Source organism: Bradyrhizobium sp. 521_C7_N1_3, from assembly GCF_052075975.1.
Lineage (GTDB): Bacteria > Pseudomonadota > Alphaproteobacteria > Rhizobiales > Xanthobacteraceae > Bradyrhizobium > Bradyrhizobium japonicum.
In genome coordinates this window covers 3,535,463-4,455,000 of sequence record NZ_CP197232.1, presented here as the reverse complement: position 1 = coordinate 4,455,000, position 919,538 = coordinate 3,535,463, and the positions used below count along the sequence as shown (strand labels likewise).

The following is a 919,538-nucleotide window of genomic DNA, read 5'->3' as shown; positions in this document are numbered from 1 at the left end:
GCCGCAGGTTCCCCTACGGCTACCTTGTTACGACTTCACCCCAGTCGCTGACCCTACCGTGGCCGGCTGCCTCCCTTGCGGGTTAGCGCACCGTCTTCAGGTAAAACCAACTCCCATGGTGTGACGGGCGGTGTGTACAAGGCCCGGGAACGTATTCACCGTGGCGTGCTGATCCACGATTACTAGCGATTCCAACTTCATGGGCTCGAGTTGCAGAGCCCAATCCGAACTGAGACGGCTTTTTGAGATTTGCGAAGGGTCGCCCCTTAGCATCCCATTGTCACCGCCATTGTAGCACGTGTGTAGCCCAGCCCGTAAGGGCCATGAGGACTTGACGTCATCCCCACCTTCCTCGCGGCTTATCACCGGCAGTCTCCTTAGAGTGCTCAACTAAATGGTAGCAACTAAGGACGGGGGTTGCGCTCGTTGCGGGACTTAACCCAACATCTCACGACACGAGCTGACGACAGCCATGCAGCACCTGTGTTCCAGGCTCCGAAGAGAGGGTCACATCTCTGCGACCGGTCCTGGACATGTCAAGGGCTGGTAAGGTTCTGCGCGTTGCGTCGAATTAAACCACATGCTCCACCGCTTGTGCGGGCCCCCGTCAATTCCTTTGAGTTTTAATCTTGCGACCGTACTCCCCAGGCGGAATGCTTAAAGCGTTAGCTGCGCCACTAGTGAGTAAACCCACTAACGGCTGGCATTCATCGTTTACGGCGTGGACTACCAGGGTATCTAATCCTGTTTGCTCCCCACGCTTTCGTGCCTCAGCGTCAGTATCGGGCCAGTGAGCCGCCTTCGCCACTGGTGTTCTTGCGAATATCTACGAATTTCACCTCTACACTCGCAGTTCCACTCACCTCTCCCGAACTCAAGATCCTCAGTATCAAAGGCAGTTCTGGAGTTGAGCTCCAGGATTTCACCCCTGACTTAAAGACCCGCCTACGCACCCTTTACGCCCAGTGATTCCGAGCAACGCTAGCCCCCTTCGTATTACCGCGGCTGCTGGCACGAAGTTAGCCGGGGCTTATTCTTGCGGTACCGTCATTATCTTCCCGCACAAAAGAGCTTTACAACCCTAGGGCCTTCATCACTCACGCGGCATGGCTGGATCAGGGTTGCCCCCATTGTCCAATATTCCCCACTGCTGCCTCCCGTAGGAGTTTGGGCCGTGTCTCAGTCCCAATGTGGCTGATCATCCTCTCAGACCAGCTACTGATCGTCGCCTTGGTGAGCCATTACCTCACCAACTAGCTAATCAGACGCGGGCCGATCTTTCGGCGATAAATCTTTCCCCGTAAGGGCTTATCCGGTATTAGCACAAGTTTCCCTGTGTTGTTCCGAACCAAAAGGTACGTTCCCACGCGTTACTCACCCGTCTGCCGCTGACGTATTGCTACGCCCGCTCGACTTGCATGTGTTAAGCCTGCCGCCAGCGTTCGCTCTGAGCCAGGATCAAACTCTCAAGTTGGACTTGAACTTTGAACCGGCTGATCACAACGTTTGACGAGGTCCCACCATTCTTCGACGACCGAAGCCGCCGAGCTGCCCGCGATTCACATCGCTGGCAACGATGGTGTAACCTTTAAAACGTGTACCGCCGAAGTCTTTCGTCCGGTCTCGATCCGAAAAGCCGAAGCTTTTCAGAAGCGAGACCCGCAAGGACTCCGCCGTCCACGTTTCTCTTTCTTCATCTTCACTTGTCAAACAGCCCGAGACCATGGAGGCCTCAACCTTCCTAGGAGGAAGGGTTCCGACACCCTCACCGACGATGGATGAACTCCAACCGACTGGTGTCGGCCGTTGTGTCACTCAACAAGGTGAGGAGCATCTAAGAGCGTAAATGCTTCCCTTGGCATGAAAACCAAAGAGAGCGCCCGACAGGCGGGCAACGCTGAGAGAGCCAATAGACGCTCACTCATCCGACTTCAAGCAAAAAATGAAAAATTCTCACTTCGCCAATTTTCTCGTCTCCGCGTAGCCGAGCAGCAAGCCTGCTCGTCCTGGTTAGCCCGGACGCTCATCGCCTTTCCACCCGCGCACTCAGATAGCCAGAACCGCAGCCCCGTTCTCTCTCTGATCGAAGCTTCGTAGCACCTGCATCCTGGCCCGACCACGGACCGGGTCAGGTGACGCGACTATGGCGCGATCGCCGTCATTCATCTTGGACAGGAATGTCATCGCTGGGATGGGTCTGCTGCTTGATCTCTCGCGGTCCCTCCCGCGACCATCTATGCGAAGAGCCGCAGCTTTCAACAAGTCAGGCATCAAACGTCCAAGCGCGGGCAACGGACAGGTTACATGGTCAGCCCTGACTCAAGAAACTCATCGCTTTGCGATTGCAGCTGGGCCTGACAGCCGAGAATCATCGAATGTCAGGTCTTGATGAAACTGACGGCCGCAAGCGAACCGAACGGCAGCGAGGCTAGACATGCGCACGCGCGTCTTCGGTTGATCATGACCGCAGATTGAATGAGCCGCGGAAGGCCCCTGCCCGTTCAGTTCTCATCATCCAGTGCAAGCACGGCAAAGCTCGCGAGCCAGTGCTCTCCCATGTAGTGACCGGCGATATGGGGGAGGCCCGCGGCCAGATGCTCGCGCGCCGCTTCGTGAGCAACGGCGCGGCGCGGATCGCCTGCCGGCAAGGCATCGCCGAGTGAACGCCAGCACCAGGCGCGGCTGAGATTGAGCCCGTCGAGATGAGCGATCTTGCCGTCGGTGCGATCGGTGACCGTCGCAGGCTTGAACAGCATTGCCGGCTGCTTCTCGACGAGCCGTGGCAGGAACCGATCGAACCAGGGCAGGAATGCATCCGGAGGCAACAGGCGCCGCATGCACTCGGCCTCGATAAGGGCCGAGGACTGGAAGTCGTCGCCGCTCGGCTCGCCCCAGGCGGGGCAGTCGGTGTCCTCACCATACCAGCGCTGGCCAGTCTCGTGCAGCAACCTGGCGAGCGCTTCATCCTTTTTGATGCCAGCGTAGTCTGCCGCCATCCGCAGGCCAAACGCCGTATTGAAATGGGTGCCGACGCGTACGGGATAGAACGCCAACGGCAGGAAGTCGCGAAAGCGCTGCGCGATGATGTCGGCGAGCGGCGCGAGATTGCGGCTCCAGCGATCGTCGGGGTGGAGCGCGAGCTCGGTCGCGAGCTTCAGGAGCCAGGCCCAGCCATACGGCCGCTTGAAGCCGCGGGCAGTCGGGCGGGCGAAGTAAGCACGCTCGGCGGCGACCTTCTCGGGCACGAATTGCGTATCGAAGAGAGCGCGGATGTCGGAGGCTGCCGCAAGGTCGGGAAACCTTCGCAGCAGTCGCGCCAGCATCCAGTAGCTGTGGACGCAGGAGTGCCAGTCATAACTGCCGTAGAAGATCGGATGCAGCTGGCTCGGTGTGCGGGCATCCGCAGGTTCAGCCAGTGCGTGATCCACGTTGTTGGGATATTCACGCTGGACATGGCCGAGCGCGATGCCGGCAAAATGCGAGGCATGTTCGCGGGTAAGACGGGGCGCGGTCACGGCTTGGCCTTTCCAGTGTTCCGGCCGATCAATGTCTCGATCAGGCGCGGCAGGAGGTAGATCGGAAATTGCGTCGCGGCGAAGTATAGCGCCATGCGTGGCGAGGCGGCAGCACCCAGCGTCGACCAGACCAGGCCGACATTGCGGTTGCCGAGGATGAGCCCGACAGTCAACCGTTGGCTCAAATTGCCCGGCAGCAGCACGACACCAGCTGCTTGAAGAGCGATATTGCAAGCGAAGGCGAGCCCGAGGCAGAGCATGGCGGCCTGCACATCCGCCGCGATCTGCGCACGAATGTCAGCCATCGTCGCCACCGCAAAGACGAGGAGCGCCGCGACGATGATCCCGTCGACCATCCCGCCATGGGCCGCCAGCACCGGGGCTGCATGCCGGCGGACCAGGAAAGCCACTCCTTCGGCGCCGCCGATCAACAGCGCCAGGCGAAGCGCGAGCTCGAGCGCGCTGATCTCGAGTCCGCCGAACCAGCCTGCAAGAAGCGGCGCGGTGACCGGAGCCAGCACCATGGACAACACCGTCACCACGAGCGGCACCGCACCGTCGAGCCCGAGCATGCGTGCCACTGCTGCCGTTCCGCTCGATGGCGGCGCCGAGACGGCGAGCACAGCCGCAAGCGCGATCTCCGGGCTAAGGTTCAAGGCGCGACCGGCAACACCGATCACGAGCGGACAGGCCACCATGACGACGGCCGGCAAGAGCACGGAAAGCGATGGCCGTCGCAGCGTTGCGACGACGGCCTGACTATCGATCCGCAACAGCGTTCCCAGCACGATCAGGAAGATCGTGGTTGGCATCAGGGGGCGAGCGAGGTCCGCAAGCGCCGGAAAGGCCAATCCAAGCAGGACGCCAAGCGCCAGCAATGTCGGACCGCGCGGGATGAAGTGCAGGAGTGAGGATCGCATACGTCGCGCCCAATCATGTCGTCTTGGCCAGGAGACCACACCCCGCATCATTCTTGAAATCGATTGTTACCATATCTACCATTGTTCAAATGAATTTGGCTTCCGTCGACCTCAACCTCCTGGTCGCCTTCGAGGCGCTGATGGAGGAACGCCATGTGACCCGCGCCGGCCAACGCATCGGCCTGGCGCAACCGTCCATGAGCAGCACGCTGACGCGGCTGCGTGCGCTGTTTGGCGATGAGCTGTTCGTGCGCTCGGCCTCCGGCATGCAGCCGACGGCCAGGGCGCTGGCGCTGGCGCGGCCGATCAGCGACGCTCTGGGGCAGATCAGGGGCGTGCTCGAACCCACATCGGCCTTCAATCCGGCAACAGCCAGCCATCGCCTGTCTATTGCGGCGACCGACTATGGCGACCTTGTCGTGGTGCCGCCACTGGTCGAGGCGCTACGGCGAGCGGCTCCGGGGATCGATCTCGTGGTGCGCCCCATCATCGATCCCGCCGCGAGCGTCACGAGCCTGGAGCGCGGCGACGTCGATGCCTTGATAGGTGGCCATCTTCCCGTCTCCCCGCGCGTCACGCGATGCACACTGTTCACGGAGAACTTCGTCTGCATTCGTGACGCAAAGCGCGCCAAAGGGAAAGCCCGTCTCACCAAGGAGGATTACACGCGGCTCCCGCATGTGCTGTTCTCCTCGGCCGGCGGCGACGGGCTTCCCGGCGCAATCGACACGATGCTGAGCCGGCACGGACGCAAGCGCCGGACCGCGATCACGCTCGCCCATGTCGTCGCGGTGCCGTTCGCCGTCGCCGGCACCGATCTCGTGGCAACCATGGCCGAGCGCGTCGCGCGCCGCTTCGCGACAGCCGCCGGCGTATCAGTCGTTCCGATTCCCTACGATGTGGAGCCATTCACCATCGACCTTCTCCACACGCGCCGCGCCATGGCCGATCCGGCGCTGCGCTGGTTCATCGAACTGGTCAATCGCGTCTGCGGGACGCTGTAGCGATCGGCGGGCCGGCAGCCAGCTGCTATTTCCGCTCAATCAGCTGCGCGATCTCCCAGACATGGCCTGAGGGATCGGCAAAGGACGCAGTTCGGCGCCCCCACGGACGGTCGATCGGGCCATTGAGCAAATCGACGCCAATCCCCCGCAGGGCTGAGCAGACCTGATCGACGTCGACGACCCTGATCGTCAGGAGTGCGCGCGTCCCTGCGGAGGACTGCGCGACACGCAGCGGCTCGACAAGCGGCGGTGCCTGAGACGCGTCGAGAAGATTGACCAGGAGCCCACCAAATCGAAGCACGGATGAGACCGCATCCTCCCAGACCGTCTCGGATGTGAAAACCTTGGCGTAAAACACTTTCGACGACGCAATGTCATCGACGAACAATGTGATGACTTCAACTTCGCTCGGCAGACCATTGACCATGTCGCCCTGCTCCTCACCGTTGCTGCGGCAGCTTGCACAAGCGTGACAAGCCGCCTGCCGCTATATCTCACGATTGGAGCATGGTGCAATTCGGCGAGCCGGGTCATCGCTCCGGCTCGGAAGCCTCGATCCCTAATTGAACAGATCCGGTTCCGCCTCGGTGATCCAGTCCCACAACGGCTGGAAGCTGAAATAGCCGCCCTTGTGCGTTCCGACCTGCCGCGAGGTCAGGCTGGCGATCTCGTGCGGGATCGGCTTTGGCGTTCCGGCGGCTTCCACAAGCAGCTGGGCGCGCGCGGCATTGTCCATCGCGATGTACCACCAGGCGGCAGCCTCGATGGTCGGTCCGACCGTGAGCAGGCCGCTTCCTGTTCAGGAATCGAATCCAATGGAGTGACCTCGTGGAGCTCGAATACCTAACGCAGGAGGGCGTTTCCGCGCTGGCGCAGCACAAAGCTTAATGTCGCGACAGCAGGGCATCACTGATCTTCTCGGCCGCCATGATCACGGGGATGTTGGTATTGGCCGTCGGCAGCCGCGGCATGATCGAGGCATCCGCCACAAAGATGTTCTCGCTGCCGATCACCCTGCCCCCGGAATCGACCACCGCCATCCGGTCGGCGGGATCGCCCACGCGGCATGTCCCCACCGGATGCCAGACTCCGAACACGCTTTGCCGCACGAAGGCTTCGAGAGCGTGGCCGTCGGCAAGCGTCGCTTCGAAGGCCGTGCCGTTGAGCAGCACGAGCCGGACCAGAAGCGCCCTGAGGCTCGCGGGAATGTCGAGCATCGGCCCGAGGATGGACGCAACGATGCGATTGACGGTGCCGTACCGGCTCAGCCGCTTGATACGCGGAGAAAAGGAGGCCGGGAAGAAATCGTCCGCCTCCGGGTTGAGCGCGGGATGAACGACAAGCTTCGCGAGCAGCCGGACGGCCGCGACCATCCGTTCGAGATCGCGTCGGTCGGACAGCAGGTTGAAATCGACAACAGGATAGGTTTTCGGGTCGCGGCTCGTCAGCGTGAGCGAGCCGCTCGAATACGGCCGGTTGCACCAGAGAAAGTAGAGACCAAGCCGCGTGCCCAGCGCATGCCACCCACCGCGCGCCGAGGCCGTGATGTACATGTCGGAGGCGTCGCAGCCGGGATGTCCGGACGAGAAGCGCATCGCCGCGAAATTGGGACGCCGCCGGGCAAGCGGCAACCGCAACCGCCGCGGCAAATATTGACAGAAGGTCAACGCGGGATGATCGCGCAGATTGCTGCCGACGCCGGGCAGATCGATCGCCACGGGAATGCCCAGAGCTTGCAGCGCCGCACCCGGGCCGATACCCGCCCGCATCAGGATCGCCGGCGATTGCAGCGCGCCTGCGGTCAGGATTACGCGGCCGGCGCCAACGGTGAGCTTATGACCGCCGCGCGAGACCACCACGCCCGTCGCATGGCGGCCGTCGAGCTGAAGCTGCTCGACCTCGCTGTCCGCCCAGATCGTCAGGTTCGGCCGCGCGCGCGTTGCGGTGCCGAGATATCCGGCAGCAGTCGAGACGCGCCGGTCGTTGCGATTGGAGAAGGCCGGCGGAAAGATGCCGTCCTCGAACTCTCCGTTCTGGTCCTTTAGGAACGGCAGGCCGGTCGCCGACAACGCTTCGCCGACGGCGTGGCCAAACGGCGGCATCGCCTCGCGCGCGATGCGGCGGATCGGGATCGGGCCGTGCTTGCCATGCAGCGGGCCGTCGAAATCCAGGTCCGTTTCGAGCTTGAGGAAGTACGGCAGCACATCCGCCCAGCCCCAGCCGCGCGCGCCCAGATCGCGCCATTCGTCATAGTCGCGCGGCAGGCCGCGATTGGCTGATTGCACGTTGATGCTGGATCCGCCGCCCATCACCCGCCCCTGCTCGTAGGCGCGAACGACCGGCTTGCCCTCGGCATTGCGGCCGGCGGCCGCTGACAGGCCCGGCCAGATGTATTTGTCGCCGAAGAACAGCGTCATCGGATAGCTGTCGAGGATTTCCGGCGGCGTCGCCTCGGGCGGCGTGTCCATCCCGGCTTCGATCAGAAGCACGCGGCGGCTTCCGTCTGCGGAAAGCCGGTTGGCGAGCACGCACCCCGCCGATCCGCCACCGACGATCACGTCGTCGAAATGCAGCCCATCCATTCCCGTCTCATCGCGCAATTCGATGGATCGGCGCGGCCACGAATGCGGCCGCGCCGATTTGGCTCAGCGGAAGTTACCCTTGGTCTCGGGGATCACGACCGCACCAATCAGGTAGATCACGAACACGCCGACCGCGAAGTAGGCCAGCGACATCGGGATCTCCGCAGGGCTGCCGCTCACCAGCGAGACGAAGGTCGGCATCATGCCGCCCAGCGCAAAGCCGATGTTCCAGGACAGACCCGTGCCGCTCGCGCGCAGCGCGGTCGGAAAACGCTCGTTCAGGAAGATCAGCACCGGCGCATAGCCGGCATTGCCGATGAAGGCGATGGCGAGCGCATAGAGCGTGATTTGCGTCGTGTCCTTGGTCGCCGCGAGATTGAGATAGCACAGCGGCAGCAGCACCGCGGCCAGCACACCGATCAGGAGGAACGTCTTCTTGCGGCCAATGCGGTCGCTGAGCGCGCCGACCAGCACCGCCGAGAAGAACGCCGACACGCTCGCGCCCATCAGGATCAGCGACGAGGTCTGGTTCGGGACCGCGTTGATCACCTTCAGGAAGCTCGGCAGGTAGCCCGAGGTCAGGTAATAGCCGGCACCACCGCCGAAGGTGATGAGAAGGTTGACCAGCAGCACGCCACGATATTCGCCGGAGAACACGTCCTTGACCGGCGCCTTCGAGACCTTCGCCTGCTTGTTACCCTGCTGGCGCTTGAGCTCCTTGAAGTAAGGCGACTCCTCGAGGTTGCGGAAGATGAACCAGCCGAGCAGCGAGCTCAGCAGCCCCGAGAAGAACATGAAGCGCCAGCCCCATACCGCGAAGGCATCGCCAGGGAAGATCGAGGACGTGATCAGGAAGATGAAGGACGCGAGCAGCGCACCGATGCCGGCGCCACCGCCGCCGACCAGGCCCGACATCGCGCCGCGCCATTGCGCCGGCACCGATTCCGTGCCGATGGTGTGGGTGGAAGCCACGACGCCGCCGACGAAGATGCCCTGCACCAGGCGCAGGATCAGGAAGATGATCGGCGCGATCACGCCGACCTGGGCGATAGTCGGCAGCAGGCCGAACGCCGCCGTGCTGACGCCGACGCCGATGATGGCGATCAGCATGGCCTGCTTGCGGCCGTGCACGTCGGCATAATGCCCGAACACCGCCGAGCCGAGCGGCCGCATCAGGAGCGTCACGGCGAACGAGCCGTAGACCGCAGCCAGCGACAGCGCCGGGTTGCTCGACGGAAAGAACAGCGCGCCGACGACCGGCGCCACGTAGAGCAAAATGAACAAATCGAACAGATCCAGCGCCCATCCGAGCACCGATGCGATGATCGCATTGACCATCTGCTTGTTATCCGCCGACGCTTGCGCGCCAGCGACCGGCATATCCATCTCAGCCATGTTGTTTTACCTCCCCCGTTTTGAAAGAGCCGCGGTTCGCGTCATTGCGAACCGCGGCAGTTTTGTCGCGCATCAGCGCCCGGTGAATTTCGGCGGACGCTTGGCGTTGAAGGCTTCGACGCCTTCCTTGAAGTCTTCCGACTGGCGCAGGCGGCTGTAGCAATGGCCTTCGAGCTCGATCGCGATGGCGAGCGTCGAATCCTCGGTGTCGTTGAGGAGCTTCTTCGCCGTGCGCTGCGCTAGCGGCGAGAAGGTGCGGAGCTCGTCGACCAACTTATCGGTCGCCTTCTCCAGCTCGGCATCGGGCACGCACTCGGTGGCGATACCCCAGTCATAGGCCTGCTTGGCCGAGATGCGCTTGGAGCGCATCACGATGTCCTTGGTGCGGGTGATGCCGACCATTTTCTGGAGACGCGCAGAGCCGCCCGAGCCCGGGATCTGGCCGAGCTTCTGCTCCGGCAACGCGTATTGCGTGGTCTCGGAGGCGATGCGGAAGTCGCAGGCCAGCGACAGCTCGAAGCCGACGCCGAAGCAATAGCCGCGGTTGGCGACGATCACGGGCTTGGCGCAGCGCGCGGGCGCGGCGATGTTCCAGGCGAGCTTGGAGACGTGCTCGGGGCTCGCCTCCATGAAGCCGCCGATATTGCCGCCGCTGGAGAAGTGCTCGCCCTCGCCGCGCACCACGATGACGCGGACGCGCGGATCCTCGTCCAGCGTCTCGAAGGTCAGCCGCAGTTGGTCGCGCTGCGGCATCGCCACGACATTGTAGGGCGGCCTCCCTAAGATGATGTCGGCGCGCTCATGCGCCTCGTCGATCTCGACCTTGAACCCGTCGAGTTTTGCGAGTCGGGGATCGGTAAACGTATAGGCTGACGGCATTTGTGCTTCCTTCTGTTGATGGTTTTTGATCAGGCCGCGTCTGATGGCGGCAGGCGCTCGGCTTCGTATTCGCCGGCGACGAGCAGTCGCCGCAGCAGTTTGCCGACCGGCGATTTGGGAATGGCGTCGACGAAAACGTAGCGCCGAGGCCGCTTGAAATTGGCAAGGCCGGTGGTCCGGCAGAACTGCTCCAGCTCGACGTCTGACACAGGGCGATTGCGCTTGATGAAGGCGGCGACGACCTTGCCCCATTTCTCATCGGCAACGCCGACCACCGCGACCTCGTCGACCGCGGGATGCAACGACAGGCAGCTCTCGATCTCAACCGGGGAGACGTTCTCCCCGCCGGTGATGATCATGTCGTCGACGCGGCCGGTGACGAAGAGATCGCCGTCGGGATCGACGAAGCCGGTATCGCCGGTAAAATACCAGCCCTCGCGCAGCGACTTGGCGTCGGCCTCGGGGCGGCGCCAGTAGCCTTCGAAGGCCTCGTCACCGGCGAGCGTGGCGATGATCTCGCCCTCCTCGCCGACCGCAGCAAGCTCTGCGACTGACTTCGCGCCGATGCGCACGACCTTGACGTGCTGATTCAGCCCCGCCTTGCCGGCCGAGCCGGGCTTTGCGGCAGCGTTCTGGTCGATCGTAAAGGTGTAGATCTCGGAGCTGCCGTAGTGATTGACGAACAACTCCGGTTTGAACGCATCGTTCAGCTTCTTGAGAAGGCCGTCGGTCATCGAGGCGCCGGCAAAGCCGAGCTTGCGCACGCTGGAGACGTCGGTTTTTGCAAAGGCCTCGTGATGGACAAGGTCGTGATAGAGCGTCGGCACCAGATAGAGGTTGGAGATCTCCTCCTGCTCGATCAGCGTCAGCGCCTGACGGCTGTCATAGCGCGGCAGGCAGATGAAACTGCCGCCGACCAGCGACATCGCCAGCAGCGAGCGGACACCCATGGTGTGGTAGAGCGGCATCACGCCGAGCGTGCGCTCGCCGCGGCCGTAGAGATTTTGCGCGACATGGGCGATCGCCGCGGCGCGTTCGGCGCGATGCCGCCGCGGCACGCCCTTCGGCCGCGAGGTCGTGCCTGACGTGTAGAGCATGATCGACCAGGCATCGGTGCCGACACGCGGCTCGGCGTCCGGCGCGCTGTCCTTGATCAGATCGGCAAAGCTTGTGGCCTCCCCCGTCCCGGGATCGACGGACACACGCAGCAGCTTGCCTGCCAACCCCGAGCCCTGCACCGCCTCGGCGGAGATATCCTGATAGACGATCGCGCAGGCTTCGGCGTTCTCGATGCAGTAGTCGAGCTCGTCGGCCTTGGCCCGCCAGTTGATCGGCGTGATCACGAGCCCTGCGAACTGGCAGGCCCAGTGCAGCGTCGCCGCCTCCCAGCGATTTTGCAGCAGCGTGACGACGTGATCGCCGGGCTTGAGGCCAAGGCGGTCGAACGACGCCACCAGCGCGGAAATCTTGTCGTACCATTTCCGGTAAGTCAGGCGCAGATCACCGTCGACCAGCGCAATCGCATGGGGATCGCGCGCGGCGCTGGCGATGAAGCTGCTGGCGAGATCAAGCATCGGACGTCTCTTTTTTGGATGGAGCGAGTTCGGCGGCTGCCTCGAGCGCCGCCTGGATGATCGGTGTGTAGCCGGTGCAGCGGCAGATATGCCCGCTGAGGAGGTCGCGGATCTCGGCCTCGGTCGGCGCCGGGTTCTTCGCGAGATAATGGTCGAGCGACATCAAAATGCCGGCGGTGCAGAAGCCGCACTGGAGCGCATGGTTGCGGCGGAACGCCTGCTGCAGCACGCTGAGCCGGTCCGCCGACGGTGCGAGCCCCTCGACCGTCCTGAGCTCGCAGCCATCGACCTGCGCCGCGAGCGTAAGACAAGATCGCGTCAGCATACCGTCGACGACGATGGTGCAGGCACCGCAGACGCCATGCTCGCAGCCGACATGGGTGCCGGTCGCGCCGAGTTGGTGGCGCAGGAAATCGGACAGCAACGTGCGCGGCTCGGCCTCGCCCTCGACAGGCTTGCCGTTTAGGGCGAAACGGACGGCATGGCGCTGATCTGCCTTGAGGCGGGTCATTGCAGCACCTCGCCAATCAGGTCGCGACCGATCATGCGCACAAGGTCGCGCCGGTAGCGCGCGGTGGCGTGGACGTCGTCGCGCGCGCCGAGCTCGTAGGCAAAGGCATTGAGGGCATCGTCGAGCGCGCTGCCCTCCAGCCCCGGCCAGTCGCGCACAGTCGGAACGTCGGCGACGCCGCCGACGGCGAGACGCACGCCCGTCGGTGTCTTCATCGCCGCGCAGGCGACGATAGCAAAATCACCGTGGCGGCGTGCGACCTCGCGGAAGGCGAAGCGCGATCCCCTGACGGCGGGCAGCGAGATGCCTTCGATCAGTTCGTCATCGGCGCGCGCGGTCAGCATCATGCCGGCGAAGAAGTCCTTGGCGGCAACGCGCCGCCGCCGCTTGGCGCTGCGCAGCAACACCTCGCCGCCGAGCGCAACCAGCGTCAACGGCATCTCGGCGCTGGGATCGGCGTGCGCAAGCGAGCCGCAGATCGTGCCGCGGCTGCGGGTCTGCATGTGCCCGACCCAGGGCAGCGCCAGCGCGACCAGCGGCAACGCCTCGGCAAGGTCAGGCCATGCCAGGAGATCAGCCTGGCGCACACCGGCGCCGATGGTGACGGCATCGCCCTTCCACTCGATCTGGCGCAGCTCCCTGATGCGCATGATGTCGATCAGCAGCTTTGGCTTGGCGAGGCGCATGTTGAGCATCGCCATCAGCGACTGCCCGCCCGCGAGCACACGGGCATCGCCGCCCTGCTGCGCGAGTCCTTCGAGGACGTCGCCAAGGGTTTCGGCACGGAGATAGTCGAATGCGGGCGGTTTCATCGGCGTCCCCCGAACAGGCTCGCCACCTTTGTCAGCAGCGCGAAGAGCGAGACGCCTCCCTCCGCACCGCCACCGCCAGCCTTGCGGGCTAGTGCGGTGAAGAACTGGCCGATGATGACGCGCGTCGCGCCGTCGAGCAGGCGGCCGCCGATGCTCGCCACCTTGCCGCCGATCGCGGCGTCGTAGCTGTAGGTCAGCTTTGTGCCGCCATTGCCGTCGGGCGCGAGCGTGATGCGCCCCTCGGCATTGCCGAAGCCGAGCGCGCCGGTGGCGCCCCCACGCAGGGTGACCGCGCGTGGCGGATCGAGATCGAACAGCTCGACATCGGCGCGATAACGCCCACTGACCGGGCCAATGCCGAGCGTGACGTCGGCGCGGAAATGCGTGTCGGTGATCTTGTCCACGCTCTCGCAGCCGGGAATGACCGACTGCAAGGTGCCGGGATCGAGCAGCATCGCCCAGACCTGCTCGGGCGCCCCCTTGACCGAGGCCTGTCCCTCGCCGCGCAAACGCCGGTCGCCTTCGCGCACAGGCGCAGCAGTCGCACCGCCAGCGGGAGGCGGTGGTTCGGCGCCGCGCACCAGCTCTGCAAGCCGGGCCGGCACCAGCGGCAAGGTGATATCGGCAATGCCGAGCGCATCCGCGACCGCATTGGCGAGGCACACCGGCGTCGACATGCAATTGCCCTCACCGACGCCTTTTGCGCCGAGCGGCGTGAACGGCGATGGCGTCTCCATGTGGAAGATCTCGGGCCCCGGCACCTCTGTCGTGGTCGGCAGCAGATAATCGGCGAGCGTTCCCGTCAGGAAGCTGCCGTCCTCGGCGTAGGCATATTCCTCAAAGAGCGCCGCGCCGAGCGCCTGCGCAAAGCCGCCGCGGATCTGGCCGTTGACCATGCCGGGATGCAGGATGGTGCCGCAGTCGTGCATGGTGACGTAGCGATCGATCCGCGTCTCCAGCGTCGTCGGATCGATCTCGACGCCGCAGAAATCGAAGATGAAGCCGTGGCAAAGCGAGGAGTTGATGCGGTCCTCGTCGTCGGGCGGCGTCAGCTCCGGCGGCGTCCAGAACACGGTCTCGCGAATGGTCTGGCCGGCATCATCAGGCAGCGAGCCCGGCGACCAGTGGCTGAGGGCGGCCACACGCGAGAACGCAATCCGGTTCTCCGGATTGTGTTTCGAGGCGACGAAACCTTTTGCAAACACGATGTCGGCGGCTTCGACGTTCAACTGGCTGGCGGCGATACGGGCGAGCCTGCCGGCGACGCGCTCAGCGGCGAGCTTTGCCGTGCCCGCCACGGCTGCGGCGAAACGGCTGGCGTAGTTGCCCGAGGCGATCGACCAAGCATCCTTGGCCGTGTCGATCTCGGTGCTGACGCGGATATCCCTGGGCTGGAGGCCGAAGACGTCGGCAACCACCTGCGACAGCACGGTGCGATGGCCCTGCCCCTGCGGCACCGAGGCGACGTGAACCGTGACGCTGCCGACCGGATCGAGGCCGACGGTTGCGGTTGCCTGCGCGCCGTTCTTCGGCCCGGCCTTACGGCGCTCGGCCGCCGTCAGCACGGTGGTGATGTAGCCCATGTTGGAGACGCTGGGCTCGACCACCGCGGTGAAGCCGATGCCATAGAGACGCCCCTGCGCCCGCGCCTCGTCGCGCTTCACCTTGAGCTCAGCGAGTCTGCCCTGCTCGACTGCGAGCGCAACCGCGTCCTGGTAGTTGCCGGAGTCGAGCAAGGCACCGGTCGCGGTGCGATAGGGAAACGCGCCGGCGTCGATCAGATTGCGCTTGATGACATCGAGCGGATCGAGGCCAAGGCCGATCGCGATCCGCTGCACCAGGCGCTCAAGTGCGAAATAGACCTGCGGGCCGCCAAAGCCGCGATTGAGGCCGGTCGGTGTCTTGTTGGTGACGACGACGCGATTGCGGATCTTGACGTGGCGGATGTCGTAGGCGCCGGTCAGATTGCCGTGCATGCGATAGAGCGTGGCGGGCTCGGGCGCGCGCAGATGCGCGCCGCAATCCTCGACCTGGTCCCAGTCCAGCGCGAGAATCTTTCCGTCTGCTGCGACCGCCGCCGACAGGGTCGTCGCGCGGTTGGTCGCCGACACCGACGCGGTGAGATGCTCGAGCCGGTCCTCGATCCACTTCACCGGCCGCCCCGTGACGCGCGCGGCGGCGGCGATCAGCACGATGTAGGGAAACACGCCCTGCTTGACGCCGAAGCTGCCGCCGGAATCCGGCGGCGTGCGCAGCCGCAGCCGGTTGCCCGGCACCTTCAGCGCGCGCGCAATCACCGTATGGATGCTGAACGGGCCCTGGAAATTGGCGAGCACCTCATAGGCATCCTCGCCCGCTTCGTGCGATGCGACGACGCCATAGGTCTCGATCGGTGTGCAGGAATTGCGGGGATAGCGGATGTCGATGGAGAAGCGATGCGGCGCCTCGGCGAAGGCCTTTTCAGGATCGCCGTAGCGGAAATGGCGGTCACTGGCGAGATTGCCGGGAAAGCCGTCGTGCAGTACCGGCGCGCCCGGCGCGAGCGTCCCGAGCGGATCGATGACGGCAGCCCGTGGGCGATACTCGACGTTGATCAGCTCGGCCGCATCCTCGGCGCGTGCACGGTCAGTTGCGACGATGACAGCGACCGGTTCGCACACATAGCGCACGCGGTCCATCGCGATCGGCCAACACTCCACCGGCGCCTTCACGCCGACAACGAGGCTCGTCGTGACTGCCTTGACGTCGCTGCCGGTCAGAACCGCGGCGACGCCCGGCAGACGCCTGGCGGCTTCAACATCGATCGAAAGAATATCGGCATGCGCATGCGGCGAGCGCAGGATCGTCGCGTGCAGCGTGCCGGGCTGGACGCCGAGATCGTCGACGAAGCGGCCGCGGCCGCTGAGCAGTGCGGCATCCTCGACGCGCTCGATCGAACGCCCGACCCACGGCTCATCGCCACTTCCCGGATTTGCGGATTTGACCGCCTGCAACATGTCCCGACATACCTCCCGACGCGTTCTTTGACGCGACGATGACGTTTGTCAGGACTGGGGGTGCGGGAGCCATACCGCCCGCTCTCACGACTTACCAAATCGTCTCATTCGAGAGCGTGCAGCGCAATATCAGCCCGCAAGCCTCAACCCGCAAGACGCGAGACGTTGCGAAACTCGCGCGGGCTGACGCCGGCGTGATCGCGGAAGAAGCGCGTGAAATGCGCAGGCTCCGGAAAGCCAAAACGCTCGCTGAGCTCGCCGAGCGGCGTGTCCTCGCGCATCACAGCATCGAGCGCGCGCTCCATGCGGACGACGTTGAGATAGAGCTTTGGCGAGACGCCGAGCGAGGTCTCGAACAGGCGGAAGAACTGCGCGCGCGAGAGGCCTGCGCCCTTCACGAACTGATCGACGTTGGCATAGGAATCGTGCACGCGCATCGCATCCATCGCGCGACGGATGCGCCAATCGCAGCTCACCGCGCTCATGCCGCGGATCGAGGTCGGGAAGCTGCGCCAGGGCGTGAAGCGCTCGATCACCGCGATCATGAGATCCGAGAGCGTCTGCTCGTGGGTCCGCACCGCATCCGGATTCGCCATCATTTCGGCCGCCAGATGCAGCGTGAGCTGACGGATGCGCGGCGACACCTCGCCCGACGGCCGCTCGAAAAAGCCCGGCGCACCGCTGGCCGCCCAGCCGGGACGGAACTCCTTCAGCCATTCCGGCTCGATATAGAGCGCCATGATCAGCGTGCGCGGACGGTTGGCGTCGTGCACATAGGCATGCGGCTTCCAGCCGTCGACGAGCACGGCGGCCGTATCCGTCAGCGGCGTGACCTGGTCGCCAACAAGAAACTGCGTGTCGGAGCCCTCGACCTTGAGCAGGACGTGGCAGTGATGATGAGCGTGGCGGACCAGCGAACGGTCCATGTCGAGCAGAGCGACCCTGCCGAAAGCGCCATGAGCGATGCGCAGGGCCGTCGACATCAGTTCCTTCCTCCCGGCAGCGTTGCGCTGCAAAATGATTGCTTCGTTGGCGCGGCACTATAAGCAGCACCCGCTACATATTCCAACGGCGCAAACCGACGCAAGTTGCTTCCGGGCGGTAATCCGCTCATGCACGCGTCTCCGAAAGAAGCCGCGCGACCGCAGCGCCGGGGTCGGCCTGCAAAGCGGTGGCGAGATCGACTTCCTCCTCGCCCTTGACGCGAATGCGCTTGAAAGCGAGCTCGGGCGCGTTGACCGGCGCGGTCGCATCGAGACCCATCTTGGCGCTGATGCCGTTGTCGGTGGTCGGATCGAGCTTCGAGCCGAGCGCGCCGGCGACGACCATGAGGTCGCGGTCGGCCTGGAAGCGCGTCGCCACTGCCCATTCGATTTCCTCGGACGAGGAGATGTCGACGTCCTTGTCCACCACGACCACCTGCTTGATGTCGTAATGGGCGCCGAAGGCGCACATCATGATGTTCTTGGGCTCGCCGTCGTTGGCCTTGTCGATCTTGATCGCGAGGTGGTAGCGGCAGGTGCCGCCGCGCGTGAGGCGGACGTCGATCACGCCAGGAAAACTGCGCCGCAGATGCTGGAGCAGCGTCGCCTCGCGCGGCACGCCGCCGAGGATCAGGTGCTCAAAACCGCCGCCCACGATGGTATGGAAGATCGGTTTCGCACGATGCGTGATCGCATCGACCTCGATCACCTCGCGATTGGCGCGCGGACCATAATATTGGGGGAATTCGCCGAACGGACCTTCTGGTTCGCGCACGCCCTGAAGAATACGTCCCTCGATGACGATCTCCGCGTGGGCGGGCACGCGGACTGAATTGGTGCGGCACTTCACGACGTCGACGGGCGCGCCGAGCAACGCACCGGCAATCGCCATCTCGTCCTCGTCAAGCGCAGCAATCGCCTGCGAGGCCAACATCAAGGCCGGGTGCGCGCCGATCACGATCGCGATCTCCAGCGCCTGGCCCAGCTCTTCCGCGAGGCGGTAGTAGGAGAAGGTGTGCCGCGGCAGCAGCAGCACGCCGACGCGGTTCCTGCCGCTGATCTGGCAGCGGTGGATCGAGACGTTCTGTACACCGGTCTTCGGGTTGCGCGCGATCAGCAGCCCTGCCGTGATGTAGGGGCCACTGTCCCGCTCATTGTGCTTGGGCACCGGGAGTTGGCGCAGCAGATCGACGTCCTCGTGGACGACGTCCTGCACCGGTCCGCTCGCGACCTCATGCGTCGGCAGCGGATGGGTTGCGGCAGCCAGGAACCGTGGCAGCAACTGGTCCTCGGTCACGCCGATGGAATCGGCGACCCAGTCGCGTCCGGCGAAGAGATTGGCGACGACGGGAATCTCGTGCCCATCGGGGCGCGGAAACAGCACGGCGCTATCGCGCTCCAGCCGCTTGGCGACCGCGGCCAGCTCGTCGGCCAGCCCTATGCCCTCGCGGGCGATCGCGAGCTTGCCGCGCTCGGCGAGAAACGCGAGCCAGGCGCGCAGATCGGCGGGCGCATTCGCGCCCCTCCTCGCAACATTTTCCATTCGCATGCAGGTCTTTCCTCAGGTCTTCAGGTCAGGGCGCGATCTTGCGCAGCGGCGGTGCGCGGCGCTTGAGCGCCTCGTCCTCACCCCAGCGGCGCACAACGCCGATATCGATGTCGAACAGGTCGAGCACACGGCCGACGGTGTGCTCGACCATGTCTTCGAGGTTCTCGGGTTTTGCGTAGAAGGCCGGCACAGGCGGGGCGATGATCGCGCCCATCTCCGACAGGGCAGTCATCGTCCTGAGATGCCCGGTGTGCAGCGGCGTCTCGCGCACCATCAGCACCAGCCGCCGGCGCTCCTTGAGCACGACGTCGGCAGCGCGTGTCAAAAGCGTCGTGGTCACGCCCGAGGCGATCTCGGACATCGAGCGCATCGAGCACGGCGCCACGATCATGCCGGCGGTACGGAACGAGCCGCTGGAGATCGCCGAGGCCATGTCGTCGATCGCATGGCAGACATTGGCTAGCTCCCTCACCTCCGCGATCTTCAAATCGGTCTCATAGGCAAAGGTCAGCTCAGCGGTCTTCGACATCACCAGATGCGTCTCGACGCCGGCATTGCGCAGGAGCTGCAGCAGGCGCACGCCATAGGTGACGCCGGAGGCGCCGGAAATGCCGATGATCATCCGTTTGGGTGTGGCGTCCTGCATATGTCTGATTTCGCTCCCGGACGGCCCGACCCTCGAGGCCCCGCGGTCCGCCACGAGACTAGGCAATCCCACCCATCACTACAAATAATGATTGATTATATCGTCCATCACCTGTGATGATGCCAGCGAGCAGGACCGGCGAACGAAGGACAGGCCCCGTGGAACTCAGGCAGATGCAATATTTCCTGTGCCTGGCGGAGGAAAAGAACGTCACCCGCGCCGCGCGCCAACTCAACATCGTGCAGCCGGCGCTGAGCATGCAGATCGCCAAGCTCGAGGCCGAACTCGGCCAAAAGCTGTTCGACCGCAGCGTTCAGGGCATGAATCTGACCAGCGCCGGCGAGGCGCTGGTGCGGCTGACCGCGCCGATCGTGCGCGACGCCGAGCACGCGCGGCAGGAGATGGCCCAGCTCGGCGGGCGGATTTCGGGGCGGGTCTCGGTCGGCCTCATCACGTCGGTGGCGCAGAGCACGATGGCCAGTTCGTCGGCGGCGGTCGCCAGTCGTTATCCCGAGATCACGCTTTCCGCCTGCGAGGGCTATACCGAGACGCTGGTCGACTGGGTCAACACCGGCCAGCTCGATTTCGCGCTGATCAACGTGCCGCGCCGGAGAACGCCACTGGCCGCGCATCACATCATGGACGAGGAGATGGTGTTCGCCTGCCGCAAGGACAGCCCGATCAAGCCACCGGCAAAACTGCGGTTCGACCACATCGCGAATTTCGACCTCGTGCTGCCGTCCAAGCGCCACGGCCTGCGGCTGATCCTGGATGAGCACGCCGCCGCAATCGGCATCGACCTGCGGCCGCGGCTCGAGCTCGACACCCTCCCCGCCCTCTGCGACGTGATCGCGACCACCGACTTTGCAACGGTGCTGCCGACCATCGCGCTCCGGCAATCGCTCGCGAGCGGCGCCATCCGGGCGCATCGCTTCGACCAGCAACGGATCGTGCGCTCGATTGCCTGGGTGCATCACCCGCGGCGAGCGGTGTCGGTCGCGGCCAAGGCGGTGCTCGATGTCATCAGCCACGATCTTGCGCAAGCGGCCGCCGTGGCGAGAGAGTTTGTGGAGCCTTCCATTGGCAGCACGACCTCATCGCCCCGCAAGGCGCGCAGCAAGACGCGCCGGAAAGCGATCTCTTGAGTGCAGAATTCCTGCTCGGACAAGATGTCGCGCCCACCGCAAAATGAGACGGGTTGGTAAGTTTTGAGACGTGCAGGCATGACGGTCGTACCGGCCTGCTAACTACGGTCCAGGCGCAGAAAAACGCGACCTGGCGCTGATCCCCGACGACTCCCGTCCCGGACGCTCCCTGGGCTCGCAGAACAAGACACAGTTGGGAGATTCAGTCCGAGATGGTACGGTTCGGTCGCAGCAAGATCACAGATGGCTCTCGCCAGGAGAGCGAGGGATTTCGTCCTGACCGGAGGTCGCTGCTCTCGCTCGGTGGTGGCGCCCTGCTCGCAGCAACCGGAATGCGGCATGCAAGCGCGCAAGACTATCCGACCCGCCCGGTCCAGGTGCTCGTGCCCTTCGCCGGCGGCAGCGCCAGCGACGTCATCACCCGCATCCTGCTCAACCGCATGTCGATGTCACTCGGGCAGGCCTTCGTGGTCGACAATCGTCCCGGCGCCGGCGGCAATATTGGCACCGCTGCCGCGGCGCATGCCGCACCCGACGGCTACACGCTGCTTATGAGCACCTCCGGTCCGCTGGCCGCGAACAAGTCGCTGTACAAGGAGCTGCCCTATGATCCGCAGAAGGATCTCGTCCCGATCGGCCTGTTCGCGACGTTACCGAATGTCATCGTGATCAATTCGAGGCTGCCACCGAAATCGCTGAACGAGCTGATCGACTATGCCAAGGCGCATCCGCGGGAGCTGAACTACGGCACGGTCGGCGTCGGCTCGTCGCAGCATCTGGCGGCCGCCTATTTCGAGCAGCTCACGGGCACCGAGATCACGCACGTTCCCTATCGCAATATCGCCGCCTACACGCCGGACTTCATCGCGGGCCAGGTCCCGCTTGGCTTCCAGCTCTTGCCCAACGTCATCAGCCTGATCAAGAGCGGCGATGCCCGCCCGCTCGCGGTGGCCAGCGGCAAGCGCATGACCGCACTGCCGGATGTGCCGACCGCGTCGGAGGCCGGCCTCAAGAATTACGAAAGTGCCGCTTGGCTTGCGCTGCTCGCGCCCGCGAGCACGGGCAAGGCCGTGCTCGACAGACTCTATGCGGCAATGGCGGAAGCCGTGAACGATCCGAAGGTGCGCGCGCTCTTCGTCGAGCAAGGCGCCGAGCCCATGGTGATGGACCCACAAGGCCTGAAGGATTTCATGACATCGGAAACGACGAAATGGGCGGCGGTCATCAAGAAGATCGGCATCGAGCCGATGTAACCTGTACAATTATCGGCATCGTCCGGATGATCCGCCCGCGATAGCTCGCCAAAAGGCGCCTCCAATAGATCGATCCCCACGTCGCTACGTCAACGTCGGGATATGTTGCGGCGACTAGCCGGTGATCGCCATGGCTTGCACCAGCTGCGAGATCTGGGCTGCCCCAACACCTTTGGCTGCCACACGCCCTCGTCAGCGCGGGACGACGGCAGTCGCTTCGATCTCGACGCGCGCGGATGGCTCGACCAGGCGCACCACCTGCACGAGCGCCATACTGGGGTAGTGGGTGCCGACCACCTCGCGATAGGCCTTGCCGAGCGCCTTCAGATTCGCGGTGTATTCATCCATGTCGACGACATACCATGTCAGGCGCACGAGATGGTCCGGCCGGGCGCCGCCTTCCGCCAGGATCGCAACGATGTTTTCGAGCGTCTGCCGAACCTGCGCGACAAACCCGTCGGCGAACCGACCTGCGATATCCCAGCCGACGACACCACCCGTCACAACGAGACGTCCATCGGCCATGATGCCGTTGGCATATCCCTTCGGCTGCGGCCAGCCGCCGGGCTGAAGCACCTGAAGGCCGCCAGTAGCGGTGGCTTCTGATTTCATCATCGTACTCATGCGGAGTTCTCGATCCTCTCAGCGCGGCTTCAGGAGATCGCGCGCGACAATCAGTTTCTGGACCTCGGTCGCGCCCTCGTAGATTCGCAGCGCGCGGATTTCGCGGTAGAGGCTTTCGACGATCTCACCCTTGCGCACGCCGCGGCCGCCGAACATCTGGACGGCGCGGTCGATGACGCGCTGCGCGGTCTCGGTCGCCGTCAGCTTCGCCATGGCAGCTTCGCGCGTCGTCGGAAGCTTCTGGACGTCGCGGCGCCAGGCCGCGCGGTAGGTCAGGAGCGCGGCGGCGTCAGTCTCCGTCGCCATGTCGCCGAGCGCGGCCTGGGTCAGCTGGAGATCCCCCAGCGTCGCACCGAACATGCGCCGGCTGCGCGCATGCGACAGTGCTTCGTCCAGTGCACGCCGCGCAAAGCCGAGGGCCGCGGCTGCGACCGACGCACGGAAGATATCGAGCGTCTGCATCGCGAGCTTGAACCCGCCGCCCGGCGCGCCGAGGCGACGGCTCGCCGGAATCCGGCAATTGGTGAAGCGCAGCGTCGCCAGCGGATGCGGCGCGATGACGTCGATGCGGTCGGCGATGCCGAAGCCGGGATCATCCGGGAAAACGACAAAGGCCGAGATGCCGCGCGCGCCCGGGGCCTCGCCCGTTCGTGCAAACAGCGCGTAGACATCGGCGATACCGCCGTTGGAGATCCAGGTCTTCTCGCCATCGATGACGTAGTCGTTGCCGTCGGCCCGCGCCGTGCAGGACATCGCCGCGACGTCCGATCCCGCCTCCTTCTCGGACAGCGCGAACGCCGCCAGCCATTCGCCGGCGCGAACTTTCGGCAGCACGGCCTTGCGCAGGTCCGCCGAGCCGCCGAGCGCGATCGCGCCGGAGCCGAGCCCCTGCATGGCGAAGGCGAAATCGGCGAGGCCATCGGCATAGGCCAGCGACTCCCGCGACAGGCAGATCGAGCGGGAATCGATCGTCGTCGCATCGCCGTCGGGCGCCGCGACGGCGCAATCGAGCACCCCCGCCTCGCCCATCGCGCGCACCAGCTTGCGGCAGGCGCCATCGACATCGCTGTGATCGATTGTGTCGAGAGCCCCCGATTGCACGAAGCGGTCGAGTGCCTCGCCGACCGCATGATGACGCGGCTCGAAGAACGGCCAGTCGAGCCATTCGCGCCGGATCACTTTCGCCGTGGAGCTCATCTGATCCCTCCTCCGCTCATTGCCCGGCCGTAGCCGCGGCGCGCGCCAGATTGGTTTCGTATTGTCCCTTGGCGGACAGATACTGCTTCGGCCACTCGACCTTGGTGATGCCGATGCGCGCGGCTTCGTGCAGCGTCCAGGCCGGGTCGGCAAGATGCGGCCGCGCGATGGCGCAGAGATCGGCGCGGCCGGCCGCGAGAATCGAATTGGCGTGATCGGCCTCGGAGATCGCACCGACTGCGATGGTCTCAATGCCGACCTCGTTGCGGATCAGGTCGGCGAACGGCGTCTGGAACAGGCGTCCATAGATCGGCCGCTCGTCCTTCCAGACCTGCCCCGACGAACAATCGATCAAGTCCGCCCCGGCCTCCTTGAACATCGCAGCGAAGACCGCCGCATCGGCCGGAATGTTACCGCCGTCGGTCCAGTCATGGCAGGACAGACGCACCGACATCGGCCGATCGGACGGCCACACCGCGCGCATCGCCTCGAACACCTCCAGCGGAAAGCGCGCGCGGTTTTCATGGCTGCCGCCGTATTCGTCGGTGCGCCGGTTGGTCAACGGCGAGAGGAAGCTCGACAGCAGATAACCGTGCGCGCAATGGAGTTCGAGCCACTCGACGCCGGCGGCGGCGGCACGACGTGTTGCCGCGACGAAATCGTCGCGCACGCGGTCCATGTCGCCACGGTCCATCGCCCGCGGCAGCTGGCTGTGGGGCAGATACGGCAACGCCGAGGCCGAGATCAGCGGCCAGTCTCCGGATTCAAGGGGTTGATCGATCCCTTCCCAGGGCACCTTGGTCGCACCCTTGCGCCCGGCATGGCCGAGCTGAATCCCCACCTTGGCATGCCCGACGCCATGGACGAGCTCGACCAAGCGGCGCCACTGCGCCGCCTGTGCATCGTTCCAGAGTCCGAGGCAACCCGGCGTGATCCGCGCATCCGGGGAGACGCATGTCATCTCGGCGAAGACCAGCCCGGCGCCGCCCATGGCGCGCGCGCCGAGATGGGCGACGTGGAAGTCGTCGATAAGCCCGTCCTGCGCCGAATACATCGCCATCGGCGAGACCATGATCCGGTTCGCAAGCGTCAGTCCCCGCACACGGTGCGGTGTCAGCATCGGCGGCGGCACCCGCTCGCCATCCTTGACCGCAATGCCCGACCGCGCGGCGAACCAGCGCTCGAAACCTTCGAGCCAAATACGATCCCGCAGCCGAAGGTTCTCGTGGCTGATGCGCTGTGAGCGCGTCAGCATCGAATAGAAGAATTGCGGCGGCTCGAGCGTGTCGGCATAGCGCCGGCCGACCACCTCGAACCATTCCATGGCGTTGCGTGCAGCGTTCTGGATGCGCGCGACATCGACGCGGCGCACCTCCTCGTACGCGTCCAGCACGGTCTCGATGCCGGCGCGACCGTGGCCATGGCGATCGAACTGGTTGGCGAGCTCGATGGCGTCGTCGAGCGCGAGCTTGGTGCCCGACCCGATGGCGAAATGCGCGGTGTGCGCGGCGTCCCCCATCAGCACGACATGAGACTTGCCGTTGAACACGCTCCATTTGCCGCAGATCAGGCGGCTGAAATTGAGCCAGGCCGAGCCGCGCAGATGGCGCGCATTGGTCAGGAGCTTCGCGCCGTCGAGAGTCTCGGCGAAGATTTTTTCGCAGAACTCGATCGAGCTCTGCTGATCGAGCTTGTCGAGCCCGTGAGCCTGGTAGGCTGCTTCCGTAGTCTCGACGATGAAGGTCGAGGTCTCGGCATCGAATTTGTAGATGTGGGCCTGAAACCAGCCGTGCTCGGTCCTCTGAAAATCGAATGTAAAGGCGTCGAACGCCTTCTTGGTGCCGAGCCAGATGAAGCGGTTGGGCCGGATCACCATGTCGGGCTGGAACTGCTCGGCATAGCGAGCACGGATCCTGGAATTGACGCCGTCACAGGCGACGATCAGGTCGGCATCGGGAAATTCGAGATCGGACTCGACCTCGCGCTCGAAGACGAGCTCGACGCCCAGCGCTTCACAGCGCCGCTGAAGAATATTGAGCAGATGCTTGCGCCCGATACCGATGAAGCCATGGCCCGTCGTGCGCTGGCGCGTCCCCTTGAAGACGAGCTCGATGTCGTCCCAGTGATTGAAGGCGTCCTCGATCTCGGCCGCGCTCTCGGGGTCGGCAAGGCGCATCGCGGACATCATGGCATCCGAGAACACGACGCCCCAGCCGAACGTATCGTAGGGCTTGTTGCGCTCGACGACCGTGATGACATGCTCCGGGTGCCGGCGCTTCATCAGCAGGCCCAGATAAAGACCGGCCGGGCCGCCGCCGATACAGACTATGCGCATGATCCCTCGCTTTCGCGCGTCGCGCCGTGTGCCGAGCTTTCATCCAAATTATTTTAAGCATAAAATATTTCCTCGGCGCGTATCTTGTCAAGGTGGTTCTGCAAAGCCCCCTGCCCACGGGCTCGTCTCCGCGGCGTCGATCCTGAGATTCAGTGTAAATTGGACACATTGCAGTGCCGATTCCGAGCCGCTCGGGCGCAGCCTTGAATTTACTTTTGGCACGAACTATCTTGCCAATGACCATGACAGCTGCGCCGGCTTTCGTCAGGCCACCAAGCCCGGGAGATTCGATTGGCACTCGCGAAGGAGTCCACGCCTGTTTCAAAGAATGGGGCGGATCAGGACGCCGAGTACAGGGCTCAAACGCGGGTCTGGCTCCGGCTGCTCGCCTGCACGACCCTGATCGAAGGCGAGTTGCGGCGCCGGTTTCGCGAAGAGTTCGATTTCACGATGCCCCGCTTCGATGTTCTGGCCCAGCTCGACCGCGAACCGAGCGGGCTTGTGCTGGGAGAATTGCCCAAGCGCCTGATGGTCTCGGCCGGGAACCTCACGCCGATCGTGGACCGCCTGGTCGAGGATGGATACATCACGCGCACGCCGTCGAACCTCGACCGCCGCGTGCAGATTGTCTGCATGACGGTCGAGGGCCGCAAAACCTTCAGGCGGATGGCCAAGAGCCACGGCGCGTGGCTTGCCGAGCTGCTGGCGGATTTCCCGGCAGACCGGTTCGACGGATTGATCGGCGAGCTCGACGACCTCAAGGGTGCCGTCAGGGACGCCCTGCAAAAACCGTGAGCGGACCAACAGTCAGCGCCGCACCTTCACTCCGGCCGCCTCGCGATCCCAGGTATCCGTGGTGATGCCCGCCTCGCGCAGCATGCCCTTCTTGATCTTGCCGTTCTCTGTCAACGGCATCTGGCTCAGAATGCGCACATAGCGCGGGATGGCGAAATAGGCGATCTGGCCTTCGCAATGCCTGACGATGTCTACGGGCTCCAGCGATTGGCCCGGCTCCAGCAGGATCGCAGCCGCAACCTCGTCCTCGCCCAACTCCGACGGCAGCGGGTAGATCGCGCAGGCGGCGACCGCGGGATGGGACTGGATGGTCTGCTCGACCTCCCATGAGGATACGTTCTCGCCGCGCCTGCGGATCGAATCCTTCATGCGGTCGATGAATCGATAATGTCCGTCAGCATCACGAACGACCCGATCGCCTGAATGGAACCACAGATTCCGCCAAGCCTCGACCGTCTTCTCCGGCATGCCGAAATAGCCGGTGGCAAAGGCAAAAGGTTCTCTCGCACGAAGCACGAGCTCGCCGGCCTGTCCGTCGGCAAGCGCTGAATCATTCTCGTCGACGATCCGCGCCTCGATGCCTTCGGCCAGATAGCCCATCGTTCCCGGACGATCCGACGGGATCGTACCCGCGAACACGAAATTGGTCTCGGTCGACCCGTAGCCGTCGACCAGCGGCACGCCAAACCGCTCGAGGAACGGACCGTGGATTTGCGGCGGCACGCCACCGCCAAGCGCGACGCGAAGACGATGCGCCTTGTCGTTCGCATTCTTCGGCTGCGCCAGCAGCATCGACGCCATCGCGCCGAGCAGATAGCCGACCGTCGCCTTGTGCCGTTGCGCGGCGGCCCAGAAGCCGGACGCGGAGAATTTCGGCTCCAGCACGTAGGTGCAGCCGTTCAGGAGCGCCTGATAGAACGCATTGAGCGCGTTGGTGTGGAACAGCGGCAGTGTCGTGAACAGTACATCGCCCTCGCGGATGCCAAGCGCCCGCGCCGAATAGATGCCCCACCAGAACAGCTGCGCCTGCGGACAGCACACCCCCTTCGCTGGTCCCGTCGTGCCCGAGGTGTAGAGGATCGCAACGGTGTCGCCGGGACGCACGGCACCCGCCGGGGCCGCGGCTCCGAGCGCCGGCAACGGTACCGCGGAAAGCCGGGCATCGACTGCCGCGGCGGCAGCTCCGACGATCCAGGTGCGAGGTGGCAGGTCGACACCTGCCTCGACACTCTCGATCGCGTCGACGAACTGAGCCTCGACGACGAGGAGCGCGGGAAGCGAATTGCGGAAGATGTGGGAGAGCTGGAAGCCGCGCAGCGCGGTATTGATCGGGACCGCGATGGCGCCAAGCCATGCGCAGCCGAGATAGACCTGCAGGAACTCCGGACGGTTCGAACACATCAACGCGACCCGATCGCCCGGCCTGATCCCGGCATCGACGAGCGCCTGGGCTGAAGCGGACGCGATCGCCGCGGTCTGCGCAAAGCTCCAGCGCGTCTCCCCCGCGACAAGCAGGACACGATCGCCATGGCGCTCGGCCTGCCGCGTGAGGATCGTTGAGAGGATGCGGTCCGACGGCGGAAACGACGTCACTGCACACGCCCAGGCCGGCGTCGCGTTCTCCCGGCCGACCGCGTCGCTGACGTTCACCGGCGCGTTCTCCGTCACGATCATGCTCCCGTCTCAGGGCAACAGCTTGTACTTGCCGTTCTCGATCTGGACCAGGACGCGCGAGCGATCGTCGACACCGTGCCGATCCGCCGGCGTATAGGTGTAGACGCCCTGCGTCCCGACGACCTCCTTGGTCGTGAACAGCGCCTGACGAAGCGCTGTGCGGAATTCCGGCGTGCCGGGCTTGGCACCGGTTGCCATCGCGCGCTTGGCGGCATCGGCGAAGACGAGCCAGCCGTCGAAGGAATAGGACGAGAATGAATCCGTCGGCGCCTCGCCGTTCGCCTTCTCGAAGGCAGAGCGGAAATCCAGGGCCACCTTCTGAATCGGATTGCTGGCCGGAAGCTGCTCCGCCGCGGTCACGGGTCCAGTCGGGCAGATGATGCCGTTGGCGGCCTTGCCGGCAAGACGCAGGAAATCGGCGCTGATCAGCCCATGATTGCCGTATAGCGGCCCTTTATATCCGCGCTCGGACAAGGCGATGACCGGCAGCGCGCCGGGCGTTCCCGTCCCGCCGAGCATGATGGCGTCGGGACGTGCGGCGAGTGCGCGCAGCACCTGAGCCGTGACCGAAGAATCCGATCTGGCGTAGCGTTCGTTGGCAATGATCTTGATGTCGGTCGTCTTCACGCTTTGCTCGAGCGAATTGTACATGAGATCGCCGAACGCATCGGAGAAGCCGATGAAGGCAACGGTCTTCAGGCCCTTCGCCTTCATGTGATCGACGATGCCTTGCACGAGCAGCGGCGTCGGCTGCGGCGTCTGGACGACCCAGGGGCCGCCATCGCCCGGTGGCACCGGCGCGATCGGTGACACCGCGATCATCGGCACCTTCATCTCGATCGCGGCGGTCGCCATCGCCAGGGTCTGCGGCGCGCCCGACGTTCCGATCAGGATATCGACCTTCTCCTGCTCGACGAGCTTGCGCGCGTTGCGCGCCGAAGCGGTGGCATCGGAAGCGTCGTCGAGTTGGATGACGCGGACCTTCTCGCCGGCGATCTCACCGACATAGGCCTCTCCCGCGGCGATGCCTTTCGCATTCGGGATGCCGATCGAGGATACCGGCCCGCTGAGACCGGTGACGAAGCCGACGAGGATCTCGGCCTGCGCAATTTGCGGGACGGCGAGAAGCAATGCAGTGGAAGCCAGCAGGCTCTTGATCAAGTTCATGGCACCTGTCTTTCGTGAGGATGTCTTGTTCCGATTGGCAAGCGCCATGGATTGGATTCAGGCTGACGCAACCAGCGCGATGACGCGAAGCGGACTGCCGGAGCCGTTCTGGATCTTCAGCGGCGAGGCCACGATGACCGCCCCGGTGGGTGGAAGCTGATCCAGGTTGCACAGGCATTGCAGGCCGTAGCGGCCGGCGCCGTGCAGGAAATGATGCGCCGGATAAGGCGGCTCGAAATGGCCGGCCTGCCCCGCATCCGTGCCAATGGTCTCGGTGCCGAACCCGATGACGCCACGCTCCTCCACCAGCCACTTCATGACGGCCGCGTTGGGGCCGGGCGTATGTGCGCCGTCATCCCTGAGATTGGAATAGTCGCGCCAGCCCTTCTTCGACCAGTCGGTCCTGAGCAGCACCCAGTTCCGCTCGGGGATCCGGCCGTGCTTTGCTTCCCAGGCCTCGACGAGCGGGACGGTCAGCAGGAAATCGGGATCCTGCGCCGCCTGCGCAGAGCAGTCGATCACGCAGGCCGGCGCGATCATGTCCTTGGCCGGCATCGTGTCGACGGCATTGTTCGGCAGGTTCTTGCCGGTGAACCAGTGGATCGGCGCGTCGAAATGCGTGCCGGTGTGCTCGCCGAACGTGACATTGTTCCAGTACCAGGCCGGGCCGCGACCATCGTATCGCGATATTTCCTGGATACGGACGGGAGCGGCCTGGCCGAACTCGGGCGGCAGCACGATGACCGGAAAATCCGGACTGAGCGTAAATGTCAGGTCGACGACGCGCACCGCGCCGGAAGAAATCGCACCCGCCAGCTCCAGGAGATTGTTGCTCTGCATCGTCACGTCCTCCGGCTTGGTTGAAATCCCGCTTCTCACCTGTCGAGCTCGCGCTCGAGCGCTTTCGGATTGGCCGCGAGACGTTGCCGGATCTCTTCGGCGACATCTCCGACATACATCTCCTCGAGCCCGCCTTTGAGCCCCGACACGATCGCCTGCGCGATTGCGCGCGGCGCGACCTTCGGCGGCGGTACGGTCTGGAACCACTCGGTGTCGACCGGCCCGGTGAACAGATTCATCACCTTGACGCCGCCGGGCCTGAGCTCGGCGCGAAGGCAGTGCGAGAGCGACAGGCACGCCGCTTGCGAGGCCGAGTAGGCGCCAAAGGCAGGCCAGTTCGCGAGCGCATAGACCGAGAGAATGTTGACCCAGGCGGCACTGTTGTTGAGGCCATCGGCACCCCGCATCCGCATGGCGGGGCCAAAGGCCTGTGCGAGGTTGATGAAGCCGAGATAGGCCTGGTCGATCTCGTCGCGCGCGATGCTCGTGCCCCGGCGGTCGAGCAGGCCGCCCGGCCGCACGTATTCCGTCGTGTTGACGAGGATATCGACCTTGCCGCCGATGTCGGCCGCGAGATCGGCCGCAGACTTTTCGTCGGACGCGTCAAGGGTCACGATCTCGATTCCGTCCTGGCCGCGCAGCAGCTGCTCGCCGGCGAAAGGCCGCCACGGCTCGGCAATGCCGACGAAGACCGTCTTGGCGCCTGCGGCCTTCAAGGCGGCGACGGCCTCCTGACCGATCACGCTCCGACCGTTGGTGACCAGCATGCGCCGGAATTTCGGATCGGCCGTCATTTCCCGCCATTGCTTGTCGTCTGCCATGTTGGGAGTCTCCCCCTCGGGATGGGCAAAGGCCACGGCCTGGCCGCTCTTGTCGAGTTGCAACGACATGCGGACGGGTGCCCCCTCCACGCAGTCGGCGTGGAGGTGCGTCACAATCGTCGGACCGCATTCCATCTTCACGAGGCCGATGCGCCAGGGCGCTCGCTCGCGGAAATAGATATCGCTCGGCACGCGCGCAGTCGTTTCGGCAAGAAGAACACCTCGTCGTGGCGCATCGACGAAGGCAAGGCCGGCCGACAGGCAAGACGGGCAGGCCTCCCGCGCCGGATAAGCAAAAGAACCGCAGGCGTCACAGCGTTGCAGCACGAAGCGGCCCTCGGCGGCTGCCCACGTAAACCCATGCGACGTCCTGCTGCGCGGTCGCGGCGGCGAAGCAGGCAGCCGCGTCCGCAGCAGCGGATTCTTGCGCCGGGGCGGCTTGATCGGCTCTATCATCGCGACGGCCCTGCAAAGATCGCGGCGCCCGAGGCGAGACCACGGTCATAGTTGATCATACCGAACCCCGACGCCAAGGCGAGGCTCGCGTTCCCGACCTGGGTGGGGCCTGCAGTCCCCAGAACCTGTCGAAGTCCCTCGACGAGACCGAGATAGGCACCGGCGGCACCGGCCTGTCCGGCCGAGAGCTGTCCGCCCGACGTGTTATGCGGAAAGTCGCCGTCGATGGTGAGATCGTGCTGGCGCACGAACTCGGCCCCCTCCCCCTTGTTGCAGAATCCGAGATCCTCGAACTGCATCATCGTGATGACGGGATAGTCGTCATAGGTCTGCACGATATCGAGATCGTCAGGCTTCACGCCGGCCATCGCATAGAGCTCGCCGACGTCCATTGCCCAGCCGCCGCGGACCTGCATCGGATCGTCAGCAAAGGCATTGTGCCGCTCGATCGTCGAGAGCAGCCGTGCTGCTGTCAGCCCGAGCGAAGCCGCGGTCTCGTCCCGCATCACCAGGAACGCCTCGGCGCCGGCGCATGGCATCACGCAGTCGAAGAGATGGATGGGATCGGAGATCGGCCGTGCTGCCAGATACTGCTCCATCGTCAGCGGCGTCTTCATCAGCGCATGCGGGTTGCGTAGGGCATTGGCGCGCTGGGCGACGGCGATCCTGCCGACATCTTCACGCGTGACGCCGAAGGTCCGCATGTAGTTGCGCGCAATCAGCGCGAAGCTCGCATTGGCGCCGCCCGCACCGTAGGGATAGACGGCGTCCTGGTTGAACCGCGAGAAGTTCTCCAGCGTCAGCCGGAACGAATCGACATGGTTGGTATCGCCGGCGATGCACGCCACGATGTCGGCGTCGCGCGCCTGAACCGCGCGCGCCGCCTTTCGCAAGCCTGCGATGGCGCTGGCGCCGCCGAGCGGAATCGTATCCAGCCATCGCACGCAGAGCCCGAAATGCTGCGTCAGCCCGATCCCGCTGTCGATGCCCATGGTGAAGCTGGAGACGCACAGACCGTCGATGTCGGAAGCCTTGATGCCGGCCTGCGCAACCAGCGTACTCAGTGCCCGGCCGATCCACCACTGCGCACTCTCGATGGAGTAGCGCACATAGGGAATCGTGACGGGCGCCGCAATCACGACGCCGTCGTACGGTGTGCGCAAGGTATTGGTCACCAACCGCCCGCCTCGCTCATTGTCTCAGATGACCGTCAGCTTCACGGCAATATTGCCGCGGGTTGCGTTCGAATAGGGGCAGCGCTCATGCGCGCCCGCGACGACCTCCTCGGCCACTGATGTCTCGACACCGGGCAGATCGACCTGCAGTTCGACGGCGAGCGCATATCCGACGGGAACCGGACCCATCGCAACCTTCGCGGTCACTGACGGCTCAGCGGATGGGACGACCTTCCGGGTGCGCGCGACAAGCTTGACCGCACCGAGAAAGCACGCGGCGTAGCCGGCCGCAAAGAGCTGTTCGGGATTGGTGCCTTCGCCCGCGGGACCGCCCAGCGATTTCGGCACGGACAGCGATACCGACAACAGGCCGTCGGCGCTGGCGGCCTTGCCGTCCCGGCCGCCGGTCGCCGTCACCTCGGTCTCGTACAGGATCTTTTCCGGAGTCATCATGGTTCATTCTCCAGGACTAGCGGCTGTTGCGAGCAAGCAGCGTGCGGAAATCGTCGCGCGCCTGGGCGCTGGCCCTCTTGAAGCTCGGCCCGCGGCTGGGCTCGGTGCCATTGAGCTTCCGGAGCTGCACCCACATCTCGGCACTTTTCAGCGCCACCGCCGCGCAATTGACCACCGGCGCGTGCCCGACCTTCAGGCCATGCTCCTTGCCGATCAGAAGGCCCGGCAGCACACCGGCGGGGATCACGACGTCGGCGCCGTGCTCGACCAGCGGGCGTGCGCAGGCGACAAAGTCCTTGATCATGCGGGCTTGCGCGGCCTGATCTCCGTCAAAGGCATCAGCGAAATCCGCCGGCTTGCAGCCAAGGCCAGTCACGTGGACCACGCGATCGCCGAGGCCGTAACGCTCGGCCTGCTCGTAGTGCCAGACCTCGAAGACGGGATCGAGCGTCACAAGCCCGAGTCTTCGGCCGAGCTGAGAGGCCGCCAGCAACGTCGCCTCGCCGGTCCCGATCACGGGAATGTCGAGCGTCGAGCGCAACTCGTAGAGTCCGGGATCCTGGAAATGCCCCATCACGAAGGCGTCGAACCCGCCCTCCTCGGCTGCGATGCCGTTGTCGATCGCCTGGACGGCGCAGCGCAATTCCGCGAGCCGTCCGAACTCCCGGTCGGGCGGCGAAATGCCCTCGACGTGAACTGTCGTGCCCGATGCAGCGATGTTGTTGAGGTATTCCGACAGCCGCGCCATGTAGGGCGCGTTCACGCTCGCATCAACGAAGCTCTGCCAGAAGATGCGCATCGTCCTTCTCCTCAGGCGGTGATCGGAGGATCGGTCGTCGACGGCCGATAAATATATTTCAATCATAAACTAATTCACGCGTCAAATGCGCACGGCGGCGCCGCCGACGGTTACCGTCGCCGCAGGGCGAGCATGGCCATTTCGTACGCTCGATCGGCACAGATGCGCCGCACTCAGACGAAATTGTATGCAACAACATTTTTTCTGACAGGGCCGTGACACGTGTTGACGGCTCCACCAACAATACTTTAGGCTTTAAGTAATTCCTCGCCGGCCAGGGGCCGGTGGCCATAACAATGATGTTGCAGGGCACCGATTTTGAGAGACTCGATCGTGTGGACAGTCGCCGTGCTCGAACAGCCGGCAGCAACAGCATCGCCGGCCGCGCATCGCGGCCGGGCCAACGGCCTTTCGTTGCTTCGGGAAAGTCCCGCCCGCATCTGCCGATGGGCCTGTCGTTCGAGCGGCAACCGGCGCCATGGCCGCTGAGATCCGGCCGAGCAAACCCTCTTCGATCGCGCCCGGATTTCGGCGCTGCAGCAATGCTTTCAATCGGTTCATTCGTCGTTCGGGGTCCCCGCACGGCAGCTTCGAGGCATTCCTATCCAGCACCAACGGAGGAGAACGCGTATGCGCAAGACTCTGAGCCTACTCGCACTTGTCGCCGGACTCTTCGCAGCGCCGGCTGCGCAGGCCGACATCACCATCGGCTTCGTCACCTCGCTGAGTGGCAACGGCTCGTCGATCGGCATCCCCTATGGGCGCGGCATCAATGCCGCCTATGAATACAAGAAGACTATCAACGGCGAGACCATTCGCCTGATCCAGCTCGACGACGGCTCCGACCCCTCGGCCGCGACCCGCAATGCGCGCAAGCTGGTCGAAGAAGAGAAGGTGGACCTCCTGATCGGCACGGCCACGGCGCCCTCGACCATCGCCATGGCGGCGGTGGCGAGCGAGCTGAAAGTGCCGATGATCGCGGTCTCGCCGATCGGCAAGCTGCCGGATACGCCGGAGCAGTGGGTGGTGTCGGTGCCGCAGCCGGCCTCTCTCCTCGTCAAGATCGTCGCCGACCGCATGAAGCGCGACGGCATGAAGAACATCGGCTATGTCGGCTTCTCCGACGCCTGGGGCGACCTCGTCTATAACGGCGCCAAGGCCGCCGAAGCCGCCGGCGACATCAAGATTCAGACCAACGAGCGCTATGCCCGCACCGACACCTCGGTCACCGCGCAGATTCTCAAGGTGATGGCCGCACGTCCCGACGCCGTGCTGGACGGCGGCTCGGGTACGCAGGGCGCGCTGCCCCTTCTCACGCTCGCCGAGCGGGGTTTCAAGGGCAACACCTACGGCACGGTGGCACTGGTCAATCCGGACTTCGTCAACGTCGGCGGCAAGGCGGCCGAAGGCATTCAGGTCTCCGCGGGTCCCGTGATCGTCGCCGAGCAGCTTCCGGACGAGCACTTCGCCAAGAAGATCGCGCTGGATTTCCGCAGCGTCTACCAGAAGACCCATAACATCCCGACCACCGACGGCTTCTCCGCCTATTCGTTCGACGCCTGGCTGATCTTCGCCAACGCTGCCGAGCGCGCGCTCAAGACCGCCAAGCCCGGAACGGCGGAATTCCGCACGGCGCTCCGGGACGCGATCCTCAGCACCAAGGAGCTGCCGGGCGTGCATGCCGTCTACAATTTCAAGCCCGGTGCGGTCACCGGCGTCGATGAGCGCTCGCTCGTCGTGGTGCGCCTGACCGGCGGCGCCTGGAAGTACGCGCCATAACCGGATCAATGGCCCCGGCATCACAGGGAGCAACGACGTCTCAATGACGAGCGACATTGCAGCCATTCTCGCGATCGACGGGATCGCCACCGGGGCCGTCTATGCCCTGGTGGCGATCGGGACCGTCCTGATCTTCACGGTGACGCGGGTCATCTTCATTCCCTTCGGCGACATCGCGGCCTTCACCGCGCTGACGCTGGCTGCTCTCGACGCGAAGCGCTTTCCGGGCACGGGAGCGCTGGTCGTGATCCTGGCCTGCCTTGCAACCCTGATCGAGATCATCTCGCTGGTGCGCTCCCGCGAACTCCGCCTGCTGCCCCGCGCGCTGTCCTTCTATCTCCTGCTCCCGCTCGCCGTGGTCGGAGCAGCCTGGCTCGTCATGCGCCTGGACCCGCCGCTTGCCGTCAGGCTCGTGCTCGCGTTGATGCTGATCACGCCGATCTCCCCGCTTCTGGATCGGATCGTCTTCCGTCCGATCGCTGACGGCACCGTGCTGCTGTTGCTGACGGTGTCCGTGGCGCTGCATTTCGCGCTGGTCGGCCTTGGCCTGTTGTTCTTCGGGCCCGAAGGGGTTCGGACCGAGCCGCTGACCTCGCTCTCGACCGAGTTCGCGGGCGTGCTGATCTCGGGCCAGACCATGCTGATCGTGATCGCGGCGCTCGTTTTCAGCGGCCTCCTCTACCTCTTCTTCGACTTCACGCTGGTCGGAAAATCGCTGCGCGCCACGGCCGTGAACCGCACCGGCTCCCGGCTGATGGGAATACGCCCCGCCCGCGCCGGCACGATCGCCTATCTGCTGGGATCGCTGATGGCCGGCGTATCCGGAATCCTGATCGCGCCGGTAAACACCGTGTTCTACGATTCCGGCTTCCTGATCGGCCTCAAGGCCTTTGTCGGCGCCATCGTCGGCGGCATGACCAGCTATCCCGGTGCGGCGATCGGCGCCGTCGGCGTCGGCATTCTCGAAAGCTTCGCCTCCTTCGAGAGCAGCGCGCTCAAGGACGTCATCGTCTTTTCGCTGCTGATCCCGATCCTGATCTGGCGATCCCTCGCCTCGCTGCATTCCGAGGAGGAGATCGAGGAATGACGCGCCTCCACATTCAGCTTGCCGCCATCCTCGCCGTGCTGTGTCTCGCGGTGGCTCCCTTCGTGCTCAGTCCGTTCAGCATCACGCTGATGAACTATATCGGCATCTATTCGCTGGTCGCCATCGGTCTTGCACTCCTCACCGGCGTCGGCGGCATCGTGTCGTTCGGTCAGGCGGCGTTCGTGGGCGTCGCGGCCTATGCAACCGCGTGGGTCTCTGCGTTGAACGGGTACTCCCCGTGGCTCGGCCTCGTGTTCGGCGTGGTGCTGACCTGCGGCGTCGCAACGGTTCTCGGCGTCGTCACCCTGCGGCTTCAAGGCCATTTCCTGTCGCTCTCGACCGTCGCCTGGGGCCTTGCGATCGGCTTCCTGTTCGGCAATGTCGAGGGGCTCGGCCGCTTCAACGGCATCTCGTCGATCCCGCCGATCAGCTTCGGTTCGATTGCGCTGGTCACGAGCGCCCAGATCTATTTCCTGATCTGGGGCATCGTCGCCGCGGTGCTCTTCCTCGGCTACAACCTGCTGGACTCCCGGCTCGGCCGCGCCATGCGCGCGCTCCGCGGCGGCAATACGCTGGTCGAGAGCCTCGGCATCAACGCTTTCCGCATCAAGCTCGTGACCTTCGTGATCGCGGCCTTCCTCGCCTCACTCTCCGGCTGGCTCTACGCACATATGAGCCGCTTCATCAGCCCGGGTCCGTTCGATGCCGGCATGGGCATCGAATATCTGATGATGTCGATGGTCGGCGGCGCCGGCAGCCTGCTCGGCGGCGTCGTGGGGGCCGCGGTCGTCACCTTGCTCAAGAACAGCGTTCAGGACTATCTGCCGCTGATCGCCAAGGGTGCCTCCGGCCAGCTCGAGATCGTCGCCTTCTCCGCACTGTTCATCCTGTTCCTGCAATGGGCCCGGCAAGGCATCGTTCCCTTCGTCGCCCGCTATCTGCCCAAGGCCAGGCGCGAGCGACCTCAACCGGCGCCGCCCCTGCCCCGTCGCGCGCAACCGACGCCCGGGGAGCTGCTTCTGAAAGTGGATGGCGCCGAGCGCCGGTTCGGCGGCCTCGTCGCCGTCAACAATGTCAGCTTCGAGGTTCGCGCCGGCGAAATCCTTGCCGTCATCGGCCCCAACGGCGCCGGCAAGAGCACGATGTTCAACTGCCTGACCGGGGCGCTCCGGGTCAACAAGGGTGAGATCGTCTTTGCGGGACGCCCGATCACGCATGACGCGCAGTCCCGCATCGCCAAGGCCGGCGTCGCGCGAACCTTCCAGCATGTGAAGCTGCGGCCGCGCATGAGCCTGCTCGAAAACGTCATGCTCGGCACCTACGCCCGCACGCGCAGCGGCCTGCTCGCCGGCGCCTTCCGCCTCAACCAGCGCGAGGAAGCTAGCGCCCGGCACGAGGCGCTGATGCAGCTCGAACGCGTCGGGCTCGGCGACAAGCCGTTCGAGCTCGCAGGCAACCTGCCGCTCGGCAATCAGCGCATCCTGGAGATCGCGCGTGCGCTCGCCGCCGACCCTGCGCTGCTGGTGCTGGACGAGCCGGCCGCCGGCCTTCGCCGCCAGGAGAAGCTGCGGCTCGCGGAGCTGCTCCGCTCGCTGCGGGCCGACCATCTGACGATCCTGATCGTCGAGCATGACATGGAGTTCGTGATGTCGCTGGTCGACCGCATCGTGGTGCTCGATTTCGGTTCAAAACTCTGCGAAGGCGCGCCAGCCGCGATCCGCAGCGACGAACGGGTCCAGGAAGCCTATCTCGGAGGCGTCGCGTGAGCGAGATGCTGTCCATGACGGATGTGACGGCCTGCTACGACAATGTCGAAGCGGTCCGCAACGTGTCCCTATCGGTCGATGAAGGTCAGATCGTCACCGTCATCGGCCCGAACGGTGCCGGCAAGACCACGCTGCTGATGGCGGCCATCGGCCTGCTGGCCTCGCGCGGCCGCATGGTCTTCCAGGGTCACGACATCGGCAGGATGTCGGTGGAAGACCGCGTCGAGCGCCGACTGTGCCTCGTGCCGGAGAAGCGCGAGCTGTTCTCAGACATGTCGGTCGCCGACAACCTCCTGCTCGGCTCCTACAGCCTGCGCGACCGCTCAGGCGTCCAGAAGACACTGGACGAGGTCTATGATCGCTTCCCTCGCCTGAAGGAGCGGCAGCGCCAGGCGGCAGGCACGCTCTCCGGCGGCGAGCGCCAGATGCTCGCGCTCGGCCGCGCGCTGATGGCCAAGCCGAAGCTGCTCATGCTGGACGAGCCGAGCCTCGGCCTCGCGCCGCTGATCGTGCGCGAGATCTTTCGCACCATCGCGTCCCTGCGCGATCTCGGCGTGTCGATCCTGCTGGTCGAGCAGAACGCCCGCGCCGCGCTCGAGACGGCCGACTATGGCTATGTGCTCGAGACCGGCGAGGTCGTGCAGTCCGGCCCCGCCAAGGATCTCATCCACGATCCGCGGCTGATCACGGCCTATCTAGGTGGACACTAGCGCCGGTCCGGATCAGGCCCGGCGAGCCGCACAACAAAAATACTCGAAAACAACCCCATGCACAGTAGCTGGTGACAGCAATATCAATGGCCTGGTCGCCGGCACTTGCGGATTTTACGAAATCAACTTGATCCGTCGGGCAAAACAGTGGCATGATGCCATCATCGCCGCTCACGCCGCTATCTTTTCGGACGCTGGGCGACGCCAGCACCTCGCGGGATTCCCTACCAGCGAGACCGAGTACAGCGCCCGGGAAGCTGAGGTATTTGCCCCCTCAATTGAGCAAACAGAACTTCCCGCAAACGTCAGAGCCTCGCTAAGCTGCCGGAATCGTTGGTTCGCACCTCGGCCGACATGGAGATGGATAAGCTGGTGTCAGCTTCTGGCCGATCCGCGAAGTGACGACACCTTTCATCGCGGTCCGCTTGGCGGGGGTGGAGCGGACTGACTTTGCTCACTCTGAGTTCTTCGCATTTTGACCCGAGACAGACCTCGACAGCTACCCAGCAGCCGTAATGAAAGTAGCCCCGCCCCTCTCAGCGTGCTATGATTTGTAACGACAAGTCTCCCTCTCCTGGCCCGGAGTGGACACATGAGACGGCGCGAGTTCGTCACGCTATTTGGCGGCGCAGCGATTGCATGGCCTTATGTCGCACGAGCCCAGACTCCGAGGAAACGGCCCGTTATCGGCACATTTGGATCGGGTACGCCAGCTCAGCGCAAAGGTTACGGAGCCTGGCCATCGTTCTTGAGGGGGCTGCAAGAACTCGGATACATCGAGGAGCGCGATTTCGACATAGCGTTCCGACTTGCCGCGTCTACCGAGAAGTTACCAGAGGTAGCGAGGGAGGTGGTTCAGCTCAGCCCCGATGTCATATTTGCCGCCGCCAGCGCCAATGCGCTTGCCGCCAAGCAGGCAACATCAACCATCCCGATAGTTGTTGCAGCGTTGGGAAACCTGACCGCGTTTGGATTGTCGGAAAACGATCTTCGCCGTCCAACTGGCAACCTGACCGGCATCATGCCCTACGTGCGTGGGCTGCCTGCAAAGCAGCTTGAGATCGCGCGGCAAATCGTTCCCGGCGCGCAAAAGGTTGGAATCGTAAATGACAAGAGCGACGTCAAAGCAGCTCCGCAGTGGGACGAAATCAACGCCACCGCCGCGAAACTTGAAATCAAGATCGTCGGTGCGGATGTTCAGAGAACGGAGGATGTTGAACCCACGTTCAGAAGGTTTAAAGCGGAGCACGTTGATGTCGTCATCGTTCTGCAGGCGAACTTCTTACTCTTGGATCGGGCTCAGATCGCCGCTGCCGCAGCGGCAACTCGGCTCCCGACCCTTTATGGATACCGCGAACTCGTTGATGCGGGCGGGCTCATTAGCTATGGAATTGATCTTCGGGCATGCAACTATCGCGCTGCGACCTACGTGTACAAGATACTCAAAGGCACCCCCGTGGCCGATTTACCCTTTGAGTTCCCGACCCGGCTCGACCTCGTCATCAATCTTAGGACTGCAAAGGCACTCGGTCTTACGGTGCCCGACATGCTGCTCGCCCGCGCCGACGAGGTGATCGAATAACGACCCAGAGTTGCCGCGGCTGCTCACGACCGCTCATGGCCCATCAGCGGGGTGGCGAACCTTCTGAGCAAGATTAGCAAAACAGCATCAATGGCGGGCAAGCGATTGATGCAAGGCCCTGGTACGATCACTCTCGAACCCAGCGGCGCGCTGTTGCGCAGGCTTCGCGGTGTCGCTGCGCCCAACTATAAACGCGAGAGCGAACATGATCTCTGCGGCATTTCCCTACAAGAAGCAGCGGCGGCGGGTCCTCGGCCGCGAGATGGCGTATGTGGAGGTGGGAACGGGCGACCCCATCGTAATGCTGCACGGCAATCCCACTTCGTCGTATCTCTGGCGCAATGTGTTGCCGCACCTGAAGCCGCTGGGTCGCTGCATCGCCCCCGACCTGATCGGCATGGGCGATTCCGACAAGCTGCCTGACAGCGGTCCCAACTCGTATCGCTTCGTGGAGCACCGCCGCTATCTCGACGCCCTGCTCGAGTCCCTGGACGTGCGCGAACGGGTCACCCTCGTCATCCATGACTGGGGTTCGGCGCTCGGCTTCGACTGGGCCAACCGCCACCGCGAGGCCGTGAAGGGTATCGCGTACATGGAGGCGATCTTGGGGCCGCAATACTGGGACCACTGGGACAAGTTCGGAATGCGTCACGCCTTGCAAGGGCTGCGTTCCGAGAAAGGCGAGGAAATGGTCTTGCGAGACAGTTTCTTCATCGAGAAGATCCTGCCGGGAGCCATCCTTCGCAAGATGTCCGACGAGGATATGGCGGAGTATCGACGGCCGTTCGCCGAGCCTGGCGAGGGCCGGCGTCCGACGCTGACATGGCCCAGGCAAATCCCCATCGAGGGCGAGCCCGCCGACGTGACTGCGATCGTGACCGCCTACGCTGACTGGCTCAAGACGAGCCATATACCCAAGTTGTTCCTGCGGGCGGAGCCTGGTGGGATCCTCGCCCATGGCCCGGTTCTCGATTTGGCCCGCAGCCTCCCGGCACAGACCGAGGTGACGATCTCGGGACTCCATTTTGTCCAGGAAGATTCGCCGGACGAGATCGGACGGGCCGTCGCCGGCTGGATGGAGGCGTCGGGCTGACGGCGGCCGGGGCTTCGATGTCAGGATCATGCAACAGCGATCGGCGACGATATCGCGAGGAGAGAGGCGGAATGCTTCGTTGATATGGGCCTCAGACAACCGCCTACACAATGAGCCTGACAAGATCTCACATTACAGATCAGCGTCGCCCGATTCTCGGTCAACCGCCAACCAACAGGTTTGCGATAGGCGCACCTCGCAAATGCGGCGTGATAAATCGAACATCAGTTGCGCCCCATCTTGAATCCGCATTTTGGCACAAAGTGCATATTGCGTCCGGCCTCGCCGCGGACCGCTCTTGGCTCATGGCAGACCTATCGTGGCCGTCTGCTTGATGTCGGCTTTTGCCCCAACTGCGACATCGCTTGGCAGCATCCAGTTTTCGCCGCAGCCCTTTCAATTGGGCGAGAGGTCCGGCGATCTGCGCTTCCGGCGATAGATGCGCCTTCGCAGGCTATTCCAATGTGCTATTCTTATCGCATAGGCCATAGGTATCCCATGACAGGTACTGCAGAGTGGCTCGCATCGATCGGTTTGGGGGAGTACGCCCAACGTTTCGCCGAGAACGCCATCGATTTCTCGGTCGTTAGCGATCTCACGGAGCAGGACCTCAAGGACCTTGGCGTCCTGCTTGGGCACCGGCGCAAAATTCTGCGCGCAATTGCAGAACTCAAGAGCGAAGCCCTTGTATCAGTCCGAACGGCCGCCAAGCCAGCGCCGCGGGACAGTGCCGAGCGGCGCCAACTGACGGTCATGTTTTGCGATCTCGTGGATTCGTCGGCACTTTCGGTCCGACTGGATCCGGAGGATTTGCGCGCAGTCATCGGCGCCTATCACGACTGCATCGCGGATGTTATCGCCCGGAGTGAGGGCGTCATCGCGCGGTACATGGGGGATGGCGTGCTTGCCTATTTCGGCTATCCCCAGGCGCACGAAGACGATGCCGAGCAGGCGACACGTGCGGGGCTGGCACTGGTCGATGCCGTGGCCAATCTCCAGACAGATATCGGTACGAGACTACAGGTCCGCGTTGGCATCGCCACCGGAATGGTCGTCGTGGGCGATCTGACCGGCGAAGGCGCCGCCAAGGAGCAGGCGGTGATTGGTGAGACACCGAACTTGGCCGCTCGCCTGCAGCAGTTCGCCGAGCCCGGCATGGTGCTGATCTCCGAGAGCACGCACCAGCTCACCGATGGACATTTCGAGTACCGCGATCTCGGTTCTGTCGCGCTCAAGGGATGGGCGGAGCCAATACCCGCATGGCAGGTGCTCGGGATCAGTGGAGTGGAAAGCCGCTTCGAGGCCCAGCACAAGACGCAATTGACACCGCTAATCGGGCGTGACGAGGAGATCGAGCTGCTGTTGCGGCGCTGGCGGCATGCCGCGTCGGGCGAAGGCTGCGTCGTGGTTCTAACTGGAGAGCCGGGTATCGGTAAGTCGCATATCGCGCTCGCGCTTCAAGAGCGGCTCCAGGCCGAACCGCACATTACGGTACGGCACTTCTGCTCGGCACACCACGCCAACAGTGCGCTGTATCCGTTCATCGCCAACCTCGAACGTGCCGCCCGGTTCGAGCGAGGCGAGACGCCGACGGAGAAGTTTGCCAAGCTTGAAGCTCTGCTCCTGCGGTTTGGCGCCGATGCAGACCGCGTGGTGCCGGCCCTGGCCAATCTTCTGTCGCTTCCGCTCAGCGACCGCTATCGCCTTCCCGAAATGACTCCGCAGAACCGCAAGGACATGACGCTGGCAGCGCTCCTGGCCCAGCTCGAAGCATTGGCGGCGCGTCAGCCGGTGTTCGTCATATTCGAGGACGCCCATTGGGCGGATCCGACTTCGCTGGAGCTGCTCGCGGTTACACTGGAAAAGCTGCCGCGGCTTCGCGTGCTGCTGCTGATCACGGCGAGACCGGAGTTCGCGCCGCCCTGGCCTGGTCATGCCCATGTGACGACGATCTCGCTCACGCGGCTCAGTCGGCGCAACGGGGCGGCATTGGTCGAGCGCGTCACCGCCGGCAAGACGCTCCCCGAGGAGGTCATGCACCAAATTCTCGCCCGTACCGATGGCGTACCCTTGTTCGTCGAGGAACTGACGAAGGCCGTGCTCGAAACCGGGCTGCTACAGGAGCGGGACGACCATTACACGCTCAGCCGTCCGCTACCATCGATGGCGATTCCGACGACGTTGAGCGCATCGCTGATGGCCAGGCTCGACCGATTGGCTCCGGTGAAATACGTGGCTCAGATCGGCGCCGTCGTGGGGCGCGAGTTCTCCTATGAACTGCTGAGCGCGGTTGCCGAGTTGCCAAGGCAGACGCTCGAGGAGGCGCTTGCCCAACTTGTCAGGGCGGAGCTGATATTCTGCCGGGGCGAGATACCCCGGGCGGTCTATACTTTCAAGCATGCGCTGGTACGCGACGCTGCCGAATCCGGGCTTCTGAAGAGCCGGCGCGCTACGCTGCACGCCACCATCGCGGACGTGTTCGAGCAACAGTTCCCGGAAATCGTGGAGGCTCAACCCGAGACTCTCGCGCTCCACCTTACCGAGGCGGGACTGTTCCAAAAGGCAGGAGAATATTGGCTCCAGGCGGGAAGGAAGGCGGCCATGCGCTCCGCCAACCTCGAAGCTATCGCACACTTGCGGAAGGGCATCGAGGTGTTGGCCCATCTGCCCGACGGTGCTCGGAAGGACAGACGAGAGCTCGATTTCCAGTTCGCGCTGGGACCATGCCTGATCGCTACCCAGGGACCGGCATCGCCACATGCGGTGGCGATCTTCGCTCGCGCACGCGAGCTTTGCCAGCGCCTCGAAGACCCCCCCGAGCAACTACAGATCATGTTCTGGTTGACCACCGCGAGCGTCATTCGTGGCGAGTTGCCTGTCGCCGAGGAAATGATCTCGGCGCTGCTCGCACTCGCGGAGGCGCGCGGCGATCGACCAACGTTGCTCAACGCGATGCGTGGACAAGGCATGATTCGACTTTTCATGGGACATCTCACAGGGGCCCACGAAGTGATCGTACAGGCCTTCGAAGCGTTCGAGGCAAGCAATGAGCAGGACAGATTGGCGGCGCGTGCCGCCGGCCAGGATGCGGGCGTGGCCGACCTTGCCCTGATGTCTTGGGCGCTCTGGCTGCTGGGCCGCCCCGATACGGCGCTCGCACGACTGGACACCGCCATTCGGCGTGCCGACGCTATCGGTCATCCGCATTCGCAGGCCTATGGCTGCTATTATGCGTCCATTCTCCACGCTCTTCGGGGCGAATTCCTGACTGCGCACGGCTATGCCGAGCGCTGTCTCGCCTTGTCGGAGGAGCACGGATTCCGGCAATGGCGAGGACTGGCGCGCGCCGTCCGGGGGATAAGTGCCAGCTTTCTCGATCCTTCGTCCGCCGCGCTCGCGGAAATCCAGGCTGCGATGAACGAATATCGCAACGCGGGTTATCAGCTCGGCATCACGGCCCTATACGTGCTCCTGAGTCCGGCCTTGTTGTCGAGCCGTCAGCGCGAAGCCACGCTCGAGCTGATCGAACAGGGGCTTGCTACGACCAACCGCAATAGCGAGCGGATATTTGAGGCCGAACTCTATCGCCTGAAGGCGCGCGTGCTGCTCTTCGATGGCGTACCGGGAGCCGGCACCGAGGCGCAATCACTGTTTGATCACGCATTGACAGCTGCAAGAAGCCAGCACGCCAAGGCCCTTGAACTTCGAGTTGCAGTGGACCTCGGCGCCTTGTGGGTCGATCAGGGCAGACGCAAGGACGCGCTCAATCTGCTCGCGCCCATCTACGCCGGGTTCGCCGAGGGTTTTGAAACGCAGGATCTAAAGCAAGCGAAGGCACTGCTCGATCGACTGCAGTAATTCTGCCCGGATCACAGATATTGGAGTCCAGCTCGGTGGTCGTAGAGCTACTTGCCTTTGGCACTAGGCGTCCGCTCGCTCTTGGCATTTGCGATACGTATCTTTCACCTTTTGCCATCCCTCCTTGTCGTTCTTCTCTGGATGCTCATTTATGAAGTGTGGCCCAGGATGCGGATCGAGGTCTGCATGTGCGTGATACCTCTTGATTGCCTGTTCCGCAGCGGCTCTTCCCAGCTCTCGCCCGTTATAGAGATTGCTGTGATTCCATTTGAAATTGATGTGCCCCGGCACCTGGATCTCGACGATTATACCTTCCCATTTGGGTTCGTCGTACTGCACGTGATATTTGAAGATCCTGACGTCATCTTCGCCAACGGTCGCTGCGAATAATTGGCAGAGATTCGCCAAGGCATCATGAAGGTCTTTCGGTTTGCGGACCTGCTTCGAGTCGACGATCCTGCTCACCCATATTTCGTCCAGATCACGGTGCTCCTCGAGCAAGCTCTCGAAGTTGACCGTGTCGATCAGTGCTCCTTCGCAGTACGTAACTCCGTCGATCTCAACTGTTTCTTCGATGAAGGGAAGAGCTGAGCACGCACATAGGCTGGACGCGCTGATTGGCCCTTTGTACTCTTTCTTGTCGGCTTGCTGGATCATTGGTCGGTTGGAAAACAACGCGAGCTTATGGTCATCAAGATTCCAGGCATTGTGAAATATGACGGGCTTTCCAGGCTCTTTGAGCGCATCGAAATTGATGCTCTTCATGAACTGGCTCTTCGGATAATTGATCTTGGAGAGGCCAGTGACATGGGACAAGTACATCATTGACGTGAGATAGCGAACGAAGGGATTGGGTGCCAGGACCTGATTAAGGATCCATCTGTTGATGTCTCCGTCGTCCGGGATCGTGAATTTCTGTTGAGGGAACCAGAGCGACATAGACTCCCTGAAGGCATTCACCGTGGTCGATGGGTCCCATAAATGCAGATAGTTCTTGGGATCCATGACGAAGCTGGTCAGAGCCCTGCTCATGCTTCCTGCCCAATCCGGACCAAACACGGTGTTTATGGGGAATCGCTTATAGCCTTCGTCGTCTCGAAACACGCCATTCTTGAAGAATTGATAGGTCTTGTCCGCCCTGGCTTTGTTTTCAATTCCATCAAACTGATTGTAGACGATCCCAACCCAGGCGCCGATGCAGGACAAAGCCCACACGTCAAACTTTATATCTGCGTTGGCAAGGGCTTCCAGAACCCCGATGTGCAATCCTGCTGCCGGACCGCCTCCGCCGAGCGCAATCGCTCTCTTTACCATCGGATCCTCCATCTGATTTATCGTGTGGCTTATTCTCCAATCAACTTTGAGAATTGCGTGAAGAGATTGGTCGTTCTTGGGCTCTCGGCCGCACAGAATGCCATCGAACCAAATTTGACAGTTCATAGAGCCAGCATTGCGAAATACGATACGTGCGACGGGGCGGTGGACGTCGATGTCCGATCTCGAATCTGCTGATCCCACTGGCGCACGTCGGCCAAGAGTCCGCTCAGCCTATCGCTGTCTGGCCCGTCCATCTGTGAACCATTTCACGTACGATATTTATTGCCGACTATGGCAGCGGACCTGTTGTCCAATCGCGACTTCCGTTATTGGCCCATCACGTCATTCCGGTTCGATGCGGAATATGTTCGCTACCGAAACTTCGCGGACTCTCGCGAGCCGTCACCTCGGCCGATCTATGGGGTCACGGCCTGGTTCGAAAACCGATACGGTTATCGAAGCATCGAGGCGGACAGTGCCAATGCTAGCGCTTGCCCTGCCGGAAGCCGCCGGAACTCGTGCTAACGAGAAATATCGAAGTGTACTGCTTTGATAGTGTCAACCGCTTCCAACGGACGACGCTCGGAGACGTCAGGCGCAGGTGTCGTGCGCAGAAGAATTGTAGCCTGGAATCATGGGAGAACCGCGCATGGATTCCATTTCTCGTCGCCATATGTTGGCAGCGACTGCTACCGGAGGTCTTCTAACGAGCGTTGGGCTGGCGCACGCGCAAACCCCGGGCAGCGCAATTCCTCAGCCACAGCGACCGGGTCACGGCGGCACCGATCCCGGTCCGCGCAATCTCGTGCGGGATCGGCAAAACCCGGATCTGCTGGTACCGCCGTCGACCGATCATGGCACCTTGCCGAACCTGCGCTTCTCGTTCTCGGATGCCCATATGCGGCTTGAGCCGGGCGGCTGGACCCGCCAGGTCACGCAGCGTGAGCTGGGCATTGCCAAGTCCATGGCCGGCGTGAATATGCGCCTGAACGCGGGCGGTGTGCGTGAGCTGCATTGGCATAAGGCGTCAGAATGGGCCTACATGCTCTATGGCACGGCTCGCGTGACGGCCGTCGATTCCGAGGGACGCTATTTCGTCGATGACGTCGGCGTCGGAGATCTCTGGTTCTTCCCGGGCGGAACCCCGCACTCGATCCAGGGCCTCGGCCCCGACGGCTGCGAATTTCTTCTCGTGTTCGACGATGGCGATTTCGACGAAGACAACACCTTCCTGCTCAACGACTGGTTCAAGCGCATACCGACCGATGTGCTGGGCAAGAATTTCGGAGTGCCTGCCTCGTTGTTCGGCCACACCCCCGATGAAAGCGAGCGCTATATTTTCCTGGCTCCGTTGCCGGGGCCGCTCGGATCGGAAGCCATATCGGGCGCAAAGGCGTCGGAGACGAGCTACACGTGGCGGATGATGGAGCAGGTGCCCATCAAGACAAAGAGCGGAACGGTCCGGATCACCGACTCCCGTTTGTTTCCAATCAGCACCACGACCGCAGCAGCCCTGGTCGAACTCGAGCCTGGCGGATTGCGCGAGGTGCACTGGCACCCTAACGGAGACGAGTGGCTCTACGTCATCGAGGGACAGGCGCGCATGGGTGTGTTTGCCGGCCAGGGGCAGGCGCGCACATTTGATCTGCAGGCCGGCGACGTTGGTTACGTCCCAGTGGCGATGGGCCACTATCTCGAGAATACCGGCTCGACCAACTTTCGATTTCTCGAGACGTTCAAGAGTGACCGCTTTATCGATTTCTCTCTCGATACCTGGATGGCGGCAACACCTCCGGGACTGGTGCAAGCCCATCTCAAACTCGATCCGAAGGTGATGAGCGCGCTGCGCACGAACAAGGCTCTGGTCGTGCCGGAATAACCGCCTAAGTCGGAGTGCATCGCGGCGCACGCGTTGGGCGCCCGATGGGCAGCGCGCCGCGCACTTGCGCGATGAAGTGGATGGCGCGAACGCCGCACGCGATGTTTTTCGCGAAGTCACGTCATTTCTGAAGCTGATGGCCAGAGAGTTTGGCTTGCGATCGCAATACCTACGACAAATGGAATTTCCCCGCATCCGTACCCCATCGCTGCACTGATGGGAGTGAGCATGCTGGGCCTGGCGCTGACACCTGCCCCCCAAAGAACGGAGATTGGCTCAACCGAGATCACGCAAGAGATCTCTTGCTCGCTTAAGGTCGGCGGTGTCGAGACCTTCGGTAAACCGGTCGTAGATCGGTTGTAGCAGCGCCTTCGCGTCAGCCGGTCGGTCCTGATCGCGAAACAACTGTGCCAAGCTTGTGGCGGCGCGTAGTTCCCAGGACAGGGCGCCTTGCAGGCTCGCCCACTTCAACGCCTCGCAAAACTGATCCTCGGCCGTCGCCGCGGCGCCGGGCGCACCTTGCAACAGCAGCAGTTCGCCCTTGATGCGCAGCAGCTCGGCGATGCTCAAGCGTTCTTCGGTCTCCTCTGCGCGCGCGATCGCATCGTGTACCACCGAAAGTCCTTCGCCCACCTGCCCGACGCGCCCCAAGCCTTCCGCCATCTCACCAACGAACAGGAAATAGCGATGCGATGCGTTGACTTCGTCGCCGAGTTCGTCGATGCCTGATCGCAGCAGCAGCAATCCGCCGGGGGTATCTCCGCGCTTGATCGCAAGCAGTCCTTGATGGCTGCGGGCAAAGGCAACATAGCGCATCAGCGAATGCCTGGTCGAAAGGTCGATCAGCCTTGCCACGTAATGGTCTGCGACATCCATATGGCCGCACCACAGCGCGATCGGGCATGCTGCGTTGGCGACGATGTAACACACCGAGTTGACGTGTCTGCTGGCAGCTGCCTCATGCAGGTATGTTTCGGTGACGCGCATTGCGCGATCCGGCAATCCCTGCAGCCACAGGGTCCGGCCCAGAAAGGCGCCGGCGGTCACCCGCTGGTTGCTCCGGAAACGGCTGATCCGCGACGTTTGGACGGGAGGAACATAGTGCGCGAGCATGCGTTCGAGGTGATACCGCGCGCTCGGTTGATCGCCGAGGCATTGCTGCGAGATGCCGATCAATCGCTCACCGATCAGCCGATCGTTGGAATTTGACCGGCTGGCCGCAAGGGCGCTGAATCGTTGCGCGGCGGTCAAGGAGGCGCGAAGTCGGCCGGCAACCCGGTGAAAGAACCACAGGCCTAACAGCGACCGCAATTGGTGCTCGACATCGTCAAGCCTCTCTGCAAGCTCCAGCGCCCTTGTCCAGGCTTCGCCGAGCGCGGGAATTTTCGCGTCGGTGACAAATATCAGGGTCGTACCGAGCGCGGTATGCAGCTTCATCTCGAGGCGCGCGTCGCCATTGACGGCACCCCCAAGGGCGGCGATCGCCCGCTCCACGCGGCCGCGGCATTCCTCCAGCAACGACGAGTGGACGCATAGGGGCACTGCGGCCGCGGTCAGCCCCGCGCCAATCTGCACGTCACCGCCGGGTGAAAAGGCCCAACCCAGCGCCGCGCGCAGGTTGTCGATGTGCCGTCCGTAGTCGCCCATCCAGTCGACCGTGGGGCGCATCTCCAGCTCCGCTTCAGCCCGCTCGAACAAGTCCCGGTAATATTCGGCATGGCGGCGCGCGAGCCGTTCCCGTTCCCCGCTCTCGCCGAGCTTTTCGAGGGCATACGTATGGGTCGTATCCAATAGGCGGTAGCGCGCCGTGGTGGCATCGATTTCCGCCACAACGAGCGACTTCGAAACCAGGCTGGAAATTCCATCGACCACTTCCGGCAAAGCGATCCCGGCGCCCGTTACCACCGCGCAGATCGCCTCTAGGTCGATGGCGCCGGCGAAGACCGCGAGCCGGCGGAGGAGCACCAGCTCAGGCTCCGTCAGTAGCTCGTAGCTCCAATCGAAGGTCGCCCGCAGAGTTTGGTGCCGCGGCAGCGCCGTCCGCCCTCCGGTCAGCAACTGAAAGCGATCGTCAAGGTGACCGGCGAGTTCTTCGACACCGAGAGCCGTGACACGTGCCGCCGCCATTTCAATCGCGAGCGGTATGCCATCAAGACGCCGGCAGATCGCCGCGATCGTCTTGGCCCGATGGCCATCCAGAACCGCCCCTGGCTCGGTCGCTCGTACACGTTCGATGAACAGTCTGACGGCGCCGTATTCGAGGATATCGTCCGCGTCCTCCGTCGGAATCGAGAGCGGCTGCGCCCAGTAGACCTGCTCCCCCTCGGCCCGGAGCGGCTCGCGACTGGTTGCGATGATCTGAGCCGAGGATCCGGCTCGCAGCACGCCCTCGGCCATCCTCGCCGCGGCGTCGATCACATGCTCGCAGGTGTCCATCACCACCAACAAGCGCCGCGCTGCCAGTGCCAGCGCCACGCGCTGCGTCGAAATTTCACCTCCGCCGAACTTGAGCCCGATCGCGGCAGCGAGCGCTATGGGAACCAGACTGGGATCAGCGAGCGGCGAGAACTCGACCAGCCACACGCCCTCTGGAAAATGCGGCAGCAGTTCACGAGCGACCGCGAGCGCGAGCCGTGTCTTGCCGATGCCCCCCGCCCCGGTCAGGGTGACGAGCCGGTGGGCAAGGACAAGCTTCGAGATTTCCGCGAGCTCGGCGGTGCGGCCAATCAACGCCGAAGCCGGCTGCGGCAGGTTGGTCGACGCTAATGGTTGCGCCGATGCGCTTTCCTTTGGGTAGAGTGGATGTCCCGGTCCGGTTGCCGGCCGCACGGTCCAGATGCCGAGCAGGCGATAGCCGCGGCCGGACACCGTCTTCAACAACTCGCGATCGGCGCCGAGTGCCTTGCGAATGGCGGATATATGAAAATGGAGCGTGTTTTCTTCGACCGTCGCAACCGGCCACACCTGATCTATAAGGTCGCGCTTGTTGACAAGCTCGCCGCCCGACCGAACCAGAATCTCCAGAATTTCGAATGTGCGGCTCCCGATCGGAACGGAAACACCTCGGGACCGCAACTCACGCTGGGCAAGATCGATCTCCCACCCGTTCGACTCATAGACGGCTCGTAGGCCTTGCTCCACCATCACGGCCTGCCCCGTCGGTTGAGTAGTCCTAGGAAAATCTCAGCATCAGATCAGGGAACCGCTCCAGGAAATCAGCTTAAACGTTGATCCGGGCAGTGGGCAAGCGCCGTCGAACTATCCGGTTAGCGCGCGGCAGCCCCCAGGATCCCACTTTCGGGTTTCGGTCAATACAACCGAGAGAGATTGATCCATGCCGCGGCCGCAATCGCTCGGAAACGACGAACCCCGCTTTACAAGCGAACTGGTACCCATGCGGAGGCCCAAGGTGGCGCGACACGAGAGCTCACGAACCGGCGCTCGATCCGCAGCGAACCACGCCGGACTTCGACCCAATTCCGGACTTTGGTTGGTGTCCCAAGCCGGACATCAGCTGCCTCCAGACTTGGTGGCTTCCCGCACGAGGAAGTCCATCAACATTTTGGCGGGGATCTCGCGGGCAAGCGCGGCCGCCTGACCTGACCAGAGTGGCGTGAAATCGGAGCTTCCATTCTGCTCAGCCGCAGCACGCAGCGGCGACAATTCGCCCATGGGCAGCGGAAACTCGGGCGCCGCGTCCGACCAGGGACCGATCTCGGCGGCAAGGCGATTGACCAGAACCCTCGCCGGTCGCCCGGAGAACACGTTGGTCACGACAGTCTGGCTCAACCGCGCATTTCGCAGGGCCTCGCGATGGAGCGGAGGCGTTGCCGACTCGGTACAAAGCAGAAAGGCGGTTCCAACCTGCACGCCGGCGGCCCCGAGGGCGAACGCCGCCGCGATCCCTCGCCCATCCCCGATCCCGCCGGCTGCGATCACGGGCACGCTGACGGCGTCAGCGACTTGTGGCACAAGGGCGAACGTGCCGGCCTGTGAGGCGATCGCGCGCTCGCCGTCAGAATCGAGGAATAAGCCTCGATGTCCTCCGGCTTCGTACCCCTGAGCGATGATCGCATCGGCGCCATGCTTTTCGAGCCAGCATGCTTCGTCGACCGTCGTCGCCGATGAGATCACCTTGCAGCCAGCTGCCTTGACCCGGTCGACCAATCCGGGCTCGGGCAAACCGAAATGAAAGCTTACCACCTCCGGCCGGACCTGTTCGACTACGGCGGACGCGGCATCGCCGAACGGAGCGAGATCGAGGCGCGGTGCAACCGTTGGGGGGGCGATGCCCAGTTCGCGATAATACGACGAAAGCTTCTCATGCCAGGCACGCTCGCGAGCGGCGTCCGCCTTTGCCGCATCGTGGCAGAAGAAGTTGAGATTGATTGGTTTCTTCGTCAGTCGCCGTAGCTCGGCAACGGTCTTTGCAATGAACTCAGGCGTCAAGACGGCGCAGCCGATCGAGCCCATGCCGCCGGCATTCGAGACCGCGGCTGCAAGGTCTACCGTGCCCAATCCGGCCATCGGTGCCAGCAAAATCGGATGCTCGATCTTGAACAATTCAACAAGACGTCGGTTAGACCACATCGCACGCCTCCTACCAGTGGCCGGCGGACGCGCCGCCATCGACATGCATGATCTCGCCGGTGACGAAAGCCGCTCGCTCAAGATACATCACGGCGTCGACGACCTCCTGTATCTCGCCCATGCGGCCCATCGGCTGCAAGCTTGCGAGGAAGCCATGGGCCTCCGGCGCATGCATTGGGGTCGCGATCGCACCAGGCGATATGGCATTCACGCGGATATTCCGGCTTGCGTACTCGATCGCGAGCGAGCGGGTGATCGCGTTGAGCCCGCCTTTGGTTAGCGCCGCGAGCGCCGCCGCCAGGGACGCCATCGGCTGCTCGGCGATCGTGGCCGTGATATTGACGATGTGACCCGAACCCGCGAGCAGCATCCTCGCCGCCACCCGCTGCGTCAGATTGAAAAAGCCCGCGAGATTGACCCCGACCATCTTGGCGAAGTCGGCCTCAGAATACTCGGTAAAGGGCTTCGCTATGAACAGGCCGGCATTGTTGATGAGCGTATCGATCCGTCCGAAGCGCTCGATGGCCAGTTCCACGATACGATCGGTCGTCTTTGCGCTGGCGATGTCGCCATCGACCGCGAGCATCGACGGATCGTCGCTCCTGCCGATCGAACGAGAACTGGCAACCACGTGATAGCCGATATCCCGGTAGGCTTCGAGCAACCCTGCGCCAATGCCGCGCGATGCTCCGGTGATGACGGCAACCTTCCGTTCGGAAGTCATATTCGCCTCTCCTTCACGCAAAGTGCATGGATGGGCGAACAGTTACCCTGATCGAGGCAATGCCGCTTTGCATCGCCTGCTCAGCTATTGTCATTTCCTGCCGTCGGTGGACGCAGATCGTTACATCGGTAACAAAGTCAAGCCAGCCGGTTTCGCCGATATTGCGCCGGTGTCTGGCCCGTAGCTCGCCGGAATGCGCGGGTGAAATTGGCCTGGCACGAAAAACTGAGCCCGAGGGCGATATCGACCAAGGCCCGGTCCGCATCGCAGAGCAGATCCTTGGCGCGTTCGAGGCGCCTTTCACTGACATGCCGATGCGGCGATTTGCCGATGGCGGCCTTGAACGCGCGCGCGAAATAAAACTCGCTCAGGCAGGCAACCGAGGCCAGCCGCGCTACCGTCAGATCGCCCTCCAAATTGGCTTCGATGTAGTCGAGCACGCGCGCCAATCTGCGTCGGTCGAGCCCCTCCCCTGCGGCCGGCGTGACCAGACCGGACCGCGGCGCGGTATGGTTCTGGATCAATCTTGCCGCCAGACTCAATGCCAGGGTTTCGGCGAGCAGCCTGCCTGCGGACGTCTCGTGTTCCAGTTCGAGCATGATGGCAAAGGCAATCTCGGCAAGCAGTGGATCGCGGAAGCCGCCCTTGTGGCGGAGTGAATCGATCGCCGTCGCGTCGAACCCTTCACCCAGATCATGCGACAAGAACAAACCGGTCGGTAGGTAAAGATGCAAAATCGCGGGCACCGGCTCGGACATGTCGATCAGGCCTTGCTGCACGCCGGCCGGACGAAACCAGATGGTTCCACGTTCGGAGATGGTCGAGTCGATGGCCCCGTCCAGCCGACGCGTGACAACGGACCGGCTACCGCGCACATCAACACAGATCTCGGCATCAGGCTGGGGGTTATTCCAGGCAACCGTACCGCGGTGGCTGCGAAGCTCTGCCGTGAGATTTGACCAACCTCGCATGGCGGATGAGGCCAGCAGCCCGGCGACGCCGTATTTATTGGAGCTGCGTTCGCCTGACGGCGTCGGCCGAGATGTCAATTCCTGATTTCGGCCAAATAAATTCACGCGGGCGTGACCTTTGGACAGGCTGCGGGCTCGACCGCGTCAATGTGGTCGGACTCGTGGCTGACCGCAACTCTCGCCTCCGCCCTATCACGCATCTGCGATCAGGCAGTGTAGCCGCTCACTTCCGTTATCGGCCCCCAACCGACGTTGCCACGCTGCTGTCGACCGCCGGCTTTTGACCCACCACGGACATGGCCTCCGTCATAGGGGCAATATTTCCGTTTCGGTGCTGCGGCCCCCCGCCGGGTTCTCGTTCGTCAACCAGCCCGCCTCCCGCACGACGGCGACGGCTGACCGGGCGACGGGGGCCGTGATCCCATTGACGAGCTGCAGTCGCAGATTGCGGCCCTCGGTAACGGCCCGCACAACCGCCTTCCTCGAGACCCACCAGGAGCGATGTACCTGCAGGCCATTGGCATTTTCGAGCGCCATCATCGCCTGGTTGAGCGTTGCCAGTACAAGGCGAGAGTTGCCGGCGGTGTGGACGCGCACATAGTGGTCCTCCATCTGCAGGCAAAGCACCGCGGAAGGTGGCGCACCGAGTAGCCCGAAAGCGGTTGGCGGCGCTTCGCCGGCTTCCTTGGCCTGTTGCCGGCGATGTAACCGGGCCTGCATGAGAAGGGTGAAACCCAGCACAATCGGCAAGGCGGTGATCAGCCCCTGCAAGTACCAATCGAGTGGTCGCAGGATTTTCAGGAAAGGCCACATCGATACGGCGATCGACACGACCCAGATCTGGAATGGCGCGTTCAGGATGACGACGCCGAGGAAGATCGACATCCAGGTCATCGCCGGGTTCAGGCCGAGCCGCAGCACCACCCGGATGAGCGATCCGAAAAGGAGGATTCCGGGTAAGAAGCAGGCGAGTTGAAACACTACGCGCTGCCAGGTCGGTCCGTTCAGATAGCTACCAAACGGCCCGATCAGGCCGAAAAAGATGGCGCAGACGCTCGCGATCGCGAGGTCAACGGCCCAATCCCGCAGAAAGTCACTCCGGCGCGCTTCACTCATAAGGCCACTATAGTGGCGGTTTGCCCGCCGGCGAACCCATTCGCCCGTTGGCGAACAATTGCTGGCGCAGGCCTGTGCCGTTTGCTGGATCCTTGGCAACCCACTCGCCGAGAGGTTCCCATGCGCTACACGATTGCATATTTTTTCGCCGTACTCATCGCCGTCACCGCCGGCCAGGCCGACGCCGCGGTCGGGTTCCGGCATTTCAGCATCGACGATCCGCAAGGCCGACCTATCGAGGTGGGCGTCTGGTATCCGACCACGATGACCCCGAAGCTGGAGGCGATCGAGACCGATCAACAGATGGTCGCCCGCGACGCGCCGGTTGAGGGCACCGGTCTTCCGCTGGTGGTCATATCGCACGGTCACGGAGGTTCCTATGCCGGGCACCTCGACACCGCCACGGCCCTGGCCAATGCAGGGTTCGTCGTCGCCGCTCTTACGCACAATGGCGATAGCTGGCGCGACCAAAGCCGCCCTACCGCAATCTGGGAACGGCCACGGCAATTGAAGCTGCTCACGGATTACATGCTGGGCGCGTGGAGCGACCACGGGCGCCTCGATGCCAATCGCGTTGGCGCGTTCGGCTTCTCGGCTGGCGGCTTGACGGTGCTAGCGGCCGCCGGCGGCGAACCGGACCTTCGGACCCTTCCGAGTCACTGCAAGGCGCATCCCGCCTTCGAAGACTGTCAGATCATGGAAGAGCACCCGTTGCTGCCGAATACCGATATCGTCTGGACCCACGATCCGCGAATCAAGGCGGTGGTCTCGGCCGCGCCCGCTCTCGGTTTTGCCTTCGGGACCAACGGTCTGGCGGCTGTCCTCCAGCCGGTACAGCTCTGGCGGGCCGAGGATGATCAAGTGCTCCCACACCCCTATTATGCGGAAGCCGTTCGGCTCGCTTTGCCGACGCCACCCGAGACGCAGGTCGTGGCTGACGCCGGGCACTACGATTTTCTAAAGCCGTGCTCTGCGGACCTTGCAACCCGCATGCCGGCAATCTGCACAAGCAAGCCGGGCTTCGACCGCGCTGCGTTTCATGAGCGCTTCGATCACGACATCGTCGCCTTCTTCAAGCGGACGCTGCCGTAGCAGGTTTTAAAGTGGGATGTCCGTTCTTGGCCGTTAGTTGACATTCCCGCGCTCAGAGCGAACGTCCCCTCGTGACCCGAAGCGGACATTACGGATATTGGTGGCAGTGGAGATCGACGTGACTCAATGCTCACCTCCTGAGTTGCAAGCGGAACGACGCAAAGCATGAAGAGCGGCACAGAGTCGCTGCACCCATGTGCCCCGTGCTTCATCCGAACAACAGGAGAATTGCATTTTTCACAGCGCATTCGGTCAGGACAGCTGACGGTGCGCGCTACCCGGGCATGACGCTGACGTTCGCCGCGTTCCATGCTATCATACTAATATTCCAGGTCGTTCGGTCGAGCCTTGTATTGAGGTCACAACCGATGATTGGAGCCACCATCCCCACATACTTCGTCGGTCCAAGGCGAAGCATCAAGAAAGCACGATCACGTTGACGCTCGGCGCCGGCGCGTAACTCGATTTGACAGGAGAAAGCATACGCAGGTCGATTTCACCTCGCGGCAGTTCACGGCGGAGACCTGAACCGCCGCTTGATCTAAGGAGGCACTCATGAACTTCATCAACGTGCGCATGGTCCCCACAGTCACCGCAGCGATGAGACTCACCAAAGCAACGGCTTTTGCTGCAGCGCTCGTGTCCTTTGCCCCCGCGGCTGTCGCGGGAGAGCCGATTGAAAAGAAGGGGACTACTCCTTATGTGACGCACTTTATTTTTCGACCCTTGATGAGCATTGACACCGCCGAACTCGGCAAGGCCACTACGCTGGAAGCGGTCGGGACCACTCAAAACATGAAGGGAGAGAAGATGCTGGACAAGATGTCAGCACGCTGCGTGGCGCTGAACGTCGCGTCCGGAGACAAGAAATACATTGACGGCGCGTGCGTGCTCGCCGACAGCGACGGCGATAAGATTTTCTCGACCTTCGATACTCGAGACCTCGACAAGACCCAGCCGAAGATGGATTGTGGAACGCATATCATCACCGGCGGCACCGGTAAGTATAAGGGCATCACCGGAAGCGAACCATTTGCGTGCATAGCTATGCCTGCGCTGGCTGGCTCCGGCGATTATTTTGCGATGGACATCCCGCACAACACGTCCTGGGAAATCAAATGATCCTCAACCCGATGTCGCCGTAAAGACGGTTGTTGAGGCGGCCATCAATCGCTGAACGAGAGCCTAGCCCACCACAGCTGGGCTCTTCTTCTGTTCGTAATCTGGGTTAGATGGTCCGCTTGGCCCCAAGCGGTCGACCCGGCATGTCCGCTAGATGTCCGCTCCTTGGGGGTGAAGCAGACTTGATATGCTCAGCCCGAGTTCTTCCGGGTGTGACCCGCTGCGGACATTGACCGACTCATAAGACAACATTGCTGTCACACCAAATCTCGTTTTTTCTAAATACCTTTCCAGCAATGTTTGAGGTAAGCCGGGTTAACATGTTCGGCTGGATAGAGAGCTCGAAGGCGTAGCTTGCAGGAGGTTTCCATGGCCAACTTGATAATCAGGATTGTGACGCTGGCAACGTGTTCGATTGCGCTGATCGCTGCGTTCTCGGTCACTCCGGCTGTAGCGGCCCCGGGCACTGAGCCAGGTGGCAGTGAGGCAGACTATGGCGGGATGGGGCAACGCTCCGCTTATCCGCCTTCGTCATACCCGAAGCGGTCGGGCGCCAAGGCCACTCACGCGCCCAAGGCCAAAAAAGCCAAGCAGTCCCTGTTCGACGCCCCCGCCTTTGCTCATGGGTATCGCGCAGCCTATTCGGCGATCTACGACCGCACTGACTATGCCTCTGCGATTGAGCAATTGAAAACGCTCGGCCACGACGACCATCCAAACGTCGCCAACCTCATCGGCTACTCCTACCGCAAGCTCGGTGACTACGAGCAGTCGCAGGTCTGGTACGAGCGCGCGCTCAAGGCCGATCCGAACCACGTGCTGACGTGGCAGTATTATGGACTGTGGCAGCTCGAGCGGGGCAACCGCGAGCAAGCGCTCTATCACCTCGGCCGGATTGCATCCATTTGCGGGACTGGCTGCGAGGAGTACCGGTCGTTGGCCGCCGCGCTAGAGAAGCCGCCCACTAGCCTAGTTTATTAGAGACGCTTTGCAACGGCGGTCAGAGCTCGGCGCTAACGCGACGGGTGAGGCTATGTCTGTTCATGGCGCGAAGGCGAAGATCGTTGAAACCCGCGTCGGGTCGGCTGTTTAGGGCGGACCGGACTTCGGCGGCGCGGCCCTCGACCAGCGCTTTAACCTCGTGGCAAATCTGCGTGTGGACGTGCCGACGGCGAACCGCAGCCCCGAAGCCATGCGGGCGCCTATCAAGGACCAGACTTACTTGCTGGCATCGCGTCGGCATCTTCCCCGCCGCGCATCAAGGTAGCTTGTACGCGTAAGCGTACTGCAGCAGGATCCCGGGCGCAAAACCCTTACTAAGGAGTCTTTCTGCCAAGCAAAGGATCTGAATGATGATCGAAATCAACGGAATGGCCCACGCCATCCTGACGGTCTCCAATTTTTCAGCTGCGCGCAACTTTTACGGCAAGCTTCTACCTGCCATGGGGATGACTCCGGTCTGCGACACTGAGAAATTTTTCTATTGCGTCGGCGGTCGAACCGCCATCGGTATTGAACCTTGTGCTCCGGAGCACGCAAGCGAACGCTTCGTCCAGGCCAGGGTCGGGTTGCATCATCTATGTTTACGCGCCCGCACCCGAGAAGACGTAGATCGCTGCGCTGCTTTGCTCCTCGAGGTCGGCGCCACCATTGTTCGCGGCCCCCTGGAAGGTGCCTGGGCCCCAGGCTACTATTACGTTCTGTTCGAAGATCCGGACGGCATTCGACTTGAGGTTAACTACGTTCCCGGCGCCGGCGTCTTTGCTGCTGGTGCGGCCTTCAACCCAGACGATGGGTACGCCTGACGCGCTTCGAGCGGGCTCGTACACATCTCGATCGGTTCAAGCTTTCCATTTCAGCGGGCTGTAGGCGCCAAGTGTCTGCTTCTGACCCATCTCGGAAGTGCTGCAAGGGGGCGGACAACGGAGCCTTTTCCCTCAATGTCAATACGAGGCGGAAAATGCTTCCGACTTGGCGACAGAGACAAGGCGTTTCCCATCGCTCGGATCGCGTGACAAGCCGGAGCAGAACGCTGATGGTACGACCGACCTCTACATCGATCCGAAGCCTCCCGCCGGAAAAGAGGCCAACTGGCTGGCAACGGCACCGAGGCGAGGCTTCTTCGCCATCCTGCGCCTGTACGGACCGGAGGAAGCGGCTGTCAACTATAGCTAGAAGCCCGGCGATATCCAGCGAATGAACTGATGCGGTAAGGCCGGCATCTCGGTCAAAGGCTGTTCGCGGGTCGGGGGGCAACCAAAGCTTCCGCTTCTGGGCCGTTTGAGACCTCGCGAGGGGTACTAAAGATGTCCGCTCACTGGGGCTGACCGGAAGTCGTCTCGGTAGAACCAAACCGACGCGATTGACCCGAAGCAGACCAAGGCTTGGGGAATGGTCACGACAGCCGAGCCGTGCGAGCTGGACCAGGGCACGGACGCAGAGCTTAACGCCCGTCGTGGCTAGCGCTTAGCCAGTGTTCCTGACCGCCTCAGCGAGAATGGCATACAGCTGCTGCTTGCTGAATTCCTTGGGCTGCTGCCTCTCTGCGCTGCTCCGCGACACTTTCTTTTCTACTCGACGTACCAGAGCGGCCGACGACGCCGGCCTTGGCTTCGGGGGCGGCCTTATCTTGGGTCTTGCTGTTGGCGGCTTGTGGCCACGCTTCAAGCCTGAACGGGTTAGCATCCCGCAGACCGCGTTACGGCTACACCCGAGACGGCGCGCAATCTGTGCCGCGCTCTGTCCTGCGGCCCAGAGCCTTTTGAGCAGCGCTACGTCTTTCGCATCCCAGCCCATGAGGCATTATAGCGCGAACTGACCGACACTGGCTAGTCCAGGCCGCTCGTGGGAATCCCTTCTATGGATTCACGACTTGGCTCTACAACCTCGGTGATCTCTCCGCCCAAGTTTTGGTGGCTTGGCAGATTTCCATCGCCCGGGCGTAGGCGGGGCGTGTCGTCGTGCGGGCGAGATAGGCACGCTCGACTGAACCCGGAGTATAGTTGCCGGTTCGCAGACCAAGCAGGAGAGCGTAGCTCACTGAAATGTCAGCAGCGGTGAACCGGTCTCCGGCGAGAAATGGACGACTTGCGAGATGTTGGATGACCAATCCCAGCCGGCTATGAAAGGTCTCCAGTGCCCAGCATGTGACCCGGGCGTTTCGCTCCGCTGCGGGGGCGAATGCGCGACCGACGATGACGGCGTTCATTGGTCCAGCGAGCCCAGCCTCTCCCAAATGAAGAAATTGCAGATAGGCGGCGAAAGCCGGATCATCCGGGCCGACGGCGAGCGGGCTCGGGCCGTGGCGGGCGAGCAGGTATTCGAGGATCGCGATCGACTCGACCATGATCATCTCGCCGTCCTGCAGCGCCGGGATAAAGCCGGCGGGGTTGATCGCAAGAAAATCGGGATCATTCTCGACAGCGAACAGATCGACCGGGCGCAGCCGATAAGCCACCCCCAATTCCTCGAGCAGCCAAACGACACGGAACCCACGACCTTCGCCATAGACGGTGAGCATGATTGAGCGTCCTTAGGTTGGCTTAAGTGCTTTAATTCGCAGGAGCGAGATTGCCACACCTACTGCTATCGCTCTGACGCAATATGCTCAAGGCTTGTCGAATGCTCGGCGTCATGCAGCGCCGGTCCTCCCTACTTTATGGGTTCACGGCCTAGTCTTCATCCGGCTCGCGTACGACTGCCGGTTCGTCGGCTTCATCCTCCTCTTCGTCGTCCTCGTCGTCCTCCTCGTCGTCATCAGGATCTCGAGGCGGCATCGCGGTGCCCATAGCTACGAGCGGCGTCCAGCAGGTCGCCGTGATGAAAAATGCTTCGAAATCGTGCTGCCTCATGTTGTTGTTACTCCTCGAAAAGCATGCGCCGTCGAACATGCCTGACGGACGACCTCCGGATGTCCAGGCCGCGATCGCTCCTACGCGACGGCGATCGGGTCGACAGCAGCGCCAGGGGGCGCCCCCCCACACAACTGGCGGCGTTTACGAATACTTTATGCCCGAGGACGCATCAGGTTCTATATTGACCAACACTTCGCCGGCAGTGATTTCGGGATCCCCGAGATCGAGGTCATGCAGACTTGCCTGAATAAACTCCATTATCATGGCGTTCGCCGCGTTGGCGCTTTCGCGGTCCTCGAATATCATCACGGCGACACCGACGCCGTCGCCCCCATCCAGCACGTAGTACGATCTGAATCCGTGCGATTGCTTCAGGATCTGACCGACGCCGCTCTTGGCGCGGCGAGCGGCGTCCGCAACCGAACGAATCTTGGTGTACTTGCGAATGACGATGTACATGAGGTCACCACGCGTTGCAGTTCCCGTCCCACGCATCAAAGCATACCGGCCCCCAGTTGGACCAGGGCACTGCTTCCCGGATGGCCGCGCGCCTTTCTCCAGTGAGCCAACCTCGCCCCGCAAGCGGGGGCGAGGTGCCGAGGCTCAGGACCCCTCGAACTTGAACGAGACGTTGAGCTTGGCGCGATAGGCCTCTACGTTTCCCTTCTCATCCAGTTGGATATCGAGCTTGACGACCTCTGCAATGCGAAGATCCCGGAGAGATTTTGCGGCTTGCTGGACCGCATTGGCGGCCGCCTTCTCCCATGAGTCGCCGCTGGTACCGATCAGTTCAATGACCTTGTAGACGCTATCAGGCATGTCGTCCTCCTGTTCGGTCTGAAGCAGGAAGCAGGTGCTCCCTGCCGCCGTGAAATCTAGCATCAGGATGTCGGCGCTGATACGACGCGATACGGCGGGGATGGCGGCTTTTGGCCCGAAGCCGCAGTGCGATCAGGTCGTCGTCAGGCGGCTCTCTGAGGCCTAGACCTGACCACCCGCGTCAGCATCGGGAAATGCTTGTTGCCGCCTGCGAAGGGCGGGAACTGGACGAAGTCCGCGCGCATCCGCTGGATCACGTCGGAGCCGAGCGCGTGCGCGAGGGCTTGCGGGCTGTCGAACACCAGCTTGTTGCGCTGCATGTGTTCGACGCGCTGCGACGGCAGCCGGTCGACCCAATCGATGCGGGTGTAGATCTCGATCTGGCGAACATCAGGGAAGGTTCGCATGATCGATGGATGTTGCTCGAGATAATGCAGGTTCCAGGCGTTCATGTCCTCCGCCGGTCCGGGATAGTGCACGAGGTAGCTGCACGGAGTGGTCGTGCCTGCCGGATGTTCGGCGACGTCGACGGGAAACGCGCGTGTCAGCATGACCTGGTGCGTGACGTCCAAGCCGGTGAGGCTCGCTAGTCCGGCCCCCGTCGCGAGACCGGCAAGGATGCCGCCGCGGTCCATCGCCGCCTCGCAGGCGAGCAGGTCCGGAAACCGTAGTTGAAGCGCAAACACCGGGCCGGATCCATCGGCCTTGTAGGGATGATCGACCGACTGTTCGAGCGGCGTGAACAGCAGGCTCTCGGTCATATCAGGGATCGATCCGACCAGCTCCGCTACGGCGTCAACCTCATCAGGATGAATTCGCCGTTCGCCTGCCGGATCGGAGAATGTCATGAAGAGCGAGATCATACGGGTGCTGCCTCGGTGCCCTCGCCCACGCTCATATGGGCCATCAGCGCGGCGCGAATGTCATCCGGCCACGGGATCGCATGATGATCCACCAGTGACGTCGCGGCCAGGATCTGCCGCGCGCGCCAGCGCATGCCGTTCGCGCCCGAGACGACATGCTCCAGATGGAGCGACGATCCGCCGACCCGGCTGATATGCAAGTTGAACGTCAGGTGATCGCCGAACATCGACGGCCGGGAAAAGTCGCAGGTCAGGTGCACCGTGGGCGTCCCGATCTTCCGGACCGTGATCAGCTCCGGCCACGGAAAGCCGATCCTCGCCCAGAAGTCTTCGACGACGCCGTTGAGGATGTTCAGGTAGGACGGGAAGTACGCGATCCCCGAGGGATCGCAGTCTCCGAACCTGAGCTCGCGGTCGAACGAGAACGACGTCATCAGATCGCAACGACCGGATGCCGGATGATGCCGACGCCATCGATCCCGGCTTCGACCACGTCGCCCGGCCACAACCATTCCTGGGGAGTCCTGCCGGCGCCGACGCCCTCCGGCGTTCCGGTCGCGATGATGTCGCCCGGCTCCAGCGTCATGCCCGATGAAATGTCCGATATCAGGACCGGAATGTCGAAGATCATGTATTTGGTGTTGGAGTCCTGCTTCATGACCCCGTTCTTGGTCAGCCACAGCCGCAGGTCATGCGGGTCGGGGATCTCGTCCGCGGTCACGATGCAGGGGCCGAACGGCGCATAGGTGTCCATGCCCTTGGAGAAGATCCACTGGCCGGCGCGGCGATTGTCGCGCGCGGAGATGTCGATCATCACCGAATAGCCGAAGACGTGGTCCATCGCCTTGTCGGTCGCGATGCGGGTTGCGGTCTTGCCGATGATGACGGCGAGTTCGACTTCCCAGTCGAGCTGCTGCGTCATCTTCGCATTGTGCTGGATCGCGCCGCCGGGGCCGATCACCGACGTCGGCGGCTTGGAGAACACGACCGGCTGCTTCGGCAGATCCCTGTCCGTGTCCAGGCTCTTGGCGGACTCCGCCACATGCGCGCGGTAGTTCAGGCCGATACCAAAAATGTTCTTGCGGGGCCGCGGGATCGGCGCCTGCAGCTTCACGTCTTCGACCGGAACGGCGGAGGCGGCGGGCAAGCGTCCTTTGGCATCGTCCAGGCGCTCCTTCAGCGCCGGCAGCAATGTCACGCTGTTGTCGATGAACGACAGCATATCGCTCGGCCATGCAAAGCTATGCGACGCACCGAGGTGCTCGACGTCCACGACCAATCCGTCAACGAGGACCCCGAGGCGGGCACCGCTGGAGCCCAAGGTGTAGGTAACAAGGCGCATGAAGCTCTATCCGGCTCTTTCGGTTGAATTCTGCGGGGGACGTCAGGCGGCGACTGGCTGGTGGCCGGCGTTGTCGCCATAGGCCTCTTCCCGGTAGAAGCCGAGACTCTCGATGACGGGCAGGTCGTTGAAGCAGAACAGGCAGGCGTCCTCGCTGCCCGAGGCATTGCCGTGCTCATGCCAGGCCCAGGAGGGAACGCAGAAGATGTCGCGTTCCTGCCACTCGAAGCGCCTGCCGGCGATGATCGAATAGCCGCGGCCCTTGGCGACCTGGTAGATGAAGCTGCCGGTATGCCGGTGCGACTTCGTCTTCTCGCCCGGCCGCAGCAGCTGCATGCTCGCGCCGATCGTCTGCATCACGTGCCCGCCGGTGATCGGATTGACGTAGTTCATGAGGATGCCGTCATAGGGCGAACCGTCGGTCGCGGCGGCGTATTTGCGCAAGGACTCGTAGGTCGGCTCCCATTCGTATTTGAACATGGGGGAATAGCCCTTCGACCATTTCGAGTCCGCCGGCCGAAGCCCGGGATTGCCCCAGGTCTTGGTCATGTCGTCCACGGGATAGCCGGAGTCCTCCTGTTGCACCTTGGGATGGACCGCGAAAAAGTTCGCCTCCAGCGCGTTGACCAGCGGGATATCCAGGCCGTCCTGCCAGATGCAGACCGAGCCGTTGGCTTCGACGCCATGCTCGTGCCAGGTGCCGTTCGGCGTGAGCACGAAATCCCGCGCCCCGAGCGTCATCTTGTGCCCATCGACGATGGTGTAGGCGCCCGCCCCTTCCATGATGAAGCGCAGGGCTGAAGCCGAGTGCGCGTGTGCGGTTGCGACTTCGCCGGGATGCATCACCTGCAATCCCGAATAAAGCCAGCCGACCGCGGCCGACACGTCGCGGCGGCCGGGATTGTTGAGATAGATCACCCGCCGCCCCGCCTTTTCCGGCGAGACCAGCTCGACCGAGCGCAGCACGTGCTCGCGCAGATCGTTGTAGCGCCAGAGCACGGGAACGGACGCCGATTGCGGCGCCCACGGCTCGATCTTGTTGGCGACCGTCCACAGCGCGCCGGCTTCGTACTTTTCGAGGTCCTTGTAGTAGGCCTTGAGCTCGGGGGTATCTTCGACATTGGCCCGGCCGACGACGTTCTCGCGCATCCTATCCTCCAAGTCCTGTCTCGTGGCGCCGCTTTATCGACGCGCCTAACCATTATTCCGATCTCAGCGGGATCGGCGTGAAGCCGTGCCCCGCGTCATCGCCCTCACTGTCTGCGAGGCCGAGCGGTGCCAGCGGACGACGGTTGACCCGTAAATCGAAAATGTCGAACCGGTTGTAGTGCCCGACGATGTCATGCATCTGCTTCGGCTGGATGCAGCGGTCGAGATCGATGTCGGCGTAGACGATGCCTTCGTCGTCGATCAGGGGATCGCCGACCACGCGGCCGTCAGGTCCGATGATGCCGGAGAACGCGCTCGATTTGCGCTGCAGGCGCGCACGCGCGTCGGGGACGACGGTTTCCATCGCCGTGATGATCTCCTCCGACACGGTCGAGCAGGAGACGATCGTAAAAATCTTGCCCTCAAAGGAATGGGCGATCGCGCGCAACTTGATCGCCTCCGCCATGTCGTAGTCGGGGGGCGCGACCGGAAGCGAGATGTAGCTGGCGACATGCACGAGCTCACCCTGACCCAACAGCGCAAAGCGCGCGAGCGTGTTGGTGTTCTCGCCGCAGGCAAGCCCGCCGAGACGCCCGATCTCGGTATCATAAACGCGCAGGCTCGATCCGTCACCGCCGGTCCAGGTCAGCTTCTCCGCCCAGGTCGGCACCAGCTTGCGGTGCTTGCCCAGCACCGCGCCGTCCGGCCCGATGAAAACCAGGGTATTGTAGATCGCGCCCAGCGACACCGGGCTGCGCTCGTTCACGCCGAGCACGACGTAGCATCCGGTATCGCGCGCGGCCTTCCTGACGACATCGACCTCCGGACCCGGCACCAGCACCGATGCCTTGGCGAGCTTCTCGAACCATGCGCTGCCCGTGACGGGATCGGTGATCCAGTTCCAGTAGGGATAGCCGGGAACGAACACTTCGGGGAACGCGACGAGCTTCGCGCCATTGGCTGCGGCTTCACGCACCAGTGAAGCCGCCTTGTCGGCTGTCGCGCCCGGGTTGAGATAGACAGGTGAAGCCTGGACGGCGGCAGCTCTAAAGCGAGGCAGCTTCAGCATTGGCCCTACCCTGCCGCTGGCTCATGATCGCCTTGCCGGAGCAGAGGTCGGCAAGCGTGATAGCATGGCGCGGCGTTGACTTACTTCACATGTAAACGTATGCTATCGCATATTTCTGGAGGGTGCAATGGCTGAACGGTCTTTTGCTCGCGAAGTCGAGGATCTCCGGCTCGGCGACGGCGATACGTTCCGCGGCGAAGGCATCCTCGCCATCACCAAGGCGCTGCTGCAATCCGGCGTCGCCTATGTCGGCGGCTACCAGGGCTCTCCGATCTCGCACCTGATGGACGTGCTCGCCGACGCCAAGGACGTGCTCGACGATCTCGGCGTCGTGTTCCAGAGCTCCGCCAACGAAGCGGCTGCGGCGGCGATGCTGTCGGCCTCGGTGATGTATCCCCTGCGCGGCGCGGTGGCGTGGAAGTCGACGGTCGGCACCAACGTCGCCTCCGACGCGCTCGCCAATCTCGCCTCGGGCGGCGTCACCGGCGGCACCATGATCATCGTCGGCGAGGACTATGGCGAAGGCTCCTCCATCATGCAGGAGCGGACCCACGCCTTCGCGATGAAATCGCAGATGTGGCTGCTCGATCCCCGCCCCGATCATGAATGCATCGTCAATCTGATCGAGAAGGGTTTTGAGCTCTCCGAATTCTCGAACACGCCCGTGATGCTCGAGGTTCGCGTCCGCGCCTGTCACATGCACGGCAGCTTCGCCTGCAAGGACAACGTCAAGCCGGCGCACACCATCAAGGACGCGCTCAACAGCCCCAGGCGCGACGTCAACCGCATCGTGCTGCCGCCGGCGGCCTATGAGCACGAGCAGGAGAAGATCAAGACGCGGATGCCCGCCGCGATCGGCTTCATCCGGGACAACAAGCTGAATGAATGGATGGGGCCGAAGCAGGGCAAGGTCGGCATCATCATGCAAGGCGGCATGTACAACAACGTGATCCGCGCGCTGCAATATCTCGGGCTGTCGGATGCCTATGGCAACACCCAGGTTCCGCTCTACGTCATGAACGTCACCTACCCCGTGATCGACACCGAGGTCGCGGGGTTCTGCGTCGACAAGGACGCCGTCCTGATCGTCGAGGAAGGCCAGCCGGAATATCTGGAGCAGGCGATCAACACCGTGCTCCGCCGAAGGGACATCCAGGCGCGCATCCACGGCAAGGACGTGCTGCCGATGGGTGGCGACTACACCGCGCAGGTCCTGCTCGGCGGCGTCAGGGACTTCCTGGAGAAGACCCAGCCGCGGCTGCTCGGCAACCGGCCACCGGCGCCGGACGCCGTTCCCGTGCTCAATCACCCCGCGGTCGAGAGGCTGAAGCAGGTCGTGCCGGCGCGCCCGCCCGGGCTCTGCACCGGCTGCCCGGAGCGGCCGATCTTCGCCGCCATGAAGCTCGTCGAGGAAGAGCTCGGCCAGCATCATGTCTCGGCCGACATCGGCTGCCATCTGTTCTCGATCCTGCCGCCCTTCAATATCGGCGCGACCACCATGGGCTTCGGCCTTGGCCCGGCCTCGACCTCGGCCTTCAACGTCAAGGCAGACAAGCGCTCGATCGCGGTGATGGGCGACGGCGGCTTCTGGCACAACGGACTGACCAGCGGCATCGGCAATGCCGTGTTCAACAAGCACGACGGCGTGTTCGTCATCGTCGACAACTATTGCACCTCGGCGACCGGCGGTCAGGACATCCTGTCCTCGCGCGCGATCAACAAGCGGCGCGACACCAACAATTCGATCGTCAAGGCCGTGAAGGGCATCGGCGGCCAGTGGGTTCGCCAGCTCGACCGCACCTATGATGTCGGCAAGATGCGCGACACGCTGAAGGAAGCCCTGACGACCAAGGAGGAAGGCCCCAAGGTCATCGTCGCCTCCTCCGAATGCATGCTGAACAAGCAGCGCCGCGTGAAGCCGCAGATCAACAAGGCGATCAAGGACGGAGTGCGCATCGTCAAGGAGCGCTTCGGTGTCGACGAGGACGTCTGCACGGGCGACCATGCCTGCATCCGGCTCTCGGGCTGCCCGTCGCTTTCGGTGAAGCAGCTGGACGATCCCTTGCGCGACGATCCCGTTGCGGCGATCGACAATTCCTGCGTCGGCTGCGGCAATTGCGGCGAGGTCTCCGAGGCCGCCGTGCTCTGCCCCTCGTTCTATCGCGCGGACGTCATTCACAATCCGACCGGCTGGGACAGGTTCAAATCCAGGGTCGCGATGGCCGTGATCGGCTGGTTGCAACGGCGGCGTGATCGCCGGCGTCCGGCACTCGAGGCGTTGGCATGAGAGACGAGACGGTCCGGCTGGCCCTCCCTGCCGCCGGCGAGGCAACCGAGCGGCCGATCTCCATCGCGATCGTCGCGATGGGTGGCCAGGGTGGCGGCGTGCTGACCGACTGGATCGTTCAGTTGGCCGAGAACCACGGCTGGGTCGCGCAATCGACCTCGGTGCCCGGCGTCGCCCAGCGCACCGGCGCCACGATCTACTATATCGAGGCGATGCCGCCGCTCGACGGCCGCAAGCCGATCCTGTCGCTGATGCCGACGCCCGGCGACGTCGACGTGGTGATGGCGGCGGAATTCATGGAGGCCGGCCGGTCGATCCTGCGCGGCCTCGTGACGCCGGATCGCACCACGTTGATCGCATCCAACCACCGGTCGTTTGCGATCGGCGAGAAGATCGCACCGGGCAATGGCATCGCCGACGGCGGCGCCGTCACCGGCGCCATCGGGGTTGCCGCCAAGTCCGAGATCATCTTCGATCTGAATGCGCTGGCGATCGCGCATGGCAGTGTCATCTCGGCCGCGATGTTCGGCGCGCTCGCGGCGGCCGCTGTGCTGCCGTTCAGCCGCGACAGCTATCTCGACGTGATCCGCGCAGGTGGGAAAGGCGCCAAGGCCAGCGTGGAGACCTTTGAAGCCGCGTTTGACCGGGTCAAGACCGGTTCACCCGAGGTCGCAGCACCGGCGCCATCAAAGCAGGCCGGTCACGTCCCCTCTCCCGCGACGCCCGATCCAGATCTTGCCGGGCTCATCGCCAGACTGAAGCAGGAGTTGCCCGAGCCTGCGCTCACCATGGCCCGCGCGGGCTTGAGGAAGGTCGTCGGCTTCCAGGACGTCGCCTATGGCGCCGAATATCTCGACATTCTCAAGACGCTGCACACGGCCGATCGAAGCGCCGGCGGTGGTGCGCGCGCCTATGCCTTCACGGAGGTGGCGGCGAAGTATCTCGCCAACGCCATGACCTATGACGACGTCATCCGCGTGGCCGACCTGAAGACACGCGCCGGTCGCCGCGCGCGCATCGAGAGCGAGCTCGAGATGTCGCAGGGACAGGTGCTCCAGACCACCGAGTTCATGCATCCGCGCGTGGAGGAGGTCATGGGCGTGCTGCCTGTGGGCTTTGCTCGCTGGCTCAGCGCGCGGCCGCGCCTCCTCGGCTGGCTCGATCGCCGCGTCAACCGGGGACGCCGGGTGCGGACCTACTCGCTGCCCTGGTTCCTGACTCTCTACGTCGTGGCCGGATTGCGCGGCCTGCGACGCCGCTCCCTGCGTCACGCCGTCGAGACCGCGCATCGGGACGGATGGCTCAAGGCCGCAACCGACGCGGTCGCCACCAACTACCAGCTCGGTGTCGAGATCCTGCAATGCCGACGCCTCGTGAAGGGCTATTCCGATACCCACAGCCGGGGACTGTCCAAATTCGACAGGACGCTGGCCGCGATCAAGCTGGTCGAACGACGCGAGGATGCCGCCGATTGGGCGCGCCGCCTGCGCGAGGCCGCGCTGAAGGACAGCGCCGGGAAGGAGCTCGACGGCGTGATCCAGACCATCAAGACCTTTGCATGATTCCATCGGAGGGGACGCCGGAGTGGATTGCCGTTCGCCCCCCAAGACGTCAGGATCAGGCGACTTGACTACGATTCTCAAATTGTTAATCGGAGCGAAAGACCCGCGATAATCCCTCCAATCGACGAGACATCTTGTACTCGATGGTCATGCAATGTCGGCAGCACTCAAAGAGAACATTGTTCCCGTCCCTGGGCAGATCGAAACCCGGCTCTGGCTCCAATTGCTGTCGCTGCATGGCGAGCTGTTCGCGTCGCTGAATTCGATGCTGAACTCCGAGTTCGGCCTGTCGCTCGCAAAATTCGACGTGCTGGCCCAGCTCGATCGCTATCGGGATGGCCTTGCGCTCGGGCAGTTGTCGCAAAATCTGAAAGTCACCGGCGGCAATGTCTCGGGGCTGGTGCAGCGTCTTCTCGCCGACGACCTCATCAGCAAGGAGATGTCGAGCGAGGACCGGCGGTCCTTCATCGTGCGCCTGACGCCGAAGGGCGAAGCGCTGTTCAGGAAGGCGGCCGACGTCCACAAGAAGCATCTCGGCAAACGGCTCGAGAACGTTTCGGCCCGGGAGCTGGACGGTGCGCTGTCCGTACTGAAATCCCTTTCTTCAAAACTTCATACCGAGAGCAAGAAGCAAAGTCGCAAGAGATAATGGCCAGAGAATCCAAGAGCAGATGGAAGTCGGGTCCGCCGAGGACGAGGGACCAGCTGCAAACCTACATCCCGTATCTGTTCAACCGGCTCGCCAATCGCTGGAATCTCGATCAGAACCGCGACCTGAGCGACCACGGCATCAACAATGTCGTGTTCCGGACGCTGTCGGTCCTGTTCATCTACAAGACCCTGACGGTCAACGAGGTCGCCGTTCTCGCGGTTACCGAGCAGTCGACGGCGAGTCGCATGGTCGAGTCCATGGTGTCATCGGGCCTCGTCAAGCGCGAGATCGCGGAGGAAGACCAGCGCCGCCGCGTCGTGGGTCTGACCCCGGACGGCGAGGCGCTGCTGCGCAAGATCTGGCCGATCATGGCGAGCAACTACGACAAGCTGATCGAAGGCATCGAGCCCGACGACATCGAGGTCTGCGCGCGCGTGCTGGCCAGGATGGTCGAGAACATCCGCCAGAACCAGATCTAGGTGGCGGGCGTTACGGACCGAGCCCGACGAGGCTGGTGCCGCCGCAGACATAGAGAACCTGGCCGGTGACGAAGTCCGATCGCTCATCGAGGAAGAAACTGATGGCGTGCGCGACATCCTCGCGCGAGCCGAGCCGTCCGACCGGAACGTTGCGCGCCATCCGCTCCTGCTGCTCGGAGCCTTTGGGAATGATGCCCCAGAAATTGTCGGTCAGGATCGGCCCTGGCGCGACGACGTTCACGGTGATGCCGCTCGCGGCGAGCTCCAGCGCCCAGGTCCGCGCCATGCCGTGCACGCCGGCCTTGGTCGCGGAATAGGCCGACCGCGTCGCCGCGCCCATCGCGGCCCGCGAGCTGACGAACACGATGCGGCCGAAGCGGCGCGCACGCATCCCCTCCAGCGCCGCCTGGGTCAGCAGCATCGGCGCGCCCAGGTGCAGCTGCGCCAGCATCAAGATGTCTTCCGGCTTCGCATCGGGCAGCAGGTTCGGCAGGATCACGCCGGCATTGTGCACGAGGCGATCGACGGCGTGATCACGGCAGATCTCCTGTGCGATCGCGCGCGTCTCCTCGATATCGGAGAGATCAGCGCGATAGGCCGCGAGCAGATCATGCGTCCAGTTCGGCTTCTCCAGCCCGACCGAGACCACGCGCTGCCCGCTCTCGACGAGCTTTTTCGCCAGCGCCTCGCCGATCCCCGAATTGCCGCCGGTGATGAGTGTGGTGCGGATCTCGCTCATGATCAAACCTGCCGCCGCTTGAGGTCGCGAAGGTCGAAGAACGCACCGTCGCGCATCAGCCTGGCGACGAAATCCTTCAGGCCGCCGCGCTGGATCTTCTCGGTCGCGGTCAGCGGCAGGCTGTCGACGAAACAGATCCAGCCCGGCGCCTTGTAATAGGCCATCTGCTCCAGGCTCCAGCGCACGATCTCCTCGGCGCGCGCGCGGTCAGCACCGGCCTCCTCGGCGATGATGACCGCCGCGACCTCGTCGCCGCGCACCTGATCGGGCGTCGCGGCCACCGCGGCCTGCCGGATTGCGGGATGGCGGTTGAGGACGGACTCGACCTCGACTGCGGCAATGTTCTCGCCGGAACGGCGGATCACGTTCTTCTTGCGGTCGACAAAATGGAGGTCGCCGTCCGCATCGCGCGACACGATATCGCCGGTGTGCAGCCAACCACCGGCCCACGCCTCGGCGGTGGCGGCCTCGTTCTTCAGGTACTCGCGGAAGAAACCGTAACGCGGGTCCGCACCTGCGCGCCGCACCAGGAGCTCGCCCGGCGTCCCGACCGGCGCGTCGTTGCCGCTATCGTCGACGATGCGAATCTCGACCTCGGCGGCCGGACGCCCGAAACAGCTCGTGCCGATCTTGCGCGGCTCGACATTGGCGGCGATCACGCCACCACTTCCCGTCTCGGTCATCGCCCAGGCCTCCAGCAGTGGAAAGCCGAAGCGCTCCTCGAACGGCGCATGCAGGAGCTTGTCGACGCCGGCGCCGAAGCCGAAGCGCACGGTGTGCGCCCGCTCCTGCTCAGATGGCGGCGCACTCATCAGCATCGAGGGCATGACGCCGAGATAATGCAGGCAGGTCGCGCGGCTGTCGCGGACGGACGCCCACCAGGTGCGCGGATGGAAACGATCGAGCATGGTGAGGCTGCCGCCGACCGACAGCATCGCCATCAGCGACACCGCCATCGCGTTCATGTGAAACAGCGGCAGCGGCGTGATCATCCGCTCACGGTCGGGCTTGAGATCGATCAGCCCGCCGACATCGCGATACCAGTTTCCGGAATGCAGGAAATAGGTGTTGGTGAGCACGCAGCCCTTGGGCTGTCCCATGGTCCCAGAGGTATAGAGCAGCGCGCATTCGCTCGCCTCGGTTCCGGCGGTCGAAGGCCGCGCACCTCCGAAGGGCACGGGAACGTCGTGCTGATCAGTCACGACCGGGATCGGCCGGCCGGCCTGGCGCGCCGCGGTCTCGACCTCGTCGCGCCGCTCGGCGAGGACGAACGCCGCATTCATCTCGGAATGCGCAATGATGTATTCGAGCTCGCTGATCCGCAAATCGGGATTGATCGGCACAACGGACACGCCGAGCCCGTTCAGTGCGAACCACAGCTCGATGAACACGGGCCGGTTCTGGAGCAGCAGCCCGACCCTGTGGCCCTCGCCATAGCCCCGGCTTGCAAACGCCGAACGCCAGCGCTCGACCCGATCGAGCATGGCGCGGTAGGAAATCTCGCCTGCCGCGATGCCATAGATATCGGCGGTTTCCGGCAGCACGTTGAGGAAGCCCGCCTCCTCCCGGCGAAGGGCGGTCTCACGAAAGCGGGCGTAGACTGTGGTCGCAGCGGTCAAGGCGTACTCACATGAAAAGCTGGATGTTGCCGAACGGCGCGTCGAAATTGACGAGATCGACCCGCTTGAGCTTGATCTTCAGGGCGTCGCCGACCTTTACGAATTCGTACGACGCCCACCCCGAATAGCGCTCCAGCAGATCACCGCGGGTCTCGGTGTAGATATAGGACGTCCGCGCCTTGTAGACGCCCGCAGCCGGGTCGCACGCCACGATCCGCGGTGCCTGGAGAAGATGATGGCAACGGCTCTTCGGCTTCTGGCTGAAGGTCCGCTCGCCGGCGAGCCGCTCGACCCGCACCTTCAGGAGCAGCAGATCCTCGTACATCAACGACGGCTGCAGCACCGGATCCTGCTGCTGCCATTCGAGCGGCATCCAGTAGCGCCCTTCGGGGTGAAACAGATCGAGCCAGGCCTGCCATTGCATCGTGTCGAGCAGCTCGGCTTCCAGATAGATGAAGTCCGTGATGGCCTTCTCGTCGATCATTCCGCGGCCTCGACACGCTTGTCCATGTCCATGGTCATGAATTTCGACCAGGCGTGGAACTGGTTTCGCATCTGTCGCTCGGACGTGCCGTTGATCACGGCCGTGACGTCCTGCTCTTCATGGCTCTCGTAGAGGCGCCGCAGATTGACCCATTGATTGCCGTTGGACTTCAGTCCTTCCTGCGCCCGTTCGTACATTTCGAGATCGTCGTGCCCGACGATCGAGGTCGGCGCGTTGATGAAGCGATTGTACATCAGCGCCCGCTCGTAGAGCTTGTCCGGCGCGCCGACCAGGCGATAGACCCAGCTCTCGACCAGCGTCCTGTCGACCGCGATCGGGATGAAATTGCGCAGGATCTGCACGGCGCCCTTGACCATGATGTTCGGGAAATACACCGTGTTGTGCCTGACCTCGCCGAGGATCTCGTGCGCCCGCTGCTCGCCATAGGCCGCGACCATCTGGCCGAGATAGCCTTCGATGTCCGAATAGTTGGAATGGATGGAGTTGGCGACGCCGGTATGGCCATGGCCGTTCGGCCAGATCCTGATGCCGCTCTGTTCGTAGAACTCGTACGGGCTCATGAAGGGACCGTAGAGCTGCACCGCCATCGGCGTCTCCGTGGAGGAGCCCTGCTCGCGCTTCCAGACCTTGACCGCGGTGCCGGCCGAGCTCTCATGCGCCACCATCGGATGGCAGGTGTCGGTCTGGTTCTCGACCAGCATCTTCCAATTGCAGGTGTGCATGTAGCGGATCGGCGTCGCCTGGACTGCGAGCTTCCCCTCCGGCGAGCGGTCGACCATGTTGTCGATGGTCGAAAGGCTCTCGCCGAAATAATCCTCGAAGGACACGCCGTCATCGCTCAGGCGGGCGAAGATGAAATCGCGATAGATCACGACGTTCCTGACCTTCGACAGTCCCTCATTCGCCTGCGTGTCGCCAAAGCCGGTGCCCTCGTAGCCCTTCTTCAGAGGGATCGCGAGCAGCGAGCCGTCGGTCTTGAACGACCAGGCGTGATAGGGGCAGCGGAAGAACTTTCCGGTGTTGCCGCAGGGCTCGGAGGCGATCTTCACGCCCTTGTGCGGACAGCGGTTGTAGAAGACGTGGATGGAGCCGTCGGTGTGGCGGCTCGCCAGCACCGGCTGACGGCCGATATTGGCGGTGATGAAATCGCCGGGTTTTCCCAACTGGCTCGCGTGCCCGACATAGATCCAGCTGTTCGGGAACAGGTGCTCCATCTCGAGCTCGAAGATCTCGGGGTCGACATAGACGTCGCGATGCACCTCGGCCTCGCGCACCAGCGCCGCGATCGCGTCGGCATTCTGTCCGTATTTCGCCATGACGTCCCTTCGCCTCCCCTAGAGATCCAGCACCAGACGTTCCGACTTCGCGCGTGACACGCAGATCTGCATGACCTTGTTGGACGCCCTCTCGTCGTCGCTGAGGATGACGTCGCGATGGTCGGGCACCCCTTCGATCACGCCGCACTGGCAGATGCCGCAATCGCCGCGCTGGCAGTCGTAGAGCACGTCGAGACCCGCGGCCTCCAGCGCCTGGATGATGGTCTGACCGGCCGCGACGCTGACGACCTGCCCGGTCGATTTGAGCTCGACCTCGAACGGCAAGTCGGGCGAGGACGATTGCTCGGCCTTGAAGAGCTCGTAGTGGATGCGGTCGGCCGGGATGCCCCTGCCGAGCGCAGCCGCCTTCACCGCTTCAATCATGCCGGCCGGGCCGCAGACGTAGATGTGGGCGTCTGCGGCGGCATCGCCGAGCGTCGCTCCGATGTCCAGGCGAGACTCGTCGCTGTCGTAGTGAATGGATAGCCCGTTGGCGCAGATCTCCTGCAGGTGCGGCAGGAACGCGAGCAGGCCTTGCGTGCGGCCCGCATAGTGCAAGCGATACGGGCTTCCGCGGGCCGCGAGCTTCACCGCCATCGACAGGATCGGCGTGACACCGATGCCGCCGGCGAACAGCAGCGTGGGCGCGGCTTCCTCATGCAGATGAAAATTGTTGACCGGCGCCGTTGCCTTCACGACATCGCCGATCTTCAGCGCGTGCATGAACTGCGAGCCGCCGGTCGAAGCCTCCTCGCGCAGCACCCCGAGCGCCAGCGTACCCTCGGGAAGGCCCGGCAAAGCCATCAGCGAGTACGGCCGGTCGCCTCCATTCGGGAGCGCCACGCGGATATGGGCACCCGCCTGCCATCGCGGCACGACGCCGTCCTCCACGCCAAACACAAGGCTCCGTATGAACGGCGTCTCCGCGGCATACGATCTGACCTTGAGCTTGAGCGGATGCGTGTCCATTCAGGCATCTCACGAATTATATGAATTCGCATATTTTTAGACATGTAATAATTAGCTGTCAATCGCCGGCGCGGACTCAGGCTCGGATTGCAGTCCGAGGCACGTCTCGTTGGTGCAGGAGGGTTGGCACTGCCCCCTCCGAGGTTGCCCACGCCTCAGCCGATGACGGATCACTCCGAAGAACTTTCGGCGGTGCTTTCAATGGACTTTGCTGCCCGTGCACACGCCGCCTTTGAGCGGCCGCCACGATCCTTCATGGGCCTCGGGAAGTTTTCAATCCAAGCCATTCATCTTGCTGAGGTATTTTATCGCCAACGATCCGCCGGCACCGCGTTCAGTGCCCTGGTGACCGCGCAAGAAGACAGCAATCGCGCTGCAAGCACAGCAATCGCTCTGGAGCGGGCAAGCATCCACGCCGCTAAGGGTTGAGGAAGCAAATCCAAGACCAAGTCATGTCCCTGTTCCCGAGCGGCACCGCCACACCCGCCTCCATTGTCGAGGCTCAGAAGGCCGTTCTGGGCAATCCACCAAAGGCACGCGCGAGTTTTGCCAAGGGCCGTTGCGTCCGGGGGACCTACATCCCTTCGGATCGGGCCGACGAGGTCACGAAGTCGCGGAGCTTCACGACACCATCGCGCGTGCTCGCGCGCTTCTCGGTGGACGGCGGTCCCCGCGAATCCGAGACCAGGGATCTCACGCTACGCGGCTTCAGCTTCAGGCTCGGCAACGACGAGCATCGCTCCGACATCCTCGCACAGAGCGCTCCGGTTCATTATGCGAGGACGCTCGATCAGATGCTGGCATTCCTCACCTCGCGCATGCCTGGTCGCGACGGCAGGCCGGACCTGGAGAAGATCAAGGCCTTCTCCACCGCCAATCCCGAGACGCTGCGTCAGGCGCACTACATCGCCGCGCATCCGCCTCCCCCGAGTTTCGCCGGCACGACCTACTGGGCCGTCCACGCCTTCCCCGCAACGAATTCGAAGGGCGAGACGCAGTTCATCAAATTCAAGGTCGTACCGGTCGGTAGCGAGCTTGCGGCGATCGGGGGCAAGGCCAGGACGACGTCCGCCGACGTCCTGCACGACGATCTCAAAGGAAGGATCGCGACGCGCGATATCCGGTTCAGCCTGATGGCGCTGCTCGGTCGCCCCGACGACCCGACGCAGGATGTCACGATCCGCTGGCCGGATGAGGACAGCCGGGAAGCCGTACGGCTCGGAACGATCGTGATCACCGCGATCGAAGCGGACGAGACGTGCGATACCTCCGGCTTCGATCCGGCAAATCTTGCGGAAGGAATCGGTTATCCGCCGGATGAGATCTTCGCGGCGCGCCGCGCCGCCTACGCCAATTCACTGGCGCAGCGCCGCTGATCGGACGATCACGTCTCGCTGTCCCTGATGCCGAGCGCTTCGCGGCGCCATGCCGCCGGGCTGACGCCCACCTGCGCCGAGAACACCTTCGTCAAATGGCTTTGATTGGCGAACCCGACCGAGATCGCAATCTCGGACAGCGGCAGGTCGCGCAGGGTCATCAACTGCTTTGCCGCCTTCACACGCTGGCGGAGCAGCCATTGGTGAGGCGGAAGGCCGGTCGAGATTCGAAACGCGCGAGAAAAATGGCTGACCGAGAGATCGAACTCGGCCGCGATCTGTTGCAGTGAAAGCGTCCCGCCAAGATCCGAGTCGAGCCTTTCGCAGGCTCGCCGCACCTGCCATGGGGAAAGACCGCCCCGGGCCGCATCCGCGACGCGCTGCCATCCGCCATAGGTCTGGGCAATGTGGGCCGCGAACGCGAGCATCATGTGGTCGATGAAGAGCTGGTTGGCCTCCGCCGGACGACGCAGTCCTTCCAACATCAGGGCGCCGACATGGCGCATGATCTCGTCGTCATGGCCGAAACCATACCGGCACGCGAGGTCGCCGATGGGCGGCGTGCGGGCTTCTCGCGCGATTCCGTCGAGCGTCAGACGGGGAAGATAGAAATGGACGGAATGGAACGGCTTGTCGATGACGAAGCGCGGATCGTGCCGGAGATCGTACAGATATGTCGTACCGGCCCTGACGTCCGTCTTCGTGAAGCACTTGCCGTGCTCCCAGAGCTCGCAGTCAGGATAATCCTGCAGCTTCAGGCTGACGAGATAGGCGTCGTCGGCAAGCGAGCCGGAAAGCCCCTCTACCGGCTCACTGTTCAGGGTTTCGGTGACCGCAACGTCGACGCCTCGCCGCGACCGCGTGATCAGCGAAGGCGGTGCATCCGCCAGGCTCAACTGCCGCTTGACCCTCTGTCCGAAGGTGCCAGCCAGTGCCATTCGATCGACCCATCCGTGGAATTCTGACCAGGCAACCCATCTGACTGCCGTCGCCCTGGAGGTCGGTAGCATTATCCGCTTCGGAGTACGGCGGTCCAGTCGCGTCGCGGAGTGATTTGCGATCGCGACGGGCCGCCGCGGTCGATTGTGGCAAAGCCATTTTCAGAAGCGATTTCAATATCTAATGCTCAGATCATGAGCCTAATTCTCCGCAGTCGTCCGGGGATCGCCGATCACAAGATGTCGCGTCCGAGCGCTTTGAGCAGAATCAGGACAAGCACCGCGGTTTCAGGAAAGACCCCGTAGTCCCACGTGCCTAGAAACCCTCACCGAGAGCTCGCGGCGCCCTGGGGCACCAGTACGGGCGCAAAAGAAGCGATGGCTTCACGCCGGGCGCGCAAATCGCCCCCAGCGCCGCGAGTGCAAGGCACCGAAGCGAGCACTTCCAATGAGCAAACCGCTCTCGCACAATTCTGCGCGTGAAAATCCTCCGGCCGCATCCGAGCCGAGCCAGGGCCAGTCGTCGACGACCGGGCGGCGCGCCGCTGACGCCGAGATGGCGCGTGTGCTCCACACCGAACCATTTCGCGTGGCATTGGACTCCTCCGGTGCCGGGATCGCCCACTGGAAACACGAACCGTTGCACGACGTTGTCGAGCCCATGAGCCACCACGTCATCATGGCCTACAACGGCGCGATGCAGCACATGGAGCGGCGGTCAGGACGGTCCGTTGCGATCGGAACGTTTCGCCGCGGGGTCGTGATCATCATTCCCGAAGGATCGAGCTCCCGATGGGATATTCCGAAGCCCGTCGACGTCGTTCAGCTCTATCTCCCTCACGCAACGCTGAAACGCGTCGCCGACGAAGCCGCGAGCGGCACATCGAGCGAACTCCTGGAGCGAACGGCGCATCCTGATCCCATCACGTCCCGGTTGATCCTGAGCGCGGTCAACTCGCTGGAGGGCAATGGGGCCCTGGACACGCTGTTCAGGCATCAGTTGATCGACCTCCTGGCGATGCGTCTCCTGGCTGCCCATACCGGCTCGCAAGCCACATTCCAGCCGACCATCGGTGGGCTTTCGCCCAAGGTGCTGGCCCGTGCCATCGAACGCTTGCGCTCGGACAGCGATACCGACGTCTCCCTCGACGCCCTCGCCTCCGATGCCGGCCTGTCGCGCTTCCACTTCTGTCGCGCATTCAAGGAAAGCACCGGGCTCTCGCCTCACGCCTGGCTGCGCCAATACCGGCTCGAGCAAGCCATGAGCCTGCTTCGCGATACCGACGCATCGATCGCCCTGGTTGCGGCAGAGCTTGGTTATGCCTCGCAAACAGCCTTCGCCGCGGCGTTCAAGCGATTGAACGGCGAAACGCCGAGCGATTGGCGACGACGCGTGCGTTAGCGGCAATCGCTCCTCAGGTCCCGAAGTGCCTTCCGAACGCGAGACTAACTCCATGGACAAGCCAATACTGCACGATCCTTTGGGGGCTCTGCTTGCCGCACCCGGTGCGCGCCACAGCGACTCGCCGATCGTCGAGCGGCGGCCCGCCGATGTGGAGATGGCGCGCATCCTCAAGACCGCGCCGCTCCAGATGGCTTCGGACCCCTCCAATGGCGGCATCGCGCATTGGAAGCACGGCGCTCTGCACGACGTCGTCGAGCCCATGACCGACCACGTCATCATGACCTACCCCACAGGCGTTCAGCGCCTGGAGCGGCGCGACGGGAAATCGGTTGCGATCGGAACGGCCCGTTCCGGAGTCGTGACGATCATTCCGGCTGGGTCTAGCGCCAGATGGGATATTCCCGGTCCCGTCGATGTCGTCCAGCTGTACCTTCCGCACGCGACGCTCGAGCGCGTCGCCCGCGAAGCCGACGCGCCCATTCCCGGTGATCTTCTGGAGCGGACCGGGCATCTCGACCCTGTCACGTCCGGACTGCTGATGAGCGGGGCGGATGTGCTGGAGGGCAACGCGGTTCTGGATGCACTCTTCAGGCAGCGACTGACCGATATCATCGCCACGCGCATCCTGGCCGCGCACATCGGCGAGCCAACCGCCATCGAGCCGATCGTAGGCGGGCTGGCCCCCCATGCCCTGCGACGCGCGATCGAACGCTTGCGTTCGGACAGCGATTCCGACGTCTCTCTTGCGGCGCTCGCCTCGGACGCCGGCCTGTCTCGCTTCCACTTCTGTCGTGCTTTCAAGGAAAGCACCGGTCTTTCGCCGCATAGCTGGCTGCGCCAGCACCGGCTCGAGCAGGCCATGAATACGCTCCGCGACACCGACATCCCGATCGCCACGGTGGCGGCTGAGCTCGGCTATGCTTCTCAAACCGCCTTTGCCGCCGCGTTCAGGCGACTGACGGGAGAAACGCCGAGCGATTGGCGACGTCGCATGCGCTAAGCAGCAATCACTCTGCAGGCAGAGCAATCGCTCTGGCGCAACCGCAGGTCCGCTCCGCTAAACGATCAGGGTGCCCTCGATCCAATAGACGGAGACGAACAATGACCTGGAAGAACTTCGTTAGTCCGGTCAAACTCGTGCCGCGACGCAGGATGGCAGCAAGCGCCATCATGTACGGACTTTCACTGGCCGTTCGCTTCACCTCGGCAACCGGCGAGGAAGTGGAAATTCCGGCGCAGTCCGTACACAACGCAAGTCCGGTGATGCCCGTCATCGACAGGGATGGCGGCCAGCTTCCGTACGCCGACTGGCGTCCGAACGCCATCGAGCCCATTTTCTTTCGTCACCGCTGGCCGCCGCCGATGGCTTCGATGCCAGGCTGCCCCTCTCCCTGAGAATTCGCGATCTCACTTCACGTTTTCGCGTCATCGACCTCGACGATCCGCCACGAGAGTGGCGGCGGCGATGACGCGCCCATGCCCTGAAAGCTCGATCCATAGGAGATCATCAAATGCGACTCGTCATTATCGGCGCCGGCTTTGCCGGCATGTACGCCGCACTTTCCGCCGCTCGCCTGCGGGACATTCAGGGCGCTTCGCCCGAGCAACTCGAGATCGCGCTTGTCGCACCGGAGCCGACGCTCGTGGTCCGACCGCGCCTCTACGAAAGCAAGCCCGAAACCCTGACGGCACCTCTGCAAGACGTGTTGAAGGCCATCGACGTCGTCTACGTGCAAGGCAGCGCCGGGACCATCGATACCAAGTCTCGTGCGATCGAGCTCGTCACGGCCGCAGGCGCGAAGCAGACTCTCTCCTACGATCGGCTGGTCGTTGCCACCGGCAGCCGACTTTTCAGGCCGAACGTCCCCGGCATTGCCGAGCACGCTTTCAGCGTCGACAAGCTCGACGATGCGATTGCGCTCGAGCGGCATCTCCATGATCTGGCCGATCGGCCTGCAAGGAACGGACGCGATACGGTCGTCGTGGCCGGCGGCGGGTTCACCGGTATCGAGACGGCGACGGAGATGCCGGCGCGGCTGCGTGCGGTCCTCGGCAAGAACGCCAAGGCGCGCGTCGTCATCGTCGATCGCAACAGCACGATCGCTCACGATATGGGCGCAGATTCCCGGCCCGTTATCGAGGACGCGCTGCGCAAGCTTGGCGTGGAGACCCGCCTCGGCACCGGTGTCGCGTCGCTCGACAAGTCTGGCGTCACGCTTTCGAGCGGCGAACACATCGAGGCGGAGACCGTGATCTGGGCTGCGGGCATGCGCGCGGCTCCTTTGACCGCGCAGATCCCGGCCGAGCGCGACAATCTGGGCCGCCTCCTTGTCGACCGCGATTTGCGCGTCCCTGGTGTCGCCGGCGTCTTTGCCACCGGCGACGCCGCCAAAGCAGCGTGTGACGACGTCGGCAACCACGCGCTGATGTCGTGCCAGCATGCCACGCGAATGGGCCCGTTTGCCGGCAACAATGCCGCTGCCGAGCTTTTGGGTGTCGCGACCAGGCCTTACCACCAGAAGGCCTACGCCACATGCCTCGATCTGGGAGAAGCCGGCGCGATCTTCACGCGAGGCTGGGATCGGAAGCTCGAGCTCGTCGGCGACGAGGCGAAGCGGACCAAGCAGCAGATCAATACTGTCTGGATCTATCCGCCCCGAGCGGAACGTGCGGTCGCGCTGGCCTCGGCCGATCCGGAGCACCTCGGCGAGGTCTAGCTGCCTCACGCGAAACCGGGCCGCGCCGATCGTGCGCGGGCCCGGCCCGATCACCCCATACCAACCGGAGCCGACCGTGATGAAACACGAGACCGTGCGCGCGAGCGCGTTCGCCATGCCACTGACCAGCCCGGCTTTCCCGCCCGGCCCCTATCGCTTCATCAATCGCGAATACTTCATCATCCAATACCGGACAGATCCCGAGGCACTGCGCCGGATCGTGCCGGCACCACTCGAGATCACCGAACCGGTGGTGAACTATGAGTTCATCCGAATGCCGGACTCGACCGGATTCGGCGACTACACCGAAAGCGGGCAGGTCATTCCGGTGTCCTATCAGGGCAATGCCGGCAGCTTCGTCCACCAGATGTTCCTCAACGATCATCCGCCAATTGCGGGCGGGCGCGAGCTCTGGGGCTTTCCCAAGAAGCTGGCGCAGCCGAAACTCGAGGTCGAGACCGACACGCTGGTCGGCACCTTGAACTACGGCTCGGTCCGCATCGCGACCGGCACGATGGGTTACAAGCACCGGGCCCTCGACGCCGCGGCCGAAGCAAGAAAGCTCGCCGCACCGAACTTCCTGCTCAAGATCATTCCGCATGTCGACGGCACGCCACGCATCTGCGAGCTGGTGCGCTTCCATCTCGAGGACATCACCGTGAAGGGCGCCTGGACTGGGCCGGCAGCCCTCGACCTGTACTCGCACGCCCTCGCTCCCGTCGCCGAGCTGCCGGTCCTCCAGGTGCTCTCGGCCAAGCATATCGTCGCCGACCTGACGCTGGGACTCGGCACCGTCGTCCACGACTACCTGGCTCCGAGCGAAATCGTGAGGCGGCGCGGATCCTCCGAAACCATGGTCGACGCGAATGCCGGCTGATCGACATCATCCGTACCATCGGGAGTCCTCAAAATGCTGAACGTGATGCGCGAGCAAACCAATCCTGTGCCGCAGCGGAGCAATTCGCTGCCCTACGATGTCGTCGCCCTGGTGCTGCAAGGCGGCGGCGCACTCGGCGCCTATCAGGCCGGAGTCTATGAAGGCCTGCACGAGGCCGGCATCCGGCCGAACTGGCTGGCCGGCATCTCGATCGGCGCGCTCAACGCCGCGATCATCGCGGGCTCGCCCGAGGGCGAGCGTGTTGCGCGGTTGCGCGAGTTCTGGGAAACCATCTGCGCCTTTTCGATCGAGTGGCCCGCCGGCGAAGGGCTCGCCAACGCCCTGCCCTTTGCGTTCGACATCAACTCGGTACGCAACGCGATGGCGGCGGCGCGGGCCTTGATCCAGGGCCAACCTGGCTTCTTCAAGCCACGCTTCCCCTCCCCGCTCTGGTCGCCGTTCTCGGGCGACTCCGCGACCAGCTTTTACGATACGGCACCCCTGCACCGGACGCTGGAACGGCTCGTCGACTTCGACCGGCTGAACTCGGGCGACGTCCGCGTCAGCGTCGGCGCGGTCAACGTCCGCACCGGCAACCTGACCTATTTCGACACCGCCGAGCGCCGGCTGGGACCGAAGCATTTCATGGCATCGGGTGCGCTGCCGCCGGGCTTCCCCGCCGTCGAGATCGAAGGCGAGCACTATTGGGATGGCGGCGTGGTTTCGAACACGCCTTTATCTCGCGTGCTGTCCGGCGAGCCGTGTGACACGCTGACGTTCCAGATCGATCTCTGGTCGGCCAAGGGCCACGTTCCCCACGACATGATGGAAGTGTCGAGCCGGCAGAAGGACATCCAGTATTCGAGCCGCACACGCGCCGTGACCGACCAGGTGCTGCGGATGCAGAAGATGCGTCAGGCCTTGCAGCGCACGATCGCGAAATTGCCGGACGCCGCCAGGCACGATCCCGAGATCCGCGCGATCGCGGAGATGGCGCGCCATCGTTGCTACAACATCGTGCACCTGATCTATCAGACCAAGATCCACGAGGGCCATTCGAGGGATTACGAATTCGGGCTGAGCGCGATGCGCGCCCACTGGCAGAGCGGACTGGAGGATATCCGCCGCACGCTGGCCGATCCGCGACGCCTGGACCCGCCGGCTCCGGAACTCGGCATCGTCACCCACGACGTCCATCGCCGCGACTGACTCTCACCGCCCACCTCGTTTCGGAGAACACCATGTCTTCCATTTCCTATGCTCCCGAGCAGGACGCCAAAACCAGCCTTCGGCCATCCGGGCAGGCGATCAAGCGGGCCTCCCTCGCCTTGGCACTGGCCCTGGGCGTCGCCGCCGCAGCCGAGTTCGGCCACCACTATCTCACCATCGGCCGCTATCTGGAGACCACGGACGACGCCTACGTGAAGGCGGATTCCACGATCATCTCGCCGAAAGTATCGGGCTATATCGCGCAGGTCCTGGTCGGCGACAACGAAGCGGTGAAGGCCGGCCAGTTGCTGGCAAAGATCGACGATCGCGATTTCCGCGCCGCGCTCGATCAGGCCGGCGCCGACGTCGCCGCATCCGACGCCACTGTCCGCAATCTCGATGCACAGCTTGCCCTGCAGCAGCCGATCATCGAGCAAGGCACGGCCGATGTCGCTGCCGCCGCGGCCAATCTGAAATTCGCGCAGGAAGAGCAGGTCCGATACGACGGGCTGATGAAGACGGGCGCCGGCACGGTGCAGCGCGCGCAGCAGACCGATGCGGCGCTGCGCGCCGTCGCCGCGCAATTGCAGCACGCCAAGTCGGGCCTGCTCGCAGCCGAGCGCAAGGTCGACGTGCTCTCCACCGAACGCGCCAGGGCAATCGCGCAGCGCGACCGCGCCCGCGCGGTGGAGCAGCAGGCGGCATTGAACCTCTCCTACACCGGCATCATCGCGCCGGTCGACGGCACCGTCGGTGCGCGCTCGCTCCGGGTCGGGCAGTTCGTCCAGGCCGGCACGCAGCTGATGGCCGTCGTCCCGCTCGATGCCGTGTACATCGTCGCCAATTTCAAGGAAACCCAGCTCACCCACGTGCGCGGTGGCCAGCCCGTCGAGCTGACCATCGATAGCTTCCGCAGCACCAGACTGCGCGGCCATGTCGACAGTCTGTCCCCGGCAAGCGGCCTGGAGTTTGCGCTGCTGCCGCCCGACAACGCGACCGGCAACTTCACCAAGATCGTACAGCGCATGCCGGTGAAAATCGTCCTCGACGACCGCAGCCTGACCGGCCTGCTCCGTCCCGGCATGTCGGCCGAGCCGACCATCAACACCAAATCGGCGGCGATCGCCGAACGCGAAAGCAAGAAGCGCCTCGCATCGCGCCGCCCCGAGCCTCGCAGTTGAATGAACACGCGTCCCTAGGGGTTGTCTCCTCCCGGACAGTCCGTTCAGGCAATGCTTCTCTCGCAAGCGACGAGCCAACCATGACCACAGTGCAACCGGCCATCGATGCCGTGCCCGCCGGCGAAGGCGAGCGGTCCGTCACCACACCGGCCCCGGCGGTCTCCGCCAAGACCTGGATCGCCATCGCCGGCGCCACGCTCGGGGCCTTCATGGCGGTGCTCAACATCCAGATCGTCAACGCTTCGCTGGCTGACATCCAGGGCGCGATCGGGGCCGGTATCGATGACGGCGGCTGGATCTCGACCTCCTACCTGATCGCCGAGATCGTGGTGATTCCGCTGTCCGGCTGGCTCGCGCAGGCGTTCTCGATCCGCCTCTATCTCCTGACCAATGCGACGTTGTTCCTGGGGTTCTCGGCGGCCTGCGCGCTGGCGCAAGACCTGTCGCAGATGATCGTGTTGCGCGCCGTGCAGGGCTTTACCGGTGGCGTGCTGATCCCGATGGCGTTCACGCTCATCATCACGCTGTTGCCAAAGGCGAAGCAGCCGATCGGGCTGGCGCTGTTTGCGATCTCCGCGACCTTTGCGCCCGCGATCGGGCCGACCATCGGCGGCTATCTCACCGAGAACTGGGGCTGGCAGTACATCTTCTACGTCAACCTGGTGCCGGGCGCGGTCATGATCGGCCTGCTGTTCGTCTCGCTCGAGTCGCAGCCGATGAAGCTGTCGCTGCTGCGCGAGGGCGATTGGGCCGGGATCGCCACCATGGCGATCGGCCTCGCCGCGCTGCAGACCGTGCTCGAGGAAGGCAACAAGGACGACTGGTTCGGCTCGCCGTTCATCGTCAAGCTGTCGATCGTCGCGGCGATCGCGCTGTCGGCCTTCCTGTGGATCGAGCTGGCGGCAAGGAAGCCGCTGCTGAACCTCCGCCTCCTGGCGCGCCGCAATTTCGGTTTCGGTATCCTCGCCAATTTCCTGCTCGGCATCGCGCTCTACGGCTCGGTCTTCATCCTGCCGGTCTATCTATCGCGCATCCAGGGCTACAACGCCGAGCAGATCGGCATGGTGCTGGCGTGGACCGGGCTGCCGCAGCTGTTGCTGATCCCGCTGGTGCCGCAGCTGTTACGGCGCTTCGACGCGCGGCTCATCATCGGTGTCGGCTTTGCGCTCTTCGCAGCCTCCAACTTCATGAACATCTCGATGACCAACGACTACGCCACCGACCAGCTGTTCTGGCCGAACGTCGTCCGCGCCTTCGGTCAGGCACTGGTGTTCGCCCCGCTGTCGGCTGTCGCGACATCGGGCATCGAGGCGGAGAACGCGGGTTCGGCCTCGGGCCTGTTCAACATGATGCGCAACCTCGGCGGCGCCGTCGGCATCGCGCTGCTGCAGACGCTGCTCACCAAGCGCGAGCAATATCACTCCAACGTGCTGACGCAGTCGGTCTCGCTGCTTGAGCAGGCCACACAAGCCAGACTCGAGAAGCTGACGCAGTATTTCATGAACCACGGCGTGACCGATCGCATCGACGCCGCCCACCGCGCCTATGTCGCGATCGGCAAGATCGTGCAGAAGCAGGCCTTCATCCTGGCTTTCGGCGACATGTTCTACCTGCTCGGTGTCGCGCTGATCGTCGCACTCGCCGCCTCCATGATGCTGAAGAAACCCGGCCAGATCGAGGCCGGCGGCACCCACTAGTCCCCCACCCCACCTGACGTCGAAAGGAACTCCCATGTTGAAGGATAAGGTCGCTATCGTCACCGGATCGACCAGCGGTATCGGGCTCGGAATCGCCAGAGAGTTGGCCAGGCTCCGCGTCAACCTCGTGTTGAACGGCTTCGGCGACCCCGGCGAGATCGAAGCCATCCGCAGCGGGATCGAACGCGAGCACGGCGTGCGCGTGGTCTACGATGCCGCCGATATGTCGAAGGGCGATGCCGTGCGCCGATTGATCGCCGCGACAATCGAGACGTTCGGACGCCTCGACATCCTGGTGAACAATGCCGGCATCCAGTTCACCGCGCCGGTGGAAGAATTTCCGTCGGCCAGATGGCATGCGATCCTAGACATCAACCTGTCGGCCGCGTTTCACGGCATCGCGGCGGCGGTGCCCCAGATGAAGAAGCAGCGCTGGGGCCGGATCGTCAACATCGCCTCGACCCACGGCCTCGTCGCATCGACACACAAGGCCGCCTACGTCGCCGCCAAGCACGGGTTGATCGGCCTGACCAAGGTGGTTGGCCTGGAGACCGCCGGCAGCGGCGTGACCTGCAACGCAGTCTGTCCCGGCTGGGTACGGACGCCCTTGGTCGAAAAGCAGATCAGCGACATCGCCGCGCAGAAAAACATCAGTCAAAAGGACGCCGCCAGCGCACTCCTGGGCGAGAAACAACCGTCATCCGAGTTCGTCTCTCCGGAGCAGCTTGGAGGCACGGTAGCGTTCCTGTGTTCGCCCGCAGCGGACCAGATCACGGGCACCGCGATCGCGGTCGATGGCGGATGGACGGCACAGTAGCCGGCAGTCGGCCCATGCAAATGGCCTTATCGTGCTGGCCGCCGCCGTTGCCGTCAACGGCGGCTCGTTTCACTGGACACAGTTGTTGACCGTGACGACGGTTCGGCAGAAATCGAGAATGAACCGGCCATGGAGAGCACCGGATCCCGGATCTGACGATGCCAGGCGATAGGAGTTGCCGAGAGCACGGGCGATCTCCAGCACGCCCGTGACTTCATAGTACGTCATCGCCAGGTGGATGCCGGCCAGCGGCAGCATCAGGACCTGAATGCCGACACTGCTCATGACGGCCCCGCTTCGGCACGAGGCAGCGGCAGGAATTGCGCAAGATAGGCGCTCCTCCATTGATAAGGCGTGTCGCCGACGAAACGCTTGAACACCGTCGTGAAATGCGCCTGAGTCTGGAATCCGACGGTCAAGGCAACGTCGACGAGCGAGGCGTCGGCGCGCCTCAGCAGTTCCTGAGCGCGTTCGATCCGCCGATTCAGCAGATAGTCGTGAGGCCGCATGCCGACGGCGACCCGGAACTGCGCCGCAAAGTGCATGCGGCTGAGTCCGGCGACCGCTGCCAGTTGCTGCAAGGTGATCTTGCCGGCCAAATTCTCGTCGACATATTGCAGCACGCGCTTGAGGCGCCATTTTTGCAACGACCTCACGGACCGACACCGCTCGTCGTCGGCCTGATCGGTCTCGTTGCGCTCGACGGCCGTCGGCCGGCTGGCCCTGCGGGTCAGGATGGCAAGACGCAAGGCGTCCGCAAGGATGGCGGAGTGAGGATGATGGGCCGCTTCGGTTGCCGCGAGCGCATCGGAGAGGCTTCGCATCACCGGGTCCGGGAACTCGCCTGCACCGGCCTCCCGATCGGTCTCGACGGAGATGCGCGCGAGGCGTTTCGCCGACACCCTGAAGCTGGGCCCGTCGCCAGCGGATCTCCGCACGCCCGCTTGGGGCGTCTCGATGGCCAGGGCGACATCGAGGTGAACGAGGGAAAGCGTCATCGCCTTTTCGCCGGCGCGATCCGGACGTTCCGCAAGCCCGGGCTGGCAACCATCGATGGCCGAGACGCCGATCGAGCCGACGACATGATCCTTCGCGCCTAGCGGGTGTGACATCTGTAGCGACATCGTCGAACTCCTTGTCCCATTTTCGATCCGGCGAAGCCCAATGGCTCGTCCGAATGTAGGAGCAGAGTAGTTCGGCGGTCCTCGCGCTCCATTCTACGCGCGGGTGCACCGGATAGGTTCTCGGGGTGATCGCGTCATACCTAGGTATGACCGCGGCGTCGCCGGCCGCGCGGACGTCCCGTTCGCGGCGGTGGGAGGCGCGGGTCTCGCCCTGCGGTAAGTTGACGCGCGCGCCAACGGTCGGAAAGTCACGCAAAACGCCGTTTTGCCGGGGAATTTGCCGGGTCGGCTCTCGCGGAGGATGGAACCGCGGCAACGTCTTTCAAGAGAGCACGAAAATCATGTTGCCGCATGTTGTCGGCACGATCAAATCGCGGCATCAACGTGACCGAAAATGAGCAGAGCGACCACCAGCGACGATGACCAGTCTTGATCGGGCCACGGGTTCATCGATGAGCCGTGCCGGCTTGCGGTTCTGGTCTGCCGTCCTCGCTTTCGCGGTTTTCCTGGTCGATGTGCTGACGCCGCTCGAGGGCGCGGTCGCAGTTCTCTACGTCGTTGCGATCCTGCTCGCGGCGAGGACGCACCGGCGTAACGACATCATCGCCGCCGCTGTCGGCTGCAGCGTCCTGACCATAACCGCCTATCTGCTGTCGCACGATCTGGAGGCGATCGCCTCGCCTGCCCTTCGTGCGCTGGTGAGCCTCGCCGCCATCGGAATCACCACCTTGCTGGCGCTCCAGAATCAGGCGGCGACGAAGCGCCTCACGGCGCAGGCGCGCCTGCTCAATCTCTCGCATGACATGATCTTCGTCAGGGATCGCGGCGGCGTGATCACGTTCTGGAACCGGGCCGCGGAACAGGCCTACGGCTGGCCGGCCGACGAGGCGGTCGGGCAACTCGCGGACGCGCTGCTCAGAACCAAATATCCTGACCGGCGAGAGGCCATCGAGGCCGGTCTGCTCGACATCGGCCGATGGGAAGGCAGGCTGGAGCAGCGGACGAAGGCCGGCGGCGCACTCACCGTCGATGCAAGATGGGCGCTCCAGTACGACCATCTCGGCAAGCCCGTTGGAGTCCTTGAAACCCACACCGACGTCACGGACCGCGTGGCGGCACATAACGCGCTGGTGCAGAGCGAGCAGCGATACCGCCGGATGTTCGACGCAAGCCGGGTCGGCGTCGTCGAAGAGGACTGGAGCGCAGTGCGGACCGCGCTGAATTCGCTGGAGACCGGAGGTGCCACCTTGCGGGACTATCTTGCGCGAAATCCTGAATTCGTGCGGCATGCCCGCCGGCTCGCGAGGATCACCGACGTCAATCCGGCCCTCCAGAAGATGGCGGGAGCAAGCGGCTCTGCGACCTTCATGGCGAACGTGGACAGGCTTCTGGGCGAGAACGACCGCAGTTTCCTCGGCGCGCTGGTCGCATTCGCGGAAGGAGAGCGGTTCCACGAAGGCGAGACCGATCTCGTGAGCCTCGACGGACGCAAGGTTCCCGTCCTGTTTACGATCACCTTTCCGGCCGAGCCCGACGGAGATCGCAACGTGCTCGCTTTCGTCATCGACATCACCGAGCGCAAGCAGGCACAGGATGCGCTGCTCGCGGCGCAGGCGGAGCTGGCGCATGCCGCGCGCGTCGCCACCCTCGGCGAGCTCAGCGCGTCCATTGCCCACGAGGTGAATCAGCCTCTGGCAGCGATCGTCACCAGCGGCGAGGCCGGCTTGCGGTGGCTGCGCCGCGACGTGCCCGATCTCAAGGAGGTTGCGACGACGATCGGTCACGTCGTTGCTCAGGGCCGCCGCGCCAGCGAGATCGTGACCCGCATCCGGACTTTCCTGAAGAAAGCCCCTACCCAGCAGGATCTGCTGCAGGTCGACGAGATCATCGAGGAAGCGACGCTCCTGGTCGCGCGCGAGCTCGTCAAGGACGACGTCACCCTGGTCGTCAAGGCCGAGCATGGCCTGCCGCCGGTTCGCGGCGACCGGATCCAGCTTCAGCAGGTCCTGGTCAATCTTCTGATCAATGCCGGCCAGGCCATGTCAGGCCGGCCTGGTTCCCGCACCGTCACGCTGCGCGCCGGAACCGTCGACGGTGAAAACCTCGCCATCACGGTCGAGGACAGCGGCCCGGGCATCCGGCCTGACGACCTGCCGCGCCTGTTTGATCCGTTCTTCACCACCAAGGGCGGCGGCATGGGCATGGGACTTGCGATCTGCCGAACGACGGTGGAAGCTCACGGCGGCCGATTGTCCGTGGAGAGCTCTCCGGGCTCGGGCGCGACATTCCACCTGACACTGCCATTTAGCCAAGAACACGCCTTGCCATGACACGACCAGACCAAGCGCAACCGCCGGCCCAATCCTCCAGTTCAGTCGTCATCATCGTTGATGACGACGCGAGCATTCGTGCCTCGCTCGACAGCCTGTTCCGATCCGTCGGCCTCGAGACACGCCTGTTCGGCTCACCGGCCGAGCTGCTTGGCGGCGTCATGCCCGACAAACCGGCCTGCATCGTGCTGGACGTCCGGCTCCCGGGCGTGAGCGGCCTCGATCTCCAGGGTCAACTGACCCGCCAGGGCATCCGATATCCAATCATCTTCATGACCGGTCATGGGGACATTCCAATGTCGGTGCGCGCCATGAAGGCGGGCGCCGTGGATTTCCTGTCCAAGCCGTTTCGCGATCAGGACATGCTCGACGCCGTGACCGCAGCGCTCGAGCGCGATGCGCAGCGCCGCGCGGAAGCCGCGACGAAGGAAGATATCCGCATCCAGTATGAGAGCCTGACGGCGCGCGAGCGCGAGGTGATGGGCCATGTGACCGCCGGCTTGATGAACAAGCAGGTGGCAGGCCTCATCGGCCTCAGCGAGATCACCGTCAAGATCCACCGCGGCAACGTCATGCGCAAGATGGAGGTCCGGTCGCTGGCCGACCTCGTTCGCAAGGCCGAAGCGCTCGGGATTTCCCAGAACCGAAAGACTACGGACCAAACCTGAGTATAATTTCGGCGGGACTGCCGCACGGTGCATAAGGCGCAATCGGCCGCCCAATGGGGGATATCCTCCCTGCGGAACACAGCGGTCAGGATGTGTGCCAATGGCCAAAACCCCGGTGATTGCGATCGTGGACGACGACGAAGGCGTGCGCGCGTCGCTTGCGAGCCTGGTGCGTTCGCTCGGCTATGAAGCCCACGCCTACGAGTCCGGCGTCGCCTTCCTGCGGGAACCCGCGGGAGAAGATCCGGCCTGCATGATCGCCGACGTTCAGATGCCGGTCATTACCGGCGATGAATTGCAGGCGCGCCTGGTTGCCTCCGGCCGCCATTTCCCGATCATTTTCATGACCGCTTTCCCCAGCGAACCCGTGCGCCAGCGCGTCATGGCGGCTGGCGCGCATTGCTATCTCGGCAAGCCGTCCAGCGGCGACGAGATCATCCGCCGCCTCGAAGAAGCCCTGGCGGGCCACGCGCCGCAATAGTCGGGCCCCGGCTCGGGCAAACTGCGCCTTCCCAGCGTGCGTTCCCGAAAGCAGGTTGATGGACCGAAAATACGGCCGGCGCAGCTCATGCTCCCCTTTGATATCGCGACGCCGGCAGGCCGCGCGCTTTGCCGCGCATGGAGGGAGCACAATTGCCAGGGGACGCCACCAGCGCTGACATCCGCCCGCGGGACTTCGCCGGCTTCCCGGTGAGTTCCTGGGCGTTCGCGCTGCGTGTCCTGCTGGCAATGCTCCTCGCACTCTATATCAGCTTCTGGCTCGAGCTCGAATCCCCCTCGTCGGCAGCCGTCACGGTGGCAATCCTGGCGCTGCCCACGCGTGCGCAAGGCATGGAAAAGGCGGGCTACCGGCTGCTCGCAACCGCCATCGGCGTGATCGCATCGATCGCCATCGCCGGCACCTTTTCCCAAACCGGCGCGCTGCTGCCCGCAGTGTTGGGCATCTGGGTCGGACTTTGCGTCTACGTCGCCGGGATGCTGGACGGCAATCGCGCTTATGCGGCGGCTCTCGGCTGCATCACCGTTGCCCTGATCGCCATTCAGCAGATCGACAGCCCGTTGCAGGTGTTTCCGACCGGCGTCGCCCGGGGCGCCGCCATCGCCATCGGCGTCCTCGCGGTCGCTCTGGTCAACGAGGTGCTCGCCGCGCCGGACTATCATCCGGTTCTGGCGATCCGCCTCGAAACACTGCATCGCCGGGTCACGGAGTTCGCGCAACGCGCCGTCCGCGGTGAAGCTTTGTCCGCGACGGCTGCTGCGGAGATGTTGCGCGATGTCGCGGCCCTGCATCCGGAGATCGCGAGCCTCGTCACGGAGTCGATCAGCGGCCCGGCCAGAACCGCGGCCGCACGCTCCGCGATGGTGGGCCTCGTGAGTGAGCTGGCGCTCGCCCGTACGCTTGCCGCGCTGCCGGCCGCATCCGCGACGTCCCGGGACGACCGAGACCCCGGCGCCTCCGGCCTGGTCACGATCTGCCGGACCCATCTGCGCGATGAGATCATCCGCAGGAATGCAGACGTGCGCGACAGTCTCGAGGCACTGCGGGCCGGTGACTATCCACTCCGGCAATGGCGCGCGCCGCTTTACCGCTCGCCTCGGATTGCAGCGGAAGCCGGCGTCAGGGCCGCGATCCACTTCATCCTCATTGCAATCATCTTCGTAATGGCGGGATGGCCGACCACCGCGCTCTGCCTCTCGCTTGCCGCAGTCATCATCGGCCTGAGCGCGACGGCTCCAGATCCGCGCGCCTTCACGACACTGGCGGTTTTTGCCATGCCGATCGCATGCCTGCTCGCCGGCATCCTGAAATACCTCGTCTTCAACGGCGTATCCGAGTTTCAACTGCTGGCGATCGGCCTTGCGCCTCTCGTGATCGGCGCAGCGCTGCTGATCACCCTGCCGAGTGGCATCCTGCCGTCGCTCGGCCGGCTCTCCCTCGTGTTCACGCTTGTCATTCTCGCACCGAGCAATCCGCAGAGCTACGACCCCGACGTATTCCTTGTGACGTGTCTGTTTGCCCAGCTTTCCTCGGTTCTGGTCTTCGCGGCGCAGCTCCTGCTGCCGTCCTTGTCCGGCGAACGGAGGATCCGGCTGCTGCTGGACGAAGCCCATCGCGAGCTGAGCCGCCTCGATTCCGGGCGAGCCCGGCATCTCGCGCCGGAGGAAGCCGCGTTTCGCGATGCCGCCCGGATCGAGCAGATCCTGACGACGAAGGGCGCCACGGCACCTCCCCCTCGGGTCGTCGCGGAAGCGCTGCGCTGCTTCGACGAGGCCGTGGTGCTGCGACGGTGCCATACCGAACTGGATCGCCTGGCCGAGACCTCACTCGGCGACGCGGTGCGCGCCGCGCGAGCCGCGCTCACCCTACGGGATGGAGGCGCAATCCTGACTGCCGCCGAGGGCCTGCGCCAGACGGCTGCCCAAGGCAACCTGTCCGTCGAGCCGGCGCTCGCCGCGCTCGTTCCGGCCAGCATCGTCTTCGAACCATCGCAGAGTTTCGCCGGTTCCGGCCATGGGACGCATCCGTGACGAACACCTATCGTGAACTCGTCGTGGGCGGCGTGCTGATCGCCCCGATCGTGTCCTATGCGGCAACGGCGCTGCTCGCATTCCTGCTGCTCCGCCCGGTGCTGCGCTTCGTGGGATTTACAAGAATCTTCAGCAACCCGTCGCTGGCCGAGCTGTGCCTCTACGTGTCGATCTTCGGCCTGCTCGCGCTCTTTTGCTAAGGAGAAAGCCATGGACGCGGCTCTGCCTCGAGATGCGGCCTTTCCGCCCCACCCCGAATCTTCAGCCGAAGCACGGCCGGACGCAGCCGACGCCGTCGCGTGTTCCAGTCCGACGGAGGTCGCGGCGCGCGCGACCAGCGACCGCGCCGCGAACGACGGCGAAGCTCCCCGGCAGGCGGCGCCATTGACGCGGTCGCGGCGCAAGGCCACCGGACGGTTCATGGCCGGCGTCGGCAAGCATTTCGCTACTCTTGCCATCGCCCTGGTCGCCATCCTGATATCGGTTGCAACCTGGCAGCACTATGTCACTGCGCCCTGGACGCGCAATGGCAGCGTGCGCGTCCAGGTCGCCAATGTCGCGCCGCAGATCGCGGGCAAAATCGTGGAGCTGCGGGTGGCCGACAACCAGTTCGTCCACAAGGGCGACGTGCTCTACGTCATCGATCCCTTCGACTTCGACGTAGCCGTCCGCATCGGCAAGGCCCTCGTCGACCAGCGGGCGGCGGACCTCGAGGTCAAGCAGGCGGAGTTCGACCGGCGCCGGCGTCTGTCCGACCTCGCGACCACGCCAGAGGAGCAGCAGGTCTTCGCCGGCAACGCCTCGCAGGCGAAGGCCGCCTACGCAGCGGCCGCTCATCAGCTTGCACAGGCGGAATTGAACCTGAAGCGCACCAATGTGCTCAGCCCCGTCGACGGCTATGTCACCAATCTCCTGCTGCGCGTCGGCGACTATGCGCTGACCGGCGTCACCAACGTCTCCATCATCGATTCCAACAGCTTCTGGATCGACGGTTATTTCGAGGAAACCAAGATGGCGCATGTCTGCGTCGGCGATCGCGTCGAGGCACAGCTCGTCGGTTACTCCAAGCCGATCCTGGGACACGTGAAAACCGTGACCCGCGGCATCAGCGCGTCAAACGCCGCGGCGGGCACGCAGGGTTTGCCCAGCGTGGACCCCATCTACACCTGGGTGCGGCTTGCGCAGCGCATACCGGTTCGCGTCGCCATCGACACGGTGCCACCAGGCGTGCCGCTGGTCTCCGGCATGACGGCCACGGTGACGATCCGGCAGCCCAATGCGGTCGATCGTCAGACCTGGTCTCATCGGCTCCGCACGACCTTCGTGGACCCAATTCTCGATGTGTTCGGCGCAGGAGATCCGCCCCGCCCCAACTGCCTCCAATCCCCATCCCAGCAGCCTCCCGAGGTGACAACGCTTCCCTACGCGCGGGTGCCCGCAATTCCGTCGGCGGAGACGATCGCGCCCGGCCTCACTCCCGGCATCGATGCCTCGCCACGCCTTCCCTGAATCCGGCCAGATCGCCCGACCTGAAGAGAGCTGCATCGCGCCGCAACATCGGAACTCACAGCGCAGGCCTTTGATTTTTCTTGCACAATTCGGAGTTTCGCGACCTTCCGACGCACCTGCAGCTTTCGCAAAATCTAACACGATTTCAGCAACTCTAACGGGCCTTGTGGCGGCATCAGACATATCGTTCGAGCGTCAACCAGTGGCATTCAGCAGCCGTCACGGCGGCAGCGGAATCCAAAAGACGGGACGAACGATGCTCACCGATATGCAAGCGGCCGGCGCCCGATTGACACATCAACCCGGCGCCCGCGAACCGGATTTCTCTCAGGGGGCACGCGCATTCCCCCACGAACGAAAATGGCGCCAGCCCGAACAACGTGCGGGCGTCGCGCGCGAGGACATCACGATCTCGCGCTTTACCTACGCGCAGACGGCCGTCAGGCGCGAGGACGCAACGACGCCTCCCGACCGGTACTTCTTCGCCATCGCCCTGAAGAGCACACGTCTCAAGCTGACCAGAGGCAGTCAGACCATTTTCGACGGCGCCATGCCGGCAGGCACGCTCTATGTCGGCGCGCCGTCGAAGCCGCTCCGCGCGCAATTTCTTGCGCCGTGCGATTTCCTGCACTTCCACATCTCGGCCAATTGCTTTCCATCTCCACAGCAGGGAACGGAGCCGCTCGCGCCCGAATGCCTGAACGATCTCCTTCTGTTGCGCGACCCGTTCGCCGAGCAGCTCGCAAAAGCGCTGACCGAACAAGGCCATTCGGCCGATCGCGAATTTGCGTGCTGCATCGCCCAGACGCTGGTGATGCACGTCGCTCGGCGCGAGCCCCCGCGTACGAAAGTCAACGCCTTGCCGAAATGGCGGCTCCGACGCGTCGAGGAGTATGTCAGGGCGCGCTTCGACCACTCCATCAGCCTGTCCGACCTCGCCGGCGTCGCGGGATTGTCCCGGATGCACTTCGCCGCGCAGTTTCGAGCCGCGACTGGATACCGGCCCCGCGAGTATCTCCTGCAACAGCGCATCGAGCATGCAAAATCTCTTCTGTCGAATACCGAGACGCCGCTGGTTGAGGCGGCGCTGGCCGTCGGTTTCTGTACGCAGGCGCATTTCTCGACCGTCTTCAAACGTCTGACAGGCGACACGCCGGCACGTTGGCGATGCACCAGCCGGAACGCATTGGCGTCACCCAGGCTCGCTGAATGCGACCCGGTTCCGTCACGCGAGCCCGTGTCTCATGTGCTTCCGGCGGACCTTCGTGAATCATGCGAAATGAGAAACAGCGTGGGGACGTGAAATACTTTGCACGCCGGATCGGCGATGCTGACAGTGTTAGTGACTGAGACCCCCAAGTCACGGCTCGAGCCTTCTCCTCCCAGGCATGCGAGCATTGGGCCGTCCTCCCCACAAGGACGGCCCCTTTTTTTGACCTGGCCGCACGCCGATCCGGAGCGCCGTCCGTCCGATTCCGGAACGAAGCTGTTGCCATTTCAGGCGCTGAGATGCCGCGCAAGCCAGTTACGCACGCCCTGAAGACTCCTGAAATCGTCCAGCGCCCGCACCGGAAGGCCGGGCTCGATGCTCGCAACCATCCGGCTCAGCGCATGTCCAGGTCCAAATTCGAGAAATGCCGTGGCACCCGCTTCGAGGCAGCTTTGCAGGCAATTTCCCCACTGCACGGTTTGCGAGATCTGCGCGGCGAGCTTGTCGTGGCCCGTCTCGGCGGAGACGACCGAACCGCCATCGATGCCGCTCAGGATGCGCGCACCGGCGGCCGACGGGAACGCCACCGGCGCCGACCGCAAGACTTCGCGAAACACGACCGACGCCTCGGCGAGCCGTCCGGTGTGGGAGGCAACCCGAACCGGCAAATCGACGATACTTGTGGCGCGCATCGCCCTCGCCTCTCCGGCAATCCCGTTCAATGCCTCCCGGCCACCGCCGATCACGAAGGCATCGCCTGGATTGACGATGGCGATCGCCGCGCCGTGGCGCTCGCAAAGGCGGGTCATATCGTCATGTGAAAGACCACGGACAAAGATCAGCCCGTCGCCGGCGCAGGTGGCGGCGTCCATCGCTTCCGCGCGGCACACTGCGAGGTCGAGCGTGAGGACCGGTTCGAACAGATCTCCCACGCCCCATGCCGCCACCTCACCGACGCTGTAGCCTGCGATGATGGCGCCATGTGGAATGATGTCCCTGAGCCCGGCAGCGGCGGCCAGAGCCTGCAACGTGCATAGAATCTGGCCGGACCGGTTGCGATGCAGAGCCTCGTCAGATTCGGTGCGCACGAAATCGCGCGGATCCCGGCCGCCCAGCAACGTTGCCGCGTGTGCAAACAGGTGCGTCGCTTCCGGCGCGTCGCCCGTCAGGGCGAACATGTCCCGATGCTGTCTGCCTTGTCCCGAGCACAGGATCGCAAGTGTCATGATCGCCGCCTAGTGCGGAAAGAGCACGGCAATCGCGACCGCCATGGTCGCGACGCTGAATCCGGTGCTCGCAATGACCATCGATCCGACCGCGGCCGAGTCCAGCCGGTAGTTGACCGCAAACAGGATGCCGAAAAAGCCGGAAGGCACCGCGGCGAGCAGAATGGCGGTCCTCGCTGTGTCGGGAGCGATTGGAAAGACGTGAGTGATTGCAACGGCTGCGAGCGGCCGAACCACGTCCGCGGCCACGGTTGCGACCGCGATCTTCCAGTTCAGGCGGAACGACTGTGCCGACAGGATGGCTCCGGTGAGAAACAGCGCGACGCCGGCGGCCGAACTCCCGATCAGCGCGAGGCAGGCATGAGCGAGCGCGTCGAGGCTCAGATCCGACACCGAAAACAGGATACCGAACACGGGCGCGAGCACCACCGGCTTGGTGATCGCACGTCCCACCGCCGTCAACATCTGCCGCGCCGCCATTTCCTCGCCACGAGTCCGGGCGGCGTCCATTTCCGCCATGATCAGAGTCACCGGGCTGATGAGGACCGAACCGGTCGCCAATGCGACGGCGACCGGAACGGCGCCCGCCTGTCCCGCGATGGATGTCAGGATTGGAAGACCGACGCCGGCAAGATTTGGAAAGCCGACCGTGAGTGCCTGAATCGACGCATCGGGCCGCGACATCTTGAACAACCTGCGCGCGGCAAGATACCAGGCGACATAGAGCAACGACATCGTTATGCCGAGCACCAGAAAGAGCGGAACCTGCTCGATCATCTCGCTGCGCGACGCCGAGGCAGTCGCGGCGAACAGCGACGCCGGCACGGCGAAATCCATCACGAGTGCGTTGAGAGCATCGACATGGAGATTGTCGACGACATGAAACCTTCCGGCGGTGTATCCCAGCAGCAAGACGAAGAACACCGGCACCAGCGCCATCAGGATTGCATTGGACATCATGGCCCCGGCGCGTCGTGGGCGTCGACGAAGAGCGACATCGCAAGCAGGTCAGCCGAGCCACCGGGACTGAGACGACGGGCGACGAAGCTCTCATGGATCCATCGCGCGCTGACGCGCCAGCCGGGAGCGCGCACGCCGCCGGCGTCGATGAAGCGACGTGCCGCGCGACGCGCAAAACGAAGCCCCTCGAGCCCGCCACGATGCAGCAGATTCGTGTCTTCCACTGACGCAATCAGGGCAAAGCACGCTTCGACCCGAGCCGCTTCCGCGTCCTCGGGCGTGGCAGGCATTGTTCTCCGCAAGGCCGGCACGCCGATCCGGTAGACGCTGGGAAACCCGCTCGCCGCCTCGATACGGGCTCCGCCTGCGCGAAAGCGGCGGCGAGCAGCGCTGCCATGGCTGTGCAGCAGCACCGGACCGTGGAGTATGCTGGCGCCCCAGAGGCGTGCCACGACGTCGCCGAGCGGACGTGCCGGATCGGCCAGCCCGCCGGCCCTCGCACCCGCCGCCGCGCACAATAGGCCAAGGCCGAAGATCGCGCCGCGATGCGTATTGACGCCCGCGGTCGCCTCGAGCATCGCCCGCTCGGCCTCCAGGCCGATGACCCGCAGCACTCCCATGCCGCAGCCGAGCGCGCCCGCTTCGGCAAGGCTTTGGAGGTAGGGCCTGATGGCCGCAGCGCTGCGACGAAACGTGCCGGCATCCATGTCGACGTGACTACCATTGTCGACATGGCTCACGAGCCCCGGCTTGGGCCAGGTTTCCAGCTCCATGGCGAGGCAATCGGCAGCGAAGCCGCCGATGGCCCGGATACCGGACGGCATCTCCCCCCGGCTGGCAACAAGCGGTTCGATGTTTCGCGCGGCCGCTGTGATCATGATCCCATCGCTCCCGAAATGAATCGATCCCTGTCGAGCAGGACCACGCACCCGATGGTCTTGAGCAGAAGCTGGTCCGTGCCGGCATGGAATTCGCGCCAGTTCACCGCTGCACCATCCGCGCGCATCAATTCGCCATCGAGCCGCATCGGCGCATCGGCCTCGATCGCGGCCACGTCGGCGGCGAGCCGATCCAGATCGGTTTCGCGGCGGAACGCGAACAGGACATCGAGGTCGGAACGAGCGGTCACGTAATCGAGCCCGGTCAGCGATTGCCATGCGAGGCTGCCGAACACGCGGACGTCCACCGAATGACGAAGCGCGAGCCTATCGAGCCGATCGAGCGTCGGCCACCAGTTGCGCGGCGCCGAGGCGCGCGCCTGCCGCAGCGCGGGCGGCCTCGCGACCGAGGTGACGTGGTCGATATCCGCGAGAAACGACAGCCGCTTCTTGCCGGCGGAGGGCGGCAACGGCAGGCCGAGCGCAAGGCCGGTCGCTTCGCAAGGCAGAGCGCGCCGCCTGATCGTCGGCCATCCCATTTCGGACCAGCGCGAAACCAGCGGGTCGGCTGCGAGATCGCCGCGCATCCCGATCATCGCGCGCCAACCCTGCGGGCTGACAAAGACGAGGTCGTGGCGACCGGCCGGCGGTTCACCGGGTTTGCAGGGCGAGGTCACGAACGCGCTCCGCGATATCGGCGGCCTTCGGCCGGCCACCGCGCTCCTTGCCGAGTGCATCTCTTCGATCCCGCGCAGCCGGCATGTCGGCGAGCAGCGCCTCCAGCTGGTCTGCGAGCGAGGTGGCGTCGCTCCATGTCATATGAACGGCACCCATCTGCTCAAGATTGGAGAGCCCCGGCGCGAACACCGGCGTCGATTTGGCTTTCTCCTCAAGAGCGGTCATCGACAATTTGGTAACCTTCGCCATCGACGGCAGATCCATCACCGCGGGAGAGGCGCTGGGCAATCCGACCAGCACGCGCGTCGCAAGGCCCGTCGCAAGCAGGGCCCCCGCCGCCGAGTGGCCGTAGAGGAGGCCGATGGTCGGGCGGCCGTGCATGTCCGCGTGGATCAGCACTTTCGCCATATGGGCGAGGAATTCGTTGAGCCCGAGCAGCTCGTCGCGCTTGCTCATGCGCTGGCTGTCGCTGTCGACGAGCACCAGGATCGGTCCGCTCCCCCGGTCGATCGAATCCAGGACGTGCGCGGAAAGTCTGATCGCCTCGTCGACGCCGAGCGCAGTCCGATCCGCAACACCAATCACGAGTATCCTTCCGCCGGACCGCAGCGTCGCAGCGCCGGCAAGGACGCCATTATCGTTCCTGACCTCATGGCCGTCGGGAAACAGCGAGGCGAGAATGTCATCGAGCGTCACGGCTGTTCCTCCCGATCCTGTTAGCGAGTGCAATGAACTGGTCGGCCGGCAATTCCGGAACCGTTTCCGCATCCGCAACACCTTCCACGGTCCAGATATCGACGGCGTCCTGGCAAGCACCGAAGCGGCGCAACCTGTCGGCCAGACGCCCCTGCTCCGCCCTGAGCCGGTCGAGGTCGAAGGGGCCGATCAACCCGATCAGCTCGAGTGCGGCCTCACGAAAATCCTGCACGGTGTCATCGGCGAAGACGTCGGCCGCACCGAGCAGCCGCCGGTGCTTGCCGCCCATGGTGCGCCAGACCAGGGCACGGTCACGGGAGTCGAACTCCTCGACGCCGCGATTGGTCTCGATCACCTCGGGGCCCGAAACCGCGATGCGTCCCGCCTCCGACACGGCGAGCGCGGAGCAGCAGCCTGCGATCAGACCGCCGCCGCCATAGCAGCCGGAGCGCCCACCGATCAGGCCGATGACCTTCACGCCGGCACTGCGCGCCTCCATCACCGCGCGCATGATCTCGGCGATGGCGAGCTCACCGGCATTGGCCTCCTGCAACCGGACGCCGCCGGTATCGAGCAGGATCAGAACGGGGATCGATCCGATCTCGCGCGCTGCGCGAAGCAGACCCGTCAGCTTGGCGCCGTGCACCTCGCCGAAGGCGCCGCCCATGAAACGTCCTTCCTGCGCGGCGACGAACACCGGCGCGCCGCCGAGCCGGCCATGGCCGACGACGATGCCGTCATCGAACTGCTCGGGAAGGCCGAATATCTCCAGATGCGGACTGACCTCGCGCTGTTCCGGCCCGATGAACTCGACCAGGCTGCCGGCATCAAGCAGCAGATCAAGCCTCGTCCGCGCCGATGCCTCGTTGAAGCTCGTGCTGCGGGCCCGTTCCGCCGGGGCGACGTGCTGGAGCGGCGCGGTCATCGGTCGCTCCCCGCGATCAATCGCACCGCCTGCGCCAACCGAAGCGAGACCGTGTCGGGGCGCGCGCCGCCGTCATTGATGGAGAATTTCAGCCCGCCGGGCGAATAGCGCTCGACGAAATCGCCGATGACGGCGCTCCAGACCTCGCCGAAGCCCATAGCCGCGGTCTTGATCTCGACCGCGCATTCAGCATCCGGCAGGACGCGCTCCACCAGCACTTCCAGATTGCCCGACGCGACCACGCCCACGATCGCGCTCTGCCTGATACCGCCCGCGCGCTCGCGAACCGGGTGATGAAAGCTGAGATCTTCCATGGCCTGTCCTCACCAGTTCCTGAATTTCGATGGCGGCGCGTAGAGCCCGCCCGACCAGCGCACGAGATCCTTGATCGAGCGCGCCGCCAGCATGTTGCGATCCGCATCGAGCGGATTGATGCCGATATCTTCCGGCCGCCGGATCACGCCGCGCTCGCGCAGCTGCGCGACCATGCTGCGATCCCGCCCGCGACCGACATCGGTGTATCCGGCGACGCCGCGGATCGCCTGCTCGCGTTCTTGCGCCGTACGGCACAACAGGAGGTTCGCCACCCCCTCCTCGGTGACGATGTGCGTGACGTCGTCGCCGTAGATCATCACGGGGGCGAGTTCGAGGTTCAGCTTTTCGGCGAGCTCGATCGCATCGAGCTTCTCGACGAACAGCGGGACGTTCTTGTCGCCGAAGGTCTCGCCAATCTGCACCACCAGCTTGCGGCCCCGGCGCAATGGCGCCGGGCTGTCCGGATCGGCCTCCGCGCCGGCCTTCAGCCAGGGCTCGCTCGGATGCCTGCGCCCGCGCGCATCCGCGCCCATGTTCGGCGCGCCGCCGAACCCGGCGATGCGCGATGTAGTGACGGTCGAGGAATTTCCCTGGAGATCGATCTGCAGCGTGGAGCCGATGAACATGTCGCAGGCATAGAGCCCGGCGGTCTGGCAAAAGGCGCGGTTGGAACGCAGCGAGCCGTCGGGACCGGTGAAATAGATGTCGGATCGGGCCCGGATGTACTCGTCCATCCCGACCTCCGAGCCGAAGGAGTGGATCTGCCGGACCCAACCGGACTCGATCGCGGGAATGAGCGCGGGATGCGGATTCAAGGCGAATTGGGTTGCGATCCTGCCCTTCAGGCCCAGCCTCTCGCCGAACGTCGGCAGCAGGAGCTCGATCGCGGCCGTGCTGAAGCCGATCCCGTGATTGATCCGCTGCACGCCATAGGGCGCGTAGATGCCCTTGATCGCGAGCATCGCGGTCAGGATCTGCCCCTCGGTGATCGCCGCCGGATCGCGCGTGAACAGTGGCTCGACGAAGAACGGCTTGTCGGACTTGACGACGAAATGGACGCGGTCCGCCGGGATATCGACCCGCGGAACCGTCTCGACGATGTCGTTGACCTGGGCGATCACGACGCCGTCCTTGAACGCCGTTGCCTCCACCACGGTGGGCGTGTCCTCGGTGTTCGGACCGGTGTAGAGGTTGCCGTCACGGTCGGCGCTGACGGCGGCGATCAGGGCGACGTGCGGGGTGAGATCGATGAAGTAGCGCGCGAACAGCTCGAGATAGGTGTGAACCGCGCCCAGCTCGATCTTGCCGCCGAACAGCATGCGCGCGATGCGCGCCGATTGCGGCCCGGAATAGGCATAGTCGAGCCGTTTCGCGACCCCGCGGTCGAACAGGTCGAGATGTTCGGGCAGAACGACGCCCGACTGCACCATGTGCAGATCGTTGACCTTGGACAGATCGACCGCCAGCAGCGCGCGGCTCAGGAGATCCGCCTGCTTCTGGTTATCGCCTTCGAGGCAAACCCGGTCGCCAGGCCGGATCACGGCTTCCAGCAGACGCGTGGCGTCGGACGCTTCCACGACTTTGCCGTGGGCAAGCCCGGCACCGGCCGCGATGCGGGCATCGCGCGCGGCGCGGTTGTTCTGCCAGCTCGTCATGACCTTGGCCCCCTTGCGGCGTTGGCTCCGCTCCAAAGCGATCCCGGATTGGCGCGGTCGGGATGAAGCGCCAGCATCGCCTCGTAGAGTTTGACAAGGACCGCATCCCGCTCGCCGTAGATCAGCGTCGACGAATTCGCGACCCACATCGGGTCCGGATTGCCGGACGGCAGATCGCGGCTCAGTCCAGCCCGCTTCACCGTCGTCACGTCCCAGTCCAGGATCGTGCCGGTCGTCTCGATCATGCTCATGGAATTCTCCGGAGGGGCAGTCAGGCCGGCGGGAGTGCTGTCTCTCCCGCCGTCCTTCCTTCTGCCGGCCGTGCGTCAGGACCGGCAAAACGCGTCAGCGGGTGGCCGGTTGATCGATGCTGCGTGCGGCACGGCTGATGATCTCCGCTACTTCCTTCGGATGCGACTCGTAGACCGAGTGGCTTGCACCCGGGATCACGGTGGTGTGGCTCTTGGCGCGCTCGTAATACCAACGCTCGAGATCCGGATTGATGATCTGGTCGTTGCCGGCGACGATGCCCCAGCTCGGCTTGGTCTTCCACGCGGCCGCCGTCAGCGGCGTGCTGAACACCTGCGTCGCGGCCAGAACCTGGGAGCGTGATTCGAACTCCGCCTGCTCGCGCGGCAGATCGGGCGCGAACAGCTTGGGGAATTGCACGGGATCGAGATAGGTGAATTTGTCGGGCGTGACCTTGATGGCGCCTTCGGTCTTTCCAAGTACGCTCGGCGTCTTCTTGCCCAGCGCCGCTTCGTCCTCTCCGACGTCGGGCGCATGCGCAGCGACGTAGACCAGGCCGACGACATTGGGATGAACACCCGCCTCGGTGATAATCGAGCCGCCATAGCTGTGGCCGACCAGAAGCGTCGGGCCATTCTGGAGATCGAGCAGCCGCTTCGCCGCCGTGACATCATCGCCAAACGACGTCTCGGGCTCCTGCAGCATGCTGACGCGGAAGCCTTCCTTGGTCAGGATCTCGTAGACCGGCTTCCAGCCGGACGCATCGACCCAGGCGCCGTGCACCAGGACGATGTTCTTCGGGGGTTCAGCGCGCGCCGGGGCGACGGTCGCGAACAGGGAGAGAGCGGCGGCAAAGGCGAGGCCAGCGTTGAGGTGTTTCATGTCGGGATCACTCCGGGTTGGAATGGTGCGACAGTAGTGTCGACGCTTGGGCGCGTATTTCGGCAAACAACGGCCCTTGCCACTTCGCACGTTGGGACATGCCGATCGCGACAACGGCTGCTCGCGTATCCTCGGGACACTGCCTAGCTAAGGCGCGCACTGCAAAGCGCAGCGCATATGTCAGGCGTACAGACCTCTCATGACTGTGAACGGCCGGCGTTCATACGCGAAAGACTAACGATCCGCTTTGTCATTCAAGGGGTCGCATCTGATGCTGCTTGAACTCCATGCATGGGATCGGACACATGACATCCACGGCAAATCTCCAGATCGCGCTTCTCATCCTGTTGTGCGCAGCTTCGCCCGCGCGTGCAGGCACTTGTGCGGACGACATCGAGAAAACCCAGATCCAGCTGGATCAGGCCATCGAAAAAGACGCGGGCGCCCACGGTTGGCAGCGGGAAAGCCTCAGCGCGCTGCGCAGTCATCAACCGACGCCTCGCTCGATTGCAGAGGCCGAAGGCGGCCGCGGTGCGGTTTTCACGGATGCGCTGGATTCGCTTGATCGCGCGCGTACCGCCGATCAAACCGGCGACACAGGCACATGCAGCCGCGAACTCGCGCATGTGCGGGAAATTCTGAAATAGCGCAATCGAACCGAAGCCAAAGCCGGCCAACGGCGCTGCCATCGGCGAGGCAACTCGGCGATGCGGCCGCACGAACGCGAATGCCCGCTCATGACGCGTCGAATGCCCGTTGCCGTCGTGCAGCCGGGTAGCGGGACGTGCGTTCTGGAAATACCCCGCCGCTCCGCCCCTTTCTAGTATTCGACAGCATTCACCGGAGCATTTCCATGCGAGAGCAGCCCTCATCGAACGACGTCGGCTCGGGAAGATCCAGCTCGCGCCGGTTCACCCTGATACAGCCCGCCGTGGCACTCACGGCGAGCATGCTTTGGCTCGTCCCGGCTGCGACGTCCGCTCAAACGACCATGCCGGGAATACAGCCTTCCACCGGCATGCTGGCGACGTCGCCGCTCAATCCGCAATCCACGCGGCCCGTCGGCGTTCCACTGGGATCGACCGAGATCGCAACGCCCGGCATTTCGCCGCTTAATCCGGCGCAAAGCACGGCGGGTTGCGCCGGATCCGGCAATACCGCCTCGCCCGGAGCGTTGTTCGACGGCGGCGGACTGTCCGGAGGCTCATCCGTCACCTGCAACGGCAGCATCACGGCGGCGTCTCCCCTACCTTCGGCATCGACGGTCGGACGCGTCGGGATACCGCTCGGAGCCACCGAGCTCGGCGGCGCCGGAATCAGTCCGTCCGTCCCGGTGCAAGGCCCTGCCGCAACGGACAGCACGCCTTCGATCGGTGGCTCAAGCAATCCCTGACGTCCAGGACGCTCTCATGAAACGAAATCTCGCCATCGCGCTTGTCGCTCTCGCCGCGATCCTCATCGGAGCCGGCCTCTGGTTCTTCGCCGCGGACCGGAAGCCGGTCGTCGCAACCGCGCCAGTGCCCGCGGCCGTACCGGTGGTCACCGCCACGGTCACCGGCAAGGACGTTCCGATCTATCTGCGCGGCATCGGCACCGTGATCGCCTACAACACCGATGTCGTCCGCAGCCAGATCCAGGGACAGATCGTCAAGATCGCCTTCACCGAGGGACAGACCGTCAAGGCCGGCGATCTGCTCGCCCAGATCGACCCGCGACCCTACGAGGCCCAGATCGAGCAGCTCACGGCCAATCGCGATCGAGATCAGGCTCAGCTCGCCAATGCCGAAGCCAATCTCTCCCGCTACAATAAACTCGGCGACAAAGGCTATGCGACCCCGCAGCTGATCGATACGCAGACCGCGCAGGTGGCCCAGCTCAAGGCCGCCGTGAAAGCGGACCAGGCGCAGATCGACGAGGCCAACGTCCAGCTCAGCTATACGCGCCTGACATCGGCCATTCCCGGCATCACCGGTGTCCGCCAGATCGATGTCGGCAACGTGATTCATCCGACCGACGCCAACGGTCTCGTCGTCGTCACCCAGATCGAGCCGATTTCGCTGCTGTTCACCCTTCCACAGACGGATCTGCCCGTGATCCAGGAACACACTGCAAAGGGCCAGTTGAAAGTCATCGCCTACAGCCAGGACAACAAGATCAAGCTCGGCGAAGGCACGCTGCTGCTCGTCAACAACGAGATCGCAGGCACGACCGGCACCGTCCAGCTCAAGGCCGAGTTCGCCAATCACGAGCACCGGCTGTGGCCGGGACAGCTGGTGAATGCGCGGCTGCTACTGAAGATTCAGAAGGATGCGCTGACGGTCGCCGGCTCCGCAGTCCAGCAGGGCCCGAACGGCAGCTATGTCTATGTCGTCGCCCCCAACCAGACCGCTTCCTTGCGTCCTGTTCACGTCGCGCAGATCAGCGAGGGGCAGGCCCTGATCGACCAGGGACTGAAATCAGGCGATACCGTCGTCGTCGACGGTCAGTATCGGCTGACGGAAGGAAGCCAGGTTCGGGAACTGCACGGCAAGGCCGCGCGCGAAGCCGACCTGCAAAGCTCCGTGCAGGACGCGCTCCCATGAACCTGTCCGCGCCCTTCATCCTGCGGCCGATTGCAACCGCTCTGCTGATGGCGGGCCTGCTGCTGTGCGGCCTCGCGGCCTATCCCCTGTTGCCGGTCGGCGCGCTGCCGAACGTCAACTACCCGACGATCCAGATCTCGGCGCAACTGCCCGGCGCCGACCCCGGAACCATCGCCTCGTCGGTCGCCACGCCACTCGAACAGCAACTCAGCCAGATCCCCGGCGTCACGCAGCTCACCTCGTCCAGCGCACTCGGCGTCGCCCAGCTCACGGTGCAGTTCGAGCTGTCGCGCACGGTGGACAGCGCGGCGGTCGACGTGCTCTCCGCGATCAATGCCGCGAGCCCGTTCCTGCCGCAGAACATCCCCTATCCACCGACGATCAGGAAGGTGAATCCGGCGGAAACGCCGATCATGCTGATCGCGCTGACGTCGGACTCGCTGCCGATGACCACGGTGGATGCCTACGCGGAAAACATCCTGCTGCCCAAGATTTCCCAAGTGCCAGGCGTGGGCCTGGTCGGGATCGGCGGCCAGCAGAAGCCCGCGATCCGCATCCGCGTCAATCCGCAGGCGCTTGCCGCCCGCGGCATCGGCCTCGAAGACGTCCGCACCGTGATCGCCGGCGCGAATGTCGACCTGCCCAAGGGCACGCTCAACAGCCCGCGCGTCACTTATACGCTGAATACCAACGACCAGTTGCTGAAGCCCGCCGCCTATGAAAACCTCATCATCGCCTATCGCAACGGCTCGCCGGTGCGGCTGCGCGACATCGGCTCGGCGATCGAGGGGCCCGAAAACGACCTGCTGGCCGGTTGGTACGGCAAGGACCCCGCCATCATCCTGGCCGTCCAGCGCGTCCCCGGCGCCAACGTCATCGAAACCGTCGATCGCATCAAGAAACTGCTGCCGCAACTTCAGGCCTCCGTTCCGCCGGCGATCAAGGTGACGATCGCTGCCGACCGCACCGCCACGATTCGCGCCGCGGTTTCCGATGTGCAATTCACGCTGATGTTGACCGTCGCCTTGGTGGTGATGGTGATATTCCTGTTCCTGAGGAATTTCTGGGCCACCGTCATCCCGGCGATCACCGTCCCCCTGGCGCTGATCGGCACCTTCGCGATCCTCTATGTGCTCGGCTACAGCCTCGACAACCTTTCGTTGATGGCGCTGTCGATCGCGGTCGGATTCGTGGTCGACGATGCCGTGGTGGTGATCGAGAACATCGTGCGCCATCTCGAGCAAGGCATGACCCCGATGGAGGCGGCGCTCAAAGGCTCCAGCGAGATCGGCTTCACGATCGTCTCCATCACGCTGTCGCTGATCGCGGTGTTCCTCCCGCTGTTCCTGATGGGCGGCTACGTCGGAAAGCTGTTCCAGGAATTCGCCGTCACGATCACCGCATCGCTGCTGCTGTCGCTGGTCATCTCGCTCACTTTGACCCCGATGATGTGCGCGCGCCTCCTGAAGGACGAATCGCGGAGAAAGCACGGCCGGCTCTATCTCCTGTTCGAGCGCGGCTTCGATGGCCTGCTTGCGCTGTACGCACGCGGCCTGCGCGTCGTGCTGCGCCATCGCTTCGTGACGCTGCTCGTGATGCTCTCGACCATCGCGCTGACCGGTTATCTCTATGTGATCATCCCGAAAGGCTTCTTCCCGCAACAAGACACCGGACAGATCGTCGGCATCACCGAGGCCGCCCAGGACATCTCCTTCCCCGCCATGTCCGAGCGCCAGCAGGCGATCGTCGACGTCCTGTCGAAGGATCCGGCGATCCAATCGGTGGCCAGCTATATCGGTCCAGGCGGGCCGACGGCGACCCTCAACCAGGGACGCATCTTCATCGTCCTGAAGCCGAAGCCCGAACGCAAGGCAAGCGCCGACCAGGTGATCGCGCGGCTGGAACCCCGGCTCGCCCATATCCAGGGCATCAAGCTTTACATGCAGTCGGCCCAGGACATCACGATCGGCGCACGCCTGTCGAAGACGCAGTATCAGTTCACGCTGACGGACGCCGATTCCAACGAACTCACCCACTGGTCGGCGATCTTCCTGGACAAGCTCCGCGCGCTCGACCTCATCACCGACGTCGCCAGCGACCAGGCCAATGCCGGCCCGAGGCTGGAGGTCACCGTCAATCGCGAAGTCGCCTCGAGCTTCGGCATCCTGCCCACGACGATCGACAACACCCTCGACGACGCCTTCGGCCAGCGCATCGTCTCCACCATGTTCACCTCGCTGAACCAGTACCACGTCGTGATGGAGGTCGATCCAGCCTTCCAGTATGGGCCCGACGCGCTCAAGGACATCTATCTCAACTCGGCGACCGGCCAACAGGTCCCCCTGAGCACGCTGGTCCACAGCGTGATCATGCCGGCGCCGATTTTGATCAATCACCAGGGCCTGTTTCCCTCCGTCACGATCTCGTTCAACCTGCGGCCCGGCGTAGCGCTGGGGGATGCGGTGACGGCGATCCAGAAGATCGAGACGGACACCGGCAAGCCCGCCTCGCTGTCGACCTCGTTCCAGGGGAACGCGCAAGCCTTCCAGTCTTCCCTGTCCGGCACACCGTTGCTGATCGGGGCGGCGCTGATCGTGATCTACATCATCCTCGGCGTTCTCTATGAGAGCCTGATCCATCCGATCACGATCCTGTCGACGCTGCCTTCCGCCGGCATCGGCGCGCTGCTGCTGCTGCTGGCGGTCCACATGGATCTCAGCGTCATCGCCATCATCGGCATCATCCTGCTGATCGGCATCGTCAAGAAGAATGGCATCATGCTGGTCGACTTCGCCCTCGAGGTGGAGCGCAAGCAAGGGCTGAGCCCTGAGGAAGCGATCTACCAGGCCTGCACGCTCCGCTTCCGTCCGATCCTGATGACGACCATGGCCGCGCTGCTCGGCGGTGTGCCTCTGATGCTCGGCAACGGCACCGGCGCCGAACTGCGCCAGCCGCTCGGCTATACGATCGTCGGCGGCTTGATGGTCTCGCAGATCCTGACGCTCTACACCACGCCCGTGGTCTACCTTTATCTCGACCGGCTCGGCAATTGGCTAACCGGGCGCAAGCCGCGCGCGGCCGCGACACCCACTCCATCCACGAGCGAGGCAGATACGTTGAGCCATGAATCCGCTTGAGAAGTTGACCGCCGGCATGACGGCAGAGAAGCTGGTGACCGTCACGGCGGAGATGACGGTCGGCCACGTGGTCCCGGGAATGCCTGAAGTCTACGGCACGCCAATGATGATCCTGCACATGGAGATGGCGGCGGGATCCGCGATCCAGCCGTCCCTGCCGACCGGCTATGTCAGCGTCGGGATGATGGTCGACGTCCGTCATCTGGCGGCGACGCCGGTCGGCCGCACCGTGCGCGCGGTCGCACGAGTCGTCGCCGTCGAAGCCAGGAGCGTCCTGTTCGAAGTCGAGGCCTGGGACGGCGGCCGCAAGATCGGCGACGGGACCCATCGGCGCGGCGTTGTCGATGTCGCCGAGTTCGAGAGGCGATTCGGGGTGACGAAGTCGGCCTTGGCTTGCGGAATCCTTCCCGCGGCAACATCCCGGATCTGCGCGTAGGCTCGCATGGTGACGCCGTGCGTTTTGACAAAGGGTCCGCGAAAACGCAAAAGACCGGTTTTCCGCGGTGCGGTACATCGCTTGCATCACGCGTCCGGACATCCGGGCTCGGGAATTGATCTCATGCCCCGGCGAGTATCCCTTGGACCTCTTCAATCTGCTGGCCCAGTCCGGACTCGCTCACGAAGGCAAGGAACCCGCGACGGTCCGGCACACGGGGATGGTCAGTCGCGCACCGTGGCTTGACCGTTCGCGGTACGCCCATCCCGCCCTTTGGCTCCTGGGAGGCGCCGCGCTCGGCGTGTTGTCATTCACTTGCTTCCTGCTCGGAATCGACCTCACCACCAGCGCCCTCGCCCTGCTGGTCGTCGTTGTCGTGTTGTCGCTGCTTGCGATCGCAAGCTTGGTCAGGCGGCAGCACCGGCTGGAGCGAGACGACGTCTTGCGGCGGCGTCAGGTTGCCTATCTCACCGAGGCCCAGAAGCTCAGCCACACCGGCAGCTTTGGCTGGAACGTCGCCAGCGGCGAGCTGTTCTGGTCCGAAGAGACGTTCAGGATATTCGATCTTGAGCCGACCTTGCCGCCGTCGCTCGACACCATCCTGAAGCGTACGCATCCCGACGATCTCAATGCCGTACGTGAGGCACTCGATCGCGCCGCGAATGACAGGAACGACTTTTCCCTGGAACATCGGCTGATCCTGAACGATGGCTCGATCAGGCACATTCGCATGGTCGCCCGTGGAATGTCGGAAGATCGCGGGCAGTTTCAGTTCGTCGGCGCGGTCATGGATATCACCGCCCAGAAGAAGGACCACACCGAGCTGGAGCGGAGCGAGCAGCGCTACCGCCACCTGTTCGGCCGCATGCCGATCGCCCTCCGTCAGCTCGACGCCAGCAGACTGGTGGTGCTGTTCCGAAAACTGCGAGCCGAGGGCATCAAGGACCTCGGCAGCTATTTCGACAGCCATCCCGACTTTCTCCGGACCTGCATGGACGCGCTCTCGTTTCAGGAAGCCAACGAACGGGCCATCCAGATGTTCGGAGGAGGCGTCGACGGCTATGTCGGGCGTTCCATGTCCGACACCTGGCAGGCACGCCCGGATACGTTTCGACGGGCCATGGAGTCCCGCTTTCGCGGTGAAACGAATTTCGAGGAAGAAACCAAGATGGTGACGTGGGACGGCCGCGTCGTCGACGTTCTCTTCACCACGGCCCGCGTCGGTCCAATCAATGATCTCGAAATAAGCCTGGTCGCCACGATCGACATCTCGCAACGCGTCCGCGCCCAGGAGAGGCTTCGGCAGGTGCAGGCGGAGTTCGCGCATGCGGCGCGCGTCTCGATGCTCGGCGAGCTCACCGCCTCCATCGCGCACGAGGTCAACCAGCCTTTGGCCGCCATCGCGACCAACGCCGCTGCCGGTCTGCGCTGGCTGAACAGGCCGATCCCCGACATGGCCGAGGTCCGCAGTACAATCGAAAATATGGCCACGGATACGAGGCGGGCCGCGGACATCGTGGCACGTGTTCACGGGATGGCTTCGCGCAAGGCGCCGGAGCGCGCTGTTCTGTCGCTTGACGATGTCATTCGCGAGGCGCTTCTGTTCCTGCGCCACGAGATGGAATCCCGCGGCGTAACGATCCTGCACCGTCCCGATACGGAAGCTGCGCTCGTGCTCGGCGATCGCACCCAGCTCCAGCAGGTGATCGTCAATCTGGCCATCAACGCCGTGCAGGCGATGACGCAGGCGGGACGCGACCATGGCAGGATCGTCATCACCACCGCCGCGCAGGACGCGACGACGCTGTGCTGCTCCGTCGAGGACAACGGTCCCGGCATCTCCGCCGAACATGCCGGCCGGCTGTTCGAAAGCTTTTTCACGACCAAGGAGTCCGGCATGGGCATGGGACTGCCGATCTGCAGGTCCATCGTTGAAGCGCATGGCGGCCGGATCGACGCCGAAGGCCTTGGCGTCGAAGGCCTTGGCGTCGAAGGCCTTGGCGCCGGCGCCCGGTTCTGGTTTACGCTGCCGATCGCGACACCGGCGTCATCGCCGCCATCCGATCGGGACGCCGACGCCTGACACCGCCCGCTCTATTGCGCCGGAGCGGCCGAGCGCACCAGGCGGATCGGGATGCCCTTGAATGACGGCGTGAAGCTGAGGGGATCGCGGGCATAGAGCGGCACCAGCGGATTGGTCTCCGGATAGTACGCGGCACAGCAGCCGGTCGGAAACGAATACGCCACCACGCGGAAGTCGCGCACGATCCGCTCGGCGCCATCAGTCGACTCCGTGATCAGGTCGACGCGATCACCATCCGCGAGCCCGCGCTTCTTCAGTTCATATTCGTTGAGGAAGACCACGTCGCGCTGGCCGAAGACGCCGCGATAGCGGTCCGACAGCGAGTAGAGCGTCGTGTTGTACTGGTCGTGGCTGCGTATCGTGCTGAGCCACAGGAAATCCGGATCGGCCTGCGGCGGGTCCTCGCCGCATCCCTCAAACACCAGGAAGTTGGCCTTGCCGGACGGCGTTGCCCAGATCCGCTCCCGCGCGGTCGAGGTCAGATGGAAGCCGCCGGGAATGCGGATACGGGCATTGTAATTTTCGAAGATAGGGAAGACGGCCTCGATCGCATCCCGGATACGATCGTAGTCGCCGACAAAGCCGTCCCAATCGACCACCGTGCGCTCCCCGAGCGTCGCCTTGGCGAGGCCTGCGATGATCGCGACCTCGCTGAGAAGATGCTCGGATGCCGGCTTGTTGCGACCGCCGGAGGCGTGGACCATCGACATCGAATCCTCGACCGTAATCGACTGCGGCCCCGTTTCCTGAATGTCGATCTCGGTTCGCCCGAGGCACGGCAGGATCAGGGCGGCGCGGCCATGGATCAGATGGCTGCGGTTGAGCTTCGTGGAGACGTGGACGGTCAGATCGAGCTTGCGCAGCGCGGCCTGCGTCGCCTGCCAGTCGGGTATGGCCGCGGCAAAGTTGCCCCCCATCGCGAAAAAGACCTTAACTTCGCCGCGGATCATTGCCTCCAATGCCGTCACGACGTTGTGTCCCGGCGCGCTCGGCGGCTTGAAGCCGAAGCGGTGCTCGAGGCGCTCGAGGAAATCCACCTTTGGGATCTCCGTGATCCCCACGGTTCGGTCGCCCTGCACGTTGGAATGACCGCGAACCGGACAAACGCCGGCGCCGTCGCGTCCCACATTGCCGCGCAAGAGCGCAAGATTGGCGATCTGCTGCACGTTGTGCGCACCACGCTGGTGCTGGGTAATGCCCATGCCGTAGACAAGGATGGCGCGCTCCGCCTTCATATAGGCGCCGGCGGCATATTCCAGGTCCTCGCGCGTCAGGCCGGACTGGCGTTCGATGTCGGGCCATTGCGTTTGCTTGAGATCGTCGATCAGCGCTTCGATGCCGGCGGTGTGCCCGCGAATGAAATCCCAATCCAGGATCTCCGGCTGCTCGGTCGCACGGGCGGCCTCGTCCGTTTCGACGAGGATCTTCATGATCCCCTTGAGGACGGCGACGTCGCCACCGACACGAACCTGGAAAAGCTTCGAGCTGATCGTCGTCGACGACAGCGTCATCATCTCAACCGGGCTCTGCGGCGCCTGGAAGCGCTCCAGCGCCCGCTCGCGGAACGGATTGAACGAGATGATCGAGGCCCCTCGGCGGGCCGCGTTGCGGAGGCTGGTCATCATCCGCGGGCTGTTGGTGCCCGGATTCTGGCCGAAGATGAAGATGCAATCGGCCTTGTCGAAATCCTCCAGCAGCACGGTGCCCTTGCCGACGCCGAGCGATTCCGGCAGGCCGACGCTGGTCGCCTCGTGGCACATGTTCGAGCAGTCGGGAAAGTTGTTGGTGCCGTACTCGCGCACGAACAGCTGATAGAGGAAGGCGGCTTCGTTCGAGGTTCGTCCGGACGTATAGAAGTCCGCCATGTTCGGATCCGGCAGCGCATTCAGCTCGCGGCCGATCATGGCGAATGCATCGCCCCACTGCACCGGGAGATAGCGGTCGGACGCGGCGTCATAGGCCATCGGATGGGCGAGCCGACCGACCATTTCGAGATCGTAATCGCTCCAACTCGCGAGCTCCGTGACGGTGTGCTCGGCAAAGAATTCGGGCGTGCAGCGCTTCGATGTCGTCTCCCAGGCGATCGCCTTGCCGCCGTTCTCGCAGAATTCGAATGACGAGGTGTGCTTCGGATCGGGCCAGGCGCAGCCGGGGCAATCAAAGCCCTCCGGCTGATTCATCCTGCTGAGCGTCGCTGCGCCCTTCAGCGGCGCGCGCTGCACCAGAAGCGCCTCGCTGAGCGCCTTGAGCGCGCCCCAGCCGCCGGCGGGTTCACGGTAGGGACGAACCGATTTCGTGGTCATCTCGATATCTCGCGGTAGGGCAATTCTCCGGGCCAGTTAAGGATCGCGCGGGCAGAGCCGTCTTTTCAAAACGAAGCCGAATTTCGCAATTGCACATGTTCGGAGCCGGCCGCAGCAGCCAGTGCATTCCGGCAAAAAGAGCGCGTTCACGGAAGCTGAAACGGCGCCCGGAAACTAGGTTTGTGAGTTGGAGCCCCGTCGCTACGGAGGGCTTTCGACATTTTTCAGGAGCGACCCAAGATGTTCTCAAGACGTGATTTGCTGGCTATGTCCGCGGCAGGCGCCGCCATGGTCGGCTCCAGCGCGCAGGCCGCAACCTTCGGCAATCCGGACGAGCCGCCGCAAGGCGCCGTGAACGCCAAGAGCCCCGGAAGCCTGTCCGATCCCGGTCCTCAAGATCCGGACCTTGCCAAGCACTTCCCCTCAGCCCAAACCCCGCCCACGACGGACGTCGGCGGCCTGCCGACGGATTGGGCCTCGTTCAACAACGCGCCGAGGCGCATCCAGAATGGCGGCTGGGCCCGTCAGGTCACGGTCAAGGATTTCGCCATCTCGAAAGAGATCTCCGGCGTGAACATGCGGCTGGCCGCCGGCGGCATCCGCGAGTTGCATTGGCACCAGGCGGCCGAATGGGCGATCCTGACCTACGGCTCCTGCCGCGTCACCGTGCTCGACACGCAGGGGCGCCCCTATGTCGGCGACCTCAAAGCCGGCGACCTCTGGTATTTTCCGTCGGGCGCGCCGCATTCGCTGCAGGGCCTGGGCCCCGATGGTTGCGAGTTCGTGATCTGTTTCGACGACGGCTACGCCGATGAATTCAACACGCTCCTGGTAACCGACTGGTTCGCCCACACGCCGCCCGAGGTGCTGGCGAAGAACTTCGGTGTTCCGGCCGAAGCCTTCGCCAAGATCCCGCTGCACAACCGCTGGATCTTCCAGGGGACGGTGCCCGGAGATCTCGCCGCCGATCGCGCAGCCGTCGCCAAACATGCCGAAGCGCCGCCCTATCCGTTCGTCTATTCGCTCGGCAGTTCGGCGCCGGTGAAGGAAAGCTCCGCCGGCAGCATCCGCGTCGCCGACAGCACCACCTTCAAGGTTGCCACCACCGTCGCTGCGGCGCTGGTGTCGATGCCGCCGGGAGCTATCAGGGAAATGCACTGGCATCCGAATGCCGATGAATGGCAGTACTATATCAAGGGCAAGGCGCGGATGACGGTATTCGACACCGGCCCCAATGCGCTGACGACGGACTTCGCGGCAGGCGACATCGGCTATGTCCGGCGCAATCTCGGCCACTATGTCGAGAACGTCGGCGACACCGAATTGCAGTTCGTCGGCGTGTTTCGCGCGCCCCGCTACGAAGAGGTGTCGCTCTCCTACTGGCTGACGCACACGCCACCCGCGCTGGTCGCCCAGCATCTCAACATCGACGAGAAGCTGATCGCCCAATGGCCGGACAACAGCCCCGGCGTCATGCCAAAATCCTGAACCAACCTCGCAAGAGTTCTGAACGAGAAAGGCGCCGAAACCGGCGCCTTTCTTTTTATCCGTGACAGCTCACGGCAACTTCGAGCGTGCAGCCGTCAGTAGTGATCGGCAGCAGGGGCCGCCTTGCCGCGGAAGACGCGATAGCCGATCGCCACATAGAGCAGCATCAGCGGGAATACGAACAGGCCGGCGCCCCAGAACATGAATGCGAGACTTGCATGAGGCGCCGCGGCCTCGTCGATCGTGACGACGAACGGAATCATGTAGGGCCAGAACGACAGGGCAAGCGTGGCGAAAGCCGCGACGAAGATCAGGGCAACCATATGGAACGGCCAATAGTCGTCATGGCGCAGGATGCTCTTGGCCAGCACCGCGGCCGCACCCGCGCCGATCACGGGAAACACGAACAGATAGGGCCGGTCGGTCCAGCGTTGCAGAATCGGAAGATGTTCGACAAGCGCATACGCAAAGACGATGACCAGGAAGACCAGGACACCGATCGCCAGCGGCGGGATCTGACGACGTGCGGCATCCCGAACGGGACCTTCGCACTTCCGCACCAGCCAGCAGGCGCCGAGCAGCGAATAGCCGAAGCAGAGCCCGATCCCGCACAGCGCGGAAAAGGCGGTCAGCCAGCCGAGCGTTCCGCCGGTATAATCGCCGTTGGAGAACTGGAGTCCTTCGACCAGAGCGCCGACCATCGCGCCCTGCATGAAGCTGGCGGCAAACGAGCCCACGACGAAGCTGACGTCCCAGACCCAGCGCGAACTGAGCGCCTTGCCGCGAAACTCGAACGCCACGCCGCGCAGGATCAATCCGAGCAGCATCACGAGAACAGGGATATAGAAGGCCGACATCACCATGGCGTAGACCACGGGAAACGAGCCCCACATGATCACGCCCGTGACGATCAGCCAGGTTTCATTGCCGTCCCAGACCGGAGCGACCGTGCTCAGCATCGCATCCCGTTGCGGCTCGCCCCCGGCCGCCCCGAACAGCATGCCGACGCCGAGATCGAAACCGTCGAGAAGGAGATAGATCAGGATACTGATGGCAAGAAGGGCAACCCAGTACATCACCATGGCTATTCTCCCGCCCCGAGATAGCTGCGTGCGGCCGGCACCTGATCGGCGAGCGACATCGGCCGATTGGGGACGGGAACGTGGAGCGGCCTGCCGCCGAGTCCCGCCGGGCCGGCACGTAGCAGCCGATAGATGTAATACGTCCCGAACGAGAAGATGAAGGCGTAGACCGCGAAGAACAGTATCAAGGAGGTCATCGCAGCCGACGCGGTCAGGAACGGCGTCACGGCGTCCGCAGTCCGCAACACACCATAGACCGTCCATGGCTGGCGCCCCACTTCCGCGGTGTACCAGCCGGTAAGGATCGCGACCCACGGCAGCGGGAAGCTGAGGAAGATACCCCACAGCAGCAGGCGGTTCCGATCGAGCCGATGCTTGAGGCCGAGCCAGGTCCCGAGCCAGGCCAGTCCCAGCATCACGAAGCCGCAGCCGACCATGATGCGGAAGGCAAAGAACGGGATCAGCACCGGCGGCCGGTCCTGCGGCGCGAAGCTGGTGAGGCCGACCTCCTTCGACGTCAGGCTCATGCTGCCGATGATGCTCCCGAGCACCGGAATCGATATCGCGTATCTGTTCGATTCGGTGCTTGAATCCGGGATCGCGATCAGCACCTCGGAGGCCGGTTGCTCGTCATGCCAGCGCGCCTCGATCGCGGCGAACTTGGCCGGCTGGTAATCGTGGACATAGTCGCCGACGAGATGCCCGATGAAGAGCTGGACCGGCAGCAGCACCGCCGCAAGCGCAAGGCCCATCCGCAGCATGACATGGGCTTCGGGACGATAGGTCCGCCGCAGCAGATACCACGCGCCGGTTGCCGCCACGCAGAACGCGCCGGTCAGGTAGGACGCGAGCAGCATATGCGGAAACCGGACCCAGACCACGCGATTGAAGATGATCTGCGTCCAGTCATCAGGCACGAACTGGTCGTTCTGCAGGACGTAGCCGGTCGGCACCTGCATCCAGCTGTTGTTGACCATGATCCAGAACGCCGAAAGCGTCGTCCCGAGCGCGACCATCGCCGTCGAGAACAGGTAGAACCACGGCGGCACCCGGGGGCGACCGAAGATGAGGATGCCGAAAAAGCCCGCCTCCAGCATGAAGGCGGTGAACGTCTCGTAGGAGAGCAGCGGGCCCTGGATCGGGCCCGACATCTTCGAGAGCACGCTCCAGTTCGTTCCGAACTGAAACGCCATCACCACGCCCGACACGACGCCCATGCCGAACGCCACACCGAAGATCTTCAGCCAGAACGCGAACAAGGTCCGGTAGACGGGCTTGCCACTGTACTGGTGCATCGCTTCGAGCACGGTGAGCCAGGCGGCAAGCCCGATCGTGAACGCCGGGAAGATGATGTGGAACGAGATGGTGAAGGCGAATTGCAGCCGCGACAGAAGGAGCGCCGTCGGGTCCATCGGACATTCTCCCGTTGGTTCACGCCCGCTTCGCGGCCGCCGGCGCGCGTGCGGCCGGCTGCGGAATGTTGTCGACCTTGAGGACCGCGGCGGTCGCTGCACGAATCTGGCGACAGAAATCGGCATCGTCGATCAGCGACACGCCATAGGACGGAATGATCTGCTTCAGCTTGGGCAGCCAGGCGCTTGCCGTCAGCTCCCCGGCGAAGCACTTCTCCAGCACGCTGATGGCGATGAACGCGGCCGTAGAAGCTCCCGGTGAAGCACCGAGCAGGGCCACCAGCGAATGGTCATCCGCGCCGACGAGCTCGGTCCCGAACTCGAGCAAACCGCCACGCGTGACGTCCGGCTTGATGATCTGGACGCGCTGGCCCGCGACCTGCAGCCTCCAGTCCTTCGGGTCGGCCTTCGGGAAATATTCGTCGAGCGCGGCGAGCCGGTGTCCCTCGGATTGCAGCACCTGCCCGACCAGGTATTCGGTGAGATCGAAATTGTCGCGCGCCACCGAAAGCAGCGGCTCGACGTTGGCGGGACGAATGGACTCGAAGAGATCCAGCAGCGAGCCGTGCTTGAGGAATTTGCTCGAGAAGCCGGCATAGGGACCGAACAGCAACGAGTGCTGGCCACCGATCACCCGCGTATCGAGATGCGGCACCGACATCGGCGGGGAGCCGACTGCGGCCTTGCCGTAGACCTTGGCATGGTGACGCTTGTTGATCTCGGGATCGTCGCAGCGCAGCCAGATCCCGCTGACCGGGAAGCCGCCATAGCCGCGCCCCTCCGGGATGCCGGATTTCTCCAGCAGCGGCAGCGCACCGCCGCCGGCACCGATGAAGACGAACTTTGCGCGGACCGACCGCGTTTCGCCGCTCGCGGTGTCCCGCACTTCGACGCGCCACCGGCCGCCCTGCTCCCGGTCAAGACCGGTGACGCAGCTGTTGTAGTGGACCGCGCAGCCCGGCTGGCTGACCAGATGCTTGACCAGCAGATGCGTCAACGAGCCGTAGTCGACGTCGGTGCCGGTGACGATCCGCGTTGCGGCAACCGGCTCGTCGCCACCTCGTCCGTCCATCACCAGCGGCGCCCATTCAGCAATCTTGCTGGGATCCTCGGTATGCTCCATCCCCTCATAGCAATGATGGGCCGACATCGCCTTGAACCGCTTCCGGAGAAATTCGACGTTCTCCGCGCCGTGCACGAAGCTCATATGCGGCACCGGATGGATGAACGCCCGCGGATCCTCGATCGCTCCGCGCCCGATCAGGTAGGACCAGAACTGCCGGGACAGATCGAACTCCACGTTGACCTGGAGCGCCTTGGAGATGTCGATGCTGCCGTCGGGCCGCTGCGGCGTGTAGTTCATCTCGCAGTTCGCCGCGTGGCCGGTGCCGGCATTATTCCAGGAGTCGGAGCTTTCCTGCGCGCAATCCCCGAGAATCTCATGCATCTGGATCGACAGGGAGGGCTCGAGCTCCTTGAGAAAGACGCCGAGGGTCGCGCTCATGATGCCGGCGCCAATGAGGACGACATCGGTCTCGCGGTCGGAAGCTGCTGACATGGCTTTTTCCTTCGTCGGGTGTTGTTGCTTTGGATGGTTCGATCAGGCCCGGGCCGATTGCCGCGTCTTGGCGCGGAACGGTACGTCCGCTCCCGGCCGCAGGATCACGTAGGCACGGCGCCAGGACGAATCGTCGGTCAATTTCCAGCTATGCCCCGAACCGGCAGTGTCTTCGGCCAGCAGGACGTTGCCGGGGTGGAGCAGGAAGTGGTGGCCGTCACGCGTCTGGAAATCGAGCGTTCCGCTCAGCGTGATCACCAGTTGCCGGATCGGCGCGGTGTGCCAGGCGAACGCACCGCCCGATTCCGTTTCCTGAAAGGAGACGCTGGCGGCATCGATCTTTCCTGTCAGGAAGTCGCCGCGCTGCCCGGGCTCCAGCTCGAGGAAGCCTTCCTCGAAATGCGAGTTGTTGTCCTCTCCGGTCCAAAGGCGCACACAGCGGATCATCGGATCTCTCCTTGCATTGCGGATGCGTCGCCTGCGCGGCGCGGTACGGACCGGAACGGCACCTCGGCGTCCGGCTCGAAAACCGTGTAGAGGCGGCGCCACGGCGCCGCGTCGGTCATGGTCCAATTGTGGCCCGTCCCGCTGGTATCTTCCGTGAACAGGACATCGCCCGGGCGCAACGTAAAGCTTCCGTCCGCCGTTTGGAACCGTAGCGTCCCGCTCAGGGACATCACGAGCTGGCGCGCCGCGTCCGGATGCCAGCCGAGTTTCGGATCGGCATCCGTTTCGTGGAACGAGGCGGCAGCGATCCGAAGCTTTGCGCTGAGCGCATCGCCCCTCGCCCCGCGCGCGAGTTCGACGGCGCCATCCTCGAAGTGCGACTTGCCATCCGCCCCCGTCCAGAGTCTGACGCAACGGATCATTGCCGCCGCCCCTTCAGCCGGCCTTCGCGCCGATTGCGAGCGGCACCTTGATCTCGGCCACATAGGGCTTGACCATCTTGGCGGGATCCACGATGCGGTCGAACTCCGGCTCGGTCACGAAACCGAGCTTGAGCGCCGCCGACTTCAGCGTGAGATCGTTATCCATCGCATAGTGCGCGATCCGCGACGCCTTGTCGTAGCCGATCACGGGCGCCAGCGCCGTCACGAGCATCAGCGACCTCTCGACATACTCCTTGATCTTCCTGTGGTTCGGCTCGGTGCCCTCGACGAGGAAGGTACGGAAGTTGGTGCAACCATCGGTCAGGATGGTGACGGACTGCGCGATGTTTTGGATGATCAGCGGCTTGTAGACGTTCATTTCCAGATAGCCGCCGGCTCCGCCGAACCCGACGGCGACGTCGTTCGCCATTACCTGCACGGCGATCATCGTCAGCGCTTCGGCCTGCGTCGGGTTGACCTTGCCCGGCATGATCGACGAGCCCGGCTCGTTCTCGGGGATCAGCAATTCGGCAAAGCCCGCGCGCGGGCCGCAGGACATCAGACGGATGTCGTTCGCGATCTTGTAGAGCGACCCCGCGAGCGTGCGGAGCGTGCCGGATAGCTGCACCAGCGCGTCATGCGCCCCCTGGACGGCAAACTTGTTCGGTGCGCTGACGAAGGGCAGCCCGGTCAGCCGCGCGATTTCCGCGGCGACAGCCTCGGCGAAGCCCGGCGCGGCATTGATGCCGGTACCGACGGCCGTGCCGCCAAGGGCGAGCCGGAAGACACCCTTGAGCGCGTCGTCGATGCGCGCCAGATCGTCGGCGAGCATGCCGGCGTAGCCGGACCATTCCTGCCCGAGCGTCAGGGGGGTCGCGTCCTGCATGTGGGTTCGGCCGATCTTGACGACGTCGTCCCACTGGCTCGATTTTGCCGCGATTGCGTCGTGCAACGCCTCGACCGCGGGAACGAGCCGCTGGGTTACGTTCATCGCGGCTGCGATGTACATGGCCGAGGGAAAGCTGTCGTTTGACGATTGCGACATATTGACGTGATCGTTCGGGTGAACCGGGTGCTTGCTCCCGAGCGGCGTGCCCGCAAGCTGGCAGCATCGGTTCGAGATCACCTCGTTCACATTCATGTTGAACTGAGTTCCACTGCCGGTCATCCAGACGTGAAGCGGAAACATCTCCTGATGCTGGCCGGAGAGGATCTCGTCGCAGACATGCGCGATCAGCTTGTGGAGCTTGCCGTCGAGACGGCCGCCGCCGCAATTGGCGTTCGCGGCCGCCTTCTTCAGGATCGCGTAGGACTGGATCATTTCGCGCGGCATCAGGTCCTTGCCGATGCTGAAATGCTCGAGCGAACGTTGCGTCTGCGCCCCCCAGAGTTTGTCCGCGGCAACGTCCACTTCACCCAGGCTGTCCGTCTCTTTGCGAAGGTGGTTCATCCTTGCCTCTTGGTAATTGACGTCGGAAGGCCATCTCGGCGCTGTCGGAAACTGTACGCACCGCATGACGCGCACGCTTCCTTGAATGAACGTCCTTTTGTCGAATGGCATGGTGCGCGCTCCGCACCGTCAACGAACGAAGTCGTGGGACGCGGATCAACGGTTCAGCTTCGTAGCTGTGGCCGGCAGAGCCAAAGAACGCACACCGACGATGCGATCGGCAGGACTAGGCTCCAGGCGTGCAGCCATTTCGTCACACAGGCCCCGATGGCGGCCCCCGACAGGAACATCAGGCAGACCAGAAGCATGATCACAGTGCCGCGCGCCGCATCGCGATCGGACGCAACTGATTGATCGAGGGCACGGAGCATGTTGCCGGTGACGGTGACGGAGAGATATTTCCAGCGTTCGACCTGTCTGAAGCTGGCCGACTGCAGCGCTGCGCCGAAGGAGATTCCGAGGATCGTGATCATGTCCGGAATCCGATGAAACAACAGCATCACTGCGACCAGGCAGACGATCTCTCCGGCGAGGCAGAGCAGCGGCGCCTTGAGGCGGATTGCCAGCGATGCGCCGAGCAGAAAGGCGGCAAGCGGAAGAAGGTGATGGGTTGCCTGCCGCCATTGCCCGGACATGGCGTCGATGCCGAGGAAGATGACATTGCCGGTTTGCGAGCTTGCAAACACGCCGCCGAGCGAGAGCCATGTAAAGGCGTCGAGAAAGCCGCCCGTCATGCTCAGAAGAGACGCCACGAGGGCCGATCGCTCCGGAGCATGGACGACGCTTCCGGTCTCGGCGACCGGTTCCGGAGATACGGCTTGCATCGCCATGTGCGCCGGCCCGCGAGGTCAGCAGCCGGCGTGCGTTGCGGCCTCATCCGGCAGCAGAACGCGACGCGGGTGCGTGAATACGCCGTATCCATCATCGCGCGCGATCGCGAGCAGCGTGATCCCCGCTTCATCCGCGGTCTTGATCGCGAGTGCGGTGGGTGCGGATACGGCCACGATGACAGGTGCGCCGAGCATCGCCGCTTTCTGCACCATCTCGACCGAAACGCGGCTCGTCAGCAGCACCGCGCCATCGCACGCCGATCTCCCCTCGCGTATGATCGCGCCGGCGAGCTTGTCGAGCGCATTGTGCCGGCCGACGTCCTCTCTGACCAGGCCGATGCCGGCCCGCGGATGCCAGAAGGCCGCCGCGTGGACAGCCCGCGTTTGCTGATTCAGGACTTGGTGCGGAGAAAGGGCTTGCATGGCGCCCAGCAGGTCGCGCGCGTGAAAAACGATGCCCCGGCCCTTCACCCGCGCCGGCGCGCGGCGCGCCTGTTCGAGGCTTTCGATGCCGCATAGCCCGCAGCCAACGGGGCCGCTGATGGTTCGGCGCCGTGCAGCCAGGGACGCCGCGCGGTCGCCATCGAGCCACATCCGAACCTCGACGCCAAGGTCGTTCGAGATCAGCTCGATGCTGCTGATCTCGCTCGCGCGTTCGACGATGGCCTCGGTGATGCTGAAGCCGATGCCGAAATCCTCCAGATCTCCCGGCGTGCCCATCATCACCGCATGGGTCGAGCCGTTATAGGTGAGCGCGATCGCGGTCTCCTCGGCAACCAGCCGCGAGGTCGACTTCGTCTGACCGCCGCGCCAGGCAATCTCCCAATGCCGGGTGAATGTCGAGCCTTTCGCCATGACTCACACCGTCGCCGGCTGGGGCGAATGGCGGGACGCGCGGCTCTTGAGCGCGATCCCGAATGCGATGAATCCCCAACCCTGGAAGATCAAGTCGACGACCAGCATCACACCGAGCAGCCACAAGCCGATGGCGGGCCAAGCCGCAACCAGCATGACACCGACGCAGAAGGTCAGGACGCCCGCAGCCACGATCCAACGCCAGCCCGCGGCTGGCCGGATATGGAACCCGGCCCAGATCCTTATCACCCCGGCTACGACCAGGAAGGCACACACTGCGAGAGACAGCGTGAACGAAGCCAGGATCGGATCGTAGAGTATGATGGCTCCGGCGGCCGCATAGACGATCCCGGCCAGTAGCCAAAGCAGGAATCCCCGCAAGCCGCGCACTGAAAATGCTTGCACGATCTGGAAAATGCCGGCGACCGCCATGGTGGCCCCGATGACCAGTACGGACGCGAGGGTCGCCGCCATCAGATTGGCAGATGCAACACCGCCGAGGATCAGTTCGCCGACACCTAGCGCAACGAACCAACCCCATTTTCCGGTGATGGCGTGGATGGCCCATCCGAGCGAGGCCTTCGAGTTCGACATGTCCGTCATGGCTTGACCCTTGTTCGCACGACCGATCCGCAGATCGTGAATAGGGCAAGCGTATCGAGATCTGTCCCAACTCATCTTTCGAGGACGCAGCGATATTATTTGATCTGCACGATACGGATCGTTGCGCGAGGTTCGCGACTAGCGCGGGATGGTCACGACGGTCCTGAACCCGTCGGGGCCGCCGCGGACGTCGACGGTCCCGTGCAGACGCGCCGCAAGCGTCTCGACGATGGAGCGGTCCTCTTCCCGGTACCGACTTTCGTCAGACGAGCCGTTGTCCATGACGCTGCACGCAACCGACGTCGCCGTGAGCCATACTTCGAGACGAATGGCGCCTACCCCGCAGTGGGACACGTGGCGCACCGCACCGGTGATCAGTTCGAAGACGATCATTCCCAGCAGCCAGCAGCGCTCGGAGCTCATCTGCAGCGGATGCAGCAGCAGTGAGAGCGCAATACCCTTGGCTTCGAGGCTCGAGCGGCTGATCGAGCGGCACAATTGCTGAAGATAGGCCGCCAGATCGACGGTGGTGGTGAACTGCGGCATTTGCAGCGCATGGTGAAGTTGCGCATGACCTTCCAGCCGATCCTGCACGGAAACGAGGGTCGCCCTCGCTTCGATGCCGTCGCAACGATCGGCCGCCTGCGCCACCAAATCAATGGCCGAGGCGAGCTCGTCGTCGATCCGGTGCGCGAGCTCACGCAGTAGCAGGCGCTCCGCCTTGACGCCGCCATCCGGCAGGAGTTCCGAGAGGCTGCTCATCCTTCACCCGCCTCCCGGCTCAACCGCGTGCTTTGCGCTTACGAATTCTGGCCGCTTCGGCCGGTCTCATAGAGGAACCAGATGCGACGTTCCGTTTCGTCGATCCAGTTTTCCAGGACGCTCGCGGTGGCGACATCGCCGTATTCGTCGCAGAGCTCGTGGACCCGGCGCATTTCCCGCGTCAGCTGCTGGTTGTCGCTGCGCAGCTCGGCGAGCATATCCTGCGGGTCGACATAGTCGGCGTCATTGTCGAGAATGCGCTGCTCGCGCGAGATATGGCCGATCGAGCGTAGCGTCGTGCCGCCGATCTTGCGTGCGCGTTCGGCGATGTCGTCAGTCATGGCGAAGATCTGGTCGGCCTGCTCGTCGAGCATAAGGTGGTAGTCGCGAAAGTGGCTGCCCGACACGTGCCAGTGGAAATTCTTGGTCTTCAGGTAGAGCGCGAAAACGTCGGCAAGCAGCGCTCTCAGCGCGGCTGGAACGTCCCGGTTCGCATTCGCTCCGAGATCCGTCGGGCTTTGGAGGTCTGCTTTGGTCATGGTCGGCATCCTTGTTGGAGGTTGGAAACATCTACTGCTCGGTGCGCGAGGAATCTTTCCAGCGAGAAAGGTCCTTTTTGGATCGCACGCCTGCGAGGGGCGCCCGCCGGCGCGTAGCAGGTTCATTTCGTTTGGGTCACCCTGTCCCGCAGCGGCAGAAGCGACATCGATGCGAATACGCCATCGCGACGGATCAATGCGTGGAACAGCCCCGCCGCCAGATGCAGCAGCACGAGGGCAAAGAACGCGAAACCCAGATAGACGTGGGCATTCCAGAGCAGCGTGTGCATCAGATCGCTCTGCGGCAGCAGCGGGGGAATTCGGATCCCGCCATACAGGACGACCGGATAGGCCGCAGCCCAAAGCATGCCGAGGCCGAGCAACGGCATGACGATCATTAGGGCATACAAGAGCTGATGCGACAATCTTGCTCCCAACTTCATGGGTCTCGAAAGATCGGCCGGCAATGGCGGCGCACCGTAGTACAGTCGCAACGCCAGCCTGATCAGTACGAGGACCAGCAGGATGACTCCGATCGTCTTGTGGACCAGGATGAGCGGCAGATATTTCGGCGCGACGGTGGAGACCATGCCGACACCAATGAACAGCATGGCGAGGATGCAGACCGCCATCAGCCAGTGTAGAACGCGCTGGATCGGGGCAAAACGATGAGGAGCGCTGGTCATGGCTTGGCGGCCTCGGTTCGCGGATAGTCCCTGGCTTCGGCCGCACGCAGATCGTAGGATTTGCGGTAGACCGATGAGCGTGCAGCCGGGAACGGATCGTCCGACACCCGGATTCCCTGCGGCAGGACCGTCGGATCGAAATTGATGTCGCGGCATGGTCCATCGCGCTCCGGCTCGATCCGCTGCACGATCAGCGTTCCGACCTCAACCTTGCGACGGTTCTCCGGCCAGGCCTTGCTCGGGTCCGCGGTCGGATCACCGGGATCGGCGACGGTCGTGACCATGGTCCAGCGTTGCGGGCCGGCCGTGCGGACCCGCTCCACGATCTCCTGCTCGAGAAAATCCGGGCCGCGTTTTTCCAGATCGGCTTGCGAGACCGGCACGCCCTTCGCCATCGGCACCAGCGACCATCGCACCGCCCGCTCGCCGCCCTTCGCGTCCGTGAAGATGAAACTGTTGAGGCCGTTGTAGAAATCCTCGGCATAGCTCGTGGTCCAGGGCGCTGTCTTGGCCCAGGCTGCGAAGGCGGCAAATTCCGGATTTGCCTGGATGAAACTCTTCATCGCCTCTGGATCCTTCTTGCCGGATGCAATCAGCAGCTCGTGAAACGCCTGCGGCGTCGACACCGCAAAAACCGGCGGGTTGATCAGCGCCATCCGCCACTCTTCGCCGTCCGCCGCTGCGATCTGCAATCCCAAACCGCGCACGCGCACAGTCGCATCCACGGCGTGCGGGTCGGCTGTGCCAAGATTGAAGCGGCCCAGCGCCGGATACGCGCCTCGCTCGAAGACTCTGGCCTTCGAGAGCTCCGCACCGTTTCCATTCGCCTCGAATGTCCCGGTGAAGCAGATTCCCTTGGCATGATTTCGCCGATGCCCGAGCGGCGGGCCGCTCGGAGGCGTAAGCGCAGCGATCATCCGTTCCGGCGTCAGACGCCCCGGCGAGAGCCATCCCGCAGTGTATGCGAAGGCAGCCACGCCGCCGCCGACCACGGCCGCAATCAGGACGAGGGACCCAAGCCCCGAACGTGGTAGCTTGCCTTGATTCATCCGGTCTCCTTTGCGATGCGCAGACCGCCTGGCGATCGGGTGCGCGCGACGCTCTTGAGCGACGCAGCTTCCTTGTAGCCGGCGGCCAGGGCCCGATCTTTTCGAACCCACCGCCAATTTCGCGAAGGCACGCCTGAGCTGTCTTCCGCGTTCGCCGGACCCGGATCCGGCTTCGGGCATTCTCGAAATTTTTCGTGCGATTTGACAATCGATCGTGATGCCCGAAAAGACCCACCCTGCGCCCCGCCCTATTCCAGAAGCGCTTCGCACGATGGCGGCGGTCGACTCCCGAACGATGGACCGTGTCGCGACGGGGCCGCCAGCGCCGCAGAGGCTGGAATGCGATTGGGAATCGAATGAGCAAAGTGATCATCGTCACGGGTGCGGCAAACAGCATCGGACGAACCACCTGCCGGCAACTGATGCAGGCAGGCCACACGGTCTACGTTTCAAGCCGGGAAATGAGTGGCCCTATTGCGCAAGGGATCGAGGAGGCTGGATCAAATCCCGGCCAGTCCGGCCCCGATCTCCGCACGATCGAGTTCGACGTCTCTTCGGAATCCTCAGTGACCTCGGCCGTTGAGACCATCATCGCCGAAAGCAGCCGCCTCGACGTGGTCGTGCACAATGCCCGGCAAGTCGTTTACGGACCCGCAGAAGCCTTCACGCCGGAGCAGCTTGCCGAGCTCTACGATACCAACGTCCTGATCGCACAGCGCGTCAATCGCGCGGCATTGCCACAATTGCGCAAGCAGGGTCAGGGCTTGCTGATATGGATCACATCAAGCAGCGCGCGGGGCAGCTCGGTTCCGTTCCTCGGCGCCTGTGCTTCAACGGAAGCCGCCCTTGATTCATTGGCGCTCAGTTACGCCGGCGAACTCGCACGTTGGGGCGTCGAGACGACCATCATCGTTCCCGGCGCTCTCGGACCCGGCCACTATGTCCGCTCCGGCCGGCCGCAGGATACTGTTCGGGCGGAAGAATACGCGGATGGTCCGACCGCCGACGTGAGTGAAATCGCGCTTGCAGGACTCGCGCAGCTTTCGCCGAAGGACACGGCCCCACAAGATGTCGCAAGCACAGTTGCGAATGTCGTGAACATGCCGTTTGGACAACGTCCGCTGAAAGTTCATTTCGGCCCGGATGACGATGGGGCGGCAGCCGTCGACGCCGTCGCCGACCGGGCCCGCACGGAACTGTTCCGCCGGATCGGCCTGGAGGATCTTCTCAAGCCGGTGTTGATCCGATGAGATCATCCATCGGCGGAGATTTCCACAATCGACGGTCGTTTCCTGAAAAATCACGGCTCTCCCCGGAGCTCCCTGCCCTCCAGACGAAAGTGATCGGCGACATCCGTCGGTGATCCTTTACCGCGATAGTGCCGGATGTTACGTTTGAAGTTGCCACCGCGGTCACACGTTTCGGCCCGAGTTCAAGTCATAGAGTGCGACGAGTCGGTCGTCGGATTTGATATTTCCAAATGGTCCACCGCTGGCAGAGCAACGCCACAACAGCCACGACCGGACCCTCTCTTCAGGAGAGCTCCGCTCAAGAGATTTTCGTCTTTGGGTCATTTCGTCTGGACGCCTCGCGGAGACGGATCGAGAAAGATGGCGATCCGGTCCAACTGTCGGCTCGCGCATTTGACCTTCTGCTGACACTGATCCGGCATGCGGGCGAAGTCGTCAGCAAGGGCGATCTGATAGCCAGGACATGGCCTGACTCCAGCGTCGATGACAACAGCCTGCGCGTCCATATCGCAGCACTCCGCAAGGCGCTCGGGGACGGCAATGCCGGCGCCAAATATCTGAGCACGGTCTCGGGACAGGGTTATTGTTTCGTCGGTTCGGCCGCGATCCCGGCGCAAAATCAACCTGCACCGACCAAGCCTGTTCGCGCGCACAACCTGCCGGCACATCCCTGGCAGATGGTGGGCCGCGAGCAAACCATCCAGGATATATCGGAAAGGCTCAAGGCCCAGCGTTTCATCACGGTCGTCGGCCCGGGCGGCATCGGCAAGACGACGGTCGCTGTTTCCGCGGGCCACGCCCTTCTCGCCGAATTCGCCGGCCAGGTTCACTTCGTCAGTCTCGGCGAGACCCGCGATGCCGCTCTGGTACCGGCCATTGCAGCATCTTCGCTCGGGCTGCGGGCGCGATCGGACGATCCCTCAAACAACCTTGTGGCATTCCTGCGCGACCGGCGGATGCTGCTCATTCTGGATTGCTGCGAGCATGTCGTCGACGCCGCGGCGGCGCTGGCCGAACGGCTCTACCAAGAGGCACCGCAGCTGCACATCATGGCCACGAGCCGGGAGCTGCTGCGGGTCGAAGGCGAGCACACATATCGCCTCTCGCCTCTGACAAGCCCGCCGGAAAATGCCGTTCTGACGGCCGAGAGCGCGATTGCCTACCCCTCCATAAAGCTCTTCGTGGAGCGCGCGGCCGCAGCTGGAGGCGGGTTCGGATTGACGGATGCGAACGCGTCGGACGTCGGCAACCTCTGCTGTCGGCTCAACGGCATCCCGCTCGCGATCGAGCTCACCGCCGGCCATGTGACCGCCTACGGCGTCAAGGCCATGGTCCAACTCCTCGACAAGCACTTCAATCTGCTGTGGGAAGGACGACGCACGGCGCTGCCCCGGCATCGGACGCTTCGCGCAACCATCGAGTGGAGCTACGATCTTCTATCCGGGCCCGAACAGGTGGTTCTCAGCCAGCTATCCGTGTTCGTCGGCAGCTTCACCGCCGATGCCGCCCGAGCAATCGCCGGCAGCGATCCCACTAGCGACGACACGACCATGGCTGCGCTCGACAACCTCGTGGCCAAGTCGATGCTTGCCCTGAACCAGGGCTCGCGATCGACCCGCTACAGGCTCGCGGACGCGACGCGGGCCTACGCGCAGGAGAAGCTCGCCGCCAGCACCGACGCCGAAATCGTGCCGCTACGCCACGCGTCCTACTTTCGGGAATTGCTCGAAAAGAGGGCCGACGAGCCGAATGAAGGCCTGTCGTCGTTGGCCGATCAATTCGGCGACATACGCGGCGCGCTGGCGTGGTGCTTCTCGGATCGAGGCGACCGTAGAACCGGCGTCGGCCTCGCCGCCGCAGCAATCCCCCTCTTCTTCAAGCTGTCACTCTTCACCGAATGCCAGCTCTGGGTCACGCGCGCAATCGAAGCGCTTCATGAGACGGGCGGAGGTGTCAGGCACGACCTCGCACTTCATGCCGCACTGGCGTCGGCGCGGATGCTGACGGGACAAATCGACGAATTGGGCATCGGCTATCTCGACAGAGCGGTCCGGCTGGCCGAGACAATTGGCGATGTCGCCGGCCAAATCCGTCTGATTGGCCGACTGCATCTGCTCCAATTGCTGGTCGGCAATTTTGACGATGCGCTGGCCACCGCAAAGCGCGGCGAAGCGATTGCCCTCGCCAGCAGCGATTCCGTCGGGGTGGCGCGCATGCGCATGTTGCTCGGCACGTCGTGCCACTATCTGGGCGAGGTTGCCGCGTCCCGCTCGTACGTCGAAGCGGCGCTGTCCCATCCGGGCCTGGAAGGCGACTCTCGTGGCGGCCTGACATCCGATTACCCGAGGCGTCCTCAAATCACCCTCGCCCGCATCTTGTGGCTCGAGGGACATCCCGATCAGGCCACGGCGACGGCGCGCCAAGCCATCTCCGATGTGATCGCCCTCAACCATCCGACCATATTGTGCATAGCGCTGCCCTGGGCATTCGGTGTTTTCCTATGGAACGGGGATGTGGGGGTGTGCGAGGAGCACATTGACAGGCTCCTCGTGGAGACCCGCAAGCACAATCTCGCCACCCTCCAGACGGTCGGCGACGCCATGAAAGGCATTGCGCTGTTGGCCCGCGGCGAGAGTGATGTCGGACTGGCGATGCTGAACGGCTCCGTCAAGAAGCTGCAGAGCCAGCGCTACGGCGCGGCGGCCGGACTTTACGTGCCGCTCGCGGAAGCTCTCGCGGCGACAGGTCGTGGAGATGAAGCACTCGACATCCTCGATCAGGCGATTGCCCGGGGTCGGCGTCGCAACTTCATGGTGGAGATGCCGGACATGTTGCGGGCAAGGGCGGAAGTGCTGATCCGCAAGGACAATCCCGACTTCCTGGAGGCGGAGCGGAGCCTGGCGCAGTCACTTGACCTGGCCCGACATCAGGGGGCGCTCGGTTTTGAGTTGCGCACGGCAATCGGTCTTGCAGGGCTATTGCAGCGGCGGGGCCGACGCGGAGAAGCGCAAGACGTGCTCGCGCCCGTCTATGGACGATTCACCGAGGGGTTCGATACGCCCGTCCTGAAAGCGGCCAGCGAATTGCTGGCCGAATTGGCGTCTCCGTCTTCGGGCTCGCTCGCCGCCAGTTGATGGCTCCGCAAGGGGCGCGCCAAACCCATGATCGCAGTGGCTCAAGTCGTGGGGTGGCCGCGATGCCGTGCAATCCGGATAGAAGCGCGCGGCGTGGAAAGACCGAGGCGAGGAGCCGGGGCATTCTTGGTCCAGCAATAGGACTTCGAAGCCAATGTTCTGGAGCACGGGGGATGCGGCGCTCGCCGAGGCCGCACCTGCGTCCGACAACATGTATCGGACGCCGCCCCCGGGGCATCCTGTAGCACCGCCCGTACTATGAGGTCGAAAACTCCGTCATCATCGCTCTCGCGAGCCTGAGATCCGTGGTCTCGAAACCCTCGGTGAATTGGCCGTACACAAGAGCCAGGATTTGGTGCGCATCGGCGCGACGGCCCTGACTCGTCCTCAACCGCGCCAGGCTGATCGCGGCCCTCAGCTCCCAGAACAGCGCACCTTGGCCACGCGCCACTTCGAACGCCTTGTCGAAGCACTGTTCGGCGGCGATAGCCGAGCGACGCTCGCCGGGATGCCGAAGCAACTCGCCCTTGATGCGCCAGAGCTCGGCCGCGTACCACCGCTCATCCCTCGCCTCACAGCGCGCGAGCGCCTCATCCGCGGTCGCGAGCCCCAACGATACTTCGCCGACCTCTCCGAGACATGCCGCCAGTTCGCCGAGTGGAAGCAGGAAGCGCGGCAGGAAACGCGCCTCGCCCGCCAGCTCGAGCGCCTTGCGCAGCAACGTCAGTCCGGCGGCGACATCGCCGCGTCGCGCCATCACCATGCCCCTGAAGGCGCGCGCCCACACGTTCCACAGACGGATCGGATGACGTTCGGTATGCTCGAGCAGCATGGTGCAATAGCCTTCCGCCGCATCGAGATCGCCGGCCAGGAAAGCAATCGGACAGGCCCCCTGGCCAAGCACGCTGCAGAAGGTCAGGGCGTGACCACTCGCACGGCCCTCCTCGACATTGCGCTCGACGACGTTCAGTGCCTGATCCGCCAACCCGAGAAGCCACAGGATGCGCGCCTGGAAATAGCGCGCCGAGGCTCGCAGGTCGAACCTGAAACGGATCACCTGCGGCTTCGCCGCCAGATCGGAAAGGCGAGACAAGGTCCGCCCAATGTGATGATGCGCCAACCGCTGGTCACCGAGGTAGTGCAGCGTGGTGGCGAGTAGCCGATCGCCCATCATCCGGTCGACCGAATTTTGGGAATCGGCCACGATATCCGCGAAGCGGTGCGCGAATTCCAACGCCTTGCGGAACTCGCCGTTGTTGAATTGATCGATGCACAGCCCCCACAGCGCGCGCAGGAGATAGTCGCTGTCGCCGAGCTGCTCGGCCAGTTGCAGGGTCGCAGCCCAGGCCGGACCGGCCTCCCGAGCCCTGCCGACGCCGTACATCAGCGACCAGCCAAGCGCCGCCGACAATTGCATGCGGAGCCGCAATGCACCGGCGGCGCTGTCGTCGAGGCCGACCAACGCCTGTTCGGTCCGCTCGCGGCACTCGGCGAGGAGCGACAATTGTACCCATAACGGAACGGCCCCTGCGGTCAGCGCCGCTCCGATCTGCGCATCTCCGCCTGGCGAGAAAGCCCAATCGAGGCTGGATCGTACGTTGTCGATGTGCTGGCCATAGAAGCCGAGCCACTCCGCTTGCGGCGTCACTTCGCTGTCAGTTTCCGCATTCGCAAAGAACCCGCAATAGTATCCGGCCTGGCGGCGCGCTACGCCCGGAAATTCGCCGCTGGCGTGAAGCTTTTCCAGCGCATAGGCGCGCGTGGTGTCCAGCAGGCGATAGTACGGGCGCTCGCCGCGAATATCCGCAAGGACGAGCGACTTTGCCACCAGATTGGCAAGCTCCGCGGTGACATCGCCCATCCCTTCGCTCGCGACCGCGATCACGGCATCGAGCAGAAACTCGCCGGCAAACACCCCGAGCCGCCGCAGGACCCGCGCCTCGGCGTCCGGCAATAGATCGTAGCTCCAGTCGAGCGTCGCGCGAAGGGTTTGCTGCCTGGGCAACGCAGTACGCCGGCCGGTGGTCAGAAATTTGAACCTGTCGTCGAGAAGTGCCGCGATCTTCGGCGGACTGAGCATCACGGCGCGTGCCGCCGCGAACTCGATCGCGAGCGGGATGCCATCCAGCCGGCGGCAGATGGCTGCGACGGCATCGAGATTCTCTTCGTCGAGCGCGAAGCTGGAGCCCAGCGCTTTCGCTCTCGTCGTGAACAATTCCACCGCCGTGTAGGCCGATGCGGCGTCGGACCCGAGCGGGACATCGGGCGGCACACCCAGGGGCGGAACGCGATAGACCTGTTCGCCGTCAATGCGCAGCGCTTCACGACTTGTCGCCAGGATGGTCGTTCCGGAACAGTGGCTGACGATCGTCTCGGCCAGTTGGGCCACGGTATCAACCACGTGCTCGCAATTGTCGAGAATGAGCAACAACGGCCTGGCGCCAATCGCGCGCGCGATGGAATCCGGGGTGATCTCCTCCCCTTCGAGCTTGATGCCGAGCATGCTGGCGACGGCCGAGCACACGAGCTTGGGATCGGGCAGCGAGGCCAATTCGACCAGCAATCGGTCGGCCGCAAAACCGGCTGGCAGCGTCCTGGCGGCTTGTAGTGCAAGTGCTGTCTTGCCAATCCCGCCAGGCCCGATGAGGCTCACGACGCGATAAGCCGTCAGAAGCTCCCACAAACGCGCGAGCGCGGTGGTGCGGCCGATCAGAACGAATGATGCATTGGGAATGTTGGTCGACGGCGGAGGCTGGGGTGCGGCAGATTGTAGCGGGGCATCCATCTGCCGTGTCCGCCATGAACCCAGCAGGCGATAGCCCCGGCCGACCGTTGTCGCCAGCATGTCACGATCCGAACCAAAGGCCTTCCGGATCGCCGCGATATGGACCCGAAGTGCACTCTCCTCGACGAAGACGCCGCGCCAGACACGCTCCGTCAGGTCATTCTTGGTGACCAGCCCGCCTTCGGCCTGAACCAATTCCGCAAGAATCTCAAAGGCACGACCGCCCAGAGGAACGGACTCTCCCATCGAGCGCAGTTCGCGTCTGGCAAGATCGATCTCCCATTCAGCGCAGGCGTAGACGGGGCGCTGGTTTGGCTCGGCCATCATCGGCATAGCCCCAGGCAGTTGCTTGATCTTGCGCCCAGCGTATCACCAACGCTTTCAAAATACACACCGTGTCCAGCGACCAAGGCCGCCAGACACTCGCCGCAAATATCGCAATGCTCGCGCGTCAGCAGCCGCGACAGATGGATCCTTCCAGCATCTTCTCGACCCGCGCGTCCTCCTTGTCGATGGCCGCATCCGAGCCGAGCAACGGTCCCTTCGTCGGATGACCAACTCCCTCCGATGACGGGAGCGCAGTGCCGAGCGAGTTCGTTCCCGGCGCAGCAGCGCTGGTACCGAGCGCGCCGCCGCTCTCCATCGACATGTGGGATCCCATGCCGCCGCGGGCAGATGCAACGCCCGAGAGCGCAAGGCTGGCGATGACGCAGAGAAACCAGAGCAGTTTCATGGCTCACACTCCTCATGTTGTATGACCTGCACCTAGAACTGGGCGTCGCACACGATTCAACCACGCACGATCGCGCGAGCAACTCTGACAACCGTGACAGATTCGGCTTCGAAGACGCATCAGACCTTGGTAACCGCGCCCCCTGCCTGATATTCCCGTCATCTTCTCGCAAGAGTGATGCACAGCAAGCGGGGTTTTCCGGCCGGACTGCCTATACAGCCCGGTATAGAAAACAATTCCGGATACGCCACCAGCCGAGCAGCGACCATCGCCAAGCGACTCTCCGCACGTCACAAGCAATGGAGAATCGCTATGACTGCATTCAAAACCCTGATCGCCGCAGTGCTGCTCTCAACGGCAACGATATCATCAGCCTCCGCGGCCTGGTCCTATGCCGATCAGGAGCCCGCCGCATTTGCATCAATGTATCCCAATCGCGACGTGCTGAATGGCGGCGCATTGACGCCGGCAGGACGAATGGGTCTCGAGCGGCCCGGTGGCGCGGCTCCGGTGTTCGGAGCGAGCCACATCTACAACCGCCACGCGCATCGGTAAGCGGCGGTAACACGCAAAAGTCAATTGCCGCGTAACCATGTCCGTCTGTGACCCCGCTCGGAGTGCGACCGCGCCATGCGGCGTCCCCCGCGGGTCCAGAGCCTCAATATCATCGGTTCCGAACGTTTGTTCGCGACAACGGCGGGACGGCGTCAAAGGCACCGCAGATCGGGCGCCGGTGACGGGCCAATTCTCCGCACACCATTGTAAAACTTCACAGTTCTTCAGCTTCTGTAATCCGGCTCGCGGCGGGTCCCGCGCTACACTCCAGCTATCGACTGTTGGACGAGCAGGCCCTCCCTTGGCGCCATACCGCCGCCCGGCAGGCACGATGACCAGCAGCGCTATGGAGGCATCGCTTGATCACCGGTGGAAGCGGCCATTTGAGTCCGGACATTGCGAGGCGCCTGCGAAATCTAGCGATCGGCGCCGTCATATTTGCGGCCGGCGCAGCCGGCGCCTCCGCGCAACAGCGATACGATTCCGGTGCGAGCAACACCGAGATCAGGATCGGCAACATCATGCCCTATAGCGGCCCGGCATCGGCTTACGGCATCATCGGCAGGACGATGAGTGCGTATTTTCGCATGGTCAACGAAAATGGCGGCATCAACGGCCGGACAGTCGAGTTCATCTCCTACGACGATGGCTACAATCCGTCCCGAGCGGTCGAGCAGGCACGGCGGCTCGTCGAGGACGACGAAGTGCTCGCGATCTTCGCCCCCTTCGGTACCGCGAGCAACGCCGCCATTCAAAGGTACATGAACAATCGCCACGTGCCGCAATTGTTCGCCATATCGGGAGCATCTCGCTGGGCTGATCCCGTCCATTTTCCGTGGACCATCGGCTGGCTACCGAGCTACCGAACCGAGGCACGCATCTACGCGGACTATATCCTGACGCATCACCCTGGCGCCAGGATCGGCGTCCTCTACCAGAACGACGACTTCGGACGCGATTATCTGGCTGGCCTGAAGGACGTGCTGCAAGACAGGTACCCGCAAATGGTGGTTGCGAGCCTGCCGTATGAAATCAGCGAACCGACAATCGACTCGCAGATCGTGGCGATCAAGGCGGCCGCCCCCGACATTTTCATCAATGTCGCCACGCCAAAATTCGCGGCTCAGGCGATCAGGAAGCTCGCCGAGCTGGACTGGCATCCCGTCCACATCATGACGAACGTCTCGGTTTCGGTCGGCGCTGTGTTGAAGCTCGCAGGACTGGACAATGCGAAGGGAGTCCTGAGTGCCGGGTACCAGATGGACGTGACCGACCCGCAGTGGGACTCATACCCGGCCATGCAGCACTTTCGCGCGTTCATGGCGAAATACTATCCGGACGCGGATCGATCCGAAAGTGGCCCGCTGGTGGCATTCAATATGTCGAGCGCGCTCGTTGAGGTGCTGAGGCGCTGTGGCGACGATCTCACGCGCGAGAGGATCATGCAGGTGGCGACGGACCTCGATATCGAGGGTGCAGCCTATATTCCCGGCGTCCGGGTAAAGACATCGCCGACGGACTTTCACCCGATCGAGCAACTCCAAATGATGCGCTTCACCGGCGAGAAGTGGGAATGGTTCGGTCCGCTCATGAATGGCCATGCGGACCAGATAACGCTTTCGCCCGACTAGCGGGCAATCGCTTTCGAGATGAAGCGCGGGCGACGACTTCGTGCAAAGGCGAAAGTGATCGTTCAATTGATACTGCTCATCCGACACATGCGTACACATGTCTGGCAGGCGAGCCGAGGCGTTCCCGGCGTCGCTTTGTCAAGGAGACGTGCAATGACTACACTGAAGCTCTTGTCGGCCGGACTGATGGTTTCGGCCATGATCGCCTCCCCCGCGATGGCTCGCGAAGGCAACAACCAGGCGCGCCGGACCAATGCCGACGCCTATGCGTCGGTTCAGCGCGTTCCGGTGACGTCCGAGCGCAACTGTGTCCGCGCTCCCGACGTCGGTGCGTATGCGAGCGACCCCTGGCGTCGGCCTCCGTGCGAGCCCAACTCGGGCTATTGAGCACGCCAACCGGAGCGAGCCCCCTTGCCGCGAGGCAATCGTCACCGCTGACTTGAAGAGGTTCATCTCGGCGCTTCGGGGGCTTCCGTCTCACGGACGTAACTGGAGGAAGAACGGCGGCCCTATGAAGCCCCGTTCTTCCGACCAGCCATGTCCGACGCGCATTGATCCGTACCAACAGCGTAGCCCCGGCATCTGCCGCGTATAATGATGGATGGCGAAGCCAGCTCCATCGCGGACTCCACCAACCTCGCCATTGCCGTCTCAGGCCCCACGAGGGTAGGCCTACTCGCTCGAGGCAAGGACATCAAAGATCGAATCCAGCCGCAGCGGCATCTCGCCATCGACTCGGCGTGTCACCCGCGAAGCGCCTGAACGTCGTCGTGAAGTGGGCCTGGCTTTGAAAACCCACTGTGAGCGCGACCTCAACAATCGGCATCTCGCAGCCCCGCAGCAGATCCTTGGAGCGCTGTATCCGGTGCCGCAAGATATACTCGTGAGGCCTGCAACCTGTCGCGGCGCGGAACTGGGCGGCGAAATGCATCCGGCTCAGGCCCGCAGCCGCGGCAAGATCCGCCAGCACGATTTTCTTGCGGAAGTGAGTCTCGATATAGTCGAGCACCCGTTTGAGCCGCCACTTCTGCAATCCCTGGACCGGCCTTTCAGAAGTGCATTGGCCGACGCGGGCTCGCTCGTCGAACCTCGGCTGCGCCTCGGACCGCAAGGCAAGGAGCCGGGCAATGACGGCAAATCGCAGGGCGTCGACGCAAAGGGCGCTATCGGTGGCCTTCAATCGCTCCATCGCGACGAGAGCTTCGGACAGGCGCTGAACAACCGGATCGTCGTTACAAATGGGCGCCGTTGTCACAGAACTAGGTGCAGTCATGGCCGCGCGTTGCCACGGGACTTCAACGCGCAGCCAGCCGGTGTCGCGCGCCGGATTACACCGGGATATGCCGGAGCTGCGCCGTCGCTGCCCTTCGATCGCGATGACCAGACCGAGCCGCTCGAAGGCAATCGTCGTTGCATCAAGGGGAGACAGATCGTCCCCGCCCGAAACAGTGGCAGGGGCGATGACCTTCGGAAGCGGCGCGATCGACGCCATTGCCAGGGCCGAGCGGAAATCTGTGTCGTCCGCGGTGGCGGTCGCCTGGGTGTCGCCATGCTTCGGTTGTGGCGACAATAATAATGGCTGAGACATGATCTTACTCTTGCAAGGATAATCCGAACGATGATGCCCCATTCCGGCGAAGCGCATCGATCGCAGAGTAAGGTAGCAAGCTATGGCCCGATCGCGAGTGAAGAGGCGCAAAATCAGGAAACTTCAGGCTCTCCTTCGCCGACATATCGACACCGTCGAAGCGATGCGCCGTGCCATCCTCTCAATCGAGATGCCGCGCGATGTCCTGCAGCCTCCGATGTGAACAGGTGTCGCGTCGACCGCTCGATAACGAAGAGACCAGGCAGGCCGCCGAGCTTCTGAACCGCCGCGACGCGTAATCCCCTGCCCTGTGTTGCTGTCGGGATGTGCTGCACGCTCCTTCCGGCCCGCTCCCCTATTTTGGCACTCTCATTCGTCCTCACGAACTCGTGTAGCAGGCAACGAGCTAGCCATGGCGAACAGCCCGCTACTGAGAAGGTCGTCTTGACACCCCAACGGCCTCCCCTGTAGGACACCTAGGCATACTGACGCTTTCAGAATCTTGCAGGGGCGGTGATCTTTGGGGGTCTCGTCACTCTCCTAGATTGCGGCAGTGAAGTTGATCCACGGACCCCCCTTATGTCGCCTTCGCCCGCTGTACGAACCTACTCTTTCGGTAATTGGCTTATCGATTGCCAGCGGAGAGAGCTGAAGTGCGACAACATCACGGTCCCGATCGGAAGCCGCGCATTCGAGATTCTCGAGAAACTGGCGAGTTGCGCCGGTCACCTGGTGACCAAGGATGATTTGATCGGAAGTGTCTGGTCAGGCCTGGCCGTCGAAAACAACACGCTCCAGGTCCATATCTCCGCCGTCCGCAAGGCGCTGGGCAAAGATCGCGATCTCCTCAAGACGATCTCGGGCCGTGGATATACCCTCGCCGGGACCTGGCGAAGCGGGCATTTGGACCAGCCCGCAGCGACATCGGTATCCGTCCCGGCCATCGACTCCTTTTCGAGTAACCTGCCGAACACGCGCGCTCCTCTCATCGGGCGCGAGGATTGCCTGAGCGAAATTGCCGAACTTATGTTCGCATATCGGGCCGTGACTTTGGTCGGCCCGGGAGGCATCGGGAAAACAAAGCTGGCCATCGAACTTGCGCGCCTGGTCGCATCATCATTCGATGGTGCGGTGGCGCTGGTCGAGCTCGCGACCTTGCATGATCCAGCACTTGCGACATCGACCACCGCCCGTGCGCTCAAGCTCGCCTTGAGTGACAAGGAGGTTTCGGCCGCCTGCATCGCCCAGGCTATCGGGTCACGGCGTCTGCTTCTCATCTTGGACAATTGCGAGCATGTCATCGACGTCGCTGCACAGATCGCGAGTGCTGCACTTCGCTATTGTCCCAATGTCACAATTCTTTCGACCAGTCGGGAAGGCCTCCGCATCGATGGCGAATACGTCGCGGCGATCCCGCCGCTGTCGGTTCCGGACTCTGGTTTGCGTGATCCCGGTTTGCTGTTGCAGGCAAGCGCCGTGCAGCTCTTCGTCGCTCGCACACAGGCGCTACGCGCGAACTTCTGTCCAAGCGCGGACGATCTGCTGAAAGTGGCCGCCATCTGTCGCCGGCTCGACGGAATTCCGCTCGCGCTGGAATTTGCCGCGGCTCAGGCCGCTAATCTTGGGGTAGACACCGTCTTGCTTCGCCTGGACAGGCGAATGGAGTTGCTGAGCGGCGGCCGCAGGGACCAACTGCCGCGGCACCAGACCCTGCGAGCGACGCTGGACTGGAGCTACGATCTGTTGTCGCCCGACGAGCAAAGGCTGTTGTGCTGGCTCGCGGTGTTTCCGGCAGGGTTCACACTCGATGCCGCCATTGCAATGATGGACAACGCGTTGTCCCGGTCGGACGTCATCGAAACACTGTTCAATCTGGTCGGAAAATCGCTGGTCTCACTCGATCCCTCCTTCGAAGGGCGGTGGCGTCTGCTGGAGACCACCCGCGCTTACGCCCTGGAGAAGCTGGCAGAAGCAGGACTGTGCGAGCAGGCCAGCAGACGGCATGCGGGCTTTCTCAGGCAGCTCACCATGCCACTGGGCGATGCCTCCCCCGCCTCCGACGATCTCACCCGCCTTGCCCAGGAAATTGGAAACGTGCATGCGGCGCTCGACTGGGCCTTCGCACCCGGCGGCGATGCCGCGCTCGGCGTAGAGCTGACGGCCGGCTTTGTGCCGGTGTGGATGCAAATGCTGTCCTTCATGGAATGCTCGACCCGCATCGAGCACGCTCTCGCCCATCTCGACGGAAAGCTGACCTGCAATCCAAGGCTCAAGGCGCAGCTCTATGTCGCGCTGGGGTTCGCGCTTCTCAATACGACTGGCTCGGCGGATCGCATGAAGGCGGCCCTGAACATCGGCCTTGCGCTCGGCGAAGAGCTGTCCGATCTCGAGCTTCAGCTCAAGGCTGTTTGGACGCTGTGGAGCTATAATCTCAACTCGGGCCAATACGACGCGGCCAAGAATGTCGGAGAGCGATATCTGGAGATCGCCCTTCGCACGGGAAACCCCGCCAACGAGACGGTAGGCCGCCGCCTGATCGGCGCCGCCACCCATTTTTACGGCGCGCAGGAGGAAGCTCGACGCGAACTGATCCTCTCCCTGGACCACTCGGCTCATGGATTGAAGGACGGCACGAACCAGATGTGGTTTCTGCTCAACCAGAGCGTCCTGGCAAAGGCCATGTTAGCCCGCGTACTGCTGCTCCAGGGAAAGATCGCCCAGAGCAGATCGCTGGCCGCGGAGTGCCTCGAGGAGGCGCAGCGTGAGAAGGACAAGCTCGCGATCGCTTACGCGCTGCGGAACGCCGTGTGCCCCATTGCGCTGATGACGCATGATGTCGCCACTGCCGATCAGGCGATCGCGTCGCTCCTCGAGCTCGTCACGCGCGAGGGAATAGCTTTCTGGACGAGCTGGACGTCCTGCCTGAAGGGGCAGTTGCTCGTCCTGCAAGGCAGACATCACGATGGAATAGAGCTGCTGCGCAGCGGACTGAAAGCGCGGGCCGAGAACGGCTGGCTGATGCGCAATCCCGAATTTCTCGGATCGCTCGCCGAAGGACTGTTCGCGGTCGGCGAGACTGCGCAGGCCCTGGCCGCCGTGGAAGATGCCCTGACCATCTCCCGGCAAGGCCAGCAATTGTGGTGCCTTGCTGATCTGCTGCGGATCAAGGGCGAGATCCTGCTTGCCGATGGCTCGTCAGATCGGTCCCGCTCGGAGGTCCTGTTCTCCGAGGGCCTGTCCGTTGCCAGAGAGCAGCAATGCCGCTTCTACGAGCTGAAAGTCGCGGCAGCCTGGGCAAGGATCATGGCAGCGTCGGACCGCCAGCAGACCGCGCTTGATCTCGTCGGTCCGGTCAGCGCTCTGTTCGATCGGGAGGTCGATCTTCCAGCGCTCGCCTTTGCGCGCGGTCTCGCTGCAAGTCCCGGCATCTCGATTTCGACGTGCGGCGACGACCGGCCCCCGTCCTGCACCTGCCACTAGGTTGCTGATCTATCGACCGGGACGGCATGTCCTGCAGCGCTGGACCAGCCCTCACACTCAATCCTCCGGATCCTACCAGATGAGCATCTCCCGACGACAGGTCTTAGGCGGCGTTGGCGCGTCGGTGTTTTCGCCCGGCATCATCCGCGCCCAGGGCACGAGACCGATCAGGATCGGCGAGATCAACTCCTATAGCAGCGCGCCCGCGTTTACCCTGCCCTATCGTCGCGGCTGGCAGTTGGCGGTCGAACAGCTGAATGCGAGTGGAGGTCTCCTCGGGCGAGAGCTGCAGGTCATCAGCCGGGACGACGAAGGCAAGCCGAGCGTCGCGCTGCGTGCCGCCGAAGAACTGGTGCAACGAAATAACGTCGATCTTCTGGCAGGCGCATATCTGTCGAATATCGGACTGGCGATCAGCGACTTCGCCCGGCAAAACCGGATCCTCTTCGTGGCGAGCGAACCGCTCACCGACGCCCTCGTTTGGGAGCGAGGACATCGATATTGTTACCGGCTCCGCCCCTCGACATACATGCTGGCAGCCATGCTGGTGGAGGAGGCAGCTCAATTGAAGGCGACACGGTGGGCGACGATCGCCCCGAACTACGAATACGGGCAGTCGGCCGTAAGATGGTTCACACAGCTTCTGAGCCGCCGCCGTCCAGACGTCGAGTTCATCAACAGTCAGTGGCCGCCGCTGGGTGCCATTGATGCCGGCGTGGTCGTCAACGCCCTCGCGCAGCAGAGACCCGAAGCGATCCTCAACGTCACCTTCGGACCCGATCTCGCCAGATTTGTGCGGCAAGGCAATGATCGTGGCCTGTTCGAAGGGCGACACGTCGTGTCGTTCACGACCGGCGAACCCGAATACCTTCTTCCCCTCGGGCAGGACGCACCGGAGGGATGGATCGTGACCGGCTATCCGGTGACCGAGGTCTTGGATCCCTCAAACAACGCCTTCGTCTCGGCCTATTCCGCACGATATGGCGAGGCTCCCACGATGGGATCCGTGGTCGGTCACGCCTTGATCAGCTCCATCGTGGCGCCGATCGCGAAGCTCGGGAGATTCGATACCGAAGCGATGACCGACGGCTTTGGCAACGTCGGCTTCGAAACGCCGTTCGGCCCGGCGATTTGGCGTTCCATCGACCATCAGAGCACCATGGGGACCTTCGTCGGCCGCACCACTGTACGGGGCAACAAGGGTGTGATGGTGGACTGGAAATACCGGGACGGTGGAACGATGCTGCCGCCCGACGCCGAAGTCTTGAAGCTACGCCCGGCAACGTGAAGCGCTGGCACAGCGCCGGCTACGCCAGCCGACGGGTCGTCCCCCGATCCGCAAACGGTGCGACGAGAGTCCCGTAGCGGCAGCGCCTCAGCATCCCGGCGGCAAGATCGGCGACACTCCCGGCGTTGGTGCCGCGCCTGACGCGTTGGCCGGCAACATGGTAGCAGGCGCTGCGAGGTTCATCGAGACTCCTTCCGCGCAGGCCGTGCTGTTCGGGCTCGGCATGACGGCGGCATTTGGATCGATGCCCGTGCCGCCGGCGGCGCTGGTGTCCGCCAGGATCGTTCCAGGCGCGAGGCTGGACGGCACTTGCGGGATCGAGAGCGGCAGGGACGCAGCGCTTGTCGCGAGCCCTCCCGGCGTCGAGCTGCATGCGACCGTCGTCCCCGTTCCCGCCGGTGCCGCTGCGGGAATTGTTCCGGTGGAGCTGCCGGCTTGCCCTGTGACCGGCAATAGCGGAGCGCCGATGCCTGACGCGGACGAGCCGATGCTCGATACGATCGGGGTCGCCGGCACCGGCATCGGAGACGTCGATGGCGTGGCGCAGACGACAACCGTACCCGGCGTCGTCGGATCCGAGGCGAGCGGAACAGGCGCCAGCGTCGTGTCGGGAACGCCAGGCTCGGTTGTTGCGGAAAACGGACCCGGACTGTTGAGCGGCGAGGTCACGATCGCACCCGGCACGGTTGGAAGGCCCATCGCCGTGGTGCCCATCGTTGAGACCTGCGCCTCACTCGAAGGACAGCCCAACAGCAGGGCGATCGTTGTTGCGAGCACGATCCGGATCATCTCTATGCTCCTAACTGACCTCGACCTTGCGAATGGTGACCTTGCTGCCCTCCGCCAGGTTCACCGCCGGATTGAGCACGACCTGGTCGCCGGGCTTGAGGCCCTCGCGCACTTCCACCGTGGTGCCGAAGTCCCGTGCGATCGCGATGTGCTGCAGATGAACGGTGCCGTTCCGCACGACCGCGACATGAAGACCGTTCTGATCGAAGGCGAGCGCATCGGACGAGACTGTCACCGACGGAGTCTTGCGCGGGATCGACAGCTCGACCGTGCAGTAGATGCCGGGACTTAAGGCACCGTCCGGATTGGGCACGTCGATCTCGGTCAGCAGAGTCCGGCTTCCCGGCTGCAATGCGCTTGCGATGCGTGTGACTTTCCCCGGAAACGTCCGCCCCGGAATCTCGGGGACGCGAATATCCGCGTCGACGCCCGGCGCGACTCCGAAGGCTTCGTCCTGCGGTACGAAGACCTGGGTTCGGATCACGTTGGAATGCATGAGCGTGAACATGAAGGTCGACCCGGCCTGCACCAGGCTGCCATTGTCCACGTTGCGCTGTGTGATCACGCCGTCGAACGGCGCCACCACACGCTGATAGGCCTTCTCCTGCTGGAGGACTCGAATCTGGGCCTCCTGCGCCGTGATGTTCGACTGGGCGACGCCCACGGCCGCCTGCTGTGCGCGCAGCGTGAGACGATCGTTGTCCCCCTGCTGTGCCGTCAGCCAGCCTTGCTTGACCAGATTGCTGTCGCGCGCATTGGTGACGTCGGCAAGCTCCCGGCTCGCTTGCGCCTGCTGCAAGGCGGCCTGGTTTTGCGCCAACGTCGCCTGCGCCTGGGCGATCTGCTGGTCGAGCTCCGGAGCCGTGATTAACGCGAGAAGGTCGCCTTTCTTGACCCGATCGCCGATATCCACATAGCGCTTTTCGATATAGCCGCTGGTCCGCGCGAAGATATTGGCTGCCTCGAACGCGGTCGTTGTCGCCGGCAAGGTAACCTTCATCAAGTCCCCGCTGGGCTGGACCGCCGCCACCCGCACTTCCGGAATGGCGGTTCTCACCTGCTCCGCCACTGCAGCGACCTCACGCGCCGCCTGATAGTGCCGCCAGCCGCCAATGCCGAGACCGCCCGCGAGCAGCAGAAGCATCCCTCCTCCGAGCAGCGCGCCGCCGTAACGGCGTCCGGGCGGCGCGGCCTTGCCGGGGAGCTCGACGATGCGGCGGCTCTCCGCATCGGGCGGGTCCCTCGCCTCTTCGCCATTGGTCCGCACACGAACGTCGCTCATTCCGGTTGCTCCTCGAATACGCCGTGGTGAGGCTTGCCATCGTTACCTTTGCGCAGCATGGCAAAGAGATACGGCACGATCAGCAATGTCGTCGGGGTTGCGAACAGCAGCCCGCCGATCACCGCGCGCGCGAGCGCGGCGTTCTGCTCCTCGCCCGGACCTCCGAGCGCCATCGGGATCATGCCCACGATCATCGCGGCAGCAGTCATCAGGACCGGCCGGATCCTGGTGCGGCCCGCGCTCAGCGCTGCCTGGAACGCGGAATGTCCCTTCAATTGCTCATCACGCGCGAACGTTACGAGCAGGATCGAATTCGCGGAGGCAACGCCGACCGCCATGATCGCCCCCATCAGCGAAGGCACGTTGAGCGTCGTTCCGGTGATGAACAGCATCGTCACGATGCCGCACAAGGTCGCCGGCAGCGCCATGATGACGACGAAGGGATCGCCGAAGTTCTGGTAGTTCACGACCATGAGCAGGTAGACCAGGATGGCGGCAAACAGCAGGCCGATCCCGAGATTGCGGAACGACTGATTCATGCTCTGGATCTGTCCCAGGACCTGGATCGAATTACCCGGCTGGAGCTGCTTCTGGAGTGTGGACGTGACCTTGTTGATATCGGCCGCGACGCCGCCGAGATCGCGCCCCTGAACGCTCGCATAGACGTCAAACACCGGCTGGACGTTGGCCTGGTTCGAATTGGTGGGGACACTCCCCCGCTTGAACGTCGCGACATTGCTGAGGAGGCCTGGCACCGTCTGCCCGCTCGCGGCAAGCGAGGCCGACACCGGCGTGTTTCCCAGTGCGTTCAACGAATTGGCCCTGTATTCGGGCGTCTGCACGGCCAGGTAATACGGGATGCCCGACGTCGGATCGGTCCAGAAGTTCGGCGAGACCTGAGCCGACGAACTGAGGCTGACATTGATATTGGTCGCCACTGTGCTGGCGTTGAGCCCCAACTGCGCCGCCCGGGTGCGGTCGATGTCCGCATAGAACGCGGGAGCATCGACTTCCTGCTGCAGATGCGCATCGACGACACCGGGGATCGTAGCGAGCCTCTTCTGCAGCTCCTTGGCCACGGTCAGATTGTTGGTGCCGTAGCCAACCGTGCGGACATCGATCTGCGCCGGAAGACCGAAGTTCAGGATCTGCGTCACGATGTCGGCCGCCTGGAAATAGAACGTGTCCTCCGGGAATGCCGCCGGCAGCACCTGGCGCAGCTTCCTGACGTAGTCCGCGGTCGGCTTGTGTCCATCCTTGAGTGACACGAGGATGGTGCCGTCGTTAACACCGATCGTCGAGCCATCGGTGAATGCGAGATTGTAGGGTCGCGCCGGAAGCCCGATATTGTCGACGATCAGCGCCCGGTCCCGCTCCGGAATCACTTCGCGGATCTTGTCTTCGACCGCCTGGAAGATCGCTTCCGTCTTCTCGATGCGGGTGCCCGCGGGCGCCCGAACGTGGAGCTGGATCTGGCCGCCGTCGATCAGGGGATAGAAGTCCCTGCCGACATAGACGAACATGGTGGCCCCGAGAGCCAGCACCAGCACCGCGACGACCGGCACGACGACACGACGCCGAAGCAACGTCAACAGCAGGTCGGAATAGCCGTTGCGCAGACGTTCGAACCCGCGCTCGAACATCGCCGAGGCGCGGCCGAAGATGCCCGACGGGCTTCCGCCCTCGCCATGGCGCCGTTCGCTCTTCAGCAGCAGGCCGATGGTGATCGGCGTCAGCGTTCGCGACAACGCATATGACGCCAGCATCGCGAACACCACCGCCAGGCCCAGCGGCGTGAAGAGGTATTTGGCCGGCCCTTCCAGAAAGACGACCGAGGTGAACACACAGCTGATGGCGAGCGTGGAGACGAGCGTCGGCACCGCGATTTCAGCCGCCCCGTGCAGCGTCGCATCAGGCAGCGGCATGCCTTCCTCGGTCCAGAGCCGGTGCGTGTTCTCGATCGTCACCGTGGAATCGTCGACCAAGATGCCGACCGCGAGTGCAAGCCCGCCGAGCGTCATCGTGTTCAAGGTCTCGCCGAGACAATACAGCACGACCAGCGAAGACAGCATCGCCAGCGGGATCGAGATCAGGACAACCAGCGTCGATCGCCACGATCCCAGGAACAGCAGGATCATCAGCGCCGTGAGGCCGGCCGCAATCGCGCCCTCACGCAGCACGCCATCGACCGAATGGGTGACGAAGACCGACTGATCGAACAGTTCGTTGATCTTCATCCCTGCAGGAGCCGACGCGCGAATCGAACTCAAGGCCTTCTTCACCCCGTTGACGACAGCGAGCGTCGAGGCATTTCCGTTCTTGATCACGCTGAGCAGGACGGCGCGATGACCGTCCTCGCGCACGATGTTCTGCTGGACCTGGGAGCCGTCCCGGACCTGGGCCACGTCCTTCAGGAAGATCGTGGCCCCGTTCACGAACTTGACCGGGATCATGTTGAGATCCTTGATCGAGGCCGGCGTGGCGTTGGTTCGAACGGTGTACTGGGTGTCGCCGATTTTCGTCGTGCCGGTGGGCAGCGTCAGATTTTGGGTGTTCACCGCATTGACGATGTCGAGCGGCGTCAATCCGCGCGACAGGAGCTTGTTCGGATCGATGTCGACCATGATCTGGCGGTACTTGCCGCCGGCAGGCGTGGGCAGCGTCACGCCCGGAACAGGCGCCAATTGCTGCCGGATACGATAGATACCGAAATCGTATAATTGCTGCTCGTTCAGACTATTGGACTCGAGGCTGAGCTGCAGCACCGGTACGCTTGATGCATTGAACTGCACGATGATCGGCGGCTGAATGCCCGGCGGCATCAGGGCGCGGATCGCGTTGGTTGCCGAGACGATCTGCGAGATCGCGAGGTCGAGATTGACGTCCGGCTGGAAGTAGATCTTCTGAACCGACAGGCCGTTGAGGGTTTGCGCCTCGATGTTCTTGATGCCGCTGACATTGGCGCTGATCGAATACTGGCTGTAGGTGCTGACGCGCTGCTCCATCTCAGGCGTCGACAGGCCCGTGTAGCTCCACACCACCGTGACGACGGGAATGCGGATCTCCGGAAAAATGTCCGTCGGCATCGACCAGATCGCGATGCCGCCGAGGAACAGGATCAGCGCCGCAAGCACATAGAACGTGTGCGGAAACCGCAGCGCGAAGCGAACAATTCCCATGGTAATTCTGCCTGAAGCAAGTTGCGCGGGATCATTGAGCAGATGAGGACGGGAGGGCATCCGTTCAAATGAAAACGAATTCAGATGCTCCGCGGCGGGACAGACATCATTCGTACCGGCATCACCGCCTCTCGATCGCTCATGGAGCGGTGAGCTCCCGCGGCCGTGAGCCCGAAACGCCGTCGGGGCGCTTCCGTGCCGCATCCTGCACGGCAAGAATTGCGGCTCGCCTGACCTTGGCAAAGGCGCGGATCTCGATCTGCCGAACCCGCTCGCTAGAGATCGAAAGCTCGAATCCGAGTTGCTCCAGCGTAACCGGGCATTCCGCCAGCCGCCTCGCCTCCAGAATATGACGCTCGCGCGCCGTCAGCATGCCCAACGCAGCGCGCAGGGCATTGGCACGGCGCTCCGTCTGCTCATGATCGGCGAGCACCGTCTCCGCGTCGATCGCCTGATCGACCAGCAACGCTTCCCACTCGGTTCCTTGCTCGTCGTCGCCAACGCGCGCGTTCAGCGACATGTCACCGTTCAGTCGGGAATCCATCTCGATCACCTCACGCGCCGTGACGTCGAGCCTTTCCGCGATCGTCTCGGCGACATCGGGGGTGAGCGCTGCCATCGCGCCGCCCGCGGCTTTCCTCATCTCGCTACGGAGCTTGAAGAACAGCTTCTTCTGCGCTGCCGTCGTGCCGATCCTGACCAGAGACCAGGAGCGCAGGATGTATTCGTGAACCGAGGCCTTGATCCACCAAACCGCATAGGTGGAGAACCGCGCACCGCGGCCGGGTTCGAAGCGTGACGCTGCGATGACGAGGCCGAGATTTGCCTCCGCAATCACATCGGCCAAGGGCAGACCGTACCCCTTGTAGCCGCGCGCCACCTTGGCTGCGAGCCGGAGATGGCTCGTGACGAGCGCGTTCACAGCGCCGCGGTCCCGCGTCTCCTGCCAGCGGCGTGCAAGCTGCTGCTCGTGACCGGGCTCAAGCAGTTCATAGCGCTTGATGGCCGCGGAATAGGCGCTGAGGAAAGGGGCCGATGGTGCGCCGGCCGCGACAGCCATGGCACTATTCCTCACTACTTCGTGGCGGATCTGCATCTGTCACTCCCACATACGAAACCGGCAAGCGGACTCTAGGAAGCCTCTGAAGGTGGAGGCCACTGAATTGAGCGTAACAAATCTGAATTCGCCTTCAGACATTCGGCATGTCCTGGCATCGAGAACATCACACTTCATGAGGGGCATCACATCTGATTGACGGTTGCGAGAGTTGGGGTCCGGGACCGGCATGCGGCGGCTTTGCTCGCCCTCCCGGTCCAGGCAAGGATCTCGATCCGCCCGCCGGGAGCCGGACCGATGATCAATCGAAAGCCATGCAGCTTGACGATGGCAGCCACCAGGCTCAGTCCCAGCCCAACCCCAGGCGTATTTCGCATCTTGTCGGAGCGATAGAATCGCCGCAGCACCGCTTCGCGCTCTTGCGTGCTGATGCCGGGTCCGGTGTCACTTACGCGCACGAGCGCGGTGTCATCTTCCGACACCAGTTCGAGCCTCACCTGGCCGCCGGGCGGCGTGAACTTGACGGCATTGTCCACGAGATTGGCCATCGCTTCGAACAACAGGTCCCGATCGCCCCACACCTGCACATTGCGATCGATGACGACGCCAAGCCCGATGCCCTTGTCTTCGGCGATGGGCTCATAGACGTCGCACACCTCGCGCAGTATCTCGTCGAGCGCAACGTTACCGAAACCCGCGGTGCGACGGCTGTTCTCGATCTCGGTGAGGCGTAGCAGGGCGGTCACGATCGCGAGCGACTGATCGATTCCGGCCATTGCCTTGTCCGTGACCTCCTGGAGCTGCTCCAAAGTGGTCGCATGCGTTCGGCCGCGCTCCAGCGCCAGGCGTGCGCGCGTGAGCGGCGTCCTGAGATCATGGGCGATATCGTTGCCGACACCGGCAAGCGCGTTGATCATGGTCTCCATCTCCGCGAGCATGCCGTTGACGATCCTGGCCAGTCGCGCGAACGGATCGTCGGAATTGTCTTCCGGAAGCCGCTCACGCAACTCCCCGGCCACGATCCGCTGCACCCGCTGGTTCACCTCTTCCACGCGTCTCTGGGCGCGAACGCTCAGCCACGCTCCGGCCAGTAGACAGAGGCAGAACGCCGGCAGCAGGCCGAGCGCAAGCGCCTGCCCCACGACACTCGAGATTTCGTGCGTCTCATCGACGTTCCGTCCCATCACCAGGACATCGCCGTTCTCGAGACGCCTGCCCACGACCCTGATGACCGGTCCGTGGACCGCCGATCTCTCGATGAGGTCGAGCCGCACACCCTGCGCCGCTCCACCGAGATCGAGCGCTTGCGGCAAGCTGTCGATGTTGCCGGCAAGCCGGGTGCCGGCACCATTGAAAAGTCCCGCGTACTGCACGCCTCTGGAATCCTGCTCGAGATGATCGGAGATCGCTCCGATGCGGCGCGCCGACGGCAAATCGGCGATGAAGTTGATCCGGGTCGTGATCATGCGGTCGGATCGTGCGATCAGATAGTCGTCGAGCTTCCAATAGGTGAACGCGAACAGCCCGACCACGAACAGCGCAAATGCGGCCGCCACCGCCAGGGCCCAGAGGAACGTGTTCGAACGGATGAACTGAATCTGGCGCATCGAACCGGCACTCTATATTCGTCCCGAGATGTGCTCCGCGAGCCCCTGGGTTGCGCGTCCTTATGCACGCGAACGCAGAATGAAGCCGGAGCCGCGAACATTGTGGATGAGCTGCGTATCGCCGGGACCATCGACCTTGTGGCGCAGCCGGCCCATATGCACGTCGATCAGATTCGTCGTTGCCGGAACGAACTTGTAGTTCCAGACCTCTTCGAGCAGCATCGCGCGCGTGAGCAATTGATCGCTCCGGCGCATCATGTATTCGAGCAGGCGGAACTCACGCGGCAACAGATCGATCTCGCGCTCGTCCCGTCGCGCGGTCCGCTCGATCAGGTCGAGCTCCAGCGGCCCGACATGCAGCGTGGTCTCGCGGCTGTCCATCGGACGGCGAAGCAATGCCTCTATGCGCGCGACGAGCTCGATGATCGCGAACGGCTTGGTGAGATAGTCGTCTCCCCCCATACGCAATCCGCGTACCCGATCGTCCACGGCGCCGAGCGCACTCAGAACCAGCACCGGCGTCCCGACCCGATCCTTGCGCAAGGCCTCGATCACGGTCAGCCCGTCCATTCCGGGCAGCATGCGATCAACGATCATGGCATCCGGACACGCCGCGCGCGCCCGATCGAGACCGTCGACGCCGTCAGGGGCCCATTGGACCTCAAAACCGCGATCGGCGAGTTCGGCGACGATCACCTCGGCGGTTTCGGCATCATCTTCGATCAGAAGAATCCGCGTCATGATCCTGCTCCCACGTTCTGCGAGGCGTTTCGGCCTGCGGCGGAGGAGCACGAGCTCGGCGGTCGGGGGCGTCATGTTCAATGCCCGCCCGCTCTGAACGCGCGACGCCGCGCCAGCCTGCCATAGGCCACTCGTTGTCTGACGAGATAGTCCTGCGGAGCATGGGGCACCACTAAATAGCGATTCAGGAAACGCGCCGTGCCCGTCGCCAACAGGGCCAGCGCGATGGCCATACGCCTCGCTGTCGTCGTGATCATCTTCCACCTCCATTTTGAACTGCGCTTTCATCAACATATGCCTGTGATGCGCTCCCCGTTACTCTCAAGGCAACGGATGTTGCGCATTCGCACGATCGTGCTTGCAGCGCCGCGCCGGCTCACAGGCCGTTGAAATCCGGTGAGCAATTCGTGCATTTGGACGACGTCCCGCCGTCCACACGTTGATGGTGAGCCGCTTGGTCGGCCTGATGTCTTCAAAGGAGAAGCCGAAATGACCACTCTCAAACTCTTGTCGACGGGATTGATTGCAGCCGCCGTGCTCGGGGGACCCGTCATGGCGCGCGAGCACCATTCCGTCATGCGACAGCCCGCGATGACAACCGATACGGCCGCATCGAGTGCGCCCTTCTATCAGCAGGACGGCCGCCTCTGCGTTCCTGCGCCGCGCGTGGGCGCTTTCGCGACGGCGCCGTGGACCGGCAACAACGTGCCTTGTGAGCCCGGCACGGGCGGCTTCTGATCGCGGCATTTCGTTGGCCGGCCGGGCGCCTCGGTCGGTCGCTCCTCATCGAACGAACGGGGGCGGGCTGGAACGTTCAGCCCGCCCCTTCCGCGGGCCGCGGCCCCCGCGGCAGGATCACCTTCCCTCCCGGTGCGCCTCGTTCCTGAAGTCGAATTTAGTGGGATTGCCGCGCATCGCTCCTACCTCTCCTTTCATCACGAGCCTTGGCATCAGGAGCTTCGGCGACGGCACGACGCGGGAGCGGACTGCATGGATGACCTGGCAGATCGACACGAAAGGAGTGTCCCATGAAACGCGCAATCATGATTTTGGCAACAGCGGCGCTTGCCTCGACCCTGGCCATCGGCACGGCCGAAGCGCACGGCGGTGGCGGTGGCGGCGGCCACGGTGGTGGGTTTGGCGGCGGCGGCCACGCCAGTTTTGGCGGTGGTGGCTTTGGCGGCGGACATATGGGCTTCGGCGGCGGCGGCGCGCATTTCGGCGGCATGGGGCATGATGGAGGCTTTGGCGGCGAACATCTCGGATTCGGCGGTCATGCCGGCGCCGGCGGCATCGGCCTGCGTCAGCATGCGTTCCACCGCTTTGGTCGCTATCGACCCGGATACGGATTCTACGGCGCCTATCCGGATTGCTACGATTGGTACGAGTTTCACCCCGACCAGCCGTTACCGCTGAGCTGCAGTTAGTCTGCACGCACGTCGGTCCAGCCCTACCGCGGAGGCTGCGGCGCCGGCCCGCTCACGACTTGGCCGAGCCTGGCTCGGCCATTTTGCGATGCTGGTTTGCCAATAAGCTCTAGGAGGGGCGGAAACCCGGAGGCATCGTTCGCCAGACTTTGTCTTTGAGGCAATAGGCACGGGCGCCCTCGGGAATATCTTCGGCGGCGCCGCCCTCATATTGCTCGTAAAGAAGCGCCGGGAACAGCCTCCCTTTGATGACTTTAATCATATCACCGCGTCGAATGTCCGCGCCGGCCGTTCCCGTCAAAACCGACATGATCCCTCGCGAAGCGCAGGTAGGATGCCAAACGAGCTCGTCGACCGGACGGGCTTGCCTGAAGCTATCTCGAAGCGGAACAGTCTTCCAATAACCCGAAAGGACTACTCCCCGATCGGGCTGTCCTTGCAGCCTGACGCCGAAGAGTCTGCGAGGATCCGGCTGCGGAGCGTGCGCAAGGCGGCTGGTTCTGAGGGGAGTTGCGTATCTCAAGTCCGAGCCGCACCGCCCCGGGAAACCCCACTCGCTTCGCCGAATGGAAGCAGCCCCAAGTGCTCGCTCGTTTCTTGGCAGCAGCGGCCCCGCCAACGCGGTTACAATATAGCGGGGCCGCCTGCCCTAGAGACGTCGGTGCTTAACCCGGGCCCGAAGGCCGCCAGACTCTACCCCGAGCGGCCGAGAACGAGGACTGGTCGAAAGAGGCACCCATTTCGGAGCGTCCCGGTTTGTCAGACCAGCATCCTGCTTTCGACAGCTCTTTCTGAAGCGGAAGTGGCGCGACCGGACCGACTATTCGACGGTCACGGACTTCGCGAGATTCCGTGGCTGGTCCACGTCGGTCCCCATAATCGCGGCGCTGTGATAGGCAAGGAGCTGTAGCGGCACCGCGAGAGCCAGCGGCGCCACGACCGGGGGCATATCCGGTAAGGCCAGGACCGAGCAACCACCGGACGCGGCGAGTGAAGCACCTCTCTCGTCGGTCAAGAGGATGATGCGGCCCCCACGGGCGATCACCTCCTGCATGTTCGACATGGTCTTTTCGAACGTCGCGTCGTACGGCGCAATGACGATGACCGGCAGACCCTTGTCGATCAGCGCGATCGGTCCATGTTTGAGCTCACCGGCCGCATAGCCCTCTGCGTGAATGTAAGTGACCTCCTTGAGCTTGAGGGCTCCCTCCAATGCCAGCGGATAATTGGTGCCCCGGCCTATGAACAGAGCGTCTCTGGCCCTCGCGATCTCACGCGCGAGCTCATGGACTTTCGGCTCCAGCTCGAGCGCACGGGCCATATAGTCTGGAATCTCGGCAAGGGCCCGGACGAGTGAGCGCTCGTCTTCGGCCGAGAGTACACCGCGACTGCGACCGGCAGCGATTGCAATGCAGAGCAAGATTGCCAGCTGACAGGTGAACGCCTTTGTCGATGCGACCCCTATTTCCGGACCGGCCAATGTGGGCATTACGATATGGCTCGAACGAGCCATCGTCGAGGTCTGCACGTTGACGACAGAGAGAACATGCTGGCCGTGGGTCTTAGCGAACTCCAACGAGGCGAGCGTATCGGCCGTTTCGCCGGACTGCGACACGAAAATCGCCAGATTGCCCGCGCCGAACGGAACGTCGCGATAGCGGAATTCCGATGCAATATCGATCTCGACCGGGAGCCTGGCGTAGCGCTCGAACCAGTACTTCGCAATCAGACCGGCGTAGAAGGAGGTCCCGCAAGCTACAATCGACACACGATCGACTGTCCCGAAGTCCACATCCACGCCCGCCGGCAACCTGATTGTCCCGTCGCGCGCGATATATTGCGCAAGCGTCTGCCCAACCACCTTCGGCTGTTCGTGAATCTCCTTCGCCATGAAGTGGCGATGCTCGCCCTTGTGAACAATCACGGCGGCACCGGCGATTTTGGCCGACGTACGACGCAGGCGCGCGCCGTTCACGTCGATAAACTCGATCTGCTCTCGAGTCACGACGGCGAGATCGCCGTCCTCAAGGTAGGCGACAATGTCCGTCAGAGGCGCGAGCGCCATCGCATCCGAGCCCAGGAACATCTCGCCGCACCCGTAGCCGACAGCAAGCGGCGAGCCCTTCCGGGCACCGATCAGGAGATTGTCGTGCCCTTCGAACAGGAAGGCGAGCGCGAACGTTCCGTTCAAGCGCGGGAGCACCTTACGCACCGCTGCGACCGGCTCGTATCCGTTCTTCCGCTCGCGGCTGACGAGATGCGCAACCACTTCGGAGTCGGTTTCGGTCGCAAAATGTGCACCGGCCGCTTTGAGGTCATTGCGCAACTCTCGATGGTTCTCGATGATCCCGTTGTGCACGATCGCCACACCATCAACCATATGAGGATGCGCATTCGTCTCATCGGGACGGCCGTGCGTTGCCCAGCGGGTGTGACCAATTCCGATCCGCCCGGCAAGCGGCTCCGAGTCGAGCCGACTCTTGAGGTTCGCGAGCTTTCCGACCGCACGACGTCGCGTCAGCGAACCGTCTTCGAGAGTGGCGATACCGGCCGAGTCATATCCGCGATATTCAAGCCGCTTCAGCGCATCCAGAAGAAGAGCAGAGGCTGGGCCTCGCCCGACGACACCAACAATTCCGCACATGGCCTCTCTCCGAGCATCTATCAACGGGCCCGCCAAGCGCAACCACGATTGCGGGCAATCTCCTAACGCGACGGCATCGGCCCGGCCCCCTCACCTCTGGCCTGCCCTGCTGCGCATGCTTCGGCAAGACGCTCGAGCCAGCCGCCTCCCGGCCGCCCGCGCGCCTGTCGAATATCGTCGACAACATTGGCGAGTAGTATCGTGGGACGCGAATTCTAGCACGCGCAGCCGCCGATTGTCTGATGATGACGGAGTAGACCTCATGCCCATAAGCTCCGCACTTGATCGCTACACCAACGCGCGCACGACCAATCGTTCGGCCTGCCGCGGCCCGTTCGAGAGCTCGGCGACGATGCGATTGAGCTGAGGAAGCGCCGGGATTTGCGCTGACCGGCGCAGATTGAACGCGAGATGTTCTTTCCGAAACATCGAAAACAGTGAGACTCCTGCCGAGTTCGTTGCCAGCGCATAATCCACGACGAAGGCAGCGGCGATCTCGGTGAGGTCGCCCCGGTATCCCATCTCATGAAGGCCGTTCAGTATTTCCTTCTCCGATCCGAGCCTCGCGACAAGCGGGGCGACGCTCGAGAATGATCCATAGGTGACAAACGTCCTGCGCCGCGCAATCTCGGTCGATCTCTGAAGATTCGGCTCGAGCGGATTATTCGCGATCTGTATCAGCCGGTATGGTAGCGATTCATGGAGGTCGTCAATTCCGCCCTCGTTATTGCCCGCAATCGAAATCGCGCGGGCCTTCCCGTCCTGGACGATGCGCTCGACCGCCCGAATGATGTCTTCGCGAACGACCTCTTCGCGGGTGGGACGGTGGAGAGCAAGCACATCTACATAATCCGTGCGAAGTCGCCTCAGGCTATCCTCGATGCTCGTCCTGATCAGCTCGGCCGATAGCGGCACTTTGAAGGGCTTCGACTTCATTGCGGAGAGGCGCGGTTGGATCCCGGGAAACACCGCAAGAGCGGCGCGCGCCATCGGCTTCAGGATCCGCATAACGGCGGAGGTATCACGCGGGCGCATCCCGACCTTTGTGCAGATATGGACGCTGCCGCGCTTCCTGGATACGAACTGACCCAAAATAGACTCGGCCATTCCATCGCCATACGACGGCGCCACGTCGTACCAGGTTATTCCGGCGTCGTACGCGCGCTCGAGCCCCTCGATCCCCCTCCGAGCCCCAACGCGCCCCCCGAGCGACGCGCAGCCGAAACCGATGCTCGATACATTTGCGCCGAGAGCATCAACACGGACCATCTTCATCGCAAACACCCCTGACCACGCCGTCTGTGCTCAAGTCGCCGACGTCGATCGTTCGACGGCGCGCACTTCCAAGCCGGCGGCCACGTCGGGCAAGCCCGCCGCTGAAACAACTCTGCAGGTTTGCCTGGCTTCATCTTCATGCAAATGGATGATGACGGGGTTCGCTCGGACATTACATACGCTACGCCCCTGGAATTTGAGACAGTGGCGAGGCGGAGTAATCCGTTCGAGCGGCAGCTGGCAACTCGGCTCCGCCGCCATCGTCAGGTGCGCTCATTTGCGCAATCGAGATGCGGCGCGATTGAGAGTTAACTTTATGCGAGCGGTGGCGCCTTCCTCGCCGTTCGAGCTCCATCTAACCTGGACAGCGAATGTCATCTCGCTCAGAACAAGTTGCCGACGACGTTCTGGTGACCGGAGCTGCTGGCTTCATCGGCTTTCATGTTGCCCGTCGACTGCTCGATGAAGGGCGTCGGGTCGTCGGATTGGACAACATCAACAGCTACTACGACCCAGCGCTCAAGCGCGCGCGTCTCGACATTCTGCGCCGCGACCCGCGTTTCTCCTTCGTGCAGATCGATCTTGGACATCGCTCGACGATGGCCGAGTTGTTCGCAAAGCATCGCTTTGCGAAAGTGGTCCATCTAGCCGCTCAGGCCGGCGTCCGGCATTCGATCGATCAGCCGCATGCCTATGTCGACGCCAATCTCGAGGGATTCCTCAACGTCCTCGAAGGCTGCAGGCATAACGCATGTGGTCATTTGATCTACGCATCATCATCGTCGGTGTACGGCGCCAATGCCGAGTTGCCATTTTCGACCCGGCATAGGGCTGACCACCCTGTCAGCTTCTATGCCGCGACGAAGAAAGCCAACGAGCTGATGGCCCACTCTTACAGCCACCTGTACCGACTCCCGGTCACCGGCTTACGGTTCTTTACGATCTACGGCCCGTGGGGCCGGCCCGACATGGCGATATTCCTGTTCGCCGACGCGATCGTCAAAGGCAGGCCGATCAAGCTCTTCAACCATGGCAGGATGCGGCGCGACTTCACCTATGTCGACGACGTCACCCGCGTCATCTCGCGGCTGATCGAGCGCGCTCCGCAGGACAACGCCGATGCGGCGGGCGCACCGGCCAGGCTCTACAACGTAGGCAATAACCGCCCGGAAGCGCTGATGCACGTCCTCGAATTGATCGAGAAAGAGCTGGGACAAACCACAGCGAAGGAAATGCTGCCAATGCAGCCTGGGGATGTTCCGGAAACGTTTGCCGACGTTGGCGATCTCATGCGCGATACCGGGTTTTCGCCCTCCACCCCTATCGAAACCGGTATATCGAATTTCGTCCGCTGGTATCGCGATTACTACCGGATATGATTTTTTTAGATCATCTCCCCAAAAGTCAAACCGTCCGCTCCCGACCGATCGGAGTATCGGTTGCAATTGCTGCGCGGCGGTGATGGAGGACCGGGCGGGACTTGCGAAAAAGGGCGCGGCCCCGGCGGGGGCATTGGGGATTCGCAGGGCCGGGGCCGCAGCGCTGCGCCGAAGTGGGCTCCGTCGACGCAACATCATCGTAGTCCTCGAGAAGCAATTGTTCATTCTGAATTCGTGGTCATGCAGATCAACGTCGGGGTACCCATCAATGATGATTGAGCCCTCCTAGAATAGCCGCTTGCTATGCGCCCCCCGGCGATGCGAAATCTCGACCGTGATGCGGGGGGCTCGCTGCAGTCATCGGAATGTTCGCGTTGTCCGGAGACGTCCATGCCGCGGTATTTCTTTCATATCCACGACGGTCATTCAGTGCTCGACGATGTCGGACTTGATCTCCCCGACATTTCCGCGGCACGGACTACTGCGATCGAACTGAGCGGCGAGATCCTCAAGCACGACGTGATGGACCCACTCCTGCATTACATTTCCTGGCAGGTGGAAGTCAGCGACAGCCCAGAGCTTGGCGGCCGGTCGCTGTTCGTTCTTCAGTTCTCCGTCGAGGGATAAGAGAGCGAAACGCGGCTTTGCCGGCGCTTGCACAATCTGAAGGTGCAATAGCCGCTCGGTTGGGCCTCGGCGAAATGCCCGCATCATATTGCACTGCAAACAGCGCGAGATGATTAGCGCTCCCCAGGCACCGGATCCGATCCAGCATGCGCCGGTTTGTCCTGCGCCGAATTGGCGCGGTCATCCTGCGAGATGGCGAGGGCTGCAAGCGCAGTGCGATTGCCGATTTCAAGCTTCTGGAAAATGTTGTGGAGGTGAACTTTGATGGTGCCGTCTGCAATGTGGAGCCGGCGGCCAATTTCCTTGTTGGACAGACCACGGGAGACCAGGCGCATGATCTGCCGCTCGCGCTCGGTGAGCACCGCGAGCGCACTTTCCGGATTCGGGCTCTGCTCGCGAGGCGCGGCCTGATCGGTGGGCGATAACGGAACAACAGTCTGGCCGTTGGCAATGTCTCGCAAGCCCTGCACTACGGCTTGGCCCGTCATCTCCTTCAGAAGGACACTGTACCCGGCCGGGGCGCCCGCCAACACAAGATCGCAGTCCTCGCTGGGCGCGAAGAACACAAGCCGCGTTGGTCGGCTGTCCGAATGGCTAAGTGAATTGTTCATCAGCGCGGTCAGCTCCGGCATTGCCGCATCCATGATCGCTATGTCGGGCGCAAGCGTCAAAATTGCCTGGATGCAACTCGCAGCATCGCCGCAGGATGCAACGACCTCGAAATCGGATTCTGAACCGAGAACACTTGCGAGACCCTGCAAAACCATTGGATGTCGGTCTGCAATCACTACAGTCGCACGACGCATCGGGCGCTCCCTAACCTGCCGCCCCCAAAATTCCCGCGATTGAAGCTACGGGCCCCCGCCCTTGCCGCTCCAACATTAATTGATCACCAACAAATAAACTTCGAGCAATTCCCTAAAGTATCATTTGGCCTAGCGGACCTATGAGGCAAATAACCGCACGAGTCTGTGATCGCAATATACATTAAGTTTGCCGGATCAAAGGGCCGTATGAACCCGGTGGTCTCGGCTCACAACCGCTGGCGAGCGGTCTATCCATGTGCCACTTGGCAAGTTCGAAAAGCATCGCGATGGAGCAAGGCTTTCGCGACCGGATTCACCCGCTCAGGGCGAACATTCAAAGGTTGAATCAATATTCCCTTTCGCCCCCAAGTCAATCTCCGATGGCCGTTCACCAACAGCTTGGGGACCCGTCGGCCTATAACGAAAGGTATATAGGCAAGATTGAAAGATCGAATCTAACCTTCAGCAATTATTAACTAAACGGTGCCCGGCTTCTGTTAATCAGAAAAAACGGGCCATGAGACGCTTTGTTCCTTTTCCTGCGTGTTTTTCATTCAAGTTGTGTCATTGCGTTGGTTGCGGAGGGTACGATGAGGAGGCGGCAATCCTGCAAAGTTGTTTTGATCGGACGAAATATTTTGCTGCGAGAGGGAATTTCTCAAATACTGCATGCGGCAGATTTTCAGATTGCGGTGTCGGCCTCGAGCACCGATGAAGTAACAAGCACACTCCAGGCACATCAGCAGCTCCTGTTCGTGATTATCCACAGCACTGGCGAATTCGATGCAGCCATGAAGCACATCGGATTTGCAAGAGAGCACTATCCGGATGCGCGCGTAGCGATCGTTTCGGACCACTACCGGCCGGATGAGTTGATCGCGGCCTACAAGGCCGGCGCCAGCGGCTATTTCGTCGACGTCAATTCATGCGACGCTTTCATCAAGTCCATCGAGCTCGTGACGATGGGCGAGACGGTGTTTCCACCGGCTTTCCTGTCATTCGTGCTCGATAGCGGTCTCGATCGCGAGCCTCAACTTCAGCCAGCGATCGAAGAGCGATCAAATCTCCTCGTGGCGGCCGAAGAACGGATAGCACCTCATCTGTCTCCGCGAGAGCGGGCGATTCTCTCCTATCTGATCGAGGGCAATTCCAACAAGTGCATTGCGCGAAAGATCGATATTGCCGAGGCGACCGTGAAGGTTCACGTCAAGGCGATCCTGCGCAAGATAAGGGTCCAGAACAGGACGCAGGCCGCAATTTGGGGAATGAACAACGGATCACTGGTGCGGGTCTCGAATGGTCACCCGCTGCCGTTGTCAATCGATCGGGAACCTACGCTCAGCCTTGTGCCAAGCGACCGCGGACGTCACGAAATCGGCGCCTCGGAGCAGGACTAGCCTGGCCGATCGGCCTGACGCCCCATCAATGCCTCAACAAATTCCGGGCGGCGCCTATGCGCGCCGCCCGGCTAACCGCGCCGGACTGATCTATCGATCGAGAGGATCAGTACCTGCCCGTGGAGCGGCAACATTTCGCGGGGCGTCTCCTGCATTCAAATGATGCGCGCTGGGACCGAACAGCTAGAACGCATCGTCGAACCAATAGTCCTGGTCCCCGCAGGAGCCTGGTGACCGGCAAGCTCCGAACCTCATATCGGTCGCTTGCCCACCCGGATGATCTGAACCCCCTGCTTGCCATGGAGCATGATACGGATGTCTCCGTCCCTCTACACGCGAATTGGCCTGGCCGGCGCCGTGGCCGTCGTGCTTGCATTGGCGGGCATCGCCGCCGCACAGACGATTGCAAAGACCAAGCTCTCGACTGCCAGCAGCATGAACTTGCCCGACTATCTCGTTCCGGTCACCGACCCTGACACCGGCGCCACGATCGTCCGGATAACGACCCCGGGGCCCTTGGGCAATGGCCTGGCCTGTCAGCGAGCCTATTGCACCCACCGATATTCGAGCGCGCAGGCCTGGAACGCCGACCAGACTCTGCTTCTGATCGCCAACGGCTGTAACGGGCTCTGCTTTCTGGACGGACGGACATACGTTCCGCTGTTCCGCCGGCAGCGCGAAGACGAGTGCGAATGGCACCCGCGCGATCCCGAGCGCATGATCTGCGTGATCGGGCGCAAGATCTCGCTCTGGACACCGCGAACCAATGCCGAAGAGATCATGCTGATGGCCGAGGGCTATCGCGGCCTTCAGTTCGGACCGGGCAAGGGCAATCCCTCTCAGGACGGCCGGCGCATCGCCGTGCGGGGCACGCGCGCCGACGGGGTCGTCGTCGCATTCGCGTTTGACCTCGTGAGCCGCCAGAAGTTTCCGGATATCGAGGTTGGAAAACTGCCCGGGCGAGACGGCTCTTGCGAGATATCTGCCCTGGGCAGCTACGTCAGCTGCAGCCGATGGGTCGACGGAAAGGCTGAGGCATTCATCTACACCGTCGCAGGCGATCTGGTGCAAAGCTGGACCGAACATCATCGTCCGAGTCATGGCGACATGGCCGTGGACGCTGACGGACGCGAGATATACGTCGGAATCAGCAAGTCTGATCCCGACGTATACCAGGTGATCAAGCGCCGGCTGGATGACGGCGTGGTTACCGCCCTTGCTCCGCGCGGAGAGGCCTCGCATGCGTCCACGCGCGCGATCCACTGGCCCGGCTGGGTGATTCTAAGCTATGGCGGCGATCCAGCCGAGATTGCCCAGCTACCAAAGTTTGCGCCCTTCGCTCGGGAAGTCATTGCTCTGCGAATTGACGGCAGTGGCGAATTCCGACGCATTGCGTACACACGCAACGTCCCGCACGACTACTGGAGCGAGACTCACGGCTCGCCGTCACCCGACGGTTCCCAAGTGATCTGGTCGAGCAATTGGGGGGTAGCGGGCGGCCCGGTGTTCGACTTCGTAACACGTCTCGATGCCCCCGATCGGACCAGCGCCCTGTCCCGATAATGATCGGCGGCGGCTCCGTCAGGCGTGACCCACGCGAGCTAGTGAGCCCGCTGCCGATGTACGCGCTCGCGCCCGGATCGCCTTGTTGGCTGCCTTGATAACCGAGGGGCGCAGGATCTGGAGCGCGTCCCGGATCGTTGCCCCCCAGGACTGGTGACGAAATCTTCCGCGCAATCTCGCAACCCGCAATGCACGCACGACCGTTTCGGGATCCGGAAGCCCTTGCTTGTCCTCGACCAGGCTCCAGGTCAGATTCTTGAGATCAAGGGTCTCTTCATCGATCTGAGAAAACGATTTGGAAGCGGTAATGTTCGCGTGGTCTGTCATATCGTAGAAGATCAAGCCGTCGTCGATCGCCACCATGTCGCCATGACAGGCGAGGTCGACGAAAAACAGCTGGTCCACTCCCCACCTGATCGACTTGTAGTTTCGCATCAGACAACCCGCCTGGATGACCTCGCTGTTGATCAGCAGGGTCGACGGAACAATTCCCAGCACCCGGGTCTTGCCGACCAAATAGAGATCAGTCAGGCACTGCTGGCTCGAATACCGCGTGACCTGCCCTCCCCGGCGGTATTTTATGCCTTCATCCTGAACGAGATGAGATGTGGAGGTCATGAACGCAGCGGTGGGGTACGTCCTCGCCAATTCCGCAAAAGTCTCGAGCGATCCGGGCACGAGCCAGTCGTCGTCATGCAACACTTTGATCCAATGACCGCGACATGCCAGCATCGCACTGTTCGTATTCTCAACCTGGCCCCGTCCTCGGTGGTTCTGGACAATCCGAATACGGGAATCGCTCCGAGCGTATTCAGACAGAATACTCCAACTGACGCCTTTTGGACCTTCGTCGTCGCTGATCACCATTTCCCAGTCGGCGTAATTCTGCTGCAGCACGCTTTCAATCGTACGGCGTATCATATCCGGTCGACGGAAGGTTGGTATGGCCACCGAAATCATGGGGCGGGCGTCCGGATCTCGAATACCCTCCGACCCGTCGTGCTGCAACAGGTTCATCGCTTTTCCCTCAAGCTCAGTTCGATGAACGGTATGCTGACTGAAACGCCCAGCCATCCTTCATTTGCATGACGATGATCATCCCGAGACGCGACGTGTCGAAGCGGTCAGCTCGGTTAGCAGAATCGCGGCCGCAAGCACGAGCTGTTCATGCGAGCCCTCCTTCGATTCTGCGACACTTCAGCCAGCGTCATGCGAACGAATGATGGCGCACACCCCGCTCCATCCTACGATCGAACCGAAGTAGATCGCTCAATAGCTACGATCTTGCCTTTTTTGAAATGAATTCTAGACCCAGGAAGTTTTTCATGGCCGCGAAACCGGCTACCGGTCCGACGCGGACAGGGGCCCTTGTTCGTGCAGCGGCGGGTGTCTCCGCCCTCGCACTCACCGGCCAGCTCATGCTCGTAGCGGCCATTCCCATCCTCACCCGGCTCTATTCGCCGGAGGATTTTGGAATCTTCACGATCTATCTCTCAATCGTAAACATCGTCGGCGCGATAGCCGGACTTCGCTTCAGCACGTCTCTGTATCTGGTCGAGGACAGAGCTCACGCGCTGGTTGCGCTCAAGCTCACACTCGTCGCGGTCTGCTTTACGACCTCTGTCGTTCTCACCGCAGGGTACCTGCTGTCGGACGTGGTGCCGGGACGACTGCAACATCTTACCTACCTCGTCCCCATCGGGATGGCCGCGGTCGGCGTTGCCGACGCGATGAACTGCTGGTGCCTGCGCTTCAATCATATGCGTGACTTCGGCATGGGCCGCCTCATCCTGCCGGCGTCGATGGCACTGCTCCAGGTGAGCTTCGGCCTCGCGCACCTCGGGGACGACGCAATGATCCGAGCCCACATCCTGAGCCAGGCTGTGTTGATCGCATTTCTCTGCGTCCGGCTCCTGAAATGGGAGGACATCCGCCGCATCGCGCAAGCCTCGTGGGGTTCGGTCGCGGCGACGGCGCGGCGAGAGTACAAATTTCCACTGTTCGAGCTGCCCTCGGCCCTTGCGGGATTCGCGATCATCAATCTCCCCGCAATCTTCATAGGCTCGCTATTCGGTACCGCATTCGCCGGGCATTTTGGCGTCGCCGCCCGTCTCGTGACCGGCCCGGTCACCCTGATCGCCTTGCCGCTCAGCAATGTCTTCGTCGCCGAGGCCAGCAAAGACTTCGACCGTCATCATCTGCTCGGCACCGCATGCGGCCTGTTGGTCGTTGCGGCCGGCTTTATCGTTCTGCCGGTGCTCGGCCTTGGATTCGTCTCCCCCTATGTCGTCGTCCCGCTGCTCGGCGCATCCTGGATACCTACGGGTCAGATCATGGGCGCCCTGGCGCTTATGTGCGCCGCACAGGCCTTGTCGACACCCATTCAAGAAGCTCCAACTCTTTTCCGTCGTCAGGAGCTGCGTCTGCTGGTCAACCTGGTGCGAGCCGTGTTCGTATTTGCCCCGCTTCTCATCGGTGCCCACCTCGGCTTCGACCCGTTGCAGGTGATCTACATGATGGCCGCCGGAGGAGCTACCGGCTACGCTCTGGGAATTATCGTGGCGCTGTTCCTCTTGAATGGGCCTGGCGGCGCACGGACGTCGGGCGCACCGATCAATGGGCCTGTGTGACCCAGAGGGTCGAAAGAGCACGCCCCGAACTTCGCGTCCGCTCGAGGAGGCGGCACATGGACAACAGATACGCTGGAGCGGAAATAACCAATTTCCTGGGCGCGACCATATGCTTCATGCGAATGAATGATGAGAGGATTTTCAACGTCTTCATACTCCAATCTAGGAGTTCGGTCGGTCGGTTGCATGCCAATGAAACTACGGCCATTGATTGATACAGGCGAGGATTTGGCTTCTCCGCCCTCGTGCATTGTGGCGGCGGAGCCGCCCGTGCTTTTCCTACTGCCCGGCTCGCTTGGTTATGGAGCCAGCCTCGCCGCCCTGACAGCCTCAATACGCGAAATTGCACATGTCGTTCCGATCCGCTACCCGGATCTCGGCAAGATATTGCAGGGCCAGGACAGCGTTTGCGATATGGCTGCTGCTGCCGTGGAGCAGATCAATCGCATCCAGCCAGGGGGCCACATCAGACTTCTCGGTCATTCCCTCGGTGGGGCGGTCGCCTTCGAGGTCGCGACGCGAATGTTTGCCGCCGGCCGCTCGGTGAAGTTCTTCGGAATTCTCGACACCAGCCTCATGGGCGAGCGCAGTTCTGCATGGGAGACGTTGACCCGCACGATCCGGCGGATCCGCAACAACCGGGTCACCGCGCCCCGGATGGTCTGCCGGGCCCTCGCCAAGGCCACCGTTGCGATCGGCCATGAAGCTAACCTGGCCCGGATGCTCGACCGCCGCGCGAAGGGGCAGTTCGATCTCACGTCTTTCAGGCTCAAGCAGGAATTGCAGGAAGTCTTGCGCGCGAAAGCCTACTTCCGCTGGTTGTCGGAGCCGAAATCGATGCTGCCGTTCTCCGCCGTTCTGTTCCGGTGCCAGCGAAAGAAGATGCCGCAAACTCTGGGATGGGATCGTGCGTTTGCCCAGATCGATGTCGTCCCAAGCGCAGGCACTCACACCGATCTGGTCATGCCGCCTTACCTCGCGATGAACTTGCACCTCGTCCAGAAGGCGCTGTCGCAAACCTACTCACCGGCCGAGTTTCCCCAGAGAGAGGCGGATTGTTCACGTGACCTTGCAAGCAGCCCACAGCCAAACTGAACCCGCGTTCAGTAAAGACGCCCTGGTCCTGGATGCGCCATCGGAGGTCGCGCGCATCGTCGCGTTCCTGCGCGACCGTGTCCTTGGCGTGCTCGGCCGACGCGGAGCCATCGTCGGACTGTCCGGCGGCATCGACAGCTCCGTGGTCGCAGCGCTCTGTGCGCGCGCATTTGGAAATACGAAGGTCCTTGGTCTGCTGATGCCGGAGCGCGATTCGTCATCCGATTCGCTGAGGCTCGGCCGGGCCGTTGCTACGCAACTGCGCCTCACGACGGTCGTCGAAGACATCGCACCGGCGCTCGAAGCATTGGGCGCATACCGCCGACAGCGAGAGGCGATCCAAGCCGTCGTACCCGAGTATGGAATCGACTGGAAGTGCAAGCTGGTACTCGGCTCCGGTTCGGAGAGCGCCGGCATCAACATCACCCGTCTGACCGTACAAGACCCGCACGGCGAAACCTCCACCGTGCGTCTTCCGCCCGAGGTCTACCTGCAGATCGTTGCTGCAACCAACTACAAGCAACGGGTCCGCAAGATGACCGAGTACTACCACGCGGACCGCCTGAAATATGCCGTCATAGGTACGCCAAACCGGCTCGAGCACGATCAAGGCTTCTTCGTGAAGCAGGGTGACGGGGACGCGGACGTCATGCCGATTGCGCATCTCTACAAAAGCCAGGTCTACCAACTGGCCGAATACCTCGGCATCGACGACGAGATCAGGCGACGGCCGCCGACGTCCGACACATTCTCGCTGCCGCAGAGCCAGGAGGAATTCTACTTCGCTGCCCCCTATCGATTGACTGATGTCTGCATGTACGCGGTCAATCACGGCATTTCCGCCGACAACGTGGCCGAGGCCGTAGGTCTGGCCACAGCGCAGGTGCAGAAGGTCTTCAAGGACATCACTTCCAAGCGTCGGGCGACGCGCTATCTTCACAGCCCGCCTCTGCTCGTTGATGCGGTAATCGAGGACTAGACGGCATGTGCGGCATCGCCGGCATCGTGGCGCTGAGTGCGAACGCTCCGAGTCCTTCGCGGAGAGCGCTCTTGCGGATGGTCGGGGCGCTCGCACATCGCGGGCCGGACGAGCGAGGTCTCTACCGGGACCAACGCGCGGGCCTGGCGCACGCCCGGCTCTCGATCATCGACATAGCGGGCGGACAACAACCTCTCTCCGATCCCGGCGGCCCTACCTGGATCGTGTTCAACGGCGAGATCTTCAACTATGTCGAGCTGCGCGAGCAGCTGATCTCGCTCGGCCATCGCTTCCGCACCCGCAGCGACACGGAGGTCGTGATTCAGGCCTATCGCGCCTGGGGCGAGGCAGCATTCGAACGGATGAACGGGCAATGGGCCCTTGCCATCTGGGACGCCTCCACCAACCGCCTCATCTTGTCCCGTGACCGGACCGGAATCTGCCCGCTCTATATCTGCAACCACCAAGGCCAACTCTACTTCGCCAGTGAGATCAAGGCCATCTTCGCGGCAAATCCGGCAATCCGTCGGGCACTCGATCCAGCGGGTATCGACCAGACCTTTACCTTCTGGAGTAGCGTGCCGCCGCAAACCGTGTTTCAGGGGATCACGGAGATTGAACCGGGACACGTCCGCAGTTACGCGCGCGGCGCGGTCCGGGACCGCGCATTCTGGACTCCGTGCTATGCGCCCCGGTCCGACGAGCATCGCCTTCCGTCCGCCGGCTGCAATGACGATGTGATCGATGCTGTGCGTAGCGCATTGGAGGCGGCTACGGCGCTAAGAATGGTGCGGTCCGACGTCCCCGTGGGAAGCTATCTCTCCGGCGGCCTCGACAGCTCGCTCGTTGCGGCATTGGGAAGCCGGTTTGCAGGCAGGCGCTTCCAGACGTTTTCCGTGCGCTTCACCGACGCTGAGTATGACGAGACCTCCTATCAGCGCCTAATGGCACGCACGATTGCGAGCGAGCACCACGAGCTCATGGTCTCGCGACAGGATATCGCCGAGGTATTTCCCAAGGTCATCTACCACACTGAGCGGCCAATCCTGCGGACCGCCCCTGCACCACTGTTCCTGCTGTCGAAGCTCGTGCGCGAGCGCGGCATCAAGGTCGTGCTGACCGGCGAAGGCGCAGATGAAATGTTCGCCGGCTACGATGTGTTTCGCGAGGGCAAGATCCGCCGTTTCTGGGGCCGCCAGCCGGCCTCAACGCGACGCGCCGCCCTCCTGAGCCGGCTCTATCCCTACATCTCGCGATCGCCGGTCCACATGCAGGCCATCGCGCTAAAGTTCTTCGGACACGGCATTTCCGCCCCAGATGCCCCAGGCTTCGCTCATTCTCCGCGTTGGCGCAGCACGAGCGCGATCAAGCGCCTGTTCTCCGCGGACATGCGCGCGGCGACTTCGCAAGCCGACCCGGTGACCGAACTGCTCGATCGTCTGCCACCGGATTTTTCCCGCTGGACACCGCTTGCACAAGATCAGTACCTCGAGACCAAGACGCTCCTGGCCGGGTACCTGCTCTCCTCCCAGGGAGACCGGATGCTGATGGCGCACTCGGTCGAGGGGCGCTTCCCATTCCTTGACGACGACGTCGTCGAGCTCGCGAACTCCCTTCCCGACGCCTGCAAACTTCGCATCCTCGACGAGAAGCACGTCCTTAAGCGTGTAACGCAGTCGCAAGCTCCTTCAGAGATCGTCACACGCAAGAAGCAGCCCTACCGGACCCCCAACGCGCTCTGCTTCGTCGACAGGGATGCCCCCCTTTATGTCAACGAAGCGCTTTCAAGCGCAAGCGTCCGCGCCGCCAACATCTTCGACCCGGTGGCGGTCGAACGCCTGCGCGCCAAGTGCCAAGCCCATGCACACGCCGGCGATGGCGACCTGTCCAACTTCGACAACATGGCGCTCGTCGGCGTCTTGTCCACTCAGCTCCTGTTCCAGCAGTTCGTCGCGGACCGGCCGGAAGCACCGCGCCGCCTCGAGCTCAGCGTGGACGTCGACCACCAGGACGTACCGGGAGTTTACGCATGATCAACAATCCTGTGCCGCTCCTGCACGATTACCTGATCAACTCGGCCCATCAGAACGGCGCCAAGGTCGCGCTCGTATGCGACGGTCATCGGGTTACCTACGACCAGCTCGAGGCGTGGTCGAATGCGATCGCGCATCATCTGGTCGAGGCCGGCGTCGAGCGCGGCGATCGCGTGATGATCTTTGCCGACAACACCGTCGAGGCAGCCGTCAGTTTCTGGGCCGTCCTCAAGGCCAACGCGATCGTATGCCTCATCAATCCTCTCACGAAACCCGACAAGCTAGGCTATCTCCTCAATGACTGCCAGCCGACTGCACTCATTACGCAAACGCGCCTTCATGCGACGTTCCGCGAACCTGCACGACATTGCCCGTCCTTGCGCCGCGTGATCGTGTCCGGCCGAATCGACGACGCGGATATGAACGCACTGCCGCATGCCGTGCGATGGCACACTGTAACGGCCAGCGAGCACGACACAGCACCCGCGCGCCGCTGCATCGACATCGATCTCGCCGCCATTGTCTATACCTCGGGCTCGACCGGCGAGCCCAAAGGGGTGATGCTGACGCACCGGAACATGATGACGGCGTGTACGTCGGTTTCGTCGTATCTGGACGTCCGTGACGATGAGGTCATCCTCAACGCTCTGCCACTCGCCTTCGACTACGGCCTGTATCAGATGATCATGGCCGTACGCGCCGGAGCGCGCCTTGTTCTCGAGCGCTCTTTTGCCTTCCCCACCGAGACGCTCCGGCGTGTTGCGGAAGAGAGAGTGACGGGCTTTCCCGGCGTACCGACGATGTTCTCGACCCTGCTGCAGCTTGAGTCGCTGAAGAGTTACGATTTATCCAGCATTCGCTACGTGACAAGCACCGGTGCCGCACTGCCGGTCCGGCACCTGGTGCAGCTGAGACACACGTTCCCCGGCGCCCGCATCTACTCCATGTACGGTCTTACCGAATGCAAACGCTGCACCTACCTGCCGCCGGAGGATCTCGATCGGAAGCCGTCGAGCGTAGGAATTGCCATTCCAAATACCGAAATGTGGATCGTCGACGAGCGTGATCAACGGGTCGGCGCCGGCATCGCCGGACAGCTGGTGATCCGCGGTGCGACCGTCATGAAGGGTTATTGGCGAAAGCCCGAAGCTACTGCGAAGAAACTCAAGCCCGGACCGCTTCCCGGCGAGCAGGTGCTTTACACCGGCGACTACTGTCAGATGGACGCCGACGGGTATCTGTACTTCGTCAGCCGGAGCGACGAGGTCATCAAATCGCGCGGCGAGAAGGTCGCGCCCAAGGAGGTGGAGAGCGCCTTGCTGGACATTCCCGGCATAAGGGAAGCGGCAGTCGTTGGCGTTCCCGACGATCTGCTCGGCCACGCGATCAAGGCCTTCGTGGTTGTCGACCAGGTGCGGCCGATCGACGCCAAGCAGATTCAGCGAGAGTGTCACAAGCGCCTCGAGAGTTTCATGGTCCCCAAGTACGTCGTTATCGTGCCGGAACTGGCGCGCACGGATACGGGCAAGATCAACAAGAGAGAGCTCATCACGGGATAGCTTGTGGACGACCAATCGACGCACCCGCTTTCATATGGAGCACCAACGCAATGACACTGGTCTTGGCACCCGACCGCTGCAAGGAGCAGATCCGCGCTTTCCTGACATCAAATTTCTACATCAGCGACATCGCGGCGCTGAACGACGACGCTTCCCTGCTCGACCAGGGGATCATCGATTCAACCGGAGTGCTCGAGGTGGTCGGGTTCATCGAGACGACCTTCGGCATCGCCGTCGACGACAATGAGATCCTGCCCGAGAATCTCGATTCAATTCGGGGCATGGCACGTTACATCGCCAGCAAGGTTAACTTGACCGCCGATACCTGACCGATCGGCGCGCTCGGAAAGCAGAGGAAACGAGCGGTCCTGTGACTCGATCGCGGCTTGGCGCCCCGGGGCTTCACCCGGCCGCCGAGTGCGGCGTTTTTTGCCCTTCGCGAACCCTTCCGCATGAGCTCCTTGGTCAAGGCGAATCCCGTGTCTTCCGGAGAGGCACGCCTCGACTGCACGACTGCACGGACTACCCGCCGGCATTCCTCTGCCCTCCGATTCCAACGCTCTCATGCAAACGAACGAAGACGCAGGCATGGTTTTGCTCCTACCTTTTTCCCCGAGAAGCATATCTCGGTTTTTTTGAGGCGTATTTTTTTGAGTACATGGAGGTTCAGATGAAAGCGGTAGTTCAGTGCGGCGGCAGAGGAACTCGACTTCGTCCACATACGTCCATTTTGCCAAAACCTCTCATGCCAATCGGCGCGCGTCCCGTCCTCGAGCTCGTTCTCAAATGGTTGAGACGGAACGGGATCGGAGAGGTCTTCGTCACCACCGGTTATCTCGGCCATCTGATCCGCAGCGTCTGTGGTGACGGCAGCCAGTGGAACATGCAGATCACCTATACGCAGGAGCTCGAGCCGCTCGGCACGATCGGTCCGCTGTCGTTGCTGCGAGAACAGCTCAACGAGCCGTTCCTGGTCCTCAACGGCGACGTCCTGACAGACCTGAACCTGAACCAGCTGATCCACAATCACCGAAAATCCGATGCCAACATCACCATCGGAACCTCCGTTCGGAGCACGAAGATGGACTTCGGTGTGATTGATGAAATCGATGGCCGCGTGACCGGATTTCGCGAGAAGCCGGAGCTGACGAACCTCGTCAGCATGGGAATCTACTGCATGAATCCGGGCGTCCTCGAGCGCATTCCGTCGGGCGTCCCCTTCGGATTCGACGACCTGATGTTCCAGATGCTCGAGGAAGAAGCCCGCGTCAACGTCTTCAAGCACACTGGCCTGTGGCTCGACATTGGCCGGGTCGAGGACTTCCTGAAAGCCCAGGACATTGCGTGGGACGAGCAATCGCCTGCATTCGCAACTGCGGCTGCGTGACGCAGCGTCACCCTTCGCATGGGGAATGAACGGGAAGAGGAACACATGCTGTTGGTATCAGAACCGGCCCTGGGAATTGACGAGAAGGAAGCTCTTGTTGCCGCGATCGACAGCGGCTGGATCACCATGGGGGATCGCGTACGGGAGTTCGAGCAAACGTTTGCACGCATGCATGGTGCCGAGGACTCGATCGCAGTCGGGTCATGCACGGCCGCACTTCACCTCATCCTGCATGCGCTCGGCGTCGGCCCCGGCGATGAAGTCCTCGTTCCATCTCTCACATTCGTTGCCACGGCCAATGCCGTGCTCTACGTCGGAGCGCGGCCCGTCTTCGTCGATGTCCAATCCGGGGCCGTTCCCCTGATGTCAGCGGCCGACGCGCTCCGCAAATGCACTTCGCGGACGAAAGCGGTGATCCTCATGCATTTTGGGGGCTACCTCGCTGATCGAGAGGAGTGGCAGGCCTTCGCTCGCAGCAAGGGCCTGCTCCTGATCGAGGACGCCGCGCATGCGCCCGGCGTCAAGGGGGTCGGCACGTTTGGCGATGCAGCCGCGTTTTCCTTCTACGGCAACAAGAACATGACGACTGCTGAAGGCGGCGCGATCATAACGCGTCACCGGATCTTGAACGACATGATCAAGCGCGCCAGGTCGCATGGCATGACGACCAACACGCGCCAGCGCCTCGTCAGCCGCAGTCCCGAATACGACGTGACGCTTCTTGGATTCAACTACCGCATGGACGAGTTGCGCGCCGCGGTCGGCCTGGTGCAGCTGCGTAAGTTGGCAGGTTGGAACGACACCAGGCGGCATCTGTCGCTGCACTATCGGCGGCGGCTGGCCGAGCTTTGCCCTTCGGTCCTGGTGCCATTCAACGCGTCGTGGGTCTCGGCCCACCATCTCATGCCCGTCGTTCTCCCCGCGGCAAGCGCGCGGCAGCCCCTGATCGAGCAGCTCAGCAAGCGCGGCGTTCAGACGACCATTCACTATCCCCCGGTGCATCGGTTGACGTTCTACCAGGATCAGTATCCGGGCATCAGCCTCCCCAACACTGAGGATTTTTGCGGACGCGAGCTCACCTTGCCGCTCCATCCCGCGATGACTCCCGCCGACGTCGATCACGTGGCAGACAGCCTCGCAGATGGACTTCAGGCAACCTGTCCCGCGGAGGTCGAACAGGCATGAGCGAAACGGTCAATGCGGGATGCGCTGGGCCGGCAGCTCCGGCCGTGCGCTTGCGGCGCGTCATCGATGTCCTCGGTGCCGGGACGGTCATAATCGTTTCGCTGCCGATCCTGTTGGTCATTGCGCTTGCTGTCTGGATCGAAGGCGGACGGCCGATACTGTATTCGCAACTACGTCTCGGACTGAACGGGGCGCCGTTCCGCATGTACAAGTTCCGGAAGTTCAGAGCCGATTGCGACGATCGCGGAAGTCCGCTCACGATGGTGAACGACAACCGCATGACGACGATCGGCGGGCTGCTGGCAGCATTCAAGCTGGATGAGCTACCGCAGCTCTGGAACATCCTGCGGGGTGACATGTCTTTCGTCGGCCCGCGACCCGAGACGCTCGTATTTGCCGACTGTTTCAGGAACGGATTCGAAAAGATCCTGGAACACCGGCCAGGCCTGGTCGGGCCGTGCCAGATTCTCTTCCGGCATGAAAATGAGCTGTTCCCGCCGGACGGCAATGTGGCGGATTTCTATCGGGAGGTTCTGTTTCCCGCCAAGGCGAAGATCGACCTGGCATATTATTCCAATCGAACCGTCATGTCCGATCTCCGGTGGATCGTTCAGGCCGGCTGGATCGCCGTGGGGGAGCCGCTTCTCAACCGCATGCGAAGACCCCGACCGGAGAGCCAGAGCCAGAGCCAGAGCCAGAGCGGCATAGCGCCAACTGGCGGATCTGTCGGTGCGAACTTATTTCAAAAATAGACGGGTGATCAAATGGTGACTGAAAAGCGAACTGTGCTTCTGGTAGGTGGTGCTGGTTACGTGGGCTCAGTGATCACGGGCCATCTCCTGAGAAAGGGTTGGCATGTCCGCTGCCTGGACCAGCTCATCTACAAGAACGAGAGCTGTGCCTGGCCTTATCTGAGCGTTCCGCAATACGAGTTCATGCAAGGCGATATTCGCGATCCCCGTTTCGCCAATCAAGCATTGAAGGGTGTGGATGACGTCGTCATCCTGGCTGGGCTCGTCGGCGATCCGATCACGAGCAAGTACCCCGACGAAAGCCACGCCATCAATCGGAATGGCGTCGCGTCCTTCATCGATGCGATGCAACACCATCCGGTCGATCGGCTCATCTTCGTGTCCACCTGCTCGAACTATGGGCTCGTGGAAGAAGACAAGGCCGTCGACGAGAATTACCCGCTCGCCCCACTCTCCCTCTACGCCAAGCACAAGGTGGAGATGGAGCAGAAGATCCTGGGCCTCAAGGGAAAGGCTGGATTCAATCCAACGGTTCTCCGCTTTGCGACGGCCTTTGGTCTTTCCTCGCGAATGCGCTTCGATCTCACGGTGAACGAATTTGTGCGTGAACTGCACCTGGGAAAGGAATTGCTGGTATTCGATCCCAAGACCTGGCGTCCCTACTGCCATGTTCGTGATTTTGCCCGCGCGATCGAGGAAGTGCTCCGCGCGCCCACCAGCAAGGTCGCCTTCGAAGTCTTCAATGTAGGCTGCGAGGAAAACAACTTCACCAAGCTGATGGTCGTTGAGGAGATCATGCGGCACATTCCGCGATCGAAGGTGACCTATCAGGAGCGCGGCGCCGATCCCCGGAATTACCGCGTGAATTTCGACAAGATCCGTCGGGTATTGAATTTCACGCCTGAAATCAGCGTTCAGCAAGGGATCAGCGAAATCCTCGCTGCCTTGAACCAGGGCCTGTTCGACCACGTCGAGGAGCAGAGGCACTTCTTCGGAAATTACGAGATCTTCCTTCCGACCGCCCAAATCTCGGATTTGAAGAGAGCCGGCTGAGAAGGATCCTGTATCGGTATCCCCAAATCGCGAGCGGCGAAGGCTCGGTTGCATCGGGAGTTCGTCCATGAAATGCAAGAAGCAAGGCAGGCCCTCTTCCACCCTCCTGCTGGGTTCATGCGCAGCGGTTCTGTTTTTCGCGACAAGCGGGCTATCCCTTGCCGCGCCATACAAGCTCGGACCGGGTGATACCATCGAGATTTCGATCGGTGGCCTCCCCGATCAGCGCAACCGCACGCAGATCCAGATTGACGGTACCATCCCGCTCCCGGGAGGGGGGACGGTAGAAGTTGCGGGCCTCACTCCGGCGCAGATGCAGAACCGCATCGAGACGCTGCTGCAGGCACGGATACTTCGTCAACGCCTGACCGACGGACGCGACCAGGCATTCGTGGTCAAGCCCGGCGACGTCATGGCAAGCGTCGTGGAATATCGGCCGGTCTATGTTTCCGGCGATGTGCTCACGCCTGGACAGCAGACGTATCGGGCTTCAATGACCGTGCGCCAGGCCGTGGCAGTGGCCGGCGGCTTCAGCCTGCTGCGGTCGCGTGGCGTGCAGCCCGGCGCCACCGACCCTGCGGATCTTGTACGGGACTACCAGTCTCTCGCCACCGAATACACCAAGGAATATTTCCATATCGTCCGAACCGGCGCGGAGCTCGATGGCCGCGACACGTTCGACGCCACGCCTCCAAGCGACATTTCGCTGCCCGCGAGCGTGATCGGTTCGGTCGTTCAAGCCGAGAAGGACTCTCTGAAGACCTCGCAAAGCGACTACCGCACGGAACAACGCTTTCTGGACGACGCCGTAAAGCAGACGGACACGCAGTTCGCTACGCTCAAGAAGCAACAGGAAGGTGAAGAGAAGGGCGTGCAGGCCGACGAAGAGGAGCTCGAACGGGTCATGAAGGCGTTTGGCTCCGGCCTGCTGGCAAGTCCTCGTGTCAGCGAAAGCCGGCGCGCCCTGTTGCTGTCCTCGACCCGACGCCTGCAGACGAGCGTCGAACTCATGCGGCTCCAGCGTCAGCGTGAGGACTTCGTGCGGCAAGCGGGTCGTGTCACCAGCCAGCGCACGATCAATCTGCTCAGGGAGCAGAAGGACTCGAACGTTCGGTTGGCGGACTTGCGCGTGAGAATGCAGGCGCTCAGCCAGAAACTGCAACCCATCGGCGGCTCGGGTGCCATCCCCGTTAATTCAGGCGAGCTCAATCCGGACGTGGTCGTCGTGCGGCGGCTCGGCCAACAGTGGGACAGGATCCCCGCATCCGTCGACTTCGACGTGGAGCCCGGCGATGTGATCGAAGTCACATTACGCCCTGCGCCGGCCTTCTCGAACTGAGCACGAACAGAGGTACTCCCTTAAGAGTAAGCGAGGCGCTCCTTCGGGAGTAGCCTCCGCATACCTCCATGGCTGCTCCCGCGAGGCTTAAACCCGCCTTGCTACCCCTTCACCCCCCCTTGCTACCTCTTCGTTGATCACAACCGGGGCGATGCCCGGAAGATCGGCGACTTTCCCCCCCTCCGACGGCCGCGGGGTTACCCCCCATTCAACGTTGCCAGGCTTGGCAGAAGTTTGGAATCTTTGTGGCACGTTCACTCCATCGGGTCAGCGCGGCCGGGGGAATAAAATGTTGAACTTAAGCCAAGCATTGCCGAGGTCTACCATTGCTCTACAACGTCATCCTTCTGAATCGATATTCAATATTTCCAATCCCGTTTCATCTGCTCACTCTGAAGCCCAGAACCCCAAGCAGGACGGCTTGCGAGGGGTACTTGCACGGATCGGCTGCGGACAGGTTTTGCTCAGACGCGGCAAGGTCATCGAACTCAGTCCGGCCGGCCGCGCAATATTGGAACGCGAAGCGCGCGCGGATGCGAGCCACGAAACGCTCTATGGCGCCGTCAAGCAACTGGTCCACCGCGCCGGCGCACAGTTTCCGGCAGGCTCGACATCCTGGTTGGCGACATCCACCAAGGAAGGATTTACCGCGCTGATCAACCAGGTCGCGAATGCGTGGTCCGACGAGACCATCGCATTGATCCTGCTGGATCTCGACGCGCATCCGGAGCCTTCGCCGCGGACGCTGCAGCGGTTATTTGGATTCACCGCTGCCGAAACCCAGCTTGCTCTCGAGTTGGCGCGAGGCAACAACCTGATCGACATTGCTCGTTCGCGACGATTGAGTCGAACGACAGTACGCTCCCAGCTGGCTTCCCTGTTTGTCAAAACACAGACACGCCGGCAGGCAGACCTGATCGCGTTGCTGGGCCGCCTCGCCGTCCTGCCCTAGCGTCGACGCGGAATACGGTGTCGCGTTGTCTCGACTGGTTGAACATCGACGTGCTTCGCGGCGCGTTCAGCAAACATGCACTCGCGCCGCGTCGTCATTTCAGCCCTGTTCGAGCACGTCCGCCAACCGCTCACTTCCGCTGTCATGCGAATGAATGAAGACAGTCCGCGGCCACGTCCTAACCTGATCTTGTCAAACTTTCGCCGGGAAAACCGGGGGCCTCCGCAAAGATCAACATCTTGGCGGGATTGCTCAAAGGGCTGGAAGGAACCAACATGGCGCTGCACTTGCTCTGCGTAGGAGGCGAGGATCACGCTCTGCGTATCCCGTTCCTGGCGGCTCTGCAGAACCGCGGCCTGCGCGTGAGCGCGGCCGGCACTGGTGCAGCATCTGCATTCGCGAAGACCGAAATCCCGTATCATCAATATCAGTTCGACAGATTTGGCGTGGGCTTTGCCGATCGCGCGGCCATGGGTCAGCTGGCGCGGCTCGTGAAGAGCGCTCGGCCCGACGTGATCCAGACGTTTGATACCAAGCCCAACCTGTTTGCGCCGCTGGCGCTACGCGGTGCCGTACCGGTTGTGCGCACGATCAACGGAATGGGATGGGTATTCTCGTCGACAGAACTGAGAGCCTTGGCCTTCCGCCCCGTCTATCTGGCAATGCAGCGCCTGGCTGCTTGCTGGACCGCTGCAACGGTTTTCCAGAACAAGGCCGACAGCAGCTTCTTTCAACGACACCGCCTGCTTGGAAAGAGCTCATCTGTCATCATCGGAAGCTCGGGGATCGATGTCGGCGCTTTCGAAGCGGCGCAGGCGCGAACCGCCTCGCCTGCCGAGCTGCGCGCCGAACTCGGACTGGGCGATGCCGAGATTGTCCTGACAGTAAGCCGATTAACTATCCAAAAAGGAATCACAACGCTCCTAGAAGCGGCGAAGCTCGTGCATGAGGTCCGTCCGAATGTCCGCTTTCTGCTCGTCGGTCCGCGCGAAAGCGAGGGTCCGTTCGCCGTAGGACAGGCGTTGATCGAGGCGCACGCACCATATGTGATTGCGACCGGCGCCAGATCGGATATTCCCGCGCTTCTGGGTATCGCCGACCTCTTTGCCTTTCCGACCGAATATCGTGAAGGCATTCCCCGTGTTCTATTGGAAGCCGGATTGGCTGGCGTGCCAATCGTCGCCTCCCGCATGCCGGGGTGCGATGACGTGGTCCGCGAGGACTGGAACGGCAAACTTGTAGCGCCGCGCGACCCGCGCGCGCTCGCGGCCTCAATTCTCGACCTTCTTCAGGATTCCGCGCGAGCCAAGACGATGGGTCAACGCTCGATCAACGTGGTGCGCAAGGAGTTCGACCTAAACGTCGTCGCCGATCGCTATGCCGAGCTTTACACGCAGCTGCTTTCCCGCAGCTCTTCCAGCGGCTGGCGGGCTGCGGCGCACAGCAGCAGTGAAATACAATGATCGGCAGTGCCCTTCTTGCGCTTGGCCTCGTGCTTGGGACAGCCTCGCAGCTGCGTCTTCCCAGCTTCCCCCTGGGCATCGGGGAAGCCTGCCTCGTCCTCTGGCTCGGTCTCGCATCCCTGCATCTCCTGGTCAGTTCAAGGATTTACAACCCGCAAGCCCTGCTCTGGCTCGTTACATTCTGGGGCTGCTTTGTCTTGATTCAGAGTTTCGGGGGCTTCCTTGCATTGCTGCGCCCGGAGATCGTCGACCCAGACCTCGTCGTGCACGACATCTTCGCATATCTCCTCGTGGCGGCCCTCACTTGCCTGGTGGCTGCGACGTTGAGACCCGAGGATACCCTGCGCCAATCGCTGTGGTTCCTGATCGGATTCTGGATCGTCGCCATGGCGGTGCAACTTGCCTTGGGCTGGGGCTACCTCAGCATCACGTCGGTCGATCCATGGTATTGGGACCGGTTCCGCGGGTGGTCGGAGAATCCAAACCAGCTTGCAATCTATTGTGCGGTTTTGACACCACTCTCGCTTCACATGGCTCTGACGGCCAAGCGGTTTGGCCGGATCGTCGCAGTGTTTAGCTGCATCTTAACATTCGTCGTCGGCCGGCTGACGAAGAGCGATACCTTTCTTATCTCGATGTCGCTGTCGATACCGCTGCTCATCGCGTTACGCTTGCGAAGCTGGCTGACATCCCCCGAACATCGATGGAGTCTGCGTTTCGCAGCCGCAGCGATCGTTGTTGTGGCCATAATTCCCCTCTCGCTCTCACTGCTTCCCTACGGGGTGGCAACGGCGAATGATGTCGAGGGATTGGCCGCCGGCATGATGAAGGATCGTGGCGGTGAGGCAACGAAGGCAACCGCCAATCTGCGGCTAAGTCTTTGGCAAGACGCCTTGCACGCCGGACTGGAGTCTGGGTCGGTTGGCCTAGGGCCCGGGCCGCATCTGGAGAAGCCAACCGGAATCACGGACAAGGGAGTGGCACTCCCGGTGGAAGCTCACAGCACCCTCCTTGACGTATTCACCCAAGGCGGACTGCCTCTCGTAATCGCCATTGTCAGCCTGATTGTCGGCACGTTTGCGCTCCTGCTTCGCGCACGGCTCGACGCCTTGGCTGTCCTGATCTTTGCACTCGCCATCTTCAGCATCAGCCATTTCATTCTGCGGCACCCGACCGTGTGGTTTGCCGTCACGCTGGGCCTCATCCTGGGCTCGGATCGGCGCTCATTGGCGCATGCGCGAGTTGGAAGTTAAGCCATGTGTGGAATTACAGGAATACTTCAGACGCCGCGTGCTTCTCGATCCGCCGATCTGGCTGCGATCGGGCCGATGACGGCTCGCCTGCGCCACCGCGGTCCTGATGCGGACGGGTTCTGGAGCGATCGTGACGCCGGCGTTGCGTTCGGGCATCGCAGGCTGTCCATCATCGATCTCTCCGATGCGGGCCGGCAGCCAATGCTTTCGAGCGACGGCCGCTTCGTCATTACGTTCAACGGCGAGATCTACAACTACAAGCCATTACGGCAAGAGCTCGAGGGCGCAGGCAAGCGCTTCACCGGCAATAGCGATACGGAGGTCTTGCTGGCCCTGATCGAGAAATGGGGCTTGGAGAAGGCTCTCCAGCGCTGCAATGGCATGTTCGCAATCGGCCTGTGGGATCGCAGGAACCGCACGCTGCACTTGGCCCGCGATCGAATGGGGAAAAAGCCGCTCTACGTCGCGCGGACGTCTAGTGCGGTGGTGTTCGCGTCGGAGTTGAAGGCCATCGCGGCATTCCCCGACTTTCACCAGGAGATCGACCCGGGCGCGGTTGCGGAGTTTCTATCGCGCGGATGGTTGCCGGAAGAACAGTGCATATGGCGAGGCGTCTTCAAGATTCCACCCGGGGGCGCCCTATCGATCCGTGCCGAGGACCTCCCGGTCTGCCGGGATGCCGCAGCGCTCCAAGAGCGCGTGCGCTCCTGGTGGTCGTTGGCCGATGCCGCGCAGACGGGCCGCGCAGCGCTGGCCACTGCGGATGACCAGCAGCTCATCTCCCAGGCTTGCGATCTGCTCAAGGCCGCGGTCGCCGACCGAATGGTTGCCGACGTTCCGGTCGGATTGTTCCTGTCGGGCGGAATAGACAGCTCGACCGTCGTGGCCCTGATGCAGGCCCAATCGGCGCGCCCGGTACGGACCTTTACGATCGGATTCGGTGAGCGCGCCTTTGATGAAACGGCCAACGCCGCGGCCGTAGCGCAGCACCTCGGCACCAGCCATACCGAGCTACGTCTCACCTCCGCGGACGCCAGAGCGGTCATCCCCGAACTTCCAACCATCTGGGACGAACCGTTTGCCGATGAATCGCAGATCCCGACGCTACTTCTATCTCGACTTGCACGGCAGGACGTCACCGTTGCGCTTTCGGGCGACGGGGGTGACGAGTGCTTCGGAGGGTATTCCAGGCACGTACTTTCCGCCCGTTTAGCACCTCTGCTGAACTCCAACCGATCGATCCGGACCATGGCCGCGAGCGGTGTGGCGCTGCTCGGGCGCGGCATGCGCGAAAGCGTCGTCGAAACACTTCGTCTTCCAGGTTGGTTGCAGCGGATGACACACGGCGACCGGATCAACCGCCTGGCAGACCTTATTGGCAGCAACGACGTCGGCGAGATGTACCGTCGGTCGACGCGGCTCTCCGAACTGCAGTTGACGCGAACCCAGGCAGGCTCGGAGCCGGATTCGATCCCGCCGCTCAACGATCTGCTGTCTGATTTTATCGTTCGGGATATGCTTGGATATCTCCCGAGCGATATTCTCGTGAAACTCGATCGCGCGAGCATGGCCACGAGCCTGGAGGCTCGCTGCCCGCTTCTGGATCATCGCGTTGTCGAGTTCAGCTGGGCGCTGCCGAACTCGGCGAAGGTGCGTCATGGTCAGGGAAAATGGCTCCTGCGCCAGGTCCTTGGCCGCTACCTGCCGCGCCACCTCTTCGAGCGACCGAAACAGGGCTTTGACGTGCCGATCGGCTCCTGGCTGAAGGGACCGCTTCGTTCGTGGGCGTCGGACCTCCTTTCGGAGTCACGTCTTCGCAACCAGCATCTCCTGGACGTTTCCCGCGTGCAGGAGTGCTGGCTTCAACATCTTAGCGGTCGTCGCGATTTCTCACGACCGTTGTGGGCTGTCTTGATGCTGCAGTCCTGGCTCGACTCAGCAGTTACTTCCGGGCCGTCGCAAACAGCGGACGTGATGGAACCGGCGCAGTAGAGGAGCATGCGATGGAAGCGTTCACTAATAAACGGATTCTGCCGGTGACTGTCCTGTCCCAGGGCCGGTCACAAGGCGACGAGCCACCTCCAGATGACGCCATCGCGGCATTCAAGCATGTCTTCGAGAGCATCAGGCGATACAAGCTCTTCATTGTCAAAATGATCGGCGCGGGCGCGCTGCTCGCGGTGCTCGGTAGTATTTTCATGTCGCCCACCTATCTCGCAACGGCGCAGCTTGTCGTGAGCGCTCGAAGCGGCGGAGCGGCCGACAATGCCGGAGCACCCGGCAATTCCGCGCCGACTGGCGGTTCGGACGACCCGACGATCGATACGCACGTAACGGTTATGTCATCCGATGCGTATCTGCGGCGACTCCTGCCGGCACTGAGGATGCTCGACAACTCGGCCAACGAGAACGGTTCGGTGCTCCGCACTGCGTTGTCAAAGATAAAGGGGTTCCTCTCCTTTCGGAAAGACCCGAGCGACGGCGCGGCGGTGGCAGCATTGAAAGGGCGCCTGAAGGTCAGCCAGGAGCGCCGGTCCAGAGTTATCAGCGTCATTGCCAGCTACCCCAATCCACAACGGGCCGCAGACGTCGCAAACCTAGTCGCCCGATCCTACGCTGACGAGCTTATCCGGCAAAAGCGGGCTGTGGAGCTCCAGGCTCTGGACGCCATCGCAGCACAATCGGCGAATGTTCAGCGCGAATTGTCGACGGCGAAGGCGGAATGGGACGCCAGTCACTCAGGTCCGACCTCGTCATCACCGGCAGCCGCACAGGCGGCCGCCGCGTTGGAGTGGAAAATCACCACGCTGGCGCAGCAATATGAAACACTGATACGGAAGCGGCAGGATCTCACCACGAAGGGCGTGGTCGCCGAGCCAGACGTGACCGTCATTGCGGACGCCTCGCCACCCGACTTTCCGAGCTCGTTGAACCCGTTCCTCCTTGTTCCACCGATCACGATTATCTTCGCGCTCCTCGCATGTCTCGTCGCGATCATCCTGAAGCACTTCGATCGAAGTCTGCACTCAGAGGCGGAAGCTGCAGAGGCATTGGACATCCCGTGCGTCGGGTTGATCCCCTCGATCCCGCCCGAGCTCAGCATCTCGCCGCAGCGCTTCGTAGAGCAATCGGCTGTCTCGCATAACAGGGCCGTTCGCTCGACCGTCGTATCTCTCATGGCCGCCGATCCGGTCTCTCCACAGACGCCGCATGTCATCCTTGTGACATCCAGCCTGCACGGTGAAGGCAAGAGCGCGATCGCCTGGAGTTTCGGCTTTTGTGCGGCGCAACTCGGACAGCGCGTTCTATTCCTGGATTTCTCTCAATTGCCCCGGCGCGTCGGCGGTGAGGCTTCAGATCTCTTCAAGCTGTTGGCGCACGACGGAGCGGCCGCCAAAGCCATCCAGCACATCCCTGAGCTCGGAATCGACTACATATCGTCGAGATTGTCCGAAGGCAGTCGCCTGGGGCCGTTGGCGGGCCCGAAGGTCGCCTCGCTGTTCGAGCACTTCAGGAACACCTACGATCTCGTCGTCATCAACGCACCATCGCTGGATGATGCGCCGGAAGTGCGCCTCCTCGCCTCCTGGGCGGATCACGTTCTACTTGCCGTCCGCGCCGGGAGCACGAGCCGCGACGTCGTGCGGAGCACTTTGACCCGGTTTGCCGGGACGTCGGATCTCGATTCACGTGTCAATATCTGGTGTGTCCTGACGCACGGCGTACCGTCCGAGCCCACGCCCTCGGATCTGGAGCCGTCATCAACATCGACTTTGATGCATTACTATCGCCGCTTCAGAACGGCGGCGGTACGGTGGACAAGCATCGAACCCGCAATCAATGTTTCCGACCACGCTGAATCTGGCCTCAGACCACGGCAATGACCCCAGGCGGCTTGGGTTAATCACCTAGGTCTTTCGATATGGCAGGCAGCCGATCGACCAGACGGTGCCTGCGAAACCAGCATCCTTCGTTTGAAGTATGCGTGCCCAGGCCTGATTAAATACATTGGGACAGCAAAATGACGGGTGCGGTGATGCGGCTTCAGATATCTGGCGATCCGTCGGGTGATCCATGTGACGCCCTTGACGCGCACCTGCCCTCGACCGTTCAGCAAGCTCCAGCGACGCTGAGCTGGCTGCGCCCCGTGGAAGTCCCGCTCGATCTGAACGGTCCGGTCGATCGATCATTCGATCCCCTGGAAGCCGGCTTTGCCTGCGTCCCCGCGATCGAACACCTGATTGCGGTGACGGCGAAGTTCGCCGACAGGGTCGCAATCAGCGACGGCAATCACAGCTTCACCTACGCGCAGCTGTTGTCCCGAGTCTTGACCCTGGCCCAGGCGATCAGCGCGCTGATCCCGGAGCAGGAAGCCGTCGGATGGGTATTGCGCAGCTCGGCCTGGCAGCCGATCGCTATGCTGGCATGCATGGCGGCCGGACGAGTCCTCGTCCCACTCAATCCCCGCGATCCAGTTCAGCGGCTCACGGCTATCGCCGCGGCCGCCCGGATTTCCGTGCTGATCGGGCAAGACGGCGACAGCTCCGCCGGGTGGATCCCACAGCACGGCCTGCGCTGGCTCGACGTCGCCGGCGCCAGCGACCCTTCCGGAGCGACTTCAACACTCCCCCGGGTTTCGGTCGATGCGCCTGCCGTAGTGCTCTATACCTCCGGCAGCACCGGAGCTCCGAAGGGAGTCGTCAACAGCCAACGCAACCTGCTCCAGCGCGTCCAGCAATATGTGGACGCCTGCCACATAAGTGCGGCAGACGTCTTCATGCCTCTGAGCGGCCCCACCACGATCGCCGGTTGCCGGGAGATGCTGTCGGCTTTGTTGACGGGGGCAAAGCTGCACATCGTGGACGTCGAGGCGCTCGGATTGCGCGGCGTTCTTCGCCAGATCACCACGCAACAGGTGACGATTACATACGTTGTACCTGCCCTGGTGCGTGCACTGATCAACGCAAGCCGGCCAGGCGATCTCGACTCGCTTCGCATGATCCGCATCGGCGGGGAGAAGGTCCTGTGGACCGATATCGCGCTCGTTCGGCGAGCGATCCCACCGGGTTGCTTCATCCAGGTCAGCTATCTGTCGACGGAAACCACGGGCACCCAGTGGTTTCTTCCCAAGCAATGGCGCGAGGACGGCGTCAGCGTTCCTGTTGGCTACCTGCTTCCCGGCATATCGTACGCCGTGGTCGACGAAAGTGGGAAGCCCGTCCCGCACGGTGAAGTCGGCGAACTGATGATCAAGAGCAGGTACGTCATGCTCGGATATTGGGAAGACGGACGGCTTTCTCCAGCATCGCCCTCCCCGGATGACCCAAAATCTCGCATCTATCAGACCGGCGACCTCGTCATCGTGGATACGCACGGACTGATGCGGATCGTCGGACGGAAGGGACGCCAGCTCAAGATCAACGGCCAGCGTGTCGAGCCGGCCGAGCTCGAGAGTGCGTTGCGCAAGCTCACCTATGTGAAGGACGCTGTCGCCGTCGTGACGGACGCGAACGAGTTGGTCCTGTTTGCATCACCGGCCGATCCACAACAAGCGCACTTCCGGACCGACGTTCGCAACAGCATCCGGCAGGCTGTTCCTGCGGCTTTGCATCCGACCAGGCTGCACGAGATACAGGAGATGCCTCGCCTTCCAGGAGGTAAGATCGATCACGCCAAGCTGAAACTGCTCGATCTCGAGAGCAAAACGACCTCGCCCGCGCCTGTGCCGACGATGCAAGGAATGGCCGAGGCCAACAGGATCGTGCAGCAGGTGTGGAGCAGCATCCTCGGCGTGCCGGAAGCCGCTGGACGCTGGGATGAGGCCGGCGGCGATTCCCTAAAGCTCCTGCGCTGCGTCATGGATATCGAAGACCTCATCGGCCGCGAAGTCAGCATGGAAGCGTTCACGGTCGATATGAGCGCTGAAGACATGATCCGGGCTATCGCGACGGTCGAGCCACCGGTGCGGCAGCGTCTAAACGACCAGATTCTCCCGGGTCTTGTCATACTGCCCGGCTCCATGGGCTATGGCCCGAGCATGGCCGCATTTGGTGCTCAGCTCGGCAAGGTGGCGCGGGTGATTCCGATTCGCTATCCAGATCTGAACTGGAGCCTCGCGGGACGCGATTCCGTGCAGGAGATGGCCGCGATGGCCGTCGAACAGATCAATGCAGCCCAACCACGCGGCGACGTCCGAATGATCGGATATTCCCTGGGCGGCGGCGTCGCCTTCGAAGTCGCAAGCCGGCTGATCGAACAAGGTCGTGCAGTCAAATTCCTGGGCATCCTCGACACCAATGTCGGCCCTCATAGAGCAAATCACCGAGAGGCCCTTTCTCGCACGCTACAGCGGATTCGATCCCATCGAGTGACGATCTACCGCATGTTTTGCCGCTCCGTGGCGAAGTTCGCCGCTCGCTTGGGCCAGGAGGTTCGATTCTGCAAGCTCATCGACGCCATTACATGGCCTCGCCTGGCAAACACGCGCTTCATGCTCAGGCTCGAGCTCGAGGAGATTCTCCGGATGCGCGCGTTCGGACGCTGGGTCGAGGATGCCAAGCCTCGTCTAGCCATCAAGGGAACTGTCTTTGCCTGTCATCGGCCAGGCGTGACACCGCGCCTCGGATGGGACTCCCTGTTTGAAGAACTGGACGTGATTCCGATCGCCGGTGGACATCTCGATCTGGTGGTCGAGCCCCACCTCTCGATCAATCGACCCGTCATCGAGCGCGCGATTGGGGCGTCCTGCTCCTGATCCGCAACACAATGCTTTTTTGAGGGCCGGTCCTGCCCACCACAGGACAACGCAGAGAGATCACGCGGGTTCGGCTCAAACCTGGCTCGAACCCGCCGTCTCGCGCTTGGGAGTGCCGCGTACGATCATCAGGGCCGCAGGTAGCTCCAGCCTTGCTCCTGAAGCTCCATCAAGCGAACAACCCCGGATTTGGTGACCTTCGCTTGCGTGATGAGAGGCACTTCTTTGCCCTCATTCTTGGTCATGTTCTCTCGTGTATTTCCACAGGCCGAGAACGTAAGCTCAGGCGTTGTTTCGCTCATCATTTTGATGCGCCCCTTCACAGGCGAGGTATCGTCTCGCAGCATGTGCAGTCCTGGCCCGTATGCGACGACTTCGACTTCGACCTTTTGACTGAGGTCGCCGTAGTGCTGAACGACGTTGCTGACGTTGTTGAGAGCGAGATTCATGACGGCCGGATCGTTGACGTCGACATGGACGACAAGTCGATGCGGCGGCTGCTTCCGAGGTGTCGCAACACCCATCTTGGCATTTGCGTTCCTGGCGGTGGTGCCGGGATTCTTGGTGGAGAGGGCGGATTGCGCAGAACCGCGGGTTTCGATGCCGCTAATGAGGACCAGTCCGACAGCCGCCACGCCGGCAAAAATGGCAAATGATCTGCTCATGACTGTGCTTCCTGCGTGTGTGACGAAGCGTGCACGTCGCAAGCTATTTAAGCGTAACCGTGGGGGCAAGCAGCTTTGGGCAAAGCTCGGTCCGATCTACTTAATTCCCATCGTCGGCGCACTACTCCATTTTGGCTACCGCAACTGCGACATCGACATCGCGTCGATGAAAGCGCCGTCATAAACGACATGCCACGATCGCTACCAAGCATCATGATCCCTACCAAGCATCATGATCCCTACCAAGCAGCTGGGCGTCTCTATGGGGGTACACGGAATCGACCTGTCGAAAGGAACAGCCGTCGCGCTGACCACAGCCGCGCGCCGACCCAGGCACCGGCAATTTGCGTTCCGCGGACTCGGATCGCTCGACATCGCTGACGGCTCGCGCGCATGCGACAGAGCCGGCCGGCTCATGGTGGTTCTGATCACCTTCTTTCTGCCGGTTCTGACCGGCACTGCCGACGCCAAATCCCAGGACGACGGCGACCGTGGTGCCTCCTACATCACACCGGCGATGCTCGATCAGTGCAGGTGCACGCGCGGACCAGAGCAGATCGACGGGATCAAACAAAGGCTGAAGCTCGCCCAACGCGCGGACGAGGTGCGACCCGTCGCGACACAGCCCGCTGGAAGCAGGCCCGCCTCGCCCGGATCGCGCGGAGCGAGGACCGCGACCGAGCAGCCCCGCGCGGCTGCCGATGCCCCTGCGCAGGAAATGACGTCTACGCCGCCCTCGGCGTCAAATGCAGCTCAAGCAGTTTCCGAGACGGAACGGCTCAACCAGAACCTGCTGCTGGATCAGGAGCGGCAACGAGCGAACAAGCTTGCGCGCGAATTGGCTGCGGCGCGAGTGGAGCTCGACGCGGCGCGGCAGACCCAGACGCACACTGTCCGCGCCATGGAGATTGGTATTCAGCAAACGCAGGCGCTCGAACAGGAGCGGGAAAAGACAGATAACCTGTCACGTGAGATCTCCTTCCTGAAGGCGGAGCTCGACGTCGCAAGGGTTGCGGCTTCAAAGGCCATGCAGGCGCCCGAACCCGAGCCGAAGCAGGAGCGTCCGGTCGACCGACGGAATGGGGCCAAACGCTTTGCCCTCCAGCTTGCCTCGCTTCGCTCGGAGCTTGAGGCTTCGCGCGGCGCAGCATCCGAAGCCACGAAGTCTGCCGCGGCGGAGGCTACACAAAGGCAGGCTCTCGAGCGCGAACTAAAGCAGGAGCAGGACAAGACAGAAGCCCTGATCAGCGAACTCGGCACCCTTCGGAACGCAGCCTCCGAGACCGCAAGGGTCGGCGCTGCAGATGTCGATCAAAAGCTGACGCTGACGCGCGAGCTCGAGAAGCAGAGGGGCAGAGCTGAGAGCGCGGACCGCCAGCTGCAGTCCCTTCAGGCTGAACTCCGTGCAGCGCAAACCGCGAGCTCTGAGTTGGGTGCGGCCCGAGCTGCAGACGCTGAGCAAAAACTGGCACTGAAACGAGAGGTCGAGAAGCAGCGGGACAAAGCTGAGAACGCCGACCGCCAGCTACAGCCCCTTCAGGCTCAACTCCGTGCAGCGCAAACCGCGAGCTCTGAGTTGGCTGCGGCCCGAGCTGCAGACGCCGAGCAAACACTGGCACTGAAACGAGAGGTCGAGAAGCAGCGGGATAGAGCTGAGAAAGCGGACCGCCAGCTGCAGCCCCTTCAGGCTGAACTCCGTGCAGCGCAAACCGCGAGCTCTGAGTTGGCTGCGACCCGAGCTGCGGACGCCGAGCAAAAACTGGCACTGAAACGGGAGGTCGAGAAGCAGCGGGACCGAGCTGAAAGCGCGGACCGCCAGCTGCAGCCCCTTCAGGCTGAACTCCGTACAGCGAAAACCGCGAGCTCTGAGTTGGCTGCGGCCCGAGCTGCAGATGCCGAGCAAAAACTGGCACTGAAAAGAGAGGTCGAACAGCAGCGCGGCCGAGCGGACGCTCTCGCGCGCGAGGCGGCGTCGCTGAAGGATCAACGCGACCTGGCGCGGGCTGAAGCGTCGGAGGCTGCACGAGTCGCCGAGGCCGCTGCAAAGGCCACAACCAAGCGCGAAAAGGAGCAACCGGGCAACGGCGCGGCAATGCTCCCAACGTTCGCATCCGTCCGGGATCATCTGGCCGCATGGAATGCTTCCACGGTTGTAGCGACGCCCTCGCGTGAACCCACCGGCCGCGCACCGAGCCAGAGCAGCCTCCAGCCCGCTGCTTCGCCTCGGCCCGCACCGTCAACCTCCGCCCCGATGCCACCGAGCGCACAGGTCGCAAAGGGGACTGCCCTGCCCGGCGCCGACTCGAAGGCCGTGGCTTCGGTGGAGCGACAGGCCGCCGCGAGCGGAGCACCCCGCCCGCTTGCGAACGAGGAACGACTGCTCGCGCGCGCCAGCGCATTGTTGCGGCAGTCCGACATCAACGGTGCCCGCGGCTTGCTGGAATACGTGCTTGGACATGGCAGCGCGCAAGCAGCCTTTATGCTGGCCGAGACTTACGATCCGCACGTTTTGCAATCTTGGGACGCTCGCGGCGTCGCCGGCGATTCCGCGAAGGCGCGCGAGCTTTATGAACGAGCCCAGGCCGGCGGCATTCGAGATGCAGAAGGACGGATCAAGGGGCTCAGATAGCTGCTGGAGCGAGCCCCGGAAGCCAGACCAGAGAGTGGAGAGGCCCATGTCATTGAGTAAGCTCGCGTTCACGGTCGCATTGGCACTGGTCGGCCTGCAGCTTGCTGCCAATGCCCAATCTCGTTCGCCGCGCGACCCGCCGCGGAATACCGATACGGCCGCAAAGGAACGTATCAATGCATGGACGGTGGGGCTCGCCGGAGGACTTATCGAGGGCGCACCGCTTCGGCTCGCCGCGGAGATCGCACGCGTCGCCAACGAGGAGGACAAGCTTCACGTCATTCCGATCGTGACGACCGGTGCGACCGAAAACGTCAATTCCCTGCTCTATCTCAAGGGCGTTGATGCTGCGATCATCAACATGGATGCCCTTGACGAGTACAAGGCACAGGTCCCGTCGATCGAAAAGCGCATCGTCTATGTTCTCAACCTCTTCCCCGCCGAGTTGCACGTCTTCGTGCGTCCCGAGATCAAGTCGCTCGACGACCTCAAGGGAAAGAAGGTCAACTTCAACACCCAGGGTACGGCAGCCGCATATTCTGGTCCGCTGATCTTCAGCCGGCTGGGACTGAACGTCGAAAAGATGTTCATTCCCCACCAGGTCGCATTGCAGCAGATGAAGAGCGGCGAAATCGCAGCGGTCGTCTTCATCACATCAAAGCCGGTCGACGCCTTCTTGAAAGGACGTTGGGATGATGGCTTCAAGTTCCTGCCGATCGAATACGACCCCAGATTTGAAGACTATTATCTTCCGTCGTCCCTCGATTCAAAGGACTATCCAAACCTCGTGCCTGCCGGCAAGCGGATCGCGACCATTGCCGTCCCGACGATTCTTGCCGCCTATAACTGGCAGCCGCAGACCGATCGCTATCGGCGCATGGTGCGCTTTGTTGACCACCTGTTCGGACGGCTCGACCGGCTGCAATCCGCTGGCTTCGATACAAAATGGAAGGACGTGAATCTCCGCGCCAGCGTCCCCACTCTGGCCCGGTTTGGTCCGGCGCAGGACTGGCTCGATCGCTCGCCCAGCGCGACAGTCGGATTATCGCGATGAAGCGAACCGGTACCCTCGCGCCCATCTTGCTCGCGGGTATCGGTCATCTAAGCTGCGCGCAAGCCGGCGACACGCCGGATCGTTCCAGGGCATGTACGCAGTTTCAGGGAATGGAGCACATGACATGCGTCGACGAGCAGATTGGGGAAGCACCTGAGCAGTCCTTCCAAGCTCCGCCGCCAAGTCCGAACTGGATCTTGAGTGAAACGACATCACCGGTGGACCACAAGCCACAGATCGCCGCCCGGACCACCGCAAGAGCCGGCGCGAAGGATGGGCCCTCCTCGCTCTCCATTCATTGTCGCGCCAATCGGACCGAGGTGTTGCTCTCCGCGGCGAGTTCCTGGACCAAAACTCCAGGCATCGACATGAGGGTCGTATTCCAGATCAATGATCAACCGCCTGTCGATCAACGGTGGAGGGTTGCTGATGGCGGACGAAGTCTCGCCTTCCCGGGCGACGCCGTTCGCTTGATAAACTCCATGCCAGGGGTGGGCCGGCTTCTGACCAAAGTGTATGCTGGAACAGCTGCGCCCTACGAGGAGACATTTGAACTGACAGGTCTGGACGCCGTTCGCCGAAGATTTGCAAAGGTCTGCAGCTGGCCGCCCAGCTGAATAGCCGGAGCTCGGGCTGAACGGCTGACGGGGAAGGCGTCAACACGTGAGGTGTGAATGCGATGAGCGAGACGATCAATGTAGCGCAGGCTTACGAGCGAGGACGTACCCAGTTCATGGGAATCGAACTGCAGGTTGCTCCCGGCGCGCTGGTGCCCCGGCCAGAGACGGAGTTGCTTGGCAGGACCGCGGTTGAAGCACTGCGCCGAGCACACCTCCCCTCGCCGCGGATCGTCGACATGTGCTGCGGCGCCGGCAATCTTGCATGCGCGATCGCGCTCAATATTTCCGACGCTCGGGTCTGGGCGAGCGATCTGACTGACGGCTGTGTCGAGCTTGCGCGACGCAACGCCGAGAACCAGTGCGCCGAGTCCCGCATCACCGTGCTCCAGGGCGATCTGTTCGAGGCTCTCGCAGGCCTGCAACTCGAGCAAACGATCGACATGATCGTCTGCAACCCGCCCTATATCTCGGAAGCCCGGCTCAAAGGCGATCGCGCCTCTCTGCTCACAAACGAGCCGCGCGAGGCGTTCGCCGCCGGGCCCTACGGACTGAGCATCCATATGCGTGTCACGAAAGACGCACCTCGCTACTTGCGGCCGCGAGGACTTTTGTTGTTCGAGGTGGGCCGCGGCCAGGATCGGCAGGTGGCAACCCTGCTCGAACGCAACGACGCTTACGAAAATGTCAGCGTGGTCTTGGACGACGCGGGCGCCGGTCGCGTCGTCATGGCGTACGCGAAGGGATAGCCGGGTTCGAGCACGTCCCCCACAACGACCGTCGGCGTTGCAGCATAGCACCCTGAACCCAGCGGCCCTTGCACGGGGCGGCCAGCGAATCAGCTCTCCCGCATCCCGCGCCGGATCGCGTCCGTGATCGGCTGGGTCAGATAAGCAAGAATTGTGCGTTCGCCGGTTGCGATCAGGACGTCGGCCATCATGCCCGGCTTGAGCTTCTCACGGACTTTCTCGGGGAATTGCGTCACCTGGACCGAGACTTTCACCTCATAATAGGGCTGATGGGTGGCATCGTCGCGAGCGGCGTCGGCCGAGATCGAAAGAACCTCGCCGAGAGCGATCGGAGTGGAGCGCGCCTTGAACGAGGGAAGCCGCACCTCTGTCGGAAGGCCGAGCTGGACGTGGTTGATATCAAGCGCCGACACCCTTGCGGCCACCACGAGAACGTCGTTGTCCGGCACGATCTCCATCAGCACGTCGCCCGCCTTGATCACGGCGCCGATCGTGTGAACCTTCAGGTTCACGATCCGCCCCGATCGCGGTGCGCGTACTTCCATCCGCGCCAGAACGTCGACCGCGACGCGCAGCTTCTCCCGCGCATCAGCAAGCTGGGCGCGCGTGTCGGCGAGCTTGCCGGTCGCTTCCTCCAGCACCTTCTGTCCGACCTGGTCGATCTGGAGCCGTGACTCGTCGATGATGCGGCCGTAGCGAGCGATATCCGCTTCATAGGCGCCGATCTTGCCCTCGAGATCGGCTCTGGAGCGCTCAAGCGTGGCGACGCGCGCGAACGGTACGATGCCCTGATCAACGAGCGGCTTGAGCTTGGTGTATTCCTGGCTCACACTGTCGAACTGCGCGCGCGCGCCCTTGTTTTGCGCGGTATTTCCCTGGATCTGCCGTTGCGCCTGCGCGATACGCTCCTCGAGGATCGAGATCTCGATCTTTCGCGCAGCACGACGTTCATCGAATCGCCGCTTCTGGTCACCCATTGCGCGCATCGCGTTCGGATCGGAAGCCTTCTGGAGCAGCTCGGCCGGAAACGTGATGCTGTCCTTTCCTTCGGCTTCCGCCTGCAGGCGTGCCTCCTCGGCAACCGCGGAGTACACCGCCGAACGAGCGATCTCTTCCTTGGCCCGCTCCTGGGTCGGATCGAGCCGCAACAGGACCTGACCTTCCGCCACATGAGCATCGCCTGTGACCAACAGGTTCTGGACGATTCCACCCTCGAGGTGCTGCACCACCTTACGGTCGCTCTCGACGACGACGGAGCCGGCCGCCACCACGGCACCATCGATCGACGCGAGAGCGGTCCAGCCGCCAAATACGCCGAAGGTCAGGAAGACGACCAGGAAGCCTCGCCGCGCGGGTGTCTGCCAATCGCCCGACGGATCCTCATCGTTGCCCATTGCCCCCCGGGGCCACAAGGTCGGCAGTTTCGCCTTCGCAAGATGGACCAGCTTGGCAAGATCGACCTGCTTGGCAAGACCGACCAGCGATCTTGTCATGGTCTCCGCCTTCGCAAGGAGTTTGATCGGAGGTTGCGGCTCCTGCACCGCTTTATCTGTTTTGTTGAACTGCTTCAAAAGCTCGGCCAGTTCGTCGTGAAGAGCGTCCGGTCCCCGCCGCAACAGATTATCCATTATTGCCTCGTCGCGTGCGCCTGACGCACTTGATTTGAAAGCTGTGCCGGACGGTGAGCGCCATCGGTTCGATGGTTGCCGTCAGCATGGTGATGACGATCGGCGCGATGATGTTCGGCGGGCTCGCGCACGTCGCGCCGCATCGGCGCAACTGTTTTGCCGAGCAGTGCAGGCAGCATTTCATCGCGCGTGCCGATTTGCCCGAGCCGTCCCTCGTGCATGAACACGATCTTGTCGACCGCAGCGAGCAGGTTCGGGCGGTGATTGATGATCACGATCGTCACCTTGCTTTGCCTCAGCCGCTGGATCGCATCGGCGAGCGCGCGATCGCCGTCGCCGTCGAGATTTGCGTTCGGCTCGTCGAGCACCACCAGCACCGGCTTGCCGAACAGCGCGCGGGCGAGCCCGATGCGCTGCCGCTGACCGCCGGAAAGACCTGCGCCGTTATCCCCGATCACGGTGTCATAGCCCTTGGGAAGACGCTGGATCATCATATGCGCCGACGCCAACTGCGCCGCCTCGACGACCGCTTCGTCGGAGGCGTCGTCGCGGAAACGTGCAATGTTGTCACGCACGGTACCGGCGAACAGTTCGACGTCCTGCGGAAGGTAGCCGAGGTTCTGTCCAAGGAAATTGGGATCGAAATGCCTGACATCGTTGCCGTCGATGCGGACGCAGCCGTGCACCAGCGGCCAGGCACCGACCAGGGCCCGCGCCAACGACGATTTTCCGGAGCCGGACTGGCCAACCACGGCGACGACTTCGCCAGGGGCCAGTCGGAACGACACGTCGGCGATGGCCGGCAATTGCGATCCGGGGACGAGCACCGTCGCGGCCTCGACGGAGATTTCACCGACCAGGGCCGGCAGTCGAGTCGGCTGTCGCTCAGTCGCGCGGTTCGCAAGCGCGCGGTCCAGCCTGGCATATGATGTGCGCGCGGCAACCAGCGCCTTCCACTGCGACACCGCAGCCTCGACGGGCGCGAGCGCGCGTCCCATGATCAGCGAAGCGGCGAACAAAACGCCCCCGGAAATCTCTTGCTGGATCGCGAGATAAGCGCCCACTCCCATGATGGCCACCTGAATCGCCATGCGCAGGAATTTGGAGATGGCGAGCAAGGTCCCGCCCCGTTCTCCGGCCGTCGCGCTTTCCAGCAGCGCCTGACCATGAGTTTCCGCCCAGGCACCGCGGACCGCAGGTCCCATTCCAAGCGCGCGGATCGCTTCGGCGTTGCGCAGCGAGGAGGTCAACCGGTCCAGTGCGTGAAGGTTCTTCGATGCGGCCGCATTCAACGGCGCCTTCGTGACACGCTCGTTGAGGAAGGCGAGCGTCAGGATGATCATCGCGCCGATCAGGGCGACCAGGCCGATCAGCGGGTGGAGTAGGAAACACATCGCGAGGAAGATCGGCGTCCACGGCACGTCCATCAGCGACGTGATGACGCCCCCCGACAGCACCTCACGCAAGGTGTCGACATCGCGCAGCAGCTGAACATGATGCGAGCTGCTCGTGCTCAGCGCCTGTCCGAGCGCGGTCTCGAACGTCTCGCCCGAGACGAACCGGTCGAAGCGCAACCCGGTTTGCACGAGAACCCGGCTGCGAAAATGCTCGAGCGTCGCGTAGCTGATGAAGAGCACGAGCGCGATGAGCGAGAGCAGTAGCAGCGTCATCCCGTTTCGGCTCGTCAGCACCCGATCGTAGATCTGCATGGTGTAGAGCGGCGACACGAATACCAGCAGATTGATAAATATGGATAGTCCGCCGGCCGCGAGCAGGCCGGGACGTATCCGACGGAAAGCGTCCGCGAGCGCAGACTGTTTTGCCGAAGCGTGCATGTGCATATCCGGGCCACCCTTGGCCGGGCGGCGGTAAACGGTTGAAAAATTGCGTGCGATCGAGCGTCAAGACGCCCGCATTTCAACATTCCGCCGTGCGCGGAATGGTACCCCGCCTCTCGACCGCCCCGGTGGTCGCGAGGAATTCCCCAGAGTGGACATGCGCACAGCGCACCGCGCGCATGTCCTTGTTGATGTAGACGACCTACGTGCTTACGAGTGCCACCCGTGATGATCGTTGTGGTGAGACATCCAATCAGACAGATGCGCTACGAACGAGCCTGTGTCCGACGTATCCGTCTGCCCAGAATCGGCATCCGCAGTCGTGTTCGACGTCGCATTGTGACCTCGCCACCAGGAATGATCCCCGAATGAGGGCGACGACGTGCTGGCATTATTGAGCCACTGCGAGAAATCGAGCCCACCACCGTTGTGGTTGTGCCCGCCACCGCCGTTGCCCGCCTGCCAGGACGAACCGCCCCACCAGCCGCCGCCACCGCCGTGGTGATGACCACCCCAGCCGCCAGTATCGGTCGAACCGCCGGTCGACGGATCAGTCGTTCCGTCCGAGCCCGACACGGGAGGGGTGCCTCCGGTGCTACCGCCAGCATCGGCGACCGGCGGCGGGTTGCCGTCCGTGCCTGTGCTGCCGCCAGCGTCCCCAACCGGCGGCGTGTTGCCGTCCGTGCCGGTGCTACCGCCAGCGTCTACCGGCGGCGGCGTGCTGCCGTCCGTACCGGTGCTACCGCCAGCGTCCACCGGCGGCGGCGTGTCGGTCACCGGATCGGTAACAGGATCGGTAACGGGCGGAGCGGTCGCGCCCCCCGTGCCATGGCTCGTATTGTGCGCAAGGAACACCTGCTGCAGTTCCGGCGAGTCCTCGAGCGCAGTGTCGCCATTCTGCGAACCCCAAGCGTAGGCATAGTCAAAGGCAGGATTGGGAACGAGTTCCGCCCAATGATCGATCATTGCCTGCTCTTGCTGGGCAGTCGGCAGCACGTGATGGGTGCCGTTTTCGGTGATCCAGTCGCCGCCACCAAATGTCTGGTAGACCGGAACGATGGAGTCGAGCGGGATTCCGGCTTGCTCAGCGGCAGAGACGTACTTGTCGATCGTGCTGAGGTCGACGTTCGGACGGTCCGTCCACACCGGATACCAATCGAGACCGAAGTAGTCGATGTGGGTATTCGCCTGGTTGTAGCTGTTCATGTAGTTCGGATCGTCCGCTGATCCCATGTTCATCAGGACGGTGAACGTCTTAAGGTTGGGATCGTGTTGATGAATCCAGTCGGATTCAGCCTTCAGATCCGCAGGGTCGGCTTGCGGTCCCCACTGTCCGGTCATATCGGGCTCATCCACCAGGTAGAAGCCGAACACTTTCGGATTGTTGAGGAACGGCGTCACCTGGTCGATGAAGTCCTGAGTCACGCCTTGGTACTGATTGAGCCAGACCAGACCCTGCACGCCATCGGGCAGTGCATTCACCTGGTCGACATAAGAGACGTCCGCAAGATTGAAGCCAGCTTCGGCTGGTGCGAAGTTACCTTGCGAGTCCAGGCCCCCGCCCGCAGCGTAGTGTAATGTTGCCAATGATATTCCCCTGTCAGTGTTGAAAGCCCCCAGTGACCTGTAGGTCTGAGCGCCCGACAACCGATCGTGCGTCCCACCGAGGTGAACGTATGTTTACGTTTGAGGCAGGAATCTCCGTTCCATTGGGCGTAACCAAGGGATTATTGTGCTGAAAGTTTGCACAACAACGCGCCAGCGCTGACCGCCCGATTCGTTGGAAAACTTGTTTTGAAAGACGATTCAACGATATGCGGCTGATCGAGGCCGAGAAGATCAATGTTGAATCTGGCACAACGCCGACGAAATTCCTCAATGCCGGTAGCAGGCAGCAAACCGGATTGATGTCCGCGGATTACCTCCGATGATGGATGTTCTCATCGAAGCGTTTCCGTTGTTCAGTAAAGGGCGTGGAGCAGGTAGAGAGAAGATCCTAGCGGATCAGCGCTCCTGTAAGCCGGTATCGTGGCACCGAAGCTGAACTCGTTTGCGGGGGCAATTGCGAATCGCGGAAGTATTAGGCGCTGGGTTGCCTTGCCGCTCTTTAGCACCGTGGCTGGAGAGCGCTTTTTGTTAGCGCGCGCGAAGCGAATTTGTCCCACCCGTTCGCCGTGCCGCGCGCTGGCGATTTTTCGAGTAGAATCAGCTCATTTGCTGCCGAGGACGCCATGTCAGGATCGGCCCAAACGAACCTCAAGTTTCCGCCGGGTTCACGAATTCAGGTAAAGCCGGCAGCCGGTCCTCGCTTAGCTGGAAAGATCGGGACCGTGGTTGGGGCCGGATACTATCCGAAGAGCCTCCGCGTCATTCTGGACGGATCGAAGGGACCAATAACTCTTCACGTGGACTACGTGGCCATGATCGACACGTGAATCGGGCGCGGCGTTCACGGCTCACTTGCGGCAAAAGGCGTTCTTCAAAGACGCGGTTCGAGTTACTCCAGAAGTATCGCCGGCCTCGGCTCCAGCATTAGGCCGCTCCTTTGACCCATTTCAGCCAATCTTTGTTCGTTGCTCCTTGCTCGGGGCAGGATCCATCAATCCCGGAGCCTGCGATGTTCAAGCAAGTAATTTCTGCGTGCTGCCTCGTTGTGATCACCTCGCTCAATTCAGATGCACGTCCCTATCGCATACAGCACGCCTCCGAATGCAACGTCACCATGCCATGCGACTTTTCGAACTACGCGCAAATCTCGAACCAGCAAAGAGAGGTGCAAGACTCATTGCGGATACACCGAACCAAGCAACTCACCGTCGTCGCCAATACAAATATTGCGGCGCCTGACGGCTCCGTCAGCACTCGGATCGTTGGCGGCCGCCCCGCGGGCTGCCCGTTCTCATTCTGCGGTTGTGCCGCAGCCCTGCGCGTATTTGGTCGCATCGTTCCGGAATTGAATCTCGCGGCAAACTGGCTGAGGTTTCCGCGTACGTCGCCAGCACCAGGAATGGTCGCGGCACGACGCGGGCACGTTTTCGTCCTCGAGCAGCACATCGGTGGCGACGTTTGGATGGCGTACGACGGCAACTCGGGTGGACACACAACGAGAATGCACGCGCGTTCTTTGAGGGGATACACCGTTGTGAATCCGCGCGCCACGCTGACTTGAATTTATCCCTTTATCGAATCGGCAAAACGGTTGCCATGCACCGGCATGCTTTCACTGGGACAGCGGAAAATTCTCGTCGCTGAGGCGCCGTTATTAGCCCCGGTCGAAACACGACCCGGCTGGAGGCAAATGTGCTGGCGGCGCCGATCGGCGGCCGTCAGCCAGACACCGTCAGGCGACGACAGATCTCGCGTGTCCCCGCTCTCGCATCGCTCCCTGGATAGCCCTCTCAAGGGCGGCCTGATCGAACGGCTTCGACAGGCGGTGCAGATTGGAACGCGCGTCGATGGGAAGCTCCGCATACCCGGTGCTCAGGAGGATGACCGTACCGGGACGCTCCACGACCACGGCTTCAGCAAGCTGCAGGCCGGTCATGACCGGCATCGCATAGTCGGTGACGACGAGTTCGACGGTCTGGGTGCGGCGGAGGAGATCCAATGCCTCTTCGCCAGAGCGCGCCTCGACCACCGCATGCCCGAGATCCTCCAGCATTGCCGCTGTATTTTCCAGCACGAGAGGGTCGTCGTCGACCAGAAGCACGGAAAGCCGGCGGTCGGCCCGAAGCATGGGTGCCGGGGACTCCGCTCGCGGTGCCGGCAACGCGGCCTCCTCCTCGGCCACCGGCAGCCAGATCTCGGCCGTCGTGCCCACTCCAAGGCGGCTCTTCAAGACGAGCCTGCCGCCGGACTGCTCGGCGAGGCCGTGAACCATCGATAGTCCGAGCCCGGTGCCTTTGCCGATCCCCTTCGTCGTGAAGAACGGCTCCTGAGCGTGCTTGAGCGTTTCCTCGTCCATGCCGCAGCCGGTGTCGCTCACCGAGAGCGCGACGTAGCGGGGAGCGCCGGCTTCCTGCTGCTCGTCTCTGGCGGAGATGGTTATCAGGCCGCCGGCCGGCATCGCATCACGCGCGTTTACCGCGAGATTGAGGATCGCCAGTTCGAGCTGGTTGGCGTCAATCTTGACGTTTGGCAGGTCCAGCGGAAAGAGTGTGTCGATACGGACGCCTGCCTCGAATTTCAGCAGTGACGCCATGCCCCGCACCAGTGCGGCGATATCGACGACAGCCGGCTTGAGATCCTGTTTGCGAGCGAAAGCGAGCAAGCGCTGGGTTAGCAGTGCGCCCCGCTGCGCGCCTTGCATCGCGTTGTCCACGAGACGCTGTATCTTCGGATCGTCTGTTTGCAGGCGTTTTTTCAGAAGCTCGAGGCTGCCGAGAACGGCGGCGAGCAGGTTGTTAAAATCGTGGGCGACGCCGCCGGTAAGTTGACCGATGGTCTCCATTTTCTGCGACAGCGTCAGCGCTTCGCGTGCCCGATCCAGCGCTTCCTGTGCCCGCCTTCTCTCGCTGATGTCGCGCACGATCTTGGCAAACCCAGTGATCAAGCCGCTTTCGTTCCGTACCGCGACCAGGGTTGCCTCCGCCCAGAAACGGCTGCCATCCCGGCGCACGCGCCAGGCTTCCACTGCCGACTTGCCGTACCGCTCCGCCTCCAGGAGTGCACGTGCCGGCGCCCCGGACGCGCGGTCGTCGTCGGTATGAAGGATCGCGTAGCTGGTCCCTACGATGTCGTCGCCATAACCCATCAGCCGGCGCGCCCCGAGATTCCAGCTTCCCACGGCCCCATTCGGCTCGATCATGAACATGGCGTGATCGGCGATGCCCTCCACCAGGAGCCGAAAGCGTTCTTCACTTCGCTTCAGCGCGCTGGCCTCGCGTTGGGCGCGCTCCGCCGAGGCCCGATCGTAGACGGCAGCGGCAATCCCAATGCTCAGGATCAGGATGGTGGCGCCGGCGATCAGAAATGCCAGCGGCGCCCGACCCACGAAATGTCCAGCGTGTCCCGCCACGGTGTTCGCAGGCTGGAACGCGGCACCTTCCATAGCCGCGTAATGCATGCCGGAGATCGCGAGACCCATCACAAGTCCTGCAAACAGCCGCTGCGTCGCATTTGTCTTGCGAAAGGCAAGCCAGAGCGCCACGACCGAAGCGCACATCGCGATCACGACCGAGAGCACGACCCACCGAGGATCGTACGCGACGGATGCCGCCATTCTCATCGCACCCATGCCCGTATAGTGCATGCCGGATATGCCAAGCCCCATCGCCAAGCCGGACACCAGGAGCGCCTGCGGGCGTCTTCCGACCACGGCAAAGGCCGCGGCCGCGACAACAATGGGGACGACAAGCGACAGAAAGGTGAGGAATGGATCGTAGGAGATCTCGACCCCGGGCAGCCTGAAAGCCAGCATGCCGACGAAATGCATGGACCAAATGCCGCCGCCCATGGCGGTGGCCGCGGCTGCAAGCCAAGCCGGACGAGCCCGCCCAGACGCGGCACGCATCCGGGTCGCGAGGTCGAGCGCTGTGTAGGAGGCGAGCGCGGCGATCAGGATCGACAGCGCCACAAGAACGGGATCGTGAGAGGCCGTATGGTGATTCATTTCCACCAGATGGTAATGGAAATCCGGGGCAAATTCACCCTAGGTTGAATAGCGGCGGCGGGATCAGGGCCCGGCCGGCCGCGATCCGTGGCACCCTGTCGGCAAATTCAGGCTGGCTCCAGCCAGCCGCCGGGGGGCTGTTCCCGCCCCACCTTCCCTTGGGGATTTGAACCGGACCAGGCCTGTGCTGGGTCAGGCTCCATGCACGGACCATGCGGAGGATCGTGCCCCTCACGCGCCGCCCTTCATATTGGGCAAGCCGGTCGCCTATTGCACCGCGAAGCCAATTGCGCCGCAACATTCAAAATGAGACTGCCCGTCAAGCCGCGCGATGCGCCCATACGTGCACTGCATCCGACTTCGGTTAGCCTTCGTTCAACAGCCGGGCGCCTTTCGGGAGCCACGGCGGCCGCGCCAATTCAGCGAAAATTTGGCCATAGAGGGAGGAATGCAATGTTGAAATGCAGTGTGGGACTGATCGCGCTAAGCAGCCTTTTCCTTTCAGGCGCGGCAATCGCCCAGGAAAAGATCAAGGTCGGCATCACGGCAACGCTGGAAGGCACCTACACGGTGCTCGGCGAGGACGGCATGCGCGGCCATCAGACGGCGCTCAATGTGCTCGGCAAGAAGGTCGGCGACAAAGAGCTTGAATTCATCGTTGCTTCGACCGACGCGACGCCGGATTCCGCGGTGCGCGCCGTACGCAAGCTGATCGAGCAGGACAAGGTGCAGATCCTGTTGTCGCCGCTCTCCGGCGACGAGGGCATTGCGGTCAAGAACTTCGCCAAGACGCATCCGGAGCTGACTTTCATCAACGCTGCCTCCGGCGCGCAAGAAACCACCTATGTCGATCCCGCTCCGAACTTCTTCCGCTACAACATGGACGGCGCGCAGTGGCAGGTGGGCCTCGGCAAATACGCCTATGAAACCAAGAAATATCGCAAGATCGCGACCGTCGGCGAGGACTATTCCTTCATCTACACCCAGGTGTTCGGCCTCGTGCTCGAATTTTGCGGCGCCGGCGGCCAGGTCACCAACCGGCAATGGGTGCCGCTCGGCACCAAGGATTTTGCCTCCGTCATCGCGGCGCTGCCCGACGATGTCGATGCGATCTATCTCGGCCTCGGCGGGGCGGATGCCGTCAACTTCCTGAACCAGTACCAGCAGGCGGGCGGCAAGGCGCATCTGATGGGCGGCTCCATCATGATCGACCAGACCATCCTGTCCTCGAAAGGCAACGCCAAGAATGCGCTGGTCGGCACCATCGCGGCGAGCGGCCAGGCCGACACCTGGGAGGATCCGGGCTGGCAGAAGTTCGTGAAGGCGTATCAGGACGCGTTTCCGCCCAACAAGCGCTTCCCGAGCCCGTCGCTTCTTGCGACCAACTATTACGGCTCGACCATGGCGCTGATCCTCGCGCTGCGCGAGGTCAATGGCGATCTTTCCAATAACCAGGCCAAGTACAAGGAGGCCCTGGCCAAGATCGAGATCGACGCACCGAACGGCAAGATCAAGCTTGACGCCAACCGCCAGGCGATCGGCACCAACTTCGTCACCGAGGTCGTCGATGACGGCAAGGGCGCGCTGTTCAGCAAGGTCGTGAAGGTGATCCCGAACGTGAACCAGACGCTCGGTTACGATCCGGCGGTGTTCGCCAAGATCGGACTGCCGAGCCGTACGGTCCCGGAATGTAAGAAGTACTGACGCATTCACCGGCGCTCGTTTCGCTTGCTCTCCGGCAACCGGGAGCGATTTGCAGGCGCGATATCTTGTGCTCTTGCAATCTCGCCCCGGTTGTTGAACGCTGACTGAAAAGACAAGAACATTCGGGAGGGAAGGCATGAGCCGGGCGCTTGCCGTCTTTCACGGCCGGTTCGGTCGCGCGACGGTCTATCAGTTGAACCGCCCTTTCAACGTGCACGCACATCGCGAAGGTCATCTGATCTTCCATGTCGGCGGCCTGTCCGCATGCATCGACGTCGGTAACGGGCACTACGACCTTACGGAAAGCTCCATCGTTGCGGTCAATCCCTGGGAGCCCCACAATTTCCTGCCGTCCGATCTCGACGGTGGCGCGATCTTCTTCGTGCTCTACGTCAATCCGGAGTGGTTCGCACCCGATGCGCCCGGCGCCGACCGCCTGCGTTTCGGCCGCACCCAGTTCAAGCGCACGGTCGCACTCGACAAGCACATCCGACGAACCGCAGCACTGGTGTGCGGCGCACCGTCACTCTCCAGCCTCGATGCCGAGCTGCGGCGGCTGATCGACATCTGCTACGACGAAAGTTGGCAGCAGGCCGAGATCGCGCGCGACGCGCGCACGGCCGGCGCCGTCACCGACTTCCGCGTGCGCAAATGCATCAAGCTGATGTCGGAAAGTCCGGGCGCCGAAATGGAGCTCGACACGATCGCGCGCGAATCCGGTTTGTCGCGACCGCATTTCTACCGGTTATTCCGCACCCAGACCGGCGTCACGCCACATCTCTACCTCAACACCCTGATCATGGAACAGGCGCTGGAAGCCCTTGTCGCCGGCGAAGCACCGATCGCCGACATCGGCTTCGACCTCGGCTTCTCCTCGCAGAGCGGCTTCACACGCTTCTTCACCGCCAATGTCGGGATGGCGCCGACCGATTACCGCCGCGCCGCCAAGGTTTTGCGGGCCTGACCGCGCGCGAAAAGATACTGACGATCAAACGCTCCCCTTGTGCCCTCGCTAAGATGGTCGGAACGCGATCCCGAAAAGAGGATCGCAAGTCCGGGAGGACGCACGTCCATGGCGAGGTACGCAGCCTGCGCAAGGCTGTTCGACCAGCGTTCAGCGGATGAGGCAGCGCGGGGTCGAAGCGGCCTGATCGCGCCCTCTTCACGCTTGCGGGGGCGCGAGGCGGGGATGAGGCAGTTGACATGACCCGCTTCGTCGAACGTCATCCGGCCTGGGCCCTGATCGTGATCATCGCGATCGCACTTGCATTGTGGCTGACCTTGGCGGTGTGGCCGCCCGGACTTGAAGAGGCGATCGGCCGCAAGCGGGTCTTCCTGAACGCCGTGTTCAACGGCATCACGCTCGGCGGCCTCTACTTCCTTGTCGCGAGCGGTTTCACCCTGATCTTCGGCCTGATGCGCAACGTCAACCTCGCGCACGGCTCGCTGTATTTGTTCGGTGGCTATGTCGGCTACGCCATCAGCGCCTCGACCGGCTCCTGGCTCCTCAGCTTCATCGTCGCCTTCATCCTGACGGCACTGGTCGGCGTCCTGCTTCAGCTCATCGTCTTCCGCCGCATGGAGGGCCAGGACCTGAGGCAGACCATGGTGACGATCGGGCTCTCGATCGTCTTCGCCGACCTGATGCTGTGGGCTTGCGGCGGCGACTTCTATCAGATCCAGACGCCGAACTGGCTGATCGGCCCGATCGAGCTGCCGCTGGTCACTGCGGTGAAATCCTCGGGCGAACCGGTCTATCTCCGCTATCCCCTGGTCCGGCTGGTGATCTTCGCCGCGTCCGTCGTGATCGGCCTGGCGATGTGGCTTGCGCTCAACCGCACACGCATCGGCATGATCATCCGCGCCGGCGTCGACGATCGCGACATCCTGGCCGCGACCGGAGTGCGGATCCAGCTCGTCTTCGTGCTGGTCTTTGCGCTCGGTGCCGGGCTTGCCGGCATCGCCGGCGTCGTCGGCGGCACCTTCCAGTCGCTCTCGCCCGGCGAAGACATCCGCTTCCTGCTTGCCTCGCTCGTCGTCGTCATTGTCGGCGGCATGGGCTCGATCCCCGGTGCCGCGCTCGGCGCGCTGATCATCGGCCTCGCCGAACAGCTCGGTTCGGTCTACATCCCGACCTACGCCATCGTCGTGACTTTCCTGATCATGGTGCTGGTACTGGCAGTCCGGCCGCAAGGCCTGTTGGCGAGGCGCTGAGATGTCGCTCGCCCACGACGCCCGCGTCACTGTCCGTCCCGCCGCAGCGGCGCAGCGCCCCAAATTGCGCGGTTGGCCGGAGATCAATAATCCCGCAGCCTGGATCGTCGCGGCCATTCTCCTGATCATGCCGCTGATCGCCAACGGCTTCTTCCTGATCGAGATCTTTGCGACCACGCTGATCCTCGGCATCATGGCGCTGAGCCTGATGTTCCTCGCCGGTTACGGCGGCATGGTCAGCCTGATGCAGCTCACCATCGCAGGCTTCTCCGCATATATGGTCGCGGTGTTCGGCGTCAGCGGCAACGCCAATATCAGCCTGGGTTGGCCGTGGTGGCTCGCGGTCCCGATGGCGCTCGCACTCGCGACCCTGTTCGGCACGCTTGGCGGCGCGCTGGCGGTGCGCACCGAGGGCATCTACACCATCATGATCACGCTCGCGATCGGCGCGGCTTTCTATTACTTCACCAACCAGAACTGGGCGATCTTCAACGGCCACACCGGCATCAACACTGTTGCAACGCCGCATTTCTGGGGCGTCAACTGGCGCGCCGACATTCCCTTCTATTACATCGTGCTCGCGGTCGCTGCGCTGTGCTACTTCGCCGTTGAATACATCTCCCGCGCACCGTTCGGCCTGGCGCTGCAGGGTGTGCGAGACAATCCCCGCCGCATGGCGGCGCTCGGCTTCAACGTCAATGCGCACCGCGTCGCCGCCTACGCCTTCGCGTCCTTTGTCGCGGCGCTGGCCGGCGTTCTCCAGGTCTGGAACTACCGGCAGATCTCGCCCGGTTCCGTGAGCGTCGGCGCCTGCATCGATATTCTCATCATCGCCGTGGTCGGCGGCATCACGCGTCCCATCGGGCCCTTCATCGGCGCGCTGATCTTCGTGCTGCTACGCACCTTCGCGCTCGACTTCCTGGTCAAGCTCGGGCTCGACGGCAACCGCTTCCGGCTGCTGATCGGCCTCGGTTTCCTCGCCATCGTCTTCTGGTCCTCGGACGGCGTGATCGGGCTCTGGCAGAGCTGGCGACAGCGCCAGCGATCCGGCGCGGCCCGTTCAAGCGAACGTCACGGCCGAGGATCTGATCAAGGATCCGGTCATGGATAGCGTCGCGCAACGCCTCTCGGCCGTCGGCGCCGGCGCAGCGCTGGAGCTTCGCGGCGTGACGCGCCTGTTCGGCGCGCTGGCCGCGCTCACCGACGTCACCATTACGGTGCGCCCCGGCGAGCGGCGCGCGGTGCTCGGCTCGAACGGTGCCGGAAAAACCACCCTGTTCAACTGCATCACGGGCGATTTCCCGCCCTCCTCCGGCACCATCAGGTTCTTCGGCGAGGACGTCACCCACTTCCCGCCCTACGAGCGCATCCGCCGCGGCCTGCGCCGGACCTACCAGATCTCCGCGCTCTTTCCCGGTCTCACCGTCCAGGACAACGTCTACCTCGCCTGCCGCGGCGTCTCGCGCGGCCGCTTCTCCTTCCTGCGCCCCGGACAGAACGACGCACTGATGAACGCGGCCGACAATCTCGTGCAGGCCGTCCATCTCACAGGCGTGAAGGACCAGCGCGTCGCCGAGCTTGCGCATGGCCAGCAGCGCCAGCTCGAGATCGCACTGGCGCTCGCCGGAGCGCCGCGTTTCGTGTTGTTCGACGAGCCGGCCGCGGGCCTGTCTCCGACCGAGCGCGCCGAGCTGGTCGAGATCCTGACCTCGTTGCCGGCGCATATCGGCTATATCATCATCGAGCACGACATGGACGTGGCGCTACGCGTCGTCGAGAGCGTCACGATGATGCACAACGGGCGCATCTTCAAGGAAGGCCTGCCGCAGGAGATCCAGTCCGATCCCGAGGTGCAGGAGCTTTACCTTGGAGGCGGCCATGAATGAGGTCCGCCGCTCGGCCGCCGCCGCCCTCGAAGTCCGCGGCCTCGACGTCTACTACGGGCATTCGCATGCGCTGCAGGGCGTGGACCTGACGCTCGAAGCCGGCGTATTCTCGGTGGTCGGTCGCAACGGCATGGGCAAGACCACGCTGTGCAAGGCGATCATGGGACTGGTGCCTGTCAGCGGCGGCTCGATCCGCGTCCGCGGCGACGACATCACCCGGCGGCCGCCCGCCCACATAGCCCGGCTCGGCGTCGGCTACGTGCCGCAGGGCCGGCGACTGTGGCGCTCGCTCAGCGTCGACGAGCATCTGCAGCTTGCCGCGGGCCTGCGGCGGGGGGCTTGGACGGTCGAGCGCATCTACGAGACCTTTCCGCGATTGGCCGAGCGCAAGGATCATGGTGGCGGCCAGCTCTCCGGCGGCGAGCAGCAGATGCTGGCGATCTCCCGCGCGCTGCTCACCAATCCGCAGCTCCTGATCATGGACGAGCCGACCGAGGGGCTTGCGCCCGTCATCGTCGCCCAGGTCGAGGAGATGCTGGTACGGCTTGGCGAGGACGGCGACATGTCCGTGCTCGTGATCGAGCAGAACATCGGTGTGGCCACAGCCGTCTCGCGCAACGTCGCGATCATGGTCAACGGCCGCATCAACCGCATCATCGATTCCGTGCGCCTTGCCGCGGACCGGGAGTTGCAGCAGCGCCTGCTCGGCGTCGGACTCCACGCCGAGCTCGAGCCCGCAGCCGACATGCCGGCTGCAGGCACCGAGGCGAAGGCCGCACCGCAGCCGTCCCGTCCAGGCGGCCCGATCCGCGTCTACATCTCCAACCCGACGCCCCCCACCCGATGGTCACAGCCGGTCCCGATCGCCCGCATCGAGGCCGCCGCCCGCACGCTCTCGACACAGGTGGCGCGTCTCGACGAGACCGCCCGGCGCCGGCGCGAGCCGGTCGCGGCGCAAACGCAGGGGCCCCCGGTCGTGCTCGTCGTCGGCACGCTCGACACCAAGGGCACAGAGCTTCGCTTCATCCGCGACATCATCGCCGGGAGCGGCCTGCGCACGCGACTGGTCGATGTCTCCACCAGCGGTCGGCACGCAACCAGCGACGTCTCAGCCCAGGAGATCGCCTTGAACCATGGGCGCGGTGGATCGGCGGTGTTCGGACCCGACCGCGGCGCTGCCGTCACCGCGATGGCCGATGCCTTCGCCAGCTGGCTGCGACGCCAGAGCAATGTTGCAGGCGTCATTTCGGCGGGCGGTTCGGGCGCAGCGTCATTGGTCGCGCCGGGGATGCGGACTCTTCCGGTTGGGGTGCCCAAGCTGATCATCTCCTCCGTCGCCTCCGGCGACGTCGGGCCCTATGTCGGCCCCGCCGACATTACCATGATGTATTCGGTCACCGACGTGCAGGGCCTCAACTCGATCTCGCGTGCCGTGCTCGCCAATGGCGCCAATGCGCTGGCCGGGATGGTCAGGGCGCGCCTCGATCAGCACGCGCGGAAGGATCGCGGCGACGGCGGATTGCCGTCGGTCGGCATCACCATGTTCGGCGTCACCACGCCGGCGGTCCAGAAGATCGCGTCCGACCTGCGCGAGGATTTCGAGTGCCTCGTCTTCCACGCCACCGGCGTCGGCGGCCGCTCGATGGAGAAACTCGTCGATTCCGGACAGATCGCGGGCGTCATCGATCTCACCACCACGGAAATCTGCGATCTCCTGATGGGTGGCGTGTTCCCGGCGACCGACGACCGTTTCGGCGCCATCATCCGCAGCCGCCTGCCTTACGTCGGCTCGGTGGGCGCGCTCGACATGGTGAATTTCGGCGCCCCGGACACCATTCCGGAGCGCTACCGCGGCCGCAAATTCCACGTCCACAACCCGCAGGTCACCCTGATGCGGACCACGGCGGAGGAAAACGAACGCATGGGCCGCTGGATCGCCGAGCGGCTCAACCAGATGGACGGCCCGGTGCGCTTCTTCCTGCCCGAGGGCGGCGTCTCCGCGCTCGACGCACGAGGACAGCCATTCTGGGATCCCGATGCCGACGCGGCGCTGTTCCGTGCGCTGGAGCGGAACGTGCGGCAGACCGCTAACCGTCAGCTCATCCGCGTCCCCAAGAACATCAACGATCCCGAGTTCGCCTCCACCATTGTCAGCGCGTTCCGGACCTTGTTCGGCCGCACCGGGGCGCGCCGGAGACTAGCGAGGTGACCGATGGCCCGGTTTGAACGCGCAGAACTGTTGAAGCGCTTCCGCGACATGGCAAAGCGCGGCGAGCCCATCATCGGCGGCGGCGCCGGCACCGGCCTGTCGGCCAAGTGCGAGGAAGCCGGTGGCGTCGATCTCATCGTCATCTACAATTCCGGCCGCTATCGCATGGCCGGCCGCGGCTCGCTTGCAGGATTGATGGCTTATGGCGACGCCAACGCCATCGTGCTGGAGATGGCCGGCGAAGTGCTGCCCGTCGTGACCAGGACGCCGGTGCTCGCTGGCGTCAATGGTACGGATCCGTTCCGCGACATGGATGTTTTCCTGGACCAGTTGAAGGCGCTCGGTTTCGCCGGCGTGCAGAACTTTCCGACCGTCGGCCTGATCGACGGAGTGTTCCGCGCCAATCTCGAAGAGACCGGCATGTCCTACGCGCTCGAGATCGACATGATCGCAAAGGCGCGCGAGAAGGACCTGCTGACGACGCCCTACGTCTTTACCGAGAAGGAAGCCGCCGCGATGGCGATCGCGGGCGCGGATATCATCGTCTGTCACCTCGGCCTCACGACCGGGGGGACCATCGGCGCGCAGACCGCGCCCAAGCTCAAGGATTGCCCGGCGCGCATCGACACCTGGGCCTCCGCCGCGCTCAGCGTCAATCCGGACATTCTTGTGCTCGCCCATGGCGGCCCGATCGCCGATCCGGACGACGCCGATTTCATCATGAAGAACACCCGCTACTGCCACGGCTTTTACGGCGCCTCCTCGATGGAGCGGCTGCCGGTCGAGCGGGCGCTGACGGATCAGGTACGCAAATTCAAGGCGATCGGCGCGCGATAACGCCGGAAGGTCGAGGGAGGGAAGCATGTCAGGGACTCTGGTCGGTGAATTGATCCTCTGGCTGATCGTCGCCATCGTGGTGATCGTGGTCGGCGTCTACATCGTGAACTGGCTCTACCATCGCTCGTCCAAGGAGACCTCATTCGTCCGGACCGGCCTGCTCGGCGAGCGCGTCGTGATCAACGGCGGCGCGTTCGTGCTGCCCTTCATCCACGACTACACGCCCGTCAACATGAACGTGCAGCCGATGGGCATCGTGCGCTCCCGGCAGGACGCCGTGATCACCCGTGACCGCATGCGCGTCGACATCGAGGCCGACTTCTATGTCCGCGTCCAGGCGACCCGCGAAGCCGTGTCGATCGCCGCCGCCACGCTCGGCCGCCGCACCATGGAGCCTGAGCAGCTCCACGCCCTCCTCGCCGGCAAATTCATCTCCGCGATCCGTTCGATAGCCTCTGAGATGACCCTGGAACAGATGCACGAGCAACGCGGCGAGTATGTGGCCCGCGTCAAGGCGAACGCGGCCGAGGCCCTCGCTCAGAACGGACTCGAGCTGGAATCCGTCGCGATCACCGATCTCGACCAGACCGATCTCGAATTCTTCAACCCCTCGAACCGCTTCGACGCCGAAGGTCTGACACGCTTGATGGAGGACATCGAGGCCAAGCGCAAACTGCGCAACGACATCGAGCAGGATTCGATGATCAAGATCCGCTCCCGGAATCTGGAGGCCGAGCGACAGGCCCTCGAGATCGAGCGCGAAAGCGAGACGGCGCGCCTCGAGCAGGAGCGCGACATCGAGATGCGCCGCGCCCTGCAACGCACCGAGGTCGCGCGTGAGCGGGCCCTGCGCGAGACCGAGGCCGAGCAGGCGCAGATTTCCGCGCGGGAGACCATCGAGAAGGCTCGCATCGCCAACGACCAGGCGATCGCGGAAGCCCGTATCGCGTCCGAGCGCGAGACCCGCCAGCGGGAGATCGAGCGCACCCGCACCATCGAGGAGAAGGAACTGCTCGCCCGCGAGGAGGTCGAAAAGACCCGGATCGCCAACCAGCGGTCGATCGACACCAGCCGCATCGCCTCTGAGCGCGAGGTGCGCCAGCGTGAAATCGAGCGGATGCGTACAATCGAGGAAGCCGAGATCGCCGCCCGCGAGGCGATCGAGAAAGCGCGTATCCAGCAGGACCGGGTGGTGACCGACGCCCGTATTGCCAATGAAGAAGAGACACGGCGCCGCGAGATCGAGCGGACCCGCGCCGTGGACGAAGCCGAGATCGCCGCCCGCGAGGCGACCGAAAAGGCCCGCATCGCACAGACCATGATTGTCAATGTCGAGCGCATCGCGTCGGACGAGCGCACCCGCGCGCTTGAGATCCAGCAGGTGCGCACGATCCAGGAAGCCGAGATCGAAGCCCAGCGCGCGGTCGAGGCTGCGCGCATCGCGCGCGAGCGGACGCTTGCCGCCGATCGCATCGCCGCCGAGCAGAATACGCGGCAATTGGAGATCGAGCGAAACCAGGCGCTCGACGTCGCGGGAATCAGTGCGCGCGAAGCCACCGAAGCCACCCGTATCGCCCAGGAGGAACGCGTTCGTTCACTCGAGATCGCCCGCAACCGCGCCGTCGAGGAAGCCGATATCGCCTCCCGCGAAGCGATCGAGGCCGCTCGCATCGCGCAGGAGAAGGCCATCGCGGCCGAGCGGATCCAGGCCGACAGGGAGACCAAGGCGCTGGAGATCGAGCGGACTGCTGCAGTCGAGGCGGCTGACCTCAAGCGACGCGACGTGATCGAGCGCCAGCGCATCGGCGTCGATCTCGCGCTGGAGTCCGAGCGGATCAATTCGTCCAAGAAGCGCGAAGTGCTCAATATCGAGCAGAAGAAGGCCATCGAGATCGCGGACGAGGATCGCGTCATCGCGCTCTCCACCAAGCGCTCGGAACGCATCGACGCCGACCGCCAGGTCAAGCAGGCCGAGATCGTCGCACGCAAGGACGTCGAGACCACCGACGTCTCGCGCGAGCAGGCGCTGGAGGCGGCGCGGATCGAACGCCGCCGCTCGATCGAGCAGCTCGAGGTCGCCCGCGTCCAGTCGCTGCAGGAAGCCGAGATCGCCGCGCGCGAAGAGGTCGAGCGTGCCCGCATTTCGTCGGATCGCGGCCTGGATGAAGCCCGCATCGGCCGCGAGCGCGAGCTGCGCAAGCTCGAAGTCAACCGCGAGAAGGAGGTCGAGACCGTTCTGATGGAGAAGGCGATCGCGATCCACCTGAAATCGCTGGAGGAGTCCGCGGCAAGGGCCTCGGCCGAGGAAGCGCGGATGCATGCGACGGAGGCCACCGAGCGTGTCATCACCGCGCGCGAAAACGAGATCGCCAGGCGTCGCAAGAGCGTGGAAATCGTGATCGCCGAGAAGCAGGCCGAGGAGACCCGAATTGCCGCCGAAGCCGAGCGCGTGCGCGCGGCCGTCGAGGCCGAGGCGCAGCGGCTGCTCAACGAGGCCGAGAACGTGCTGTCCGACCAGGCTCGCTACTCGCTGTTCCGCAGGAAGCTGCTCGACCGCATCGAAGGCATCGTGCGCGAGAGCGTCAAGCCGATGGAGAAGATCGAGGGCATCCGCATCCTCCAGGTCGACGGCCTCAACGGCAACGGCCATGGCGGCAATGGCGGCCGCAGCGCCACCGACGAGGTGATCGACTCGGCGCTGCGCTACCGCGTCCAGGCGCCGCTCATCGATTCGCTTCTGGCGGATATCGGCGTCGAGGGTGGCAGCCTCGCCAAGATGCCGGGCTTGATCCGCGAGGCCCGCGACATGCAAGGCATCAAGGAGTCCGCCCGCAAGGGCGGCGGCGGAGGCGGCGAGAAACCGGCTGCGGCTCCCTCGCCTTCCACCGAGGGCGAGCCGCCCGCGGAGCGCAGCCCCCGGAAGAAGAGCTGAGGTCGCATCATGGCCCGCGTCTATGTCTCAACCGTCGTCAATGCGCGCAACGATCGCGTCTGGGCGCGGGTGCGCGACTTCAACGGCATGCCGAACTGGCATCCCGCGATCGCGGAAAGCCGTATCGAAGGCGGCGAGCCCTCGGACAAGATCGGCTGTGTCAGGGATTTTCGCCTGCGCAACGGCGACCGCATCCGCGAGAAGCTGCTCGGCCTTTCCGACTACGACATGTTCTGCACCTATTCGATCCTGGAATCCCCCATGGGCGTGGAGAACTATGTCGCGACGTTGCGGCTGACGCCGGTCACCGACGGCGACCAGACTTTCATGGAATGGACCGCCGAGTTCGACTGCGCACCCGAACGGGAAGCCGAGCTCGTCGGCAATATCGGTGGCGGCGTGTTCCAGGGCGGCTTCGACGCCCTCAAGCGCCAGTTCGGAGGGTGAGGTCCGTGCCGCATATCGTGAAAAGCACGATCCTGGATGCGCCCAGCGATGTGGTGTGGGACGTGCTGCGCGATTTCAACGGACACGATCGCTGGCATCCGGCGGTCGCGAGCTCCACGATCGAGCGCGCGCACTCCCCTGACAAGATCGGCTGTATCAGGCGCTTCAAGCTGCAGGACGGATCGGAGCTGCGCGAGCAATTGCTGGCGCTCTCCGATCTCGAGCAGACCTTCAGCTACTGCCTGCTCGATACGCCGGTGCCGATGTTCAACTACGTGGCGCACGTCCGCCTGCTGCCGGTGACCGATGGCGACCGCACCTTCTGGCACTGGGAGTCGCGCTTCAGCACCAGGCCGGAGGACCGCGATCGCATCGTCCACATGGTCGCGGAAGACATCTACCAAGCCGGCTTCGAGGCGATCCGCCGGCACCTGAAGGAGGCGGCATAGCAATGGCCGTGACAGTGAAGACTTTTGCCAGCACCAGCGAAGCGGCCGGCGCGCTGTCGGCAGATCGCGGCGCACGCTATCTCGGCGGCGGGACGCTGGTGATGCGAGCGCTGAACGAGGGTGACGTCTCCGTCTCGACCGTCATCCGCGCCAGCGACCAAGCCCTGACCCGCATCGACGCGTCGGGCCCGCGCGTGATGCTCGGGGCGGGCATCACCTTCGCAAGAATCCTCGCCGAGCGCGACCTCGGCTTCCTGCACGCCCCTGCCCGCTCGATCGGCGGACCTGCGGTGCGCAACATGGGCACGGTCGGGGGCAACCTGTTCGCGCCAAGTCCTTATGGCGACTTCACGGTGGCGCTGCTTGCGCTCGACGCCACCGTCGCCGTGCAAGGCGGCTTTGGCACGCGCGACATCGCCATCGAAGAGTTCTTGCAGTCGCGCGAGCGGCAGGCCGGCACGCTGGTGCTCTCGGTGTCCTTCGCACGGCCGGCGAGCGCGGACGCCTTCCGCTACCACAAGGTCGCCCGTATCAAGCCAAAGGGCGGCTCTGTCATTACGCTCGCAGCCCATCTGCCGATCAGCGGCGGCCGGATCGCCGGGGCACGGATCGCGCTGGGCTCGATGGCGCCGACCCAGATTCGGGCACGCGCCGCCGAGCGGGTGCTCGAGGGACGCTCGCTGGATGCCGCGACCATCGCAGCCGCGGCGTCCGCCGTCACCGAGGGCACCTCACCCTTCGACAATGCTCTCGGCAGCGCTTGGTATCGCCGCGAGATCGCCGGCGTCCACCTGCGCCGTCTCCTCTCGGGTCAGGAATAGCTCATGGCCAAGACCGCCCTGCAATTTCGTCATAACGGCCGCGACGTCGCGATCTTCGTCGATGGCGGCACCAATTTGCTTGTCGCACTGCGCGAACTGATCGGCGATATGACGCCGAAATTCGGCTGCGGCCAGGGCGGCTGTGGCACCTGCAGTGTGCTGATCGACGGCGAGCTGCACCTGTCATGCCTGACGCTGGCGGAAACCGTCGCCGGCCGATCGGTGGAGACGCTCGACGGCCTCAAGCAGGGCCCGAACCTGCATCCGCTCCAGCGTGCGTTCGCCGACAATTTTGCCGCCCAATGCGGCTACTGCACACCGGGCATGCTGATGGCCGCAAAGGCGCTGCTCGATCGCAATCCGCAGCCTAGCCGCGCCGAGGTCGTCGAGGCGATCTCCGGCAACATCTGCCGCTGCACCGGCTACGAACCCATCATCGATGCCATCCTTGCCGCTTCGGGCGGCCGGGCCAGTGCCTAAAGGATTCTGTCATGCTGGAACTGCGCAAGGACATTTTCGCCGACGAGCGCGACGACAATCTCAATGAGATCGGCAAGGGCACGCAGCGCCAGGACATGCTCGGCCATGTCACGGGCACGTCGAGCTATTTCAACGACCACAAGCTTCAGGGCATGCTGCATCTGAAGGTGGTCCGCTCCACGCAGGCCCATGCGCGGTTGCGCCATATCGACACCACGGAAGCAGAACGCTCGTCCGGCGTACGCCGGATCATCCGCGGCGCCGACGTGCCGCGCAATCTCAACACGCTTCTCAGCCTCATCAACTTCGGCAAGGACGACGAGCCCACGCTGGCGGCGGACAAGGTCCGCTACAAGGGCGAGCCGGTCGTCGCCATCGTCGCGGACAGCGAGCGCGAGGCGTTCGAGGCCATCGCAAAGGTGCGGATCGACTACGCGCCACTTCCGGTTGTGCTCGACGTCGAGGACGCGCTCAAGGCCGGGGCGCCCGTCGTCAACGAGACCTATCCGAAGAACGCCTTCATCTATCACGACGTCCATGATCACCAGAAGCTGCGCTTCGGTGATGCCGACGCCGCGCTCGTGACGGCCGACCATGTGCTCGAACAGCGCTACCAGATGTCTCCGATCGAGCACGCGCCGACCGAAACCAATGGCGCGATTGCCGCGCCCGACACCAATGGCCGCTACGTCGTCTACACCTCGACGCAGGCGCTGTTCTTCTCGGTCGACACCTGCGCCAAGATCCTGGACCTGCCATCCAACACCTTCCACTTCATCGGCGGCACGGTCGGCGGCGGCTTCGGCGGCAAGGTGGATACGCTGACCGAGCCGCTCGCGATCCTGGGGGCGATTCTGACCGGGCGTCCCGTCCGCTACGTGTTCGGACGTGAGGAGGAGATGCAGTACGGCCCGCCCCGCGGCGCCGAGCGGATCTACATCAAGGACGGCGTGATGCGCGACGGCCGCATCGTCGCGCGCAAGATCCGCGCCTATTTCGATAGCGGCGCCTATACGCGGCTGTCCAGCTACGCCGCCGTGAAATGCGCCGCGCATCTGCCCGGGCCCTACACGATCCCCAATGTCTATGGCGACGTCTATTGCGTCTTCACCAACCGGACGCCCGCGACGGCGATGCGCGGCTTCGGGGTCACCGCGATGGATTTCGCGATCGAGTGCCAGATGGACAAGCTGGCGAACCTCGTCGGTATGGACCCGATGGAGTTCCGGATTCTCAATGCCTATCGTGACGGCGACATGAAGGCGCATCGGCGCGAAGCCAAGAACACCGCGCTGATCGAATGCGTCCAGGTCGCCGCCGAGAAGGCGAAATGGCCGATCCGCGAGGAGTTCAAGCGAGCGTCGTCGCGCAAGGACGGCGGCGGCAGCCGCGCCGTGATCCCGCCGACACCTACGGATTCGCGCAGCCGGCCGGCCGCGCCAGTCCAGCAGCGCACCAGCTATGACCGGCTCCCGCCCACTGTCACCCGCGAACCACCGCGCGAGCCGCCGCCCCCTGCGCCGTCACCACCTCCACCGCGGCCGGCCGCGCCCTCGCATGGCGCGCCCCGCTTCTCCTCCGTGTTCGGCACCAGGAGGCGCTGATGACCCGGCATCGCGGACGCGGCATGGCGTCGATCAACTATCCCATCGGCATGAATCTCGGCGGCGATCCCAGCCAGGCGCTGGTTCATTCCAACCCGAGCGGCAAGTTCACGGTGGCGCTGTCGTCGATCGACCTCGGCCAGGGCATGAAGTCGGTGACGCGGCAGATCTGCGCGGAGACGCTGGGCGTTCCCGTCGAGGACGTCTATGTCGATACCGCGGATTCCGACACCGGTCCGCATTGCATGGGCTCCTTCGCCTCGCGCGGCACCCATCGCGTCGGCAATGCCGTGATGGCCGCGGCGCGCGAGGCACGCGGCGTGATGATGGAGGCGGCAGCCGAGGAGCTCGAGGTCAACGCCGCCGATCTGGAAACCGACGGACGCGGCAACATCCACGTCAAGGGTGCGCCGCATCGCTCGATCTCGACCAAGGACGTCGCCATCGCCGCCCAGTTCAAGCAGGGCAAGACCATCTCCGGCCGCGGCATATTCCTCGTGCCTCTGTCCAACGTCGACCCCGAAACCGGCGAGATGTCGCCGGCGACCTGCTACGCCCATGCCTGTCTCGTGGCGGAGGTCGAGGTCGACGACGAGACCGGTGAAGTCGCGATGGTCCGCATGGACTCCGCCTATGAGCTCGGCCGCGCACTCAATCCACGCCTGGTCGAGCAGCAGCTCGTCGGCGGCGCCTGGATGGGCATCAGCCACGCGCTCTACGAGACGACGGAGCCTCACTATCCCGACCCTGCCCACGGCCCCCGCGACTTCGTCGAATATCTGATGCCCGGCCCGGGCGATATTTGCCCGCACGATATCGCCGTGCTGGAGCGCCCCGCGCCGGATGGCCCGTTCGGCGCCAAGGGACCTGGCGAGATGTGCGCCAATCCCGTGCTGCCGGCTGTCGCGAATGCGATTTTCAACGCCGTCGGGGTGCGCATCGACGATCTGCCGATTACGCCGGAAAAGGTGCTGCGCGCGATCAAGACCCAGGGCGGCGCGCGGCCACAGGCGCGACGCTGAGACTGGCCATGGCAGTTCGCAGCAACATCGTCGGCATCGACAACCCCGAAGCGCTGGAGAAGGCGCTTCGGGCGGCCTATTACCTCGCCGATGAAGGGCTCGCGACCGCGGCCTATCTCGGCCTTGCCCTCGGCAAACCGCTCCTGCTCGAGGGCGCCCCCGGCGTCGGCAAGACCGAGGCCGCGAAAGCCATCGCCGCCGTCCTCGGCCGCCGCCTCATTCGCCTGCAATGCTACGAGGGCATCGACGCCTCGGCCGCGCTCTACGAGTGGAACTATCCACGCCAGATGCTCGCGATCCGCCAGGCCGGCGACGAGAGCATCGACATCTATGGCGAGACGTTTCTGATCGAGCGGCCGATGCTGGCGACGCTCCGCGCACCCGACTCCACCGTGCTGCTGATCGATGAGATCGACCGCGCCGATCAGGAATTTGAGGCGTTCCTGCTCGAATTTCTCTCGGACTTCCAGATCTCGATCCCCGAACGCGGCACGGTGCGCGCGGCCGAACGTCCCGTGGTGGTGCTGACCTCGAACCGGACGCGCGACCTGCACGAAGCCCTGCGCCGCCGCTGTGTCTATCACTGGATCGACTATCCCACCGAAGAGCGGGAGGCGCGTATCGTGATGCTGCGGGCCTCGAGCGTCGCCGAGGCGACCGCGCGGGCCGTCGTCGCGGCCGTCGGCAAATTGCGCCGCGAGCCGCTCAGCAAGGCACCGGGCATCGCGGAAGCCGTCGACTGGGCTGAAGCGGCGACGCTCCTTCACAAGGGCGGTGCGCGCTGGCCCGACGCCTTCAAGCGCTCGATCGGCGTGGCGCTGAAGGACGAGGAAGACCTGCACCTCATCTCGCCCCGGCTCGACATCATGCTCGCGGAGGCAACCGCATGAGCACCGAGCCGGAGCTTCCGCGTGCCGCCCGCATCTTCGTCTCCTTCGTCGCGCTGCTGCGCGCCAACGGCTTCGCCGTCGCGCCCGAGCAGACCACCTCCTATCTCGCCGCGATCGAGCTGCTCGGGCCGCGCGACCTCAACGACATCAGGCAATCGGCGCTGGCCACGCTCGCCCCGCCACCCGAGCGCCGCACGACCTTCGACCGGCTGTTCGACCTGCACTTCCGCGGCAGCGAGGCCATCGAACATGTCGATGACGGCGAGGACGACGAGACTGTCCGGCTCCAGGACGAGGGCCGCGGTGAACAGGAACCCCTGTTCTCCGATGAAGCCAACGAATCCGGCCTCGCCGCGACGCGCACCGAGGCGCTGGTGGAGCGCCGCTTCGCCCAGCTCTCCACCACCGACGCGCACCGCCGCCTGGCACGCGAGGCCTCCCGGCGCCTGCCGCAGCGTCGCGGCCACCGGCGCATGCGCGCCCGCCGCGGGCCGTTTGCCGACCTTCGCCGGACCCTGCGCGACAGCGTGCGGAGCGACGGCGAGATCCTGCGGCTCGGGCACCTGAAGCGTCGCCAGCGCCGGCGAAAACTCCTGCTGCTGATCGACGTCTCGGGCTCGATGAAGACGCGCACCGAAGAGAACATGAAGCTGGCGCATACGCTTGTGCAGGCCGCGCCCAACGTCGAGGTCTTCACCTTCGGCACGCGGCTGACCCGCGTCACCCGCCCGTTGCGTCTCAAGCGTCGCGAGCAAGCGCTGAGCGCGGCGGCGCACCTCGTCAGCGACTGGGATGGCGGCACCCGCATCGGCGACGCGCTGCAGGCCTTCCTCGCGGTGCCGCGGTTCGGCGGTTATGCGCGAGGCGCGGCCGTCATCGTCGTGTCGGACGGGCTGGAGCGCGGCGAACCCGACGCGCTGCGCGACGCCGTGGTAAAGCTGTCGCGGCGCGCCTGGCGCGTGAGCTGGCTGACGCCGCTCGCGACGGGCCCCGACTTCCGCCCACAGACCGAGGCGCTGGTGGCCATCGAGCGTTTCGTCGATGATCTCGTGGATGGCGGTTCAAGCGCGTCGATTGTCGCGCACATTCTGACGTTGGGACGGAGGAGAACGGCGTGAGCGACATTGTCGACGGCCATCATCACATCTGGCGACAAGCCGACCTGCCCTGGCTGACCGGTCCGATGCAGCCGCGCATCTTTGGACCTTACGAACCGATCCGTCGCGATTATCCGATCCGGGAATATCTCGACGACCTCAAGGGCACCGGCGTCACCCGTTCGGTCTATGTCCAGACCAACTGGGCCAAGGACCGTTTCGAGGACGAGACAGCCTGGGTCCAGCAGACTGCCGACGAGCACGGCTGGCCGCATGCCATCGTCGCCTACGCCGATTTCGCCGTCGACGACGTGCGACCGCAACTCGATCGCCTGAAGCGCTATCCGCTCGTGCGCGGCGTGCGCATGCAGTTGCACTGGCACGACAATCCGCTCTATCGCTTCGCGGCCAAGCCAGATCTCTGCGTCGATCCCATGGTCCGCCGCAACATCGCGCACCTGGCCGACTACGGCTGGAGCTTTGACCTCCAGGTCTTCACGCCGCAGATGCCGGATGCAGCGCAGCTCGCCGAGTCCTGCCCGAGGGTGACCTTCATCCTCCAGCATGCCGGTATGCTGGAAGACCTCTCGCCGGCGGGCCGGGCCGCCTGGCGCGCCGGGATGGCCCGGCTTTCGGTCTGTCCGAACGTGGTCTCAAAACTCTCGGGGCTCGGCACCTTCATCCATCGCAACGATCCCGCGCACATCGCGGCCGTCCTTACCGATACCGTCGCGATTTTCGGCGCGGAGCGCTGCCTGTTCGGTTCCAATTTCCCGATCGAGAAATTGTGGACCAGCTATCAGGAGCTCGTCGCCGCCTTTCGTGCGGCGGCCACTAAGCTGACGACCCAGCAGCAGGACGCAATTTTCAGGACGACGGCAACGCGCGTCTATCGGCTTTGACAGACAAGAACAGAACAGAGAGGGAAACGAATGGCGCTGGAGATCAAGATCCTGGACTATGGCGATATCGAGCTGGAATCGAGCTTTCTGGTTCTCGGCCGCGACTGCGGCCGCACCCGCCGCGTCCTCACCCTCGGCTTTCTGATCCTCGGCGGCAAATATCCGGTCGTGGTCGATACCGGTTACCGCTCCAACCAGATCATGGAAACGCTGGGGATGCGCGGCCTACAATACCACGAGAACATGATCGAGAACCAGCTCGCCCGCCACGGCGTACGCATGGGCGACGTCCGCTTCGTCTGCCACACCCATCTGCACATCGACCACGCCGGCAAGGACGATCTGTTTCCGATGAATACGACCGTCGTCCTCAACCGGAAAGAACTCGAATATTCCGTCTCCGGCTTGATGCATCCGCAATATCCGGCGCCCGACATCAAGCATCTCATCGACCGACTGCACACCAAGAGTGCGCTGCGCTTCCTCGACCTCGAGATCACAGGTCCTATCGAGCTGATGCCCGGCGTCTATTGTGATGCCGCCAACGCCCACACCGAGGGCTCCATGAACATCATCGTCGAGACCGCCGACGGCATTGCCACCATCTGTGGAGACGTGATCTACGATTTCAACGACCAGATCGTCACGCCCTTCCACGAGATTCACGACTGGGAGCCGCGGACGACCGGCAACCACGGCACCACCAAGCGGGCGGAGAAGGCGTCGATCAAGAAGCTGCTGAGCAATTCGCGCTATCTGCTGCCGGTGCACGACAGGCCGGCCAAGATCGAGGGCGGCATGGTCGTCGGCCGTCTGCACGACCAGGTCCCCGGCCCGATCGTGCAGTCGCTGCCCGCGCGGAACTGGTTCCCTGCCTGACGTGAGCTGAGGATATCGACCGATGACACACGTCACCTTGCGTTCCGAATTCGAGACCCTGATCGACCCCTACGCGCCGGTCGCGCAGGTCGGCACCGGCTTCGACTTCACGGAAGGGCCGATCTGGCATCCGGTCGATCATTATCTCCTGTTCTCGGACATGCCGGGCGACGTGCGGCGGCGCTGGGATGCCAGGCGCGGCGTCGCGGAGGTCAAGCGCCCGTCGAATAAATGCAACGGCATGACCTATGATGCCGAGCTCAATCTGATCGTCTGCGAGCACGCGACCTCGTCGCTGATCCGTGAGCGGCCGGACGGGCGGCGCGAGGTGCTGGCCTCGCACTTCCAGGGACAGGAGCTCAACAGCCCCAACGACGTCTGCGTGCACTCCTCCGGCGCGATCTATTTCTCTGATCCCTGGTATGGCCGCATGCCGGTCTATGGTGTTGAGCGGCCGCGCCAGCTCGGTTTCCAGGGCGTCTATCGCGTCATGCCGGGCGGCGAGCCCAAGCTCGTGGTGGACCGCAATTTGTTCGACCAGCCGAACGGGCTGTGCTTCTCGCCCGACGAGAAGCTGCTCTATGTCAACGACACCGTGCAGGCGCTGATCCGCGTATTCGACGTCAACGGCGACGGCTCGCTGTCGAACGCGCGCGTGTTCGCGAGCGGCATCCGCTCCGAGCTGGAGCCGGGCCTGCCCGACGGCATGAAGTGCGACCAGCATGGCAATGTCTGGGTCACCGCGCCCGGTGGCGTCTGGGTCTATTCACCGCGCGGCGAGCTACTCGGGAAAGTCCGCGTGCCCGAGCTCGTGGCCAACCTTGCCTGGGGTGGCCCGGATTTCCGCACGCTCTATTTGACGTCTACGCATTCGGTCTACGCGATCCCGACCAAGGCCGGGCCGCGTCACGAGCCCTATATGAGCGGCAAACGCGGCAGCGGCGGTGCAAGCGCCGGCCCCGCCTCTGCAGCGCCCATCCTCGCCGACGGCGAGATGCGGCTCGATCCGAGCCGCTGCGCCATGATCATCCAGGATCTTCAGAACGACGTCATCATGGATGGCGGCGCGTTCGCCGAGTCAGGCGCACCGGGTCATGCGAAACAACAGCATGTGGTCGAGAACGTCCGGCGCTTGGCGGAGACAGCGCGCGCGCGTGGCGTCGCCATCATCCACGTCTGGTTCGTGGTCGAGCCCGGCGCCCCCGGCGTGACGCTGAACGCACCGCTATTCGAGGGTCTCGTCGACAGCAAGGCGATGGTGCGCGGCAGCTGGGGCGCCGCTCCGGTCTCCGGCCTCGAGCCGCGGCCCGGCGATTTCGTCGTCGAGAAGATGCGGATGAGCGCCTGGGAAGGCACCCGGCTGGAGACGATCCTGAAAGCCACTGGCCGCGACATGATCATCAACACCGGCGCATGGACCAACATGTCGGTCGAGCACACCGCACGCACCGGCGCCGACAAGGGCTATTTCATGATCGTGCCGGAAGATTGCTGCTCGACCATGAATGCCGACTGGCACTCCGCCTCGATCAACTTTGCCATGCAGAACGTCGCCGTCGTCACCCGGGCGGATGCCGTCATCAGAGCGCTGGGATGAGTGGTGGCAAAGCTTTTGCACCTCTCCTGCTCGCCCCGCGCCGACTCCGAGTCGAGCGCCGGCGCGCGCGTCTTTCTTGACGGATTTCGGCAGGCCCGTCCGGACTGGGATATCGACGTCGTGGATCTCTGGCACGAGCGGCTGCCGGAATTCGCAGGTCCCATCGTCGAGGCCAAATATGCGCGGATGAAGGCGCAGCCCTTCAACGACGCGCAGCGCGACAGCTTTGCCGAGGCCGAGCGGATGGCGCTGCGGTTTTCACTGGCCGATCGGGTGCTGATCTCGACGCCGATGTGGAACTTCAGCATTCCCTACAAACTCAAGCAATGGTTCGACGTCATCGTCCAGCCCGGGCTCACCTTTCGGTTCGACCCCTCCCTGGGATATCTCCCGCTGCTGAACGACCGGCCGACCACGGTGATTCTCGCCAGTGGCAGCGATTTCGCCACCGGAATGAACCGCGGGCGCGTCGACATGGCAACGCCTTACCTGCGGGAAATTTTGCGCTTTATCGGCATCAGCAATGTCCGTTTCGTGCCGATCGGGCCAACCACCGGGCCGCAACAGCCCATCGAGGCTGCCCGCGAAAGAGCCCATCGGCACCTCGCAGCAATGGCGGCGAACTTCTGAGCGCCGTTGAGGCCGCTGCGGCACTTCGCGACATCTATCGAAGCGAGCTGCGCATCACCTGCGAACGCGACTCACGGCAGGTTGTCCCGCAGAAAAATGTCGATGCGGATGCGCTCCTGGTCGGGGCTGATGGGCTCACCCGAACAATGCGCGAGCAGAACTCGCGCCGCAGACCGCGCCTCGTGACCGGGATCCTGGTTGATGATGGCATCGAGCGTGCCGCGGACCAGGAAGCGCCGCGTGTACTGGGTCAGTTCGTGCGTGATCCAGACCACCTCACGCGCGCGGCCCGAGCCCTCCAGCGCACTGGCGATGCCGCGGTTCCCGGCGCCGCAGCAGTAGATGCCGCGGAGATCGGCGTGGCGCGCCAGCAGCGCGGCAGTGAGCTCCCGCGTGCGCTCGCTGTCGTCGCGGCCTTCGATTACCGGCAGCGCGAGCAGGTTCGGATACTCGCTGGACAGGATCTGGTGGAAGCCGAACTGCCGCTCGGTGTGATCGCGCAGCGACAACGATCCCGCGATCACGGCAACCTTCCCCTCGCGGCCGGCGAGGAAACGTCCCATCAGCGTTGCCGCGGTTCGCCCCGCGGCGGGGTTGTCGATACCGACATAATGCAGCCGCCGCGAACTCGGCGCGTCCGACACAAGGGTCACCACGGCGACCCCGCGCGCGGCGAGCTCGTCGATCGCGGCGCGCACCCTGGGGTGGTCCAGCGCGATGACGGCGACGCCCTGATAGGCCGGCGACAGGTTTTCCAGCGCACCGGCGAGCACATCCGGATCGAACACGTCGACATGGAGGATATCAATGAAGCCGCGGTGGCCGGCGAGCCAGTCCGCGGTGCGCTGGACCTGCTCGGCCAGGTTGGTCATGAAGCTGTTGCTGCCGCTCGGCAGTACGAAGGCAAAGCGGAACGTCTGCCCGCGGGCGAGGCGCGCGGCCGCGACGTCGCCCCGATAGCCGAGTTTTGCCACCGCGGCCTCGACACGTGCGACGGTCTTGGCGCGCACGCCCTCGCGCCGGTTGACGACGCGGTCGACGGTTGCGAGCGAAACGCCCGCCGCACGCGCGACGTCCTCCAGCGTGGCGCGAACCACCGGCTGCGTCGCACCGGCTGTCATTCCCGCGCCGCCCACAGCATGCCGCGGGTCATCAACGTTCGGATCTCCGGTACGTCGAGCTCGTAAGCGCGGTGGCCGAGCGAGGAGTAGAACACCCTGCCCGCGCCGTATCGCTTCTTCCAGACCACAGGCATCACCACGCCGTCGATCCAGGGCGCGTGCTCGCCGGTGAAGGTCGTCGTCGCCAGCACCTCGATGGCGGGGTCGACATGCATGTAGTACTGCTCGGAACGATGCTCGAAACTCCTCAGCCCCTTCATGATGGGGTCATCCGGCTTCGTCAAGTCGACCTTGTAGTCGATGATGTTGCCGGGATGCGCGACCCACTGCCCGCCGCACAGGAACTGGTAGTCGACGGACTCGCGGAACGCATCGCACATGCCGCCATGATGCCCGGCCAGCCCGACGCCGCCACGCACCGCCGCGCAGAGATTGAGCGCTTCCGCCTTCTCGATCTTCGACATGGTGTAGATCGGGATGATCAGCGACAAATCGTGGATCGCAGGATCGGCGAAAGCCGCCGTCGTGGTCTCGAACCGGACCTCGAAGCCTTCCGCCTTCAGCCAGCCGCGGATCATCGAGGCGCAGAGATCGGGGTCGTGTCCCGGCCATCCGCCCCATACAATCATTGCCTTGCGCATGGTCATTCCCTCAGTCGATCTGTCCGGTTTCACGTCCGGCCGGCAGCATTGCCGGCCGCTCGACGCAGCTGCCGATCTTGACGCGGCGTCCTTCGTCGGCGGAGGTCTGGAACGCCTCCATCACCTCGAGCACATGGAAAGCGAGCGCACCGCTGGCGCGATGCGGGCGGTCGTTCAGGATCGCGGAGGCCATGTCGGCGACACCGATGGAACGAAACTCGCCGTCGACATGACCGTGGGTCAACGGCACCGGCTCCCATTCACCGCCGGTCTTCGCGACCTGCACCTCGCCGCCGAACCGGTTCGGGTCCGGCACCAACATACTGCCCTGGTCGCCATAGATCTCGATCGGCGCGTGCCGGTGCTTCGGTACGTCGAAGCTCATCGCGATCGAGACGACCGCCCCGCTCTCGAATTCGAGCGTTCCGGCGACATGGGTTGAAACCTCGACCGGGATAAGGGTGCCGTTCATCGGCTGGCTGGTGACCAGCCGCTCGGATTTCGGGCGCGCGGTCGAGCCCATCACACTCGCGACGGGGCCCAGCAGCTGCACGAGATCCGTGATGTAGTACGGCCCCATGTCGAGCATCGGCCCGCCGCCGCGAAGGTAATAGAAGCCCGGCGACGGGTGCCAACGCTCATGGCCGGGACAGCCGAAGAAGACGCTGCCTGCGACCGGCGTGCCTATCGCGCCATCGTCGATCAGCTTGCGTGCGGTCTGGTGCCCACCGCCAAGGAACGTATCGGGCGCGCAGCCGACGCGAAGGTCCTTCTGCGCGGCGAGATCCATCACCTTGCGGGCTTCCGCGACGTTGATGCCGAGGGGCTTCTCGGAATGAACGTGCTTGCCGGCGTTCAGCACCGCGAGGCTGACGTCGGTGTGGGCGAGTGGCACCGTGAGGTTGATGACGATCTCGACATCCTCTCGCTTGAGCAGTTGGTCGACCCGCATCGCCGGCAGCCCGAAGGCGGCGCCCTGCCGCTCTGCCGCATCGCTGCGCATATCGGCGAGCGCCTTGATTTCCATGACCGGAAAGCGCTGGGCCGCCTTCAGATAGGCGGTGCTGATATTGCCGCAGCCGATGATTCCGATGCCGACTTTTCTCATTGTGATCTCCGTAAGGTATCGTTCATCCCTTGACCGCGCCTGCGGTGAGACCGGCGACGATGTGTTTCTGCGCCAGAAGAAACAGAATGATGGTGGGCAGGATGGTCAGCGTGATGAAGGCCAGGATCAGGTGCCACTCGGACGAATACTCGCCCTGATAAACCATGATGCCGAGCGGCCAGGGATAGAGCGCATCGGTGTTGAGCATCACCAGCGGCAACAGATAGGCATTCCAGCTGTTGACGAAAGTGATGGTCCCGACGGTCGCCAGGATCGGTCGCGACAACGGCAGCGTCACATAGCGGAAGAATTTGATGTAGCTGCAGCCGTCGACCAGCGCGGCCTCAAGCAGCTCATAGGGAATGTCCTTGAAGAAACGCCGCAGCAGCAGCACGCTCATCGCGAGGCTGAAGGCCACCTGCGGCAGTGCCACGCCAAAATAGGTGTCGAGCAGCCCGAGATCGCGCACCTTGATGAACAGCGGCAGCACCGCGGTCGCGGCCGGAAACAGCAGGCCGAGCGTCAGGTAGCTCAGCAGCATCGATGAGCCGTAGAACCTGACATGGGCGAAGGTGAACGCCGCCATCGAGGCGACGATCAGGGTCAGGGTCACCGTGAGCGTCGAGATGATCAGCGAGTTGCGCAAGAGCTGCCAGTAGCGCGTGGAGAACAGGATATCGGCATAGTTCTGCCACTCCCAGTGACGCGGCAGGCCGAACGGATTGACGCGCAATTCGCCGAGCGACTTGAAGCCGCCGAGCAAGGTCGCGAGCAACGGCACCAGCACGAAGACGGCAACGACGGCGAGGAACAGCGCCTTGAAAATCACGGCGGGATCGAGCGGGGCGCGGGTGGTCTCGGTGTTACTCATCGCGCATGAACCATCGCTTGTACGTGAAGGCAAAGGTCACGCAGATCGTGAACAGGATGACGCCGATGGCACTGCCATAGCCGACCCGCATGCGGGAGATGCCGTTGTTGTAGAGAAAGCTCACCATCGTGTTGGAGGAATCCGCGGGCCCCCCGCGGGTCAGCGGCATGACGAGGTCGAACAGCTGCAGCGAGCCGACGATGGCGAAGAACACCGAGAGGCGAATCGTCGGATAGAGCAAGGGGATGACCACGTGTCGCAGGGCCTGCGACCGCGTCGCGCCGTCGATGCGCGCGGCCTCGATCAGGCTCTTGTCGAGGCCCTGGAGCGCCGCGATGAACAGCATCATGTGGAAACCGAAGTACTTCCAGACGACTACGATCAGCACGGCCAACATTGCCGTATCGGTCGAGGCCAGCAGATGCGGGGGCTCGGCGCCGAAGGTACGCCAGATCGAGGCGACAAGGCCGTAATCGCCGTCATAGACGAAGCTGAAGATCAGCCCGGTCGCGATCTCGGCCAGGATATAAGGCATGAAGAACAGCATGCGCAGCGCCACCGCCCCGCGAAAGCGTTCGGCGAGCATCAAGGCCAGCGTGAGCGCAAGCGGCAGCTGGATGGCGAGCGAAACAGCGATGATCAGCCCGTTGTTGCGCAGCGCGAGCCAGAAGGCGCGTGTCTCCAGCACGAAACGGTAATTGTCGAAGCCGATCCAGTTGGTCGGCCTGCCGAATCCGTTCCAGTTGAAGGCCGAGTACCAGGCCGCCTCGCCAATCGGCAGCACCACGAACAGCGTGAACAGCAGCAGCGCCGGCGGCAGGAACAGGATCAGGACCGTCAGCCTGCCGTCCCAGCTCGGGCCGCGCTCGACGACCTGCGGGACCAATTCGCCGGCGACGTCCATCGCCGACACGCTCGCAGCCCTACGCGCCACCGTCAGTTACCCTGCTTCCACGCCGCCTCGATCGCCTTGGCTGCGTCTTGCGGGCTCATACTGCCGCCGGCGATCTCGGCGGTGACGTCGTTGACGACGCGGCCAACCGAGGGGCCGAGGCTCTGGTCATAGAAGTTCTGGTGGTAGTTCGACTTCGCCAGATTGGCCGCGATCAGCTTCATGAAGGCGTTGTTGAGACCGGCATCCGCGCCCTGCACCACCGGGATGATGAAGTTGCCCGCTGCAAGCCGCGTCTGCACGTCCCTGGAGACGAAGTATTTCAGGAAATCGACGGCCTCCTTCGGCGATCCCTTCGTGATCAGCCAGCCGGTGATGCCGCCGAGCGTATCGGTTGGGGCGCCCTTGCCACCGGCCACGACCGGGAAGTCGAACCAGCAGATCTTGTCTTCGCTCAATCCGACCTTGTCGGCGGCAAGCGCGCGCTGCAAATGATAGACCGTGCTGATGGCGAGCGTCATCGCCGCCTTGCCATCGCCGAAATAGCCGACCGCCTGCGGATTCTTGAAGCCGAGGAAACCGTTCTGGAACGGCTGCAGATCGACGAGTTGCTTGAACAGTTCGCCGGACTTCTGGAAGGTCTCGCCGGCGAAGCCACCATTCTCGCCGCGCAATGCAGCGTCGAAGGCCGGCCTACCGCCGACGCGCACCGCAAGATGCGTCCAATAGAAGTGCAGCGGCCATTTGTCGGCGCCGCCGACCACGATCGGCGTCACGCCGGCGGCTTTCAACGTTTTCACCGCGACAAGCAGATCGTCCCAGCTCTTGATCCCTGCGGGATCGACCTTTGCCTTGGCCATCAGCTCCTTGTTGCAGAGGAAGCCAACCTGCGACAGCGCGGTCGGAAGACCGTAAACGCGGCCGTTGGCTGTGAAGGCGGCGAGCGCTGCCGGCGTGAGGCTGTCGCTGTAGCCCTTCACCTGATCGGTGATGTCGTCGAGGACACCAGCCTCGATCTGTGTCTTCAGGACGCCGCCAGCCCAGCTGTAGATGATGTTCGGCCGGTCCTTGGATTGCAGGATGGTCGGCAGCTTGGCCTTGTAGGCCTCGTTCTCGAGGAACTGCATCTCGACCTTGATGCCGGGATGCGACGCCTCATAGGCCCGCGCAACCTCCTCCCAGATCTTTACCTGCGCCGGATTGGCCTCGATGTGCAGCCACTTGACCGTCGTCTCGGCCGCGGCGGAGTTGGCCCAAAGGAGGCATGCGGCGGCGGCGAGTCCCAGCTTCCCGAGCAGTCTCATCACATTCCTCCCAACCGGCTCTTATTCTTTGGCTGCAATCCTGCCTTCGATTTTTGAGGTACGCAACTAAAATTCTGATCTATGCACCTCACGCGAGGAATGGCTAAGGTTGGCGGGACAACTGGGCGGCGCCTCGCCCCGCCCGCAATGCAACTTGAGAGGTGCCCATGGCAGCCGTTTATTCCGACCTCGCCGGCAAGGTCGTTCTCGTCACCGGTGGCGCATCGGGGATTGGGGCTGCGATCGTGCGGCGCTTCGCGCAGCAGAAATCCAATGTCGTGTTTTTCGACATCAAGGCCGATGAGGGCCAACGCCTCGCACGCGAGCTGTCGGATCAGGGTCTGGCTGCACATTTCCAGCGCGTCGACCTGACTGACATCGCCGCGTTGCGCGCCGGGGTCGTCGAGGCGCGCAAAGCACACGGCGCGATCACCATCCTCATCAACAATGCCGCACATGACGAACGGCACAACACCGAAGAGATGACGCCGGAATACTGGGACGACCGCATCGCGGTGAACCTGAAGCACCAGTTCTTCGCTGCGCAAGCCGTGCTGCCGGACATGAAGGCGGCCAACGCTGGCGCCATCATCAATTTCGGCTCGGTGTCGTGGATCGCCGGACAAGGCGGCATGGCCGCGTACACGGCCAGCAAGTCGGGCGTGGTCGGTCTGACGCGCTCCCTCGCGCGCGACTACGGTCCCTACAATATCCGCGTGAACGCGATCGCGCCGGGCTGGATCATGACCGAGCGCCAGCTCGAAAAGTGGATGACGCCGGCGGGCGAGATCGAACTGCAGCAGCGACAGTGCCTGAAGCGCCGGCTGGTGCCGGACGAGGTCGCGAAATTCACCGTCTTCCTCGCCTCCGACGAGGCCTCCGCCTGCACCGCTCAGCACTACATCGTCGATGGCGGCTGGGTCTGAGATGGTTTGAAGGTGATGGGCGGACCAGGGCTCGAACCTGGGCCACGCCAATTAAGAGTTAGCGTGGCTTCGTCCAGGAGTTTGCACAAGCCGAGGCCGCGAAGCCTATTGGAAAAGAAGCCAATGGCACTCTCAATCAGCTCACGCTGATAGCGACCGTTCAGCCGTGTTGCTGCGCGGCGTCCGGACGTGCGGGAGTGACGGCCTCGCGTATCATTTCGGCGACCAGCTTCGGCGCGGTGATCGGCGATGCATGATCGACTTTCTCGGAGCGAACCTGCGCACCCATCCGTCGTGCCAGGAATAGCTGTGTCGCCGGATTGATCATTCGATCCTCCTCGGCGACCAGGTACCACGACGGCTTTGCCTTCCATGCTGCTTTCGGAGCCTTTTCCTGGATTGCCGCGACGGCGATGGGACGCTGGATCGCAGCAAGGAGCGCAGCCTGCTCAGGTCGGGCATGCTGGCACCAGGCCGCGCCAAACCGGTCGTTCGGCATCCAGAGCAAACCATGACTGTCGGGGGTGAGTTTCGGCGCCTCCGGCGAGGGCTTGTCGCGATAGAATATCTGCGCGACTGTTTCGCCTTCGTCGGGGGAGAGAGCCGAAATAAAGACCAGAGACCGCACTCTGTCCTGCGTGATCGCACCTATCACGGCGCCGGCATAGGCATGTGCGACAAGGACAACCGGCCCGTCGGTCCGCTCCAAGGCGCGTTCAAGCGCCGCGACATCATCTGATAGCGATGTGAGCGGAATCGGCGCCGCCATCGTCTTCAGTCCCGCGGACTGCAGCAGCGCAATGACGTGCGCCCAGCTTGAACCGTCGGCCCAGGCGCCGTGGACGAGAACGACGGTGGCGTCCATCCCCGCCGCTTCCGATCTTCCATTGACGTCGCGGACGACCTTCTTGCTCGCTCGGGTATTTGCAACCGCCGGCGCGATCACGCCGAATTGTGCTGCCGCAACAGTCGTTGCCGCAGCACCAACGAAACGCCGGCGGTCGTGGTTGATTTCGTCGGACATGGATCCTCCATTGCGCTGGCGGCTTGCGTTGACGCACCTCCGCTTACCCTGACCTCCCGCTATTCGGCGACGCGACCACATTGGTTACAGGCGGAGGATCATTCCAGCGATCACTTCCCGACTGCCCCCGCCTCTGCTCCATCGCGCCAGCCGGATGACCGAAATCATCAGCACGAACGGTTCAGTGACGCTAATCCTGCGAAAGCGCGCTTCCACGCAGGTGCTAACATGTCTCACCGCGTCGTCATTGAGGGGGCGTTTGCCAGGAGCGTCGCGCGAACCTCGAAGGACCTCAGGGATGACAGAAAAGACAAAGATCGAGCGCCGCACCTTCGTCCAGGTGATGACCGCGGCCTCGAGCGCCGCTCTATCACTGGCGCTTCTGCCGCGGCGCGCGGCCGGCCAATCCCCAAACAACTCCGCCTCGAACGCTTCCGATCTCTTCGAGACAAAGGAGATCAAGACCGATGACAACACCATTTTCATCAGGCGCTACGGGAGCGGATCCCCACTGCTCATGGTCCATGGATTTCCTCGAACCAGCCTGATGTGGCGTCATGTGGCGCCGCATCTCGCCGGCAATCGCACGGTCATCTGCGTCGATCTTCGTGGATATGGCCGCAGCGGCGTTCCCGCATCCACGGAGGATCACTATCCCTATACGAAGCGGGCGATGGCGAATGAGCTTGTCGCCGTGATGGATAAGCTCGGCTTTTCCAAATTCGATCTGGTTGGTCACGATCGTGGCGGTCGCGTTTCCTACCGCCTTGCGCTCGATCACCCGGAGAAGGTGCAACGTCTCGCAGTGTTTGACGTGCTGCCAATCTCGGAAGCCTGGGGCCACGCCGACGCAAAGTTCGCCATGACCTACTGGCCATGGAGCCTCCTCTCGCAGAAGGCACCGCTTCCCGAAAAATACCTGATCGGTGCGCCGGACGCGGTATTCGACAATCCCTTCGGCCAGGGCTCATTTGGCCCCGAAGTGAAAGCGGAATACACCGAAACCTACCGCGATCCGGCTCGGGTGCATGCGATCTGCGAAGAGTACCGCGCGGCCGCAACCCTGGATATCGAGCATGACAAGGCGGACCAGAAGGAAGGCAGGCGCATCAAGTGCCCTATGCTGCACCTGTGGGCTTCCGGCGGTCCACTCGATACATTCTACGAGCAGAGTGGCGGCGCATTGGGAATTTGGAAGAAGTGGGCCGACAACGTACAAGGTCGGGCCGTCAAGGGCGGTCACTTCTTTCCCGAGGAAAACCCCACCGACACAACAGAGCTTCTAACCAAATTCCTCTCAGCTTGAACGGCGGCGGTCACCTCCGCGGCAATGTCGTCCTCGCCAATGAGGACGAATGTTCAACGTCGTGAAACTGGTCCTTGAGCCGAAGCCCGCGCAGATTTCGACCGGGCTGGCCACAGCCAGGCGGTGGCCGGCGAACGAACCATCTTCGCCGGCCCAGCTTTGTTCAGCCGATCTCCCGCCGGACCATGGCCGCCGCATCGCACATCGCCTTCAGTTTCCCGAACGCGGTTGCGCGCGGCATGTACTTCATGCCGCAATCGGGCGCCGGGACCAGGCGGTCCGGCGAGACGTATTTCAGGCCGTTGCGGATACGGGCAGCCACGGTGTCGACGCTCTCGATCGCCGGATCTGCGAGGTCGAGCACGCCGAGCATGATCTTCTTCGACGACAGGTCCTTGAGCACGCCGAGGTCAAGCTTCGGCTGCGCGGCCTCGATCGAGATCTGGTCGGCAATGGTGTCGTCGAGCTCGGCGAGGAAGGAATAGCCGGCCGGCTTGTTCGAGCCCGGCACGACCGCGGCATAACCGAAACAGAGATGCACGACGGTCGGCACCGTGATGCCCTGCAATGCGCGGTTGATCGCCTTGACGGCGTAGCGCTTGGCGAGATCCGGATTGTTGCGCACCCAGGGCTCATCGAGCTGGATCACGTCTGCGCCGGCCTTTTGCAGATCGAGCGCCTCAGCATTGACGGCCTCGGCCAGGGCCATCGCGAGTTCCTCCTCGTCCTTGTAGAACTCGTTCTTGGCCTGCTGGCTCATGGTGAACGGGCCCGGCAACGTGATCTTGGCGGCGCGATCGGTGTTCTTGCGCAGGAACTGCATGTCGTGCAGCTCGACGGGTCCCTTCCGCTTCACGGGACCTACGACGCGCGGCACCGGGGTCTGGGTGTTGCCGGTGCGCGCCACGATCATCGCGGGATTGTCCCCGTCGATGCCGTCGAGTGCGGTGGCGAAGCGGTTGGAGTAGCTCTCGCGGCGGATTTCGCCATCGGTCACGATGTCGATGCCGGTGCGCTCCATATCGCGGATCGCGACGATGGTCGCATCGTCCTGCGCCTCTTCCAGATGCTCCGCCGGCAACCGCCACATGTCGTGCAGGCGGGTACGCGGCACCACCTTCGACAGCATCGCGCGATTGACCAGCCATTCCGGCTGCGGGTAGCTGCCGACCACCGTGGTCGGCAGGAGATGCGTTGGCATGGGCATGGGATTCTCCTTCTTATTGTTATCGAGCGCGGCTCTCAGGCCGCGCGCGTCGCCGTGGCCGATCCCTCGTCCTTGACGGGATTGCGCAGGATGCCGATGCCGGAGATCTCGATCTCCACGACGTCGCCGCCCTTCATCCACAGCGGCGGCGTGCGATAGGCGCCGACGCCGCCGGTCGTTCCGGTGACGATGACATCGCCGGGCGCAAGCTCGGTGAACGTCGAGCAATAAGCAATCAAGGCCTGCACGTCGAAGACGAGATCGGAGATCGGGGCCTTCTGCACCTCGACACCGTTCAGCCGGGTGATCAGCGTCTGCCTGGTCACGTCGGTCAATTCGTCGGTCGTCACCATCCAGGGCCCGAAGCCGCCGGTGCCGGCAAAGTTCTTGCCCGGTGCGAATTGCGAGGTGTGGCGCTGCCAGTCGCGGATGCTGCCGTCATTGTAGCAGGCATAGCCGGCGACATGGCTCAGCGCAGCCTCGCGCGAGATGCGGCGGCCGCCCTTGCCGATGATAACGGCCATCTCGCCCTCATAATCGAAACGTTCTGATTCCAGCGGCCGGATCATTGGCTGACCATGACCGACTTGGCTGTTGGCGAAGCGGGTGAAGATCATCGGATGCGCCGGCGTCGGGTGGCCGCTCTCGGCCAGATGCGTGGCGTAGTTGACGCCGATACAGAAGATCTTGTCGGGATCGGGCACCGTTGGCAGCAACGCGACATCCTGCAGCGCGTAGTCGGGCTTCTCACCGGCGAGTTTCTTGAGCTCGTCGAGCGATCCCTTCGCAAGCAGCGCCTTCAGCGTCGGATATGCCTTCAGGCGCTTGCCGGCGTCGATGACGCCCTTGTCGGTGACGATGCCATAGCTCGCGGTGCCGGCGATCGTGAAGCTTGCAACTTTCATCAGTCAAACACTCTCTTCGATGGAGGAAACATAGTCGTTGATCGGAAGCGCGATCTCGCCATTGCGGATCGGAACGCATTGCGGCGGGAAGTCCTGGCGAAAGCGGGCGCCGGCCGCCTCGGCAGCGTCAAGGAACCGTTCGAGATGGACCATCGCGCCGGTCGGGAGATCGTGCAGCACCATCAGCGTCCAGGGCTGCCGGTTGCACTGGTCGAGCGCGCGCTCGATCCAGCCGTCGGGGTCGTCCCAGTCGCGCGGAATCGCATTCCAGAGCACGCAGCTGTGCCTGTTGCGGGCGAGATAGTCCACAACAGAGGGTTTCAACAGCCGCGCATCGAGATTGCCGCCGCCACCGAACGGCCGGAACCAGCGCTGGGGATGCGCGAGATCGGAGATCGCAGACTGCGTGCGGCCGATTTCGTTCTCTGCCGTCCCGCGATCCGCCTGCTCGCCGAGCGGAATGGTGTGCGTAAACGTGTGATTGCCGATCCAGTGCCCCTCCCCGTGCGCACGCACCGCAAGGCCGCGCCGCGCGGGATCAACGAGCTTCTCGCCGATGACGAAGAAGGTGGTCTTGATGCCGCGCTCGGCGAGAATGTCGAGCACACGCGGCGTCACATCCAGATCAGGGCCGTTGTCGAATGTCAGGGTCAGGTCGTACACGCCAGTACCTCAGGTCGCCGGCTGCATCGCGCCCGACGCGATGTCGTCGTTGGCCTGACCGGCCCGCGTGCCGGTCTGCCAGATCGCCGCCTTGCGCTCGATCCAGCGGATCGCGGCGTTGAAGGCAATGGCGAGGAACAGCACGAGCAGCACGCCCGCGAACACGTGCGGACTGTCGAGAATCGTGCGGTAGCGCGAGATCAGATAGCCGATCCCGGCCGACGAGATCAGCATCTCCGAGACGACGACGCCGACGATCACCAGCGCGCCGCCGACACGCAGGCCCGACAGCACCGTCGGAATCGCCGCCGGGATGATGACACGGATCAACCGCTGGCTCAGCGTCGCGCCCATGCTGCGCGCGGCAAGCAGGAGCTGCGGGTCGATGGTCTGGATGCCGGCGGCGGTGGCGAGCATTGTCGGCAGGAAGCCATAGATCGAGGCGAACGCGATCTTGGACTCCGAGCCGATGCCGAGCCACACCGTGAAGACGGGATAAAGGATCACGAGCGGCACCGCATACAGGCTCGACACCATCGGCATGATCAGGACGCGCGGGCGCGGCAGGCTGCCGACGATCGCGCCGAGCAGGATGCCGCCGCCGCAGGCGAATGCCATGGAGACCACGACCTCGTAGAGCGTCACTGCGAGCGCATGACCGTATTCGGCGGCATCGGTCCATCCGGCGATCAGCGTCGACGACAGCGACGGCAAGAACAGCTCGGGAATGAGACCGGTGCGCGGCAGCAGCTCCCATAGCGCAATCAGCCCGATCACGATCAGATATCGCAGCGTTTTGGCGCTCATCTCCACCTCACGCCGATTTGCGGATGTGCCGCCAGATGCGGTCGCGCAGCGCGCCAAAGGCGTCCCCGCTCAGCATCTCGTAGGTGCGGGGCCGCGGCAGCTGGACCTGGAGATGGTCGACGATGCGGCCGGGCCGCGCCGACATCACGATTACCTCGTCGGCGAGATAGACAGCTTCGGTGAGGCTGTGCGTGACGAAGACGACCGTCTTGCCAGTCGCGGCCCAGATCCGTAGCAGCTCGTCGCCCATGGTCATGCGCGTCTGCTCGTCGAGGGCGGCGAACGGCTCGTCCATCAGCAGCACCGGCGGGTCCTGCACCAGCCCGCGCGCGATCGAGACGCGCTGCTTCATGCCGCCGGACAATTCGTGGGGATGACGCCTGCCGAAGCCGTCGAGGCCGACCAGCTTGAGCGCATCCTGCGCCTTGGCGCGGCGCTCGGCCTTCGGCACGCCCCGCAGCGCCAGCGGAAATTCGACATTGTCCTCCGCCGTCAGCCAGGGAAACAGGCTCGCCTCCTGGAACACCACGCCGACCCGGTCGGGGTCGGGCTGCAGGATCGGCGCGCCGCTGATGGTGATCGTGCCGGAGGTCTGCTGGCGCAGACCCGCCATCATCATCAGAAGGGTCGACTTGCCGCAGCCGCTCGGGCCGACCAGCACGACGAAGCGGCCGGGCTTGACCTCGAGCGAGACATCCTCCAGCGCGACGACGTCCTGCGACCTTGTCTTGAAGACCTGGCCGACATTCTTCACCTCGATCGCGCCGGCCCGCGCGGCGGGCTTCAACGGGGTCACGTTCGCCAATGGCTGCATCGCGTTTCCACCCATCTGACAAGTTCGTTGAAGGTCATGGCGATCGCGGCGACCATCACGACGCCGGCGAGGAGCTGCTTCATCTGGAAGTTCTCGCCCCAGGTCGCGATCTGGTGACCGATGCCATCACGCGAGGCGTACATCTCGGCCAAAATCACGCCGGTGAGGTTGAAGATCATGGAGATCCGCAACGCCTCTAGCAGCACCGGCAGCATGCTTGGCAGATGGACCCGGAACGCCGTCTGCCATGGCGTTGCGCCATAGGAGCGCGCCACCGTCAAATGCTCGACCTTGACCGATTCCACCGCCGTGGTGGTCGACATGATCACGATGAAGATCGTCGAGAAGAAGCCGAATCCCACCTTCTGGGCAAAACCGACGCCGAACACCAAGATAAACATCGGCAGGAAGATCGACTTCGGGATGCTGAAGGCAAAGAACAAAAGCGGCTTGGCCACGTCCGCAAAGTAGCGGTTCTCCGCGACCAGGAAGCCGATCACCGCACCGAACGGCACGGCCAGCGCGAACGCGGCCAGCACCTCGGTCGCGGTCACCATCAGATCCTTCTGCACCGCCGCGCGCTGCAGGAGATCGCCGAGCGTTGCAAACGTATCGGACGCCGACGGCAGCAGTCGCGGATTGACGACGCCGGTGCGCGACAGCACCTCCCACAGCGCCAGGACCGCGATGATGATCGCGATCCGCGCAAGGTTGATGATGAACGTGCTTTGCATCGTTACGGCTTGGTCGGGACGGGCTTGAACTTGGCCGAGATCACGTCCTCGACCGGCACGATGTCCTTGAGCCCGCCGAGCTTGGCGAGGTCGAGCGAGAGCTGCACGGCCGCATTGACGTTGGCCGCGCCCATGTCGCCGCTGGTCTCGAGCTTCATGATGGTGTTGTCGTACTCCAGGCCCGCGATCTCCGGCGGCATTTCATAGAGCTCGGCGATCAGCTTGACGGTGACGTCGCGGTTGGCGCGCATGAACGCGACCGCGCCGTAGAGGGCGTTCACCGCCTTCTGCACCATCTGGGGCTTGGCCTCGGCGAATTTGTCGAGCACGATCCAGCCTGCGGTGAGGTTCGGCGGAACCGCGGTCGCGTAATCGAGGATGGTCTTGGCCTCGCCGGACTTCGAGATCTGGAAGCTCAGCGGCGAATAGACCACGGCCGCCTCGACGTTGCCGGCCAGCAGGTTTGGCACCAGGCCACCGCCGCCGACGGGAACGCGCGTAAAATCGATCTTCTTGTCCTGGATGGTCCACAGCGCGAGCAGGTCGGAGCCGGAGCCGGCCGCGGTGATCGCCACCTTCTTGCCGTTGAGGTCCTTGACGTCGAGTGTCGACTTGGTCGGGACCATCAATTGCCAGCCGAAATTGCCCATCGCGGCATTGGCGACGATCCGCGACATCACGCCCTTCTTGCGTCCGGCGGAGACCAGCGACGGCGGATCGAGAATGATGTCGGCCGCGCCCGCAGCCATGCCCTCGAACGTCTCCGCGCCGCTGCGGTAGATCGTGAGCTCGGCCTGAATGCCTTCCTTCTCGAACAGTTTCTGCCGCACCGCCGTCTCGGCGATCGTCGTCGGCCAATAGGTCTTCGTCGGCAGGCCGACGCGGATGGTGTCGGCGGCGCTCGCAGGCCCCGCCAGAATTGCGGCGGCGATCAGCGACATCAGCGCGTGATTGATCTTCATTATTGGCTTCCTCCCGGTCTCTGTTTTTTGTGTGCCGGATTTTTCCGGATCGTCAGGTCGTACGGCTCACCTCCGCAATGCGAGAGGCGGCGAGCTCGACGAATTCTTTGGTGATGCCGAAGTGCTTTGACAACGCGCGAACTGCCGCATCCGCATCGCGCCTGATCACGGCGGCGACGATCGCCTTGTGTTCGGCTTCGACGTTGCGCGGCTTGCCACCGGCCTCGCGGCGGATCGAAAGGCGGCGATATCGCTCGCTCTGCTCGTGCAGCACGTCGCGGAAGCCGAGCAGCCATGGCGAGCCGCACGCGTTGACCAACGCGCGATGGAAGATGCGGTGACGGACCACCCACTCCTCGTAGTGCACGGTCGGATCGTCGGGATAGCGATGGGGAACGGCCTTCAAATCCGCCCAGGCGGATTTCACCGATTCGAGCCAGGCCTCATCGCCCCGCTCGATCGAGCGACGGAGCGCAAGCCCCTCGATGTCGATCCGGGTCTGCGTCACGTCGGCGAGATCGGCGAGCGACACCGGGCTCACGCGAAAGCCACGCTGGTCCGACGCCTGTACGAGCCCGTCCGCGACAAGTCGCGACAGCGCCTCGCGCACCGCGGCGAGGCTCACGGAAAACTGTTTGGCGAGCCCCGCGATATGCAGCTTCTGGCCCGGAGGCAGCCGCGTCGCCAGGATGTCAGCGCGCAGACGTTCGTGCAGCGCCGACGTCAGGCTGCGCGGACCATCCCCGGGGCTTCCGGACAACTGGAATTGAAGCGGACCCATGGTCGGATGATTGCAAGGCGGCGGCCACGGGTCAACAGAAAATCGAAAATCGATTTTTTCTAGCTTAGGTTACGCTACGCCCTACCCAACGTCCTGGGAATGCGCCGCCCTGGACGGCGCCACGTCAAGACGAACCGCGACGCCCTCCAAATCCGGGCTTGGCGCCGGGTAGAGCTTCATGACGAGCGGATCGTGGCCGGGAACGATGTGGTCCGCGTCCGGCGCTGCGGCTCGCAGCTTGTCAAAGCCCACCAGCATGTCACCGACGTGAAATGCCGTCGTGAACGGACGCTCGCTCGTCATGTTCTCGTAGAAATGACTGACGTCCGAGGCGAGCACGACCGGGCCGCGGCGCGTGTTGACGCGGACGAACTGAAGGCCGGCTGAATGCCCGCCCGACGCGTGGACCGTCAGTCCGGGCGCGATCTCGGCGTCGCCGTCGTAGAACAGCACCCGGCGCGCATAGTTCAGCCGCACGATCCCGCAGACGTCCTCGACCTCGAAGGAATGCGACAGCCTCGGATACTGCATATAGCGCCCGGTGGCGTAGGCGAGCTCGCGCTCCTGAAGATGAAACCGCGCATTCGGAAACCGGTCGAAATTGCCGGCGTGATCGTAGTGCAGATGCGTGAGGATCACATCCTTGGCGTCGGCCACGTCGACATCGAACGCGGCAAGCGTCTCCACCGGGCAGCGCAGGAATGTTCGCCTGCGCTGCTTTGCGATTTCGGCGTTGAACCCGGTGTCGATGACGAAGGTGCGGCCACCTCCCCTCGCCAGCCACATGAAATAATCCATCGGCATCGGCCCATCATGCGGGTCGCCGCCGATGAAGTGCTCGCTCCGCTGCGCATCCCGCGTTGCATAGCGGATGGCGAAGAGCTCATATTCCGGATCGGCCATGGGGCTTCCAATCAAGCGGGCTCACGAGCCCGCATCGACCTCGTTGAAGGCCTCGCGCGCGTTGCGGAAGGCGTCGATACCGGCGGGAACGCCGCAATAGACCGCAACCTGGAGCAGGATCTCCTTGATCTCCTCCTTGGTCAGCCCGTTCTTCAGGGCGCCCTTGACGTGCAGCTTCAGTTCGTGCGGGCGGTTCAGTGCGCCCAGCATCGCCAGATTGACGATCGAGCGCGTGCGGCGGTCGACGCCGGGCCGCGTCCACAGCGCGCCCCAGCAGAACTCGGTCGACCACTCCGCCATCGTGCGCGTGAACTCGTCGGCACCGGCGATCGACTTGTTGACGTAGTCCTCGCCGAGCACCTCTTTACGAACTTTGAGGCCCTTTTCGAACAGTTCGGTCTTGCTCATGATCGTCCCTTTCCGGTCTTGAGAGATTCTAGTTGGAAATTGTTTGGCGCGACGCCGATGGCGGCCGCAGTGATTGCAGCAGCGTGGCGAGGTCGTCCGCTGCATCGAGCCGCCAGACTGCATCGATGACGCGGTCCGCGTCCCAGTCACTTCGACCGGTCCTCACGCCTTCGCGCAGCTTCTCTTCGATCTCGCGGTCTGAAAGCGGCGCAGCCCGGCTGCCGCGCGGCGAAGTCACGGTCTCTGTGAGAATTTCACCAGACGACAGGCGCAAGGTGACGCGCGCAGCGCCATCGGGCATCTGAGCATCAAGCTCCGCCCTCACCTTCTGCCGCAGCCGCGCGATATCGGGCCGGCCCACGGTCTCCTGCGCGAACTCGGCCACACCGGCCGCGCCGAGCAACAGCCCGCAAGCTGCACAATGATGGATGCTGACGCGCGCGTCGCGCTCGTTGTTGACCGGGCGGTCGCCGCGCGCGAGCAGCAGTGCCGAGCCCTGCACTGTCACCGACTCGATCTGATCAACGCGTCGGCCAATTCGTTCGCGCAACAGCAGGCAGGCGTCGATGACCGAATGGAACACGATGCCGGCGGGATAGGGCTTGTAGGTGTTCTTCGCGATCTCCCAGGTCTTGCCGGGGCCATCGAGCATGCGGGCGAGATCCGGCTCATCCCCCATGGTGCGCGCCCAGCCGAGCGGACCTTCGATGGCGCGGGGCGCAGCCTCGTAGCCCTGCTGCGCGAGCAGTGCGGCGAACAACCCGTTGCGCGCGGCATTGCCCACGCTGACATTCTTGGCGGCGCTTGGCAGATTCTCGACATTGCCGGCCGACTGGCTCGCCGCAAGTCCGATCGCGTTCGCAATCCCTTCCGCTGGTAGCCCCAACAGCTTCGCGCACGCCGCCGCGGCGCCAAAAATCCCGCAGGTCGAGGTGATGTGCCAGCCACGGGCGTAATGGCGCGGCGAGACAGCGTTGCCGATGCGGCATTCCACATCCACGCCGAGGACGAACGCCGTCAGCACCGCGCGCCCCGTCAGCTTGCGCGTCTCAGCTAACGCCAATATCGGCGCGGCGACCGGCGCGGCCGGATGGATGATCGTTTCAGGGTGCGTGTCGTCGAAGTCGAGCAGATTCGCCGAGATGGCATTGAGAAACGACGCGCACAGCGCGTCCATGGACTGCGAATGGCCGATGATTGTCGATGTCGCGGCGCCGCTGAACGGCGCCAGCGTGCGCATCGCGGCCGTGACCACCGGATCGCGTGCGGAGCCGAGCGCGGTCGCAAAGAAATTGAGGATCGATCGCTTCGCCTCAGGGCTCTGCGCCTCCACGTCCGCCCACGACGAGGACGCGACGAAATCGGCGAGCGTCTTGCTCACACTCGGAATTGAAGCTTGCGGCACGCGGGGCGTCTTCCTCGTTTTCCCGGACCTTATGACGATCCGCGGCAAACTGTCGACCCTAAATGTTATGCTTGACAGCTTGTCTGACAATCATAACAATCCGGCCCGTTGGCGCGGGATCCCGCCGCCACGACGACGGCGGCCGAGAAGGCCGGCCGGCGAAAGCGTTTGACCAACGAGATCAAGAAGGCGCGCCCGTCACGGGTCGCGCGACAGGGAGTAGACAATGGCGGGAGAGATTCTCGGCGTAATCGGCACGGGCCGCATGGGCGGCCCCATGGCGGGGCGATTGATCGACGCGGGCTATTCGCTCGTCGTCTATGACACGCAGACCGAGGCGGTACAGCCGCTGGTCAAGCGCGGCGCGCAAGCTGGCAAATCGCCGGCCGATGTCGCCTCCCGCGCCGACATCGTGCTCGCCAGCCTACCGACGCCCGACATCGTCAAGGCCGTCACACTCGGACAAGACGGCATCAGCAGCGGCAGCCGCGCCAAGATCGTCATTGATCTCTCGACCTCCGGTCCCGGCGCGGCAAAGATCGTTGCGGAAGGCCTGAAGGCCAAAGGCATGACGCTGGTCGATGCACCCGTGAGCGGCGGCATCAAGGGCGCCGTCAACGGCACGCTGGCCGTGATGGTCTCCTGCCCGCAGGCGACCTACGAGACCGTGCAGCCGATCCTGAAGAATTTCGGCAAGCTGTTCTACACCGGCGACAAGCCCGGCGTGGCACAGACGGCCAAGCTCGCCAACAATCTAATGGCGGCCGCGGCGCTGGTGATCACGTCCGAGGCCGTCGCGATGGGCGTCAAAGGCGGCGTCAACGCCAAGGTGCTGATCGACATCATCAACGCCAGCAGCGGCCGCAACAGCGCGTCCGAAGACAAATTCCCCCGTGCGGTGCTGCCCGGCACCTTCGATTTCGGCTTCGCCACCGGCCTCTCCTACAAGGACGTCCGTCTCTGTGTCGATGAGGCCGAGGCCATGGGCGTGCCGATGGTCTGCGGCGCGGTGGTGCGGCAGATGCTCGCGATCACCAACGCCAAGTATGGCGCGTCGTCCGACTTCACCTCGATTGCCAAGGTGCTCGAGGAATGGGCCGGGGTCGAGATGCGCGGCTGATCACGCAAGCCTTCAGGGAGAGCGATTGCGATGACGATCGGCCCGACCGGATCAGGCAAGGTCTCGCTCGCGCGCCAGATGGCGCGGAGCGTGCTTGCGCTCGATCTCGGAGATTTCGGGCCGGAGGTCGTCGCGAAGGCAAAGCTCTGCCTGCTGGACTTCTTGTCCTGCGCCTTCGAGGCCGGCCATCATCCCTGGAGCCGTCAGGCGGTTGGGATCGCGCAGGCCGGCGGCAGCGCAACGATCATCGGCACCTCGCAGCTGTCCTCACCCGCCGATGCCGCCTTCGCCAACGCCGTGATGGGACACGGCCTCGTCCGCGAGGACATGCATGCGGCCAGCATCGCGCACCATGGCGTCGTGATCTGGCCGACGCTGCTCGCGCTGTCGGAGCAGACGCCGCTGCACGGAGCCAAACTGCTCTCGGCCGCCATCATCGGCTATGAGACCGGCGCGCGGATCGGCCGCGCGCTCCTGACCTCCGACCTCGCACGCCTCTATCGCCCGACGGGGCTGGTCGCACCTCCGGGTGCGGCGCTGGCGGGAAGCTTCGCGCTCGGCCTGTCCGAGGACGCCGCGACCAGCGCCGTCGCGATCGCGGCCAATACGTCCAGCGGGCTGAACGAGTGGCCGCATGCCGGCGGCTCCGACATGTATTTTCATCCGGGCTTTTCGGCCAGCAACGCGATCAAGGCGGTCGGTCTTGCCGCGGCCGGCGCGTTCGGCTCGGAAACCATATTGGAGGGCGAAGCCGGCCTGTTCGCCGCCTATCGACGCCAGGCCGCGCCCGACAGCATCACGCTCTTCCCCGATGGCGAGAGCGAGATCATGGCCGTCTACAACAAGCCGGTCCCGGCCTGCAATTTCGCGCAGACCGCGGCCCAAGCAGCGCTTCGCGTCTCGGATGAGCTTGCCAGCACTGAGGAGATCGACCGCGTCATCATTCACGCACCCGATGCCGCCGTTCGTTATCCCGGCTGCGACTCGATAGGCCCCTATCGCAATGCGCTCCAGGCCAAGATGAGCATTCCCTTCAGCGTCGCTGCCACGCTGGCGCGGGGCGAGATCGAGGAAGAGAACTATTCCGAACTCGATGATGCCGACATCATCCGCTTGGTCTCAGTTACCGATCTCAGGGCAGATCCCGGCTTCACCGCCGCCTTCCCCGGCAAGCAGGGCGCGGAGGTGACCGTGCATCTGCGCGCCGGCCGGACCATCCGGCACGCTTTGCCCGACGTCATCGCCGCAACGCCTTCAGATATTCGTGCGCGCTTCCGCGCCGCCGCCACCAGAATTCTTGGCGAGGACCGCGCGCACCGGCTCGAGCAACTCATCGACGGCTGCGAGCAGCTCGGCAATGCCGGCGACATCGCCGCGCTGTGTCGTTTGGATGCGCCGGAACGAGTTTTACGATCGGCATCATAAGAAATGCCAAGCAATACGGGGGAAACATGGTCGACCGGGAGACCAGCCTAGCAGCGCCGACGGCGCACAATCGCCAGCCAGCCGGCGCTCGCGCCGCGCGGAGGCGGGGCTGATGGAAGGTTTCTTTCAAGCGCTCGCTGCGGGCCTTTTGATCGGCGCCGTCTACGGCCTGATGTGCGTCGGGCTCGGCCTGATCTTCGGCGTCATGCGCGTCATCAACTTCGCCCATGGCGATTTCATGATGCTCGGCATGTATACCGCCTTCTATCTCTTCACCGCGGCCGGCGTGCAGGCGGTGTTCGGCAATGCGATCGGGCCGTTCGTCGCCATCCTGCTGGCCGGGCCCGTGCTCGCCGTGTTCGGCTATTTCGTCCATCGGACACTGATCTCGCACGTCTCGGGTACCCGTACCGCCTCGCTGGAAGGTGAAGGCCATTACGCCCAGCTCATCCTCACGCTAGGCATCGCCCTGATCCTGCAGAACGGCGGCCTCATCGTGTTCGGCTCGGTGCTGGCCTCGATCCGCACGCCGCTGTCGAGCTCGGCCTGGGAGCTCGGCCCCTTCTTCGACACGAGCATCTTCCTCAACAAGGCCCGCAGCATCGATGCGATCGTCTCGCTGGCGATCATGATCCTGCTTTCGCTACTGATCACGCGGACGCGGATCGGCAAATCGCTCCGCGCCGCCGCCGACAATCCGACCGCCGCGACCTATATGGGCATTGACGTCGACCGCGCGCATCGCACCGCCTTCGCGCTCGGCTGCGGCATCACCGCGATTGCCGGTGGCCTGCTCGCGACCAACTATCCGTTTCATCCCTTCGTCGGCCTCGAATACGTCATCGTCATGTATGCCGGCGTCGTGCTCGGCGGCATGGGCAGCATCATCGGCGCCTTCTGGGGCGGCATGACGATCGGCCTCGTGCAGCAGATGTCGACGCTGATCCTGCCGACGCAATTGCAGAACGCCGCGATCTTCGCCGTGTTCCTCCTCATCATCTTCTTCCGTCCGCAAGGTTTCTTCGGGCGCATGGTCGAGAGGACGTGACCATGCTGCGGATGCGTTCACTGCTGCCTCCCCTGCTCTTCACGCTCGCTTACGCCGGGATCTCGCTCGGCGTCACCAACTCCTATTACCAGCTCATCCTGACGCTGGTGCCAGTGTGGGCGGTGTTCGGCCTGTCCTGGAATTTGCTGAGCGGCTATACCGGGCTGATCTCGTTCGGCCACGCCGCCTTCTTCGGGATCGGCGCCTATGCGACCGCGCTCGGGCAGATTTATTTCGATATCTCCCCCTGGCTGCTGATCCCGGTCGCCGCCATGCTCGGCGGCATCGCCGGGCTATTGATCGGATTTCCGACCTTCCGCCTCCAGGGCCACTACTTTGCGCTCGCGATGCTCGCCTACCCGCTCGCCATTCTCTACGTGTTCGAGTGGCTCGGCTTCCAGGAGGTGACGCTTCCGATCAAGCGCGACGCGCCGATCGCCTATATGCAGTTCTCCGATCCCCACATCTACACGCTGCTGGGGCTCGCCATCATGCTTGCCACCATCGTGCTGACGCAGGTGATCGAGCGATCCCGCTTCGGCATGGCGCTGCTCGCTATCAAGCAGAACGAGGCTGCGGCAGAAGCGGCCGGAATCAACACGCTGGCCTGGAAGCTGCGCGCGATCACGCTGAGCGGCGCGATCGCCGCCGCCATCGGCGGGTTCTATGTGCAGGTGCTGCTGGTCGTGACCCCGCAATCGGTGTTCGGCATGCTGGTGTCGGCGCAGGCATTGACGGTCGCGATGTTCGGCGGCGTCGGCACGGTCTGGGGCCCGGTCATCGGCTCCGTGATCCTGATTCCACTCGCCGAGATCCTGCACGCCGAGGCCGGTGCGCGCATCCCCGGCATTCAGGGCGTCATCTTCGGCCTGGCCATCGTGTGTGTCATCCTGCTCGCGCCGGAAGGCCTGTTCTGGAAACTGCGCGATCTCCTGCGCAAGCGAAATGCATCCAAGGCCCCGGCTAGCGACACTCCGGAAGCGGCCGCCGCCAACGTCACGGCGCTGAAGCCCGCCGCGCGGCAGCGTGCGGCCACCGGCGAAGTGGTGCTCGAGGTTCGCGACCTCTCGCGTTCCTTTGGCGGACTCAAAGCCGTTCAGAACGTCAGCTTCAAGCTGCACAAGAACGAGATCCTCGGCATCATCGGTCCGAACGGGGCCGGCAAGACCACGCTGTTCAACCTCCTCAACGGCTTTCTGAAGCCGAGCGAGGGCGAGGTGTTGATCGACGGCCGCAACATGTCCGGCCAGCGGCCGCACACGATCTGCGAGGCCGGCATCGGACGCACCTTCCAGGTGATGCGACCATTCCTGCGCATGTCGATCCTCGACAATGTCGTGGTCGGCGCCTATGTGCGCGCCCGCTCCGACGCGGAGGCACGCAAGCTTGCCGCCGACGCGGTCGCCCGCGTCGGGCTCTCGGCCGTGGCCGATCGCGTCGCCGGCGAGCTTTCGACCAAGGAGCTGCGGCTGATGGAGCTGGCCCGTGCGATTGCTGGCCAACCGCGCATCCTGCTGCTCGACGAGACGCTCGCGGGCCTCGGCCATGGCGAGGCGGACGAGGTCGTCGCCGTGATCCAGCAGCTCGCACGCGACGGCATGACCATCGCCATCATCGAGCACACCATGCAGGCGATGGTGCGCCTGGTGGACAGGTTCCTCGTGCTCGACCACGGCGCCGTCATCACCGAGGGCCTGCCGGAAGTGGTGACGCGCGACAACCGGGTGATCGAGGCCTATCTCGGCAAGAAGTGGGTGGGCCATGCTGCGAATTGAGGGATTGAGCGCGGGCTATTCGGCCAAGCCCGTCCTGAACGACGTGTCGATCAATGTCGGCGCGGGCCAGTTCGTTGCGATCGTCGGGCCTAACGGCGCCGGCAAGACCACCCTGTTCAAGACGATCTCCGGCATCGTGAGGCCGAGTGGCGGAGCAATTACGTTCGACGGCGTCGATCTGCTCGCAGTGCCGCCGCCGCAGCGCGCCCATCTCGGCATCGCCCATGTCCCCGAGGGCCGTCAGGTGTTCCCGTCGCTGACGGTGATGGAGAACCTCGAAATGGGTGCGATGACCGAAAGCGGCCGGCGCGACTGGCAGGCCAACATCGAGCGCATCTTCGAATGGCTGCCGGTACTGAAGGAACGCCGCAATCAGTTCGCCGGTACGATGTCCGGCGGCCAGCAGCAGATGCTCGCGATCGGCCGCGGCCTCGCCTCATCGCCGAAGCTGCTGATGCTGGACGAGCCTTCGATGGGGCTCGCGCCGTCGACCGCGGACTTCATCTTCGAGCGGCTGATCGATATCCGGCGTCAGTCCGGGCTGACCATGCTGCTGGTCGAGCAGCGCGTGGCGGAGGCACTGGAGTCCGCCGACCACGGCTACGTCCTCGAAGCCGGGCACGTCGTGCTCGAAGGCAACAACGACACGCTGCGCGCCGATGACCGCGTGCGCAAAGCCTATCTCGGCATGTGACGAACAAAAACAAAGAGCAGGGAGAAACAAAATGAACAAGACATCGAAGGGCAGGACATCGAACGGACTCACGCGCCGGACCGTGCTGTCCGGCGCCGCCGCCGTGGGCCTCGCCGGCGTGGCACGTGCGCAGGCGCCTAGTGAGGTCAAGGTCGGACTGATCGTCCCGCTATCGGGCATCTACACCCGCCCCGGCCAGGTGATGAAGATGGGCGCCGAGATGGGCATCGAGCACATCAACGCGCAAGGAGGCATCAAGGCCCTCGGCGGCGCCAAGCTGAAGCTGGTCGTGATCGACTGCGGCGACACCACCGAGAAGGCCAAGAACGCGGCGCAACGCATGGTGGCGCAGGAGCCCGATCTGGTCGCCGCCACCGGCTCTTATCTCTCCTCCTTCACCCTTGCCGTCACCGAGGTGACCGAGCGCGCCGAACTGCCGGTGCTGACACTGTCCTATTCGGACCTGCTGACCGACCGCGGCTTCAAATACATCTTCCAGACCGCCGCGACCGCGAGCCGTCAGTCCGAGCTCGGCCTGCCGACGCTGATGAAGCTCGCCGAGAACGCGTCGGGCAAGAAGCCCAAGACCGTGTCGATGCTGATGGACAACACCGCAACATCAGTCGCCACAGCCAAAGCGCTCAAGGAAAAACTGCTCGCACAGGAAGGCCTCCAGCTCGTCGTCGAGGAAGTCTGGACCCCGCCGCTGTCGGATGCCACGCCGCTGATCCAGAAAGTCCGCTCGGCCAAGCCCGATTTGCTCCTGTTCATGCCGAATGCAGTGTCGGATGCCAAGCTGGGGCTGGAGAAGATCAGCGAGTTCGGTCTCGGCCAGGGCAAGATCCCGACGGTGTCCTTCAGCATCACCATCGCCGAGCCGGACATGCTCCAGAGCGTGAGCCCGGAGACCGTGCAGGGCATCATGACCATCGTCGCCAACTGGGGCTCGAAGGGTCACGAGGCCCTGATCGCCGAGCTCAAGGCCAAATACAAGGAGCCCTGGATGACGCAGAACGTCATCTCGACCTACGGCGACATGTGGCTGATGAAGGAAGCGCTGGAGAAGGCCGGCAAGGCCGACCGCAATTCGGTCGCACTGGCGTTCCGCACCATGGATGCCGGCCCGTCGAAATACTATCCGGGCGGTCAGCTCAAATTCGACGAGAAGGGCCGTCGCGTCGGCGCTGGCGTCGTCATCGTGCAATGGCAATCGGGCGTGCCTGTCACCGTCTATCCGCCCGAACTCGCGCAGGCACAGCCGTTCTGGCCGAAGAAATCATAAAGCGTCGCGAGATTTTTCAGGGAGGAGAATTATCATGACTGCAAAGAACAAGTTCACGATCTCGCGGCGAACATTGCTTGCCGGTGCGTCCGGCACGCTGATCGCATCCCGCGCCTGGGCGCAGCAACCTTCCGAGGTAAAGGTCGGCCTGCTGGTGCCGATCTCCGGCCTCTACGCCCGCCCGGGAACGGTGATGCGCGAAGGCGCCGAGATGGCGGTCGACCACATCAACGCGCAAGGCGGCATCAAGGCGCTCGGCGGCGCCAAGCTGAAGCTGGTCGTGCTCGATTCCGGCGACACCACGGAAAAGGCCAAGAACGCCGCCCAGCGCATGGTGGCGCAGGAGACCGATCTGGTTGCGGCCAGCGGCGCATACCTGTCCTCGTTCACGCTCGCGGTGACCGAAGTCACCGAGCGCGCCAGCCTGCCCGTCCTCACCCTCTCCTATTCCGACCTGATCACCGACCGCGGCTTCAAATACGTGTTCCAGACCGCGGCCACAGCAGGTTCGCAGGCACGGCAGGCGTTGCCCCAGATCATCAAGCTGGCGGAGACGGCCTCAGGCAAGCGGCCGAAGACGGTCGCGATCCTGACCGACAACACGGGGGCCTCGATCGCCTCCGCAAAGGCGATGCGCGAGGGCCTGCTGGCGGAGAACCAGTTGCAGCTGATCGTCGACGAGACGTTCACGCCGCCGCTGGCCGATGCGACGTCGCTGGTGCAGAAAATCCGTTCGGCGAAACCCGATCTGCTGTTCTTCCTGCCGACGGTGATCTCGGACGCAAAGCTGCTGCTCGAGAAGATGAACGAGTTCGGCCTCGGCCAGGGCAAGATTCCGACCATCTCGTTCGGCATCGCGATCGCCGAGCCCGACATGCTGCAAACCGTGAGCCCCGAACTGCTCCAGGGCGTACTGACCTGCGTCGCGAGCTGGGGCGCCAAGGGCCACGAGGCCCTGATCGCCGAATTGAAGACCCGCTACAAGGAGCCGTGGATGACGCAGAACGCGATCTCCACCTATGGCGACATGTGGGTGATCAAGGACGCGCTCGAGAAGGCGGGCAAGGCCGACCGCGTCGCCGTCGGCGAGGCGCTGCGCACCATGGATGCCGGCCCCTCGAAATATTATCCGCTGGGCGAGATCAAGTTCGACGAGAAGGGCCGCCGCGTCGGCGCCGGCATGACCATCGTGCAGTGGCAGTCCGGCGTGCCGGTGACGGTGTTCCCGCCCCAGCTCGCGCTGGCGCAGCCGTTCTGGCCCAAAAACTGAACTGAGAACTCACCTAAGAACTGACAACGTCCGAACGAGAAACGGAGAACACCATGGACAAGGCGACCTACGACCGCGGGCTCGAAATCCGCAAGAGCGTGCTCGGCAACGAGTTCGTCGATAAGGCGATCGCGTCCGCGGACGAGTTCAACCGTCCGATGCAGGACCTCACAACGGAGTATTGCTGGGGCTACGTCTGGGGCCGCGACGGCCTGACGCGCAAGACGCGCAGCTTCCTCAATCTGGCGATGCTCTGCGCGCTCAACCGCCCGCACGAGCTGAAGACCCATGTCCGCGGCGCGCTCGCCAACGGCGCCACCAAGGAGGAGATCCGCGAGGTCTTCATGCAGGTCGCGATCTATTGCGGCGTGCCGGCCGGCGTGGATGCGTTCCGGAACGCGAAGGAAGTCTTCGCCGAGCTCGACAAGAAATAACGGAGCGTGACGACGATGAAGGGCAAATGGGCACTCGTGACCGGTGCGACCGCGGGCCTTGGCCTCGCCGTCGCGGAAGGCCTTGCCGGCGCTGGCGCCAATATCGTCCTTCATGATCTCGTCGCGCCGAAGCAGGCCGCGGATGATCTCCGCGCCCGCTTCGGCGTCGAGGTCGTCTCGGCCGGCGCCGATCTCGCCCAGCGCGAGGCGATCGAGGCCATGATGGCCGATCTGCTCGCCCGCTGCGGTGCCATCGATATCCTCGTCAACAACGCCGTGGTCAGGCATTTCTCCGCGATCGAGCAGTTTCCGCCCGATCGCTGGGAGCAGGCGCTGGCCGTCAACCTGTCGGCGCCGTTCCATTTGATCCGCCTGGCGCTGCCGGCCATGAAGCAGCGCGGCTGGGGCCGGATCATGAACATGGGCTCGATCTATTCGAGCCGCGCGGTCGAGGATCGCATCGACTACGTCACCACCAAGACTGCGATTTTGGGCATGACCCGTGCGGTGGCGATCGAGACGGCGCGGAGCGGCATCACCTGCAACACGCTCTGCCCGGGCACGCTGCCGACGCCCGCGATCCTGAACAAGATCGCAACGATCGCGTCGAACAGCGGCCGTCCGGTCGACGACGTGACCAAGGAATATCTCGGCGAGCGCCAGCCGACGCAGCGTTTCGTCGAAATGAATGCGGTCGCCGCCATGGTCGTCTTTCTCTGTGGGCCCGCGGCAAACGATATCACCGGCGCCAGCCTGCCGATCGACGGCGGCTGGTCAGTCGCATGAAAGCATTGGGAGTGTTGCGATGACTGAACAATCGGGCCAAAGCGTCGTGCTAACGGGTGCCGCCGGCGGCATGGGACGCGCCATCACCAAGGCCTTGCTGGAAAGCGGCCGCCGCGTCGTGCTGGTCGATCGCGACGCCAAGGCGCTTCAGGAACTCGCGTCCACGGCGGGCGACGCGGTGTTTCCGATCCAGCTCGACATTAGCGATGGGCAGGCCGTGGATCGCCTGCCGGACGCTATTCCTGCGCAGTTCAAGCCGGTCGACGTCCTCATCAACAACGCCGGGCACGATATCGGTGGGCGGACGCGGTTCGATGCCGGCTCCGCCGACGACTGGTCCAACATCATCCAGACCAATCTGATCGGCCTGATGCGCGTCACCCGCGCGATCCTGCCCGACATGGTCAGGCGCAACGCCGGCCATGTCGTCAACATCAGCTCCATCAACGCGGTCCGGATCGTCCCCGATATGGCCGCCTACAGCACCAGCAAGGCGGGCGTGCACATGTTCACCGAGACGCTGCGGGGCGAGCTGGCGGAAACCGCGATCCGGGTCACCGAACTCCAGCCAGGCCTGACCCGGACCAACATCATCCTGACCCGCTACCGCGGCGACAGGCAGAAGGAAAAGGACTATTTCGACCAGTTCAGGATGGCGCTCGAGCCTGCCGATATTGCCCGTTCGATCGTCTTCGCCCTGGACCAGCCCGCGCACGTTCAAATTGCCGAAATGATGATTCTGCCTGTAAACCGGTACTGACTTTTCCCAACCAGGGTCCGGACATGGAAAGACGTAGCGAATTGCAGTCGACACTCCGCATCGAGGACGTCCCGACCGTCCGGGCGATGGTCGCGCAAAAGCTGCGCGAGGCGATCATGTCCGGAACACTCAAGCCCGGCCAGCGCCTGGTCGAGCGCGAGCTCTGCGAGATGATGGGCGTCAGCCGGCCCTCGATCCGCGAAGCGCTGCGGGCCCTCGAAGCCGACGGCCTCGTCAACATCGTCCCGCACCGCGGCCCCGTGGTCTCCACGATCAGCCTCGAAGAAGCCCGGCAACTCTACGCGGCGCGCGCGGTGCTCGAAGGTTTCGCCGGTCGCGAATGCGCCAGACTCCACGATCCGGAAGTGGCTCGACGGATCGGGGAAGCCCTGGCACGGCTGAAGGCGGCCGCAGCCAAGCAGGACCTCGTCGGGAGCCTCGAAGCCAAGACCGACTTCTACGCCGCGCTGATCGGCGGCTGCCGCAACGCCTTCATCGAGCGCATGCTCAAGCCGCTGCATGACCGGATCCAACTGTTGCGGATCACGTCGATGTCGCAGCCGAAACGGATCAACAAGAGCCTGCGCGAAGTCACCGCGATCTGGCGCGCGATCCAGAACGGCGATCCGGATCTCGCCGAGCGCTGCTGCGTCGATCACATCAATGCGGCTGCGGTGGCCGCGCTCGACATGATTGAACGAAACGCCGCCAAGGAGGCGACGCCCTCCGACGACTAGAAAAACAAGAATTCAGGGAGTGTTCGATGTTGTCTCTGGTACGATCGCTGATCCTGTGTCTCCTGCTCTTGCCCTGCGGCGCGGCAACCGCAGACGACTACCCCACCCGCCCGGTCACGATGATCGTGCCGTTCTCCGCCGGCGGCCCCGGCGACGTCATCGCGCGAATTCTCGGCAACGCCATGAGCGCGACGCTGAAGCAGTCCATCGTCATCGAGAATGTCGTCGGCGCCGGCGGCACACTCGGCACCAACCGCGTCGCCAAGGCCGCGCCTGATGGCTACACGCTGCTCCTGATGCATGTCGGCCAGGCCACTGCGCCCGCGCTCTACGCAAAACTGCCGTTCGATCCCGTCGGCGACTTCGCTATGATCGGGCTCGTCACGGACGTACCGATGATCCTGGTGGCCCGGCCGAATTTCCCGGCCAAGGATCTCGGCGAGATGATCGCGCGCATCCGGAGCGAAGGCGACAAGATGACTTTCGGCAATGTCGGTCTCGGCTCGGCCTCGCAGCTCTGCGGCCTGATGTTCATGAGCACCACCGATACGAAACTCTCGCAAATCTACTATAAGGGCGGCGGGCCCGCGCTGAACGACGTCATCGCCGGCCATATCGACGTCTATTGCGATCCCGCGACGGGACCGACGCCCTACATCCAGTCGAACACGATCAAGGGCTACGCGATCACCAGCAAGACGCGTGTGGCGACGCTGCCTGGCGTACCGACCTCGGCCGAGGCCGGCGTTCCCGAATTCGATGTGACGACCTGGTATGGCCTCTACGCGCCGCGCGGCACGCCAAAGCCCGTGATCGACCAACTCGTCGGCGCGCTCCAGACGGCGCTCAAAGACCCTGCTTTGATCAGCCGCTTTGCCGAGCTCAGCATGGCTCCGGTCGAGGCCGAGCGCGCGACGCCGGCTGCGCTCGAAGCCTTCTTGAAGGCCGAGATCGGCAAATGGCGACGGATCATCAAGGCAGCCGGAATCGAGCCGCAGTAGGCCCCGCCTGCCTCACTCGTCCAGAAGCTCCAGGAATTCCTCGATCCGGCCGAACGGGTCCGCGTGCCCGCGGGCGGCGCAGACGACGCGATCGCCGTCGCGCTGGAGCGATCGCGCTCTGGATTTCCGCAGCCGCCCGGGGAGGAAAGTGGCAGCAACGGCCTCGGGCCCGACATCGAGCCTGACGATGCCACGCCGCTTGCAATCGATCCGGAGCCTGGCGGCCGCAAAGAAATCGCGCGCCTCCGGCGGGAGCCTGCCGAAACGTCGCGAGGTCTCCTCCTCCAGGTCTTCCAGATCGTCGTCGCTCCGGCATCTGGCGGCGCGACCATAGATCTCGAGCCGCATTGCTTCCGATTGCACATAACCTTCTGGCAACATGTCGCCGACAGGCAGATTGAGATCGGGCACCCACAGAAAGGCGCCCGAGTCGTTCACTCTTTCCGAGGCGAGCTTCAGGAGATGACTGTAGAGCACCGGCCCGAACACCTGCACGTGCCCGGACTGCTGTTCGGAAAACAGATCGCCGGCGCCCCTGAGGTCCAGGTCGCGCTCGCTGATGGCAAAGCCGGCGCCGGGCTTGCTGAACTCCTCGAGGACGGCCAAACGCTTCTCGGACTGTTCCGAGGTCGACTCCGTCAGCAGATAGGCGAAGGCGCGCGTTCCGCCGCGTCCCACCCGCCCCCTGAGCTGATGGAGTTGTGCGAGGCCGAACTTTTCGGGCCAGCACACCACGATGGTATTCGCGCGCGGGATATCGAGACCGCTTTCCACGATGTTGGTCGCCAGAAGGACGTCCGCCTCGCCATCGACAAAACTCATCATGCGGTCGTCGAGGTCGTCGACGGGCATCTTGCCATGAAGGCAGACGATGCGGAGGTCTGGCGCCAATGATTGCACGCGCGCCAGCATCGGCTCCAGATCCTGGATGCGCGGGCAGATCAGAAAACTCTGTCCATGCCGACGCCGTTCGCGGAGCAATGCTCCGGCAATGGCCGCATCCGAAAGCGGAGCGATCTTGGTCACGATCGGAAGCCGGTGAACCGGCGGCGTCGCGATCACACTGAGATCCCGGAAGCCCGCAAGGCCAGCAGCGAGCGTGCGCGGAATGGGCGTCGCGCTCATCCAGAGCGTATGGGCATTCTTTGCCAGCCCTGAAAGCTTCGCCTTCTCCGCCGCTCCGAAGTGCTGCTCTTCGTCGATGATGACGAGGCCGAGATCGGCGAACTTCACATCCTTTGCAGAGAGCGCCTGCGTGCCGACAACGACTTTCAGCCTGCCGCTTCGCAGGCCCTCTTTGATCCCTCGCGTCTCCGGGCCGGAGGTCGCTCGCGACAGGCTTCCGACGTCGATACCGAGAGGACCGAAGCGCTTGCGGAAGGTTTCGACATGCTGCCGCGCCAGGACCGTGGTCGGCACCGCGATCGCCACCTGTTTCCCGGACAGCGCCACGGCGGCTGCCGCGCGCAACGCGACCTCGGTCTTTCCAAACCCGACGTCGCCGCACACCACCCTGTCCATGGGATGACCTGCCGCGAGATCATCGAGCACGTCCTGGATGGCCTTCGCCTGATCGACGGTCGGGAAATACGGAAAACGCGCAACGAACCTTTCATAGAGTGGCCCGGGTGCGACCAGCTTCGGCGCGCGGCGACGGTGGCGCTGGCTGATGTGCTTTGCGAGCGCCTTGGCGGCGACCTGAATCTCCGCCTCGGCCTCGGTCCGTCGCGCCCACCAGGTGCTTCCGTCCGCCTTGTCCCGTGCCAGCTTGCCGGGCTCGGCTGCATACGGCCAGATCAAGGCAAGATCGGCCGGCGGCACGAGAACGGCGTTGTCTCCCGCGAACGCAAGCCTGACCATCTCGCGCCGCGATCCCGTCCCCATAGCAAGGGTCTGCAAGCCGTCGAGCAGAGCGAGCCCGCGCTGCAAATGGACCACCGCCGCGCCGCGCTCCGGGACGTCGGGATGATCGAACGCTGCCGTCCAGGCTCTCGCCATAGGCTGCGGATGATGGGCTCTGCTGCCGAGTACGTCGGACGCAGTGACGATGACGAGAGGCTTGCGGCCGGCCCCGACGAAGCCGGCATCGAAGTCGGCCAGGAACGCCGTTTCGCGATCCCGTCCCTCCGTCGCCTCGCTCCAATCGGCGCAGCGCTCCGCCTTGATGCCGCTCATCCGCTCCATCGCGCGAAGGTCATCCTCGACGGCCGCGACGAACAGCACCCGCGAGCCCGCGCGTTGCATGTCGTCGATAAATGCGCGGAGGATTTTTCTCGGCGAAGAGGCCTTCGAGAAATCGGGCGTCGGCGTGAAGGCCGATTTTTGCGGAAGCACGCTGATGCGCTTCTTCAGCCGCTTCCAGTCCGCCCGTCCGAGATACTCGCGCTCCGCATCCCTGCGGCCGGCGGCCTCCTCGATGGTGCCCAGCCAGCTATCGGCATGGCCCAGCACGCCGGCATCCACGATCCACCGCGCGCGCGCGCAATAGTCCGGCAGCGTCGCCCGCTGTCCGCGCTTGCCTCCGAGCGCAATCTGTTCGGACATCGGATCGATCAGCAATTCCCTGGTCTCGTAGACGACCTCATGCTCGACCGGATCGACGGCAACGATCTTACGGATAACGCCGTCGGAATGTTCGATCCTGAAAGGACCGAGTGCGCCCGCGGGAAACACCTCGAACGTCTTGCCGTGGAACAAGACGCCGCCCGGATATTCCGCCTCTTCGTCGAGGTCGTAGCCGAGCGCTTCCAGACGGCGCTCCAGCTCGGCTTCCGAATAGGCCGCGCCCACTTTCAGGCTGAGGCTGGTCTTTGACCAGCTCGCCGGCAGCGGCAGCCGCTCCATGATGGCTTCTGCGGTCGACACTAGGAAGACCGGCTTCCTTGCCTTGGCAAGGCGCCGCAACACCGAGCTCCGCCTGCCCGCGATCTCGCGCGACGGCTCCAGACCATCGAATGGCAGATTGTTCAGTCGCGGGAACACCAGCACGTCGACCGAAGGGTCGAGCGCGTGGATCACGCCGCCCAGCCGCTCCGCCCTGTTCTCATTGTCGCAGAGGAAGACGAGGCCGTCGCGGCCGGACTTCTCCCACTGCTCGCGCAGATGCAGCGCCAGCATGCCAAGCGGCGATGAGGACGAGACCGCAGAACGCGACGAGCTCTTGCTCTTTGAGCTCTGGCTTTTCGAGCTCTTGCTTTTAGAGCTCTTGGCCTTTGTCTTTTTCGCGCCGGTCGCGGCCCGGGCTTTCCTGGTAGGCGCCAATTTGTATCCAATTTTGTTTCGCAAATGGAGGCGTGCGCCGACGAGCCCTCCCGTGAGCTCGATCGACAACGCACATCGGGCCTAGGCGCCCAATGACGTCATTACAATTTCGCGATTGCGTTGAAAAGCAGAGACGCAAGCCCAGTCGACCGGCCTGCACGCCAAAATAAGGCCTATTGCAGGACCTTCGGCAGCACCACGACCACGTCGACGCTCTGCCCGAGGATTTGCGTCGCGACCACGGCGAGGTGATGCGAGAATTCGTCTTCGATCTCGGACGCGCAGTCCTCGTCCCGCGCGATAGCGAACAGCAGATTGCCGTCGACTTCGTCGAATCGGATACCGGCAAAAAGACGATCAAACGTCTCGGCGCCAGCGATGGATGCGATTCGCGCCTGGATGGCCTGATCTTCGACGAGTGACAGCTTCATCATAGCGGGAACATGGGGGCGCACCTCCCAAATGCAAGAGCGGAAGCGTGCTGGCGCGGCCCACCGGGCGAACTATATTATTCGTGTCGTCCCGCCTGACCACCGTCCGCCCTTGAGGAAACTCTTGATTCTCTTCCTGCTGCTGGTGTTCGTGCCGATAGGACTGTCGGCCGGACGCTACTATCTGTTCGGCGACGGCCGGGGCAATTGGCAGACGGCGGATCGCTCGAGCGCCGGCTTGCTGCCGCCGGCATCCGCCAATCCGGACGCGCTGATCCGGGTCTTTGCCGCGCGCACGGTGCGGTGGCGCAGCATTTTCGCCGTCCACAGCTGGATCGTTGTCAAGGAGAAAGGTGCCAGCACCTACAGCCGATACGACTACACGGCGTGGGGCGACCCGATCCGCAGCAACGGATTTGCACCCGACGGCCGCTGGTTCGGCGCCATGCCCGAAACCGTCGTGGCGGTCGACGGCGCACGGGCCGAAGCGCTGATCCCGAAGATCCGCAACGTCGTCGAGACCTACAAGTTCCGCGCCTACGGCGATTACAGCGCATGGCCCGGACCGAATTCCAACACCTTCGTGCAGGCGGCGCTGGACGCCGTTCCCGAGCTTCGTGCCGTCCTTCCACCCACCGCGGTCGGCAAGGACTATCCGTACAGCGGACGCTGGGCCGGCATCACCCCTTCCGGCACCGGCGCCTACGCCTCGCTGTCGGGTTACCTCGGCATGACGATCGGCTGGGTCGAAGGGTTCGAGATCAATTTCTTCGGCGCGGTGCTGGGCATCGACATCCGGCGGCCGGCGCTCAAGCTCCCCGGCATCGGCCGCCTGGGCGTCGCCGCCGGCCTCTAGAGCGCCCGCCGGCGCCTCGCCAAGCAAAAAACTGAAAAACAACCCCATGCACAGTAGAACCGCCCCTGGCCGGTTGGTCGCGGTGGCGCGCCTTAAGTCGAGATGAGGCTTGGGTGAATTGCCTTGCGCGCGCAGAACGAGAGGCATCTCTCCTGCAACGCAGTTGAGCTGCTCGACGGGCCCGATTTCTTCAGAGCCATTTGACTCGTCGGGCAAAACACCGGCAAAATTGCATCGTGGCAATCAGGCCATGGATGCGCTCGACCAGGCCGACCATGGGTCCAGCAAGCCTCCTTGAATCCTAGCCCCCAAGTGCCGGAATATTTTCGCGAAAGATGATCTCGCTGCGCGGCGCCTCGATGCCGTGCATGGCGCTGCGGCCTGCGCGCAGATTGTCAAAGATGCCGACACAGCTCATCATCGTGTTGAGCTGATTTTGAGTGATGACGGCATCCATCGTCCCATCGAGCAGAAAGCTGCGCGTATCCGAGGTCAGACCATGACCAATGAAGACCACGTCGCGCGCCCGGTTCATTTCGTTCAGGGCGCGAGCGACACCATCGGCGGCGCCGCCGATGTTGTAGATTCCGGCAAGATCCGGATGCTGGCCCAGCAGCATGCGCGTCTGGCGATAGTTGCGGTCGGCGTCATCGTGGCCTTCGCGCAAACCCACCACCTTGATGGCCGGAAATAGTTCTTCGAAGACGTGCAGAAAGCCCATTTCGCGTTCTTCGTGCGCGCGGTAGCTGCGGCTGCCCGCGATCATCGCGACGTTGGCCGGACGCTCGCCCAGAAAGCGCGCGATCAGATAGCCGGCGGTGCGTCCGATCGAGCGATTGTCCAGTCCGATATAGGCCGCGCGGCGCGCGTTCAGGATGTCCGAGATCAGCGTCACCGTCGGCACGCCGTGCTCCGCAAGCCTATCGACGGCCTCCCGCACGACCGGATGCTCGAGCGCCATGAAAGCGATGCCGTCGGCCTTGTCGCGGGCCCGCCAGAGCTGGCGTGCCAGCAGGTCGGGATTGAAGCTCTTGATGGTGTCGACCTGACAATGGACGTTGAAGGGCGCGAGCCGGCCGTCGGAATGCGCGATCAGCTGCCCGAGCGTGGACAGGAAGCGGTTGGTGCCGTCCGGCAGCAGGAACAGCAGCCGCATCGGCTTGGGCCGCATCGCCGCCAGGAGGTTCTCGGCCGGCATGTAGTCGAGCTCGGACGCGGCGGCGAGCACCCGCTGCTGCGTAATCGCCCGCACACCGGGCCGACGATTCAGCACGCGGTCGACCGTCGCCGTGGAGACGCCGGCCCGGCGCGCCACGTCAACGATGCGGCTCAGCGAAGGAGCGAGCGGTTTGTCCATCTCAAGGTCCAAACGTCAAAGACATCAAAAACCATCATCTTTATCGTTTGACATGGTAGCTCTAAGTCGCAATTTTCGCATCAACATTGTCGCAGAAACATCAAATAACATCAAATCGCTGTTGGAGGAGAAGCCCATGTCCCTGACCCGTCGGCGCGCCCTGCAAGCCCTGTCCGCCCTCCCCGCCGCGGGCCTGATCGGCGGCCTCTCGCGCCCGGCCCGGGCGGCCGAGTTCTCGCTGAAATACGGCAACAACCTGCCGCTGACGCACCCCCTCAACATCCGCGCCCAGGAAGCCGCCGACCGCGTCGCCAAGGAGAGCAATGGCCGGGTCGAGATCGTGATCTTCCCGAACAACCAGCTCGGCGGCGACACCGACATGCTCGCCCAGGTGCGCAGCGGCGCGCTGAACTTCTTCACGCCCTCCGCGCTCGTGGTCGCGACCCTGGTGCCGGTCGCCGCGATCAACGCGGTCGGCTTTGCCTTTGCCGATTACGATCAGGTCTGGAAAGCGATGGACGGCGGGCTTGGCGCACATATCCGCGCCGCCATGGCCAAGGTCGGCCTCCATACGTTCGAGAAGATGTGGGACAACGGCTTCCGCCAGATCACCAGCGGCACCAAGCCGATCGAGAGCGCCAAGGACATGGACGGCCTCAAGATCCGCGTGCCCGTGTCTCCGCTCAGCATCTCCATGTTCAAGGCGCTGTCGTCCTCGCCGACCAGCCTGCAATTCAGCGAGGTCTATTCGTCGCTGCAGACCCGCATCGTCGACGCGCAGGAAAATCCGCTGCCGATCATCCAGGTGGCAAAGCTCTACGAGGTGCAGAAGTACTGCGCGATCAGCAATCACATCTGGGACGGCTTCTGGTTCATCGCCAACGCCCGCGCCTTCAACGCCCTTCCCGCCGATCTCAGGACCATCGTCAGCAACGCCATCAACGATGCCGGCTTGAAGCAGCGCGAGGACATCAAGACGTTCAATGCAACCGTGCAGGCCGATCTGCAGAGCAAGGGAATGAACTTCACCAAGCCTTCGCCGGACTCATTCCGCGCCAAACTGCGCGACGGCGGCTTCTACGGCGAATGGAAAGGCCGCTTCGGCGACGAAGTCTGGGCGCTGCTCGAAGGCGCCGTCGGCAAGCTGGCCTGAGCGCGATGACGATCGCAGAGCATCAGATGACGGACTATCTGGCGGCGGCCGGCCACCCTGCTTCCGCTGCGGGCACGCGCAAGTTTGCGAGCGCCTTTGGCACCGTCGACCGCTGGCTGGGTGCGGTGGTCGAGAGCGCCGCGGCCGCCGTCGTGCTGGTCGAGATCGGCATCATGCTCGCCGGCGTCATCATGCGATACGTCTTCCACAGCCCGCTGATCTGGTCGGACGAACTGGCCTCGATCCTGTTTCTCTGGCTCTCGATGCTGGGCGCGGTGATCGCGCTGCGCCGGGGCGAGCACATGCGCATGACAGGGCTCGTCAGCCATGTCGGCCCGGGCGCGCGCGCCTTTCTCGACACGATCGCCGCGGTGGCGCCGCTAGCCCTGCTGGCGCTGATCCTGCATCCCGCCTTCGATTATGCGAGCGAGGAACAGGTCATCGTCACCCCGGCGCTGGAGATCAGCAATGCCTGGCGCGCAGCCGCAATTCCAGTCGGGATGACCCTGATGGCCGTCGTCGCCGCGATCCGGCTCGCGACGCATCACCGCCCCGCGTTGATCGTCGCGGCCCTCATCACCATCGCCGTCCTGATCGCCGCATTCTGGCTTGCCGGACCGCTGCTCGCCCCGCTCGGACGCTACAACCTCATCATTTTCTTCGTCGGCGTGGTCGCGGCCAACGTGTTCGCCGGCGTACCGATCGCCTTCTCGTTCGCGCTCGCGACCTTCGGCTATCTGGCGCTGACAACCAGCGTACCGATGATGGTGATGGTCGGCCGTCTCGATGAAGGCATGTCGCACCTGATCCTGCTCGCGGTGCCGCTGTTCATTTTCCTCGGCGCGCTGATCGAGATGACCGGCATGGCGCGGGCCATGATCCAGTTCCTGGCAAGCCTGCTCGGACATGTCAGGGGCGGACTGTCCTACGTGCTGATCGGGGCCATGTATCTGGTCTCCGGCATCTCCGGCTCGAAGATCGCCGACATGGCCGCGATCGCGCCGGTGCTGCTGCCGGAAATGCAGCGGCGTGGCGCCAAGCCCGGCGATCTCGTCGCGCTGCTGTCGGCCACCGGCGCGCAGACCGAGACCATTCCGCCGAGCATCGTGCTGATCACCATCGGCTCCGTGACCGGTGTCTCGATCGCAGCGCTGTTCACGGGCGGGCTGCTGCCGGCCCTGGTCGTGGGCTCCGCGCTCTGCGTGGTGGTGTGGCGGCGCTACCGGCATGAGGATCTGAGCCACGTGCGGCGTGCCTCGAGGCGCGAGATCGCAAAGCTCACAATGGTCGCTCTGCCGGCCATCCTGCTGCCCTTCGTGATCCGCACTGCCGTGGTCGAAGGTGTTGCCACTGCCACGGAGGTCTCGACCATCGGCATCGCCTACGCCGTGCTGATGGGCCTTGTGGTCTACCGCCAGTTTCCCTGGCGGCGGCTGAAATCCATGCTGGTCGAGACGGCCTCGCTGACGGGCGCGATCATCTTCATCATCGGCTGCGCCACGGCGATGGCCTGGGGTCTGACGCAATCCGGCTTCTCGCAACAACTGGCGAAGGCGATGGCGGCGATCCCGGGCGGTTCCTACGGCTTCCTCGCGATCTCGATTGTGGCCTTCGTCGTGCTCGGCAGCGTGCTCGAAGGCATTCCGGCCATCGTGCTGTTCGGTCCCCTGCTGTTTCCGATCGCGAAGCAGGCCGGCGTGCACGAAGTGCATTATGCGATGGTCGTGATCCTCGCGATGGGCATCGGCCTGTTCGCGCCGCCGTTCGGCGTCGGCTATTACGGCGCCTGCGCGATCAGCAAGATATCGCCGGACGAAGGCCTCAAGCACATCTGGGGCTATGTCGCGGCGCTCTTCATCGGCCTCGCCGTCGTCGCGGCCGTGCCGTGGCTGTCGATCGGCTTCCTCAAATTCTGAAGACAATGGGAATCATGCAATGAGCCGTTTTTTTGGTGAGATCCGGCAAGCCGGCTACGTCGTCGACGACATCGAGAAGGCCATGGATTACTGGAGCCGCGAGCTCGGCATCGGGCCGTGGTTCTATAATCCGCGGGTGCCGATCGTGAACTACCACTATCGCGGCAAGGCCTATGAGCCGCACAATTCGGTGGCGCTGGCCAATTCCGGTCCGCTGCAGATGGAGCTGATCCAGATCCGCAACGATGCGCCGTCGATGTATGCCGACTTCCTGAAAGCCGGACATAAGGGTCTGCAGCACGTCGCCTACTGGACCGAAGACTACGACGCCGATCTCTCCCGTCTCGAAGCCGAGGGTTTCAAGCCGGTCATGAGCGGCGAAGTCGGCGCGCGCGGTCGTTTCGTCTATTTCGACACGGAGTATCATCCGGGAACGGTGATCGAACTGTCTGAGGTCTCGGGACCCAAAGGCAAGATGTTCGACCTCATCCGCGCTGCCGCCAAAGGCTGGGACGGGCGCGACCCCGTGCGGCCGTTCCCCGATCTTACCAAGCTCTAGATTGTCTGCGCTCCCGTGACGCAAAATCCCATTCGCATCGAAGCCGACTATCTGATCGAAACGCCTGAAGATCCGCGTCTTGCCGCGGAAACCATGGCGGGCGAGCAATCGAGCGGCACGTTCGTTGCGGTGCCCGGCGAAACGCCGGAGCTGAAAGCGCGTGCGGCCGCCCGAGTCGAAAGCATCGAGTTGCTTGATGCAATCGCCTCGCCGTCGCTCCCGGTCGCCCGCCCGATCAACCCCGATGGCCCCTGGAATCGCGCGCGCGTGACGTTGTCTTGGCCGCTCGACAATATCGGCGCGTCACTGCCCAATCTGGTCACGGCGATCGCCGGCAATCTCTGGGAGTTGCGCCAGCTGACCGGCCTGCGCCTGCTCGACCTGCGCCTGCCGCTCGCGTTTGCCGCCGCCTATCCCGGACCGAAGTTCGGCGTCGCCGGCACGCGCGAGCTCACCGGCGTCAGCGGCCGTCCTCTGATCGGCACCATCATCAAGCCGAGTGTCGGGCTGAGCCCGGCCGAAACGGCCTCTCTCGTCGCGACGCTGTGCGCGGCCGGCATCGACTTCATCAAGGACGACGAGCTGCAATCGGACGGCGCCTATTGTCCGTTCGACGCGCGCGTGCGCGCCGTGATGCGCGTCGTCAACGATCACGCTGATCGAACCGGCAAGAAGGTCATGATCGCCTTCAACCTCACCGGCGAGATCGACCAGATGCGCCGCCGGCACGATCTGGTGGTGGCCGAAGGCGGCACCTGCGTGATGGCGAGCATCAACTCGGTCGGGCTCACAGGCATGGTCGAGCTCGGCCGCCACACGCAGCTTCCCGTTCATGCGCATCGCAATGGCTGGGGCGCGTTGAACCGTCATCCCGCGCTCGGCTGGGATTACACGGCTTGGCACAAGATCTGGCGGCTGGCCGGCGCCGACCACATGCACGTCAACGGCATCGGCAACAAGTTCAGCGAGACCGATGACAGCGTGGTCACATCCGCAAAGGCGGCGCTGACGCCGATGTTCGCGCACAAGCCGTGCATCACGATGCCCGTGTTCTCCTCCGGCCAGACGCCGGCTCAGGCCGCGCCGACCTGGCGCGCACTCGGCTCGACGGATCTGATCTTCGCAGCAGGCGGCGGCATTCTCGCCCATCCCGACGGACCGGCCGCCGGCGTTGCCGATTTGCGCGCAGCATGGGACGCCGCGATGGCGAGTCCGCAGCCGTGAGCGGCGCGTCCGCCCTGCCCGACGGTCCACTCGTTGCCTTCTATGGCGACGATTACACCGGCTCGTCCGCGGCGATGGAGGCCCTCACCTTCGCGGGCCTGCCAACAATCCTGTTCCTGGAGACTCCGACGCGCGAACGTCTCGCGTCCGCCAGGCAGTTCCGCGGCATCGGCATTGCCGGCACGGCGCGCGCGAAGGATCCGGCCTGGATGGAGCAAAATCTTCCGCCGGCTTTCGCGGTGCTCGCAGGGATCGGCGCGCCGATCGCACACTACAAGGTGTGCTCGACGTTCGACTCCTCGCCGCAGATCGGCTCGATCGGGCGTGCGATCGACCTCGCGGTGCCGCTTCTCGGCGGCGCCTGGCATCCGCTCCTCGTGGGATCACCGGCGATGGGGCGCTATCAGATGTTCGGCCATCTGTTCGCGGCCGTGAACGGCGTCGGCCATCGTCTCGACCGGCACCCGACCATGTCGCGTCATCCGGTGACGCCGATGGACGAGTCCGATCTCGGCCGGCATCTTGCAAAACAGACGGCGCGATCGATCGGACTGATCGACTTCGTCACCATGGCCAATGGCGGCGCGGATCAAGCGCTCGCGCGCGCGAAGGCCGCCGGTACCGAAATCATCTCGCTCGACGTGCTCGACCAGGCATCGCTGATCGAAGCCGGCCGCCTGATCTGGGAACATCGCGGCGAGCGGCTCTTCGTCGCCGGCTCGCAAGGTGTCGAGCAGGCCCTGGTCGCCTATTGGCGGTCGACCGGCCTGATTCCCGACAGCAAGCCCGATCTGCGCCTTGCCGGCGTCGAGCACATCGCCTGCGTCTCCGGCTCCTGCTCGCCCGTCACCGCCACGCAGATCGCGCATGCCGCGGACAACGGCTTCGACGTCGAGCGGCTTGACGCGACGCGCGCCGTCGACGCGGCCGAATGGACCAGGGAGATCGGCCGCGCCGCCGAACGCGCGCTCACCGCACTCTCGTCGGGGCGTGATGCGCTCCTGATCACCGCAAGCGGCCCCGACGATCCCGCCATCGGCGCGCTCAACGCGGCGATCAAGGCGAGCGGCGCAACGGCGAGCGCCGTGAACGAGCGCATCGGCGCGGGGCTCGGCCAGGCGCTGGACTCCATTCTGGAAACGGTGCGGCTTCCTCGCGTCGTGGTCGCCGGCGGCGACACGTCCGGACATGCGCTGCAGGCGATGGGCATCTATGCGCTGACCGCGATCGCCCCTCTCGCGGAAGGCGCGCCACTCAACCGCGCGTCGTCGGATCGCGCGCATGCGAACATCGAGATCGCGCTCAAGGGCGGACAGGTCGGCGGGATCGATCTGTTCTGCCGGGCCAGAGACGGCGGTTAGCCGTCACCGCAAGGCGAGCGCGATCAGGCCGATATTGGCCGTGAACCGCGGCCTCAACGGGCCGGCGGGATCAGGGCGCGCAGGATGTCGGGCTTCCAGACCTGACGGGCGCTGTCAAAGGCCGCGAAATCATGGTCGAACTGCCAATAGGCCCAGGCCCAGCCGCGTCTGTCGGCGCTTCGCGCCACGAACGACAGGTATCTCTGGCGACTCTCGGATGGCGCCCGTTCGTATACCCCGAACTCGCCGAGATAAACCGGGCGCTTCTCTCTCTCCGACCACCGGCTGACCTTCTCGAAATCAGCGGCCGCCCTGGCTTCGTCGTCCAGACTGCCCCAATCCAGCGGCCCGATGCGCGCGAACGTCTCGGACCATGGCGCACCCTGATGCGTGAAGCGTATCGGCGCGTAATAATGAAAGGTGACGATGAGATTCCTGTCGTCGGCTGGGAGAGCCAGATCGTCGATGGGAATCTCGTCCGTGTTGAGAACGGCAGCAATGACCTGCCGCTCGACGTTGGTCCGGCGGATGATGCCGATACATTCGTTGAGGAGCGAATTCCAGCTGGCGGACGTCATCTGTCCCCCCGGCTCGTTCAAGACCTCGAAGACGAGCCTGGGATATCTTCCGGCGTAGCGCTCGGCGATCTGCCGCCAGAATGCCCTGAGCTTCTCGCCGCATTCGGAGACATCACGCTGACAGACATGCGTGTCGTGCTCGTCGAGGATGGGAACGAGGTTCCTGGCGAGGATTTCCTCGATGACGGCATCGAGCCTTCTCAGCACGACCTCATCCAGCATGTTCCCGCGATCCATGAACTTGAAGCCGAAGAAATTGATCCTGACGTGCGAGAATCCGGCCTTTTTGATCGCCGTCAGATTGTCCAGACGGAACGGCGCGTTCTGACCGCCCTCCCAGATTCCGTCATAACCGAGAATGTTGATCCCGCGTCCCAACCTTGCCGCATCACGCGGCACGAGCTGCCCGGCGGCATGGGCGTCGGAGCAAAGCGATACGACGACGAAGGCCGCAGCGGCGAGATTGAAGCTTCTCGACCAGCGAGCGCGGGGGGCGGTCATCTTGCTTCCATTCCGTAAGGGTTAGAAATCGGTCTCCGGCACCGGCCTGCACGTTGCAAGGAGGAACGCCACCAGGAGCACCGACGTGAACATGGTCGAGCGAAGGAACGTCGTCTCGGTGAAATTGGTCTGAAAGCTGAGGGCGACAAATCCGATGATGAGAGCACAGTGCGCCCGGTGGATCGATCGCGCGGAAATCAAATAGAGAACCTTGTTCGAGAACAGAAGAACACTCGCGGCGAAAAGCACGTAGCCCAGGAACCCCGTTTCCATCAGGATTGCGATATAGCCGCTATGATAGTTGTCGAGCACCCAACCGTGGTTCTGCTCGAAATAATCGTAGATCGACGGGATCGTCCAGAAGCCGTTGATTCCGAAGCCGAGCAGCGGCGCATCGTCGAAATGAGTGATCGCGTAGTGCCAGATGAAGGTCCGTTCGGTAAAATTGACGGTCGCATCGCCGATGTGGATGGCGTCGTATCCCGTCGCGTAGAAATAAACGATCAGGAGGCCGGCCAGAATGCACATGACGAACGGCAGGATCGCATAGAGCCTCATGCAGCCGACCGACCACATCGACGTCACGAGCAGTGCACAAGCCGCCAGGGCGACAGCACCGGCGCCGCGCGATTCCGACGCGAGGACGCAGGTCGACGCCAGCAGGAACGCGACGAGGAACGCCAGCCACCCCTGCCCCGTCATCTTCCGGTAGCAGGAGAAGAACATCAGATACGCGCCGACAAAGCCCAGCGTCTGCTTCGATTCATAGACGCCCTGCCACTGACCATTGTGCATCCAGCTATGATCTACCCCGATATCGGGCACGACGAGTGCGCAAAGCGCCGATGCAGCGACCAATATGAAGAGCCCGGAGGACGTCGCCTTCACGACATCGTCGATATCGATCCGCGTGATCATGCAGAACGCGCCAAACGTGGTCATTGCAAGAGCGGCGCTCTTCATGATGGCTGCGGCATTCAGGGTGGTCCACAACACCGAGGCGACCGCCAACGTGTAGAATGCGAGGAGCGCGATCAGATCGGGGTTGAACGCCAGCTGCAGGCGCGGGCGCACGAACGCGCTTGCGTAGATCAGGACGCTCCACATCAGCAGAGCGACCGCCTGTTGCAGATAGGTCAGTCCTGCCGGCAGTATCGCCGTATTGAATGTCCCCATCGACGCGACGACATTGACGGTGATCGATACGCAGATGACGAGCCTGGCGATCTTCTCGACGCCGGCACTGCGCGTCTTCCAGATCGCGCTCGTGAGTGCCTCGGAGTCTCTTTCGGTCTGCAGGATGGCCATGAGGTGACTTTCCCTTAAGCTTGGTTAATTATCTGCTACTGCGGGTTGATCTCCCGAGCCCCGGCACCACGAAATCTCGACACTTCGGGGATTGATAACGATACGGCCCCTGCTCGACGCGTTAATGCAAATCGCACCCCGCTGGTGCCTCGGCCGTCACGACCCTGCTATACAAGCGCGGGATCCGGCTCGATCGACTTCTCCGGGTCGTCTGGTTTCCGTGGTCACGCATGAATAAGCCGAGCAATACATTCGACATCGCCATCGAGCAGGCGTTCGACTTCCTGTCTCCGGAATACGCGGCGCTGTTCGACAGCTCTGCAGCGACCGCGTTTCAGCAACCGCTCTGGCTGGACAGCCTCTACGCCAGGCTCGCATCCCATGCAGGCGCGACGCCGCTGGTCGTCGTGGTCCGCCGCCGTACAACGGGGGCGCTGGCGATGGTGCTGCCCCTGCTCCGAATCCGCCGCGGCCCGATCCGCACCATCGAATTCGCCGATCTGCGCGTATCCGACTATCTGGCGCCGGTCTGCAGTCCCGAGGTGTTTTCCAGCCTGCTGGAGGACGAAGCGGCCTGCGCGGAGATCCGGCGCCTCGTCCGCCCGTTCGACCTGCTCCGCATGACCAAGCTGCCTGACGGACGGCTTCCGATCGAAAACCTCCTCGGCGCGCCACGCCGGGTCTCGATGGAGACGAACGCCTACGCGACCGTTCTCGTCGCCCCGTTCGAGCAATGGCGTGCCAGCGCGCTGGATCGCTCCTATCAGAAGGAGCTCGCCAAGAAATATCGTCAGCTCCAGAAGAAGGGAGCATTGAGCTTCTCGTGCTGCGGCGACAGCGCCTCGATCTCCGAAGCGATGGACGCGATGAAGCAATATCGCGGCCCGCGCTTTCAGGCCCAGGGCGACGGCGATCTGCTCCAGCGCCCCGAATATTACAGCTTCTATTCCGACGTGGCGGCCCGTGGTCTCGGCTCGTTCGTCCGGCTCTACGCCATGAAGATGGACGGCGGCGTGATCGCCGCCGTGCTCGGACTGTGCCATCGCGGCAGCTTCCTCGTCATCATGAGCGCCTTCGATATCGACGGGTACAAGAGCCAATCCCTGGGCTCTCTGATGTTCGAGCAAGTGGCGAGGGATTGCATCGAGCGCGGTGATCAGATGCTCGACTTCACGATCGGCGACGAGCCGTACAAGAAATTGTTCGGCGGCCAGCCTTCGCCGATGTGGATGGTCACGCAGGCCGGCAGCACCGCGGGCGCCATCAGCCTGTTCGCGCTGAAGCAGGCTCCCTGGCTCAAGCTGGCGGCCAAGCGGCTGTCCGATTTCAGGCTATCGCCAGCGCGCACGCCGACGCCCACGCGCTGACCGACGCGCAAGCGAGCAGGCGCAGAGCTCAGGCGCGGAGCGCACCGCGGACGCGTCCGAGCCAGCCCGGGCGCATCTGATCGACACGATGCGTGAGACTGCGCCGCAGGAAGTGCAACCGCCGCCGCATATCCCATTCGATATCGTTGCGGGACGTCAGGGCCTGACGGAAGCGCGCCATTTTCAGCGACCGCTGGTCTGCCGCGAGCTTGTCGGGATCGGAGTAGAATTGCGAGATCTTCTCCGTGCCCATGCCGGCGCTTGCGAGCCAGCGCGGCACATACTCCGTGCAAAGGCGATCGACGTCCACCAGCAGGCGGGCGACGCCCGTGCCGGCGGCGGGACAATTGGTCTGGAACGCATCACCAATGAGGACGATTCCGGGCTGAAGGTGTCCCTCCACCACGGTCAGATCCATCACCCAGTTCTGCACCTTGTCGGTCACGTGGAAATCGCCGAGGTACGGCCGCAGTCCCGGCAGCAGCCGCAGGACGGTCGCCTCCGGTTCGCGGCGCAGCTCGCGCATGATCGGATCGGTCGGGTCGCGGAACATGAACAGATTAGCCCGCATTCCGGATGGCACCGGGAACAGGCTGAGATAGTCGATGCCGTCAGCGGTGCGCTCGCCGTAACAGGTCAGCGCCTCGAAATCGAACGGCGTGCCATCGCGGCGCGCGATGGTGAAGCCGAACGACACCGAATGGCGCTCGGCCAGCACGCGCCGCTTGATGCCGAGCTTGTAGCCGAGCGCTCCCGCCATGCCTGTGGCAAGCACGACGAGCCGCGCGTCCAGGCGTCGTCCCGACGCGAGCTCGATATGCTGGACATCGTCGCTGGGGTTGATTGCGGTGACCTCGTCGACGATCAGATTGGACGGATCAGGCAGCTGGCGGCGCGCCATGGCGACGAGGCCGGCATAGGAAAACCCGTAAGCCTGGCCGATGCTGACATCGACGATCTTGCCTTCCCGGATATTGAGCACCCGGTCATACCGGCAGGCGACGTTCTCGAGCGCATGGAGGAAGCCCAGCTTGCGGAACATCTCGAGCTGCTGGCCACCGAGCTTCTCGACCCGGAATTCGTCCGGATGCACCGCGCGCTTGTCGACGAGTGCGACGCGATGCCCCGCCCGCGCGAGCACGGACGCGGCGAGCGATCCCGCAAGGCCGCCGCCGACGATCGCAATGTCTGCGACGATGGCCACAGTCGCAGCTGCAGCGCTAGGCTCGGTCACAGGTCTGTCCGTCGTCATGGTTTAGGGCTCCACGGTTAACGGTGGTTCCATGTGCAATTCTCTCGCCTGATGTCGTATCGCAGGGCCAAACGCGATCATTTCCGGCGATTGAGGTTAACGGGTCGCCGGACACATCCGTCCCGGCACGCGCCTTGCTCGGAACGACCTCGAAATACCGCGGTCTCGTCAGACCAAGGCGCCGAATTCGTTCCAGAGAGGCCATTCCAATGCTCGAACAGCCGCAGGCCGGCCGGCTTCGCCCCGCATCTTGCACCGGCACGACATCGCGCCGCTTTTCGAGCGAGCCGGTGCCCGCTCAATCTGGCACAGCAGAGACGCGGCTGTTCCGCGGCGAAGCAGCGGCGCACGACCTTCGTCGACCATGGCCGACGGGACCTGAAGACGGCGCATTAACACTCGCATTTTTCCGACATGCTAGGCTCCCGCCGTCCTTGCAACGCCCATCTTCGGGGAACACTCCGCATCTTCGATGATCGATTCCATTGTTCAATTTCTGCGGCGTGACGTCACGCGCGGTGTCGTCGGGACCATCCTCCTGAAGGTTGGCAGCGGCGCGCTCGCGTTTGCGTTGTTCTCGCTGGCAGCGCGAACGATGACGCCCGATGGATTCGGTATTTTTGCGACCTGGCTTTCGGTTGCCCAGATCGCCGCAGTCGTAGGACTGGTCGGTCAGGAAGCATTGCTGGTGCGATTCCTGAACGAGTATGAGGTCGGCGACAGGCCCGACCTCACCAAGGGGCTCCTGCTCTCCAGCTTCAGGATTTCCGCCGTCGCGATGCTGATCGCGATCGCCGCGGTTGCGCTGGTTGCGCATTTCAGAGGGGATTTGTGGCTGCTGATCCTCGCCGTCTCGGCCTACACCGCCGTGAGTGCCGGATTGATGCTCGGCAGCCAGATCGCGCGCTCGCTGGTCAGCATCATCATGGGCGAAGGCAACCGCGAGTTCTTCTGGCGGGTTTTCGTCGTGCTGTTTCTGCTCGCCATGCTGTTCGGGCATCGGCAGCTCGATCCCGCCGAGCTGATCGCCGCAATGACGATCGCGATGTCGGTGGGCCTCGTCGCGCAGATCATTGCGATCGTACGGGCGCTGCCAGATTTGCGCGCGACAGCAGCGAGTTCCGAAGCATCGCGCTGGCGATCGAGCGCGCTGCATTTCTGGCTTGCGTCCATCCTTGAAGTCGCGAACCAGTATTTCGACGTCATTCTGGTCTACTGGATGCTGGATCCGGCGACCGCCGGCATCTACTTCGCGGCATCACGCCTCGCCAACATCTTTGCCATGCTCTCCGCCGCGCTGTACTCGTTCGGCGCGCGCCGGCTTCCTTCGCTCTACTTCAGCAAAAATCACCGGGAATTCGAGCGGACGCTGCAGCTCATGGCGGAAGTGACCGCGCTTTGCGTGGTCGCGGGCCTCGCCATGATCTGGATCGGCGGCCCCTATCTCCTCAACCTGTTCGGGCCTCATTTCACCCAGCAGCACTCGGTGCTGATCGTGCTCGCGATCGGAACAGCCATCCAGGCCGCGGGCGGCCCGTCGGCGGCGATCCTGCAATTGACCGGCCATGAACGCATCTACGTCCCCGTCGTCGCCGCAAATGTCGCATTGAGACTGGTCGGATTCCTCGTCCTGATCCCCTGGCTCGGCGTGCTTGGCGCGGCAATTGCGGCCACCGTGTCGCTGGCGCTCACGACCATCGCGCTCAATATCTTGTGCCGCCGGCGAACCGGAGTCGATCCTTCGGTTCTCGTGCTGTTGCGCTTCTCGGCGTTGCGACGCGGCCGCTATGCGGTTCGCGGCGCCGACTCCGCGGAATAGGCCTCAACCGTACATCGGCCTGGTCGATCCGCGACGGCGCGCGCAGGTCCCGTTGGTTAACGCGCTCGCTGCGCACCATCCGGGAATCGGCAGAATTCCCGCGAGAACGCGGCAATCGGCGGCTCGCGCATTAACTCCGTTTGTTGCTAGTCGGTGTCTGCCCGATGCCTGCATGATAGGTACGGGGTTAAGAAGGTGAAGATTTCGTTTCTTTAGCGGTCGGGATCCGTGCTCCACTACCAGCCGAACAAGGAATTGGGCGAAACGACCGCGACAGAACTCGCGCGGCTGAACGGCAGCGAACGAAAGCTGCACGTCCTTCTCGTACAGACCCAGGCCGAGAACGCGGGCGCGCAGGAGATCTCCAGGCTTCTCGGCGCCGGGCTCTCCGCGCGCGGCCATCGCGTCTCCAACCTGTTTTTCTTCCGCAAATCGGATTCGTTCGACGAGCCGCCCGAGACGTTCTATTGCGCATCGAGCCGGCCGGGCAATCCGGTTGCGCTGCTGCGGATGCTGTGGACGCTTGGCGGTCATATCAGAGCCACGCGGCCCGACGCCGTCCTGACCTTCCAGCATTTCGGCAACGTCATCGGCGCGGGCCTAACGCGCCTCGTCAGCCGCGCCCCTGTCGTCGCCAATCAGGTTTCATCCGCGCTGTCGATGAGCTGGCCGATCCGTACGGCCGACATCGTCATGGGCAGCGCTGGCTTCTTCGACCGCATCACGCTGAACTCGAAGGACATGGAGCGCGAGTATTCGCGCTACCCGCAGGCCTACCGGTCGCGCATGGTGCATGTCCCGCACGGCTTCGAGGACAAGGCCCTCATCCTGCCGAAGAGCGCCGCCCGACAGAAATTCAACCTGCCGCCGGACCGCGTCCTGCTCGGCTGCGCGGCGAGGCTGCATCCGCACAAGCGGCTCGATGCGGCGATACGCCTCCTGCCGGACGAGCCGTCGTGGCACCTTGCACTCGCCGGCCAGGGCGCCGACGAAGCGCGACTGCGGCAGCTCGCGGACGAGCTGAACGTCTCGAACCGATTGCATCTGCTCGGCGAAATCGCGCCACGTCAGATCGCGGATTTTCTCGCCTGTCTCGACATATTCGTGTTTCCGACGCAGGCCGAGACCTTCGGCCTCGCCGCCGTCGAGGCCGCCAACGCCGGCGTTCCCTCGGTCGTCACGGATCTCCCCGTGCTGCGCGAGGTGCTGTCCTTCGAAGGAAAGCCCACGGCCCTCTTTGTCGATGCTTCAGATCAAGCGAAGCTGTCGGCTGCCGTCTCCAGACTCCTGACCGACCAAGCACTGAGCGACGAACTGCAACAAAACGCCAAAGGCCTGAGGTTGCGCTATTCGGTCGATGCGATGGTTGAGGAATACGTTCAAATCCTCAACCAGCTCATCTGAGCCGATGCGCTGGAATAGGTTGGCTCGACATGATCATCGAGTTTCGCTGCGAACGTGACCATGCGCGGCGGTGGATGCACCGCCAGACGCTGTCGATCGACGGCCGGGACGTTCCGGTTCAAATCGCGTGGACGGCGACGGCGGAATCGCGGCCTGCAGGTCTCGACGCGCTGTTCGGACTGGAGCGCCTGGTGCTGCACAAAGGCAGGCACGGCGGCGCCGACCGACTGACGATCAATCCGGAATCGACGCACACCGGGACCGCCGACGTGATCGTCGATTTCACTGGTGCTCCGCGCGATCCGAACAGCCCTGCCCGGCTCTACCTCCGCCCGTTGTTCAATGGCACCGCAGGCGAGAACGCTGCGCTCGCCGCCATTCTCGCCGGCGACCTGCCGGTCATCGAGATCGTCAACGAGGTCGACGGTGCGGTGCTCGATCGCGGCCATCCCTCCGCAGAGATCGCAGCCGGTTTAAGCGGTGGGCTCGAAACGGTCATGGCGCGAACCCTGACCATGGTGGCGGCCATCCTCTCGGGACGGCCGCGTATCGTGCCGCAGCTGGCACGCACGGCCCGAGCCGGTAACGGCCGGCGGCCGGCGGACTATGTCGTGCGCGGCCTCGCTGTATCGATCGCCAAGGAGATCTACCGCCTCTGCTGCTATGCCCCGCATTGGCATGTCGGATGGCGTTTCAATGACGGCGCCGGCGTCTGGCACCATGGGGATCTCTCCGGGCCCAAATGGAACGTTCTGGGCGATCCCGGAAATCACTTCTACGCCGATCCCTTCCCGATCACATGGAAGGGACGAACATTCGTGTTCTTCGAGGACCTCGATCACCGGGTCGGAAAAGGCATCATCTCGGCGATCGAGTTCGGCGATACCGGACCGGTCGGAGAGGTCGTGCCTGTGCTCGAGGAGGCCTGGCACCTCTCCTATCCGTTCCTGATCGAGGACGACGGCGAGCTGTGGATGATCCCGGAGAGCTCGCTCAACGGCGAGGTCGCTCTCTACAAATGCGTCCGGTTTCCCGACAAATGGGAGCGGCATGCGACGCTGCTGTCAGGCCTTGAACTCGCCGATGCCACGATCACGCAGCACAACGGGCTCAACTATCTGTTCGGGGCCTGGCGCGACGGCGCCGGCGGCTATTCGGATTCGCTGGCGATCTACTATGCTGAGCACCTGCTCGGCCCCTGGTTGCCCCACGCCAGCAACCCGGTCCTGATCGATCGCGCAAGTACGCGACCCGCGGGGAATTTCGTCACCATCGATGGCAAATTGTGGCGGCCGGTGCAGGATTGCGCCGACGGATATGGCGCCGCGCTCGGCCTCGCGGAAGTGGTAGAACTGTCTCCGACGACGTTCAGGCAGGTCGTACGCCATTCCCTCAGACCCGGACCGGCATGGCCCGGCAGAAAGCTGCACACGCTGAACCGCTGCGGTCGGCTCGAGGTGATCGACGGATCGCGTGTTCAACCCAAGACCCGCGCTTTCGCAAGCAAATTTCCATCGGTCGTCTTGTCGCCGCGAACCAGTCCCCACACCGCCTGCTAGCGCGTGGCGCGACGGACGGCGTGGATCACAACGCCGCCCGTCATCTCGTGCTTCGACCGCTCCCGCGGGGGGCGGCGTTCTACTGAGAACGATCCGAGGTCCAGCCCTTGTACTCGGCGACGTTGTCGCGTGTCACGAGCTTCGAGGGCAGGAGCTCGACGGTCGAGGCCGGCTTCTGGCCATTGAGAATGCCAACGCCCACCTGCACCGCGCGCCGTGCCATGAAGAACGGGTCCTGCGAAGCGGACGCCTGGATCTGCGGTGCCGCCGGGTCCTTCAGCGCGGCCTCGATGTCGGGCGCGCCATCGACCGCGGTGATGACAATGCCGCTGCGGCTTTGCTGGCGCGCCGCGAGATCGGTGCCGATCGCCTGCGGATCGTTGATGGCGAAGATGGCGTCGATCTTGGAGAAGCGCGTCAGATAGCCCTGCGCGACGGTGAGACCGCCTTCACGCGAGCCTTTGCCGTCCTGGTCGCTGGACAACACCTTGATCCCGGGATTCTTCGAGAGAACGTTCTTGCAGCCGACGACGCGGTCGATCACGGCCGAGACCTGCGGCCCGTTCTCGATGATGACGTCGCCCTTGCCCCCTAGCTTGTCGACGATGTACTGGCACGAGATCTCGCCGGCCTGCACGTTGTTCGTGGTTATGGTGGCGTCGGCGCCTTCGGCCGCGGTGTCGACAGCGACGACCACGATGCCCGCCGCCTGCGCCTTCTTGATCGCCGGCCCGATCGCCTTGGGATCGCCGGGGTTCAACAGGATCAGGTCGACGCCGGCGGCAATGAAATTGTCGATCTGGGTGACCTGCTTGCCGAGGTCGTATTCGAAGCCGACCGTCGTGATCTTCACATTGGGGTTGGTCTTCCTGGCCTCGAACTCGGCGCCCTTCGACAGCGCGACGAAGAACGGATTGCCCATCGAACCCAGCGAGACGCCAATCGACTTGAGTTCCTTGGCGAAGGATGGCGCGGTGCTTAGGGCAAGCGCCATCGCGGCGCCGGCGAGCGTGATCGTCTTCAACATTGGCTTCCTCCCTGGTCTGTATTCTTATCCGGCACGGCAGACCAGTTGCCGCAGCGGAACCTCGCATCACACCTCGCGCACTCAGGTGCGCGCCGAACCCTCTCAGGTTCTGGCGGAGCCTTGCAGCCGGTAACGGTCCAGCGCCACGGCGCCGATGATCACCAGGCCTTTGATCACGTACTGCCAGATGTCCGAGACGCCGACGAGGATCAGGCCGTTCGACAGGACGGCGATGATCAGCGCGCCGACCAGCGTGCCCCAGATCGAGCCGATGCCGCCGACGAACGAGGTGCCGCCCAGGATCACGGCGGTGATCGCATCGAGCTCGTAGGACTGACCGAGCTGGAGACCGTTGGCCGCATAGAGCCGCGCCGCCTGCATGGCGCCGCCGAGCCCGGCGAAGAGTCCCGAGACGCCGTAGACGAAGATCAGCACGGCCCAGACCTTGATGCCGGCAAGCCGCGCCGCGCTTTCATTGCCGCCCACCGCATAGATGTGCACGCCGAGCACCGTCCGCCGCAGCACCAGCCACGAGACGAGGATGACGAGCAAGGCGATCACCGAGAGCCACGGGATCGACGCGACGCCGGGAACGAGCGTCAGCGAGCCGTTGCCGATGAAGGCATAGGGAATCGAAGGATTGAAGACGGTGGTGTCGGCCCCGAGCAGTCGCGCCAGGCCGCGTACGGCGGTGAGAGAGCCGAGCGTGACGATGAAAGGCGGCAGGCGCAGGAGTGCAATCAGCGCGCCGTTGATGACGCCGAAGCCGAGGCCCGTGAGCAGCGCGGCCGGCAGCCACAGCATCCCGAGCTCCGGCAGCTTGGAGAGCGTCAACCCGGCCATCGCGGACGCCGCCAGGATCGAGCCGACCGAGAGGTCGATGCCGCCCGTGAGGATGACGAAGGTCATCCCTGCGGCGAGCACGGTGTTCACCGCGGCCTGCTGCAACACGATGCCGAGATTTTGTCCGGTGAAGAAGCGGCCCTCCGACAGAAAATGGAAGCCGCCGCACAGGATCAACAACACCGGCAGCATGCCGGCGGCGCGGATCAGAAGCCGTATGCGCTGACGCTTCGTCTCCTGCGCGGCCGCGAGGCCCGTGGCGGCGGCGGTGTCCGTCTTTGGAGAGCCGTCATGCATCGAGTTGCTCCATCCCCGTGGCGAGCGCCATGATGTCTTCCTGGTTCAGGGGCGACGTCGCGCCACGCTCGATTTCACCGGCGATATGCCCCGCCCGCATGACGACGACGCGGTCGCAGATGCCGATGATCTCGGGCAGATCGGACGAGATGACGAGGATCGCGGTGCCGGATTTGGCAAGATTGTCGATGATCGAATAGATCTCGGACTTGGCGCCGACATCCACGCCGCGCGTCGGCTCATCGAGGATCAGGACCTTTGGCGTGGTGGCGAGCAGGCGCGACAGCAGCACCTTCTGCTGGTTGCCGCCGGACAATGCGCCGACGGTGACGTTGATGTCGGCGGCCCGAATGCCGAGCGCCGCGAACGCTCTGTTGGCGCGGTCGCGGGCCTTGTCGCGATCGAGGATGTAACCGATCCGGGCATCCCGGCCGAGCACCGCGAGGTTGATGTTGTCCAGGCATGACATGTCCAGGAACAGGCCGAGCGCCTTGCGGTCCTCGGTCAGATAGGCGACGCCGATGTCGAGCGCCTCACCCGGCGTGCGGATGTCGACCGGGTGTCCTTCCAGTTCGACACGGCCGGAGGTCCGGGGCGCCGCGCCGATGATGAGATGCGCAAGCTCGGTGCGACCCGCGCCGATCAGGCCGGCGAGGCCGACCACCTCGCCCGCATGCACGGTCAGCGAGCCCCCCTTGACGCGCCGGCCATCGGCCATGTCGATCGCTGCGAGCACGGGATGCCCCCGCCCCGCCTCCGGATCGTGATCCTTCTTGTAGAACGAGGAGACGTCCCGCCCGACCATCAGCCGAACGATGGTGTCGGCGCGGATGTCCTGCTTGTCGAGCGCCCCGACGAGCCGGCCGTCGCGCAGCACGGTGACGCGGTCGCCGAGCGCGTAGACCTCGTCCATGCGATGCGAGATGTAGATGATGGCAAGCCCCTCGGCGCGAAGCTGGCGGATCAGCGCGAACAGCCGCGCGCTTTCGCCGGCCGACAACGCCGTGGTCGGCTCATCCATGATCAGGATTTTTGATCTGACGTGCAGCGCACGCGCGATCTCGACCAGTTGCCGCTGGCCCATGGGAAGGTGTGCCACCAGCGTCGACGGCAGGAAGTCCGCGCCCAGCCGTTTCAGGATGGGGCCGACGCCCTCGCGCATGGCGCCGCGTGCCAGCAAGCCTGCTCGCGATAGCTCCCGGCCGAGATAGATATTCTCGGCAACACTGAGATTGGGAGCCAACGACAGCTCCTGGTAGATGATGGAGATGCCCGCCGCGCGGCCGCCGAGCGGACCTTCGATCCGTACCGGACTTCCTTCGATGCGGATCTCGCCGCCGGGATCGGGCCTGTAGGCGCCGGACAAGATCTTCATCAGCGTCGACTTTCCGGCGCCGTTCTCACCCATCAGGGCATGAATTTCGCCGGCATAGACGGTGAGATCGACGGAACGCAGCGCCTTGATGCCAAAGAAGGATTTTGAGACCCCACGCATCTCCAGGATCGGATCGTTCATCGTGCCTCCCGACGCACAATGCGTTTCCTACCCGCGTCTCAATGATTTTGTCAGCGCGGTTCACGCATTAAACAAAAGGCCGCGGCACAGAGCAATACCGAACACACGGGAATGCAACGTCAAGGCGATGCTAGTGGCGCGGCCGATACAGTTCGCGCCAGGCGGGAAGCCGCTCGGCATAAGCATCGACCAGTCCAGCGTCGGGTTCGAACGTCTCGATGCGTTGCGGCCGCATGCATACGGCGGCGATCGCCTCACCGGTGACAGCAAGCCGCCCCAATCTCGCCGCACCGAACGCCGCGCCGGTCTCGCCTCCGGCAAAGCGATGGATCGGAACATTCAGCACGTTTGCCAGCACCGAGAGCCAGAACCGGGACCGTGAACCACCGCCAATGGCGTCGGCTTCCGTCATCGCGATGCCGGCATCCGCGAGCGCATCGCGGCAATCGGCAAGCGCGAAGGCAACGCCCTCGAGCACCGCCTGCACGATCGTTCCGCGATCGGTGCCATGGCTCAAACCATCCAGCATGCCGCGCACGGCGGGATCGTCGTGCGGTGTCCGCTCACCCGCCAGATAAGGCAGGAAGCTCACGGCCGAAGGCGCCTGCGGGCGCAATCCAAGCGGCGCCAGCAACTCGGCCTCGGTGGCGCCGAACAGGCGCGCGATCCAGGCCAGGCAGGAAGCGGCCGAGAGGATCGCGCCGGCCTGAATCCACATGTCGGGAATGGCATGGCAGAACGTATGAACCGCGCGGTCCGGGTTGGCGGCGATTCTGCTGGTCGGCGCCAGTAAGGCGCCCGAGGTTCCCAGAGACACGAACGCGGTTCCCGGCCGGATCGCGCCGATGCCGACGGCGCCGGCCGGATTGTCGCCGGCACCGCCTGCGATCACCGGCTGTCCGGTCATGCCCCAGCGCCGCGCCAGCTCGCCGCGCAGCGTGGTCGCGGGCGCGCATCCCTCGACCAGACGCGGCATGTGATCGCGCGACAGGCCGGTCGCGGCCAGCGCTGCGTCCGACCAGTCCCGGCGCGCGGCGTCGAGCCACAGCGATCCCGATGCATCCGAGACGTCCTCGATGGCCTCGCCGCTCAGCACCAGACGCAGATAGGCCTTTGGCAGCAGCACGAGTTTCGTCGCCGCAAAGATTTCGGGCTCATGCGTCGCGATCCAGAGCAGCTTCGGCGCGGTGAATCCCGGCATCGCCTTGTTGCCCGATGTCGCGCGCAACGCGGGCCAGCGTCGTTCCAGGACTTGGCACTCGGCGGCGGAGCGTCCGTCGTTCCAGAGAATGCAGGGCCGCAACGGTCTCGCGCTCGCATCGAGCAGCGTGGCACCATGCATCTGCCCGGACAGTCCAATGCCTTCGACGGCCGCCAGCTCGCTGGCATGCGTCGCCTTCAAGGCATCGAGCGTGGCGAAGGTTGCATCGATCCACTGCGCGGGGTCCTGCTCGACGTGGCCAGGCTGCGGCGAGAAGGTCGTCAACGGCCGGCTCTCGCTCGCAATCACGCGCTGGGCGCCGTCGACGAGAACGGTCTTGACCGCCGAGGTGCCGAGATCGATGCCGAGATACATGGCTGCTACCCGCTCACTTCGTCGCGTCCATCCAGATTCCCGGCTCCGAATGCTCGCGGATATGGGAGACGAGGAAGTCGGAAAAAGCCCTGATCTTGGCAGGCAGCCCGGCGCGGTTCTGGTAGGCGATGTTCATGGTGAGCAGCGGCAGCTCCCAATCCACCAGCACCGGGACGAGACGGCCCGCCGCGATGTCGCTTTGAACGATGTAGAGCGGCTGGATGAGGATGCCGAGCCCTGCCAGCGCCGCGCCGCGAATGACCTGGCCGTCATTGCTGTCGAGCGTCGGCGTGATGCGGACGGTCTGCGCGCCATGGCTTTTGCGCAGGCGCAGCGAATAGGGATCGTTCGCGAGATTGTAGACCAGCATGTTGTGCCGCGCGAGATCGGCGGGCTGCTCCGGCGAGCCGGCGCTTGCGAGATAGGAGGGCGCAGCGGCAAGCACGCGCCGCATCTGGCCGATGCGGCGGACGATGATGTTCGAATCCGGCTCCTGCTCGCGCGTCCGGATCGCGACGTCGATACCGGCCTCGATGAAATCGGGATAGCGATTGGCGGTCGTGATCTGCATGTTGAGCTTCGGATAGCGCGCGCGGAAGGCCGGCAGCATCGGCGCCAGATAGATCACCGCGAAGGACAGCGAGCTCGTGACCCGCAGTGTGCCCTGCGGCGACAGCGCGCGATCGCTGACGATGTCCTCGGCCTCGGCCAGTTCGCTCAGCACCCGGCCGGAGCGCTCCAGCAGCTCCTGCCCCGCCTCCGTCAACCACAGCCTGCGTGTGTTGCGCTCGATCAGCCTGACCGCAAGGCGCTCTTCGAGCGCGCTGAGATGGCGGCTCGCCGCCGCATTCGACATGCGCAAGGCCTCGGCGGCCTTTGACAGGCTGCCGAGCTCGGCCGTCTTGGAGAACACCTCCAATTGCAGCAGGCGATCCATTTTTCCACTTTTAGAAAAAGAGACTTACAAATATTGACCTTTATTTCCACATCCCGCAAGTCAAAATGGCCAGAACACAAGCAAGATAGCAGGCGAGGAAACTTGGAAATGTCGGGCCCGATCAGGCACATCGTGATGTGGCGGCTACGCGGGGAGACGCCCGCGGAGCGCTCCGCGGCCCGGGTGAAGGTCAAGACCCTGTTCGAGGGCCTGCGGGGCCGGATCGACGGCCTCACCCATATCGAGGTCGGCGTCGACGTGAGCGATGTCGATTACGCCTGCGACGTGGTGCTGTTCTCCGAATTCACCGACCAGGCCGCGCTCGCCGCCTATGCCACCCACCCGGAACATCTGCGCGTCCGCGAGGCGCTGGGCGACTTGCGGATCGGACGCTTCCAGGTCGATTATCCCATCAAAGAGACCGGCGCATGATCGGTTCGTTCACCTTTGAAAACCTGCCCTGCCGCGTCGTGTTCGGCAGCGGAACGCTGGCTTCGGCCAAAGCCGAGATCGAGCGGCTCGGCGGCAAGCGCGCGCTGGTGCTGACGACGCAGCAGCAGGAGGCGCAAGGCAAGAGCCTCGGCGCAGCCCTCGGCCCGCTCTACGCCGGCATCTTTCCCGGCGCGACCATGCATACGCCGGTCGAGGTCACGGAGCGCGCGCTCGCGGCGATGAAAGCATGCGGGGCGGACTGCGTCGTCTCGCTCGGCGGCGGCTCGACCACCGGCCTTGGCAAGGCGCTGGCCTTGCGGACCGGCATCAACCAGCTCTGCATTCCCACCACCTATGCCGGCTCGGAGATGACGCCGATCGTCGGCCAGACCGAGAACGGCCTGAAGACCACGGTGCGCGACGCCGCCGTACTGCCGGAGACCGTGATCTACGATGTCGACCTCACCCTGACGCTGCCGGCGAGCTTGGCTGCAACATCCGGCATCAACGCGATCGCGCATGCGGTGGAAGCGCTCTATGCCCGTGACACCAATCCCGTGACATCGCTGATGGCGGAAGAAGGCATCCGCGCGCTGGCGCGCGCCCTGCCCGTGATTGCCGCCAAAAGCGATGACCGCGAGGCTCGCACCGAAGCACTCTACGGCGCCTGGCTGTGCGGCGTCTGCCTCGGCACCGTCGGCATGGCGCTGCATCACAAGCTCTGCCACACGCTCGGCGGCACCTTCGACCTGCCGCATGCTGAGACCCACACCATCGTGCTGCCGCATGCGCTCGCCTACAACGCGCCGGCGGTGCCCGATGCGATGGCGCAGATATCGCGCGCAATCGGCGCGACCGATGCGTCCCAGGGACTCTACGACCTCGCGAAGCGGCTGGGCGCGAAGCTGGCATTGCGCGATATCGGCATGCCCGAGATCGGCATCGACAAGGCGGCTGATCTCGCCGTCACCAACGCCTACTGGAATCCGCGTCCGCTCGAGCGCAATGCCATCCGCGCGCTGATTGCCCGCGCCTGGGCCGGCGAGCCGCCTGTTACCATCAAAGCGGCGGCCTGAAGCGATGCGGCGCACGCTGATCAAATCTGCTGTCATCATCAGCATGGATGAGGCGATTGGCGACCTCAACACCGGCGACGTGCTGGTCGAGGGCGGCCGCATCGTCGACGTGCGCCCATCGATCGACCTCGGCAGCGGCGCTTCCGAAACCGAGATCGTGGACGGAAACGGCCGGATCGTCATCCCCGGCCTGATCAACGCGCATATGCACACCTGGCAAACTGCGTTGCGCGGCTATGCCGCCAACTGGACGCTGCTGGAATATTTCCGTCGCATGCATGCCGGGCTCGCGACCGTGTTCCGGCCCGACGACATCTACATCGCGACCCTCGCCGGTGCGTTGAACCAGATCAATTGCGGCACCACCACACTGGTCGACTGGTGCCACAACAATCCGACGCCTGACCATACCGACGCTGCCGTGCGCGGCCTGATCGAGAGCGGCATCCGCGCCGCCTTCTTCCACGGCTCGCCCAAGCCAGAGCCGAAGCCCGGCGAGCCGCATTTCTCGGAGATTCCGCATCCGCGCCGCGAGGTCGAGCGGCTGCTGGCCGGCCCCCTCGCCGACCGCGATGGCCTCGTCACGCTCGGGCTTGCTATTCTCGGACCGCACTATTCGACGCTCGACGTCGCGATGCACGACTTCCGCCTGGCGCGCGAGCTCAAGCTGATCGCATCGATGCATCAGGGCGGTGGTCCGGCCAAGACGCCGGGCGGCTGGGAGAAGTTGATCGAAGCCGGCCTCGTCGGCGCCGGCATCAACATCGTTCATGGCAACGATCTGCCCGACGATCTCCTCGACAAGATGGTCGGCCTCGGCGTGTCCTTCTCGGTGACCCCGGAGAACGAGATGATCCAGGGCCACGGTTTCCCGATCACCGGGCGGCTGCTCAAGCGCGGCGTGCGACCGACGATCGGGATCGACCTGGAATCCGTGCTGGCCGGCGATCTCTTCTCCGTCGCGCGCGTCGCGCTGTCGATGCAGCGGGCGCTCGACAATGCGGAGTCGCGTCAAGTGAGCGGCACCATTCCGGCGACGACCACGATTCCCGTCCGCGAGGCGCTGCGCTGGATCACGACCGAAGGCGCCCGCATGCTCGGCCGCGAGGGCCAGATCGGCTCGCTGACGCCGGGCAAGCTCGCTGATCTCGTCGTCATCGACGCATCCGATCTCAACCTTGTCCCGGTGCACGATCCCGTCGCGACCGTCGTGATGCAGACGAGCCTTGCCAATGTCGAGGCCGTGATGATCGGCGGCGCCTGGAAGAAGCGGGACGGCCGGCTGCTGGTCGAGGGGCTGGAGACGAAGAAGGACCTGCTGGCCCAATCCGGCCGGCGGCTGGTGCAGGACATCGAACGACAGGGACGCGCCGCCTGAAGGCGCCAATGGATGAGATCAATGACCGACGCTTCAAGGAATGTCGCTTTCATCGGGATCGGCAAGATGGGCCTGCCGATGTCGGCGCTCGTCGCCAAGGCCGGCTACGCCGTGACCGCATTCGATCAGAGCGCCGCCCGGATCAACGAGGCGCGTGCGCAAGGCATTTCGATTGCCGCTTCGCCGGCCGAGGCCGTGAGCGGCAAGGCCGCGATCATCACGTCCCTGCCCGATGACTCCGCCTTGCGCGGCGCGTTGCTCGGCCCCGCCGGCCTGATCGCCGCAATGGCGGCTGGATCGGTTCTGATCGAGACCAGCACCGTCAGCGTCGAGGCTTCCACCGAAGTTGCGGCCGCTGCTCAAGCCCGCGGCATTGCCTATCTGCGTTCGCCGGTCTCCGGCAATGCCAGCATCGTTCACACGGGTGCGCTGACCTGCTTCGTCTCCGGGCCGAAGGACGCCTTCGACAACGCCAGGCCGCTATTCGCCGCGTTCACCCGCGCCCAGACCTATCTCGGGCCGGCCGAGGAAGCGCGCTACGCAAAGCTTTCGGTCAATCTGATGATCGCGGTGTCGGCCGCGATGATGGCCGAGAGCCTGGCACTGGCGCGCAAGGGCGGCATCGCCTGGCAGGACATTTTGAAGGTGCTCGACGATAGCGCGGTCGCCTCGCCGATGGTGAAGTACAAGACCGCGCCGCTGCGGACACGCGATTTCGAGTCCACCTTCTCGTGCAAGCAGATGGCCAAGGATCTCGATCTCATCCTCGGCGCCGGCCATGCCGTCGGCGTGCCGCTGCAGCTCGCGGCACAGGTGCGCGAGACCTATGGCTCGCTGGTCGCGCAGGGCGACGGCGACACCGACTTCATCGCGACCGTCAAGCACCTGGAACGTCTGTCCGGGCTTGGCGAGCCCAAACTCTGATCGCGGAGACACCGATGCGCAATTTCAACGAGACTACGATCACCGACGCGGTGCTGGAGCGGATCAAGGACGCAACCGATCCACGCATCAAAGAGGTCAGCGAGGCGCTGGTGCGCCACCTTCATGCCTTCGTCCGCGAGATCCGTCCGACCCAGAAGGAATGGGAATACGGCATCGATTTCCTGACCCGCACAGGGCACATGTGCGACGACAAGCGCCAGGAGTTCATCCTGCTGTCCGACACGCTCGGCGTCTCCATGCTGGTCGACGCGATCAACCATCCCGTGCCGGAAGGGGCGACCGAGACGACGGTGCTCGGCCCGTTCTTCGTCCAGGCCGCGCCGGAGAAGGACAGCGGCGCCGATATCTCCGGCCCGATGGAAGGCGATCCGATGCTGGTCACCGGCTCGGTCTCGACCGTCGACGGACAACCGCTTACCGGGGCCATCGTCGACGTCTGGCATTCCGACGACGACGGCTACTACGACGTGCAGCAGCTCGACGACATCGGCGATCTCGCGATGCGCGCGCGCTTCCACACCGACGCCAATGGCCGTTTCCATTTCTGGTCGATCAAGCCGGCCGCCTATCCGATCCCGCATGACGGCCCCGTCGGCGAGATGCTGGAGGCACAGGGCCGCCATCCCTGGCGTCCGGCGCATGTGCATTTCATGATCTCGGCGCCCGGTTTCGAGCAGCTGGTGACCCATGTGTTCGTCGCCGGTGACAAATATCTCGACAGCGACGTGGTGTTCGGCGTCAAGGACAGCCTGATCCGCGAATTCACTGGTCGTCCTGCGGGCCGTGCGCCGGATGGTCGCATGGTGGAGCGCGACTATTTCCACCTCAATTACGATTTCGGCCTGAAGCAGGTCGCGAGCAACGCGAGAGCCGCCTAAGCTTGAACGACGACGGACCAACAAGAGTCCGGCAACAGGGAGCAGACGAGGAGCAAGGATGGGACCGCGGGTCAGCACGAGCATATTGGCCGATCGCCTCGCCGGCATGATCGGCCCGCGCGCGAGCGTCGCGCGCGGCGTGCTCGATCAGCACGGGCAGAGCGAATCGCATTATCGCAATTTGCCGCCGGACATCGTCGTCTTCCCCGAAACCACGCAGGAGGTCGCGGAGATCGTGAAGCTCTGCGCCAGCGCGGGCATGCCGATCGTTCCGTTCGGCGCCGGCACCTCGCTCGAGGGCAATGCGGCCGCGGTCGCCGGCGGCGTCTGCTTCGACTTCGCGCGCATGAACAAGGTGCTGACGGTGCATGACAGCGACATGGACGTCGTCGTGCAGCCCGGCATCACCCGAAAGCAGCTCAATGCGGAGCTGCGCGGCACCGGACTTTTCTTTCCGATCGACCCCGGCGCCGACGCCTCGATCGGCGGCATGACCTCCACGCGTGCGTCCGGCACCATGGCAGTGCGCTACGGCACCATGAAGGACAATGTCATGGCGCTGGAGGTCGTGCTGGCCGACGGGCGCGTGATCCGGACCGCGAAGCGCGCGCGCAAATCGGCCGCCGGTTACGATCTGACGCGGATGTTCGTCGGCGCGGAGGGTACGCTCGGCGTCATCACCGAAGTCACCTTGAAAGTGCACCCGGTTCCGCAGGCGATCTCGGCCGCTGTCTGCAGCTTCGACACCCTGCACGATGCCGTGGACACCGCGATCTCCGTGATCCAGTCCGCGATCCCCGTGGCACGCATCGAGCTGCTCGACGACGTCATGATGCGCGGCATCAACGCCTACGCGAAGCTCGGCTATCGCGAAGCCCCCACCCTGTTCTTCGAATTCCACGGCTCGGAGACCTCCGTTGCCGAGCAGGCCGAAGCAGCGCAGGCGATCGCGGCCGACCATGGCGGCCATGGTTTTACCTGGGCGAAAGCACAGGAAGACCGCAGCCGGCTGTGGCACGCCCGCGACAACACGCTTTATGCGGGCCTGGGCCTGCGGCCCGGCGCACGCGCCGTGATCACCGATGTCTGCGTGCCGATCTCTCGGCTGGCCGAATGCCTGACCGAGACCAGGCGTGACGCTGACGAGCACGGTTTTACCGCCCCGATCGTCGGCCATGTCGGCGACGGCAATTTCCACATGCTGATCCTGATCGACCCGGCCAAGCCGGATGAGGCCGAAGGCGCCAAGGCGCTGCAGGCCCGCATGGTCGCCCGCGCCATCGCCATGGACGGCACCTGCACCGGCGAGCACGGCATCGGGCTCGGCAAGATCGACTATCTCGCTGACGAGCTCGGCGAGGCCGTCGATGTGATGAAGTCGATCAAGACCGCGCTCGATCCTGATGGACTGATGAATCCCGGAAAGATCTTTGCGAGCGGAGTGCACGCATGAGCAGCGCCGCATTGGCCATCGAGCCCGCCTCACCCACGCCGCTGCTGGAGCTGCGCGGCATCAGCAAGGAGTTTCCCGGCGTCAAGGCGCTGGATGACGTGTCATTCGCGGTCTTCCCCGGCGAAGTCCATATGCTGTTGGGGGAGAACGGCGCCGGCAAGTCGAGCCTGATGAAGGTGCTGTGCGGCGCCTACCGCGCCGATGCCGGCGAGTTCTATTACAAGGGCGACAAGGTCGCGATCGCTTCGACCGCGGATGCGCAGAAGCTCGGCATCGCCGTGATCTTCCAGGAATTCTCGCTGGTCCCCCATCTCGATATCGCCCAGAACATCTTCCTCGGCCGCGAGCCGAAGGGCCGTATTCCCGGCACCATCGACCGCCGTAAGATCCTGGCCGACGCGAGGCGCGTGCTCGGCACGATCGGATTCGACATCGATCCGTCCACCACCGTCGACAAGTTGGGGGTGGCGCAGCAGCAGATGGTCGAGATCGCGAAGGCGATCAGCCAGAACGCGCGCATCCTGGTCATGGACGAGCCGACGGCGGCGCTGTCCGACCGAGAGACCGAACTTCTGTTCGCCCTGATCGCGCGGCTGAAGGCCGACGGCGTGTCCATCGTCTATATCTCGCACCGCATGGCCGAGGTGTTCGCGCTCGGCGACCGCATCACGGTGATGCGCGACGGTCGCCGCATCGACGGCGTTCGTCCTGCCGACGTCACGCCGGACCAGCTCGTCCGCATGATGGTCGGCCGCAACGTCGACATGACCTATCCGCGCAATTTTGCCGACAAGCCCGGTGAGCTGCTGCTCGAGGTCAAGGCCTTGAGCTCGTCGACCGGCATCTCCGATATCAACATCGAGGTGCGCCGGGGCGAGATCGTCGGCCTGTGCGGCCTGGTCGGTTCCGGTCGCAGCGAGGTCGCCCGCGCCATCTTCGGCGCCGATGCCGTGACATCAGGCGAGATCATTTTCGACGGCAAGGCCATCTCCGGCGAGCCTGACCTTGCCGCCCGCCGCGGCATCGCGCTGATCCCGGAGAGCCGCAAGAGCGAGGGCCTCGCCTTGCTGCGGTCGGTGAGCGACAATCTGGTGGTGTCGGCGCTGCGAAAGCTGTTCCCGAGCGGCCTGTTCGACCAGCGCAGCGCGCAGCGCACGTCCGACAGCCTGATCCGGCAGTTGCGCATCGCAACCCCGAGCGCGCGCCAGACCGTCGGCCTGCTCTCGGGCGGCAACCAGCAGAAGGTCGTGATCGGCAAGTGGCTGGCGGCCGGCTCGAAGCTCTTCATCTTCGACGAGCCGACGCGCGGCATCGACATCGGCGCCAAGTCCGAGATCTTTGCGCTGATCGACCGGCTGGTCGCCGAAGGCGCGGCGGCCTTGATGATCTCGTCCGAGCAGGTCGAGATCTGCCATGTCTGCGACCGCGCCTATGTGATGCGCGAGGGCCGCATCGCCGGACACCTGACACGCAATGAACTGACCGAGGAGAACATCGTGCGACTGGGGATGCATCATGCGTGAAGCCGCAGTCGTCGCGCAACCCAATCCGCTGCAGCGCATTCCCGGCGTTGCCATTGTGCTGGTGCTGCTGATCGCGCTGTTCAGCGCGATCGCGCCCGGCTTCCTGTCGGTCGCCAACCTCTCCAACGTGCTGGTGCAGTCGACCATCCTGACCATGCTGGCGCTGCCGATGACCTTGATCATCATGACCGAGGGGCTGGATTTGTCGATGGGCGCGGTGCTGACGCTGACCTCGCTCTGCGTCGCCATCGTGTCGCTTGCGACCAAGTCGATGCTGCTGGGCCTCGGCGCCGGGCTTCTCGTCGGCGCGGCCTTCGGCTTCGCCAACGGCTGGCTGGTCGCCATCGTCGGCATTCCGCCCTTCGTGGCGACGTTGGGCACGCTCGGCATGGCGCAGGGCCTGTCGCTGATCGTCAGCGACGGCCAGAGCGTGGTCGGCATCCCCCACAGCGTGCGCGACATCTATTCGGCGACGCTTCTCGGCGTGCCCGTGCCCATCGTGATGGCGCTGGTGACCTATGCGGCCTTCCACGGACTGCTCTACCACACCCGCTTCGGCACCTACATCTTCGCGCTCGGCGGTAACCGCGAAGCGCTGCGCTATGCCGGCCGCTCGCCAAACAAGCTGCTGATCGCGGTCTATGCGATCGGCGGCGCCATGGCCGGCATCGCGGGCCTGCTGATGACCGCGCGCATGAATTCCGGCCATCCCACCGCCGGCCTCGGCCTCGAGTTCGACGCCATCGCCGCGGTCGCGGTCGGCGGCACCTCGTTCGAGCGCGGCAATGGCTGGCTGCTTGGCACGTTGCTCGGCGTGATCGCGGTCGGCGTGCTTCGCAATGGGCTCAACCTGATCTCGATGCCATCTTCGGTGCAGGTCGCAAGCGTCGGCGTCCTTGTCATCGTCGCTCTGTTCCTCGACGGCCTCAGGAGCCGCGCATGACCGACATCTCCAAAGAGGCCCTCTCGCCGCCCCGTTCGTTCCTGTCGCAGGACGCGATCCAGGTGTTCTACCGCCTGCTCGCGGCGCTGCTGATCTGCGCGGTGCTGGCCGTCCTCAGCGATTCCTTCCTGAGCCTCGGCAATATCCTCAACGTGCTGAGACAGGCGAGCCTGACCTTCTTCATCGCGTCGGGACTGACGCTGGTCGTGCTCACCGCCGGCCTCGATCTCTCCGTCGGCGCCAATGTCGCGCTGTCCGCCTGCATCGCAGGCACCGTGATCCACAAGACCGGCTCGCCGGCGCTCGGCATCCTCACCGGGCTCGCCTGCGGCGGCATCGTCGGGCTGCTCAACGGCATCATGGTCACCGCGCTGCGCATCCCCTCCTTCATCGCCACCTATGGCATGCTCTGGGTGCTGAACGGCCTCACCTACTGGTACATGGCGGGCGAAACCCTGCACGGCTTCCCGGCCGGCTTCCGCCAGATCGGCAGCGGCTATCTGTTCGGCCTGCCCATCCCGGTCTATCTGCTGCTGGTGTTCCTCGGCATCGGGACGCTTTTCGCGCAACGCACGATCTGGGGTCAGGAGATCTATGCGATCGGCGCCAATCCGGTCGCCGCCCGGCTCTCCGGCATCCCGGTCGCACGGCGATTGCTGCTGGTCTACGCGGTATCAGGCACCATGGCGGGACTCGCCTCGATCATCTTCCTGTCGCGCCTCAATTCGGCCGAAGCCGACATCGGCGAAAGCCTGACCTTGCCCGCGATCGCAGCCGTGCTGATCGGCGGCACCTCACTGTTCGGTGGTGTCGGCACCGTGTTCGGCACCTTCATCGGCGCGCTGATCCTGACGCTGGTGCTGAACGGCATGAACCTGTTGTCGGTCAGCGCCAACTGGCAGCCGCTGGTCACCGGCATCATCGTCATTCTCGCGGTCTGGCTCGACATGAAGACCCGCCGCCGCGCGCAATGAACTCTTAGAAATCCAACAAGCAAAATGAGGGATGGAGGCTACATGAAACAGACACTGGGTTATATGGCGCTGCCGCTGCTGCTGGCGGCCGCGTTCAATACGCAAGCGCGCGCCGACGGCGAGACCATCGCCGTGTTCACCAAGAACCAGACCAATCCGTTCTTCCAGACGGTGCGGGTCGGTGCCGACAACATGGCGAAAGCGCTGAACGCGAAGACGCTGCAATACATTCCCACCAAGCCGGATTCGATCCCCGAGCAGCTCAGCCAGATCGAGGACGTCGTGGTGAAGAAGCCGAGCGCGATCGTGTTCACGCCGGTCGACTACAAGGCGATGGTGCCGGGCGTCGAGAAGATCAACGAAGCCAAAATCCCCGTCGTCAACATCACCGACCGCTCCGCCGGCGGCAAGTTCCTCTCCTTCGTCGGCGCCGACGATTACAGCCTTGGCCTCGAAACCGCGCGCTTCCTGCTCAAGACTTTGGGCGGCAAGGGCAACATCGTCATCATCGAGGGCGTCAAAGGCTCGCTGACCAATGTCGACCGCGTCCGCGGCTTCAACGACGCGCTGAAGGAGAATTCGGGCGCCAAGCTGCTGGCTTCGCAGCCCGGCAACTACCAACGGCTGCAGGCGCTCCAGGTCATGGAAAACCTGATGCAGTCGAACGCGCAGATCGACGGCGTGCTCGCCGCCAACGACGCCATGGCGGTCGGCGCGATCGAGGCGCTCGACGGTGCCAACCGCAAGGCCCAGGTGATCGGCATCAACGGCACCAAGGAGGCGATCGACGCGATCAAGTCCGGCAAGCTGCTTGCGAGCGGCGACTACAACGGATTTGCGCAAGGGTGCCTAGGCACCATGATGGCGATCCGTAGCTTGCGTAACCAGCCCGTCATCGCCGAGATCGTGTTGAAGCCGACCGTCATTACCAAGGACAATTACCAGCCGTTCGACGTGCCGCTGGAGCAACGGACCTGCCCGACCTTCGAGGACGCCGGCAAGCTCGGCGCCAAGTAGCCCAAACGGTCATCACAAGCACGGACGGCCGCCTCCGCGGCCGTCCCAAGAATCGTCCCAAAAACACCGACACGTCAACGGAGACATCATGCTGTTCGCCATTCACGCCCTCGACCGCGCCGGCGCGCTGCCGACCCGGCTCGCCAATTACGACGCCCACAAGGCCTTCCTGAGCGACACATCGCGCTTCGGCGTCAAGATCGTGATGTCGGGGCCGCTCGTCTCCGACGACGGCGCGAACATGATCGGCAGCCTGTTCCTGATCGAGGCGCCCGGCCGCGCCGAGGTCGAAGCCTTCAACCACGCCGATCCCTTCGCCGCAGCCGGCATCTGGGAGAAAGTCACCATCACGGGCTTCCTGCGCCGCCAAGGCTGAGGGGCCTACGGCGCCTCGTCGAGGTGACAGGCCACCCATTGCTCGGGGCCGGTCGAACGCAGCGTCGGCTCCTCCGTCCGGCAGCGATCGAAGACGTATGGGCAACGGGTGTGGAAGCGGCACCCGCTCGGCGGGTTGATGGGGCTCGGCACGTCCCCCTTGAGGATGATGGGATTGCGCTGGGCGCCGGGCTCGGGCAGCGGTACTGCGGAGAGCAACGCCTTGGTATAGGGATGCCTTGGCGCGGCAAAGATCTCGCGGCGTGGCGCGACCTCGACGATCTTGCCGAGATACATCACCGCGACGCGGTGGGTCATGTGCTCGACAATCGCGAGGTCATGGCTGATGAACAGCAGCGCGAGACCGAACTCGCGCTGCAGGTCCTGCAAGAGATTGACGATCTGCGCCTTGACCGAGACGTCGAGCGCCGAGACCGCCTCGTCGCAGACGATCAGCTCGGGTTCGGCTGCGAGCGCCCGCGCGATGCCGATGCGCTGACGCTGGCCGCCGGAGAATTCGTGCGGCCGGCGGTTGAGCGCCTCGCGCGGCAGCCGCACGGTGTCCATCAGCGCCGTCACGCGGGTTTCGAGATCGGCTGCCGACTTGGCGAGGCCGAAATTGCGGACCGGCTCGGCCAGGATGTCGCGCACGCGCATGCGCGGATTGAGGCTCGAGAACGGATCCTGGAACACCACCTGCACGCGGCGGCGCATCTGGCGCATCGTGCTCGGATGCGCGTCGTCGATGCGCTGGCCGTCGAGGATCACCTGGCCCGCGGTGATGTCGAACAGCCGCAGGATGGCGCGGCCGACCGTCGACTTGCCGCAACCGGACTCGCCGACCAGCGACAGCGTCTCGCCCTTCGCGATTTCGAACGAGACACCGTCGACGGCATAGACATATTCGGACTTGCGGCCGAACAGGCCCTTCTTGACCGGAAAGTGCTTCTTGAGGTCGTTGACCTGGAGCAGCGGAGGGCTCATGCCGCGATGGCCCCCTTGGTAGCGTAGTGGCAGGCGGCGACGTGGCGAGGCGCCTTCTCTTCAAGCCCAGGCGCATATTGGCGGCAGAGATCGGTCGCGAGCGCGCAGCGGCCGGCGAAGACGCAGCCGATGATCGGCTTGCGCAGATCAGGCACCTGCCCCGGGATTTCGGCCAGCCGCCGCGCGGTGCCTGTTAGTGACGAGCCGAGCCGCGGCACGGCGCCGAGCAGGCCCTGCGTATAGGGATGACGGGGTGAGCGGAACAGCTCGGCCACCGGCGCCTCCTCGACCTTGCGGCCGGCATACATCACCATCACGCGCTCGGCGATCTCGGCGACGACACCGAGGTCGTGGGTGATCAGGATGATCGCCGCACCGACCCGGCGCTTGAGATCGAGCATCAGCTTCAGGATCTGCGCCTGGATGGTCACGTCGAGCGCCGTGGTCGGCTCGTCCGCGATCAGGAGTTTTGGATTGCAGGCCAGCGCTATCGCGATCATCACGCGCTGGCGCATGCCGCCGGAAAGCTGATGCGGAAATTCGCGCACGCGCCGCTTCGGCTCGGGAATGCCGACCAGCGTCAGCATCTCGATCGCATGCGCCTCGGCCGCCTGCTTGTCGAGGCCCTGATGGATCATCAACGTCTCGCGGATCTGGCGGCCGACCGTCAGAACCGGGTTGAGGCTCGTCATCGGCTCCTGAAAGATCATCGAGATGTCGTTGCCGCGGATCGCGCGCATCTCGCGATCGGACAGTTGCAGCAGGTCCCTGCCCGCAAAGCGAACGGCGCCTGCGATCCTGCCCGGCGGCTCCGGAATCAGCCGCATCAGCGACATCGAGGTCACCGACTTGCCGCAGCCGGATTCGCCGACGATGGCGAGCGTCTCGCCCTCGTTGACATGAAAGGACACGCCGTCGACCGCGCGGTTGATGCCGCCGGGCGTGCGAAAGTGGGTCTGGAGGTTCTCGACTTCGAGCAAAGCCATCGCGATCAGCCTCTCGACATCAGAGGGTCTTGGCCATGCGCGGATCGAGCGCATCGCGAAGGCCGTCGCCGAGCAGGTTCACGGCAAGCACGGTGACGGAGAGAAACGCCGCCGGGAAGAACACGATGTAGGGCTTGACCTGCCAGAGCGCGCGCCCCTCGGCCATGATGTTGCCCCAGGACGGAATGGTCGGCGGCGTGCCCGCCCCGATGAAGGACAGGATCGCCTCGGTGATCATGGCGCTGGCGCAGATGTAAGTCGCCTGGACCAGCATCGGCGCCAGCGTGTTGGGCAGGATGTGGCGCAGGATGATCATCGGCGTGCGCGTGCCGCAGGCGACGGCGGCGTCCACATAGGGCTGCTCGCGCAGCGACAGCACCACACTACGGACAAGACGGGAAACCCGCGGGATCTCGGCGATGGTGATGGCAACGATGACGTTGCCGACGCTGCCGCGCGTCAGCGCCATCAGCGCGATCGCAAGCAGGATCGGCGGGATCGACATCAGGCCGTCCATGAACCGCATCAAGATGCCATCCGCCCAGCGGATGAAGCCGGAGACGATGCCGATGGCGAGGCCCGCCGCGGATGCGAGGATCGCAACAGACAGGCCGACCGTGAGCGAGACCCGCGCGCCAAAGAGCACGCGCGAATAGATATCGCGGCCGAGCACGTCTGTGCCGAACCAGAAAGCGGCCGACGGCGCGCGCGTGCGCTTGGCGGGCGCAAGCGCTGTCGGATCGACCGTCCCGAGATAGGGCGCGAAGATCGCGATCAGAACCAGCATCAGCAACAGCGCACCGCCGATCGCGACGGTGGGATGGCTGCGCAAGAGGCCGATGAAGCCGCGCCGGATCGTGACCGGCCGCAGGATTTCAGGCAGTTGCGGCGCGAGAACGAAGCCGGCCGGCAGCGATTGCGGAGTGACGGTCGTGTCGGTCAATAGCGGATCCTCGGGTCAACGAGCGTATAGACGACGTCGATCATCAGATTGACGAGGACGTAGACGAAACTGAAGAGAAGCACGATGCCCTGGATGACGGGATAGTCGCGGCGCAGGATCGCGTCGATCGTGAGCCGGCCGAGGCCGGGAATCGCGAACACGCTTTCCGTGACGACCGCCCCGCCGATCAGGAGCGCGATGCCGATCCCGATCACGGTCACGATCGGGACCGCGGCATTCTTCAGCGCGTGAACGAAGAGGATGCCGCCCTGCCCGAGGCCCTTGGCGCGCGCGGTGCGGATATAGTCCTGCTGCAAGACTTCGAGCATCGTGGCACGCGTGATGCGCGCGATCAGCGCGATGTAGACGCAGCCCAGCGCGATCGACGGCAGGATCAGGTTTTGCAGCCACGGCCAGAAGCCCTCCGTGAGCGGCGTGTAGCCCTGCACGGGAAGCCATTCGAGCTCCAGCGCGAAGATGTAGGCAAGGACATAGCCGACGACGAACACGGGCAGCGAGAAGCCGAACACGGCGAACGCCATGATGGCGCGGTCGATCAGGCTCCCGGCCTTCCACGCCGCCACCACGCCGAGCGGCACGGCGACCACGATGGTGAGCAGCAACGTGACGGTCATCAGCGACAGCGTCGGTCCGAGACGCTGTCCGATCATCGCGGAGACCGGAAGGTTGGTGAAGATCGAGGTGCCGAGATCGCCGTGCAGGATGCGCCAGACCCAGCTTCCGAACTGGATCAGGAAGGGCCGGTCGAGGCCGAGGCCCTGGCGAATGCGCTCCACATCCTCCGGGCTCGCCTGATCGCCCGCGATCACCACGGCGGGGTCACCCGGCGCGATGTAGAGCAGGCTGAACACGAACAGCGCGACGATTGCCATCACCGGCAAGGTCGAGACGATGCGACGGAGGATGTAAGAGAGCATCGGGCTTCAGCGTACCATCATGCGGATTTCGACACGTCCCAGAAGAACGGCAGCGGCCCCTTGGTGATGCCGGAGACGTTCTTGCGCCAGGCCGTGTAGGTCAGGAAGAAGCCGGTCGGCGCGTAGACAACATCCTCGAGTGCCGCCTTGTTGACCTGCCCGATCGCGGCCTTCTCTTCCTCGAGATTCTTGGCGTCGAACCAGGACGTGATCTCCTTCTCGGTGTTCGGGCTGTTGGGCCAGCCGAACCAGGCCTTGTCGCCATTGGCGCGGATGGCGGTGTAGGCGGCCGGATTGATGCAATCGGCGCCGGCGTGCCAGCTGTGGAACATGTTCCAGCCGCCCTGCCCCGGCGGTGTCTTCATCGCGCGGCGCGCGCCCACCGTGCCCCAATCGGTCGCGACGAAATCGACATTCATGCCGAGCTTCTTGAGCAGATCCGCGGTGACGTCGCCCTGCGCCTTCGTGATCGACTGGTCTTGCGCGACCACGCAGGTGACCGGCTGGCCGGAATAGCCGCTCTCGGCGAGCAGCTTCTTGGCCGCATCGAAATCGCGCTTTCCTTTCAGGATCTCGCCGCCCAACTCGGTGTAGAGCGGTGTGTCCGGCGTAAAAAAGCCGGGCAGCGGCTTCCACAACGTATCGTCGTCGCCGACCAGCGCACGCATATAGTCTTCCTGGCTCAACGCCATCAGCACCGCGCGCCGTGCCTTCACATTGTTGAAGGGTGGGTGCAGATGGTTCATGCGGAAGGAGCCGATATTGCCGAGGGGATCGCCGATATCGACGTTGATGTTCTTGTTCTTCTTCAGCACGGGCACGAGATCGGAGATCGGGTTCTCCCACCAGTCGACCTCACCGTTCTGCAAGGCGGCGGCAGCGGTGGCCGGATCCGGCATCACCAGCCACTCGACGCGATCGACCAGGATGTTCTTGCCGCCGGCAAGCCACGACGCCTTCTCCTGTCGCGGCACGTAATCGGTGAACTTCTCGAACACCGACTTGGCGCCGGGCACCCATTCGCTCTTGGCGAACTTCATCGGGCCCGAGCCGACATATTCGGTGATCTGCTTGAACGGATCGGTCTTCGCGATGCGCTCGGGCATGATGAAGGAGCACGGCGCGTTGTTCTTGGCCAGCGCGTACAGCATTTTCGGGAAAGGCTGCTTCAGGACCCATCTGAAGGTGCGGTCGTCGACCGCCGTCAATTCCTGCTGGATCGCGAGGATCATCAGGCCCATTGGATCGCGCGCAGCCCAGCGCGACAGGCTCGCGACGACGTCCTTGCTCAGCACCGGCTCGCCGTCATGGAACTTGAGACCCGGGCGCAGCTTGAAGGTCCAGGTCTTGCCGTCGTCGGTGGTCTCCTCGGACTCGACCATTTGACGCTGCGGCTGGAGCTTGGCATCGACGCCGTAGAGTGTGTCCCAGACTAGCGCCGCCGCGTTGCGCACGACATATTGCGTGCCCCAGATCGGATCGAAATTGGCGAGGTTGGCTTGCGGCACGAAGCGCAGGGTGCGCGCAGAGGCGCCTTGTGCGATCGCCGGGGCCGAGAGGCCGCCCGACAATGCCAGACCGCCCGCGCCGGCCAGTCCCTTCAATACGGTCCTGCGATCCATGAAATCCTCCCAGTAGTGCCGTGATGCCGGCCATCGTTGGCCAAAGGCAGGTGAAACCAGAACCCGTTGGCGTGCAAATGGTATGCCACTAACCGGGCCTTCGCCAGCGGGATCTCATCAGGATTTCGACCGGTTCAGGCGTCAAAGCGCGGCCGCCAGTACCGGTCCGGTCTCGATATGCGGAATCGCCTCGACCAGCTTGCGCGTGTAGTCGGTCTTGGGATTATCGAACAGCGCCCGGCTCTCCCCCTGCTCCACGATGCCGCCGTTGCGCAGCACGATGGTGCGGTCGCAGAGCATGCGCACGACATTTAGATCGTGGCTGACGAACAGCAGCGCGATGTCGTTCTCGCGGCGCAAACGGTCGAGCAGTTGCAGCACCACCGCCTGCACCGAAACGTCGAGCGCGGCGGTCGGCTCGTCCAGCACCAGGAGCCGCGGCCGGCAGGCGATGGCGCGGGCAATGCCGACGCGGGCCTTCTGGCCGCCGGAGAGCTGGTGCGGAAAGCGCGGCAGCAGATCGAGCGGCAAGCCCACCCGCTCCGCGCATTCCTCCACACGCTTGCGCAGCGCATCGCCCGCACGCATGCCGTCGAGCCGCATCAGGGGATGGGCGATGCAGTCGAACGCCGTGAAGCGCGGGTTGAGGCTCTCGTTCGGGTCCTGGAAGACCATCTGGATGTCTTTGCGCAAGGGCGAACGGTGAAAGTCGCGCGAGGCGACGTGGCTGATCGACTGGCCGTCGAACACGATATCGCCTTCGCTCGGGTCGATCAGGCGGCAGATCATCCGCGACGTCGTGCTCTTGCCGGAGCCGGACTCGCCAACGAGCCCGACGCTCTCGCCGCCGGCCATCGTCATCGAGAAATCCGCGACCGCCGCGGAGCCCTGGTCAAAACGCTTGGCGAGCTTGCGCACTTCGAGGAGCGGCGGCGTCCCGTGCGGCAGCTCCTGCCTTGGCTTGCTGATGATCGTCGCGTGCCGCTCCCGCTCCTCTTCCGTCACGAGGTCCTCGATCCGCGACGTCGCGGTCGGCGATGCCGCAACGAGACGGCGGGTATATGCGTGCTGCGGTGCGCTGAAGAGCTTTTTGGGGCTCGCTTCCTCGACGATGCGGCCGCGCTCCATCACGGCGATGCGGCGGCAATAGCGCGCCGCGAGGCCGAGATCATGCGTGATCAGGATCGTCGCCATGCCGCGCGCGGCGGCAATATCTGCGAGCAGATCCATCACCACCTTCTGGGTGGTGACGTCGAGGCCGGTGGTCGGCTCGTCGGCGATCAGCAGCGCAGGATTGCACGAAATCGCGATCGCGATCATCACACGCTGGCACATGCCGCCGGACAGCTCGTGCGGATAGGCGTTGATCCGCGTCTCGGGGTCGCGGATCTGGACCGCGCGCAGCAGCTCCAGCGCCTCGGCGCGCGCGGCGTCCTTCGATATCTTCTTATGCGTGAGGATCGCATCCGCAATCTGCAGGCCGATCGCGCGGATCGGATTGAGCGCCGCGCGCGGATTCTGGAAGATCATCGACATCGCGGCGCCCTGGAGCTGACGAAGATCATCGCCCCTGAGTTTTGTAACGTCCTGCCCGCGAAACAGGATCTTGCCGCCGGTGACGCGCCCGGCGGCATCGAGCAGCCGCGTCGTCGCGAAGCCGGTGACCGACTTGCCCGAGCCGCTCTCGCCGACGAGGCCGAGCATCTCGCCCTTCCCGACCGAAAGCGTCACGCCGCGCACGGCCTCGACCATGCCACGCCGCGTCGAGAACGAGACGTGGAGGTCGTTGATCCCTAGCAGCTCCTCGCTCATGTGCGCATCCGCGGATCGAGAATGTCCCGCATCCCGTCACCGAGGAGATTGAAGCACAGCACGGCCATCATCAGCGCAAGACCCGGAAAGGCCACCAGCCACCACCGCCCGGTCGAGATGAAGCGCGCCCCTTCCGCGACCATGATGCCCCATTCCGGCGTCGGCGGCTTGACGCCGAGACCGATGAAGGAGAGACCGGCCGCGTTGAGAATGGCCCAGCCGAGATTGAGCGAGATCTGCACCGCCATCGCCGGCAGGATATTCGGCAATAGGAAGCGCAGCACCACCGAGAAATGGCTCTCGCCGCAGGCACGCGCGGCTTCAACCCAGCCGACATTGCGGCGGACGTTGACCTCCGCGCGCGCGAAGCGGATGTAGAACGGAAGATTGATGATCGCGGTCGCGATCACGATGTTCTCGATCCGGTTGCCCAGGGCGGCAACCATCGCCATCGCCAGCACGAACAGCGGAAAGGCCATCATCACATCGACGAAGCGGCCGACGCCGCGGTCGAGCTTGCCGCCGGCATAGCCGCAGAACGCGCCGACGACGGCGCCGATCACGAAGGAGATGCCGACCGCGGAGACGGCAATGGCAAGATCGAGGCGCGCGGCGATGATGAGGCGGCTGAACACATCACGTCCGAGCTGGTCGGTGCCGGCGAGATGCGCCGCGCTCGGCGGCAAAAGAGCCTCCGAGACATTGGAGACGACGGGATCATAGGGCACGATCCACGGCCCGAAGATCGCAATCAGGACGAACAGCGCAACGCCGGCCGCGGCAACGGCGGTGAGCGGATTGCCGCGCAGAATCCAGACCGAATGGCGGAGAGTTGCGCTGGTCATTCGATCGACACCCTGGGATCGGCGATGCCGTAGCAGATGTCGACCACGAGATTGACCAGCACGAACAGGCTGGCCATCAGCAGCACGAAACCCTGCACAGGCGCATAGTCGGAGGACAAGAGCGCATCGAGCGCGTAGGAAGCGACGCCGGGCCAGGAGAACACCTTCTCCACCAGGACATTGGCGCCAAGCATGGTCGAGAACACGATGCCGGCGATGGTGATGACGGGCAGGATCGCGTTCCGCAGCGCATAAGTGACGACCACCTTGCGCCAGGACAATCCGACCGAGCGCGCGGTGCGCACGAAATCGCTGCCGAGCGAGACCAGCATCGAGGCGCGCGTGATGCGCGCCAACGGCGCGATAACGAACAGGGCCATGCTCACCGCCGGCAGGATCAGCTGCTTGCAGGCGGCCCACCAGCCCTCGATATCACCCGCCAGCAGAAAATCGATCGACAGGAAGCCGGTACGCTGCGTCGGCAGCGAGGTGAAGACGTCGATGCGCCCGGTGGGATCCGGCGCGAGCCCAAGCAGATAGTAGAAGACATAGATCAGCAGCAGGCCCGAGACGAAGGTCGGCACGCAGACGCCGAGCGCGCAGAACAGCCGCACGCCGTGATCGACGATCGAACCGGGCTTCAAGGCGGCGACCACGCCAAGCGGCACCGCCGCGATCAACGCGATCAGGAGCGCCGTGAAGGTGAGCTCCAGCGAGGCCGGCAGCCGCTCGCGCAGGTCCTTCAGCACCGGCTGCCCCGTCATCATGGAGCGGCCGAGATTGCCGTGGCCGATGTCGGAGAGATAGAACACGAGCTGCTCCGGCACCGACCTGTCGAGCCCCATCTGCTTGCGGATCTGCTCGATCTCCTCCTTGCCGGCATTGGGCCCCGAGGCGAAGAACACCGCGGGGTCACCGGGCAGCACGCGCATCAGGAGAAAGGTGAAGACCAGCACACCGAACAACGCCGGCAGCGACGACAGAAGCCGCCGGCCCGCCCGCACCATGGTTGCACCAAGACCGGTCGTCACCTCTGAGAGCTCCTCTCGTTGTCCGATGTCACTTGCGGCTGACGTCGCGATAGTCGACCTGGCGGTGGAACTCGTAGGTGTAGCCTTCGACGGACGACGCCATCACCGCATCCTGGTTCGGCTGCCACAGCATGATCTGCGGCATCAGGTCGACATGCATCGCGTTGAGCTTGCGACCGGCGTCCTCATACTTGGCCTTATCCGGCTCGAAACGCGCCTCCTGCGCGATTGCGGCAAGATCCGGGTTGTTGATCGAGCTGTAATTCCAGCGCTGATTGCCGGTGTAGAAGTTGCGGTAGAAGTAATCGGTCGACGGCAACCACGCTACGATGCCCTCGGTGTAGAAGGGAAGCTTCTTCTCGTTGATCTGCGTCGACATCTGCGCATCCGGCAGTTTCTGGATGTCGACCTTGATCCCGATCTTGCCGAGCGACTCCTTCACCAGCGCGGCCATCGGCTCCGCGGTCGAGGACTGGCCGACGTTGAAGCTGAAGGTGGTCGAGAAACCCTCGGGGAGCCCGGCCGCCTTGAGATATTCCCTGGCCTTGTCGAGATCGAGCTTCACCGGCTGCTGGAACGGATAGATGCCGTTCAGCGGCTTGCCGTCCGGCCAGCTCGCGCCGAACAGCGGCGCGCCGCGGCCGAACAGTGCGGCCTTGAACATGTCGTCATAGGGCAGCGCGTAAGCGATGGCGCGGCGGACATTGACGTTGTCGAAGGGCGGCATCTGGTTGTTCATCGAGACATAGGTGATCGCATTGTACTGCGGGGTCGAGATCACCTTGAGCTTGCCCTTGGCCTCGAGCGACTGCACGTCGCTGGCCTGGAGATCGACGACGAGGTCGGCATCACCGCGTTCGACCAGGTTGGCGCGGGTCGCCGGCTCCGGCACCGACTGAATGATCACGCGCTTGAAGAACGCGGGCTTGTTGGCCGAACCGCGATTCCAGGCCTCATCCCGTTTGATGATGACCTGCTCGCCCGGCTTGAAGGTCTCGACCACATAGGCGCCGCTGCCAGCGGTGTGCTCCTTCAGCCAAGCGGTGGCCCAGGGATCATCCGCCGTCGCGTGCTCCTTTGCCATCTTCGAGTTGATGATCATGGGATAGACGGTCGCCAAATTCGGCAGCGCGAGCTTGTCGGGTTTTGGCAGTGTCACCTCGATGGTGAGGGGATCGATCACCTTGAACTGGTCGGCCGAGGTCAACGATCCCGTCAGCAGCTGGGCCTTGCCGAGGATCGGCGCCGTGACGCAGCGATCGAGCGACCATTTCACGTCTTCCGCCGTGACAGGCGAACCATCCTGGAACTTGGCGTCCTTGCGCAAGCGGAAGGTCAGCTTCAAGCCATCGGGGCTGACGTCGTAGGATTCGGCGAGCTCGCCGGTGATCGTGTCCAGATCGAACACCCATTTGCCGTTGAGCTGCTTGCGGCCGAACGCCACCAGCCGATCATAGGTGCTCATGCTCAGCGCGAAGGATTCGCGCGTCGATCCGGGGATGTTGGGATCGAGCGTGTTGACGGCCGAGCCGGTGACATAGCGCAACGTCTCCGCCCTGGTCTGTGCCTGCGAAGGCGCGGTGGCAATGAGCAACAGCGCAGTGGTGGCGAGGACTGAGGCCGCGGGCCTGAAAGACACAAAACGCATTCGTTTTCCCCAAAATTTCGGCAAGAACGCCAGCAAGGCAGGTCAAGAAAGAAGCAAGTTGCGCGCCAATCCCGCAGGGGCGCTTCGTCGCGGCGGTGCATGGATGATCATCGCGATTCTCCTATGTTTCGCGCGGGCCGCGCAACCACGGCCTGCGGCACGTCATAGGCGCTGAGCGAAGCCCAGTGACGTTCAACATCGGCGCGAAAAAGGCCGCGCGTCAGGCCGTCGACCAGCTTGGGAACGGCCGTCGTCATCGCGTTGATCGACGATCCCGACGGACCAAAGCTCATGGTGGAGGCGATGGCGAACAGATGGATGTCGGAGATCCACGGCGTCTCGCCCGGCACGCGCTCGGTGAAGGCGTAATCGTCGTCGAGATAGGGAAAGCGACCGAGCCGCGCGTTGTGCTCGCTCGCAGGCGGCTGGTAGCGATCGGCCCAGGTCGCGATATTGCCGGCAAAGCGGCGCAGCTCGCCGCGGCCGGCAAAGTTCATGTCGATGCCGGTGCCGCAAATGACGAAATCCGCAGATATCGTGCCGCGTGGCGTGTGCAATTCGACGCCGCCATCGGTCTGCCTGGTGCCCTCGACCGGCGCGCCTTCGTGCAATGTGAAATTGGCATGACCCGCACAGCGGTCATAGGTCGGCTGCGGAAATCCCTCGCGCATCTCGAGGATCTTGCGCATGAAGCGCCAGCGCCAGGCATCGTCGAGATCGCTGAGATGACGCAGGAAGCCGCGAAAGGTCAACCAGCGATAGGGCTGGATCACCTGGATCTGAGTGCGGCGGCAAAGCAGATGCACTTCCGCCGCGCCCGCCTCCAGCGCGGTCGCCGCATTGTCAAAGGCGGACGCACCGGCGCCGATCACCGCGACGCGCTTGCCGCGCAGGCTTTCGAAGTCGATGTCGTCGGCAACAGTTGCGACCGAGCTCTCCGGCAGATCGCGCAGCGGCTCGGGGATCATCCAGTCGCCCATGCCCTCCTGCCCCGTCGCCAGCACGATCTTGCGGGCGTAGAGCGTCTCGACGCCATCGGCGCGTCTCACGCGCGCGGCGAGCAGGCCGTCAGACGCAGGCGCGATCTCCAGAAGCTCGCGGCCGTTGCGCACGGGCAGACCGATCGTGCGTCGCAGCCAGAGCAGATAGTCGGCCCAATGCTCTCTCAGGATCAGGTTCAGCGCCTGCCAGCTCTCCTTGCCGAAGCGGGCCTCGTGCCAGGACTGATAGGTCAGGCTCGGGATATCGAGGTCAGGTCCCGTATAGTCTTTCGGGCTGCGCAGCGTCGGCATGCGGGCATAGGTGAGCCACGGGCCCTCCTTCCCCTCCTCGGCCTTGTCGAGCAGCAGGATGTTGCTGACGCGCGAGCGCATCAGGCCAAAGCCGATGGCAATGCCTGATTGGCCGGCGCCGACGATCAGCACGTCGAGCGCGGGCTTGCCGTCCGGTCCCATCTTCGGCTCGAGCCATGCGGCGCCAGGATGCGCGATCCTGGCGAGATCGGCGCGAACGTCCGCTTCGAGGTCCGTCAGCGCGTCGCTCATGCCGCGAGCCAGCCTCCGTCGACCACCATCACGGTGCCGGTCGTGAACGAGGACGCATCGCTGGCGAGATGCAGCGCGGTCTGTGCGATCTCTTCCGCCTCACCGAACCGCTTCATGGCGTGGCGATTGCGGGAGGCTTCGCGCACTTCCTCCGAATTGGCGTGACGGGCAAAGCTGCGGCGCAGCATCGGCGTATCGATCGCGCCGGGTGCAATCGCGTTGACGCGAATGCCGTCGGTCGCAAAGTCCACCGCCATCGTCCGCGTCAGGCTGACGATCGCACCCTTGGCGGCGATATAGGCGCTGTTGCCCTTGCCGCCGGCGATCGCAAGCTGCGAGGCCAGCGTGATGATCGAACCGCTCTTTGCCCGCTGCATGTGCGGCACTGCCGCCCGCGCCCACAGCCAGGTGCCGCCGACATTGGCGCGGAACACGGCGTCCCAGTCCTCCACGCTCGTCGTCAGCACCGTGCCGCCAACGGAGAAGCCGGCGGCGGTCATGAGGATGTCGAGCCGGCCGTGCCGCGACACGACATCGCCGACAACGGCTTCGGCGAAGCCGGCATCGCCGACGTCGCCGACATGCGTCGTCGCCTCACCCACAACGCTCAAAGTCTCCTGAAGGCCGGCGGCATCGCGATCGACCAAAGCAAGCTGGGCGCCTTCCTCCGCAAACAGCTTTGCGCTGGCGCGGCCAATGCCCGAAGCTGCTCCCGTGATGATGGCCGTGCGCCCCTGCAGCCGCATCTCAGATCCACTCCTTGTGCTGGGCCAACCAGGCGCTCATCGCCGCGGCGGACTCGGCACAGCCGAACCGCGCGCGCCAACCGAATTCGTCCGCCATCCGCGTCACCGACAACGGCGCGCGATAGGATCCATGCAGCTTGATGACGGTCTTTTCTTCGGACGCAGCGAGCCGGCACTCCAGGCCGGGATGCAAAGCCGCAAAGGCCTCGCCCCATTGCAGCGCCGGCCATAGCTCGCCGCGGGAGATGTTGTAGAGCCGATGGCGCGGCCGCTCGGCTTCGATCAGCCGCGCCACGGCTTCCGCGGCATCCGGCGCGTAGATCCAGTCCCTCATGCCCGGCTCCGGCATGGCCGCCGGCTCGCCGCGGGCGAACGCAGCCAAAATCTGGTACTGGAGGCTGGGCGTGTCGCGTACCGAACCGGGCCGTTCCCACGGACCGAATACGGCGCTCAGCCGCACGCTCAGGAAATCACCGCCAAAGAGCTCGGCGTGGCGGGCGACAGAGCGCTCCGAGGTGAATTTGCTGATGGCGTAGAACGAGACGGGATCGCAGGGCGTCTCCTCGTCGAGAACCTCGACCCGTCCACCCGCAGCGCCGTAAGCCGAGGCTGACGACAGATTGACGACACGACGCACGCCATGACGAATCGCGGAGAGCAGGATCGGGATCTGCGCCATCACGTTGATTTCGAGGACGCGCGCGGTGGAGGCACGCTCCAGCGCGTCGCCGGCCGTGATGGCCGCACCGAGCACGATCGCATCGCAGCCCTTCGCGATGAGAGCGTCGATGGTGTCGGCGTCGGTAATGTCGCCCTGCACGGCGCTGAGCCGCGCGCCGTAGTCGGCCAGCGCGCGTCGCGCGGTTGGCGGCAGCTCCGCGCGGTCATACAGCGTCACGTCGTGGCCGCGCGCGAGCAGCGCCTCCGCAACGTTGAGGCCGACAAAGCCGGCACCGCCGAAGATGAGAACCTTCATCGCGCGCGATCCACCATCACAGCAGCTTTGCCCCGAAATTCCGCTCCGGATCCATGTCGGCGACGAGCCGGCCCGTGGGTTTTGCCGCTTCGCCACCGCCGCGCGCCAGGAACTTACCGCTGCCGGCAGTCGCGAGACACTTGTTGCCGTCGATGATCACCCGGCCGCGCGAGAGAACGCCAACCGGCCAGCCTTTCAGCTTGCGGCCCGCGAACGGCGTGTAGCCGGCGAGATCGTGCATCATCTCGTCGGCGATCACGGTCTCGCGGTTAGGATCCCAGATCGCGATATCGGCATCGGCGCCGACCGCGATCGAGCCTTTGCGCGGATGCAGATTGTAGATCTTGGCCGGCGCCGTCGAGGTCAATTCCACGAACTTTTCAAGGCCGAGCCGGCCCTTCGACACCATCGCGTCGAACAGCAGCGGCAGCCGCAGTTCCAGCCCGGGCAGTCCGTTCGCGACCTGCTTGAAGTTCGGATTGGGTCCGGCGCGCAGCTTGCCGGTCTCGTCGTAGCGATACGGCGCATGATCCGACGAAATGGTCTGGAGATCGCCGAGCGACAACGCCTGCCACAGCGCCTCCTGGTCGGAATGCGTGCGCGGCGGCGGGCTGCACATCCACTTCGCGCCCTCGGTGCCCGGCTTGTCGAGATCGCTTGCGGTGAGGAACAGATATTGCGGACAGGTCTCGGCGAAGACCTTCAACCCCTGCCCGCGCGAATCGCGGATGACCTTGGCGCCTTCGGCCGTGGACACATGGAAGATCATGATGGGCTGGTCGATCAGCGCCGCCATGCCGATCAGCCGGGTGAAGGCTTCCGCCTCCGACACGCGAGCGTGGCTGACGGCGTGGTATTTCGGCATCGTATAGCCGCGCGCGAGCAGGCGCTTCACCATCCAGGCGATGATGCCGTGATTTTCGGCATGGGCGCACAACATCGCGCCGGACTGGCGTGCGGCCAGAAGAATGTCGAGCAGCGGCTCGTCGTCGACCTTGAGCCGGTCATAGGTCATGAAGATCTTGATCGAGCCATGGCCCTGCTTCACCAGCGCCGGAATGTGCTCCTCGACCGTCTCCTTGGTCGCGTCCGCAATGATCATGTGAAAGGCGTAGTCGATCACGGCGCCCTTCTTGGCCAGCGCGTGATAATCCTCCACCACCTGCGGCAGCTTCATGCCGACATGCTGGGCCGCGAACGGGATCACCGTGGTGGTGCCGCCGAAAGCGGCAGAGACGGTCGCGCTCTCGAAGGTATCGGCGTTCATGATGCCGGCCGCGGACAGCTGCTCGATATGGGCGTGGCTGTCGACGCCGCCGGGCAGCACCAGCTTGCCGCGCGCGTCGATCTCGCGTTTCGCCGCCGGGAGCCCGCGGCCGATCGCCGCGATGGTCTCGCCGGAGATGGCAACATCGGCCTCGAACACATCGGTCGTGGTGGCGACGCGGCCGCCGCGGATGATCAGGTCGTAGGTGGGTTCAGTCATGAGGCACTCCGTGATAGGCTTACGGCACGTGATCGCAATTTCGTGGAAAGACCATCATGCCCCGGCCGCGCATTCTCGTCATCAATCCGAATTCCAACCCTGCGGTCACGCAAGGACTGGAGGAGGCGCTGAAGCCGCTCGGCTTCGAAGGTGGTCCGGAGCTGATCTGCCAGTCGCTGGCCGAGGGCCCGTTCGGCATTGAAAGCCAGGCCGACGTCGACAGCGTTGCGATGCCGCTGCGCCGGCTGGTCGAAGGCGACAACAGCTCGGCTGCGTTTATCATCGCCTGCTACAGCGATCCCGGCCTTCAGGTCTGCCGCGAAGGCACCGACCGGCCGGTGTTCGGCATCGCCGAGTGCGGCGTGCTGACGGCACTGGCCCGTGCCGAAACCTTCGGCGTCATCGCCATTGCCCAGCGCTCGATCCCGCGCCACATGCGCTATCTCAGGCAGATGGGATTGACCGATCGCCTCTCCGGCGAACGGCCACTGAACATGAGCGTTGCCGAAACCGCCTCGGGCGAAGGCACGCTCGCCAGGATGGTCGAGGTCGGCCGCGCGCTGCGCGACGAGGACGGAGCCCGCGCCATCGTGATGGGCTGCGCAGGCATGGCGCGCCATCGCCGTCCGCTGGAAGACGCGCTTCATATTCCCGTGATCGACCCGACACAGGCGGCCGTCACCATGGCGCTGGGTACGGTGCAGTTCTCGGCTCACTAGGCGTCCTTCAGCTCTTTGGCGTCCTGCCGCGCGAGCCATTGCGCGTGGCTCTCGCGCGTCAGGGAAAACGTATCTCGCTGCGTCGTGTAGAGATTGCCGAACATGCGGCCGATCGGCCGGTAGGCGTCGAGATCGACATACATGTTGGTCTCGTCGACGAGGCCCTCCCGGGCATGAACCCTGAGCACCTCGCCGACCAACAGCTCGCGATCGGGCGAAAAATTCAGCACGACGTGACGGCGGCATTCGAGAGCAAATGGTGCAGCCGCAAGGCGCGGCACCTTCACGTCAACTGAGGGAAGCGTCGCAAGCCCGGTCGCCGCGACCTCGCTGTCGCCGGAGGGGAAATCGACCGCGCAATCATTCATCGCGGCAGACAGCGCCTCGTCCACCATGTGAACCACGAACTCGCCGTCGCGATGGATGTTGCGGGTCGTGTCCTTCGGGCTGTGATCCGGCTTGTGCTGGAGCCCGAGCACGATCAGCGCCGGGCTTTCCGAGAAGACGTTGAAGAAGCTGAAGGGCGCGGCGTTTACCGCTCCGTTCGCGTCCAGCGTCGTCACCAGCGCGATCGGCCGCGGCACGACCACGCCGCAAAGCAGCTTGTAGCGGTCGCGCGGATCGAGCTCGCGCAGGGAAATGCCGGATGCGCCCTTGTCCGCCATCGGCGTCACTTCTCCGGCGGCGGCACCGCGCCGGTTTGGCTGCTGATCAGGCCGTAATGCTCGATGCGGCGGTGCTGGGCAAAATTGAAGATCGTGGTCTTGCCGAACGTCGTGGCGTCGAGGTCGCAGGCGTGAACCAGGACCTCGTCGCCCTCCGTCTTGGCCTCGGCGACGATCTCACCATCGGGATCAACGATCAGGCTGCCGCCGAACAGCGGATGGCCGTCCTCGACACCCGCCTTGGCCACCGCGACCACCCAGGTCGCGTTCTGATAGGCGCCGGCCTGCACCGAGAGGCGGTTGTGGAACAGCCGCTTCTCGACGCCCTCCTCGCTCTTCTCGGCGTTCACCGACGGCGTGTTGTATCCGATCAGCACCATCTCGACGCCCTGCAGGCCCATGACGCGATAGGTCTCGGGCCAGCGCCGGTCGTTGCAGATGGCCATGCCGATGATGCCGCCCAGCTCGCGCCAGACATTGAAGCCGAGATCGCCCGGCTCGAAATAGCGCTTCTCCAGATGCTGGTGCGACCGCGCGGTGTCGTATTCGACGTGCCCCGGCAGATGGACCTTGCGGTATTTGCCGACGATCTTGCCGGATTTGTCGGTCAGGATCGTGGTGTTGAAATGATGCCCGTCCGGCGTCAGCTCGGCATAGCCGAAATTCATCGCCATCTGATGCTGCGCCGCACGCTCGAACAGCGGCTTGGTCGCCGCATTCGGCATCTCGCGCTCGAACCAGATGTCGGCCTCCGCCCGGTCGTCCGAATACCAACGCGGGAAGAACGTCGTCAGTGCCAGTTCCGGATAGACGATCAGGTCGGCGCCTTTGGCTTTCGCCTCGTCCATCAGCGCGATCATGCGCTTGACCACGGCCTCGCGGCTGTCGGCCTTCTGGATCGGGCCCATCTGGGCGGCGGCAACAGTGACGATACGCATCAGCGAGTTCCTGATTTCCTGGTGAGGCTGGGGATCGCAGCTTGAGGGGCGTGCCGGCGCGCGCAGCATAACGCGGTCTTGCGCCGTTTTTCCAGCCAAGCAGCTTTCATGCCGTCCGTCCCCATTCGGCATCCTGCAAAAGCCGCCAGTTGATCTTGTTGCTGGCGGTGCGCGGCAGCTGCTCGACGAAGACGACGGCGCGCGGCGCCTTGTAGCTGGCCATCGCGCCGCGGGCCCAACCGACGATGTCGTCCGCCGAAATCGTCGCGCGCGCGGCTTCATCGAGCACCACCAGCGCCTTGACGGTCTCGCCGCGGTAGTCGTCGGGGGCCGAGACGATGCAGCATTCCCGGATGGCGCGGTTCTGGTACATCGCGGCCTCCACCTCGGCCGGCCACACCTTGAAGCCGCTGACATTGATCATCCGCTTCAGGCGGTCGACCGCGAAGAAATAGCCATCGGCATCGCGATAGCCGAGATCACCGGTGCGCAGGAACCGCTTTCCCGAGAGCTCGATGAAGGACTCGGCGTCGGCCTGCGGCCTGTTCCAGTAGCCTTGCAGCACCTGTGGCCCGTGCACGACGATCTCGCCGACGACATTGTCGTCGAGCTCGATCAGGCTTTCGGGATCGACGACCCTCGCATCGGTTTCGTGCACGGCAATGCCGAGGCACTGGCGCTTCGGGGCCGCCATCGGATTGAGATGCGTCGGCGACATCGTCTCGGTCATGCCGTAGCCTTCGACGAAATCGAGGCCGAAGCGACCTTTGAGCCGTTCGGCCACCGCGGTCGGCATTGCCGCGCCACCTCCGGTCAGCACCTTGAGTTTTGCAAAGCACCGATCGCGGAACCGGACGCTTGCGAGCACGTCGACGATCATGGTCGGCGCGGCGTTCCAGAACGTCACGCCGTAGGTCTCGAACAGATCCGGCAGCAGATCCTTGTCCCAGCGCGCCATCAACAGCAGCGTGGCGCCCGTGACCACAGCGGCATTCATCGAGCCCTGCATGCCCGCGACGTGGAACAACGGCATGAAGCCGGTCATCACGTCGCTGCCGTCGAGCCCATACCAGCGTGCCTGCAGGACGGCCGTGAACAGTGCGCTGCGATGCGTATGCATGCAGGCCTTGGGCTCGCCTGTCGTCCCCGACGTGTAGGGCAGGATCATGAGATCGTCCGGCCCGGCGGTCATTGCGCCTGGCTGCACGCCTTGCGCGATCGCAGATGACCAGGTGTGCCGGCCAGGCGATGGCGGCACCTCCGACGGCGCTTCAGTCACGCAGGACGGCAACGTGTAGGGCGTCGCGTCAGGGATCTCGTCGCTATACTGCGCGACGATCGTATGCGTGATGGCTTCGCCCGCCAGCGGCGCAAATATGTCGTTGAGCTCGCTTCCGATGATCGCGACCTTGGCGCCGCTGTCGGCGGCGAGATAATCGATCTCAGCCGTCTTATTCATCGGATTGACCGGCACGATCACGGCGTCCGCCCGCATTACCGCGTAGTAGGCAATGACATATTGCGGCGAGTTTTGCAGCGCGATCATGATGCGGTCGCCGCGCTTGACGCCGCAAGCGCTCTGCAGGAAGCCGGCTAAGGCATCGACCCGCTCGCGTAGCTCGGCATAGCCCAGGCTCGCACCATAAAACACCGTCGCCGGATGCGATGGGCGATCCAGCGCGGCCCGAACAAGCGCGTCGTAAAGCGTCCCCTCCGGCATCGCGAGATGCCAGGGCTCATCCGCCGGCCAGGCCGGCGAGCGATGAGGTGTTGCGGGGTCTGCGCTCACCCGTGCTCCTCGTCTGCGATATCGAGGCCGTGGTCGAGCGCATCCAAAAGCAATTCGGCCTCATGCTCGGAGATGATCAGCGGCGGCGCCAGGAACAGCGAGGTCTGCTCGCCGCTGGTGCCGATCACGGCACCCGCCTCCAGTGCCCGCTCCGCCACCCGCGAGGCAATCGGCGCTTCCGTGGTGTCGGCATGCCAGGAGCGCCAATCCGGACCGTGCAGCTCCACCGTCCAGTGCAATCCCTGCCCCGCCACGCGCTGCACGCTCGGATGTTTTTGCGCGATCGCGAGCAGGCGGCGGGTGAACAGCTTTTCGAGCTTCTGGACGTGCTCCAGAATCTTGTCGTCGCTGACGACCTTCAGGTAAGCGCTGACGGCAGCCATGCTGATCGGGTGGCCGCGTAACGTGCCGTAATTCTGCCAGCTCGAGCCATTGAGCCGCTCGACGATGTCCTTCGACACCACGACCGCAGCGACCGCCGCCGCACCGCCGCCGAGCGATTTTCCGAGCGTCACGATATCGGGCCGGCTCTCCGCGCCCTGGAACGCGAACCAGCGCCCAGCGCGTCCCGCACCTGTGACGACCTCGTCGGCGATCCAGTACGAGCCGGCCTGCCGCGCGCAGCGTGCGACCTCGTCCTGATAGGCACCGTCGTAATAGATGCCGCCCTGGGTGTAGTCGATGATCGTCGCCGCGGTGTCGGAGAGCAGACGCGTAGCATCAGCCAGATATTCGTTGGGCGGGGTGTTGTTGGCCGGCGCGCCGTAGATGGCGCCATCCGGCGCCGGGAGAATCCGCACCGGTGCCATAGGCGCCGGCAGCTTTGTGCCGCCCGCGTGCACCGCGAGGCCGCCATGCCATTGCGGCTGCACCGTCATGGCACGGGAAAGGCCAGTGATGCCGTGATAGGCGCGCTCGCGCGTCGCCAGTGCCGAGCGCTGGGTCAGCGCCTGGCAGAGCGACAGCGCCATATCGTTGGCCTCGCTGCCGCTGATGCAGAAGCGCACTGCACCGACCCAGTCGTCTTCGCCCTTGAATGCGGTGGCCATCAGGTCGTCAGCGGCCTGCTCGCGGCCGACCCAGGTCCAGCCCTCGTTCACGACCGGCGTATCGGCCGCACGGCGGATCGCCTCCACCATCGCGGGATGGCGGTGGCCGAGGCCGCCGCCGGTGTTGCTGCCGTCGATCAGCTTGCGGCCGTCGGACAAGTGAAAATGGACGCCCTCGCCGCCGACGACGGCCATCGGCGCGCTGTCGCCCGCATTCAGCCCGGTTCGCAACAATCTGCTCATCGCAATCCCCTCACTCCGCGGCCGCGGCGCCGTAGCCGCCGCCACCGCACATCTCGATCGTGACGAGATCGTCTTGCTGCAACACCAGGTTCGATTTGCCGTCGATGGCAACATTCGCGCCATGCCTGACAAGCGAGATGCGGCAGGCCTTGCCGGATTCGCCGCCCTGCATGCCGAACGGCGCAATCACCATGCGCTCGATGCAGGTGGTCAGGTGCATCGAGGGTGCCAGGATGCGATAGGTGCGAACGGAGCCGTCACCGCCGCGATGGGCCCCCGCGCCGCCGGACTGCCGGCGAATGGCCTGCTGCTCCAGGCGGATCGCGTAATTCGCCTCGATCACCTCGACCGGCGTGTTCGACGTGTTGGACAGGTGCACGCGCGTCGCCGACATGCCGGCCCGATCATGCCGCGCGCCTTCGCCGCCGCCGTGAACCTCGTAGAGCATCTTCCACGAGCCGTTTTGCCGCGGCTCTGCGAAGAACAGCACGCCTGCGGTGGTCGCGCCACCGGCCGACAGTCGTTCGGGGATGGTGTCCTGCATCGCGCGAAAAATCGCATCGACGATGCGCATCGACGTCTCATGGTTGCCGGCGGCAACGGACGCCATCCAGCCCGGCTCCAGGATCGAGCCCGGGCGCGTGATGATGGTCAGAGGCCGGAGCGCACCCGCGTTCTGATGCATGTCGCGCCCGCTCATGATGCGTGCCGCATACGCGACCGCCGAGCGCGCCATGAACGGCGTCGTGTTGCAGAAATTGGAGACGCGATCGCAGCTTCCCGAGAGGTCGAACGTCGCCTCGTCGCCGCGAATAGTGATTTTCACATGGATGCGCGCCGGTGCATCGTTGACGCTGCCGTCGTCGAGATAGTCCTCGCCCTCGTAGACGCCGTCCGGCAGCGCACGAAGCGCCTCCCGCATCTCGATCTCCGAGAGATCGTGCAGGCGCGACTGCGTCGCCGTGAACACCGCCTTGCCGTGCTCGCGGCAGAGCTCGACGATGCGCTTCTCTCCGGCTTTCGTTGCCGCGATCTGCGCGAGCAGATCGCCCTCGCAGGACTCGGGGTCGCGAACGTTGGCCTTGAGCAGCTGCACGATCGGCGTATTGACGCCGGCTGACGTGGCGATCAGCACCGGCGGAATCCGCATCGCCTCCTGGAAGGTGTCGATGGCTTTTGCGAAATAGCTGCCGGGCCAGGTGCCACCGATATCGGGCCAATGCGCGAGGCTTACCGCGAACGCTACGATCTCGCCTTCGAAGAAGACCGGGCGCACCACCTTGACGTCGTTGAGGTGATTGCCGCCGAGCGCGCCGACATTGTAGATCACGACGTCGCCGTCGTTCAGGCTGTCGCGCGGCATCCCCTTCAGCAACTCGGGAATGGTGTAGGCCATCGCGCCGAGATGGATCGGGATGTCGCGGCCCTGCCCGACAAGGCCGCCGCGGCCATCCGTGATTGCGGACGACAGGTCGCCAGCCTCGCGCAGCAGCGGCGAGCGCGCCGAGCGCGTCATCACCAGGCTCATTTCCTCGGCCGCTGCCGAGAGCCCGTGCCTGATAACCTCGACGACGAACGGATCGAGCTTCATGCCGCCCTCCGCGTCAGGAACAGGTTGCCGGCGGCATCGGGTTTAGCTTGCCAGCCGGGCGGGACCACCACCGTTGACCATGCGTCTTCGATGATCGCGGGGCCGCTGACGACATCGGTCAATGTGGCGCGATCGATGATCGCGGTCGGGATATCGTGGAAGCCGTCGAATGAGCAGGCCCGCCTGCCTGACGACACCGCCCTCACCGCAGTCGCTGGCCGGCTCACCACCGTCGTCGACGGGCGCCGTGCCTGCACGCGCACGGATTCGATGACGCAAGGCTCGCTGGTCGCGTAGCCGAACAGCTCGTGATGCCGGGCCAAAAAGTCTGTCTTGAGCTTGGCCACATCCAGCGGCAAGGCAAACGGCACCGGAATAGCGTCGTTCTGCGCCGCGTAGCGCATCAAGGCCGCCAGCTCGACCTGGATCTCCGCCTGCGCAACCCCATTGGCGATCAGCGGCGCCGATGCATCCTCAATCAACGTTCCGATCCGTTCCGACACGCGCGCGAGATCGATGCCGTCGAGGGCGGCGCGTAGCGTCTGCTGCTGGAGGAAGCTGAAATCGGCTGTGAGACAGCCCAGCGCCGAGAACGCGCTCGAGGCGCTGGGCACGACGACCTCTGCAATCCCGTAGAGGTCGGCAAGGCCTGCGGCATGCATCGGGCCGCCGCCGCCGAAGGCAAGCAGCGTGCAGTCGCGTCCGTCGATGCCGCGCTCGACCGTGACACGGCGGAGCGCGCGGGCCATCGTGGCATTCGCGACCTTGATGATGCCGAGTGCGGTTTCGGTCAGGCTCAGCCCCAAGGCGTGCGCGATCGGGGCGATGACGCGTTCCGCGGCCTTGATGTCGATGCCAATCCGGTCGCCAAGCTTGGTCTCGGCATTGAGATAGCCGAGCACGGCATTGGCGTCTGTGATGGTTGGCTCGGTGCCGCCGCGGCCATAGCAGGCCGGTCCCGGCTCGGATCCGGCGCTCTCCGGGCCGACCGTCAGGCCGCCGGGACCGTTTCGCACGATCGATCCGCCGCCGGCCCCGATGGAATGGACCGCAAGCATCGGCTGGCGCAGCGGCTTGTCGCCGAGCATGCGGCCGTCGGTCATCTCGGCCTGACCGTCGACGATCAGGCAGACGTCCGTCGTGGTGCCGCCCATGTCGAAGGTGAGCATACGCGATGTGCCGAGCTGGCGCGCGATGCTGACCGATGCGGAGACGCCGGCCGCCGGCCCCGACATCGCCATCACCAACGGCCGCCGCTTCACGGCCGAGATCGGGACCATGGCTCCGGCCGAATGAAACACCTGCAAGCCGGCGCCGATCGGCAGCCGCTGCTCCAGCTCGCTGAGATATTCGACGGCGATCGGCATCGCGGCCGCGTTGAACACGGTCGCCGACGTCCGTTCGTATTCGCGCGCCTCGGGATTGACCTCGTGCGACAGCGAGACGTGGGCGACGACGCCCTTGAGGCGCTCGCCGAGCATCTTTTCGTGGACGGGATTGGCATAGGCGTGGAGCAGCGCCACGGCGACGCTCTGCACGCCCGTCTGCTTCAGCCAGGCCACAAGGCGCTCGATCTCGGCCTCATCCAGCGCCTTCAGCACCCGGCCCTCGTGATCGAGGCGCTCGGCGAGCCCAAAGCATCGTTCGGGCGGCACCAGCGGCGGCGATTTCGGCGGAATGTCGAGACGATAGAGATCGCGGCGGCGATAGCGCGCAATCTCCAGCACATCGGCAAAACCTTCGGTCGCGACCAGCGCGACCTTCGGCAGCCGGTTCTCGACGATGGCATTGGTGACGCGCGTGGTGCCGTGCACGAAGCGCTTGACCTCGCTCTTGCGCAGGCCCACCGCCTCGATCGCCTCCAGCATCGCCTGAACCGGTGCGCCGGGGCGCGACGGCACCTTTGCGATCCGCGCCTCCGCGGAGTCGCGTCGGATGGCAATGATGTCGGTGAAGGTGCCGCCGATATCGGTGCCGACTTCCCAGTGATTTTCGGAGGAGCTCATGTGCAGTCAGCTACGCGTGACGCCCGAACCGGACGCCGGTTCCTTGCCGTTCATCGCCACGTCCAATGCCAAACCGAGAGCGCCCATCATGCATCCCTTGTCATGCCACCGACAGAGAGCGTGCGACAGAGCGACTGGTTCGGGATAGGTCCAGAATTGTCGGAAACCGCTAGACCAGCACGCGACCGCCGCCGCACGCCGCGCCAGGCGCTGCACGTTTTGGTGCAGAGGTGCCCGCGCGGAGTGCAGACGAACGCGAACTGTTCCAGGCGGGAAACGTGCAGCGCACCACGGATTTCTCCGAGCAAATCGTCACGCCCGCTGCACTGCAATCGGAGCGCTTGAAATCGTCTGTCTAATTTGCAGGCGATTGGACGGCAGTGCGGGATAATCAGATGCCTACGAGCTATGCATAGCGGTCGGCTCAGCCTCTCTTTATTGTACGAACAGTAAGAGAGGGTTTCGCCGGCTCGGATGGCGCATTGCGAGAGCCGCTGCCGATGCAAGCCGCGATTCTCGCAAGCAGCGGTGCGGCGTCCTCGACGTGCAGACGCCCGTAGCCGAACACCAGGCCCTGCCGCGTCGGCTGCTCCAGAAAGTTTTGCGAGAGCGGCTGGACGTGGATGCCGGCCTGCTTCAGGACCGCGGCCGCCTCTCGGTCGCTCATCCGTACCTGCATCGCGTCGGTGAACAGCGCCACCAGATGCAATCCGGTGACGGCGGAGGATACGGTGAGATCGTCAGGCATCAGCGCTGCGATGGCATCGATCAGCGCTTTCCGGCGTGCGGCGTAGATCCGCCGCATCCCGCGCAGATGCCGCAGCAGGTGCCCTTCCCGCATGAACTCGGCCAGCGCGAGCTGACCGATGCCCGAGGTGTGCACATCGATGCGCGCGCGGCCCTTGGAAAAGCCTTCGATGAAGTGCCTGTTGGCGACGATGTAGCCAAGCCGCAAATTCGGCATCATGATCTTCGAGAAGGTGCCGAAATAGATCACGCGCCCCTCGCGATCGAGCGAGCGCAGCGAGGCGATCATGCTGTCCTGGTGCCTGAACTCCGAATTGTAATCGTCCTCGATCACCCAGACGTCGTTCTTGTTGGCCCAGTCGAGCAGCTCGAGCCGCCGCTCCAGGTGCATGCTGACGCCGAGCGGATATTGATGCGACGGCGTGACCACGATCAGCTTCGCGCCCGGCGCGCGCCGGATCCCTACCGAGACGACAAGCCCCTTGTCATCGACTGGAATGGGAACGAGCTTCGCGCCGGCGGCCGTCAGCGCCCAGCGGGCCTCGACGAAGCCGGGCTCCTCGACCCAGACCTCGTCGCCGGGATCGAGGATCATGCGGCTGCAGAAATCAAGCGCGCCCGATGTGCCTGAGGTGACGACGACCTCTTCCGACGAACAGACGAGCCCGCGCACCGAGCCGAGGAAGTTCGCGATCTCGCTCCGCAAGCGCGGATGGCCCTCCGAGGGAAGATCGAGACACTCCTGCTCTCTTGGATTTTGCCAGGTCTGGCGCAGCAGGCGCGACCATTCCTTGAATGGGAAGGTCGAGACGTCGGGTGCGCCGGGCGCGAACACAGACGGCCAATTGGTCTCGTATTCCAAACCAAGCAGCGAGCGCCAGCGCTCCGACATGTGGGCGGGCTTGGCCGCAGGCGGTATCGCGGACTTTGGCTCGGCATGTGGGGTCGCCACTGACGCCACCATGACGCTGCCGCGCGGCATCGATGCAAGATAGCCCTCGGCGTAGAGCAGATCCCAGGCGGTCAACACCACCGTGCGCGAACAGCCTAGTTCGCGCGCGACCTCGCGCGAGCCGAGAAACTGCGTTCCGGCCGGAAAGACGCCACGCAAAATGCCGTCGCGGATGTGCGCCGCGATCTGCAGATGCAGCGGCACCGCCGAATTCCGGTCGATATGCATCCCGGCAAGGGACACGCGCTTGCTCGGGTGACGGCTGTTGTCCATGTCTCGCCCGTCAGGCAAGGAATTGTAGCCCGCATGGAGCGAAGCGAATGCAGGGACACCGTCCCGGATTGCGCTTCGCTCCATCCGGGCTACACGGCCCCACATACAAGTGCGTGGGGTGAGTCAGCGCAAGCCTAACCCACCCCACGAAATCTCGCTTACGCGCTCGCCTGCGTCACGAACTTCGTGTTCAGGTAACCCTCGATCGCCTCGAGGCCGCCCTCGGAGCCGTAACCGGAATCCTTGATACCGCCGAACGGCACTTCCGGCAGCGCGAGGCCATGGTGGTTGATCGACACCATGCCGCTCTCGATGTCGGAGCCGATCGCCTGCATCGTCTTGGTCGAGGTGGTGTAGGCATAGGCCGCAAGGCCGTAAGGCAGGCGGTTCGCCTCGGCCACCACCTCGTCATAGCTGCGGAAGGAGGTGATCGGCGCAAGCGGGCCGAACGGCTCCTCGTTCATGATGCGGGCATCGCGCGGCACGTCGGTGATGACGGTCGGCTCGAAGAAGAAGCCTTCGTTGCCGATGCGCTTGCCGCCGGCCTGCACCTTGGCCCCGCGCTGGACAGCGTCGGAGACCAGACCTTCCATGGCATCGACCCGGCGCGGGTTCGCCAGCGGGCCCATGCGGGTGTCCTTGTCGAGGCCGTTGCCGACCTTGAGGCTCTTGGCGGCCGCGACGAACTTGTCGACGAAGGGTTGGTAGACGCTCTCATGCACCAGGAAGCGCGTCGGCGAGACGCAGATCTGGCCGGCATTGCGGAACTTGTTGGCCGAGAGGATCTTGGCGGCGTTGTCGAGGTCGGCATCCGCGAACACGATCGCCGGCGCGTGGCCGCCGAGCTCCATGGTGACGCGCTTCATGTGCAGGCCCGCGAGTGCGGCCAGATGCTTGCCGACCGCGGTCGAGCCCGTAAAACTGATCTTGCGGATGATCGGGTGCGGAATGAGATATTCGGACACTTCCGACGGTACGCCGAACACCAGCTGGACGACGCCAGCCGGAATGCCCGCGTCCGCATAGGCGCGCACCAGCTCCATGCAGCTTGCCGGGGTTTCTTCCGGGCCCTTGACGATGATCGAGCAGCCGGCGGCGAGTGCGGCCGAGATCTTGCGGACCGCCTGGTTGATCGGGAAATTCCAGGGCGTGAACGCGGCGACCGGGCCGACCGGCTCCTTGGTCACGAGTTGGGAGACGTTGCCCATCCGCGGCGGCACGATGCGGCCATAGGCGCGGCGGGCTTCTTCCGAGAACCAGTCGATGAGGTCGCCGGCCAGCATGGTCTCGCCCTGCGCTTCCACGACCGGCTTGCCTTGCTCCATGGTCATTACGGGCGCGATCTCGGCGGCGCGCGAGCGGATGATGTCGGCGGCCTTGCGCATCAGCTTGTAGCGGTCGAACGGCGAGGTCTTGCGCCAGATCTCGAAGCCGACCTTGGCGGCCTCCAGCGCGCGGTCAAGGTCCTGGCGCGAGGCGTGCGGGGTCTTGCCGATCGGCTGGCCGGTGGCGGGGTTGAGGATGTCCTCCGACTTGCCGGAGGTGCCGTCGGTCCACTCGCCGGCGATGAACATCTGAACTTTCGGGTACATCCCTGGTGTCTCCTGCATGATTTCGGCGGCGATCAGCATTGGCGCCCGGCCGCCTCATAAGTGGGCGCAGAGCTACACCGAAAGGCGGCCGGCGAAAAGGGATCAATGATGCCGCAGCGGCGCGAGGATGGTATGCGCAACAGACGACATGGCGTCGTCACGATGCGATTATTTTTTCCGTCACACCAGGCTCGACTTGCCGCGGCTGAGCACCTCGCCCGCGCCCTTGTTGCCGACGATCCTGCCCTGCTCGTACACCACGCGGCCCCGCGCGATGGTGGTGACAGGCCAGCCGGTGACGTCAAAGCCTTCCCACGGCGTATAGTCCGCGCCGTGGTGCAGGTCGGCTTGCCGGATCGGCTTCTTCAATTTGGGATCCCATAGGACGACGTCGGCATCGAAGCCGACTCCGATCGAGCCCTTGCGCGGATAGAGACCGTAGATCCGCGCATGATTGGTCGCAGTCAGCTCGACGAATTTCTGCAAGCTGATCCGCCCCTTCGAGACGCCTTCGGAAAACAGGATCGGCAACCGGGTCTCGACGCCGGGGATGCCGTTCGGCACCCAGCGGAACGAGGTCCGGGAATTCGGCGTCAGCTTGCCCTTGGGATCGTCGTAGCGGAACGGGCAGTGATCGGACGAGAAGGTCTGGAACACACCCGTGGTGATGCCTTCCCAAATCGCCTGCTGGCTTTCGGCATCGCGTGGCGGCGGCGAGCAGACATACTTTGCGCCTGACATGTCCATGTTCAGGCCTTTCATGTCGTCGGCCGTCAGTGTGATGTATTGCGGACAGGTCTCGGCATGCACCGGCAGTCCGCGTTGCTGGGCCCAGCGCACCTGCTCCATCGCCTCGCGCCCGGAGACGTGTACGATCATGATGGGAACGCCGATCACCTCGGCATGGCTGATGGCGCGGTGCGTCGCCTCGCGCTCGACGGCCTGCGGCCGCGAGGTGCCGTGATAATAAGGCGCGATATGGCCCTCGCGTTCGAGCTTGGCGGTGAGGAAACGGATCGCGTCGTAACCCTCACAATGGACCATGACCAGCGCCTCCTCGCGGCGCGCGACATCGAACACCTCCAGCAGCTGCTTGTCGCTGAGCACGAGGTCGTCATAGGTCATGAACACCTTGAACGAGGTGTAGCCGTCCTTGACCAGAGCCGGCAGCTCCTGCCCGAGCACGACCGCGGTCGGGTCGGAGATGATGAGGTGGAAGGCGGTGTCGATGTAGCACTCGCCCTCGGCGAGCTTGCGGTAGTTCTCGACGCAGGTGCGCAGCGACGTGCCCTTCTCCTGGAGCGCGAAGGGCAGCACCATGGTGTTGCCGCCGGCCGCCGCCGCGCGCGTTGCCGAAGCAAAATCGTCGGCCATCACCACGTCGGGGCCAGAGGCCTGGGAGATGTGGACGTGGCTGTCGATCCCGCCGGGCAGCGCCAGCAGCCCCGTCGCGTCGATCTCGCGCGCCGCGCCTTCAATGCGGTCGGCGATGCTGACGATGCGTCCGTCGCGAATGCCGATATCGGCGCGAAACTCGTCGCTGGCCGTCACGATGGTGCCGCCGCGAATGGCGAGATCGAGCTGCGTCACGGGCGTCTCCGTCACTTGATGATCGCTGATGTCTGGAAGATCCGGCCCCACGCCGCAAGGGCCGCGATGTCGCCACCGGCGAGTTCGAGCGTCCGCCACAGCGTGACCGCGACCGAGTCCAGCACGGCGATGCCCAACTCCCGTTCGAGCGAGGCGGCCAGCGCGGCGCCGTCGAGATTGGTGCAGAGAATGACGACGGCATCGGCGCCGTCCGCCGCGACCGCGCGGATCATGTCGGCGATCGTCGCGGGCGTGACCTCACCGAAGGAAAAGTTATCGCGCAGGCCGAGATGCCGCTCGGCGTGAGGGGCGATCCCCTCCTCGGCCCAGACATCGCCGATACGCCGTTGCACGTCGTCCATATAGGGTGAGACCAGGCCGACACGTCCGGCGCCGAGCACGCGGACGGCGTCGATGCAGGCGAGCGTGGAGGTCGTCGCCGGGATTCCAGTCCGCGCCGCGATCGCTTCGCACAGGCTCCGGTCGCGGCCGATACCGAGCCAGCTCGCCGACGTACCGTCCAGGCAATGGCATCAACCCTGGCGTCCGCCAGCAGATCCGCCGCCGGCAGCATCACCGAGGCATCGAACTGGCTCAGCGCCGCGGTATCGAGCGCGATCTCGGTAACGCGGAAGCGCGAGAAATGAGCGGTGACGCCGGCCACGCCATGCAGCATGGAACTGATGACGGGCTCCAGCACCGAGTTGGACGATGGGGTCATCATGCCGAGGCGCTTGCGCTGAATTGACATCGATCACGATCGCCCCATTGAGAGAGCGCACCGCTGCGCCCCCTCGGATGATCATCCGCGCCTGCCATCGCCCGCGCAACCCGCAATTTGCATGGCGCATATGATTTGTTCGATACGCAGCTCAAGCCGCGAAGGTCGACCGCAAGCGCCGCCAGCCGATGACGATGCCGGTGACGGAAAATGCCAGCCCGAGCAAGCAGAGCCCGACGACCAGGATATCGCGCAGACGCGGATGCGCCATGAGAACGGGAAAATCGAGCGTGTGAAGCGCACTGTAGAACCAGCGATAGGCCCGCCGCGAGGCATCCAGTCTTTGCAGCACGCGGCCGTCGGCACCGTCGATGTCGAACCAGAGGTCGCCGCATCGGGAGCGATAGACGGGCGCTCCGGGGACGGCGGAATGCGCGGGATAGTCGTCATTGTCGGCTAGAACGAACGGAACGCCACAGCCCGGCGCAAGGCGCGTCGTCAGGTCATGGACATCCCTCTCGCCGAGGAATGCCACCTGCCGGCTGCGGATCGCCTCCCCCGTTTTGGTTAAGGCTTGACTGTCAAGGCCGGTCCGGTCGCGCCGGTAGACAACACCATTGACGGCGAACCATTCGACTTCGCGAGCCGACGGCTGACCGACCGGAGGGGCCGTCGTCCAGTCCGGAGCGGCATACACCACGCCTGCTTCGGTCGGGGTCAGATCACCGCGCGAGAACAGCCGGCCGTGATCCATCGAGAGCCAGCCACTGAAGCTCCAGGTCAGCACGAAAACGGTCGCGACGAGACCAATGATGTGATGCAGTGCGTGCCAGCCGCGATAAGGCGACGAAACCCCGCGCCTTCGAATCCTGATCCTGATAATTCCGAGCACCGCGCCGAGCGTCGCGGCGATAAAAGCCACCAGCGACAATGTCGAGACCACCTGATCCCAAAGGGACCAGTTGCTCCTCAGGACCGTCGGATAGATCCAGTGCAGGACGCTGCCGGCCAAATTCCATCCGCGCTCGCTGCGGGTCGTATCCAGCACGACTTCGCCGGTGCGCGAGGAGACATAGACCTCGGTTCCGGCCGCATCGCCAAGAGCGACACGCAACAGAGGCCGGTGTCGATCAAAGCCGTTCGGCACGCTCCATTGATCATAGTCCGCGCCCGCAATCATCGCCGCCCGCGCGGCATCGAGCCCGCGTTGCCGGGCATGATCCCGCGCGATACCGACCGCGACGTCGGCGGACGTCACTGATGCATCCCGTCCGGCGGAGGCATGGACCGCGCGCACGCGCGACGGGCTCGACACGACATAGACCGGCCCGTCGCTCCGCTGGATCAGGCGAACGCGCGTGGCGTCCGCGATCCCGCTCGCGGCGACGGCATCCGCGACCGCAATCCTCACCTCTCCGCCAGCCACCGGCGCGAGCCCCGAAAAACGTTCCGCTTCCGTCAATGACGGAAACGGAACGAAGTGCATCACGATTCCGGTCGCGAACCACATCGCGAACAGCAGGCAGAACGCGATCCCGAGCCAGCGATGCAGCAGGACGATCGCGTTCATCATGTGGTCAGCGCCCTACCATTTGAAAGCGGCGGAGATCTCATAGGTGCGCGGCGCGCCCAGCAGGATCTGGTCTGGATAGAACGGATCGCCCCAGATCGCGTAGCGCTTGTCGGTAATATTGCGCACGCGGAAGCCCAGGCGGGCCTGATCAACTGCGTTGAACACCGTCTTGGGGATGTCGACGAAGGCATAGACGTCGGCGACGGTATACGCCTTCATCGTCACGACGTTGGCGTCGGTGTTGTAGCGGTCCCCGACATAACGGCCGGTGATGCCGAGTTCCACCGGCCAGGGCGTGAAGAACCGGTACGACGCACCGGCATTGGCCACGACGCGCGGCACGTTCGGCGGCGTGTTGCCGGAGAACGATCCGCCGACAAAGTTGTAGTCGGCGTAACGCGCATCGACATAGGCGATGTTGCCCCAAAGACGCAGGGGATCGATCGGGCGCACCGCGGCGGCAAGCTCGACACCTTTCGATTCCTGCCGTCCCGCAATGTTGAGCGTCTGGCCGCCGGCTGCCGCATAGACGTTTTTGCGCACGATGTCATAGGCCGAGAACGACCACTCCGCCCGGTTGTCCCAGAACAGATGCTTGACGCCGGTCTCGTATGTGCGCGCGGTGGTCAGGTCCAGGTTCTGGGTCGGAGCAAGCAGGAAGATGTTGTTGGCCGAGATGTCGGCGCCGGTGGCGTACTGGCTGAAGAAGGTTAAGCCGGGGACGGCGTCCCACGTGTAGCCGATACGGCCGGTGACGGGCGCCCAGTCCTTCGTGAACGGGAAATTCGCGTTCACCAGACCGTTCTGGTCAGTCGAGTTACGGTCAAGCCCGATATGCTCGACGCGCAGGCCGCCAATCAACGCGAAGGTCCGCGTGAGCTTCAGCCGGTCCTCGAACGACAGCGCCTCGTTATTGATGCGCGCGGTCTGCTGCTTGGTCGTGAGATCGCCGTAAAAGCCGCGATCAGGATCGACCAGCGAGACAAAATCGTTCGGGAAGTTCGCCGCGCCCGGCCTCACAAAGTCGAGGTAACTCGACGAGAACGTCGTTGCCATGCGGTTGTCGAAGCCTGCGATATTGGCATCCCAGATGAGGTCCGTGATGTTGCCGACGAGGCGCTGGCTGTGCGCGACATAGAAGCGCTCGCGATACACCTGGTTCTTGACGGAGTCGAACGCCTCGATCTCGTTGTTGAACCACGTGCGCTCTGCGCCGTAACCATAGGCCTGACTCTTCAGCGTCAGGTCAGGCGCCAGCTTCAGCTCGAAGCCACCGCGCAGCCACACCTCCTGCGCGACGTTGCGGTTATCGAGGACGTTGTAATTGGTGTTGAAGGTGCGGTCGTCGATCGTGACGGCGCCAAGGTCGGTCCTGTTGAAGTAGTTGCCCGAAACAATGCCGCTCGTCGCATGCGAGCCGCTGAAGGCGATCGGTACCAGCGGTGCGCCCCAATAGGCCTTCGAGCGATCTTCCCGGTACTCGATCGCGCCCCAGATCTTGAGGCTGTCGGAGATGCGGTAATTGAGTTGGCCAGACACATCCAGCGTCCTGGTATTGGTGTCGTCGGCAAAGCCGTTGAGCGAGGCGCGGCTGATGTCGAAGCGGTAGTCGAGGCCCTGCACATTGGTGCTGCCGCCCGAGCCGTAATGGACGCCGAACGAGTTGAGCGAATCCCAGGAGAAATCCGCCTCGTTCCGGATCGCCCCGGTGTGCGGCTGCTTGGTGACGAGGTTGATCGACCCGCCGGCCGCCCCCTCACCCGAGATCAGCGAGGCCGGGCCCTTCAGAAATTCCACGGCTGCGAGATTGGCCGTATCCGTGATCCGCGAGGTCATGTTCTGCGGACCGATCTTGATGCCGTTGTAGAGCATGTTGATCTGGCTGTTGGTGAAGCCACGCATGGAGAAGGCCGCGGGCTCGGCCGGATTGTCGCCGGAGGTGACGCCGACAGCGCCCTGCGCTACCTCGGACACGGTGCGATAACCCTGCTCGCGCATGGTCTCGGCCGAGATCACCTCGACGGTCGCGGGTATCTGCCGTACGGTCAGGCCGAGCCGCGAGGCGCTTTCAGCCACAACATTCGTATTGAGGGGTGTCTGCACTCCCGCGCTCGCCGCGGCGGGCTTTGGCGCTGCTGTCGCCGCGGCCGCGGATCTGCGCGATGACGCGCGGCGAGCGGTTTGCCCTTCCCGGCCTGCTGGCCTCGCCTGCTTGCGGGATTGGGCGGGCGACACCTCGACAGGCGGCAGCGGTTCGCGAGCCTGCTGCGCCACGGCGGCAGGCAGATCGAGAGTGGCAAAGGATGTGAGTGCGGCGGAGGCGAGCAGGAAGCAACGCGGTCGTACAAGACGAATGGAAGACACAGTTCGGGACCTCGGTATGACGTCAGTGGCACGTCACAGCGAACAAGGTCCCACCTTCGGCCTTTCAGCCTTCCGATGAAGCCGAATGTCTGTACTCCCCGACCGACATCTTCGCGTGTGACCACGGCTGACGGCAGGTCTCCTGGCTCGCGGGTCAGTACCTTGCATCGCCTTCCCGGGACCGAGATACCCAGTGGCTCGTGACGCAAGATTCGCCGCTTACAGTTGCGGGGGCAGCCGCGGCATTGGGGACAAAACCCCCGCACCGCATTCCCTTTTCATCCCCACTCGGGGAAACCGTCAAAGCCATCTAGGATTACCGACAAGACAGAGTCAATGTGCCGGTGCGACGATATTACCACAGCGACCAACTTCCTTGGAGATAGGCATGGAAGGCGAGACCTTCCTCTGGCTGATACGGCATGCGCCCGTCGACGGCGTCAAGGGGACGATCCACGCAGCCGACGCGCCCGCCGATCTCGGCAATCGCGTGCAACTGGAGGCGTTGCAGCGGAGGCTCCCGCCAGATGCTGCGAGCTTTGCGAGCCCGGCGCGACGCACGGTCGAGACGGCGCGCGCGCTGGGACTTGAACCCGCGCTGGTGCCCGAATTCGGCGAGCAGGATTTCGGCGACTGGACCGGCCGGCGGCATGACGAGCTCGCCGCGACCGGCGGCGAAGCCTATGCGCAGTTCTGGAGCGATCCGGCGCACGGGCGGCCGCCGGGCGGCGAAAGTTTCGAGGATCAGGTCGCGCGCGTCCGGCTGGGCCTCGCGCAAATCGGCGCCGGCTCGGCAACGCTCGTCGTGCATTCCGGCACGATCCGCGCCGCGCTCTGCATTGCGCTGGATCTGACCCCACAAACGGCCCTGCGCTTCGTGGTCGATCCGTTGTCACTGACCCGGATCGACCGGCTCGCCACGGGCTGGCGCGTCGTCGCGGTCAATCAGCGCGCGGCTTGAGCCGGGTCAGGCCGGGCGATCCGGCACGTTGGCCTGCGCGAAGGTCGCCATGCCGTTGTGAAGGCTGCACGCGAGCCGCACCAGCGGCAGCGCGATGGCCGCACCCGATCCTTCGCCAAGCCTGAGATCGAGGCTGATCAACGGCTGCACGTTCAGCGCACGCAGCACCAGCCGATGCCCCTGCTCCGCCGATTGATGCGACGGCAGCAGGAATGGCTGGCACGACGGGTTCAGCCGCACCGCGGCCAGCGCGGCCACCGATACGATGAAGCCATCGATCAACACGGGAATGCGGGCTTGCGCAGCCGCAATGATGGCGCCGCAGATCGCCGCGATTTCGAGGCCGCCGACGCCGCACAGGATCTTTTCCGGCGAAGCGCCCGCAACGCCATGCCGCGCGATCGCAGCGTCGATCACGCCCGCCTTGTGCGCGCGGCCGGCCGCGTCGACGCCGGTACCGCTGCCCGCGATCTCCTCGGCACTGATGCCAAGCAGGCTCGCCGCAATCGCCGCCGACGTCGTGGTATTGCCGATGCCCATCTCGCCGAAGATCAGGAGATCGGGCCTGCCTGCGTCTGCGCGCGCGACTGCGCGCTGACCGCATTCGAAGGCGAATGCCAGCTCCGCGGGGGTGAGCGCGGCTTCCACGCTGAAGTCGCGCGTGCCCTGGCGCGGCTTGTCGGTGACGATTCCTGCCATCGCCTCCTGCGCCAGCGTGCCGGCGTCCACGACCTCAAGGTTTGAGCCAAGCTCACGCGCCAGCACCGAGATCGCGGCACCGCCCGAGGCAAAATTCGCCATCATCGCGATGGTCACTCCTTGCGGATAGGCCGACACGCCCTGCGCGACGATGCCGTGATCACCGGCGAAGACGATGATCGGCACCCGCGCAGCGCGCGGCTGCTCGGTCGCCTGCAGGCCCGCGAGCTCGACCGCAAGCTGCTCCAGCCGGCCGAGCGCGCCGGCCGGTTTTGTGAGTTGCGCCTGACGCGCGAGCGCCGCGTCGCGATGGACGGCGGAGACATCGGGGCATTTCCGGGTGACCCAATCGGGGAGCATGCTGCCTCGCTTACGGCCTGCGCTTGAGAATGTAGCTGTCCATGATCCAGCCATGCCGTTCGCGCGCATCCTGTCGCGCAGCGACGATGTGCGGGCCGATCTCGGCCAGAGCGCCCGACATCACGATCTGATCGGGCATGCCGAGATAGGCGCCCCACCAGATGTGCAGTCCCGCCGGATCGAGCGACTGGAATGCCGTGCCGCCGTCGAGCATCACCACCACGGTGTCGACGCCCTGCGGCCAGCCGCCTTCGCGCAAGCGGCGCCCCGTCGTAACCAGGAAGGGCTCGCCGATGTCGTTGAGCGGCAGCGCATGCGCCGCGCACAACGCCTGGATCGAGGTGATGCCGGGCACGACCTCGATATCAGGCAAGGGATCGAGCCGGCGCGCAATGCGCAGCGAGGAATCATACAGTGAGGGATCGCCCCAGATCAGCAGCGCGACCTTGCCGTCATCACCGAGCTGGCTCGCGATCGTCTGCGACCAGGCCGCGGCCACGGCGTCGTGCCAATCGTCCACGCCCTTGTGATAGTCCGCTTCACCGGCATCGCGCACGGGAAGGTCGAACTCGGCAATGCGCGTCGTTTGATTGGTGAGCACATCCGCGCAGATCGTCCGCCTGAGATCTGCGAGATCGGACTTCGCCGTCCCCTTGCGCGGGATCAGGATGAGATCGGCCGCGTTGATGGCTTGAACGGCGGCGCGTGTGAGCTGCTCCGGATCGCCGCAACCGATGCCTATCAGGGAGAGCGTGAGCATCGCGCGTGCAGGGGCGGCCGTGACGGCCGCCCCCTTTGTCTCTTAAGCCGCGTTGTGCAGGCGCGGCGTGACGAGGCCGGGCGCGGTGACGCCGCGCAGCGATTTCGCCAGCGCCAGCACGGCGAGATCGGCCAGCGGCTCGATCACGATGACGAGTGCGTAGGAGGCCGCGAAGGTCGCGATATTGACGAGGTTGGTCGCACCGAAGCCCGAGCCATAGAGCGCCCAGAACGCGACCCAGGCGATGACCCCGGCCTGATACGTGGTCGACAGCGCCAGCGCCTGGCGATAGCTGAGATCGACATAGGCGGTGTTGCGGGCAATGATCCGCGTGGCGATCGCCTGGATCGCGAACAGCGGCACCAGCAGCGTGGTGACGTTCATGCCGTATTGCGGCAGGTCGGGTGGCTCGAAGAACACGCCCTGGAACAGCAGGCCGAACGCGAGGCCGAAGGCCGCAGGCGCTGCCCCAAACAGCAGGAACAAGGTCGAGCCGAGGATGAAGTGCACCTCGGAGACGCCGACCGGGAAATGCGGCAGGATCTCGAAGAAGACGAACACGAGGCCCGTGGTGGCGAGCGTCCGCGCCGCGAACGACGTGATGCCCTGCTCGCGCACGGTCTCGACCGCGAGCTTCAGCGCAACGCCGCCGACGGCGATGCCGGTTGCGTAACTCAACACGAGCTTGGCGCCCGATACGACTCCGGGTTCGATATGCATGGTTCAGTTCCTTCCTGCCGTCACACCCGACGGCCTTGGCCACAAAACATGCACGGCCGGTCTCCTGGCTCGCGGTTCACTGGGGTTCTCCGGCCTTCCCGGGCCTCGCGGCCCAGTGGCTGATCGGAGCCCCTCACCGCTTACAGTCGCGGGGGCGGCTGGGGTTTTGGGCGGCGCAACTGTCCGCCCACCCCCATTCCCGATTATGCTCCGGCGGTTTGCGCCGCCTCGAGCACCATGCGTCTCCTGTGTGCCCCTTTCGCCAGCCGGGCGTCAAGGGGCGAAGGGCGGCCGGGACGGTCATGACGGATAATCGCCCGCCAGCGCGCCGAACAGGATCACGGCGGCCGTCGAGGCAGCGCCGCCCCGCGCAAGCTGTTCGGCCAGCTCGGCAATGGTGGTGCGGACCAGCCGCTCGTCGGGACGGCCGAGGGATTCGGCGAACAGGGCCGGAGTGCTCGGGGTGAGGCCGTGCTCGATCAATTTTGCGACAAGCGCCGGAAAGGTGCGCCGGCCCATATAGACCACGGTGGTCGCTTCGGGATCCGCCAGCGCCGCCCAGTTCAAATTCTGCGGCAGGTCGCCGGTCACATCGGCCCCGGTCACGAACTGCACCCGGCGCGAGGTGTGGCGCCGGGTCAGGGGAATGCCGGCTTGCGCGGCGGCGACACAGGCCGAGGTGATTCCGGGAATGATCTCGTAGCCGATGCCGGCTTCGCGCAGCGCCTCCAGCTCCTCCTCGAGCCGGCCAAAGATGCCGGCATCGCCCGATTTCAGCCGCACCACGCGGACGCCGGCCGCGGCATAGTCGACCAGCAGGCGGTTGACGTGGTGCTGCTTGGTGGAGGGCCGCCCTGCCCGCTTCCCGACCGCGACGAGATTGGCGCCGGGCCGGGCCAGATCGAGGATCGCGCCCGAGGCGAGGTCGTCGTAGAGCACGACATCGGCATCGCGCAGCCGCGCGGCGCCCTTGACCGTGAGGAGCTCGGGGTCGCCAGGGCCTGCCGAGATGAAGGTGACAAAACCGCTCACCGGTCCTCCGCGATCAGATGGAAGAACGTGCCGGTGGCTTGTCCCCGGCGCGAGCCCGTCTCGGCGATGACCGCGCCTGTTGCATCGTGCACGACCGCGAGCGGCGTATCCGGCTGCGCGACAATCGTCGAATAGTGGAACTCGTGGCCGCGCAGGCGCGCGCCGACCTGATGCCCCGGCATCGGCGCGGCGAGCGCAGCGAGACGATAGCCGAGATGCATGCGGCGCTTGGCAAAGCTCGTCTCCAGCCCGAGCAGGCCCGTCATCTCATGACGGATGCCGTCGGCATCGGTCAGAGCGGTTCCCAGCACCATATAGCCTCCGCATTCGCCGTGCACCGGCCGTGTGTCCGCGAAGGCGCGCAAGCCGCCGCGAAAGCGGGCGTTGGCCGCGATCTTCCCCGCGTGCAGCTCGGGATAGCCGCCGGGCAGCCAGCAGACATCGGCGCTCGCGTCAGGCGCTTCATCGGCAAGCGGCGAGAAGATCGAGATCTCGGCGCCGGCCGCGCGCCAGGCTTCCAGCATGTGCGGATAGATGAAGGAGAACGCGGCATCGCGGGCCAACGCAATGCGCTGCCCGGGCGGCGTCACATTCATGCCGTTTGCCGCCGGTTGCGGCGACCAGCTTGCTGCCGATCCCAGCACCGCATCGAGATCGACGTGTTCGGCGACGAAGCGCGCGGCCTCGTCGATCAGCTTGCCGATCTCGGCCTGCTCCTCGGCCTGCACGAGGCCGAGATGCCGCTTCGGCAGGCTGATCTCGGCATGGCGCGGCAGCGCGCCGAACACGGCGATGCCGGCGTCGTTGAGTGCACGCCGCACGAGATCTTCATGACGTTGGCTGGCGACGCGGTTGAGCACGACGCCGGCGAGGCGCACGCCGGCGCGATAGTCGCGAAGGCCTGCGGCGATCGCCGCCGCGGTCTGGGCCTGTCCGGAGGGATCGATCACCAGCAGCACCGGCCAGCCCAGCATCTCCGCAATGTCGGCGGTGGCGCCGGTGCCTGAGACGCCGCGCGCGGCGACGCCGTCGAACAGGCCCATCGAGCCCTCCGCGAGCACGACATCGGCATCAGTGCCGCGACCGACAAGATGCGCAATCGTCCCGCGATCCATCGCCCAGCTATCGACGTTGACGGAAGCGCGCCCCGTCGCAGCGGCATGGAAAGCGGGATCGATATAGTCGGGCCCGCTCTTGAAACACTGCACGTTCAGTCCGCGATTGCGCCAGGCGCGCGCCAGCGCCAGCGTCAGCGTGGTCTTGCCGACGCCGGAGGCCGGCGCGGAGATGACGAGCCCTGCCGGCATCACGATGCCTCCGGAAAGCGCGGATCGGCGCCGACCGGCCGATAGCGGCGGTCGTAGTCGACGGCATAGAGGCGGCTCTCGTCGAAATCCGCCGCGCCAAGGGTCTTGCCGACCAGGATCAGCGCGGTGCGCTCCATCTCGGTGCCGACGGCGGCATCGAGTGTCGCCAGGGTGGCGCGGACGATGCGCTGGTCCGGCCAGCTCGCGCGCCAGACGATCGCAACCGGGCAATCCGCGCCGTAATGCGGCGTCAGCTCGGCGACGACCTTGTCGAGCAGATGGATCGACAGATGGATCGCGAGCACCGCACCGGTGGCGGCAAACGCCGCGAGCTTTTCGCCCTCAGGCATCGCGCTGGCGCGGCCCGGCGTGCGCGTCAGCACGACTGACTGGGCGAGACCGGGGAGCGTCAGCTCAGTCTCGAGTGCAGCTGCTGCAGCCGAAAACGACGGAACACCTGGCGTGACCGTGTAGGGAATACCGAGCGCGCGCAGCCGGCGAAGCTGCTCGCCCATCGCCGACCAGATCGCGAGATCGCCGGAATGCAAGCGGGCAACATCCTTGCCGGCGGCATGCGCGGCGGCGATCTCCGCGACGATCTCGTCGAGCGATAGTGGCGCGGTGTTGACGATGCGCGCGCCGGGCGGGCAATGCGCCAGCACGCCCTCGGGCACCAGCGAGCCCGCATAGAGGCAGACCGGACAGGCTGCGATCAGGTCGCGTCCGCGCAACGTCAGCAAATCCGGAGCGCCCGGTCCTGCACCGATGAAGTGCACCGTCATGGGCCGTCTCCTTCCGCGATCGCGGCGGTCGCGGTGCGATCCCGCGAAACCGCCCGCGTCGCAATCAATCGCGCGCGAGGGCCAGCGGCAACGAGCGCCGCGGCTTCGGCGACCGAGCCCGTGCCGAACTTTTCCGCGACGAGCTCCGATTGCGTCGGCGTCTCGATGCCGGCCAGCATGTCCGCCGGAACCGGCTTGATCGGTACGCCGCATTCACGCGCGAGCTGCTTCAGCGGCTCCGCATCGGCCTTGTCGCTGACAGTCGCGACCGCTGCGAGGCCTTCGAAACCACCGGCCGCCAGCAGCGCCTCGCGCAGCGAAGCCAGCGTGACATCCTTCTTGAATCCGAGTCCGGCGACTTTCATCGAACCGCACTCCATTGCACCACGGGCCGCGACGCTTCCCAGGACCGGTAGCGGCCGAGCGGCGCAGCATGGGCAATCTCGATCCGCATCAATTCGCCGCCGTGGCGCTGGTGCAGTTCGCCAAGCAGCGCTTCCGTCTCCAGCGTCACTGCATGCGCGACGAGCCGCGCACCCGGCGCGAGCCGTGACCAGATGGCATCGAACATCGCGATATCGAGACCGCCACCGATGAAGACCGCGACCGGCGCTTCCAGCGCAGCAAAAGCTTCCGGCGCGCTCCCCGTGATGACGGTGATCCGATGCGCCAATCCGAACGCTGCAGCATTGCTGCGGATATTCGCGGCACGATCCTCGCGCGCCTCGATGGCGGTCGCCGTCCCGCCGCACAGCGCCCATTCCACTGAGATCGAGCCAGAACCCGCGCCGATATCCCACAGCCGCTCGCCGGGACGCGGCGCCAGCGCCGAGAGCGCCAGCGCGCGCACCGGCCGCTTGGTGATCTGGCCGTCGTGAGCAAAGAGATCGTCTGACAGGCCGGAGCTGCGGGGAATGCCTTGCCCGCCCCTCGCCTCGACCGCGACTGCGACCAGGTTCTCGGCGAGACCGCCCGCAAAGCTGTCGGCATGATGCTCAGCGATGCTTTCGCGCGACCCGCCGAGCGCGGCGAGAGTCCAGAACGCCGAGGCCCCCCATCCGCGCTCGCTCAGCCATTTGGCGAGCTCACCGGCCGCCTTGCCGTCACGCACAAGGCAAATGATGCGCGCACCTCGCACCAGATGCGGCACGAGACGCTCGAACGGCGCGGCGTGAAGACCAAGACAGGCAATGGCTTCGAGGCGCCAGCCGAGCCGAGCGGCGGCAAGCGAGAAGGTCGATGGCGCCGAATGCGCGATCCACTCGTTGGCGTCGAGCTTCTCGGCGAGACTTGCACCCGCGCCGTACCAGAACGGATCGCCGGAGGCGAGCACCACCGTGGGCCGGCCGCGGCAGCTCAGCACGATGCCTGCATCGAACGGCACCGGCCACGGGCGACCGCGCCCCCCCACATCAGCAAGCGCGAGATGACGCTCGCCACCAAAAACAGTTTCTGCCTTGGCAAGCGCCTTTCGGCTTGCCTCGGACAGCCCGGCGAGGCCATCTTCGCCGATACCGATGATGGTCAGCCAGGGATCAGCCATGACGCGCGCCCTCATTCTGGGCGGAACCGCCGATGCGAGCTTGCTCGCCGCGGAAATCGCACGCGCGCGCATCGACGCCGTGTATTCCTATGGCGGCCGAACCCGCACGCCCGCCGATCAGCCGCTGCCGACCCGCATCGGTGGCTTCGGCGGCGTGAGCGGGCTTGCCGACTATATTCGCCGTGAGCGCATCACGCATGTGATCGACGCGACGCATCCCTTCGCTGCCGAGATGAGCCGCCACGCGATCGAAGCGTGCGCGCAAACGGGCACGCCGCTGATCGCGCTCGAGCGCGCGCCTTGGACGAAGGCGCCCGGCGACATCTGGATCGAAGTCGCCGACGTCACCGCCGCGGCCGCCGCGCTGCCCGAGACGCCGGCAAACGTGTTCCTCGCCATCGGCCGCCAGCACATCGCGCCGTTCGCGGCGAAGCCGCAGCACGTCTACACGCTGCGGTTCGTCGACCCGCCCGAAGCGCCGCTGCCCTTCGCTGCGGACGTGATCGTGTCGCGCGGGCCGTTCACGTTCGACGGCGAACTCGCAATGATGCGCGCGCGCAGCATCGCCTGGATCGTCGCCCGCAATTCCGGCGGCGACGGCGCGCGCGCCAAGATCGACGCGGCCCGGATGCTCGGCCTGCCCGTGATCATGATCGCGCGGCCAAAACTGCCCGAACGGCTGCGGGTTGAGAGCGTGGCCGAGATCATGCAGTGGCTCGGTCATCGCGCCTGCCTCGGGGCATAGACCCAGCGACCGACACGGCGCGTCTGCGAATTACCGACGATCACCAGCGTGCGCATGTCGGCCATCTCAGGCCGCGCGTCGTTCAGCGCGACAGTTTCGATCTTTTCATCTACAGCACTCACCGCGCGCGCAAAAATCACGAGACGCTCGCCGCAGCCGGCGTGCTTCAACACCGTAAGCGCGCGGCCAAAACCCTCCGGCCGGCTTGCCGAGCGCGGATTGTACATCGCAATGGCAAAATCGGCTTCCGCAGCGAGCCGCAGGCGCTTCTCGATCACCGCCCACGGCTTGAGATTGTCGGAGAGATTGATCGCGCAGAAGTCATGGCCGAGCGGCGCACCGGCGCGCGCGGCCGCCGCCAGCATCGCGGTGATGCCGGGCAAAACGCGAATGGGAAGCTCGCGCCATTGCGGCGCCTGTTCGAGCGCCTCGAACACGGCCGACGCCATCGCGAAGACGCCGGGATCGCCGGAGGAGACGACGACGACCTGCCCGCCTTCGGCTGCGAGCCGCAGGGCCTCGCCCGCGCGCTGCAGCTCTTCGCGATTGTCGGAGGGATGCAAGGTGAGCCCTGCCCGCGGCGGCACGCGCGCAACATAGGGCGCATAGCCCAGAATGTCGGTAGCGGCGGCAAGGGCGGCGGAGACCTCGGGCGTCACCAGCGCATCGCTGCCCGGCCCGAGGCCCGCGATGGTCAGCGTGCCCGTCATTCGGCGGTGTCCAGATGCCGGCCCTTGCCGTGCACGAGCACGATCGCGAAGTAAGGACAGTCGGCGGCATCGATCTCGGCGAGCCGCACCACGCGCTCGCCCGGCATGGTGCCGCGCTCGACCAGCCAGGCATCGTCCAGCCGGCCGGTGGCGGCGAGCGCGCGGCGCACCTTTGCGAGATTGCGGCCGGTCTTCATGATGACCAACGCATCGGAATCGCGCATGCGCCGTTCGAGCTCGTCTTCGGGAAGCGTGCCCATCAGCACCGTCGTCACGTCGTCGCCAAGCGCGATCGGCCGGCCGACGCCGTTCCAGCAGCCGACCATGCCGGGAATGCCCGCGATCACCTCGATCTCGACGCGGCCTTGCAGGCGCGTGTGCAGATGCATGAAGGAGCCGTAAAAGTAAGGATCGCCCTCGCAGAGCACGACGACATCGACCGCACGCGAAAGCCGCGCCAGCCGTTCCGCCCATTCGTCGTAGAAGCCGGCAAGCAGCTGCACATATTCCGGGCTGTCGAAGGCGAGCTCCGTCGTAACAGGATATTCCATTGCGTATTCGGTGACGTCGGAGGCCAGCATGCCTTCGACGATCCGCCGCGCCTGGCCGGGCCGGCCCTTCTTGCGGAAATAGGCGACATGCTTCGCAGCCCGCACCGTCCGGTCGGCACGCACGCTCATCATATCAGGATCGCCGGGGCCGAGACCGCAGCAGATGATGCGTCCCATGGCTATTCGCTCCGGCTCGCGAGCGCATTCACGGCGGCGACCGTGATGGCGGAGCCGCCGAGGCGGCCCTCCACCGTCAGCGCCGGCACCGGCGGATCGGCCATCAGCGCGGCCTTGGATTCAGCCGCGCCGACGAAGCCGACGGGACAACCGATGATCGCCGCGGGCCGCGGGCAGCCCGGCTCCTCGAGCATGTTGAGGAGATGAAACAGCGCAGTCGGCGCGTTACCGATCGCAACGATGGCGCCGTCGAGATGCGGCCGCCACAGCTCCAGCGCCGCAGCCGAGCGCGTGTTGCGCATCGACTGCGCGAGCGCGGGAACGGCCTCGTCGCCGAGCGTGCAGATCACGGCGTTGGCCGCCGGCAGCCTCGCGCGCGTAATTCCTTCCGAGACCATACGCGCGTCGCACAGGATCGGCGCGCCTCTCTGCAAGGCCGCGCGCGCAGCAGTCGCCATGCCTGATGTGAAGCGGATATGGGCTTCTAGGCCCACCATGCCGGCGGCGTGGATCATCCGCACCACCACCTGCTCTTCGTCGGGCGTGAAGCGGGCAAGATCCGCCTCGGCCCGGATGGTCGCAAAGGACTGCCGGTAGATCGCCGCGCCGTCGGTCTCGTAGGTGTGCGGCATCAGTGTCCTCCGACCAGGATGGAGGGATCGCTGACGATGTCGGCACCGTTGAGGCCGCGCAGGACTGGCTCGTCGCGGGTCGAGCCGTCGCGGATGAGATCGAAGCCGGCACTGGTCGCAACCAGCGTCACCGCGGATGCGCCGGAACGCGCGCAGCCCTTGGCGCAGCCGGAGACGTGAAGGCGCGTATCGAGGCCGATGCGCGGCGCAAGGGCGGAAGCGAGCGCGCGGGTGTCGGCATGCGCCTCGCGGCAACGCGGGGCGCCGCTACAAGCAATCACGCGCAACGCCGGATCGTAGGGCTCGGTGATGAGGCCTGCCCCGCTCGGCATCTCGCGCTTGCCCTCGCTCAGCACCATCCGCCATGGCGTCATGCGCAACGCATGTCCGCAGCCGGAAAACTGATGGAGCGTCGTGTGCAGCATCTGCCCGAACGCGACGCCGACCAGGGCGCCGTGCGGATAATGCCCGGGTCGTGATGCGGCCATGACCGGCGCAGGCTCGGTTTCGCCGCTCAGCGACTCCGGCAATACCGCGCCGGCCGCGACATGAGCTGCCATGCGCCCTCGCCCGCCCTTCGCGCCGCCGGACGTGATGAACCAGCTTGCGAGCGCGAGCGCCGTGCTCACGGCCTCTCCGCGTGCGACCGAGCGGCCCAGCCTTGCGCCATCGGCCCGCACCAGGAGCCGGCCGTCGCGATCGCGTTCGATGCGCACGTCGGCGGAATCGCCGGCGAGTACGCGCGACTTTCCATCATCGATGGCGAGCCCGAACTTTGTGGGAAGATCGAGCGCGCTGTCGGCGAGCGCTTCTTCAAGCTCCGCGGCGAGCGCCTGCGTCTCGTCAGCGCTGTTCCAGAACGGCGTCACCAAAATGTTGCGCCGGGCTTCGATGTCGGTATCGGGGTCGAGCAGCCGCAACAACGCGAGTCCATCGAGCAGCCGGCGATGGCCCTGCTCGCTGACGCCCCTGATCTGGAGGTTGGCCCGGCTCGTCACATCGATGAGACCATTGCCGTAGCGTTCGGCGAGCTCGGCAAGCCCGGCGACCTGTGCAGCTTCGAGGCGCCCGCCGAACGGGCGCACGCGAACGACGAGCCCGTCGCCCGATTGCATCGGGCGCAACGCGCCGGGACACCAGCCCTTGATCGCGGCCGCGCTCATGAGGCCTCCTTCAGTGCAGCCGCGATCGAATTGCGGCGCGTTCGCCAGAGCGAGGCCTCGTGCAGGCGCGTGAAGCAGGTCTCCATCGCGGCGAGCGCCGCGGGATTTTCGCTGGCCATGAAGGCGCGGACGTCGGCGTCGCCGAGCGTCGCATCGTAGTAGAGATCGAACAGATGCGGCGGCACGGCGCCGGCCAGATGCGCGAAGGCGGCCATGTGCTCCAGCGTCGCGGTGATCTCGGCGGCACCGCGAAAACCGTGCCGCATCATGCCGGCGATCCAGGCCGGATTGGCCGCGCGTGCGCGGACCACGCGCGAGATTTCCTCGGTCAGCGTCCGCGCGTGCGGCTGCTCGGGCCGCGTCGTATCGAGGTGATAGAGCGATGGTCCTGCCGCGCCGAGATGCGCTGCGGCGGCAGCGACGCCTGCTTCATGCGCGGCGTAATCCGCGGCGAGCAAGAGATCGGTCTCCGGCAGATCCTGGACGTGCACGAAAGCGTCGGCGGACGCGAGCCGCGTCTCGATGCCGGCCCGATCCAGCTGCATCGCACCGTCCGCGGAGAACGCCCAGGACGATGCCGACAGCCAGGCCTCGCCGGCGGCATCACGCGTCTCGGCCGTGAAGGCATCCGGGATCGCCGAGAGGCCGACGCCGTATTGGCCGGGACGCGGCGCGAACACGCGCGCGGCGCGGTGGCGATAGGGATTCTCGTCGCCCTCATCCTCGCGCGACGCGAGCGCCTCGGCGGCGGCCTCGAACAATTGCGCGAGGCCGGAGAAGACATCGCGGAACAGGCCCGACACGCGCAGCGTGACGTCGATACGGGGGCGCCCGAGCTCGGCCGGTGCGATGATGTCGTAGCCCGTGACCCGGCCGGAGGCGTGGTCCCAGCGCGGCGCAAGGCCGGCGAGATGCAGCGCCATGGCGAACTCCTCGCCGGCGGTGCGCATCGTCGCGGAGCCCCAGAGATCGACCACGAGGCCCTTCGGCCAGTCGCCGTGATCCTGCAAATGGCGGCGCAGCAGCTCTTCCGCGAGCTTGATGCCTTGCGCATGCGCCGACGGCGTCGGCACCGCGCGCGGATCGACGGCAAAGAGATTGCGTCCGGTCGGCAGCACGTCCTGGCGCCCGCGATAGGGCGAGCCCGACGGCCCCGGCGCAACGCGCTGCCCCGCGAGCGCGGCACGCAACGCATCGCGCTCCGCATCACCGCAGGCGCCGCGGCCGAACACGTGCAAGCCGTCGCCGAACTGGCTCTCCTTGAGATCGCAGACGAAGCGATCGATCCGCGGGATCGCTTCCGCCGGTGCTGCCGAGGCATCGAGACCGAGATCGTCCTCGAGGCCCGACGCACGCGCTTCGTCGCGGATCGCAGAAATCAGGCGCTGACGGCGCGCGGGATCGAGCCCATCCGCGGTCGAGTATTCGTCGAGCAGGCGTTCGAGCCGTCGCAGGCCTTCCGGCACCGCGGATTGTTCGAGCGGTGGCGGCAGATGGCCGATGGTGACGGCACCCAAGCGCCGCTTGGCCTGCGCGGCCTCGCCGGGATCGTTGACGATAAAGGGATAGATGACAGGGAGATCGCCGATCAGCGCTTCGGGCCAGCACGTGGACGACAGCGCCACGGATTTTCCGGGCAGCCATTCCAAGGTGCCATGCGCGCCCATGTGCACGACGGCATCGATGGCCTGCCCGCGGAGCCAGAGATAGAACGCGACATAGGCGTGGCGCGGCGTGCGGGCGAGATCGTGATAGTCGGCATCGCGCGTGGCCGCATCGCCGCGCTCCGGCTGAACCGCGATGACCGACCGGCCACTGGCGATGGCAGCGAATTGAAATGCACCTTCGCGACAGCCCGGGTCATCCTCCGGCGCGCCCCAGGCCTGCGCGAGATCATCCTGCAAGGCCTGCGGCAGGCGCGAGAGCGCCGCGCGGTAGTCGACGACGCTCCAGGTCAAGTTCTGCTTGAGCAGCGTCTCGCCGAGCATCTGAACCGGCGCAACATCGAAGCCGGCCTCTGTCAGGTCAGACAGCAATGTCTCGACCGACGCAAGCGCATCGAGACCAACGGCATGCGCGATCTGATGCGGACGGCCCGGGTAGTTCGAGAGCACGAGCGCCAGCCGCTTCCCGGCGGCCGGCGTCTCGGCGAGGCGCCGCCGGGCCGTAACGCGCGCGGCGACGGCCTTGACGCGCTCCTCATCGGGCCGGTGCGCCAGATGCGAAAATTGCAGATCGGGATCACGCTCCGCGGCCGATTTGAAGCTCACCACGCCCGCGAACAGGCGACCGTCGACCTCCGGCAGCACCACATGCATCGCGAGATCGCCGGGCGACAGGCCGCGCAGGGACTCCGCCCAGTCCTCGCGCCGTGCCGATGAGAGCGCGACCTGGAAGACGGGACACGATGCCGCATCGAGCGGTGTCGTGCCATCATCGCCCATCGCCGAGAACGCCGTCGCGTTGACGATCGCGGCCGGAGGATTCGTCGCGAAATACGTCCGCAGCCAATCCGCAACGCCCGGAGCCTTCAGCGAGGTGACGAACACGCCGTACGCGTCAAAGCCGCGCTCGCGCAGCGCCGCGATCAGGGCGTCGACCGGCCCAGTATCAGCGGCGGTGAGATAGGAACGATAGAAGGTCACGAGCGCGAGCGGCTTTCCCTCGCCTGCCATCGGCGCAGCGATGACGCCACGCGCGGGATCGTAAAAGCCCATCTCGGGCAGGTTCATCTCGCCGACGACGGGGCCCGCATAAAGGCCCGAGGCCAGCGCGAGCTGCGCGATCGCAGCCTGGGCTGCAACGGGACCGCCGGTGTCGCAGAGCACCTTGAGCCGACGTAGCGTCGAAACCGGCAGGGTCGAGTAGGTATCGAGCCGCGTGTCGTCGCGGCCGTCGGCCGGCAGCACGGCCAGCACAATGTTGCGGTCCTTCGCGAGCTGCTGCAGGGCCGCGAGCCCGTACGGCCAGTAGGATTCACCGCCGATCAGTCGCACCAGGATGCCGCGCGCCTGCGACAGCGTGCGCTCGATATAGGTGTCGACCGACAACGGATGACGCAGCTCCGCGAGATTGGCGAGCCGCAGCGACGGCAGGCTGCTGCGGCCGCGCCGCCAGCCGGCCGCGAACGCGGCAAGGTCGGAATCCGAGTACGAGAGCACCACGAGATCGGCCGGGTCCTGGCCGATGTCCCTTGGCGTCGCGGTCTCCTCGAGACCGCGGCTCTCGCGGAAGACGACGTGCATCAGATACCAAGTCCTGAAAGACCAAGTCCTGCCTTGATCGCAGCTTCGTCGATATCGCCGTGCTCGCCGATCACGACGAGCTTCGACTGCCTGAGAGCCGCGCCCCAGGGCTTGTCGAACTGGTGGCGCACGCGCTCGCCGACCGCTTGCAGCAACAGGCGCATCGGCTTGCCCGCGACCGCAATATAGCCCTTGACGCGCAGCACGTTCTGCTCGCGCGAAAGACGCTGCACCGACGCGACCAGTGCGTCGATGTCGCTGACCTCCGGAAGATCGATCACGACGGAGGCGAAATCGTCGTGCTCGTGATCCTCCTCGCCGTCGTGATGCGAGGGGCGCGCGGCGAGATCGTTCTCTGCGGCCGCGCCGAGGCCGAGGATGACGCGCGCATCGATCGCGCCATCGGTGACGGATAGCATCGGCACCCGGCGCGGCATCTCGGCGGTGATGGCGGCCTTGGCGGCTTCGATCCCTGCGGTCCCCGCGAGATCAGCCTTGGTCAGCAGCACGATGTCGGCGCAGGCGATCTGGTCCTCGAACACTTCCGACAGCGGCGTCTCGTGATCGAGATTTTCATCCGCCGCGCGCTGCGCTTCCACCGCAGCCGGGTCCGGCGCAAAACGGCCGGCGGCGACAGCCTCGGCATCGGCGAGCGCGATCACGCCATCGACCGTGATCCGCGAGCGGATCTCCGGCCAGTCGAACGCCTTCAGCAGCGGCTTCGGCAGCGCCAGGCCGGAGGTCTCGATCAGGATGTGATCGGGCCGCACCGGCCGCGCCAAGAGCTTTTCCATGGTCGGAATGAAATCGTCCGCAACGGTGCAGCAGATGCAGCCATTGGCGAGCTCGACGATGTTCTCCGCCGGGCAATTCGCATCGGCGCAGGATTTCAGGATCTCGCCGTCGACACCCTCGCTGCCGAATTCGTTGACGAGCACCGCGAGCTTCTTGCCATCGGGGTTTGCGAGCAGATGCTGGATCAGCGTCGTCTTGCCGGAGCCGAGAAAACCCGTGACCACCGTGACAGGGACTTTTGCGAGCGAGTTCATTCGGCGGCCTCCGGCACAACGGCAATGGGGGGAATGCGGGCAAGCGACTGCTTGCGGAAGATTTCGGGACGGCTGCGCCAGGGCACGAGGCCGTCGGGCGCGGCGGCATAGGCCGCAGCACCCGCGACCACATCGCTCGCATTGGCCTCTGACAGACGGCCATAGACATAGGACCAGCGGCCGGGCGCGCTGAGCGCAACCGAGCAACCCTGGCTGCACGCTGACAGGCATTCAACGGGAACCACATTGACGCCCTCGGGAACGCCGGCGTCGAGGATCGCACCATGCAGGCGCTTGCCGGGCGTCGCCTCACCCTCGTCGAGCGTCTGGCCGGCACGGCAGGTAATACAGACGTGAAGTGTGACGGTCATCGCCTCTTCCAGGATAAACAGCGGGAGGCGAAGAGGCACACGGACCATTCCCCCGAAGGTCCGTTTCCCCGTCGCGGAACACCCCGTCCGCCGGTCCAAAACTCGTCCGCGCTGGCAGGTCTCCCGGCTTGCGGAGCAGGGCTTTTGGCCCTTCGATCCCCGCCTTCCCGATCCCCTGGGGGATCAGTGGCTTCGGGCATCTCTCCGGTCACGGTCGCGGGGGCGGCTGCAGTTTGGACCCGAATCTTGTCGATTCGGACCCTATCGCATTCCCTCTTCGCCTGTCATAGGACAGGAACCAACGCCGGGCCACCATTTGCCCCCGGCCGCCTCTTGTCAAGCCGAAGGACCCTGTCAGATGACGCCTGAACCGGATACCCAAACGGCCGAGGAAACCGACGCCCGCCACGCTGCGAAAATGGCGAAAATCAAGGCCGCCCGCGACAAGATCATGGCGACCAAGAGCGGCGAAAAGGGCCTCATCATCGTCCATACCGGCGCCGGCAAGGGCAAGTCCTCCTCCGCCTTCGGCATGATCGTCCGCTGTGTCGCCCATGGCTTCCCCTGCGCGGTCGTGCAGTTCATCAAGGGCGCGTGGGACACCGGCGAGCGGCGCCTGCTCACCGGCCATTTCGGCGAGCTCTGCCAGTTCCATGCGATGGGGGAAGGTTTCACCTGGGAGACGCAGGATCGCGCCCGCGACATCGCCGCGGCGCAGGCCGGCTGGGCGAAGGCCAAGGAGCTGATATCAGATCCCAATCTGCGCATGGTCGTGCTCGACGAGATCAACATCGCGCTGCGCTACGACTATCTCGACATCGCCGAGGTCGTCGACTTCCTGAAAACGCACAAGCCGCCGATGACGCATGTCGTGCTCACCGGGCGCAACGCCAAGGACGAGCTGATCGAGATCGCCGATCTCGTCACCGAGATGACGCTGGTCAAGCACCCCTTCCGCTCCGGCATCAAGGCGCAAGCCGGCGTCGAGTTCTGACGACGTCAGGTTCTGAAAACACCAAGTTCTGAAAACACCATGGCGCGCGCATTGATGATCCAGGGGGCCGGCTCGGACGTGGGCAAGTCGCTCATCGTCGCCGGCCTCGCGCGCGCCTTCACGCGGCGCGGCCTGTGCGTGCTGCCCTTCAAGCCGCAGAACATGTCTAACAATGCGGCCGTGACCGTCGACGGCGGCGAGATCGGTCGCGCCCAGGCGCTTCAGGCGCTGGCCGCCGGCGTCGAGCCGCACACCGACATGAACCCGGTGCTGCTGAAGCCCGAAACCGATGTCGGCGCACAAATCATCGTCCAGGGAAAGCGCATCGCGACCGCGCGGGCGCGTGAATATGCGGCGATGAAGCCGTCGTTGATGGGCGCGGTGCTCGAAAGCTTCGAGCGTCTGAAGGCGCGCGCAGATCTGGTGCTGGTCGAAGGCGCCGGCAGCCCGGCCGAGGTCAACCTGCGCAAGGCCGACATCGCCAATATGGGCTTTGCGCGCAAGGCCGACGTCCCCGTCGTGCTGGTCGGCGACATCGACCGCGGCGGCGTCATCGCCCAGCTCGTCGGCATCAAGACGGTGATCGACCCCGACGATGCCGCGATGATCCAGGGTTTCATCATCAACAAGTTCCGCGGCGACCCCTCGCTATTCGACGACGGCTACAAGCTGATCGAGCAGAAGACCGCGTGGCGCGGCCTTGGCGTACTGCCCTGGTTCGCGCGCGCCGGCGAGCTGCCGGCCGAGGATGCGCTGGGCCTCAGCGATGCGCGCAAGCCGGGCCAGTGCAAGATCGCCTGCCTCGCTCTGTCGCGGATCGCCAATTTCGATGATCTCGATCCGTTGAAGCTCGAGCCTGGCGTCGATCTCGTCATGGTGCGCCCCGGCGACGCCATCCCCGGCGATATCCGCCTCGTCATCATCCCCGGCTCAAAGTCCACCCGCGGCGATCTCGCCTTCCTGCGCGCGCAGGGCTGGGACATCGATCTCCTGGCGCATCACCGCCGCGGCGGCCATGTGCTTGGCCTCTGCGGCGGCTATCAGATGCTCGGGCGCAGCGTCGCCGACCCCGACGGCATCGAAGGCCCTGCCGGCGACACGCCGGGTCTCGGACTTCTGGAGGTGGAAACGGTGATGAGCCCGCAGAAGACGCTGACGCGCGTCGCGGCCGTGCATGCCGCCACCGACCAGCCGATCGAGGCCTACGAAATCCACATCGGCCGCACCGATGGGCCGGATCGCGCGCGCCCGTTTGCTGAACTGAACGGCGAGCCCGAAGGCGCGATCTCGCGCGATGGCCGCGTGCAAGGCAGCTATTTGCACGGCCTGTTCACGTCGGACGATTTCCGCAAGGCGTATCTGGCAAAGCTCGACATTCCGGCGGGCGAGGAGCCTTATCACAGCAGGGTCGAGAGCGCGCTCGACGCCCTCGCCGATCACATCGAACAGCACCTCGACGTCGATGGCCTGCTCGCGCTAGCGCGCTAGCGCCTCGGCAAGGCGCGTCCATTCGGCTTCGCTGCCGGGAAGCCCGAGACGCAGCCATGCCGGCTCTTTCGCGAACACACGCGACCAGATCTGGCTACGCGCCAGTTTCTCCTGCGCAGCAACCGCATCAGGCGTCTCGTAGAGACGAAACAGCGGCGCACCACCGACGAGCCGCCAGCCTTGCGACTGCACGATGTCGTCGAGGCGGACACAGTCGCGCGCAAGCCGCGCGGACGTGGCCTCGGCCCAGTCGTCGTCACGCAAGGCGCGGCAGCCGATCGCGATCGCCGCTCCCGACACCGGCCATGGCCCCGACATCGCCGCGAGCTTGGCGATATCGGCCGCATGGCCGAGTGCAAACCCAAGCCGCAGGCCGGCAAGACCATAGAACTTGCCGAAGGAGCGCAGGACCAGCAGTCCAGGCCGATCCGCTCCGGATGCGAGCGACAGCTGCGGGGCGGCATCGGCAAAACTCTCGTCGATGACGAGACGGTCGACGCGCGGCAGCAGCGCCAGCAAATCCTGTGGCGCAAAACGCCGGCCATCGGGATTGTTGGGATTGACGACGACGGCGAGATCCGCGCCAGCCAGCGCGTCGAGCTCGCCGACCTCCTGGACATCCCAGCCTGCAGTCGACAAGACCCCGGAATATTCATTGTAGGTCGGCGCGAGGATGCGCGCGCGGCCACGCGGCGCCAGTTGCGGCAGCAATTGAATGGCGGCCTGGGCACCACCCATCGCGACAATCGGTGCACTCGTGCGGTAGGCGTGCTGCGCCGCCTGATGCAGGCTCTCGATCTCGGCGCGCGACGGCAGCGCGTTCCATGCGCGCGCGCTCACCTCGCCCACGGGATAAGGCAGCCGGTTGATCCCGGTCGACAGATCGATCCAGTCCTCCGCGCGCCCACCAAAACGCTGCTGGGCCAGATCGAGATTTCCACCGTGCTCGCGCATGTCCCGTTCTTTCACGCGAAGGCCAGGATCGCAAGCATACCGGCGAGCAGTAGCATGGCGCGGCGGTAGATCGTCAATCCCCGGCTGATGTCCGCGGCAAGCGGATCGCGCGCGCCTTCGTTGAGCCAGGGCTCGTTGGTGACGCTGCCGTGATAGATGCGGGGGCCGCTGAGCCGCACGCCAAGCGCGCCCGCCATCGCCGCCTCCGGCCAGCCGGCATTGGGCGAGCGGTGACGGCGGGCATCGCGCGTCATGCAGGACAGCGCCTCCGATCGCCGCGACGCCAACAGGACGAACAGAAAGCCGGTGAGGCGCGCCGGAATGAAGTTGGCGACATCGTCGATGCGCGCGGCGGCCCAGCCAAAAGCTTCGTGGCGTTCGCTGCGATGACCGATCATGGAGTCCAGCGTGTTGATCGCCTTGTAGCCCAAAATGCCGGGCAGTCCGAACAGCGCGCCCCAGAACACCGGCGCCACGATGCCGTCGGAGGCGTTCTCGGCGAGGCTCTCGATCGCCGCGCGCGCGATGCCGGCCTCGTCGAGGGTCGCGGGATCGCGTCCGACGATGCGCGAAACTGCGTCGCGCGCAGCGGCGATGTCGCCGGCTCGCAAGGGTTTCGCAACCGCCGCGACATGATCGTGGAGTGAACGCAAAGCCACCAGCGGCCAGGCCAGGACGCCGACCAACACGATCTCGATCCAGCCCAAGGGAAGCAAGGACTGAAGCATCCAGCCGAGCGCAACTGAAAGCGCGATGACGACGAGCGCTCCGGCAACGCCCGCAGCACGGCGAAATGCCGGCGGATCGGACGCGCGATTCCAGGCCGTGTCGATGGCGCCGATCAGCCGTCCCAGCCAGGTCACGGGATGGCCGATCCGCGCGAACAGCCACGACGGCCAGCCCAAGAGGGCATCCACCGCCATTGCCACCACCATCGCGCCCGCAAAGCCCACGCCCGCCTCCTGTCCTGCCCCTGTTGCGCAAAGCGAAGGCGGAGCGCAAGCCCCTGCCCGCCTGATTTCGGCTTTGTCTTTGGCCGCGTTTGGTGATTAGTCAGGCCCACAGGAGACTTTGATGGCCGTCATCTTGATCACGGGCGGGGCGCGATCGGGCAAGAGCAAGCGCGCGGAAACGCGCGTCCGCGCGTTCCCCGGACAGCCCGTCTATGTCGCGACGGCCGAGGCGCTCGATGCGGAAATGGAAGCGCGCATCGCCGGCCACCGCGCGCGGCGCGGAACCGATTGGATCGAGCGCGAGGTGCCGCTCGATCTCGTGCCCGCGCTGGTCGCAAGCGATGGCGGTGGCCCGAGGCTGGTGGACTGCCTGACGCTATGGCTCTCCAACCTGATGCATGCCGGGCGCGACTGGGAACGCGAGGTAACAGAGCTCGCCAATGCGTTGCCCCGCTTGAAAAGCGCCGTCGTCCTCGTCACCAACGAGGTCGGCCTCGGCATCGTGCCCGACAACGCACTGGCGCGCAGCTATCGCGACGCCGCCGGCATCATGAACCAGGTCATCGCGGCGGTTGCCGACGAGGTCGAGTTCGTCGTCGCCGGCCTGCCGATGAAACTGAAATGATCCCGCGCGCCGAACTTTTGCGAGACATCGTTGCCGATCTCAGGATGGCGGCATCGTTCGTCACGATTCTGCCGGTGGCATCGTCGAAGCCCGCAGGCGAAGGCGCGATCGCGCGCGCGACCTGGGCAATCCCCGTCGCGGGACTGCTGGTCGGCCTCGCGGGCGCCTTGGTCTACAAGGTCTCCAGCCGTTTCGGACTGACACCGAACCTCGCCGCCCTGCTCACGCTGGCCACGACCGCGCTCATCACCGGCGCGCTGCATGAGGATGGCCTTGCCGATACCGCCGACGGGCTCGGCGGCGGCCGGACGCGCGAGCGCAAGCTCGAGATCATGCGCGACAGCCGGATCGGCACCTATGGCGTCTGCGCGCTGATCCTGTCGTTCGGTCTGCGCTGGAGCGCGCTCGCAGCGATCGCCAATCCCTGGGCCGTCGCGCTCGCGCTGTGCGCCGCGCACACTGCGGCCCGCGCAGGCGTGCCGGCTTTCATGTCGCTGGTCCCGCCGGCACGCCCTGATGGGCTGTCGGCAAGCGCGGGATCGCCGCCGGGCCGCAGCGTCGCCATCGCCTTCGCCGTTGGAACGCTCGCCCTCGCGCTCGCGCTCGGGCCTGGCAAGGCGCTGGTCAGCCTGATCCTGCTGTCCCTCGCCGGCCTGATGCTGGCGCGGCTTGCCATCCGCCAGATCGGCGGCCAGACCGGCGACATCCTCGGCGCATTCGAGCAGATCGGCGAGATCCTCATTCTGCTGGTGGCGGCATCCTTCCGGATGGGAGGCTGATCCCATGGTCGAGTTCGACGACACCTTCCGCCGGCACTTGCGCGAGCTGTTCGTGTGGCGTCGCGACGTGCGCCGGTTTCGCAGCGATCCGCTGCCGGCCGGCGCCATCGATCGCCTGATCGAGACCGCCTGTCTCTCGCCCTCGGTCGGCCTCAGCCAGCCCTGGCGCTTCGTCATCGTCGATGATGCCGCACGACGCCGCGCCGTGATTGACGACTTCAGGGCATGCAACGCCGATGCGCTGAACGCCTATGCCGGTGAGCGCGCCGCGCGCTATGCCACGCTGAAACTGTCCGGTCTCGAACAGGCGCCCGGCCATCTCGCCGTGTTCGCGGACAAGGCGAGCGACATCGGCCACGGCCTCGGCCGCGCGACCATGCCGGAGACGACGGAGTATTCTGTGGTGGCCGCGATCACCGCGATGTGGCTCGCCGCGCGCGCCGACGGCATCGGCCTCGGCTGGGTGTCGATCCTCAATCCGGAGCGCGTTCACACCACTCTCGACGTGCCCAGCTCCTGGAAGTTCATCGCCTATCTCTGCATCGGCTATCCGGAAGTCGAATGCGACCAGCCCGAGCTTGAGCAGGCGAAGTGGGAGCACCGCCGCGGCGCGGAGGAATTCACGCTGCGGCGTTAGTCGCCGCGCCCCCCGCTCCGTCCTCCGTCATTGCGAGCGTAGCGAAGCAATCCAGGCTGTCTCCGCGGAAGGATTCTGGATTGCTTCGTCGCACCAGCGCAAAATTGCTTTGCAATTTTGTCGCGGGCTCCTCGCAATGACGACGGAGAGAGAAGCAATCCGCCGCTACGACCTGCTCTTGCCGGCAACTGCCGCCACAGGCGGAGGGCTTTCCTGTTTCTGGAACATCAACAACGGCCGCAAGATGACGCGGCCATAGGCCTCGTAATGGTTCTGGGTCGAGACGGCCATCTTCAGCGGCGTCGCGTAATTCGCCTCGAACGTCATGAACGAGGCATAGGTCCAGGAGAAGCCGACGCCGACCGAAGCGAGCTCGGTGATCCCCGGGAATGTCGAATAGACCGCACCCCAGTCGGTGAAGATATAGGTGTCAAAGCCCTTCAGCCATTGCGACCAGTTGTAGTGCAGCTCGGCGTTGAAATAATAGCCGCTGTCGCCGGAAGCCGCGTTGGAGGGATAGCCGCGTACGGTGGTCGGACCGCCGATCGAGAAGACCTGGTCGCCCGGCAGCAGCTTTTCCTGCGTGTATTGCCAGCTCGCCAGCACGTTGGCGCTGAAATTCGTCGGCCCCGCGGCGCTGGTTGCGATCAGCGAACCGGTATAGGTGTTGAACGTGCGGTTGTTGCTGAGCACATGGTCTTGCCACTCGATGTAGTTCACCGCCGGTGAGACCGTGATCGAATAGGCGTTGCCGGACTTCGTCACGGAGAGCCCGGCAGTGGCCTTGTCGTAATGGTCGTTGGTCACGTCGACCGTGGCGAAGCGGCTCACCGTCTTGCCCTCGGTCTCGGCGGCGTTGAACAGCACCAGCCAGTCCTGGCTCACCCAGAGCGGCTGGCTGAAATTGACCGCGGCCTGGCTCGAGCGTCCGGTGACGTCGAGCGCGACGAACGGCCCCTGGATGATCTTGATCTTGCCCTCGGTATAGCTGACGCCGACGCGGCCGCCCCAAGGATTGACCGGAATATTGTAGGCGGCGTTGCCGTTGAGATTGCCGTCGGCGCGGACACCGTAGAAGGTCAGGCGGTCGTCGACGCCGAACAGGCCGTGGCGCTTGTAGAAGGCGCCACCCTCCCACCGCCCGGTGTTCTCGACGCCCTGGTTGTCGGTGAAGAGCTGCAGGGTGTCGACCGGCGGCTCGATCACCGCGAACTGGAGATCGGTCAGGCCGAAGCTCGTGCCGGGCTGGAGCAGCGCCTTGATCTGCACGTCGTTGGTCCGGTTGAACCAGGTCACGTCGCGATTGAGTTTTGGAACGTCGAGGACCTCGCCTTCGGGCTCCCCAACGCGCCGAAGGATGTAATCGGTGCGAGTCTGCTTGTTGCCCTCGATGGTCGTCTTCTGGAGCCGGCCTTCGGTCAGCTTGATGCGGACGACCCCGCCCTTGGCATCCTGATCCGGCAGCGTCGCGATGCCCGTGACGATGCCGCGCGCGGTGTAGATGGCGTTGATGTCGGCAACGAGCTGCAACAGCGCAGCGATATCGACGTTCTTGCCGACATACCTCTTCGCAATCTCGTCGAGCTCTGCCGGCGTGATGAACTTAGAGGAGTCGAACTCGACCTTGCGCAGGCGGAATTTCGGCCCGCCCGGCTTCAGCAGTTGCGATTTTTCCCGCTCGCCGCCAATCACCGCGGGACCGCTCAGCTTTGGCGGCGCGCTCTGCTGTTCGAGCTGGCGGCGCTGCCGATCGATGTCGTTCTGGATCACGCCGGGATTGATCGACTGGGCGCGAGCGGAGGCGATGCAGCAAGCTGCAAGCCCCACTCCCAACGCTACCCCCCAAATTCGCATCCCGAATCTCGTTACCATGCCTGTGCGAGACGGCCAACGGACGGCTTCGCCGTCTCGACCGCCGCATCCTTCCAGCCCGGACGACCCACACGCTGCCCCTGACGGCGCAGCTTGCGCAGGTCGTTCAGTCCCTCGATGTTGACGGCGGGACCGGAGCCGATGGTTTCGACCGGACGCGGCGTCAGCAGCGCATCGAGCCGCGCCTGGCCGGAGAGGCCGAGCAGATAGAACGTCCCGCCATCCTTCTTCGCAAGCCAGGTCTCGATGGTCTCCTTGCCCTCGCCGTCGATCGCGATGTTGCGCACCATGCTGGCACCGGTGAAGTCGTAGCAGCAGGTGTGGCCCGGTCCATAGTTGGTGACGCTCGCCGAGACGCCGTCGGTGTAGAACACCACATAGGCGTTGCTGACATTGGCGTTGCCGATCTGGCTCATCGTGAACACGCCGCCCGGCTGGTAAAGCTGGAGCGTCGGTCCGTTGATCGGCGCCAGCGTCCGGTTGTTCAGGAACACCTGCTGGGTCGCGGTGGTGAGCATGAGCTGGCCCGGCACATAGCCGTTCAGGATCGTGACCGCATGCGCGTCGGTCCGGAAGTTGGCGTCCACCACCCTGAACTGGTTGACGATGATGCTGTCCGGGTCGATCGAGATGTTGGCGGACTTCGCGACGCCGCCGTTATAGCCGGTGATGTTCATGATCAGCGGAATCGCCGGATTCGAACGGATCTGCTCGCCCCTGACGTTGATCGTGTCTGCCGCCAGGTCGAGCTCCCGGACGACGCTGACCCAGCCGATCGTCAGGTCACCCGACGAGGTCATCTTGACGACGTCGCCGCTGATCCGGTCGAACGAGACCGATCCGGCCACATCGAAACGCGTCTCGCCGTGCGCCGAGATTGATCCGCCGCGGAGCGAGCCCGTGTCGGACTTGACGTTGAGGTCGCCGGCATCGCCCGGGATACCCGTCGTGGTGAGCTGGCTGAAGACGATGTCGTTCACGGCGTGCAGGGTCTGGGTGCCGCCGCTGATGGCGGTGCCGACGGTGATCCCTCCGGCCGTCGCGGTGACGTCGAGCGTGCCGCCCACGTTGAGATTATCCCAACGAACGACGGTGCCGCTCAGGACCGCGTTGCCGGTCGTGGCCGTGAGGTTATGACCGGTGTTGGTCCCCGCCGCGATCAGCCTCGCCGAGCCATTGGCGGAGACCGAGCCCAGCGTCGGCACGCCGCCTGACATCACCGTCTGCGCCAGGATGAAGCCGTTGTCGGCGTTGACGTTGATGCTGCCGGCGTCGCCGTTGATGCCCGTCGCCGTCAGCGCGTTGAAGGTCACGTTGTCGCGGGCGTGGATGGTCTGCGTGCCGCCGCTCTGCGCCGTCTGGAGCGTGATGCTGCCCTGGCCTGAAGTGACGCCCAGCGTCGTGCCGACATTGAGGACATTCCAGTTGACCGGACCATTCGCGGTCAGCAGGCCCGAGCCGGTCGTGGCGGCGAGCGTGTTGCCGGTGATGGTCGTGGCCGCAACCAGCGTCGCCGAGCCGTTGGCCGAGACCGAGCCCTGGCTCGTCACGCCGCCAGACGTCACCGTCTGCGCCAAAATGAAGCCGTTGTCGGCGGTGACGTTGATGCTGCCGGCATCGCCGGTGATGCCGGTCGTCGTCAGCGCATTGAACGTCACATTGTCATGGGCGCGGATGGTCTGCGTGCCGCCGCTCTGCGCGGTCTTGAAGTTGATGCTGCCCTGGCTGGCCGTCGCGCCCAGCGTCGTCCCGACATTGAGCGTGTTCCAGTCGATCGGGCCGGTCGCGGTCAGCACGGCCGAGCCGGCCGTGGTGGCGAGCGTGTTGCCGGTGATGGTCGTGGCCGCCAGCAGCGTCGCCGAGCCATGGGCCGAGACCGAGCCCAGCGTGGTCACGCCGCCCGACGTCACGGTCTGCGCCAGGATGAAGCCGTTGTCGGCTGTGACGCCGATGTTGCCGGCATCGCCGCTATTGTCGGTGGTCGCGAGCGACTTGAACGTCACGTTCTGGCTGGCATGGACCGTCTGCGAGCCGCTGCTGTCGGCGGTGCCGATGACGATGCTGCCGTTGTTCGTGACCGCACTGAAGCTGCCGCTCGCGCCGGTCGCGGTCCCCGCCACCACCTGGTTGAGCGTCAGGCCGCCCGTACCGATGATGTCCACGCTGCCCTTCACTGCCGACAACAGGCTTGCCTCGGTGTCGGTGAGCGCCTTGACGTAGATGTCGCCGGCACTTGCGCTCGCCGACAGCCGCACGGCGCTGAAGGCCATCCGGCTCGTCGCGCTGCCGATGCCGTTCGATCCGCTCAGCGACAGCTCGGCGCCCGCGCCGGATGCGACGAACTTGCTCTGGCCATCGCCATTGTCGATGATCGCACCGAGCGAGGCGACGCCACCGGCGGTGACGACGATCGACGGCGTATTCGAGGTGGCGGCATAGGACAGCGACGAGTTCAGCTGGCCGATCGTCGCATCGCCCGTGGTGGTCACCGAGATCAGGCCGGCGGCATTGATGGCCGAATAGGCGCCCATCGACAGCGTCGCGGCCACCAGCGTCACGCCGGCCGTGCTGCTGGTCGCAACCACCGGTGCCGCGCTGGTGCCGGCCGTGAAGGTCATGCCGCGGTTGGCGAGCAGTTGCATCAGGCCGCCGCTGGTGATGTCGGCATTGATGGTGAGCGCGCCGCGCGCAGCGTTCAGCGTCAGCGCCCCGCCGGCCGTCAACGTCCCGGAGGGGCCGCTGGTGCCGACCACGAGGTCGCCGGTGACGGCGAGGAGGCTGAGGTCGCCGACCGCCGAGCCGGTCACCGCGCCCGAGATGTTCACTTGTAGCGGCTGGAAGGTCGAGCCGTTGAATCCGATGCTGCCGCCGGCGCGCAGGTCGAGGTCGGTGCCCAGGATATGGATCGCCGAACGGTCGGTGAAGTCGGCTTCGGCGTAGATGCTGCCGGTCGCGGCGAGCTGGATCGCATTGCCGGCGGCGATGTTGCCGAGGATGAGATCGCCGGTGGTCTGCTTCACGTAGATGCCCTGCGCCGACGAGACCTGGTCGAGCTGGTCGTTGCCCGGGGCGGCGAACGCGATCTGAAGCGCGTTCGAGCTGGTGCCGACATTGCCGTGCTCGGCGATCAGGGTCAGGTTGCCGATGTCACCCGAGATCACGGACCCGCCCGCATTGGCGAAGATGCTGTTGACGGCGTCGAGCTTGACGTCGCCGCGGCCGGTCACCTGGATGCCATTGGCCTGCGCGGCCGTGATCGGGCCGTAATTCGCGGTGACGCCGCCGAGCGCGAGGCTGTTCTTGCTGCCGAGATAGATGTTCGTCAACGCCTTGGCCGAGATCGCGATCGGGTTGTCGACGACGACGAGGTTCTGTTGCGACAGGCTGACCGTATAGGTCGTGACATGGGTGGTCGGGTCCGTGACCGCGCCGACGGTGAGCTGGCCTGGGCCGGCGGTGGCGAGCAAGCCCCTCTGCTCCGGCGTCAGCGACGAGGAATCGACGCTGGTGAAGGTGAAGGTCTGGGGCGCGGCCGAATTGCCGACCGAGCCGCGCGGCGCGTAGAGCATGATCTGGTTCGCGCTGACATTGGCGATGACGTTCTCGTCGATCGGCGGCGGCGCCGCGCCGACGGCCGAGGACGACACCGTGTAGGCGAGCTGGCTCTGCGTCCACTGCGAGCCCGCGGTGATGATGCTGTAGACCCGCTCGGTCGATGCGAGCGTGTAGCTGTAGTTCGCATTATAGGTGTTGAGCGCAGTCTGCAGCGCCGTGTTGCTGGGCAAGCGCTGATTGGCTGTCGTCACACCCTCGAACAGCTTCGTGAACAGGGTCGCCGACAGCGAGCTGCCGAACACGGTCCCCAGCGGATCGGTGGGAGCGGTGCCGAGCAATGTCGTCAGCGAGGTCTTGAGCTCGTCGGTGGTGATCTTGCCGAGTAGGAACTGGTCCCGCAGGAACCGCGTCGTGGCCTCGACCTTCATGTCCGTCGTCGAGACGTTGGCGGGATCGATGCCGAGCTTGGCAGCCACCTGCGCCCGCAGCACCGTCAGCCCCACCGAGGTCGGGTTGTAGGTGCTGCCGTCCTGGAATGCGATGTTCTTGAGTTGGAAGTAGTCGTTGTAGGCCGACGTCACCATCGACTGGTAGCTGTTGACCGCATTGGTGGCCGCGTTGCCGCTGAGCAGGTCGAGGCTCGTCCAGACGCTCTGGAGATGCTGGCTCTGCGCCTGGGTGAGGCCGACCGCCGCCCGGCCGTTCAGGATGCTGGCCTGGTTGCCGTCGGAGCCGGCGGCTTCCAGGAAGACCGGGCCGCCGGTCGACTGGATCGTGCCGAGGCGCAGATCGCCCTTGGACTGGATGATGTAGGTGCCGGTGGCCGAGGCGCTGTCGAGCACGCCGCCATCGACGGCGCCGCTCGCCTGCGTCGTGCCCGTCGCCTGGATCACCAGCGGATTGATGTTGGTCAGGGTGGAGGCGCCGTTGACGACCGCGCTCGTCGCGCCGATCGCACCGGAGGTGGAGTTGATCTCGATGTTCTTGCCGATCACGACGGGTGTCGCGACGTTGTAGGCGGAGGCCGAGTTGATGTCGCCCGTTGCCGAGAGGAAGACGCTGCCCTGCGGCGTGGCGCCCGCCGAATTCACCTTGACCTGGTTGATCGACAGCGCGCCGATCGCGGAGATCGCGATGTCGCGGTCGATCGAGCTCGCGGTCAGATTGCCGCCATAGATCTGCACCTGGACGGGAGCCTTGGTGGTGCCGAGCGTGCCGATGCCGCCGTCACCCCGAAGCGTCACGCTCGTACCTGATATCACCGGGTTATTGGCATTGGCGCCGACCGTGATCGACGAGTTGGCGCCGGTGGCGTTGAGCGTCGTCGTGCCCTGAAGGTTGTTGATCGACCCGTTGATGACGATGCCGGAGGTCGAATTGACCACGACGTCGCTGCTTCCGCCGCCGGTGAACTTGATGTTGATCGGGTTCGACGCCTTGACCGTGTTGGTCAGCGTGAGCGTCAGGTGATCGTAGATCGCCTGGTACCAGTTGAACTGGGCGTCCGCGCCGCAGCACGCATTGGGGTGGGTGCCGAGCGGATTGATGTTGCCGTTCGCGTCTACGCCGTCCGCCCAATGATAGCTGCCGGTTGCGGTGGTGACCTTCTGGTAATTGCTGGTCTGCAGACTGCCGGTGGTACCGCCGCCGCCCGTGGCCTGCTGCACGCCTTCAACCAGGCTGATCGTGCGGGTCCAGTTCTCTCCGGTGGTCGCGTTCGGCGTGAAGTGCCAGCCATAGTCGAACTGCGTGCTGTTGGTCGGACGATCGACCGTCGCCGTATCGACCCACTGATAGTACATGTTGTCCTTCGGCGCGTACTGGACGCCTGCCGTTCCGGTCCTGGCCGCGAGCATCGAAGGATCGATCGCGTTCGCGGTAACGCTGTTCACCTCGTATCGCGACACCTGCTGGCTGCTCGCAGCCTTGGGATCGTAGACCCACCACGTCGTCTTGCCCTTGAGCTGGTCGACGATCTCGACCACGCTCTGGACGCTGGCGCCGGTATTGATGGTGTTGGTGACGAGCGCAAGCCCGGTCGTGTTGTTGACATTGATCGTGCCGGCGCCGCCCTTGATCTCGATGTTGCCCTGCGAGACGTTGTTCTCGGTCGAGGTCGAGATGATCTTGCCGTTCAGATAGACGTAGCCACCTGCGCCCTGCACCACGCTGTTCAGGATGAATTGGTCGGTGAGCGCGTTGTACTTCACCCCGATCTTGACGTCGCCGGTGCCAGACGTCGTCAGATTGGTCCCTGAAATGTCGACATAGCTGCCGTTCCGCGCATTGTCCTGGGCTTGGGCAAAGGCGGCGCTGTTGCCCTTGAGATTCGTGACCTGTTGCAACGCGTCGGCGCCGATGTTGACCGAGTAATTGCTGCTCGATCCGCTCTGAATGGTGCCGTTGATGTTGATCACCGACGCCGAGATGATGACCGCCTGGCCGCTGATGGTCCGGGTGGCTGTCGCGGTGGCCGGCGTATCCGCGGTCTTCGGCGTGATTGCGTCCGGCTGGATGTTGATGACCTGGAAGAAGGCCGAGCATCCCGAACAGTTGAACGGCGTCTTGTACGGATCGCTATCCGTGTAAACGTTGCGGCCGTCATAGGTATGTTTCTCCCACGGCGCAGTCGAGATGACCTGAGTGGTCGGCCCCTCGATCTGCTGGAGGGTGCTGACACTCGGTACGCTACCGGCGTTTTGATTGCCGTTGCCGGGCGCGCCCTGCCCCATCGGCAGGAAGATCGACGAATAGAGCGAGTGACCGTCGTAGAACGTCATCAGCATGCGCGCGGTGAAGATCGTGCTGGCATCGGCGTTGCCGACCGGTTGATACACGCCGTTATTGCCGTCGACGCAGCAGTAATAGAAATACGGGTGATTGCTGCCGGCACCGATATGCGGAGCGGTGTAGTAGTCGCCATAGGCGCCGAGATAGGTCGCCGCCGTCATCACCGCCGTCAGCGCGTCCTCCGGCCTGTCTTCGGTGGTGGCCCATTGCGAGGTGACCGCGCTGCCGGCGTCGTAGAAGCTCCCGATACCGCCGAGGAAGGTGAACGTGCCTTTGGGCACCACGATCTGGACGGTCGCGGCGCTGAGCGACTGCGACGCGACGACGCTGCCGAGATTGTTGATGATCTTGAGCAGGCCGTTCGCGTTGTTGACGGCGCCGTTGAAATAGATGTCGGGCGTACGTGTCAGCACGTTGCCGTTCTGGTCGATGCCCTGGCCGCTGTCGGGATCGAGGCGGTTGTAGGTGGCCGAGACGTCGATGATCGGCGTCGCGCTCGGCATCGCAGTGAAGGTCACGTTGGAGTGCGAATCCGGGTCGACATGGTCGATCTGGCGATAGGTGATGTTTCCTCCGCTCACGTCCGTGACCGTGAGATTGCCCAGGCTCATAAAATCGAGGCCCTTGTTCTCGATCTTGATCAAGGGCGAGCTGCGCGCGATGACCGCCGGCGCGGCGGGATTGGTGCCGCTGTTGCCGGTAAGCTTCTGAGCCAGGATCGAGACGTTGCCGGCGGACACCAGGATGTCGCCGAACGCGAACGCGTTGCCGGGTGCGTCGGAGGTAAATGGCGCCTGCTTGATCAGCGTGTCGATCTGGCGCTGGATATCGCCGGTCGGATCGGTGCCGGACGGCGACATGCTGGCGGGGGCCGTAGGCGTCGCCGCCGCGAGCTGGGAGCGGACCTGTGCCGCGGTCAGGCCGGTCAGCGTCGCCAGCTGATCGACCACCAGCTGGTAGGGATTGAAGTTTCCGACGACGGTGTACTGGACCGTCTGGTGGTTCCAGCTCATCACCGGGCTGAAGTGATTGACGTCGGAGACGTATTCGAGGACCGACGACGAGCTGTTCGTCAGCGACGAGTACGGGCTCGTTGTGCTCAATGTCGGCGTGGACGCGCCCAGATTGATCGTGATGGTCAAATCGTTGTTGATGCCCGCAACCACGAGGCCATTGAGCGCGACGTCACCGGTTCCGCTGGTGTGGCTGTGGTTGTCGCTGTTCTTGGCGCTGAAGATGTCCAGATACGGATTGTAGTTGCTGCCGTTGCCGGCCGCGGTGACCTGCCCTTGCGTTGCGCCCAGATAGATGTCACGCGCGCCGAGGATGCTCGAGGTCGGGGCCAGCGTCAGGCTCGTGGTGTCGTCGGCATTGGCCGTGCCGCGGTAGAGCGTGGAGATCGGAATGGCGGTGTTGTTGTAGACGACCGTCGTCGCCGTCGCCTGCACGCTGCTGAAGACGCTGCCGTCGCCGGCGAGGCCCGCATAGATGGTGATGTCGCGCCAGGCCACGATCTTCGCGTTGTCGCCGACATTGACGGACTGGTTGGCATGCACCCAGGTGTTGGTGCTGGCGCCGACGCCGGCGATCGCGCCGTAGAGGCTGGCATTGGCGTTGTTCGCCGCCGCCATCTTCGCCGCCGTGCCGATATAGATCTTGCCGGCGCTGAACAGCTCGCGGGCATTGATGTTGACCGCGAGCGTGGCATTCGCGGTCATGTTGGATTCGGCGCCACCACCGGCGAAGAAGCTGGCCGTGGCCAGGCTCGCGGTGTCGTTGGTGTTCAGCGTGTTGTAGGCCTCGATATTGATGAACGCCGCCGACGTCCGCGGATCGTCGTTGAGGCTCAGCACCGTGCCGGCGCCGATATTGGTGTTGACGTGCTGGGTGACGGTCGAGGTGCTGAGTGCGGCTGCGCCCGAGAACGAGCCGCCGGAACCTGAACGCGCGCCGCCGCCGCCCTGGTTGACGATGTCGTTGGCGATGACGACCATGTTGCCGCCCGCCGAATTGATGATCAGGTGCGTTCCGATCTCGGCAGTGGTGGTGGAGTCGACGTCGTTCTGCGCCTTGCCGGCCGAGACGCCGGCCGTGGACGCCTGATAGGCATCGCCGCTCGCGGCATAATTCGTGGTGTGGATAGCATTGATGCGGAGGCCGCCGAAATAGAGCGTGTCATCCGCTGTGCCGCCGTCGAACCGCGCATTGGTCACGGCCGTCGAGCTGGTGGTGGCCACCGCCGCCGCGCCGGCATAGGTGCCGCCCGCGCCGACCGTCGCGTTTGAGACGTTGGTGTCGGTGCCGGTCGCCGTGATCCGGAGGATGCCGGTGTAATTCTCGTGATTGAGATTATCCATGTCCGCCGGCGCACCCAGATAGGCATAGGTGTGCGCGCTCGACGACGTCTGCGCGACGGTGGCGCCGAGCGCCAGGAACCCGGTCGAGAGACCCGTCCCCTCGGCATATTGGGCGCTGTCGTTCTCGGCCGCGATGGTCACGTTGGCGTTGGGCAGCACGATGCCCGTCCCGCCATAGGCGTTCACCGTCGCGTTCTCGGACGCCACGGCCAGGCTGCCCTGCGCGCCGATCAGCGAGCCGCCGCCGCCGGCGAGCGCCTTGGCCCAGGTCGTCGTGCCGCTGGTCGGAACCAGCGCCATGGCGGTCACCGCGAGCGCACCGCCCGAGAAGCTGACATTGTCGCCGACATCGGCCGTCACCGTGGCGCCGACCGTGGACTTGGCAATGGCGACACCGACGGCGGCGCCGCCGACCGAAACGCCGATCGCCTCGCTCGAAAGGTTGGGCGTGATCGACGCCGACGCCAGCGTGCCGACGCCGGTCGCGGACGTCGTGATCGAGGCACTGGCGCCGATCTCCGCCAGCACGGACGAGTTTTCGTGGGCCTCCGCATCCGCACCGACGCCCGCGACGATGCCGCCGCCGAGTGCGGTGGCCGTCGTCGTCAGCGTGCCGGCGCCGCTTGCGCCAACCGCCAGCGTGGCGACGTTGACGGTGGAGCCGTTCAGAACCCGTGCTGCGACCGAACTCGTTCGGCTTGCGGTTGCGACCGAAGCGCCGACAGCCACGGCACCGCCGGTGACGCCGCCGGTGAAGACCACCTGGGTCGTCGAATCCTGCGCCATGACGGCGGCGCCATTGCCGGTGCCGCTCGCGCCGGTGATCTGGCCGCCGAGCATCGCCACCACGGAGTTGCTGACATTGCCGACCGCCACCGCCGCCTGCGCGCCGAAATAAAGCGCCGCACCGCCGGCGATCGCCTCGGTGTCGATGGTCTTGCCTGCGTAAGGTCCGGTGGTCGCGTCCTTGACGACCGCCGCAACGGTAACGACAGGTGCCGTGACGGCCAAGGGCGTATCTGCGGCCACCAGCACGCCGGAGCCGTTGCGTCCGTAGTCACTCAGATTGGCGAGCACGGTGCTGTTGACGCTGGTGTAGCCAATGCCGGCCCCGATGCCGACATTTTTCGCAAAGCCGGCGCCGAGCAGATACATCTTGGCCGCATTGGCGCTGGTGGCAGTGACATTGACCTGCGTGCCCGTGACGTTGCCGCCCGCGATCTGCGCGACGACGGCGTCGTTGCCGCCGCTCAGCACGCTGCTGACGTCGTAGGTCGACGTCACGTTGGCACTGTTCGGATTGCCGGCGGTGCCGCTCGCAACCGCGTTGCTACCGTGCGCGTTGTTGGTGCCGCTGTTCACGGACGCGATGGTGCCGTTGTTGCCCTGGTTGAGCTGGCCGGTCTGCTGGCCCTGGGTGTCGGCATCGGCGGTGTTGGTGCCGATGATGATGACGCCGACGGTCGCACCGATGCCGACGCTGCCGCCGATGCCGGCGGTGACCGCGTAGGACAGCACCTCCTTGGTGCTGAGCGCGTTGACGTTGATCGCGCCGGACGAGTTCAGATTGCTGTTCCAGCTCTCCGCAACGGTCCGGCTCTTGAACACGATGACGTTGGCGGCTGCGCCGACGCCGACCCCTGCCCCGCTGGCGCCGACTGCGAGCGCACCTGCGATCTCCTTGATCGCGACGTCCTCGTTGGCGTTGATGGTGACCGCACCGGCCGCACCGCCCGTCACCGATTGCAGCGTGGTGTCGTAGACGCCGGCGATGGTGGTGTTGTTGGCAATCTCGATGTTCGCCATGCCGGCGATCGCTGCCGTGCCGGTCGAGAGCGCACCGCCGATCGCATAGGCCTCGAAGCGGTTCTTGGTCTTGGCCTCGACGTCGAGCGCGCCACTCAGGTTCAGCGCGGTCGTGTGTGCAGCGCCATTGCCCTGATAGTGGAACTCGTCGCCGACATAGGCCTCGGTCCGGTTCGAGGAGACCTGGACCAGGAACGCCGCGCCGATCGCGGCCTGGCTGCCGTAGGCGCCGGAGCCGTTCGCCGAGAAGATGCCGGTGTTGTTGGTGGCGTTCACGGTCAGTGACGCAGCCGTCAGCGCGCCACCATCGACATAGGCTTCCGTCGTCGCCTGGAACACGTTCAGCCCGACCGAGCCGGTGTTGAAGCCGACCGCGATCGAGGACGCATCCTGCTCGGCATTGGCCTTCACGGTGACGGCGCCGACCGTCGCGCTCGACGACTGCACGCCGCCGACCGTGGCATTGGTGATGTAGGCGAACGTGCCGCGCTGCATCGTGGTGCTGATGATGGTGGCACCGCCGCCGCCGTTGCCGGTGGGCGCGACGATGCCGGCGCCGAACGCGCCGGAATAGGAGAAGCTCGACGCCGCGACCTCGATCTGCGGCGCCAGCGTCGACGATGTCAGGCGCGTGTCGATCGCGGCGCTGTCGATATAGGCCCTGGTCTCCCCGCTCATCACGTTGGTGATCGGGTTGATCATGATGGAGATGCCGCTGCTCGCGGCGACCGACGCGACGTTGGTCACGACCGCCTGGTGCGAACTCGCGACCACGGCCAGGCCGCGCAGGATGTCCTGGTTCTCGGAGAGATCGGGCGTAGAGTCGGTCGGCGCGTGGGCGGTGCCGAGATCGAAGGCATGCACCAGCGTGCCGTTGTTGACCGACAACGTATCGGTGGTGCTGGTCCCGAGCGCATCGACCTTGGTGTTCGCGCCGCTGATATAGGCCGCCGTCGTCCCGGTGATCTGGTTCGTGACCAGCGAACCCGCGCCGCCGGCTGCGCCCTTGCTGATCGACACGGCGCCGGCGAACACGGCCGCCTTGTCGTTGTTGCCGGCGATCACGGCGACGTTGTTGGTGGCGGTGACGTCGGCGCCGTTGATCCCGTTGGTGCCGGCGGCGGTGATGCTGGCGGTGACGTTGGTGCCCATCAGATTGGTGGCAACCGAGCCGGCGAGCCCGACCTGCGAGGACATCGCGATACCGACGGCAACGGTCGCGATGTTGGCGTTCGAGTTCGCACCGACGGCGACGCTGCCCGAGGCAGTCAGCTTGGACCCGGTGACGCCGGCGCTGACATTGTTGGCGATGCTGCTGTAGACGAGCGCCAGGCCCGCGGCGCTGCCCTGCGTCGAGGCGCCCGCGATGGCGGCGGTTCCGGTGATGCTGGAATTGTCGGTCGCGTTGACGGAAATGTTCTTGGCCGTGACGGACGATTGCGTCGCGCTGGACAGGTTGTTGCCGATCGCCGCCGAAACCGTGTTGGCGATCGAGCTGATCGTGGTGCCGCCGACGCCCGCAAACTGTCCGGTCGCAAGACCGAAGCCGATCGTGACCGCCTGGATCTTGGAGGAATCGACCGCGCTCACACTGACATTGCCGTTGCTGCCTGCCGTCATCAGGACGTTGGCGATGTAAGCCGAGTGCGTCGTCGCGATCGTGTTGTAGACGATCGAGGCGCCGACATTGTTCTTGCCGGCCTGGATAAGGCCCGCAACGGAGACGATGCTGGCACCCGGACCGTTGCCCGTGCCATCGTTGAGCGCAGCCGCGCTGAAGTCGATGCAGTTCTGCCCGCCGGTACCGCCGGCGACCGTGCAGGTGTCCGTGGCGAGATGATTATTGTTCGACTTCTTGACGAGGTTGCCGAGCGCCGTATCCAGCGCCGACACCGCGCCGCTGTCCGCCAGCACCGTCACGCGGCCGACATTGATGCTCACCGTCGAGCCGCTGTTGATATAGGCCGTCGTGGTCGGCGTGATCTCGCTGACGACGACCGCGCCGGCAAGCCCGTTGGCGCTGGCCCCGCCCCCGCCTGAGGCCGCACCGGCCGCAATCACGCTGGCGCTGTCGGCCATCACCAGCAGGGTGTCGTAATTCGAGATCGCCGTGCTGCGGATATGCGCGTCGGTCGCGTTTCCGCCCGTGGGATCGGCGATCGACGCATAGGTCAACCCGATGCCGACGCCGGCCTGGCCACCCGATATATAGAGCGAGCCGCCGCCGATCGCGATGTTCGTGGTCTGGTAGGCGTCGACCTCGAGCGCGCGATTGACGCCGCTCGCCTGCCCCGTGATCGTCGAGCTCTCGATATAGGCGTTGGCGCTATCAGTGATGATGCCGACCGAGGCCGACAGCGACGCTGAATTGGATTTCGATCCCGCCACGCCGATGGCAACGACGGTCTCCGAGCCGCCATTGAGCGCCTGCACCGTCACCGAACTCTGGTTGTTCATGGTGGTGCCGTAGATATAGGCGAGCGTCGCATTGTTCGACATCGCCGCCGCGATCGCGCCGCCGATCGCAGCCCCCGTGGCGGACCCTCCGGCCAGATTGAGCGCCGCCGAGCCCGAACCATTGTTGAGCATGGTGTCGTTCAGCGCCTGAACGATCGTGTTGGTCAGCACGGCGCCGGTCGTGGTGTACTTGTTGACCGTCGTGTTCCTGATATAGGCGCTAGTATTGAGCGCGACGTCACTCACCGACGAGCTGCCGGCGAGATCGAGGCTGAAGCCGCTGGTGCTTGATCCCGAGGTGGAACCGATCTTGCCCGCCGCCGTCGTCACGCCGGCGGCGCCTCCGGTCGAGGCGGCGCCGGCAGCGCCCGCCTTGTCGGAGAAGCTGGACGACGCCGGGTCGGAGACCGCTGCCGCGACGGCGGCCGCGGTGATGCGCCCCGAAGTGGTCGCGCTGAGTGTCAGATTGTCGACATTGACCGCCCCGCTTCCGCCGCTGGTGCCGGCGAACGGATCGTTGGCGCTGAACACGCCGGGCCGGATGTCGGAATGGTTGTCGCCGATATAGGCGGAGGTGTCGGTATTTGCGCCGAGATAGGCGACCGACAAGCCGACCGCCGAACCGCCGCTCCCGTTATAGCTCATCGCGCCGGACAGCGTCACGACCGACAGGTCCTGCTGCGCCAGGATGCCGACGGTCGGGGCATAGACGGTGGCCTGGCTCGAGATCGACGCGTGCGTCGTGTTGTTCAGGAAACCGAGCGAAGTGATGCCGTTCAGCGCCAGCGTGCCGGCAGCCTTGCCGGACGACGGTGCGACAGCGACGAACTGGTCGGAGGTGATCGCGTTGACGGCGATGTCGTCCGCCGCACGCAGCGTCGCACGGTCCGAAACGCCGGCGATGGTATTGGTGTTGAACTGGACGAGATTAAGCGCGCCGCCGACGGAGGAGCCGCCCGAGGTGTTGCCGAACAGGAAGCCGAGCGTGCCGACATTGCCGGCGGCGTCGATCGACGCCGTGGTCGTGGTGGCCGCGATCTGGAGGCTGGCGTTGTAGGTATGGACGTCGCCATTGTCCATCCCGACCGACCAGCCGGTGCCACTGCCGCAGGCCGCGGTCGCGCAGGTCGCCGTCAGGCTGGCGCTGCCGGCCACCCACGCAGTCGTGTTGTTGTTCACGACGAAATGGTTCAGGGAACCGGCGATGCCGATCGTGTCGCCGGCGTCCGCGGTGGCATTGGCGTAGCTGGTCAGGATGTTGCCGCCGACGCCGAGATTGCCGTTGAGGTGGCTCAGCACCGCCCCCAGTCCATCCCATTTCAGCCAGGTGTTGGTGATCGGCAATTCGGTGGTGGCATCGACGGCGATATTCGCCGCGTTGACCAGGGTTCCGCCGCCGATATAGGCATTCGAATTGTGGGTGAAATTGCCCCAGGCGACGGCCGCGCTGATCGCGGTGCTCTCGCCCGACACCGGGTCCTTCGTGATCGCACTGGACGTCGCATTGCTGCGAACGCCGCGATCGATGACGTTGCTGGCGACGGCGACGTTGCCGCTGGCATAGATGCTCGGCGCGCCGCCGCTCGGATTCTGCGCGATCGCAGCGGTAGCGCTCTGGGTGCTGTTGGCCAGCGAGAGCGCGCCTGCGACTTTGAAATCGAAGCTCAACGGCATCAGCGAGCCCATATGGTCCCTGATGATCGACGTCGGCGCGGTGACGGCACGCAGTCCTCTTTCGATTGCCGCGATCAGTGCCGGGAGGCCGGCGATGGACGAAGCCATCGTGGAATTGAGCGTGGTATCGGACGTCGCTTCGACCAGAACGGAGCCGTTCATCCGGTTGGCGGTATCGGTTCCGAGCGATGCGCCGAGCGTCGCGGTCGCGGACGTCGTGATGTCGCTGATGGCGAACGCGCCGCCGACAGCACCGCTCGCCCCCGTTCCGGGCGCCGCAACCGACGTTGCGCTGGTCGAGAACGAGTTGTTGTTGATCGCGCGCACCTTCAGGGTGCCGCCGCTCGTGTTCACCGTGCCGGCAGCAATATGCGCGCCGGTCGCGACGTTGGCGGTCGTCGTCACCGATCCCGTGGAATAGGCCACCGTCGGGACAATCTGCGCGCTCGTCGACGCCGCGAGGGCCGAGATGGCGATGGTCGCATCGTTGAGCGCCTTGATCTCGAGGTTGCCGCCGGCGCTGACCGTCGCGCCCGAGGCCACGTTGGTCGTGGCACTGCCGTCGATCTTGCCGACGACCACACCGGCCGCGACCGGCGTGAGGCTGCCGAGCAAGGTGGAGGCGACCGCCGGATCCGACGCGGTCTCCGTGGCATGCGCGGAAATGGTGACGTCGCCACGGCCGTTGATGTCGGCATGGCTGTTGATGTTGATGGTCGCGGTGGCGCTCGCCGCGACATAGCCGCCATTGAGCCCGAGCAGCGAGGCGGCAAGCGTCGAGCCGACAAGCGCGAAATCACCGGCCACCGAACCGTTCAGGAAACTCGACACGGCCGTCGAGGTCGCGCTGATCGAGATGATGCCGCCGGTGATCTTGCCGTCGACCGTGATCGACGTCGCGGCGGTGGCTTGGCCGGACAGCTTGATGTCGCTCGCCGTTGCCCTCAGCGTCACGTTGCCGTCGGCGTAGGTGGTCCCGCCGAAGTTGACCGACTGGGCCAGGATCTGCGCGCCATTCATGATCTCGATGTTCGGCGCGTCGATGATGACGTTGTTGGCGTTGCCGGTCGAATGGCCGGAGCCATCGAGACGGCGGGCATCGATCATCGCATGCGCGGCGAGCGTGATGGAATGATCGGCCTGGATGAGGTAGTCGGCACCGGCGCTGAGCCCGGCGAGCGCATTCACGATGGAGCTGTTCGACAGCGTCACGCCGGTGTCGCCCTGAGCGGCATCACCCACGACCACGTCGGTCGGGTCGATCAGCAGCGTGCCGGCCTTGCCGTTGTCCGCACTGAGGTCGACCTTGATGCCTTTCCCAATGTCGATGATCCCGTTCGCGCTGAAGTCGACGAGACCGGCATTGCCCGTCTTCGCGCTGGCATCGAACCTGGCGCCGCCCGCGACGGTCAGGTTCTGCGCCGCCTTCAGGCGGATCTCTCCGGCATTGCCGTTTGCGCTTGCGATGTTGAGGTTGGCCTTCTTGCCGACATCGATGTTGTTGCCGGCCTGAACCGTGATGTTGCTCGGCGTCGCGCTCTTGCTCTGCGCGGTCAGGCGCCCGTTGATCCTGGCGTTGTTGACGGCGCCGATATGGATCGAGCCGTTGCTGACGGTGATCGCGCTGGCGCTGCGCAGGCCCTTCGAGTTGACGGAGGCTGCGAATTTCGCGGCGTGATCGAGATTGGCGATGTCGCGCTGGGTGGCGCCGCCGACAAAGACGTTCTGCCCGGTCAGGCGCACGCCGTCGATCGCGTTGATGCGGCCATAGATACGGATGTTGCCGTCGGGCGAGACCGGGAACGAGCCGGCCATGAGGTTGCCGACCGCCGACTGGTTGATCTGCCCGCCCGCGCCGATCAGGCTGTCGGTGAACTCGCGTGTCGGCGTCGAGACGTTGAGGCTGCCGACATTGACCGTGCCGCTGCGGCCGACCACGAACCCCTTGGGATCGGCGAAATAGACGTTACCGCCGATCGCGCCGTTCATATAGGAGTTCAGCGTGCCGTTGACGTAAACAGGCGCGTCGCGAACGATGTTGACGAGGTTCTGCGTGCCGGTCGGCAGCTGCAGATTGACGGTGTTGCCCTGCCCGACGCTGAACTGCGAGAACGAGTTGAAGGCGTTGTTGCCCGAAATCGTCGACGTCGTGACGTTGGTCACGCTGCCGGAGGTTTGCAAGGACGTGCCCGTGCGCCCATCCGGGGTGATCACGTTCGCCGTCTGCGCCTGCAGGCGGACGCTGAACACCGGCAGGAAGACCATCTGCATCGCGCAGAGCAGCGACATCGAACGGAAGCGCGCCAGCCCGCGCAGCGTCGTCAGCTCGTCATTGTGTCGCGTCGCAGATGGTCCGCGCATTTCAGATCCTCTTCATCGGCATTCGCGCCGATCCACAACCGGGTGGGAGAATGTCGTGAGGTCGTCCGGTATCAGAACTGGCCGGGCGGCAGCTTGAAGATGTCGGGGCTCTTGGCGTCGGCCACGTAGAACAGCAGCAGGCTGGTCGGGGTCAGCACACGCTGGTTGTTCTCCTTGTTCTCGAACGTGCCCTGCAGAAGCAGGATCACCGAGCGATCCTTGGCGTCGCTGCCACGGAACATCACGATGCCGCCGGCGACGGGCATGTTCATCGCGATCGAATCGGGCTTGAAGCCTTCGCCCATGAAATGGGCGCGCAGGATGTTGGCGTTGGAGAACAGCTTCTCCGGCGTCATCGCCGTGTCGGTCCCCTTCGACCAGACCGCACCGATCTGGATCAACGACTTGGACTTGTAGCCGAACACATAGGAGAGCTCGGCAGTCCCACCGTTCGGCAGCAGCTCGGGAACGGAGAGCAGCAGGCTGTGCGTCAGCTCGGACGCGTTGTCCTGCGCCCTGATCGCGTCGGGCTTGGCGCTGAAGTCCTTGGTCATCGCCGCGCGCACGTCGGCTTCGTTCATGCCGAACTTGGCGGAGCGGAAGCCGTCGATCGCCTTGGTCGTCTTGTCGTCCGCACCGGCGGTCGGTGTCTCGGTCGCAGCAGCGACCGGCGCACCGGCGGCAGCCGGCGCCGCACCGGCAGCAGCGGCTCTGGGTGCCGGCGCAGCCTTCTGCTTCGGCACCACTCCCTGGGCCGCGAGCGGCCCGGCCGCAACAGAGGTCAGCAGGCCCACGAGGGCCGGAAGAAGATAGATTTTGCGCATCGAAAACCTTCGAAACAAACCTGAAACAACGCTTCAAAAAATCAGCCGCTCAGAAATCGACTTCTCCGAACCGTCGTCTCAACGAGACGGAAAATGTTGCAACGCCACAACGCGTTACAGATCGTCACGGAGCAGACAAAGCTCGAAACAGCGACTCTTTGGCCGGGTAGGAATACGGTATCGAACTGCCGAATGCTGCGAATGAACATTCATAAGCGCATTTTTTCATCAATTGTGGACACCGCCCTTTCGCGTTAAGCATCGGACTTGGGACAGACCATCGTGCAAAGAATTCCATGACCGAACGGCCTTCCGCGTTCGCGCTCGATCGCCGCGGCTTCATTCGCCTTGCGGGCACAACCGCTGCAGGATGGATTGCGCTCGGCGCAACGTCAGATCGCATGCGGATCGTTGCCTCGCTGACGGGATTGCCGCTCGACGACGAACTGACCAGACGGAGCATGACCAACAGCCCGACCTCCCGCCTGGGTGGTCTCATCGTCGGCTTGAGGCAGCGAGGCTGGGTCGAAGGCGTCAACTTCCGCCTCGAACTTCGTTCGACCTTCGGCGGACCCGACAAGCTCAAGGCCGCGGTCCAGGAGTTGCTCGAGCTCAAGCCGGACGTGATCCTGACCGGCTCGACCATCGAAACCGCCGCAGTCTTTGCCGCCACCAAAACCATCCCGATCGTTTTCGCGACCGCCAACGATCCGGTCGGCAACGGCTTCGTCGAAAGCCTCGCCCATCCCGGCGGCAACGTCACCGGCTTCACCAACAGCACCGCCGAAATGGGCGGCAAATGGCTTCAGCTCATCCGGGAGGCGGTGCCGGATCTCGCGCGCGTCGGCGTCCTCTTCAACCCGACGACCACGCCGCGCGCCGGGCGTTTCTTCCTCGACTCGATCGAGCAGGAGGCCGCGACCTCAGGGGTGTCCGTGGCCCCCGTGCCCGTCAATGCGCCAACGGACATCGACGAAACCATCAGGCGCTTTTCCGAATCGCCCAGAGTGGCGATGGTTGCGCTGGTCGACAGCTTCCTCGTGATCCACCGTCAGGCGGTCGTGGCGGCGGCGGCCAAACATCGCGTCCCCACGATCTATCCGTTCCATTATTTCGTGGATGCGGGCGGACTGATGAGCTACGGGCCGGCACTGGAAGTGCGCTCGGCCGATTACGTCGATCTCATCCTGCGCGGCACCAAGGCCGGGGATCTGCCGGTGCAATCGCCACGGAAATACGAGCTCCTGATCAACCGCACGGTCGCCCGCTCGCTCGGATTGAACATTCCGTTCACGCTGCTGGCGCGCGCCGACGAGATCCGCGAGTGAACGAGGCGATCGACCAGGGACATTTGCGGACGCCTCCGGGCCGGTTGTTCCGAAAATATCTCTACTCGATCGTCGCCCTCGCCTTTGCGGCACTCGCCATCAACACCGGCTTCGACGTCTGGTTCTCCTATCGCGAGCAGAAGCAGCTGCTCGCTGCGACCCAGCGCGAGCAGGCGGCAAGCGCGGCCATTCAGATCGGCCAGTTCATCGGCCAGATCGAAAGCCAGATCAGATGGCTCTCGCGCCTGCCTCCGGAGCTGTCGAGCAACGAAGACGACCGCCTCAACGCCATCCGCCTGCTGCGCCTCTCGCCCGCGATCGCGGAGATTACCGAGCTCGACTCGCAGGGCCGCGAGCAGGTGCGCGTGTCGCGCCGCGTCGCGGACAGGGTCGGCAGCAAGGCCGATCTCTCGACCTCGCCGGCCTTCCGCGGCGCCAATGAAAGCCGGGCCTATTACGGGCCGGTCTACTTCTTCCGCGACACCGAGCCGTTCATGACGCTCGCCACGCGCGGGACCGGGCTGAATCCCAATGTGATCGTGGCCGACGTCAATCTGCGCTTCATCTGGGACCTCGTCGCCGGGATCAGGGTCGGCAACACCGGCAAGGCCTATGTGGTCGACCGCATGGGGGTCCTGATCGCGCATCCCGATCTGTGGCCGGCACTGCGCCGCAGCGATCTCTCAGGGCATGCGGACGTGCGCGCCGCGCTCGATGGCGTGGGACCGCCCTCGGGCGGTCTGGTCAAGGAGGATCTGTCGGGCCAGCGCGTGCTCTCGACCTATGCGACGGTCCCCTCGCTCGGCTGGCTGGTGTTCGTCGAGCTTCCGCTCAGCGAAGCCTACGCCCCGATCTATGCATCGATCGGACGCGCGACGTTTCTCCTGGTCGTCTTGCTCGCCTTCGCGGTCCTGGTGTCCCTCTGGCTCAGCCGGCGCATGACCGTGCCGATCCAGATCCTGACGCAGGGCGCGCGGCGGATCGGCAGCGGCGATCTCGGCCTGCGGCTCGCGATCAAGACCGGCGACGAGCTGGAAGCGCTCGGCGACCAGTTCAACCTGATGGCCGCTCACTTGCGCGAGTCCTACGCGACGCTCGAGCGCAAGGTGATCGAGCGCACCTCCGAACTCGAGAAGGCCCGCGACCACGCCCTGGCCGAGCATGACGCGGCCGAGCGCGCGCGCAGGGCCGCCGTGCTGGCCAACGAGACCAAGTCGCGCTTCCTCGCCGTCGTCAGCCACGAGCTGCGCACACCGCTGAACGGCGTCATGGGCGTGCTGCAGCTGCTCGACGACGGCAGCTTCGGCGAGGCCCAGCGCCGCCACCTCGCGACCGCGGAGGCATCGGGCGAAACGCTGATCGCGCTGGTCGATGCCATCCTGGAATATGCCCGCCTGGAGGCCAGCACCGAAACGCTGGAGACGCGCGACTTCCGCCTCCAGCAGCTGATCGAGACCGCCGCGGAGCTGATGTGTCCGCAGGCCTTCGGCAAGGGCCTGACCTTCGACCTCACCTGCGATGCGACGGTCGACACCTCCGTGCATGGTGATCCCGTCAGGCTCAATCGCATCCTGCTCAATCTGATCGGCAATGCCATCAAGTTCACCCCGCACGGCGGGATTGCGCTCGCGGCGGCCGCCGAGCAACGTGACGATCATGTCATGCTGCGCGTCACCGTTCGCGATACCGGCATCGGCATTGCGCCCGACATGCACGAGCGCATCTTCGACGATTTCGTCCAGGCCGACGACAGCATCGCGCGGCGGTTCGGCGGCACCGGCCTCGGACTGGCGATCGCGCGCCGGCTCACGCGCCTGATGCGGGGCGAGCTGACGGTGGAGAGCACGCCGGGCGCAGGCAGCACGTTCACGCTTCAGGTGCCGCTCGGCCGTGCCGCAAGCGGCGTCGCGCAAGGCGCGGTCCCGCCGCCGTCGCGGCAGCTCCGCGTGCTGCTGGTCGACGACGATCCCGTCAATTGCGAGGTCGGCGAAGCCATTCTGAACCGGCTCGGCCATCGCGCGACGATTGCGAGAGACGGCGCGTCGGCCATCGCGCTCGCCCGCGATCAGGCGTTCGACATCATCCTGATGGATCTGCACATGCCCGACATGGACGGCGTCGAGGCGGCCTCGCGGATCGGCAAGCTCGATCTGCCAAAAATGCCGCGCATCATCGCCGTGACCGCGGACGTCTCCACCAGCGCCCGCGAGCGGCTCGCAGGCGCCGGCATCGCCAAAATCGTCAGCAAGCCGATCCTGATCAACGCGCTGCGCGAGGCGATCGAGGACGATCCAGCGCAGAAGACGCCCGCGGCGCAGCTTGCGGCCGGCGCATTGATCGACCTGCATTTCCTCGACGACCAGCAAGAACTCCTGGGCGCCGCGCAAATCGAAAAGCTCCACCAGCTTCTTCGGCAAACGAGCGAACGACTGATCGACGACATCGCCAAGGCCGCGGAGATTGGCGATCACAGGCAGCTCGCGCGATCCGCGCATCAGCTCGGTAGTGCGGCAAGCGCGCTCGGCCTCGTCCGCCTGTTCGAGCGCAGCCGTGAGATCGAGCTGGCGGCGCCCTCGATGTCTCCCGCCGAGAGCGAGAGTGCCGCCCGCGAACTCGCTGCGCTTCGAGATGCGTCGATGAGTGCGCTCGACGAATTGCTCCGGCCGGCCGAGCAGCCTTCGGTCAGTTAGGGGCTCAGACGAGGACCGCTTTCGACCCAAGGCGGCGCGAATCCTCTTCAAGGATACTTACGCTTTCCCAAGTCGGATATGGTGTTGACCAGAATCAAGGGGGCAAAGGTGCAATTTCCAATGAGGCAAATCATATTCTCAATAGTCGCTGTTTTGTCGTTCTCATCTGCGCGTGCTGAGATGGTCAAGATACCTTGGCATACTTCAGCGCAGTCCTTGCCTTGGATTCCCGGGAACGAATACATCGACGGCAGGTCGAAAAACTTCATGGACGGCACCGTCGAGGAAAAGGGCAAGGTAAAGGCCGAGGGCGAATTGTCGGCGGACATTATGCGGCCGCAGGGCGCCAAGGGACCAATCCCCTTCGTGATCATGCTGCACGGCTGCGACGGGTTCGGCCGGGTCGAGAGGAAATGGGGGCGCGACTACGGCGGCAGATTGGTCGGAGCGGGCTATGGTGTTCTCCTGCTCGACAGCTTCGGCAGCCGGGGATTGGGACCCGACGGCGTCTGCTCGGATCCCAGCCAGTTGACTTGGGCGCGGCGCCGGGCTGACGATGCGTATGCGGCGCTGGACTGGCTCATCGGACAGAAGATCGCCGATCCCAAGCGAGTCTACGTCCTTGGCCGCAGCAACGGTGCGACCACGACCTTGATCATCATGAACCGGGCGATCGGCGACCTGCACGAGCACATGTTCGCGGGCGGCTTCGCGATGCAGCCGTCCTGTTATTTGATGAAGAACGTCGAGTTCTACGCCCCGGTCCATCTATTCCTAGCAGAGAAGGACGAGGCGACGAGCCCCATCCTCTGCGGCCAGATGGCAGAGAGCAAGCGGTCGATTCCTGTGAAGACGGTGCTGTGGAAGGGGGCGAACCACAGCTTCGAAGATCACGAGCCAATCCACGTTTTCCATGGCTACCATGTCGGATACAATGCCGCGGCTGCGGAAGGCACCATCAAGGCAATCATTAGTGCGTTGAACGAGGCCAAGAAAGCGGAAAACTGACCGCGCGGAGTCGCGCAGCCTGTAGGTCTGCGACAACGGCCGAATGGCGGCGGATAGACGCGGGAAGTCCGTCTGAACAACTTCCGCTCGTGGCCCGGAGACGAAATCGCCGCACGCCCCGCTTCTCGGCGGCTGGCGGGGCTAAGCAGCCTTCGGCAGGATCACCGCCCGATGAGACCACGCCCCCAGCCTCAGCGCGTCCGCACGCCTGCCTCGTCCTCGCGGCCAAAACGCTCGACGAGGAAATCAATGAACAGCCGCACCTTCACCGACAGATGCCGCGTCGGCGGATAGACCGCGTAGAGCGCAAGCGGCGGCGCGGAATAATTGTCCAGCACCGTCCGCAGCTCGCCCTTCTTCAGCGCATCGGCCGCGATGAACTCCGGGAGCAGCGCCAGCCCCCTGCCCTTGATCGCGACGTCGCGCAGCACCTCGGCGTTGTTGACGCAGAGCGACCAGGCCGGCTGGATCCAGTGATCGCCATCGGCGCCGGTGAGCTTCCACTGATTGCCGGTCAGCAGGAAGCCGTAGGTCAGCGAGGCATGCTCGCGCAGGTCCTGCGGATGCTTTGGCGTGCCGTGACGCGAAAGATAATCCGGCGAAGCGCAGATCATGCGCGCCACCGGCATGATTTTTCGCGCGATCAAGCTGGAGGATTCCAACTCCGCAATCCGCAAAGTGACGTCAAAGCCGTCCTGCACGGGATCGAGCAGATCGTCGCTGAGCACGATCTGGAGCTGGAGCTCGCCATAGCGCGCCATGAACTCGGCCAGCACCGGCCCGAGCCGCATCGTGCCGAACGACATTGGCGCGTTGACGCGCAACAACCCGCGCGGCGCCGACTGGGCTTGCGTCACCGCCTGATCGGCCGCCTCGATCTCCGAGAGGATCACGACCGCGCGCTCGAAATAGCGCTGGCCGTTCTCGGTGGGGCTGGCGTGGCGCGTGGTCCGGTTCAGGAGCTGCACGCCGAGGCTCTCCTCGAGGTCGGCGATGTATTTGCTGATCGCCGAGCGCGACAGCCGCAGCTGCCGGCCCGCCTCGGCAAAACTGCCACTTTCGACCACCCTCACGAAGGCCCGGAGGCTGGCGACCTTATCCAAGGGCCGGCCTCGGCGATTGTTTCCAAATCGTAGACATAGACGTCATATTTGCATGGATTGTCTCCAATCCAAAGCGGAACGATATTTCCAACCAGAGCAAGACCGCTCCCCGAATTCTGGAGAACGACAATGTCTGGACTGCACCACGTCACCGCGATCGCCGGCGACCCCATCCGCAATTTCGGCTTCTACACAAGGGATCTCGGCCTGCGCTTCGTCAAGAAGACGGTCAATTTCGACGATCCCGGCACCTATCATTTCTATTACGGCGACGAGACCGGCCGCCCCGGCACCATCCTGACCTTCTTCCCCTGGGCCGGCGTGCCCGCCGGCCGCCGCGGCGTCGGCGAGACCCATCAGACCGCCTTCCGCGTGCCGCAGCGCTCGCTCGGCTACTGGACGCAGCGCTTCACCGAGAAGGGCATCGCCTACGAGGCGCTGGAGAAGCGCTTTGGCGAGTCCGTGCTGCCGTTCACCGACCCTGACGGCATGGCGCTCGCGCTGGTCGGCATTCCCGGCGCCGAGAACGAGCCCGGCTGGAGCAATGGCGACGTGCCGGCCGAGCACGCGATCCGCGGCTTCCACGGCGTGACCCTGCTACTCGACAGTGCGGCGAAGACGGCTGCCGTCCTCACCGACGTGTTCGGCTTCAAGGAGGTGGGACGCGAGGGCTCGGTGATCCGCTTCAAGGCGCCGGGCGATGCCGAAGGCAGCGTCGTCGACATCTACGAAGCCAAGGGCTTTTTGCGCGGACATCAGGGCGGCGGCTCCGTCCACCACATCGCCTTCCGCGCGGCCGACGATGCCGAGCAGGGCCGGATGGCGCAAAAGCTCGTGAGCAATCACGGCCTGCATCCGACCGAGCAGAGGGACCGCAACTACTTCCGCTCGATCTACTTCCGCGAGCCCGGCGGCGTGCTGTTCGAGATCGCGACCGACATCCCCGGCTTCGCCGTCGACGAACCCGTCGCGACGCTGGGACGTGATCTGAAGCTGCCGAGTTTCCTCGAAGCGCAGCGCAAGCAGATCGAAAATGTTCTGCCAAGCCTGGAAGAAAGCGCGTCATGACCGAGAGCACATTCATCCATCGTTTCGAGCCCGCGACCAGCGCGGGCTCCCCTCCTCTGCTGCTGCTGCACGGCACCGGCGGTGACGAGAACGACCTGCTCGGGCTCGGCAAGATGATCTCGCCCGGCTCCGCGCTGCTCTCGCCGCGCGGCCGCGTGCTCGAGCACGGCATGCCGCGCTTCTTCCGCCGCCTCGCCGAGGGCGTGTTCGACGAGGACGACGTGCGCCGGCGTGCGCTGGAGCTCGGCGACTTCGTCGCGGATGCGCGGCAGCAATACGGCATCGCCGCTCCCATCGCGGTCGGCTTCTCCAACGGCGCCAACATCGCAGCCGCGATGTTGCTGCTGAAGCCGGACGTCCTGGCAGGCGCGATCCTGCTGCGTGCCATGGTGCCGCTGTCGAATCCGCCGAAGACAGAGCTTGGCGGCAAGCCGATTCTGCTGCTGTCCGGGCAGGCCGATCCGATCGTGCCGGCGAGCAATTCGGCAAAGCTTGCGGCGCTGTTGTCGGAAGCCGGAGCACGCGTCGACCACAAGGTGCTCCCCGTTGGCCACCAATTGTCGCAGGCCGACGTGACGCTGGCCCGCAACTGGATCGGCAGCGTCGACGCCAAAGCGGCATGAACCAACAAGCGGCGCATCGTTCACACGGTGCGCCGCCCATTCGCGTTGCGATCCGTCAGGCAGATTTTCGAAGCGGTTGCTTCTTCGGTTGCGGTCTCGCCGCGCGGCCAGTGGCGGCGATCGCCTCCATCTCGTCGACGAGGCCGGACCGATCGATATCGACTTTCATGGCCTCGCCGAGCAGACGGGCCGCCATCCTGAATTGCGGCTCTGCGATCAATCGGTTCACCGCCGCGGCAATTTCCGCTTCGGAGGCGGTTGGAGGCAATTGAAGCCCTGCCCCCTTTGCTTCGACGCGCGCGGCGTTGGCAGCCTGGTCCCGCCCCATCGGCAGGATGAGTTGCGGCAGTCCGTTGATGAGTGAACGCGTGGTCGTTCCGTGGCCGCCTTGCGAGATCACCACGGAAACATCCTTCATGACGAGGTCATGGGGAGCGCCGCGGACCAAATGCACATTCTTCGGAGCCCTGAGATCGGCGACGTCGACATTGGGACCGGCTGTTGCAAGGGCATCGATCTCGACCGCCTCCATCGCGGTGATAATGCGCTGAAACAGCTCGCGCTGACCTTGCGCGCCCGTGCTGCATGCGATCAGCCCGCGAGGACGACCCGACTGAGCCGACCATGGCGCTCGCCACGCCTCCATCTGGGAAGACTTGGACCAATTCGGTACATCGAGCAGCGGTCCGACGTAGCGGAAATTGTCGGGCAGCGAGTCAGCTTGAAAGTCGAACGCTCGACTGGTCGCGAGCAAAAGCCGGTTGGCCCGATCGAACAGATCGTAGACATCTGCGAGACGCGGAAGACCCAGATCGGCACGCGCGCGGTTGAGACTTGGCAGAAACAGATTGAGTGTTTCGGCTAGCCTGGCATTGGCGGCGTCGACTTCGGCGCGCTCTTCCGGCGTTTTCGGTTGCCTCAACCCGCTGGTGGCTGGCGGCATTCCCGGCAGGGGCCGAATGCTGACATGAGGGGACAGAAGAGCGAAAGGCACGTCTGATGCCTCCGCCCCGAGCGCAGCACCAAACAGCACGTCAAGCACGAGAACGGCATCCGTCGGCATACGGCCGATCTCATCCCGGACATCGGCCGCATAGAGCGCGGCAGGATCAAAGATGGCCTGGCGTAGAAAGTCTTTCACATCCGAGACGTCCACCGGATCCGCAGCCTTTCCCGTCGGGGCGCGGCGCCATGCTACAAATGCAAAGCCGGAGGCCTCGACTTCAGAGCGCATCGCCGGATCCGCCATCACCCGGATATGATGTCCATTCCGGTGCAACCTCCGCGCCGCAGTCAGCAACGGACTCAAATTCCCGAGAGTTCCCCACGACGCCAGCAGAAAATTATAAGACATCGAAGAACCCTTTCGTCACGGTTGCGAATTCGCTGTCGCAATCCATCCTGCGCATCCCAATGCAGGCTTCCGGACGGACGCGCGGCCGCGCTTGTGTCCGCGCGGCCACGCCAAGAATGACGCGGCGCGCGCTACCGAACGATGTCTCCTCTCGGGGAGATGGTTACAGCTGTAAGGAGAGGATGGCCGCTTATGGGCCAAAGCGGACATTTGAGCTGATGGCCAGTCGGCGCGGCGTGACTCAGCTCAGATCGCAGGAATTACGGCAATCGGGTGGACAACAATTAGAGCGGGGGCGGCTCCGGCTGCTTCGGCTTTGGGCTGAAAGCCCTCGCCGTATCCCGCTGAGGGCGGTTCACTTTGGATAGAGCGAGTTGCCGTGCATACTCCTGGTCACCGGTTACCTTGTATTGCGCGCTTGTCAGTGAGGCGAGAAACGCCACCATGTCATCGATCTCCGGCTCCGTCAGCGCTAACGGCTGCATGTCCTTGTCGAGCCAGGGGTTCGCGATTCCATCGCCCTTGTTGTAGTGATCCATTACGTCCCACAGGGTCTGCATCGACCCGTCGTGAAAATAGGGTCCGGTCACGAGAACATTTCGTAGGCCCGGCGTCTTGAACGACGCGATATCATCCTGCTTTCTCGTCACGAGGAAGCGCCCGAGGACCGACATCTCGCTCGCAATCGCCGCGGTGTCGATACCCGCCACATGTCCTTGCGCCAGCTCTCGCTCGGCCTGCTGCGCCAGGGGAACGACGTGATGCCGGAGGATGCCGATGCCGACGTTGTGAAAATCGCTATCCAAGAAGAGGGCTGCGTCCGGCTGGTTGTCCGTCAAAGCATGGCAGAGGTGGCAACGGGCCTTGGCGTTGAACAAATCCCAGCCGCGTCTGGCCGAGTCGCTGATGGCGTTGACGTCTCCGGCGATGAAATGGTCGAACGGGGAATCGAAGGAAGCCAGTGTCCGTTCATACGCTGCGATAGCGCTCAACATATCCTGCTCGTTCACGTCCCGGCCGAAGGCCTGCATGAATTGAGCCTGATAGTCCTTGTCGCCGGCGATCCTTGACAGCGCATCGCCGATACTGGCCGAGCCCATCTCGAACGGATTCGTGATTGGCAGCGCAGCCTGCTGCTCTAGCGTATTGACCCGGCCGTCCCAGAATTGCGTTTTGTTATAGAGCGCATTCAACACGGTTGGGGCGTTACGTTGGCCGACGCGGCCATGGATACCGACTGCCAGGGGCCTGCCGTCGGTGAAGGCCCGCGCCGGATCGTGGCAGGTGGCGCAGGAGACCGTACCGTCGCCTGAGAGCCGAGGCTCGAAGAACAGCTTCTGACCCAATGCGACTCTGGCAGGTCTGAGCGTGGACGGCGAGATAACATACTCGGTCAAAACCGTGGGGAAGCCAACCTGACTTGATGAACGGGGCTGGGCTAACGGGCCCGGCTTGGGCAGGGGCGGTGCCTGCCCCGGCGCCAGTGCGGGCGGTGCGCCTACACCAGCGTCTTTCTCTTGGGCTCGCGGAGCAACTACCGCGAAGATATACGATAGGAGCAATAGTACCACGAGGGATGTGGCGCGCATCATAAGTGGGCACCTCATAGCGGCGACAGGGGCTCCAGCGGGCACACAAGGCGCGCGGGCGCGGTTGATGGGAATCGGAATGAGACCAGTCTTTCCCGACAACCGCACGCACTCATGGGGGTAGACCCATGATGGGGAAAGTTCGCATGACCCTTTCGAGGTGTTCCGGCCTGTAAAATCGAGCGAGCTTTGGCACGAGTGTGGAAACGCGCAGAGCCGGCCTCGCTTCCATCAGGCGTGCACCGATCATCCGGGCTTCCTCGACCCTTCCAGACATTGCGTGGCATGCCGCCAGAATGAATTGTGCGTTGAGATAGTTGGGCCGGTGCAGCACAGCCGACTTGGCCCATGATGCCCCGTCCTCGTATCGATCCGTCAGGAAATGCGCAAACGCTATGCCGGTCTGCATCAGAAAAAGAAACGGATCCATCGGGCTCAGACGCCCCCCGGCATGGAACTGCTTAAGCGCCGCCTCTACGTCGCCACGGCGTATGTGTTCCCAGCCGATGGTATACCGTGCGATAGCCAGGTTCGGGTTAAGCTCATACGCTCGGGAGACGAGGGCCACGCCATCGTCCATCTCGTATAATACGGCGGCAATTGCCTGCCCGGCTCTCACGAGTACAGTTGGATCATCCTTATCGAGCTCGATCGCACGCCTTGCCAACCTTCGGGTGTCGTTCAGTTCCTGATCCGCGTCGATCGTCCAGCCGAAGATCTTTCGTTGCAGGTAGCAATAAGCACCAAGCGCGTATGCTGAGGCCAATCCGGGATCGATCTCGACAGCAAGCCGGATCAGTCTGAGGGCTTCAATGTTCTGTTCGCGGGTGAATTCATAGAAGCTCGAGAGTGCACGAAGATAGTAGTCGTAGGCCTGAAGATTCTCGGTTGGCTTGCGTTTTGCGCGCTCTATTTCAGAGCGCTCCAGTTGAGGAAACAGTGCGCTAATCACGCTGCTCGTCACTTGGTCCTGCAGATCGAAGATATCCTTGAGCTGGCTGTCGAACCGGTCCGCCCAAAGATGAGCACCCGTCGTGGCCTCGATCAACTGCCCGGCAATGCGAACTCGATCGCCGAATCTGCGCACACTGCCTTCGAGCACATACCGAACGCCCAGCTCGCGCCCCACCTGCCTGATGTCGATAGCCTTGCCTTTGTAGGTAAAAGTGGACTGTCGCGCGATGACGAACAGCGATTTGGATCGTGAAAGGCCAGTGACGATGTCCTCGACCATGCCGTCGGCGAAATACTCCTGCTCTGGATCGGAGCTCAGGTTGGTGAATGGGAGAACGGCCAGCGACGGTTTGTCGGGAAGTGTGAGGGCAGGTTTAGCCGTCTCCCTCTGGATTTCTGTTACTGCCACAGTGGGGGCAGCCTCCCGCACCATGCCAATAAAGCGATAGCCCTTCCTTGGCAGCGTCTTGATCAACCGCTGTTTCTCCCCGGAATCGCCAATTGCGGACCGAGCGGCATTCAGGCGGGTCGTCAGCGCGGCATCCGACACGCACCGCCCCTTCCAAATGGCTGTGATGAGCTCATCCTTGCAAACCACGCGCTCGCGGTTGCGGATGAGGTAGTCCAGAAAGTCAAAGGTCTGCGGCGCCAGGGCGACGACGTTTGTGTCGCGGTACAGCTCGCGGCGGCCGGCATCCAGTTCGTAGTCTTCGAAGAGATAGCGCAAGACGCGAAATCCCTCTGGACGGTCTCCGGTCAGGCCCGGCAACACCTGGAAAGTAAAGAATAAGCCGTCCGTAAGGAAAATGTAAGCAGCGGATCAAGCGCGCCGGGCCGGATTTTGGCAACTTGTCAGGGTCGAAACAAGGTGCCCGAGGATGCTGCGATGAGCGTGATTTATCAGACAACGGGCTTGGTCCAGACGACAGACTCTCAGCGACACAATGTCAGCGTTGTCAAGAATTGCTGGAACGCCTTTCAAGAGTGGCGGAAATGGGAGCGCCTGCGGCGCGATCTTTGTAGCCTGAGTGATCAGGAGCTGGAGGATATCGGGATTACCTATGGCGAGATCGATTACGTGGCCTCGAACCGAAATACCGACCCGCGAGGCATACGATCGGCCGGATGATGTCGACCCCCGGCACGCTTTTTCGAGTGGCCATAGTCAGACTCCACCGAGCGCGCAGCCACCTTCGGCGCGAAGCAGACAATGAACGATCCTGCTTGCCCTCGTTCCATCTGTCGGTGGTGAGCCTCCAGTCCTTTCCGTCCGTCTCCCAAAACCCCGACATAGTTTCCAGCCGGTTCCTGGGCGGCGGTCCCTTGGTGGCTGCCCGGCAGCCGCGCTCATTCAACCACCTCGTCGGCGCGTAACAGAAATGACTCCGGTACTTTCAGACCGAGTGCCCTGGCGGTCTTCAGATTGATGACGAGGTCGAACTTGGTCGGCTGTTGGACTGGCAAGTCGGCGGGCTTCGCCCCGCGCAAAATCTTGTCGACAAAGGTGGCGGCAAGCCGCCATAGGTGGGTTGCATCCACGCCGTAGGACATCAGCCCGCCCGCATCGACGAACTCCCGGTATTCAAACATCGTTGGAATTCGCGCGGTCAGCGCTCGGGTCGCAATGGCGAAGGTGAGTGGGACGCCGACGGCATAAAGTGCGTCCGCACGGTCCCTGAGGGCCTCGAAAGCCGATGCAACGTCGTCTGCGCGCCGGATCTCCAATATCGTCGCCTCGAGGCCGAGCGCGGAGGCCGCCGCCTGCACCTCATCCATCCTGTTTTTGAAACCGGGGCTATTGGCATTGACCATGACGGTCAAGCGGCGGAAACCTGGGACAACCTCGCGCAACAGCTCGAGGCGCTTACCGGCAAGACTGATGGGGTTGAGCGCCAGGCCGGTCGCATTGCCGTCCGGTCGGGCCAAACTCGCGACGAGGTCGCTGCCAACAGGGTCGCCAGAAATGGAGACAATTGGGATCAGCGATGTCGCACGTTTTACCGCGAGGGTCGGAGATCCCCCCACCGTGACGATGACATTCACCTTGAGCCGGACGAACTCGGTCGCAATTTCGTTGGAGCGTTCGGTATGTCCCTCCGCAGAGCGATACTCGATCGTAACGGTCCGCCCCGCGATCCAGCCGAGTTCGCGCAACCGATCCTCGAAATCTTGGGCCGACCAGGCCGGGCCCAAGAATCCGATGATGGGTAGCTTTCTCGTCTGCTCCGCCCGCGCCGGGCTCGGGCCCATAACCGCGGCAACGCCGACGAGCGTGATGAACTCGCGCCGCCTCATGGAGTTACTCGTTAGAAGCGCCCGACTGAGGCCTACAGCCTAGCATCTTTCAACCGGGAGCCGAGCGAGAAAAGGGCCGGCAGCCCGCCCTCACCGTGCGACGCAATGTCCGCACGGGTCAAAAACGGCGCTTGGGAAGTCGGCCGGTCACTTCCGGTCCGCCCCGATAAGCGGACCACTTCGCAGTTCGCTTGCACGTCGCGTTGGGGCCATCAACGGACTAAGTGATCCTTCGGTATCAGCACGAGACCGAGCAACGGATCGCCCTGAAGATAGCCGAGAATAATGCCGTGCCCATCGCTAGCGCGGGGGCAGCCTTGGTACAAAAGTATCTTCACGGTATCTGTCGTGATTGATCCCTTGATCACGCGATCAACGCGTGCGTTCAACAGCTCCCCTTGCAGACCTCGCGCGTCGCTGACCTGCGTGCGACCATGGATGGTTGCTTCGATGATCTCGGATGCATCGATGTCGGCCGGGACCTGCTCGAACATGATGCTCCGTCCTACCAAGATGGCGCAGGCGGTCGCGCCGACGCATGTCATGCAATAGATCGCCAACGAGAGCGACCACGTACGTATATGAGCAGGCAGATCGTTGAACATCGCACGACAATGCCAACTCTCCGCGAGGTCTGCAACGGGCCAGGAGCAGGCTCTCGCGACCATCTTCACCCCAGCGCACTCTGCGCCATAGGCCCCTGTCTATTTGCGCTAAACGTCTCCCCTAACGGACGAAAGACTGAAGACAAATGGCTTAAACATAAATTCATCGCGCTCGACAATTAGAGGCCTCTCAAATCCCCAATCGCTGGACCGATCTTGAACTTCGATGGCGTCAACCAAGTGCTTCCGAAGAAGCCTGAGGTGCTGGGTAAAGGTTGGCGCGAGTGCACGAGGTAGCGACATGCAGTATCCGAAACCTCTTGTAGCTCCATTGCGAAAGTCAATGCTGGCGCCGACGTTTGTCCCCTCGCTAGAGAGGGCCTCTGCCCTTTGCGCGGGATCATTAGGCCAAGGCAACGCTGACCAACTTGTCATGTCGGGATAGTAAGACGGAGTAACGGCCCGATCGCCCTTGCCCCATTTCAGTGGGTGGCGCCGGGAAAGCCCTTTGTCGGGTACGTCGAACTCGAGTTCATAAAGGACGCGATAAGACGGGACCGAGACTGCATCTTCGTGATCAGTCTGCATCGGCCGACCGTACAGCAGAGGGTCTATTGCCTCCTGCTCTTCTGGGTTTACAGGTTTCCAAAATTGGGGTCGATCAGCGGGCCAGACATCATGGACGCGCTCTTTCCTTACGCCGGCCAACCGAAAGCGAGCATAACCAAAACAACCGAGCCCCATCGGAACACGCGCGGGCGGCAAGCCATGTTCCTTAAGCGCGGCAACGCCGTTCGACATATGGTAGGAAGACCGAGAGACCAGATTATGTTGTTCACTGCGAAACTGGTCAAAGGCGGCTCGGTCAGCGCGCTCAATTGTAGCTCCTCCAAATTGAAGAACCGACAGAGGGCTCTCGTACGCGTCGTCGGATAGGTAAGCCGTCCCAAATGCAAGGGTATCTGCATCATCGTACACCACCACCACTGGGAGCAAATCGGGAGGCACTTCGCCGTTTTCTGTCGTCTCACCCCGACACTCTCGTGGAGGACGCACGACAAGTCCTTTGCCATCGCTCATTCGACGACCGAATACACTTGGTGTCAGACCAACTTCGACCGTTCGGCCACCATCCATGTAGTTGGTCTGCCGCACGTCGCAGCCAACAACAATGTCGAAATTCTGCGCCTCGCCCTTGTAAGAAAGCTTCACCTTGAGCCGATAATAAGTACCTGTGTCGCGAGTGGCGGACTTGGCGAAATCCCAGTTGCCGCGAAGTGCCTGGAAGACAGGCGAACGCTTCGCAGTAACCAAAGCCGCAACAAAAGCGACCACCAGGGCTAGGGAGAGGAGAGCTATTTTGGCCTTCATCCACGAAGTCGGTTCAAGAGTTTGTATTGGCGCGACACCCCAGCGCGATCTAGCAGCCTTAGCTCCCTATACACACAATAAGATGGAAAATCGAAATTTGCGCAATCAAAGGTTAAAACGTAGTTCGCTCAGACTGCAAAATCAGTCGAGTTCTGCTTTGGGTCAGAAGCTGCCTTCAATACCTTGCACTAGCTTGGTCGGCTCACCTCTCAGAAGCGGACTTAGGGTTCATTCACCGGGGCTTTTGAGCGGCTTCCTCTCCCCTCACGGATCAAACCTCGATCACCGTGAAACCGCCCATCGCGCGCCGTTTGGACTGCCAGGCGTCTGCATCAGATTTGCGATGCATGTGAAGATGGCGCTCCGGCGTCAGTACGAAAAGACCATGGCCCCAAGGGAAGCAAGCCGCTTCCCAACTCAGCAGTCACAACTTGATTCGGCAACGAAGTCCCCTTAGCACCTAGCTGGTGCGTGTCTCTCTTGGCTTTTGAGTTTTCTCGTTGGTTTGATTGAGCATTGCTTTGAGTTCTTCTTCGAGCGATCGCGGCGAAATTCCTAGTAGACCAAATCCCGGCCGACCGCCCGAGGCCGTCGTGTCGATCTGCATAAGCTCAACCTGATTGCGCGTAAGCGGCGGGTGCGGCAGGATCTCAGCGAGGCCCGCGGCTGCACTCCAGAAAGCAAAGGGTATTCGCACCAGCGTTGGCCGCAATCCAACGGTGCGCGCAATGGTCCGCAGCAGTTCCTCGTATGAGTAAACGCGTGAGCCGGCCAGTTCGTAGATAGGATACGGTCTTTGCGCTTGCCGCAGGACTTGTGCGATCGCCGCCGCGACGTCGTCTACATGTACCGGCTGAAGCCTTGTCCTGCCGTCGCCGAATAGCGGATAAGCCGGCAACGTCCGAAGTAACCCAAGAATTGTCGTGAGAAAGACGTCGTCCGGCGCGAACATTACCGCAGGGCGGACAACGACTGCGCCAGGGAATGTGGCTTGTACGGTCGCCTCTCCCTCGCCGCGACTGCGAATATAGGGCGAAGATGATGCGGGGTCCGCACCTATTCCTGACAGGTGCACAAACCGCTTGGCACCGGCGCGCCGCGCCACTCTGGCGATTCTCGCGGCCGCTTCGACGTGCACCGAATGATATGTATCGCCCGAATGCTCAGCGTAAAGACTAATCGCATTGACAACACCGTCGGCCCCCCTAACGGCGGCCTCTATGGAGTGCTCATCACGCGCATCAGCGATGACCTGTTCAACGTTGTCGCCGTCGGCCCGCGTGGGATGCCGCGAAGCTACGCGCACCATCACGGCGGAGTCGCACAAATTGCGCACGACGCGGCGACCAACAAAGCCAGTCCCACCAAACACGGTTACGCGGTTCATTCCCCGGTCCATCCCGCGACCTTGTGCGACGTTCTGTATTGATCCGCCGAGCGACGCGCGCACCGTCTCAGCGGCCTCCGCCGGCGAATTGCCTTTGTCGAGATGATGGGAGATCACATCGATCAAGATTTGCACTGCAGGGCCGACTGCTTGCCACTCCTTCTTGGCTTGCTCGATCAGCGGCTGCGCTTCATTATACAGCGTTCCCGCCTGTTCGATGATTGGATGTGCTTGATTGAGAAGATCGATCAGCGCTTTGGTTGCCGGCAATGACCGCTCAATTTGTTCAAGCTGCGTATCGCTGAGACCGGATACGTGTCCAATGACTTCAAGGAGCAAGTGTTTCAGCATAGCTCAACCTTGCGGGTAGCCGTGCAACAACTCCGGGCAATCAAACGAAAGGGCACGGGGTTTGGGGTTGTGTCAGTTGCTGTGTGAGCCGACAGCCCCCTGCCGCCAGCCCCTCTAAGCTTGGGACAATCTGGCTGATATTCAGTCCCACATCAATTGGGTCCAGCCTCGGTATGCCATGGGGAAAGGATGCCCAATAGGAGCGACCGTTGAGGGCAAGACAGATCGGTCCTCACATGGGCGACCGAACCAGTATTGCGTTTGCCGGCCTCATGGAGCGACAGTTTGGCGGGTTCTCGCCACCGCCAAAGGATTTGGCGTGACGCCGCTTCAGGCATCGCAGCGCGCGTCTTACCTTGTTCCGCTCTCAGCCCTAAAGCCGACATCACTGCATTTGAGCTGGTGGACAGCTAAGGGCCAAAAGCAGACGTTCAAACACCGCGGCCAAAGGCAGGATCGGCCAGCCGACCCGGTTCCGCCGATGCCGACTGCGTCGAGACCGCCAGCGGGCTTGCAGCGACGACCGCCGTTAGGCATTTCGACAACTGGATCGTCAGCGCAGCCACCGACACGCCGGCGATCACATCCACGAAATAGTGCCCCCCAACCAGAGGGGTCGCAACGAGCATTCCCGCATTCAAGATCAGGAGGGCGGGACGCAGCCACCAGATGCTCCACAAACTCCAGATGCTAAGAAGCGCCGTCGCAGCGTGAAAGCTCGGGAAGGTGAGGATGCCGCCGAGTTCCGTGAGCTTGAGTGCTCGCAGCGTGCCATCGCGTAGCATCGGTATGTCGCGCGCCTGTCCTCCATATCCGTTCGCCTTGAATATCTCGGTGTTGGAGGGGAGCCCAAACTCGAAATAGGTGCCGATCCCTGGAAACAGGGTGGAGACAGCAATCACCACGGACAACGCCAAAATTGCCGCCATCACGAACTGCTGCAGACGGATATATTGCCCCGTCAGCCCCAGTACGACCGGTACACCGAAGGCTGGCACGAGAATCATTGCGTAAAAGAACTTGGCGTAGAGCAGCAATTCCGGACTGGCTATCGCAAAATGGAAATATGCAGGCCAATCCAGGCCGAGCAATCGGTCGAGCTCGGCAAACCTCGCGTCCTGCAGCGGCATCCCGGCGCCCAAGCCGATATACGACAGCGGCACCGCGAAGATCACGAAACAACTCATCTGCGCAAATGCGAGCATCGTAAACGCCGGCCGCTCGCCCCAGCCCCGCCGCATGAGCCACAACCCGGCAACCGCCAGCGCTGGCGCTGTGAGGACCTCCGTCGTCATCAAACCTTCCAGCGTGAAGTTTGTTACGGCAAGCCCGATGCAGAGCGCCAACGCACATCCAGCGACAAGGCTCCAATTGATCAATTGCAACCTGATTGCAATTCGTCGCTCCATGTGACCGACCAAGTGCGACTCCTCTTTGGAAGCACAATAACGACCTACAATCTTAGGGCGTGCTGAGGCGTGTACCCAATCTATTACACACGCTTTTGTTGTTAATATATTAATGGTTGTAATGCTATTTGCGCTATCGCAACTCCACAGGAGGCCGCAAATGGCCCTGGAGTCTTGTGGAAGGTCGTCATCACATTCAAAGCAGGACAGCTTACCGCGAGACGAACTTCTCTGCGGCTGTTCCAGCTGTAAGACCGCAATGGGTCAAAAGGCGCCGTCCTGACCGCCGCCCATGAGCGGACACTGTGGCACTGGCAATTGCGCTGGGGTTAGGGCTTGCTAGTGCAACCGACACGTTTCTTCGTATTTGGGGCCCCTATGAAGCGTGCGAAACAGACATTGGCTTTGGTTGGCTCGACCCTATCGATAACCGTCATCGCGGCAGCAACTTGCTTTTTGTTTTGGCATAAAAGCCTGACGGCGTTTCTTTCCTTTGTAGTTATCGTCCCGGTCTTTCTCATCCTGGCGCTAGGCCTTCTGAAACAAGCATGCGCTCGATGAACAGGGCTTGGTATGTCTGCTTGGGGTCAAAAGCCGACACCGCTCGCCTGATCGTCTCGGCCAGTGAAATCTAAAGCGCGGGTAATCCAGCCGGCGGCTTGCCCATGTTGGTGGCCTGCTCATAGGCGTGTGCCAGACGCAGCAGCTTGTGCTCGCTCCAGGCACGGCCCGCGAAGGTGACGCCGAGCGGATAGTCAGGCGTGTCCTTGTCGTCGGCTCCCGAGATGAAACCTCCCGGCACCATGACGCTGGGGTAGCCCGCCTTCGCTGATATCACGCAGCCCGCGGCGCCGGGAAACAGCACTGCGTCGAGCTTGTGCTGGTTCATGTAGGCGTCCATGCCGCGCGTCTTGGCGGAGAGCAGGTCCATGGCCCGTGCCGATTTGTACTCGCGCTCGCTCAGATCGCCCCTGGTCATGTTGGCGGCGAGGAACAGGTCCTGGCCGAACCGCAGCGCCGTCTCTGCGTTCGCCTCGTTGAAGGCCACGATGTCGGCCATGGTCTTCATCTCTGTGTTCGTCGCCCAATCCCTGAGGTAAAGGTTGAGATCGCGCTTCAGCTCGTAGAGGAAGACGATCGGCGGCGTCGCCAGATTACCCTTGTTGCGACTCAGGGGATTACGGTTGAGCACACTCATGCTCGTACCAGGGCCGCCGATCCAGCCAGATGTCGGCATGTTGGCACGCACGATGGCGGCGCCCAGATCCTCGAGCACCTTGATCGCGTCGGCCATCACCTTGGCCGACCTTGGCGGCAGCTTGCCGTAATAGCGATCGTTCAGCGGATCGGCCGGGTCGCTCGGCACACCGATGCGCGCGCCCTTCATCGCGTCGGTTGCGAGGTCGGCGGTGTAGTCGGCCGGCCGCCGCTGCCGCTGGGTCGCGGGGTCGAGTGGGTCTTCGGCCGCGAGCACGTTCAATAGCATCGCCGCGTCGCGCACCGTGCGCGTCATCGGTCCTGCAGTGTCCTGGCTGTGCGCGATCGGCACGATCCCGGCCCGACTGACCAGCCCAACGGTCGGCTTCACGGTAACGAGGCCGTTTTGGCTCGCGGGATACAGCAGCGAGCCCGACGTCTCGGTGCCGATCGAGGCGGCGCACAGGCCGGCCGCTACGGCGACGGCCGAGCCCGCGCTCGATCCGCCCGGCGGCACGACCGGGATGCCGCGATCATCCATCAGCGCCGGTGCGTATGGATTCTTCACCTGACCGCCTAGCGACGAATAGCCCGCGGGCATGTCGGTCGCGAGAATGTTGGCGAACTCCGTCAGGTTCGCCTTGCCCAGGATCACCGCGCCGGCCTTTCGCAGCAGCTTGACGACGGTCGCATCTCGTTTGGCGCTCGCGCCCTCCAGCGCCAGCGAGCCCGCGGTCGTCGGCTGCATGTCGCCGGTCGCGATGTTGTCCTTCACCAGGATCGGGATGCCCGCCAGCGGCCGCCTGGCCGACGGTTTTGTGTCATCGAGCTTGCTCGCGATCCCAAGCGCGTCGGGATTGATCGCGCGCACGGAGTTGAGCGCTGGCCCGATGCGGTCATAGGCTTCGATGCGCCCGAGGTAAGCTTTGGTCAGCGCCGTGGCAGTGACCTGCCCGCTGGCCAGCGCATGAGCGATATCGCTCATCGGCGCATTGTCGAGCTTCAGGGTGATCGGTGCTTCAGCGCTGACGACAGCCGCGGCGATGCCGGCATCGCGGCGGGATGGCTTCTTCATGGCGTGCCTGGCCTGACGGCGCGTCCCGAACCATGAGGCCGCGATGATCGTATATTGCCGGTGTTTTGCCCGACGGGTCAACCGCATCGCGTCGTTCGGCAAGCAATCGAGCGGACCGTGCAAGCCAATGACGCAAGTCATTGAAATATCTAACCCCGGCTACTGTGCATGGGGTTGTTTTTCAGGTTTTTGTTTTGGGTTGCCCAAAAAGATTGACCTCTCCCCGATGGGGAGAGGTCAACGTTGAAGCGACAGGTTCGACTTGATCGAACGGCCTACTCCCAGGACCAGGTCGAGAAATCGTTCTCGTATTGCGGGACGTCCTTCCAGACGCCCTTCAGCTTCTTGTTGGTGATGGTGATGAGCTGCGGCTGGTACAGGAAGCCGGCGACCGCATCGGTGGCCAGCATGCGCTGGGCATCGCCGAGCAGCTTTGCGCGGCCGGCCTCGTCAGGCGTCGACACGATCTGCTTGTAGAGCGCATTGAAGGCCTCGTTGTTATAGCCGAGGTAGTAGTCCGGCTCGGTGATCTTGACGAGGTCGAACGGCTCGACGTGGCTGACGATGGTGAGGTCGAAATTGTGCGGGCCGTTGCCGGCGAACACCTGCGACAGCCACTGCGCCCATTCGACGTTCTCGATCTTGGCGACGATGCCGACCTTGGCGAGCTGCGCCGCCAGGATCTCGCCGCCCTGCCGCGCATAGGACGGCGGCGGCAGCTTCAGCGACAGTTCGAGCGGCGTGGTGACGCCGGCTTCAGCCAGCAGCTTCTTGGCCTTCTCGGGATCGTAGGGGTTGATGCCGGTGGTGTCGACGAAGCCGAGCGCGCCGGGCACGTAGAAGCTGCCGATCGGCGTGCCGAAACCGTCAGCCGCGCCGTCGATCATAGCCTTGCGGTCGATCGCGGCGAGGATGGCGCGGCGCACGCGGACGTCGTCGAGCGGCTTCTTGCGCTCGTTGATGCCGACGATGGTCTTGGCCCGGGAGCCGCCGACCATCACGTTGAAGCGCGGATCGGCCTTGAACTGTCCGATGGCGCGCGCTGCCGCAACGCGCGGGAACGCATCGACGTCGCCCGAGAGCAGCGCCGCGGTCTGCGCCGCCGGATCGGAGATGAAGCGGATCGTCACCTTCGACAGCTTGATCGCGGCGGCGTTGCGATAGTCGGCCCATTTGTTCAGCGTGAGCGAGGACCCCTTGGCCCAAGCCCCGAGCTGATAGGGCCCGGTCCCGACCGGCTGCGTGCCGTTGGTCGGCGCGCTCTTCGGCTCGACGATCGAGCCGCTCGCCTGCCCGAGCAGGAACGGCAGGTTCGGTTCGGAATATTTCACCGTGATCACGACCGTGTCGGCGTCGGGCGCGTCGACCTTCTCGAAGGCCTGGAACAGGCTCTTGTCCTTGTTGGTGCTGGTCGCGATCGCGTTGCGCTCGAACGAGAACTTCACGGCCGCGGAATCGAACGGCTCGCCGTTCTGGAATTTGACGCCCTTGCGCAGCTTGAACGTGTAGGTCTTCAGGTCGGGCGAGGCGGTCCAGCTCTCGGCCAGCAGAGGCGAGACGGAGCCGTCCTCGTTGATCTTGGTCAGCGTCTCATAGATGTTGTAGAGCGTCACTTCGGCGATCGCGGCCGCGGCGGCGATGGTGGGATCGAGCCCCGGCGGCTCCAGCGCCATCGCCATGACGACGCTGTCCTTCTTGCTCTGCGCCAGTACCGGCAGCGGTGCTGCGACAAGCGCGGTGGCAAATGCGACGATCGATAATTTCCTGAGCATGCGTAACTCCCCGGCCTTCTCTTGTCTCAAGCCTACGCCAATTCCATGGGGGACACTAACCTTCCATGGCCGCGTGCGGCAATGCCATCACCGCCTCCGCCTTGTGGCAGGCGGCGAGATGGGCTTCGCCGACCGTGCGTAGCAAGGGCGGAACCTCGCGGCAATGCTGGTCGGCGAGCGGACAGCGCGCGACATAGGGGCATCCGCTCGCCGCCGCCGATTGCGAGGCGATCGCCTGGGCCCCGTGCCGCCGCCGGCCCCCGCCGGCGCGCGCCCGCGGCACGGCGTCCAAGAGAGCCCGCGTATAGGGATGGGAGCAGCGCTCGAACAGGTCCTCCGGCCTGCCCTGCTCGACGATCCGGCCGAGATACATCACCGCAACCTCGTCGCAGAGATAGTCGACCACGGCGAGGTCGTGGCTAATCAGGATGTAGCTCAGGCCGAACTGTTCCTGGAGGTCCTGCATCAAATTGAGCACCTGCGCCTGCACGGAGACGTCGAGCGCGGAAACCGGCTCGTCGGCGACGATGAGCTTCGGCTGAGTGATCAGCGCACGCGCGATCGCGATGCGCTGGCGCTGGCCGCCGGAAAATTCGTGCGGGTATTTGTCCATGTCGGCATCGCGCAGGCCGACCTGGCGCAGCACCGCGGAGACGCGAGCGCGAAAAGTGGTGCGGTCGGCATCTTCCAGCACGGTGAGCGGCTCGGCGACGATGCGCGCGATGGTCTGGCGCGGATCGAGCGATCCGTAAGGATCCTGGAACACCATCTGGAAATCGCGGCGCGCGCGGCGCAGCTCGTCGGCCGAGATGCGGTTGAGATCGCGCCCGAGCAGCGCGACCTGCCCCGACGTCGGCCGCTCCAGCGCCATCACCACCCGCGCGAAGGTCGACTTCCCCGAACCGGACTCGCCGACGACGCCGAGGCTCTTGCCGGCTTCGACCCGCACGCTGACGCCGTTGAGCGCGCGCACCTGGCCCGGCGGGCGGAACAGGCTTTCGCGCGGCAGCGTGTAGCGCTGCTCGAGATTCTTGACGTCGAGAAGCGGTGCTGCGGTCATGCGGGCAGCGCTCCGACATTCGCGGCCATGGAGACATCGGTGCGCACGCAGCGCACGCCGTGACCGGGACCGACTTCGACCATCGGCGGCAGCGCCACGCGGCATTTGTCCTCGACCAGCGGACAGCGGTCGCCGAACGTGCAGCCGGCAGGCAAGTCCGCAAGCTCGGGCACTGTGCCCGAGATCGTGGTCAGCCGCGTCCCCTTGCGCGCGCCGAGCTTCGGCCGGGCGCGGAACAGGCCCTGCGTATAGGGATGCCCCATGCGGCGGAACACCTCGTCGGTCGGCCCGCTCTCGACGACCGTGCCGCCATACATCACCATCATGCGCTGCACGTTCTCGGCGATGACGCCGAGATCGTGCGAGATCAGGATCATCGACATGCCGCGTTCCTCGACGAGATCGGCGATGAGGTCGAGGATCTGGCCCTGGATGGTGACGTCGAGCGCCGTGGTCGGCTCGTCTGCGATCAGGAGGTCGGGCTCGCAGGCCAGCGCCATCGCGATGGTGACGCGCTGGCGCTGACCGCCGGAGAACTGATGCGGATAGGCGTCGATCCGCCTTGCGGGATCAGGCAGTCCGACGCGGTCGAGCAAGGCGATCGCTTCACGCCGCGCCTGCGCCGCAGAATACTTCTTGTGACGCCGCAGCGGCTCGGCAACCTGATGGCCGATCGTGTGCATCGGGTTGAGCGCCGTCATCGGCTCCTGGAAGATCATGCTGATGCGGTTGCCGCGCAGCTTGCAATAGTCAGCATCCGACAGGCCGGCGAGCTCGCTGCCATCAAGCCTGATGCTGCCGGTCACGACAGCGCTGTCCGGCAAGAGGCCCATCAGCGACAGCGCCGTCACCGACTTGCCGCAGCCGGATTCGCCGACGAGACCCAGCGTCTCGCCGCGCTTGAGGGTGAAGCTGACGCCGCGCACGGCCTGTGCCGGTCCGCGGCTGGTGTTGAGGCGAACGCCGAGATCGGCGACCTCGATCAGCGGCAGGGTTGAGCGCTCCCCCATCGTCACCGCTCCCGCGCCAGTCGCGGATCGAGCAGATCGCGCAGTCCGTCGCCGAGCAGATTGAGCCCCAGCACCGCGATGGCGATCGCCGCGCCCGGATAGACCGCGAGCATCGGCGACTGGAACAGCAGCGTCTGCGCATCGTTCAGCATGCGGCCCCAGGACGGCTGCGGCGGCTGCGTGCCGAGGCCGAGATAGGACAGCGCGGCTTCGGCGAGGATGGCGAGCGCGAACTGGATGGTGACCTGCACGATTAGGATCGACAGGATGTTCGGCAGCACATGCTCGATGGTGATGCGGAATTTGCCTTTCCCCGAGGCGCGCGCAGCCAGCACGAATTCGCGCGCCCAGATCGCGTTGGCCGAGCCGCGCGTCAGCCGGGTCAGCGTCGGGATCTGGAAAATGCCGATCGCGATGATCGAGGTCACCATGCCCGGCCCGACGACCGCGGCAAGCATGATCGCGGACAGCACCGCCGGAAAGGCGAAGGTGAAATCGGAGAAGCGCATGATGATCTCTTCGGTCCAGCCGCGCCTGGCCGACGCAATCAGGCCGAGGCAGACACCGAAGGTGAGACCGATGCTCACGGCGATGATGCCGACCAGAATGGTCGAGCGGGCGCCCGCGAGCAGCAGCGAGACGATGTCGCGGCCGAAGGAATCGGTGCCGAGCCAGTGCGCCGCCGACGGCGGCCGGAGCTTCGAGGCGATGTCGATCTCGTAGGGCGACCACGGCGTCCACACCAGCGACAGCAGCGCCGAGGCGAGCACCAGCAGGCTCAGCGCGCCGCCCAGCACAAAGCTGCGGTGACGCAGCGCTCGGGCCCAGAAGGTGCGGGCCGGCAGCGGACGCGTTGCGATCGGGGCGTCGACCGAAGTGGTCAGTGGCGCGCTCACAAATCGTGGACCTTGATGCGGGGATCGATGAAGGCGTAGAGCACATCGACCACGAAATTCACGATGACGACCATGGCCGCAAGCAGCATCACGCAATTGCGCACCACGATCAGGTCGCGGTTGGCGATCGACTGGAAGATCAGGCGGCCGAGGCCCGGCAGGTAGAACACGTTCTCGATCACGATGGTGCCGGCGAGCAGATTGGCGAATTGCAGCCCCATCACCGTCATCACGGGGATCATGGCGTTGCGCAGCACGTGGCTCCACAGCACCTCGCGCTTGCCGAGACCCTTCGCGCGCGCGGTGCGGACGAAGTCTTCGCGCAGCACCTCGAGCACGGCCGAGCGCGTGACGCGCGCGAGGATCGCGGCCTGCACCACCGCGAGCGAGATCGCCGGCAGCAGCAGCGACTTGATGCCGAGCCAGATGCCATCCTCCCAGCCGGGAAAGCCGCCCGCCGAGAGCCATTGCAACCGCACCGAGAACAGGAGGACAAGGAGGATCGCGAACCAGAAGTTCGGCAGCGCGATGCCCACCTGCGTCAACGACATCACACCGACATCGCCGAGCTTGTTGTGGTTGGCCGCAGTGTAGATGCCGGCCGAGAGCGCCAGCGTCACCGTGATCAGCATCGACATGATCGCGAGCGGGATGGTCAGTATCAGCCGCTCCGCGATCAGGCTCGCGACTGGCGTACCGTAGACATAGCTGTTGCCGAGATCGCCGACGAGGAGGCCCTTGATCCATTGCAGATAGCGAACCGCCAGCGGCTGGTCGAGCCCGAGCTTGACGGTGAGCGCACGCACCGCGTCGGCCGAGGCATCCGCGCCCATCAGCATCTGCGCGGCATTGCCCGGCAGCGCATCCAGCACCAGGAAAATGATCACGGATGCGCCGACCAGCGTCGCCAGCAAGGTCAACAGACGTCGAAGAAAGAATACGCTCATGCGCGCTCGGCTTCAGGGCTGATCCGCCGCACGATCAACATGTCCGGGCGCCGGAGGCAAGTCCTTTGCGGCATGTGCCTCACCTCAGCCGGGCCGGCGCGACAGAAGATCGTGCGAGGCCTCGAACAGCGCGCTCACCCGCAGCAGTTCAGCATCGGCACGAAAGCGCCCGACGAGCTGAAGCCCGATCGGCAGGCCGTCGCGGCCGAAGCCGCAGGGAAGACTGATCGCGGGGTGTCCGGTCATGTTGAACGGCATGGTCCACGGGAACCAGTGCGGCCGGACGCTGTCGAAGTGCTTGCCGTCGATCTCGATGGTGCCGAACAGGTCCTGGTCGATCGGCAGCGCGGTGCGGGTAAGGGTCGGCATCGCCAAAAGATGCCCGCGCGCAAGCAGGGATTGCACGCGGCGGAACAGCGCGGTGCGCGCGAACATCGCCTCCTGATAGGCGACACCGCTGACATTGGTCGCAAGCGCAACCTGCTTGACGAAGGCCTCGCTGAGGACATCGCCGTGCTCGGCCACCAGCTTGGCGAAACGCGTGCGCCAGACGGTGTGGTTGATGGCGCGCCAGATCGGCTCGATGTCAAACCCCTCGCCGGAGAACTCCTCGAGCTCGGCACCGAGACCGGCCAGCCGGTCAAGGCTCGCCTTGAAGCTGGCCGCGACATCTGACGACACCGGGCGGCCGGGCGGCGACGCACAGAACAGGATCTTTTGCCCGCGCAGATCGCCGCGCGGCGCGGCGGTGCCGATGAAATCGGGCACGGGCACGCCGATCGACCAGGGATCGCAGGAGTCCTCGCCGGCCATCGCCTGCATCATCAGCGCGGTGTCGGCGACGGTGCGCGTGGTCGGCGTGACATAGGTCTGGTTGCCGAAGGCGTCGAGCGCCTGGCTGTGCGCGATCACGCCGTTGCTCTGCTTCAGCCCGACCACGCCGTTGCAGGCGGCGGGAATTCGCGTCGAGCCACCGCCATCGGTCGCAATCGCAAGGGGCGCGATGCCGCTCGCCACCGCCACCGCCGCGCCGCCGCTAGAGCCGCCGGAGGAGCGCCGCGCGTCCCACGCGTTGCGGGTGCGGCCGAACAAGGGCGAGTCGGTCAGGCATTTGCTGCCGAATTCGGGCGTCGTGGTCTTGCCGATCAGGATCGCGCCTTCCGCGCGGAGCTTTGCGACCGCGACGGCATCCTCGGTCGGCACATTGTCCTTGTAGGGAACAGCGCCGAACGTGGTTTTCACGCCGCTGGTGTTGACGATGTCCTTGACGGTGACAGGAAGGCCATGCAGCAGGCCGAGCGGCTCGCCCGCCATCACCTTGCGCTCGGCCGCGCGGGCCGCCGCCATCGCCTCGTCGCCGCAGAGCGTGATGAAGCAGTTCAGCTCGGGCTGAAGCGCCTCGGCGCGCGCGAGCACGGCGCGGGTGACTTCGACGGGAGAAATCTGCTTTTCGGCAATGAGGCCGCGCAGTTCGGTTGCAGATAGCAGGCAGGGATCGCCGTTCATCGTCACATCACGCTCCGAAGCCGGCCCTCGTTGGCCCAGCCATTGCATTGACAGCGAGAATGACAGTTTTGTTAACTCGCCGTCCAATACGTTTTTGGACGCCAACCCATACGTTTTCGGTATGCCAATGGATCTTCGCCGGCTCCGTTACTTCGTCGCCGTGGCCGAGGCGCGCAGCGTCGGCAAGGCCGCCGAACGGCTGCGGATGGCGCAGCCGCCGCTCTCGGTCCAGATCCGCAAGTTAGAGGCCGAGGTTGGCGCGCCGCTGTTCCGCCGCGGCACGCGCGGCATGGACCTGACGGAAGCGGGCCAGGCCCTGCTGGTGCGCGCCGGCGAGGCGCTGGCGCTGGCGGCCGACGGCATCGAAGCCGCGCGCGCGGTCGCCGCCGGGAGCCGGGGGCGGATTTCCGTCGGATACATGTTCGTGCTGGCGAACGCGATGCTGCCGCGCCTGATCCCCGAGCTGCGGCGATCCATTCCCGGCGTCGACCTCGACTTCGCCGAGCTCAGCGCCTCGACGCGCGAGGCGCGGCTGCTCGACCGCAGCGTCACCGTCGCGCTGTGCATGCCGGCGATCCACCATCCCGAGATCCAGGTGGCGCGGATCAGCGCGCAGCCGTTCATGCTGGCGATCCCGAAGCGCTCGCCGCTTGCGCGCCTGAGCACAGTGCCGATGGCGCGACTCCAGGGCCGCCCGCTGATCGCGCTGCCGCCGCCGGAGCAAGACCCCGCCTCCTCCGCGGTCGCAGCCTTGCTGCGGCGGCACCAGATCGTGATGCCGATCGCGAGCCGGGTGGAGACGGTGCATTCGGCGATGAGCCTCGTTCTCGCTGGCGAGGGGCTTGCGATCCTGCCGGCCTGCGCGAAGCTCGGCGCGCCGCAGGGCATCGTGTTCAGGCCGCTGCGGGATGCCGCCGACTCCATCGATATCGCGGTGTGCTGGCGGCGGGATTCGCAGAGCCCGCTGATCCGCACCTTCCTCAAATGCGCCGAGAAGGTCGTCGCGCGGCTGTGATGCGGAGCCGGGCTAGACGCTCCACGTGACTTCATGGCTCCACGGCGGATCGGCGCCCGGGCGGGTACAAGTCAGGCCGGCGCATTTGGCGGCAAAGGACAGCGCGCGGCGAAGCTCGTCCGCGCCGATGTCCTTCAATTGCTGCCGGACGATGCGGCCCTGCTTGTGCAGGGCGAACAGCAGCGCTGCCTGAAAGCTGTCGCCGGCCCCAATGGTGTCGGCGACCTCGACCTTCGGCGCCGGGACTTCGATCTGCCCTGCTCTGGCGTGCCAGGCGACGGCGCCGGTGTTGCCGCGGGTGATGACGACGAGGCTCGTGCCCTGCCCCAACAGCACCTTCGCGCGCTGCTCGTAGGGCTCATCGCCGAAGAGATACGCGAAATCGACATCCGACATCTTGATGAGATCGGCGGTCCTTGCGAACTCCGCCATGCGCGCGAGATAGGCCGGCTTGTCCCTGACCAGATTAGGGCGGCAGTTCGGATCGAATGAGATCGTCGACGACGCGCGCGCGTCCGCGATCAGGGCTTTCGTCTCGGCCGCGCCCTGGTCGTTCACCAGCGTGGTCGAGCCGACATGAACGGCCTCGATATTCGCGAACGGAATTGTGCCGCGCCGGTAGGTCCAGTTTCGCGTCGCAGTCTCCGCGTCATAGAACGCATAATGCGACTCGCCGGCGACGATGCGCACGAAGGCAAGCGTGGTCTGGTGATCGCTGCGGGTGGCCAGCCCCAGCTCGACGTTCGACGCGGTGGCGTGGTCGGCGATCATGCGCCCGAACATGTCGGTCGAGACGCCGCCGACAAAACCGGTCGGCGCGCCAAGCCGCGCCATGCCGATCGCGACGTTGAGGCAGGAGCCGCCGACCGCAGGCATCACCGCCTCGCGCCCCTCGGTGTTTCGCGTCGGAACGAAATCGATCAGCGCATCGCCGCAGGCAATCAACATCCGCTTCAACCTCCGGCACCCTCGCGCATCGCTTCACGGCTGCCGCGATCGACCTCGCGCAGCAGCTTGTAGACCTCGCGCTTGCGGGCATGAAACGCGGCCATGCCGGGCGCGGTCGGCTCGCTCTTCCGTCCCAGCGCCGACATCTTCGCCATGGTCTCGCCGATCGAGGCATAGGCGCCGCCGGCCACCGCGCCGAGCATCGCGGCGCCCAGCAGCACAGGTTCCTTCGTTTGCGGCAGCGCAACGGTGAGACCGGTGGTGTCCGCCATGATCTGCCGCACCAGCGGGCTGCGGCTCGCGCCGCCGCCCATGATCATGATACTGGAATGGACGCCATGCGCGGCAAAGGCCTCGATCACCTCGGCGAGGCCATAAGCCAGACCGCAGAGGCCGGCGACGAACAGCCGCTCCATCGCACCAACGTCGCTGTCGAGATCGAGGCCCGCGATCACCGCGCGGGTGTCGGGATCGGCGTAGGGCGAGCGGTTGCCGATGAATTCGGGAAGCACATGGACGTCGCGGGCGAGCAGCGCGGCGCGGCTGGCGTCACCGGCGCGCGCGATGATGCGCCGCTCGAGGTACTCGATGAGGTCGACACCCTCGTTGCGCGCCGCCGCGCTCGCCTCGGCATGGCCGGGATGCGACTTGAGGAGATGGTCGATCGCCGCGCCGGCAGCCGACTGGCCGCCCTCGTTGAGCCAGAAGTCCGGTACCATGCCGGAATAATAAGGGCCCCATACGCCGGGCACGAAACACGGCTCCTTCGTCGTCGCCATGATGCAGGCCGACGTTCCCATGATGTAGGCAAGACGGTCGCTGACATCGCTCGTTCCGCCCGATCCGTCGCGCCCGCCGATTGCGCCGATGCCGCCGGCGTGCGCATCGATCAGCGAGGCGCCGACCGGCGTTCCGGGCGACAGGCCGAGCTCCGCAGCCGCAGCTCGGGTAAGGCCTTCGCCGAGCCGCGTGCCGGGCGCGACGATCTCGGTGCCGATGCGGGCGTATTTCTCGCTGACGAAATCGGAGAGGCCGATGCGCTTGAAGAACGGCGCGCTCCAGCCGCCGCCGTCGTGTGCGAGGTAGTTCCACTTGCAGGTGACCGTGCAGGTCGAGCGCTGCAGCGAGCCGGTCGCGCGCCAGGTCAGATAATCTGCCAGGTCGAAGAAATGACCGGCGGCATCGAAGCTTGCGCGCATGTGCCGCTTCAGCCACAGCAGCTTCGGCATCTCCATCTCGGGCGAGATCGAGCCGCCGACATAGCGCAGCACCGCGTCCCCGGTCTCGTTGATCAGCCGTGCCTCGGCCGTGGCACGATGGTCCATCCAGACGATGACATTGCGCTGGTGGTCGCCGGAGGCACTGACGGTGACCGGCTCGCCGTGCCGATCGAGGACGACCAGTGAACAGGTGGCGTCGAAACCGATGCCGCCGACGCTGTCGGGCGCGATGGCAGCTTCCGCCATCGCCGCTCGCACCGACTTGGCGCAGGCCTCCCAGATGTCCGAAGACGACTGTTCGACGATGTCGCCGGCCTCGTGCCAGATCCGGATCGGATGCTTGGCGGTGGCAAGGAGGGCGCCGGCCTCGTCAAACACCCCTGCCCGCGTGCTCGTGGTCCCCACGTCGACGCCGATATACGCTCGCGGCATTGTCGCTCCCGGTCGCTCTCGTCAGTTTTGACGGAAGCCTACCAGCAAGTGTAGCCGCCATCCACCAGCACGATGCTGCCGGTCATCAGGCTTGCGGCCTCCGAGGCCAGGAACAGCACGACGGAGGCGATCTCCTCGACCTGCCCCATCCGCGCCATCGGGGTTCCGCCGATCCAGGCGTCATACATTTTCGGGGTGCTTTTCACGAAAGCATTGAGCGGCGTGTCGATATAGGTCGGCGCCACCGCGTTGACGCGGATGCCGCGCGCGCCCCATTCGGCGGCCAGCGACTTGGTCAAATGGTGCACGCCGGCCTTGGAGGCGTTGTAGAAGCACTGCTCCTGCGGCTTGTTGACGATGAAGCCTGACATCGAGCCGACATTGACGATGGCACCGCTCTTGGCCTTCAGCATGTGCTTGCCGAATTCGCGGCAGCACCAGAAGGTGCCGTTGAGGTTGACATCGATGACGTTGAGCCAGTGCTCGTCGGTGACGGTCTCGGCCGGCGTCTCGCTGCGGGCGATGCCGGCATTGTTGACGAGGATGTCGACCTTGCCGTGGCGGGCGACGAGGTCAGCCGCGACCTCCGCCACGCGCTTCGTATCGGTGACGTCCATGATCGCCGTCTCGATGTCAAAACCCTTCGTCTTCAGGCTGGCCTTCGCGCTGTCGGCGACCTTGCTGTCGCGGTCGCCGATGATGACCTTCGCGCCGGCTTCGGCCAGCGCTTCCGCGCAGGCGAGGCCAATGCCCTGCCCGCCGCCGGTGATGAACGCGGTCTTGCCGCTCAGCTTGAATTTCTCGAGGTACATGGTGGTCTTTCCGTCTCTTGCCGTTTATTGCCGTTTCTTGTCAGCCCCGAAGCGCGTTGCCGCTCTCGTCGAAGCGATGGATGCGCGCGGGATCCGGCACCAGCGACACGCGGTCGCCGGCATGCAGGCTCAATTCGCCGATGTAGCGCGCCGTCAGCATGCCGAGCGGTCCGGCATCGACATAAAGGAAGGTGTCGCTGCCCAGATGCTCGGCGACCGCGATCGTTCCCTGCCAGCCGCCGGCGCCGTCGCGCTCGATCTTGAGATGCTCCGGCCGTACGCCGATCGTCGCCGCGCCCTTCTGCAGGGCGTGCTCGCCAGTGACGAAGTTCATCTTCGGCGAGCCGATGAAGCCGGCGACGAAGAGATTGGCGGGTCGCTCATAGAGCTCCAGCGGCGAGCCATATTGCTCGATCTTGCCGCCGTTGAGCACGACGATCTTGTCGGCCATGGTCATGGCCTCGACCTGATCGTGGGTGACGTAGATCGCGGTGGTGCCGAGCTGCTTCTGGAGCCGCGTGACTTCTATCCGCATCTGCACGCGCAAGGCCGCATCCAGGTTGGACAGCGGCTCGTCGAACAGGAACGCCTTGGGCTCGCGGACGATGGCGCGGCCGATCGCGACCCGCTGGCGCTGGCCGCCGGAGAGCTCGCGCGGCTTGCGGTCGAGATAAGGCGAGAGATTCAACGTCGCGGCGGCGGCCTCGACCTTGCGGTTGATCTCGTCCTTGGCCAGGCCCGCCATCTTCAGGCCGAAGCCGATATTGCCGCGCACGCTCATGTGCGGATAGAGCGCATAGGACTGAAATACCATCGACAGCCCGCGCTTGGCCGGCGGCGTGTCGACGACGTTCTTGCCGTCGATCAGGATCTTGCCGCCTGAGACGTCTTCGAGCCCGGCGATCAGCCGCAGCAGCGTGGTCTTGCCGCAGCCTGAGGGACCGACGAACACCACAAAGGAGCCGTCGGCGATGTCAAGGTCGGCGCCCTTGATGATGTGTACGGGGCCGAAGGATTTCTGCACGTCCTGAAGTGTGATCTGACCCATGATCCGCCGGCCCCTTTACTTCACCGCGCCGAAGGTGAGCCCGCGTACGAGCTGCTTCTGGCTGAACCACCCGAGGACGAGAATGGGCGCGATCGCCAGCGTCGAGGCCGCCGACAGCTTTGCCCAGAACAGCCCTTCCGGGCTCGAATAGGAGGCGATGAACGTGGTGAGTGGCGCGGCGTTCGAGGTCGTCAGGTTGAGCGTCCAGAACGCCTCGTTCCAGGCCAGGATCAGATTGAGCAGCATGGTAGACGCCAGCCCCGGGATCGCCATTGGCGTCAGGACGTAGATGAGCTCGCGCCCGATGGTGGCGCCGTCCATGCGCGCGGCTTCGAGGATGTCGCGCGGGATCTCCTTGAAATAGGTGAAGAGCATCCAGATCACGATCGGCAAATTTCCGAGGCACAGGATGAAGACGAGGCCGATGCGGGAATCGAGCAGGCCGAAGGTCTTGAAGATGAGATAGATCGGCACCAGCACGCCGACCGGCGGCATCATCTTGGTCGAGAGCATCCAGAGCAGGATGTCCTTGGTGCGCTTGGTCGGCGAGAATGCCATCGACCAGGCTGCGGGGATCGCGATCAGCAGCGCAATCAAGGTCGAGCCGCCGGCGATGATGATCGAGTTCATCGCGTGGTGGAAATAATCGCTGCGCTCCTGCACTGTCGCGTAGTTTTCGGTGGTCCAGTGGAAGAACAGGAAAGACGGGGGAATGGCGAAGGCCTCTAACTCGGTCTTGAAGCTCGCCAGCACCATCCAGAGGATCGGGAAGAAGATCAGGAAGCCGAAGAACCACGCTCCGATCGTCGTGACCACCACCCGCTGCGTCGTCGCCATCCGCGCCATGTTTCAAGCCTCCAGATTGCGGCCGACGATGCGGACGAGGAAGAAAGCGACGACGTTGGCGATCACGACCGCAACGAGGCCGCCTGCGGAGGCGCTGCCGACGTCGAACTGGATCAGCGCCTGCGAATAGATCAGGAAGGCGATGTTGGTGGTCTGCAGGCCCGGTCCGCCGCCGGTGGTGACGAAGATCTCCGCGAACACCGTGAGCAGGAAGATGGTCTCGATCAGGATCACCACGGTGATGGGCCGCGCCAGGTGCGGCAGCGTGATGTAGATGAAGGTCGAGACGGCGCTGGCGCCGTCCATCTCGGCGGCCTCCTTCTGCTCCTCGTCGAGCGATTGCAGCGCGGTCAGCAGGATCAGGGTCGCGAACGGCAGCCATTGCCAGGCGACGATCAGGATCACCGCGAGCAGCGGCGCGTCCGTGAACCAGTCGATCGGCGTCAATCCGACCAGCTTGGCGAGCCAGGCGAACAGGCCGGAGACCGGGTGCATCAAGAGGTTCTTCCAGACCAGCGCGCTCACCGTCGGCATCACGAAGAACGGCGCGATCACCATCAGCCGCACGATGTTGCGGCCGATCACGGGCTGATCCATCAGCAGCGCCAGGGGGATGCCGAGCAGGATGGTCAGCGCCAGCACCGAGCCGACCAGCACCAGCGTGTTCTGGAGCGAGGCGAGGAAGGCGGGATCGGTGAGGAAGTAGCGGAAATTCTCCAGGCCGACGAACGCCTCGGAGCCGGGATCGAGCAGGCTGTAATGCAGGGTCGAGAAATAGATCGTCAGCGCCAGCGGAACGATCATCCAGATGAAGAGCAGCCCGACCGCAGGCGTCAGGAGCGAGCGCGCAAGAAACTGCGTCTGCCGGGTTGCCATCCTTGGCGTCTCCGCTGGGAGGAAGAAGGCGGCCATCCATTCGGGGCTGGCTGGTGGATGGCCGCCAGTTTGAGCTCAGGAGGGAGAGCTCGGGTTCACTTGATGTAGCCGGCGCGCTTCATCTCGCGCTCGGTGGCGGACTGCGCCGCCGCCAGCGCGGCATCGACCGTCATCGATCCCGCGAGCGCGGCGGAGAATTGCTGGCCCACCTGGGTGCCGATGCCCTGGAATTCGGGGATCGCCGCGTATTGTACGCCGACGTAAGGCACCGGCTTCACGGTGGGCTTGTTCGGGTCGGCAGCATCGATCGAGGCCAGCGTCAGCTTCGCGAACGGCGCGACTTTCAGATAGTCCTCGTTCTGGTAGAGCGAGGTCCGCGTGCCCGGCGGCACGTTGGCCCAGCCCTCCTTCGACGCCACGAGCTTGGTGTAGTCCTTGCTGGTGGCCCAGGCGATGAACTTTTCGGCGGCTTCCGTCTTCTTGGAGCCGGCGGGGATCGCGAGGCTCCAGGCCCACAGCCAGTTGGCATTCTTGCCGAGGCCGGTGTTGGGCGCCAGCGCGAAGCCGACCTTGTCGGCGACCTTGGACTCCTTCGGATTGGTGACGAAGGACGCCGCCACTGTCGCGTCGATCCACATACCGCACTTGCCGGCGTTGAACAGCGCCAGATTCTCGTTGAAGCCGTTCGAGCTCGCGCCGGGAGGGCCGGCCTCCTTCATCAGATTGACATAGGTCGTGAGCGTCGTCTTCCATTCCGGCGTGTTGAACTGCGGCTCCCACTTCTCGTCGAACCAGCGCGCGCCGTAGGAATTGGCCATGGCCGACAGGAACGCCATGTTCTCGCCCCACCCAGCCTTGCCGCGAAGACAGATGCCGTAGGTGCCGGCGCTCTTGTCCGTGAGCTTCTTGGCGGCATCGATGATGAAATCCCAGGTCGGCTTTTCCGGCATCTTCAGGCCGGCCTTCTCGAACAGGTCGGTGCGATACATCACCATCGAGCTCTCGCCGTAGAACGGCGCAGCGTAGAGCTTGCCGTCGACGGAGACCGCGTCCTTGATCTTCGGCAGCAGGTCGGCGACGTCGTAATCGGCGCCGAGATTGGCGAGCGGCACCAGCCAGCCCTTCTTGGCCCAGATCGGCACCTCATAGGTGCCGATGGTCAAGACGTCGAACTGGCCGCCCTTGGTGGCGATGTCCGTGGTGACGCGCTGGCGCAGCACGTTCTCCTCCAGCGTCACCCATTTGACGGTGATGTCTGGATTTTTCTTGGTGAATTCGCTGGTCAGCCCCTGCATGCGGATCATGTCGCCGTTGTTGACGGTGGCGATGGTCAGGGTCGTTTCGGCCATCACAGGGACGGCCAGCAACAGGCAAGACGCGCCGCAGACGGCGCCGAGGACGTGTTTCACGGTGACCTCCCTAGGATCGCGCTTCTGAGCATATGCCCACGCGTTGGGCGTATGTTCGGACGAGGTGCAGCGCTTGTCAAGCAGGCGCGCGGGCGTTCCCGCAACTTATGAGTGCTGCGGTGCGGGAGGGATGGGAGGTGCTGCCTCACCCACGCTGTCATGCCCCGCGAAGGCGGGGCATCCAGTACGCCGTGTCGTGAGTGGCTTGCCTCAAGTGGGGCCGCGGCGTACTGGATCGTCCGCCCCAGTGCGCAATTGCGCACAAGGCGGACGATGACAGCGTTTGGTGGGGAAACACCGCCTGCCTCGCAGGCACGAAGAGCGACCGCCCGCCCTACCGCTCCAGAATCGCCCTTGCCGTCGCCTCGTCCGTGATCAGGCCGTTGATCAGGTGCCCGTTCAGTGCGGCCGCGATCGCCGGCACCTTGGCCGCGCCGACCGCGGCGCCGATCGTCGTGGTCTTGGCCGGCACCTCCGGCGGAATGCTGGTGAGGCGCTTGTTGGTGCCGGCCTTGAGCAGGCGGCCCTTGGAATCATAGGCCCAGCCGGTGATTTCGCCGATCGCCCCCTGCCGCATCATCTCGAACAATTCGTCGCGGGTGACGAAGCCGTCGATGTGGATTTGCGCCTTCTGGTCCATCTGACCGATGCCGACGAGGCGCAAGTCAGCCTTGGCCGCGACCGCCTTGACCTTCGCGATCGGCTCGATCCGCACCATCTTGTTGCGCTCGTCTTCCGACGACATCAGGAACGGCAGCGGCATCGGGTAGTGCCGCGCACCGGTGCGGTCGGCGAGCCGGCCGACAGTGTCGTAGAAGCTCGCCGAACCGTCGGCGGAGATGTTGCCGACCAGCGAGACGATCTGGTGGTTGGGCCGGTCGATCGGCGTCACGCGCTCGACCGCGGCGCGCACCGCCCGCCCCGTGCCGAGCGCGACGATGACGGGCGTTTCCGAACGCAACGTCGAATCTAGCAGATTGGCGCAGCGTTCGGCGATGCCCGCCGTGGCCTGCGGCGCGGCAGGATCGGCCGGCACCACCTCGCAATGGCTGAGCTCGAAGCGCGCCTTCAGGCGTGCCGCCAGTTCCATGCAGGCGGCGATGGGATGCTCGAGACGGAAGGTGATGAGACGCTCGGCGAGGCACAGCGAGACCAGCCGCTGCGCGGAGGCCCGCGAGACCTGGAGCATCTTTGCGATCTCGTCCTGGGTGTGACCGGCAATGAAATAGAGCCAGCCGGCACGTGCAGCATCGTCGAGCCTGGACTTTTCGTTCTCGACGGCCATGGCGGCCTATGCCTCCCAGAAATCGCTCATGTGCGCGAAGACCCGATCGGCCCCGGCGCCGGACAATATAGCCTGGCCGTCGCGCCCACGATAATGGCTGCCGCCGACAAATCCCCAGACGGTCATGCCGGCAGCCTTCGCGGCCAGCACGCCACTGACGCTGTCCTCGATCACCAGCGTGCGCGCAGGGAGCGCGCCCATTTTCTCCGCCGCGAGGAGAAAGAGATCCGGCGCGGGCTTGCCGTGCGTGACCATCTGCGCCGTGTAGATCCGGTCGCCGAAATGGGGCGCGAGACCGGTCACCCTCAGCGACAGCGCAACGCGGTCGAGATCACTCGACGAGGCCACGCAATTCGGCACGCGCAGGCCGGACAGGACGGTATCGGCATCGGGAATCGGATGGAGCGCCTTCTCGAAGGCGGTCAGGACGCGCGACTTCAGCCGGACCGGAAAATCGGCCGGCATCGCCTGGCCGAGTCCGCGATAATGCTGCGTGACCGCGCTCGTGCTTCGTCCGAGAAACAGCTCGAGCGCCTGCGCAAGTGTCAGCGATATCCCAAATCCGGACAGCTCGTCCACAAGGCACTGGCAGCTCAAGAGCTCGCTGTCGACGAGCACTCCGTCGCAGTCGAAAATGACGAGATCGGGCCTTTGCCGGCTTCGGTCCATCCGGCCATTCGATCATATACCCATGCTTTGAGCAATAGTTCACCCGGTGGAGGACATGTGCGGGTTCTCCGGGGTCAATGGGCGACCTGTCGATAGATCGCCGGCAACGCCGCAGGCAAGCGGCGGATATTGCCGACGATGGCGTAGCCGCTGCGGCCGAACAGCGTCGGGACGTAGGATTGCGCCGTCGCATCGACCGTCACGCCGAAGACCGCGATGCCGAGCCGCCGCGCCTCCTGCACGGATTTGCGGGTGTCCTCGACCGCAAAGCGTCCCTCATAATGATCGACGTCGTTCGGCTTGCCGTCGGTGAGCACGAGCAGCAGCTTCTTGCGCTGCGGCTGGCGCGCCAGCTCGGCCGAGGCGTGACGTACCGCCGCACCGATCCGTGTGTAGTAGCCCGGCTTCAGCGCGCCGATCCGGCGCTCGATCGCCCCACTCATCGGCTCGCCGAAGGCCTTGACCGTTTCGAGCCGCACCCAGGAACGCCGGCGCGAGGTGAAGGTGAGGATGCTGTGGTGATCGCCGCAGGCCGACAGGCCGTGCGCGAGCACCAACAGTGCCTCCTTCTCGACATCGAGCACCCGATAACCGTCGACCCAGGCGTCCGTCGAGAGCGAGACGTCCACGAGCAGCGTGACGGCAAGATCGTCCCCTCGCGGTCGCAGTGCGACATGGACGCGGTCGAGACCGCCTCCGCCGCTTCCAGCGCGGAGATCGCACCGCGCACGCACGAGCGCGTCGAGGTCGAGGTCGTGCCCATCGGCTTGGGCGCGCATCAATTCATGACGCGGCCGCAACACCTCGAAGCGGCGGCGCACCTGGCGGATGTGCCGACGCATGGCGTCATCAGGCCTCCAACCCTCACCCAGCTCGGAGGCCGCACCCGCGAGCACGCGGCAATGATCGGGCAGATAGGAGCCGCTGCGATAATCCCATTCGGGATAGGTCAGGTCCGCGTGCAATCGCGAGGCATCGAGGGCTTCCGGCGGCAGGTCGAGATCGAATTTGAGCCGGCTCGCCGGCTTGCCGCTGCGGCGGCTGAGCGCGATCTCCTCGAGGTCGTCGGCTGCCTTCTCCGCATCCTCGTCCTCACTGTCGTCAGCCGGGCGGTCGACATTGATCATCTCGGCCATCGCGAGGATCTTTTCAAAGCGATTGAGCACGAAGGGATCGCGGCGATTGGCACCGTCTTCGCGCTCACGGACGGCGAAACGGTTGCGACCGTCTGATGGCGCCGGCGCTGAAGCCGGCGCATTCTCGTCGTCACCCGCATGTGCCGGTGAAAGCTCGCGTGTCCAGCAATCGCCCCAGAGCGGGCACGGCAGGATCGAATGATAGCCCGGCGGCGCCCTGTCCGGCAGCGGCCCCGTCCCCATCATCGCCGGCCACAGTTTTCCCACCGGCGGCGTATCGGCGCCGAGCAGAACAAGCACGATCTGCTCCATGTCCTGCTCGATACGCGGCAATGGCCGGTGTGGCCGCGCCATGGCCGTGGCCGCGGCCAGCCGGGCGTAGTCCTCGGCAAGGCCGGGACATTCCGTCAGCACAAGCACCGCGACTTCGCTGGCCTGCCGCAGCGTCAGCAGATCGCGCCGCAGCGGATCGGCCTCGGCGATCGCGTCGACCGGCGCAAAGGCGAACCACGCGGCCAGCCACCGGTACAGTGCAGCATTCAGCCCGCGATCGGCGAAGATCGCGATGTTGTCGGGCAGGAAGATCGTCGCGGCATCGCGTCCGGGTTGCGCGAGCCGCTCGTCACCGAGCCCGATGCGCTGCCGCCATCCAAGCCGATGCCCAGTCCGGCGGGCACTCGCGCTCGCGATCTGCACACCCGTCTCCCCGCCAAGCGCGCGGAACATGATCGCGATCCGGCTGCGCACCTCCGCGAGCGACACCGCGTGTTCGGCATAGGCCGGATAGCTCGCGGTGCCGCCGACCAGGCGATGCCAGGCGCGACCGACGGCTTCTTCAAGCTCGAGGAAATCGAGCATCGCATCACCCTCAGGAGATCACGGCGCGTGCGACGTCGAGCAGCGCCGCCTTTACGTCCGTGTCATCGGTGAGCGGTTCGATCATGCCGGCCAGCACCGCATCCGTAATTGAGGCTCCGGCCGCAATCAGGGTGGCGCAATAGACGACGAGACGGGTCGAAACGCCCTCCTCCAGGTCGTGCCCCTTCAGCGCGCGTAGCCGGCCGGCCAGCAGGACCAGCGGCCGCACATAGTCGGGCGCGAGCCCGCTCTCGGCCGCCACCACCGCAATCTCCTGCTCGGGCGGCAGGAAGCCGAACTCGATCGCGACAAAGCGCTGCCGCGTCGACGGCTTCAGCGCCTTGAGCAGGGTCTGGTAACCGGGATTGTAGGAGACCACGAGCATGAATCTCTCCGGCGCGACCAGCTCCTCGCCGGTCCGTTCCAGCGGCAGGATGCGGCGGTCGTCGGTGAGCGGATGCAGCACCACCGTGACGTCCTTGCGCGCCTCCACGACTTCGTCGAGGTAGCAGATTCCGCCCTCGCGCACTGCGCGCGTCAGCGGACCGTCGGTCCACACGGTGTCGCCGCCCCTCAGCAGGTAGCGGCCGGTGAGATCGGCGGCTGTGAGATCGTCGTGGCAGGCGACGGTGTGAAGCGGCAATCCCAGCCGCGCCGCCATATGGGCGACGAAGCGCGTCTTGCCGCAGCCCGTCGGTCCCTTGAGCAGGACCGGGAGCTGATGCCGCCAGGCGTGCTCGAACAGCGCGCATTCGTTGCCGCTCGGAACGTAAGCCGGGAGCACGAGCGCGGGTGCCGACAAGGCGTGAAGAGCTGCTGTCATGGTTCTTCTCCGGAAATCATTCTGGAACGGCGGCCGCGACTTGCACGGCCGCCTTGGGTCTATTCGGCCGGTTGCAGGGCTCCTGGGATAGTCGCCTGCTTCTCGCGGCCGGGCACCAGCACCGCCCAGACGAACATCAATGCCGAGATCGCGACGAACACGCCGGAGCCGAGCCGCACCCAGTAGAAGAAGGCAAGCTGGTCCTGCACGTCCATGTAACTCTGGCCAAGCACGCGCTGGAGATGGACCTGAATCACGCCGGCAAAGGTCAACGCGAAAGTCATGGTCATCATCGCCGTGCACATGATCCAGAAGCTGGTCATGCTGAGCCACTGGTTATAGGGTGCACGTCCCTTGATCTGCGGGATCGCATAAGCCATCACCGACAGGTTCAGCATCACATAGGCGCCGAAGAAGGCGAGATGGCCATGTGCGGCGGTGACCTGCGTGCCGTGGGTGTAATAGTTCACCGACGATAGCGTGTGCAGGAAGCCCCAGACGCCGGCGCCGAGGAACGCCATCACCGAGCAGCCGACCGACCACAAGAGCGCGGCGCGGTTCGGATGCTTGCGGCCGGCCTTCCAGGTCATCTGCACCGTGAAGATCACCATGGTGAAGAAGGGCGCGACCTCAAGCGTGGAGAACAGCGAGCCGATCCACTGCCAGTAGCCTGGCGCGCCGATCCAGTAGAAATGGTGGCCGGTGCCGAGAATGCCCGAGAACAGCGCAAGGCCGATGATGACGTAGAGCCACTTCTCGACCACCTCGCGGTCGATGCCGTTGAGCTTGATCATGAGATAGGCCAGCACGGAGGCCATGATCAACTCCCAGACGCCCTCGACCCAGAGATGCACGACATACCACCAGTACATCTTGTCGACCGCGAGATTGGCCGGATTGTAGAAGGCGAACAGGAAGAAGATGGCGACACCCCACAGGCCGAACAACAGGATGTTGGTGACCGTGGTCTTGCGGCCCTTCAGCGCCGTCATCGTCACGTTGAACAGGAACATCAGGCAGACCACGACGATCCCGACCTTGATGATGAAGGGCTGCTCGAGAAACTCGCGGCCCTCATGGTAGTGGAAGAGATAGCCGACCACAGCCACACCTGCCGCGCCGAAGAACATCCAGAACTGGATCTTTGCGAGCAGCGGGCTGTACAGCTCGGTCTCGGTTTCCTCCGGTAGCAGGAAGTAGGTCGCGCCCATGAAGCCGATCAGCGACCACACGATCAACGCGTTGGTGTGAATCATCCTGACGATGTTGAACGGCAGCAGCACCGACAGCGTGTTGGGCAGGACGTAGATGGTTCCGGCAAGCAGGCCGAACAGGACCTGCGCCAGGAACAGCGTCAACGCGCCGTAAAAGTACAGCATCGCGACTTTCTGGGTCTGATATTTCATCTCGGGTTCTCTCTGTCTTGAAGCGGATGCGGCGTGCTCAGCCGGCCTTGTTCGGCGGCCATTCCTGGCGCTTGATCTTGCTGGTCCATTGCAGGAAGTCGGCGAGATCGTTGAGTTCCTGGTCGGTGAGGTTGAATTGCGGCATCTGGCGCCGGCCCTCCGCGCCCGAGGGCTGCGATTGCATCCAGGCCTTCAACGTCTCGCGCGCACCGGCCGGATCCTCGTTGCCGCCCCAGCGATCCCAGACATTGCCGACTTCGGGGGCGAAATAGGCGCCCTCGCCCAGCAAGGTGTGGCAGTTGATGCAGGAGTTCTTCTCCCAGACATGCTTGCCGCGCGCGACCGACGATGTCAGCGTCGTCGCGTCCGTCGAGGTCGTCGCCATATAGTAGTGGCTGTGCGCCGTCAGCCCGATGAAGATGGCGAAGAAGAAGGCCGAGCCGCCGTAGAAGACGTTTCGAGCCGCCGACTTGGTCAGGCGTTCAGCCATTGCCAGTCCTTTCCGTTGTGAGTCCAGTCGTGAGGAAGCAGTGATGCTGTATCTTGCCGATTGGTGCCGACGGGTCTTTGTCCGGGCGCAATCAACGCTGCGTTGGCGGCATCAGATCAATGCGATGACGGCGGAGGCGAGCCAGGCAACCAGCACCACGATGAGGATCCATGCGCTCACCAGACCGCGCCAGAGCGCCGGCGCCGCGCGGAGATCCATGAAATCAAGCGCAATGCGGCGGCCCTTGATGGCGGCGAAGATCAGCAACAAAGCGTCGCCGAGCAGCGGTCGCGGCACCAGCTGTGGCACCAGGATGGTCGCCAGCGCGAGGCCGATCAGCGCGATCCAGGCGATGTCGAGGCGATCGGGCATCATCACCGCAGCAGATACAGAATCGGGAACATCACGATCCAGACCAGATCGACCATGTGCCAGAAGGCGGCCCCGGTCTCGACGCCCGATATGTCGGCGCGGCGGCAGACCACGGCGAGAATCACGATGCCGAGGCAGACGTGCAGGAGATGGAAGCCGGTCAGGAGGAAGTAGAGCGTGAAGAACGGGCTGGTCTCGAGGCCGATCCCGCGACCGATCTCTTCGGCATATTCGGTCAGCTTGATCGCGATGAAGAGGCCGCCGAGCGCCATGACGGTGAGGAGCCATCGGCGCGAGGCTTGCTTCTCGCTGGTCCGCGCGGCCTTCGTAGCCCGGGCCGCAGCCCAGCCGCTGGTCACCAGCACGATTGTGTTGAGACCAGCGAGATTCGAATCGAGCACCGCCTGCCCCGCCGCGAACGCTGCGGGGTGAATCGCGCGCGCGACCGTGAAGGCACCGAGAAACAGGCCGAAGGCGACGAGCTCGCTGAAGATCAGCACCCAGATCATGGGATCGCCGGGGAGATCTTCCAAGATTCCCCAGCCGGTTTCCTGTTGTTCGCAATCGGCCGCAGACATCGTCTTTCCGGATCAGGACATCGGCCAGACTTAGCTCAACTGTCCAGTTCGGAATTTGTCGCAGGACAAACTGGGGGCCACCGGCGGAGATGTTTGCGCCGACGCAACGTCCCGCTCGCCGGAGCGCGGTACGAACAGACTCAGGGTTCGCAACGAGCGGTGAGCAATGACATGAGCGATGCACAGATCGGGCTAATGACCGCGACCCCCATCATCATCGCCTTTGCCATCGCGCTCCGGCGCATGGGCGTGCTGTCGACGGTGGCGACGGTATCGGCGGTGAGCCTCTCCGTCGCGATCGCGACGGTGCTGTTCACGACGCAGTAGCCGGGCACTACCGATGAGGAAACGATCAGCTATCGCCGGTCGGGCGCCATTCTCGGCAGGATAAGCTGAAACCGCGTCCCCGCGCCGGGCAGGCTCTCGAGCCGGATCTGCCCACCCAGCCGGTCGACGACGATGCTGTGAACGATATGCAGACCGAGGCCGCTGGCGCCGTCGTGCCGGCGCGTCGTGAAGAATGGGTCGAACGCCCGCCGTTCCACATCGGGAGCCATGCCGCAGCCGTCATCAGCAAACAGCAGCTCAACGTGGTCATCATTGACCGCACGGAGCGAGACGTTGATCGTCCCGGTCTCACCATCGGAGAACGCGTGCGTCATCGCATTGACTGCAAGGTTGGTGAGCACTTGGCCGAAAGGCCCGGGATAGCTGTCCATGGCGAGATTCGTTTCGCAGTGGAGGCTGAACGCGATGTCGCGCACCCGCAACTGCCGCTCGAACTGCGACAGAACCTGGCCGGTCAGCTCGCCTGCATCGAAGCTGCGCCGAAGTGACTCGGTCTGGTCAGCCGCCACCTGCTTGAAGGATTGCACCCGCTCGGCGGCGCGGCCGAGATTCGTGACCAGCTGCGCCGACGCATCGCTGACCAGTTCCAGAAACCCTGTCAGGGTCGAGCGCTTGAGATTACCCCGCGCGACCTCCGCCGCGAACTGCTCCGCCTTGCGCTGGAGCGTCGATGCCACCGTCAGACTGCTGCCGAGCGGCGTGTTGATCTCGTGCGCGACACCGGCAACCATGCGCCCGAGCGCCGCAAGCTTTTCCGCCTCGATCAGGGTGTCCTGGATATCGCGCAGATGGCGAAGCGCGGTCTCAGCGGCGTCCCTGGCGCTGCGAATCTCCCGCTCGGCGCGCTTACGTTCCGTGATCTCCTCCGCCGCCACGTTGACCGCGACAATCTCTCCATCCGGCATTCGCAGCGGGTGCCAATAAGTAACCCAGGAACGCTCCTCGACCTGATCGGCTCGCTGCCCCGCCACCTCGATACCGATCACGGGCTCGCCCGTCGCGACGATCGAGCGCACAATCTGCTCGACGGAATCCGCCAGGGCCGGTACGCAGTCCCTGACCGTACGTCCAAGATGGCCTTCGATGGATATGCCGCAGATCTCGGTCAGACGCTGGTTGATCAGCAAATAGCGGCAGTCCGGCGACAGGCAGGCCAACCCGATCGGGGCGGTGTCGTAGATCAGCTGCAACGCCGGCAAAGTCGAGACCAGCATCACCTCCGAAGCCGGCGATAACCTCACTGTACTCGTCACTCAGGTTCCCCGTGGTCCCTTGCGTCGACCACATGAGATTAGCACGGAATTGGCAATCGGTTGATCTAGATCAAGAAGACGCGCCGGCGCCTCTCGTTCCGAGGCTCTGGAGTGAATCGCCTCGTTCAAAACAGAACAAAGGCGCCGATCAATAAACCTGCAGCAAAGGAGCCTAGCCCGAGGGTGCAGACGGAAACGATGCGCAAGAGGATGCGAAGCCGGCCCTCAAATTCATCGTCTGTCATCTCGTGGATATGAGCCGCCACTGGTGCTGCCCTGCCCGTGCCCTGCTCGGCACCCCCGGATCTAGCCCCCAAATCATGGTCATCGCGAGGCATCGGTTCCGGTCGCGATGCCATGATCGAAATTGACGAAAATTGTAGTCGCCTGGCGGGGCGGCGCCAGAGCCTCCCCCGCGACGTGATTTTGCGCCTACCGCCGCTGGTTATACACGTCGATGCACACAGCGCCGAGCAGCACCAGGCCCTTGATGACCTGCTGGTAGTCGATGCCGATGCCGAGGATGGACATGCCGTTGTTCATCACGCCCATGATCATGGCGCCGACGACGGCGCCGCCGACGCGCCCGACCCCGCCATAGGCCGAGGCGCCGCCGATGAAGCAGGCGGCGATGACGTCAAGCTCGAAGCCGAGGCCGGCCTTGGGCGTCGCGGTGTTGAGGCGCGCGGCAAAGACAAGGCCGGCGAGAGCCGCGAGCACGCCCATGTTGACGAAGGTGAGGAAGGTCAGCCGCTCGGTCTTGATGCCCGACAGGCTTGCCGCCTTGGCGTTGCCGCCGACGGCATAGATCTGCCGGCCGATCACGGTGCGGCGGGTGACGAAGCCGTAGAGCGCGATCAAGGCGCTCATGATCACCAGCACGTTCGGCAGGCCGCGATAGGTCGCGATCAGGTAGGTGAAGTAGAGCACGGCGCAGGCCAGCACCACGCTCTTGCCGAGGAAGAACGCGTAAGGCTCGACCTCGATGCCGTGCGACTGCTCGCGCGCGCGGCTCTTGGCGCTGGCATAGACCAGCCCCAGCGCCAGCACCGCGCCGATCAGCATCGAGGTCGGATGCAGCGTGCCCGCTTCGGGCAGGAACTCCGGAATGAAGCCCGACGACAATTTCTGGAAGGTCGGCGGAAACGGCCCGAGCGACTGCCCCTGCAACACCGCGAGCGCAAGTCCCTTGAACACGAGCATGCCGGCCAGGGTCACGATGAAAGACGGTATCTTGAAATAGGCGACCCAATAGCCCTGCGCGGCGCCGATCGCTGCGCCGACCACGAGGCAGGCGATGAAGGCGAGCGTATAGTCGACCTTGTACGTCACCATCAGCAGGGCGGCGACCGCGCCGACGAAGCCCGCGACCGAACCGACCGAGAGGTCGATATGGCCGGTGACGATCACGAGCAGCATGCCGAGCGCCATGATGACGATGTAGCTGTTCTGGAGCACCAGATTGGTCAGGTTGAGCGGCTGGAGCAGCGTGCCGCCGGTCATGACCTGGAAGAACAGCATGATCGCAATCAGCGACATCAGCATGCCGTAATTGCGCAAATTGTTCTTGATGAAACTGCCGTTCCGGCGCTCCTCGGGCAGCGAAACCGTCTTGTCGGTCATGGCTGCAATCCTCCCATCTCCGCGGCCTCAGGCACGCCGTTTCCGTTGCTTCGTTCGTTGCGCATGATGGCGCGCATGATCTTCTCCTGCGTCGCCTCTGTGCCCTTGAACTCCCCGACGAAGGCGCCGTCGTTCATGACGCAGATGCGGTCGCAGATGCCGAGCAGCTCGGGCATCTCCGAGGAGATCACCACCACGCCGCGCCCGGCCTCCGCAAGCTCGTTGATGATACAGTAAATCTCGTATTTGGCACCGACGTCGATGCCCCGGGTCGGCTCGTCCAGGATCAGGACCTTCGGATCGGTCATCAGCCATTTCGACAGCACCACCTTCTGCTGGTTGCCGCCGGAGAGCTGGCCGGTCTCCTGGTACACGTCGGAGCAGCGGATGCGCATCCGGTTGCGGTAATCGCTGGCGACTTTCAGCTCGACGATGTCGTCGATCACCCGGCCGGGTGCGACCTGGTCGAGGCTGGCGAGCGTGATGTTCTTGCGGACGTCGTCGGCGAGGATCAAGCCGAGCTGCTTGCGGTCCTCGGTGACATAGGCAAGGCCGGCGTCGATCGCGGCCGCGACGCTCGGCAGCACGATCTCCCTGCCCTCTAGCCGGATCCGGCCGCTGATAGTGGTGCCCCAGGAGCGGCCGAACAGGCTCATGGCAAACTCGGTGCGGCCGGCGCCCATCAGCCCGGCAATGCCGACGACCTCGCCGCGCTTCACGCCGAAATTGACGTTCTTGATCACCTGCCGCTCGGGATGGATGGGGTGATAGACCGACCAGTTCTCGACGGTCAGGACAGGCTCGCCGATCTTCGCGCTGCGCTCGGGAAAGCGATGGGCGAGATCGCGATTGACCATGCTGCGGATGATGCGGTCTTCCTGGATCGGCTCGCTGCGGCAGTCGATGCTGTCGACGGTGCGGCCGTCGCGCAGCACGGTGATGTGGTCGGCGACCTTGGCCACCTCGTTGAGCTTGTGCGAGATCAGGATCGAGCCGATGCCCTGCTCGCGGAAGGCCATCAGGCGTTCGAGCAGCGCGGCGCTGTCGGCCTCGTTGAGGCTCGCGGTCGGCTCGTCCAGGATCAGCATCCGCACCCGCTTGGACAGCGCCTTCGCGATCTCGACCAGCTGCTGCTTGCCGACGCCGAGATCGGTGATCAGCGTATCCGGCGATTCCTTCAGGCCGACCTGCGCCAGCAGCTCGCGGGTGCGCCGGTAGACCTCGTCGCGATCGATCACGCCGAATTTTGACGGCGGATGCGACAGGAAGATGTTCTCCGCGATCGACATCAGCGGGATCAGCGCCAGCTCCTGGTGGATGATGATGATGCCGAGCACCTCGGAATCGTTGATGTCGCGGAAGCGGCGCTCCTCCCCCTCGAAGACGATGGTGCCCTCGTAGCTGCCGGCCGGGTAGACGCCGCTGAGCACTTTCATCAGTGTGGATTTGCCGGCACCGTTCTCGCCGACAAGCGCGTGGATCTGCCCGGCCTCGACCGAGAAGTTCACGTCACGCAGAGCCTGCACGCCTGAAAAGCTCTTGCTGACGTTGCGCATCTCCAGCATGGCGGTCATGATTTCACATCCCTCGATCGCTGCTAGTTCACCTCTCCCCGCTTGCGGGGAGAGGGAGAAGAGGCTCTCCCCGCAGGCGGGGAGAGAGGAAAGAAAGACGCTTACTGGAACTGCGACTTCTTGTAGTAGCCGCTGTCGACCAGAGTCTTCTCCCAATTGTCCTTGTAGACCACGACCGGCTTCAAGAGATAGGACGGCACCGTCTTGGCGCCGTTCTCGTAGGTCTTGGTGTCGTTGACGGTGACCTGCTTGCCGGCGAGTGCGGCGTCGACCATGTCGGCCGTCACCTTGGCGAGATCGCGGGTGTCCTTGAAGATGGTCGAGTACTGATCACCGCGCAGCATCGCCTTGATCGAGGGCACCTCGGCATCCTGGCCGCTGATGATCGGCATCGGCTGGCCGGCGCTGCCATAGCCCACGCCCTTCAGCGACGAGATGATGCCGATCGACAGGCCGTCATACGGCGACAGCACCGCGTTGACCTTCTTGTTCCCGTAGTAGGCGCTGAGCAGGTTGTCCATGCGCGCCTGCGCGGTGGCGCCGTCCCAGCGCAAGGTCGCGACCTTGTCCATGCCCATCTGGCCGGAGACGACGACGAGCTTGCCGCTGTCGATGTACGGCTTCAGCACGCTCATCGCGCCGTTGTAGAAGAAGTAGGCGTTGTTGTCGTCGGGCGAGCCGCCGAACAGCTCGATGTTGAACGGGCCCTTGCCGTCCTTGAGGCCGAGCCCCTGGACAAGCGACTCCGCCTGGAGCACGCCGACCTGGAAATTGTCGAAGGTCGCGTAATAGTCGACGTTCGGCGTGCCGCGGATCAGCCGGTCATAGGCGATCACGGTGATGCCTTTTGCTTTCGCCTGCTTTAGCACGTCGGACAGCGTGGTGCCGTCGATCGCGGCGATCACCAGCGCTTTCGCACCCTTGGTCACCATGTTCTCGACCTGCGAGAGCTGGTTCGGGATGTCGTCCTCGGCATATTGCAGGTCGGTGTTGTAGCCGCGCTCCTTCAGCACCTTGACCATGTTGTTGCCGTCGTCGATCCAGCGCGCCGACGATTTGGTCGGCATGGCAATGCCAACCGTTGCCTTGTCCTGGGCGGAGGCGGTGATGCCCGAGGCCATCGTCGCTGCGCCGGCAAGCGCCAGCGCGAGGAATGTCGTCTTCAGTTTCAGCATGTTTTACTCCCTTGGGTGTCAGACTGTTTCTTCGTTTCGTCGAGAACGTTGGTCGTGTGCGGCTTCGAGCCTCCTATGCGAGCATGACGTCAGGCTCCGCGCGGCCACGCGCAGATGCCTGTAACAGGAAAGTGCAGCCGGCCTGCAGATCGGCGGCGCGCGCCGCCGCGTCCATATCCTGCCAGGCCGACGTGACGAGGAGGCGCGACAGATCAGGGCCGACGAAGGCCGGGCAGCTCGACTGCTTTGCCGGCACGCGCAGCGAGCGCATGCGCTCGCCTTGCGGAGAGTAGACATCGATCCGGCCCGCACCCCAGCAGGCGTTCCAGATCTGCCCGTCGGCGTCGCACACCGAGCCGTCGAGGCCCCCGATGCCGGTGTGGCGCAGCAGAACGTCCGGCTCGCCTCGCGGCAAGCCGGTCGCCGGGTCAAGCGGAACGGCGTAGAGCACGGCGCGCGCGGTGTCGGCGAAGTAGCCGGTCGCGCCGTCCGGTGAAAAGCAGATCGAATTGGGAATGGTGATGCGGGGGAACAGCATCGAGATCTTGCCGCGATGAAACGCGTAGATCGCGCCCGCTCCTGCCTCCGCATTGCGGCCCATGGTGCCGATCCAGAACGTGCCGGACTGATGCACACGGGCATCGTTGGAGCGCGTCGCGGGATTGTCGGCTTCAAGCTGACAGACCAGCGTCAACGCGCCGTCGGCGAGCTTGCGGATGTAGAGGCCGTCTTCGGCGACGATCAACTGGCGCTCGGCGTCGATGCGCCCGAGACCGCTCGCCATCCGGCCGAGCGCGTGGACGCGAATGCTGCCGCTGCCGAGATGCGCCTCGAACAGCCGCCCCTCGCGGATATCGAACCACCACGCCGTGTCGGTGCTCAAATCATAGGTCGGCCCCTCGCCGAGATGGCATGGATCGTCCGAGAGAACCGAGGTCGGCACCTCTTCCATCATGGCGTCCTCACTCCAAAGCGATAGACCGTGTGATGGCGGTAGACCTCGCCGGGATTGAGGCGCGGGCTCGGAAAATCCGGCCGGTTCGGCGCATCCGGCCAGATGTGCGGCTCGAGACACATGGCATCCGACCGCCGGATGAGCTTGCCGCCCTTGCCCGAGATCGTGCCGTCAAGATAGTTGCCGGAATAGACCTGAAGGCCGGGCTGATTGGTCAGGAGCTCCATGATGCGCCCCGAACGCGGCGCCTCCAGCCGGGCTGCGAAAGCAAGCTTGCCATCACGCCCGAGACAGTAGGTATGGTCGTAGCCCCTGCCGTTCCGCAATTGCTGATCGGTCTCGCGGATGCGCGCGCCGACGGCCTGGCCGTCGCGGAAGTCGAACGGCGTTCCGGCCATCGCGCGCGGGGGCTCAGGCAACGGAATGGCGGTGGGATCGATGGCGAGGAAATGCCCGGCCGCGACCGTCAGCTTGTGGTCGAGAATGGGCGTGCCTGAGGTCGCGCCTTCCAGATTGAAGAAGCTGTGATTGGTCAGGTTGACGATGGTCGGCCGGTCGGTTCGCGCCTCCATCGTCAACGACAGCTCGGCCGGGCCGGTGACGCGATAGGTCAGGCGGACGTCGAGCCGGCCGGGATAATTTTCTTCGCCATGTGGACTCGAATAGGTGAGCGTCACGCCCGGCTCCGCACCGTCGTCGATCCCGGCGATCTCCCAGAGCTTGCGATCGAACCCGTCGAGGCCGCCATGCAGCGCATTCGGACCGTTGTTGACCGGAAGCTGCACCGTTTCGCCGTCCAGCGAAAATCGTCCGCTGGCAATGCGGTTGGCGTAGCGGCCGACGGTGGCGCCGAAGAACTTTCGTTCGGCGAGATAACCGGCGAACGCGTCATGGCCGAGCACGACGTCGTCGTAACCGCCTTTGGCGTCCGGCGCGATGAGCGCCTGGATCACTGCGCCATGGGTGATGATGCGGGCTTCGAACCCGCCCTCCCCGCGCAGCACGATACGCTCGACGTTGCGGCCGTCCGGCAGCGTTCCGAAGATGTCTTTTGTTACTCTTGAGCCAGCCATGTTCAGTCCACAAACGGTTCGACGATGTTGCGCCTGCCGAGCAGGAAGGCATCGGCAACGAGACGCAGCGGCGCCAGGTCGACGTCGCTCGCGCCGGTCGCGGTGAGCTTGACGAAACGCCCGTACAGCTCGCGATATTCCTGATCGGGCGCCTCGGCAACGGTCTCTCCGTCGATCGCCATGTGCCGGCCGCCGCCCGACAACGTCATTCGGCCCTGGTCCGTTTCGACGAGGATATCCCAACTCTGCGGTCCGGTCTGGCGGAAATCGAACTCGGCAGTCACAGGCAGACCGCCAATGTCGGTCAGCGTCAGGTTCGCGGCGATCGGGGCCTGGCAATTGGCTGGAAAGGCCAGCTCGGCCGCGGTGACGAACACCGGCCGGGGCAGAATACGGGTCAGAATCGAGAGCGCGTTGATGCCGGGATCGAACACGCCGAGCCCGCCCGGCTCCCAGATCCAGCCCTGTCCGGGATGCCAGACGCGAACGTCTTCCTTCCAGTTGATGTGCACGGACTTGATCCGCCGCGTGAGAAGCCACGCGCGCGCCGGCTCGACCGCGGGCGCATAGCGCGAATGCCAGGTCGCAAACAGCGTTCGCTTGGCCTCCTCTGCCATCGCGATCAGCGGGTCGAGCTCGGCGACGCCGGTGCCAGGCGGCTTCTCCAGCATCACGTGCTTGCCGGCAGCGAGCGCCGCGGCGGCCTGGGCACGCCGTACCTGCGGCGGCGTGCAGAGCGAGACGGCATCGATCGGCGGTCCCTTTTCCAGCAATTCCTCGATGGTCGCAAAATGCGGCACGCCCGGCAGCGATGCGTTGCGGCTCGCGACGGCCGCGAGCGTCGCGCCCACCGTCGCGGCAATCGCACCGACATGCTGGTCGCGCGCGATCTTGCCGAAGCCGACGATGGCAATGCGAAGTTCGGTCACGTTTTTCCTCCAGTATCCGCGGACGGCAGCGCCTCGGCCTCGTGGCGGCGCATACCGTTGTGAATGACATAAACCATCGCTTCCGAGGCGGTCTGGGCGTCGCCGGCGGCGATGCCATCGACGATCTTCTGGTGCCAGAGCAGCACGGTGTCCCGGTCCTCCGGCTCGACCGGTGCGCTGAGCAGGAAGGAGGCGCGCAAGGCGGCCTCGATGACGTGGCCGATCGAGCGCATGAACAGATTGCCCGAAGCGCGCGCCACCGCAACATGGAGCGCGAGGTCGGCGTCGGCAAAGCCGACGGAATCGGAAGCCTCAAACCGCATGCGGTCCATGCAACGACGGAGCTCGGCGAGGTCGTCCTCGGACCGCTGCGCCGCAGCCAGCATGGCCGCGCGCGGCTCGACCGCGAGGCGAATCTCGGCGAGGTCGTTGAGGAAGCGCTTGTCGATGCCGGCGTCCAGATGCCAGGCCAGCACGTCGGCGTCGAACATGTTCCAGGCGGCGCGCTCGCGTACGACGGTGCCGACGCGGGCCTTGGTGGTGAGCAGCCCCTTGGCGACCAGGGTCTTCACGCTCTCGCGCAGCACCGGCCGCGACACGCCGAACATTGCAATCATCTCGGCATCACCAGGCAGGCGCGTTCCCTCGGCGTAGCGGCCGGCGATGATGTCGACGCCGATCGAGCGGGCCACTTCCGCATGGTTGGAGTGAGCCCGGCGCGTCGGGATGACGACGATGCGCGACGTCATGTGGCTGCTCCTGCGCGCTTCGCCGCCGGGCGCCGCGCGAGCGCGACCAGCCCCTGCTGCAAGGCGATGAAGGCGAACAGTAGCACGCCGGTTGCGATCTTGGTCCACCAGCTCGACAGCGTACCGTCGAAATTGATGTAGGTCTGGATTAGGCCCTGGATCAGCACGCCGAGGAAGGTGCCGATCACCGAGCCCTGCCCGCCCGTGAGCAGCGTGCCGCCGATCACGACGGCCGCGATGGTGTCGAGCTCGACGCCGACCGCGGAGAGCGAATAGCCGGCGCTGGTGTAGAACGAGAAGACGATGCCGGCGATGCCCGCGAGCAGGCTCGACAGCATGTAGATCTTCACCGTCATCTTGCCGACGGCAACGCCCATCAGGCTCGCGGTGGCCCGGCTGCCGCCGAGCGCATAGACATTGGCACCGAACCGGGTGAGATGCAGCAGCAAGGCGCCGCCGATCACGATCGCGAGCATGATGATCGCAATCGCCGTCAATCGCCCTCCGCCGGGCATCCGCAGCGCGAAGTCCGACACGGTGGAATAGACCGGCGCGGTGATCGGCACCGATTCCGTCGAGAGCAGGAAGCTCGCGCCGCGGGCCAGGAACATCCCCGCCAGCGTCACGATGAACGGCGGCAGATCGAAGACGTGGATCACCGCGCCCATCGCCGCTCCGAAGGCCGCCGAGAGCGCGAGGATCGCGACGAAGGCAAGCAGCGGCGGTACGCCCCAGCGCTCGATCGCAAGCGCCACGAACACCGTGGTGAAACCGATCACAGAGCCGACCGAGAGGTCGATGCCGCCGGAGATGATGACGAAGGTCATGCCGGTCGCGACGATGCCGAGAAAGGCGTTGTCGGTGAGGAGATTGCCGACCACGCGGGTCGAGGCGATATTGGGGAATTGCGCGGCGCACAGCGCGAAGCCGGCAACGAGCACGATGGCGGTGATGAGGACGGGCGGCAGGCCTCTCATGCTTTGGACCTCCGCAGCCGCGCGGCGATACCGGCAATCCCCGAAAATTTCGGCGATTGCAGCAGCAGCACCGTCATCACCACCACCGCTTTGACCAGCAAATTGAACTCCGGTGGATAGCCCGACAGCAGAATTCCGGTGTTCATGGTCTGTATGATCAACGCACCGAGCACGGCCAGCACGAGGCTGAAGCGGCCGCCGAACAGGGAGGTGCCGCCGATCACCACCGCGAGGATGGCGTCGAGCTCGAGCCAGAGGCCGGCATTGTTGGCATCCGCGCCCATGATGTCGGCCGCCGCGATCACGCCGGCGAGCGCGGCACAGATGCCGCACCAGACATAGACCGCCAGGATCATCGCACGCGTGCCAACGCCGGCAAGCTCGCTCGCCCGCGCGTTGCCGCCGGTTGCCTCGATCAGCAGTCCGAGCGCCGAGCCGCGCACCACCGCGCCGGTGAGAATCAGCATACCCAGGGCGATCGCAACCGGCACCGGCACACCGAGCACGGCGCCATTGCCAAGCCAGACCAGATCCGGCGAGGAGAAGGTCACGATACGCCCCTCGGTAATGAGCTGCGCGATGCCGCGTCCCGCCACCATCAGGATCAGCGTCGCCACGATCGGCTGCATGCCGAGCACCGCGACGAGAAATCCGTTCCACAATCCGCAGATCAGGCCGGCGCCGAGCGCGGCCGCCAGCACGACGGCCATACTGTGAGTGTCGGCAAGGCTCGCCGCGATCGCGCCCGAGATGGCCATGACCGCACCGACCGACAGATCGATGCCGCGCGTCGCGATCACCAGCACCATGCCGAGCGAGAGCAGCGCCACCGGCGTGCCGCGGTTGAGCACGTCGATCAGGCTGCCGAACAGCCGGCCGTCCTGGAGGCGCAGATCGAAGAATTGCGGCGACACGATGCGATCGACCGCCAGGATGACGATCAAGGCGAGGATCTGGGCAAGGCCGCGGCGCGGCAACATCGCTGTCATGCCCGGCCCTCATGCGCGACAGCGGCGCCATCGGCGGCGATGGCCGCGAGGATGTTGCCGACGTCGATCGCCTCGCCCGCGAGCTCCTCGACATGGGCGCGGTCGCGCAACACGACGACGCGGTCGGAATAGGTCACGATCTCATCCAGCTCGGAGGAGATCACGAGCAGCGCCAGCCCGTCGTCGCAGAGCTCGCGGATCAGGCGGATGATCTCGGCATGCGCGCCGACGTCGATCCCGCGGGTCGGCTCGTCCAGCACCAGGAGGCGCGGCGAGGTCGCGAGCCAACGTGCCAGCAGCACCTTCTGCTGATTGCCGCCGGACAGCAGCCCCACGGCGCGCTCCGGATCGGGCGGGCGAATGTCGAGCATCTTGACGTAGCGGCCTGCGATTTCGTCCTGCTCGCGGCGCGACAACGGCCGGTGCAGGCCGCGCTTGGCCTGGAGCGCGAGCACGATGTTCTCCCGCACGGTGAGCTCGGCGACAATGCCGTCGGTCTTGCGCTCTTCCGGGCAATAGCCAAAGCCGTGGCGCACGCCGTCGCGCGGCGATTGCAGCCGCACGGGCGCCCCCTCCACCCTCGCTTGCCCGCCATCGGCGCGCTCGGCGCCGAACACCAGCCGCGCCGTCTCGGTCCGGCCCGAGCCGAGCAGGCCGGCGAGACCCACGACCTCGCCATGGCGCAGCTCGAGATTGAACGGCGCGACATAGCCGGCCTTGCCGTAGTTCTCGAAACTCGCGCAGACCTCGCGCGCCCGATGCTCTCCCGCCGACGCGCGGGCACTGGTGGTCTCGGCCAGCTCGCGGCCGAGCATCATCCGGATCAGCTCGAGCCGCGGCAGCGAGGCGGTCTCGCGCTCGCCGACCAGGCGGCCGTTGCGCAACACCGTGATGCGGTCGGAAATCTCGTAGACCTGATCGAGGAAGTGGCTGACGAACACGATGCCGATGCCGCGCTTGGCGAGCTGACGCATGATGCCGAACAGGATCTCGACCTCGTGACGGTCGAGGCTCGCCGTGGGCTCGTCCAGGATCAGCACGCGCGCGGAGAGATCGACCGCGCGCGCGATCGCGGTGACGTGCTGGATGGCGACGGAATAGCTGCCGAGCGGCGCGGCGACGTCGATATCGAGGCCGAAGTCCGTGAGAAGCGCCTTGGCGCGACGCCGCATCTCGCCTTCCCGCACGATGCCGAAGCGCATCGGCTGTCGGTCGAGAAACAGGTTCTGCGCCACCGAGAGATTCGGCAGCAGGTTGACCTCCTGGTAGACGGTGGCGATACCAGCCTGAAGCGCGGCCTTGGCCGAGCGCGGCGCGGCCTCCTCGCCGCCGAGCCGGACGATGCCGGCATCGCGCGGGAATACGCCGGTGATCACCTTGATCATCGTGGATTTGCCGGCGCCGTTCTCGCCGAGCAGCGCATGAATCTCGCCGGCACGAAGCGTGAAGTCGACCTCCTGCAACGCACGCACAGCACCGAAGCTTTTGCTGATCCCGCGCACCTCCAGCAGGGAAGGAGCAGGATCGGGGCTGTTCTCCATAACGACGTCACTCCCACCGATGCCCGCTTATGCTGCGGACACCCAGCCTATTCGTTCGTGCAACGGTTTCCAAAGGGGGAGCGCCGGACCGCAGGGGAGCGGTCCGGCACGGCACCCCGCCTCAGTAACCGAGGCCCTTCTTGCTGTCGTAGATCTTCTGCGGATCGTCGGCCGCGGTATAGAGCTTGGAGTCGGTCTGGATCCACTTGGGCGGAACGGTGCCCTTGTCCTTGAAGGCCGCGATGGCATCGAGCGCGGGGCCGGCCATGTTCGGGGTCAGCTCGACGGTGGCGTTGGCTTCACCGGCAGCCATGGCCTTGAAGATGTCGGGGACGGCGTCGATCGAGACGGTAAGGATCTCCTTGCCTGGCTTGAGGCCGGCTTCCTTCATCGCCTGGATCGCGCCGACCATCATGTCGTCATTGTGCGCATAGACGGCGCAGATCGACTTACCGCCGCCTTCGGCCTTGATGAAGCTCTCCATCACCTCCTTGCCCTTGGCGCGGGTGAAGTCGCCGGTCTGGCTGCGCACCACCTTGAGGTTCGCATGCTTGGCAATGGCGGTGTCAAAGCCCTTCTTGCGGTTGGCGGCGACGCTGGCGCCGACCGTGCCCTGCAATTCGACGACGTTGCAGGCCTTGCCGCCGACGGTCTTGGCCAGCCAGTCGCCGGCAACCTCGCCTTCATGCACGCTGTCGGAGGTCACGGCGGTGAGATAGAGCTCCTTGCCGGAGGGATCGATGTCGCGGTCGAGCAGCACGACCGGGATCTTGGCTTCCTTGGCTTCCTTCAGCACCGAGTCCCAACCGGTCGAGACCACAGGTGCAAGGAAGATCGCATCGACGTTCTGCGCGATGAAGGAGCGGATCGCCTTGATCTGGTTCTCCTGCTTCTGCTGCGCGTCGGCGATCTTGAGATTGACCTTTCGCTTGGCAGCCTCCTGCTTGGAGACCGACGTCTCGGCCGCGCGCCAGCCGGATTCCGATCCGATCTGCGAGAAGCCGATGGTGAGCTCGGCGGCGCTGGCCGGCAGCGCGAGCAGCAACGCGGCCGTGGCGCTGGCCGCAAAGAGGGCTTTGAGGGTCATCAGGCGTGTCTCCCAAGAAGTCATCTTGTGTTATCTCGGGCGCCGATTGGTAGCATGGCACCCGCAGGCCGGCCCTTGAGGCGGCGAGAGGGACTATTTCACGGAAGATGAGTTCCGACTAGTCATATTATTTGACTATTGGCGCGAAACTTCGATTTGGCGGGATGGACGGTTTCTATGACACGCCCAGAGCGATTTTGTTCCCTGGATACAACGGGGAGATGAAGGCGTATGTGCGGCTCGCTACCTCCCCTCCGCGTCATTGCGAGCGCAGCGAAGCAATCCAGAAACTGTCCACGGAGGGACTCTGGATTGCTTCGCTGCGCTCGCAATGACGGTGTGGATAGAGTTCGGTGTAGGTCGACCAAATCGACTCGCGGAGAGTCCGCCTCACCCGGACTGCATCTTCGATGCAATCCGGCCTCTCCCCGTGTGCGGGGAGAGGCGAAGGGCAGCGGAGCTAGATCAGCTTCCGTTGCGCGAGGTTCTTCATCAGCGCGCCGATTCCAAACGTCCACGGCTCGCACTCGTCGCTGGTGCGCATGCGGTTGACGAGCTTGCCGAGCTGGGGCGCTGCGATCGTGACGATGTCGTCGCGCTTGTGGGTGAACCCCTGCCCCGGCGCATCGCGATCCTTGACGGGGGCGAACATCGTGCCGAGGAACAGCACGAAGCCATCGGGGTATTGATGGACCTTGCCGATCGTCTGCTCGACGAGGTCCATCGGATCGCGGCTGATCATGCTGATCGAGGAATGGCCGTCGAGAACGAAACCGTCCGCGCCCTTCACGTTCAGGCTGATATCGAGCTTGCGCGCGTCGTCGAGTGTGAAGCTGTCGTCGAACAGGCGCAGCAACGGGCCGATCGCGCAGGAGGCGTTGTTGTCCTTGGCCTTCGACAACAGCAGAGCTGAACGCCCCTCGAAGTCGCGCAGATTGACGTCATTGCCGAGCGCGCCGCCGACGATCTTGCCGCGACTCGAGACGAACAGCACGAGCTCCGGCTCGGGATTGTTCCAGGTCGATTTCGGATGCAGGCCGGCATCCATGCCGGTGCCGACTGACGACAGCGTCGGCGCCTTGGTGAAGACCTCGGCATCCGGACCGATGCCGACTTCGAGATATTGGCTCCAGGCGTTCTGATCGATCAGCACCTGCTTCAAATGCATCGCCTGGTCGGAGCCCGGCTTGAGCTTTGATAGATCGTCGCCGATCAGCCGCGTCACTTCTTTCCGGATCGCTTCGGCCGAGGCCGGATTGCCCTTGGCTCGCTCTTCGATGACGCGTTCCAGCATCGAGATAGCGAAGGTCACGCCGGCGGCCTTCAGGGTCTGGAGATCGAGGGGCGCAAGCAGCCACGGCTTTTTCGGATCGCGCCCATCCGGCGCCGTGTTGGCCACGATCGCTTCGAGATCGCCGATGCGCTCGCCCTTGACCGCGGCGAGCGCCTTGGCCGGATTGTCCTCCTCGCAGAGCGCGCTGACGGTCGGAAACTTGGCGGTGACGTCGAAGACGCCGTCTCCACGGACGGCGACAACGGCCGGACCGTTCGCCTGCGGCAGCCAGACGCGGCCGACCAGCGTCCCCTTCGTTCCATCCTCGGGGAGAAGATCTTTAACAGTCAGTGTCGTCATGGCCGCGTCCTCGCTCTTTCTCGGATCGGCCGCGCTGAAATAGCAGCCGATCCCATTGGCGAAGACCAATAAACGTCTGGCAGGGGAAGTCCAGACCGGCCGCGAAGAGCCGCTATGCCCCTGCCCGGGCCCTTATGCGCCCGCTCGCGCTTTGCGCGCCGCGATCTGCTGGAGCGCCCAGCGCGCGTTCTTGCGAACATCAGGGTCGGCATCGTCGGCGATGACGGCCAGGAATGCCTCGCCGTCGGGATGAGCGATCTCGCCGAGCGCGGCGGCCGCCTCCTTCCGCAAATTGGCCTGGTCGTGGTTGATGCAATTGCCGATCGGGCGTACCGCGCGCTCGATCTTCATCTTGCCGAGGCTGCGGATCGCCTTCAGCCGCACCTGCCAGAATTCATCGGCGAGCGAACCGACAAGCTGATCGGCCGCGAGCGAACCGTTGACGTTGAGGCCCAGCGTTTCCGCGGCCATCTCGCGCACCATCCAGTCCGAGTCCTTCAGCCCGCGTGTGATCGTCTCGGCCGCGGGCTTCAGCTGCGAGAACGCCAGCGCGCTCACCGCTGCACGACGCACATGCGCATCGGGGTCGTTGATCAGCGCGGTCAGCGCGGGAATGGATTCCTCCAGCTTGAGGAAGCCGATCACACCGATCGCCTGCACGCGAACGGCCGCATCTTGGTCCAGGAGCGCTTCCAGTGCCGGCTTCAGCGTGTCCTTGCAGCGCAGCTCCTTCAGCGCGCGCAGCGCGCCCATGCGGACGAAGGCATGGGCGTGCTTGACCAGCGGCAGGAAGATCCCGGCGCAGGCCGGATCCTTGAACTCGGCCATGCTGTCGGCCGCGGCCGCCGCCACGATTCTTTCGGGATCGACCAGCAGCTTGACCAGCCCATTCGCGGCCTCCGGTCCGTCGAACTCGCCGAGCGCCATCGCGACCTGCTGGCGCACGCCGGCGTCGGGATCGGCGACCATGTTGGCGAGATGCGCGACGGCAGCGGGATCTCCGGAATGCCCGAGCGCGATGATGGCGACACGGCGCTCGGCGGGATCGGCGGCCTGCAACCGCTCATCGGCGTCTTCGAGGTCGTCATAGGACTCGAACGGGCTCGACATGATCACCTCAGCAGATAGGGAATGTTGACGGTGACGGCTCCGGTCGGGCAATCGGCCTCGCAGGGCATGCAATACCAGCACTCGTCATAGGCCATGTAGGCCTTGCCGGTCATGTCGCTGATGCGGAGCACGTCGAGCGGGCAGACGTCGACGCACACGGTGCAGCCCTTGTCGGCGATGCATTTGGCGTCGTCGACGACCACCGGAACCGATGTCTGATAGGACGCGAGAGGCATTTTATGTCTCCTGTTGCGATGTAGCGGTGGATCAGGCGGAGGCGCGGATGCGCTGCTTGTCGTAGAGGTCCTTCTCGTCGTCGGCGATCGGCACGACATAGGGCTCCACGGCGCGCTTCTCGCTGGTCATCCTGCCGTTCTGCTTGGAGAGCAGCGTGTGGCAGAACCAGTTCTCGTTGTCCTTCTCCGGGAAATCCGTGCGCCAGTGGTAGAGGCCCCAGCGGCTCTCCTCGCGGTAGAGCGAGGCGTGCACCGCCATGTCGGCGCAGTCCATGATCGACTGCACTTCGAGCGCACGAAGCAGCTCGTGTGCGTTGCGCGCGATCATGTGCTCCTGCATGTCCTGTCGCGTCTCGGCGAGGCGGCGCATGCCGAGCTCGTATTTGCGCGTGACCTTCGGCGGCTGGAGATAGTCGTTGACGAGGCGACGGGTCTTGTACTCGACCTGGTTCGGCGGAATGCCGTCCTCGCGCCTGGTCGGCGCCAGCACGCGGTCGCGCTCCAGCGCGACATCGGCGGCGTCGAACTCCGCAAAGTCGTGGTTGTCGGCGAATTCCATGGCGTCGATGCCAGCGACCGAGCCGTTGGTAAAGGCGCCGAGCATGTAATTGTGCGGCACGCTCGCCATGTCGCCGGCGGCATAGAGGCCGGGCACCGTCGTGCGCGCATTATCGTCGACGAACACGCCGGAGGCGCTGTGGCCGGAGCAGAACCCAATCTCGGAGATGTGCATCTCGATCGATTCGCTACGATAGTCGACCCCGCGCCCCTGCTGGAACAGGCCGCGCGTGGGACGCTCGACCTTGTGCAGCGTGGATTCGATCTCGGAGATGGTGTCGGGATGGAGATGCTTGAGCTGGAGGAACACCGGGCCCTTGCCTGACAGCAGCTCGTTGTAGAATTCCAGCATCATCTGGCCGGACCAGTAGTCGCATTCGATGAAGCGCGAACCCTCGTTGTTGGCGGTGAAGGCACCGAACGGACCGGCGACATAGGCGCAGGCCGGGCCGTTATAATCCTTGATCAGCGGATTGATCTGGTAGCATTCGAGGTTCGCGAGCGCGGCACCGGCGTGATAGGCCATGGCATAGCCGTCGCCGGAATTGGCGGCGTTCTCGTAGGTGCCGAACATGTAGCCGGAGGTCGGCAGACCAAGCCTGCCGGCGGCGCCCATGCAGAGGATCACGGCCTTGGCCTTGATCACCAGGATCTCGGCGGTGCGCGTGTTGACGGAGATCGCGCCGGCGATGCGGCCGTCGGACGATTTGAGCAGCCGCGTCGCCATGTAGCGGTTGGAGATCAGGATGCGGGCGCGGCGAAGCTGGCGATAGAGCGCCTTCTTGACCGTTTCGCCGTTCGGCATCGGCAGCACATAGGTGCCGATGTGGTGCACCTTCTTGACGGCGTAGTCGCCGTTCTCGTTCTTCAGGAAGCGGATGCCGAAACTGTCGAGCTCCTCGATGATCTTGTAGCAATTTTGCGCGTATTTATAGACCGCCTTCTGGTCGACGATGCCGTCGTTGGCGATGGTGATTTCCTTGGTGTACTGCTCCGGCGTCGCATAGCCGGGAATGACGGCGTTGTTGAGCCCGTCCATGCCCATCGAGATCGCGCCGGAGCGCTTGACGTTGGCCTTTTCGAGCAGGACGACGTTGGCCTTCGGGTTCTTCAGCTTCGCCTTCAGCGCCGCCATCGGACCGGCCGTGCCGCCGCCGATCACCAGCACATCGCAGGAAACCTCCGAAAGTCCGTCGACGATCTCATCTAGTGCCATCACTTGCTCCTGGTTCGCCGGTCCGGCGCCTTCGCATCAGATTTGTTCAGGTGGTCGTCCGGCGATAGCAATTAGTTGTCGCCGGGATCCGATTTGCGCCTCAGCGCTCGACGAAGGCCTTTTCAATGACGAAATGGCCGGGCTGGCTGTGATTGCCCTCGACAAAGCCGCGCGCGGCAAACATCGCGGGCAGTTCCTCGAGCATCGCCGGGCTGCCGCACAGCATGATGCGATCGGTCGCTATATCGAGGCCGGGTTGCCCGATGTCGTCGAACAGTTGGTTGGAGCCGATCAGGTCGGTGATGCGACCGCGGTTTTTGAACGGCTCGCGGGTCACGGTCGGGTAGTAGACGAGCTTGTCGCGGATCAGCGGACCGAAGAATTCGTGATTGCGCAGGCCGTCGACGAGGTGCTCGCCATAAGCGAGTTCCGAAACCTGGCGGCAGCCATGGGCAAGCACGATGGTCTCGTAATTCTCGTAGACGTCGGGGTCCTTGATCAGGCTGGCGAAGGGCGCAAGGCCGGTGCCGGTCGAGAGCAGCAGCAGGCGCTTTCCCGGGATGAGGTTGCCGGTGATCAGCGTGCCCGTCGCCTTGCGGCCGACCAGGATGATGTCGCCCTCCTTGATCTTCTGGAGGCGCGAGGTCAGCGGCCCGTCCGGCACCTTGATCGAGAAGAATTCGAGCGCCTCCTCGTGATTGGCGCTCGCCATGCTGTAGGCCCGCATCAACGGCTTGCCCTCGACCTCCAGGCCGATCATCGCGAACTGGCCGTTCTGGAAACGGAAGCCCGGATCGCGCGTCGCCGTGAAGCTGAACAGGGAATCGGTCCAGTGCCGGACCGACAAAACCGTTTCCTTCTGAAATGCGCTCATGGTCTCTCCTCAGCCATCGTTGGCGCACAAGGTTTCGGAGAGAGCAGAGTCCGGCAATTCGGAAGTGAAATTCCCGGTCGATTAGTTTCACATTTGGTGGGCGGTGACTGAAGAGGAGGCAGACGGCCACGCGTCCGCGCTGGCAATTAGTTGCTATTCGTGCGCGCCCTCACCGACATAGAAGGAAGCTGGAGGTTCGTCATGACCATGACCTTGGTGGCGCCGACTGTGGCCGACTATGAAGCCAGCGCCGATCTCGCGACGCTCGTCATCCGCACCACCGAGGGCGACGCGGTCGGAATCACTGCCGAGCAGCTCCGCCTCTCCTGTAAATGCGCCCACTGCACCCGCGCCCGCTTCGACGATCGTTTTCCTGAAGCGTTTCCGGGCATCGCGATCACCGAGATCGGCGATCTCGGCTATGGGCTGAACATCTCGTTTTCGGATGGGCATGACAGGGGGATTTATCCGAAGCCGTATCTGCTGAGTTTGGCGGGGCGGTAGTCGCCTTCACCACCACTGTCATTCCCCGCGAAGGCGGGGAATCTAGTACGCCGCGGCTTCTCCGTATCCCATTGACGCCTCTGGAATACTGGATCGCCCGGTCAAGCCGGGCGATGACACTGGCGTGAGTGGCGGCGGCGTGCCACAAGCGCCCCCCATCTGGCACGGACATTGCTCCTCTTTAGAACGATTTGAACGTTCCGGAGGCAGACGATGTTGCAGGCGGCCAATGTGGTTCGCGGGACGGTTCCCGCAACGGTCCAGCCTGCCGGCAGCTCGTCGCTGCTGCTCACCGAGAACCAGCAATGGATCGGCGGACCGCCGCCGCTGATGGACAAGCTGTCACCGCGCGAGCGGGAGCTGGTGCTGAAGCAGGGGCGGCGAAAGGTGCTCAACCGCGGCCAGACGCTGTTCAGCCAGGGCGGCAAGCATGACGGTATCTGGCTGATCGAGAGCGGCCGCATCCGCGTGTTCTATACTTCGCCGCTCGGACGCGAGATCACGCTGGCCTATTGGCACGTCGGCAATTTCGTCGGCGGGCCCGAAGTGTTCGAAGGCACCGTGCATCAATGGTCCGGCGTCGCATCCAGCAATTGCAGCGTCGTGCACCTGCCCGGAAAGGAGCTGCGGTCGCTTGCCGCAGAGATCCCCAACCTCGCCATCGGCCTCATTGAAGGCCTCACCTTCAAGGGCAAATGCTATTCGGCGCTGGCGCAGATGCTGGGAACACGCTCGATCACCCAGCGCCTCGCGCATCTTCTGCTGCATCTGGTCGAGCTCTACGGCGTCGAGGATGCCGACGGCCGGGTGATCGCGGCAGCCTTCACCCATGCCGACATCGCCCACATGGTCGGCGCGACCAGGCAATGGGTCACGATCAGCCTGAAGCGGATGCAGGAGAAGGGAATCGTCGTCACCAAGCGCTCGCAGATCGTGGTGTGCCGGGCCGACGCTCTGGAGGAGATGCGCGGCCAGAGCGGCGATTAGGGTCGATGCACAGGCAAGCGGCTTTATAGTGCAGGACTGCCCAAGGAGTATGCAATCAGCTTTTCCCGGCAACTAATCGACTGCGGCGGTCACTCCGGATTTGCCCTGCCCGCGGCCTCACCCAATCATGGCAACCACAGCACATCCAACCGAATGAGGATGAGAATGGTCCGCCATCTTCCCACGCTCTCGATCGCGATGTCGGTGACCTCGCTGGCGCTTCTGATCGCGCAGCCGGCCCTGGCGGAAACCGTCACCCTCGGCATCGGAACGCAGGACACCACGACCAACACGGTGACCGCCGGCGTCGTCATCCGGCAGCTGCATCTCCTCGAGAAATATCTGCCGAAGGACGGCAAATACGCCAACATCAAGTTCGAGCTGGAGTGGCAGAATTTCACCTCCGGCCCGCCCGTCACCAACGCGATGATGGCGAACAAGCTCCAGATCGGCATGATGGGCGACTATCCGCTGATCGTGAACGGCTTCACCTTCGAGAGCAATCCGGAGAGCAAGAGCCGCCTGATCGGCGTGGCCGCCTATAGCCTGTCCGGCTCCGGCAACGGACTCGTCGTCCACAAGGACTCGCCCTATTACGATCTCGCCGATCTCAAGGGCAAGCTCGTCAGCGTGCCGTTCGGCTCGGCCGCGCACGGCATGGTGCTGAAGGCGATGCAGGACCGCGGTTACGCCTCCGACTTCTTCCAGCTCGTCAGCCAGAGCCCGGAGGTCGGCTCGACCAATCTGCAGGAGAAGAAGATCGACGCGCACGCCGACTTCGTCCCCTTCGCCGAGCTGCTGCCCTTCCGCGGCTTCGCGCGAAAAATCTTTGACGGTGTCGAGACCAATCTGCCGACCTTCCACGGCATCGTGGTCCGTACCGATTTCGCCGAGAAATACCCTGAGGTTGTCGTTGCCTACTTCAAGGCGCTGATCGCCGCCAACCAGTGGCTGCGCGACGATCCCAAGCTCGCCGCCGAAAAGATCCAGGAGTGGACCGGCATCAACAAGGAAGTCGTCTATATCTTCCTCGGTCCCAGCGGCAACATGACCACGGATCCCACGGTGAAGCCGGCGCTGATCGACGCGGCCGCGACCGACGTCAAGGTGCTGCAGAATCTCGGCCGCATGAAGGAGTTCGATCCGAAGAAGTGGGTGGATGATTCCTACATCCGCAAGGCCTATGCCGAGATGAAGCTCGACTATGACGCCCAGCTTGCGAGCACCAGCAATTACGAGATCACGGGCGAAGATTCCTTCTGCAAGAAGCCGATCACCGACCCGCGCAAGGCCGGCGAGGTCTGGGTCGACGATGCCGGCATCCTGCCGTTTGCGTCCGCAGCGTGCACGTTAGGGGCCTATGCCGACTACAAGGCCAAGGGCAAGAAGATCAACGTCGCCTACGTCTTCGACACCACCCGTGGAATCAAGCTGTTCGCCGACCAGGCCTTCTTCGCGGTCGGCAACGGCGAGGTTGCGCCGTTCCTGCTGAAGAAGGACGCCGAAGCCCATGCCGCCAAGATCAACGGCAAGGTGCTCGGCTTCGACGGTGCGGTGAAGGCGGCGGTCGGCGGAGGCAAGACGTGAGCAGTCCCGCCCTCGTCAGACATCCCGAGGACAGCATGCCGGCAGCAACCGCAATCGGCGAGGCGGGCCCCGTGCCCGCCCCTTCCCCGCCAGCGACACCGCCTTCCTTCGGCACGCTCGCGCTGCGCTGGTACCGGCTCAATCGGGCGGGGCTGCGCGCGACGGCGATCGGCATCATCTCGCTGCTCGCCTTCCTGCTGGTGTGGCACCTGCTCACGACCTATCGCATCGTGTTCTTCGTGCGCTTCACCAACGTACCCTCGCCGCTCGCGGTCTATGCGAGCTTCACCAAGGCAATCCACGATCCGAAATTCCTGCTGCACATCCTCTTGAGCTGCCGGCGCATCTTGTTCGGCTTCTCGCTCGCGGCGGTGGTCGGCGTACCGCTCGGCCTGATCATGGGCCGCTTCAAGCTGGTGCATGAAATCATCTTCCCGGTGGCCGAGGTGCTGCGGCCGATCCCTGCAATCGCCTGGGTGCCGATGGCAATCATGCTTTGGCCGACCAACGAGCAGAGCATCGTCTTCATCACCTTCCTCGGCGCGTTCTTCCCGATCCTGGTCAACACGCTGCATGGCATGTCGCTGGTCGATCCCGTGCTGGTGCGCGCCGCGCAATGTCTCGGCGCGCGAGAACGGTCGATCTTCCGCGAGGTGTATTTTCCAGCTTCGATGCCGCACATCTTCACCGGCCTCACCGTCGGCATGGGCGTGGCGTGGGTGTCGCTGATCGCCGCCGAGATGATCTCGGGCCAATACGGCATCGGCTACTTCACCTGGGAGGCCTATTCCCTGGTCCAGTATGCCGACATCGCGCTCGGCATGATCGCGATCGGCGTGCTTGGCCTTGGATCGAGCCTGCTTATCAGGGGCGCCGGGCAGTTGGTGATGCCGTGGAGGCTAAAATGAACGAAATCCTGACCAAAGCACCGCAGGGCCATATCGAGGTCAGGAATTTCTCCCTCAGCTATGACAGCATCGAGGGACCTGTGCAGGCCGTCACCGACACGCAGATTCATGTGAAGCCCGGCGAGTTCGTCTCGATTGTCGGCCCCTCCGGCTGCGGAAAGTCGACGCTGCTCAATGCCGTTGCCGGCTTCCTCAAGCCGACCACCGGCGTAGTCACGGTCGACGGCGAGCGGGTGAACGGCCCCAGCGCCGAGCGCGGCATGGTGTTTCAGCAATATTCGCTGTTTCCGTGGAAGACGGTGCGGGAGAACGTCGAGTTCGGCCTGAAGATGCGCGGCATGGCGCGCTCCCAGCGCGAGCGCGCGGCGCGCACGCTGCTCGGGCTCGCGGGGCTCGAGGCCTTCGAAAAGCATTATCCGGAAAAACTCTCCGGCGGCATGAAGCAGCGCGTCGGCATCGTCCGCGCGCTCGCCACGGGCCCGAAGGTGCTGCTGCTGGACGAGCCGTTCGGCGCGCTCGACGCGCAGACCCGCGTGATCATGCAGCAGATCCTCACCAACATGTGGCAACGGCTGAAGATCTCGGTGCTGTTCGTCACCCACGACATCGACGAAGCCATCTTCCTCTCCGACCGCGTCTATTGCATGACGGCCCGCCCCGGCTCGATCAAGGCGGAAATCCCGATCCCGCTGGAGCGGCCGCGGCAGCAGTCGATGATGATGTCGTCGGAGTTCCTGGCGCTCCGCCGCGGGCTGATGTCACTGATCCGCGAGGAGAGCCTGAAGGCGATGGGCGGCGAGATCAGCGACATGGGCATGCAGGGGCTCAACATCGAGCTGCATGGGCATTCGCTCGCGGATGTGATTTAGGCGCCGCGTCTCGACGATTGCGCTCTTACTTCCCTTCTCCCCTTGTGGGAGAAGGTGCGTTGCCGAAGGCAAGGCGGATGAGGGGTCTGCTTCGGCCCCTCTCAAGTTCGGACTCGCGGATAGAACCCCTCATCCGGCGCTTCGCGCCACCTTCTCCCACAACGGGAGAAGGAAGAGGAGTTCGCAGCCGCTGTTATGCACCTCTCACTTAAACCAGTGCACCAGCGCGATGCTGATCCCTAGCAGCAGCATCAGCGACAGTGTCACCGCGGCGGTTACGCGGCCGCCGACATTCGCCAGCACCTTCACATCGACGCCCAGCCCCAGCGCGGCCATGGAGACGACGGTGAGGAAGCTCGTGATCTTCGTCACCGGTCCCACCACCGTGCCAGGCACGATCTCCAGCGAACGCAATGTCGCCAGCGCGAGGAAGCCGAGGATGAACCAGGGGACAAGGCGGAAGAAGCCGACATTGGATTTCTTGGCGCCGGTCTGCCAGCGCGAGGCGACCAGGGAGAGACCGACGACGACGGGCCCGAGCATCAACACGCGCATCAGCTTCACCAGCGTGCCGATCTGCGTCGAGATGAGCCCGGCCGGGACCGTTGCCGCAAGCACCTGCGGCACCGCGTAGACGGTGAGGCCTGCGAGGATGCCATATTGCGTGGCCGACAATTGCAGCAGCGGGATCAGCAGCGGCAGGCCCAGCACCATCATCACGCCGAGGATCGCCGTAAAGGAAATCGAGGACGCGATCTCGTCATTGTTGGCGCCGATGATCGGCGCCACTGCGGCGATCGCTGAATTGCCGCAGATGGAATTGCCGCAGGCGATCAGGATCGACAGGCGGGTCGAGAGGCCGAGCAGCCGGCTGATGCCGAAGGAGACGCAGAGCGCGACCACGACGACCGCGGCGATCGAGGCCAGCAGCGCGATGCCGGAGGCGGCGATGGCGGCGAAGCTGATGGAGGCCCCGAGCAGCATGACCGCGACTTCGAGCAGTTGCTTGGCGCTGAAGGCGATGCCGGCCTGCCAGCGCGGCGCGGGTTTCCAGAAGCTGCGCAGCGCCATGCCGAGCAGGATGGCCATGACCAGCGCCTCGACATAGGGATGCTCGAAAACGCCCAGTTCCAGGTGCTCGAGCAGGGCCGAGACACCGGCGACGGCGATACAGAGGAGAATGCCGGGAATCAGCGCGACGACGCGGCTAATGACAGTGGTCGGCTTGGCGTCGGCCGGGCTGGATGCTTGATTCTGCGACACAAATCTCTCCCAGAGGAGAAAGATTTATACGCACGGCGGCCGGATTGGGGAACAAGTTTTCGGCATATCAGGGCCGAGAGAAATTCTCTCCTCGGCCCGGAATGAGCGGGATCAGAAGATCAGGTTCTTGGCGAGCATGGCGACGCGGCTGAAGCCGTCATAGATGCCCGGCTCGAAGAAGGCCGCACGGGCCAGCACGATGCCCGCGACCAGCGACCAGAACACTGTGGTGCCGGCCCGCAGCAGGAGTTTTGAGGCGCGCGATCGCGGCTGGGTGTCCGTCGCAGACACCAATTGCTCGCCGAAGGGTTCAAATCCAGTGCGTTCCATGGCCGTCATTCCATCAAATCCAGATCGGAATGTCGTCGTTTCGGCTCCAAACGGCAATGGAAGCGATTGGCGTTTTTGCCCTCCGGAGGGGAAACTCCTTCCGCCAGACAACCCCGAGACAATAGCTTTCTTCTTCCGCCCTATTTGGGCACCGGAACCCCGGCTAAAGGGCCAGATAGCGGCGACGGATCGCGTCGTTGGCCTTCAGCTCGTCGATCCCGGCGGCATAGACGATCTGGCCCTTGTCGATCACCGTGGCGTGGCTCGCCAGCCCCAGGCAGAAATGCATGTTCTGCTCGGCGATCAGCACGGTCGATCCGAGCTGGCGGAGCTGCCGCAACAGCTCGCCGATCCGCTGCACGATGATCGGCGCGAGGCCCTCGCTCGGCTCATCGAGCAGCAACAGCGCCGGGTTGCCCATCAGCGTGCGCGCGATGGCGAGCATCTGCTGCTCCCCGCCCGAGAGACGTCCGGCGATGCGATGGCGCAGCGGCTCCAGCAACGGGAAGACGTCGTAGATGCGCCTGATCGGCCACTCGTCCTGGCCTTCCGGCCCCTTCTTGCGACCGATGACGAGATTGTCCTCGACCGTGTGCTCCGGAAAGATCTGGCGATCCTCCGGCACGAAGCCGAGACCGGCGCGCGCGATATGGTGCGGCCTCTGGCCCGAGATCACCGCGCCGCGCAGGCTGATCCTGCCCCGCCGCGGCGGCGCCAGCCCCATGATCGCTTTCATGGTCGTCGATTTGCCCGCGCCATTGCGGCCCAAAAGCGCCATGGTCTCGCCCTGCCGCACCGAGAGGCTGACGCCAAACAGGATCTGGCTCGTGCCGTAATAGACGTCGAGATCGGCGACTTCGATAATGGTCGCGCTCATGCGGCAGCCCCCGCATGTTCGGTGCCGAGATAGGCCTCGATCACGGCACCATTGTTGCGGATTTCGTCGGGCGTGCCGGTCGCGAGGATGCGGCCGTAGCAGAGCACGACGATCTTTGGGGCGATCTTGAACACGATGTCCATGTCGTGCTCGATGAAGACGACGGTGATTTTCTGAGTCTCCCAGAGCTCGCGCACCTTGTCGATCATGCGCCAGCGCTCTTCCGGGCCCATGCCGGCAGTCGGCTCGTCCAGCAGCAGAACCTTTGGTTCGAGCACCAGAGCGAGCGCAATGTCGAGCAGCTTCTGGTCGCCATGCGACAGCGTTGCGGCCGTGCGATTGCGCTTTCCCGCGAGGCCCAGCAGCTCCATCACATGCTCGGCGCGGTCGCGCGTCTCGGGCAAGGGAAAGCGCTTGCGCAGCACCGCGGACGAGCGCTGGTCGGCGCTGACGGCGGCAAGCATGGTCTCTTGCACCGTCAGCGATTTAAAGATGCTGGCGACCTGGAAGGCGCGGCCGATGCCGTGACGCACGATCTCCGGCGGCGAGCGGCCGGCGAGATCGATGCCGTCGAGCAGAACCTGACCAGAATCCGGCCTCAAGGCGCCCGTAATCAGGTTGAAGAACGTGCTCTTGCCGGCGCCGTTCGGGCCGATCACCGCGGTGAGCGAGCCGTCGGGAAAGTCGAGCGTGACGTCGTTGGTCGCCTTCACGCCGCCGAAGGATTTTGCGAGGTTGCGGATCTCGAGCATCGCTAGCGTCCCTCGCCTGCGTCGCGCCGGTGCGAAAACCAGTCGGCGACGAAATCCAGCAGGCCTTTGCGCAGGCCCAGCGCGAAGAACAGGATGACCACGCCGAGCACGATGCCGTGGTACTCGGTGAAGCGCGTGACGGTGTCGTTGAGCAGAAGCAGCAGCACGGTGCCGACCATCGGCCCGAGGAAGGTCGAGACGCCGCCGAGCATGTTGATGAAGATGCCCTCGCCCGAGATCGTCCAATAGGCGAATTCCGGATAGGCGCCGGAGACGAACAGCGCCATCACCATGCCGCCCATCGACGCGAACAATGCCGCCAGCACGAAGACTGTCAGCTTTGCCCGCCAGACGTCGATGCCGAGGAAGCTCGCGCGCGCGGCGTTGTCGCGGATCATGCGCAAGGTGTAGCCGAACGGCGATTGCGCGATCTGGCGCATCGCGAGCAGGCCGAGGATCAGGAGCGCGCAGCTCGCGACATAGAGATGGACGTGGTTGGCAAGATCGATGCCGAGAAACACGGGTCGCGGAATGCCGCCGCGCAGGCCCTGGTCGCCGCCGGTGAAGGACGCCCAGGACAAGATGGTCGAGTGGATCAGCATCTGGAAGGCGAGTGTGACGAAGGCGAAATAGATCTCCTTCAGCCGCACGCAGATCGCGCCGATGATTGCCGCGATCACCGCCGTGATCGCCAGCGTCGCGATGAAGGCCACGAGAATCGGCACGCCCAGCTTCTGCATGATCAGGCCGAAGCCGTAGGCGCCAAGGCCGAAGAACATGCCGTGGCCGAACGAGGTCAGGCCGGTATAGCCGACCAGCAGGTTCAGCGAGGTCGCGAACAGGCCGTAAGCCGAGCAGCGGATGACGAAATCGAGCAGCGCCTTGCTGCCCGTGAACAGCGGCAGGCTCGCCAGCACGGCGAACGCGATCACGGCAATCAGCACGTCGCGATAGCGTTGCAGCGCCGCACCGCTGCGCACCGGCGCCAGCGTCTCGGCGCGCCCGGCCTCGAGCTCGGTCATGCCGCCTCCTTGCCGAACAGGCCGGTGGGCTTGGAGACCAGCACGATCACCATGAACAGGTACATCAGGCCTTCCGTGAACAGGGGAAAGCCGAGCGAGCCGAAAGACCTGATAAGGCCGAGCAGCAGCGCGCCGATCAGAGCGCCCAGGATCGATCCCATGCCGCCGATCACGGTGACGATGAAGGATTCGATCAGCACGGAAAATCCCATGCCGGGGGTCAGTGAACGCACGGGCGCCGCGAGCGCGCCGGCAAGGCCCGCCAGCATCCCGCCGAGCGCGAACACGCCCCCATAGATCAGGCCGGTGTTGATGCCGAGCGCCGAGACCATGCCGGGATTATGTGCCGCCGCCCGGATCACCTTGCCAATACGGCTGCGCGAGAGCCCGATGCCGAGCACGATCGCTGCGACCAGCGCGACGCCGATCAGCAGCAGGTAATAAGGCGGCACTACGCCGCCGGCGATGAACAGCGGCATCACCTGGAATGCCGCGGGCATGCCCATCGACCTGAATTCCGGCCCCCAGATGATGCGCACGACATCGTCGAAGATCAGCACGAAGGCGTAGCAGACCAGCAGCTGCATCAGCACGTCGGCGCCATAGACGCGGCTCATGAAGACGCGCTCGAAGATCAGGCCGAGAAGCGCGGTGCCGGCCGCACCCGCAAACATCGCCAGCGCAAAGCTGCCGGTGAGCTCATAGGCCGTCATCGCAAAATAGGCGCCGAACATGTAGAAGGCACCGTGGCTGAAATTGACGACCTTGAGCACGCCGAAGATCAGCGTCAGCCCGACTGCGACCAGGAACAAAAGCATGCCGATGATGAGGCCGCTGGTGGTTTGCGTCACCAGGCAGGCGGAACTGGAGAGGCAGCCGGCGAGCGCGTCGAGATCCACGGGAGCACTTTCATTGAGACGCGCCGGACCTGGCGCGGAGAGCCAAATGGAAACGGCGGAGACGGTCGCCCGTCCCCGCCGCGCATCGGATCAGGTGTAGCCCTTGCTCTTCTTCCACTCGGCCTCGAGCTCGAAGATGGTCTTCCAGTCGCCGGCCCTGACCTCGGGCACGTAGGGCTCCTGCGGGATCGTGGTGCCCCAGCCGATGGCGTAGCCGACCAGCGTGTGGTCGTCGCCGCGCATCGTCACGGTGCCGTCGGCGCCGAACGGGCACTTGATGGTGAGGCCCTTCAGCACCTCCGCGATCTTCTTGCCGTCGGTGGAGTTCGCCTTCTTGGCGGCTTCGGCCAGGAACATCACGGCCGTTGCGTTCTGCCACGACCAGTTGGTCGGGTACTCGTTGTATTTGGCCTTGTAGGCATCGCCCCAGGCGGCGTTCTCCGGCGTGGTCGGGAAGGTCTTGATGTAGCGGTTGCCGGAGTGGATGCCTTTGGGCAGGTTCTTCACCACGGTAAGTGCGGTGTAGTCGGCCATGTTGACCGCGAACACCTCCATCTGGCTGAACATCGCGTAGATGTTGGCCTGGTCGATGTAGGAGGTGAGATCGCCGCCCCACAGGCAGGAGTACAGCGCCTGCGGCTTGGCCTGGAGGATCTTCGTCACCACCTCGGTGTAATCGGGCTGGAACAGTTTTGGCCAGGACTCGCTGAGCACCTCGACATCGGGCGCGAAGCGCTTCAGGTACAGCGTGAATTCGCCGGTGGTGTCGCGGCCATAGGCGTAGTCGGGCGAGCAGGTCGCCCATTTCTTAAGGCCCTTGGCTTTCGCGATCGAGGCGGCATAGCTGCCGCCGACGATGGAATCGTGGATGCCCTGGCGCACGCAGCGGAACGCGTTCGGGATGTGCTGCTTCGGATCAGCCGTGAGCGAGGACGCCTCCGAGCAGGTGTGGACGCAGAGCACACCGAGATCGCGCGCCACTTCGTGAACCGCAAACGATCCGGACGACGCCTCGCCGTCGATCAGCCACTCGCAACCATCGGTGTTGACGAGCTCGCGCGCGACGCGGGCGGCTTCCTGCGGCTGGCCCTTGGAGTCGCGGATCACCATCTCGATCTGGCGGCCGGCAAGGCCGCCGGCGGCGTTGACCTTGTCGACCTCGAGCATCACCGCATTGCGCGACGACGTGCCGAGCTGCGCGACGCGGCCCGACAGAATCGTCGGCATGCCGATCTTGATGGTCTTGGCTTGCGCGCGCGCCACCCACGGTGCGGCAACACTCATCGCACCGGCGCCCATCAGCGCCAGCGTTGAACGGCGGCTGATGCCCGGCATGCGGGTTCTCGTCATTTTCCCCTCCCTCTTTCGGGTCAGCGTTTCCTGGTCCTTTGCCGGAGATCGTCTCGTCTCCGTGTTCCCAACAATTTCAGAGGCAGGGGGGTGACGTCAAGCCAAAGATGAATTACGAGTCATAATTCATCAAAGGAGGAAACGAGGCCGGCAATCGGCCCAAAACCCGCAAAATGATCAATCTTTCGAGCTTCATCACCTTTCATGCGCGGCGCACGCCGGACCGGCCCGCGCTGAAATATCGCGGCAAGGAGATCTCCTACGCCGATTTCGATGCGCGCATCCGGCAAGCGGCCGGCTGGCTCGCCGCGCAGGGCATCGGCGCTGGCGACGTCGTGGCCGTGCTGATGAAGAACAGCGCGGCGTTCCTGGAGCTCGTCTTCGCCACCAGCCATCTTGGCGCGGTGTTCTTGCCGATCAATTTTCGTCTGTCACGCGACGAGGTCGGCTACATCGCCGGCAATGCCGGCGCGCGGTTGTTGATCGTCGATGAAGAACTCGCCGCGAATGCAGCGGGCGCGAAAATTGTCGTGCTGAACGAAGCCGCGCAGCAAAGCATCACGCATCTCGCGGGCGAGGCCGCGCCCGCGCCGATGCACGTCCGTCAGCCGTCCGACCTGATGCGGCTGATGTATACCTCGGGTACGACCGACCGCCCCAAAGGGGTGATGCTCACTTACGATAATTTCTACTGGAAGTCCGCCGACCAGACCATCGCGCTCGGCATCGGTGCCGAGACGCGACTGCTCATTGTCGGCCCGCTCTATCACGTCGGCGCGCTCGACCTGCCCGGCATCGCCGTGCTCTGGCATGACGGCTTCATCCGCATCGAACGCAATTTCGAGCCGGAGAGCGCGCTTGCGGCGATCGCGGAGGACAAGCTCAACGCGGCATGGTTCGCGCCTGTGATGACCACCGCGATGCTCACCTGCCCCACCGGCGATCGCTACGACGTCTCCAGCCTGAGATGGGCGATCGGCGGCGGCGAGAAGACGCCGGAGGTGCGCATTCGCGCGTTCTCGGAGTTCTTCCGCAATGCGCGCTACATCGATGCCTATGGCCTCACCGAGACCGTCGGCGGCGACACTTTCATGGAATCCGGCCGCGAGATCGAGAAGATCGGCTCGACCGGTCGCGCCATCGCCCATGTCGAAATCGAGATCCGCGACGAAGACGGCAAGACGCTGCCGCCGAACGTCAATGGCGAGATCTGCCTGCGCGGACCGAAAATCACGCGCGGCTATTGGAAGGATCCGCAGAAGGCGGCGGCGGCCTTCTTCGGCGACTGGTTCCGCAGCGGCGATGTCGGCTATCTCGACGAGGAAGGCTTCCTGTATCTGACCGACCGCAAGAAGGACATGATCATCTCGGGCGGTGAGAACATCGCTTCCTCCGAGGTCGAGCGCGTCATCTACGATTTGCCCGAGGTGCGCGAAGTCGCGGTGATCGGCCTGCGCGATGCGCGCTGGGGCGAGCGGCCGGTCGCGATCGTCGTGCTGGCCGAAGGCGCGAACCTTGAACTCCCTGCCCTCACCGAGCACTGCCGCGCGCGCCTGGCGAGCTTCAAGGTGCCGAAGGAGCTCGTCATCCGCGACAGCCTGCCGCGTAATCCGAGCGGAAAGATCCTCAAGCGCGTGCTGCGCGCCGAGCTGGAGACCTCTGAATGACGCAAGCGAATGCCAAGGTCACAAAGCTTAACCGCATCGAGCGCAACGCCTGGACCAAGCAGAAGATCTTTGACGCCGCGACCAAGGTCGTCGGCAAGCATGGCTATGCCGAAGCCTCCGTCGCCCGCATCACGGAAGAAGCCGGCGTCGCGCAAGGCACCTTCTACAATCATTTCGAGAACCGGCAGGAGCTGCTCGACCAGCTACTGCCAAAGATCGGCCTCGACATGGTCGAGTTCATCCGCGCCCGCGCCGGCACCGCCGATGCCGCGCGGCAGGAGATCGCGCGCTTTTCCGCCTTCTTCGACTTCATCCGCGAGGTGCCGGAGTTCCTGCGCATCCTCAACGAGGCCGAATTCTTCGCGCCCATCGGCTACCAGAAACATCTCGACAACATCTCGGTCGCCTATGTCCGCATCTTGCGCCGCGCGCGAACGGCCGGCGCGATCGAGGATTACAGCGACGAGGAGTTCGAGGCGATCGTCCACATGCTGATGGGCGCGCGCGGCTATCTCAGCCGCCGCTACTCCTATTCGGCCGGCGGCGTCACCGCCGTCCCCGACCACGTCATCTCCGCCTATCGCAAGCTGATGACGCGCGGCCTCTTCAGTTCATCCGGAGATCAGGACACGCCATGAACATCGCATCTCCACAAAAGCCGCTCGATCTCGTCTCCGCGATCGCCGAAGGCGACATCCGCTGCCTGCTGATGGTGCTGGTGCACATGACCGGCGATGAGCGCTGGCTCGAGCCGCCGTACTTGCCAAAGCGCGACATCCGTCTCATTCCCGATCCGGAAGCCGGCGTGCCCCGGGAGGTCCAGGACGAGATCCGCGCCGCGGTGGTCAAGCTGTTTGCCGGCGGCACGCCAAAACCCGTCATCACCGATCCCGGCGAAGCGCTGCTCTTGAAGATGATGCGCGCCTGCCTCGGCGAGAACGTCGCGCCGGAATACGCGCCCCTGATGCGCGAGGAGATGGGGTTTGTGGCGCGCGAGCCGCAGTGGACGCAGCGTCCTTCCGACGAGAAGCTTGCCGGCCAGCACGTGCTGATCGTCGGCGCCGGCGTCTGCGCCATCGCGCTCGGCGTGGCACTCGGCCATCTCGGCATCCCCTACACCATCGTCGAGAAGAACGCCGAGCTGGGCGGCACCTGGTGGATCAACCGCTATCCCGGCTGCGGCGTCGATACGCCGAACCATTCCTATTCCTACTCGTTCGGCTCGGGCAATGCATGGACGCGCTATTTCTGCCAGCGCGAGGAGCTGCTCGGATATCTGCTGAAAGTCGCCGAGGAATACGGCATCCGCAAGCATCTGCGGGTCAATACCGAGCTGACAGCGTCGCGCTGGGACGAAGGCAGGCGGCGCTGGATCTCGACGCTGAAGACCCAGAACGGCGAAGAGACCTTTGAATCCACCGCGCTGGTCTCGGCCATCGGCCAGCTCAACGATCCCTCTCGCGCCCGCTTCAAGGGCGAGGAAGCCTTCAAGGGAACAATCCTGCATTCGGCCTTGTGGTCGGACGACATCAATCTCGACGGCAAGCATGTTGCCGTGATCGGCACCGGCGCGACATCGATGCAACTGGTGCCGTCGATCGCCGGCCGCGTCGCGTCCGTCACGGTCTATCAGCGCAGCGCGCAATGGGCGCGGCCCGTTAAGGGCTATTCCGATCCGATCAGCGAGGGCGCGCGCTGGCTGCTCGCGCATCTGCCGTTCTATGTGCAGTGGTACCGCTTCAACATGTTCTGGCGCTATGGCGACGGCCTGTTGCCGTTCCTGCGCAAGGACCCGGCCTGGCCGCATCCGGAGCGCGCCGTCAACAAGGGCAACGACCGGCATCGCCAGGAGCTGACCGATTTCATCCTCACCGAGCTGAAGGACCGCCCCGACCTGATCGCGAAATGCGTGCCGACCTATCCGCCCTATGGCAAGCGCATCCTGCTCGACAACAACTGGTTCAGGACGCTCACGCGGGACAATGTCGAGCTCGTCACCGACACGATCGATCATTTCGATCGCGACGGCATCGTCACCGCTGACGGCGCGCACCGCCCCGCCGACATCATCGTCGTCGCCACCGGTTTCAAGGTGACGGAGATGGCGGCACGCCTCAACATCAGCGGCCGCGGTGGCAAGGATCTGCGCGAGGCCTGGGCCAACGACAATCCGACGGCGTTCCTCGGCCTCACCGTCCCGGACTTTCCGAACTTCTTCTGCATGCTCGGCCCGAACTCCGGCCCCGCCCATGGCGGCAGCGTCATCTTCCAGTCGGAATGCCAGAGCCGCTATATTTCCGCCTGCCTCGCCGACATGATCGAGCAAGACGTCGCCGCCATCGACGTCCGTCAGGACGTGCTCGAGGACTACGTCCGCAAGGTCGATGCCGAGCACGAGGCGATGATCTGGACCCATCCCGGCATGAGCACCTATTATCGCAATTCGAGCGGCCGCGTGTTTTCGGCGATGCCCTGGCGGTTCGTGGACTACTGGCGCATGACGCATGATCCGGATCTGGGGCAGTATCGGCTGACGAAGGGGTGAAGCGTCGATAGCGCCGCGATGACGGTACACCCTCTCCCCCTGTAAGCGGAGAAGGAAGAAAAAGGGAAACGCCAATGCCCAAGCCGCTTATCCGCATCTACACCGACTACAAGAGCCCTTACGCATTCGTCGCCAACAAGCGGCTGTTTTCGCTCGAGGAGACGCACGGCGTCGAGCTCGAATGGCTGCCCTATACGCTGCGCGTCGCCGAATTCATGGGGACGGTCGAGGAGCGCACGCCGCATTTCTGGCGCAAGGTGCGTTACGCCTATATGGACGCGCGGCGCTATGCCAATGCGCAAGGGCTCGTCATGAAGGGGCCACGGCGGATCTACGACGCCTTCTATTCCAGCGTGGGAATGCTGTTCGCACAGCGGCACGGCTTCTTCCGCCCTTATCACGACACGGTGTTCCGCAGATTCTGGGGCCATGAGCTCGAGATCGACGATCTCGCCGCAATCACGGACGTCATCACCGCGTGCGGCGGCTCGGCGAGCGAGTTCGAAGCCTACGTCAACGGCCCTGCCCGCACCGAGCACGACCGCATCATCGACGAGGCCGAGGCACTCGGCGTGTTCGGCGTGCCAACCATGGTGTTCAACCGCGAGCTGTTCTGGGGCGGTGATCGTATCGACATGCTGATCGAGCGGATCGAGCGTCCGGAAACGATCGAAGCCGCGCTCGGCAGCCGCCACCGCAAATCAGTGTAGCCGTTACGCGGCGAGGCCGCTCTCGACCGGGGCAAATTCCAGCCCGAGGCTCTCGGCAACCGCCTTGTTGGTTATGCGGCCACGATGCACGTTCAGTCCGTCGCGCAAATGCGGATTTTCGAGGACTGCGGCAAAGCCCTTGTTCGCGAGCATCAGGCCGAACGGCAGCGTCGCGTTGTTCAGTCCCTGGCTCGACGTCACCGGCACCGCGCCCGGCATGTTGGCGACGCAATAATGCACGATGCCGTCGACCTGATAGGTCGGATCGGCGTGCGTCGTCGGATGCGAGGTCTCGAAGCAGCCGCCCTGGTCGATCGCGACGTCGACCAGTACGGCGCCCGGCCGCATCGACTTGAGCATCGCGCGCGTGACGAGCTTTGGTGCACTTGCGCCCGGCACCAGCACCGCCCCGATCACGACGTCGGCGGCGAACACCTCGTCCTCGACCGCTTCGATGGTCGAGAAGCGGGTGCGCACCCGCCCGAGAAAGACATCGTCCAGCTCCCGCAGACGGGGAATCGAGCGGTCGATCACTGTGACTTCCGCACCGAGGCCCGCCGCCATGCGCGCGGCCTGCGTTCCCACCACGCCGCCGCCGAGCACGACGACGCGCGCCGGCTGCACGCCGGGCACACCGCCGAGCAGCACCCCGCGGCCGCCGGCCGATCGCTTGAGCGCGGCGCCAGCGGCTTCGACGGCGAGGCGGCCGGCGACTTCGCTCATCGGCGCAAGCAAGGGGAGGTGACCGGCCGCGTCGGTGACGGTCTCATAGGCGACCGCAGTGCAACCCGAGGCGAGCAGGCCCTTGGCCTGTTCGGGATCCGGCGCAAGATGGAGGTAGGTAAAGAGGATCTGGCTTTCGCGGAGCTGGGCCCATTCGCTCTTCTGCGGCTCCTTCACCTTCACGATCATGTCGGAGTTGGCGAAGATGTCGCGGGCGTTCTCCGCGATCGCGGCCCCGGCCCGCTGGTAGACCTCATCGGATGCGCCGATGCCGCTGCCGGCACCGGTCTCGACCGTCACCTGGTGCCCCGCCGCGACATATTCGCGGACCGCGCCCGGGGTGAGCCCGACGCGATATTCCTGCATCTTGATCTCCTTGGGCACACCGACGCGCATCTTGGGCTCCTTTTTGATTCACCTCACGATCGTAACGAGGTGGCCAGTTTGGTTTCGTGCAAATATCCGCTAGCTTCGACCTCCCCGCGCCGGTTTCCGGCGTGCAAACGCCCTTTCACGCTGGAAACGAAACCTTGGCCCTCGACCGGAAAGATCTCGCCATCCTCGCGGAACTCACCACCAATGCGCGGGCCAGCCACACCGAGCTCGCCACCAAGGTCGGGCTATCAAGCACGGCGCTGGCGCGGCGGCAGAAGGCGCTGGAGGACGACGGCTACATCCAGGCGTACCAAGCTGCGCTCGATCTCGCGCAATTCGGCCTCACCACGACCGTGCTGGTCCGCATTGCCTTGGAAAGCCAGAGCGACGAGGCGCTGAAGGCGTTCGAGGCGGAGGTGGTGAAATGCCCGTCCGTCGTGCGCTGCTTTCTGATGTCGGGCACCGACGACTATATCCTGATCGTGCTCGCCCGCGACATCCAGGATTTCGAGCGCATCCACCGTACCGAGTTGTCGCGCCTGCCGCGCGTGGCGCGGGTCCAATCGAGCTTTGCGCTGCGCGAGATCGTCAACCGCGCGGTGCCGACGGTGGTTTTCGGCGAACCCAAGCGCTGACACTGTGTCGCGGGTGCCGTAATTCCCGGCAAGGAACCAAGCAGCCGGTCGTAAGTTGGACGCCATTGGCAAGCGGAGGCGACGGCGCCTCCGCGTCAGCTCGGCTGACGTCTCGGCTCGGTCGCCGTCGCAGGGAGCAGGACATGAGCGATGTCACGCACGAGATTCCCGAACGCATTCCAGTTCATATTGTCGTCAATGGCGTCGGCCACACACTCGATCTCATGCCCTGGACCACGCTTCTGGATGCCTTGCGTGACCATCTTGCGCTGACCGGCACCAAGAAAGGCTGCGATCACGGCCAGTGCGGCGCCTGCACCGTGCTGATCGACGGACGGCGCGTCAATTCCTGCCTGACGCTCGCCGTCATGAAGGACGGTGCCGAGATCACGACCATCGAGGGGCTTGCCAAGGACGGAACGCTTCATCCCGTACAACAGGCGTTCATCGACCACGACGCCTTTCAGTGCGGCTATTGCACGCCGGGACAGATTTGCTCGGCGGCAGGCCTTCTGGCCGAAGGCCGCGCCCGGGATGCCGACGAGATCAGAGAGTTGATGAGCGGAAATCTCTGCCGCTGCGGCGCCTATCCGAACATCGTCGCCGCGATCCAGCAGGCAATGGGCCGGCCATGAACAACTTCCAGTATTCCCGCGCCACCGACATCGCCGATGCGATCCGCCTGCTCACCGCCGATCCCGGCGCCAAGCTGATTGCCGGCGGCACCAATCTGATCGACCTGATGAAAGAAAATGTCGAGCGGCCCTCCCGGCTGATCGACATCTCCCGTCTGCCGCTCCGCGACATCGAGGAGACGGCCGACGGAGGGCTGCGCATCGGCGCCTTGGTGCCGAATTCGGACCTCGCCTACCACCCGCTTGTCGAGCAGCGCTATCCCCTGCTCGCCGCCGCCATCCTCGCCGGCGCTTCCGCGCAGTTGCGCAATATGGCCTCCGTTGGCGGCAACCTGATGCAGCGCACGCGCTGCGCCTATTTTTATGACACGGCGACGCCCTGCAACAAGCGAGAGCCCGGCAGCGGCTGCTCGGCAATCGACGGCCTCAACCGCAACCACGCGATCCTCGGCACGAGCGCGTCCTGCATCGCGACCAACCCGTCCGACATGAGCGTCGCACTTGTCGCGCTCGGTGCGCTCGTGCACATCGCAGGTCCCACCGGCCCGCGCACGATCGCATTGACCGATTTCCATCGGCTCCCGAAGGACAAGCCTCATGTCGACACAAATCTCGGCACCGGCGAGATCATCGCGGCCGTCGAACTTCCCAAGCACGGCTTTGCCCGCAACTACAGCTATCTGAAAATCCGCGACCGGCTGTCCTATGCTTTTGCCTTGGTCTCGGTCGCGGCCGCGCTCGAACTGGATGGCAACGCGATCAGCGAAGTCCGCCTGGCGCTCGGCGGCGTGGCTCACAAGCCCTGGCGCAGCCTCGACGCCGAAGCGGCGTTGCGTGGCCGGGCGGCGACGCCGGACCACTTCTCGCGCGCGGCTGATCTGCTGCTGCACGGGGCAACGGCCCGCGCACATAACCGCTTCAAGATCGAGCTCGCACGCCGCGCCATCGTCCGGACGCTGATACAAGCCGCGAGCGCCACGCCGCAATCACAGGCTCACAAGAAAATCGCGTGAGGGACCGATGAACGCCTATGTCGGAACGCCAACGTCCCGCGTCGATGGTCGCGCCAAGGTCACCGGGGCCGCCAAATATGCCGGCGAATTTCCGGCGGACGGCCTCCTCCATGGCTTCGTCGTCGGGGCCACGATTCCGCGCGGACGCATCGCTCGCCTCGACCCCAGCGACGCGCTGCAAGTGAAGGGCGTGGTCGACGTTCTCACTCATGCGCATCGTCCGCCCCTCGCAGACAATGACGAAGCCTGGAAGGACGAGGTGGCGCCGGAGAAGGGCTCGCCTTTCCGCCCGCTCTATGACGACAGGATCAGGTTCAACGGCCAGCCGATCGCGCTTGTCGTGGCGGATGACTGGGAAACCGCCAAATTCGCCGCGACCCGCGTGCGCGTTGAATACGACCGGGAGGCATTTGCGACGGATCTCGAATCCGAACATGGCAAGGCCGGCAAAGTGGATCGGCCGCACCGGCCGCGCGGCAACGCCGCCGCGGCGCTGGCTCGGGCCGCTGTCCGGCACCAGGCGGATTACGTCCTGCCGACCGAGCACCACAACCCGATGGAGCTCTATGCGACCACGGTGGTCCGTGACGGCAGCGGCAGGCTCACCGTCCATGACAAGACGCAAGGTGTCCAGAACGTCCATAAATTTCTATGCCGTGTGTTCAACAAGAAGCACGATGACCTCCGCGTGGTCTCGCCCTATGTCGGCGGCGCCTTCGGCTCCGGATTGCGGCCGCAATACCAGGTGGTGTTGGCGGTGCTTGCCGCGCTCGAACTCAAGCGATCCGTTCGTGTCGTCCTGACACGGCAGCAGATGTACGGGCTCGGCTACCGGCCGATGACCATCGAGCGTGTCGCGCTCGGCGCAAAGCCCGACGGTACGCTCGATGCCGTCACACACGAGGCCACCGCCGTGACTTCGCGCTACGAGGATTTTTCGCGCAATGACACCGGCTGGGCGGAACAGCTGTACAAGAGCCCGAACAGCCTCTTCTCCCACAAGCTCGTCGATCTAGACCTCTCCACACCCTGCGACATGCGCGCGCCCGGCGCCGCCTCCGGCGTCTGCGCGCTCGAATGCGCCATGGACGAGCTGGCCGTCGCGCTGAAGCTCGATCCGATCGAGCTGCGGCTGAAGTGCTATTCGGACCGCGACCAGAGCGAAGACCTGCCCTACACCAGCAAGCAGCTGCGCGAATGCTACGCCCGCGGCGCGGACGCCTTCGGCTGGACCCGGCGCAATCCTGCGCCGCGCTCCATGCGCGACGGCAAGGAGCTGGTCGGCTGGGGCATGGCGACGGGGGTGTGGGAGGCGCTTCAGATGCCGGTCGCCGTCCGCATCGTGCTGACGTCGAACGGCCATGCCGAAGTATCCTGCGCCGCCTCCGATATCGGCACCGGCACCTACACCATCGTGGCACAGGTGGCTGCCGACGCACTCGGGCTGCCGATCGAGAATATCGACGTGAAGCTTGCCGATTCGACCTTGCCGCAGGCCCCCGTCGAAGGCGGTTCCTGGATGGCGGCGTCGAGCGCGCACGCCGTGCTGGGCGCGGCCGAAGACATTCGCCTGGAGCTCGCACGGCTCGCCAAGGCGATGCCCGCCTCGCCCCTCGGCGGCGTCGATGCGCCCGACGTGATCCTTGTCGATGGCACGATTGCCAAGGCCGGCGACAAGGCGCGTGCCGTCTCGATCGCCGATGCAATGCGCCACGGCAAGCTCGAGCGGATCGAGAAGCAGAAGCTCAATCATTTCGCGGAGGACAACTCGCACGCGCGCAACACCCATTCGGCCGTCTTCGCCGAGGTCAAGGTCGACGAAGAATTGGGCGTCATCCGCGTCACGCGCGTCGTGAGCGCGGTCGCAGCCGGCCGTATCCTCAATACCAAGACCGGCCGCAGCCAGATCATGGGCGGCGTGGTCTGGGGCATCGGAATGGCGCTGCACGAGGAGACGGTGATGGATCACCGCTTCGGCCGGATCATGAACGCGAACATCGCCGAGTACCACATTCCCGTGAATGCCGACGTTCACGACATCGACGTCATTTTCGTCGACGAACCCGACGACCGGATCAACAGGCTGGGCGTCAAGGGCCTTGGCGAGATCGGCATCGTCGGCGTGCCTGCGGCAATCGCGAACGCGGTCTATCACGCCACCGGCAAGCGCATCCGGCGCTTCCCGATCACGCTGGACAAGCTGCTGGACTGATCGCCCGTCACACGATCCCCGCTGGATCGGGCGACTGTCATAGAACTGTCATCGAAAGTGCCGAGACCTGCCAGTCTCAGTACATTCGGGACACACCATGGATTATTTCAAGCGCTTCAACTTCCTGTTCGCCGCACCTGTGTTCGACGCCGACGATCTGGAAGGCATCCGCTTCAACCAGATTATCGAGGAGATCCAGCGCTCCGGCTTCGAGGTCGTGAGGGCCCGCAGGTTGGAGGACGCCGAGATCGCGGTGCAGACCGACGCCGCGATCGGCTGCATGGTGGTGGACTGGGGCAAGAAGGGCCTCGAGGGGAAGACCTCGGCGCTGATCAACCTGATGCGGCGCCGCGGCCTCGACTTCCCGATCATCCTCCTGATCCGGCGCAAGCGCTTCGAGGATTTGCCGGTCGAGGTGCTCGACTTCATCGACGGCTATGTCTTCCTGTCCGAGGAGACGCCGACCTTCATCGCCAAGAATTTGATCAGCCGGCTCAAGCAATATGCCGAGAACCTGAAGACGCCGTTCTTCGGCGCGCTTGTCGATTATGCCGAGGAAGGCAACCAGCTCTGGACCTGTCCGGGTCACAATGGTGGCGTGTTCTACAACCGCAGTCCGATCGGCCGGGTCTTCGTCGAGCATCTCGGCGAATCCGTGTTCCGCGACGACCTCGACAATTCCGTGCTCGACCTCGGCGACCTCCTCACCCATGAGGGTCCCGCGCTGAGGGCGCAGAAGGAAGCCGCGCAGATTTTCGGCGCGGAGAAGACCTATTTCGTGCTCAACGGCACCTCGACCTCGAACAAGGTCGCGCTCGGCGCCCTCGTCACCGACGGCGACCTCGTTCTGTTCGACCGCAACAACCACAAGGCCGCCCATCACGGCGCGCTGATGATCAATGGCGGCGTCCCGGTCTACGTACCGACCATCCGTAACGCCTGGGGCCTGATCGGCCCGATGCGCTGGGACATGCTCGACGAGAAGGCCCTGCGCGAGGCGATCCGGAACCATCCGCTGGTGACGGACAAGGACGCCTGGCGCAAGGAGCGGCCGTTCCGCGTCGCCGTGGTCGAGCAGTGCACCTATGACGGCTCGATCCACAGCGCCGAGATGATCCTGAAGCGCATCGGCCACCTCTGCGAGTACATCCTGTTCGACGAGGCCTGGGCCGGCTTCATGAAGTTCCACCCGCTCTATGCCGGCCGCTTCGCCATGGGGCTGGCGAACCTTCCTCCCGAAGCGCCCGGCATCATCGCGACGCAATCCACCCACAAGCAGCTCGCGAGCTTCTCTCAGGCCTCCCAGATCCACATCAAGGACCGCCACATCCGCGGCCAGAAGCGGCGCATCGAACACCGCCGCTTCAACGAGAGCTTCATGCAGCACGCCTCAACCTCGCCGTTCTACCCGCTGTTCGCCTCGCTCGACGTCGGCGCGCAGATGATGAAGGGCCGCTCGGGCGAGGTGCTGTGGGACGACACGATCCGGCTCGGCATCGAGCTGCGCAAGAAGATCCGCGCGATGCGCCGGGAGTTCGAGGAGAAGGAGCAAAATCCGGATCGCCGCTGGTTCTTCGAACCCTTCGTTCCCGATCGCGTCGCCATTCCCGACGTCAGCCGCCCCGGCGCCGCGCACAACGTCGCCTGGGAGACCCTCTCCACCGATGAGCTCGCCACCAATCCAGCGCTGTGGCAGCTCTCGCCAGATACCAACTGGCACGGCTTTCCCGATCTCGCGGAAGGCTTTGCCATGACCGATCCGAACAAGCTGACGCTGCTGACACCCGGCTTCGATCGCACCAGCGGCACCTACGCCGAGCACGGCATCCCCGCGCCTGTGGTCGCGCAATATTTGCGTGAAAACCGCATCGTCCCTGAGAAGAACGACCTCAACTCCCTGCTCTTCCTGCTCACCCCCGGCGTCGAGGCGAGCAAGGCCGGCACGCTGATCTCCGGGCTTGTCGCATTCAAAAGGTTGCATGACGACAACGCGTTGCTGGCCGACGTGATCCCTGAATTCTACCAGCGGCGTCAGGCGCGCTATGCCGGCGTGCGGCTGCGCGATCTCTGCGGCGACATGCACCGCTTCTTCCGCGCCGCCGACGTCAGCGCCCTCCAGGCCCGGCAGTTCATGCCCGAGCACATGCCCGAGATCGCGATGTCGCCCCGCGATGCCGCGCGCTATCTGTTCAAGAACGACGTCGACTATCTGCCGATCGAGGCGATCTCCGGCCGCATCGCCACCACGCCCTTCGTGGTCTACCCGCCCGGCATCGCCACCATCGTGCCCGGCGAGCGGCTGACGGAGCGGGCCAAGCCCATGGTGGATTATCTCAAAATGTTCGAGACCTGCTTCAACACGTTCCCGGGGTTCGATGTGGAAATCCAGGGCGTCTACAAGGAGATCGATGCACAGGGCCGCATCGGCCTTTATACTTACGTCGTTGCCGAGTAGGTGCCGATGAACGAAACAGCGATTGCGCGTACAGATGACGAACCGGTTCTGGTCCGCCCCTCACGGGAGAGCGATGTCGAGGCGATGCTGGCGATCTACCGCCATCACGTCCGCAATGGGGTGCCGCGCGACGTCGAGGGAACCGGCGCGCCCGAACCGGACGATCTGCGCGACCGCCGCAAGAACCTGAAGCAGACCCGCCTGCCGCATCTGGTCGCGACCTACCGCGGCGAGGTGGTCGGCTATGCCTATGCCGTGCTGTTCCGCAAGCGTCCGGCCTACCGCTACACCGCCAAGCATTCGATCTACGTCCACCACGAGCATCTCGGCCGTGGCGTCGGCCGGCTGTTGCTGCAGGGAATGATCGATGCGTGCGCGGCGGCCGGCTTCCGCCAGATGATCGGCTATATCGATGCCGACAACGCGCCGTCGCTGGCGTTGCACGAAAAGTTCGGCTTCGCGCGCGCCGGCCTGCTCTGCGGTGTCGCCTATCGCCACGGCCGCTGGTCGGACACGGTCATGGTGCAGCGATCGCTCGGCGCGGGCGTCACCGCTCCGCCGACGCTACCGGCACCGGGCCGTTAAACCTTACGAGGGAAAGTCAGCCGGTTTGACCTGGATCCGGTCGGCATGCAGCGACCAGTGATGCAACGCCTGGTCCTTGCAAAACCTCGCCTTCGCCCGCTCCCTGGCTTCGTCCTCGTCGGTGGCGTCGATTTCGAGCGTGCCCTGGCAAACCTCGATCTGCCGGCCGTACTGGCCGAGTACGTCCTTCATGAACCTGACGACATAAGTTGACATGGGACCTCCTGCCTGCGCCAGCCTGCCCCGGCGGCACTCTAATCCCATTTAGCCTGAACCGGGAAAGGAGATTTTGACGCGGATCAAGATCGGTGACGGTTCCCGCCGCCAACGCTGGCGTCGATACAATCCGTCACCGATCACGTCTTGATATCGAGGAGGGTCTGTTCTGTCTCGGCGTAGGCTTGAATGACCTTCGCATTGGCAATGAAACTGTACTTTGCGGTCGCCAGCTCAGCGAATTCGCTGGCGAGATCGACATTAGGCGCGGCGACCAGGCCGTCCTGGTTTGCGAAGGGCGCGCCAGGGTCGGATTGCGCGACATAGCTCGGCGAAACCGCTGACACGGTCGCAACCGTACCGCCCGGCGTCGAGCTGCTCGATTGGGAGACCTGATCGACTCGCAGCGGCACATAGGCTGCGGGAAACGTCGGAGCAATGCCCGAACTGCCCGCGCCGGCCGATGTGCTCGATCCGCCTGAAGCAGGTAGCGGCCCGGTCGTGCTGATGTTGGCGATATTGCTCGCGGCCACGTTCACACGCAGGCTCGCGGCGGAAAGTCCTGATGTCGCAATCGAAAATATGCTCATGGACTTTCAACTACAGGACAAGTGATACGCGTTCATTCACGCCATCAGTAAAATCCGCCGCTTTCTATTTTCATCCGCGTAACCAACGATCGGAGCGCGATCGGACTTCGCGCGCCCTACCCCGGAATCACGCCAAACGCCTGCTTGAAGCGCTCGGCATAGCGCGGCCAGACTTCGGGGTTGATGATGCGCGGCGGGCGTTTGCCGTCGAGCGTCTCCAGCACCTGCTCGGCGGCGATACGGCCCATGTTCTGGCGCGCCTCGATCGTCACGCCTGCGGTGTGCGGGCTCGCCAGCACGTTGTCGAACTGGAGCAGCGGATGCTCGGGCGGCGGCGGCTCCTTCGACCAGACGTCGAGGCCGGCGCCGGCGATGCGCTTGTCGCGCAGCGCCTGGAGCAGCGCGTCCTCGTCGTGGATGAAGCCGCGTGCCGTGGTAATGAAGTACGCATGCGGCTGCATCAGCGCGAATTCGCGCGTGCTGATCATGTTGCGGCTTTTCTTGTCGAGCGGACAGGAGATCGAGACGAAATCGGCGCGGCGCAGCAGCTCATCGAGCTCGACCTTCTCCCCGCCCCGCTCGGCCATCACCTCGGCCGACAAATAGGGGTCATAGGCCAGCACCTTCATGCCGAGCAGGCCCTTGCACAGCGCGGCAATGCGGCGGCCGACATTGCCGAGGCCGATGATGCCGACGGTCTTGTGCTCGACCTCGTTGCCGACGAGCTCGTTGCGGTTGACGTTGGCCTCCCTGCGGAGCTTGCGGTCGGACTGGATGATGCGCTTGGACAGCGTCAGCATCATCGCCAGCGCATGCTCGGCGACGGAATGCGCGTTGCCACCGGACTGATTGACGACCAGCACGCCCGCATCGGTGCAGGCCTCGACGTCGACGGGGTCAAAGCCCGCGCCATTGCTGGAGACCAGCAACAGGTTCGGCGTGCGCTTCAGGAAGGCGGCATCGACATGGAAATGCGGCGCGAGCTCGTCGCGGGCGGCGCCGATCTGGTAAACATGCGCCGCGTTCAGGATCGGGGCGTAGAAATCTTCGGGGCTTTCGTTCTCGATGCGATCGAGCCGGACGTCGGACCGCGCCTTCAGGATGTCGATATAGATCGGATTGGCCAGGTATTTGACGTAGAAGACGCGCTTGCTATTGACGGACATCAGGACCCTTCCGGCTCTCTCAAGGAGACCCGCAAGGCCAGCGCACCCCGCGCTCCGTCCATGCGTCCCTCCCGTTTTTGCATTATCGCCGCTTATGACATGGCGGGGCCGGCCACGGCAGGCCGTCTGGCGCAGATCACGGTGCTGGCCCGGACATGTTGACAATCCCGCTGCCTGCGTCAAGTTCGGCAGACCGCCGCGACGGCCAGAACCAAGAAGCATGCGCGGCTCAAGGGAGAACGTAATGGCGCTTGCGGAACAGCAGACCTCGCCCCAGGCGGCACAAGGCGCCAGCGACAGGAGCTGGCACGGCATCGTCCTGCAGACCCTGAAGCGGAACGAGATCAGCCTGATCCCTTACGTGCCCGACCGCGTGCTGACGCCGCTGATCAAGAATCTGCACGCAGACCCCTTCTTCACCACCTTTGCCACCGCCCGCGAGGAGGAGGCCGTCGGTATCGTCTCCGGCGCCTGGATGGGCGGGCGTCGCGGCGCGGTACTGATGCAGACCTCCGGCTTCGCCACGCTCGCCAACGTGCTGGCCTCGCTCGCGGTGCCCTACCAGATCCCGCTGATCATGTTCGTCTCCGAGCGCGGCACGCTTGGCGAGTTCAATTACGGGCAATCGCTGGTCTGCAGGACCATGCGCCCGGTGCTGGATTCACTCGCGCTGGAGCACCACACCATCACCCGGCTCGACGAACTCGAATTCATCGCCGACCGCTCGATCAAGCAGGCCGTCACCACGCAGGCGCCGGTGGCGCTGATCCTCAACCCGCTGCTCACCGGCGGCAAGGTTTTCGACAAGTGAGGTCGGCCAGAATGAGCACAGATTTGGACAACCGCAACACCAAGGTCATGAACCGCTTCGATGTCACCTCGCGCCTGATCGCCAAGCTCAAGCATGAGGAAGCGGTGGTCGGCGGCATCGGCAACACCAATTTCGATCTCTGGGCCGCCGGCCACCGCCCGCAGAATTTCTACATGCTCGGCAGCATGGGGCTGGCTTTCCCGATTGCATTGGGCGTCGCGCTGGCCCAGCCCGATCGCCGCGTCTTCGCGCTTGAAGGCGACGGCTCGCTGCTGATGCAACTCGGCGCGCTCGCGACGATTGCGGCGTTGAAGCCGAAGAACCTCATCATGATCGTGATGGACAACGGCATCTACCAGATCACCGGTGCGCAGCCGACACCGGCCGCTGGCGTCGCCGACATCGTCGCCATAGCCACAGGCTCGGGACTTGCCAACAGCGCCTGGGCCGCGGACGAGGAGGATTTCGAGCGGCTGGTCGACGAGGCCCTGTCTGCCTCCGAGCCGAGCCTGATCGCGGTCCGCATCGACGACAAGCCGGGCGTCGGTACCACCCGCAGGGATCCCGTCCAGATCCGGGAACGCTTCATGCACGGCCTCGGCGTGCGCGAGCCACTTTAACGTTTCGTCATTAACTACACGGCGATCTGATCCCTGCGCCGTAACAGGCCGCTGCAAATCCGTGCTATCGGCACCGGATGCCTATTTTTATTCGCTTTTTTGCCTGGCTGCTCGCGGCCGCCGTCACTTTCGCAACCCTCGGCCCACCCGGCCTGCGGCCCCATTCCGATCTCGGCCAGGACGGCGAGCACGCCCTCGCCTTCATCCTGGTGGGACTGGCCTTCGGCCTCGCCTACCGGAATCGCCGCTGGGCTGTCGCCGCCTTCGCGGTGGTCCTGATCGGCGCGCTCGAGCTGATGCAGTTCTGGGCACCGGGACGGCATGCGCGGCTGGAAGATTTTTTGGTCGATGCCGGCACCGCCTGCATCGGCTTTGCGCTCGCCGCGATCGCCGATTGGATCACGGCGCGCTTCCGCGCCAGTACGGCCCTGACGAACTAGGGCCCCGCGGACTGACGCTCCGCAGGGCCCGGCTGTTCAAAGCCTTCACGCTCTGACCGATCAGTCGATGATCTTGACGACGCGGCGCGTGCGCGGTTCGACGATGACGCGGCGATCGTTTACGACCGCGTAGCGATACTCGGTGTAGTTCGGCACGGGGCGCAGCACCACGGTCGGGGGCAGCGGCTCGCCGACGACGACGCGCTCATGGATCACGATGGAATCGTCGCGCGGAATGCCGCCGAGCACGGCATTCGGAATTTCGAGGCCGGCGCCGACGGCCGCACCGACGGTGCCGCCGACCATCGCGCCGATCGGTCCGCCGATGTCGCCACCCGCGCGCGCGCCGTCCCTGGCGCCCTGTTCGGTCGTTGACTGGGCAAAGGCTGCACTCGTTGCCAGCAGCGACACAGCAGCCAGCGAAATCGCAAGACGGGTCTTCATGTCCACACTCTCCAGTGATTGTTCTGCGCCTTCAACCGCGGGGTCGGACCATTGTTCCGGTTCCCGCACGACGAAAGACAGGCCAAATCTGGAGAGTGTTACCGCGTAACACTTACGCTGCGGCGATCTCGTGTCCCGCCATCAGTTCCAGTGCCCGCACCATCGCGGAATGATCCCAGGCCTTGCCGCCATGCGCGGCGCAGGACGAGAACAATTGCTGCGCCACCGCCGTGCTCGGCAGCGACAGGCCGAGCGCGCGCGCACCTTCCAGCGCGAGGTTGAGATCCTTCTGGTGCAGCTCGATGCGGAAACCCGGCTCGAAATTTCGCTTCACCATACGCTCGCCATGCACTTCGAGAATCCGTGACGAGGCAAAGCCGCCCATCAGCGCCTTGCGTACCAGCGCAGGGTTTGCACCGGCTTTCGATGCGAACAGCAGCGCTTCGCTCACCGCCTCGATCGTCAGCGCGACGATGATCTGGTTGGCGACCTTCGTCGTCTGGCCATCGCCATTGGCGCCGACATGCGTGACGTTCTTGCCCATCTTGTCGAAGATCGGCTTCATGGTGCCAAAGGCCCGCTCCGGGCCGCCGACCATGATGGTGAGGGTCGCGGCCTTTGCCCCGACCTCGCCGCCCGACACCGGCGCGTCGAGATAGTCCGCCCCGAGCGCCTCGATCTTCTTCGCAAACTCCTTGGTCGCCAGCGGCGAGATCGAGCTCATGTCGACGACGATCTTGCCCTTGGAGATGCCGCTCGCGACACCGTCCTTGCTGAACAGCACGGCCTCCACATGCGGGGTGTCAGGCACCATGATGATGACCGCATCCGCCTCCTCCGCGACCTCCTTGGCTGACTTGCAAGCGATGCCGCCCGCGGAAATCAGCTCAGGCGCGACCGGCGCGACGTCGTGCAGGAGCACGCGATGGCCCGCGGCCAGAAGGTGGCCGGCCATCGGCCGTCCCATGGTGCCAAGTCCGATGAAGCCGATGTCGATCATGTCTACGTGTCCTCAGGTCTCAAATGTCTGCGCGGCGTGCCAGGACAGGCCTTCCAGCGTCGTGGTGCGCGGCTTGTATTCGCAGCCGATCCAGCCGCGATAGCCGATCGCGTGGAGGTGGCGGAACAGGAATGGGTAGTTGATCTCGCCGGTGCCGGGCTCATGGCGGCCCGGATTGTCGGCGAGCTGGATGTGGGCGATCTGCGGCAGATATTCCTGCATGGTCCGGGCGAGATCGCCCTCCATGATCTGCATGTGGTAGATGTCGTACTGGATGAACAGATTGTTCGACCGCACCTCGGAGATCAGCTGAACCGCCTGCTCGGTGCCGTTGAGGTAGAAGCCGGGAATGTCGAGCGTGTTGATCGGCTCGACCAGGAGCTTGATGTTCTCGCGCGCCAGCGTCGAGGCGGCAAAGCGAAGGTTGCCGACCAGCGTTTCGTTGAGCTCGCGCGGGTCGGCATCGGCAGGCGCGATGCCGACGAGGCAATTAAGCTGCTCGCAATCGAGCGCCTTGGCGTAGTCGATGGCGCGGAACACGCCGTCGCGGAATTCACTGACGCGATCGGGCAGGATCGCGATGCCGCGCTCACCCGCTGCCCAGTTGCCCGCCGGAAGGTTGTGCAGCACCTGCGTCAGCCCGTGAGCCTCGAGCTGCTCGCGCAGCAACGCCTTATCGAAATCGTACGGGAAGAGATATTCGACCCCGGAGAAGCCCGCCGCTTTCGCCGCGGCGAAGCGGTCGGGAAACGGCATCTCGTTGAAGAGCATGGTGAGGTTGGCGGCAAATTTCGGCATGATGCTGTTTCCCCTATTCCGCCGGCTGAAGCACGCCGGGCCGCTTGGTCCCGACCTCGTCGAGCGGCAGATCCAGCACCTCCTCGAACTCGACGATGTTGTCGATCTCCGTGCCCATCGCGATGTTGGTGACGCGTTCGAGAATGAACTCGACCACGACGGGCACACGGTGCTTCGCCATCAATTCACGCGCGGTCGCAAACGCCGCCTGCGTATCCTTGGGATCGGTGACGCGGATCGCCTTGCAGCCCAAGCCTTCGGCAACCGCGACATGGTCGACGCCGTAGCCACCGAGCTCCGGTGCGTTGACGTTCTCGAAGGAGAGCTGGACGTGGTAATCCATGTCGAAGCCGCGCTGGGCCTGGCGGATCAGGCCGAGATAGGAATTGTTCACGACGACGTGGATGTAGGGCAGATTGAACTGCGCGCCGACCGCGAGCTCCTCGATCAGGAACTGGAAGTCGTAATCGCCGGACAGCGCGACGATCTCGCGATCCGGGCATGCCGCACGCACTCCGAGCGCAGCAGGCAGCGTCCAGCCGAGCGGGCCGGCTTGCCCGGCATTGATCCAGTTGCGCGGCTTGTAGACGCCCAGGAACTGCGCGCCGGCGATCTGCGACAAGCCGATCACGGTGACATAGGTGGTGTCGCGGCCGAAGGCCTTGTTCATCTCCTCATAGACGCGCTGCGGCTTGATCGGGACGTTGTCGAAATGGCTCTTGCGCAGCATCGTCTTCTTGCGATCGCGGCAGGCCGCGGGCCACGCCTGGCGCTCGCGGAGCCTGCCTGACCGGCGCCACTCCCTGGCGACGGTGACGAAGAGCTCGAGCGCGGCCTTGGCGTCCGAGACGATACCGAGATCGGGATTGAACACGCGACCGATCTGGGTCGGCTCGATGTCGACATGCACGAAGGTGCGGCCCTTGGTGTAGGTCTCGACCGAGCCGGTGTGACGGTTGGCCCATCGGTTACCGATGCCGAGCACGAAGTCGGATTCCAGCATGGTCGCATTGCCATAGCGGTGGCTGGTCTGCAGGCCGACCATACCGGCCATCAGCACGTGGTCGTCGGGGATCGCGCCCCACCCCATCAGCGTCGGCACGACCGGCACGTTGGCGATCTCGGCGAATTCCACCAGCAGGTCCGAGGCGTCGGCGTTGATGACACCGCCGCCGGCGACGATCAGCGGCCGCTCGGCGGCGTTGAGCATCTCCAGCGCCTTCTCGACCTGCTTGCGCGTCGCGGTGGGCTTGTAGACCGACAGCGGCTCATAGGTCTCGTCGTCGAACTCGATCTCGGCGAGTTGCACGTCGAGCGGCATGTCGATCAGCACCGGACCCGGCCGGCCCGAGCGCATGACGTGAAAGGCCTGGCTGAACACACGCGGCACCAGCGCCGGCTCGCGCACGGTCACAGCCCATTTGGTCACGGGCTTTGCGATCGACTCGATATCGACGGCCTGGAAGTCTTCCTTGTAGAGCCGTGCGCGCGGCGCCTGCCCGGTGATGCAGAGGATCGGAATGGAATCGGCGATCGCCGAATAGAGCCCGGTGATCATGTCGGTGCCGGCCGGCCCCGACGTGCCGATGCAGACGCCGATATTGCCGGCCTTTGCCCGCGTATAGCCCTCGGCCATATGCGAGGCGCCCTCGACATGGCGCGCGAGAACGTGGCGGATCGACCCGCGCTTCTTCAGCGCCGAGTACAGCGGATTGATCGCGGCCCCGGGAACGCCGAAGGCAGTCGAGATGCCCTCTTTCTCCAGAATTCGCACGGCAGCATCGACGGCTCGCATCTTCGCCATATCGGACCTCGCTTGAGTTGCGTCAGCGAGCGTGATCATCAGGCGTGCAAGATGCGATCTCAACGAGATCGATTTTATTTTCCACGATGCGGCAACCGTGGAAAAACTGCGGCGGTCTCAAGCGGTTAGATCGACATAGGCGTGAAAGCCGCTCACTCGAACAGTGGCGCCAGCTCCATCTGCGGCACCAGCACGAGGCCCTTGTCTGTGATGCGAATTTCAGGAATGACCGATAGCGGAATCAAATTGAAGCCCATGTAGGGGATGGTGCAGCCGGCTTCGGCCCATTCCTTCTTCAGGACCTTGACCGCTTCGGCGACCTCGGTGACCCGCTTGTCGGAGAGCAGGCCTGCGATTGGCAGCGGGACCATCGCCCTCACCTTGCCGTCGGCGACGACGCAAACGCCGCCCTGCTCCGCCTTGATGGCCGATATCGCCACCTGCATGTCGCCCTCGTTGGTTCCGGCGACGATGATGTTATGGCTGTCGTGGCCGACACTGGAGGCGACCGCGCCGCGCTTCAGGCCGAAATCCTTCAGCAGGCCGTAGGCGACGTTGCCGGCCGACTTGCCGTGGCGCTCGACCACCGTGACGAAGCAGAGACCGTAGCGGGCGAACAGCGACGGCCAGTCTTTTGCCGGCTCGATCGCGACCTTCTCATGGATCAGGGTAATGCCCGGCAGCGCAGTCTTGATGGCGTTGACGGTGCAGGCCTTGGCCGGCAGCTCCGGCGTCAGCTTGACCTTCTCCGGAAGCTTCACGGTCGCATAGGCCGCCTTCGGATATTGATAGCGTTGCGACAGCGCCTGATCGAGCCGCGGCGTGATCTTGCCATGCTCGACCACCAGCTCGCCGCCATACCAGGTGCATTGCGGTCTGAGCTGATCGTCCATCAGGACGAGATCGGCGCGGCGGCCGCCGCCGAGCCCGCCGATATCGCCCTCCATGCCGAAGCGTGTGGCGCCATGCAGCGAGCCCATCGACCAGGCCTGTTCGGGCGACATGCCGGCCTTTACGGCTTCGCGCACCACCCAGTCGAGACCGAACAGCAGAAGATCGTCGGCATCACGGTCGTCGGTGCACACCGCCGTACGTTTGTGCGACGCCCCGAGTTCGGTGATGGTGCGGATCGCCTGCGGCAGCGAGTGCCAGGGCGTGGTCGGCGGACCGCCGCGCAGGAACACCCAGACGCCGGCGTCGAGCAGGTCGTCGGCGATGTCGCGGTCGATCGCCTCATGGGTGTCGGTGACGCCGGACGCCGCATAGGCCGCGACGAATTCTCGGCCGTAGACATGGCCTGACACCGGCCGTCCCCGCTTCAAGGCAGCGGCAAGGATGGCATGGCTGCGCTCGTCGCCCATCGTGACAGGCACGAAATCCATCTTCTCGCCGAGCGCGACCGCTTCGGGCCAGCGGTCGAACAGGCCGGCGATCTTGTCCGGCGTGAGGTCGCCGCCCGCGGTCTCCAGTTCCGCCGACGTGGCCGGCACCGTGCTCGGCACCGTCAAAAAGATCGAGAGCGGCGCCTCGCGCGCGTCCTCCAGCATCGCCTCGACACCGGCGACATCCATGACGTTGCCGATCTCGTGGCTGTCGCAGAAGATCGTGGTGGTGCCGTTGAGGAGCGCAGCCTCGGCATAGGCGCAGGCCGTCACCATGGAGGATTCGATGTGGATGTGCGGATCGACCAGCCCCGGCGCGATGATGCCGCCGGCGGCGTCGTAAAGCGGCACTCCGCCCCAGACCTTCTTCGCCGCCCCGGCCGGCTTCACCGCCGCGACGCGGCCACCGGTGATCCAGACCTCCCGATCGGGATGGATGCGCTCCGAATAGGTCGAAAGCACCCGGGCCCCTGTGACCACGAGATCCGGTGCGACGCGGGCGGAGGCGACATCGGCCAGACGCCGGGTCATCGAATGCAGCGGTGCGACGGCGAAGCGGGTAAGTCTGGTCATCGGGACCCTCGCGTGGCGTTACGGCCCAGCGATGGTTACGCCCTGCGCTATAGCGGGCAAGCGCAAATATAACGGCAGGCCCTGCTTACGCCTTGGGCGCCGAACCGCCTGTCGCCCCCGCCCTTGCAGGCCTGCGCGGGTTCCGCCTTCGCGGCGGCGCGGCGGCGGCGGGCTTCACCCGAATCCGCATCGAGCGGCCCTTTGATTCATCGATCTCGAACGAGTTCGTCTTGCGCACGAGGTCGCTCAGCTTGCGGAACCCGAACGTTCTCGGATCGAAATCCGAGGCCAGATTGGCGAGCTGCCGGCCGACTTCGCCGAGCGCGACCCAGCCGTCCTCGCTCTCCATCTGGGTGATGACCTTCTTGATGATGGGCGTGGCGGCATCGGGCGGCTGAAGCGACGTCGATCTTGAGGCGGCATCCTGGGTGGTCGCCGGGACGGAGACCAGGTTCTCGGTGTAGACGAACCTTCGGCAGGCCTGCCTGAAGCTTTCCGGCGTCTTCTGCTCGCCGAACCCGAAGACATCGACGCCCTGCTCACGGATGCGGGCGGCCAGACGGGTAAAGTCGCTGTCGGACGAGACCAGGCAGAAGCCGTCGAACCGGCCGCTGTGAAGCAGGTCCATGGCGTCGATGACCAAGGTTATGTCGGAGGCATTCTTTCCCGTCGTATAGGCGAATTGCTGCTGCGGGATGATGGCGTGTTTGGACAGGATGTCGGCCCAGCCCCTGGACCGCGCATTGGAGAAGTCGCCGTAGATGCGGCGGACGCTGGCCTCGCCGATCTTGGCAATCTCCTCGAACAGCCCATCCGCGATCTTCGCAGAGGCGTTGTCGGCATCGATCAGAACGGCGAGACGGGGCGAGCGAAGTTCCGACGGCATGGCGTTTCCTCAACGAGCTGGACGCAGCATTAGAGGACGCGCGCGCCGGGACGGCTAGTCCTCGTTCGCCTTGAAGCGCCCCATCCCCTTCAGCACGAACGGGGCCAGCAGCGCAACCAGCGCGATGCCGAGCAGCGTCGCCGAGATCGGGCTCTGGAGCAGCGTCATGGGATCGCCGAGACTGATTGCGAGCGCGCGGCGCAGCTGGCTCTCGGCGATCGGACCGAGGATCAGGCCGACGACGACGGGCGCGATCGGAAAATCGAACCGGCGCATCAGGAAACCGAGCACGCCGAATCCGGCCAGCATCGACAATTCGACCACCGAGGGCTTTGCGGCGATGGTGCCCATGGTCGCGAACACGAGGATGCCGGCATAGAGCCAGGGCTGCGGGATCGCGAGCAGCCGCACCCACAGGCCGACCAGCGGCAGATTGAGCACCAGCAACATGCAATTGGCGATGAAGAGACTGGCGATCAGGCCCCACACGAGGTCAGGCCGCTCGGCAAACAGCAGCGGCCCCGGATTAAGGCCGTACTGCTGGAACCCCGCCAGCATCATCGCGGCCGTCGCCGAGGTCGGCAATCCCAGCGTCAGCAGCGGCACCAGCGTGCCGGCGGCGGAGGCGTTGTTGGCGGCCTCCGGTCCCGCGACGCCTTCGATCGCGCCCTTGCCGAATTCTTCCGGATGTTTTGTGAGCCGCTTCTCGGTGGAATAGGAGAGAAAGGTCGGGATCTCCGCACCGCCTGCGGGCAGCGCGCCGATCGGGAAGCCGAACATGGTGCCGCGCAGCCACGGCTTCCACGAGCGCTTCCAGTCTTCCTTGGTCATCCACAGCGAGCCGCGCACCGGCTCGAGCTTTTCCTCGGTGTGGTGACGGCGCGACGCGACGTAGAGCGCCTCGCCCACCGCGAACAGGCCGACCGCAAGCGTGGTCACCTCGACGCCGTCGAGCAATTCAGGAACACCGAACGCAAGCCGCGCCTGCCCCGTCAGCTTGTCGATGCCGACGAGGCCCAGCGTCAGGCCTATGAACAGGCTGGTCAGGCCGCGGATCGGAGAATCGCCGAAGGTCGCCGACACAGTGACGAAGGCGACGCACATCAGCGCGAAATAATCCTCGGGGCCGAAGCGCACCGCGAAATCGACCAGCCACGGCGCGAGAAACGCCAAGCCAATCGTGGCGATGGTGCCGGCAACGAAAGAGCCAATCGCGGATGTCGCAAGCGCCGGCCCGCCACGGCCGGCCTTGGCCATCTTGTTGCCCTCGAGCGCGGTCGCCATCGACGCGCTCTCGCCGGGCGTGTTGATCAGGATCGCGGTGGTCGATCCGCCATACATGCCGCCGTAGTAGATGCCGGCGAACATGATCAGCGAGCCGCCGGGGTCGAGCTTGTAGGTCACCGGCAGCAGCAGCGCGACCGTCAGGGCCGGGCCGATGCCGGGCAGCACGCCGACGGCCGTGCCGAGGAACACGCCGATCAGTGCATAGAGGAGGTTCATCGGCTGGACGGCGACCGCCATGCCGTGGGCCAGCGCCGCAAAGGTGTCCATCACAGCAGTCGCTCCAGCGGGCCGGTCGGAAGGCTCAGCGTCAACAGCCGGTCGAACGCGAGATAGATGAGGGTCGACATCACGAGGGCGATGATGCTGTCGACGACGATGGCACGGCGCCCAAACGCCGCCGACGTCGTCACGAACAGCGCCGACGTCGCCAGGATGAAGCCGCCGCCGAAGCCGATGATGGCAATGAGGAGCGCAAGGCCTACCAGGATCAGAGCGACAGGCACGGGATCGGCGCTCTCGCGCGCCGGCAGATTGCCGCGCAGCGCGTCGATGAAATTGCCGATCGCGAGCAGCGCAAGGCCGGTGGCGACCACGACCGGCATCGCCTCCGGTCCCATCCCGTACATCGCAGTGGATTGCAGCCCGCGCGCGTCCCAGACCAGCACCGCGGCGAGACCTGCGAGCAATACAGCGATGACGATGCCGGCGCGATCGACGCGCCGCGGCAGGACGGGATCGCCTGAGGTCATGACTTGACCAGGCCGACCGATTTCAGCACGTCGGTGACGCGCACGGTTTCCTTCTTCAGGAAGTCGGCGAAGGCGTCGCCGCCGAGATAGGCATCCTCCCAGCCCTTCTGCTTGAGGATCTCCTTCCAGGCGTCCGACTTCACCATCTTCTCGACCGCATCGCTCAGCGTCTTGCGCTGCTCCGGCGTGATGCCGGGAGGCGCGACCACCGAACGCCAATTGGCGATCACGAGGTCGATGCCTTGCTCCTTAAAGGTCGGGATGTCGTTGCCGGCGATGCGCTTCTCCGAGGTCACGCCGATCGCGCGCAGCTTGCCGGACTTGATCTGCCCCTCATATTCGCTCAGCCCCGAAATGCCCGCGGTGACCTTGCCGCCGAGGATCGCCGCCAGCGATTCGCCACCGCCGGAGAACGGGATGTAGTTGATCTTCTTCGCGTCGGCGCCGACGGCGCCCGCGAACAGCGCCGCCATGACATGATCGACGCCGCCGGCCGAGCCGCCGGCGAAGGTCACCTTGGCGATGTCGGCTTTCACTGCGGCGGCGAGATCCTGCGCGGTCTTGATCGGCGAATTCGCCGGCACCACGATCACCTGGATTTCCTCGGTGAGGCGCGCGATCGGCGTCACCTGCTCGAGCGTGACAGGTGACTTGTTCATGGCGAGCGCACCCACCATGACGAAGCCGTTGACCATCAACTGGTTGCCGTCGCCCTTGGCGCCATTGACGAACTGCGCAATGCCGACGCTGCCGCCGGCGCCGGGAACGTTGACGACCTGCACGCTGCGCGCGACGCCCGAAGCGACCAGCGCCTGCTGCATCGAGCGCGCGGTCTGGTCCCAGCCACCGCCCGGAGCCGCCGGCGCCATCAGCTTGAGCTCGAGCTGCTGGGCCAAGGCGGGCGTAGCTGCCGCGAGGGTCAGCGCGACGGCTGCGCCGACAAGGCGCGCGGGAAATTTGAACATGGGGGCATTCTCCAGGGCTCGTGCGGACGTCGTTGATCGGTTGCCGCATTGTGTCGTTTGGTCGCATATCAGCCAAAACGGCCGATGCTGTCCAGCGACAGGCCCGGTTCCTTGTTAGCCAGACTTCGGCATCACCCCGCCGAGCGCGACGGTCAATTCGCCGGCGACTTCGCGCACGATTTGGCCGATTTCCGGCAATCTGTCGTCGGTCAGGCGGCTGGTCATGCCCGAGACGGAAATCGCCGCGAGCGGCTCGGCGCAGTCGTTGTAGACCACTGCGGCAATACAGCGCAGGCCCATACAGGCTTCTTCATCGTCGAGCGCAAAACCCTGCTTGCGGATCTTCTCGAGCTCCTTGAACAGGTCGCCCGGCCGCACGATCGACTTCTCGGTCAGGCGGGGCATACCGTGATGGCGGATGACCGCGCCGACGTCCTCGTCTGAATAAGTTGCGAGCACTGCCTTGCCGACGCCTGACGTCACCATGGCGACGCGGCCGCCGACCTGGGTCAGCGAGCGCATGATCTCGCGGCTCTCCATCCGGGTCAGCACGATGATGAACTCGTCGTCGACGACGGCGAGGTTGGCGGTCTCGCGGGTGAGATCGCGCAGCTTGCGGAGGTATGGAATCGCCTGCGTGGAGAAATTACGCCGCCGGGCAAAGCTCGCGCCGACCGTGAAGCTGCGCACGCCGACATGCCATTTGGACTCGGCGCGGTCGAACTGCACGAAGCGGCGGTTTTCCAGCGTTGCCAGCAGGCGGTGCACGGTGGAGGCCGACAGGCCGGTGCGCACGGCGAGATCGCTGAGGCGATAGCCTTCGTCGTCTTCGGCCAGCGTTTCGAGGATCGACAGCGCGCGGTCGACGGACTGCACGCCGCCATCGCGCGCGTCGTGGTCGGCCTCCGATGGCGATCGAGGCTCGAGCGATTTGCGCCGGATCACGTTCTTGCTCATCGCGACCTGCCGCTTGTGCATCCGTCATTCCGGGATGGTGCGCCGGGACTGCGCGCAGCGCGGGCCTGGCGTACCAGACCCGGAATCTCGAGATCCCGGGTTCGATGCTTCGCATCGCCCCGGGATGACAGGAGATGTTACGCTCAGAGCAGCCCTGCCCCGCGCGCCCACTTGTACTTGGCGCCGAGCACCTCGACCGGAAGCTCGGTGGAGTAGGCGTAGGCCGGGATGCCGTTCTGGTAGAGATATTCGGCGGCTTCCTCGACCTCGACGTCGCCGGCGAGCGAGGCGACGATCGGCTTCACGAAGCCCTTGGCCTCCATCTCCTTCTTCACCTCGACCATGTTGCGGGCGAACACCATCGGCGGCGTGACGATGGTGTGCCAGTAGCCGAGGATCAGCGAATGGATCCGCTCGTCCGACAGACCGAGCTTCACCGTGTTGACGTAGGTGATCGGCGGCTCGCCGCCGGTGATATCCACAGGATTTCCGGCCGCACCGAACGGCGGGATGAACTTGCGGAAGGCCGCATCCAGATCCGGCGGCATCGACATCAGCGACAGGCCGTTGTCGACGCAGGAGTCCGACAGCAGCACGCCAGAGCCGCCCGCACCGGTGATGATCAGCACGTTCTCGCCCTTCGGCGTCGGCAGTACCGGCACGCCACGGGCGAATTCGAGCAGCTGCCGCAGCGAGCGGGCCCGGATCACGCCCGACTGCGCAAGGACGTCCTCGTAGATCTTGTCGTTACCGGCGAGCGCGCCGGTATGCGACGAGGCCGCCTTGGCGCCGGCCGAGGTGCGGCCGGCCTTGAGCACGACGACCGGCTTCTTCTTGGAGACGCGCTTGGCGGCTTCCGCGAAGGCGCGGCCGTCCTTGAGGTCTTCGCAGTGCTGCGCGATCAGGTTCGTGTTCGGATCCTGCTCGAAGAAGGCGAGCAGATCGTCCTCGTCGATGTCGGACTTGTTGCCGAGACCGACGATCGCCGAGACGCCCATCTTGGCCGAGCGCGAGAAGCCGATGATGGCCATGCCGATGCCGCCCGACTGCGACGAGAGCGCCGCGTGGCCCTTGACGTCGTAAGCCGTGCAGAAGGTCGCGCAGAGATTGGCGGGCGTATAATAGAAGCCGTAGATGTTCGGCCCCATCAGGCGGATGTCGTACTTCTTGCCGACCTCGACGATCTCGGCCTGGAGCTCCGGCGCGCCGGCTTCAGCGAAGCCCGACGGAATCAGCACCGCACCCGGGATTTTCTTCTCGCCGCATTCGGTGAGCGCCGCCGCCACGAACTTCGCGGGGATCGCGAACACGGCCGTGTCGATCACACCCGGCACGTCCTTCACGCTCTTGTAGGCCTTGTAGCCGAGGATCTCGGCGGCCTTGGGGTGGATCGGATAGATGTCGCCCTTGTAGCCGCCGTTGATGAGGTTCTTCATCACGGAGTTGCCGATCTTGCCGTCCTCGGCGGAGGCGCCGACCACGGCGACCGCCTTCGGCTGCATGATGCGGCTCATGGCCGCGACGATCTCTTCGGTCGGGCGCGGCTTCGGCTTCGGCACATAGGCGAAATCGACGACGATGCGCACGTCGGCGGCGATCGCGTCCTTGGCCGTCGCGAACACCGGGTTGAGATCGAGCTCGACGATCTCAGGGAAATCGGTGACGAGCTGCGAGACCTTGACGATGACGTCGGCGAGCGCCGTACGGTTCACCGCCTCGCCGCCGCGAACGCCCTTCAAAATCTCATGCGCCTGGATGCCGTCGAGCATCGAGAGCGCGTCTTCCTTGGTCGCGGGTGCGAGGCGGAAGGTGATGTCCTTCAGGACTTCGACCAGCACGCCGCCGAGGCCGAAAGCGACCAGCTTGCCGAACGAGCCGTCGGTGATCGAGCCGACGATGACTTCGGTGCCGCCGGCCAGCATCTGCTGCACCTGGACACCCTCGATCTTGGCATCGGACTTGTACTTCTTGGCGTTGGAGAGAATGGTCTCGTAGGCCTTCTCGGCATCCTCGGCCGTCTTGAGGCCGACGATGACGCCGCCGGCTTCGGTCTTGTGGAGAATGTCCGGCGAGACGATCTTCATCACCACCGGGAAGCCCATCGAGGAGGCCATTTTGCCGGCCTCGCCCGCCGACCTGGCCACGCCCTCCTTCGGCACCGGAATGCCGTAGGCGTCACAGACCAGCTTGCCTTCCGGCGCGGTCAGGCTGGTGCGGTTGTCCGCCTTGACCTGGTCGAGCACTTTGCGGACGGCATCTTTGGAATTGGACATATGGCTTCTCCCTTGACCTCAGTTCGTTCTTTTCAAAGCGCGCGCGTGTAGCGGCTGCCGGTGATGCTTGCCATTCGCCGCGCTCTGTTCCATGTCGCGGAACGGAGTGGCACAAAGCCCACATTACTCCGCCGCTTTGGATCAAAAATGGCTGGCGATGGCATTTGGTATGCCAGAAGCCAACTTGTCAAGCTGCCGCGTGACTTAGAACGCCGCAAAAAATAGCCAGCTTGACATTCTGGCATGTGGTATGCCAAAAACTTTCCCGTTAATAATCCTGTAAAAGACGACTCCCACTGGAGGAGATTCGTCGTGTCACTGCGGAAACCAACCAAGGCGTTGCCGAACATGACCGAGGCAGATATCGCAATCGTTCGTATTGCCCCGGAGAGCAGCTTCAAGAACAAGGCGTATGACGCCTTGAAGGAAGCCATCCTCAAGATGGACATCTACTCGACGCCCGAGCCGGTGATGCTCGACGAGCGCGCGCTGTCCGAACGCCTGGGTGTCAGCCGCACCCCGATCCGCGAAGCCATCGCGATGCTCGAGCAGGACGGCTTCGTGAAGACGGTTCCGCGCCGCGGCATCATGGTGGTGCGCAGGACCAAGAGCGAGATCGTCGACATGATCCGCGCCTGGGCGGCGCTGGAGAGCATGGCGGCCCGCCTGATCACCACGACCGCACGCAAGAAAGACATCACGGCGCTGCGCGACTACTTCAAGGATTTCGGCAAGGACCGCCTGCCCGAGGATCACGTCGAGGAATATTCGCGCGCCAACATCGCCTTCCACCAGGCGCTGATCTCGCTGTCGGAATCGCCGGTGCTGGTCGATCTCACCAACGACCTCTTGCTGCACGTGCGCGGTTACCGCCAACTCACCATCGGACGCAAGGATCGCACCGCGACTTCGCTGCCCGAGCATCTTGCCATGATCGAAGCACTTGAAGCGCGCGACACCGAGCTCGCCGAGAAGCGCGCCCGCGACCACACCCTTGGCCTTGCCGCTTACGTCGAAGCGCACGGTCAGGAACTGTTCACCTAGCAACGTTCACCAGAAGGGCGAGCCATTCGCCCGCGAAGCCTAAAACGGCATATGAGACCAGGGAGACAAGGCCCATGCTGAATACCGCGACCAAGTCCGAAGCACCGGGCACCGAGCAGGAACTGACGGATGGTTTTCATCTCGTCATCGACGCGCTCAAGCTGAACGGCATCAACACCATCTATAATGTGCCGGGCATCCCGATCACGGATTTGGGCCGCATGGCGCAGGCCGAAGGCATTCGCGTGATCTCCTTCCGCCACGAGCAGAATGCCGGCTACGCCGCAGGCATTGCCGGCTACCTCACCAAGAAGCCCGGCGTCTGCCTCACGGTGTCGGCGCCCGGCTTCCTCAACGGTCTCACGGCGCTCGCGCACGCCACCACCAACTGCTACCCGATGATCCTGATCTCGGGCTCCTCCGAGCGCGAGATCGTCGACCTCCAGCAGGGCGACTACGAAGAGATGGACCAGCTCGCGATTGCCAAGCCGCTGTGCAAGGCGGCCTATCGCGTGCTGCACGCCCAGGACATCGGCATCGGTCTCGCCCGCGCCATCCGCGCCGCGGTCTCGGGCCGTCCGGGCGGCGTCTATCTCGACCTGCCGGCAAAGCTGTTCGGCCAGGTGATGAACGCCGATGCCGGCCAGAAGTCGCTGGTCAAGGTGATCGACGCCGCGCCCGCGCAGATCCCCTCGCCCGCTTCGATCAAGCGCGCGCTCGACGTGCTCAAGGCGGCGAAGCGTCCGCTGATCATCCTCGGCAAGGGCGCGGCCTACGCGCAGGCCGATGAGGAGATCAAGTCGTTCGTCGAGAAGAGCGGCGTGCCGTTCCTGCCGATGAGCATGGCCAAGGGCCTCCTCCCCGACACGCATCCGCAATGCGCCGGCGCCGCGCGCTCCACGGTGCTGAAAGAATCCGACGTCGTGCTGCTGATCGGCGCCCGGCTGAACTGGCTGCTCTCGCACGGCAAGGGCAAGAGCTGGGGCGAAACGCCCAAGAAGTTCATCCAGGTCGACATCGAGCCCAGGGAAATGGACTCCAACGTCGAGATCGTCGCGCCCGTCGTCGGCGACATCGGCTCGGTCGTCTCGGCGTTCAACCAGGCCATGGCTTCGGGCTGGACCGCCCCGCCCGCCGAATGGACCAAGGCGATCTCGTCCAAGCGCGAAGAGAACGTCGCCAAGATGGCGCCGAAGCTCATGAACAACAAATCGCCGATGGACTATCACGGCGCGCTCGGCGTGCTGAAGAACGTGATCAAGGACCATCCCGAGGCGATCCTCGTCAACGAGGGCGCCAACACGCTCGACCTCGCCCGCGGCGTCATCGACATGTACAGGCCGCGCAAGCGCCTCGACGTCGGCACCTGGGGCGTGATGGGCATCGGCATGGGCCAGGCGATCGCGGCCGCACTCGAGACCGGTCACCCCGTGCTGGCGGTGGAAGGCGACTCGGCCTTCGGCTTCTCCGGCATGGAGGTCGAGACCATCTGCCGCTACAACCTTCCGATCTGCGTCGTTATCTTCAACAATGACGGCATCTATCGCGGCACCGACGTCAACAGCGTCAACGCCGATCCCGCGACGACCGTGTTCGTCAAGGGTGCGCGCTACGACAAGATGATGGAAGCCTTCGGCGGCGTCGGCGTGAATGCCACCTCGCCCGACGAGCTCAAGCGCGCCGTCAACGAGGCGATGGCCTCGGGCAAGCCGACGCTCATCAACGCGGTGATCGATCCGGCCGCGGGCTCGGAGAGCGGCCGCATCGGCAACCTCAATCCGCAGAGCGTTCTGCAGAAGAAGAAGTAAGCACCCGCCGGGTCACTCCCCGCACAGGCGGGGAGTCCTGTAATCGCCGGACCATATTGGTGGCGAGCACTGACCCCAACTGAAACGACGGCGAATACTGGATGCCCGCCTTCGCGGGCATGACGAAACAAAAGTGGTAACAGGAGCAATACGATGACCAAAGCGCTCAAGGGCGTTCGCATTCTCGACTTCACCCACGTCCAGTCCGGGCCGACCTGCACGCAGCTGCTGGCATGGTTCGGCGCGGACGTGATCAAGGTGGAACGTCCGGGCGTGGGTGACATCACCCGCGGCCAGCTGCAGGACATCCCGAACGTGGACAGCCTGTATTTCACCATGCTCAACCACAACAAGCGCTCGATCACGCTCGACACCAAGAACCCCAAGGGCAAGGAAGTCCTCACCGAGCTGATCAAGAAGTGCGACGTGCTGGTCGAAAACTTCGGCCCCGGCGTGCTCGACCGCATGGGCTTCCCCTGGGAGAAGATCCAGGCAATCAACCCGAAGATGATCGTGGCCTCGATCAAGGGCTTTGGCCCTGGCCCCTACGAAGACTGCAAGGTCTATGAGAACGTCGCGCAGTGCACCGGCGGCGCCGCCTCGACCACCGGCTTCCGCGACGGCCTGCCGCTCGTCACCGGCGCGCAGATCGGCGACAGCGGCACCGGCCTGCACCTGGCGCTCGGCATCGTCACGGCGCTCTATCAGCGCACGCATTCGGGCAAGGGCCAGAAGGTCACTGCGGCGATGCAGGACGGCGTGCTCAACCTCGCCCGCGTCAAGCTGCGCGACCAGCAGCGCCTCGCACATGGTCCGCTCAAGGAATACAGCCAGTTCGGCGAAGGCATTCCGTTCGGCGACGCCGTGCCGCGCGCCGGCAACGATTCCGGCGGTGGCCAGCCCGGCCGCATCCTGAAGTGCAAGGGCTGGGAGACCGATCCCAACGCCTACATCTACTTCATCACCCAGGCCCCGGTCTGGGAGAAGATCTGCGACGTGATCGGCGAGCCCACCTGGAAGACCGATCCGAACTACGCCAAGCCGGCCGTCCGCCTGCCGCGCCTGAATGAAATCTTCGCCCGCATCGAACAGTGGACGATGACGAAGACGAAATTCGAGGCGATGGAGATCCTCAACAAGGACGACATCCCCTGCGGCCCGATCCTGTCGATGAAGGAAATCGCCGAGGATCAGTCGCTGCGCGCCACCGGCACCGTGGTCGAGGTCGATCATCCCACCCGCGGCAAGTACATCTCGGTCGGCAACCCGATCAAGCTGTCGGATTCTCCGAGCGAGGTGGAGCGCTCCCCGCTGCTCGGCGAGCACACCGACGAGATCCTGCGCTCGGTGCTCGGCTTCAGCGACCACCAGGTCGCCGACATCCACAAGTCCGGCGCGCTCGATCCGCCGCAGAAGCAGGCCGCTGAGTAAGCGTGACACCGCATTGAGTGAGACGAAAGGGCCGCCCACTGAGGCGGCCCTTTTTGCATGAGAGTGCCATTGGGGTGCAGGCTTAAACTAAAAACTGAAAGAACAACCCCATGCACAGTAGCTAACCCCTTGGCCACGAAAGAATTTCGCATTTAACGAAATGCCTTTGACGCGTCGGGCAAAACAGGGGTATTATGCCATCATCCGAAAAGTGAATGTTTTGCGCGGCGACGAGCGCTTCGCAGCACGATCGAGGTGATTATCTCGAGACAAAAAGCCGCCGGTTTCGGCGGCGAGCTCCGGCATAGCCTTCGGCTTTTTCAGAGAATTCATTTCATCGAAGGGATTTGGCCATGCTTGCTGAATTCATCGCACGGCGTGCGGCAGCGCGAAACATCCATTACGGCTGGGTGATGGCTGCACTGGGATTTCTCTATTCGCTGTTTGCAAGCTCGGCGCTCGGCGTGCCCAGCGTCCTGATGCGGGAGATCGCTTCTGACATCGGCGTCAGCATGAGCGAGTTGTCTGCATCGCAAGGACTTCGCTTCGCGCTGTTCGGACTGGCGGCGCCGTTCGCCGGCGGCTTGATGCTCCGCTACGGTCCGCGGATCATGCTGTCGATCGCCGGAACGCTGGCGCTGGCCGGACTGCTGCTGACGATCGTCATGACGAACCGGTTCGAAATGTGGCTCGGCCTCGGGCTTATTCTCGGCATCGCGCCGGGGCTCACGGCCCTGCAACTTGCCGCGGTCATCTCGGTACGCTGGTTCACGACCCATCGGGGATTGGTGGTCGGCCTCCTGAACGGATCAATCGCAACCGGCACTTTGATCTTCATGCCGCTGGGCGCATGGATCGCCGAGAATTGGGGCTGGCGCGTCGCGCTTGTTCCGTCCGGATTCGGTCTTCTCGTCTCGCTCGTCCTCTTTCTGCTGCTCGGGAAGGACCGCCCCCAGGAATTGGGGCTGGCGCCACTCGGAGAGACGGCGATGCCGCCGGTGCCCGCAATTCCTGCGCAGAACTTTGCGGCAATCAGTTTCCGGGGCCTGCGCCTGGCATCAACCCGTCTGGTGTTCTGGGTGCTGGCGCTGACGTTCCTCATCTGCGGTGTATCCAGCTACGGGCTGACATCGACACACTTCGTGCCATTCTGCGGCGATCTCGGCTTTCCGGTCGTGACATCGGCAGGTTTGCTCGCCATGATCGGGGTGTTCGATCTGATCGGTACGATCGGATCGGGATGGCTGTCCGACCGCTACGACAACCGATGGCTGCTGGCGATCTATTACGGCTTTCGTGGACTTGCGTTGATCTGGCTCGTGGAGTCTAACGCGACGTTGGGAGCGATGAGCGCGTTCGCGATACTCTACGGCCTGGATTTCATCGCGACTGTTCCGCCTACGGTGAAGTTGACGGTCGGTACGTTTGGGCGGGAGATGGGGCTGGTGGTCTTCGGCTGGATTTTTGCCGCCCACCAGCTCGGCGTTGGCCTGATGGCATTTGCCGCGGGCGTCAGCAGAGATACGCTAGGGACTTATGTGCCGGCGTTTCTTCTCGCCGGGGTGCTCTGCCTTTTGGCCGCTGCAGCCTTTGCGCTGGTGAAGGGTCCGGCGGTTCCGGCTCCCGCATAACGGACCTCTCTCGCCCCGCCGCGGAAGCAGGCTGCCGAGTAAGCGGGACTATCAGAGAAGACGTAGGGCCGCCGATTTCGGCGGCCTTCCTTTGTCTGGCGTTGGCTAGAGCCTTTCCCGTTCCGACGGAATCGGAACGGGGCTCTAGATTCTTGTTTTGACGCGTTTTCTTGACGCGAACCGGCATCCACTTCGCTCGAAAACGCTCTAATCCGGAAAGCGCACAGTGGCTTTCCAGAGGGATCACGCTTCAGAGCGCTTCAAGTCCGAGCCGGCGGAACAACTTTCGATCGGCTTCGTCCTGCGGATTGCCCGCCGTCAACAGCGTATCGCCGACAAAGATCGAGTTTGCACCGGCAAAGAAGCACAGCGCCTGCATCTCGTCGGTCATCGCCGACCGCCCCGCCGAGAGTCGCACGAAAGAGGCCGGCATCATGATACGCGCCAGCGCGACAATGCGCACGAACTCGATCGGACCTATCGGCGTCGCCTTCGCCATCGGCGTTCCCGGAATCGGGATCAGCATGTTGATCGGCACGCTCTCCGGCGCTTCCGGGAGGTTGGCGAGTGTAACCAGCATGTCGACGCGGTCCTGTTCGCTCTCACCCATGCCGAGAATTCCGCCGCAGCACACTTTCATGCCGGCCTCGCGGACATGCTCCAGCGTATCGAGACGATCGGCGAACGTGCGGGTGGAGATAACGCTCGGATAGTAGCGCTCCGAGGTATCGATATTGTGATTGTAGTAATCAAGCCCGGCTGCACTCAGCCGGTCGGCCTGATCCCGATCGAGCATGCCGAGCGTCATGCAGGTCTCGAGCCCGAGCTCCTTCACGGCTCCGACGACCTCGACAATGGCATCCATGTCGCGCGGCTTCGGATTGCGCCAGGCCGCCCCCATGCAATAACGCGTCGCGCCGCTCTCTTTTGCCTTGCGTGCCTCGGCAACGATCTTCCCGACCTCCATCAACTTGGAGGCTGCAAGGGCGGTCGCATGATGCGACGACTGGCTGCAGTAACCGCAGTCTTCCGGACAACCACCCGTCTTGATGTTCAGCAGCCGGCTCAACTGCACGCGATTTGGGTCAAAATGCTCCCGATGTACGGATTGTGAACGGAAGAGCAGATCGTTGAAGGGAAGCTGGTAAGTCGCCCATGCATCTTCAACCGTCCATCTTTGAGACCTTTGCGGCCTTTCCTTTGCGGGGATTGTCTCCCCGTCGTTCACATCGAGCATTATACATCTCCTGACCTTGCGGCGGGACAATCGCATTATCGCAAAGCTGGCGCCAGTCCGCAGGGTCCTTGGAACATAAGCGGCGGCGTGCCGTTGTTGTCTCAGCCGGCGTGCTATCCCGACGTACGAGCAACGCAGCCGCCAAGGCGAGTAACTGAAACACATCGCAAAAGCATCTGCGCAACGCTGCAGAATTGGCCTTCTTCTCGCCCCGAAAGGTAGCAAGCCCACGCACAGCGTTTGCGGGTGGGAGGCGTCGGCCAGCACTTGTTCAGTCACAGCTTGTTGATCAAAACGAGGTCGAAATGTTGAGAGATCAATCCTCGGATCGAGCCAGGCGTGAAGCCAACAAGGCGTTCAAGCCTGTCAAAACGCAGAAGCCGATGAATGACTATGCGAAGGATCAGCACTCCTTCAACGAGAATCGCGAACGGCTGAAAGCGGAGCGATTGGCCCGCGAGGCCAAGCCGAAGGGCCACTCTGAATAGGACGCGTTCCCTGCCGGGTCACGATTTTGCACCCGCGCGATGAAGGCTGGCGCTGAGAGCGTCGCGTCGAAATCGACGCTGTGTTAGCCTCGTGAGCGTCGACACGATGCCCCGCTACCGAGCGCTCACCGTACGCCACCAACAAGCTGCTCTCGGAAGGACCGCACCACTCTCCCTCCAGCCAATGGACTGTGGGTACCGAAAGGCTGCCAAGCGCCACACGTGCCGCCTCCGCCGCGCTGAGATAGCAGATCGCACCCGACAATACGGGGTCGGACTGGAAGCGTGAACGACTTGCTCCCGGCGTCGGCGTCAAGGCAAAGTGCTGGAAACAGGGAGGTCAGCATGTCACTGCTTGGTCGGGCCGCCGTCGCGATGTGGTGGGGCGTCCGCCCCGAGCAGCGCGCGGAGTTCGGCGACTGGCATTCCCACGAACATTTTCCCGAGCGGATGAGCATTCCCGGCTTCCGGCGCGGATCGCGCTGGACCAGCACGACGGACGCTGAAGGCTTCTTCGTGCTGTACGAGCTGGAGCGGTACGAGGTGCTCACGTCGAAGGGATATCTCGACCGGCTCAACGCGCCGACGCCATGGTCGACCAAGATGATGCCGCACCATCTCGGCATGATCCGCAGCCAGTGCCGCGTCGCCGCCAGCTTTGGCGGCGGCGTCGCGACCGCGCTCGCCACCATCCGGCTTTCGCCGGAGGCCGGGCGCGAGGCAGAGTTGCAGACACATCTCTCGGAGATGCTCGGCACATTGGCGCAGATGCCTGGACTGACCGGCGCCCACCTCCTCCTGACCGACACGCCGCGGACCAGCTCGCCCACCACCAAGCAGCAGATCCGCGGCAAGGACGGGGCCGCCGATTGGATCATGCTGTTGTCGGGTTACGATGCCGACGCGATCGAGCAGGTGACCGCCGACCGACTTTCGCCGGCGGCGCTTGGCACTCTGGGCGCGCAGGACGATCCGACGATCGGCCGTTACCGGCTCGCCTTCACGATGACGCCGCAAGATGTGGCAACGATCTGACGGATCGGTCGTCCGGCCGGCCGCGAGGTAGATCTCGCGCCGGGCGAACTCGATTCGATTGAGCGCGCAAACGGCCAACCGTTGCACATGGGGGATATGTTTCAGGTTCTCGCGTGAAGCACGAAGGGGACAAGGCCCCCAGGTGTGAGTTCAGCTCCCCTCGCCTGCACCCTCATCGCTGCCCTCCTCGCCCGCGACATATTCGAGGATGTCTCCGGGCTGACAATCGAGCTCGCGGCAGATCGCGGCCAAGGTCGAGAAGCGCATCGCCCTCGCCTTGCCCGTCTTCAGGATCGACAGGTTCTGGATGGAAATGCCGATTGCGTCGGCGAGGTCACCGAGGCGGCGCTTCCGCTTCGCAAGCATGACATCGAGGTTCACGACGATCGGCACAAGCATTCACCTCAGATCGTCAGTTCGTTTTCGGACTGCAGCAGAATGGCATGCTCGATGACGAATTTCAGCGCCATCAGGAACACCCCGCCGGCGATCGTGCCGATGTCCACGTTGTACGACGGCAGGAAGAACTTGATATCGCCGATCTCATGCAAGGCATAAGCCACCGCATTGCTGGTGATCAGGTCAATGAACGGCCAGATCACCAGAATGATCCCCATCCACCACACTCCCTGAAGGGTCTCGGATACGAAGATCCGGCCGCGCGCGAATCGATGCACCATGCGGTGAAGGATGCCGATCAACACCGCGAAGAACGAGAGCTGAAGCGCAAATAAGGTCCAGAACAACAGCTGGCCGTGGCGCGACATCTCCAGCGGACTGGCGACAAGGGTTGCGCATTTCGCCTGCTCGGGACCAAGGCTCGCCGCGATCGAGGCAGAGGCCGTGGTGTTCGCGCGATAGGCGAGCCACACCACCACCGGCAGGGCCGCCCAGATCGCCCAGAACGCAAGATCGAGACGTCGAAACCAGCGCTGCCGGGCCTCGCGTACCGATGTCCCCACCGCAATCATGTCCAGGCACTCCGCAGATCCAAGGCCCCTTGCCATCCCCCCAATATGCATGTTCCGCACAATTGACTCAACCTTAAGCGCGATATATTGATCGTTTATCATGAAATATTTCATGACAATTTATCCAATATGGAGCCCCCATGCGTTCCACCCTCGTCCGGCACCTGCTCGCAGCGCTGTTGTCCATCTCCCCGCTTGGAAACGCCGAAGCCGCAACGGCCGGCGGTCCCGCCGGCGTCTGGCTGACACAGTCGGGCGACGCGAGGATCAAGGTGAGCCGTTGCGGCAATGCGCTATGCGGCCGGGTCGTCTGGCTGAAGGAGCCGATCGACAAGAAGACGGGCAAGGCGCAGCTCGACGACCATAACGCCGATCCCGCATTGCGCGGCCGGAAGATCGTCGGCATCTCCCTGTTCATCGACATGCAGGCGGCCGGCGCCAATCAATGGTCGGGCAGGATCTACAATGCCGACGACGGAAAGACCTATGCGAGCACCGTCACCTTGCTGCCTTCGGGCAATCTCAACGTCCGGGGCTGCATGGGAACGTTGTGCGCAGGTGAAGACTGGACGCGGTGAGCGGCAACCCGATCCAGAACAACATCAAAGACAACATCAAGGGCCGCCGGTTTCGGCGGCCCCCGTTTATCTGCAATGCCATGTCGGATCGGCGGCATCCCGGTCGTCCTTGAGACATGAATGGGCCGTAGACGCCAAGGTCGGGCCCATCAATGCAAGAGGATGAAGGAACATGCCCAGCACTGTACGTCTGCACCGCGTTCTCTCGACCAGTCCGGAGAAAGTCTATCGCGCCTTCCTCGAGGCGGATACGCTGGCGAAATGGCTTCCGCCGAACGGCTTTACCTGCACCGTCCATCACCTCGAGCCCAAGGTCGGGGGCACGTTCAAGATGTCGTTCCGGAATTTCACGACGGGCAACAGCCACGCCTTCGGCGGCGAATATCTCGAGCTCGTCGCGGGCGAACGTCTCCGCTACACCGACAAATTCGACGACCCCAATCTGCCCGGCGAAATCCAGGTGACCGTGACGCTGAAGAAGGTCTCGGTCGGCACCGAGGTTGACATCACCCAGGCCGGCATCCCTGACCTCATCCCGCCCGAGGCCTGCTATCTCGGCTGGCAGGAATCGCTGCGCAATCTGGCACGGCTCGTCGAGCCCGAGATCAACCAGTAGCGGCGACATCAGTATCGTAGGGTGGGCAAAGCGCAGCGTGCCCACCGATGCTCTCTCAACCTCGGAAAGATGGTGGGCACGGCGCTCCGCGCCTTTGCCCACCCTACGGCACTGATGACAGCTCTCTCCGTCGTCATTGCGAGCAGCCAAGCCATGGCGGCTATTGCTGGGCTACGCGCCCGCCTTCGGCGTAATCCCACCGCTTGCGGTCCATCGATCCGGATCGGGGCTGTGTCCGATCAGCGCGAGGCCGTAGGCGATCGACTCGAACTGGTCGCCCGACATCAGCCGCTCGTTGCCGAACCGGTCGGCAAACAGCTTTCGCACCGCCGGCACGAACGAGGTCCCGCCGGTCAAAAACACCTTTTCCACCTCGCGCGCGGTGATGCCGGCCTCGCCCAGCACCTTGTCGACGGTGGCGCCCAATCTGGCGATGTCGTCGGCGATCCAGGCGTCGAAATTCTTCCGCGTGATGGTCGAGCCGATATCGACCCCGCCGCCTTTGAAGCGGAATTCCACCTGATCCTGCGCCGACAGCGCCACCTTGGCGTCGGACACCGCGCGGTACAGCGAGAAGCCGAGGTCGAGATCGACGATGGTGATGAAGTCCTCGAGCAGACCAGGCTTCAGCGCGGTGCGCGCAAGCTCCCGGAGCTCGCGGAGATCGCCGTTGCTCTTCATCATCGCGAGCTGATGCCAGCGGGCGAGGTTGGTGTAGTGGCCGGTGGGGATCGGCAGCACCTTGTCGAACGAGCGGAAGCTCGACCCCTTGCCCAGCCGCGGCGAGACGACGTGGTCGACGATGCGGTAGTCGAACGTGTCGCCCGCGATGCCGATGCCGGCGTGTCCAAGCGGTTCGGCGCGCAAGGCACCGCCCACGCGCGAGAAACGCATCACGGAGAAATCGCTGGTGCCGCCGCCGAAATCCGCAACCAGGACGGTGGCGTCGCGCTCCAGCCGGCGGGCGAAGGAGAACGCGGCGCCCACGGGCTCGTAGACATAGCGCGCGTGGCCGGCGCCCAGGCGTTCGAACGCGGCCCGATAGCGCTGCATCGCCAGCGCCTCGTCGGGATTGCCACCGGCGAAGCGCACCGGGCGGCCGACCGTAATGGTTGACGTCTCGAAGCCGAACCTGTCCCCGCCGTGGCGCGCCAGCGTTCGCAGGAACGCCGTCAGAATATCCTCGAATTTGTAGCGCTGCCGGAACACCTGCGTGGTGTTGAAGCTGCTGCTCGCAGCGAAGGTCTTGAACGACTGGAGGAAGCGGTAGACGTGGCGGCCTTCAAGGAACTGCTCGATCGCCCACGGGCCGCCCTCGGCCTGGGCGCCGGCTCCCGGCCGGTCCTCCCAGAAGCACAGGGCCGACACGAAGACGCTGTGCCGGTGTCCGCCATGGTCGAAGCGGATGGCCTCGACCCGGCGGTCGTCCGCCGCGAGGGCGACGACCGTATTGCTGGTCCCAAAATCGATGCCGATCGAGACGGCGGCCGAGGCGCTCGACATGAACCACTCTGACGGTTGGTTGGAAGGGGGCAGACCACTAACGGCTTTGACCTGCCCTGCCAAGACCTGAATGCTGCAGCGCGGTCTAGCGCACCCCGAAAAGTCGCCAATCCCCGCTAGGTGGAACCACCATCCCGAAGCGATTTCCGGGCTCCTTGGCGGCAGATCCGCCCCTTTCGCAAGCCGCTTGGCAATTTTTAGCCCGGATCGGCCTCTTTAACGGATGATTATGCTGCAATGCGGGATGGTGCATGCTGCCATGCAATGGCATGCATAGACAGTGGCATCTGGTATACATAGATTGCCCTTCGAAATGAGACAGCAATACTGACTGTCTCGAGAAAGGGAATTCCGATGTCCAAAACCGCTTCCGTCGCGCTCGCCCCCTCCGCCTCGCTGCTCGCCCGCTTCCTGGCCGCGGTCGACCGCTTCCTGATGGCGAGCGCCGAGATTTCGAATCACAACGGCGACCTGCCCCGCTTCGGCCTCTAAGACGGAGATCCCCGCGCAGCCGACACGGCGCGCGGTTGGCAGATCCCGCAGACGCGACGTTTGATCAAATGGCCCCGCATGTCGGGGCCATTTTCTTTTGAGCCTCTCTTTGAATCCGCGCGCCGCTCGCCGACACAACTGCGACGATTGGTCCGCCGATGTGACCCGCCGATCCAATTGTTTGTCTACTGGCATCTCGCATACCATTCGTTCGCCAAGAACGATTGCACCGTTGAAAGTGCAAGACAGGGGACAGGAACGTTCGAGTGCGCGGCACGCTTGCCGCGACCTTGCCGCGCTCCTCGCAGGAGCCTTAGCCGAAAGGAGCGGATGCCGGGCAACGTCCCCGCTCATAGAGTTTCGTTTGGGACTGCCATGGGAGATCGACCGCACAAGGTGCCCCCAGGCAGGTGAATCGAGATGGGCTGACGCAAGCCGACAAAGAGCGGCTGCGTTCGAGGTTCGACAGGGAGAGAAGCAAGATGAAGCCATTCGTTCTGAATGTCGCCTTGGCGGCAATCGCGATGACGTGCGCCGGCAGCACCGCAAGCGTTGCTGCCTGGGAGCCGGTCCGTCCGGTCGAGTTCATCGTGCCCGCAGGCACCGGCGGCGGCGCCGATCAGATGGCGCGCACCATCCAGGGCATCGTCACCAAGCACAATCTGATGAAGCAGCCGCTGGTCGTCATCAACAAGGCCGGCGGCGCGGGCGGCGAAGGCTTCCTCGACGTAAAGACGTCGACGAACAACCCCCACAAGATCATCATCACGCTGTCGAACCTGTTCACGACGCCGCTGGCGACGGGGATTCCCTTCAACTGGAAGGACCTGACCCCGGTCGCAATGCTGGCGCTCGACGAGTTCGTGCTCTGGGTGAACGCCGAGAAGCCGTACAACAGCGTCAAGGACTACGTCGACGCCACCAAGAAGGCGCCGAGCGGCTCCTTCAAGATGGGCGGCACCGGCTCGAAGCAGGAAGACCAGATCATCACCGTCGGCATCGAGAAGGTGATCGACGCGAAGTTCACCTACATCCCCTACAAGGGCGGCGGCGAAGTCGCGGTGCAGCTCGTCGGCAATCACGTCGATTCAACCGTCAACAATCCGATCGAGGCGGTGGCGCAATGGCGCGGCGGTAAGCTCCGTCCGCTTTGCGTCTTCGACGCCCAGCCGATGGCCTATGACGAGCCGATCGCCGACGGCAAGGCCTGGAAGGACATTCCGACCTGCAAGTCGCAGGGCCTTGCGATGGAATATCTCATGCTGCGCGGCATCTTCATGTCGCCCAAGGCGACGAAGGACCAGATCGAATATTACGTCGAGCTGTTCAAGAAGGTCCGCGCCACGCCGGAATGGCAGGAGTTCATGAAGAGCGGCGCCTTCAACACGACGTTCCTCGCCGGAGCCGATTACGCCAAGTGGATCGAGGCGGAGGAGAAGCGCCACGAGGGCCTGATGAAGGAAGCCGGCTTCCTCGCATCGGGGAACTGAGCCGCGACATCGACGACGGCCGAGGACGCTCGCCGTCCTCCCGTTTGCCGCGACCGCACACGACTTGCGATTCCGCCTGGAGGTCCCATGACTGAACGATCCGGATCCGACTCTGGCCCGGCACACAAGACGCTGGAAATCGGCATGGCGCTGCTGATCGGCGTCTTCGGCCTGGTCGTGATCTTCGGCAGCATCAAGGCCGGCATCAACTGGGGCGCGGAGGGCCCGCGCGCCGGCTTCTTCCCCTTCTATGTCGGCACGGCCATCGTCGGCGCAAGCGCCATCAACCTCTGGAGCGCGCAGCGCGAGGACGATGGCCGGCTGTTCGCCGAATGGGGACAGCTTCGCCAGGTCATGAGCGTCGTGGTGCCGACCGCGATCTATGTCGGCTCGATGCCTTTCATCGGCCTCTACGTGGCGTCGATGGTGTTCATCGCATGGTTCATGCGCTGGCTCGGCGGCTATCGCTGGCTGACGGTCGCAGCCGTCGCGATCGGCATGCCGGTCGTGACCTATCTCGTTTTCGAACGCTGGTTCCTGGTCCCGCTTCCCAAGGGGCCGCTCGAGGAATGGCTCGGTCTGTAAGAGCCGCGCATTGATTCAATTGCTGTTGCAGGACGTCTTGATATGGAAGAGTTGGCCAATCTGTTTCACGGCTTCGCGGTCGCCCTGCAGCCCTACAACATCATGCTGATGATCATCGGCATCACGCTCGGGGTCATCATCGGCGTGCTGCCGGGTCTCGGCGGCGCCAACGGCGTGGCGATCCTGCTTCCGCTGACCTTCAGCATGCCGCCAACATCGGCGATCATCATGCTGTCCTGCATCTATTGGGGCGCATTGTTCGGCGGTGCCATCACCTCGATCCTGTTCAACATCCCCGGCGAGCCATGGTCGGTGGCGACCACCTTCGACGGTTATCCGATGGCGCAGCAGGGCAAGCCCGGCGAAGCGCTGACGGCCGCCTTCACTTCCTCCTTCATCGGCGCGCTGTTCGCCGTCATCATGATCACGCTGGTCGCGCCGCTGGTCGCGGGCTTTGCGCTGCGATTTGGTCCGGCGGAGAAGTTCGCGGTGTATTTCCTCGCCTTCTGCAGCTTCGTGGGCCTCAGCAAGGAGCCGCCGTTCAAGACCATCGCGGCGATGATGATGGGCTTTGCGCTCGCGGCGGTTGGCCTCGATTCGATCACGGGGCAATTGCGGCTGACCTTCGGCGTCACCGAGCTGCTCAACGGCTTCGACTTCCTGATTGCGGTGATCGGCCTGTTCGGGATCGGCGAGATCCTGCTGACCATGGAGGAAGGCTTGGCCTTCCGCGGCGGCAATGCCAGCATCAACCTCCGCGTCGTGATTCAGACCTGGCGGGAGCTGCCCAGATACTGGATGACCTCGCTGCGCTCCTGCCTGATCGGATGCTGGATGGGCGTCACGCCCGCCGGCGCGACGCCGGCCTCCTTCATGAGCTACGGCATCGCCAAGCGGCTGGCGCGACGCGGCAACAATTTCGGCAAGGGCGAGATCGAGGGCGTGATTGCGCCGGAGACGGCCGCGCACGCCGCCGGCACCTCGGCACTGCTGCCGATGCTCTCGCTCGGCGTGCCCGGCTCGCCGACCGCCGCCGTACTGCTCGGCGGACTATTGATCTGGGGCCTGCAGCCCGGCCCGATGCTGTTCGTCGAGCAGAAGGAATTCGTCTGGGGCCTGATCGCGTCGATGTATCTCGGCAATCTCGCCGGCCTCATCGTCGTGCTCACCTGCGTGCCGCTCTTCGCCGCGATCCTGCGCGTGCCGTTCGGCATCATCGCGCCGCTGATCCTGGTGCTGTGCGCGATCGGCGCCTATTCGGTGCACAACAGCACCTTCGACGTGATGCTGATGCTGGTGTTCGGCGTGCTCGGCTATCTCCTGAAGAAGTGCAACTACCCGCTCGCGCCCCTGGTGCTCGCCATCGTGCTCGGCGACAAGGCGGAGGAAGCCTTCCGGCAATCGCTGCTGGGATCGCAGGGATCGCTCGGCGTGTTCTTCTCCAACGGCCTCGTCAGCACGATCATGGCGCTCGGTCTCGTCGCCCTGTTCTGGTCCGCGATCCAGGAAGGCTACAGCCGGCTGCGCACGTCGATGGCGTGACGCGCGCGGCCTGCGTCAGGCTGCCGCGAGAGTCGCGTCAAATCCGCCGCACCCCCGACTTCTGGAATAAAGAATTCCAGGAATCGTCAGTCATCTGACGGCCGCGCATCCATGCGAGAGGACTGCGCATGTCGACGTGCGCAAGTTGGAAGTTCGGTGGTGAATCGGCTTCCCACAGCCTGTTTGCGGCTTCACGCGGCAAGCAAGAATTCTTGCGAAATCAATGAATTGAGCAGGCACGATCGCGGCGGCTGCTGTCGCGCGGCTGCGATGGGGGCTTTACAATTTGGCTGCCAAAGCGCATGTGGACTGATCCCGCGATATTTCGCCGCACCCTTCAGTCCCTCGGTTGAATCTTGGCATAATGAATACCAAGATGCGGGACAGCGCACGCATAAAAATGATCGGCGCCTTCGGGAGGGTTTTTTATGACGGACATGGTGCAGTCAACAGTGGCCCCTAGTGCCGCGCGCGTCAGCGATGCCTATCGCTGGACGCAGTTGGCGGTCGGTGTAGCGGCGATGGTGATGATCGCCAACTATCAATACGGCTGGACGTTCTTCGTCCCCGACATCCAGAAGAAGTTCGGCTGGGATCGCGCGTCGATCCAGTGGGCCTTTACGTTGTTCGTGCTGTTCGAGACCTGGCTCGTGCCGGTCGAAGGATGGTTCGTCGACAAATACGGTCCGCGCATCGTCGTGCTGGTCGGCGGCATACTCTGTGCCCTTGGCTGGGTGATCAACGCGCAGGCGACCACGCTCAACGGCTACTATCTCGGCATGATCATCGCAGGCATCGGCGCCGGTGGCGTCTACGGCACCTGTGTCGGCAACGCGCTGAAATGGTTCCCGGACAAGCGCGGTCTTGCCGCGGGCATCACGGCCGCGGGCTTCGGCGCCGGCTCTGCCCTCACCGTCGCGCCGATCCAGGCCATGATCAAGGACAGTGGTTTCCAGACCACCTTCCTCTATTTCGGCCTCGGACAAGGCATCATCATCTGCATCCTCGCCTTCTTCCTGCTGGCGCCGAAAGCAGGCCAGGTGCCGGCCGTGGCGGCGAACGCCAATCTGGTGCAGACACGTCGCAACTATCAGCCGACCGAGGTGCTGCGTCAGCCGATCTTCTGGCTGATGTACTTCATGTTCGTGATCGTCGGCGCCGGCGGCCTGATGGTGACAGCCAATCTGAAGCCGATCGCAGTCGACTGGAAGGTCGACAGCGTCCCGGTGACGCTGATGGCGGTGACGATGACGGCGGTGACCTTCGCGGCCACGATCGACCGCGTGCTCAACGGCCTGACGCGTCCGTTCTTCGGCTGGATCTCCGACATGATCGGCCGCGAGAACACGATGTTCATCGCCTTCGGCATGGAAGGCGTCGGCATCTGGATGCTCTACCTCTGGGGCCACGACCCGGTCTGGTTCGTGCTGCTGTCGGGCTTCGTGTTCTTCGCCTGGGGTGAGATCTACTCGCTGTTCCCCTCGACCTGCACCGACACGTTCGGCGCCAAGTTCGCGACCACCAATGCGGGCCTGCTCTACACCGCAAAGGGTACCGCCGCGCTGCTGGTGCCGATCGCCAACTACATGCAGCAATCGTCGGGCACGTGGGACAGCGTGTTCATTATCGCGGCCGGCGCCAACATCCTGGCTTCGCTGCTGGCGATCATGGTGCTCAAGCCCTGGCGCAAGGTCGTGGTCGCGAAATCGACGGCTGCCTGACGCGCTTCACTGCAACTGCTTCAAGCACGACGCCCGGCCTCACGGCCGGGCGTTTTCGTTTTTGCAGAACCCGCCTTGGCTACCGCTGACCTGAAGGGAACCGTGCACTTTTCTTGCGCTGCGTCACAAGATTGGGCTTGCCTTCTGGAATATGGTATACCAATGTCCCCGCCGCGCTTGCGACGATAAGCCACAATATTTGCGACACTGGGTCATCTTGCAATCCCAGATCGCAATCAATCAGGCGCGTTGGGAGGTTATTGATGATTTCCAGCACGGATGGCGCCGTCACAGCCGCGCCTCTTCGCACCGGTTTCCGTTGGTTCCAACTCGCCATGGGCATCGTCTGCATGGCGATGATCGCCAATCTGCAATACGGCTGGACGCTGTTCGTCGATCCGATCGATGCGGCGCACCATTGGGGACGCGCCGCGATCCAGCTCGCTTTCACCATCTTCGTCGTCACCGAGACCTGGTTGGTGCCGATCGAGGCCTGGTTCGTCGACAAATACGGTCCGCGCATCGTCATCATGTTCGGCGGCGTCATGATCGCGCTGTCCTGGGTGCTCAACTCCTACGCTGACTCGCTCGCCCTGCTCTACGCCGCCGCGGTCGTCGGCGGCATGGGCGCGGGTGCGGTGTACGGCACCTGCGTCGGCAATGCGCTGAAATGGTTCCCCGATCGCCGCGGCCTCGCCGCCGGTGCGACCGCCGCCGGCTTCGGCGCAGGCGCCGCGCTCACGATCGTGCCGATCGCGACCATGATCGCATCGAGCGGCTATCAGCACGCGTTCCTCACCTTCGGCATCGGCCAGGGCCTGATCGTGTTCGTGCTCGCCTTCTTCATTCAGCCGCCGCGGATCTCGATTCCGCCGAAGAAGAAGCAGCTCAACCTGCCGCAGACCAAGATCGACTTCACCCCGCCGCAAGTGCTGCGCAGCCCGATTTTCTGGGTGATGTATCTCGTCTTCGTCATGGTCGCCTCCGGCGGCCTGATGACCGCGGCGCAGATCGGCCCGATCGCGCACGACTTCAAGATCGCCGACACGCCGGTGACGCTCGCGGGCTTCCAGATGGCGGCATTGACGTTCGCGATCTCGCTCGACCGCATCTTCGACGGTTTCGGACGTCCCTTCTTCGGCTGGGTCTCCGACACGATCGGCCGCGAGCACACCATGTTCATCGCGTTCGGCACCGCGGCGGTGATGCTGCTGACGCTGTCGGCCTATGGACACATTCCGATTGTGTTCGTGCTCGCGACCGCGATTTACTTCGGCGTGTTCGGTGAAATCTACTCGCTGTTCCCCGCGACCTGCGGCGACACGTTCGGCTCGAAATACGCAACCACCAACAACGGCATGCTCTACACCGCGAAGGGCACGGCATCCCTGCTCGTCCCGCTCGCCAGCGTGATCTCGGCAACGTACGGCTGGAAGGCCGTGTTCGTGGTCGCAGTGGCGCTGAACGCGACGGCGGCGCTGACGGCGCTGTTCGTGATCAAGCCGCTGCGCCGCTCTTTCATTCTCGGCAAGGAAGCCGAGAGCGCCAACGCCGCGACCGGCACCGCCAAGACCGGCAATGCCAAGACCGAGACAGCGTAGCGACCACACACGCCTTTCAATCGGTCGAAAGGGGCGCAGCGATGCGCCCCTTTTGCTTTTTGGCACGATGACAAACGTCAGTATTGCTGCCGCAAGAATTTTCGGATCAGCCAAATCGAGCGCTTGACGATTGGCATTATGTATACCACACTTCCCCTGTCATTCACCTAGGGAGGTCGCAATGCTGGTCGGAGACATTCTGCGCAAGAAGACACCGCGCGTTGTCACGGTGCGAATGAACGAAACGGTGGGTATCGCCGCCAAGCTGATGCGCGCCAACAACATCAGCGCGCTGGTGGTCAAGGACGTGGTCCGCTCCGAAGGCAACACCGCGGTCGGCATGTTCACCGAGCGCGACGTGGTGCGCGCCGTCGCCGAGCATGGTGCCAACGCCATCAACGTCAAGGTCTCGCAGCTCGTGTCGGTGCAGCAGCTGGTGTCCTGCAGCTCCTCAGACACGATCGAGCACGTCCGGCATCTGATGAACCGCAATCACATCCGTCACCTGCCCGTCATCGACGATTACAGCCTCGTCTCCGTCATCAGCATGCGCGACATCGCAGCTGCCGTTGACGAAGCGCTCAACGGCACACCGCAAGCAGCAGCTTAAAGCGTCACACTTCCCCTGCGACTACCGGCCCCGGCTCGGACCTCTCCGAGCCGGACCGGATCTTTCGTCCCAAAATTCCGGACACCCGCGAGGATTTCATGAAGATCTGCATCTACGGCGCCGGCGCGATCGGCGGATATCTCGGGGTTCAGCTCGCACGCGCTGGCGCCGACGTCAGCCTGGTCGCACGCGGCGCCCACCTTGCCGCGATGCGTGAGCGCGGGCTGACCCTACTCGCGGGCGAGGAGACGCACACCGTGCATCCGCGCTGCACCGACGATCCCGCCGAGCTCGGCGTGCAGGACTACATCATCATCACGCTGAAGGCGCATTCGATCACCGGCGTGATCGAGAAGATGCAGCCGCTGCTCGGGCCGCACACCCGCATCGTCACCGCCGTCAACGGCATCCCCTATTGGTATTTCTACAAGCACGGCGGCCAATACGAGAATTCGACGCTGGAGAGCATCGACCCCGGCGGGCGACAGTGGCGCGAGATCGGCGCCGAGCGCGCCATCGGCTGCATCGTCTATCCCGCCACCGAGATCGAAGCGCCCGGCGTGATCCGCCACGTCTACGGCAACAATTTTCCGCTCGGCGAGCCCTCCGGCGAGATCACGCCGGACGTGCAGCGCCTTGCCGATCTCTTCGTCGCCGCCGGGCTGAAAGCGCCGGTGCTCGACCGCATCCGTGACGAGATCTGGCTGAAGCTCTGGGGCAATGTCTGCTTCAACCCGATCAGCGCGCTGACCCATGCAACGCTCGACGTGATCTGCACCGATCCCTCCACGCGTGCGCTGTCGCGCGCGATCATGGTGGAGACGCAAGGCATCGCCGAGACGTTCGGCGTCAAATTCCGCGTCGACGTCGAGCGCCGCATCGAGGGCGCCCGCAAGGTCGGCGCGCACAAGACCTCGATGCTCCAGGATCTCGAGCGCGGCCGTCCGATGGAGATCGACCCGCTCGTCACCGTGGTGCAGGAGATGGGCCGCCTCACCGGCATCGCCACGCCCGCGCTCGACTCGGTGCTGGCGATGGTGACCCAGCGCGCCCGCATCGCCGGCCTTTATGACGGCGTCTCGGCACCTCACGATCCCCGCGCACTGGCGGTGGCATGATGGCGGGCGAGATGAAACAATGGCTGCGCTTCCGCCATGCCGGTGCGACCGGTTTCGGCACGCTGACCTCATCGGGCATCAGCGTCCATGAAGGCGAGATGTTCGGCCGCAACGCGGGGACCGGCAAAACGCTTGCACTGTCGGAGGTCGAGCTGCTCGCACCTTGCGCGCCCAGCAAGATCGTCGCGCTCTGGAATAATTTCCACGCGCTCGCCGCCAAGCTGAACCAGCCCGAGCCGCCGGAGCCGCTCTATCTGCTGAAGGCGACCACCACGATCACGACGCCGGGCGCCGTGATCCGCCGCCCCTCTTATTACGACGGCAAGACCACCTATGAGGGCGAGCTTGGCATCGTCATCGGCAGGACCTGCGCCCGCGTCTCGCCGGCGGAAGCGGACAGCTTCATCTTCGGCTACACCTGCGTCAACGACATCACCGCCAACGACATCCTGACCAGCGATCCTACCTTCCCGCAATGGGCCCGCGCCAAGGGCATCGATGACTACGGCCCGTTCGGCCCCGTGATCGCGACCGGCCTCGATCCGGCCAAGCTCACCGTGCGCACCATCCTCAACGGGGCGGAGCGGCAGAACTATCCGATCTCGGACATGATCTTCACCGCGCAGGAGCTGGTCAGCAAGATCTCCCACGACATGACCCTGCTTCCCGGCGACCTCATCGCCGTCGGCACCTCGGTCGGCGTCGGGGTGATGAAGGAGCCGGTGAATATTGTGACCGTCGCAATCGACGGCATCGGCGAGCTGACGAACGAGTTTCGGCTGTAGCCCTCCCAGTCATTCCGGGCGCAACTCCGTCGTGCCCCGGAATGAAGGCCACCGGCCATTTTCGCCGCAGCGCGGCAAAATTGATCCTGCGCAAATCGCGCCGTCGCGGCTGCCTTTATCCTTTCCGGCAATCGATTTCTGATGCCAGGGAGGACGCCATGTCGAATGCCGACTATGCGCTTTTGTGGACGGCCTTGTACTTTGCTCTCGCGTTCGCCGCGATCTTCGTGGTCTGGTTTGCCGACAAGATTCGCTCGAACTTCCTCGGCAAGTGATAGCGAGCACGACGTCGTAGCCCGGATGAGCGGAGCGTCATACGGAACAGACCGTGACGCGGTCCCGCATATCGCTGCGCTCATGGGGACTACAGGCCTCGCATCTTCGGGAAAACTCGGCAAATCCAGCAGCCCCTTCCACCGTCTGCCGGCACAACCAGTCGTGGATTCACACGACCAGGCGCATCAGGCAATCGGCGCACCCCTTGATCTCGGTTCCGCTCTCCAATAGCAACTATGGCGAGAATGTGTCCCGGGTGGGGAAGTCACGATGTGGCTGTTTTTCGTGGTTGCCTGGTTTGTCCTGCTAGCCGCCATCGCGATCCTCGCCCAGCAGGCGTTTGGTTATGACGTCGCCCACCTACCCGCCCTGTTTGCGGACCTGCCGATGCCGCAGCGTCTCGCAACCGGCGCGATCGTGACCCTCGGGCTGGCGCTGATCGGCGCCCCCGCCTGGCGTCTCTCGCGTCAGGACCGGCGCCTCAACACCCTGCGCGACCGCCTCAAGAAGACCCGCGAGGACGTCGTCGTCGCGCACGCCCTGCAAAACCACCTCGACGCCACCGTCCAGCACCTGATCGAAAGCGATCCGCGGGGGGCGGTCTCCGCCCTCCATGACAAGCTCGGCGAGATTGAGCAACGCGCGCTTCTCCAGCAGGGCCGCAACGAATCCACCGACATGCACGACCAGCTCGCCGAGATCCGCCGGCGCCAGCAGGGGGTGCGAGAGATGGTCGGCAAGGTCGCCGATCAGCGGCGCGCGGTCGAGCCTGTTTTCACCGAGATCCGCGACCGCCAGAACCAGCTCGAACGCTCCCTGCTCGACCTCGAGACCGACGACCGCAAGAACAACCTCGCCGACCGCCTGAAGGACGTGGCGCGCGACGTATCGGCGCTGCTGTCACGGGTGAACGCGGTCCAGGACACGTTCGTGACCCTCAACCAGTACAGGGAAGATCTGGCGAAATCCCATGCCGAGCTGGTCCCGCTGCGCTCGTCGGACGCCGGCATCAACGCCCTGATCGGCGAGCTCGGCCTCAGCCATGACCGGCTGGCCAAGAGCATCGACGAGCTCGAGACCGGCGGCGAGGCGCCGCTCGACACTCGCGTCGAGACGCTCTCGAAGAACAAGATCGAGATCGCGCAGCGCCTCGCCCGCATCGACGACAGCTTCAACATCCTGAAATCGATCCGGCTCGATTTCGAGGAGCTCGGCCAGCGCCAGGCCCAGCTCGAACGCTCGCTCGCCGACGTCGAAACCGACCCCGACGGCAAGACCCTCGTCGATCGCCAGAACGCGCTGAACGATTTCGTCCTCCAGTCGCGCCAGCGTCTCGGCGCGTTGCAGGAGACGCTGGCGACGCTGAACACCTTCAAGACAGAGCTGTCGAAGTCGCAGGCCGATCTCGTCCCGTTGAAGGCGCCGGTGTTCGGCATCGAGGCCATGATCGCGGAGGTCGGCGCCACCCGCGATCTCCTCGCGAAAGCCGTCGGCGAGATCGAGGCGAACGGCGACGTCACCCTCGCCTCACGTGTCGATGCGCTGAGCAAGAGCAAGCGCGAAGTCGAAGACCGGCTCGCCCGCATCTTCGACAATTTCAACGCGCTCGATGCCTTGCGCAAGGACATCGGCGGCATGTTCTCGACGATCAGGAACAGCCTGAACCGAATCGGGTAAAGGCGCACGGCGCGTTCGAACCGCGATCCGCGTCCGTGCGACCAACCACCGCATGCGCATCATCCTCGGTCTCCTCTCTGCCCTGCTCGGCGCACTCGCCGGCTGGTTCGCCCTTGCCACACTGGTGATCGCGCTGTCGGGGCCGGACCGCGATGGCGGCATCGCCATGGGCGCCTTCTTCGACATCGGCCCGATCGGCGGCGTCGCCGGCCTGATCGCCGGCATCTGGCTGTTCACACGCATTAGCCTCGTTCGAAACAAGGCATTGCCTCAAGCAACGGGATCATCCGAGACCGCACCTCGCCCTGGGACGCGCTTGTCGTTTCCCTTTGCCGCGACGCTTCTGTCCGTCGCGGCCATCCTTTGCTGGTGGGGATGGTATGAATTCATCCGCTCGCCCTATCTCAGCCACGGCTACATGACCCTCGAGCTGCAATTCAGGCTTCCTGCCGGCACTGCGCTTCCGGACAACAAGGACGATGTGCGGATCGAGGTCGAGGAAGCGGAGGGATACGCGATGGCCGGACCGGCTGCGAATTGGCGCGCGCATGATGGCGACCGTCCGGCGATCATTGCCTCGGCCTCGCTGATGTACAAGACGCGCCATCGGGCCGTTCGCCTGACGCTCCCCGGCGTTCCCACGCAAAGCTGGCCGATCGATCTTCCCGCCAATCCGGATCCGACGCCGGGCTATTCGCCCTGGCACGCTGCGAGCGAACCGTCGCCGACGAAGGTCGAGATGCACTTTCGCCTCACCGCCGACCACTGAAGCGCAGAGCGCAGGATTGCGGACTGACCGACGCACAGCGCCGCGCCGAAACATCCAGACACATCACATCTCCGCGCACCCGATCAATGCCGCCAACTTGTCCCGCGCGCGCCGCAACTTGGACGCATTCCGACGTCCTTTTGTGAAGCGTGTCTGGGGGCACGGCACTGCCGTGTTTGGACTAAACCTTCTAGGGGTATCACTGTGAAGAAGATTGTAATTGCTCTGGGTGCGACGCTTGCTCTGGTGACGGCTGCGAACGCTGCGGATCTGCCGCGTCGCCAGCCCGTCTATCCTGCGGAGCAGGCGCCGATCGGCAAGATGCCGATTGGCAAGAGCCCGATTGGAAAGGCCCCGATCGGCAAGGCGCCCGCCCCGGTCGCTGCGCGCTACTGATAGCGGCATCGCTGCATCAGTGTAACGGCCGGCAGTCGAGGGGGCACAGCGTGAAGAACAAATCTGATCAATCGGGATCCTGCATCCTCGCGGGATTCGCCCTCGCGGCGATGCTCGCCTGCACGACCCCCTCGGCCTCGGCCCACGAAGCGAACAAGCGCGTTGCCGATGCCGATGCGCTTGCTACGACCGACTCCGCATCACGGCCGGCGCCGCAATCGACGCGGCGCCCCGTCGCACGCGCAGAAAAAGGTCCCTACTACGTCGACTTCCGCGCGCGGACGGCGGCGAGCTGGGGCCATGCGTTCGTCTGGTACGGCAAGACCAGCGAGCGCGCCGTCGAAGTCGCGGGCCTCACGCCCGCCGGCGACACCTGGGCTTATGTGCTCGGTCACCTCACCTGGGTGCCAGCCGAAACCGGCGCGAGCTACGGCGATCTCGATCCGGACTATCTGACCGCGAACTACCGCGTCTACCTGAACGAAGCCGACGCCAAGCGCGTGTTCGCCTACATCAAGAAATTGCAGGCGAGCTCGCCGGTCTGGAATGCCGAGACCACCAACTGCACCGGCTTCATCGGCGACATCGCCGAGTTCATGGGCCTGCAGGTTCCCTACCGCTGGCAGCGCCCGGAAAACTTCGTCAACAGCCTCAAGGAAATGAACGGCGGCCGCCAGATGGTGCGGCTGTCGGCGGAGTAGCCGTTCACTCCATACTCGGTGTCATTGCCCGCGAAAGCGGGCAATCCAGTATTCCAGAGACAGCGAGGCTAGAGCCGAGAAGCCGCGGCGTACCGGATACCCCGCCTTCGCGGGGTATGACGGTGGAGTTTGAGGAAAGAGCTTGCCTCATCGGGCAACGGCGCCCCTCGATTATCCGCTCTACGGAATCCCCTCACTCCCCGCATGATCGCCCCGCCCCCACCGCACGGCGCCGCAATAGACATTTCGCGACCCCGGCGGCATCCTGCCGCCATCAACCGATAACAGAGCGCCACGCGAGGCGGGGGAAACAGATCATGCTGCAGACACGGTTCACAAAGCTCGTCGGCGTCGAGCACCCGATCGTCCAGGGCGGCATGCAATGGGTCGGACGCGCCGAGCTGGTCGCCGCGGTCGCGAACGCCGGCGCGCTCGGCTTCATCACGGCGCTAACCCAGCCGACGCCGGAAGACCTGACCAAGGAGATCGCGCGCTGCCGCGACCTCACCGACAAGCCCTTTGGCGTCAACCTCACCATCCTGCCCGCGATCAAGCCGCCGCCCTACGCCGAATACCGCGCCGCCATCATCGAGGCCGGCATCACCGTGGTCGAGACCGCCGGCAACAAGCCGCAGGAGCATGTCGACGAGTTCAGGAGGCACGGCGTCAAGGTCGTGCACAAATGCACCAGCGTCCGCCACGCGCTCTCGGCCGAGCGCATGGGCGTCGACGCCATCTCGATCGACGGGTTCGAATGCGCCGGCCATCCCGGCGAGGACGACACCCCCGGCCTGATCCTGATCCCGGCCGCCGCCAACAAGGTCAAGATCCCGATGATCGCCTCGGGCGGCTTTGCCGATGCCCGCGGCCTCGTCGCCGCCCTGGCGCTCGGCGCCGAGGGCATCAACATGGGCACCCGCTTCATGGCGACCAAGGAAAGCCCGATCCACCAGCTCATCAAGGAGAAGATCGTCGCCAATGACGAGCGCGAGACCGAGCTGATCTTCCGCACCATGCGCAACACTTCGCGCGTCGCCAGGAACGAGATCTCGACCAAGGTCGTCGCCATGGAGAAGGAAGGCGCCAAGTTCGAGGACATCCGCGAGCTCGTCGCCGGGGCCCGCGGCAAGATGGTCTACGCCACCGGCAATTCCGACGAAGGCATCTGGTCGGCGGGTCAGGTGCAGGGCCTGATCCAGGACATCCCGAGCTGCGCCGAACTCGTCTCGCGCATCGTGCGCGAAGCCGAAGCCATCATTCGCAGCCGGCTCGAAGGCATGATCGCTCATCCGAGCGCACAAGCCGCTGAATAATCACTGCAAGAAGCGAGAGTAATTCATGAAGGCTTATGTCTACGGCCCTGACGGCGCTGCGATTTCCGACGTCGCTCAACCAAAGCCTAAGGGCACGCAGGTGCTTGTCCGCGTCCGCGCCTGCGGGTTGAACCGCGCCGACACCGGCATGCGCAAGGGCCACGCCCATGGCGCCGCCGGCGGTGCCGGCACCGTGCTCGGCATGGAATGGGCCGGCGAGGTCGCCGAGCTCGGACCGGATGCCAAGGGCGTGAAGGTCGGCGACCGCATCATGGGCTCGGGCGGCGCGGCGTTTGCCGAATACACCCTGGCCGATCACGGCCGGCTGTTCCGCGCGCCCTCGAACATGAACTTCGAGGAAGCCGCCACCCTGCCCGTCGCGCTCGCGACCATGCACAATGCGGTCGTCACTGTCGGCGGCATTCAGCCCGGCCAAGCCGTGCTGATCCAGGGGGCGAGCTCCGGCGTCGGCCTGATGGCGATGCAGATTGCGAGGCTCAAGGGCGCCAAGCTCGTGATCGGCTCGTCGACCGATGCCTATCGCCGCGGCCGGCTTAGGGAGTATGGCGCCGACCTCGCCGTCGACTCCTCCGACCCCAAATGGGTGGACGATGTGCTGAAGGCGACGAACGGCGAAGGCGTCGACCTCATCGTCGACCAGGTCTCGGGCAAGATCGCGAGCCAGAACCTCGCCGCCACCAAGGTCAAGGGCCGCATCGTCAATGTCGGCCGGCTCGGCGGCACCCATGCCGATTTCAACTTCGACCTGCATGCCGCACGTCGGATCGACTATGTCGGCGTCACCTTCCGCACCCGTACCATCGAGGAGGTCCGCGAGATCTTCGACGAAGTCCGCAAGGACATCTGGGGCGCGGTCGAGTCGCGCAAGCTGCAGCTGCCGATCGACAAGGTCTACGCGTTCGCCGACATCGACAAGGCGTTCGAGCACATGGAGGCGAACAAGCATCTGGGGAAGATCGTCGTGACGCTCTAGCGGCGGCGGGAGAAGAGTGACTGCGCAACCACTCTCTCCCCTCGTCATGGCCGGGCTTGACCCGGCCATCCACGTCTTTGCCGCGTGGTACGAAGAACGTGGATGCCCGGGACAAGCCCGGGCATGACAGAGCTAGGAGCAACGGCCCGCATTCATTCAGAAGCATTCGCAATAGCTTCGCTCCTGCAACTCACTCGCGACTACAGCTGTGGATCGTCGCTTGATGTTCAGCCCTAGGCTGCTAAATCCCCGGCCATGAGCGCACAGCACAACAAGACCTCGGTCGCCGCGATCTCGATCTTCGCCAGCGGCGGCATGGCGGCGGCCAAGTTCGCGGTCGGCATCGCGATCGGCTCGCTGGCGCTGATTTCCGAAGCCCTGCATTCCTCGATCGACCTGGTCGCGACCATCATCACCTGGGCGGTGGTGCGGGTGTCCGACAAGCCGGCCGACGAAGAGCACCATTACGGCCACGGCAAGCTGGAGAGCATCTCCGCGCTCGGTGTCACCGCCCTGCTCTACGTGCTGGCCGGGGGCATCCTGGTCGAATCCTACAGCCGCCTGCGCGAGGGAACTCCGCCGCCGACCATCTCGGCCGTACCGTTCGTGGTGCTGGTGATCGACATCGTCGTGAACCTGTGGCGTGCCCGCGCCCTGCATCGTGCCGCGCGGGAGACGCGCAGCCAGGCGCTCGCGGCGGACGCGCTGCATTTCGCCTCCGACGTGCTCGGCTCGTTCGCCGTGATCATCGGCCTGATCCTGGCCGCCCTCGGATTCTGGTGGGGCGACGCCGCGGCCGCCGCCGCCGTCGCCGTGATGATCGCCCTGCTCGGCCTGCGCATGGCCGGCTCGACCGTGCAGACGCTGGTCGATCGCGCCCCCGAGGGGGCGCAGGAGAAGGCCACGTCCGCGATCCTTGGCGTGCCCGGCGTGATCGACGTCGAGCGGCTGCGGCTGCGCATGGTGGGCGCGACCACGTTCATCGACACCATCGCGAAGGTACCGCGGACCTATCCGATCGACCGCGTCGAGGAGATCAAGCGCAAGGCGCAGGCGGCGGTCGACAAGGCATTCGGCGACGCCGACCTCACCTTCACCGCCGTCCCCGTCGCGCGCGACAACGAGACCGTGCGCGACCGGATCATGGTCATCGCACACAATTCGGGCCTCGCCGTCCACCACGTCACGGTGCACGACCTCGGCGCCAAGCTGATCGTCGGCATCGACCTTGAGGTCGACGCCGGGATGCAGCTCGACGCCGCCCATGACATCGCCAACACGCTGGAGCGCAGCATCCAGGAGGAGTTCGGCGCCGACGTCGAGGTGGACGTGCATATCGAACCATTGGAACCGGAACTGCCGTTCGGGGTCGATGCCGTGCCGGAACGGGTGCGGGCCATCGCCTCCGCCCTGACCGAATATGCCGCCGGCGGCGAGATCTACGACATCCACAATGTCCGCGTCCGCAACACCGACGCCGGCGAGATCGTCAACTTCCACTGCCGTGCCACGCCCTCGATGAGCGTGATCAAGGTGCACGAGCATGTCGACGCGATCGAGCGCGCGCTCCGCCGCGCGTTCCCGAGCGTGAAGCGCGTGATCAGCCACGCCGAGCCGCCGCGGGCGTGACGCGAAATGTGCGAGGGGTCACACGTTCTCGTTTCGGACTCGCCGCGCACGTAAGTTTGCGGACGCGCGACGCGCAAACTGCGCATTGGATAAGAATAAATTCACGTTAACGATTCGTTGACTCTCGACAGCCTGCGAAAACTGGATTCAAATCGGTCATGATTCGGAAGCGATGTGGGGCTGCTTCCGAACTCAAGTTGCAAGCAGGTTTTCCAGGGGGCAGAAGGCATGTCGCGTGCAGACGCCGCGAACGCGTGCGTCCAATCCGATTCGATCAAGGGATTGGCGCAATCGATCGCGAAACCTGCCTATCATCGGCTCCTGATCGCGGAGCCGGCGCTGCGTCGCGCCGTGCCGACGCTGATCATCGCGTTCCTGATCACGATCTGCCTCGGCGCGTTCGTGCAGGTCGTCGATCAGACGCGCCAGAAGCGGCAGGTGCTCCGCCACGACATCTCGGCGCTGGCCGACCTGCTCGCTGAACGGATCGATCGCCTGACCTCCTCGCGGCAGGAACGGCTCAAGAACATCGAGAACCTGCCGACGCTGCTGCCCGATCTGATCCCGTCCTGGGGCACGGCCTCCGGCCGCCACGTCGTCGTCACCTCGGCCGGTATCGACCGCCGCATCCTCGCCCGCATTCCGATCGACCGCGACCCCTCGGGCAACGACCGCCTGCTCGATGCGATCACCACGGCGCAACTGCTCGCGGCGCCGCCGCGCGACAGCAACGTCTCCGACATGACCCTGCCGAACGGCAACGCCGCGATGGTGACCTCGCGGCAGATTAAGTCGCTGCCGGGCCTCGTCACCGTGATCCAGGAGCGCAACGAGCCGATCTGGGGCTCGGACGCCGCGCTGTCGGTGACGCTGTCGGCGACCACCGGCTTCGTCGTCCTGATCCTCGGCTTCGCCTTCCACTGGCAGTCGACCCGCGCTCGCGAGGGCGACCTCATCAACGACGCCGTGCGCGGCCGCATCGACACCGCGCTCAACCGCGGCCGCTGCGGCCTGTGGGACTGGGATCTGTCGCGCGGCCGGATCTTCTGGTCGCAGTCGATGTTTTCGATGCTCGGCCTCGACGGCCGTAACGAGCTCCTCACCTTCGGCGAGGTCAATGCGCTGGTGAAGTCCGACGACATCGACCTGTTCGAGATCGCCGACCAGCTCATCTCCGAGAAGATCGACCATATCGACCAGACCTTCCGCATGCAGCATGTCGACGGCCACTGGATCTGGCTCCGCGTCCGCTGCGAAAAGACGCGCGGCGCGACCGATTCCAGCGTGCACCTGATCGGCATCGCCGTCGACATCACCGAGCAGAAGAGCCTCGCCGAACGCACCGTCGAAGCCGACCTCCGCCTGCGCGACGCCATCGAGACCATTCCGGAAGCCTTCGTGCTGTGGGACGCGAGCGACCGCCTCGTGCTCTGCAACTCGCACTTCCAGCGCCTGCACAAGCTGCCCGACAGCGCCGTCATCCCCGGCACCTCCTACGAGACCGTGCTCGAGGTCGGCCGCATGCCGGAGGTGCGCACCCGCCACAACGAGACGGCCAGCCAGGGTCCGGGCGCACGCACCTTCGAGGCGCAGCTCGACGACGGCAGCTGGCTGCACATCAGCGAGCGCCGCACCAAGGACGGCGGCTATGTTTCGGTCGGCACCGACATCACCCGCATCAAGGAGCACGAGCAGAAGCTGGTCGACAACGATCTGCGCCTGCGCGCCACCGTCATCGACCTGAAGCGCTCCCAGGCCGCCCTCGAGCGCCAGACCAACGAGCTCGCCGACCTCGCCGAGAAGTATCAGCGCGAGAAGACCCGCGCCGAGGAAGCCAACCAGACCAAGTCGAAATTCCTCGCCAATATGAGCCACGAGCTGCGCACACCGCTCAACGCCATCATCGGCTTCTCCGAGATCATGGGCTCGGGCATGTTCGGCGAGCTCGGCTCGGAGAAGTACCAGGAATACTGCCAGGACATCCTGACCAGCGGCCATTACCTGCTCGAAGTCATCAACGACATCCTCGACATGTCCAAGATCGAAGCCGGCCGCATGAAGCTCGACATGGAAGAGCTCGACCTCGGACAGACGCTCGCGGAATCCCTCCGCGTCGTCTCCGGCCGCGCGCAAGACAAGCATCTGACGCTCGACGCCGGGAGCGAGAAATCGATCTCGGTCGTTGCCGACCGCCGCGCGACCAAGCAGATCATCGTCAACCTGCTCTCCAATGCGGTGAAGTTCACGCCCGACGGCGGACGCATCGTGGTGCGCAGCCGGCAGCTCGACGACAAGATCGTGCTGCTGATCGCCGATACCGGCATCGGGATCGCGCCGCAGTCGCTGGCACGGCTCGGCCGCCCCTTCGAGCAGGTCGAAAGCCAGCTCACCAAGACCTATCACGGCTCCGGACTTGGACTTGCGATCGCGCGCTCGCTGGCGCAGCTCCACGGCGGCTCGATGCGGCTGCGCTCGAAGATCGAGGTGGGCACCGTCGTCCGCGTGACCCTGCCGCGCGATGCGATCAAGGCGGCGTCCGGGATGTCGGCTGCGGCTTAGAGCATTATCGTTCTGATTGAATCACAACCGAAGCTCTGGATTCCTGTTTTGACGCGTTTTCTTCACGCGAACCGGTATCCACGTCGCTCGAAAACGCTGTAGACCCTACAATTGCAGTGACGGCGCGACTTCGCGCGCAACGTTGACCAGTGCCGCAATCAGCGGCGTCATCGGATCGCGCTGCGGGATTACCATGCCGATGCTGTAATTGACATCAGGGTCGGTGATCGGGATCGAGCGCACCGTGTCGGACAGGCCGAGCGTCTCGGCAAGCTTGGCCGGCATCACGCTCGCCCAGCGCCCCGTCTTCACATGCGTGAACAGCACGAGCAGCGAGTTCGAGGTCAGGGTCGGCGTCGCCTCCGCGCCGACCGAGCGGAGCGCGCGGTCGATGATGCGGCGGTTCTGCATGTCGGGCGTCAGCAGGCACAGCGGCACCTGCCCGACCTCCTTCCACGTCACCGTCTCGCGATCGCCGAACATTCCGTCCGGCGCGGTGAGCAGACGATAGCTCTCGTTGTAGAGCGGAATGGTGCGCACCTTGCCGATCGGCTCGTTCTCGATATAGGTCAGCCCCGCATCGACCTCGAGATTTTCGAGCAGCCCCAGCACCTCGGATGAGGTGGTGGACTGGATGCGGAAGCGCACCTCGGGATGCTTGGCGCGGAACGGCGTCGTCAGCTGGGCGACCATGCCGAGCACGGTCGGGATCGCCGCGATGCGGATTTCGCCGGAGAGCTGGTGTTTCAGCCCGTTGATCTCGTCACGCATGGCGCGGGCATCGCCCACGATCCGCCGCGCCCAGTCCAACGCCCGCTCGCCCTCGGGGGTAAACCCCTGGAAGCGGGAGCCGCGCTGCACCAGCATCACGCCGAGGATCTCCTCGAGCTGCTTGAGCCCGGTCGACATCGTCGGTTGCGTCACGCCGCAGACTTCTGCCGCGCGTCCGAAATGCCGCTCCTTCGCGAGCGCCAGCAGCAGTTCAAGCTTGTCGATCAACCGGTCGTCCCCTCGGATGCCATCGTGGCATGCAAGCTAGCACGGCAGGTCATTACCAACACGGAAAAACCGGCAAGCGGAACGCGATTAATTGCACTTCCGTATCGTCCGATTGCACTTCCAAATCGATCGGAATTCGCAATCGCAGCATGAGACAGCTTTATTGATCTTCGAACGATTCCAAATAGTTTGCGATCAAGGGACGCTCAATCTGAGAACAAAGAATGACAGCGGTTTACGAGCCTTGGGACGAGACGCGCGGCGCCGAGATCATCGCCGAACATGCGAAGCAAGAGGGCGCGACGCTGGTCATCCTGCACGCCCTTCAGGAGGCGTTCGGCTATGTGCCGGAGGCGGCGATTCCCATGGTGGCGCAGGCGCTGAATCTGTCGCGCGCCGAGGTGCATGGTGTGTTCACATTCTACCATGATTTCCGCCACAAGCCGGCCGGGCGTCATGTCCTGAAGCTGTGTCGCGCGGAAGCGTGTCAGGCTGCGGGGGGCGATGCTCTCGCCGCGCGCGCCGAGGCGAAGCTCGGCGTGCCCCTCGGCAAGACCACCGCCGATGATCGCGTCACGCTGGAGCCGATCTACTGCCTCGGACTGTGCGCGACCGCACCGTCCGCCATGCTCGACGGCCGCCTCATTGGCCGGCTCGATGAGAAGCGCCTCGATGCACTCGTTGCGGAGGCCCAGCGATGAGCATGCGTCTATTCGTCTCACGCGACGCGGGTGCGGTGGCCGTTGGCGCCGACGAGGTTGCGCTGGCGCTGGAACAGGCTGCGGCCAAGCGCGGGGTGGCGATCGAGATCGTCAGGACCGGCTCGCGCGGCATGTACTGGCTGGAGCCGCTGGTCGAGGTTGCAACGCCGCAGGGCCGGATCGCCTTCGGCCCGGTCACCGAGGCCGATGTGCCCTCCCTGCTCGACGCTCTCGCCAGCAACACGCCGCATCTGCTGCGGCTGGGCGCGACCGAGGAGATCCCCTGGCTGAAGCGCCAGACCCGTCTCACCTTCGCCCGCTGCGGCGTGATTGATCCGCGCTCGCTCGACGACTACCGCGCCCATGGAGGCTACAAGGGCCTCGAGCGCGCGCTGTCGCTCGGCTCGGATGCGATCCTCGCCGAGGTCACCGCATCAGGCTTGCGTGGCCGCGGCGGTGCGGGCTTCCCGACCGGCATCAAGTGGAAGACCGTTGCGCAAGCGAAGGCCGACCGCAAGTTCATCGTCTGCAACGCCGACGAAGGCGACAGCGGCACCTTTGCCGACCGCATGATCATGGAAGGCGACCCCTTCCTGGTGATCGAGGGCATGACGACCGCCGGCATCACCGTCGGCGCGACCAAGGGCTACATCTACATCCGCAGCGAATACCCGCACGCTGTCGAAGCGATGAACGCGGCCATCAAGGCAGCAAAGCGCGGCGGCTATCTCGGCGACAAGATCGGCGGCTCGACCTACAGCTTCGATCTCGAAGTGCGGGTCGGCGCCGGCGCTTACGTTTGCGGCGAAGAGACCTCGCTGCTGGAAAGCCTCGAAGGCCGCCGTGGCCTGGTGCGCGCCAAGCCGCCGCTGCCCGCGCATCACGGCCTGTTCGGCAAGCCGACCGTCATCAACAACGTGCTGTCATTCGCGGCGATCCCCTTCATCCTCGCCGAGGGCGCCAAGGCCTATGCCGATTTCGGCATGGGCCGCTCGCGCGGCACGATGCCGATCCAGCTCGCCGGCAACATCCGCCATGGCGGGCTGTTCGAGACCGCGTTCGGCGTGACGCTCGGCGAGCTCGTCGACGACATCGGCGGTGGCACGTTCACGGGCCGTCCGGTCCGCGCGGTGCAGGTCGGCGGCCCGCTCGGCGCCTATTTCCCGCGCGCGCTGTTCGACACCCCGTTCGACTACGAAGCCTTCGCCGCACGCGACGGCCTGATCGGCCATGGCGGCATCGTCGTGTTCGACGACAGCGTCGACATGCGCAACCAGGCGCGCTTCGCCATGGAATTCTGCGCCATCGAATCCTGCGGCAAGTGCACGCCCTGCCGGATCGGCTCGACCCGCGGCGTCGAGACCATCGAGAAGATCATCCGCGGCGAGCGCGTCAGCGAAAATCTCGCGCTCGTCGAAGACCTCTGCAACACCATGAAATTCGGCTCGCTCTGCGCACTCGGGGGCTTCACGCCCTACCCCGTGCTCAGCGCATTGAAGCATTTCCGGGAAGATTTCGTCCCGGCCCCGACCACGCTTCAGGCCGCGGAATAGGAGAACGACGATGTCTCTGATCGAAGAAATCGACTACGGCACACCGCGCTCCAAATCGACGACGATGGTGACGCTGACCATCGACGGCAACCAGGTCACGGTGCCCGAGGGCACCTCGATCATGCGGGCCGCGATGGATGCAGGCCACCAGATCCCAAAACTCTGCGCGACCGACATGGTCGACGCGTTCGGCTCCTGCCGTCTCTGCGTCGTCGAGATCGAGGGCCGCGCCGGTACACCGGCCTCCTGCACCACGCCCGCCATGAACGGCCTCGTCGTGCACACCCAGAGCGAACGGCTGAAGAAGCTGCGCAAGGGCGTGATGGAGCTCTACATCTCCGACCACCCGCTCGACTGCCTCACCTGCGGCGCCAATGGCGATTGCGAATTGCAGGACATGGCGGGCGCGGTGGGCTTGCGCGACGTGCGCTACGGCTATGAGGGCGAGAACCACGTCTTCGCGAAATCCCATGGCGAGATCAACGCCGCGTGGATGCCGAAGGACGAGTCCAACCCCTATTTCACCTACGATCCGTCGAAGTGCATCGTCTGCTCGCGCTGCGTCCGCGCCTGCGAGGAAGTGCAAGGCACCTTCGCACTGACCATCTCGGGCCGTGGCTTCGACAGCCGCGTTTCGCCCGGCATGAGCGAGAGCTTCCTCGGCTCCGAATGCGTCTCCTGCGGCGCCTGCGTGCAGGCTTGTCCGACCGCGACGCTGACGGAAAAGTCGGTGATCGAGATCGGCCAGCCCGAGCACTCCGTCGTCACCACCTGCGCCTATTGCGGCGTCGGCTGCGCCTTCAAGGCCGAGATGCGCGGCGAGGAAGTCGTGCGCATGGTGCCGTACAAGGACGGCAAGGCCAATCGCGGCCATTCCTGCGTCAAGGGCCGCTTCGCCTGGGGCTACACCAACCACAAGGAGCGTATCCTCAACCCGATGATCCGCGAGCGGATCGAGGATCCCTGGCGCGAAGTGTCCTGGGATGAGGCGTTCTCGTTTGCCGCTGCCAAGATGCGCGGCATCCAGAAGAAATACGGCCGTGACGCCATCGGCGGCATCACCTCGTCCCGCTGCACCAACGAGGAAACCTATCTGGTGCAGAAGCTGATCCGCGGCGGCTTCGGCAACAACAACGTCGACACCTGCGCCCGCGTCTGCCATTCGCCGACCGGCTACGGCCTGTCGCAGACCTTCGGCACGTCGGCCGGCACGCAGGACTTCGACTCGGTCGAAGACACCGACGTCGCGGTCATCATTGGCGCAAATCCCGCCTCCGCTCACCCGGTGTTCGCGTCGCGCCTGAAGAAGCGGCTGCGCCAGGGCGCCAAGCTGATCGTGATCGATCCGCGCCGGACTGAAATGGTGGAATCGCCGCACGTGAAGGCGTTGCACCTGCCGCTGATGCCCGGCACCAACGTTGCCGTCGTGACCGCGCTGGCGCATGTCATCGTCACCGAGGGCCTCGCCAACGAAGCCTTCGTGCGCGAGCGCTGCGACTGGGCCGAGTTCGAGGAATGGGCCGCCTTCGTCGCCCAGCCGAAACACAGCCCGGAAGCCACCGCGATCCTCACCGGCGTCGATCCGCAGGTGTTGCGTGAAGCCGCGCGCATCTACGCCACCGGCGGCAATGGCGCGATCTATTACGGCCTCGGCGTCACCGAGCACAGCCAGGGCTCGACCACCGTGATCGCGATCGCCAACCTCGCGATGGCGACCGGCAATATCGGCCGCCCCGGCGTCGGCGTGAACCCGCTGCGCGGCCAGAACAACGTGCAGGGTTCCTGCGACATGGGCTCGTTCCCGCACGAGCTGCCGGGCTATCGCCACATCTCGGGCGACGCCGTGCGCGACCAGTTCGAGGCGCTGTGGAACGTCAAGCTCAACCCGGAGCCGGGCCTGCGCATTCCCAACATGTTCGATGCCGCGATCGAAGGCACGTTCATGGGCATCTACGTGCAGGGCGAGGACATCCTCCAGTCCGATCCCAACACCAAGCACGTGGTGGCGGCGCTGTCGTCGATGGAATGCGTCATCGTTCACGACCTCTTCCTGAACGAGACCGCAAACTACGCCCACGTCTTCCTGCCCGGCTCGAGCTTCCTCGAGAAGGACGGCACCTTCACCAACGCCGAGCGCCGCATCCAGCGCGTCCGCAAGGTGATGACGCCGAAGAACGGCATGGCGGACTGGGAGGTCACCATCGCCCTCGCCAAGGCCATGGGCTTCGAGATGAACTACAGCCATCCGTCCGAGATCATGGACGAGATCGCGGCACTGACGCCGACGTTTACCGGCGTCTCCTACACCAAGCTCGACGAACTCGGCTCGGTGCAATGGCCCTGCAATGAGAAGGCGCCGGAGGGCACCCCGGTGATGCATATCGGCGGCTTCGTCCGCGGCAAGGGCAAGTTCATCGTCACCGAATATGTCGCGACCGACGAACGCACCGGCCCCCGCTTCCCGCTGCTGCTCACCACGGGCCGCATCCTCAGCCAGTACAATGTCGGCGCGCAGACAAGGCGCACCGAGAACGTGGTCTGGCATGCCGAGGACCGGCTCGAGATTCATCCGCACGACGCCGAGCAGCGCGGTGTGCGCGACGGCGACTGGGTAAGGCTCGCGAGCCGTGCGGGCGAAACCACGCTGCGCGCGGAGATCACCGACCGCGTCTCACCGGGCGTCGTCTACACCACCTTCCATCACCCGGACACGCAGGCCAACGTCATCACCACCGACTATTCGGACTGGGCCACCAACTGCCCCGAATACAAGGTCACGGCGGTGCAGATCTCGCCGTCGAACGGCCCGTCCGACTGGCAGAAGGCCTATGACGCGCAGGCGCAGCACTCCCGCCGCATCGCGCCGGCCGAGGCCGCGGAGTAACGGCATGCACGTGCCGGTCCAGGCCATCGACCGCGAGATCTGGCGCGACGGCGTCGCGTCCGAAGGCGCGCGCCTGATCCCGGAGGAGACGCCGCTGGCGCTGACGTATAATGGCGGCACCTATGCCGTCATGATGGGGACGCCGCAGAACCTCGAAGATTTTGCGGTCGGCTTCAGCCTGGACGAAGGCATCATCAAGTCGGTCGACGACGTCAAGTCGCTCGAGGTGGTCCGCCTCGACGACGGCATCGAGCTGCGCATGTGGCTGGCGTCGGAAGATGCCGCGCGCATCAGCGAGCGGCGGCGGCACATCGCCGGCCCGACCGGCTGCGGAATTTGCGGCATCGATTCGATTGCCGAGGCCGTGCGGCCCGCGGCCGTCGTGCAGCAGGGACAGACGTTCACGCCCGAGCAGATCATGGCGGCGATGCAGGCCATCGCGCCGCTGCAATCGATCAATTTGCAAACCCGCGCCGTTCACGCTGCCGCGTTCTGGTCGCCCGCCGGCGGCATCATCGCGCTGCGCGAGGACGTCGGCCGCCACAACGCGCTCGACAAACTTGCCGGTTCACTGGCGCGCAGCCGCACGGGTGCGAGCGGCGGCATGGTGCTGCTGACCAGCCGCGTCTCGGTCGAGATGGTGCAGAAGACCGCCGCGATCGGCGCGCCGGTGATGGTCGCCGTCTCCGCCCCGACCGCGCTCGCGGTGCGCACGGCGGAAGCCGCCGGCATCACATTGATCGCCATTGCCCGCCAGGACGGGTTCGAGGTGTTTTCGCATGGCGGCCGGGTTGTCGCCCGCCATGCTACGGAGGTTGCCGATGTCGCCTGACCGCTTGATCTACATGGCCAACCAGATCGGCACGTTCTTCCGCAGCCAGGGCCACGACAAGGCCGTGCCGGGGATCGCCGACCACATCAAGAAGTTCTGGGATCCCCGGATGAAGCGCGCGATCTTCGCCCATCTCGACGCGGGCGGTGCAGGCTTGGAGCCGAACGTGCGCGAGGCGCTCACTTCGCTGAAGCAGACGACGTCCCTTCCAGCAGCGCCGTAAATACGCGCCTCACCTCGCCCTGCGTTTCCTTCACGCGCGCCTCCAGCGACGAGAAGTCGGGCGCATCGCCGGCGCGCGCCATCACGCGCTGAAGGTCGGTGCCGGCGGTCTCGGGCTTGAAGCGGTCGCTGACGCAGAGCCGCAGAATCTGCGTCAGGTCGTGATAGAGCCGCGCCGCCGCGCGCAGGATCTCCGCCTCCGATTGCGGGAGCACGCCGAGCTTGGCGGCGTTGTCCAGAACCTGAAGGGTGCTGACGTCGAGAATTTCAGGCTTGTCATGGGCGTGCACGAGCTGGAGATATTGCGCGATGAAGTCGATATCGACCATACCGCCGGCGGCGTATTTGAGATCCCAATGGTCGCTCTCGCCCTTCTCCTGCGCGATGGCGCGCCGCATGTCGGCGACGTCGTTGGCAATGGTCGCCCGATCGCGGCGGCGGGTCAGGACATCGCGGATGATGCGCTCGATCCGCTCACGGAATTGATCCGAGGCCGACACCACGCGGGCGCGGGTCAGGGCCATGTGCTCCCAGGTCCAGGCCTCGTTGGCCTGGTAGTCCGCGAATGAGACGAGGCTCGATGCCACCGGACCGGCGCGTCCCGACGGGCGCAGCCGCATGTCGATCTCGTACAGCACGCCGTAATTGGTGCGTGTGGTGAAGGCGCTGATCAGGCGCTGGGTGAAGCGCGCGAAATAGTGGGCGCCCTGAAGCGATTTTGGCCCGTCGGAGTCCGGATTGTCGCTGTCGAAATCGTACAGCAGGATCAGGTCGAGATCGGACGATGCCGTCATCTCGCGGCTGCCGAGCCGGCCCATCGCGATGATCGCGGTCTCCTGATCCTTGATACGTCCGTGTTGGGCGGCGAAGCGTTCGGCGACAAGATCGTGCACGGTGTGGACGATGCCTTCGGCGACATCGGCGAAAGCCGTGCTGGCCTGCTGCGCCGAGACAGTGCCGGAGAGAATGCGCGTGCCGATCAGGAACAGGCTCTCCTGCCCGAACAGGCGGAGACGGTCGAGAAATTCCTCATAGGAGTCGGCGTCGCGCACCGTCGCGGCCAATCGCGCCGACAATTCCTGCTTGTCCGGCATCGCGCCGAAGAATCTGGGATCGATCAGGCCGTCCATGAGCTGCGGCTTCCGCGCCAGCATCTCGCCGAGCCGCGGCGCCGCGCCGAGCACCAGCGCCACGAGCGCGACGAGATCGCGGTTCTGGCCGAGCAGCGTGATGAGCCGGCCGCCAAGCTGGAGTGCCTGGAGGAACTGATCGAACGCCACGACGGCGCGATCCGGCTCCTCGGCCCGCGCGAGGCCGTCGATCAGGGCCGGCACGAACTCGACGAAAGCGCTTCGCGTCTGGTCGTTGCGGAACACGCGGTAGTCGCCGGTGATCCAGTCGCGTATGGTCTGCGCGAGCGCGGCCGGCTTCTTGAAGCCGAGCGTCGTCAAATATTGCAGCAGGCGCGGATCGTCAGGACCTGCACCGTAGTCGAGCGCCGGCAGCTTTGCCGTGCCGGTCGGGTCATCGCCCTCGAACAGCTTTTCGTAGTGTCCCTGCACGATCTGCAGCTGCCGCAACAGGTCGCGCGCAAAGGCTTCGCGATCCGGATAGCCGAAGAAGCGCGCAAAGCGCTCGACCGCTTCCTTGTCTTCCGGCAGCGCATGGGTCTGCTCGTCGGCGATCATCTGGAGGCGATGCTCGACGCGGCGCAGGAATTCATACGCAATGGTCAGCTCGTCACGCGCAGCAATGGTGATCCAGTTGCTGGAGGCGAGAATATCGAGCGCAGCGAGCGTCGGCCGCACCCGCAACTCCGGATGACGACCGCCGGCGATCAGCTGCTGCGTCTGCGCGAAAAATTCGATCTCGCGAATGCCGCCGCGGCCGACCTTGACGTTGTGCCCCTCGACCGCGATCTCGCTCTGGCCGCGATAGGTCTGCATCTGCCGCTTCATGTCGTGGACGTCGGCAAGCGCGGCGAAGTCGAGATGCTTGCGCCAGACGAAGGGCGCGATTTCGGCGAGCAGCGCCTCACCCGCTTTGGGATCGCCGGCGCAGGCACGCGCCTTGATCATCGCGGCACGCTCCCAGGTGCGCCCTTCCCGCTCGTAATAGTTCAGCGCGGCATCTCGCGAAATCGCCACTTGCGTCGAGGACGGATCGGGACGCAGGCGCAGGTCGACGCGGAAGACATAGCCGTCATAGGTGCGCTGCTGGAGAATGCGCGCCACGCCCTGCGTCACCCGCACGAAGAACGGCTGTGGCTCGATGTCGGGCGCGAGCGTCGTGGCATCGGGATCGAAGAACACGATGAGGTCGATGTCGCTGGAATAGTTCAGCTCGCCCGCCCCCATCTTGCCCATCGCGAGCACGATCAGGCCGCAGCCCTCTTCCGGAGCTTCGAGATTGGGCGGCAGGATCTTTCCACGTGCGGCTTCCTGCCGCAGCTGGTACTGGAGCGCCGCCTGCACCGAGGATACCGCGACATCGGTCAGCGCCGCCGTCACCCGCATCACCGGCCAGACGCCGCCAATATCGCACAGCGCGGTGAGAAGCGCCGCTTCGGCCTTCATCCTGCGTAGCCGCCGCATCACCTCGGCTTCGTCGGTCGCCGCAAGGACCGCGTCCCTCGCCTCCGCGATGAGCGCGGCCAGATGCGCGTCCGGATCGCATTCGAGCAGCCGGATCAGGCGCGGCGCGTCGGCGCGCACGAGATCAAACAGATAGGGCGAGAATTCGGCGATGCCGGCCAAAATATCCCGCGCGAAGGGATGGACCAGCAGGACATCGAGACGGGCTGATTGAACCGGCTCAAGCTCGGCCAGCCAGTTTTCAAGACGTCGTTCATCGGTTGTGGAAACGGCAATATGGGGAGCCTCCGCGAAGCGCGCGGCCAGGCCCTCTCCATGCTTGTCCGCGTTTCCCGGCGCGGAGTGGTTCATGCCACCTTCTGTGGCACATCCTGCATTGGCGGAGCAACCCTGTCGCCGGCACGCGCCGGGAGCACCAGCGTGGCGACGAGGCCGGGCTGGGCATCACCCAGCCGCAATTCTCCGCCATGCAATGTCGCAACCGCGGCGGCAAGACTGAGACCGAGGCCGGAGCCCGGCAGCGTGCGGCTGGCTTCAAGCCGCACGAATCGCTCGACGGCATGTTTGCGGTCGGCCTCGGGGATGCCGGGGCCGCGATCGGTGACGCTGAGCAGCACCTGATCGCCCTCGCGCTTCGCCTCGATCATAATCTGCCGGCTGTCCATGCTGACGACGGTTCCGCCGGCCTGCGCGACCGGCTTGCCGTATTTGATGGCATTCTCGACCAGATTAGCGAGCGCCTGGCTGATCAGCTCGCGGTTCCCGTGAACCGGCGTCGGATCGGCCTTCACCTTCAAGGTCATGCCGTCATCCTCGGCGAGAGGCTCGTAGAGCTCGTGGATGCCGCCCGCGACCTCGGCGGCGTCGAAATCATCCATGTTGCCGCGCGCCTGTCCGGACTCGGCACGCGCGATCATCAGCAATGCGTTGAAGGTGCGGATCAGCCCGTCGGATTCCTCGATGGTTCGCTCCAACGCGGCGCGGTAATCGGCCTCGCAGCCCGATTTCGCCAGCGCCTCCTCGGCGCGGTTGCGCAAGCGCGTCAGCGGCGTCTTGAGATCGTGGGCGATGTTGTCGGAGACTTCCTTCAGCCCCGCCATCAGGGCCTCGATCCGCTCAAGCATGGCGTTGAGGTTTTCCGCGAGGCGATCGAGCTCGTCGCCGCTGCGCCCCACGGGCAGGCGCTCGCTGAGATCGCCGGTCATGATGCGTTGCGTGGTGCCGGTCATCGCGTCGATGCGCCTCAGCACCCTGCGCGCCACGAAGATGCCGCCGCCGAGGCCGAGCACCACGACGATCAGGATCGACCATTGCGCCGCCTTGGCAACGATGCCGAACAGGCGTCGCCGCTCCGCGAGGTCGCGGCCGATCAGCAGCCGGAAGCCGTTTTCGAGCTCGGTGACGCGCACGAGTGCACGATGATCACGATCGTCCGCATCCTCGATCCGGCGGTAGGCCGTTTCGGACCAGCCACGGGTCGCCATCACGCCAGGCGCCAGCGAGCCGACATTGCCGGCGATCGCCTGCCCCGTCGGCGTGGTCACGAGATAGAGGTTGGCGCCCGGTCGCAACGCCCGGTACTCGATCGTTCGCACGAGGCCGACCAAGCCGCGGCGATCATAGATCACGTTGATCTCCGAGGTCTCGGCATTGACCGTCTGCGTGATTTCCTCGGTGATCAGGCGGCGCGTATTCCACGCGAAATAACCAAGCAGCGAGGCTGCGAAGATCGCGAACAGGAACAGGTAGACCAGCGTCAGCCGGAATGCCGTGGTGCGGACGAGTTTACCGAATGCCGTCACGGATCAGGTACCCAATCAGAGCGCTGCGCGTGCTATCACCGGCCATCGCAACTTCCCATATTCCCTTTTGTTTCAAATAGTTACCGCATTTTATGCCGCCTGGTTCCCGGCCATCTCTGGCGAAAAAGCGGCAAGTTGGCGCGACTCTCTTCCTAGGCATCTGGTCAGCGGAACGGGAACGTTAAAGTGGCACTCAATTCGAACCAAGTTAAATCCCCGCAAGCTGGCGTTCACGTGGACGGCGGGGCCATCTGGTCATGGGCGGGAGCGGCGATCGGGTGCGCCCTTCCGCTTCACTGACTTGACGGCAAATGGCGTTCGCCGGGATCGGCCAACGCCATGGCACGGCCGCGACGTACCGATGTTGAGTAGGCCCAACCATGCCCGCGAATACAAGGTCACCCTGAAGTGCGATAGCGTCGTCCCGTGCGTCGAGAAGCGGCCCGGCAAGACGTGAGGCCTGGACTGCAAGCCACGGAACCCTGCGAGATCACGGGAACGGCACCCGACCCGGCCAACGGGTCATTTCCTCGGCACGACGACGTGAAGGACGGTGCGTGACATCCGGCGTCGTCCGCCGCGATAACACATAACATATCGAACCACGCACCTACATCAGGTCATATCAAACTGTTGCAAATGTGTATTATTTGTTCGCTAGAGAGAGCCATCAACGTTACGGGGGCTGGCGTCACAACTCGGCGGGCCGGGCTCGGTCATGGCAGGACCATGAGTCGAGATACTCCTAGCTGGTAGAGTTATGCGACGATCAATGCCTCTCCCGCTGCCCTTGGGACCAGACAGGGTGAGATGCCCCGGTCAGGTGGAGTTTCGCTGCGGTCGCGGTAGCGCCTTTTTTCTCCGAGCAACCGCCCGCCCGCCGAGGATGTGATCGACGATGGACATGCCGTTGCACAGAACCCGCGTCAACTATAGCGGTGGGCGGGACGAAGCTTCGTCCTCGATGTCGGCCTTGATCGACCAACTGTCCGGACTGGCCCGGCGACAGTACCGGGTCATTCTCATCGTGCCTGCCGTGGCAATAGCCATCGGCCTGCTCTATCTGCTGGTCACTCCCTCGCAATACACCGCGACTGCTACGCTTTTGATCGACAGCAGCACGCTGCGGGTCCTGCAGAACCAATTGCAGCCGCAGGGGGATATTCCGCTCGACACGCTTCAGGTGGGCTCCCAGGTCGAAATTCTCGCTTCGCGCAAGCTGGGACTCGACGTTGTAAGGAGCCTCAAGCTCGCCGACGATCCGGAATTCGCCGGTGGCTGGAGCCTGTTCTCGCGTCCGAACGTCACCGCCTCCGACGCGGTGGAAGAACGCGAGCAGAAGGCGCTCGATGAGTTTCTGGCTCATCGCTCCATCACGCGGGGCGACAAGACTTATGCGCTGAACATCTCATACACGTCGCGTAGCCCCGAGACCGCGGCCAAGGTCGCCAACGCGATCGCGGAAGCCTATATCGACGACCAGCTCGGCGCAAAATACCAGACAGTCACGCGCGCAGGCGCCTGGCTGCAGGACCGGATCAACGAGCTGAAGTCGAAGGCGGCAGCAGCCGATCGCGCCGTCCTGGAGTTCAAGGAAAAGAACAACATTGTCGACCTCGGCGGACCGAACGTATCGGCCGGCAGCGCGAGCCGGCTCATCGGCGAACAACAGCTGTTCGAACTGAACAGCCAGCTCGCCGCCGCGCGCGGCGCCACCAGCGAGGCCAAGGCCCGGCTCGACCGGATCGAGCAAGTCCGGAAAATGGACGTCAGCGAGGGCGCCGTCGCGGATATCCTGAAAAACGAGGTCATTACGCGGCTCCGCAACCAGTATGTCGACCTGTCCGCGCGCGAGGCCAACATCTCGACGAGATATGGTGCGGATCATACGGCCGCGATCAACCTGCGCGACCAGATGGAGGAGACGCGCCGAAACATCCGCGGGGAGCTCGGACGGATCGCCGGCAGCTACAAGAGCGATTACGAGATCGCCAAGACACGCGAAGAGAGCTTGGAGCGGTCGCTGGCCAGCCTGGTATCCGAGGGCCAACTCACCAACCGCGATCGGCTTGGACTGGCCGAGCTCGAAAGTTCGGCCAAGGTATATCACACGCTCTACGACACTTTCCTGCAGCGTTATATGGAGGCGATACAGCAGCAGTCGTTTCCGATCACCGATGCACGCGTGATCAGTCCGGCCGCCGCGCCGAAGAAGAAGAGCAAGCCGGTCGCGTCATTCGTCCTTGCCATCGCGCTCACGATGGGGCTGATGGTGAGCTTTGGAATTGCAGCCTGGCGCGAGGCGGTCGACGGCGTCTTCCGCACGGGATCGCAGGCGGAACAGGAATTGGGCGTCCGTTGTCTTTCGGTGATTCCGCTCGCGGCCGGACAGGCACCTCGAGCATCGTCACCTCCGCGATCGATCGCGACCGGATTCGATGCAGAGGCCGGTCGACCGGGTCCGCCGCCGCAAACCGTGGAGAACGCGGCGGCGGATACACCCCATTACGCATTCATCGATCCGTTAAAGCGACGCGCAGTCGACGATCCGATCTCGGTCTTCACCGAAGCGTTTCGCGCAATCAAGATGAGAGCGTGGCTGGAATCCACCATCCGCGAGAACAGGCTGATCGGCATCACCTCGACCGTCGCGGGCGAAGGCAAGTCCACTATTGCCTCGAACCTTGCGTCGCTGTTGGCCGATGCCGGTCGACGCGTGATCCTGATCGACGCGGACCTTCGCAATCCTACGCTTGCCCGCTCGCTCACGCCACGGCCGTCAGCCGGATGGCTGGAGGTGCTGAGCGGGAAGATCGATCTCGCACAGGCCACGGGCCGAGACGCCGCCACGGGACTGGCGCTGCTGCCCCTGCTGCTGACCGAAGCTCCGGTCCATTCCGACGAGGTGCTGGCCTCGCAGGGATTTCGAACCCTGCTTGATCGACTGCGCGAAAGCTATGATTATGTTATCGTCGACCTTCCGCCGATCGCACCCGTCGTCGACGTGCGTGCGATCGTCCCGGTGATCGACTCCTTCGTGTTCGTGGTAGAATGGGGAAGCACCAGGATCAAGGCGGTGCGGCGCCATCTGCTGGCCGAGCCGGACCTTCACGATCGCCTGCTTGGCGTGGTGCTGAACAAGGCCGATCTGAGGGTTCTCGAAAAATTTGAGCAGCCGGGTGTTTATCAGAATGGATACTACAGAAGTGGCAGCTAGAGGTGCCGTTGAATTGATGCCGAGAGGGCGCCGCGCCGGATCCCCGCTTCGGCGGGACGAGCCCTAGGATGAGCAAGCGGATCGCTCTCATCACCGGCGTGACCGGTCAGGACGGCGCCTATCTCGCCGAATATTTGCTGTCGCTCGGCTATGTCGTGCACGGCATCAAGCGGCGCTCGTCCTCGTTCAACACCGCGCGCGTCGATCACCTCTACCAGGACCCGCATGTCGGCAACGTTCCGTTCCTGATGCACTATGGCGACATGACGGATTCGACCAATCTGATCCGCCTGGTGCAGCAGATCCGGCCGACCGAGATCTACAATCTCGCCGCTCAAAGCCACGTCGCCGTCAGCTTCGAGAGCCCGGAATACACCGCCAACGCCGACGCCATCGGCGTGCTGCGTCTCCTGGAAGCGATCCGCATCCTCGGCATGGAGAAGGAGACGCGGTTCTACCAGGCCTCGACCTCCGAGCTCTACGGCCTGGTGCAGGAGATCCCGCAGAAGGAGACGACGCCGTTCTATCCGCGCTCGCCCTACGGCGTTGCCAAACTCTACGGCTACTGGATCACGGTGAACTACCGCGAAGCCTACGGCATGTTCGCGTCGAACGGCATCCTGTTCAACCATGAGAGCCCGATCCGCGGCGAGACCTTTGTGACCCGCAAGATCACCCGCGGCGTCGCCCGTATCGAGGTCGGGCTGGAACAGACGCTCTATCTCGGCAATCTCGAAGCCAAGCGCGACTGGGGCCATGCCCGCGACTATGTCGAGGGCATGCACAGGATCCTGCAGGCCGACAAGCCCGACGATTTCGTGCTCGCCACCGGCGAGATGCGCTCGGTGCGCGAGATGGTCGAGCTGTCCTTTGCCCATGTCGGCCGCCGCATCGCATGGCGCGGCAAGGGCGTCGAGGAGACCGGCGTCGATGAGACGAGCGGCAAGATCGTGGTGAAGATCGATCCGACCTATTTCCGTCCGACCGAGGTCGATCTCCTCGTCGGCGACGCCAGCAAGGCGCGCGAGGTGCTCGGCTGGACGCCGAAGCGCAGCTTTGCCCAGCTCGTCGAGGAGATGATGGCGAGCGATCTGGCCGAGGCAAAACGGGATGCTGGCAGTGGCAAACGCACCGTTTGAGCTGAAGGGCAAGAGCGTCTATGTCGCCGGCCATCGCGGCATGGTCGGCGCCGCGCTGCTGCGCCGGCTGGCGCGGGAGGACGTGCATCTCGTCACGGTCGACCGGCGCGAGGTCGATCTCTGCAACCAGGCCGCCGTGTTCGACTGGTTCGCGAAAACGCGGCCGCAAGTGATCTTCCTCGCCGCGGCCAAGGTCGGCGGCATCGTCGCCAACGACACGCTGCGCGCCGAGTTCATCTACGACAACATCGCGATCGCGGCGAACGTGATCCAGGTCGCGCATCAGAACGGCGCCGAGAAGCTGATGTTTCTGGGCTCGTCCTGCATCTATCCGAAGCTGGCGCCGCAGCCCTTGCGCGAGGATTCCATGCTCACCGGTCCGCTCGAGCCGACCAACGAGCCCTATGCGATCGCCAAGATCGCCGGCATCAAGATGGCGGAGGCCTATCGCAGCCAGTATGGCAGCGACTTCATCAGCGTGATGCCGACCAATCTGTACGGCCCCGGCGATAATTATCACCCCGAGCTGAGCCACGTCGTCGCCGCCCTGATCCGCCGCTTCCACGAGGCCAAGGTTTCGGGAGCAAAGAGCGTCATCGTGTGGGGCACCGGCACGCCGCGGCGCGAGTTCCTCTATGTCGACGACATGGCGGATGCCTGCGTGCACCTGATGAAGACCTATTCGAGCGCGGAGCTGGTCAACATCGGCACCGGCGAGGACATCACCATCGCCGAGTTCGCGCGCGTCGTGGCCGCCATCGTCGGCTACGGCGGCGAGATCGGTTTCGACACCTCGCGTCCCGATGGAACGCCGCGCAAATTGCTGGATGTCAGTCGTCTCGCAAAGCTCGGCTGGCGCGCCACGACCTCGCTCGAGGATGGCGTGAGACGCGCTTACGAGGCGTATCTGTCGAGCCATCCGGCCGCGGTACGCCAGCTGTCTGAGATATTGCGCTAGACGAGCGGGAATATAGGACGGTTCGAAACGCCGGTTCTGGCGCTAACCGCTGTCGGGGCGCCGCAAGCGCGTTCCCTGGCGCGCCCGAAGTTCCTCTTCGTATTTCAGTTTTTCCAGCAGCATGTCGGTCACAAGACGTCGCAATTGCGCGTTCTCGAGCTCTAGCCGCTTGATTGTATCCACACTGCTGGCGTCCGACGAACCGAGCGGCCGGACATCGGCCTCGCCGCGCCGACCACCGACCGGCTCGGACGCGTCGGGCATCTTCTTCCAGCGGTGGTAGGTCATGATGCTGACGCCGAGCGCCTTCGATATTTCCCGCTGGGTCTTGCCCTTGGCCGCAAGTTCGTTGGCTTGCGCCAGCTTGGCCGAAATCTCCTCCGAGGCATGCCTCTTGCCAACCATCGTGGTCCTCTCCGGCCAGAATCTTGCCAGTCCGGACGTAGTAAACGCGAATCGTGAACGTTTTCAATAGGCCGGCGAGAAATCCTGGACCGGCCATCGGCCGGCAGACCCGTCAGCGCATGCGTCCGCCGATGCGACAAGACATCATAAAGTGCGGTCCCATGCTCCAACCGGGCGCGCCATCGAACAGATCATTCCCAAATGTACCAATGTTAACTTTTGCGACGACGCCGCTTCGAGGCGATTGCGGCCGGGAAACTATAGTCAATATACGTTGCGCGGCCGGATCAATTCGAACGCCGTCTTCACCATGATATGGATATCCAATATCAGGCTCCAATTATCAATATACCATAAGTCGAGTGCAACTCTCCGTTCCATCAGCTCGAGCCGCGGCGTGCCCCCGCGATAGCCTTGAACCTGCGCCCAGCCGGTAATACCCGGCTTGACGTGATGCCGGAACGCGTAGTTCGCGATCATGCTGCCATACTCGTAGTCGTGCACCAGCGCGTGCGGACGCGGCCCGACGATCGACATATGGCCCTGGATCACGTTGAGCAGTTGCGGCAGTTCGTCGATGCTGGTCTGGCGGATCAGGCGCCCGACCCGGGTCACGCGCGGATCCTGCTTCGTCGCCTGCACGACCGTGCCGCCGTCCTCCTGGACGCTCATGCTGCGCAGCTTGTAGATCACGAACGGCTTGCCGTTGAAGCCATGGCGGCGCTGCCGGAAGATCACCGGCCCCTTCGACTCCAGCTTGATCGCGACTGCGACGAGGATCAGTACGGGGGACAGCACGACCAAGGACGTCGCCGCCACGATGATGTCGAGCAGCCGCTTGGTCAGACGATCGAGAACCGACAGCGGCGCCGGCTGCACCTCCACCATGTAGAGCCGTTGAGGCATCGAGGTCTGGTGGCGCAGCACGGTCGACACCGCGCGATCGGGCAGCAGGCGCACCGGAAGCGGAATGACGCGCAACCGGTCGAGCAAGGCCTCGATGTCCCGGGGGCAGGACCAGGACAGCGCCAGCACGATCTCCTCGGCAGCGGCCTCCCGTATGCGCTTCATCAGCTCGTCTTCGTGCCTCCCCGGAGCAGAGAGTTTTGGCGCTTCGTCTCTCGGCAAAATGATGCGCTCGACCTCGTGCAGGCCAAATCTGGCGAGCAGGTCGCTCCTTCCGAACTGGGCCAGCTCGCCTTGCGTTCCGATCACCACCACACGCCGCCCGCGGATCGTGCCGGCGACAAGCGCCGAGCGAAGGCGCCGTTTCCCCAGCCAGCGCGCGACGAGAAGGCCGGCGCCGCCGATCGCGAAGAGGCAGACGACCGAACCACGCGAGGCGTCGCCGCCGGATTTGAACAGAAACAGCACGACCGCGAGGACGAGCGCAGCGAGACACCAGCCGGCCAGGACCCGCCCGCCGTCGAGTTCGTCGTCCAGCAGCTGATTCAACCGGTAGAGACCGAGGAAATGCGCGACCAGGACATAGGCGAAACTCGCCACTAAACCGAGCCCGGCATAGAAGGAGCCGTCGGCGGTACCACCAAGCGCGCGCTGATAGGCAATGCCGCCGATGGCGCCCGCTGCGACGATGATCGAGCCGTCGACGGTCGCGAACAGCGGCTCGATCAAGCTGAACGGGATCGCCAGACGAACCCGCGATCGGCCCTCGAACGCCGATATCGGCTCACCCGCATTGGTCAGATCGGTCACAAGTCGCCCCCGGGGTCGGTTCGCGATCCGGATACCACGGGCATTGTACCATAATTATGATACTTTTACGGTCGATTAACCTTTGTATCGTTGACGGATGACAGCGCCTCGATGCTGTCATCCGCCTGACATGAATTTGCAATCCGCCGCGTTAGCGCGACGGCGCAGCGTCCGGCTTGGTGTCGGGTTTGGGCTCGATCAGCCTGGACAGCGCGATCTCGTTGACCACGGGCGGGGTCTGCTTCAAGAGCTCCGCCACATAGGCGCGGCGGTTGGCCTCGATGCGCTCGCCCCGCATCCGCTGCACGAGAGCCTCTCGCACGTCCGCCAGCGGCCGCGTATGCGACGCCTCGGTGTCGAGCAGCTTCAGGACGTGCCAGCCGTCCTCGAGCCGGATCGGATCGGCAATGCCCGACTTCGGCAGGCCGGTGACCTGCCCACGGATCTCGACGCGCATATCGGGCTCGGCGACCCAGCCGATCTCCCCTTCCCGTCCCGCCGTTGCCGCATCGTCGGACGATGCCTTCGCGATCGGACCGAACTCCGCGCCGGGCTGCTTGATCTTTCGCACGATGTCATCGAGCTTCTTGCGCGCGGTGTCCTCAGCCGCCTTGTCGGCGTCCTTGGCGAGGTTGACCACGATCTGGGCCAGACGGAAGCGGCGGGGAACGAGGAACGCGCTGGCGTTCGCCTCGTAAACGCTCTTGATGTCGGCCTCGCTCGGATAGCTGTCGCCGAGCGCCGTGACCGATTGCAGGTAGCTTTCGACAATCAAGGTATCTCGTGCACGCGCCAGCTGCGTCACCACCGCCGGCTGCTGGTCCCACTTCTTGGCCGCGGCCTCCTTGAGCACCAGGCGGTTGGCGAGGATCGCGCGCACCGTCTGGCTCAGCAGCGCCGGATCACGCGCCATCGCGGCCTGCTGGCGCGCATCGAGAAGCTGGATGGTCGCGCGCACTTCTTCCGCGGTGACGTCGCTGTCGCCGACGCGGGCGATGATCTCGCCGCCCTTCACGGCAGCATTGTCCTGCGCCGCGGGAGCCGGCTGGGCCGCCGCCGGAGCCGCCGGCACAGGCGTTGCGCGCGGGGCCGCGGGCTGGGGCGGATTGCGCGTCTGCGCAAGTGCCGGCGATGACGCCGCGGCGTGGAGCGCACCGGCCAGCAGCACGAGCTTAAAAACGTTCCGGGTCATGGCTTGGCCTTCTGTTCGATGATCTGATCGCGAAGATCCTGGGCGGCATTCTGATGCTCGACCCGCTTGAACCCGATCACGGGATCGTGGTGGATCACCTTCTCCAGCGGATCCATCTTCTCATATTGCTTGACGGTATCGTCGGCGATCCTGACGAGACGGACATTCTTGGCCTCGCAGGCCTTGGCGCTCGCCTTCCAGGTCGTCGCCTCGCCCTCGAACTTGGAACGCTCCGCGTCCTTGGTCCGCGCAACGCCCGCCGCCTCACCATAGGCGGCCTTCCATTTTTCCAGTGAATCGTCGCGCTCGGCGATCCGCTCGTTGAAGTCCTTCACCGCCTGGCGATAGGCCTGCTCGGCTTCCTTGACCTGGGCGCGATAGCCCTCGATCTGCTTGCGCAGGCGGTCGCGCTCCTGTTCAGCCGCGGTCAGCTTGGCCTGGACCGCGGCCCGTTGATCCTCGGCGGCACGCGCCTGCGCGGTGGCGCTGCGCAGCGCCTCGCGCAGGCGATCGCTTTCCTGGTCAGCATGGGCCGCCGAGGCGACGACGAGGGCCAGTGCAGTAAATGACGATAGACGCAACAGCCGCATGATCAGAACCTCGCGTTGAGATCGAGTTGGACGATGTCGACCTTGTACGGCTGGCCGGCGATGTTGTTCGCGCTCATCCAGCGCATCGATCCCCAGATGTTCTCGCCGAGGCCGACATTGCCGCCGATGAAATAGCCCTTGAGATTGGTGCCGCCGAGGCCGAAGTCGGAATCGACGAACGCATCCACCATCGCGTCGGACTCCAGATATTTGTAGCCGACATGCGCGTTCCAGTCCCAGAGATGCTTGATCTCCTTGTTGCCGACGGTCATGCGCGCAAGCCAGCCCTGGTTGCCGCCGTTGTACACGCTCGGGCTGCCGTCTGTCGTTGAGCTGAAATTGTTCGGAAACACCGCGACAGCGGCAACGGCGCTCCGGTTGAATGCCGTATTCCAGATATACTCACCGTCCAGGATGATGTGAATCGGATTGAACTGCGCAAAATCAAGCTGCGCGCTCGCGACCACCGGCCGGAAGTCGCTGGCAAGACCGTAGTACTGATATTGCGCCGTAGTGACGGGCGTGAACGCAAGGTTGCGCAAGCGCATATACGTGTTGCCCTTTTGCGCGAAGGAAGGTCTCAGCACATCCGTGTCGCAGATATCGCTGGCAGTGATGACCAAGCATTCGCTGGAAAGCTTGCCCTTCACATTGATGAAGTCATAGTAGGCGAATGCCAAGGTGAGATTGGTTTCCGAATCTAGTCTTGCGCCGAAACCACCCTGGGCGCCGAACAGCCACTTGTCTCGGCTCGGCATCTTCGCTGGTCCCGACAGGTCGGCAGTATTAAGCCCAGCGTTGAGATCAGTGTTGAAGACCGGGAAGGCGCCGCCGACGAAGAAGGGCGTGAAACCCTCTGCAACTTCCTGCTTGGCCTGAATTGCGAAACCATCGAAACCGAGATCTTTGTACCAGACCAGATCCGTCGGCGACCAGAATGGATTGTCGAAGCGGCCGACAGAGCTGACGAAGTCCCGCACCGGCTCATATTTGATGAAGGCGCGGTCGAGCCAAACTGCGTATTTCGAGAAGTTGCCGCCATTCCCGCCGAACGTCTGATTGGTCGAAACGGGTGAGCTGCTCTCCCCGGTCGCGATCCTCAAGCCTGCGGTGAACCCGTCGAACAAGTCGACGTCGGCTCCCAAACGCGCACGAAAACGAAAGCGGTTGCGGTTCTGTGTCGCGTTGTAGGTCGGTGGGAAGTAAGGGTTCGTCGCGTCATCCTCATTGAACGGCGAACCTGTATTGATGGCGTTGAAGTTCTCGAGGTACCCACTATTGCCCGCTGGGAAATAATCTCCCTCGTACCGCGCGCGAATGTCGCCGTAGAACCGGATCCGCTGCGCCCATTCCGGGTATTTCCCGGGCGACGCCCAGTTCTCCTTGTGAGCGCGATCCATCACCTCGGCCCTGATCTCCTCGCGCAGCTGCTTCTTGACGATCTCGGGCACGTAGGTGACGCGCTTGGTGCCGGGCGGCGACGTCGCATCGGCGGCGCTGGTCGCCTTCTTCTCGGCGCCTTCCGCCTTGGCCGCGGCATCGCGCGTCGCCTGGCGGGCGACATAGGCTTCGTCGTCGGCCTGCTTGACCAGGACCGCGGCCTGCTCCTCGCTCAGCGTTCCCTGCTTCACGAGCAGATTGATCAAATTGACCGTCGCGTTCGATGAAGGCGGTGCGTCGCGCGAGACGGTCGGACGCTTGCCCTGCGGCATCCCGTCGTCCTGCGCCGCGGCGGGGACTGCGAGCGCAAGCAGCAGCGCTGCCGTCGCTGCCAGTTCTCGCGTCTTCATTTCACGCCACATGACATCACCTCTTCTGCTCTCAACTCACTCACAGTCACTCGTCTCACCGCACTCACCCCCGGTTCTGGCCCGTGAGGCGGATGATCATCGGCATCGGCATGTCCTTCGGCGGCGGCTCGCGCGCGCGCAGGCCGCCCACCACCTGGTCACGGATGGCCACGTCGAGCGCACCGTCGCCCGTCGACGGCGACAACTGCACGCGACTGACCCGGCCCGAACTGTCGAGCCACACCCTGGCGACGGTACGGAACGCGGCGTCGCGAGATTTTTCATTCGCCTGGAGTCCCGCGTCGATCTGCGACTGCAGCATGCTCGCGTACCAGCCGAAGCGGCTGTTGCCGCCGCCTCCGCCGCCCCCGCGCCCCTTGCCCTGTGCAAAGCCGCCGCTGCCCGGCCCGGTGCCGAGACCGAGATCCGGCGGCCCCGGCGTCGGATCCGGTCCGGCATCGGGCGGCGCGTCCTTTGGAATGTCGACCGGCTTCTCCTCGACGACATCCTTGACCGGCGTCTGCTCCATCACCTTTTGCTCGGGCTGCTGTTCCGGCTGCTGCTCGGGCGGGGGCGGCGGTGGTGGCGGAGGCGGCGGCGGTGGAAGCACCATCGTCACCTGCAGCTCGTTCACCTTGCGCGGCGGATCCTTGTCGCCACTCATCACCATGATGACGACGCCGACCACCAGCGCGATCACGACCAGTGCCGAGCCGCCAAGCAGCAGATAGCGCCGCCACGCCGGCGGGCCGTCGTCGTCGTTGCTGTCGTCGCCCCACGCCATCGTCCCGTCTCATCGCGCCGACGGCTTGGTCGCCATGCCGACCTGGGTGAAGTTGAGGCGGCCGAGCAGATCGAGCACGTCGACGACGTTCTGGTACTGGGTCTGGCTGTCGCCGCGCACGACGATCGGAAATTCCGGCGTCAGCGCACGCTGCTGCACCAGCCGCTGCTCGAGCTCGGGCAGCGTCACGGGAATGGTGTCGAGGAACAGCTTGCCGTCGTTGGCGACCGTGATCGCCTTGGTGGTCTGCTGTGCGAGGCTCGGCGCCGCGCTCGCCTTTGGCAGATTCACCTTCATGCCCTGCACGGTCGCCGTGGTCATGATGATGAAGATCACCAGAAGCACGTAGGCGAGATCGAGCATCGGCGTGATGTTGATGTCGTCGTATGGCTTGCTTTCGGACTGGACTTGCATGGGTTCACTCCGCCGCCTGCTTCACCGGCTCTTCCGGAAGCTCGTAGGATTCCGCGATCCGCGTGATGAACTCGTCGACGAAGACCTGCATCTCGCTGCTGACATCCTTGATGCGGATCGTCAGGTAGTTGTAGGCAAACAACGAGGGGATCGCGACGCCGAGGCCGGCGACGGTGGCGACCAGCGCGGCCGCGATACCCGGCGCAATCGCATTGACGTTGACGTCGCCGCTGGCCGCGATCGCCGCGAAGGTGATCATGACGCCGACCACTGTGCCGAGCAGGCCGAGGAACGGGCCACCGGAAATCGCGATCGTCAACATCACCATCAGGCGATTGAGGCGCTGGCTCTCCCGCACATAGCCGCTATCGAGCACGGCGCGGATCGACTGGATGGCCTGCGGCGACAGCCGGCGGTAACCGCCACCCGCAAAGCGGCGCCGGATCTCCTGCGCGCCAGCCGCGAACAGGCGGTAGAGCGGCGCGGCATGGACCACCTTGCGCTGCTTCTTGCCGAGCTCGCCGCCGAAGCTCGGATCATTCTCCTGGCTGTCGAGCTGGAGCAGCCCGCCGATGTCGGTCGAGGTCTCGCGAAAATGCTTGAGGAAGATCGTGTTGCCGGCCGAGACCCGGTTCAGATACGAGACGCGATCGACCATGACGTACCAGCTGATCAGCGCCATGATCCCGAGCAGGCCGATGACGACCCAGCCGTCCAGCGTCACCGAGCGCAGGATCACGCCGAAATAGCCGCCGCTGAACCAGCCCGCGTTCTCCTCGTCGACGCTGAAGGAGATCAGCTTGGCCTGGTCGGGCCCCTGCCCGACCGCCGACAGCTTGATGAAACCGGCCGAGCGCGCGACCTTCGCGATCTGGAGCTCGTCGACGTCACCGGCAAAGCCGGCGGCAGAGCCGGAAGGCGCGGCCGCGGACGGCGCCGCCTGAGACGCGTCGGCTGCGGGCGCCGCTGCATCCGCAGCGGGAGCTGCCGCGGCACCGGCGCGACCGAGTTGCGCCACGCCGGTCATGGTGGGCAGGGCCGCAGCAAGCGTCGCGACCTGGTTGCCGTCGACGTAAAGGATGATCTGGGCGCCCTTCGCCGTGAATGCCACCTGGTGCCAGGTCCCGGCTGCGATCGCCGTCCCGCCGGCGGCACGCTGCGTATTGCCGACGCTCGTGACCTCCACGAACGCCACACCATTGTCCATCCCAACCGTCAGCCCGTTCGCGCCCTCGTTACGAGAGAACAACACTGCGCCCGGCTGCGGCGCAGTCATCTTGATCCAAAGCGACCAGCTCAGTTCGCCGCCTTCCGCGGTCACGAGCGAGGGCGAGCCGGGAAGCGTAAGCGCAGTCTGCCCGTCGAGGCGCGCGCCCTGCCCGATGATGGCGCCGTCCGCAGCCGGGACCGCGTTCTGGGCGGTGTTCGCCCAGGCGGTGATGTCCTGCGCCGGCGTCGAGCGGTCGTTGAAATGATAGACCAGCAGGGTGTCGGGATCGTAGGTGCCCTTCGCGTCGACCGCGGTCGGCGCCTTCTGGTTTCCGTAGTAGAGCCAGATGTCGTTCTTGGTACCCGGCTTCAGGTCGGGAACGCCGACCCAGACCAGCGCTTCGCCGAGCAGCGAGTCGTATTTCTCGACATGATGCTTGAGCGGCGTCTTGTCGTCGCCGGCAACGAAGCGAAGGTCGCCGCCGTCCTCCTTCGCGCCACCGAAGCGAAAATTGCCGACATGCAGACGCACGAGAATCGGCGTGGTGCCGATGGCATCGCTGATCCCAGCGCCGGACGGACCGGTGTCGATCGTGATCTTCTTGCGCAGCGTCCATTGATCGTTCCACCACGCCGCCGCGGGCGACGGCCACAGTGCGGCGAGGAAGACGAACGCGAGCATCACCGGCGCGCTCAGGCGAAGTCCGGGGCGTGATTCAAAGCGAAGGAGCGACATCTAGAATTCTCCCCAGACCCGAAAGCTGAACCGTGGATGATTGGCGAGGGTGACCTGCTGGCTGGTCAGCGGCATACCGACGAAAACAATGCTGTTGAGGTAGCGAAGCGTCTTCATGCGCATGCCGACTCCGTAGCTTGCGAGGTCGAAATGCGATTCCTGATCGACGAGCGGCTTGTGGATTCTGACGTTGCCGCCGTCGACGAAGGCGAAGAAGCGCATGTCGTCGAAGGCGTTGTACTTGATGGCTTCGCCGATCGGATTGGGCAGCTTCTGCTCGAGATATTGTGCGAGATTGGGCGTGCGCAGCTCCAGCGTGCCAGCGACGCCGTAGTCGCCGATCACCTCGGATTCGAGATAGCCGCGCACCGTGTCCTGTCCGCCGAGGCTGAATTGCTCGCTGGACACCAGCGGCTGATCCGCCGCCTGTCCCTGCAGTTTCGCGTAGAGCTGGAACTCGCCGGCGAAATCCTGAGTGTGCGAGATGTCGGCATGCAGCGTGATGAAGCTCGCGGTCGCGTCGAAGCGCTTGGCGTCGAACTCGTCGCGGCTGGAGCCGATGCCGCGCAAGCCTGCCGTGATCGTTGCGTTGAGCTGCGTGAGCCGTCCCTCGCCCTGCCAGGTTGCGCCATAGGTGCCGACGAGCGGCACATAGGTCACGGGCGAGTCGAAGGCATCGGAGCCGAGCTTGAGCGACTGCTTGAAATCCTTGTAGTCGACACCCAGGGACAGCGTATGGAACAGTTCGCCCCTCGACGGCAGCGTCAGCACCGCGCGCCCGCCGACCACCTGACCGGGACCGACAACGTTCGAGCCGCCGACGGTCGCGACCGAGCTGTCCGAGGTCAGGCCATAGACGAGGACGCTGAGCCAGTCGATTTCGGTTCGCGCCAGGTACGAACCCGACACGACCATGGCGTCCTTCGGGTTCATCGGCGAGACCTGGTATGTCCAGGTCATGGAGTGACCGAGCTGCCAGAGATTGTCGTAGCGCATCGAGATGCTGGTGCGCAGCGGCGTGGTGCTCGGGCTCTGCTTGTTGTTCAGCTCGATGCTGCCGTGGAGCGGAAGCGTGTCCTCGATGTTGAGATCGACGTCGACGGTGCCGGGCGCGACGCCTGCTCGCAGCGCCGGCGTGACGCGCCGGTCGGGCCAGCGGTTCAGCGCGACGATGTCCTTCGTCACGTCCCGAAAATTCGGCAGCGTTCCTTCCTTGAGCGACGGCGCCGCGCTCTTGACGTTGTCGAGGTCGAAATAACGCGAGCCCTTGACGCGGAGGCGTCCGACCCGGTTCTCGGTGACCTTGAGCACGACGAAGCCGCGCTGCGCGTCCTGCTGCGGCACGGCCACGCTGACGGTCTGAAGGCCTTTGTCGTGATAGGCCTTCTCCACCGCGGCGCGGGCCTTCTCGACATCCTGCGAGCTCTTGTCCGGACCGAGGAAGGGATAGACCGCAGCCTCGATCTCGATCTGCGGCAGATTGTCCGCGCCCTCGACACGATACTCGTCGATATCGAAACGGGTTTCCGGTGCTGCCGGCTTGGCCGCCTCCGCCCCACTCCTGCCGGGCTTCGCGCTTGCGGGCGCGGCGGCGGCAGACTTCGCCGCAGCCGGCCTGCTCGCGTCGGCTTCGGATTTCGCCGCGGCCGGCTTCGTGCAGATCGCGCAGATGATCAGGCCGCAGATGGCGAGACGCGAGGCACATGCCGCATCAGACCGGCCACTCCGCACAGCGCGCAGCGGCAGCGGCGCACGACGGCGCGCGCCATTATGATACAGACGACGCGAATTCACCTCAGCCTCGATATCATGCTCGCATTGCGGACGCCCTTCGGCGACCGCAGCGTCCTTCGGACAGCCCGAAACCGACCGAGACGCGCCGGTCTGCGAGGGCCTTATCCGAGAGACGTTGCGTGCGCGGGCGCAGCGAAAACTTTTTTACGATGCTCGCGACGTCACTCGATCGCTCGTGTGATGATTTCACGCAACATAACGTCACTATCACTCGATGACTGTTACTCGATAACAGTTCGTCACATTACCGTTGTGCGGCCTAACTACCGTCCGGCCACAAATTGGGGACTGAGTGAAGTGGGGCGTAGCATGACCATCGACAGCATCAGCAGCTTGCGGACGCTTCTGCTCGCAGAGTATGTCGACTTCGATCGCAGGTTGACGCGCCGACTGGGCTCCTCGGACCTTGCTTCCGAAGCGCTCAACGAAACCTACCTTCGTCTCGAAGGCATGCGCGAGCTTGGGCCGGTGCGCAGCCCAAAGGCTTATTTATTCCGCATCGCGCTTAATATCGCTGCGGACCGCCGCCGCGCCGAGAAGCGCCGCCTCACCGTCGACGAGGTCGATGCCCTGCTCGAAATTCCCGACGACCGTCCCGACGCCGCGCGCGTGATCGAGGATCGCTCCGAGGTCAATCTGCTCAGGCACGCAATCGCCGAGCTTCCCGAGCGCCGCCGACGCGTGCTGATGCTCTCGCGCATCGACGGCATGCCGAACCGGGAGATCGCGGCCCTTCTCGGCGTCACCGTCCGCACTGTCGAGACCGACCTCAAGCAGGCAGTCGAGCATTGCGCTGATCGTCTCAAACGTCCCGCGCGGACCAAATTCGGTTTTCAGCGTCCAGCTTCGTCTTACGTACATAGATATGCCGATCGCGAGCATCCGCTCACGGCCGGCGTGTGCGGGAAAGCGCTGGATCGTGACGAAGCGAAGCCATCAGGTCGATCACTTGGATCCCTTAATCCGTGAAGCTCTTTCATGGATCATGCGCCTCAAGTCGGGCGAGGCGACGCTTGCAGATGCCGAACAGCTCATGGACTGGCGCGGGCGAAGCGCCGCGCATGAAAATGCTTTCCGCGATGCGGTAAAGTGCTGGCGCGCCATCGGCCAGGCGCTTGCGACCGGCCGTCCCGCGCCAGCAAGCCGGCGGCGGCGCGCACCAAAGGGCAAAGCACGCAGCTAATGCCTCAGGCCCGACCTGCGAGCCGCAGGGTCCTGCCCCTGCAACCTGTCAATGCAAATCAGACGGCGTCTTGCGGTCGGCTACGCTGCGCAGGCGCGTGTTCAGAGCAGCGAAATTGATCGTGCTCCCGCCCGTCAGGACGCGACCACGTGCGGGCGCAGTGCCGGCCGAAGTCCGTCCGAACGTCGGTGGAGGAACGGAGCCGGTAACGGCGACGCCGTTGGCCGCCAGATGCGCGCGGACGCGTGTGCAATACTCGACCGACAGATACGAGAATCGCGTCTCGCCATGGCCGGCGCGATACTTCATCGTGGCGGTGCAGAGATCGCCGTTGGCCCGGCGCCAGGCACCGGCGAGATAGCGAACACCATAATGCACGTTGACCTCGGGCGAAGCCAACTCCGCCGGCGTCCCGGCAAAACCCATCATCCGCGCAGTCGGCAGCATCACCTGCATCAACCCGACTTCGCCGTCCATGCCGACCACCGCGGGATTGTATCGACTCTCGACCGCCATCACCGCATCGACCAGCGCAGGCGGCAGGCCGACAGCCGACGCTTCACGCTCGACCAGTTGCCGGTACTCGGCACGGCCGGCGCGCCAGTCGCGGCCGAACATTGCGCTCGTGCGGTAGGTGAAATTGGCGAGCAGCGGATTTGCGGGGGGAAAATCGGCGGCGGTCAGCGGGCGCGGTGCAAACGGCTCCAGCGCCAAAGGCTCCACAGCGCCATCATCCGCGTCGTCGACAGAAGCCGCGACGTGGCCGGTTTCGGCCTGCCTGCCGTCCTCGTGCTCCTGGGCGCGCCCCTCGCCGCTCGCGACGATCAGCAGGTACAGCGCCGCGACCCGCCACGGCCGGCGTATGCGTCGACTGGTTTGCAGACGTGAAGGAGATCCGGGCATCAGCGGTGCGGCGGCACGATGGTGGGAGCGGATGGCCGAAAGGGAACGGCCGAACGACCGTAATTTGAGCCATATTGCTGGCGAACGGCCGCCTCGTTCGGGTTGCCGACGCGGATGTCGGACGAGCGCGCGTCGACCGGCGGCAGGTTGAGCGAAGGATTGACCTTGTTGACCTCGCGCTTGAGCTGCTGATTGAAGCAACCGAACGCGCTCTCGTTTCCGATCTGCACATCGACGCAGCGTTCGTAGGTGGGCTTCGTCGCCGGCCCGCCGATGATTGTGCCCTGCCGCTCTACCGGCGGATTGCCCGGATTGGCTGATTGCGCGCCCGCACCTCCCGCCGCCGCGAGCACGACGAGACCGGCCGCGACAGCGCGGCCCCCCGTCCAACCGGACCAACACAAAACTCGGCTCATAGCCCTGTTCCTCCACCAGCCGGCAGGTTCGTTGGCCGGGCCGCGGGCGAGCATTAACATAATTCGGTATCGTCGGACTGGATCCTGCATGATGAGTAACATTTGCGGACCCGCCGTCAAGGCGCCTCCTCCGCCTCCATCATCAGAATGCCCGACCGGCTTCACTGCAGGACGGTGGTCGTCGAGGAGGTCGGCCCCGGGAAGCGGATGTTGTTGACGAGGCTCACTCCGCTCTCTGCGGTCACGAGCGCCGTGTTGATGAAGGTCAGAACCTTCGTGACATCCACTTGCGCCGCGTTGGCGGCGTAGAGCACGTCGAACGGACGCATCGATAACTTGGTGGCGATGAAATATCCGGCCGGATCCTGGAAGTTGACGTTGAAGACGATCGGCACGGAATCGCCGTCGAACTTGGAGCAGTCGACGCCGAGCCGCTGTGCCACCTCGCGCGGCTCACGGCGATAGAGGAAGACCGATGCCGGATCGGCCTGGAGGTCGAGCAAGCCGCGCGCCTTCGCAACCGCTTGCGTGAGGTTGATACGCCAGGCATCGAAATTGAACTCGCCCTGTTGGCCGGTGGCGCCGAACGCGATGAATTTCATCGGCTCGCGGTAGAGATAAAGGCGGTCTCCGGGCTGCACGAAGACGTTGCTCGCCGGGAAATAGACGAGATTGCCGAACGGTACCGTGGCGCGCTTCCCGCTGCGCTCCAGCACGACCCACGTCTCCCAGCCGGCGCCGCTGATGCCGCCCGCGCGCGTGATCGCGTCGGTGATGCGGTCCTGCGCGCCAGCCGACGGCATGGGGAAACGCACCGGCGTCCTGACCTCGCCGAACACGCTGACGAGCGAGGAGCGCTGCTGGCTGGATGTCACCACGACCTGCGGGTCGATCGCGCGCTTCTTGATCTGCGCCAGGATGTCCTCCTGAACCTGCACATTGGTGCGGCCCGCAGCGCGGATCCGGCCGGCATAGGGCACCGTGATGTTGCCGTCGTTGTCGACGGCCTGATCGGGGAGGTTCACGAAATTACCCGGGCGCACGCCGGCTTCCAGCGGCACATAGAGCCCGCCCGCCGCGGCCTCGAAGATCGTGACGCTGATGACGTCGCCTATGCCGAACTTGATGCTCGAGGGCGGACGCGTGTCCGCGAGATTTCCGGATAGTCCGTTGGGCTCGAACTTCTCGAGCACCTGCAGCACCTCGGGATTGAGCTTGACGACGGCAAACGGCAGCGCCGTCGTGTTCTCGTTCCTGATGTCGAGACTTGCCGGCCCCGACATCGGAATGAACCCACAGCCGCCGAGCACGACCGACGAGATCAGGCAGCATGCGATCAACAAGAACTTCCCAAATCGCATGACCGTTCGCTTCACACCAAGCTGACGCACACCTGGACCGGCTTGCGGGACGCCTCGCGGCGGAGCATGCCTCCCGCGCCGCCGGCGCAGGTGATGTGCGGTTCCTGCTGAGTAGACGCTCGGCGCAACGCATCTGCGAAAACGAGCACGACAGACAGCGGGGCTTCCGGGCCACAAATCCCGTGGACGCCGCCGCGTTTCGCGCGGCCGGCGAACCCGGCGGCTTCGGTCAACCGAACGTGTCATCGCCCCCGCAGCTGTCGCTCGGGTGCATCGATTGCTCAAATCGGCGATGACGCGGCGCCCGGCGGCCGAACAGGCCCCGGATCACATCAGTTCGAGGACAACAGCTCGCGCAGGCGCGCGATCTCGATCTGAGTTTCGGAGACCATACGCATCAACAATGCATTCTCGTGCTCGAGATCCCTGATGCGGCGAAGCCGGCCGTCCTCGTCCTGTTTCAGACCAAGATCGTAGACGTTGGCCTTCAATCTAGGCAGCGCGGATTCGGAGCAGACCGGTTCGGTCGGATTCGTCGCGCGCATTTCAACCCCCAAAACAAAATTACAAACAGGCCGTCTCCAAATTGGGACGGACAGCAGCCCACTGCCCGTCTCCCAGAAGCCTGTTGCCGACCTTGTAGGTCTGTTTCTTATCGTTGCTGTGACCAATCCTAAACAAGAAGTCAGATTTCTGGACGAAAAGCGTTCATTCGGTGGCGGGTGTGCTCAGCTTGTCCCGCATCTCGCTCAATCATGATGGATCACGGCGACGTGGAGCTGCCGACCGCGATCGCAAGCCGATCAATCTCGAGTTGAACGCGCAGACCATCACTGCTTGTCGTTCCCCGATGGCGTCGTATCGGACTCCTTCTTGTCGGTCGCCTGGTCATCCTGACCGTCGCCACCGCCATAGCCGATCACCTCGACGATGAAGATCGACCCCTGTCTGCGGGCCCCGGTTGCGGTTGGCGTTTCCGCCGTCTTGGCGGCCGCGCCGGCCGTATTCGAGCCTGCGGTGAGCGCGCCGATATTGGGAACGGATACGGTCGGAATTCCGGTCGTGCTTCCCTGCACCTGGAAATTGCTGGCGTTGGCGATGACGGGTGCAACGAAGACTGCGCTGCCCGAGGCGCGCACGCCGGCGGTGCCGAAATCGATCGTGCCGCGCGGAGCGAGAAGATAAAGCTGGGACGCAGCTGCCGACGACGATGCCTGCAGCGTGCCGATACCCGCGCCGGTCACGAAGCCGCCAAGATCGATCGACTGGTAATCATCCTGATCATACAGCACCTGCAGCGCCGGCGCCGACAGGGTCGTCTTGGAGCCGCGGCCGGCGTCGAGATTGCCGTTGGAGCTCCACATCAGGATGTCGCCGCCCTGGGTCGTGAGCACGCGGCTCGAATTCACCAGCACACTTTGGTCTGTGAAGGTGTTGATCGCGCCGCCGCCGAGGGTGAGGATGCCGATATCCCGCAGCTTCAGCGCCGAGTTGGGTTCGGCCGCAAGCGAGCCGACGATGATGTTGCCGCCCGGGCCGAACATCGAGATATCGCCGCCGAGCTGGGTCTGAACCGTGGCATGCAGCAGGTTCATGTCGCCAGTCTTGACCAGCTGGCTGGCGCCGTTGCTCCCGCTGCCGAGCACGTTTGCCGTGTAGCCCAGTCTCGCCGGGAACATCGTCTCGATCATGCGGTAGCCGCGCTGGGTGTCTGACGACGTGCCGCCCTTCTGGCCGATGCCGACCGCTTTGAGCTCGGCGAAGAAGAGCTGGTCGAGCCGCACGGACATGAGGGGTTGGGACGTGGTGCTCACATCGAAGAAGCTGGCCTGAATCTGGCTGGGCAATACTGTTCTGAAGAATGACCAGACCGCATCGAGCCCATTCTTTGCGAGCACATCAGTGAAACTGTCGAGCTTCGTGCGATCGATCACATTGGCGGTGCCGTCCTGGAACAGATCCTTGAGATTGAGCTGCGCGAGCGCGGTCTTTCCCGTCGACGAATTCAGGTAGCTGGACAGCGCGTCCTGACCCTGTGGCGTGCTGAGATAGGCCGCAATCGAATCCTTCTTAAGATAGCCGGGAAGAGCACCGCTGATGATATCGCGAAGCGCTGCCATATTGAAAGGAAGCGCGGTATTGCCGGCCTTGCCACCGATGACGTAGGCGTCGGTTACAGAAGCGTAGTCGATGCCATATTTGACACCGAACATCGTGACGATGTCGGCCCCCTGCTTGGTGCCGGCGGCGTCCGTCAGCACCGCATTGCGCCTCGGATTATTCGCCGGCCCGAGCAGCGACTGGTTGTAGATGCCGACCGAACCGCCTCCCGTGGTGTTCGAAATATAGGTATTTCCGACCGGCGTCGGGCTGGAATTGCCCACCGACACGATCCCCTCCTGAACCGGAGCCTGGGTCGCATTGTCGAACGCTGCCGGGAGGAACGGGCCGATATCGCCGCCGGCCTGGACCACGAGGAAGCCGGGTCCGGCCACCTGCAAGCCGCCACCATTGCTGAAGCCGGTGTAAGTGATGTTCCGGCCGGCCACGATGGTGCTGACGTCGCTGGTATGGATGTTCTGCACGATGACGTTGAGATCGACGATGTCGCGCCCCGCATAGATGCTGGTCGGGCGATTGATCTCGATGCGCTGATAGACATTTTCAGACGAACTGGTGGTCCTCTTGCCGTAGCTTCCCGTTACCTTGATGTCGCCGGTCACCGCGTAGATCCGCGCGGTCGTGTCGAGACCGTCGGCTACATCGTTCTCATGCGCAAGGATCGCACGGCTCGAAGCCTCGTCGTTGCCGCTATTGGGTCGGAATGGATCGAACGCAGCGTCGATCAGAGACGGCCCGGCGGAAATAAGCGGGCGTGAGATCGATTGCGCCGCCGATGTCTGTGGGTAACCGAACGTGAGGTCGATACTGCCCTGCGCCAGCAGGTTGAAAGTGCCGTGCTCGGACGGGCTGAGCACGATGCCCGGCGCTGGAACCGCAGCCGAAGCACCCGAAGCATTCTGATTCAGGATGTTGCTGATCCCGGTCGTTATCAGATTGCCCTGCAACGCGATGGCCTCGAAGCTCGCAGGGTAAGTCGCCGGAGCCGCCCGAACATTCAGGCTGTTGGCGGGATTGATGGCGATCGCGGTGGGCGCGATATCAATCGTCACGTCGCCCGACTGCGCCACCAACCGAACCTTGCTAGCGGAGCCGTAGGCATCGAAATACAGCGGTATCGTCGGGTCGGGCTTCGCCTCCAGGGGATTCGCCTTGCTTGGTTGCTGGGCGTGCAAGGCAGCCGGGTTGACGACACCCGCCATCGCGATCGAGCCGTTTGCCGTCATCGTGATCTGCCCGGTATCGACAGCAAGCAGCGGAAGGTTCGGAAGCTTGAGCGTGCTGTTCGCGTACCTGTAGATATAATCGTTCTGGCCGATGTCGCCGCCCGCGACGATGCTGGCGTGGCCGGAGCCCTCGTAGAACGAACCGCCCCGGATGTCGCCGCCGGCGCGCACGACCATGTTGCCGCTGCCGTAGAGGTGGGTTACGGGCGTGCTGTTCGCCGACAGGCCGCCGGTGACACGCCCAGTCGTCGGAGCCGACACCGACACATCGAGCATATTGCGCCCGGCGAGAACGCTCACATTTCCGCCTGCGCTCAGGAAGCCTTGCTGGAAGCTGCCATACTGGATCCACCACGCGGTTTGCGAGGCGATCTGCGTTCCAGCCGGCGCGAAGACACCGGCTCCGAGGATCGAAGCACCGGCGCTGGGCGTCACACTGGAATTGGACAGCAGCCAAGGCTGATAGTACTGCGGCACTTTCTTGTAGACCGTGTTGCCGTTCGCATCCTTGATTGCGATCACCTTGGCGCCGCCCACGACATCGCGCTGCGCGTCGATGACGACGTCCCCACCCTTTTCGGGGAAGGCCGCCGCCGTTGGCGGTCCGTAATAGAGCTCAGGCGCGGCCGTGGCAGCCGCATTACCGTACGCCATGAGGCGGGGCTCGAAGAAGCCGTTTGGATCGTTGACGGCGAGGCTCGGGCTGTACGGATTGGCGTAGGTTTCCGTATTGACGCCGGCTGCATAGATCACGCCGGGCGCATCGGTGTCCTTCATGATCACATCGCGAGCGGCCGCGACGGTGATGCTGCCGGTGCCTGTCCGGATCATGGTCGGAATATTGACTGAGACAGGGGTGGTGCTTCCCACCACCTTTTGGTCGTAGCTTGCGTGCTTGTCGACGATGACGTCGCCCTTGTCGTTCGCGAGCGGAACTCTGGCGGTCGGATTGGCGCTCGACACATCGGCGCCCGCGGTCAGGCTGTAGGACCATGACGATGGCGCCGTCACCGCCTTGATGTTCGCCTGGCTGCAGTCGATCGTGCAAACCAGCAATTTGTGCGGGAACAGGTCAGCAGTCGCGAGATCCTGCGAAGTCGGGCTGATGCCGTTGCCGGCGTCTCCGGCCTTGTAGGGCGCGATCAGAAGCGTATTGCTGGTAGGGTCGTTCAAATAGATCGAATTGAAATCGATCGCGCGTGAACCGCCATTTGATGCGAAATAGTCGTTGACCTTGCCCGCGTAGATCGGGTCGAGATAGTTCGCGAACTGGAAGAAGCCATCCGAAATCGAGGCATTGACGTTGATGTTTCCGGCAGCGCGCAGCGAAAGCACGCCGGCGTCGAGACCGCCCCAGGGCGTTGCGAGACGGTAGGTGAAATCTATATAGTCCGAAGCGGGATTGAAGATAGTCGGCGATGGTTTGCCGCGATCGACCACGCCCGCCGCCAGATTCCAGTTGCTGCTGACGGTGATGTCGCCCTTGGAGTTCACCAGGTCGACGCCCGGCTGCACGTGCACGACGTCCGCGCCGAGGCTGTTGACCAATGGAGCAAGTCGCGTGAACAGGTTGGTGAAGCCGTAGCTCTGCCCGTTATAGCTCCACGTCCCCTTGGTGATCTGGGAGATCGTGTCGCCGAAGAAGGCATGGCCCGTGCCGGTGCCGCCGGTAAAGGAGGCAACGCCCGGCTTGCCCTGGTTGGCCGGATCGAACGCCGCGTAAACGCCGCTCGACGTCAGCGGAATGTAGTCGTTTGTGGTTGGCACGAACTGCAGGCTGCCGTTGACCAAGGTGGTCGAGCCCGACATGTTCGATACTTTCGTGAATGTCGCCGTCGCTTGGCCGTTGTTACCGCTGACGCCGAGGGAAACGGATAGCGAGGTGCCATCATAGCCGGTGGAATCAGGCGCGAGCGACAAGGATGCTGAAACGATCTTGACGGTTGACAGCACACGACCGAACAATCCGGTCGCAGCCGGCACGCCCGTGACATTGCCGATTTGAACGCTCGTAACTCGCGTAAGGTAACCGGTACCAGCATCCGTGATGGTGACCGTAGGGTCTCCGCTTGCACTGAACGACACGCGGCCCTGGGCAGTCCTGCCTCCAGGCGTAGCTGGCGGCGGGAATGTGATGGGAATATCGCTCTGACCGAAGTATTGCGACAACGTCGTCGTGTTCGGCAGAAAAGTATCTATCCCGCCGGAGACATTGATAGTCGCGATCTGGATTCCTGCGCTGTTTTTGACCGCGACGGACGTCGGCACGCTGGGAAGCCCCGTTCCACCGCTGATCGTCTTATCAAGCTGAAATCCCGCAACGTTGGTCCAGGTCCCGTCCGTGGCAGGTATCAGATTTCCGTTCTGGTCCACGCCCTTGTACCAGCCGGCCGGATCGATCGTCCCGAACCAGCCGAGGCTCGACCCGTCGATGCCGTAGCGGCCGGCGGTGGTGTCGAACGCGATGAAGCCGTTCACGGCGACCGAGCGCGCGCCGACGATGCTGACCTTTGAGCGATCGTTGATGTTGTTGGTGGCATCGATCACGGCAAGCGCGTCGAAGGTCTTGTCGCCGTCGGCGTAGAAGTTCGTGCCGTGCGTGCCCGACGGATTGGCGACATTGCTGATCGCGGCAATCTTGACGTCGTTGTTGCCATCCAGTGGGGCGCGGAACGTCACGGTGCCGCCGCTCAGGCCGCCCTTGGTGCCGCCGGAGACGTTGATCTGCGTGCCCTGTTGCAGCCAGATTTTCGATTTGGCGTCCCAGCCGATGCCGATGGTGACGTCGCCGCCGCGCTCGTCGGTGTGCGTGGTCGAGGCGTCGATCACGCCGCTGCTCGCGAGGAACACCGAATTGGCGCCGTAGAGCGCGACCTTTCCGCCGGCCTGCCCGGTACCGTCGGGCGTGCTGCCGCCATAGCCGGTGGCATCGATGCGACCGCGAATCTTGACCTGGCCGAACTGCTTGCCTGCATCGCCGCTGTCCCAGGCGGTGTCGTCTGCGGTCAGCGTGATGGCGTTGGCCTTCAGCGTGTGCCCTGCAGTCAATTCGAGATTGCCGGTGCGCGTATGGATGTCGATCGCACCGGTGAGGCCGCCGGCGAGCAGATTGTCCGCCAATGCGGTCAGGTCGGCCGCACCTTTGGTATCGAGCTTGAACCGACCGCCGAGGCCGGGACCGCCGGCGCCGAGCAGCCGGCCGGCGAGCGTCGCGCCGCCGCGGAGTGCGTCCACCTCGATCGACCCGCCATAGCCACGACCGCCGCTCGTCGTCGCGACGTCGATGGTGCTGCTGGCGTCGGTGATGACCTGGCCACCGCCCGTGGCGTTCGTCCCGATGTCGGCATAAAGCACGACCTTGCCGCCTGACAGATAGGTGTCGACGTCCACCAGCGTCTTCTTGTAGCCGCGCGCGGAGAGATATGCACCCGAATTGAGGGTGACGTTCCCCGCGATCGCACCGAGCGTAATCGTGCCGGCCTGCGCCTGAATGGTGCTGCCGACGGCGATGTTCGACGCCGTGACCGTGAGAATGCCGCCGGTCTCGTCGCTGTCGGCAGGCGCAGTTGCGGCCGAGCCGCGCGTCACCGGATCGACGATGGAGATGTCGCCCGACGCCGTCAGGGCAAAACCCTGAGGAGTTCCCGCGGTCGCTCCGGCGACCAGAATACGCGGCGTGCTGACGGTGAGGTCGGTCTTGTCGCCGTTCGCGCCGAGCGTCATCGCGCCGGGGCCTTTGACGACCACGCTGTCGTCGGCCGACCATTTGACCTTGGAGAAACCGGCAATGGTGAAGTTGCCGTTGACAACATTCCCATTGACCCGGCCGCTTCCCAGGTCGATCTCCTTTGCGGCCAGTTCGAGGCTGTTGCCGTTCGCCGCCGGAGCGCTGAAGGACGGGCTGGCCCCGGTGTTCTTGAGCGTGATGTTGTTGCTCGCCGAAATCAGGCCGTCCCGCGTCAGGGTGGCGCCAGCCGAACCCGCAACCGTCATCGTCCCGGCGGATGCGACACTGACCTTGCTGTTGGGATCGAGCGCAATCTGGGTGTTGGCGGCGTAGGTCGTGGCGACGCCGGCGGCGGACGTGACGGTGACGCCGACGCTGAACTGGACCGTCGCGGAAGAGGAAAACGCCAGCACCGTTCCCGCGCGCAGATTCAGGCTCGTGCCGGGATTGAGCACCTCGCTGCCGAGCGCGATGCCGGTGGCATCCAGCGACAGGCCGCGCGCGCCGGAATTGAAATCGCCATAGACCGTAACCGGACCAGACAGCGCGCGCAGGGCCAATGTCTGCACGTCGGCGAACTGGGTGTTGTTGGCCGGCAGCACAAGGCTCTTGCCGGCAACCGCCGTGGCGGCTCCGACGCCGATGCTCGGCGCGATCAGGTTGACCAGATTGGCGTGAAGGTCCGTCGTATTGAGGGCAATCGCGTTGTTGGATGCCGTCGCTTGGAGCGTCAGCGTATTCGTCGAGATCTTGACGCCGTCGGCGATCGCCACCTTCCCGCTGTTGCTGGTGTCGCCGCCCGCCAATGTCAGGCTTCCGGTCACCGGCCCGGCCGGCAGCGTGGCCGATGCGGTCGCGACATCCTTGAATTTGATCGTGAGCGCCGGCGCCGAAACTCCGGTCGCGCTCGGCCCCGTCACCTGCAGCGTCGGGTCGTTGCTCGCCACGAACAAGGCGCCCCGTCCCGGCTGTTGCGCACCGCCGTTGGCGTAATAACCGAGAGCCAGCCGAGCGGGGCTGTTGGGGTCAAGGAGCTTTGCAAGATCGGCACCCACGATCTCCGTTCCGGAGAGCGTCCCGCCGAGGGCAGTGGCAAGACTCTGGGCCGTGACGGGTGCCTGCCCGTCCGACACCACGATGTAATTGCGCCCGAGCCCGGCGTGAACGACGCCCGTGGCATTGATGATGCTGCTGGAATTGATGGTCACCGTGCCGCTACCGGCCTCCGGGACATAGACCGGAAGATCCAGCAGCACGGATTGCGAACCGACCGTCACCGATTGCGTGACTGCCTGCCATTGGCCGACCTGCTGGGCCACGAGCAGGATCTCCGGCGCGCTGAACGTCTCGCCACGCGTATCCACCACGACATTGCTGGCCGTCGGCGCAATCAGCGTGCCCGCGGGGCTATCGCTGCGGCTGCCGCCGATGAGAATGCTCTCGAAGCCGTTGAGCTGGGCAACGTCGAGGCCGACATAGCCGGCCGGAATGTCGTTGTTGACGTATTCGGCATGGCCGAGCACCGCGAGCTTGGGCGCGCTGATATCGAGCTCGCTGCCGCGGCCGGTGTTGCCGCTGCTGTCCCGGCCCGGTTGCGTCAACGCCATGCCGTTGAGCACGATCGACTGCAGCGCGGAGACCGAAAGCCGTCCCGCATCCATCGGCAGCCGCGGCGCCGTGACATTGTTCTTGGCCGCCAGTTGGGCATAATAGGTGTTGGCGCCGTTGAAGCTGTACTCGCTGTATTGCTGCCAGACCGAGCCTGTCTGCACCGCGAACACCGTCTGGCCGGACGACTGCTTTCCAGGCGCGGTCGACTGCGTGTAATGGCCGGTCACCAGAACGGTGCCGTCAGGCAGTTTGGTCCCCGTGGCAATGTTCTTGCCGGTGTTGTCGCTGGAATAGACCACGACACGCATTGCGCCCGGCAGCGTCGCGTAGTGCGCGGGATAAAGTGTATACGTTCCCGCCGAGATGCCGTTGCCCCCGTCGATCGTGACCTGGGTTCCGGCCAGCGGAATCGCGTCGCCGGCGGTGACGGTCTTGCCCGCATCGGCACTGCGCGCGGTGGCAAAATGGATGTCATACGCAGCGATCGGATCGGTCTGCGACGGCAGCAGCGCGTAGACGGTCTGGCCGGAAGGCGTCGTGGTCAGGCTGTCGCGCGAGCCGCCCTTGCCCGCAATCCACTCCATGGCCTGGATATCGCCGCCACCACGCAGGTCGATCGTCGATCCGTCGGCGCGCGTTACGTTCGATCCGGCCAGGATCAAACCCTTCGACGGCGGTTGCGCCAGCGGATTGAGGTTGGCGTTGTAGTACCAGTTGGTGCCGTCGGACGTCGCACCGTAGGGAACGGTCGTGTCAGCCAGCGACACCGAGGTGAGGCTACCGGCCTCCAGCACCACCGACTGCGTGATGATCGGGGACACGGCGCTGTCGGTATTGCCGAGCGCGATCTTGCCGAGCGGCGCGAACAGATTGCCAGCCTGGTCGATGCTGTTTGCGATCACGGTGATGCCGCCGCCGGCTGACAGCGGAATCCCGGTGTAGCTGTTGGCGGGCGCGGCGAACTTGACGTTCCCCGGCGTCTCGATCGTGAAGTTGACGGCGGATACCGGATAGATCCGCTGGGCTGAGAGCAGGAGATTTCCGGTCGAAACCAGCTTGCCGGTGAAACTCGACTGCTCTGTCGGGACGGTCTGCGCGGGATCAGTCTTGAGACCGTTCACAACCTTGAGCGTGCCGAGGCGCAGGTCGCCGCTCGCGATCAGGTTGACCTGGCTGAAGCCCGAGAAGTCGAGACCCGGCAGGGCGTCGCCCGGCTTGAAATTGGACGGTCTTCCACTCTCCAGATCGATCGTCTGTGCGTTCACCGTCAACGTGCTGGTGCCGGCCACGCGGTCCTTGCCGGAGCCGGTGAGCACGACATAGGGCGCCGCAATGCGTGCATCGATCGAGCCGGACCCCGGCGCGCCGATGACACCTGCCGCAATGTGCAGACGGTTGGTCACGGTCCAGTTCAGCGAACTGGAAATCGTGAGCGCTTTCCATGACGGATCGCTGTCGCCGTAGGTGTTTCCGGGCAGGTCGGTGAAGATGCGCGCGGCACCGCCGACAGCCCCGGCTGCGTAGAGATAGACGTTGTCGAACGGCGCGAGCTGATCGGCGGAAACGATGAGCGTCGTCGGCGCGCTGATGGCGCCGGCGTCGCCCTGCTGCAGGGATATGTTCCCGCCGCCAAGCAGGATGGTCCCGCCATTGGCGCGCGCGTCAGCATGCACCGTGCCATCGCCCGCGACATAACGGCCGCCGGCCGCGGCGAAGCTGCCGCCCCAGGAAAATCCGCTGACGTCTGCGCTCACTGTGCCGGCGTCGCTCCAGGACCATTGCGACGTCGTCGCGCCGCGCGCGCCTGCCACCTGGATGTTGCCGGCCGCGCCGGAGACGTCGACCACCGCCCCCGCATCGGCGACAAGGTAGCTTTGCTGCGGAGTGCCGGCGGAGCCAGGAGCGCCATAAGTGAAATAGAACTGGTCCTTGCTGGAATCACCTGTCGGGTCTTTGTATGTGTCGACCGTGGTAATCGCTCCGCCTTCCACCGCGAACGTACCGCCGGCGATGTAGCTGCCGCTCGTCCTTGGACCGTTCACCGTCCCGAACAGGGAATTGGCGACGAATGTCCCGGACAGGTCGATCTTCGCGTCGGACGAAAGATGCGTCGCCAGCGAGTTGATGAAGACGGAGCCGCCATGGTCGATGATCGTGCCACGCAGCTCGACGGACTGCGCTGGGACGCTCCAATCCGGATTGCTTGGCTTTGGACTGGTAGATGTCGACCCGCTGCGATCTTTTGTAACCGCAGCCAGCGTGATGCTCGCCTTGGGATCGGTGATGATCTTCGAACCCGTATCGAGCTTGATTTTGTCGGCCCTGAGCGTGAGATCGACCGGTTTGCGCCGGTCGTCCGCAAGCAGTGCCAGTTGCGGCGCGGGCTGCTGGCCGAGCTTGGTCCCGGTCGGCGTCGCGGTGTAATCGGCGAGACTCGCCAGGTTCTTCTGCTGAAGGGTCAGGCTGGTCCCGGCCGAGACGATGATTTGGGCGCCCGCGCCGGACCAGTCGTCGCTCACCGTCTCGATGATGTAGGAGCCGAAGCCGCCGCTCGTCAGCAACGAGACAGGCAGCGTGCTCGCTTGGCCGCCGATCCGGATCGACGACGTCTGACTATCCTCGATCCGGATGGTGCCGGTCGCGGCAATCCTCAGGCTCCCATTGCTCTCGAAGCCGTAGCCGCGCAGAGTGCCGTCGAGCCCGATGACAGCCGGCGTCGCTAGATTTGGCGTTGGATGATGTGGGCCATTGATATCCTCCCACTCCTTACCCGAGTACAGGGCGAGCGAAATGCTGCCGGCCTTGCCAGCCATGACGCCGGTGGCTGCGGTCTTGGCCTTACCCTGCGGCGAGATGTAACCGCCACTAGATACATCAACGACGCTACCGTTTGCCAACAATATGCTTCCGGTCGCGTCCAGGTAGCCACCTGCGACAGCTGTGCTGTCCTTGGTTGTGGTAATCGAAATCGTGCCGCCATTGATGAAGGCAGGACCAGCCGCGTCAACTCCCGCCACCCTCCCGATATCGTTTACCAATCGACCGCTGACATCGATCGTGCCCTCGACGAAAATGTTCGCGGCGATCGTGTGACCCGATTGATCGGTTGGGGCCTTGAACAAAGAACTGAATTTGCCTCCAACCGAGATACGATCCGTTGAAAGGCTGACGCTTCCCCCTGCCGCCGAAACCGTTCCAGCGATATCGATCGCTCCACCCGCATTGACAGAGAGGCTGCCGCCGGCCGCGAGATTGAGCATGCTGCCACTCGACAGCACGAAATCGTTCGCCGTCACCTTCAGCGAGCTCAGGCCGTAACCCGACAGGATGTCGGCCGACAGATTCGTCGTATAGGTGCTTTGCGTCGTGTAATTGGTCGATGCCGCCGCGCCGATCTGCACGCTTGACGGCGTCGTCAGCTCGAGTGAGCCCTGCAACGGCAACTGCCCACCGCTGATCTGGCGCTCGCCGGCTGTCGAGCCGAAATACATCGTCCCGAGCAGCGCCGGGTTGACGGTCACGACGCTTACGCGTCCGGCGTCATGCCCCTCGGTGAAGCCTGCCGAATAGATCTGGGTCGGCGTGGACCAGGTTTCCGTGACGCCCCAGCGCGCATGCTTGACGATGAACTGGCCCGCGATCCCGACATAGGTCACGTTCGGGTCGGCGTTGGTCATGCTGTAGATTCGGCCGTCGCTGCCGATCAGGCGCGTGGTGTTCACCATGCCGGGCAGGAACTTCACGCTGCCGCCCGCGACATTCATGATCGAGCCGTCGGTCTTGACGCTGGCAGCACCATTGTTGGTGGAGAGGTCCGTCGTCAAAGACACGCTGCCGCCGACGGTCATCAACTGGTAGATGCTGCGCGGGACCTTGGCGACATAGCCGCTGGCGTCCGCGAGCGGCGTTCCCACCCACGTGGTGCCGTCGCTGCGGGTGCCGGTGTTGCGGATATCGATGTACATCGTCTGGCCGTACAGCGCACCGTTGCGCTGCAAGGGCATGTCGGCGAACTCGGCGCGCGGCTGGAACGATATGATGTTGTAGCTCGCCGGCAGCTCGACGTTCTGGAGCCCGGCGACGTCGATCGTTGCCCCCGGCGCGAGCAGGACGGACTGCGCAGCGTTCGAGTTGGGAAGGACGCCGCCTTCGTTGCCTCCGCTCGTGCCGACCCTGCCCTGCTGGAAAAGGTTTGGTACGTCGCCGGTCGGAAAGAGCTTCGCGTTGAGCGAGACCTGCGCCGATGGCGCCGAGATCAGCCCGCTCGATCCGACCGTGACGTTGGTTTGCGCCGACGCCTCGATATAGGCCGGCGTGAAGCTCTGCGTGCTCGCCAGTCCCGCCGCGCCGTCGTCGACCGGCAGGCTCGAGATCACGCCGTTCATGGTGACGCTGGTCGCCGCGCGCAGCAGCACGAAGCTGTTGCGGTCGATACTTGTATCGACCGAGATCACGCCCTGGATCAGTTTTCCGGCGCTGTCGGCCAGGTCGTGACCGCTCGCATCCTTGGGATTGCCGATCGCAACCGTATCGCCGTTCATCACCACGATGCCGCGAGAGGCGTCGATCAGGCCGTCGTGAGCGACGGCGCCGGTGCCCGGCAAGTAGGTATTAGTTTTGGGATAGCCGAAAGGCGCTTGCGGGTCGTCCGGGTTGTACACCGACGCAAACTGCGACAGCCTGAATTCGGTGCCGCGGAACTTGATGGTGTTTCCCTTGTCATCCTTGCCCAGCACACTGTCCGGCAGCAGCGAATAGCCGTTCGGAACGACATCGATCGTTCGCGCCGCGACCATAGCGACCTCGCCGCCCTGCGCCGTGATGGATCCGGAATTGTAGACGTTGGCGCCGAACAGATAGACCGAGCCGGGCGACCCAAGCGAAACCTGGTCGGACAGGATATTGCCGGTGATGGACGCGCCGCGCTCGACCTTGATGTCGCTGGCGATCAGCTTGGTCGCCGCGCCGCCGTCCTTGTCATAGATCGAGAACGAGTTGAGATCGGCAATGCCGTTGTTGAGAAAAAACTGGTCACGCGTCGCCAGATCGCTGCCGAGCTTGCCGACGTCGAGGCTGGACGCGATCAGCGTATGAACGTTGACCTGCGAGCCGGCGCCGAAGATGATGCCGTTGCGGTTGATCAGGTAGACGCCGCCGATGGCATTGATCTGGCCGAGAATGCGGCTCGGCGAGGCGCTGGGATCCTGCACCCGGTTCAGCGCAATCCAGTCCGATGCGGACTGCCTGAAATTGACGGTGGTGTTGGCGCCAACGTTGAATGTGTCCCAGTAAAGAATGCTCTTCTTCTGGGTCTGCTGGATATCGACCGAGACCTTCGAGCCGCTCGTCGTCTGCTGCGGCAAATTCGCGCCAAGCCATTTGGAGGCATCGGCCTTGATGCCCGCCAATGGATCGCCCGCGGTGCCGCCGAACGGCATCAATCCGCCCGGGGTCAATCCATTCGGGACGGACGACGCCGCGGCCTGGGCGGCGGCGGCGGCATCCGACTGGAGCTTGCGCGCGGCGGCAAGCGCCGCTGCCGCGCGGGCAAGCGAGGCCTGGGCCTGTGTCGCTGCGCCGGCAGCCTGCTGCGCGGCCAAAATCGCCGCCTGTTGCGCGGCCGCCGTCGGCACCACCGTGCTGGCACCGGGCGTGAGGCTGCGTGCATGGCCGAAGCCGCCCGCGACCGACAGCGCCAGCAGGCTGACGCCGCAAAGCAGCGTCCGTTCAAACGCACGCCGCATCCCGGGGGGAGAAACAAGGATATCGCGATGGGGCACGCTGCGGCACTTTCTGATTGCAAGTTCCAGTCGAGCACGCCGCTGATGCAGGCGCACTCGCGCCCCGCATTTACTTTTCGTTTACTAACATTCATATGTCAGATTTGTAGCATTGACGCACTATGTGCATCTGGGACATCGCGTTCTACCACCCGAAGCGCGGCAAAATCGCTTCAATTTCAGCAAGAAAGCGTGCAACGCATTATGTTATTGTTTGTTGTTAACGCGATATCGCTTCGATGCGAGCTGCGGCGGTCCGGCCGAATGACCCTAAAGCATGATGAGATTGGGCTGCCCTAGCGCTGGCCCTGGTTGGCAAACGGGCTAAGCAGACCCGGCGGCAGCTTGAAATTTGCCGGCTGCGCGCTCTTGTTGATCGTCAGGTTCTTGCTGGCGCCGGGGTGGGCGTCGGAAGCCGGGGTCTGCCCACCTCGCTGAGGCGGCACCGGCATGGCGACCGGAACGGGCGGCGGCCCCGCAAGCACTGGCCCGCCCGCAACCGCACCGGCCTTCATGTCGGGCGACGGGATGTCCAGCACGGTAGTATCGAGGCCTCTTGCGAACTCCACCTGGCGCCGCTCGACCGCCCGAAGGGTCCATCCCTTGTGGTTTTCGCCTGCTTTCAGCCGGACCACGGACTTGCTGGCGGAATCAATGAACAAGCCGATCTTTTCACTGCCGACGATGGTGCCGAGCAGAGAGAGCTGCGGCCTCTCGGGTTCGGCCGGCGGCGGCGGAGGTGCTTGCACGGGCGCCGACACGACAACCGGTGCAGGCGCCGGTGGCCGTCGCGTCGGCGCAAACAGCGGCCGCTCACGGCTGGCCGTCAAACGGCCGAGCGGGATAGCCCACAGCGGGTTGTCGCTGAGCGCGCGTTGTGCCGGTGGAGGCGCCGGCGCCCGCTCGACGGTCGCGGGCGGCGGCACGGCGGCGGGAGCTGGGGCCGGGTCGGCCGGCTTCGTGGCAAACAGATCGTCGCGCGAGTCGGCGGAGGGAGAATCCATCGATCCTGGCGCGCTGACGGCGAACGCCGGGACGCTTCCCCCGGCAAGGACGCCAGCGAGCAAAGCAATGAATAGGCGCATCGACATGGCACGGCCGTCCCTGATCGGACCCGAGCGATAACCGTCATGAATATCAATCATGTGACATTTGCGAGCAGGGAACCGATGCGCCAGGCCGGTCCGCGAGATCGCAGGGCATGGGGAGATCAATGTGCGCGCGCCCTATCGTCCGCCGCCATCACATCTACTTGCGGCACGATGTCGGATCAAAGCCGGGCACGTTTCAAAAAAATGCACCCGGCAAAAATGCCGGGTGCACAGAGTTTGTCGATCATCGATCAGGCTGAGACCTGACAGCGATCAGTAAGCACCGACCTTGCCGGTGCAGCCGCTGCCGTTCAGACCGTTAACCGGGTCGTTGAGGAGCGTGTAGATTTCGCCCTGCCACACGCCGGGAACCTGAGCGAAGCCGTTGTCGTTCATGATCGCAGCCGACCCGCTACCATAGACGTAGTCGAGGAAGGTCTTGAACCAGATGAACGCGTTGTTGCCGTTGGAGTGCGTCTGGTAGCACTGATAGACTTCGAACCAGGAGAAGCCGGAGATCGGATACGAACCGGCAACCACCGGGTTCGGATTGACACCCTGCAAGCTCCAGGTCAGCGGGTTCGGACGGCTGACGCTGTCGAACTGCGGAATGGAGGTTGCCATCGCCTTCTGCGCACCCTGGAAGGTCGGCGGCTGGAACTTGCCGGTCGCGCCGGTGATGTCCCACTGCGACTGGAGGTTGGCAGTCTTCAGGCCACCGGCCTTGACGGGCAGCCAGAAGTCCTGGGAGGCGTAGCCGATCGCACCGTTCGTCGAGGTGACGAGGGTGACGAGGGCGCCGCTGCCCGAGGCGTTGGCGAAGGTGCCGGGGCTGGTCACCGCGTTGCCGCACTGGTCGGTCGGGAACTGATCCGGCCAGTTCAGCTGGTTCGCACCGCGCGCGAGAAGCGGGGTGGTGCAGGCCTGCGAGCGATCGGTCCAGGGGAAAGCGTACGACACGACGGTCGCGTCGCTTTCGCTGTTCGGTCCGAACTCGTAACGGCACTGCTCAACCAGCGCGTTGGACAGCAGGAAGGTGGTGCCGCTGCCGTCCTGACGATGCACGAAGGTGATGTTGCCGGTGCCGAGCGTGCCACCGTTGAGCGCGGTCAGGATCGCGTTGTTCCACTTGGTGATGTGGCCCGACGCGATGCCGCAGAACGCGTTACGCGACAGGTTGAGGCCGCTGCTGCCGCCAGCCGGGGTCGCCGGCAGAATGTTCAGGGTGGCGCCAGCGCCGTCCTTGCCGTTCAGACCAAACGCAACGGCGCCGACGACCGCGGGAATCTGGATGAGATTGCCGAACTTCGACTGCGGGCTGGAAGCGCCGCCCGTGTTCCAGGCGGTCATGTCGGCCGCGTTGACGACGTCGTCGCTGCCGATGAACTGCACGCCATCATAGTCGGAGATGTTGTTGATGCCGAAGTTGCTGCTGGTGTAGGCGGGAGCGGAAGACGAAGGCGTTCCGATCTGGGTCTTGTCGTTGGTGCGCAGCACGGTCTTGCCGTTGCCCGAACCGGTCGCGGCGTAGAGAATCGCGCCGCCGATGCCGCTGGTGTTGAAGCCACCGCAGCTCGCAGCCTTGGCCATCGGGCCGGGCTTGCCGGAGCTGCCCTGGGCCTGGGTGTAGATGCAGTCCATCAACTGCCGATAGACGATCTGCGGGAACGTCGCGCCCGCACCAAACGCAACCGACTGCGCCTGAGCGGACTCGGAAGCAACGCCCATCGCAGCGAACGCGACCGATCCCAAAAGTAAAGTCTTCAAGTTTCGCATAACCTCAGTCTCCCTGTTTGGATACCCCAAGCCTGCTACGATCAGCAGCCGGGCCCCGGAGCGAGGCGGACGCTATCGGCGGTATGTGAGACTTTGATTGTTGTTTTGTGAATTATGATACTCATCCCATCTACAATGAGATCGATCCCTATGCCGACCTGACGACAAGCTCAGGATTTCACGAGTAAACGCATGGAATTCTCGCCCGCGCCAAATGTTATCCACGCACCAAATCGCATCGTAAAATATGTGGACGCCGTCGGATCAGACGCTCGCGCGCATTCTGAATGCATGAAGCGCGAACATCGCGGCGCAATCGACCCGCCCTGTAGACAACCATCTCTCTACGACGCGCCGTGAGCAAACGACGGTGACGCCGCCGACCCGCTTTCACAGACCTGTCTTGTCGACATCACATCACCGTTAATGTCGCATCGTTAAAAGGCACCCCGGCAATCCGATCACTCCGCACATGATGCGTCGTATCACGACAATATCGTTCGCCATCGTGTGAGTGCTGCGCGGATAAGACCACCAAGCAGGAAGGATCTACGAAATGAGCGCTCTGCCCGGTTTCCGCATGCCTTACCGTGCAATGACGGCACGCGCCGGCTTAGCTACCGTCTGGCTGGCTGTCATGCTCGGCGCCGGAGCACCGGCATTTGGCCAATCGCCGTCGGCCGATCCCGTTGTCGCCGTCGTCAACGGAAGCCCGATCCATGAGAGCGATCTGGAGCTGGCGGACGAAGTCATCGGCCGAAACCTGCTGGTTCAGGACCCCATCGAGAGGCGCGAAACCCTCCTGAAGATGGTGACCGACGCCGTGCTGCTCGCGAAGGTGGCGACCGATCGGCACATAGAAGACCCGGCCGATCTTCAGCGCCGCGCCATTTTCGCGCGCAATCAGGGCCTCACCAATCATCTTCTGACTGTCGTTGGTCAGCAGGCGGTGAGCGAGGAGGCCATGCGCAAGGCATATCAGGAGGTCGTGCTCAACGGGGTGACAACCGAGCCCGAACTGCATCTGCGCCATCTCGTCGTCATGATCGTTCCGCCCGCGGACGATGCCGCGGTCAAGGCGGCCGAACAAAAAGCCAGGGCGGCGATGGACAGGATCAACAAGGGCGAGGACTTCACAGCGGTCGTAGCCGATGTGTCCGACGACCCCGTCACCAAAGCGAGGGGTGGCGACTACGATTGGCGGCAGCGCGGCGAAATGGGCAAGGAATACGCCGACGTTGCGATCAAGTTGAAGAAGGGCGAGGTGTCGCAGCCGTTCAAGACTGCAGTTGGCTGGCATATCCTCAAGCTCGAGGATACGCGGCCACGTAAACCGGCCGACTACGACAAGATCCGTGATCGCCTCGCTGCGATGGTCGCCTCCGCAGCGCAGATCGAGCTCGTGGACAAGGTACGCGCCGAGGCGAAGATCGAGCGCATGGACCAGATTCACAAAGCAGACAAGGAAGGCGCCAAAGTCAGGTAGCGCCCCTGCCCTGCCTGCCAATCCCGCGATATCCCGGCAGTGAGTAAGCTATGGGCCTTGCCGTCATCATCCTGACGCACAACGAAGAGCGCCACATCTTGCGGGCTCTCGCCTCGGTTGCCAAGATTGCAACCGAGGTTTTTGTTGTCGACAGCTTCTCAAGCGATCGAACGGTCGAGCTGGCGCGCGCTCAAGGCGCGACCGTATTGCAGAACCGGTTCGTCAACTACGCGAAGCAGTTTCAGTGGGCGCTCGAGAATGCCCCGATCACCGCCTCGTGGATCATGCGGCTCGATGCCGACGAAATCATCGAAGCCGATCTCGGCGCCAGAATTCGCGACGAACTGCCGCGCCTGAGCAACGAGGTTGTCGGGATCAACCTCAAGCGCAAGCACATCTTCCTTGGCCGCTGGATTCGCCATGGTGGCCGCTACCCGCTCCTCCTCTTGCGGATCTGGCGCCGCGGCCACGGCCGCATCGAAGACCGCTGGATGGATGAGCACATGATTCTGTGGGGCGGCCAGACCGTTACATTCGATGGCGGGTTCGCCGATCACAATCTCAACGATCTGACGTTCTTCACCGACAAGCACAACAAATACGCCACACGCGAGGCAATCGACGTGATCAACGAGCGTCATCGTCTGTTCGGGCGCGACGTCGATCTGATAACGGAGGAAGGCTCGCGCCAGGCGGCCATCAAGCGCTGGATCAAGGAACGGCTGTACAACCGTATCCCTTATCAAATCAGCGCTCCCGCCTATTTCCTGTTTCGCCTGATTTTCCAGCTCGGTTTTCTCGACGGCAAGGAAGGCCTTGTCTATCACGGATTGCAGGGTCTCTGGTATCGCTTCCTTGTCGGCGCAAAGGTGGAAGAGCTGGAAGCCGCCATCTCTCATCTGAAGGATCCGGCGGAAATGCGCGCGGAGCTGCGACGCCTGACCGGCCTTGTCATCGAGCTCTGATCACCATGCGCTCGAACGCCAGAATGATCTTCAATGGGCACGGTACATGACGCGTAGTGCCGCGGCCATTGTTGCCCTGTTTCAGTTATTTTGGATGGCGGAGGCAACCGCGCAGTCCGCGATGTTCTGGTTCAACGATCCCGTCGGTCCGGACGAAACAGTGCTCGTCACCGGCGCCGAGCTCGACAAGATTACATCCGTGACGGTTGCCCGAATTGGCGACGGCCCCTCCCGCCAGGAAACCTCCGTTCCGATTCTGCAGGCCAATCCCCTCTCCCTTAAATTCACGATCCCGGAGCAGTTCACGCCCGGGATCTACCGCTTCAGCCTGACCCACCCCCAGGGCACTCTCAGCGGCCGCATCAACCTGCCAACAATCTACTGGACGCAGGGAAACCTCGGCGACGAGGTCTCGCCTTCGGGCTGGCTCCAGGTGTTCGGTCGCAACATCGTTCGCCAGGCAAGCCGTGCACAATTGTTGATGCTGCCCGATGCCGGAAATGCACCGACGAAGGCCGTTCTGACCAAAGGCGACCTGTGGCGCGGTGCGTTTCGCATTCCCGACCAGCTTTCACCCGGCCGCTACCGGCTGCGCCTCTCCAACGGAGACGGCGGCGACGCCGAATGGGTCGATGTGGGCAGCATCGTCGTGCGCTCTCCCGAGGCGAACGCGGTGCAATCCTTCGATGTACGGGCATTTGGCGCCAACGGCGACGGCAAGTTTGATTGTACTCGCGCCGTCAAGGCCGCCATCGAAGCTGCGAGCCAGGCCGGAGGCGGGACCGTGTACTTCCCGCGCGGGCGCTATCTGATCTCGGACATGATCGTCATTCCACCTCGCGTCAAATTGCAGGGGGAACGCATCGATCTGGTCAACCTGGTCTGGCCCAGTCTGGCAACACTTCCGGCCGCACTGATACAGGGAAGGTCGCAGTTCTCGGTCGAAGACCTGACAATCTACACATCGAACCACCCGCACATCATCGCGGGGGGCTTTCAGTTCGGCGACGCCCCGATTCCTGACGCGGCCGATATCGCCATCCGGCATGTCCGCATTCGCGGTTCGGCCTTCCGGGGCCTCATGGAGGCTGAAGCCACCCTGCAGCAAATGAACGACTTCCGTCGGATTTACCCCGATGGATCTCCCGACACCATTCGATTGAGCGGAAACAGGATCGAAGTATCCGATTGCGATATTCTCGGATCCGGACATTCGCTTCGCCTCTTCAAGGCAACCAACGCGATTGTGGCCCGCAATATCCTGACCAACGGCCGCTATGGCTCGTACTCGATCGTGGGATCGCGTCAGGTCGTCTTCGAAGGCAATACGGTGACTGCCGCCGACCTCCAGGGAACTGGCGGAGGAATATCGACGCTGTCAAAATGGGTCAGCGCATCCGAGAACATCTTCGTCGGCGGCAACACGTTCAGGGCCATTTATGGCTGGGACCGGGAAGCGATGACGTCGGACGGGCCAGGCGGATTCTATTTCGGTCATGCGAACAGCACTGGGCCGGATCGGTTGTCGATGCTGGATGCGGCCAATCCGTATCCGGCCGGCACGGACTGGACCGGTGCCGCAGTCATGGTGGTCAACGGACGCGGTGCCGGCCAATACGCCAGGGTCAAAGCACTCGAGAAAAAGCCGCCCGACTTGTCGGTGGTGCTCGATCGACCGCTCGAGGTGGCGCTGGACTCGAATTCGGAGGTCACGGTTACCCAGGCGCAGCAAAACTATCTGATCATCGATAATGACTTCGAAGACACGGGCGTCGCCGCGCAGACGTACGGGACGGCGCTTGGGCATGTCATCTCCGGCAATCGATCCAACAGGACCAGCGGCTTTGCCGTGTTCGGACTGTCCTACGACAGTTTCCAGCCCGGCTGGCGGATTCAGATCCTCGACAATCACATACTCGAGGGAAACGTCTACCGGGCCGGACCCGAACGGAGCATTTTCTCCAATGAGGCTTCAATTCTCGTCCAGGCGAACCAGACCGCAAAGGCTCCAGGTCGACCGCCAATGGTGCAAGCGGTGATCGTTCGAGGCAATCGCCTCGATCAGGACGCCCACATCGAAATCAAAGGCTTTGCCGCGACCTCGCCCGGCGTCCGCGACGTGGTCGTCGAAGGAAACACCATGGGACCATCACGGGTCGGTCTGATGATTGATCGCGGCGTCGCGTGGTGGCTCAGTCGAAGGAACGTCGAAGAACGGCGTATCCAAAAATAGCGCTGCGAGCTGCTCGCCCCTGCTTCGCGCTCCCTCTCGATCAGTCACGGTAATGATAAGTTCCGTTGTTAGTTAAACCCCTGCTCTGGCTGCCATCTCCCGCTGTGGCCGAACGGAATTCCTCTCCGGCAGCCGCTTCACAACCTGAAAGACTGTACCGATGACCGCAATTCTCGGCCTCAACCTCAACCATCCCGATGCCTCCGCGGCGCTCATCATCGATGGCAAGGTGGTCGCAGCTTCGGCTGAGGAGCGCTTCGGCAAACGCATCAAGCATGACCCATCCTTCCCGCAGCAGGCGATCCAATCGGTTCTTGCCATGGGCGGCATATCGTCGAAGGACCTGGATTTCATCGCGATCGCGCGCGATCCGTCGCAGAATCGCGCGGCCCAGGTCTCGTATGTCTTGCGCAATCCCCTTAGCGGCGGCAAAGCGGCGCTTGAGCATATCCGGCGGGCCAAGGACGAGCTGAGCATCAGCGAGCAGGTCGCCGAGGCGTCCGGGCAGGCCCCGGACATGGTCAAGGCCAAAGTCATCAACGTGGAACATCATCTGTCCCACATTGCGAGCTCCTACTACTGCTCGCCGTTCGACGGGCTGACGGCCGGCTTCTCCTATGACGGCAGCGGCGATTTCACCAGCGCGATGGCGGCGCGCTGCGAGGGGACACGGATCGACGTGCTCGACCGCGTCAACCTGCCAAACAGCCTGGGCTTCTTCTACACGGCGTGCTGTCAGTTCATCGGCTTCGCCGAATATGGCGAAGAGTACAAGGTCATGGGTCTCGCGCCATACGGCGTCGACAGCTTTGCGGACACGATGCGAGACCTCGTCCAAACGCGGCCCGATGGCTGGTTCAAGCTCGCCGATGGCTTCTTTGGCATGCACCGCGGCGGCGAAAGCGGAAAGATGGACGAGCGAAATCACGTGGAAATGCTGCGCTTGTTCACCGACAAATGGATCGAGAAGTTCGGTTCGCCGCGCCAGCGCGGCGAGGAGCTGACGCAACGGGACAAGGACATCGCCCGCTCCTGTCAGGTCCGCTTCGAGGAAGTGGCGGTGCATTGCTTCAACAAGCTGCACGATCTGGTCCCGAGCAAGCAGGTCGTTTATGCCGGAGGTTGCGCACTCAACGGCGTCATGAACGCGCGCCTGTTGCGCGACACGCCTTTCCAGCAGGCATACATGCAGCCGGCCTCATCGGATGACGGTCTGTGTCTCGGTGCGGGCCTGTGGACATGGCACAATGTCGCGGGCGGACGAGAGCGATTCCATATGACGCATTCCTACTGGGGGCCGGCTCATTCGGATGAGACGATGCGGCGCGCAGCAGAATCGGCCAGAACTCCCATGCGCGAACTATCGCCCGGCAACGTTCCGAAGGCGGTCGCATCCCTGTTGCACGCCGGGCTGGTGGTTGGCTGGTACCAGGGGCGATCCGAATGGGGCCCGCGCGCCCTCGGCAATCGCTCCATTCTTGCCGACCCGACCCGCGCCAACATGAAGGATGTCATCAACGCCAAGATCAAGCGAAGGGAAGGCTTCCGCCCCTTTGCTCCGACCATCTTGCAGCCAGCGGTATCGACCTATTTTGAACAGGATGTATTCAGTCCCTTCATGATGCATGTCGTCAAGCTTCGTCCGGAATGGCGCGAACGACTTCCCGCCATCACCCATGTCGATGGCACCGGACGGCTGCAAAGCATCGCGCGGGACACCAATCCACTCTACTACGACTTGATCCACAGCTTCGGCGAACTGTCCGGGATACCGATCGTGCTCAATACCAGCTTCAATGAGAACGAACCGATCGTCGACACACCCGAACAGGCCATGAGCTGCTTCCTTCGCACCGGTCTCGACGCCATCTGCCTTGGCAGGTACCTGGTGGTGAAAGGCGAGCATGCCAAGCTGTTATCGGACGCGTAGGCCGCTGACGCCGTGAATTGGGGGCGATCGCGACGCCCCCCTTTTCGTTGTTCGGGTCAGGATACTCGCGCCCAACCTTCCTTGGCCGGGCGTAGGCCGCGGTCAGAACTGGAAGTAGATGAATTCGGCATGTCCAAAAATGCCGAACAGCACGATGTAATATGCCAGCGCGACACCGGCGGCCGTTGGCAGCCAGCGCACCTCCCACAGTTCACGAAGGCGCTGCGGTCGAAACGACAGGTGGAAGTCGATCACGAACAGCAGTGCGAGCGAGACGGCGAGCATCACCAGTTCGCCGCTCGCGAGATCCAGCATCTTCAGGGTGAAATAGGAGATGGGACCGAAGTCGCCCAGGCTCCGCAGGGCGACGATCGCATTGGCGACGCTCGTCGACCGGAAGAAGGCCCATCCCACGAGCACGACGGCTAGCATCCAGGCCCAACCGAGCAGCAGACGAGCCGGCTCGCCGAGCCATGCTTCCGGTTTCGCAAGCCTGATAAAGGCTCGTTCGACAACCAGGCAAACCCCATGCAGCGTGCCCCAGGCGACGAAATTCCACGCTGCACCGTGCCAGATACCACTGACCGCGAATACGATGATGAGATTGCGCGCGGTGGAGCCTTCGCTGCCGCGGCTTCCCCCGAGCGGAATGAACAGATAATCGCGGAACCAGGTCGACAGGGAAATATGCCAACGGCGCCAGAACTCGTTCAGGCTGGTGGCGAAATAGGGTTGCCCGAAATTGATCATGAGATCGAAGCCCATGATGCGCGCCACGCCACGCGCAATGTCCGAGTACCCCGAAAAATCGCAATAGATCTGGAGGGCGAAGAGCACCGCCGCGAGCAGTTGATAACTGCCGGAATACTGCGCCGGATTGGCGTAGATCCCGTTCACCACCGACGCGACCACGTCGGCGATGCACATCTTCTTGAACAGGCCATAGCCGACGAGCAACAGGCCGGCGGTGACATTTTGGTAGGAAAGCCGATGCGTGATCCGGAACTGCGGCAGCATGTGTGCCGCACGCTCGATCGGACCGGCGATCAGTTGCGGAAAGAAGCTCACATATTGGGCGTAGGTGATAAAGTCGCGCTCGGCGGCAACCCGGCGATTGTACACGTCGAGCGTATAGCCGACCGACTGAAACGTGTAGAACGAAATGCCGAGAGGGAGCACCAGACCGAGGGCATAATCCGGCACCACGTACCCGAATAGCCCGACCACGCCGAGCACGTTCGAAATCAGGAAGTCCAGATATTTGACCGTTCCGAGCACGCCCAGGTTTATCGACAGCGCGATGGTCAGCGCTACCTTGCGTCCGCCATCGGTCCGAGCCCGAGCCATCATGAGTGCGGTCGTGTAATCCACGATCGTCGTCAATCCGAGCAGGAGTCCGAAGGAAGGGCGCCAGCTCATGTAGAAGATATAGCTGGCGATCAGCAGCACCAGCGGCTGGGTTCGCCCCGGCAACGAGAAGAACACCACCAGGAACGTTACGAAGAACGCCAGAAATTCGAAAGAGTTGAAGAGCATCAGTCGAATGCTCCGGTGGACTTCAGCAATTTGGCCAGATCGGCCGTGTAGGCGCGCGCCCCGGCCGGATTCATGTGCTGCGGATCGGCAAAGAGTGCTGGCGGATACATGAAATAGTCCGGCCCCAACACCCGAATGAGAGGCCGATCCGAGATCATCATCGACCTGGCGTCGTCAGCGGCTGGCAGCGGAGCAGCCTCGCCAGCGCGGAAGAAGCCCGGAACAATCATGATCTGGAAGCCATACTGGCTCGCCAGCCGTTCGAGGTGATTACGAGAGTGAGACTTCTCAGGGATCATCCGTAGCTCAATACGTGTGGGATGATCGGTCGGCAGGGTGTAGTCATCGGGAAGGCGATCGCCCGGGTAATGGCTCTGCGACTTGATGAAGTACCAGCCCCGATCGCGGAGCATTGCAGCGCGCTGAATCTCCACGTCGCGGCGCGCGTCGGACAGTCGATCCAGATTCTGAAAAGCGAACAGCGCTGCCTCACGGGGCAAATTGCGAAAAGGAAACAGCGTGTTTGCCAACAAATTATCATTGCGCAGGGTATCAGAAAACGTATCGGATACACCCTTGCCGTCCCACGGGATCGTCAACAGCACGTGCGTGGGAACGTTGCCGGCTTCCAGCGCGGCTTCCAGAATCGGAAGAAAGTGAACTTCGCCGGGCAGCCCAAGGTTATACGATCGGAAGCCGGGGCCGACGGCCGCATCCAGGTCGGATGGAAGCAACGCCGAGAGAAGCTTGCTGTTACCGAAGATCATCACCCGATTGCGGTCTTGCGGACCGAACATCCGGCCCTTCACAAGAGTATCCAATTTTGCGTACGCAATGACGACCGAGCCCGGCCTGATAAAAGGCAGCATGGCGTAAGTCGTATACAGCGAGAGCCAGACCGCGCCGAACAACAATCCGAAGACGACAACGGATTTGAGCCACGGAGCGGCGATCGCGGCCGGCTCTTCCGCATTCACGGCCGATGCGGCCTCCGGAGATGGCAGAGGCGAGCGGATCGTGGCTGTAGCTCGTTCCGATATCTCTGGGCCCAGTGAAATCCGGTCAGAGAGTTGGCGCCGGCGAGGCTTGTACATATCCGACGGAACTCACGGGACAGAGCATTGGGATGATCGGGTGCCGGCGGTGGTGACGGGCTGTTCGCCGCGCCCGAACTGCAAGCGCGCGTGCGCCGGCGTGGTGCGTTCGGGAGCGGAGAACATGCAGCCCTGTTATCATTCTGTTATGTTTCAGCCGAGGTCCTATCAAACGAACATTACAGTTTGACGATATCGAGATCGCAGCACTCGATACGTGCAGCGCATTGCCGAAGAGGATAACATTGAGTAGATAAGCCGGCCACTGGTCCGGGCTTCCCCGTCACATTGCGCGAGGGCCTGCGCAGGGAGGACGATTCAAGGCGCCGTAACGCACCGTCGCACAATTATCATCGTGCATGACAACGTCCCTCGCTGACCGAAAGCTGAACCATGTGTGGAATTACCGGCGCCTTCGCATACCGTGCCGAAGCGCCCCCCATCGACAAAGCCGAGCTGCTGCGGGTGCGTGACGCGATGGTCGCGCGCGGTCCGGATGGCGACGGTCTGTGGATGGCCGCCGACGGACGCGTCGGCTTCGGACATCGCCGCCTGGCCATCATCGACCTGAGCGAAGGCGGCGCGCAGCCCATGCTTGATCCCGAAACCGGCAACTGGATCTGCTTCAACGGCGAGATCTACAATCACCAGCAGTTGCGCACCCGGTTGCACCACGACGGCGTCGCGACGCGAACTCAATCGGACACCGAAGTGTTGCTCAAGCTCTACGCCCAGCGCGGCGAAGAGATGTTCTCCGACCTTCGCGGCATGTATGCTTTTGCACTCTGGGACGCGAGTCGGCGCGAGTTGCTGCTGGCCCGGGACCCGTTCGGCATCAAGCCTCTGTACGTGGCAGACGACGGCGCCACCATTCGCTTCGCGTCCCAGGTCAAGCCGTTGCTGCAAGCCCCGGTGGACCGGAGGCCCGAACCGGCGGGCCACGCCGGCTTCCTGCTGTGGGGCTCAGTACCCGAGCCATACACCCTGTACCGCGGCATCCGCGCGCTGCCGCCTGGGCACTGGCAGCGCTTCAGCGCCGCGGGCGCCGGACGGCCGATCCGGTTTGCGAGCATCGTGGATGCGTTGGGTCGCCTGCCCACGGCCTCCGGCGCCCGCACCGACGACGCGCTCGATCAGATCGCCGCAGCGGTCAGGGACAGCGTCGCCGCGCACATGGTGGCGGACGTGCCTGTTGGCGTCTTCCTTTCGGCGGGATTGGATTCAACCATGCTCGCGGCCTGTGCGGCGAGCGTCGGCGAGTTGCGCACGCTGACCCTGGGCTTCAACGAGTATGCCGACGGCCCCAACGACGAGGCCGGACTGGCCGATGAGGTCGCCGGCCTGCTCCACGCAAAGCATGCGCTGCATCGGATTTCAGCGCGCGACTTCGAGTGCGACCGGCAGCACCTGATCGACGCGATGGATCAGCCCTCGATCGACGGCATTAACGTCTGGTTCGTCTCCAAGGCCGCGGCCGCGCAAGGTCTGAAGGTTGCGATCTCGGGGCTCGGCGGCGACGAGCTGTTCGGATCTTACCCGAGCTTCCGGCAGGTACCGCGCCTGGTGAGCCTGATGCGGCGCGCACCGGTCGGCGAACGAACCGGGCTGCTGCTGCGGCATCTGGCGCAACCTTTCGCCTCGGCACTGCCGTCGCCCAAATATGCGGGACTCGTCGAATACGGCCACAGCCTGTCGGGGGCATATCTGTTGCGGCGAGCACTCCACATGCCGTGGGAGCTCGCGCAGCTGATGGACCCGGCCATGGCCAGAGATGGCCTGGAGGAGCTCGCGACCATGAACCGCCTCGATGCCAGTACCGAGGGCCTGGAGAGCGACCGGCTGGCGGTCTCCGCTCTCGAGATGCAGTGGTACATGCGCAACCAGTTGCTGCGCGACGCCGACTGGGCGGGCATGGCGCATTCGCTCGAAATCCGCGTGCCCCTGGTCGATCTGCAACTGCTGCAACACTTCGTGGAGCTCCCGGATTTCGATGCGAACAGCGAAAAGCGCACCATCGTCAGGCGCGTCGCGCCCGAATTGCCGGAAGGCGTGTTGAACCGGCCCAAGACCGGCTTTGCGGTGCCGATCCATCAGTGGCTCAATCCCGGCGCGAGCAGCGGCGTCACGCGGCATCGCGACTGGGCGATGACGCTGTATCGACATTTTGCCGCAGCCTGAGGAGACACCAGTGAGGCTGCTTCACGTCATTTCCTCCGCCGATCCCAGCAATGGCGGGCCCATCGAGGGCGTGCGCCAGCGTGGCTTGCGACTGCTGGAGATGGGCCATCAGGTCGAAGTAGCGTGTCTGGATGATCCCAGGGCGCCTCATCTGGAATCCTTTCCGTTACCCGTGCATGCACTCGGGCCGCCGCGTGGCGGCTATCATTTCTCGACGTCGCTCCAGCCATGGCTGCGCGCCCACGCCGGCGGTTATGACGCAGTCATTGTGAACGGTATCTGGCAGTACCACAGCTTTGCCGTTTGGCAGGTCATGCGCGAGCTGAGGCAGCCCTACGTCGTGTTCACGCATGGCATGCTTGATCCGTGGTTCAAGCAGAACTATCCGCTCAAGCATCTGAAGAAGTGCCTCTACTGGCCCTGGGCCGAATACCGGGTTCTGCGCGACGCTGCGGCTGTGCTGTTCACGAGCGAGGATGAGCGGTTGCTTGCGCGCCGCTCGTTTTGGCCCTACCGGGCGCAGGAGGTCGTGGTGTCCTACGGCACGCGATTGCCGCCGCAGGACGCGCCCCCGCTACGAGAGGCTTTCCTCGCCGCCCATCCCGAGTTGCGCGGCAAGCGGGTGTTGCTCTTTCTCGGGCGGCTGCACGCGAAGAAGGGCTGCGATCTGCTTGTCGAGGCATTCGCCCACGTGGCGGCCGAGGAGCCTCGCCTGCATCTGCTGATGGCCGGGCCGGACCAGACCGGCTGGGTCAGTCAGCTCAAGGCCCGGACCCGCGCCTTGGGCGTGGCCGATCGTGTCTCATGGCCGGGCATGTTGCAGGGCGACGCCAAATGGGGCGCGTTCCACAGCAGCGAGGCCTTCGTGCTACCCTCCCATCAAGAGAACTTCGGCATCTCGGTCGCCGAGGCCCTGGGTTGCGGCCTGTCCGTGCTGATCTCTGACAAGGTCAACATATGGCGCGAGGTTCGAGCGGCCGGTGCAGGTCTTGTCGCCGAAGATTCGCTGGCGGGCACACTCAAGAACCTGCGCGCATGGCTGGCCATGTCTCCGGAAGACCGGGCAGCCATGGGCCGACGAACCCACGATCTGTTCGCGGACCGGTTCAGTGTTGACCGGATGGCGACGGCATTGATCGATGTCGTGCGTGCGGTGCAAGCCTCTCCGCGCTCGTGACGCGAGAACCCGGTATTTGGTTCAGTTCAGGGGACCGGATCGACGTCCGAAGTTGCCGATAGCCTGCCCCGACATGTCGCGATCTTTCGTCATCTGGAACGCGTGATCCAGATTGCCGAGACGCCGTAGCCAGCAGTGACGGTGCTGCCTCGCAACACCTGCGACACCCGGCTTCGCCGCCGCGATCCGCGCCCCGGCCCGATCCCGAATTGCCGTTCGAGGGAAGCCAGGCTTCCGATCGCAATGTGTTGCACTGATCAATCTAATTCCCGGGATCGCCGCGCCACGCCGCTACTTGTTACTTGTCGTATCGTTATTGCGATAACGTCACACAAGAAATGATATCAAACATAACAATACGCAGGAGGATGCTCGCTGAGATCGATCCTATCCAGGATCATCTCGGACTCGGCTTCACCCCCAAGACACGCTCCGGCCTGCAGGCGCCACGACCGAACCCGTAACCGGCTCGGCGGGCTGGGATTTGTCGCGGCCGGTCGAAGCCTTTCGCTTCGACCGAAAATGAGGACGGTCATGCGGGTGTTGGTGATAGGGATAAATTATGCTCCCGATCTGATCGGCGTGGCGAAATACAACACCGAATTCTGCGAGAGTCTCGCCAGCTGGGGTCACGAAGTTCGCGTCGTCACCGCCCCGCCCTATTACCCCGACTGGAGCATCCCACCGGGGTATCGTTCGAAATGGTATCGCCATCAACGTCTGAACGATGTGGACGTCATTCGGGCGCCGATCTACGTGCCGAGCCGGCCTTCGGGTCTCAAGCGGCTGCTCCATCACGCCTCCTTCATGCTCTCGGCAGCCGTCCCCGTTCTGTCGAGCGCGCTCTGGTGGCGCCCCGATATCGTATTCGTGGTGGCGCCATCTCTGCTTTCCGCGCCTATGGCGGCATTGGCCGCCAGGATCACCGGCGCATCTTCCTGGGTCCATGTTCAGGATCTCGAAGTCGACGCAGCCTTCGAGGTCGGGCTGCTCCGCAGCGGTGTCACGCGCAAGCTGATGCGTACGGTCGAACGGTGGATACTGCGTTCATTCGACCGCGTCTCAACCATCTCGACACAGATGGTACGCCGCCTCGAGCACAAGGGTATCGCGCCTGCCAGATTACGTGAGTTCCGGAACTGGATCGACACCAGCATCGTCGTGCCGGGAAGTAATCAAACGCAGCTTCGTTCGGAGCTGCAGCTGGCGCCGACCGATATCGTGGCGCTCTACTCGGGAGCCATGTCGAACAAGCAGGGGCTTGAGCTGATCATCGAAGCCGCCGCGGCATTGAAGGACAGCCAGCCCTCGGTGAAGTTCGTTCTCTGCGGAAATGGTCCCGTCAAGCCGGCATTGGTTCAAATGGCTGCCGGTCTGCACAACGTCCGCTTCCTTGACCTCCAGCCGCTCGATCGGGTCTCGGAGCTGCTCAGCACCGCCGACATTCAGCTCTTGCCGCAAAAGGCCGAGATATCCGACCTGGTTCTGCCGTCCAAGCTGGCCGGCATGCTCGCATCCGGCCGACCGCTCATCGCGATGACCGAGCCTGGTACGGGGATTGCGTCCGAGGTCGAAGGTGCCGGCCTCGTCATCGCTCCGGGCGACGCGGGCGCGCTTGCCGCGGCTGTCAAGACGCTGGCCGAAGACGAGGCACTGCGGAATCGCCTCGGCGCCGTCGCGCGCGCACGCGCCGAGCAGAAATGGGATCGTATCTCGATCATCCGTTCGCTCGAACACGAATTCATGTCCCTTCCGCAACGGGCCGCAACACCTGCTCCGCGCACCGCGCCTTTGGCGACGCCGGTTCGCTCGATCGAACATGTCACGACGGGCAGTCGCCGCCGGCCAGAGACGTCAGGGTGGCCGCCTTCAAGAGAGCCCTTGCGTCCTCGAGCCAGGGGCGTCGGCTCTGAACACTAGCAAGACTGGACGGGGATCTGTACTGATGACTTCGGCGCTGCCCAAAGGAGAAAGCATCTCCGCTCGGATGGAGTCCGTTGAGGGCCATTCAACAGGCTTCGACTACCTCAGGATACTTCTCTCTACGGCCGTCCTCTTCATCCATAGCAAGACGTTTACGCTGGGCGCCGATGTCCAGACCTTCAAGTCGCTGGTTGACTCGACGGTCCGCGTCGGTACGTTTTCCGTGGCGCAGCCCCCCATCTACCAGCCGATTATCTGGGCGGTGGTGCCGGCTTTCTTCGCCCTTAGTGGATTCCTTGTTTCAGGAAGTCTGCATCGTTCAAGGACGACAATCGGCTTTCTGTTGCTGAGAGCGCTGCGTATTTTCCCGGCACTTTGTGTCGAGTCGCTTCTCGCAATGCTCGTCCTCGGTCCGCTCGTGACCAGCTTCACCCTGGCCGCGTACTTCAGCGATCCCCTGTTTCACGCATACCCTCTCAATATCATCGGCGATATCCAATATTATTTGCCTGGTGTCTTTCTCAACAACCCTGTGCCGCGGGTCGTGAATCTACAGCTCTGGACCATTCCAGCGGAGATGTACTGCTACGTAATCCTCGCCACGGTGCTCGTCCTGCAGCTGGCGCACCTGCGCCTGACCGTTCCGTTCATCACCGTAGCGACGTTCATCGGCCTGCAGGGAATGCAGGCACTGGGAATTCATGCGCCGGCGGACTGGTCTGCGGGTGACGGGAGAGTGCAGATCGAGACTCTCGTCCTCGCGTTCATGATCGGTGTGTCCTTGTTCGAGCTCAAGGACAAGGTTCCACTGCGAGCTGACCTGTTCGCTCTGTCGGTCGTGCTTTCCTACGCCTTGCTCTGGGGCGGAGCGCTGCAATATCTGGCGATGATCCCGATCGCCTACGCCACGGTCTTCGTCGGGCTTTCCAACTTCCGAAAGACGTTCGTCAATCGGACGGGTGACTACTCCTACGGAGTGTACCTGTATGGGCTGCCGGTGCAGCAGCTCCTCGTCTACCTCTTTCCGGCGAACAAGAACTGGCTGCTCAGCTTCGCCATGGCCTATGTCCTCAGCTTGGTGTTCGCGGCGTTGTCCTGGCATCTCGTCGAATCGAAGGTCCTGGCGAAGAAGAGGATCATCGTCGAGGCTGCCGAAAATTTCCTGAGGCCTTTGTCATTCCGGTTACCATGGGGGCCTGCAGCCAAGCCGGTCCTCGCTCCCCCAATCGCGCTGGTGCCGAAACCGGCCGACTTGAGCTGATATCACAGGACTACAAGATCGGGGCTCGGCTGTCCCGGCTTGTCCCTCAGGGACGTAGATAGCGATATCCGACATAGAGCCCAACCAGATTCAATACGACCTCTCCCGCCACGAAAGCATAGACGCCAAGCATGGAAACCAGCAGGTAGCTGGCCAGCATCCCCGCCGCCGAGCCGATCGCCAGAGCCCCGGCGGCGAGGCCATACGCGCCCGTCGCCGCCAGGGCCTGCATCATCATCAGCAACAGCGACATCGTGAATATCGTCGGCGCGAAGCCAGCGATGACAATCGCGGCCCGGTGCAAGCCGAAATCCGGCACCTGCGCAGCGATGCCGGCGGCGACGGTAACGCCGACTGCAAACATCGCCGCGCAATAGAGCGCCATTCTCTGCGCACCGAGCATGCTGCCGAGGCTCTGCTTTTCGGCTGCCGACAGTTTCTCGACGAGGCTTGGGAATTCTACCCTCAGCACGAACCCTACGATCTGGGTCGATGCCGTCACAATCTGCTTGGCGTACACGAACAGGGCGGTCGTCTCGGCGCCGAGATAGACCGTGCTCAACACCAACTGAACGCGCATGTTGACCTGCCCCGGCAAGATCTGGAACGACAGGGCACAGCCGTCTGTCAGTGCCCTCGTCAAACCCGCACGCGTCACCCTGTGAAACCGCGGGTACCAGCCCTTGCGCGCCAGCGTCGTCCATTGCGCGATCAACGTCGCGAGATAGCCTATGGAAAAGGCGCCGCCCAGGATCGCGCCTGCTGCCGCAGCCGACCTGTGGGCCGCCAGGGCTAGGCCGACCGCGGTGACCAGGTAAGCCGCCGATCCCGTGATTCCGCTGATGCCACTCAGTCTCAGGCCGTCGAGCAGGCCAACCCCGTTGACGGCCCACAGCAGCAATCCGGGGAGCGCAAGGGCGACGTACCATCGCGAAAACTCGTCCGACGAGAGCCGCAAGACGTATGCGGCTGCAGCGGCACCGACGATCAAGGCTATCGCGATCCTTATTGCGCTCGTCTCGCAAAATACCCGCCATACCTCGCCGCGCGCCTCCCGACCGCTCGGCAAGCGGGCCACTGCCCGGGCGAGTGTCGTACTCGCCCCGGCGTCAACGAGGACGATGCCCAGAATGGCAAAAGAATAATGCGTGCCGAATGCTGCGAGAAGCTCGTACTCACCTGCGGCCACGAGCACGGTCTGGACAATGAATATCGCCCCTTGACCGAGGCCGAACCCGGCGACCAGCAGCCCGACGTTGGCAATCTGCCTCCATTGGCCATGGACGGCTCTCACCCAGCCGGCGGCGCGCATTTGTACTAGCCGGTATCGAGACGCCGCAGGGCTCCGCGTTCCATCCGAGGCGTTGGAGCTCGCGACACTTGTTTCAAGCATGATGTTTTCCGGGGGCGGGCGTCGTGACCTGAACCTACGGCTTGCAGCGCCGATGTAGACCAATGTTACACGAATTGATACCTCACATAATCAGTCCGACGACAGCTCGCGGATCATCGCATGGCTCGCCGCTACAGCCGCCGATGTCACAGTCTTGTGCAATTCGGAACGTAAGGAGTGGGGTCGGGTCAAGCAGAGCGGGAGTTCGTCCCAGCCATCGGGCCTTTGAGGCAGTGTGCGGTTTGAGCAATGCGTGACGAGCGACGGATATTGGATCGGGCGCTGTCCTTGCACGACAAGGGGGACATCGCCGCCGCCGCCAAACTGTATCGGCGCATCATCGATGCCAATCCCAATAATCTTCACGCCGTGCACTTCCTGGGCGTGGCCGAGGCAGCGGCGGGAAATATTGATCGAGCAAAACTGCTGATGACACGATCGTTGCAGTCGAAGCCGGTCAACGTGGAGTTTATCGAGAACTACGCGGCCGTGCTCCACCGGGCCGGCGAGCATGACGAGTTGGTCCGGCTGTGCCAGCACGGGCTACAATTCGCGCCGACCAGCCTGGGACTTCTGCATGGAAGTGCGGCCGGGCTTTTGGCAATGAGCCGCCATCCCGAAGCCATCGAGCAACTGACACGCCTGTTGGCACATCACCCCCGGCATTTTCCGGCCCACTTCATGCTGGGTTCGGCGCTGGCGAAGTCGCGGCAATATGAACCGGCACTCGCCTCGTATGACCAGGCATTGCAGTTGAACCCACGGCTCGCGGAGGCGCATCTCGACAAGGGAACGATCCACTTCGCGACCTCCCGTTACAACGACGCGCTCGCGGCCTATGACAGCGCCCTCACGCTACGGCCCGATCTTGCGGCAGCAGCACTCGGCCGCTGCTACGCCCTGATCCAGTTGGGCCGGCGCGACGAAGCCTTGGCCGCCGCCGATCACACATTGACGCTTCAAGCGGATCTTCCTGAAGCATGGGTTGGCCGCGGCAACGCGCTCCTCGATCTCGGTCGCCCCGAGGACGCTGCGGCAGCCTACGACCGTGCGCTCGCCATCGGGCCGCACCTCGCGTCGGCCTGGTCCGGACACGGCAATATTCTCCTTCGATCAGGCCGTCAGCCGGATGCGGAGGTCGCGTTCGATCGCGCCATCGCTTCGGATGCCGCTTTCGCCGAGGCCTGGCTCGGCCGCGGGACCGTGTTGTTGTCCCTTGGCCGTCACCACGATGCGGCGGCGGCTCTCGACCGCGCCACAGTCCTGAATCCCGGCCTGGTGAGCGCCTGGCTGGCGAACGGTCAGGTCGCCTATCTCGAGAAACGTTATGGCGACGCGTTGGTCGCCTGGAACAGAGCTCTCGCCCTCAATCCGGATCAGCCCGCCGTGGCCGCCGCCTGCTTGCGCGTCAAGTTGCATCAATGCGATTGGACGGATTTCGAGCGTGGTTGTGCCTCGGTCAGGTCATCGGTCCGAAGCGGGAAGCTCGTCTCACCGTTCATGTTCGTCGCGATTCCGTCCACATCGGCCGAGCAGCTTCAGTGCGCGCGCACGTGGGCCGAGAACAACTTCCGTCTCCAGAGTTCACCGGTCTGGCGCAGCGAGCGCTACAATCACGACCGAATCCGCATCGGCTATCTCTCGGCCGATTTTCATCAGCACGCGACCTCGCAGCTGATGGCGGGCGTCTTCGAACATCACGACAGGACGCGCTTTGAAGTCACCGCGATCTCGGTCGGCCCAAACGACGGCTCGGACATGCGCCGGCGGATCGAAGCCGCGTTCGAGCGCTTCGTCGACGCCAAACCGCAAAGCGACGCTCAAATCGCCGAGCTTGTCAGGACTCTGGAAGTCGACGTCCTCGTCGATCTGAAAGGATATACCCAGGACGCGCGCACCGGCATCTTCGCCATGCGTCCCGCCCCGATCCAGGTCAACTATCTCGGCTTTCCCGGCACCATCGGTGCCGGCTTCATCGACTACATCGTCGCAGACCGAAACGTCATTCCCGAGCACGATTTCGATTGCTACGCGGAGAAAATTGTCTGGCTTCCCGAAAGCTATCAGGCAAACGACCGCGACCGTGCGATTGCGGATCTGATGCCCGTCCGCGTCGAGCATGGCCTTCCGGATGACGCTTTCGTGTTCTGCTGCTTCAACGACAACTACAAGATCACGCCGGACGTTTTCTCATCCTGGATGCGGATCCTCGCCGCGGTGGAGAACAGCGTGTTGTGGCTGTTCGAGGACAATCCAACGGCTGCGGACAATTTGCGCCGAGAGGCGCAGGCACGAGGCGTCGCGCCGCGTCGTCTGGTTTTCGCACAACGGCTCCCCACTTCCGCGCATCTGGCGCGGCATCGTTGCGCGGACCTTTTCCTCGACACACTCCCGTACGGCGCTCATACGACCGCCAGCGATGCGCTCTGGGCCGGACTTCCAGTCGTGACCTGCCTCGGCGACTCATTCGCGGCGCGGGTCGGAGCGAGCTTGCTCAACGCAATCCGCCTACCCGAACTGATCACGACGACGCCAGCGGCCTACGAGCAATTGGCGATCGAGCTGGCGAACGATCCGGCCAGGCTCGCGACGTTGAGAGCGAAGCTGGCGCGCGATCGACTGACCACACCTTTGTACGACACGAAGCAGTACACGCGTGATCTGGAGACGGCCTACGCCGCCATGATGGAGCGGCACATGGCGGGATTGCCACCGGACCACGTTCGGGTGCCGGGAACCACAGTCTGACAAGAGCACCCCGCGAGAGAGACGATTTCCTTGAATCGACCAGGATCTTTCGTCGATCGACCGACGACCAACCCGGGCCGGGATCGATTGACCGCTGGTGCTGCCGCAATCTTCCGCGCTCGCAGCGCTCCGACGATTGCAGTCATCGGCTCCTTCTGGGCGTGGTGCGGCCTGCTTTGCTTCCCCATGATTGACCTGAACCCGGACTTCGCGGACGCTCCGACCTCGTTTGCCTTGGGCGGCACGGTTCTGATCGGCCAGATTACCGGAATCGCGCTGTTCATCACGACGGTGTCCTTGATGCACGCTTCGCGGGCGCTCGCGAGCCTGGGTCGCTTGAGCCTCGCCCAGATCGCGATCATTGGCATCATCTACCTGTCTGCTGCCCTGCAATTGCACGATGACGAGGCGGCGACGTTTGTTGGCGTTTTCTACACCATTCTGCTGATGCTGACCGCTCTGATGCTGTCCGTCGTATGGACGCTGCCTCCGGACGATGTCGAAACCTGCATGAATGTTGCATCCATCATATTTTGTCTGTTCGGCATCTCCGCGCTGGCAGTCCTGGGATTACCGCAGGGCCGCAACGTCGGGGGTATTCAGCCAAATCTTTTTGCCGCACCGTTGCTCGCAGGCTTCATTCTGTCGCAGTTTCACGCGGGGAAAACGGGCATCGTCATCAGGATCCTGTGTTTCTCGATGGCCGCTCTCGTCAGCTCGCGGTACGCCCTGATCGGCTGCATTTCCGCGCTTATCGTGCATGACTTGACCTTCAATTCCCTACGCCCGTGGAAGGTTGCCGCGGCGATCGCTGCGTTGCTGTTGTGCATATTCCTCTGGCCGCAGATTGCCACCTTTCTCGCGCTTGATGATTCCAGTCGAGATCTGTCTTCAGGATTCACAGGAAGGGATGAATACTGGTCCGCGGCCCTGGCGACGATCATGGATCATCCGCTCGGCATCGGATTCAAGCGCGCGTCGGCCTTCGAGGCCGGGCACAATGGCTACCTGAAGACGCTGGTGGAATTCGGAATCGTCGGGGGCGGATTGATCATCCTCTTTGTCGGTTGCGTCATTGCCGCTGCAGGCGCCGAGGCGATGCGATCAACGGGGAGGGATCGGCGGCAACGCCGCTTCGCCTGTGCCCGCCTGGGCGGACTGGTCGCCCTGGCGTTTGGGGCCTTCTTCCAACCGCAATTGTTCAGTCTCGGCGACGCGTTCGGTGTCTCGCTCCTGTTGCTGCTGTTCAGACCTGAAATGAAGCCGGTATCTGGTCGCGCAGCAATCGCGTGAGCGCCGGCCGCGCAACGATCGCGAGCTGATTTCGCCTCCACCCGAGGTCGCTTCGTTCACTTCGCGTTCTGTCGCTGCGCCGAGATGCCGAGGACCAGGCGCAACTTGCTGTTGTCGGCGCTGCCCGAGGCGGTCTGGACGACCAGACCATCGATGAACAGAAAGGGCATGCCGGCCTCCAGGTCGTAGAGGAGCGGCTGAAGAGATGCGGAAGCAAGCTCGATGTTGAACGTCGCCGAGACGAAGCCGGATTTGGCGAGCGGCCCCTGGACATCGACCTGCGACGACAGTGTGTTGCCGTTCACCCGTTTGGTCGCCGCGAGCACCCGCTGGAGCAGCACGGCGCTTGCAACCGAGGCCGTCTGTCCTTCGAGGAACGCCGAGCCTGTGGGAACGCTGATGTCGGCGCGGACGGCGGGCGGCGGGGTCGCACGCCGGGCCTCGAGCGTCTGAAGTATCTCCGCGGCTGACGCCGCAGCATCGCGGCTACCGAGGATCTCGATCACGGCCTGCACGGTCGTGAACGCGAACAGCACCACCAGCGCCACATAGGCCGCGACCGCGGCGATCGGAAAGCGGGTGAGATACCCTTCGAATTTCTGCATGCTGATCATGTGCCCGACCCGAATTGCGGCTTGATCCTGGTCTCGATGTGGAAGCGCTCGCCCGCCTCGTTGGCGGCGCGCGTCGTCGGTGCGAAGAAGCCAGCGCTGGCGAAATGCGGCGACTGCTCCAGGATCTGGATCAGCGACGGGGCGTCGCTGGTCAGACCCGTGATCTGGAGCTTGTCGCCCTCGATCCTCAGCTCGGTCGCGTAGGTGTGGTCGGGCAAGAGGCCGGACAGCTCTTCCAGCACCATCACGGCCGACGGCATCGTCTGCTTGCGGCGCGCCAGGATTTCGAGGGGCGAACTGCCCTGACCGCCCTGCCCGCCGCGCGCGAGCGCGCGGCGCTCGGCGATCCGGTGCTGGGTCTGCTGCAGCTGGGCATCGTAGGAATCGGTGGCGATCCCGCCGAGCCCGACCGACAGCATCGCCAGCACGCCGGTCGTCGCGAGGACCGCGATCAGCGCAAGGCGGAGCCGGCTCGAGCCGCTTTGCCCGCCGACGCGCTGATGATAGACGGCGACCCGCTCCATCCCTGGCGCCGAGGTCGATATCTCGACGGCGGCCGCGCCTGCATCGAGGAGAGCTTGCGACAATGACGTCACCGCCGCGCGCGCCGTCGCCACCACCGTCAACTCGACATGGTCGTCGGCGATCGCCTGCGGCGGCGTCCAGTGAAACACCGCTTCTGCCGGGCTCCAGGGTGTCAGCCGATCGATCTGGGCACGGATGATTCCGTCGAGAAACTCGACTGCACGTCCCGGCAACTCCAGCGGACGAAATACGAAGCGCGACGGTTGAAGTGCAAGGTCGACCGTCGCCCCCTTCATCGCCGCGGACCATTCGTCCGACAGCGGTTCGCTGATCACGCCATCGACAACGGTGATGCGACCGTGCGGCAGAGCGTCATCCTTGCTCGTCGTCGAGGCAAGGCGTAGCGTCAGAGCGCCCTCCTCATCCTCGCTGATCGCGATCTGCTGCGCACCGCGCGTTCGTTCGAGCCGCGCGCTCACCGTGCGCGCAACGCTGTCGATCCACAGCGACAGCGCGGCTGCGATTTGACTGGGAATACTCATCTGCTCTCCCGCGGCCTTGGCCGCCCTCCTCGATCCGGATCAACCTCGTCGGTCCATGCCAGTACGCGGAAGGCCTCCTTCTCACCCGGTCCCGGAATCTGGATCACCGCCTCGGGCGTTCGTTGCCGGCCGTCCCGTAGCGTGATCCGTATGCGCACCCGATAGGCGTCGCTCGCCGATATCGTGGCGCCCGGCTGCCGCCCGCCGAGCGCGCCGATGACGAACTCTGGATTGTCGGGCGGCAGGTCCGCGCGCTGATTGAGGAAGGCGTCGAGCCTAGCCGTCGTCATGTCCGGCAATGCCGCGATCACTTCCGGCGCGGCATCGAGCACGTTGACCTCCGCCATACCGCTATAGACGGTCACGAAAGGCATCGCATGCTCGACCAGCGCGACCGGCAGGCCGAGCACCAGCCACAGCTCATCGGCGCTGCTGAATGGCGCTTGCCGCGGCACGTAAGCGAGGTCCGCCGCGGCATAGGCCGCCGGCTCCGTATCCCGCCCGTCCGGTCTCGGCGTGCGCCGCCAGGCGATGACGCGCGTAGCATATTCGTCGGCGCCTTCCGCCGGCGCGCCGAGCGCCCTGAACAGGCCCGCAATCATTGCACGCGGCGCCATGTTGAGGTTGATCCGCGCCGATTCCGACATGTACTCGACGCGCACGGAGGCATCCGCCAGGCGGAAGTCGAAGCCGCCATGGGTCGGACGCCGCATCGTCGCGGGCGCCGACAATTGGTAGGCGGCGAGCTCGACACCGGCCGAACCCAGCATCTCCCATTGCGTCGCCGCGTCCAGCGCCGAGAGCGCATTGGCCGATTGTGCGATATAGACCGAAGCGACGGTCGCAAGCGCGGCCAGTCCGGCAAGCAGCCACAGGGTGGCGACGACGATGAACCCGTCCTGCGCCGCAAGCTTGCGTCTCGGTCGAGCTGCCGGACTGGTCATTGCGTCGGCCCGTTACCGGGTTGCGTCTGCGTCGCCTCCTGCTCAGTCGACGGATCCGGCCGCGGCGCGGTTGTCTCGACATGGATCCGCGCGGCGCTCGAAATCACGGTTCCGCGCTCGACATCCCTGATGTCGAAGCGGACTGACATCGGCAGTTCGCCGGAGTTGAGCCAGCGGCTGCCCCATTTGCCGTCGAGGCCGGCATAGGCGAAGCTGATGCGATATGGCAGCCGCAGCAGCACGACGGGATCGACGAACGGAATCTGGTCTGCCCTGGGATCTCCCGCCTTCAGCAGCACGAACGGCGCGCGCATGCGCACCAGTGCCGGACCGTTTCTGTCGTTGATCTCGGAGATCCGCACGATCTCCAGCCCCGGCCGACCATTCGGGCCGAGCACGGAGCGGACGAACATCACGGCCTGCTCTCCGCCGCGAAACAACGGCAGATTGTCCGACCGCGTCACGTAGTCGGCCGCCGCCAGATCGGCCGTGAGCCGGTCGAGAGCGACCGCGACCTGCTCGTTACGCTGGGCACGGATGATGCCGCGGTTCCAGCTCGGCAGCCATTGCCCGGTGACCGAGGCCAGCGCGCCCATGATCAGGCCCATCAGTGCCAGCGCAACCAGGGCCTCGAACAGCGTGAAGCCGTCTTCGGCGCGCCATTGTCGGGCGTCGGTCATCAGCCTCCGCCCCTGCTCTGCAAGCGGATCGTTTCGAACGACACCATCGCTCCGCCCGGCGCCTGCACACGCAATTCGACGCGCTGCGGAACGAACCGCGACTCCGGCACGACAGGCACATCGTCGAGGAACGGCGTCATGCGCATCTGCCAGCGGTGGCCGGCGACCCGTCCGCGCAGATCATCAAGCATCGGCGCTCCGGCGCGCGGCAAGGTGGACACCACCACGCGCGCCGCATTGACGAGGGCGGCATGCTGCTCGAGCTTCCAGGCGCCGCGCGAATTGGTCGCGACCAACGTTCCGATCGCAGCGAGCACGATCGTCACCAGCGCGAGCGCCACGACGGCCTCGATCATGGTGAAGCCGGCTTCGCGCCGGCGGCTAGAGGACTTCCTGCGCGACAATGTCCACGCCTCCCGTCAGCCAGTTCACGCGCACCTCGACGGCATTGCCGAGGCGTGTCAGGCGGATCGTGCCGCCGCATGACATGCCGCTGGCAAAGAAGCTGATGGTCGAGAACGCCGGCCGGCCGTTGCAGCGTTGCGGTAGCAGCGCGTCGAACACCACGTCCTGCGGCACCTCGATGATCCAGGGGCCCGAACCCGACCTCACGGTACGTGCCCGTGCGTCCACGACAGCGCTGACCGCGCCGTAACGCGACAGCGCGGCGTTGCGGTCGGCCTTGAGCAGGGCCGCAACCTCGATCGCATAAGCCTCGAGGCGCGGCCGCGAGGTCTGCGACGGAAAGCGCGGCAGCAGCACGGCCGCGAGCATCGCGACGATGGCCAGCACGCAGACCATTTCGAGCAGCGTGAAGCCGGCCTCGCCCGTATCAGTTCGCTCCGGAGACGAGATCGGCCGAGGTTCCCGTTCCGCCCTCCTGCCCGTCGGAGCCGAGCGAGCGAATTTCGTAGGGCGCGCGTTCTGCCGGCTGCTTGTAGACATAAGGATTGCCCCATGGGTCGTTGGGAACGTTGCCGCCCTTCAAATACGGGCCATTCCAGGACGCCACGCCGCTCACGGCATGCGCGAGAGCGCCCAGTCCTTCCGAGCTGGTCGGGAAGCGTCCGGCATCGAGGTAGAACAGGTCGAGCGCGCTGCTGAAACTCTGGATCTGTATCTTGGCCGCCTTGACGCGGGATTCGCTGAGATAGTTCAGCACCCGCGGGCCGACCAGCGCCATGATCATGCCGATGATGGTGATGACGACCAGCATCTCCACCAGCGTAAAGCCTTCCTCACTGCGACGCCGGCGGCGGCGCCTCGGCGGAGGGAACAGCCCCTTCTTGGAAACGCGGATCATGCGAACCCTCCCCTTCTCAACCGACAACTTGCGTCACTGACAACAGCGCCGTCATGACCGACACGATCAGGCCCCCGACCACGACGCTGATGAGGATGATCGCGGCAGGCCCGATGATGGCGACGACGCGATCGAGCTGGCGCTGCAGCTTTTCCTCGTAGAACTCCGCGACCCGGCCCGACAGCGTCGGCAACTGCCCGGTCTCCTCGCCGAGCCGCAGCATCCGCACCGCGACGGGCGGCAGCACGGCCGAAGCAGCCAGCGCCTCGGCGAGCCTGCCGCCATGGCGCACGCGGTCGGCCATCGCAGCCCAGGCCTGCACGTTGCCGGTCGCATTCATGATGTCGATCAGGATGCGAAGTGTCGCCGTCAGCGTCACGCCGCTGCCGAGCAAGATGCCGAGATTGCGCGAGAACAGCGCGGCGCGATGGAATTCAACCACGGTCGAGATGACAGGTAGCCGCGCGATCTGCGTCACGATGCTGGCGCGGACCGATGGCCTGCGCCACGCCAGCCAGCCGCCGATGACGGCGATGGCAACCACGGCGCCGACCTCGAAGCCGTGACCGCGCAGGATGTCCGACAGCGTCAGGAACACCTCGATGACGGGATCGGTCTTGGCGTTGAAGTCGCGCAACACGGCCGAAAACTGCGGAAGCACGAACGTGACGAAGAAGATCAGCACGCCACCGGCCGCGAGCAGCACGAAGGCGGGATATTGCAGGGCACCGGTCACCTTGCGGCGCAGAGCTTCCGCGCGCGTGCGTTCGGTCCCGATCGTCTCGAGAATGTGGTCCAGCGTGCCCGACATCTCGCCGACTCTGACCAGGGCGACATACATCGGCGGAAACAGCGTCGGCTCGCGCGCGAGCGCTTCGGCAAAGCTCTCGCCGGACATGATCGCGGTCTTGATGGTATTGACGACCGGACGCAGCCGGCTGACGTCCATGTCGCCTGCGAGCAGTTCGAGCGCGTCATTCAACCGGGCACCGGCCTTCAGGAGCAGAGCAAGGTCGCGCGTGAAGATCGTGACATCAGCGGGCCCCGGCTTCGACAACGTCAACGACGCCAGCGAGAGCGACCAGCCCTTGGCTTCCTCCTCGGGCCCGGCATCGATCGCGACCAAGCCGAGATATTCGATGCGCTGGGACACTTCGGCGAGATTGGCCGCCGTGATCGAGCCGGAGACCACCTCTCCCTTCTGCGTCAGCGCGCGATAGCGAAAGTTCGGCATCTCGTCACCGCACGGTGGTCACGCGCAGGATCTCCGCCGCCGAGGTCATGCCCGACAGGCATTTGGCGAGGCCATCCTCGATCATGGTCGTCATGCCGTTGCGGATGGCGACCTTGTCGATGGATTCCCAGTCGGACTGCTCCTCGACCAGCGCGCGGACTTCCTCGTTCATCTCGAGCACCTCGAACACGCCGATACGGCCGCGATAGCCGACATTGCCGCAGCGCTCGCAGCCGACGGGTTCGAAGATGACATTGCCGACGGACAGACCCACCGCCGTGTAGCGCGGATCGGCCTCGACGTCGGCATGGGTCAGCGGCCGGCTGCTCTTGCAGCGGTCACAGAGCTGCCGGACCAAGCGCTGCGCGATCACCGCGCGCAAGGTCGAGCGCAGCAGGAACGCCTCGACGCCGAGATCAAGCAGGCGCGGCACGGCGGCCGCCGCCGTCTCGGTGTGCAGCGTGGTCAGCACGAGATGGCCGGTGAGCGCCGCGTGGATCGCGACATGAGCGGTCTCGGAATCGCGAACTTCGCCGACCATGATGACGTCGGGGTCCTGGCGCACGAAGGAGCGCAGCGCGGTGGCGAAGGTCAGACCGATCGAGGGCTTGGCCTGCGACTGGGAGATGCCGGGGATCTCGTATTCGACGGGATCCTCGATGGTCAGGATCTTTCGGGTCGGCTCGTTGAGCAGCGACAGTACGGTCGCGAGCGTCGTGGTCTTGCCGCTGCCCGTCGGGCCGGTGACGATGATCATGCCGTGCGGCAGTGCCAGCATGCGCCGCAATTTGCCCCGGTCGCCGGCCAGGAAGCCGAGCTTGTCGATCGACAGCAAAGCGCGGTCCCGCGGCAGCAGGCGGATGACGGCGGACTCGCCATGCTGCGTCGGCATGATCGCGACGCGCACGTCGATCTCCGAGCGCGCCGCCCGCACCCGCGCGCCGCCGTCCTGCGGCAGTCGGCGCTCGGCGATGTTCAGTCCCGCCAGGATCTTGATGCGCGAGATCACCGCCGCCGGGGGCACGCCGTTCGGTGTCGCGACATTGCGCAACAGCCCATCGACGCGCATCCGTATCACCAGCGAGGTGCGGCCGGGCTCGATATGAATATCGCTGGCGCGCAGCTCGACGGCGGTCTCGAACATGTCGTTGACGGCGCGAACGACCGGCGCTCCGCTGGCAAGGTCGCGCAGATTGTCGATGTCGTCATCCTGCGCTGTGGCATTGACGGCGGTCTCGGCGCTCGCGCTCTCCTCCTCGCCGAGACGCTGGTCGAGCACGGTAGCGATGTCCTCGAACGAGGCAACCTTGATGGCCGGCGCCGTGCCAAGCACGATTGCAGCCGCCTGTATGGAGGCCCGGTCCGTGGGGTCCGCCAGCACGAGTAATGGCGACCCGCCAGCGGGCTGACACGGGAACACCGCCATTTCGCGCAGGAACCGGCGCGAAAACTGTTGCGTGCGGGATTCCGTCGCCATCATCTCCTGAAGCGTGACTCGCGGAAGCTCGAAGAACAGCGACACCTCGTCGGCGAATTCGCTCGCCGACAATTCGCTCATTTCCCACAGCTTACGCAGGCCACCTTCGGCAGGGCGGGACCCATTCGGCCTGCCGAGCTTGTCCGCGTCCGGCTTCAGGCCAACCTTCTGGCTGAAACGAGCTACGAACTCGTGCGCATTCGGGGAGGCCATGGACGTCTACCGTAGTCACTCTGACGGCCGCAGAGCGGCGAGCGGGCCGTTTACCTTAGTTTTCCGATTGGAAATGTGACGGCATGATCGATCGCAATGTCGTCCCCGGCCAGTCACAGCATGATCGAACAGAACATCCTTGATGTCTCTGCGCAATTTCCCGTCGCATCACATTCTCACAACAAGCTCGCGCTCGACGGGTGCAAGGCTAACAGAATTCGTAACACACGACTGTCATACGAGAGGGTTAAGCAAGCCGCATTCGGTCCGCCCCGCCTCGACGGGAATAACAGCGGGCGGCGCGTGAGTGAGGCAGTGCAGTGAGCCGAGCAACATTCCGGATCGGCTTGGTTGTCCAATGCGCTGCCATCTGCGTATTGCTCGGATCGTGCAACACGGTGAGCGGCATCGCCGATGCCGACACCAAGGATCCGGATGTCTTCGACAAGGTCCGCTCGGTTGACCTGTTGCCGCGCTATCCGAACCAGTTGCCGCAGCGCGAGCTCTCGACCGGCCCCCGCGCCAAGACCGCGATCTACGCGGCGGTTGCCAGCGACGATGCGCCAACCGCGACCTCGTCGCAGCAAGCGGCGGTCAGCGCCGACCGGTTCGAGCTCAATTTCGACAATTCGCCGGTCGCGTCCGTCGCCAAGATCGTGCTCGGCGACATCCTCGGCGTCGGCTACGTCATCGATCCGCGCGTCCAGGGCAATATCAGCCTTTCCTCGGGCCGCCCGATCCCCAAATCCGACGTCGTCTTCGCGCTCGAAAACGCGCTGCGGATCGGCGGCGTCGCGCTAGTGCGCGACGATACCGGCTACCGGTTGATGCCGCAGGGCGACGCGGTCGGCGTCGGCGGTGCCGACGCCTCCGATCGCATGACACCGGGCTACGGCATAACCATCGTGCCGCTGCAATATGTCTCGGCGCAGACCGTCATCAAGCTGGTCGACAGTTTTGCCACCAAGCAGGGCATGATCCGCGCCGACACCAGCCGCAACCTGATCCTGATCCAGGGCTCCGGCAGCGAGCGCCGCAACGCGGTCGATCTCGTGCTGAGCTTCGATGCGGACTTTTTGAAGGGACAGTCGGTCGGCATCTTCCCGGTGCAGAACAGCAATCCGGGACCGATCATCGCCGAGCTCGAAAAAATCGTCGATTCCGGCGAGGGCGGCATGACGCAGAACGTGATCAAATTCCAGTCGATCGCCCGGATGAACGCGGTGCTCGCGGTGACGCGGAAGCCGGAGCTGTTGAACCGTGTCGAGACATGGATCCGCCGCCTCGACACCACCAATACAGGCCGCTCCGCGGTCCACGTCTACCGCGTGAAGTTCGGCGACGCCAGGCAGATCGCGCGGGTGCTCAACGACGTATTCGGTTCGGGCAGTTCATCCGGCTCGTCCGCCTCTCCGCTCGACAGCCCCGGCGGACAGGTCGCGCCAGGATCCGGCCTCGCCTCGAGCTCGAGCGGCGGCTCTGCGCTCAGCCGCCTATCGGCCTCGCCCAATCAGTCGAGCAGCGGCTTTGGCTCGAATTCAGGCGGACGCGCCGCAAGCGCGGGTGCTGGCGACGCGTCCACCGGCAATCAGGCCGCCTACGGTTCATCATCCGCTTCGCAAGGCGGCGGCAGCCTGTTCGACAACTCCGCGACAGGACAGAATTCAGGCCGCGGCGGCGCAGGTCCCGGTAACGTTCTCGACGGTGTCCGCATCACTGCCGACAGTGTCAACAACACGCTATTGATCTATGCAAGCCAGGAACAGTACCGGATCATCGAGCAGACCATCAAGGAGATCGACCAGCCGCAGCTCCAGGTCGCCATCGACGCCACCATCGCCGAGGTGACGCTGACCGACGATCTCCAATACGGCGTCCAGTCCTACATCATGAGCCGAGATGTCGGCCTGAAGCCCAACACCGGCTCGGTGGGCTTTAACGGCGCAACGTCGGTCGCCGCGGCGGCAGCCGATGTCGTGCTCCAGCGCGCCATCCCCGGCTTCAACTTCCTGGTCGGCTCGGCGCAGACGCCGCGCGCCGTGCTCAACGCGCTGCATGCGGTCACCGACGTCAAGGTGCTGTCGAATCCCTCCGTGGTCGTGATCGACAACCAGGTCGCGACCCTCCAGGTCGGCGACGAGATCCCGATCCAGACCGGAAGCGCAACCGTGCTGACCGGCAACAACACCGTCGCCAACACGACCGACTATCGCAGCACCGGCATCATCCTGCGCGTGGTGCCGCGGATCAATGCCAACGGCAATGTCAGGCTCGACGTCGAGCAGGAGATCTCCAATCCCGTCAGCAACTCGTCGTCAGGTTCGTCCTCGACGTCGACCAACTCGCTGACGCCGACGGTGTCGACCCGCAAGGTGCGCAGCTCGGTCGCGGTTGCCAGCGGACAGACGGTCCTGCTGGCGGGCCTGATCAGCGACACCCAGACCAAGACCCGCGCGGGCATTCCGGGCCTCGACCAGATTCCCGGCCTCGGCGAGGCCGTGTTCGGGCAGACGGACAAGCAGGTCAAGCGCACCGAGCTGATCATCTTCATCCGGCCGCAGATCATCCGCGACGGCGCCGATGCTCATTTCGTCGCCGAGGAGTTGCGCACCAAGCTGCGCGGCACGATCAACGCGATCGGGCCGAGACCCGCGCCGACGACCTACCGCTGAGCCGGTACAAATTGCCCGAGGAGCGGTTCACATGATCAGGTCCAGCAGACTCTCGATTGCCACCATCGTGCTGGGACTTGCCTCGACAAGTGTTGCCCACGCAGATTCCCTCGGCGCCGGAACCGGCGCCTTCAACCGCGGCGACTACAATATCGCTGCCCGTCTGCTGTTGCCGCAGGCCGAGCGCGGCAATGCCCGCGCGCAAGGGATGGTCGGCTTCATGTACGCGACGGGACAAGGCCTGCCGCAGGCCTATGACGCCGCCGGCTACTGGTACAGGCTGGCCGCCGAGCAAGGCGACACCACGTCGCAATATCTGCTCGGCCTCGCCTACGACAAGGGCCAGGGCGTGCCGCAGGACGACGTCGCCGCCTACAAATGGCTGAACCTAGCGGCTGCGCATGCACCGAGGAAAACCCGCGAGAATTTTGCAAAGCTGCGCAACGCGGTCGCCTCGAAGATGAGCCGCGGCCAGATCGCGGCCGGCCAATGGCACGCGCTGCGCTGGCCCGAGGAGTCGCCGTTCTGATCGACGCGGAGGGCCGGAGCCGGGGGAATGTCGTCATATCATGATGTGATGGCGTAACACCGGTCTTAACGGAAATCACACCATCCCGGCCGGCGTCTAAGCCGAGATCGCGCGGGCCGGTACAATTTGAAGCAATAGCTTAGCCGGATCGCGAGCTGTCTCTGCCAAACTCCCCTGCACAGGGAGCGTCGGGGGACGACATGGCGGGAAGTCGCAACGCAAAGCAGAGACTGACGATGCTGGCGGCGGCCGGCCTGGCCGCGGCCTGCCTGTCGATGGCGCAGCCGGCCCATGCTTTCCTGGCCCGCCCTACCCTGTTTGCTGCGATCGGCGCCGCGACCAAGGCCCCATCCGGCTGGCAACAGTTCTGCGCCGAGAATGCCGAGGAGTGCCGGCCCGGTGCCGATCAGGCCCGGGACGTCGTGCTCACGCCCGAACTGCTTCAGCAGCTCTACGAGACCAACAAATACGTCAATGATCGCGTCGCCTGGACCAGCGATGACGCGCTTTACGGCAAGGCCGAACGCTGGACGCTCCCGCTCGATCGCGGCGATTGCGAGGACATCGTCCTGCTCAAGCGCAAGATGCTCGCCAAGCTGGGCTGGCCGCAGGGATCGCTCCTGATCACAACGGTCGAGGAGCCCGGTTCGGCCAAAGGTCGTCACGCCGTACTCACCGTCCGCTCCGACCGCGGCGAGATGATCCTCGACAACCAGACCCCGGAAATTCTGTTCTGGTACGAGACCAAATACCGCTACCTGTCGCGGCAAAGCGCCACCGACCCGAACGTCTGGGTGGCCTTCGGCTCCGAGCAACCGAAGCCGCCGGTCCTGACCGTCGAGCGCCAATTCAGCCGCTGAACCACCCTACCGACCAGCCTTGCGGCGCGCCGGCCCGCCATGCGTGACAGTCCGCATGACCTCACGGGCCGTCCGGCGTTTCGCCGCACCTACTTACCCTGAACAGCCCTATAACATTATCCGCGCATTATGATACAAAATATATCATTAGCGACGGAATGATTCCCATTCCGGATTGTATCATCATCGCGACCATCACCATTAGCGCTCATTTGAGGCATCAATGACCACTCAAGTTGTATTCGGCGGCACGACAACGATCTCCGCCCCCACCACCACGACCTACATCGTCGTCTCGGGTACGCTCGACGTCGCCAGCGGCGGCGTCGTGTCCGGCGCGACCGCGGTCGGCCCCGGCACTGTCATCCTGATCGAGGCCGGCGGCACCGCCAACAACTCGACCATCGCCGGCGGCACGCAGTACAATTACGGCACGGCCAACGGCGTCGTGATCTCCAATGGCGGCACCCAGCACGTCTATGGCGGCACCGCCAGCAACGTCACGGTCACCGCCGGCAGCTACCAGGACGTCATGAACGCCACCGTCACCGGAACGACGCTGGCCGGCTTCCAGCAGGTGCATGTCGGCGGCGTGACCTATGCGACGGTCATCGTCAACGGCGGCAACGAGTTCGTGGCGACCGGCGGCACCACCAATGGCACCATCGTCTCGTCAGGCGGCCTGCAATATGTCGGCGAGGACGGCACCGCCAACGGCACCGCGATCAACAACGGCGGCTATCAATACGTGCTCGGCACCGGCAACGACACCGTCGTGTTCGGCGGCGGCGTCCAGGAAGTCGCCGGAACGACCAACAACACCACCGTCAACAGCGGCGGCATTCAGCACGTCGTGCTGGACGGCACCGCGATCACGACGACCGTGCAGGCTGGCGGCTTCCAGCAGGTCAACAGCGGCAGCGTGCAGGGCAGCCAGGTCAGCGGCGGCCTCCAGGTGCTCGGCACCGGCAGTTCGACCGACACGGTGGTCCTGTCCGGTGGCAGCGAATATATCGGCTCCGGCGCTTCAGCGACGGGAACGACGGTCAACGCCGGCGGCCTGCAATATGTGGACGTTGGTGGTTCGGCGGCCTCCACGACGGTCAACGGCGGCTTCGCCTTCGTGGCGGGAACGGCCTCGGGCGCGACCGTCAACAGCGGCGAGTTCGATGTGGTCGGCAGCGCCAGCAACACGCATCTCGCCGGCGGCGTCGAATACGTCTATGCCGGCGGCGTCCAGAACGGCGTCGATTTCGCGGGCTCGGCTTCGACGCTCTATCTCGAGGACGCGTCCGGCCTGACCGGCACGATCTCGAATTTCGAGGTCGGCGACGTCATCGACTTCCGCAACCTCGCTGTGAGCTCGTACGAATTCGATGGCGCGACGCTCACGCTGATCACCGGCAACGGCTCCCTGGCCTATCAGTTCGCAGGCGTCGAGGCCGGCACCGCCCTTAACGTCGCCTCCGACGGCCATGGCGGCACGTCCGTGTCGTTGTCGCTGCTCTCGCAGTTCTCGGCGAGCCTGGTCCCGGATGCAGGCGAAGGCGCGATCACGCAGCAGGGCTCCGATCCCGAGAGCGCTTCGCTCGTTCACGCCCAGAGCTGACCTGAGACGACATTGCCGTACCGGGACAAGTCCCGGTACGGCTTCCTCGGCTGTCGAGCCCTGCTCCGGCCAAGGCCATCGGCGCAAGCCTCGCCACTCTCCGCTCATCAAGTCTCAGACACAGCAGGTCGCGTGGCATCGAGGCGGCACGCGTGCACGTCCGTGCGACGGCGGCTCCGGTCACGCCTGCCTATGCAGGAGGCATGCCCAGCGCAGGATTGCATACCATTTGGAGCACCCGCCTCGGCTGCACGCACGGAACCCTTTCATATCATTGATATAACGTTATTCCGGACAAAATGCCGCATAGCGCGCAAAAATGTATCATAAAATATCATAAATAGATCGTTTAGAGCCCGTGCAGGTTCGGCGCGGGCCTCCGCAGCAGGCGGTCGCAGCGCAGAATTCAGCCCTTCAGCGCTCCCTTAGCATCACTTGAGGTATGTTATGACCACCGTCGTAAAAATAGGTACCGAATTTCAGGTCAATAGCCAGACGGCTGGCAGCCAGTGGTATCCCTCCATTACCGGCCTCACCAATGGCGGCTTCGTCGTCACCTGGCAGGACGGCCTCGCCGGCTCCACCAGCGGCAGCAGCACGCTCGGCGACGCCAGCGGATCCGCCGTCCATGCCCAGCTCTATGCGGCCGACGGCAGCAAGGTCGGCGGCGAATTCCTGGTCAACACCCAGACCAACGGCTCGCAGGCCTCCCCGGTCGTAACCGGCCTCAGCAACGGCGGCTTCGTCGTCTCCTGGCAGGACCAGAACTCCACGAGCGGCGACATCAAGGCGCAGATCTACGGCGCGAACGGCGCCCCGGTCGGCGGTGAATTCCTCATCAACTCCGTCACTGCGAACAACCAGAATACCCCGGCCATCACCGGTCTGCCCAATGGCGGCTTCGTCGTCGCCTGGACCAACCAGGGCTCGTCGGCGCCCGACGTCAAGGCGCAGGTCTATGATGCGAGCGGCGCCAAGGTCGGCTCCGAATTCCTCGTCAACTCCACCAGCGTCTACGATCAGGAGCGCGCCTCGATCGCCACGCTCAGCAACGGCGACTTCGTCGTCACCTGGAACGATTTCCGCACCGGCAATTGGGAAGTCCGCGGCCAGGTCTTCCACCCGGGTGCGACCGGCGCGACCAAGGTCGGCTCCGAATTCACCGTCGACACCGCCTATTACAACAGCCGCATGGTTGCCGGCGTGACCGGTCTTGCCAACGGCAATTTCGTCATCAGCTTCGAGGACACCAGCGGCGAAATCCGCGCGCAGGTCTTCACGGCTGGCGGCAGCAAGGTCGGCTCGGAATTCCAGGTCAACACCCAGACCGGCGGCAACCAGGGCTTTTCGAGCATCACCGCACTGACCGGCGGCGGCTTCGTCGTGACCTGGTCGGACGAAGGAACGGCCGACGGCAGCGGCTCCGGCATCAAGGCGCAGGTCTATGATACGGCCGGCAACAAGATCGGCGGCGAGTACATCGTCAACTCGCAGACCAACAGCTACCAGTACTATCCGACCGTCTCGGCGCTCGCCAATGGCGGCTTCGTCATCAGCTGGCAGGACTTCAGCCAGACGCTTGGTGACAATTCCTCCTACGGCATCACCGCGCAGGTCTTCAACCTGTCGAACGCCCCGATCGCGCCGACCATCGTGTCGGTCACCGATGACGTCTCGCCCAACAGCGGCGCGCTCGCCAACGGCGCCAGCACCAACGACACCAACCTGACGGTCCGCATCGCAACCGGCAGCAACTTTGCCGGCGACGTCGTGCAGCTGTTCGACGGCCAGACCGCGATCGGCTCGGCAGTCACGCTCTCGCTCGCCGACATCGCGCGCGGCTACGTCGACATCCAGACCGGGCTGCTCGGCAACGCGGCCCACGCCATCACGGCGAAGGTCACCGATACGACCGGCGCCGTGAGCGATGCCGCCTCCGCGATCAACGTGACCGTCGACACGGTTGCCCCGGCCGTCGGCGTCACCGGCGTGACGCTCGACACTGCGAACCTGCCCACCTTCACGGTCAGCGGCATCACCGAAGCCGGCCTTCTGGTCTCGGTCTATGATGGTGCGACCCTGGTCGGCACCACCACGGCTGGCGCCAATGGCTCCTGGAGCCTTGCCGGCCTGACGCTGGTGGAAGGCGCCAACAACCTGACCGCCAAGACCACCGATGCGGCCGGCAACGCCGGCACCTCGACCGTCTTCGCGGCGCCGACGCTGGTTTCCACCGGCGCGGTTTCGGTCACGGGCGCGTCGACGACCTCGCAGGGCTATGTCGTGCTCGGCAACGGCACTCTCGATGTCGCCACCGGCGGCAACGTCTCCGGCCAGATCACGATCGGCAATGGCGGCGTCGTCGATGTCCTCAACGGCGCGACCACCGAGCATACCGACATCCTCAGCGGCGGCGTGCAGTACGACTACGGCACCGCGAACGACACCATTGTTCACGCGGGCGGCCAGCAGCACGTCTACTTCGGCGGCAGCGCCAACGGTTCGACGGTCGAGGCCGGCGGCTACCAGGACGTCTACGCGAACTCGACCGTCACCAACGTCAGCCTGAGCGGCAACCAGCAGGTACTGGCGGGCGGAACGGCCATCGACACCACGGTCTATAGCGGCGGCTACCAGTATGTCGGCGATGGCGGCACCAGCGCCGGCACGCTGGTCAAGACCGGCGGCTTCCAATACATCGATGCTGGCGGGTCGGCCAGCGACACCGTGATCGACGGCGGCTTCCAGTACGTCGACGGCACGGCGACCGGCGGCTCGGTCGGTGGCGGCAACTCGCAGGGCGGCGGCGTCGCGACCGGCGTGACCGTCAAGAACGGCGGCGCGCAGCACGTCTATCACGGCGGCAGCGCGACCGGCACGATCGTTGCGGCTGGCGGCTTCCAGGACGTCTACCACGCCACCGTCTCCGGCACCAACCTCAGCGGCAATCAGCAGGTGCTGGATGGCGGCATCGCCGCAAACACCGTGATCGAGAACGGCGGCAATTCGTACATTGGCGCGGGCGGATCGGTGACGGCGACCACGGTCAACGGCGGCGGCCTGCTCTATGTCGACGCCGGCGGCTCGGCCGCCTCCACGACGATCAACGGCGGAGTCGGGTTCGTGATCGGAACGGCGTCCAACACGACGCTCAACAGCGGCGAATTCGACGTCGCAGGCACCGCCGACAACACCCATCTCGCGGGCGGGGTCGAGCATGTCTTCGCCGGAGGCGTCCAGAACGGCGTCGACTTCGCCGGCTCGGCTGCAACGTTGACGCTCGAGAACGCTTCCGGCCTGACCGGCACGGTGTCGAACTTCGAACTCGGCGACACGATCGACCTGCTCAACACATCGGTCTCGTCGTTCACCTTCGACGGTTCGACACTGACGCTCGCCACGAACTCGGGCAGCTATACCTACCAGTTCGCGGGCGTTCAGTCCGGCACGGAGCTCAACGTCACCGACGACGGCCACGGCGGATCGGCGATCTCGCTGTCGCTGCTGGTGCAGCAGTCGGCGAGCATCGTCCCGGACGCCGGCGAGAGCAGCCTCGTGCCTTCGGACACGACGCAGCAGCAGCCCACGCTGGCCAGCCACGGCTGATCGGCCAATACGATCTGCGCACCGGGGCCCCCGCCCCGGTGCGTCATGCGATCGCGGCGGGAGGTGAACTTGCCTCCCGCCGCCCCGCATCCCGCCGCAGAACGCCAAATCCGACCGTTATGTGAGCGGTCTGACATAGTTATCAAACCGTAACATAGCCGCGTTAGCTATCGGCCGCCCCGCCGACCGGCGGGACACCCGTCCGTGAAATCGTCCGGACCCGATGACCGCGGATATTTGCTTCCAGTGAGCCCGAACGAGACTATTTCACGCGACCCGGCCGCAAAGGAGCCGCCGGTGCAGGCCGTGCCGAAGCCGCCGGCCGACCCCGGCCTGACCGCGCTCGTCATGATGCTCCAATTCCTCGGGGTGCCCGCCGAGCCGGAGCAGCTCCGCCATCAGCTCGGCGTCACCGCGATCGGCACCACCGAGATGCTGCGCTGTACCAGGCAGTTCAACATCAAGGCGCGCGTGGTGAAGACGAGCTGGGACCGGCTCGACAAGACGCCGCTGCCGGCCATCGTCCCCTTGCGCGACGGCGGCTTCCTGATCCTGGGCAAGGCCGGCGACGGCAAGGCCATCGTGCAATATCCGGGCTCGCCGCGGCCACAGATGCTGACCAAGGCGCAGTTCGAGGTGCTCTGGGACGGCCGCATCGTGCTGATGACCAAGCGCGCCGGCCTCGCCGATCTGTCGCGGCGCTTCGACATCACCTGGTTCATGGCCGCGGTCAACCGCTATCGCGGCCTGCTCGGCGAAGTGCTGCTCGCCTCGTTCTTCCTCCAGATCTTCGCGCTGGTGTCGCCGCTGTTCTTCCAGGTGGTGATCGACAAGGTGCTGGTGCATCGCAGCCTCGGCACGCTGGATGTGCTGGTCGCCGGCATCGTCGCGATCTCGATCTTCGAGGTCGTGCTCGGCGCGCTCCGCACCTACCTGTTCTCGCACACGACCAACCGCATCGACGTCGAGCTTGGCGCGCGGCTGTTCCACCACCTGCTGGCGCTGCCGCTGTCCTATTTCCAGGCGCGGCGGGTCGGTGACACGGTCGCGCGGGTGCGCGAGCTGGAGAACCTGCGCAACTTCATCACCGGCTCGGCGCTGACGCTGGTGATCGACCTGTTCTTCACCTTCGTCTTCCTGGGCCTGATGGCATTCTACTCGCCGCTGCTGACCGCGATCGTGCTGGCGTCGTTCCCGCTCTACATCGTGATCTCGGCCGGCGCCACGCCGCTGTTCCGCTACCGTCTCGACGAGAAGTTCAAGCGTGGCGCGGAGAACCAGTCGTTCCTTGTCGAGAGCGTCACCGGCGTCGAGACCTTGAAGGCGATGGCGGTCGAGCCGCAGATGCAGAAGCGCTGGGAAGAGCAGCTTGCCGGCTACGTCGCCTCGAGCTTTCGCGTGGTCAATCTCGGCAATGTTGCAAGTCAGGCCGTTCAGTTCGTCAGCAAGATCAACATGGCGATCCTGCTCTATTTCGGCGCCAAGCTGGTCATCGACGGCAACCTCACGGTCGGCGAGCTCGTCGCCTTCAACATGCTGTCGGGACGGGTCACCGCGCCGGTGCTGCGGCTCGCCCAACTCTGGCAGGATTTCCACCAGGCGCGGCTGTCGGTCGAGCGGCTCGGCGACATCCTCAACACCGTGCCCGAGCCGACCCATCGCCCGGGCCGCGCGGCGTTGCCTGCCATCCGTGGCGACATCACCTTCGAGCATGTCGGCTTCCGCTACCGCGTCGACGGACCGCAGATTCTGAACGACATCACCTTGAAGATTCCGGCCGGCCAGATCGTCGGCATCGTCGGCACCTCGGGCTCCGGCAAGAGCACGCTCGGAAAACTGATCCAGCGGCTCTATCTCCCCGAGAGCGGCCGCGTGCTGGTCGACGGCAATGACCTTGCGGCGGTCGACCCGACCTGGCTGCGCCGGCAGGTCGGCGTCGTGCTGCAGGAGAACATGCTGTTCAACCGCTCGGTGCGCGACAACATCGCACTGGCCGATCCCGCGCTGCCGATGGAGCGCGTCGTCGCCGCGGCAAAGCTCGCCGGCGCACACGATTTCATCCTCGAACTCCAGGATGGCTACGACACCGTCATCGGCGAGCGCGGCAGCACACTGTCCGGCGGCCAGCGCCAGCGCATCGCGATCGCACGCGCGCTGACGACCAATCCTCGCGTTCTCATCTTCGACGAAGCAACGAGCGCGCTCGACTATGAAAGCGAGCGCATTATTCAGCACAACATGCGCGAGATCACGGCGGGCCGTACCGTGCTGATCATCGCCCACCGTCTGTCGACCGTGCGCACCGCGGACCGCATCATCACCGTGGAGCGTGGCCGTATCGTCGAGGACGGTTCGCACGATCAGCTGATCCGCAGCGGCGGCCGCTACGCCACGCTGCATCGAGTCCAGGCAGGCATCCATGAAGTCGGCTAAGGCGATCATGGCCTCGCTGCGCAGCCCGACGCGGACGCGCGACGAGCTAGCGTTCCTCCCCGCGGCGCTCGAGATCGTCGAGACCCCGCCTTCGCCGATCGGCCGCGCCATCTCGGCGTCGATCTCGGTGGTGTTTTTGATCGCGCTGGTGTGGGCCAGCATCGGCACGGTCGACATCATCGCGACCGCGACCGGCAAGATCGTCCCCGACGGCCGCACCAAGGTGATCCAGCCGTTCGAGACCGCGGTCGTGCGCGCCATCCACGTGCAGGACGGTCAGCGCGTCAAGGCCGGCGACCTCCTGATCGAGCTCGATCCGACCATGAGCCAGGCCGAGCTCGGCCATCTTCAGAGCGATTTGCTCGCGAGCGAGCTCGACATCGCACGCCTGCACGCCGCACTTGCCGGCGGTGATCCCGCCAAATTCACCGCGCCCGCGCGCGCGAACTCCGATCAGATCCGCACCGCAAAGCGTTTCCTGGCCTCGCAAGCCGCCGAGCAGGCATCCAAGATCACCTCGCTCGAATGGCAGGGCACGCAGAAGAAAGCGGAACGTTCGACCACCGAGGCTACCATCGGCAAGATCAGCGCACTCATTCCCATCATGCAGCAGCGGGTCGATGTGCGAAAATATCTCGTCGACCGCGAGTTCGGCTCCAAATTGCAATACCTCACGGAAACGCAGGACCTGGTCGCGCAACAGCAGGAATTGCTGGTCCAGAAGAGCCACTATGCCGAGGCCGATGCCGCCGTTGGAGGCATCGAGGAGACGCTGCGGCGTACCGAGGCGGAATATCAGCGTGGCCTGTTCGACGAGCTTGCGAAAGCCGAGCAGAAGGCGGCTGGCCTGCGCCAGGACATCGTCAAGGCCGAGCAGCGCACCAGCCTGCTCCGCCTCGCCGCGCAGGAGGACGGCATCGTCCAGCAACTCGCCGTGCACTCGGTCGGCGGCGTGGTGACGCCGGCACAGACGCTGATGGTGGTGGTGCCCACCAGCGGCGGCCTCGAGATCGAGGCGATGATCTCGAACCGCGACATCGGCTTCGTCAACCCCGGCGAGGACGCAGCGATCAAGGTCGACACCTTCAGCTTCACCCGCTACGGCTTGCGCCAGGGCAAGGTGCTCAGCGTCTCCCAGGACGCCATCGTCCGCCAGAAGCCGCCGGAAAAGCCCGGCGACACACCGGCCGGCACCGAGACATCATCCAGTGAGCCCAAGGGCCAGGAGCTGGTCTACTCCGCCCGCGTCTCGCTCGACCGCGCCCAGATGGACATCGACGGCCGCACCGTCAACCTCGCGCCCGGCATGGCCGTAACCGTCGAGATCAAGACCGGCACAAGAAAGATCATCAGCTATCTGGTGTCGCCGCTGATCCGCTATGGGCAGGAGAGCTTGCGGGAGCGGTGAGACGGCCGCGAATCCGCCGAGATGGCATCGGGCTGTCTGGCCCAGCCCAACCGGCACATTTGACCTAAATCAAGCAGGTATCGGTTAGCGGTGACAGCCTCAACCCGCCAAATGGACTGCGGGAGGCCGGAATATGAAAATCCGTTGCCGCACCCTTGCGACCACAGCAAGTGTTCTCGCCCTCGGTTGCATCTCCGCGTCGGCTCAGCAGGTCACGGGCACCCTAGGCTCGCCCGCAGCCACGACGACAATTGACGGCAAGCTGCTTCCGCCGCCGCCTCCAGAATTTGGAGGGGTCATCAACGAGAGAGCCTCGGAGTCGAAGGCGTGGTGGGCACCGCGTGTCGTACCGCCGAAGGGCGCGCCCAATGTGTTGCTCATCATGACCGACGACCAAGGCTTCGGAGCGCCGAGCACCTTCGGCGGCGTTATCCCCACGCCCGCGATGGATCGTATCGCTGCGCAGGGCCTGCGCTACACCAATTTTCATTCCACCTCGCTGTGCTCACCGACGCGGGCGGCGCTCATAACCGGCCGCAATCATCATTCGGTCGGCTTCGGAGTCGTCGGCGAAATATCGACGGGATTCCCAGGTTACGACTCGATCATTCCGATCGAGAAGGGCACCATCGGCACCACCCTGAAGGCGAACGGGTACGCCACCTCGTGGTTCGGCAAGAACCATAACACGCCCTCATATCAATCGAGCCAGGCGGGGCCATTCAATCAATGGCCCAATGGCATGGGCTTCGAGTATTTCTATGGTTTTGTCGGCGGCGATGCCAGTCAGTGGCAGCCGAATCTGTTCCGCAACACCACAGCGATTTATCCATTCCAGGACAATCCGCGCTGGAACCTGACGACCGCGATGGCCGACGAAGCCATCCAGCACGTGAAGCAGCTCAAGGAGATCGCGCCCGACAAGCCGTTCTTCGTTTATTACGTGCCCGGCGGCACGCACGCGCCGCATCATCCGACGCCGGATTGGATCAAGAAGATCAGCGACATGCACCTGTTCGACCAAGGCTGGAACAAGCTGCGGGAGACGATCTTCGCCAACCAGAAGCGGTTGGGCATCATGCCCGACCACGCCAGGCTGACGCCATGGCCGAAGGAATTGCCGCAATGGGATTCCATCGGCGAGTTGGAGAAGAAGCTCTTCATCAAGCAGGCAGATGTCTATGGCGCCTACCTTGCCTACACCGACCATGAGATCGGTCGCGTCATTCAAGCCGTCGAAGACCTCGGAGAGCTCAACAACACGTTGATCATCTACATCGGCGGCGACAACGGCGCGAGTGCCGAAGGCATGATCAACGGTACGCCCAACGAGTTCACGACCTTCAATGGCGTCCCGGTGCCGGTGAAGGCTCAGTACCTCTGGTACCCGTTCTGGGGCTCGGACCAGACCTTCCCGCATTTTGCCGCGCCCTGGGCGTGGGCGATGGACACGCCATTCAAGTGGGTCAAGCAGGTGCCGTCGCATTTTGGCGGGACCGCCCAGGGCGTCGCCATGTCCTGGCCCGGCCATATCAACGATGTGGGAGGTATCCGTCGCCAATTCCATCACGTCATCGATATTGCTCCGACCATCCTCGAAGCAACCGGCATTTCGCAACCTGACACGATCGACGGTATCAAGCAGAGCCCCATGGAAGGGGTGAGTATGGCGTACACATGGGACAAGGCGAACGCCAATGTCGAGACGGCGCACACGACCCAATATTTCGAGATGCTCGGCAATCGCGCCATCTATCACGATGGCTGGGTTGCGGCGACGACGCCGATCACGCTTCCATGGGAGCTAAGCAGCGCGCCCCCGCCAGATGTGATCACGGGATACAAGTGGGAGCTCTACAACGTCCGGGAAGACCTCACCCAGTTCGATGATCTGGCCGCCAAGATGCCGGAGAAGGTCAAGGAGTTGCAAGCCGTCTTCGATGTCGAGGCGAAGAAGTACAACGTGCTGCCGCTCGACAACACGACGCTCGCGCGTTGGAATACGCCGCGCCCAAGTCTGACAGCCGGGCAGACCGTATTCACCTATTCGGGCGAACTGACCGGTGTGCCGGCTAGCGCCGCGCCGAGCATTCTCAACAAGTCCTATACTATCACGGCCGAGGTCGAGATTCCCAAAGGCGGCGCTGAAGGGATGATCGTCACCGAAGGCGGACGTTTCGGCGGCTACGGGCTGCTTCTAAGCAAGGGTGTGGCGGGCGTTCGGCGGGGTAAGCCCGTGTTCCTCTACAACCTGCTCAACCTCAAGCGCACGATCTGGTCGGGACCGGAGTTGAGCGCGGGCAAGCACACCATCGTCTTCGACTTCAAGTCGGATGGGCCCGGATTGGGCAAGGGCGGTACAGGCGTACTTTCAGTGGATGCCAAGGAAGTAGACCGGAAATCCATAGAACACGGTACGCCGATCACGTTCCCGGAGGACGAAACCTTCGACGTCGGCCAAGACACCCGCACCGGGGTCGCGATGCTCGAGTATCGCTACGATCCGCCGTTCAAGTTCACGGGCAAGATCAACAAGCTGACGTTCAAGCTCGGACCTGAGTTGAAGAACCCAGCGCAAGCCAAGGCAGAACTTGGACCTATGCCAGCGCCGGAGCCGGATCCCATTGAAGAGTCGAAGTCTCGAAAGCCATCCGCGAACATTGGGAAGAAATGAAAGGCGCATTGGCGTTCGCCGCCATCAGCGAAGCTGCAACGGGATTGGCGCTGTTGATCGCGCCGTCGCTGGTTGGCCAGTTGTTGCTGGGCGAGCAGCTTTCCGGTGTCGCAACGCCGGTCGCGCGTGTCGCGGGCATTGCGCTGATTGCCTTGGGGATCGCCTGTTGGCCAGGGTGGCCGCCACTCCCGGGCATGTTGATCTACAGCGGAGCCGTCACCCTATATTTGGCCTACCTCGGTTTCGCAGGTGGGTTGGGCGGCGTCCTTCTGTGGCCGGCGGTCGTCCTTCATCTCACACTGACGGCGCTCTTGATGCGCGGCGGCCCGCAAAGCCGCGACCCCTGAATTTTTCATCGACCCGCCGCTTCCGGGGAGGCTTCAAAATTCTTCTGGCTCAGTGCCTTGCGTATTGAAGAGTATCCAAAGCTTTAACGGATCCCATCCCGGATCATGTACCCGGCGCCGCGGATCGTGTGCAGCAGCGGCCGCTCAAAACCCTTGTCGATCTTGGAGCGCAGCCGCGAAATGTGCACGTCGATCACGTTGGTCTGCGGATCGAAATGGTAGTCCCAGACATTCTCCAGCAGCATGGTGCGCGTCACCACCTGGCCGGCATGCTTCATGAGGTATTCGAGCAGGCGGAATTCGCGCGGCTGGAGCGTCAGCTCGTCCTTGCCGCGGGCGACCCGATGGGACAGCCGGTCGAGCTCGAGATCGCCGACGCGGTAGAGCGTGTCCTCGGCCGGACCGCCGCGGCGCCGCGACAGCACCTCGACCCGGGCCAGCAGCTCGGCAAAGGAATAGGGCTTCGGCAGATAGTCGTCACCGCCGGCGCGCAGGCCCTTGATGCGGTCGTCGACCTGCCCGAGCGCCGAGAGAATCAGCACCGGCGTCGAGTCGTCCTTGTCGCGCAGCGCGCCGATCAAGGACAGGCCGTCGCGCTTGGGCAGCATGCGGTCGACCACCAGCACGTCGTAATCGCCGTTCTCGGCCATGGCGAGGCCCTCCTCGCCGTCGGCGGCGTGGTCGGCAATGTGCCCGACTTCGCGAAACGCCTTCACGAGATAGTCGGCGGATTCGCGGTCGTCTTCGATGATGAGGAGGCGCATCGTGCGTTCGGCGGCGGTCAAGGGGGTCAACCTTCTCTGAACATGGCGCGAGCGGCAATCGCATGCAAGCCAAGCAAACGGGACTTGGGTAGGCAAAAAGGCGGGCGGTGAAGCTGGGGGGACCTCACCGCCCTAGGCCTTCCGACGGAGGGGGGCGTAATTCCACCGGAAGGTAGGCTGGGGGAGCGGGCCTTGCGCTGCTCCCCCGAAGGGCGTCGGCGGCGGGGGCGACTGATGCCGAAGACACCCCTCATCTCGTAGACCTCCTGACGGCTCAGCCCTTGGCGATGGGCACGGCGACGAAGCGCGACTGGCCGCCGCTCTTCACGCGCATCAGGACGCTGTTCTTGTTGTCGGTCCGCGCCGTGTTGATGGCGTCGCGGACTTCGCCGGCGGTGCTCACGCTCTTGCCGCCGACTTCGAGAATGACGTCACCTTCCTTGAAGCCGCGTTCGGCCGCGGCGCTCTTCGGATCGACTTCGGTGACCACGACACCTTCCTTGCCGGCGCCGGCCACGGAGTCGGCGGGCGCGACGGTCATGCCGAGCTTGGGCACGTCGGTGCCACGGCTCGCACCCTTGCCGCTATCCTTGTCGGTGTCGGCCTTGGCCTCGATCGTGTTCGGCAGCTGGCCAAGGGTGAGGTTCACGACCTTGTCCTGGCCCTTGTGCAACACGTTGAGCTTCACGGTCGCGCCGGGCGCCATGCCGCCGATGGTGCGGGCAAGCTCGCGGGCGTCCTTGACGGATTCGCCGTTGACCGAGGTGATCACGTCGCCGGACTCGATGCCGGCCTTCGCCGCCGGACCGTTCGCCTGCGGCTCCGCCACCAGCGCACCTTCAGCCTTCTTCATGCCGAGGCTGTCGGCGATATCGGACGTCACCGGCTGGATCTGGACGCCGATCCAGCCGCGGCTGACCGAGCCCTTGTCCTTGAGCTGGGCCACCACGCTCTTCACGGTGCTCGCCGGAATCGAGAACGCGATGCCGACGCTGCCGCCGGAGGGCGAGTAGATCGCGGTATTGACGCCCATCACCTCGCCGTTGGTGTCGAAAGCGGGACCACCGGAATTGCCCTTGTTCACGGGCGCATCGATCTGGATGAAATCGTCATAGGGACCGTTGCCGATGTCGCGGCCGCTGGCCGAGACGATGCCCGCGGTGACGGTGCCGCCGAGGCCGAAGGGATTGCCGACCGCGAGCACCCAGTCGCCGATCCGCGGCTTGCTGTCGGCGAGCTTGGCGAAGGGGAAGTTCGAGCCGCCCTCTACCTTGATCAGAGCGAGGTCAGTGCGCTGGTCGGTGCCGATCACCTTGGCGGTATAGGTCTTGCCGTCGTCGGTCGTGACCTCGACCTTGTCGGCGCCGTCGACCACGTGGTTGTTGGTCACGGCAAAACCGTCGGCGGAGATGAAGAAGCCGGAGCCCTGGCCCTGCACGACGCGGCCGCGGCCACCCTTCTGGCCCGGGAAACCATCCGGACCGCCGAAGCGGCGGAAGAAGCGCTCCATCGGCGAGCCCGGCTGGAACGGCGAGGCGGAATCGTCGCCATCGTCGTTGCTCGCGGTCTTCTCCTTGATGTTGACCTTCACCGAGATCACCGACGGTTTCACGCGCTCGACGATGTCGGCGAAGCCGACCGGACGCTCAACCTTCCGGACCTCGTTGTTGACCTGCGCATGCGCCGGGCTGGAGAACAGCTCGCTCGGCGACGTCGACGGGCTGAAGCCGTGGACGGCAATCCCGAGGCCGGCGACGACCGAGGCCATCAGCGCGATCCTGCGCGCGGAGAAAACCGACCGGCGGGGCTGCCGGTAGGACGGAAGGTTCGTGAGGTCGGGACGGTCGGTCATGCAGGAATCTCCAAGGCCTTGAATTCTTTTGGTGCCGGATGGCAGCACGTTACGGACCTGAAGATGGGGGCTCCCGCCTTACCGTGCGCTGGCGGCGGGGTTAAACTTTTGTAATGAAGGGTCGCGCCGTTGCGGCAGTTTATCGCACGCCGAAAGTTGTGGCCTCACAGGAACTTAATCGAGTTCCCCTGACGAGCGTCGAACACGCCTTTGGCGAGATCAGCTCGCCCTGACGCTGACGATGAATTCGTCGACTTCACGCTTCAGGGTTTCAGCCTGCTGCGACAGGTCGACGGCGGAATCGCGCGCTTCGGCCGCCATGCGGCCGGTCTCCGCCGACGTCGAGGTGATCTGGACGATGTGGTTGGAGACGTCCAGAGTTCCATGCGCGGCATCCTGCGCGCTGCGGGTGATGTCCTGGGTGGCGTTGCGCTGCTGGGCGGTGTCGACCTCGATGCCCGACATGATCGACGAGATCTCCGACAGCGTCTTCGAGATGCCGTCGATCGCGCCGCGCGTCTCCGCGGTGATGCCCTGGATGCTGGCGACGTGCGAGGTGATCTCCTCCGTCGCGTTGCTGGTCTGGTGCGCGAGGCTCTTCACTTCGGAGGCAACCACGGCAAAACCCTTGCCGGCGTCCCCTGCCCGCGCCGCCTCGATGGTGGCGTTGAGCGCCAGCAGGTTGGTCTGCGAGGCGATCGCCTGCACGAGCTGGACGACCTCGCCGATCTTGTCAGCGGCATCCGACAGCGTGTGGATGGTGTCGCGGCTCCTCTCGGCCTGCGTCGCCGCGCCTTCGGCACGCTGCGTCGCGTCGGTGACGCGGCGGCTGATCGTGCCGATCGAGTTCGTCATCTCCTCGGCCGAGCTCGCGACGATCTGCACGCTGGCGCTGGCCTGGTTCGCCGCGCTCGCGACCGCATAGGCCTTGGAGCTGGTGTCGTTGGCCGTCCGCGACAGCGTTTCGGCATTGCTCTTCAGGTGCACGGCCGAGGACGCCACGCTGTCGACCACGCTGGCAACGAGATCGTTGAAGCGCTTGATCCGGGCGTCCAGGAAATTCGACCGCTCGGCCTGATGCTGCGCTTCGTGCAATTGCTGCTCGGTGAGGCGCCGCCGCTCCAGGCCGTTGGTCTTGAAAACCTCCAATGCACCGGCGAGCAGGCCGATTTCGTTGGTGCCGCCGAGGCCCGGAACAGGCGTCTCGAATTTCTGATCGGCGACCTCACGCATGGCGTGCACAATCGCCGCCAGCGGATTGAGGATGCCGTTGCGCACGGCGAACCAGGTGGTGAGGCAGATCGCAACGGCGACCACCGCGATCACGCCGCAGGCGATCAGAAAATAGGAGAATGCCGCCTGCGCCTGCTGGTAGATCAGCATCGCATGCTCGCGGGCGGGGCCGCTCAGCGCGGCGAAGTCCGACGACAGGCTGGTGATCTCGTTGTTGAGGTAGAGGACCGCGACGAAGCCGGTGCCGCCGCCGATGCCCAGCAGGAACAATAATGCAGCGACCACGGCGCCGACCAGGAAGCGGATCGTCAGATTGCTGTTCGTGAACATCGGCTGAGGACTCAAAAATCTGGAATCGAATTTCGCGACAAGCTTCCAGACAAAGGTCAACAGAGCATGAAACAGTCTGCGGCAGACGGCCTACGTATCATTACGTAGGCCAGGACGACTTGAAGTCGCTAGGACGACTTCGTCTCGTCCGACATCAAGGCTGCGAGCCGTGCCTCTTCATCCGCAGTGAGCGGCGGAGCTGGCAGGTCTGCACCGCTTCGCGCGCGCCGGCGGATTTGCAGCCAGAGCGCCAGGCCGCCGCTGATCAGCAGCAGCGGCGCGAGCAGCCACAACAGCACGGTCTGCCGCTCGAAGCGCGGCTTGAGCAGCACGAACTCGCCATAGCGCGCGACCAGGAAGTCGAGCACCTGCAAATTGCTGTCGCCGGCCGCGATCCGCTCGCGCACCAGCAGCCGCAAATCGCGCGCCAGCGGTGCGTCGGAATCGTCGATCGACTGGTTCTGGCAGACCATGCAGCGCAGCTCGCGCGACAGGTCGCGCGCGCGTGCCTCCTTCGCGGGATCCGACATGATCTCGTCGGGCTGCACGGCGTGGGCGGCGGGCAAGGCCAGCAGCATGAGCGCAACGATCGTGACCATCATCCGCCGCATCGGATCACTCCGCCGGCTGAAGGCGCTGCTTGGCCCGCGCCGGCTTCGGTGCGCCGACCCGCAGGCGCCGGTCGGACAGCGACAGCATGCCGCCGAAGGCCATGAGCACCGGTCCCCACCAGATCAGCAGCACCAGCGGCTTGTGATAGATGCGCACCGCAATGGCGCCATCGGCAGTCGCGTCGCCGAGAGAAACGTAGAGTTGGCTCGCGCCGCGCGTCAGCAATGCGGCCTCGGTGGTCGAGGACCCACGCGTCGTGAAGTTGCGCTTGGACGGCGTCATGACGCTGATCTTCTCGCCGTCGCGGCTGACGTTGAACTCGGCGATCATCTCGCGGAAGTTCGGCCCCTGACGCTGGGCCAGGCCGTCGAGCTTGAGATCATAGCCGGCGACATGTGCCACGTCGTTCTGCTTCATGGTCGCGATATATTCGCTGTTCCAGGTGGTCTCGCAGACGATCCCGATCAGCGCGACGCCGAGGCCCGCATGGGCAAACGCCGCCCCCCAGGCCGAACGCGGCAGGCCGCGGGCCCGGTGCAGCGTCGTTGCGAACGGCAGGCGAAACAAGCCTGTCCGTTCGGACAGATCGGTCACGGCACCGGCGATGACGAAGACTCCGAGCCCAATTGCCAATGGCGCCAGCGCACTGCCACCACGGGTCCAGGCCCAGACGATGGCGATCACAACGAGCGCGGCAACGCCCGCCGCGAGCAGCCGCTGGGTGACGCCGAGCAGATCGCCGCGCTTCCACGCCAGCATCGGCCCGAACGGCACCACCAGCAGCAGCAGCGCGAACAGCGGAACGAAGGTGAGATTGTAGAAGGGCGCGCCAACCGACATCTTGAAGTCGAGCGCTTCCATCGCCAGCGGATAGAGCGTGCCGAACAGCACGACCGCGCAGGCGACGCTGAGCAGCAGATTGTTCAATACCAGCGCGCCCTCGCGCGAGATCGGCGCGAACAGGCCACCTTGCTTCAAGGAGGTGGCACGACCCGCAAACAGCGAGAGGCTGCCGCCGATGAACAGGCAGAGGATCAGCAGAATGAACACGCCGCGCGTCGGATCGGTGGCGAAGGCGTGCACGGAGGTGATGACGCCGGAGCGCACCAGGAAGGTGCCGAGCAGCGACAGCGAGAAGGTCAGGATCGACAGCAGGATGGTCCAGACCTTCAGCGCGTTGCGCTTCTCCATCACCAGCGCTGAATGCAGCAGCGCCGTGCCGGCGAGCCACGGCATCAGCGAGGCGTTCTCGACCGGATCCCAGAACCACCAGCCGCCCCAGCCGAGCTCGTAATAGGCCCAGTACGAGCCCATTGCGATGCCGAGCGTCAGGAAGATCCAGGCCACCAGCGTCCACGGCCGCACCCAGCGCGCCCACGCCGCATCGATCCGCCCCTCCATCAGCGCCGCGATGGCGAAGGAGAACGAGATCGAGAAGCCGACATAGCCGAGATAGAGCATCGGCGGATGCACGGCGAGGCCGATGTCCTGGAGCACCGGGTTGAGATCGCGTCCCTCGATCGGTGGATTGGCGATGCGCAGGAACGGGTTCGATGTCACCAGGATGAAGAGATAGAAGGCGCTCGCGATCCAGGCCTGCACGGCCAGCACATGCGCGCGCAGCGACAGCGGCAGATTGTTGCCGAAGGCCGCGACCATTCCGCCGAACAGCGCCAGGATCGAGACCCACAGCAGCATCGAGCCTTCATGGTTCCCCCACACGCCGGTGATCTTGTAGATCAGCGGCTTCATCGAATGGGAGTTCTCATAGACGTTGGCGACCGAGAAATCCGAGTTCACGTGCAGCATCACGAGGGCGATGAACGACGCACCGACGAACAGCAACTGCGCCAGCGCGGCGGAGCGCGCCACGTTCATCAGCGCGGCATCGCGCAAGCGTGCGCCGATCAGCGGCACGATGGACTGGATCAGCGCCAGGCCAAGGGCCAGCACCAGTGCGTAGTGTCCGGATTCCGCGATCAACGCACTGCTCCCTGCGGGTTGCCCTGCGCGGTCGTCGCCGCGGGCTTGACGCTATCAGAAGCTTTGGCGCCGTAATCGTCCTTCCAATGCCCCTGCTTCTTCAGGGCATCGGCGACTTCCTTGGGCATGTAGGTCTCGTCGTGCTTGGCGAGCACGGTGTCGGCCTTGAACACGCCGTTGGCGTCGAGCGCGCCTTCGGCGACCACGCCCTGCCCTTCACGGAACAGGTCGGGCAGGATGCCCTTGTAGGCGACCGGCAGCTTGGCGCCGCCATCGGCAACCTCGAAGGTCACGGCGAGGTTGTCGCCGCGCTGGAGCGAGCCGGGCTGCACCAGGCCGCCGAGACGAAATCGCTTGCCGGGCTCGACGTGCTTTTCGGCGACCATCGTCGGCGTCGAGAAGAACACGATGGAGTCGCGCAGAGCGTTGAGCACGAGCGCGGCCGCAAGCGCGAGCACTGCGAGGGAGCCGCCGATGATGGTCATACGTCGCTGCTTGCGCGTCATGGCGTATCCGTTCTCCGCTCTCCTCGTCCCGACATCGTCATCCGTCGAGCCCGAGAGTCCTGAGGCCTTCGTTGAGCTGGCGCAGCCGCGCGGCGTCGTTGGCGACCGCCTGTCGCGCGTCGGTCGAAGCGCCCAATGCCCTGTCACGATCGCCCATCACAAGATAGGCGCGCACCAGGCGCAGCCACCCCTCGACATCATCGCCGTTCTGCTTCAGCCGGGTGGCCAGGCGTTCGACCATGCCGCGCACCATCGCGTTGCGATCGCCCTCGTTCATGTCCTTGGAGGCTGCGACCGTCTCGTCCGACAGCGCCGGCATCGTAGCGCCACCGCCGCCGACCCGCGCCAGCGAAGTCTGCACCAGAGGACGCCACGGCGCATCCGCCGGCGCTTTCGCCAGCAGTGCGCGCCAGATGTTGGCGGCGTCGTCCTTGCGGCCATCCTGCTCGGCGGCGAGCCCGAGGAAATAGTTCGCCTTGGGATCGTCCGCGTTCAGGCCACGCGCTCGCTCGAATTCGGTCTTGGCCTCGGCGGTCACCACGCCGCCGGCAGCAGCCGCGATCGCCTCGCCGAGATCGGCCCGGCGCTCCGAACTCTCACCATTGTAGGTGAGCGAGTTGCGATAGGCGCGCACCGCATCGTCGAAGCGGCCGAGCCGCACCAGCACCGGCGCGAGCACGTTCCAGCCGCGCCCGTCGGTCGGATTCTTTTCCAGATGCTGCTCGACCTGCACGACGAGATTCTCGAGCGCCATGCCGGACCCGGCCCCGCGCTCCCGCTGCGCCAGGGGAAAGTCCTGAAGCCTGGGCGAGCCGAGCGGCATGTAGACGCCGATCGCAATGAGCGGCAGGCCGGCAAGCGCCAGCACAGCCGCCGCGCGGCGCCATTTGAGGCTCGATGTCGGTTCCGATGCAGGCTCGCTCCCGGCCGCGGCAAGCAGCCTGCGGCTGATCTCGACACGAGCGGCCTCGGCTTCCGGTGCGGCGATCAGTCCTGCCGCGAGATCACGCTCGATCTCGGCCAGCTGGTCCTTGTAGACCGCGACCTCGCTCCCCTGATTTTGCGCGCGTCCGCTGCGGCCGAGCGGCAGAAGCACGGCGAAAATCGCCGCGACCGTCATCAGCGCGAACACGAACGATAGCGTCATCTGGCAAGCTTCCGGCGGCGCGCAAACCGCGCCCATAGGTGGCTTTACACCACGGCCGGACGATGCGGCAATTGACAATTGTCAATTCGGCGCGACCGCACACAGTCCCGAAACTGTTAAAATCCAACGGCTTAACGGATCTCGAAGTCCGCGCTTTGAGCGGCGTCCTCGCCGTGCCCGTTGAAGGCCCTCAGGAAGTATGTTCCCGGCTCGATTGCTTCAGGCAATTTGATGCGCAACGCCCCGACGGGAACGGGCGATGCAACCCTGGTGACGGTCTCAGGCAGTTGCCGGCCGCTTGCCTTCTCGATCAGCACCACCTTCGCGCCAACCATCAGCCTCTGATACTTGGCAACGATGACGCGGTTTTCAATTTCGATGGAGCTGATAAGGGGTTTCATGCGCCCACAGATAGAAATTCCAAAAATTTGCACGGCGACCGTAGGGCCCGCCACCGGCACCGTCAACCACAAATTGTGATCACGAAAAAATGCGCTTGATCAGCTTGCCCGCGACGATTTGCGCTCGCCCGTGGCCGCGTTCTCCGCGGCGCGGCTCATCAGCGACGCGTAATCATCGCCGAACAGCACCTGGCAGAAGCGGATCGCAGCCTGCACCTGCTGCTGCCGATAGGTGCGGACCTTGTGATCGGCCGCGCGCAGCGACTGCACCAACTGCTCGGTCGAGCGTTCGACATATTGCTGCAGATCGGAATAGGTGCGCAGCGTCACTTCGTTGATCGCAAGTTCGCTCGCATAGTTGCGGCAGGTCGCGACGAAATCGATCAGCGCCGCGGTTTCCTCGACCTCCGTGCTGTCGATCCGCGCCCCCGGCGGAATGTCCTTCTCGGCGCGCTGGCGCAGGATGCGGCGAACCCGGCCGGGAACGCTGTCGATCTCCGATTGCAGCGCATTGGAGATGTCGGCCCGGATCGAGGTCAGCTGCTTGCCCCAGACGGAATCATTGCGCAGATCGAGCTCCGTGCGAAGACCGCGCACGCCGTCATGCAGCGCCTTGAGATTGTCGGCGACGTTCTCGAAATGGCCGCGCTTGATGTCCATGCGCAGGATCGAGGCAACGCAGGACAAATCATGCAAAGCGATCGTGACGGCCACGCCGTAGGGCGTGGCAGCGACGCGGATCTCGTCGTCGGACGCGGCAATCTTGATGGCGAGGCGGATGATCTGCCACGGCGCGGTCATCCGCTGGACGACCATCGACAGCGCGAAGGGCAGCAGCTGCGGCGTCTGGAGCGCGGGGATGTTGAGCGTGGACGTCACTGACGCGATCTGGGCTTCGCCGAAGGCACGCAGGAAGCGCGGCAGCTTCTCGTTCAGCGTGGCGATGGCTTCCCGGACCTGAAGCACCGCTCCGATCGAGTAGAGGTCCTCGATCACGTTGGGCGGGCCGACACGGGCGAGCGCGCGCGACTTGTCGCCGCCCCCGGGACCCGTCAGCCCGAAGATGGCATCCGCGGCCACCGCCTGGAGCTTCGCGGCGAGGGCTTCGACCTGCCCTGCATTGACTGAAGCCGGCATGCGCGCCAGTGCCGCCTCGAATTCGTTGACCTTGTCGGCGGCGCCATCGCGGCCGAGCCATTGCCAGATCGGATGCAGTGAGGAGCGGCGGATCTGGCCGACCCTGACAGGGGCGCCCGTCTCGACCAGAAACGGTTCCAGCACCTGGAACAACAGCCGCGACAGATCGTCCGTGCGCGGCGGCGCAGCCTCGTCGACTTCGGTCTTGCGGACGATCTTGCGCAGCTGCTCGAGCACGAGGGTTGCCACCGCCGTGTCCTGGCCGCGCTCGAGCGCGCGCTCGAACTCCCGCATCAGCAGCGCCTGCGACTGCGGCGGGAGCTGCGCGAGGTATTCCCTCAGCCGCTCGATCGATGTCTGGCTCATGCGCCCGGGTAATGCACGATAAGATGGCAGACGTGGGATGCGTCCTGCGCGATCATAGATGGGCCCACTTAAGAAGCCGTTTAGGAAGTCGCTCCGAAATAGCTCCGGTTTGGTCCGGATCGGTGCCGGACCGGTCAAATAGTCGTGCCGGAACAAAGGATTATATTCCGGGGAGGACCAGCTCCGCCCGCAGGCCGCCGGTCGGGGCGCCCGCGAGCGAGAGGCTGCCGCCATAGAGCGCGGCGAGGTCGGTCACGATGGACAGGCCGAGCCCCGAGCCGGGCTTGGACTCGTCGAGCCGCTGGCCGCGCCGGGAGACCTGGGCGCGCTCGGCCTCCGACAGGCCGCGGCCATCGTCGTCGACGATGATCCGCAGGCGCGGGCCGGCGCCCGCCTGGTGCGGCGCTTCCACCAGAACCTCGATGAAGACCTGCGAGGCCGCCCATTTGCAGGCATTGTCGACGAGATTGCCGACCATCTCCTCCAGATCTTGCCGCTCGCCGCGAAACTTTGCGGACGGATCGGCCTTGGCCTCGACCAGGATGCCGCGATCGCGATGGATCTTCTCCATGGTCCGCCGCAGCGCCTCGATGGCGGGCGCGACCTCCGTCACGGTCGCCACCACCGAGACGCGCGCCGCGATGCGCGCGCGCTCCAGATGATGGGCGACCTGGTCGCGCATCACGTCCGCCTGCTCCATCACCTTGGCCGCGAACGGATCGGCGATGTGGGCGCCGGCCTCGTTCACGATGACGGAGAGCGGCGTCTTGATCGCATGGGCGAGGTTGCCGACATGGGTGCGCGCGCGCTCGACGATCTCGCGATTGGCGTCGATCAGCGCGTTGGTCTCGCGCGCCAATGGCGCGATCTCGACCGGGAATTCACCTTCGAGCCGCTCCGCCCGGCCCGAGCGGATGTCGGCGATGGACTCGGAGATGCGCTTGAGCGGCGCGAGACCGAAGCGGACCTGGAACACCGTCGTCAGCAGCAGCACGATGCCGAGCGCGGTGAAGGTGCCGCCGAGATAGTAGTCGAAGCTCCGCGTCTCGTCGAAAATCTCGGTGTCGTCGCCGGCCACGCTGACCAGATATTTGCCGTCCGCGCCGAGATCGACCGGCCGCTCCACCATGCGGAGATTCTGTCCCTCGGGCCCGTCGACATAGGCAAGGCGAATGCCGGCGGCGGTGAGCTCGGTGCCCTGCTCCTCCAGCTTCGGCAGCTTCTTGTCCCAGAGCGAGCGCGAGGAGCGCACCTCCGGCTTCTCGGTATCGGTCCGCGTGATCTGCCAGTACCAGCCCGACAGCGGCAGCTCGAACAGGGGCTCGCCGAGCGACTGGAACTGACGGTCCGGCGGCTCATCGGGGGTCGCGACCTCGGCGATGAGGGTGCGCAGATAGAGATTGAGCCGGCGGTCGAAGGCGCGCTCGGTGGCACTCTTGTAGACCGACGACAGCACCACGCCGGTGATGGCAAGGATCACCACGAGCCACGCCGTCGCCGACAGGAACAGGCGGTTGGCAAGCGAGCTAGCGGGCATCGGAAGGATCCCGGCAGGCGCAGGGTGGCGGGGCGTCGGACGTCATGGCCGGACCAAGGCCCGTGTTCGGCCTGCCGTCAAGTCCTGACGCCTCAAGCGCCGGGAGCAGGCGGCGGGGTCAGGAGATAGCCGAGGCCGCGGACGGTCTGGATGATGTCGACGTCGAGCTTCTTGCGGATGCGGCCGACGAAAACCTCGATGGTGTTGGAGTCGCGGTCGAAGTCCTGGTCGTAGAGGTGTTCGACCAGCTCGGTGCGGGACACGACACGCCCCGAATGGTGCATCAGGTAGGCCAGAAGCCGATATTCGTGCGAGGTCATCTTGACGGGATTGCCGGCGACGCTGACCCGTCCGGTCCTGGTGTCGAGCGTGACGGGGCCGCAACTCAATTCGCTCTGGGCATGGCCGGTGGAGCGGCGCAGCAGCGCGCGGATGCGGGCCAGCACCTCCTCCAGATGGAACGGCTTCGGCACGTAATCGTCGGCGCCGGCATCGAACCCCTGGACCTTGTCGCTCCAGCGGTCGCGGGCGGTGAGGATCAGGACCGGCATGGTGCGGCCGTTGCGGCGCCAGGATTCCAGCACCGAGATGCCATCCTTCTTGGGCAGACCGATGTCGAGTACAACGGCATCGTAGGGCTCGTTGTCGCCGAGATAGTGCCCCTCCTCTCCGTCGAAGGCGCGGTCGACGACATAGCCGGCGTCCGTCAGCGCCTTGGTGAGCTGGCGATTGAGATCAGGGTCGTCCTCAACAACAAGCAGGCGCACGCTTCTCTCCAGAAATAGGCCGCATGAACACCGCTACAGATGAGCAATTCCGGCGTGAACTGAATATGAACGCGGGGAACCGACCGCGTTACTTTTTGGTCATATAGAGCTTCTCATGGGCCGACGCGACTGCGCCCGCTAGGCCACCGGACGGGCCGGCGGGCATGGCGGGCGCAATGCGGCCGCGTTGCGCGGGGAGTCGGAAGGTCCGAACCGTCCCGTCGATCGGCCGTCAGGTCCGGAAGAACACGAACCAGATGACGGCAAGGATCAGGATCGCGAGCCCGGTCGAGATGGCAAGCAGGGCGGCCACTGACGGCCCGGGCTCGCCCTGACGCGCCTCGGTGGCGGTTTCGACGATCTGATCGTGCTCTCGCGTGGTTGCCATAATGCCCTCAAGCTCTGGATGTCGGCTGCGGTGGTCGGGCCCCCTCGCAGCCCGATGTCCCGAGCCAACGCGTGATTGGATATGATGTTCCGGTTTTTGCCGCTGCATCGGGCTGCAACCGCGCTCCGGGCGGCCAGTTAACGCAGTTGCAAGATTCCGCAATCCGTCTTGCTATGATTCGTTGTTCCCCGATGGTATCCTCGTCCTCTGTCCCCGTTGCGTTTGGAGTAGCCCATGGCCCCCCGCGCCAATTGGAAGGGTTTTCTGCGTCTGTCGCTCGTGACCTGCCCGGTCGCGCTGTATCCGGCCACTTCGGATACCGAGAAGGTTTCGTTCAACCAGATCAACCGCAAGACCGGCCACCGGATCAAGTACCTCAAGGTCGACGCCGAGACCGGCGACGAGGTGACCTCCGAGGACATCGTCAAGGGCTACAAGGTCGACACCGACACCTATATCGAGGTCACCAAGGACGAGCTCGACGACATCGCGCTGGACTCCACGCACACGATCGAGATCGACGAGTTCGTGCCGAAGACCGATATCGACAGCCGCTATTTGATCCGCCCCTACTATCTCGTGCCTGACGGCAAGGTCGGCCACGACGCCTTCGCGGTGATCCGCGAGACCATCCGCAGCATGGACAAGGTCGCGATCGGTCGCGTCGTGCTGACCAACCGCGAGCACATCATCGCGCTGGAGCCGCTCGAGAGCGGCCTGATGGGCACGCTGCTGCGCTATCCCTACGAGGTCCGCAGCGAGAAGGAATATTTCGACGACATCCAGGACGTGAAGCTGACCAGGGACATGCTCGACCTCGCCAAGCACATCGTCGAGAAGAAGTCCGGCGCGTTCGAGCCCGAACTGTTCGAGGACCATTACGAGACGGCGCTGATCGACCTCATCAACAAGAAGCGCAGCGGTGCACCGATCGCGGCGAAGGCCGCGCCGAAGACCGGCGGCAACGTCATCAACCTGATGGACGCGCTGAAGAAGAGCATCGCCAGCGAGAAGGACATGGCGCCCGCGGCCAAGGCCACCAAAGAGGCCGTCAGGGAGACCGCCAAGGGCAAGAAGCCGAAGAAGCGCGTCGAGGGCCAGCGCGAGATGCTGCTGCCGATCGCCGGCAAGGGCGGCAAGACAGCAGCTGCCAAGGAAGCGCCCCCCAAAAAGGCCGACAAGCCGGTGCGCGCGCCGGCACGGGCGAAGAAGGCCGGTTAGACGCAATCCGCGGCTGCAATCGCGCCGTGATCTCTCCCCTCGCCGATCGGCCGGCCTGATATGCCCTGGTCGACGGCGTTCGACGATCCCGTTCGCGCAAGTCACAAGCGCAAGCTGCTGACCCTGCAAGACGCGGCGGACTACATCATGCAGCTGCCTGAGGACGCACAGCACGAGGTGCACTGGCAGACCGCCATCGAGACCTTGATCAACGCAGCCGAGACAGGCGGCGGCTGGGTGATGTTCGCCCGCATCGCGATGTTGCGGGCGCTGAATGCGGACGGCCGCGGCCGATGAGCACCTTGTCTGTCGTCCCTGGTTGTCATCTCTGGCAGGCATCCGTGCCGACCGTGACGAACAGGCTCAACAAACCGTTAATCGGCGCCCTCGTGTCCAGCACGACAGGGTATTCCTACGGGCGACAAAATTAACCGTTGGTTCCCCTTATGCGCAGCATGGTTCCGGCTCCGATCGAGCCAAGGTTCGCGTGCCCCCGTGCAGCAGGACGTCAGAAAGAACTACATCAGCATCGTGAACGACGCGCCTGATCACGAGCAGGCGGCGAGCACGGCGCCGCGGCCGCAGCCGGGCACGATGAAGGACTTCGTCGGCCGTCTCGCGACCGTGCTGAAGCGTCGCCTCCCCGCCACACCGGGCCCGACCATCACGCCCTGACAGACGCCGCGGCTTCCGCGTGTCCTTGCGGGTGGCTGTCGATTTGAATCCATTTGGATGGATCGATGGAACCTTAATTTAATGGATGCCATCGTATGTGACGGAGGCGCGGCCGCCCGGGCTTCATTCTTCCGTCGCGCAGAAAAATCTATTCGATCTATTTACCAGTCCGAAAACGACGCTGCCACACATTGGATCGGATGAAGAGGAGTTGGCAATGACTTTGCTTAGGTCTTTCCTTGCCGATGAGACTGGCGCAACCGCCATCGAATACGGCCTGATTGCCGCCGGCATTGCGCTGGCGATCGTGACCGTCGTGAACAACACGGGCAGCCAGCTTCTCAACAACAAGTTCAACTCGATCAGCTCGTCGCTGAAGTAAGGGCCGCCTCGTAACGGCCGCCCCGGCCTGAGGCGACGTCCCTGCACGCGCCGACCTCGGCGCGGCCGTCGGCGCATACTCCCTCCCCGATCTCGTCACTGCGAGCGATAGCGAAGCAATCCAGAGTCCTCCCGCGGAGGAATTCTGGATTACCCCGCTGCGCTCGCAATAGCGCGTGGCGCGTAATGCACTCAAAATCGTGTCCCGGACGCACCGCAACGTCCTTCAAGCAACCACATCCTCGCGCTCCCGCGTTTGACGGCCTTTTGAGTCCTGATAGTCTTCGGCCCGGCGTGGTTCGACGAGCCATGCTCAATCATTGGACCAGAGCGATTTGAAGGATGCGGATGAGAAGCGTGACGCTCTTGGCTCTCAGCCTCATGTTTGTCGGCGCCTGGCCGCATGACGGCGCGAGAGGACAGACTTCGGTCGCACCGCCGGTTTCACTTGCTCCGCCCAACGCATCGCCGCCACGCGCGAGCGCCAAAACTTCCAGAATTCCGCCGGCGACACCCGGCAGGGAGGCTGCGCCCCCTGTGATCGGCGGGCCTCCGCCGATGCCTAATCCGGCCGCCGACTACGACGGCTTCAGCGTAGGCACGGTCGACGACAATGACGCCTCGAGCCAGGTGACGCCGCCTGTGCGGTCACGCGCAGCAAAGGGCGCCAAGTCCAATCCGGATACTACCGGGCAGTCATCGGCCGATCAGGAAGATGAGGCGTTGAAACGAAAGCTGACGATCTGCAAAAACTGCAAGTAGGACGTTTGTAGCCCGGATTGCGCTTCCGCCTTCGCTCTTCGAGCTACGGCGGACAAGTCGCTCCATCCAGACTACGGCAGCGCGCTGCATGGCTGACCTACCGCGACCGTCGCCCACCTGTGCTTTACGCTCCTGCAAATTCCTGATCCTCTCTCCCCAATCGGCCGGAGCAACCGGCCAAGCCTGAGGAGAGAGACGCCATGAAGCTCGGCACCGCCATTGCGGAAATCATGAAGCGCGAGGGGATCGAGATCCTCTGCGGCTATCCGGTCAACCATCTGATCGAGCACGCGGCCAAGGCTGAAATCCGGCCGGTGATGGTGCGCCAGGAGCGCGTCGGGGTGCACATGGCGGATGCGATCTCGCGGGTGACGTCGGGGCGTTCGATCGGCGCGTTCTGCATGCAGCACGGGCCCGGCGCGGAGAACGCCATGGGCGGCGTTGCGCAATGCTACGGCGAATCCGTGCCCGTGCTGGTGCTGCCGATGGGCTATCAGCGCAGGCTTGCGCATATCGAGCCGAACTTCAATTCCAGCGAGGCGATGAAGCCGTTTTCGAAATCGTCCGAGCCGATCATTCTGGCGGCCGAGGTCACCAACATCTTCCGCCGCGCATTTACAAAACTGAAGAACGGCCGCGGCGGTCCCGTCATCGTCGAGATCCCCTCCGACATGTGGAACGAGGAGGTGCCGGAGCCGCTGAACTACACGCCGGTGCTGCGCACGCGCTACGGCGCCGATCCTGTTCATGTGAAGGAGGCAGCAGCCCTGCTCGTCAACGCGAAGCGCCCCGTGATCTATGCCGGCCAGGGCGTGCACTACGCGCAGGCCTGGCCGCAACTGAAGCGGCTCGCCGAGCGGCTCGCCATTCCCGTCACCACCAGCTTGGGGGGCAAATCATCGTTCCCGGAAACGCATCCGCTGTCGCTCGGCTCGGGCGGCCTCGCGGTGCCGCGCGCGGTCCCGAAATTCCTCGCTGAGGCCGACGTCATCTTCGGTATCGGCTGCTCGTTCACGGAAACCAGTTTCGGCGTCGCGATGCCGAAGGGCAAAACCGTCATCCACTCCACGCTCGATCCGAACCATCTCAACAAGGATGTGGAAGCCAAGGTCGGCCTCGTCGGCGATGCCGGCCTCGTGCTCGATGCGCTGCTGGAGGAGATCAGCAAGACCGTCACGGCGGATCGCGACGCATCAGCGGTCGCGGCCGAGATCGCCGCTTCGCACAAGGAATGGCTGGCGAAATGGATGCCGAAACTCACCAGCAATGACGCGCCGCTCAGCCCCTATCGCGTGCTCTGGGATCTCCAGCACACCGTCGACATCAAGAACACCATCATCACCCATGATGCCGGCAGTCCGCGCGACCAGCTCTCGCCGTTCTGGAAGGCGGTCGAGCCCCTCACCTATCTCGGCTGGGGCAAGACGACGCAGCTCGGCTACGGCCTTGGGCTGGCGATGGGCGCAAAACTCGCAAAGCCCGACAAGCTCTGCATCAATGTCTGGGGCGACGCCGCCATCGGGTTCACCGGTATGGATTTCGAGACCGCGGTGCGCGAGCGCATCCCGATCATGTCGATCCTGCTGAACAATTTCTCGATGGCGATCGAGTTGAAGGTGATGCCGATCTCGACCGAGAAATACCGCTCGACCGACATCTCCGGCGACTATGCCGCAATGGCGCGCGCCTTCGGCGGCCATGGCGAGCGGGTGACGAGGCCGGAGGACATCATCCCCGCGATCAAGCGCGGCATCCAGAAGACGAAGGAAGGCGTGCCGGTGCTGCTGGAGTTCATCACCACCAAGGAGACCGAGGTGTCGCGGCCGGGGACTTGAGCCGGCCACAAGGCTGTGGGCGCTGGCTCCGGCCGCAGGAGATGTGATAATCGGGCTTGGTACCGCGTACGTCGCGGCGCTTAGCCGGATGATCAATGACCGCGCCTCCCCAGGACAAGGCCGCCGAGCTCGAACGGCAATTGCGATCCCAAGCGGCCGAGAATGCCCGCCTGCAAGCCGAGCTTGCCATTGCGCGCGACCGCCAGAACGCCAGCATGGAGATCCTGCGCACCATCGCCAACTCCTCGGGCGATGCGGAGGGCTCGCTGCAACAGATCGCGGAAGCGACCATGCATCTGTTCGGCGCGCCGAGCGCCACCATTCACATTGCGGAAGGCGACGGGTGGTCCAGGGTGATCCGGGTCGGCGACAGCTCCATGCGCGTCGGCGCCGGCGTGCCGCTCGCCCAGCTCAAGATCGGCGGCCGCAACATGCCGGGCACCATCGTGGCCGAGAACCGGCAGGTTCATGTCCCCGATCTCGACGATGTCGATCCGGCCATCGCCGACTGGCCCGGCATGCCTCACGTTCGCGCCGCCGGCACGCGTTCGATGTCCGGCTCGCCGCTGCGGCTTGAAGGCAAGGCGATCGGCGCGTTGATCGTCTACCGCGACCGCCTCGCGCCCTTCACCGATGACGAGATGGCGCTGCAACAGAGCTTTGCCGACCAGGCCGCGATCGCGATCGAGAACGCGCGGCTGTTCAACGAGACGCGGGAATCGCTCGAACGGCAGACCGCGACCGCCGACATTCTGAAAGTGCTGGCGAGTTCGCCCTCCGACGTGCAGCCGGTGTTCGACGCCGTCGCCACCAACGCCAACCGGCTGATCGGCGGCTTCTCCACCGCGGTGCTGCGCTATGTCGACGGCGCCGCGCACCTCGTGGCATTCACGCCGGGCGATCCCGCCGGCGACCGCGTGCTCCAGGCCTCGTTCCCGGTGCCTTTCGCGCAGTTCCCGGCATACCAGCTCACGGCCCACGGTGAATCGGCGCAGCTGCCGGATACCGAGCTCGAGCCGGCGGCACGCGACATCGCGCGCGCCCGCGGCTTTCGCAGCATGCTGTTTACGCCGCTGATGAGCGAGGGCGAGGCCAAAGGCGTCATCATCGCCACGCGGCGGACCACCGGCGCGTTCGCCGAGCATCATGTGCGGCTGTTGCAGACCTTCGCCGACCAGGCGGTGATCGCGGTCAAGAATGTCAGCCTGTTCAACGCCACCCGGGAAGCGCTGGAACGGCAGACCGCGACCGCCGACATCCTCAAGGTGATCGCGGCCTCGCCGGCGGACGTCACGCCGGTGTTCCAGGCCATCTCCGACAGTGCCAAGGCGCTGGTCGGCGGACATTCCTCCACTGTCACCCGCGTCATCAACGGCATGCTGCATCTGGCCGCCTTCACCACCGACAACGAGGCCGGCAACGCGGAGCTGCGCAGCTCGTTCCCGGCGCCGCTTGCGGCATCAGGCATTCACAGCCGGGTGGCGACGAGTGGTGAATACGCCTTCCGCAGCGACATGCAGAACGAGCCCGACCTCACGGAGGCCATGCGGGAGCTGGCGCGGACGCGAGGCTATCGCAGCATCCTCGTGATTCCGATGCTGCGCGACGGGATTGCAATCGGAACCATCGGCGTGACGCGCCCCGAGGCCGGCTCCTTCCCGGACAAGGCGATCAGTCTGCTCAAGACCTTTGCCGACCAGGCCGTGATCGCGGTCGAGAACACGCGCCTGTTCAACGAGGTGCAGGACCGCACGCGGGAGCTCGCCAGATCGCTCGACGATCTGCGCGCGGCGCAAGACCGTCTGGTCCAGACCGAAAAGCTGGCCTCGCTCGGCCAGCTCACCGCCGGCATCGCGCACGAGATCAAGAACCCGCTCAACTTCGTCAACAATTTCGCCTCGCTCTCGGCCGAGCTGACCGACGAGCTGAACGAGGTGCTTGCGCCCGTCCCGCTCGCCGACGATCTGCGCGCGGAGGTCGACGAGCTGACGGGGCTGCTGAGGGACAATCTTGGAAAGGTCGTGCAGCACGGAAGGCGCGCCGATTCCATCGTCAAGAACATGCTGCTGCATTCGCGCGAGGGCGGCGGCGAGCATCGGCTGAGCGACATCAACGCGCTGGTCGAGGAGAGTCTCAACCTCGCCTATCACGGCGCGCGTGCCGAGAAGCCGCTGTTCGACGTGACGCTGAAGAGCGAGCTCGACCCGGCGGCGGGTTCGGCCGAAGTGTTTCCGCAGGAGATTTCCCGGGTGCTTTTGAACCTGATCTCGAACGGCTTCTATGCGGTGACCAGGCGCCGGATGGGCAGCGGCGCCGGCTACGAGCCAATGGTGATCGCCGCGACCCGCGACCGCGGCGACAGCATCGAGATCCGCATCCGCGACAACGGCACCGGGATTCCGGAAGACGTGAAGGCGAAGATGTTCAATCCGTTCTTCACGACCAAGCCGGCCGGCGAAGGTACCGGTCTCGGGCTGTCGATGAGCCACGACATCATCGTGAAGCAGCACGGCGGCACGATCGACGTCACGACGGAACCCGGCGTGTTCACCGAGTTCACGATCCTGTTGCCGCGAAAGAGCAGCTTTCCGGACCCGACCGGAGGATAGCGTGGCTCGCGAGGTGGCTTCATGAATCCAGCGCGGCTCATTCGGCGACAATTGCTGTCGCTGTCCGGCGTCGGCCTCGCGCTGGGTGCGCTGTTCTTCGCAGCCGCGCTGACGCCGACGCTGATCCCGCGCAGCTATCTCACGCAGGGCGCCCTCGCCGGCGGTTGCTTTGCGATCGGCTATTTCGCCGGTGTCCTGTGGCGTCGGCTGTGGCACTATCTCGAACTGCCCGAGCCTTCGGCGCGCGCAAGATCAGTTGCGAATGCGCTCGTCGCGGTCGGCTGCCTGCTCGTCGTCATCCTCGCTCTCGGGCGCACCGCCGAATGGCAGAACTCGATCCGCACCGTGATGAAGATGGCGCCGGTGGAGACGGCCCATCCGCTCAAGGTCTGCGCCATCGCCCTGATCACGTTCGTCGTGCTGCTGGCCCTGGGGCGGCTGTTCGCGCTTGTCGCCCGCTTTCTCGCCGCGCGCATACGGCGCATCATTCCGCGGAAGGTCGCGAATGTCGTCGGCGTGTTGGTCGCAGCCCTGCTGTTCTGGTCGATCGCCAGCAATGTCCTGATCCGCACGGCGTTCAATGCACTCGACTCCTCCTTCCGCGAACTCGACGCCCTGCAAGAGCCCGAGCGGCCGCAACCGGCCGCCCCCGATCGAACCGGAAGTTCTGCTTCGTTGGTGAAATGGAAGGAGCTCGGGCGCATGGGGCGCCGGTTCATTGCCTCGGGCCCGACCGCGACGGACATCAGCACCGTTACGGAACGACCCGCGCGGAATCCCGTGCGCGTCTATGTGGGGCTCGGCAGCCGCGACACCGCGCAAGCGCGCGCCAGGCTTGCGCTCGAGGAGCTCAAGCGCCAGCACGGCTTCGACCGCAAAATCCTGATCGTCATCACGCCGACCGGCACGGGCTGGATTGATCCGGCCGCGATGGATACGGTCGAATATCTCCACCATGGCGATGTCGCGAGCGTCGCGATGCAGTATTCCTATCTCAACAGCCCGCTGTCACTGCTGTTTCAGCCCGAATACGGTGCGGAAGCGTCGCGCGCGCTGTTCGCGGAGATCTACGGCTATTGGACGACGCTGCCGAAGGATAAGCGGCCGAAGCTGTATCTGCACGGACTGAGCCTCGGCGCCATGAACTCGGAGAAATCCGCGGAGCTGTTCGAGACGATCGGGGATCCCATTGCCGGCGCGCTGTGGAGTGGGCCGCCGTTCGAGAGCCACATCTGGCGCTCGGTCACCGCGAACCGCAATCTGGGATCGCCGGCCTGGCTGCCGGAATTCCGCGACAGCCGCTTCGTCCGCTTCATGAACCAGAACGGACCGACGGTGCCGCCGGATACGCCCTGGGGGCCGATGCGCGTCGTCTATCTGCAATATGCCAGCGACGCGATCACCTTCTTCGCCTACCGCGACGCCTATCAGGCGCCGGACTGGATGAATGCGCCGCGCGGACCGGACGTATCGCCGGAGCTGCGATGGTATCCTGTGGTGACGATGCTGCAGCTCGCCCTCGACATGGCGGTCGCGACCGCGACGCCGATGGGCTTTGGCCATGTCTACGCGCCCGAGCATTACGTCGATGCCTGGGTCGCGGTGACAGATGTCGGGGACTGGTCTGGCGACGCGCTGGCGAAGCTCAAGGAACAGCTTGCGGCGAAGGCGCGAAAGACGAGCGCAGGTGATGCCGACGACGATCCCGATCGCGGCGGCTAACCCCTACTCCGCCATTTCCACCTGCTGCGCGACGGAGGGGCCCGCGAGCGGCCGCTCCTCCATCATGATCAGGCAGAGCGCGGCGGTGGTCATCAGCGCGGTGGCGGCGCCGAAGACGTAGCGGAAGGCATGCCGCATGTCGTCGGCGGGAATGGCGACGGCGCCCGCGGCATGATGCTCGCCGGCCAGCGGAACGTCGGCGCCGAGCGCGATCAGCAGGATCGCCGCGAACGCCGCGACCGTGAACGAGGACATCAGCGAGCGGAAGAAGTTCATCGCGCCGGTGATGGTGCCGACTTGCGGGCGCGCGACCGAATTCTGCAGCGAGACCACGCAGACCGGGAAGGTCGTGCCGAGCCCGAGCGCGAACGCGGCCATCAGCGTCAGCAGACCCCACAGCGGCAAGGTGGTGACCGTGAGGGCGAGGCCGCACAGCGCGGCCCAGGACGTGCCGATGATGGCAACGCGCTTGTAGTGTTTTGCGCGCGCCATGGTACGGCCGGCAATCGCCGCGCCGCAGGTCGAGACCGCCGCGAGCGGAATCAATGCGAGCCCCGCCTCGCTGGCGCTGAGATGGTAGACCGACTCGTAATAGAGCGGCAGCTGCACGGTGAGGCCCGTGATCGCACCGAGCCCGCAGCCCCCGGCTGTCAAGGCGAAAGGCGCCACCGAACCCGTCAATAGCTTCAACGGCAGGAACGGCTCGTCGGCCCGCCGCGCGTGCCAGACGAAGGTGACCGCGAGCGCCACGGCGCCGCCCACCATCGCAAGCACCGTCGGCGAGAGCCACGGATAGCGCGTGCCGCCCCAGGTCAGCACCAGCATGAAGACGACCGCAGAGGCCATCAGCAGCACGCCGCCGAGCCAGTCGACCTTGCGCTTGCGGTGGAACACCGGGATCTTCTTCATCTTCGGCAGCAGCATCGCGATGGCGGCGGCCGCGAGCGGGAGATTGATCCAGAAGATCATCGACCAGTGCAGATGCTCGGCGAACACGCCGCCGATGACCGGCCCCAAAATGCCGCCGACCATCCAGACGCTGGAGAAATAGGCTTGATATTGCCCGCGCTCGCGCGGGGAGACGACGTCGGAGATCACGGTCTGCACGACAGGCATGATGCCGCCGCCGCCGAGGCCCTGAAGGCCGCGCGCCAGGATCAGCATCGGCATGCTCGGCGCGATCGCGCACAGCACGGAGCCGGCGACGAACAGGCTGAGCGAAATGATGATCATCATGCGGCGGCCGTAGATGTCGCTCAGCGTCCCGAACACCGGCGCGACCGCGGTCGAGGCGAGCAGATAGGCGGTGATGACCCAGGAGAGATTGGAGACGTCGTGAAACTGGCGCCCGATGGTCGGCAGCGCGGTCGCGACGATGGTCTGGTCGAGCGCGGCCAGGAACATCGTCAGCATTAGGCTGATCACGATGGTCCGGACCTCGTCCTGCGACAACGGCACCGGCGGCGCGAGCGAAGGCGCGTCGTCGACGCTCAAGACCTCGCTGGGAAGGCGGGACAGCTCTTCGGCAATGTCGTCAGGCAACGCCTGAATGTCGGCAGAACTGCTCTGCCGGTCGAACTTGTTCATCTCGATCGGAAGCCGTGAGGCGGCGCAACACCGCGAAGGATTCGTTCTATGGACGCAATGTAGAGAGGAAAGTTCTTCTCAGGCAGGCACCGCGGCGCATGGGTGCATCCCGCCGCGGGGTCATCGCGATGACGTGATTCGAGGTCGCAGGCGGGTCAGTCCTTCGGACGTCGCTTCAGGCGTGCCCGTTTCGGCAGCTGCGCCGGCCATTGCACGATGTGGTCCTCGAGCTCCTCGTCCGGGATCTCCTCCTCGCTGCCCTCGACCCGGCCGCGAACGGAGACGCCGGCTTCATGAACGGTGTTGGGGTCGCCCGAGACCAGCGGATGCCACCAATAGAGGTCGCGCCCTTCCGCGACCAGCTTGTAGCCGCAGCTCGGCGGCAGCCAGTTCAGGGTGCGGACATTGGCCGGGGTCAGCCGGACGCAGTCGGGAACCTTGGCGGACCGATTCGGATAGTCCTTGCAGCCGCAGGTCCCGGCATCGAGCAGCTTGCAGCCGACATGGGTGAAATAGATATCGCCGGTATCCTCATCCTCGAGCTTGTTCAGGCAGCAGCGGCCGCAGCCGTCGCACAGGCTCTCCCATTCGGCCGTCGACAGCTCTTCCAACGTCTTGGTTTTCCAGAAGAATCCTTCCTGGCCTGAAGGTCGTTTGGGAGCTGCGGTCATGCGCCTCAACAAGGGTTCGAAAGAGCTACGGCTCGTTCCATCTACGGCGTGCGGCCGGGACGCTGCAAGCAACGCCCAATTGAGGCCCGTAATGAACCGGGGTCAATTAGGCCTGTTGTTCAAAATCGCGAGCCTGACCATTGGTTTATGGGCCCTGCTCGGCTAGAAGGAACAGCAAGTCCCCTCGGACGCGAAACCGGCGCCTTGGGTTTGCCGTAACATTCCCTCAAGACGTCTCGGTGCCGCCCGGCCGGGTGCCTGAACGCTGTCGAACCGAGCCTCAAGGGTTCTAGGTGGTCCAGAACACACCATCCAACTGGAAAAGCCGCGTCCGGAATTTCTTTCTGGATCTCGACGCACGCATCGATTCCTCGCTGTTCTCCTCCGCCAAGGGCATCCGCGAGCTCTACGAGCGCTACTCGACCTTCATGGACCGCTTCTATGTCGGGCGGTGGAAGCGCTGGGTGTTCATCGAGCCGCTGTCGGAGGCCGCGACGCTGGGTCTTGGCGGCATGGTCGTGATGCTCACCCTCGCCATCCCCGCCTTCCGCGAGACCGCGGACGAGGATTGGCTGAAGAAGTCCGACCTGGCGGTGTCCTTCCTCGACCGCTACGGCAACCCGATCGGCAGCCGCGGCATCAAGCACAACGATTCGATCCCGCTGGAAGACTTTCCGGACGTGCTGATCAAGGCGACGCTGGCCACCGAAGACCGGCGCTTCTACGAGCATTTCGGCATCGACATCGCCGGCACCGCGCGTGCGCTCGTCACCAACGCCCAGGCCGGCGGCGTCCGCCAGGGCGGCTCCTCGATCACCCAGCAGCTCGCCAAGAACCTGTTTTTGAGCAACGAGCGCACCATCGAGCGCAAGGTCAACGAAGCCTTCCTCGCGGTCTGGCTGGAATGGCGCCTGACCAAGAACGAGATCCTCAAGCTGTATCTCGACCGCGCCTATATGGGCGGCGGCACTTTCGGCGTCGACGGCGCAGCCCACTTCTACTTCAACAAGTCCGCGCGTGACGTGACGCTGGCGGAAGCCGCGATGCTCGCCGGCCTGTTCAAGGCGCCGACGAAATACGCCCCGCACATCAACCTGCCCGCGGCGCGCGCCCGCGCCAACGTCGTGCTCGACAATCTCGTCGACGCCGGCTTCATGACCGAGGGCCAGGTGTTCGGCGCCCGCCGCAACCCCGCCTTCGCGGTCGATCGCCGCGACGAGGCCTCGCCCAACTACTATCTCGACTACGCCTTCGACGAGATGCGCAAGCTGGTCGACACCTTCCCGAAGTCGTACACCGAGCGCGTCTTCGTGGTGCGCCTCGCGATCGACACCAACGTGCAGAAGGCGGCGGAAGACGCCATCGAGAACCAGCTGCGCCAGTTCGGCCGCGACTATCACGCGACCCAGGCCGCGACCGTCGTCTCCGATCTCGACGGCGGCATCCGCGCCATGGTCGGCGGCCGCGACTATGGTGCGAGCCAGTTCAACCGCGCCACCGACGCCTACCGCCAGCCCGGCTCGTCGTTCAAGCCTTACGTCTACACCACCGCGCTGCTCAACGGCTTCACGCCGAACTCGATCGTGGTCGACGGTCCGGTCTGCATCGGCAATTGGTGTCCGCAGAATTATGGCCATTCCTATTCCGGTTCGGTGACGCTGACGCAGGCGATCACGCGCTCGATCAACGTCGTGCCCGTCAAGCTGTCGATCGCGATCGGCCAGAAGGAGCAGCCGAAGGCGCCGAACCCGGCCAAGCTCGGCCGCGCCAAGATCGTCGAGGTCGCCCGCCGCTTCGGCCTCAAGGCGCCGCTGCCCGACACGCCGTCGCTGCCGATCGGCTCGGACGAAGTCACCGTGCTCGAGCACGCCGTCGCCTACGCCACCTTCCCCAACCGGGGCAAGGCGGTGACGCCGCATTCGGTGCTGGAAGTGCGCACCGGCGCCGGTGATCCGGTCTGGCGCTGGGACCGCGACGGTCCGAAGCCACGGCAGGCGATCCCGGCCTCCGTTGCGGCCGACATGGCCGGCATGATGAGCCACGTCGTCAGCGAAGGCACCGCGCGCCGCGCCGCGCTCGACGGCATTCCGACCGCCGGCAAGACCGGCACGACCAATGCGTATCGCGACGCCTGGTTCGTCGGCTACACCGGCAATTTCACCTGCGCGGTGTGGTACGGCAATGACGACTATTCGCCGACCAACCGCATGACCGGCGGCTCGCTGCCGGCGCAAACCTGGCACGACATCATGGTCGCCGCGCATCAGGGCGTCGAGGTCCGGGAAATCCCCGGCATCGGCATGGGCCAGAAGCTGCCGCCGCAGCCGGTGGCAGCGCAGGCCAATGCGGCACCGAAGGTGCTGGAGACCAAGCCCGGTCCGCCGCCCGTGCTGACCAAGCGCGGCGCCGACGTCCTGGTGCGCGTCGAGAAGCTGCTCGATGACGCCGCCAGGACCGCGACCAAATCAACCAGCAACGACGCCAACGCGGCCAAGCCGGCCTCGTCGACGAGCGCGCTCGCCTTCCCGCAGAACTATGCGGAAGAGAATGCGAATGCATCCGCTCCGCGCAAGAACTGATCGAAACCCGTGCGGCTGATCCTGATCACATTGACGGCCCTTCTGCTCGCGAGCGTGGTCGGCGTCGGCGCGACCTGGATGACGACGACGCGCGGCACCGAGATCGGCGCGCTGACCATCGGCGCCTGGACCGCCCGCCCCCGCACCGGCACCGCCGACGTCGATCCCTATTCGCGCGCCACCATCGTGCGCAACGGCGAGCTGCCGATCGGCACCGGTGACGGCGTCGCCTTCACCGCGACCGCCGACGACAAGAAGAAGGCGCTCGACGGCCGCTGCGACGTCGTCGTCTCCGGCGTGACGCCGCCGGCGCGGTTCTGGACGCTGACGCTGTACGACCGCAAGGGCCACCTCGTCGCCAATTCGCTGCAGCGCTACGGCTTCACCAGCCAGGAGATCGTGCGGCAGTCCGACGGGACGTTCGAGATCCGCATCGCCTCGCGCTCGCGCGCCGGCAACTGGCTGCCGACCGGCGGCATCGAGCGCTACGCGCTGATGCTGCGCCTCTACGATACCCCTGTCGGCGTTGCGACGCGCACCCAGCGCGATGCGCCGATGCCCACGATCAAGACGGTGGGCTGCTCATGATCCGCCTGATGTTCACCATCGTCGCGGGCGTGGTGCTGGGCCTCGTGGTCCATCTCGTCAGCGTGTTGGCGCTGCCGCGGATCGCGACACAGGACGCCTATTCGCGGCTGACGCCGATGACGAAGCTCAACGCCGTGACGCAGCTTCCGCTTGCCGATCCCAACAATTCGCCGATGCCGTTCATGGACCCGGCCTTCGCGATCGCGATCTGCCGCTACGACCTCACGGGCGGGCCGCTCAAGCTGACGGTGCCGGTGAGCCAGGCCTACACCTCGGTGTCGTTCTACACCCGCAACGAGATCGCCTATTACGCCATCAACGACCGCTCCGCCGGCAAGAAGGTGATCGAGCTCGACCTCATGACCGAGCCGCAGCACAACGAGCTGCCCGAGGACGAAGAGATCACCGCGGCCGACCGCTTGATCATCGATTCCCCCAGCACCACCGGCCTGATCGTGATGAAGGCGCTCGCCGCCGAGCCCGGCCTGATGCAGCAGGCGCAAAGCTCGCTTCAGGCTGCGACCTGCGCGCCGCAGACCGAGCCGCCAGCCAAAGCCGAAGCGCCGCGCGGACGGCGTTGAGCGCGAGCTGTTTCGGCACGCTCAAAACAAAAACATGAAAAACAACCCCATGCACAGTAGCGGGGGCATTGAAACTGCTAGCTAATTTGAACGACCGATCAGCAGCAGCGCGACCTCAGCGGCGAGACCATTTTGGCCGCCTTTGACACGTCGGGCAAAACACTGGCATGATGGCAACATCGAAAGTTCGTAACACCCGCGGCGGAGCAATCCGCCGCGTTTTTTCATGTCGCACAGGTTGCCGTGATCTAAGGATCACCGTCGTCCCCCGCCGCTCGAAAACGCAATCCACTGCGTCGGGTAGCTGGCGGAAAGTCCCTGCCCTCAGTGTCAGTCCAAGTCTGGATCAATATCTCGGGCGGTGCGACTTCGCCCACTCGCGAGCATGTGCAATGGGCTCGCGCGGCGGCAGGATCGCGCGCAGCTTCTGCGTCGTCGGCAGGCTCTCCATGCGCTCCCGCCATCGACAGAAGGCCGGAAATTTCGGGTACATGGCCTTGCCTTCCTCCGTCAGGCTGAACGCAAAGGTGCTTGGCAAAAGATAGAAATCCGCGATCGAGAGTTCTGAGCCGAGGAAGTAGTCCCGACCATCGGCGAGCTCGCGCTCGATGGTCACGAGTGCGTTCTCGACCTTGGGCAGTGCGTGCGCCACCACCTTCTCGTCGGATACAATCCCGAGCTCGGGAAACACCAGCCGTTCGTGGGTCACATGGTGGATCATGTAGGGATAGACGTAGGAATCGACGACACCGATCCATTGATTCATGCGAGCCCGCGCATGCGGGTTCCGCGGCGTCAGCCGTGCGCCCGCGAACACCTCGTCGATGTAGCCGACGATGGCGCGCGTCTCGTAGACGGTGAAGTCGCCGTGCCGGAAGATCGGAACGCGGTTGAACGGATGGAGCGCGAGATGCTCGCTCCTGCCCATCACGGGCTCGAGGTCCTCGAAGCGGTAGGCCACGTCCTTGTGGGTGAGGACAAGCCGCACGATGTTGACGAACGTGCTGCGGGGAAAGCCGTAAACGATGGTCTCGGACATGTGTTCTTCTCCCGGTTGACTTGCGGCCGCTGAGCTCGATCAGCGCCAGAACGGCTTGTTGGCCTGCTCCAAAGCCTCCTCCCGGGTGAGCCCGAGATCGGCAAGGAGATGAGGGTCGTCGGCAATCGCGCGGAGATCAGCGCGCTGGTGCGCCCGCTCGCTGCCGGCGAACCATCTGTCGATCATCGTTGGCCATGAATTTTGCTTATGACCCACGACCGTCGTGCTGTCCCGAACTCTCGCCAAAAAGCCCCGATCGGCAAAAGACATTGACATTTGTTGGCTCCAGATCGCATGATTTCGCGTCGTTGCCGCCTGCATAAGGCCGCTAGGGCGAAGGCCGCAAAGCATCCTTTCTCGGGCCTGCCCTAGATTTTCTCATGATCTACCCGGACTCGCGATGCGCCCGCGTTTGCCGCCATTAAACGCACTGAAGGCTTTCGAAGCCGCAGCCCGCCACGAGAGCTTCACGCGGGCGGCCGAAGAGCTGTGCGTCACGCAAGGTGCGGTGAGCCATCAGGTCAAGGCGTTGGAAACGGAGTTCGCCATCAAGCTGTTCAGCCGCGAGCGCCAGCGCCTGATCATCACGGAAGCGGGCCGCGACTATCTCGCGGTGATACGCGATGCGCTGGACCGAATTGCCGCGGGTACGGAGCGGCTGTTGCAGCGACAGAACGCAGGCGTGCTCACGGTCAGCACGTCCCCGGATTTTGCCGCCAAATGGCTGGTGCATCGCCTCGGCCATTTCGCGGAAGCGCATTCGGGAATCGATCTCCGCGTCTCGGCAACGATGCATCACGTCGATTTTGCGCGTGAGGAGGTCGATCTTGCGGTCCGCCATGGCGATGGAAACTGGCCGGGCCTCGATGCCACAAGGCTCTGCACGGAACGGCTCTTCGCCGTGTGCAGTCCCAAGCTGCTGTCAGGACGCCGCCGGATCGGCGGGGTCGCGGATATCCTGAGATTTCCCCTGATCCACCTCGACAGCAGATCCGACTGGGCCGATTGGCTACGTGGCGTCGGCATTGACGACGCCAATGTCACACATGGCCCGGTGCTCAATCGCGCCAGCATGGTCATCGATGCTGCGATCAACGGCCAGGGCATCGCCCTGGCCCGCACGACATTAGGGGCCTGGGACCTGATCAATGGACGGCTGGCGCTGCCCTTCCCGGAGTCGGTGCCATTGTCGAAGAGCTATTGGATCGTCTGCCCCAAGGCGACCGCGTCACTTCCGAAGATTGCGACATTTCGTGACTGGCTGCTCGCGGAGGCCGCGAGCGACCTGCGCCTGCTTAAATCCTTCACCGGGACTTCAAAGGCAGCGAAGCGGCGATAAGGCCCTCGTTTCCGGCGATTTTCTCCGCGCGGAGCAATCCGCCGCGGGTTTTTCATATTGAGGCGACCGACATCATCGGAGAGCGAGTTGCACCACTGACGCCACCAGTGACAATCCCGCGAGCAGCAAGAGGGCCAACACCGTGTTGCGGAAGGTCTCGTCGTTGATCTTGCCGAAAAGTTTGAAGCCGGACCAAAGGCCCGCGACCATGAAGGGAACGCCCAATGCGTATAGCGTCAGCGTTTCCTTGGTAATGGTACCGGCTACGGCCTGAGAGCTCGAGATGACAACGAATGCCACGAACAGCACTGGCTGAAACACCGCGCGCTGCACGTCCTTGGGCCAGCCGCGCCATTGGCAGGAAATCGTCGAGATCACACCGCCGAGCCCCGTCAGGCCGCCGAGCAAGCCGTTGGAGACGCCAATGGCGATATCGGCCCCGACTCCGATCTTCACCGGAGCGAATACGGGTTTCGTCAGGCCATAGACTGCGTAGAGCACCAGCAGGACCCCCACACCAAATCGGAGGTAGCTGGGGTTCAGGTAAGCGAGAATGCTGACGCCGATCGGGATGCCGATGACGGTTCCGAGCGCGAGCGGCCAGGCCTTCCGAAGGTCAAGGACATGTCGCAGCTTGAAGATGCCGTAGCCCTGCGTGAGCAAGCCGTAGCCTGCGATCAAGGTAGCGGTCTGCATCGGCGTGATGATGTGCAGCCATATGCCCGACACCACGAGACCCATGGCGAATCCGGAAAAGCCGCTGACGAAGCCGCCAGCGAGCGCGGCAAGTGCGAAGAGAGCGAAGACAGGTACCTCCATGGATCGTCTCCCCAAGAACAATGCAGGCGAGCACTTGGATGGATATCCATCTGATGGGGAGGTCGCGGGTCCCCGCAGTCGATCACTCGTTTGGCAATACTTCGACGTCCTATCCCCCATCGCCTCGAAATGCGGGCTCCCGCCTCTTTCAGGATTCCCCGGCGTATCGATCGTACAATTTGGCGGCGTTCTCCCAGCGAATGGCCTCCATGTAGACGTCGACATAGCGGGCTGCGGCAGCGCCGAAATCCATGTGATAGGCGTGCTCATACATGTCGAGCACCAGCACCGGCCGACCGCCGGCGAGCGTTGTGGTATGATCTGCGGCCCATTGGTTAATGAGCCGCCCGTCACGGGGTGAATAGGCAAGGATCACCCAACCCGAGCCGCCGCCTTCGGCCTTGCCCATGGCCGCGAATTCCGTCCGCCAGCGCTCGATGCTGCCGAAGTCGCGCGCAATCGCATCTGCGAGAGCGCCGCTCGGCCTGTCGGCGCCACCAAGACCGTCGAAGTAGATCTCGTGCAGGATCATCGAGTTCGCTGCGATCAACTCCTCGCGCTTCAGGCCGTTGATGAGAAAGTTCGGCGCCTTGGCGAAATCGAGCTCTGCGAGCTGCGCGCCAATCGCGTTGAGCCGCTTCACGGCTCCGCCGTAGTTGTTCTCGTAGTGGCTGACGAGCACCTTCTCAGAGATTCCGCTGATCGATTTCGGATCGAACGGCATCGGCTTGGCTTCGTAACGCATCGGGTTTCTCCTTCTAATCCTTGGCTCAACTTTTCGTGCTGGCAGTCTTGTCCAAGGCCGCGCGCAAGCCTTCGGCGAGCTTGACGGCATCGTCGTTCGCCCAGAAGTGCATGAAGAAAAGCCGCGGCTGCTCATCCAGCATGTGGCTATGCAGCGCGGTCACCTCGATGCCGTGCGTGCGCAGCGCCAGAATGACAGGGTTCACTTCGTCGCCCGTCAGCACGAAGTCGCCCGTGATGGCCGCCTTCCCCCCCCCGGTCGGCTGGAAGTTGATACCGATCGCAACGCCCATTGGAGCCACGGGGATCAATGGCATGCCGTCCTGCGTAATCGGATCACGTCGCTTCACGTTGAATTGGTAGACCCCACCGTTGGCCTGGCCCTTGACGCCGATGATCTGGTCGAGCTTCGCGGTGTCGAGGTCCACGGCCGGCGGCGGGCTCGCCGGCGCTGCGACGGTCAATGGAGTCTTGCTTTCGGCAAGTGCATCGTGGATCGCAGCGGCGAGCTTGACCGGGTCGCCATGCCCAGCAACATGCATGTAGAACGTCGCCGGACTCGCGCGCAGCAGATGATTGTGGATGGCGGTGATCTCGAGCCCGTTCGCGATCATCTTCGCCATCACGGGATTGATCTCGGTTTCGAGCAGCACGAGGTCGCCCATGACCATGGCGCCGCCGTGCGCAGGCTTGAACGCAACCCAGCCGCCGAGCGCCAGCGCCGGCTTGATCGTTACCCCGTCCAACGTCACGGAGAGATCGCTGCGGGGAAAGCCGTAGCGGTGGACGTCGTCCGAGACGGCGGGCTTGCGGCCCAACGTCTCGTCAACCTTCTGCCAGTCGACGTTCTGCGCTTGAGCCGCCGAGACCGAGCCAACGAGGCAGGCGCCGAGACCGATGAACGCGAAGAGTGTGTTTCTCATTGATGTGCTCCTAAGTTTTGAAGCAGCTGCGGCTGATCACGCCCCGAGATCGATCGCATCGGCCCATCAAGCGGGAGGCCCAATCCTGGACGTCGCGCGAGCGCCGCACGGCGCCGGGAATCAGGTGAGGGTCGGCTGAGACGACCTCGTCAATGCGCGCATCGACAAGCACCGGCGCATTCGCCGTGCCGATCGGTCCAGATAGCCTGCCGGAAGAAATGGAGATGTATGATGCTGACATGCTGCGCCCTTGGTGATTAAGGACGCGATACTTGGGCATGTCGCCTCACGGGGAGATCGCACATCCCCGTAGCCGCGAATTAAAGCCCAGATGGCCGAACTGTCAACCTGCTCATGTCCGGGAACGCAGAGATCATCGGAGGCACGTCATGAGGATTTCGCCGATCGAATGGAACGAAGTCGATTGCACGACAACTTGCCTTTAGCGAACGCGAGCCGGGTTCCAATCGGGTCCGGATCGTTCCCTAGCGCTCCTCGGACGGATGCACCCATTTGTACGGCGTGATGCTTTGGGTGGCGGTCAGCTTGATCATGTGGACGGGCGGTGCGGAACGCCCCTTTCGGCATGATCGGCACTTGAGCGACGCTTCCAGCTTCCAGATCGGCGTATCGCGCGGGCGGCGGATCGCATCGAGCGGCAGGCTCGCGCGCGCCTTGCACCTGTTGCACTCGACCTCGAGCCAGCTCATGCCGCCGTTGAGGCATTGCGCGATTGTCGGAGACGGCTGCGAGGGACCGCCGTAACCTTCCATGCGGACCGACCAGGCCTCGGCCTCAGCCCGATCGGCCTCACGGACCGCCTTCCTGGCCTCTTCGCGGGCGTGCCTGGCGGAAATCTCCGCCCCCATGATCCGGCTGCCCCAGATGACTTCCCGCGATTTGGTGCCCATGCCGCCACCAAAGCTGCGCCCGACAGCTTTGGCAAATTATCGATCGCTAGTGGGTCGGATCCGCAATTCGATACTGCGTGTCGTGGGTGTGGAAAACTGACGTTGCAGTTCCCAAGGCGATGCACCCAATCCGCCGCGGGTTTTTTCACGCCGGAGCGGCGGTCGCCATGAAGACGACCTCCGCTGCCCGGCCTATTCGGCGGCTTGCGAAACGCGCCCGGTCCATTCATCGGCAGCAGCCGATCGCTCGCCCGATGGAAGCCCCCGTCCCTTCACCAAGCCGAAAATTGCGGGGATCACGACCAGCGTCAGCAGTGTCGATGACGTCATGCCGCCGATCATGGGCACCGCAATGCGCTGCATGATCTCCGATCCGGCCCCGGTGCTCCACATGATCGGCAGCAGACCGGCCATGATGGCAACCACCGTCATCATCTTGGGCCGCACGCGCTCGACCGCGCCCACCATGATGGCGTCGTGGAGATCCCGGCGCGTCAGTGGCCTCCCCTCGGCGCTGCACCTGGCCTTCACCTCGGCCAGCGCGTGATCGAGGTAGATCAGCATGACGACACCCGTCTCGGCGGCGACGCCTGCCAGCGCGATGAAGCCGACCGCGACGGCAACGGACAGGTTGAAGCCGAGCCACCACATCATCCAGATGCCGCCGACCAGCGCGAACGGCAGCGACAGCATCACGATCAGGGCCTCGGTCATCGCCCGGAAGTTCAGATACAGCAGCAGGAAGATGATCGTGAGCGTCACGGGCACCACGATCTTCAGCCGGGCGGCTGCGCGCTGCAGATATTCGTACTGGCCGCTCCAGACCACGTAATACCCGGCGGGAAACCGGATGCTCTCCGTCACGGCGCGTTGTGCATCAGCGACGTAGCTTCCGATGTCGCGATCCCTGATGTCGACGTAGATGTAGGTCGCAAGCTGGCCGTTCTCCGTCCGGATCGACGTCGGCCCGCGCGCGGGTTCGACCTTCGCCACCTCGCCGAGCGGCACGGCGCCGCCCGACGGCATCGGCACCAGGATGTCGCTGGCGATGGCCTTGGGATTGTCTCTGAGGTCGCGCGGATAGCGCATGTTCACTGTGAACCGCTGCCGGCCCTCCACGGTCGTCGAGACCGTCTGACCGCCGAGCGCGGCCGCGATGGTGTCCTGGACGTCCTGGATCAGGATGCCGTAACGGGCGAGCGCCTCACGGTCGGGAACGATCTCGAGATAATAGCCGCCGATGCCGCGCTCGGCGTAGGCCGACGACGTGCCGGGCACGGTCTTGATGACGCGCTCGATCTGCTTCGCGAGCCGGTCGATCTCGGCGAGGTCCGTGCCCATGACCTTGACGCCGACCGGCGTGCGGATTCCGGTGGAGAGCATGTCGATGCGCGCCTTGATCGGCATGGTCCAGGCATTGGAGACGCCCGGAAACTGCAACGCCTTGTCCATCTCGGCGATGAGACTGTCGACGGTAACGCCGGAACGCCACTGCTCCCTAGGCTTCAGGTTGACGACCGTCTCAAACATCTCGGTCGGGGCGGGATCGGTCGCAGTGGCGGCTCGTCCCGCCTTGCCGTAGACCGAAGCGACCTCCGGGAACGACTTGATGATGCGGTCCTGCATCTGCATCAGCTCGGCCGCCTTGGTGACCGAAATGCCGGGCAGCGTCGTTGGCATGTAGAGCAGCGTTCCCTCGTTCAGCGCCGGCATGAACTCGGTGCCGAGCTGGCGCGCCGGCCAGATCGTCACCGCAAGCACGACGAGCGAAGCCAGGATGACCAGCGTCTTGGCGCGCAGAACCCCCTTGATCACGGGACGGTAGACCCAGATCAGGACGCGATTGATGACGTTCCTGCTCTCCGGCACGATCCTGCCGCGGACGAAGATCACCATCAGCGCCGGCACCAGGGTGACGGACAGCAAGGCCGCGGCGGCCATCGAGAAGGTCTTCGTGAACGCCAGCGGGCTGAACAATCGGCCCTCCTGCGATTCCAGCGTGAAGATCGGCATGAACGACACGGTGATGATCAGCAGGCTGAAGAAGAGCGCGGGGCCGACCTCGGATGCCGCGTCGATCAGAACCTGCACGCGCGACTGATCGGGCCTTGCCCGTTCGAGATGCTTGTGCGCGTTCTCGATCATGACGATGGCGGCGTCCACCATGGCGCCGATGGCAATCGCGATGCCGCCGAGGCTCATGATGTTCGATCCCAGCCCGAGCAGCTTCATGGCGCCAAACGCCATCAACACGCCGACCGGCAACATCAGGATCGCGACGAGTGCGCTGCGGACATGCAGCAGGAAAACGATGCAGACGAGCCCGACGACGATGCTCTCCTCGAACAGCGTGTGCTTGAGGGTATCGATGGCCGCGTAGATCAGGTTCGACCGGTCGTAGACCGGCACGATCTCGACTGATTTCGGCAGGCTGCTCGCGATCTCCCCGAAGCGCTTCTTGACGTTTTCGATGACGTCGAGGGCGTTGACGCCGAACCGCTGCAGCACGATGCCGCTCGCGACCTCGCCCTCACCGTTCAATTCGGCGATGCCACGCCGCTCGTCGGGCCCGAGCTCGACGCTGGCGACATCCCGCAGCAGCACCGGGGTGCCGTTGCTCGTCTTCAGCACGATGTTGCCGAGATCGTTGATGCTCTTGATGTAGCCCTTGCCGCGGATGACGTATTCGAACTCGGAGAGCTCGACGGTGCGGCCGCCGACGTCGGCGTTGCTGGCGCGGATCGCCTCACGTATTTTCTGCATGCTGATGCCGCGGTCGCGCATCCGCTGCGGGTCGAGGACCACGTTGTACTGCTTGACGAAGCCGCCGACGCTGGCGACCTCGGCGACGCCTTCGGCCTTGGCCAGCGCGAACTTCAGATTCCAGTCCTGGATCGTGCGCGTGTCCGCCAAGTTCAATTCCTTCGATATGACGGCGTATTGGTAGACCCAGCCGACGCCGGTCGCGTCGGGCCCGATGGTCGGGGTGACGCCGGCGGGAAGCCTCGACGCCGCGCCGTTCAGGAATTCCATGACGCGCGACCGTGCCCAATAGATGTCGGTGCCGTCCTCGAAGATCACATAGACGAAGGAGACGCCGAAGAACGAGAAGCCGCGGACGACCTTCGATTTCGGCACGGTGAGCATCGCCGTCGTCAGCGGATAGGTGACCTGATCCTCGATCACCTGCGGCGCCTGGCCGGGATACTCGGTGTAGACGATGACCTGCGTATCCGAGAGATCCGGGATCGCATCCAGCGGAAGGTGAACCAGGGCATAGAGGCCGGCGGCGGCTGCGAAGCCGGTCCCGAACAGCACGAGCAGCAGATTGCGCGCCGACCAGGCGATGATGCGGGCGATCATTTGTGATCTCCCGTTGCATCGCCAGGGCCGGCGTCGGTGGCCTGGGACGCCGCCTCACCAAAACCCTTCAGCGCCGCCTTCAGGTTGCTTTCCGCATCGATCAGGAAGTTGGCGGAGGTCACCACCGCCTCGCCGTCCGCGAGACCATGGCGCACCTCGACATAGCCGCCGCCGCGACGGCCGAGCTTGACTTCCCGCGGCTCGAAGCGCCCTTCCCCCTTGTCGACGAGGACGGCCTGCCGGCTGCCGGTATCGAGCACCGCGCTGTCCGGTATCGCCAGGACGGGCGCGGCATCGGCCGTGTCGATGTCCGCATCGACGTACATGTCCGGCAGCAGCACCGCGTCCGGATTGGCAAGCTCGATCCTGACGCGAACGGTTCGGGTGTCGCGGTTCACCTGCGGATAGACGACGGCGATTGTCCCGGTGAAGCTTCGGCCGGGGAAACTGCGCGCGCGCACCGCGACCGACTGCCCCACCGCGATGTTGCCGAGATCGCGCTCGGCCACGTCGACCAGCGCCCAGACGACCGAGGTGTCCGCGATCCGGAACAGCACGTCGCCGGGATTGGCCCGCATGCCTTCGATCGCGTTGCGTTCGAGCACGACCCCGTCGCGCGGCGCGGACCAGCGTATGGCCACGGGCGCCGTGTGCGTCTTGTCCATCTCCGCGATGACGGACTCGGGAACGTCGAGATTGACCAGCCGCTGTCGCGAGCCGCGGCCGTACATCTCGACACCGCCGACCGTCTTGGAGGTGATCGTCGCGAGATATTCCGCCGCCGCAGACGCCACCGCCGAACTGTAGATTTCCATCAGCGGCTGACCGGCCTTCACGCGCGTGCCGGTCGTCACGTCGGCGACCTTCTGCACGAAGCTTTCGGCGCGCATCGCGATCACCGACACGCGGCGTTCATCGAGCTGGATCGTGCCGGGCGCCTTCACCGAGACCCGGATCGAGCGTCGCGCGACGGGCTCGGACTTCACGCCCGCGCGCTGGATCTTGCCGGGCGACAGCTTCACCGTGCCGTCGTCGGCGTCGTCGCCTTCGTAAACGGCGACATAGTCCATCCCCATCGGATCCTTCTTCGGGACGGACGAGGTATCTGGCAGCCCCATGGGATTGCGGTAGTAGAGGATTTTTCGCGGCGAAGCCGCCTGCGCCTTCGGCGGCGCCGGCGCGACGGCCGCTCCATCGTCGTCGTAGACCGGCAGATAGTCCCGCCCGCGGTCGTCCTTCTTCGGAGCCGCAGACCAGAGCGGCGCACCGCTTGGATCGCGGTAGTAGAGCGGCGTTCGCTCCGCGGCAGCCGCAGCCGATGATATGCCGGCCTCAGCGAGCCAGCCCGCACCGTTCGAATGCCAGTAGTAACCGGCCAGGACCAGGCCGCCGCCCAGCGCAAGTGCCGTCAGGAGACGCAGCGTTTTCATGTCGTGTATCCGCGCGCCCGGGAGCGCGCGTCCGTGTGAAGGAAAAAGGGGAATGTCGGGCGCCGCCGGGCAGCGCCCGAACGCTCACTTGACCGCCGTGACGATCACCTTGCCGGTGACGGTCTCCGGTTCGCCCTGCACCTTCACGGACAGCGTCATCTGGTAGCGTCCAGCCATCGGCAGGTCCGTCTTGAAGGCGTACACACCCGGTTCCCTGGACGGCAGCGGCGCGACCGCCGATTCCATCTCCGCCATCCCGTCCGGGGCCATGTCGAGCCGCGTCTTGAAGATGACCGCGTCCGGTATCGGCTTGCCGGTCTGCTTGTTCGTCAGGCGAACGGCGAGCGTGACGTCTTCGCCCTTCTTCATCTGCGGCGTGACGGGCTCGAAGGCGTAGTCGCCCGCGCCCGCCATCGCGGCGGAAGCGGCAAGCGAAAGGGTGGCGGCGAGAGCCGCGGTGCTGATTTTGGAAAGCATTGTCCTGTCCTCATGAATTGATCTTTCGCCGTGGCGCGTGAAGCGCGCACGTCAGTCGTCGTCGCGAGCAGGCATGCCGCTCGCGTCTCGGGCTTTGCGAGATCAGATTCGAGGAGGTCGGAAAGGAGGACTGCCGCCGCGGAAGGAAACGACCTGATCCGGGGGAATAGCCATCGTGCTGGCCACGACGGCGAGACGCTCGAACGCCACGGGCCTGACATCACCGAGCGCGATGATCCCGCCAACGCAGCAGAAGCCCATACCGCACTTGTAGTCGCCGATATGGGAGCCCGTTCCCTTCATGTCGGGACAACAATCGTCCATCGACATGTCGGCGTCACCGCTCATGTGCATGGCCGTCTGCATGCCATCCGACGACATTGCGAGGTTCGCCGCGGACGCGCCAACCGGCAGCATCGCCAGGGAGATGGCGATGGCGACTGCCAGGATGGTACGGACGAACTGCAGCAATATCGACTTACCTTGTCAGGCGGGAACTCGGTCTCAGTAGCATATTCGGACACCAAAGGCAGTCATTGATCGTGGTCAAGCGTTCGTTACCCAGGCTCGTCCGGAGGCCGGGTTGGACGTTTCGACGCAGTCCCTCGGACTATCGTGCAAAACAGCAACACAAGGCCACCATCGACCGACCGGCCCATCGAACAGCCCGCGCGGATGTTGACGCGCTCATCCCCTGATGCCAGTTTCGTGATCGGTAGTGTCCGCAAGGACTCTTCAAGGGAATGCGGTGCGCCCACCTCAGTGGGCAATTCCGCGGCTGCCCCCGCAACTGTAGGCGGATAGCCGACGACCAAACGAACCACTGGAGCCCCGCTTGGGCCTCTGGGAAGGTGGTCGAAGGCGATGACCCGCGAGCCAGGAAACCTGCTACCAGCCATGGTCACGCGCGAACGCATTGGGCGGGGTGCCCTGATGTCGGACAAGTAGCCGGTGCATCCGCCGCCTGGGGCGAAGGTGGATGACTAAGGCAACCGCGGTGACGGTTTGTTTGCGTCGCCGCAGAGCGTTGTTGTGCAAAATCTTCATTTCCGTGCTGGCGCGAGGCCAGCGTTGTCGCATGCTTTCCTGATTACCCTGCTCTCGTCGGTGTCGCTGTCGTCCGCGGCGCTCGCGCAAAGTGCGGCGCAGGACAACCGTTCCCGGGAGGTCGGCCCGGTGATCGTGTCTCCGCCTGCGCCGCGACAGGCTCCCGCCGTCAGCCCCGGCACCCAGAAGCCGCGCCAGGCCCGGCGCGCCGCGGGACGCAATCGTGGCGCCCCTGCTGTCGCCGTTCCGGCCGCGCAAGCTCCGAGCGGCCCGGTGCAGACGCCGCTGAACACGGCCGCCGTCACCGACGTCGGCTCCCGGCTCGGGATCACCGCGCGCGAGATGCCGGCGACCGTCGAGGTCATCAGTCAGCGGACGATGCAGGACCTGGGCATCCGGACCACGACCGACGTCGCCAAGGCGGCGGTCGGCGTCACCGGCGGCGATGCGCCCGGCGCGCCCGCCATCTTCTCGATGCGTGGCTTTTCCGGCGACCAGATCTCCACGCTCTACAACGGCATCCCGATCGGGCCGTCGACCATGACCGGCCGTCCCATGGACGTGGCTGGCCTCCAGCAGGTCGAGATCATCAAGGGACCGGACTCGCTGGTGGCGGGCCTCGGTGCGACCGGCGGCGCCATCAACTACGTCAACAAGGCGCCGCACACCGGACCAATCGTCAACGACGCCTTCACCTCCTACGATTCCTTCAACGGCTATCGCGCCGGTTACGGATCGGGCGGCAGCACGCTGATCAACGGCCTCGACTACCGCTTCGATATCAGCCATTTCAACAACAAGGGCTTTATCGACGACACCTATTCGAAGCTCAGCAACGTCTCGGGCCAGCTGAACTATCGCGTCAACGAGAACCTGAAGATCTGGGGCGCGACCGAATACAGGCAGGACAACGACCGCTTCTACTGGGGGACACCGCTGGTGCCCGCGAACGCGCCGGGCATCGTGCCGACGTACGGCATCGTGTCCGGTCGGTGGAGTAACTATTACCTCGGCGGCGGCACACCGGTCCCGGTCACCATCGACGCGCGCACGCTGACCACGAACTACAACGTGCTAAACAATCATAGCGGCGCCAACGAGCTCTGGCTGCGCAGTGGCTTTCAATGGGACATCACCAACAACGTCTCGCTGAAAAGCCAGGTCTATGGCTATGACGCCCACCGGCACTGGTTCAACAACGAGATCTCGTCGTTCGACCAGACAATAGGCAATTTCGCAGGCGCGCAGAGCATCTATCGCGAACGTCTGGCGCTGGATCACGCCCAGCGACTCTACGGCAACATCACCGACCTCACCGTTAATTCCAACGTCGGTGGAATGGACAATCGCTTCGTGGCCACCGTGGCGGCGAGCAGCAACCAGTTCAACGTCTCGCAGGACACGCTGTTCTTCAACGACTACGTCGACCTCCTCAACCCGGATCGCGGCCTCTACGGCCCACGCAGCGACGAGAAGATCTACACCCATCTCGACACCGCCTCGCTGTCGTTCGAGGACCGGCTCAAGCTGACCTCGACCTTCGCACTGATCGGCGGCATCCGTTTTGAGAATATCGAGCTATCGCGGACCCGCTTCGACGAGAATGGCCTCCTGAAAGCCAACTATCCTTTCTCTAAGACGTTCAATCCGGTCACCGGACGCATCGGCTACACCTGGGACATCGCGCCCGGCGTGATGCTTTACAGCCAGTACGCGACGGCAGCCGACCCGACGGTGGCGAACATCTTCATCCTCAGGCCCACGACGCCGCTGCTGCTGACGACATCGCGGACCTACGAGACCGGCGTGAAGCTGCTGTCGGCCGACAAGCGCGCGGAGGCCACGTTCTCGGCGTTCGACATCGAGCGCAAGAACGTCTACGTCCCCGAAAGCGGCATCCTCTTCAACGTCGCCGGCAAGATCGCCTCCAAGGGCGTCGAGATTGCCGCCGCGGTCAATCCGGTCGCAGGCCTGAAGCTATGGGGCAACGTCGCCTTCGTGCAGTCGCGCTTCATCGACTTCACCTATGTCGACGGCAATGGCGACTTCCAGTCCTATTCGGGCAAGACGCCGCCCAACGTTCCCAACTTCATCGCCAACGCCGGCGCCTCCTACCGCTTCGACACGAGGCTGCCGGTGGAGATCGGCGGCCTCGTCCGTCACGTCGGCGACCGCTTCAACTTCCAGGACAATCTGGTCACGATGGACGCCTACACGATCTTCGACGCATACGCGTTCGTCGACATCCCAAAAGCCTATTTCCCGGGCGTCGACCAGACCCGGATCAGCTTTCGCGTGAGGAACCTGACCAACAAGCTCTACGCCGCCTGGGGCGATCCCGGTTACACCGACCAGATCATCCTGGGCGCGCCGCGCAGCTACGAGATCGCGGCTTCGTTCAAATGGTAGTCGCGGATCACCTTGCCCTCGCGGTGGCAGGAGTTGTCACGCGACAGTAGGACGCAATCGCAGATCGATTGCGCCGTTGAAGCCGCAGGTCTCGAGAGCTATCGATCAACGAAACCTCGCTTCCATCGGGAGGAACGCATGAGCACCATCACCGGCGGTTGTCACTGTGGCGCGATCCGCTATCAGGTCGACGGCGAAGCGATCGTGCATGCGCTGTGTCACTGCCGCGATTGCAGGCTTCACGCGGGCGCTCCCGTCGTCGGCTGGACGATGTACGCGGACGATGCCGTCAAGGTGACCAAGGGCGAGCCCAAGGTGTATCGGTCCTCGGAACATGCCCGGCGGCACTTTTGCGGCGACTGCGGAACCGGCCTGTTTTATGTCAATGCCGACATGTTGCCCGGGGTCATCGACGTCCAGAGCGCGACCTACGACGATCCCGATGCCGTACCGGCGACGATGCACATCCAGGTCGCAGAGCGCCTTGGATGGATGGAGCGCGCGCACGAACTGCCGACATTCGACCGCTATCCTCCGCCACCGTAGCGGCGCGCGCGAAGCGTTCGCCGTCTGGATGGAACCGCACAAACACCATCTTGCAACGGCCGGACGATCTCACGTACATTGATCGGCGTGGGGACGAAGCAGACTCCCCGTGAGACCTCGGTCCAAGCTCTGCGCAGCACGCCATTCGTGGAGCTTGCGCATGGATACCGAACGCCACTCCCCTCTCCGCCATGCCGTTGCCATCGTCTCCCGCGGCGACGCTGCCGCGCGCCGGGACGCGACGGCGCAAAACAGCCGCTTCGTCCGCGTTTTCGAAGCACTCGCCGCGGTCGGCATCGACGCCCGGCCGGTGATCTACGACGAGATCTTCGCCGACGCCGTCCGCGATCAACTGCTCGCCGTCGATGGCGTGCTCGTGTGGGTCGATCCGATCCATCAGGGCAAGACGCGCGAGGCCCTCGACCCGCTGCTTCGCGACGTTGCGGCGCAAGGGCCATGGGTAAGCGCCCATCCCGACGTGATCCTGAAGATGGGCGTCAAGGAGGTGCTCTACCGAACGCGTCATCTCGGCTGGGGAGCCGATACGCATCGCTATGACACCGCAGCAAGCTTCCGCGCCGAATTTCCCGCGCGCCTTCAGGCGAACGGTCCGCGCGTGCTCAAGCAAAATCGCGGCAATGGCGGCCAGGGGGTGTGGAAGGTGGAGGCCCTGCCCAACGCGGACGGCATGGTTCGCGTGCTGCATGCGCAACGCGGCAGCCTGCCCGAGGACATGCCGCTCGATGCCTTCCTCGCCCGCTGCGAACCGTATTTCGGATGGGGCGGCTGCGTCATCGACCAGGCGTTCCAACCCCGCCTGCCCGATGGCATGATCCGCTGCTACATGAGCGGCGCCAGGGTCGCGGGCTTCGGGCATCAATTGATCAAGGCCCTGATCCCGCCGCCGCCGGAAGGCCCCGACGCACCCGAGGCGCAGCCGGGCCCACGGATCATGCACGGACCCGATGCTTCGCAATTCCGGGCGCTCCGAAGATCGATGGAGGACGAATGGACGCCGCAGCTGATGGACACGCTCGGCATCGACGAGCCGTCGCTACCCGCGATCTGGGACGCGGACTTCCTGTACGGGCCCCGCGACGCCACCGGTACCGACACCTACGTCCTGTGCGAAATCAACGCGAGCTCCTGCTTTGCGATTCCCGACGACGCGCCGGCGGCAATCGCCCGAACGGTGAAGCACCGCTTGATCCGGACTCAAGCAGTGCGTTCGGGCGCATAACGGGACGGCAGGATACCCCGATAGCATCCAACACTAGGGCGTGGACTCATAACGCGCGGCCAGCCGTAACCGGATAGATGCGAGTTGGACGAAGGCGAGGTAGTTTCCCGCAAGCCTGTCGTAGCGCGTCGCCACACGACGACATTGTTTGATCCTGTTGAAGAACCGTTCGACCTGGTTGCGAGCGCGATAAAGGTACGAGCTGAAGCAGATCGGATCGCTGCGATTGCTTTTCGGGGGATGTTGGCCCACGCCCCCTTTTTCACGGCCAGCTCTCTTATCCAGTCGGCGTCATAGCCACGGTCGGCAAGCAGCATTGACCCGGGCTTCCGGCGAGAGGCAGTTTTCCGGCAAGTCGAACGTCGTGGGCCTCGCCGGGGCTCAACGCCAACCGTACCGGCAAACCATTGCGATCGACCACCGCGTGGATTTTACTCGTCAAGCCGCCGCGTGACACTTCCCATCGATTGGCGCCGATTCCCAGCGATGCAGGCTCCATGCTGATGCACGCGGACAATCGAGGTGTAGATCATCTGGACAGCGGCATCGTAGGCAGCAGCAAGCGCGTCTATGATGCGGCCCCAGACACCAGCCCGCCGCCACGGACGAAGCGGTTGTAGCATGTGGTGTACGGACCAAACGTCTCGGGCAGATCACGCCAAGGTGCTCCAGAGCGCAAGACCCAGAAGATGCAGTTGAGGACACGACGGTCGCTAACCCGAGGAACGCCGCGCGGCTTGTTCGGCAGCATGGGCTTGATGGCAATCCATTCATGATCGGCGAATTCGTAGCGCATGATTCGAGCCCCCAGTTTGGAAGCTTGAATCACGGGGTCTAGCCAGACGCAACGCTTCCGGGCAGGCCCGGCTGGACGCTTACGGGGTAGAAGCGGACATCAACCGACCGACGACCCCGCCGAAACCGTCGGAAATGACCCAACTCGGACCTCCCGAGTTGCCGCACGCTTACTGGTGCAACAGCAAATGCCGCCTGGGGGCAACAGGGCCCTCCCGCGATTACCGCTCACAGGTCCGCAACAAAGTGCTAGGCTCCTCCTGGCCACAGCCGACGAATTTTTGGCTGGCCGTTCGGAGAGCGCTGTGACGGAGCGGCGGGTTCAAAGGCGATTAGCGGCGATTTTGGCTGCCGACGTGGTCGGTTACTCTGCGTTGATGCAACGCGCTGAGGAAGCTACCTATGCCGAGTTCGAGCGGCTCAAGCGACAACTGATCGAGCCGAGCCTCTCCCGCCACGAAGGCCGTCTAATCAAGACAACGGGTGATGGCGCACTCGCCGAGTTCGCCAGTCCCCTGGCCGCCATGAGATGCGCGGTTGAGATACAGGATCATCTCGCCAAGGGTAGCGGTCCATTCAAGCTACGCATCGGCCTCAACCTTGGTGACGTGATCGTTGGACAGGACGGCGACCTCTACGGCGACGGGATCAACATTGCTGTTCGGCTGGAGGGGATCGCCGATCCGGGCGGTATCCTGATTTCCGACAAGGTCTACAACGAAGTCGAGGGCAAGCTAGACGCTGGCTTCGAGGATCGTGGCGAGCAGCAGCTCAAGAACATCTCCAAGCCGGTCCGCGCCTACGCTGTCCGCGCCGGAGCGCCAGGGGCGCTGACAGAGGGGCTGAGTGCGGCCCCGCCACACCCGGACAAGCCTTCCATCGCCGTACTGCCGTTCGAGAACCTGAGCGGCGATCCCGAACAGGAATACTTTGCGGACGGAATGGTCGAGGAGATCATCACCGCGCTGTCGCGCTTCAAGTCGCTGTTCGTGATCGCGCGCAATTCGAGCTTCACCTTCAAGGGTCGAGCGGTCGATATCAAGGAAGTCGGGCGAAGGCTCGGCGTGCGCTATGTCCTCGAGGGGTCTGTGCGGAAGGCGTCGGGGAAAGTTCGCATCACGGGGCAGTTGATCGATGCGGTTACAGGCGCGCACATCTGGGTGGACAGGTTTGAGCGTGACCTGACCGACGTTTTTGCTCTTCAAGACGAAGTAACGCTCGCCGTCGTCTCGGCCATTGAGCCAAAGATACTTCAAACAGAAATTGAATTGGCGACGCGGCGGCGGCCAGAGAACCTCACCGCGTATGATTTTTATCTCCGTGCCATGCCGCAGTTCTACCTGAGGAGCCGCGAAGGGTTGGCCGAGGCAATCCGACTGTTCCACCGCGCCTTGGAGCTCGACCCTCGGTTCGGTGCTGTCGCGGCTCTGGCAGGCGTCTGCCACATGCTCAACGTCCTTTTGGGCTATGCCAACGATCTTCAGTTCGACCGCAAGGAAGCGGTTCGGCTTGCTCGTTTGGCATTGAGCATCGACGATCGCGATCCGGACACGTTAGCAAGGGCTGCCGTAATCTCGGCGTTCATGGTCGGCGATCGTGAAGCCGAGATCGAAATGGCTGATCGGGCGGTCGGGCTCAACCCAAATTCATGCCTCACATGGAGCTGCAGAGGCCATGTCTATAGAATTGCGGGGCTGCCGGAGGAAGCGATCTGGAGCTTTGAACGTGCCGTTCGCGTGAGCCCAGTAGACCCGCAACTATACATGACGCTTACTGGCATTGGGCAGGCCCTTATCGAGCTTCGCCGCTTTGACGAGGCCATCGTCGTATTGAAGAAAGCCCTTCGTCAGAACCTTTATTTGGCAACTTACCAATGGCTCGCGTCCGCCTTCGCCCATCTCGGACGTGACGCTGAGGCGCACGACGCGGCGGCGCGTGTACTTGAGATCGATCCCGCCTTTACAATATCGGCGCTTATCGCCCGGGCCGGACTATCAAACGCAAAGCTGTTTATTGAGGGTCTTCGGAAAGCGGGGTTGCCCGACTAGCTCCCGATCCCATGAGGCGATCGAATAGCGGCACTCTGCTGCCGCTTCAAAGTAGCATAAACCCAGGTAGCCGCAGTTCAACGAGAGTTACAGCGGCCCCTTGCCTTCTTGCTGCGGTGCATATGTCGCCTTGTGGCCCATCGCGACATACTGCGCTGCCGCACGAACTTGGTCGCTATGGGAGCAAAGCGGACGTGGTCACCAGTCACATGACGCCGCGTGCACGGCTTAGTGCGTCCCGCACCGGCAGCGCTCGTAATCGACGGGATCGTGGCTGTTGACGATGCTCACGCGGTCGCCGTGGTTCAGCTTCAGCGCGCGCAGCCGCGCCTGATTGGCGATCCGCATCTTGCGATCCATGTCGCCCTTGCGCTGGAAATAACCCAGCATCAGCGGCACGCGCGGCGATGGGTCGAGCTGGGTGTGGTGGAAATAGCTGTCGCCGGCATGCAGCAGCCATTTTTCACCTGATCGCACCGCGATGCCGCAATGACCGAGCGTGTGGCCGGCGAGCGGGATCATCAGGATGTCGGCTTCCTTGTCGCCGAGCGCACGCACGCCCTTGAAGCCGAACCAGTCCTCGCCGGCCTCGCTATAGAATGTCCAGCCCGGCCCATGGCTCCACTGCCCCGTGACATAGCGCCCTTCGGGCGGCGCGGGCTTGCGCAGCACCGCCATGTCGTATTCGGCGCGGTGGACGTGGATCGCGGCATGGGGAAAGTCCGGCACGCCGCCGGCGTGGTCGCGGTCGAGATGCGTCAGCAGCACGTGGCGCACATCGCCGGGTGAGTAGCCGAGCGCCTTCACCTGCTCGACCGCCGTCTCCGCCGGATCCAGCCTTGGCGCGGTCTGGCGCAGCCATCGATCACCCAGCCGATTGGGCGTTGCGATATCGCCGAGACCGATGCCGGTGTCGACCAGAGCGAGGCCGTCATTGGTCTCGATCAGCAGGCAATGGCAGACCAGGCGGGCGCGCTGGAACAGGCTGCCGGTGCCGTTCACCAGCCGGCGGCCGATCGGACACATCGTGCCGGTGTTGAGATGGTGGATCTTCATTGCGCGTTCCTGCCTGTTGTGAGCGGACGCGTTCTTGCCACCTGATGATCCATAGGTAAAATATCGAATACTGATATTATCTCTAGGCTAATCCTTTGGAAATCCGCGAGCTTCGCTACTTCGCCGCCGTCTACCGCGAGCGCAATCTGACCGCAGCCGCGCGCGCATGCTTCGTGTCGCAGCCGTCGATCTCGACCGCGATCACCCATCTGGAGGCCGAGCTCGGCACCACGCTGTTCATCCGGCACAAGAAGGGCGTCGCGCCGACCGCCTCGGCCGAGCAGTTTCATGCGCTGGCCCGCCGCATCATCGACGAGGCGGACGCCGCGCGCAGCCTGTTCAGGAAACCGAGTACGAAGACCACGGTGACGCTGGGACTGATGCGCACGCTCGACGTACCCCGAACGATCGCGCTGCTGAAGCCGCTGACGGCGCGCACCGACATCGCGCTTCGCCTCGTCGGCAGCGACGAGCGCGCCGATGCGCGCATCATCTCGAAGAGCATGCTCCGCGCCGACGAGCATTTCGTCGCGCTGTGGAGCGAGCGCTATGTCGCCGCACTTCCGCCTTCGCATCCGCTGACGCTGAAGGAGAAGCTGCGGACCGCCGATCTCGCCGGCGTTGCCCTGATCGACCGCTGCCATTGCGAGCAAAGCGAATTCTTCGGCAGGACGTCACAACGAAGGCAGACCGCGGCGATCGCGCAATCGGAGGATTGGGCGATGGCGCTGGTCGCGGCCGGCGTCGGCATTGCCATCGTCCCGGAAGGCGCGGCGCGCGGCAATCCTGACGTCACCGTGCGCGAGATCGAGGTCAAGGTTCGGCGCGAGGTCGGCCTCGCCTACCGCGCATCCGTGCCGCTGGCGGATGCGCTGAAGGAGTTTGTCGGGAAGCTTCAGAAGCAGCGGCGAAAGCCGGATCGGATCGACCCACGGCGTAACAAGCGCAGGAAGTCCTAGCCCTTCGTGACCACGGCGCGCCCGTAGGGCGGCTGGCTCATGACCGGCGGATTGGCGGTCTGGGCTGCGAGCTCGCCGATCAGGCGGTCGGCATCGGCCGCCATACCGTCGGGCGCCTGGATCACCAGGCGCTCAAGCGCCCAACGGTAGGAGGAGACGCGCTGCTCGAGGCACTGCTGCACCCACTGCACGATCAGCGAGTTCTCCTGCATCCGCGCGACCGCATCGTCCCTCTCCCTTGGCGAGAGCTCGGAGACGCGCGTCATGCTGGCATCGCGCTTCCTGTCGAGATCGATGACGCGGATCGCGGAGGCGAAGAACGGCTCGAAGCGGGTGATGTCGTTGCGGACGTCCTCGATCAGCTGCGCATAGCGCGACGAATGCGAGCGATGCGGCTCGTCGATCAGCGTACGCCCATACATGGTGCGGTCGAACACGACCCTCTGCTGCCAGGGTGACGGCAGCGGCTTGTAGTCGCCGAACACGCTCTTCCAGGCCGGGCGCGACAGCGGCGGCTCGATCATGGGATAGGCGAGATCGCGAAGCTGGCGCTCCGCGTCGGTGAGCTGGAATTGCGACGACTTCAGGCCGAGACTGCCGGTGGCCTCGGCGCCGAGCCAGCGATGCATGTCGTCGCTGCGCATGTCGGCGCGGGTGCGGCCGAAATCGCCGCCGCTGCACGCGCCGAGCGTCGCACCAACGAGTGCAAGAAGGACGGCCATTACGACGGGCCGGATCTGGCGGACGGCATCCGGCATTGCAAAAGCCGGATGCTAGCGGCGACGACGACGGCGCCCCGGCGCTGTGCCCTGCTCCGGCCCGCGATCGCCGCTGGTCTCTTCCGTCTGGCGCTCGATGCGGATCACGGGGAGGATCAGAATCGTTCCCGTTTCCGTACGCGGCGTGGCATCCCCCGACGAGCCTGCCCGGCGACCGGCCGGAAATTCGATAATGGTCCCCATATCAGCTCTCTATCAATTGCCGCGCGACCGAGCGCGCTGGTGCAACGTACGTTCATTAAGATCAGTTCATGGTTAACGGGGTGTAAACGCGCCTTCCGGACCGTAACTTCACGGGCGGCCTCCCGCGTCCCGTTGCGGGACGACAACACCTGAAATGATGGGGCCGACTTCACGCCTCGTTTTCCTTAACGAGCCTTTAAAGGAACCTGCGTTAGGCTCGCGGACGAGTATCTTTTCCAGGTCGCGTATCTCTCCATGACCAAGTCGCTGTTTCCCGGATTCGACGGGCTGATGAGCCTCTCCCGTCGCGAAGGCGTCGATGTTCGCCCGACGCTGCTGCGCGTGCTGACGGACCTCTATGTCCAGGCGCCCACCCACAGCGACGACGAGCAGCGCCAGTTCATCGAGCTTGCGACGCGGCTGATCGACCAAGTCGACGATGCGACGCGCGCGGCCGTCAAGGCGAAGCTTGCGATCTATCCGCAGACGCCCGTCCCGGTCCTGCAGAAACTCGGGCTGGTTGCGACCCAGGAGGGCCGCAGGGTTCCGCTCGCCCGCGAAATTCGCAGCTCCCCGCAGGCGGCTTCACCTGCTCGCACGCCGACCGACGCCGAGTTGCGCATGGCCGCCAACATGGCGATGCAGCCGAAGGAAGCGGCCGAGATCCACGACATGTTCTTCCGCGCGGATGCGACCCAGCGCGCGCTGGTCCTGTACAATCTGGCGCAGACCCCGCTCAAGGCCGCGCCGCGGATTCCGACCGTGCGCGCCAAGCGCGCGATCCAGATCCTGGAGATGGCGGCGATCGCCAACGACATCGAGAATTTCACCTACGAGCTCGGCGACAGCCTGATCCTGCCCTCGCGCGTCGCAGCGCAGATCGTCGACGATGCCGGCGGCGAAGCGCTTGCGGTCGCCGCGCGGGCGCTCGACATGCCGAGCCCGAACTTCCAGCGCATCCTCCTGTTCTTCAAGCCGGAGATCGGCACGTCGGTCGATGCGGTGTACCGGCTGTCGCGGCTCTACGACCGGCTCAGCGACCGCTCCGCGCTGGTGATGCTGGCGGCCTGGCGCGGCTCGACGCTCGCGGTCACGCGCGCAAAATACCAGTCCTCGCTGCATGACAGCGAACGCCAGCGCGCGCGTACGGGGGCCAACCAGACCCGGCCGGGCGTGCAGCCGGGCTCGGCGCCTGCGGTGCGGACGGGCACCGACGGATCGGACCGCTAGGTCTTGGCCAATTCGAGGAAGTGACGACCTGCGCGGTCTTCGGTCTCGACGATCCAGGCATCCGGATCGAAGCGGATTTCCTTGGTGAGGCGCTCCTCGATGGTGTGCTCAGGCAAGGGCTGCTGCGCGACCGGCACGAAGAAGCGATCGACCGGGCGGCCGTCGTCATAGACGGTCTGTGGCGCCGGCGCGTACAGCATCGCATTGCCGTCGAGCAGCGACACCTTCACGAATACCGCCCCCGCCTCCTCGGCACCGCGACGGCGCACCGCGCCGAACACGCCCTCGGTCTGGCACCGGCGCAGGTAGGCGGAAACCCAGATGTTTGATTTCAAACGCATGAAGGGCACGATAGGCTAGCGCTGCAATCAGCACCAGCCTGCGCACAACGATGGCACTTATTCGACCGGGTGGCCTATCGCGGCCGCGAGCTCGCGCAGCAGGCGGTCGGACACCTGACCCGTCACCTGCATCTTGTGCTCGCGCTCGAATTTCTGGATGGCGGACTGCGTCTCAGCGCCCATCGTGCCCGTGATCTTCAAATTGCCATAGCCGTACTCGGACAGCGCGCGCTGCACGCCGGCGATACGCCGCGCGGCCGGGCTCTGCGCCACGGGAATAGGCGCCGGCGGCCGCGCGATGGCGACGGAAGGCGGCGCCGACGTCGTTTGCTTGACCAGATTGGTCATCGGATCGCTCGCGCGCGGCGTCGATGCCGTCGCGTCGACGGGCTTCTCCGGGGCCTTCTCGGCGGCGCGCTCGGCAGGTTTGGGCTCGGCGCGAAACTCCGTCGCTCTCGGCTCCAGCGGCGAGGTATCGGCGCCGACCGGACGCGGACGCGGCAACGGGTTCGACAGCGGCACGGACGACGGCGCGGGAAGATTGATCACGGTGCCGAACATCGGCGCCGGATGCCGGCCAGTCTGAAGGAACAGCGCGTTGGCAACGATCGCGCTGACCGCGGCGACGGCGACGAGACCGGCCAGCGTGTCCTTGGGACTGTGCAGCAGGATGCGCATCGCAAGATTGCGCTCGGTCTCGACATCGATGACTGCGGCCTTGGCGCCACGGCGGCGCGGAGCGGCATCGTCCTTGGCAGACTTCTTAGGCACTTTTCTTCACCAGAGCGGGTTGGTCGTGAGATTGATCCTGAAGCTCCTGGCGCGGCACCGGCGTCAGCGTCGCGATCTTGCTCTCGGCCGCCATCCTATCGGACGTCTTGGCCTGCGGCGGCGCGTAGACGAGCGGCAATCTGACGGTGACGGAGGTGCCTTCGCCGAGCCTGCTTTGTACAGTCAATTCGCCGAGATGCAACGCCACCAGACTCTTCACGATCGAAAGTCCGAGACCCGTGCCTTCGTGACGGCGCTGATAGGTCTTTCCGGCCTGGAAGAACGGCGCGCCGATGCGCTTGAGATCATCCGCCGCAATGCCGACACCGGTGTCGCTGATGCGCAGCGCGAGCTGCGATCCGGACACCGCGGCCGATACGGTGACCTGACCACCGCGCTCGGTGAACTTGATGGCGTTGGCGACGAGATTGAGCACGATCTGCTTGAACGCGCGCGGATCGCCGGTCATGACAGGCAGGTCCTGCGGCGCATCGGTGATGAGGTCGATGCCGTTCTCCCGCGCCTTCAGCGCCAGCAGATTGCAGCAATGCATCAGCGAGGCGCGCGGCGCGAACGGTTCCGACGCAATCTCGAAATTGCCCGATTCCATCTTGGACATGTCGAGGATGCCGTTGACGACCGACAGCAGATGCTGGCCGGAATCGTTGATGAGCTGGGCATATTCCTTGCGCTGGGCCGCACCCAGCATCAGGGTCTGCTCCTGCGCGATCATCTCGGAGAAGCCGATGATGGCGTTGAGCGGCGTGCGCAGCTCGTGGCTCATCGTGGCGAGGAAGCGCGTCTTGGCGGCATCGGCCGCTTCCGCGGCGCTGCGGGCCTGATCGAGCGCCTGCTCCGCGAGCTTGCGATCGGTGACGTCGCGCATCACGCCGACGACTTCCGCCTCGGGCGTCGAGTCACTGTCGATATCCTGGCGGCCCATGTCCTGATCGAGCGGGCGGCAGCGCATCTCGACCCAGATGAAATCGACCTGGCCGCGCTCCGATCCGGCAGGCTCCCGCCGCAGCCGGAACTCGACGCTGCGCACGTCGCCGCGCGCGGCATCGGACAGCGCGGTGAGATAGGCCGGACGATCGGCGACATGGACGCGGTCGAACAGGCCGTGGCCGAGCAGCTGCGCGACGGGCATGCCGAGCATGGCTTCCACCGCCGGCGAGATGAACTGCACCGCGCCGTTGCGCCGATGCCGCGAGATGACGTCGCTCATGTTGCGCGCCAGCAGGCGATAGCGCTCTTCCTCGCGCAACAGCAGCGCAACGCTGGTGCGCGCGAGCGATTCCGCACCGAAGGCGAGGCCCGCCGCATAGAGCGTCGCCGAGGCGACGCCGAACGCCATCAGCACGCCGCGTTCTGCGGCGCTGGCGTCTCCAGCCGGCAGCCAGCCGAGCTGGCCGGCAAGGATCAGGACGCCGGCGCAGGACAGCGCAAGCAGGGAGGCGAAGGCCGCGACACGGCGCGAGGCCGACAGCGCGGCTTCCAGGGGAACCACGACCAGCCAGATCGCGGCGAATGATTCGATGCCGCCGGTGGTGCCGGCAACCGCCATGATCAGGCCGGAGAGCGCCAGCGACGACAGCACGTGGGCGCCTTCATAGCGGCCGGTGCGCGACAGGAACCATGACAGGAGAATGGGGGCGATCAGCCACGCGAAGGCGGCGACCTCGATCGCGCTCGGCGCGCCGCGCGTGGCGAGATAGACCGGGAATGCGGCAAACGCGGCGAGGCTGCCGAGCAGCCGCGGCGCCATGAAGGCACGATGGCGCGCTCGCGTCAGCGCGTCGTAACGCGCGGAGGGATGCAGCAGTGCATCGAGACAATCGCGGATGATACTCAAAACTGTCACGGGTCTCGCGCTTCGGCCCACTCGTCGAGAAGACGCGCCGGAACGCCTCCTTATCGTTGAGCCACCGTGTCAGAGCGACCTTAAACGAGTGCTAAGGCAATGCGGCCCGCCGCCGGACACCGTGTCATCGCGGACATTTTTAGGCGATTTGACCACGTCATCATCGGGGATGGTGAACACAGGGTTTCACCATCGCCCGCATGGTTTCGAATTGGTGGACAAGCGGCGCCAGAGGAATCACAGGCTCCGGCGTCAATCGAAAATTTACGACGTGGCGGTTCGGGAAGATTCTTGCTTAGATTTTCCGCGAATTAAGCGGAAGGCAATCACTTGCGATTTATCGAGAGTTGCTAGGTCCGACGCCTCGCGGGCATCGCCGCGGCGGGATCTAACATACAGGTCGATAAGATGCGCTTTCTGCTCCGCATCACATTCTGGCTCGGGCTGGTGCTGGTGCTCCTGCCGCGGGACAAGACGCCCGAATCGGAGAAGCTGCCGCAGATCGGCGCCGCCGATGCGGTGCAGGCTGCGACCGCGGCCGTCTCCGACGTGACCCAGTTCTGCAAGCGCCAGCCGGCGGCCTGCGAGGTCGGCGGCCAGGCCGCGACCATCATCGGCCAGCGCGCACAGGACGGCGCGAAGAAGATCTACCAGATCATCAACGACAAGAAAGAGCAGCTCGAGAAGACCGACAAGAAAGCGCCCGATCATACCGGCTCGATCGCGATGGCCGGCGAAGGCGATGCCGCCTCAAGCGAGGCGCCGCGCGACACCCTGAGCCAGGACGACCTCGCGCTGGAGTGGCGGGGGCCCGTGGCGGCGCAGGCGAATTAGCGCCCAAACCCTATCGATTTCGCGTCCTCGCATCCTTATATTGGCCTGAACGGGAACATTGGGCCAGCATGACGACGATCGACGAAATCAGGGATAATTTCGAGCTTCTGGACGAGTGGGACGACCGCTACCGGTACGTGATCGAGCTCGGCCGCACCCTGGAACCGATGCCCGAGTCCGAGCATTCGGCCGAGAACAAGGTGAATGGCTGCGTCAGCCAGGTCTGGCTCCAGAAGCTGGTCGATCGCGATGGCGGCGCGCCGATCCTGAAATATCGCGGCGACAGTGACGCCCACATCGTGCGCGGGCTGGTCGCGATCGTGCTCTCGCTTTACTCCGGCCGCACGCCGCAGCAGATCCTTGCGACCGACGCGATCGCGGTGTTCGACGAGTTCGGCTTTCGCGATCATCTGACGCCGCAGCGTTCCAACGGCCTGCGCTCGATGGTCGAGCGCATCAAGACCGACGCGAAAGAGGCGCTCGCGGAAGCCACCTGAAGCGGTTATTTCCGCTTCCGCTGCTGCTGTCCCAATCCCATCTGCTTTGCCAGTTGCGAGCGCGCCACCGCGTAGTTCGGCGCGACCATGGGATAGTCGGCCGGCAGGCCCCATTTCTCGCGATATTGCTCCGGCGTCATGTTGTACTGGGTGCGCAGATGGCGCTTCAGCGACTTGAAGCGCTTGCCGTCTTCCAGACAGACCAGGTAGTCCGGCGCGATCGACTTCTTCAGCGACACGGCCGGCTTGGCCGGCTCGAGCGGCGCCGTCTCGGCGCGGCCTGACGAGACGCGCACCAGGGCGCCATGCACCTGGCTGATCAGGTTCGGAATGTCGGCCGCCGGCGTCGGGTTGTTGCCGACATAGGCGGACACGATGCTCGCCGTCAGCTCGATGAAATTCTTAGCCCCGTTATCCGACATGGGCCCGACCTTTCCCTGACCTTGCGTCTCGCCGGATTGACGACGCCAAAGTATTCCGTGTCAACAATACGTTCGGCCGAAATAAGACGACTGACGAATATGAGCTGATTACTGACGAAGTGACAAGAACGATGGCTTTCTACTTGGCCGCGGCGGTCTCACGACCGCTGGTCGAGATGGGCACGCAGTTCGTCGATCGAGGCGAAGCGCATCATGCCTTCCGGCATCTGCGCTTCGATCGAGCCGTCGGAATAGAGCGAATAGGCCATGCCGTCGACGATACCCGATTTGAGCACGGTCACGGGCGCCTGCTCGACCGCCGGCGCCGGTTCGGGTGGAGGCGGCGGCGGGCCGGGCTCGGCAAAGGGCGGCGGCGAGCGCGGTGGCGGGCGACGCCCGGCGGCCGGCGGTTCCGGTGGCCGCATACGGTCCGGCCTCGGCCATGCATCGTCGAAGCTCGCCGGCTGACTCTCCGGGGCGGCCGGTTCCGTGGGTTCGTCATGAGGCCGCGGCGGCAAGCTCTCTGTCGCCTTCGCCTCCGCGCGCTCGCGCTCCTTGCGGGAGGACGATGCGAACAACAGGTTGCGGCGGCGCGGCGCTTCCGGAGCCGCAGGCGGTGTCGGGGCTTCCGGCTCCGGCGGCGGCTCGGCGCGCGGACGCTCGCGCGCGGCGGCCTCGCTCTGCCACGGCGGCAGACCCGCGGCCGGTGGCGGCGGTGGCTCGGTTTTCGTCGCAGGTGCCGGGAACGGCTCGGACACAGGCGCGCCAGGCACCGCGAGGCCCGGCAGCACGGGCCTGACCCGAACCTCGCCCGGCGCGGCCGATCCGGCCAGCCGGCGGGCGATGCCCTTCAGTTCCACGACCACGACGTGGAGGCCGGCCAGTAACATTCCGGAGCAGACGCCAATGGTGCCGGCGATTATGAGGGTGCTGCCGAGGCTGAACTCCCTGACGGTGAAGCCGAACAGGATCGTAAGGAGGCCCGCCAGGACGGCGAAAATCCCCACAATCAACAATGCCAAGCTCATCGAACTCACCCCTGGTCGCGCAGCCATGCGCGACACCCGTTACGGCACGATACCGTCATACGGTGTTCCACGCCAACGGCGAATTAGAGCCTGCGTTCCTAAAGGGAAGGATATCAGGGACTTATTCACATTCCCTTCAGCTACCGCCGGCTACTTCTAAGCTGCTCTCATGGTTCCGGATTTGCTGCGTCGCATCAGGATTTTAGCCATAATGCCCAATTACTTGGTAATGGAACTGCGCTATAGGGATTCCGGGGAAGTGGCCCGCGGGCACCAGCAGGGCCAAGAGGGGATTCCGGGTCACCAATAGCCATGACATCCATCACGACTTCGGCGATCGACACGCCTCTGCGGCGCTCGGTTGAACGGACTTGCGACGATCTCGCCATGCTGGTGCTGGCTGCGGTCGCCGTCATTGCAGGCTTGACCTTCCGCGACTACGGACTCGGCTGGGACGATTACACCCACGCCGAATATGCCGACCTGTTGCTGCGCATGTTCGGTTCCGGCTTCAAGGATACCGCGGCGCTCTCCTTCGCGAATCTCTACATGTATGGCGGCGGCTTCGACATGGTCGCGGCTCTCCTGCACAAGGTCATTCCGCTCGAGCTGTTCGAGACGCGACGCCTGCTCGGCGCCATGGTCGGCGTGATCGGGCTTGCGGTGACGTGGCGGCTCGGCCGCCGCATCGGCGGGCCCCTTGCCGGTCTTGCCGCACTCCTGCTGCTCGCGCTCTGCCCGATCTTCTACGGCCACATGTTCATGAACCCGAAGGATGCGCCCTTCGCGGTGGCCATGATCATCCTGATGCTCGGCCTCGTCCGCCTCGCCGAGGAATATCCGCAGCCGTCGCCGCGCACGATCCTGGTCGTCGGCCTGGGTGCCGGCCTCTCGCTCGGCTGCCGCGTCCTCGGCGGCCTTGCGCTGGTCTACGCCATGATCGGCTTCATGCCGCTGTTCCTGGAGGAGCTGCGCACCGAAGGCGCCCGCGAAGCAGCCCGCCGCTTCGCCCATGTCGTCTATGTGCTGCTGCCCGGCCTCGTGTTCGGCTATCTCGTGATGGGCCTGATCTGGCCCTGGTCGATCATGGAGCCCGGCAATCCCTTCGAGGCCCTGACCTATTTCTCGCACTTCTTCGAGAAGCCCTGGAAGGAGATGTTCGACGGCGCGATCGTGTCCGTGCCCGACATGCCCTGGTCCTATCTGCCGACGCTGTTCGCGCTGCAGCTTCCCGAGGTGATGCTGGTGCTGATGGGCGGCGCCGTGGTCAGCACCTTCGCGATGCTGCCGCGCCGCGAGGTTCCGGCCCGCCGCAAGACCATCCTCTTGATGCTGACGCTGGCGGCGACCCTGCCGCTGGCGATCGCGATGGTGAAGCGCCCGGCGCTGTACAACGGCATCCGCCACTTCGTCTTCGTGATCCCGCCGATGGCGGTGCTCGGCGGCGTCGCCTTTGCCTGGGCCATGGAGCGCCTGCGCACCAACCACCGCACCTGGCAGCCGGTCGTGCTCGCGACCTTCTGCTTCGGCCTCGCGCTCTCGCTGGCCGAGATGATCCGGCTGCATCCCTATCAGTACACGCACTTCAACCACATCGCCGGCACCGTGCGCGGCGCCGACGACCGCTTCATGCTGGACTATTGGGGCCTTGCGCTGAAGCAGGCCTCGGACGAACTGCGCGAGCAGATCGTCGAGCGGCAGGAAGTGGCGCCGGGCAACCGCAAATGGAAGGTCGCGGTATGCGGTCCGCAGCGCCCGGCCCAGGTGGCGCTCGGACCCGACTTCACCATCGGCTGGGATTCCAACGCGGCCGATTTCGCGATGACGCTCGGCGAGTTCTACTGCAAGGGCCTCACCGCGCCCGTGTTGGTCGAGATCAAGCGCGACGACGTGGTGTTCGCCCGCGTCTACGATATCCGCGGCCGCAGCATTTCCAGCCTGCTGTCGATCCCGGCGCCGTAATATTCTTCTCCGGGACCTTTCATTTCGCTTCGCTCCATGCGGGCTACGCGTGGCTGCTGCGATTTGACCGCCTTGCCGCGAGCCTCACCCGCGACTACGCTCCCTCTCCGCAACAACGATGTTCGGAGAGATAAGCCATGTCGCCAGCGGAAGCGCGCCTGAAGGAAGTACCGTCGAACATGACGGAGGCGGAGTGGCAGCAACGGGTCAATCTCGCCGCCTGCTACCGCCTCGTCTCGCTGTACGGCTGGGACGATCTGGTCGACACCCACATTTCGGCGCGCGTGCCCGGCCCCGACCATCATTTCCTCATCAACCCCTACGGACTGATGTTCGACGAGATCACGGCATCGAGCCTCGTCAAGGTCGACCTACACGGCAACCAGCTCTCCGAGAGCGAGTACAGCATCAACCCGGCCGGCTTCACCATCCATTCGGCGATCCACGAGGTGCGCGAGGACGCGATCTGCGTGCTGCACCTCCACACGCTCGACGGCACCGCGGTGTCGAGCAGCGCGGAAGGGCTGCTGCCGCTGAACCAGACCGCCCAGCTCGTCACCCACGACCTCGCCTATCACGACTATGAAGGCATCGCGCTCGACCACGACGAGCGGCCGCGGCTGCAAAAGGACCTCGGCGACCACAACCACATGCTGCTGCGAAACCACGGCACGCTGACGGTCGGCCGGTCGGTCGCCTCCGCGTTCGAGCGCATGTACCATCTCGAGCGCGCCTGCTCGATGCAGGTGCGAACGCGCGCGCTCGGCACGCCGGTCTATCCGGTCGAGGAGATTGCGATCGAGAAGAACACCGAGCTGCTCGCCAACCGCGACCGCGCCGAGCTCCGCGCCACCAACCTGGTCTGGCCGCCGCTGCTGCGCAAGCTCGACCGCGAGCTTCCGGGCTACCGGTCTTGAGATTTTCGAGGTTTCGTGTAGGGTAGCGTTCAACGAACCTCTACGCCTTTTGGAATGAAACGCCGCCCAATTCCGGGCGGCGTTTTTATTTGGCAGCGGTCGTCAGAATACCATCACCGTCACCCTGAGGTGCTCGCCGCTTCGGCGAGCCTCGAAGGGCGACGGCCCGGCTGCATTGGGGCCCTGCATCCTTCGAGGCTCCCCGTGAAGCGCGTTGCGCTCGACGGCTCGCACCTCAGGATGACGGGAGACGCAGTTCGGTCATTGCCAGTTTCGTAGGGTGGGCAAAGCGAAGCGTGCCCACGTCTTCTATCGCGAGCCGGGATGGAAGGTGGGCACGCTGCGCTTTGCCCACCCTACGGCACCGCGCCTATTTCACGTCCGCGAGCGCCGCGAGGATCCGCGCCCAGGAGCGGATGCCCTTCTGGAAGCTGCGGAGGTCGTATTTCTCGTTGGGCGAATGGATGTTGTCGTCGTCCAATCCGAAGCCGACCAGCAGCGAGTCGAGTCCAAGCGTCCGCTTGAAATCGGCGACGATCGGGATCGAGGCGCCCGAGCCCATCAGCACGGTCTCCTTGCCCCACTCCTCGGTCAGCGCCTTGCTGGCGGCGGCGAGCGGTTTCATGTTCCAGTCGAGCGCCACCGCGGGCGCGGCGGAATGATCGCCGAACTCGACCTTGCAGTCGCCCGGAAGCCGCGCCGTCACGTAGTCGCGAAAAGCCTTGCGGATCTTTTGGGGATCCTGCCCTTCGACCAGGCGGAACGAGACCTTCGCCGAGGCATGCGACGGGATCACCGTCTTGGAGCCTTCGCCGATATAGCCGCCCCAGATGCCGTTGACGTCGCAGGTCGGACGCGATGAGGCCTGCTCGATCAGCAGCCGGCCCTTCTCGCCGGCGGGGATCGACAGACCGATCGGCTTGAGGAACATCTCCGGCGTGAGGTTGAGCTTCTTCCACTGCTCCAGGATATCGGGCGGCAGATCCTTCACGCCGTCATAGAAGCCGGGGATGGTGATGCGGTTGTCGTCGTCGAACAGGCCGCCCAGGATTTTCGTCAGCACCCGGATCGGATTCATCGCGCTGCCGCCGAACACGCCGGAATGCAAATCGCGATTGGCGGCGGTGATCTTCAGCTCTTCATAGAGCAGGCCGCGCAGCGACGTCGTGATCGCCGGCGTGTTGCGGTCCCACATGCCGGTGTCGCAGACCAGCACGTAATCCGCTTTGAATTCGTCCTTGTTGGCCTCGATGAACGGCACGAAATTCTTGGAGCCGACCTCCTCCTCGCCTTCGATCAGGAAGGTGATGTCGATCGGCAGCGAGCCCGTCACTTTCTTCCAGGCGCGACAGGCCTCGACGAAAGTCATGACCTGGCCCTTGTCGTCCTCGGCACCGCGCGCGACGATGATCTTGCGGCCGTCGGCGTGGTCGGTGACGACAGGCTCGAACGGCGGACGGTGCCACAGATCGAGCGGATCGACCGGCTGCACGTCGTAATGGCCGTAGAAAATCACATGCGGACGTCCGCCCGCCCCGGTCTTGCCGACGATGGCGGGATGGCCGGCGGTCGGGCGCACTTCAGTGGCGACACCGAGGCTCGCGATGTCCTTGGCGAGATGCTCGGCCGCGGCCTTGCAGTCGGCGGCAAAAGCCGGATCCGCAGAGATCGACTTGATCCGCAACAGCGAGAACAGACGCTCCAGGCTGTTGTCGAAATCCTTGTCGATGTGATCGAGCACCGATTGAAGCTGCGCATTGGCCATGGTCGTATTCCTGACTTTTGAGTCTCAAGAGGTACCGGGTTTTAGCGCTGCCGCCGCCTCGGAGCCAGCCGCAACCGGCGGATGCCGGATGTGCCATGCGAGCGCAACGGCAAGAATGGCGGTCGCGACAAGGTTATTGCCCCAGGCCTGGATGACATTGGGAAACCACGGCAGCGACAGCAGCATGAGGATGCCGGCGGCGCCCAGCGCGAGCCAGGTTCCCAGCCGCACATTCGGTCGCGCGTCGAAGGCGGCGCGATGCATCAGCACCGTCATCGGGAAGAACAGCCACATGAAGTAGTATTGCCGCGCCAGCGGCGATGCCACCGTCATCAGGCAGAACAGGATGCCGAGTTCCTCCGCATCAGAGCGCACCGTTCGCCGCGCTTGCGACGGCATCACCGCGAGGAAGCCGAGCCCGAGCAACGCCGACAACGCCAGCACGATCAAGTTCGCCGTCTTGTAGTCGACGTCGATGACATTCATCGTGCGCGGCGGCTTGTTGGGATCTTCCTGATTGTAGTTGATCGGCCGGACCAGACGGTGCGTGACGGCAATGAGGGACTGGTTGACCCACGACCAGTTCTGCTCGTCGCGCTGGCCAAAGCCCTTTTCCGAGCTCGTGCCGACCATGCCCTGGTACCAGGTCTTGAGCTCGGCCGCGTTGCGCTCGAAGCCGCGGATCGGTGCCGGCACGACATAGAGGAGGATGCCGGCGAAAGCGACCGTCGCGACGACGGCCGCCCAATTCCTGCGCCAAATCAGATAGGGCAGCACCGCGATCGGAAACACCTTGATGGCGGAAGCGAGCGCGAACAGGAAGCCCGCGAGCCAGGACCGTTGACGCTGCAACAGCCAGAAGCCCCACAGCATCATCGCCAGCAGGACAAGGTTCGGCTGGCCGAGGTCGAACATGTCGAACACGAAGGTCACGGTGACCATGGCCGGCAGCGCTTCCAGCCATGGGCCCGGCTTGCGGCCCGATCCCGTCATGGCATTGGAGAATACGCCCGTGTACCACCATGCCGCCATGTTCAGGATCGACAGCACGACGTAGAGCGCGATCTTGCCGAACCAACTCGGGATCGCGAGCAGGATCGCGGGCAGCGGCGGATAGATGAACTCGAAATACTCGCCGATCTTGTCGGGATAGAGCGGTCCACCGTGCAGCACCTGCTGCCCGGCCCAGTACCACAGCCCATAATCCTTGGTCTTGCCGTGGCCGAAGATCTCGGGAACGAGCACGTCGGCGGTCAGGAGGACGCAGCAGAGCAGGAAGAGCAGATCGAGCGGCGCGCGCAGCGACAAGGCTCTGTGCGGGCCGAGTTTGTCTGATAGATTCGGTGATGTCACATTATGTCCCGTCGGCAACAAATAGCACGTAGCAGACCGACGGACGCTTGGAGAACCCCCTTCACCTGAAATTATGGTGTTCGGCCTCGCCCGGGGTGCGGGTAATCGCATCCAAATACTCGCGAGATTTCGTCATGCCCGGGCTTGTCCCGCCTGCGCGGCCGAAGCCGCTTCGGCGAGGCGAAGGCCCGGGCATCCACGTTGTTCGAGCTGCAACTAAGGGGTCGATGGCCGGGACAAGGCCCGGCCATGACGCGGTGGAGGCTCTAGTGCCTTAAACCCGGCTTCTCTGCCTAACGACGCAGCAGCCCGCCGAGCGCGCCGCGCACCAGGGTGCGGCCGATCGAGCCACCGAGCTGGCCGGCGACCGACTTGCCGAGATTGGCCGCCATCCCTCCGATCACCTGGTTGGTGACCGATCGCGTCACGTCGCGCGCGATGACCTGGCCCGCCGACAGGCGGCCGCGCTTGACGTTGGTGCCGAAGATGGTGCCGACCATCGAGCCGATCTGGCCGAGGATGCCGCCGCCACCTCCGTCGGCCGCGCCGGCATCGGCAGTCGCGGCCGTGCCGGCAATCCGCTTCTGGATCATCTCGTAGGCGGATTCGGCATCGACAGCGGTGTCGTATTTGCCCTTCACCGGGCTCGCATCCATGATCGCCTTGCGCTCTTCCGGCGTGATCGATCCGATGCGGGCCGATGGCGGCCGGATCATGACACGCTCGACCATCGTCGGCGTGCCGTTGCCTTCGAGGAAGGACACCAGCGCCTCGCCCTTGCCGAGCTCCATGATCACCTTGGCGGTGTCGAGCTTCGGGTTGGGCCGGAAGGTCTGGGCCGCGGCGGCGACCGCCTTCTGGTCGCGCGGAGTGAAGGCACGCAGCGCATGCTGCACACGATTGCCCAATTGCCCGAGCACGCGGTCGGGCACATCGATGGGGTTTTGCGTCACGAAATAGACGCCGACGCCCTTGGACCGGATCAAACGCACCACCTGCTCGATCTTGTCCATCAACGCCTTCGGCGCGTCGTTGAACAACAGATGTGCCTCGTCGAAGAAGAACACCAGCTTCGGCTTCGGCAGATCGCCGGCCTCGGGCAGCTCCTCGAACAATTCTGACAGCATCCACAGCAGGAATGTCGCGTAAAGCCGTGGACTCTGCAGCAGCTTGTCGGCAACAAGGATGTTGACCATGCCGCGGCCGTCGCGGTCGGTCTTCATGAAGTCCTTCAGCGTCAGCGCCGGCTCACCGAAGAATTTGGTGCCGCCCTGGTTCTCCAGCACCAGCAGCTGGCGCTGGATTGTGCCGACAGTGGCCTTGGTGACGTTGCCAAAACCCTGGGCCTCCTTCTTGATGTCGGCAAGCGGGCTTTCCTCGGCGTCCGCCCCCTTCTTGCCGGCATCCGGCACGATGGCATCGAGCAGCGCGCGCAGATCCTTCATGTCGATGAGAGTGAGCCCGTTGTCGTCGGCGACGCGGAAGGCGACGTTGAGCACGCCTTCCTGCACGTCGTTCAGGTCGAGCATGCGCGCGAGCAGAAGCGGCCCCATCTCCGTGACGGTCGCCCGCACCGGATGGCCCTGTTCGCCGAACACGTCCCAGAACACCGTCGAGAACTGGTCCGGTTGAAACGTCAGGCCCATCTCGGTGGCGCGCTTGACGATGAAATCCTTGGCCTCGCCAACCTCGGAGATGCCGGAGAGGTCACCCTTGATGTCGGCCGCGAAGACCGGAACGCCGGCGCGCGCAAATCCTTCTGCCATGACTTGCAGCGATACCGTCTTACCGGTTCCGGTAGCACCCGTGACGAGACCGTGGCGATTGGCGAGCGCGAGCGTCAGCCATGCCTGCTCGTCTCCCTTGCCGACGAAAATCTTGTCGTCGGTGTCGCCGAGCTTGCTGTCCTGTGCGGTCATGCTTCTCTCTGATCTCTCTGCCGTGTTTCGCGTATTGAAACTCGATGCGCCTGTTCCGTAGTTTAACGCATGTCGCGCGCGGATTAAAACCGTTCAACGCGCCCCGAGCATGCGACATTGTCGGAAACTTACCGGCGACATCAGCCGAAAGTAGGAATGACGCGTTCGCACCGCGGCAATTTCTTGCAAGAATCCAGCTCCGCTCTTGCATCGCGGCAACACTTTTTGCGCCTTCGAGGGTGAATCGGAACGTTGCGTGCGTTCATCGCTTGTATTTCACATCGTGCCGGATCAAGATCATTTCGGAAGCAATACTCCGGCATACAAACCGGTTGAGGGGCGGGCCTTATGGACGAGCTGATCGGGCGGCTGGCGTCGAACGCCAGCATAGATAGTGCTGTGGCTGAAAAGACCGTCGGCATTATCCTGGGCTTCCTCCGCAGCGAAGGTCCTTCCGAGAACGTCGAAGCACTAATCGATCGGATTCCCGGTGCGGAAGCGGCGATCGAGGCGTCCAGGAGCGGCGGCGGACTGTCGCGGCTGATGGGCGGCGGCCTGATGGCCGTCGGCACGCGCCTGATGGGCCTGGGACTTGGCATGTCCGAGATTCAAAGCGTTGCCCGTGAACTTTTCCGCTACGGCCGAGACAAAATCGGAGCTGATCAGATGGGTAAGATCATCGCGGGGACGCCGGGCCTCAGCCAGTTCGCCTGAGCGACGCTTTTCATATCGAGCATCATGACATATCCGATCTCCGAGATTGAGGGTCTGCCGGCCTTTGCCGCCAACAAGTTGAAGGCGCATGGAATCCGCACGACCGACGCGCTGCTCGAGGCGGCCTCGACCGTGAAGGGCCGCAAGGCGCTCGCCGCCAAGACCGGCATCAGCGAGCAGCAGCTGCTGGAATGGGCCAACGTCTCCGACTACATGCGCATTCCCGGGATGGGCCGGGCCAAGGTCGGCCTCGTCCGCGCTGCCGGCGTCACCACCGTGCGCGAGCTCGCCTATCGGAATCCAGCACGGCTCGCCCAGAGCATGCGGGAAGCCAACGAGAAGAAGAAGCTCGTCCGCGTCCTGCCCTCGGAAAAATCGGTCGGCGACATCATCGCCAAGGCGAAGAAGCTGCCGCCGAAGATCACGTATTAGGGCATCTCCCTCGGCATACGACCTGCCGCGTTAGCTCTCGGTGTCATACCCCGCGAAGGCGGGGTATCCAATACGCCGCGGCTCCTCCGTATCACCGCACGGCCTCGGAATACTGGATGGCCCGCTTTCGCGGGCAATGACAGCGGAGGCGATCGATGCTCCGCGAGCACATCGACATTCGCTCCCAATCCCACCTTGAATCCCCCCTCCCCGACCGCTAAAGCGGGCCGCATGAATGCCTCGCCCTCCCCATCCGTCCCGCCGGCCGGCTCGGCCGGGCCCGACGTGCTGCGGACGCTGCTGGAGCGGCCGATTCCGGCAGTGATGGGCGTGCTCAACGTCACCCCGGATTCCTTCTCCGATGGTGGTGAGTTCATCGCGCCCGAGCTGGCGCTTGCGCGGGCGCGGGCAATGATCGAGGCCGGCGTCGACATCATCGACATCGGTGCCGAGTCGACCCGGCCCTACACGGGCGCCCGGCCAGTGACGACGGCAGACGAGCTGGCCCGGCTGAAGCCGGTGCTGTCAGGCGTGGTGGCGCTCGGCGTCCCCGTATCGATCGACAGCATGAAGGCCGAAGTCGTGGCCTTTGCGCTCGACCAGGGCGCTGCGATCGCCAACGACGTCTGGGGCCTGCAGCGCGACACCGGCATGGCGCAGCTCATCGCCGCGCGCGGCGTCCCCGTCATCGTCATGCATAACCGCGAGACGGTCGATTCCGACATCGACATCGTCGCGGACATGAAGGCGTTCTTCCTGCGCTCGCTCGATATCGCCGCCAAGGCCGGCATCGCGCGCGAAAAAATAGTGCTCGATCCCGGCATCGGCTTCGGCAAGACGGCCGAGCAGAGCATGACCGCGCTGGCGCGGCTGCGCGAATTCGACATATTCGACCTGCCGATCCTCGTTGGTGCCTCGCGAAAACGCTTCATCGCCTCGGTGTCGCCCTCGGAGCCGAAAGAACGGCTCGCCGGCTCGATCGCCGCGCATCTGATCGCCGCACAGCGCGGCGCCAAGATCATCCGCACCCACGACGTCGCCGAGACCTTGCAGGCCCTGCGGGTCGCGAACGCAATCGAGAGCAAGCAATGACCGATACGATCTTCGTCACCGGCCTGTCGATCCACGCCCGCCACGGCGTGATGGATCACGAGACCGAAGTCGGCCAGCGCTTCGTCATCGATCTCGAGCTCTATACCGATTTGTCGGAGCCGTCGCGCAGCGACCGGCTCGCCGACACGGTGTCCTACGCCGAAGTCGTGGCGACCACGACGGCGGCGTTCAAGAATACAAATTACAAGCTGCTGGAGCGGGCGGCCGGCGCGGTCGCCGATGCCATCCTGTCGCACTTCCCGCGCATCCGCGCCGTGAAGATCACCGTGCACAAGCCGCATGCGCCGATCGCCGCGATCTTCGACGACGTCGGCATCATGCTGACGCGCTCGCGGCATCCCTGACATGGCGAGCGTCCTCATTGCACTCGGCGGCAATGTCGGCGATGTCCGTGCGACGTTTGGGAAGGCGATCGCGCACATCTGCGGCATGACGCAGGGCGTGCTGATCGCGCGCTCCTCGGACTATGCGACGCCGCCCTGGGGCGATGAGGACCAGGATCCCTTCATCAATGCCTGCGTCGAGATCGAGACCAGCCTCGATCCGCATGCGCTCCTGTTCGTGATGCAGAAGGTTGAGCAGAAATTCGGCCGCACACGGAACAAGGAGCGGCAATGGGGCCCACGCACGCTCGATCTCGACATGATCGCCTATGACGATGTCAGCATGCAGAAGCCCGACCTGACCTTGCCGCATCCGCGCCTGTTCGAGCGCGCCTTCGTGCTGGTGCCGCTGGCCGAAATCGCGCCCGACCGCGTGATCTCGGGCATTCGTGTGCGTGACGGGCTTGCCAGCGTCTCGACGCAAGGCATTGAGCGGCTTCCGGATACCGGTTAACCAAAAACAACCGTTTGCAGCGACGGCCGGCCGTGGCAATTTCGCCTGCGAACGACAAGATTTTTGGGAGCCCTTCGCCGCATGACCTCCGTGACTGACGACCTGCCGCTGGCGGCGGATTTCCCCAAGGCGACCGTCGACGACTGGCGCAAGCTGGTCGACGGCGTGCTGAAGGGCGCGCCGTTCGAGAAGCTGGTCGGCAAGACTTATGACGGCCTCAAGATCGACCCGCTCTATCCGCGCGCCAAGGGCGTTGCGCCCGTGGTGGGACGGCCTGCCGCCGCGCCGTGGCAGATCATGCAGCGGATCGACCATCCCGATGCGGTGGCCGCGAATGCGCAGGCACTGACCGATCTCGAAAACGGCGCGACCGGCCTCGCGCTGGTGTTCGCCGGCGGCAGTGGCGCTCACGGGTTCGGGCTGGAACCTTCGGCCGATGCGGTCGCCAAGGTCTTCAAGGATATTCATCTCGATGCCGGCATCGGCATCGAGCTCCAGATCGGTCCGCAATCGCGGATGGCGGCGATCCATGTCGCGGAATATGTGAAGAGCAACGGCCTCGATCCCGCCGCCTGCAACATCCGCTTCGGGCTCGATCCGCTTGCGGCCGGCGCGGTGTGGGGTCACAGCCCCTACACATGGGACGAGATCGTTCCGGCCGTCACCGGCGCCATCAAGGGTCTCGCCGCGCTCGGCTTCAAGGGACCGTTCGCGTCCGCCGACGGGCGCGTGATCCACGATGCCGGCGGCTCCGAGGTGCAGGAGCTCGCGTTCGTGCTCGCCTGCGGCGTCGCCTATCTGCGCGCAATCGAGGGCGCCGGCGTTCCGCTGGAGCAGGCGCAGGAAATGATCTATGCGCGGCTCGCCGCGGATGCCGACCAGTTCCTGACCATGGCAAAATTCCGCGCGCTACGGCTGCTCTGGGCGCGCATCGAGCAGGCCAGCGGGCTGACGCCGAAGCCGTTGTTCATCGCCGCCGATACCGCCTGGCGCATGCTGACGCAGCGCGATCCCTACGTGAACATGCTGCGCGCGACCATCGCGACATTCGCGGCCGGGCTGGCCGGCGCCAACGCGATCACCGTGCTGCCGCATACGCTGGCGCTCGGGCTGCCTGATCCATTCGCACGGCGCGTGGCGCGCAATACGCAAGCCCTGTTGCTGGAAGAAAGCAACCTCGCCAAGGTCAGCGATCCCGCTGCCGGCGCAGGCGGCATCGAGACATTGACGGCGCAGCTTTGCGAGGCCGCGTGGGCGCTGTTCCAGGAGAGCGAGAAAGCCGGCGGCGCCTTCGCCGCGCTTCAGCAAGGCCTGTTCCAGGGCAAGGTCGCGGCCGCGCGAAAAGCGCGGGACGCCAACATCGCCAAGCGCCGCGACGTGCTGACAGGCGCCAGCGAGTTTCCCAACCTGCATGAGAGCGAGACCGCGGTGCTGAAAGCGACGCCGGTCGCGCTCGCGCCCTATGGCGAGCAGAAGTACAAGTTCGACGCGCTGCCGCCGATCCGGCTTGCGGAACCGTTCGAGGCGTTGCGCGACAAATCCGATGCGGCGCTGAAGGCGCGCGGTGCGCGGCCAAAGGTGTTTCTGGCCAATCTCGGCACGCCCGCCGATTTCACGGCGCGGGCGACCTTTGCCAAGAGCTTGTTCGAGGCCGGCGGCATCCAGGCCGTCGACAGCGAGGGCTTTGCCGATCCGGCCAAATTGGCCGCCGCCTTCAAGGCCTCCGGCGCCGAGCTTGCCTGTCTTTGTTCCAGCGACAAGGTCTATGCGGAACACGCCGACGCCGCGGCGAAGGCCCTGCAAACGGCCGGCGCGCGACATATCTATCTGGCAGGCCGTCCGACTGATGCCGAGGCGGCACTCCGTGCGGCCGGCGTCACGGGCTTTGTCTTCGCCGGAGGCGATGCGCTTGCGACACTGCAAGACGCCTACCGACGGATGGAGCAGGCATGAGCGAAGCGGGCAAACCAGTTTTCACCGGCGGCTGCCAATGCGGCGCGGTGCGCTTTGCGGTTTCGGCGACCCCCAACCGGGTTTCGATCTGCCACTGCCGAATGTGCCAGAAGGCGAGCGGCGCGCCGTTCGCGTCCTTCGCCGACATCAACCGGACGGATTTCACCTGGACCAAGGGGCGGCCGTCGTTCTTCCGCTCCTCCTCGATCGCCGATCGCGGCTATTGCGCCGCCTGCGGCACGCCGCTGAGCTTTGGCCGCATCGACGGCGACCGGATCGAGATCATGACCGGCGCCTTCGACCGGCCCGACCAGATCATACCGGCGCGACAGTTCGGCACCGAGTCCCGTCTCGGCTGGGTGGTCGGCATCGCCAATTTGCCGAGCCAGACCACGCAACAGAATTACGGACCGGAGAAGATGGCGACCATCGTCAGCCATCAGCATCCGGATCATGATTGAGGCGACCCATGCGGCTCGGCATCAATCTGCGCGGCGACCTTGCCCGGCTCACTGATCCGGAGATTGCAGAAACTCTGCGATACCAATGGAATGAGTTCGAGGCGACCCAAGCGAGATCGAAGAGCACGTTGCGCCTGTCGATGCGTGGCCCGATCCGTCACCCTTGGGCATATCGACTGCTGTCCCTTGGGTTCGTGACCGGGCCTGGATTGTCCGCCTATCTCGGGAATATTTGGCTTGGGCTGTTCTCCCGTGAACGGCTACATTTGATCATGTGCGAAATACGCGATCTGCAAGACGAAATACAAAGCCGGTTGGCAGCAAAAAGAGCCTGACGCGATGACCCGCATTCCCAATTTCGCTGAAATCGCCTTCGAGCGCGCCGCCACCTCCGCTCCAACCGGCAGCACCGAGCCGTGGTTGACGCCCGAGGGCATTCTGGTGAAGCCCGCCTATGGCGAGGCGGATCTTGCCGGGCTCGATTTCCTCGAGACCTATCCGGGCATCGCGCCGTACCTGCGCGGGCCCTACCCGACCATGTATGTCAACCAGCCCTGGACCGTCCGGCAATATGCCGGCTTCTCCACGGCGGAGGATTCCAACGCGTTCTACCGCCGCAACCTGGCGGCCGGGCAGAAGGGTCTCTCGGTCGCGTTCGACCTCGCCACCCATCGCGGCTATGACTCTGATCATCCGCGCGTCGGCGGCGACGTCGGCATGGCCGGCGTTGCGATCGATTCTATCTACGACATGCGCACGCTGTTTGCGGGCATTCCGCTCGACCAGATGAGCGTGTCCATGACCATGAACGGCGCGGTGCTGCCGATCCTCGCGCTCTATGTCGCGGCCGCGGGCGAACAGGGCGTGGCACCGGAAAAGCTGTCGGGCACCATTCAGAACGACATTCTGAAAGAGTTCATGGTGCGCAACACCTACATCTATCCGCCCGCGCCCTCGATGCGGATCATCTCGGACATCTTCGCCTACACCTCCACGAAGATGCCGAAATACAATTCGATCTCGATCTCCGGCTATCATATGCAGGAGGCCGGGGCGACGCAGGATCTCGAGCTCGCCTACACGCTCGCCGACGGTGTCGAATATCTGCGCGCCGGTCTTGCCGCGGGCCTGGATGTTGACCGCTTCGCGCCGCGCCTGTCGTTCTTCTGGGCGATCGGCATGAACTTCTTCATGGAAGTCGCCAAGATGCGCGCCGCGCGCCTGCTCTGGGCGAAGCTGCTGAAGCCGTTCAACCCGAAGGACCCGCGCTCGCTCTCGCTGCGCACGCATTGCCAGACCTCGGGCTGGTCCCTGACCGCGCAGGACGTCTTCAACAACGTGATGCGCACTACGGTGGAGGCGATGGCGGCCACCCAAGGCCACACCCAGTCGCTGCACACCAACGCGCTCGACGAGGCCTTGGCGCTGCCGACCGACTTCTCGGCCCGCATTGCCCGCAACACCCAGCTCTTCCTGCAGCAGGAGAGCGGCACCACCCGCATCATCGATCCCTGGGGCGGCTCGTACTATGTCGAGCGGCTGACGCGAGATCTCGCTGCCAAGGCGTGGAGCCATATCCAGGAGGTCGAGGAGCTTGGCGGCATGGCCAAGGCCATCGAGGCCGGCGTGCCAAAACTGCGCATCGAGGAGGCCTCGGCCAAGACGCAAGCCCGGATCGATGCCGGCAAGCAGGCGGTGATCGGCGTCAACAAGTACAAGCCGACGGATGAGGCTCCCATCGACATTCTCAAGGTCGACAACACCAATGTCCGCCGCCTCCAGATCGACAAGCTGACGCGGCTCAAATCCGAGCGCAACCAGACCGACGTCGACGCGGCGCTTGCCGCGCTGACGCGCTCGGCCGGCGAAGGCAACGGCAATCTGCTCGCGCTCGCGATCGACGCGGCACGGGCGAAGGCCACCGTCGGCGAAATCTCGGACGCTATGGAAAAGGTGTTCGGCCGGCACCGTGCCGAGATCAAGTCCATCACCGGCGTCTACAAGCGGGAGGCGTCCAGCATGGGTAACCAGGTCGAGAAGGTTCAGGCGCTGATCGACGCATTCGAGGAGGCGGAAGGCCGCCGGCCGCGCATCCTGGTCGCCAAGATCGGCCAGGACGGCCACGACCGCGGCCAGAAGGTGATTGCCTCGGCCTTCGCCGACATCGGCTTCGACGTCGACATCGGGCCGCTGTTTGCAACTGCGGATGAAGCTGCGCGACAGGCGGTCGAGAACGACGTCCACATCCTCGGCGTCTCCTCGCTCGCCGCCGCCCATCTCACCGCTGTGCCTGAACTCAAGGCCGCGCTGAAGAAACAGGGCCGCGACGACATCATGATCATCATCGGCGGCGTGGTGCCGCCGCAGGATTACGACGCGCTCTATGCGGCCGGCGCCGAGGCGATCTTCCCGCCGGGCACGGTGATCGCGGAAGCCGCCGAGGAGCTGATCCGCAAGCTGAATGCCCGGCTCGGGCATAGCGAGGCGGCGGAGTAGATGGTACGCTGGCCGCATCACCGGCCGGGTAGTCTCCATGACACGTGATGAGGTCATCGCTGCGATACGCAGGAACGCCGATGCCATCAAAGCCAAGGGCGTCTCGAAGCTCGCCATCCTCGGCACGCGGGACGGCGACGATTATCACCCGCACAGCGACATCGACGTCCTGGTCGAGGTCGAACCGGAGGCCTCTTTCTCGCTGCTCAACCTGATCGACGTCGAGCAGATCATCGAGGATGCAACCGGCTTGCAGGCGCAGGCGACTGTCCGGCGCTCCGCCTCCCCCCACTCTGCGCAGCAGATCGCAGACCACATCCTCGAAATATTCTGACGCTCACGTAAGGAGCATTCCCCTTGAAGTTCATGATCGGTTTGAGCGTCGCCATGGCGCTTAGCGCAACGTGCGTCATCTCCGCCTTCGCAGCCGACCCCAAGCCCGACGCCGCCGTCAAGACCAAGAGCATCGACGCCCGCGTCTTCCTCGACGACAGGATCAAGACGGATGCGGCGCTCGCGGCGGATTGCCTTACGGAGGGCAGGAAGTGGCTCGACAAGAACGCGGCCGAGGCCGCCGCCGCGCGCAAGGAAGATCCGCAGTTCTTCAAGGACGGCGGCTGGGATTTCGAACGCAAATATGCGATCCGCTCCGTGGTCGGCGATCGCTATGTCAGCGTCCTGCGCAACGACTACATGGATACCCATGGCGCCCATCCCAACTCGGACGTGAACACGATCCTGTGGGACAAGAGCGAGCACAAGCGCATCTCGATCCGCCCGTTCTTCACCGAGACCGCCGACAACGGGGCGACCATGAAGGCGATGGTGAAGGCCGTGATCGCCTCGTTGAGAGCCGAGAAGAAGAAGCGTGACACCAGCGAGACGGCGACCGACGAGTGGTTCAAGAGCGTCGAGCCGAGCCTGCTCAAGATCGGCGCGGTGACGCTCGCGCCGTCAACCGAAGCGGGCAAGAGTTCCGGGCTCACCTTCCACTATCCGCCTTACGCGGTCGGCCCCTACGCCGAGGGCGAATATGTCGCCTTCGTGCCGTGGGAAACGCTCAAGACCTATCTCACGGCGGAAGGCATGCGCATCTTCGGCGGCGCGCGGCCGAAGGGCGACGCCGAGGAGCCGCAGTGATGATGTTTTGAGCAGCGACCGTTGCTCACAGCGCCGTGGTAGCGCTACCTTGCAGCGGCGCCGCAAAGCCGACTAGAATGCCTTCATTGACAAGAGCGCCCGGTGTCACGGGCGCCGCTGGGAGGCATTGATGTCCAAGATTTCGCGCCGCACTTTTGCGGCCTCTTCCGCCGCGATTGCCGCATCCGCCGCATTCGGTCTCACACCCGCGCGCGCACAGGCGTATCCGGCGCGCCCGGTCACCGTGATCGTGCCTTGGGGCGCCGGTGGCGGCACCGACGCGACTGCGCGCATTGTCGCAGCCCTGCTGGAAAAGGATCTCGGCCAGCCCTTCAACGTCGTCAACCGCACCGGCGGTTCAGGCGTGGTCGGCCATAGCGCGATCGCGACCGCGCAGCCGGACGGCTACACCATCGGCATGCTCACCGTCGAAATCTCGATGATGCACTGGCAGGGCCTCACCGAGCTGACGCCGAAGAGCTACACGCCGCTGGCGCTGATGAACGAGGACCCGCCCGGCATCCAGGTCTCCTCCTCCTCGCCCTACAAGACCGTCAAGGAGCTCGCCGAAGCCATCAAGGCGGCGCCCCCCGGCAAGTTCAAGGCGTCGGGCACCGGCCAGGGCGGCATCTGGCATCTCGCGCTGGTCGGCTGGATGCAGGCGATGGGCCTGCCCGCCAACCAGGTCGCCTGGGTGCCGTCGAATGGCGCTGCGCCCGCGATGCAGGATCTTGCCGCCGGCGGCCTCGACCTCACCACGTGCTCGGTGCCGGAGGCGCGCGCCATCATCGAGGCGGGCAAGGCGAAGAGCCTTGCCATCATGGCGCCGGCGCGCAACCCGATCTTCAAGGACGTGCCGACGCTGAAGGAGGCGATGGGCATCGACTACGCGACCGGCGCCTGGCGCGGCATCGGAGCGCCGAAGAACCTGCCGCCGGAGATCGCAACGAAGCTCACCGCGGCGCTGAAGAAGGTCTACGACTCCGCCGAGTTCAAGGACTTCATGAGCAATCGCGGCTTCGGCACCGTGTGGGGCGATGCCGGCCAGTTCGCGAGCTTCATGGACAAGGGCGACGCCCAGATGGGCGAGGCGATGAAGGCCGCCGGCCTGAGCAAGGCGTGATCCGCACCTGCGATGCTCTGATCGCCTCTCCCCGCTTGCCGGGAGAGGCCGGAATTCGCGCGAAGCGCGGATTCCGGGTGAGGGGGACTCTCCACGAGTCCAATTCTCACCTCCCCGGCGGAGAGCCCCCCTCACCCCAACCCTCTCCCCGCGCGCGGGGAGAGGGAGAATACCTCGCATAGGATTCTCGTCATGCGTCTTCCCGACTCCGTCACGGGATCGTTTCTCGTCGTGCTCGGCGCGGCGGCTGCCTATGGCGGCTGGATCCTGCCGCCGGTGCCGGGGCAGCCGGTCGGCCCCAACGTATTTCCGCTCGTGATCGGCATCGGGCTCGCGCTGTGCGGGCTCGCGATCGTGTTCGGCATCGGCCATTCCTTCGAGGAGGAGGAAGAGCTGGTCCCGCTCGAGGACGGCCAGGTGGCGGCTGCGCCGCCGCCGCAGGGCAAGCTCTACGGCCTGCGCGCTCTGCTGCCGCCGGCGCTGCTGCTGTTCTACGTCGCCGCCGCCGACCGGCTCGGCTTCATCATCACCGCGGCGATCATGGTCTACGTCACCTCGACCGCACTAGGGGCGAAGTGGAAGCTGGCGCTGCCGCTCGCGGTGCTGTCGCCCTTCGGCATCCACCTCATCTTCGGCAAGCTGCTGCGCGTGCCGCTCCCCGCTGGCCTGCTGCCGACGCCCTGGTGATCCCATGCTCAAGACCCTCATTGAAGCGTTCGCGCTGATCTCCACCTGGGAGGTCATCATCGCGATGTTCGCAGCCTCCGTGTACGGGCTCGTCATCGGCTCGCTGCCGGGCCTGTCGGCGACGATGGCGACCGCCCTGCTCGTTCCCGTCACCTTCTACCTCTCGCCGATCGCGGCAATCGCGACCATCGTCGCGGCCTCCTCGATGGCGATCTTCTCGGGCGACATCCCCGGCGCGCTGCTGCGCATTCCCGGCACCCCCGCTTCGGCAGCCTATGCCGACGAGGCCTACGCCATGACGCGCAAGGGCCAGGCCGAGCTGGCGCTGGGGGCCGGCGTCTGGTTCTCCGCCGTCGGCGGTATCGCCGGCGTGCTGTCGCTGATGATCCTGGCGCCGCCGCTCGCCGAGATCGCGCTGTCGTTCTCGACCTTCGAATATTTCTGGCTGGCGCTGCTCGGCCTGATGTGCGCCACTTTGGTCGCGCGCTCCTCGCCGGTGAAGGCGATCGCGGGCATGTTCCTCGGCCTGCTGGTGTCCTGCATCGGCATCGAGAATCCCGGCGGCGTGCCGCGCTTCACCTTCGGCATCACCGATTTGTTCGGCGGCATCGAGCCGATCCCGGCGCTGGTCGGCGTGTTCGCGGTGGCGCAGGTGATGCGTGCGATGCTGACGCCCGAACCGCCGCCGCTGCCGCGACGAAAATTCGGAAGCATCATGGCCGGCCAGTGGAAGCTGACCAAGAAGTATCACTGGCAGATGACGCGCGGGAACATCATCGGCATCATCATCGGCGTGCTGCCGGGCGCCGGCGCCGACATGGCCGCCTGGGTCTCCTATGCGATGTCCAAACGCTTCTCGAGGGAGCCTGAGAAATTCGGCACCGGCCATGTCGAGGGCCTGGTCGAGGCCGGCGCCAGCAACAATGCCAGCATCGCCTCGGGCTGGGTGCCCTCGCTGCTGTTCGGCATTCCCGGCGACACCATCGCGGCGATCGCGATCGGCGTGCTCTACATGAAGGGCCTCAATCCCGGCCCGACGCTGTTCACCGAGAAGGCGTCGAGCATGTACGCGATCTATCTGATGTTCATCATCGCGAACATCCTGATGATCCCGCTCGGCATCGCCATGATCCGGATCGCCGCCTACATCCTGCTGGCACCGCGCTCCGCCATCATGCCGATCATCATGCTGTGCTGTGCGGTCGGCTCGTTCGCGATCGGCAACAACATGTTCGGCGTCGTCACCGTCGCCGCCTTCGGCGTGATCGGCTATGTGATGGAGGCCAATGGCTATCCAGTGGCCGCGATGGTGCTCGGCATCGTCATGGGCACCATGGTCGAGCAGGCCTTCGTCACCTCGCTGATCAAGTCGGACGGCAGCATTTTGCCGTTCTTCGAGCGGCCTGTCGCGGCGATCCTCGCCGCCATGGCGATCGGCGCGCTGCTCTGGCCGGTGATGGTGTGGGTCTGGCGCAAGCTGAAGCCGGTGCAGACCGCAGCGGCAACATCCCGGTGATAGGAGGCGGGCAGCCCTCGCCTACCCCGCCAGGGCGTTGTAAAGCGGGGCATGACTGAGAAGAAGGCCTCGCTGGACATCAAGCCCCTCGCCCGCGACTTGCGCTCCGGCAGTCGCGCAGCCCTCGCCCGGGCCATCACCCTGGTGGAGAGCCGGCGCGGCGACCATCAGGCGCTGGCGCGCGAGCTGGTGCAGATGCTGCTGCCCGACACCGGCAAGGCGGTTCGCGTCGGCATCACCGGCTCGCCCGGCGTCGGCAAGTCCACCACCGTCGACGCGCTCGGGACGTACCTGATCGAACAGGGCAACAAGGTCGCGGTGCTCGCGGTCGATCCGTCCTCGGCGCGCAGCGGCGGCTCGATCCTTGGCGACAAGACGCGGATGGCGCGGCTTTCGGCCTCCGATGACGCCTTCATCCGTCCCTCGCCATCGTCAGGCACCCTCGGCGGCGTCGCCGCCAAGACGCGCGAGGCCATGCTGTTGTGCGAAGCCGCCGGCTTCGACGTCGTGCTGGTCGAGACCGTCGGCATCGGCCAGTCCGAGACCGCAGTCTGCGACATGACCGATTTCTTCCTCGCGCTGATGCTGCCGGGCGGCGGCGACGAGCTGCAAGGCATCAAGAAGGGCCTGGTCGAGCTCGCCGACATGATCGCGATCAACAAGGCCGACGGCGACAACCTCAAGCGCGCCAACATCACAGCCGCCGACTATCGCGGCGCACTGCATATTTTGGCGCCGCGCTCCGAGCACTGGCATCCGCCGGTCGAGACCTATTCGGCGCTGACCGGCGACGGCATCGCAAAAATTTGGCAAAAGATCCTCGATCACCGCAAGGCGATGAATGCATCCGGTGATTTCGTCGCGCGGCGGCGCGAGCAGCAGGTGAAGTGGATGTGGTCGATGCTGGAGCAGCGCATGCTGGCGCGGCTGCGCAGCGAGGCGTCGGTGCGGACCAAGGTCAGGAAGATCGAGGCCGAGGTGGCCGAAGGCCATCTCACGCCGGCACTCGCCGCCGAGCAGATTCTGGAGTTGCTGCAATGAGCGAAAAGCTCCGCATTCTCCTCACCGGCTTCGGACCGTTTCCCGGCGCGCCCTATAACCCGACCCAGCCGCTGGTGGCGCGGCTGACGCAATTGCGCCGTCCGGCGCTCGACGACGTCGCGCTCGCGAGCCACATCTTCCCGGTCACCTATGCTGCGGTCGACCGGCAATTGCCGGATGTGCTCGCGAAGGAGAAGCCGGATGCGCTGCTGATGTTCGGCCTCGCCGCGCGCACACCGTACCTGCGCATCGAGACCCGCGCGCGCAATGCCGTCACCATGCTCTGGCCCGATGCCGCCAACACCCGCTCCAGCAAGCGCGGCATCGCCGGCCATGCGGACGCGATGACGTTCGGTCCGCACACGGCAAGGCTGCTGCGCGCCGCGCGCCTCACCGGCATCGACGCGCGCGCCTCGCGCGATGCCGGCGCCTATCTCTGCAATTATCTCAGCTGGCGCGCGATCGAGAACGTGAGGGCGGGCGGACCGCAGCTCGCGGCGTTCATTCACATTCCCTTGCTCGCGCGCAGCGGCGCGGTGCGCCGCAAGGGCGCACCGCGGATCACGCTGGAGGAGCTGGTGGACGCGGGGGAAGCGATGCTGATCGAGATGGTGGGGGTGGCGCGGAAGCGGCGGAACACACCGGCTTCGTAGGGTGGGCAAAGGCGCGCTTGCGCCGTGCCCGCCATGCATCCGCATCGGTTGTAACAATGGTGGGCACGCTACGCTTTGCCCACCCTACGGCACCGTCTTTGCGGTAAACATTTAACCCTACCGCGAACAATCCTCACGGCCTCCGCCGCCCTGCGCTACCTAACTCCCGCGGACCCCCGCGTCCGCCGGAGGACGCGTCATGGACCTCAATCGTCGCCATCTCATCGGAGCTTCGACCGCAGGCATCGCGGGCGCGCTCGCCATGCCGGCCGATGCCGCGCGCGCGGCGCCGCTGACATCCCTGCTCGGCCGCGATGCCACGCAATACGGCGTGCGGCCCGGCAGCAGCGAGGACCAGACCCGCGTGCTCCAGCGCGCCATCGACGACGCTGCGCGGGCGCGGATGCCGCTGGCACTGCCGCCCGGCGTGTATCGCAGCGGATTGCTGCGGCTGCCGAACGGTTCGCAATTGATCGGCGTGCGTGGCGCGACGAAACTCATTTTTACCGGCGGGGCCTCGGCGATCCAGAGCGACGGCTCGGACTCGATCGGCCTCACCGGCATCAGCTTCGACGGCGGCAATATTCCGCTGCCGACCCGACGCGGACTGATCCACGTCCTCGGCGGGCGTGATGTCCGCATCAGCGATTGCGAGATCATCGGCTCCGGCGGGAGCGGCATCTGGCTCGAGCAGGTGTCCGGCGACATCTCCGGCAACATCTTCACCAACATCGCGGTGACGGCGGTCGTCTCGTTCGACGCCAGGGGCCTCAGCGTCTCGCGCAACACCATCATCGGCACCAACGACAACGGCATCGAGATCCTGCGCACCGCAATCGGCGATGACGGCACGCTGGTCACTGATAACCGCATCGAGGGCATCAAGGCCGGTCCCGGCGGCTCGGGCCAGTACGGCAACGCCATCAACGCGTTTCGCGCCGGCAACGTGATTGTGCGCGGCAACCGCATCAGGAACTGCGATTACTCGGCGGTGCGCGGCAATTCGGCTTCGAACATCCACATAACAGGCAACAGCGTCAGCGACGTGCGCGAGGTCGCGCTCTATTCGGAGTTCGCGTTCGAGGCCGCGATTATCGCCAACAACACGGTCGATGGTGCCGCCGTCGGCGTCTCCGTCTGCAATTTCAACGAGGGCGGCCGCATCGCGGTGGTCCAGGGCAACATCATCCGCAATCTGATCCCGAAGCGGCCGATCGGCACCGCCCCCGACGACGATGCCGGCGTGGGCATCTACATCGAGGCTGACAGCTCCGTGACCGGCAATGTGATCGAGAACGCGCCGTCCTACGGCATCGTCGCCGGCTGGGGCAAATATCTGCGCGACGTCGCGATCACGGGCAACGTGATCCGCAAGGCACTGGCCGGCGTCGGCGTCTCCGTGGTGTCCGGCGCAGGCACCGCGCTCGTCAACAACAACATGATCTCGGAAACCCCGCGCGGCGCCGTGGTCGGGCTCGATCATGCCCGTGCGGTGACGTCGGATCTGTCGGCCGACGGCGCGCAGCGCTTCGCGCAGCTGGTGGTCGGCGGCAATGCGGTGCGGCGGTAGGTGTGGCTGACAACGGGGCCGCTCATCCTTCGAGGCTCGCACTGCGGCGCTCTGCACCGCAGAACTCGCACCTCAGGATGACGGGATAGCTTTAGGTTGTTTCATAAAAACTTGACAACCCAAGTACTGCCGTCATCCTGAGGTGCGAGCCGCGCGGTGCGGAGCATCGCGCGGGGAGCCTCGAAGGATGATGTTGTGGGCATCTATGTCTACATGCTGCGCTGTGCGGATGGCTCCTTCTATATCGGGAGCGCTACCGGCGAGGACGTGTCGAGACGCGTCGACGAACACAATGCCGGTGCCTATCCGGGATACACCTATTCGAGACGGCCAGTTGTCCTGATGTGGTCGGAGTATTTCGATCGGATCACCGACGGCATTGCGGCTGAGCGACAGCTCAAGGGGTGGAGTCGCGCCAAGAAGGAGGCGCTCATCCGCTCGGATTGGGGATCGGTGAGCCAGCTTGCGCGGCGGCGGGCGGGAGCGCCGAGGTCCAAGAAGTAAGCGTCAGCGCGGCGGCAGACGGGCCGTGCATCCTTCGAGGCTCCTCACGTGGCGCCTTGCGCCACGTGTCTCGCACCTCAGGATGACGGGGTTGGGGAGGACGCGGTGGTCCTCTTGAACATTCGTCCCTTAAAACGTGTTCCTCAGCAGCGGGTACTTCGCTTGCAGGCCGTCGAGGCTGAAGGTGAATTCGACGACGCGCTCGGGTGCGGCGACGATTTCGGCGGCGGGCGGGGCGAACTGCGGCAGGAGCGTTGCCATTGCAGCCGGCACGGCGGGCGGCGCCTTCACGGCAGGTGCGGTGAACGCCGCCATTGCGGCAGGCGGGGCGACCGGCGGCCTCACAGCGGGCGCGGCGAGCGGCGCGCGCGCAGCGAGAGCCTTGAGCGGCGCGACAGCCGCAGGCGCAGTGAACAATGCCACTGCAGCAGGCGTCGCTCGCGGCGCGAGCGGGGCTTCGGTGATTTCGGCAAGGATCTGCGGCTCGGGCGCGAGCCTGACCGGGACGGCGGTCCCTGCGGCGATGTGGACGGCCTTCGGCTGCACGGTCTGCGCCTGTTGCTCGCGCGGCAACACGCGGGACATGGTCGCCGGCGACCAGCCGAATGCGGGCGAGACACTCGCGGCCGCCGCCGCCACGTCACCACCGGTCGCGAGCGCGCGCCAGGTCTGGACGGCGCGCTTGGCTTCCTGGATGTTTTCGAGGAATGCGATCTCGGAGTGATAGCGGCGCCAGCGTCCGGTCTCGAACATTTCGGAGAGGTGTTCCAGCCGCTGCTCGGCGAGAGCACACCAGCGTGCCGCAATGTCGCGGCCACGCGCCACGTCGCGAATAGCCTCTTGGCGATGTGTCATAAACCAGCCCGTCAGGAGAAAAATACGGACGCGACGCAACGCACACGAATCAATTTAGACGCGACATGAATATTTTGTGGAAAAGTTTTGACTTGTCCAGCAACGACACGCCGGTCGTCGTCAATCACCGTAGTCGTGCGGAGAATTGCTGTGTTTTGGAGTCAAGCTTCGCACAAGCATAACCGGCCTGCGGGGCGTCTCGCGGACGCCGACAATGGGCGCAGCCACGTTCGCTCAACCGGAAGCTGATCGCGCCGGGCGGTTCAAGAAATCAGACGCCTGAAAAGAAAAGACCCGTCCGGGGGGACAACCGGACGGGTCGAGCCATATGGGCGCTTGGGGTGGATGGGCGCTCGCGCCTGATATGACTTATGGGGAGGGATGACCGCTCCCACATAATTTGGTCGTGGCAGCCGGCTGAACGTTCAATGCGGCGTTCGATTTCTTGGCCGTCGCACCGCGCGCAAAGTTGTCGCAGCCGCTATCGCGTCGCCGGCCTATCCGCCTGAGAAATCGTGGATTTATCGTCTGCGCTCGACAGCGAAGGTTGTTCGATCGCGCGGGTGCCAGGCTCGTCGCGACGCTTCTCGGCATCTTCACGTTTTGTTGTACCGGACGCAGCCGCAACAGGCGTCGCGCTGTCGACGGGAACGGCCATCACCGCGGCAAACGCGTCGGCCTCACCGTCGCCGAACAGATCATCACGGCCGGGGGAACCGAGGTCGCGCGCGGTCTTCGCCAGCGTCATGCGCAGCGCCTCCGGCTTGAGCGTGTAATTGCGCTCGAGCAGCAGCGCGGCGACGCCCGAGACATAGGCGGCCGAGAACGAGGTCCCAGAGGTCATCTGATACTTGCCGTCGGGCGCGGGCAGGAAGATGTCGACGCCCGGTGCCGCCAGCGCGACGTAATTGCCGCGGTTGGACGCCGAGAACAGCTTGTCCTGCTGGTCGGTCGCGCTGACCGCGATCACGTTGGGATTGGCGGCAGGATAAAGCGGCGGCGATTTTGCGCCGGCATTACCGGCGGCCGCGATCAGCACCAGCCCGCGGGCGGCGGTCGCCGCGATGGCGCGCTCGATCACGGCGTCCTTCGGACCGGCAAAGCTCATATTGACGATCTGCGCGCCGTGCTCGGCGGCGTAATTCAGCGAGCGCAGGACGATGTAGGACGAGCTCTGGGCTCCCCCCGTCGAGCCGCCAAAGGCGCGAATGGCGATGATGCGCGCCTCGGGCGCGCTGCCCATCAGCTTGGCATGCGCCACGATGGCGCCGGCAATGCCGGTGCCATGGACATGCGGGCCCTCGGCGCTGCCGAGCGCATCAAAGTTGTCGGCGATGGAATGGGCGAGCTCGGGATGCTGGGCGTCGATGCCGGAGTCGATCACGGCAATCGTCACGTTGGCGCCGTGCACCAGCGTATGCGCCTGCGGCAGGCGGAGCCTGGCCAGCGCATATTGCGCGGGATCGCCCTCGGTCGGCACCGACGATTTCTGATCCTGGAGCACGTAGCGGAAGTTCGGCTGGACCGAGCGCACGCTGCCGTCGGCGGCGAACTCACGTCGCACCGTCTCGGAAGGCCTGCCGTCCGTGATGCGGAACAGGCCGAACGTCGCCCCGATCAGCGGGAAATTCTCCGATGAGACGCGCGTCAAGCCGTGGCGACGCGCAAGCTCGTCGGCTTCGGTGGCCGACAGCGCGCCGTCGATCTCGGCCACGAATTCATTGGCGAAGGTGCGCAAGTCGACGGCAGCCGGCGTGCTGTTGCCCCGCCCCTTCCCCGCGCTCTTCTTGCCCGATTTGCCCGCGCCATCGCCGCCCGCGCCCGGCTGCGCCAGGCATTCGCCGTCGGCGTCGCGATAGGGGGCCGTGCAGGCGGGGTACAGGTTCGGCGAATAGCGCGCATAGGGCAGCACTGGGACCGGTCTCATCCGCGCCGTGGTGATGGTACGCGGGATGGCAGGGATAGCCCGCGGGCCTGGGGCGACGCCGACAGCCCGGGCGCCGACACCGGGGCTGACGCGCGCGGCGATGCTGGGAGAGATGGTCGGGGTGCGCGTGGGGACGCTGATCGTCGGCGTGCGCATGATCGCCTGCGCCTGCGCAACCTCGACGCCGAGACCGGCCGCGAGCAGGAGTGCAGCTCCGACCGATGAAGCGTAGGCCCCGGCTCGCGACTTACTCTCGGACTTGCGCGTCATCGGTGCAGCGGCGCCTTACGGCGCCGCGACGGCGAGGTTGACGAACTTCTCGCGCGACATCCTGCCGAGCAGCGAGGCGAGCTCGTCCCGGCTCATCGCCTTGTCGAACTGGAGACGGAACATGCCGCCCTTGGCATCGCCGATGATCGAAGCGTGGTAGCTGTCGAGCAGCGCGGTGATGTCGGCGACGCGCGCCTCGGGCGCGAAGCGCACCAGCGCGCGCGCAGGTGCAGCTCCAAGGTCGCGCGTGATCGGCGCGCCGACCGACAGCGAAGCGGTCTCGAAGGTCGCGGTCTGGGTCTTCATCAGCACGGCGCCGAGGATGCCGGCCTGGAGCAGCAGCGCGATGGCACCCAGGCTCGCCGACCAGGCCAGCGTACGCGGCGACAGGCTCGAGAAGAAGGTCGCGATGCGCGCCGAGAGCGGCGGCGAACCGACCGGCCGCGCCGGCTCGGCATCGATCGCGGCAAACAGCTTCTGCATCGCCCGCGCCGACGGAGCCCCCAAGCTCTCGTTCAGATGGATGGTCTCTTCGTACTCGCCGCGGATCGCGGCATATTGCTTTGCAAGCGCCGGATCACGCGCCAGCGCTTCCTCGACGCGGCGAGCGTCACGCGCGTTCAGCGTGCCGGCAGCGTGCCAGGGCAGCAGGAGTTCAATTTCACTGGGCTCTTGCTCCAGCATCTTCTTGCTCAATGCCATCATGGCCAGCCTCGCTCAACGCCGGCTGCCTTCAGCAGTTCGGCCAGTTTCTTGCGCGCGTAGAACAAGCGCGTCTTCACAGTGTTCTCCGGAATACCGACGATTTCGGCCACTTCTTCCACGGATTTCTCGTGGTAGTAGACGAGATCGACGATTTCCCGATGGTCCGGCGAGAGGCCCGTCAGACACTCGCGCAACGCTTCACTGGTATCCTTCTTCTGCACCGCGATTTCCGGATCGTCAGATGAATCCTCGATCGCGTTGGCAGCTTCGTCGTCCAACCCAACGTCCTTCCTGCGCCGGAGCGCAGACAGGGCCTTGAATCGGGTGATTGCCAGCAGCCAGGTGGAAACGGCGGAACGACCCTCGAACTTGCCGGCTTGACGCCAGACGTCGAGAAACACCTCGCTGATGAGGTCTTCCGCCGCCTGCTCGTCCCGCACGAGCCTCAGCCCGAACCTGTAGACCCTGACATGGTGCCGCCCGTACAGCACCTGCATGGCGAGCCGGTCACCTTGAGCGATCCTGGCGATCAGGACCTCGTCCGAAGCCGCCTGTGTCACGCTCAATGCCCGTCTCGCAAAGTTGGTCGGGTCGGCGTGGCGGACGGTTCGACGGGCGGGGCGAAATTCTTCAGCCTACCGCAGTCACACGGGGGTCTGTGTGATCTACCCCACATACGCGAATTTTCCTTTTGCCACCCGCGGCGGTTGGCCGGCTCGCCTGATAACGGTAACATAGTAATTATGCATTCCCTGCGCAATGCCGTCCGGCACGGACCGCCCGACATGATGGAACCATAGCAGCCCTGCACGACGTATGTCTCACCAAGCCCTGCTTTGGCTCGACCCCGTCGCCAACGATGCCTAATCGCCGGCAAATTTCGCCGCCGGCCGCTGTCACCTGTTGCGCGCTGCACCGTTTGGATTCGATTTCGAAGGATACCAAACCTAAAGGCTTGCCGCGTAGATTTTTGGGCTGACATTCACCCTTGGCGGGACAATGAGCACGGCCGCGACGACCTTACCGGAGAGGAATGCCGCTGAGGTCGCGGATCTCGTTTTCATGCCCGACGCGGCTGCGCCCGAGGTGCGAGCGCGCCGGGTCCGGCAACGCCGGCAGATGTATGTCGGCCAGGTCGCAAGCTACTCGCTCGGCGCCTTCGTGCTGCTGATCTATGCCCATGACGGCGTCGTCCCGATGAACGTTCCGTCGCTGTTCTGGGTCGGCGGCCTGATGATCATCGGCATCTTCGTCGTGATGTCGGAAGCCGGCGTCGGCGACAGGCACAGCGACCACTATCTCACCGTCTTCCAGATCTCGGCGCATATGGCGCTGCAGTTCATCTTCCTGGTGTCGGTGCCGACCCTCGGCATCGCCTTCATCAGCGTGCTGTTCCTGATCTTCGCCTTCGGTACGCTGCGCATGACCTCGGCGCAGGCGATGTTCACCTGGGCGATCGCGACGACCTGCCTCGCGGCCGTCTTCCTCGCCTCCGACCTGCCGATCGGCATGCCAGTCGCCACGAAGCTCCAGCGGACCGCCTCGATGCTGTGCTTCGTCCTGGTGATCGGCCAGTGCGCCTTCCTCGGCCTGTTCGGTGCCACGCTGCGAAAGGTCCTGTACCGGCGCAGCATCGAGCTGAAAGCCGCCTATCAGCGCATCGAGGAGCTCGCCGAGCTCGACGAGCTCACCGGCTCCTACAACCGCCGCTGCATCATGCGGCTGCTCGATGCAGAGGTCGAAAAGTCGCAGCAGGCGTCCGCACCTTGCGCCATCGCGCTGATCGACCTCGACTGGTTCAAGCGCATCAACGACGCCCACGGCCACCCCGTCGGCGACGAGGTGCTGCGCACCTTCGCTATCACGATTTTCGCAAATATCCGCCCGGCCGACTTTTTCGGCCGCTATGGCGGCGAGGAATTCCTGCTGCTGCTGCCGGGCACCGACGGCGGCGCGGCGGGGCGCATGCTCGAGCGGCTGCGCGGCATCGTCGCCGATCTCGACTGGAGCGCATTTTCCCCCGGCATGCGGGTGACGATTTCCGCGGGCGTCGTGACGCTGCGCGACAACGATACTGCCGACACGTTTCTCGCGCGCGCCGACAGCGCGCTTTATTCCGCCAAGGCGCAAGGGCGCAACCGTATTGCAACGAGCTGACTAATCCATTTTTCCCGGCTGCGCAGAAGTTGCAGCCGGATCGAACGCTCCAGGACAGGGCCATGAGATCGAAATCCGAAAAACCATCCGAGAACCTGCTTGAGGAATTGCAGACCGCGCTCTCGCACGGCACCGTCGCGCGCCGGGTCGAGGCCCTGCGCCGCGTCACCGATCTCTTCATCAACAATGCGGTGGATTATTCCGACGAGCACGTCAGGGTGTTCGACGACGTGTTCCAGTGCCTGATCGAGCAGATCGAGGCCTCGGCGAGAGCGCTGCTCGCCAACCGTCTCGCGCCGATCGCGGCCGCGCCGCCCAAGATCATCCGCACCCTCGCGCTCGACGAGGTGATCGAGGTCTCCGGCCCCGTGCTCACGAAATCGGAACGGCTGGACGAGGCGACCCTGATCGAGATCGCGCGCACCAGGGGCCAGGCGCATCTCAAGGCGATCTCGCTGCGGCGGGTGTTGTCGGAAGCGCTGACCGACGTGCTGGTGGCGCGCGGCAACGAGGACGTCGTGCAATCGACCGTCAGCAATCCGGGCGCGCGGCTCTCCGAGGGAAGTCTCACCGATCTCGTCACGCGCGCCGAACGCGACGATGACCTCGCCGCCTGCATCGGCCTGCGGCCCGACCTGCCGCGCCATCACTACCTGAAGCTGATCGCCAAGGCGTCCCTGAGCGTGCGCAGGAAGCTCGAGGCCGCGCATCCGGAGCTCGCGGACGAAGTGTCCAGCGTGGTCCAGGAAGCGACCCAGCGGGTTCGCGCCGCCGCGATGACCAGGCAGACCGAAATGGCGCGTGCGCTGGTGAGATCGCTGCACGAGGACGGTCGTCTCAACGAGTTCCAGGTGACCAGCTTCGCCGAGCAGGGCAAGTTCGACGAGACCAATGCAGGGCTCGCGGCGCTCGCGGGCGTGACGGTCGAGACCGCCGAGAACATGATGATCGAGAGCCGCAACGAGGGCGTGATGGTCCTCGCCAAGGTCGCGGGCATGCAATGGACGAGCGTCCGCGCGATCATCGCCATGCGCGAAAAGCTCTCGGGCGGGTCGAAGACCGACATGCTGACGCTGCGCGATGCCTACGAGGCCCTGCGCTCATCGACCGCGCAGCAGGTGCTGCGCTTCCACCGCATGCAGCAGGGCACGACGCCGGCGGCGTGAGGCCGCCGCCGCTAGTAGCGCAAAACTTTCGAACCCACGAGCGCCCCGATCGCGGTCACGAGCGCCGTCGCGATCGTGTACCAGGTCGCGACGAACAGCGGCGAGTCGTCGGTGCAGTGCGAGGCGTAGAGCGTTGCGGCAAGGCCGGCCGACAGCAGGCCGGCGAGCGCGCCGGCGAGTGCAGGATGCGACGGCGCGCCGTGGCGCAGGCCGAACAGCGCGCCCGCAAGCAGCGGCAGCGACATCGCGGGGATCGCGAGCATGCACACCCGGGAGTTCTTGCCCACCAGCCGCATCGTCATCGGCATCGCCGGGGCCATCATGGTCTCGCTGCCGATCGCAACCGCAAGCAGGCCGACGGGAAGCAGCAGCAGCCAGCCCCAGCCGCGCATCAAGGCTTCGGGCCGCGACAGATGCAGGCTGACGATGATCGCGGGGATCGCAAGCGACAGCGTGACCGCGAACTTCGTGTCGAAGAACGGATTGTGCATGGCGGTCATCACGTCGGGCCGCACGCCAAGGAAGCTGGCGAAGATCAGGATCGAGAACGGTGCCGCCACCAGCAGCGCCATCGTCAGCACGGCGCCGACGCGCGGCGCGCGATGGGCGTTGTCGGCCGCGAGCGAGCGAATGAGTTGATCGGTATCCATGACTAGCGGTCCCGCAGTTTGGCAGTCAGCGCCGCAAGTCCGCGATGCAACGCGACCCGCACCGCACCTTCGCTCATCGAAAACTTTGACGCCGTGTCCTTGATCGAAGCGCTATCGACGGCGATCGACTGCAGCACCTCGCGCTGGCGCTGCGGCAGCGTGTCGAGCTGCGTTGCGACCTCGGCCGCCGAGGCCGTCTCCTGCGGTGCCTCGCCCGGCAGCGTCTCGGCGAAATCGTCGATGTTGACGAAGACCCGCCGGCCCCGCCGCCGGAGCGCATCGATCAGCTTGTTGCGCCCGATCGCAAACAGCCACGGGGCGAAGGGGGCTTCGCTGTCCCAGGTGTGCCGCTTCAGATGCACCGCCAACAAAATCTCCTGCACGATATCCTCGGCCTGGTCGGGAGGCTGCCCGGCCCGCGCCAGACCCCGCCTCGCGGCAGCGCGCAGCACAGGCGTGACCGCCTTCAACAGGCGATGATACGCCGCATCATCGCCTGCCATGGCCGACCGCATCAGGCCGGTCCACTCGTCCTCACGTCCGCGCACGCGCCCTCACCATGCAATTCGGCAGCTCTTTCAGTTTGTTACGCCGGCACCAGCAAGATCACGACTTCGTGATCTGCGCGCGCCTCGCCACGCGATGCGGCCGTAAAAACCCGCGACGGCTCATAACACCGATCGGTGCCGTCCGCATCCGGCGGCCGGCTGCGAGGCGGCGGTTTGCCCCGCTTTTGCCCGGGATAGCCCGAAGATTCCCATTTTTTGCCCCGCTGTGGTCACGCCCCAGGGTCTCTGTTCGGCCCCGGGACAGGCGGAATTGGGGAGATCGTCAACATGATGAAAGCCAGCGGGCGCGCCGCACTGATTCTTCTTGCCGGCCTTTTCGTGCTGGTCGGAGCCGCTGCACAGGCGGCACCGAGTTCAGCCGCAGGCAGCAAATCGGACAGCGCGAGCAACCAGGCCGAGGCCGTCAAGCCGAGCAAGCAGCGGCGTCATGCGTCGCGCCAGCACGACAGCGGCAAGGCAGCGCAGAAATCCGACGACAAGGCCGACAAGAAGGACGGCGCGGCAAAGGCCGACGAGGCGAAGGCCGAAAACAACGTGCCGGTCTTGAGCCAGATGCCGCCGGCAGTCGCCAACGCCAACGCGCAGATCGCCGCAGCCGATACGCAGACCGCTGCCGCGGCCTCCGCGATGACCGGCCGCGCCAACGACAACGTCCAGGCTGCAGCCGATAATACCACCGCGCCGAATGACGAGGCTCAGGTGGTGGCGCCCGATCAGCTCAACGACATCGACCGCGCCCTGCAACAGGACCCGCCGGCACAGAAGGCGGTAATCGCCGCAACCGACGCGCGGCCGACGCCGGTGATGGCGAGCAGCCACAGCTCGGCCTGGGACCAGAGCTCGCTGATCGGCAAGATCTTCATCGGCGTCGGCACGCTGCTGACGCTGGCCTCTGCCGCACGCATGTTCTTCGCCTGATTCTCGGGTGATCTTGGGGTGAGGGACCTCGCCCGGAACGCGCGTCTCGCCGTGCGTTCCGGGCGACCTCGTTCCGACAGCTTTTCGGCCCTTGAAGCCCACCGCGCCAGCGGGCACATTGCCCGCCTAATCAAACGCGTGGGTGGAGCATGAGCACGTTCGAACACATCATCGTCGAGAGAAAAGGCGCGGTCGGCATCATCAAGCTGAACCGGCCGAAAATGCTCAATGCGCTCTCCTTCGGCGTCTTCCGCGAGATCGCCGCGGCCGTCGACGATCTCGAGGCCGATGACGCCATCGGCTGCATCGTCGTGACCGGCAGCGAGAAGGCCTTTGCCGCCGGCGCCGACATCAAGGAGATGCAGCCGAAAGCCTTCATCGACATGTTCTCCGAAGATTTCGCCGCGATCGGCGGCGACCGCGTCGCGCGCTGCCGCAAGCCGACCATCGCCGCGGTCGCGGGCTATGCGCTCGGCGGCGGCTGCGAGCTCGCCATGATGTGCGACTTCATCATCGCCGCCGACACCGCCAAATTCGGTCAACCCGAAATCACGCTCGGCACCATTCCCGGCATCGGCGGCACCCAGCGCCTGACCCGCGCGATCGGCAAGTCGAAGGCGATGGACCTCTGCCTCACCGGCCGCATGATGGATGCGGCGGAAGCGGAGCGCTCAGGCCTCGTCAGCCGCATCGTGCCCGCCGACAAGCTCATGGACGAGGTCATGGAAGCCGCCGAGAAGATCGCATCGATGTCGCGGCCCGCCGTCGCGATGGCCAAGGAAGCGGTCAACCGCGCCTTCGAGACCACGCTCGCCGAAGGCATGAGCGTCGAGCGCAACCTGTTTCACGCGACCTTCGCGCTGGAGGACCGCTCCGAGGGCATGGCGGCGTTCATCGAGAAGCGCAAGCCGGTGAACAAGAACCGATAATGCCCGCGAGCGGTCAGGCTGGTGTAAGGCTTCGCCGCTCTGGTGCAGAAACCCTGTGACGCACCTGCAACAAGCACGGAATAGATGGGGGTTTTCCCCGCGGCAGTTTGCCTGCGGGACCCCGGCTGGTTAAACAGTTAAGAGGCCACCGTCGGCGGGGGCGGACAGCCGGGGTTGAGCGGGATTACATGATTGGGCGTGCCGCCAGAGTTGGTCGCGTGATGACGCGGCATCGATCGGGCGTGGGTCCTGTGCTTGCGACATGGACCACGCTGGCGCTCTGTTGCGCCCTGCCCTCCGCCGCATGGGCGGAAGCCCTGCCGGAGGCGCTCGCCAAGGCCTACCAGACCAACCCGCAGCTCAATGCCGAGCGCGCGCGGCAACGCGCCACGGATGAAAACGTGCCGCAGGCGCTCGCCGGCTACCGGCCGCAGATCGTGGCAAGCCTCAGCGCAGGCCTGCAATCGGTGCGCAATCTGCTGCCCGACAACACGATTCAGACCGCCAATCTGAAACCGTGGGTCATCGGCGTCACCGTGACGCAGACCCTGTTCAACGGGTTCCGCACCGCCAACAGCGTCCGCGCCGCGGAACTTCAGGTGCAGTCCGGCCGCGAGGCGCTGCGCAATGTCGGCCAGGGCGTGCTGCTCGACGCGGTCACCGCCTACACCAACGTGCTCGCCAACCAGTCACTGGTCGAGGCGCAACGCTCCAACGTCGCGTTCCTGCGCGAGACGCTCGCCGTCACCCAGCGCCGCCTCAACGCCGGCGACGTCACGCCAACCGACAGCGCCCAGGCCGAGGCGCGGCTCAACCGGGGACTCGCCGATCTCAACGCCGCGGAAGTCGCGCTGGCGGTGAGCCAGGCGGTCTACGCGCAGGTGATCGGCAATGCGCCAACGCAGCTTCGGCCCGCCGAAGTCGTCGACCGCTATCTGCCGAAGAGCCGCGAGGATGCGCTGACGATGGCGATCCGCCAGCACCCGGCGGTGATGGCGGCGGGCTTCGACGTCGATGTCGCCTCGACCAACATCCGCATCGCCGAGGGCGCGCTGCTGCCAAGCGCCAGTCTTCAGGGCAGCGCCAGCAAGAGCCGCAGCAACGACCCGACGCTGAGCACCCTCGCCGAAGACCAGGCCTCGATCGTCGCCAACGTCACCGCGCCGATCTACGACGGCGGGCAGGCCGCCGCGCAGACCCGGCAGGCCAAGGAGATCACGGCGCAGAGCCGGCTCGTGCTCGACCAGGTCCGCAACCAGGCGCGCACGGCGGCGACCAGCGCCTGGGTCGCCAACGAGGGCGCCAAGATCACGGTCTCCGCTTCCGAGTCCGAGGTGAAGGCGGCGACCGTCGCGCTCCAGGGCGTGCAGCGCGAGGCCGCCGGCGGGCAGCGCACGACGGTGGACGTGCTGAACTCGCAGGCCGATCTGATCCAGGCCAAGGCCCGCCTGATCGGCGCCCTGCGCGACCGTGTGATCGCCTCCTACACGCTGCTCAGCGCCGTCGGCCATCTCGACGTCAAGACGCTCAGCCTCAACACGCCGGACTATCTGCCCGAGGTGCACTACCAGCAGGTCCGCGACGCTTGGCACGGCCTGCGCACGCCGTCGGGGCAGTAGTTTCAAATCGTCTGGCCTGATGCCGATGAAGAGCCGCCGCATCCATCTGATGGGAGCTTCGGGCTCCGGCGTGACGACGATCGGCCGCGCGCTCGCCGGCCGGCTTGCGCTGCCGCATCACGACAGCGACGATTATTTCTGGCTGCCGACCGTGCCGCCCTACCAGACGACGCGCCCTGCCGCGGAGCGCCTGCGCCTGATGCGCGAGATGTTTCTGCCGCGTCTCGATTGGGTGCTGAGCGGAACCGTCACCGGCTGGGGCGACGAGCTCGTCCCGCTCTTCGACCTTGTCGTCTTTGTGACGACGCCGCGCGAGCTTCGCTTGCAGCGCCTGCGTGGCCGCGAGGCTACACATTTCGGAGCTGATGCCGTCGCACAGGGTGGCTGGCGTCATGAGGAGGCGGAGTCGTTCGTCGAATGGGCCTCGCATTACGAAGCCGGTGATCGCGAGGGCCGCAGTCTCACAAAAGATGAAGCCTGGCTCGGGGGCCTGCCCTGCCCGGTCGTGCGCGTCGACGGCTCACGCCCGCTTGCGGATCTTGTCGAGCAGCTATGCAGTGAAGCGGAGCGGTTACCCGGCTGATGTGATACTATTCCTGCCCCGCCTCGAAATAGCGAAGCAGGGAGAGAACCGCGCTCAACCGACGCAGCGTCCTGCTTGCCTCCCTTGCCGCCGGAGTAACCATGACCAACAAAGCTCACGCCCGTGCGGCGCAGCCCGCGACGCCGGTCGATTTCGACGTTCCGGCCCAAGCCTGCGACTGCCACACGCACATCCATGGTGACGTCGAAAAGTTTCCGTTCTTCGCGGGGCGCGTCTATACGCCGGAACCGGCAAGCCCCGAGGAAATGGCGGCGCTGCACAAGGCGCTGCATGTCGAGCGCGTTGTGATCGTGACGCCGAGCGTCTACGGCACCGACAACTCCTCCACCTTGTTCGGCATGAAGGCGCGCGGCGCGACCGCACGCGGAGTGGCCGTGATCGACGACAAGACCACGGAAGCGCAGCTCGACGCGATGCAGGCGGACGGTTTTCGCGGCAGTCGCATCAATCTCGCCACCGGCGGCGTCAGCGATCCGAATGTCGGCCGCGCGCGCTTCACGGCCGCCGTCGAGCGCATGAAGGCACGCGGCTGGCACGTGCAGCTCTACACCACGCTGCCGATGATCTCGGCGATCAAGGAGCTCGTGCTGGCTTCGCCCGTGCCGGTCGTGTTCGACCATTTCGGCGGCCTCGAGGCATCGCTCGGACTGGAACAGCCGGGATTTTCCGACCTGGTCGCGCTCGTCAAATCCGGCAAGGCCTATGTGAAGATCTCAGGAGCCTATCGCTCGTCAAACCTGGCGCCCGACTATCAGGACATGGTGCCCTATGCCCGCGCGTTGATCGCGGCGAACCCGGACCGCATCGTCTGGGGCACCGACTGGCCGCATCCGGATTCCAGTCGCGTCGAGGGACGCAAGCCCACCGACATCGCGCCCTTCTATCAGATCGACGACGGCCGGCTGCTCAACCAGCTTCCGGTGTGGGCGCCGGATGCGGAGGTGCGCAAGAAGATCCTGGTCGACAATCCCGCGCGTCTCTACGGATTCTGAGGCGCGGCGGCCGCGCGCGATCCGCGCGCGCGACGGGAGAAGAAGGAAATCAGGACCGGCAAGGTCACCAGGATCACGACCGGCGCGAGCATCATGCCGGTGACGACGACGACGGCGAGCGGCTTCTGCACCTGCGAGCCGATGCCTTCCGATAGCGCCGCCGGCAGCAGGCCGACGCCGGCAACGACGCAGGTCATCAGCACCGGCCGGAGCTGCAACTCGCCGGTGCGTATCACCGCGCTCATGCGGTCCATGCCCTCTTCGATCAGCTGGTTGAACTGCGACAGAATGATGATGCCGTCCATGACCGCGATGCCGAACAGCGCGATGAATCCGATCGCGGCGGAGACGCTGAAAGCGGTGCCGGTGATCAACAGGCCGAGCACGCCGCCGAAGATCGCCATCGGGATCACGCTCATGGCGAGCAGCGTGTCGGTCATCGAGCCGAAATTGAACCAGAGCAGCACGCCGATCAACGCCAGCGAGATCGGCACCACGATCGACAGCCGGCGGATGGCGTCCTGGAGATTGCCGAACTCGCCGACCCAATCCATGTGCGCGCCGGGCGGCAGCTGCACCTGCTCGGCGATCTTCTGCTGCGCCTCGCGGATCGCGCTGCCGAGGTCGCGCTCGCGCACCGAGAACTTGATCGGCAGATAGCGTTCCTGCTGCTCGCGATAGATGTAGGCGGCGCCGGAGACGAGGCTGATGGTGGCGACCTCGCTCAGGGGAATCTGCGTGACGGTGCCGTTGGGACCGGGCGCGCCGATGCGCAAATTCTGGATCGCCTCGGCGCTCCTGCGATATTCCGGCGCGAGGCGGACGATGATCGGGAAGTGACGGTCGGAGCCCGGCTCGTAGAGATCGCCCGCGGTATCGCCGCCGATTGCGACCTTGATCGTGGCGTTGATGTCGCCGGGCGCGAGCCCATAGCGCGCGGCCTTGGCACGGTCGATGTCAATCTGAATGGTCGGCTGCCCGAGCGAGGTGAACACCGCGAGGTCGGTGACGCCCTGCACCGTCGCCAGCACCGACTTGATCTTGTTGGCGGTGTCGGTGAGCGCCTGGAGATCGCTGCCGAACAGCTTGATGGAGTTCTCGCCCTTCACGCCCGAGACGGCCTCGGAGACGTTGTCCTGGAGATATTGCGAGAAGTTGAATTCGACGCCGGGGAAGCGATCGTCGAGCTGCTTCAACAGCTGCGCGGTCAGCTCTTCCTTGTCATGCGTCCCCGGCCACTGGCTCGCGGGCTTGAGGGGGGCGAAGAACTCGGCGTTGAAGAAGCCGGCCGCGTCGGTGCCGTCATCGGGGCGGCCATGCTGCGACACCACGGATTCCACCTCGGGCCGGGCACGGATCAGCTTGCGCATCTCGTTGACGTAGGTGTTGCCTTCCTGGAGCGAGATGGTCGGCGGCAGCGTGGCACGGATCCAGAGATTGCCCTCTTCGAGCTTGGGCAGGAATTCCAGGCCGAGCAGCCGGCTGAGCGCCACCGTCATCAGCACGAGGCCGACGGCGCCGCCAAGCATGATGCCGCGGTTGGCGACGGCCCAATTCAGCACCGGCATGTAGATCCGGTGCAGGATCCGCATGACCCTCGTCTCGGTCTCCTCGACATGCGCGGGCAGAATGATCGCGGACAGCGCCGGGGTCACCGTGAACGTCGCGAGCAGCCCGCCGGCGAGCGCATAGGCATAGGTGCGCGCCATCGGCCCGAAGATGTTGCCCTCGACGCCCGAGAGTGTGAACAGCGGTATGAAGGCCGCGATGATGATCGCAGCGGCAAAGAAGATCGAGCGCGACACGTCGGCGGCGGCGCTGAGGATGGCGTGGCTCTTCATGCCGAACAGCGTCTCGGGCGACATATGCTCGGATTCCGACACGGGCGTCGTCTGCGTCAGGCGGCGGAAGATCGCTTCCACCATGATCACGGTGGCGTCGACGATGAGGCCGAAATCGATCGCGCCGACCGACAGGAGGTTGGCCGATTCCCCGCGCAGCACCAGGATGATCACGGCGAAGAACAGTGCGAACGGAATCGTGGCGCCGACGATCAGCGCGCTGCGGAGATCGCCGAGGAATATCCACTGCAACAGCACGATGAGCAGGATGCCGACCACCATGTTGTGCAGCACGGTGTGGGTGGTGAGCTCAATCAGGTCGCCGCGGTCGTAGATGCGCTCGATGCGCACGCCGGGCGGCAGGATGCTGGAGTTGTTGATGGTTTGAACGAGCTGGTGGACGCGCTTGATGGTCGGCGAGCTCTGCTCACCGCGTCGCATCAGGACGATGCCCTGCACGATGTCGTCGGAATCGTCGAGGCCGGCAATGCCGAGACGGGGTTTTTGACCGACAGTGACGGTGGCGACGTCCTTGACCAGCACCGGATTGCCGTTGGTCTGCGAGACCATGGTGTTGGCGAGGTCGTCGATGGAACGGATCAGGCCGACGCCGCGTACCACGGCCGATTGCTGGCCGATATTGACGGTGTTGCCGCCGACATTGACGTTGGAATTGCTGACCGCCTGGAGCAATTGCGGCAGCGTCAGGCCGTTGGCGACGAGCTTGTTGAAGTCGACCTGGAGCTCGTAGGTCTTGCTCTTGCCGCCCCAGCCGGTGACGTCGATGACGCCGGGCACGGCGCGGAAGCGGCGTTGCAGGATCCAGTCCTGGATGGTCTTGAGGTCGAGCACGCTGTAGTTCGGCGGACCGACGAGGCGATAGCGGAAGATTTCGCCGATCGGGCTGAGCGGCGAGATCTGCGGCTGCACATTGCCCGGCAGCGGCGCGAGCTGCGCCAGGCGGTTCAGGACCTGCTGCTGCGCCTCGTCATAGGTGTAGGCGAAGGAGAACTGCAGTTTGATGTCGGAGAGGCCGTAGAGCGAGATGGTGCGGATCGTCGTGAGGTTCTTCAGACCCGCGACCTGGGTCTCGATCGGAATCGTGATGTAGCGCTCGATCTCCTCCGCCGACAGGCCCGGGCTCTGCGTCACGATGTCGACCATCGGCGGCGTCGGATCGGGATAGGCCTCGATGTTGAGCTGGTTGAACGCGATCATGCCGCCGATCAGCACGGCGACGAACATCCCGACCATCAGGAAGCGCCGGTTGACGGCAAGGGCGACGAGACGATCCATTCAGGTCTTCAATTTTCTTGGGTCGTCGATCAGCTACCGGACGCCGCGCGGTCGATGAACAGGCTGCCCTTGGTGACGATCTGCTCGCCTGGCTTCAGATTGCTGGTAACCTCGACGAGATTGCCATTGATGAGGCCGGTCTTGATCTGGCGCAGCTCGACCGACTTGTCCTCGCGCGCGACCCAGATGCGGACCTTGTCGGCCTCGTAGATCAGCGCCTGCTTCGGCACCGCCGGCGCGGCACGGTCGCCGGCCGAATAGATCGTGACGTTGGCGAACATTTCCGGCTTGAGCAGGCCGTCCTTGTTGTCGATGGTCGCGCGAACCAGCAGGCGGCGCGTGTTGGGATCGATGGCGGCGGCGACGTAGTTGATCTTGGCGGTCAGGGGGTGGCCCGGCAGCGCCATCACGTTGACGCTGATGTCCTGGCCGATGCACACCGCGGCCGCATCGCTCTCGCGCACGAAGGCGGTGAGCCAGACCGTGGAGAGGTCGCCGATCACGAAGACCGGATCGCTGGCGCCGGAATTGACGTATTGGCCCGGACCGATCTTGCGCTGCACGACGGTGCCGGAGATCGGCGAGTAGATCGTGATCTCCCGATCGATGACGCCCTTCTCCTGGAATGTCTTGATGGTCTCGTCGGTGAAGCCGAGGATGCGCAGCTTGTTGCGCGCGGCTTCCAGCGCCGTCCCCGAGGAACGCACGTCGTTCTGCGCCTGGACCTGGGTCGTTTCAGCCTGCTGATAGTCCTTCAGCGGAATGGCGCGGCCTTCATAGAGGTCCTTGGCGCGCCTGAACTGGATGTCGGCAAGATCGATCGCAGACTTCGCCTTGTTCTGCGCGGTCATCGCCGCGATGAAATCGTTCTGGGCCTGCACGGTGTCGGCGGCCTCGATCGTGAACAGCGGTTGACCTTGCTTCAGCATCTCGCCCGGCTTGGCGAGCAGCTTGGTCACCCGGCCCGCATAGGGCGAGAACACCGGCGTCGAGCGATCCTCATCGACCGCGACCTTGCCCTCGGTGACATATTCGGCCCGGAAGGTCTTGGCCTTGACCGGCTCGATCGTCAGCGTCGCCCATTCGGACGGCGTCGGCGTGAAATTCTGCGCATTCCTGCGCGACTGGCTGGAGATCTCGGAGTGGCTCTTCTCCTTGGCCCCCACGCGCATGAAGCCATAGGCACTGGCGCCGGCGAGTGCCAGTAAAACTACGGATGTGATCACCCGTTGTTTTGTAAACACCTGCAATCGCTTGGTATTTTCAACTACCATGGGGCCCGGTCGTGTCTGCGACGATCTCGGCAGACGCCTGCCTTATCGGTCGCGCTAATAGTGCTGAATTGGGATTTCAAACAACCTAAAAAACGCCAGCCACCTTTCCGTTTGCGTTAAAATATTGCAACGCGTCAGCTTCACGTCAGTTTCGCGCCGGCCACTGTGGCGGATGACTGCCGAGCGGCATCGCCGGACGGCTCCATCGCCCCGGCGTTGTCGACAGCAGCGCGGAATGGCGCACCGCCTTCAACGTGCCGAAGCCAGATGGCATGGGCTCGATGAATGCAGCATGTACGGCCTCCCCCGTAAGATCCGGGGTGTCCAGGCCGCCATCGAGCCGGCCGAGATTCCACAGCCAGCGTCCGGTCTGCGCCAGCGACACGCGCACGTGCCAACTCCCGCCCTCGCGGGCCTGGCGCGCCTTGGCCATCATCGCGCCGAACGCCATCAGATAGCCGGTGGCATGATCGAGCATCTGCGCCGGCAATTCCTTCGGACCGTCGATGCCAGCGGCCTGCCCCTCGGCGTGGTTGAAGCCGGTCGTGGTCTGCACCAATGAATCGAAACCGCGCCGCTCCGCCCAGGGGCCGGCATGGCCATAGGCCGACAGCGTGACATAGACGATGCCCGGATTGATGTTCGCTGCATCCTCAGGCGCGAACCCGAGGGCTGCGAGCGATCGCGGACGATAGCCTTGCGAGAAGATGTCGGCGCCCTTCAACAGCTCGCGCAGCTGCGCCCTGCCCACCTCACTCTTCAGCTCGACCAGCGTGGTGAGCTTGCCGCGGCCGGTGTCGATGGTGAGCCAGGGAATGGCCGGCAGCTCCGGCCCCGAGACGAGCAGCACATCCGCGCCGTGCGCGGCGAGCGTGCGGCCGGCAACGGGGCCTGCGATGACGCGCGAGAGATCGAGCACGCGCAGGCCGGAAAGCGGTCGATCGCCGTTCGACAATCCCTCCGGCCACGGCTTGGGCGGGGCCTCGCCGATCTTCTCGATCGAGACCAGCGGCAGTTCGGCGAGCGCGCGCGCCTGCGGCAGCGCGGACCATTCGTCGTAGGAGCGCATCAGGGCGACGACGCCGCCCGCGGCATAGGCCGCAGTTTCAAAATCCTCGCCCTTCCATTGCATCAACGCGGCCTGAACCTTGTCGCGCTCGGGCTCGCAGCCGAGCACCTTGCAGACGGCGTCGCGATGATGCGGGAAATTGGTGTGGCAGCGGACGAAGCGGTTGTCGCCGGTTTTGTAGACGCCGGCGATGGCGTCCCAGGCCGGCGGCGGCGGCTTGTCGTCGAGTCGCAAATAACGCTCCGAACGGCATTCGGCGACGGCGTGGCGCATGTCGACGGAGACGTCCTGCGGCCCACCGCCGCGCAGTCTCCAGATTTCGGCGGCGGCAAGACCGGCGGCGGCGATCGTCGTCTGCCCGGCGACGGCGACGCGAAACGAGGACGGAATTTGCGGCTCCTCGCCGGTCAGCCGCACGCGCTCGAGCGCGACCTTGTCGCCGCCGATGGAGGTCCAGAGATCATTGAGAATATCGGCGGGGCTTTGCATGACCGCTTCTCTCCCTTTCGGATTTGAGCATGATCCTTTCGGAAATCCGCTGCGCATTTTCCGGATCATGCTGTAGTTTTCGCGACCATGTCATGATCGCAGAAAGGAATGCAATGGCCGCCGTAGATCCCCTCACCGCAGGCGCCGTGTTCATCGCAACGGCGGCCACCGACGCAGTCTATGTCATGTTCACCTCGGCCGTGATCGCGCGCAAGCGCATGTCGGCAGCGAACTGGAGCGCGGTCTGGTACATGCTCTCCTCCTACGCCGTGATCAGCTACACCGAAAACCCGTTCTATGTCGCTTTCGCGGCGATCGGCTCGTGGGCCGGCGCCTACGCCTCGCTGACCTTCCTGCACCGCCCGCCCGGCGGCCCGCCGGTAGGGGCGTCGCCGGAGTAGAGGGCGGCACTCTTTCGGCTCATACGGTGTCATCATCCGCGAAGGCGGATGATCCAGTATTCCAGAGGCGTTTGTGATTGAACCGAGAGGCCGCGGCGTACTGGATACCCCGCCTTCGCGGGGTATGACATCGAGAACGAATTCGACATCCTCGCTCAAACAACTAAGCTCCGCACGATCAACAAAGGAAAACCAAACAATGGATCTCGGTCTCAAAGGCAAGAACGCCATCGTCCTCGGCGGCACGCGCGGCATCGGGCGGGCGATTGCGGCGACGCTGGCCGGTGAAGGCAGCAATGTCGCGGTGTGCGCACGTAACGCGGATCAGGTTGCGGCCACCGTCACTGAACTCAAGGCAAGCGGGATTCGCGCCAGCGGCGGACCGGTCGACGTCACCGACGGTGCGGCGCTGAAATCCTGGATCGAGACTGCTGCAAAGGAGCTCGGCGGCGTCGACCTGCTGTTCGCCAATGCCGGCGCGATGGCGCAGGGCCACGATGCGGCGTCCTGGGAGCAGAACTTCCGGCTCGACGTGCTCGGCGCCGTGCATGCGTTCGACGCCGCGCGGCCGTTCCTCGAGGCCAGCGGCGAAAAGAGTGGCGATGCCGCCTTCGTCATCATCTCCTCGATCTCGGCAGCGCAGGCCGATCTCGCCAGTTCCTACGGCCCGATCAAGGCGGCGCTGATCCACATGGCCAAGGGACTGGCGCGGCAATACGCAAAGAAGAAGATCCGCGTCAACGTGGTGTCGCCCGGCACGGTCTATTTCAAGGGCGGCGTCTGGAACATGATCGAGCAGAACATGCCGGAGCGCTACAATGATGCGATGAAGCGCAATCCGACGGGCCGCATGGCAACGCCGCAGGAGATCGCAAGCGCGGCGGTGTTTCTGGCAAGCCCGGTATCGGGGTTCACCACGGGCTCCAATCTCGTCGTGGACGGCGCGATCTCGAACCGGGTGAATTTTTAGAGGGGATGCGCACGTCTCCGCCAGTTCCGTCATCCTGAGGTGCGAGTGGCGCGATGCAACAGCATCGCGCCGGGAGCCTCGAAGGATGCACGGCCCCGATGCAGCCGGGCCGTCGCCCTTCGAGGGCCGCTGAAGCGGCCACCTCAGGGTGACGGTGAAAGATTTGCGTGCGTTGAACAAGCCTCAATGAAAGTCCCGCGACGGCGGCAGGATGCGGACGTTGCGGGGGTGGCGGATTTTTTGCGCCGGCATGTCCGCCTGGGCGCGGGGATCGTCGTTGAGCGGCTCGATCAGGTCGGCGCCTGCCGGCACCGGATGCTTGCGGCTCAGCGCGTCGTTGGCGAGGCCGACCAGATCGTGCGAGCGGTCGACCATGCGCTGGGCGATGAGATGCGTCACCTTTTCGGGGCTGCTCTGGATATAGCCCTCGACCAGGATGAGGCGCGCGCCCATCACCTCCTTGCGGTACTGCTCCATGACCTTGGGCCACACCACGACATTGGCGATGCCGGTCTCGTCCTCCAGCGTCATGAACACGACGCCGCTGGCGCTGCCCGGCCGCTGCCGGACCAGCACCACGCCGGCGCAGCGGACGCGGCGCCGCTCGTTCTCATGGCTGATGTCCCTGCAGGCCACGACACGCTCGCGCGAAAACATCTCGCGCAAAAACTCCATCGGATGGCCCTTCAGCGATAGCCGGATGGTCTGGTAGTCCGCGACCACCTGCTCGGCCCGCGGCATCTCAGGCAATGGTTTTGCATGCTCGTCCGGCTGCTCGCGCGCGGTCGCGGCCTCGAACAGCGGCAGCGGCACGTCGTCGGGCAGCCGCCGCACCTGCCACAGCGCCTCGCGGCGGTCGAGGCCGAGCGAGCGGAAGGCGTCGGCATCCGCGAGCAGGATCAGCGCACGCTTGGGCAGCCCGGTGTCGCGGGCGAAGTCCTCGAGCGAGGTGAACGGACCGCTGTTGCGGGCGGCGATGATCAGGTCGGCCCAGTCTTTCTGAGTGACGTATACCTTGCCTTGCCGTTTCGCCTGCGCCTCTTTGAGCAATTCCTCATCGGGATCGAGCCAGTGAAAGCCGTCGATCTGACGGAAGCCCAGGCGCACGGCGCAGTATTTGCCGTCGGTATTCTCCAACGTGTTTTGCGCAAAGCTGTAGGATACGTCGATGTCGCGCACCTCGACGCCGTTCTTGCGGGCGTCGCCGACGATCTGCGCCGGCGCGTAAAAGCCCATCGGCTGCGAGTTCAGCAGGCCGCAACAGAACGCATCGGGGTGATGATATTTCAGCCATGACGAGATGTAGACGAGCTGCGCGAAGCTCGCGGCATGACTCTCCGGAAAACCGTAGGAGCCAAAGCCCTTGATCTGGTCAAAGCAGCTTCTGGCGAAGTTGGCATCGTAGCCGCGCGCGACCATGTTGCCGATCAGCTTCTCCTCGTATTGGCCGATGGTGCCGACATTGCGGAAAGTCGCCATCGAGCGGCGCAGGCCGTTAGCCTCCTCGGAGGTGAATTTCGCCGCCTCGATCGCGATGCGCATCGCCTGTTCCTGGAACAAAGGCACGCCCAGCGTTTTGTGCAGCACATTGTAAAGCTCGTCCTTGTCGCCATGGTCCGGCGACGGAGACGGATAGCTCACTTTTTCCAGACGGTTTCGCCGTCGCAGATATGGGTGCACCATGTCGCCCTGGATCGGCCCGGGGCGCACGATCGCGACTTCGATGACGAGATCGTAGAAGGTCCGCGGCTTCAGGCGCGGCAGCATGTTCATCTGTGCGCGGCTCTCGACCTGGAACACGCCGAGGGATTCCCCGGCACACAGCATGTCGTAAACCTTGGGATCGTCCTGAGGGACACTCGCCAGCACCCAGCGCTTGCCTTTGTGGTGGTCGATCAAATCAAAACATTTCCGGATGCAGGTCAGCATGCCCAGTGCGAGCACGTCGACCTTCATCATGTTGAGCGCATCGACGTCGTCCTTGTCCCATTCGATGAAGGTGCGGTCGTCCATCGCGGCGTTGCCGATCGGCACATAGGTGTCGAGCCGGTCCTGCGTCAGCACATAGCCGCCGACATGCTGGGAGAGATGGCGCGGGAATTCGATCAGCTCGGTCGCAAGCTCGACCGCGAGGTTGATCATGGGATTGCTGGGATCGAGCCCGGCCTGCCTGACCTGCATGTCGTTGAGGCCCTTGCCCCAGCTTCCCCACACGGTGTCGGCGAGCGCGGCGGTGACGTCCTCGGTCAGGCCCAGCGCCTTGCCGACGTCGCGGATGGCGCTGCGCGGGCGGTAATGGATGATCGTGGCGATGATCGCAGCACGGTGGCGGCCGTAGCGGCGATAGACATATTGCATCACCTCCTCGCGCCGCGAATGCTCGAAATCGACGTCGATGTCAGGCGGCTCCAGCCGCTCCTTGGAGATGAAGCGCTCGAACAGCAGATCGACCTTGGTCGGGTCGACCGAGGTGATGCCGAGCACGTAGCAGACGGCCGAGTTCGCCGCCGATCCCCGCCCCTGGCACAGGATGTTCTGGCTGCGTGCGTAGTGCACGATGTCGTGCACGGTGAGGAAGTAATGCGCATATTTCAGCTCGGCGATCAGCGCGAGCTCCTTCTTCAGGGTCGCGCGCAGCTTGTCATCGATCTTGCCGCCGAAATATTTGTCGACGCCCGCCCAGGTCAGATCTTCCAGATGTCCTTGTGCGGTCTTGCCTCGCGGCACCGGCTCGTCCGGATACTGGTATTTGAGCTGGTCGAGCGTGAAATCGATCTTGCCCGCAAAGCGCATGGTCTCCGCGATCGCCTTGGGAAAGTCGCGGAACAGCCGCGACATTTCGCGTGGCGTCTTCAGGAAGCGCTCGGCATTGGCTTCGAGCTTCCGTCCGACCGCCTCGATCGTGGTTTTTTCCCGGATGCAGGTCAGCACGTCCTGAAGCGGACGGCGGCCGGGATCGTGATAGAGCACCTCGTTGGTCGCGAGCAGCGGCACGTTTGCTTTGGCAGCGAGATCATCGAGCCGCGCCAGGCGGCGGCGGTCGTCGCCGCGATAGACCAGGCTTGCCGCCAGCCACACGCCCTCGGCGCGGCTGTCCTTAAGCTTTGCAAGAACATCCAGCGCCTGCGCGGGCTCAAACCGATGCGGCAGCGTCAGGGTCAGGAGCTGGCCTTCCGCAAACTCAAGAAGATCACCGAAGGTGAGACGGCACTCGCCCTTCTCGATCCGCGTGATGTCGTCGCCGCGCTTGCCCCTGGTGAGGAGCTGGCACAGCCGGCCATAGGCGGCGCGGTCGCGCGGATAGACCAAAATGTCGGGCGTGCCGTCGATGAAGACGATGCGCGCGCCGATCAGCAATTTCGGCTTGTGCAGCACCTTGTCACTGTCGAGCTCCTTGTAGGCGCGCACCACGCCGGCGAGCGTGTTGTGGTCGGCAATGCCGATCACGGGAATGCCGAGGATGCTCGCCTGATGCACATAGGCGCGCGGATCCGAGCCGCCGCGCAGGAAGGAGAAGTTGGTGGTGATGCCGATCTCGGCATAAGCGGGCGTGGTCATGCGAAGAGACCGTGCACATACCAGTTGGGGGGAATGGGTTTGCCTTCGTCGTCGAACACCTCTCCTTCGTAAAGACCGTCGCGAAAGATCCAGAAGCGCAGGCCTTCGGCATCCTCGATGCGGAAATAATCCCGCGTCAATTGCTTGCCGTCCTGCCGCCACCATTCCATCGCGATGCGCTCGGGCCCTTCCACCCGCACCACCGCATGCAGCGCGCGGCGCCAGGTGAATTGATGCGGCGGGCCGTCGGGCACGGTCGCGAACGGCACCTTGATCGGCTCCGGTCTGTCGAACAACCGCAGGGGGCGCAGCGGCGGCTCGCTCTCGGTGCGCGCCGGCCATTCGGCCTGCATGGCCACGGTGAGATGGTGCTGGGCCGGCACGGCCAGCACCGCACATTCCGGGATATGGGTATCCTCAGGCAAATGCACGACGACGCGCTTTCCGCCGATGCGCGCGGCGATGCGGTCGATCAGCGCGGCGAGCTCGTCATTGTCGTGAACGTGGGCATCGAGATCCCGCTGCTCCTGCACAACGATCTCGGTGCGGCTCGCCGACAGCCGCACCATGTCGAAGCCGAAGCCGGGATCCAGCGGATCGGCGAGTGCATCGAGGCGTTCGCGAAACAGCCGGTCGATGACTTTGCTTTGCGTCACCGGCCGCCCGGTCTCGACCATGATCGCGCGCACCGCGCCGTCGGTACGAAAGAAGGCGGCTTCCAGGCGCCGCGCGCCCTTGCCCTGCTTCTCCATCGACGCGATCAGCGTGTCGGCGAGCCGCGACAGCGTCATCGCGATCATGGTGTCGGTGGCGATCGGTTCGGCAAAGCGCTTCTCCACGATGTAATCCGGCAGCGGTTTGCGCGGATTGATCGGGGCATCGCCATGTCCCTGCGCATGCGCGAGCAGCGTGGAGAACCGCGCGCCGAACCGCGCCGTGATCTCATGCGGCTCGCGCGAGGCGACATCGCCGATGGTTTTCAGGCCGGCGCGGCGCAGACCAGTGGTGATGGCCTCGCCCGCACCGAGCGCGGACACCGGCAGCCGGCTGATCGCCGCCGCCTCCCCGCCATCGGCGACGATGGTGCCTGAGGCCTGCCGCGTCAGCGTGCGCGCGCAGACCGAGGTGCCGGCGATCGCCGCGCTGACGGCAAAACCCTGACGGGCGAGCGCGCGGACGAAGGTCTGCAACAACGCAGCCTCGCCGCCGAACAGATGCGCGCAGCCGGTGATGTCAAGAAACAGCCCGTGCGGCGGGTCGAGCGCCACCAGCGGCGTGAAGCGGTCGCACCAGTCGGCGACGTCGCTGAGCGTCTTCGCATCGGCCACGACATCGGCGTCGAACACTTTCAAGTCCGGACACATCGCCCTCGCATTCGCGAGCGGCTGGCCGATATACAAGCCGAGGCGCTCGGCGGCCTCGTCCAGCGCATGGATCACCAGCGCATTGTTGTCCTTGATAACAACGATGCTCGGATCATTGGCCTTACCCAGCGCGCCGAAGAACCGCTGAATCCGATCGATGGGCAGGCGCGGCAGCCACAGGCTGAGGATACGTCGACGGTTCAGAGAACTGGCACTCATCACATTTCCATTCCATGATCCACCGGCCGCACGGGCCATGACGATTGCGCAAGAGCTCCGCATCGAAGCGCGGCGCGCCCCAGGCACTCCATGCTGCACCTGGCGGCGAATGCGCGGCGCGCAACATCCATCGCGTCTCGGCGGTCGAGGGCAGCGGCTGCGCGGCCATCCGCAGCATCAGGCCGGTGACACCAGACGATTGCGCGGCCAGCGTCAGCTTGCGGCTCGCCACCAGATCGAACTGCCTGACATCGCCCCAGAGCTCGAGCACGACGGCGCCCAGCGCATCGCAGGCGAGCGCATCGGCCGAGGTGCGCAGCGCGCTCTCGACATCGGCGGCGCGCACCATCACCACGCGGCGCGGATCGAGACCGATTTCGGCAAGCCCGCTCATCGACAGCGCGCCGGTCTCGAGTTCCGAAAAATCCTGCCGCACCCACAGCAGCGGCCGGCGCCGCGAGACACGCCCCGCAAGCCCCATGACAAAACCCGTCGCGGCGGTTCCCTGCCGGCCCTCGCAGAACACCTCATGGATCACCGCGCGCGCGAGCCCGCCCTTCAGCGCGCTGTCGACCTCGCCGTGGCCGAGCGCGACGCGATCGTGCTGATGCACGACCTCCGCCGTCTCGATGCGCTCGATCTGGCCGCGCAAGGTCGCAAGCGCGTTCATCCGTGCGCCGCTCATATACGCCGCTCCTTCAGAGGTGATTGCCGAAGTTCTCAAAAATAAGAACCTGCGGCTGGCTCATTTGTTCATGATATGTTCTAATATAAAGCTAACAGCGGCCGGGGAGTCAATCGAATTGGTGCTCATCCGGATTCGTAAGCTGAATCAAAGGGATTCCACGATGGACGTACAACGCAAGCTGGAGATTCTAGCCGATGCCGCCAAATACGACGCGTCGTGCGCCTCCAGCGGCACCGAGAAGCGGGATTCCAGCGATGGCAAGGGCATGGGCTCGACCGCGCCGGGCATGGGCATCTGCCATTCCTACGCGCCGGACGGACGCTGTATCTCGCTGCTCAAAGTGCTCCTGACCAATGCCTGCAATTACGACTGCCTTTATTGCGTCAACCGCGCCTCTTCCAACGTGCCGCGTGCCCGCTTCACCATCGACGAAGTGGTCAAGCTCACGCTCGACTTCTACCGGCGCAATTACATCGAGGGACTGTTCCTCTCCTCCGGCATCATCCGCAGCCCCGACTACACCATGGAGCAGGTGGTCAGCGTCGCGCGCAAACTGCGCGAGGAGCACCACTTCCGCGGCTACATCCATCTCAAGACCATTCCCGAGGCCGACGACGCGCTGATCGCCGAAGCCGGCAAATATGCAGATCGCCTCTCCATCAACATCGAGATGCCTGAGGAGACGAGCCTGCAGCAATACGCACCGGAGAAGGATGTGCGTGCGATCCGCCGCACCATGGGCCGGCTGCGGCTGAAGCTCGACGAGGCCGAGGAAAACCGCAGCACAAAGACGAAGGCGAGGCCGCAGCGCTTCGCGCCCGCCGGTCAGAGCACGCAGATGATCGTCGGCGCCGACGCGGCCTCCGATCACACCATTCTCCACACCAGCTCCAATCTCTATGGCTCCTACAGGCTGCGGCGCGTCTACTACTCCGCCTTCAGCCCGATCCCCGATGCCAGCCGCGCTTTGCCTCTGGTACAGCCGCCGCTGCTGCGCGAGCACCGGCTCTACCAGGCCGACTGGCTGATGCGGTTCTACGGTTTCGACGTTGCGGAGATCGTTGACGACAGCGCGATGCTGCCACTCGACATCGATCCGAAGCTCGCCTGGGCGCTGCGCCATCGCGACCGCTTCCCGCTCGACGTCAACCGCGCCAGCCGCGAGGAGCTGCTGCGCGTGCCCGGCTTCGGCACCAAGGCGGTCGAACGCATCATCGCGACACGGCGCACCACCACGATCCGCCTCTCCGATCTCGCGCGGCTGCACGTGCCCCGCAACAAGGCGCTGCCATTCATCGTCCTCAGCGATCACCGCCCCGCCCCGCATCGCCTCGACGAGGCGCGGCTGATCGAGCGGTTCAAGCCGAAGGCAACACAACTGGGGTTTGGCTTCTGATGCAGTACATCACCCTCGACACCGAAACCGATTTCGACGGCTGGCGCAAAGCCGCGCGGTCGCTCGTGCTGCATCACGTGGAGCCGCGCGATATCACCTGGGCCGTGCAGGGCGGCGAAGCCGAGTTGTTCGCACCGCCCGCGCCGTCTCCGATACTTGAGGTGAACGACGGCACCTTCAATGTGTCGGCAAAATTCATCGATCTCGCCAAGGCCGCGATCCTGCATCGCGATCCCGAGCGCTTCGCGATCCTCTATCGCCTGCTCTGGCGCTTGAAAGACAATCACGATCTCATCGAGGTCGCGACCGATCCCGATGTCGCGCAAGTCACCGCCATGGCAAGAGCAGTCCATCGCGACGAGCACAAGATGCATGCCTTCGTGCGCTTCCGCGAGATCGGCCGCGAACGCGCGGCGCATTACGTCGCCTGGTTCGAGCCGGAGCATCACATCGTCGAGCTTGCCGCGCCGTTCTTCGCAAAGCGCTTCGCCGACATGCCCTGGTCGATCCTGACACCCGATCTGTGTGCGCATTGGGACGGCCACGCGCTCTCGTTCACGTCGGGCGTGAGCAAGAGCGAAGCACCCGGCGAAGACCGGCTGGAGGAAACCTGGCGGCGCTACTACGCCAGCATCTTCAACCCGGCTCGGCTGAAGGTGAAGGCGATGCAGACGGAGATGCCGAAGAAATACTGGAGGAACCTGCCCGAGGCGTCGATCATTAAGCCCTTGATCGAGGACGCCGAGCGCATGACCGGCGCCATGATCGCCAATGCCGCAACCGATCCGCACAAGCCCCAGAAGCGGCCGGAGGCTCCGATGCCACGCAAGCTGGCTGCCGACGATCTCGAAGCGCTCCGCGAGGAGGCCGCCCATTGCCGCGCCTGCCCGCTCTACAAGGACGCGACGCAGACCGTGTTCGGCGAGGGCCCGAAAGACGCCACCATCATGCTGGTCGGCGAGCAGCCCGGCGACAAGGAAGACCTCGCCGGCCACCCCTTCGTCGGCCCGGCCGGCCAGATGCTAGACCGTGCGCTTCAGGAAGCCGGCGTCGACCGCAACAAGGTCTATGTCACCAACGCGGTGAAGCACTTCAAATTCGTGCCGCGCGGAAAGATCCGTCTGCACCAGAAGCCGGCGACGCCGGAGATCCGGGCGTGCCGGCAATGGTACGAGCGGGAAGTTTCGGCAATCCAGCCCGAGCTCATCGTGGCGATGGGCGCCACCGCCGCGCAGAGCGTGTTCGGCAAGATCACCCCGATCGGCAAGACCCGTGGCCGGCTCATAGATCTGCCCGAGGGGCGCAAGGCACTGGTGACGGTGCATCCGTCCTATCTGCTGCGGCTGCCTGATCCGGAAACGAAGGTGCTGGAATATCAGCGCTTTGTCGAAGACCTGAAGATTGCCGCCGGCTTGCAGAAGAAAGCCCGGCGCGCCGCCTAAATACTGGCAAATACTGGAGGGAAAGCGACTTTACGACGCAGCTGTCATCCAGCCTTCAAATCCATCGCGGACAATAGCCCTTTCAATTCAGTTAAGGGGCGTCCAAAAATGACAGATGTTGCATTCGACCGTGCGGTAGGCGATCCGACGCCTGTCCAGCCGGCCTCCAGGCCCAATCTCGACAAGGGTTTTAACCCGCTCACGATGATCCTGTTCTTCGGCATCCTTGCCGCAGGCCTGCTGTTCGTTGCCTACAGCATCTATGTCGACGTCAACGCGACCGGCACGAAAGTGACGACCTTCGTGCCCTACATCCTCCTGTTCGTCGCGCTGCTGATCGCGCTCGGCTTCGAATTCGTCAACGGCTTCCACGACACCGCCAACGCGGTGGCGACCGTGATCTACACTCATTCGCTGCCGGCCGAATTCGCGGTGATGTGGTCGGGCTTCTTCAACTTCCTCGGCGTGCTGCTGTCCTCCGGTGCGGTCGCCTTCGGCATCGTCTCGCTGCTGCCGGTCGAGCTGATCCTCCAGGTCGGCTCCAGCGCCGGCTTCGCCATGGTGTTCGCACTCTTGATCGCCGCGATCATCTGGAACCTCGGTACCTGGTATTTCGGCCTGCCCGCCTCCTCCTCGCACACGCTGATCGGCTCGATCATCGGCGTCGGCATTGCCAACGCCGTGATGCGCGGCCGCGACGGCACCTCGGGCGTCGACTGGAGCAAGGCCACCGAGATCGGCTACGCGCTCCTGCTGTCGCCGCTGTTCGGCTTCATCTGCGCCGCCGTGCTGCTGCTGCTGCTCAAGTTCATCGTGCGCAATCCGGCGCTCTATGCCGCGCCTGAAGGCAACAAGGCGCCGCCGCTCTGGATCCGCGGCCTGCTGATCGCGACCTGCACCGGCGTCAGCTTCGCCCACGGCTCGAACGACGGCCAGAAGGGCATGGGCCTGATCATGCTCATCCTGATCGGCACCGTGCCGACGGCCTACGCGCTCAACCGCACGCTGCCGGAGAGCCAGGTCGCCCAGTTCCAGAAGGTCTCGGAGGCCGCCTCCAAGGTGATCGCGGCCAAGGGCGCTGGTCACTCGATCATCGGCGATCCCCGTCCTGCGGTGACGCAGTACATCACCTCGCACCACATCAGCGAAGGCACTTACCCCTCGCTGTCGGTGCTGGTGAAGGATGTCGGCGACCAGGTCGCGAAGTACGGCTCGCTCAACAAGGTACCGGCGGAAGTGGTCGGCAACACCCGTAACGACATGTACCTGACCTCGGAAGCGATCCGCTTCCTGATGAAGGACAAGGAAAACGACCTCAACAAGGAAGAGGTCGCGACCTTGAACGCCTACAAGGGCGGGCTCGATAGCGCCACCAAGTTCATCCCGCTCTGGGTGAAGGTCGCGGTGGCAATCGCACTCGGCCTCGGCACGATGGTCGGATGGAAGCGCATCGTCGTCACGGTCGGTGAGAAGATCGGCAAGACCCATCTCACCTACGCGCAGGGCGCCTCGGCCGAGCTCGTCGCCGCCGCCACGATCGGCGCCGCCGACGTGTTCGGCCTCCCGGTCTCGACCACCCACGTGCTGTCGTCGGGTGTCGCCGGCACCATGGCCGCGAACGGCTCGGGCCTGCAGATGGCGACCATCCGCAACCTGCTGATGGCCTGGGTGCTGACGCTGCCCTGCGCGATCGCGCTGTCGGCCACGCTGTATGTGATCTTCTCGCGGATCTTCTAAAGCCGATCACCACTCAAAGACAAAGGGCCCGTGCGATGCACGGGCCCTTTTCGTTTGAGCTTCGGGGTTCGTCGTTACGACGCCGCGAGCGATTCCTCGACAAGCTTGACCCAATAGGACGTGCCGAACACGATCGCCTCGTCGTTGAAATTGTAGGCGGGGTGATGGAGGCCGGCGCTGTCGCCGTTGCCGCAGAAGATGAAGGCGCCGGGCCGCGCTTCCAGCATGTAGGCGAAATCCTCGCCGCCCATCAGCGGCGGCATCTCGTGCACATTGGCCTCGCCGGCAACGTTCCTGGCGATGCGCCGCGCCACCTCGGTCTCCGCGGCGTGGTTGTTCACGACAGGGTAGTTGCGCTTGTAGTGCAGGTCGATCTTGGCGCCGGTGATCTGCGCCACGCCCGCCACCACTTCGTGCACGCGCTTCTCGATCAGCTTGCGCACCTCCGGCGACAACGTGCGGATGGTGCCCCTCAACGTCGCAGTCTGCGGAATGACGTTGCGGGCATTGCCGGCGTGGAATTCGCAGATCGAGATCACGGCCGATTCCAGGGGATCGACGCTGCGGGCGACGATCGACTGCAGCGCGGTGATCACCTGCGCGCCGACCAGCACGGAATCGACGCATTTGTGCGGACGCGCGGCGTGGCCGCCGAGGCCCTCGATCATGATGTCGACCTCGTCGGTCGCCGCCATGATCGGGCCCGGCCGGATCGCGAACGAGCCGATCGGAATGCCCGGGCCGTTGTGCATGCCGTAGACCTGCTCGATGCCGAAACGCTCCATGAGGCCGTCCTTGACCATGGCCGCGCCGCCGGCGCCGCCCTCCTCGGCAGGCTGGAAGATCACCACAGCATCGCCGGCGAAGTTACGGGTCTCGGCGAGGTAGCGGGCCGCACCGAGCAGCATCGCGGTGTGGCCGTCATGGCCACAGGCGTGCATCTTGCCCGGAGTCTTGGAGGCGTAAGGCAGGTTGGTCTGCTCGTCGACGGGCAGCGCATCCATGTCGGCACGCATGCCGATCACCTTGAGCCCGTCGCCGGCCGGCTTGCTGCCCTTGATCACGCCGACCACGCCGGTCTGCCCGAGGCCGGTCACGACCTCGTCGCAGCCGAACTCGCGCAGCCGGTCCGCAACGAATGCTGCGGTGCGGTGGACGTCGTACAGCAGTTCCGGATGCTGGTGGATGTCCCGGCGCCAGGCCTGAATATCGGGTTGGAGGTCGGCGACGCGGTTCACGATGGGCATGGAGGGTCTCAAGCCTTGTTGGGAATACAGGACTGTCTACCATGCAAGCACCAGTCCACCTAACTCCCACGGATCCAGGGTCCTCTGTGCTCTCGTCATGGCCGGGCTTGCCACCAGCTTGTCTTGGCCATCCACGTCTGACTATTAGGACGGAAAGCGCGTGGATGCCCCGGACAAGCCCGGGCATGACGCCTGTTTGGGTGGAAGCAGAATGCCGAGGCGCCTCGAAGGTGAGTTTGACTACATTGTCGTCGGAGCCGGCACGGCCGGCTGTATCATCGCCAACCGGCTCTCGGCCGTATCAGGGAATCGCGTCCTCATTCTCGAAGCCGGCGGCGACGACAACTGGATCTGGTTCCACATTCCGGTCGGCTATCTCTTCGCGATCGGCAATCCGCGCTCGGACTGGATGTTCAAGACCGAGGCCGAGCCGGGCCTGAACGGCCGCTCGCTGGCCTATCCCCGCGGCAAGGTGATCGGTGGTTCTTCGGCGATCAACGCCATGATCTCGATGCGCGGACAGGCCGCCGATTACGACCACTGGCGCCAGCTCGGCATGACCGGCTGGGGCTATGACGACGTGCTGCCGCTGTTCAGGAAACTCGAAGATCACTTCCTCGGCGCGAGCGAACATCATGGCGTCGGCGGCGGCTGGCGCATCGAGGCGCCGCGGCTGTCATGGGCCGTTCTCGACGCCGTCGGCGATGCCGCCGAGGAGATGGGCATCAAGCGCATCCCGGATTTCAACACCGGTGACAACGAAGGCACCAGCTATTTCCACGTCAACCAGAAGCGCGGCCGGCGCTGGTCGTCGGCGCGCGGCTTCCTCAAGCCCGCACTGAACCGTCCCAACCTGCGGCTCGAGAAGAACGTGCTGGTTGATCGGCTCATCATCGAGCAGGGCCGCGCCGTCGGCGTACGCTTCATCCAGAATGGCGAGGTCATCGAGGCGCGTGCCAAACGCGAAGTGATCCTCTCGGCAGGCTCCATCGGCTCGGTGCAGGTGCTGCATCGTTCCGGCATCGGGCCTGCCGACTGGCTGTCGCCGCTCGGCATCGACATCGTGATGGACAAGCCCGGAATTGGCCGCAACCTTCAGGACCACCTCCAGCAGCGCGCGATCTACAAGGTCGAGGGCGTGCGCACGCTGAACGAGACCTACTACAATCTGTTCCGCCGTGGCCTGATGGGGCTCGACTACGCCTTCCGCCGCCGCGGACCGCTGACCATGGCGCCGTCGCAGCTCGGCATCTTCACGCGCTCCGATGCGACGCGCGCCCGCGCCAATATCCAGTTCCACGTGCAGCCGCTGTCGCTCGACAAGTTCGGCGATCCCCTGCACCGCTTCCCCGCGATCACGGTGAGCGCCTGCAATCTGCAGCCGACCTCGCGCGGCACCGTGCGGCTGCGCTCGGCAAGCCCGGACGAGAAGCCGATCATCGCGCCGAACTATTTGTCGACCGACGACGATCGCCAGGTCGGCGCCGACGCCATCCGCACCACCCGCCGCCTGATGCAGCAGAAGGCGCTCGCCAAATATCGTCCGAGCGAATATCTGCCCGGTCCCACCGTCGGCGACGACGATGCCTCGCTCGCCAAGGCCGCCGGCGACATCGGCACCACCATCTTCCATCCCGTCGGCACCGCGAAGATGGGCGCGGCGAGTGATCCGATGGCGGTGGTGGACGAGCGGCTGCGCTTCTACGGCCTGAGCGGCCTGCGCATTATCGACGCGTCGATCATGCCGACCATCACCTCCGGAAATACCAACACGCCGACCGCGATGATCGCCGAGAAAGGCGCGACGATGATTTTGGAGGATGCGAAGTAGCGTCCCGTCCCCATGATCAATCCATATCGCTTCTTCATCGGCCCCACTGACGCGCAGATCGCGATGCTGCGGTGGGGCGAGAGCGGCAGGCCGCCCGCCCTGCTCCTGCACGGCACCGGCTTCGTCGCCGACGTCTGGGACGAGGTCGCGCGCGAGCTCGCATCGACCTACACCGTCTACGCGCTCGACCGCCGCGGCCACGGAGCGAGCCACAAGCCCGATGCCTATCATTTCCTTGATTATGCCGAGGATGTCTGCCGGGTGATCGATGCGCTCGATCTGTGCGACGTCTACGGCATCGGCCACAGCGCCGGGGCGACCGATCTCCTGCTCGCGACGAAACTTCGGCCAGGACGCTTCACGCGCCTGTTCGTGATGGAGCCGACCGTGATGGACCCGCGCGCGGCGCGGCCCGGGGGCTTGAGCGAAGACTCGCTCACCCGCGTCCAGGGAACGCTGCGCCGGCGGGCCGAATTCGACAGTGCCGACACCGTGTTCGAGCGCTACCGCACTGCGCCGGCGTTTGCCGATTGGACCGAACCATCGCTGCGGGCCTATGTGCGCCACGGCTTCGTGCCGTTGGAGAATGGCCGGGTTCGGCTTTGCTGCACGCCCGAGATCGAATTCGCAATCCTGCGTCCGATCTACGAGGCGATGGAGCAAGTCTATGTCGGCGATGCCCGCGGCAATCCGTTTGTCTCGCTCACCGAGATCGACTGCCCGGTACGCGTCACCACCGCCGCGAAGTCGGGACCGATCTACAAGGAGATGGCGTCACGCGCCGTGTCGTTGATTCCGCGCGTCAGCACGCTGGTCTTTGAGGGCGCCGGGCACTGCGTGGCGCAGGAAGTGCCGGAACGTGTGGTTGACGCCGTGCGCGAGTTCGCAGAGTAGATCTCGTGCCCCGGACGCGCTGCAGCGTGCAACGCTGCTGCGCAGAGCCGGGGCCCAGACCGCCCGAGTGGCTTAGGTCCCGGCTCTGCAGCACACCGCCATAGCGCGTCGAAGACGCGGGAACGCGCTTTTGCACGCTGCACCGCGTCCGGGACACGAGATCCGCCACCTCACGAAAACGTCATCGCATCCGGGAATAAGTCTCGCCCTCCCCCAATCACCTCCCCGAAGCCCAATTCCGGGCGATGTGGAGACGTGCGATGAGCGGACACGATCACGGGGACGGCGTCAGCCGCCGCAAGGTGCTGGAATGCATGACCTGGGCCGGCACCGGGGTGCTCTGGACCATTACGGGCGGCGTGCCGCGCTCGCTCGGCATCATCGATTCCGCGCAGGCCGCCACGGCAGCCGCGCCCGGCATGACCTTCCTCCAGATCAGCGACAGCCATGTCGGCTTCGACAAGCCGGCGAACCCCAACGCGCTCGGCACGCTGGAGGAAGCCGTCAACAAGATCGACGCAATGCCGGCCAAACCCTCCTTCATGATCCACACCGGCGACATCACGCATCTGTCGAAGGCCGCCGAGTTCGACAATGCCGACCGCATCATCTCGCAGAGCAAGCTCGACGTGCACTACGTGCCGGGCGAGCATGACTTCCTCGACGAGGAGGTGAAGTTCTATCGCGAGCGTTACGGCCGCGGCACCAAGGGTGCAGGCTGGTATTCGTTCGACGCCGGCGGCGTGCACTTCATCGGCCTCGTCAACGTCGTCGACCTCAAGGCTGGCGGCCTCGGCAATCTCGGCGCCGAGCAACTCGCCTGGCTTCAGGATGACCTGCGCGGCAAGTCGAAATCGACGCCGATCGTGCTGTTCGCGCACATCCCGCTCTGGACGGTCTATCCCGAATGGGGCTGGGGCACCGAGGACGGCGGCCGCGCGCTGGAACAGGTGAAAGGTTTCGGCTCCGTCACCGTGCTGAACGGCCATATCCATCAGGTGATGCAGAAGGTCGAGGGTAGCGTCACCTTCCACACCGCGCGTTCGACTGCGTTCCCGCAGCCGGCGCCGGGGTCCGCGCCCTCGCCCGGACCGATGAAGGTCGAAGACGCAAAGCTGCGCGGCATGCTCGGCGTCGCAAGCATCAACTTCAAGCAGAACGAGCAGCGGCTCGCGATCATCGACACGCCGCTGCAGGGTTGATCCGGGGCTGAACGGAAGCTGACAATGAAAACACTCAATCGCCGCGACTTCGGTGTCGACTTCGGTCTCGCTTTGGTCGCGGCCATCCTGTTGCCCGCAACGACGGCCCGTGCCGACGACATGGAAGTGCATATCGACAATTTCGTTTTCCAGCCGGCCGAGTTGAAGATCAAGCTCGGCACCACCGTGACCTGGACCAACCGGGACGACATCCCCCACACCGTGGTGTCGGCCGGCAAGTTCAGGTCCAAGGCCCTGGACACCGACGACAAGTTCTCGTTCACCTTCACCAATGCGGGCGACTACAAATATTTTTGTTCGTTGCACCCGCACATGACGGGGATGATCAAGGTTGAGTAACATCTCGAACCAAGGCATCAACGTCTTGCCCGGCCGGTGGTCCCACGCCGGCCGGGCTCGTGTGCCTTCCGTCACACACCGGGACGAAACGAACAGGGACGAAACAACGCGACGCGCAGAACAAGAGGCAAAGCGAGGAGCGATGCCCGCCAACGACGATTTGCAGAAGGCGCAGCGCTTCCGCGAAGCCGCGCTGCCCTATCTCGACGACGTCTACACGCTCGCGCGCTATCTGCTGCGCGATGCCTCCGACGCCGAGGATGCGGTGCAGGAGTGCTATCTGCGCGCGCTGAAGCACTTCGACAGCTATCGCGGGCCGGCGATGAAGCCCTGGCTGTTCGCGATCCTGCGCAACGTCTGCAACGCCGAATATGCGCGGCGCGCCCACAGGCCCAGCGCGATCGAGGATACGCCCGGCGCCGCCGAACAGACGCCGATCTGGCAGGAGAGCGAGGCGAGCCCGGAAACCGAAGTGCTGCGCAGCCGCGATGCCAGCGCCATCCGCAAGCTGATCGACGCGCTCGCCGAACCGTTCAAGGAAACATTCGTGCTGCGGGAGATCAACAACCTGTCCTATCGTGAAATCGCCGAGGCCGTCGGCGCCCCCGTCGGCACCGTGATGTCCCGCCTCGCCCGCGCCCGCGCCATGCTGCGCGCGGCCTGGACGGCGGAAGAGGAGCACTCGAGATGACCTGCGACGAAGCAAAAATCCTGCTTCACGCGCTGCTCGATAACGAGCTCGATGCCGGCCACGCGCGCGAGGTCGAAGCCCACATTGTCGGCTGCCCCGCCTGCGCTGCGGAGTTTGCCGCACAACGCGAGATGCAGCGCGTGCTCGCCGACACCGATTTGCGCTATGCCGCGCCGGCAAGCCTGCGTACCCGGATCGAGGCCTCACTGCCGCAGCCGCAGCGCCGGCAACCGACCCGCCGCTCGGTGCTGCGCGGCTTTGCGATGGGCTCCGCCGTCTCCGCGCTCGCCGCCTCCGGCGTCGTCGCCGTGGTGCTGCGCCAGGACGACCAGCAGCGCATCCTGTCGGAGGTCGTCTCCGCGCATCTGCGCTCGCTGCAGGCCGGCCATCTCATCGACGTGGTCTCCACCGACCAGCACACCGTGAAGCCGTGGTTCAACGGCAAGCTCGACGTCGCCCCGCCCGTGATCGATCTCACCGCGCAAGGCTTCACGCTGGTCGGCGGCCGGCTCGACTATATCGACGCCCGTGCCATCGGCGCCGTCGTCTACAAGCGCCGGCAGCACGTGATCAATTTGTTCGTATCGCAGACATCGAACGCGGAATATCGCGCGCCGAAGACCGAGACCATGCAGGGCTTCAACTGCCGCCGCTGGGGCAATCGCGGCCTGAACTTCTGGGCCGTCAGCGATATCGGCGCTGACGAGCTCGCCGAATTCGTCGACAAGTTCGAGGCGGCGATGAAGGCGAACGTTGAGGGGTAACGCATCCACCCGTCATTGCGTCGCAGCCCCTGTCATCGGGCCGCGAGTTCGGCGCTTGGCTCGCAATAGCGATCTAGAACATGCCGTTGCCATGCACCGCCGTGTCGGGCACGGGCTGGCGCACCTCCCAATGCTCGACGAGCTTGCCGCCCTCGAGGCGGAAGATGTCGACGATGGCAAGACCGGGATCCGCGGGCGTGCGCTGCGCGTGGACGTGCGCGATGACGAGATCGCCATCGGCTGCGATCCGCTTGACCTCGGCGCGCAGTTCCGGAAACTGCCGGCGCAGCTCGGACAGGTGCTTTCGAATGCCCTCGACGCCATCCGCGATCATGGGGTTATGCTGGACGTAGCGCGGACCCAGATGGATCGCGGCCGCATCGAAATCTCCCCGGTTGATCGCCGTTTCCAGAAATTCGCGCACGATGGCCTTGTTGGCCAACATTTCGCTCATCAGCTTGTTCTCCCATGAAATCGTCACGCGTTCTGGACCGGCGCGGCGTCGGCGTCGATGTGCGAGGCTTGCAAAGTCCAGTCCGATCGTCTCAAAGAGCAACCGTCGGCACGCGGGAGCGGACGTGATGGATGCAAGGTCGGAGGTGTTGGCGGCGTATCGCGCCGGCAGCGCATTCCTTGGCACGGCCCTGCTGCGCCGTCCCTGGGGTATCGGCGTCGAGCCACAGCGGAACTCTGCGCTTCACGTCGTGCTCGCGGGCAGTTGCTGGCTGAAGCTGACGGGCCGTGACGAGCTCATTCGTCTTTCACCCGGCGATGTGGTCCTGGTCGCGAGTGGCGTCGGCCATGCGCTGAGCGATCCGCCGGATGCCGCGATCGTTCCCATTCGTGACGCGCTGTCCGCCGCATCAGCCCCGGAGGCGGCCTCGGCGTCCGATGCAACGAGGCTGCTATGCGCGAAATACCAGCTCGACGAGGCCGGGCCTCATCCGATGGTGTCGCTCATGCCGCCCTTGGTTCACCTCACCGCACAGCAGGTCGAGGCCAACGAGCCGTTGCGACTGGCGTTACAGTTGCTCCGTGTCGAAGCGCAGGGCCGCCGCAGCGAGGCCGAAATCGTCGCATCGCGCCTGCTCGACAGCGCATTGGTCCTGCTGTTGCGCGCGTGGATGGACAATCAGCCCGCGGGCAGCGGCAACTGGTTCGGCGCATTGAGCGATCCCGTGATCGTGCGCGCCTTGCGCCTCATCCATGAGCAGCCGCAGGACGACTGGACGGTCGCAGCCCTGGCGGATCACGCCCTGCTCTCGCGCGCCACCTTCGCGCGACGTTTCACGCAACTGGTCGGAGAGCCGCCGCTCGCCTATGTCACGCGCTGGCGGATGAGCCTGGCGGCCAAAGCGCTGCGTGAAACCGGCCGCTCCATCGACGAGATCGCACGGGCCGTGGGCTACGAGTCCGCGCCGTCGTTCTCGAAGGCCTTCAGTCGCGTGTTTGGACGATCACCAGGACGCTATCGAAACGGCAGCTCGTGAATGTATATTTGGCGACGGTCGGAGAAGGCCAAGAAACTCAGACCCATGCATCCTGGCGAGGTTCCGCGGGCGGAATTCCTTGTTCCGCTCAACATGTCTGCCGGCGCTCTCGCCAAGACGTGCGGCCTGCCCCGCACGCGCATCGGGCGGATCGCGAATGAGCAGACCGGAATCACCGCCGACATCGCACTTCGGCCGGCCAAGGCGCTCGGCACGACCGCCGAGCTTTGGCTCAATCTTCAGAATGATTACGGCATCCAGATCGCCAGACGCAATCTCGGCAAGGCACTCAACCGCATTGAGACCGTGAACAAGCCGAAAGCGGCCTGAGCGATCGGCGAATTTACGCCGACCGCCGCACCGCGTTGTCCACCAGCGTCTTGCCGAGCGACCAGATCGCGCCGGGGACCTTGTGGCTGCCGGCGATGACGTCGTCGAAGGCGCGCTCGATCCAGCCGCAATCTTCCTCGGTGATGGTGAGCGGCGGCAGCAGCTTGATGGTGTGGCTGCCGTGACCGGCGACTTGCGTGAGGATCTTGTGGTCCTTGAACAGCGGCACGGTGATGAGCTGGCAGAACAGGCCCTTGTTGGCTGCTTCCAGCACGTTCCAGGACGCCCGGAGCCGCAGCGACTTCGGCGGGCCGAACTCGACGCCGATCATCAGGCCCTTGCCGCGCACTTCCTTCATCAGCTCGTAGCCGGGCACCATGCGCGTCAGCGCGAGGCGCAGCTCGGCGCCGCGCTTGGCGGCGGACTCGATCAGCTTCTCGGACTCCATGACGTCGAGCGTCGCGATGCCCGCGGCCATCGCCAGATCGTTCTTGGAGAAGGTGGAGCCGTGCACCACCGCGCGGTCCATCTGGTTGAAGATCTTGTCGAAGATGCTCTTGCGCGTCAGCACGGCGCCGACCGGCACGTGGCCGCCGGACAGCGACTTCGACAGCAACACCATGTCGGGCTCGACGTTCCAGTGCTCGACCGCCAGGAAGCGGCCGGTGCGGCCCATGCCGGTCTGGATCTCGTCGGCGACGAACAGCGTGCCGTATTTCTTGCAGAGCGCGGCAGCGCCCGGCAGGAACTCGTCGGTGGGCATGTTGACGCCCTTGCCCTGGATCGGCTCGACGACGAAGGCCGCAACCTCGCGCGAGGCCAGCGCCTTTTCGAGCGCGGCGAGGTCGTTGAACGGGATAGAGGTGCAACCGGGCAGCAGCGGCTCGAAGCCGGTGCGGAAGTTCGAATCACCCGTTAGCGACAGCGCGCCATAGGTCAGGCCATGATAGCCGTGGGCGCAATAGACGATGCCGGGACGACCGGTGGCGCCGCGCGCGAACTTGATCGCCGCTTCGACGCATTCGGCCCCGGAATTGGCGAAGAACGCCTTGTCGAGATAGGGGACGTATTTCAGCAGCCGCTCGGCGAGCACGCCGGCGAGCACCGAGACGTCGAACTGAACCAGATTGGGCAGGTCGGCATCGAGCACGCTCTTGAGCGCCTCGCGCATGACCGGGTGATTGCGCCCGATCGCGAACACGCCAAAGCCGGACAACAGGTCGAGATAGCGCGCCCCCTCGCGATCGTAGAGGTACTGCCCCTGCCCCTTCTGGAAGCCGACATCGTAGCCGATGGTCTTGAGAACCCGAACGAACTGCTCGTTCAGATGCCGATTATGCAGGGTGCTGCGCTGGGCCTGACGGTCCGCGAATAGCTGAGACATGTCTGGATTTGGGCTGTGCATCCGCTACATACTTCGCTTGAGGGCCGGCTCGTCAACTGAAAAGGGACCGTTACCGAAAACGGTCTGTGCGGCCTTTTGCCCTTTTTCGGACCATCTTCGCAAGCACAGCTTTAAACCATGTTGCACTGCCAAGGAACTATCATGCGTTTAGCCCTTTACACCGGACTAATACTGGCTGGCGGCTTCACCGGCCTGACCCCGGCGCTCGCCGCCGATCCGACCGGCGACTGGCGGGTTGCCGACGCCGTCGCCAACATTCGTGTCGCCCAATGCAATGGCAGCATGTGGGGCGCGGTTTCCTGGGAAAAGCAGCCCGGCGGCCGCGATGAATACAATCCGGATGCGTCGAAAAAGACCAGGCCGACGCTGGGCATGGCGACCCTGATCGACATGAAGAAGAAGCCCGGCGTCGATCAGTGGGAAGGGCAGGTCTACAACGCCAAGGACGGCCAGCTCTACAGCGCAACCATCACGCCCGTCGGCACCGACCAGCTCGAAATCAAGGGCTGCGTGATGGGCTTCCTCTGCGGCGGCGAGACCTGGACTCGCGTCGCCCCGCCGATTCCTTTGAGCACCGCCAACGCCATGGCCAAGGGCGCGCCGAAGCCCACCGGCGCGGCACCGAAAGCCCAAGGCACCACAGGCGGCGGCACGACCGGCGCCAGCGCCACAGCGCCGGCCCCTGCCCCCGCGGCCCCGAAGGCCGCCACCACCACCGCCAAGCCCGGTCAGAAGAACGCCGCCGACGCGATCGGCGACATCTGCCTACTCCCTGAGATTGCGGGGTTTGCCCATTAGGGCCGGCTGGAACAGCAGCACTGCGGCAAGCGTCGTCACCAGCGAGAGTGCGAGCAGCTTGCCCATGCTGGATGTTCCCGGGTGGCTCGACAGCCACAGGCTGCCGAATGCGGTCGCCGTCGTCAGCGCGCTGAAAAAGATCGCGCGCGTCAAGCTGGTCTGGAGCAGATTTGTCCTGCCAGAGCGCCAGGCCACGACATAATAGATCTTGAAGGCGACGCCGACGCCGAGCAGCAGCGGGAACGCGACGATGTTGGCGAAGTTGAGCGGCAGGCCGATCAACACGCAGATTTCAAGCGTGACCGCGCCGGCGACCAGCAGCGGCACCAGCGTCATCAGCACGTCGACGAACCGCCGCAGCGTGATCCAAAGCAACAGGCCGATCACCAGCAGCGCGTAGATGCCGGCGTGGATGAACGCCTTCACCACGGTGTCACCGGATTTCAGGATCGAGACCGGCCCACCGATCGCGGTCGGCTCGGCCACGAGCACCGCTGCTGCAAATTTGCGCAGCGTGTCGTTGTCGTTGGGATCGCCTTTCGGCAACGCCTCGACGCGGATGATGCCGTCCTTGCTCTTCCAGGCGTTGACGAGATCGGGCGGCAGTGAGTTCAGGGTGACCGGCCCGGCCTGCATCGCGTTCCTGAGCTGGCCGAACGCGATCTTCAGCGGCGTGACGAACACGTCCTGCGCCTTGTTCCGCGTAGCCTCGTCGCCATTGGCGAGCTTCTCGAGCGCGTCCGCAAGCCGGCGCGAGGCGACCGCACCCGGGCCCTTCGCGTCACCCGCGGTCCGGCGCAGATTGTCGACCGAGGATTTCAGCGAATCGACGTTCTCCTTGTCGGTCGGCGCCGCGTCGACCTGGTCCGGATTGAGCGCGGGATTCAGCACCTTGGCGCCCTGCGCGAGCAGCTTCAGCTTCGGCGGCTGGTCGTGCGGCACGAAGCTGTCGAGCGACATCACGCGCAGCACCTCAGGAACCTTCTCCAGCTTCGCCTCGACCTGCCTCGCCTGCTCCTCGGACGTCGTCATCACGTTGATGGCATTGGCGCCGGTGTTCGGATCCTTGCGCAAATCGAGGAAGGTCGCGATCGACTCCGCGTGCGGGTTGCGCAGGTTCATCGGGTTGAAATCGAACTTCATGAAGTAGAGCAGCGGCAGGCCGGCGAGCGCCAGCAGCAGCGTGCCGCCGACGACCAGCACACGGTGCTTCTCCAGGAAGTGATCGAGCGGCGCCAGGAACGCGTAGCCGACCGGCTCCTTCTCGCCGGGCGGGTTCAGCAGCTTCAGCATTGCCGGCAGGACGGTGATCGAGGAAAGGAACGCGACCAGCATGCCGACACCGGCGATCTGGCCGAGCTCCGCGATGCCCTTGTAGTCGGTCGGCATGAAGCAGAGGAAGCCGGCCGCGGTCGCCATCGCCGCGAGCGAGAGCGGCACCGCCGAGCGTTTCGCAGCCCGCACCAGCGCAGCCGAAAGGTCGTTGTGCTTGTAGCGCTCCGAGCGGTAGCGAACGCTGTACTGGATGCCGAAATCGACGCCGAGGCCGACGAACAGCACCGCGAACGCGATCGACAGCAAGTTGAACGAGCCAACCATCATCAGACCGGCGGCGGTCGTGATCGCAAGCCCGACGAACAGATTGATGAACACGGCGAAGATGATCTTCGCCGAATGCAGCGCGAGCCACAGGATGAGCAGCACGACGAGGACCGTGCCGACGCCGTTGACGACGGCGCCCTCCTGGACGGTGGCGTATTCCTCGTTGGCGATCGGCACCGGACCGGTCAGCCGCACCCGCGCCTGGTATTTGGTCGGAAAATCCAGTTCCGCCGCGGCCTTACGGATCGCATCGGTGGCGCCCTTGCCGGGCTCCAGCGCGTTGTAGTCGAGGATCGGCTTGAACTCGATGAAGGCGCGCTTGTCGGAATCCGACAGCGGCTCGTCGCTGACGAGCTCGCGCCATGAGAAGCTGGCGTTGCCCTTGTTGAGCACGGTCTCGACGGTCTGCGCGATCTGGTTGAAGGGCCGCGCGGTGTTGTCGAGCTTGACCTGGCCGCGCTTGACGCCGGCAAGTCCCGTCTCCAGCGCGCCGGTCAGGCCGCGGATCGAGGGATCGCCCGCCATGATCTCGACGAGGGGCGCTGCGGACTCGAACTGGCTGGTGATCTTGGCGACTTCCTCGGTCGGCAGGAACAAGAGGCCGTTCTTCTCGAAGAACTCGCCGGTGCCAAGCTGTTGCATCGACTGGAAGTTGGTCTTGTCGTCCTTCAGCTTGGCAAACAGCGCGTCCGAAGCCGCGGTCGCCATCTCCGGCGTCTTCGCCTCGACGACCGCCGTGATCGTGGCATCGCGGTCGAAGGCGCGGTCGAACTGCTGATCCCGTTGGCGCCAGTCCAAATTCTGGGCAATCAGCGAATTGATGTCGGTGTTAATGGCGAAGTGCTGGGACGCGTAATAGCCCGCCCCTACCGCCAGCAGGAGCCCGAGAACGACGACGAGGGAGGCAAACCGGGTGCAGGCCCTGACGATGGCAACGACTACGCTTTGCAGCATCTTTTCTTTCTGCGGTTAACAGCTTGCCGGAAACGCCCGCTGTTTATCGGAGTTCCCCGGCGAAACCTATTGCTGTTTTGAGTGGTTCTCGCCGCACGAAGGTTCGAGGTAAACGGCGACAGACCGTGGCAAAATCATGCGGGGCGGTCGGTATAGCCGGTGACTTGAGGCGGGAAAGTGGCGAAGAGGTGAGCACAAATGTCGCCATTTTGCTCAGAGCGGATTCCCCATTATAATACCGCAGATGCGCACGGTGACGGAACTAGGGTTTCATCCGGTCTTTCCTTTTTGCCGATTTTTTGACACAAAGTACTGTGCCTCCATGCGCCGGGGCCCAGCTAGGGTGGGCGGTTACCGCGTGCGCGAAACCAATGGTGCGGTTATTGCAACTCATTGGGCAGTACCGAGGTGCCGCCGGGGACTTGAGAAGCGGATTGGTGCAACTTGCGTGATGGGCGTCCGATGGAAGTTTATCTAGCGCAGCCGCGCGGCTTTTGCGCGGGCGTGGTGCGTGCGATCGAGATCGTGGAACGGGCGCTGGAGAAGTACGGCCCGCCCGTCTACGTGCGCCACGAGATCGTGCACAACAAGTACGTGGTCGAGAGCCTGAAGAACAAGGGCGCGATCTTCGTCGAGGAACTGTCCGAGGTTCCGCCGAAGGCCGTGACCGTTTTCAGTGCCCATGGCGTCGCCCGCAGCGTCGAGGAAGAGGCGGCCGCGCGCGACCTTCCGGTGCTCAATGCCACCTGCCCGCTGGTCACGAAAGTTCACAATCAGGGGAAGCGCTACATCGCCAGGGGCCGCACCCTGATTCTGATCGGCCATGCCGGCCACCCCGAGGTCGAGGGCACGATGGGCCAGGTTCCCGCCCCGGTGCTGCTCGTCCAAAGCGTTGAAGAGGTTAAGGCCTTGACGCTGCAGGCGGATACGCCAGTGGCCTACATCACCCAGACCACCCTGTCGGTTGACGACACCAAGGACATTATTGCGGCCCTCCAGGCCCGCTTTACAGATATTCAAGGTCCGGATATCCGGGATATCTGCTATGCGACACAGAACCGCCAATCTGCGGTAAGGGACTTGAGCAAGCTGGTCGACGTGATCTTGGTGGTGGGCGCTGCCAATAGCTCGAACTCGAACCGGCTCCGCGAAATCGGCACTGAGGCCGGCGTCGCGAGTTATTTGATTGCCGACGGCAGCGCGCTCAATCCGGAGTGGTTGAAAGATGCCAAGACCGTCGGCGTCACGGCCGGCGCTTCGGCGCCTGAGGTACTCGTGGATGACGTGATCGAAGCGATGCGGCGGATCGGACCAGTCAAGGTCTCGGTGCTGCCGGGCCGCGAGGAAAACATCGAATTCCGGCTTCCGGCCGAACTGGCTGCGAGCTGACCCACCCGAATTCCAAGCCCAGAAAGAAACTTGTGATGGCTATCCCCTTCTTCAAGGAAATGCGTATCGGCGGCTATTTGCTCAAGCAGAAACTGCTTGGCCGCAAGCGCTATCCGCTCGTGCTGATGCTGGAGCCGCTGTTCCGCTGCAACCTCGCCTGCGTCGGCTGCGGCAAGATCGATTATCCGGATGCGATCCTCAACCGCCGCATGACCGCCCAAGAGTGCTGGGACGCGGCCGACGAGTGCGGCGCGCCGATGGTCGCCATTCCCGGCGGCGAGCCGCTGATCCACAAGGAGATCGGCGAGATCGTGCGTGGCCTGGTCGAACGCAAGAAGTTCGTCTCGCTCTGCACCAACGCGCTGCTGCTCGAGAAGAAGCTCGACCTGTTCACGCCCTCCCCGTACCTGTTCTTCTCGGTGCATCTCGACGGCCTGAAGGACCATCACGACAAGGCCGTGTCGCAGAAGGGCGTGTTCGACCGCGCCGTCTCCGCGATCAAGGCGGCCAAGGCGCGCGGCTTCACCGTCAACGTCAACGCCACCATCTTCGACGGCCATCCGGCCGAGGAGATCGCGAAATTCCTCGACCTCACCGTCGAGCTCGGTGTCGGCGTCTCGATGTCCCCGGGCTATGCCTATGAGCGTGCGCCGGACCAGGAGCACTTCCTCAACCGCACCAAGACCAAGAAGCTGTTCCGCGACGTCTTCGCGATGGGCAAGGGCAAGAAGTGGAACTTCATGCATTCCGGCCTATTCCTGGACTTCCTCGCCGGCAACCAGGAATACGAGTGCACGCCGTGGGGCATGCCCGCGCGCAATATCTTCGGCTGGCAGAAGCCCTGCTATCTGCTCGGTGAAGGCTATGCCAAGACCTTCAAGGAGCTGATGGACACGACCGATTGGGAGACCTACGGCACCGGCAAGTACGAGAAGTGCGCCGACTGTATGGCCCATTGCGGCTACGAGCCGACGGCGGCGACCGCAGCTCTCAACAACCCGCTGAAGGCGATGTGGGTGTCGCTGCGCGGCATCAGGACCTCCGGTCCGATGGCGCCGGAGATCGACATGAGCAAGCAGCGTCCCGCGCAGTACATCTTCTCGGCGGAGGTGCAGAAGCGCCTGTCGGAGATCCGCAAGGACGAGGCCGCCGCTGCGCAGGAGAAGGCCGCTCGGAAGGCCTCGACTGCCGCGTAAAGGCCGAAGCTTGTAGCCCGGATGGAGCGCAGCGAAATCCGGGCAGTCCCTCCACGTTGTAAGACCCGGATTGCGCTCCGCTCCATCCGGGCTACGGACGACAAACAAAAAGGCCCGGTCGCGACCGGGCCTTTTTCCATTATCAGTTCGAAAACCTGCTCAGGCCGCCTTGGAGACCAAGGCCTCGCTGTCGACGAGCTCGGTGCCGATCAAATAGTCGCGGCAGCCGCGCAAGCTACGCAGCGCGCGGTTGAAGTCGATGCCGGTCGAGACCAGCGCATGCAGCGTGGCCGGATTGCGCACGATGCCACGGAGCACGGCGGCGAGATCGATCTGGCCGTTCGGCTTGATGGCGGCGCGGGCGAGCGCCGGCAGCGCACGATGGGCGGGATCGCTGATGACGCGGACCGCAGCAAAGGGCAGCCCCGCCTCGGCGGCGTAGGCGGCCGCGATATGGCTCTCCATGTCGACGGCAGAGGCGCCCGTCTCCGAGTGCAGTGCCGCCTTGCAGGAGCTCTTGGTGACCACCTCCTCGGCGCCGGCAAGGCTGCCGCGCACCACGCGGCGGCGCCCGGACGTCAGGCGGTCGATCAGGTCGTCGCCGAGCGACAGGCCTGCGGCCCAGCGGGTATCGCCGGAAAGGACCTCGGTCGCCAGCACGACGTCGCCGGAGCGCAGGGTCGGGTCGAGCCCGCCGGCCACGCCGAACGAGATCACACCGCGAATCGTCCCGGGATCCACCACCGTCAACAGCGCCCGCAACTGGCTCGGGCTGCTCGACGAGCAAATAACCGCCATTCCGGGCCCAGCCGCGATACGGGCCTCCTGAACCAGTCCAGTCACGATCAATATCGGCCGCGGGTCGATGGCATTACCCACGGCAAGATAGTCCCCCGTCCCCAAAGTCACATCCCGACCCCTACCACCCTGCTGTTGGTGTTCCGCAAGTTCCGATACCGCGCCAACGCCCACAGCGGGAAGAACTTCGGGTAACCGTGATAACGCAGATAGAATACACGAGGAAAGCCCGTGGCGGTGTACCGCTGCTCGTCCCACAGTCCTTTTTTGTTCTGTGTTGCAATCAGGTACTCCACCCCGCGGGCGACGGCCGGGTGATCGACCTCGCCAGCAGCCATCAGGGCAAGCAAGGCCCATGCCGTTTGCGAGGCAGTCGAGGGAGCGGCCTCCCAACCCTTGTAGTCGAGACGGTAGCTGACGGCGTCCTCGCCCCAGCCGCCGTCCTTGTTCTGGATCGAGGCCAGCCAGTCGGCGGCCTTCCGAATCATCGGGTCGTCATGGCGGACGCCGGCCATGTTGAGGGCACAGAGCACCGACCAGGTTCCGTAGATGAAGTTCATGCCCCAGCGGCCGTACCAGGACCCTTCCGGGTGCTGGGTCTTCCTGAGATAGGCGACCCCGTCGGCCACATGCTTGCTGGACTTCTCGGTCTCGCCGAGCTGGGCCAGCATGGAGATGCAGCGCGCGGTGACGTCCTCGGTCGGCGGATCGAGCAGCGCGCCGTGGTCCGAGAACGGGATGTTGTTCAGATAATATTCGAGGTTGTTGACGTCGAAGGCGGCCCAGCCGCCGTCGTCGCTCTGCATGCCCTCGATCCACTCCCGACCGCGGTCGATCGCGGCGTCATAGCCGGTCGCACCGTGCTCGCGTCGCATGCGGTCCATCGACATCACCACCACCGCGGTGTCGTCGAGATCGGGATAATAGGCATTGTTGTACTGGAAGGCCCAGCCGCCGGGGCGCACGTCGGGCCGCTTCACCGCCCAGTCGCCCTTCACCTCGAGCTCCTGCTTCGGGATCAGCCAGTCGAGGCCCTGCTTGGCCGCAGGCACGGCTATGTCACCGCCGGCTTCCAGCAACGCGTGGGCGGTCAGCGTCGTGTCCCACACTGGCGAAACGCAGGGCTGGCAATAGGCCTCGTCGTCCTTGAACACGAGCAGCTTGTCGATGCCCCGGCGCGTGACCGCGCGCGGCGGATAATTGTCGTCCTTGCCTAGCGCGTCATACATCATCACGATGTTGGCCATCGGCGGATAGATCGCACCCATGCCGTCCTCGCCGTTGAGCCGCTCCTCGATGAAGGCGAGCGCCGCATCGATCGCGCGCTGGCGCAGGCTCTTCGGAAACATCGGCTCGATCACGCGCAAAATGCCGTCGAGCGCGCGGAACAGCGCGAACCAGGCCATGCTCTGGTGCGGCGCCTTCGCGGTCATGCCGATCGAGCGCGGATCCTGGAGAAACAGCTCGTCGATCCCGACGCCCTTCGGATTCTTCGCCAGCGGCTTCAGCGCGGCGAGAACCATCAGCGGCACCATGGTGGTGCGCGCCCAGTAGGAGATCTTGTTGAGATGGAACGGCGACCAGAACGGCAGCAGCACGATCTCGATCGGCAGGACCGGCACCGCGCGCCAGGTCATCACGCCGAACATCGCAAGCAGGAAGCGCGTGAAGACGTTGCTGTTGATCGCGCCGCCGCGGGCATGGATTGCCTCGCGCGCACGCACCATGTGCGGGGCGTCGACGGAATCGCCGATCATCTTGAGCGCGAAGTAGGACTTCACGCTCGCACTCATGTCGAACTCGCCGTCATGCACGAGCGGCCAGCCGCCATGGGCGCCCTGCACGCGGCGGAGATAATTGCCGAGCTTAGCCTCGAGCACGGCGTCCACGGGCTCTGCGAGATAATGGCGCAGCAGGATGTATTCGGCCGGAATCGTGCAGTCGGCCTCGAGCTCGAACACCCAATGGCCGTCGGATTGCTGGAAACCGAGAACGCCTTGCGTCGCCGACGCAATGCTCGATTCCAGGACGCCCGATTCCAAGGTCCTCGATTCCAAGGCCCTGGATTCTTGGGCTTCGCGGCTGGTCGCGTTCACGGAATCCATGTCGCTCGATTGCTCCGATAGTCGATTGAAATTGACCGGGACTTTGCCCGTCAGGGCCGCTTTGCGGCCAAAACCAGATCGGCGGCGCGGTCACCGGACCGTACCGATCCCTCGATGGTTGCAGGCAATCCCGTAGCAGTCCAGTCGCCGGCAAGAAACAGGTTTTTCAGCGCAGTCGACGGCCCCGGACGCAGGGCATTCTGGGCCGGTGTGGCCGCAAATGTGGCACGGCGCTCGCGAACGATCTGCCAGGGGGGCAACTCGCCGGACACGCCGCCCGCCTCGCAGACGTCGTTCCAGATCGCCTGCGCGAGTTCCTCGCGCGGCATGTCGACCAGGCGGTCGCCATTGCTGATGGTCACGGAGAGCCGGTTCGGGAACGCGAACAGCCATTCCACGACGCCGCCGATCACGCCGAGGATCGGCGCCGAGCCCGGCGGCGGTTCAAAGCGGAAATGGGCATTCACGATGGCGCGGAATTCGGTCGGCGTCTTCAGCCCCGGCAGCAGGCTCGCGGCGGCACGCGGCGGCACCGCCATCACGACGACGTCGCCCTCACCGAGCTGGATCACGTCCTCGCCGCCGAAATTCAGCGCGCTGGCCTTGCCGTCACCAGTCGTAAACGAACGCAGCTCATGGCCGAGCTGAACGGTGTGGCCGCGCTCCTGCAAGAACTTCACGGCAGGCTCGATCAGCACGGCGCTCAAGCCGTCGCGCGCGATCAGCGGGCGGCACGCCTGTCCGCCGGCAAGCAGCGTCTCGCGCACGATCGCGCCGGCAAGCCCGGCCGAGCCCTCGGGCGGATCGACGTTGAGCGCAGCAAGCAGCAGCGGCTGCACCAGCCGCTGATACAGGATGCCTTCGCAGGGGATCGACTTGCCGACCAGCGTGTCCTCCGACGCCCAGATCAGCGGCGCCAGCTTGAGATAATCGCTGAGCCCGGTGTCGGGAACGCGGCGGCTCTCGTCGAGCACCCAGGTCGGCAGCCGGCCATCGCCGAGATCGATCTGCCAGCGCTGTCCGGTCTTGATGTCGACGAACGGAAACTGCGCGCGTTCGGGGCCGACGAGGCCCGCCTCGGTGCCGATCGAGCGGGCATAGGCGCGCGCATGGCTATTGCCCGACAGCAGCAGATGATTGCCGTTGTCGATGGTGAGATTGGTGGCGCCGTCGAAATAGGAACGGCAGCGGCCGCCGGCCTGGTGCGTCGCCTCGTGCACGGCGACCTTGAAGCCGGCATTGGCGAGCCGCACGGCGGCGGAGAGGCCGGAAATTCCAGCACCGATGATGTGAGCTGTCTTTTGCATCAGATGAAAGCGTAACGGAGCAGGATCAGGATGCGAGTGACCTTCGACACACGCACCGGCTCGCGCGGCGCGTTGAAGCCGCGCGCGATCAGGAGGTCCAGAATGGAATGGTAGTATTTCGACATGATCCGCGGCGCGCGCACGGCGCGGCGCTTGTTGCGGTTCATGATCTCGTCAGACTTCTCGAAATGCGCCTTCGCACGCTGCGTCAACGGCTGGCAGACCTTCGGCAGCGCGCGCTCGGTGATCACGCGGTTCGGATCGTTGGAGGTGATGCCGGCATGAAGCAGCGCCTCGCGCGGCAGATAGAGCCGGCCAAGGCCAGCGTCCTCGTCGATGTCGCGCAGGATGTTGGTGAGCTGGAGCGCGCGGCCGAGATGGTAGGCGAGCTGGATGCCGTCTTCCTCGGGCAGGCCGAACACCCGTACCGACAGCCGTCCCACGGCGCTGGCGACGCGATCGCAGTAGAGATCGAGCGTCGCCATGTCGGGCGCGCGGATGTCCTGCGGCACGTCCATCTCCATGCCGTCGACGATCGCGAGGAAATCCTCGCGCTTGAGCCCGAAGGTCTTCACCGAGGCGACGTAGTCCTTCAGCCGCGGCGGCGGATGGCCCTGATAGAGCGCGTCGATGTCGTTGCGCCACTCCTGAAGCGCGGCGAGCCGCTCGTCGCGCGGGCCGTCGGAATCGGCGATGTCGTCGACCTGGCGGCAGAAGCTGTAGATCTGGAACATCGCTTCGCGCTGGTCATGCGGCAGGATGCGCATCGCAGCGTAGAAGGAGCTGTTCGATGCGGTCGAGCCGTAATTGGCGCTGGGCGAGGTCGCCTCAAGCGTCATGTGCAGTCCCCGGTCTGGAAATGGCCTTGCGTCCGATCGCGCGGCGGCCGACTTCGCCGATCATGCCGGCGAGGCTGAAAGTGAGAAGCTCGAACTTGTTCAGATGCACGCGCTCGCGCAGGGGATCGCGCACCTTCAACAGGCGCACGATGCGATCGGCATAGGCCTGGATCACCGCGACGTCGACACCGAGGCGGAAATCGCGGATCTCCGCGCTGAGCGACCTGCCCTCGTCGAGCAAGGCTGCGTTGCGCACGGCGAGCGCCTGAAGGCAGGCCAGCATTGCCGGCGGCGACTGCGTCAGCCCGAGCTGCTCGACCGAGGCGCCACTCGCGGCCAGCGCGTCGCGCGGCAGATAGACACGATTGAGCTCGCGAAAATCCTTGCCGCAATCCTGGAGGTGATTGTTGATCTGGAGGCCTGCGCAGAGCGCGTCCGAGGCCGCCCAGGTTGACGTGCTCTCGCCGTGGACGTCGAGCATGAAACGGCCGACCGGCATCGCCGAGTAGCGGCAATAGTGGATGACCTCGTCCCAGTTCTCGTAGCGCAGCTTGGTCACGTCCATCCGGAACGCGATGAGCACGTCGAGTGCGTGGCGCGGTGCCATGCCTCGCTCGGCCAGCGCCCGCCGCAGAATGACGGCTTCGGCCTGGGTGTCGCCCTGGCCGAGCAGTTCCGCCTCGAGCAGGTCGAGATAAGCGAGCTTTTGGTCGGGCGGCAGCGTCGCGTGATCGGCGATGTCGTCGGCGGTGCGGACGAAATTGTAGTACGCTAGGATCAGCGCGCGATGGCGTGGATGAATGATCCAGGACGCGACGGGAAAATTCTCGTCGCGGTCACCCTTGCCGGATCGCAATTCGCTCGCAGAGGTCATCGAGGGCTGGTTTACAATCGTTTGGACAGGAAGGGCTTTTTCGCTCGCGCGGGCTCATGCCGGCGATGCCGCCGCGGCCCCCATATAGGGGAATACGGCCGCAAAACCAATCCTGTCTCTCGATGGCTGCCCTTCCGGATCCGGCCCGAAAAGGCGGCCCCGGGGCCGCCCTTGGTAGGCCAGTGGCCGAGCTTACTGGTTGTGGTTCTTCAGGACCTGGTCGCAGGCCTGCGAGATCTTGGCCCGATTCTCCTTGAGGCAGGCCAGGATGGTGAAATCGCCCTGGTCGATGACCGGGCGGCAGAACTTCTGCACATCGCGCGTGCAGGCCTTCTGTTCGGCGTCCGTGCCGCGTCCTGCCTGGGCGAATGCCGCCGTCGAAAGGGAGGCCGACAGCAGGGTGAGAGCGACGAGAAGCTTACGCATTGTATTCCTTCATTCTGACGGCAGAACCGCACCTATCCCGGACAGCGCAGGGCGGACGACCGGAACGGCTTGTTCTGATGGCAAGTCGCCGCGGAACGTGCGGCCTTGGAGAAGGCACAAGCACTGGCAAATGCGGCCAAATTGGCGCCACATCCACCAAATCGGGTCTTCCCTCACTCTTCATTGGCAGATGTAAGAGATTGATACTACGTCATAATTCTGGCACACCGCGTTTTCATGCGCACCTGTTGCAGAGCTGCATCTCTCGGCCCTGCTTTTGCCGCCAGAAACACACCGAAACAGAGAGAATCGCGCAGGCCGACCTGGCGCGAGGGCGTCGTGAACCGCCGTCCCTGGCTGTCAGGCTTTGAACCAGACACAGGCTCGGAGCACTAAACTTTCGATGTGGCGAGACGTTCATCATAAGCGAACGTCGTTCGAAAACGGGATATTCAAAATGCAATTCTTTGGGCGATCTGGACAGGCAATCAAGGCGGCCGGCATCGGGGCTGCGCTGCTCTTCTCAGTCTCGGCAAGCCATGCTCAGTCGTCCGGACCGTTTGCAGGTTTCGACGGTGCGTGGACCGGCACCGGCACGGTGTCGCTGTCCGATGGCAGCACCGAGCGCATCCGCTGCAAGGCCGACTACAAGGTCGCCGGCACCGGTCTCAGCCTCAAGCAGGCCCTGCACTGCGCGTCCGACAGCTACAAATTCGACCTCACCAGCGACGTGACGAGCCAGGGCGAGCGAATCTCCGGCAACTGGAGCGAAACCAACCGCAACATCTTCGGCAATCTCCAGGGCACCGCCGGCGGCGGCCAGATCGAGGTGTTCGTCGAGGCCAACGGCTTTGCCGCCAACCTGTCGCTGCGCACCAACGGCACCAAGCAGACGGTGCAGATCTCTTCGAAGGGCGAGATCCGCGGCGTCAACATCACGATGACGAAGGGCTGACGTCCTTCCCGCATCGAAAGGAACACGCCCCCGGTTCTCGCGAGCCGGGGGCTTTTTGCTGACATTGTTACGAGCATGGATCCAATTCGCAGACATCTGCTCAAGGCCGCCGGGCTCTTCGTAGCCAGCCGCGCCTTCGCCAATGACCAGCAGGGAACGAGCATGCAGCCTTCGTCGGTGAAACCGCGTCACGTGCTCTGCTTCCTCGGCAAGGACGAGAGCCTGCTGCATCCGCCGAAGGCGGTGGCCAAGACGATCGCGGATTTCAACTTCGAGATCGACCGCAGCTATTCGCAAGCCAAGCCCGATCCGCACATGGAGCGGTCGTTCGGCGTGTGCTGGGATCGCGTCTTCCCGAAAGCCTGGTCTGCCGCGGACGAAGCGGCCGTGGCCAGCCACAAGGCGGTGCTCTATTTGCTGAGCCCGCCGCTGGAGCAGCAGAAGGCGGTCGCCTTTTCGGCGGCGGCCTTGCGCATCGTCGAGGAGATGATCGAGGCCGGCGCCACCGCCGTGAAGGGCGAAAGCGCCGGCGTTGCCCACGGCATCGAGCGGTGGCGCAGTCTCGGCGATCAGGCCCGCAAGGGCGCAAAGACCGGTCAGGGCCTTGGCATGACCCTCGCCGTCGCCAAGGCGTGTCGTCTTGCTTTCGCCAAGCGTCCGCTCGAAAGTGATCGCTATTACGAGACCGTCGGCTATCACCTCGTCGGCCTGCCGGAGATCTATGTCGCGAAATCGCGCGGCAACGAATGGTCGGCGGTGATGCTCATGGACGAGCTTGCCAACGCCATGGCCGACCGTGGCATCGAAGCGATGCTACGCGATCGCAAGCTCACGCTCTCGCGGGAGCAGGACTACGCCGAGGACGATTTCAAGTTCAATCCGTACGGCGTCATCCGCGTCGAGGCATAATCAAAGGGCGGCGTATGCCGCCGCCCACTCAGATCGCCGGCTTGTCGGGGCCCTGAAGCCTGGCGTGCAGGTTGATCAGCCACATCGCCGTCGGCCGCAGGATGAAGAGGTCGGCGACGAGGGCCATCACCATCGAGAAGGCGCTGAGCCAGCCGAACAGCCGCAGCGACGGCAGGTCGGAGAACACGGTGACGACGAGGCCGCAGGCCAGCACCACCGTGGTCAGGATCAGCGCCGGGCCGACCAGCACGGTTGCGCGCTCCACTGCCAGCGCCGCGCCGACGCCCGGCTTGCTCTCGAGCCTCAAGCGGTTGAGGAAGTGGATGGTGGCGCTCAAGCCCAGGCCGAACGAGACGGTGAGCGCGACGACGCTGGCGAATTGCAGCCCCTCGCCCATTGCCCAAAGCACCGTTCCCGACATCACCACGGGGAAGATACCCGGCAGGATACAGGCGAACATCACCACCCAGGAGCGGAAGGCGAGCCCGATGAAGATCGCGACCAGCGCGAACTCGACGGTGAGGCCGCGGTTCAGCTTCTCGATCATGCTGGCCGAGTTGCGCGCAGCGATCGCGGCAAGGCCCGTCACCGCGATCTCGTAGCCGGGATGCTTCTTGCGGACGGCGTCGAGCTCGGAATCGAGCTTGTCGACGATCGGCAGCAGCTGGCTGGAATCCTTGTCCGGCACGCGGCCCGCGACCACAACGGCGTCCTGTTCGGCGTCGATGAAGCGCCGCACCAGATGCTCGGGGATGACGCTGACATATTCCTTCAGCGTCGCGACGTCGGCGCTGCCGGCCTTTTCCGCAAGCCAGCGGCGCAGGGTCTCGAGCGACCAGACATTGCCGACACCGGCCGCCTTCTCGACGGTCGCATGCACGTCGGCGATGGTCTGGAGCGTCTCCGGCGAATAGAGCGTTTCACCCTTGGGGAACTGGATCAGCACGTTGACGGGGTTGGCGCCGGTGAGCTTGGCATCGAGCCGGTCGCTGGCGGCAACCGCCTGGCGCTTGTCCGGCACCTGGTCGGCGAGCCGGTAGCGCGGCTCCAGATTGGCATAGATGACGCCGAGACCGGCAACGAACAGCACCGCGATCAGGCTGAACAGGCCGGGACGGCCCACCATGCGCACCGCGATCCAGTAGCAGAAATTGCGCAGCGCCTGGACGCCGGCATCCGCGCTCTGGAACTTGACCGCGAACAGCTTCTCGTTGCGCACGAGCAGCACGCCGAACACCGGCACCAGCGACAGCACCGCGACCAGCGCGATGATGGTGGCGGCGAGGCCCGCCTCGCCGAACTTGCGGATCAGGTCGGAGTCCGAGAATTGCAACGCAATGAAGGAGATGCCGGCGGTGCCGTGCGTCAGCACGCAGGCCGGTCCCACCACCAGCACCGCGTTCTTGAACGCGGTGAACTTGTCCTGGCCCGCGATCAGCCGGTCGCGCGCGGCGAAGGTGAGCTGCATCGAGTCGGAGAAGCTGATGACCATGATGAGCGGCGTCATCACGTTCAGGAACATGTTGAGATTGAAATTGGCCCAGCCGAGCGCACCGAGCGCCAGCAGGATCGCGATCATCGGCGGGAACGCCGCCGCCACCATGAACGAGATCTTGCGGAAGAAGATGATGGCGATGATACAGCCGGCGAGAATGCCGAGGATGTTGTAGGTGAGCCCGTCGCGCTCGACCGCGTTGCGGATCTCGAGCTGCATCACCGGCACGCCGGAGAGCTGCACGTTAAGGCCGGTATCGCCGAGGTCTTCCTTCATCAGCGCCCGGATGTCGCCGATGGTCTTGGTCAGCTTGCTGGAGGCGACCACCTGCGGATCGAGCGACAGCACGATCAGCGCCAGCGTGCCGTCCTCCGACAACAGCTTGCCGCGGATGATCTCGTTGTTCTTGACGGTCTCGATGAACTTGTCATAGGCCGCGCCCTCGGGCAGCTCGGGCGGGAACAGCGCCGCCGGCAGCTTGCCCGGCGCCGGCGCCTGCCGCGCCGAGAACAGCGAGACCAGGCCGCGCGTGCCTTCCACCAGCTGCATGTCGGTGACGAAGTCGCGCAGCTTCTCGAGGTTGTTTCGCGCCAGGAGGTTCTTGCCTTCGACCACGACGAGGACGTCGAACTCCTCGGCCGGGAACTTCTTGGTCACCTCTTCATACTGCTTGAATTCGCGGGTGTCGGAGCGGAACAGCTGCGACAGCGAATCATCGATCTTGATCCGGTGGATGCCGAACACGGCACCAACGATCAAGGCGAGCAGAACGATGCAGGAGAGGATCGGCGCCCGGACGGCGATCAGCCCGATGCGCTCGAGTCCGAAGGCGATCGAGGACGTCGGTCCCTGCTCGACCTTGTCGACATGAACCTCATTCTCGCGGTGCTTTTCGAGCATGCCTTGTCCAGTTCCTAAATCGGCTCGGGTCTGTGAGCTTATTGCGTCCCGCGAACGGCTTGAAAATGCCATACCAATGGGAGGCTTGCCCTTTGAAAATGCGCGGAAAATCGCCGCGAGGGGTTTAGCAGGTCAATAGCCCGACTCGCAAGCAGGCGAAGTGTGGCCGAATCGATCAAGATGTGGCGATTTTGCCAGAACGCCCGTCATTCGGGCAAAGCCGTGCCAATTCGACGCGGCGCACGGTCCGCGCTCTCGTCTTTCAGCGCCACGCCGGTGACCTCCCGGGCCATCCCCTCACGGACCAGCCAGGCGATCTTGAAGGCGGCCTCGTCATGGCTCAACCCGGCCTTGTGGATGTTCGAGACGCAATTGCGTTCGGCATCGGTACGGCCCGGCTTCGGCGCGAAGGTCAGATAGGCGCCGAGGCTGTCAGGCGCGGACAGGCCCGGCCGCTCGCCGATCAGCGTCACCACCATGCGCGCGCCGAGAATCGCGCCGATCTCGTCGCCGAGCGCGACGCGCGCGCCTGAGGCGACAACGACATGTCCGATCGCGACGTCGCCCCCTTCCGCGAGCAGCGGCAGCAGGTGAGACACCAGCGCCACCGCGTGGGCGTGGACCGCAGCCGCCGACAGGCCGTCGCCGATCACGACCGCGAGCCGGCACGGCTCCGAGGCATGTCGTGCCAACAGTTCGACCGAGCCCGCATCGAGCTGTCGCCCCAGATCCGGCCGCCGCAAATAATCCCTGCGGTCGACCGCCTGGCTCCGCGCCTCGGTGACGACGAGGCCAAGCGCGCGGAGATCGGCGACCAGACGCGGCGCGTCGAACACTGCATGCACGGCGTCGCGGGCGCGGGCATGGTCCAGCGTGAAATCCAGCAAGGCCCCTGTCGGCACGCTCGCGCCGCTGCGCCCGAGCGCGACGCGCGCGGGCGTGAGCGAGCGCAGATCGAGGGTCGGGCGGCGCGGAACGGCCGGATCAGACATGTCGCATCATTCGGCGGGAACGGAGGCTTCCCGCAGCCGCAGCGAATAGTTCGAGGCATTCTGCTTGCCGCTGGACGCCGCGCGCGCAAACGTAATCAGGTGGTGCGCGATCAAGGTGCAGCCGATCAGCCCTTCGATGTCGCCGCGCTTGATGCGCCCGAGCGCAAACCTCCAGAACACGCGCCTGTAGTCGCCGAGCACACCGACCTTCCAGAAGATGTTGCGCAGCATGACGAGACCGCGCCGGATGTTGGGCCAGGTCTTCATCTCGTCCGGCGTCGGCATCTTCAGGCGGTGCACATAGACGTTGTCGCATTGATACTGGAAACGCGCATAGACCTTTTCGGGCTCGTAGGCGACGCCCATGGCGTGCTTCCAGGATGCGACGACCTCGTCATAGGGCAACAGGAAGTCGACGTTGGAATCGCGGCCGTCATCCTCGATCAAGCGTCCCTCGCGCTCCAGACGGTCCCACAGCGGCGTCTTCGGCAGCGCCTGGAGCAGGTTGATGGTGAGCAGCGGAATCCGGGACTCCTCGACGAAGGCGAGCAGCGCGTCGGAGGTATTCGGCTTGTCGGTGTCGAGCCCCATGATGATGCCGGACACGACCTCCATGCCGTAGGAGTTGATCGTTTGCACGCCCTCGAGGATCGGGACCATCATGTTGTGGTCCTTGTGCATCGCCTTCAGCGCGTCGGGATCGGGCGTCTCGATGCCGCAGAAGATGGTGATGAAATAGGCCTCGCGCATCTTCTCGAGGATCTCGGGCCGCTTGGCGATGTTGAGCGTCGCCTCGCAGGCGAGCCGCACCACATAGCCGGTCCGCTTCTGCCATTCGATCAGGTGCGGCAGCAGGTCCATCGCCGCCTTGCGGTTGCCGATGAAATTGTCGTCGACGAAATAGACCGTGTCGGTCATCCCGCATTCGCGCAGGCGATCGAGCTCGGCGATGATCTGCTCGGGCGACTTGAGGCGCGGATTGCGGCCGTAGAGGCCGGGGATGTCGCAGAACTCGCACTGATAGGGGCAGCCGCTGGAATACTGGATGCTGCCGAGGAAGTATTTCTTCACGTCGGCGAGTTCGTAGGCCGGGATCGGAAACTCCGTCATCGGCACGCGGTCCTTGGTGGTGAGCACCACCTGCTCGCCGGGACGCGACGTGTCGCGCGCCAAAATCTCGATCAGCCGATTGGTGGCGTCGCCGAGTTCGCCGACATGGAGATAGTCGAAGGACGGATAATAGTCCGGACAGGCGCTGACGGAGGGACCGCCGAGCGCGACCGGAAGATCGAATTCATGGGCGCGGCGGCAGATGTCGTTCATCTGCTGGCGCTGGATGTGCATGCCGCTGACGAAGACCGCCTCCGCCCACGCGAACTCTTCGTTGGTCGCGCGACGGAGATTCTCGTCGACGAATTTGACCTCCCACTCCTCGGGCAGATAGGCCGCGAGCAGCAAAAGCCCCTGCGGGGGCATGAAGGCGCGGACGCCGTCGGTCAATGGATAGGAATGCTCGAACGTCCCGAACGACGAGGTGTACCGCGGAAACACGCACAGAATCCGTCGGGCCGTACCGTTACTTTCAGCTCGCATCAAAGCTCCCCCGCCACCGACATAGCTGCGGAAATTGCCAGCCAGACACATAGCGTAATGCTGTCGCCGGAATTTCTCAATATTGTGGCAGGACCATAATTCCGAGAGGGACCAATGGTTTCCTCAAGCCGCCGGGCGCTCCCGCCGCGTCACGCGATCAGCCGTGAGGCAAAATCGGGCAGCAGGCCTGCGTCGCCGGCAAGACGGAAATCGGCGCCGGCGATCCCCGACTGCACCAGCCAGTCGTCGAATTCCGGCGCGCGGCGCAGGCCGAAGACGTCGCGGACATAGAGCGCGTCGTGAAAAGACGTCGACTGGTAGTTCAGCATGACGTCGTCGGCCCCGGGGACACCCATGATGAAGGTGACGCCGGCGGCCGCCAGCAGCGTCAGCAGATTGTCCATGTCGTCCTGGTCCGCCTCGGCGTGGTTGGTGTAGCAGATGTCGATCCCGAGCGGCAGGCCGAGCAGCTTGCCGCAAAAATGATCCTCCAGCCCGGCGCGGATGATTTCCTTGCCGTCGTAGAGATATTCCGGGCCGATGAAGCCGACCACGCTGTTGACCAGCAATGGCGCAAAGGCGCGGGCGACCGCATAGGCCCGTGCCTCGCAGGTCTGCTGGTCGACGCCGTGATGGGCGCCCGCCGACAGCGCCGAGCCCTGGCCGGTCTCGAAATACATCACGTTCTCGCCAACCGTGCCGCGCTTCTGCGACAGCCCGGCCTGCTGCGCCTCCTTCAGGACCGCGAGGTCGACGCCAAAGCTGCGATTGGCGGCCTCGGTGCCGGCGACCGACTGGAAGACGAGGTCGACCGGCACGCCCTGCCCGATCAGCGACAGCGTCGTCGTGACATGGGTCAGCACGCAAGCCTGCGTCGGGATCGTCAGCCGGGCGATGATCTCATCGAGCAGCCGCAGCAATTGCGCGATGACAGCGGGATCGTCGCTGGCCGGATTGATGCCGATGCAGGCATCGCCGGCCCCCAACAGGATGCCGTCGAGGATCGAGGCGGTGATGCCCCTGGCATCGTCGAAGGGATGGTTGGGCTGAAGCCGCGTGCTCATCCGCCCCTTCAGGCCGATGGTGTTGCGAAAGGCGGTGCTGACCTCGCATTTCCGCGCCGCCAGGATCAGGTCCTGGTTGCGCATCAGCTTTGACACCGCGGCCGCCATCTCCGGGGTGATGCCGGCTGCCAGCCTGCGCAAGACCTCGGATGTCGCCGCGTCCGACAGCAGCCAGTCGCGAAAGGCGCCGACCGTCAGCGAAGCCACCGGCGCGAATGCCCTGGCATCGTGGCTGTCGATGACAAGGCGGGTGACCTCGTCGGCCTCGTACGGGATGACGGCTTCCTGCAAGAACTGCCCGAGCGGGACGTCGGCGAGCGCCATCCGCGCCGCGATCATCTGCTCGGCGCTTGCCGCGGCAATCCCGGCCAGCCGGTCGCCGGAGCGCGGCGGCGTCGCCTTGGCGAGCAGGTCGCGCAGGTCCGGAAATGTGTAGGTCGTGGCGTCGATGGTGTGGCGGTAGACCAAAGGCCCCTCCGGGGTTCATCGGCCAGTGGCCGACTCAAAATCGAATACGCGCTCGGCGGCCGGCGTGCACGCCGATGTTTGGGGCATCGTGGGCGAATCCCGGGCCGGCCCGGCGGAAACCGAGACAATGGAGCCAAGCGGCTGAAATAGCTGTCCTTTCTTTCGACTAAGGACGAAGGGGTTGGGCCATGGCGTTAAGACGGCGTCCATCTTCATTCTGCATAGTTTTGCATCAATTTTATACGACCGCGCTCTCCGGCCATTGCCGGCCATTGGGGCCTCTGAAAAGCATGACAACCGACCGTTCTGGGAATGCCACGGGGCTGGCGGGCCGCTTCACGCTTGCGACCAAGCTCTATGCGATCTTCGCGCTGTTCGCGCTGCTCACGGCGGCGATCGCGATGCTGTCCGACTACAACAGCCGCCGCAGCGCCGAGTTGACGAGCGCGATCGAGACGGCGAACGCCGCAGCACTCAATGTCGAGCGGGTCAACTCGCTGGTCTACGCGGTCGTAATGGAATCGCGCGGCGTCTACATGTCGACCGAACCGGCCGTCGTGAAGAAATACGGCGAAGGCCTGCTCAAGTTCAACGCCCAGATCCTCGACGTCGTGAAGCGCTGGGAGACCATCGTCAAAGCCGACGATGCCGAGCAGTTCGCCACGTTCAAGAAGCGCATCGAGCAGTTCGTCGAATTCCGCAAGGAGCTGGTGCGCCGCGGCGTCGAGATCAATGCGGCCGCGGGCCGCGAATGGGGCGACAACGACGCCAATCGCGCCGTGCGCTCGGCGCTGAACAAGGATCTCGAGGCGCTGTCGAAGGTCTATGCCGAGCGCGCCAGGCAGATCGCGCGCGAGACCGAGACCAATCGCACCCTCTCCTTCGTGCTGACCTGTCTCGGCGGCGTGGCGCTGGCCCTCGTCGTGATCGGCATCGTCATCATCGCCCGCTCGATCGCCCGCCCCCTCTCCGCCATCACCGCGACCATTGAGCAGGTCGCGGACGGCGCCGAGAATGTCGTGGTGCCGCACTCTGACCGCGCCGACGAGATCGGCGCGCTGGCACGCGCCATCCAGATCTTCCAGGACGCGATGGGCCGCAACCGCAATCTCGCCTCGCAGGTCTCGCAGGACTCCGCCGCGCGCGAGCAGCGCGCCCGCCACATCGAGCAATCCGTCGAGGCGTTTGGCGAGGCGATCGGCGCGATCATGCGCGGCCTCAGCGACAACGCCTCCGTCATGCGCGAGACGGCACAGACCATCACCCGCGTCACGGCGGACGCGAATAGCCGCGCCGGCACCGCCGCGAACGCCACCGAGCAGGCCTCGCACAACGTCACGGCGGTGGCAGGCGCAGCCGAGGAGCTGTCCGCGTCGGTGGTGGAGATCGGCCGCCAGGTCCGGCAGTCCGCAAGCGCGGTCGAGCAGACCGGCCAGCGCACCGAGAAGTCGATCTCCGAGATCGAAAGCCTCGCGGCCGCCACCCAGCGCATCGACGGCGTGCTCAACTTGATCCAGGCCATCGCCGAGCAGACCAATCTGCTCGCGCTCAACGCCACCATCGAAGCCGCGCGCGCCGGTGACGCCGGCCGCGGCTTTGCCGTCGTCGCGCACGAAGTCAAGGCGCTGGCGGGTCAGACCGCCAAGGCGACCGCCGAGATCGGCGAGAACGTCTCGATGATCCAGGCGTCCACCCGCAACGCAGTCGATGCCGTGCGCGAGATCGGCGGCGCCGTGCGCGAGATCAACGAGGTCACCTCGGCCATCGCCGGCGCCGTCGGCCAGCAGGACGCCGCCACGCGCGAGATCTCGTCCAACGCCCAATCGGCCGCGCAGGGCAACGAGACCCTGGTCGCCAACATCACCTCGCTGCGCGACGCCATCGGCGAGACCGACACGGCGGCAGCCTCCGTGCTGACGGCGGCGAGCAGCCTGACGGAGACGGCGGACACGCTGTCGCGGGAGGTGGAAAAGTTCTTCCAGAACCTGCGTTCGGGAGCCGCGGACAGCCGCGTCGCGAAGGCCGGGTGACGGCGCGTCCGCCGCTGCCGAAGGCGACGGCGGGGCTTGCCCAGCAAAAATCGGGAAAACAACCTCATGCACAGTAGGCGGGGATAGCTGAATCAATGGCTTGATCGCCGGCGCGAGCGCCTGCTGATTTTACGAAATATATTTGACGCGTCGGGCAAAACACTGGCATGATGTCGTCATGGCGCATTCGGCCCCGAACGAGACGGGACTATCATTCCGAACCGGAAGCATCGACCAATATGCGAACGCGGCCGTCGGCATCCTCGACTTCACGATAACGGCTCAACTCCGCCTTGAGGTCGGGATCCGAATTGGCCCAGGCCAGCCAATCGAATGGCATTGAGCTCAGCAGATAGGTATCCACGAGAATCACATTCGGACGACCGGCTCGCAGGTCCGCCAACAGCAGCCGCCGCTCGAAATTGATGATGCCGTCCAGTTTCGCTCGCTCCCCCTCGGGCAGTTGCGAGGTCTTCTGTTGGAGCATCGAGCCGGCCGCCAACGCCTGCCCACACGTGTTGCCCGCCCAGGTCGCATTGATCTGACGGACGAGCGGATGCCCGAGAGCGACGTGATCGCCGATCGTGATCAGCCGCGGATGCTTTGCAAGGGCCAGGATACGCCCCTCCAGTGGCGGGAACGGCCGCACCTGAAGGGACAAGCGGGAGCCGATGCACACAATCGCAGCAAGAGCGCAGATCATGACGGGCAGGCGCAACGCCTTCGTGCGAGCCTGCAGCAACGGTGCGGCACTCGCAAACATGCAAAGCGCAAATGCCGTGTAGGTCCAGCCCTTGCCCTGGATGATGAAACTCGCCGCTCCGCCTACCGCCGCGGCCAGCCACGGCGTTGCGCCGCCTTCCCATTTGAAGTCCTGCGGCGCCAACAGGCGCACGAGGCCGACGGAAGCGACCAGCATAACGGCCGGGAAAAAAAGCAGATCGCCGAAATCCATCCTCAATGGCACATAGGCGGCAGTGACCATCGGGGCAAAAGTCAACAGATAAGCCGGAAAGAAGACGGCGAGCACCGCTCCGTAGCCGATGACGACAGCGGCGGCCGCACACGCTTCGGGGGTGAACAAGGGTCTGATGGAACGTTGACGGAGGACGCAGAGGATGATCGGCAGGCCGACCACGAGGGTAAGGTAGGGCTTCAGGCTCATGCCCAACCCGGCACCCAGTCCCGCCAGGATCGCAATCGGTCCGGGCGCAAGCCCGCGCCAGCGGATCGCAGCAATGGCGACAAAGGGCGTCATCGCAACGACGGCGATGTGTTCACGCTGTCCGAATACGGCGCTGGGAAAAATTGCGAACAGGAATGCGAGCACGCATGCCGTAATGCTCCTCTCGTCGGCTTCCAGCTTTGCCGCCGCAGCGGCGCGATCGATGATGACGAGTGCTGCAACGATCTCGATCATCACCAGGATGATCACGATGATCTCGGGGGCAATGCCGGTGATGCGCGCAAGCTGCAACGCCGGCATATACAAATAGACCGACAGCGGCGGGTTCAGCTCGAAGACGTCGACGCCGAGCTTTCCGCCATCGAGAACCTTCTCGCCTTCGGTCAGCAGGCAGCTCAAATCCGCGTTGAGAACGACAGGCATTTGAACGAGCAAGGCCATCAGCAGGATCGCCGACACGATGATCCAGCGGTAGCTCATGCTGATCGTGCTTCCTGACATGGCCAGGGACGTGACCGCCTCTTTTGACGCCGGCAAAGGCCCTCTCCTCGAACGGAAGCGGTCTATTCTCTCTCACCCGTGCGCGAACCTGCCGCAGCGCGCACTCAGCGCCACTTTCAATCGGGAGTCGTTACTATTGTGCTACAATGATCTGAAACAATGCCGTAACGACCTGAAACAGTGCCGTTTCATGGTTAAATGTCAGGTCGAATGGCGAGACGCCGGGGGTTGCGCGTGGCATCCTGCGCGCCGTCGCACCGGTACGGTCTTCCAAATTGAGGCCGCGGAGCCACATTTCTCCCCCAAGCGCTTCATCCGATGAAGACTGTGTAGGCGAGCGCCAGCCACCCATGTCCGTCCGCCGTGACAAGGCTCGCCGCTTGTCCATGTTCAAGGAGCAACGACATCACCATGACCTGCGGCACCGTGAGAAGTGCGCGGCGAGCTTCTTCGTCGATCCGACCGGTGACGTTTTCGGCGACACGCTGCAAGACGAAGAAGGCATCGCCTACGCAGACATCGACCTCAACAAATGCGTCGAGCCGAAGCAATTCCACGATGTCGTCGGCTACTACGCGGCTTGCGCCGGCGAAATTTTTCGACGAGGCCGCGCAGCCACCGACCGGCGCTGCGCTGCAAGCGGCCGGTCAAGCCGAAATCGGGGAGCGATTGGGATAATCCTGTCCGCTACTGCTGCCGATCTATTCCGTGCTTCGGTTATTTGCACAGCACCTTCTGTTGATATGACAATTGTGTGACTTGACATCGTCCCAAGAATTTTTGTCGAGAGTCGCAAAGCGAACGGACACCTCATATCACTTGGGACATAGTGGTAACCGGGCTGGACAGAAGCTCATCAAAAATCGATCGGATACGGAAGCGGGCATCCCGCCTCCACGAACTCCTGCGGCGCAAACCAGCGTCGCGGGAAACGGTGTCACTTGAGTATGGGGATAGTCGTGAGTGAAAGTGAAATGAAAGCTGAACCGAAGGCAACGAACGGCTTTGCGATGCCGTCGTTCGAATTCCCGAAGTTTGCTCTGCATGGCGTGCTTAGGGAAGTTTCCGACCAGGGCGTGGCCCGCGCGCGGGAAGGCTGCGAGAAGATCAAAGCTTCGACCGAAGAGATGGCCGAAGCACTGCGCGAGACTTATTCGACCAACGCAAGGAGCGCGACCGACTACGGCCTCAAGATCATCGAGATCTCGAACGCCAATACCGCCTCCGCGATCGATTTCTTCATTCATCTCCTGGGTAGCAGGTCGACGAGCGATGTCGTTGCCGTGTCGACTGAGCAGGCGCGCAGGACTTTCGATACCGCATCCGCCCAGAGCAAGGACCTGTGGGTTCTGACGCAGAAGTTCGCGACAGAAACTGGCGAGCCGCTCAGGAGGCGCGTCGCCAAGGCGCTTCACCAGGGCAGCTAAGCCGCAGTCAATTACATCCAGGTTCGTTCAAGAGGGAGATCCGGCCGGTTGGACCAAGCTCCGCCACGAGCATGCCCACCTCATGCTCGGTCGAAGAACAGGCAGGTGCGCGATGCCCCCCAAGCCCACCGCACCAACAAGAGGCGCAATCCAATCGGCCGGGTTGTCTTTAAAGACCAATAGAGAAAATCCAAAAATCAAGTTCAGGGGAGGCTTACATGGGCATGATCATGATCAAGTGTCCGCAGACCGGACGCGCGATCCCTACCGGCATCAAGACCGATCGCGAGAGCTTTCGGCGCAGCCCCGTTTTCTTTGCGCACACCCGCTGCCCGATTTGCCGGTCCAATCACAACTGGTTCGCTCGGGAAGCCTGGGTCGACGAGGCCGGCACCTTTGCGCCTCGGATCGCCCGCTTGCAGGCATGATCGACCAAACATGCATCGATGATCGCGATGGAGGGACACCATGGCGCACATGCAAATTTCGCGGGAAACGTCCGCTTGGCTCTTGCAGGCGAAGGAATTTCTTATCGAGGCACGACGGCTGAAGCCGGGCCCTGCCCGCAACGAATTGCGTGAGACGGCGCGCGTGCTGCGCGAAATTGCGGAGCTTGAGGCTGACTCCGTGCCGGGCCCTGGTCGAGCGAAGACAAGCTGACCGACGCGAAGCATCAGCTGCTCACAAGGTATCACCGCGATATCACATCAGGTGGCGACCGGAACGCGGGATCCGGGCACGCCGATCGACAAAATCTCCTCGAGTTCGCTTGACATGGTGCCGTGGCATTCGCAAGCGGCCGCAGCAAGCCGCATTGGGTCGACTTCGATTTGACCTCGTCGCTCCGATCGGATCGCTCCGGACGCGCGCAGACTGCGCATCAGGAGAGTCACTGTGGTTCGTCGCACGCCGAGTATCTGCGACAGCGCCTCCTGGGTGAGCGGAAGGACGTCGTGGTCGGTCCGATTGCGAAACTGGAGCAGCCAGCGGGCGATCCGTGCCTGGACCGGATGTAACGCATTGCATGCCACGCCGAGTTGAAACTGCGCAAGCATCGCCCGGACGTGAAGCTGGACGACCTGCCGTATCGCGGGGCTTCGATTGAAGGCAGCGTGAAACCGCGAGGCCGGAATCCGCGAGGCGGTGCCCGTCACGCGGACGATGGCGGTGATTGCCGAAGGCGACGGTCCAAGCACCGAAAGCATGCCGACAGCGCCCTCGCGGCCGACTGCGGCCGTGGCAACCGTCTGCCCGCTTGCCATGTTGACCATCAGCGAAACGGCCCCGCTATCGGGGAAGAGAATGTGCTCAAGACGATCGCCCGTACGCGAGAGAACCGCGTCCTGATCGAGTGCTACCGTCTCCAGGTCGGATGCAAGCGACGTGAAGTCCGCTGGCGGCACTGCCGCCAGGAGGCGGTTGCGAATTCGCCCCGGGGAAATCACGTCAGGAAGCCTCTTGGACAAGGCATCTCCCGGCTTGTCCATTCCGGCCGGAAAGGCGGCTTCAGGGGTTGTTTGGACCTGTGTTCCCTAGGCGCAACGCAGCCAAATTCGCTTGCAGTCGTTATTAATCTCAACAATGAAACTCCAAACGCTTACAACACCAGTGCAATTATTCTGCGCTGGCCGCTGAAAGAGTTAGCAAGATTTGTGAGGCCGCAGACAATTGCAAAATGCGTATGGGTAACACCGTAGTGGGTCCCGCGGCAGTAGTTCCATTGCCCAATGGCGTGCGTACTGAAGGAAGCAACGCAACCAAATTCAAAACTGTCCGCCGCGCTTGATCAGCTCCTTGCCGACCGCGGCAAGGTGCACCTGGTCGGGGCCGTCGCCGATGCGGATGAAGCGGGCATAGACGTAGGCGCGGGCGAGGAAGGTGTCTTGCGAGACGCCGGCCGCGCCGTGGATCTGGATGGCGCGGTCGATGACGCGGGCGGCCATGCTGGGCACCACGATCTTGGCCGCGGCGATCAGGTCGCGCGCGGACTTGTTGCCTTCGCGGTCCATCTTGTCGGCAGCTTGCAAGGTGAGCAGCCGCGCCTGTGCGATCTCGCAGAAGGAGTGCGCGATGTCCTCGCGCACCGAACCTTGGTCTGCGAGCGGCTTGCCGAAGGCTGTGCGCGACACCGAGCGCTGGCACATCAATTCGAGCGCGCGCTGGGCGCAGCCGATCAGGCGCATGCAATGGTGGATGCGGCCGGGGCCGAGCCGGCCTTGTGCGATCTCGAAGCCGCGGCCCTCGCCGAGCAGGATGTTCTCGGCCGGTACACGGACATTCTCGTAGACGATCTCGGGATGGCCGACCGGCGCGTCGTCGTAGCCGTAGGTCAGCATATCGCGAACGATACGCACGCCGGGCGTCGCCTTGGGCACCAGGATCATGGATTGCTGGCGATGGCGGTCGGGATCGTCGGGCGCGGTCTTGCCCATCACGATCAGGATCTCGCAATCCTCGTTCATCGCGCCTGACGTGAACCATTTGCGGCCGTTGATGACGTAGTCGCTGCCGTCGCGCTTGATCTCGCACTGGATGTTGGTGGCATCGCTGGAGGCGACCTGCGGCTCCGTCATCGAGAAGCCGGAGCGGATGCGCCCCTCCAGCAACGGCTTCAGCCAACGCTCCTGCTGCGCCGGCGTGCCGTAGTTCGCCAGCACCTCCATGTTGCCGACATCAGGGGCCGAGCAGTTGAAGATTTCGGGCGCCCAGAGGATGCGGCCCATGATCTCCTTCACCGGCGCATATTCGAGATTGGTGAGGCCAGTGTTGTTAGGGTCTTGGCCGTGCTCGCCTGACAGGAACAGGTTCCAGAGCCCCTGCTCCCGCGCCAGCCGCTTCAGGTCCTGGAGGATCTGCGGCGTCTTGTAGCGCGTGGCCTCCGGCTTGACCTGCTCGTAATAAAGCTCCTCGACCGGCTCGACATGCGTCCGCATGAACTGGCGAACGCGCTCCTGCAGCTCCAGCGAACGGGCGGAGTGTTGAAAGTCCATGGGGTTCTCCTGTTCGCTACTTTTGAGGTCGTCATGCCCGGGCTTGTCCTGGGCATCCATGTTCTTCGTGCCGTGCGGAAAGGCGTGGATGGCCGGGACAAGCCCGGCCATGACGTTGTGGAAACACCGGTGTCTGCAAGACGGATGCAGTCTCGTAGGGTGGGCAAAGCGGAGCGTGCCCACCATTTCTCTCGAATCATTGATAGGTGGTGGGCACGGCGCAAGGGCGCCTTTGCCCACCCTACGCTTCCGAGCTAGCGGAGAGACGCTGGCTCACTCAGTCTCACGTCCCGCGCAAGAGCTCGCTCGCCACGATCCAGTCGTTGCCGTCGAACTGGAGCATATAGCCGTCCTTGATCGGGCGGAAATCCTGCGGTGTGGTGTTGAGCGTGATGCCGGGCATCAACAGCGACAGCGGCACGTTCTTGAGGTTCGCCGCCTGCGCCATGATGTTCTCGCGCGTCAGATTGTCCTTGCACTGCTTGAGCAGGACGACCAGCGCCTCGGCGACGGTGTAGCCATAGAGGCCGGCGACGTTGTTGATGTCGGCATTGGGCAGGCGCTTCTTCATGAAGTCGATATAGGACGTCATCGCCGGGTCGTCCTTCGGCTGCTCAACAAACGGCTTGAGCGAGCCCAGCGACAGCACGCCCTTGCCGGCATCGAGGCCCGCAGGGACCATGACGGTCGCCTTGTTGGCGCAGCCGGAGGCGAGGAAGCGCGTCGGCTGCCAGCCGACCTCATGGGCCTTGCGGATCGCCTGCGCGCAGGCGCGCGGCGTCACCGAATAGATCATGAAAACGTCGGCCTTGGTGTTGGCCAGCGTCAGCACCTGGGAATCGACGGTGGGATCGGTGACCTCGAAGCTCGAGGCCATCGCGAGCGCCTTGTCGGCGTCGGCACCAAGCGCTTCCTTGACGCCGCGAAAATATTCCTTGCCGGCGTCGTCGTTCTGATAGAGCACCGCGAAGCGCGCATTCGGGTTCTTGGCGCGGGCATAGGCGACGTCGATCGCGGCCTCGCTGGTGTAGTTCGGCGCCCAGGGCAGCGCCATCGACCACGGCATGTTGGCGGGATCGTTCCACTTCGAGGCCGAGCTGATCAAAAAGAGCTGCGGCACCTTGTTGCTGTTGAGATATTTTGCGATCGCCGAGCTCGGCGCGGTGCCCATGGTCGCGAAGATGAAGGCGACACCGTCACCCTCGACCAGCCGCCGCGCCGCTTCCATGGTCTTCGGCGGCGAGAAGGCGTCGTCGAGCGACAGGAGATTGAGCTTGCGGCCGTTCACCCCGCCCTTTTCGTTGACCTCGTCGAAATAAGCGGAGATGACCCTGCCCGTGATGCCAAGCGGCGATGCGGGACCGCTATAGGGCATGGTGTTGCCGATCTTGATCTCAGTGTCACTGACACCGGGACCGTAGGACTTTTGCGCGGAGACGGGCGTGGACAGGCAGGCGGCAGCCAGCGCTGCGGCCAGGACCAAAGCGGCTCTCATGGTTTCTCCCCGGTGATGATCGTCCACGCGAGGCGACCGCGCGGCGTGCTGCTTTTTGCCAGCACGTCAGCTCAGCGGAGTTCCGCAAGATGGTCTTGCGTCGAGTTGCTGGTTCATTCGACGTCTCGTTTCGAACCTGCGTATGAACGCCGCAGCAGGGCGAACAGGCTGCCGCCGGTCGCGGCTCCAACGAGATAGACAACGAGGGTTTGGAGCGCGAGCGGCAGACTGAGATTCATCTTGAAGAAGGAGATCGTGACCGTGTCGAGATTCTGCACGGCGAAGACGATGGTCGCTGCGGCGAAAAACACGATCACGGCGAGATGAAACCAGCGCATGACAATCCCTCAGCGTCGCCCGACGCGCGATGAAATCTGGATGAACGGTCATCGCGCTCTTGGGCGACCACGGTCCTTCTCCGGATCAAGCCTTAATGGCGCCGCCGCAGGCTAAAGCCCAGACTGACCCAGCCGGCGCCGGCCATGATCAGGTCGATGCCGAGGAACAGGCCGAGGATATAGACGCTGTTGACCGGCCAGCGCGCCAGGATCAAGAGCCCGAGCAGCAGAGTGATGACCGCAGACAGCGCCACCCACACCCACGGGCTTTCCCTTTTCATGCTGAAGGCGAGAAACAGCCTGACGGCGCCCGAGGCCAGCAGCGACGCGCCGAGGAACAAGGTGAGCAGCACCGCGGCGAACAACGGGTTCTCGAAGGTCAGGAAGCCCGCGACGATATAGAGCACGCCGAGCAAGGCCCAGATCAGGAACTTGCCCCAGCTCTTCATCTGGAACGCGCCGATCACCTCGGTGACCCCGGCGATGATCATCATCACACCAACCACGAGCACGCTCGCCACCGTCGCCATCATCATGCTGCCGAGCGCGATGAAGCCGGTGATGAGATAGACGACGCCGAGGGCGACGATCCAGCCCCATTTGGCGTGCAGCGCAGCAATGCCGGACCCAAGACCCAAGTTTGGAGACGTATCCGAAGCACTTGTCATGACGGCTACTCCTGCATGCGAAGTCCCAAGGCACATCTCAGGATAGCACGAGCCGCGCCGGGACAACAGCCAGTAGAGCAGCCCCGCGGGACCCCCCATTGACTTAAGTCAAGGGCGGACGGGGCGCCTCACGCGCGCGAGCGCTCCATGTCGAGCTCGGCCTTGAGATTATCGAGATCGCGATAGATCGAAGCAACTGCCAGCACGCGCCCGCCCTTGCGGTACTTCAGCAGGCAGTCCCTGCTGTCGATGCTGCCGTCGATCGCTATGTCGTCGAAGCTCTCGGCATGGCCGACATAGTTGATCGGAACGTCATAGTGCTGCGACCAGAAGAACGGCACGGCGTCGAAGCGTTCGCGCCTGCCGAGCATGTTGCGCGCCGCGGCCTGGCCCTGCCGCTCCGCCACCACCCAGTGCTCGACGCGGATGTTCTGGCCCGAATGCGGATCGGGCCAGCGCGCGATGTCGCCGGCCGCGAAGATGCCTGATGCGCTGGTCTCGAGATACTCGTTCACGCTGACGCCGCGATCGATGGCGAGCCCCGCCTGCTCGGCGAGCACAAGGCGCGGCCTGACACCGATCCCGACCACGACCAGATCGGCCTCGATCACGCTGCCGCTCTTCAGCGTGGCGCGTTTGCCCTCGAGCTTTTCCACGGTGTCCTCGAGGTGAAAGTGGACGCCATTGTCTTCATGCAGCGCGCGGACGAAATCGCCCATCTCGGGGCCGAGCACGCGCTGCATCGGCCGCTGCTCGGGGGCAACCACATGCACCTCCAGCTTGCGCGCCCGCAAGGAGGCCGCGACTTCGAGGCCGATGAAGCTGGCGCCGATCACCAGCGCGCGCGTCGCGCTGCCGGCCGCCTTGATGATGGCGCGGCTGTCGGCGACGGTCCGCAAGGTGTGCACATCGGGCTGGTCCGCGCCCGGAATCTGCAATTTGACCGGTTCGGCACCGGTCGCGAGCAGCAACCGGTCGAACGGCAGCTTGTCGCCACTGCCGAGCGTGACGATGCGCGCCTTCGGATCAATCGCTGCAACACTCGTGTTGAGCCTGAGATCGATGCCCGCGTCCTGATAATAGTCCTCGCCCCGCAACGGCAGCCAATCCTCGGGTGCACTGCCGGCGAGGTAATCCTTGGAGAGGTTCGGCCGGTCGACCGGCATCGCGCCGTCATCGCTCAGCATGGTGATAGCGCCGGCAAAGCCCTCGCGCCGCAGCGTCTCGGCGGCCGCAAAGCCGGCCGCACCGCCGCCGACGATGACGAACTTTTCCGGCGTCGGCGCGCTGCGATGTGACGCTGCAGGCTGCGGCATCTCGCGCTTGCGCTGAACCGAGATCCTGTCCTGGTCGCGCGTGACCTCCCAGACCGCCAGCGCGTTCAGCGCCGGCGGGCGGGTGGCCTCGCCGGTGCGCAAGGAGAAGCAGGCGTGATGCCAGGGGCAGCGGATGGTGTCGCCCACGACCAGCCCTTCGGCGAGTGGGCCATGGTAGTGGCTGCAGGACGGCTCGATGGCGAAGATTTCGCTGCCGGCTTGCACCAGCAAGATGTCTTCCTCGCCGACATGGCCGAGCAGCTTGCCGTCCTCGAACGCGCTCAGCAACACGCCCCTGGTGAGGTCCGGCCCGCTCGGCGTCTTGTGCTCGGTCATGGTGTCGTCTCCTTCAGCTCGGCCCGCGCGGATCACGCGTCCGAATTGGCCAGCCTCAACAGCTCCTGACGCGTCAGCGCGTTGTCACGGAACACACCCAGCATGCGGCTGGTGACGAGATCGGTCCCAGGCTTATGCGCGCCACGCGTGGTCATGCAGTGATGCGTCGCCTTGATGATGACGCCGACGCCTTCCGGCTTCAATACATCGTTGATCGTATTGGCGATCTGCGCGGTCATCTTCTCCTGGATCTGGAGGCGTTTTGCGTAGATGTCTACCACCCGCGCGAGCTTGCTGATGCCGACGACGCGCCCCTGCGGGATATAGGCCACCCAGGCGCGGCCGACGATCGGCGCCATGTGGTGCTCGCAATGGCTTTCGAAGCGAACGCCGCGCAGGACGATCATCTCGTCATAGCCTTCGATTTCCTCAAAAGTCTTTTGCAGGATTTCGGTCGGATCCTGCGCATAGCCGGAAAAATACTCCTCGAAGGCGCGCGCAACCCGGTCCGGCGTGTCGTGCAGACCGTCGCGCGCGGGATCGTCGCCCGCCCAGCGGATCATGGTCCGGACCGCCTGCTCGACCTCGGCCCTGCCAGGCCGTTCGCCCGGCAGCTGCGCCACCGCGACGCCCTCCAACCTGCGCGCATGTGAATTCATCAATAGCCTCCCTGCAATGAGCCGCGCACATCTGGCGGTCCCTCAGCTTGGACGGCTGCAATCGGAAAAGGTTCCCGAAGTCGCGAAAAATCGGGCGTCCGGGCAGCAGGGCGGGAAAGCCGGGCTTTACGAGGCTGCTTTCCGCACGTCGAGCACGGCGCGGGCCCATTCCGCAGGCCGCTCCTGCGGCAGGTTGTGGCCCGCTCCAGCGAAGACACGCCGTTCGAAGATGCCTTCGAACTTGGGCGCGTGATGGGCGGTGCCGGGATTGACGCCGTCGCTGTCGCCGTCGACCGCGATCGTCGGAACACGGATCGGCGGCTGCGCGGCGAGCTTGGCCTCGATCGCGGCATAGGCGGGATCGCCTTCGACCAGCCCATAGCGATGACGGTAGGAGTGGATCACGACATCGACGAAATCAGGATTGTCGAACGACACCGCACTTGTCTCGAACGTCGCGTCGTCGAAGCCCCATGTCGGCGACCACATCGCCCAGAGCTGGCGCGCAAAGCCGCGCCGGTTGCGCTCCAGCGCGCGGCGGCCGCGCTCGTTGTGGAAGAGATATTGATACCAGAGCGCCGCTTCCTCCGATGGCGAAGCCGGCTCCATCGCACGCGCGATGTTCTGGATGTTGTAGGAATTGCCGGAGACGAGGGCGATCACGCGTTCGGGATGCAGCACCGAGACCACGCAGGCCGCGCGCCCGCCCCAATCATAACCGCCGACCACCGCGCGTTCGATACGAAGCGCATCCATGAAGGCCAGCAGATCGGCGCCGAGCGCCGCCTGCTCGCCGGAGCGCAGCGTCGCGGCGGACCGGAAGCGCGTCGGCCCGTAGCCGCGCAGCCACGGCACAAGCACCCGCGCCCCCGCTTCCGCGATCAGAGGTGCGGTCTCGGCATAGGCGTTCACATCATAGGGAAAGCCGTGGCCCATGATGCAGGGCCAGCCATCCGGCGCGCCGTATTCGAGATAGGCGATATCGAGGACGTCCGTGGCGATGGTTTTTTGTTGCATGATTTACTCGCGGATTTGTGGCTTCGTAGCCCGGATGGAGCGGAGCGTAATCCGGTGGCGCCGGTATCCGCGAATCCCGGATTTCGCTGCGCTTCATCCGGGCTACAAGACCGCCCTATTTCTGTGGGCCTGACAGCGAGATCTCGCGTTCGGCGCGGAACACGTTGCTGTAGAGATTGGCGATCCACTGCCGGCCGATCTCGGTCTTGTTGAGATAGCCGATCTCGGTCTGGATGTGCGGTGCGACGCTGTTCCAGTAGAATTGTGGATAGCGGTTCACGATGTCGGCGGGCGAGTCGTAACCGAGCTGGCGATTGATGCCGACCTCTTCGAATTCGTAATAGAGCGCGTTGGCCTTGCGCAGATAGTTGGGATCGCCGAGCTGGCCGATGAAGTCCGCGGCGCGCAGGATCGAGGCTTCGTCGTCGTACTCCTGCCCTTCACGGGCCGGGAAACGAGTGCCCTCGATGGCGCGGGCGACGCGCTCACTGTCGATGCCGCGGATCGGCGGCAGCCGGCGCCGCACGAAAAGCATCGAACGATCAACGTGATACATCATCAGACTGGCATCCGACGCGCCGCGCGGCAGCGACACCTTGGTGCCGGCCTCGTCGACCACGAAACCGTCTTCGTCGTCCTCCGGAAACAGCCCGCGAACATAGCCGATGTCGTGCGCCAGGCAGGCGATCAGGATATGGATGTAGTCCTCGGCATCGAGGTGCGTGTGCAAATTGCGGCCAAGCATGATCGCCTGGGCCGCCAGCGTCACCAGCATCGTATGCTCGATATTGTGATAAAGCGCGTCGCTGTTGCCGATGCATTCCATCGCGGTGCGCGTCGAGGCCTCCACCACCCTGGCATAGGAATCGTCGTACCTGCGACGCATGAACGAGCCGAGCAACTTCTCCAGGGATTCAGCCGCCAGTCTCGGTAACGTCATCATGGATGCAGCCCCGCTTGTCGGTGGTGTCCCACGCCAGCTCCCGACGTCTCATTCGTGTCCTCAACGCAACGGCCAGCATAGCCCATCTTGGGCCAAGTGACCAAACGCCGGGACGAATTTACGGAAATATGTTGCTGTTCTGCCCTGCGCCATCACGGTTGCGGTCGGGCCGCGACACAGCCTGGCCGGGCCCGTCAAAACCGCTTTTATTCCACCAGCAGCACGTCCACGGCGACGCCGAGCTTCTGCTTCGGCGAGCCGACGATGATGCCGTCGACCGGCGAGACGTCGGAAAAGTCGCGGCCGACCGCGAGCACGATGTGATCGTTGGCGACCAGCAAATCATTGGTCGGATCGAAGTCGACCCAGCCAAGTTCAGCCCCGCACCACAGCGACACCCAGGCATGGGTGGCATCGGCGCCCTGCAAGCGCGGCTGGCCCGGCGGCGGAATGGTACGAAGATAGCCGCTGACATAGGCCGCCGGAAGGCCGAGCCCGCGCAGCCCTGCGATCATCACATGGGCGAAGTCCTGGCAAACGCCGTGGCGCTTGTCGAAGACCTCGCCAAGCGGCGTCGAGATCACCGTCGCCTTCGGATCGTAGCGGAATTCGGTGCGGATGCGATGCATGAGATCGGTCGCGCCGGCGAGGATCCCTGCGCCGGGCGCAAAGCTCGTGGCCGCATAAGCGCTGACGGGGTGCAGCACCGGCACCAGCGGGCTCGCAAAGACGTAGCCGACCGGCGAGGACGGCCCGAGGCTCGTTGCTTCAAACGCGATGTCGCGGATGCTCTCCCAGGGCGGGCTGACGGCATCGCGCGCCGGCGGCTGACGCGAGACCGACACGCGCGAGCGCGAGTCGATGCGCAAGTTTCGGTGCGCGGTCTCGATCACCACGCTCTCGGTGAGCGTGCCGAAGAAGTCGCGGCGGACGTGGCGCTCGGACGGGCGCGGCCGGATCTCGACCTTGTGCGAGATCAGCTCCTGACCGTTGCCGCTCTTCGGCTCCAGCCGCAGCGTGCAGCGGGCGAAGCTGACCGGACTCTCGTATTCGTAAGTCGTGACGTGACGGATGTCGTAGATCACGCCAACCCCGTTAGCTTTTCCGGACGGCTGGCATTGGGCCCGTGCGGGAAGTAGTGCAGCCCGATCGCCTCGGCGAGGCTGAGCAGGTCCTGCTCCAGCGAGAACAGGGTCTTGACCTCGAGCTTCTCGGCCTCGGCGGTTGCCAGCATCGCCTGCACCGCCACCGCGAGCCGCTGCGGCTGCTCGATCAGGCCGTGCTCCTTCAGGCTCGGCAGCGAAGCGATGTGCTCGTTCAACGTCGTCACCTGGAACGCGACCGAACGCGGATTGTAGCTGTCGAGCACCGCGAGGTCGCGCACCGGTGCCAGGATCGGCGCCAGCAGATAGCGCGAGCGATAGGTGATCTGGGAATCCACCAGCGTCAGCAGAATATCGAGATCCTCGTCGCAGGCCTCGTCATAGGCGAACTGGCGCGCGAAGCGCGTGGTGTTGATGGCGCGCTCGGTGCGGCGGCCGATATCGAGGAAACGCCAGCCGGCGGCGCGGTTCATGTTCTCCTGCGCCAGTCCTGCAAAGCTCGCCAGCTCCTGCAAGGTCAGCTCGGCCGCGCTCAGCACATCGTCGTCATCCTCGACCTCGTAGGCCAGGCGATCGGCCATCTCGGTGATGACCTGCCAGGCGTCGGGCGACAACCGCTCGCGCAAGGATGTCGCCGTGCGCTGCGCCGCGCGCACCAGCGACAGCGCCGAGCCGAAACGCTCCGGGCTCTGCAGCGCTTCGGCGACGATGCGCCCCGGCGCAGTGCGCGAGGCCTGCGAGATCGCGCCCCAGGCCACCAGCAGGCGCTGGATGCGGTCGGCCGATTGCAGCGAGGCCGCGGTGCCCTTGTTGGGCCCGCTCGGCGAACCCAGCGCGCGCACCAGCCGCAGTGTTGCCTCGGCGCGTTCGAGATAGCGGCCGAGCCAGAACAGATTGTCCGCGGCGCGGCTCGGCAGCACGCCGGCGATGCGGCGGATCCGGACCTTGTCAGTCGCAGGCAGCAGCGTCGCGATCGAGACCTTCTTGTCCGAGACAACCCAGACGTCGGCGGCGCGCGCGCCGTCGCCCATCGACACCGCGCGCGCATCCGCCTGCTCGGCGATCCGGCAGAAGCCGCCGGGCATGATGGCCCAGCCGTCGGGCGTCGCGGCCGCGAACACACGCAGCACGAAGGGACGCGGCGTGAGCTGGCCCTGCTCCCACACCGGCATGGTCGAGAGCCGCACCACCTCCTGGCCGACATAGTCCATGCCGCGCGCACTGATGGCGTCGACGAGACGCTGGCGCCCGGATGCGTCGAGCTCGCTCGCGAGCACCGGGCCATTGCTGTCGAAGCCGGGAACGCCGCGCCGATAGGCGCCCTCGATCGCGACCTCGTCGAGCCGTGACAACACCTCGTCGCGCGCGATGCGCTGGCCACACCACCAGGTCGCGATATGCGGCATCTTGAGCTCTTCGCCGAGCAGGCGGCGGCTCAGGGCCGGCAGGAAGCCGAGCAGCGCGCGCGCCTCCAGCACGCCCGAGCCCGGCATGTTGGCGACGACGACACCGTCCTTGCGCAGCACGTCGATCAGGCCGGGCACGCCGAGATGCGAGGACGCATCGAGCTCGAGCGGATCGAGCGAGTTGGAATCGACCCGGCGCAGCAGCACGTCAAGCCGCTTGAGGCCGGCAACGGTGCGGATGTGGATGCGGTTGTCGCTGACGGCGAGATCGTCACCCTCGACCAGCAGGAAGCCGAGATAGCGCGCCAGCGTCGCGTGCTCGAAATAGGTCTCGCTGAAGCTGCCCGGGGTGAGCACCCCGATGCGCGGCTCGTCGCGATCGGCGCGCGCGCGCAGGCTATCGCGAAACGCCTCGAAGAACGGCGCGACGCGCGGCACGTTCATCGACTTGTAGAGATCGGAGAACGCGCGCGAGAGCACCAGGCGGTTCTCCAGCGCATAGCCCGCCCCCGACGGCGCCTGCGTGCGGTCGCCGAGCACCCACCAGCGCCCGTCCGGCCCGCGGCCGACATCGGCGGCATAGAGCGAGAGATAGCGCCCGCCGGGCGGCGGCACGCCGCAGACGGGGCGAAGATATTCGGGACTGCCGGCGATCGCGGCGGCCGGCAGCGCGCCTTCCGCGACCAGCCGGCCCTCGCCATAGATGTCGCGCAGCACGAGCTCGAGCAGCTCGGCGCGCTGGGTGATGCCGGCTGATAGCTGCTTCCAGTCGGCCTCGTCGATCAGCAGCGGCAGATGGCTGATCGACCACGGCCGGTCGGCGCTGTCGCCGGGCGCACGGTAGGTGACGCCGGCCTCGCGCAAATGGCGGTCGGCCATGCCGAACCGCCGTTCGATCTCGTCCGGCGCGAGCGCGCCGAAGGCGTCGAAGAAGCGGCTCCAGACCGCGCGGGGGGCGCCGTCGGGCCCCAGGAACTCGTCGGGGATGCCGGGCAGGCGGCTATAGTCGCGGACCCATTGCGCGAGGCGGCGCTGGCCTTCGCGCTGACCTTGCGCCTTACCCGTCTTGTCGTCCTGTTCGGCTGCGCCCTCGCCCATGCGCCTCTCCCTGCCCCACCATCATTCTCATTGCAGGAGCGGGGTCCGCAAGTCGAGGGTCAGCGGAAACTCACTTGTGCGTTCCTCGGGCGGCGGCTGCATCGGACCCGGCGTATGGCCGTGGTCCTGGAAGCGCGCCAGCCGCCGCGCCTCGGCCTCGTAGGTGTTGACGGGCTTGGTGTCGTAGCTGCGGCCGCCGGGATGGGCGACATGATAGACGCAGCCGCCCAGCGAGCGGCCGTTCCAGGTGTCGATCAGGTCGAAGGTCAGGGGCGCGTGAACGGGGATGGTCGGGTGCAGGCCGGAGGCCGGCGGCCAGGCCTTGAAGCGGACGCCAGCGACCGCCTCCCCGGAGCGTCCGGTCGAGGTCATCGGCAGGCGGCGGCCGTTGCAGGTCACGACGTGGCGGCCCTCGACAAAGCCCTCAGCTTTCACTTGAAGCCGTTCAACCGAACTGTCGACATAACGCACCGTGCCCCCGGCCGAGCCCTCCTCGCCGAGCACGTGCCAGGGCTCCAGCGCCTGCCGCAGCTCCAGCGTCACGCCGCCATGATGGATACGGCCAAAGGCGGGAAAGCGGAATTCGAGCTGGGCCAGATACCATTCCGGCTCAAAGGGATAGCCGGACTGCTTCAACTCAGAAAGCACGTCAAGAAAATCCTGCCAGATGAAGTGAGGCAGCATGAAGCGATCGTGCAGCGCGGTGCCCCAGCGCACGAACTTGCCGGTCTGCGGCTCGCGCCAGAATTTTGCGATCAGCGCGCGGATCAGGAGCTGCTGCGCCAGCGACATGCGCGGGTCGGGCGGCATTTCGAGCGCGCGGAATTCGACGAGGCCGAGCCGGCCCGTACTGCCATCGGGCGAATAGAGCTTGTCGATGCAGATCTCGGCGCGGTGGGTGTTGCCGGTGATGTCGACGAGCAGATGCCGGAACAACCGGTCCACCAGCCACAGCGGCGCCTGGTAGCCCGGTGGCGGCACGTGCGAGAGCGCGATCTCGAGCTCGTAGATGCTGTCGTGCCGGGCTTCGTCGATACGCGGCGCCTGGCTGGTCGGGCCGATGAACAGTCCCGAGAAGAAATAGGAAAGCGACGGATGCCGCTGCCAGTGCAGCACCAGGCTCTTGAGCAGATCGGGACGGCGCAGGAACGGCGAGTCCTGCGGGCTCGAGCCGCCGACGACGACGTGGTTGCCGCCGCCGGTGCCGGTGTGGCGGCCGTCGACCAGGAAGCGGTTGGCCCCGAGGCGCACCTTGCCGGCGTCCTCATAGAGGCCTGAGGTGATGTCGACCGCGTCGCGCCAGCTCTTGGCCGGCTGGATGTTGATCTCGATGACGCCGGGATCCGGCGTCACCTTGATGACCTCGATGCGTGGATCGAACGGCGGCGGATAGCCCTCGACATGGACCTGGAGCTGCATCTCCTCGGCGGTGGCTTCGAGGGCCGCGACCAGTTCGAGATAATCCTCGATGCGCTCGACCGGCGGCATGAAGGCGCAGAGCACGCCGTCGCGGACTTCGACCGACATCGCGGTGCGGACCGGGACCGACGTGTTGAGTTTCTCGGGCGCGGCCGGCGGCGGCGCTTCCGGACGCGCCGGAAGGCTGAACACCGGCAGCTTGCCGTGCGGCTCCATCGGGTCGCGTTCGACGATGTAGGGATATTGATCGGGTGGAACGTAGCCGAGCGAACCGATCGGCAGGCGCAGACCAAGAGGGGAATCGCCCGGCATCAGGAACAGATGATTGCGCCGGAGTTGCCAGCGCTCGCTGCGCCAGCGCGGCGGCGCGTTCCAGCGCTGCACCGGCAGCACGAATCCGCGCGGGGTGTTGAGGCCCTGCTCGAACACCCGCGCGATCCGCACACGTGCCTCCGGGTCGGACAATTTGGAGTCGGACGGATCGACATTGACGGGAAGCTCGGCTTCCTTCTGAAGCCAGAGCGCGGTGTCCTCGTAGGCCGGCATGATGTAGCCGGGATCGAGCCCGAGCCGCAACGCCGCACCTTCCATGAAGGTCTCAGCGTCCTTCACCTGCGCGGGCCGCGGATTTTCGATCTTGGCGATGAGATCGGCGTTCTTCCAGATCGGCACGCCGTCCTTGCGCCAATAGAGCCCAAAAGCCCAGCGCGGCAGGCTCTCGCCCGGATACCATTTGCCCTGGCCGTAGTGCAGCAGGCCGCCCGGCCCGAAACGCGTGCGCAGGCGGCGGATCAGATCGTCGGCCAATGCGCGCTTGGTCGGGCCGACGGCCTCGGTGTTCCACTCCGCCGCTTCGAGATCATCGACGGAGACGAAGGTCGGCTCGCCGCCCATGGTGAGACGCACGTCCTGGCTTGCGAGATCGCCATCGACCTGCTCGCCGAGATCGTTGAGCCGCGTCCAGGATTCGTCGGAGAACGGCTTCGTGATGCGCGGCGCCTCGCGGATGCGCTTGACGCTCATATCGAAAGCGAACTCGACTTCGGCAAAGCCGGCGCCGCCGGAAATCGGCGCCGCCGAGCGATAATGCGGCGTGGCCGCAACCGGGATGTGCCCCTCGCCCGCGAGCATTCCGGACGTCGCGTCGAATCCGATCCAGCCTGCGCCCGGCAGATAGACCTCGGCCCAGGCGTGCAGATCGGTGAAATCGTTTTCCACCTCGGGCGGTCCCTCGATCGGATCGATGTCGGGACGGATCTGGATCAGGTAACCGGAGACGAAGCGCGCCGCGAGGCCGAGATGACGCAGGGTCTGGATCAGGAGCCAGGCAGAGTCGCGACACGAGCCAGCCCCGGAGGAGAGCGTCTCCTCTGGCGTCTGCACGCCGGGCTCCATGCGGATGATGTAACGGACGTGCTTCTGAAGCTCGCGATTGAGATCGACCAGGAAGTTGACGGTGTTCGGAGCTTCGTGCGGGATCGTGTCGAGAAATTTCGCGAACAGGCGATCGGGCTTGATGGTCTCGAGATAAGGCGCGAGCTCCGTCTTCAGGTCCTTCGGATATTCGAACGGAAAGCTGTCGGCATAGGGCTCGACGAAGAAGTCGAACGGGTTGACCACGGTCATCTGCGCCGTGAAGTCGACCTCGAATTTCAGCTCGGTCGTCTTCTCCGGAAACACGTAGCGCGCCAGCCAATTGCCTTGCGGGTCCTGCTGCCAGTTCACGAAATGATTGGCCGGAGTGACCTTGAGCGAATAGCTCAGAACCGGCGTGCGCGTATGCGGCGCCGGCCGCAGCCGGATGGTCTGCGGGCCAAGATCGATCGGGCGGTCGTATTTGTAGTGCGTGACGTGATGTAATGCGACGTAGATCGACACGGGGTGCGGTGCTCCAGCAGCTTTTTTGAGCAGAACACCGGTTCCGGGTGGGATCAAGCACTAACAACGGGCACGGGTTGCCTACGCCGCGGGCTGATCGGCGAGTTACACTTGCCGAAGTGATCTACCTATGATCGAATGAACCATTGCCTGCACAAGCCGCGCCCGACGCGCCGCTTTGCGCATGATGGACTCTCCCGTTCGTAATGGTTGCCGCGCAACGTATCGACGCGTGGCGCGGCCTGAAAGAGGAGATGTTTCCGATGAGCTTTCTGGTCAGATTCCCGCGAGCTTCCTATCGCGCCGACGCGCTCGATGGTTTCACGGTCACTCCAGATTTCACACCGGGAAACGCGCAAGCCATGATGTGGTTGTCGCAGCTCGCCTACGAGACCGACGACCGCGACAAGGTAGACAATATCCTGAAGGCACTGGGGCTGGAGATGCGCGGCTTCGGTGCCGACACTCCCGCTACAGGTTTGGTGCCGCCAAAAGCCCGCTTCATTGTCGCCGTCGGACGCGGCGCGACTTTCGTCACACTCTCCGGCACCGATCCGCTCAGTATCAAGGATTGGATCACCGACTTCACCCTCGCGCCAAGTCCAAATGTTTTTCACAAGGGATTTGCCGAAGCCGTCGACGCAGTCCGATCAGACATCGAAGTCGCGATCAGGAGTGGCGGCGCCGGACAGCCGCTCTTCTTTACTGGACACAGCATGGGCGGTGCCTTGGCAAATATCGCGGCACTGCGGGCGTTGGATGCTGGCCTGCGGGCAACCGCCGTTTACACGTTTGGCGGGCCGCGAACCGGCGGTCAGGATTTCTTCGAAGCCTACGAGCCTCTCGGCGAAAGCACGTTCCGGCTCGTCAACGGTAACGACATCGTCCCGGCCGTTCCACCCAGCCTGCTAGGCAACTTCCGCCACGTCGGCCAAATGCTGCGTTGCGCGTCTGGCTCGACCTTCGCAGGTCAGGTGCCGGAGTCGAAAGAGGGAAACGACCCCAGCCTCCTCCAAGTCGGGCTTGGTGCCGCGCGCAATTTCCACCTGAAGATCCCAAGCATCAAGGAACTCCGCGACATCGACCCGCGGACGCTCGACCAATCCGACATCCTGCCCGGCTTCGTGCGCGACCATGTTCCGGCAAGCTACTTCCGGGCGTTGTCGGTCACCATTCCGTAACGGCCGCTCAGCCTCACATCGTCGCCCCGAGCACCCAGGGCGCGAATTCGGCGCCGCCGAAATCGAAGCTTTCGCTCTTGGTCGGCTGTCCGGACGCGGTCTTCAGGATGAGCTCGAAGATGCGCTGGCCGCACTGCTCGACGCTCTCCTCACCTTCGAGGATGGTGCCGCAATTGACGTCCATGTCCTCTTCCATGCGCTTGTACATGGGCGTGTTGGTGGCGAGCTTGATCGAGGGCGCCGGCTTGCAGCCGAACACGCTGCCGCGGCCGGTGGTGAAGCAGACCAGATTGGCACCGCCGGCGACCTGGCCGGTCGCAGCGACCGGATCGTAGCCGGGCGTGTCCATGAAGATGAAACCCTTCTTGGTGATGGGCTCGGCATAGCGCAGCACGTCGACGAGATTGGTGGTGCCGGCCTTGGCCATCGCGCCGAGCGATTTCTCCAAGATGGTGGTGAGGCCGCCGGCCTTGTTGCCGGGGCTCGGATTGGCGTTCATCTCGGCGCCCTCGCGCTCGGTATACGCGTCCCACCAGCGCATGAGATCGACCAGCTTCTCGCCGACCTCGCGGCTGACGGCGCGGCGAGTGAGCAGGTGCTCCGCGCCGTAGGTCTCGGGCGTCTCCGACAGGATCACGGTGCCGCCGTGACGGACGATGAGATCGCTGGCAGCCCCAAGCGCCGGGTTTGCGGATACGCCGGAATAACCGTCCGAGCCGCCGCATTGCAGGGCCACGGTGAGCTCGCTCGCCGGGACGCTCTCGCGCTTCACCTTGTTGGCATCAGCGAGCGCCTCGCGTACGAAGGCAATACCCGCTTCCACCGTCTTGCGGGTGCCGCCGACCTCCTGGATGTCCATCGCGCGGAGGCGGCCGGCGAGCTTCTGCTCCTCCATCAGGCCGCCGATCTGGTTCACCTCGCAGCCCAGCCCAAGCACGATGACGTGGGAGAAGTTGACGTGACGCGCATAGCCGCCGAGCGTGCGGCGGAGCAGCGCCAGGGGCTCGTTCTGCGTCATGCCGCAGCCGGTCTTATGGGTCAGCGCGACCACGCCGTCGACATTGGGAAAGTCGGCGAGCGGATTGTCGCCGGTGAACGGATTCTTCTTGAAGACGTCGGCGACGAGGCTTGCGACATGCGCGCTGCAATTCACCGAGGTGAGGATGCCGATATAGTTGCGCGTGGCGACGCGGCCGTCCGGGCGGCGGATGCCCTCGAAGGTCGCCGGCAGGTCGAAGTTCGGCGTCGGCTTGACGTCGGCGCAATAGGCATAGTCCTTGGAAAAATCGCCCATGCCGCAGTTCTGCGTATGCACGTGCTGGCCCGGCGTGATCGGCACCGTCGCAAAGCCGATGATCTGGCCGTAGCGCCTGACCGGCTCGCCCAATGCGATCGGCTTGATCGCGACCTTGTGGCCGGAGGGAATGCGCTCGACCGTGGTCACGCCGTCGGCGACCAATGTTCCCGGCGGCAGGCTCGCGCGCGCGATCAGCACGCCATCATCGGGATGGAGGCGAATGACGGGGCTGATGGTCATGGCAGGTCTCCTGTATCAAAACTATCGTGCCCCGGACGCTGCGCAGCGTGAAACGGTGCACTGCGGATCCGGGGCCTGGTTGTCACGTCGCATACTTCGCTGGCTTCTGGGTCCCGGCTCTGCGAAGCGGCGCTACGCGCCGCATCGCATCCGAGACACGAGAGTGCCTATGCCTTCCCGGCCGAATCCTTGCGGGTCGCGTTGACCTGCATCTTGGCGTAGGTCGTCATCAGGCCGACTTCGTTGGACAACGTCACCAGCTTGAAGCCCATGTTGATGGCACGCGCCGCGCCTTCCGCGCCGCTGCAATGGATGCCCGGGTTGAGACCGCGCTTGGCACATTCCTTGATGATCTTGTCGTAGATCGCGAGGATCTCCGGCTCGGTGCGGTCGAGCTTCGGCTCGAGGCCGTAGGAGAAGCCGAGATCGGACGGACCGATATAGACGCCGTCGATGCCCTCGACATCGAGGATCGCTTCCATGTTCTCGACCGCGGTCCTGGTCTCCATCATCGGCAGCAGGATGGTGTCGGCATTCGCGGTCTTCTGGTAGGAGCCCGCGGTGCCGTACATGCCGGCGCGGATCGGGCCGTTGGAGCGGACGCCCTGCGGCGGATATTTGGAATACGACACGAGGTTCTTGGCCTCCTGCGCCGTGTTGACCATCGGGCAGATCACGCCATAGGCGCCGCCGTCGAGCACCTTGCCGATGATGCCGGGCTCGTTCCAGGGCACGCGGACCATCGGGGTCACGGGATGCTTATCCATCGCCTGGAAGCACTGCACCATCGAGAGATAGTCCTGCACGCCGTGCTGCATGTCGACGGTGACGCTGTCGAAGCCGCATTGCGCGATCATCTCGGCCGAGAAGCCGGAGGGAATCGCGAGCCACGCGTTGACGACGGCCTTGCCCGACTTCCAGATTTCCTTGACCTTGTTCGCCACGTTGCCTTCCTTCTTTTGTTGCTTGGACCGTTGTTTGGACCTTCGTCACCATGACGAGCGCCGCGACAGCACGGCTCTGCTGTTACCGCGAACCGGGGCTCCGCGCTACGCTCGCAATGACGCAAGACCTATGCGGTCGCCCGCTGGATGCTGACTTCGCTGACACCGACCTCGCGGGCGGTGTTCACTATCGCCGCCCAGGTGTCATCCGGCAAGGGGATGCCGTTCTTGGTGCGCTCGGCCCGGGTTTTCCGCTCGGGATCGCCCGGAATCAGCACCTGATCGACCCCCGCCATCGGCTTGGTGGCGCGAATGAAGTCGGTATAGCGCGACACCTCTGCATCGAACACATGGGAGGTATCGATCACCTTCGGATCGACATAGAACGCCAGCATGCCGTTGGCGAAGCGCCGCCCGCCCGAGGTGGCCCCGGTTCCGGTCAGCGCGCCGCCGAGCAGCTCGCACATGAAGGCAAGGCCCGAGCCTTTGTGGTCGCCGAAGGCGCGGATCGCGCCGGTGCCCTTGGTGTGGTCGCGCGGCCCCTCCGGCGTGAAGGGCCCGTAGAGCACGGTCGGGTCCTCGCTCAGGGTCCCGTCGGCATCGACCAGCGCGCCCTTCGGCAGCTTCTTGCCGCCGCGGCTTGCGACCAGCACCTTGCCTTCGGCGACGACCGAAGTGGCGAAATCCAGCACGATCGGATCCTGCCCCTCGCGCGGGATGCCGACGCAGTAAGGCGCGGTTGAGAGCCGCTTTTCGACGCCGCCGAACGGCGCCACCAGCAGCGAGCCGGCGGCATTGACGAAATGCACGGAGACCAACCCTTCGGCGGCGGCCATCTCGGCCCAGTCGCCGACGCGGCCGATATGGCCGGCATTGCGCAACGCGACCGCGGCAAGGCCGGCCTTCTTGCATTTCTCGATGCCGATCCGGACCGCCTGCGGCGTCACGGTCTGGCCGTAGCCGAACTTGCCGTCGACCACCGCGAGCGAAGGCGTGTCGACAACCACCTCTGCGGTCTGGTTGGGGACCACGAAGCCGGTCTTCAGCCAGCGGATGTAGACGGGCACACGGATCACGCCGTGGCTGTCATGGCCGGTGAGATTGGCCGTGGTGAGACAGGTCGCGATCCGCTTCGCCTCCTCCGGCGAGGAGTCTGCATGACCAAACACCTCGCCGACGAAGTCGATGAGGTTCTGGACCTGGATCGTAACCATGGACAAACTCCCCGGTTATTGTCTGGGCATGATCTTCTCGGAAAACCGCTGCACACTTTGCGCTAACGCGGCCCTCCGGGTCCGGACCATGCCCTAAGCACTTACCTTGCCATGGCCGCCGAGATAGGCGGCGCGGATCGCTTCGTTGCCCCAGAGCTCGTCGGGCTTGCCACCGAGCACGATGCGGCCGGTTTCGAGCACATAGCCGTAATCGGCCACCGACAGGCCCATGCGCGCATTCTGCTCGACGAGCAGCACCGTCGTATTGCGCCGGATCTCCGAGATGATCTTGAACACGGCCTGCACGATGACGGGCGCAAGACCAAGCGAGGGCTCGTCGAGCAACAACAGCCGCGGCTTGGCCATCAAGCCGCGCGCGACCGCCACCATCTGCAACTGGCCGCCGGACAGCGTCCAGCCGAGCGCGTTGGTGAACTTCCGGATGTCGGGGAACAGGTCGAACATCGCGTCCGCCTCCCGCGAGATCTCCGAGGTCGGCGCCCGGCGATTGGACGCGCCGAGCATGATGTTCTCTTTCACGGTGAGACCCGGGAATACCCTGCGGCCTTCCGGCACGTGGCTGATGCCCATGCGGACGATCGCTTCGGGACCAAGACCTGCGATCGAATTGCCGTCGAACAGGATGTCGCCGGAGGTCGGCTTGGCGAGGCCGGAGATGGCGCGCAAGGTCGTGGACTTGCCGGCGCCGTTGGCCCCGAGCAGCGTCACCACCTGCCCCTGCTCCACCGCGCAGGTCACCCCGCGCAGCGCTTCGATCTCGCCGTAGCGCACCACCAGATTGCGGATTTCGAGCAACGGCATCATTCGCTCCCGAGATAGGCGGAGACGACGTCGGGATGACGCAGCACGGCCAGGGATTCGCCGTCCGCGATACGGCGTCCGAAGTTGAGCACGGTGATGTGCTGGGCCGCTTCCGAGACCAGCGTCATGTCGTGATCGATGATCAGGATGGTCAGGCCCTGCGCCGCGATGCGCTTGAGCAGCTCGTGCAGTTCCAGCTTCTCGGTCGAGTTGAGGCCGGCCGCGGGCTCGTCGAGCAGCAGCAGCGTCGGGTTCGAGGCGAGCGCACGGGCAATCTCGATCAGCCGCTGATGGCCGTAGGAGAAGCTCGAGATCAGCTCGTTGGCGCGGCTGCCGAGCCCGACGAAGGTCAGAGCCTCCATCGCCCGCTCGGTCAGAGCGTCGTCGCCCTTCCCGACCATGGTGTTGCCGGGCCGCTCGGCGCCGATCTCGACATTCTCCAGCGCCGTCATCGAACGGAACAGGCGAATGTTCTGGAACGTGCGGCCGAGACCAGAAGCCGTGCGCTGATGCGGCGGCATGTGGGTGATGTCGGTGCCGTCGAGCACGATCTTGCCGGCTGTCGCTTCATAGAGACCCGAGAGCACGTTGAGCGTCGTGGTCTTGCCCGAGCCGTTCGGACCGATCAGCGCATGCACGCCGCCGCGCTTAACGGCGATGTCGACGCCGTCGACGGCCTTGAGGCCACCGAAATGCTTCGACAGGCCGGTGACTTCCAGCACCGTGTCGCCGCCGATCGTCGCCGGCTTCAATTGCAGGGCAGCCGCGGCCGGCGGCGCCTTGATCTTGGCGCGCCAGCGCGTGAAGGCGTCCGCAACAAAGCCCCAGATGCCGTCGGGCATGAAGCGGATGATCAGGATCACGAACAGGCCGTAGATTGCGAGATACAGGCCCGGCACGCTCTTGAGGAAGCGCAGCCATTCCGGGATCAGGATCAAGAGACCCGTGCCGATGGCAGAACCGATCGGCGAGGCCACGCCGCCGAGCAGCGACATGGTCAGGAACACGATCGATTCCGCAAAGGAGAACTGATCGGGGCTGACATAGGCGAAGCCGCCGGCAAACAATCCGCCCGCGAGCCCGCCGAGCAGCGCACAGAGCGCGAAGGCGTAGATCTTGGTGCGGAAGACGTCGATGCCGTTGACGCCGGCCGCAAGCTCGTTGTCGCGCACGGCGCGCATGGCGCGGCCGAGCTTGGTGTCGGAGAGATGCCAGACCAGATAGCCGACGATCGCCAGCATCGCGACGCAGAAGGCGAGATAGCTCTGCGACGACTGGAACAGGTCGGGTCGCTTGATGTTGGATACGCCGTCGGGACCGTGCGTCAGCCAGATCGCGTTGATCATCACCAGCGTGACGATCTGCTGGAACGAGATCGTGACCATCGCAAGGTAATGTCCGCCGAGCCGCAGCGTCGACATGCCGAGGAAGGCGCCGGCCAACAGCGAGATCACGCAGCCGCCGACGAGGCACAGCCAGAAGCTGGCATGCAGATCATTCGTCCCGATGCCGACCGCATAGGCGCCGAGCCCGAAGAACGCGGCTTGCGCCAGATTGATCTGGCCGCACAGGCCGAGCACCACCGAGAGCCCGAACACCGCGATCGCGAACGTGGTGGCCTGAAGCAGGATGTTATGGATGTATCCGTCGAAGCGCATGTTGGCCGCGAGCGCGACCAGGATCGCCGCGCCGATGAAGTACGGCAGGTGCCGGATCACGAGCGGTTTCGAACGGATGGCGGGCGCCGGAATCGGCATGTTGTCGCTGGGTGCGCTCATGCTTTTTCCGCCACGCGTTCGCCGAAGATGCCTTGCGGCCGGAAGATCAGGAAGGCGACCAGCACCAGGAAGGCGAAGCCGTCCTTGTAAGGCACCGAGATATAGGCCGCGCCAAAGGTCTCGATCACGCCGAGGGCGAGACCGCCGATGATGGCGCCGGCAACGTCGCCGAAGCCGCCGATGATGGTAGCCGCGAACGCCTTCAGCGCGATCGTGGAGCCCATCTGGATCGAGACGAACAGCACGGGCGCAACGAGGATGCCGGCAAGGCCGCCAAGCACCGCCGAATAGATGAAGGTGATCATGATCATGGTGGAGACGGAAATGCCGAGCAGCGAGGCCATTTCCTTGTCCTGCGAGGTCGCCTGCAGCTTCTTGCCGAGCAGCGTCTTCTCGAAGAACCAGAAATTGAAGATCACGAGACAGATGGTGACGCCGATGATCAGCAGATACTGGCTGTCGAGATAGACCGGGCCGACCTGAATGCCGGGCGTTTCAAACCAGCCTTCCAGCACCTGCGGCTGCGGGCCGTAGATCGCGAGCACGGAATTGGCGAGCAGGATCGAGGCGCCGATGGTGGCGATGATCACGGGCAGATAGGTGCGGTGGCGCAGCGGATAATAGACGCCGAGATTGAAGATGACACCGAGCAGCGCCATGCCGAGCAGCGCAACGATGAAGGCCGCCCAATAGGGCAGACCGGCTTCGATCGCGACGACCATCAGATAGGCCGCGACCATGGAGAATTCGCCCTGGGCGAAATTCACCACGTTGGTGGCACGGAAGATCAGCACGAAGCCGAGCGCAACGAGCGCGTAGACGGCGCCGATACCGATGCCGGTAAACAGGAGTTGTAGGGCGAGATCCATGACAAGCGTTCTGTTGGAGGTCAGATTCGTCCAATGAAAGACGTTTCGACCTCCCCGACCGGGATCGGGGAGGTCGTTTCAACGTCAATCGTTGAACTCGATGTGCTTGTCGAAGACGATCTTGCCCTTGTCGTTCTTCACGATGTTGTAGCCGTGGAGACCGTCGCCGTTCTGGTCGAAATTGTATTCGCCCTCAGCGCCCGGGAACTTCTTGATCGCGAGGATGGCTTCACGGACCTTGCCGGGCTCGGTGGTGCCGGCCTTGTTGATGCCCTGCGCGAGCACGTTGATGGCGTCGAAGGTCCACGAGCTCTGGTTGTCGGGCGCAACCTTGACCGCGTCGCGGTAGATCTTGCCGAACGCCTTCGAGCCCTCGCTGGAATCCTCGGCATAGTCCGCCACGCCATACGTGTTGTAGAGCGCGGGACCCGCGAGCTTCAGCGCGGTGATGTTGACGATCGAGGGCGAGCCGACCCACGGGATGTTGACGCCGAGCTGACGGAGCTGGCGAGCGAAGATGCCGAGATCGTTCTCGAACGTGAAGTAGGAACCGAGGATGTCGGCGCCGGACTGCTTGATCGCGAGCACGACCGGGGTGAAGTCCTGGCTCTGGTTGGCATAGCCTTGATCCAGCACGGGCGGCGCGCCCAGCTTGGTCAGCGCTTCGGTCAGCGCCTTGCCGCCTGCGGTGCCGAACGCATCGGTCGAGTGCAGCACGGCCCATTTCTTCTTGGCCAGCGTACTGACGCCGTATTCGGCGATCACGCGGCCGGAATAGCTGTCATTCGGACGGCAGCGGAACAGCCACTGATTGCCCATATGGGTGAGATTCGGATCGGTACCGCCGATCATCACGGGCTTGCCAAGTTTGATCACGTCGGGCGCCATCGCGTGCACCTGGGTCGAACGGATCGAGCCGAGGAAGCCGACGATGTCGGACTGCGCGGCGAGCTTGGAGAATGCGAGCACGATGCCTGGATTGGTGGTCTGGTCGTCCTCGACGATCAACTCGCCCTGCTTTCCCAGGATACCGCCGGCCTTGTTCACAGCTTCGAGCGCGAGCCTGGCGCCCTTGACGGCGTAGCCGCCGGATTCAGCGGCGGGGCCCGTGACGGGCGCGCACATGCCGATCTTGATGGTGGCGCCTTGCGCATGCGCGCTCTTGATGAGGTAGGGCGCGGCAATGCCGGCAGCAATTCCGGCAGCGAAGTCGCGTCTCGTCAGTCTCATTCATTCCTCCCTGGGGCCGGGCATCCTTGTCGGCCCTTCTTTGTCTTGGCTCTTTCCCTGAATGCAGAGCCGGATGCTACTTACGGATTCTCTCCGCGTGAGTAAATTGATATTGAGACGCCATCGACTAAGTGCGGAGAGCTCGCGCCCGAAGATGACTAACACCTGCGGCGACGATCTATTCTCGGCTATTTTTTAAGGGCTTTTCGCGCATTTCACGGCGATCGCGCTGCCCACGCGTTATGCAACGACGACAGTCATGCGTGGCAGGAAAGTCATCATGCAAATTTGCCGTTACGTTTCATCCGTAACGTCGCTCGCGTCGGTGGAAGCGAGACACAGTTCCAACTCACCGAGCATCTCCTGCAACTCGGCGAGCTTGCGCGCGCCGAAGCGTTGCGTGATCTCGGCGTAGATCGCCTCCGAGGATGGGGCGACCGCAGCCATCAGCTTCACGCCCTCTTTCGAGATCGAGACCATGCTGCGGCGCTGGTCCGCCTTCGCGGTCTTGCGCTCGATCAGATTGCGCGCCTCGAGATCGCGCAGGATGCGCGACAGGCTCGGGCCGAGGAGAAATGCCGTGCGCGCGAGCTCAGTCACCTCCGCGGCCTCGATGGCTGCCAGGGCCCGGAGGATGCGCCATTGCTGCTCGGTCAGGCCGTGCTCGCGCAGCTTGGGACGAAATTGCCGCATCACCGCTTCACGTGCCCTCAGCAGCGACATCGGCAGCGAGCGCGAGAAGTCGCGCATCGGCACCTGCCGTGCGGCGAGCTCACTTCCGTTCGCGGGATCAGCCGGTCTCTTCGCCATGTCGTCCTTTCAAGCCGCAAAATGTTTGCAGTGCAGCAAACCCAAATTGTGTTTTACGCATTCACTTAACATGTTAAGTATCTTCGGGCACCACGATTTGTAAGATCACAGATGGCGCTTTCCAACGACGATATCCAAGCTTGTGCGAACCGTCTGCACCAGGCGGAGAAGACCCGCACCCAGATCCGGCAGCTCTCGCAGGATTTTCCAGCCATTACCATCGCTGACGCCTACGCGATTCAGAAGGCGTGGGTCGACCTCAAGCTCGCGGAGGGCCGCACGGTCAAGGGCCACAAGATCGGCTTGACCTCGAAGGCGATGCAGAGCGCGCTCAATATCGACGAGCCGGATTCCGGCGTGCTGCTCGACGACATGTGCTTTGCCGATGGCGGCCTCGTTCCGACCGAGCGCTTCATCGCCACGCGCGTGGAGGCCGAGCTCGCCTTCGTCATGAGCAAGCGCCTCGCGGGGCCGGACTGCACGATGTTCGACGTGCTCAACGCCACCGACTTCGTCGTGCCGGCGCTTGAGATCCTGGACACGCGCATCGAACGTGTCGACCCCAAGACGAAAGCGACGCGAAAAATCTTCGACACCATCGCCGACAACGCGGCGAATGCCGGCATCGTGCTCGGCGGCCGTCCGATCCGCCCGCTGGACGCGGACCTGCGCTGGATCGGCGCGCTCTGCTTCAAGAACGGCCAGCTTGAGGAGACAGGCCTCGCCGCCGGCGTGCTCAATCATCCCGCCACTTCGGTAGCCTGGCTCGCCAACAAGATCGCGCCGCACGGCCTTGCGCTCGAGCCCGGCCAGATCGTGCTCGCCGGCTCCTTCATCCGTCCGATCGAGACCCGCAAGGGCGACACAATTCAGGCCGATTATGGCGCCTACGGCTCGGTGAGCTGCTACTTCGCTTAGGCGAGCAAAAAAGACAGGGAGTGAAACCGCGATGCCGCATTTCACCATCGAATATTCGGCCAATCTCGACGGCCGCCTCGACATCGGCGCGGTCTGCGAAGTGGTGCGGAAGGCGGCGGTCGAGACCGGCATCTTCCCACTCGGCGGCATCCGCGTCCGCGCCGTCAGGTGCGAGCACTATGCGATCGCGGACGCGCGGCAGGACTACGGCTTCCTCGACATGGTGCTGCGCATCGGCGAAGGCCGCGACCTTCCCACGCGTCAGAAAGCCGGCGAGCACGTCTTCCAGGCGCTTTCAAAGCATCTCGATCCCGTCTTCGCCGCCGGCAAGTTCGCCCTGTCGTTCGACATGCAGATCAACGACAAGGATACGAGCTGGAAGCGCAACAACATCCACGACGCCCTGAAAGTGGAGGCTGCCCATGGATAAGCCCACGCCGAAAGCCGATGTGTTCCAGGCCAATCGCGACCGCGCCGCTCCGCTGCTGAAGAAGCTGCGGGCCGACGGCATTGGCCACATGATCGACGGCAAGACCGTCGCCTCGATCTCGGGCGAAACCTTTGAAACGAAGTCGCCGGTCGATGGCGCCGCGCTCGCGAGCGTCGCGCGCGGCAACGCCGAGGACATCGACGCCGCAGCCACCGCCGCTGCCCTGGCCTTCAAGTCCTGGCGCGACATGGGGCCGGCGATGCGGAAGAAGCTGTTGCACCGCGTCGCCGACGCGATCGAGGACAATGCCGAAGACATCGCCGTGCTCGAATGCATCGACACGGGACAAGCCTATCGCTTCATGGCCAAGGCCGCGATCCGCGCCGCCGAGAATTTTCGCTTCTTCGCTGACAAATGCGCCGAGGCGCGCGATGGCCAGAACACGCCGAGCGACGAGCACTGGAATATCTCGACGCGCGTGCCGATCGGCCCCGTCGGCGTGATCACGCCGTGGAACACGCCGTTCATGCTCTCGACCTGGAAGATCGCGCCGGCGCTGGCCGCGGGCTGCACCGTCGTGCACAAGCCGGCCGAATGGTCGCCGGTGACGGCTGCCATTCTGGCAAGGCTCGTCAAGGAAGCCGGCGTGCCCGACGGCGTGCTCAACACCGTGCACGGTTTCGGCGAGGAGGCCGGCAAGGCGCTGACCGAGCATCCCGCCATCAAGGCGATCGGCTTCGTCGGCGAGAGCGCGACGGGCTCGGCGATCATGGTTCAGGGCGCGCCGACCCTGAAGCGCGTGCATTTCGAGCTCGGCGGCAAGAACCCGGTGATCGTGTTCGACGACGCCGATCTCGACCGCGCGCTCGATGCCGTCGTGTTCATGATCTACTCGCTCAATGGCGAGCGCTGCACCTCGTCGAGCCGTCTGCTGATCCAGCAAAGCATTGCCGAGACATTCGTCGCGAAGCTGACTGCGCGCGTGAAGGCACTCAAGGTCGGCCATCCCCTCGATCCCGCCACCGAGATCGGGCCGCTGATCCACGAGCGCCACCTCGCAAAAGTCTGCTCCTATTTCGACATCGCGCGGCAGGATGGTGCTGTGATCGCCGTCGGCGGCAAGGCCTATGACGGCCCGGGCGGCGGGCATTATGTCGAGCCGACCTTGGTGACCGGCGCGAACGGCAAGATGCGCGTGGCGCAGGAGGAGGTATTCGGCCCCTTCCTCACCGTGCTGCCCTTCAAGGACGAGGCCGATGCGATCGAGATCGCCAACGACATCCGCTATGGCCTGACCGGCTATGTCTGGACCAACGATGTCGGCCGCGCGCTACGCGTCGCCGACGCGCTGGAGGCCGGCATGATCTGGCTGAACTCGGAGAACGTTCGCCATCTGCCGACGCCGTTCGGCGGCATGAAGGCCTCGGGCATCGGCCGCGACGGCGGCGACTACTCGTTCGACTTCTACATGGAAACCAAGCACGTCTCGCTGGCGCGGGGCACGCACAAGATTCAGAAATTGGGAATTTAGAGCCACCGTCGTTCCGGGGCGCGAAGCGAACCCGGAACCTCGAGATTCCGGGTTCGGTCCTGACGGACCGCCCCGGAATGACGACCGAGCCGAGGGGAAACGCCGATGCCCGTACCGCAACACATCTTCGAACCGCCGTTCAACATCATCCGCTCCAGTCACGTCGTGCTCGACGTGACCGACTTGAAGCTCAGCCGCGAATTCTACGAGACCACCGTCGGCCTGCATGTCGAGGATGCCGACGACAAGGTCGTCTACTTGCGCGCAGCCGAGGAGCACCAGCATCACTCGCTGGTGTTGCGCAAGGCGGCGGTGCCCGCCTGCGCCCGGCTCGGCTTCAAGGTCGGCAACGACAAAGACCTCGACAAGGCCGCCTCCTTCCTTTCGGAGAACGGTCTCTCTTACGCCTTCGTCGACCAGCCCTTCCAGGGCCGCACGCTGCAGTTCACCGATCCCTTCGGCTTCCAGATCGAGCTCTACGCGTCGATGGACCGCCGCCCGCATCTGCTTCGCCGCTACGATCTCTACAGGGGATGCCATCCGCAGCGGCTCGATCATTTCAACGTCTTCGCCGCCGAAGTGCAGGACACCGTCGAGTTCTATGCGCGGCTCGGCTTCCGTCTGACCGAATACGCCGAGGAGGACGGACCGAACGGGCGCATCGCGGCTGCCTGGATGCATCGCAAGGGCAATGTCCACGATTTCGCGATCACCAACGGCAAGGGCCCGCGCCTGCACCACTTCGCGTACTGGACGCCGACGGCGATGAACATCATCCATCTCTGCGACGTGATGGCCTCCCAGGGTTTTGTGAAGAACATCGAGCGCGGCCCAGGACGTCACGGCATCTCCAACGCGTTCTTCCTCTACGTGCGCGATCCCGACGGTCACCGTCTCGAGCTCTACACCAGCGATTATTTCACCGGCGATCACGACCACGAGCCGCTGCGCTGGTCGCTGCGCGATCCACGCCGCCAGACGCTGTGGGGCGCGCCGGCGCCGCGCTCCTGGTTCGAACAGGGCTCGCCGTTCAGCGGGCAAGCCGTGCGCGAGCCGAAGTTCGTCGCCGACGTGCTGGTGGCGGATTAAGCAAATGAAACTCCCTCGCCTCGCCACCTATTCCGTCAAGGGTGACACCCGCTACGGCGCCGTCCTGGAGGGAGGCATCGTCGACCTCTCGACGCGCCACGCCAAGGACTATCCGACGCTGCGCGAGGTGATCGCGGCCGGAAAGCTCGTGAGCCTTGCCGAGGAGGCCGCCGGCCGCGCGCCGGACTATGCACTTGGCGACATCACCTGGCTGCCGCCGGTGCCCGCGCCGGAAAAGATCATCTGCATCGGCGTCAACTATCCCGACCGCAACGCCGAGTACAAGGACGGCCAGGAGGCACCGAAATATCCGAGCATGTTCATGCGCTCGCCCCGCTCCTTCGTCGGCCACGACACGCCGCTGGTGCGTCCGCGCGCATCGGCGCAGCTCGACTACGAAGGCGAGATCGTGCTTGTGATCGGCAAGGCCGGCCGGCACATCGCGGAAAGTGCCGCGCTCGACCACATCGCGGCGCTCACGCTCTGCAACGAAGGCTCGGTGCGCGACTGGCTGCGCCATGCCAAGTTCAACGTCACGCAGGGCAAGAATTTTGATTCCAGCGGCAGCCTCGGCCCGTGGCTGGTGCCCTACACCAGGGAAGCACAGATCGCCGACATCAGGCTCACCACGCATGTCAACGGCGAGCTACGACAGGACGACCGCACCAGCAGGCTGATGTTCCCGTTCCGCTATCTCATCAGCTATATCTCTACCTTCGCGACGCTCGTCCCCGGTGACATCATTGTGACGGGCACGCCGACCGGCGCCGGTGCGCGGTTCGATCCGCCGCGCTATCTGAAGCCCGGCGATGTCATCGAGGTCGAAGCCGAAGGCATCGGCATGCTACGGAATGGCGTCGTCGACGAAGCCTGAACAACAATCGAAATGGAATAGTGCAATGACCACCCTCACCGGCGGCGAAGCGATCGTAAGCGGCCTTGTCGCCCATGGCGTCGACACCGTGTTCGGCCTGCCCGGCGCGCAGGTCTACGGCCTGTTCGACGCCTTCCACCAGGCTAAGCTCAGCGTGATCGGCGCGCGGCACGAGCAGGCCTGCGGCTACATGGCATTCGGCTATGCGCGCTCCAGCGGCAAGCCCGGCGTGTTCAGCGTGGTGCCCGGCCCCGGCGTGCTCAACGCCAGCGCGGCGCTGCTGACCGCCTACGGCTGCAACGAGCCGGTGCTGTGCGTCACCGGCCAGGTACCGACGCAGTTTCTGGGCAAGGGCCGCGGCCATCTGCACGAGATGCCGGACCAGCTCGCCACCTTGCGCACCTATGTGAAATGGGCGGATCGGATTGAAACGCCCGGCAACGCACCGACCACCGTGTCGCGCGCCTTCCAGGAGATGACGTCCGGCCGTCGTGGCCCTGCCTCGGTCGAAATGCCCTGGGACATCTTCACCCAGCGCGCGGACACCTGTGACGCCAAGGTGCTGGAGCCGCTGCCCGCGCCGCTGCCTGACCCTGATCTGATCAGGCAGGCGGCCGCGGTAATCAGGGGCAGCAAGGCGCCGATGATCTTTGTCGGCAGCGGCGCGATCGAGGCGCGCGACGAAATCCTCGAGCTCGCCGAGATGATCGATGCACCCGTCGTCGCCTTCCGCAGCGGGCGCGGCATCGTCTCCAACGCGCATGAGCTGGGGCTCACGATGGCTGCCGCCTACAAGCTGTGGCCGAAGACCGATCTCATGATCGGCATCGGCTCGCGGCTGGAGCTGCCGACCATGTCGCGCTGGCCGTATCGGCCCGACGGGTTGAAGAGCATCCGCATCGACATCGATCCCGTCGAGATGCGGCGCTTCATCTCCGACACCGCGATCGTCGCCGATGCCAAGACCGCGACCGCCGATCTGATCGAAGCGGTCAGCAAGGCCGGCTACGGCAAGACCGCCGGCCGCCGCGCCGCGATCCGCGAGGCCGCCGCGACCGCGCTGGCAGAGATCCAGAGCATCCAGCCGCAGATGGCCTATCTCAACATCCTGCGCGAGGTGTTGCCGGCCAACGCGATCGTCACCGATGAATTGTCGCAATTCGGTTTCGCGTCCTGGTACGGCTTTCCGATCTACGAGCCGCGCACCTTCATCACGTCGGGGTATCAGGGCACGCTCGGATCGGGCTTCCCGACCGCGCTCGGCGCCAAGGTCGCCAATCCCGACAAGCCGGTGGTGGCGATCACCGGCGACGGCGGCTTCATGTTCGGCGTGCAGGAGCTTGCCACCGCTGTGCAGTTCAACATCGGCGTGGTGACGCTGGTGTTCAACAACAACGCCTATGGCAATGTCCGCCGCGACCAGCGCGAGCGCTTTAACGGCCGCGTGGTCGCGTCCGATCTGGTCAATCCGGATTTCGTCAAGCTCGCGGAGTCCTTTGGTGTGGCTGCTGCGCGCGTCACCGCGCCGGACCAGTTCAAGGCGGCGATGGACAAGGCGCTGGCCCATGACGGGCCATATCTGATTTCTGTGGAAGTGACGCGGGATTCGGAAGTCAGCCCCTGGGCGTTCATTCACCCGCCGAAGCCGTAGAGCTTCTCACGGGCTCTTCCCAGCTCGCCGCCTCGCCCGGCGAGCCGATCATGTCATCGGCCACGCGAGAAATCAGGTCCTCGATACCGGTGGGAAAACTTATGCCGTGAGCATCCTCGTCAGCCATGTATACGATGGCGCGCTCCGGCCTGGAAGGTATCCAAAATTCGTACTTGGCGCGCCACAATACCAGATGAGCAAAAAGGGTCTGCAATCTTACTGAGAGCTCTTTGGCCTGTTGTTGCCTGCCTCCGCCCTTGAAATAATCGTCCTTCGAAAGCCAGTCGATGATTTGCAAGTTCAGCGGGTACAAACAATTGCTCGTATAATTGCGGATGACGCCATGCTCTAACTTCTGTCGGTCGTCCAAAGAGAGATATCCGTGGGCAAGAACGTTGTCATACGACCCATCTAGCTCCGGATGAGCACGGGTGATTTCGTCGCAGAGCCGCCGTGCCAGCGCGTTCTGTATAATGAACGCCTTCCTCGTCGCCAGCAGCAGGGATAGCAGGTGAACAAGCTGAGCGCGCCGCGCAGTACGGGCCGCCCTCCATTGAAGAGCACTTTCGATCGCAAGCTTCGAGACATATCCCAAGGCTGCAATCACCGCACCGATCAGAGCCGTGCTCAGCCATCCCGGCATTTGCTGCATGGGCCCCTCGACTTTCGTACTCGGCTAGCCCCAAGTCTAGCCGATTTCCTGCGAGCAAGCACTCTGCTTGATTCACCGCGTCCTGCGGAACGTCAGATTGATCCGCTGCCGCCCGAGCAGGGCGTGCTCGCCATCGGCGAGCGGCGCGACGCCGTGATAGGCGAGCCGGCTCGGCCCGCCCCAGACCACGACATCGCCATGGACGAGCCGGAAGCGCCGCGGCTTGTCGCTGCGTGCCAGGCCGCCGAACAGGAAGGTGGCGGGCAGGCCGAGCGAGACCGAGACGATCGGCGCCGAATAGTCCAGCTCGTCCTTGTCCTGATGCAGCGACAGCCGCGTGCCGGGCTCGTAGCGATTGACGAGGCACGCGTCGGGCGCAAAGCCGGTGAACCCGCCCTGCTCCGCCGCGCGCCGGGCCAGATCGCGCAACACCGGCGGCATCGCGGGCCAGGGCGCGCCGGTTCGCGGATCGATCGGATCATAGCGATAGCCGGTGTGATCGGTGATCCAGCCGCGCTCGCCGCAATTGGTCATGGCCACTGACATCTGATAGCCGCCGGGCGTGGTCATGCGCCGGAACGGCGACTGCGCCACGATGGCGCGCACCGCCGCAATCAGCTCGTCCTCGATCGGCCTGACGAACCCGCGCAGCAGCACGGCGCCGTCGCCGATCTCCTCACGCGACGGCTGCGCCTCGGCGGCCGTGTCGAACAGATCACCCGTCAATCGCAACGCTCATTTGGCATCATGAAAGATCACACCCAGCGTGTGGCGCTGGCCGGACCTGATCCGGCTGACGCCATGGCGGAGATTAACGCGGTAAGTCCCGCGTGTCCCCTGCACTGGACGGTGATGCACGGCAAAAGCGACCGCATCGCCCTGCATCAGCGGCACGACCTCGGCGCGCGACTGCATGCGCGGGCGCTGCTCGGTCAGCACGAACTCACCGCCGGTGAAATCGCGTCCCGGCTCGGACAAGAGGATCGCGACCTGGAGCGGAAACACGTGCTCGCCATAGAGGTCCTGGTGCAGGCAGTTGAAATCGCCCGTCTCGTATTGCAGCAGCAGCGGCGTCGGCCGCGCCTGGCCTGCCTCGTGGCAGCGCTTGAGGAACGCCGCATGCGCGGCTGGATAACGGATGTCGATCCCCATCGCCTCGTTCCAGCGATTGGCAACGCCCTGAAGATGCGCATACAGCGCCGGGCGGAGCTGCGCGATCAGATCGGGCAGCGGGTAGGAGAAATATTTGTACTCGCCACGGCCAAAGCCGTGGCGGCCCATGACGATGCGGCTTCGGAAGCCCGCATCATCAGGATAGAGCGCGGCGATGGCGCGGCATTGGTCCGGCGCCAGCAGATTCTTCAGGACGGCGCTACCCTGGGCGTCGAGCTCGGCGGTGATCTGGGGCCAGTCGAGGGTGTCGACATGGGCGGCGAGGTCAGTTGTTGGACCGACGGCCGAGATACGTTTCGCGATTGCCATAGCGACCATCCTATCCACTCTCGTCATTCCGGGGCGCGACGAAGTCGCGAGCCCGCAATCCCTAACCACGATCGGGAGCATGGATTCCGGGCTCGCGCCCGAGTGGGCGCGCCCCGGAATGACGGAGAGTGTGTCGCAAACCTCGACGGCAACAACCACCCGATTTCCGACTGTCCCCCATCATTGCGAGCGAAGCGAAGCAATCCAGGGGCTTTCCGCGGAACCAGTCTGGATTGCTTCGTCGCAAGGGCTCCTCGCAATGACGGCGGAGAGGTATCAGCCTCGCACCGGCAGCGTGGTCACGTCGTAGCCGTGCTTGATCGTCCGCTTCAGCACCGGATCCTCGAGCTCGAATTCGAACCGATCTGCGGGGCGGATGCCGCCCTTGGCCGCAAAGGTGCCGCCGAACATGACGCAGCCGTCGGGGAACTTCCCACCTTCAAAGCCGCGCGCGATGAGGTCGGCGACCGGAAGCATCGCGTCGAGCGTACCCTCCTGGTAGAGCACACGCTCGCCCTTGATGGTGGCGTAGGAGCGCAGGATCATCCTGTCCCAATGGCCGATGACGTCCTCGAGCTCCCAGAGCGTCGATGCGACCGGCTTGTCGCACATCTGCTTGGACACGGTCACATTGTAGGCCTCGACCTTGCGGTCGGTGTGATCTGAACCGCAGCCGACGAAGATGCGGCCCTGCCAGCCGATCAGCACGAACTCGACCTCACCGGAGGAATCGCCACCGGTGCATTCGATGCTGTCTTCCTGGGTCAGCCGCCGCGCCGAGCCGCGATAGTAGATCGGCGTCGAGGCCGGCGGGGCGATGCCCATCTCTTGCAGCTCGGCGATGTGCTTGTCGCGCGCGACGGGATCGCGGCCGGTCCAGCCGGCGATGACCATCTGGTCGATCGCGAGCGTCAGCGGCGTGGTGGTGTCCTGGGCGTCGACGGTGAAAGTCAGGTCAAACACGAATTACGGCCTCCATGCCGGCAGCAAGTTCAAAGATACGGCGGTCTGATCCGCCCGCCCCCGCCAGCATCAGGCCGACGGGAACGTCGCCCTCGCGATGCGCGGGCAGCGAGATGGCGCAACCGTCGATCATGTTGATGAGAGTGCAATTGCGCAGCGCCCGCAGGTTTTCCCTGGTGAACGCCTTGTCATCGGCGAGATCCGAAATCTTCGGCGGCGTGTTGGCGGTGGTGGGCAGCACCAGCGCATCATAGGGCGCGACGCGCGCATTGACGCGGGCGATCAGCGAGCGGCGCTCGTTGAGGAGATCGATGTAGTCGGCCGCGCTCTGCGCCTCGCCGCGCATGATGCGCACGGAGACCCTGGGGTCGTAGATGTCGCCCTTGGCCGCGATGAGGTAGCGATGCCAGGCGTAGCTTTCGGATGCCGCAAAGCCGCCCTTGGCGTTCATCGGGCCGATGTCGTGAAATTCGGCCATCTCGATTCGCTCGATGATCGCGCCGTGATCGGCGAGGCTCTTGAGCGCGCGCTCGAACGTCGAGGCCACGTCCGCATCGAGATCGTCGAGCGCAATCGTGGTCGGCACTGCGAGCCGCATGCCCTTTACCGGTCGCGGCTTCAACGGGACGATCGGCTCGTTCGCGAGCACCGCATCGAGAATGGCACAGCAACTGACCGATCGCGCCAGCGGCCCGATGCTGTCGAGCGAGAAGGACAGCGGCACGGAGCCGTCCAGCGGCACGCGGCGCTGCGTCGGCTTGTAGCCCACGATGCCGTTGTAGGCGGCCGGAATCCGGCAGGAGCCGCCGGTGTCGGTGCCGAGCGCGCCATGCGCCATGCCGTCGAGCACGGACACCGCGGCGCCCGAGGATGAGCCGCCGGGCACGTGTCCCTCGGCTCGGTTCCAGGCGCCCTTCGGCGTGCCGTAATGCGGATTGATGCCGATGCCGGAATAGGCGAACTCGGTCATGTTGGTCCGCCCGATCACGACGAAGCCGGCCTTGCGCAGCCGCGCCACCGTCGCGGCGTCCTGATCGGCCGGCGCGGAATCGTCGAGCGCGCGGGAGCCGGCGCGGGTGACCTGGCCCTTGATGTCGAAGAGATCCTTGATCGAGACCGGGATACCGGCATAGCGCGACGGCGCCGTCTTGACCTTGCGCAAGCCGTCCATCGCATCGGCGGTCGCGAGCGCGGCGTCCTTGTCGACGTGGATGAAAGTGCGCTGGCCCTCGCCGGCCGGGTCAGCGATCCTGGCGAGGCATGCCTCGACCAGCTTGCGGGAGGTCGTGCGGCCGCTTTCGAGGTCGTCGGCGAGCTTCGCCAGTGTCGGAAAATCGGGCATGTCTGTCTCACGGAATATTGCGCGCGCAATCTATAGCGCCGCCTCGGTTCGACACAAGCATTGTGCGCATGATGGCATGCATGCGCATTGCTGGACCGTTGACGCGCGATGGTCGATTGTCGCATCAAGATCGAAACAGCCAGGCGTGAAGCCCAGGCCTTATCAAGAATTGCCTTTGGGAGGGTTTTCCGACATGGCCGAACCGCAGCGCGCGCGCCCGAAACCGACGCCGGAGACCCAGCATTTCTGGGACGGCACGAAAGCGGGTGAATTGCGTTTGCAGCGCTGCGACGCCTGCGCGCATGTCTATTTCCCGCCGCGCCCGTTCTGCCCCTCCTGCGCCTCGCGCAAGGTCAGCATCTTCAAGGCGAGTGGCAAGGGTTTCCTCTACAGCTACGTGATCAATCATCGTCCCGCCGCGCCCGGCTTCACGCCGCCTTATGCGATCGCGGTGGTCGAGCTCGCCGAAGGACCGCGGATGATGAGTAACATCATCGACTGCCCGCAGACGCCGGAGGCGCTCGAGCTCGACATGAAGCTCGAGGTCGCCTTCGAGGCACTCGACGACAAGATCACCCTTCCCGTGTTCCGTCCGGCGAAGGGGTAAGCCATGCGCAGCAACCAGGTTGCCGTCGTCGGCGCGGCCGAGACTACCGAACTCGGTGTCATTCCCAACATGTCGCAGCTCCAGCTCCACGCGGATGCGGCGCTCAACGCCATCGCGGATGCCGGGCTGAAACTCTCCGACATCGACGGCTTTGCCACCGCAGTCGAAACGCCGCAGCAGGTCTGCCATTATCTCGGCATCAAGCCGACCTGGGTGGATGGCACCTCGGTCGGCGGCTGCTCGTTCATGCTGCACGTTCGCCATGCGGCGGCGGCGATCGAGGCCGGTCTCTGCAAGACCGTGCTGATCACGCATGCCGAAAGCGGCAAGTCGATGATCGGCAAGGCGCCGCGCTCGATCCCCGCCGACAGCCTGCAAGGGCAGTTCGAGGCGCCGTTCGGCGTCTACGGCCCGCCCAGCATGTTCCCGATCCCCGTGCTGCGCTTCATGAAGACCTACGGCATCACCCACGAGCAGCTCGCCTCGGTGGCGGTCGTGCAGCGCGAGTGGGCGGCGAAGAATCCGCGTGCGATGATGAAGGACCCGATCACGGTCGCTGATGTCCTCAACTCGCGCATGATCGCCTATCCGTTCCGGCTGCTGCAGTGCTGCCTCGTCACCGACGGCGGCGGTGCACTGATCCTGACCTCGGCCGACCGCGCCAAGGATTTTCCGCGCAAGCCCGTCTACATCATGGGCACCGGCGAGAGCGTGGAAACGCCGATGGTCAGCCAGATGGAGACTTTCAACTCCTCGCGCGCGTTCAAGACCGCCGGTCCCCTCGCCTTCAAGGAAGCCGGGATCGCGCACCGGGATGTCGACCATCTCATGATCTACGATGCGTTTGCGCATCTGCCGCTGTTTGGCCTTGGCGATCTCGGCTTCATGCCGCATGAAGAAACCGGCCAATTCATCGCCGACGGCAACACGCGCCCCGGCGGCAAGCTCCCGCTCAACACCAATGGCGGCGGCCTGTCCTACATGCATTCGGGCATGTACGGCATGTACGCACTCCAGGAGAGCGTGCGCCAGATGCGCGGGATCGCGCCGGCACAGGTGCCGAATGCGAAGATTTCGGTGTGCCACGGGGTCGGCGGCATGTTCGCGGCATCAGGCACGATCGTGTTTACGAACGAGAGGTAATCCTCGTCGTTCCGGGATGGTCCGAAGGACCAGACCCGGAACCTCGAGATTCCGGGTTCGTGCTTTGCACGCCCCGGAATGACAGAGACAACAGGAGGCATCCACATGACAAAATCACTGCAAGACAAGGTCATCATCGTCACCGGCGCAGGCCGCGGCATCGGGCGCGAGATCGCGCTGCTCTGCGCGGCGGAGGGCGCCAAGGTCGTCGTCAACGACCCCGGTGTTGCCGCCGACGGCGCCGGTTCCAGCGCTTCGCCTGCCGAGGAGGTGGTCGACGAGATCAAGAAGCGCGGCGGCATCGCGGTGCCAAATTTCGAGTCGGTGGCGGAGGCTGTCCCCGCCAGCAAGATCGTGAAGACCGCGACCGATCATTTCGGCAAGCTCGACGGCGTCGTCAACAATGCCGGCATCCTGCGCGACATGATCTTCCACAAGATGAGCGTGGAAGCGTTCGAGGCCGTCATCAAGGTTCACCTGATGGGCTCGTTCTACGTCAGCCACGCCGCGGCGCGGATCTTTCGCGAGCAGGAGAGCGGCTCCTTCGTGCACTTCACCTCGACCTCCGGCCTGATCGGCAATTTCGGCCAGGCCAACTACGCCGCGGCCAAGCTCGGCATCATCGGGCTGTCGAAGTCGATCGCGCTCGACATGGGCCGCTTCAACGTCCGCTCCAACTGCGTCTCGCCGTTCGCCTGGACCCGCATGATCGGCACCATCCCGACCGAGACCGAGGCCGAGAAGGCGCGCGTCGAGAAGATCAAGCAGATGGGACCGGAGAAGATCGCGCCGATCTGCGCCTATCTGCTCTCCGATGCCGCCAAGGACGTCTCCGGGCAGATCTTCGGCGCGCGCATGAACGAGCTGTTCCTGTTCAGCCAGAACCGCCCGCTGCGCTCGGTTCATCGCAGCGAGGGCTGGACGCCGCAAACGATCGCGGAACACGGCATGCCGGCACTGAAGGGCTCGTTCTACAAGCTCGACCGTTCCGCCGACATCTTCCCCTGGGATCCCGTCTAGCCGTTTTCCCAGCTATTGTTGCGTTGCGATCTCCGGTTGTCCGGCCGGAGATCGCCCGCATTACGCCCGATTGCGGGCGAATGGTTTCCTTCCAACAAAAAACGGGAGGCGACTATGACAAAATCACTGACCATTTCTGCCGATACTGACGAGCCTCGCCTCGGACGCCGCACCCTCCTGAAGGGCGCGGCGGCTGCAGTCGCTGCGACGGGCGTCACCATGAACGCAGCCCTGGCGGCCTCCGTCACGCCGTTCGGCCAGACCGCTACTCCGACGAGGTCGACGGCGCCATTGCCCTTGGGACCTCTGCCCGGCAGCCGCTACCCGGACTCCCGTCTGGAATCCGCCAAGAAGGGGCCGCCAACGTTCGGGCCTGCCGACTTCCCGGCCTTCGCCGGCACCATGGCGGTCGAGCGTGTTGCAACCGGCTTCCGCTGGGCCGAGGGTCCGGTGTATTTCGCGGCCGGGCGATACCTGCTGTTCAGCGACATTCCCAACAACCGCATCATGCGCTTCTCGGAGGACGACGGTCACGTCAGCGTCTACCGTCAGCCCTCGATGAATTCGAACGGCAACACCATCGATCGCGAAGGACGCCTGATCACATGCGAGCATAGCGGTCGGCGCGTGACACGGACCGAACTCGACGGCTCGATCACCATCATCGCCGACAAATTCAATGGCAAACGACTGAACTCGCCGAACGATGCGGTCGTTACCGCCGATGGCGCTATCTGGTTCACCGATCCGGCCTACGGCATCGGTGGCTTCTATGAGGGCATCAAGGCCGACCCCGAGCAGGAGAAGAAGAACGTCTACCGCGTCGACCCGAAAACCGGCGACGTCAAGGTCGTCATCGACGATTTTGTGGAGCCCAACGGGATCACGATCTCGCCCGACGAGAAGAAGCTCTACATCTGCGAGACCGGATTCACGGACGGACCGGACAACCCATCGCATATCCGCGTGTTCGACCTCGACGTGGCGGCGGGGAAGGTGTCGAACAGCAAGGTCTTCGCCGAGATGCCAAAGCCAAGCATCACCGACGGCGTCCGCTGTGACACCGAAGGACGGGTCTGGTGCTCGGTGGGCTGGGGCGATCCGAACGAAGACGGCGTGCGCTGTTATACGCCATCGGGCGGTCTGCTCGGCAAGATTCATATTCCGGAGACAGTAGCGAATCTGAGCTTCGGTGGTCAGCAGCGAAACAGGCTGTATATCTGTGGCTCGACATCGCTCTATGCCGTCTACACCAGTGTGCAGGGCGCACTAAAGCCGTGAACATCAACGAATAGCGAATGGTGAGTAGCGAATAGTCGGCAGCGGCATGCCCTTCTGTTCACTACTCGCCCCCTCCTAACCCGTATTCCTCAGCCCCGCCGAAATGCCGTTGATGGTCAGCTGAATACCGCGCAGCACCTGTTCATCCGGGTTCTGCGCGCGGTGCTCCTTCAGCAGCTCGACCTGCACGTGGTTGAGCGGATCGAGATAGGGGAAGCGGTGGCGCACCGAGCGCTCCAGCAGCGGGTTGCCCTGGAGCAGCCGGTCCTGGCCCATGATATCGAGCAGCGTCTCGATGCAGGAATGCCATTCGCGGCGGATCCGGCCGAAGATCTTTTCGCGCAAGCCTTCGTCCGGCACCAGTTCGGCATAGCGCGAGGCGATCGCGATCGAGCTTTTCGCCAGCACCATGTCCATGTTCGAGAGCAGCATGCGGAAGAACGGCCATTCCCTGTAGAGCTCCTTCAGGAACGGCATGCCCTTGTCGGGATGCTCCGCGATCCACTGCTCGACCGCGCTGCCGAAGCCATACCAGCCCGGCAGCATCAGGCGGCATTGCGCCCAGGAGAACACCCAGGGGATGGCGCGCAGATCCTCGATCGCGCGGGTCTTCTTGCGCGATGCCGGACGGCTGCCGATGTTCAGCGTCGCGATCTCGTTGATGACGGTCGACGCCCAGAAATAATCGACGAAACCATCGGTCTCGTAGACGAGGCCGCGATAAGCCTTGAAAGCCAGATTTGAAAGCTCGTCCATCGCGGTGAGATATTCGCGGCGCGGCGCGCTCTGGCGCGGATGCAGCAGGCTCGCCTCAAGCGTCGCGGCGGCGAGGATCTCCAGATTGTTGCGCCCGACTTCGGCGTTGGAATATTTCGACGAGATGATCTCGCCCTGCTCGGTGATGCGGATCTGCCCGTTCACCGCGCCGCCGGGCTGCGCGATGATGGCGTCATAGCTCGGGCCGCCGCCGCGGCCGACCGAGCCGCCGCGACCGTGGAACAGGCGCAGCCGCACACCGTGGCGCTCAAACACGTCGACGAGGCCGATCTCGGCCTTGTAGAGTTCCCAGCCCGAGGTGACGAAGCCGCCATCCTTGTTGCTGTCGGAATAGCCGAGCATGACCTCCTGCACGCTGCCGCGGCTGTCGACGAGGCGGCGGTAATCGTGCAGCGACAGCATGCGATCCATGATGGCGCTGGAGGCCTGCAAATCCTCGATGGTCTCGAACAGGGGCACGATGTTGATGGCGCTGCGGCCGGAGGGATGGACGAGACCGACCTCCTTGAGCAGCACGGCCACCTCGAGCATGTCGGACATGCCCTTGCACATCGAGATGATGCATTGGGGAATGGCGTCCGAGCCGAACTTCGCATGCGCCTCCGCGGCGGAATGGAAGACGTTGAGCTCGCCCATGGTCTCGTCGCTGTATTTGACGAATGGCGAGACCAGCGAGCGCGTGCTGCGCAGCTCGTTGGTGAGCAGCGAGATGCGCGCGTCCTCGCCGAGCGCGAGATAGGACATGCCGGGGTTCGCGGCATCCATCAGCTCGGCGATGGTACGCTCGTGCACGGCAGAATTCTGGCGGATGTCGAGCCGCGCCAGGTGGAAGCCGAAGCAGTCCACCGCGCGCCGCAGCAGCCGCAGCCGGCCGCGGGCGATGACGCGGGCATTGTTGGAGATCAGCGAACGGTGCAGTACGTCGAGATCGGCCTGCAGCTCCCTGACGGTCTCGTAAGGCCTGCCCTTGCCGACCGGCCGGCGCGTGATCTCGACCTCGAGCTTTTCGGCCGTCGCGGTCAGCCGCGCATAGATGCCGGAGACCGCGAGACGATAAGGCTCGCCACTCCGGTGCGGCGAGGTGTCGGGCGAGCGTTCCGCCAGCGTCCGCAGCTCCTCGGAGACGTCGGCGAGGTGCGCCGCGATCGACAGCTCCGAGCCGAGCACGTGCAGCTCGTTGAGATAGAATTGCATCACCCGGCTCGACTGCAGCCGCAGCGTCCCGCGCATCACGTCGGCGGTGACGAAGGGGTTGCCGTCGCGGTCGCCGCCGATCCAGCTGCCCATGCGCAGGAACGAGGCGAGCTCGCTTGCCGCCGCCGCGCCAGCCTCCTCCAGCCGGTCTTCGAGCACGTTGACCAGCCGCGGCACCTCGCGCAGGAAGGTGTAGTCGTAGAACGACAGGCCGTTGGCGACCTCGTCGAGCACCGTGAGCTTGGTCCGGCGCAAGAGATTGGTCTGCCACAGCGTCAGCACCTCGCGGCGAAGCTGTTCGTCGCTGGCGGCGGCCTCTTCTTCAGTGAGCGCCACACGCTCGCGGCGGTCGAGCAGGCTGGCGACCTCCATCTCGCGGTCCATGGTGCTCTTGCGGCGAACCTCGGTCGGGTGCGCGGTCAGGACCGGACTGACCAGCGCGGTCTTGAAGAAATTGCGCAGCACGTCGGAGCTGATCCCGGCGTCCCTGGCGTGGGCCAGCGTCTCCGCCAGCACGCCGGAACCGGTGCTCTGGGCGGCACTGCGGGCGCGCATCTGGCGGATGTTGTTCTGGTCCTCGGCAATGTTGGCGAGGTGGGAGAAATAGCTGAAGGCGCGGACGATCCGTACCGTCTCCGAGGTCGACATGCTGTCGAGGATCTGCTCGAGCTCGCGGCGGGCGAGCCGGTCCTCGTCGCGATGGAACCGGATCGAGGTCTGGCGGATACGCTCGACCAGGTCGAACAAGTCCGCGCCCTCCTGGTCGCGCACCGTGTCGCCCAGGATGCGTCCGAGCAGGCGGATGTCGTCGCGCAGCCGCGCATCTGCCTCCAGCGCCTGGGCGTCCTCAGCGCGGTTGGGGCGGTTGTCAATGGCGTCGGGTGGCACGGTCTGGAGGGACATGGCTCGCTTCCTTGTTCGAGCTCGCTTCGCTGCCCGGCTCCGCCGAGTGTGCAAGTTTTTTGCCGCAGCGCAAGATGAAGTTGGGGGCGGCGCACACTGAAAGGGACGATCGCTCCTTGCGCTAGGCCGGCACGATCACCTTGCCGATCGGCCAGAGCGCGATGCCGGCGAGCTTCAGATGGGCCCAGGCGAAGGGGATGCCGATGATGGTGACGGCGAGGACCAGCGCCGTCAGCAGGTGACCAAGCGCCAGCCACCAGCCGGCGAGCACGAACCAGATGATATTGCCGATCACCCCGAGCGGGCCGGTGCCGATGTCGCTCGTGCCGGTGACCTCGTAGCGGTTGACCGCTCGCGAGCCGAACGGCAGCAGCGTGTAGACGGCGATGTTGAACGCCGCCCGCGCCCAGGGCAGGCCGATGATGGTGATGGCCATGATGACGGCGGCAACCAGCCAGCCGAACGCCATCCAGGCACCACCGATGAGAATCCAGAGCAGGTTGAGCAGAATGGAAACCGGGGTCATGGATTTGAGAGCCTTGGGATGATCCGCGAGACGATGACCTTGCATATATGGGTGCGACCCCTGGGATCAAAGGCCCTGGCGACGGCTGCGTTCGGCGCGCAGCGAGGCACCGACGAATCCAACATCCCCGATGCCTCGCGAAATCTCCTTCGCGCAGAGACAAAGCGTCACCGCGCCGACGCCAATCGCGGTGAGGCCCGAGATGAGAACGGGATTCGGGCAGAATATGACCAGGAAAATGTCGAGCGGAATGTATCCAATTGGCAAGTGCGGCCAGCAAGAAAATGCCAGAGCCCAACCCCACAGCATCACGGCGGCAGCGTTCGCTGCGGCCAGGGCCGTGACGACGATCGCGAGACCCCTCTTCACGGAGAGCGCGAGATCAATCAGCTTCACGACGGCACAGCATGCGACCGCGATGATGATCATCAGACCCCAGCCGGAAGCCCCCGCGGCGATGGCCTGGGCCTGACTGCTCCAGGCCCAGGGCGCAATGACACAGGCAAGCAGGGTGAGATTGACCTTCACGACTTCGGGAAACTTGCAACGAAGCGCCCAGGCATTCGCCTTCTCGACAAGATCCAGCAATGCGCAAGCGATCAATCCGGCGGCAAAGCCCCCGAGGTGAACGCCCCAATCGATGCGCGAATTGCCGAACGCAAACGCGATATTCAGCCCGATGTTGATGGCGAAGAAATCGAACCTGAGGTCGAGCTTGCCGAGAATCCAAAGGCAAAGCAGTGCGCCCAAAATGCCCGACGTGGCGCCGGACGCGCCCACTGTCAAATAGGGTGTGGAATGGATGCCATTGCCGATGACGGCACCGAACACCATCGCGCAGAGATAGATGATGAGGAAATAAGCCGGACCGACCCGCTTCTCGAGATGTCCACCCCACAGCACCAGACACAGCATGTTCATCGTGAGATGGACGAAATTGACGTGCAGAAAGCCATAGGCAACCAGGCGCCAGTACTCATGCCGCGCGATTGCGGCCGAATACATGCCGCCGGACCGATACAGCAACTCCGCCGGTGCCGAGGGGCCGCCCGCCTGGATGAAGCAAAATCCCGATGCGAGGACCGTCACCGTCATCAGCGCGTAGACGGCCGCATGAGGGACCTCGAAGAAGCCGGGACTGGCACGGTATGAGGGCATGGGTCATCGCAAGCAGCTGGGCGGGAACCGCAACCTAGCCGAGCCGATCGATGATTGCTACTCCAGCGCGTGCCGGCCGGCCGCGCCTACCGCCCCTCGAACTTTGGCTCGCGCTTCTCCATGAACGCCTTCATGCCCTCGGCCATGTCCTGTGTCTTGAACAGCGGCAGAAGCTGGAGGTAGACGTGGTGAACGTGATCGGAGAAGTTCTCGTTGAGGCCCATCCGCATCATGCGCTTGGAGGCCTGTACCGCGAGCGGCGCGTTGGCTGCGATTTCGCGGGCGATGGCGCGGGCGCGGCCCATCAAGTCCGCATCCGGCACGACCTCGTTGGCGAGGCCCCATTCCAGACACTCGCGGGCGCTGAGCGTCCGGCCGGTAAAGATCAGCTCGGAAGCCTTGGCCCAGCCGAGCATCCGAGGCAACAGCCAGGTGCCGCCGGATTCCGGCACGACGCCACGCTTGACGAAGGCCGCCGCAAGCTTCGAGGACTCCGCCATGATGCGGATATCGCAGCCGAGCGCGCTGTCCATGCCGTAACCGGCGGCGCCGCCGTTGACGGCGCAGATGGTCGGCTTGTCCATCGCCTGAAGCACGGTGGGCGGCGTGTTGCGCAGATTGATCGTGGTCGGCGAAGACGCGGCACTGAGGCCATTGCCGTCGCGCTCCTTGCGCAAATCGAGGCCGGCGCAGAATGCCCGCCCCTTGCCGGTGAGGATCACGACCCGGACGTTGCGGTCCTCATTGGCCTCGGTCATCAGCCGCGCCAGATCGTTCAACATCGGGCCGGAGATCGTGTTCATGCGCTCCGGCGCATTCAGCGTGATCACCGCGATGTGGTCGGCGACTTCGTAGAGGACTTCGTTTGCGGCGTCGGTCATGATCATTCGTTCCCGTGTTGGAGCGCAGCGAAATCCGGGGTCCTTTTGACGCGAGCACCGCCCCGGATTGCGCTTCGCTCCATCCGGGCTACAAGGCCCTCAAATCTTCCGCCCCGCCTGCTCCCAATAGGGATCGCGGAGCCGACGTTTGAAGATCTTTCCGGAGTCTTCGCGCGGCAGGCTCGTGCGAATCTCGATATGCTTCGGCACCTTGTAGTCGGCGAGCGAGCCCTTGAGCCGGGTGCGGATATCGCCGGCATCGAGCGAGACACCCGGTTGCGGCTCGACCACCGCCATCAGCGCCTCGCCGAACTCGGCATCGGGGATGCCGAACACGGCGCAATCATGCACGCCGGGCACGGCGTGGAGCACGGATTCGATCTCGGCCGGATAGATGTTGACGCCGCCTGAGATTACCATGTCGCGCTTGCGATCGCAGATGAAGACGTAGCCGTCCTCGTCGATATAGCCGACGTCGCCCGAGGTGATGAAACCATCGCGGTCGATCTCGGTGCGCTTCTCTGGCTTGTTGTGGTAGGTGAAGTCGGCCATCCCGGCCATGCGGGAATAGATCTCGCCGATCTCGCCCACGCCCAGGATGCGGCCGTCATCGCCGATGAAACGCAGTTCGGCGCCGGGCGAAATCCTGCCGACGGTGCCGGGCTTCTTGAGCGCATCCACTGAGGTCGCGAAGGTGACGGCGCTGGATTCGGTCGAGCCGTAGAACTCGTAGATCACCGGCCCCCACCATTCGATCATGGCGCGCTTGACGTCGGCCGGACATGGCGCGGCGGCATGGATGATGTGGCGCAGCGACGAGACATCATACTTCCTGCGCACCGCCTCCGGCAGCTTCATCAGGCGGATGAACATGGTCGGGACCATGAAGATGGTGTCGATCTTGTATCGTTCGATCAGGTCCAGAAATTCTTCGGCCTCGAAGCGCGGCATCAGCACCAGTGCGCCGCCGAGCTTGCCGGCGCGAATGCCGAACGAGTTCGGCGCGGAATGATAGAGCGGACCCGGCAGAATCGCGCGAGCGCCGGGCTTGAGCCCATAGATCATCGCACGCATGCGCTCGCCGGCCGCCTGCTGGTCCGGCGTCGGTGCGTTGCGCCGCACGCCCTTGGGATGGCCTGTTGTCCCTGACGTGTAGATCATGTTCATGGGCTGCGGCACGATTGGGCCGTCGTACGGCTGGTGTTGCGCCAGCCAGGATTCGAAATCGATCGCGAAGTCGGGCGTCTTCAGATGACCTGGATCGATTTTGTAGTTTGACAGGATCTCAGGCGGGGTCGGCACGCTGAGCACGGTGACACCCTTTGGAATGGCATCGCGCAAGGCGTGCAGCATGTCGGCATGCCCGATCAGCACGGACGTGCCGGTATCCCCGAGGATGTAGTTGATCTCCTCCGGCTTGAAGTGCCAGTTGATCGGCACACCATAGGCACCTAACCGCATCGCGGCGTAGGCGGCTTCGAGGAAGGCGATGTCGTTGCGCATCAGCATGCAGACGCAATCGCCTTGCTTGACGCCGATTTTGGCGAGGCCGCTCGCGATGCGATCGGCGCGGTTGCCGACTTCGGCGTGGGTGCGGCGGCGCTCGCCGGAGACGATGCCGAGGAATGCGGACGTTTCGCTCATTTTGTTTTTCTTTGTTATTGGTGGTCGTCATTCCGGGGCGGCTCGAAGAGCCGAACCCGGAATCTCGAGGTTCCGGGTCTGGTCCTTCGGACCACCCCGGAACGACAGAAAGCTAATCCACATACCTCGCCGCACGCTTCTCCAGATTGGAGCGCACCGCCTCGGTCTGGTTCGCACTGCCGATCAGCTTCTGCTGCTCGACGGACTCGGCGAGCAGCGCCGGGCCGGGGTCGACCGAGAGATTGTTGAGCAGACGCTTTGCGGCGCGGATCGCATCGGGGCTCTTGCCGGCGATCTCGCGCGCGACTTCGAGAGCCGTGGCGCGCGGGTCGTCGCAGATGCGCGTCGCGAGGCCGTAGCTCATCGCCTCCTGCGCCGAGAAGATGCGGCCGGTGTAGGTGAGATCGCGCAGGATGTCATCGCGCACGAGCGAGGCAAGGATCGGCGTGCCCGCCATGTCAGGCACGAGGCCCCATTTGATCTCCATCACCGACATCCGCGCATCGGCCGAGAGAAAGCGCATGTCGGCACCGAGCGAGAGCTGGAAGCCACCGCCGAAAGCGACGCCGTGCACGGCCGCGATCACGGGAACCGGCAACTGGCGCCATCCCCATACCGCCTGTTGCGGAAAGTTCGCCTGGCCATGGGTGCGCTTGGTGAGATCGCGATTTTCGCCACCCGGAATTCCGTTGCCGCCCTTCTCCTTCATGGCGGCAAATCGCCCCATGTCGAGACCGGCGCAAAAGGCGCGGCCTTCGCCCGAGAGCACGACGACACGCACGCCTTTTTCTTTGGAAAGCCGGTCGGTTGCGGCAACAAGGGCCTCGAACATCGCCTGATCGAGCGCATTCATCTTGTCCGCGCGCACCAGGCGCACGTCGGCGACGCCTTCCGAGATCGAAATCGAGACGCGCTCTTCCATGGATGAATTCTCCCCTGTTCTTGTTCAATGCCGCTTTACAGGAAGCCGGCGGCCGGATTTAGTCAATCGACCAATTAACGAACAATCCCTACGGGGGAAACACCCATGTTCAAGGAAAATCTTCTGGCCGGCCGGTGCATTCTCGTGACCGGCGGCGGCACCGGGCTCGGCAAGTCGATGGCGGCGCGCTTCCTCCAGCTTGGAGCAGAGGTGCACATCTGCGGCCGGCGCAAGATCGTGTGCGACGAGACCGCGACCGAACTGATGGCTGAGTATGGCGGCCGCGTCACCAGCCACGGCGTCGACATCCGCAACGCGCTCGCGGTCGAGGAGATGGTCGAAACCATCTTTCGCGACACTCCCCTCACCGATCTCATCAACAATGCGGCCGGCAATTTCATCTCGCGCAGCGAAGAGCTCTCGCCGCGCGGCTTCGATGCCGTCGCCAACATCGTCATGCACGGCACGTTCTATGTGACCCATGCGGTCGGCAAGCGCTGGATCGCCTTGAAGCAGCCCGGCAATGTCGTTTCCATCACCACGACCTGGGTGCGCAACGGCTCGCCTTACGTGGTGCCGTCCGCGATGAGCAAGTCGGCGATCCACGCCATGACGATGTCGCTCGCCACCGAATGGGGCCGCTACGGCATCCGCCTCAACACGATCGCGCCGGGCGAGATCCCGACCGAGGGCATGAGCAAGCGCATCAAGCCCGGCGACGAAGCCGGCGCGCGCACCAAGGCGATGAACCCGATGGGCCGCGTCGGCACCATGGAAGAATTGCAGAACCTCGCGGTGTTCCTGATCTCCGGCGGCTGCGACTGGATCAGCGGCGAGACCATCGCGATGGACGGCGCGCAGGCGCTGGCGATGGGCGGCAATTTCTATCAGCTCCGCGACTGGGGCGACGACGACTGGAAGACCGCGCGCGAGAGCATCATGGCGCAGAACGAGAAGGACCGGGCGAAGCGGGGGTAATGCACCCACCGCTGTCGTCCCGGGGCGCGCATAGCGCGAGCCCGGGACCCATAACCCCAGGATGAGGTTTCATAACCCCGATCTCGCGCCACAACTCCTCCCTGTGGTTATGGGTCCCGGATCTGCGCTCCGCTTCGCTGCGCTTGTCCGGGACGACAGTGGGGCTCCCATCTTGTCTTCACCCGCGGATGACGCCACACTCCCAGGCATAAAAACAAGACGCCACGGGAGAGACATGTCCACCACACAGCCATTGGCGAATCTCGCCGACATGGTGCGCGAGCGCGCGACGAGCCGCGGGAACGCCACCGCCTACGAGTTCGAGGGCCGCGCCACCAGCTTTGCCGAGTTTGACGCTCGGACCAACAAGGTCGCGAACGCGCTGATCGCGATGGGTGTCAGGCGCGGCGACCGCATCGCCTATCTCGGCAAGAACAGCGACCTCTATTTCGAGCTGCTGATGGGCGCGATGAAGGCGGGCGTGGTGATGGCGCCGGTCAACTGGCGGCTTGCCGGACCCGAGGTCGCTTTCATCGTCGCGGATTGCAAGGCGCCGGTGCTGTTCGTCGGGCCCGAGTTCATCGCGCAGGTCCGCCAGATCAAGGACCAGCTGCCTGGCGTGCGCACTGTCATCACCACCGAAGGCGGCGCACCGGAATGGCAGGATTTTACGGCCTGGCGCGATGCGCAGAGCGGCGATGATCCCAGGGTGCCGATCGACACGAGGGATATCGCAATCCAGCTCTACACGTCGGGCACCACGGGCAAGCCGAAAGGCGCGATGCTGTCGCATGCGAACTTCCTCAACCTCGTACAAACAGGCAATGCCGAGGACAAGCCGGAATGGAACCGGTGGTCGACCGACGACGTGTCGCTGGTGGCGATGCCGATCTTCCACATCGGCGGCTCCGGCTGGGGCGTGATGGGACTCTATCACGGCGCCCGCGGCGTGATCGCGCGCGAGTTCGATCCGACCAAGGTTCTGGATTTCTTCGAGCAGTCGGGCATCACAAAGCTGTTCATGGTGCCGGCGGCGATGCAGTTCGTGGTGCGGCAGCCGCGCGCGAGGACGGTCGATTTCTCGCGGCTGAAATATATGCTGTATGGCGCCTCGCCGATTCCGGCGGCGCTGCTGAAGGAATGCATCGAGGTCTTCAAATGCGGCTTCGTGCAGATGTACGGCATGACCGAGACGACAGGCACCATCGTCGCGCTGCCACCGGAGGACCACGTCGAGGGCCTCGAGCGGATGCGCTCAGCCGGCAAGGCGCTGCCGGGTGTCGAAATCGCGATTTTGGATGCGGGCGGCAAGCCGCTGCCGCCGCGTGAGGTCGGCGAGATCGCGACGCGCTCGGGCTCCAACATGGCCGGCTACTGGAACCTGCCGGAGGCGACTGCGGCGACGCTGCGCGGCGACGGCTGGCTGCGCACGGGTGACGCCGGCTACATGGACGAGGACGGCTACCTCTACATCCATGACCGCATCAAGGACATGATCATCTCCGGCGGCGAGAACATCTACCCGGCCGAGGTCGAGAGCGCGCTGTGCGATCATCCTGACGTCGCCGAGGCTGCCGTGATCGGCGTGCCCGATGACAAATGGGGCGAGGCCGTGAAAGCCGTCGTGGTGATGAAGCCGGGCAAGCAGGCGACCGCCACCGACATCATCAACTTCACCCGCGAGCGCATCGCCGGCTTCAAGACGCCGAAGAGCGTGGAGTTCTTGCCGGCGCTACCGCGCAATCCGTCAGGCAAGATCTTGCGGCGGCAGTTGCGCGAGCCGTATTGGGCGGGGAAGGATCGAAGGGTGAATTGATCGCCGCTCCATCCACTCGTCGTCCCGGGGCGCGCGTAGCGCGAACCCGGGACCCATAACCACAGGGAGAAGTTTGGCGAAGACTCGGAGTTTCCGGCTCGTTCCACAACCACTTCCTGTGGTTATGGGTCCCCGCTTTCGCGGGGACGACCCGCGGAGAGATATCGCGTAGCGCCTCAGTGCTTCCCCGGCCCCATATACCCGAACAAAAATCCCGCCACCTTGCGCATCTGGATCTCCTCGCTGCCTTCGGTGATGCGGTAGCGGCGGTGGTGGCGGTAGATGTGCTCGAACGGCTTGTGGCGTGAATAGCCCATGCCGCCGTGGACCTGCATGGCACGATCGGCGGATTCGCAGCACAGGCGGTTTGCCCAGTAATTGCACATGGAGACGCGGTCGGAGAGCGTGCGCTCGATCTGCTCCTCGTTGAGCTGGTCCATCTCCCAGGCTGTCTTGCGGATCAACAGGCGCAGCATCTCGGCCTGGGTTGCGAGTTCGACCAACGGGAACTGGATCGCCTGGTTCTCGGCGAGCGCCTTGCCGAACGGCTTTCGCTCGCGCGCGTATTTCACACTCTCGTTGATGCAGTAGACGGCAGCGCCGAGCGAGCTCGCCGCCTGGCGGATGCGGTTCTGGTGCACGAAGCACTGCGCCAGCGACAGGCCGCGGCCAACTTCGCCGAACAGCGCATCCTCCGGGACGAACACGTCCGTAAAGCTGACACGGGGATGGTCGGTCGGCATGTTGAAGGTCCACATGTACTCCTCGACCTTCACGCCATGGCTCTTGGCCGGCACCAGGAAGCAGGTGATGCCGCGGGCATCGCCGTCATTGCCCGAGGTGCGCGCGAACAACGCGCAATGCGTGGCGACGTGCATGCCGGTCGTCCACATCTTCTCGCCGTTGATGATCCAGCCCTTGACGTTGTCGCGGGTCGCCGGCACCGCGCGCGTCTCCATGTGGGTGGCGTCCGAGCCGTGATGCGGCTCCGTCAATCCAAAGGTGATGCGGTACTTGCCCTTGATCGAGCCGTCGATCATCGCCTTCTGGTCGTCGCGGCCGTAGCGGTCGAGCATGGTGACGACGGGGAAGTTGCCGACGATCGAGTGCTCGTTCTGGAGATCGTTGTGCAGGCCGAGACCCTTGGCGGCAAAGTGCTCGCGGATCACGGCCATCCAGAGGTTGGAGCCGTCCTTGCCGCCATATTGCTTCGGCACCGGAAAACGCAGATGGCCGGCGGCGTCCGCGAGATCCTTGGCCTTGCGCAGCAGCGCTTCCCATTCATGGCGCGGCAGGCCGCCATTGTCGAAATCGGTGCGCGCCCATTCGCGGCGATGGTCGAAGAAGCGGATGTTGTCGTCGGCTTGCTCGAGCGGCTTGATCTCCCGTTCGATGAAACGGTCGAGCTCTCCGAGATAGGCGACGAGATCGGCAGGCAATGAGAAATCCACGGTGCTCTCCCGGATTGATTTTGTGTTTTGCGTTAAGGCGCTAGGCGCATTTTTGCTTCACACGATTAAGGTGAGAAGAGCGTGCACAAGTCAAGCAAGGCAAGACGTGTGACAGGCGCAAGGCGCGTCCGCGCAATTCGATGGTGTCGCGGCACTGATGCACGCTAGTATGACGCCAATATTCCTTCACGAGAAGATGCGGGAGCGCGCGATGGATCTGAAATTCTCAAAGGTGGAACGCAAGGGGCCGATCACGATCATCACGCTGTCGCGGCCCGAGGTCTACAACGCGCTGCACACCGACGCGCATTTCGAACTTCAGAAGGTGTTCGACGACTTCTCGACCGACGCCGAGCAGTGGGTCGCGGTCGTCACCGGCGCCGGCGACAAGGCGTTCTGCGCCGGCAACGATCTGAAGTGGCAGGCCGCCGGCGGCAAGCGCGGCTGGGACAAGGGTGGCTTTGCCGGCCTCACCTCGCGCTTCGACTGCGACAAGCCGATCATCGCCGCGGTCAACGGCGTCGCCATGGGCGGCGGTTTCGAGATCGCGCTCGCCTGCGACCTGATCATAGCGTCCGAGAACGCGACCTTCGCCCTGCCCGAGCCACGCGTCGGCCTCGCCGCACTTGCCGGCGGCCTGCATCGGCTGCCGCGACAGATCGGGCTGAAGCGCGCCATGGGCATGATCCTCACCGCGCATCACGTCAGCGCCAAGGAAGGCCTTGAGCTCGGCTTCGTCAACGAGGTGGTGCCGCAGGGCGAGGCGCTGTCGGGCGCACTGCGCTGGGCGGAGATGATCACCAAGAACTCGCCGATGTCGATCCGGGCATCGAAGCAGACCATCCAGAAGGGTCTCGCCGTGTCGCTGGAACAGGCGATCGAGGAGCAGCGCGACTATCCGGCGGTGAAGGCGATGGTGGCTTCGCAGGATTATATCGAGGGCCCGAAAGCGTTCTCGGAGAAGCGGCCGCCGAAATGGGTGGGGAAGTAAGAGGTCCCTTCTGCTCGTCATTGCGAGAGATTGAGGTGTAGCCCGGATGAAGCGAAGCGCAATCCGGGGCAGCTGCATCGTTTTGCGCAACCGTCCCGGATTACGCTTCGCTCCATCCGGGCTACGAGACTCGTTTACCGCCCCAGCTCCCGCTTGTATGACGCGTAATTCGGCTGATCGACCGCGAGCTTGTCCATCGTGGTCGCCCACAGATGCTCGGCGAGTCCCGGTGTTGCGAGGTCGATCTCGCCCTTGGCGATGCGATCGGCGAGCGCGCGGTTGAGATCGGCGACCGAGCCGTCCATGCCCAGCAGCGCGCGCAAACGCTCGACTTCCTTCGCGTCGCTCCCCTCCTCCTGCGTCAGCTGCCGCGTCACGAGGTCGAGGATGTTGATGGCGACGCGCAGCCTGAAGGCCTGATGGCCGGAGATCAGCGGCGTGATGTCGTTGCGGAGGAAATCGGCGACCGCCTTGGTCAGCTCGGTCGGGGTCGGTTCGTCCTGCATGTGTCAGCTCCCGCGCGGTGCCAGCAGCCGCAACAGATCGATCTCGGTCTCGGAGGCGCGGCGGCCGATCATGGCGCGCTCCATGGAATGGTCAGGCCCCTCGCGAAACCGCTGCATCATGCCGCCGCACATGATGCCCCAGCGCAGCGTGCCCATCACTTCCCAGAACTTTACGCGCGACGGTTCGACTTTGCGGCCCGCGGCCTCATAGCCGGCGAACAATTCCTCGCGTGCGCCAAAACCGCCGACCGGCTTGTCGATCTCACCAAAGCGCCAGGAATTGACGCAGACCCAGCCGAGATCCTCCATGGGATCGCCGAGATGGGCGAGCTCCCAGTCGAGCACTGCGCGGACGCCGTCGGCGCCGATGATGAGATTGCCGTTGCGGAAATCGCCGTGCACCAGCGTCGTCTCTGCCGAGGGACCGGGATCATGGTCGCGCAGCCAGCGCAGCGCCAGCTCGAACACGGGCTTTGGCCAGTTCAGGCTGCGATAGTCGCGCTCGAACTCGGAGATCTCCTGGGTCGCGGACCGGCTGCGGAGTTCGGGCAGCTTGTCCTGCGGCAGTTTGTGCAGGCCGGCGAGCACATCGCCGATCTGCCGCGCGAGACGCGGCCGCGCCGCCGCATACTCGTCATCGCGAAGAATCTTGCGGGCGATGGTCTCGCCCTCGACCCGCTGCATGATGAAGCCGGTGCCAAGATTTTCGTCGGGCGTCAGCACATGCATGACGCGCGGCGACGGCACGCCGGCCTCGAAAGCGAGCTGCATCAGCTGCGCCTCAGCCGCAAGGCCCGCCGCGCGCGTCGGCGCGGCGCCATAGCCCTTCGGCGAGCGTCGCAGGATCGCGCCGATCGGCCCATCGGGATGCTCGATGTCGAAGCGCCAGGTTTCCTGGCTGGCGCCGCCGGACAGTTTTGCCGCGCCGGTGACGCCGGTCGCCCCTTCGCACCAGCGCGCGACGCTGCGGGAGAGCTCGGCCTCGATCATTTGCCTTTGAACTGCGCCGGGCGCTTCTCCAGAAACGCGCCAACGCCTTCACGGAAATCGTCCGTGTCGCCGGCACGCAGCTGGCACTGGAATTCGAGATTGAGCTGATCCTCGAACGAATTTTCGGGGCTGTCCCAGTAGAGCTTGCGGATCAGCGACAGCGCGACCGTCGGGCCGCTGGCGAGATCGCGCGCGAGCTTCATCGCCTCCTCCATCAGCACGCCGTCGTCGTAGACGCGGTTGACGAGGCCCCATTCCAGCGCCTTCTCGGCCGGCAGCCGCTCGCCCATCAGCGACAATTCGACCGAACGCGCCCGGCCGATCAGGCGCGGCAGCAGCCAGGTCGACCCGCAATCCGGCACCAGGCCGATGCGGCGGAAGGCTTGAAGAAAGTAAGAGGATCGCGCGCACAAAATCATGTCGCCGAGCAGCGCGAAGCTCATGCCGGCGCCGGCCGCCGGCCCGTTGACGGCAGTGACGATCGGGCAATGCAGATTGCGGATGCGGCGCAGGAAGGGATGAAAGCCGGTCTCGAGCGTCAGGCCGGCCTTGGTCTTCTTCGACTGGTTGTTGCGACCCTGGAGATTCGCGCCGGTGCAGAACGCCCGCCCCGCGCCGGTCAGCACCACGCAGCGCACCTCGCCCTTCTTCTCCTCGATCGCGTCGAGCGCATCGGAGAGGCCGCCCAGCATGTCCATGGAGACCGCGTTCATCACCTCCTGATGGTCGAGCCGGAGGATCGCGACCGAGCCATCGAAATCGAGCGTGACGTGTTTGAACTGCATGGTTTCCTCGTCAGTTGGTACTAGCGATGTTTCGCAGACCGGAATTGGTTTTGCCGGGGCGCATATTTGATTTTTGTCGCGGCCTTGTCCATGGTGGTCCGAACATACCTTGTCGTCGTATCGCACAATCTTGCGCGCACAGGCTGGCGCGCGCACGTGCCAAAAACAGGAAACGCGCCATGAACCTTTTCGACCTCAGCGGCCGCGTCGCCGTGATCACCGGCGGCAATGGTGGTATCGGGCTCGGCATCGCGCAGGCGCTCGCCGGCCAGGGCTGCAAAGTCTCGATCTGGGGCCGCAATCCTGACAAGAACAAGGCTGCTGCCGCGAGCATGACGGGGCTATCCGGCAAGGTCGACACCCGCGTCTGCGACGTCACCGATCCGGCTTCGGTCAATGCCGCGATGAAGGCGACGCTCGACATTTTCGGCCGGGTCGACGGCTGCTTTGCCAATGCCGGCATCGGCGGCGGCGGCCGGCGCTCCTTCATCGAGCGCACCGAGGAAGAATGGCGCACGATGTTTGCGACCAATCTCGACGGCGTGTTCCACGCGTTCCAGGCCGCCGCAAGACACATGACCGAGCGCGCCAATGCCGGCGATCCCTTCGGCCGGCTGGTCGCGACATCGAGCCTCGCCTCGATCTTCGGCACGGCGCGCAATGAGCATTATGCCGCGACCAAGGCCGCGATCAACGCGCTGGTGCGCGCGCTCGGCGTCGAGCTGGCGCGTCACGGCGTCACCGCGAATGCGATCCTGCCCGGCTGGATCAAGAGCGACATGACCGCGGGCATCATGGCCAACGAGAAGTTCGTTGCCAATGTGATGCCGCGCATTCCGATGCGGCGCTTCGGCGAGGCCAGCGATTTCGGCGGCATCGCGGTCTATCTGATGAGCAAGGCGTCGTCGTATCACACCGCGGATACGTTCGTGATCGACGGCGGCTATACGGCGTTTTGATTTCTCGTAGCCCGGATGGAGCGCAGCGCAATCCGGGGACTTCCAAAAGCAAGCAAGACCCGGATTTCGCTACGCTCCATCCGGGCTACAAACTCTGAGGGCAAGGGCAAAATGTTTTCACACATCATGATCGGTACCAACAACCTCGACAAGGCCAAGGCGTTCTACGACCAGCTGCTCGGCACGCTCGAGGTGCGCCCGGCCAGGGTCGACGGCCATCGCATCTTCTACATCACCAAGACCGGCGTGTTCTCGGTGACGAAGCCGATCAACGGCGAGGCCGCCACGTGTGCGAATGGCGGCACCATCGGCTTTGCCGCCAACTCGCCTGAGCAGGTCGACAAGTGGCACGCCGCCGGTGTCGCCGCCGGCGGAACGCCGATCGAGAATCCGCCCGGCATCCGCGAGGGCGCAGGGAATAAGCTCTACATCGCTTATTTGCGCGACCTCGACGGCAACAAGATCTGCGCGATGCATCGGATGGCGAACTGATTGCTCCAGGACGGTGTCATTCCCCGCGAAAGCGGGGAATCCAGTACGCCGCGCCTTCTCCGTAAATCGCTGACGTCACGGAGTACTGGATCGCCCGGTCAAGCCGGGCGATGACAACAGTGAGTGCGGCCCGCACCTGCCTCCCCACGCGATTCAAACAACATTTCAAACATCTCGCGATATTCCATCGCATGGCATGGGTCGCCTGAAAAAATGCGCGCTCGCGCTTTGGCCGCGCTGCGACTATTCTGCGGCCCAACGCGATCTCAGTGACCTCGGGAGGAACAATGACAAAACACGCCTACATACCCCGCACCACCAACTACACCCTCAATCCCGGCGACGAGCTCAACGATCTCCGCATGTCGGACCAGGTCCGGCCGCTCTACGACCACGTCAGGAAGTTCATCCGCGACACCGTCGAGCCGATGTCGATCGAGTTCGCCAAGGCGGGCGAAGGCAAGCAGGACCGCTGGAGCTTCACGCCGAAGCAGCTCGAGGTGCTCGAGGTCGCCAAGAACAAGGCGAAGAAGGAAGGCCTCTGGAACTTCTTCCTGCCCGACGACGAGACCGGCCAGGGCCTGAAGAATCTCGACTACGCCTATATCGCCTCCGAGCTCGGCAAGAGCCCGCTGGCGTCCGAGACCATGAACTGCTCGGCGCCGGACACCGGCAACATGGAAGTGCTGGAGCGCGTCGGCACCAAGGAGCAGAAGGAGAAGTGGCTGAAGCCGCTGATGAATGGCGAGATCCGCTCGGCCTATGTCATGACCGAGCCGAACGTCGCCTCCTCCGACGCCAAGAACATTTCGACGACTGCAAAGCTGGTCGGCGACGAATGGGTCATCAACGGCGAGAAATATTACATCTCCGGCGTCGGCGATCCGCGCTGCAAGATTCTGATCGTGATGGTGAAGACCAATCCGGATGCGGCGCCTAGCAAGCAGCAGTCGCAGATCCTGGTGCCGCGCGACACGCCCGGCGTCGAGGTGCTCGGGCCCATGTACGTGTTCGGCCAGGACCACGCCCCGCGCGGCCACATGCACATGCGCTTCAACAACGTCCGTGTGCCCAAGGAGAACATGCTGCTCGGCGAAGGCCGCGGCTTCGAGATCTCGCAGCTCCGGCTCGGGCCCGGCCGCATCCATCACTGCATGCGCACGATCGGCAAGGCCGAGAAGGCGCTGGATCTGATGGTGCAGCGTGGCCTCACCCGCGAGGCGTTCGGCAAGAAGATCGCCCATCTCGGCGGCAACATGCAGATCATCGCGCAGGCACGCTGCGAGATCGAGGCGATGCGGCTGATGGTGCTGAAGGCCGCCAAGGCCATGGACGTGCTCGGCAACAAGGAAGCCCGCGTCTGGGTCTCCATGGTCAAGGCCATGGTGCCCGAGCGCGCCTGCAAGATCATCGACCAGTCGATCCAGATGCACGGCGCCACCGGCATCTCGCACTGGACCCCGCTCGCCGAGATGTACCAGGACGTCCGCCACCTGCGCTTCGCCGACGGTCCGGACGAGGTGCACTGGATGGTGGTGGGGCGCCACGAGCTGAGCATGGCGTAAAGGTCTCGCCTCTCTCTTTCCCCTCTCCCCGCTTGCGGGGAGAGGGTCAGGGTGAGGGGGAGCCTCCGCAAGGACGGTGACAGTCGGACTCGCGGAGAGTCCCCCTCACCCGAATTCGATCTGCTATCGAATTCGACCTCTCCCCGCAAGCGGGGCGAGGTGAAGAAAGCAAGCCTCCCCTCACCACGGAGCCACCATGGAATACGCCGCCAGCGACCTGACGCCACGCGAGCGCTACAAGGTGCTGACGTCCTTCATCCTGCCGCGGCCGATCGCGTGGGTGACTTCGGTCGGGCCGACCGGAATCGTCAACGCCGCGCCGTTCAGCTTCTTCAACGCATTCTGCGAAGATCCGCCGCTGTGCATGTTCGCGGCAAACCGGAAGCCCAACGGCCAGGACAAGGACACGTTTCTCAACATCCAGCGCACCGGCGAGTTCGTGGTCAACCTCGCCGACGAGCCGTTGGCGAAGGCCATGCACGAGAGCAGTGGCGACTTTCCCCCCGAAGTGGGCGAGCCCGACTATCTCGGGCTGAAGCTCGCACCGTCGACGAAGATCGCCGTACCGCGGCTCGCCGACACGCCCTGGGCGATGGAGTGCAAGCTCTGGAAGATGATCGACGTCAACGACGATCGCCGGCTGATCATGGGTGAAGGCATCCACTTCCATATCCGCGACGAACTGTGGGACGACAAGGCGATGCGGGTGCACATGGACCGCTATCACCCGATCGGCCGCATGTTCGCGGATCGCTACTGCCGCACGGATGATCGCGTGGTGTTCCCGGCGGCGGAAGGGGCGAAGGGGAAGTAGGCCGCGGGTACTTCTCTCACCTCGCCCCGCTTGCGGGGAGAGGTCGGATTGCATCGAAGAGGCAATCCGGGTGAGGGGGAGTCTCCGCGAGTCCCAGCTGTCACCGCCCTCGGGGAGACTCCCCCTCACCCCAACCCTCTCCCCGCAAGCGGGGCGAGGGAGTAAAGCACCTACGTCGCAGGCTCGATCTTGTCCTGCGTCTTGGTGTCGAAATCGCCGGCGTCGTGCCGCTCGTGGAGCTGGCTGGCGGGATCGCCGGAGACGCGGTTGACCATGCGGCCGCGCTTGACGGCCGGGCGCTTGGCGATCTGGTCGGTCCAGCGCTGCACGTGCTTGTAGTCCTGCACCGACAGGAATTCGCCGGCGCCATAGACCAGCCCCTTGGCGAGCGCGCCGTACCAGGGCCACACCGCGATGTCGGCGATGGTGTACTCATTGCCCGCGAGGTACTCGTTGTCGGCAAGGCGCCGGTCGAGCACGTCGAGCTGGCGCTTGACCTCCATCGCAAAGCGGTCGATGGCGTATTCGATCTTGGTCGGCGCGTAGGCGTAGAAGTGACCAAAACCGCCGCCGAGATAGGGTGCACTGCCCATCTGCCAGAACAGCCAGGACATCGCCTCGGTGCGGCTCTTGATGTCCTTCGGCAGGAAGGCGCCAAACTTCTCGGCGAGGTAGACGAGGATCGAGCCGGATTCGAACACCCTGACAGGCTCGGGACCGGAGCGATCCACCAGCGCGGGAATTTTCGAGTTCGGGTTGATGTCGACAAAGCCGCTGCCGAACTGGTCGCCATTGCCGATCCTGATCAGCCAGGCGTCGTATTCGGCGCCCTTGTGGCCGAGCGCCAGCAGTTCCTCCAGCATCACCGTGACCTTCACGCCATTCGGCGTCGCCAGCGAATAGAGCTGGAAGGGATGCTTGCCGACCGGCAGCTCCTTGTCGTGGGTGGGACCGGCGATGGGCCGGTTGATGCTGGCGAACTGCCCGCCGTTTTCCTTGTTCCAGGTCCAGACTTTGGGCGGCACGTAGGCGGGGGCGTCGGTCATGCGGGGGCTCCGGCGAAAAGATGCGCCTGCATTAATTAGCCCGCGAATGGCCGATGGCAAGGGCGCAGAAATGCATTGCCGGGCCGGGCAACTCTGCGTTTCGTCATGGCAGGCCACTTCCCCGCCGTCGTTCCGGGCTCACCGCCCCGCGACGACACCCCGGAACGACGGGACACCTAAGACGCCGCGGCCTGCGGCTGCTCGGCCCGCCCCAGCAAAAAGCCCTCATATCCCTTCGCCGCGACCTGGTCGCAGATCCGGCGGTAGACGCCGACGCCGCCGATATAGGGCATGAAGATGCGCGGCTTGCCGGGGATGTTGGCGCCCATGTACCAGGAATTGGCCTGCGGATAGAGCGTGCCGTGGGCGACCTCGTTGACATGGGCGACCCACTTGTCCTCGGCCTCCCCGCTTGCCTCCATGGTGGCAACACCCTGCCTGCGCATGTGGACGAGGCAATCGGCGATCCAGTCAACATGCTGCTCGATCGAGACGATCATGTTCGAGAGCACCGACGGACTGCCGGGGCCGGTGATGATGAAGAGGTTCGGAAAGCCCGCGCTCATCAGCCCGAGATAGGTCTTCGGGCCTTCCGCCCACTTCTCGTTCAGCGTCCGTCCGCCCGGGCCACTGATGTCGATCTTCGCGACCGAGCCGGTCATGGCATCGAACCCTGTCGCCATCACCAGTGCGTCGACCTCGTGATCCTTGCCTGCGACACGCACGGCATTCGCGGTGATCTCCTCGATCGGATTGGTCTTGATGTCGACCAGCGAGACGTTCGGCCGGTTGAAGGTCGCGAAATAATCCGAGTCGATGCAGATTCGCTTGGTGCCGATCGGATGGCTGTTGGGCTGCAGCAGCTTCGCGGTTTCGGGGTCCTTCACGATCTCGGCGATCTTGCCGCGCACGAAGTTCGCCGCGGTATCGTTCGCGGATCGCTCGAGGCCGAGATTGTTGTAGACATACATGAAGGTGAGCCCGCCGCGCTCCCAGCGCGCCGAATATTTGCCATTCCTGGTCTCGTCGCTGTCGTCGAGTGCGCCGCGATCGGGTTGCTCGGCGAAAATGCCGTTGCGTGCGACTTCGCGGGCGAAGCGGCGGATCTCCGGATAGGTCTTGCGGAAACTGTTGCGTTCTTCGTCGGTCAGCGCGGCGTTGCGCGCGGGAATCGAAAAATTCGCCGTGCGCTGAAACACGGTGAGATGTCGTGCCTGCTCGGCAATGATGGGGGCCGACTGGATACCCGATGAACCGGTGCCGATGAGGCCGACACGCTGACCGGTGAAATCGACCGGTTCATGCGGCCAGCTGCCGGTGTGGTAGACAGGTCCCTTGAAGCTCTCGAGGCCCTTGATGTCGGGCTTGCGCGCGTTCGAGAGGCAGCCGGTCGCGAGCACGATGAACTGCGCCTCAACCGTCTCGCCGTCGGACGTCGTTACCGACCAGCACTTCGCGCGTGCGTCGAACGCCGCGCGCTCGACGCGGGTGTCGAACTGGATGTCGCGGCGAAGATCAAAACGATCGGCGACGTGGTTGGCGTAGTCCAGGATCTCCGGCTGCGGCGCGTAGCGCTCGCTCCAGTCCCACTCCTGCTGAAGCTCTTCCGAGAACGAGTAGGAGTACTGCATGCTCTCGACATCGCAGCGCGCGCCGGGATAGCGATTCCAGTACCAGGTGCCGCCGACGCCACCACCCTGCTCATAGACGCGCGCCGAGAAGCCAAGACCGCGCAGACGGTGCAGCATGTACATGCCGGCAAAGCCCGCGCCGACGATGACCACGTCGTAGGCCTTCACGGTTCGGGCCGGACTCGCTTGCGCTTGCGACATCGGTTGGCGCTCCCTCGCTGTTTCTCTTTGTTTGCGCCAGCATTCTCAAAGGCCCACAAAAGCGCAAGAGGCAAATCGGCGGGCTCTGGTCTGTTTATTTTGTGCAGCGGAATGGCTCATCCGCCGCGTGGCGTCTGCACGCAAGATGCGCGACCAAATCCGGCTTGGCATCGCGGGTGACGATGAGCTAGCGTCGAAGCGCCTTCGCTCACGCAAAGCAACAACAGCAACGCGACGGCTGCCGGGAGAGAGCCATGAAATCGCCGATCTGCGACATGCTGGGCATCGAGTTCCCGCTGCTCGCCTTCAGCCATTGCCGCGACGTCGTTGCCGCCGTCAGTCGCGCCGGCGGCTTTGGCGTGTTGGGTGCCACCGTGCACACGCCTGACACGCTCGAACGCGAGCTGAAATGGATCGACGAGCACGTCGACGGCAAGCCCTACGGCATCGACGTGCTGATCCCCGAAAACATCTCGACCGCAGGCGAGAAGGACGTCACCTGGAAGAGCCTGGAGGCGCGCGTGCCGCAGGAGCACCGCGCCTACACGCGCGACCTCCTGAAGAAATACGATATCGAGCTGACGACAAGTGATGTGGCCGACAACCAGCCGCAACCGTTCGACGCGAAGACGGCAATTCAGCTGCTCGAGGTCTCTTTCAACCATCCGATCCGATTGATCGCCAACGCGCTGGGCGTGCCGCCGAAGGCGATGATCGAGATGGGCAGGAAGCACGGCGTGCCGGTTGCCGCCCTCGTCGGCGCCAAGGAGCATGCGTTGCGCCAGGTCGCCGCCGGCGTCGACATTCTCGTGGTGCAGGGCACCGAGGCCGGCGGCCATTGCGGCGAGGTCTCCACCCTGGTGCTGGTGCCGGAGGTGATCAAGGCGATTAAGAAGATCCGCGACGTGCCGGTGCTCGCGGCCGGCGGCATCATGACGGGACGGCAGATGGCCGCCTGCATGGCGATGGGCGCGGCCGGCGCCTGGACCGGTTCGGTGTGGCTCGCCACCGTCGAGGCCGAGACCACGGAGATCTTCCGCGAGAAGATGATCGCGGCGTCCTCGCGCGACGCGATCCGTTCGAAGGGGCGCACCGGCAAGCCAGCACGCCAGCTCCGCTCGGTCTGGACCGATGCCTGGGATCGCGCCCCGGAAAGCCCCGGCGCGCTGCCGATGCCGCTGCAAAGCATCATCAGCCGCGACGCATTCAACGCGATCGACCGCGCGGCGGCGAGCGGTAACGCCAAGGCGCGCGACCTCGTCAGCTATTTCGTCGGCCAGGGCGTCGGCCTGATCGACAGCGTGAAGTCGGCGGGTGCGGTGGTGCAGGAGTTCAAGGAAGAATTTGCCGAGGCCGTCGAGCACATGAATGCGCTGGTGGCGGAGTAATGGCCTGTGGCCGGAATAGAGTCCGTGGCTCATCCTTCGAGGCTCGCCAAGCGCCGCAAGCGTCGCTCGGCTCGCACCTCAGGATGACGCTTCATCCGTAGCCGTCACCCTGAGGTGGCCGCTTCTTCAGCGGCCCTCGAAGGGCGACGGCGTGCCGAAGACCCAGAAAGTGAACCAAGAAGAAATGACCAAGACCTCTATCCCGGAAGACCGCATCCCCGTCATCGTCGGCATCGGCGAGATCATCGACCGACCCAAGGAGATCACCGACGGCCTCGAGCCGTTGGATCTGCTCGAACAGGCGTTACGGCGGGCCGAGCAGGACGCCGGCGCAAAACTGCTTGGCGAGGTGCAGTCGCTCGACGTCGTCAACTTCCTGAGCTGGCGCTATCGCGATCCGGAAAAGCTTTTGGCGCAGCGACTCGGCATTGCGCCGGCGCATTGCTATTACGGCCCGGTCGGCGGTGAGAGTCCGATCCGCTACATCCACGAGGCGGCAAAGCGCATTGCGCGTGGCGAATGCACAGTGGCGGCAGTCTGCGGCGCGGAGGCGCAGTCGACCGCGACCAAGGCGGAGCGCGCCGGGGTCAAGCTACCCTGGACGCCGTTCGCCCATGACGTCGAGGAGCCCAAGCGTGGGGCGGCTTTCCAGAAGCCGCTGGCGGTGAAGCTCGGCGTGTTCCGTCCCGTCACCGTTTATCCATTCTATGAGTCCGCCTCCTCCGCCCATTGGGGCCAGACCCCGCGCGACGCCATGGCAGAGTCCGGCACCCTGTGGTCGCGCTACTCCGAGGCCGCCGCCGAAAATCCCAACGCCTGGCTGAAGCGGCGCTATGCGCCGGACGAGATCACGACGCCGACGGCGGACAACCGGCTGATCGCCTGGCCCTACAACAAGCTCATGGTCGCCAACCCCAGCGTCAACATGGGCGGCGCGCTGCTGCTCACCAGCCTCGCCAAAGCGCGCGCGGCCGGCATCGCGGAGGACAAGCTTGTCTACCCACTCGGCGGCGCCTCGGCCGAAGAACCGCGCGATTATCTCCTGCGCGATCAGTTCCATGAAAGCCATCCGCAGAATGCGGTATTGAAGGCGGCGATGGACCTCGCCGGCGGCGACGGCAAAAAGTTCGACGCGATCGAGCTCTATAGCTGCTTCCCCTGCGTGCCCAAGATGGCGCGGCGGACTCTGGGCCTCGAGGCCGACGTGCAGCCGACCGTGACCGGTGGCCTCACCTTCTTCGGCGCGCCGCTCAACACCTACATGACGCATGCGGCCTGCGCGATGGTGCGGCGTGTGCGCAATGGTGCCAAGCTCGGGCTGCTCTACGGCCAGGGCGGCTTCGTCACCAAGCACCACGCATTGGTGGTGTCGAAGACGCCGCGTGAGGCGCTGGCGCAGGAGACGAGCGTGCAGGCAGAGGCCGACCGCAACAAGCGCGCGGTGCCCGAGTTCGTCACGGAGGTCTCGGGCAGGGGCAAGGTCGAGAGCTTTACGGTGCTCTACGGCCGCGGCGGCGAGATCGAGCACGGCGTGGTGATGCTGCGGACGGAAGATGATCGACGTACGTTGGGGCGCATCGCGGCCAGCGATACCGCGACTCTGGCGCACTTGCTGAACATGGATCGCGTGCCGGTGGGTTCGCTCGGCGAGATCACGATGGCTGCGGATGGCGTGCCCGAGTGGCGGGTGGCGTAGCTTTCGTAGGGTGGGCAAAGGCGCTCTTGCGCCGTGCCCACCATTCTTCTTCCAATCACATGAAGACGGTGGGCACGCTTCGCTTTGCCCACCCTACGAGACCGCGCTAGCCCTTCGGCGCCTGCTTCTCCGACGCCGTCGCCGGCTTGCCCTTGGCGCCGGCACCCGTCACGCGAACCTGGTCGCCGTCGGAAAGGCCATCCGGCGGGGCCGTGATGACGCGGTCGTCGGGTGCGATGCCCGAGGCGAGTTCAACCTCCTTGCCGAGATCGCGCGCGATGGTCACGGTCTTGAATTGCACCTTGTCGTCCGCGCCGACGGTCGCGACACGCAGGCCGCTGCCGTTGAAGATCAGGGCGCTGGCGGGAATGCTCAGCGGCGCGGTGTCGCGCTGCAGGTTGAGCTTCACGCTGGCATAGCCGCCGGGCATCAACTCGCCGTTGGAATTGTCGAGCCGAAGCTGCATGCGGGTGGTGCCTGAGGCGACGTCGACGGCCTGCGAGGACGCCTCGACCGTCGCCTGGAATGTCCGGTTCGGGTATTCCGGCATGACCATGGTGGCCTTGGCGCCGATCTTGATCGCCGGCACGTAGTTCTGGGGAACGTTGACGTAAACGCGCAGCTTGGTGATGTCGGAGACCACGAACATCGCCGGGCCGGAGCCGCCGCCGGCGTTAATCAGCGCGCCGACGTCGGTATCGCGCGCCGTGACCACGCCGTCGAACGGCGCGGTGATCTTCTTGTAGCCGGCCAGCGCTTCCAGCCGCTCGACGTTGGCCTGGCCCGAATGGACGGCGGCGTTCTTGTTGGAGAGATCGGCGGTGCGCTCATCGATCTCCTGCGCCGAGACGAAGTTGGAGGCGACCAGCGTCTTGCGCCGGTTGAGCGTGGCTTCCGAGAGCCTGGCACTGGCCTGCTGGCTGGCGAGGTCGGCGCGAGCCTGAAGCAGTTGCTGGTCGAGGTCGGGCGCCTCGATCTCGGCGATCACCTGCCCCGCCTTGACGCGCGCGCCCATGTCGACGCTCCAGCTCTTCAGATAGCCGGAGACGCGCGCGAAGATCGGCGCGCGGTAATAGGCCTCGAGCCGGCCCGGCAGGTCGATGGTGGCGTTGAGAGCCTTCGCATTGGGCAGCGTCACGACGACGCTGGGAACGGCCTGATCGTCGGTCCATTCCTTCAGCTTGGAGCCCTGCTCCTCGCGGGCGCGAATGCCGGTGCCGACGACGAGGCCTGCCGCAATCAGCGCCACCACGCCGAAGATGCCCAGTTTCCGGTGCGACACCGGGGAGCGGGGTTCAGTGGGCGACATGCGGAGTCTCCAATGGGGCGGCGGCTTTGGCGCCTTGCTTCTTGTGTACCATACTGAACACCACGGGAACAAACATCAGCGTGGCGAAAGTTGCAAAGATCAGGCCGCCGATCACGGCGCGGCCAAGCGGCGCATTCTGCTCGCCACCCTCCCCGAGCCCCAGGGCCATCGGTGCCATGCCGATGATCATGGCAAGCGCGGTCATCAGCACCGGGCGGAACCGGACGAACCCGGCCTCGAGTGCAGCGGCGATGGGGTCACCGAGCTCCTCGTAGCGCTCGCGGGCGAAGGAGATCACCAGCACGCTGTTGGCGGTGGCAACGCCCATGCACATGATCGCGCCGGTCAGGGCGGGCACCGACAGCGTCGTCTCGGTCATGAACAGCATCCAGACGATGCCGGCGAGCGCGGCCGGCAGCGCCGTGATGATCACGAACGGATCGGACCAGGACTGGAAGTTCACGACGATCAGGAAGTAGATCAGCACGACGGCGCCGAGCAGACCGAACAGAAGACCGGTGAAGGCGCTGTTCATGGTCTGCACCTGGCCGAGCAGGACCACGGAGGAGCCCTTCGGCACGTCCTTGGCGGTGTCGGCGATCACCTGGCGGATGTCGGCGGCGACCGCGCCGAGATCGCGGCCCGAGGTCGTGGCAAAGATCTGCACCATCGACTGGATGTCGTATTGCGACACCACCGCGCTCGAGGTCGAGCGCTTGATGTCGGCAATGCCGCCGAGGATCGGCGATTGAGAATTGCCGGCGGCCGTGATCGGCAGCGTCTGGAGCGCGCTGAGCGAGTCGATCTGGTACTGCGGCGTCTGCATCACGATCGAGTAGGACACGCCGTTGTCGGGGTTGAGGTAGTAGGTCGGCGCCACCTGCGAGGAGCCGGCGAGATTGACCACAAGGCTGTTGGTGACGTCGCGCTCGGTCAGGCCGACATATTGCGCGCGGGTGCGGTCGACGTCGATGTTGAAGGTGGGATTGTTCGGCGACTGCTGGATGCGCGCATCGGCAACGCCCGGAATCCTGCGGACCTTCGCCAGCAGGCTGTTGGCGTAGGCAAAGTTGGCGTTGATGTTGGCGCCGCGGATCTGCAGGTCGATCGGCGCCGGCGCGCCGAAGTTCAGGATCTGGCTGACGATGTCTGCGGGGAGGAAGGCGAAGCTGACGCCGGGGAACAGGCGCGGCAGCTGCTCGCGCAGCACGCGCACGTGCTCTTCCGTCGGCTTGTGGCCCTCTTTCAGCTTGATCTGGATGTCGCCGTCCTGCGGGCCGATCACGCCCGTGTTGTTGTAGGTCATGTTGATGCCGGAGATCGGCATGCCGATGTTGTCGGTCAGCGTCTCGATTTCGCCGGGGATCAGCTTGCGGATCGCCTTCTGGACGTCGGCGAGCTGGTTGGCCGTCTCCTCCACGCGGGTGCCGACCTGGGTACGGACATGCATCAGGATATTGCCGGCATCGACCGCCGGGAAGAAGTTGCGCCCGAGGAACGGCACCAGCGCGAAGGACGCGCCGACCACGCAAAGGAAGCCGATCACGAACACCGCACGGTGCGCCAGCGCGAGCCCGAGGAAGTCATGGTAGCCGCCGCGGATGCGCTCGAACCGGGCCTCGAAACCGCGCTGGAACCAGACCAGCGGATTGCGCGACTTCGGCGGGCCGCCCTCGTGATGGACGTGTGCCTGCAGCAGATAGTTCGCCATGGTCGGCACCAGCGTGCGCGACAGGATGAACGACCAGATCATCGCGAACATCACGGCTTCGGCCATCGGCACGAACAGGAAGCGCGCGACACCGGAGAGGAAGAACATCGGCACGAACACGATGCAGATACAGAGCAGCGAGACGAAGGCCGGCGTCACGATCTGGTTGGCTCCGTCGAGGATCGACTGCTCGACCGGCTTGCCCTGCTCCAGATGGTAGTTGATGTTCTCGATGGTCACGGTGGCGTCGTCGACGAGGATGCCGACCGCGAGCGCAAGGCCGCCGAGCGTCATGATGTTCAGCGTCTCGCCGATCGCCGACAGCATGATGATGGCGCCGAGCACCGAGAGCGGGATCGAGACCGCGATGATGACCGTGGAGCGCCAGCTGCCGAGGAACAGCAGGATCATGACGCTGGTCAGCAGCGCGGCGATCACGCCTTCGACTGCGACGCCTTGAATCGCGCCGCGGACGAACACCGACTGGTCGCCGATGAAGCCGATCTTAAGCGCGTCCGGCAGCTGGTCCTTGACGTCGATCACCTTTTGCTTGATGCCGGCGATGATATCCAGCGTCGAGGTCGCGCCCGCCTTCAGCACCATCATCAGCACCGAGCGGTTACCGTCGACATGGACGATGTTGGTCTGCGGCGGATTGCCGTCACGCACGGTCGCGACGTCGCGCACATAGACCATCGCGCCGTTGACGGTCCTGATCGGCAGGTTGCCGAGCTCGTCGATCTTGAGCGGCGAGTTGTTGAGCTGGATGTTGTATTCGAACTGGCCGATCTTCTGGGTGCCGACCGGCGTGATCAGGTTTTGGGCGGCGAGCGCGTTGGCGACGTCCTGGCCCGACAGGCCGCGGGCCTGGAGCGCGGTCGGATCGAGGTCGATCTGGATTTGGCGCTGCTTGCCGCCGAACGGATACGGGATCGCCGCACCGGGCACCGTCACCAGCGGGGTACGCAGATTATTGATGCCGATATCGGCGAGGTTCTGCTCGGTCAGGCCATCGCCCGACAAAGCCACCTGGATGATCGGCACGGTCGATGCGGAGTAGTTCAGGATCAGGGGCGGCGTTGCGCCCGGCGGCATCTGCTTCAGCAGCGTCTGCGAGATCGCGGTGACCTGCGCGTTGGCGGTGCGGATGTCGACGTTCGGCTGGAAGAAGATCTTGATGATGCCAAAGCCGTTATAGGAGTTGGCGGTAATGTGCTCGATGTCGTTGACGGTCGTCGTCAGCGCGCGCTGGAACGGCGTGGTGATGCGACCGGACATCTGGTCCGGCGGCAGGCCGGTGTACTGCCAGACCACGCCGATCACGGGGATGCGGATGTCCGGGAAGATGTCGGTCGGCGTCCGCAGGGCCGCGAGCGGCCCGATGATCAGGAGCAGAAGCGCGAGCACGACAAACGTGTAGGGTCGGCTCAGGGCAATACGGACCAGAGCAATCATTGGTCAGGCAATTCCAAAATCGGGGACAGGGAACACGCCCCACGGGTTCCTAGAGCTGATTTACCCGAACACCGCGGAAATGGCCAACGACAGCGCCGCCCCGTGCGGTCACTTCCCTGCTATCGCACTGCGAAATCGCATTCCAGATATGCAGCCTGCGGCCGGAAGATTACGGAAGCGGCTCCCCCCACGTAAAAAAGCGGCGCCCGCAGGCGCCGCTTTCAGAACTCCGATCGTGTCCCGGCTCAGGCCGCGCGGACGTTGGTCAGGAACTTGCTGACCTCGGTCTTGAGGCGGCTCGAGTCGTTGGACAGCATCTGCGCTGCCGACAGGACCTGCGAGGAGGCCGTGCCGGTCTCGGTCGCGCCGCGCTGCACGTCGGTGATGTTGGAGGAGACCTGCTGGGTGCCCTGCGCCGCCTGCTGCACGTTGCGGGCGATCTCCTGGGTCGCTGCGCCCTGCTCTTCCACCGCAGCCGCAATCGCCGAGGAGATTTCGGAGAGACGCTCGATGGTCGAGGAGATCTCCTTGATGGCGCCGACCGAGTCATTGGTCGCCGCCTGGATGCCGGAGATCTGCTGGCCGATTTCGCCGGTCGCCTTGGCGGTCTGCTCGGCAAGCGCCTTCACCTCGGAGGCGACCACCGCGAAGCCGCGGCCGGCTTCACCGGCACGCGCCGCCTCGATGGTGGCGTTCAGCGCCAAGAGGTTGGTCTGGCCGGCGATGGTGTTGATCAGCTCGACGACGTCGCCGATGCGGGAAGCCGCCTTGGACAGCTCGCTGACGCGCTCGGTGGTGGCACGGGCCTGGCCGACGGCATCGCCCGCCATCCGCGCTGATTCCTGCACCTGACGGCTGATTTCGCCGACCGACGAGGCCATCTCCTCGGTGGCCGAGGCCACCGACTGCACGTTGGTCGAGGCTTCCTCCGAGGCCGCGGCGACCGTGGTCGCCATCCTCTGGGAGCGGTCGGCGGTCGAGGTCAGCGTCGAGGCGGAGGCTTCGAGCTGGGTCGAGGCCGACGACACGGTCTGGACGATCTCGCCGATCATCGTTTCGAAATCGCGGGTGATGCCGTCGACGCGGCGGCCGCGCTCGATCTTGGCTTCGGCATCGGCGGCGGCGGCCTCATCGGCGGCTTTCTTGGCGATCAGCGCCTCCTTGAAGATCTGGAGCACGTCGGCCATGGCGCCGATCTCGGTCTTCTCGCCGCGATGCGGGACTTCGGCGGAGAGGTCGCCCTTGCCGAGCGCCTGCATCGGCTGGATGATCGAGTTGATGCCGGCGGAGACGTCCTGGACCAGGTAGAAGCTGACGCCGATGCCGATGATCACGGCGGCGCCGAGGATGATCGAGACCAGCATGAAGGCATAGTAATAGCTGTCGGCGGCATCCTGGGCAGCCTGGTCGCCGCCCTTGGTGTTGAGCTCGATGTCCTTCGTCAGGACCTCATCCGACGCAAGGCCGATCTTGTTGACCGTCTTGGTGTTCAGCTCCTGCGCGTCATGCGGGACTTTGCCGGCCTCCTTGCGCGACAGCGCCATGACGTCTTCGGTGCCCTTCTTGTAGTCGTCCCAGAGCTTGGCCCATTCGTTGTACAGCCGGCGCTCCTCGGGCGAGGTGATCATCGGCTCGTAGGCCTTGCGGGACTTCGCGAGCGCCTCGATCACGGTGCCGGCCGTCTTTTCATTGGCGAGCTTGTCTTCCAGGGTCTCGGCCAGCATGTGCTGGCGAACGACGTTGCGGTAGGTGATGACGCTGGCCCGGAGTTCGCCGAGCACCCGGACGCTGGGCAGCCAGCTCGTGGTGATCTCGGTGGTGTTGGCGTTCATCGACCGCATCTTCGTGACGGCGAGCAGGCCCATGCCGGTCATCGCGACCAGCAGGAACGCCACGACACTGATGATCTTGGCGCGAATGGAGATGGTGGCGAACATAATCGGGTCTCGTTGTGCTGGCGCGGGCGCGCGTCCGGGAGGTCTTAAGAATCAACCAAAAGGAGCGACGCCGACATCAGACAACAGAGCGACTGAGCAGATGTTAACTACGACTCCGTTCGAGTACGGAGCCTGAAAGAAATGAACAGGCAGCTAAGAACGCCCTGCGCTCAGCGCATGAGCCCAAGCGCGTCCGCGAAGAATTCCGGCCCGCCGAAATTTCCGGACTTCAGCGCGAGCAGCATATCGCCTGCTTCAGCGCCGACGGCGCGCAGCACCGGGACGCCCGCAGCGATCTCCGCGCCGACCAGGAAGCCGGGAATCCCGAGGCGATCGACGACGGCGCCGGAGGTCTCGCCGCCAGCCACGACCAGCCGCCTGACGCCTGATTTAACTAGGTTTTCCGCAATGTCGGCCATCGCCTGCTCGATGGCGTGACCGGCCGCATCGCGGCCGTGGCGCGCCTGCAAGGCGGCGACCTGATCGGGTGTCGCGCTCGACGCGATCAGGACCGGACCGTCGGCAAGTCGCGGCTTGGCCCAGGCGATCGCGCGCTGCACTTCGTCCGCTCCCGTAAGAATACGGTCCTGATCGAGATGGAGCACCGCCATGACTCGTTCGGCATTGGCGATCTGCTGAAGCGTCGCCTGCGAGCAGCTTCCGGCGAGGCAGGCTGCCGGTCCGCCGACGGCGGCGTCCGCGCCGCCGCTGCCAGCAGCCGACTTGACCTTGCCCGTCGAGACCAGAGCCCGCGCCAGTCCGAGGCCGATGCCGGAGGCGCCGACCGACAGCCGATGCTGGGCAGCGACGAGGCCGATGGTCTCGAGGTCGCGGTCGAACACGGCATCGATGATCGCGGCTCCGGTGCCCTTGCCTGATAATTCGCCGAGCCGAGCCCGCACAGCCTCCGCGCCGCGGGTGACGGTCGCGAGGTCGACCAGGCCGACCTGCGTCTTGCTCTGGCGTGCGAGCACACGCACCAGGTTGGAATCGCGCATCGGGTTGAGCGGATGGTCCTTGAGCGGGCTCTCGTTCAGCGGCACGGCGCCGACGAACAGATTGCCCTGATAGACCGTGCGGCCGGTCTCCGGGAAGGCCGGCGTCACCAGCACGACGGCCTCGCCGCTATCGGCGCGCAGCGCGTCCATCACCGGGCCGATATTGCCCGCATCGGTGGAATCGAAGGTCGAGCAGACCTTGAACAGCACATGACGCGCCCCGCGGCCACGCAGCCATTTCTCCGCCGCGCGCGAGCGCGACACGGCAAGGCCTGCCTCGATCGAGCGGCTCTTCAGCGACACCACGACGGCGTCGACTTCGGGCAGCGCGAGATCGTCAGCAGGCACGCCGATGGTCTGCACGGTACGTAGGCCCGCGCGCGTCAGCGTGTTGGCGAGATCGGAGGCGCCGGTGTAGTCGTCGGCGATGCAACCCAGTGCGAGCGTCACGGCTTCACTCCCGCATAAGGCTTGAACCAGGCGAGGCCATCGGTGGTCTTGCCGCGCGGATTGTATTCGCAACCGACGAAGCCGGTATAGCCGAGCCGGTCGAGCTCGGTGAACAGGAACGGATAGTTCAGCTCCTCGCCGTCGGGCTCGTTGCGCGAAGGAATGCTGGCGATCTGGATGTGGCCGATGATCGGCATCATCTCGCGCAGGCGCATGGTGACGTCGCCGTGGATGATCTGGCAGTGATAGATGTCGAACTGGAGCTTCAGGTTCGGAAGTCTCAGCTCTTGAATTAGATCGCGCGCGAAGCCGAAATCGTTGAGGAAGTAGCCGGGCACGTTGCGCGCATTGATCGGCTCGAGCACGATGTCGATGCCGTGCGGAGCGAAGAACTCCGCAGCCCACGCCACCGACTTGTAGAACGCCTCGATCGCGACGCGCTCGCCGCGGTTGGCAATGCCCGCCATCAAGTGCAGCCGCTTGACACCGGTCGCCTTGGCGTAAGGCAACGCGGTCTCCAGGCTCGCCTTGAGATCGGCGAAGCGCGCCGGCAGCGCCGCAAAGCCTTTCTCGCCGGCATTCCAGTCGCCCGGCGGCAGGTTGAACAGCGCCTGCGTCAATCCGTTACGCTTGAGCCGCTCGCCGACCACTTCGGCCGGATGCTCGTAGGGAAAGAGGAATTCGACCGCGGTGAAGCCCGCTTGCGCGGCGGCGTCGAAACGGTCGAGGAACGGCACCTCGGTGAACATCATCGAGAGATTGGCGGCGAAACGGGGCATCGGAATCCTCTTGGCTTTACTTGTCGCCGGGAAGTTTTACGCCGGTGACCTGCGCATACATGCGTGCGACCGAGGCGTCGTCATCGCGGCCCATGCCGGCAGCTGACGTCATCAGGAACATCTGGAGAGCGGCGGCCGAGACCGGCACCGGGAATCGGGCACTGCGCGCCATGTCCTGGATAATGCCGAGGTCCTTGACGAAGATCTCGACCGCGCTGCGCGGCGTGTAATCGCCGTCGAGCACGTGCGGCATGCGGTTCTCGAACATCCAGGAATTGCCGGCGGAGGCCGTGATCACCTCATAGACCTTGCGGATGTCGAGACCCTGCTTGGCCGCGAACGCCATCGCTTCGCTGGCGGCGGCGATATGCACACCGGCGAGCAACTGGTTGATCATCTTGAAGGCGGCGCCCTGCCCTGCGGCATCGCCGAGCTCGTAGAGTTTTGCGGCCATGGCATCGAGCGCCGGCCGTGCCTTTGCAAAGGCAGCGGGACTGCCGGAGGCAAGGATCGTCAGCTCGCCTTGGGCCGCGCGCTGCGCGCCGCCGGAGATCGGCGCATCCAGATAGTGACGGCCGGTCGCCTCCAACTGCTTTGCGAGGCGACGGGCTACATCCGGGTCCATGGTGGCGGAGGACAGGAAGACGCTGTCCTTCGGCAGGGTCTCGGCGGCGCCATCCTTGCCGAACAGGATGGTCTCGGTCTGCGCGGCATTGACGACGACGCTGACGACGATGTCGGCGCCCTTGGCCGCCTCCGCCGGCGTGCTGGCGCCCGCGCCGCCGTCCTTCACGAAACGCGCCACCGCGTCAGCCGAGACGTCGCAGCCGGTCACGGCATGACCGGCGCGCTTCAGCGAGGTCGCCATGCCGAACCCCATCGAGCCGAGCCCGATGACGGCGATACGCTGTTTTTGTGACGTGGAGGCGGACATGCAACTGACCCTTGCGAACGTTTCCTGGACGGCCGCCCTTTGCGGCGGCTCACTGATCCGAATAACACGGCTTGGCCGTGCTGCCAAAGCGTGAGACAAGCGGGCATGACGGCCATGAAAACTGAAACGAGCAACGAGACAAGGCTGCGTGAGGATATCTGCCGCTTCGGACGGTCCTTGTTCGAGCGCGGGCTGACGCCGGGCTCCTCCGGCAATATCAGCGTCAGGCTGGACGGCGGCGGCTGGCTGGTGACCCCGACCAACGCCTCGCTCGGCTTCCTCGATCCCGCGAAACTGTCGCGGCTGGACGATCAGGGCCGGCTGGTTTCGGGCGATGCGCCGACCAAGGAAGTTCCGCTGCACACCGCGCTCTACGACACACGCGGGAGTGCACGGGCGATCGTGCATCTGCACTCCACCCATTCGGTCGCGCTTTCGATGCTGCCCGAGATTGACCCGCGCGCCGCGCTGCCGCCGATGACGGCTTATTATCTGATGAAATGCGGCGCCACCGCACTCGTGCCCTATTACCGCCCCGGCGATCCCGCGGTGGCGGATGCGATCAAGGGACTGGCGGGCAATTATTCATCCGTGCTGCTCGCCAATCACGGCCCGGTGGTCGCCGGCGACACGCTGGAGGCTGCCGTGTTCGCGACGGAGGAGCTGGAGGAGACGGCGAAGCTGTACCTGCTGCTGCGCGGGATGAACCCGCGGTATCTGTCGCCGGAGCAGGTGACGGATCTGGTGAAGGTGTTCGGCGTGACGCTGCCGGAGCATGGGCACGAGCATTAGGTGGCGCGCGGTCATGGGCGGGATAGAGTCCTCCGTTCACCGCCGTCATTCCCCGCGAAGGCGGGGAATCCAGTACAATGCGGCTTCTCCGTATCCCATTGACGTCTCGGAATACTGGATCGCCCGCCTTCGCGGGCGATGACACCGAGTGCGTGGGACGTAAGTGCCCAACACCTTGTGGCTACAGCCCCAGATACGCCTTGCGCACATCCGGATTGCCCCTGATCTCCGCTGCGGGGCCCTGCATCAGCACGCGGCCGGTTTGCAGGATGTAGGCGCGATCGGCAATTTCGAGGCACTCGGCCATGCGCTGCTCGACGATCAGCACGGTCATGCCGGCGTCGCGGATGCGCAGTACCGCCTGGAAGATTTCGTCGACCAGCTTCGGCATGATGCCTTGCGAGGGCTCGTCCAGCATCAACAGCCGCGGGCGCGTCATCAGCGCGCGGCCGATGGCGAGCATCTGCTGCTCGCCGCCGGACAGCGTCTCGGCGCGTTGCTCCAAACGTTCCTGGAGACGCGGGAACAGCGTGAACACGAGATCGAGCGGCCCCTCGCGGTCGGCGTCACCGCGGTACAGATAACTGCCGAGGCGCAGATTGTCGCGCACCGACAGACGCGGAAACAGGCGGCGGTTCTCCGGCACATAGGCGATGCCGGTGGCGGTGACATGATGCTGCGCCATGCCGTCGAGACGCTTGCCGTCGAACGTCACCGTGCCCGAACGCGGGCGCTCGGCGCCGGCGATGGATTTGAGCAGCGTCGACTTGCCCGCGCCATTGGCGCCGGCGACGCAGACGATCTCGCCCTTCTGGACCTCGATCGAGACCGCGGAGATCGCGACCAGACCCTGATAGGCGGTCGTGACTTCATGCACCGATAGCATGACGATCTCCCAGATATGCGCTGATCACCTTGGGATCGCGGACGACGTCGGAAGGCTTACCCTCGACCAGCACCTTGCCGAGGTCGAGCACGATGGCGCGGTCGACCAGCGGCATCACGATCTCCATGACATGCTCGACCATCAAAACGGTGATGCCGGCATCGCGCACCTTGCGCACCAGCGCGACGCCGGTCTGCGCCTCGGTCGGCGTCAGGCCGGTGAGGACTTCGTCCAGCAGCAGCAGCTTCGGTTCGGTCGCCAGCGCCCGGGCGACTTCGAGGCGGCGCTTCTCGGCCGGCACGAGGTCGCTCGCGAGCACGTCGGCGCGCGCGGCAAGGCCGGTGAATTCGAGCACCTCATGCGCCTTACGGCGTGCCTCGCGCATCACGGTGTTGCGCACGAGAGCACCGACGATGACGTTGTCGATGACGGTCATGGTCTCGAAGCTCTTGACTACCTGGAAGGTGCGCCCGACGCCACGCTGGCAGCGCTCGGCCGCCGGCATGTTGGTGACATCCTCGCCGTCGAACCAGATCGACCCTTGAGTCGGCGGCAGAACGCCGGCGATCAGATTGAACAGCGTCGACTTGCCGGCGCCGTTCGGCCCGATCAGACCGACGATCTCGCCGCGGCCGACCGAGATCGAGACATCGCTGTTGGCGATGAGGCCGCCGAACCGCTGCCAGACGCCGCGGATTTCAAGGAGCGCAGTCATCGCGTGGCTCCTTTTGCTTTCGAACGGGAGAACAGGCTCACCAGACCGCGCGGCAGGGCAAGCGAGATCGCGACGATCAGGGCGCCGTAGACGATGAGGTCAACGCCACGGCCTGAGCCGCCGATATAGGAGCGCGTCAGCTCCGTCATCGGGATCAGGATGGCCGCCCCAAGCACAGGCCCCCAGAGGGTGCCGATGCCGCCGAGCACGGCCGGCAGCGCCATCAGCAGCGAGAACTGGAAGCCCATCACGCTTTCAGGGTCGATATAGGCAAGAAACTGCGCATAGAACGCGCCGCCGATGGCGACGAGGAAGGCGGAGACCGCGGCCGCGCCCATCTTGGAGTTGAACACGACGACGCCGAGGCTCTCGGCCGCTTCCGGATTGTCCTTCACCGCGCGCCACCAGAACCCCCATTTTGAATCTTCGAGCCACCAGGTGACGAACCAGGCGAGGCTGCACAGCACCAGCGCGAAATAGAAGTACGGCAGCTTGCTGCGCATGAACTGGAATTTCAGCCAGCTGTCGCCGCGCACGGGAACGGTGATTCCCATCGCAGCCCCCGCCCATTCCCAGTTCTGGAACAAGAGCAGTCCGATCTCGGCGATGACGATGGTCGCGATCACGAAGTAATGGCCGCGCAGGCGGAAGAAGGGATAGCCGAGCCCCATTGCGATGATCGCCGCAATCACGCCGCCGGCGAGCATGCCGAACCAGGGCAGCACGCCGAACTTGGTGAACAGCAGCTCGGTGGTGTAGGCGCCGATGCCGAAATAGAGCGCGTGTCCCAGCGAGATCTGCCCGCAATAGCCGGACAGGATGTTCCAGCTCTGCGACAGCGCCGCATACATCAGGGTCAGGATCAGGATGTTCTGGACGTAAACATCCTTGATCAACAGCGGAGCCAGCGCTGCGAGCCCGGCCAGCACTGCGGCGATGATGAGGTCGCGGCGGCGCCGCGCTGCAAAGGCCTTGTCCATCACATCGACCCGAACAGGCCGCGCGGCCGGATGAAGACGACGAGGAGATAGACGGCATAAATGCCGACGGACTTCAGCGATGGCGGCAGCACCAGCGCGGTCACCGCTTCGACCAGGCCGACAATGATGCCGCCGGCGAAGGCGCCGAACACGCTGCCGAAGCCGCCGAGCGCCACGGTCACGTAGGCGATCAGCGCGAACGACGCGCCGACATCGGGATAGATGTAGAAGAACACCGCCATGATCGCACCGGCGAGACCGACTAGGGCGGCGCCGAGGCCCCAGCCGAACGCGAACACGCGATTCTTGTCGATGCCGACGAGCGCGACGGCGCCGGGATCCTCGCGGGTGGCTTCCAACGCGCGGCCGAAGTCGGTGCGGTGGATGAAGAGGTAGAGCCCGGCGAAGGCCGCGATCGAGACCAGCGCGCCGACCAGTTGCGGCTCCGGCAGGAAGATGCCGGCGACCGAGATGGTTTTACCGCCGAGCCAGGACTGTGGAATGCTGCGATAGTCCGGCGTGAAGAAGTACTGCGCGAGGCCGCGCATCACGATCGCAAGGCCGAAAGTCGTGAAGATCTGCACCATGCCGGCATTGGCCTTGGCCCGCATGGCGAAGCGTACAAGGAGCAGATAGACCACCGCTCCGAACACGAACATCGCCGCGGCGACCAATGGGGCCGACAGCAGGGGATCGATCGCGAAGAACGCGAACAGGAAGAAGGACAGGTACATCGCGATCATCAGGAACTCGCCATGGGCGAAGTTCGTGACGTCCATCAGGCCGAAGATCAGCGCGAGGCCGACCGCGATCAGTCCGTAGAGCAGGCCCATCAGAAGGCCGCTCGCGAGACTCTGGATAATGGCTTGAGCTGTCAAAAGTCGTCCCCCGAAATAGATCCTCATCCTGAGGAGCGCGCACCGGCGCGCGTCTCGAAGGATGGCCCAGCCCTCGTCCTTCGAGACGCGGGCTTCGCCCGCTCCTCAGGATGAGGGCGGGAGCTACGTCCGAGCTCCCGCTTCCCAATCTTACTTCATCGGCCAGATCGCTTCGGCGATCGCGGCCTGCGGCGGGAAGATGGTGACGAACTTGCCGCCGACATATTGCAGCAGCACTGGGTCGGCGTCGTTGTTCTGGCCGGCTTCGTCGAACTTGACGCGCTTCCAGGGCATGATGGTCTGCTCGCCCGGGATGTCGGTCGCGGCCAGTGCATCGCGGATCTTCTCGCCGTCGGCCGACTTGGCGCGGTTGATGGCGTCGGCCAGGATGATCAGGCCCATGAACTGGCGCGAGGTGAGGTCGTTGAAGTCCTTGCCCGAGCGCGCCTTGAACATCTCGTTGATCTTGCCGACCATGGGACGCTTCTGCGCGAGATCGAGCGAGAAGGTGCCGCGCGAGATCACGCCTTCGAGCTTGTCGCCGACGGCGTCATAGAGCGCCTTCTCCGAGAAGCCGGCGTCCTGCGCCACGATCGCGTTCGGCTTGTAGCCCAGCTCGGCCATGGTCTTGACCAGCAGGATGCCGTCCGTGGTGTAGCTCGACGGCATCAGCACGTCGGCATTGGCGGTCTTGAGCTGCTGCACCTCGGCCGAGAGCGAGGGCGAGTTGGCGCGATACTTGATGTCGGTGACGATCTTGTAGCCGCGCTCGCCGGCGATCTTGGCCTGGGCGTTGCCGGAATCGGTGCCGAAGATGGTATCCTCGTGGAACAGGGACAGCGTCTCGATCTTGGTGCCCTTCTTCTTCAAGGCATCGAAGAAGTCGAACATCGCAGCCGAGTACATCTCGTCATGCGGGGCGGCGCGGAAGTAATATTTGAGGCCGCGGCGATGCAGGCTCGGCGAAGAGTTGTCGGCCGAGACGAACGGGATCTGGTAGCGTTCGCAGATCTGGCTGACGGTAACGGCGACCGCGCTCTGATAGGTGCCGATGATCGCGGCGACCTTCTCCTGCGTGATCAGACGCTCGGCTTCGGCGCGGCCCTTTTGCGGATCGGCCTGATGGTCGGCGAACACGAGGCGGACTTTTGCGCCGCCGAGACCCGGCAGACCCTCGCCCTTGGCCAGCGGCAGATCGAAATCGGTGTCCTTGTTGATGACTTCGAGCGCGGTCTCATAGGCCTTCTGCGCGTCGACGCCCTGCTGCGCGCTGCCGCCAGAGAACGGATAGATGACGCCGATCACGACTTCCGAGGTCTGGGCGCGTGCAGCGAGCGGCACCAGCGCGGCAGTGGCGGTGGCACCGAGCAGCACGTCACGGCGAGAGATCGTCATGGCAAAGTCCCCTGTTACTAAATTTCGACTGATCGAATGGAGCGATTGATGGATGCGGTAAAGCCCGAAGAAGCAGCAAACGTTGCCTACTAAATCACGGCCATGTTCCGGTTCTTCAGATCCGTCACCAACATCAGGCCGGGCGAATGCGTGATCGCGAACGGCAGCCTGGCGGCGTTGATCACCGATTGCGGCGTCACCCCGCAGGCCCAGAACACCGGGATCTCGTCGTCGGCGACGGGCACGGGATCGCCGTAGTCCGGCTTGGCGAGATCCTTGATGCCGATCAGGTGCGGGTGCCCGAGATGCACGGGTGCACCGTGCACGGCGGGATAACGCGAGGTGATCTGCACCGCGCGGATCGCATCGGCCGGCTTGAACGGACGCATCGACACCACCATGGGACCGGCGAACGGACCGGCCTCGCCGCAGGCGATGTTGGTGCGGTACATCGGCACGCGCACGTTCTGCTCGATGTGGCGGATCGGCATGCCCTCGTCGAGCAGCGCCTCTTCGAACGAGAACGAGCAGCCGAGCACGAAGGTCACGAGATCGTCGCGCCAGTGCATGGTCACGTCGGTCGGCTCGTCGACCACCTCACCGTCGCGCCAGACGCGGTAGCGCGGCACGTCGGTGCGGATGTCGAGATCGGCACCGAGTGCGGGAATATGCGGGCTGCCGACGTCGGACATGCCAATGATCGGGCACGGTTTCGGATTGAGCTGGCAGAAGCGGTGAAAGGCGCTGGCGTATTCGGCCGGCAGGATCGCCAGATTGCCCTGGACGAAGCCGGGAGCGACGCCGGCGGTAGATCCGACCTGGCCGCCGCGATAGGCAAGCCGCGCCTGGCGGCTCGGGAGCGTGTCGGGCGTTTCAGTTTGCTGCGCTGCCACCAAAACAGTCATTTGATCGACCTGCCTATAAACTCGACAAAGACAGCCAACACCAAGCATGCTATAAAGTCTAATCTTCCTTTCTAATCGATCTCGATAAATTCAATTTATCGATCGGGAAAATCCTTCTCAATGCTGGACTTCAGGTCGATCGAAACTTTCCTCTGGGTTGTGAAGCTCGGCAGCTTTCGCGGCGCCGCAGCACGGCTCAATACGACCCAGCCGGCGATCTCCCAGCGCATCGCCCAGCTCGAGCGCGAGATGGGCGTGAAGCTCCTCAACCGCGATCATCGCGTTGCTTCGCCGACGCCGAGCGGCCGGCAGATGATGGTCTATGCCGAGAAGCTGATCGGTCTGCGCGCCCAGATGATGGCCGAGGTCGGCGACCGCTCGGCGATGCGCGGCGTGATGCGCCTCGGCGTCGCCGAGACCATCGTGCACACCTGGCTGCCGCGGCTCGTCAAGAGCATGAACGAAGTCTATCCGAACCTGTCGCTGGAGATCGAGGTCGACATCACGCCGAACCTCACCGCGCGACTGCTCGCGCAGGAGATCGAGCTTGCCTTCGTGGTGGGGCCGCTGTCGGCCTCGGGCGTCCACAATCGCGTGCTTGCCGATTATCCGATCGGCTTTCTCGCAAGCCCATCGCTCGGGCTCGGCAACGGACCGGTGACGCCGGCGGACCTTGCGCGGTTTCCGATCATCACTTTCCCGCGCAAGACCAAGCCTTACGAGGTCGTGCGTGAGGTGTTCGACCGGCCGGAGCTGCCGCCGATCCGCCTGCATGCATCTGCTTCGCTGGCGACCGTCATCCACATGGCGGTCGAGGGGCTCGGCATCGCCGTGATCCCCGACGCCATCGTCGAGAACGAGCTCGCCGACGGGCGACTGCAACTGCTCGACACCGATCTTGCGATCGCGCCGCTGACATTCACGGCGAGCTGGCTCGCCTCGCCCGACGTCGTCGCGGTGGAGCGCGTCGCCGAGCTCGCACGGCAGATTGCGCAGAGCAGCCTCGCGGTTGACGAGTCCGCGCCGGCGCGTCATTGAAAAAGGCGCCGGACAAAAGAGAGACCGACCGCATGAGCCGAGCCGCCACCAATCTGCAAATCGATTCCGCCCGCCTCTGGGGCTCCATCCACGAGACCGCGCAGTTTGGCGGGACGGCCAAGGGCGGTGTGCGGCGATTGACGCTGAGCAGCGAAGACAAGCAGGTGCGCGACTGGTTCCGCAAGGCTTGCGAGGACGCCGGCCTCGAGGTGCACACCGACGCGCTCGGCTCACAGTTCGGCCTGCGCAAGGGCCGCGACATGTCGAAGCTGCCCGTCGGCATCGGCTCGCACCTCGACACCCAGCCGACCGGCGGCAAATATGACGGCATTCTGGGGACGCTCGGCGCGCTGGAGGTGATCCGCACGCTGAACGACGCAGGCATCGAAACCGAAGCGCCGATCTGCGTCGTCAACTGGACCAACGAGGAAGGCTCGCGCTTCGCACCTGCGATGATGGCGTCCGCCGCTTACGTCGGCGATTTCACCACCGATGACATCCTGTCGCGCAAGGATATCGACGGCACGACCGTCAGCCAGGCACTCGACAGCATCGGCTATCGCGGCGACAAGCCGGTCGGCTTCCAGAAGCTCGGCTGCTTCGTCGAGCTGCACATCGAGCAGGGCCCGATCCTCGAGGCCGAGGGCAAGACCATCGGCGTGGTCGATTCCGGCCAGGGCGTGCTCTGGTACGACGGCAAGATCTCCGGCTTCGAGAGCCATGCCGGATCGACGCCGATGCCGCTGCGGCGCGATGCGCTCGCGACGCTCTCCGAAATCGTGCTGGCGATGGAGGCCATTGCAAAGAAGCACGGGCCGAAAGCAGTCGGCACCATCGGCGAGGCCGTGATCGCAAATCCCTCGCGCAACGTCATTCCCGGCGAGATCGCCTTCACCATGGATTGCCGCAGCGCGGATGGCGCCATCATGGACGCGCTTGATCGCGATTTGCGCGCCGCCATTGCCGAGATCGCCGCGCGCCGCAAGGTCGAGGTCAAGATCGACCTGGTCTGGCGCAAGCCGCCGACGCATTTCGATCCCAAGCTGATCGCGGCAGTCGAGAACGCGGCGAAGACGCTCGGCTATTCCTCGCGCCGCATCACCTCCGGCGCCGGCCACGATGCCTGCAACCTCAACACCGTCATGCCGGCGGCGATGGTGTTCGTGCCCTGCAAGGACGGCATCAGCCACAACGAGCTGGAGGATGCCACGCAGCCCGACTGCGCCGCGGGCACCAACGTGCTGATGCATACCGTGCTGGCGATCGCCGGCGTCGCGTCCTGATCGGAGAGAGCCATGCGCGGAGTTTTCGTCGACGCCAACGAAGCCCTCGCCGTGATCATGGAGCGGCTGGAGAAGCCCGGCGATCCCGAGGTGCGGATCCACAGGGACCCCGACATCAAGCCCGAGCAATATCCTGAAGTCCTCGATGGTGCGGAGATCGCGATCGTCGATCATACCGCGCTGCCGACCGAGGTCGCGAAGAAATGCGCCGGCCTCAAGCACGTCGTGTTCCTCGGCACCGGCGCGCGCAGCTATATGAATCCGGAAGAGCTCGCCGAGCTCGGCATCTCCGTGCATCTGATCAAGGGCTATGGCGACACGGCAGTCGCGGAGTCGGCGATCGCGCTGATGTGGGCCTCCGCCCGGGTCATCGCGATGATGGACCGCGAGATGCGCGTCGGTAATTGGCTGCGCGAGGATGGCATGCAGCTCACCGGCAAGACGCTCGGCTTGATCGGCTTCGGCGGCATCGCGGCGGAAGTCGCACGCATTGCGGTCGGCTCAGGCATGAAGGTGATCGCATGGAACCGGTCGCCAAAGAGCCATCCGGGCGTCGAGTTCACCGATCTCGACACGCTGTTGGCGAGAAGCGACGTCGTGTCGCTGCATCTGCTGCTCAACGACGAGACCCGCGGCATGATCACGCGCGAGAAGATTTTTGCGATGAAGCCCGGTGTCATCCTGATCAACACCGCGCGTGCCGCAGTCGTCGACGAGCCCGCGATGATCGACGCGCTGAAGTCCGGCCACATCCGCCATGCCGGCCTCGACGTCTTCAACATCGAGCCCCTGCCCGGCGACCACCCGCTGACAAAACTGCCGAACGTGACGCTGTCGGCGCATTCGGCCTTCCGCACGCCGGAAGCGAGCGAGAACCTGATTGAAGCGGCGTGGGTCCATTGCCGCCGGATCGTGAAGGGATAAAAGCAACAACAATGGCCGACTATCGCACCATCAAGGCACAGCCGCTCATCAACGTCGTCCGTGCCATCGTCAAGGCGGGCGGCTCTACGGACCGCGAAGCCGAGCTCGTGTCCACCAACCTCGTCGAGGCCAATCTGAGAGGGCACGACTCGCACGGCGTCGGCATGATCCCGCGCTATGTCCAGAGCGTCACCACGGGCGGCCTCGCCGTGAACCAGCATGTCAAGATCGTGCTCGACACCGGCCCGCTTCTCACCCTGGACGGACTCACCGGCTATGGCCAGGTGATCGGCCATGAAGCGATGGAGCTGGCGGCCGAGCGCGCCAAGCGCAACGGCGTGTGTCTCGTCGGCCTCTCCAACTCGCACCACATCGGCCGCATCGGCCATTGGGCCGAGCAGTGCATCGACCACGGGCTGGTCTCGATCCACTTCGTCAACGTGATCTCGCGCCCGATCGTGGCGCCGTGGGGCGGCAGCGATGCGCGCCACGGCACCAACCCGTTCTGTGTCGGCATCCCGCGCAGGGGCAAGGATCCGATCGTGCTCGACTTCGCCACCAGCAGGATCGCGCAAGGCAAGACCCGCGTCGCCCACAACAAGGGCGTCGAGCTCGAGCCCGGCACCATCATCGACAACGAAGGCAAGCCGACCACAAATCCGCGCTACACCGTGATCCCGCCGCACGGCGCCATCCTGCCGTTCGGCGAGCACAAGGGCTCCGGCCTCGCACTCGTGTGCGAAATCCTCGGCGGCGCGCTGTCCGGCGGGCAGGTGGTCAAGGGCCCGTCCGACGGCAAGTACAACGTCCTCAACGGCATGCTCTCGATCATCATCGATCCGGGCAAGCTCGGCACCGGCGAAAACCTCGCGCGCGAAGTCGAAAGCTTCGTTGCCTGGCACACCGGCTCGCCGCCCGCGCCCGGCGTCGACAAGGTGAAGATCGCAGGCGATCCCGAACGCGAAACCAGGAAGAAGCGTCTGGCCGAAGGCATTCCGGTCGACCCGACCACCTGGCAGGAAATCCTGGAGGCCGGGAAGAAGTTCGGACTGGACCAGGCTGCGATCGAGAAGATCGCGGGCTAGTCGGGAACGAAGCGCATCGCTGAGAAGAGCCCGGCCAAGTGCACTATCGTGCAACGAGGTCTGGACTAAGGCGAAGCATCACCGCACTCGTGGAGCGGACTTGAACCGGCCCGCGTCGTCTCACGACAACGCGAATATCACGGTCCACACCCGCCCCCGAGGTTCACATGTTCTCCCGTCTTGCGAAGCTCATGTCCGGCTCGAGCGAGCCGTTACCCGAAACCGACTTCTACCGGCATCGGCTCGCGATCTATGAAAGCGAGCTTGGCGAGCCCGAGCACAGCTTCACCGACAGCGCGGAGCGCCGCATCGACATCCACGCATTTGGCCGCGATTTCGTGCCGGTGTGCGAAGAGGGATCTGACGAAGGTTATGTCCTTCTCACCAACGGCATGAGCGAACAGCGGATGCCGGGAGTGCATGGGGACGCGAAGCCGCGTGCCGAGCTGATGTGGTACGTCGGCGAGCCGACGCCGGAGATCTGCGCCAATCTGCGCTGGCTCGCCAATCTGCCGTTCATCGACACGAACTGGTTCGGCTTTGGTCACCGGGTCGCGATGCCCGCGCCGCCGATGGCCGGAACGGAATTTCAGACGTTCCTGTTTCTGACCCCGATCATCGGCCCGGATAAGCGCATCGCCGAGGCGCTCGAGATTGCGGGCGACCCGGTGGAGATCCTGACGATGAACCTGATCTCGCGTCAGGAGCTGGAGCTGATCAAGTCCAGGGGGCTCGATCCGTTTCTCGATCTGCTCGACGAGCATGACTATCCGCCGATCTTCGATCCGGCGCGGAAATCGTATGTGTAGGGTGGGTTACGCCTTCGGCTAACCCGCCCTACGCAGTTCGCCTCTCCTCAATCCACCATATCCGCAACCGCCTTGCCGCAGGCAGTCGTGTCGGCGTTGCCGCCGAGGTCCTTGGTGCGCAGCGTGCGTTCGGCGAGCGTGCGCTCGATCGCATCGACGATCGACTTGCCGGCGATCTTCTCGCCGAGGTGCTCGAGCATCATCGCGCCGGACCAGATCGCGCCGATCGGGTTGGCGATGCCCTGCCCGGCAATGTCGGGCGCCGAGCCGTGCACCGGCTCGAACACCGAGGGGAAATCGCCCTCGGGGTTGATGTTGCCTGATGGCGCGATGCCGATGGTGCCGGTGCAGGCCGGGCCGAGATCGGAGAGGATGTCACCGAACAGATTCGAGCCGACCACGACGTCGAACCAGTCCGGATGCAGCACAAAGTTCGCGGTCAGGATGTCGATGTGGTACTTGTCCCACTTCACGCCCGGAAACTTCTTGGCCATCGCCTCCACGCGCTCGTCCCAATAGGGCATGGTGATGGAGATGCCGTTGGACTTGGTCGCCGAGGTCAGGTGCTTCTTCGGCCGCGACTGTGCGAGCTCGAAAGCGAATTTCAGGATGCGGTCGACGCCGGTGCGGGTCATCACCGTCTGCTGCGTGACGAACTCGCGGTCGGTATCCGGGAACATGCGGCCGCCGACGGAGGAATATTCACCTTCGGTGTTCTCGCGCACCACCCAGAAATCGATGTCGCCGGGCTTGCGGTTCGCCAGCGGCGACGGCACGCCGGGCATCAGCCGCACCGGGCGCAAATTCACATACTGGTCGAACTCGCGGCGAAACTTGATCAGCGACCCCCACAGCGAGACGTGATCCGGAATCTTGGCCGGCCAGCCGACCGCGCCGAAATAGATCGCGTCATGCTTGCCGATCTTTTCCTTCCAGTCGTCGGGCATCATCTGGCCGTGCTTCTCGTAATAGTCCCAGGACGAGAAGTCGAAATGGTCGAAATGCAGGGACACCCCGTGCTTCTTCGCCGCTGCCTCCAGAACACGCAGGCCCTCGGGCATCACTTCCTTGCCGATACCGTCGCCGGGAATGACTGCAATCCGGTATTGTTTCTTGCTCATCGAGAACGTCCTTGGTTGGTCCGGCAGCCGCCGCCTTTTTGACCGCACTGCAATGGACCAAACTCGGCAGCAGTGCAACGCTGCACTGCAATGTTGACCGTGGCGCGGCCGAGCGCCTACTGGTTTGATCCTGATGTTCCCACCAAGCGAGTACCCTCCATGGATCTGCATCTGCGTGGCAAGCGCGTCCTGATCACGGGCGCGTCCAAAGGCATTGGCGCAGCCGCCGCCGAGGCGTTCGCCGAGGAAGGCGCAAACCTCCTGCTCGCCGCCCGCAGCGGCGACCAGCTCAAGGCGCTGGCGGACCGCCTGCGCTCCGCGCACCAGATCGATGCCGCGACGAGCATCGTGGACCTGCGCAAGGCCGAGGACGTGGCGCGGCTCGCGAGGGAAGCCGCCGACATCGACGTGCTCGTCAACAATGCCGGCGACATCCCCGGCGGCTCCATCGACAAGATCGACGAGGCGACCTGGCGGCACGCCTGGGAATTGAAAGTGTTCGGCTACATCAACCTGACGCGGCAGATCTACGCGCAGATGAAGGCGAAGGGCGGCGGCGTCATCGTCAATGACATCGGCGCGGCCGGCGAAAAATTCGACGCCAATTACATCTGCGGCAGCGCCGGCAACGCCGCATTGATGGCCTTCACCCGCGCGCTCGGCGGCAAGAGCCTCGCCGACAACATCCGCGTGGTCGGCATCAATCCCGGTCCGGTCGGCACCGATCGCCACGTCACCTTGCTCAAGACGCGGGCAAAGCACCAGTTCGGCGATGAGAGCCGCTACAAGGAATTCCAGAAGAGCCTGCCGCTCGGCCGGCCCGCGCATGCGCGCGAGATCGGCGATCTCATGGCGTTCCTGGCGTCTGATCGCGCCGGATATACGTCGGGGGTCATCTATACCGTGGATGGCGGCATCAGCGCGGGCTGGGGTTAGTTTTTCCCGTCATTGCGAGCGCAACGAAGCCATCCAGGAACGCATCCGCTGTGGCAAGTCTGGATTGCTTCGCTGCGCTCGCAATGACGGCACAATAAGCACAGGAGTAAAATAGTTGTCTCAAGACCTGATCCGCGAAACCGCCTGCGCCGTCGTCGACAAGCTGCGCTCCGGCGACGTCTCGCCGCTCGAACTGCTGGATGTGGTGGAGAAGCGCGTCAAGGAGGTCGACGGCAAGGTCAATGCGCTGCCGACGCTGTGCTTCGATCGCGCGCGGGATAACGCGAAAACGCTGATGCAGAAGCCGGCCGGCGCGCGCGGACTGCTCGCGGGCCTGCCGGTGCCGATCAAGGATCTCACCGACGTTGCCGGCGTGCTGAATACACAGGGCTCGCCGATCTTCAAAGACAACATCCCCGCGAAGTCCGACCTCATGGTCGAGAACCTCGAAGGCAATGGCGCGGTCGTCTACGCCAAGTCAAACACACCGGAATTCGGCGCCGGCGCCAACACCTTCAACGAAGTGTTCGGCGCGACGCTCAATCCCTGGGATACGACGAAGTCTGCGGCCGGCTCCTCCGGCGGCGCGGCGGTGGCGCTGGCCACCGGCATGGCCTGGCTCGCCCAGGGCTCCGACATGGGCGGCAGCTTGCGCAGCCCCGCAGCCTTCTGCGGCGTGGTCGGCATGCGGCCGAGCATCGGGCGAGTCGCACATACGCCCAAGTCGGCGATCGACCGCAATCTCGGCGTGGTGGGGCCGATGGCGCGCAACGTCGAGGATCTTGCGCTGCTGTTGGATGCCATGAGCGGCGACTATGCAGACGACCCGCTCTCGCTGCCCGCGCCTGCGACCTCGTTCCTGTCGGCGGCGCAGTCAGGCAAGAAGCCGAAGCGCATCGCCTATTCGCCAGATCTCGGCATCACGCCGGTCGATCCCGAGGTCAAGGCGATCACGCGCAAGGCCGCGAAACGTTTTGCCGACGCAGGCGCTATCGTGGAAGAAGCGCATCCGGACTGGCGCGAGGCGCATGAATGCTTCCACGTCCTGCGCGCCTTCGATTTCGCGATCACCAAGGCCAATCTGCTGCGGACCAAACGCGACCTTCTGAAGCCCGAGGTGATCTGGAACATCGAGGAAGGCCTCAAGCTCACCGTCGAGCAACTCGCGCGCGCCGAGGCGCAGCGCGTCGGCATGACCGCACGCGCGATCGAGTTCTTCAAGACCTACGACCTGCTGTTGACGCCAACCACGATCGTGCCGCCCTTCCCGATCGAACACCGCTATGTCGCCGAATGCGCCGGCAAGAAGTTCGAGAACTATGTCGAATGGCTCGGCATCGTCTACGCCATCACGCTCGGCTGCTGCCCGTCGCTGTCGCTGCCCTGCGGCTTTACGGCGTCTGGCCTCCCGGTCGGCGTGCAGGTGGTCGGTGCCCCGCGAGCGGATGCGCAGGTGATAGCCGGCGCGAAGGTGTTGGAGGATATTCTGGGTCTGCGCGGCTCTACGCCGATCGATCCCAAGGTGAAGGCATAATCTGAGCCGCACCGGCGGGAGCTTGGCGGCCCCCGCCGTGCGCCGCTCAGGTCCTAGTCGTTCACCTTCGGTCCGCCGTGATATTGATGCGCATCGGCGACGGGCTCCTCCGCCGGTGCGAAAGCGAACGAGTTCCGATGCGCTTCCGACATCTGGATGGCGGTCGCCGAAGCCATGTGTTGGTGCTTCATTGCGTCATGGGCGGATGCGGCGGAGCAAAGTACGACCAGCATCGCCGACGCGGTGAGAACAGACTTGATCATGATGTGACGTGCCTCTTGTTGAGTGCCACCAGCCATATTCAGGTGGGCCTCGCAACGTAGGATTCCCAGTTTGAATCCCGGCACGCGTTATAGGCACGGCATAAGCATTTTGTGATCGAGGGTCACCTCGCGCCGGCGTGAGCCTCCAGGTTACGGCTGTAACGCGACATCGCGAAGCAAAACACAAAGTAGATCGCGGCGACGAAGATATAGACCTCGACCGAGAATTGCTGCCAGGCGGGATCGATGATCGCGGTCTTGGCCGTCGTCAACAGGTCGAAGATGCCGATGATCAGCACGAGGCTGGTGTCCTTGAAGAAGGCGATGAAGGTGTTGACCAGCGGCGGAATGACGTGGCGGATCGCCTGCGGCAGCACGATCAGCCGGTGCTTGCGCCAGTAGGACAGCCCCAGCGCGTCTGCAGCCTCATATTGCCCGCGCGGCACGGCCTGAAGACCGCCGCGGATGACCTCGGCGAGATAAGCTCCGGCGAACAGGATGATGGCGATCTGCGCGCGCAACAGCTTGTCGATATTGAATCCGCTCGGCATGAACAGCGGAAACATCACGCTCGCCATGAACAACAGGCTCACAAGCGGCACGCCGCGGATCAGCTCGACATAGAGCACCGAGAGCGAGCGGATCGCCGGCAGCTTTGAGCGCCGGCCGAGTGCAACGAGGATACCGAGCGGGAAGCCGAACGCGAGACCAAACGTCGCCAGGATCAGCGTCACCGGCAATCCGCCCCAGCGGTCCTGCGAGACGAAGGAGAGCCCGAACACCCCGCCCCACATCAGCACGCTGATCAGTGCGAGCGCGCCGATCCAGATATAGGCCAGCTCGCGCCGCCACAGGGCGCGGCGGGTGGAGAGATAGAACAGCGCGATGAACAGGACGACCGACAGCGCCGGCCGCCACTGTTCGTCGAACGGATAGGTGCCGAACAGGATGAAGCGATATTTTTCGGGAATGATCGCCCAACAGGCGCCAAGGCCGCGCACGGCCTTGCAGGCGCTGGAGTCATTCGCCGGCGTCAGCCACACCGCGTTGGCGATGCCCCATTGGACGAAGCTGAAAATGCCCTTCGCCAGGATCACCAGCAGCACGACCGTGAGGATGCCGTTCGGGATCGACGAGAACAAATTGGTGCGCAGCCAGCGCAGCGCCGGATTGCCAATCTGCGGGCGGCGGGCGGCCCGCGGTGCGTCCGGAATATCGGTGATCGCGGTCATGCTCAGCGCTCCACCAGCGCGATGCGCGAATTGTACCAGTTCATGAAGAAGCTGATGCCGAGGCTGATGGTCAAGAACACCGCCATGATCAGCGCGATCGCCTCGATCGCCTGCCCGGTCTGGTTCAGCGTGGTGTTGGCAACCGAGACCACGTCCTGATAGCCGATCGCAACCGCGAGCGACGAGTTCTTGGTGAGGTTGAGATACTGGCTCGTCATCGGCGGCACAATGACGCGCAGCGCCTGGGGCAGGATGATCTGCCGCAGCATGAAGCTGCGGCGCAAGCCCAGCGCATTGGCGGCATCCCATTGTCCGCGCGGCACGGACTGGATGCCGCTGCGCACGATCTCGGCGATGAAGGCCGAGGTGTAGGTCACGAGCGCGATCAGCAGCGCGAAATATTCCGGCGCGAGCGTCAGCCCGCCGACGAAGTTGAAGCCGCGCAGCTCCGGCCATTCGATCTTCCAGGACACACCAAGCGCCACGGACATTGCCGCCGGCAGCGCGACGATGAAGCCGAGCGCAAAGGGCCACGCCGGCCGCGGCTTGCCGTCGCGCATCTGCTGCGCGATCAGCCATCGCCTGATGAGGTAGAACACGGCAACCCCGAGCACGGCCGTACCGAGCACCCAGAGCTGCGGCGATCGCAGCGGAATCGCCGGCAGGATCAGGCCGCGATTGGACAGAAACACGCCCTCGACCGGCCGCCAGGCCGCGCGCGCGGCCGGCAGCGCCTGCATCAACACGTACCAGAACAGGAGCTGCAGCAGCAGCGGGATGTCGCGGAGCGTCTCGACATAGACGGCGGCGAGCCGCGACAACAGCCAGTTGGCGGAGAGACGCGAAATACCGATCAGCGTGCCCAGGATCGTCGCGAGCACGATGCCGATCACGGCGACGCGCAAGGTGTTGGCGATACCGACGACGAAGGCCCACAGGTACGTGTCTCTCGGATTATAAGAGAGCAAGCTGTCGGCGATCGGCATGCCGGCTTCGCGGCCGAGGAAAGCGAAGCCGGTCGTGATGCGGCGGGCCGAGAGATTGGTGACGGTGTTGGACCAGAGGAAGGCGACAACCCCAAGCACGATTCCGACGACGAGCACCTGCCAGAACAGGCCTTGCAGCTCTCGGCGGCCAAATCCGCCGAAGAAGCGACGGCGGGGCGGCGGTCTTGGACTGTCTGAAGTCACAGCACAAAAATCCTTCTCAAAAGCAACGATTTCCGGCGGCGCACGTCAACTGTTGCACCAATCTGAAAACCGTGCAACAAATGTTTCATGGCCGAGCCCGCGAAATCCTCGCCCTTGAGCGAACTGCGCATTGCGTTGCCATCGCTCCCCCTGCGGTTGCAGGAGGTCGGCCGCTTCGTTGCCGCCAATGACTACGACGCCACCACCCGTTCGATGCGCGATCTTGCCGCCGAGGCCGGCGCCGACCCGGCCGCATTCACGCGGCTTGCCAAGGCCATCGGCTATTCCGGCTGGGACCAATTGCGCGCGGCACTCACCGAAGCGCGGCGGCCGTCGCAGATCTCACCTTTCTCCGGCCGCGCCAAGAGCCGCCGTCACGGCCCGAACGCCGATGTCGCGCTCGTCACCGACAAGCTCGAGGCCGAGGGCGCAGGCCTTCCGCGCATTCCGGCCCAGCCGATTGCGGACGCTGCCCGCGCGCTGCACGACGCCAAGCGGATCTGGATTGCTGGTTACCGAAGCTGCCGGAGCGTCGCGGAGCTCTTGAACTACGAGCTCCGGCTGTTCCGTCCCGAACAGGTGCAACTCGTCGGCGCCTCCGGCCCCGACGATCTCGATCTTGGTGCCTTTCGTCCCGGCGAAGCCGTCATCGTCATTGGCTTCCTGCCCTACACGCATGCGAGCGTCCGTGTTGCGCAGGCCGCCCATCGTGCCGGCGCAGCGCTGATCGCGATCGCGGACAGCCTCTCGGCGCCGATGGCCGAAGGCGCCGACCACGTGCTGCTGTTCGAGGCGGCCTCTTCCCCCGGCTTCTTCCCGAGTCTCACGGGCGCCATCGCGATTGCGCAATCGCTCGCGGCGGTAACATTCTCGCTCGGCGGCACGGCTGCGAAGAAGCGCCTGGAAACCACCGAGGCGCGGCTCGCCGCGGCCTCCACTTACGTCCCAGAGAAAGGTTGACCCATGGCCGCTCGCACCAGCCGCGTGCTGCACCGTTCGTTGCGCGAAACGCCGCCCATGGCGATCGGCGGCGAAGGCGTCTATCTCTTCGCCGAGGACGGGCGGCGCGTAATCGACGCCTCCGGCGGCGCAGCCGTCTCCTGCCTCGGCCATCAGCATCCGCGCGTGATCGCGGCGATGGCAAAACAAGCCTCGACGCTGGCCTATGCGCACACCGCCTTCTTCTCCTCCGAGCCGGCCGAGGCGCTGGCCGAGACGCTGGTCGGGCATGAACCCGGCGGTCTCGCCTACGCCTATTTCGTCAGCGGCGGATCGGAGGCGATCGAGGCCAGCATCAAGCTCGCCCGGCAATATTTCATCGAGCGCGGCGAGCCGCAGCGGCAGCACTTCATTGCGCGGCGGCAGAGCTATCACGGCAACACGCTCGGCGCGCTCGCCGCCGGTGGCAATGCCTGGCGGCGCGCGCCCTATGCGCCGCTGCTGTCCGGTGCCTTCAGCCATGTGACGCCGGCCTTTGCCTATCACGAGAAGCACGAGGGCGAATCCGATGCGCAGTTCGTGGCGCGACTGGCCGCGGAGCTCGAAGCCGAGTTTCAGCGGCTTGGCCCCGACACCGTCGCCGCGTTCCTTGCCGAGCCCGTCGTCGGTGCCACCGCCGGTGCGGTGACGGCACCGGACGGCTACTTCAAGGCCGTGCGCGAGATCTGCGACCGGCATGGCGCCCTCCTCATCCTCGACGAAGTCATGAGCGGCATGGGCCGCACCGGCACGACGCACGCCTGGGAGCAGGAGGGCGTTGCTCCCGATATCCAGGCGATCGCAAAGGGCCTCGGCGGCGGCTACCAGCCGATCGGCGCGATGCTCGCGAGCGGCAAGATCATCGACACCATCCGCTCGGGCTCCGGCGCGTTCCAGCATGGCCACACCTATCTGGCGCATCCCCTCGCCTGCGCGGCCGCACTCGCGGTGCAGGACGTGATCCGCGAGGACCGCCTGCTCGACCGCGTCAAGGAGCGCGGCAAGCGGCTCGAGCAGCGCCTGACCGAGCGCTTCGGCAATCACCGCCATGTCGGCGACATCAGGGGCCGTGGTTTGTTCTGGGCGATCGAGCTCGTCGCCGATCGCGCCGGCCGCACCTCGTTCGATCCCGCGCTCAAGCTGAACCAGAAGATCAAGGCGGAAGCCTTCGCCAACGGGCTCGGCTGCTATCCGGGTGGCGGTACCGTGGACGGCGTCCGTGGCGACCATGTGCTGCTGGCGCCGCCCTATATCGCTTCGGCTGACGAGATCGATCTGATCGTCTATAAGCTCGGCACCGCCGTCGACAACGTGTTGCGTAGTGTCAATCACTGAGGGGAGAGTCATATGATGAGGAAAGTGGTTATCGCGGCGAGCATGCTCGCGGCATCGACGATTGCCGCGTCGGCGGCGACGCTCGACACGGTGAAGAGCCGCGGAACGCTGATCTGCGGCGTCAGCGCCGGCTTTGCCGGTTTCTCCGCGCCGGACTCGCAGGGCAATTACAAGGGTCTCGACGTCGATTATTGCCGCGCGCTCGCTGCCGGCGTGCTCGGCGATGCCAGCAAGGTCCGCTACGTCTCGCTGACCGCACAGAATCGCTTCACCGCGCTGCAATCGGGCGAGATCGACGTACTCTACCGCAACTCGACCCAGACCTATCTGCGCGGCGTGACGCTGGGCCTCCGCCAGGGTCCGATCAACTTCTACGACGGCCAAGGTTTTGTCGTGAAGAAGGACCTCGGCGTCAAGGAGCTGAAGGACCTCAAGGGCGCCACGGTCTGCGTCGCGCAGGGCACCACGCATGAAGTCACGCTCGGCGATTACGGCCGCGCCAACGGCATCGACTGGAAGCCGCTGGTGTTCGACCGCGTCGACACCATGTACCAGACCTTCTTCGGCGGCCGCTGCGATGCCATGACCCAGGACGCCTCCGCGCTCGCCGGCGCCGTGACGACCGCGGCGCCGAATCCGGCCGACTATGTCGTGCTGCCGCAGACCATCAGCAAGGAGCCGCTCGGGCCCTTCACCCGCAATGGCGACGAGGTCTGGAGCGACATCATCACCTGGTTGCATTACGGCCTGATCGAGGCCGAGGAGCTTGGCGTCACGCAAGGCAATGTCGACGAGATGGCGAAGTCACAGACGCCGGCGGTCCAGCGCCTGCTGGGTGCCTCCGGCGACCTCGGCTCGCGGCTCGGTCTCGACAACAAATGGCTGGTGACGGTGATCAAGGCCACCGGCAATTACGGTGAGATCTACGAGCGCAATGTCGGCAAGGCGAGCCCGCTCAAGCTCGACCGCGGCCTCAACGGCCTCTGGAGCAAGGGCGGCTTGATGTACGCGGTGCCGTTCAAGTAAACACGCGTGTCCCGGACGTGCAGCGTGCAACGCTGCCGTCCGGGGTGCGAGACCTGCCAGGTAATCACCTCCAATGACGACGCCCCCACGCATCGCCCTCATCCATGCCCTCAAGCATTCCATCGCGCCGATCGAGGCCGCGTTCGCGAAGGCGTGGCCGGAGGCACGGCTGATGAACCTGCTCGATGACAGCCTGTCGGCGGATCTGGCCCGCGACGGCGCGCTCAACGATGCCATGACCGAGCGCTTCCTTGCGCTCGGCGATTATGCGGCGGCAACCGGAGCGAACGGAATCCTGTTCACCTGCTCGGCCTTCGGCCCCTGCATCGAGGCCGTCGCGCGCGCACATGCGCCGATGCCCGCGCTGAAGCCGAATGAGGCGATGATCGAGCAGGCCGTGGCCATGGGCAAGCGGATCGGCCTGCTCTCGACCTTCCCGCCGACACTGGCCTCGATGCCACCGGAATTTCCGCCCTCGGCCCAGGTCGTGCCGAAACTCGCCGAGGGCGCGCTGGCGGCACTCGATCGCGGCGATCGCGCCACGCACGACAGGCTGATTGTCGAGGCGTCAATGGACTTGCGCGATTGCGACGTCATTGCGCTCGCGCAATTCAGCATCGCGGCAACCGCGCCGCTGGTCGCCGAGGCCACCGGCCGCCCGGTCGTGACGACTCCGGACAGCGCGGTCGACAAGCTGATGAGGCTGCTGAAAGCGAAGGCCTAGGCGCCGGCCTTTTTCCGACGTCGCGCATCCTTGATCGCAGCAGCAAGCGCGACCTTCGTTTCGCTCACAAAGTCCTCGACCAGTTCCTCGCGCGTGGCATGCGCGGCCTCGCCGGTGAACAGGCCCTGCTCGGCCAGCATCACCACGCCATGCAATGCCGCCCAGATCTTGAGCGCTTGCCGCTCGCGCAAGAAGCCGACCGCCGGCGCCTCGAGGGCTTCGATCACCAGCGCGAAAGTCTCGCGCGTGGCGTCGTGCAGTTCGCTGCCCTTGGCCGAGCATGACACGGTGCGGGAGGCGAACATCAGGCGATAGATGCCGTTGCGGCGCAGACCGAAATCGAGCGTCGCCTGCGCCAGCCGCGACAGTTTCGATTGCTTCGACGGCTTCGCCATCGCCTCGCGCAGAAGTGCACTGAGCTGCCGGAACGCCTCCGCCGTCACCGCCGTTAGCAGCGCATCACGGTCGGCAAAATGCCGATACGGCGCCGGCTGCGAGACGCCGAGCTGTTTGGCAAGCGCCTTGATGCTGATCGCCTCGGCGCCGCCCTGCTCCGCCTCGCGCAGCGCGGCCTTGATCAGGGCGTCACGGAGATCGCCATGGTGGTAGGTATTCTCCGGCTTACGGACGAGTTGTGAACGCATGTTACGTCAAGCCTATAAGTTTGCGCTTGACAGGGGAAGCCCGCCGCGAATGTAATAGCATATAACTTAACGACGGCAAATGCCGCCGATAAAATTGACATGAGGATCGCGCGGCCTTCGGGTCCCGCGCACACGACCGAGGAAGCCGCCATGACAGAGCGACTGAGGATTCACGTCGATCCCGACAAATGCCAGGGCCACGCACGCTGCAAGGCACTCGCACCGGAGCTGTTCGAGCTCGACGAATACGGCAACGCCCATGAGGCCGGCGACGGCACCGTGCCGCCCGGCCTCGAAGACAAGGCCTGGCTTGCCAAATCCAACTGCCCGGAAATTGCGATCGATGTGATCGAAGAGTAGCGCGGCCCCTGCCCGCTTGCGTGCTTTCAGCGAACACGAGCCCCAAGGGATTTCCTGCTATGTCCGACGTCAGCCAGCCCGCCGCCCATCCCCCCGTGACCGACTGGGTCCATGATTTCGACCACACCGATCCGCAGTGGACGGACGATCCCTTCCCGATCTGGGAGGAGCTGCGTGCCGCGAGCCCCGTGGTGCACACCGAACGGTTCCTCGGCTGCTACATGCCGACGACCTATGAGGCCGTGCGCGAGATCGCCAACGACACCGAGCATTTCTCCTCGCGCCGCATCATCGTCCGTGACGTCCGGCCGGAGATTTCCAGGAACGCGGCGCCGCCGATCACCTCCGACCCGCCCGTGCACAAGCCGGCCAAGCAATTGCTGCTGCCGCCATTCACGCCGGATGCGATGAAGAAGCTGGAACCGCGGATGCGCGCGATCTGCAACGAACTGATCGACGGGTTCATCGCCGATGGCAAGGTCGACGCCGCAGCGCGCTACAGCAAATATATTCCGGTTCAGGCCATCGCCCACATGCTCGGCATTCCCGAGAGCGACAGCGACCTGTTCATCAACTGGATCCACATGATCCTCGAGCTCGGCATCAAGGACGAGAGCAAGCTGCTCCAGGCCGTGCAGGAGATGAGCGCCTATTTCAGCACCCATATCGAGGAGCGGAAGAAGAAGCCGACCAACGACCTGATCTCCTACCTGATGAACGCAAGGGACAAGGAGGGCAATCCGCTCGAGGACTCCCACGTGCTGGGTTCGCTGCGGCTGCTCCTGATCGCCGGCATCGACACCACCTGGAGTGCGATCGGCTCCTCGCTTTGGCATCTCGCGAAAACGCCGGCCGACCGCGAGCGGCTGATCGCCGAACCCGGGCTGATCCCGATCGCCGTGGAGGAGCTGCTGCGGGCCTATTCGCCGGTGACCATGGCCCGCGAGGTGGTCAAGGAGACCACGATCTCGGGCTGCCCGGTCAAGGCCGGCAACATGGTGCTGCTGTCGTTCCCGGCCGCCAACCGCGACCCCAAGATGTTTCCGGACGCTGACAAAGTCGTGATCGACCGCCGCGAGAACCGCCATGCCGCCTTCGGCCTCGGCATCCACCGCTGCGTCGGTTCCAACCTTGCACGCATGGAGATGCAGGTTGCGCTGGAGGAATGGCTGAAGCGGATTCCGGACTTCGCCCTCGATCCGGCAGGCACGGTGACCTGGTCACAGGGCACGGTGAGAGGCCCCCGCCAGTTGCCATTTCTGTTCGGAAAGGCGATGTAGGCCTTTCCAAGACCAACGGAGAGAGGCCGAACGTGACAGAGCAAGCAACCCTATCGGCCTCTGATCACATCGACCTCGCCGACGCCGAGCGGCGGATCAAGGCGATCTTCATCGGCTCGATCGGCAATCTCGTCGAATGGTACGATTTTTACGCCTATACGGCGTTCGCGCTTTATTTCGCTCCGGCCTTCTTCCCCGGCAACGACCCCGTCGTCCAGCAATTGAACGTCGCCGTCGTGTTCGCGGCGACCTTCCTGATGCGCCCCTTGGGCGGCTGGCTGTTCGGCTACATCGCGGACCATTTCGGCCGTCGCATCTCGCTGACCTTGTCGGTCGTCTTCATGTGCTTCGGCTCGCTGATCATCGCGCTGACGCCGACCTATGCGACGATCGGTTTTGCCGCGCCGGTGATCCTGGCGCTCGCCCGCGTCATCGAGGGCCTGAGCCTCGGCGGCGAATATGGTGCCAGCGCCACTTACCTGAGCGAGGTCGCCGATCCCAAGCATCGCGGTTTCTATTCGAGCTTTCAATACGTCACCCTGATCGGCGGCCAGCTCACCGCGATCATCGTGCTGCTGCTCCTGCAAAAGGTCTTCCTCACGCCGGAGGAGCTCAAGGCCTGGGGCTGGCGCATCCCGTTTGCGATCGGCGCGGCGCTGGCGATCTTTGCCGCGGTGATGCGGCGCAATCTGCACGAGACCGAGGCCTTCGAGGAAGCCAAGAAGGTGGTGAAGCCGACCGGCTCGATCACCAATTTGCTGCGCTACCCCCGCGAGCTGCTTCTGGTGGTCGGCCTCACGGCCGGCGGGACCGCGGCGTTCTACACCTTCACCACCTACATGCAGACCTTCGTCAAGCTCTCGGTCGGGCTGACCGAGGACCAGACCACTTTCGTGATCTTCGGCACGCTGATCTTCGCGACCATCCTCCAACCCATCTACGGCGCGATCTCCGACAAGATCGGGCGCAAGCCATTGCTGATCTTCTTCGGCGTCGCGGGTACGCTCGCGACCGTGCCGCTGCTGATGACGCTGAAGGAGACCAAGTCGCCTTTCATGGCCTTCATCCTGATCTGCGCCGCCTGGCTGTTCGTCGCCGGCTACACCTCGATCAACGCCGTGGTGAAGGCCGAGCTGTTCCCGACCAATGTCCGCGCCCTCGGTGTCGGCCTGCCCTACGCCATCACGGTCTCGATCTTCGGCGGCACGGCGCCGGCGATCGCGCTCTATTTCAAGAGCATCGGGCACGAGGAGTGGTTCTATTACTATCTCGCCGGCGTCATCTGCCTGTCGCTGATCATCTATTCCACCATGCGTGACACCAAGCACGCCTCCGCGATGCATCGCCACGAGTAGCTCATGACCGACGACAACGAGCCCCCCGACAGCAAGCTGACGCGCACCAAGGAGAAATGGGCGCGCGAAGGCCGCTTCCTCACCGGCCGCGTTACGCGACCGGAGGATCAGCGGCTGCCGCCGGGCCAGCATCTCACCAAGGACTGGCCGGTGCTCGATCTCGGAGTCGTGCCGCCGGTTTCGCGCGAACGCTGGCGGCTCGACGTTTACGGCGCGATCGAGACCCCCGTGTTCTGGACCTTTGCCGAATTCGCGGCGCAGAAGCAGGCGCAGATCACCTCCGACATCCATTGCGTGACGACCTGGTCGCGCTACGACAATGAGTGGGAAGGCCTCGCCACGCGCGAGCTGCTCGCGGCTTGCCAGCCGCGCGAGGACGCGCGCTTCGTGGTCCTGCATTCCCATGACGGCTACACCACCAACCTCACGCTGGAAGACTTTGCCGCCGAAGACGCCCTGCTCGCCCACAGCTGGTCGGGTCAGCCGCTGACCGAAGAGCACGGCGGCCCGGTACGGCTCGTCGTGCCGCATCTGTATTTCTGGAAGAGCGCCAAATGGCTTCAGGCCATCGAATTCCTGACCGAGGACGCGCCGGGCTTCTGGGAAGTCCGCGGCTATCATAACCGCGGCGATCCCTGGGCCGAGCAGCGTTATTCAGCCGATTAGGTTCAAGCAAGGACGGGGGAAGCCCATGCCGACCGAACGCTTTCAATTCACCGGCGAAGGTGGCCATCAACTAGCCGCCGCACTCGAGCTGCCGGATGGCGAGCCCGCGGCCTACGCGCTGTTCGCGCACTGCTTCACCTGCGGCAAGGACACGCTGGCAGCAAAACGCATCTCGGTCGCGCTCGCCGCCAAGGGCATTGCGGTGCTGCGCTTCGACTTCACCGGGCTCGGCTCCAGCGAAGGCGATTTCGCCAATTCGACGTTCTCCTCCAACGTCGCCGACCTCGTGCACGCCGCCGATCATCTGCGCAAGGTCCGCAGGGCGCCGTCGATCCTGATCGGCCACAGCCTGGGTGGCGCCGCGATCCTCGCCGCCGCCGGAAGGATTCCGGAAGCCAAGGCTGTCGTGACCATCGCGGCGCCGTCCGATCCCGCTCACGTCACCGGTCTGTTCAGCGAGCATCTCGAGAGCATCCGTGCGCAGGGCGAAGTCGAGGTCTCGCTCGCGGGACGCCCGTTCCGGATCAAGCGCGAATTCCTCGACGACATCGCCGAGCAAGAACTGATGAAGGACATCACCGGCCTGCACAAGGCCCTGCTGGTGATGCAGTCCCCTGTCGACGACACCGTCGGCATCGACAATGCGACCAAGATTTTCGTTGCGGCCAGACACCCCAAGAGCTTCGTCTCGCTCGACCATGCCGATCATCTCCTGACCAAGCCGGCCGACGCCATCTACGCGGCCGACGTAATCGCGGCCTGGGCCAGCCGCTACATCGATACCGCGAAGCCCGCGAAGGCGATGGATCTCGCGGAAGAGCCGCGCAGAGTGGTGGTGCAGGAGACCCGCAAAAGCAAGTTCAACCAGGCCATCACCGTCGGCCCGCATCATCTGGTGGCGGACGAGCCGATTGCGGCCGGCGGCGAGGATGCCGGCCCCGGCCCCTATGACTTCCTGCTGGCCGGCCTTGGTGCCTGCACCTCCATGACCATGCGCCTCTATGCCGATCGCAAATCGCTGCCGCTCGATCGCGTCACGGTCACGCTGAAGCACTCCAAGATCTACGCCAAGGACTGCGCGGAGTGCGAGACGCGCGATGGCATGCTCGACCAGATCGAACGCGACATCGCAATCGATGGCGCGCTCGATGCGGAGCAGCGCAAGAAGCTGATGGAGATCGCCGACAAGTGTCCGGTGCACCGGACGCTGACCTCGGAGATCCGCATCGTGACGAAGGCCGTGGACTAGCGCGTTATTGTTTAAGCATGATCTTTTCGGAAAACCGCTTCACACTTTTCCGGATCATGCTCTAGAAGCACGACGCCATCGTCCGCATCGCCGCGCTGATCTCATTCTCGCGCCAGGCCGCGAAGCCAAGCAGCAGGCCATGGTCGCGGGGACGGCCGAGCGCCAGGCTGGACAGGGCCCGAGTTTCGACGCCTGCCGCGACCAGCCGTTGCACCGCCGCCTGATCGGCGCGACCGCGCTTGAGGCGGGCGACCAGCTGGATGCCGCCCGAGGGCACTTCGGCGGAGAGAACTTCGCCCAGATGGCGCTCCAGTCCCTCGACGAGGTGATCGCGGCGCGCGTGATAGAGCCGTCGCATCCGCCGCAGATGCGCGAGAAAATGCCCGTCTGCGATGAACTCCGCCAGCGCTTCCTGGATATGGCTGGAGGCGATCAGCCCGATGTGCCGCTGTGCGATCTCCAGGGTGCCGACCAGCCCTGGTGGCGCGACGACATAGCCGAGCCGGATATCCGACGTCATCGCCTTCGAAAACGTTCCGACATAGAACACGCAGCCATGGGCGTCTAACCCCTGCAAGGCCGGCACCGGCCGGCTGTCATAATGGAATTCGCCGTCGTAATCGTCTTCGACGATCCAGGTCTCCCCCGGCCTGCTCATGCCCAGGAATTCAGTGCGGCGCGCGAGCGACATCAGCCGCCCGGTCGGGTGCTGATGCGAGGGCGTCATGAAGATGAGCTTTGGCGCGGACATGCCCGGCATCCGCTGAATGCCCTGCTCGTCCAGCTTCATCCCCATCACGCGCGCGCCGGACGCGCGGAAAGCCGCCGCAGCGCCGGGATAGCCGGGATCCTCGACCCAGACATCGTCGCCGGGCGTGATGAGCGCAGCCGCAATCAGGGTCAGCGCGGCCTGCGCGCTCGGAAGGATCAGGATCTGGTCTGCGGTGGCGCGGACGCCCCTGCTGGCAGCCAGATAATGTGCCAGCGCCTGGCGCAGGCGCGTCCGGTTGACCGGTCCAAGCTCACGCTTGGCTGCGCGCACCGCGCTGCGGCGCAGGCAGCGGGCCCACACTTCGTGCGGAAACTCCCGTGCATCTCCATGCCCCGGGCGCAAGGGTTTTAGCGGCGCCTGATAGGACATCGGCCAGTCGGTCTGCTTGAGCTTCGACGCCCAAGGCGAGAGCCGCGGCTTGCCGGAGCGGACGCTCGGTGCGACGGCGCCTGCCTCTTCGTTACGGCCGCCGTCGACCGTGACCATGGGACGACGACCGTGCGACGCCTCGAGATATCCCTCGGCGGCGAGCTGCTCGAAGGCATAAGTGACGGTGTTGCGCGAGACGCCGAGATCGCTCGCAAGCCGGCGACTCGACGGCAGCGCGCGGCCTTTGCCGAGTCGACCGGTCGCGATCAGGTTTCGCAGCTGGCTCGTCAGTTGCGCCACCAGCCCCTCGTAGTCGGTCCGCTTCAGCTCGATCAGGCCGGAGACCACACCTTCCGAAACTGGCACCTTATTCCTTTCCGATCTGGCACTTTTTCAGGTGCCACTCCGGATGCTATCCGCCGGACTGGACTGCTTCAAGGATTTTACGATGAACTCCCTCTCGTCCCGCGCGGCCGTCGGCCTGCTCCTCATCGTCGTGCTGGCCTGGGGCGTGAACTGGTCGGTGACGAAGCAACTCGTCCAGTTCCTTCCGCCACTATGGACCTCGGCGATCCGGAGCTGGATCGCGCTGGCCGGATTGTTCGTGATCCTCGGGCTGAGCAACAATCTGATGATCCCGGAGCGGCGCGACATTCCGGTGATCCTGAGCGTCGCGCTACTGCACATGACGGTGTTCTCGGTCCTGGTTGCGGCCGGTGTGCGTTTCCTGCCCGCAAGCAAGGCGATCGTGCTCGGCTACACCACGCCGCTCTGGGTCGCGATCGCCGCGCCTCTGCTGGCGAAAGATACGCTGACCGCGCCAAAACTCGCCGGCGCCCTGCTCGGACTGATCGGCCTTGCCGTGATCCTGAACCCGGCATCGATCGACTGGACCAATGGCAACGTCGTACTCGGCGCCGGCATGGTCATCCTGGCCGCGATCTCTTGGGCCGCGAACATTATCTATATCCGCGCGCATCGCTGGATCGCGTCGCCGCTCCAGCTCCTGATCTGGCAAGTGCTCGTGGCAACCATCGTGCTGACCGGATCGGCCGTGGTCACGCATGGCCTGCCGCGCGCGGAATGGTCGTGGAAGCTCGTGCTGCTGTTCCTGTATTCCGGCCTGATCGGGACCGCGCTGGCCTATTGGGCGATGTCGATGGTCAACAAGAACATCTCGGCCCTGACGACCTCGCTCGGCACCACCGGGACGCCGCTCGTCGGCATCGCCAGCGCGGCGATCCTGCTGGGCGAGCCGATCGACATGAGCCTTGCCGCCGCGGCCGGACTGATCGTCACCGGCATCGGTCTTGCGACGCTTGGCGACCGGCTGCTGCGCGGTCAGGCCACCGCGAGCGGCTGAACCCGCAGTGCACCGCGCAGGCCGGCCGTCGTGCCGAGCAGGATGCCGGCGACCGCGACGAACGAGCCCAGAGCGAGCGTCGATACGCCGGTGAGCCCCTGCCCGATCGAGCAGCCGAACGCCATCACGCCGCCGGTCCCCATCAGCGCGGCTCCGCCGGCAGACCGCAGCATGTGCCGCGGCGAGGAATAACCTTCGAAGTGGAAGCGGCCCGTAGCGAGCGCGGTGACGAGGCTGCCGGCGAGGACGCCGGCCACGGTGGCGATGCCGAAGTTGAGCGTCAGACCGGTCGAGAGCATGACGTATTGCAGGCTATCGGCGATCGGCGCGACGAAGGTCAGCGAGGTCACCGGGACCGGGTTGAAATCGTCGGCACCGAGATATCCGGTGACGAACCAGCCGCCGGCGACCAGGAGCCCGACGACGATACCGGCTGCAATCTGGCCCGGCGAACGCCTGAACGCCGGGTGCGCGAACGCAAACAGGATCAGCGCAACAACGATTACAGCAGCGCCCAGCGCGTGCGAGACCGCTTCACTGGGACCCAGCGTCGCCAACAGTGACGGCAGCGAATTGGCGTTGACGGTCGTTTGCGAGGCCTGAACCAGCGCAATGCGCGCCGGCGCGATCAGGCCCTTGAGCGTCATCTGCGCGGCGATGGCGAGCACGATCACGACGACGAAGGAACGGAGATTGCCCCGGCCCAGCAGCACCAGCGCCCGCGAGCCGCAACCGTTCGACAGCACCATGCCGTAGCCGAACAACAGGCCGCCGAGGAACAGCACCGGCACCGAGAAGGATTGTTGCAGATAGATCGACTTGCCGAGATCGACCATGCCGCTACCGGCAAGGAATTGGCTCGCAGCAACCGCAACAGCAATCGCCATCGCAAAGGTCCGCACCAGCCGCCCGTCTCCTTCGGCCAGCCAGCCGCGCATGCTGCTCATCAGGCAGAACCCGCTGAGCAGTCCGACGGCGCCATAGATGAGCCCGATGACGAGGCCGGCAAGGATGACGAGTTGGGTGGACGAGTCCATGGTCAAGGCTTTAGGATCACGCGATCCCGCGACGAACCGGCGACGGCGACATAGGCCTCCTTGGCGCGCTCCAGCGGATAGACGGCATTCGACTTGATCGGGAACGGCTTCAGGTGCCCGCTCGCAAAGCCGGGGCCGAGGTCGCGCAGCACCGCGCCGGTTGCGACCGAGGACAGGCCGAGCGTGTCGATGCCGACATAGGTGTGTTGCCCGCGGTAGAATTCGAGGATGTTGAACTGCACGATGCGGTCGATCGCGGCGATCAGGATCTGGCGGCCGCGCAATCCGAGCGACTTGTGCGCGGCCTGGAAATAGGGATCGCCGACCGTGTTGAAGACGAGGTCGGCCCCCTTGCCACCGGTCAGTTCGCGCACGCGCGTGGCGACATCGGTCGCCGAGGAGTCAATCACCTCGATGGCTGCGTTGGCGTGGCCCTCATAGGCTTCCGCCTTGCGCACCACGCCGATGACGCGCGCGTCTTGCCAGGTCGCGATCTGGACCGCGGCCTGACCGACCTTGCCGTTGACGCCGAACACCAGCACGGTTTCGCCGGGCTTCGGAATGCCGGCGCGGCGAAAGCCTTCCATTGCGGTGACGAAGGGCACGCCGATGCCGGCGGCCTCCTCCCAGGACACCGCCTTCGGCTTCTCCACCACGGCGTCGGCTTCGACGACGAGATGGCTGGCGTGGGTGCCGTCGCGGCGGATGCCGAGATCGCCGGAGGAGCCGAACACATCGCGGCCGACCGTATCGGCCGGCCCGTCAATCACCACGCCGGCATAATCGCGGCCGGGCGTGCGGGGGAAGACCGCATATGGCATCAGCCCGGTCGCGGCCTTCACATCGGAGGGGTTGACGGCGGCGGCCTTTATCTCGATCAGGAGATCCTTCGGACCGCGCGCGAGCATATGACGCTCGATCAGCGGCGCGATCGCCGCAGCATTGTCGGCCTTGGCATTGAGGCGGACGCAGCGCGCTTCGACGGTTTTGCGATCGGCTGATGACATCGAAAGACCCACGATTTCTCGCGGGCCTTGTCGCCTTTGGGACCGGTCAAGTCAACCGCTTCCCCTCATCCCGAGGAGCCGCGCGAGCGGCGTCTCGAAGGATGCGGACCCGCGCTGCAGCATCCGGGCCTTCATGGTTCGAGACGCGCCTTCGGCGCTCCTCACCATGAGGAGCGACAGCTAATCCTTCGGCCGCTTGTCGTAGAGGCGCTTGGCCTTGCCCAGCGAGCGCTCCAGCGTGGCCGGCGCGACCACGCGCACCTGGGAACTGATGCCGATGGTGTTCTTGATGTGGGCCGAGATGCGGTCGGCGTGATCGACCAGCCCCCGGCCGTCCCAGCTTTCCGGCCGCGCCTCGGCGATGATGGTCAGCTCGTCCATGCGGCCTTCGCGGGTGAGTTCAAGAATGAAATGCCCGCCGCACCAGTCGGTCGCGAGCAGCACCTCCTCGATCTGGGTCGGGAACAGGTTGACGCCGCGCAGGATGATCATGTCGTCCGAACGGCCCGTCACCTTCTCCATCCGCCGCATGCCCGGCCGCGCCGTGCCCGGCAGCAGCCGCGTCAGGTCACGGGTGCGATAGCGGATCACCGGGAAGGCTTCCTTGGTCAGCGAGGTAAACACCAGCTCGCCCTTCGCGCCATCCGGCAGCACCGCGCCAGTCTCCGGGTCGATCACCTCGGGATAAAAATGGTCCTCCCAGATGTGCAGGCCGTCCTTGGTCTCGATGCATTCCTGCGCGACGCCGGGGCCGATCACCTCGGAGAGGCCATAGATGTCGGTCGCGTCCATGTCGAAGGCGTCCTCGATCTCCCCGCGCATCGCATTGGTCCAGGGCTCGGCGCCGAAGATGCCGACCTTGAGCGAGCACTGGCGCGGGTCGAGCTTCTGGCGCTTGAACTCGTCGAGGATCGCCAGCATGTAGCTCGGCGTCACCGTGATGATGTCGGGCCGGAAGTCGTTGATGAGCTGTACCTGCCGCTCGGTCATGCCGCCGGAGATCGGCACCACGGTGCAACCAAGTTTTTCGGCGCCATAGTGCACGCCTAATCCGCCGGTAAACAGGCCATAGCCATAGGCGTTGTGGATGATCATGCCCGTGCGGCCGCCGGCGGCGCGGATCGAGCGCGCCATCACCTCCGACCAGGTGTCGATGTCGCGTTGCGTATAGCCCACCACGATCGGCTTTCCCGTCGTGCCGGACGACGCATGCACGCGCACCAGCTTTTCGCGGGGCACGGCGAACATGTTGAAAGGATAATTGTCGCGCAGATCCGTCTTCACCGTAAACGGGAATTTCGCGAGATCGGAGAGTTCGCGAAAGTCCGACGGATGCACGCCGGCCTTGTCGAAGGCCTGGCGATAATGTGCGACGTTGTCGTAGGCGTGCTTCAGCGACCAGGCCAGCCGCTGATTTTGCAGCGCCATGATCTCGTCACGTGACGCGCGCTCATGCGCGTCCATCTCGGCACGATAGGCGTTGCCACCTTCCTTGAGCCTCGTCAGAGCCATGCTCGTTTCCCCACATTTGTTGGTTCTTTTATTGATTGGTTCTCTTATTGATCCTGCGTCGGCAGCCACGTGCCGGGAATGACACGCGAATGCCCCCGGAATTCCGCGATGACGGTATCGCCCGCTGTCACGCGCACGTCGTAGATGCCTGAGCGTCCGCCACGGCTGACCTCGCGCGCTTTTGCAACGAGGCGGTCGCCAAGCTTGCCCGGCTTGATGAAGGTGATCTGACCCTGTGCCGCCACGACACGTTTATTGTGCGAATTGCAGGCAAAGGCGAAGGCGGAATCGGCCAGCGTGAAGATGAAGCCGCCATGGGCGATGCGCTGGCCGTTGACCATGTCCGGTCGCACATTCATCGCCAGCGTCGCGAAGCCCGGACCGATCTCGACGATCTCCATGCCGAGACCCTTGGAGGCATCGTCCTCCGCCCACATCGCGTCGGCGCAGGCGCGGGCAATATCCTCGGGCGACAGGTTGGCTTTGACGTTCACGCGCTTCTCCCGGCCAAATGTTTGGCCATAATGCTCTGCTGCCCGGCCATAACTGTCAAACGTGATCGTAATCGACCACGACCCGCTCCGACGACGGCTTTGCCTGGCAGGTCAGGACGAAGCCGGCCTTCAACTCCCAGGGTTCCAGCGAATAGTTGATGTCCATCGGCGCCTCGCCCTCGACCAGCTTGGCGCGGCAGGTCGAGCACATGCCGCCCTTGCAGGCGAAGGGCAGATCGACGCCGGCGCGCAGCGCGGCGTCGAGGATCGCCTCGTCCTCGGCAACCGGCACGTCGCGGCGCTTGCCGTCGATGATCAGCGAGGCGATCGCCTTCGGCGGCGCGTCGGGTGCAACGGCCCTCTTCGGCCTCGGCTTGCCGCCGAATTCGGAGACGAAGCGCTCGACGTGGATGCGCTCCTCCGCGAGGCCGAGATCCCTGCAAGTCGCCTCGATCTCCTCGCTCATGCCGGACGGACCGCAAATGAAGACATGGTCGACACTGGCGGCCGGCACCAGCGAGCGCAGCAGCACCCGCACCTTGTCGCCGTCCAGCCGGCCATGCAGGATCGGGATGTCTTGCTCCTCGCCGGAGATGACGTGGAAGATCGAGAGGCGATCGATGAAGCGATCCTTGAGCTCTTCGAGCGCCTCCAGGAACATGATGTTGTCGGTGGCGCGGTTGCCGTAGAACAGGAAGAAGCGACTGTCCGGCTCGCGCGCGAGCACGCCCTTGACGATCGACAGGATCGGCGTGATGCCGGAGCCTGCGGCAAAGCCGACATGGATGCGTCCGCTATCTGCCGGCGGGATCACGCCGAAGCGTCCGGTCGGCGTCATGACGTCGAGCTCGTCGCCGCATTTGAGTTCATCCGCCGCCCAGTTCGAAAATGCTCCGCCGTCCACCTTCTTCACGGCAATGCGGATCTCGCCATCGTCAGGACCCGAGCAGATCGAATAGGAGCGCCGGACCTCCTCGCCGTCCAGCATGGTGCGAAGCGTGAGGTATTGGCCGGGTGCGAAAGCGTAATCGCCCGCGAGTTCGCCGGGGACCGCAAAGGTCATCGACACCGCGTCAGCCGCCTCGCGGCGGAGGTCGTTGACGATCAGGCGATGAAAGCGCGGTGCGGCTGCGGACATGATCAATGACACTTGAAATAATCGAAGGGTTCGCGGCAGGCCTTGCAGCGCCACAGCGCCTTGCAGGAGGTCGAGCCGAATTCGGACAGCAGCTCGGTCTTGTCGGAGCCGCATTGCGGGCACGCGACGGCCTGCCCGCCGAACAGCGCGCGGCGCGAGCTTGACGCCTGCGGTGGCGCGATGCCGTAGGCATGCAGCTTGCGGCGCCCCTCCGCGCTCATCCAGTCCGTTGTCCAGGCCGGCGACAGCACGGTGCGCACTTTCGGCTGGCGAAAACCGGCTCGTTCCAACGCAAGCTCGATTTCGAGCGCGATCATGTTCATGGCCGGACAGCCCGAGTAAGTCGGGGTGATCGCGACCTCGACATGATCGCCGTCGAGCACGACCTCGCGGAGCACGCCGAGATCGGCGATCGTCAGCACCGGGATTTCGGGGTCAACGACGCCCGCCGCGGCGTCCCAGGCGCGCCGGCGCAGCTCGCTGTCGCGCTCGAGCACCGTCACCATGTCTGCCCCGGAAAAGTACGCTGCATCGACTGCAGCTCAGACAGGAGATGACCGAGATGCTCGCTGTGACGGCCCACGCGGCCGCCCTGCTGCATCCAGTCGTTCTGCGGCAATTTGAGCGTTGCCTCGCTGACGACATCGGAGAGCGTCGTCAGCCAGCGACCACGAAGGGTTCCGGGATCGATGGCGATACCGGCATGGATCAGGGCGCGTTCACCGTCGTCGACGGCGAACATCTCACCGGTGAAGGCCCAGAGACGATCGATTGCGGCTTGCGCACGTCGATGGCTCTCATCGGTGCCGTCACCGAGCCGGATGATCCACTCAGAGGCATGGCGCAGATGATAGGCACTCTCCTTCTCGGACTTGGCGGCAACGGCCGCGAGCGTCGTATCGCGCGAATTCATCATCGCCCGCCAATAGAGGTCGGCGAAGGCGGAATAGAAGAACTGCCGCACCAGGGTCTGGGCGAAGTCGCCGTTCGGCTGCTCGACCAGCAGCAGGTTGCGGTACTGCCTGACGTCGCGCAGGTAGGCGAGCTTGTCCTCGTTGTTGTCCTTGCCTTCGGCCTTGGCCGCGTAGCTGTAGAGCTCACGCGCCTGGCCGATGAGATCGAGCGCGATATTGGAGAGCGCCATGTCCTCTTCCAGCATCGGCGCATGTCCGCACCATTCCGACAGACGATGACCGAGAATCAGAGCATCGTCGGCGCGGCGCAGCGCGTAGAGCACCAGCGGTGTTTCCGCGACCTGGATGTTGGCCACAAGCATCACATGTGCCCCACTTCGTCCGGCACCTCATAGAACGTCGGATGCCGGTAGATCTTCGATTCCGCCGGCTCGAACATCATGCCTTTCTCGGCGGGATCGCTCGCGGTGATCGCGGTCGACGGCACGACCCAGATCGACAGGCCCTCGCCGCGGCGGGTGTAGATGTCGCGCGCGGCCTGCAGCGCCATGGTGGCGTCGTTCGCATGCAGCGAGCCGACATGCTTGTGCGCGAGCCCGTTGCGGCTGCGAATGAAGACTTCCCACAGCGGCGTGTTCGGCGTGGCCATCGTGATCTCCTTATTCCGCGGCTTGTGCGGTCTGACGCTGCGCGCGCTTTGCGGCATAGCTAGCTGCCGCCTCACGCACCCAGGCGCCCTCGTCGTGCGCCTTGCGACGCGCGGCGAGCCGATCGCGGTTGCAAGGGCCGTTGCCGGCGAGCACCTGCTTGAATTCGGTCCAGTCGATCTCGCTGTAGCGCCAGTGCCCTTCGACGTCCTGCGTCATGCCGGGATCGGGAATGGTGAGGCCGAGATATTGCGCCTGCGGCACGGTGGCATCGACGAACTTCTGGCGCAGCTCGTCATTGGAGAATCGCTTGATCTTCCACTTCGTCGATGTGTCGCTGTGCTGGCTCGTCGCATCGGGCGGACCGAACATCATCAGCACCGGCCACCACCAGCGGTTCAGCGCATCCTGCGCCATCGCCTTCTGCTCATCCGAGCCGCGGCACAGCGTCAGCATAATCTCGTAGCCCTGGCGCTGGTGGAAGGATTCCTCCTTGCAGACGCGGATCATCGCGCGTGCGTACGGGCCGTAGGAGCAGCGGCACAGCGGGATCTGGTTCATGATCGCGGCGCCGTCGACCAGCCAGCCGATGGTGCCGATGTCGGCCCAGGTCAGCGTCGGATAGTTGAAGATCGAGGAATATTTGGCCTTGCCGGCAAGCATGGCGTCGACAAGCTCTTCGCGCGACGTGCCGAGCGTCTCGGCGGCGGCATAGAGATAGAGCCCGTGGCCGCACTCGTCCTGCACCTTGGCGAGCAGCGCGGCCTTGCGGCGCAGGGTCGGCGCGCGCGTGATCCAGTTGCCCTCGGGCAGCATGCCGACGATTTCGGAATGGGCGTGCTGGGAGATCTGGCGGGTGAGCGTCTTGCGATAGGCCGCCGGCATCCAGTCGTTCGGCTCGATGCGCTCCTCGGCATCGATGCGGGCCTGGAACTGAGCAGCCTTGGCCGCGTCCTCGAGACCGCGATCGTCGGTCTCGGCCGTGTTCAGCGCCTGGGTATACATGCGCATCCTCCCGTTTATTGGGAGGCAATATATAACAAAAACTACTTCATGCAAGATATTTCTGTAACATATAAATCAGACCTCGAACCTCCGCTCCAGGAGCTTTCGAGCCGGCGGCAGTGGCCCCTTCTCATTGGTTCCATGGCTATCAAGCCATTGTTCTGACGGCGCAAGCAGCGCGCGATAGACCTCGCCGCAGAGTTCACGTGCCGCCCTGCCAGGCCAGTCGCCGGGCAGCAGGCTCTCGGGCAGCAGCGGATCGCGCAGCACGACGCGGCGGTAGTAGTGGATCAGGAGGATGCGTGCGGTGAAGGCGTCGGTCTCTGACAGGTCCGTGCCGCGGGCGATCGCGGTGCGGAGCGGCTCAAAGGTTTTCATGAATTTCAGATAGGCGTCGGCAGTGCGGTCCAGCGGCCAGCTCGCGCTGAGCAGACGGCGGCCGCTGTCATCCTCAGCCGAGACTTCAAGACGGATCGCCCCGGCAGCCTCGTCCGGCACCGGCACGCCTGATGGCGCGACCCACACGCCGGGCAGCGGACTCCCGAAGCCGGCGTTGCGCAGCGCCTCGCGCGAGACGTCGCGATCCTCGCCGTTGCCGATCAGGAGCAGCTCGAAGCGCCCGGTCCAGTCCGGCGATGGCGGATCGTAGATGTGGCGCGTGGCGGCCTCGAAGGTCTGACTTCCCTTGTCGGCCAGGCGATAAAAACTGTTCCGGCCAAGCTTTTCGCGCATCAGCCAGCCATCGGCAGCAAGGCGCGACATCGCGGTGCGCACCACGCCGGCATCGATGTCCAGACTCTCGAAGAACTCCAACAGCGTGCCGAGCCACACCGAGCCGCCGCGCGGCACGATGGCGTCGCCGAACACGGTGATGACGATGGAGCCCGTGCGTGACGGCTCACGCTTGAGCTGGTCGATGATGCGGGACAATGGATGCGCCATGCGCGAGGCATAGCGCGTTTGGTGCGGGCGCGACAATGGACGGGAGCGACGCTCTTACTCTCCCTCTCCCCGTTCTTACGGGGGCGCGACGAGCTTCGCTCGCGCTGAGAGGGTCGGGGTGAGGGACTGTATCCGCAAACACAGTGACAAATGGACTCGCGGAGAGCCCCCTCACCCGCCACGCTTCGCGTGTCGGCCTTTCCCCGCACGCGGGGAGAGGCGAAGGAAGCAACTACCTGTGCGGATCGGGATAGACCATGCTGCGCCAGCCGCTGCGGTCGAACGGCCGCCACTGGCCTTCCTTCTGCGCGAGGCGGTCGGCGACCGCATAGACGGCGGCGGGATGATGGCCCATGCCGCAATGGCTGCTCTCGATCTCGATGCTCTCGGTCTGCGCGCCGGTCTTCTCCATACAGCCCTGCCAGGCGCAGACGCCGTCGGTGCGGCTGAAGATGGCGGTAGTCGGCACCGGCGGCGGGACGGCGAGCTCGCCGCCGAACTGCGGATCGACCTCGTCGGACTTCCGCCCGCTAGCCCATTCATAGACGCGCCAGGCATTGGTCGAACGGGGATCGCCCGCGAAGGGGCTGCCGAGCGTGATCACCTGGCGCACGCGCGCCGGCATCATCTTGGCGAGCTGGCGCGCATAGAGGCCACCGAGGCTCCAGCCGACCAGGCTGATCTTGCGGCCATGCTTGTCGCTGAGCTCCTGCACGAGATCGACCATCGCATGCTGCACGCCCTCGCGCAGGCCGTAGTTGCGGCCCTGGCGCCAGCCGCTTGCCGCGTAGCCCTTGCTGGTCAGGAACGAGCGCAGCGCGCGCGTCGACGCGTCGGAGGCCACGAGGCCCGGGAACACCAGCACCGGATGCCCATCGCCGCGGGGCGCGAGGCTCAGCAGCGGTAGCGCGCCAAGGAATGCGCCGAACTCGTGGATCGCACGCCCTTCCAGGAACATCAGGGTACGGGACGGCGGACGCAGCGTCTGGGCAGTAGCGGTCATCAATGGTCCCCTGGGCAGAATTGCTGAAAAAGCTACCGGTCGCGATGCCGGCAAATGGGTACGAATTCCAACAGTCCGGCTTCTTGAACGTTCCGCAACGCAGCATGAATCAGCTAGGCGGCCGGTTCCGGATATTCAAGCGGGTGAAGCCCAGGGCGACAATAGGCTCGCACGTGAATGCCAGCGTCCGTGACGCAAAAGTCACAACCATCGAAGCAGGAATTCTACGGAGTAGAGCGCAAGACCTGCGAGCCCGCCGATCAGCGAGCCGTTGAAGCGGATGTATTGCAGGTCGCGGCCGATGTTGATTTCGATCAGCGAAATCAGCTGCGCCATATCCCACGCCTTGACCTGGTCGGAAATGAAGCTCGAGACGCCGCTCTTCTGATCCGCAACGAAGCTGCGCAGCACCGCCACCAGACCTTTGTTGATCTCGCCGCGGAGCTCGGCATCGCCGGCGAGCGCCTCGCCCGCGGCGACGAACATGCCGGCGAGATGATGCTGCAGCACCTGCGTCTCGCCGCTCGCGCTGCGCTCGATGAAGGAGCGCGTGTTGGCCCAGACGGTGCGGGCGAGATCGGCAAGCTCGGGCCGGGCGAGCAGATCGCGCTTCAATCCGTCGATACGATCGATATAGGCCCGATCGGTGCCGAGCCGGTCGACGAAGCTCAGCACCATGCGATCGAATTCGCCGCGAAACGGATGTTTGGGATCGCTGCGCACCTCGTTGAAGAAAGCAGTGGCGGACGCCACGATCTTGTTCACCAGAAACTTGTCGGCGCGATAGAGCCTGAGCAGGGTCGGCAACTCCGCGCGCACCTTCTCGCGGATCATCGCCATCGTCTCGGTCTGGTTCAGTGTCTCGTGCATCACGCGCAGGAGATCATCGAACAGGATCTGATGCCGCCCCTCCGCGACGAAGCCGCGCAGCGTGCCGGCCGCGAGCGGCGCAAGGTCGATCGCCTGGAGCTGCGAGGACATGCGGCGAATGATGAAGGTCATCAGACCCGAGCTTTCCGTCGCGGAGACGGCCTCCGGCAGCAGGCGCAGCGCGAAACGCGCGAGATCATCGCTGCGCTTGCGGTCGCGCAGCCAGTCGGCAACGAAGGAGCCGAAATCGATCTCCCTCAGCTTGGCCTCGACCGGGCCGGCCTCGAGGAAATGCACCTGGATGAACTCGCCGAGCTTGTCGGCGATGCGGGCCTGATTGCTCTGGATGATCGCGGTGTGCGGGATCGGCAGGCCGAGCGGCCGCTTGAACAGCGCGACCACCGCGTACCAGTCGGCGAGCCCGCCGATTGTCGCAGCTTCCGCGAAGGCCGCGATGAAGCCGAACACGGGATGCACTGGCAGAAGCCATTTCGCGACGACGAACAGCGCAAGCGTCGAGGCCAGCACCAGCGTCGCCAGTGCTTTCACGCGGCGAAGCTCCGCCGCGCGTTCGGCGTCGCCGGGGCTGTCGAAGGAGAAGGTGGCGGGCGGGGTCATCACTGCATCACCCTACTCGTCATTGCGAGCGAAGCGAAGCAATCCAGAGTCTTTCCACGGAGACGGAACGGATTGCTTCACTTCGCTCGCAATGACGGCAGCACAAAAAAACAAAGGCCCGCCGAAGCGGGCCTCAAATTCAGTTGTACTCAGGATGCCGTATCAAGCGGTCTTGGTGTAGACCTTGGCAAAGTTGTCCTGAGCGGACTTCGCACCGTTGGCTGCGAGCTTGCCGACATAGTCGGCGGTCGCCTTGGCGCGCGAGACGAAGACTTCGCCGCGGGCGCGGAGCAGGCTCGACTGGATCTCGACGGCTTCGCTGATCGACTTGGCGGACGCGAGCTTGTCGATGCCCGAGAAGAACGCCTCGGCGTCCTCGTAGATCGCCTGCTGGATGTTGCGGCTGATCTTGCCGGCCTCGGTGACGGACTCGGTCACCGCGTTCTCGACGGCGGCGGTCACGCGCTCGGAGCCAGCGAACACCTCGGCAGCACGGTCCTTGGCGGTGTTGGCGGTCTTCTTGACGAACTCGCGGGCGGCCTCGGGAACTTCCAGGTTCTGGATGTTCTTGAAAGCGTCCTTGAAGCCCTCGAAGGCAGTATTGGTTTCGGTGGTCATGGGGTTCTCTCCATCCTCATTGGGTTGAGCTATGGGCTCACCCCGTCCTCATTGGCCCGGGGCACGGCTTATATGACATAATTAATGGTGCGATGCAATATTCGTATTGCACTGCGATATCACGAAATCGTGAATAGCCTTAATGGGAGGCAATCTGGCGCCCCTGTAGCCAATCGTTCCCCGGAAGACGGCAAGGCCGCCTTACTGGACGGCGCCCGGCAACCCATAGGCCTCCATCTGGGCCTGCACCTGCGCAATATTGTGCCCGAGCACGACGATGTCGTGGGTCTTGCCGTCGACGTCCCGGACATGGTCCCGCAGCAGCGCCTCGGCCTTGAAGCCGAGGCTCTCGAACAGGGCGATCGCCGCCTGCTGATCGACCGTCATCTGGACCGAAAGCTTTTCCAGGCCGGCGCCGAGCGCGAGCGCAAAGGTCTCCTGCGACAGCGCGCGCCCCACCCCCTTCCCGCGCACGTCGAGGGAAACAACCATCCGGATCTCGCCGACATGGGGCGACCAGGAATGCGGATCGCGCACCAGCGTGCCGCAACCGACGACCTTCCCGTCCCTCACCGCGAGCAGGCTGCTGATCGCGCCGCGCTCGATCTCCTTGACCCAGGCCGAGAGCACCTTCGGCTCGCTGATGTTGCGCGGCAGGAACAACAGATCATGGGTCGGCAGACCCTTGCCGAAGGCCAGCATCGCGGCCTCGTCCGCAGGCGACATCAGGCGGATCTCGATATCGCCGGCGTCGGTCTTGACGTGACGCGGATAGGAACGCTGCTCACTCATGTCGATCTCTTCCCCAGCCAGGAGTCCAGTTTCGGCCACAGCCGCTTCACCGCGTTGGCGCCGGCGACAAGCGAGACGTGACCGCCCTTCAGCATCACCTCTTCCTTGTCCTCGGACCCGATCTTGGCGATCAGGTGCTTTGCGGCGTCATAGGGCACGATGTGATCGTGCTCGGCGACCGCGTGCAGGAACGGCACCCTGATGTCTTCGAGCTTCGCCGCGCGGCCGCCGACCGACATGGTGTCGTTGAACAGCTTGTTGTCCCACATCAGATCCTTGGTGATGGCGCGGAAATACTCGCCCGCAAGCGGCAGCGTGTCGGTCGCCCAGCGGTCGAACATGCGGTACGACTTCACGAACTCATCGTTCCAGATGTTTTCCCAGAGCTGGATCTGGCTCACCGTGCGCGAGGCCGGCCGCAGCATCTCGAACGAGGACAGGATCATCTCCGGCGGCACGTTGCCGACGCTGTCGACGAGACGGTCGACGTCGAAATAGCGGCGGTCGGAGAAATTCGAGAACAGCTTCATCTCGCGAAAGTCGATCGGCGTGGTGAAGCAGATCAGGTTCTTCATCGGCCCGTCCTTGTGGATCGAGCCGTAGAGCAGCGACAGCACGCCGCCGAAGCAATAGCCGATCACCGAGACCTCCTGCTCGCCGGAATCCGCCTGCACGCGGCGGACGCAATCCGGGATGAAGTCGAGGACATAGTCCTCCATCCGCAGGCTCTTCTCCTCCGGCCGCGGCGCGCTCCAGTCCAGCATGTAGACGTCGTAGCCGCGCTTGAGCAGGAATTCGATGAAACTCTGGCCGGGCACGAGATCGAGGATATAGCCGCGATTGGTGGTCGCCATCACGATCAAGACCGGCACACGGTAGATCTCGTCGGACATCGGCCGGTAGTGATAGAGGCTCATGGTGCCGCGCGAATGCAGCACGTCCTTCGGAGTCGAGCCGAGCGAAGGGCCCGAAGTCGAGAAATATTCGACGCCCTTGATGCTGCGCTGGATGGCGCGCTGCACCTCGGACTGGATGCGATCCGGGATCGATGCGAAATCTAGTCCGGTGGCTGCATTCATGTTTGTCCTCCGTTCTCGGAGGGCGGACGCTTCGTCCGCGGCGGTTTCGGCGCCCCGTCGAAGCCTTGCGATATCCCGGAACTCGCCGCGATCTGGCTCAGCATCGACTTCATCTCGCCGATCTGGGCTTCGATCGACTGAAGCCGCTCCGCAAGGCCGGTGACCTGATCGCGGCTGGGCAGGTTCATGGAGACCAGATATTTTTCCATGAGCTCGCTGAGTTGCTTCTGAGCACCTGCAGCAACTCCTCCCGCGCGGTTCATCGCCTGCGAAAACTCGGGCGACGACATGGCCTGGTTGGCGAAGGAGTTGAACCCCTTCTCCATCTCACCCATCATCTTCTGCCACATGGCGACCGGATCATTGGTCTTGTCGGTCATCGGCGTCCTCCTGATATCGAGAGCTGCGATGCCCTTCTTTTTTTGCCATACCACACCGTTGCGAGGGAGCGGTCAACCGGCAGGTCGCGCGGTGCGGCGCACACGGCTTCTTTGCGGCGGCAAACCGTGCGATACAGCATCGATCAGCAGGAGGGAACGCGCCCGTGACCACCCATCAGCCGCCCCAGACCATCCGCGCCAACGGCATCGACATCTGTTACGAGATCTTCGGCAACGACAATGCCGAACCGCTGCTGCTGATCATGGGGCTCGGGGCGCAGATGATCCACTGGGACGATGCGTTCTGCGAGCAGCTCGCCGTGCACGGGTTTCGCGTGATCCGCTTCGACAATCGCGACATCGGCAAGTCGAGCCATCTGACGGGCGGCAAACGCCTGACGCCGTTCGAGCTGCTGAAGCTGCGCTTCCTCAGGATTCCCGTCGCCGCCACCTACAAGCTGATCGACATGGCGAAGGACACGGTCGGCCTGATGGACGCGCTCGGCATCAAGTCCGCGCATCTGGTCGGCGCTTCCATGGGCGGCATGATCGCGCAGGAGGTGACGCTGTCGTTTCCCGAGCGCGTGCGCTCGCTCACCTCGATCATGTCGACGACAGGCAATCCGCGCGTGCCGCCGCCGACACGCGAAGCTGCCGCGATGCTGATGGCGCCGCCGCCACGCAGCAAGGAAGAGTTCATCGTCCGCTTCGGCGAGACCTGGAAGGTGCTGCGCGCCGGGTCCTTTCCAGAAGAGGAAGCGCTCGACCCCGATCGTGCCGAGCGCGTGTTCGCGCGCGGGCTCAATCCGGCCGGCGTCGGCCGGCAGCTCCGCGCCGTACTCGCCTCCGGCAGCCGCAAGGAGCGGCTGCATGGTGTGAAAACGCCGACGCTGGTCATTCACGGCACCGTCGATCCGCTGGTGCGGCCCGAAGGCGGCAAAGACACCGCAGAGTCGATTCCCGGCGCAAAGCTGTTGATGATCGACGGAATGGGCCATGCGCTGCCAATGCGCTTCTGGCCCGACATCATCCGCGCCATCGACAAGCACGCTCATGGGGCGGCGGCGCAGGCGGCGTAAACGCGACCGGTCTCCTCGCGGTGACCATGTGAGCTTCCGGTTACTCTCTTAACGCGAGCCGGCGCGAAAGCTATACAGGCCTCCTTCAATCGCAAGACAGAGGCTGCGGCCTCTCGGAGCTCACATGCGTCTCATCGTCCGGTCCGTCGCAATGATTGCGGCTTCCATTCTCATGCTGTCCCTCGGCAACGGCGCTGCGCTGGCCGCCAGCGCGCAGGAAGAAGCCAACCGCGCCGCCGTGCTGGCCTTCTACGAGAAGGGCCTCAACCAGAAGGACGCCGACGCCGCCCTCGCCTATGTCGGCAACCGTTATGTCCAGCACAATCCAAACGCGCCCGATGGACCGGACGGCTTTCGCAAGCTCATCGGCTTCCTGCGCGAAAAGTTTCCGAACTCGCACAGCGAGATCAAGCGCTCATTCGTCGACGGCGACTTCGTCATCCTGCACGTTCACTCCGTTCGCGAGCCCGGCAGCAGGGGCCGCGCGATCGTGGATATCTTCAAGCTGGAGAACGGCAAGATCGTCGAACACTGGGACGTCGTTCAGGACATCCCGGAAAATCCGGCGAACAACAATACGATGTTTTAGAGCCGTAGCCCGGCTGGAGCGCAGCGTAATCCGGGACCACTCTTTGCGGATCGACCGCCCCGGATTTCGCTTCGCTCCATCCGGGCTACAAATCGCCGCCTAGCTCTTCCGCGCAATCCAGATCACATGGCGCGCGCCGCCGCCTCTACCGGTGGCGCGAATATTGACTTCGTTCACATCGAAGCCGGCGCTGCCGAGGCGCTTGGTGAAGGCCGGATTTGGTCCCGACGACCAGACGGCCAGCACGCCTCCCGGCCGCAGTGCCACCTTCGCCGCTTTCAACCCGCTCGCATTGTAGAGTGCGTCATTGCCCTTCCGGGTCAGCCCCTCCGGCCCGTTGTCGACGTCGAGGAGAATGGCGTCGAAGGCCGACCGCTGCGCGCGGATGATCTCGCCGACGTCGGTCTCCCGAATCTTCACCCTGACATCATCGAGGCTGTCGCCGAAGACCTCCGCCATCGGGCCGCGCGCCCAGGCGACCACCGCCGGCACGAGCTCGGAGACCACGATCTTCGCCTTGCTCCCGAGCACAGTGAGCGCCGCACGCAGCGTAAAGCCCATGCCGAGGCCACCGATGAGGACAACGGGTTTGGCGACCGTCTCGATCTGCTTCGCCGCCAGCGTCGCAAGCGCGGCCTCGGAGCCCGACAGGCGGTTGTTCATCAGCTCGTTGGTGCCGAGCTTGATGGAAAACTCCTTGCCCCGCCGCATCAGGCGGAGCTCCTCGTCGGAGCCGGGGATTTTTGCGGTGTCGATCTTTTCCCAGGGAATCATGGGAGAGCTTTAGCACGATCGGACGAACAATCACCCTCCGGCCCAGACGTCCAGCACGTACCGGTTCTTCGCGCCCATCTCCTCGATCCAGCGCGCAGCCGTGGCGGCGTCGCTACCGCTCTTCTCGCGATGGATCGCAGCGAGAGCGGCCTTCACGTCGGGCTCCATCTTGCCGCCATCGCCGCAGACATAGACGATTGCGCCCTGCTCGATCAGCGGCCAGACCCTGTCCTTCTGTGCGGCAAGCATGTGCTGCACATAGGTCTTCGGCCCTTCTGCACGCGAGAATGCCGTGAAGAGCTCGGTGATGCCGCTTGCCGCCAGCCCCTTCAGCTCCTCCGCGTAAAGAAAATCCTGGTCGGGATGGCGGCAGCCGAAGAACAGCATGGCCGGACCGAGGGCGGCGCCTTTCGCCTTGCGCGCGGCGCGCTCTTGGAGGAAGCCGCGGAACGGCGCCAGTCCCGTGCCCGGGCCGATCATGATGATCGGCACGGATGACTCATCCGGGAGCCGGAAGCCGGCCTTGGTCTCGCGCACGGTGGCGTAGATCGCATCACCCGCGCGCCGGTTGGAGAGATAATTAGAGCAGATGCCCTTGTAGGTGCCGCGGCCGGAGGCAGCCGGCCCTTCGACTACGCCGACCGTGACGCTGCACCGCGCCGGGTCGACCGACGGCGAAGAGGAGATCGAGTAATAACGCGGTGCCAGCAGCGAGAGCATTTCCAGATAAACGTGGAACGGCAACTCGCAGGCCGGATATTCGAGCAACATGTCGAATACCGATTTGCGCCTGGCCAGGATCTCGGTGCGATAACGCTCGAGCGGCTCGGCCTCCTCGCCAACGAAGGCCATCAGCTTCGGCTTGGTGACCGGGCAGCGGGTGTGCTCGGCCATGATCTGGATCTGCTTCCGTGTCGCCACCTGCTGCAACTCGACGAACTCGCTGAGCAGACGTCCGACCGAAACGGCATCGCCGACCGGTAGCTGCGCGCGGCGGCCTTCGGCGACCTGAAGCCTGACCTGGTCGGCCGGCAGGAAGCCGAAGCGGCGGGCAACCGAATCCACCAGCGTCGGATCGTTGCGCGGAACGACGCTTAAGTGATCGCCGACGCGATAGGTGATGTTGGACGGCAGCTGCACCTCGATATGGCGCGTCGAGCGCTCCGACGGATTGGCGCCGGACTTGTTCTGAAGCTCGTCATTGACCAGCACCTTCATCGCGACAGCACCGCCCTGCGCCACGATGGTGTTGACGGCGGTTACTGCGACAGGCTCGATCGCGTAGAGCGGATCGTCCTCCGCGGTGCGGGTGAAGTTCCAGTCGATGCCGAACTCCTTGGTGGCGACCTGGGCCGCCGCCGGGAACCATTTCTGGAACTGGCCGTCGAGATCGCTGCGCGCATCACCCTCGCCGCGAGGATAGACCGCGCGCGCACCATGCTTCGACAATTGCTCGTCGATGAAGCGCGGCACCGATTGATAGGTCGCCGCCCAGTCGCTGTTGCCGCAGCCGAATACGGCGTAGCGCACATTGGCAAAGGCGTCCTTCTGCAGATCGTCGCCGAGCCATTTGACGAATTGCGTTGCATTGTCAGGCGGCGCGCCGTTATAGGAGGCGCAGATGATCAGCACGCCGCCCTCGTGCGGCAGCTTGCCGACGTAATCGTCGAGCGGCCCGAGATGCACGGCAAAGCCGTTGATCTCGGCAAGGTCGGCCATGCGCGTCGCGAGCTCCTCGGCCGTGCCGAGGTTGGAGCCGTACAGCACCAGCATCGGCGTATTGTGGCCGGGCCGCGTCGTCGGCTTACGAGGCGCCCGCGGCCCCGAGGACGCAGCCGCGACAGGGCCGCCATAGGCGCCGCGCTCGCGATCGGCGCGCGGACGCACCTTGATCTTGAAGCCTTCCGGCTTCATCGTCAGCGTTTCTTTCAAATGCATCTGATAGCGCTGGTGGTCGATCAGCTTGAAGCGCTGGAGGATCATGCCGAGCGCGAGCGCGGCCTCATGCATCGCGAAGCCGCGTCCGATGCAGGCGCGCTGGCCGTTGCCGAACGGCTTCCAGGCATTGATCGGCCGCTTGGCCTCCGCCTCGCGGCTGAAATTCTCGGGATCGAAGGCGTCGGGATTCGGACCCCAGACCGAGGGATCGCGATGCAGCGCCGTCACCAGGATGGTGATGAAGGTACCCTTCCTGAGCCTGTAATTGCCGCCGCCGATGGTCTCGTCATTCAGCGGCGAGATGCCGTATGCCGGCGCCGGCGGCCACAGCCGCAGAGCTTCCTTGAGGATCTGCGTGATGTAGGTGAGCTGCGTCACCTGCTGGTAGGTCGGCTTCGCGTTGACGTCGGGGCCGAAGACGCGATCGACCTCGTCATAGGCCTTCTTGAGAATGTCCGGGTGCTTGAGCAGAGCGTAGAGCGTGTAGGACAGCAGGCCGCTGGTGGTCTCATGCCCCGCGATCAGGAACGTGTTGATCTGGTAGCGGATGTTGATGTCGTCAAGCTGCTCGCCGGTCGAGCGGTCGACGCCGGTCATCATCGCGGCGAGCATGTCCTTCTTGTCGTCGATCCCTTCGGTGCTCTTGCGGCGCTCGGCGATGATCTCGTCGACCATCTTGTTCATGAAGGCGACGTCTTCTGCGAGCGTCTTGCGCCGCTTCTGCATCCAGAGCTGCTCGAACGGCAGGCCCCGCGTCATCATGATGGTTTCGAGCGAACGCACCAGCGACTCGACGAAGGGATGGTAGTCGCGCCGATAGAAGGAATTGAAGCGGTACTCGAAGCCGCACAGGCCGATCGTGTCCAGCGTCAGCGCGGTCATGTCATGGACAACGTCGATCTCGTCGTCGGCGTTGAGCCGCTCCCATTTGTTGACCAGCTGCTCGGCGATATCGACCATGCTCGGGTGATAGGACTGCATGGCGCGGTTGCCGAACGGCTGAAGCAGGATGTTGTGCGCCTTGCTCCAGTTCGGCTCGCGGGTGTCGGCCGTGAACAGGCCGTCACCACCGACCGCGCGCACGCGGCGCAGCGCACCGCGCACCGTCTTGTCGAAGCGCTTCTCGTCCGAGAGCTCGTCGACGAGATCGTGGCCGGAGACGACGACGATCGGCGAGCCCATCATGTCGAGCCAGAAGATCGGCCCGAGCTCCTTGGCAAGCCGGGTCAGGTGCTGCACCGGCGCGGCCGAATCCAGCGACAGCATGTTGCCGACCACCGGCTTGGTCGGCGGCTGCGGAATCGGGTCCAGACGGTTCTTGGATGACATCGAAATGTAGTCCCCCTGCCTCAATGTCGGCATTGCGAGCGAAGCGAAGCAATCCAGAATATATCCGGAGGCAGTCTGGCTTGCCTCGTCGCTTCGCTCCTCGCAATGACGAGTTCGCAACAACGAGCGCTAGCCAAACCGCCTTCTACGCCATTCGATCAACTTGGCGCTGACCTCTTCCGGCTTCTCCTGCTGCGTCCAATGGCCGCTGTCGCGGACCAGATATTTTTCGAGATCGGGAATCAGCTTGTCCATGCCATCGGCGGAAGACGGCGGCAACACCGCGTCGTTCTCGGCCATGATCATCAGCGACGGCACGCGCACCGTATGATCTAGCCCTTCGGCGCGCGTCCAGTTGCGCGACATGTTGCGGTACCAGTTGATGCCGCCGGTGAAGCCCGTTCTGGTGAAATTGTCGACGAACACCTTTTTCTCTTCCGGCGACAGGATCGGCGTGCGCGGATCGTGCTTAGCGTCATAAGCCGCAATCATCTGCGGAAACGCCAGATTGACCCGCGGCGAAGCGCCCACGCCGGCAATCACTTCCTCTGCCGGCGCATCGGGCGGGCGCGGCGCCGGCTTGCGCATGAACGCATCGAATGTCTGCTCGACGCGGCTGCCGAAAATCCTGTCGGGTTCGTGCGCCGGATCCTGGAACTGCACGATGTACATCTTGTCGCCGAAGCGAGCGCGCAGCAGCTCGATCGGATCGGCCCAGGCACGGTTGGTATGAGGCGTGTTGATGCCGACCACCCCCGCAACCCGGTCGATGTGCCGCAGCGGCATCTGCCAGACGATGAAGCCGCCCCAGTCGTGACCGACGAAGATGGCCTTGTCGACCTGGAGATGGTCGAGGAGCCCGACGAGGTCGCCGGTCAGATGTTCGATGTCGTAGGCCTCGACCGGCTCGGGCCGGTCGGTCGCGCCATAGCCGCGCTGGTCCGGCGCGATCACCCGGATGCCGGCCTCGCTCAGCGCCTTGATCTGGTGACGCCAGGAGAAGGCGAGTTCCGGCCAGCCGTGGCACAGCACGATCGGCGGCTTGTCGCTGACCGGGCCCGCCTCGTAGTAGCCCATGCGGATTCCGTTCGTCTGCACGAACTTGAGCGGTGGCATTTCAATCATCGCAATATTCCTACTCTGCGGCGCCCTTGACGTCGGCCGCCGGCGGCGCGTAGGCCGCCTCCAGCGCGGCGAACTCCTCCGGCAGCATGTCGCACATCACCTGCACGTGCGGAATGATGTTGGCGCCGACGATGAAGCCGAAGTCGAGCTGGTCGCGATAGCTCTGCACGGTGATGTTGAGCGCCTGTCCATGCGTCGAGATCGATACCGGGAAGATGTGCAACAGCTCCGCGCCGGCGGCATAGAGCGTCTGCCGCGGGCCCGGCACGTTGGACACCGTGATGTTGGCTGCCGGAGGCAGCACGTCCGACAGGTTCGAGCGGCTGTAGAGCAGCGCCAGAACCTGCACCATCATCGGCGCACCCAGCATCGAGATGTTGGAAATCTGCGGCATCAGGGCCCGCAACGGATGCGACATCTCCTTGGACTTGGTCGACTGCGCGATGATCGCCTCCAGCCGCGCCTTGGGATCGTCGATATTGGTCGCGATCGAGCAGATCATGCCGAACACCTGGTTGTTGGCCTCGGTGTTGCCTTCCTCGCGTAGCGAGATCGGCACGGCGGCGGTCAGCGATTTCGCCGGCAGCGTGCCATATTGCTGGAGGTAGCGCCGGACCACGCCGGAGGCGAGCGCCAGCACCACGTCGTTGAGCTTGCCGCCGGCCCGCTTGGCGAGCGCCTTCGAACGCGACAGCGAGATCGAGACGCCGGCAAAGCTGCGTTCCGAGGAAATCGTCTTGTTCAGCATGGTCGGCGGCGACACCATGCTGGCGAGGCTTTCCCGGGACTTCGGATCGGAGATCTTGCCGAGCACGTCGGAGACGCTCTTGACCATGGTCGGGATGTTGCCGGCGAAGCGCACCGCGCTCTCGATCTGGTACATCGCATTGTCGAACAGGATCGAGCCGATGTCGCTCTTGCCCGTGCGCGGCAGTTGCAGGTTCTTCGCGGCCGCCGAGGCATCGAGCGGCTGGGTGAAGAGCTGCTGATAGGAATCGAGCAGGTTGGCGGCGATGTCGCGCGGCTCCTGTCCGGGCTTGCTGCCCGCCGTCGGCGGATCGACCTTCCGGGGGGTGGGCGAGATATCGTAGATCATGTTGGTCAGCGCCGCCCCGGCGCCGCCGTCGATGGCGGCATGGTGCATCTTGGAATAGAGCCCGACCTCGTTGTCCTTCATGCCCTCGAACACGTAGAACTCCCAGAGCGGCCGGGCGCGGTTCAAGAGCTTGGCGTGCATCCAGCCGACGATGCGCTCGAGCGTGGCGCGGTCGCGCGGCTGCGGCAGGCTGGCGCGGAAGATGTGGCGGTCGATGTCGAACTGGTCGTCCTCGACCCAGGAGGGATGATCGATATCGAGCGGCGCCTTCTCCAGCCGCGCCTTCAGGATCGGCGCGATGTGCAGGCGCGAGACGATCATCGCCTTGAAGTCTTCGAAGAAGTCGCCCTTGTAGTCGTCAGGCAGGCGAAAGATCGCCATGCTGCCGACATGCATCGGCATCTCCGGCGTTTCCAGATAGAGAAATGATGCGTCCAGCGACGACAGCTTCTTACCGTCAGCCATAGTTCCCTCCGATCGTTTTGACGGGCGCCTTTACCGGCGCTTCTCGTCAGGCCGATACTGCCCGTTCCGGCGGGGCATATGCAATGGCAAACGGCCCTGCCCGGTCGAACGGCCAGAATTGCCCCTCCGGTTGCGCCAGCCGGTCCGCCACGGCCCACAGCGCCGCGGGGTTCACGCCGAGCCCGATATGGCTCGCCAGGTGCACCTCGATGTTCTCGGCGCGGTCGGAGGGACGCAACAAACAGGTTCGCCAGTTCACGACACCGTCGGCGCGCGAATAGATCGACGTCGCCGGCACCGGCAGCTCGCCGGCGATCGCCTCGCGCAGTTCGGCGAAATCCTCGACGCGCTCGCCGGTCAGCGCTTCGTACAGCCGCGTGGCGTTGGTCGCCCGCACGTCGTTGGCAAACGGGCTGCCGAGCGTGACGACGTAACGGACCATCTCGGGTGCCTGGAGCGCGAGATCGCGGGCATAGACGCCGCCGAGACTCCAACCGACCAGGCTGACCTTGCGTCCGCTCGTAGCGTGGATTTCGGCAAGGCGCGCGCGCAAGGCTTCCCTGATCCGCTCCAGCCCACCGAGATTGCGCCCCATCCGCCAGGCATGCGCCTCATAACCGAGCTCGCTGAGATAGCGCCGTATCGGCGCCATCGAGAGATCGCTGGCAAGAAAGCCCGGCAGCGCCAGCACCGGATGGCCGTCGCCTCTGGGCGCGCGCATCAGGAGCGGCGACAGCATTACGCTGGCGTTGAATTCGAAAAGTCCACGGGCTTCGGCCAGCAGCAGGCCGAGGCTCGGCGGACGAAGCCGGCCCGGCGCCTGCGGCTCGTCCGGCCCGGGCGACATTTATTTCTTCTTGTCGCCGCTGCGCGGGCTGCCGAGACCGGCCATGGTGACGAACATGTCCTGAAACCGCTCGGCGATCTTGGGATCGAAGGTGAACCAGCTCTGGATCAGCGATTCCGGCGAGACTTTCTCGATGTTGCTCAGAACCTGCTGCTGCAGCTTGTCCATCACCGCCGTCTGCATCGGTGACACGTCGGGCAAACCGAAGAACTGGCGGGCCTCGAGGGGGGTACAGTCGATTTCGATGTTAACTTTCATGTCCCCTCCAGATGAGATTCGAGCGGCTTGCCGCAGTATCGCCGCGAGAGGGCGTGCAACGCAAGCGACCTGAGGCAGGCGGCCGGGCACCGGCCTCCGACATGGTCAATCAAACGCTCCGCCGGGCGGCCTGCTGGCCGTTTCCGCGTTTATTCCCCTCGCCGATCGAAAGTCGAATGTCGCCGGGATGCCTCTCACCCCCAAATTGTCGGTCAGTATTGCTGCACAGCGGTGCAACTTGGCGCGTTCCTTGCTGGAATGGCGCTTGCACGGGTCGAGAACTCTGGGCAACATGGATCGATCGGCCCCACCGAACAATCAAAAATGACGGTGCGGGCGAGTGGAGAGGGTCAAGAATGTCAGTCGGACGAAGTCTGTTTGCGGCGACGCTCGCCGGTGCGCTTGCGTTGGCGGTCTCACCGGCGTCGAGCCAGACGCTGCGCTATGCCAACCAGGGTGAGCTCAAATCGCTCGACCCCTACACGCTCAACGAGTCGACCACCCACGCGCATCTCGGCCATGTGTATGAGGGCCTCGTTACACGCGACAAGGACCTGAAGATCATCCCGGCGCTCGCCGAAAGCTGGGAGACGCCGGAACCGACGCGCTGGCGTTTTCATCTGCGCAAGGGCGTGAAATTCCACAATGGCGATCCCTTCACCGCGGATGACGTGGTGTTCTCGGCCGAGCGCGTGCGGGCCAAAGGCTCGAACCTGCTGAGCCGAATTCCGGCCGACGCCAAGGTCGTCAAGGTCGACGATTACACCGTCGACTTCATCCTTACTGCGCCCAATCCCATCCTGACGGCGCTGTGGGCGACCTGGTACATCATGGACAAGAAATGGGCAGAGGCGAACGATGCGGTGGCACCGACGCCGGCCGCCGCCACGACGCCGAGCTACGCCTCGCTCCATGAAAACGGCACCGGCCCCTTCATGATCGAGAGCCATCAGCCGGGCGTGAAGACCGTCTTCAAGGCCAATCCGAACTGGTGGCGCAAGCCAGAACATAATCTGAAGGAGATCATCTTCACGCCGATCGCATCGGAGGCCACGCGCGTCGCGGCCCTGCTGTCGGGCGAGGTGGACGTGATCGAACCGGTTCCGGTCCAGGACATCCAGCGCGTCAATTCGAGCCCGAACGCCACCGTGCTGACGGGACCTGAACTGCGCACCATCTTCGTCGGCATGGACCAGTCGCGCGACGAGCTGCTGTACTCGAACATCAAAGGCAAGAACCCGTTCAAGGACATCCGCGTCCGCGAAGCCGTCTACAAGACGATCGACGTCGACCTGATCAAGAACCGCGTCATGCGCGGCCTCTCGACACCGTCCGCGTTGATGATCGCGCCGGAGCTCTATCCGCTGTCGAAGGACTTCACCCGGCCGAAGCCCGATGCCGAGGCCGCCAAGAAGCTCCTGGCGGAAGCAGGCTATGCCGACGGCTTCGAGGTGACGATGGACTGCCCGAACGATCGCTACGTCAATGACGCCGCGATCTGCCAGGCTATCGTCGGCATGCTCGCCCGCATCAACATCAAGGTGAACCTGCTGGCGCAGCCCAAGGCGCAATACTTCGCCAAGGTGCTGAAGCCCGGTGGCTACAAGACCTCGTTCTTCATGCTGGGCTGGACCCCTGACACGCTGGACTCCCACAATGTGATGCACGACATCATGGGGTGCCGCGAAGATCCCAAGGATCCCAACCGCGGCGAAGCCAATCTCGCCGGCTACTGCAACAAGCAGTTCGACGAGCTCGCCGACAAGGTGCTCCTGGAGCCTGATACGACCAAGCGCGATCAGTTGATCAAGCAGGCCTATGAGCTCGCGATCAAGGACTACGCCTACGTTCCGCTGCATCAGCAGGCGCTCGCCTGGGGCGTGTCGAAGAAGGTGAAACTGACCCAGCGCGCCGACAACCAGGTCCTGCTCTATTGGGCGACCAAACAGGACGAGTAGGTTGTTGAGAAGTTGCGAAGTCCCGGAAGCCCAGGCTTCCGGGACTTGTTGTTTAGGGCTAACGCGATGATGCGTGCCGCTGAAGAGATGTGAAAGGAACAGATGCTCGCTTTCACACTGCGCCGGGCAATCCAGGCCATCGGTGTCATGATCGCCGTCGGGATCATCGCGTTCTCGATGTTCCGCTTCGCCGGCGATCCCGTGAACCAGATGGTCGGGATGGATACCTCCGGCGCCGAACGCGCTGCGATCCGCAAATCGCTCGGCCTCGACGATCCCGTGCTCGTGCAGTTCGGCCGCTATATGGGTAACGCCGCGCAATTCAAGTTCGGCGTGTCGTACCAGTTCCGCCTGCCCGTCACCAACCTGCTGATCGAGCGGATGCCGGCGACGCTGGAGCTCGCCATCGTTGCCACCATCTTCGCCATGGTCAGCGGCATCCTGATGGGCGTCTATTCCGCGCTGCGTCGCGAGAGCTGGCTCGCGCATGTCTTCCAGGCCGTCTCGCTGATCGGCATCTCGCTGCCGACCTTCCTGATCGGCATCCTCCTGATCTACCTGTTCTCGGTGACCCTCGGCTGGCTGCCTTCGTTCGGCCGCGGCGATGTCGTGCGCATCGGCTGGTGGACGACGGGCCTATTGACGTTGTCAGGATTGAAGGCCCTGATCATGCCCTCGATCACGCTCGGCCTGTTCCAGATGACGCTGATCATGCGGCTGGTGCGGGCGGAGATGCTGGAGGTGATGCGCACTGACTATATCCGCTTTGCGCGGGCCCGCGGCCTCACCACCCGCGCCATCCATTTCGGCCACGCCCTGCGCAACACGCTGGTTCCCGTGATCACCGTGGCCGGCCTGCAATTTGGCTCGGTAATTGCATTCGCGATCATCACCGAAACCGTGTTCCAGTGGCCGGGCATGGGCCTCCTGTTCGTGCAGGCCGTTCAGAACGTCGATATCCCGATCATGGCAGCCTATCTGATGATGGTGTCCCTGATCTTCGTCACCATCAATCTCGTGGTTGATATCCTCTACACCATCGTCGATCCGCGGCTGCGCTCGACGGTCAGCCGGGCGCATTAGAGATGAGCGACGCCGTCGTTCCGCACAAAGTCGAAGGCCGCGGCGCGCACGCTGCGCCGGGTTGGTTCAAACGAGCGCTCGACAGCGACCTGCTCTACTCGTTCCGCCGCTCCAAGATCACCATGATCGCGGCTGCGGTGACGCTGCTGTTCTTCCTGCTCGCGATCTTCGCCTCATTGCTGTCGGTGCAGAACCCGTTCGACCCGGCGCAGCTTCAACTGATGAATTCGCGTATCTCGCCGCTGTGGACCGCCGACGGCCAGAGCCCGTTCCTGCTCGGCACCGACGAGCAGGGCCGTGACGTGCTGTCCGCGATCCTCTACGGCATGCGCATCTCGCTCCTGGTCGGCGTGCTCGGCGTGGTGTTCTCAGGCGCGCTCGGCATCCTGCTCGGGCTCACGGCCGGCTATTTCGGCGGTGCCGTCGACGGCCTGATCATGCGCATCGCCGACGTGCAGCTCTCCTTTCCGGCGATCCTGATCGCGCTCCTGATCAACGGCATCGCCAAATCGGTGTTCGGCAACAAGCTCGACGAGATGAGCATGCTGGGCGTGCTGGTGTTCGCGATCGGCCTGAGCTTCTGGGTCCAGTACGCCCGCACGGTGCGCGGCTCGGTGATGGTCGAGAAGAACAAGGACTATGTCGCCGCGGCGCAGCTGATCGGCCTGCCTGCCCCCGTGATCATGCTGCGCCACGTGCTGCCGAACACGATGGGCCCGATCCTGGTCATCGCCACCATCAACCTCGCCCTCGCTATCATCACCGAAGCGACGCTGTCGTTCCTCGGCTCCGGCATGCCCGAGACCATGCCCTCGCTGGGCACACTGATCCGCATCGGCAACAATTATCTGTTCGCGGGCGAGTGGTGGATCGTCGCCTTCCCGGGCATCGCGCTCGCTGTCCTGATCCTCTCCATCAACCTGCTCGGCGACTGGCTGCGCGACGCGCTGAACCCGAAGCTTCGATGAGTATGGGGCGCTCATGACCGAACCCGTCCTCTCCGTACGCAATCTCCAGGTGGAGTTCGCCTCCCGCCGCGGCACGCTGCGCGCGATCGACGGCGTCTCGTTCGACATCGCCAAGGGCGAGGTGCTCGGCGTGGTCGGCGAATCCGGCGCCGGCAAGTCCGTCACCGGCCTGTCGGTGATCGGCCTGATCGATCCGCCCGGCCGCATCGCCGGCGGCGAGATTCGTCTCGCCGGCCTGCGCATCGACAATCTGCCCGCCGAGGAGATACGCCGCATCCGGGGAAAACGGATCGGCATGATCTTCCAGGATCCCCTCACCTCGCTCAATCCGCTGTACCGCGTCGGCGACCAGATCGTCGAGACGATCAAAACCCACCTGAGCCTGTCCGAGACGGCCGCCCGCCGCCGTGCCATCGACCTGCTCGCCGAGGTCGGCATTCCCGCACCGGAAAAGCGGATAGACGGCTATCCCCACGAATTCTCCGGCGGTATGCGCCAGCGCGTCGTGATTGCGCTCGCGATCTGCGCCGAGCCCGAGCTGATCATCGCGGACGAGCCAACCACCGCGCTCGATGTCTCCGTGCAGGCGCAGATCATCTCGCTGATCAAGCGGCTCGGGCGCGATCACGGCACCGCCGTGATGCTGGTGACCCACGACATGGGCGTGATCGCGGAGACCTCCGATCGCGTCGCGGTGATGTATGCCGGCCGCGTCGCCGAGATCGGCCCGGTCCAGGACGTCGTCAGGAATCCGCTGCACCCTTACGCCAAGGGCCTGATGGGCGCGATCCCGACGCTTGCCGGGGACGACAAGCGCCTGGTGCAGATCCCCGGGTCCATGCCGCGCCTGTCGGCGATCCCGCGCGGCTGCTCGTTCAATCCGCGCTGCGCCTTCGCCTTCGATCGCTGCCGGGTTGAACGGCCGGAGCCGCTGCCGCGCGGCGCGCAGTCGGTCGCCTGCCATCTCTACGACATCGTGCCTGCGGAGAGCGCGGCATGAGCACGCCTTTCGTCCAGGCCACAAATCTGCGCCGCGTCTTCGACGTCTCAAAACCCTGGCTCAACCGCGTGCTCGAAGGCGGGCATCTCGAATATCTCAAGGCTGTCGATCACGTCAGCTTCGACATCAGGAAGGGCGAGACCTTTGCGCTGGTCGGCGAGTCCGGCTCGGGCAAGACCACCGTGGCGCGGATGGTTGTCGGCCTGCTGCCGCCAAGCTCCGGCAACGTGCTGATCGACGGCGTCTCGATGACCGATCCGCGGCAGGCGCCGGCACGCCGGAAGCTGCGCCGCCGCATCCAGATGATCTTCCAGGACCCCTATGCGAGCCTGAACCCGCGCTTCCGGGTCGATGCCATCATCTCCGAGCCGATCCGTGCCTTCGACCTCATCCAGGGCGAGCGCGATATCCAGGCGCGCGTCGGCGAATTGCTCAGCCTTGTCGGCCTGCATCCCGACGACCGGTTGAAATTTCCGCACGAGTTCTCCGGCGGTCAGCGCCAGCGCATCGCGATCGCGCGAGCGCTTGCCTCCGATGCGGAGTTCATCGTCTGCGACGAGCCGACTTCGGCGCTCGACGTCTCCGTGCAGGCGCAGATCCTGAACCTGATGCGCGACCTCCAGGACAAGTTCGGCCTGACGTATATGTTCATCAGCCACAACCTCGCCGTGGTCCGCCACATGGCGAGCCGCGTCGGCGTGATGTATCTCGGCCGCATCGTCGAGATCGCGGAAGGACGCGAGCTGTTCGCCCGACCGCGCATGCCCTACACCAAGATGCTGCTGGGCGCCGTGCCTGACCTCGCTATGTCAGGCCGCCAGCGCATTCCCGTGAAGGGCGAGATTCCGAACCCAATCAATCCGCCGCCCGGCTGCGCCTTCAATCCGCGCTGCCCGCTGGCGTTCGATCTCTGCCGCAAGGAAGCCCCGGAACTGATCGACGGCGTCGCCTGCCATGCGGTGAACACCGCGCCGGTCCCGGCGTGACGCGCGCGTGCCATGCGGTCCACGCATTGGCGGCACGGCATCGCCTGTGATCAATTGCGCGCACGACAAACAAGGTAGCGAAATCCCATGGCCAGCAATGTCAATCCCGATCCCTTCACGACGCGCCCCGAGATCGAGGGCACGTTCGGGGTCGTCGCCACCACACACTGGATCGCGACCGCGGTCGGCATGGCCATTCTGGAAAAGGGCGGCAACGCCTTCGACGCCGGCGTCGCCACGGCGTTCACACTCCAGATCGTGGAACCGCATTTGAACGGCCCGGGCGGAGACGTGCCCATCATCGTGCATGACGTCCAACGCGCACGCACCGAGGTGATCTGCGGCCAGGGCCCGGCGCCGGCGCGCGCCACCATCGCGCACTACAAGAGCGAAGGCCTCGACATGGTGCCGGGCACCGGCCTGCTCGCAGCCTGCGTCCCCGGCACGTTCGAATCCTGGATGATGCTGCTGCGCGACTACGGCACGATGCGCGTGCGCGACGTGTTGGAGCCAGCGATCTCCTACGCGCGCGACGGCTATCCGCTGGTCGAGCGCGCCAGCGCCACGATCCAGACCGTCGAGCAGCTGTTCCGCAAGCATTGGCCGACGTCGGCCGCGGTCTATCTGCCCAATGGCGAAGTTCCGAAGCCCGGCACGCTCTTCACCAACAAGACGCTGGCTGCGACCTACGCCCGGATTCTCAGCGAGGCCGAGAGCGGCGGCGGTGGCCGCGACGCCGAGATCGAGCGCGCGCGAAAGGCCTGGTCGCACGGTTTCGTTGCGGAAGCCATCGACAAGTTCTGCCGCACCCAGGAGGTGATGGATGTCAGCGGCTCGCCGCATCGCGGCGTGCTCTCGGCCGACGACATGGCGCGCTGGCAGCCGACGATCGAGGCACCGCTCACCTACGACTATGGCCGCTACACCGTCTGCAAGGCCGGCGTCTGGAGCCAAGGGCCTGTAACGCTGCAACAACTCGCATTGCTGAAGGGTTTTGCGCTCGACGGGCTCGATCCGACCGGGCCGGAATTCATCCATCTCCAGATCGAATGTGCCAAGCTTGCGTTTGCCGACCGCGAGAAATTCTACGGCGATCCCAAGTTCAGCGAGATCCCGATCGCGACGCTGCTGTCGGACGCCTATAACGACGAACGTCGCAAGCTGGTGACCGAGAAAGCTTCGCTCGACCTTCGGCCCGGCACGGTCGAGGGTCTTGGCGGTGTGGTCAAGCTGCGCCGCGCCGAAGGACAGCGCGAGGCCGTCGGCGCACTCGGCGCCGGCGAACCAACCGTAGGCCGCTTCGGCGAGGTGCGCGGCGACACCGTGCATTTCGACATCATCGACAAGGCCGGCAACATGGTGTCGTCGACGCCGTCGGGCGGCTGGCTGCAATCCTCGCCGATCATTCCCGAGCTCGGTTTTTGCCTCGGCAGCCGCGCACAAATGTTCGATCTGGAGGAGAACCAGCCGAGTTCGCTCGCGCCGGGCAAGCGGCCGCGCACGACGCTGTCCCCCACCATGGCGCTACGCGACGGCGAGCCGTACCTCGCCTGGGGCTCGCCCGGCGGCGACCAGCAGGATCAGTGGATCACGCAGTTCTTCCTGCGGCACGTCCATTGCAACCTCAATCTCCAGGAAGCGATCGACGCGCCGGCCTGGCACTCCGAGCATTTCCCGATCTCGTTCTGGCCGCGCACCGCGCGCCCCGGCGTGCTCGTGGTCGAGAACCGCGTGCCGAAGGCGACGATCGAGAACCTTCGCGAGCGCGGACACATTGTCGAGGTCGGCCCCGACTGGTCGGAAGGCCGCCTCACCGCGGCCTCGCGCGTCGGGGTGCGCCGCCGCGCCGCCGCCAACCCGCGCGGCATGCAGGGCTACGCCGCAGGGCGCTGAAGGCAGCACATGACCTGGTCGATCATCGCGCGCGATCCTGCCACCGGCCAGTTCGGCATCGCGGTAGCGACCCGTTTCTTCGCCGTCGGCGCGCGCGTGCCCTACATCGCGGCCGGTCTCGGCGCCATCGCGACCCAGGCCTTCGTCAATCCCTATTACGGCATCGACGGCGTCAAGCTGCTGCGCGAGGGCCTGAACGCGCATGACGTTCTCGCCACCCTGCTCGCGACCGACGACGGCCGCGAGAGCCGCCAGATCCACATCATGGACGCGAGCGGCGCGATCGCCGCGCATACCGGGCGCGACTGCGTCGATTGGTGCGGACACATCGCCGGCAGCGGCTTCTCGATCGCCGGCAACATGCTGGCCGGCGCCGACGTGCTCGACGAGACCGCGAAGACCTATATCGCCAATGACAGTCTGCCCTTCCCGCGCCGCCTGCTTGCCGCCATGCGCGCGGGCGAGGCCGCCGGCGGCGACAAGCGCGGCAAGCAATCCGCGGCGCTCTTGATCCACGGCGAGGAGGAATGGCCGGCGCTGGACATTCGCGCCGACGATCATCCCGATCCGCTGGGCGAGCTCGAACGGCTGGAGCGCGTCAGTCAGGAACTCTGGGTGCATTTCCGCTCCTCCATGCCGACGCGGCAGAACCCGGCAGGCAACACCGATCGCAGCGTCATCGACGCCAGCATCGCTGCGAGCCGAGCAAGGCAATCATGAGCGCAAGCCCTCTCATCGAGATCAAGGATCTGCGCATCCGCTTCCACGGCGACGACGGCCGCGTGACTCACGCCGTCGACGGCGTGGATCTCAGCGTCGCCAATGGCGCGACGCTCGGCCTCGTCGGCGAATCCGGTTGCGGCAAGAGCGTGACGTCGCTGGCGATCATGGGACTGCTGCCGAAACAAAGTGCCGAGATATCCGGCGCAATCCGCTTCGACGGCTTCGACCTGCTGAAGACTCCTGACCAGACGTTGCGCGATCTCCGCGGCAACCGGCTGGCGATGATTTTTCAGGAGCCTATGACGTCGCTCAATCCGAGCTTCACCATCGGCGACCAGATCGTCGAGACCATTCTGCGCCACCGCGGCGGCTCGCGGCGCAGCGCGCGCGAGCGGGCCATCGAGCTCTTGCGCCGCGTCCACATCCCCTCGCCCGAGCGCCGGATCGACGAATATCCGCACAAACTCTCCGGCGGCATGCGCCAGCGCGTGATGATTGCGATGGCGCTGGCCTGCGATCCGCGGCTGCTGATCGCAGACGAACCGACCACCGCGCTCGACGTCACCCTGCAGGCGCAGATTTTGGAGCTGATGCGCGAACTGAAGGCAGCGAGCGGCGCCGCCATCATCCTGATCACCCACGATCTCGGTGTTGTCGCCGAAGTCTGCGACGAGGTCGCGGTGATGTATGCCGGCGAGATCGTCGAGCGCGCGCCGGTCGACGAGCTGTTCGCCATGCCGCAGCATCCCTACACCGTCGGCCTGCTGGGCTCGATCCCGCGCCTCGACCACCGCGCCGAGCAGCTTGCCACGATCGAGGGCATGGTGCCGAACATGGCGCAGCCACCCGCCGGCTGCCGTTTCTCCGCGCGCTGCCCCTTCGTGCTGGACGCCTGCACTAAGGCGCCGCCACCGCTGGTCGAGGTCAGCCCCGGCCACCTCTCGCGCTGCATCCGCGCGCCGCTCGAACTCCTGGTGTCGTGATGGCGCTGCTTCCTCCTCTCGTGCCCCGGGCGCGGTGCAGCACAAGCGAAGCGCAGTGGTGCGCTGCTGAACCGGGGCCCATGTGGCAGCGAGCTGGATCCCGGTTCAGCGTCGCAACATTTCGCGTTGCGCCGCGCCCGGGACACGAGAGCAGGATTCGCGGGGAGCAGACACGATGACCGCTCTCCTCGAGGTCGAAGGCCTGGTCAAGCATTTTGTCGCAGGGCGCTCGCTGTTCGGCCGGGCACTGGGGCATGTCAAAGCGGTCGATGGCGTCAGCTTCTCTCTCGATGCCGGCAAGACGCTCGCCCTGGTCGGCGAATCCGGGTGCGGAAAATCCACCGTCAGTCGCCTGGTGCTGCGGCTGATCGAGCCGGATGCAGGCACGGTGCGTTTCGCCGGCCGCGACCTGCGCTCACTGGACGCCGGGGCGCTCCGCGCCTTCCGCCGCGAAGCGCAGATCATCTTCCAGGACCCCTACGCCTCGCTCAATCCGCGCATGACGGTCGGACAGATTCTCACCGAGCCGCTGGCGCTGCACGATCTGGTACCGCCGGCGCAACGGCGCGAGCGCGTCGCGGAAATCCTGCGGCTGGTCGGTCTCGAGCCGCGGCTCGAGCGACGTTATCCGCACGAATTCTCCGGTGGGCAGCGCCAGCGCATCGCCATCGCCCGCGCGCTCGCGGTCGAACCAAAACTGATCATCTGCGACGAGCCGGTCTCGGCGCTGGACGTCTCGATCCGCTCGCAGATCCTCAACCTCCTGCGCGAGCTGCAGGACCGGCTTGGGCTGGCCTACATCTTCGTCTCGCACGATCTGGCTGTAGTCAAGCACATCGCCGACCACGTCGCGGTGATGAATCTCGGCCAGATCGTCGAGACCGCCGAGGCGGACGCCCTGTTCGCGGCACCCCGCCATCCCTACAGCCGTGCGCTGCTGTCTGCGATCCCCGTGCCTAAACCGCGGGCAAAGCGCAGCCGGATTGTGCTGCAGGGAGAGATCCCGAGCGCGCTCAGCCCGCCGCCGGGTTGCCGCTTCCACACCCGCTGCCCCTACGTGGTCGACCGCTGCCGCAGTGAAATGCCGCAGCTCGTGCCGGGTGGCATCGGACATGCAACGGCCTGTCACCGAACGTCGGAACTGCCATCCTCCGCGGCGATCGTCCCGTCCGACGGCGGCTTCTCGCCGGTCCTTGAAAAATTGGTCGCCGCCTTCAGCGGCGGCCCGGAAGCAGTCCGCGGCAGCGGGGTTAGTTCATTGGGAACGGACCCGGCATAGCCGCAAAACAGAGGTTGAGAGCGATGAGTTTCATGCGTTTGACAATCCTGGCGTCGGCCCTGCTGACGTCGCTCGTGGGCGCAGCCCAGGCTCAGACCGCGCTTCGCATCGGCATCGCCGAAGACCCCGACATCCTCGATCCCAGCATCGGCCGCACCTATGTCGGCCGCATCGTCTTCTCCGCCTTCTGCGACAAGCTGTTCGACATCGACGAGAAGCTCAACATCGTGCCGCAGCTCGCGCTGTCCTACGAGACTTCGGCCGACGGCAAGGAGATGACGATCAAGCTCCGGCCCAACGTCAAATTCCATGACGGCGAGCCGCTGGACGCCGAAGCCGCAAAATTCTCGATCGAGCGTCACATGACGCTGCCGACCTCGTTCCGGAAGTCCGAGCTCGCCAGCGTCGACCATGTCGAGGTGGTCGATCCCCTGACCATCAAGCTGGTGCTCAAGACCCCCTACTCGCCCCTGATCGCCCAGCTTACCGACCGCTCCGGCATGATGGTGTCGCCGAAGGCGGCCAAGGAAGCCGGCGACAAGTTCGGCCTGCATCCGGTCTGCGCCGGCCCCTACAAATTCGTCGAGCGCGTCCAGCAGGACCGCATGGTGTTCGAGAAGTTTGCCGACTACTGGAACAAGGACAATATCCATATCGACCGCGTCGTGTTCCTGCCGATTGTCGACGCGACGGTGCGGCTCGCGAACCTGAAGTCGGGCGGGCTCGATCTGATCGAGCGCGTGCTCGCCACCGATATCAAGGACGTGCGCGCCGATTCCCGCCTGGTGCTGTCGACCGCGCCGGAGCTCGGCTATCTCGGCCTGACCGTCAATATCGGCAACGACAAGACCAAGGGGCCGCTGAGCCAGTCGGCGAAGGTCCGCCAGGCACTTGATCTCTCGATCGACCGCGAAGCCCTCAACCAGGTCGTCTTCAACGGCGAGTTCACGCCCGGCAACCAGTGGGTCAGCCCGAAGCATCCCTATTACCAGAAGGCATTCCCGGTCCGCGGCCGCGATATCGCGAAGGCCAAGGCACTGCTGAAGGAAGCCGGCGTCACCGCGCCCGTGACGGTCGATTACATGATCCCCAAGGGCGCGGAGAACGAAGCCGTGGCCCAGGTCGTCCAGTCGATGGCCGCGGAAGCAGGCTTCGACATCAAGATCCGCGCGGTCGAATTCGCGACGACCTTCAAGCAGGCCCAGGCAGGCGAGTTCCAGATCTTCCAGATCAACTGGAGCGGCCGCATCGATCCCGACGGCAATTCCTACATCTTCATGCGCAGAAAGGCGCCGCAAAACGACGGCGTGTACGCGAACCCCGAGGCCGACAAGCTGATGGAAGATGGACGCATGACGTCCAACGTCGAGGAGCGCAAGGCGATCTACGAAAAGCTGACCAAGATCCTGCTCGACGATTTGCCGATCATCTACATCTACCACCGCACGCTGCTCATCGCGCACACTAAGAAGCTGGACGGCTACAGGCAGATGCCCGACGGGCTGGTGCGCGTAGTCGGATTGAAGTTCAAGTGACGAAGGCGCCGATGAGTGCATGTCCCGGACGCGGCGCGGCGCGCAAGCGCTGCACCGCAGAGCCGGGACCCATAGCGTGGACTCGTCGTAACAGATGGGTCCCGGTTCAGCAGCGCAACGTTGCATGTTGCGCTGCGCCCGGGACACGGATCGAACCATGCTGAATTTCCTCGCCCACCGAATCGCACAGATCGTGCCGACACTGTTCTTCGTGTCCGTGCTGATCTTCTCGCTCCAGCAATTGCTGCCGGGCGATCCCGCGCTGGTGATGGCCGGGGAGGAGCGCGATCCCGCCGTGATCGAACAGATCCGCCAGCAGTACAAGCTCGATCAGCCGATCCCCGTGCAGTACGTCTATTGGCTCAAGGGCGTTGTCTCAGGCAATTTCGGCGAGTCGCTGCGCAACAAGATGCCGGTGCGCGAGCTGATCGCACAGAAACTGCCGGTGACGCTTCAGCTCGGCTCGATGGCGATCCTGATCGCGTTCCTCATCGGCATTCCCGCCGGCATCGTCTCCGCGGTGAAGAAGGGCACGGTTTGGGACTATGGTGCCAATCTGTTCGCGCTGTGGGGCATCTCGACGCCGAATTTCTGGCTCGGAATCCTCATGATCTTCCTGTTCTCGATTCACCTGGGCTGGCTGCCGGCCTCGGGCTATGTGCCGCTGACCGAGGACTGGCGCGCGAGCCTGGCTGCCACCATCATGCCGGCCTTCGTGCTCGGCAACGCAATTTCGGCGGTCCTGATGCGGCACACACGTAGCGCCATGCTCCAGGTTCTGGAGAGCGACTATGTCCGCACCGCGCGCGCGAAAGGTCTCTCCGAGCGCTCGGTGATCCTCAAGCATGCGATGCGCAACGCGCTGACGCCGATCATCACCCTCGGTGCGCTCGAGCTCGGCACGCTGTTGTCGGGCGCGGTGCTGACCGAGCAGATCTTTTCCATTCCCGGCTTCGGCAAGCTGATCGTGGATGCCGTATTCAACCGTGACTATGCGGTGGTGCAGGGCGTGGTGCTGGTGACGGCCACAGTCTACATCACGTTGAATCTCGTCGCCGACGTCGCCTATGTCCTCGTCAATCCGCGGCTGCGAGGTTAGACGATGACCGACGCCGCACTGCCAGCCAGTCCCGCCACCCAGGCCTACGAGCTGGACAGCCCGACCCGCCGTGCGCGGCGGCGCCTGTTCAAGCGCAAGGCCGCGGTCTTCGGGCTTGTCGTGATCACGGCGTTCATCCTGCTTGCGGCCCTTGCGCCGCTGGTCGTGCCCTATGATCCCATTGCAACGAGCTGGAGCCTGGTGCGCAAGCCGCCCACCGCCGGCCACTGGTTCGGCACCGACGATCTCGGCCGCGACATCCTCAGCCGCGTCATCTACGGCGCGCGGGCCTCGCTGATGGCGGGTCTGATCTCGGTCGCGATCGCGCTCGGGATCGGTGTCCCTCTCGGTCTCCTCGCCGGTTATCGCGGCGGATTTGTCGACGCGCTGATCAGCCGGATCACGGATGCGATGTTGGCCTGCCCGTTCCTGATCCTGGCGATCGCGCTGGCCGCCTTCCTCGGTCCCAGCCTCGGCAACGCCATGATCGCGATCGGCATCTCGGCCACGCCGATCTTCATCCGCCTGACGCGCGGGCAGGTCCTGAGCGTCAAGGCCGAAGACTATGTCGAGGCCGCGCGCGCGCTCGGCAATCCGCCGTGGCGGATCGCGTTCTCGCACATCCTGCCGAACATCCTGCCGGCGCTGCTCGTGCAGGCGACGCTGTCGATCGCCGCCGCCATCATCGCCGAAGCCGCGCTGTCCTTCCTCGGCCTCGGCCAGCAGCCGCCCGCACCGTCCTGGGGCAGTATGCTCAACGCAGCGCAGCGCTTCCTGACCCAGGCGCCGTGGATGGCGATCTGGCCGGGCCTTGCGATCTTCCTCGTGGTGCTGTCGCTGAACCTGCTCGGCGACGGCCTGCGCGACGCGCTCGACCCGCGCCAGCGCTAGATCACGGTCTCGCGCAGCACGCGGCGGCAATCCATCTCGTACTCGAGGTCGACCACCGGCGGCCGGGCAAAGTGCCAGGTCAGGCCGGAGCGCAGCGCGCCGCGGCGGACCAGTTCGTCGACCAGCGCGTGGTGGAAATCGTGCACGGAATAGGCCTGCACGCCGGTGGTGTCCTTCCAGCCGAAGCCGAAGGCCGTCATCCGGTTCTCCATCTGCGACGTCGTGGTGAACCGCACCTTCTCGCGAAGACCCTCCGGACTGAGGTCGCGGTAGCGCACCGTGCGCTCGACATAGGTCCCGCCGCCCTCGCGCGCCTCGGCGCCACCGGCGATCACGAAAGACGGCGCCTTCGAGGTTGTCGGACGCGTGAAGGAGAAGGCATAGAACGACGGCTCGGACGGCGGATCGATCTCCGGACAGACATTGCTGCGCGCCACCGGATTGGTGGTGCCGTCGAAGATGCCCCATTCGGACAGCGTCTTCACATAATGCAGGTTGAATGCGCGAAAGCCTTCCTCGCTGAAGGCCGCCGGTGAGCGCAGCTCGCAGGCACAGAACGCCGTCAGTGGCCGGCCTGCTTCCTGGATATACTTCGCCGCGAGCGCAAATCCCTCGGCCAGCGGCACCAGGCGGTCGAACCGGACCCGCTCGATCTCGTAGCCGTCGTCAGCGGCGGCACCGGCCGAATACTGGAATACAGACGGAATGAAACGATAGTTGCCGGCGGAGAAATCACCAATCATGTCGAACTCCTATTCCAGTTTCATGCGGATGCCCTTGGCACCGTTGAGCAGGCGCTTCAGGTGAAAGCCGGCCAGGGAATCGTCGGCGTACATCCCGACCAGCGCGGCAAAGGCCGGCATGGCCGCGACGTCGCCGGCTTCCATCTTGGCAAAAGCCTCGGAATATTGCGCCGTCCTCGGCGCTTCAAATTTTTCCTGCGGCAACGGTTCGAACGCACGCAGCGGTTCGCTGCGTCCGCGCAGCATCAGATCGCCGACGGGACGGCCTTGAAAATGCTCCGCCGCCTTGGCGACGCTGGCACTGGCGCAGATGCGTGTTCCCAGATGCTTGTTGGCGGCCTCCAGTCGCGCCGCGATGTTGATAGTGTCTCCATACGCGGTGTAGTCGAAGAAGCGGTTGCCTCCGAAATTGCCGACCAGAGCCGGCCCGGCGTGAATGCCGATGCGGGTCGTGCCGAAATTCACGCCCATGGCCCTCTGGCGCGCGCAGAAATCCTGCGCCCAGGCATCGAGGTCATGGGCGCAGGCGACCGCACGCGTCGCATAATCCGGCTGATCGCCGGGCGCATTGAAGAGCACCTGGATCGCATCGCCGATGATTTTTGCAACCGTCCCCTCATGCGCGAAGATGGTTTCGGTCATCCCGCCAACATATTCGTTGAGGAGCGCGCCCAGCGTCTCGGGCGGCGCGCTCTCGACCAGGGAGGTGAACCCGGTGATATCGGTGAAGATGGTCGCGACATCGCGCCACTGCACCTCGATCCCCTCACCCTCGCCGCCGGCCACCAGACGCTTGGCGAGTTCGGGCGAGAAATGGCGCGATAGCGCGGCATGGGCCCGCTCCGCCTCCATCTGACGGCGCCGCACCTCGCGCAGCATCTCGATATGGCGAATGGTCTTCTCGATCGTGGCTTCCAGGTCGGCGAAGTCGATCGGTTTGGTGAGGAAGTCGAACGCGCCGCGGTTCATGGCGGTGCGGATGTTGCTCATGTCGCCATAGGCCGAGACGATGATGGTCGACTTCTTGTCCTCGGCCTCCTGGAGCTTCGCCAGCAGCGACAGCCCATCCATCCTGGGCATGTTGATGTCGGAGACCACCATGTCGACATGCGGGTTCTGCTCGAGGGATTCCAGCGCCTCGACGCCGTCGCGTGCAAACATGATGTCGACGAGCCCGTCGCGGATCTGCCTGCGAAACTTTTGCAGGATCAGCGCCTCGAGGTCTGGCTCGTCATCGACGAAGAGGATGGTCGAAGTCATGCGGCTTGCTCGAGCCTCGTGTCGATCTCCTGCCGCAGCAGTGCAAAATCGATCGGCTTGGTGAGGAGCCCGATGGCGCCACGCTCGATCGCCTTCCGGCGCGTCTCGGCGTCACCATAGGCCGTGATCATGATGACGGGAACGTCCGGGTGCTCGGCGCGCACCTTGGGCAGCATGTCGAGCCCGCTCATGCCGGGCATGTTGATGTCGGACAGGATCAGGATCAACGAGGGATCGCGTACCTCGGAGGCGAGCCTGAGCGCATCGGACGCGGACGGCGCGAATTCCATCTGGAAGCGTCCGGCGCGCAGGTCACGCCGGAACTGCTGCCGGAACAGCGCCTCGACGTCAGGCTCGTCATCGACGACCAGGATGTAAACGTTCAACTCTTGCCTCCGGGAGTGTCGTCCGCCGCCATCTTGCGCGGCAGCGTGATGATGAATTCGGTGAATACACCGGGCTCGGTGTTCACGTCGATCGTGCCGCCGTGCTGTTTCACGACGATGTCATGACTCATGGACAGGCCGAGCCCGGTGCCCTCGCCGGCCGGCTTGGTGGTGAAGAACGGATTGAACAATTTCGCCCTCACCTCGGGCGGAATCCCGGTGCCGTTGTCGCGGATCCGGATCTCGACCTTGTCGCCGAGGTTCTTGGTGGCCGCGTTCAAGGTGGGCTCGAAGCCGCCCGTCGCGCTCTCCTTGCGCTTGGCCGCAGCATAGAAGCCGTTCGAGATCAAATTGAGCAAGACACGCGTGATCTCCTGCGGATAGACATCGACCATCCCGGCCCCGGGGTCGAACTCGCGCTCGAGTGTGACGTTAAAGGCGGGCCGTTCCGCGCGCGCGCCGTGATAGGCGAGATTGAGGCTTTCCTCGACGACGGCATTGATATCGCTGGGACGATGCTCGCCGGAACCCGCGCGCGAATGCAGCAGCATGTTCCTGACGATGGAATCGGCGCGCTTGCCGTGCTGCACGACCTTCTCGAGATTGCTCTTGAGCATGCCGGTCAGCTCGTCGACCTCCGCCTTGTTCTTGCCTTCGAAAGAGACCGACTGCAGGGTCTCATTGAGCTCGTCGATCAGTTCCGTCGAGACTGCGGAGAAATTGTTGATGAAATTGAGCGGGTTCTTGATCTCATGGGCAATCCCCGCCGTGAGTTGACCGAGGGAGGCGAGCTTCTCGGTCTGGATCAGGCGATCCTGCGCGGCGCGGAGATCGTCGAGAGATCGCGACAGCTCCTGCGTACGCATCCGCAGCTCATTCAACAGGCGCGTATTTTCGATCGCGATGACGGCCTGGTTGGCAAATGACGCGATCAGCGCGATCTGCTTTTCGTCGAAGGCGACCGCTTCGACCCGGGCGACACCGATCGCGCCGATCACCTTTTCCCTCAACAGCATCGGCGTGAACAGGACCGAATTGAAGCCGAAATCCCGCGCAAACTCCTTGGTGGAAGAAGGTGCCGAGGGGTTGCCCAATATCGGCTGGAATTGCACCGTTCGCTTGGACAGAATGGCGAGGCCGCCCACCGTGTCGTCGGCCAGCGCGCGCGGATATCGCTCGGTCAGCCGCTCGAAGCCGGGTTGCCCGTCTGCCGCAGGCATCTCAACCGTCCCGTCGTGAACGGTCTGCACCACTGCAAAGCGGGTATCGAACATCCGCAGCAAATTTCGTACGATCGCGTCGAACACCGGCTTGGTGTCGTGCATCGATCCGCTGATCGACGCGAGAATCTCGGCGGTCGCAGTCTGCTGCTCGAGCGATTCACGCAGTTCTGCCGTCCGCTGCTCGACCTTGTTTTCCAAATCCGCATAGGATTCCTGCAAGCGCCCGCCCATGTCGTTGAACTGGTCGGCGAGCCCCTCGAGTTCGTCGCCGGTCTTGATCGAGATGCGCTGCGAGAAATCGCCGCCCCCGATCCGCTCGGCGCCGCTGCGCAGTGCCTGGATCGGTCCGACCATGCGGCGCGCGAGGAAAATCCCGGCGAGCACCGCGAAGATCGACGCGGCGAGCAGCACGAGTGCGAGCCGTTCCAACGCGGCATAGAGCGCCGCATAGGCCTCCTCGACGGGCAGCTCGACGAACATGGTCCAATGCAGCGGCTCGATCGGGGCCGATGCGGTCAGCACCTGCTGCCCCTGGATATTGCGCGCTTCGGGGAGCGTGTCGGACTGGGTGCTGCCTGCGGCCTGCGCGGCGCGCACCTGCGCGAGACCGGACATGTCGGTGTTGCGCAGGACCAGGCTGATATCGGGATGCGCGATCAGGCGTCCCTCCGGGCCGACCACATAGGCGTGCCCGTGCTCGCCGACCTTGATCTGGGACACGACGTCCCAGATCAGCTTGAGATTGACCTCCGCGATGCTGACGCCGGCATCCTTGCGCGCGCCGGCCAGCGCGAGCGTCATGTAGGGCTCGGACTCCCTGCGGAAATAGACCGGGCCGTAATAGACCTTGTGCGCGACCGCCTCGGTGAATTTCGGGTCGGCCGACAGGTCGATCCCGCTGTCCATCGCATCCATGGCGAGCCGCGAGACCCGCAAGCGCTCCCTGCCGGTCGCATCCACCTGGGCGAGTTCGGTGATCGCGGGCACCTGGCGCAGCAGCCGTTGCGCATCGAACCGGCGCTGCTCGATCGAGCCCGCCGACCAGGGCAGCTGCGTGGTCCAGCCGAGCTGGCTCTCGATCTCCTTGACGAACTGGCCGATCTTGGCCGCCGCCGCCTCGGCCTGTTCATGCTGGACCCGGATCAGCGCGGCCTTGTGCTCGCGATAATAGAAGAAGACCTCGAACAGCCCGTTGGCCAGCAGCGCAATGGCGACGACGGCCACGAACAGCGCGACATATTTGGTGAAGAGCCGGGTCCTGATCCCGCGCCCCGCCGCCTCGCCGGGCACGACGCCAGCCGCGGCCGCGCCCGGCGCTGTCCTGGCTTGCGGGGTGTCGGGGTGGAGGGAGATGCTCATCCCGGCGAATCTAGCAAGAAGGCCGGAACTTGTCTCTCGCCAACGCGGAAAGGGCTCCCCCGTAAGCCTGCCGGCGTCCCCAGGCTGCCGGGCAAATGAAAAGGGCGGCAACGGATGCCGCTGCCGCCCTCTGGTTCGCTGACCTGCGGCTCAGGTCGGTCGCAGCGCCTTGGAATTGAGGTCGAGATCGTTGACCTCCTTGTTCCGCTCGGAATCGGCCGCCGCGCGGTGGTCGGTTGCCAGCACGACGTAGACCGCGGGCAGCACGAACAGCGTGAACAGCGTGCCGATCGACATGCCGGCGACGACCACGAGACCGATCGAGAAGCGGCTGGCCGCGCCCGCGCCGGACGCAGTCAGGAGCGGGATCAGGCCGGTCACCATCGCGGCCGTGGTCATCAGGATCGGACGCAGACGAATACGGGCCGACATCTCGATGGCCGAACGGCGGTCGAGCCGCTCGTTGACCTGGAGCTCGTTGGCGAACTCCACCATCAGGATGCCGTGCTTGGTGATCAGTCCGACCAGCGTCAGCAAGCCGACCTGGGTATAGATGTTCATCGTCGCCACGCCGAAGAACAACGGGATCAGCGCGCCGACGATCGCCATCGGCACCGAGATCATGATCACCAGAGGATCGCGAAGACTCTCGAACTGCGCCGCCAGCACCAGGAAGATGATGACCAACGCGAAGCCGAAGGTGACCGCGAGCTGATTGCCCTCCTGCACGTACTGCCGGCTGTCGGCGAGATAGTCGTGGCTGAAACCCGCGGGCAGCTTCTTGGCTTCGCCTTCCAGGAAGTCGACCGCCGCACCAACGGTCACGCCCGGCATCGGCACGGCGGAGAAGGTCGCCGAGTTCAGCTGATTGTAGTGCGTCAGCGAATTCGGGTCGGTCTTGGTCCGGATCGAGACCACCGTCGACAGCGGGAGCTGCTGGCCGGTGTTGGTCGTCACGTAATAACCGCCCAGCGATTCCGGCGAGAGCCGCTGGCCGCGCGGCACCTGCGGAATCACCTGGTAGGAACGGCCCTCGAGATTGAAGCGGTTGATGTAGTTGCCGCCGAGCAGCACCGCGAGCGTGCTGCCGAGATTCTGCATGTTGACGCCGAGATCCTGCGCCTTGGTGCGGTCGATCGTGACCTCAACGTTCGGCTGGTTGTAGGCGAGGTCGCTGTCGGAGACGATGAACATGCCGCTCTTGCGCGCAGCGTCCTTCAGCTTCTCCATCTGCTCATAGACCGTCTGGAACCCCGCGGTGGAGTTGATCACCATCTGCACCGGCAAACCGCCCGGGCCGCCGGGCAGCGGCGGCAGGTTGAAGGCGAAGGCCTGCACGCCCTCGATCTTGGAGAGCTCGGCCTGCACCAGCGGCTTCAGCTGGATCGACGAGCGCTTGCGCTCCTCCCAGGACTTGAGCAGCATACCGGCGATACCGCCCTGCGGACCGTTGATGCCGTTCAGCACGAAGCGCAGATCGGTCTCGGGGAATTTCTGGAATTCCTTGTCGAGTTTCTCGCCGTAGAAGTCGACATAGTCGATATTGGCGTATTTCGGCGCCTTGGTCACCGCGAACACGATGCCCTGGTCTTCCTCGGGCGCCAGTTCCTTCGACGTATGCATGTAGAGGAAGCCGACGAGCCCGAGGATCGTCACCGCGAACAGGCCGGTGATGGCCTTGTAGTCGAGCGAGCGGTCGAGCCTGCGGCCATACCAGCGCGTGAGCGCGCCAAACACCCTGTTGACGAGCTTGGCGAAGCGGCCCTCTTCGGTGTTCTTGAGCAGCACCGAGCACATCATTGGTGACAGCGTCAGCGCGATCACGCCCGACACGATCACCGAGCCGGCAAGCGTGAAAGCGAACTCGCGGAACAGCGAGCCGGTGAGACCGCCGAGGAATCCGATCGGCGCGTACACCGCGGCGAGCGTGATCGTCATCGACACGACGGGACCGACGATCTCGCGTGCGCCCTGTAGCGCCGATTGTACCGGTGTCTTGCCCTCCTCCAGATGGCGATGGATGTTCTCCACCACGACGATGGCGTCGTCGACCACGAGGCCGATTGCGAGCACCATTGCGAGCAGGGTCAAGAGGTTGAAGCTGAAGCCCAGGGCCAGCATCAAGGTGCAGACGCCGATCATCGACAAGGGAATCGTGACGACGGGAATGATGACCGAGCGGAACGAGGCCAGGAACAGGAAGATGACCACGATCACGATGATCACGGCTTCGCCCAGCGTCTTCTCCACCTCGTCGATCGAGGATTGGATGAACTTGGTCGAGTCGTAGGCGACCTTCATCTTCATCGACGGCGGCAGATTGCGTTCGAGCTCGGGGAACAGCGCGCGCACGCCCTTCACCAGCGTGAGCGGATTGCCCTGCGGAGTCGCCTGCACACCGATGAAGATCGCGTGCTCGCCGTTGAAGGCGACGCTCGCATCCGTGCTCTGGGCCGCAAGCTCGACGGTGGCGATGTCCTCCATCCGCACGAAGCCGCCGTCCTTGGCCTTGACGATCATCTTCTTGAACTGGTTGACGTCGGTCAGGCCCGTGTTCGTCGAGACGTTCGAGACGATGAGGTAGCCCTTGGTCTGGCCCGCCGCGGACTGGAAGTTGTTGGCGGTGATCGCGGCCGCGACATCGGCCGGCGACACGTTGCGGCCGGCCATTTTCACGGGATCAAGCCACAGCCGCATCGCAAAGGTCTGGCCGCCGAGAATGTCGGCGGAAGCCACGCCATCGACGGTCGACAGCACCGGCTGCACCACGCGCGTCAGATAATCCGAGATCGCCGAGCCCGACAGCTCCTCGGACGAGAAGCCGAGATACATCACGGCCGTCGTCTGGCCCGTGGTCTTGGTGACGATCGGATCGTTGGATTCCTTCGGAATCAGGTACTTGACCGAGTTCGTCTTGGCCAGCACCTCGGTGAGCGCCTGGTTCGGATCGAAGTTCAGCTTGATGTAGACCTGGATCGTAGAGGTGCCGAGCACCGAGGACGAGGTAATGTAGTCGACGCCCTCGGCCGAAGCGACGGCCTGCTCGATCGGCGTGGTGATGAAGCCCTGGATCAGGTCCGCGGACGCGCCGGGATAGACGGTCGTGATGTTGATGACCGTGTTTGACAGCTTCGGATACTGCCGGATCGGCAGCACCATCGCCGCGCGCAGGCCGATCAGCAGGATCAGCAGGCTGACGACGACCGACAGGACCGGTCGCTTGATGAAAATATCGGTAAATGCCATCGCGGCGATCTCGATTCTATGTCTCAAGAAAAGTGATCCGGCCGAGCCGGATCACTTGGATGGTGTTGATCAGTAGCGCGGCGGCTGCGCCGGAATCTGCGGAGCCGGGTCGGTCGAAATCGACACCGGAGCGCCCGATTGCAGCTTGAGCTGGCCGACGGCGACGACCTTGTCGCCCGGCTTCACGCCCTTGATGATTTCGACGCGACCGTCGACGCGGTTGCCGGTCTGCACGAAGGTGCGCACCGCGGAGAGGCTGGTCTTGCCGTCCTCTTCCTTCTTCTCGGTGATCACGAACACTGAGTCGCCGTACAGCGTGTAGTCGACCGCCGTCTCCGGCACGGTGATGACCGCCGGCTTGTCCGGCAGCACGACCGTCGTGGTCACGAACATGCCGGGCTTCAGGATCTTGTCGGGATTAGCGATCGTCGCCTGCACGCGGATGTTGCGGGTGTCGGTCGCGATCTGCGGCTCGATCGTGGTGACCTTGCCTTCGAAGACGCGGCCCGGATAGGCGTCCACCTTGAGCCTGACGACCTGGCCGACCTTGAGGTTGCCCGAGTCCTTTTCCGTCACGGTGAAGTTCGCCCACAGCTGCGACAGATCGGTCAACGAGACGATCGCCGTGCCGGCTGTCAGATACTGTCCAACCTCGACCTTGCGCACGCCGAGATCGCCGGAGAACGGTGCGCGCACCAGCTTCTGCGAGATCACCGCTTCCGTCTTGGCGATGCCGGCCATCGCCTGGTCGTAGGCGGCCTGCGCGGTGTCGACGGTCGCTTGCGGACCGAACTGGCGCGAGGCCAGCTGCTTGGCGCGATCGAGCGAGAGCTGCGCGACGGTGGCCTGCGCCTTGAAATTGGCGAGATCGCCCTGCTCCGGCATGTCGAAGAACTGCACCAGCGGCATGCCAGCTTCGACATGCGCGCCCGGCTCGAACTTGATCTCGGTGACGCGGCCGTTGACGTCGGCGCTGACGTCGACCTGATGCACGGCGACGAGCCCGCCGACGGCGGTGAGCAGGTTCGGCACCACTTCCGACTTCGCCTCGGCCGCGCTGACCGCGGTCGGCGGCGGCTTGTTGTTGGCGAAGAACTGCTTGATCATCTGGCCGCGGAAGTAATTGAACCAGACGAGGCCGCCAACGAGCACGCCCAAGAACGTGCCGACGATGATGAACCACAGCACTGGCCTAACCGGACGCTTGGGAGTCTTGGTGTCGATCGGTTCGCCCGAAATCTTGTGTTCGGCTACGATGTTCATGTCATGCGCTTTCTGCAATCGCCGTCTTGCCCGCATCCGCGGCCTGATCGCGGCCCAAATGCGAAGCAATTGCGGCGTCGTTAAGTCCGATACCCCTCAGGAGAAACTCACAGAGCTGCCGCTCCAGATCGTTCGCCTTGCCGTAGACGAGGCAGGGCGTGGCCGGCAGCCTGGTCAGCGCAGCCATCATCACCGAATGATGCGCGAACCAGAACAGGTTGAGCGGATCGCCGCTGAACGGCCGCGCGTCACCGCTGGCAACCGCGCGCTCGAGCGAGGCGAGGAAGACCGCCCCGATCAGCTTCTCGATCTTGGCATATAGCAGACGGGCGAATTCGCCGTCATCCAGATGGCTGGTGGCCATCAGTCGCAGGCGCTGCGCCTCTTCCTGATCGGGCCCGTCGGCGATGTGGAGGAAATGCTGGACCATGCCGCGGATCAACTCGACCAGCGTGGCCGTCGAGGGCTCCCGCTCGAGCAGGTCCATCAGTGCCGGATCGGCTTCGCATTCGTCGCTGAGGATTTCGGCGTAGAGCGCCGCCTTGGACGGGAAATGCTTGAACAGCAGCGCCTCGGAAATGGCCGCAGCGGCCGCCACGCTCTTGGTCGTGGTGCCGGTATAGCCATGTCGGGCAAAGCAGCGTTTTGCGGCACCGAGGATCAATTGACGCCTCAGGTCGCTCGTCATTCGCAATGAGCTCATGTTAGTGAGTAAGCACTCACCCACGCAAAAGTCAAGCAGAATGCTGCGGCGCAACCTATGTGGGTACCAACTTGTTGGAAAATGGCCACACTTCCCCGCCCTGAGGGCCGGGAACGTTGCTCAGGACGGAGCCGAGGGGGGCTAGATCGGCTGGAAGCCGAGATCGCCACGGATCCGATTGACGATGTAAGTCCCGTCCCGGGTTGGGAGAATCCGGTCCAGGCTGGCGCTGTCGATCTTCACATTGGCAAATCGCGGCCCCGCCGAGACGTCGTGGACGGCTTTGGCGAAGGCCTCGACCTCGGCCATGGTCGTGATCGCGCGGGAGTCCCCGATGCCGCAGGCCCTGGCGACGCCGACGAGGTCGGCAGCTGCGGAGGTGTGGCTGGTCTGACCGCCGGTCTCGCCATAGGCCTCGTTGTCGAGCACCACGATCGAGAGGTTGGACGGCTTCTGCAGGCCGATGGTGGCAAGGCTCCCCATCCCCATCAGCATCTCGCCGTCGCCGGTGATGACCAGCACCGGCAGTTTTGGTTGCGCCAGCGCCAGACCAAGCCCGATCATCGCCGCGCCGCCCATGCCGCCCCAGAGGTAGAAGTTGCGCGCGTGGTCGCCGGCGGCACACATGTCATTGGTGGAGGCCCCGAGGCCGCCGATCGCAACGACGTCTTTGCGGTTCGCAAGCAGGGTGGACACCACCTGGCGGCGGTCGAGGAGGTTGGCCTTGCTCATTTGGTGAAAACCTTGGCGCCGATCAGGCGCTGCGACAGCAGGACGGCGGTGGGCGTGAGCGCGTTGTAGGCCTGCGCTGCGGCCGCCTCCAGCACGGCCGGCACCTCGGCCGCATTGGACGCGCGCAGCACCTGGACGCCCGAGAGTTCGAACACGCCCTGCGTGGTCGATCCCATCGGCACCTGCCACGGATTGAACTCGCCCCACTCGCCGCGCATGGTCACGAGCGTGAGGAACGGAAAGCGCAGGATCGGGATCAGCGAAAGCATGTTGATGCAATTGCCGACCCCACTCGACTGCATCAGAAGCACGCCGCGCTGTCCGCCGGTCCAGGCCCCGGCCAGGAGCGCGACGCCCTCCTCCTCCGTCGTCAGCGGAATGCCGCGCATCGTGGATGAGGCCAGCACGCGCTGGATCAGCTTCGAATGGCCGGCATCGGGCACGTAAGGCACCTGCCGGACGTCGAAGCGTTGCAATGTCGCGAAAATATCGTCGGGCCAATTCGGGGCCGTGTCGGCAGCGTCAGCGCGGGCGTGCATTTTCCTGTCCGGTCGGCTTGCAAATCACGACACGACTGTAGACGGTGAGCCGAGCCGCTCGAAAGAGCGAAAACAGCATATCGGTCTCAACCGGCGAGTATGGCGGCGATGAACGCAAGTGCGAAAGAACTGGCGGCCAATTTCGATCTGGAGAAGCTGACACCCGAATTCTACGACGATCCGTACCCGACCTATCGTGCACTGCGGGAAAACGAGCCGGTCAAGCGCCTCCCCAACGGCACAGTGTTCCTGACCCGCTATGACGATCTCGTCACCACCTACAAGAACACAAAGTCGTTCAGTTCGGACAAGAAGCGCGAGTTCGCGCCGAAATACGGCGACACCCCGCTCTACGAGCACCACACCACGAGCCTCGTCTTCAACGACCCGCCCGCCCACACCCGCGTGCGCCGCCTGATCATGGGCGCACTGTCGCCGCGCGCGATCGCGGGGATGGAGCCTGATATCGTCAAGCTGGTCGACGGCCTGCTCGATGCCATCGCCGCCAAGGGCGCTTGCGAGCTGATCGACGACTTCGCCGCGTCGATCCCGATCGAAGTGATCGGCAATCTGCTCGACGTTCCCCACGACGAACGCGCGCCGCTGCGCGACTGGTCACTGGCGATCCTCGGTGCGCTCGAACCGGTGGTGTCGCTCGAAGTGGCCGCGCGCGGCAACAAGGCGGTGAAGGACTTCCTCACCTATCTCGAAACCCTGGTCGCGCGCAGGCGCCAGAAGCCCGGCAATCCCGAGCGCGACGTGCTGACGCGCCTGATCCAGGGAGAAGGCAGCGGCGAGGAGAACGGTGAGCGGCTGACCGAGAAGGAGCTGCTGCACAACTGCATCTTCCTGCTCAATGCCGGGCACGAGACCACCACCAATCTGATCGGCAACGGCCTCGTCGCGCTGCACCGGAATCCGGACCAGAAGCAGCGGCTGATCGAAAACTCCGACATGATCAAGACTGCGGTCGAGGAGATGCTGCGCTACGAGAGCTCGAACCAGCTCGGCAACCGCATGACGACAGAGAAGATCGAGCTCGGTGGCGTCATGCTCGACGCCGGCACGTCGGTGACGCTGTGCATCGGGGCGGCCAACCGCGATCCCGCCCAGTTTCCGGAGCCCGAACGCTTTGATATCGCGCGCACGCCGAACCGGCATCTCGCCTTCGCCACCGGCGCACATCAATGCGCCGGCATGGCATTGGCGCGGCTCGAAGGCGCCATTGCGATCTCGCGCTTCCTGGCGCGCTTCCCGAACTATGCCGTGAGCGGCCATCCGGTGCGGGGCGGACGGGTGCGGTTCCGCGGCTTCCTGAGCGTGCCTTGCGCGATCGGCTGAGGGCCCAAAACAAAAATGTCGAAAACAACCCCATGCACAGTAGCGGAGGTTGGCGGAAGATTGCCTCTGTGGATCCGCATAACCATTTGACAAGGGGAGGCAAATCAGCGGCATCGCACACCTCGCCGATGCCCGGATCAATTTGAGCGCGGTGCAGTCGGTTGACGCCGGCACGCAGCAATGGAGCGACGAAAGATGAGCTCGTCCGTCATTGATTTCCTCGCAACAGAAGCGCGCTTCGGCGCCCGTAATTACGAACCGATCGGGGTCGTCCTGTCGCGCGGCGAAGGTGTCTGGGTCTGGGATACCGACGGCAACCGTTATCTCGATTGCCTCTCGGCCTATTCCGCGGTCAGCCAGGGCCATTGTCACCCCAAGATCCTGGCGGCGATGGTGGAACAGGCACACCGGCTGACGCTGACCTCACGCGCCTTCCACAACGACCAGCTCGCCCCGTTCTACGAAGAGATCGCGGCGCTGACCGGCTCCCACAAGGTGCTGCCGATGAACAGCGGCGCCGAGGCGGTCGAAAGCGCGATCAAGTCGGTGCGCAAATGGGGCTACGAGGTGAAGGGCGTGCCGGACGGCCAGGCCGAGATCATCGTCTGCGCCGATAATTTCCACGGACGCACGCTGGGCGTCATCGGCTTTTCAACGGACCCCGAGACCCGCACACACTTTGGACCGTTCGCGCCGGGCTTCAAGATCATCCCGTTCGGCGACGCCGCGGCGCTCGAAGCAGCGATCACGCAAAACACCGTCGCCTTTCTGGTCGAGCCGATCCAGGGCGAAGCCGGCGTCATCATTCCACCAGTCGGCTATTTCGCCAGGGTGCGGGAGCTCTGCACGGCCAACAACGTCATGCTGGTGCTCGACGAGATCCAGACCGGGCTCGGCCGCACCGGCAAGCTGCTCGCCGAACAACACGAGGGAATCGAGGCGGACGTGACCCTGCTCGGCAAAGCCTTGTCCGGCGGCTTCTATCCGGTGTCGGCCGTGCTCTCGAACAACGAGGTGCTCGGGACATTGAGACCCGGACAGCATGGCTCAACCTTCGGCGGCAACCCGCTTGCCTGCGCGGTCGCGCGCGCGGCGATGCGCGTGCTGGTCGAGGAAGGCATGATCGAGAACGCGGCCAGGCAGGGCGCGCGCCTTCTGCAAGGCTTGAAGGACATTCGCGCCAACACGATCCGCGACGTACGCGGGCGCGGCCTCATGCTGGCGGTCGAGCTGCATCCAGAGGCCGGCCCCGCGCGCCGCTACTGCGAGGCGCTCCAAGGCAAGGGTATCCTCGCCAAGGACACCCATGGGCACACGATCCGCATCGCCCCGCCGCTGGTAATCACCGGCGATGAGGTCGACTGGGCGCTGGAGCAGTTCGCGACGACCCTGACGCAGGATTTCTCCTGAAACTGCCTGCGTCGGAAGATCGCGATGCCGGCTACAGCCAACAACGAGTTAGCGGCCCGGCCAGAACCGGACTCGTGCAGCGCAGCAAATAGTGACGCGTGGTCCTAAGGTAAAACTCGGCATGATCCCGGCAACCGGATGAACGGGGTGCGTGGAACCTATCGGAGCGACGGACGTTTTTGTCCGCGAATGAGCAGCGCCGTGCCCGGCGCAGCAAGCGCCGAGGCGCTGAGCTGCGCTGATCGGAGAAATGCTCATGAGACTCACTCTTTCAGTCATCAAAGCTGACGTTGGCTCCGTTGGCGGGCATACGAAACCGTCTTCACGCATGATCGCGACTGTCGAGGGCGAGATTGCGAAGGCGATCTGCAATGGTCTGCTGATCGACGGTTTCATCTGCCACACCGGCGACGACATTGCGATCATCATGACGCACACGCGGGGCGAAGGAAGCTCGGAGGTCCATCAACTCGCCTGGAAGTCGTTCCTCGCGGCCACCTCGGTCGCGAAAACCTCCGGGCTCTATGGCGCTGGCCAGGATCTTCTCGCCGACGCGCCTTCCGGGAACATTCGCGGCGCCGGCCCAGGCGTCGCCGAGCTCAGCTTCGACCACAGCCTCTCGGGCGTGCGACCCGCCGAGTCCTTCATGGTGTTCGCGGCCGACAAATGCGGCCCCGGCGCCTACAACCTGCCGCTCTATCTCGCCTTTGCCGACCCCATGTACTGCGCTGGGCTGATGCTGCCTCCGATGATCAAGGGATTCCGTTTCCATGTCATCGACATGGACAACACAGCCGGCGACAGCTTGCTCGAGCTCGATGCACCCGCCGACAGCTATCACATCGCCGCCCTGCTTCGCGACAACGAGCGCTTCGGCATCGATCGCATCATTTCTCGAACCGATGGCGAGGTCGTCGTGGCGGTTTCGGCGCAGCGCCTCCACGCGATCGCAGGCAAGTACACCGGCAAGGATGATCCAGTCGCGATCGTCAGGAACCAGGGGATTTTCCCGGCTCCGGAGGAAATAATCTCGCCGTTCGCCAAAGCACACTTCGTGGGCGGCGATGCACGCGGCTCGCATGTGATGCCGCTCATGCCGGTACCACTCAACACGCCCGTTACCGGCATGTACTGCCTGCCGATCGTTTCTTGCGTCGGCTTTTCGATCGACAGGGAAGGCCGCTTTGCCGAGTCCTACACCGATTTCTTCGACAACCCGGCATGGGATGAGGTCCGCCGGCGCGCCCAGCGCAAGGCCATCGAGATGCGCAGCCAAGGCTGGTCTGGCGCCGCCATGCTACCCTATTCCGAACTGGAATATGGCGGCTTCCGCGACACCGTGTCCGGTCTGCTGAAGCGTTTTCGACTGCGCGACGACCGCAGGACGGAAGCGGCTGAGTAGCAACCGCCTCCAATCAGAAGCTGGAGCGACGTTCACCGTTCAATCGACAGATGCAGGCGCTATCACGACATGCCGATCGGGAGGTGGACATGGCAAAAAAACGCATCGGCATTCTCACGGGCGGCGGCGACGTCGCCGGCCTCAATGCCGTCATCAAGAGCGTGACTTATCGCGGCAGTGAGGACGACATCGAGGTTGTCGGTCTGCGCCGTGGTTG

The 919,538-nt window shown here is 64.4% G+C and carries 769 protein-coding genes, 1 rRNA gene, 5 pseudogenes and 4 riboswitches (2 of these 779 running past the window's edge); of the genes and pseudogenes, 350 read left to right on the top strand and 425 right to left on the bottom strand.

Going from position 1 to position 919,538, the window contains the following annotated elements:
• From AB7008_RS20310 to AB7008_RS20295, 4 genes are all read right to left on the bottom strand, one after another.
• Nucleotides 1-1,474 (bottom strand): 16S ribosomal RNA (locus AB7008_RS20310) (it extends 15 nt beyond the left edge of the window).
• Between the two features lie 23 nt (nucleotides 1,475-1,497).
• Nucleotides 1,498-1,725, bottom strand: coding sequence for a hypothetical protein (locus AB7008_RS20305; RefSeq protein ID WP_441259404.1), 228 nt, complete (start codon nucleotides 1,723-1,725; stop codon nucleotides 1,498-1,500).
• A gap of 776 nt (nucleotides 1,726-2,501) precedes the next feature.
• Nucleotides 2,502-3,515: a DUF2891 domain-containing protein gene (locus tag AB7008_RS20300; RefSeq protein ID WP_304493775.1), complete on the bottom strand. Its 1,014-nt coding sequence runs from the start codon at nucleotides 3,513-3,515 to the stop codon at nucleotides 2,502-2,504.
• Nucleotides 3,512-4,435 carry a hypothetical protein gene (locus AB7008_RS20295; RefSeq protein WP_441259403.1) on the bottom strand — a complete coding sequence of 308 codons (924 nt, stop codon included), beginning with the start codon at nucleotides 4,433-4,435 and terminating at the stop codon, nucleotides 3,512-3,514. Before AB7008_RS20295 ends, AB7008_RS20300 begins: the two co-directional genes overlap by 4 nt.
• 89 nt (nucleotides 4,436-4,524) lie before the next feature.
• On the opposite strand from AB7008_RS20295, the gene AB7008_RS20290 reads away from it, so the two are divergent.
• Nucleotides 4,525-5,439 (top strand): LysR family transcriptional regulator, encoded by a 915-nt coding sequence (locus tag AB7008_RS20290; protein ID WP_248882509.1) that lies wholly within the window; start codon nucleotides 4,525-4,527, stop codon nucleotides 5,437-5,439.
• A gap of 25 nt (nucleotides 5,440-5,464) precedes the next feature.
• On the opposite strand, the gene AB7008_RS20285 is transcribed toward AB7008_RS20290, so the two are convergent.
• The 12 genes from AB7008_RS20285 to AB7008_RS20230 form a co-directional block, all read right to left on the bottom strand.
• Nucleotides 5,465-5,866 (bottom strand): VOC family protein, encoded by a 402-nt coding sequence (locus AB7008_RS20285; RefSeq protein ID WP_304493771.1) that lies wholly within the window; start codon nucleotides 5,864-5,866, stop codon nucleotides 5,465-5,467.
• Between the two features lie 132 nt (nucleotides 5,867-5,998).
• Nucleotides 5,999-6,175, bottom strand: coding sequence for a hypothetical protein (locus AB7008_RS20280; protein WP_304493770.1), 177 nt, complete (start codon nucleotides 6,173-6,175; stop codon nucleotides 5,999-6,001).
• Between the two features lie 148 nt (nucleotides 6,176-6,323).
• On the bottom strand, nucleotides 6,324-8,021 hold the full coding sequence (locus tag AB7008_RS20275) for a GMC family oxidoreductase (RefSeq protein ID WP_441259402.1): 1,698 nt from the start codon (nucleotides 8,019-8,021) through the stop codon (nucleotides 6,324-6,326).
• Nucleotides 8,022-8,084: 63 nt separating this feature from the next.
• Nucleotides 8,085-9,416: an MFS transporter gene (locus AB7008_RS20270; protein ID WP_028160399.1), complete on the bottom strand. Its 1,332-nt coding sequence runs from the start codon at nucleotides 9,414-9,416 to the stop codon at nucleotides 8,085-8,087.
• Between the two features lie 72 nt (nucleotides 9,417-9,488).
• Complete coding sequence (locus AB7008_RS20265; protein ID WP_038934021.1) at nucleotides 9,489-10,295, bottom strand: enoyl-CoA hydratase/isomerase family protein; 807 nt, start codon at nucleotides 10,293-10,295, stop codon at nucleotides 9,489-9,491.
• A 29-nt stretch (nucleotides 10,296-10,324) separates the two neighbouring features.
• Nucleotides 10,325-11,869 (bottom strand): AMP-binding protein, encoded by a 1,545-nt coding sequence (locus AB7008_RS20260; RefSeq protein ID WP_304493768.1) that lies wholly within the window; start codon nucleotides 11,867-11,869, stop codon nucleotides 10,325-10,327.
• Entirely contained in the window at nucleotides 11,862-12,380 is a 519-nt protein-coding gene (locus AB7008_RS20255) for a (2Fe-2S)-binding protein (protein ID WP_248882505.1), read from the bottom strand. Before AB7008_RS20255 ends, AB7008_RS20260 begins: the two co-directional genes overlap by 8 nt.
• Complete coding sequence (locus AB7008_RS20250; protein ID WP_441259401.1) at nucleotides 12,377-13,192, bottom strand: FAD binding domain-containing protein; 816 nt, start codon at nucleotides 13,190-13,192, stop codon at nucleotides 12,377-12,379. The genes AB7008_RS20255 and AB7008_RS20250 overlap by 4 nt, the downstream gene beginning before the upstream one ends.
• Nucleotides 13,189-16,188, bottom strand: coding sequence for a xanthine dehydrogenase family protein molybdopterin-binding subunit (locus AB7008_RS20245; protein ID WP_441259400.1), 3,000 nt, complete (start codon nucleotides 16,186-16,188; stop codon nucleotides 13,189-13,191). The genes AB7008_RS20250 and AB7008_RS20245 overlap by 4 nt, the downstream gene beginning before the upstream one ends.
• 143 nt (nucleotides 16,189-16,331) lie before the next feature.
• Nucleotides 16,332-17,171 carry a helix-turn-helix transcriptional regulator gene (locus AB7008_RS20240; RefSeq protein ID WP_014496257.1) on the bottom strand — a complete coding sequence of 280 codons (840 nt, stop codon included), beginning with the start codon at nucleotides 17,169-17,171 and terminating at the stop codon, nucleotides 16,332-16,334.
• Nucleotides 17,172-17,298: 127 nt separating this feature from the next.
• Nucleotides 17,299-18,720, bottom strand: a complete 1,422-nt coding sequence (locus AB7008_RS20235; protein ID WP_441259399.1) for a UbiD family decarboxylase — start codon at nucleotides 18,718-18,720, stop codon at nucleotides 17,299-17,301.
• Between the two features lie 25 nt (nucleotides 18,721-18,745).
• On the bottom strand, nucleotides 18,746-19,366 hold the full coding sequence (locus tag AB7008_RS20230; protein ID WP_028160406.1) for a UbiX family flavin prenyltransferase: 621 nt from the start codon (nucleotides 19,364-19,366) through the stop codon (nucleotides 18,746-18,748).
• 173 nt (nucleotides 19,367-19,539) lie between these two features.
• On the opposite strand from AB7008_RS20230, the gene AB7008_RS20225 reads away from it, so the two are divergent.
• Both AB7008_RS20225 and AB7008_RS20220 read left to right on the top strand, forming a co-directional pair.
• Entirely contained in the window at nucleotides 19,540-20,511 is a 972-nt protein-coding gene (locus AB7008_RS20225) for a LysR family transcriptional regulator (RefSeq protein WP_441261223.1), read from the top strand.
• A gap of 212 nt (nucleotides 20,512-20,723) precedes the next feature.
• The gene (locus AB7008_RS20220) at nucleotides 20,724-21,764 is read left to right on the top strand and encodes a Bug family tripartite tricarboxylate transporter substrate binding protein (RefSeq protein WP_441259398.1); all 1,041 of its coding nucleotides are present in this window, start codon (nucleotides 20,724-20,726) and stop codon (nucleotides 21,762-21,764) included.
• 192 nt (nucleotides 21,765-21,956) lie between these two features.
• Here the strand turns inward: AB7008_RS20220 and AB7008_RS20215 are convergent, their stop codons facing one another.
• The 3 genes from AB7008_RS20215 to AB7008_RS20205 are packed head-to-tail and all read right to left on the bottom strand — an operon-like array spanning nucleotide 21,957 to nucleotide 25,920.
• Nucleotides 21,957-22,388, bottom strand: a complete 432-nt coding sequence (locus AB7008_RS20215) for a RidA family protein (RefSeq protein WP_441259397.1) — start codon at nucleotides 22,386-22,388, stop codon at nucleotides 21,957-21,959.
• Nucleotides 22,389-22,406: 18 nt separating this feature from the next.
• On the bottom strand, nucleotides 22,407-23,585 hold the full coding sequence (locus tag AB7008_RS20210; protein WP_441259396.1) for an acyl-CoA dehydrogenase family protein: 1,179 nt from the start codon (nucleotides 23,583-23,585) through the stop codon (nucleotides 22,407-22,409).
• A gap of 16 nt (nucleotides 23,586-23,601) precedes the next feature.
• Nucleotides 23,602-25,920, bottom strand: a complete 2,319-nt coding sequence (locus AB7008_RS20205; RefSeq protein WP_304493759.1) for a bifunctional salicylyl-CoA 5-hydroxylase/oxidoreductase — start codon at nucleotides 25,918-25,920, stop codon at nucleotides 23,602-23,604.
• A 291-nt stretch (nucleotides 25,921-26,211) separates the two neighbouring features.
• Between AB7008_RS20205 and AB7008_RS20200 the strand changes: the two genes are divergently transcribed.
• Complete coding sequence (locus tag AB7008_RS20200) at nucleotides 26,212-26,715, top strand: MarR family winged helix-turn-helix transcriptional regulator (protein ID WP_028149405.1); 504 nt, start codon at nucleotides 26,212-26,214, stop codon at nucleotides 26,713-26,715.
• Nucleotides 26,716-26,727: 12 nt separating this feature from the next.
• Here AB7008_RS20200 and AB7008_RS20195 read toward each other — a convergent pair whose 3' ends face one another.
• Genes AB7008_RS20195 through AB7008_RS20165 form a run of 7 tightly spaced genes read right to left on the bottom strand, consistent with a single transcriptional unit; the run spans nucleotide 26,728 to nucleotide 34,100 of the window.
• The gene (locus AB7008_RS20195) at nucleotides 26,728-28,389 is read right to left on the bottom strand and encodes an ATP-dependent acyl-CoA ligase (RefSeq protein ID WP_441259395.1); all 1,662 of its coding nucleotides are present in this window, start codon (nucleotides 28,387-28,389) and stop codon (nucleotides 26,728-26,730) included.
• Nucleotides 28,390-28,398: 9 nt separating this feature from the next.
• Nucleotides 28,399-29,556 carry an ABC transporter substrate-binding protein gene (locus AB7008_RS20190; protein WP_441259394.1) on the bottom strand — a complete coding sequence of 386 codons (1,158 nt, stop codon included), beginning with the start codon at nucleotides 29,554-29,556 and terminating at the stop codon, nucleotides 28,399-28,401.
• 57 nt (nucleotides 29,557-29,613) lie between these two features.
• On the bottom strand, nucleotides 29,614-30,396 hold the full coding sequence (locus AB7008_RS20185) for a cyclase family protein (protein WP_441259393.1): 783 nt from the start codon (nucleotides 30,394-30,396) through the stop codon (nucleotides 29,614-29,616).
• Between the two features lie 35 nt (nucleotides 30,397-30,431).
• Nucleotides 30,432-31,673: an SDR family NAD(P)-dependent oxidoreductase gene (locus AB7008_RS20180; protein ID WP_441259392.1), complete on the bottom strand. Its 1,242-nt coding sequence runs from the start codon at nucleotides 31,671-31,673 to the stop codon at nucleotides 30,432-30,434.
• Nucleotides 31,670-32,848: a thiolase family protein gene (locus AB7008_RS20175; RefSeq protein WP_441259391.1), complete on the bottom strand. Its 1,179-nt coding sequence runs from the start codon at nucleotides 32,846-32,848 to the stop codon at nucleotides 31,670-31,672. The genes AB7008_RS20180 and AB7008_RS20175 overlap by 4 nt, the downstream gene beginning before the upstream one ends.
• Before the next feature lie 24 nt (nucleotides 32,849-32,872).
• Entirely contained in the window at nucleotides 32,873-33,301 is a 429-nt protein-coding gene (locus AB7008_RS20170) for an organic hydroperoxide resistance protein (RefSeq protein WP_369525434.1), read from the bottom strand.
• A 16-nt stretch (nucleotides 33,302-33,317) separates the two neighbouring features.
• A complete protein-coding gene (locus AB7008_RS20165; protein WP_441259390.1) occupies nucleotides 33,318-34,100 on the bottom strand; it encodes an aspartate/glutamate racemase family protein in 783 nt (260 codons plus the stop codon).
• 630 nt (nucleotides 34,101-34,730) lie between these two features.
• Between AB7008_RS20165 and AB7008_RS20160 the strand changes: the two genes are divergently transcribed.
• The 7 genes from AB7008_RS20160 (at nucleotide 34,731) to AB7008_RS20130 (ending at nucleotide 45,975) form a co-directional block, all read left to right on the top strand.
• Entirely contained in the window at nucleotides 34,731-35,879 is a 1,149-nt protein-coding gene (locus AB7008_RS20160; protein WP_248882492.1) for an ABC transporter substrate-binding protein, read from the top strand.
• Nucleotides 35,880-35,922: 43 nt separating this feature from the next.
• Nucleotides 35,923-36,966 carry a branched-chain amino acid ABC transporter permease gene (locus tag AB7008_RS20155; RefSeq protein ID WP_304493752.1) on the top strand — a complete coding sequence of 348 codons (1,044 nt, stop codon included), beginning with the start codon at nucleotides 35,923-35,925 and terminating at the stop codon, nucleotides 36,964-36,966.
• A complete protein-coding gene (locus tag AB7008_RS20150; RefSeq protein ID WP_304493751.1) occupies nucleotides 36,963-38,732 on the top strand; it encodes a branched-chain amino acid ABC transporter ATP-binding protein/permease in 1,770 nt (589 codons plus the stop codon). Before AB7008_RS20155 ends, AB7008_RS20150 begins: the two co-directional genes overlap by 4 nt.
• On the top strand, nucleotides 38,729-39,442 hold the full coding sequence (locus tag AB7008_RS20145; RefSeq protein WP_441259389.1) for an ABC transporter ATP-binding protein: 714 nt from the start codon (nucleotides 38,729-38,731) through the stop codon (nucleotides 39,440-39,442). The genes AB7008_RS20150 and AB7008_RS20145 overlap by 4 nt, the downstream gene beginning before the upstream one ends.
• A 592-nt stretch (nucleotides 39,443-40,034) precedes the next feature.
• Nucleotides 40,035-41,024, top strand: a complete 990-nt coding sequence (locus AB7008_RS20140; RefSeq protein ID WP_028160424.1) for an ABC transporter substrate-binding protein — start codon at nucleotides 40,035-40,037, stop codon at nucleotides 41,022-41,024.
• A 205-nt stretch (nucleotides 41,025-41,229) separates the two neighbouring features.
• On the top strand, nucleotides 41,230-42,117 hold the full coding sequence (locus AB7008_RS20135) for a haloalkane dehalogenase (RefSeq protein ID WP_441259388.1): 888 nt from the start codon (nucleotides 41,230-41,232) through the stop codon (nucleotides 42,115-42,117).
• Between the two features lie 498 nt (nucleotides 42,118-42,615).
• Nucleotides 42,616-45,975: an AAA family ATPase gene (locus tag AB7008_RS20130; protein ID WP_304493750.1), complete on the top strand. Its 3,360-nt coding sequence runs from the start codon at nucleotides 42,616-42,618 to the stop codon at nucleotides 45,973-45,975.
• A 63-nt stretch (nucleotides 45,976-46,038) separates the two neighbouring features.
• Here the strand turns inward: AB7008_RS20130 and AB7008_RS20125 are convergent, their stop codons facing one another.
• Nucleotides 46,039-47,301 (bottom strand): patatin-like phospholipase family protein, encoded by a 1,263-nt coding sequence (locus AB7008_RS20125; RefSeq protein ID WP_304493749.1) that lies wholly within the window; start codon nucleotides 47,299-47,301, stop codon nucleotides 46,039-46,041.
• Nucleotides 47,302-47,941: 640 nt separating this feature from the next.
• Between AB7008_RS20125 and AB7008_RS20120 the strand changes: the two genes are divergently transcribed.
• Complete coding sequence (locus AB7008_RS20120; RefSeq protein ID WP_441259387.1) at nucleotides 47,942-49,171, top strand: cupin domain-containing protein; 1,230 nt, start codon at nucleotides 47,942-47,944, stop codon at nucleotides 49,169-49,171.
• 276 nt (nucleotides 49,172-49,447) lie between these two features.
• Here the strand turns inward: AB7008_RS20120 and AB7008_RS20115 are convergent, their stop codons facing one another.
• The 5 genes from AB7008_RS20115 to AB7008_RS20095 all read right to left on the bottom strand — a co-directional run bounded on the left by AB7008_RS20115 (nucleotide 49,448) and on the right by AB7008_RS20095 (nucleotide 56,572).
• Nucleotides 49,448-52,315: an ATP-binding protein gene (locus tag AB7008_RS20115; protein WP_441259386.1), complete on the bottom strand. Its 2,868-nt coding sequence runs from the start codon at nucleotides 52,313-52,315 to the stop codon at nucleotides 49,448-49,450.
• 366 nt (nucleotides 52,316-52,681) lie between these two features.
• Nucleotides 52,682-53,761, bottom strand: coding sequence for an NAD(P)H-dependent flavin oxidoreductase (locus AB7008_RS20110; RefSeq protein ID WP_441261222.1), 1,080 nt, complete (start codon nucleotides 53,759-53,761; stop codon nucleotides 52,682-52,684).
• A gap of 10 nt (nucleotides 53,762-53,771) precedes the next feature.
• Nucleotides 53,772-54,485 (bottom strand): SDR family NAD(P)-dependent oxidoreductase, encoded by a 714-nt coding sequence (locus AB7008_RS20105; protein WP_028155876.1) that lies wholly within the window; start codon nucleotides 54,483-54,485, stop codon nucleotides 53,772-53,774.
• A gap of 137 nt (nucleotides 54,486-54,622) precedes the next feature.
• Nucleotides 54,623-55,561, bottom strand: a complete 939-nt coding sequence (locus AB7008_RS20100) for a helix-turn-helix domain-containing protein (protein WP_441259385.1) — start codon at nucleotides 55,559-55,561, stop codon at nucleotides 54,623-54,625.
• Between the two features lie 201 nt (nucleotides 55,562-55,762).
• Nucleotides 55,763-56,572 carry a LytTR family DNA-binding domain-containing protein gene (locus tag AB7008_RS20095; RefSeq protein WP_441259384.1) on the bottom strand — a complete coding sequence of 270 codons (810 nt, stop codon included), beginning with the start codon at nucleotides 56,570-56,572 and terminating at the stop codon, nucleotides 55,763-55,765.
• Between the two features lie 120 nt (nucleotides 56,573-56,692).
• Between AB7008_RS20095 and AB7008_RS20090 the strand changes: the two genes are divergently transcribed.
• From AB7008_RS20090 to AB7008_RS20070, 5 genes are all read left to right on the top strand, one after another.
• Nucleotides 56,693-57,664, top strand: a complete 972-nt coding sequence (locus AB7008_RS20090) for an alpha/beta hydrolase family protein (protein ID WP_264620970.1) — start codon at nucleotides 56,693-56,695, stop codon at nucleotides 57,662-57,664.
• Between the two features lie 555 nt (nucleotides 57,665-58,219).
• A complete protein-coding gene (locus AB7008_RS20085) occupies nucleotides 58,220-58,786 on the top strand; it encodes a hypothetical protein (RefSeq protein WP_441259383.1) in 567 nt (188 codons plus the stop codon).
• 369 nt (nucleotides 58,787-59,155) lie between these two features.
• A complete protein-coding gene (locus AB7008_RS20080) occupies nucleotides 59,156-59,767 on the top strand; it encodes a tetratricopeptide repeat protein (protein WP_441259382.1) in 612 nt (203 codons plus the stop codon).
• A 368-nt stretch (nucleotides 59,768-60,135) separates the two neighbouring features.
• On the top strand, nucleotides 60,136-60,591 hold the full coding sequence (locus AB7008_RS20075; RefSeq protein ID WP_441259381.1) for a VOC family protein: 456 nt from the start codon (nucleotides 60,136-60,138) through the stop codon (nucleotides 60,589-60,591).
• 97 nt (nucleotides 60,592-60,688) lie between these two features.
• Nucleotides 60,689-60,961 (top strand): DUF1214 domain-containing protein, encoded by a 273-nt coding sequence (locus AB7008_RS20070; protein WP_441259380.1) that lies wholly within the window; start codon nucleotides 60,689-60,691, stop codon nucleotides 60,959-60,961.
• Between the two features lie 291 nt (nucleotides 60,962-61,252).
• On the opposite strand, the gene AB7008_RS20065 is transcribed toward AB7008_RS20070, so the two are convergent.
• From AB7008_RS20065 to AB7008_RS20020, 10 genes are all read right to left on the bottom strand, one after another.
• Nucleotides 61,253-61,582 (bottom strand): GcrA family cell cycle regulator, encoded by a 330-nt coding sequence (locus tag AB7008_RS20065; protein WP_304493738.1) that lies wholly within the window; start codon nucleotides 61,580-61,582, stop codon nucleotides 61,253-61,255.
• Nucleotides 61,583-61,664: 82 nt separating this feature from the next.
• Complete coding sequence (locus tag AB7008_RS20060) at nucleotides 61,665-62,306, bottom strand: glutathione S-transferase family protein (protein WP_304493737.1); 642 nt, start codon at nucleotides 62,304-62,306, stop codon at nucleotides 61,665-61,667.
• Between the two features lie 151 nt (nucleotides 62,307-62,457).
• Nucleotides 62,458-62,637 carry a hypothetical protein gene (locus AB7008_RS20055; RefSeq protein WP_248882473.1) on the bottom strand — a complete coding sequence of 60 codons (180 nt, stop codon included), beginning with the start codon at nucleotides 62,635-62,637 and terminating at the stop codon, nucleotides 62,458-62,460.
• 144 nt (nucleotides 62,638-62,781) lie between these two features.
• Nucleotides 62,782-63,099, bottom strand: coding sequence for a hypothetical protein (locus AB7008_RS20050; RefSeq protein WP_304493736.1), 318 nt, complete (start codon nucleotides 63,097-63,099; stop codon nucleotides 62,782-62,784).
• Nucleotides 63,100-63,243: 144 nt separating this feature from the next.
• Complete coding sequence (locus AB7008_RS20045; RefSeq protein WP_304493735.1) at nucleotides 63,244-63,522, bottom strand: dodecin family protein; 279 nt, start codon at nucleotides 63,520-63,522, stop codon at nucleotides 63,244-63,246.
• Between the two features lie 80 nt (nucleotides 63,523-63,602).
• On the bottom strand, nucleotides 63,603-64,322 hold the full coding sequence (locus AB7008_RS20040; RefSeq protein WP_304493734.1) for a hypothetical protein: 720 nt from the start codon (nucleotides 64,320-64,322) through the stop codon (nucleotides 63,603-63,605).
• Nucleotides 64,319-64,756: an acyl-CoA thioesterase gene (locus tag AB7008_RS20035; protein WP_304493733.1), complete on the bottom strand. Its 438-nt coding sequence runs from the start codon at nucleotides 64,754-64,756 to the stop codon at nucleotides 64,319-64,321. Before AB7008_RS20035 ends, AB7008_RS20040 begins: the two co-directional genes overlap by 4 nt.
• Nucleotides 64,756-65,664 carry a fumarylacetoacetate hydrolase family protein gene (locus tag AB7008_RS20030; RefSeq protein ID WP_441259379.1) on the bottom strand — a complete coding sequence of 303 codons (909 nt, stop codon included), beginning with the start codon at nucleotides 65,662-65,664 and terminating at the stop codon, nucleotides 64,756-64,758. Before AB7008_RS20030 ends, AB7008_RS20035 begins: the two co-directional genes overlap by 1 nt.
• Before the next feature lie 42 nt (nucleotides 65,665-65,706).
• On the bottom strand, nucleotides 65,707-66,813 hold the full coding sequence (locus tag AB7008_RS20025) for a cupin domain-containing protein (RefSeq protein WP_441259378.1): 1,107 nt from the start codon (nucleotides 66,811-66,813) through the stop codon (nucleotides 65,707-65,709).
• A 52-nt stretch (nucleotides 66,814-66,865) separates the two neighbouring features.
• Entirely contained in the window at nucleotides 66,866-67,882 is a 1,017-nt protein-coding gene (locus AB7008_RS20020) for a carbon-nitrogen hydrolase family protein (RefSeq protein ID WP_441259377.1), read from the bottom strand.
• A 127-nt stretch (nucleotides 67,883-68,009) separates the two neighbouring features.
• Here AB7008_RS20020 and AB7008_RS20015 point away from each other — a divergent pair, with 127 nt between their 5' ends.
• From AB7008_RS20015 to AB7008_RS20000, 4 genes are all read left to right on the top strand, one after another.
• Nucleotides 68,010-70,169, top strand: coding sequence for a thiamine pyrophosphate-dependent enzyme (locus AB7008_RS20015; RefSeq protein ID WP_441259376.1), 2,160 nt, complete (start codon nucleotides 68,010-68,012; stop codon nucleotides 70,167-70,169).
• Nucleotides 70,166-71,731, top strand: coding sequence for an indolepyruvate oxidoreductase subunit beta family protein (locus AB7008_RS20010; protein WP_441259375.1), 1,566 nt, complete (start codon nucleotides 70,166-70,168; stop codon nucleotides 71,729-71,731). Before AB7008_RS20015 ends, AB7008_RS20010 begins: the two co-directional genes overlap by 4 nt.
• Nucleotides 71,732-71,885: 154 nt before the next feature.
• Complete coding sequence (locus AB7008_RS20005) at nucleotides 71,886-72,380, top strand: MarR family winged helix-turn-helix transcriptional regulator (RefSeq protein ID WP_441259374.1); 495 nt, start codon at nucleotides 71,886-71,888, stop codon at nucleotides 72,378-72,380.
• The gene (locus tag AB7008_RS20000) at nucleotides 72,380-72,862 is read left to right on the top strand and encodes a MarR family winged helix-turn-helix transcriptional regulator (RefSeq protein ID WP_014496304.1); all 483 of its coding nucleotides are present in this window, start codon (nucleotides 72,380-72,382) and stop codon (nucleotides 72,860-72,862) included. Before AB7008_RS20005 ends, AB7008_RS20000 begins: the two co-directional genes overlap by 1 nt.
• Before the next feature lie 10 nt (nucleotides 72,863-72,872).
• Here AB7008_RS20000 and AB7008_RS19995 read toward each other — a convergent pair whose 3' ends face one another.
• The 5 genes from AB7008_RS19995 to AB7008_RS19975 are packed head-to-tail and all read right to left on the bottom strand — an operon-like array spanning nucleotide 72,873 to nucleotide 78,010.
• Nucleotides 72,873-73,601 carry an SDR family NAD(P)-dependent oxidoreductase gene (locus AB7008_RS19995; RefSeq protein WP_248882464.1) on the bottom strand — a complete coding sequence of 243 codons (729 nt, stop codon included), beginning with the start codon at nucleotides 73,599-73,601 and terminating at the stop codon, nucleotides 72,873-72,875.
• A 2-nt stretch (nucleotides 73,602-73,603) separates the two neighbouring features.
• Nucleotides 73,604-75,220: an ATP-dependent acyl-CoA ligase gene (locus AB7008_RS19990; protein WP_441259373.1), complete on the bottom strand. Its 1,617-nt coding sequence runs from the start codon at nucleotides 75,218-75,220 to the stop codon at nucleotides 73,604-73,606.
• Between the two features lie 7 nt (nucleotides 75,221-75,227).
• The gene (locus AB7008_RS19985) at nucleotides 75,228-75,704 is read right to left on the bottom strand and encodes an aromatic-ring-hydroxylating dioxygenase subunit beta (RefSeq protein ID WP_441259372.1); all 477 of its coding nucleotides are present in this window, start codon (nucleotides 75,702-75,704) and stop codon (nucleotides 75,228-75,230) included.
• The gene (locus AB7008_RS19980; protein WP_248882461.1) at nucleotides 75,701-77,041 is read right to left on the bottom strand and encodes a Rieske 2Fe-2S domain-containing protein; all 1,341 of its coding nucleotides are present in this window, start codon (nucleotides 77,039-77,041) and stop codon (nucleotides 75,701-75,703) included. The genes AB7008_RS19985 and AB7008_RS19980 overlap by 4 nt, the downstream gene beginning before the upstream one ends.
• An 18-nt stretch (nucleotides 77,042-77,059) precedes the next feature.
• Nucleotides 77,060-78,010 (bottom strand): PDR/VanB family oxidoreductase, encoded by a 951-nt coding sequence (locus AB7008_RS19975; protein WP_441259371.1) that lies wholly within the window; start codon nucleotides 78,008-78,010, stop codon nucleotides 77,060-77,062.
• A gap of 162 nt (nucleotides 78,011-78,172) precedes the next feature.
• Between AB7008_RS19975 and AB7008_RS19970 the strand changes: the two genes are divergently transcribed.
• Together AB7008_RS19970 and AB7008_RS19965 are read left to right on the top strand one after the other, a co-directional pair.
• On the top strand, nucleotides 78,173-78,439 hold the full coding sequence (locus AB7008_RS19970) for a hypothetical protein (RefSeq protein WP_304493724.1): 267 nt from the start codon (nucleotides 78,173-78,175) through the stop codon (nucleotides 78,437-78,439).
• 23 nt (nucleotides 78,440-78,462) lie between these two features.
• Nucleotides 78,463-79,386: a catalase gene (locus tag AB7008_RS19965; protein WP_441259370.1), complete on the top strand. Its 924-nt coding sequence runs from the start codon at nucleotides 78,463-78,465 to the stop codon at nucleotides 79,384-79,386.
• A gap of 8 nt (nucleotides 79,387-79,394) precedes the next feature.
• Here the strand turns inward: AB7008_RS19965 and AB7008_RS19960 are convergent, their stop codons facing one another.
• Nucleotides 79,395-80,324, bottom strand: coding sequence for a helix-turn-helix domain-containing protein (locus tag AB7008_RS19960; protein ID WP_028155850.1), 930 nt, complete (start codon nucleotides 80,322-80,324; stop codon nucleotides 79,395-79,397).
• A 448-nt stretch (nucleotides 80,325-80,772) separates the two neighbouring features.
• Between AB7008_RS19960 and AB7008_RS19955 the strand changes: the two genes are divergently transcribed.
• The 9 genes from AB7008_RS19955 (at nucleotide 80,773) to AB7008_RS19915 (ending at nucleotide 90,227) form a co-directional block, all read left to right on the top strand.
• The gene (locus AB7008_RS19955) at nucleotides 80,773-81,726 is read left to right on the top strand and encodes a helix-turn-helix domain-containing protein (protein ID WP_441259369.1); all 954 of its coding nucleotides are present in this window, start codon (nucleotides 80,773-80,775) and stop codon (nucleotides 81,724-81,726) included.
• Nucleotides 81,727-81,778: 52 nt separating this feature from the next.
• Complete coding sequence (locus AB7008_RS19950) at nucleotides 81,779-82,729, top strand: helix-turn-helix transcriptional regulator (RefSeq protein WP_304494165.1); 951 nt, start codon at nucleotides 81,779-81,781, stop codon at nucleotides 82,727-82,729.
• Between the two features lie 101 nt (nucleotides 82,730-82,830).
• Nucleotides 82,831-83,124, top strand: a complete 294-nt coding sequence (locus AB7008_RS19945; RefSeq protein WP_028155847.1) for a hypothetical protein — start codon at nucleotides 82,831-82,833, stop codon at nucleotides 83,122-83,124.
• Nucleotides 83,125-83,240: 116 nt separating this feature from the next.
• On the top strand, nucleotides 83,241-84,446 hold the full coding sequence (locus AB7008_RS19940) for an NAD(P)/FAD-dependent oxidoreductase (RefSeq protein ID WP_441259368.1): 1,206 nt from the start codon (nucleotides 83,241-83,243) through the stop codon (nucleotides 84,444-84,446).
• 79 nt (nucleotides 84,447-84,525) lie between these two features.
• Complete coding sequence (locus AB7008_RS19935) at nucleotides 84,526-85,323, top strand: acetoacetate decarboxylase (protein ID WP_304493719.1); 798 nt, start codon at nucleotides 84,526-84,528, stop codon at nucleotides 85,321-85,323.
• Nucleotides 85,324-85,356: 33 nt separating this feature from the next.
• On the top strand, nucleotides 85,357-86,532 hold the full coding sequence (locus tag AB7008_RS19930) for a DUF3734 domain-containing protein (protein WP_080669477.1): 1,176 nt from the start codon (nucleotides 85,357-85,359) through the stop codon (nucleotides 86,530-86,532).
• A gap of 32 nt (nucleotides 86,533-86,564) precedes the next feature.
• Nucleotides 86,565-87,713: an HlyD family secretion protein gene (locus AB7008_RS19925; protein WP_304493718.1), complete on the top strand. Its 1,149-nt coding sequence runs from the start codon at nucleotides 86,565-86,567 to the stop codon at nucleotides 87,711-87,713.
• Between the two features lie 80 nt (nucleotides 87,714-87,793).
• The gene (locus AB7008_RS19920) at nucleotides 87,794-89,410 is read left to right on the top strand and encodes an MDR family MFS transporter (protein ID WP_441259367.1); all 1,617 of its coding nucleotides are present in this window, start codon (nucleotides 87,794-87,796) and stop codon (nucleotides 89,408-89,410) included.
• Between the two features lie 34 nt (nucleotides 89,411-89,444).
• Complete coding sequence (locus AB7008_RS19915) at nucleotides 89,445-90,227, top strand: 3-hydroxybutyrate dehydrogenase (RefSeq protein WP_041955540.1); 783 nt, start codon at nucleotides 89,445-89,447, stop codon at nucleotides 90,225-90,227.
• Between the two features lie 69 nt (nucleotides 90,228-90,296).
• Here the strand turns inward: AB7008_RS19915 and AB7008_RS19910 are convergent, their stop codons facing one another.
• Nucleotides 90,297-90,512 (bottom strand): hypothetical protein, encoded by a 216-nt coding sequence (locus AB7008_RS19910; protein ID WP_028155840.1) that lies wholly within the window; start codon nucleotides 90,510-90,512, stop codon nucleotides 90,297-90,299.
• Nucleotides 90,509-91,351: an AraC family transcriptional regulator gene (locus AB7008_RS19905; RefSeq protein WP_248882452.1), complete on the bottom strand. Its 843-nt coding sequence runs from the start codon at nucleotides 91,349-91,351 to the stop codon at nucleotides 90,509-90,511. The genes AB7008_RS19910 and AB7008_RS19905 overlap by 4 nt, the downstream gene beginning before the upstream one ends.
• Before the next feature lie 452 nt (nucleotides 91,352-91,803).
• Here AB7008_RS19905 and AB7008_RS19900 point away from each other — a divergent pair, with 452 nt between their 5' ends.
• From AB7008_RS19900 to AB7008_RS19870, 7 genes are all read left to right on the top strand, one after another.
• The gene (locus tag AB7008_RS19900) at nucleotides 91,804-93,681 is read left to right on the top strand and encodes a PAS domain-containing sensor histidine kinase (RefSeq protein WP_441259366.1); all 1,878 of its coding nucleotides are present in this window, start codon (nucleotides 91,804-91,806) and stop codon (nucleotides 93,679-93,681) included.
• Nucleotides 93,678-94,349, top strand: a complete 672-nt coding sequence (locus tag AB7008_RS19895; RefSeq protein ID WP_028155837.1) for a response regulator transcription factor — start codon at nucleotides 93,678-93,680, stop codon at nucleotides 94,347-94,349. Before AB7008_RS19900 ends, AB7008_RS19895 begins: the two co-directional genes overlap by 4 nt.
• A 100-nt stretch (nucleotides 94,350-94,449) precedes the next feature.
• Nucleotides 94,450-94,830 carry a response regulator transcription factor gene (locus tag AB7008_RS19890; RefSeq protein WP_038955794.1) on the top strand — a complete coding sequence of 127 codons (381 nt, stop codon included), beginning with the start codon at nucleotides 94,450-94,452 and terminating at the stop codon, nucleotides 94,828-94,830.
• Between the two features lie 137 nt (nucleotides 94,831-94,967).
• Nucleotides 94,968-96,878 carry an FUSC family protein gene (locus AB7008_RS19885; protein ID WP_304493715.1) on the top strand — a complete coding sequence of 637 codons (1,911 nt, stop codon included), beginning with the start codon at nucleotides 94,968-94,970 and terminating at the stop codon, nucleotides 96,876-96,878.
• Nucleotides 96,875-97,078, top strand: coding sequence for a DUF1656 domain-containing protein (locus AB7008_RS19880; protein ID WP_028155834.1), 204 nt, complete (start codon nucleotides 96,875-96,877; stop codon nucleotides 97,076-97,078). The genes AB7008_RS19885 and AB7008_RS19880 overlap by 4 nt, the downstream gene beginning before the upstream one ends.
• 10 nt (nucleotides 97,079-97,088) lie before the next feature.
• Entirely contained in the window at nucleotides 97,089-98,387 is a 1,299-nt protein-coding gene (locus AB7008_RS19875; RefSeq protein ID WP_304493714.1) for a biotin/lipoyl-binding protein, read from the top strand.
• Between the two features lie 256 nt (nucleotides 98,388-98,643).
• Nucleotides 98,644-99,690, top strand: a complete 1,047-nt coding sequence (locus AB7008_RS19870) for a helix-turn-helix domain-containing protein (protein WP_038952556.1) — start codon at nucleotides 98,644-98,646, stop codon at nucleotides 99,688-99,690.
• A 194-nt stretch (nucleotides 99,691-99,884) separates the two neighbouring features.
• On the opposite strand, the gene AB7008_RS19865 is transcribed toward AB7008_RS19870, so the two are convergent.
• The 10 genes from AB7008_RS19865 to AB7008_RS19820 form a co-directional block, all read right to left on the bottom strand.
• Nucleotides 99,885-100,823, bottom strand: a complete 939-nt coding sequence (locus AB7008_RS19865) for a malonate decarboxylase subunit epsilon (RefSeq protein ID WP_441259365.1) — start codon at nucleotides 100,821-100,823, stop codon at nucleotides 99,885-99,887.
• A 9-nt stretch (nucleotides 100,824-100,832) separates the two neighbouring features.
• Nucleotides 100,833-101,783, bottom strand: a complete 951-nt coding sequence (locus tag AB7008_RS19860; RefSeq protein ID WP_441259364.1) for an AEC family transporter — start codon at nucleotides 101,781-101,783, stop codon at nucleotides 100,833-100,835.
• Entirely contained in the window at nucleotides 101,780-102,661 is an 882-nt protein-coding gene (mdcB, locus tag AB7008_RS19855; protein ID WP_441259363.1) for a triphosphoribosyl-dephospho-CoA synthase MdcB, read from the bottom strand. The genes AB7008_RS19860 and mdcB overlap by 4 nt, the downstream gene beginning before the upstream one ends.
• Nucleotides 102,658-103,338 carry a malonate decarboxylase holo-[acyl-carrier-protein] synthase gene (mdcG, locus tag AB7008_RS19850; protein WP_441259362.1) on the bottom strand — a complete coding sequence of 227 codons (681 nt, stop codon included), beginning with the start codon at nucleotides 103,336-103,338 and terminating at the stop codon, nucleotides 102,658-102,660. The genes mdcB and mdcG overlap by 4 nt, the downstream gene beginning before the upstream one ends.
• Complete coding sequence (mdcE, locus tag AB7008_RS19845; protein WP_441259361.1) at nucleotides 103,313-104,035, bottom strand: biotin-independent malonate decarboxylase subunit gamma; 723 nt, start codon at nucleotides 104,033-104,035, stop codon at nucleotides 103,313-103,315. The genes mdcG and mdcE overlap by 26 nt, the downstream gene beginning before the upstream one ends.
• Complete coding sequence (locus tag AB7008_RS19840; RefSeq protein ID WP_441259360.1) at nucleotides 104,022-104,960, bottom strand: biotin-independent malonate decarboxylase subunit beta; 939 nt, start codon at nucleotides 104,958-104,960, stop codon at nucleotides 104,022-104,024. Before AB7008_RS19840 ends, mdcE begins: the two co-directional genes overlap by 14 nt.
• Nucleotides 104,957-105,274: a malonate decarboxylase acyl carrier protein gene (gene mdcC / locus AB7008_RS19835; protein WP_014496337.1), complete on the bottom strand. Its 318-nt coding sequence runs from the start codon at nucleotides 105,272-105,274 to the stop codon at nucleotides 104,957-104,959. Before mdcC ends, AB7008_RS19840 begins: the two co-directional genes overlap by 4 nt.
• Nucleotides 105,275-105,283: 9 nt before the next feature.
• The gene (mdcA, locus tag AB7008_RS19830) at nucleotides 105,284-106,930 is read right to left on the bottom strand and encodes a malonate decarboxylase subunit alpha (protein ID WP_441259359.1); all 1,647 of its coding nucleotides are present in this window, start codon (nucleotides 106,928-106,930) and stop codon (nucleotides 105,284-105,286) included.
• Complete coding sequence (locus AB7008_RS19825; protein WP_028155825.1) at nucleotides 106,927-107,181, bottom strand: hypothetical protein; 255 nt, start codon at nucleotides 107,179-107,181, stop codon at nucleotides 106,927-106,929. The genes mdcA and AB7008_RS19825 overlap by 4 nt, the downstream gene beginning before the upstream one ends.
• Before the next feature lie 94 nt (nucleotides 107,182-107,275).
• Complete coding sequence (locus AB7008_RS19820; RefSeq protein ID WP_028155824.1) at nucleotides 107,276-108,061, bottom strand: alpha/beta hydrolase; 786 nt, start codon at nucleotides 108,059-108,061, stop codon at nucleotides 107,276-107,278.
• Between the two features lie 305 nt (nucleotides 108,062-108,366).
• Between AB7008_RS19820 and AB7008_RS19815 the strand changes: the two genes are divergently transcribed.
• Nucleotides 108,367-108,708, top strand: a complete 342-nt coding sequence (locus AB7008_RS19815) for a hypothetical protein (RefSeq protein WP_028155823.1) — start codon at nucleotides 108,367-108,369, stop codon at nucleotides 108,706-108,708.
• Between the two features lie 334 nt (nucleotides 108,709-109,042).
• On the opposite strand, the gene AB7008_RS19810 is transcribed toward AB7008_RS19815, so the two are convergent.
• A complete protein-coding gene (locus AB7008_RS19810; RefSeq protein ID WP_245285642.1) occupies nucleotides 109,043-109,294 on the bottom strand; it encodes a hypothetical protein in 252 nt (83 codons plus the stop codon).
• A gap of 176 nt (nucleotides 109,295-109,470) precedes the next feature.
• Between AB7008_RS19810 and AB7008_RS19805 the strand changes: the two genes are divergently transcribed.
• From AB7008_RS19805 to AB7008_RS19790, 4 genes are all read left to right on the top strand, one after another.
• The gene (locus tag AB7008_RS19805) at nucleotides 109,471-110,643 is read left to right on the top strand and encodes an efflux RND transporter periplasmic adaptor subunit (protein WP_441259358.1); all 1,173 of its coding nucleotides are present in this window, start codon (nucleotides 109,471-109,473) and stop codon (nucleotides 110,641-110,643) included.
• A complete protein-coding gene (locus tag AB7008_RS19800) occupies nucleotides 110,640-113,780 on the top strand; it encodes an efflux RND transporter permease subunit (protein ID WP_441259357.1) in 3,141 nt (1,046 codons plus the stop codon). Before AB7008_RS19805 ends, AB7008_RS19800 begins: the two co-directional genes overlap by 4 nt.
• Nucleotides 113,767-114,216 carry a thioesterase family protein gene (locus AB7008_RS19795; protein ID WP_441259356.1) on the top strand — a complete coding sequence of 150 codons (450 nt, stop codon included), beginning with the start codon at nucleotides 113,767-113,769 and terminating at the stop codon, nucleotides 114,214-114,216. Before AB7008_RS19800 ends, AB7008_RS19795 begins: the two co-directional genes overlap by 14 nt.
• A 220-nt stretch (nucleotides 114,217-114,436) precedes the next feature.
• The gene (locus AB7008_RS19790) at nucleotides 114,437-116,299 is read left to right on the top strand and encodes an ATP-binding protein (RefSeq protein ID WP_441261221.1); all 1,863 of its coding nucleotides are present in this window, start codon (nucleotides 114,437-114,439) and stop codon (nucleotides 116,297-116,299) included.
• Nucleotides 116,300-116,310: 11 nt separating this feature from the next.
• Here AB7008_RS19790 and AB7008_RS19785 read toward each other — a convergent pair whose 3' ends face one another.
• Nucleotides 116,311-118,602, bottom strand: coding sequence for an FdhF/YdeP family oxidoreductase (locus tag AB7008_RS19785; RefSeq protein WP_441259355.1), 2,292 nt, complete (start codon nucleotides 118,600-118,602; stop codon nucleotides 116,311-116,313).
• A 240-nt stretch (nucleotides 118,603-118,842) separates the two neighbouring features.
• On the opposite strand from AB7008_RS19785, the gene AB7008_RS19780 reads away from it, so the two are divergent.
• Complete coding sequence (locus AB7008_RS19780; protein ID WP_441259354.1) at nucleotides 118,843-120,090, top strand: oxalate decarboxylase family bicupin; 1,248 nt, start codon at nucleotides 118,843-118,845, stop codon at nucleotides 120,088-120,090.
• Between the two features lie 95 nt (nucleotides 120,091-120,185).
• Here AB7008_RS19780 and cydB read toward each other — a convergent pair whose 3' ends face one another.
• From cydB to AB7008_RS19715, 13 genes are all read right to left on the bottom strand, one after another.
• Nucleotides 120,186-121,172: a cytochrome d ubiquinol oxidase subunit II gene (cydB, locus tag AB7008_RS19775; RefSeq protein WP_248882434.1), complete on the bottom strand. Its 987-nt coding sequence runs from the start codon at nucleotides 121,170-121,172 to the stop codon at nucleotides 120,186-120,188.
• 2 nt (nucleotides 121,173-121,174) lie between these two features.
• Nucleotides 121,175-122,584: a cytochrome ubiquinol oxidase subunit I gene (locus tag AB7008_RS19770; RefSeq protein WP_441259353.1), complete on the bottom strand. Its 1,410-nt coding sequence runs from the start codon at nucleotides 122,582-122,584 to the stop codon at nucleotides 121,175-121,177.
• A 19-nt stretch (nucleotides 122,585-122,603) separates the two neighbouring features.
• The gene (gene mqo, locus AB7008_RS19765) at nucleotides 122,604-124,142 is read right to left on the bottom strand and encodes a malate dehydrogenase (quinone) (protein WP_441259352.1); all 1,539 of its coding nucleotides are present in this window, start codon (nucleotides 124,140-124,142) and stop codon (nucleotides 122,604-122,606) included.
• 42 nt (nucleotides 124,143-124,184) lie between these two features.
• On the bottom strand, nucleotides 124,185-124,589 hold the full coding sequence (locus AB7008_RS19760) for a hypothetical protein (RefSeq protein ID WP_441259351.1): 405 nt from the start codon (nucleotides 124,587-124,589) through the stop codon (nucleotides 124,185-124,187).
• On the bottom strand, nucleotides 124,586-125,011 hold the full coding sequence (locus AB7008_RS19755; protein ID WP_441259350.1) for a hypothetical protein: 426 nt from the start codon (nucleotides 125,009-125,011) through the stop codon (nucleotides 124,586-124,588). The genes AB7008_RS19760 and AB7008_RS19755 overlap by 4 nt, the downstream gene beginning before the upstream one ends.
• 13 nt (nucleotides 125,012-125,024) lie before the next feature.
• Nucleotides 125,025-126,461 carry a class II fumarate hydratase gene (gene fumC, locus AB7008_RS19750; protein WP_441259349.1) on the bottom strand — a complete coding sequence of 479 codons (1,437 nt, stop codon included), beginning with the start codon at nucleotides 126,459-126,461 and terminating at the stop codon, nucleotides 125,025-125,027.
• 164 nt (nucleotides 126,462-126,625) lie between these two features.
• The gene (locus AB7008_RS19745) at nucleotides 126,626-127,291 is read right to left on the bottom strand and encodes a YoaK family protein (RefSeq protein WP_304493696.1); all 666 of its coding nucleotides are present in this window, start codon (nucleotides 127,289-127,291) and stop codon (nucleotides 126,626-126,628) included.
• A gap of 18 nt (nucleotides 127,292-127,309) precedes the next feature.
• Nucleotides 127,310-128,146 (bottom strand): formate dehydrogenase accessory sulfurtransferase FdhD, encoded by an 837-nt coding sequence (fdhD, locus tag AB7008_RS19740; RefSeq protein WP_441259348.1) that lies wholly within the window; start codon nucleotides 128,144-128,146, stop codon nucleotides 127,310-127,312.
• Between the two features lie 3 nt (nucleotides 128,147-128,149).
• Nucleotides 128,150-128,749 (bottom strand): HdeD family acid-resistance protein, encoded by a 600-nt coding sequence (locus AB7008_RS19735; protein ID WP_441259347.1) that lies wholly within the window; start codon nucleotides 128,747-128,749, stop codon nucleotides 128,150-128,152.
• Nucleotides 128,750-128,887: 138 nt separating this feature from the next.
• Nucleotides 128,888-129,511, bottom strand: a complete 624-nt coding sequence (locus AB7008_RS19730; RefSeq protein ID WP_441259346.1) for a histidine kinase dimerization/phosphoacceptor domain -containing protein — start codon at nucleotides 129,509-129,511, stop codon at nucleotides 128,888-128,890.
• 38 nt (nucleotides 129,512-129,549) lie between these two features.
• A complete protein-coding gene (locus tag AB7008_RS19725; RefSeq protein ID WP_014496358.1) occupies nucleotides 129,550-130,050 on the bottom strand; it encodes a Dps family protein in 501 nt (166 codons plus the stop codon).
• A 122-nt stretch (nucleotides 130,051-130,172) separates the two neighbouring features.
• The gene (locus AB7008_RS19720; RefSeq protein ID WP_441259345.1) at nucleotides 130,173-130,736 is read right to left on the bottom strand and encodes a cytochrome b; all 564 of its coding nucleotides are present in this window, start codon (nucleotides 130,734-130,736) and stop codon (nucleotides 130,173-130,175) included.
• The gene (locus AB7008_RS19715) at nucleotides 130,733-131,785 is read right to left on the bottom strand and encodes a catalase family peroxidase (RefSeq protein WP_441259344.1); all 1,053 of its coding nucleotides are present in this window, start codon (nucleotides 131,783-131,785) and stop codon (nucleotides 130,733-130,735) included. The genes AB7008_RS19720 and AB7008_RS19715 overlap by 4 nt, the downstream gene beginning before the upstream one ends.
• A gap of 356 nt (nucleotides 131,786-132,141) precedes the next feature.
• Between AB7008_RS19715 and AB7008_RS19710 the strand changes: the two genes are divergently transcribed.
• Nucleotides 132,142-133,035 carry an SDR family NAD(P)-dependent oxidoreductase gene (locus AB7008_RS19710; RefSeq protein ID WP_441259343.1) on the top strand — a complete coding sequence of 298 codons (894 nt, stop codon included), beginning with the start codon at nucleotides 132,142-132,144 and terminating at the stop codon, nucleotides 133,033-133,035.
• A 230-nt stretch (nucleotides 133,036-133,265) separates the two neighbouring features.
• Nucleotides 133,266-136,169 (top strand): ATP-binding protein, encoded by a 2,904-nt coding sequence (locus tag AB7008_RS19705; RefSeq protein WP_441259342.1) that lies wholly within the window; start codon nucleotides 133,266-133,268, stop codon nucleotides 136,167-136,169.
• Between the two features lie 256 nt (nucleotides 136,170-136,425).
• Here the strand turns inward: AB7008_RS19705 and AB7008_RS19700 are convergent, their stop codons facing one another.
• Nucleotides 136,426-139,281, bottom strand: a complete 2,856-nt coding sequence (locus AB7008_RS19700; RefSeq protein ID WP_441259341.1) for an ATP-binding protein — start codon at nucleotides 139,279-139,281, stop codon at nucleotides 136,426-136,428.
• A 124-nt stretch (nucleotides 139,282-139,405) separates the two neighbouring features.
• Entirely contained in the window at nucleotides 139,406-139,687 is a 282-nt protein-coding gene (locus AB7008_RS19695; protein ID WP_441259340.1) for a hypothetical protein, read from the bottom strand.
• 312 nt (nucleotides 139,688-139,999) lie between these two features.
• Between AB7008_RS19695 and AB7008_RS19690 the strand changes: the two genes are divergently transcribed.
• The 3 genes from AB7008_RS19690 (at nucleotide 140,000) to AB7008_RS19680 (ending at nucleotide 142,260) form a co-directional block, all read left to right on the top strand.
• Nucleotides 140,000-140,242: a hypothetical protein gene (locus tag AB7008_RS19690; protein ID WP_248882420.1), complete on the top strand. Its 243-nt coding sequence runs from the start codon at nucleotides 140,000-140,002 to the stop codon at nucleotides 140,240-140,242.
• 359 nt (nucleotides 140,243-140,601) lie between these two features.
• Entirely contained in the window at nucleotides 140,602-141,873 is a 1,272-nt protein-coding gene (locus AB7008_RS19685) for an ABC transporter substrate-binding protein (RefSeq protein WP_441259339.1), read from the top strand.
• A gap of 153 nt (nucleotides 141,874-142,026) precedes the next feature.
• On the top strand, nucleotides 142,027-142,260 hold the full coding sequence (locus tag AB7008_RS19680) for a hypothetical protein (protein ID WP_304493686.1): 234 nt from the start codon (nucleotides 142,027-142,029) through the stop codon (nucleotides 142,258-142,260).
• A gap of 307 nt (nucleotides 142,261-142,567) precedes the next feature.
• Here the strand turns inward: AB7008_RS19680 and AB7008_RS19675 are convergent, their stop codons facing one another.
• Nucleotides 142,568-143,461 (bottom strand): helix-turn-helix transcriptional regulator, encoded by an 894-nt coding sequence (locus AB7008_RS19675; RefSeq protein WP_441259338.1) that lies wholly within the window; start codon nucleotides 143,459-143,461, stop codon nucleotides 142,568-142,570.
• Between the two features lie 579 nt (nucleotides 143,462-144,040).
• On the opposite strand from AB7008_RS19675, the gene AB7008_RS19670 reads away from it, so the two are divergent.
• Both AB7008_RS19670 and AB7008_RS19665 read left to right on the top strand, forming a co-directional pair.
• Nucleotides 144,041-146,941 carry a winged helix-turn-helix domain-containing protein gene (locus AB7008_RS19670; RefSeq protein WP_441259337.1) on the top strand — a complete coding sequence of 967 codons (2,901 nt, stop codon included), beginning with the start codon at nucleotides 144,041-144,043 and terminating at the stop codon, nucleotides 146,939-146,941.
• Nucleotides 146,942-147,020: 79 nt separating this feature from the next.
• On the top strand, nucleotides 147,021-148,229 hold the full coding sequence (locus tag AB7008_RS19665; RefSeq protein WP_441259336.1) for an ABC transporter substrate-binding protein: 1,209 nt from the start codon (nucleotides 147,021-147,023) through the stop codon (nucleotides 148,227-148,229).
• A gap of 87 nt (nucleotides 148,230-148,316) precedes the next feature.
• Here AB7008_RS19665 and AB7008_RS19660 read toward each other — a convergent pair whose 3' ends face one another.
• The 7 genes from AB7008_RS19660 to AB7008_RS19630 all read right to left on the bottom strand — a co-directional run bounded on the left by AB7008_RS19660 (nucleotide 148,317) and on the right by AB7008_RS19630 (nucleotide 157,141).
• Entirely contained in the window at nucleotides 148,317-149,018 is a 702-nt protein-coding gene (locus AB7008_RS19660) for a hypothetical protein (protein WP_441259335.1), read from the bottom strand.
• A 10-nt stretch (nucleotides 149,019-149,028) separates the two neighbouring features.
• On the bottom strand, nucleotides 149,029-150,300 hold the full coding sequence (locus AB7008_RS19655; RefSeq protein ID WP_441259334.1) for an efflux RND transporter periplasmic adaptor subunit: 1,272 nt from the start codon (nucleotides 150,298-150,300) through the stop codon (nucleotides 149,029-149,031).
• A complete protein-coding gene (locus AB7008_RS19650; RefSeq protein WP_028155793.1) occupies nucleotides 150,297-153,479 on the bottom strand; it encodes an efflux RND transporter permease subunit in 3,183 nt (1,060 codons plus the stop codon). Before AB7008_RS19650 ends, AB7008_RS19655 begins: the two co-directional genes overlap by 4 nt.
• A 139-nt stretch (nucleotides 153,480-153,618) precedes the next feature.
• Nucleotides 153,619-154,575, bottom strand: coding sequence for an RNA polymerase sigma factor RpoH (rpoH, locus tag AB7008_RS19645; protein ID WP_441259333.1), 957 nt, complete (start codon nucleotides 154,573-154,575; stop codon nucleotides 153,619-153,621).
• A 146-nt stretch (nucleotides 154,576-154,721) separates the two neighbouring features.
• A complete protein-coding gene (locus AB7008_RS19640; RefSeq protein WP_441259332.1) occupies nucleotides 154,722-156,143 on the bottom strand; it encodes an ATP-binding protein in 1,422 nt (473 codons plus the stop codon).
• A gap of 60 nt (nucleotides 156,144-156,203) precedes the next feature.
• A complete protein-coding gene (locus AB7008_RS19635; protein ID WP_014496376.1) occupies nucleotides 156,204-156,884 on the bottom strand; it encodes a response regulator transcription factor in 681 nt (226 codons plus the stop codon).
• 77 nt (nucleotides 156,885-156,961) lie between these two features.
• Complete coding sequence (locus AB7008_RS19630; protein ID WP_166351845.1) at nucleotides 156,962-157,141, bottom strand: hypothetical protein; 180 nt, start codon at nucleotides 157,139-157,141, stop codon at nucleotides 156,962-156,964.
• A 232-nt stretch (nucleotides 157,142-157,373) separates the two neighbouring features.
• Here AB7008_RS19630 and AB7008_RS19625 point away from each other — a divergent pair, with 232 nt between their 5' ends.
• The gene (locus tag AB7008_RS19625) at nucleotides 157,374-157,622 is read left to right on the top strand and encodes a hypothetical protein (protein ID WP_441259331.1); all 249 of its coding nucleotides are present in this window, start codon (nucleotides 157,374-157,376) and stop codon (nucleotides 157,620-157,622) included.
• 290 nt (nucleotides 157,623-157,912) lie between these two features.
• Nucleotides 157,913-158,311, top strand: a complete 399-nt coding sequence (locus tag AB7008_RS19620; protein ID WP_028155789.1) for a hypothetical protein — start codon at nucleotides 157,913-157,915, stop codon at nucleotides 158,309-158,311.
• A 109-nt stretch (nucleotides 158,312-158,420) separates the two neighbouring features.
• Here AB7008_RS19620 and AB7008_RS19615 read toward each other — a convergent pair whose 3' ends face one another.
• The 3 genes from AB7008_RS19615 to AB7008_RS19605 form a co-directional block, all read right to left on the bottom strand.
• Entirely contained in the window at nucleotides 158,421-158,621 is a 201-nt protein-coding gene (locus AB7008_RS19615) for a hypothetical protein (RefSeq protein WP_014496380.1), read from the bottom strand.
• Nucleotides 158,622-159,131: 510 nt separating this feature from the next.
• Nucleotides 159,132-160,955, bottom strand: coding sequence for a glutamine--fructose-6-phosphate transaminase (isomerizing) (glmS, locus tag AB7008_RS19610; protein WP_441259330.1), 1,824 nt, complete (start codon nucleotides 160,953-160,955; stop codon nucleotides 159,132-159,134).
• Nucleotides 160,956-161,243: 288 nt separating this feature from the next.
• The gene (locus AB7008_RS19605) at nucleotides 161,244-162,230 is read right to left on the bottom strand and encodes an aldo/keto reductase (RefSeq protein WP_441259329.1); all 987 of its coding nucleotides are present in this window, start codon (nucleotides 162,228-162,230) and stop codon (nucleotides 161,244-161,246) included.
• A gap of 371 nt (nucleotides 162,231-162,601) precedes the next feature.
• On the opposite strand from AB7008_RS19605, the gene AB7008_RS19600 reads away from it, so the two are divergent.
• Together AB7008_RS19600 and AB7008_RS19595 are read left to right on the top strand one after the other, a co-directional pair.
• On the top strand, nucleotides 162,602-163,609 hold the full coding sequence (locus tag AB7008_RS19600) for an NAD-dependent epimerase (protein WP_441259328.1): 1,008 nt from the start codon (nucleotides 162,602-162,604) through the stop codon (nucleotides 163,607-163,609).
• 390 nt (nucleotides 163,610-163,999) lie between these two features.
• On the top strand, nucleotides 164,000-164,236 hold the full coding sequence (locus tag AB7008_RS19595) for a DUF6894 family protein (protein WP_014496384.1): 237 nt from the start codon (nucleotides 164,000-164,002) through the stop codon (nucleotides 164,234-164,236).
• A gap of 113 nt (nucleotides 164,237-164,349) precedes the next feature.
• On the opposite strand, the gene AB7008_RS19590 is transcribed toward AB7008_RS19595, so the two are convergent.
• Nucleotides 164,350-165,042 carry a LuxR C-terminal-related transcriptional regulator gene (locus AB7008_RS19590; RefSeq protein ID WP_304493676.1) on the bottom strand — a complete coding sequence of 231 codons (693 nt, stop codon included), beginning with the start codon at nucleotides 165,040-165,042 and terminating at the stop codon, nucleotides 164,350-164,352.
• Between the two features lie 527 nt (nucleotides 165,043-165,569).
• On the opposite strand from AB7008_RS19590, the gene AB7008_RS19585 reads away from it, so the two are divergent.
• Both AB7008_RS19585 and AB7008_RS19580 read left to right on the top strand, forming a co-directional pair.
• The gene (locus AB7008_RS19585; RefSeq protein ID WP_441259327.1) at nucleotides 165,570-166,439 is read left to right on the top strand and encodes a LuxR C-terminal-related transcriptional regulator; all 870 of its coding nucleotides are present in this window, start codon (nucleotides 165,570-165,572) and stop codon (nucleotides 166,437-166,439) included.
• A gap of 315 nt (nucleotides 166,440-166,754) precedes the next feature.
• Nucleotides 166,755-168,002, top strand: a complete 1,248-nt coding sequence (locus AB7008_RS19580) for a hypothetical protein (RefSeq protein WP_304494164.1) — start codon at nucleotides 166,755-166,757, stop codon at nucleotides 168,000-168,002.
• Nucleotides 168,003-168,020: 18 nt separating this feature from the next.
• On the opposite strand, the gene AB7008_RS19575 is transcribed toward AB7008_RS19580, so the two are convergent.
• The gene (locus AB7008_RS19575; protein WP_166097385.1) at nucleotides 168,021-169,019 is read right to left on the bottom strand and encodes a glycosyltransferase family 2 protein; all 999 of its coding nucleotides are present in this window, start codon (nucleotides 169,017-169,019) and stop codon (nucleotides 168,021-168,023) included.
• A 308-nt stretch (nucleotides 169,020-169,327) separates the two neighbouring features.
• Between AB7008_RS19575 and AB7008_RS19570 the strand changes: the two genes are divergently transcribed.
• The 17 genes from AB7008_RS19570 to AB7008_RS19490 all read left to right on the top strand — a co-directional run bounded on the left by AB7008_RS19570 (nucleotide 169,328) and on the right by AB7008_RS19490 (nucleotide 192,436).
• Complete coding sequence (locus AB7008_RS19570) at nucleotides 169,328-170,632, top strand: lipopolysaccharide biosynthesis protein (RefSeq protein ID WP_304493675.1); 1,305 nt, start codon at nucleotides 169,328-169,330, stop codon at nucleotides 170,630-170,632.
• A gap of 270 nt (nucleotides 170,633-170,902) precedes the next feature.
• Nucleotides 170,903-171,727, top strand: coding sequence for a thioesterase domain-containing protein (locus tag AB7008_RS19565; protein WP_441259326.1), 825 nt, complete (start codon nucleotides 170,903-170,905; stop codon nucleotides 171,725-171,727).
• Nucleotides 171,696-172,706 (top strand): NAD(+) synthase, encoded by a 1,011-nt coding sequence (nadE, locus tag AB7008_RS19560; RefSeq protein ID WP_304493673.1) that lies wholly within the window; start codon nucleotides 171,696-171,698, stop codon nucleotides 172,704-172,706. Before AB7008_RS19565 ends, nadE begins: the two co-directional genes overlap by 32 nt.
• Nucleotides 172,707-172,711: 5 nt before the next feature.
• Complete coding sequence (asnB, locus tag AB7008_RS19555) at nucleotides 172,712-174,739, top strand: asparagine synthase (glutamine-hydrolyzing) (protein ID WP_441259325.1); 2,028 nt, start codon at nucleotides 172,712-172,714, stop codon at nucleotides 174,737-174,739.
• Nucleotides 174,736-176,298, top strand: coding sequence for a class I adenylate-forming enzyme family protein (locus AB7008_RS19550; RefSeq protein WP_441259324.1), 1,563 nt, complete (start codon nucleotides 174,736-174,738; stop codon nucleotides 176,296-176,298). The genes asnB (AB7008_RS19555) and AB7008_RS19550 overlap by 4 nt, the downstream gene beginning before the upstream one ends.
• Nucleotides 176,299-176,348: 50 nt before the next feature.
• The gene (locus tag AB7008_RS19545) at nucleotides 176,349-176,627 is read left to right on the top strand and encodes an acyl carrier protein (protein WP_248882397.1); all 279 of its coding nucleotides are present in this window, start codon (nucleotides 176,349-176,351) and stop codon (nucleotides 176,625-176,627) included.
• A 341-nt stretch (nucleotides 176,628-176,968) separates the two neighbouring features.
• Entirely contained in the window at nucleotides 176,969-177,685 is a 717-nt protein-coding gene (locus tag AB7008_RS19540; protein WP_347343440.1) for a nucleotidyltransferase family protein, read from the top strand.
• Nucleotides 177,686-177,730: 45 nt separating this feature from the next.
• Nucleotides 177,731-178,870 (top strand): DegT/DnrJ/EryC1/StrS family aminotransferase, encoded by a 1,140-nt coding sequence (locus tag AB7008_RS19535; protein WP_441259323.1) that lies wholly within the window; start codon nucleotides 177,731-177,733, stop codon nucleotides 178,868-178,870.
• The gene (locus AB7008_RS19530) at nucleotides 178,867-179,622 is read left to right on the top strand and encodes a sugar transferase (protein ID WP_441259322.1); all 756 of its coding nucleotides are present in this window, start codon (nucleotides 178,867-178,869) and stop codon (nucleotides 179,620-179,622) included. The genes AB7008_RS19535 and AB7008_RS19530 overlap by 4 nt, the downstream gene beginning before the upstream one ends.
• Before the next feature lie 12 nt (nucleotides 179,623-179,634).
• Nucleotides 179,635-180,675, top strand: coding sequence for an NAD-dependent epimerase/dehydratase family protein (locus AB7008_RS19525; RefSeq protein WP_441259321.1), 1,041 nt, complete (start codon nucleotides 179,635-179,637; stop codon nucleotides 180,673-180,675).
• 67 nt (nucleotides 180,676-180,742) lie between these two features.
• Complete coding sequence (locus tag AB7008_RS19520) at nucleotides 180,743-182,014, top strand: polysaccharide biosynthesis/export family protein (RefSeq protein WP_248882392.1); 1,272 nt, start codon at nucleotides 180,743-180,745, stop codon at nucleotides 182,012-182,014.
• Between the two features lie 289 nt (nucleotides 182,015-182,303).
• Nucleotides 182,304-182,966, top strand: coding sequence for a helix-turn-helix transcriptional regulator (locus tag AB7008_RS19515; protein WP_248882391.1), 663 nt, complete (start codon nucleotides 182,304-182,306; stop codon nucleotides 182,964-182,966).
• 239 nt (nucleotides 182,967-183,205) lie between these two features.
• On the top strand, nucleotides 183,206-184,429 hold the full coding sequence (locus tag AB7008_RS19510; protein ID WP_441259320.1) for a glycosyltransferase: 1,224 nt from the start codon (nucleotides 183,206-183,208) through the stop codon (nucleotides 184,427-184,429).
• Nucleotides 184,426-185,682, top strand: coding sequence for an O-antigen ligase family protein (locus AB7008_RS19505; RefSeq protein WP_304493666.1), 1,257 nt, complete (start codon nucleotides 184,426-184,428; stop codon nucleotides 185,680-185,682). The genes AB7008_RS19510 and AB7008_RS19505 overlap by 4 nt, the downstream gene beginning before the upstream one ends.
• A 3-nt stretch (nucleotides 185,683-185,685) precedes the next feature.
• Nucleotides 185,686-187,674, top strand: coding sequence for an asparagine synthase (glutamine-hydrolyzing) (gene asnB / locus AB7008_RS19500; protein ID WP_441259319.1), 1,989 nt, complete (start codon nucleotides 185,686-185,688; stop codon nucleotides 187,672-187,674).
• 11 nt (nucleotides 187,675-187,685) lie between these two features.
• Nucleotides 187,686-189,566, top strand: a complete 1,881-nt coding sequence (locus AB7008_RS19495; RefSeq protein WP_441259318.1) for a hypothetical protein — start codon at nucleotides 187,686-187,688, stop codon at nucleotides 189,564-189,566.
• Nucleotides 189,567-189,703: 137 nt separating this feature from the next.
• Nucleotides 189,704-192,436, top strand: a complete 2,733-nt coding sequence (locus tag AB7008_RS19490) for an AMP-binding protein (protein ID WP_441259317.1) — start codon at nucleotides 189,704-189,706, stop codon at nucleotides 192,434-192,436.
• A 128-nt stretch (nucleotides 192,437-192,564) separates the two neighbouring features.
• On the opposite strand, the gene AB7008_RS19485 is transcribed toward AB7008_RS19490, so the two are convergent.
• Nucleotides 192,565-193,101 carry a DsrE family protein gene (locus AB7008_RS19485; protein ID WP_248882385.1) on the bottom strand — a complete coding sequence of 179 codons (537 nt, stop codon included), beginning with the start codon at nucleotides 193,099-193,101 and terminating at the stop codon, nucleotides 192,565-192,567.
• Nucleotides 193,102-193,333: 232 nt separating this feature from the next.
• On the opposite strand from AB7008_RS19485, the gene AB7008_RS19480 reads away from it, so the two are divergent.
• From AB7008_RS19480 to AB7008_RS19470, 3 genes are all read left to right on the top strand, one after another.
• Nucleotides 193,334-195,730: a hypothetical protein gene (locus AB7008_RS19480; protein WP_441259316.1), complete on the top strand. Its 2,397-nt coding sequence runs from the start codon at nucleotides 193,334-193,336 to the stop codon at nucleotides 195,728-195,730.
• 46 nt (nucleotides 195,731-195,776) lie between these two features.
• On the top strand, nucleotides 195,777-196,784 hold the full coding sequence (locus AB7008_RS19475; RefSeq protein ID WP_441261220.1) for a TAXI family TRAP transporter solute-binding subunit: 1,008 nt from the start codon (nucleotides 195,777-195,779) through the stop codon (nucleotides 196,782-196,784).
• A gap of 679 nt (nucleotides 196,785-197,463) precedes the next feature.
• Complete coding sequence (locus AB7008_RS19470; protein ID WP_441259315.1) at nucleotides 197,464-198,150, top strand: N5-glutamine methyltransferase family protein; 687 nt, start codon at nucleotides 197,464-197,466, stop codon at nucleotides 198,148-198,150.
• An 89-nt stretch (nucleotides 198,151-198,239) separates the two neighbouring features.
• Here the strand turns inward: AB7008_RS19470 and AB7008_RS19465 are convergent, their stop codons facing one another.
• From AB7008_RS19465 to AB7008_RS19455, 3 genes are all read right to left on the bottom strand, one after another.
• On the bottom strand, nucleotides 198,240-199,778 hold the full coding sequence (locus tag AB7008_RS19465) for an HlyD family type I secretion periplasmic adaptor subunit (protein ID WP_225894984.1): 1,539 nt from the start codon (nucleotides 199,776-199,778) through the stop codon (nucleotides 198,240-198,242).
• Nucleotides 199,778-201,619, bottom strand: a complete 1,842-nt coding sequence (locus tag AB7008_RS19460; RefSeq protein WP_248882381.1) for a type I secretion system permease/ATPase — start codon at nucleotides 201,617-201,619, stop codon at nucleotides 199,778-199,780. The genes AB7008_RS19465 and AB7008_RS19460 overlap by 1 nt, the downstream gene beginning before the upstream one ends.
• Before the next feature lie 207 nt (nucleotides 201,620-201,826).
• Nucleotides 201,827-203,203, bottom strand: coding sequence for a calcium-binding protein (locus AB7008_RS19455; RefSeq protein ID WP_441259314.1), 1,377 nt, complete (start codon nucleotides 203,201-203,203; stop codon nucleotides 201,827-201,829).
• A 1,030-nt stretch (nucleotides 203,204-204,233) separates the two neighbouring features.
• Here AB7008_RS19455 and AB7008_RS19450 point away from each other — a divergent pair.
• Entirely contained in the window at nucleotides 204,234-204,785 is a 552-nt protein-coding gene (locus AB7008_RS19450; protein WP_304493660.1) for a hypothetical protein, read from the top strand.
• 171 nt (nucleotides 204,786-204,956) lie between these two features.
• On the opposite strand, the gene AB7008_RS19445 is transcribed toward AB7008_RS19450, so the two are convergent.
• Nucleotides 204,957-207,227, bottom strand: coding sequence for an MHYT domain-containing protein (locus AB7008_RS19445; protein ID WP_304494162.1), 2,271 nt, complete (start codon nucleotides 207,225-207,227; stop codon nucleotides 204,957-204,959).
• Between the two features lie 453 nt (nucleotides 207,228-207,680).
• Between AB7008_RS19445 and AB7008_RS19440 the strand changes: the two genes are divergently transcribed.
• The 20 genes from AB7008_RS19440 (at nucleotide 207,681) to AB7008_RS19345 (ending at nucleotide 229,827) form a co-directional block, all read left to right on the top strand.
• Nucleotides 207,681-208,931, top strand: coding sequence for an ABC transporter substrate-binding protein (locus AB7008_RS19440; RefSeq protein ID WP_304493659.1), 1,251 nt, complete (start codon nucleotides 207,681-207,683; stop codon nucleotides 208,929-208,931).
• Nucleotides 208,932-209,067: 136 nt separating this feature from the next.
• Nucleotides 209,068-209,895 (top strand): helix-turn-helix domain-containing protein, encoded by an 828-nt coding sequence (locus AB7008_RS19435; RefSeq protein WP_028155785.1) that lies wholly within the window; start codon nucleotides 209,068-209,070, stop codon nucleotides 209,893-209,895.
• 239 nt (nucleotides 209,896-210,134) lie between these two features.
• A complete protein-coding gene (locus tag AB7008_RS19430; RefSeq protein WP_063984340.1) occupies nucleotides 210,135-211,145 on the top strand; it encodes a branched-chain amino acid ABC transporter permease in 1,011 nt (336 codons plus the stop codon).
• 1 nt (nucleotide 211,146) lies between these two features.
• Nucleotides 211,147-212,256, top strand: coding sequence for a branched-chain amino acid ABC transporter permease (locus AB7008_RS19425; RefSeq protein WP_304493658.1), 1,110 nt, complete (start codon nucleotides 211,147-211,149; stop codon nucleotides 212,254-212,256).
• Complete coding sequence (locus AB7008_RS19420; protein WP_304493657.1) at nucleotides 212,249-213,031, top strand: ABC transporter ATP-binding protein; 783 nt, start codon at nucleotides 212,249-212,251, stop codon at nucleotides 213,029-213,031. The genes AB7008_RS19425 and AB7008_RS19420 overlap by 8 nt, the downstream gene beginning before the upstream one ends.
• A complete protein-coding gene (locus AB7008_RS19415) occupies nucleotides 213,024-215,240 on the top strand; it encodes an ABC transporter permease (RefSeq protein ID WP_304493656.1) in 2,217 nt (738 codons plus the stop codon). Before AB7008_RS19420 ends, AB7008_RS19415 begins: the two co-directional genes overlap by 8 nt.
• A gap of 3 nt (nucleotides 215,241-215,243) precedes the next feature.
• Entirely contained in the window at nucleotides 215,244-216,077 is an 834-nt protein-coding gene (locus tag AB7008_RS19410; RefSeq protein ID WP_038955857.1) for a phosphoenolpyruvate hydrolase family protein, read from the top strand.
• A 25-nt stretch (nucleotides 216,078-216,102) separates the two neighbouring features.
• Nucleotides 216,103-219,009 (top strand): flotillin family protein, encoded by a 2,907-nt coding sequence (locus AB7008_RS19405; RefSeq protein WP_304493655.1) that lies wholly within the window; start codon nucleotides 216,103-216,105, stop codon nucleotides 219,007-219,009.
• A 9-nt stretch (nucleotides 219,010-219,018) separates the two neighbouring features.
• A complete protein-coding gene (locus tag AB7008_RS19400; protein ID WP_014496426.1) occupies nucleotides 219,019-219,456 on the top strand; it encodes an SRPBCC family protein in 438 nt (145 codons plus the stop codon).
• Nucleotides 219,457-219,461: 5 nt separating this feature from the next.
• Entirely contained in the window at nucleotides 219,462-219,905 is a 444-nt protein-coding gene (locus AB7008_RS19395; RefSeq protein WP_304493654.1) for an SRPBCC family protein, read from the top strand.
• 2 nt (nucleotides 219,906-219,907) lie between these two features.
• The gene (locus AB7008_RS19390) at nucleotides 219,908-220,726 is read left to right on the top strand and encodes an FAD binding domain-containing protein (RefSeq protein WP_304493653.1); all 819 of its coding nucleotides are present in this window, start codon (nucleotides 219,908-219,910) and stop codon (nucleotides 220,724-220,726) included.
• Between the two features lie 3 nt (nucleotides 220,727-220,729).
• Nucleotides 220,730-221,206, top strand: a complete 477-nt coding sequence (locus AB7008_RS19385; RefSeq protein ID WP_038941740.1) for a (2Fe-2S)-binding protein — start codon at nucleotides 220,730-220,732, stop codon at nucleotides 221,204-221,206.
• 11 nt (nucleotides 221,207-221,217) lie between these two features.
• Entirely contained in the window at nucleotides 221,218-222,810 is a 1,593-nt protein-coding gene (locus AB7008_RS19380) for a xanthine dehydrogenase family protein molybdopterin-binding subunit (protein WP_304493652.1), read from the top strand.
• The gene (locus AB7008_RS19375) at nucleotides 222,810-223,832 is read left to right on the top strand and encodes a xanthine dehydrogenase family protein molybdopterin-binding subunit (protein WP_304493651.1); all 1,023 of its coding nucleotides are present in this window, start codon (nucleotides 222,810-222,812) and stop codon (nucleotides 223,830-223,832) included. The genes AB7008_RS19380 and AB7008_RS19375 overlap by 1 nt, the downstream gene beginning before the upstream one ends.
• An 8-nt stretch (nucleotides 223,833-223,840) precedes the next feature.
• Nucleotides 223,841-224,722, top strand: coding sequence for an AAA family ATPase (locus AB7008_RS19370; protein WP_304493650.1), 882 nt, complete (start codon nucleotides 223,841-223,843; stop codon nucleotides 224,720-224,722).
• Nucleotides 224,719-225,840, top strand: a complete 1,122-nt coding sequence (locus tag AB7008_RS19365) for a vWA domain-containing protein (protein ID WP_304493649.1) — start codon at nucleotides 224,719-224,721, stop codon at nucleotides 225,838-225,840. Before AB7008_RS19370 ends, AB7008_RS19365 begins: the two co-directional genes overlap by 4 nt.
• Nucleotides 225,837-226,721 (top strand): amidohydrolase family protein, encoded by an 885-nt coding sequence (locus AB7008_RS19360; protein WP_304493648.1) that lies wholly within the window; start codon nucleotides 225,837-225,839, stop codon nucleotides 226,719-226,721. Before AB7008_RS19365 ends, AB7008_RS19360 begins: the two co-directional genes overlap by 4 nt.
• Nucleotides 226,722-226,751: 30 nt before the next feature.
• Nucleotides 226,752-227,600, top strand: a complete 849-nt coding sequence (locus tag AB7008_RS19355) for an MBL fold metallo-hydrolase (RefSeq protein WP_248882371.1) — start codon at nucleotides 226,752-226,754, stop codon at nucleotides 227,598-227,600.
• 22 nt (nucleotides 227,601-227,622) lie between these two features.
• Entirely contained in the window at nucleotides 227,623-229,197 is a 1,575-nt protein-coding gene (locus AB7008_RS19350; RefSeq protein ID WP_441259313.1) for an isochorismatase family protein, read from the top strand.
• 3 nt (nucleotides 229,198-229,200) lie between these two features.
• Entirely contained in the window at nucleotides 229,201-229,827 is a 627-nt protein-coding gene (locus AB7008_RS19345) for an FMN-dependent NADH-azoreductase (protein WP_441259312.1), read from the top strand.
• Nucleotides 229,828-229,898: 71 nt separating this feature from the next.
• Here the strand turns inward: AB7008_RS19345 and AB7008_RS19340 are convergent, their stop codons facing one another.
• From AB7008_RS19340 to AB7008_RS19315, 6 genes are read right to left on the bottom strand one after another with little or no spacing between them, the layout of a single operon-like run.
• On the bottom strand, nucleotides 229,899-230,948 hold the full coding sequence (locus tag AB7008_RS19340) for a LacI family DNA-binding transcriptional regulator (RefSeq protein ID WP_441259311.1): 1,050 nt from the start codon (nucleotides 230,946-230,948) through the stop codon (nucleotides 229,899-229,901).
• The gene (locus AB7008_RS19335) at nucleotides 230,945-231,589 is read right to left on the bottom strand and encodes a ThuA domain-containing protein (protein ID WP_441259310.1); all 645 of its coding nucleotides are present in this window, start codon (nucleotides 231,587-231,589) and stop codon (nucleotides 230,945-230,947) included. The genes AB7008_RS19340 and AB7008_RS19335 overlap by 4 nt, the downstream gene beginning before the upstream one ends.
• A 10-nt stretch (nucleotides 231,590-231,599) precedes the next feature.
• Nucleotides 231,600-232,697, bottom strand: a complete 1,098-nt coding sequence (locus AB7008_RS19330) for a Gfo/Idh/MocA family protein (RefSeq protein ID WP_441259309.1) — start codon at nucleotides 232,695-232,697, stop codon at nucleotides 231,600-231,602.
• A 22-nt stretch (nucleotides 232,698-232,719) separates the two neighbouring features.
• Nucleotides 232,720-233,568, bottom strand: a complete 849-nt coding sequence (locus AB7008_RS19325) for a carbohydrate ABC transporter permease (protein ID WP_441259308.1) — start codon at nucleotides 233,566-233,568, stop codon at nucleotides 232,720-232,722.
• Nucleotides 233,561-234,502, bottom strand: a complete 942-nt coding sequence (locus AB7008_RS19320) for a carbohydrate ABC transporter permease (protein ID WP_441259307.1) — start codon at nucleotides 234,500-234,502, stop codon at nucleotides 233,561-233,563. The genes AB7008_RS19325 and AB7008_RS19320 overlap by 8 nt, the downstream gene beginning before the upstream one ends.
• Nucleotides 234,503-234,504: 2 nt before the next feature.
• Nucleotides 234,505-235,764, bottom strand: a complete 1,260-nt coding sequence (locus AB7008_RS19315) for an extracellular solute-binding protein (protein ID WP_441259306.1) — start codon at nucleotides 235,762-235,764, stop codon at nucleotides 234,505-234,507.
• A gap of 167 nt (nucleotides 235,765-235,931) precedes the next feature.
• Here AB7008_RS19315 and AB7008_RS19310 point away from each other — a divergent pair, with 167 nt between their 5' ends.
• Complete coding sequence (locus AB7008_RS19310) at nucleotides 235,932-236,690, top strand: SDR family NAD(P)-dependent oxidoreductase (RefSeq protein WP_441259305.1); 759 nt, start codon at nucleotides 235,932-235,934, stop codon at nucleotides 236,688-236,690.
• A 160-nt stretch (nucleotides 236,691-236,850) separates the two neighbouring features.
• Here the strand turns inward: AB7008_RS19310 and AB7008_RS19305 are convergent, their stop codons facing one another.
• Nucleotides 236,851-237,555, bottom strand: a complete 705-nt coding sequence (locus AB7008_RS19305) for an alpha/beta fold hydrolase (RefSeq protein WP_441259304.1) — start codon at nucleotides 237,553-237,555, stop codon at nucleotides 236,851-236,853.
• Nucleotides 237,556-238,012: 457 nt separating this feature from the next.
• Here AB7008_RS19305 and AB7008_RS19300 point away from each other — a divergent pair, with 457 nt between their 5' ends.
• The gene (locus AB7008_RS19300) at nucleotides 238,013-239,020 is read left to right on the top strand and encodes an alpha/beta fold hydrolase (RefSeq protein ID WP_248882363.1); all 1,008 of its coding nucleotides are present in this window, start codon (nucleotides 238,013-238,015) and stop codon (nucleotides 239,018-239,020) included.
• Nucleotides 239,021-239,183: 163 nt separating this feature from the next.
• Here AB7008_RS19300 and AB7008_RS19295 read toward each other — a convergent pair whose 3' ends face one another.
• The 11 genes from AB7008_RS19295 to AB7008_RS19245 form a co-directional block, all read right to left on the bottom strand.
• On the bottom strand, nucleotides 239,184-240,227 hold the full coding sequence (locus AB7008_RS19295) for a 5-methyltetrahydropteroyltriglutamate--homocysteine methyltransferase (RefSeq protein WP_441259303.1): 1,044 nt from the start codon (nucleotides 240,225-240,227) through the stop codon (nucleotides 239,184-239,186).
• 35 nt (nucleotides 240,228-240,262) lie between these two features.
• Nucleotides 240,263-241,132, bottom strand: a complete 870-nt coding sequence (locus AB7008_RS19290; protein WP_248882361.1) for a fumarylacetoacetate hydrolase family protein — start codon at nucleotides 241,130-241,132, stop codon at nucleotides 240,263-240,265.
• 3 nt (nucleotides 241,133-241,135) lie between these two features.
• Nucleotides 241,136-241,795 carry a polysaccharide deacetylase family protein gene (locus AB7008_RS19285; RefSeq protein WP_248882360.1) on the bottom strand — a complete coding sequence of 220 codons (660 nt, stop codon included), beginning with the start codon at nucleotides 241,793-241,795 and terminating at the stop codon, nucleotides 241,136-241,138.
• A gap of 9 nt (nucleotides 241,796-241,804) precedes the next feature.
• A complete protein-coding gene (locus AB7008_RS19280) occupies nucleotides 241,805-242,602 on the bottom strand; it encodes an ABC transporter permease (RefSeq protein ID WP_028155758.1) in 798 nt (265 codons plus the stop codon).
• 7 nt (nucleotides 242,603-242,609) lie between these two features.
• A complete protein-coding gene (locus AB7008_RS19275) occupies nucleotides 242,610-243,416 on the bottom strand; it encodes an ABC transporter ATP-binding protein (protein ID WP_041956016.1) in 807 nt (268 codons plus the stop codon).
• Nucleotides 243,395-244,150 carry an ABC transporter permease gene (locus AB7008_RS19270; RefSeq protein WP_441259302.1) on the bottom strand — a complete coding sequence of 252 codons (756 nt, stop codon included), beginning with the start codon at nucleotides 244,148-244,150 and terminating at the stop codon, nucleotides 243,395-243,397. The genes AB7008_RS19275 and AB7008_RS19270 overlap by 22 nt, the downstream gene beginning before the upstream one ends.
• 2 nt (nucleotides 244,151-244,152) lie before the next feature.
• Entirely contained in the window at nucleotides 244,153-245,112 is a 960-nt protein-coding gene (locus AB7008_RS19265) for an ABC transporter substrate-binding protein (protein WP_039150588.1), read from the bottom strand.
• A gap of 52 nt (nucleotides 245,113-245,164) precedes the next feature.
• A complete protein-coding gene (locus AB7008_RS19260; RefSeq protein WP_028155754.1) occupies nucleotides 245,165-245,893 on the bottom strand; it encodes a GntR family transcriptional regulator in 729 nt (242 codons plus the stop codon).
• Nucleotides 245,894-245,974: 81 nt separating this feature from the next.
• Entirely contained in the window at nucleotides 245,975-246,796 is an 822-nt protein-coding gene (locus AB7008_RS19255; protein ID WP_441259301.1) for an N-acyl homoserine lactonase family protein, read from the bottom strand.
• Nucleotides 246,797-246,817: 21 nt separating this feature from the next.
• Nucleotides 246,818-247,204, bottom strand: coding sequence for a carboxymuconolactone decarboxylase family protein (locus tag AB7008_RS19250; protein ID WP_027575101.1), 387 nt, complete (start codon nucleotides 247,202-247,204; stop codon nucleotides 246,818-246,820).
• 28 nt (nucleotides 247,205-247,232) lie between these two features.
• Nucleotides 247,233-248,609: an MmgE/PrpD family protein gene (locus AB7008_RS19245; RefSeq protein WP_304494641.1), complete on the bottom strand. Its 1,377-nt coding sequence runs from the start codon at nucleotides 248,607-248,609 to the stop codon at nucleotides 247,233-247,235.
• Nucleotides 248,610-248,835: 226 nt separating this feature from the next.
• Between AB7008_RS19245 and AB7008_RS19240 the strand changes: the two genes are divergently transcribed.
• From AB7008_RS19240 to AB7008_RS19185, 12 genes are all read left to right on the top strand, one after another.
• Nucleotides 248,836-249,729: an NAD(P)-dependent oxidoreductase gene (locus AB7008_RS19240; RefSeq protein ID WP_304493634.1), complete on the top strand. Its 894-nt coding sequence runs from the start codon at nucleotides 248,836-248,838 to the stop codon at nucleotides 249,727-249,729.
• Nucleotides 249,730-249,759: 30 nt separating this feature from the next.
• Nucleotides 249,760-251,154, top strand: coding sequence for an MmgE/PrpD family protein (locus AB7008_RS19235; RefSeq protein WP_441259300.1), 1,395 nt, complete (start codon nucleotides 249,760-249,762; stop codon nucleotides 251,152-251,154).
• A 112-nt stretch (nucleotides 251,155-251,266) separates the two neighbouring features.
• Nucleotides 251,267-252,202: a branched-chain amino acid ABC transporter permease gene (locus AB7008_RS19230; RefSeq protein ID WP_441259299.1), complete on the top strand. Its 936-nt coding sequence runs from the start codon at nucleotides 251,267-251,269 to the stop codon at nucleotides 252,200-252,202.
• A 2-nt stretch (nucleotides 252,203-252,204) separates the two neighbouring features.
• Nucleotides 252,205-253,977: a branched-chain amino acid ABC transporter ATP-binding protein/permease gene (locus AB7008_RS19225; protein WP_304493631.1), complete on the top strand. Its 1,773-nt coding sequence runs from the start codon at nucleotides 252,205-252,207 to the stop codon at nucleotides 253,975-253,977.
• Entirely contained in the window at nucleotides 253,964-254,671 is a 708-nt protein-coding gene (locus AB7008_RS19220; RefSeq protein ID WP_304493630.1) for an ABC transporter ATP-binding protein, read from the top strand. Before AB7008_RS19225 ends, AB7008_RS19220 begins: the two co-directional genes overlap by 14 nt.
• A gap of 31 nt (nucleotides 254,672-254,702) precedes the next feature.
• Nucleotides 254,703-255,953, top strand: coding sequence for an ABC transporter substrate-binding protein (locus AB7008_RS19215; protein WP_441259298.1), 1,251 nt, complete (start codon nucleotides 254,703-254,705; stop codon nucleotides 255,951-255,953).
• A 34-nt stretch (nucleotides 255,954-255,987) separates the two neighbouring features.
• The gene (locus AB7008_RS19210) at nucleotides 255,988-257,223 is read left to right on the top strand and encodes an ABC transporter substrate-binding protein (protein WP_304493629.1); all 1,236 of its coding nucleotides are present in this window, start codon (nucleotides 255,988-255,990) and stop codon (nucleotides 257,221-257,223) included.
• Nucleotides 257,224-257,276: 53 nt separating this feature from the next.
• Entirely contained in the window at nucleotides 257,277-257,657 is a 381-nt protein-coding gene (locus AB7008_RS19205; RefSeq protein ID WP_014496467.1) for a carboxymuconolactone decarboxylase family protein, read from the top strand.
• Between the two features lie 15 nt (nucleotides 257,658-257,672).
• A complete protein-coding gene (locus AB7008_RS19200; RefSeq protein WP_304494160.1) occupies nucleotides 257,673-258,443 on the top strand; it encodes an SDR family oxidoreductase in 771 nt (256 codons plus the stop codon).
• A 19-nt stretch (nucleotides 258,444-258,462) separates the two neighbouring features.
• Complete coding sequence (locus AB7008_RS19195; RefSeq protein WP_028155745.1) at nucleotides 258,463-259,203, top strand: SDR family oxidoreductase; 741 nt, start codon at nucleotides 258,463-258,465, stop codon at nucleotides 259,201-259,203.
• Nucleotides 259,204-259,226: 23 nt separating this feature from the next.
• Nucleotides 259,227-259,940 (top strand): GntR family transcriptional regulator, encoded by a 714-nt coding sequence (locus tag AB7008_RS19190; RefSeq protein ID WP_014496470.1) that lies wholly within the window; start codon nucleotides 259,227-259,229, stop codon nucleotides 259,938-259,940.
• A 26-nt stretch (nucleotides 259,941-259,966) separates the two neighbouring features.
• On the top strand, nucleotides 259,967-260,941 hold the full coding sequence (locus AB7008_RS19185) for a tripartite tricarboxylate transporter substrate-binding protein (RefSeq protein ID WP_304493628.1): 975 nt from the start codon (nucleotides 259,967-259,969) through the stop codon (nucleotides 260,939-260,941).
• Between the two features lie 12 nt (nucleotides 260,942-260,953).
• Here AB7008_RS19185 and AB7008_RS19180 read toward each other — a convergent pair whose 3' ends face one another.
• Nucleotides 260,954-264,058, bottom strand: a complete 3,105-nt coding sequence (locus AB7008_RS19180; protein WP_304493627.1) for a DEAD/DEAH box helicase — start codon at nucleotides 264,056-264,058, stop codon at nucleotides 260,954-260,956.
• A gap of 317 nt (nucleotides 264,059-264,375) precedes the next feature.
• Nucleotides 264,376-264,636: a hypothetical protein gene (locus AB7008_RS19175; protein ID WP_248882345.1), complete on the bottom strand. Its 261-nt coding sequence runs from the start codon at nucleotides 264,634-264,636 to the stop codon at nucleotides 264,376-264,378.
• Between the two features lie 121 nt (nucleotides 264,637-264,757).
• Between AB7008_RS19175 and AB7008_RS19170 the strand changes: the two genes are divergently transcribed.
• Nucleotides 264,758-265,489 (top strand): DUF3750 domain-containing protein, encoded by a 732-nt coding sequence (locus tag AB7008_RS19170; protein ID WP_028155739.1) that lies wholly within the window; start codon nucleotides 264,758-264,760, stop codon nucleotides 265,487-265,489.
• A gap of 301 nt (nucleotides 265,490-265,790) precedes the next feature.
• Here the strand turns inward: AB7008_RS19170 and AB7008_RS19165 are convergent, their stop codons facing one another.
• Nucleotides 265,791-266,846, bottom strand: a complete 1,056-nt coding sequence (locus AB7008_RS19165) for a LacI family DNA-binding transcriptional regulator (RefSeq protein WP_304493626.1) — start codon at nucleotides 266,844-266,846, stop codon at nucleotides 265,791-265,793.
• A gap of 136 nt (nucleotides 266,847-266,982) precedes the next feature.
• On the opposite strand from AB7008_RS19165, the gene AB7008_RS19160 reads away from it, so the two are divergent.
• The 5 genes from AB7008_RS19160 to AB7008_RS19140 are packed head-to-tail and all read left to right on the top strand — an operon-like array spanning nucleotide 266,983 to nucleotide 273,059.
• Nucleotides 266,983-267,999, top strand: a complete 1,017-nt coding sequence (locus tag AB7008_RS19160; RefSeq protein ID WP_028155737.1) for a TRAP transporter substrate-binding protein — start codon at nucleotides 266,983-266,985, stop codon at nucleotides 267,997-267,999.
• A gap of 5 nt (nucleotides 268,000-268,004) precedes the next feature.
• Nucleotides 268,005-269,915, top strand: a complete 1,911-nt coding sequence (locus AB7008_RS19155) for a TRAP transporter large permease (RefSeq protein WP_439711420.1) — start codon at nucleotides 268,005-268,007, stop codon at nucleotides 269,913-269,915.
• Nucleotides 269,916-269,934: 19 nt separating this feature from the next.
• Nucleotides 269,935-270,474: a VOC family protein gene (locus AB7008_RS19150; protein ID WP_014496479.1), complete on the top strand. Its 540-nt coding sequence runs from the start codon at nucleotides 269,935-269,937 to the stop codon at nucleotides 270,472-270,474.
• Between the two features lie 15 nt (nucleotides 270,475-270,489).
• Entirely contained in the window at nucleotides 270,490-271,698 is a 1,209-nt protein-coding gene (locus AB7008_RS19145) for a ribulose-bisphosphate carboxylase large subunit family protein (protein WP_304493625.1), read from the top strand.
• Nucleotides 271,695-273,059, top strand: a complete 1,365-nt coding sequence (locus AB7008_RS19140) for a four-carbon acid sugar kinase family protein (RefSeq protein WP_304493624.1) — start codon at nucleotides 271,695-271,697, stop codon at nucleotides 273,057-273,059. Before AB7008_RS19145 ends, AB7008_RS19140 begins: the two co-directional genes overlap by 4 nt.
• A gap of 53 nt (nucleotides 273,060-273,112) precedes the next feature.
• Here AB7008_RS19140 and AB7008_RS19135 read toward each other — a convergent pair whose 3' ends face one another.
• Both AB7008_RS19135 and AB7008_RS19130 read right to left on the bottom strand, forming a co-directional pair.
• Nucleotides 273,113-274,138: a glycoside hydrolase family 5 protein gene (locus tag AB7008_RS19135; RefSeq protein ID WP_304493623.1), complete on the bottom strand. Its 1,026-nt coding sequence runs from the start codon at nucleotides 274,136-274,138 to the stop codon at nucleotides 273,113-273,115.
• 21 nt (nucleotides 274,139-274,159) lie between these two features.
• Nucleotides 274,160-275,446 (bottom strand): O-antigen ligase family protein, encoded by a 1,287-nt coding sequence (locus AB7008_RS19130; protein WP_304493622.1) that lies wholly within the window; start codon nucleotides 275,444-275,446, stop codon nucleotides 274,160-274,162.
• A 230-nt stretch (nucleotides 275,447-275,676) separates the two neighbouring features.
• Between AB7008_RS19130 and AB7008_RS19125 the strand changes: the two genes are divergently transcribed.
• A complete protein-coding gene (locus AB7008_RS19125) occupies nucleotides 275,677-276,813 on the top strand; it encodes a GNAT family N-acetyltransferase (RefSeq protein WP_304493621.1) in 1,137 nt (378 codons plus the stop codon).
• Nucleotides 276,814-276,841: 28 nt separating this feature from the next.
• Here the strand turns inward: AB7008_RS19125 and AB7008_RS19120 are convergent, their stop codons facing one another.
• On the bottom strand, nucleotides 276,842-278,065 hold the full coding sequence (locus AB7008_RS19120) for an FAD-dependent oxidoreductase (protein WP_441259297.1): 1,224 nt from the start codon (nucleotides 278,063-278,065) through the stop codon (nucleotides 276,842-276,844).
• Between the two features lie 472 nt (nucleotides 278,066-278,537).
• Here AB7008_RS19120 and AB7008_RS19115 point away from each other — a divergent pair, with 472 nt between their 5' ends.
• The 3 genes from AB7008_RS19115 (at nucleotide 278,538) to AB7008_RS19105 (ending at nucleotide 282,847) form a co-directional block, all read left to right on the top strand.
• Nucleotides 278,538-279,884 carry a lipopolysaccharide biosynthesis protein gene (locus AB7008_RS19115; protein WP_441259296.1) on the top strand — a complete coding sequence of 449 codons (1,347 nt, stop codon included), beginning with the start codon at nucleotides 278,538-278,540 and terminating at the stop codon, nucleotides 279,882-279,884.
• A 228-nt stretch (nucleotides 279,885-280,112) separates the two neighbouring features.
• Entirely contained in the window at nucleotides 280,113-281,288 is a 1,176-nt protein-coding gene (locus AB7008_RS19110; protein ID WP_441259295.1) for a glycosyltransferase family 4 protein, read from the top strand.
• 29 nt (nucleotides 281,289-281,317) lie between these two features.
• Nucleotides 281,318-282,847: a glucosamine inositolphosphorylceramide transferase family protein gene (locus AB7008_RS19105; protein WP_441259294.1), complete on the top strand. Its 1,530-nt coding sequence runs from the start codon at nucleotides 281,318-281,320 to the stop codon at nucleotides 282,845-282,847.
• 79 nt (nucleotides 282,848-282,926) lie between these two features.
• Here the strand turns inward: AB7008_RS19105 and AB7008_RS19100 are convergent, their stop codons facing one another.
• From AB7008_RS19100 to AB7008_RS19080, 5 genes are all read right to left on the bottom strand, one after another.
• On the bottom strand, nucleotides 282,927-283,874 hold the full coding sequence (locus AB7008_RS19100; RefSeq protein ID WP_028155726.1) for an ABC transporter substrate-binding protein: 948 nt from the start codon (nucleotides 283,872-283,874) through the stop codon (nucleotides 282,927-282,929).
• Nucleotides 283,875-283,976: 102 nt separating this feature from the next.
• Complete coding sequence (locus AB7008_RS19095; RefSeq protein WP_014496491.1) at nucleotides 283,977-285,014, bottom strand: ABC transporter permease subunit; 1,038 nt, start codon at nucleotides 285,012-285,014, stop codon at nucleotides 283,977-283,979.
• On the bottom strand, nucleotides 285,007-286,530 hold the full coding sequence (locus tag AB7008_RS19090; protein ID WP_441259293.1) for a sugar ABC transporter ATP-binding protein: 1,524 nt from the start codon (nucleotides 286,528-286,530) through the stop codon (nucleotides 285,007-285,009). The genes AB7008_RS19095 and AB7008_RS19090 overlap by 8 nt, the downstream gene beginning before the upstream one ends.
• A 130-nt stretch (nucleotides 286,531-286,660) precedes the next feature.
• Nucleotides 286,661-288,106, bottom strand: a complete 1,446-nt coding sequence (gene xylB / locus AB7008_RS19085; RefSeq protein ID WP_441259292.1) for a xylulokinase — start codon at nucleotides 288,104-288,106, stop codon at nucleotides 286,661-286,663.
• A gap of 13 nt (nucleotides 288,107-288,119) precedes the next feature.
• A complete protein-coding gene (locus AB7008_RS19080; protein ID WP_441259291.1) occupies nucleotides 288,120-289,043 on the bottom strand; it encodes a LysR substrate-binding domain-containing protein in 924 nt (307 codons plus the stop codon).
• 108 nt (nucleotides 289,044-289,151) lie between these two features.
• Between AB7008_RS19080 and AB7008_RS19075 the strand changes: the two genes are divergently transcribed.
• The 11 genes from AB7008_RS19075 (at nucleotide 289,152) to AB7008_RS19025 (ending at nucleotide 300,038) form a co-directional block, all read left to right on the top strand.
• Entirely contained in the window at nucleotides 289,152-289,475 is a 324-nt protein-coding gene (locus tag AB7008_RS19075; RefSeq protein ID WP_441259290.1) for a Dabb family protein, read from the top strand.
• A complete protein-coding gene (locus AB7008_RS19070; RefSeq protein ID WP_441259289.1) occupies nucleotides 289,472-290,551 on the top strand; it encodes a maleylacetate reductase in 1,080 nt (359 codons plus the stop codon). Before AB7008_RS19075 ends, AB7008_RS19070 begins: the two co-directional genes overlap by 4 nt.
• Nucleotides 290,552-290,555: 4 nt before the next feature.
• Nucleotides 290,556-291,929 (top strand): amidohydrolase family protein, encoded by a 1,374-nt coding sequence (locus tag AB7008_RS19065; RefSeq protein ID WP_441259288.1) that lies wholly within the window; start codon nucleotides 290,556-290,558, stop codon nucleotides 291,927-291,929.
• Between the two features lie 21 nt (nucleotides 291,930-291,950).
• Nucleotides 291,951-292,853 carry an NAD(P)-dependent oxidoreductase gene (locus AB7008_RS19060; RefSeq protein WP_441259287.1) on the top strand — a complete coding sequence of 301 codons (903 nt, stop codon included), beginning with the start codon at nucleotides 291,951-291,953 and terminating at the stop codon, nucleotides 292,851-292,853.
• Between the two features lie 14 nt (nucleotides 292,854-292,867).
• Nucleotides 292,868-293,752: an intradiol ring-cleavage dioxygenase gene (locus AB7008_RS19055; protein WP_441259286.1), complete on the top strand. Its 885-nt coding sequence runs from the start codon at nucleotides 292,868-292,870 to the stop codon at nucleotides 293,750-293,752.
• Nucleotides 293,753-293,810: 58 nt separating this feature from the next.
• Entirely contained in the window at nucleotides 293,811-295,205 is a 1,395-nt protein-coding gene (locus tag AB7008_RS19050) for an FAD-linked oxidase C-terminal domain-containing protein (RefSeq protein ID WP_441259285.1), read from the top strand.
• Nucleotides 295,202-296,728 carry a sugar ABC transporter ATP-binding protein gene (locus tag AB7008_RS19045; protein WP_441259284.1) on the top strand — a complete coding sequence of 509 codons (1,527 nt, stop codon included), beginning with the start codon at nucleotides 295,202-295,204 and terminating at the stop codon, nucleotides 296,726-296,728. Before AB7008_RS19050 ends, AB7008_RS19045 begins: the two co-directional genes overlap by 4 nt.
• The gene (locus AB7008_RS19040) at nucleotides 296,721-297,671 is read left to right on the top strand and encodes an ABC transporter permease (protein WP_441259283.1); all 951 of its coding nucleotides are present in this window, start codon (nucleotides 296,721-296,723) and stop codon (nucleotides 297,669-297,671) included. Before AB7008_RS19045 ends, AB7008_RS19040 begins: the two co-directional genes overlap by 8 nt.
• Nucleotides 297,668-298,645 carry an ABC transporter permease gene (locus tag AB7008_RS19035; protein ID WP_014496503.1) on the top strand — a complete coding sequence of 326 codons (978 nt, stop codon included), beginning with the start codon at nucleotides 297,668-297,670 and terminating at the stop codon, nucleotides 298,643-298,645. The genes AB7008_RS19040 and AB7008_RS19035 overlap by 4 nt, the downstream gene beginning before the upstream one ends.
• A gap of 42 nt (nucleotides 298,646-298,687) precedes the next feature.
• Nucleotides 298,688-299,662 carry a sugar ABC transporter substrate-binding protein gene (locus AB7008_RS19030; RefSeq protein WP_304493608.1) on the top strand — a complete coding sequence of 325 codons (975 nt, stop codon included), beginning with the start codon at nucleotides 298,688-298,690 and terminating at the stop codon, nucleotides 299,660-299,662.
• An 88-nt stretch (nucleotides 299,663-299,750) separates the two neighbouring features.
• Nucleotides 299,751-300,038 (top strand): YciI family protein, encoded by a 288-nt coding sequence (locus AB7008_RS19025; RefSeq protein ID WP_264620937.1) that lies wholly within the window; start codon nucleotides 299,751-299,753, stop codon nucleotides 300,036-300,038.
• A gap of 5 nt (nucleotides 300,039-300,043) precedes the next feature.
• Here AB7008_RS19025 and AB7008_RS19020 read toward each other — a convergent pair whose 3' ends face one another.
• The 13 genes from AB7008_RS19020 to hydA (AB7008_RS18960) form a co-directional block, all read right to left on the bottom strand.
• Nucleotides 300,044-301,021, bottom strand: coding sequence for an ABC transporter ATP-binding protein (locus tag AB7008_RS19020; RefSeq protein ID WP_304493607.1), 978 nt, complete (start codon nucleotides 301,019-301,021; stop codon nucleotides 300,044-300,046).
• The gene (locus AB7008_RS19015) at nucleotides 301,018-302,007 is read right to left on the bottom strand and encodes an ABC transporter ATP-binding protein (RefSeq protein WP_304493606.1); all 990 of its coding nucleotides are present in this window, start codon (nucleotides 302,005-302,007) and stop codon (nucleotides 301,018-301,020) included. Before AB7008_RS19015 ends, AB7008_RS19020 begins: the two co-directional genes overlap by 4 nt.
• Before the next feature lie 19 nt (nucleotides 302,008-302,026).
• A complete protein-coding gene (locus tag AB7008_RS19010; protein WP_028155710.1) occupies nucleotides 302,027-302,950 on the bottom strand; it encodes an ABC transporter permease in 924 nt (307 codons plus the stop codon).
• Nucleotides 302,947-303,888 carry an ABC transporter permease gene (locus AB7008_RS19005; RefSeq protein ID WP_014496509.1) on the bottom strand — a complete coding sequence of 314 codons (942 nt, stop codon included), beginning with the start codon at nucleotides 303,886-303,888 and terminating at the stop codon, nucleotides 302,947-302,949. The genes AB7008_RS19010 and AB7008_RS19005 overlap by 4 nt, the downstream gene beginning before the upstream one ends.
• A gap of 17 nt (nucleotides 303,889-303,905) precedes the next feature.
• On the bottom strand, nucleotides 303,906-305,510 hold the full coding sequence (locus AB7008_RS19000) for an ABC transporter substrate-binding protein (protein WP_304493605.1): 1,605 nt from the start codon (nucleotides 305,508-305,510) through the stop codon (nucleotides 303,906-303,908).
• Between the two features lie 141 nt (nucleotides 305,511-305,651).
• Nucleotides 305,652-307,322: a nickel ABC transporter ATP-binding protein NikE gene (gene nikE, locus AB7008_RS18995; RefSeq protein ID WP_304493604.1), complete on the bottom strand. Its 1,671-nt coding sequence runs from the start codon at nucleotides 307,320-307,322 to the stop codon at nucleotides 305,652-305,654.
• A complete protein-coding gene (locus AB7008_RS18990; protein ID WP_008131147.1) occupies nucleotides 307,319-308,167 on the bottom strand; it encodes an ABC transporter permease in 849 nt (282 codons plus the stop codon). Before AB7008_RS18990 ends, nikE begins: the two co-directional genes overlap by 4 nt.
• Nucleotides 308,164-309,198, bottom strand: coding sequence for an ABC transporter permease (locus tag AB7008_RS18985; protein ID WP_304493603.1), 1,035 nt, complete (start codon nucleotides 309,196-309,198; stop codon nucleotides 308,164-308,166). The genes AB7008_RS18990 and AB7008_RS18985 overlap by 4 nt, the downstream gene beginning before the upstream one ends.
• A gap of 28 nt (nucleotides 309,199-309,226) precedes the next feature.
• Nucleotides 309,227-310,846 (bottom strand): ABC transporter substrate-binding protein, encoded by a 1,620-nt coding sequence (locus AB7008_RS18980; RefSeq protein WP_304493602.1) that lies wholly within the window; start codon nucleotides 310,844-310,846, stop codon nucleotides 309,227-309,229.
• A 107-nt stretch (nucleotides 310,847-310,953) separates the two neighbouring features.
• Nucleotides 310,954-312,390, bottom strand: coding sequence for an NAD(P)-binding domain-containing protein (locus tag AB7008_RS18975; RefSeq protein WP_441259282.1), 1,437 nt, complete (start codon nucleotides 312,388-312,390; stop codon nucleotides 310,954-310,956).
• The gene (locus AB7008_RS18970; RefSeq protein ID WP_441259281.1) at nucleotides 312,387-313,136 is read right to left on the bottom strand and encodes an SDR family oxidoreductase; all 750 of its coding nucleotides are present in this window, start codon (nucleotides 313,134-313,136) and stop codon (nucleotides 312,387-312,389) included. The genes AB7008_RS18975 and AB7008_RS18970 overlap by 4 nt, the downstream gene beginning before the upstream one ends.
• Nucleotide 313,137: 1 nt before the next feature.
• The gene (locus AB7008_RS18965) at nucleotides 313,138-314,112 is read right to left on the bottom strand and encodes an NAD-dependent epimerase/dehydratase family protein (RefSeq protein WP_441259280.1); all 975 of its coding nucleotides are present in this window, start codon (nucleotides 314,110-314,112) and stop codon (nucleotides 313,138-313,140) included.
• A gap of 16 nt (nucleotides 314,113-314,128) precedes the next feature.
• Nucleotides 314,129-315,598 carry a dihydropyrimidinase gene (gene hydA, locus AB7008_RS18960; RefSeq protein ID WP_441259279.1) on the bottom strand — a complete coding sequence of 490 codons (1,470 nt, stop codon included), beginning with the start codon at nucleotides 315,596-315,598 and terminating at the stop codon, nucleotides 314,129-314,131.
• Nucleotides 315,599-315,654: 56 nt separating this feature from the next.
• On the opposite strand from hydA (AB7008_RS18960), the gene AB7008_RS18955 reads away from it, so the two are divergent.
• Entirely contained in the window at nucleotides 315,655-316,317 is a 663-nt protein-coding gene (locus AB7008_RS18955) for an aspartate/glutamate racemase family protein (protein WP_441259278.1), read from the top strand.
• Here the strand turns inward: AB7008_RS18955 and AB7008_RS18950 are convergent.
• The 12 genes and pseudogenes from AB7008_RS18950 to AB7008_RS18895 form a co-directional block, all read right to left on the bottom strand.
• The gene (locus AB7008_RS18950; RefSeq protein ID WP_441259277.1) at nucleotides 316,314-316,982 is read right to left on the bottom strand and encodes a flavin reductase family protein; all 669 of its coding nucleotides are present in this window, start codon (nucleotides 316,980-316,982) and stop codon (nucleotides 316,314-316,316) included. The two genes, AB7008_RS18955 and AB7008_RS18950, sit on opposite strands and share 4 nt — an antisense overlap.
• A 5-nt stretch (nucleotides 316,983-316,987) precedes the next feature.
• Nucleotides 316,988-317,920, bottom strand: coding sequence for an N-carbamoyl-D-amino-acid hydrolase (locus AB7008_RS18945; protein WP_441259276.1), 933 nt, complete (start codon nucleotides 317,918-317,920; stop codon nucleotides 316,988-316,990).
• 106 nt (nucleotides 317,921-318,026) lie between these two features.
• A complete protein-coding gene (locus AB7008_RS18940; RefSeq protein WP_441259275.1) occupies nucleotides 318,027-319,709 on the bottom strand; it encodes a long-chain-fatty-acid--CoA ligase in 1,683 nt (560 codons plus the stop codon).
• A complete protein-coding gene (locus tag AB7008_RS18935; protein ID WP_441259274.1) occupies nucleotides 319,706-321,001 on the bottom strand; it encodes an aminotransferase class III-fold pyridoxal phosphate-dependent enzyme in 1,296 nt (431 codons plus the stop codon). Before AB7008_RS18935 ends, AB7008_RS18940 begins: the two co-directional genes overlap by 4 nt.
• A gap of 10 nt (nucleotides 321,002-321,011) precedes the next feature.
• The gene (locus tag AB7008_RS18930) at nucleotides 321,012-322,592 is read right to left on the bottom strand and encodes a hydantoinase B/oxoprolinase family protein (protein ID WP_441259273.1); all 1,581 of its coding nucleotides are present in this window, start codon (nucleotides 322,590-322,592) and stop codon (nucleotides 321,012-321,014) included.
• A complete protein-coding gene (locus tag AB7008_RS18925; protein ID WP_441259272.1) occupies nucleotides 322,589-324,598 on the bottom strand; it encodes a hydantoinase/oxoprolinase family protein in 2,010 nt (669 codons plus the stop codon). Before AB7008_RS18925 ends, AB7008_RS18930 begins: the two co-directional genes overlap by 4 nt.
• Before the next feature lie 424 nt (nucleotides 324,599-325,022).
• Nucleotides 325,023-326,570, bottom strand: a complete 1,548-nt coding sequence (gene pdxR, locus AB7008_RS18920) for a MocR-like pyridoxine biosynthesis transcription factor PdxR (RefSeq protein WP_441259271.1) — start codon at nucleotides 326,568-326,570, stop codon at nucleotides 325,023-325,025.
• A 158-nt stretch (nucleotides 326,571-326,728) separates the two neighbouring features.
• Nucleotides 326,729-328,162 (bottom strand): NAD-dependent succinate-semialdehyde dehydrogenase, encoded by a 1,434-nt coding sequence (locus AB7008_RS18915; RefSeq protein ID WP_441259270.1) that lies wholly within the window; start codon nucleotides 328,160-328,162, stop codon nucleotides 326,729-326,731.
• 180 nt (nucleotides 328,163-328,342) lie between these two features.
• Nucleotides 328,343-329,752 carry a dihydropyrimidinase gene (gene hydA, locus AB7008_RS18910; RefSeq protein ID WP_304493588.1) on the bottom strand — a complete coding sequence of 470 codons (1,410 nt, stop codon included), beginning with the start codon at nucleotides 329,750-329,752 and terminating at the stop codon, nucleotides 328,343-328,345.
• Between the two features lie 11 nt (nucleotides 329,753-329,763).
• A pseudogene (locus AB7008_RS18905) lies at nucleotides 329,764-330,503 on the bottom strand (maleate cis-trans isomerase family protein).
• 121 nt (nucleotides 330,504-330,624) lie between these two features.
• Nucleotides 330,625-332,046, bottom strand: a complete 1,422-nt coding sequence (locus AB7008_RS18900; RefSeq protein WP_304493586.1) for a PepSY domain-containing protein — start codon at nucleotides 332,044-332,046, stop codon at nucleotides 330,625-330,627.
• A gap of 12 nt (nucleotides 332,047-332,058) precedes the next feature.
• Complete coding sequence (locus AB7008_RS18895; RefSeq protein WP_304493585.1) at nucleotides 332,059-334,410, bottom strand: TonB-dependent receptor; 2,352 nt, start codon at nucleotides 334,408-334,410, stop codon at nucleotides 332,059-332,061.
• A gap of 115 nt (nucleotides 334,411-334,525) precedes the next feature.
• Nucleotides 334,526-334,727, bottom strand: a riboswitch (cobalamin riboswitch).
• A 71-nt stretch (nucleotides 334,728-334,798) separates the two neighbouring features.
• Here AB7008_RS18895 and AB7008_RS18890 point away from each other — a divergent pair.
• Nucleotides 334,799-335,371, top strand: a complete 573-nt coding sequence (locus AB7008_RS18890; RefSeq protein WP_304493584.1) for a histidine phosphatase family protein — start codon at nucleotides 334,799-334,801, stop codon at nucleotides 335,369-335,371.
• Between the two features lie 6 nt (nucleotides 335,372-335,377).
• Here AB7008_RS18890 and cobT read toward each other — a convergent pair whose 3' ends face one another.
• From cobT to cbiE, 8 genes are all read right to left on the bottom strand, one after another.
• On the bottom strand, nucleotides 335,378-336,430 hold the full coding sequence (gene cobT, locus AB7008_RS18885; RefSeq protein WP_304493583.1) for a nicotinate-nucleotide--dimethylbenzimidazole phosphoribosyltransferase: 1,053 nt from the start codon (nucleotides 336,428-336,430) through the stop codon (nucleotides 335,378-335,380).
• 10 nt (nucleotides 336,431-336,440) lie between these two features.
• Nucleotides 336,441-337,190 carry a precorrin-6A synthase (deacetylating) gene (gene cobF, locus AB7008_RS18880; protein ID WP_304493582.1) on the bottom strand — a complete coding sequence of 250 codons (750 nt, stop codon included), beginning with the start codon at nucleotides 337,188-337,190 and terminating at the stop codon, nucleotides 336,441-336,443.
• Between the two features lie 42 nt (nucleotides 337,191-337,232).
• Nucleotides 337,233-337,910 carry an energy-coupling factor ABC transporter permease gene (locus tag AB7008_RS18875; RefSeq protein ID WP_014496535.1) on the bottom strand — a complete coding sequence of 226 codons (678 nt, stop codon included), beginning with the start codon at nucleotides 337,908-337,910 and terminating at the stop codon, nucleotides 337,233-337,235.
• A gap of 37 nt (nucleotides 337,911-337,947) precedes the next feature.
• Nucleotides 337,948-338,165, bottom strand: a riboswitch (cobalamin riboswitch).
• 45 nt (nucleotides 338,166-338,210) lie between these two features.
• Nucleotides 338,211-338,942, bottom strand: coding sequence for a uroporphyrinogen-III C-methyltransferase (gene cobA, locus AB7008_RS18870; protein WP_304493581.1), 732 nt, complete (start codon nucleotides 338,940-338,942; stop codon nucleotides 338,211-338,213).
• Nucleotides 338,939-340,249, bottom strand: coding sequence for a cobyrinate a,c-diamide synthase (locus AB7008_RS18865; RefSeq protein ID WP_304493580.1), 1,311 nt, complete (start codon nucleotides 340,247-340,249; stop codon nucleotides 338,939-338,941). The genes cobA and AB7008_RS18865 overlap by 4 nt, the downstream gene beginning before the upstream one ends.
• Complete coding sequence (gene cobM, locus AB7008_RS18860; protein ID WP_304493579.1) at nucleotides 340,249-341,031, bottom strand: precorrin-4 C(11)-methyltransferase; 783 nt, start codon at nucleotides 341,029-341,031, stop codon at nucleotides 340,249-340,251. The genes AB7008_RS18865 and cobM overlap by 1 nt, the downstream gene beginning before the upstream one ends.
• Entirely contained in the window at nucleotides 341,028-341,396 is a 369-nt protein-coding gene (locus tag AB7008_RS18855) for a cobalamin biosynthesis protein (RefSeq protein ID WP_304493578.1), read from the bottom strand. Before AB7008_RS18855 ends, cobM begins: the two co-directional genes overlap by 4 nt.
• A complete protein-coding gene (cbiE, locus tag AB7008_RS18850; protein WP_441259269.1) occupies nucleotides 341,393-342,574 on the bottom strand; it encodes a precorrin-6y C5,15-methyltransferase (decarboxylating) subunit CbiE in 1,182 nt (393 codons plus the stop codon). Before cbiE ends, AB7008_RS18855 begins: the two co-directional genes overlap by 4 nt.
• On the opposite strand from cbiE, the gene AB7008_RS18845 reads away from it, so the two are divergent.
• Entirely contained in the window at nucleotides 342,573-343,319 is a 747-nt protein-coding gene (locus AB7008_RS18845; protein ID WP_441259268.1) for a cobalt-precorrin-6A reductase, read from the top strand. The genes cbiE and AB7008_RS18845 overlap by 2 nt on opposite strands.
• Here the strand turns inward: AB7008_RS18845 and cobJ are convergent.
• The 7 genes from cobJ to AB7008_RS18810 are packed head-to-tail and all read right to left on the bottom strand — an operon-like array spanning nucleotide 343,295 to nucleotide 351,217.
• Entirely contained in the window at nucleotides 343,295-344,029 is a 735-nt protein-coding gene (gene cobJ, locus AB7008_RS18840) for a precorrin-3B C(17)-methyltransferase (RefSeq protein ID WP_441259267.1), read from the bottom strand. The two genes, AB7008_RS18845 and cobJ, sit on opposite strands and share 25 nt — an antisense overlap.
• A complete protein-coding gene (locus AB7008_RS18835) occupies nucleotides 344,026-344,757 on the bottom strand; it encodes a precorrin-2 C(20)-methyltransferase (RefSeq protein ID WP_441259266.1) in 732 nt (243 codons plus the stop codon). The genes cobJ and AB7008_RS18835 overlap by 4 nt, the downstream gene beginning before the upstream one ends.
• Nucleotides 344,758-344,759: 2 nt before the next feature.
• Nucleotides 344,760-345,389 carry a precorrin-8X methylmutase gene (locus tag AB7008_RS18830; protein WP_441259265.1) on the bottom strand — a complete coding sequence of 210 codons (630 nt, stop codon included), beginning with the start codon at nucleotides 345,387-345,389 and terminating at the stop codon, nucleotides 344,760-344,762.
• Nucleotides 345,389-346,552 carry a precorrin-3B synthase gene (gene cobG / locus AB7008_RS18825; RefSeq protein ID WP_441259264.1) on the bottom strand — a complete coding sequence of 388 codons (1,164 nt, stop codon included), beginning with the start codon at nucleotides 346,550-346,552 and terminating at the stop codon, nucleotides 345,389-345,391. Before cobG ends, AB7008_RS18830 begins: the two co-directional genes overlap by 1 nt.
• Nucleotides 346,549-349,797, bottom strand: coding sequence for a cobaltochelatase subunit CobN (cobN, locus tag AB7008_RS18820; RefSeq protein ID WP_441259263.1), 3,249 nt, complete (start codon nucleotides 349,795-349,797; stop codon nucleotides 346,549-346,551). Before cobN ends, cobG begins: the two co-directional genes overlap by 4 nt.
• The gene (gene cobW / locus AB7008_RS18815) at nucleotides 349,797-350,846 is read right to left on the bottom strand and encodes a cobalamin biosynthesis protein CobW (RefSeq protein ID WP_441259262.1); all 1,050 of its coding nucleotides are present in this window, start codon (nucleotides 350,844-350,846) and stop codon (nucleotides 349,797-349,799) included. The genes cobN and cobW overlap by 1 nt, the downstream gene beginning before the upstream one ends.
• On the bottom strand, nucleotides 350,843-351,217 hold the full coding sequence (locus AB7008_RS18810; RefSeq protein WP_441259261.1) for a DUF1636 family protein: 375 nt from the start codon (nucleotides 351,215-351,217) through the stop codon (nucleotides 350,843-350,845). Before AB7008_RS18810 ends, cobW begins: the two co-directional genes overlap by 4 nt.
• Nucleotides 351,218-351,313: 96 nt before the next feature.
• A riboswitch (cobalamin riboswitch) is annotated at nucleotides 351,314-351,535 on the bottom strand.
• Between the two features lie 40 nt (nucleotides 351,536-351,575).
• Between AB7008_RS18810 and cobO the strand changes: the two genes are divergently transcribed.
• Both cobO and AB7008_RS18800 read left to right on the top strand, forming a co-directional pair.
• Nucleotides 351,576-352,211, top strand: coding sequence for a cob(I)yrinic acid a,c-diamide adenosyltransferase (gene cobO, locus AB7008_RS18805; RefSeq protein ID WP_028155672.1), 636 nt, complete (start codon nucleotides 351,576-351,578; stop codon nucleotides 352,209-352,211).
• A 39-nt stretch (nucleotides 352,212-352,250) separates the two neighbouring features.
• The gene (locus AB7008_RS18800; RefSeq protein WP_441259260.1) at nucleotides 352,251-353,699 is read left to right on the top strand and encodes a cobyric acid synthase; all 1,449 of its coding nucleotides are present in this window, start codon (nucleotides 352,251-352,253) and stop codon (nucleotides 353,697-353,699) included.
• On the opposite strand, the gene cobD is transcribed toward AB7008_RS18800, so the two are convergent.
• Together cobD and cbiB are read right to left on the bottom strand one after the other, a co-directional pair.
• Nucleotides 353,688-354,653: a threonine-phosphate decarboxylase CobD gene (cobD, locus tag AB7008_RS18795; RefSeq protein WP_441259259.1), complete on the bottom strand. Its 966-nt coding sequence runs from the start codon at nucleotides 354,651-354,653 to the stop codon at nucleotides 353,688-353,690. The two genes, AB7008_RS18800 and cobD, sit on opposite strands and share 12 nt — an antisense overlap.
• Nucleotides 354,654-354,664: 11 nt before the next feature.
• Nucleotides 354,665-355,606: an adenosylcobinamide-phosphate synthase CbiB gene (gene cbiB, locus AB7008_RS18790; RefSeq protein WP_441259258.1), complete on the bottom strand. Its 942-nt coding sequence runs from the start codon at nucleotides 355,604-355,606 to the stop codon at nucleotides 354,665-354,667.
• 121 nt (nucleotides 355,607-355,727) lie between these two features.
• On the opposite strand from cbiB, the gene cobU reads away from it, so the two are divergent.
• The 3 genes from cobU to bluB are packed head-to-tail and all read left to right on the top strand — an operon-like array spanning nucleotide 355,728 to nucleotide 357,647.
• Nucleotides 355,728-356,231, top strand: a complete 504-nt coding sequence (gene cobU, locus AB7008_RS18785; protein ID WP_441259257.1) for a bifunctional adenosylcobinamide kinase/adenosylcobinamide-phosphate guanylyltransferase — start codon at nucleotides 355,728-355,730, stop codon at nucleotides 356,229-356,231.
• Nucleotides 356,228-357,010: an adenosylcobinamide-GDP ribazoletransferase gene (gene cobS, locus AB7008_RS18780; protein WP_441259256.1), complete on the top strand. Its 783-nt coding sequence runs from the start codon at nucleotides 356,228-356,230 to the stop codon at nucleotides 357,008-357,010. The genes cobU and cobS overlap by 4 nt, the downstream gene beginning before the upstream one ends.
• Before the next feature lie 4 nt (nucleotides 357,011-357,014).
• Nucleotides 357,015-357,647 carry a 5,6-dimethylbenzimidazole synthase gene (bluB, locus tag AB7008_RS18775; protein ID WP_441259255.1) on the top strand — a complete coding sequence of 211 codons (633 nt, stop codon included), beginning with the start codon at nucleotides 357,015-357,017 and terminating at the stop codon, nucleotides 357,645-357,647.
• Nucleotides 357,648-357,812: 165 nt separating this feature from the next.
• Here bluB and AB7008_RS18770 read toward each other — a convergent pair whose 3' ends face one another.
• The 3 genes from AB7008_RS18770 to AB7008_RS18760 all read right to left on the bottom strand — a co-directional run bounded on the left by AB7008_RS18770 (nucleotide 357,813) and on the right by AB7008_RS18760 (nucleotide 377,343).
• Nucleotides 357,813-359,501 (bottom strand): ShlB/FhaC/HecB family hemolysin secretion/activation protein, encoded by a 1,689-nt coding sequence (locus AB7008_RS18770; protein ID WP_441259254.1) that lies wholly within the window; start codon nucleotides 359,499-359,501, stop codon nucleotides 357,813-357,815.
• An 11-nt stretch (nucleotides 359,502-359,512) separates the two neighbouring features.
• Nucleotides 359,513-376,519, bottom strand: coding sequence for a leukotoxin LktA family filamentous adhesin (locus tag AB7008_RS18765; RefSeq protein ID WP_441259253.1), 17,007 nt, complete (start codon nucleotides 376,517-376,519; stop codon nucleotides 359,513-359,515).
• A 71-nt stretch (nucleotides 376,520-376,590) separates the two neighbouring features.
• A complete protein-coding gene (locus AB7008_RS18760) occupies nucleotides 376,591-377,343 on the bottom strand; it encodes a hypothetical protein (RefSeq protein WP_028155663.1) in 753 nt (250 codons plus the stop codon).
• A 296-nt stretch (nucleotides 377,344-377,639) separates the two neighbouring features.
• On the opposite strand from AB7008_RS18760, the gene AB7008_RS18755 reads away from it, so the two are divergent.
• The 3 genes from AB7008_RS18755 (at nucleotide 377,640) to AB7008_RS18745 (ending at nucleotide 382,369) form a co-directional block, all read left to right on the top strand.
• A complete protein-coding gene (locus tag AB7008_RS18755) occupies nucleotides 377,640-378,671 on the top strand; it encodes an ABC transporter substrate-binding protein (protein WP_441259252.1) in 1,032 nt (343 codons plus the stop codon).
• Complete coding sequence (locus AB7008_RS18750; protein WP_304493560.1) at nucleotides 378,668-381,361, top strand: hybrid sensor histidine kinase/response regulator; 2,694 nt, start codon at nucleotides 378,668-378,670, stop codon at nucleotides 381,359-381,361. The genes AB7008_RS18755 and AB7008_RS18750 overlap by 4 nt, the downstream gene beginning before the upstream one ends.
• Before the next feature lie 84 nt (nucleotides 381,362-381,445).
• Nucleotides 381,446-382,369, top strand: coding sequence for a dienelactone hydrolase family protein (locus tag AB7008_RS18745; RefSeq protein ID WP_160321082.1), 924 nt, complete (start codon nucleotides 381,446-381,448; stop codon nucleotides 382,367-382,369).
• Between the two features lie 191 nt (nucleotides 382,370-382,560).
• On the opposite strand, the gene AB7008_RS18740 is transcribed toward AB7008_RS18745, so the two are convergent.
• The gene (locus tag AB7008_RS18740) at nucleotides 382,561-383,472 is read right to left on the bottom strand and encodes a LysR family transcriptional regulator (RefSeq protein WP_304493558.1); all 912 of its coding nucleotides are present in this window, start codon (nucleotides 383,470-383,472) and stop codon (nucleotides 382,561-382,563) included.
• Nucleotides 383,473-383,601: 129 nt separating this feature from the next.
• On the opposite strand from AB7008_RS18740, the gene AB7008_RS18735 reads away from it, so the two are divergent.
• Nucleotides 383,602-384,540 carry a ring-cleaving dioxygenase gene (locus tag AB7008_RS18735; RefSeq protein WP_028155657.1) on the top strand — a complete coding sequence of 313 codons (939 nt, stop codon included), beginning with the start codon at nucleotides 383,602-383,604 and terminating at the stop codon, nucleotides 384,538-384,540.
• Entirely contained in the window at nucleotides 384,537-385,163 is a 627-nt protein-coding gene (locus tag AB7008_RS18730; protein ID WP_304493557.1) for an alpha/beta hydrolase, read from the top strand. Before AB7008_RS18735 ends, AB7008_RS18730 begins: the two co-directional genes overlap by 4 nt.
• Nucleotides 385,164-385,218: 55 nt before the next feature.
• Here the strand turns inward: AB7008_RS18730 and AB7008_RS18725 are convergent, their stop codons facing one another.
• The 3 genes from AB7008_RS18725 to AB7008_RS18715 all read right to left on the bottom strand — a co-directional run bounded on the left by AB7008_RS18725 (nucleotide 385,219) and on the right by AB7008_RS18715 (nucleotide 389,787).
• Nucleotides 385,219-386,412 carry a glycosyltransferase gene (locus AB7008_RS18725; protein WP_441259251.1) on the bottom strand — a complete coding sequence of 398 codons (1,194 nt, stop codon included), beginning with the start codon at nucleotides 386,410-386,412 and terminating at the stop codon, nucleotides 385,219-385,221.
• Between the two features lie 389 nt (nucleotides 386,413-386,801).
• Nucleotides 386,802-387,863, bottom strand: coding sequence for a cytochrome-c peroxidase (locus tag AB7008_RS18720; RefSeq protein ID WP_441259250.1), 1,062 nt, complete (start codon nucleotides 387,861-387,863; stop codon nucleotides 386,802-386,804).
• A 355-nt stretch (nucleotides 387,864-388,218) separates the two neighbouring features.
• Nucleotides 388,219-389,787, bottom strand: a complete 1,569-nt coding sequence (locus AB7008_RS18715) for a winged helix-turn-helix domain-containing tetratricopeptide repeat protein (protein WP_441259249.1) — start codon at nucleotides 389,785-389,787, stop codon at nucleotides 388,219-388,221.
• A 159-nt stretch (nucleotides 389,788-389,946) separates the two neighbouring features.
• Between AB7008_RS18715 and AB7008_RS18710 the strand changes: the two genes are divergently transcribed.
• Nucleotides 389,947-390,189, top strand: coding sequence for a DUF1127 domain-containing protein (locus AB7008_RS18710; RefSeq protein ID WP_441259248.1), 243 nt, complete (start codon nucleotides 389,947-389,949; stop codon nucleotides 390,187-390,189).
• A gap of 218 nt (nucleotides 390,190-390,407) precedes the next feature.
• Here AB7008_RS18710 and AB7008_RS18705 read toward each other — a convergent pair whose 3' ends face one another.
• The 12 genes from AB7008_RS18705 to AB7008_RS18650 all read right to left on the bottom strand — a co-directional run bounded on the left by AB7008_RS18705 (nucleotide 390,408) and on the right by AB7008_RS18650 (nucleotide 405,941).
• Complete coding sequence (locus tag AB7008_RS18705) at nucleotides 390,408-391,355, bottom strand: ABC transporter substrate-binding protein (protein ID WP_441259247.1); 948 nt, start codon at nucleotides 391,353-391,355, stop codon at nucleotides 390,408-390,410.
• A gap of 212 nt (nucleotides 391,356-391,567) precedes the next feature.
• Nucleotides 391,568-391,849: a hypothetical protein gene (locus AB7008_RS18700; protein WP_441259246.1), complete on the bottom strand. Its 282-nt coding sequence runs from the start codon at nucleotides 391,847-391,849 to the stop codon at nucleotides 391,568-391,570.
• 219 nt (nucleotides 391,850-392,068) lie between these two features.
• A complete protein-coding gene (locus tag AB7008_RS18695; RefSeq protein WP_441259245.1) occupies nucleotides 392,069-393,331 on the bottom strand; it encodes a hypothetical protein in 1,263 nt (420 codons plus the stop codon).
• Between the two features lie 460 nt (nucleotides 393,332-393,791).
• Nucleotides 393,792-395,069 (bottom strand): complex I NDUFA9 subunit family protein, encoded by a 1,278-nt coding sequence (locus AB7008_RS18690; RefSeq protein WP_245285639.1) that lies wholly within the window; start codon nucleotides 395,067-395,069, stop codon nucleotides 393,792-393,794.
• Nucleotides 395,070-395,500: 431 nt separating this feature from the next.
• Nucleotides 395,501-396,490 carry a phosphatase PAP2 family protein gene (locus AB7008_RS18685; protein WP_441259244.1) on the bottom strand — a complete coding sequence of 330 codons (990 nt, stop codon included), beginning with the start codon at nucleotides 396,488-396,490 and terminating at the stop codon, nucleotides 395,501-395,503.
• Nucleotides 396,491-397,109: 619 nt separating this feature from the next.
• Entirely contained in the window at nucleotides 397,110-398,750 is a 1,641-nt protein-coding gene (locus tag AB7008_RS18680) for an amidase family protein (protein WP_441259243.1), read from the bottom strand.
• 275 nt (nucleotides 398,751-399,025) lie between these two features.
• Nucleotides 399,026-400,522: an ABC transporter substrate-binding protein gene (locus AB7008_RS18675; protein WP_441259242.1), complete on the bottom strand. Its 1,497-nt coding sequence runs from the start codon at nucleotides 400,520-400,522 to the stop codon at nucleotides 399,026-399,028.
• Between the two features lie 55 nt (nucleotides 400,523-400,577).
• Nucleotides 400,578-401,582 (bottom strand): ABC transporter ATP-binding protein, encoded by a 1,005-nt coding sequence (locus AB7008_RS18670; protein WP_441259241.1) that lies wholly within the window; start codon nucleotides 401,580-401,582, stop codon nucleotides 400,578-400,580.
• Entirely contained in the window at nucleotides 401,579-402,592 is a 1,014-nt protein-coding gene (locus AB7008_RS18665) for an ABC transporter ATP-binding protein (protein ID WP_441259240.1), read from the bottom strand. The genes AB7008_RS18670 and AB7008_RS18665 overlap by 4 nt, the downstream gene beginning before the upstream one ends.
• A gap of 2 nt (nucleotides 402,593-402,594) precedes the next feature.
• Nucleotides 402,595-403,488, bottom strand: a complete 894-nt coding sequence (locus AB7008_RS18660; RefSeq protein WP_441259239.1) for an ABC transporter permease — start codon at nucleotides 403,486-403,488, stop codon at nucleotides 402,595-402,597.
• Complete coding sequence (locus tag AB7008_RS18655) at nucleotides 403,485-404,435, bottom strand: ABC transporter permease (RefSeq protein WP_304493544.1); 951 nt, start codon at nucleotides 404,433-404,435, stop codon at nucleotides 403,485-403,487. Before AB7008_RS18655 ends, AB7008_RS18660 begins: the two co-directional genes overlap by 4 nt.
• An 84-nt stretch (nucleotides 404,436-404,519) precedes the next feature.
• Nucleotides 404,520-405,941, bottom strand: coding sequence for an amidase (locus AB7008_RS18650; RefSeq protein ID WP_304494159.1), 1,422 nt, complete (start codon nucleotides 405,939-405,941; stop codon nucleotides 404,520-404,522).
• 127 nt (nucleotides 405,942-406,068) lie between these two features.
• Between AB7008_RS18650 and AB7008_RS18645 the strand changes: the two genes are divergently transcribed.
• Nucleotides 406,069-406,956, top strand: a complete 888-nt coding sequence (locus AB7008_RS18645; protein WP_304493543.1) for a LysR family transcriptional regulator — start codon at nucleotides 406,069-406,071, stop codon at nucleotides 406,954-406,956.
• A gap of 12 nt (nucleotides 406,957-406,968) precedes the next feature.
• Here the strand turns inward: AB7008_RS18645 and AB7008_RS18640 are convergent, their stop codons facing one another.
• From AB7008_RS18640 to AB7008_RS18570, 15 genes are all read right to left on the bottom strand, one after another.
• Nucleotides 406,969-407,904, bottom strand: a complete 936-nt coding sequence (locus AB7008_RS18640) for a carbohydrate kinase family protein (protein WP_304493542.1) — start codon at nucleotides 407,902-407,904, stop codon at nucleotides 406,969-406,971.
• 5 nt (nucleotides 407,905-407,909) lie between these two features.
• Nucleotides 407,910-409,556 carry an FGGY-family carbohydrate kinase gene (locus tag AB7008_RS18635; RefSeq protein WP_441259238.1) on the bottom strand — a complete coding sequence of 549 codons (1,647 nt, stop codon included), beginning with the start codon at nucleotides 409,554-409,556 and terminating at the stop codon, nucleotides 407,910-407,912.
• 38 nt (nucleotides 409,557-409,594) lie between these two features.
• Nucleotides 409,595-410,368, bottom strand: a complete 774-nt coding sequence (locus AB7008_RS18630; protein ID WP_028155637.1) for an SDR family NAD(P)-dependent oxidoreductase — start codon at nucleotides 410,366-410,368, stop codon at nucleotides 409,595-409,597.
• A gap of 40 nt (nucleotides 410,369-410,408) precedes the next feature.
• Nucleotides 410,409-411,416, bottom strand: a complete 1,008-nt coding sequence (locus tag AB7008_RS18625; RefSeq protein WP_028155636.1) for an ABC transporter ATP-binding protein — start codon at nucleotides 411,414-411,416, stop codon at nucleotides 410,409-410,411.
• A gap of 15 nt (nucleotides 411,417-411,431) precedes the next feature.
• Complete coding sequence (locus AB7008_RS18620) at nucleotides 411,432-412,262, bottom strand: carbohydrate ABC transporter permease (RefSeq protein WP_441259237.1); 831 nt, start codon at nucleotides 412,260-412,262, stop codon at nucleotides 411,432-411,434.
• Between the two features lie 3 nt (nucleotides 412,263-412,265).
• Complete coding sequence (locus AB7008_RS18615) at nucleotides 412,266-413,138, bottom strand: carbohydrate ABC transporter permease (protein WP_014496589.1); 873 nt, start codon at nucleotides 413,136-413,138, stop codon at nucleotides 412,266-412,268.
• Nucleotides 413,139-413,233: 95 nt separating this feature from the next.
• Nucleotides 413,234-414,487 (bottom strand): ABC transporter substrate-binding protein, encoded by a 1,254-nt coding sequence (locus AB7008_RS18610; protein ID WP_202557055.1) that lies wholly within the window; start codon nucleotides 414,485-414,487, stop codon nucleotides 413,234-413,236.
• A gap of 394 nt (nucleotides 414,488-414,881) precedes the next feature.
• Nucleotides 414,882-415,832 carry a sugar-binding transcriptional regulator gene (locus AB7008_RS18605; RefSeq protein ID WP_212094959.1) on the bottom strand — a complete coding sequence of 317 codons (951 nt, stop codon included), beginning with the start codon at nucleotides 415,830-415,832 and terminating at the stop codon, nucleotides 414,882-414,884.
• A gap of 6 nt (nucleotides 415,833-415,838) precedes the next feature.
• Nucleotides 415,839-416,501 carry an HAD family hydrolase gene (locus tag AB7008_RS18600; protein ID WP_441259236.1) on the bottom strand — a complete coding sequence of 221 codons (663 nt, stop codon included), beginning with the start codon at nucleotides 416,499-416,501 and terminating at the stop codon, nucleotides 415,839-415,841.
• 74 nt (nucleotides 416,502-416,575) lie between these two features.
• Nucleotides 416,576-418,495, bottom strand: a complete 1,920-nt coding sequence (locus tag AB7008_RS18595; RefSeq protein WP_441259235.1) for a nitric oxide reductase activation protein NorD — start codon at nucleotides 418,493-418,495, stop codon at nucleotides 416,576-416,578.
• A 10-nt stretch (nucleotides 418,496-418,505) separates the two neighbouring features.
• Nucleotides 418,506-419,318 (bottom strand): CbbQ/NirQ/NorQ/GpvN family protein, encoded by an 813-nt coding sequence (locus AB7008_RS18590; protein ID WP_441259234.1) that lies wholly within the window; start codon nucleotides 419,316-419,318, stop codon nucleotides 418,506-418,508.
• A gap of 59 nt (nucleotides 419,319-419,377) precedes the next feature.
• On the bottom strand, nucleotides 419,378-420,724 hold the full coding sequence (locus AB7008_RS18585; protein ID WP_085399419.1) for a cbb3-type cytochrome c oxidase subunit I: 1,347 nt from the start codon (nucleotides 420,722-420,724) through the stop codon (nucleotides 419,378-419,380).
• A 37-nt stretch (nucleotides 420,725-420,761) separates the two neighbouring features.
• Nucleotides 420,762-421,214 carry a c-type cytochrome gene (locus AB7008_RS18580; protein WP_014496596.1) on the bottom strand — a complete coding sequence of 151 codons (453 nt, stop codon included), beginning with the start codon at nucleotides 421,212-421,214 and terminating at the stop codon, nucleotides 420,762-420,764.
• A gap of 111 nt (nucleotides 421,215-421,325) precedes the next feature.
• Nucleotides 421,326-421,586 carry a cytochrome C oxidase subunit IV family protein gene (locus AB7008_RS18575; protein ID WP_080583973.1) on the bottom strand — a complete coding sequence of 87 codons (261 nt, stop codon included), beginning with the start codon at nucleotides 421,584-421,586 and terminating at the stop codon, nucleotides 421,326-421,328.
• A gap of 2 nt (nucleotides 421,587-421,588) precedes the next feature.
• Nucleotides 421,589-422,164 carry a cytochrome c oxidase subunit 3 family protein gene (locus AB7008_RS18570; RefSeq protein ID WP_441259233.1) on the bottom strand — a complete coding sequence of 192 codons (576 nt, stop codon included), beginning with the start codon at nucleotides 422,162-422,164 and terminating at the stop codon, nucleotides 421,589-421,591.
• 171 nt (nucleotides 422,165-422,335) lie between these two features.
• Here AB7008_RS18570 and AB7008_RS18565 point away from each other — a divergent pair, with 171 nt between their 5' ends.
• Nucleotides 422,336-422,491 (top strand): hypothetical protein, encoded by a 156-nt coding sequence (locus tag AB7008_RS18565; protein WP_085965373.1) that lies wholly within the window; start codon nucleotides 422,336-422,338, stop codon nucleotides 422,489-422,491.
• A 29-nt stretch (nucleotides 422,492-422,520) separates the two neighbouring features.
• Here the strand turns inward: AB7008_RS18565 and AB7008_RS18560 are convergent, their stop codons facing one another.
• The 17 genes from AB7008_RS18560 to AB7008_RS18480 form a co-directional block, all read right to left on the bottom strand.
• On the bottom strand, nucleotides 422,521-423,726 hold the full coding sequence (locus AB7008_RS18560) for a sensor histidine kinase (RefSeq protein ID WP_028155624.1): 1,206 nt from the start codon (nucleotides 423,724-423,726) through the stop codon (nucleotides 422,521-422,523).
• A 471-nt stretch (nucleotides 423,727-424,197) separates the two neighbouring features.
• Nucleotides 424,198-425,388 (bottom strand): multiple monosaccharide ABC transporter permease, encoded by a 1,191-nt coding sequence (gene mmsB, locus AB7008_RS18555; RefSeq protein ID WP_014496601.1) that lies wholly within the window; start codon nucleotides 425,386-425,388, stop codon nucleotides 424,198-424,200.
• On the bottom strand, nucleotides 425,385-426,962 hold the full coding sequence (gene mmsA / locus AB7008_RS18550) for a multiple monosaccharide ABC transporter ATP-binding protein (protein ID WP_441259232.1): 1,578 nt from the start codon (nucleotides 426,960-426,962) through the stop codon (nucleotides 425,385-425,387). The genes mmsB and mmsA overlap by 4 nt, the downstream gene beginning before the upstream one ends.
• Nucleotides 426,963-427,063: 101 nt before the next feature.
• A complete protein-coding gene (chvE, locus tag AB7008_RS18545; RefSeq protein ID WP_014496603.1) occupies nucleotides 427,064-428,137 on the bottom strand; it encodes a multiple monosaccharide ABC transporter substrate-binding protein in 1,074 nt (357 codons plus the stop codon).
• A 73-nt stretch (nucleotides 428,138-428,210) separates the two neighbouring features.
• Nucleotides 428,211-429,089: an SMP-30/gluconolactonase/LRE family protein gene (locus AB7008_RS18540; RefSeq protein ID WP_441261219.1), complete on the bottom strand. Its 879-nt coding sequence runs from the start codon at nucleotides 429,087-429,089 to the stop codon at nucleotides 428,211-428,213.
• Nucleotides 429,089-430,165, bottom strand: coding sequence for an aldose epimerase family protein (locus tag AB7008_RS18535; protein WP_441259231.1), 1,077 nt, complete (start codon nucleotides 430,163-430,165; stop codon nucleotides 429,089-429,091). Before AB7008_RS18535 ends, AB7008_RS18540 begins: the two co-directional genes overlap by 1 nt.
• Before the next feature lie 2 nt (nucleotides 430,166-430,167).
• Nucleotides 430,168-431,094 carry a Gfo/Idh/MocA family protein gene (locus AB7008_RS18530; protein ID WP_441259230.1) on the bottom strand — a complete coding sequence of 309 codons (927 nt, stop codon included), beginning with the start codon at nucleotides 431,092-431,094 and terminating at the stop codon, nucleotides 430,168-430,170.
• Nucleotides 431,091-431,843: a FadR/GntR family transcriptional regulator gene (locus AB7008_RS18525; RefSeq protein WP_028155618.1), complete on the bottom strand. Its 753-nt coding sequence runs from the start codon at nucleotides 431,841-431,843 to the stop codon at nucleotides 431,091-431,093. The genes AB7008_RS18530 and AB7008_RS18525 overlap by 4 nt, the downstream gene beginning before the upstream one ends.
• On the bottom strand, nucleotides 431,840-432,820 hold the full coding sequence (gene yjfF, locus AB7008_RS18520) for a galactofuranose ABC transporter, permease protein YjfF (protein ID WP_441259229.1): 981 nt from the start codon (nucleotides 432,818-432,820) through the stop codon (nucleotides 431,840-431,842). The genes AB7008_RS18525 and yjfF overlap by 4 nt, the downstream gene beginning before the upstream one ends.
• Entirely contained in the window at nucleotides 432,817-433,809 is a 993-nt protein-coding gene (locus tag AB7008_RS18515) for an ABC transporter permease (protein WP_441259228.1), read from the bottom strand. The genes yjfF and AB7008_RS18515 overlap by 4 nt, the downstream gene beginning before the upstream one ends.
• Nucleotides 433,806-435,350 (bottom strand): sugar ABC transporter ATP-binding protein, encoded by a 1,545-nt coding sequence (locus tag AB7008_RS18510; protein WP_441259227.1) that lies wholly within the window; start codon nucleotides 435,348-435,350, stop codon nucleotides 433,806-433,808. The genes AB7008_RS18515 and AB7008_RS18510 overlap by 4 nt, the downstream gene beginning before the upstream one ends.
• A gap of 121 nt (nucleotides 435,351-435,471) precedes the next feature.
• Nucleotides 435,472-436,437 carry a galactofuranose ABC transporter, galactofuranose-binding protein YtfQ gene (ytfQ, locus tag AB7008_RS18505; RefSeq protein WP_014496611.1) on the bottom strand — a complete coding sequence of 322 codons (966 nt, stop codon included), beginning with the start codon at nucleotides 436,435-436,437 and terminating at the stop codon, nucleotides 435,472-435,474.
• Nucleotides 436,438-436,897: 460 nt separating this feature from the next.
• Nucleotides 436,898-438,070, bottom strand: coding sequence for a fumarylacetoacetate hydrolase family protein (locus AB7008_RS18500; RefSeq protein WP_248882242.1), 1,173 nt, complete (start codon nucleotides 438,068-438,070; stop codon nucleotides 436,898-436,900).
• A gap of 132 nt (nucleotides 438,071-438,202) precedes the next feature.
• Entirely contained in the window at nucleotides 438,203-439,180 is a 978-nt protein-coding gene (locus tag AB7008_RS18495; protein ID WP_441259226.1) for a HEAT repeat domain-containing protein, read from the bottom strand.
• Nucleotides 439,181-439,182: 2 nt separating this feature from the next.
• On the bottom strand, nucleotides 439,183-439,416 hold the full coding sequence (locus AB7008_RS18490) for a 4Fe-4S dicluster domain-containing protein (RefSeq protein ID WP_008141081.1): 234 nt from the start codon (nucleotides 439,414-439,416) through the stop codon (nucleotides 439,183-439,185).
• Between the two features lie 31 nt (nucleotides 439,417-439,447).
• Nucleotides 439,448-441,190, bottom strand: coding sequence for a fumarate reductase/succinate dehydrogenase flavoprotein subunit (locus AB7008_RS18485; protein ID WP_248882240.1), 1,743 nt, complete (start codon nucleotides 441,188-441,190; stop codon nucleotides 439,448-439,450).
• 100 nt (nucleotides 441,191-441,290) lie between these two features.
• Nucleotides 441,291-442,064, bottom strand: a complete 774-nt coding sequence (locus tag AB7008_RS18480) for a ferredoxin--NADP reductase (RefSeq protein WP_441259225.1) — start codon at nucleotides 442,062-442,064, stop codon at nucleotides 441,291-441,293.
• A gap of 207 nt (nucleotides 442,065-442,271) precedes the next feature.
• Between AB7008_RS18480 and AB7008_RS18475 the strand changes: the two genes are divergently transcribed.
• From AB7008_RS18475 to AB7008_RS18455, 5 genes are all read left to right on the top strand, one after another.
• Entirely contained in the window at nucleotides 442,272-442,568 is a 297-nt protein-coding gene (locus AB7008_RS18475) for a gamma-butyrobetaine hydroxylase-like domain-containing protein (RefSeq protein ID WP_248883376.1), read from the top strand.
• Between the two features lie 213 nt (nucleotides 442,569-442,781).
• Nucleotides 442,782-443,555, top strand: coding sequence for a Crp/Fnr family transcriptional regulator (locus tag AB7008_RS18470; protein WP_441259224.1), 774 nt, complete (start codon nucleotides 442,782-442,784; stop codon nucleotides 443,553-443,555).
• A 165-nt stretch (nucleotides 443,556-443,720) separates the two neighbouring features.
• On the top strand, nucleotides 443,721-445,142 hold the full coding sequence (locus tag AB7008_RS18465; protein ID WP_441259223.1) for an ABC transporter substrate-binding protein: 1,422 nt from the start codon (nucleotides 443,721-443,723) through the stop codon (nucleotides 445,140-445,142).
• Nucleotides 445,139-446,050, top strand: a complete 912-nt coding sequence (locus tag AB7008_RS18460; RefSeq protein WP_441259222.1) for an ABC transporter permease — start codon at nucleotides 445,139-445,141, stop codon at nucleotides 446,048-446,050. Before AB7008_RS18465 ends, AB7008_RS18460 begins: the two co-directional genes overlap by 4 nt.
• Nucleotides 446,047-446,919: an ABC transporter ATP-binding protein gene (locus AB7008_RS18455; RefSeq protein ID WP_441259221.1), complete on the top strand. Its 873-nt coding sequence runs from the start codon at nucleotides 446,047-446,049 to the stop codon at nucleotides 446,917-446,919. Before AB7008_RS18460 ends, AB7008_RS18455 begins: the two co-directional genes overlap by 4 nt.
• 204 nt (nucleotides 446,920-447,123) lie before the next feature.
• On the opposite strand, the gene AB7008_RS18450 is transcribed toward AB7008_RS18455, so the two are convergent.
• From AB7008_RS18450 to AB7008_RS18420, 7 genes are all read right to left on the bottom strand, one after another.
• Nucleotides 447,124-448,182, bottom strand: coding sequence for a YeiH family protein (locus AB7008_RS18450; RefSeq protein WP_028155603.1), 1,059 nt, complete (start codon nucleotides 448,180-448,182; stop codon nucleotides 447,124-447,126).
• A 111-nt stretch (nucleotides 448,183-448,293) separates the two neighbouring features.
• Nucleotides 448,294-448,512, bottom strand: coding sequence for a hypothetical protein (locus AB7008_RS18445; RefSeq protein WP_248882234.1), 219 nt, complete (start codon nucleotides 448,510-448,512; stop codon nucleotides 448,294-448,296).
• 163 nt (nucleotides 448,513-448,675) lie between these two features.
• Nucleotides 448,676-449,389: an ABC transporter ATP-binding protein gene (locus tag AB7008_RS18440; protein WP_441259220.1), complete on the bottom strand. Its 714-nt coding sequence runs from the start codon at nucleotides 449,387-449,389 to the stop codon at nucleotides 448,676-448,678.
• Nucleotides 449,386-450,141 carry an ABC transporter ATP-binding protein gene (locus AB7008_RS18435; protein ID WP_441259219.1) on the bottom strand — a complete coding sequence of 252 codons (756 nt, stop codon included), beginning with the start codon at nucleotides 450,139-450,141 and terminating at the stop codon, nucleotides 449,386-449,388. Before AB7008_RS18435 ends, AB7008_RS18440 begins: the two co-directional genes overlap by 4 nt.
• A gap of 2 nt (nucleotides 450,142-450,143) precedes the next feature.
• Complete coding sequence (locus tag AB7008_RS18430; RefSeq protein WP_441259218.1) at nucleotides 450,144-451,163, bottom strand: branched-chain amino acid ABC transporter permease; 1,020 nt, start codon at nucleotides 451,161-451,163, stop codon at nucleotides 450,144-450,146.
• On the bottom strand, nucleotides 451,160-452,062 hold the full coding sequence (locus AB7008_RS18425) for a branched-chain amino acid ABC transporter permease (RefSeq protein WP_441259217.1): 903 nt from the start codon (nucleotides 452,060-452,062) through the stop codon (nucleotides 451,160-451,162). The genes AB7008_RS18430 and AB7008_RS18425 overlap by 4 nt, the downstream gene beginning before the upstream one ends.
• 90 nt (nucleotides 452,063-452,152) lie before the next feature.
• On the bottom strand, nucleotides 452,153-453,412 hold the full coding sequence (locus tag AB7008_RS18420) for an ABC transporter substrate-binding protein (RefSeq protein WP_441259216.1): 1,260 nt from the start codon (nucleotides 453,410-453,412) through the stop codon (nucleotides 452,153-452,155).
• 173 nt (nucleotides 453,413-453,585) lie between these two features.
• Here AB7008_RS18420 and AB7008_RS18415 point away from each other — a divergent pair, with 173 nt between their 5' ends.
• From AB7008_RS18415 to AB7008_RS18400, 4 genes are all read left to right on the top strand, one after another.
• On the top strand, nucleotides 453,586-455,079 hold the full coding sequence (locus tag AB7008_RS18415) for an AMP-binding protein (RefSeq protein ID WP_441259215.1): 1,494 nt from the start codon (nucleotides 453,586-453,588) through the stop codon (nucleotides 455,077-455,079).
• Nucleotides 455,076-455,717, top strand: coding sequence for a TetR/AcrR family transcriptional regulator (locus tag AB7008_RS18410; RefSeq protein ID WP_441259214.1), 642 nt, complete (start codon nucleotides 455,076-455,078; stop codon nucleotides 455,715-455,717). Before AB7008_RS18415 ends, AB7008_RS18410 begins: the two co-directional genes overlap by 4 nt.
• Complete coding sequence (locus AB7008_RS18405; protein ID WP_441259213.1) at nucleotides 455,714-457,624, top strand: flavin-containing monooxygenase; 1,911 nt, start codon at nucleotides 455,714-455,716, stop codon at nucleotides 457,622-457,624. Before AB7008_RS18410 ends, AB7008_RS18405 begins: the two co-directional genes overlap by 4 nt.
• A gap of 74 nt (nucleotides 457,625-457,698) precedes the next feature.
• Nucleotides 457,699-458,334 (top strand): 2-hydroxychromene-2-carboxylate isomerase, encoded by a 636-nt coding sequence (locus AB7008_RS18400; protein WP_441259212.1) that lies wholly within the window; start codon nucleotides 457,699-457,701, stop codon nucleotides 458,332-458,334.
• Nucleotides 458,335-458,337: 3 nt separating this feature from the next.
• Here the strand turns inward: AB7008_RS18400 and ald are convergent, their stop codons facing one another.
• Nucleotides 458,338-459,453, bottom strand: a complete 1,116-nt coding sequence (gene ald / locus AB7008_RS18395; protein WP_441259211.1) for an alanine dehydrogenase — start codon at nucleotides 459,451-459,453, stop codon at nucleotides 458,338-458,340.
• Nucleotides 459,454-459,587: 134 nt separating this feature from the next.
• Here ald and AB7008_RS18390 point away from each other — a divergent pair, with 134 nt between their 5' ends.
• The 6 genes from AB7008_RS18390 (at nucleotide 459,588) to AB7008_RS18365 (ending at nucleotide 466,967) form a co-directional block, all read left to right on the top strand.
• On the top strand, nucleotides 459,588-460,067 hold the full coding sequence (locus tag AB7008_RS18390) for an Lrp/AsnC family transcriptional regulator (RefSeq protein WP_441259210.1): 480 nt from the start codon (nucleotides 459,588-459,590) through the stop codon (nucleotides 460,065-460,067).
• A 143-nt stretch (nucleotides 460,068-460,210) separates the two neighbouring features.
• A complete protein-coding gene (locus AB7008_RS18385; protein ID WP_304493513.1) occupies nucleotides 460,211-460,702 on the top strand; it encodes a (2Fe-2S)-binding protein in 492 nt (163 codons plus the stop codon).
• A complete protein-coding gene (locus AB7008_RS18380) occupies nucleotides 460,699-461,715 on the top strand; it encodes an FAD binding domain-containing protein (RefSeq protein ID WP_441259209.1) in 1,017 nt (338 codons plus the stop codon). Before AB7008_RS18385 ends, AB7008_RS18380 begins: the two co-directional genes overlap by 4 nt.
• 7 nt (nucleotides 461,716-461,722) lie before the next feature.
• The gene (locus AB7008_RS18375; protein ID WP_441259208.1) at nucleotides 461,723-463,927 is read left to right on the top strand and encodes a xanthine dehydrogenase family protein molybdopterin-binding subunit; all 2,205 of its coding nucleotides are present in this window, start codon (nucleotides 461,723-461,725) and stop codon (nucleotides 463,925-463,927) included.
• Between the two features lie 97 nt (nucleotides 463,928-464,024).
• Complete coding sequence (locus tag AB7008_RS18370; protein ID WP_441259207.1) at nucleotides 464,025-466,382, top strand: Orn/Lys/Arg decarboxylase N-terminal domain-containing protein; 2,358 nt, start codon at nucleotides 464,025-464,027, stop codon at nucleotides 466,380-466,382.
• Nucleotides 466,383-466,388: 6 nt separating this feature from the next.
• Entirely contained in the window at nucleotides 466,389-466,967 is a 579-nt protein-coding gene (locus AB7008_RS18365) for a GNAT family N-acetyltransferase (RefSeq protein ID WP_014496638.1), read from the top strand.
• A gap of 3 nt (nucleotides 466,968-466,970) precedes the next feature.
• On the opposite strand, the gene AB7008_RS18360 is transcribed toward AB7008_RS18365, so the two are convergent.
• The 3 genes from AB7008_RS18360 to AB7008_RS18350 all read right to left on the bottom strand — a co-directional run bounded on the left by AB7008_RS18360 (nucleotide 466,971) and on the right by AB7008_RS18350 (nucleotide 468,939).
• Nucleotides 466,971-467,183, bottom strand: coding sequence for a hypothetical protein (locus AB7008_RS18360; protein ID WP_028150282.1), 213 nt, complete (start codon nucleotides 467,181-467,183; stop codon nucleotides 466,971-466,973).
• 140 nt (nucleotides 467,184-467,323) lie between these two features.
• A complete protein-coding gene (locus tag AB7008_RS18355) occupies nucleotides 467,324-467,773 on the bottom strand; it encodes a flagellar basal body rod protein FlgC (RefSeq protein ID WP_304493509.1) in 450 nt (149 codons plus the stop codon).
• Nucleotides 467,774-467,889: 116 nt separating this feature from the next.
• Nucleotides 467,890-468,939, bottom strand: coding sequence for a hydroxyacid dehydrogenase (locus AB7008_RS18350; RefSeq protein WP_264620915.1), 1,050 nt, complete (start codon nucleotides 468,937-468,939; stop codon nucleotides 467,890-467,892).
• Nucleotides 468,940-469,183: 244 nt separating this feature from the next.
• On the opposite strand from AB7008_RS18350, the gene AB7008_RS18345 reads away from it, so the two are divergent.
• From AB7008_RS18345 to AB7008_RS18335, 3 genes are all read left to right on the top strand, one after another.
• Nucleotides 469,184-469,750, top strand: a complete 567-nt coding sequence (locus AB7008_RS18345) for a thiamine pyrophosphate-binding protein (protein ID WP_014496644.1) — start codon at nucleotides 469,184-469,186, stop codon at nucleotides 469,748-469,750.
• Between the two features lie 11 nt (nucleotides 469,751-469,761).
• On the top strand, nucleotides 469,762-470,370 hold the full coding sequence (locus AB7008_RS18340; RefSeq protein WP_441259206.1) for a thiamine pyrophosphate-dependent enzyme: 609 nt from the start codon (nucleotides 469,762-469,764) through the stop codon (nucleotides 470,368-470,370).
• A gap of 77 nt (nucleotides 470,371-470,447) precedes the next feature.
• Nucleotides 470,448-470,810, top strand: a complete 363-nt coding sequence (locus tag AB7008_RS18335) for a VanZ family protein (protein WP_304493506.1) — start codon at nucleotides 470,448-470,450, stop codon at nucleotides 470,808-470,810.
• Nucleotides 470,811-470,870: 60 nt separating this feature from the next.
• Here AB7008_RS18335 and AB7008_RS18330 read toward each other — a convergent pair whose 3' ends face one another.
• The 11 genes from AB7008_RS18330 to AB7008_RS18280 all read right to left on the bottom strand — a co-directional run bounded on the left by AB7008_RS18330 (nucleotide 470,871) and on the right by AB7008_RS18280 (nucleotide 483,928).
• The gene (locus AB7008_RS18330) at nucleotides 470,871-471,254 is read right to left on the bottom strand and encodes a DUF1236 domain-containing protein (protein WP_304493505.1); all 384 of its coding nucleotides are present in this window, start codon (nucleotides 471,252-471,254) and stop codon (nucleotides 470,871-470,873) included.
• Between the two features lie 112 nt (nucleotides 471,255-471,366).
• Nucleotides 471,367-472,254, bottom strand: a complete 888-nt coding sequence (locus AB7008_RS18325; RefSeq protein WP_441259205.1) for a 2-hydroxy-3-oxopropionate reductase — start codon at nucleotides 472,252-472,254, stop codon at nucleotides 471,367-471,369.
• A gap of 12 nt (nucleotides 472,255-472,266) precedes the next feature.
• Nucleotides 472,267-473,052: a hydroxypyruvate isomerase gene (hyi, locus tag AB7008_RS18320; RefSeq protein ID WP_441259204.1), complete on the bottom strand. Its 786-nt coding sequence runs from the start codon at nucleotides 473,050-473,052 to the stop codon at nucleotides 472,267-472,269.
• Nucleotides 473,053-473,065: 13 nt separating this feature from the next.
• Complete coding sequence (gene gcl / locus AB7008_RS18315; protein ID WP_441259203.1) at nucleotides 473,066-474,856, bottom strand: glyoxylate carboligase; 1,791 nt, start codon at nucleotides 474,854-474,856, stop codon at nucleotides 473,066-473,068.
• Between the two features lie 152 nt (nucleotides 474,857-475,008).
• A complete protein-coding gene (locus tag AB7008_RS18310; protein WP_441259202.1) occupies nucleotides 475,009-476,811 on the bottom strand; it encodes an adenine deaminase C-terminal domain-containing protein in 1,803 nt (600 codons plus the stop codon).
• 85 nt (nucleotides 476,812-476,896) lie between these two features.
• A complete protein-coding gene (locus AB7008_RS18305) occupies nucleotides 476,897-477,697 on the bottom strand; it encodes an NYN domain-containing protein (protein ID WP_441259201.1) in 801 nt (266 codons plus the stop codon).
• A 54-nt stretch (nucleotides 477,698-477,751) separates the two neighbouring features.
• Nucleotides 477,752-479,251, bottom strand: coding sequence for a tripartite tricarboxylate transporter permease (locus tag AB7008_RS18300; protein WP_028150271.1), 1,500 nt, complete (start codon nucleotides 479,249-479,251; stop codon nucleotides 477,752-477,754).
• On the bottom strand, nucleotides 479,251-479,733 hold the full coding sequence (locus AB7008_RS18295; protein WP_441259200.1) for a tripartite tricarboxylate transporter TctB family protein: 483 nt from the start codon (nucleotides 479,731-479,733) through the stop codon (nucleotides 479,251-479,253). Before AB7008_RS18295 ends, AB7008_RS18300 begins: the two co-directional genes overlap by 1 nt.
• Nucleotides 479,730-480,698: a Bug family tripartite tricarboxylate transporter substrate binding protein gene (locus tag AB7008_RS18290; RefSeq protein WP_441259199.1), complete on the bottom strand. Its 969-nt coding sequence runs from the start codon at nucleotides 480,696-480,698 to the stop codon at nucleotides 479,730-479,732. Before AB7008_RS18290 ends, AB7008_RS18295 begins: the two co-directional genes overlap by 4 nt.
• Before the next feature lie 114 nt (nucleotides 480,699-480,812).
• Nucleotides 480,813-481,655 (bottom strand): IclR family transcriptional regulator, encoded by an 843-nt coding sequence (locus AB7008_RS18285; protein WP_028155576.1) that lies wholly within the window; start codon nucleotides 481,653-481,655, stop codon nucleotides 480,813-480,815.
• A 143-nt stretch (nucleotides 481,656-481,798) separates the two neighbouring features.
• A complete protein-coding gene (locus AB7008_RS18280) occupies nucleotides 481,799-483,928 on the bottom strand; it encodes an acetate--CoA ligase family protein (protein ID WP_014496657.1) in 2,130 nt (709 codons plus the stop codon).
• Nucleotides 483,929-484,276: 348 nt separating this feature from the next.
• Between AB7008_RS18280 and AB7008_RS18275 the strand changes: the two genes are divergently transcribed.
• The 4 genes from AB7008_RS18275 to AB7008_RS18260 all read left to right on the top strand — a co-directional run bounded on the left by AB7008_RS18275 (nucleotide 484,277) and on the right by AB7008_RS18260 (nucleotide 489,842).
• A complete protein-coding gene (locus AB7008_RS18275; RefSeq protein ID WP_162136472.1) occupies nucleotides 484,277-484,972 on the top strand; it encodes a GntR family transcriptional regulator in 696 nt (231 codons plus the stop codon).
• Between the two features lie 74 nt (nucleotides 484,973-485,046).
• A complete protein-coding gene (oxc, locus tag AB7008_RS18270; protein ID WP_304493497.1) occupies nucleotides 485,047-486,780 on the top strand; it encodes an oxalyl-CoA decarboxylase in 1,734 nt (577 codons plus the stop codon).
• Between the two features lie 153 nt (nucleotides 486,781-486,933).
• A complete protein-coding gene (gene frc / locus AB7008_RS18265; RefSeq protein WP_014496660.1) occupies nucleotides 486,934-488,211 on the top strand; it encodes a formyl-CoA transferase in 1,278 nt (425 codons plus the stop codon).
• 353 nt (nucleotides 488,212-488,564) lie between these two features.
• The gene (locus AB7008_RS18260; protein WP_304493496.1) at nucleotides 488,565-489,842 is read left to right on the top strand and encodes an MFS transporter; all 1,278 of its coding nucleotides are present in this window, start codon (nucleotides 488,565-488,567) and stop codon (nucleotides 489,840-489,842) included.
• Nucleotides 489,843-490,092: 250 nt separating this feature from the next.
• On the opposite strand, the gene bioB is transcribed toward AB7008_RS18260, so the two are convergent.
• Nucleotides 490,093-491,079 carry a biotin synthase BioB gene (gene bioB, locus AB7008_RS18255; RefSeq protein ID WP_041955654.1) on the bottom strand — a complete coding sequence of 329 codons (987 nt, stop codon included), beginning with the start codon at nucleotides 491,077-491,079 and terminating at the stop codon, nucleotides 490,093-490,095.
• A gap of 305 nt (nucleotides 491,080-491,384) precedes the next feature.
• Between bioB and AB7008_RS18250 the strand changes: the two genes are divergently transcribed.
• Nucleotides 491,385-491,567, top strand: coding sequence for a hypothetical protein (locus AB7008_RS18250; RefSeq protein ID WP_014496662.1), 183 nt, complete (start codon nucleotides 491,385-491,387; stop codon nucleotides 491,565-491,567).
• 345 nt (nucleotides 491,568-491,912) lie between these two features.
• Nucleotides 491,913-492,602, top strand: coding sequence for a hypothetical protein (locus AB7008_RS18245; protein WP_441259198.1), 690 nt, complete (start codon nucleotides 491,913-491,915; stop codon nucleotides 492,600-492,602).
• Nucleotides 492,603-492,752: 150 nt separating this feature from the next.
• On the opposite strand, the gene AB7008_RS18240 is transcribed toward AB7008_RS18245, so the two are convergent.
• Nucleotides 492,753-492,995 (bottom strand): helix-turn-helix domain-containing protein, encoded by a 243-nt coding sequence (locus AB7008_RS18240; protein WP_304494157.1) that lies wholly within the window; start codon nucleotides 492,993-492,995, stop codon nucleotides 492,753-492,755.
• Between the two features lie 11 nt (nucleotides 492,996-493,006).
• Nucleotides 493,007-493,687: a DUF2975 domain-containing protein gene (locus AB7008_RS18235; protein ID WP_441259197.1), complete on the bottom strand. Its 681-nt coding sequence runs from the start codon at nucleotides 493,685-493,687 to the stop codon at nucleotides 493,007-493,009.
• Nucleotides 493,688-493,713: 26 nt separating this feature from the next.
• Here AB7008_RS18235 and AB7008_RS18230 point away from each other — a divergent pair, with 26 nt between their 5' ends.
• The gene (locus AB7008_RS18230) at nucleotides 493,714-494,151 is read left to right on the top strand and encodes a DUF2147 domain-containing protein (RefSeq protein ID WP_304493493.1); all 438 of its coding nucleotides are present in this window, start codon (nucleotides 493,714-493,716) and stop codon (nucleotides 494,149-494,151) included.
• Between the two features lie 172 nt (nucleotides 494,152-494,323).
• Entirely contained in the window at nucleotides 494,324-494,767 is a 444-nt protein-coding gene (locus AB7008_RS18225) for an SRPBCC family protein (protein WP_441259196.1), read from the top strand.
• A 171-nt stretch (nucleotides 494,768-494,938) separates the two neighbouring features.
• Here the strand turns inward: AB7008_RS18225 and AB7008_RS18220 are convergent, their stop codons facing one another.
• On the bottom strand, nucleotides 494,939-496,270 hold the full coding sequence (locus AB7008_RS18220; RefSeq protein WP_041955657.1) for an Hsp70 family protein: 1,332 nt from the start codon (nucleotides 496,268-496,270) through the stop codon (nucleotides 494,939-494,941).
• Between the two features lie 354 nt (nucleotides 496,271-496,624).
• Between AB7008_RS18220 and AB7008_RS18215 the strand changes: the two genes are divergently transcribed.
• The 5 genes from AB7008_RS18215 to oxlT (AB7008_RS18195) all read left to right on the top strand — a co-directional run bounded on the left by AB7008_RS18215 (nucleotide 496,625) and on the right by oxlT (AB7008_RS18195) (nucleotide 502,100).
• On the top strand, nucleotides 496,625-496,762 hold the full coding sequence (locus AB7008_RS18215) for a hypothetical protein (protein ID WP_170219818.1): 138 nt from the start codon (nucleotides 496,625-496,627) through the stop codon (nucleotides 496,760-496,762).
• Between the two features lie 482 nt (nucleotides 496,763-497,244).
• A complete protein-coding gene (locus tag AB7008_RS18210; RefSeq protein WP_441259195.1) occupies nucleotides 497,245-498,252 on the top strand; it encodes a Bug family tripartite tricarboxylate transporter substrate binding protein in 1,008 nt (335 codons plus the stop codon).
• 87 nt (nucleotides 498,253-498,339) lie between these two features.
• Nucleotides 498,340-498,837 carry a tripartite tricarboxylate transporter TctB family protein gene (locus AB7008_RS18205; protein ID WP_441259194.1) on the top strand — a complete coding sequence of 166 codons (498 nt, stop codon included), beginning with the start codon at nucleotides 498,340-498,342 and terminating at the stop codon, nucleotides 498,835-498,837.
• Nucleotides 498,838-498,879: 42 nt separating this feature from the next.
• A complete protein-coding gene (locus AB7008_RS18200) occupies nucleotides 498,880-500,379 on the top strand; it encodes a tripartite tricarboxylate transporter permease (RefSeq protein WP_441259193.1) in 1,500 nt (499 codons plus the stop codon).
• Nucleotides 500,380-500,807: 428 nt separating this feature from the next.
• Entirely contained in the window at nucleotides 500,808-502,100 is a 1,293-nt protein-coding gene (oxlT, locus tag AB7008_RS18195) for an oxalate/formate MFS antiporter (protein ID WP_014496670.1), read from the top strand.
• 79 nt (nucleotides 502,101-502,179) lie between these two features.
• On the opposite strand, the gene AB7008_RS18190 is transcribed toward oxlT (AB7008_RS18195), so the two are convergent.
• On the bottom strand, nucleotides 502,180-502,377 hold the full coding sequence (locus AB7008_RS18190; RefSeq protein WP_152621017.1) for a hypothetical protein: 198 nt from the start codon (nucleotides 502,375-502,377) through the stop codon (nucleotides 502,180-502,182).
• Here AB7008_RS18190 and oxlT (AB7008_RS18185) point away from each other — a divergent pair.
• The 13 genes from oxlT (AB7008_RS18185) to AB7008_RS18125 all read left to right on the top strand — a co-directional run bounded on the left by oxlT (AB7008_RS18185) (nucleotide 502,364) and on the right by AB7008_RS18125 (nucleotide 516,528).
• Nucleotides 502,364-503,701 (top strand): oxalate/formate MFS antiporter, encoded by a 1,338-nt coding sequence (gene oxlT / locus AB7008_RS18185; RefSeq protein ID WP_028155567.1) that lies wholly within the window; start codon nucleotides 502,364-502,366, stop codon nucleotides 503,699-503,701. The genes AB7008_RS18190 and oxlT (AB7008_RS18185) overlap by 14 nt on opposite strands.
• Before the next feature lie 181 nt (nucleotides 503,702-503,882).
• Nucleotides 503,883-504,311 (top strand): CBS domain-containing protein, encoded by a 429-nt coding sequence (locus tag AB7008_RS18180; RefSeq protein WP_014496672.1) that lies wholly within the window; start codon nucleotides 503,883-503,885, stop codon nucleotides 504,309-504,311.
• A 98-nt stretch (nucleotides 504,312-504,409) separates the two neighbouring features.
• Nucleotides 504,410-505,429 carry a 2-dehydropantoate 2-reductase gene (locus AB7008_RS18175; protein WP_028155566.1) on the top strand — a complete coding sequence of 340 codons (1,020 nt, stop codon included), beginning with the start codon at nucleotides 504,410-504,412 and terminating at the stop codon, nucleotides 505,427-505,429.
• Nucleotides 505,426-506,214, top strand: coding sequence for a fumarylacetoacetate hydrolase family protein (locus AB7008_RS18170; RefSeq protein WP_028155565.1), 789 nt, complete (start codon nucleotides 505,426-505,428; stop codon nucleotides 506,212-506,214). The genes AB7008_RS18175 and AB7008_RS18170 overlap by 4 nt, the downstream gene beginning before the upstream one ends.
• A gap of 41 nt (nucleotides 506,215-506,255) precedes the next feature.
• Entirely contained in the window at nucleotides 506,256-506,489 is a 234-nt protein-coding gene (locus tag AB7008_RS18165) for a hypothetical protein (RefSeq protein WP_041955660.1), read from the top strand.
• A 271-nt stretch (nucleotides 506,490-506,760) separates the two neighbouring features.
• Nucleotides 506,761-508,167, top strand: coding sequence for a hypothetical protein (locus tag AB7008_RS18160; protein ID WP_441259192.1), 1,407 nt, complete (start codon nucleotides 506,761-506,763; stop codon nucleotides 508,165-508,167).
• A 52-nt stretch (nucleotides 508,168-508,219) separates the two neighbouring features.
• Nucleotides 508,220-508,936: a hypothetical protein gene (locus tag AB7008_RS18155; RefSeq protein ID WP_441259191.1), complete on the top strand. Its 717-nt coding sequence runs from the start codon at nucleotides 508,220-508,222 to the stop codon at nucleotides 508,934-508,936.
• Between the two features lie 204 nt (nucleotides 508,937-509,140).
• The gene (locus AB7008_RS18150; RefSeq protein ID WP_014496678.1) at nucleotides 509,141-509,332 is read left to right on the top strand and encodes a hypothetical protein; all 192 of its coding nucleotides are present in this window, start codon (nucleotides 509,141-509,143) and stop codon (nucleotides 509,330-509,332) included.
• A gap of 50 nt (nucleotides 509,333-509,382) precedes the next feature.
• Nucleotides 509,383-510,033 carry a hypothetical protein gene (locus tag AB7008_RS18145; RefSeq protein ID WP_028155562.1) on the top strand — a complete coding sequence of 217 codons (651 nt, stop codon included), beginning with the start codon at nucleotides 509,383-509,385 and terminating at the stop codon, nucleotides 510,031-510,033.
• Between the two features lie 317 nt (nucleotides 510,034-510,350).
• Entirely contained in the window at nucleotides 510,351-511,346 is a 996-nt protein-coding gene (locus tag AB7008_RS18140; RefSeq protein WP_304493485.1) for an NAD(P)H-dependent flavin oxidoreductase, read from the top strand.
• A gap of 25 nt (nucleotides 511,347-511,371) precedes the next feature.
• Nucleotides 511,372-512,340, top strand: a complete 969-nt coding sequence (locus tag AB7008_RS18135) for a quinone oxidoreductase family protein (protein WP_441259190.1) — start codon at nucleotides 511,372-511,374, stop codon at nucleotides 512,338-512,340.
• Nucleotides 512,341-512,595: 255 nt separating this feature from the next.
• Nucleotides 512,596-513,969 (top strand): cation-efflux pump, encoded by a 1,374-nt coding sequence (locus AB7008_RS18130; RefSeq protein WP_441259189.1) that lies wholly within the window; start codon nucleotides 512,596-512,598, stop codon nucleotides 513,967-513,969.
• Between the two features lie 228 nt (nucleotides 513,970-514,197).
• On the top strand, nucleotides 514,198-516,528 hold the full coding sequence (locus AB7008_RS18125; RefSeq protein ID WP_441259188.1) for a PAS domain-containing sensor histidine kinase: 2,331 nt from the start codon (nucleotides 514,198-514,200) through the stop codon (nucleotides 516,526-516,528).
• 105 nt (nucleotides 516,529-516,633) lie between these two features.
• Here the strand turns inward: AB7008_RS18125 and AB7008_RS18120 are convergent, their stop codons facing one another.
• Nucleotides 516,634-517,527, bottom strand: a complete 894-nt coding sequence (locus AB7008_RS18120; protein WP_014496684.1) for a LysR family transcriptional regulator — start codon at nucleotides 517,525-517,527, stop codon at nucleotides 516,634-516,636.
• Nucleotides 517,528-517,751: 224 nt separating this feature from the next.
• On the opposite strand from AB7008_RS18120, the gene AB7008_RS18115 reads away from it, so the two are divergent.
• Genes AB7008_RS18115 through AB7008_RS18095 form a run of 5 tightly spaced genes read left to right on the top strand, consistent with a single transcriptional unit; the run spans nucleotide 517,752 to nucleotide 523,720 of the window.
• Nucleotides 517,752-518,228 (top strand): formate dehydrogenase subunit gamma, encoded by a 477-nt coding sequence (locus tag AB7008_RS18115; RefSeq protein WP_014496685.1) that lies wholly within the window; start codon nucleotides 517,752-517,754, stop codon nucleotides 518,226-518,228.
• Entirely contained in the window at nucleotides 518,225-519,781 is a 1,557-nt protein-coding gene (locus tag AB7008_RS18110; RefSeq protein WP_038931652.1) for a formate dehydrogenase beta subunit, read from the top strand. The genes AB7008_RS18115 and AB7008_RS18110 overlap by 4 nt, the downstream gene beginning before the upstream one ends.
• A 10-nt stretch (nucleotides 519,782-519,791) precedes the next feature.
• The gene (gene fdhF / locus AB7008_RS18105; protein ID WP_441259187.1) at nucleotides 519,792-522,665 is read left to right on the top strand and encodes a formate dehydrogenase subunit alpha; all 2,874 of its coding nucleotides are present in this window, start codon (nucleotides 519,792-519,794) and stop codon (nucleotides 522,663-522,665) included.
• Nucleotides 522,666-522,669: 4 nt separating this feature from the next.
• On the top strand, nucleotides 522,670-523,497 hold the full coding sequence (gene fdhD, locus AB7008_RS18100; RefSeq protein WP_304493482.1) for a formate dehydrogenase accessory sulfurtransferase FdhD: 828 nt from the start codon (nucleotides 522,670-522,672) through the stop codon (nucleotides 523,495-523,497).
• The gene (locus tag AB7008_RS18095) at nucleotides 523,487-523,720 is read left to right on the top strand and encodes a formate dehydrogenase subunit delta (protein WP_014496689.1); all 234 of its coding nucleotides are present in this window, start codon (nucleotides 523,487-523,489) and stop codon (nucleotides 523,718-523,720) included. Before fdhD (AB7008_RS18100) ends, AB7008_RS18095 begins: the two co-directional genes overlap by 11 nt.
• Here the strand turns inward: AB7008_RS18095 and AB7008_RS18090 are convergent.
• Together AB7008_RS18090 and AB7008_RS18085 are read right to left on the bottom strand one after the other, a co-directional pair.
• On the bottom strand, nucleotides 523,677-526,664 hold the full coding sequence (locus AB7008_RS18090) for a bifunctional [glutamine synthetase] adenylyltransferase/[glutamine synthetase]-adenylyl-L-tyrosine phosphorylase (protein WP_304493481.1): 2,988 nt from the start codon (nucleotides 526,662-526,664) through the stop codon (nucleotides 523,677-523,679). The two genes, AB7008_RS18095 and AB7008_RS18090, sit on opposite strands and share 44 nt — an antisense overlap.
• Nucleotides 526,661-528,115: a sensor histidine kinase gene (locus AB7008_RS18085; protein WP_028155553.1), complete on the bottom strand. Its 1,455-nt coding sequence runs from the start codon at nucleotides 528,113-528,115 to the stop codon at nucleotides 526,661-526,663. The genes AB7008_RS18090 and AB7008_RS18085 overlap by 4 nt, the downstream gene beginning before the upstream one ends.
• Nucleotides 528,116-529,019: 904 nt before the next feature.
• Here AB7008_RS18085 and AB7008_RS18080 point away from each other — a divergent pair.
• The 3 genes from AB7008_RS18080 (at nucleotide 529,020) to fcl (ending at nucleotide 533,429) form a co-directional block, all read left to right on the top strand.
• A complete protein-coding gene (locus AB7008_RS18080; RefSeq protein ID WP_304494645.1) occupies nucleotides 529,020-531,332 on the top strand; it encodes an AAA family ATPase in 2,313 nt (770 codons plus the stop codon).
• Nucleotides 531,333-531,400: 68 nt separating this feature from the next.
• Nucleotides 531,401-532,471: a GDP-mannose 4,6-dehydratase gene (gmd, locus tag AB7008_RS18075; protein WP_441259186.1), complete on the top strand. Its 1,071-nt coding sequence runs from the start codon at nucleotides 531,401-531,403 to the stop codon at nucleotides 532,469-532,471.
• Complete coding sequence (gene fcl, locus AB7008_RS18070; protein WP_441259185.1) at nucleotides 532,443-533,429, top strand: GDP-L-fucose synthase; 987 nt, start codon at nucleotides 532,443-532,445, stop codon at nucleotides 533,427-533,429. Before gmd ends, fcl begins: the two co-directional genes overlap by 29 nt.
• A 42-nt stretch (nucleotides 533,430-533,471) precedes the next feature.
• Here the strand turns inward: fcl and AB7008_RS18065 are convergent, their stop codons facing one another.
• The 9 genes from AB7008_RS18065 to AB7008_RS18025 form a co-directional block, all read right to left on the bottom strand.
• Nucleotides 533,472-533,834: a helix-turn-helix domain-containing protein gene (locus AB7008_RS18065; protein WP_304493477.1), complete on the bottom strand. Its 363-nt coding sequence runs from the start codon at nucleotides 533,832-533,834 to the stop codon at nucleotides 533,472-533,474.
• Between the two features lie 264 nt (nucleotides 533,835-534,098).
• Entirely contained in the window at nucleotides 534,099-535,550 is a 1,452-nt protein-coding gene (locus AB7008_RS18060) for an undecaprenyl-phosphate glucose phosphotransferase (protein WP_304493476.1), read from the bottom strand.
• A 151-nt stretch (nucleotides 535,551-535,701) separates the two neighbouring features.
• A complete protein-coding gene (locus AB7008_RS18055; protein ID WP_441259184.1) occupies nucleotides 535,702-536,742 on the bottom strand; it encodes a peptidylprolyl isomerase in 1,041 nt (346 codons plus the stop codon).
• Nucleotides 536,739-537,332, bottom strand: coding sequence for a hypothetical protein (locus tag AB7008_RS18050; RefSeq protein WP_248882186.1), 594 nt, complete (start codon nucleotides 537,330-537,332; stop codon nucleotides 536,739-536,741). The genes AB7008_RS18055 and AB7008_RS18050 overlap by 4 nt, the downstream gene beginning before the upstream one ends.
• 2 nt (nucleotides 537,333-537,334) lie before the next feature.
• Complete coding sequence (locus tag AB7008_RS18045; RefSeq protein ID WP_304493474.1) at nucleotides 537,335-539,134, bottom strand: putative porin; 1,800 nt, start codon at nucleotides 539,132-539,134, stop codon at nucleotides 537,335-537,337.
• Between the two features lie 52 nt (nucleotides 539,135-539,186).
• Nucleotides 539,187-539,906, bottom strand: a complete 720-nt coding sequence (locus AB7008_RS18040) for an energy transducer TonB (RefSeq protein ID WP_248882184.1) — start codon at nucleotides 539,904-539,906, stop codon at nucleotides 539,187-539,189.
• A gap of 9 nt (nucleotides 539,907-539,915) precedes the next feature.
• Nucleotides 539,916-540,320 carry an ExbD/TolR family protein gene (locus AB7008_RS18035; RefSeq protein ID WP_027534659.1) on the bottom strand — a complete coding sequence of 135 codons (405 nt, stop codon included), beginning with the start codon at nucleotides 540,318-540,320 and terminating at the stop codon, nucleotides 539,916-539,918.
• Between the two features lie 4 nt (nucleotides 540,321-540,324).
• Nucleotides 540,325-542,265: a DUF2341 domain-containing protein gene (locus AB7008_RS18030; protein ID WP_441259183.1), complete on the bottom strand. Its 1,941-nt coding sequence runs from the start codon at nucleotides 542,263-542,265 to the stop codon at nucleotides 540,325-540,327.
• The gene (locus AB7008_RS18025; RefSeq protein WP_441259182.1) at nucleotides 542,266-544,059 is read right to left on the bottom strand and encodes a ShlB/FhaC/HecB family hemolysin secretion/activation protein; all 1,794 of its coding nucleotides are present in this window, start codon (nucleotides 544,057-544,059) and stop codon (nucleotides 542,266-542,268) included.
• 180 nt (nucleotides 544,060-544,239) lie between these two features.
• Here AB7008_RS18025 and AB7008_RS18020 point away from each other — a divergent pair, with 180 nt between their 5' ends.
• Nucleotides 544,240-545,028 carry an RNA polymerase sigma factor gene (locus AB7008_RS18020; RefSeq protein ID WP_441259181.1) on the top strand — a complete coding sequence of 263 codons (789 nt, stop codon included), beginning with the start codon at nucleotides 544,240-544,242 and terminating at the stop codon, nucleotides 545,026-545,028.
• Nucleotides 544,979-545,242, top strand: a complete 264-nt coding sequence (locus AB7008_RS18015; protein WP_248882181.1) for a FecR/PupR family sigma factor regulator — start codon at nucleotides 544,979-544,981, stop codon at nucleotides 545,240-545,242. The genes AB7008_RS18020 and AB7008_RS18015 overlap by 50 nt, the downstream gene beginning before the upstream one ends.
• Nucleotides 545,243-545,290: 48 nt before the next feature.
• Here AB7008_RS18015 and AB7008_RS18010 read toward each other — a convergent pair whose 3' ends face one another.
• The 6 genes from AB7008_RS18010 to AB7008_RS17985 all read right to left on the bottom strand — a co-directional run bounded on the left by AB7008_RS18010 (nucleotide 545,291) and on the right by AB7008_RS17985 (nucleotide 563,391).
• Nucleotides 545,291-546,145, bottom strand: a complete 855-nt coding sequence (locus AB7008_RS18010) for a lytic transglycosylase domain-containing protein (RefSeq protein ID WP_441259180.1) — start codon at nucleotides 546,143-546,145, stop codon at nucleotides 545,291-545,293.
• Complete coding sequence (locus AB7008_RS18005; RefSeq protein ID WP_441259179.1) at nucleotides 546,145-546,561, bottom strand: hypothetical protein; 417 nt, start codon at nucleotides 546,559-546,561, stop codon at nucleotides 546,145-546,147. Before AB7008_RS18005 ends, AB7008_RS18010 begins: the two co-directional genes overlap by 1 nt.
• 161 nt (nucleotides 546,562-546,722) lie before the next feature.
• On the bottom strand, nucleotides 546,723-547,901 hold the full coding sequence (locus tag AB7008_RS18000) for a polysaccharide biosynthesis/export family protein (protein ID WP_441259178.1): 1,179 nt from the start codon (nucleotides 547,899-547,901) through the stop codon (nucleotides 546,723-546,725).
• A 353-nt stretch (nucleotides 547,902-548,254) separates the two neighbouring features.
• On the bottom strand, nucleotides 548,255-548,467 hold the full coding sequence (locus AB7008_RS17995; protein ID WP_304493469.1) for a hypothetical protein: 213 nt from the start codon (nucleotides 548,465-548,467) through the stop codon (nucleotides 548,255-548,257).
• Nucleotides 548,468-548,752: 285 nt separating this feature from the next.
• Nucleotides 548,753-562,387, bottom strand: coding sequence for a filamentous haemagglutinin family protein (locus AB7008_RS17990; RefSeq protein ID WP_441259177.1), 13,635 nt, complete (start codon nucleotides 562,385-562,387; stop codon nucleotides 548,753-548,755).
• 296 nt (nucleotides 562,388-562,683) lie between these two features.
• The gene (locus AB7008_RS17985) at nucleotides 562,684-563,391 is read right to left on the bottom strand and encodes a hypothetical protein (RefSeq protein WP_304493467.1); all 708 of its coding nucleotides are present in this window, start codon (nucleotides 563,389-563,391) and stop codon (nucleotides 562,684-562,686) included.
• Between the two features lie 126 nt (nucleotides 563,392-563,517).
• Between AB7008_RS17985 and AB7008_RS17980 the strand changes: the two genes are divergently transcribed.
• The gene (locus tag AB7008_RS17980) at nucleotides 563,518-563,745 is read left to right on the top strand and encodes a hypothetical protein (RefSeq protein ID WP_304493466.1); all 228 of its coding nucleotides are present in this window, start codon (nucleotides 563,518-563,520) and stop codon (nucleotides 563,743-563,745) included.
• Nucleotides 563,746-563,751: 6 nt separating this feature from the next.
• Here AB7008_RS17980 and AB7008_RS17975 read toward each other — a convergent pair whose 3' ends face one another.
• Nucleotides 563,752-565,254, bottom strand: coding sequence for a substrate-binding domain-containing protein (locus AB7008_RS17975; RefSeq protein WP_304493465.1), 1,503 nt, complete (start codon nucleotides 565,252-565,254; stop codon nucleotides 563,752-563,754).
• A 556-nt stretch (nucleotides 565,255-565,810) separates the two neighbouring features.
• On the opposite strand from AB7008_RS17975, the gene AB7008_RS17970 reads away from it, so the two are divergent.
• The 4 genes from AB7008_RS17970 to AB7008_RS17955 all read left to right on the top strand — a co-directional run bounded on the left by AB7008_RS17970 (nucleotide 565,811) and on the right by AB7008_RS17955 (nucleotide 571,868).
• A complete protein-coding gene (locus AB7008_RS17970; RefSeq protein ID WP_304493464.1) occupies nucleotides 565,811-566,740 on the top strand; it encodes a peptidylprolyl isomerase in 930 nt (309 codons plus the stop codon).
• A 50-nt stretch (nucleotides 566,741-566,790) separates the two neighbouring features.
• Complete coding sequence (locus AB7008_RS17965; protein ID WP_304493463.1) at nucleotides 566,791-567,705, top strand: glycosyltransferase family 2 protein; 915 nt, start codon at nucleotides 566,791-566,793, stop codon at nucleotides 567,703-567,705.
• Between the two features lie 46 nt (nucleotides 567,706-567,751).
• On the top strand, nucleotides 567,752-569,938 hold the full coding sequence (locus tag AB7008_RS17960; RefSeq protein WP_304493462.1) for a glycosyl hydrolase family 28-related protein: 2,187 nt from the start codon (nucleotides 567,752-567,754) through the stop codon (nucleotides 569,936-569,938).
• Nucleotides 569,939-570,098: 160 nt separating this feature from the next.
• Nucleotides 570,099-571,868 carry a carbamoyltransferase family protein gene (locus AB7008_RS17955; protein WP_304493461.1) on the top strand — a complete coding sequence of 590 codons (1,770 nt, stop codon included), beginning with the start codon at nucleotides 570,099-570,101 and terminating at the stop codon, nucleotides 571,866-571,868.
• A 102-nt stretch (nucleotides 571,869-571,970) separates the two neighbouring features.
• Here the strand turns inward: AB7008_RS17955 and AB7008_RS17950 are convergent, their stop codons facing one another.
• Both AB7008_RS17950 and AB7008_RS17945 read right to left on the bottom strand, forming a co-directional pair.
• Nucleotides 571,971-573,356, bottom strand: coding sequence for an MBOAT family O-acyltransferase (locus AB7008_RS17950; protein ID WP_304493460.1), 1,386 nt, complete (start codon nucleotides 573,354-573,356; stop codon nucleotides 571,971-571,973).
• 47 nt (nucleotides 573,357-573,403) lie between these two features.
• On the bottom strand, nucleotides 573,404-574,381 hold the full coding sequence (locus AB7008_RS17945; protein WP_441259176.1) for a hypothetical protein: 978 nt from the start codon (nucleotides 574,379-574,381) through the stop codon (nucleotides 573,404-573,406).
• 510 nt (nucleotides 574,382-574,891) lie between these two features.
• On the opposite strand from AB7008_RS17945, the gene asnB (AB7008_RS17940) reads away from it, so the two are divergent.
• From asnB (AB7008_RS17940) to AB7008_RS17925, 4 genes are all read left to right on the top strand, one after another.
• Entirely contained in the window at nucleotides 574,892-576,676 is a 1,785-nt protein-coding gene (asnB, locus tag AB7008_RS17940; protein ID WP_304493458.1) for an asparagine synthase (glutamine-hydrolyzing), read from the top strand.
• A 10-nt stretch (nucleotides 576,677-576,686) separates the two neighbouring features.
• Nucleotides 576,687-577,853 carry a glycosyltransferase gene (locus AB7008_RS17935; RefSeq protein ID WP_304493457.1) on the top strand — a complete coding sequence of 389 codons (1,167 nt, stop codon included), beginning with the start codon at nucleotides 576,687-576,689 and terminating at the stop codon, nucleotides 577,851-577,853.
• 534 nt (nucleotides 577,854-578,387) lie between these two features.
• Complete coding sequence (locus AB7008_RS17930) at nucleotides 578,388-579,773, top strand: glycosyltransferase WbuB (protein ID WP_304493456.1); 1,386 nt, start codon at nucleotides 578,388-578,390, stop codon at nucleotides 579,771-579,773.
• Between the two features lie 25 nt (nucleotides 579,774-579,798).
• Nucleotides 579,799-581,037, top strand: coding sequence for an acyltransferase family protein (locus tag AB7008_RS17925; RefSeq protein ID WP_304493455.1), 1,239 nt, complete (start codon nucleotides 579,799-579,801; stop codon nucleotides 581,035-581,037).
• Nucleotides 581,038-581,083: 46 nt separating this feature from the next.
• Here AB7008_RS17925 and AB7008_RS17920 read toward each other — a convergent pair whose 3' ends face one another.
• On the bottom strand, nucleotides 581,084-582,349 hold the full coding sequence (locus AB7008_RS17920; protein WP_441259175.1) for a hypothetical protein: 1,266 nt from the start codon (nucleotides 582,347-582,349) through the stop codon (nucleotides 581,084-581,086).
• Between the two features lie 351 nt (nucleotides 582,350-582,700).
• On the opposite strand from AB7008_RS17920, the gene AB7008_RS17915 reads away from it, so the two are divergent.
• Nucleotides 582,701-585,178: a tetratricopeptide repeat protein gene (locus AB7008_RS17915; RefSeq protein ID WP_441259174.1), complete on the top strand. Its 2,478-nt coding sequence runs from the start codon at nucleotides 582,701-582,703 to the stop codon at nucleotides 585,176-585,178.
• Nucleotides 585,179-585,208: 30 nt separating this feature from the next.
• Nucleotides 585,209-586,471 (top strand): O-antigen ligase family protein, encoded by a 1,263-nt coding sequence (locus AB7008_RS17910; protein WP_304494646.1) that lies wholly within the window; start codon nucleotides 585,209-585,211, stop codon nucleotides 586,469-586,471.
• Nucleotides 586,472-586,527: 56 nt separating this feature from the next.
• On the opposite strand, the gene gspM is transcribed toward AB7008_RS17910, so the two are convergent.
• From gspM to AB7008_RS17865, 9 genes are read right to left on the bottom strand one after another with little or no spacing between them, the layout of a single operon-like run.
• Nucleotides 586,528-587,085 (bottom strand): type II secretion system protein GspM, encoded by a 558-nt coding sequence (gspM, locus tag AB7008_RS17905; protein ID WP_304493451.1) that lies wholly within the window; start codon nucleotides 587,083-587,085, stop codon nucleotides 586,528-586,530.
• Nucleotides 587,082-588,152 (bottom strand): PilN domain-containing protein, encoded by a 1,071-nt coding sequence (locus AB7008_RS17900; RefSeq protein WP_304493450.1) that lies wholly within the window; start codon nucleotides 588,150-588,152, stop codon nucleotides 587,082-587,084. Before AB7008_RS17900 ends, gspM begins: the two co-directional genes overlap by 4 nt.
• Nucleotides 588,149-589,096, bottom strand: coding sequence for a general secretion pathway protein GspK (locus AB7008_RS17895; RefSeq protein WP_304493449.1), 948 nt, complete (start codon nucleotides 589,094-589,096; stop codon nucleotides 588,149-588,151). The genes AB7008_RS17900 and AB7008_RS17895 overlap by 4 nt, the downstream gene beginning before the upstream one ends.
• A complete protein-coding gene (locus AB7008_RS17890) occupies nucleotides 589,093-589,776 on the bottom strand; it encodes a PulJ/GspJ family protein (protein ID WP_304493448.1) in 684 nt (227 codons plus the stop codon). Before AB7008_RS17890 ends, AB7008_RS17895 begins: the two co-directional genes overlap by 4 nt.
• On the bottom strand, nucleotides 589,776-590,180 hold the full coding sequence (locus tag AB7008_RS17885; protein WP_441259173.1) for a PulJ/GspJ family protein: 405 nt from the start codon (nucleotides 590,178-590,180) through the stop codon (nucleotides 589,776-589,778). The genes AB7008_RS17890 and AB7008_RS17885 overlap by 1 nt, the downstream gene beginning before the upstream one ends.
• On the bottom strand, nucleotides 590,158-590,631 hold the full coding sequence (locus tag AB7008_RS17880; RefSeq protein WP_441261218.1) for a pilus assembly FimT family protein: 474 nt from the start codon (nucleotides 590,629-590,631) through the stop codon (nucleotides 590,158-590,160). Before AB7008_RS17880 ends, AB7008_RS17885 begins: the two co-directional genes overlap by 23 nt.
• Nucleotides 590,609-591,079 (bottom strand): type II secretion system major pseudopilin GspG, encoded by a 471-nt coding sequence (gene gspG, locus AB7008_RS17875; protein WP_304493446.1) that lies wholly within the window; start codon nucleotides 591,077-591,079, stop codon nucleotides 590,609-590,611. Before gspG ends, AB7008_RS17880 begins: the two co-directional genes overlap by 23 nt.
• Nucleotides 591,080-591,095: 16 nt before the next feature.
• A complete protein-coding gene (locus AB7008_RS17870; RefSeq protein ID WP_085402754.1) occupies nucleotides 591,096-592,313 on the bottom strand; it encodes a type II secretion system F family protein in 1,218 nt (405 codons plus the stop codon).
• A 4-nt stretch (nucleotides 592,314-592,317) separates the two neighbouring features.
• Nucleotides 592,318-594,003 (bottom strand): GspE/PulE family protein, encoded by a 1,686-nt coding sequence (locus AB7008_RS17865; RefSeq protein WP_441259172.1) that lies wholly within the window; start codon nucleotides 594,001-594,003, stop codon nucleotides 592,318-592,320.
• A gap of 320 nt (nucleotides 594,004-594,323) precedes the next feature.
• Between AB7008_RS17865 and gspD the strand changes: the two genes are divergently transcribed.
• The 9 genes from gspD to AB7008_RS17820 all read left to right on the top strand — a co-directional run bounded on the left by gspD (nucleotide 594,324) and on the right by AB7008_RS17820 (nucleotide 610,141).
• Nucleotides 594,324-596,675, top strand: coding sequence for a type II secretion system secretin GspD (gene gspD / locus AB7008_RS17860; RefSeq protein WP_441259171.1), 2,352 nt, complete (start codon nucleotides 594,324-594,326; stop codon nucleotides 596,673-596,675).
• 31 nt (nucleotides 596,676-596,706) lie between these two features.
• Nucleotides 596,707-597,204 carry a tetratricopeptide repeat protein gene (locus tag AB7008_RS17855; protein ID WP_441259170.1) on the top strand — a complete coding sequence of 166 codons (498 nt, stop codon included), beginning with the start codon at nucleotides 596,707-596,709 and terminating at the stop codon, nucleotides 597,202-597,204.
• Between the two features lie 200 nt (nucleotides 597,205-597,404).
• A complete protein-coding gene (locus tag AB7008_RS17850; RefSeq protein WP_441259169.1) occupies nucleotides 597,405-598,064 on the top strand; it encodes a transglutaminase-like cysteine peptidase in 660 nt (219 codons plus the stop codon).
• A gap of 223 nt (nucleotides 598,065-598,287) precedes the next feature.
• Nucleotides 598,288-599,673: a hypothetical protein gene (locus tag AB7008_RS17845; protein WP_441259168.1), complete on the top strand. Its 1,386-nt coding sequence runs from the start codon at nucleotides 598,288-598,290 to the stop codon at nucleotides 599,671-599,673.
• Nucleotides 599,674-600,120: 447 nt separating this feature from the next.
• Nucleotides 600,121-603,279, top strand: coding sequence for an AIDA repeat-containing protein (locus AB7008_RS17840; RefSeq protein ID WP_441259167.1), 3,159 nt, complete (start codon nucleotides 600,121-600,123; stop codon nucleotides 603,277-603,279).
• Between the two features lie 306 nt (nucleotides 603,280-603,585).
• Complete coding sequence (locus tag AB7008_RS17835) at nucleotides 603,586-605,712, top strand: type I secretion system permease/ATPase (RefSeq protein ID WP_441261217.1); 2,127 nt, start codon at nucleotides 603,586-603,588, stop codon at nucleotides 605,710-605,712.
• Nucleotides 605,699-607,120, top strand: a complete 1,422-nt coding sequence (locus AB7008_RS17830; protein WP_304493439.1) for an HlyD family type I secretion periplasmic adaptor subunit — start codon at nucleotides 605,699-605,701, stop codon at nucleotides 607,118-607,120. The genes AB7008_RS17835 and AB7008_RS17830 overlap by 14 nt, the downstream gene beginning before the upstream one ends.
• 133 nt (nucleotides 607,121-607,253) lie before the next feature.
• On the top strand, nucleotides 607,254-609,794 hold the full coding sequence (locus tag AB7008_RS17825; protein WP_441259166.1) for an arylsulfatase: 2,541 nt from the start codon (nucleotides 607,254-607,256) through the stop codon (nucleotides 609,792-609,794).
• On the top strand, nucleotides 609,791-610,141 hold the full coding sequence (locus AB7008_RS17820; protein ID WP_248882147.1) for a hypothetical protein: 351 nt from the start codon (nucleotides 609,791-609,793) through the stop codon (nucleotides 610,139-610,141). Before AB7008_RS17825 ends, AB7008_RS17820 begins: the two co-directional genes overlap by 4 nt.
• A gap of 83 nt (nucleotides 610,142-610,224) precedes the next feature.
• Here the strand turns inward: AB7008_RS17820 and AB7008_RS17815 are convergent, their stop codons facing one another.
• The 12 genes from AB7008_RS17815 to AB7008_RS17760 all read right to left on the bottom strand — a co-directional run bounded on the left by AB7008_RS17815 (nucleotide 610,225) and on the right by AB7008_RS17760 (nucleotide 623,164).
• On the bottom strand, nucleotides 610,225-610,905 hold the full coding sequence (locus AB7008_RS17815) for a response regulator transcription factor (RefSeq protein ID WP_038944287.1): 681 nt from the start codon (nucleotides 610,903-610,905) through the stop codon (nucleotides 610,225-610,227).
• Nucleotides 610,906-611,179: 274 nt separating this feature from the next.
• Nucleotides 611,180-612,757, bottom strand: a complete 1,578-nt coding sequence (locus tag AB7008_RS17810; RefSeq protein ID WP_028159660.1) for a Do family serine endopeptidase — start codon at nucleotides 612,755-612,757, stop codon at nucleotides 611,180-611,182.
• Nucleotides 612,758-612,976: 219 nt separating this feature from the next.
• Nucleotides 612,977-614,320 carry a methyl-accepting chemotaxis protein gene (locus tag AB7008_RS17805; protein WP_441259165.1) on the bottom strand — a complete coding sequence of 448 codons (1,344 nt, stop codon included), beginning with the start codon at nucleotides 614,318-614,320 and terminating at the stop codon, nucleotides 612,977-612,979.
• A 128-nt stretch (nucleotides 614,321-614,448) separates the two neighbouring features.
• Nucleotides 614,449-614,931, bottom strand: coding sequence for a cytochrome c-type biogenesis protein (locus AB7008_RS17800; protein WP_441259164.1), 483 nt, complete (start codon nucleotides 614,929-614,931; stop codon nucleotides 614,449-614,451).
• Nucleotides 614,932-614,935: 4 nt separating this feature from the next.
• Nucleotides 614,936-616,915 carry a heme lyase CcmF/NrfE family subunit gene (locus tag AB7008_RS17795; protein WP_014496699.1) on the bottom strand — a complete coding sequence of 660 codons (1,980 nt, stop codon included), beginning with the start codon at nucleotides 616,913-616,915 and terminating at the stop codon, nucleotides 614,936-614,938.
• Nucleotides 616,912-617,421: a cytochrome c maturation protein CcmE gene (gene ccmE / locus AB7008_RS17790; protein WP_063984547.1), complete on the bottom strand. Its 510-nt coding sequence runs from the start codon at nucleotides 617,419-617,421 to the stop codon at nucleotides 616,912-616,914. The genes AB7008_RS17795 and ccmE overlap by 4 nt, the downstream gene beginning before the upstream one ends.
• A 37-nt stretch (nucleotides 617,422-617,458) precedes the next feature.
• Nucleotides 617,459-618,568, bottom strand: a complete 1,110-nt coding sequence (gene ccmI / locus AB7008_RS17785) for a c-type cytochrome biogenesis protein CcmI (RefSeq protein WP_441259163.1) — start codon at nucleotides 618,566-618,568, stop codon at nucleotides 617,459-617,461.
• Nucleotides 618,569-618,699: 131 nt separating this feature from the next.
• Nucleotides 618,700-618,969, bottom strand: coding sequence for a hypothetical protein (locus AB7008_RS17780; RefSeq protein ID WP_028149902.1), 270 nt, complete (start codon nucleotides 618,967-618,969; stop codon nucleotides 618,700-618,702).
• 99 nt (nucleotides 618,970-619,068) lie between these two features.
• A complete protein-coding gene (locus AB7008_RS17775; RefSeq protein WP_441259162.1) occupies nucleotides 619,069-620,472 on the bottom strand; it encodes a hypothetical protein in 1,404 nt (467 codons plus the stop codon).
• Between the two features lie 160 nt (nucleotides 620,473-620,632).
• Complete coding sequence (locus AB7008_RS17770) at nucleotides 620,633-622,009, bottom strand: sensor histidine kinase (RefSeq protein ID WP_014496704.1); 1,377 nt, start codon at nucleotides 622,007-622,009, stop codon at nucleotides 620,633-620,635.
• Between the two features lie 92 nt (nucleotides 622,010-622,101).
• A complete protein-coding gene (locus AB7008_RS17765; RefSeq protein ID WP_441259161.1) occupies nucleotides 622,102-622,776 on the bottom strand; it encodes a response regulator transcription factor in 675 nt (224 codons plus the stop codon).
• A 232-nt stretch (nucleotides 622,777-623,008) separates the two neighbouring features.
• On the bottom strand, nucleotides 623,009-623,164 hold the full coding sequence (locus tag AB7008_RS17760) for a hypothetical protein (protein WP_014496706.1): 156 nt from the start codon (nucleotides 623,162-623,164) through the stop codon (nucleotides 623,009-623,011).
• A 234-nt stretch (nucleotides 623,165-623,398) separates the two neighbouring features.
• Here AB7008_RS17760 and ku point away from each other — a divergent pair, with 234 nt between their 5' ends.
• The 8 genes and pseudogenes from ku (at nucleotide 623,399) to AB7008_RS17720 (ending at nucleotide 632,369) form a co-directional block, all read left to right on the top strand.
• The gene (gene ku, locus AB7008_RS17755; protein ID WP_248882138.1) at nucleotides 623,399-624,385 is read left to right on the top strand and encodes a non-homologous end joining protein Ku; all 987 of its coding nucleotides are present in this window, start codon (nucleotides 623,399-623,401) and stop codon (nucleotides 624,383-624,385) included.
• Nucleotides 624,386-624,445: 60 nt separating this feature from the next.
• Nucleotides 624,446-624,682, top strand: coding sequence for a hypothetical protein (locus AB7008_RS17750; protein ID WP_041955683.1), 237 nt, complete (start codon nucleotides 624,446-624,448; stop codon nucleotides 624,680-624,682).
• Nucleotides 624,683-624,880: 198 nt separating this feature from the next.
• Nucleotides 624,881-625,060 carry a hypothetical protein gene (locus AB7008_RS17745; protein WP_441259160.1) on the top strand — a complete coding sequence of 60 codons (180 nt, stop codon included), beginning with the start codon at nucleotides 624,881-624,883 and terminating at the stop codon, nucleotides 625,058-625,060.
• A 217-nt stretch (nucleotides 625,061-625,277) separates the two neighbouring features.
• On the top strand, nucleotides 625,278-625,442 hold the full coding sequence (locus AB7008_RS17740) for a Flp family type IVb pilin (RefSeq protein WP_014496710.1): 165 nt from the start codon (nucleotides 625,278-625,280) through the stop codon (nucleotides 625,440-625,442).
• Nucleotides 625,443-625,789: 347 nt separating this feature from the next.
• On the top strand, nucleotides 625,790-626,203 hold the full coding sequence (locus tag AB7008_RS17735; RefSeq protein WP_248882136.1) for a hypothetical protein: 414 nt from the start codon (nucleotides 625,790-625,792) through the stop codon (nucleotides 626,201-626,203).
• Between the two features lie 191 nt (nucleotides 626,204-626,394).
• Nucleotides 626,395-628,038: pseudogene (locus AB7008_RS17730) on the top strand (thiamine pyrophosphate-requiring protein); the annotation flags it as partial.
• Nucleotides 628,039-628,133: 95 nt separating this feature from the next.
• Nucleotides 628,134-630,647 carry a GAF domain-containing protein gene (locus AB7008_RS17725; RefSeq protein ID WP_441259159.1) on the top strand — a complete coding sequence of 838 codons (2,514 nt, stop codon included), beginning with the start codon at nucleotides 628,134-628,136 and terminating at the stop codon, nucleotides 630,645-630,647.
• A gap of 21 nt (nucleotides 630,648-630,668) precedes the next feature.
• Nucleotides 630,669-632,369 carry an alpha/beta hydrolase gene (locus tag AB7008_RS17720; RefSeq protein ID WP_304493433.1) on the top strand — a complete coding sequence of 567 codons (1,701 nt, stop codon included), beginning with the start codon at nucleotides 630,669-630,671 and terminating at the stop codon, nucleotides 632,367-632,369.
• Nucleotides 632,370-632,372: 3 nt separating this feature from the next.
• Here AB7008_RS17720 and AB7008_RS17715 read toward each other — a convergent pair whose 3' ends face one another.
• Nucleotides 632,373-633,956, bottom strand: coding sequence for an MDR family MFS transporter (locus tag AB7008_RS17715; RefSeq protein WP_041955689.1), 1,584 nt, complete (start codon nucleotides 633,954-633,956; stop codon nucleotides 632,373-632,375).
• Between the two features lie 155 nt (nucleotides 633,957-634,111).
• Nucleotides 634,112-634,627 (bottom strand): YcgN family cysteine cluster protein, encoded by a 516-nt coding sequence (locus tag AB7008_RS17710; RefSeq protein ID WP_014496718.1) that lies wholly within the window; start codon nucleotides 634,625-634,627, stop codon nucleotides 634,112-634,114.
• A gap of 293 nt (nucleotides 634,628-634,920) precedes the next feature.
• Between AB7008_RS17710 and AB7008_RS17705 the strand changes: the two genes are divergently transcribed.
• Genes AB7008_RS17705 through AB7008_RS17695 form a run of 3 tightly spaced genes read left to right on the top strand, consistent with a single transcriptional unit; the run spans nucleotide 634,921 to nucleotide 638,375 of the window.
• Nucleotides 634,921-637,206: a transglycosylase domain-containing protein gene (locus tag AB7008_RS17705; protein ID WP_028159675.1), complete on the top strand. Its 2,286-nt coding sequence runs from the start codon at nucleotides 634,921-634,923 to the stop codon at nucleotides 637,204-637,206.
• 9 nt (nucleotides 637,207-637,215) lie between these two features.
• Nucleotides 637,216-637,794 carry a DUF1214 domain-containing protein gene (locus AB7008_RS17700; RefSeq protein ID WP_014496720.1) on the top strand — a complete coding sequence of 193 codons (579 nt, stop codon included), beginning with the start codon at nucleotides 637,216-637,218 and terminating at the stop codon, nucleotides 637,792-637,794.
• Nucleotides 637,791-638,375, top strand: a complete 585-nt coding sequence (locus AB7008_RS17695; protein ID WP_039151041.1) for a DUF1254 domain-containing protein — start codon at nucleotides 637,791-637,793, stop codon at nucleotides 638,373-638,375. The genes AB7008_RS17700 and AB7008_RS17695 overlap by 4 nt, the downstream gene beginning before the upstream one ends.
• A gap of 346 nt (nucleotides 638,376-638,721) precedes the next feature.
• On the opposite strand, the gene AB7008_RS17690 is transcribed toward AB7008_RS17695, so the two are convergent.
• Together AB7008_RS17690 and AB7008_RS17685 are read right to left on the bottom strand one after the other, a co-directional pair.
• Nucleotides 638,722-639,414: a glutathione S-transferase family protein gene (locus tag AB7008_RS17690; RefSeq protein ID WP_304493431.1), complete on the bottom strand. Its 693-nt coding sequence runs from the start codon at nucleotides 639,412-639,414 to the stop codon at nucleotides 638,722-638,724.
• A 39-nt stretch (nucleotides 639,415-639,453) separates the two neighbouring features.
• Nucleotides 639,454-639,684 (bottom strand): DUF1127 domain-containing protein, encoded by a 231-nt coding sequence (locus AB7008_RS17685; RefSeq protein WP_304493430.1) that lies wholly within the window; start codon nucleotides 639,682-639,684, stop codon nucleotides 639,454-639,456.
• Nucleotides 639,685-639,814: 130 nt separating this feature from the next.
• Here AB7008_RS17685 and AB7008_RS17680 point away from each other — a divergent pair, with 130 nt between their 5' ends.
• Nucleotides 639,815-640,753, top strand: coding sequence for a transcriptional regulator GcvA (locus AB7008_RS17680; protein WP_441259158.1), 939 nt, complete (start codon nucleotides 639,815-639,817; stop codon nucleotides 640,751-640,753).
• A 72-nt stretch (nucleotides 640,754-640,825) separates the two neighbouring features.
• Here AB7008_RS17680 and AB7008_RS17675 read toward each other — a convergent pair whose 3' ends face one another.
• The 8 genes from AB7008_RS17675 to AB7008_RS17640 form a co-directional block, all read right to left on the bottom strand.
• Nucleotides 640,826-641,572: a sulfite exporter TauE/SafE family protein gene (locus tag AB7008_RS17675; protein ID WP_441259157.1), complete on the bottom strand. Its 747-nt coding sequence runs from the start codon at nucleotides 641,570-641,572 to the stop codon at nucleotides 640,826-640,828.
• A 148-nt stretch (nucleotides 641,573-641,720) separates the two neighbouring features.
• Nucleotides 641,721-642,317, bottom strand: a complete 597-nt coding sequence (locus AB7008_RS17670; protein ID WP_441259156.1) for a superoxide dismutase — start codon at nucleotides 642,315-642,317, stop codon at nucleotides 641,721-641,723.
• Nucleotides 642,318-642,342: 25 nt separating this feature from the next.
• Entirely contained in the window at nucleotides 642,343-643,239 is an 897-nt protein-coding gene (locus AB7008_RS17665) for a DUF1259 domain-containing protein (RefSeq protein ID WP_028159683.1), read from the bottom strand.
• A 485-nt stretch (nucleotides 643,240-643,724) separates the two neighbouring features.
• Complete coding sequence (locus AB7008_RS17660; protein WP_441259155.1) at nucleotides 643,725-644,150, bottom strand: hypothetical protein; 426 nt, start codon at nucleotides 644,148-644,150, stop codon at nucleotides 643,725-643,727.
• Nucleotides 644,151-644,342: 192 nt separating this feature from the next.
• Complete coding sequence (locus AB7008_RS17655) at nucleotides 644,343-647,513, bottom strand: efflux RND transporter permease subunit (protein WP_441259154.1); 3,171 nt, start codon at nucleotides 647,511-647,513, stop codon at nucleotides 644,343-644,345.
• Nucleotides 647,510-648,943 (bottom strand): efflux RND transporter periplasmic adaptor subunit, encoded by a 1,434-nt coding sequence (locus tag AB7008_RS17650; RefSeq protein WP_441259153.1) that lies wholly within the window; start codon nucleotides 648,941-648,943, stop codon nucleotides 647,510-647,512. Before AB7008_RS17650 ends, AB7008_RS17655 begins: the two co-directional genes overlap by 4 nt.
• Before the next feature lie 84 nt (nucleotides 648,944-649,027).
• The gene (locus tag AB7008_RS17645; RefSeq protein ID WP_014496735.1) at nucleotides 649,028-649,420 is read right to left on the bottom strand and encodes a FixH family protein; all 393 of its coding nucleotides are present in this window, start codon (nucleotides 649,418-649,420) and stop codon (nucleotides 649,028-649,030) included.
• 102 nt (nucleotides 649,421-649,522) lie between these two features.
• Nucleotides 649,523-649,888: a hypothetical protein gene (locus tag AB7008_RS17640; RefSeq protein ID WP_441261216.1), complete on the bottom strand. Its 366-nt coding sequence runs from the start codon at nucleotides 649,886-649,888 to the stop codon at nucleotides 649,523-649,525.
• A gap of 231 nt (nucleotides 649,889-650,119) precedes the next feature.
• Nucleotides 650,120-650,327: riboswitch (cobalamin riboswitch) on the top strand.
• A gap of 164 nt (nucleotides 650,328-650,491) precedes the next feature.
• Here AB7008_RS17640 and AB7008_RS17635 point away from each other — a divergent pair.
• From AB7008_RS17635 to AB7008_RS17625, 3 genes are all read left to right on the top strand, one after another.
• Nucleotides 650,492-652,876: a TonB-dependent receptor gene (locus AB7008_RS17635; protein ID WP_441259152.1), complete on the top strand. Its 2,385-nt coding sequence runs from the start codon at nucleotides 650,492-650,494 to the stop codon at nucleotides 652,874-652,876.
• A 138-nt stretch (nucleotides 652,877-653,014) separates the two neighbouring features.
• Nucleotides 653,015-653,422: a GFA family protein gene (locus AB7008_RS17630; RefSeq protein WP_441259151.1), complete on the top strand. Its 408-nt coding sequence runs from the start codon at nucleotides 653,015-653,017 to the stop codon at nucleotides 653,420-653,422.
• Nucleotides 653,423-653,582: 160 nt separating this feature from the next.
• Entirely contained in the window at nucleotides 653,583-654,662 is a 1,080-nt protein-coding gene (locus tag AB7008_RS17625) for a Cj0069 family protein (RefSeq protein WP_441259150.1), read from the top strand.
• 33 nt (nucleotides 654,663-654,695) lie between these two features.
• Here AB7008_RS17625 and AB7008_RS17620 read toward each other — a convergent pair.
• Nucleotides 654,696-655,458, bottom strand: a pseudogene (locus AB7008_RS17620) (IS5 family transposase).
• A gap of 304 nt (nucleotides 655,459-655,762) precedes the next feature.
• On the opposite strand from AB7008_RS17620, the gene AB7008_RS17615 reads away from it, so the two are divergent.
• Entirely contained in the window at nucleotides 655,763-657,505 is a 1,743-nt protein-coding gene (locus tag AB7008_RS17615) for an adenylate/guanylate cyclase domain-containing protein (RefSeq protein WP_152621022.1), read from the top strand.
• A 228-nt stretch (nucleotides 657,506-657,733) separates the two neighbouring features.
• On the opposite strand, the gene AB7008_RS17610 is transcribed toward AB7008_RS17615, so the two are convergent.
• On the bottom strand, nucleotides 657,734-658,561 hold the full coding sequence (locus AB7008_RS17610) for an MBL fold metallo-hydrolase (protein ID WP_041955698.1): 828 nt from the start codon (nucleotides 658,559-658,561) through the stop codon (nucleotides 657,734-657,736).
• Nucleotides 658,562-658,656: 95 nt separating this feature from the next.
• Between AB7008_RS17610 and AB7008_RS17605 the strand changes: the two genes are divergently transcribed.
• A complete protein-coding gene (locus AB7008_RS17605; protein ID WP_441259149.1) occupies nucleotides 658,657-659,520 on the top strand; it encodes a LysR family transcriptional regulator in 864 nt (287 codons plus the stop codon).
• Here AB7008_RS17605 and AB7008_RS17600 read toward each other — a convergent pair.
• Together AB7008_RS17600 and AB7008_RS17595 are read right to left on the bottom strand one after the other, a co-directional pair.
• Entirely contained in the window at nucleotides 659,517-660,278 is a 762-nt protein-coding gene (locus tag AB7008_RS17600) for a hypothetical protein (protein ID WP_304493416.1), read from the bottom strand. The two genes, AB7008_RS17605 and AB7008_RS17600, sit on opposite strands and share 4 nt — an antisense overlap.
• Before the next feature lie 15 nt (nucleotides 660,279-660,293).
• A complete protein-coding gene (locus AB7008_RS17595) occupies nucleotides 660,294-660,482 on the bottom strand; it encodes a hypothetical protein (protein WP_014496746.1) in 189 nt (62 codons plus the stop codon).
• 255 nt (nucleotides 660,483-660,737) lie between these two features.
• Here AB7008_RS17595 and AB7008_RS17590 point away from each other — a divergent pair, with 255 nt between their 5' ends.
• Complete coding sequence (locus tag AB7008_RS17590) at nucleotides 660,738-661,712, top strand: DUF2336 domain-containing protein (protein WP_248882116.1); 975 nt, start codon at nucleotides 660,738-660,740, stop codon at nucleotides 661,710-661,712.
• Here the strand turns inward: AB7008_RS17590 and AB7008_RS17585 are convergent.
• The 3 genes from AB7008_RS17585 to AB7008_RS17575 are packed head-to-tail and all read right to left on the bottom strand — an operon-like array spanning nucleotide 661,709 to nucleotide 664,688.
• Nucleotides 661,709-662,053, bottom strand: coding sequence for a DUF1491 family protein (locus AB7008_RS17585; RefSeq protein WP_028159699.1), 345 nt, complete (start codon nucleotides 662,051-662,053; stop codon nucleotides 661,709-661,711). The genes AB7008_RS17590 and AB7008_RS17585 overlap by 4 nt on opposite strands.
• Nucleotides 662,054-662,110: 57 nt before the next feature.
• The gene (locus tag AB7008_RS17580) at nucleotides 662,111-662,824 is read right to left on the bottom strand and encodes a peptidoglycan-binding domain-containing protein (protein ID WP_028159700.1); all 714 of its coding nucleotides are present in this window, start codon (nucleotides 662,822-662,824) and stop codon (nucleotides 662,111-662,113) included.
• On the bottom strand, nucleotides 662,817-664,688 hold the full coding sequence (locus AB7008_RS17575) for a PAS domain-containing sensor histidine kinase (RefSeq protein ID WP_304493414.1): 1,872 nt from the start codon (nucleotides 664,686-664,688) through the stop codon (nucleotides 662,817-662,819). Before AB7008_RS17575 ends, AB7008_RS17580 begins: the two co-directional genes overlap by 8 nt.
• A gap of 408 nt (nucleotides 664,689-665,096) precedes the next feature.
• On the opposite strand from AB7008_RS17575, the gene AB7008_RS17570 reads away from it, so the two are divergent.
• Entirely contained in the window at nucleotides 665,097-665,522 is a 426-nt protein-coding gene (locus AB7008_RS17570; RefSeq protein ID WP_014496751.1) for a DUF5330 domain-containing protein, read from the top strand.
• Between the two features lie 68 nt (nucleotides 665,523-665,590).
• Nucleotides 665,591-666,019 (top strand): SufE family protein, encoded by a 429-nt coding sequence (locus AB7008_RS17565; protein WP_028159702.1) that lies wholly within the window; start codon nucleotides 665,591-665,593, stop codon nucleotides 666,017-666,019.
• A 5-nt stretch (nucleotides 666,020-666,024) separates the two neighbouring features.
• On the opposite strand, the gene AB7008_RS17560 is transcribed toward AB7008_RS17565, so the two are convergent.
• Both AB7008_RS17560 and AB7008_RS17555 read right to left on the bottom strand, forming a co-directional pair.
• Complete coding sequence (locus tag AB7008_RS17560) at nucleotides 666,025-666,441, bottom strand: MucR family transcriptional regulator (protein ID WP_028159703.1); 417 nt, start codon at nucleotides 666,439-666,441, stop codon at nucleotides 666,025-666,027.
• A 158-nt stretch (nucleotides 666,442-666,599) separates the two neighbouring features.
• The gene (locus tag AB7008_RS17555; RefSeq protein WP_304493412.1) at nucleotides 666,600-667,469 is read right to left on the bottom strand and encodes a DUF308 domain-containing protein; all 870 of its coding nucleotides are present in this window, start codon (nucleotides 667,467-667,469) and stop codon (nucleotides 666,600-666,602) included.
• Nucleotides 667,470-667,781: 312 nt separating this feature from the next.
• Here AB7008_RS17555 and AB7008_RS17550 point away from each other — a divergent pair, with 312 nt between their 5' ends.
• On the top strand, nucleotides 667,782-669,431 hold the full coding sequence (locus AB7008_RS17550) for a glycosyltransferase family 39 protein (RefSeq protein ID WP_304493411.1): 1,650 nt from the start codon (nucleotides 667,782-667,784) through the stop codon (nucleotides 669,429-669,431).
• A gap of 137 nt (nucleotides 669,432-669,568) precedes the next feature.
• Entirely contained in the window at nucleotides 669,569-670,348 is a 780-nt protein-coding gene (locus tag AB7008_RS17545) for a class II aldolase/adducin family protein (RefSeq protein ID WP_028153549.1), read from the top strand.
• A 370-nt stretch (nucleotides 670,349-670,718) separates the two neighbouring features.
• On the opposite strand, the gene AB7008_RS17540 is transcribed toward AB7008_RS17545, so the two are convergent.
• The 3 genes from AB7008_RS17540 to AB7008_RS17530 all read right to left on the bottom strand — a co-directional run bounded on the left by AB7008_RS17540 (nucleotide 670,719) and on the right by AB7008_RS17530 (nucleotide 675,385).
• A complete protein-coding gene (locus tag AB7008_RS17540) occupies nucleotides 670,719-672,113 on the bottom strand; it encodes a M20/M25/M40 family metallo-hydrolase (RefSeq protein WP_038942569.1) in 1,395 nt (464 codons plus the stop codon).
• Between the two features lie 24 nt (nucleotides 672,114-672,137).
• A complete protein-coding gene (locus AB7008_RS17535) occupies nucleotides 672,138-673,421 on the bottom strand; it encodes a glycosyltransferase family 87 protein (protein ID WP_304493410.1) in 1,284 nt (427 codons plus the stop codon).
• A gap of 338 nt (nucleotides 673,422-673,759) precedes the next feature.
• Nucleotides 673,760-675,385, bottom strand: a complete 1,626-nt coding sequence (locus AB7008_RS17530; protein ID WP_028159708.1) for a helicase HerA-like domain-containing protein — start codon at nucleotides 675,383-675,385, stop codon at nucleotides 673,760-673,762.
• Between the two features lie 348 nt (nucleotides 675,386-675,733).
• Here AB7008_RS17530 and AB7008_RS17525 point away from each other — a divergent pair, with 348 nt between their 5' ends.
• The 18 genes from AB7008_RS17525 (at nucleotide 675,734) to AB7008_RS17440 (ending at nucleotide 691,625) form a co-directional block, all read left to right on the top strand.
• A complete protein-coding gene (locus AB7008_RS17525; protein ID WP_014496760.1) occupies nucleotides 675,734-676,099 on the top strand; it encodes a hypothetical protein in 366 nt (121 codons plus the stop codon).
• A gap of 24 nt (nucleotides 676,100-676,123) precedes the next feature.
• Nucleotides 676,124-676,531, top strand: a complete 408-nt coding sequence (locus AB7008_RS17520) for a DUF4332 domain-containing protein (protein WP_014496761.1) — start codon at nucleotides 676,124-676,126, stop codon at nucleotides 676,529-676,531.
• 231 nt (nucleotides 676,532-676,762) lie between these two features.
• Complete coding sequence (gene folP, locus AB7008_RS17515) at nucleotides 676,763-677,623, top strand: dihydropteroate synthase (protein ID WP_304493409.1); 861 nt, start codon at nucleotides 676,763-676,765, stop codon at nucleotides 677,621-677,623.
• Nucleotides 677,620-677,988 (top strand): dihydroneopterin aldolase, encoded by a 369-nt coding sequence (folB, locus tag AB7008_RS17510; RefSeq protein WP_008553485.1) that lies wholly within the window; start codon nucleotides 677,620-677,622, stop codon nucleotides 677,986-677,988. Before folP ends, folB begins: the two co-directional genes overlap by 4 nt.
• A gap of 1 nt (nucleotide 677,989) precedes the next feature.
• Nucleotides 677,990-678,481, top strand: coding sequence for a 2-amino-4-hydroxy-6-hydroxymethyldihydropteridine diphosphokinase (gene folK / locus AB7008_RS17505; RefSeq protein ID WP_028159710.1), 492 nt, complete (start codon nucleotides 677,990-677,992; stop codon nucleotides 678,479-678,481).
• A gap of 81 nt (nucleotides 678,482-678,562) precedes the next feature.
• Nucleotides 678,563-680,434 (top strand): methylmalonyl-CoA mutase family protein, encoded by a 1,872-nt coding sequence (locus tag AB7008_RS17500; RefSeq protein ID WP_304493408.1) that lies wholly within the window; start codon nucleotides 678,563-678,565, stop codon nucleotides 680,432-680,434.
• On the top strand, nucleotides 680,431-680,895 hold the full coding sequence (locus tag AB7008_RS17495; protein WP_028159712.1) for a GFA family protein: 465 nt from the start codon (nucleotides 680,431-680,433) through the stop codon (nucleotides 680,893-680,895). The genes AB7008_RS17500 and AB7008_RS17495 overlap by 4 nt, the downstream gene beginning before the upstream one ends.
• Before the next feature lie 8 nt (nucleotides 680,896-680,903).
• Nucleotides 680,904-681,230, top strand: a complete 327-nt coding sequence (locus AB7008_RS17490; protein ID WP_304493407.1) for a hypothetical protein — start codon at nucleotides 680,904-680,906, stop codon at nucleotides 681,228-681,230.
• A gap of 4 nt (nucleotides 681,231-681,234) precedes the next feature.
• On the top strand, nucleotides 681,235-683,391 hold the full coding sequence (scpA, locus tag AB7008_RS17485) for a methylmalonyl-CoA mutase (RefSeq protein ID WP_304493406.1): 2,157 nt from the start codon (nucleotides 681,235-681,237) through the stop codon (nucleotides 683,389-683,391).
• Between the two features lie 37 nt (nucleotides 683,392-683,428).
• Entirely contained in the window at nucleotides 683,429-683,725 is a 297-nt protein-coding gene (locus tag AB7008_RS17480) for a nucleotidyltransferase family protein (protein ID WP_028147000.1), read from the top strand.
• Between the two features lie 32 nt (nucleotides 683,726-683,757).
• Nucleotides 683,758-684,531: an RsiV family protein gene (locus tag AB7008_RS17475; RefSeq protein ID WP_441261215.1), complete on the top strand. Its 774-nt coding sequence runs from the start codon at nucleotides 683,758-683,760 to the stop codon at nucleotides 684,529-684,531.
• Nucleotides 684,532-684,661: 130 nt separating this feature from the next.
• Nucleotides 684,662-685,654, top strand: coding sequence for a tripartite tricarboxylate transporter substrate binding protein (locus AB7008_RS17470; protein ID WP_041955717.1), 993 nt, complete (start codon nucleotides 684,662-684,664; stop codon nucleotides 685,652-685,654).
• Between the two features lie 192 nt (nucleotides 685,655-685,846).
• Complete coding sequence (locus AB7008_RS17465; protein ID WP_441259148.1) at nucleotides 685,847-686,341, top strand: tripartite tricarboxylate transporter TctB family protein; 495 nt, start codon at nucleotides 685,847-685,849, stop codon at nucleotides 686,339-686,341.
• 4 nt (nucleotides 686,342-686,345) lie between these two features.
• Nucleotides 686,346-687,857: a tripartite tricarboxylate transporter permease gene (locus AB7008_RS17460; protein WP_028159718.1), complete on the top strand. Its 1,512-nt coding sequence runs from the start codon at nucleotides 686,346-686,348 to the stop codon at nucleotides 687,855-687,857.
• A 51-nt stretch (nucleotides 687,858-687,908) separates the two neighbouring features.
• Nucleotides 687,909-688,898 (top strand): methylmalonyl Co-A mutase-associated GTPase MeaB, encoded by a 990-nt coding sequence (gene meaB, locus AB7008_RS17455; RefSeq protein WP_441259147.1) that lies wholly within the window; start codon nucleotides 687,909-687,911, stop codon nucleotides 688,896-688,898.
• Nucleotides 688,895-689,551, top strand: a complete 657-nt coding sequence (locus AB7008_RS17450; RefSeq protein ID WP_441259146.1) for a pyroglutamyl-peptidase I family protein — start codon at nucleotides 688,895-688,897, stop codon at nucleotides 689,549-689,551. Before meaB ends, AB7008_RS17450 begins: the two co-directional genes overlap by 4 nt.
• A gap of 199 nt (nucleotides 689,552-689,750) precedes the next feature.
• Nucleotides 689,751-691,121, top strand: coding sequence for a TIGR03808 family TAT-translocated repetitive protein (locus tag AB7008_RS17445; protein ID WP_441259145.1), 1,371 nt, complete (start codon nucleotides 689,751-689,753; stop codon nucleotides 691,119-691,121).
• Nucleotides 691,122-691,316: 195 nt separating this feature from the next.
• A complete protein-coding gene (locus AB7008_RS17440; RefSeq protein WP_028146992.1) occupies nucleotides 691,317-691,625 on the top strand; it encodes a GIY-YIG nuclease family protein in 309 nt (102 codons plus the stop codon).
• Between the two features lie 129 nt (nucleotides 691,626-691,754).
• Here the strand turns inward: AB7008_RS17440 and AB7008_RS17435 are convergent, their stop codons facing one another.
• The 4 genes from AB7008_RS17435 to AB7008_RS17420 all read right to left on the bottom strand — a co-directional run bounded on the left by AB7008_RS17435 (nucleotide 691,755) and on the right by AB7008_RS17420 (nucleotide 695,948).
• On the bottom strand, nucleotides 691,755-692,450 hold the full coding sequence (locus tag AB7008_RS17435) for a TIGR03809 family protein (RefSeq protein ID WP_441261214.1): 696 nt from the start codon (nucleotides 692,448-692,450) through the stop codon (nucleotides 691,755-691,757).
• A gap of 511 nt (nucleotides 692,451-692,961) precedes the next feature.
• The gene (locus AB7008_RS17430; RefSeq protein WP_441259144.1) at nucleotides 692,962-694,677 is read right to left on the bottom strand and encodes a S8 family serine peptidase; all 1,716 of its coding nucleotides are present in this window, start codon (nucleotides 694,675-694,677) and stop codon (nucleotides 692,962-692,964) included.
• A 15-nt stretch (nucleotides 694,678-694,692) separates the two neighbouring features.
• Nucleotides 694,693-695,382 carry a hypothetical protein gene (locus AB7008_RS17425; protein WP_441259143.1) on the bottom strand — a complete coding sequence of 230 codons (690 nt, stop codon included), beginning with the start codon at nucleotides 695,380-695,382 and terminating at the stop codon, nucleotides 694,693-694,695.
• Nucleotides 695,379-695,948 (bottom strand): sigma-70 family RNA polymerase sigma factor, encoded by a 570-nt coding sequence (locus tag AB7008_RS17420; RefSeq protein WP_008140099.1) that lies wholly within the window; start codon nucleotides 695,946-695,948, stop codon nucleotides 695,379-695,381. The genes AB7008_RS17425 and AB7008_RS17420 overlap by 4 nt, the downstream gene beginning before the upstream one ends.
• A gap of 433 nt (nucleotides 695,949-696,381) precedes the next feature.
• Between AB7008_RS17420 and AB7008_RS17415 the strand changes: the two genes are divergently transcribed.
• Entirely contained in the window at nucleotides 696,382-697,539 is a 1,158-nt protein-coding gene (locus AB7008_RS17415; protein WP_304493400.1) for a GGDEF domain-containing protein, read from the top strand.
• Between the two features lie 62 nt (nucleotides 697,540-697,601).
• Nucleotides 697,602-698,705: a DUF2336 domain-containing protein gene (locus AB7008_RS17410; protein ID WP_038956189.1), complete on the top strand. Its 1,104-nt coding sequence runs from the start codon at nucleotides 697,602-697,604 to the stop codon at nucleotides 698,703-698,705.
• A gap of 11 nt (nucleotides 698,706-698,716) precedes the next feature.
• On the opposite strand, the gene AB7008_RS17405 is transcribed toward AB7008_RS17410, so the two are convergent.
• Together AB7008_RS17405 and AB7008_RS17400 are read right to left on the bottom strand one after the other, a co-directional pair.
• A complete protein-coding gene (locus tag AB7008_RS17405) occupies nucleotides 698,717-699,355 on the bottom strand; it encodes an NrsF family protein (RefSeq protein WP_248882098.1) in 639 nt (212 codons plus the stop codon).
• A 2-nt stretch (nucleotides 699,356-699,357) separates the two neighbouring features.
• Nucleotides 699,358-699,903 (bottom strand): sigma-70 family RNA polymerase sigma factor, encoded by a 546-nt coding sequence (locus AB7008_RS17400; RefSeq protein WP_304493399.1) that lies wholly within the window; start codon nucleotides 699,901-699,903, stop codon nucleotides 699,358-699,360.
• Between the two features lie 288 nt (nucleotides 699,904-700,191).
• Here AB7008_RS17400 and AB7008_RS17395 point away from each other — a divergent pair, with 288 nt between their 5' ends.
• The 5 genes from AB7008_RS17395 (at nucleotide 700,192) to AB7008_RS17375 (ending at nucleotide 704,986) form a co-directional block, all read left to right on the top strand.
• Nucleotides 700,192-700,842, top strand: a complete 651-nt coding sequence (locus AB7008_RS17395) for a hypothetical protein (protein WP_304493398.1) — start codon at nucleotides 700,192-700,194, stop codon at nucleotides 700,840-700,842.
• A 149-nt stretch (nucleotides 700,843-700,991) separates the two neighbouring features.
• Nucleotides 700,992-701,771 (top strand): enoyl-CoA hydratase, encoded by a 780-nt coding sequence (locus AB7008_RS17390; RefSeq protein ID WP_304493397.1) that lies wholly within the window; start codon nucleotides 700,992-700,994, stop codon nucleotides 701,769-701,771.
• A gap of 188 nt (nucleotides 701,772-701,959) precedes the next feature.
• Nucleotides 701,960-703,390 (top strand): TolC family outer membrane protein, encoded by a 1,431-nt coding sequence (locus tag AB7008_RS17385; RefSeq protein WP_304493396.1) that lies wholly within the window; start codon nucleotides 701,960-701,962, stop codon nucleotides 703,388-703,390.
• A 25-nt stretch (nucleotides 703,391-703,415) separates the two neighbouring features.
• Complete coding sequence (locus tag AB7008_RS17380; protein ID WP_028159735.1) at nucleotides 703,416-703,973, top strand: hypothetical protein; 558 nt, start codon at nucleotides 703,416-703,418, stop codon at nucleotides 703,971-703,973.
• A gap of 101 nt (nucleotides 703,974-704,074) precedes the next feature.
• Nucleotides 704,075-704,986 (top strand): amidohydrolase family protein, encoded by a 912-nt coding sequence (locus AB7008_RS17375; protein WP_304493395.1) that lies wholly within the window; start codon nucleotides 704,075-704,077, stop codon nucleotides 704,984-704,986.
• On the opposite strand, the gene AB7008_RS17370 is transcribed toward AB7008_RS17375, so the two are convergent.
• The 3 genes from AB7008_RS17370 to AB7008_RS17360 form a co-directional block, all read right to left on the bottom strand.
• Nucleotides 704,974-708,123 carry an efflux RND transporter permease subunit gene (locus tag AB7008_RS17370; RefSeq protein WP_441259142.1) on the bottom strand — a complete coding sequence of 1,050 codons (3,150 nt, stop codon included), beginning with the start codon at nucleotides 708,121-708,123 and terminating at the stop codon, nucleotides 704,974-704,976. The genes AB7008_RS17375 and AB7008_RS17370 overlap by 13 nt on opposite strands.
• Nucleotides 708,124-708,152: 29 nt before the next feature.
• Complete coding sequence (locus AB7008_RS17365) at nucleotides 708,153-709,397, bottom strand: efflux RND transporter periplasmic adaptor subunit (protein ID WP_248882095.1); 1,245 nt, start codon at nucleotides 709,395-709,397, stop codon at nucleotides 708,153-708,155.
• Between the two features lie 145 nt (nucleotides 709,398-709,542).
• Entirely contained in the window at nucleotides 709,543-710,955 is a 1,413-nt protein-coding gene (locus AB7008_RS17360) for a CoA transferase (RefSeq protein ID WP_441259141.1), read from the bottom strand.
• A 113-nt stretch (nucleotides 710,956-711,068) separates the two neighbouring features.
• On the opposite strand from AB7008_RS17360, the gene AB7008_RS17355 reads away from it, so the two are divergent.
• Entirely contained in the window at nucleotides 711,069-711,356 is a 288-nt protein-coding gene (locus AB7008_RS17355; protein ID WP_028159740.1) for a hypothetical protein, read from the top strand.
• A gap of 199 nt (nucleotides 711,357-711,555) precedes the next feature.
• Nucleotides 711,556-712,326, top strand: coding sequence for an SDR family NAD(P)-dependent oxidoreductase (locus AB7008_RS17350; protein ID WP_028159741.1), 771 nt, complete (start codon nucleotides 711,556-711,558; stop codon nucleotides 712,324-712,326).
• Nucleotides 712,327-712,509: 183 nt separating this feature from the next.
• On the opposite strand, the gene AB7008_RS17345 is transcribed toward AB7008_RS17350, so the two are convergent.
• The 3 genes from AB7008_RS17345 to AB7008_RS17335 are packed head-to-tail and all read right to left on the bottom strand — an operon-like array spanning nucleotide 712,510 to nucleotide 718,152.
• Nucleotides 712,510-715,884, bottom strand: a complete 3,375-nt coding sequence (locus AB7008_RS17345) for an error-prone DNA polymerase (RefSeq protein WP_304493392.1) — start codon at nucleotides 715,882-715,884, stop codon at nucleotides 712,510-712,512.
• On the bottom strand, nucleotides 715,881-717,467 hold the full coding sequence (locus AB7008_RS17340; RefSeq protein WP_441259140.1) for a Y-family DNA polymerase: 1,587 nt from the start codon (nucleotides 717,465-717,467) through the stop codon (nucleotides 715,881-715,883). The genes AB7008_RS17345 and AB7008_RS17340 overlap by 4 nt, the downstream gene beginning before the upstream one ends.
• Nucleotides 717,370-718,152 (bottom strand): ImuA family protein, encoded by a 783-nt coding sequence (locus tag AB7008_RS17335; RefSeq protein ID WP_441259139.1) that lies wholly within the window; start codon nucleotides 718,150-718,152, stop codon nucleotides 717,370-717,372. Before AB7008_RS17335 ends, AB7008_RS17340 begins: the two co-directional genes overlap by 98 nt.
• 163 nt (nucleotides 718,153-718,315) lie before the next feature.
• Between AB7008_RS17335 and AB7008_RS17330 the strand changes: the two genes are divergently transcribed.
• From AB7008_RS17330 to AB7008_RS17320, 3 genes are all read left to right on the top strand, one after another.
• Nucleotides 718,316-719,551, top strand: a complete 1,236-nt coding sequence (locus AB7008_RS17330) for a putative DNA modification/repair radical SAM protein (protein ID WP_085403876.1) — start codon at nucleotides 718,316-718,318, stop codon at nucleotides 719,549-719,551.
• Nucleotides 719,551-720,993, top strand: a complete 1,443-nt coding sequence (locus AB7008_RS17325) for a UdgX family uracil-DNA binding protein (protein WP_441259138.1) — start codon at nucleotides 719,551-719,553, stop codon at nucleotides 720,991-720,993. Before AB7008_RS17330 ends, AB7008_RS17325 begins: the two co-directional genes overlap by 1 nt.
• A gap of 108 nt (nucleotides 720,994-721,101) precedes the next feature.
• Nucleotides 721,102-722,730: an inorganic phosphate transporter gene (locus AB7008_RS17320; RefSeq protein ID WP_248882089.1), complete on the top strand. Its 1,629-nt coding sequence runs from the start codon at nucleotides 721,102-721,104 to the stop codon at nucleotides 722,728-722,730.
• A gap of 74 nt (nucleotides 722,731-722,804) precedes the next feature.
• Here AB7008_RS17320 and AB7008_RS17315 read toward each other — a convergent pair whose 3' ends face one another.
• Nucleotides 722,805-723,977 (bottom strand): M20 aminoacylase family protein, encoded by a 1,173-nt coding sequence (locus AB7008_RS17315; RefSeq protein ID WP_304493386.1) that lies wholly within the window; start codon nucleotides 723,975-723,977, stop codon nucleotides 722,805-722,807.
• 211 nt (nucleotides 723,978-724,188) lie between these two features.
• Between AB7008_RS17315 and AB7008_RS17310 the strand changes: the two genes are divergently transcribed.
• The 6 genes from AB7008_RS17310 to AB7008_RS17285 all read left to right on the top strand — a co-directional run bounded on the left by AB7008_RS17310 (nucleotide 724,189) and on the right by AB7008_RS17285 (nucleotide 729,719).
• Nucleotides 724,189-725,808, top strand: a complete 1,620-nt coding sequence (locus tag AB7008_RS17310; protein WP_441259137.1) for a GMC family oxidoreductase — start codon at nucleotides 724,189-724,191, stop codon at nucleotides 725,806-725,808.
• Between the two features lie 12 nt (nucleotides 725,809-725,820).
• Nucleotides 725,821-726,702, top strand: a complete 882-nt coding sequence (locus AB7008_RS17305) for an alpha/beta fold hydrolase (RefSeq protein WP_441259136.1) — start codon at nucleotides 725,821-725,823, stop codon at nucleotides 726,700-726,702.
• A 260-nt stretch (nucleotides 726,703-726,962) separates the two neighbouring features.
• On the top strand, nucleotides 726,963-727,904 hold the full coding sequence (locus AB7008_RS17300) for a metallophosphoesterase family protein (RefSeq protein WP_441259135.1): 942 nt from the start codon (nucleotides 726,963-726,965) through the stop codon (nucleotides 727,902-727,904).
• A gap of 24 nt (nucleotides 727,905-727,928) precedes the next feature.
• The gene (locus tag AB7008_RS17295; protein WP_014496806.1) at nucleotides 727,929-728,264 is read left to right on the top strand and encodes a cupredoxin domain-containing protein; all 336 of its coding nucleotides are present in this window, start codon (nucleotides 727,929-727,931) and stop codon (nucleotides 728,262-728,264) included.
• Between the two features lie 142 nt (nucleotides 728,265-728,406).
• Nucleotides 728,407-728,955, top strand: a complete 549-nt coding sequence (locus AB7008_RS17290) for a sigma-70 family RNA polymerase sigma factor (RefSeq protein ID WP_014496807.1) — start codon at nucleotides 728,407-728,409, stop codon at nucleotides 728,953-728,955.
• Complete coding sequence (locus AB7008_RS17285; protein ID WP_441259134.1) at nucleotides 728,952-729,719, top strand: anti-sigma factor family protein; 768 nt, start codon at nucleotides 728,952-728,954, stop codon at nucleotides 729,717-729,719. The genes AB7008_RS17290 and AB7008_RS17285 overlap by 4 nt, the downstream gene beginning before the upstream one ends.
• A 73-nt stretch (nucleotides 729,720-729,792) precedes the next feature.
• Here AB7008_RS17285 and AB7008_RS17280 read toward each other — a convergent pair whose 3' ends face one another.
• Complete coding sequence (locus AB7008_RS17280; RefSeq protein WP_304493381.1) at nucleotides 729,793-730,173, bottom strand: nuclear transport factor 2 family protein; 381 nt, start codon at nucleotides 730,171-730,173, stop codon at nucleotides 729,793-729,795.
• A gap of 148 nt (nucleotides 730,174-730,321) precedes the next feature.
• On the opposite strand from AB7008_RS17280, the gene AB7008_RS17275 reads away from it, so the two are divergent.
• Both AB7008_RS17275 and AB7008_RS17270 read left to right on the top strand, forming a co-directional pair.
• Entirely contained in the window at nucleotides 730,322-731,209 is an 888-nt protein-coding gene (locus AB7008_RS17275; protein ID WP_304493380.1) for an AraC family transcriptional regulator, read from the top strand.
• Nucleotides 731,210-731,254: 45 nt separating this feature from the next.
• Nucleotides 731,255-731,539 carry a HigA family addiction module antitoxin gene (locus AB7008_RS17270; RefSeq protein ID WP_248882081.1) on the top strand — a complete coding sequence of 95 codons (285 nt, stop codon included), beginning with the start codon at nucleotides 731,255-731,257 and terminating at the stop codon, nucleotides 731,537-731,539.
• A 13-nt stretch (nucleotides 731,540-731,552) separates the two neighbouring features.
• Here the strand turns inward: AB7008_RS17270 and hpnO are convergent, their stop codons facing one another.
• The gene (gene hpnO, locus AB7008_RS17265) at nucleotides 731,553-732,944 is read right to left on the bottom strand and encodes an aminobacteriohopanetriol synthase HpnO (protein WP_014496812.1); all 1,392 of its coding nucleotides are present in this window, start codon (nucleotides 732,942-732,944) and stop codon (nucleotides 731,553-731,555) included.
• Nucleotides 732,945-733,085: 141 nt separating this feature from the next.
• On the opposite strand from hpnO, the gene AB7008_RS17260 reads away from it, so the two are divergent.
• The gene (locus AB7008_RS17260) at nucleotides 733,086-733,742 is read left to right on the top strand and encodes a DUF2147 domain-containing protein (RefSeq protein WP_028159754.1); all 657 of its coding nucleotides are present in this window, start codon (nucleotides 733,086-733,088) and stop codon (nucleotides 733,740-733,742) included.
• On the opposite strand, the gene AB7008_RS17255 is transcribed toward AB7008_RS17260, so the two are convergent.
• Complete coding sequence (locus AB7008_RS17255; RefSeq protein ID WP_441259133.1) at nucleotides 733,710-736,298, bottom strand: MMPL family transporter; 2,589 nt, start codon at nucleotides 736,296-736,298, stop codon at nucleotides 733,710-733,712. The two genes, AB7008_RS17260 and AB7008_RS17255, sit on opposite strands and share 33 nt — an antisense overlap.
• Nucleotides 736,299-736,760: 462 nt before the next feature.
• Between AB7008_RS17255 and ispH the strand changes: the two genes are divergently transcribed.
• Together ispH and hpnH are read left to right on the top strand one after the other, a co-directional pair.
• Nucleotides 736,761-737,687: a 4-hydroxy-3-methylbut-2-enyl diphosphate reductase gene (gene ispH / locus AB7008_RS17250; RefSeq protein WP_028159756.1), complete on the top strand. Its 927-nt coding sequence runs from the start codon at nucleotides 736,761-736,763 to the stop codon at nucleotides 737,685-737,687.
• Between the two features lie 35 nt (nucleotides 737,688-737,722).
• Nucleotides 737,723-738,883, top strand: a complete 1,161-nt coding sequence (gene hpnH / locus AB7008_RS17245) for an adenosyl-hopene transferase HpnH (RefSeq protein ID WP_014496816.1) — start codon at nucleotides 737,723-737,725, stop codon at nucleotides 738,881-738,883.
• A gap of 159 nt (nucleotides 738,884-739,042) precedes the next feature.
• Here the strand turns inward: hpnH and AB7008_RS17240 are convergent, their stop codons facing one another.
• From AB7008_RS17240 to AB7008_RS17215, 6 genes are all read right to left on the bottom strand, one after another.
• On the bottom strand, nucleotides 739,043-739,792 hold the full coding sequence (locus AB7008_RS17240; protein WP_248882077.1) for a phosphorylase: 750 nt from the start codon (nucleotides 739,790-739,792) through the stop codon (nucleotides 739,043-739,045).
• Nucleotides 739,789-741,786, bottom strand: a complete 1,998-nt coding sequence (shc, locus tag AB7008_RS17235) for a squalene--hopene cyclase (protein ID WP_304493375.1) — start codon at nucleotides 741,784-741,786, stop codon at nucleotides 739,789-739,791. Before shc ends, AB7008_RS17240 begins: the two co-directional genes overlap by 4 nt.
• A gap of 50 nt (nucleotides 741,787-741,836) precedes the next feature.
• Complete coding sequence (hpnE, locus tag AB7008_RS17230) at nucleotides 741,837-743,093, bottom strand: hydroxysqualene dehydroxylase HpnE (protein ID WP_248882074.1); 1,257 nt, start codon at nucleotides 743,091-743,093, stop codon at nucleotides 741,837-741,839.
• On the bottom strand, nucleotides 743,093-743,932 hold the full coding sequence (hpnD, locus tag AB7008_RS17225) for a presqualene diphosphate synthase HpnD (protein ID WP_014496821.1): 840 nt from the start codon (nucleotides 743,930-743,932) through the stop codon (nucleotides 743,093-743,095). Before hpnD ends, hpnE begins: the two co-directional genes overlap by 1 nt.
• Nucleotides 743,922-744,806 (bottom strand): squalene synthase HpnC, encoded by an 885-nt coding sequence (gene hpnC, locus AB7008_RS17220; protein WP_441259132.1) that lies wholly within the window; start codon nucleotides 744,804-744,806, stop codon nucleotides 743,922-743,924. Before hpnC ends, hpnD begins: the two co-directional genes overlap by 11 nt.
• 192 nt (nucleotides 744,807-744,998) lie before the next feature.
• Nucleotides 744,999-745,232, bottom strand: a complete 234-nt coding sequence (locus AB7008_RS17215; RefSeq protein WP_014496823.1) for a hypothetical protein — start codon at nucleotides 745,230-745,232, stop codon at nucleotides 744,999-745,001.
• A gap of 457 nt (nucleotides 745,233-745,689) precedes the next feature.
• On the opposite strand from AB7008_RS17215, the gene AB7008_RS17210 reads away from it, so the two are divergent.
• Both AB7008_RS17210 and AB7008_RS17205 read left to right on the top strand, forming a co-directional pair.
• A complete protein-coding gene (locus AB7008_RS17210; RefSeq protein WP_014496825.1) occupies nucleotides 745,690-746,187 on the top strand; it encodes a hypothetical protein in 498 nt (165 codons plus the stop codon).
• 75 nt (nucleotides 746,188-746,262) lie between these two features.
• Entirely contained in the window at nucleotides 746,263-747,096 is an 834-nt protein-coding gene (locus AB7008_RS17205) for a hypothetical protein (protein WP_304493374.1), read from the top strand.
• Nucleotides 747,097-747,124: 28 nt separating this feature from the next.
• Here the strand turns inward: AB7008_RS17205 and AB7008_RS17200 are convergent, their stop codons facing one another.
• The 4 genes from AB7008_RS17200 to AB7008_RS17185 form a co-directional block, all read right to left on the bottom strand.
• Nucleotides 747,125-749,491 (bottom strand): efflux RND transporter permease subunit, encoded by a 2,367-nt coding sequence (locus AB7008_RS17200; protein ID WP_028157208.1) that lies wholly within the window; start codon nucleotides 749,489-749,491, stop codon nucleotides 747,125-747,127.
• Between the two features lie 206 nt (nucleotides 749,492-749,697).
• Nucleotides 749,698-750,483, bottom strand: a complete 786-nt coding sequence (gene eutC / locus AB7008_RS17195; protein ID WP_304493373.1) for an ethanolamine ammonia-lyase subunit EutC — start codon at nucleotides 750,481-750,483, stop codon at nucleotides 749,698-749,700.
• A gap of 6 nt (nucleotides 750,484-750,489) precedes the next feature.
• Nucleotides 750,490-752,076: a B12-binding domain-containing radical SAM protein gene (locus AB7008_RS17190; RefSeq protein WP_304493372.1), complete on the bottom strand. Its 1,587-nt coding sequence runs from the start codon at nucleotides 752,074-752,076 to the stop codon at nucleotides 750,490-750,492.
• Nucleotides 752,077-752,225: 149 nt separating this feature from the next.
• Nucleotides 752,226-753,608 carry an ethanolamine ammonia-lyase subunit EutB gene (locus AB7008_RS17185; RefSeq protein ID WP_304493371.1) on the bottom strand — a complete coding sequence of 461 codons (1,383 nt, stop codon included), beginning with the start codon at nucleotides 753,606-753,608 and terminating at the stop codon, nucleotides 752,226-752,228.
• A 290-nt stretch (nucleotides 753,609-753,898) separates the two neighbouring features.
• Here AB7008_RS17185 and AB7008_RS17180 point away from each other — a divergent pair, with 290 nt between their 5' ends.
• Nucleotides 753,899-755,638, top strand: coding sequence for a methyl-accepting chemotaxis protein (locus AB7008_RS17180; protein WP_304493370.1), 1,740 nt, complete (start codon nucleotides 753,899-753,901; stop codon nucleotides 755,636-755,638).
• 211 nt (nucleotides 755,639-755,849) lie between these two features.
• Here the strand turns inward: AB7008_RS17180 and AB7008_RS17175 are convergent, their stop codons facing one another.
• Both AB7008_RS17175 and AB7008_RS17170 read right to left on the bottom strand, forming a co-directional pair.
• Nucleotides 755,850-757,283, bottom strand: coding sequence for a hypothetical protein (locus AB7008_RS17175; protein ID WP_441259131.1), 1,434 nt, complete (start codon nucleotides 757,281-757,283; stop codon nucleotides 755,850-755,852).
• Between the two features lie 356 nt (nucleotides 757,284-757,639).
• Nucleotides 757,640-757,762 (bottom strand): annotated as a pseudogene (locus AB7008_RS17170) (EamA family transporter); the annotation flags it as partial.
• Between AB7008_RS17170 and AB7008_RS17165 the strand changes: the two are divergent.
• The 4 genes and pseudogenes from AB7008_RS17165 to AB7008_RS17150 form a co-directional block, all read left to right on the top strand.
• Nucleotides 757,763-757,900 (top strand): annotated as a pseudogene (locus tag AB7008_RS17165) (carbon-nitrogen hydrolase family protein); the annotation flags it as partial.
• Between the two features lie 399 nt (nucleotides 757,901-758,299).
• Nucleotides 758,300-758,752: a phasin family protein gene (locus AB7008_RS17160; RefSeq protein ID WP_304494648.1), complete on the top strand. Its 453-nt coding sequence runs from the start codon at nucleotides 758,300-758,302 to the stop codon at nucleotides 758,750-758,752.
• A 218-nt stretch (nucleotides 758,753-758,970) separates the two neighbouring features.
• A complete protein-coding gene (locus tag AB7008_RS17155; RefSeq protein ID WP_028157200.1) occupies nucleotides 758,971-759,180 on the top strand; it encodes a hypothetical protein in 210 nt (69 codons plus the stop codon).
• Nucleotides 759,181-759,220: 40 nt separating this feature from the next.
• Nucleotides 759,221-759,412: a hypothetical protein gene (locus AB7008_RS17150; RefSeq protein ID WP_028157199.1), complete on the top strand. Its 192-nt coding sequence runs from the start codon at nucleotides 759,221-759,223 to the stop codon at nucleotides 759,410-759,412.
• 47 nt (nucleotides 759,413-759,459) lie between these two features.
• On the opposite strand, the gene AB7008_RS17145 is transcribed toward AB7008_RS17150, so the two are convergent.
• The 12 genes from AB7008_RS17145 to AB7008_RS17090 form a co-directional block, all read right to left on the bottom strand.
• A complete protein-coding gene (locus tag AB7008_RS17145; protein ID WP_441259130.1) occupies nucleotides 759,460-760,218 on the bottom strand; it encodes a Crp/Fnr family transcriptional regulator in 759 nt (252 codons plus the stop codon).
• A gap of 297 nt (nucleotides 760,219-760,515) precedes the next feature.
• Nucleotides 760,516-761,742: an acyl-CoA dehydrogenase family protein gene (locus tag AB7008_RS17140; protein ID WP_028157198.1), complete on the bottom strand. Its 1,227-nt coding sequence runs from the start codon at nucleotides 761,740-761,742 to the stop codon at nucleotides 760,516-760,518.
• A gap of 283 nt (nucleotides 761,743-762,025) precedes the next feature.
• Complete coding sequence (locus AB7008_RS17135; RefSeq protein WP_304493367.1) at nucleotides 762,026-763,237, bottom strand: ABC transporter substrate-binding protein; 1,212 nt, start codon at nucleotides 763,235-763,237, stop codon at nucleotides 762,026-762,028.
• Nucleotides 763,238-763,350: 113 nt separating this feature from the next.
• Nucleotides 763,351-763,575: a hypothetical protein gene (locus tag AB7008_RS17130; protein WP_014496835.1), complete on the bottom strand. Its 225-nt coding sequence runs from the start codon at nucleotides 763,573-763,575 to the stop codon at nucleotides 763,351-763,353.
• Nucleotides 763,576-763,667: 92 nt separating this feature from the next.
• Complete coding sequence (locus AB7008_RS17125; RefSeq protein WP_014496836.1) at nucleotides 763,668-764,243, bottom strand: HdeD family acid-resistance protein; 576 nt, start codon at nucleotides 764,241-764,243, stop codon at nucleotides 763,668-763,670.
• Between the two features lie 128 nt (nucleotides 764,244-764,371).
• Complete coding sequence (locus tag AB7008_RS17120; protein WP_304493366.1) at nucleotides 764,372-765,895, bottom strand: FAD-dependent oxidoreductase; 1,524 nt, start codon at nucleotides 765,893-765,895, stop codon at nucleotides 764,372-764,374.
• A 32-nt stretch (nucleotides 765,896-765,927) separates the two neighbouring features.
• Complete coding sequence (gene folE, locus AB7008_RS17115; protein ID WP_441259129.1) at nucleotides 765,928-766,554, bottom strand: GTP cyclohydrolase I FolE; 627 nt, start codon at nucleotides 766,552-766,554, stop codon at nucleotides 765,928-765,930.
• Between the two features lie 126 nt (nucleotides 766,555-766,680).
• On the bottom strand, nucleotides 766,681-767,571 hold the full coding sequence (locus tag AB7008_RS17110; RefSeq protein WP_304493364.1) for an alpha/beta fold hydrolase: 891 nt from the start codon (nucleotides 767,569-767,571) through the stop codon (nucleotides 766,681-766,683).
• 115 nt (nucleotides 767,572-767,686) lie between these two features.
• Entirely contained in the window at nucleotides 767,687-768,514 is an 828-nt protein-coding gene (locus tag AB7008_RS17105; protein ID WP_028146934.1) for an HD domain-containing protein, read from the bottom strand.
• A gap of 206 nt (nucleotides 768,515-768,720) precedes the next feature.
• Complete coding sequence (locus tag AB7008_RS17100; RefSeq protein WP_248882061.1) at nucleotides 768,721-769,599, bottom strand: transglutaminase family protein; 879 nt, start codon at nucleotides 769,597-769,599, stop codon at nucleotides 768,721-768,723.
• The gene (locus AB7008_RS17095; RefSeq protein ID WP_248882060.1) at nucleotides 769,596-772,121 is read right to left on the bottom strand and encodes a circularly permuted type 2 ATP-grasp protein; all 2,526 of its coding nucleotides are present in this window, start codon (nucleotides 772,119-772,121) and stop codon (nucleotides 769,596-769,598) included. Before AB7008_RS17095 ends, AB7008_RS17100 begins: the two co-directional genes overlap by 4 nt.
• Before the next feature lie 27 nt (nucleotides 772,122-772,148).
• Nucleotides 772,149-775,418 carry a DUF2126 domain-containing protein gene (locus tag AB7008_RS17090; RefSeq protein ID WP_441259128.1) on the bottom strand — a complete coding sequence of 1,090 codons (3,270 nt, stop codon included), beginning with the start codon at nucleotides 775,416-775,418 and terminating at the stop codon, nucleotides 772,149-772,151.
• 263 nt (nucleotides 775,419-775,681) lie between these two features.
• On the opposite strand from AB7008_RS17090, the gene AB7008_RS17085 reads away from it, so the two are divergent.
• A complete protein-coding gene (locus AB7008_RS17085) occupies nucleotides 775,682-776,599 on the top strand; it encodes a lipase family protein (RefSeq protein WP_441259127.1) in 918 nt (305 codons plus the stop codon).
• A gap of 13 nt (nucleotides 776,600-776,612) precedes the next feature.
• On the opposite strand, the gene AB7008_RS17080 is transcribed toward AB7008_RS17085, so the two are convergent.
• From AB7008_RS17080 to hpaR, 8 genes are all read right to left on the bottom strand, one after another.
• The gene (locus AB7008_RS17080) at nucleotides 776,613-778,136 is read right to left on the bottom strand and encodes a UxaA family hydrolase (RefSeq protein WP_039151250.1); all 1,524 of its coding nucleotides are present in this window, start codon (nucleotides 778,134-778,136) and stop codon (nucleotides 776,613-776,615) included.
• 167 nt (nucleotides 778,137-778,303) lie between these two features.
• Nucleotides 778,304-779,080, bottom strand: coding sequence for an HpcH/HpaI aldolase family protein (locus AB7008_RS17075; RefSeq protein WP_028157190.1), 777 nt, complete (start codon nucleotides 779,078-779,080; stop codon nucleotides 778,304-778,306).
• Between the two features lie 128 nt (nucleotides 779,081-779,208).
• The gene (locus AB7008_RS17070) at nucleotides 779,209-780,294 is read right to left on the bottom strand and encodes a malate/lactate/ureidoglycolate dehydrogenase (protein ID WP_441259126.1); all 1,086 of its coding nucleotides are present in this window, start codon (nucleotides 780,292-780,294) and stop codon (nucleotides 779,209-779,211) included.
• 93 nt (nucleotides 780,295-780,387) lie between these two features.
• Complete coding sequence (locus tag AB7008_RS17065; protein ID WP_248882057.1) at nucleotides 780,388-781,116, bottom strand: ABC transporter ATP-binding protein; 729 nt, start codon at nucleotides 781,114-781,116, stop codon at nucleotides 780,388-780,390.
• On the bottom strand, nucleotides 781,116-782,894 hold the full coding sequence (locus AB7008_RS17060; RefSeq protein WP_248882056.1) for a branched-chain amino acid ABC transporter ATP-binding protein/permease: 1,779 nt from the start codon (nucleotides 782,892-782,894) through the stop codon (nucleotides 781,116-781,118). Before AB7008_RS17060 ends, AB7008_RS17065 begins: the two co-directional genes overlap by 1 nt.
• Nucleotides 782,891-783,763: a branched-chain amino acid ABC transporter permease gene (locus AB7008_RS17055; RefSeq protein ID WP_015687508.1), complete on the bottom strand. Its 873-nt coding sequence runs from the start codon at nucleotides 783,761-783,763 to the stop codon at nucleotides 782,891-782,893. The genes AB7008_RS17060 and AB7008_RS17055 overlap by 4 nt, the downstream gene beginning before the upstream one ends.
• Before the next feature lie 84 nt (nucleotides 783,764-783,847).
• Entirely contained in the window at nucleotides 783,848-784,993 is a 1,146-nt protein-coding gene (locus tag AB7008_RS17050) for an ABC transporter substrate-binding protein (protein WP_028157186.1), read from the bottom strand.
• A gap of 294 nt (nucleotides 784,994-785,287) precedes the next feature.
• Nucleotides 785,288-785,803 carry a homoprotocatechuate degradation operon regulator HpaR gene (gene hpaR / locus AB7008_RS17045; protein ID WP_041955771.1) on the bottom strand — a complete coding sequence of 172 codons (516 nt, stop codon included), beginning with the start codon at nucleotides 785,801-785,803 and terminating at the stop codon, nucleotides 785,288-785,290.
• A gap of 111 nt (nucleotides 785,804-785,914) precedes the next feature.
• On the opposite strand from hpaR, the gene hpaH reads away from it, so the two are divergent.
• From hpaH to AB7008_RS17015, 6 genes are all read left to right on the top strand, one after another.
• Nucleotides 785,915-786,721: a 2-oxo-hept-4-ene-1,7-dioate hydratase gene (hpaH, locus tag AB7008_RS17040; protein ID WP_441259125.1), complete on the top strand. Its 807-nt coding sequence runs from the start codon at nucleotides 785,915-785,917 to the stop codon at nucleotides 786,719-786,721.
• 31 nt (nucleotides 786,722-786,752) lie between these two features.
• Nucleotides 786,753-787,151 (top strand): 5-carboxymethyl-2-hydroxymuconate Delta-isomerase, encoded by a 399-nt coding sequence (locus AB7008_RS17035; protein WP_441259124.1) that lies wholly within the window; start codon nucleotides 786,753-786,755, stop codon nucleotides 787,149-787,151.
• The gene (gene hpaE / locus AB7008_RS17030; protein WP_441259123.1) at nucleotides 787,144-788,682 is read left to right on the top strand and encodes a 5-carboxymethyl-2-hydroxymuconate semialdehyde dehydrogenase; all 1,539 of its coding nucleotides are present in this window, start codon (nucleotides 787,144-787,146) and stop codon (nucleotides 788,680-788,682) included. The genes AB7008_RS17035 and hpaE overlap by 8 nt, the downstream gene beginning before the upstream one ends.
• A 105-nt stretch (nucleotides 788,683-788,787) precedes the next feature.
• Nucleotides 788,788-789,771, top strand: a complete 984-nt coding sequence (gene hpaD, locus AB7008_RS17025) for a 3,4-dihydroxyphenylacetate 2,3-dioxygenase (protein WP_014496854.1) — start codon at nucleotides 788,788-788,790, stop codon at nucleotides 789,769-789,771.
• A gap of 4 nt (nucleotides 789,772-789,775) precedes the next feature.
• Nucleotides 789,776-790,645 (top strand): fumarylacetoacetate hydrolase family protein, encoded by an 870-nt coding sequence (locus AB7008_RS17020; protein ID WP_028157181.1) that lies wholly within the window; start codon nucleotides 789,776-789,778, stop codon nucleotides 790,643-790,645.
• A gap of 25 nt (nucleotides 790,646-790,670) precedes the next feature.
• Nucleotides 790,671-792,296 carry a thiamine pyrophosphate-dependent enzyme gene (locus tag AB7008_RS17015; protein WP_441259122.1) on the top strand — a complete coding sequence of 542 codons (1,626 nt, stop codon included), beginning with the start codon at nucleotides 790,671-790,673 and terminating at the stop codon, nucleotides 792,294-792,296.
• Here the strand turns inward: AB7008_RS17015 and AB7008_RS17010 are convergent.
• The 5 genes from AB7008_RS17010 to AB7008_RS16990 form a co-directional block, all read right to left on the bottom strand.
• Complete coding sequence (locus AB7008_RS17010; RefSeq protein ID WP_441259121.1) at nucleotides 792,274-792,948, bottom strand: hypothetical protein; 675 nt, start codon at nucleotides 792,946-792,948, stop codon at nucleotides 792,274-792,276. The genes AB7008_RS17015 and AB7008_RS17010 overlap by 23 nt on opposite strands.
• A gap of 72 nt (nucleotides 792,949-793,020) precedes the next feature.
• Nucleotides 793,021-793,674, bottom strand: a complete 654-nt coding sequence (gene alkB, locus AB7008_RS17005) for a DNA oxidative demethylase AlkB (RefSeq protein WP_441259120.1) — start codon at nucleotides 793,672-793,674, stop codon at nucleotides 793,021-793,023.
• Nucleotides 793,675-793,683: 9 nt separating this feature from the next.
• Entirely contained in the window at nucleotides 793,684-794,430 is a 747-nt protein-coding gene (locus tag AB7008_RS17000) for a 2OG-Fe(II) oxygenase (RefSeq protein WP_441259119.1), read from the bottom strand.
• A 276-nt stretch (nucleotides 794,431-794,706) separates the two neighbouring features.
• The gene (locus AB7008_RS16995) at nucleotides 794,707-795,393 is read right to left on the bottom strand and encodes a DUF2848 domain-containing protein (RefSeq protein WP_028157176.1); all 687 of its coding nucleotides are present in this window, start codon (nucleotides 795,391-795,393) and stop codon (nucleotides 794,707-794,709) included.
• The gene (locus AB7008_RS16990; RefSeq protein ID WP_441259118.1) at nucleotides 795,386-796,735 is read right to left on the bottom strand and encodes an amidase; all 1,350 of its coding nucleotides are present in this window, start codon (nucleotides 796,733-796,735) and stop codon (nucleotides 795,386-795,388) included. The genes AB7008_RS16995 and AB7008_RS16990 overlap by 8 nt, the downstream gene beginning before the upstream one ends.
• A 193-nt stretch (nucleotides 796,736-796,928) precedes the next feature.
• On the opposite strand from AB7008_RS16990, the gene AB7008_RS16985 reads away from it, so the two are divergent.
• The 4 genes from AB7008_RS16985 (at nucleotide 796,929) to AB7008_RS16970 (ending at nucleotide 800,786) form a co-directional block, all read left to right on the top strand.
• Nucleotides 796,929-797,342 carry a Zn-ribbon domain-containing OB-fold protein gene (locus AB7008_RS16985; protein WP_027568974.1) on the top strand — a complete coding sequence of 138 codons (414 nt, stop codon included), beginning with the start codon at nucleotides 796,929-796,931 and terminating at the stop codon, nucleotides 797,340-797,342.
• Nucleotides 797,343-797,345: 3 nt separating this feature from the next.
• Nucleotides 797,346-798,485, top strand: a complete 1,140-nt coding sequence (locus AB7008_RS16980; protein WP_071915733.1) for a thiolase C-terminal domain-containing protein — start codon at nucleotides 797,346-797,348, stop codon at nucleotides 798,483-798,485.
• Nucleotides 798,486-798,590: 105 nt separating this feature from the next.
• Nucleotides 798,591-799,505: an SDR family oxidoreductase gene (locus AB7008_RS16975; protein WP_014496864.1), complete on the top strand. Its 915-nt coding sequence runs from the start codon at nucleotides 798,591-798,593 to the stop codon at nucleotides 799,503-799,505.
• A 114-nt stretch (nucleotides 799,506-799,619) separates the two neighbouring features.
• Nucleotides 799,620-800,786 (top strand): SMP-30/gluconolactonase/LRE family protein, encoded by a 1,167-nt coding sequence (locus AB7008_RS16970; protein ID WP_028157172.1) that lies wholly within the window; start codon nucleotides 799,620-799,622, stop codon nucleotides 800,784-800,786.
• 75 nt (nucleotides 800,787-800,861) lie between these two features.
• On the opposite strand, the gene ppc is transcribed toward AB7008_RS16970, so the two are convergent.
• From ppc to AB7008_RS16940, 6 genes are all read right to left on the bottom strand, one after another.
• On the bottom strand, nucleotides 800,862-803,660 hold the full coding sequence (gene ppc, locus AB7008_RS16965) for a phosphoenolpyruvate carboxylase (RefSeq protein ID WP_304493353.1): 2,799 nt from the start codon (nucleotides 803,658-803,660) through the stop codon (nucleotides 800,862-800,864).
• 121 nt (nucleotides 803,661-803,781) lie between these two features.
• The gene (locus tag AB7008_RS16960; RefSeq protein ID WP_304493352.1) at nucleotides 803,782-804,186 is read right to left on the bottom strand and encodes a YccF domain-containing protein; all 405 of its coding nucleotides are present in this window, start codon (nucleotides 804,184-804,186) and stop codon (nucleotides 803,782-803,784) included.
• 66 nt (nucleotides 804,187-804,252) lie between these two features.
• A complete protein-coding gene (locus AB7008_RS16955; RefSeq protein ID WP_441259117.1) occupies nucleotides 804,253-805,344 on the bottom strand; it encodes a rhomboid family intramembrane serine protease in 1,092 nt (363 codons plus the stop codon).
• Between the two features lie 86 nt (nucleotides 805,345-805,430).
• On the bottom strand, nucleotides 805,431-806,225 hold the full coding sequence (locus tag AB7008_RS16950) for an enoyl-CoA hydratase/isomerase family protein (RefSeq protein WP_441259116.1): 795 nt from the start codon (nucleotides 806,223-806,225) through the stop codon (nucleotides 805,431-805,433).
• Nucleotides 806,226-806,324: 99 nt separating this feature from the next.
• Nucleotides 806,325-807,869 carry an acyl-CoA synthetase gene (locus AB7008_RS16945; RefSeq protein WP_441259115.1) on the bottom strand — a complete coding sequence of 515 codons (1,545 nt, stop codon included), beginning with the start codon at nucleotides 807,867-807,869 and terminating at the stop codon, nucleotides 806,325-806,327.
• Between the two features lie 112 nt (nucleotides 807,870-807,981).
• Nucleotides 807,982-808,791 (bottom strand): crotonase/enoyl-CoA hydratase family protein, encoded by an 810-nt coding sequence (locus tag AB7008_RS16940; RefSeq protein WP_028157166.1) that lies wholly within the window; start codon nucleotides 808,789-808,791, stop codon nucleotides 807,982-807,984.
• A 105-nt stretch (nucleotides 808,792-808,896) separates the two neighbouring features.
• On the opposite strand from AB7008_RS16940, the gene AB7008_RS16935 reads away from it, so the two are divergent.
• Together AB7008_RS16935 and AB7008_RS16930 are read left to right on the top strand one after the other, a co-directional pair.
• Nucleotides 808,897-809,769, top strand: a complete 873-nt coding sequence (locus tag AB7008_RS16935; RefSeq protein ID WP_028157165.1) for an SDR family oxidoreductase — start codon at nucleotides 808,897-808,899, stop codon at nucleotides 809,767-809,769.
• A gap of 235 nt (nucleotides 809,770-810,004) precedes the next feature.
• Nucleotides 810,005-811,585, top strand: a complete 1,581-nt coding sequence (locus AB7008_RS16930; RefSeq protein WP_028157164.1) for a fatty acid--CoA ligase — start codon at nucleotides 810,005-810,007, stop codon at nucleotides 811,583-811,585.
• Nucleotides 811,586-811,761: 176 nt separating this feature from the next.
• Here the strand turns inward: AB7008_RS16930 and AB7008_RS16925 are convergent, their stop codons facing one another.
• Nucleotides 811,762-813,036, bottom strand: coding sequence for an acyl-CoA dehydrogenase family protein (locus tag AB7008_RS16925; protein ID WP_304493345.1), 1,275 nt, complete (start codon nucleotides 813,034-813,036; stop codon nucleotides 811,762-811,764).
• 211 nt (nucleotides 813,037-813,247) lie between these two features.
• Here AB7008_RS16925 and AB7008_RS16920 point away from each other — a divergent pair, with 211 nt between their 5' ends.
• Nucleotides 813,248-814,027 (top strand): enoyl-CoA hydratase-related protein, encoded by a 780-nt coding sequence (locus tag AB7008_RS16920; protein WP_441259114.1) that lies wholly within the window; start codon nucleotides 813,248-813,250, stop codon nucleotides 814,025-814,027.
• A 134-nt stretch (nucleotides 814,028-814,161) separates the two neighbouring features.
• Here the strand turns inward: AB7008_RS16920 and AB7008_RS16915 are convergent, their stop codons facing one another.
• Genes AB7008_RS16915 through AB7008_RS16905 form a run of 3 tightly spaced genes read right to left on the bottom strand, consistent with a single transcriptional unit; the run spans nucleotide 814,162 to nucleotide 816,308 of the window.
• Nucleotides 814,162-814,533, bottom strand: coding sequence for a DUF6285 domain-containing protein (locus tag AB7008_RS16915; protein ID WP_441259113.1), 372 nt, complete (start codon nucleotides 814,531-814,533; stop codon nucleotides 814,162-814,164).
• 3 nt (nucleotides 814,534-814,536) lie between these two features.
• Nucleotides 814,537-815,523: a phosphotransferase family protein gene (locus tag AB7008_RS16910; protein WP_441259112.1), complete on the bottom strand. Its 987-nt coding sequence runs from the start codon at nucleotides 815,521-815,523 to the stop codon at nucleotides 814,537-814,539.
• Nucleotides 815,520-816,308, bottom strand: a complete 789-nt coding sequence (locus tag AB7008_RS16905; protein WP_028146899.1) for an enoyl-CoA hydratase/isomerase — start codon at nucleotides 816,306-816,308, stop codon at nucleotides 815,520-815,522. Before AB7008_RS16905 ends, AB7008_RS16910 begins: the two co-directional genes overlap by 4 nt.
• Nucleotides 816,309-816,487: 179 nt before the next feature.
• On the opposite strand from AB7008_RS16905, the gene AB7008_RS16900 reads away from it, so the two are divergent.
• The 4 genes from AB7008_RS16900 to AB7008_RS16885 all read left to right on the top strand — a co-directional run bounded on the left by AB7008_RS16900 (nucleotide 816,488) and on the right by AB7008_RS16885 (nucleotide 820,138).
• Nucleotides 816,488-817,267 (top strand): SDR family NAD(P)-dependent oxidoreductase, encoded by a 780-nt coding sequence (locus AB7008_RS16900; protein ID WP_441259111.1) that lies wholly within the window; start codon nucleotides 816,488-816,490, stop codon nucleotides 817,265-817,267.
• Between the two features lie 111 nt (nucleotides 817,268-817,378).
• Nucleotides 817,379-817,759 (top strand): VOC family protein, encoded by a 381-nt coding sequence (locus AB7008_RS16895; RefSeq protein WP_304493340.1) that lies wholly within the window; start codon nucleotides 817,379-817,381, stop codon nucleotides 817,757-817,759.
• 287 nt (nucleotides 817,760-818,046) lie between these two features.
• Nucleotides 818,047-819,324, top strand: coding sequence for an acyl-CoA dehydrogenase family protein (locus tag AB7008_RS16890; protein ID WP_014496881.1), 1,278 nt, complete (start codon nucleotides 818,047-818,049; stop codon nucleotides 819,322-819,324).
• 196 nt (nucleotides 819,325-819,520) lie between these two features.
• Nucleotides 819,521-820,138 carry a flavin reductase family protein gene (locus AB7008_RS16885; protein WP_028169751.1) on the top strand — a complete coding sequence of 206 codons (618 nt, stop codon included), beginning with the start codon at nucleotides 819,521-819,523 and terminating at the stop codon, nucleotides 820,136-820,138.
• 170 nt (nucleotides 820,139-820,308) lie between these two features.
• Here AB7008_RS16885 and yghU read toward each other — a convergent pair whose 3' ends face one another.
• Nucleotides 820,309-821,184 (bottom strand): glutathione-dependent disulfide-bond oxidoreductase, encoded by an 876-nt coding sequence (gene yghU, locus AB7008_RS16880; RefSeq protein ID WP_248882032.1) that lies wholly within the window; start codon nucleotides 821,182-821,184, stop codon nucleotides 820,309-820,311.
• Between the two features lie 176 nt (nucleotides 821,185-821,360).
• Entirely contained in the window at nucleotides 821,361-823,016 is a 1,656-nt protein-coding gene (locus tag AB7008_RS16875; protein ID WP_304494650.1) for a flavin-containing monooxygenase, read from the bottom strand.
• Nucleotides 823,017-823,270: 254 nt separating this feature from the next.
• Here AB7008_RS16875 and AB7008_RS16870 point away from each other — a divergent pair, with 254 nt between their 5' ends.
• Nucleotides 823,271-824,404 carry a nitronate monooxygenase gene (locus AB7008_RS16870; protein WP_441259110.1) on the top strand — a complete coding sequence of 378 codons (1,134 nt, stop codon included), beginning with the start codon at nucleotides 823,271-823,273 and terminating at the stop codon, nucleotides 824,402-824,404.
• A 184-nt stretch (nucleotides 824,405-824,588) separates the two neighbouring features.
• Nucleotides 824,589-826,100, top strand: a complete 1,512-nt coding sequence (locus tag AB7008_RS16865) for an acetyl-CoA acetyltransferase (protein ID WP_441259109.1) — start codon at nucleotides 824,589-824,591, stop codon at nucleotides 826,098-826,100.
• Between the two features lie 106 nt (nucleotides 826,101-826,206).
• Here AB7008_RS16865 and AB7008_RS16860 read toward each other — a convergent pair whose 3' ends face one another.
• The 6 genes from AB7008_RS16860 to ltnD form a co-directional block, all read right to left on the bottom strand.
• Complete coding sequence (locus tag AB7008_RS16860; protein ID WP_028157152.1) at nucleotides 826,207-827,409, bottom strand: efflux RND transporter periplasmic adaptor subunit; 1,203 nt, start codon at nucleotides 827,407-827,409, stop codon at nucleotides 826,207-826,209.
• Entirely contained in the window at nucleotides 827,396-830,575 is a 3,180-nt protein-coding gene (locus AB7008_RS16855) for an efflux RND transporter permease subunit (protein ID WP_014496889.1), read from the bottom strand. Before AB7008_RS16855 ends, AB7008_RS16860 begins: the two co-directional genes overlap by 14 nt.
• Nucleotides 830,576-830,820: 245 nt before the next feature.
• Entirely contained in the window at nucleotides 830,821-832,512 is a 1,692-nt protein-coding gene (locus AB7008_RS16850; protein WP_441259108.1) for a methyl-accepting chemotaxis protein, read from the bottom strand.
• Between the two features lie 170 nt (nucleotides 832,513-832,682).
• Nucleotides 832,683-833,960, bottom strand: a complete 1,278-nt coding sequence (otnK, locus tag AB7008_RS16845; RefSeq protein WP_441259107.1) for a 3-oxo-tetronate kinase — start codon at nucleotides 833,958-833,960, stop codon at nucleotides 832,683-832,685.
• Nucleotides 833,957-834,739 (bottom strand): 2-oxo-tetronate isomerase, encoded by a 783-nt coding sequence (gene otnI, locus AB7008_RS16840; RefSeq protein WP_441259106.1) that lies wholly within the window; start codon nucleotides 834,737-834,739, stop codon nucleotides 833,957-833,959. Before otnI ends, otnK begins: the two co-directional genes overlap by 4 nt.
• Before the next feature lie 16 nt (nucleotides 834,740-834,755).
• Nucleotides 834,756-835,673 carry an L-threonate dehydrogenase gene (gene ltnD / locus AB7008_RS16835; protein ID WP_441259105.1) on the bottom strand — a complete coding sequence of 306 codons (918 nt, stop codon included), beginning with the start codon at nucleotides 835,671-835,673 and terminating at the stop codon, nucleotides 834,756-834,758.
• Between the two features lie 105 nt (nucleotides 835,674-835,778).
• Here ltnD and otnC point away from each other — a divergent pair, with 105 nt between their 5' ends.
• Nucleotides 835,779-836,465, top strand: a complete 687-nt coding sequence (gene otnC / locus AB7008_RS16830) for a 3-oxo-tetronate 4-phosphate decarboxylase (protein ID WP_441259104.1) — start codon at nucleotides 835,779-835,781, stop codon at nucleotides 836,463-836,465.
• Nucleotides 836,466-836,646: 181 nt separating this feature from the next.
• Here the strand turns inward: otnC and AB7008_RS16825 are convergent, their stop codons facing one another.
• The 6 genes from AB7008_RS16825 to AB7008_RS16800 form a co-directional block, all read right to left on the bottom strand.
• The gene (locus AB7008_RS16825) at nucleotides 836,647-837,351 is read right to left on the bottom strand and encodes an ABC transporter ATP-binding protein (protein ID WP_041955813.1); all 705 of its coding nucleotides are present in this window, start codon (nucleotides 837,349-837,351) and stop codon (nucleotides 836,647-836,649) included.
• On the bottom strand, nucleotides 837,335-838,066 hold the full coding sequence (locus tag AB7008_RS16820; RefSeq protein ID WP_441259103.1) for an ABC transporter ATP-binding protein: 732 nt from the start codon (nucleotides 838,064-838,066) through the stop codon (nucleotides 837,335-837,337). Before AB7008_RS16820 ends, AB7008_RS16825 begins: the two co-directional genes overlap by 17 nt.
• The gene (locus AB7008_RS16815) at nucleotides 838,063-839,046 is read right to left on the bottom strand and encodes a branched-chain amino acid ABC transporter permease (RefSeq protein ID WP_014496897.1); all 984 of its coding nucleotides are present in this window, start codon (nucleotides 839,044-839,046) and stop codon (nucleotides 838,063-838,065) included. Before AB7008_RS16815 ends, AB7008_RS16820 begins: the two co-directional genes overlap by 4 nt.
• On the bottom strand, nucleotides 839,046-839,924 hold the full coding sequence (locus AB7008_RS16810) for a branched-chain amino acid ABC transporter permease (RefSeq protein ID WP_014496898.1): 879 nt from the start codon (nucleotides 839,922-839,924) through the stop codon (nucleotides 839,046-839,048). Before AB7008_RS16810 ends, AB7008_RS16815 begins: the two co-directional genes overlap by 1 nt.
• Before the next feature lie 150 nt (nucleotides 839,925-840,074).
• Entirely contained in the window at nucleotides 840,075-841,319 is a 1,245-nt protein-coding gene (locus tag AB7008_RS16805) for an ABC transporter substrate-binding protein (RefSeq protein ID WP_028157145.1), read from the bottom strand.
• Between the two features lie 89 nt (nucleotides 841,320-841,408).
• The gene (locus AB7008_RS16800) at nucleotides 841,409-842,224 is read right to left on the bottom strand and encodes a putative hydro-lyase (RefSeq protein WP_028157144.1); all 816 of its coding nucleotides are present in this window, start codon (nucleotides 842,222-842,224) and stop codon (nucleotides 841,409-841,411) included.
• A gap of 120 nt (nucleotides 842,225-842,344) precedes the next feature.
• On the opposite strand from AB7008_RS16800, the gene AB7008_RS16795 reads away from it, so the two are divergent.
• From AB7008_RS16795 to AB7008_RS16775, 5 genes are all read left to right on the top strand, one after another.
• The gene (locus AB7008_RS16795) at nucleotides 842,345-843,262 is read left to right on the top strand and encodes a LysR family transcriptional regulator (RefSeq protein ID WP_041955818.1); all 918 of its coding nucleotides are present in this window, start codon (nucleotides 842,345-842,347) and stop codon (nucleotides 843,260-843,262) included.
• A gap of 32 nt (nucleotides 843,263-843,294) precedes the next feature.
• Nucleotides 843,295-844,545, top strand: coding sequence for a Zn-dependent hydrolase (locus tag AB7008_RS16790; protein WP_041955820.1), 1,251 nt, complete (start codon nucleotides 843,295-843,297; stop codon nucleotides 844,543-844,545).
• Between the two features lie 12 nt (nucleotides 844,546-844,557).
• A complete protein-coding gene (locus AB7008_RS16785) occupies nucleotides 844,558-845,469 on the top strand; it encodes an NAD(P)-dependent oxidoreductase (RefSeq protein ID WP_212094824.1) in 912 nt (303 codons plus the stop codon).
• An 11-nt stretch (nucleotides 845,470-845,480) separates the two neighbouring features.
• Nucleotides 845,481-846,554 (top strand): malate/lactate/ureidoglycolate dehydrogenase, encoded by a 1,074-nt coding sequence (locus AB7008_RS16780; protein WP_304493334.1) that lies wholly within the window; start codon nucleotides 845,481-845,483, stop codon nucleotides 846,552-846,554.
• 167 nt (nucleotides 846,555-846,721) lie between these two features.
• Complete coding sequence (locus tag AB7008_RS16775; RefSeq protein ID WP_304493333.1) at nucleotides 846,722-847,363, top strand: suppressor of fused domain protein; 642 nt, start codon at nucleotides 846,722-846,724, stop codon at nucleotides 847,361-847,363.
• Nucleotides 847,364-847,410: 47 nt separating this feature from the next.
• Here the strand turns inward: AB7008_RS16775 and AB7008_RS16770 are convergent, their stop codons facing one another.
• Nucleotides 847,411-848,484: a tartrate dehydrogenase gene (locus tag AB7008_RS16770; RefSeq protein WP_028157139.1), complete on the bottom strand. Its 1,074-nt coding sequence runs from the start codon at nucleotides 848,482-848,484 to the stop codon at nucleotides 847,411-847,413.
• A gap of 159 nt (nucleotides 848,485-848,643) precedes the next feature.
• On the opposite strand from AB7008_RS16770, the gene AB7008_RS16765 reads away from it, so the two are divergent.
• Nucleotides 848,644-849,420 (top strand): SDR family oxidoreductase, encoded by a 777-nt coding sequence (locus tag AB7008_RS16765; protein ID WP_014496907.1) that lies wholly within the window; start codon nucleotides 848,644-848,646, stop codon nucleotides 849,418-849,420.
• A 115-nt stretch (nucleotides 849,421-849,535) separates the two neighbouring features.
• Entirely contained in the window at nucleotides 849,536-850,954 is a 1,419-nt protein-coding gene (locus AB7008_RS16760) for an amidase (RefSeq protein ID WP_304493332.1), read from the top strand.
• A 53-nt stretch (nucleotides 850,955-851,007) separates the two neighbouring features.
• On the opposite strand, the gene AB7008_RS16755 is transcribed toward AB7008_RS16760, so the two are convergent.
• From AB7008_RS16755 to AB7008_RS16745, 3 genes are all read right to left on the bottom strand, one after another.
• The gene (locus AB7008_RS16755) at nucleotides 851,008-851,217 is read right to left on the bottom strand and encodes a hypothetical protein (protein WP_304493331.1); all 210 of its coding nucleotides are present in this window, start codon (nucleotides 851,215-851,217) and stop codon (nucleotides 851,008-851,010) included.
• A 122-nt stretch (nucleotides 851,218-851,339) separates the two neighbouring features.
• The gene (locus AB7008_RS16750) at nucleotides 851,340-852,449 is read right to left on the bottom strand and encodes an amino acid ABC transporter permease (protein WP_304493330.1); all 1,110 of its coding nucleotides are present in this window, start codon (nucleotides 852,447-852,449) and stop codon (nucleotides 851,340-851,342) included.
• A gap of 2 nt (nucleotides 852,450-852,451) precedes the next feature.
• Complete coding sequence (locus tag AB7008_RS16745; RefSeq protein WP_304493329.1) at nucleotides 852,452-853,639, bottom strand: amino acid ABC transporter permease; 1,188 nt, start codon at nucleotides 853,637-853,639, stop codon at nucleotides 852,452-852,454.
• Nucleotides 853,640-853,726: 87 nt separating this feature from the next.
• Between AB7008_RS16745 and AB7008_RS16740 the strand changes: the two genes are divergently transcribed.
• The 4 genes from AB7008_RS16740 (at nucleotide 853,727) to AB7008_RS16725 (ending at nucleotide 857,702) form a co-directional block, all read left to right on the top strand.
• The gene (locus AB7008_RS16740) at nucleotides 853,727-854,599 is read left to right on the top strand and encodes a MurR/RpiR family transcriptional regulator (protein WP_028157133.1); all 873 of its coding nucleotides are present in this window, start codon (nucleotides 853,727-853,729) and stop codon (nucleotides 854,597-854,599) included.
• A gap of 3 nt (nucleotides 854,600-854,602) precedes the next feature.
• The gene (locus AB7008_RS16735; protein ID WP_304493328.1) at nucleotides 854,603-855,952 is read left to right on the top strand and encodes an aspartate aminotransferase family protein; all 1,350 of its coding nucleotides are present in this window, start codon (nucleotides 854,603-854,605) and stop codon (nucleotides 855,950-855,952) included.
• Nucleotides 855,953-855,964: 12 nt separating this feature from the next.
• A complete protein-coding gene (locus AB7008_RS16730; RefSeq protein ID WP_304493327.1) occupies nucleotides 855,965-856,978 on the top strand; it encodes an amino acid ABC transporter substrate-binding protein in 1,014 nt (337 codons plus the stop codon).
• Between the two features lie 73 nt (nucleotides 856,979-857,051).
• Nucleotides 857,052-857,702: an aspartate/glutamate racemase family protein gene (locus tag AB7008_RS16725; RefSeq protein ID WP_304493326.1), complete on the top strand. Its 651-nt coding sequence runs from the start codon at nucleotides 857,052-857,054 to the stop codon at nucleotides 857,700-857,702.
• On the opposite strand, the gene AB7008_RS16720 is transcribed toward AB7008_RS16725, so the two are convergent.
• Complete coding sequence (locus tag AB7008_RS16720) at nucleotides 857,699-858,346, bottom strand: TetR/AcrR family transcriptional regulator (protein WP_248882011.1); 648 nt, start codon at nucleotides 858,344-858,346, stop codon at nucleotides 857,699-857,701. The two genes, AB7008_RS16725 and AB7008_RS16720, sit on opposite strands and share 4 nt — an antisense overlap.
• A 150-nt stretch (nucleotides 858,347-858,496) precedes the next feature.
• On the opposite strand from AB7008_RS16720, the gene AB7008_RS16715 reads away from it, so the two are divergent.
• The 5 genes from AB7008_RS16715 to AB7008_RS16695 are packed head-to-tail and all read left to right on the top strand — an operon-like array spanning nucleotide 858,497 to nucleotide 863,256.
• Nucleotides 858,497-858,706 carry a ferredoxin gene (locus AB7008_RS16715; protein ID WP_247349739.1) on the top strand — a complete coding sequence of 70 codons (210 nt, stop codon included), beginning with the start codon at nucleotides 858,497-858,499 and terminating at the stop codon, nucleotides 858,704-858,706.
• 59 nt (nucleotides 858,707-858,765) lie between these two features.
• On the top strand, nucleotides 858,766-859,986 hold the full coding sequence (locus AB7008_RS16710; RefSeq protein ID WP_014496916.1) for a cytochrome P450: 1,221 nt from the start codon (nucleotides 858,766-858,768) through the stop codon (nucleotides 859,984-859,986).
• 32 nt (nucleotides 859,987-860,018) lie between these two features.
• Nucleotides 860,019-861,341 carry an MFS transporter gene (locus AB7008_RS16705; RefSeq protein ID WP_028157128.1) on the top strand — a complete coding sequence of 441 codons (1,323 nt, stop codon included), beginning with the start codon at nucleotides 860,019-860,021 and terminating at the stop codon, nucleotides 861,339-861,341.
• Nucleotides 861,342-861,344: 3 nt separating this feature from the next.
• Nucleotides 861,345-862,007, top strand: a complete 663-nt coding sequence (locus tag AB7008_RS16700) for a sulfite oxidase-like oxidoreductase (protein ID WP_441259102.1) — start codon at nucleotides 861,345-861,347, stop codon at nucleotides 862,005-862,007.
• Between the two features lie 25 nt (nucleotides 862,008-862,032).
• Nucleotides 862,033-863,256: a bifunctional alpha/beta hydrolase/OsmC family protein gene (locus AB7008_RS16695; RefSeq protein WP_441259101.1), complete on the top strand. Its 1,224-nt coding sequence runs from the start codon at nucleotides 862,033-862,035 to the stop codon at nucleotides 863,254-863,256.
• Nucleotides 863,257-863,317: 61 nt separating this feature from the next.
• On the opposite strand, the gene pdxR (AB7008_RS16690) is transcribed toward AB7008_RS16695, so the two are convergent.
• Nucleotides 863,318-864,745: a MocR-like pyridoxine biosynthesis transcription factor PdxR gene (pdxR, locus tag AB7008_RS16690; RefSeq protein ID WP_441261213.1), complete on the bottom strand. Its 1,428-nt coding sequence runs from the start codon at nucleotides 864,743-864,745 to the stop codon at nucleotides 863,318-863,320.
• A gap of 100 nt (nucleotides 864,746-864,845) precedes the next feature.
• Here pdxR (AB7008_RS16690) and AB7008_RS16685 point away from each other — a divergent pair, with 100 nt between their 5' ends.
• Nucleotides 864,846-865,760, top strand: coding sequence for a DMT family transporter (locus AB7008_RS16685; protein WP_441259100.1), 915 nt, complete (start codon nucleotides 864,846-864,848; stop codon nucleotides 865,758-865,760).
• Here the strand turns inward: AB7008_RS16685 and AB7008_RS16680 are convergent.
• The 16 genes from AB7008_RS16680 to AB7008_RS16605 all read right to left on the bottom strand — a co-directional run bounded on the left by AB7008_RS16680 (nucleotide 865,739) and on the right by AB7008_RS16605 (nucleotide 879,816).
• Complete coding sequence (locus AB7008_RS16680) at nucleotides 865,739-866,797, bottom strand: YeeE/YedE family protein (protein ID WP_441259099.1); 1,059 nt, start codon at nucleotides 866,795-866,797, stop codon at nucleotides 865,739-865,741. The genes AB7008_RS16685 and AB7008_RS16680 overlap by 22 nt on opposite strands.
• A gap of 2 nt (nucleotides 866,798-866,799) precedes the next feature.
• Nucleotides 866,800-867,804, bottom strand: coding sequence for a quinone oxidoreductase family protein (locus AB7008_RS16675; protein ID WP_441259098.1), 1,005 nt, complete (start codon nucleotides 867,802-867,804; stop codon nucleotides 866,800-866,802).
• A 180-nt stretch (nucleotides 867,805-867,984) separates the two neighbouring features.
• A complete protein-coding gene (gene paaK, locus AB7008_RS16670) occupies nucleotides 867,985-869,316 on the bottom strand; it encodes a phenylacetate--CoA ligase PaaK (protein WP_028157121.1) in 1,332 nt (443 codons plus the stop codon).
• Between the two features lie 44 nt (nucleotides 869,317-869,360).
• The gene (paaI, locus tag AB7008_RS16665; protein WP_441259097.1) at nucleotides 869,361-869,810 is read right to left on the bottom strand and encodes a hydroxyphenylacetyl-CoA thioesterase PaaI; all 450 of its coding nucleotides are present in this window, start codon (nucleotides 869,808-869,810) and stop codon (nucleotides 869,361-869,363) included.
• 55 nt (nucleotides 869,811-869,865) lie between these two features.
• Nucleotides 869,866-870,948, bottom strand: a complete 1,083-nt coding sequence (paaE, locus tag AB7008_RS16660; RefSeq protein ID WP_441259096.1) for a 1,2-phenylacetyl-CoA epoxidase subunit PaaE — start codon at nucleotides 870,946-870,948, stop codon at nucleotides 869,866-869,868.
• A 2-nt stretch (nucleotides 870,949-870,950) separates the two neighbouring features.
• On the bottom strand, nucleotides 870,951-871,454 hold the full coding sequence (paaD, locus tag AB7008_RS16655; RefSeq protein WP_441259095.1) for a 1,2-phenylacetyl-CoA epoxidase subunit PaaD: 504 nt from the start codon (nucleotides 871,452-871,454) through the stop codon (nucleotides 870,951-870,953).
• A complete protein-coding gene (paaC, locus tag AB7008_RS16650) occupies nucleotides 871,448-872,224 on the bottom strand; it encodes a 1,2-phenylacetyl-CoA epoxidase subunit PaaC (RefSeq protein WP_441259094.1) in 777 nt (258 codons plus the stop codon). The genes paaD and paaC overlap by 7 nt, the downstream gene beginning before the upstream one ends.
• Nucleotides 872,224-872,511, bottom strand: a complete 288-nt coding sequence (gene paaB / locus AB7008_RS16645; RefSeq protein ID WP_028157116.1) for a 1,2-phenylacetyl-CoA epoxidase subunit PaaB — start codon at nucleotides 872,509-872,511, stop codon at nucleotides 872,224-872,226. The genes paaC and paaB overlap by 1 nt, the downstream gene beginning before the upstream one ends.
• A 10-nt stretch (nucleotides 872,512-872,521) precedes the next feature.
• Nucleotides 872,522-873,514 (bottom strand): 1,2-phenylacetyl-CoA epoxidase subunit PaaA, encoded by a 993-nt coding sequence (gene paaA / locus AB7008_RS16640; RefSeq protein ID WP_028157115.1) that lies wholly within the window; start codon nucleotides 873,512-873,514, stop codon nucleotides 872,522-872,524.
• 75 nt (nucleotides 873,515-873,589) lie between these two features.
• Entirely contained in the window at nucleotides 873,590-874,456 is an 867-nt protein-coding gene (gene paaX / locus AB7008_RS16635; RefSeq protein ID WP_304493315.1) for a phenylacetic acid degradation operon negative regulatory protein PaaX, read from the bottom strand.
• Between the two features lie 232 nt (nucleotides 874,457-874,688).
• On the bottom strand, nucleotides 874,689-875,459 hold the full coding sequence (locus tag AB7008_RS16630) for an esterase/lipase family protein (RefSeq protein ID WP_248881994.1): 771 nt from the start codon (nucleotides 875,457-875,459) through the stop codon (nucleotides 874,689-874,691).
• Between the two features lie 201 nt (nucleotides 875,460-875,660).
• Entirely contained in the window at nucleotides 875,661-876,947 is a 1,287-nt protein-coding gene (locus AB7008_RS16625; RefSeq protein WP_248881992.1) for a DUF445 domain-containing protein, read from the bottom strand.
• A gap of 162 nt (nucleotides 876,948-877,109) precedes the next feature.
• Nucleotides 877,110-877,565, bottom strand: coding sequence for a phasin (locus tag AB7008_RS16620; RefSeq protein ID WP_014496934.1), 456 nt, complete (start codon nucleotides 877,563-877,565; stop codon nucleotides 877,110-877,112).
• Nucleotides 877,566-877,766: 201 nt separating this feature from the next.
• Complete coding sequence (locus tag AB7008_RS16615; protein ID WP_028157112.1) at nucleotides 877,767-878,357, bottom strand: GNAT family N-acetyltransferase; 591 nt, start codon at nucleotides 878,355-878,357, stop codon at nucleotides 877,767-877,769.
• Nucleotides 878,354-879,436: a PHA/PHB synthase family protein gene (locus AB7008_RS16610; RefSeq protein WP_441259093.1), complete on the bottom strand. Its 1,083-nt coding sequence runs from the start codon at nucleotides 879,434-879,436 to the stop codon at nucleotides 878,354-878,356. The genes AB7008_RS16615 and AB7008_RS16610 overlap by 4 nt, the downstream gene beginning before the upstream one ends.
• Nucleotides 879,433-879,816: a hypothetical protein gene (locus tag AB7008_RS16605; protein WP_028157110.1), complete on the bottom strand. Its 384-nt coding sequence runs from the start codon at nucleotides 879,814-879,816 to the stop codon at nucleotides 879,433-879,435. The genes AB7008_RS16610 and AB7008_RS16605 overlap by 4 nt, the downstream gene beginning before the upstream one ends.
• 164 nt (nucleotides 879,817-879,980) lie before the next feature.
• Between AB7008_RS16605 and AB7008_RS16600 the strand changes: the two genes are divergently transcribed.
• Both AB7008_RS16600 and AB7008_RS16595 read left to right on the top strand, forming a co-directional pair.
• Entirely contained in the window at nucleotides 879,981-880,895 is a 915-nt protein-coding gene (locus AB7008_RS16600; protein WP_248881989.1) for an alpha/beta fold hydrolase, read from the top strand.
• Nucleotides 880,896-881,019: 124 nt separating this feature from the next.
• Nucleotides 881,020-881,484, top strand: a complete 465-nt coding sequence (locus tag AB7008_RS16595; protein WP_441259092.1) for a nuclear transport factor 2 family protein — start codon at nucleotides 881,020-881,022, stop codon at nucleotides 881,482-881,484.
• A 99-nt stretch (nucleotides 881,485-881,583) separates the two neighbouring features.
• Here the strand turns inward: AB7008_RS16595 and AB7008_RS16590 are convergent, their stop codons facing one another.
• From AB7008_RS16590 to AB7008_RS16565, 6 genes are all read right to left on the bottom strand, one after another.
• Nucleotides 881,584-882,258 carry a spermidine synthase gene (locus AB7008_RS16590; RefSeq protein ID WP_248881984.1) on the bottom strand — a complete coding sequence of 225 codons (675 nt, stop codon included), beginning with the start codon at nucleotides 882,256-882,258 and terminating at the stop codon, nucleotides 881,584-881,586.
• Between the two features lie 30 nt (nucleotides 882,259-882,288).
• Entirely contained in the window at nucleotides 882,289-885,525 is a 3,237-nt protein-coding gene (locus tag AB7008_RS16585) for a bifunctional cytochrome P450/NADPH--P450 reductase (protein ID WP_441259091.1), read from the bottom strand.
• A gap of 129 nt (nucleotides 885,526-885,654) precedes the next feature.
• On the bottom strand, nucleotides 885,655-886,650 hold the full coding sequence (locus tag AB7008_RS16580) for an alpha/beta fold hydrolase (RefSeq protein WP_441259090.1): 996 nt from the start codon (nucleotides 886,648-886,650) through the stop codon (nucleotides 885,655-885,657).
• Between the two features lie 10 nt (nucleotides 886,651-886,660).
• On the bottom strand, nucleotides 886,661-888,211 hold the full coding sequence (locus tag AB7008_RS16575) for a WS/DGAT/MGAT family O-acyltransferase (RefSeq protein WP_441259089.1): 1,551 nt from the start codon (nucleotides 888,209-888,211) through the stop codon (nucleotides 886,661-886,663).
• A 46-nt stretch (nucleotides 888,212-888,257) separates the two neighbouring features.
• Nucleotides 888,258-889,058, bottom strand: coding sequence for an esterase/lipase family protein (locus tag AB7008_RS16570; protein ID WP_441259088.1), 801 nt, complete (start codon nucleotides 889,056-889,058; stop codon nucleotides 888,258-888,260).
• Nucleotides 889,059-889,316: a DUF6489 family protein gene (locus tag AB7008_RS16565; RefSeq protein WP_028146839.1), complete on the bottom strand. Its 258-nt coding sequence runs from the start codon at nucleotides 889,314-889,316 to the stop codon at nucleotides 889,059-889,061.
• A gap of 356 nt (nucleotides 889,317-889,672) precedes the next feature.
• On the opposite strand from AB7008_RS16565, the gene AB7008_RS16560 reads away from it, so the two are divergent.
• The 12 genes from AB7008_RS16560 (at nucleotide 889,673) to AB7008_RS16505 (ending at nucleotide 903,714) form a co-directional block, all read left to right on the top strand.
• On the top strand, nucleotides 889,673-891,274 hold the full coding sequence (locus tag AB7008_RS16560) for an ABC transporter substrate-binding protein (protein WP_014496946.1): 1,602 nt from the start codon (nucleotides 889,673-889,675) through the stop codon (nucleotides 891,272-891,274).
• Nucleotides 891,275-891,376: 102 nt separating this feature from the next.
• Nucleotides 891,377-892,357 carry an ABC transporter permease gene (locus AB7008_RS16555; RefSeq protein ID WP_028157103.1) on the top strand — a complete coding sequence of 327 codons (981 nt, stop codon included), beginning with the start codon at nucleotides 891,377-891,379 and terminating at the stop codon, nucleotides 892,355-892,357.
• Between the two features lie 2 nt (nucleotides 892,358-892,359).
• Nucleotides 892,360-893,325: an ABC transporter permease gene (locus AB7008_RS16550; RefSeq protein WP_441259087.1), complete on the top strand. Its 966-nt coding sequence runs from the start codon at nucleotides 892,360-892,362 to the stop codon at nucleotides 893,323-893,325.
• 13 nt (nucleotides 893,326-893,338) lie between these two features.
• Entirely contained in the window at nucleotides 893,339-894,325 is a 987-nt protein-coding gene (locus tag AB7008_RS16545) for an ABC transporter ATP-binding protein (protein ID WP_028157102.1), read from the top strand.
• Nucleotides 894,322-895,311 carry an ABC transporter ATP-binding protein gene (locus AB7008_RS16540; protein ID WP_028157101.1) on the top strand — a complete coding sequence of 330 codons (990 nt, stop codon included), beginning with the start codon at nucleotides 894,322-894,324 and terminating at the stop codon, nucleotides 895,309-895,311. Before AB7008_RS16545 ends, AB7008_RS16540 begins: the two co-directional genes overlap by 4 nt.
• Before the next feature lie 87 nt (nucleotides 895,312-895,398).
• Nucleotides 895,399-897,204, top strand: coding sequence for a gamma-glutamyltransferase family protein (locus tag AB7008_RS16535; protein WP_441259086.1), 1,806 nt, complete (start codon nucleotides 895,399-895,401; stop codon nucleotides 897,202-897,204).
• A gap of 9 nt (nucleotides 897,205-897,213) precedes the next feature.
• A complete protein-coding gene (locus AB7008_RS16530; RefSeq protein ID WP_028157099.1) occupies nucleotides 897,214-897,924 on the top strand; it encodes a DUF1028 domain-containing protein in 711 nt (236 codons plus the stop codon).
• On the top strand, nucleotides 897,921-898,910 hold the full coding sequence (locus AB7008_RS16525; RefSeq protein WP_441259085.1) for an ABC transporter ATP-binding protein: 990 nt from the start codon (nucleotides 897,921-897,923) through the stop codon (nucleotides 898,908-898,910). Before AB7008_RS16530 ends, AB7008_RS16525 begins: the two co-directional genes overlap by 4 nt.
• Nucleotides 898,911-899,085: 175 nt before the next feature.
• Complete coding sequence (locus AB7008_RS16520; protein ID WP_441259084.1) at nucleotides 899,086-900,189, top strand: ABC transporter ATP-binding protein; 1,104 nt, start codon at nucleotides 899,086-899,088, stop codon at nucleotides 900,187-900,189.
• Nucleotides 900,190-900,212: 23 nt separating this feature from the next.
• Nucleotides 900,213-901,724: an ABC transporter substrate-binding protein gene (locus AB7008_RS16515; protein ID WP_441259083.1), complete on the top strand. Its 1,512-nt coding sequence runs from the start codon at nucleotides 900,213-900,215 to the stop codon at nucleotides 901,722-901,724.
• A 157-nt stretch (nucleotides 901,725-901,881) separates the two neighbouring features.
• Nucleotides 901,882-902,823: an ABC transporter permease gene (locus tag AB7008_RS16510; protein ID WP_441259082.1), complete on the top strand. Its 942-nt coding sequence runs from the start codon at nucleotides 901,882-901,884 to the stop codon at nucleotides 902,821-902,823.
• Between the two features lie 3 nt (nucleotides 902,824-902,826).
• Entirely contained in the window at nucleotides 902,827-903,714 is an 888-nt protein-coding gene (locus AB7008_RS16505; RefSeq protein WP_441259081.1) for an ABC transporter permease, read from the top strand.
• On the opposite strand, the gene cnbZ is transcribed toward AB7008_RS16505, so the two are convergent.
• The 9 genes from cnbZ to AB7008_RS16460 all read right to left on the bottom strand — a co-directional run bounded on the left by cnbZ (nucleotide 903,711) and on the right by AB7008_RS16460 (nucleotide 915,168).
• Entirely contained in the window at nucleotides 903,711-904,457 is a 747-nt protein-coding gene (gene cnbZ, locus AB7008_RS16500) for a 2-amino-5-chloromuconate deaminase CnbZ (RefSeq protein ID WP_028157094.1), read from the bottom strand. The genes AB7008_RS16505 and cnbZ overlap by 4 nt on opposite strands.
• Nucleotides 904,458-904,466: 9 nt before the next feature.
• Nucleotides 904,467-905,717, bottom strand: coding sequence for an adenylate/guanylate cyclase domain-containing protein (locus AB7008_RS16495; protein ID WP_028157093.1), 1,251 nt, complete (start codon nucleotides 905,715-905,717; stop codon nucleotides 904,467-904,469).
• Nucleotides 905,714-906,103 (bottom strand): response regulator, encoded by a 390-nt coding sequence (locus AB7008_RS16490; protein ID WP_014496960.1) that lies wholly within the window; start codon nucleotides 906,101-906,103, stop codon nucleotides 905,714-905,716. The genes AB7008_RS16495 and AB7008_RS16490 overlap by 4 nt, the downstream gene beginning before the upstream one ends.
• Complete coding sequence (locus AB7008_RS16485; RefSeq protein WP_441259080.1) at nucleotides 906,100-908,685, bottom strand: ATP-binding protein; 2,586 nt, start codon at nucleotides 908,683-908,685, stop codon at nucleotides 906,100-906,102. Before AB7008_RS16485 ends, AB7008_RS16490 begins: the two co-directional genes overlap by 4 nt.
• Nucleotides 908,686-908,835: 150 nt before the next feature.
• Nucleotides 908,836-911,931: a MexW/MexI family multidrug efflux RND transporter permease subunit gene (locus tag AB7008_RS16480; protein WP_014496962.1), complete on the bottom strand. Its 3,096-nt coding sequence runs from the start codon at nucleotides 911,929-911,931 to the stop codon at nucleotides 908,836-908,838.
• 69 nt (nucleotides 911,932-912,000) lie between these two features.
• On the bottom strand, nucleotides 912,001-913,194 hold the full coding sequence (locus AB7008_RS16475) for an efflux RND transporter periplasmic adaptor subunit (RefSeq protein ID WP_041955850.1): 1,194 nt from the start codon (nucleotides 913,192-913,194) through the stop codon (nucleotides 912,001-912,003).
• A 1-nt stretch (nucleotide 913,195) separates the two neighbouring features.
• Nucleotides 913,196-913,897, bottom strand: coding sequence for a TetR/AcrR family transcriptional regulator (locus tag AB7008_RS16470; RefSeq protein WP_071915901.1), 702 nt, complete (start codon nucleotides 913,895-913,897; stop codon nucleotides 913,196-913,198).
• A 141-nt stretch (nucleotides 913,898-914,038) separates the two neighbouring features.
• Complete coding sequence (locus AB7008_RS16465; RefSeq protein WP_028157090.1) at nucleotides 914,039-914,629, bottom strand: thiamine pyrophosphate-dependent enzyme; 591 nt, start codon at nucleotides 914,627-914,629, stop codon at nucleotides 914,039-914,041.
• Nucleotides 914,626-915,168 (bottom strand): hypothetical protein, encoded by a 543-nt coding sequence (locus AB7008_RS16460; RefSeq protein WP_014496966.1) that lies wholly within the window; start codon nucleotides 915,166-915,168, stop codon nucleotides 914,626-914,628. The genes AB7008_RS16465 and AB7008_RS16460 overlap by 4 nt, the downstream gene beginning before the upstream one ends.
• 108 nt (nucleotides 915,169-915,276) lie before the next feature.
• Between AB7008_RS16460 and AB7008_RS16455 the strand changes: the two genes are divergently transcribed.
• From AB7008_RS16455 to AB7008_RS16440, 4 genes are all read left to right on the top strand, one after another.
• On the top strand, nucleotides 915,277-916,509 hold the full coding sequence (locus AB7008_RS16455; protein WP_441259079.1) for a cytochrome P450: 1,233 nt from the start codon (nucleotides 915,277-915,279) through the stop codon (nucleotides 916,507-916,509).
• A 195-nt stretch (nucleotides 916,510-916,704) separates the two neighbouring features.
• Entirely contained in the window at nucleotides 916,705-917,919 is a 1,215-nt protein-coding gene (rocD, locus tag AB7008_RS16450; protein WP_248881963.1) for an ornithine--oxo-acid transaminase, read from the top strand.
• A 250-nt stretch (nucleotides 917,920-918,169) separates the two neighbouring features.
• Complete coding sequence (locus AB7008_RS16445; protein WP_347343427.1) at nucleotides 918,170-919,321, top strand: fructose-1,6-bisphosphatase; 1,152 nt, start codon at nucleotides 918,170-918,172, stop codon at nucleotides 919,319-919,321.
• 89 nt (nucleotides 919,322-919,410) lie between these two features.
• Nucleotides 919,411-919,538, top strand: the 5' portion of a protein-coding gene (locus AB7008_RS16440; protein WP_248881961.1) for a 6-phosphofructokinase. It continues 1,060 nt past the right edge of the window; the window shows 128 of its 1,188 coding nt (coding positions 1-128); its start codon is at nucleotides 919,411-919,413; its stop codon lies beyond the right edge, outside the window.

Coding starts and splice junctions, on each gene's coding strand:
- AB7008_RS19535 (WP_441259323.1), top strand. CDS start 177,731: ATGCTGTTGGTATCAGAACCGGCCCTGGGAATTGACGAGAAGGAAGCT.
- AB7008_RS20165 (WP_441259390.1), bottom strand. CDS start 34,100: ATGCGCATCTTCTGGCAGAGCTTCGTTGATGCGAGCGTGAACGCGCCC.
- AB7008_RS16480 (WP_014496962.1), bottom strand. CDS start 911,931: ATGGCATTTACCGATATTTTCATCAAGCGACCGGTCCTGTCGGTCGTC.
- AB7008_RS19875 (WP_304493714.1), top strand. CDS start 97,089: ATGGACGCGGCTCTGCCTCGAGATGCGGCCTTTCCGCCCCACCCCGAA.
- AB7008_RS19220 (WP_304493630.1), top strand. CDS start 253,964: ATGCTGCGAATTGAGGGATTGAGCGCGGGCTATTCGGCCAAGCCCGTC.
- AB7008_RS16720 (WP_248882011.1), bottom strand. CDS start 858,346: ATGCGTTCACAACTCGTCCGTAAGCCGGAGAATACCTACCACCATGGC.
- AB7008_RS18295 (WP_441259200.1), bottom strand. CDS start 479,733: ATGACCTCAGGCGATCCCGTCCTGCCGCGGCGCGTCGATCGCGCCGGC.
- AB7008_RS19975 (WP_441259371.1), bottom strand. CDS start 78,010: ATGGACACGCATCCGCTCAAGCTCAAGGTCAGATCGTATGCCGCGGAG.
- AB7008_RS18095 (WP_014496689.1), top strand. CDS start 523,487: ATGTCGCCTGACCGCTTGATCTACATGGCCAACCAGATCGGCACGTTC.
- AB7008_RS20130 (WP_304493750.1), top strand. CDS start 42,616: ATGACAGGTACTGCAGAGTGGCTCGCATCGATCGGTTTGGGGGAGTAC.
- AB7008_RS19970 (WP_304493724.1), top strand. CDS start 78,173: ATGACGGATCACTCCGAAGAACTTTCGGCGGTGCTTTCAATGGACTTT.
- AB7008_RS16510 (WP_441259082.1), top strand. CDS start 901,882: ATGCTGAATTTCCTCGCCCACCGAATCGCACAGATCGTGCCGACACTG.
- AB7008_RS16530 (WP_028157099.1), top strand. CDS start 897,214: ATGACCTGGTCGATCATCGCGCGCGATCCTGCCACCGGCCAGTTCGGC.
- AB7008_RS17345 (WP_304493392.1), bottom strand. CDS start 715,884: ATGACCACGCCCGCTTATGCCGAGATCGGCATCACCACCAACTTCTCC.
- AB7008_RS19160 (WP_028155737.1), top strand. CDS start 266,983: ATGTCCCTGACCCGTCGGCGCGCCCTGCAAGCCCTGTCCGCCCTCCCC.
- AB7008_RS20220 (WP_441259398.1), top strand. CDS start 20,724: ATGGTACGGTTCGGTCGCAGCAAGATCACAGATGGCTCTCGCCAGGAG.
- AB7008_RS16980 (WP_071915733.1), top strand. CDS start 797,346: ATGCGCAGCAACCAGGTTGCCGTCGTCGGCGCGGCCGAGACTACCGAA.
- AB7008_RS20275 (WP_441259402.1), bottom strand. CDS start 8,021: ATGGATGGGCTGCATTTCGACGACGTGATCGTCGGTGGCGGATCGGCG.
- AB7008_RS19035 (WP_014496503.1), top strand. CDS start 297,668: ATGACCGACATCTCCAAAGAGGCCCTCTCGCCGCCCCGTTCGTTCCTG.
- AB7008_RS20280 (WP_304493770.1), bottom strand. CDS start 6,175: ATGGACAATGCCGCGCGCGCCCAGCTGCTTGTGGAAGCCGCCGGAACG.
- AB7008_RS19470 (WP_441259315.1), top strand. CDS start 197,464: ATGAGCGAGACGATCAATGTAGCGCAGGCTTACGAGCGAGGACGTACC.
- xylB (WP_441259292.1), bottom strand. CDS start 288,106: ATGTATCTCGGCATCGATCTCGGCACCTCGGCGGTCAAGACCGTTCTC.
- hpnC (WP_441259132.1), bottom strand. CDS start 744,806: ATGACCTCTGCGAGCGAATTGCGATCCGGCAAGGGTGACCGCGACGAG.
- AB7008_RS18665 (WP_441259240.1), bottom strand. CDS start 402,592: ATGGGGGAGCGCTCAACCCTGCCGCTGATCGAGGTCGCCGATCTCGGC.
- AB7008_RS19515 (WP_248882391.1), top strand. CDS start 182,304: ATGTTGAACTTAAGCCAAGCATTGCCGAGGTCTACCATTGCTCTACAA.
- AB7008_RS16950 (WP_441259116.1), bottom strand. CDS start 806,225: ATGACCGACGCCGCAAACGAAGTCCTCTACGAAGTCGCCGACCACATC.
- ccmI (WP_441259163.1), bottom strand. CDS start 618,568: ATGACGCTATCGTTCGTGTTCGCGCTGATGACGGTCGCGGCGATTTTC.
- AB7008_RS17930 (WP_304493456.1), top strand. CDS start 578,388: ATGCGGGTGTTGGTGATAGGGATAAATTATGCTCCCGATCTGATCGGC.
- AB7008_RS17985 (WP_304493467.1), bottom strand. CDS start 563,391: ATGGATTCTCCCTCCGCCGACTCGCGCGACGATCTGTTTGCCACGAAG.
- AB7008_RS19690 (WP_248882420.1), top strand. CDS start 140,000: ATGACTGCATTCAAAACCCTGATCGCCGCAGTGCTGCTCTCAACGGCA.
- AB7008_RS16695 (WP_441259101.1), top strand. CDS start 862,033: ATGCCGACCGAACGCTTTCAATTCACCGGCGAAGGTGGCCATCAACTA.
- AB7008_RS18705 (WP_441259247.1), bottom strand. CDS start 391,355: ATGAGGCGGCGCGAGTTCATCACGCTCGTCGGCGTTGCCGCGGTTATG.
- AB7008_RS17980 (WP_304493466.1), top strand. CDS start 563,518: ATGAATATCAATCATGTGACATTTGCGAGCAGGGAACCGATGCGCCAG.
- AB7008_RS17475 (WP_441261215.1), top strand. CDS start 683,758: ATGATCGGTTTGAGCGTCGCCATGGCGCTTAGCGCAACGTGCGTCATC.
- AB7008_RS17625 (WP_441259150.1), top strand. CDS start 653,583: ATGGATACCGAACGCCACTCCCCTCTCCGCCATGCCGTTGCCATCGTC.
- AB7008_RS18765 (WP_441259253.1), bottom strand. CDS start 376,519: ATGCGCGGACCATCTGCGACGCGACACAATGACGAGCTGACGACGCTG.
- AB7008_RS17135 (WP_304493367.1), bottom strand. CDS start 763,237: ATGAGAGCCGCTTTGGTCCTGGCCGCAGCGCTGGCTGCCGCCTGCCTG.
- AB7008_RS19275 (WP_041956016.1), bottom strand. CDS start 243,416: ATGCAGCCATTGGCGAACGTGACCCCGTTGAAGCCCGCCGCGCGGGCC.
- AB7008_RS18230 (WP_304493493.1), top strand. CDS start 493,714: ATGCGTTCCACCCTCGTCCGGCACCTGCTCGCAGCGCTGTTGTCCATC.
- AB7008_RS20055 (WP_248882473.1), bottom strand. CDS start 62,637: ATGAGGCAGCACGATTTCGAAGCATTTTTCATCACGGCGACCTGCTGG.
- AB7008_RS19460 (WP_248882381.1), bottom strand. CDS start 201,619: ATGCACATGCACGCTTCGGCAAAACAGTCTGCGCTCGCGGACGCTTTC.
- AB7008_RS19940 (WP_441259368.1), top strand. CDS start 83,241: ATGCGACTCGTCATTATCGGCGCCGGCTTTGCCGGCATGTACGCCGCA.
- AB7008_RS17585 (WP_028159699.1), bottom strand. CDS start 662,053: ATGCGTTTGAAATCAAACATCTGGGTTTCCGCCTACCTGCGCCGGTGC.
- AB7008_RS17495 (WP_028159712.1), top strand. CDS start 680,431: ATGAGCGAAGCGGGCAAACCAGTTTTCACCGGCGGCTGCCAATGCGGC.
- AB7008_RS16630 (WP_248881994.1), bottom strand. CDS start 875,459: ATGACCGCTACTGCCCAGACGCTGCGTCCGCCGTCCCGTACCCTGATG.
- AB7008_RS19530 (WP_441259322.1), top strand. CDS start 178,867: ATGAGCGAAACGGTCAATGCGGGATGCGCTGGGCCGGCAGCTCCGGCC.
- AB7008_RS20290 (WP_248882509.1), top strand. CDS start 4,525: ATGAATTTGGCTTCCGTCGACCTCAACCTCCTGGTCGCCTTCGAGGCG.
- AB7008_RS17410 (WP_038956189.1), top strand. CDS start 697,602: ATGAGATCGAAATCCGAAAAACCATCCGAGAACCTGCTTGAGGAATTG.
- AB7008_RS19965 (WP_441259370.1), top strand. CDS start 78,463: ATGTCCCTGTTCCCGAGCGGCACCGCCACACCCGCCTCCATTGTCGAG.
- AB7008_RS19410 (WP_038955857.1), top strand. CDS start 215,244: ATGGCCCGGTTTGAACGCGCAGAACTGTTGAAGCGCTTCCGCGACATG.
- AB7008_RS17015 (WP_441259122.1), top strand. CDS start 790,671: ATGACCACCCTCACCGGCGGCGAAGCGATCGTAAGCGGCCTTGTCGCC.
- AB7008_RS17590 (WP_248882116.1), top strand. CDS start 660,738: ATGACCAAGTCGCTGTTTCCCGGATTCGACGGGCTGATGAGCCTCTCC.
- AB7008_RS19380 (WP_304493652.1), top strand. CDS start 221,218: ATGCTGGAACTGCGCAAGGACATTTTCGCCGACGAGCGCGACGACAAT.
- oxlT (WP_014496670.1), top strand. CDS start 500,808: ATGACGGACATGGTGCAGTCAACAGTGGCCCCTAGTGCCGCGCGCGTC.
- AB7008_RS16750 (WP_304493330.1), bottom strand. CDS start 852,449: ATGACCGCGATCACCGATATTCCGGACGCACCGCGGGCCGCCCGCCGC.
- AB7008_RS18830 (WP_441259265.1), bottom strand. CDS start 345,389: ATGCCGCACACCTACGAGACCGACGGCGCGGCGATCTACCGGCAGTCC.
- AB7008_RS18575 (WP_080583973.1), bottom strand. CDS start 421,586: ATGCCCGATCGCCTCGACATCGCCTGGATCGCGCTGATCGGCCTCGCG.
- oxc (WP_304493497.1), top strand. CDS start 485,047: ATGCTGAATACCGCGACCAAGTCCGAAGCACCGGGCACCGAGCAGGAA.
- AB7008_RS16550 (WP_441259087.1), top strand. CDS start 892,360: ATGAGCGACGCCGTCGTTCCGCACAAAGTCGAAGGCCGCGGCGCGCAC.
- AB7008_RS17530 (WP_028159708.1), bottom strand. CDS start 675,385: ATGACCGCACAGGACAGCAAGCTCGGCGACACCGACGACAAGATTTTC.
- AB7008_RS19755 (WP_441259350.1), bottom strand. CDS start 125,011: ATGATCCGTTGCGTCAGACTCTGGACGGGGGCGGATGGCAAGTCGCAC.
- AB7008_RS18800 (WP_441259260.1), top strand. CDS start 352,251: ATGGCGCGCGCATTGATGATCCAGGGGGCCGGCTCGGACGTGGGCAAG.
- AB7008_RS18385 (WP_304493513.1), top strand. CDS start 460,211: ATGAGCGATGTCACGCACGAGATTCCCGAACGCATTCCAGTTCATATT.
- folB (WP_008553485.1), top strand. CDS start 677,620: ATGACCGATACGATCTTCGTCACCGGCCTGTCGATCCACGCCCGCCAC.
- AB7008_RS18915 (WP_441259270.1), bottom strand. CDS start 328,162: ATGTACCCGAAAGTTCAGATGTTCATCGCCGGCGAGTGGACCGACGGC.
- folE (WP_441259129.1), bottom strand. CDS start 766,554: ATGAATTCACATGCGCGCAGGTTGGAGGGCGTCGCGGTGGCGCAGCTG.
- AB7008_RS17735 (WP_248882136.1), top strand. CDS start 625,790: ATGAGAAGCGTGACGCTCTTGGCTCTCAGCCTCATGTTTGTCGGCGCC.
- AB7008_RS19660 (WP_441259335.1), bottom strand. CDS start 149,018: ATGATCCGGATCGTGCTCGCAACAACGATCGCCCTGCTGTTGGGCTGT.
- cobS (WP_441259256.1), top strand. CDS start 356,228: ATGATCCCGCGCGCCGAACTTTTGCGAGACATCGTTGCCGATCTCAGG.
- mmsB (WP_014496601.1), bottom strand. CDS start 425,388: ATGACCGACAAGACGGTTTCGCTGCCCGAGGAGCGCCGGAACGGCAGT.
- AB7008_RS17570 (WP_014496751.1), top strand. CDS start 665,097: ATGCGCTTTCTGCTCCGCATCACATTCTGGCTCGGGCTGGTGCTGGTG.
- AB7008_RS18580 (WP_014496596.1), bottom strand. CDS start 421,214: ATGGCTGAACGCCTGACCAAGTCGGCGGCTCGAAACGTCTTCTACGGC.
- AB7008_RS19075 (WP_441259290.1), top strand. CDS start 289,152: ATGTCGGGCCCGATCAGGCACATCGTGATGTGGCGGCTACGCGGGGAG.
- AB7008_RS20285 (WP_304493771.1), bottom strand. CDS start 5,866: ATGGTCAATGGTCTGCCGAGCGAAGTTGAAGTCATCACATTGTTCGTC.
- AB7008_RS19080 (WP_441259291.1), bottom strand. CDS start 289,043: ATGGATCGCCTGCTGCAATTGGAGGTGTTCTCCAAGACGGCCGAGCTC.
- AB7008_RS18600 (WP_441259236.1), bottom strand. CDS start 416,501: ATGGACCGAAGCCGGCAAAGGCCCGATCTCGTCATTTTCGACTGCGAC.
- AB7008_RS19365 (WP_304493649.1), top strand. CDS start 224,719: ATGAGCACCGAGCCGGAGCTTCCGCGTGCCGCCCGCATCTTCGTCTCC.
- hyi (WP_441259204.1), bottom strand. CDS start 473,052: ATGCCGAAATTTGCCGCCAACCTCACCATGCTCTTCAACGAGATGCCG.
- AB7008_RS16535 (WP_441259086.1), top strand. CDS start 895,399: ATGGCCAGCAATGTCAATCCCGATCCCTTCACGACGCGCCCCGAGATC.
- AB7008_RS18535 (WP_441259231.1), bottom strand. CDS start 430,165: ATGGCTGGCTCAAGAGTAACAAAAGACATCTTCGGAACGCTGCCGGAC.
- AB7008_RS19960 (WP_028155850.1), bottom strand. CDS start 80,324: ATGGCACTGGCTGGCACCTTCGGACAGAGGGTCAAGCGGCAGTTGAGC.
- AB7008_RS20180 (WP_441259392.1), bottom strand. CDS start 31,673: ATGATAGAGCCGATCAAGCCGCCCCGGCGCAAGAATCCGCTGCTGCGG.
- AB7008_RS19370 (WP_304493650.1), top strand. CDS start 223,841: ATGGCAGTTCGCAGCAACATCGTCGGCATCGACAACCCCGAAGCGCTG.
- AB7008_RS16905 (WP_028146899.1), bottom strand. CDS start 816,308: ATGCAGTTCAAACACGTCACGCTCGATTTCGATGGCTCGGTCGCGATC.
- AB7008_RS16735 (WP_304493328.1), top strand. CDS start 854,603: ATGGCCGCTCGCACCAGCCGCGTGCTGCACCGTTCGTTGCGCGAAACG.
- AB7008_RS17330 (WP_085403876.1), top strand. CDS start 718,316: ATGGACGTACAACGCAAGCTGGAGATTCTAGCCGATGCCGCCAAATAC.
- AB7008_RS17395 (WP_304493398.1), top strand. CDS start 700,192: ATGATGAAAGCCAGCGGGCGCGCCGCACTGATTCTTCTTGCCGGCCTT.
- AB7008_RS17125 (WP_014496836.1), bottom strand. CDS start 764,243: ATGACAAGTGCTTCGGATACGTCTCCAAACTTGGGTCTTGGGTCCGGC.
- AB7008_RS17595 (WP_014496746.1), bottom strand. CDS start 660,482: ATGGGGACCATTATCGAATTTCCGGCCGGTCGCCGGGCAGGCTCGTCG.
- AB7008_RS17500 (WP_304493408.1), top strand. CDS start 678,563: ATGACCTCCGTGACTGACGACCTGCCGCTGGCGGCGGATTTCCCCAAG.
- AB7008_RS19945 (WP_028155847.1), top strand. CDS start 82,831: ATGACCTGGAAGAACTTCGTTAGTCCGGTCAAACTCGTGCCGCGACGC.
- AB7008_RS16755 (WP_304493331.1), bottom strand. CDS start 851,217: ATGATCAAGTCTGTTCTCACCGCGTCGGCGATGCTGGTCGTACTTTGC.
- AB7008_RS16890 (WP_014496881.1), top strand. CDS start 818,047: ATGACAAAACACGCCTACATACCCCGCACCACCAACTACACCCTCAAT.
- AB7008_RS17355 (WP_028159740.1), top strand. CDS start 711,069: ATGGCCGCCGTAGATCCCCTCACCGCAGGCGCCGTGTTCATCGCAACG.
- AB7008_RS17565 (WP_028159702.1), top strand. CDS start 665,591: ATGACGACGATCGACGAAATCAGGGATAATTTCGAGCTTCTGGACGAG.
- AB7008_RS19905 (WP_248882452.1), bottom strand. CDS start 91,351: ATGTCGCTACAGATGTCACACCCGCTAGGCGCGAAGGATCATGTCGTC.
- fdhD (WP_441259348.1), bottom strand. CDS start 128,146: ATGGCGAAAGGCTCGACATTCACCCGGCATTGGGAGATTGCCTGGCGC.
- AB7008_RS17315 (WP_304493386.1), bottom strand. CDS start 723,977: ATGCCCATCGTGAACCGCGTCGCCGACCTCCAACCCGATATTCAGGCC.
- frc (WP_014496660.1), top strand. CDS start 486,934: ATGACCAAAGCGCTCAAGGGCGTTCGCATTCTCGACTTCACCCACGTC.
- AB7008_RS16685 (WP_441259100.1), top strand. CDS start 864,846: ATGAACTCCCTCTCGTCCCGCGCGGCCGTCGGCCTGCTCCTCATCGTC.
- AB7008_RS20155 (WP_304493752.1), top strand. CDS start 35,923: ATGACGAGCGACATTGCAGCCATTCTCGCGATCGACGGGATCGCCACC.
- mmsA (WP_441259232.1), bottom strand. CDS start 426,962: ATGACCGCCATGCTGGAGATGCGCAACGTCAGCAAGAGCTTTTCAGGC.
- AB7008_RS17150 (WP_028157199.1), top strand. CDS start 759,221: ATGGCGCACATGCAAATTTCGCGGGAAACGTCCGCTTGGCTCTTGCAG.
- AB7008_RS19615 (WP_014496380.1), bottom strand. CDS start 158,621: ATGTCGGTTTTGACGGGAACGGCCGGCGCGGACATTCGACGCGGTGAT.
- AB7008_RS16900 (WP_441259111.1), top strand. CDS start 816,488: ATGAACCTTTTCGACCTCAGCGGCCGCGTCGCCGTGATCACCGGCGGC.
- hpaD (WP_014496854.1), top strand. CDS start 788,788: ATGCCCGTACCGCAACACATCTTCGAACCGCCGTTCAACATCATCCGC.
- AB7008_RS19710 (WP_441259343.1), top strand. CDS start 132,142: ATGAGCAAAGTGATCATCGTCACGGGTGCGGCAAACAGCATCGGACGA.
- AB7008_RS17770 (WP_014496704.1), bottom strand. CDS start 622,009: ATGCCCGCTAGCTCGCTTGCCAACCGCCTGTTCCTGTCGGCGACGGCG.
- AB7008_RS17900 (WP_304493450.1), bottom strand. CDS start 588,152: ATGAGTATTCCCAGTCAAATCGCAGCCGCGCTGTCGCTGTGGATCGAC.
- AB7008_RS19550 (WP_441259324.1), top strand. CDS start 174,736: ATGATCAACAATCCTGTGCCGCTCCTGCACGATTACCTGATCAACTCG.
- AB7008_RS19340 (WP_441259311.1), bottom strand. CDS start 230,948: ATGACAGCCGGTGCGACGCAGCCGGTGGTTCGCGCCACGCTGGAGGAC.
- AB7008_RS17890 (WP_304493448.1), bottom strand. CDS start 589,776: ATGACCGACGCCCGACAATGGCGCGCCGAAGACGGCTTCACGCTGTTC.
- AB7008_RS19780 (WP_441259354.1), top strand. CDS start 118,843: ATGTTCTCAAGACGTGATTTGCTGGCTATGTCCGCGGCAGGCGCCGCC.
- AB7008_RS18245 (WP_441259198.1), top strand. CDS start 491,913: ATGTCACTGCTTGGTCGGGCCGCCGTCGCGATGTGGTGGGGCGTCCGC.
- AB7008_RS18365 (WP_014496638.1), top strand. CDS start 466,389: ATGAACGAAACAGCGATTGCGCGTACAGATGACGAACCGGTTCTGGTC.
- AB7008_RS18650 (WP_304494159.1), bottom strand. CDS start 405,941: ATGAACGGCGATCCCTGCCTGCTATCTGCAACCGAACTGCGCGGCCTC.
- AB7008_RS20000 (WP_014496304.1), top strand. CDS start 72,380: ATGGCCAGAGAATCCAAGAGCAGATGGAAGTCGGGTCCGCCGAGGACG.
- AB7008_RS16560 (WP_014496946.1), top strand. CDS start 889,673: ATGTCAGTCGGACGAAGTCTGTTTGCGGCGACGCTCGCCGGTGCGCTT.
- AB7008_RS18235 (WP_441259197.1), bottom strand. CDS start 493,687: ATGAAATATTTCATGATAAACGATCAATATATCGCGCTTAAGGTTGAG.
- AB7008_RS19305 (WP_441259304.1), bottom strand. CDS start 237,555: ATGGACGCCACCGTCGTTCTCGTCCACGGCGCCTGGGCCGACGGTTCA.
- AB7008_RS19390 (WP_304493653.1), top strand. CDS start 219,908: ATGGCCGTGACAGTGAAGACTTTTGCCAGCACCAGCGAAGCGGCCGGC.
- AB7008_RS18730 (WP_304493557.1), top strand. CDS start 384,537: ATGACCGAGAGCACATTCATCCATCGTTTCGAGCCCGCGACCAGCGCG.
- AB7008_RS18585 (WP_085399419.1), bottom strand. CDS start 420,724: ATGAAATATCAGACCCAGAAAGTCGCGATGCTGTACTTTTACGGCGCG.
- AB7008_RS16985 (WP_027568974.1), top strand. CDS start 796,929: ATGGCCGAACCGCAGCGCGCGCGCCCGAAACCGACGCCGGAGACCCAG.
- AB7008_RS19665 (WP_441259336.1), top strand. CDS start 147,021: ATGAGCATCTCCCGACGACAGGTCTTAGGCGGCGTTGGCGCGTCGGTG.
- AB7008_RS18900 (WP_304493586.1), bottom strand. CDS start 332,046: ATGATGAACGCGATCGTCCTGCTGCATCGCTGGCTCGGGATCGCGTTC.
- AB7008_RS19700 (WP_441259341.1), bottom strand. CDS start 139,281: ATGATGGCCGAGCCAAACCAGCGCCCCGTCTACGCCTGCGCTGAATGG.
- AB7008_RS17805 (WP_441259165.1), bottom strand. CDS start 614,320: ATGTTCACGAACAGCAATCTGACGATCCGCTTCCTGGTCGGCGCCGTG.
- AB7008_RS18140 (WP_304493485.1), top strand. CDS start 510,351: ATGCTGCAGACACGGTTCACAAAGCTCGTCGGCGTCGAGCACCCGATC.
- AB7008_RS19255 (WP_441259301.1), bottom strand. CDS start 246,796: ATGGCCGATCCGGAATATGAGCTCTTCGCCATCCGCTATGCAACGCGG.
- AB7008_RS16505 (WP_441259081.1), top strand. CDS start 902,827: ATGACCGACGCCGCACTGCCAGCCAGTCCCGCCACCCAGGCCTACGAG.
- AB7008_RS18275 (WP_162136472.1), top strand. CDS start 484,277: ATGACCGAGGCAGATATCGCAATCGTTCGTATTGCCCCGGAGAGCAGC.
- AB7008_RS20150 (WP_304493751.1), top strand. CDS start 36,963: ATGACGCGCCTCCACATTCAGCTTGCCGCCATCCTCGCCGTGCTGTGT.
- AB7008_RS16520 (WP_441259084.1), top strand. CDS start 899,086: ATGACCGCTCTCCTCGAGGTCGAAGGCCTGGTCAAGCATTTTGTCGCA.
- AB7008_RS19805 (WP_441259358.1), top strand. CDS start 109,471: ATGAAACGAAATCTCGCCATCGCGCTTGTCGCTCTCGCCGCGATCCTC.
- AB7008_RS19720 (WP_441259345.1), bottom strand. CDS start 130,736: ATGACCAGCGCTCCTCATCGTTTTGCCCCGATCCAGCGCGTTCTACAC.
- AB7008_RS19670 (WP_441259337.1), top strand. CDS start 144,041: ATGTCGCCTTCGCCCGCTGTACGAACCTACTCTTTCGGTAATTGGCTT.
- AB7008_RS18030 (WP_441259183.1), bottom strand. CDS start 542,265: ATGTCGCTCCTTCGCTTTGAATCACGCCCCGGACTTCGCCTGAGCGCG.
- AB7008_RS16470 (WP_071915901.1), bottom strand. CDS start 913,897: ATGAGCTCATTGCGAATGACGAGCGACCTGAGGCGTCAATTGATCCTC.
- AB7008_RS19225 (WP_304493631.1), top strand. CDS start 252,205: ATGCTGCGGATGCGTTCACTGCTGCCTCCCCTGCTCTTCACGCTCGCT.
- AB7008_RS18375 (WP_441259208.1), top strand. CDS start 461,723: ATGAACGCCTATGTCGGAACGCCAACGTCCCGCGTCGATGGTCGCGCC.
- AB7008_RS19350 (WP_441259313.1), top strand. CDS start 227,623: ATGACACACGTCACCTTGCGTTCCGAATTCGAGACCCTGATCGACCCC.
- AB7008_RS18175 (WP_028155566.1), top strand. CDS start 504,410: ATGAAGATCTGCATCTACGGCGCCGGCGCGATCGGCGGATATCTCGGG.
- AB7008_RS18865 (WP_304493580.1), bottom strand. CDS start 340,249: ATGCCGGCAGGGCTCGTCATCTCCGCGCCGGCCTCCGGCGTCGGCAAG.
- AB7008_RS18170 (WP_028155565.1), top strand. CDS start 505,426: ATGATGGCGGGCGAGATGAAACAATGGCTGCGCTTCCGCCATGCCGGT.
- AB7008_RS18855 (WP_304493578.1), bottom strand. CDS start 341,396: ATGAAAGTCGCCGGACTCGGATTCAAGAAGGATGTCACGCTGGCTTCG.
- AB7008_RS18525 (WP_028155618.1), bottom strand. CDS start 431,843: ATGACGTCGCGCATCGTCGTCATCCCGACGCGCCGGGCTCACTCCAAC.
- AB7008_RS18570 (WP_441259233.1), bottom strand. CDS start 422,164: ATGTCTGCGGCCGATTGCGAACAACAGGAAACCGGCTGGGGAATCTTG.
- AB7008_RS19495 (WP_441259318.1), top strand. CDS start 187,686: ATGGAAGCGTTCACTAATAAACGGATTCTGCCGGTGACTGTCCTGTCC.
- AB7008_RS19860 (WP_441259364.1), bottom strand. CDS start 101,783: ATGATGTCCAATGCAATCCTGATGGCGCTGGTGCCGGTGTTCTTCGTC.
- hpnD (WP_014496821.1), bottom strand. CDS start 743,932: ATGACGCTTGAGGCGACCTCGCCCAGCGCCAATTACGGCTCGACCGCA.
- AB7008_RS18465 (WP_441259223.1), top strand. CDS start 443,721: ATGGTCCGCCATCTTCCCACGCTCTCGATCGCGATGTCGGTGACCTCG.
- AB7008_RS19980 (WP_248882461.1), bottom strand. CDS start 77,041: ATGGCGAAATACGGACAGAATGCCGACGCGATCGCGGCGCTGGTGCGC.
- mqo (WP_441259352.1), bottom strand. CDS start 124,142: ATGTCAGCAGCTTCCGACCGCGAGACCGATGTCGTCCTCATTGGCGCC.
- AB7008_RS19600 (WP_441259328.1), top strand. CDS start 162,602: ATGTCATCTCGCTCAGAACAAGTTGCCGACGACGTTCTGGTGACCGGA.
- AB7008_RS16800 (WP_028157144.1), bottom strand. CDS start 842,224: ATGACTGTTTTGGTGGCAGCGCAGCAAACTGAAACGCCCGACACGCTC.
- AB7008_RS17445 (WP_441259145.1), top strand. CDS start 689,751: ATGGACCTCAATCGTCGCCATCTCATCGGAGCTTCGACCGCAGGCATC.
- AB7008_RS19150 (WP_014496479.1), top strand. CDS start 269,935: ATGAGCCGTTTTTTTGGTGAGATCCGGCAAGCCGGCTACGTCGTCGAC.
- AB7008_RS16780 (WP_304493334.1), top strand. CDS start 845,481: ATGGCCGACTATCGCACCATCAAGGCACAGCCGCTCATCAACGTCGTC.
- AB7008_RS17865 (WP_441259172.1), bottom strand. CDS start 594,003: ATGGCCTCCCCGAATGCGCACGAGTTCGTAGCTCGTTTCAGCCAGAAG.
- AB7008_RS18605 (WP_212094959.1), bottom strand. CDS start 415,832: ATGGCCGTCGAGAACGAAAAGTCCAGGCTCGACGATGCTGCACGTGCC.
- AB7008_RS18035 (WP_027534659.1), bottom strand. CDS start 540,320: ATGCAAGTCCAGTCCGAAAGCAAGCCATACGACGACATCAACATCACG.
- AB7008_RS18155 (WP_441259191.1), top strand. CDS start 508,220: ATGCGCATCATCCTCGGTCTCCTCTCTGCCCTGCTCGGCGCACTCGCC.
- AB7008_RS17310 (WP_441259137.1), top strand. CDS start 724,189: ATGCCGAGGCGCCTCGAAGGTGAGTTTGACTACATTGTCGTCGGAGCC.
- AB7008_RS18620 (WP_441259237.1), bottom strand. CDS start 412,262: ATGGCGCGGATGGCGACGACGCAGCGGGTGGTGGTCACGACGATCGGA.
- ltnD (WP_441259105.1), bottom strand. CDS start 835,673: ATGTCCGCCTCCACGTCACAAAAACAGCGTATCGCCGTCATCGGGCTC.
- AB7008_RS20125 (WP_304493749.1), bottom strand. CDS start 47,301: ATGGAGGATCCGATGGTAAAGAGAGCGATTGCGCTCGGCGGAGGCGGT.
- AB7008_RS18055 (WP_441259184.1), bottom strand. CDS start 536,742: ATGACCCGGAACGTTTTTAAGCTCGTGCTGCTGGCCGGTGCGCTCCAC.
- AB7008_RS19050 (WP_441259285.1), top strand. CDS start 293,811: ATGGGACCGCGGGTCAGCACGAGCATATTGGCCGATCGCCTCGCCGGC.
- AB7008_RS16960 (WP_304493352.1), bottom strand. CDS start 804,186: ATGACCCCGGTTTCCATTCTGCTCAACCTGCTCTGGATTCTCATCGGT.
- AB7008_RS16605 (WP_028157110.1), bottom strand. CDS start 879,816: ATGACCGACAAGACCAATGATCCGGTCGCCATGTGGCAGAAGATGATG.
- AB7008_RS19185 (WP_304493628.1), top strand. CDS start 259,967: ATGTTGTCTCTGGTACGATCGCTGATCCTGTGTCTCCTGCTCTTGCCC.
- AB7008_RS18490 (WP_008141081.1), bottom strand. CDS start 439,416: ATGCCTCTCGCGTCCTATCAGACATCGGTTCCGGTGGTCGTCGACGAC.
- AB7008_RS17360 (WP_441259141.1), bottom strand. CDS start 710,955: ATGCAAAGCCCCGCCGATATTCTCAATGATCTCTGGACCTCCATCGGC.
- AB7008_RS19540 (WP_347343440.1), top strand. CDS start 176,969: ATGAAAGCGGTAGTTCAGTGCGGCGGCAGAGGAACTCGACTTCGTCCA.
- AB7008_RS18770 (WP_441259254.1), bottom strand. CDS start 359,501: ATGCGAATTTGGGGGGTAGCGTTGGGAGTGGGGCTTGCAGCTTGCTGC.
- AB7008_RS19100 (WP_028155726.1), bottom strand. CDS start 283,874: ATGTTGAAGACGATCACGCTCGCCGGCGCCGCGATGGCGCTTGCCCTA.
- AB7008_RS17285 (WP_441259134.1), top strand. CDS start 728,952: ATGACCTGCGACGAAGCAAAAATCCTGCTTCACGCGCTGCTCGATAAC.
- AB7008_RS19735 (WP_441259347.1), bottom strand. CDS start 128,749: ATGACGGACATGTCGAACTCGAAGGCCTCGCTCGGATGGGCCATCCAC.
- AB7008_RS18710 (WP_441259248.1), top strand. CDS start 389,947: ATGAGCGTGATTTATCAGACAACGGGCTTGGTCCAGACGACAGACTCT.
- AB7008_RS16860 (WP_028157152.1), bottom strand. CDS start 827,409: ATGTCGCCCACTGAACCCCGCTCCCCGGTGTCGCACCGGAAACTGGGC.
- AB7008_RS18700 (WP_441259246.1), bottom strand. CDS start 391,849: ATGTTCGAGCAGGTCCCGGCCGACATCGATGCATCCGAGATCATCGAA.
- fumC (WP_441259349.1), bottom strand. CDS start 126,461: ATGAACCACCTTCGCAAAGAGACGGACAGCCTGGGTGAAGTGGACGTT.
- AB7008_RS18305 (WP_441259201.1), bottom strand. CDS start 477,697: ATGCCGTCGGAACTTCGCTCGCCCCGTCTCGCCGTTCTGATCGATGCC.
- AB7008_RS17020 (WP_028157181.1), top strand. CDS start 789,776: ATGAAACTCCCTCGCCTCGCCACCTATTCCGTCAAGGGTGACACCCGC.
- AB7008_RS16730 (WP_304493327.1), top strand. CDS start 855,965: ATGATGAGGAAAGTGGTTATCGCGGCGAGCATGCTCGCGGCATCGACG.
- AB7008_RS17320 (WP_248882089.1), top strand. CDS start 721,102: ATGACAGATGTTGCATTCGACCGTGCGGTAGGCGATCCGACGCCTGTC.
- hpnE (WP_248882074.1), bottom strand. CDS start 743,093: ATGCAAAAGACAGCTCACATCATCGGTGCTGGAATTTCCGGCCTCTCC.
- AB7008_RS19935 (WP_304493719.1), top strand. CDS start 84,526: ATGAAACACGAGACCGTGCGCGCGAGCGCGTTCGCCATGCCACTGACC.
- AB7008_RS16970 (WP_028157172.1), top strand. CDS start 799,620: ATGACAAAATCACTGACCATTTCTGCCGATACTGACGAGCCTCGCCTC.
- AB7008_RS18205 (WP_441259194.1), top strand. CDS start 498,340: ATGACTGAACGATCCGGATCCGACTCTGGCCCGGCACACAAGACGCTG.
- AB7008_RS18330 (WP_304493505.1), bottom strand. CDS start 471,254: ATGAAGACCCGTCTTGCGATTTCGCTGGCTGCTGTGTCGCTGCTGGCA.
- AB7008_RS18160 (WP_441259192.1), top strand. CDS start 506,761: ATGTGGCTGTTTTTCGTGGTTGCCTGGTTTGTCCTGCTAGCCGCCATC.
- AB7008_RS17010 (WP_441259121.1), bottom strand. CDS start 792,948: ATGCAGCAAATGCCGGGATGGCTGAGCACGGCTCTGATCGGTGCGGTG.
- AB7008_RS17290 (WP_014496807.1), top strand. CDS start 728,407: ATGCCCGCCAACGACGATTTGCAGAAGGCGCAGCGCTTCCGCGAAGCC.
- AB7008_RS20085 (WP_441259383.1), top strand. CDS start 58,220: ATGAACTTCATCAACGTGCGCATGGTCCCCACAGTCACCGCAGCGATG.
- AB7008_RS17675 (WP_441259157.1), bottom strand. CDS start 641,572: ATGGAGGTACCTGTCTTCGCTCTCTTCGCACTTGCCGCGCTCGCTGGC.
- AB7008_RS17660 (WP_441259155.1), bottom strand. CDS start 644,150: ATGGGCACCAAATCGCGGGAAGTCATCTGGGGCAGCCGGATCATGGGG.
- AB7008_RS19840 (WP_441259360.1), bottom strand. CDS start 104,960: ATGACCGCGCCGCTCCAGCACGTCGCCCCGGCGGAACGGGCCCGCAGC.
- AB7008_RS16855 (WP_014496889.1), bottom strand. CDS start 830,575: ATGATTGCTCTGGTCCGTATTGCCCTGAGCCGACCCTACACGTTTGTC.
- AB7008_RS18955 (WP_441259278.1), top strand. CDS start 315,655: ATGCCCCGGCCGCGCATTCTCGTCATCAATCCGAATTCCAACCCTGCG.
- AB7008_RS17960 (WP_304493462.1), top strand. CDS start 567,752: ATGACGCGTAGTGCCGCGGCCATTGTTGCCCTGTTTCAGTTATTTTGG.
- AB7008_RS17215 (WP_014496823.1), bottom strand. CDS start 745,232: ATGCGTAAGCTTCTCGTCGCTCTCACCCTGCTGTCGGCCTCCCTTTCG.
- AB7008_RS18595 (WP_441259235.1), bottom strand. CDS start 418,495: ATGCTCGATTTCCTCGAGCTTGAAGAAGCCGTCGGTCGCGCCTGGCAT.
- AB7008_RS20245 (WP_441259400.1), bottom strand. CDS start 16,188: ATGTTGCAGGCGGTCAAATCCGCAAATCCGGGAAGTGGCGATGAGCCG.
- AB7008_RS17060 (WP_248882056.1), bottom strand. CDS start 782,894: ATGAGCGCACCCAGCGACAACATGCCGATTCCGGCGCCCGCCATCCGT.
- pdxR (WP_441259271.1), bottom strand. CDS start 326,570: ATGGACAACAGCCGTCACCCGAGCAAGCGCGTGTCCCTTGCCGGGATG.
- AB7008_RS17855 (WP_441259170.1), top strand. CDS start 596,707: ATGATCAGGTCCAGCAGACTCTCGATTGCCACCATCGTGCTGGGACTT.
- AB7008_RS19605 (WP_441259329.1), bottom strand. CDS start 162,230: ATGAAGATGGTCCGTGTTGATGCTCTCGGCGCAAATGTATCGAGCATC.
- AB7008_RS19385 (WP_038941740.1), top strand. CDS start 220,730: ATGGCCAAGACCGCCCTGCAATTTCGTCATAACGGCCGCGACGTCGCG.
- hydA (WP_441259279.1), bottom strand. CDS start 315,598: ATGACTGAACCCACCTACGACCTGATCATCCGCGGCGGCCGCGTCGCC.
- AB7008_RS17065 (WP_248882057.1), bottom strand. CDS start 781,116: ATGCCGTTGCTCGAAATCCGCAATCTGGTGGTGCGCTACGGCGAGATC.
- AB7008_RS19915 (WP_041955540.1), top strand. CDS start 89,445: ATGTTGAAGGATAAGGTCGCTATCGTCACCGGATCGACCAGCGGTATC.
- AB7008_RS19195 (WP_028155745.1), top strand. CDS start 258,463: ATGACTGAACAATCGGGCCAAAGCGTCGTGCTAACGGGTGCCGCCGGC.
- AB7008_RS19950 (WP_304494165.1), top strand. CDS start 81,779: ATGGACAAGCCAATACTGCACGATCCTTTGGGGGCTCTGCTTGCCGCA.
- AB7008_RS19015 (WP_304493606.1), bottom strand. CDS start 302,007: ATGGCTTTGCTCGAAGTCGAGAACCTCCAGACCCACTTTCGCACGCCC.
- AB7008_RS17325 (WP_441259138.1), top strand. CDS start 719,551: ATGCAGTACATCACCCTCGACACCGAAACCGATTTCGACGGCTGGCGC.
- AB7008_RS19680 (WP_304493686.1), top strand. CDS start 142,027: ATGACTACACTGAAGCTCTTGTCGGCCGGACTGATGGTTTCGGCCATG.
- fdhD (WP_304493482.1), top strand. CDS start 522,670: ATGCACGTGCCGGTCCAGGCCATCGACCGCGAGATCTGGCGCGACGGC.
- AB7008_RS19440 (WP_304493659.1), top strand. CDS start 207,681: ATGTTGAAATGCAGTGTGGGACTGATCGCGCTAAGCAGCCTTTTCCTT.
- AB7008_RS17260 (WP_028159754.1), top strand. CDS start 733,086: ATGCGTTTAGCCCTTTACACCGGACTAATACTGGCTGGCGGCTTCACC.
- AB7008_RS17830 (WP_304493439.1), top strand. CDS start 605,699: ATGAAGTCGGCTAAGGCGATCATGGCCTCGCTGCGCAGCCCGACGCGG.
- AB7008_RS19260 (WP_028155754.1), bottom strand. CDS start 245,893: ATGGGTCCGCTTCAATTCCAGTTGTCCGGAAGCCCCGGGGATGGTCCG.
- AB7008_RS17695 (WP_039151041.1), top strand. CDS start 637,791: ATGATCCGCCTGATGTTCACCATCGTCGCGGGCGTGGTGCTGGGCCTC.
- AB7008_RS16765 (WP_014496907.1), top strand. CDS start 848,644: ATGGATCTGCATCTGCGTGGCAAGCGCGTCCTGATCACGGGCGCGTCC.
- AB7008_RS20215 (WP_441259397.1), bottom strand. CDS start 22,388: ATGAGTACGATGATGAAATCAGAAGCCACCGCTACTGGCGGCCTTCAG.
- AB7008_RS18280 (WP_014496657.1), bottom strand. CDS start 483,928: ATGTCCAATTCCAAAGATGCCGTCCGCAAAGTGCTCGACCAGGTCAAG.
- AB7008_RS19505 (WP_304493666.1), top strand. CDS start 184,426: ATGATCGGCAGTGCCCTTCTTGCGCTTGGCCTCGTGCTTGGGACAGCC.
- AB7008_RS20190 (WP_441259394.1), bottom strand. CDS start 29,556: ATGAACTTGATCAAGAGCCTGCTGGCTTCCACTGCATTGCTTCTCGCC.
- AB7008_RS19655 (WP_441259334.1), bottom strand. CDS start 150,300: ATGAGCGACGTTCGTGTGCGGACCAATGGCGAAGAGGCGAGGGACCCG.
- AB7008_RS17550 (WP_304493411.1), top strand. CDS start 667,782: ATGACATCCATCACGACTTCGGCGATCGACACGCCTCTGCGGCGCTCG.
- AB7008_RS18760 (WP_028155663.1), bottom strand. CDS start 377,343: ATGCGCAAAATCTATCTTCTTCCGGCCCTCGTGGGCCTGCTGACCTCT.
- AB7008_RS19205 (WP_014496467.1), top strand. CDS start 257,277: ATGGACAAGGCGACCTACGACCGCGGGCTCGAAATCCGCAAGAGCGTG.
- folK (WP_028159710.1), top strand. CDS start 677,990: ATGGCGAGCGTCCTCATTGCACTCGGCGGCAATGTCGGCGATGTCCGT.
- AB7008_RS17180 (WP_304493370.1), top strand. CDS start 753,899: ATGACAACCGACCGTTCTGGGAATGCCACGGGGCTGGCGGGCCGCTTC.
- AB7008_RS17080 (WP_039151250.1), bottom strand. CDS start 778,136: ATGACCATCAGCCCCGTCATTCGCCTCCATCCCGATGATGGCGTGCTG.
- AB7008_RS16620 (WP_014496934.1), bottom strand. CDS start 877,565: ATGACCACCGAAACCAATACTGCCTTCGAGGGCTTCAAGGACGCTTTC.
- AB7008_RS19715 (WP_441259344.1), bottom strand. CDS start 131,785: ATGAATCAAGGCAAGCTACCACGTTCGGGGCTTGGGTCCCTCGTCCTG.
- ytfQ (WP_014496611.1), bottom strand. CDS start 436,437: ATGACCCTCAAAGCCCTCTTTGCGGCCAGCGCCACGGCCGCGTTGCTG.
- AB7008_RS18400 (WP_441259212.1), top strand. CDS start 457,699: ATGCCCAAGCCGCTTATCCGCATCTACACCGACTACAAGAGCCCTTAC.
- AB7008_RS19355 (WP_248882371.1), top strand. CDS start 226,752: ATGGCGCTGGAGATCAAGATCCTGGACTATGGCGATATCGAGCTGGAA.
- AB7008_RS18615 (WP_014496589.1), bottom strand. CDS start 413,138: ATGGCAACCCGGCAGACGCAGTTTCTTGCGCGCTCGCTCCTGACGCCT.
- ku (WP_248882138.1), top strand. CDS start 623,399: ATGGCCCCCCGCGCCAATTGGAAGGGTTTTCTGCGTCTGTCGCTCGTG.
- AB7008_RS19295 (WP_441259303.1), bottom strand. CDS start 240,227: ATGCCCATGCCAACGCATCTCCTGCCGACCACGGTGGTCGGCAGCTAC.
- AB7008_RS19175 (WP_248882345.1), bottom strand. CDS start 264,636: ATGATGAAGCTGTCACTCGTCGAAGATCAGGCCATCCAGGCGCGAATC.
- AB7008_RS19130 (WP_304493622.1), bottom strand. CDS start 275,446: ATGGCCATCCTGCAGACCGAAAGAGACTCCGAGGCACTCACGAGCGCG.
- AB7008_RS16990 (WP_441259118.1), bottom strand. CDS start 796,735: ATGCCCGATTTTCCGACACTGGCGAAGCTCGCCGACGACCTCGAAAGC.
- AB7008_RS18835 (WP_441259266.1), bottom strand. CDS start 344,757: ATGGGACGCATCATCTGCTGCGGTCTCGGCCCCGGCGATCCTGATATG.
- AB7008_RS16625 (WP_248881992.1), bottom strand. CDS start 876,947: ATGACCCCGCCCGCCACCTTCTCCTTCGACAGCCCCGGCGACGCCGAA.
- AB7008_RS19985 (WP_441259372.1), bottom strand. CDS start 75,704: ATGATCGACGAGAAGGCCATCACGGACTTCATCTATCTGGAAGCCGAG.
- AB7008_RS18445 (WP_248882234.1), bottom strand. CDS start 448,512: ATGGAACGCACTGGATTTGAACCCTTCGGCGAGCAATTGGTGTCTGCG.
- AB7008_RS19675 (WP_441259338.1), bottom strand. CDS start 143,461: ATGTCTCAGCCATTATTATTGTCGCCACAACCGAAGCATGGCGACACC.
- AB7008_RS18675 (WP_441259242.1), bottom strand. CDS start 400,522: ATGCTCAGGAAATTATCGATCGTCGCATTTGCCACCGCGCTTGTCGCA.
- AB7008_RS17740 (WP_014496710.1), top strand. CDS start 625,278: ATGACTTTGCTTAGGTCTTTCCTTGCCGATGAGACTGGCGCAACCGCC.
- AB7008_RS16895 (WP_304493340.1), top strand. CDS start 817,379: ATGTTTTCACACATCATGATCGGTACCAACAACCTCGACAAGGCCAAG.
- AB7008_RS19045 (WP_441259284.1), top strand. CDS start 295,202: ATGAGCAGCGCCGCATTGGCCATCGAGCCCGCCTCACCCACGCCGCTG.
- mdcA (WP_441259359.1), bottom strand. CDS start 106,930: ATGACGAGCTGGCAGAACAACCGCGCCGCGCGCGATGCCCGCATCGCG.
- AB7008_RS17035 (WP_441259124.1), top strand. CDS start 786,753: ATGCCGCATTTCACCATCGAATATTCGGCCAATCTCGACGGCCGCCTC.
- AB7008_RS17825 (WP_441259166.1), top strand. CDS start 607,254: ATGAAAATCCGTTGCCGCACCCTTGCGACCACAGCAAGTGTTCTCGCC.
- asnB (WP_441259325.1), top strand. CDS start 172,712: ATGTGCGGCATCGCCGGCATCGTGGCGCTGAGTGCGAACGCTCCGAGT.
- AB7008_RS17710 (WP_014496718.1), bottom strand. CDS start 634,627: ATGACCGCAGCTCCCAAACGACCTTCAGGCCAGGAAGGATTCTTCTGG.
- AB7008_RS16935 (WP_028157165.1), top strand. CDS start 808,897: ATGTTCAAGGAAAATCTTCTGGCCGGCCGGTGCATTCTCGTGACCGGC.
- AB7008_RS17375 (WP_304493395.1), top strand. CDS start 704,075: ATGACCAACAAAGCTCACGCCCGTGCGGCGCAGCCCGCGACGCCGGTC.
- AB7008_RS19105 (WP_441259294.1), top strand. CDS start 281,318: ATGATCATCGAGTTTCGCTGCGAACGTGACCATGCGCGGCGGTGGATG.
- AB7008_RS16675 (WP_441259098.1), bottom strand. CDS start 867,804: ATGTCATCAGCCGATCGCAAAACCGTCGAAGCGCGCTGCGTCCGCCTC.
- AB7008_RS18655 (WP_304493544.1), bottom strand. CDS start 404,435: ATGAGCGTATTCTTTCTTCGACGTCTGTTGACCTTGCTGGCGACGCTG.
- glmS (WP_441259330.1), bottom strand. CDS start 160,955: ATGTGCGGAATTGTTGGTGTCGTCGGGCGAGGCCCAGCCTCTGCTCTT.
- AB7008_RS16465 (WP_028157090.1), bottom strand. CDS start 914,629: ATGAGCAAGGCCAACCTCCTCGACCGCCGCCAGGTGGTGTCCACCCTG.
- AB7008_RS18250 (WP_014496662.1), top strand. CDS start 491,385: ATGTTGAGAGATCAATCCTCGGATCGAGCCAGGCGTGAAGCCAACAAG.
- paaC (WP_441259094.1), bottom strand. CDS start 872,224: ATGCTTGTGGCCAACATCCAGGTCGCGGAAACACCGCTGGTGCTCTAC.
- AB7008_RS18435 (WP_441259219.1), bottom strand. CDS start 450,141: ATGCTCGAGATCCGCAACCTCGCAAAATCCTTCGGCGGCGTGAAGGCG.
- AB7008_RS16785 (WP_212094824.1), top strand. CDS start 844,558: ATGCGCGGAGTTTTCGTCGACGCCAACGAAGCCCTCGCCGTGATCATG.
- cobM (WP_304493579.1), bottom strand. CDS start 341,031: ATGACGGTGCACTTCATCGGTGCAGGACCGGGCGCTCCGGATTTGCTG.
- AB7008_RS18560 (WP_028155624.1), bottom strand. CDS start 423,726: ATGCTGGTCTCGACTTTGCCGGCGTTGCAGCTGATCTACGACACCGCC.
- AB7008_RS19580 (WP_304494164.1), top strand. CDS start 166,755: ATGTCTCCGTCCCTCTACACGCGAATTGGCCTGGCCGGCGCCGTGGCC.
- AB7008_RS18335 (WP_304493506.1), top strand. CDS start 470,448: ATGCCTATTTTTATTCGCTTTTTTGCCTGGCTGCTCGCGGCCGCCGTC.
- AB7008_RS19865 (WP_441259365.1), bottom strand. CDS start 100,823: ATGACACTTGCGATCCTGTGCTCGGGACAAGGCAGACAGCATCGGGAC.
- AB7008_RS17390 (WP_304493397.1), top strand. CDS start 700,992: ATGAGCACGTTCGAACACATCATCGTCGAGAGAAAAGGCGCGGTCGGC.
- AB7008_RS17300 (WP_441259135.1), top strand. CDS start 726,963: ATGAGCGGACACGATCACGGGGACGGCGTCAGCCGCCGCAAGGTGCTG.
- AB7008_RS18500 (WP_248882242.1), bottom strand. CDS start 438,070: ATGACGACACTGACTGTTAAAGATCTTCTCCCCGAGGATGGAACGAAG.
- AB7008_RS17365 (WP_248882095.1), bottom strand. CDS start 709,397: ATGGTAGTTGAAAATACCAAGCGATTGCAGGTGTTTACAAAACAACGG.
- nikE (WP_304493604.1), bottom strand. CDS start 307,322: ATGAGCGAGGAGCTGCTAGGGATCAACGACCTCCACGTCTCGTTCTCG.
- AB7008_RS18165 (WP_041955660.1), top strand. CDS start 506,256: ATGAAGGCCACCGGCCATTTTCGCCGCAGCGCGGCAAAATTGATCCTG.
- AB7008_RS18345 (WP_014496644.1), top strand. CDS start 469,184: ATGGCGCTTGCGGAACAGCAGACCTCGCCCCAGGCGGCACAAGGCGCC.
- AB7008_RS19955 (WP_441259369.1), top strand. CDS start 80,773: ATGAGCAAACCGCTCTCGCACAATTCTGCGCGTGAAAATCCTCCGGCC.
- AB7008_RS19400 (WP_014496426.1), top strand. CDS start 219,019: ATGGCCCGCGTCTATGTCTCAACCGTCGTCAATGCGCGCAACGATCGC.
- AB7008_RS17520 (WP_014496761.1), top strand. CDS start 676,124: ATGACATATCCGATCTCCGAGATTGAGGGTCTGCCGGCCTTTGCCGCC.
- paaX (WP_304493315.1), bottom strand. CDS start 874,456: ATGGCGCATCCATTGTCCCGCATCATCGACCAGCTCAAGCGTGAGCCG.
- AB7008_RS17895 (WP_304493449.1), bottom strand. CDS start 589,096: ATGACCAGTCCGGCAGCTCGACCGAGACGCAAGCTTGCGGCGCAGGAC.
- AB7008_RS20065 (WP_304493738.1), bottom strand. CDS start 61,582: ATGGGCTGGGATGCGAAAGACGTAGCGCTGCTCAAAAGGCTCTGGGCC.
- AB7008_RS19630 (WP_166351845.1), bottom strand. CDS start 157,141: ATGATCACGACGACAGCGAGGCGTATGGCCATCGCGCTGGCCCTGTTG.
- bioB (WP_041955654.1), bottom strand. CDS start 491,079: ATGCTCGATGTGAACGACGGGGAGACAATCCCCGCAAAGGAAAGGCCG.
- AB7008_RS19575 (WP_166097385.1), bottom strand. CDS start 169,019: ATGAACCTGTTGCAGCACGACGGGTCGGAGGGTATTCGAGATCCGGAC.
- AB7008_RS19165 (WP_304493626.1), bottom strand. CDS start 266,846: ATGGACAAACCGCTCGCTCCTTCGCTGAGCCGCATCGTTGACGTGGCG.
- AB7008_RS17600 (WP_304493416.1), bottom strand. CDS start 660,278: ATGCCGGATGCCGTCCGCCAGATCCGGCCCGTCGTAATGGCCGTCCTT.
- AB7008_RS17430 (WP_441259144.1), bottom strand. CDS start 694,677: ATGACGCGCAAGTCCGAGAGTAAGTCGCGAGCCGGGGCCTACGCTTCA.
- AB7008_RS19290 (WP_248882361.1), bottom strand. CDS start 241,132: ATGAAAGTTGCAAGCTTCACGATCGCCGGCACCGCGAGCTATGGCATC.
- AB7008_RS17415 (WP_304493400.1), top strand. CDS start 696,382: ATGAGCACGGCCGCGACGACCTTACCGGAGAGGAATGCCGCTGAGGTC.
- AB7008_RS19425 (WP_304493658.1), top strand. CDS start 211,147: ATGTCGCTCGCCCACGACGCCCGCGTCACTGTCCGTCCCGCCGCAGCG.
- AB7008_RS18670 (WP_441259241.1), bottom strand. CDS start 401,582: ATGACCGCAGCACCGCTTCTCGACGTCAAGAATCTCGAGCAGCGCTAC.
- AB7008_RS18540 (WP_441261219.1), bottom strand. CDS start 429,089: ATGGAAGAGGTGCCGACCTCGGTTCTCTCGGACGATCCATGCCATCTC.
- AB7008_RS19570 (WP_304493675.1), top strand. CDS start 169,328: ATGGCCGCGAAACCGGCTACCGGTCCGACGCGGACAGGGGCCCTTGTT.
- AB7008_RS17160 (WP_304494648.1), top strand. CDS start 758,300: ATGAAAGCTGAACCGAAGGCAACGAACGGCTTTGCGATGCCGTCGTTC.
- AB7008_RS18130 (WP_441259189.1), top strand. CDS start 512,596: ATGAGCGCACAGCACAACAAGACCTCGGTCGCCGCGATCTCGATCTTC.
- AB7008_RS19885 (WP_304493715.1), top strand. CDS start 94,968: ATGGAGGGAGCACAATTGCCAGGGGACGCCACCAGCGCTGACATCCGC.
- eutC (WP_304493373.1), bottom strand. CDS start 750,483: ATGTCTGATCCGGCCGTTCCGCGCCGCCCGACCCTCGATCTGCGCTCG.
- cydB (WP_248882434.1), bottom strand. CDS start 121,172: ATGGTGATGTACTGGGTTGCCCTTCTTGCCATCAGTATCCTGATCTAT.
- AB7008_RS16485 (WP_441259080.1), bottom strand. CDS start 908,685: ATGAGCATCTCCCTCCACCCCGACACCCCGCAAGCCAGGACAGCGCCG.
- AB7008_RS19995 (WP_248882464.1), bottom strand. CDS start 73,601: ATGAGCGAGATCCGCACCACACTCATCACCGGCGGCAATTCGGGGATC.
- AB7008_RS17775 (WP_441259162.1), bottom strand. CDS start 620,472: ATGAGCCAGACATCGATCGAGCGGCTGAGGGAATACCTCGCGCAGCTC.
- AB7008_RS17050 (WP_028157186.1), bottom strand. CDS start 784,993: ATGAGACTGACGAGACGCGACTTCGCTGCCGGAATTGCTGCCGGCATT.
- AB7008_RS19060 (WP_441259287.1), top strand. CDS start 291,951: ATGACCGACGCTTCAAGGAATGTCGCTTTCATCGGGATCGGCAAGATG.
- AB7008_RS17955 (WP_304493461.1), top strand. CDS start 570,099: ATGACCGCAATTCTCGGCCTCAACCTCAACCATCCCGATGCCTCCGCG.
- AB7008_RS20260 (WP_304493768.1), bottom strand. CDS start 11,869: ATGCTTGATCTCGCCAGCAGCTTCATCGCCAGCGCCGCGCGCGATCCC.
- AB7008_RS16545 (WP_028157102.1), top strand. CDS start 893,339: ATGACCGAACCCGTCCTCTCCGTACGCAATCTCCAGGTGGAGTTCGCC.
- AB7008_RS20295 (WP_441259403.1), bottom strand. CDS start 4,435: ATGCGATCCTCACTCCTGCACTTCATCCCGCGCGGTCCGACATTGCTG.
- AB7008_RS17460 (WP_028159718.1), top strand. CDS start 686,346: ATGCTCAAGACCCTCATTGAAGCGTTCGCGCTGATCTCCACCTGGGAG.
- AB7008_RS17480 (WP_028147000.1), top strand. CDS start 683,429: ATGACACGTGATGAGGTCATCGCTGCGATACGCAGGAACGCCGATGCC.
- AB7008_RS17680 (WP_441259158.1), top strand. CDS start 639,815: ATGCGCCCGCGTTTGCCGCCATTAAACGCACTGAAGGCTTTCGAAGCC.
- AB7008_RS20040 (WP_304493734.1), bottom strand. CDS start 64,322: ATGATCTCGCTCTTCATGACATTCTCCGATCCGGCAGGCGAACGGCGA.
- AB7008_RS19725 (WP_014496358.1), bottom strand. CDS start 130,050: ATGACCAAAGCAGACCTCCAAAGCCCGACGGATCTCGGAGCGAATGCG.
- AB7008_RS16615 (WP_028157112.1), bottom strand. CDS start 878,357: ATGAGTGAGCAGCGTTCCTATCCGCGTCACGTCAAGACCGACGCCGGC.
- AB7008_RS17055 (WP_015687508.1), bottom strand. CDS start 783,763: ATGGATCTCGCCCTACAACTCCTGTTTACCGGCATCGGTATCGGCGCC.
- AB7008_RS17270 (WP_248882081.1), top strand. CDS start 731,255: ATGCATCCTGGCGAGGTTCCGCGGGCGGAATTCCTTGTTCCGCTCAAC.
- AB7008_RS19490 (WP_441259317.1), top strand. CDS start 189,704: ATGACGGGTGCGGTGATGCGGCTTCAGATATCTGGCGATCCGTCGGGT.
- asnB (WP_441259319.1), top strand. CDS start 185,686: ATGTGTGGAATTACAGGAATACTTCAGACGCCGCGTGCTTCTCGATCC.
- AB7008_RS17470 (WP_041955717.1), top strand. CDS start 684,662: ATGTCCAAGATTTCGCGCCGCACTTTTGCGGCCTCTTCCGCCGCGATT.
- AB7008_RS18890 (WP_304493584.1), top strand. CDS start 334,799: ATGGAAGGCGAGACCTTCCTCTGGCTGATACGGCATGCGCCCGTCGAC.
- AB7008_RS19115 (WP_441259296.1), top strand. CDS start 278,538: ATGATCGATTCCATTGTTCAATTTCTGCGGCGTGACGTCACGCGCGGT.
- AB7008_RS18645 (WP_304493543.1), top strand. CDS start 406,069: ATGGATCTTCGCCGGCTCCGTTACTTCGTCGCCGTGGCCGAGGCGCGC.
- AB7008_RS19315 (WP_441259306.1), bottom strand. CDS start 235,764: ATGAGACTGCTCGGGAAGCTGGGACTCGCCGCCGCCGCATGCCTCCTT.
- ppc (WP_304493353.1), bottom strand. CDS start 803,660: ATGTCCCTCCAGACCGTGCCACCCGACGCCATTGACAACCGCCCCAAC.
- AB7008_RS18415 (WP_441259215.1), top strand. CDS start 453,586: ATGATCAATCTTTCGAGCTTCATCACCTTTCATGCGCGGCGCACGCCG.
- AB7008_RS17870 (WP_085402754.1), bottom strand. CDS start 592,313: ATGCCGAACTTTCGCTATCGCGCGCTGACGCAGAAGGGAGAGGTGGTC.
- AB7008_RS19215 (WP_441259298.1), top strand. CDS start 254,703: ATGAACAAGACATCGAAGGGCAGGACATCGAACGGACTCACGCGCCGG.
- AB7008_RS20250 (WP_441259401.1), bottom strand. CDS start 13,192: ATGAAACCGCCCGCATTCGACTATCTCCGTGCCGAAACCCTTGGCGAC.
- AB7008_RS19430 (WP_063984340.1), top strand. CDS start 210,135: ATGACCCGCTTCGTCGAACGTCATCCGGCCTGGGCCCTGATCGTGATC.
- AB7008_RS20225 (WP_441261223.1), top strand. CDS start 19,540: ATGCAATATTTCCTGTGCCTGGCGGAGGAAAAGAACGTCACCCGCGCC.
- AB7008_RS19375 (WP_304493651.1), top strand. CDS start 222,810: ATGACCCGGCATCGCGGACGCGGCATGGCGTCGATCAACTATCCCATC.
- AB7008_RS19525 (WP_441259321.1), top strand. CDS start 179,635: ATGGTGACTGAAAAGCGAACTGTGCTTCTGGTAGGTGGTGCTGGTTAC.
- AB7008_RS17780 (WP_028149902.1), bottom strand. CDS start 618,969: ATGAAACCCCTTATCAGCTCCATCGAAATTGAAAACCGCGTCATCGTT.
- AB7008_RS18970 (WP_441259281.1), bottom strand. CDS start 313,136: ATGCGGCTGCAGGGGCGCACGGCCATCATCACGGGAGCAGCTTCGGGC.
- AB7008_RS17665 (WP_028159683.1), bottom strand. CDS start 643,239: ATGAGAAACACACTCTTCGCGTTCATCGGTCTCGGCGCCTGCCTCGTT.
- AB7008_RS16515 (WP_441259083.1), top strand. CDS start 900,213: ATGAGTTTCATGCGTTTGACAATCCTGGCGTCGGCCCTGCTGACGTCG.
- AB7008_RS18610 (WP_202557055.1), bottom strand. CDS start 414,487: ATGGCCGAAACGACCCTGACCATCGCCACCGTCAACAACGGCGACATG.
- AB7008_RS20110 (WP_441261222.1), bottom strand. CDS start 53,761: ATGTGGTCTAACCGACGTCTTGTTGAATTGTTCAAGATCGAGCATCCG.
- AB7008_RS19300 (WP_248882363.1), top strand. CDS start 238,013: ATGACAGAAAAGACAAAGATCGAGCGCCGCACCTTCGTCCAGGTGATG.
- cnbZ (WP_028157094.1), bottom strand. CDS start 904,457: ATGATTGGTGATTTCTCCGCCGGCAACTATCGTTTCATTCCGTCTGTA.
- AB7008_RS19635 (WP_014496376.1), bottom strand. CDS start 156,884: ATGACGCGGATTCTTCTGATCGAAGATGATGCCGAAACCGCCGAGGTG.
- AB7008_RS18635 (WP_441259238.1), bottom strand. CDS start 409,556: ATGCCGCGAGCGTATATCGGCGTCGACGTGGGGACCACGAGCACGCGG.
- AB7008_RS17000 (WP_441259119.1), bottom strand. CDS start 794,430: ATGGCAATCGCGAAACGTATCTCGGCCGTCGGTCCAACAACTGACCTC.
- cobO (WP_028155672.1), top strand. CDS start 351,576: ATGACGCCTGAACCGGATACCCAAACGGCCGAGGAAACCGACGCCCGC.
- AB7008_RS18485 (WP_248882240.1), bottom strand. CDS start 441,190: ATGGCACTAGATGAGATCGTCGACGGACTTTCGGAGGTTTCCTGCGAT.
- AB7008_RS19920 (WP_441259367.1), top strand. CDS start 87,794: ATGACCACAGTGCAACCGGCCATCGATGCCGTGCCCGCCGGCGAAGGC.
- AB7008_RS18135 (WP_441259190.1), top strand. CDS start 511,372: ATGAAGGCTTATGTCTACGGCCCTGACGGCGCTGCGATTTCCGACGTC.
- AB7008_RS19825 (WP_028155825.1), bottom strand. CDS start 107,181: ATGAGCATGATCGAGACGACCGGCACGATCCTGGACTGGGACGTGACG.
- AB7008_RS16820 (WP_441259103.1), bottom strand. CDS start 838,066: ATGACTGCGCTCCTTGAAATCCGCGGCGTCTGGCAGCGGTTCGGCGGC.
- AB7008_RS20230 (WP_028160406.1), bottom strand. CDS start 19,366: ATGCAGGACGCCACACCCAAACGGATGATCATCGGCATTTCCGGCGCC.
- AB7008_RS18380 (WP_441259209.1), top strand. CDS start 460,699: ATGAACAACTTCCAGTATTCCCGCGCCACCGACATCGCCGATGCGATC.
- AB7008_RS17965 (WP_304493463.1), top strand. CDS start 566,791: ATGGGCCTTGCCGTCATCATCCTGACGCACAACGAAGAGCGCCACATC.
- AB7008_RS18045 (WP_304493474.1), bottom strand. CDS start 539,134: ATGTGGCGTGAAATGAAGACGCGAGAACTGGCAGCGACGGCAGCGCTG.
- AB7008_RS19925 (WP_304493718.1), top strand. CDS start 86,565: ATGTCTTCCATTTCCTATGCTCCCGAGCAGGACGCCAAAACCAGCCTT.
- AB7008_RS17190 (WP_304493372.1), bottom strand. CDS start 752,076: ATGCGAGCTGAAAGTAACGGTACGGCCCGACGGATTCTGTGCGTGTTT.
- paaK (WP_028157121.1), bottom strand. CDS start 869,316: ATGGCTCTGACGAGGCTCAAGGAAGGTGGCAACGCCTATCGTGCCGAG.
- AB7008_RS16585 (WP_441259091.1), bottom strand. CDS start 885,525: ATGTCATCCAAGAACCGTCTGGACCCGATTCCGCAGCCGCCGACCAAG.
- AB7008_RS18040 (WP_248882184.1), bottom strand. CDS start 539,906: ATGGCGTGGGGCGACGACAGCAACGACGACGACGGCCCGCCGGCGTGG.
- AB7008_RS17155 (WP_028157200.1), top strand. CDS start 758,971: ATGGGCATGATCATGATCAAGTGTCCGCAGACCGGACGCGCGATCCCT.
- AB7008_RS17920 (WP_441259175.1), bottom strand. CDS start 582,349: ATGCGCGCCGCCGGCTGGGTGAGAGCCGTCCATGGCCAATGGAGGCAG.
- cbiE (WP_441259269.1), bottom strand. CDS start 342,574: ATGGCTGATCCCTGGCTGACCATCATCGGTATCGGCGAAGATGGCCTC.
- AB7008_RS16930 (WP_028157164.1), top strand. CDS start 810,005: ATGTCCACCACACAGCCATTGGCGAATCTCGCCGACATGGTGCGCGAG.
- AB7008_RS17380 (WP_028159735.1), top strand. CDS start 703,416: ATGAAGAGCCGCCGCATCCATCTGATGGGAGCTTCGGGCTCCGGCGTG.
- AB7008_RS20035 (WP_304493733.1), bottom strand. CDS start 64,756: ATGACGTCGTTCTCGTTCGACCGCGAGCTCAGGTTCGGAGACTGCGAT.
- AB7008_RS19450 (WP_304493660.1), top strand. CDS start 204,234: ATGTTCAAGCAAGTAATTTCTGCGTGCTGCCTCGTTGTGATCACCTCG.
- AB7008_RS18285 (WP_028155576.1), bottom strand. CDS start 481,655: ATGAGCAAGAACGTGATCCGGCGCAAATCGCTCGAGCCTCGATCGCCA.
- AB7008_RS17370 (WP_441259142.1), bottom strand. CDS start 708,123: ATGGATCGTCTCGTCGCCCTTGCCGTCAACCGGCGCTTCCTGATGGTC.
- AB7008_RS19240 (WP_304493634.1), top strand. CDS start 248,836: ATGGCGGGAGAGATTCTCGGCGTAATCGGCACGGGCCGCATGGGCGGC.
- AB7008_RS19545 (WP_248882397.1), top strand. CDS start 176,349: ATGACACTGGTCTTGGCACCCGACCGCTGCAAGGAGCAGATCCGCGCT.
- AB7008_RS18625 (WP_028155636.1), bottom strand. CDS start 411,416: ATGGGTCAGATCACACTTCAGGACGTGCAGAAATCCTTCGGCCCCGTA.
- AB7008_RS18355 (WP_304493509.1), bottom strand. CDS start 467,773: ATGAGCATATTTTCGATTGCGACATCAGGACTTTCCGCCGCGAGCCTG.
- AB7008_RS16795 (WP_041955818.1), top strand. CDS start 842,345: ATGCTGGACTTCAGGTCGATCGAAACTTTCCTCTGGGTTGTGAAGCTC.
- AB7008_RS18975 (WP_441259282.1), bottom strand. CDS start 312,390: ATGAGCGACGCGCTGACGGACCTCGAAGCGGACGTTCGCGCCGATCTC.
- mdcB (WP_441259363.1), bottom strand. CDS start 102,661: ATGATCACAGCGGCCGCGCGAAACATCGAACCGCTTGTTGCCAGCCGG.
- scpA (WP_304493406.1), top strand. CDS start 681,235: ATGACCCGCATTCCCAATTTCGCTGAAATCGCCTTCGAGCGCGCCGCC.
- AB7008_RS19120 (WP_441259297.1), bottom strand. CDS start 278,065: ATGACGACGGACAGACCTGTGACCGAGCCTAGCGCTGCAGCTGCGACT.
- AB7008_RS19900 (WP_441259366.1), top strand. CDS start 91,804: ATGAGCCGTGCCGGCTTGCGGTTCTGGTCTGCCGTCCTCGCTTTCGCG.
- chvE (WP_014496603.1), bottom strand. CDS start 428,137: ATGCTGAAACTGAAGACGACATTCCTCGCGCTGGCGCTTGCCGGCGCA.
- cobF (WP_304493582.1), bottom strand. CDS start 337,190: ATGCTCACGCTCTCCCTGATAGGCATCGGTTGCGGCGATCCGGAGCAG.
- AB7008_RS19250 (WP_027575101.1), bottom strand. CDS start 247,204: ATGAGCAAGACCGAACTGTTCGAAAAGGGCCTCAAAGTTCGTAAAGAG.
- AB7008_RS16940 (WP_028157166.1), bottom strand. CDS start 808,791: ATGGAAGAGCGCGTCTCGATTTCGATCTCGGAAGGCGTCGCCGACGTG.
- AB7008_RS18980 (WP_304493602.1), bottom strand. CDS start 310,846: ATGCGTTTTGTGTCTTTCAGGCCCGCGGCCTCAGTCCTCGCCACCACT.
- AB7008_RS19785 (WP_441259355.1), bottom strand. CDS start 118,602: ATGACCACGAAATCGGTTCGTCCCTACCGTGAACCCGCCGGCGGCTGG.
- AB7008_RS20075 (WP_441259381.1), top strand. CDS start 60,136: ATGATGATCGAAATCAACGGAATGGCCCACGCCATCCTGACGGTCTCC.
- AB7008_RS17560 (WP_028159703.1), bottom strand. CDS start 666,441: ATGTCGGATAACGGGGCTAAGAATTTCATCGAGCTGACGGCGAGCATC.
- gcl (WP_441259203.1), bottom strand. CDS start 474,856: ATGGCGAAGATGCGAGCCGTCGATGCTGCCGTGCGAATTCTGGAGAAA.
- AB7008_RS18430 (WP_441259218.1), bottom strand. CDS start 451,163: ATGACCGAGCTCGAGGCCGGGCGCGCCGAGACGCTGGCGCCGGTGCGC.
- AB7008_RS17715 (WP_041955689.1), bottom strand. CDS start 633,956: ATGAACAAGTTCGACCGGCAGAGCAGTTCTGCCGACATTCAGGCGTTG.
- AB7008_RS17645 (WP_014496735.1), bottom strand. CDS start 649,420: ATGCTTTCCAAAATCAGCACCGCGGCTCTCGCCGCCACCCTTTCGCTT.
- AB7008_RS18680 (WP_441259243.1), bottom strand. CDS start 398,750: ATGAAGAAGCCATCCCGCCGCGATGCCGGCATCGCCGCGGCTGTCGTC.
- AB7008_RS17810 (WP_028159660.1), bottom strand. CDS start 612,757: ATGACCGACCGTCCCGACCTCACGAACCTTCCGTCCTACCGGCAGCCC.
- AB7008_RS18965 (WP_441259280.1), bottom strand. CDS start 314,112: ATGAAGGTTCTCATCTTCGGCGGTGCCGGCTTTGTCGGCCTCAACGTT.
- AB7008_RS18810 (WP_441259261.1), bottom strand. CDS start 351,217: ATGACCGTCACACTTCACGTCTGTATTACCTGCCGTGCCGGCCAGACG.
- AB7008_RS19055 (WP_441259286.1), top strand. CDS start 292,868: ATGCGCAATTTCAACGAGACTACGATCACCGACGCGGTGCTGGAGCGG.
- gspM (WP_304493451.1), bottom strand. CDS start 587,085: ATGATCAGCATGCAGAAATTCGAAGGGTATCTCACCCGCTTTCCGATC.
- AB7008_RS20205 (WP_304493759.1), bottom strand. CDS start 25,920: ATGCGCATAGTCTGTATCGGCGGCGGCCCGGCCGGTCTTTATCTGGGC.
- AB7008_RS16555 (WP_028157103.1), top strand. CDS start 891,377: ATGCTCGCTTTCACACTGCGCCGGGCAATCCAGGCCATCGGTGTCATG.
- AB7008_RS17690 (WP_304493431.1), bottom strand. CDS start 639,414: ATGTCCGAGACCATCGTTTACGGCTTTCCCCGCAGCACGTTCGTCAAC.
- AB7008_RS20045 (WP_304493735.1), bottom strand. CDS start 63,522: ATGCTAGATTTCACGGCGGCAGGGAGCACCTGCTTCCTGCTTCAGACC.
- cobW (WP_441259262.1), bottom strand. CDS start 350,846: ATGAACTCGCTCGCAAAAGTCCCTGTCACGGTGGTCACGGGTTTTCTC.
- AB7008_RS18590 (WP_441259234.1), bottom strand. CDS start 419,318: ATGACAGCAGCTCTTCACGCCTTGTCGGCACCCGCGCTCGTGCTCCCG.
- AB7008_RS17070 (WP_441259126.1), bottom strand. CDS start 780,294: ATGGTTACGATCCAGGTCCAGAACCTCATCGACTTCGTCGGCGAGGTG.
- paaE (WP_441259096.1), bottom strand. CDS start 870,948: ATGTCCGCAGCCGCACCGCGCTTTCATCGCCTGATCGTCAACGACCTC.
- AB7008_RS17095 (WP_248882060.1), bottom strand. CDS start 772,121: ATGGGCGAGGGCGCAGCCGAACAGGACGACAAGACGGGTAAGGCGCAA.
- AB7008_RS17720 (WP_304493433.1), top strand. CDS start 630,669: ATGAATCCAGCGCGGCTCATTCGGCGACAATTGCTGTCGCTGTCCGGC.
- AB7008_RS17820 (WP_248882147.1), top strand. CDS start 609,791: ATGAAAGGCGCATTGGCGTTCGCCGCCATCAGCGAAGCTGCAACGGGA.
- AB7008_RS17255 (WP_441259133.1), bottom strand. CDS start 736,298: ATGCTGCAAAGCGTAGTCGTTGCCATCGTCAGGGCCTGCACCCGGTTT.
- AB7008_RS18990 (WP_008131147.1), bottom strand. CDS start 308,167: ATGACCAGCGCAACTCTCCGCCATTCGGTCTGGATTCTGCGCGGCAAT.
- AB7008_RS17120 (WP_304493366.1), bottom strand. CDS start 765,895: ATGACCGAGCACAAGACGCCGAGCGGGCCGGACCTCACCAGGGGCGTG.
- AB7008_RS18925 (WP_441259272.1), bottom strand. CDS start 324,598: ATGAGCTCCTCCGAAAATCACTGGGAAGTCGGCACCGATATCGGCGGC.
- AB7008_RS19890 (WP_038955794.1), top strand. CDS start 94,450: ATGGCCAAAACCCCGGTGATTGCGATCGTGGACGACGACGAAGGCGTG.
- AB7008_RS16910 (WP_441259112.1), bottom strand. CDS start 815,523: ATGATCGAGGCCGAGCTCTCCCGCAGCGTCGCGCGCTGGTGCGAAGGG.
- AB7008_RS19180 (WP_304493627.1), bottom strand. CDS start 264,058: ATGCTGGCGCTGCATCTGCGCGAGCAGTGGGAGAAGTCCGGCCGCGAC.
- ccmE (WP_063984547.1), bottom strand. CDS start 617,421: ATGACGCGCAAGCAGCGACGTATGACCATCATCGGCGGCTCCCTCGCA.
- AB7008_RS17630 (WP_441259151.1), top strand. CDS start 653,015: ATGAGCACCATCACCGGCGGTTGTCACTGTGGCGCGATCCGCTATCAG.
- AB7008_RS19745 (WP_304493696.1), bottom strand. CDS start 127,291: ATGGCGATGCAAGCCGTATCTCCGGAACCGGTCGCCGAGACCGGAAGC.
- AB7008_RS20210 (WP_441259396.1), bottom strand. CDS start 23,585: ATGAGCTCCACGGCGAAAGTGATCCGGCGCGAATGGCTCGACTGGCCG.
- AB7008_RS19800 (WP_441259357.1), top strand. CDS start 110,640: ATGAACCTGTCCGCGCCCTTCATCCTGCGGCCGATTGCAACCGCTCTG.
- AB7008_RS18005 (WP_441259179.1), bottom strand. CDS start 546,561: ATGAGCCGAGTTTTGTGTTGGTCCGGTTGGACGGGGGGCCGCGCTGTC.
- AB7008_RS16455 (WP_441259079.1), top strand. CDS start 915,277: ATGAACGCAAGTGCGAAAGAACTGGCGGCCAATTTCGATCTGGAGAAG.
- AB7008_RS16915 (WP_441259113.1), bottom strand. CDS start 814,533: ATGCAGGACGAACCGACCCCGACCGAGCTGACCAAGGCGGTCGCCGAT.
- AB7008_RS19155 (WP_439711420.1), top strand. CDS start 268,005: ATGACGATCGCAGAGCATCAGATGACGGACTATCTGGCGGCGGCCGGC.
- AB7008_RS18510 (WP_441259227.1), bottom strand. CDS start 435,350: ATGGAGAACAGCCCCGATCCTGCTCCTTCCCTGCTGGAGGTGCGCGGG.
- shc (WP_304493375.1), bottom strand. CDS start 741,786: ATGGATTCCGTGAACGCGACCAGCCGCGAAGCCCAAGAATCCAGGGCC.
- cobG (WP_441259264.1), bottom strand. CDS start 346,552: ATGAGCGCGGCCGCGATCAAGGGCTGGTGTCCCGGCGCGTTGCGCCCG.
- hpnH (WP_014496816.1), top strand. CDS start 737,723: ATGGCTATCCCCTTCTTCAAGGAAATGCGTATCGGCGGCTATTTGCTC.
- AB7008_RS17210 (WP_014496825.1), top strand. CDS start 745,690: ATGCAATTCTTTGGGCGATCTGGACAGGCAATCAAGGCGGCCGGCATC.
- AB7008_RS16570 (WP_441259088.1), bottom strand. CDS start 889,058: ATGTCGCCCGGGCCGGACGAGCCGCAGGCGCCGGGCCGGCTTCGTCCG.
- AB7008_RS19695 (WP_441259340.1), bottom strand. CDS start 139,687: ATGAAACTGCTCTGGTTTCTCTGCGTCATCGCCAGCCTTGCGCTCTCG.
- AB7008_RS19265 (WP_039150588.1), bottom strand. CDS start 245,112: ATGAAGATCAATCACGCGCTGATGTCGCTGATCGCCGCCGCAATTCTG.
- AB7008_RS20060 (WP_304493737.1), bottom strand. CDS start 62,306: ATGCTCACCGTCTATGGCGAAGGTCGTGGGTTCCGTGTCGTTTGGCTG.
- AB7008_RS19475 (WP_441261220.1), top strand. CDS start 195,777: ATGTCATTGAGTAAGCTCGCGTTCACGGTCGCATTGGCACTGGTCGGC.
- AB7008_RS16715 (WP_247349739.1), top strand. CDS start 858,497: ATGACAGAGCGACTGAGGATTCACGTCGATCCCGACAAATGCCAGGGC.
- AB7008_RS18090 (WP_304493481.1), bottom strand. CDS start 526,664: ATGAACCACTCCGCGCCGGGAAACGCGGACAAGCATGGAGAGGGCCTG.
- AB7008_RS19930 (WP_080669477.1), top strand. CDS start 85,357: ATGCTGAACGTGATGCGCGAGCAAACCAATCCTGTGCCGCAGCGGAGC.
- cobN (WP_441259263.1), bottom strand. CDS start 349,797: ATGCACGTCGTCTTCCGCGAGAGCCGCGGTCTCGAGGAGACCGCGACG.
- bluB (WP_441259255.1), top strand. CDS start 357,015: ATGGTCGAGTTCGACGACACCTTCCGCCGGCACTTGCGCGAGCTGTTC.
- AB7008_RS16680 (WP_441259099.1), bottom strand. CDS start 866,797: ATGGACTCGTCCACCCAACTCGTCATCCTTGCCGGCCTCGTCATCGGG.
- fdhF (WP_441259187.1), top strand. CDS start 519,792: ATGTCTCTGATCGAAGAAATCGACTACGGCACACCGCGCTCCAAATCG.
- AB7008_RS20270 (WP_028160399.1), bottom strand. CDS start 9,416: ATGGCTGAGATGGATATGCCGGTCGCTGGCGCGCAAGCGTCGGCGGAT.
- AB7008_RS19790 (WP_441261221.1), top strand. CDS start 114,437: ATGGTCAGTCGCGCACCGTGGCTTGACCGTTCGCGGTACGCCCATCCC.
- cobD (WP_441259259.1), bottom strand. CDS start 354,653: ATGCGCGAGCACGGTGGAAATCTCGATCTGGCCCAGCAGCGTTTTGGT.
- AB7008_RS20105 (WP_028155876.1), bottom strand. CDS start 54,485: ATGACTTCCGAACGGAAGGTTGCCGTCATCACCGGAGCATCGCGCGGC.
- AB7008_RS20170 (WP_369525434.1), bottom strand. CDS start 33,301: ATGATGACTCCGGAAAAGATCCTGTACGAGACCGAGGTGACGGCGACC.
- cobU (WP_441259257.1), top strand. CDS start 355,728: ATGGCCGTCATCTTGATCACGGGCGGGGCGCGATCGGGCAAGAGCAAG.
- AB7008_RS18845 (WP_441259268.1), top strand. CDS start 342,573: ATGACGCGCGCCCTCATTCTGGGCGGAACCGCCGATGCGAGCTTGCTC.
- AB7008_RS19000 (WP_304493605.1), bottom strand. CDS start 305,510: ATGGATCGCAGGACCGTATTGAAGGGACTGGCCGGCGCGGGCGGTCTG.
- AB7008_RS16955 (WP_441259117.1), bottom strand. CDS start 805,344: ATGCCCTCATACCGTGCCAGTCCCGGCTTCTTCGAGGTCCCTCATGCG.
- AB7008_RS18470 (WP_441259224.1), top strand. CDS start 442,782: ATGTTGCAGGCGGCCAATGTGGTTCGCGGGACGGTTCCCGCAACGGTC.
- AB7008_RS18735 (WP_028155657.1), top strand. CDS start 383,602: ATGTCTGGACTGCACCACGTCACCGCGATCGCCGGCGACCCCATCCGC.
- AB7008_RS19815 (WP_028155823.1), top strand. CDS start 108,367: ATGACATCCACGGCAAATCTCCAGATCGCGCTTCTCATCCTGTTGTGC.
- AB7008_RS20095 (WP_441259384.1), bottom strand. CDS start 56,572: ATGAGTGAAGCGCGCCGGAGTGACTTTCTGCGGGATTGGGCCGTTGAC.
- cobJ (WP_441259267.1), bottom strand. CDS start 344,029: ATGACGGGCACGCTGACCATCGCGGGCCTCGGGCCGGGCAGCGATGCG.
- AB7008_RS16610 (WP_441259093.1), bottom strand. CDS start 879,436: ATGAATGCAGCCACCGGACTAGATTTCGCATCGATCCCGGATCGCATC.
- AB7008_RS17685 (WP_304493430.1), bottom strand. CDS start 639,684: ATGTCTTTTGCCGATCGGGGCTTTTTGGCGAGAGTTCGGGACAGCACG.
- AB7008_RS18630 (WP_028155637.1), bottom strand. CDS start 410,368: ATGTACCTCGAGAAATTCAAGCTGAGCGGCAAGACCGCGTTCATCACC.
- AB7008_RS20120 (WP_441259387.1), top strand. CDS start 47,942: ATGGATTCCATTTCTCGTCGCCATATGTTGGCAGCGACTGCTACCGGA.
- AB7008_RS19325 (WP_441259308.1), bottom strand. CDS start 233,568: ATGAGTAACACCGAGACCACCCGCGCCCCGCTCGATCCCGCCGTGATT.
- AB7008_RS16525 (WP_441259085.1), top strand. CDS start 897,921: ATGAGCGCAAGCCCTCTCATCGAGATCAAGGATCTGCGCATCCGCTTC.
- AB7008_RS19705 (WP_441259342.1), top strand. CDS start 133,266: ATGGTCCACCGCTGGCAGAGCAACGCCACAACAGCCACGACCGGACCC.
- fcl (WP_441259185.1), top strand. CDS start 532,443: ATGCTGGCAGTGGCAAACGCACCGTTTGAGCTGAAGGGCAAGAGCGTC.
- AB7008_RS18755 (WP_441259252.1), top strand. CDS start 377,640: ATGACCGAACGGCCTTCCGCGTTCGCGCTCGATCGCCGCGGCTTCATT.
- AB7008_RS18290 (WP_441259199.1), bottom strand. CDS start 480,698: ATGTTCAAATTTCCCGCGCGCCTTGTCGGCGCAGCCGTCGCGCTGACC.
- AB7008_RS17525 (WP_014496760.1), top strand. CDS start 675,734: ATGGACGAGCTGATCGGGCGGCTGGCGTCGAACGCCAGCATAGATAGT.
- AB7008_RS18360 (WP_028150282.1), bottom strand. CDS start 467,183: ATGTCAACTTATGTCGTCAGGTTCATGAAGGACGTACTCGGCCAGTAC.
- AB7008_RS16770 (WP_028157139.1), bottom strand. CDS start 848,484: ATGAGCAAGAAACAATACCGGATTGCAGTCATTCCCGGCGACGGTATC.
- AB7008_RS18455 (WP_441259221.1), top strand. CDS start 446,047: ATGAACGAAATCCTGACCAAAGCACCGCAGGGCCATATCGAGGTCAGG.
- AB7008_RS17845 (WP_441259168.1), top strand. CDS start 598,288: ATGACCACTCAAGTTGTATTCGGCGGCACGACAACGATCTCCGCCCCC.
- AB7008_RS19280 (WP_028155758.1), bottom strand. CDS start 242,602: ATGAGCGCCAAAACGCTGCGATATCTGATCGTGATCGGGCTGATTGCG.
- AB7008_RS18410 (WP_441259214.1), top strand. CDS start 455,076: ATGACGCAAGCGAATGCCAAGGTCACAAAGCTTAACCGCATCGAGCGC.
- AB7008_RS20255 (WP_248882505.1), bottom strand. CDS start 12,380: ATGACCCGCCTCAAGGCAGATCAGCGCCATGCCGTCCGTTTCGCCCTA.
- AB7008_RS19020 (WP_304493607.1), bottom strand. CDS start 301,021: ATGAGCCCTCCGCTGCTCCAGGTCAACGACCTCAAGAAGCACTTTCCG.
- AB7008_RS17110 (WP_304493364.1), bottom strand. CDS start 767,571: ATGCAACAAAAAACCATCGCCACGGACGTCCTCGATATCGCCTATCTC.
- AB7008_RS19625 (WP_441259331.1), top strand. CDS start 157,374: ATGACCACTCTCAAACTCTTGTCGACGGGATTGATTGCAGCCGCCGTG.
- AB7008_RS19235 (WP_441259300.1), top strand. CDS start 249,760: ATGACGATCGGCCCGACCGGATCAGGCAAGGTCTCGCTCGCGCGCCAG.
- AB7008_RS20140 (WP_028160424.1), top strand. CDS start 40,035: ATGAGACGGCGCGAGTTCGTCACGCTATTTGGCGGCGCAGCGATTGCA.
- AB7008_RS20185 (WP_441259393.1), bottom strand. CDS start 30,396: ATGCAGAGCAACAATCTCCTGGAGCTGGCGGGTGCGATTTCTTCCGGC.
- AB7008_RS19730 (WP_441259346.1), bottom strand. CDS start 129,511: ATGAGCAGCCTCTCGGAACTCCTGCCGGATGGCGGCGTCAAGGCGGAG.
- AB7008_RS19065 (WP_441259288.1), top strand. CDS start 290,556: ATGCGGCGCACGCTGATCAAATCTGCTGTCATCATCAGCATGGATGAG.
- paaA (WP_028157115.1), bottom strand. CDS start 873,514: ATGTATACCCAGGCGCTGAACACGGCCGAGACCGACGATCGCGGTCTC.
- AB7008_RS18310 (WP_441259202.1), bottom strand. CDS start 476,811: ATGACCAGACTTACCCGCTTCGCCGTCGCACCGCTGCATTCGATGACC.
- AB7008_RS19520 (WP_248882392.1), top strand. CDS start 180,743: ATGAAATGCAAGAAGCAAGGCAGGCCCTCTTCCACCCTCCTGCTGGGT.
- AB7008_RS16575 (WP_441259089.1), bottom strand. CDS start 888,211: ATGGCTGACGGTAAGAAGCTGTCGTCGCTGGACGCATCATTTCTCTAT.
- AB7008_RS16700 (WP_441259102.1), top strand. CDS start 861,345: ATGACCGACGACAACGAGCCCCCCGACAGCAAGCTGACGCGCACCAAG.
- AB7008_RS20010 (WP_441259375.1), top strand. CDS start 70,166: ATGAGAGACGAGACGGTCCGGCTGGCCCTCCCTGCCGCCGGCGAGGCA.
- AB7008_RS18420 (WP_441259216.1), bottom strand. CDS start 453,412: ATGACGAGAACCCGCATGCCGGGCATCAGCCGCCGTTCAACGCTGGCG.
- AB7008_RS17925 (WP_304493455.1), top strand. CDS start 579,799: ATGACTTCGGCGCTGCCCAAAGGAGAAAGCATCTCCGCTCGGATGGAG.
- AB7008_RS19095 (WP_014496491.1), bottom strand. CDS start 285,014: ATGCATGACGGCTCTCCAAAGACGGACACCGCCGCCGCCACGGGCCTC.
- AB7008_RS20160 (WP_248882492.1), top strand. CDS start 34,731: ATGCGCAAGACTCTGAGCCTACTCGCACTTGTCGCCGGACTCTTCGCA.
- AB7008_RS19480 (WP_441259316.1), top strand. CDS start 193,334: ATGATCCCTACCAAGCAGCTGGGCGTCTCTATGGGGGTACACGGAATC.
- AB7008_RS20030 (WP_441259379.1), bottom strand. CDS start 65,664: ATGCGCCTTGTTACCTACACCTTGGGCTCCAGCGGTGCCCGCCTCGGG.
- AB7008_RS17610 (WP_041955698.1), bottom strand. CDS start 658,561: ATGAAGATCCACCATCTCAACACCGGCACGATGTGTCCGATCGGCCGC.
- AB7008_RS18515 (WP_441259228.1), bottom strand. CDS start 433,809: ATGACAGCGATGTTGCCGCGCCGCGGCCTTGCCCAGATCCTCGCCTTG.
- AB7008_RS19760 (WP_441259351.1), bottom strand. CDS start 124,589: ATGATCCGCTGTGTGCGCCTTTGGACCGGAGAGGACAACAACTCGCAT.
- AB7008_RS17385 (WP_304493396.1), top strand. CDS start 701,960: ATGATTGGGCGTGCCGCCAGAGTTGGTCGCGTGATGACGCGGCATCGA.
- otnC (WP_441259104.1), top strand. CDS start 835,779: ATGACGGCCATGAAAACTGAAACGAGCAACGAGACAAGGCTGCGTGAG.
- AB7008_RS19335 (WP_441259310.1), bottom strand. CDS start 231,589: ATGCGCAAGGCAATGATTGTATGGGGCGGATGGCCGGGACACGACCCC.
- AB7008_RS18020 (WP_441259181.1), top strand. CDS start 544,240: ATGATTTCACGCAACATAACGTCACTATCACTCGATGACTGTTACTCG.
- AB7008_RS16565 (WP_028146839.1), bottom strand. CDS start 889,316: ATGAAAGTTAACATCGAAATCGACTGTACCCCCCTCGAGGCCCGCCAG.
- AB7008_RS18080 (WP_304494645.1), top strand. CDS start 529,020: ATGCCGTTGCACAGAACCCGCGTCAACTATAGCGGTGGGCGGGACGAA.
- AB7008_RS17750 (WP_041955683.1), top strand. CDS start 624,446: ATGCCCTGGTCGACGGCGTTCGACGATCCCGTTCGCGCAAGTCACAAG.
- AB7008_RS16495 (WP_028157093.1), bottom strand. CDS start 905,717: ATGACTTCGACCATCCTCTTCGTCGATGACGAGCCAGACCTCGAGGCG.
- AB7008_RS18010 (WP_441259180.1), bottom strand. CDS start 546,145: ATGCCCGGATCTCCTTCACGTCTGCAAACCAGTCGACGCATACGCCGG.
- AB7008_RS16460 (WP_014496966.1), bottom strand. CDS start 915,168: ATGCACGCCCGCGCTGACGCTGCCGACACGGCCCCGAATTGGCCCGAC.
- AB7008_RS17335 (WP_441259139.1), bottom strand. CDS start 718,152: ATGAGCGGCGCACGGATGAACGCGCTTGCGACCTTGCGCGGCCAGATC.
- AB7008_RS18565 (WP_085965373.1), top strand. CDS start 422,336: ATGAGCGATGCACAGATCGGGCTAATGACCGCGACCCCCATCATCATC.
- AB7008_RS20195 (WP_441259395.1), bottom strand. CDS start 28,389: ATGATCGTGACGGAGAACGCGCCGGTGAACGTCAGCGACGCGGTCGGC.
- AB7008_RS17450 (WP_441259146.1), top strand. CDS start 688,895: ATGAGCGAAAAGCTCCGCATTCTCCTCACCGGCTTCGGACCGTTTCCC.
- AB7008_RS18640 (WP_304493542.1), bottom strand. CDS start 407,904: ATGTTGATTGCCTGCGGCGATGCGCTGATCGATTTCGTTCCGACGCGA.
- AB7008_RS17655 (WP_441259154.1), bottom strand. CDS start 647,513: ATGATCGCCCGCATCATCGCCTGGTCGGCGCGCAATCTGCTGCTCGTG.
- AB7008_RS19210 (WP_304493629.1), top strand. CDS start 255,988: ATGACTGCAAAGAACAAGTTCACGATCTCGCGGCGAACATTGCTTGCC.
- oxlT (WP_028155567.1), top strand. CDS start 502,364: ATGATTTCCAGCACGGATGGCGCCGTCACAGCCGCGCCTCTTCGCACC.
- AB7008_RS17995 (WP_304493469.1), bottom strand. CDS start 548,467: ATGCGCGCGACGAATCCGACCGAACCGGTCTGCTCCGAATCCGCGCTG.
- AB7008_RS19090 (WP_441259293.1), bottom strand. CDS start 286,530: ATGAACGATCCGATCCTGGAGATGCGTGGGGTCTCAAAATCCTTCTTT.
- AB7008_RS18325 (WP_441259205.1), bottom strand. CDS start 472,254: ATGATCGACATCGGCTTCATCGGACTTGGCACCATGGGACGGCCGATG.
- AB7008_RS18440 (WP_441259220.1), bottom strand. CDS start 449,389: ATGAGCGCGACCATTATCGAAGTCGCCGATCTCGACGTCTATTACGGC.
- AB7008_RS17850 (WP_441259169.1), top strand. CDS start 597,405: ATGGCGGGAAGTCGCAACGCAAAGCAGAGACTGACGATGCTGGCGGCG.
- AB7008_RS20265 (WP_038934021.1), bottom strand. CDS start 10,295: ATGCCGTCAGCCTATACGTTTACCGATCCCCGACTCGCAAAACTCGAC.
- AB7008_RS19465 (WP_225894984.1), bottom strand. CDS start 199,778: ATGGATAATCTGTTGCGGCGGGGACCGGACGCTCTTCACGACGAACTG.
- AB7008_RS17130 (WP_014496835.1), bottom strand. CDS start 763,575: ATGCGCTGGTTTCATCTCGCCGTGATCGTGTTTTTCGCCGCAGCGACC.
- AB7008_RS19330 (WP_441259309.1), bottom strand. CDS start 232,697: ATGAGAAAAGTCGGCATCGGAATCATCGGCTGCGGCAATATCAGCACC.
- AB7008_RS18180 (WP_014496672.1), top strand. CDS start 503,883: ATGCTGGTCGGAGACATTCTGCGCAAGAAGACACCGCGCGTTGTCACG.
- AB7008_RS20240 (WP_014496257.1), bottom strand. CDS start 17,171: ATGTCGACGGCCCTGCGCATCGCTCATGGCGCTTTCGGCAGGGTCGCT.
- AB7008_RS19415 (WP_304493656.1), top strand. CDS start 213,024: ATGAATGAGGTCCGCCGCTCGGCCGCCGCCGCCCTCGAAGTCCGCGGC.
- AB7008_RS16870 (WP_441259110.1), top strand. CDS start 823,271: ATGAAATCGCCGATCTGCGACATGCTGGGCATCGAGTTCCCGCTGCTC.
- AB7008_RS16885 (WP_028169751.1), top strand. CDS start 819,521: ATGGAATACGCCGCCAGCGACCTGACGCCACGCGAGCGCTACAAGGTG.
- AB7008_RS18260 (WP_304493496.1), top strand. CDS start 488,565: ATGCTTGCTGAATTCATCGCACGGCGTGCGGCAGCGCGAAACATCCAT.
- AB7008_RS16825 (WP_041955813.1), bottom strand. CDS start 837,351: ATGCTATCGGTGCATGAAGTCACGACCGCCTATCAGGGTCTGGTCGCG.
- AB7008_RS20005 (WP_441259374.1), top strand. CDS start 71,886: ATGTCGGCAGCACTCAAAGAGAACATTGTTCCCGTCCCTGGGCAGATC.
- gmd (WP_441259186.1), top strand. CDS start 531,401: ATGAGCAAGCGGATCGCTCTCATCACCGGCGTGACCGGTCAGGACGGC.
- AB7008_RS19270 (WP_441259302.1), bottom strand. CDS start 244,150: ATGCAAAGCACGTTCATCATCAACCTTGCGCGGATCGCGATCATCATC.
- hpaR (WP_041955771.1), bottom strand. CDS start 785,803: ATGGCGAAGAGACCGGCTGATCCCGCGAACGGAAGTGAGCTCGCCGCA.
- AB7008_RS16920 (WP_441259114.1), top strand. CDS start 813,248: ATGGATCTGAAATTCTCAAAGGTGGAACGCAAGGGGCCGATCACGATC.
- AB7008_RS16540 (WP_028157101.1), top strand. CDS start 894,322: ATGAGCACGCCTTTCGTCCAGGCCACAAATCTGCGCCGCGTCTTCGAC.
- AB7008_RS17490 (WP_304493407.1), top strand. CDS start 680,904: ATGCGGCTCGGCATCAATCTGCGCGGCGACCTTGCCCGGCTCACTGAT.
- AB7008_RS20015 (WP_441259376.1), top strand. CDS start 68,010: ATGGCTGAACGGTCTTTTGCTCGCGAAGTCGAGGATCTCCGGCTCGGC.
- AB7008_RS19405 (WP_304493655.1), top strand. CDS start 216,103: ATGTCAGGGACTCTGGTCGGTGAATTGATCCTCTGGCTGATCGTCGCC.
- meaB (WP_441259147.1), top strand. CDS start 687,909: ATGACTGAGAAGAAGGCCTCGCTGGACATCAAGCCCCTCGCCCGCGAC.
- AB7008_RS18210 (WP_441259195.1), top strand. CDS start 497,245: ATGAAGCCATTCGTTCTGAATGTCGCCTTGGCGGCAATCGCGATGACG.
- AB7008_RS16975 (WP_014496864.1), top strand. CDS start 798,591: ATGACAAAATCACTGCAAGACAAGGTCATCATCGTCACCGGCGCAGGC.
- AB7008_RS19485 (WP_248882385.1), bottom strand. CDS start 193,101: ATGAGCAGATCATTTGCCATTTTTGCCGGCGTGGCGGCTGTCGGACTG.
- AB7008_RS20305 (WP_441259404.1), bottom strand. CDS start 1,725: ATGGTCTCGGGCTGTTTGACAAGTGAAGATGAAGAAAGAGAAACGTGG.
- mdcC (WP_014496337.1), bottom strand. CDS start 105,274: ATGGAAGATCTCAGCTTTCATCACCCGGTTCGCGAGCGCGCGGGCGGT.
- AB7008_RS19310 (WP_441259305.1), top strand. CDS start 235,932: ATGGCAGCCGTTTATTCCGACCTCGCCGGCAAGGTCGTTCTCGTCACC.
- AB7008_RS18225 (WP_441259196.1), top strand. CDS start 494,324: ATGCCCAGCACTGTACGTCTGCACCGCGTTCTCTCGACCAGTCCGGAG.
- AB7008_RS20090 (WP_264620970.1), top strand. CDS start 56,693: ATGCGCTACACGATTGCATATTTTTTCGCCGTACTCATCGCCGTCACC.
- AB7008_RS17540 (WP_038942569.1), bottom strand. CDS start 672,113: ATGGCCAATGCGCAGCTTCAATCGGTGCTCGATCACATCGACAAGGAT.
- AB7008_RS18370 (WP_441259207.1), top strand. CDS start 464,025: ATGGATTATTTCAAGCGCTTCAACTTCCTGTTCGCCGCACCTGTGTTC.
- AB7008_RS20115 (WP_441259386.1), bottom strand. CDS start 52,315: ATGGTGGAGCAAGGCCTACGAGCCGTCTATGAGTCGAACGGGTGGGAG.
- AB7008_RS16725 (WP_304493326.1), top strand. CDS start 857,052: ATGACGACGCCCCCACGCATCGCCCTCATCCATGCCCTCAAGCATTCC.
- hpnO (WP_014496812.1), bottom strand. CDS start 732,944: ATGCACAGCCCAAATCCAGACATGTCTCAGCTATTCGCGGACCGTCAG.
- AB7008_RS16815 (WP_014496897.1), bottom strand. CDS start 839,046: ATGGACAAGGCCTTTGCAGCGCGGCGCCGCCGCGACCTCATCATCGCC.
- AB7008_RS17200 (WP_028157208.1), bottom strand. CDS start 749,491: ATGCTCGAAAAGCACCGCGAGAATGAGGTTCATGTCGACAAGGTCGAG.
- AB7008_RS17840 (WP_441259167.1), top strand. CDS start 600,121: ATGACCACCGTCGTAAAAATAGGTACCGAATTTCAGGTCAATAGCCAG.
- AB7008_RS16475 (WP_041955850.1), bottom strand. CDS start 913,194: ATGAACATCGTAGCCGAACACAAGATTTCGGGCGAACCGATCGACACC.
- AB7008_RS17350 (WP_028159741.1), top strand. CDS start 711,556: ATGGATCTCGGTCTCAAAGGCAAGAACGCCATCGTCCTCGGCGGCACG.
- AB7008_RS19895 (WP_028155837.1), top strand. CDS start 93,678: ATGACACGACCAGACCAAGCGCAACCGCCGGCCCAATCCTCCAGTTCA.
- AB7008_RS17670 (WP_441259156.1), bottom strand. CDS start 642,317: ATGCGTTACGAAGCCAAGCCGATGCCGTTCGATCCGAAATCGATCAGC.
- AB7008_RS19820 (WP_028155824.1), bottom strand. CDS start 108,061: ATGAAACACCTCAACGCTGGCCTCGCCTTTGCCGCCGCTCTCTCCCTG.
- AB7008_RS17465 (WP_441259148.1), top strand. CDS start 685,847: ATGCGTCTTCCCGACTCCGTCACGGGATCGTTTCTCGTCGTGCTCGGC.
- AB7008_RS17295 (WP_014496806.1), top strand. CDS start 727,929: ATGAAAACACTCAATCGCCGCGACTTCGGTGTCGACTTCGGTCTCGCT.
- AB7008_RS19770 (WP_441259353.1), bottom strand. CDS start 122,584: ATGGACCCGACGGCGCTCCTTCTGTCGCGGCTGCAATTCGCCTTCACC.
- AB7008_RS20020 (WP_441259377.1), bottom strand. CDS start 67,882: ATGCTGAAGCTGCCTCGCTTTAGAGCTGCCGCCGTCCAGGCTTCACCT.
- AB7008_RS17280 (WP_304493381.1), bottom strand. CDS start 730,173: ATGAGCGAAATGTTGGCCAACAAGGCCATCGTGCGCGAATTTCTGGAA.
- AB7008_RS16595 (WP_441259092.1), top strand. CDS start 881,020: ATGCGTCTCATCGTCCGGTCCGTCGCAATGATTGCGGCTTCCATTCTC.
- AB7008_RS16790 (WP_041955820.1), top strand. CDS start 843,295: ATGAGCCGAGCCGCCACCAATCTGCAAATCGATTCCGCCCGCCTCTGG.
- AB7008_RS17800 (WP_441259164.1), bottom strand. CDS start 614,931: ATGCGGCGGATGATGGTCACGATCGTTGCGCTCATGCTGCTGGCCTTG.
- AB7008_RS19870 (WP_038952556.1), top strand. CDS start 98,644: ATGCTCACCGATATGCAAGCGGCCGGCGCCCGATTGACACATCAACCC.
- rpoH (WP_441259333.1), bottom strand. CDS start 154,575: ATGCAGATCCGCCACGAAGTAGTGAGGAATAGTGCCATGGCTGTCGCG.
- AB7008_RS18405 (WP_441259213.1), top strand. CDS start 455,714: ATGAACATCGCATCTCCACAAAAGCCGCTCGATCTCGTCTCCGCGATC.
- AB7008_RS20050 (WP_304493736.1), bottom strand. CDS start 63,099: ATGTACATCGTCATTCGCAAGTACACCAAGATTCGTTCGGTTGCGGAC.
- AB7008_RS17085 (WP_441259127.1), top strand. CDS start 775,682: ATGAGCTTTCTGGTCAGATTCCCGCGAGCTTCCTATCGCGCCGACGCG.
- AB7008_RS18350 (WP_264620915.1), bottom strand. CDS start 468,939: ATGTCCGTCAATAGCAAGCGCGTCTTCTACGTCAAATACCTGGCCAAT.
- AB7008_RS18725 (WP_441259251.1), bottom strand. CDS start 386,412: ATGGCGGATCCGGCGATGCGCTCTGAAGTCGAGGCCTCCGGCTTTGCA.
- AB7008_RS16875 (WP_304494650.1), bottom strand. CDS start 823,016: ATGTCGCAAGCGCAAGCGAGTCCGGCCCGAACCGTGAAGGCCTACGAC.
- AB7008_RS16850 (WP_441259108.1), bottom strand. CDS start 832,512: ATGTTCGCCACCATCTCCATTCGCGCCAAGATCATCAGTGTCGTGGCG.
- AB7008_RS19590 (WP_304493676.1), bottom strand. CDS start 165,042: ATGCGTCGTGCGACTGTAGTGATTGCAGACCGACATCCAATGGTTTTG.
- AB7008_RS18300 (WP_028150271.1), bottom strand. CDS start 479,251: ATGGACACCTTTGCGGCGCTGGCCCACGGCATGGCGGTCGCCGTCCAG.
- AB7008_RS16945 (WP_441259115.1), bottom strand. CDS start 807,869: ATGAGCGAAACGTCCGCATTCCTCGGCATCGTCTCCGGCGAGCGCCGC.
- AB7008_RS18050 (WP_248882186.1), bottom strand. CDS start 537,332: ATGCGGCTGTTGCGTCTATCGTCATTTACTGCACTGGCCCTCGTCGTC.
- AB7008_RS19595 (WP_014496384.1), top strand. CDS start 164,000: ATGCCGCGGTATTTCTTTCATATCCACGACGGTCATTCAGTGCTCGAC.
- AB7008_RS18930 (WP_441259273.1), bottom strand. CDS start 322,592: ATGAAGCTCGATCCGTTCGTCGTCGAGGTTATCAGGCACGGGCTCTCG.
- AB7008_RS17815 (WP_038944287.1), bottom strand. CDS start 610,905: ATGCGCCTCCTCATCATCGAAGACGACCGCGAATCCGCCGACTATCTC.
- AB7008_RS17140 (WP_028157198.1), bottom strand. CDS start 761,742: ATGGACTTTCAACACTCCGCCCGTTCGCTGGAGCTGCAGGAGCGCGTT.
- ispH (WP_028159756.1), top strand. CDS start 736,761: ATGGAAGTTTATCTAGCGCAGCCGCGCGGCTTTTGCGCGGGCGTGGTG.
- AB7008_RS19135 (WP_304493623.1), bottom strand. CDS start 274,138: ATGACCGCCCCCCGCGCTCGCTGGTCGAGAAGCTTCAATCTCGCCGCT.
- AB7008_RS17555 (WP_304493412.1), bottom strand. CDS start 667,469: ATGAGCTTGGCATTGTTGATTGTGGGGATTTTCGCCGTCCTGGCGGGC.
- AB7008_RS16775 (WP_304493333.1), top strand. CDS start 846,722: ATGTTCTCCCGTCTTGCGAAGCTCATGTCCGGCTCGAGCGAGCCGTTA.
- AB7008_RS19230 (WP_441259299.1), top strand. CDS start 251,267: ATGGAAGGTTTCTTTCAAGCGCTCGCTGCGGGCCTTTTGATCGGCGCC.
- AB7008_RS19200 (WP_304494160.1), top strand. CDS start 257,673: ATGAAGGGCAAATGGGCACTCGTGACCGGTGCGACCGCGGGCCTTGGC.
- AB7008_RS19445 (WP_304494162.1), bottom strand. CDS start 207,227: ATGAATCACCATACGGCCTCTCACGATCCCGTTCTTGTGGCGCTGTCG.
- paaB (WP_028157116.1), bottom strand. CDS start 872,511: ATGGCCACGCCGAACACGCCGCTGTGGGAAGTCTTCATTCGCAGCCGC.
- AB7008_RS18480 (WP_441259225.1), bottom strand. CDS start 442,064: ATGAGCGCATTTCAGAAGGAAACGGTTTTGTCGGTCCGGCACTGGACC.
- AB7008_RS16740 (WP_028157133.1), top strand. CDS start 853,727: ATGGCCGAGCCCGCGAAATCCTCGCCCTTGAGCGAACTGCGCATTGCG.
- AB7008_RS20080 (WP_441259382.1), top strand. CDS start 59,156: ATGGCCAACTTGATAATCAGGATTGTGACGCTGGCAACGTGTTCGATT.
- AB7008_RS19030 (WP_304493608.1), top strand. CDS start 298,688: ATGAAACAGACACTGGGTTATATGGCGCTGCCGCTGCTGCTGGCGGCC.
- hpaE (WP_441259123.1), top strand. CDS start 787,144: ATGGATAAGCCCACGCCGAAAGCCGATGTGTTCCAGGCCAATCGCGAC.
- AB7008_RS17545 (WP_028153549.1), top strand. CDS start 669,569: ATGTCGCCAGCGGAAGCGCGCCTGAAGGAAGTACCGTCGAACATGACG.
- AB7008_RS19650 (WP_028155793.1), bottom strand. CDS start 153,479: ATGGGAATTGTTCGCTTCGCGCTGCGGTTTCCGCACACGTTCTATGTG.
- AB7008_RS17340 (WP_441259140.1), bottom strand. CDS start 717,467: ATGAGTGCCAGTTCTCTGAACCGTCGACGTATCCTCAGCCTGTGGCTG.
- otnI (WP_441259106.1), bottom strand. CDS start 834,739: ATGCCCCGTTTCGCCGCCAATCTCTCGATGATGTTCACCGAGGTGCCG.
- AB7008_RS18495 (WP_441259226.1), bottom strand. CDS start 439,180: ATGTCGAGCCCGTTCGAGTCCTATGACGACCTCGAAGACGCCGATGAG.
- AB7008_RS17425 (WP_441259143.1), bottom strand. CDS start 695,382: ATGATGGCATTGAGCAAGAAGATGCTGGAGCAAGAGCCCAGTGAAATT.
- rocD (WP_248881963.1), top strand. CDS start 916,705: ATGAGCTCGTCCGTCATTGATTTCCTCGCAACAGAAGCGCGCTTCGGC.
- folP (WP_304493409.1), top strand. CDS start 676,763: ATGAATGCCTCGCCCTCCCCATCCGTCCCGCCGGCCGGCTCGGCCGGG.
- AB7008_RS16590 (WP_248881984.1), bottom strand. CDS start 882,258: ATGATTCCCTGGGAAAAGATCGACACCGCAAAAATCCCCGGCTCCGAC.
- AB7008_RS19190 (WP_014496470.1), top strand. CDS start 259,227: ATGGAAAGACGTAGCGAATTGCAGTCGACACTCCGCATCGAGGACGTC.
- AB7008_RS16710 (WP_014496916.1), top strand. CDS start 858,766: ATGTCCGACGTCAGCCAGCCCGCCGCCCATCCCCCCGTGACCGACTGG.
- AB7008_RS18475 (WP_248883376.1), top strand. CDS start 442,272: ATGACCTTGGTGGCGCCGACTGTGGCCGACTATGAAGCCAGCGCCGAT.
- AB7008_RS16445 (WP_347343427.1), top strand. CDS start 918,170: ATGCTCATGAGACTCACTCTTTCAGTCATCAAAGCTGACGTTGGCTCC.
- AB7008_RS16865 (WP_441259109.1), top strand. CDS start 824,589: ATGACCAAGACCTCTATCCCGGAAGACCGCATCCCCGTCATCGTCGGC.
- AB7008_RS19070 (WP_441259289.1), top strand. CDS start 289,472: ATGATCGGTTCGTTCACCTTTGAAAACCTGCCCTGCCGCGTCGTGTTC.
- yghU (WP_248882032.1), bottom strand. CDS start 821,184: ATGACCGACGCCCCCGCCTACGTGCCGCCCAAAGTCTGGACCTGGAAC.
- AB7008_RS17305 (WP_441259136.1), top strand. CDS start 725,821: ATGATCAATCCATATCGCTTCTTCATCGGCCCCACTGACGCGCAGATC.
- AB7008_RS17975 (WP_304493465.1), bottom strand. CDS start 565,254: ATGCGAAACTTGAAGACTTTACTTTTGGGATCGGTCGCGTTCGCTGCG.
- AB7008_RS18950 (WP_441259277.1), bottom strand. CDS start 316,982: ATGGCGGACAAGGGCGCATCCGGCATTTCCCTGCGCGAGCTCGATCCG.
- AB7008_RS18125 (WP_441259188.1), top strand. CDS start 514,198: ATGTCGCGTGCAGACGCCGCGAACGCGTGCGTCCAATCCGATTCGATC.
- gspG (WP_304493446.1), bottom strand. CDS start 591,079: ATGATCCGCGTTTCCAAGAAGGGGCTGTTCCCTCCGCCGAGGCGCCGC.
- AB7008_RS18945 (WP_441259276.1), bottom strand. CDS start 317,920: ATGCGTATCGTCACTGTTGCCGCCGCCCAGATGGGCCCGATCCAGAAG.
- AB7008_RS20235 (WP_441259399.1), bottom strand. CDS start 18,720: ATGCGAATGGAAAATGTTGCGAGGAGGGGCGCGAATGCGCCCGCCGAT.
- paaD (WP_441259095.1), bottom strand. CDS start 871,454: ATGGTGACGGTGCTCGAGCGCGACAGCGAGCTGCGCCGGCGCGCCTGG.
- AB7008_RS18695 (WP_441259245.1), bottom strand. CDS start 393,331: ATGAAGGCCAAAATAGCTCTCCTCTCCCTAGCCCTGGTGGTCGCTTTT.
- AB7008_RS16805 (WP_028157145.1), bottom strand. CDS start 841,319: ATGACGATCTCTCGCCGTGACGTGCTGCTCGGTGCCACCGCCACTGCC.
- AB7008_RS17725 (WP_441259159.1), top strand. CDS start 628,134: ATGACCGCGCCTCCCCAGGACAAGGCCGCCGAGCTCGAACGGCAATTG.
- AB7008_RS20135 (WP_441259388.1), top strand. CDS start 41,230: ATGATCTCTGCGGCATTTCCCTACAAGAAGCAGCGGCGGCGGGTCCTC.
- AB7008_RS17650 (WP_441259153.1), bottom strand. CDS start 648,943: ATGAAAACGCTGCGTCTCCTGACGGCACTTGCGCTGGGCGGCGGCCTG.
- AB7008_RS19435 (WP_028155785.1), top strand. CDS start 209,068: ATGAGCCGGGCGCTTGCCGTCTTTCACGGCCGGTTCGGTCGCGCGACG.
- AB7008_RS17970 (WP_304493464.1), top strand. CDS start 565,811: ATGAGCGCTCTGCCCGGTTTCCGCATGCCTTACCGTGCAATGACGGCA.
- AB7008_RS17105 (WP_028146934.1), bottom strand. CDS start 768,514: ATGATGACGTTACCGAGACTGGCGGCTGAATCCCTGGAGAAGTTGCTC.
- AB7008_RS19910 (WP_028155840.1), bottom strand. CDS start 90,512: ATGAGCAGTGTCGGCATTCAGGTCCTGATGCTGCCGCTGGCCGGCATC.
- AB7008_RS18690 (WP_245285639.1), bottom strand. CDS start 395,069: ATGCTGAAACACTTGCTCCTTGAAGTCATTGGACACGTATCCGGTCTC.
- AB7008_RS17205 (WP_304493374.1), top strand. CDS start 746,263: ATGGATCCAATTCGCAGACATCTGCTCAAGGCCGCCGGGCTCTTCGTA.
- AB7008_RS19005 (WP_014496509.1), bottom strand. CDS start 303,888: ATGCTCTCTTACATCCTCCGTCGCATCGTCTCGACCTTGCCGGTGATG.
- hpaH (WP_441259125.1), top strand. CDS start 785,915: ATGGCGCTTTCCAACGACGATATCCAAGCTTGTGCGAACCGTCTGCAC.
- AB7008_RS18110 (WP_038931652.1), top strand. CDS start 518,225: ATGAGCATGCGTCTATTCGTCTCACGCGACGCGGGTGCGGTGGCCGTT.
- AB7008_RS18935 (WP_441259274.1), bottom strand. CDS start 321,001: ATGAGCAGATTGTTGCGAACCGGGCTGAATGCGGGCGACAGCGCGCCG.
- cobT (WP_304493583.1), bottom strand. CDS start 336,430: ATGCTCCCCGATTGGGTCACCCGGAAATGCCCCGATGTCTCCGCCGTC.
- AB7008_RS18220 (WP_041955657.1), bottom strand. CDS start 496,270: ATGTCGAGCGCCTCGGCCGCCGTCTCGATCGGCATCGATTTTGGGACC.
- AB7008_RS19040 (WP_441259283.1), top strand. CDS start 296,721: ATGCGTGAAGCCGCAGTCGTCGCGCAACCCAATCCGCTGCAGCGCATT.
- AB7008_RS18065 (WP_304493477.1), bottom strand. CDS start 533,834: ATGGTTGGCAAGAGGCATGCCTCGGAGGAGATTTCGGCCAAGCTGGCG.
- AB7008_RS19795 (WP_441259356.1), top strand. CDS start 113,767: ATGAATCCGCTTGAGAAGTTGACCGCCGGCATGACGGCAGAGAAGCTG.
- AB7008_RS19025 (WP_264620937.1), top strand. CDS start 299,751: ATGCTGTTCGCCATTCACGCCCTCGACCGCGCCGGCGCGCTGCCGACC.
- AB7008_RS18200 (WP_441259193.1), top strand. CDS start 498,880: ATGGAAGAGTTGGCCAATCTGTTTCACGGCTTCGCGGTCGCCCTGCAG.
- AB7008_RS18215 (WP_170219818.1), top strand. CDS start 496,625: ATGTCCAAAACCGCTTCCGTCGCGCTCGCCCCCTCCGCCTCGCTGCTC.
- AB7008_RS18340 (WP_441259206.1), top strand. CDS start 469,762: ATGAGCACAGATTTGGACAACCGCAACACCAAGGTCATGAACCGCTTC.
- AB7008_RS16580 (WP_441259090.1), bottom strand. CDS start 886,650: ATGATTGAAATGCCACCGCTCAAGTTCGTGCAGACGAACGGAATCCGC.
- asnB (WP_304493458.1), top strand. CDS start 574,892: ATGTGTGGAATTACCGGCGCCTTCGCATACCGTGCCGAAGCGCCCCCC.
- AB7008_RS20025 (WP_441259378.1), bottom strand. CDS start 66,813: ATGCGCGAGAACGTCGTCGGCCGGGCCAATGTCGAAGATACCCCCGAG.
- yjfF (WP_441259229.1), bottom strand. CDS start 432,820: ATGAGAGGCCTGCCGCCCGTCCTCATCACCGCCATCGTGCTCGTTGCC.
- AB7008_RS17760 (WP_014496706.1), bottom strand. CDS start 623,164: ATGGCAACCACGCGAGAGCACGATCAGATCGTCGAAACCGCCACCGAG.
- AB7008_RS19420 (WP_304493657.1), top strand. CDS start 212,249: ATGGATAGCGTCGCGCAACGCCTCTCGGCCGTCGGCGCCGGCGCAGCG.
- AB7008_RS19640 (WP_441259332.1), bottom strand. CDS start 156,143: ATGCGCCAGATTCAGTTCATCCGTTCGAACACGTTCCTCTGGGCCCTG.
- AB7008_RS19125 (WP_304493621.1), top strand. CDS start 275,677: ATGAATAAGCCGAGCAATACATTCGACATCGCCATCGAGCAGGCGTTC.
- AB7008_RS18875 (WP_014496535.1), bottom strand. CDS start 337,910: ATGCATATCGAACCCGGAGTCGTATCGGGCGCCAAGCTCGTGTTGAGT.
- ald (WP_441259211.1), bottom strand. CDS start 459,453: ATGCGCGTCGGTGTGCCCAAGGAGATCAAGATGCAGGAATATCGCGTC.
- AB7008_RS17405 (WP_248882098.1), bottom strand. CDS start 699,355: ATGGATACCGATCAACTCATTCGCTCGCTCGCGGCCGACAACGCCCAT.
- AB7008_RS19620 (WP_028155789.1), top strand. CDS start 157,913: ATGAAACGCGCAATCATGATTTTGGCAACAGCGGCGCTTGCCTCGACC.
- AB7008_RS18115 (WP_014496685.1), top strand. CDS start 517,752: ATGACAGCGGTTTACGAGCCTTGGGACGAGACGCGCGGCGCCGAGATC.